803 protein-coding genes, 19 tRNA genes, 3 rRNA genes, 2 other RNA genes, 8 pseudogenes, 2 riboswitches and 2 other annotated features (2 of these 839 running past the window's edge) are annotated in these 922,746 nt (G+C 54.7%); of the genes and pseudogenes, 502 read left to right on the top strand and 333 right to left on the bottom strand.

From position 1 onward, the window contains the following. The 8 genes from AC1UKS_RS04485 to AC1UKS_RS04520 form a co-directional block, all read left to right on the top strand. Positions 1–100, top strand: the final stretch of a protein-coding gene (locus AC1UKS_RS04485; protein ID WP_482435946.1) for a MurR/RpiR family transcriptional regulator. It extends 752 nt beyond the left edge of the window; only the last 100 of its 852 coding nucleotides appear in the window; its start codon lies beyond the left edge, outside the window; the stop codon is at positions 98–100. A gap of 252 nt (positions 101–352) precedes the next feature. Next, positions 353–1,189 (top strand): transporter substrate-binding domain-containing protein, encoded by an 837-nt coding sequence (locus tag AC1UKS_RS04490; RefSeq protein WP_482435947.1) that lies wholly within the window; start codon positions 353–355, stop codon positions 1,187–1,189. A gap of 4 nt (positions 1,190–1,193) precedes the next feature. Continuing rightward, positions 1,194–1,808 carry a DUF1989 domain-containing protein gene (locus tag AC1UKS_RS04495; RefSeq protein ID WP_265908569.1) on the top strand — a complete coding sequence of 205 codons (615 nt, stop codon included), beginning with the start codon at positions 1,194–1,196 and terminating at the stop codon, positions 1,806–1,808. 1 nt (position 1,809) lies between these two features. Next, the gene (locus AC1UKS_RS04500; RefSeq protein ID WP_265908570.1) at positions 1,810–2,460 is read left to right on the top strand and encodes an urea carboxylase-associated family protein; all 651 of its coding nucleotides are present in this window, start codon (positions 1,810–1,812) and stop codon (positions 2,458–2,460) included. A gap of 4 nt (positions 2,461–2,464) precedes the next feature. Next, positions 2,465–3,115 carry an amino acid ABC transporter permease gene (locus tag AC1UKS_RS04505; protein ID WP_265908571.1) on the top strand — a complete coding sequence of 217 codons (651 nt, stop codon included), beginning with the start codon at positions 2,465–2,467 and terminating at the stop codon, positions 3,113–3,115. After that, on the top strand, positions 3,115–3,780 hold the full coding sequence (locus tag AC1UKS_RS04510) for an amino acid ABC transporter permease (RefSeq protein ID WP_265908572.1): 666 nt from the start codon (positions 3,115–3,117) through the stop codon (positions 3,778–3,780). Before AC1UKS_RS04505 ends, AC1UKS_RS04510 begins: the two co-directional genes overlap by 1 nt. A 13-nt stretch (positions 3,781–3,793) precedes the next feature. After that, entirely contained in the window at positions 3,794–4,465 is a 672-nt protein-coding gene (locus tag AC1UKS_RS04515) for a DUF1989 domain-containing protein (protein WP_482435951.1), read from the top strand. A 70-nt stretch (positions 4,466–4,535) separates the two neighbouring features. After that, on the top strand, positions 4,536–5,249 hold the full coding sequence (locus tag AC1UKS_RS04520) for an amino acid racemase (RefSeq protein WP_482435953.1): 714 nt from the start codon (positions 4,536–4,538) through the stop codon (positions 5,247–5,249). Here the strand turns inward: AC1UKS_RS04520 and AC1UKS_RS04525 are convergent. Further along, positions 5,239–5,862, bottom strand: coding sequence for a hypothetical protein (locus AC1UKS_RS04525; protein ID WP_013203629.1), 624 nt, complete (start codon positions 5,860–5,862; stop codon positions 5,239–5,241). The genes AC1UKS_RS04520 and AC1UKS_RS04525 overlap by 11 nt on opposite strands. Positions 5,863–6,346: 484 nt before the next feature. Between AC1UKS_RS04525 and AC1UKS_RS04530 the strand changes: the two genes are divergently transcribed. Next, positions 6,347–7,510, top strand: a complete 1,164-nt coding sequence (locus tag AC1UKS_RS04530; RefSeq protein WP_265908575.1) for an MFS transporter — start codon at positions 6,347–6,349, stop codon at positions 7,508–7,510. Here AC1UKS_RS04530 and AC1UKS_RS04535 read toward each other — a convergent pair. Next, a complete protein-coding gene (locus AC1UKS_RS04535; protein ID WP_482435955.1) occupies positions 7,507–8,427 on the bottom strand; it encodes a LysR family transcriptional regulator in 921 nt (306 codons plus the stop codon). The genes AC1UKS_RS04530 and AC1UKS_RS04535 overlap by 4 nt on opposite strands. A gap of 119 nt (positions 8,428–8,546) precedes the next feature. On the opposite strand from AC1UKS_RS04535, the gene lysA reads away from it, so the two are divergent. Next, positions 8,547–9,800, top strand: a complete 1,254-nt coding sequence (lysA, locus tag AC1UKS_RS04540) for a diaminopimelate decarboxylase (RefSeq protein WP_482435959.1) — start codon at positions 8,547–8,549, stop codon at positions 9,798–9,800. A 62-nt stretch (positions 9,801–9,862) separates the two neighbouring features. Here the strand turns inward: lysA and AC1UKS_RS04545 are convergent, their stop codons facing one another. Next, complete coding sequence (locus AC1UKS_RS04545) at positions 9,863–10,192, bottom strand: PTS lactose/cellobiose transporter subunit IIA (RefSeq protein ID WP_265908579.1); 330 nt, start codon at positions 10,190–10,192, stop codon at positions 9,863–9,865. Between the two features lie 188 nt (positions 10,193–10,380). Between AC1UKS_RS04545 and AC1UKS_RS04550 the strand changes: the two genes are divergently transcribed. The 5 genes from AC1UKS_RS04550 to AC1UKS_RS04570 all read left to right on the top strand — a co-directional run bounded on the left by AC1UKS_RS04550 (position 10,381) and on the right by AC1UKS_RS04570 (position 14,801). After that, complete coding sequence (locus AC1UKS_RS04550) at positions 10,381–11,715, top strand: PTS sugar transporter subunit IIC (protein ID WP_265908581.1); 1,335 nt, start codon at positions 10,381–10,383, stop codon at positions 11,713–11,715. 9 nt (positions 11,716–11,724) lie between these two features. Then, positions 11,725–13,152 carry a glycoside hydrolase family 1 protein gene (locus AC1UKS_RS04555; protein ID WP_265908582.1) on the top strand — a complete coding sequence of 476 codons (1,428 nt, stop codon included), beginning with the start codon at positions 11,725–11,727 and terminating at the stop codon, positions 13,150–13,152. A 9-nt stretch (positions 13,153–13,161) separates the two neighbouring features. Further along, positions 13,162–13,479, top strand: coding sequence for a PTS sugar transporter subunit IIB (locus AC1UKS_RS04560; RefSeq protein WP_013203622.1), 318 nt, complete (start codon positions 13,162–13,164; stop codon positions 13,477–13,479). An 87-nt stretch (positions 13,480–13,566) separates the two neighbouring features. Then, entirely contained in the window at positions 13,567–14,340 is a 774-nt protein-coding gene (locus AC1UKS_RS04565) for an FCD domain-containing protein (RefSeq protein WP_053143747.1), read from the top strand. A gap of 5 nt (positions 14,341–14,345) precedes the next feature. Beyond that, complete coding sequence (locus tag AC1UKS_RS04570) at positions 14,346–14,801, top strand: GNAT family N-acetyltransferase (RefSeq protein WP_265908737.1); 456 nt, start codon at positions 14,346–14,348, stop codon at positions 14,799–14,801. Here the strand turns inward: AC1UKS_RS04570 and galR are convergent, their stop codons facing one another. Beyond that, the gene (galR, locus tag AC1UKS_RS04575; RefSeq protein ID WP_482435964.1) at positions 14,802–15,803 is read right to left on the bottom strand and encodes an HTH-type transcriptional regulator GalR; all 1,002 of its coding nucleotides are present in this window, start codon (positions 15,801–15,803) and stop codon (positions 14,802–14,804) included. It lies immediately after the preceding gene. Positions 15,804–16,013: 210 nt separating this feature from the next. Between galR and AC1UKS_RS04580 the strand changes: the two genes are divergently transcribed. The 11 genes from AC1UKS_RS04580 (at position 16,014) to lplT (ending at position 39,130) form a co-directional block, all read left to right on the top strand. Continuing rightward, entirely contained in the window at positions 16,014–18,293 is a 2,280-nt protein-coding gene (locus AC1UKS_RS04580) for a molybdopterin guanine dinucleotide-containing S/N-oxide reductase (protein WP_482435965.1), read from the top strand. A 328-nt stretch (positions 18,294–18,621) separates the two neighbouring features. Next, complete coding sequence (locus tag AC1UKS_RS04585; protein WP_013203616.1) at positions 18,622–20,343, top strand: penicillin-binding transpeptidase domain-containing protein; 1,722 nt, start codon at positions 18,622–18,624, stop codon at positions 20,341–20,343. 523 nt (positions 20,344–20,866) lie between these two features. Continuing rightward, a complete protein-coding gene (locus AC1UKS_RS04590; RefSeq protein ID WP_482435966.1) occupies positions 20,867–21,997 on the top strand; it encodes an efflux RND transporter periplasmic adaptor subunit in 1,131 nt (376 codons plus the stop codon). Between the two features lie 9 nt (positions 21,998–22,006). Continuing rightward, positions 22,007–25,126 (top strand): efflux RND transporter permease subunit, encoded by a 3,120-nt coding sequence (locus AC1UKS_RS04595; protein ID WP_265908588.1) that lies wholly within the window; start codon positions 22,007–22,009, stop codon positions 25,124–25,126. Beyond that, positions 25,126–26,538, top strand: coding sequence for an efflux transporter outer membrane subunit (locus AC1UKS_RS04600; protein ID WP_482435967.1), 1,413 nt, complete (start codon positions 25,126–25,128; stop codon positions 26,536–26,538). Before AC1UKS_RS04595 ends, AC1UKS_RS04600 begins: the two co-directional genes overlap by 1 nt. Before the next feature lie 160 nt (positions 26,539–26,698). Then, positions 26,699–27,940, top strand: a complete 1,242-nt coding sequence (locus AC1UKS_RS04605; RefSeq protein WP_482435968.1) for an MdtA/MuxA family multidrug efflux RND transporter periplasmic adaptor subunit — start codon at positions 26,699–26,701, stop codon at positions 27,938–27,940. After that, positions 27,937–31,110, top strand: coding sequence for an efflux RND transporter permease subunit (locus AC1UKS_RS04610; protein WP_482435969.1), 3,174 nt, complete (start codon positions 27,937–27,939; stop codon positions 31,108–31,110). Before AC1UKS_RS04605 ends, AC1UKS_RS04610 begins: the two co-directional genes overlap by 4 nt. Next, positions 31,107–34,205 (top strand): multidrug efflux RND transporter permease subunit, encoded by a 3,099-nt coding sequence (locus AC1UKS_RS04615; protein WP_482435970.1) that lies wholly within the window; start codon positions 31,107–31,109, stop codon positions 34,203–34,205. Before AC1UKS_RS04610 ends, AC1UKS_RS04615 begins: the two co-directional genes overlap by 4 nt. Positions 34,206–34,210: 5 nt before the next feature. Next, positions 34,211–35,611, top strand: a complete 1,401-nt coding sequence (locus AC1UKS_RS04620; RefSeq protein ID WP_482435971.1) for an efflux transporter outer membrane subunit — start codon at positions 34,211–34,213, stop codon at positions 35,609–35,611. Between the two features lie 146 nt (positions 35,612–35,757). Beyond that, the gene (gene aas, locus AC1UKS_RS04625) at positions 35,758–37,926 is read left to right on the top strand and encodes a bifunctional acyl-ACP--phospholipid O-acyltransferase/long-chain-fatty-acid--ACP ligase (RefSeq protein ID WP_482435972.1); all 2,169 of its coding nucleotides are present in this window, start codon (positions 35,758–35,760) and stop codon (positions 37,924–37,926) included. Beyond that, positions 37,919–39,130, top strand: coding sequence for a lysophospholipid transporter LplT (gene lplT / locus AC1UKS_RS04630; RefSeq protein WP_482435973.1), 1,212 nt, complete (start codon positions 37,919–37,921; stop codon positions 39,128–39,130). The genes aas and lplT overlap by 8 nt, the downstream gene beginning before the upstream one ends. Before the next feature lie 74 nt (positions 39,131–39,204). Here the strand turns inward: lplT and AC1UKS_RS04635 are convergent, their stop codons facing one another. From AC1UKS_RS04635 to mutH, 4 genes are all read right to left on the bottom strand, one after another. Then, positions 39,205–40,245 carry an NADP(H)-dependent aldo-keto reductase gene (locus tag AC1UKS_RS04635; RefSeq protein WP_053143768.1) on the bottom strand — a complete coding sequence of 347 codons (1,041 nt, stop codon included), beginning with the start codon at positions 40,243–40,245 and terminating at the stop codon, positions 39,205–39,207. A 195-nt stretch (positions 40,246–40,440) separates the two neighbouring features. Next, a complete protein-coding gene (locus tag AC1UKS_RS04640) occupies positions 40,441–40,656 on the bottom strand; it encodes a YgdI/YgdR family lipoprotein (protein ID WP_053143770.1) in 216 nt (71 codons plus the stop codon). A 178-nt stretch (positions 40,657–40,834) separates the two neighbouring features. Next, on the bottom strand, positions 40,835–41,545 hold the full coding sequence (locus tag AC1UKS_RS04645) for a TerC family protein (protein WP_013203603.1): 711 nt from the start codon (positions 41,543–41,545) through the stop codon (positions 40,835–40,837). 103 nt (positions 41,546–41,648) lie between these two features. Beyond that, complete coding sequence (gene mutH, locus AC1UKS_RS04650; RefSeq protein WP_265908608.1) at positions 41,649–42,335, bottom strand: DNA mismatch repair endonuclease MutH; 687 nt, start codon at positions 42,333–42,335, stop codon at positions 41,649–41,651. A gap of 687 nt (positions 42,336–43,022) precedes the next feature. Between mutH and rppH the strand changes: the two genes are divergently transcribed. From rppH to thyA, 4 genes are all read left to right on the top strand, one after another. Further along, positions 43,023–43,550 (top strand): RNA pyrophosphohydrolase, encoded by a 528-nt coding sequence (gene rppH, locus AC1UKS_RS04655; RefSeq protein WP_013203601.1) that lies wholly within the window; start codon positions 43,023–43,025, stop codon positions 43,548–43,550. A 12-nt stretch (positions 43,551–43,562) separates the two neighbouring features. Continuing rightward, on the top strand, positions 43,563–45,809 hold the full coding sequence (gene ptsP, locus AC1UKS_RS04660) for a phosphoenolpyruvate--protein phosphotransferase (protein ID WP_265908611.1): 2,247 nt from the start codon (positions 43,563–43,565) through the stop codon (positions 45,807–45,809). A 143-nt stretch (positions 45,810–45,952) separates the two neighbouring features. Continuing rightward, positions 45,953–46,834, top strand: a complete 882-nt coding sequence (gene lgt / locus AC1UKS_RS04665; protein WP_482435974.1) for a prolipoprotein diacylglyceryl transferase — start codon at positions 45,953–45,955, stop codon at positions 46,832–46,834. Further along, positions 46,831–47,625, top strand: coding sequence for a thymidylate synthase (gene thyA, locus AC1UKS_RS04670; protein WP_482435975.1), 795 nt, complete (start codon positions 46,831–46,833; stop codon positions 47,623–47,625). Before lgt ends, thyA begins: the two co-directional genes overlap by 4 nt. A 60-nt stretch (positions 47,626–47,685) precedes the next feature. Here thyA and ddpX read toward each other — a convergent pair whose 3' ends face one another. Further along, positions 47,686–48,249 carry a D-alanyl-D-alanine dipeptidase gene (gene ddpX, locus AC1UKS_RS04675; RefSeq protein ID WP_265908613.1) on the bottom strand — a complete coding sequence of 188 codons (564 nt, stop codon included), beginning with the start codon at positions 48,247–48,249 and terminating at the stop codon, positions 47,686–47,688. 172 nt (positions 48,250–48,421) lie between these two features. Between ddpX and AC1UKS_RS04680 the strand changes: the two genes are divergently transcribed. The 8 genes from AC1UKS_RS04680 (at position 48,422) to recD (ending at position 61,983) form a co-directional block, all read left to right on the top strand. Continuing rightward, positions 48,422–48,862 (top strand): prepilin-type N-terminal cleavage/methylation domain-containing protein, encoded by a 441-nt coding sequence (locus tag AC1UKS_RS04680; protein ID WP_482435976.1) that lies wholly within the window; start codon positions 48,422–48,424, stop codon positions 48,860–48,862. Beyond that, positions 48,853–49,401, top strand: coding sequence for a prepilin peptidase-dependent protein (locus AC1UKS_RS04685; RefSeq protein ID WP_482436882.1), 549 nt, complete (start codon positions 48,853–48,855; stop codon positions 49,399–49,401). The genes AC1UKS_RS04680 and AC1UKS_RS04685 overlap by 10 nt, the downstream gene beginning before the upstream one ends. Further along, positions 49,398–49,841: a DUF2509 family protein gene (locus AC1UKS_RS04690; protein ID WP_482435977.1), complete on the top strand. Its 444-nt coding sequence runs from the start codon at positions 49,398–49,400 to the stop codon at positions 49,839–49,841. Before AC1UKS_RS04685 ends, AC1UKS_RS04690 begins: the two co-directional genes overlap by 4 nt. Then, a complete protein-coding gene (locus tag AC1UKS_RS04695) occupies positions 49,819–50,127 on the top strand; it encodes a prepilin-type N-terminal cleavage/methylation domain-containing protein (protein WP_265908617.1) in 309 nt (102 codons plus the stop codon). The genes AC1UKS_RS04690 and AC1UKS_RS04695 overlap by 23 nt, the downstream gene beginning before the upstream one ends. A 77-nt stretch (positions 50,128–50,204) precedes the next feature. Continuing rightward, positions 50,205–53,573: an exodeoxyribonuclease V subunit gamma gene (gene recC, locus AC1UKS_RS04700; RefSeq protein WP_482435978.1), complete on the top strand. Its 3,369-nt coding sequence runs from the start codon at positions 50,205–50,207 to the stop codon at positions 53,571–53,573. Between the two features lie 159 nt (positions 53,574–53,732). Then, complete coding sequence (ptrA, locus tag AC1UKS_RS04705; protein ID WP_482435979.1) at positions 53,733–56,618, top strand: pitrilysin; 2,886 nt, start codon at positions 53,733–53,735, stop codon at positions 56,616–56,618. Next, the gene (gene recB / locus AC1UKS_RS04710; protein WP_482435980.1) at positions 56,615–60,160 is read left to right on the top strand and encodes an exodeoxyribonuclease V subunit beta; all 3,546 of its coding nucleotides are present in this window, start codon (positions 56,615–56,617) and stop codon (positions 60,158–60,160) included. The genes ptrA and recB overlap by 4 nt, the downstream gene beginning before the upstream one ends. Further along, the gene (gene recD, locus AC1UKS_RS04715; RefSeq protein ID WP_482435981.1) at positions 60,148–61,983 is read left to right on the top strand and encodes an exodeoxyribonuclease V subunit alpha; all 1,836 of its coding nucleotides are present in this window, start codon (positions 60,148–60,150) and stop codon (positions 61,981–61,983) included. The genes recB and recD overlap by 13 nt, the downstream gene beginning before the upstream one ends. A 54-nt stretch (positions 61,984–62,037) precedes the next feature. Here the strand turns inward: recD and argA are convergent, their stop codons facing one another. Further along, complete coding sequence (gene argA / locus AC1UKS_RS04720; RefSeq protein WP_013203590.1) at positions 62,038–63,384, bottom strand: amino-acid N-acetyltransferase; 1,347 nt, start codon at positions 63,382–63,384, stop codon at positions 62,038–62,040. Positions 63,385–63,619: 235 nt separating this feature from the next. Between argA and amiC the strand changes: the two genes are divergently transcribed. Further along, positions 63,620–64,873 (top strand): N-acetylmuramoyl-L-alanine amidase AmiC, encoded by a 1,254-nt coding sequence (gene amiC, locus AC1UKS_RS04725; protein WP_105760082.1) that lies wholly within the window; start codon positions 63,620–63,622, stop codon positions 64,871–64,873. 112 nt (positions 64,874–64,985) lie between these two features. On the opposite strand, the gene AC1UKS_RS04730 is transcribed toward amiC, so the two are convergent. The 3 genes from AC1UKS_RS04730 to AC1UKS_RS04740 form a co-directional block, all read right to left on the bottom strand. After that, positions 64,986–65,062, bottom strand: a tRNA-Met gene (locus AC1UKS_RS04730). A gap of 67 nt (positions 65,063–65,129) precedes the next feature. Next, positions 65,130–65,206 (bottom strand) — tRNA-Met (locus AC1UKS_RS04735). Positions 65,207–65,271: 65 nt separating this feature from the next. Then, positions 65,272–65,348 (bottom strand) — tRNA-Met (locus tag AC1UKS_RS04740). 205 nt (positions 65,349–65,553) lie between these two features. Between AC1UKS_RS04740 and mltA the strand changes: the two genes are divergently transcribed. Next, a complete protein-coding gene (gene mltA, locus AC1UKS_RS04745) occupies positions 65,554–66,699 on the top strand; it encodes a murein transglycosylase A (RefSeq protein WP_013203587.1) in 1,146 nt (381 codons plus the stop codon). Positions 66,700–66,754: 55 nt separating this feature from the next. Continuing rightward, positions 66,755–67,555 carry a tRNA cyclic N6-threonylcarbamoyladenosine(37) synthase TcdA gene (gene tcdA, locus AC1UKS_RS04750; RefSeq protein ID WP_482435982.1) on the top strand — a complete coding sequence of 267 codons (801 nt, stop codon included), beginning with the start codon at positions 66,755–66,757 and terminating at the stop codon, positions 67,553–67,555. 22 nt (positions 67,556–67,577) lie between these two features. On the opposite strand, the gene csdE is transcribed toward tcdA, so the two are convergent. Together csdE and csdA are read right to left on the bottom strand one after the other, a co-directional pair. Then, positions 67,578–68,021, bottom strand: a complete 444-nt coding sequence (gene csdE / locus AC1UKS_RS04755; protein WP_482436883.1) for a cysteine desulfurase sulfur acceptor subunit CsdE — start codon at positions 68,019–68,021, stop codon at positions 67,578–67,580. Continuing rightward, positions 68,021–69,226, bottom strand: coding sequence for a cysteine desulfurase CsdA (gene csdA / locus AC1UKS_RS04760; protein ID WP_482435983.1), 1,206 nt, complete (start codon positions 69,224–69,226; stop codon positions 68,021–68,023). Before csdA ends, csdE begins: the two co-directional genes overlap by 1 nt. 224 nt (positions 69,227–69,450) lie before the next feature. Between csdA and AC1UKS_RS04765 the strand changes: the two genes are divergently transcribed. The 4 genes from AC1UKS_RS04765 to rlmM all read left to right on the top strand — a co-directional run bounded on the left by AC1UKS_RS04765 (position 69,451) and on the right by rlmM (position 72,485). Beyond that, a complete protein-coding gene (locus AC1UKS_RS04765; RefSeq protein ID WP_013203583.1) occupies positions 69,451–69,675 on the top strand; it encodes a YgdI/YgdR family lipoprotein in 225 nt (74 codons plus the stop codon). Between the two features lie 343 nt (positions 69,676–70,018). Next, positions 70,019–70,936: a transcriptional regulator GcvA gene (locus tag AC1UKS_RS04770; RefSeq protein ID WP_013203582.1), complete on the top strand. Its 918-nt coding sequence runs from the start codon at positions 70,019–70,021 to the stop codon at positions 70,934–70,936. Between the two features lie 60 nt (positions 70,937–70,996). Continuing rightward, a complete protein-coding gene (locus tag AC1UKS_RS04775) occupies positions 70,997–71,392 on the top strand; it encodes a DUF423 domain-containing protein (protein ID WP_482435984.1) in 396 nt (131 codons plus the stop codon). Next, a complete protein-coding gene (rlmM, locus tag AC1UKS_RS04780) occupies positions 71,385–72,485 on the top strand; it encodes a 23S rRNA (cytidine(2498)-2'-O)-methyltransferase RlmM (RefSeq protein ID WP_013203580.1) in 1,101 nt (366 codons plus the stop codon). The genes AC1UKS_RS04775 and rlmM overlap by 8 nt, the downstream gene beginning before the upstream one ends. A 138-nt stretch (positions 72,486–72,623) precedes the next feature. On the opposite strand, the gene xni is transcribed toward rlmM, so the two are convergent. The 3 genes from xni to queF form a co-directional block, all read right to left on the bottom strand. Continuing rightward, a complete protein-coding gene (gene xni, locus AC1UKS_RS04785; protein WP_265908632.1) occupies positions 72,624–73,385 on the bottom strand; it encodes a flap endonuclease Xni in 762 nt (253 codons plus the stop codon). Positions 73,386–73,433: 48 nt separating this feature from the next. After that, on the bottom strand, positions 73,434–74,798 hold the full coding sequence (gene ppnN / locus AC1UKS_RS04790) for a nucleotide 5'-monophosphate nucleosidase PpnN (protein ID WP_053143811.1): 1,365 nt from the start codon (positions 74,796–74,798) through the stop codon (positions 73,434–73,436). A 188-nt stretch (positions 74,799–74,986) separates the two neighbouring features. Beyond that, positions 74,987–75,832 carry an NADPH-dependent 7-cyano-7-deazaguanine reductase QueF gene (gene queF / locus AC1UKS_RS04795; protein ID WP_265908634.1) on the bottom strand — a complete coding sequence of 282 codons (846 nt, stop codon included), beginning with the start codon at positions 75,830–75,832 and terminating at the stop codon, positions 74,987–74,989. Positions 75,833–75,924: 92 nt separating this feature from the next. Here queF and syd point away from each other — a divergent pair, with 92 nt between their 5' ends. From syd to AC1UKS_RS04815, 4 genes are all read left to right on the top strand, one after another. After that, entirely contained in the window at positions 75,925–76,488 is a 564-nt protein-coding gene (gene syd, locus AC1UKS_RS04800; protein WP_482435985.1) for a SecY-interacting protein, read from the top strand. A gap of 560 nt (positions 76,489–77,048) precedes the next feature. Beyond that, positions 77,049–77,375 (top strand): YqcC family protein, encoded by a 327-nt coding sequence (locus AC1UKS_RS04805; RefSeq protein WP_013203575.1) that lies wholly within the window; start codon positions 77,049–77,051, stop codon positions 77,373–77,375. Continuing rightward, positions 77,375–78,154 carry a tRNA pseudouridine(65) synthase TruC gene (gene truC / locus AC1UKS_RS04810; protein ID WP_482435986.1) on the top strand — a complete coding sequence of 260 codons (780 nt, stop codon included), beginning with the start codon at positions 77,375–77,377 and terminating at the stop codon, positions 78,152–78,154. Before AC1UKS_RS04805 ends, truC begins: the two co-directional genes overlap by 1 nt. 21 nt (positions 78,155–78,175) lie before the next feature. Continuing rightward, positions 78,176–78,625: a flavodoxin gene (locus tag AC1UKS_RS04815; RefSeq protein ID WP_482435987.1), complete on the top strand. Its 450-nt coding sequence runs from the start codon at positions 78,176–78,178 to the stop codon at positions 78,623–78,625. 87 nt (positions 78,626–78,712) lie between these two features. Here the strand turns inward: AC1UKS_RS04815 and garD are convergent, their stop codons facing one another. Further along, the gene (garD, locus tag AC1UKS_RS04820; RefSeq protein ID WP_482435988.1) at positions 78,713–80,272 is read right to left on the bottom strand and encodes a galactarate dehydratase; all 1,560 of its coding nucleotides are present in this window, start codon (positions 80,270–80,272) and stop codon (positions 78,713–78,715) included. A 525-nt stretch (positions 80,273–80,797) separates the two neighbouring features. Between garD and AC1UKS_RS04825 the strand changes: the two genes are divergently transcribed. The 6 genes from AC1UKS_RS04825 to AC1UKS_RS04850 all read left to right on the top strand — a co-directional run bounded on the left by AC1UKS_RS04825 (position 80,798) and on the right by AC1UKS_RS04850 (position 87,768). After that, positions 80,798–82,141, top strand: coding sequence for an MFS transporter (locus tag AC1UKS_RS04825; RefSeq protein WP_053143821.1), 1,344 nt, complete (start codon positions 80,798–80,800; stop codon positions 82,139–82,141). Between the two features lie 9 nt (positions 82,142–82,150). After that, positions 82,151–83,488 (top strand): enolase C-terminal domain-like protein, encoded by a 1,338-nt coding sequence (locus tag AC1UKS_RS04830; RefSeq protein WP_482435989.1) that lies wholly within the window; start codon positions 82,151–82,153, stop codon positions 83,486–83,488. A gap of 23 nt (positions 83,489–83,511) precedes the next feature. Beyond that, entirely contained in the window at positions 83,512–84,852 is a 1,341-nt protein-coding gene (gudD, locus tag AC1UKS_RS04835) for a glucarate dehydratase (protein WP_265908641.1), read from the top strand. 22 nt (positions 84,853–84,874) lie between these two features. After that, entirely contained in the window at positions 84,875–85,645 is a 771-nt protein-coding gene (gene garL, locus AC1UKS_RS04840) for a 2-dehydro-3-deoxyglucarate aldolase (protein WP_013203567.1), read from the top strand. A 24-nt stretch (positions 85,646–85,669) separates the two neighbouring features. Further along, positions 85,670–86,554, top strand: coding sequence for a 2-hydroxy-3-oxopropionate reductase (gene garR, locus AC1UKS_RS04845; RefSeq protein ID WP_265908643.1), 885 nt, complete (start codon positions 85,670–85,672; stop codon positions 86,552–86,554). 74 nt (positions 86,555–86,628) lie between these two features. Then, positions 86,629–87,768 (top strand): glycerate kinase, encoded by a 1,140-nt coding sequence (locus AC1UKS_RS04850; protein WP_482435990.1) that lies wholly within the window; start codon positions 86,629–86,631, stop codon positions 87,766–87,768. A gap of 35 nt (positions 87,769–87,803) precedes the next feature. On the opposite strand, the gene barA is transcribed toward AC1UKS_RS04850, so the two are convergent. Then, the gene (gene barA / locus AC1UKS_RS04855; RefSeq protein ID WP_482435991.1) at positions 87,804–90,530 is read right to left on the bottom strand and encodes a two-component sensor histidine kinase BarA; all 2,727 of its coding nucleotides are present in this window, start codon (positions 90,528–90,530) and stop codon (positions 87,804–87,806) included. A gap of 125 nt (positions 90,531–90,655) precedes the next feature. Between barA and rlmD the strand changes: the two genes are divergently transcribed. The 5 genes from rlmD (at position 90,656) to eno (ending at position 98,485) form a co-directional block, all read left to right on the top strand. Continuing rightward, a complete protein-coding gene (rlmD, locus tag AC1UKS_RS04860; protein WP_482435992.1) occupies positions 90,656–91,972 on the top strand; it encodes a 23S rRNA (uracil(1939)-C(5))-methyltransferase RlmD in 1,317 nt (438 codons plus the stop codon). Positions 91,973–92,004: 32 nt separating this feature from the next. Then, a complete protein-coding gene (relA, locus tag AC1UKS_RS04865; protein WP_013203562.1) occupies positions 92,005–94,233 on the top strand; it encodes a GTP diphosphokinase in 2,229 nt (742 codons plus the stop codon). 206 nt (positions 94,234–94,439) lie between these two features. Beyond that, a complete protein-coding gene (gene mazG / locus AC1UKS_RS04870; RefSeq protein ID WP_482435993.1) occupies positions 94,440–95,222 on the top strand; it encodes a nucleoside triphosphate pyrophosphohydrolase in 783 nt (260 codons plus the stop codon). Between the two features lie 194 nt (positions 95,223–95,416). Continuing rightward, positions 95,417–97,054 (top strand): glutamine hydrolyzing CTP synthase, encoded by a 1,638-nt coding sequence (gene pyrG, locus AC1UKS_RS04875; RefSeq protein WP_013203560.1) that lies wholly within the window; start codon positions 95,417–95,419, stop codon positions 97,052–97,054. Between the two features lie 135 nt (positions 97,055–97,189). After that, positions 97,190–98,485, top strand: a complete 1,296-nt coding sequence (eno, locus tag AC1UKS_RS04880) for a phosphopyruvate hydratase (RefSeq protein WP_013203559.1) — start codon at positions 97,190–97,192, stop codon at positions 98,483–98,485. Positions 98,486–98,567: 82 nt separating this feature from the next. Here eno and AC1UKS_RS04885 read toward each other — a convergent pair whose 3' ends face one another. Continuing rightward, positions 98,568–99,965: an amidohydrolase family protein gene (locus tag AC1UKS_RS04885; protein WP_482435994.1), complete on the bottom strand. Its 1,398-nt coding sequence runs from the start codon at positions 99,963–99,965 to the stop codon at positions 98,568–98,570. A 313-nt stretch (positions 99,966–100,278) separates the two neighbouring features. On the opposite strand from AC1UKS_RS04885, the gene AC1UKS_RS04890 reads away from it, so the two are divergent. After that, complete coding sequence (locus AC1UKS_RS04890; protein ID WP_482435995.1) at positions 100,279–102,165, top strand: acyltransferase family protein; 1,887 nt, start codon at positions 100,279–100,281, stop codon at positions 102,163–102,165. Positions 102,166–102,311: 146 nt separating this feature from the next. Beyond that, positions 102,312–102,983, top strand: a complete 672-nt coding sequence (queE, locus tag AC1UKS_RS04895; protein WP_265908655.1) for a 7-carboxy-7-deazaguanine synthase QueE — start codon at positions 102,312–102,314, stop codon at positions 102,981–102,983. A gap of 104 nt (positions 102,984–103,087) precedes the next feature. Here the strand turns inward: queE and queD are convergent, their stop codons facing one another. Further along, positions 103,088–103,447 carry a 6-carboxytetrahydropterin synthase QueD gene (gene queD, locus AC1UKS_RS04900; RefSeq protein WP_013203555.1) on the bottom strand — a complete coding sequence of 120 codons (360 nt, stop codon included), beginning with the start codon at positions 103,445–103,447 and terminating at the stop codon, positions 103,088–103,090. Positions 103,448–103,753: 306 nt separating this feature from the next. Here queD and cysJ point away from each other — a divergent pair, with 306 nt between their 5' ends. The 3 genes from cysJ to cysH are packed head-to-tail and all read left to right on the top strand — an operon-like array spanning position 103,754 to position 108,019. Beyond that, entirely contained in the window at positions 103,754–105,559 is a 1,806-nt protein-coding gene (cysJ, locus tag AC1UKS_RS04905) for an NADPH-dependent assimilatory sulfite reductase flavoprotein subunit (protein ID WP_482435996.1), read from the top strand. After that, positions 105,559–107,274 carry an assimilatory sulfite reductase (NADPH) hemoprotein subunit gene (cysI, locus tag AC1UKS_RS04910; protein ID WP_013203553.1) on the top strand — a complete coding sequence of 572 codons (1,716 nt, stop codon included), beginning with the start codon at positions 105,559–105,561 and terminating at the stop codon, positions 107,272–107,274. The genes cysJ and cysI overlap by 1 nt, the downstream gene beginning before the upstream one ends. Before the next feature lie 13 nt (positions 107,275–107,287). Then, entirely contained in the window at positions 107,288–108,019 is a 732-nt protein-coding gene (gene cysH / locus AC1UKS_RS04915; protein ID WP_013203552.1) for a phosphoadenosine phosphosulfate reductase, read from the top strand. A gap of 60 nt (positions 108,020–108,079) precedes the next feature. On the opposite strand, the gene AC1UKS_RS04920 is transcribed toward cysH, so the two are convergent. Both AC1UKS_RS04920 and AC1UKS_RS04925 read right to left on the bottom strand, forming a co-directional pair. Then, positions 108,080–108,364 carry a YciI family protein gene (locus AC1UKS_RS04920; protein ID WP_013203551.1) on the bottom strand — a complete coding sequence of 95 codons (285 nt, stop codon included), beginning with the start codon at positions 108,362–108,364 and terminating at the stop codon, positions 108,080–108,082. A 13-nt stretch (positions 108,365–108,377) separates the two neighbouring features. Then, positions 108,378–109,394, bottom strand: a complete 1,017-nt coding sequence (locus AC1UKS_RS04925; protein ID WP_482435997.1) for an aminopeptidase — start codon at positions 109,392–109,394, stop codon at positions 108,378–108,380. Between the two features lie 255 nt (positions 109,395–109,649). Here AC1UKS_RS04925 and cysG point away from each other — a divergent pair, with 255 nt between their 5' ends. The 13 genes from cysG to rpoS all read left to right on the top strand — a co-directional run bounded on the left by cysG (position 109,650) and on the right by rpoS (position 121,041). Further along, positions 109,650–111,065: a siroheme synthase CysG gene (gene cysG / locus AC1UKS_RS04930; protein ID WP_482435998.1), complete on the top strand. Its 1,416-nt coding sequence runs from the start codon at positions 109,650–109,652 to the stop codon at positions 111,063–111,065. Between the two features lie 9 nt (positions 111,066–111,074). Then, positions 111,075–111,983: a sulfate adenylyltransferase subunit CysD gene (cysD, locus tag AC1UKS_RS04935; protein WP_013203548.1), complete on the top strand. Its 909-nt coding sequence runs from the start codon at positions 111,075–111,077 to the stop codon at positions 111,981–111,983. 9 nt (positions 111,984–111,992) lie between these two features. Further along, complete coding sequence (gene cysN, locus AC1UKS_RS04940; protein WP_151036699.1) at positions 111,993–113,420, top strand: sulfate adenylyltransferase subunit CysN; 1,428 nt, start codon at positions 111,993–111,995, stop codon at positions 113,418–113,420. Further along, the gene (cysC, locus tag AC1UKS_RS04945) at positions 113,420–114,028 is read left to right on the top strand and encodes an adenylyl-sulfate kinase (RefSeq protein WP_013203546.1); all 609 of its coding nucleotides are present in this window, start codon (positions 113,420–113,422) and stop codon (positions 114,026–114,028) included. Before cysN ends, cysC begins: the two co-directional genes overlap by 1 nt. Positions 114,029–114,232: 204 nt before the next feature. Beyond that, complete coding sequence (locus AC1UKS_RS04950) at positions 114,233–114,553, top strand: DUF3561 family protein (RefSeq protein ID WP_265908662.1); 321 nt, start codon at positions 114,233–114,235, stop codon at positions 114,551–114,553. A gap of 203 nt (positions 114,554–114,756) precedes the next feature. Next, positions 114,757–115,077, top strand: a complete 321-nt coding sequence (gene ftsB, locus AC1UKS_RS04955) for a cell division protein FtsB (protein ID WP_013203544.1) — start codon at positions 114,757–114,759, stop codon at positions 115,075–115,077. A 9-nt stretch (positions 115,078–115,086) separates the two neighbouring features. After that, on the top strand, positions 115,087–115,797 hold the full coding sequence (ispD, locus tag AC1UKS_RS04960) for a 2-C-methyl-D-erythritol 4-phosphate cytidylyltransferase (RefSeq protein ID WP_265908742.1): 711 nt from the start codon (positions 115,087–115,089) through the stop codon (positions 115,795–115,797). Further along, positions 115,797–116,276, top strand: a complete 480-nt coding sequence (ispF, locus tag AC1UKS_RS04965; protein ID WP_265908664.1) for a 2-C-methyl-D-erythritol 2,4-cyclodiphosphate synthase — start codon at positions 115,797–115,799, stop codon at positions 116,274–116,276. Before ispD ends, ispF begins: the two co-directional genes overlap by 1 nt. Further along, positions 116,276–117,322 carry a tRNA pseudouridine(13) synthase TruD gene (gene truD, locus AC1UKS_RS04970; protein ID WP_482435999.1) on the top strand — a complete coding sequence of 349 codons (1,047 nt, stop codon included), beginning with the start codon at positions 116,276–116,278 and terminating at the stop codon, positions 117,320–117,322. The genes ispF and truD overlap by 1 nt, the downstream gene beginning before the upstream one ends. Further along, on the top strand, positions 117,303–118,064 hold the full coding sequence (gene surE / locus AC1UKS_RS04975) for a 5'/3'-nucleotidase SurE (RefSeq protein ID WP_482436884.1): 762 nt from the start codon (positions 117,303–117,305) through the stop codon (positions 118,062–118,064). The genes truD and surE overlap by 20 nt, the downstream gene beginning before the upstream one ends. Further along, complete coding sequence (locus AC1UKS_RS04980) at positions 118,058–118,684, top strand: protein-L-isoaspartate(D-aspartate) O-methyltransferase (protein ID WP_013203539.1); 627 nt, start codon at positions 118,058–118,060, stop codon at positions 118,682–118,684. The genes surE and AC1UKS_RS04980 overlap by 7 nt, the downstream gene beginning before the upstream one ends. Positions 118,685–118,827: 143 nt before the next feature. Then, positions 118,828–119,994 (top strand): murein hydrolase activator NlpD, encoded by a 1,167-nt coding sequence (nlpD, locus tag AC1UKS_RS04985; RefSeq protein ID WP_265908667.1) that lies wholly within the window; start codon positions 118,828–118,830, stop codon positions 119,992–119,994. Positions 119,995–120,048: 54 nt separating this feature from the next. Beyond that, positions 120,049–121,041 (top strand): RNA polymerase sigma factor RpoS, encoded by a 993-nt coding sequence (rpoS, locus tag AC1UKS_RS04990; protein WP_013203537.1) that lies wholly within the window; start codon positions 120,049–120,051, stop codon positions 121,039–121,041. A 151-nt stretch (positions 121,042–121,192) separates the two neighbouring features. On the opposite strand, the gene AC1UKS_RS04995 is transcribed toward rpoS, so the two are convergent. The 3 genes from AC1UKS_RS04995 to mutS all read right to left on the bottom strand — a co-directional run bounded on the left by AC1UKS_RS04995 (position 121,193) and on the right by mutS (position 126,880). Continuing rightward, complete coding sequence (locus tag AC1UKS_RS04995) at positions 121,193–122,494, bottom strand: purine-cytosine permease family protein (protein ID WP_482436000.1); 1,302 nt, start codon at positions 122,492–122,494, stop codon at positions 121,193–121,195. A gap of 37 nt (positions 122,495–122,531) precedes the next feature. Further along, positions 122,532–123,974, bottom strand: a complete 1,443-nt coding sequence (locus AC1UKS_RS05000; RefSeq protein ID WP_482436001.1) for an amidase — start codon at positions 123,972–123,974, stop codon at positions 122,532–122,534. A 344-nt stretch (positions 123,975–124,318) separates the two neighbouring features. Continuing rightward, positions 124,319–126,880 carry a DNA mismatch repair protein MutS gene (gene mutS, locus AC1UKS_RS05005; RefSeq protein WP_482436002.1) on the bottom strand — a complete coding sequence of 854 codons (2,562 nt, stop codon included), beginning with the start codon at positions 126,878–126,880 and terminating at the stop codon, positions 124,319–124,321. A gap of 157 nt (positions 126,881–127,037) precedes the next feature. Between mutS and AC1UKS_RS05010 the strand changes: the two genes are divergently transcribed. Together AC1UKS_RS05010 and AC1UKS_RS05015 are read left to right on the top strand one after the other, a co-directional pair. After that, complete coding sequence (locus AC1UKS_RS05010) at positions 127,038–128,507, top strand: tyrosine-type recombinase/integrase (protein ID WP_482436003.1); 1,470 nt, start codon at positions 127,038–127,040, stop codon at positions 128,505–128,507. After that, the gene (locus AC1UKS_RS05015) at positions 128,504–129,097 is read left to right on the top strand and encodes a hypothetical protein (protein ID WP_482436004.1); all 594 of its coding nucleotides are present in this window, start codon (positions 128,504–128,506) and stop codon (positions 129,095–129,097) included. The genes AC1UKS_RS05010 and AC1UKS_RS05015 overlap by 4 nt, the downstream gene beginning before the upstream one ends. A gap of 40 nt (positions 129,098–129,137) precedes the next feature. On the opposite strand, the gene AC1UKS_RS05020 is transcribed toward AC1UKS_RS05015, so the two are convergent. Next, complete coding sequence (locus tag AC1UKS_RS05020) at positions 129,138–130,268, bottom strand: hypothetical protein (RefSeq protein ID WP_482436005.1); 1,131 nt, start codon at positions 130,266–130,268, stop codon at positions 129,138–129,140. A gap of 444 nt (positions 130,269–130,712) precedes the next feature. Between AC1UKS_RS05020 and AC1UKS_RS05025 the strand changes: the two genes are divergently transcribed. From AC1UKS_RS05025 to AC1UKS_RS05050, 6 genes are all read left to right on the top strand, one after another. Beyond that, positions 130,713–131,915, top strand: a complete 1,203-nt coding sequence (locus tag AC1UKS_RS05025; protein ID WP_482436006.1) for a tyrosine-type recombinase/integrase — start codon at positions 130,713–130,715, stop codon at positions 131,913–131,915. After that, entirely contained in the window at positions 131,915–133,447 is a 1,533-nt protein-coding gene (locus AC1UKS_RS05030) for a site-specific integrase (protein WP_482436007.1), read from the top strand. Before AC1UKS_RS05025 ends, AC1UKS_RS05030 begins: the two co-directional genes overlap by 1 nt. Then, a complete protein-coding gene (locus AC1UKS_RS05035; protein ID WP_482436008.1) occupies positions 133,440–135,269 on the top strand; it encodes a hypothetical protein in 1,830 nt (609 codons plus the stop codon). Before AC1UKS_RS05030 ends, AC1UKS_RS05035 begins: the two co-directional genes overlap by 8 nt. Then, the gene (locus tag AC1UKS_RS05040) at positions 135,250–135,672 is read left to right on the top strand and encodes a hypothetical protein (RefSeq protein WP_482436009.1); all 423 of its coding nucleotides are present in this window, start codon (positions 135,250–135,252) and stop codon (positions 135,670–135,672) included. The genes AC1UKS_RS05035 and AC1UKS_RS05040 overlap by 20 nt, the downstream gene beginning before the upstream one ends. Positions 135,673–135,759: 87 nt before the next feature. Continuing rightward, complete coding sequence (locus tag AC1UKS_RS05045) at positions 135,760–136,161, top strand: hypothetical protein (protein ID WP_482436010.1); 402 nt, start codon at positions 135,760–135,762, stop codon at positions 136,159–136,161. A 157-nt stretch (positions 136,162–136,318) separates the two neighbouring features. Further along, entirely contained in the window at positions 136,319–136,642 is a 324-nt protein-coding gene (locus AC1UKS_RS05050; protein ID WP_482436011.1) for a hypothetical protein, read from the top strand. Here AC1UKS_RS05050 and AC1UKS_RS05055 read toward each other — a convergent pair. After that, entirely contained in the window at positions 136,639–137,457 is an 819-nt protein-coding gene (locus AC1UKS_RS05055; protein WP_482436012.1) for a DUF4225 domain-containing protein, read from the bottom strand. The genes AC1UKS_RS05050 and AC1UKS_RS05055 overlap by 4 nt on opposite strands. An 82-nt stretch (positions 137,458–137,539) precedes the next feature. Here AC1UKS_RS05055 and AC1UKS_RS05060 point away from each other — a divergent pair, with 82 nt between their 5' ends. Then, positions 137,540–138,022, top strand: a complete 483-nt coding sequence (locus AC1UKS_RS05060; protein WP_482436013.1) for an Hcp family type VI secretion system effector — start codon at positions 137,540–137,542, stop codon at positions 138,020–138,022. A 66-nt stretch (positions 138,023–138,088) separates the two neighbouring features. Here AC1UKS_RS05060 and AC1UKS_RS05065 read toward each other — a convergent pair whose 3' ends face one another. The 6 genes from AC1UKS_RS05065 to AC1UKS_RS05090 all read right to left on the bottom strand — a co-directional run bounded on the left by AC1UKS_RS05065 (position 138,089) and on the right by AC1UKS_RS05090 (position 142,203). Further along, positions 138,089–138,733 (bottom strand): EcsC family protein, encoded by a 645-nt coding sequence (locus tag AC1UKS_RS05065; RefSeq protein ID WP_482436014.1) that lies wholly within the window; start codon positions 138,731–138,733, stop codon positions 138,089–138,091. 122 nt (positions 138,734–138,855) lie between these two features. Then, entirely contained in the window at positions 138,856–139,188 is a 333-nt protein-coding gene (locus AC1UKS_RS05070) for a DUF4755 domain-containing protein (protein ID WP_482436015.1), read from the bottom strand. A 24-nt stretch (positions 139,189–139,212) separates the two neighbouring features. Beyond that, positions 139,213–139,449, bottom strand: a complete 237-nt coding sequence (locus tag AC1UKS_RS05075; RefSeq protein ID WP_482436016.1) for a hypothetical protein — start codon at positions 139,447–139,449, stop codon at positions 139,213–139,215. Between the two features lie 306 nt (positions 139,450–139,755). Then, complete coding sequence (locus AC1UKS_RS05080; protein WP_482436017.1) at positions 139,756–140,886, bottom strand: relaxase/mobilization nuclease domain-containing protein; 1,131 nt, start codon at positions 140,884–140,886, stop codon at positions 139,756–139,758. Between the two features lie 10 nt (positions 140,887–140,896). Continuing rightward, positions 140,897–141,289, bottom strand: a complete 393-nt coding sequence (locus AC1UKS_RS05085; RefSeq protein WP_482436018.1) for a hypothetical protein — start codon at positions 141,287–141,289, stop codon at positions 140,897–140,899. A gap of 392 nt (positions 141,290–141,681) precedes the next feature. Continuing rightward, positions 141,682–142,203, bottom strand: a complete 522-nt coding sequence (locus tag AC1UKS_RS05090) for a hypothetical protein (RefSeq protein ID WP_482436019.1) — start codon at positions 142,201–142,203, stop codon at positions 141,682–141,684. Between the two features lie 615 nt (positions 142,204–142,818). Here AC1UKS_RS05090 and hxsD point away from each other — a divergent pair. From hxsD to AC1UKS_RS05160, 14 genes are all read left to right on the top strand, one after another. Continuing rightward, positions 142,819–143,091, top strand: coding sequence for a His-Xaa-Ser system protein HxsD (gene hxsD / locus AC1UKS_RS05095; RefSeq protein WP_482436020.1), 273 nt, complete (start codon positions 142,819–142,821; stop codon positions 143,089–143,091). Next, positions 143,088–144,482 carry a His-Xaa-Ser system radical SAM maturase HxsB gene (gene hxsB, locus AC1UKS_RS05100; RefSeq protein ID WP_482436021.1) on the top strand — a complete coding sequence of 465 codons (1,395 nt, stop codon included), beginning with the start codon at positions 143,088–143,090 and terminating at the stop codon, positions 144,480–144,482. Before hxsD ends, hxsB begins: the two co-directional genes overlap by 4 nt. After that, a complete protein-coding gene (gene hxsC / locus AC1UKS_RS05105) occupies positions 144,475–145,587 on the top strand; it encodes a His-Xaa-Ser system radical SAM maturase HxsC (protein WP_482436022.1) in 1,113 nt (370 codons plus the stop codon). Before hxsB ends, hxsC begins: the two co-directional genes overlap by 8 nt. Continuing rightward, the gene (gene hxsA, locus AC1UKS_RS05110; RefSeq protein ID WP_482436023.1) at positions 145,584–146,222 is read left to right on the top strand and encodes a His-Xaa-Ser repeat protein HxsA; all 639 of its coding nucleotides are present in this window, start codon (positions 145,584–145,586) and stop codon (positions 146,220–146,222) included. Before hxsC ends, hxsA begins: the two co-directional genes overlap by 4 nt. Positions 146,223–146,279: 57 nt before the next feature. Beyond that, entirely contained in the window at positions 146,280–147,677 is a 1,398-nt protein-coding gene (locus AC1UKS_RS05115) for a 3'-5' exonuclease (RefSeq protein WP_482436024.1), read from the top strand. Beyond that, a complete protein-coding gene (locus AC1UKS_RS05120) occupies positions 147,674–148,315 on the top strand; it encodes a DarT ssDNA thymidine ADP-ribosyltransferase family protein (protein WP_482436025.1) in 642 nt (213 codons plus the stop codon). The genes AC1UKS_RS05115 and AC1UKS_RS05120 overlap by 4 nt, the downstream gene beginning before the upstream one ends. 6 nt (positions 148,316–148,321) lie before the next feature. Next, complete coding sequence (locus tag AC1UKS_RS05125) at positions 148,322–150,016, top strand: ADP-ribosylglycohydrolase family protein (RefSeq protein ID WP_482436026.1); 1,695 nt, start codon at positions 148,322–148,324, stop codon at positions 150,014–150,016. A 305-nt stretch (positions 150,017–150,321) separates the two neighbouring features. Then, complete coding sequence (locus tag AC1UKS_RS05130) at positions 150,322–150,723, top strand: hypothetical protein (RefSeq protein WP_482436027.1); 402 nt, start codon at positions 150,322–150,324, stop codon at positions 150,721–150,723. Between the two features lie 1,375 nt (positions 150,724–152,098). After that, a complete protein-coding gene (locus AC1UKS_RS05135) occupies positions 152,099–152,773 on the top strand; it encodes a DUF4354 family protein (protein WP_482436028.1) in 675 nt (224 codons plus the stop codon). A 37-nt stretch (positions 152,774–152,810) separates the two neighbouring features. Beyond that, on the top strand, positions 152,811–153,536 hold the full coding sequence (aqpZ, locus tag AC1UKS_RS05140; protein ID WP_482436029.1) for an aquaporin Z: 726 nt from the start codon (positions 152,811–152,813) through the stop codon (positions 153,534–153,536). Between the two features lie 209 nt (positions 153,537–153,745). Next, entirely contained in the window at positions 153,746–154,297 is a 552-nt protein-coding gene (locus AC1UKS_RS05145) for a fimbrial protein (RefSeq protein WP_482436030.1), read from the top strand. Between the two features lie 59 nt (positions 154,298–154,356). Beyond that, positions 154,357–155,046 (top strand): fimbrial biogenesis chaperone, encoded by a 690-nt coding sequence (locus tag AC1UKS_RS05150; RefSeq protein ID WP_482436031.1) that lies wholly within the window; start codon positions 154,357–154,359, stop codon positions 155,044–155,046. 18 nt (positions 155,047–155,064) lie between these two features. Then, the gene (locus AC1UKS_RS05155; RefSeq protein WP_482436032.1) at positions 155,065–157,662 is read left to right on the top strand and encodes a fimbria/pilus outer membrane usher protein; all 2,598 of its coding nucleotides are present in this window, start codon (positions 155,065–155,067) and stop codon (positions 157,660–157,662) included. A gap of 3 nt (positions 157,663–157,665) precedes the next feature. Beyond that, a complete protein-coding gene (locus AC1UKS_RS05160) occupies positions 157,666–158,682 on the top strand; it encodes a fimbrial protein (protein WP_482436033.1) in 1,017 nt (338 codons plus the stop codon). 4 nt (positions 158,683–158,686) lie between these two features. On the opposite strand, the gene AC1UKS_RS05165 is transcribed toward AC1UKS_RS05160, so the two are convergent. Then, positions 158,687–159,673: an aldo/keto reductase gene (locus AC1UKS_RS05165; RefSeq protein ID WP_482436034.1), complete on the bottom strand. Its 987-nt coding sequence runs from the start codon at positions 159,671–159,673 to the stop codon at positions 158,687–158,689. Positions 159,674–159,821: 148 nt separating this feature from the next. On the opposite strand from AC1UKS_RS05165, the gene AC1UKS_RS05170 reads away from it, so the two are divergent. Then, positions 159,822–160,781, top strand: coding sequence for a LysR family transcriptional regulator (locus tag AC1UKS_RS05170; RefSeq protein WP_482436035.1), 960 nt, complete (start codon positions 159,822–159,824; stop codon positions 160,779–160,781). A 44-nt stretch (positions 160,782–160,825) separates the two neighbouring features. Here AC1UKS_RS05170 and AC1UKS_RS05175 read toward each other — a convergent pair. The 3 genes and pseudogenes from AC1UKS_RS05175 to narL form a co-directional block, all read right to left on the bottom strand. After that, positions 160,826–161,344 (bottom strand): annotated as a pseudogene (locus AC1UKS_RS05175) (SDR family oxidoreductase); the annotation flags it as partial. 122 nt (positions 161,345–161,466) lie between these two features. Continuing rightward, on the bottom strand, positions 161,467–161,862 hold the full coding sequence (locus tag AC1UKS_RS05180) for a VOC family protein (protein ID WP_482436036.1): 396 nt from the start codon (positions 161,860–161,862) through the stop codon (positions 161,467–161,469). 138 nt (positions 161,863–162,000) lie between these two features. Then, positions 162,001–162,603, bottom strand: a complete 603-nt coding sequence (gene narL, locus AC1UKS_RS05185) for a two-component system response regulator NarL (RefSeq protein ID WP_049789667.1) — start codon at positions 162,601–162,603, stop codon at positions 162,001–162,003. A gap of 367 nt (positions 162,604–162,970) precedes the next feature. Here narL and AC1UKS_RS05190 point away from each other — a divergent pair, with 367 nt between their 5' ends. Genes AC1UKS_RS05190 through narI form a run of 5 tightly spaced genes read left to right on the top strand, consistent with a single transcriptional unit; the run spans position 162,971 to position 171,119 of the window. Continuing rightward, the gene (locus AC1UKS_RS05190; RefSeq protein ID WP_482436037.1) at positions 162,971–164,365 is read left to right on the top strand and encodes a NarK family nitrate/nitrite MFS transporter; all 1,395 of its coding nucleotides are present in this window, start codon (positions 162,971–162,973) and stop codon (positions 164,363–164,365) included. A gap of 52 nt (positions 164,366–164,417) precedes the next feature. Beyond that, positions 164,418–168,179 (top strand): nitrate reductase subunit alpha, encoded by a 3,762-nt coding sequence (locus AC1UKS_RS05195; RefSeq protein WP_482436038.1) that lies wholly within the window; start codon positions 164,418–164,420, stop codon positions 168,177–168,179. Continuing rightward, positions 168,176–169,720, top strand: coding sequence for a nitrate reductase subunit beta (gene narH / locus AC1UKS_RS05200; protein WP_482436039.1), 1,545 nt, complete (start codon positions 168,176–168,178; stop codon positions 169,718–169,720). Before AC1UKS_RS05195 ends, narH begins: the two co-directional genes overlap by 4 nt. After that, positions 169,717–170,439 (top strand): nitrate reductase molybdenum cofactor assembly chaperone, encoded by a 723-nt coding sequence (narJ, locus tag AC1UKS_RS05205; RefSeq protein ID WP_482436040.1) that lies wholly within the window; start codon positions 169,717–169,719, stop codon positions 170,437–170,439. The genes narH and narJ overlap by 4 nt, the downstream gene beginning before the upstream one ends. Positions 170,440–170,441: 2 nt before the next feature. Further along, the gene (gene narI, locus AC1UKS_RS05210; protein WP_482436041.1) at positions 170,442–171,119 is read left to right on the top strand and encodes a respiratory nitrate reductase subunit gamma; all 678 of its coding nucleotides are present in this window, start codon (positions 170,442–170,444) and stop codon (positions 171,117–171,119) included. 51 nt (positions 171,120–171,170) lie between these two features. Here narI and AC1UKS_RS05215 read toward each other — a convergent pair whose 3' ends face one another. Beyond that, positions 171,171–171,923, bottom strand: a complete 753-nt coding sequence (locus AC1UKS_RS05215) for a FadR/GntR family transcriptional regulator (RefSeq protein WP_482436042.1) — start codon at positions 171,921–171,923, stop codon at positions 171,171–171,173. Between the two features lie 214 nt (positions 171,924–172,137). Between AC1UKS_RS05215 and AC1UKS_RS05220 the strand changes: the two genes are divergently transcribed. The 8 genes from AC1UKS_RS05220 (at position 172,138) to mltB (ending at position 179,552) form a co-directional block, all read left to right on the top strand. Then, on the top strand, positions 172,138–172,878 hold the full coding sequence (locus tag AC1UKS_RS05220; protein WP_482436043.1) for an SDR family oxidoreductase: 741 nt from the start codon (positions 172,138–172,140) through the stop codon (positions 172,876–172,878). A 28-nt stretch (positions 172,879–172,906) separates the two neighbouring features. Continuing rightward, positions 172,907–173,749 (top strand): fumarylacetoacetate hydrolase family protein, encoded by an 843-nt coding sequence (locus AC1UKS_RS05225; RefSeq protein ID WP_482436044.1) that lies wholly within the window; start codon positions 172,907–172,909, stop codon positions 173,747–173,749. 24 nt (positions 173,750–173,773) lie between these two features. Then, positions 173,774–175,063 carry an L-fuconate dehydratase gene (locus AC1UKS_RS05230; protein WP_265908692.1) on the top strand — a complete coding sequence of 430 codons (1,290 nt, stop codon included), beginning with the start codon at positions 173,774–173,776 and terminating at the stop codon, positions 175,061–175,063. Beyond that, positions 175,063–175,911, top strand: coding sequence for an amidohydrolase family protein (locus AC1UKS_RS05235; RefSeq protein WP_482436045.1), 849 nt, complete (start codon positions 175,063–175,065; stop codon positions 175,909–175,911). Before AC1UKS_RS05230 ends, AC1UKS_RS05235 begins: the two co-directional genes overlap by 1 nt. Then, positions 175,908–176,684 carry an L-fucose dehydrogenase gene (locus AC1UKS_RS05240; protein ID WP_482436046.1) on the top strand — a complete coding sequence of 259 codons (777 nt, stop codon included), beginning with the start codon at positions 175,908–175,910 and terminating at the stop codon, positions 176,682–176,684. The genes AC1UKS_RS05235 and AC1UKS_RS05240 overlap by 4 nt, the downstream gene beginning before the upstream one ends. After that, positions 176,681–177,031 carry an L-rhamnose mutarotase gene (locus AC1UKS_RS05245; RefSeq protein WP_105760038.1) on the top strand — a complete coding sequence of 117 codons (351 nt, stop codon included), beginning with the start codon at positions 176,681–176,683 and terminating at the stop codon, positions 177,029–177,031. Before AC1UKS_RS05240 ends, AC1UKS_RS05245 begins: the two co-directional genes overlap by 4 nt. 86 nt (positions 177,032–177,117) lie before the next feature. Then, positions 177,118–178,350 (top strand): L-fucose:H+ symporter permease, encoded by a 1,233-nt coding sequence (gene fucP, locus AC1UKS_RS05250; RefSeq protein ID WP_482436047.1) that lies wholly within the window; start codon positions 177,118–177,120, stop codon positions 178,348–178,350. A 134-nt stretch (positions 178,351–178,484) separates the two neighbouring features. Beyond that, positions 178,485–179,552 carry a lytic murein transglycosylase B gene (gene mltB / locus AC1UKS_RS05255; protein WP_482436048.1) on the top strand — a complete coding sequence of 356 codons (1,068 nt, stop codon included), beginning with the start codon at positions 178,485–178,487 and terminating at the stop codon, positions 179,550–179,552. 3 nt (positions 179,553–179,555) lie between these two features. Here the strand turns inward: mltB and AC1UKS_RS05260 are convergent, their stop codons facing one another. The 6 genes from AC1UKS_RS05260 to AC1UKS_RS05285 are packed head-to-tail and all read right to left on the bottom strand — an operon-like array spanning position 179,556 to position 184,516. Next, complete coding sequence (locus AC1UKS_RS05260) at positions 179,556–180,233, bottom strand: GntR family transcriptional regulator (protein WP_482436049.1); 678 nt, start codon at positions 180,231–180,233, stop codon at positions 179,556–179,558. 9 nt (positions 180,234–180,242) lie between these two features. Then, positions 180,243–181,019 carry an ABC transporter ATP-binding protein gene (locus tag AC1UKS_RS05265; RefSeq protein WP_105760034.1) on the bottom strand — a complete coding sequence of 259 codons (777 nt, stop codon included), beginning with the start codon at positions 181,017–181,019 and terminating at the stop codon, positions 180,243–180,245. Next, a complete protein-coding gene (locus AC1UKS_RS05270; protein ID WP_482436050.1) occupies positions 181,016–181,702 on the bottom strand; it encodes an ABC transporter permease in 687 nt (228 codons plus the stop codon). The genes AC1UKS_RS05265 and AC1UKS_RS05270 overlap by 4 nt, the downstream gene beginning before the upstream one ends. A gap of 10 nt (positions 181,703–181,712) precedes the next feature. Continuing rightward, a complete protein-coding gene (locus AC1UKS_RS05275; protein WP_482436051.1) occupies positions 181,713–182,432 on the bottom strand; it encodes an ABC transporter permease in 720 nt (239 codons plus the stop codon). 15 nt (positions 182,433–182,447) lie between these two features. Continuing rightward, positions 182,448–183,296: a transporter substrate-binding domain-containing protein gene (locus AC1UKS_RS05280; RefSeq protein ID WP_265908703.1), complete on the bottom strand. Its 849-nt coding sequence runs from the start codon at positions 183,294–183,296 to the stop codon at positions 182,448–182,450. A 29-nt stretch (positions 183,297–183,325) separates the two neighbouring features. After that, positions 183,326–184,516, bottom strand: a complete 1,191-nt coding sequence (locus AC1UKS_RS05285) for a M20 metallopeptidase family protein (RefSeq protein WP_482436052.1) — start codon at positions 184,514–184,516, stop codon at positions 183,326–183,328. A 97-nt stretch (positions 184,517–184,613) separates the two neighbouring features. Here AC1UKS_RS05285 and AC1UKS_RS05290 point away from each other — a divergent pair, with 97 nt between their 5' ends. From AC1UKS_RS05290 to luxS, 16 genes are all read left to right on the top strand, one after another. Then, positions 184,614–185,747, top strand: a complete 1,134-nt coding sequence (locus AC1UKS_RS05290; protein WP_482436053.1) for a trans-sulfuration enzyme family protein — start codon at positions 184,614–184,616, stop codon at positions 185,745–185,747. A 25-nt stretch (positions 185,748–185,772) separates the two neighbouring features. Then, positions 185,773–186,546: a trans-aconitate 2-methyltransferase gene (tam, locus tag AC1UKS_RS05295; RefSeq protein ID WP_482436054.1), complete on the top strand. Its 774-nt coding sequence runs from the start codon at positions 185,773–185,775 to the stop codon at positions 186,544–186,546. Between the two features lie 110 nt (positions 186,547–186,656). Beyond that, positions 186,657–187,151: a nicotinamide-nucleotide amidase gene (gene pncC, locus AC1UKS_RS05300; RefSeq protein WP_265908709.1), complete on the top strand. Its 495-nt coding sequence runs from the start codon at positions 186,657–186,659 to the stop codon at positions 187,149–187,151. Between the two features lie 98 nt (positions 187,152–187,249). After that, entirely contained in the window at positions 187,250–188,317 is a 1,068-nt protein-coding gene (recA, locus tag AC1UKS_RS05305) for a recombinase RecA (protein WP_013203498.1), read from the top strand. A gap of 139 nt (positions 188,318–188,456) precedes the next feature. Continuing rightward, a complete protein-coding gene (locus tag AC1UKS_RS05310) occupies positions 188,457–188,972 on the top strand; it encodes a regulatory protein RecX (RefSeq protein ID WP_013203497.1) in 516 nt (171 codons plus the stop codon). Positions 188,973–189,111: 139 nt separating this feature from the next. Beyond that, the gene (gene alaS, locus AC1UKS_RS05315; protein WP_482436055.1) at positions 189,112–191,739 is read left to right on the top strand and encodes an alanine--tRNA ligase; all 2,628 of its coding nucleotides are present in this window, start codon (positions 189,112–189,114) and stop codon (positions 191,737–191,739) included. Between the two features lie 245 nt (positions 191,740–191,984). Continuing rightward, entirely contained in the window at positions 191,985–192,170 is a 186-nt protein-coding gene (csrA, locus tag AC1UKS_RS05320; protein WP_004155916.1) for a carbon storage regulator CsrA, read from the top strand. A gap of 405 nt (positions 192,171–192,575) precedes the next feature. Continuing rightward, a tRNA-Ser gene (locus AC1UKS_RS05325) sits at positions 192,576–192,668 on the top strand. A 3-nt stretch (positions 192,669–192,671) separates the two neighbouring features. Continuing rightward, positions 192,672–192,748, top strand: a tRNA-Arg gene (locus tag AC1UKS_RS05330). A 108-nt stretch (positions 192,749–192,856) separates the two neighbouring features. Beyond that, a tRNA-Arg gene (locus tag AC1UKS_RS05335) sits at positions 192,857–192,933 on the top strand. Between the two features lie 93 nt (positions 192,934–193,026). Continuing rightward, positions 193,027–193,103 (top strand) — tRNA-Arg (locus AC1UKS_RS05340). 271 nt (positions 193,104–193,374) lie between these two features. Continuing rightward, positions 193,375–193,451: transfer RNA gene (locus AC1UKS_RS05345), tRNA-Arg, on the top strand. 315 nt (positions 193,452–193,766) lie between these two features. Next, complete coding sequence (gene yqaB / locus AC1UKS_RS05350) at positions 193,767–194,333, top strand: fructose-1-phosphate/6-phosphogluconate phosphatase (protein ID WP_482436056.1); 567 nt, start codon at positions 193,767–193,769, stop codon at positions 194,331–194,333. After that, positions 194,330–194,758 (top strand): YqaA family protein, encoded by a 429-nt coding sequence (locus tag AC1UKS_RS05355; protein WP_041692106.1) that lies wholly within the window; start codon positions 194,330–194,332, stop codon positions 194,756–194,758. Before yqaB ends, AC1UKS_RS05355 begins: the two co-directional genes overlap by 4 nt. Positions 194,759–194,789: 31 nt before the next feature. Further along, positions 194,790–196,391, top strand: a complete 1,602-nt coding sequence (gene gshA / locus AC1UKS_RS05360; RefSeq protein ID WP_041692105.1) for a glutamate--cysteine ligase — start codon at positions 194,790–194,792, stop codon at positions 196,389–196,391. 153 nt (positions 196,392–196,544) lie between these two features. Next, positions 196,545–197,060, top strand: coding sequence for an S-ribosylhomocysteine lyase (luxS, locus tag AC1UKS_RS05365; protein ID WP_013203492.1), 516 nt, complete (start codon positions 196,545–196,547; stop codon positions 197,058–197,060). Positions 197,061–197,145: 85 nt separating this feature from the next. Here luxS and AC1UKS_RS05370 read toward each other — a convergent pair whose 3' ends face one another. Then, entirely contained in the window at positions 197,146–198,432 is a 1,287-nt protein-coding gene (locus AC1UKS_RS05370; protein WP_041692104.1) for an HlyC/CorC family transporter, read from the bottom strand. 25 nt (positions 198,433–198,457) lie between these two features. Continuing rightward, positions 198,458–199,249, bottom strand: coding sequence for a cytochrome C assembly family protein (locus AC1UKS_RS05375; protein ID WP_013203490.1), 792 nt, complete (start codon positions 199,247–199,249; stop codon positions 198,458–198,460). 164 nt (positions 199,250–199,413) lie between these two features. Between AC1UKS_RS05375 and ffh the strand changes: the two genes are divergently transcribed. From ffh to rplS, 5 genes are all read left to right on the top strand, one after another. Beyond that, complete coding sequence (ffh, locus tag AC1UKS_RS05380; protein ID WP_013203489.1) at positions 199,414–200,775, top strand: signal recognition particle protein; 1,362 nt, start codon at positions 199,414–199,416, stop codon at positions 200,773–200,775. Positions 200,776–200,911: 136 nt separating this feature from the next. Next, positions 200,912–201,160, top strand: a complete 249-nt coding sequence (gene rpsP / locus AC1UKS_RS05385; protein WP_013203488.1) for a 30S ribosomal protein S16 — start codon at positions 200,912–200,914, stop codon at positions 201,158–201,160. 18 nt (positions 201,161–201,178) lie between these two features. After that, positions 201,179–201,727: a ribosome maturation factor RimM gene (gene rimM / locus AC1UKS_RS05390; protein WP_482436057.1), complete on the top strand. Its 549-nt coding sequence runs from the start codon at positions 201,179–201,181 to the stop codon at positions 201,725–201,727. A gap of 17 nt (positions 201,728–201,744) precedes the next feature. Beyond that, positions 201,745–202,500: a tRNA (guanosine(37)-N1)-methyltransferase TrmD gene (trmD, locus tag AC1UKS_RS05395; protein ID WP_482436058.1), complete on the top strand. Its 756-nt coding sequence runs from the start codon at positions 201,745–201,747 to the stop codon at positions 202,498–202,500. Positions 202,501–202,578: 78 nt separating this feature from the next. Next, positions 202,579–202,941, top strand: a complete 363-nt coding sequence (rplS, locus tag AC1UKS_RS05400; protein WP_013203485.1) for a 50S ribosomal protein L19 — start codon at positions 202,579–202,581, stop codon at positions 202,939–202,941. A 61-nt stretch (positions 202,942–203,002) separates the two neighbouring features. Here the strand turns inward: rplS and AC1UKS_RS05405 are convergent, their stop codons facing one another. Continuing rightward, positions 203,003–203,518 (bottom strand): GNAT family N-acetyltransferase, encoded by a 516-nt coding sequence (locus AC1UKS_RS05405; protein WP_151036734.1) that lies wholly within the window; start codon positions 203,516–203,518, stop codon positions 203,003–203,005. A 382-nt stretch (positions 203,519–203,900) separates the two neighbouring features. Between AC1UKS_RS05405 and AC1UKS_RS05410 the strand changes: the two genes are divergently transcribed. Together AC1UKS_RS05410 and tyrA are read left to right on the top strand one after the other, a co-directional pair. Beyond that, positions 203,901–204,980, top strand: a complete 1,080-nt coding sequence (locus AC1UKS_RS05410; RefSeq protein WP_151036735.1) for a 3-deoxy-7-phosphoheptulonate synthase — start codon at positions 203,901–203,903, stop codon at positions 204,978–204,980. 2 nt (positions 204,981–204,982) lie between these two features. Further along, the gene (gene tyrA / locus AC1UKS_RS05415) at positions 204,983–206,104 is read left to right on the top strand and encodes a bifunctional chorismate mutase/prephenate dehydrogenase (RefSeq protein ID WP_482436059.1); all 1,122 of its coding nucleotides are present in this window, start codon (positions 204,983–204,985) and stop codon (positions 206,102–206,104) included. A gap of 33 nt (positions 206,105–206,137) precedes the next feature. Here tyrA and AC1UKS_RS05420 read toward each other — a convergent pair whose 3' ends face one another. The 5 genes from AC1UKS_RS05420 to bamD all read right to left on the bottom strand — a co-directional run bounded on the left by AC1UKS_RS05420 (position 206,138) and on the right by bamD (position 210,812). Continuing rightward, complete coding sequence (locus tag AC1UKS_RS05420; RefSeq protein WP_482436060.1) at positions 206,138–206,857, bottom strand: substrate-binding domain-containing protein; 720 nt, start codon at positions 206,855–206,857, stop codon at positions 206,138–206,140. Beyond that, entirely contained in the window at positions 206,857–207,909 is a 1,053-nt protein-coding gene (locus AC1UKS_RS05425; RefSeq protein WP_482436061.1) for an ABC transporter substrate-binding protein, read from the bottom strand. Before AC1UKS_RS05425 ends, AC1UKS_RS05420 begins: the two co-directional genes overlap by 1 nt. A gap of 131 nt (positions 207,910–208,040) precedes the next feature. Continuing rightward, the gene (gene pheA, locus AC1UKS_RS05430; RefSeq protein ID WP_053143930.1) at positions 208,041–209,201 is read right to left on the bottom strand and encodes a bifunctional chorismate mutase/prephenate dehydratase; all 1,161 of its coding nucleotides are present in this window, start codon (positions 209,199–209,201) and stop codon (positions 208,041–208,043) included. A 23-nt stretch (positions 209,202–209,224) separates the two neighbouring features. Then, positions 209,225–209,358, bottom strand: a sequence feature (Phe leader region). A 97-nt stretch (positions 209,359–209,455) separates the two neighbouring features. Continuing rightward, a complete protein-coding gene (gene raiA / locus AC1UKS_RS05435; protein WP_482436062.1) occupies positions 209,456–209,812 on the bottom strand; it encodes a ribosome-associated translation inhibitor RaiA in 357 nt (118 codons plus the stop codon). A 268-nt stretch (positions 209,813–210,080) separates the two neighbouring features. Further along, complete coding sequence (bamD, locus tag AC1UKS_RS05440) at positions 210,081–210,812, bottom strand: outer membrane protein assembly factor BamD (RefSeq protein WP_265908723.1); 732 nt, start codon at positions 210,810–210,812, stop codon at positions 210,081–210,083. Positions 210,813–210,942: 130 nt separating this feature from the next. On the opposite strand from bamD, the gene rluD reads away from it, so the two are divergent. From rluD to AC1UKS_RS05480, 8 genes are all read left to right on the top strand, one after another. Beyond that, a complete protein-coding gene (gene rluD / locus AC1UKS_RS05445) occupies positions 210,943–211,920 on the top strand; it encodes a 23S rRNA pseudouridine(1911/1915/1917) synthase RluD (protein WP_482436063.1) in 978 nt (325 codons plus the stop codon). Then, positions 211,920–212,648 (top strand): purine nucleoside phosphorylase YfiH, encoded by a 729-nt coding sequence (gene yfiH, locus AC1UKS_RS05450; protein ID WP_482436064.1) that lies wholly within the window; start codon positions 211,920–211,922, stop codon positions 212,646–212,648. Before rluD ends, yfiH begins: the two co-directional genes overlap by 1 nt. A 125-nt stretch (positions 212,649–212,773) precedes the next feature. Next, positions 212,774–215,347: an ATP-dependent chaperone ClpB gene (gene clpB / locus AC1UKS_RS05455; RefSeq protein ID WP_265908727.1), complete on the top strand. Its 2,574-nt coding sequence runs from the start codon at positions 212,774–212,776 to the stop codon at positions 215,345–215,347. Between the two features lie 474 nt (positions 215,348–215,821). Next, positions 215,822–217,362: ribosomal RNA gene (locus tag AC1UKS_RS05460) — 16S ribosomal RNA — on the top strand. A 73-nt stretch (positions 217,363–217,435) separates the two neighbouring features. Further along, a tRNA-Glu gene (locus AC1UKS_RS05465) sits at positions 217,436–217,511 on the top strand. 227 nt (positions 217,512–217,738) lie between these two features. Continuing rightward, a 23S ribosomal RNA gene (locus AC1UKS_RS05470) occupies positions 217,739–220,645 on the top strand. Positions 220,646–220,873: 228 nt separating this feature from the next. Beyond that, positions 220,874–220,989 (top strand): 5S ribosomal RNA (rrf, locus tag AC1UKS_RS05475). The 16S, 23S and 5S rRNA genes sit together here with 1 tRNA gene alongside, the layout of an rRNA operon. 402 nt (positions 220,990–221,391) lie before the next feature. Next, a complete protein-coding gene (locus AC1UKS_RS05480; RefSeq protein WP_482436065.1) occupies positions 221,392–222,696 on the top strand; it encodes an MFS family transporter in 1,305 nt (434 codons plus the stop codon). Here AC1UKS_RS05480 and AC1UKS_RS05485 read toward each other — a convergent pair. The 5 genes from AC1UKS_RS05485 to trxC all read right to left on the bottom strand — a co-directional run bounded on the left by AC1UKS_RS05485 (position 222,693) and on the right by trxC (position 228,496). Further along, the gene (locus AC1UKS_RS05485; protein WP_265911307.1) at positions 222,693–223,013 is read right to left on the bottom strand and encodes a YfiM family lipoprotein; all 321 of its coding nucleotides are present in this window, start codon (positions 223,011–223,013) and stop codon (positions 222,693–222,695) included. The two genes, AC1UKS_RS05480 and AC1UKS_RS05485, sit on opposite strands and share 4 nt — an antisense overlap. Positions 223,014–223,066: 53 nt before the next feature. Then, complete coding sequence (gene pssA, locus AC1UKS_RS05490) at positions 223,067–224,422, bottom strand: CDP-diacylglycerol--serine O-phosphatidyltransferase (protein WP_013203471.1); 1,356 nt, start codon at positions 224,420–224,422, stop codon at positions 223,067–223,069. Positions 224,423–224,539: 117 nt separating this feature from the next. Then, positions 224,540–227,191: a bifunctional acetate--CoA ligase family protein/GNAT family N-acetyltransferase gene (locus tag AC1UKS_RS05495; protein ID WP_482436066.1), complete on the bottom strand. Its 2,652-nt coding sequence runs from the start codon at positions 227,189–227,191 to the stop codon at positions 224,540–224,542. A gap of 92 nt (positions 227,192–227,283) precedes the next feature. Then, positions 227,284–227,991 carry a tRNA-uridine aminocarboxypropyltransferase gene (locus AC1UKS_RS05500; protein WP_053144618.1) on the bottom strand — a complete coding sequence of 236 codons (708 nt, stop codon included), beginning with the start codon at positions 227,989–227,991 and terminating at the stop codon, positions 227,284–227,286. A gap of 85 nt (positions 227,992–228,076) precedes the next feature. Beyond that, positions 228,077–228,496, bottom strand: coding sequence for a thioredoxin TrxC (gene trxC, locus AC1UKS_RS05505; RefSeq protein ID WP_013203468.1), 420 nt, complete (start codon positions 228,494–228,496; stop codon positions 228,077–228,079). A 277-nt stretch (positions 228,497–228,773) separates the two neighbouring features. Here trxC and AC1UKS_RS05510 point away from each other — a divergent pair, with 277 nt between their 5' ends. Further along, positions 228,774–229,811 carry a tRNA/rRNA methyltransferase gene (locus AC1UKS_RS05510; RefSeq protein ID WP_013203467.1) on the top strand — a complete coding sequence of 346 codons (1,038 nt, stop codon included), beginning with the start codon at positions 228,774–228,776 and terminating at the stop codon, positions 229,809–229,811. Positions 229,812–229,877: 66 nt separating this feature from the next. On the opposite strand, the gene emrB is transcribed toward AC1UKS_RS05510, so the two are convergent. The 12 genes from emrB to AC1UKS_RS05570 form a co-directional block, all read right to left on the bottom strand. Continuing rightward, positions 229,878–231,413 carry a multidrug efflux MFS transporter permease subunit EmrB gene (gene emrB, locus AC1UKS_RS05515; RefSeq protein WP_013203466.1) on the bottom strand — a complete coding sequence of 512 codons (1,536 nt, stop codon included), beginning with the start codon at positions 231,411–231,413 and terminating at the stop codon, positions 229,878–229,880. Positions 231,414–231,430: 17 nt separating this feature from the next. Continuing rightward, complete coding sequence (emrA, locus tag AC1UKS_RS05520; protein WP_482436067.1) at positions 231,431–232,603, bottom strand: multidrug efflux MFS transporter periplasmic adaptor subunit EmrA; 1,173 nt, start codon at positions 232,601–232,603, stop codon at positions 231,431–231,433. A gap of 162 nt (positions 232,604–232,765) precedes the next feature. Continuing rightward, positions 232,766–233,296, bottom strand: coding sequence for a transcriptional repressor MprA (gene mprA / locus AC1UKS_RS05525; RefSeq protein ID WP_013203464.1), 531 nt, complete (start codon positions 233,294–233,296; stop codon positions 232,766–232,768). 712 nt (positions 233,297–234,008) lie between these two features. Then, the gene (locus AC1UKS_RS05530) at positions 234,009–235,193 is read right to left on the bottom strand and encodes an MFS transporter (protein WP_482436068.1); all 1,185 of its coding nucleotides are present in this window, start codon (positions 235,191–235,193) and stop codon (positions 234,009–234,011) included. Between the two features lie 140 nt (positions 235,194–235,333). After that, positions 235,334–236,329, bottom strand: a complete 996-nt coding sequence (gene proX, locus AC1UKS_RS05535) for a glycine betaine/L-proline ABC transporter substrate-binding protein ProX (protein ID WP_265911304.1) — start codon at positions 236,327–236,329, stop codon at positions 235,334–235,336. Positions 236,330–236,404: 75 nt separating this feature from the next. Then, a complete protein-coding gene (proW, locus tag AC1UKS_RS05540) occupies positions 236,405–237,643 on the bottom strand; it encodes a glycine betaine/L-proline ABC transporter permease ProW (protein WP_482436069.1) in 1,239 nt (412 codons plus the stop codon). Continuing rightward, a complete protein-coding gene (gene proV / locus AC1UKS_RS05545) occupies positions 237,636–238,835 on the bottom strand; it encodes a glycine betaine/L-proline ABC transporter ATP-binding protein ProV (RefSeq protein WP_482436070.1) in 1,200 nt (399 codons plus the stop codon). The genes proW and proV overlap by 8 nt, the downstream gene beginning before the upstream one ends. Positions 238,836–239,230: 395 nt before the next feature. After that, positions 239,231–240,190, bottom strand: coding sequence for a class 1b ribonucleoside-diphosphate reductase subunit beta (gene nrdF / locus AC1UKS_RS05550; protein ID WP_134822589.1), 960 nt, complete (start codon positions 240,188–240,190; stop codon positions 239,231–239,233). Between the two features lie 42 nt (positions 240,191–240,232). Then, positions 240,233–242,338: a class 1b ribonucleoside-diphosphate reductase subunit alpha gene (nrdE, locus tag AC1UKS_RS05555; RefSeq protein ID WP_482436885.1), complete on the bottom strand. Its 2,106-nt coding sequence runs from the start codon at positions 242,336–242,338 to the stop codon at positions 240,233–240,235. 17 nt (positions 242,339–242,355) lie between these two features. Then, positions 242,356–242,766 (bottom strand): class Ib ribonucleoside-diphosphate reductase assembly flavoprotein NrdI, encoded by a 411-nt coding sequence (gene nrdI / locus AC1UKS_RS05560; RefSeq protein WP_013203457.1) that lies wholly within the window; start codon positions 242,764–242,766, stop codon positions 242,356–242,358. 4 nt (positions 242,767–242,770) lie between these two features. Beyond that, the gene (gene nrdH, locus AC1UKS_RS05565; protein WP_482436071.1) at positions 242,771–243,013 is read right to left on the bottom strand and encodes a glutaredoxin-like protein NrdH; all 243 of its coding nucleotides are present in this window, start codon (positions 243,011–243,013) and stop codon (positions 242,771–242,773) included. A gap of 276 nt (positions 243,014–243,289) precedes the next feature. Next, the gene (locus AC1UKS_RS05570; protein WP_053144600.1) at positions 243,290–243,616 is read right to left on the bottom strand and encodes a DUF883 family protein; all 327 of its coding nucleotides are present in this window, start codon (positions 243,614–243,616) and stop codon (positions 243,290–243,292) included. A 162-nt stretch (positions 243,617–243,778) separates the two neighbouring features. On the opposite strand from AC1UKS_RS05570, the gene AC1UKS_RS05575 reads away from it, so the two are divergent. From AC1UKS_RS05575 to AC1UKS_RS05590, 4 genes are all read left to right on the top strand, one after another. Then, positions 243,779–244,114, top strand: a complete 336-nt coding sequence (locus AC1UKS_RS05575; RefSeq protein WP_265911300.1) for a DUF2002 family protein — start codon at positions 243,779–243,781, stop codon at positions 244,112–244,114. Between the two features lie 160 nt (positions 244,115–244,274). Further along, a complete protein-coding gene (gene mmuP, locus AC1UKS_RS05580; protein WP_482436072.1) occupies positions 244,275–245,693 on the top strand; it encodes an S-methylmethionine permease in 1,419 nt (472 codons plus the stop codon). Positions 245,694–245,742: 49 nt separating this feature from the next. Further along, on the top strand, positions 245,743–246,615 hold the full coding sequence (gene mmuM, locus AC1UKS_RS05585; RefSeq protein ID WP_482436886.1) for a homocysteine S-methyltransferase: 873 nt from the start codon (positions 245,743–245,745) through the stop codon (positions 246,613–246,615). A 108-nt stretch (positions 246,616–246,723) separates the two neighbouring features. Next, positions 246,724–247,143 carry a hypothetical protein gene (locus AC1UKS_RS05590; protein ID WP_041692100.1) on the top strand — a complete coding sequence of 140 codons (420 nt, stop codon included), beginning with the start codon at positions 246,724–246,726 and terminating at the stop codon, positions 247,141–247,143. 71 nt (positions 247,144–247,214) lie between these two features. Here AC1UKS_RS05590 and speG read toward each other — a convergent pair whose 3' ends face one another. The 4 genes from speG to AC1UKS_RS05610 all read right to left on the bottom strand — a co-directional run bounded on the left by speG (position 247,215) and on the right by AC1UKS_RS05610 (position 251,019). After that, a complete protein-coding gene (speG, locus tag AC1UKS_RS05595; protein ID WP_041692388.1) occupies positions 247,215–247,772 on the bottom strand; it encodes a spermidine N1-acetyltransferase in 558 nt (185 codons plus the stop codon). Between the two features lie 142 nt (positions 247,773–247,914). Further along, complete coding sequence (locus AC1UKS_RS05600; RefSeq protein ID WP_013203449.1) at positions 247,915–248,781, bottom strand: nucleoside-specific channel-forming protein Tsx; 867 nt, start codon at positions 248,779–248,781, stop codon at positions 247,915–247,917. A 531-nt stretch (positions 248,782–249,312) separates the two neighbouring features. After that, entirely contained in the window at positions 249,313–250,167 is an 855-nt protein-coding gene (locus tag AC1UKS_RS05605) for a PA4780 family RIO1-like protein kinase (protein WP_482436073.1), read from the bottom strand. A gap of 213 nt (positions 250,168–250,380) precedes the next feature. Then, on the bottom strand, positions 250,381–251,019 hold the full coding sequence (locus AC1UKS_RS05610) for a hypothetical protein (protein ID WP_482436074.1): 639 nt from the start codon (positions 251,017–251,019) through the stop codon (positions 250,381–250,383). 535 nt (positions 251,020–251,554) lie between these two features. Between AC1UKS_RS05610 and AC1UKS_RS05615 the strand changes: the two genes are divergently transcribed. Continuing rightward, positions 251,555–252,663, top strand: a protein-coding gene (locus tag AC1UKS_RS05615) for an IS3 family transposase (RefSeq protein WP_482436075.1) whose coding sequence is annotated in 2 segments (ribosomal slippage) — positions 251,555–251,816 and positions 251,816–252,663 — 1,110 coding nt in all. Because the reading frame shifts where the segments join, the coding sequence is not laid out codon by codon here. Positions 252,664–252,711: 48 nt separating this feature from the next. On the opposite strand, the pseudogene AC1UKS_RS05620 reads toward AC1UKS_RS05615, so the two are convergent. From AC1UKS_RS05620 to smpB, 3 genes and pseudogenes are all read right to left on the bottom strand, one after another. Then, positions 252,712–253,677, bottom strand: a pseudogene (locus AC1UKS_RS05620) (integrase domain-containing protein); the annotation flags it as partial. A 202-nt stretch (positions 253,678–253,879) separates the two neighbouring features. After that, positions 253,880–254,243, bottom strand: a transfer-messenger RNA (tmRNA) gene (gene ssrA / locus AC1UKS_RS05625). 50 nt (positions 254,244–254,293) lie between these two features. Continuing rightward, a complete protein-coding gene (smpB, locus tag AC1UKS_RS05630) occupies positions 254,294–254,776 on the bottom strand; it encodes an SsrA-binding protein SmpB (RefSeq protein WP_013203447.1) in 483 nt (160 codons plus the stop codon). A 158-nt stretch (positions 254,777–254,934) separates the two neighbouring features. On the opposite strand from smpB, the gene AC1UKS_RS05635 reads away from it, so the two are divergent. Beyond that, positions 254,935–255,369, top strand: a complete 435-nt coding sequence (locus AC1UKS_RS05635) for a type II toxin-antitoxin system RatA family toxin (RefSeq protein ID WP_013203446.1) — start codon at positions 254,935–254,937, stop codon at positions 255,367–255,369. Beyond that, a complete protein-coding gene (locus AC1UKS_RS05640) occupies positions 255,362–255,649 on the top strand; it encodes an RnfH family protein (RefSeq protein ID WP_482436076.1) in 288 nt (95 codons plus the stop codon). The genes AC1UKS_RS05635 and AC1UKS_RS05640 overlap by 8 nt, the downstream gene beginning before the upstream one ends. Before the next feature lie 40 nt (positions 255,650–255,689). Here the strand turns inward: AC1UKS_RS05640 and bamE are convergent, their stop codons facing one another. From bamE to nadK, 3 genes are all read right to left on the bottom strand, one after another. Further along, positions 255,690–256,040 (bottom strand): outer membrane protein assembly factor BamE, encoded by a 351-nt coding sequence (gene bamE, locus AC1UKS_RS05645; RefSeq protein WP_013203444.1) that lies wholly within the window; start codon positions 256,038–256,040, stop codon positions 255,690–255,692. A 153-nt stretch (positions 256,041–256,193) separates the two neighbouring features. Next, positions 256,194–257,855: a DNA repair protein RecN gene (gene recN, locus AC1UKS_RS05650; protein ID WP_482436077.1), complete on the bottom strand. Its 1,662-nt coding sequence runs from the start codon at positions 257,853–257,855 to the stop codon at positions 256,194–256,196. 88 nt (positions 257,856–257,943) lie between these two features. Next, positions 257,944–258,822, bottom strand: coding sequence for an NAD(+) kinase (nadK, locus tag AC1UKS_RS05655; RefSeq protein ID WP_013203442.1), 879 nt, complete (start codon positions 258,820–258,822; stop codon positions 257,944–257,946). A gap of 124 nt (positions 258,823–258,946) precedes the next feature. On the opposite strand from nadK, the gene grpE reads away from it, so the two are divergent. After that, positions 258,947–259,528 carry a nucleotide exchange factor GrpE gene (gene grpE / locus AC1UKS_RS05660; RefSeq protein WP_482436078.1) on the top strand — a complete coding sequence of 194 codons (582 nt, stop codon included), beginning with the start codon at positions 258,947–258,949 and terminating at the stop codon, positions 259,526–259,528. Between the two features lie 48 nt (positions 259,529–259,576). On the opposite strand, the gene ung is transcribed toward grpE, so the two are convergent. Beyond that, positions 259,577–260,257, bottom strand: coding sequence for a uracil-DNA glycosylase (gene ung / locus AC1UKS_RS05665; protein WP_482436079.1), 681 nt, complete (start codon positions 260,255–260,257; stop codon positions 259,577–259,579). A gap of 282 nt (positions 260,258–260,539) precedes the next feature. On the opposite strand from ung, the gene grcA reads away from it, so the two are divergent. Beyond that, the gene (grcA, locus tag AC1UKS_RS05670) at positions 260,540–260,923 is read left to right on the top strand and encodes an autonomous glycyl radical cofactor GrcA (RefSeq protein ID WP_265911291.1); all 384 of its coding nucleotides are present in this window, start codon (positions 260,540–260,542) and stop codon (positions 260,921–260,923) included. A gap of 246 nt (positions 260,924–261,169) precedes the next feature. On the opposite strand, the gene srmB is transcribed toward grcA, so the two are convergent. After that, entirely contained in the window at positions 261,170–262,501 is a 1,332-nt protein-coding gene (gene srmB, locus AC1UKS_RS05675) for an ATP-dependent RNA helicase SrmB (RefSeq protein ID WP_265911289.1), read from the bottom strand. 132 nt (positions 262,502–262,633) lie between these two features. On the opposite strand from srmB, the gene trmN reads away from it, so the two are divergent. Next, on the top strand, positions 262,634–263,371 hold the full coding sequence (trmN, locus tag AC1UKS_RS05680) for a tRNA(1)(Val) (adenine(37)-N(6))-methyltransferase TrmN (protein WP_482436080.1): 738 nt from the start codon (positions 262,634–262,636) through the stop codon (positions 263,369–263,371). A 4-nt stretch (positions 263,372–263,375) separates the two neighbouring features. Here trmN and nadB read toward each other — a convergent pair whose 3' ends face one another. Further along, on the bottom strand, positions 263,376–264,977 hold the full coding sequence (nadB, locus tag AC1UKS_RS05685; protein ID WP_482436081.1) for an L-aspartate oxidase: 1,602 nt from the start codon (positions 264,975–264,977) through the stop codon (positions 263,376–263,378). A gap of 472 nt (positions 264,978–265,449) precedes the next feature. Here nadB and rpoE point away from each other — a divergent pair, with 472 nt between their 5' ends. The 12 genes from rpoE to acpS all read left to right on the top strand — a co-directional run bounded on the left by rpoE (position 265,450) and on the right by acpS (position 276,199). Next, the gene (gene rpoE / locus AC1UKS_RS05690; protein ID WP_013203435.1) at positions 265,450–266,025 is read left to right on the top strand and encodes an RNA polymerase sigma factor RpoE; all 576 of its coding nucleotides are present in this window, start codon (positions 265,450–265,452) and stop codon (positions 266,023–266,025) included. 30 nt (positions 266,026–266,055) lie between these two features. Further along, positions 266,056–266,712, top strand: a complete 657-nt coding sequence (gene rseA, locus AC1UKS_RS05695; RefSeq protein ID WP_265911286.1) for an anti-sigma-E factor RseA — start codon at positions 266,056–266,058, stop codon at positions 266,710–266,712. Beyond that, complete coding sequence (rseB, locus tag AC1UKS_RS05700; RefSeq protein ID WP_265911285.1) at positions 266,712–267,668, top strand: sigma-E factor regulatory protein RseB; 957 nt, start codon at positions 266,712–266,714, stop codon at positions 267,666–267,668. Before rseA ends, rseB begins: the two co-directional genes overlap by 1 nt. Next, complete coding sequence (rseC, locus tag AC1UKS_RS05705) at positions 267,665–268,129, top strand: SoxR-reducing system protein RseC (RefSeq protein ID WP_482436082.1); 465 nt, start codon at positions 267,665–267,667, stop codon at positions 268,127–268,129. Before rseB ends, rseC begins: the two co-directional genes overlap by 4 nt. A gap of 202 nt (positions 268,130–268,331) precedes the next feature. Then, positions 268,332–269,477, top strand: a complete 1,146-nt coding sequence (locus AC1UKS_RS05710; RefSeq protein ID WP_482436083.1) for an ABC transporter substrate-binding protein — start codon at positions 268,332–268,334, stop codon at positions 269,475–269,477. Positions 269,478–269,764: 287 nt separating this feature from the next. After that, positions 269,765–271,564 (top strand): translation elongation factor 4, encoded by a 1,800-nt coding sequence (gene lepA / locus AC1UKS_RS05715; protein WP_013203430.1) that lies wholly within the window; start codon positions 269,765–269,767, stop codon positions 271,562–271,564. 25 nt (positions 271,565–271,589) lie between these two features. Beyond that, positions 271,590–272,552: a signal peptidase I gene (lepB, locus tag AC1UKS_RS05720; protein ID WP_105760854.1), complete on the top strand. Its 963-nt coding sequence runs from the start codon at positions 271,590–271,592 to the stop codon at positions 272,550–272,552. 136 nt (positions 272,553–272,688) lie between these two features. Next, the gene (gene rnc / locus AC1UKS_RS05725) at positions 272,689–273,369 is read left to right on the top strand and encodes a ribonuclease III (RefSeq protein WP_013203428.1); all 681 of its coding nucleotides are present in this window, start codon (positions 272,689–272,691) and stop codon (positions 273,367–273,369) included. Next, a complete protein-coding gene (gene era, locus AC1UKS_RS05730; RefSeq protein WP_013203427.1) occupies positions 273,366–274,271 on the top strand; it encodes a GTPase Era in 906 nt (301 codons plus the stop codon). The genes rnc and era overlap by 4 nt, the downstream gene beginning before the upstream one ends. A 5-nt stretch (positions 274,272–274,276) precedes the next feature. Beyond that, positions 274,277–275,011, top strand: a complete 735-nt coding sequence (gene recO / locus AC1UKS_RS05735) for a DNA repair protein RecO (RefSeq protein ID WP_013203426.1) — start codon at positions 274,277–274,279, stop codon at positions 275,009–275,011. Positions 275,012–275,087: 76 nt separating this feature from the next. Further along, positions 275,088–275,819: a pyridoxine 5'-phosphate synthase gene (gene pdxJ / locus AC1UKS_RS05740; protein ID WP_013203425.1), complete on the top strand. Its 732-nt coding sequence runs from the start codon at positions 275,088–275,090 to the stop codon at positions 275,817–275,819. After that, on the top strand, positions 275,819–276,199 hold the full coding sequence (gene acpS / locus AC1UKS_RS05745) for a holo-ACP synthase (protein WP_013203424.1): 381 nt from the start codon (positions 275,819–275,821) through the stop codon (positions 276,197–276,199). The genes pdxJ and acpS overlap by 1 nt, the downstream gene beginning before the upstream one ends. A 41-nt stretch (positions 276,200–276,240) precedes the next feature. On the opposite strand, the gene AC1UKS_RS05750 is transcribed toward acpS, so the two are convergent. Next, positions 276,241–276,495: a YfhL family 4Fe-4S dicluster ferredoxin gene (locus AC1UKS_RS05750; RefSeq protein WP_013203423.1), complete on the bottom strand. Its 255-nt coding sequence runs from the start codon at positions 276,493–276,495 to the stop codon at positions 276,241–276,243. Positions 276,496–276,552: 57 nt separating this feature from the next. Then, on the bottom strand, positions 276,553–277,392 hold the full coding sequence (locus tag AC1UKS_RS05755; protein ID WP_013203422.1) for a MurR/RpiR family transcriptional regulator: 840 nt from the start codon (positions 277,390–277,392) through the stop codon (positions 276,553–276,555). Between the two features lie 196 nt (positions 277,393–277,588). Between AC1UKS_RS05755 and murQ the strand changes: the two genes are divergently transcribed. The 4 genes from murQ to tadA all read left to right on the top strand — a co-directional run bounded on the left by murQ (position 277,589) and on the right by tadA (position 281,045). Further along, a complete protein-coding gene (gene murQ, locus AC1UKS_RS05760) occupies positions 277,589–278,488 on the top strand; it encodes an N-acetylmuramic acid 6-phosphate etherase (RefSeq protein ID WP_482436084.1) in 900 nt (299 codons plus the stop codon). A 3-nt stretch (positions 278,489–278,491) separates the two neighbouring features. Next, the gene (locus AC1UKS_RS05765; protein ID WP_482436085.1) at positions 278,492–279,850 is read left to right on the top strand and encodes a PTS transporter subunit EIIC; all 1,359 of its coding nucleotides are present in this window, start codon (positions 278,492–278,494) and stop codon (positions 279,848–279,850) included. A gap of 3 nt (positions 279,851–279,853) precedes the next feature. Then, complete coding sequence (gene yfhb / locus AC1UKS_RS05770) at positions 279,854–280,492, top strand: phosphatidylglycerophosphatase C (RefSeq protein WP_041692099.1); 639 nt, start codon at positions 279,854–279,856, stop codon at positions 280,490–280,492. 70 nt (positions 280,493–280,562) lie between these two features. Further along, positions 280,563–281,045: a tRNA adenosine(34) deaminase TadA gene (gene tadA / locus AC1UKS_RS05775; RefSeq protein ID WP_482436887.1), complete on the top strand. Its 483-nt coding sequence runs from the start codon at positions 280,563–280,565 to the stop codon at positions 281,043–281,045. Between the two features lie 30 nt (positions 281,046–281,075). Here the strand turns inward: tadA and mltF are convergent, their stop codons facing one another. After that, entirely contained in the window at positions 281,076–282,533 is a 1,458-nt protein-coding gene (mltF, locus tag AC1UKS_RS05780; protein WP_053144571.1) for a membrane-bound lytic murein transglycosylase MltF, read from the bottom strand. A gap of 269 nt (positions 282,534–282,802) precedes the next feature. Here mltF and purL point away from each other — a divergent pair, with 269 nt between their 5' ends. From purL to glnB, 5 genes are all read left to right on the top strand, one after another. Further along, on the top strand, positions 282,803–286,693 hold the full coding sequence (gene purL, locus AC1UKS_RS05785) for a phosphoribosylformylglycinamidine synthase (RefSeq protein ID WP_482436086.1): 3,891 nt from the start codon (positions 282,803–282,805) through the stop codon (positions 286,691–286,693). 588 nt (positions 286,694–287,281) lie between these two features. Beyond that, the gene (locus AC1UKS_RS05790; RefSeq protein WP_482436087.1) at positions 287,282–288,712 is read left to right on the top strand and encodes a sensor histidine kinase; all 1,431 of its coding nucleotides are present in this window, start codon (positions 287,282–287,284) and stop codon (positions 288,710–288,712) included. Then, positions 288,712–289,407: a two-component system QseEF-associated lipoprotein QseG gene (gene qseG, locus AC1UKS_RS05795; protein WP_053144567.1), complete on the top strand. Its 696-nt coding sequence runs from the start codon at positions 288,712–288,714 to the stop codon at positions 289,405–289,407. Before AC1UKS_RS05790 ends, qseG begins: the two co-directional genes overlap by 1 nt. Beyond that, complete coding sequence (gene glrR / locus AC1UKS_RS05800; RefSeq protein ID WP_013203413.1) at positions 289,404–290,738, top strand: two-component system response regulator GlrR; 1,335 nt, start codon at positions 289,404–289,406, stop codon at positions 290,736–290,738. The genes qseG and glrR overlap by 4 nt, the downstream gene beginning before the upstream one ends. 142 nt (positions 290,739–290,880) lie before the next feature. After that, positions 290,881–291,219 carry a nitrogen regulatory protein P-II gene (gene glnB, locus AC1UKS_RS05805; RefSeq protein WP_013203412.1) on the top strand — a complete coding sequence of 113 codons (339 nt, stop codon included), beginning with the start codon at positions 290,881–290,883 and terminating at the stop codon, positions 291,217–291,219. A gap of 74 nt (positions 291,220–291,293) precedes the next feature. Here glnB and hmpA read toward each other — a convergent pair whose 3' ends face one another. After that, complete coding sequence (hmpA, locus tag AC1UKS_RS05810) at positions 291,294–292,478, bottom strand: NO-inducible flavohemoprotein (RefSeq protein ID WP_482436088.1); 1,185 nt, start codon at positions 292,476–292,478, stop codon at positions 291,294–291,296. Positions 292,479–292,734: 256 nt separating this feature from the next. Between hmpA and glyA the strand changes: the two genes are divergently transcribed. Beyond that, positions 292,735–293,988, top strand: coding sequence for a serine hydroxymethyltransferase (gene glyA, locus AC1UKS_RS05815; protein WP_013203410.1), 1,254 nt, complete (start codon positions 292,735–292,737; stop codon positions 293,986–293,988). 124 nt (positions 293,989–294,112) lie between these two features. Continuing rightward, positions 294,113–295,249, top strand: coding sequence for a 3-phenylpropionate MFS transporter (locus AC1UKS_RS05820; RefSeq protein ID WP_265911273.1), 1,137 nt, complete (start codon positions 294,113–294,115; stop codon positions 295,247–295,249). Here the strand turns inward: AC1UKS_RS05820 and csiE are convergent, their stop codons facing one another. Further along, positions 295,250–296,518 (bottom strand): stationary phase inducible protein CsiE, encoded by a 1,269-nt coding sequence (csiE, locus tag AC1UKS_RS05825; protein ID WP_482436089.1) that lies wholly within the window; start codon positions 296,516–296,518, stop codon positions 295,250–295,252. A gap of 138 nt (positions 296,519–296,656) precedes the next feature. Here csiE and AC1UKS_RS05830 point away from each other — a divergent pair, with 138 nt between their 5' ends. Both AC1UKS_RS05830 and AC1UKS_RS05835 read left to right on the top strand, forming a co-directional pair. After that, entirely contained in the window at positions 296,657–297,304 is a 648-nt protein-coding gene (locus AC1UKS_RS05830) for a DUF1007 family protein (RefSeq protein WP_410173068.1), read from the top strand. After that, on the top strand, positions 297,295–298,299 hold the full coding sequence (locus tag AC1UKS_RS05835; RefSeq protein ID WP_482436090.1) for a nickel/cobalt transporter: 1,005 nt from the start codon (positions 297,295–297,297) through the stop codon (positions 298,297–298,299). The genes AC1UKS_RS05830 and AC1UKS_RS05835 overlap by 10 nt, the downstream gene beginning before the upstream one ends. A gap of 65 nt (positions 298,300–298,364) precedes the next feature. Here AC1UKS_RS05835 and suhB read toward each other — a convergent pair whose 3' ends face one another. Next, positions 298,365–299,168: an inositol-1-monophosphatase gene (gene suhB, locus AC1UKS_RS05840; RefSeq protein ID WP_013203405.1), complete on the bottom strand. Its 804-nt coding sequence runs from the start codon at positions 299,166–299,168 to the stop codon at positions 298,365–298,367. A gap of 118 nt (positions 299,169–299,286) precedes the next feature. Between suhB and trmJ the strand changes: the two genes are divergently transcribed. The 5 genes from trmJ (at position 299,287) to sseB (ending at position 304,261) form a co-directional block, all read left to right on the top strand. Next, entirely contained in the window at positions 299,287–300,015 is a 729-nt protein-coding gene (gene trmJ / locus AC1UKS_RS05845) for a tRNA (cytosine(32)/uridine(32)-2'-O)-methyltransferase TrmJ (protein WP_265911270.1), read from the top strand. 166 nt (positions 300,016–300,181) lie between these two features. Further along, positions 300,182–300,679: a Fe-S cluster assembly transcriptional regulator IscR gene (gene iscR, locus AC1UKS_RS05850; RefSeq protein ID WP_265911269.1), complete on the top strand. Its 498-nt coding sequence runs from the start codon at positions 300,182–300,184 to the stop codon at positions 300,677–300,679. Between the two features lie 130 nt (positions 300,680–300,809). Beyond that, positions 300,810–302,015 carry an IscS subfamily cysteine desulfurase gene (locus AC1UKS_RS05855; RefSeq protein ID WP_482436091.1) on the top strand — a complete coding sequence of 402 codons (1,206 nt, stop codon included), beginning with the start codon at positions 300,810–300,812 and terminating at the stop codon, positions 302,013–302,015. A gap of 167 nt (positions 302,016–302,182) precedes the next feature. Continuing rightward, entirely contained in the window at positions 302,183–303,466 is a 1,284-nt protein-coding gene (gene pepB, locus AC1UKS_RS05860; protein ID WP_346593916.1) for an aminopeptidase PepB, read from the top strand. A gap of 15 nt (positions 303,467–303,481) precedes the next feature. Next, complete coding sequence (gene sseB, locus AC1UKS_RS05865; protein ID WP_013203400.1) at positions 303,482–304,261, top strand: enhanced serine sensitivity protein SseB; 780 nt, start codon at positions 303,482–303,484, stop codon at positions 304,259–304,261. A gap of 71 nt (positions 304,262–304,332) precedes the next feature. Here sseB and sseA read toward each other — a convergent pair whose 3' ends face one another. Continuing rightward, a complete protein-coding gene (gene sseA, locus AC1UKS_RS05870) occupies positions 304,333–305,178 on the bottom strand; it encodes a 3-mercaptopyruvate sulfurtransferase (RefSeq protein ID WP_482436092.1) in 846 nt (281 codons plus the stop codon). Positions 305,179–305,432: 254 nt separating this feature from the next. On the opposite strand from sseA, the gene AC1UKS_RS05875 reads away from it, so the two are divergent. From AC1UKS_RS05875 to AC1UKS_RS05930, 12 genes are all read left to right on the top strand, one after another. Further along, positions 305,433–310,397, top strand: coding sequence for an alpha-2-macroglobulin family protein (locus tag AC1UKS_RS05875; RefSeq protein ID WP_482436093.1), 4,965 nt, complete (start codon positions 305,433–305,435; stop codon positions 310,395–310,397). A gap of 72 nt (positions 310,398–310,469) precedes the next feature. Next, entirely contained in the window at positions 310,470–312,758 is a 2,289-nt protein-coding gene (gene pbpC, locus AC1UKS_RS05880) for a peptidoglycan glycosyltransferase PbpC (RefSeq protein ID WP_482436888.1), read from the top strand. A gap of 174 nt (positions 312,759–312,932) precedes the next feature. After that, positions 312,933–313,364, top strand: coding sequence for a nucleoside-diphosphate kinase (ndk, locus tag AC1UKS_RS05885; RefSeq protein WP_013203396.1), 432 nt, complete (start codon positions 312,933–312,935; stop codon positions 313,362–313,364). Positions 313,365–313,545: 181 nt separating this feature from the next. Continuing rightward, positions 313,546–314,715 carry a dual-specificity RNA methyltransferase RlmN gene (gene rlmN / locus AC1UKS_RS05890; protein ID WP_013203395.1) on the top strand — a complete coding sequence of 390 codons (1,170 nt, stop codon included), beginning with the start codon at positions 313,546–313,548 and terminating at the stop codon, positions 314,713–314,715. Positions 314,716–314,797: 82 nt separating this feature from the next. Continuing rightward, positions 314,798–315,529, top strand: coding sequence for a type IV pilus biogenesis/stability protein PilW (gene pilW, locus AC1UKS_RS05895; RefSeq protein WP_482436094.1), 732 nt, complete (start codon positions 314,798–314,800; stop codon positions 315,527–315,529). Then, a complete protein-coding gene (gene rodZ / locus AC1UKS_RS05900) occupies positions 315,519–316,508 on the top strand; it encodes a cytoskeleton protein RodZ (RefSeq protein ID WP_265911261.1) in 990 nt (329 codons plus the stop codon). Before pilW ends, rodZ begins: the two co-directional genes overlap by 11 nt. 41 nt (positions 316,509–316,549) lie before the next feature. Next, entirely contained in the window at positions 316,550–317,671 is a 1,122-nt protein-coding gene (gene ispG / locus AC1UKS_RS05905; RefSeq protein ID WP_013203392.1) for a flavodoxin-dependent (E)-4-hydroxy-3-methylbut-2-enyl-diphosphate synthase, read from the top strand. A gap of 98 nt (positions 317,672–317,769) precedes the next feature. Then, positions 317,770–319,044, top strand: coding sequence for a histidine--tRNA ligase (gene hisS, locus AC1UKS_RS05910; protein ID WP_482436095.1), 1,275 nt, complete (start codon positions 317,770–317,772; stop codon positions 319,042–319,044). A 39-nt stretch (positions 319,045–319,083) separates the two neighbouring features. After that, entirely contained in the window at positions 319,084–319,704 is a 621-nt protein-coding gene (locus AC1UKS_RS05915) for a YfgM family protein (protein WP_013203390.1), read from the top strand. 47 nt (positions 319,705–319,751) lie between these two features. Then, entirely contained in the window at positions 319,752–320,933 is a 1,182-nt protein-coding gene (gene bamB, locus AC1UKS_RS05920) for an outer membrane protein assembly factor BamB (protein WP_013203389.1), read from the top strand. A 176-nt stretch (positions 320,934–321,109) separates the two neighbouring features. Then, positions 321,110–322,597: a ribosome biogenesis GTPase Der gene (gene der, locus AC1UKS_RS05925; RefSeq protein ID WP_013203388.1), complete on the top strand. Its 1,488-nt coding sequence runs from the start codon at positions 321,110–321,112 to the stop codon at positions 322,595–322,597. A gap of 435 nt (positions 322,598–323,032) precedes the next feature. Then, positions 323,033–325,465, top strand: a complete 2,433-nt coding sequence (locus AC1UKS_RS05930; protein WP_134822564.1) for a glucose/quinate/shikimate family membrane-bound PQQ-dependent dehydrogenase — start codon at positions 323,033–323,035, stop codon at positions 325,463–325,465. An 85-nt stretch (positions 325,466–325,550) separates the two neighbouring features. Here AC1UKS_RS05930 and AC1UKS_RS05935 read toward each other — a convergent pair whose 3' ends face one another. The 3 genes from AC1UKS_RS05935 to xseA form a co-directional block, all read right to left on the bottom strand. Beyond that, entirely contained in the window at positions 325,551–325,883 is a 333-nt protein-coding gene (locus AC1UKS_RS05935; protein WP_482436096.1) for a protealysin inhibitor emfourin, read from the bottom strand. Then, positions 325,883–326,896 carry a M4 family metallopeptidase gene (locus tag AC1UKS_RS05940; protein ID WP_482436097.1) on the bottom strand — a complete coding sequence of 338 codons (1,014 nt, stop codon included), beginning with the start codon at positions 326,894–326,896 and terminating at the stop codon, positions 325,883–325,885. The genes AC1UKS_RS05935 and AC1UKS_RS05940 overlap by 1 nt, the downstream gene beginning before the upstream one ends. Before the next feature lie 101 nt (positions 326,897–326,997). Continuing rightward, positions 326,998–328,377: an exodeoxyribonuclease VII large subunit gene (xseA, locus tag AC1UKS_RS05945; protein ID WP_482436098.1), complete on the bottom strand. Its 1,380-nt coding sequence runs from the start codon at positions 328,375–328,377 to the stop codon at positions 326,998–327,000. A gap of 170 nt (positions 328,378–328,547) precedes the next feature. Here xseA and guaB point away from each other — a divergent pair, with 170 nt between their 5' ends. After that, positions 328,548–330,014: an IMP dehydrogenase gene (gene guaB / locus AC1UKS_RS05950; RefSeq protein WP_013203383.1), complete on the top strand. Its 1,467-nt coding sequence runs from the start codon at positions 328,548–328,550 to the stop codon at positions 330,012–330,014. Between the two features lie 81 nt (positions 330,015–330,095). Next, positions 330,096–331,676 carry a glutamine-hydrolyzing GMP synthase gene (guaA, locus tag AC1UKS_RS05955; protein WP_482436099.1) on the top strand — a complete coding sequence of 527 codons (1,581 nt, stop codon included), beginning with the start codon at positions 330,096–330,098 and terminating at the stop codon, positions 331,674–331,676. 96 nt (positions 331,677–331,772) lie between these two features. On the opposite strand, the gene mgtE is transcribed toward guaA, so the two are convergent. Then, complete coding sequence (gene mgtE, locus AC1UKS_RS05960) at positions 331,773–333,209, bottom strand: magnesium transporter (RefSeq protein ID WP_013203381.1); 1,437 nt, start codon at positions 333,207–333,209, stop codon at positions 331,773–331,775. Between the two features lie 124 nt (positions 333,210–333,333). After that, entirely contained in the window at positions 333,334–333,510 is a 177-nt protein-coding gene (locus tag AC1UKS_RS05965) for a YfgG family protein (protein ID WP_013203380.1), read from the bottom strand. Between the two features lie 287 nt (positions 333,511–333,797). On the opposite strand from AC1UKS_RS05965, the gene AC1UKS_RS05970 reads away from it, so the two are divergent. After that, on the top strand, positions 333,798–336,014 hold the full coding sequence (locus AC1UKS_RS05970) for an EAL domain-containing protein (RefSeq protein WP_482436100.1): 2,217 nt from the start codon (positions 333,798–333,800) through the stop codon (positions 336,012–336,014). Positions 336,015–336,039: 25 nt separating this feature from the next. Here the strand turns inward: AC1UKS_RS05970 and tehB are convergent, their stop codons facing one another. The 3 genes from tehB to ppk1 are packed head-to-tail and all read right to left on the bottom strand — an operon-like array spanning position 336,040 to position 340,241. Continuing rightward, positions 336,040–336,645: a tellurite resistance methyltransferase TehB gene (gene tehB / locus AC1UKS_RS05975; RefSeq protein ID WP_265911252.1), complete on the bottom strand. Its 606-nt coding sequence runs from the start codon at positions 336,643–336,645 to the stop codon at positions 336,040–336,042. Then, positions 336,642–338,174, bottom strand: a complete 1,533-nt coding sequence (ppx, locus tag AC1UKS_RS05980; protein WP_105760877.1) for an exopolyphosphatase — start codon at positions 338,172–338,174, stop codon at positions 336,642–336,644. The genes tehB and ppx overlap by 4 nt, the downstream gene beginning before the upstream one ends. Before the next feature lie 6 nt (positions 338,175–338,180). Further along, positions 338,181–340,241, bottom strand: a complete 2,061-nt coding sequence (gene ppk1, locus AC1UKS_RS05985; RefSeq protein WP_013203375.1) for a polyphosphate kinase 1 — start codon at positions 340,239–340,241, stop codon at positions 338,181–338,183. Positions 340,242–340,398: 157 nt separating this feature from the next. Here ppk1 and AC1UKS_RS05990 point away from each other — a divergent pair, with 157 nt between their 5' ends. From AC1UKS_RS05990 to pstB, 3 genes are read left to right on the top strand one after another with little or no spacing between them, the layout of a single operon-like run. Next, positions 340,399–342,534 carry an ABC transporter permease subunit gene (locus AC1UKS_RS05990; protein WP_482436101.1) on the top strand — a complete coding sequence of 712 codons (2,136 nt, stop codon included), beginning with the start codon at positions 340,399–340,401 and terminating at the stop codon, positions 342,532–342,534. Then, complete coding sequence (gene pstA / locus AC1UKS_RS05995) at positions 342,531–344,177, top strand: phosphate ABC transporter permease PstA (protein WP_482436102.1); 1,647 nt, start codon at positions 342,531–342,533, stop codon at positions 344,175–344,177. Before AC1UKS_RS05990 ends, pstA begins: the two co-directional genes overlap by 4 nt. A 13-nt stretch (positions 344,178–344,190) precedes the next feature. Further along, positions 344,191–344,964 (top strand): phosphate ABC transporter ATP-binding protein PstB, encoded by a 774-nt coding sequence (gene pstB / locus AC1UKS_RS06000; RefSeq protein ID WP_482436103.1) that lies wholly within the window; start codon positions 344,191–344,193, stop codon positions 344,962–344,964. A gap of 49 nt (positions 344,965–345,013) precedes the next feature. On the opposite strand, the gene purN is transcribed toward pstB, so the two are convergent. Next, entirely contained in the window at positions 345,014–345,652 is a 639-nt protein-coding gene (purN, locus tag AC1UKS_RS06005) for a phosphoribosylglycinamide formyltransferase (protein WP_482436104.1), read from the bottom strand. Continuing rightward, positions 345,649–346,689 carry a phosphoribosylformylglycinamidine cyclo-ligase gene (gene purM / locus AC1UKS_RS06010; RefSeq protein WP_041692384.1) on the bottom strand — a complete coding sequence of 347 codons (1,041 nt, stop codon included), beginning with the start codon at positions 346,687–346,689 and terminating at the stop codon, positions 345,649–345,651. The genes purN and purM overlap by 4 nt, the downstream gene beginning before the upstream one ends. Positions 346,690–346,932: 243 nt before the next feature. On the opposite strand from purM, the gene upp reads away from it, so the two are divergent. From upp to hda, 3 genes are all read left to right on the top strand, one after another. Continuing rightward, entirely contained in the window at positions 346,933–347,559 is a 627-nt protein-coding gene (gene upp, locus AC1UKS_RS06015) for a uracil phosphoribosyltransferase (protein ID WP_013203369.1), read from the top strand. Between the two features lie 67 nt (positions 347,560–347,626). After that, complete coding sequence (gene uraA, locus AC1UKS_RS06020) at positions 347,627–348,910, top strand: uracil permease (protein ID WP_482436105.1); 1,284 nt, start codon at positions 347,627–347,629, stop codon at positions 348,908–348,910. Positions 348,911–348,997: 87 nt separating this feature from the next. Further along, the gene (hda, locus tag AC1UKS_RS06025; RefSeq protein ID WP_219845779.1) at positions 348,998–349,699 is read left to right on the top strand and encodes a DnaA inactivator Hda; all 702 of its coding nucleotides are present in this window, start codon (positions 348,998–349,000) and stop codon (positions 349,697–349,699) included. Between the two features lie 36 nt (positions 349,700–349,735). Here hda and bepA read toward each other — a convergent pair whose 3' ends face one another. Next, positions 349,736–351,196: a beta-barrel assembly-enhancing protease gene (gene bepA, locus AC1UKS_RS06030; protein ID WP_265911247.1), complete on the bottom strand. Its 1,461-nt coding sequence runs from the start codon at positions 351,194–351,196 to the stop codon at positions 349,736–349,738. A gap of 823 nt (positions 351,197–352,019) precedes the next feature. On the opposite strand from bepA, the gene AC1UKS_RS06035 reads away from it, so the two are divergent. From AC1UKS_RS06035 to AC1UKS_RS06075, 9 genes are all read left to right on the top strand, one after another. Continuing rightward, on the top strand, positions 352,020–352,625 hold the full coding sequence (locus AC1UKS_RS06035; protein ID WP_013203365.1) for a DsrE family protein: 606 nt from the start codon (positions 352,020–352,022) through the stop codon (positions 352,623–352,625). Positions 352,626–352,806: 181 nt separating this feature from the next. Then, on the top strand, positions 352,807–353,820 hold the full coding sequence (locus AC1UKS_RS06040; protein WP_482436106.1) for a LacI family DNA-binding transcriptional regulator: 1,014 nt from the start codon (positions 352,807–352,809) through the stop codon (positions 353,818–353,820). 33 nt (positions 353,821–353,853) lie between these two features. Continuing rightward, positions 353,854–354,873 carry an ABC transporter substrate-binding protein gene (locus AC1UKS_RS06045; RefSeq protein WP_265911244.1) on the top strand — a complete coding sequence of 340 codons (1,020 nt, stop codon included), beginning with the start codon at positions 353,854–353,856 and terminating at the stop codon, positions 354,871–354,873. Next, positions 354,873–355,751 carry an ABC transporter permease gene (locus AC1UKS_RS06050; RefSeq protein WP_482436107.1) on the top strand — a complete coding sequence of 293 codons (879 nt, stop codon included), beginning with the start codon at positions 354,873–354,875 and terminating at the stop codon, positions 355,749–355,751. Before AC1UKS_RS06045 ends, AC1UKS_RS06050 begins: the two co-directional genes overlap by 1 nt. Next, on the top strand, positions 355,751–356,572 hold the full coding sequence (locus AC1UKS_RS06055) for an ABC transporter permease (RefSeq protein ID WP_482436108.1): 822 nt from the start codon (positions 355,751–355,753) through the stop codon (positions 356,570–356,572). Before AC1UKS_RS06050 ends, AC1UKS_RS06055 begins: the two co-directional genes overlap by 1 nt. After that, positions 356,572–357,552: an ABC transporter ATP-binding protein gene (locus tag AC1UKS_RS06060; RefSeq protein ID WP_265911241.1), complete on the top strand. Its 981-nt coding sequence runs from the start codon at positions 356,572–356,574 to the stop codon at positions 357,550–357,552. The genes AC1UKS_RS06055 and AC1UKS_RS06060 overlap by 1 nt, the downstream gene beginning before the upstream one ends. A 23-nt stretch (positions 357,553–357,575) precedes the next feature. After that, positions 357,576–358,409, top strand: a complete 834-nt coding sequence (locus tag AC1UKS_RS06065) for a phosphodiesterase (protein ID WP_265911240.1) — start codon at positions 357,576–357,578, stop codon at positions 358,407–358,409. A gap of 159 nt (positions 358,410–358,568) precedes the next feature. Continuing rightward, the gene (locus AC1UKS_RS06070) at positions 358,569–360,176 is read left to right on the top strand and encodes a sensor domain-containing diguanylate cyclase (protein WP_482436109.1); all 1,608 of its coding nucleotides are present in this window, start codon (positions 358,569–358,571) and stop codon (positions 360,174–360,176) included. Between the two features lie 105 nt (positions 360,177–360,281). Continuing rightward, positions 360,282–361,355, top strand: a complete 1,074-nt coding sequence (locus tag AC1UKS_RS06075; protein WP_482436110.1) for an AI-2E family transporter — start codon at positions 360,282–360,284, stop codon at positions 361,353–361,355. Positions 361,356–361,457: 102 nt separating this feature from the next. On the opposite strand, the gene bcp is transcribed toward AC1UKS_RS06075, so the two are convergent. Then, entirely contained in the window at positions 361,458–361,925 is a 468-nt protein-coding gene (gene bcp / locus AC1UKS_RS06080; RefSeq protein WP_013203356.1) for a thioredoxin-dependent thiol peroxidase, read from the bottom strand. Continuing rightward, complete coding sequence (locus AC1UKS_RS06085) at positions 361,903–362,496, bottom strand: glycine cleavage system transcriptional repressor (RefSeq protein ID WP_013203355.1); 594 nt, start codon at positions 362,494–362,496, stop codon at positions 361,903–361,905. Before AC1UKS_RS06085 ends, bcp begins: the two co-directional genes overlap by 23 nt. Before the next feature lie 158 nt (positions 362,497–362,654). On the opposite strand from AC1UKS_RS06085, the gene dapA reads away from it, so the two are divergent. From dapA to AC1UKS_RS06110, 5 genes are all read left to right on the top strand, one after another. Beyond that, positions 362,655–363,533, top strand: a complete 879-nt coding sequence (gene dapA, locus AC1UKS_RS06090) for a 4-hydroxy-tetrahydrodipicolinate synthase (protein WP_053144511.1) — start codon at positions 362,655–362,657, stop codon at positions 363,531–363,533. A gap of 15 nt (positions 363,534–363,548) precedes the next feature. Further along, positions 363,549–364,583, top strand: a complete 1,035-nt coding sequence (gene bamC / locus AC1UKS_RS06095; protein WP_206403756.1) for an outer membrane protein assembly factor BamC — start codon at positions 363,549–363,551, stop codon at positions 364,581–364,583. 129 nt (positions 364,584–364,712) lie between these two features. Continuing rightward, a complete protein-coding gene (purC, locus tag AC1UKS_RS06100; protein WP_013203352.1) occupies positions 364,713–365,426 on the top strand; it encodes a phosphoribosylaminoimidazolesuccinocarboxamide synthase in 714 nt (237 codons plus the stop codon). A 172-nt stretch (positions 365,427–365,598) separates the two neighbouring features. Beyond that, positions 365,599–366,471 (top strand): KPN_02809 family neutral zinc metallopeptidase, encoded by an 873-nt coding sequence (gene ypfJ / locus AC1UKS_RS06105; protein ID WP_265911237.1) that lies wholly within the window; start codon positions 365,599–365,601, stop codon positions 366,469–366,471. Positions 366,472–366,473: 2 nt separating this feature from the next. Next, positions 366,474–368,495, top strand: coding sequence for a tRNA(Met) cytidine acetyltransferase TmcA (locus tag AC1UKS_RS06110; protein ID WP_482436111.1), 2,022 nt, complete (start codon positions 366,474–366,476; stop codon positions 368,493–368,495). Positions 368,496–368,554: 59 nt separating this feature from the next. Here AC1UKS_RS06110 and AC1UKS_RS06115 read toward each other — a convergent pair whose 3' ends face one another. Genes AC1UKS_RS06115 through AC1UKS_RS06125 form a run of 3 tightly spaced genes read right to left on the bottom strand, consistent with a single transcriptional unit; the run spans position 368,555 to position 370,250 of the window. Continuing rightward, on the bottom strand, positions 368,555–368,743 hold the full coding sequence (locus tag AC1UKS_RS06115) for a YpfN family protein (RefSeq protein WP_013203349.1): 189 nt from the start codon (positions 368,741–368,743) through the stop codon (positions 368,555–368,557). 17 nt (positions 368,744–368,760) lie between these two features. Continuing rightward, positions 368,761–369,888 carry a succinyl-diaminopimelate desuccinylase gene (dapE, locus tag AC1UKS_RS06120; protein ID WP_482436112.1) on the bottom strand — a complete coding sequence of 376 codons (1,128 nt, stop codon included), beginning with the start codon at positions 369,886–369,888 and terminating at the stop codon, positions 368,761–368,763. A gap of 2 nt (positions 369,889–369,890) precedes the next feature. Continuing rightward, a complete protein-coding gene (locus AC1UKS_RS06125; RefSeq protein ID WP_482436113.1) occupies positions 369,891–370,250 on the bottom strand; it encodes an ArsC family reductase in 360 nt (119 codons plus the stop codon). Positions 370,251–370,393: 143 nt separating this feature from the next. On the opposite strand from AC1UKS_RS06125, the gene AC1UKS_RS06130 reads away from it, so the two are divergent. Continuing rightward, entirely contained in the window at positions 370,394–370,588 is a 195-nt protein-coding gene (locus tag AC1UKS_RS06130; RefSeq protein WP_013203346.1) for a hypothetical protein, read from the top strand. Between the two features lie 38 nt (positions 370,589–370,626). On the opposite strand, the gene AC1UKS_RS06135 is transcribed toward AC1UKS_RS06130, so the two are convergent. Next, complete coding sequence (locus AC1UKS_RS06135; RefSeq protein WP_482436889.1) at positions 370,627–371,061, bottom strand: GNAT family N-acetyltransferase; 435 nt, start codon at positions 371,059–371,061, stop codon at positions 370,627–370,629. A 213-nt stretch (positions 371,062–371,274) separates the two neighbouring features. Between AC1UKS_RS06135 and AC1UKS_RS06140 the strand changes: the two genes are divergently transcribed. Next, entirely contained in the window at positions 371,275–371,322 is a 48-nt protein-coding gene (locus AC1UKS_RS06140; protein WP_225309844.1) for a hypothetical protein, read from the top strand. A gap of 85 nt (positions 371,323–371,407) precedes the next feature. Here the strand turns inward: AC1UKS_RS06140 and acrD are convergent, their stop codons facing one another. Continuing rightward, a complete protein-coding gene (acrD, locus tag AC1UKS_RS06145; protein WP_482436114.1) occupies positions 371,408–374,524 on the bottom strand; it encodes a multidrug efflux RND transporter permease AcrD in 3,117 nt (1,038 codons plus the stop codon). 262 nt (positions 374,525–374,786) lie between these two features. Further along, positions 374,787–376,445: a nitrate/nitrite two-component system sensor histidine kinase NarQ gene (narQ, locus tag AC1UKS_RS06150; RefSeq protein ID WP_482436115.1), complete on the bottom strand. Its 1,659-nt coding sequence runs from the start codon at positions 376,443–376,445 to the stop codon at positions 374,787–374,789. A gap of 379 nt (positions 376,446–376,824) precedes the next feature. Between narQ and AC1UKS_RS06155 the strand changes: the two genes are divergently transcribed. From AC1UKS_RS06155 to AC1UKS_RS06200, 10 genes are all read left to right on the top strand, one after another. Next, positions 376,825–377,100 (top strand): YdgH/BhsA/McbA-like domain containing protein, encoded by a 276-nt coding sequence (locus AC1UKS_RS06155; RefSeq protein ID WP_482436116.1) that lies wholly within the window; start codon positions 376,825–376,827, stop codon positions 377,098–377,100. 319 nt (positions 377,101–377,419) lie between these two features. Beyond that, a complete protein-coding gene (gene ansP / locus AC1UKS_RS06160) occupies positions 377,420–378,889 on the top strand; it encodes an L-asparagine permease (protein WP_013203339.1) in 1,470 nt (489 codons plus the stop codon). 326 nt (positions 378,890–379,215) lie between these two features. Then, positions 379,216–379,989 (top strand): ATP-binding cassette domain-containing protein, encoded by a 774-nt coding sequence (locus tag AC1UKS_RS06165; RefSeq protein ID WP_482436117.1) that lies wholly within the window; start codon positions 379,216–379,218, stop codon positions 379,987–379,989. A gap of 33 nt (positions 379,990–380,022) precedes the next feature. Then, entirely contained in the window at positions 380,023–381,006 is a 984-nt protein-coding gene (locus AC1UKS_RS06170; protein ID WP_482436118.1) for an autoinducer 2 ABC transporter substrate-binding protein, read from the top strand. A 297-nt stretch (positions 381,007–381,303) separates the two neighbouring features. Further along, the gene (locus AC1UKS_RS06175) at positions 381,304–381,915 is read left to right on the top strand and encodes an ABC transporter permease (RefSeq protein ID WP_482436119.1); all 612 of its coding nucleotides are present in this window, start codon (positions 381,304–381,306) and stop codon (positions 381,913–381,915) included. 23 nt (positions 381,916–381,938) lie between these two features. Continuing rightward, positions 381,939–382,523 carry an ABC transporter permease gene (locus AC1UKS_RS06180; protein ID WP_482436890.1) on the top strand — a complete coding sequence of 195 codons (585 nt, stop codon included), beginning with the start codon at positions 381,939–381,941 and terminating at the stop codon, positions 382,521–382,523. A gap of 3 nt (positions 382,524–382,526) precedes the next feature. Continuing rightward, the gene (locus tag AC1UKS_RS06185; protein WP_482436120.1) at positions 382,527–383,126 is read left to right on the top strand and encodes a M20 family metallopeptidase; all 600 of its coding nucleotides are present in this window, start codon (positions 382,527–382,529) and stop codon (positions 383,124–383,126) included. Next, positions 383,123–383,854 (top strand): M20/M25/M40 family metallo-hydrolase, encoded by a 732-nt coding sequence (locus AC1UKS_RS06190; RefSeq protein WP_482436121.1) that lies wholly within the window; start codon positions 383,123–383,125, stop codon positions 383,852–383,854. Before AC1UKS_RS06185 ends, AC1UKS_RS06190 begins: the two co-directional genes overlap by 4 nt. A gap of 63 nt (positions 383,855–383,917) precedes the next feature. Continuing rightward, positions 383,918–384,496, top strand: a complete 579-nt coding sequence (gene nudK, locus AC1UKS_RS06195; protein WP_053144488.1) for a GDP-mannose pyrophosphatase NudK — start codon at positions 383,918–383,920, stop codon at positions 384,494–384,496. 656 nt (positions 384,497–385,152) lie between these two features. Further along, complete coding sequence (locus AC1UKS_RS06200; protein ID WP_482436122.1) at positions 385,153–386,244, top strand: DUF1176 domain-containing protein; 1,092 nt, start codon at positions 385,153–385,155, stop codon at positions 386,242–386,244. A 138-nt stretch (positions 386,245–386,382) separates the two neighbouring features. Here AC1UKS_RS06200 and tkt read toward each other — a convergent pair whose 3' ends face one another. Next, positions 386,383–388,383, bottom strand: a complete 2,001-nt coding sequence (tkt, locus tag AC1UKS_RS06205; RefSeq protein WP_053144484.1) for a transketolase — start codon at positions 388,381–388,383, stop codon at positions 386,383–386,385. 25 nt (positions 388,384–388,408) lie between these two features. Next, positions 388,409–389,359 carry a transaldolase gene (gene tal, locus AC1UKS_RS06210; protein WP_482436123.1) on the bottom strand — a complete coding sequence of 317 codons (951 nt, stop codon included), beginning with the start codon at positions 389,357–389,359 and terminating at the stop codon, positions 388,409–388,411. 451 nt (positions 389,360–389,810) lie between these two features. On the opposite strand from tal, the gene maeB reads away from it, so the two are divergent. Then, the gene (maeB, locus tag AC1UKS_RS06215; RefSeq protein ID WP_482436124.1) at positions 389,811–392,090 is read left to right on the top strand and encodes an NADP-dependent oxaloacetate-decarboxylating malate dehydrogenase; all 2,280 of its coding nucleotides are present in this window, start codon (positions 389,811–389,813) and stop codon (positions 392,088–392,090) included. Positions 392,091–392,149: 59 nt separating this feature from the next. On the opposite strand, the gene hemF is transcribed toward maeB, so the two are convergent. Continuing rightward, positions 392,150–393,058 (bottom strand): oxygen-dependent coproporphyrinogen oxidase, encoded by a 909-nt coding sequence (gene hemF / locus AC1UKS_RS06220; protein WP_482436125.1) that lies wholly within the window; start codon positions 393,056–393,058, stop codon positions 392,150–392,152. A 50-nt stretch (positions 393,059–393,108) separates the two neighbouring features. Beyond that, the gene (amiA, locus tag AC1UKS_RS06225; RefSeq protein ID WP_053144469.1) at positions 393,109–393,987 is read right to left on the bottom strand and encodes an N-acetylmuramoyl-L-alanine amidase AmiA; all 879 of its coding nucleotides are present in this window, start codon (positions 393,985–393,987) and stop codon (positions 393,109–393,111) included. Between the two features lie 211 nt (positions 393,988–394,198). On the opposite strand from amiA, the gene AC1UKS_RS06230 reads away from it, so the two are divergent. The 4 genes from AC1UKS_RS06230 (at position 394,199) to AC1UKS_RS06245 (ending at position 396,773) form a co-directional block, all read left to right on the top strand. Beyond that, positions 394,199–394,624: a GNAT family acetyltransferase gene (locus AC1UKS_RS06230; protein ID WP_013203319.1), complete on the top strand. Its 426-nt coding sequence runs from the start codon at positions 394,199–394,201 to the stop codon at positions 394,622–394,624. 56 nt (positions 394,625–394,680) lie between these two features. Continuing rightward, positions 394,681–395,127: a DUF2919 domain-containing protein gene (locus tag AC1UKS_RS06235; RefSeq protein WP_013203318.1), complete on the top strand. Its 447-nt coding sequence runs from the start codon at positions 394,681–394,683 to the stop codon at positions 395,125–395,127. Between the two features lie 116 nt (positions 395,128–395,243). After that, the gene (locus tag AC1UKS_RS06240; protein WP_482436126.1) at positions 395,244–395,861 is read left to right on the top strand and encodes an RpoE-regulated lipoprotein; all 618 of its coding nucleotides are present in this window, start codon (positions 395,244–395,246) and stop codon (positions 395,859–395,861) included. 15 nt (positions 395,862–395,876) lie between these two features. Next, positions 395,877–396,773, top strand: coding sequence for a Dyp-type peroxidase (locus tag AC1UKS_RS06245; protein WP_482436127.1), 897 nt, complete (start codon positions 395,877–395,879; stop codon positions 396,771–396,773). 64 nt (positions 396,774–396,837) lie between these two features. Here AC1UKS_RS06245 and xylB read toward each other — a convergent pair whose 3' ends face one another. Both xylB and xylA read right to left on the bottom strand, forming a co-directional pair. Continuing rightward, positions 396,838–398,301 carry a xylulokinase gene (xylB, locus tag AC1UKS_RS06250; RefSeq protein ID WP_482436128.1) on the bottom strand — a complete coding sequence of 488 codons (1,464 nt, stop codon included), beginning with the start codon at positions 398,299–398,301 and terminating at the stop codon, positions 396,838–396,840. A 17-nt stretch (positions 398,302–398,318) separates the two neighbouring features. Further along, positions 398,319–399,638 (bottom strand): xylose isomerase, encoded by a 1,320-nt coding sequence (gene xylA, locus AC1UKS_RS06255; protein WP_265911215.1) that lies wholly within the window; start codon positions 399,636–399,638, stop codon positions 398,319–398,321. A 353-nt stretch (positions 399,639–399,991) separates the two neighbouring features. On the opposite strand from xylA, the gene xylF reads away from it, so the two are divergent. From xylF to AC1UKS_RS06315, 12 genes are all read left to right on the top strand, one after another. Next, positions 399,992–400,987 carry a D-xylose ABC transporter substrate-binding protein gene (gene xylF / locus AC1UKS_RS06260; protein ID WP_265911213.1) on the top strand — a complete coding sequence of 332 codons (996 nt, stop codon included), beginning with the start codon at positions 399,992–399,994 and terminating at the stop codon, positions 400,985–400,987. A 31-nt stretch (positions 400,988–401,018) separates the two neighbouring features. Beyond that, positions 401,019–402,560, top strand: a complete 1,542-nt coding sequence (locus tag AC1UKS_RS06265) for a xylose ABC transporter ATP-binding protein (protein ID WP_482436129.1) — start codon at positions 401,019–401,021, stop codon at positions 402,558–402,560. Continuing rightward, positions 402,538–403,716 (top strand): xylose ABC transporter permease XylH, encoded by a 1,179-nt coding sequence (xylH, locus tag AC1UKS_RS06270; protein WP_482436130.1) that lies wholly within the window; start codon positions 402,538–402,540, stop codon positions 403,714–403,716. Before AC1UKS_RS06265 ends, xylH begins: the two co-directional genes overlap by 23 nt. A 133-nt stretch (positions 403,717–403,849) precedes the next feature. Beyond that, positions 403,850–405,028, top strand: a complete 1,179-nt coding sequence (gene xylR, locus AC1UKS_RS06275) for a D-xylose utilization transcriptional activator XylR (protein ID WP_482436131.1) — start codon at positions 403,850–403,852, stop codon at positions 405,026–405,028. A gap of 162 nt (positions 405,029–405,190) precedes the next feature. Then, the gene (locus tag AC1UKS_RS06280; protein WP_482436132.1) at positions 405,191–406,207 is read left to right on the top strand and encodes a sulfate ABC transporter substrate-binding protein; all 1,017 of its coding nucleotides are present in this window, start codon (positions 405,191–405,193) and stop codon (positions 406,205–406,207) included. Next, a complete protein-coding gene (gene cysT / locus AC1UKS_RS06285; protein ID WP_482436133.1) occupies positions 406,207–407,040 on the top strand; it encodes a sulfate/thiosulfate ABC transporter permease CysT in 834 nt (277 codons plus the stop codon). Before AC1UKS_RS06280 ends, cysT begins: the two co-directional genes overlap by 1 nt. After that, positions 407,040–407,915: a sulfate/thiosulfate ABC transporter permease CysW gene (gene cysW / locus AC1UKS_RS06290; RefSeq protein ID WP_482436134.1), complete on the top strand. Its 876-nt coding sequence runs from the start codon at positions 407,040–407,042 to the stop codon at positions 407,913–407,915. The genes cysT and cysW overlap by 1 nt, the downstream gene beginning before the upstream one ends. Further along, the gene (gene cysA / locus AC1UKS_RS06295) at positions 407,905–408,993 is read left to right on the top strand and encodes a sulfate/thiosulfate ABC transporter ATP-binding protein CysA (RefSeq protein WP_013203306.1); all 1,089 of its coding nucleotides are present in this window, start codon (positions 407,905–407,907) and stop codon (positions 408,991–408,993) included. The genes cysW and cysA overlap by 11 nt, the downstream gene beginning before the upstream one ends. 79 nt (positions 408,994–409,072) lie before the next feature. After that, positions 409,073–409,951 (top strand): cysteine synthase CysM, encoded by an 879-nt coding sequence (gene cysM / locus AC1UKS_RS06300; RefSeq protein WP_482436135.1) that lies wholly within the window; start codon positions 409,073–409,075, stop codon positions 409,949–409,951. 188 nt (positions 409,952–410,139) lie between these two features. Beyond that, on the top strand, positions 410,140–410,820 hold the full coding sequence (locus AC1UKS_RS06305) for a response regulator transcription factor (protein WP_265911202.1): 681 nt from the start codon (positions 410,140–410,142) through the stop codon (positions 410,818–410,820). Then, complete coding sequence (locus AC1UKS_RS06310) at positions 410,817–412,166, top strand: ATP-binding protein (protein ID WP_482436136.1); 1,350 nt, start codon at positions 410,817–410,819, stop codon at positions 412,164–412,166. The genes AC1UKS_RS06305 and AC1UKS_RS06310 overlap by 4 nt, the downstream gene beginning before the upstream one ends. A 64-nt stretch (positions 412,167–412,230) precedes the next feature. Continuing rightward, positions 412,231–412,935 (top strand): GntR family transcriptional regulator, encoded by a 705-nt coding sequence (locus tag AC1UKS_RS06315; RefSeq protein ID WP_482436137.1) that lies wholly within the window; start codon positions 412,231–412,233, stop codon positions 412,933–412,935. Positions 412,936–413,067: 132 nt separating this feature from the next. Here AC1UKS_RS06315 and crr read toward each other — a convergent pair whose 3' ends face one another. The 5 genes from crr to cysZ form a co-directional block, all read right to left on the bottom strand. After that, positions 413,068–413,571: a PTS glucose transporter subunit IIA gene (gene crr / locus AC1UKS_RS06320; RefSeq protein ID WP_053144436.1), complete on the bottom strand. Its 504-nt coding sequence runs from the start codon at positions 413,569–413,571 to the stop codon at positions 413,068–413,070. 43 nt (positions 413,572–413,614) lie between these two features. Then, positions 413,615–415,342: a phosphoenolpyruvate-protein phosphotransferase PtsI gene (gene ptsI / locus AC1UKS_RS06325; RefSeq protein WP_482436138.1), complete on the bottom strand. Its 1,728-nt coding sequence runs from the start codon at positions 415,340–415,342 to the stop codon at positions 413,615–413,617. A 220-nt stretch (positions 415,343–415,562) separates the two neighbouring features. After that, positions 415,563–415,820: a phosphocarrier protein Hpr gene (gene ptsH, locus AC1UKS_RS06330; protein WP_013203290.1), complete on the bottom strand. Its 258-nt coding sequence runs from the start codon at positions 415,818–415,820 to the stop codon at positions 415,563–415,565. A 392-nt stretch (positions 415,821–416,212) separates the two neighbouring features. Next, entirely contained in the window at positions 416,213–417,184 is a 972-nt protein-coding gene (gene cysK / locus AC1UKS_RS06335) for a cysteine synthase A (RefSeq protein ID WP_013203289.1), read from the bottom strand. Positions 417,185–417,313: 129 nt separating this feature from the next. Further along, a complete protein-coding gene (gene cysZ, locus AC1UKS_RS06340; RefSeq protein WP_482436139.1) occupies positions 417,314–418,075 on the bottom strand; it encodes a sulfate transporter CysZ in 762 nt (253 codons plus the stop codon). A 220-nt stretch (positions 418,076–418,295) separates the two neighbouring features. On the opposite strand from cysZ, the gene zipA reads away from it, so the two are divergent. The 3 genes from zipA (at position 418,296) to AC1UKS_RS06355 (ending at position 421,580) form a co-directional block, all read left to right on the top strand. Further along, complete coding sequence (zipA, locus tag AC1UKS_RS06345) at positions 418,296–419,258, top strand: cell division protein ZipA (protein WP_265911197.1); 963 nt, start codon at positions 418,296–418,298, stop codon at positions 419,256–419,258. A gap of 86 nt (positions 419,259–419,344) precedes the next feature. Beyond that, a complete protein-coding gene (gene ligA / locus AC1UKS_RS06350) occupies positions 419,345–421,363 on the top strand; it encodes an NAD-dependent DNA ligase LigA (RefSeq protein ID WP_482436140.1) in 2,019 nt (672 codons plus the stop codon). Between the two features lies 1 nt (position 421,364). Beyond that, the gene (locus AC1UKS_RS06355) at positions 421,365–421,580 is read left to right on the top strand and encodes a DUF3820 family protein (RefSeq protein WP_053144430.1); all 216 of its coding nucleotides are present in this window, start codon (positions 421,365–421,367) and stop codon (positions 421,578–421,580) included. 18 nt (positions 421,581–421,598) lie between these two features. On the opposite strand, the gene AC1UKS_RS06360 is transcribed toward AC1UKS_RS06355, so the two are convergent. Then, entirely contained in the window at positions 421,599–422,618 is a 1,020-nt protein-coding gene (locus AC1UKS_RS06360) for a bile acid:sodium symporter family protein (RefSeq protein ID WP_106381734.1), read from the bottom strand. 95 nt (positions 422,619–422,713) lie between these two features. On the opposite strand from AC1UKS_RS06360, the gene AC1UKS_RS06365 reads away from it, so the two are divergent. Further along, the gene (locus AC1UKS_RS06365) at positions 422,714–423,634 is read left to right on the top strand and encodes a LysR family transcriptional regulator (RefSeq protein ID WP_053144426.1); all 921 of its coding nucleotides are present in this window, start codon (positions 422,714–422,716) and stop codon (positions 423,632–423,634) included. Here AC1UKS_RS06365 and AC1UKS_RS06370 read toward each other — a convergent pair. The 6 genes from AC1UKS_RS06370 to AC1UKS_RS06395 all read right to left on the bottom strand — a co-directional run bounded on the left by AC1UKS_RS06370 (position 423,631) and on the right by AC1UKS_RS06395 (position 424,728). Continuing rightward, positions 423,631–423,984 (bottom strand): FlxA-like family protein, encoded by a 354-nt coding sequence (locus AC1UKS_RS06370; protein WP_482436141.1) that lies wholly within the window; start codon positions 423,982–423,984, stop codon positions 423,631–423,633. The two genes, AC1UKS_RS06365 and AC1UKS_RS06370, sit on opposite strands and share 4 nt — an antisense overlap. A gap of 202 nt (positions 423,985–424,186) precedes the next feature. Next, positions 424,187–424,309, bottom strand: a non-coding RNA gene (locus AC1UKS_RS06375) — RtT sRNA. A gap of 31 nt (positions 424,310–424,340) precedes the next feature. Then, positions 424,341–424,416: transfer RNA gene (locus tag AC1UKS_RS06380), tRNA-Lys, on the bottom strand. Between the two features lie 4 nt (positions 424,417–424,420). Further along, positions 424,421–424,496: transfer RNA gene (locus tag AC1UKS_RS06385), tRNA-Val, on the bottom strand. Positions 424,497–424,526: 30 nt separating this feature from the next. Beyond that, positions 424,527–424,602, bottom strand: a tRNA-Val gene (locus AC1UKS_RS06390). Positions 424,603–424,652: 50 nt separating this feature from the next. Next, positions 424,653–424,728 (bottom strand) — tRNA-Val (locus tag AC1UKS_RS06395). Between the two features lie 273 nt (positions 424,729–425,001). Here AC1UKS_RS06395 and gltX point away from each other — a divergent pair. Then, on the top strand, positions 425,002–426,417 hold the full coding sequence (gene gltX, locus AC1UKS_RS06400) for a glutamate--tRNA ligase (protein WP_482436142.1): 1,416 nt from the start codon (positions 425,002–425,004) through the stop codon (positions 426,415–426,417). Between the two features lie 51 nt (positions 426,418–426,468). On the opposite strand, the gene AC1UKS_RS06405 is transcribed toward gltX, so the two are convergent. After that, positions 426,469–426,828, bottom strand: coding sequence for a YfeC-like transcriptional regulator (locus tag AC1UKS_RS06405; RefSeq protein ID WP_265911193.1), 360 nt, complete (start codon positions 426,826–426,828; stop codon positions 426,469–426,471). Positions 426,829–426,976: 148 nt separating this feature from the next. Beyond that, positions 426,977–427,765 carry a formate/nitrite transporter family protein gene (locus tag AC1UKS_RS06410; protein WP_013203279.1) on the bottom strand — a complete coding sequence of 263 codons (789 nt, stop codon included), beginning with the start codon at positions 427,763–427,765 and terminating at the stop codon, positions 426,977–426,979. 430 nt (positions 427,766–428,195) lie between these two features. Here AC1UKS_RS06410 and AC1UKS_RS06415 point away from each other — a divergent pair. Both AC1UKS_RS06415 and AC1UKS_RS06420 read left to right on the top strand, forming a co-directional pair. Beyond that, positions 428,196–428,271: transfer RNA gene (locus tag AC1UKS_RS06415), tRNA-Ala, on the top strand. A 49-nt stretch (positions 428,272–428,320) separates the two neighbouring features. Then, positions 428,321–428,396, top strand: a tRNA-Ala gene (locus AC1UKS_RS06420). 40 nt (positions 428,397–428,436) lie between these two features. On the opposite strand, the gene AC1UKS_RS06425 is transcribed toward AC1UKS_RS06420, so the two are convergent. From AC1UKS_RS06425 to AC1UKS_RS06440, 4 genes are read right to left on the bottom strand one after another with little or no spacing between them, the layout of a single operon-like run. After that, positions 428,437–430,038, bottom strand: coding sequence for a rhodanese homology domain-containing protein (locus tag AC1UKS_RS06425; RefSeq protein ID WP_482436143.1), 1,602 nt, complete (start codon positions 430,036–430,038; stop codon positions 428,437–428,439). After that, complete coding sequence (locus AC1UKS_RS06430) at positions 430,031–430,621, bottom strand: cysteine dioxygenase family protein (protein WP_482436144.1); 591 nt, start codon at positions 430,619–430,621, stop codon at positions 430,031–430,033. The genes AC1UKS_RS06425 and AC1UKS_RS06430 overlap by 8 nt, the downstream gene beginning before the upstream one ends. Continuing rightward, complete coding sequence (locus AC1UKS_RS06435; protein WP_482436145.1) at positions 430,614–431,588, bottom strand: ABC transporter substrate-binding protein; 975 nt, start codon at positions 431,586–431,588, stop codon at positions 430,614–430,616. Before AC1UKS_RS06435 ends, AC1UKS_RS06430 begins: the two co-directional genes overlap by 8 nt. Next, on the bottom strand, positions 431,588–432,670 hold the full coding sequence (locus AC1UKS_RS06440) for an LLM class flavin-dependent oxidoreductase (protein ID WP_482436146.1): 1,083 nt from the start codon (positions 432,668–432,670) through the stop codon (positions 431,588–431,590). Before AC1UKS_RS06440 ends, AC1UKS_RS06435 begins: the two co-directional genes overlap by 1 nt. Before the next feature lie 246 nt (positions 432,671–432,916). On the opposite strand from AC1UKS_RS06440, the gene AC1UKS_RS06445 reads away from it, so the two are divergent. Both AC1UKS_RS06445 and AC1UKS_RS06450 read left to right on the top strand, forming a co-directional pair. After that, positions 432,917–433,837 (top strand): ABC transporter substrate-binding protein, encoded by a 921-nt coding sequence (locus AC1UKS_RS06445; protein WP_265911188.1) that lies wholly within the window; start codon positions 432,917–432,919, stop codon positions 433,835–433,837. 1 nt (position 433,838) lies between these two features. After that, the gene (locus tag AC1UKS_RS06450) at positions 433,839–435,155 is read left to right on the top strand and encodes an LLM class flavin-dependent oxidoreductase (RefSeq protein ID WP_482436147.1); all 1,317 of its coding nucleotides are present in this window, start codon (positions 433,839–433,841) and stop codon (positions 435,153–435,155) included. 59 nt (positions 435,156–435,214) lie between these two features. On the opposite strand, the gene AC1UKS_RS06455 is transcribed toward AC1UKS_RS06450, so the two are convergent. Continuing rightward, a complete protein-coding gene (locus AC1UKS_RS06455) occupies positions 435,215–436,405 on the bottom strand; it encodes a NupC/NupG family nucleoside CNT transporter (RefSeq protein WP_013203272.1) in 1,191 nt (396 codons plus the stop codon). A gap of 364 nt (positions 436,406–436,769) precedes the next feature. On the opposite strand from AC1UKS_RS06455, the gene AC1UKS_RS06460 reads away from it, so the two are divergent. Next, entirely contained in the window at positions 436,770–438,008 is a 1,239-nt protein-coding gene (locus AC1UKS_RS06460) for an Nramp family divalent metal transporter (RefSeq protein ID WP_482436148.1), read from the top strand. A gap of 64 nt (positions 438,009–438,072) precedes the next feature. Here AC1UKS_RS06460 and AC1UKS_RS06465 read toward each other — a convergent pair whose 3' ends face one another. Next, the gene (locus tag AC1UKS_RS06465; RefSeq protein ID WP_013203270.1) at positions 438,073–438,432 is read right to left on the bottom strand and encodes a DUF2502 domain-containing protein; all 360 of its coding nucleotides are present in this window, start codon (positions 438,430–438,432) and stop codon (positions 438,073–438,075) included. A 155-nt stretch (positions 438,433–438,587) separates the two neighbouring features. Then, a complete protein-coding gene (gene mgrA, locus AC1UKS_RS06470) occupies positions 438,588–439,577 on the bottom strand; it encodes an L-glyceraldehyde 3-phosphate reductase (protein ID WP_013203269.1) in 990 nt (329 codons plus the stop codon). 204 nt (positions 439,578–439,781) lie between these two features. Here mgrA and AC1UKS_RS06475 point away from each other — a divergent pair, with 204 nt between their 5' ends. Continuing rightward, entirely contained in the window at positions 439,782–441,434 is a 1,653-nt protein-coding gene (locus tag AC1UKS_RS06475; RefSeq protein ID WP_482436149.1) for an alpha-keto acid decarboxylase family protein, read from the top strand. 161 nt (positions 441,435–441,595) lie between these two features. Then, on the top strand, positions 441,596–442,561 hold the full coding sequence (gene glk, locus AC1UKS_RS06480) for a glucokinase (RefSeq protein WP_013203267.1): 966 nt from the start codon (positions 441,596–441,598) through the stop codon (positions 442,559–442,561). Between the two features lie 46 nt (positions 442,562–442,607). Here glk and AC1UKS_RS06485 read toward each other — a convergent pair whose 3' ends face one another. From AC1UKS_RS06485 to AC1UKS_RS06495, 3 genes are all read right to left on the bottom strand, one after another. Further along, on the bottom strand, positions 442,608–443,339 hold the full coding sequence (locus AC1UKS_RS06485) for a LytR/AlgR family response regulator transcription factor (RefSeq protein ID WP_482436150.1): 732 nt from the start codon (positions 443,337–443,339) through the stop codon (positions 442,608–442,610). Positions 443,340–443,365: 26 nt separating this feature from the next. Further along, entirely contained in the window at positions 443,366–445,051 is a 1,686-nt protein-coding gene (locus tag AC1UKS_RS06490; RefSeq protein ID WP_482436891.1) for a LytS/YhcK type 5TM receptor domain-containing protein, read from the bottom strand. 133 nt (positions 445,052–445,184) lie between these two features. Next, positions 445,185–446,423: a DUF1479 domain-containing protein gene (locus AC1UKS_RS06495; RefSeq protein ID WP_482436151.1), complete on the bottom strand. Its 1,239-nt coding sequence runs from the start codon at positions 446,421–446,423 to the stop codon at positions 445,185–445,187. Positions 446,424–446,543: 120 nt separating this feature from the next. Between AC1UKS_RS06495 and AC1UKS_RS06500 the strand changes: the two genes are divergently transcribed. Together AC1UKS_RS06500 and alaC are read left to right on the top strand one after the other, a co-directional pair. Next, complete coding sequence (locus tag AC1UKS_RS06500; RefSeq protein ID WP_151036837.1) at positions 446,544–447,071, top strand: GNAT family N-acetyltransferase; 528 nt, start codon at positions 446,544–446,546, stop codon at positions 447,069–447,071. A 118-nt stretch (positions 447,072–447,189) separates the two neighbouring features. Further along, complete coding sequence (alaC, locus tag AC1UKS_RS06505) at positions 447,190–448,425, top strand: alanine transaminase (protein WP_482436152.1); 1,236 nt, start codon at positions 447,190–447,192, stop codon at positions 448,423–448,425. A 51-nt stretch (positions 448,426–448,476) separates the two neighbouring features. Here the strand turns inward: alaC and ypdK are convergent, their stop codons facing one another. The 3 genes from ypdK to AC1UKS_RS06520 all read right to left on the bottom strand — a co-directional run bounded on the left by ypdK (position 448,477) and on the right by AC1UKS_RS06520 (position 451,370). After that, positions 448,477–448,548, bottom strand: coding sequence for a membrane protein YpdK (gene ypdK / locus AC1UKS_RS06510; RefSeq protein WP_105760737.1), 72 nt, complete (start codon positions 448,546–448,548; stop codon positions 448,477–448,479). A 187-nt stretch (positions 448,549–448,735) separates the two neighbouring features. Beyond that, positions 448,736–449,764 carry an HlyD family secretion protein gene (locus AC1UKS_RS06515; RefSeq protein WP_482436153.1) on the bottom strand — a complete coding sequence of 343 codons (1,029 nt, stop codon included), beginning with the start codon at positions 449,762–449,764 and terminating at the stop codon, positions 448,736–448,738. Positions 449,765–449,768: 4 nt separating this feature from the next. After that, complete coding sequence (locus AC1UKS_RS06520; RefSeq protein WP_482436154.1) at positions 449,769–451,370, bottom strand: MFS transporter; 1,602 nt, start codon at positions 451,368–451,370, stop codon at positions 449,769–449,771. Between the two features lie 167 nt (positions 451,371–451,537). Between AC1UKS_RS06520 and AC1UKS_RS06525 the strand changes: the two genes are divergently transcribed. The 4 genes from AC1UKS_RS06525 to AC1UKS_RS06540 all read left to right on the top strand — a co-directional run bounded on the left by AC1UKS_RS06525 (position 451,538) and on the right by AC1UKS_RS06540 (position 454,182). After that, the gene (locus AC1UKS_RS06525; RefSeq protein WP_053144394.1) at positions 451,538–452,320 is read left to right on the top strand and encodes an IclR family transcriptional regulator; all 783 of its coding nucleotides are present in this window, start codon (positions 451,538–451,540) and stop codon (positions 452,318–452,320) included. 12 nt (positions 452,321–452,332) lie between these two features. Further along, positions 452,333–452,785 carry a universal stress protein gene (locus tag AC1UKS_RS06530; protein WP_151036839.1) on the top strand — a complete coding sequence of 151 codons (453 nt, stop codon included), beginning with the start codon at positions 452,333–452,335 and terminating at the stop codon, positions 452,783–452,785. Positions 452,786–452,837: 52 nt separating this feature from the next. After that, complete coding sequence (locus tag AC1UKS_RS06535; RefSeq protein WP_482436155.1) at positions 452,838–453,644, top strand: hypothetical protein; 807 nt, start codon at positions 452,838–452,840, stop codon at positions 453,642–453,644. 250 nt (positions 453,645–453,894) lie between these two features. Next, positions 453,895–454,182 carry a putative periplasmic lipoprotein gene (locus AC1UKS_RS06540; RefSeq protein WP_265911176.1) on the top strand — a complete coding sequence of 96 codons (288 nt, stop codon included), beginning with the start codon at positions 453,895–453,897 and terminating at the stop codon, positions 454,180–454,182. Positions 454,183–454,300: 118 nt separating this feature from the next. On the opposite strand, the gene AC1UKS_RS06545 is transcribed toward AC1UKS_RS06540, so the two are convergent. Then, complete coding sequence (locus AC1UKS_RS06545) at positions 454,301–454,462, bottom strand: hypothetical protein (RefSeq protein ID WP_013203255.1); 162 nt, start codon at positions 454,460–454,462, stop codon at positions 454,301–454,303. A 296-nt stretch (positions 454,463–454,758) separates the two neighbouring features. Between AC1UKS_RS06545 and AC1UKS_RS06550 the strand changes: the two genes are divergently transcribed. Further along, complete coding sequence (locus AC1UKS_RS06550; RefSeq protein ID WP_482436156.1) at positions 454,759–455,640, top strand: SMP-30/gluconolactonase/LRE family protein; 882 nt, start codon at positions 454,759–454,761, stop codon at positions 455,638–455,640. Between the two features lie 59 nt (positions 455,641–455,699). Here the strand turns inward: AC1UKS_RS06550 and AC1UKS_RS06555 are convergent, their stop codons facing one another. Together AC1UKS_RS06555 and AC1UKS_RS06560 are read right to left on the bottom strand one after the other, a co-directional pair. Further along, complete coding sequence (locus tag AC1UKS_RS06555; RefSeq protein WP_482436157.1) at positions 455,700–456,926, bottom strand: L-lactate MFS transporter; 1,227 nt, start codon at positions 456,924–456,926, stop codon at positions 455,700–455,702. Positions 456,927–457,117: 191 nt separating this feature from the next. Then, positions 457,118–458,368, bottom strand: coding sequence for a mechanosensitive ion channel family protein (locus tag AC1UKS_RS06560; protein ID WP_482436158.1), 1,251 nt, complete (start codon positions 458,366–458,368; stop codon positions 457,118–457,120). Positions 458,369–458,697: 329 nt separating this feature from the next. Here AC1UKS_RS06560 and AC1UKS_RS06565 point away from each other — a divergent pair, with 329 nt between their 5' ends. Next, entirely contained in the window at positions 458,698–460,632 is a 1,935-nt protein-coding gene (locus AC1UKS_RS06565; RefSeq protein ID WP_482436159.1) for a methyl-accepting chemotaxis protein, read from the top strand. Positions 460,633–460,684: 52 nt separating this feature from the next. On the opposite strand, the gene AC1UKS_RS06570 is transcribed toward AC1UKS_RS06565, so the two are convergent. Both AC1UKS_RS06570 and AC1UKS_RS06575 read right to left on the bottom strand, forming a co-directional pair. Beyond that, the gene (locus tag AC1UKS_RS06570) at positions 460,685–460,897 is read right to left on the bottom strand and encodes a hypothetical protein (protein WP_482436160.1); all 213 of its coding nucleotides are present in this window, start codon (positions 460,895–460,897) and stop codon (positions 460,685–460,687) included. A gap of 114 nt (positions 460,898–461,011) precedes the next feature. Next, the gene (locus tag AC1UKS_RS06575; RefSeq protein WP_482436161.1) at positions 461,012–461,332 is read right to left on the bottom strand and encodes a hypothetical protein; all 321 of its coding nucleotides are present in this window, start codon (positions 461,330–461,332) and stop codon (positions 461,012–461,014) included. A 243-nt stretch (positions 461,333–461,575) separates the two neighbouring features. On the opposite strand from AC1UKS_RS06575, the gene AC1UKS_RS06580 reads away from it, so the two are divergent. The 3 genes from AC1UKS_RS06580 to AC1UKS_RS06590 all read left to right on the top strand — a co-directional run bounded on the left by AC1UKS_RS06580 (position 461,576) and on the right by AC1UKS_RS06590 (position 463,067). Further along, entirely contained in the window at positions 461,576–461,917 is a 342-nt protein-coding gene (locus tag AC1UKS_RS06580) for a hypothetical protein (RefSeq protein ID WP_482436162.1), read from the top strand. Between the two features lie 24 nt (positions 461,918–461,941). Next, entirely contained in the window at positions 461,942–462,238 is a 297-nt protein-coding gene (locus AC1UKS_RS06585; RefSeq protein ID WP_482436163.1) for a lipoprotein, read from the top strand. Between the two features lie 112 nt (positions 462,239–462,350). Next, positions 462,351–463,067, top strand: coding sequence for a YoaK family protein (locus AC1UKS_RS06590; protein WP_482436164.1), 717 nt, complete (start codon positions 462,351–462,353; stop codon positions 463,065–463,067). A gap of 128 nt (positions 463,068–463,195) precedes the next feature. Here AC1UKS_RS06590 and AC1UKS_RS06595 read toward each other — a convergent pair. Beyond that, positions 463,196–463,270, bottom strand: a tRNA-Arg gene (locus AC1UKS_RS06595). Between the two features lie 449 nt (positions 463,271–463,719). Then, the gene (locus AC1UKS_RS06600; protein ID WP_482436165.1) at positions 463,720–464,637 is read right to left on the bottom strand and encodes a formate/nitrite transporter family protein; all 918 of its coding nucleotides are present in this window, start codon (positions 464,635–464,637) and stop codon (positions 463,720–463,722) included. A 240-nt stretch (positions 464,638–464,877) separates the two neighbouring features. Here AC1UKS_RS06600 and ccmA point away from each other — a divergent pair, with 240 nt between their 5' ends. From ccmA to mlaA, 10 genes are read left to right on the top strand one after another with little or no spacing between them, the layout of a single operon-like run. Continuing rightward, a complete protein-coding gene (gene ccmA, locus AC1UKS_RS06605) occupies positions 464,878–465,495 on the top strand; it encodes a cytochrome c biogenesis heme-transporting ATPase CcmA (RefSeq protein WP_053144373.1) in 618 nt (205 codons plus the stop codon). Then, positions 465,495–466,154: a heme exporter protein CcmB gene (gene ccmB, locus AC1UKS_RS06610; RefSeq protein ID WP_013203166.1), complete on the top strand. Its 660-nt coding sequence runs from the start codon at positions 465,495–465,497 to the stop codon at positions 466,152–466,154. Before ccmA ends, ccmB begins: the two co-directional genes overlap by 1 nt. Before the next feature lie 57 nt (positions 466,155–466,211). Beyond that, the gene (locus tag AC1UKS_RS06615) at positions 466,212–466,955 is read left to right on the top strand and encodes a heme ABC transporter permease (RefSeq protein ID WP_013203165.1); all 744 of its coding nucleotides are present in this window, start codon (positions 466,212–466,214) and stop codon (positions 466,953–466,955) included. Continuing rightward, a complete protein-coding gene (ccmD, locus tag AC1UKS_RS06620; RefSeq protein WP_482436166.1) occupies positions 466,952–467,185 on the top strand; it encodes a heme exporter protein CcmD in 234 nt (77 codons plus the stop codon). Before AC1UKS_RS06615 ends, ccmD begins: the two co-directional genes overlap by 4 nt. Further along, a complete protein-coding gene (ccmE, locus tag AC1UKS_RS06625; protein WP_482436167.1) occupies positions 467,182–467,673 on the top strand; it encodes a cytochrome c maturation protein CcmE in 492 nt (163 codons plus the stop codon). Before ccmD ends, ccmE begins: the two co-directional genes overlap by 4 nt. Next, positions 467,670–469,625, top strand: coding sequence for a heme lyase CcmF/NrfE family subunit (locus AC1UKS_RS06630; protein ID WP_053144365.1), 1,956 nt, complete (start codon positions 467,670–467,672; stop codon positions 469,623–469,625). Before ccmE ends, AC1UKS_RS06630 begins: the two co-directional genes overlap by 4 nt. Further along, positions 469,622–470,179, top strand: a complete 558-nt coding sequence (locus tag AC1UKS_RS06635) for a DsbE family thiol:disulfide interchange protein (protein ID WP_013203161.1) — start codon at positions 469,622–469,624, stop codon at positions 470,177–470,179. The genes AC1UKS_RS06630 and AC1UKS_RS06635 overlap by 4 nt, the downstream gene beginning before the upstream one ends. Continuing rightward, positions 470,176–470,631, top strand: a complete 456-nt coding sequence (locus tag AC1UKS_RS06640; protein ID WP_482436168.1) for a cytochrome c-type biogenesis protein — start codon at positions 470,176–470,178, stop codon at positions 470,629–470,631. Before AC1UKS_RS06635 ends, AC1UKS_RS06640 begins: the two co-directional genes overlap by 4 nt. Then, positions 470,631–471,842 (top strand): c-type cytochrome biogenesis protein CcmI, encoded by a 1,212-nt coding sequence (gene ccmI, locus AC1UKS_RS06645; protein WP_482436169.1) that lies wholly within the window; start codon positions 470,631–470,633, stop codon positions 471,840–471,842. Before AC1UKS_RS06640 ends, ccmI begins: the two co-directional genes overlap by 1 nt. Before the next feature lie 31 nt (positions 471,843–471,873). After that, entirely contained in the window at positions 471,874–472,635 is a 762-nt protein-coding gene (mlaA, locus tag AC1UKS_RS06650) for a phospholipid-binding lipoprotein MlaA (protein ID WP_482436170.1), read from the top strand. Positions 472,636–472,698: 63 nt separating this feature from the next. Here mlaA and fadL read toward each other — a convergent pair whose 3' ends face one another. Beyond that, positions 472,699–473,982 carry a long-chain fatty acid transporter FadL gene (gene fadL / locus AC1UKS_RS06655; RefSeq protein ID WP_482436171.1) on the bottom strand — a complete coding sequence of 428 codons (1,284 nt, stop codon included), beginning with the start codon at positions 473,980–473,982 and terminating at the stop codon, positions 472,699–472,701. Positions 473,983–474,359: 377 nt separating this feature from the next. On the opposite strand from fadL, the gene AC1UKS_RS06660 reads away from it, so the two are divergent. The 4 genes from AC1UKS_RS06660 to sixA all read left to right on the top strand — a co-directional run bounded on the left by AC1UKS_RS06660 (position 474,360) and on the right by sixA (position 478,966). Further along, positions 474,360–474,656 (top strand): YfcZ/YiiS family protein, encoded by a 297-nt coding sequence (locus AC1UKS_RS06660; RefSeq protein WP_013203156.1) that lies wholly within the window; start codon positions 474,360–474,362, stop codon positions 474,654–474,656. A 166-nt stretch (positions 474,657–474,822) separates the two neighbouring features. After that, a complete protein-coding gene (fadI, locus tag AC1UKS_RS06665) occupies positions 474,823–476,133 on the top strand; it encodes an acetyl-CoA C-acyltransferase FadI (protein WP_482436172.1) in 1,311 nt (436 codons plus the stop codon). Positions 476,134–476,138: 5 nt separating this feature from the next. Next, entirely contained in the window at positions 476,139–478,313 is a 2,175-nt protein-coding gene (gene fadJ, locus AC1UKS_RS06670; RefSeq protein ID WP_482436892.1) for a fatty acid oxidation complex subunit alpha FadJ, read from the top strand. Positions 478,314–478,483: 170 nt separating this feature from the next. Next, positions 478,484–478,966: a phosphohistidine phosphatase SixA gene (sixA, locus tag AC1UKS_RS06675; RefSeq protein WP_265911157.1), complete on the top strand. Its 483-nt coding sequence runs from the start codon at positions 478,484–478,486 to the stop codon at positions 478,964–478,966. A 36-nt stretch (positions 478,967–479,002) separates the two neighbouring features. On the opposite strand, the gene smrB is transcribed toward sixA, so the two are convergent. After that, positions 479,003–479,554, bottom strand: a complete 552-nt coding sequence (gene smrB / locus AC1UKS_RS06680; RefSeq protein ID WP_265911156.1) for an endonuclease SmrB — start codon at positions 479,552–479,554, stop codon at positions 479,003–479,005. Between the two features lie 188 nt (positions 479,555–479,742). Between smrB and prmB the strand changes: the two genes are divergently transcribed. The 6 genes from prmB to AC1UKS_RS06710 are packed head-to-tail and all read left to right on the top strand — an operon-like array spanning position 479,743 to position 484,296. After that, positions 479,743–480,675: a 50S ribosomal protein L3 N(5)-glutamine methyltransferase gene (prmB, locus tag AC1UKS_RS06685; RefSeq protein WP_053144353.1), complete on the top strand. Its 933-nt coding sequence runs from the start codon at positions 479,743–479,745 to the stop codon at positions 480,673–480,675. A gap of 24 nt (positions 480,676–480,699) precedes the next feature. Then, the gene (aroC, locus tag AC1UKS_RS06690; RefSeq protein WP_265911155.1) at positions 480,700–481,785 is read left to right on the top strand and encodes a chorismate synthase; all 1,086 of its coding nucleotides are present in this window, start codon (positions 480,700–480,702) and stop codon (positions 481,783–481,785) included. 4 nt (positions 481,786–481,789) lie between these two features. After that, positions 481,790–482,614, top strand: a complete 825-nt coding sequence (mepA, locus tag AC1UKS_RS06695) for a penicillin-insensitive murein endopeptidase (RefSeq protein ID WP_053144351.1) — start codon at positions 481,790–481,792, stop codon at positions 482,612–482,614. Positions 482,615–482,623: 9 nt separating this feature from the next. Next, positions 482,624–483,427 carry a sulfite exporter TauE/SafE family protein gene (locus tag AC1UKS_RS06700; protein WP_482436173.1) on the top strand — a complete coding sequence of 268 codons (804 nt, stop codon included), beginning with the start codon at positions 482,624–482,626 and terminating at the stop codon, positions 483,425–483,427. Positions 483,428–483,438: 11 nt separating this feature from the next. Beyond that, positions 483,439–483,984, top strand: a complete 546-nt coding sequence (locus AC1UKS_RS06705) for an elongation factor P hydroxylase (RefSeq protein ID WP_265911154.1) — start codon at positions 483,439–483,441, stop codon at positions 483,982–483,984. Positions 483,985–484,014: 30 nt separating this feature from the next. Then, the gene (locus AC1UKS_RS06710; protein WP_013203145.1) at positions 484,015–484,296 is read left to right on the top strand and encodes a YfcL family protein; all 282 of its coding nucleotides are present in this window, start codon (positions 484,015–484,017) and stop codon (positions 484,294–484,296) included. A 40-nt stretch (positions 484,297–484,336) separates the two neighbouring features. On the opposite strand, the gene mnmC is transcribed toward AC1UKS_RS06710, so the two are convergent. Further along, positions 484,337–486,346 carry a bifunctional tRNA (5-methylaminomethyl-2-thiouridine)(34)-methyltransferase MnmC2/FAD-dependent 5-carboxymethylaminomethyl-2-thiouridine(34) oxidoreductase MnmC1 gene (mnmC, locus tag AC1UKS_RS06715; protein WP_482436174.1) on the bottom strand — a complete coding sequence of 670 codons (2,010 nt, stop codon included), beginning with the start codon at positions 486,344–486,346 and terminating at the stop codon, positions 484,337–484,339. A gap of 157 nt (positions 486,347–486,503) precedes the next feature. Between mnmC and fabB the strand changes: the two genes are divergently transcribed. Then, positions 486,504–487,727, top strand: a complete 1,224-nt coding sequence (gene fabB, locus AC1UKS_RS06720) for a beta-ketoacyl-ACP synthase I (protein ID WP_013203143.1) — start codon at positions 486,504–486,506, stop codon at positions 487,725–487,727. A 37-nt stretch (positions 487,728–487,764) separates the two neighbouring features. Here the strand turns inward: fabB and AC1UKS_RS06725 are convergent, their stop codons facing one another. The 7 genes from AC1UKS_RS06725 to AC1UKS_RS06755 form a co-directional block, all read right to left on the bottom strand. Further along, a complete protein-coding gene (locus AC1UKS_RS06725; protein WP_482436175.1) occupies positions 487,765–488,136 on the bottom strand; it encodes an MmcQ/YjbR family DNA-binding protein in 372 nt (123 codons plus the stop codon). Between the two features lie 70 nt (positions 488,137–488,206). After that, a complete protein-coding gene (locus AC1UKS_RS06730) occupies positions 488,207–488,812 on the bottom strand; it encodes a KpsF/GutQ family sugar-phosphate isomerase (protein ID WP_265911151.1) in 606 nt (201 codons plus the stop codon). Beyond that, on the bottom strand, positions 488,812–490,446 hold the full coding sequence (locus AC1UKS_RS06735) for an FGGY-family carbohydrate kinase (RefSeq protein WP_053144343.1): 1,635 nt from the start codon (positions 490,444–490,446) through the stop codon (positions 488,812–488,814). Before AC1UKS_RS06735 ends, AC1UKS_RS06730 begins: the two co-directional genes overlap by 1 nt. Positions 490,447–490,461: 15 nt before the next feature. Then, complete coding sequence (locus AC1UKS_RS06740) at positions 490,462–491,415, bottom strand: ABC transporter permease (protein ID WP_265911150.1); 954 nt, start codon at positions 491,413–491,415, stop codon at positions 490,462–490,464. 1 nt (position 491,416) lies between these two features. After that, positions 491,417–492,403, bottom strand: coding sequence for an ABC transporter permease (locus tag AC1UKS_RS06745; RefSeq protein ID WP_482436176.1), 987 nt, complete (start codon positions 492,401–492,403; stop codon positions 491,417–491,419). Further along, positions 492,396–493,889, bottom strand: a complete 1,494-nt coding sequence (locus AC1UKS_RS06750; protein ID WP_482436177.1) for a sugar ABC transporter ATP-binding protein — start codon at positions 493,887–493,889, stop codon at positions 492,396–492,398. The genes AC1UKS_RS06745 and AC1UKS_RS06750 overlap by 8 nt, the downstream gene beginning before the upstream one ends. Positions 493,890–493,967: 78 nt before the next feature. After that, positions 493,968–494,954: a substrate-binding domain-containing protein gene (locus tag AC1UKS_RS06755; RefSeq protein ID WP_482436178.1), complete on the bottom strand. Its 987-nt coding sequence runs from the start codon at positions 494,952–494,954 to the stop codon at positions 493,968–493,970. 630 nt (positions 494,955–495,584) lie between these two features. Between AC1UKS_RS06755 and AC1UKS_RS06760 the strand changes: the two genes are divergently transcribed. Next, positions 495,585–496,760 carry an arabinose transporter gene (locus tag AC1UKS_RS06760; RefSeq protein WP_482436179.1) on the top strand — a complete coding sequence of 392 codons (1,176 nt, stop codon included), beginning with the start codon at positions 495,585–495,587 and terminating at the stop codon, positions 496,758–496,760. Here the strand turns inward: AC1UKS_RS06760 and pdxR (AC1UKS_RS06765) are convergent. Beyond that, positions 496,754–498,187 carry a MocR-like pyridoxine biosynthesis transcription factor PdxR gene (pdxR, locus tag AC1UKS_RS06765; protein ID WP_482436180.1) on the bottom strand — a complete coding sequence of 478 codons (1,434 nt, stop codon included), beginning with the start codon at positions 498,185–498,187 and terminating at the stop codon, positions 496,754–496,756. The genes AC1UKS_RS06760 and pdxR (AC1UKS_RS06765) overlap by 7 nt on opposite strands. 88 nt (positions 498,188–498,275) lie before the next feature. On the opposite strand from pdxR (AC1UKS_RS06765), the gene AC1UKS_RS06770 reads away from it, so the two are divergent. Further along, positions 498,276–498,725: a rhodanese-like domain-containing protein gene (locus AC1UKS_RS06770; RefSeq protein WP_482436181.1), complete on the top strand. Its 450-nt coding sequence runs from the start codon at positions 498,276–498,278 to the stop codon at positions 498,723–498,725. Positions 498,726–498,728: 3 nt separating this feature from the next. On the opposite strand, the gene flk is transcribed toward AC1UKS_RS06770, so the two are convergent. Both flk and AC1UKS_RS06780 read right to left on the bottom strand, forming a co-directional pair. Continuing rightward, positions 498,729–499,766: a flagella biosynthesis regulator Flk gene (gene flk / locus AC1UKS_RS06775; RefSeq protein WP_482436182.1), complete on the bottom strand. Its 1,038-nt coding sequence runs from the start codon at positions 499,764–499,766 to the stop codon at positions 498,729–498,731. A gap of 204 nt (positions 499,767–499,970) precedes the next feature. Further along, positions 499,971–500,885, bottom strand: coding sequence for a DMT family transporter (locus AC1UKS_RS06780; RefSeq protein WP_265911144.1), 915 nt, complete (start codon positions 500,883–500,885; stop codon positions 499,971–499,973). 99 nt (positions 500,886–500,984) lie between these two features. Between AC1UKS_RS06780 and AC1UKS_RS06785 the strand changes: the two genes are divergently transcribed. From AC1UKS_RS06785 to hisP, 15 genes are all read left to right on the top strand, one after another. Next, on the top strand, positions 500,985–501,788 hold the full coding sequence (locus tag AC1UKS_RS06785; RefSeq protein ID WP_482436183.1) for an AraC family transcriptional regulator: 804 nt from the start codon (positions 500,985–500,987) through the stop codon (positions 501,786–501,788). Between the two features lie 78 nt (positions 501,789–501,866). After that, on the top strand, positions 501,867–503,003 hold the full coding sequence (pdxB, locus tag AC1UKS_RS06790; protein ID WP_482436184.1) for a 4-phosphoerythronate dehydrogenase PdxB: 1,137 nt from the start codon (positions 501,867–501,869) through the stop codon (positions 503,001–503,003). 89 nt (positions 503,004–503,092) lie between these two features. Then, positions 503,093–504,103: an aspartate-semialdehyde dehydrogenase gene (locus tag AC1UKS_RS06795; protein ID WP_265911141.1), complete on the top strand. Its 1,011-nt coding sequence runs from the start codon at positions 503,093–503,095 to the stop codon at positions 504,101–504,103. Beyond that, positions 504,103–504,918: a tRNA pseudouridine(38-40) synthase TruA gene (truA, locus tag AC1UKS_RS06800; protein ID WP_482436185.1), complete on the top strand. Its 816-nt coding sequence runs from the start codon at positions 504,103–504,105 to the stop codon at positions 504,916–504,918. Before AC1UKS_RS06795 ends, truA begins: the two co-directional genes overlap by 1 nt. Before the next feature lie 30 nt (positions 504,919–504,948). Then, positions 504,949–505,596: a DedA family protein gene (locus AC1UKS_RS06805; protein ID WP_482436186.1), complete on the top strand. Its 648-nt coding sequence runs from the start codon at positions 504,949–504,951 to the stop codon at positions 505,594–505,596. A 161-nt stretch (positions 505,597–505,757) separates the two neighbouring features. After that, positions 505,758–506,675 carry an acetyl-CoA carboxylase, carboxyltransferase subunit beta gene (accD, locus tag AC1UKS_RS06810; RefSeq protein ID WP_013203125.1) on the top strand — a complete coding sequence of 306 codons (918 nt, stop codon included), beginning with the start codon at positions 505,758–505,760 and terminating at the stop codon, positions 506,673–506,675. Between the two features lie 64 nt (positions 506,676–506,739). Then, on the top strand, positions 506,740–508,002 hold the full coding sequence (folC, locus tag AC1UKS_RS06815) for a bifunctional tetrahydrofolate synthase/dihydrofolate synthase (RefSeq protein WP_482436187.1): 1,263 nt from the start codon (positions 506,740–506,742) through the stop codon (positions 508,000–508,002). Then, complete coding sequence (dedD, locus tag AC1UKS_RS06820; RefSeq protein ID WP_482436188.1) at positions 507,992–508,720, top strand: cell division protein DedD; 729 nt, start codon at positions 507,992–507,994, stop codon at positions 508,718–508,720. Before folC ends, dedD begins: the two co-directional genes overlap by 11 nt. A gap of 323 nt (positions 508,721–509,043) precedes the next feature. Continuing rightward, the gene (gene cvpA / locus AC1UKS_RS06825; RefSeq protein WP_013203122.1) at positions 509,044–509,529 is read left to right on the top strand and encodes a colicin V production protein; all 486 of its coding nucleotides are present in this window, start codon (positions 509,044–509,046) and stop codon (positions 509,527–509,529) included. A gap of 36 nt (positions 509,530–509,565) precedes the next feature. Next, positions 509,566–511,083, top strand: a complete 1,518-nt coding sequence (gene purF, locus AC1UKS_RS06830) for an amidophosphoribosyltransferase (protein WP_013203121.1) — start codon at positions 509,566–509,568, stop codon at positions 511,081–511,083. A 109-nt stretch (positions 511,084–511,192) separates the two neighbouring features. Further along, positions 511,193–511,762, top strand: coding sequence for a UbiX family flavin prenyltransferase (locus tag AC1UKS_RS06835; RefSeq protein WP_013203120.1), 570 nt, complete (start codon positions 511,193–511,195; stop codon positions 511,760–511,762). Between the two features lie 284 nt (positions 511,763–512,046). Further along, on the top strand, positions 512,047–512,829 hold the full coding sequence (gene argT / locus AC1UKS_RS06840) for a lysine/arginine/ornithine ABC transporter substrate-binding protein ArgT (protein ID WP_013203119.1): 783 nt from the start codon (positions 512,047–512,049) through the stop codon (positions 512,827–512,829). Between the two features lie 102 nt (positions 512,830–512,931). Then, positions 512,932–513,618, top strand: a complete 687-nt coding sequence (locus AC1UKS_RS06845) for a histidine ABC transporter permease HisQ (RefSeq protein WP_265911136.1) — start codon at positions 512,932–512,934, stop codon at positions 513,616–513,618. After that, positions 513,615–514,331, top strand: a complete 717-nt coding sequence (locus AC1UKS_RS06850; RefSeq protein WP_482436189.1) for an ABC transporter permease — start codon at positions 513,615–513,617, stop codon at positions 514,329–514,331. The genes AC1UKS_RS06845 and AC1UKS_RS06850 overlap by 4 nt, the downstream gene beginning before the upstream one ends. A gap of 8 nt (positions 514,332–514,339) precedes the next feature. Continuing rightward, a complete protein-coding gene (gene hisP / locus AC1UKS_RS06855) occupies positions 514,340–515,113 on the top strand; it encodes a histidine ABC transporter ATP-binding protein HisP (RefSeq protein ID WP_265911134.1) in 774 nt (257 codons plus the stop codon). A 46-nt stretch (positions 515,114–515,159) separates the two neighbouring features. Here the strand turns inward: hisP and AC1UKS_RS06860 are convergent, their stop codons facing one another. Then, positions 515,160–516,053: a TIGR01777 family oxidoreductase gene (locus AC1UKS_RS06860; protein WP_265911133.1), complete on the bottom strand. Its 894-nt coding sequence runs from the start codon at positions 516,051–516,053 to the stop codon at positions 515,160–515,162. A gap of 131 nt (positions 516,054–516,184) precedes the next feature. On the opposite strand from AC1UKS_RS06860, the gene yfcF reads away from it, so the two are divergent. Both yfcF and yfcD read left to right on the top strand, forming a co-directional pair. After that, positions 516,185–516,829, top strand: a complete 645-nt coding sequence (yfcF, locus tag AC1UKS_RS06865; RefSeq protein WP_482436190.1) for a glutathione transferase — start codon at positions 516,185–516,187, stop codon at positions 516,827–516,829. Positions 516,830–516,925: 96 nt separating this feature from the next. Continuing rightward, positions 516,926–517,471: an NUDIX hydrolase YfcD gene (gene yfcD, locus AC1UKS_RS06870; RefSeq protein WP_013203113.1), complete on the top strand. Its 546-nt coding sequence runs from the start codon at positions 516,926–516,928 to the stop codon at positions 517,469–517,471. 75 nt (positions 517,472–517,546) lie between these two features. Here the strand turns inward: yfcD and AC1UKS_RS06875 are convergent, their stop codons facing one another. From AC1UKS_RS06875 to AC1UKS_RS06890, 4 genes are all read right to left on the bottom strand, one after another. Then, positions 517,547–518,374, bottom strand: coding sequence for an ABC transporter permease (locus tag AC1UKS_RS06875; RefSeq protein ID WP_482436893.1), 828 nt, complete (start codon positions 518,372–518,374; stop codon positions 517,547–517,549). A 10-nt stretch (positions 518,375–518,384) separates the two neighbouring features. Continuing rightward, on the bottom strand, positions 518,385–519,650 hold the full coding sequence (locus tag AC1UKS_RS06880) for an ABC transporter permease (protein WP_265911130.1): 1,266 nt from the start codon (positions 519,648–519,650) through the stop codon (positions 518,385–518,387). Between the two features lie 56 nt (positions 519,651–519,706). Next, positions 519,707–520,732, bottom strand: coding sequence for an ABC transporter substrate-binding protein (locus AC1UKS_RS06885; RefSeq protein WP_482436191.1), 1,026 nt, complete (start codon positions 520,730–520,732; stop codon positions 519,707–519,709). 75 nt (positions 520,733–520,807) lie between these two features. Continuing rightward, the gene (locus tag AC1UKS_RS06890) at positions 520,808–522,067 is read right to left on the bottom strand and encodes a 4-aminobutyrate--2-oxoglutarate transaminase (protein WP_482436192.1); all 1,260 of its coding nucleotides are present in this window, start codon (positions 522,065–522,067) and stop codon (positions 520,808–520,810) included. Positions 522,068–522,188: 121 nt separating this feature from the next. Between AC1UKS_RS06890 and pdxR (AC1UKS_RS06895) the strand changes: the two genes are divergently transcribed. Both pdxR (AC1UKS_RS06895) and AC1UKS_RS06900 read left to right on the top strand, forming a co-directional pair. Continuing rightward, positions 522,189–523,682 (top strand): MocR-like pyridoxine biosynthesis transcription factor PdxR, encoded by a 1,494-nt coding sequence (gene pdxR, locus AC1UKS_RS06895; protein WP_482436193.1) that lies wholly within the window; start codon positions 522,189–522,191, stop codon positions 523,680–523,682. 277 nt (positions 523,683–523,959) lie between these two features. Then, entirely contained in the window at positions 523,960–525,045 is a 1,086-nt protein-coding gene (locus tag AC1UKS_RS06900; RefSeq protein ID WP_206403903.1) for an ABC transporter ATP-binding protein, read from the top strand. Positions 525,046–525,110: 65 nt separating this feature from the next. On the opposite strand, the gene AC1UKS_RS06905 is transcribed toward AC1UKS_RS06900, so the two are convergent. The 3 genes from AC1UKS_RS06905 to ackA all read right to left on the bottom strand — a co-directional run bounded on the left by AC1UKS_RS06905 (position 525,111) and on the right by ackA (position 529,929). Then, positions 525,111–526,103, bottom strand: a complete 993-nt coding sequence (locus tag AC1UKS_RS06905; protein WP_482436194.1) for a TIGR04086 family membrane protein — start codon at positions 526,101–526,103, stop codon at positions 525,111–525,113. A 370-nt stretch (positions 526,104–526,473) separates the two neighbouring features. Next, positions 526,474–528,618: a phosphate acetyltransferase gene (gene pta, locus AC1UKS_RS06910; protein ID WP_173363015.1), complete on the bottom strand. Its 2,145-nt coding sequence runs from the start codon at positions 528,616–528,618 to the stop codon at positions 526,474–526,476. Positions 528,619–528,726: 108 nt separating this feature from the next. After that, positions 528,727–529,929 carry an acetate kinase gene (gene ackA / locus AC1UKS_RS06915; RefSeq protein ID WP_482436195.1) on the bottom strand — a complete coding sequence of 401 codons (1,203 nt, stop codon included), beginning with the start codon at positions 529,927–529,929 and terminating at the stop codon, positions 528,727–528,729. Between the two features lie 333 nt (positions 529,930–530,262). Between ackA and yfbV the strand changes: the two genes are divergently transcribed. The 4 genes from yfbV (at position 530,263) to AC1UKS_RS06935 (ending at position 533,385) form a co-directional block, all read left to right on the top strand. Then, the gene (gene yfbV, locus AC1UKS_RS06920) at positions 530,263–530,715 is read left to right on the top strand and encodes a terminus macrodomain insulation protein YfbV (protein WP_265911124.1); all 453 of its coding nucleotides are present in this window, start codon (positions 530,263–530,265) and stop codon (positions 530,713–530,715) included. A gap of 151 nt (positions 530,716–530,866) precedes the next feature. After that, positions 530,867–531,361 carry a YfbU family protein gene (locus tag AC1UKS_RS06925; RefSeq protein WP_265911382.1) on the top strand — a complete coding sequence of 165 codons (495 nt, stop codon included), beginning with the start codon at positions 530,867–530,869 and terminating at the stop codon, positions 531,359–531,361. A gap of 14 nt (positions 531,362–531,375) precedes the next feature. Further along, the gene (locus AC1UKS_RS06930; RefSeq protein ID WP_482436196.1) at positions 531,376–532,035 is read left to right on the top strand and encodes a sugar phosphatase; all 660 of its coding nucleotides are present in this window, start codon (positions 531,376–531,378) and stop codon (positions 532,033–532,035) included. 78 nt (positions 532,036–532,113) lie between these two features. Further along, positions 532,114–533,385, top strand: a complete 1,272-nt coding sequence (locus AC1UKS_RS06935; RefSeq protein ID WP_482436197.1) for an SLC13 family permease — start codon at positions 532,114–532,116, stop codon at positions 533,383–533,385. A 2-nt stretch (positions 533,386–533,387) separates the two neighbouring features. Here the strand turns inward: AC1UKS_RS06935 and yfbR are convergent, their stop codons facing one another. Next, the gene (gene yfbR / locus AC1UKS_RS06940; protein WP_013203098.1) at positions 533,388–533,984 is read right to left on the bottom strand and encodes a 5'-deoxynucleotidase; all 597 of its coding nucleotides are present in this window, start codon (positions 533,982–533,984) and stop codon (positions 533,388–533,390) included. A gap of 108 nt (positions 533,985–534,092) precedes the next feature. Beyond that, entirely contained in the window at positions 534,093–535,307 is a 1,215-nt protein-coding gene (locus AC1UKS_RS06945; RefSeq protein ID WP_482436198.1) for a pyridoxal phosphate-dependent aminotransferase, read from the bottom strand. Between the two features lie 1,011 nt (positions 535,308–536,318). Here AC1UKS_RS06945 and lrhA point away from each other — a divergent pair. From lrhA to AC1UKS_RS07020, 15 genes are all read left to right on the top strand, one after another. Continuing rightward, complete coding sequence (gene lrhA / locus AC1UKS_RS06950) at positions 536,319–537,245, top strand: transcriptional regulator LrhA (RefSeq protein WP_013203095.1); 927 nt, start codon at positions 536,319–536,321, stop codon at positions 537,243–537,245. 669 nt (positions 537,246–537,914) lie between these two features. After that, a complete protein-coding gene (locus AC1UKS_RS06955; RefSeq protein ID WP_013203092.1) occupies positions 537,915–538,352 on the top strand; it encodes an NADH-quinone oxidoreductase subunit A in 438 nt (145 codons plus the stop codon). Positions 538,353–538,367: 15 nt separating this feature from the next. Further along, positions 538,368–539,042 carry a NuoB/complex I 20 kDa subunit family protein gene (locus AC1UKS_RS06960; protein WP_482436199.1) on the top strand — a complete coding sequence of 225 codons (675 nt, stop codon included), beginning with the start codon at positions 538,368–538,370 and terminating at the stop codon, positions 539,040–539,042. A gap of 160 nt (positions 539,043–539,202) precedes the next feature. Then, the gene (gene nuoC, locus AC1UKS_RS06965) at positions 539,203–541,002 is read left to right on the top strand and encodes an NADH-quinone oxidoreductase subunit C/D (protein ID WP_013203090.1); all 1,800 of its coding nucleotides are present in this window, start codon (positions 539,203–539,205) and stop codon (positions 541,000–541,002) included. 2 nt (positions 541,003–541,004) lie between these two features. Next, positions 541,005–541,520, top strand: a complete 516-nt coding sequence (gene nuoE, locus AC1UKS_RS06970; protein WP_013203089.1) for an NADH-quinone oxidoreductase subunit NuoE — start codon at positions 541,005–541,007, stop codon at positions 541,518–541,520. Beyond that, positions 541,517–542,863 carry an NADH-quinone oxidoreductase subunit NuoF gene (nuoF, locus tag AC1UKS_RS06975; RefSeq protein ID WP_013203088.1) on the top strand — a complete coding sequence of 449 codons (1,347 nt, stop codon included), beginning with the start codon at positions 541,517–541,519 and terminating at the stop codon, positions 542,861–542,863. The genes nuoE and nuoF overlap by 4 nt, the downstream gene beginning before the upstream one ends. Positions 542,864–542,924: 61 nt before the next feature. Then, positions 542,925–545,651 carry an NADH-quinone oxidoreductase subunit NuoG gene (nuoG, locus tag AC1UKS_RS06980; protein WP_482436200.1) on the top strand — a complete coding sequence of 909 codons (2,727 nt, stop codon included), beginning with the start codon at positions 542,925–542,927 and terminating at the stop codon, positions 545,649–545,651. After that, positions 545,648–546,625, top strand: coding sequence for an NADH-quinone oxidoreductase subunit NuoH (nuoH, locus tag AC1UKS_RS06985; RefSeq protein ID WP_013203086.1), 978 nt, complete (start codon positions 545,648–545,650; stop codon positions 546,623–546,625). The genes nuoG and nuoH overlap by 4 nt, the downstream gene beginning before the upstream one ends. Positions 546,626–546,637: 12 nt before the next feature. After that, a complete protein-coding gene (nuoI, locus tag AC1UKS_RS06990; RefSeq protein ID WP_265911119.1) occupies positions 546,638–547,180 on the top strand; it encodes an NADH-quinone oxidoreductase subunit NuoI in 543 nt (180 codons plus the stop codon). A 10-nt stretch (positions 547,181–547,190) separates the two neighbouring features. Then, positions 547,191–547,745, top strand: coding sequence for an NADH-quinone oxidoreductase subunit J (gene nuoJ / locus AC1UKS_RS06995; protein ID WP_013203084.1), 555 nt, complete (start codon positions 547,191–547,193; stop codon positions 547,743–547,745). Further along, positions 547,742–548,044 carry an NADH-quinone oxidoreductase subunit NuoK gene (gene nuoK / locus AC1UKS_RS07000; RefSeq protein ID WP_034894855.1) on the top strand — a complete coding sequence of 101 codons (303 nt, stop codon included), beginning with the start codon at positions 547,742–547,744 and terminating at the stop codon, positions 548,042–548,044. Before nuoJ ends, nuoK begins: the two co-directional genes overlap by 4 nt. Then, positions 548,041–549,879 carry an NADH-quinone oxidoreductase subunit L gene (gene nuoL, locus AC1UKS_RS07005; RefSeq protein ID WP_482436201.1) on the top strand — a complete coding sequence of 613 codons (1,839 nt, stop codon included), beginning with the start codon at positions 548,041–548,043 and terminating at the stop codon, positions 549,877–549,879. Before nuoK ends, nuoL begins: the two co-directional genes overlap by 4 nt. Before the next feature lie 95 nt (positions 549,880–549,974). Further along, positions 549,975–551,495 carry an NADH-quinone oxidoreductase subunit M gene (gene nuoM / locus AC1UKS_RS07010; RefSeq protein ID WP_265911117.1) on the top strand — a complete coding sequence of 507 codons (1,521 nt, stop codon included), beginning with the start codon at positions 549,975–549,977 and terminating at the stop codon, positions 551,493–551,495. Positions 551,496–551,501: 6 nt separating this feature from the next. After that, positions 551,502–552,959, top strand: a complete 1,458-nt coding sequence (nuoN, locus tag AC1UKS_RS07015) for an NADH-quinone oxidoreductase subunit NuoN (RefSeq protein ID WP_013203080.1) — start codon at positions 551,502–551,504, stop codon at positions 552,957–552,959. Between the two features lie 187 nt (positions 552,960–553,146). Further along, positions 553,147–553,596 carry a GNAT family N-acetyltransferase gene (locus AC1UKS_RS07020; protein ID WP_265911116.1) on the top strand — a complete coding sequence of 150 codons (450 nt, stop codon included), beginning with the start codon at positions 553,147–553,149 and terminating at the stop codon, positions 553,594–553,596. 135 nt (positions 553,597–553,731) lie between these two features. On the opposite strand, the gene yahO is transcribed toward AC1UKS_RS07020, so the two are convergent. From yahO to AC1UKS_RS07035, 3 genes are all read right to left on the bottom strand, one after another. Continuing rightward, positions 553,732–554,001, bottom strand: a complete 270-nt coding sequence (gene yahO, locus AC1UKS_RS07025) for a DUF1471 family periplasmic protein YahO (protein ID WP_482436202.1) — start codon at positions 553,999–554,001, stop codon at positions 553,732–553,734. A 291-nt stretch (positions 554,002–554,292) separates the two neighbouring features. Next, positions 554,293–555,429 (bottom strand): HlyD family secretion protein, encoded by a 1,137-nt coding sequence (locus AC1UKS_RS07030; RefSeq protein ID WP_482436203.1) that lies wholly within the window; start codon positions 555,427–555,429, stop codon positions 554,293–554,295. Between the two features lie 4 nt (positions 555,430–555,433). Next, complete coding sequence (locus AC1UKS_RS07035; protein ID WP_013203075.1) at positions 555,434–555,757, bottom strand: DUF3302 domain-containing protein; 324 nt, start codon at positions 555,755–555,757, stop codon at positions 555,434–555,436. A 230-nt stretch (positions 555,758–555,987) separates the two neighbouring features. On the opposite strand from AC1UKS_RS07035, the gene AC1UKS_RS07040 reads away from it, so the two are divergent. Beyond that, entirely contained in the window at positions 555,988–556,659 is a 672-nt protein-coding gene (locus AC1UKS_RS07040; RefSeq protein ID WP_482436204.1) for a MarC family NAAT transporter, read from the top strand. Between the two features lie 41 nt (positions 556,660–556,700). Here AC1UKS_RS07040 and AC1UKS_RS07045 read toward each other — a convergent pair whose 3' ends face one another. Together AC1UKS_RS07045 and AC1UKS_RS07050 are read right to left on the bottom strand one after the other, a co-directional pair. Beyond that, a complete protein-coding gene (locus AC1UKS_RS07045; RefSeq protein ID WP_482436205.1) occupies positions 556,701–558,356 on the bottom strand; it encodes a glucan biosynthesis protein D in 1,656 nt (551 codons plus the stop codon). Positions 558,357–558,561: 205 nt separating this feature from the next. Continuing rightward, positions 558,562–559,455 carry a LysR family transcriptional regulator gene (locus tag AC1UKS_RS07050; RefSeq protein ID WP_482436206.1) on the bottom strand — a complete coding sequence of 298 codons (894 nt, stop codon included), beginning with the start codon at positions 559,453–559,455 and terminating at the stop codon, positions 558,562–558,564. A 117-nt stretch (positions 559,456–559,572) separates the two neighbouring features. On the opposite strand from AC1UKS_RS07050, the gene AC1UKS_RS07055 reads away from it, so the two are divergent. The 8 genes from AC1UKS_RS07055 (at position 559,573) to menE (ending at position 567,526) form a co-directional block, all read left to right on the top strand. Further along, a complete protein-coding gene (locus AC1UKS_RS07055; RefSeq protein WP_265911108.1) occupies positions 559,573–559,998 on the top strand; it encodes a VOC family protein in 426 nt (141 codons plus the stop codon). Positions 559,999–560,109: 111 nt separating this feature from the next. Beyond that, positions 560,110–560,421, top strand: a complete 312-nt coding sequence (gene elaB, locus AC1UKS_RS07060; protein ID WP_013203070.1) for a stress response protein ElaB — start codon at positions 560,110–560,112, stop codon at positions 560,419–560,421. 149 nt (positions 560,422–560,570) lie between these two features. After that, the gene (locus AC1UKS_RS07065) at positions 560,571–561,863 is read left to right on the top strand and encodes an isochorismate synthase (protein WP_482436207.1); all 1,293 of its coding nucleotides are present in this window, start codon (positions 560,571–560,573) and stop codon (positions 561,861–561,863) included. A gap of 51 nt (positions 561,864–561,914) precedes the next feature. After that, positions 561,915–563,570, top strand: a complete 1,656-nt coding sequence (gene menD / locus AC1UKS_RS07070; RefSeq protein WP_482436208.1) for a 2-succinyl-5-enolpyruvyl-6-hydroxy-3-cyclohexene-1-carboxylic-acid synthase — start codon at positions 561,915–561,917, stop codon at positions 563,568–563,570. Then, positions 563,567–564,340, top strand: a complete 774-nt coding sequence (gene menH, locus AC1UKS_RS07075; RefSeq protein ID WP_482436209.1) for a 2-succinyl-6-hydroxy-2,4-cyclohexadiene-1-carboxylate synthase — start codon at positions 563,567–563,569, stop codon at positions 564,338–564,340. Before menD ends, menH begins: the two co-directional genes overlap by 4 nt. Next, positions 564,340–565,197: a 1,4-dihydroxy-2-naphthoyl-CoA synthase gene (menB, locus tag AC1UKS_RS07080; RefSeq protein WP_482436210.1), complete on the top strand. Its 858-nt coding sequence runs from the start codon at positions 564,340–564,342 to the stop codon at positions 565,195–565,197. The genes menH and menB overlap by 1 nt, the downstream gene beginning before the upstream one ends. After that, positions 565,197–566,165 (top strand): o-succinylbenzoate synthase, encoded by a 969-nt coding sequence (gene menC / locus AC1UKS_RS07085; protein ID WP_482436211.1) that lies wholly within the window; start codon positions 565,197–565,199, stop codon positions 566,163–566,165. Before menB ends, menC begins: the two co-directional genes overlap by 1 nt. Beyond that, positions 566,153–567,526 (top strand): o-succinylbenzoate--CoA ligase, encoded by a 1,374-nt coding sequence (gene menE / locus AC1UKS_RS07090; protein WP_482436212.1) that lies wholly within the window; start codon positions 566,153–566,155, stop codon positions 567,524–567,526. Before menC ends, menE begins: the two co-directional genes overlap by 13 nt. A gap of 14 nt (positions 567,527–567,540) precedes the next feature. Here menE and AC1UKS_RS07095 read toward each other — a convergent pair whose 3' ends face one another. Next, on the bottom strand, positions 567,541–568,980 hold the full coding sequence (locus AC1UKS_RS07095) for a catalase (RefSeq protein WP_482436213.1): 1,440 nt from the start codon (positions 568,978–568,980) through the stop codon (positions 567,541–567,543). A 220-nt stretch (positions 568,981–569,200) separates the two neighbouring features. Between AC1UKS_RS07095 and AC1UKS_RS07100 the strand changes: the two genes are divergently transcribed. Then, positions 569,201–570,397: a nicotinamide mononucleotide deamidase-related protein YfaY gene (locus tag AC1UKS_RS07100; RefSeq protein WP_265911099.1), complete on the top strand. Its 1,197-nt coding sequence runs from the start codon at positions 569,201–569,203 to the stop codon at positions 570,395–570,397. Positions 570,398–570,460: 63 nt separating this feature from the next. Here AC1UKS_RS07100 and yfaE read toward each other — a convergent pair whose 3' ends face one another. The 4 genes from yfaE to ubiG all read right to left on the bottom strand — a co-directional run bounded on the left by yfaE (position 570,461) and on the right by ubiG (position 575,526). Continuing rightward, positions 570,461–570,721, bottom strand: coding sequence for a class I ribonucleotide reductase maintenance protein YfaE (yfaE, locus tag AC1UKS_RS07105; RefSeq protein WP_265911098.1), 261 nt, complete (start codon positions 570,719–570,721; stop codon positions 570,461–570,463). Position 570,722: 1 nt separating this feature from the next. Beyond that, entirely contained in the window at positions 570,723–571,853 is a 1,131-nt protein-coding gene (gene nrdB, locus AC1UKS_RS07110) for a class Ia ribonucleoside-diphosphate reductase subunit beta (protein ID WP_013203060.1), read from the bottom strand. A gap of 93 nt (positions 571,854–571,946) precedes the next feature. Then, on the bottom strand, positions 571,947–574,232 hold the full coding sequence (gene nrdA, locus AC1UKS_RS07115) for a class 1a ribonucleoside-diphosphate reductase subunit alpha (protein ID WP_013203059.1): 2,286 nt from the start codon (positions 574,230–574,232) through the stop codon (positions 571,947–571,949). Positions 574,233–574,797: 565 nt separating this feature from the next. Continuing rightward, a complete protein-coding gene (gene ubiG / locus AC1UKS_RS07120; protein ID WP_482436214.1) occupies positions 574,798–575,526 on the bottom strand; it encodes a bifunctional 2-polyprenyl-6-hydroxyphenol methylase/3-demethylubiquinol 3-O-methyltransferase UbiG in 729 nt (242 codons plus the stop codon). 191 nt (positions 575,527–575,717) lie between these two features. Here ubiG and gyrA point away from each other — a divergent pair, with 191 nt between their 5' ends. Continuing rightward, entirely contained in the window at positions 575,718–578,381 is a 2,664-nt protein-coding gene (gene gyrA, locus AC1UKS_RS07125; protein ID WP_482436215.1) for a DNA topoisomerase (ATP-hydrolyzing) subunit A, read from the top strand. A gap of 153 nt (positions 578,382–578,534) precedes the next feature. Next, positions 578,535–581,384, top strand: a complete 2,850-nt coding sequence (gene rcsC, locus AC1UKS_RS07130) for a two-component system sensor histidine kinase RcsC (RefSeq protein ID WP_482436216.1) — start codon at positions 578,535–578,537, stop codon at positions 581,382–581,384. Between the two features lie 58 nt (positions 581,385–581,442). Here rcsC and rcsB read toward each other — a convergent pair whose 3' ends face one another. The 3 genes from rcsB to AC1UKS_RS07145 are packed head-to-tail and all read right to left on the bottom strand — an operon-like array spanning position 581,443 to position 585,930. Beyond that, a complete protein-coding gene (gene rcsB, locus AC1UKS_RS07135; protein WP_013203054.1) occupies positions 581,443–582,093 on the bottom strand; it encodes a response regulator transcription factor RcsB in 651 nt (216 codons plus the stop codon). Position 582,094: 1 nt separating this feature from the next. Next, the gene (rcsD, locus tag AC1UKS_RS07140; protein WP_013203053.1) at positions 582,095–584,755 is read right to left on the bottom strand and encodes a phosphotransferase RcsD; all 2,661 of its coding nucleotides are present in this window, start codon (positions 584,753–584,755) and stop codon (positions 582,095–582,097) included. 20 nt (positions 584,756–584,775) lie between these two features. Next, a complete protein-coding gene (locus AC1UKS_RS07145; RefSeq protein WP_482436895.1) occupies positions 584,776–585,930 on the bottom strand; it encodes an MFS transporter in 1,155 nt (384 codons plus the stop codon). Between the two features lie 805 nt (positions 585,931–586,735). Here AC1UKS_RS07145 and AC1UKS_RS07150 point away from each other — a divergent pair. The 5 genes from AC1UKS_RS07150 to ompC all read left to right on the top strand — a co-directional run bounded on the left by AC1UKS_RS07150 (position 586,736) and on the right by ompC (position 611,832). Beyond that, positions 586,736–604,990, top strand: a complete 18,255-nt coding sequence (locus AC1UKS_RS07150; RefSeq protein WP_482436217.1) for an Ig-like domain-containing protein — start codon at positions 586,736–586,738, stop codon at positions 604,988–604,990. 471 nt (positions 604,991–605,461) lie between these two features. After that, complete coding sequence (locus tag AC1UKS_RS07155) at positions 605,462–606,766, top strand: TolC family outer membrane protein (protein ID WP_265911379.1); 1,305 nt, start codon at positions 605,462–605,464, stop codon at positions 606,764–606,766. 34 nt (positions 606,767–606,800) lie between these two features. Next, the gene (locus AC1UKS_RS07160) at positions 606,801–608,954 is read left to right on the top strand and encodes a type I secretion system permease/ATPase (protein ID WP_482436218.1); all 2,154 of its coding nucleotides are present in this window, start codon (positions 606,801–606,803) and stop codon (positions 608,952–608,954) included. Then, positions 608,951–610,120, top strand: a complete 1,170-nt coding sequence (locus AC1UKS_RS07165; RefSeq protein ID WP_013203047.1) for a beta-barrel domain-containing protein — start codon at positions 608,951–608,953, stop codon at positions 610,118–610,120. Before AC1UKS_RS07160 ends, AC1UKS_RS07165 begins: the two co-directional genes overlap by 4 nt. A 593-nt stretch (positions 610,121–610,713) precedes the next feature. Then, on the top strand, positions 610,714–611,832 hold the full coding sequence (ompC, locus tag AC1UKS_RS07170) for a porin OmpC (protein WP_482436219.1): 1,119 nt from the start codon (positions 610,714–610,716) through the stop codon (positions 611,830–611,832). A 78-nt stretch (positions 611,833–611,910) separates the two neighbouring features. Here the strand turns inward: ompC and AC1UKS_RS07175 are convergent, their stop codons facing one another. Then, the gene (locus AC1UKS_RS07175; RefSeq protein WP_256372240.1) at positions 611,911–612,039 is read right to left on the bottom strand and encodes a hypothetical protein; all 129 of its coding nucleotides are present in this window, start codon (positions 612,037–612,039) and stop codon (positions 611,911–611,913) included. A gap of 159 nt (positions 612,040–612,198) precedes the next feature. Here AC1UKS_RS07175 and apbE point away from each other — a divergent pair, with 159 nt between their 5' ends. The 3 genes from apbE to AC1UKS_RS07190 all read left to right on the top strand — a co-directional run bounded on the left by apbE (position 612,199) and on the right by AC1UKS_RS07190 (position 615,648). Beyond that, positions 612,199–613,239, top strand: coding sequence for an FAD:protein FMN transferase ApbE (gene apbE / locus AC1UKS_RS07180; protein WP_482436220.1), 1,041 nt, complete (start codon positions 612,199–612,201; stop codon positions 613,237–613,239). A gap of 23 nt (positions 613,240–613,262) precedes the next feature. Beyond that, a complete protein-coding gene (gene alkB / locus AC1UKS_RS07185) occupies positions 613,263–613,907 on the top strand; it encodes a DNA oxidative demethylase AlkB (RefSeq protein ID WP_265911090.1) in 645 nt (214 codons plus the stop codon). 88 nt (positions 613,908–613,995) lie between these two features. Beyond that, entirely contained in the window at positions 613,996–615,648 is a 1,653-nt protein-coding gene (locus AC1UKS_RS07190; RefSeq protein WP_482436221.1) for a multidrug ABC transporter permease/ATP-binding protein, read from the top strand. 15 nt (positions 615,649–615,663) lie between these two features. On the opposite strand, the gene AC1UKS_RS07195 is transcribed toward AC1UKS_RS07190, so the two are convergent. The 7 genes from AC1UKS_RS07195 to AC1UKS_RS07225 form a co-directional block, all read right to left on the bottom strand. Then, entirely contained in the window at positions 615,664–616,368 is a 705-nt protein-coding gene (locus AC1UKS_RS07195) for a 4'-phosphopantetheinyl transferase family protein (protein ID WP_482436222.1), read from the bottom strand. Between the two features lie 134 nt (positions 616,369–616,502). After that, positions 616,503–616,709: a hypothetical protein gene (locus AC1UKS_RS07200; RefSeq protein ID WP_053144630.1), complete on the bottom strand. Its 207-nt coding sequence runs from the start codon at positions 616,707–616,709 to the stop codon at positions 616,503–616,505. Between the two features lie 144 nt (positions 616,710–616,853). Next, positions 616,854–617,681 carry a glycosyltransferase family 17 protein gene (locus tag AC1UKS_RS07205; protein ID WP_482436223.1) on the bottom strand — a complete coding sequence of 276 codons (828 nt, stop codon included), beginning with the start codon at positions 617,679–617,681 and terminating at the stop codon, positions 616,854–616,856. 328 nt (positions 617,682–618,009) lie between these two features. Then, positions 618,010–618,086 (bottom strand) — tRNA-Pro (locus AC1UKS_RS07210). An 84-nt stretch (positions 618,087–618,170) separates the two neighbouring features. After that, positions 618,171–619,694, bottom strand: coding sequence for a hypothetical protein (locus AC1UKS_RS07215; RefSeq protein ID WP_482436224.1), 1,524 nt, complete (start codon positions 619,692–619,694; stop codon positions 618,171–618,173). Between the two features lie 125 nt (positions 619,695–619,819). After that, positions 619,820–621,571 carry an LPS biosynthesis-modulating metalloenzyme YejM gene (gene yejM, locus AC1UKS_RS07220; RefSeq protein ID WP_482436225.1) on the bottom strand — a complete coding sequence of 584 codons (1,752 nt, stop codon included), beginning with the start codon at positions 621,569–621,571 and terminating at the stop codon, positions 619,820–619,822. Between the two features lie 21 nt (positions 621,572–621,592). Then, a complete protein-coding gene (locus AC1UKS_RS07225; protein ID WP_013203037.1) occupies positions 621,593–621,820 on the bottom strand; it encodes a YejL family protein in 228 nt (75 codons plus the stop codon). Positions 621,821–621,977: 157 nt separating this feature from the next. On the opposite strand from AC1UKS_RS07225, the gene yejK reads away from it, so the two are divergent. Then, positions 621,978–622,982 carry a nucleoid-associated protein YejK gene (gene yejK, locus AC1UKS_RS07230; RefSeq protein ID WP_265911063.1) on the top strand — a complete coding sequence of 335 codons (1,005 nt, stop codon included), beginning with the start codon at positions 621,978–621,980 and terminating at the stop codon, positions 622,980–622,982. Positions 622,983–623,037: 55 nt separating this feature from the next. Here yejK and rplY read toward each other — a convergent pair whose 3' ends face one another. Both rplY and radD read right to left on the bottom strand, forming a co-directional pair. Beyond that, positions 623,038–623,322, bottom strand: coding sequence for a 50S ribosomal protein L25 (gene rplY / locus AC1UKS_RS07235; protein WP_105760653.1), 285 nt, complete (start codon positions 623,320–623,322; stop codon positions 623,038–623,040). Positions 623,323–623,459: 137 nt separating this feature from the next. Further along, positions 623,460–625,214 (bottom strand): DNA repair helicase RadD, encoded by a 1,755-nt coding sequence (radD, locus tag AC1UKS_RS07240; protein WP_013203034.1) that lies wholly within the window; start codon positions 625,212–625,214, stop codon positions 623,460–623,462. Between the two features lie 185 nt (positions 625,215–625,399). On the opposite strand from radD, the gene rsuA reads away from it, so the two are divergent. The 3 genes from rsuA to AC1UKS_RS07255 all read left to right on the top strand — a co-directional run bounded on the left by rsuA (position 625,400) and on the right by AC1UKS_RS07255 (position 627,960). Next, complete coding sequence (gene rsuA, locus AC1UKS_RS07245) at positions 625,400–626,104, top strand: 16S rRNA pseudouridine(516) synthase RsuA (protein ID WP_265911061.1); 705 nt, start codon at positions 625,400–625,402, stop codon at positions 626,102–626,104. Positions 626,105–626,143: 39 nt separating this feature from the next. Beyond that, positions 626,144–627,343, top strand: a complete 1,200-nt coding sequence (locus tag AC1UKS_RS07250; RefSeq protein ID WP_013203032.1) for a Bcr/CflA family multidrug efflux MFS transporter — start codon at positions 626,144–626,146, stop codon at positions 627,341–627,343. A 275-nt stretch (positions 627,344–627,618) separates the two neighbouring features. Further along, positions 627,619–627,960: a YejG family protein gene (locus AC1UKS_RS07255; protein WP_013203031.1), complete on the top strand. Its 342-nt coding sequence runs from the start codon at positions 627,619–627,621 to the stop codon at positions 627,958–627,960. Positions 627,961–627,981: 21 nt separating this feature from the next. Here AC1UKS_RS07255 and yejF read toward each other — a convergent pair whose 3' ends face one another. From yejF to AC1UKS_RS07295, 8 genes are all read right to left on the bottom strand, one after another. Beyond that, a complete protein-coding gene (gene yejF / locus AC1UKS_RS07260) occupies positions 627,982–629,565 on the bottom strand; it encodes a microcin C ABC transporter ATP-binding protein YejF (RefSeq protein ID WP_482436226.1) in 1,584 nt (527 codons plus the stop codon). Beyond that, the gene (locus tag AC1UKS_RS07265; protein WP_482436227.1) at positions 629,565–630,590 is read right to left on the bottom strand and encodes a microcin C ABC transporter permease; all 1,026 of its coding nucleotides are present in this window, start codon (positions 630,588–630,590) and stop codon (positions 629,565–629,567) included. The genes yejF and AC1UKS_RS07265 overlap by 1 nt, the downstream gene beginning before the upstream one ends. Next, entirely contained in the window at positions 630,590–631,678 is a 1,089-nt protein-coding gene (locus AC1UKS_RS07270) for a microcin C ABC transporter permease YejB (RefSeq protein WP_013203028.1), read from the bottom strand. The genes AC1UKS_RS07265 and AC1UKS_RS07270 overlap by 1 nt, the downstream gene beginning before the upstream one ends. A gap of 10 nt (positions 631,679–631,688) precedes the next feature. Continuing rightward, positions 631,689–633,497, bottom strand: a complete 1,809-nt coding sequence (locus AC1UKS_RS07275; protein WP_482436228.1) for an extracellular solute-binding protein — start codon at positions 633,495–633,497, stop codon at positions 631,689–631,691. Between the two features lie 86 nt (positions 633,498–633,583). Continuing rightward, entirely contained in the window at positions 633,584–635,188 is a 1,605-nt protein-coding gene (locus tag AC1UKS_RS07280; protein ID WP_482436229.1) for a cyclic di-GMP phosphodiesterase, read from the bottom strand. Between the two features lie 110 nt (positions 635,189–635,298). Next, entirely contained in the window at positions 635,299–635,874 is a 576-nt protein-coding gene (gene mepS / locus AC1UKS_RS07285; protein WP_013203025.1) for a bifunctional murein DD-endopeptidase/murein LD-carboxypeptidase, read from the bottom strand. A 517-nt stretch (positions 635,875–636,391) separates the two neighbouring features. Next, entirely contained in the window at positions 636,392–637,099 is a 708-nt protein-coding gene (locus AC1UKS_RS07290; RefSeq protein WP_482436230.1) for a phosphatase PAP2 family protein, read from the bottom strand. A gap of 39 nt (positions 637,100–637,138) precedes the next feature. After that, entirely contained in the window at positions 637,139–638,128 is a 990-nt protein-coding gene (locus AC1UKS_RS07295; protein ID WP_482436231.1) for a CobW family GTP-binding protein, read from the bottom strand. 114 nt (positions 638,129–638,242) lie between these two features. Here AC1UKS_RS07295 and AC1UKS_RS07300 point away from each other — a divergent pair, with 114 nt between their 5' ends. After that, positions 638,243–638,554, top strand: a complete 312-nt coding sequence (locus AC1UKS_RS07300) for a hypothetical protein (protein WP_482436232.1) — start codon at positions 638,243–638,245, stop codon at positions 638,552–638,554. Positions 638,555–638,608: 54 nt separating this feature from the next. Here the strand turns inward: AC1UKS_RS07300 and yeiP are convergent, their stop codons facing one another. Further along, positions 638,609–639,181 (bottom strand): elongation factor P-like protein YeiP, encoded by a 573-nt coding sequence (gene yeiP / locus AC1UKS_RS07305; protein WP_482436233.1) that lies wholly within the window; start codon positions 639,179–639,181, stop codon positions 638,609–638,611. Between the two features lie 194 nt (positions 639,182–639,375). Here yeiP and AC1UKS_RS07310 point away from each other — a divergent pair, with 194 nt between their 5' ends. Continuing rightward, positions 639,376–639,630, top strand: a complete 255-nt coding sequence (locus AC1UKS_RS07310) for a YkgJ family cysteine cluster protein (RefSeq protein ID WP_482436234.1) — start codon at positions 639,376–639,378, stop codon at positions 639,628–639,630. Between the two features lie 11 nt (positions 639,631–639,641). Here AC1UKS_RS07310 and AC1UKS_RS07315 read toward each other — a convergent pair whose 3' ends face one another. Then, entirely contained in the window at positions 639,642–639,812 is a 171-nt protein-coding gene (locus AC1UKS_RS07315; protein WP_482436235.1) for a hypothetical protein, read from the bottom strand. 294 nt (positions 639,813–640,106) lie between these two features. Here AC1UKS_RS07315 and fruB point away from each other — a divergent pair, with 294 nt between their 5' ends. The 3 genes from fruB to fruA are packed head-to-tail and all read left to right on the top strand — an operon-like array spanning position 640,107 to position 643,885. Further along, positions 640,107–641,240 carry a fused PTS fructose transporter subunit IIA/HPr protein gene (fruB, locus tag AC1UKS_RS07320; RefSeq protein ID WP_482436236.1) on the top strand — a complete coding sequence of 378 codons (1,134 nt, stop codon included), beginning with the start codon at positions 640,107–640,109 and terminating at the stop codon, positions 641,238–641,240. After that, complete coding sequence (fruK, locus tag AC1UKS_RS07325) at positions 641,237–642,175, top strand: 1-phosphofructokinase (protein ID WP_013203017.1); 939 nt, start codon at positions 641,237–641,239, stop codon at positions 642,173–642,175. The genes fruB and fruK overlap by 4 nt, the downstream gene beginning before the upstream one ends. A gap of 15 nt (positions 642,176–642,190) precedes the next feature. After that, positions 642,191–643,885, top strand: coding sequence for a PTS fructose transporter subunit IIBC (gene fruA / locus AC1UKS_RS07330; RefSeq protein ID WP_482436237.1), 1,695 nt, complete (start codon positions 642,191–642,193; stop codon positions 643,883–643,885). A 94-nt stretch (positions 643,886–643,979) separates the two neighbouring features. Here the strand turns inward: fruA and nfo are convergent, their stop codons facing one another. Both nfo and AC1UKS_RS07340 read right to left on the bottom strand, forming a co-directional pair. Further along, entirely contained in the window at positions 643,980–644,831 is an 852-nt protein-coding gene (nfo, locus tag AC1UKS_RS07335) for a deoxyribonuclease IV (protein WP_265911048.1), read from the bottom strand. 69 nt (positions 644,832–644,900) lie between these two features. Beyond that, a complete protein-coding gene (locus tag AC1UKS_RS07340; protein WP_482436238.1) occupies positions 644,901–645,959 on the bottom strand; it encodes a YeiH family putative sulfate export transporter in 1,059 nt (352 codons plus the stop codon). A 162-nt stretch (positions 645,960–646,121) separates the two neighbouring features. Between AC1UKS_RS07340 and yieE the strand changes: the two genes are divergently transcribed. From yieE to cirA, 6 genes are all read left to right on the top strand, one after another. Then, entirely contained in the window at positions 646,122–646,988 is an 867-nt protein-coding gene (gene yieE / locus AC1UKS_RS07345) for a DNA-binding transcriptional regulator YeiE (protein ID WP_013203013.1), read from the top strand. A 191-nt stretch (positions 646,989–647,179) separates the two neighbouring features. Beyond that, positions 647,180–648,649: an amino acid permease gene (locus AC1UKS_RS07350; RefSeq protein ID WP_013203012.1), complete on the top strand. Its 1,470-nt coding sequence runs from the start codon at positions 647,180–647,182 to the stop codon at positions 648,647–648,649. 136 nt (positions 648,650–648,785) lie between these two features. Then, entirely contained in the window at positions 648,786–649,913 is a 1,128-nt protein-coding gene (locus tag AC1UKS_RS07355; protein ID WP_482436239.1) for an ABC transporter substrate-binding protein, read from the top strand. A gap of 15 nt (positions 649,914–649,928) precedes the next feature. Continuing rightward, positions 649,929–651,011, top strand: a complete 1,083-nt coding sequence (locus tag AC1UKS_RS07360) for a FecCD family ABC transporter permease (protein ID WP_482436240.1) — start codon at positions 649,929–649,931, stop codon at positions 651,009–651,011. Next, positions 651,008–651,796 carry an ABC transporter ATP-binding protein gene (locus AC1UKS_RS07365; protein WP_265911376.1) on the top strand — a complete coding sequence of 263 codons (789 nt, stop codon included), beginning with the start codon at positions 651,008–651,010 and terminating at the stop codon, positions 651,794–651,796. Before AC1UKS_RS07360 ends, AC1UKS_RS07365 begins: the two co-directional genes overlap by 4 nt. 173 nt (positions 651,797–651,969) lie before the next feature. After that, positions 651,970–653,940, top strand: coding sequence for a catecholate siderophore receptor CirA (cirA, locus tag AC1UKS_RS07370; RefSeq protein ID WP_482436241.1), 1,971 nt, complete (start codon positions 651,970–651,972; stop codon positions 653,938–653,940). A gap of 48 nt (positions 653,941–653,988) precedes the next feature. On the opposite strand, the gene fghA is transcribed toward cirA, so the two are convergent. From fghA to ptrR, 3 genes are all read right to left on the bottom strand, one after another. Beyond that, complete coding sequence (fghA, locus tag AC1UKS_RS07375) at positions 653,989–654,831, bottom strand: S-formylglutathione hydrolase (protein WP_265911041.1); 843 nt, start codon at positions 654,829–654,831, stop codon at positions 653,989–653,991. A gap of 13 nt (positions 654,832–654,844) precedes the next feature. Then, entirely contained in the window at positions 654,845–655,969 is a 1,125-nt protein-coding gene (locus AC1UKS_RS07380; RefSeq protein WP_482436242.1) for an S-(hydroxymethyl)glutathione dehydrogenase/class III alcohol dehydrogenase, read from the bottom strand. A 191-nt stretch (positions 655,970–656,160) separates the two neighbouring features. Further along, a complete protein-coding gene (ptrR, locus tag AC1UKS_RS07385) occupies positions 656,161–657,054 on the bottom strand; it encodes a putrescine utilization regulator PtrR (RefSeq protein ID WP_482436243.1) in 894 nt (297 codons plus the stop codon). A gap of 125 nt (positions 657,055–657,179) precedes the next feature. Here ptrR and AC1UKS_RS07390 point away from each other — a divergent pair, with 125 nt between their 5' ends. From AC1UKS_RS07390 to AC1UKS_RS07430, 9 genes are all read left to right on the top strand, one after another. Next, positions 657,180–658,316, top strand: coding sequence for a YbfB/YjiJ family MFS transporter (locus tag AC1UKS_RS07390; RefSeq protein ID WP_482436244.1), 1,137 nt, complete (start codon positions 657,180–657,182; stop codon positions 658,314–658,316). A gap of 125 nt (positions 658,317–658,441) precedes the next feature. Next, positions 658,442–659,107: a GTP cyclohydrolase I FolE gene (folE, locus tag AC1UKS_RS07395; RefSeq protein WP_013203003.1), complete on the top strand. Its 666-nt coding sequence runs from the start codon at positions 658,442–658,444 to the stop codon at positions 659,105–659,107. Positions 659,108–659,129: 22 nt separating this feature from the next. Next, complete coding sequence (gene yeiB, locus AC1UKS_RS07400; protein WP_482436245.1) at positions 659,130–660,290, top strand: DUF418 domain-containing protein YeiB; 1,161 nt, start codon at positions 659,130–659,132, stop codon at positions 660,288–660,290. Between the two features lie 151 nt (positions 660,291–660,441). Further along, a complete protein-coding gene (galS, locus tag AC1UKS_RS07405) occupies positions 660,442–661,482 on the top strand; it encodes an HTH-type transcriptional regulator GalS (RefSeq protein WP_013203001.1) in 1,041 nt (346 codons plus the stop codon). Between the two features lie 314 nt (positions 661,483–661,796). Further along, complete coding sequence (gene mglB / locus AC1UKS_RS07410) at positions 661,797–662,792, top strand: galactose/glucose ABC transporter substrate-binding protein MglB (RefSeq protein WP_265911036.1); 996 nt, start codon at positions 661,797–661,799, stop codon at positions 662,790–662,792. Between the two features lie 96 nt (positions 662,793–662,888). Continuing rightward, the gene (gene mglA, locus AC1UKS_RS07415; protein WP_013202999.1) at positions 662,889–664,409 is read left to right on the top strand and encodes a galactose/methyl galactoside ABC transporter ATP-binding protein MglA; all 1,521 of its coding nucleotides are present in this window, start codon (positions 662,889–662,891) and stop codon (positions 664,407–664,409) included. A 19-nt stretch (positions 664,410–664,428) separates the two neighbouring features. Continuing rightward, complete coding sequence (gene mglC, locus AC1UKS_RS07420; RefSeq protein WP_013202998.1) at positions 664,429–665,439, top strand: galactose/methyl galactoside ABC transporter permease MglC; 1,011 nt, start codon at positions 664,429–664,431, stop codon at positions 665,437–665,439. A gap of 216 nt (positions 665,440–665,655) precedes the next feature. Then, the gene (locus AC1UKS_RS07425) at positions 665,656–665,835 is read left to right on the top strand and encodes a type II toxin-antitoxin system HicA family toxin (protein ID WP_482436246.1); all 180 of its coding nucleotides are present in this window, start codon (positions 665,656–665,658) and stop codon (positions 665,833–665,835) included. 29 nt (positions 665,836–665,864) lie between these two features. Then, positions 665,865–666,275: a type II toxin-antitoxin system HicB family antitoxin gene (locus AC1UKS_RS07430; protein WP_482436247.1), complete on the top strand. Its 411-nt coding sequence runs from the start codon at positions 665,865–665,867 to the stop codon at positions 666,273–666,275. A gap of 58 nt (positions 666,276–666,333) precedes the next feature. On the opposite strand, the gene sanA is transcribed toward AC1UKS_RS07430, so the two are convergent. The 6 genes from sanA to metG all read right to left on the bottom strand — a co-directional run bounded on the left by sanA (position 666,334) and on the right by metG (position 673,529). Next, entirely contained in the window at positions 666,334–667,200 is an 867-nt protein-coding gene (gene sanA / locus AC1UKS_RS07435) for an outer membrane permeability protein SanA (protein ID WP_482436248.1), read from the bottom strand. A 163-nt stretch (positions 667,201–667,363) separates the two neighbouring features. After that, the gene (locus AC1UKS_RS07440; RefSeq protein WP_482436249.1) at positions 667,364–669,061 is read right to left on the bottom strand and encodes an NAD-dependent malic enzyme; all 1,698 of its coding nucleotides are present in this window, start codon (positions 669,059–669,061) and stop codon (positions 667,364–667,366) included. A gap of 166 nt (positions 669,062–669,227) precedes the next feature. Continuing rightward, a complete protein-coding gene (gene cdd, locus AC1UKS_RS07445; protein WP_482436250.1) occupies positions 669,228–670,112 on the bottom strand; it encodes a cytidine deaminase in 885 nt (294 codons plus the stop codon). 129 nt (positions 670,113–670,241) lie between these two features. Further along, a complete protein-coding gene (locus tag AC1UKS_RS07450; RefSeq protein WP_265911031.1) occupies positions 670,242–670,934 on the bottom strand; it encodes a CidB/LrgB family autolysis modulator in 693 nt (230 codons plus the stop codon). Continuing rightward, positions 670,927–671,322: a CidA/LrgA family protein gene (locus AC1UKS_RS07455; protein WP_265911030.1), complete on the bottom strand. Its 396-nt coding sequence runs from the start codon at positions 671,320–671,322 to the stop codon at positions 670,927–670,929. The genes AC1UKS_RS07450 and AC1UKS_RS07455 overlap by 8 nt, the downstream gene beginning before the upstream one ends. Positions 671,323–671,459: 137 nt before the next feature. Beyond that, positions 671,460–673,529 carry a methionine--tRNA ligase gene (gene metG / locus AC1UKS_RS07460; RefSeq protein WP_482436251.1) on the bottom strand — a complete coding sequence of 690 codons (2,070 nt, stop codon included), beginning with the start codon at positions 673,527–673,529 and terminating at the stop codon, positions 671,460–671,462. A gap of 186 nt (positions 673,530–673,715) precedes the next feature. Here metG and apbC point away from each other — a divergent pair, with 186 nt between their 5' ends. Continuing rightward, complete coding sequence (gene apbC / locus AC1UKS_RS07465) at positions 673,716–674,828, top strand: iron-sulfur cluster carrier protein ApbC (protein ID WP_265911028.1); 1,113 nt, start codon at positions 673,716–673,718, stop codon at positions 674,826–674,828. A 35-nt stretch (positions 674,829–674,863) separates the two neighbouring features. Here the strand turns inward: apbC and AC1UKS_RS07470 are convergent, their stop codons facing one another. After that, the gene (locus tag AC1UKS_RS07470) at positions 674,864–675,286 is read right to left on the bottom strand and encodes a GNAT family N-acetyltransferase (protein WP_482436253.1); all 423 of its coding nucleotides are present in this window, start codon (positions 675,284–675,286) and stop codon (positions 674,864–674,866) included. Positions 675,287–675,313: 27 nt separating this feature from the next. Beyond that, complete coding sequence (locus tag AC1UKS_RS07475) at positions 675,314–675,559, bottom strand: hypothetical protein (protein WP_013202987.1); 246 nt, start codon at positions 675,557–675,559, stop codon at positions 675,314–675,316. A gap of 150 nt (positions 675,560–675,709) precedes the next feature. Between AC1UKS_RS07475 and AC1UKS_RS07480 the strand changes: the two genes are divergently transcribed. Further along, positions 675,710–677,587 (top strand): potassium transporter Kup, encoded by a 1,878-nt coding sequence (locus AC1UKS_RS07480; RefSeq protein WP_482436256.1) that lies wholly within the window; start codon positions 675,710–675,712, stop codon positions 677,585–677,587. Between the two features lie 3 nt (positions 677,588–677,590). Here the strand turns inward: AC1UKS_RS07480 and AC1UKS_RS07485 are convergent, their stop codons facing one another. Next, on the bottom strand, positions 677,591–680,386 hold the full coding sequence (locus AC1UKS_RS07485) for a S8 family peptidase (RefSeq protein ID WP_482436257.1): 2,796 nt from the start codon (positions 680,384–680,386) through the stop codon (positions 677,591–677,593). A 290-nt stretch (positions 680,387–680,676) separates the two neighbouring features. Next, positions 680,677–680,779, top strand: a riboswitch (TPP riboswitch). 35 nt (positions 680,780–680,814) lie between these two features. On the opposite strand from AC1UKS_RS07485, the gene thiM reads away from it, so the two are divergent. From thiM to AC1UKS_RS07505, 4 genes are all read left to right on the top strand, one after another. Further along, the gene (gene thiM / locus AC1UKS_RS07490; RefSeq protein ID WP_482436258.1) at positions 680,815–681,600 is read left to right on the top strand and encodes a hydroxyethylthiazole kinase; all 786 of its coding nucleotides are present in this window, start codon (positions 680,815–680,817) and stop codon (positions 681,598–681,600) included. Continuing rightward, positions 681,597–682,397 carry a bifunctional hydroxymethylpyrimidine kinase/phosphomethylpyrimidine kinase gene (gene thiD, locus AC1UKS_RS07495; protein ID WP_482436259.1) on the top strand — a complete coding sequence of 267 codons (801 nt, stop codon included), beginning with the start codon at positions 681,597–681,599 and terminating at the stop codon, positions 682,395–682,397. The genes thiM and thiD overlap by 4 nt, the downstream gene beginning before the upstream one ends. A 151-nt stretch (positions 682,398–682,548) precedes the next feature. Beyond that, the gene (gene fbaB / locus AC1UKS_RS07500) at positions 682,549–683,601 is read left to right on the top strand and encodes a class I fructose-bisphosphate aldolase (RefSeq protein WP_265911021.1); all 1,053 of its coding nucleotides are present in this window, start codon (positions 682,549–682,551) and stop codon (positions 683,599–683,601) included. A gap of 152 nt (positions 683,602–683,753) precedes the next feature. After that, positions 683,754–685,799: an FUSC family protein gene (locus tag AC1UKS_RS07505; protein WP_482436260.1), complete on the top strand. Its 2,046-nt coding sequence runs from the start codon at positions 683,754–683,756 to the stop codon at positions 685,797–685,799. On the opposite strand, the gene AC1UKS_RS07510 is transcribed toward AC1UKS_RS07505, so the two are convergent. The 12 genes from AC1UKS_RS07510 to AC1UKS_RS07565 all read right to left on the bottom strand — a co-directional run bounded on the left by AC1UKS_RS07510 (position 685,794) and on the right by AC1UKS_RS07565 (position 704,941). Then, positions 685,794–686,483, bottom strand: a complete 690-nt coding sequence (locus AC1UKS_RS07510) for a GntR family transcriptional regulator (RefSeq protein ID WP_482436261.1) — start codon at positions 686,481–686,483, stop codon at positions 685,794–685,796. The two genes, AC1UKS_RS07505 and AC1UKS_RS07510, sit on opposite strands and share 6 nt — an antisense overlap. A 77-nt stretch (positions 686,484–686,560) precedes the next feature. Further along, complete coding sequence (locus AC1UKS_RS07515; protein WP_482436263.1) at positions 686,561–688,024, bottom strand: mannitol dehydrogenase family protein; 1,464 nt, start codon at positions 688,022–688,024, stop codon at positions 686,561–686,563. A gap of 43 nt (positions 688,025–688,067) precedes the next feature. Continuing rightward, on the bottom strand, positions 688,068–689,351 hold the full coding sequence (locus AC1UKS_RS07520) for an MFS transporter (RefSeq protein WP_482436265.1): 1,284 nt from the start codon (positions 689,349–689,351) through the stop codon (positions 688,068–688,070). 69 nt (positions 689,352–689,420) lie between these two features. Next, positions 689,421–690,431, bottom strand: a complete 1,011-nt coding sequence (locus AC1UKS_RS07525; RefSeq protein WP_265911016.1) for a Zn-dependent oxidoreductase — start codon at positions 690,429–690,431, stop codon at positions 689,421–689,423. A 684-nt stretch (positions 690,432–691,115) separates the two neighbouring features. Then, complete coding sequence (gene yegS / locus AC1UKS_RS07530; protein WP_482436266.1) at positions 691,116–692,015, bottom strand: lipid kinase YegS; 900 nt, start codon at positions 692,013–692,015, stop codon at positions 691,116–691,118. A 348-nt stretch (positions 692,016–692,363) separates the two neighbouring features. Continuing rightward, positions 692,364–693,707, bottom strand: a complete 1,344-nt coding sequence (gene trhP / locus AC1UKS_RS07535; RefSeq protein ID WP_482436896.1) for a prephenate-dependent tRNA uridine(34) hydroxylase TrhP — start codon at positions 693,705–693,707, stop codon at positions 692,364–692,366. Positions 693,708–693,977: 270 nt separating this feature from the next. Continuing rightward, complete coding sequence (baeR, locus tag AC1UKS_RS07540) at positions 693,978–694,685, bottom strand: envelope stress response regulator BaeR (RefSeq protein ID WP_013202974.1); 708 nt, start codon at positions 694,683–694,685, stop codon at positions 693,978–693,980. 36 nt (positions 694,686–694,721) lie between these two features. Then, on the bottom strand, positions 694,722–696,107 hold the full coding sequence (gene baeS / locus AC1UKS_RS07545) for an envelope stress sensor histidine kinase BaeS (protein WP_053144148.1): 1,386 nt from the start codon (positions 696,105–696,107) through the stop codon (positions 694,722–694,724). Further along, positions 696,107–697,513, bottom strand: a complete 1,407-nt coding sequence (gene mdtD, locus AC1UKS_RS07550; RefSeq protein ID WP_482436268.1) for a multidrug transporter subunit MdtD — start codon at positions 697,511–697,513, stop codon at positions 696,107–696,109. The genes baeS and mdtD overlap by 1 nt, the downstream gene beginning before the upstream one ends. Next, entirely contained in the window at positions 697,510–700,578 is a 3,069-nt protein-coding gene (gene mdtC / locus AC1UKS_RS07555) for a multidrug efflux RND transporter permease subunit MdtC (protein WP_206403955.1), read from the bottom strand. Before mdtC ends, mdtD begins: the two co-directional genes overlap by 4 nt. Beyond that, positions 700,575–703,694 (bottom strand): MdtB/MuxB family multidrug efflux RND transporter permease subunit, encoded by a 3,120-nt coding sequence (locus tag AC1UKS_RS07560; RefSeq protein ID WP_482436269.1) that lies wholly within the window; start codon positions 703,692–703,694, stop codon positions 700,575–700,577. The genes mdtC and AC1UKS_RS07560 overlap by 4 nt, the downstream gene beginning before the upstream one ends. Further along, positions 703,694–704,941 (bottom strand): MdtA/MuxA family multidrug efflux RND transporter periplasmic adaptor subunit, encoded by a 1,248-nt coding sequence (locus AC1UKS_RS07565; protein ID WP_482436270.1) that lies wholly within the window; start codon positions 704,939–704,941, stop codon positions 703,694–703,696. Before AC1UKS_RS07565 ends, AC1UKS_RS07560 begins: the two co-directional genes overlap by 1 nt. Before the next feature lie 238 nt (positions 704,942–705,179). Between AC1UKS_RS07565 and AC1UKS_RS07570 the strand changes: the two genes are divergently transcribed. Then, the gene (locus AC1UKS_RS07570; protein WP_346566791.1) at positions 705,180–706,142 is read left to right on the top strand and encodes an aldo/keto reductase; all 963 of its coding nucleotides are present in this window, start codon (positions 705,180–705,182) and stop codon (positions 706,140–706,142) included. A gap of 2 nt (positions 706,143–706,144) precedes the next feature. On the opposite strand, the gene yegD is transcribed toward AC1UKS_RS07570, so the two are convergent. From yegD to AC1UKS_RS07585, 3 genes are all read right to left on the bottom strand, one after another. Then, entirely contained in the window at positions 706,145–707,497 is a 1,353-nt protein-coding gene (yegD, locus tag AC1UKS_RS07575; protein WP_482436271.1) for a molecular chaperone, read from the bottom strand. A 93-nt stretch (positions 707,498–707,590) separates the two neighbouring features. Further along, entirely contained in the window at positions 707,591–710,200 is a 2,610-nt protein-coding gene (locus AC1UKS_RS07580) for a diguanylate cyclase (RefSeq protein WP_482436272.1), read from the bottom strand. A gap of 167 nt (positions 710,201–710,367) precedes the next feature. Then, positions 710,368–710,997: a phosphatase PAP2 family protein gene (locus tag AC1UKS_RS07585; RefSeq protein ID WP_482436273.1), complete on the bottom strand. Its 630-nt coding sequence runs from the start codon at positions 710,995–710,997 to the stop codon at positions 710,368–710,370. Between the two features lie 288 nt (positions 710,998–711,285). Here AC1UKS_RS07585 and udk point away from each other — a divergent pair, with 288 nt between their 5' ends. The 3 genes from udk to asmA are packed head-to-tail and all read left to right on the top strand — an operon-like array spanning position 711,286 to position 714,433. Then, entirely contained in the window at positions 711,286–711,927 is a 642-nt protein-coding gene (udk, locus tag AC1UKS_RS07590; RefSeq protein ID WP_013202964.1) for a uridine kinase, read from the top strand. Between the two features lie 19 nt (positions 711,928–711,946). Further along, positions 711,947–712,528: a dCTP deaminase gene (gene dcd, locus AC1UKS_RS07595; RefSeq protein WP_053144132.1), complete on the top strand. Its 582-nt coding sequence runs from the start codon at positions 711,947–711,949 to the stop codon at positions 712,526–712,528. 60 nt (positions 712,529–712,588) lie between these two features. Continuing rightward, a complete protein-coding gene (asmA, locus tag AC1UKS_RS07600; protein ID WP_482436274.1) occupies positions 712,589–714,433 on the top strand; it encodes an outer membrane assembly protein AsmA in 1,845 nt (614 codons plus the stop codon). Positions 714,434–714,451: 18 nt separating this feature from the next. Here asmA and AC1UKS_RS07605 read toward each other — a convergent pair whose 3' ends face one another. Next, a complete protein-coding gene (locus AC1UKS_RS07605; RefSeq protein ID WP_134824569.1) occupies positions 714,452–716,035 on the bottom strand; it encodes a TerC family protein in 1,584 nt (527 codons plus the stop codon). Between the two features lie 805 nt (positions 716,036–716,840). Between AC1UKS_RS07605 and wbaP the strand changes: the two genes are divergently transcribed. The 25 genes from wbaP to AC1UKS_RS07730 all read left to right on the top strand — a co-directional run bounded on the left by wbaP (position 716,841) and on the right by AC1UKS_RS07730 (position 747,430). Next, complete coding sequence (gene wbaP / locus AC1UKS_RS07610; RefSeq protein ID WP_013202960.1) at positions 716,841–718,274, top strand: undecaprenyl-phosphate galactose phosphotransferase WbaP; 1,434 nt, start codon at positions 716,841–716,843, stop codon at positions 718,272–718,274. A 292-nt stretch (positions 718,275–718,566) separates the two neighbouring features. After that, a complete protein-coding gene (locus tag AC1UKS_RS07615; protein WP_265911004.1) occupies positions 718,567–719,700 on the top strand; it encodes a polysaccharide export protein in 1,134 nt (377 codons plus the stop codon). 15 nt (positions 719,701–719,715) lie between these two features. Beyond that, positions 719,716–720,150, top strand: coding sequence for an arsenate reductase/protein-tyrosine-phosphatase family protein (locus AC1UKS_RS07620; protein WP_013202958.1), 435 nt, complete (start codon positions 719,716–719,718; stop codon positions 720,148–720,150). A 12-nt stretch (positions 720,151–720,162) separates the two neighbouring features. Continuing rightward, positions 720,163–722,346 carry a polysaccharide biosynthesis tyrosine autokinase gene (locus AC1UKS_RS07625; RefSeq protein ID WP_482436276.1) on the top strand — a complete coding sequence of 728 codons (2,184 nt, stop codon included), beginning with the start codon at positions 720,163–720,165 and terminating at the stop codon, positions 722,344–722,346. 124 nt (positions 722,347–722,470) lie between these two features. Continuing rightward, positions 722,471–723,376 (top strand): glycosyltransferase family 2 protein, encoded by a 906-nt coding sequence (locus AC1UKS_RS07630; RefSeq protein ID WP_013202956.1) that lies wholly within the window; start codon positions 722,471–722,473, stop codon positions 723,374–723,376. 136 nt (positions 723,377–723,512) lie between these two features. After that, the gene (locus AC1UKS_RS07635; RefSeq protein ID WP_265911002.1) at positions 723,513–724,646 is read left to right on the top strand and encodes an EpsG family protein; all 1,134 of its coding nucleotides are present in this window, start codon (positions 723,513–723,515) and stop codon (positions 724,644–724,646) included. Between the two features lie 94 nt (positions 724,647–724,740). Continuing rightward, on the top strand, positions 724,741–725,493 hold the full coding sequence (locus AC1UKS_RS07640) for a glycosyltransferase family 2 protein (protein WP_265911001.1): 753 nt from the start codon (positions 724,741–724,743) through the stop codon (positions 725,491–725,493). 125 nt (positions 725,494–725,618) lie between these two features. Beyond that, positions 725,619–726,653: a glycosyltransferase family 4 protein gene (locus tag AC1UKS_RS07645; RefSeq protein ID WP_134824566.1), complete on the top strand. Its 1,035-nt coding sequence runs from the start codon at positions 725,619–725,621 to the stop codon at positions 726,651–726,653. 110 nt (positions 726,654–726,763) lie between these two features. Further along, a complete protein-coding gene (locus AC1UKS_RS07650) occupies positions 726,764–728,977 on the top strand; it encodes a phage tailspike protein (protein WP_265911000.1) in 2,214 nt (737 codons plus the stop codon). 195 nt (positions 728,978–729,172) lie between these two features. Further along, positions 729,173–730,423, top strand: coding sequence for a colanic acid biosynthesis pyruvyl transferase WcaK (gene wcaK, locus AC1UKS_RS07655; RefSeq protein WP_013202949.1), 1,251 nt, complete (start codon positions 729,173–729,175; stop codon positions 730,421–730,423). A gap of 4 nt (positions 730,424–730,427) precedes the next feature. After that, positions 730,428–731,651 carry a glycosyltransferase gene (locus AC1UKS_RS07660; protein WP_482436277.1) on the top strand — a complete coding sequence of 408 codons (1,224 nt, stop codon included), beginning with the start codon at positions 730,428–730,430 and terminating at the stop codon, positions 731,649–731,651. Further along, the gene (locus AC1UKS_RS07665; protein WP_482436278.1) at positions 731,648–732,988 is read left to right on the top strand and encodes a lipopolysaccharide biosynthesis protein; all 1,341 of its coding nucleotides are present in this window, start codon (positions 731,648–731,650) and stop codon (positions 732,986–732,988) included. Before AC1UKS_RS07660 ends, AC1UKS_RS07665 begins: the two co-directional genes overlap by 4 nt. Positions 732,989–733,201: 213 nt before the next feature. Next, complete coding sequence (galF, locus tag AC1UKS_RS07670) at positions 733,202–734,098, top strand: UTP--glucose-1-phosphate uridylyltransferase GalF (RefSeq protein WP_013202946.1); 897 nt, start codon at positions 733,202–733,204, stop codon at positions 734,096–734,098. A gap of 49 nt (positions 734,099–734,147) precedes the next feature. Next, positions 734,148–735,161, top strand: coding sequence for a UDP-glucose 4-epimerase GalE (galE, locus tag AC1UKS_RS07675; protein ID WP_013202945.1), 1,014 nt, complete (start codon positions 734,148–734,150; stop codon positions 735,159–735,161). 550 nt (positions 735,162–735,711) lie between these two features. Beyond that, complete coding sequence (rfbB, locus tag AC1UKS_RS07680; protein WP_482436280.1) at positions 735,712–736,782, top strand: dTDP-glucose 4,6-dehydratase; 1,071 nt, start codon at positions 735,712–735,714, stop codon at positions 736,780–736,782. A gap of 10 nt (positions 736,783–736,792) precedes the next feature. Then, complete coding sequence (rfbA, locus tag AC1UKS_RS07685) at positions 736,793–737,659, top strand: glucose-1-phosphate thymidylyltransferase RfbA (protein ID WP_482436281.1); 867 nt, start codon at positions 736,793–736,795, stop codon at positions 737,657–737,659. 92 nt (positions 737,660–737,751) lie between these two features. Beyond that, complete coding sequence (locus tag AC1UKS_RS07690) at positions 737,752–738,696, top strand: NAD-dependent epimerase/dehydratase family protein (RefSeq protein WP_482436283.1); 945 nt, start codon at positions 737,752–737,754, stop codon at positions 738,694–738,696. Between the two features lie 68 nt (positions 738,697–738,764). Further along, on the top strand, positions 738,765–739,532 hold the full coding sequence (locus AC1UKS_RS07695; protein ID WP_482436284.1) for an ABC transporter permease: 768 nt from the start codon (positions 738,765–738,767) through the stop codon (positions 739,530–739,532). Further along, positions 739,532–740,272, top strand: a complete 741-nt coding sequence (locus AC1UKS_RS07700) for an ABC transporter ATP-binding protein (protein ID WP_482436285.1) — start codon at positions 739,532–739,534, stop codon at positions 740,270–740,272. The genes AC1UKS_RS07695 and AC1UKS_RS07700 overlap by 1 nt, the downstream gene beginning before the upstream one ends. 30 nt (positions 740,273–740,302) lie before the next feature. Further along, entirely contained in the window at positions 740,303–742,195 is a 1,893-nt protein-coding gene (locus AC1UKS_RS07705; RefSeq protein ID WP_482436286.1) for a DUF4422 domain-containing protein, read from the top strand. A gap of 11 nt (positions 742,196–742,206) precedes the next feature. After that, positions 742,207–743,361 carry a UDP-galactopyranose mutase gene (gene glf / locus AC1UKS_RS07710; protein WP_482436287.1) on the top strand — a complete coding sequence of 385 codons (1,155 nt, stop codon included), beginning with the start codon at positions 742,207–742,209 and terminating at the stop codon, positions 743,359–743,361. After that, positions 743,358–744,254, top strand: coding sequence for a glycosyltransferase (locus tag AC1UKS_RS07715; protein ID WP_482436289.1), 897 nt, complete (start codon positions 743,358–743,360; stop codon positions 744,252–744,254). The genes glf and AC1UKS_RS07715 overlap by 4 nt, the downstream gene beginning before the upstream one ends. Positions 744,255–744,267: 13 nt before the next feature. Next, positions 744,268–745,401: a glycosyltransferase family 4 protein gene (locus AC1UKS_RS07720; RefSeq protein ID WP_482436290.1), complete on the top strand. Its 1,134-nt coding sequence runs from the start codon at positions 744,268–744,270 to the stop codon at positions 745,399–745,401. Positions 745,402–745,551: 150 nt separating this feature from the next. Beyond that, a complete protein-coding gene (locus tag AC1UKS_RS07725) occupies positions 745,552–746,481 on the top strand; it encodes a glycosyltransferase family 2 protein (RefSeq protein WP_482436291.1) in 930 nt (309 codons plus the stop codon). Between the two features lie 31 nt (positions 746,482–746,512). Then, on the top strand, positions 746,513–747,430 hold the full coding sequence (locus AC1UKS_RS07730; RefSeq protein WP_482436293.1) for a polysialyltransferase family glycosyltransferase: 918 nt from the start codon (positions 746,513–746,515) through the stop codon (positions 747,428–747,430). Positions 747,431–747,870: 440 nt separating this feature from the next. On the opposite strand, the gene AC1UKS_RS07735 is transcribed toward AC1UKS_RS07730, so the two are convergent. Further along, positions 747,871–748,662, bottom strand: a complete 792-nt coding sequence (locus tag AC1UKS_RS07735) for a polysaccharide pyruvyl transferase family protein (protein ID WP_482436294.1) — start codon at positions 748,660–748,662, stop codon at positions 747,871–747,873. 177 nt (positions 748,663–748,839) lie between these two features. Between AC1UKS_RS07735 and gndA the strand changes: the two genes are divergently transcribed. After that, positions 748,840–750,246 (top strand): NADP-dependent phosphogluconate dehydrogenase, encoded by a 1,407-nt coding sequence (gene gndA, locus AC1UKS_RS07740; protein ID WP_105760718.1) that lies wholly within the window; start codon positions 748,840–748,842, stop codon positions 750,244–750,246. A gap of 59 nt (positions 750,247–750,305) precedes the next feature. Here the strand turns inward: gndA and AC1UKS_RS07745 are convergent, their stop codons facing one another. The 11 genes from AC1UKS_RS07745 to hisL all read right to left on the bottom strand — a co-directional run bounded on the left by AC1UKS_RS07745 (position 750,306) and on the right by hisL (position 759,674). After that, on the bottom strand, positions 750,306–751,421 hold the full coding sequence (locus AC1UKS_RS07745) for a succinylglutamate desuccinylase/aspartoacylase family protein (protein ID WP_482436296.1): 1,116 nt from the start codon (positions 751,419–751,421) through the stop codon (positions 750,306–750,308). A 55-nt stretch (positions 751,422–751,476) separates the two neighbouring features. After that, positions 751,477–752,274 (bottom strand): ABC transporter substrate-binding protein, encoded by a 798-nt coding sequence (locus tag AC1UKS_RS07750; RefSeq protein WP_482436297.1) that lies wholly within the window; start codon positions 752,272–752,274, stop codon positions 751,477–751,479. A gap of 118 nt (positions 752,275–752,392) precedes the next feature. Beyond that, positions 752,393–753,004, bottom strand: a complete 612-nt coding sequence (gene hisIE / locus AC1UKS_RS07755) for a bifunctional phosphoribosyl-AMP cyclohydrolase/phosphoribosyl-ATP diphosphatase HisIE (RefSeq protein ID WP_482436298.1) — start codon at positions 753,002–753,004, stop codon at positions 752,393–752,395. Then, positions 752,998–753,774 (bottom strand): imidazole glycerol phosphate synthase subunit HisF, encoded by a 777-nt coding sequence (gene hisF, locus AC1UKS_RS07760; protein WP_041692061.1) that lies wholly within the window; start codon positions 753,772–753,774, stop codon positions 752,998–753,000. Before hisF ends, hisIE begins: the two co-directional genes overlap by 7 nt. Continuing rightward, the gene (gene hisA, locus AC1UKS_RS07765; protein ID WP_482436300.1) at positions 753,756–754,493 is read right to left on the bottom strand and encodes a 1-(5-phosphoribosyl)-5-[(5-phosphoribosylamino)methylideneamino]imidazole-4-carboxamide isomerase; all 738 of its coding nucleotides are present in this window, start codon (positions 754,491–754,493) and stop codon (positions 753,756–753,758) included. The genes hisF and hisA overlap by 19 nt, the downstream gene beginning before the upstream one ends. A 5-nt stretch (positions 754,494–754,498) precedes the next feature. Then, the gene (gene hisH, locus AC1UKS_RS07770) at positions 754,499–755,089 is read right to left on the bottom strand and encodes an imidazole glycerol phosphate synthase subunit HisH (RefSeq protein ID WP_482436301.1); all 591 of its coding nucleotides are present in this window, start codon (positions 755,087–755,089) and stop codon (positions 754,499–754,501) included. Then, complete coding sequence (hisB, locus tag AC1UKS_RS07775) at positions 755,089–756,156, bottom strand: bifunctional histidinol-phosphatase/imidazoleglycerol-phosphate dehydratase HisB (protein WP_265910982.1); 1,068 nt, start codon at positions 756,154–756,156, stop codon at positions 755,089–755,091. The genes hisH and hisB overlap by 1 nt, the downstream gene beginning before the upstream one ends. Beyond that, positions 756,153–757,244, bottom strand: coding sequence for a histidinol-phosphate transaminase (gene hisC, locus AC1UKS_RS07780; protein WP_482436303.1), 1,092 nt, complete (start codon positions 757,242–757,244; stop codon positions 756,153–756,155). The genes hisB and hisC overlap by 4 nt, the downstream gene beginning before the upstream one ends. Continuing rightward, positions 757,241–758,548 carry a histidinol dehydrogenase gene (gene hisD, locus AC1UKS_RS07785; RefSeq protein ID WP_482436304.1) on the bottom strand — a complete coding sequence of 436 codons (1,308 nt, stop codon included), beginning with the start codon at positions 758,546–758,548 and terminating at the stop codon, positions 757,241–757,243. Before hisD ends, hisC begins: the two co-directional genes overlap by 4 nt. A gap of 3 nt (positions 758,549–758,551) precedes the next feature. Continuing rightward, on the bottom strand, positions 758,552–759,451 hold the full coding sequence (gene hisG / locus AC1UKS_RS07790; protein WP_265910978.1) for an ATP phosphoribosyltransferase: 900 nt from the start codon (positions 759,449–759,451) through the stop codon (positions 758,552–758,554). Positions 759,452–759,528: 77 nt separating this feature from the next. Continuing rightward, positions 759,529–759,651: a sequence feature (His leader region), on the bottom strand. Then, on the bottom strand, positions 759,627–759,674 hold the full coding sequence (gene hisL / locus AC1UKS_RS07795) for a his operon leader peptide (RefSeq protein WP_234591210.1): 48 nt from the start codon (positions 759,672–759,674) through the stop codon (positions 759,627–759,629). (Overlaps the previous feature by 25 nt.) 179 nt (positions 759,675–759,853) lie before the next feature. On the opposite strand from hisL, the gene AC1UKS_RS07800 reads away from it, so the two are divergent. Further along, positions 759,854–760,681: an SDR family oxidoreductase gene (locus tag AC1UKS_RS07800; protein WP_482436305.1), complete on the top strand. Its 828-nt coding sequence runs from the start codon at positions 759,854–759,856 to the stop codon at positions 760,679–760,681. Positions 760,682–760,724: 43 nt separating this feature from the next. Here the strand turns inward: AC1UKS_RS07800 and AC1UKS_RS07805 are convergent, their stop codons facing one another. From AC1UKS_RS07805 to puuD, 3 genes are read right to left on the bottom strand one after another with little or no spacing between them, the layout of a single operon-like run. Next, positions 760,725–762,002, bottom strand: coding sequence for an NAD(P)/FAD-dependent oxidoreductase (locus AC1UKS_RS07805; protein ID WP_482436306.1), 1,278 nt, complete (start codon positions 762,000–762,002; stop codon positions 760,725–760,727). A gap of 31 nt (positions 762,003–762,033) precedes the next feature. Next, on the bottom strand, positions 762,034–762,591 hold the full coding sequence (gene puuR, locus AC1UKS_RS07810) for an HTH-type transcriptional regulator PuuR (protein ID WP_013202919.1): 558 nt from the start codon (positions 762,589–762,591) through the stop codon (positions 762,034–762,036). Next, the gene (gene puuD / locus AC1UKS_RS07815; RefSeq protein WP_482436308.1) at positions 762,588–763,352 is read right to left on the bottom strand and encodes a gamma-glutamyl-gamma-aminobutyrate hydrolase; all 765 of its coding nucleotides are present in this window, start codon (positions 763,350–763,352) and stop codon (positions 762,588–762,590) included. The genes puuR and puuD overlap by 4 nt, the downstream gene beginning before the upstream one ends. 230 nt (positions 763,353–763,582) lie before the next feature. Between puuD and AC1UKS_RS07820 the strand changes: the two genes are divergently transcribed. Beyond that, a complete protein-coding gene (locus AC1UKS_RS07820; protein ID WP_482436309.1) occupies positions 763,583–764,998 on the top strand; it encodes a glutamine synthetase family protein in 1,416 nt (471 codons plus the stop codon). A 433-nt stretch (positions 764,999–765,431) separates the two neighbouring features. After that, positions 765,432–766,787: an APC family permease gene (locus AC1UKS_RS07825; protein ID WP_013202916.1), complete on the top strand. Its 1,356-nt coding sequence runs from the start codon at positions 765,432–765,434 to the stop codon at positions 766,785–766,787. 84 nt (positions 766,788–766,871) lie between these two features. Here AC1UKS_RS07825 and sbcB read toward each other — a convergent pair whose 3' ends face one another. The 7 genes from sbcB to AC1UKS_RS07860 form a co-directional block, all read right to left on the bottom strand. Continuing rightward, positions 766,872–768,299, bottom strand: coding sequence for an exodeoxyribonuclease I (gene sbcB, locus AC1UKS_RS07830; protein WP_482436310.1), 1,428 nt, complete (start codon positions 768,297–768,299; stop codon positions 766,872–766,874). A 150-nt stretch (positions 768,300–768,449) separates the two neighbouring features. Continuing rightward, entirely contained in the window at positions 768,450–769,496 is a 1,047-nt protein-coding gene (locus tag AC1UKS_RS07835; RefSeq protein WP_482436311.1) for an acyltransferase family protein, read from the bottom strand. Between the two features lie 6 nt (positions 769,497–769,502). After that, positions 769,503–770,603 (bottom strand): acyltransferase family protein, encoded by a 1,101-nt coding sequence (locus AC1UKS_RS07840; RefSeq protein WP_482436312.1) that lies wholly within the window; start codon positions 770,601–770,603, stop codon positions 769,503–769,505. A gap of 261 nt (positions 770,604–770,864) precedes the next feature. After that, complete coding sequence (locus tag AC1UKS_RS07845; protein ID WP_482436313.1) at positions 770,865–772,898, bottom strand: hypothetical protein; 2,034 nt, start codon at positions 772,896–772,898, stop codon at positions 770,865–770,867. A 63-nt stretch (positions 772,899–772,961) separates the two neighbouring features. Then, on the bottom strand, positions 772,962–773,918 hold the full coding sequence (locus tag AC1UKS_RS07850) for a glycosyltransferase family 2 protein (protein WP_482436315.1): 957 nt from the start codon (positions 773,916–773,918) through the stop codon (positions 772,962–772,964). After that, the gene (locus AC1UKS_RS07855; RefSeq protein ID WP_482436897.1) at positions 773,915–774,271 is read right to left on the bottom strand and encodes a GtrA family protein; all 357 of its coding nucleotides are present in this window, start codon (positions 774,269–774,271) and stop codon (positions 773,915–773,917) included. Before AC1UKS_RS07855 ends, AC1UKS_RS07850 begins: the two co-directional genes overlap by 4 nt. Before the next feature lie 255 nt (positions 774,272–774,526). Next, on the bottom strand, positions 774,527–775,675 hold the full coding sequence (locus tag AC1UKS_RS07860; RefSeq protein ID WP_482436316.1) for an acyltransferase family protein: 1,149 nt from the start codon (positions 775,673–775,675) through the stop codon (positions 774,527–774,529). 272 nt (positions 775,676–775,947) lie between these two features. On the opposite strand from AC1UKS_RS07860, the gene dacD reads away from it, so the two are divergent. Next, entirely contained in the window at positions 775,948–777,117 is a 1,170-nt protein-coding gene (gene dacD, locus AC1UKS_RS07865) for a serine-type D-Ala-D-Ala carboxypeptidase DacD (protein ID WP_346566637.1), read from the top strand. 35 nt (positions 777,118–777,152) lie between these two features. Here dacD and AC1UKS_RS07870 read toward each other — a convergent pair whose 3' ends face one another. After that, a complete protein-coding gene (locus tag AC1UKS_RS07870) occupies positions 777,153–777,863 on the bottom strand; it encodes an SDR family oxidoreductase (RefSeq protein ID WP_482436318.1) in 711 nt (236 codons plus the stop codon). 96 nt (positions 777,864–777,959) lie between these two features. Between AC1UKS_RS07870 and AC1UKS_RS07875 the strand changes: the two genes are divergently transcribed. Together AC1UKS_RS07875 and sbmC are read left to right on the top strand one after the other, a co-directional pair. Beyond that, a complete protein-coding gene (locus AC1UKS_RS07875) occupies positions 777,960–778,877 on the top strand; it encodes a LysR family transcriptional regulator (RefSeq protein WP_482436319.1) in 918 nt (305 codons plus the stop codon). A 108-nt stretch (positions 778,878–778,985) separates the two neighbouring features. Further along, complete coding sequence (sbmC, locus tag AC1UKS_RS07880) at positions 778,986–779,453, top strand: DNA gyrase inhibitor SbmC (protein ID WP_482436320.1); 468 nt, start codon at positions 778,986–778,988, stop codon at positions 779,451–779,453. Between the two features lie 112 nt (positions 779,454–779,565). Here the strand turns inward: sbmC and AC1UKS_RS07885 are convergent, their stop codons facing one another. Genes AC1UKS_RS07885 through AC1UKS_RS07895 form a run of 3 tightly spaced genes read right to left on the bottom strand, consistent with a single transcriptional unit; the run spans position 779,566 to position 783,312 of the window. Continuing rightward, complete coding sequence (locus AC1UKS_RS07885) at positions 779,566–780,792, bottom strand: c-type cytochrome (protein ID WP_482436321.1); 1,227 nt, start codon at positions 780,790–780,792, stop codon at positions 779,566–779,568. Beyond that, a complete protein-coding gene (locus AC1UKS_RS07890; RefSeq protein ID WP_482436322.1) occupies positions 780,789–782,555 on the bottom strand; it encodes a GMC family oxidoreductase in 1,767 nt (588 codons plus the stop codon). Before AC1UKS_RS07890 ends, AC1UKS_RS07885 begins: the two co-directional genes overlap by 4 nt. 1 nt (position 782,556) lies before the next feature. Beyond that, positions 782,557–783,312 carry a gluconate 2-dehydrogenase subunit 3 family protein gene (locus tag AC1UKS_RS07895; RefSeq protein WP_482436323.1) on the bottom strand — a complete coding sequence of 252 codons (756 nt, stop codon included), beginning with the start codon at positions 783,310–783,312 and terminating at the stop codon, positions 782,557–782,559. Positions 783,313–783,530: 218 nt separating this feature from the next. On the opposite strand from AC1UKS_RS07895, the gene AC1UKS_RS07900 reads away from it, so the two are divergent. After that, positions 783,531–784,589, top strand: a complete 1,059-nt coding sequence (locus AC1UKS_RS07900) for an FUSC family protein (protein WP_013202900.1) — start codon at positions 783,531–783,533, stop codon at positions 784,587–784,589. Positions 784,590–784,744: 155 nt separating this feature from the next. After that, a complete protein-coding gene (locus AC1UKS_RS07905) occupies positions 784,745–785,065 on the top strand; it encodes a DUF496 family protein (RefSeq protein WP_013202899.1) in 321 nt (106 codons plus the stop codon). 28 nt (positions 785,066–785,093) lie between these two features. On the opposite strand, the gene AC1UKS_RS07910 is transcribed toward AC1UKS_RS07905, so the two are convergent. Beyond that, complete coding sequence (locus AC1UKS_RS07910; protein ID WP_482436324.1) at positions 785,094–786,164, bottom strand: LacI family DNA-binding transcriptional regulator; 1,071 nt, start codon at positions 786,162–786,164, stop codon at positions 785,094–785,096. A 173-nt stretch (positions 786,165–786,337) separates the two neighbouring features. On the opposite strand from AC1UKS_RS07910, the gene AC1UKS_RS07915 reads away from it, so the two are divergent. The 6 genes from AC1UKS_RS07915 (at position 786,338) to AC1UKS_RS07940 (ending at position 791,586) form a co-directional block, all read left to right on the top strand. Continuing rightward, complete coding sequence (locus tag AC1UKS_RS07915; protein ID WP_482436325.1) at positions 786,338–787,750, top strand: EmmdR/YeeO family multidrug/toxin efflux MATE transporter; 1,413 nt, start codon at positions 786,338–786,340, stop codon at positions 787,748–787,750. 52 nt (positions 787,751–787,802) lie between these two features. Further along, on the top strand, positions 787,803–789,032 hold the full coding sequence (locus tag AC1UKS_RS07920) for an MFS transporter (RefSeq protein ID WP_482436327.1): 1,230 nt from the start codon (positions 787,803–787,805) through the stop codon (positions 789,030–789,032). 152 nt (positions 789,033–789,184) lie between these two features. Then, positions 789,185–790,066, top strand: coding sequence for a siderophore-interacting protein (locus tag AC1UKS_RS07925; protein WP_482436328.1), 882 nt, complete (start codon positions 789,185–789,187; stop codon positions 790,064–790,066). Between the two features lie 13 nt (positions 790,067–790,079). Further along, positions 790,080–790,736 carry a DUF998 domain-containing protein gene (locus tag AC1UKS_RS07930; protein WP_482436329.1) on the top strand — a complete coding sequence of 219 codons (657 nt, stop codon included), beginning with the start codon at positions 790,080–790,082 and terminating at the stop codon, positions 790,734–790,736. Between the two features lie 259 nt (positions 790,737–790,995). Beyond that, positions 790,996–791,253, top strand: coding sequence for an AbrB/MazE/SpoVT family DNA-binding domain-containing protein (locus tag AC1UKS_RS07935; RefSeq protein WP_482436330.1), 258 nt, complete (start codon positions 790,996–790,998; stop codon positions 791,251–791,253). Further along, positions 791,254–791,586, top strand: a complete 333-nt coding sequence (locus tag AC1UKS_RS07940; RefSeq protein ID WP_482436331.1) for a type II toxin-antitoxin system PemK/MazF family toxin — start codon at positions 791,254–791,256, stop codon at positions 791,584–791,586. It abuts the gene before it with no gap. Between the two features lie 54 nt (positions 791,587–791,640). Here the strand turns inward: AC1UKS_RS07940 and AC1UKS_RS07945 are convergent. Further along, positions 791,641–791,716 (bottom strand) — tRNA-Asn (locus AC1UKS_RS07945). Positions 791,717–792,007: 291 nt separating this feature from the next. Here AC1UKS_RS07945 and AC1UKS_RS07950 point away from each other — a divergent pair. Then, positions 792,008–793,129, top strand: coding sequence for a Gfo/Idh/MocA family protein (locus AC1UKS_RS07950; protein WP_482436332.1), 1,122 nt, complete (start codon positions 792,008–792,010; stop codon positions 793,127–793,129). A gap of 192 nt (positions 793,130–793,321) precedes the next feature. Here AC1UKS_RS07950 and AC1UKS_RS07955 read toward each other — a convergent pair whose 3' ends face one another. Beyond that, on the bottom strand, positions 793,322–793,630 hold the full coding sequence (locus AC1UKS_RS07955) for an ArsR/SmtB family transcription factor (protein WP_013202889.1): 309 nt from the start codon (positions 793,628–793,630) through the stop codon (positions 793,322–793,324). Between the two features lie 221 nt (positions 793,631–793,851). Between AC1UKS_RS07955 and fusA the strand changes: the two genes are divergently transcribed. The 6 genes from fusA to AC1UKS_RS07985 all read left to right on the top strand — a co-directional run bounded on the left by fusA (position 793,852) and on the right by AC1UKS_RS07985 (position 801,406). Continuing rightward, positions 793,852–795,957, top strand: a complete 2,106-nt coding sequence (gene fusA / locus AC1UKS_RS07960; protein ID WP_482436333.1) for an elongation factor G — start codon at positions 793,852–793,854, stop codon at positions 795,955–795,957. A 433-nt stretch (positions 795,958–796,390) separates the two neighbouring features. Beyond that, positions 796,391–797,506, top strand: coding sequence for a branched-chain amino acid ABC transporter substrate-binding protein (locus AC1UKS_RS07965; protein WP_410173058.1), 1,116 nt, complete (start codon positions 796,391–796,393; stop codon positions 797,504–797,506). A 103-nt stretch (positions 797,507–797,609) separates the two neighbouring features. Further along, a complete protein-coding gene (locus AC1UKS_RS07970; protein WP_338574434.1) occupies positions 797,610–798,524 on the top strand; it encodes an ABC transporter permease subunit in 915 nt (304 codons plus the stop codon). A 10-nt stretch (positions 798,525–798,534) separates the two neighbouring features. Next, positions 798,535–799,821: a high-affinity branched-chain amino acid ABC transporter permease LivM gene (livM, locus tag AC1UKS_RS07975; RefSeq protein ID WP_482436335.1), complete on the top strand. Its 1,287-nt coding sequence runs from the start codon at positions 798,535–798,537 to the stop codon at positions 799,819–799,821. Further along, positions 799,818–800,693, top strand: a complete 876-nt coding sequence (locus tag AC1UKS_RS07980; RefSeq protein WP_482436336.1) for an ABC transporter ATP-binding protein — start codon at positions 799,818–799,820, stop codon at positions 800,691–800,693. The genes livM and AC1UKS_RS07980 overlap by 4 nt, the downstream gene beginning before the upstream one ends. Further along, a complete protein-coding gene (locus tag AC1UKS_RS07985; RefSeq protein WP_482436337.1) occupies positions 800,690–801,406 on the top strand; it encodes an ABC transporter ATP-binding protein in 717 nt (238 codons plus the stop codon). Before AC1UKS_RS07980 ends, AC1UKS_RS07985 begins: the two co-directional genes overlap by 4 nt. A 120-nt stretch (positions 801,407–801,526) precedes the next feature. Here the strand turns inward: AC1UKS_RS07985 and AC1UKS_RS07990 are convergent, their stop codons facing one another. From AC1UKS_RS07990 to AC1UKS_RS08015, 6 genes are all read right to left on the bottom strand, one after another. Next, a complete protein-coding gene (locus AC1UKS_RS07990) occupies positions 801,527–802,987 on the bottom strand; it encodes an AMP nucleosidase (protein ID WP_482436338.1) in 1,461 nt (486 codons plus the stop codon). A 100-nt stretch (positions 802,988–803,087) separates the two neighbouring features. After that, the gene (locus AC1UKS_RS07995) at positions 803,088–803,873 is read right to left on the bottom strand and encodes a FadR/GntR family transcriptional regulator (RefSeq protein WP_482436339.1); all 786 of its coding nucleotides are present in this window, start codon (positions 803,871–803,873) and stop codon (positions 803,088–803,090) included. Positions 803,874–803,886: 13 nt separating this feature from the next. After that, positions 803,887–804,660 (bottom strand): ATP-binding cassette domain-containing protein, encoded by a 774-nt coding sequence (locus AC1UKS_RS08000; protein ID WP_482436340.1) that lies wholly within the window; start codon positions 804,658–804,660, stop codon positions 803,887–803,889. Next, complete coding sequence (locus AC1UKS_RS08005; RefSeq protein ID WP_482436342.1) at positions 804,660–806,441, bottom strand: dipeptide/oligopeptide/nickel ABC transporter permease/ATP-binding protein; 1,782 nt, start codon at positions 806,439–806,441, stop codon at positions 804,660–804,662. The genes AC1UKS_RS08000 and AC1UKS_RS08005 overlap by 1 nt, the downstream gene beginning before the upstream one ends. After that, entirely contained in the window at positions 806,438–807,385 is a 948-nt protein-coding gene (locus tag AC1UKS_RS08010; RefSeq protein ID WP_134824522.1) for an ABC transporter permease, read from the bottom strand. Before AC1UKS_RS08010 ends, AC1UKS_RS08005 begins: the two co-directional genes overlap by 4 nt. A 20-nt stretch (positions 807,386–807,405) precedes the next feature. Then, the gene (locus AC1UKS_RS08015; RefSeq protein ID WP_482436343.1) at positions 807,406–808,992 is read right to left on the bottom strand and encodes an ABC transporter substrate-binding protein; all 1,587 of its coding nucleotides are present in this window, start codon (positions 808,990–808,992) and stop codon (positions 807,406–807,408) included. A gap of 121 nt (positions 808,993–809,113) precedes the next feature. Between AC1UKS_RS08015 and AC1UKS_RS08020 the strand changes: the two genes are divergently transcribed. From AC1UKS_RS08020 to AC1UKS_RS08030, 3 genes are all read left to right on the top strand, one after another. Beyond that, positions 809,114–809,761 carry a DUF1028 domain-containing protein gene (locus tag AC1UKS_RS08020; RefSeq protein WP_482436344.1) on the top strand — a complete coding sequence of 216 codons (648 nt, stop codon included), beginning with the start codon at positions 809,114–809,116 and terminating at the stop codon, positions 809,759–809,761. Positions 809,762–809,927: 166 nt separating this feature from the next. After that, positions 809,928–810,254, top strand: coding sequence for a type II toxin-antitoxin system PrlF family antitoxin (locus tag AC1UKS_RS08025; protein WP_482436345.1), 327 nt, complete (start codon positions 809,928–809,930; stop codon positions 810,252–810,254). Positions 810,255–810,279: 25 nt separating this feature from the next. Further along, positions 810,280–810,768, top strand: coding sequence for a type II toxin-antitoxin system YhaV family toxin (locus AC1UKS_RS08030; protein WP_482436347.1), 489 nt, complete (start codon positions 810,280–810,282; stop codon positions 810,766–810,768). Between the two features lie 198 nt (positions 810,769–810,966). Here the strand turns inward: AC1UKS_RS08030 and AC1UKS_RS08035 are convergent, their stop codons facing one another. After that, complete coding sequence (locus AC1UKS_RS08035; protein ID WP_482436348.1) at positions 810,967–811,608, bottom strand: GntR family transcriptional regulator; 642 nt, start codon at positions 811,606–811,608, stop codon at positions 810,967–810,969. A 169-nt stretch (positions 811,609–811,777) separates the two neighbouring features. Here AC1UKS_RS08035 and AC1UKS_RS08040 point away from each other — a divergent pair, with 169 nt between their 5' ends. The 3 genes from AC1UKS_RS08040 (at position 811,778) to AC1UKS_RS08050 (ending at position 813,820) form a co-directional block, all read left to right on the top strand. Continuing rightward, positions 811,778–812,257: an OsmC family protein gene (locus AC1UKS_RS08040; RefSeq protein ID WP_482436349.1), complete on the top strand. Its 480-nt coding sequence runs from the start codon at positions 811,778–811,780 to the stop codon at positions 812,255–812,257. 285 nt (positions 812,258–812,542) lie between these two features. After that, positions 812,543–813,283: an SDR family oxidoreductase gene (locus AC1UKS_RS08045; protein ID WP_482436350.1), complete on the top strand. Its 741-nt coding sequence runs from the start codon at positions 812,543–812,545 to the stop codon at positions 813,281–813,283. A gap of 231 nt (positions 813,284–813,514) precedes the next feature. Beyond that, on the top strand, positions 813,515–813,820 hold the full coding sequence (locus AC1UKS_RS08050; protein WP_482436351.1) for a cupin domain-containing protein: 306 nt from the start codon (positions 813,515–813,517) through the stop codon (positions 813,818–813,820). Positions 813,821–813,941: 121 nt separating this feature from the next. Here AC1UKS_RS08050 and AC1UKS_RS08055 read toward each other — a convergent pair whose 3' ends face one another. After that, positions 813,942–814,844, bottom strand: coding sequence for a LysR family transcriptional regulator (locus AC1UKS_RS08055; protein WP_482436899.1), 903 nt, complete (start codon positions 814,842–814,844; stop codon positions 813,942–813,944). 89 nt (positions 814,845–814,933) lie between these two features. Here AC1UKS_RS08055 and AC1UKS_RS08060 point away from each other — a divergent pair, with 89 nt between their 5' ends. Next, positions 814,934–815,950: an NADP-dependent oxidoreductase gene (locus tag AC1UKS_RS08060; RefSeq protein WP_482436352.1), complete on the top strand. Its 1,017-nt coding sequence runs from the start codon at positions 814,934–814,936 to the stop codon at positions 815,948–815,950. 67 nt (positions 815,951–816,017) lie between these two features. On the opposite strand, the gene AC1UKS_RS08065 is transcribed toward AC1UKS_RS08060, so the two are convergent. Continuing rightward, the gene (locus AC1UKS_RS08065; protein WP_482436353.1) at positions 816,018–816,470 is read right to left on the bottom strand and encodes a GNAT family N-acetyltransferase; all 453 of its coding nucleotides are present in this window, start codon (positions 816,468–816,470) and stop codon (positions 816,018–816,020) included. Between the two features lie 106 nt (positions 816,471–816,576). On the opposite strand from AC1UKS_RS08065, the gene AC1UKS_RS08070 reads away from it, so the two are divergent. The 3 genes from AC1UKS_RS08070 to psrA all read left to right on the top strand — a co-directional run bounded on the left by AC1UKS_RS08070 (position 816,577) and on the right by psrA (position 818,753). Continuing rightward, positions 816,577–817,146: a TetR/AcrR family transcriptional regulator gene (locus tag AC1UKS_RS08070; protein WP_482436900.1), complete on the top strand. Its 570-nt coding sequence runs from the start codon at positions 816,577–816,579 to the stop codon at positions 817,144–817,146. A 59-nt stretch (positions 817,147–817,205) separates the two neighbouring features. After that, positions 817,206–817,682 (top strand): nuclear transport factor 2 family protein, encoded by a 477-nt coding sequence (locus AC1UKS_RS08075; protein ID WP_482436354.1) that lies wholly within the window; start codon positions 817,206–817,208, stop codon positions 817,680–817,682. 171 nt (positions 817,683–817,853) lie between these two features. Then, positions 817,854–818,753, top strand: coding sequence for an L-proline-binding transcription factor PsrA (gene psrA / locus AC1UKS_RS08080; RefSeq protein WP_482436355.1), 900 nt, complete (start codon positions 817,854–817,856; stop codon positions 818,751–818,753). Here the strand turns inward: psrA and AC1UKS_RS08085 are convergent. From AC1UKS_RS08085 to AC1UKS_RS08100, 4 genes are all read right to left on the bottom strand, one after another. Beyond that, on the bottom strand, positions 818,728–819,534 hold the full coding sequence (locus AC1UKS_RS08085; protein WP_482436356.1) for a substrate-binding domain-containing protein: 807 nt from the start codon (positions 819,532–819,534) through the stop codon (positions 818,728–818,730). The genes psrA and AC1UKS_RS08085 overlap by 26 nt on opposite strands. 15 nt (positions 819,535–819,549) lie before the next feature. Beyond that, positions 819,550–820,845, bottom strand: a complete 1,296-nt coding sequence (tcuC, locus tag AC1UKS_RS08090) for a tricarballylate/proton symporter TcuC (RefSeq protein WP_482436901.1) — start codon at positions 820,843–820,845, stop codon at positions 819,550–819,552. 449 nt (positions 820,846–821,294) lie between these two features. Beyond that, on the bottom strand, positions 821,295–821,891 hold the full coding sequence (locus AC1UKS_RS08095; RefSeq protein WP_482436357.1) for a DUF1349 domain-containing protein: 597 nt from the start codon (positions 821,889–821,891) through the stop codon (positions 821,295–821,297). A 235-nt stretch (positions 821,892–822,126) separates the two neighbouring features. Next, a complete protein-coding gene (locus tag AC1UKS_RS08100) occupies positions 822,127–822,657 on the bottom strand; it encodes an alpha/beta hydrolase fold domain-containing protein (RefSeq protein ID WP_482436358.1) in 531 nt (176 codons plus the stop codon). 181 nt (positions 822,658–822,838) lie between these two features. On the opposite strand from AC1UKS_RS08100, the gene AC1UKS_RS08105 reads away from it, so the two are divergent. Together AC1UKS_RS08105 and AC1UKS_RS08110 are read left to right on the top strand one after the other, a co-directional pair. Beyond that, positions 822,839–823,252 carry a hypothetical protein gene (locus AC1UKS_RS08105; RefSeq protein WP_482436359.1) on the top strand — a complete coding sequence of 138 codons (414 nt, stop codon included), beginning with the start codon at positions 822,839–822,841 and terminating at the stop codon, positions 823,250–823,252. Then, entirely contained in the window at positions 823,252–823,671 is a 420-nt protein-coding gene (locus tag AC1UKS_RS08110) for a WapI family immunity protein (protein WP_482436360.1), read from the top strand. Before AC1UKS_RS08105 ends, AC1UKS_RS08110 begins: the two co-directional genes overlap by 1 nt. A gap of 356 nt (positions 823,672–824,027) precedes the next feature. On the opposite strand, the pseudogene AC1UKS_RS08115 reads toward AC1UKS_RS08110, so the two are convergent. The 4 genes and pseudogenes from AC1UKS_RS08115 to AC1UKS_RS08130 all read right to left on the bottom strand — a co-directional run bounded on the left by AC1UKS_RS08115 (position 824,028) and on the right by AC1UKS_RS08130 (position 826,211). Beyond that, positions 824,028–824,445 (bottom strand): annotated as a pseudogene (locus tag AC1UKS_RS08115) (type II toxin-antitoxin system VapC family toxin). After that, the gene (gene vapB, locus AC1UKS_RS08120; RefSeq protein WP_482436362.1) at positions 824,442–824,672 is read right to left on the bottom strand and encodes a type II toxin-antitoxin system VapB family antitoxin; all 231 of its coding nucleotides are present in this window, start codon (positions 824,670–824,672) and stop codon (positions 824,442–824,444) included. Before vapB ends, AC1UKS_RS08115 begins: the two are co-directional and overlap by 4 nt. Before the next feature lie 401 nt (positions 824,673–825,073). Continuing rightward, entirely contained in the window at positions 825,074–825,811 is a 738-nt protein-coding gene (locus AC1UKS_RS08125) for a metallophosphoesterase (protein WP_482436363.1), read from the bottom strand. A 7-nt stretch (positions 825,812–825,818) separates the two neighbouring features. Beyond that, positions 825,819–826,211 (bottom strand): GNAT family N-acetyltransferase, encoded by a 393-nt coding sequence (locus tag AC1UKS_RS08130; protein ID WP_482436365.1) that lies wholly within the window; start codon positions 826,209–826,211, stop codon positions 825,819–825,821. A 159-nt stretch (positions 826,212–826,370) separates the two neighbouring features. Between AC1UKS_RS08130 and AC1UKS_RS08135 the strand changes: the two genes are divergently transcribed. Next, positions 826,371–827,591, top strand: a complete 1,221-nt coding sequence (locus AC1UKS_RS08135; RefSeq protein WP_482436366.1) for an MFS transporter — start codon at positions 826,371–826,373, stop codon at positions 827,589–827,591. A gap of 114 nt (positions 827,592–827,705) precedes the next feature. Here AC1UKS_RS08135 and AC1UKS_RS08140 read toward each other — a convergent pair. Beyond that, positions 827,706–827,781: transfer RNA gene (locus AC1UKS_RS08140), tRNA-Asn, on the bottom strand. 507 nt (positions 827,782–828,288) lie between these two features. Between AC1UKS_RS08140 and AC1UKS_RS08145 the strand changes: the two genes are divergently transcribed. The 8 genes from AC1UKS_RS08145 to AC1UKS_RS08180 all read left to right on the top strand — a co-directional run bounded on the left by AC1UKS_RS08145 (position 828,289) and on the right by AC1UKS_RS08180 (position 837,041). Beyond that, on the top strand, positions 828,289–829,212 hold the full coding sequence (locus AC1UKS_RS08145; RefSeq protein ID WP_265910915.1) for a sugar ABC transporter substrate-binding protein: 924 nt from the start codon (positions 828,289–828,291) through the stop codon (positions 829,210–829,212). 22 nt (positions 829,213–829,234) lie between these two features. Continuing rightward, a complete protein-coding gene (locus AC1UKS_RS08150; protein WP_482436367.1) occupies positions 829,235–830,719 on the top strand; it encodes a sugar ABC transporter ATP-binding protein in 1,485 nt (494 codons plus the stop codon). A gap of 17 nt (positions 830,720–830,736) precedes the next feature. Beyond that, positions 830,737–831,768: an ABC transporter permease gene (locus AC1UKS_RS08155; protein WP_041692054.1), complete on the top strand. Its 1,032-nt coding sequence runs from the start codon at positions 830,737–830,739 to the stop codon at positions 831,766–831,768. A gap of 335 nt (positions 831,769–832,103) precedes the next feature. Further along, positions 832,104–833,021: a nitrogen assimilation transcriptional regulator NAC gene (nac, locus tag AC1UKS_RS08160; RefSeq protein WP_265910914.1), complete on the top strand. Its 918-nt coding sequence runs from the start codon at positions 832,104–832,106 to the stop codon at positions 833,019–833,021. A 139-nt stretch (positions 833,022–833,160) separates the two neighbouring features. Continuing rightward, positions 833,161–834,117, top strand: coding sequence for an HTH-type transcriptional regulator Cbl (cbl, locus tag AC1UKS_RS08165; RefSeq protein ID WP_482436368.1), 957 nt, complete (start codon positions 833,161–833,163; stop codon positions 834,115–834,117). 108 nt (positions 834,118–834,225) lie between these two features. After that, positions 834,226–835,068 (top strand): GNAT family N-acetyltransferase, encoded by an 843-nt coding sequence (locus AC1UKS_RS08170; protein ID WP_482436369.1) that lies wholly within the window; start codon positions 834,226–834,228, stop codon positions 835,066–835,068. Next, entirely contained in the window at positions 835,068–835,994 is a 927-nt protein-coding gene (locus AC1UKS_RS08175; RefSeq protein WP_482436371.1) for a 2-hydroxyacid dehydrogenase, read from the top strand. The genes AC1UKS_RS08170 and AC1UKS_RS08175 overlap by 1 nt, the downstream gene beginning before the upstream one ends. A gap of 201 nt (positions 835,995–836,195) precedes the next feature. Further along, positions 836,196–837,041 carry an oxidoreductase gene (locus AC1UKS_RS08180; protein WP_482436372.1) on the top strand — a complete coding sequence of 282 codons (846 nt, stop codon included), beginning with the start codon at positions 836,196–836,198 and terminating at the stop codon, positions 837,039–837,041. A 63-nt stretch (positions 837,042–837,104) separates the two neighbouring features. Here AC1UKS_RS08180 and AC1UKS_RS08185 read toward each other — a convergent pair whose 3' ends face one another. Next, positions 837,105–838,286 (bottom strand): aminotransferase class I/II-fold pyridoxal phosphate-dependent enzyme, encoded by a 1,182-nt coding sequence (locus AC1UKS_RS08185; protein ID WP_482436373.1) that lies wholly within the window; start codon positions 838,284–838,286, stop codon positions 837,105–837,107. A gap of 240 nt (positions 838,287–838,526) precedes the next feature. Between AC1UKS_RS08185 and AC1UKS_RS08190 the strand changes: the two genes are divergently transcribed. The 10 genes from AC1UKS_RS08190 to AC1UKS_RS08235 all read left to right on the top strand — a co-directional run bounded on the left by AC1UKS_RS08190 (position 838,527) and on the right by AC1UKS_RS08235 (position 848,607). Beyond that, a complete protein-coding gene (locus tag AC1UKS_RS08190; RefSeq protein WP_482436374.1) occupies positions 838,527–839,342 on the top strand; it encodes a MetQ/NlpA family ABC transporter substrate-binding protein in 816 nt (271 codons plus the stop codon). Next, positions 839,339–840,364, top strand: coding sequence for a methionine ABC transporter ATP-binding protein (locus AC1UKS_RS08195; protein WP_482436375.1), 1,026 nt, complete (start codon positions 839,339–839,341; stop codon positions 840,362–840,364). Before AC1UKS_RS08190 ends, AC1UKS_RS08195 begins: the two co-directional genes overlap by 4 nt. Continuing rightward, positions 840,357–841,025, top strand: coding sequence for a methionine ABC transporter permease (locus AC1UKS_RS08200; RefSeq protein ID WP_482436376.1), 669 nt, complete (start codon positions 840,357–840,359; stop codon positions 841,023–841,025). The genes AC1UKS_RS08195 and AC1UKS_RS08200 overlap by 8 nt, the downstream gene beginning before the upstream one ends. A 7-nt stretch (positions 841,026–841,032) precedes the next feature. Further along, positions 841,033–843,348, top strand: a complete 2,316-nt coding sequence (locus tag AC1UKS_RS08205; RefSeq protein WP_482436378.1) for a molybdopterin-dependent oxidoreductase — start codon at positions 841,033–841,035, stop codon at positions 843,346–843,348. Positions 843,349–843,483: 135 nt separating this feature from the next. Beyond that, positions 843,484–844,506, top strand: a complete 1,023-nt coding sequence (locus tag AC1UKS_RS08210; RefSeq protein ID WP_482436379.1) for an isopenicillin N synthase family dioxygenase — start codon at positions 843,484–843,486, stop codon at positions 844,504–844,506. A 16-nt stretch (positions 844,507–844,522) separates the two neighbouring features. Beyond that, on the top strand, positions 844,523–845,326 hold the full coding sequence (locus AC1UKS_RS08215; RefSeq protein WP_482436902.1) for a MetQ/NlpA family ABC transporter substrate-binding protein: 804 nt from the start codon (positions 844,523–844,525) through the stop codon (positions 845,324–845,326). After that, entirely contained in the window at positions 845,319–846,107 is a 789-nt protein-coding gene (locus tag AC1UKS_RS08220) for a methionine ABC transporter ATP-binding protein (protein WP_482436380.1), read from the top strand. Before AC1UKS_RS08215 ends, AC1UKS_RS08220 begins: the two co-directional genes overlap by 8 nt. Next, positions 846,095–846,763, top strand: a complete 669-nt coding sequence (locus AC1UKS_RS08225; RefSeq protein WP_482436381.1) for a methionine ABC transporter permease — start codon at positions 846,095–846,097, stop codon at positions 846,761–846,763. The genes AC1UKS_RS08220 and AC1UKS_RS08225 overlap by 13 nt, the downstream gene beginning before the upstream one ends. Before the next feature lie 18 nt (positions 846,764–846,781). After that, positions 846,782–847,852: an iron-containing alcohol dehydrogenase family protein gene (locus tag AC1UKS_RS08230; RefSeq protein WP_482436383.1), complete on the top strand. Its 1,071-nt coding sequence runs from the start codon at positions 846,782–846,784 to the stop codon at positions 847,850–847,852. 116 nt (positions 847,853–847,968) lie between these two features. Continuing rightward, the gene (locus tag AC1UKS_RS08235; RefSeq protein ID WP_482436384.1) at positions 847,969–848,607 is read left to right on the top strand and encodes an NAD(P)H-dependent oxidoreductase; all 639 of its coding nucleotides are present in this window, start codon (positions 847,969–847,971) and stop codon (positions 848,605–848,607) included. 133 nt (positions 848,608–848,740) lie between these two features. On the opposite strand, the gene AC1UKS_RS08240 is transcribed toward AC1UKS_RS08235, so the two are convergent. Next, on the bottom strand, positions 848,741–849,232 hold the full coding sequence (locus AC1UKS_RS08240; protein ID WP_482436386.1) for a DMT family transporter: 492 nt from the start codon (positions 849,230–849,232) through the stop codon (positions 848,741–848,743). Between the two features lie 9 nt (positions 849,233–849,241). Beyond that, positions 849,242–849,676, bottom strand: coding sequence for a DMT family transporter (locus tag AC1UKS_RS08245; RefSeq protein ID WP_482436388.1), 435 nt, complete (start codon positions 849,674–849,676; stop codon positions 849,242–849,244). A gap of 97 nt (positions 849,677–849,773) precedes the next feature. On the opposite strand from AC1UKS_RS08245, the gene AC1UKS_RS08250 reads away from it, so the two are divergent. From AC1UKS_RS08250 to AC1UKS_RS08260, 3 genes are all read left to right on the top strand, one after another. After that, a complete protein-coding gene (locus AC1UKS_RS08250) occupies positions 849,774–850,709 on the top strand; it encodes a LysR family transcriptional regulator (protein WP_482436390.1) in 936 nt (311 codons plus the stop codon). Between the two features lie 77 nt (positions 850,710–850,786). Beyond that, the gene (locus AC1UKS_RS08255) at positions 850,787–851,287 is read left to right on the top strand and encodes a GNAT family N-acetyltransferase (RefSeq protein ID WP_482436391.1); all 501 of its coding nucleotides are present in this window, start codon (positions 850,787–850,789) and stop codon (positions 851,285–851,287) included. Between the two features lie 481 nt (positions 851,288–851,768). Further along, complete coding sequence (locus tag AC1UKS_RS08260) at positions 851,769–852,860, top strand: mechanosensitive ion channel family protein (protein WP_482436392.1); 1,092 nt, start codon at positions 851,769–851,771, stop codon at positions 852,858–852,860. Positions 852,861–852,937: 77 nt separating this feature from the next. Here AC1UKS_RS08260 and AC1UKS_RS08265 read toward each other — a convergent pair whose 3' ends face one another. Continuing rightward, positions 852,938–853,948: an AI-2E family transporter gene (locus AC1UKS_RS08265; protein WP_482436394.1), complete on the bottom strand. Its 1,011-nt coding sequence runs from the start codon at positions 853,946–853,948 to the stop codon at positions 852,938–852,940. 151 nt (positions 853,949–854,099) lie between these two features. Here AC1UKS_RS08265 and pagP point away from each other — a divergent pair, with 151 nt between their 5' ends. Then, positions 854,100–854,657, top strand: coding sequence for a lipid IV(A) palmitoyltransferase PagP (gene pagP / locus AC1UKS_RS08270; protein WP_482436395.1), 558 nt, complete (start codon positions 854,100–854,102; stop codon positions 854,655–854,657). Positions 854,658–854,659: 2 nt separating this feature from the next. Here pagP and AC1UKS_RS08275 read toward each other — a convergent pair whose 3' ends face one another. Genes AC1UKS_RS08275 through AC1UKS_RS08285 form a run of 3 tightly spaced genes read right to left on the bottom strand, consistent with a single transcriptional unit; the run spans position 854,660 to position 859,766 of the window. After that, positions 854,660–855,625, bottom strand: coding sequence for an acyltransferase (locus AC1UKS_RS08275; RefSeq protein ID WP_482436396.1), 966 nt, complete (start codon positions 855,623–855,625; stop codon positions 854,660–854,662). Continuing rightward, the gene (locus tag AC1UKS_RS08280; protein ID WP_482436398.1) at positions 855,622–858,684 is read right to left on the bottom strand and encodes an efflux RND transporter permease subunit; all 3,063 of its coding nucleotides are present in this window, start codon (positions 858,682–858,684) and stop codon (positions 855,622–855,624) included. The genes AC1UKS_RS08275 and AC1UKS_RS08280 overlap by 4 nt, the downstream gene beginning before the upstream one ends. Beyond that, positions 858,684–859,766, bottom strand: coding sequence for an efflux RND transporter periplasmic adaptor subunit (locus tag AC1UKS_RS08285; protein WP_482436400.1), 1,083 nt, complete (start codon positions 859,764–859,766; stop codon positions 858,684–858,686). The genes AC1UKS_RS08280 and AC1UKS_RS08285 overlap by 1 nt, the downstream gene beginning before the upstream one ends. A 741-nt stretch (positions 859,767–860,507) precedes the next feature. Here AC1UKS_RS08285 and AC1UKS_RS08290 point away from each other — a divergent pair. Both AC1UKS_RS08290 and AC1UKS_RS08295 read left to right on the top strand, forming a co-directional pair. Further along, positions 860,508–863,195 (top strand): cation-transporting P-type ATPase, encoded by a 2,688-nt coding sequence (locus AC1UKS_RS08290; RefSeq protein ID WP_482436401.1) that lies wholly within the window; start codon positions 860,508–860,510, stop codon positions 863,193–863,195. A gap of 87 nt (positions 863,196–863,282) precedes the next feature. Beyond that, positions 863,283–863,618, top strand: a complete 336-nt coding sequence (locus AC1UKS_RS08295; protein ID WP_265910875.1) for a nuclear transport factor 2 family protein — start codon at positions 863,283–863,285, stop codon at positions 863,616–863,618. Positions 863,619–863,632: 14 nt separating this feature from the next. Here AC1UKS_RS08295 and AC1UKS_RS08300 read toward each other — a convergent pair whose 3' ends face one another. After that, positions 863,633–864,142, bottom strand: coding sequence for a GNAT family N-acetyltransferase (locus AC1UKS_RS08300; protein ID WP_482436403.1), 510 nt, complete (start codon positions 864,140–864,142; stop codon positions 863,633–863,635). Positions 864,143–864,205: 63 nt separating this feature from the next. On the opposite strand from AC1UKS_RS08300, the gene AC1UKS_RS08305 reads away from it, so the two are divergent. The 3 genes from AC1UKS_RS08305 to AC1UKS_RS08315 all read left to right on the top strand — a co-directional run bounded on the left by AC1UKS_RS08305 (position 864,206) and on the right by AC1UKS_RS08315 (position 865,646). After that, positions 864,206–864,784: a helix-turn-helix domain-containing protein gene (locus tag AC1UKS_RS08305; protein ID WP_482436404.1), complete on the top strand. Its 579-nt coding sequence runs from the start codon at positions 864,206–864,208 to the stop codon at positions 864,782–864,784. Positions 864,785–864,944: 160 nt separating this feature from the next. Continuing rightward, positions 864,945–865,184 (top strand): hypothetical protein, encoded by a 240-nt coding sequence (locus AC1UKS_RS08310; protein ID WP_482436406.1) that lies wholly within the window; start codon positions 864,945–864,947, stop codon positions 865,182–865,184. A 258-nt stretch (positions 865,185–865,442) separates the two neighbouring features. Then, entirely contained in the window at positions 865,443–865,646 is a 204-nt protein-coding gene (locus AC1UKS_RS08315; RefSeq protein ID WP_482436408.1) for a hypothetical protein, read from the top strand. Positions 865,647–865,846: 200 nt separating this feature from the next. Here the strand turns inward: AC1UKS_RS08315 and AC1UKS_RS08320 are convergent, their stop codons facing one another. The 4 genes from AC1UKS_RS08320 to AC1UKS_RS08335 all read right to left on the bottom strand — a co-directional run bounded on the left by AC1UKS_RS08320 (position 865,847) and on the right by AC1UKS_RS08335 (position 867,476). Continuing rightward, positions 865,847–866,095 carry a biofilm/acid-resistance regulator YmgB/AriR gene (locus tag AC1UKS_RS08320; RefSeq protein ID WP_265910870.1) on the bottom strand — a complete coding sequence of 83 codons (249 nt, stop codon included), beginning with the start codon at positions 866,093–866,095 and terminating at the stop codon, positions 865,847–865,849. Between the two features lie 69 nt (positions 866,096–866,164). After that, positions 866,165–866,461, bottom strand: a complete 297-nt coding sequence (locus tag AC1UKS_RS08325; protein ID WP_265910869.1) for a hypothetical protein — start codon at positions 866,459–866,461, stop codon at positions 866,165–866,167. Between the two features lie 178 nt (positions 866,462–866,639). Then, the gene (gene ycgZ / locus AC1UKS_RS08330) at positions 866,640–866,885 is read right to left on the bottom strand and encodes a regulatory protein YcgZ (protein ID WP_482436409.1); all 246 of its coding nucleotides are present in this window, start codon (positions 866,883–866,885) and stop codon (positions 866,640–866,642) included. 276 nt (positions 866,886–867,161) lie between these two features. After that, a complete protein-coding gene (locus AC1UKS_RS08335) occupies positions 867,162–867,476 on the bottom strand; it encodes a hypothetical protein (protein WP_265910867.1) in 315 nt (104 codons plus the stop codon). 552 nt (positions 867,477–868,028) lie between these two features. On the opposite strand from AC1UKS_RS08335, the gene AC1UKS_RS08340 reads away from it, so the two are divergent. Continuing rightward, on the top strand, positions 868,029–868,154 hold the full coding sequence (locus AC1UKS_RS08340) for a hypothetical protein (protein WP_256372238.1): 126 nt from the start codon (positions 868,029–868,031) through the stop codon (positions 868,152–868,154). A gap of 255 nt (positions 868,155–868,409) precedes the next feature. Continuing rightward, positions 868,410–869,009 carry a hypothetical protein gene (locus tag AC1UKS_RS08345; protein ID WP_482436411.1) on the top strand — a complete coding sequence of 200 codons (600 nt, stop codon included), beginning with the start codon at positions 868,410–868,412 and terminating at the stop codon, positions 869,007–869,009. 68 nt (positions 869,010–869,077) lie between these two features. Here the strand turns inward: AC1UKS_RS08345 and AC1UKS_RS08350 are convergent, their stop codons facing one another. The 4 genes from AC1UKS_RS08350 to AC1UKS_RS08365 form a co-directional block, all read right to left on the bottom strand. Continuing rightward, positions 869,078–869,272: a helix-turn-helix domain-containing protein gene (locus tag AC1UKS_RS08350; RefSeq protein WP_482436412.1), complete on the bottom strand. Its 195-nt coding sequence runs from the start codon at positions 869,270–869,272 to the stop codon at positions 869,078–869,080. Between the two features lie 45 nt (positions 869,273–869,317). Continuing rightward, positions 869,318–869,848 carry a hypothetical protein gene (locus AC1UKS_RS08355; RefSeq protein ID WP_482436413.1) on the bottom strand — a complete coding sequence of 177 codons (531 nt, stop codon included), beginning with the start codon at positions 869,846–869,848 and terminating at the stop codon, positions 869,318–869,320. A 282-nt stretch (positions 869,849–870,130) separates the two neighbouring features. After that, on the bottom strand, positions 870,131–870,373 hold the full coding sequence (locus AC1UKS_RS08360; protein ID WP_482436415.1) for a hypothetical protein: 243 nt from the start codon (positions 870,371–870,373) through the stop codon (positions 870,131–870,133). Between the two features lie 56 nt (positions 870,374–870,429). Then, positions 870,430–871,188, bottom strand: coding sequence for an amidohydrolase family protein (locus AC1UKS_RS08365; RefSeq protein ID WP_482436416.1), 759 nt, complete (start codon positions 871,186–871,188; stop codon positions 870,430–870,432). Positions 871,189–871,437: 249 nt separating this feature from the next. Between AC1UKS_RS08365 and phnF the strand changes: the two genes are divergently transcribed. The 13 genes from phnF (at position 871,438) to phnE (AC1UKS_RS08430) (ending at position 881,961) form a co-directional block, all read left to right on the top strand. Continuing rightward, positions 871,438–872,154, top strand: coding sequence for a phosphonate metabolism transcriptional regulator PhnF (gene phnF / locus AC1UKS_RS08370; protein ID WP_013202774.1), 717 nt, complete (start codon positions 871,438–871,440; stop codon positions 872,152–872,154). Next, positions 872,155–872,601: a phosphonate C-P lyase system protein PhnG gene (gene phnG / locus AC1UKS_RS08375; protein WP_265910861.1), complete on the top strand. Its 447-nt coding sequence runs from the start codon at positions 872,155–872,157 to the stop codon at positions 872,599–872,601. Continuing rightward, positions 872,601–873,176: a phosphonate C-P lyase system protein PhnH gene (gene phnH / locus AC1UKS_RS08380; protein WP_053142296.1), complete on the top strand. Its 576-nt coding sequence runs from the start codon at positions 872,601–872,603 to the stop codon at positions 873,174–873,176. The genes phnG and phnH overlap by 1 nt, the downstream gene beginning before the upstream one ends. Next, complete coding sequence (locus AC1UKS_RS08385; protein ID WP_482436419.1) at positions 873,176–874,249, top strand: carbon-phosphorus lyase complex subunit; 1,074 nt, start codon at positions 873,176–873,178, stop codon at positions 874,247–874,249. Before phnH ends, AC1UKS_RS08385 begins: the two co-directional genes overlap by 1 nt. Then, positions 874,242–875,087 (top strand): alpha-D-ribose 1-methylphosphonate 5-phosphate C-P-lyase PhnJ, encoded by an 846-nt coding sequence (locus AC1UKS_RS08390; protein WP_482436420.1) that lies wholly within the window; start codon positions 874,242–874,244, stop codon positions 875,085–875,087. Before AC1UKS_RS08385 ends, AC1UKS_RS08390 begins: the two co-directional genes overlap by 8 nt. After that, on the top strand, positions 875,084–875,845 hold the full coding sequence (gene phnK / locus AC1UKS_RS08395; RefSeq protein ID WP_053142301.1) for a phosphonate C-P lyase system protein PhnK: 762 nt from the start codon (positions 875,084–875,086) through the stop codon (positions 875,843–875,845). Before AC1UKS_RS08390 ends, phnK begins: the two co-directional genes overlap by 4 nt. A gap of 14 nt (positions 875,846–875,859) precedes the next feature. After that, complete coding sequence (phnL, locus tag AC1UKS_RS08400) at positions 875,860–876,561, top strand: phosphonate C-P lyase system protein PhnL (RefSeq protein ID WP_482436421.1); 702 nt, start codon at positions 875,860–875,862, stop codon at positions 876,559–876,561. Then, positions 876,558–877,691, top strand: coding sequence for an alpha-D-ribose 1-methylphosphonate 5-triphosphate diphosphatase (gene phnM, locus AC1UKS_RS08405; RefSeq protein ID WP_482436422.1), 1,134 nt, complete (start codon positions 876,558–876,560; stop codon positions 877,689–877,691). Before phnL ends, phnM begins: the two co-directional genes overlap by 4 nt. Then, positions 877,691–878,230 (top strand): ribose 1,5-bisphosphokinase, encoded by a 540-nt coding sequence (gene phnN / locus AC1UKS_RS08410; RefSeq protein WP_265910856.1) that lies wholly within the window; start codon positions 877,691–877,693, stop codon positions 878,228–878,230. The genes phnM and phnN overlap by 1 nt, the downstream gene beginning before the upstream one ends. 138 nt (positions 878,231–878,368) lie before the next feature. Beyond that, complete coding sequence (gene phnC, locus AC1UKS_RS08415) at positions 878,369–879,202, top strand: phosphonate ABC transporter ATP-binding protein (RefSeq protein WP_482436423.1); 834 nt, start codon at positions 878,369–878,371, stop codon at positions 879,200–879,202. Between the two features lie 26 nt (positions 879,203–879,228). After that, positions 879,229–880,155 (top strand): phosphonate ABC transporter substrate-binding protein, encoded by a 927-nt coding sequence (phnD, locus tag AC1UKS_RS08420; protein WP_265910854.1) that lies wholly within the window; start codon positions 879,229–879,231, stop codon positions 880,153–880,155. A gap of 58 nt (positions 880,156–880,213) precedes the next feature. Next, positions 880,214–881,083: a phosphonate ABC transporter, permease protein PhnE gene (gene phnE, locus AC1UKS_RS08425; RefSeq protein WP_134824444.1), complete on the top strand. Its 870-nt coding sequence runs from the start codon at positions 880,214–880,216 to the stop codon at positions 881,081–881,083. Then, positions 881,080–881,961 carry a phosphonate ABC transporter, permease protein PhnE gene (gene phnE, locus AC1UKS_RS08430; RefSeq protein WP_482436424.1) on the top strand — a complete coding sequence of 294 codons (882 nt, stop codon included), beginning with the start codon at positions 881,080–881,082 and terminating at the stop codon, positions 881,959–881,961. Before phnE (AC1UKS_RS08425) ends, phnE (AC1UKS_RS08430) begins: the two co-directional genes overlap by 4 nt. A gap of 21 nt (positions 881,962–881,982) precedes the next feature. Here phnE (AC1UKS_RS08430) and AC1UKS_RS08435 read toward each other — a convergent pair whose 3' ends face one another. Next, positions 881,983–882,600: a dTMP kinase gene (locus AC1UKS_RS08435; RefSeq protein WP_482436904.1), complete on the bottom strand. Its 618-nt coding sequence runs from the start codon at positions 882,598–882,600 to the stop codon at positions 881,983–881,985. A gap of 448 nt (positions 882,601–883,048) precedes the next feature. Between AC1UKS_RS08435 and AC1UKS_RS08440 the strand changes: the two are divergent. Continuing rightward, positions 883,049–883,228: pseudogene (locus AC1UKS_RS08440) on the top strand (LysE family translocator); the annotation flags it as partial. A gap of 168 nt (positions 883,229–883,396) precedes the next feature. Here AC1UKS_RS08440 and AC1UKS_RS08445 read toward each other — a convergent pair. Further along, positions 883,397–883,792: a hypothetical protein gene (locus AC1UKS_RS08445; RefSeq protein WP_482436425.1), complete on the bottom strand. Its 396-nt coding sequence runs from the start codon at positions 883,790–883,792 to the stop codon at positions 883,397–883,399. Positions 883,793–884,326: 534 nt separating this feature from the next. Between AC1UKS_RS08445 and AC1UKS_RS08450 the strand changes: the two genes are divergently transcribed. Then, entirely contained in the window at positions 884,327–884,524 is a 198-nt protein-coding gene (locus AC1UKS_RS08450) for a hypothetical protein (RefSeq protein ID WP_482436426.1), read from the top strand. A gap of 139 nt (positions 884,525–884,663) precedes the next feature. Here the strand turns inward: AC1UKS_RS08450 and AC1UKS_RS08455 are convergent, their stop codons facing one another. The 10 genes and pseudogenes from AC1UKS_RS08455 to AC1UKS_RS08500 form a co-directional block, all read right to left on the bottom strand. Further along, on the bottom strand, positions 884,664–886,268 hold the full coding sequence (locus AC1UKS_RS08455) for a putative bifunctional diguanylate cyclase/phosphodiesterase (RefSeq protein ID WP_482436427.1): 1,605 nt from the start codon (positions 886,266–886,268) through the stop codon (positions 884,664–884,666). A 169-nt stretch (positions 886,269–886,437) separates the two neighbouring features. Next, positions 886,438–886,878 (bottom strand): helix-turn-helix domain-containing protein, encoded by a 441-nt coding sequence (locus tag AC1UKS_RS08460; protein ID WP_482436428.1) that lies wholly within the window; start codon positions 886,876–886,878, stop codon positions 886,438–886,440. Beyond that, positions 886,875–887,030: pseudogene (locus tag AC1UKS_RS08465) on the bottom strand (type II toxin-antitoxin system HigB family toxin); the annotation flags it as partial. The gene AC1UKS_RS08460 and the pseudogene AC1UKS_RS08465, both read right to left, overlap by 4 nt. Before the next feature lie 3 nt (positions 887,031–887,033). Beyond that, positions 887,034–887,333, bottom strand: a pseudogene (locus tag AC1UKS_RS08470) (DUF1203 domain-containing protein); the annotation flags it as partial. 13 nt (positions 887,334–887,346) lie between these two features. Next, positions 887,347–887,556, bottom strand: coding sequence for a DUF6434 domain-containing protein (locus tag AC1UKS_RS08475; RefSeq protein ID WP_482436430.1), 210 nt, complete (start codon positions 887,554–887,556; stop codon positions 887,347–887,349). Between the two features lies 1 nt (position 887,557). Then, positions 887,558–888,790 carry an MFS transporter gene (locus tag AC1UKS_RS08480; protein WP_482436431.1) on the bottom strand — a complete coding sequence of 411 codons (1,233 nt, stop codon included), beginning with the start codon at positions 888,788–888,790 and terminating at the stop codon, positions 887,558–887,560. Positions 888,791–889,135: 345 nt separating this feature from the next. After that, a complete protein-coding gene (locus AC1UKS_RS08485) occupies positions 889,136–890,158 on the bottom strand; it encodes an NADP-dependent oxidoreductase (RefSeq protein WP_482436433.1) in 1,023 nt (340 codons plus the stop codon). Beyond that, complete coding sequence (locus tag AC1UKS_RS08490) at positions 890,159–890,977, bottom strand: oxidoreductase (RefSeq protein ID WP_482436434.1); 819 nt, start codon at positions 890,975–890,977, stop codon at positions 890,159–890,161. Between the two features lie 132 nt (positions 890,978–891,109). Then, complete coding sequence (locus tag AC1UKS_RS08495; protein ID WP_482436436.1) at positions 891,110–891,892, bottom strand: SDR family NAD(P)-dependent oxidoreductase; 783 nt, start codon at positions 891,890–891,892, stop codon at positions 891,110–891,112. Positions 891,893–891,966: 74 nt separating this feature from the next. Further along, positions 891,967–893,058, bottom strand: coding sequence for an alkene reductase (locus AC1UKS_RS08500; RefSeq protein WP_482436437.1), 1,092 nt, complete (start codon positions 893,056–893,058; stop codon positions 891,967–891,969). A 133-nt stretch (positions 893,059–893,191) separates the two neighbouring features. On the opposite strand from AC1UKS_RS08500, the gene AC1UKS_RS08505 reads away from it, so the two are divergent. Together AC1UKS_RS08505 and AC1UKS_RS08510 are read left to right on the top strand one after the other, a co-directional pair. Next, positions 893,192–893,740 (top strand): TetR/AcrR family transcriptional regulator, encoded by a 549-nt coding sequence (locus AC1UKS_RS08505; RefSeq protein WP_482436439.1) that lies wholly within the window; start codon positions 893,192–893,194, stop codon positions 893,738–893,740. A 105-nt stretch (positions 893,741–893,845) separates the two neighbouring features. Further along, a complete protein-coding gene (locus tag AC1UKS_RS08510; protein ID WP_482436440.1) occupies positions 893,846–894,424 on the top strand; it encodes a YceI family protein in 579 nt (192 codons plus the stop codon). 17 nt (positions 894,425–894,441) lie between these two features. Here AC1UKS_RS08510 and AC1UKS_RS08515 read toward each other — a convergent pair. The 3 genes and pseudogenes from AC1UKS_RS08515 to AC1UKS_RS08525 form a co-directional block, all read right to left on the bottom strand. Continuing rightward, positions 894,442–894,543: pseudogene (locus AC1UKS_RS08515) on the bottom strand (alpha/beta fold hydrolase); the annotation flags it as partial. Positions 894,544–894,594: 51 nt separating this feature from the next. Beyond that, positions 894,595–894,798 (bottom strand): annotated as a pseudogene (locus AC1UKS_RS08520) (SMP-30/gluconolactonase/LRE family protein); the annotation flags it as partial. A 229-nt stretch (positions 894,799–895,027) separates the two neighbouring features. Then, positions 895,028–896,230 (bottom strand): MFS transporter, encoded by a 1,203-nt coding sequence (locus AC1UKS_RS08525; protein ID WP_482436442.1) that lies wholly within the window; start codon positions 896,228–896,230, stop codon positions 895,028–895,030. A gap of 62 nt (positions 896,231–896,292) precedes the next feature. Here AC1UKS_RS08525 and AC1UKS_RS08530 point away from each other — a divergent pair, with 62 nt between their 5' ends. Beyond that, positions 896,293–897,297 (top strand): AraC family transcriptional regulator, encoded by a 1,005-nt coding sequence (locus tag AC1UKS_RS08530; protein WP_482436444.1) that lies wholly within the window; start codon positions 896,293–896,295, stop codon positions 897,295–897,297. A gap of 1,472 nt (positions 897,298–898,769) precedes the next feature. On the opposite strand, the gene AC1UKS_RS08535 is transcribed toward AC1UKS_RS08530, so the two are convergent. Continuing rightward, complete coding sequence (locus AC1UKS_RS08535) at positions 898,770–899,744, bottom strand: nitrilase family protein (RefSeq protein WP_265910842.1); 975 nt, start codon at positions 899,742–899,744, stop codon at positions 898,770–898,772. A gap of 100 nt (positions 899,745–899,844) precedes the next feature. Between AC1UKS_RS08535 and AC1UKS_RS08540 the strand changes: the two genes are divergently transcribed. Further along, positions 899,845–900,723, top strand: a complete 879-nt coding sequence (locus AC1UKS_RS08540; protein WP_482436446.1) for a LysR family transcriptional regulator — start codon at positions 899,845–899,847, stop codon at positions 900,721–900,723. 18 nt (positions 900,724–900,741) lie between these two features. Here AC1UKS_RS08540 and AC1UKS_RS08545 read toward each other — a convergent pair whose 3' ends face one another. The 4 genes from AC1UKS_RS08545 to AC1UKS_RS08560 all read right to left on the bottom strand — a co-directional run bounded on the left by AC1UKS_RS08545 (position 900,742) and on the right by AC1UKS_RS08560 (position 904,667). Next, on the bottom strand, positions 900,742–901,224 hold the full coding sequence (locus AC1UKS_RS08545; RefSeq protein ID WP_482436448.1) for a glutathione peroxidase: 483 nt from the start codon (positions 901,222–901,224) through the stop codon (positions 900,742–900,744). Positions 901,225–901,643: 419 nt separating this feature from the next. Then, on the bottom strand, positions 901,644–902,465 hold the full coding sequence (locus AC1UKS_RS08550) for a glycosyltransferase family 8 protein (protein WP_482436450.1): 822 nt from the start codon (positions 902,463–902,465) through the stop codon (positions 901,644–901,646). Between the two features lie 17 nt (positions 902,466–902,482). Next, positions 902,483–903,862: a D-arabinono-1,4-lactone oxidase gene (locus AC1UKS_RS08555; protein ID WP_265910838.1), complete on the bottom strand. Its 1,380-nt coding sequence runs from the start codon at positions 903,860–903,862 to the stop codon at positions 902,483–902,485. 169 nt (positions 903,863–904,031) lie between these two features. Continuing rightward, positions 904,032–904,667 carry a TetR/AcrR family transcriptional regulator gene (locus tag AC1UKS_RS08560; protein ID WP_013202741.1) on the bottom strand — a complete coding sequence of 212 codons (636 nt, stop codon included), beginning with the start codon at positions 904,665–904,667 and terminating at the stop codon, positions 904,032–904,034. A 212-nt stretch (positions 904,668–904,879) separates the two neighbouring features. Here AC1UKS_RS08560 and AC1UKS_RS08565 point away from each other — a divergent pair, with 212 nt between their 5' ends. Beyond that, positions 904,880–905,140: a type II toxin-antitoxin system RelE family toxin gene (locus AC1UKS_RS08565; protein WP_482436453.1), complete on the top strand. Its 261-nt coding sequence runs from the start codon at positions 904,880–904,882 to the stop codon at positions 905,138–905,140. 53 nt (positions 905,141–905,193) lie between these two features. Beyond that, positions 905,194–905,568: a helix-turn-helix domain-containing protein gene (locus AC1UKS_RS08570; RefSeq protein ID WP_482436455.1), complete on the top strand. Its 375-nt coding sequence runs from the start codon at positions 905,194–905,196 to the stop codon at positions 905,566–905,568. Between the two features lie 87 nt (positions 905,569–905,655). Here the strand turns inward: AC1UKS_RS08570 and AC1UKS_RS08575 are convergent, their stop codons facing one another. From AC1UKS_RS08575 to AC1UKS_RS08640, 14 genes are all read right to left on the bottom strand, one after another. After that, positions 905,656–906,417 carry a hypothetical protein gene (locus AC1UKS_RS08575; RefSeq protein WP_482436457.1) on the bottom strand — a complete coding sequence of 254 codons (762 nt, stop codon included), beginning with the start codon at positions 906,415–906,417 and terminating at the stop codon, positions 905,656–905,658. 200 nt (positions 906,418–906,617) lie between these two features. Beyond that, positions 906,618–907,553, bottom strand: a complete 936-nt coding sequence (locus AC1UKS_RS08580) for an ABC transporter substrate-binding protein (protein ID WP_482436459.1) — start codon at positions 907,551–907,553, stop codon at positions 906,618–906,620. Positions 907,554–907,578: 25 nt separating this feature from the next. After that, positions 907,579–908,346 (bottom strand): ABC transporter permease, encoded by a 768-nt coding sequence (locus tag AC1UKS_RS08585; RefSeq protein ID WP_482436461.1) that lies wholly within the window; start codon positions 908,344–908,346, stop codon positions 907,579–907,581. Beyond that, positions 908,343–909,092, bottom strand: a complete 750-nt coding sequence (locus AC1UKS_RS08590; RefSeq protein WP_482436463.1) for an ABC transporter ATP-binding protein — start codon at positions 909,090–909,092, stop codon at positions 908,343–908,345. The genes AC1UKS_RS08585 and AC1UKS_RS08590 overlap by 4 nt, the downstream gene beginning before the upstream one ends. After that, positions 909,089–909,784, bottom strand: a complete 696-nt coding sequence (gene tenA / locus AC1UKS_RS08595) for a thiaminase II (protein ID WP_265910835.1) — start codon at positions 909,782–909,784, stop codon at positions 909,089–909,091. The genes AC1UKS_RS08590 and tenA overlap by 4 nt, the downstream gene beginning before the upstream one ends. Positions 909,785–909,848: 64 nt before the next feature. Then, positions 909,849–909,953: riboswitch (TPP riboswitch) on the bottom strand. 118 nt (positions 909,954–910,071) lie between these two features. Then, positions 910,072–911,346, bottom strand: coding sequence for a TonB-dependent receptor (locus AC1UKS_RS08600; RefSeq protein ID WP_482436465.1), 1,275 nt, complete (start codon positions 911,344–911,346; stop codon positions 910,072–910,074). A gap of 151 nt (positions 911,347–911,497) precedes the next feature. After that, positions 911,498–912,898 carry an FAD-binding oxidoreductase gene (locus AC1UKS_RS08605; RefSeq protein WP_482436467.1) on the bottom strand — a complete coding sequence of 467 codons (1,401 nt, stop codon included), beginning with the start codon at positions 912,896–912,898 and terminating at the stop codon, positions 911,498–911,500. Between the two features lie 30 nt (positions 912,899–912,928). Then, positions 912,929–913,744 (bottom strand): ABC transporter permease, encoded by an 816-nt coding sequence (locus AC1UKS_RS08610; protein WP_482436470.1) that lies wholly within the window; start codon positions 913,742–913,744, stop codon positions 912,929–912,931. Positions 913,745–913,747: 3 nt separating this feature from the next. After that, positions 913,748–914,575, bottom strand: coding sequence for an ABC transporter ATP-binding protein (locus tag AC1UKS_RS08615; protein WP_013202732.1), 828 nt, complete (start codon positions 914,573–914,575; stop codon positions 913,748–913,750). Further along, positions 914,572–915,555: an ABC transporter substrate-binding protein gene (locus AC1UKS_RS08620; protein WP_482436905.1), complete on the bottom strand. Its 984-nt coding sequence runs from the start codon at positions 915,553–915,555 to the stop codon at positions 914,572–914,574. The genes AC1UKS_RS08615 and AC1UKS_RS08620 overlap by 4 nt, the downstream gene beginning before the upstream one ends. Positions 915,556–915,568: 13 nt before the next feature. After that, positions 915,569–916,450, bottom strand: coding sequence for a creatininase family protein (locus AC1UKS_RS08625; RefSeq protein WP_265910830.1), 882 nt, complete (start codon positions 916,448–916,450; stop codon positions 915,569–915,571). Between the two features lie 21 nt (positions 916,451–916,471). Beyond that, on the bottom strand, positions 916,472–916,942 hold the full coding sequence (locus AC1UKS_RS08630) for a RidA family protein (protein ID WP_346597645.1): 471 nt from the start codon (positions 916,940–916,942) through the stop codon (positions 916,472–916,474). 1 nt (position 916,943) lies between these two features. After that, on the bottom strand, positions 916,944–918,221 hold the full coding sequence (locus AC1UKS_RS08635; protein ID WP_482436477.1) for an amidohydrolase family protein: 1,278 nt from the start codon (positions 918,219–918,221) through the stop codon (positions 916,944–916,946). Next, a complete protein-coding gene (locus AC1UKS_RS08640; RefSeq protein WP_482436480.1) occupies positions 918,218–919,186 on the bottom strand; it encodes a PDR/VanB family oxidoreductase in 969 nt (322 codons plus the stop codon). The genes AC1UKS_RS08635 and AC1UKS_RS08640 overlap by 4 nt, the downstream gene beginning before the upstream one ends. A 146-nt stretch (positions 919,187–919,332) precedes the next feature. On the opposite strand from AC1UKS_RS08640, the gene AC1UKS_RS08645 reads away from it, so the two are divergent. The 3 genes from AC1UKS_RS08645 to AC1UKS_RS08655 form a co-directional block, all read left to right on the top strand. Next, positions 919,333–920,253 (top strand): LysR family transcriptional regulator, encoded by a 921-nt coding sequence (locus tag AC1UKS_RS08645; protein WP_013202726.1) that lies wholly within the window; start codon positions 919,333–919,335, stop codon positions 920,251–920,253. 302 nt (positions 920,254–920,555) lie between these two features. Continuing rightward, positions 920,556–921,494: an ABC transporter substrate-binding protein gene (locus AC1UKS_RS08650; RefSeq protein WP_482436906.1), complete on the top strand. Its 939-nt coding sequence runs from the start codon at positions 920,556–920,558 to the stop codon at positions 921,492–921,494. Between the two features lie 11 nt (positions 921,495–921,505). Further along, on the top strand, positions 921,506–922,746 hold the 5' portion of the coding sequence (locus AC1UKS_RS08655) for an amidohydrolase family protein (RefSeq protein ID WP_265910826.1). 187 nt of this gene lie beyond the right edge of the window; the window shows 1,241 of its 1,428 coding nt (coding positions 1–1,241); its start codon is at positions 921,506–921,508; the stop codon falls past the right edge of the window.

Consider the following 922,746-nt stretch of genomic DNA (forward strand, 5'->3'; position numbering starts at 1 on the left):
TCTTCTCTGCTCGCTGGTGGCCCGTGAGAAAGGCAAAGCCAGTAGCGATCGGCTGGCGTTGATCGAAAACATCCACCAGTGGCTCGACGAACTGGAATAGCTGCACATTTTTAGTGCAATCGCCGCGCGCTATTGCACCGTCAACGTTCTTCTCACTCACCGTCAAAAATGGCGAAAACAGGGCCAAAGAAACCCGAGAAAAAATATTACCCACTAAAGAAACAATTGTTTCTCAGTGATTTTAAAGGAAAAAGGAATTTCCTCCTCTCCCGTGAAAACGGGCCAGCGCAAAACTGGCACGAAAGGTGAATTAGCTCTGACAGGCACTTCACCAACACCATGGGAAACACCAATGAAAAAAATAACGCTTCTCCTCGCTGCAATGCTGACCTTAGGCGCCAGCGGCCTCGCTCAGGCAGATACCCTGGCGGACATCAAAGCCAGCGGCAAAATGACCGTCGGTATTGACCCCACTTTCCCGCCGTATGAGTACACCAACGATAAAGGCGAAATCATCGGCTACAGCGTCTCCATCATGCAGTCGGTGGCGAAAGATCTCGGCGTGAAACTCGATTTTCAGAAGACCGCGTTCAACGGCATCATCCCTGGCCTGATTTCCGGCTCGTTCAATGCCGAAGGCTCCTCACTGAACGTCAATGCCGAGCGGGCAAAAAAAGTGCTGTTCACCGTTCCCTACAGCAAAACCGTTAACGGCATTCTGATCCGCAAAGATGAAGCCGGAAAATTCAGCGCTAAGCCGCTGAGCATTGAATCGCTGACCGGCCTGCGCGGCGCGGCGAAAAGCACCAGCGTGCCCGAGCAGCTGCTGAAAACCTTCAACGAAACGCTGAAAAGCAAAGGCCTGAAGCCGATTGAGATTATCAGCGTGGATACGCTGGATCAGACGGTCAGCGCCCTGATGACCAAACGTGCCGATTTCGTTATCGATGATATTGCGGTGCTGGCCCCGGTTGCCAAAAAATACCCCGCTAAGCTGAGCCAGGTGGGCGAAGTGGGGCCGTCGCAGTGGATGGCCTGGGCCACCCGTAAAGATGACGTCGCGCTGAACAAAGCCATCAGTGAGCATATTCTGGCGATGCAGAAATCGGGCGAGCTGGCCAAACTGCAACAGCAATACCTGGGTACCACGATCGTCGTGCCTGCCGATAACTTTATCCCGCAGGAATAAGACTATGTGTCAGCAACACGTCCATGTTACCGCCGGACACGGCCAGACGTTCACCGTGCGTAAAGGCCAGTTTATTACCGTTATTGACACCCTCGGCCAGCAGGCGGCCGACTTTGTCGCCGTCAGTGCGGAGAATATTGAAGAAAAGCTGTCGCCGGTTCACACCCGTCAGCACTTGCGCTCGTTGTTCTTTAAGCCGGGCGATGCGCTGTGGTCCAGTGAAAACCGGCCGATGCTGAAGATTGTCTCGGACAGCATTGGCATCCACGATGCCAACGTACCCGCCTGCGATCGGACGCGTTTTAGTATCGATTTCGGCGTCGAAGGGCACCGCAATTGTGTTGATAACCTGCTGGAAGGCATGAAGCCATTTGGCGTCACTTACTACAGCCTGCCGGAGCCGTTTAACCTGTTCCAGAATGGCCCGGTGACCGCCGATGGCCGGATGGAAGTGACCGACCCTAACAGCCGCGCCGGCGACAGCATTGTGTTCCAAGCCCTGTGCGACCTCATTTGCGCCGTCTCTTCCTGCCCGCAGGACATTATTCCGGGTAACGGCCTGCAGGTCACCCCGATTGATATCACCGTTTCTGACAGTTACACCCTAAGCGAGGCCTGAAATGCTGTTAATGAAAGAAGGCTTTGCCTCTGACACACCCCGTACCCTGGCAGAACCCGTCCGGGTAGCGGCGGGAACCGTCGGCAGCATCAAAGTGCTGCGCGGCCAGCTGCTGCGGATCGCTGCGGCAGACGCCGGTGCCGTCGCGTCCCTGTATGGTTTCAGCCTGGCTGAACCGGCTGTCTGGCTGTCGGTCCACCACACCCGCGTGTTCAGCAACAGCTATCTGCTGGGCTCGGGGATGCGCATGGTCAACAACCGCCGCCGTCCGGTGATGGTGCTGGGGAAAGACAGCGTTCGCCGCCACGATTTGCTGCTGCCCGCCTCGACCACGGCATGGCTGAGCGCGCAGGGCTATCAGGGGCAGCAGGGCTGCTATGACGCGGTACAAGCGGAACTGGTTCGTTTGCAGATGGCGGTGCCGAAGCTGCCGGATCCGATCAACCTGTTTATGCATGTTGAGCTGGCGCGCAATGGTGACATTCGGCCACAGCCGAACCTGACCAAAGCCGGCGACAGCATTACCTGCCGCGTGGTGCAGGATACGCTGTTTATCGCCTCGGCCTGCTGTACCGGCATTGAAGGTAACGATAAGCCTGCGCCGCTGCTGCTGTCGGTAGCGGAAAATCTTCACGACTTTACGGGCGGATAACGCGATGTTGGGGCTGGATGCAGACGTCACCGCAGGACTGCCTGAGCTGGGCCGGGGTTTACTGGTCACGCTTGAACTGACTGCGTTGGCGGCGTTAGTGAGTCTGGTACTCGGCCAAATCGGCTGCTACCTGCAACTTTGCCGCAGCTGGCCGCCGCGTCTGATTGGGCGACTGTATGTCAGCCTGATGCGCGGCACGCCCGCCATCGTCCAGCTCTTTGTGGTGTTCTTTAGCTTGCCGTTGTTAGGTCTGGGCGGCCAGCCTCTGCTGGCCGCCGTGGTGGCGATTGGCATGAACAGCGGCGCCTATGTCGCCGAAATCCTGCGGGTAAACCGGCGTCTGGTTTCTCGCGGCCAGCTGGAGGCGGCAAGAACGTTGGGATTAAGCCGCTGGCTGACCTGGTGGTACATCATCAATCCACAGGTGATGCGCGCCAGCCTGCCAATGTTAGTCAATGAATTCACCATCCTGCTAAAAACTACGCCGCTGGCATCGGTAGTCGCCCTGACCGAGCTGACTTATGCCGGGCAGATTGTCATTGCCCGCAGCTATGAGGCTACGCAGGTGATGCTGCTGGTTTCGCTGGGTTACCTACTGATTGCGCTGCCGCTTATCCGGGCGGCACGCTGGCTGGAACAACGGGGGAGAGCGTAATGGACTGGCAGGCAATTATTACCGCTGCACCTTCGCTGGGGCAGGGCATGCTGGTGACGCTGCAACTGTGCGTGGCGGCGGCGATCGCCTCACTGATTGCCGGCTCAACCCTGGCACTGTTACTGATGCGGGCTGCGCCGTTCTGGCAACCGCTGCTGCGTTTCTACAGCTCGGTTACGCTGGGGTTGCCGCTGCTGGTGGTGATTTATCTGCTCTATTTTGTGCTGCCGGAATACGACATCACCCTCTCCTCACCGGTGGTGGGCGTGGTGGCTCTGACGCTCTATTATGCGCCCTATATTGCACAGGTCCTGCGTGCCGGGCTTGAGGCATTGCCGCGCGGTCAGTGGGAGGCATCCCGCGTTCTCGGCTTGGGACGCTTTCGCACCTTCAGCGATGTGATCCTGCCGCAAACCTTGCCGCAGATGCTGTCGCCGCTGGTTGGGCTGCTGATCGGGCTGATTAAAGACTCCGCGCTGCTGTCGGTGGTGTCGGTGCCTGAATTTATGTATGCCGCCAAACAGGCGATTTCCGAAACCTACGCGCCGCTGGAGATCTATCTGGCGGTGGCGCTGATTTACTGGCTGCTTTGCAGCGTTATCGATCATCTTGCCCGCCGGGCCGAGAGGCGGATGACCCGTTATCTCGCCCGTTCGCCGGGCTAACCAGGAGCATCCGATGCAACAAGACTCACTCTGCCGCGAAGAACACCTTGTCCCGGCGCGTCATGGCAAAGCGTTGCGCCTGAAAAAAGGCGAAGCGGTGCAGGTTATCAATACCCACGGCACCCAGGTTGTCGACTGCTGGGCCTATAACGCCGATGACGTCAGCGAATACATGTGTATGGAGGCGACCCGCGTCTGGAACCAGCGCCTGAACCCGAAGACCGGCGACAGCTTTATCACTAACCAGCGCCATCCCATTTTGACCGTGGTTGCCGACACCTCGCCTGGCGTCCACGATACCTTTATGGCCGCCTGCGATGCCCGTCGCTATGAGCTGTTGGGCTGTACCGAGCCGCACCGCAACTGCCATGACAATCTGCACGAAGGGATGGCCGAGCTGGGTGTGACGCTGCCGCATGGCAACCTGGCCTCCTTTAATATCTTTATGAATATTCAGGTGCAGCCGGATGGCCTCACCCTGAAAACGCTACCGGTGGTCACCCGGCCTGGCGATTACATCGTGCTGCGTGCCGAGATGGATTGCTTTGTGGCCTTCTCCGCCTGCCCGCAAGATATCGTCAGCATTCAGGGGCAGGGCGATAACACCCCGCGCGACGCGACGGTGCGCATTCTGGCGGCAGGTTTTTCTGATCGCGAAGTAAAAGGTCCGTGGGTTCCTGCCTGATAAATTGATCCGCAGCGAAGAATGCGGAATAGTGAGGGACTGATTTTTAGCCCTTCACCAGGACGCGACGATGAAAACCTTGGGACTGATTGGCGGCATGAGTTGGGAATCCACCGTGCCGTATTACCGCCTGATCAATGAAGGGATCAAACAGCGGCTGGGTGGCCTGCACTCGGCGAAGCTGGTGCTGTACAGCGTGGACTTTCATGAGATTGAAGCCTGTCAGGCCAGCGGCGACTGGGATCGGGCCGGACAGATGCTGGCCGATGCGGCGCTGGCGCTGAAAAAAGCCGGCGCGGAAGGCATCGTGCTCTGTACTAACACCATGCACAAAGTCGCCGCGCCGATCGTCGAGCAAAGCGGTTTGCCTTTTCTGCATATTGCCGAGGGCACGGCGCAGGCCATTCAGCAGCAAAACCTGTCCCGCGTGGCGCTGCTGGGCACGCGCTACATCATGGAGCAGGATTTCTATCGCGGGCCGCTGGCCAGCGAGTTTGGCATTAAAACCCTGGTGCCCGATGCCGCCGCGCGGCAGGAAGTAAACCGCATCATCTTTGAACAGCTCTGTCTGGGCGAGTTTAGCCCGGCGTCGAAAGCCTACTATCAGCAGGTGATTGCCGGGTTGGTGGCGCAGGGCGCGGAGGGGATTATCTTTGGCTGTACCGAAATTGGTTTACTGCTGAAGGCGGAAGATTGCCCGATCCCGGTGTTCGATACCACCGCGATCCATGCGGCTGCGGCAGTTGATTTTATGCTGTCCGAAGGGTGCAGCGCTACGATTTGATCGCGTCGTTCAGCCAGTCTTTAAAGCGGGCATAAGGCACGTACAGGGAAACGTTTTTATACAGCTCTTTGCCCGACTTCAGGTCGTTGATGCGGCTGGAATAGCCGACAATCACGCCGCCGATGGAATCGTCCGAGGCGTTATACACCGCGCCGCCGGACATGCCTTTCACCACGCCCGCATCGGATGCCACCACTACGCAGCTGACCTTGTTCCAGTCGTTCTTCAGCCCGGTATTGACCAGGTTGGTGCCGGTTGAGGCCACCGGCATCGCCGAGATAAAGCTGTAGCCATACAGATTGATTTTGTCGCCAATGTGGCCATTGCGGAAATGCGGCGGCGGGACGTTGCCATTCTTGTGGTAAACCACCGCAAGGTCGCATTCAGGATGGTAGGATTTGACGCGATACAGGGAGAACTTGGCGACGTGTGCAGCGGTCAGGCTGTAGTCCGCGGTCAGCGGAATGGTGGTGCCCAGCGTGCCGACGCCGAGCACGGTCGGAATGCCGGTGACGGTCATATCCACCCGCTTTTCGGCTTCTTTGCTGTACTCATATTTTCCTACCGAACAGCCACTGGCTAACAGGGCAAGCAGGCAAACAGCGCGTCGCATCTTTCTTCCTCGGTAATGAATCGATCAAGCACAGCTCAGGAAACGCCCGTGAATCCATTCGAGGTATCGGCTCTTCATCGCAAAACTTTAATCATTTGAACAAGGCTCAAAGCCTACGGCTTCTGGCTCAGATGGCAATCTGTCGTCGTCCGAAGCGGGAAAAGTCAGATCAATCTTAGAAGCTATTGTTCAGAAAGTATTATGTAACAGCCGAATGAAGCAAATTATAGACCATAAAGATTTCGTAAAAATGGCAATTTCGCTGTTTTATTAACCCGTTAATTCAGCGGGATAACACTTACTGCTGAAAAGTTTGCCGATTATTGCGATATCAGCAACAGACCTTTGACAGACCCGATCTATAAGCCGCCGGCAAGCTGTGCTTTAATTGCTAATGTGATCTGAATCAAACTTTTTAATCCCTGCAACCGGGAACGCCCCCTCGGGCTTCTGGCCTGACCGTTATTTATTTGGAGAGTGTGACATGCCTGTTTCCTTACTGGCGCTGGCGCTGAGTGCGTTTGCTATCGGCACCACGGAATTTGTCATTATGGGCTTGCTGCCGGAAGTGGCGGGAGACCTCGGCGTCTCCATTCCTTCCGCCGGCTGGCTGATCAGCGGTTATGCGCTGGGTGTGGCCATTGGCGCACCGATTATGGCGCTGTTGACGGCGAAGCTGCCGCGCAAACGCACGCTGATGCTGCTGATGGTCATTTTCATTATTGGCAACGGGCTCTGTGCGCTGGCCTATAGCTACAACCTGCTGATGATGGCGCGCGTAGTTACCGCCCTCTGTCACGGTGCGTTCTTTGGCATCGGTGCGGTGGTTGCGGCCAGTCTGGTTGCGCCGGGCAAGCAGGCGTCGGCGGTTGCGCTGATGTTTACCGGCCTGACGCTGGCGAACGTGCTCGGCGTGCCGCTGGGCACCTGGTTTGGTCAGCTGTACGGCTGGCGCGCCACCTTCTGGGGCGTATCGGTGATTGGCGTGCTGGCGTTTATTGGCCTGATTGTCAGCCTGCCCACCAATCGCGATGAAAAGCCGGTGCACCTTGCCAGCGAAATTGGCGCGCTGGCGAACGGCAAGCTGTGGCTGTCGCTGCTGATGACGGTGTTCTTTGCCGCCGCGATGTTTGCGCTGTTCAGCTATATTGCGCCGCTGCTGTTGCAGGTGACCGGCATCAGCGACAAAGGCGTCAGCTGGACGCTGTTCCTGATTGGTGGTGGGTTAACGGTGGGCAATATTCTGGGCGGCAAGCTGGCGGACCGCAAGCTGTCCTTAAGCCTGATCCTGAGCTTCTCGCTGATCGCGGTGTTTTCACTGATCTTCAGCTGGACCAGCCATGCGCTGTGGCTGGCCGAACTGACGTTGTTCCTGTGGGCGATGGCCACCTTTGCCACCGTACCGGGTTTGCAGATCAACGTGGTACGTCACGGTAAAGAGGCGCCGAACCTGGTGTCGACGCTGAATATCTCCGCTTTTAACGTCGGGAACGCCTTTGGTGCCTGGGCCGGTGGCGCGGTGATTGGCAGCGGTTATGGCCTGACGGCGGTGCCGGTTGCGGCCGCCGTGCTGGCGGTCGGCGGCCTGATCCTCTGTCTGATTACCTTCCGTCCGTCGCGTGGACAGGCGCAGACCGTCAACGCTTAATGCAATAACACCGCAAGGCGCTGGTTAACCAGGCTGATGTGCTGCAGTAAATGGGCGCAGAAAGCCTCAACCAGCGCCGAAGAAGGGCGGTGGCGTGGCCTGACCAGGCTGACGGTAAAGGCTACATCAATACTGAAGCGCCTGATCACCACGCCGCTTCCGGCATAGTCCAGCGCGGTCAGCGGGTTGACGATCGACACGCCGACGCCGGCTCTGACCATCGAACACACCGACGCCGCACTGTGCGTCTCCAGCACCATCCTCCTTTGCACCCCCTGCTCATGAAACAGATTGTCCAGCAGCTGGCGATAGCTGTCGGTTCGCGACAGGCTGATGTAATCCTCACCGGCAAAATCCTCCGGCGTTAAGCAGGCTTTCGCCGCCAGCGGATGACTGTCCGGCAGCACGCACACCTCATTACCGGTAAACAGCTCGGTGCGCTCGGTTCCGGCCGGCGTCAGGCGGGTTTCCGTCAGTCCCAAATCGTAGCGCTGCGCGGAGAGCCACTCCTCAAGCAGTGGGGATTCCTGCGGAATAATGTTCAGGCTGACGTCCGGGTAGCGTTGCAAAAAGGGCCGACAAAATAGCGGTAGCAGCGACTGCGAAAACACCGGCAGGCAGGCAATCGACAGTTCACCCTGACGAAACTGGCGCAGACCTTCAGCGGCGCTGACGATGCGGTCCAGGCCATACCAGGAACGCTGCACCTCTTCAAACAGCCGCAGGCCCTGCACCGTGGGCTGCAGACGGCCGCGCACGCGGTCGAACAGCTTCAGGCCGACCAGCTTTTCGAAACGCGCCAGTTCGCGGCTGACGGTGGGCTGCGAGGTATGCAGTAACGCAGCGGCTTCCGTCAGGTTGCCTGCGGTGACCACGGCGTGAAAAATTTCGATATGTCGCAGCGTAATGCCAGCCATACTTTTATCCGGGAGACGATTGAAGCCATATCATGGATGAATAGACTCCGTTAAAACAGATATTTTTCATCCTGTTCAGGCTGTGGCGTAATAGCCCCATTATCTTCAGGAGAGTTCCGATGCCACGCTTACTTACCAACACCGAAACCGCTTTAACCCGCGATAACCTGCTGCCGCTGGTGCGCCAGTACGGTGGACCGGTCTGGGCCTATGACGCCAGCGTCATTGCCGAACGTATCTCGCAGCTGCAGCAGTTTGATGTGGTGCGATTTGCGCAAAAAGCCTGTTCCAACATCCATATTCTGCGTCTGATGCGCGCCGCAGGGGTGAAGGTGGATTCGGTGTCGCTGGGCGAAATTGAGCGTGCGCTGGTGGCCGGCTTCACACCGGGCGGCGACGAGATAGTCTTCACCGCCGACGTGCTGGATGAGCAGACGCTGGCACGACTTGCCGAGCTGAAAATCCCGGTCAACGCCGGTTCCGTTGATATGCTGCACCAGCTGGGCGAAGTGTCTGAAGGGCACCCGGTGTGGCTGCGCGTCAATCCCGGTTTTGGTCACGGCCACAGCCAGAAAACCAATACCGGCGGCGAAAACAGCAAGCACGGCATCTGGTATACCGATTTGGTGCTGGCGCTGGAAGCCATCAAGCAACACCAGCTGAAGCTGGTCGGCATTCATATGCATATCGGCTCCGGCGTCGATTATGCCCACCTGGAGCAGGTGTGTGATGCGATGGTTAATCAGGTGATTGGTTTAGGTCACGATCTGGAAGCCATCTCGGCGGGCGGCGGCTTGTCGATCCCCTATCGCTTTGGTGAAGAGGCGATCAATACCGAACACTATTTCGGTCTGTGGGATGCGGCCCGTCAGCGCGTGGCACAACATCTCGGCCACCCGGTGAAGCTGGAAATTGAACCGGGTCGCTTCCTGGTGGCGGAATCTGGCGTGCTGGTCTCCAAAGTGCGTGCGGTGAAGGCGATGGGCAGCCGTCACTTTGTGCTGGTGGATGCCGGCTTTAACGATCTGATGCGTCCAGCGATGTACGGCAGCTACCACCATATTTCTGCCATCGCCGGCGATGACCGCCCGCTGGATGAGCAGAACACCGTCGACAGCGTGGTCGCCGGGCCGTTGTGCGAATCAGGCGATGTGTTTACTCAGCTGGAAGGCGGCAAGGTGGAAACCCGCGCGCTGCCGCAGGTTAAACCGGGTGATTACCTGGTCTTCCACGATACCGGCGCTTACGGCGCGTCGATGTCCTCTAACTACAACAGCCGACCGCTGCTGCCGGAAGTGCTGTTTGAAGCGGGCCAGCCGCGCGAGATCCGCCGCCCGCAAACCATCCAGCAACTGCTGGCGCTGGAGCTGTAAGCGGTATCCCTGACGTTGTGAACCGGCCGCCTGAGTTTCAGGCGGCTAACCGCAGGCCGGGTTCAGGCCCCGGTCAGATGCTCGCCACCCAGTAACTCCTTCCGCAGCAACACAATTTCCTCCGCCAGATCGCGGCACAGCATCGCATTCATCAGATGGTCCTGCGCATGGACCAGAATCAGCGTCACCGGCACTTTCCCGCAGCCTTCATCAGCGCCAATCAGCTGGGTCTGAATATGGTGCGCGCCTTTCGATGCCTCCAGCGACGCGGCTAGCGCCTCATCCGCCTGCTGCCACTGCTTCTTGCGGGCGAACTGAATCGCACTCATCGCGTGAGACCGCGCCTCGCCTGCACTGATCAACAGCTCCATCATGGTTTGCTCAAAATCCATTCCTGCCTCCGTTATTGGTATGCCAAATAGTGAAAATACATCCTATCGGAATGCCAATATGCACTTCTGCGGGTTTTGTCACAGAAAATAAGTTCGGTTTCGCTATTTTTGGTATGCCACAAGAACGGACTTCCGCAGGGCGAAAAAATATCGGGACGCTTCACCACTTACTTCTGAGGGTATTACGCATGTCTCTACAGGATCGACTCATCGACTCTTTAGGCAGCTTCGCCACCAAATTCAACAGTTATCGCTACATCATGGCGATCAAGTCTTCGTTCATTACCCTGATGCCGGTCATCATCGTCGGCGCGTTCTCGGTGCTGATCTCCAATATGGTGCTGGACGGGAAAAACGGCCTCGCCAGCATTCAGGCACTGGGCTTTCTCGCCGAGCTGAAGCCGATCACCACCAGCATCAACTACGCCACCCTGAGCTTTCTCAATATCGGCGCGGTGTTCCTGATCGGTATTGAGCTGGGCAAAATCAACGGCATAAAAACGCTGTTTCCCGGCCTGCTGGCGATCATCTGTTTTATCGCCGTGACGCCAACCACGCTCACCATGCTGGTCGACGGGCAGATGCATCTGGTCACCGATGTGCTGGCGAAACAGTTCTCCGACACCAAAAGCCTGTTCCTCGGCATGTTTATCGCCATCCTCTCGGTGGAAATTTACTGCCGCCTGGAGAACGTTGAACGGCTGAAAATCAAAATGCCGGACACCGTACCGCCTAACGTCGCCGCCTCGTTTTCGGCGCTGATCCCGGCCATCATCACCGTCTCGGCGATTGCCACCTTCGGCTTTATCTTCCATCGCTTCACCGGCATGTATCTCTACGATGCGGTGTACAAAGTGGTGCAGGAGCCGCTGGAGTCGGTGGTGCAGAGCCTGTGGGGCATTCTGCTGCTGATGTTTGTTGCGCAGCTGTTCTGGGTGATTGGTATTCACGGCAACCAGATGGTGAAGCCGATCCGCGAGCCGCTGTTGCTGGGGGCGATCCTGGTCAACATGAATGCCTTTGAGCAGGGCAAAGAGGCGCCAAATATCATCACCATGCCGTTCTGGGATGTCTACATGAGCATCGGCGGTTCCGGCCTGACCATTGGCCTGCTCAGCGCAGTCATGCTGGCGACCAAACGCAAAGAGATGCGCGAAATTGCCAAGCTCTCTTTCGGTCCCGGCCTGTTCAATATCAACGAGCCGGTGATTTTCGGCATGCCGATCATGCTGAATCCGATCCTCGCTATCCCATTTATCATCACGCCGCTGATCACCGGCTCGATCGGCTACTTCGCCACGGTGATGGGCTTTGCCGGTAAAGCGGTGGTGATGGTGCCCTGGACCACGCCGCCCATCATCAATGCCTGGCTTTCTACTGCCGGATCGATGGGCGCCGTGGTCACGCAAATCATCTGCATTCTGGTCTCCATTCTGATCTATGTGCCGTTTGTGAAAATTGCCGCGCGCCGTGCCGAAGCCGCTGAGGCGAAGGCTTTGCAACCTGAATTCGCGCAAAACTGAGGAGAAGGTATGAGTAAGGTCACCATCAACATTCCTGACGATTTTATGCTGGGTGCGGCCGCATCAGCGTGGCAGACCGAAGGCTGGAGCGGGAAAAAAGACGGGCAGGACTCCTGGCTGGATGCCTGGTACAAGAACGACCGGCACGTCTGGCATAACGGTTATGGTCCGGCGGTCGCCACCGACTTTATCAACCGCTACAAGGAAGACGTGGCGCTGATGAAGGCGGCGGGACTGACCCACTACCGCACCTCGATTAACTGGTCGCGTTTCCTTACCGACTACGAAAATGGCGTGGTGGATGAGGAGTACGCTGGCTATTACGACGCGCTGATTGCCGAGATGCAGGCGCAGGGCATTGAGCTGATGCTGTGCCTGGAGCATTACGAACTGCCCGCGGTGTTGCTGGAGGAGTACGGCGGCTGGGGCTCGAAAAAGGTCGTTGAGCTCTATCTGCTGTATGCGGAAAAAGTCTTTGAACGCTATGCCGGCAAGGTCACCCGCTGGTTTACCTTTAACGAGCCAATTGTGGTGCAGACCCGCGTCTATCTCGATGCGCTGCGCTGGCCGTATGAACAAAACACCTCGAAGTGGATGCAGTGGAATCACCACAAAAACCTGGCCACCGCCAAAGTGGTCAAGCTGTACCGCGAGAAGGGCTATCCCGGCACGGTCGGCACCATCCTTAATCCGGAAGTCACCTATCCCCGTTCGTCTGCGCCGCACGATCTGAAGGCCGCAGCGATGTACGATCTGTTCTACAACCGCGTTTTCCTCGACCCGGCGATCAAAGGCGAGTACCCGGCGGAGCTGGTGGCGCTGCTGGCGAAACATCAGGTCAGCTGGGATGTCAGCGCGGAAGAGCTGCAGTTGATTGCCCAATATCGGGTGGATGAGGTGGGCATCAATCTCTATTACCCGCATCGGGTGAAAGCGCCATCCCGCGCCTGGCATCCCGAGACGCCGTTCCATCCCGCGTATTATTACGAGCATTTTGAACTGCCGGGTCGGCGGATGAACAAATCCCGCGGCTGGGAAATTCAGCCGGGCATCATCTACGACATGGCGATGCGCATCAAAAACGATTACGGCAACATTCCGTGGTTTGTCGCCGAAAGCGGGATGGGCATCGAAGATGAAGCACAGTTCAAAAACGCGGAAGGGCAGATCCAGGATGACTATCGCATCGCCTTTATCGCCGAGCATCTCTACCAAACGCTCAGGGCGCGTGAAGATGGCGCTAACTGCCAGGGCTATATGCTGTGGGCCTTTACCGACAACGTTTCGCCCATGAACGCCTTTAAGAACCGCTACGGGCTGGTGGAAATCGAGCTGGAGAACGACCGCCAGCGCCGCCTGAAAAAATCAGCGCACTGGTATCGCCAGCGCCGTGACAGCCGACAGCTCACCCTTTCCCTTGATGATGAAATGAAATAAGGAATGACCATGAAACGTATCGTATTAGCCTGCGCCGCAGGCATGTCCACCTCGATGGTGGTGACGCGGATGGAAAAAGAAGCGGTCGCGCGCGGTCTGGAATACCAAATTTATGCCATTCCCGAGCAGAATCTGCGCGACGAGTTGCAAAACTACGGCCCGGATGTGGTGGCGGTGCTGCTTGGGCCGCAGGTTCGCTTCAAGCTGGAGGAGAACCGCAAGCTGACCGACAGCTATCACATTCCCATCGCGGTGATTGATACCCTGGCTTATGGCACGCTTAATGGAGCAAAAGTACTCGATCAGGCGCTGGCTTTGGTAAACTAGGCAGATTACCTTGCCGACCGCAGCAGGAGAGTGCGCAATTATGGAAAGCACGGTCGGCAGGATGTTTAACGAGCTAAGGGTAAATACGTGGAAAAGGGCGCGGCGGGTCAAGAGAAGAAGCAGTATCAGGAAATCGGACAGCATCTGCGCCAGCAAATTCTCGACGGTCATTATCCCGTTGGTTCACGACTTCCGCCGGAACGAAACATTGCCGAAACCTGGGGCGTCAGCCGCACCATCGTGCGCGAGGCGTTGTTGATGCTTGAGCTGGAAGGGACGGTGGATATCCGTCAAAGCTCCGGCGTGTACGTAATGCGCATTCCTTCTGAAATCAGCAATGAAGAAGAAGCGTTCTTCCGCAGCGACGTCGGCCCGTTTGAAATGCTGCAGGCGCGGCAACTTCTGGAAAGCAATATCGCCGCCTTTGCCGCCAGGATGGCCACCAAAGCGGACATAGAGAACCTGAAGCGCATCCTTGAGCAGGAGCAGAAGGCGATTGCGGTCAACGATGCCAGCCAGGATAACGACAAGATGTTTCACCTGCTGTTAGCGGGCGCGACGCAAAATCAAATGCTGCTGGATACCGTTACCAGCATCTGGCGACATCATGAGAACAACCCGCTTTGGCAGCAGTTGCGCAGCCATATCGAAACCCGCAGCTACCGCCTGAAATGGCTGGGCGATCATCAGACCATCCTTGCCGCGCTGCGTCGTCGTGATGTGATGGGCTCGTGGCAGGCGATGTGGCAGCACCTGGAAAATGTGAAAAAATCCCTGCTGGAACTGTCAGACGCGGATGCCCCAGATTTTGACGGCTATCTGTTTGAGTCGGTGCCGATTTTCCAGGGCAAGCTGGTATGAGCACGCTGAAAATTGTGCCGCTGGCGGAGGCGAAACAGCATATCGACACGGTCACCGACTGGTTATGGCAGGCCTTTGGCAGCGAAAACAGCCGGCCCTTCTTTGCCAGCATTCTGGCCAGCAGCCTGAGCGGGGCGGATCTGCCGATCACCTGGGTAGCGACAGACGGCGACCGGGTGGTGGGAACCGTAGGATTGTGGCGCTGTGACCTGATCAGCCGTCAGGATCTGTCTCCGTGGCTGGCCGCGTTATACGTCGACGAAAGCTATCGCGGGCGCGGATTGAGCGAGCAGTTACAGCAACGTGTGATGGCGGAAAGCCGCCTGCGCGGCGACGAGCAACTGTATCTCTATGCTGCCTGCGCGGATTATTACGAGCGCTTTGGCTGGCAGTATATCGGCGATGCGCTGGATTATCCGGACCGGTCTGTCCGGCTTTACCAGCGATCGCTTGCCGGTTAATCAGTCCGGCGTGCCCACCGAATGACGGCGAACCAGCGTCGGGCTGAACACATTGGTCACTTCTGGCAGCGGCTGATTATTGGCTAACGCCAGCGCCAGCGCGGCGGCCTGTTGCGCCATGGTGACAATCGGGTAACGCACCGTGGTCAGACGTGGACGAACGTAGCGCGACACCAGCACGTCATCAAAACCAATCAACGACATCTCTTCCGGCACCCGCACGCCATTATCACTTAACACCGCCAGCGCGCCGGCGGCCATCGAATCGTTATAGCAGGCGACGGCGGTAAACTGCTTGCCGCGGCCCAGCAGCTCGGTCATCGCCTGTTCACCGCCCACTTCATCCGGCTCGCCCAGCGCCACCAGACGGTCGTTGCACGGCAGGTTATGTTCCTTCAGCGCATCGTAATACCCCTGCAAGCGATCTTCGGTATCGGAAATCGGGTGCGTCGAGCAGATGTAGGCAATGTTCTGATGGCCTTGCTGGATCAGATGGCGGGTGGCCAGCCAGGATCCGTAGCGATCGTCCAGCGCAATACAGCGCTGCTCGTAGCCGGGCAGGGCGCGATTGATCAGCACCATGCCGGGGATCTGTTTCATCAGCGGGATCAGGTCGGCGTCGGGAATTTTTTTCGCGTGGACCACCAGCGCGCCGCAGCGGTGGCGGATCAATTGTTCAATCGCCTGACGCTCTTTTTGCTCATTATGGTAACCGTTACCAATCAGTAAAAAGTTGCCGGTCTCGTATGCCACCTGCTCCACGGCTTTCACCAGCGCACCAAAGAATGGGTCAGAAACATCGCCCACCACCAGCCCCATGGTTTCGGTAGACTGCTGCGCCAGGGCGCGTGCGTTGGCGTTCGGGTGGTATTGCAGCTCATCCATTGCGCTGGTAACGGCCAGGCGTGACGCCTCACTCGCCTTCGGTGAGTTGTTAATAACGCGGGAAACCGTTGCAACGGAAACGCCCGCGAGCCTGGCAACATCCTTTATCGTAGCCATCGGTAAGAGCCTTCCAGGGTAAGCGTTTACATAGCTGTTCAGTGTTGCGGAAAATCCCTGTTACTTCAAGCACACAGAATGCCAGCGGTGTCGCAAAGCTGGATATTTCAGTCCATTCTGGCTGTGAGATCGGCGTGTTTATATTCAGCTTTCCAAAAAAAGGCTATTCTGGCTTTCCACAAAAAAATTGTTTGCCTGCCGGATCGCCATATGACCATTAAAAGAGTGCCGCACCTCGCCCACTGGGGCGCCTTCACTGCCGTCGTCGAAGACGGGAAACTGCTGCGTTGTGAGCCGTTTTTCGCCGATCAGGACCCGTCGCCGATGCTCAACAGCATCCCGGAACTGGTCTATTCGGATAAGCGGATCAGGAAGCCGATGGTGCGCCGCTCGTGGTTAGCCTTGCGTGAGAAAAGCGACCGCACGCTGCGCGGCCGTGAAGACTTTGTTGAGGTCGACTGGGATACCGCGCTGGATCTGGTGGCGGAAGAGAACCGCCGGGTGCGCGATCGCTACGGCCCCTCGGCAATTTTCAATGGTTCTTACGGCTGGTCGTCGGCGGGCCGCGTAAACCACGCGCGTACGCTGATCCGCCGCTTCTACTTTACCGGCGGCGGCGGCATCGATCAGCTGGGTAACTACAGCTGGGGCGCGGCACAATTCTTCCTGCCGTATGTGATTGGCACCTATATGCCGCTGACCGGCCGGGTCACCGACTGGCCAAACGTGGTGGAACACTGCGAAATCTTCGTTGCCTTTGGCGGGCTGGCACTGAAAAACAGTCAGGTTGCCTCGGGCGGTGCCGGCCAGCACAGCCTGAAGCCGGCGCTGCTGGAGCTGGCGGCCAAAGGCACCACGGTAATCAATATCAGCCCGATGCGTGATGACTGCCCGGAGTTTGTTAACGCCGAGTGGATCCCGATCCGGCCGAACACCGACGTGGCGCTGATGCTGGCGTTAGGCTTTGAAGTTGAACGGCTGAACGCGGTGGACAGCGCATTCCTCAGCTCGCATTGCGTGGGGTATCCGCAGCTGCGCAGCTATCTGCTGGGCGAAACCGACGGCACGCCAAAAACGCCGCAGTGGGCCAGCGACATCACCGGCATTCCGGCGCAGCGCATTGAGCAACTGGCGAGGCAGCTGATCGGCAAACGCAGCTTTATTACCTGTTCCTATTCCGTTCAGCGCGCGCACCGTGGCGAACAGCCTTACTGGATGATGATTGCGCTGTCGTCGATGCTCGGCCAACCGGGACTGCCGGGCGCGGGCTTCTCCTTCGGCCATGGCTCGATGAACAGCGTCGGTAACCCGCGCGTGGAAGGGCCGGCACCGATGATGTCGACCGGCGTCAACCCGATTGCCGATTTGGCGATCCCGGTGGCGCGCATCAGCGATATGCTGCTGAACCCTGGCGAGCCGTACCACTTCCAGGGGCAGATGCACACCTATCCGGACATTCGTCTGATCCACTGGGCAGGCGGCAATCCGTTCCACCATCATCAGCAGATTAACCGGCTGGTGGAAGGCTGGCAGCGGCCGGATACGGTGATCGTGCAGGACATTGTCTGGACGCCCGCGGCGAAGATGGCCGATATCGTCTTACCGGTGACCACCACCCTGGAGCGTAACGATATTGGCGGCTCATCCCGTGACCGCTTCGTGCTGGCGATGCATCAGGCGATCAAACCGCAGCACCAGGCGCGTAACGACTTCGATATTTTCGCCGACCTGGCGGATCGCCTCGGCTACCGTGAAACCTTCACCGAAAACCGCAATGAAGCGCAGTGGATCGAACACCTGTATCAGCAGTGCGCGGTGGCTCACCAGCGTAAGGGCATTGACTGGCCGGATTTCGACACCTTCTGGAAGGAAGGGCATGTGGAAGTGCCGCAGGGCGGCAAGCCGTTCGTGTTTATGGAAGATTTCCGTCAGGATCCGCTTGCCCATCCGATCAAAACCGCCAGTGGCAAAATTGAGCTGTTCAGCGAAACCATCGCCGCTTATCAGCTGCCCGACTTTGCCCCACATCCGGAATGGCAGCCGCCAAGAGAGTGGCTGGGTGCCGAGGTCAGCCAGCGCTTCCCGCTGCATATGATCTCCATTCAGCCGAGCGACCGTCTGCACAGCCAGATGGACGCCACGCCGTCGGTGCAGGCCAATAAAACCGCCGGGCATGAAACCTTGTGGATGCACCCGGACGATGCTGCCGCGCGCGGCATTGCCGATGGCGATGTGATTGACGTCAGCAACGATCGCGGGCGGATGCTGGCCGGTGTCAGGCTGTCGGATGGTATCAGCCCAAGCGTGGTACTGATTGCCACCGGAGCCTGGTTCGACCCTGGGTTTGGCAAAGCCTGGCAACCCTACGATCGCGCCGGTAACCCAAACGTGCTGACGCTGGATATCGGCACCTCGTCATTAACCCAGGGGCCGAACGCCATGAGCTGCCTGGTGGAGATCAAAAAGGCGAAAGATTGCAAAAGTGCCTAAGAATCACATAGCTGGTTACAGTTTGCGGAGAACTGTTGCGAATGCTGGCTGGCGAGTGACGCGGCCAGATTGCTACAGTCTAAGTCCCAGAGGTATTGATGGGTGAACATCAAAAAGTTTTTATGCTTTGTTTCACCGACCTGCGCAGATGCGCAGGTTTTTTTTGCCTGTAAAACAGGGTTGGCTGGATAACCTGTTGAAAATACGCATAAAGTGCTAAATCCTGCCCCCGTTCACTCACGATCTGAAACACAGTTTCCCTGTTATCTCCCCGGCATTTTTTGTATAACTCCCAGTCAGTTATCCTGTCCTCATCAGTAGAAGATCCATGTCGCGCTTAAAGAAGATACTGGCAAAAGACCAGGCAAAATCACCGTTTCATCCTGTTCGTTTCCGTCTGATCTGCCTCGGGGTGTTCGGCTGTCTGGTTTTGCTGCTGATATGGGTCGGAAATTTACAGCTGTTAAACCATCCGATGCTGGAAAAGCAGGCGGATGAGCGTTCGCTGCGTACCGTCACGCTGCCCACCAACCGGGGGACGCTGCTGGACCGCAACGGTGAGGCGCTGGCGCTGAGCGTGCCGTCGCGCGATATCATTGCCGATCCGCAACGCGTGCTGGAAGCGCATCCGGATTTCACCAGTGACAAGTGGGAGTATCTGGCCCACGCGCTGGATCAACGCCCTGAGCAGATTGCCGCGCAAATCAACGCCAATCCGAAACGCCGCTTCCTCTATCTGGGACGCAAAATCGAGCTGGGCATCGCCAAGGATATCGCCACGCTGCACCTCGCCGGGATCAGTACCGTTTATGACGACAGCCGCTTCTATCCGATGAGCGATGCCACCGGGCCGCTGCTCGGCATTGTCGGCGCGGATAACACCGGGCTGACCGGGTTAGAAAAGGGCTTTGACAAGGTGTTACAGGGCACCGCCGGGGTGGAAAAATACCGCCAGGATGCGCACGGCAATATCGTGGCGATGATCAATTATGAACCGCCGCGTCAGCCACCGACCGTGCAGCTCAGCATCGATAAATTCGATCAGTACACCATGTACACCAAGCTGCGTGACGGCGTGTTGTTGAACAAGGCCGATTCCGGTGCCGCGGTGCTGATCAAAATTGATACCGGCGAAATCCTCGGCATGGCGTCCTACCCGTCGTTTAACCCGAATAACTTCGTCAATGTTTCCGCCAACCAGATGCGCAATACCGCCATTAACGACAGCTACGAGCCGGGTTCCACGGTGAAGCCGCTGGTGGTGATGGAAGGGCTGATCCGCAAACTGGTTCGCCCGGATTCGGTGCTGGATACCACGCCATACCGGGTTAACGGCCACCTGATCCGCGACGTTGGCCACTGGCCGCGCCTGACCATGACCGGCATCCTGCAGAAATCGAGCGATATCGGCGTGTCGCACATCGCGCTGGCGATGCCTGCCGAAGTGCTGGTGAATACCTTCAGCTCGTTCGGACTGGGGAAGCCGACCGGCCTCGGGCTGACCGGTGAAAGCGTTGGCTACTTCCCGCTGCACCGTGAGCGCTGGGCGGATATCGAACGTGCCACCTTCTCGTTTGGCTATGGCCTGCGCGTAACGCCGTTACAGATTGCCCGTGAATATGCCACCCTCGGTTCCTTTGGCATTTATCGCCCGCTGTCGATCACCAAAGTCACGCCGCCGGTGATCGGTAACCGCGTGGCCGATGAAGAAACCGTGCGTTCGGTGGTGCATATGATGGAGAGCGATGCGCTGCCGGGCGGAAGCGGGGTGCGTGCGGCGGTGCCGGGCTATCGTCTGGCGATTAAAACCGGTACGGCGGAGAAGATGGGCGACAGCGGAAAATATGACGGCGGCTATATCAACTACACCGCCGGCGTGGCGCCCGCCAGTAATCCGCAGGTGGCGCTGGTGATTATGATTAACCACCCAACCGCAGGCGATCACTTCGGTGGCTCGGTTGCCGCGCCGGTGTTCGGTAACATCATTGGCCCGGTCCTGAAGCATATGAACGTTGCGCCGGACGCGTTGTACTCCACCCACAGCGATTAATCCTTCAGGCGATGCAGAGCAGCACTCTGCTCTGCATCCCACACGCTCCCTCAACAGTGTTAACCCTCTCAACCCTCTCAACAGCCTTAACTGCCTCAACACGCTGATACCTTCTCTCATGCCCCGATGCTCAGCCGGATAGCGCACAAAAGCTTGGCGATTTGCCGAACTTGCTCACATCTCTTAACCGACTCTTTGCACTCCCTAAACAGCCATTACCGTGCTCGCACGGTAAGGTAAGCCATCACGATCCGACACCGCATTCCGTCGGCGCGTGCCAGCCCCTCTCACTGTTGGTAGCGCTGAAAGGGGCGCATTCAGTCCCAAAAAAGAGCACAAAAGGAATCGTTTGCGCGCCCGTCAGGAGGGGATTAAGCACGGAAAGCTTATCGGTAGCGTTTTGATAAATAACTTAGCGCAAACTTAACACTTCTCACCGGGTGACCTCCCTATAATTGCCCTCTTTGGTGAGAATAATCACTCTCATTATTATTTCATTTCCCTTTCACCTTGAGAATTCACCATGCGCTTAAAGCTCCTCTCAGCCAGCCTGATTTTCTTGCTGGCAGCCTGCGACCAGAATGCCTCGCCCGGTGCTGCCAGCAATGCGCCGACGCCGGTTGGCGTCACCACGATGAAAAGCGAGCCGGTGACGCTGTTCACCCAGTTGCCGGGACGGACCACTGCCGTGCGGACGGCCGAAGTTCGTCCGCAAGTCAGCGGTATCATCCTTAAACGTTTGTATACCGAAGGCGCGGAAGTGAAAGCCGGGCAGCCGCTGTATCAGATCGATCCGGCCACCTATCAGGCGGCGTATGACAAAGCGCAGGCGACCTTAACCAATGCCAGCAAGCTGGCGCAGCGCTATAAACCGCTGGCGGCGGCGCATGCCATCAGCGGCCAGAGCTATGACGATGCGGTGGCTGCCGCGCGTGAAGCGCAGGCGGATCTGGAAACGGCGCGGGTGAATCTCAATTACACCGAGGTACGCGCGCCGATTAGCGGGCATATCGGCCGCTCGCTGTCGACGGAAGGCGCGCTGGTGACCAACGGTCAAACCAGCTACCTCACCACCATTCAGCAACTGGACCCGATCTATGTCGACGTCAGCGAATCCTCGCAGGATCTGCTGCGTCAGCGTCGCGCGCTGGCCGACGGCAGGCTGAAGCAGGTTGGCGAGAATGCGGCAGCGGTGAAGCTGATTCTGGAAGACGGCTCGACCTATGCCGCGCAGGGCAAGCTTGAGTTCTCGGAAGTGACGGTGGATGAGGGAACCGGCAGCGTGACCATGCGCGCGTCATTCCCGAATCCGAAAAGGGTGCTGCTGCCGGGCATGTTTGTCCACGCCAGCTTCCCGCAGGGCGTGGCCGATAGCGGCATCCTGGCACCGCAGCCGGCAATCATGCATGACACCAAGGGCAATCCTTACGTCTTTGTGGTCAATGCGGATAACACCGTGGCGCAGCAAACCATTACCACCGGCGAGATGATCAACGGCAAATGGCTGGTGACGTCCGGGTTGAAAGCGGGCGACCGGGTGATCGTCGATGGCTTACAGAACGTCCGCTCCGGCGCGAAGGTCAATGCCAGTGAAAGTCAGGACAAAGCCGCGCCTCAGGCCAATCTGTCCACCACCGATCCTTCAGCGCAGTAAGGAAATCTGATGTCTAAATTCTTCATTGAACGCCCCATCTTTGCCTGGGTGGTGGCGATCATTGTGATGCTGGTCGGTGGATTATCCATCCTCAAGCTGCCGATTAACCAGTATCCCAATATTGCGCCACCGGCGATTTCGGTGCAGGTCACCTACCCTGGCGCCAGCGCCGAAACCGCGCAGAACACCGTGGTGCAGGTTATCGAACAGCAGCTGAGCGGCATCGATAACATGCGCTATATCGAGTCGCAAAGTAACAGCGACGGCAGCGCCACCATCATCGTCACCTTCGATCAGGGCACCGATCCGGATATCGCCCAGGTTCAGGTGCAGAACAAGGTGTCGCTGGCGGAATCTCAGCTGCCGACCGAAGTGACCCAGCAAGGGATCAACGTGCGTAAGTATCAGGCCAACTTTATGTTGGTGGTCAGCCTGATCTCGACCAACGGCAAGATGAGCAACGGCGACCTGGCCGACCTGCTGGTGTCAAAGCTGGAAGATCCGATCTCGCGCACCAAAGGCGTGGGTGACTTTATGGTGATGGGCTCGGAATACGGCATGCGTATCTGGGTCGACCCGGCCAAACTGTATAAGTATCAGCTGATCCCAAGCGATGTTTCTACCGCCATCACCCAGCAGAACGTGCAGATTTCCAGCGGTAAGCTGGCGGGCCTGCCGACCATTCCGGGGGCGAAATTCAGCGCCACCATCATTGGCAAGACCCGTCTGCAGTCGGTGAAAGAGTTCGAAAACATCCTGCTGAAGGTCAATCCGGACGGCTCTCAGGTGCGCCTGCGTGACGTGGCGAAAGTGGATTTGGGGCCACAGGATTACAGCATTTCCGCGACCTATAACGGCAAACCGTCTGCGGGTATGGCGCTGCGTCTGGCCAGTGGTGCCAACGTGCTGGATGCGATTAACGCGGTGCGCGCCACCGTGGACGGCATCAAAGGTTCGCTGCCGGACGGCGTGCAGGTGACCTTCCCGTACGACACCTCGCCGGTGGTCAGCTCGTCGATTGAAGAAGTGGTAAAAACGCTGTTCGAAGCCATCGCGCTGGTGTTTGTGGTGATGCTGGTGTTCCTGCAAAACCTGCGCGCCACGCTGATCACCACCATGGTGGTGCCGGTAGTGCTGCTGGGCACCTTCGGCATCCTGTCGGCCTGCGGCTACACCATCAACACCCTGACGATGTTCGGCATGGTGCTGGCCATCGGGCTGCTGGTGGACGATGCGATCGTGGTGGTGGAAAACGTCGAGCGCGTGATGCACGACGAAGGACTGGATCCCAAAGCCGCCACGCTGAAATCGATGGAGCAGATCCAGGGCGCGCTGTTTGGTATCGCGCTGGTGCTGTCGGCGGTGCTGCTGCCGATGGCCTTCTTTAGCGGATCGACCGGGGTTATTTACCGCCAGTTCTCAATCACCATCGTCTCGGCGATGGCCCTGTCGGTGCTGATGGCGCTGATCTTCACCCCGGCGCTGTGCGCCACCATCCTGAAAGCGGGATCGGCGGATCACAAAACCCAGGGGCTGGCGGGCTGGTTTAACCGCAAGTTTGACAGCGGCACGCTGCACTACAGCAACAGCGTCGGCCATGTGATCGCCAAGCGTAACCTGTTCCTGGTGATCTATCTGCTGCTGGTGGTGGCCACCGGCTATCTGTTCACCCGCGTCCCGACCTCATTCCTGCCGGATGAAGATCAGGGCGTGATGATGATGCAGACCACGCTGCCCGCCAACGCCTCCAGCGAACGGACGCAGCAGGTGCTGGATGATATTCAGTCCTGGCTGCTGAAGAACGAGCCGGAAGTCAGCTCGGTGTTCTCACCGAACGGTTTCAGCTTCTCCGGGCGCGGGGAAAACACCGCGATGTCCTTTGTGCTGCTGAAACCCTGGGCGCAGCGTAACAGCGACCAGACCGTGCAGAAGCTGGCGCAGCGCACCATGGCGCACTTCGGCTCGCTACAGGACGCCAAGGTGTTTGCCCTGGTGCCGCCCGCGGTAATGGAACTGGGCAACGCCACCGGCTTTGACTTCTTCCTGCAGGATACCGACAACAAAGGCCATGAAGCGCTGATGGCCGCCCGTAATCAGTTCCTCGGCATGGCCGCGCAGGACAAGCGCCTGATGGCGACCCGTCCTAACGGCATGGAAGATGAGCCGCAATACCATCTGATCATTGATGACGAGCGGGCGAGGGCGCTGGGCCTGAGTCTGGAAGACATCAACGACACGCTCTCCACCGCGTGGGGTTCAACCTACGTGAACCAGTTTATCTACCACGGCCGCGTGAAGAAGGTCTATCTGCAGGGCAACGCCGGTTCGCGCGTGACGCCTGAAGATTTGAACAAGTGGTACTTCCGCAACACCAGCGGCGAAATGGTGCCGTTCTCGGCCTTTGGCAGCGGCAAGTGGGAATACGGTTCGCCGCGTTACGAGCGCTTTAACGGCATCTCGGCGGTAGAAATCATGGGCTCACCGGCTGCGGGCTACAGCTCGGGCGATGCCACCAAAGCCGTGGAAGAGATTGCTGCCAAACTGCCGGCGGGCTTCAAGGTGCAGTGGCATGGCCTGTCGTATGAAGAGCAGAGTTCCGGCTCGCAGACGCCCGCGCTGTATACCATTTCCATCCTGGTGGTGTTCCTGTGCCTGGCGGCGCTGTACGAGAGCTGGTCGATCCCGTTCTCGGTGATCCTGGTGGTGCCACTGGGCGTGCTCGGCACCATTCTGGCGGTGCTGATGCGCGGGCTGGAGAACGACGTGTTCTTCCAGGTGGGGCTGTTGACCACCGTCGGGCTGGCGGCGAAAAACGCCATTCTGATCGTCGAGTTTGCCAAAGAGCTGCACGAGAAAGAGGGCAAAGGGCTGGTGGAAGCGGCGATGGAAGCGGCCAAACTGCGTATCCGTCCAATCATCATGACCTCAATGGCCTTTGTGCTTGGCGTACTGCCCCTGACGATCTCCAGCGGCGCGGGCGCAGGGAGCCAGCACTCGATCGGCACCGCCGTGGTCGGCGGGATGATCACCGCCACCTTCCTCGCCATCTTCTTCGTGCCGATGTTTTACGTCGTCGTGGCGCAACGCTTCTCAGGTAAGAAAAAAACGCATATTGAGGTGAAGAAATAATGTTACGCAAGACGTTAACCCTGGCCGCGCTGCCGATGGCGATGATGCTGGTGCTCAGCGGCTGTACCATGGAGCCGAAGTACCAGCGCCCGGCGCTGCCGGTGGCGGCAGATTACGGCCAGCAGGGCAAGGATCAGGCCGGAAACGGCGCGGATATCAGCTGGCAGAATTTCTTCACCGATCCGGTGATGAACAAGCTGATTGCGCTGTCGCTGGAAAATAACCGCGACCTGCGCGTTGCCGCGCTGAATGTCGACGTGGCCCGTTCGCAGGTGCAGATTGACCGGGCCGCATTGCTGCCCTCGGTCGACCTCAGCGCGTCGCAGACCGCCGCGCATCTTCCGGGCAATCTGTATAACACCGCCTCAACCGGCCCGGTGACCTACCATGAGTTGAATACCAGCCTGGGCGTCACCGCCTGGGAGCTGGATTTCTTTGGCCGCCTGCGCAGCCTGCGTGACCAGGCGCTGGAAAGCTACCTGGCCACCGCCGCCACCCGGCGCGCCACGCAGATCAGCCTGATCTCCGAAGTGGCGTCCGGCTATCTTTCGCTGTGTGCGGATAACGAGCTGCTGAAGCTGGCGATGGACACGGTGAAAAGCCAGCAGGATTCGTACAATCTGACCAGGCGTAGCGTGGATGGCGGCGTCAGCAGCGACCAGGATCTGGTGCAGGCGGAAACCTCGGTGCGCACCGCTCAGGCGGACGTAGCGTCTTATACCCGTCAGGTGCGTCAGGACGTCAACGCGCTGGCGCTGCTGGTCGGCACCAATCTGCCATCGGACATGCTGGCCAATGCCCGCCTGAACAAAGACTGGCACTTCCCGGCGACGCCATCCGGTCTGCCTTCGGACCTGTTGACCCGTCGTCCGGATATCATCGCGGCGGAGCATGAGCTGAAAGCGGCGAATGCCAACATCGGCGCGGCGCGTGCGGCGTTCTTCCCCAGCATCAGCCTGACGGCCTCCGGCGGATCGACCTCCAGCAGTCTCGGGCATCTGCTGGAGGGCGGCACGGCGGCCTGGTCATTTGGGCCGAGCATTAACCTGCCCATTTTTGACGGCGGCGTGAATTCGGCGAACCTCGATATTGCGCATTTACAGAAGCGAATTGAAATTGCCGACTACGAGAAATCGATCCAGACGGCATTCAAGGAAGTGGGCGATGCGCTGGCCGGACAGGACACCTACAAAGATGAGCTGACGGCCAGAGAGCAGGATGAGCAGGCGAATCAACGCAACTATGACTTCGCCCATATCCGCTATCAGCAGGGAGTGGATAACTATCTCAACGTGCTGGTGGCGCAGCGTTCACTGTATGCGGCGCAGCAATCGCTGATAACCACTCAGTTGGGACGGTTGAACCAGCAAATAACACTGTATAAAGCGCTTGGGGGTGGGTGGAAATCATGATTTCCTTGATTTCCTTACGAAATCCTTACGCTCTGAGGATGGAATTTAATCACCCCCCTCGCTCATAATAGCGTCAGGCCAGTTTTGCTGGCCTGACCTTTTTCAGGCGTGGGCAACGGCCCCGTTGAACCCTTTGCCTCACTTGACTCCACAGAGCCTCATGACCCCAACGACTTCGAAAACCTCATCCTCCCGACGTAAAAAAATCATTTTACTGATCCTGGTCATCCTCGTTGCCCTGCTTGCCTGGCGTTTCTGGCCGCACGGGGGTGGAGAAGCGGGTGGTCCTGGTGGACCGGGAGGGCATGGCGGTATGCGTGGGCCGGGCGGTCCGGGCATGATGGCCGGTGCAGTGACGCCGGTGCATGCCGGCGAGGTCACGACGGCGGATGTTCCAGTCTATCTGACTGCGTTAGGTACCGTGGTGGCTAACTCGACGGTGACGGTCACCAGCCGGGTCGACGGACAGTTGATCAAGGTGCTGTTTACCGAAGGGCAAAAGGTGGAAGCAGGGCAGGTGCTGGCGCAGGTCGATCCGCGCAGCTATCAGGCCACGCTGGCGCAGTATCAGGGTGATTTAAGCCAGAATCAGGCGCTGCTGAAAAGTGCCGAACTGACGCTGGCGCGTTACCGCAAGCTGTTTGCCCAGGACTCGCTGGCTCGCCAGGATCTGGATACGCAGATTGCCACCGTCGGCCAGTATGCCGGCACCATCAAGGCCGATGAGGCACAGATTGCCGCCGCTAAGCTGAACCTTGAGTTCACCAAAATCACCTCACCGATTGCCGGTCGCGCCGGTTTACGCCTGGTCGACGCGGGCAATATGGTGCACACCACCGATACCACCGGTATCGTCACCATCACCCAGACCCAGCCTGCCACCGTGACCTTTAGCGTGCCGCAGAACAACATTCCTGTTCTGCTGAAGTCGCTGCACAACGGCCAGAGCCTGCCCGCCACCGCCTTCGATCAGGATGGCAACGCCGAGCTGGCCAGCGGCAGCGTGCAGTTTATCAGCAACCAGATTGATACCAGTACCGGCTCGGTGAAGCTGAAAGCGCTGTTTGTCAACCAGGACGAGACGCTGTATCCCAACCAGTTTGTTAACCTGCGGCTGCAAACCGGCACCCTGAAACAGGCGACGGTGATCCCTGCTCAGGCCCTGCAGCTGAGCAGCGACGGCAGCTTTGTCTACGTGATCAATAAAGACCAAACGGTGACCCGCAAGGCGGTTAAAACAGGCCCAACGCTGGGGGACACGCTGCAGGCGATCCTCTCGGGCGTCAGCGCGGGTGAGCAGGTGGTCACCGAAGGGATCGATCGCCTGAGCAACGGCAGCAAGGTGAAAGTGGTGACCGCCGCGGAAACCAAAACCGCCAGCGGGAGCGCGAAAGCGCAATGAATCCCTCTCGCATCTTTATCGAACGTCCGGTTGCCACCATTCTGCTGATGGTGGCGGTGCTGCTCTCCGGCATCTTCGCCTACCGCTTCCTCTCCACCTCGGCGCTGCCGCAGGTGGATTACCCGACCATTCAGGTAACCACGCTCTATCCTGGGGCCAGCCCGGACGTGATGGCGTCGTCAGTGACCGCGCCGCTGGAACGCCAGCTGGGGCAGATGGCGGGCCTCAGTCAGATGGCCTCCAGCAGCTCCAGCGGTTCCTCGGTGATCACCCTGAAGTTCTCCCTCGACCTGTCGCTGGACGTGGCCGAGCAGGAAGTGCAGGCGGCGATCAACGCCGCCGACAGCCTGTTGCCGTCCGATCTGCCGAACCCGCCGACCTATAAAAAGGTGAACCCGGCGGATACCGCGGTGATCACCCTGGCGGCCAGTTCGGACACCCTGCCGCTGATCAAAGTGCAGGATCTGGTCAATACCCGCGTGGCGCTGAAGCTGTCACAGATTTCCGGCGTCGGTATGGTGACGCTGGCGGGCGGACATCAGCCGGCAATCCGCGTACAGATGGACCCGAAAGCGCTGGCGGCCCACGGGCTGACGCTTGCAGACGTCAATACGCTGATCGGCAACAGCAACGTTAACGGCTCGAAAGGCGGATTCGACGGTCAGTATCACTCGGTCACCATCGACGCCAACGACCAGTTGCGCACGGCCGAAGAATACGGCAACCTGATCCTGACGTATCAGAATGGCGCGGCGCTCAGATTGCACGATATCGCCACCATTCAGGAAGCACCGGAGAACACCTTCCAGTCGGCGTGGGCCAATAATTCCCCGGCGATTGTGATCAGCGTGCAGCGCCAGCCCGGCGCGAACGTGATCTCGGTGGTGGATGCGATCAAAGCGCAGCTGCCAACGCTTCAGGCCGCTTTGCCGGATGGCGTCAAGGTGCAGATCCTCTCCGACCGCACGCAGACCATTCGGGCCTCGATCAGCGACGTCCAGTTTGAGCTGATGCTGTCGATTGCGCTGGTGGTGATGGTCACCTTCCTGTTCCTGCGCAACGTGGCCGCCACGCTGATCCCCAGCATTGCCGTGCCGCTGTCGCTGGTCGGCACCTTTGGCGTGATGTACCTCGCCGACTTCAGCCTGAATAACCTGTCGCTGATGGCGCTAACCATTGCTACCGGCTTTGTGATTGATGATGCGATTGTGGTGGTGGAGAACATCTCGCGCCGGCTGGAGCAGGGCGAAACCCCGATGCAGGCCGCGTTGAAAGGCTCGGCGCAGATCGGTTTCACCATCATCTCGCTGACCTTCTCACTGATTGCGGTGCTGATCCCGCTGCTGTTTATGGGCGATGTGGTCGGGCGCTTGTTCCGCGAGTTCGCTATTACCCTGGCGGTGTCGATTCTGGTGTCGATGGTGGTTTCGCTAACGCTGACCCCGATGCTGTGCGCCTATCTGCTGCGCCATATTCCCGAAGAGCGGCAGAGCCGTTTCTACCGTAAAGGCGGCCAGTTCTTTGACAAGCTGATTGCCGGTTACGATCGTCTGCTGACCATCGTGCTTAATCATCAGCGGCTGACGTTGCTGGTGGCGCTGGCGACGCTGGTGTTTACCGGACTGTTATATCTGGTGATCCCTAAAGGCTTCTTCCCGTCGCAGGATACCGGGTTGATCCAGGGCGTCACCGTCGCCTCGCAGGATATCTCGTTCAGTGAAATGGCTAAACGTCAGCAGGCGCTGGCGGCTATCGTGCTGAAAAACCCGGCGGTGGAGAGCCTCTCATCCACCATCGGCATTGACGGCACCAACACCAGCCTGAACAGCGGACGGTTGCAGATTAACCTGAAGTCGTTTGACCAGCGCGATGAGCGCGCAGACCAGGTGATTGCCGAACTGAAGCAGACCACGGAGAGCGTGCCGGGTATCCAGCTGTATATGCAGGCGTCGCAGGATCTGACGGTAAACGATCAGGTCACGCCGGATCAGTATCAGTTCTCGCTGGATGATGCCGACAGTGAAAATCTGGTCAGCTGGTCACCAAAACTGGTGGCGGCGCTGAAACAGCGGCCGGAGTTCAGTTCGGTGGTCAGCAATCTGCAGGATCAGGGCCAGGTAGCCTACGTCGAACTGAACCGCGATGCGGCAGCACGCTATGGCATCACCGCCGCGGATGTCGATACCGCGTTATATAACGCCTTCGGCCAGCGCCTGGTATCGACCATCTTTACCCAGTCGAATCAGTACCGCGTGGTGCTGGAAGTGGCGCCGAAATATCAGCAGTCTCCGGCCTCGTTTGAGGATATTTATCTGGCGCCGGCCACCAGCAGTTCGGATACGGATTCGACCACCACCAGCACCAGCACCACGTCGACCAGCGACAGCACCTCAGGCACCACCGCCAGCACCACCGGCATGGTTAAGCTGACGTCGATTGCCACCATCCATCAGCGTATCGGCTCGCTGACCCATATGCGCCTGAATCAGTTCCCGGCGGTGACCGTCTCCTTCAATCTGACGGACGGTTACTCGCTGGAAGATGCGCAGAAAGCCATCGCAGAAACCCAGAAAAGCCTGGCACAGCCGTCAAGCATCACCCTGCGTTATCAGGGGGAAACGGCGGCGTTCCAGAGTGCGACCAGCAATACGCTGTGGCTGATCCTCGCCGCGCTACTGACCATGTATGTGGTGCTCGGCATTCTGTATGAAAGCTTTATCCATCCGGTGACCATTCTGTCCACGCTGCCGTCCGCGGCGGTGGGGGCGTTGCTGACGCTGCTGCTGTCGGGCACCGAATTCAGCCTGATAGCGTTAATTGGGGTGATCCTGCTGATCGGCATTGTGAAAAAGAACGCCATTATGATGATCGACTTCGCGCTGGACGCGGAGAAGAATCAGCATCTCAGCCCGCGTGAGGCGATCCATCAGGCCTGCCTGCTGCGTTTCCGCCCGATCCTGATGACCACTATGGCGGCGCTGCTGGGTGCGCTGCCGCTGATGCTGGCGTCCGGCTCTGGTGCGGAACTTCGCCAGCCGCTGGGGCTGGTGATCGTTGGCGGATTGATCTTCAGCCAGGTGCTGACGCTGTTCTCCACCCCGGTGATTTACCTGTGGTTCGACCGCATGGCAGAGCGTAGCCGTCGCAGAATGCGTAAGGTTCGCGGATGAATATCACACGGCTGTTTATCTTCCGGCCGGTCGCCACGCTGCTGCTGACCATGGCGCTGCTGTTGCTGGGCGCACTGGGTTACCGGCTGCTGCCAGTGGCACCGCTGCCGCAGGTGGATTTCCCGACCATCATGGTGACGGCGAAGCTGGCGGGTGCCAGTCCGGAAACCATGGCAGCCACGGTGGCCACCCCGCTGGAGCGATCGCTCGGGCAAATTGCCGGCATCACCGAGATGACCTCCAGCAGTTCGGCGGGATCGAGCAATATCATTTTGCAGTTCGATTTGAGCCGGGACATCAATGGTGCCGCGCGTGACGTGCAGGCGGCGATCAATGCCGCCCGCAGCCTGCTACCCAGCAGCATGGCGTCGCTGCCGACCTACCGTAAAGCCAACCCGTCCGACGCGCCAATTGTGATGCTGGCGCTGACCTCCACCACCCGCACCAACGGCGAGCTGTACGATATTGCCGACAGTAAAATCGACCAGAAGATTGCCCAGGTGCAGGGCGTCGGCGATGTATCGCTGATGGGCAGTGCGCTGCCGGCGGTCAGAATCGATCTGCAACCGCAGATGCTGACGCACTTCGGCGTGTCGATGGATACGGTGCGCGAGGCGATAGCCAACAGCACCACCAATCTGCCAAAGGGGATGTTGCAGGGCGAGCACCAATCCTGGGTGGTGGACAGCAACGGCCAGCTCGATAAGGCCAGCGAATACCGCAAGCTGGTGGTCAGTTATCAGGACGGCAGGGCGATCCACCTCAGCGATGTCGCCACGGTGTATGACTCGGTTGAGGACAAATACAACGTCGGTTACTACAACCAGACGCCATCGGTGATGATTGGCGTGACCCGTCAGGCGGGTGCCAATATGCTGGAGACCATTGATGCGATCAAGGCGCAACTGCCGGCGCTGGAGAAGGATCTGCCGGCGGACGTGGCGCTGAAAATTGTCGTCGACCGCTCGCCAAACGTTCGCGCCTCGCTGTACGACACCGAAGAGACGCTGCTGATTGCCGTGCTGCTGGTGATCGGCGTGGTGTTCGTTTTCCTGCGCAACGTGCAGGCGGTGTTGATCCCGGCGCTGGCGTTGCCGGTGTCGCTGATTGGCACCTGTGCGGTGATGTATATGCTCGGCTACAGCCTTGATAATCTGTCATTGATGGCGCTGATTATCGCCACCGGTTTTGTGGTTGACGATGCGATCGTGGTGCTGGAAAACATCACCCGGTATATCGAAGAGGGGATGAGCCCGGTGCGCGCTTCGTTAAAAGGCGCGCACGAGGTGAGCTTCACCGTGCTGTCGATGACGCTGTCGCTGGTGGCGGTGTTTATCCCCATCCTGTTGATGGGCAGCATTGTCGGGCGGCTGTTCCGCGAATTTGCGGTGACGCTGACGGTGTCGCTGATAATCTCAATGCTGGTTTCGCTAAGCCTGACGCCGATGCTCTGCTCACGGCTGCTGAAATGCCGACCGGCGGTCACCAAACGTCCGCACCCGGTATATCAGTGGATTGAGAACGGCCTGAACCGGCTGCTGGCGGCGTATTCCTCGGCGCTGGACTGGGTGATGCGTCACCAGCGGTTGACGCTGTTCAGCCTGATCCTGACGGTGCTGCTGAATCTGTTCCTCTATTCGGTGGTGCAGAAAGGGTTCTTCCCCAATCAGGATACCGGCCTGTTGATGGGCATGTTGCGGGCCGACCAGAACGTCTCTTATCAGGCGATGAAGCCCAAATTACAGCAGTTCGCCAAAATGATTGAGCAGGATCCGGCGGTGGATGGCGTGATGGCGTCGATGGGCAGCGGCGCGTTCGGCTCGCGCAACACCGCTAACTTTTTTGTGCATCTGAAAGATTTCGACAAGCGTGATGCGACCGCCACCGAAGTAGCCAATCGCCTGAGCGGCAAATCGGCCAATATCCCCGGCGTGCAGCTGTTCCTGATGGCGGCGCAGGATATTCATATCGGTGGACGCAGCGCCAACGCCTCTTATCAGTACAGCCTGCAGGCGGACGATCTCGATACCTTGCGCATCTGGACGCCGAAGGTGAAAGCCGCGCTGGAAGCGATCCCGCAGCTCACCAGCGTCGACTCTGATGCCCAGACCGGCGGCCAGGAAGTGATGATCACTATCGATCGCGATCGGGCCAAACGGCTTGGCGTGGATGTGAATATGCTGGATACGCTGCTCAACAACGCCTTTTCACAGCGGCAGGTCGCCACGCTGTATAAAACGCTTAACCAGTACCATGTGGTGATGTCGGTGCAGGATGCCTATACCCGCGATCCGCAGATGCTGGAGAACATGTTTGTGGTCAACGACGAGGGTGCGCAGGTGCCGATCTCGGCCTTTGCCAGCTTCAGTGGGGCGAATGCGCCGCTATCGGTGGCGCATCAGGGACAGTCGGCGACCAGCACCATCGCTTTTAACCTGGCGGATGGCGTCTCGCTGGAGCAGGCGTCGGCATTAATCAAAACGGCGATGGCGCAGATTGCGCTGCCGGACAGCATTCAGGCGGGTTTCCAGGGCACGGCGAAAGCCTTTGCCGGCCTGTCCGCCTCGATGCCGTGGCTGATCCTCGCCGCGCTGGCGGCGGTCTATATCGTGCTGGGGATGCTGTATGAAAGCTATATCCATCCGCTGACCATCCTGTCGACCTTGCCGTCGGCGGGCGTTGGCGCGCTGCTGCTAATGTTGCTGACGGGCACCCAGCTGACGGTGATCGCGCTGATTGGCATTCTGCTGCTGATCGGCATCGTGAAAAAGAACGCCATTATGATGATCGACTTTGCGCTGGCGGCCGAGCGTAAGCAGGGACTGTCACCGCAGCAGGCGATCACCCAGGCCTGCCTGATGCGCTTCCGCCCGATTATGATGACCACGCTGGCCGCCTTTTTTGGCGCGCTGCCGCTGGCGTTGGGCAGCGGCGGCGATGCCGATTTACGCAGTCCGCTGGGGCTGGCGATTGCCGGCGGCCTGGCCTTAAGCCAGCTGCTCACTTTATTCACCACTCCGGTGGTGTACCTCTATCTTGATCGCGCCAGCCGGGCCACGAAACGCCAGTGGGCCCGCCTGCGTCATGCTGAATAATGATAATGAAAATGACTAAACTGACTCCTGTTTTGCTGGCGCTGATCCTGAGCGGCTGTGCCGTTGGCCCTGATTACCATCGTCCGACCGCCAGCGTGCCCAGCCAGTACAAAGAAGCCAAAGGCTGGCAACAGGCCAGACCGCAGGATGCGGACAACAAAGGCGCGTGGTGGGCGGTTTACCACGATGAAACGCTGGCCGGGCTGTTGCAGCAGGTGTCGATTTCCAACCAGAACGTCGCGCAATACGAAGCGCAATATCGTCAGGCGCAGGCACTGGTGTCGGGATCCCGCTCGGATCTGTTCCCCAGCGTGACCGGAACCGGCGCTTCTACCCGCAGCGGCAGCGCCAGTAACACCACCACCGGCTCGGGCCGCACGGTCAGCAACAGCCACTCGCTGGAAGCCAGCGCCAGCTGGGAGCTGGATATCTGGGGCAAGCTGCGTCGCACGCTGGAAGAGAACAAGGCCAGCGCGCAGGCCAGCGCCGCCGAATTAGCCAACATCACCCTAAGTGCGCAGTCCGAACTGGCGCAGGATTATTTCCAGCTGCGGATTATGGATCAGCAGATCGCCCTGTATCAGCAAAGTGTCGACGCCTATCAGCGCTATCTGAAGGTGATCGACAACAAATACCAGTCCGGCAGCGAATCCCGCGCCACGTTGGCGCAGGCGCAGGCCCAGCTGGAAAGCGCCCGGGCGTCCGCGCTGGATCTGACCTGGCAACGTGCGCAGACCGAACATGCCATCGCCATGCTGATTGGCAAAACCCCCGCTGAATTCAGCCTGCCTGCCGCACCGCTTACCGCCACGCTGCCGACCCTCCCGAACGCGCTGCCGTCCGAGCTGTTGCAGCGCCGTCCGGATATCGCCTATGCCGAACGTACCGTGGCTTCGGCCAATGCGGCGGTGGGCGTGGCGATTGCCGGTTACTATCCAGACCTGACCCTTGGCGCCACCGGCGGCTTCTCCAGCTCCACCTTCAGCAATTTGCTCTCGCTGCCCAACCGCGTCTGGTCATTAGGGCCGGAGCTGAGCGGCACGCTGCTGGACTTTGGTGGCACCTCGGCGAAAGTCGATCAGGCCCGCGCCGCCTATGATGCGGACGTGGCAAGCTATCGCCAGGCGGTGCTGACCGGCTTCCAGGAAGTGGAAAACTATCTGGTTGAGCTGAACACTCTGCAGGACGAGATGCTGGCGCAGCAGCGGGCGACCGATGCGGCGAAGGAGTCTGCGCGCGTCACCTATAACCAGTATCAGGCCGGGATGATTGATTATCTGGATGTAGCGACCACCGAGAACACCAGCCTCAGCTCACAGCAGAGCCTGTTGTCGCTGCAAAGCACGCAGTGGGTTGCCAGTGTCCAGCTGATTGCCGCGCTGGGCGGCGGCTGGCAGGACCGGTGATGGCAAAGCGTGCGGAAGGCCTTTAAACCCGATGTGAAGCCGGTTCCATCCTGACCTGTTTGAGGACTATTTTGCCTGCAGAGCATTGAGTTGTGGCGCTGGATACTGCATCGTTAGAGCCAACTTTTTTATGCTAAGGAGTTGGCATGCTATTTAAAATTTTCCGCCTGCTGTTTCGCCTGTGCTTCGGCACACGCCTGCAGGGCGATCTGTCTGGATTATATAAAGAAAAAGTGCTGATTGTGCCCAACCACATGTCGTTTCTCGACGGTGTGTTGCTGGCCGTTTTCCTGCCGGTAAAACCGGTGTTTGCCGTTTACTCGTCGGTCAGTCAGCACTGGACGATGCGCCTCGCCAGCAAAATGGTCGATTTCGTGCCGATGGATCCGACCAGGCCGATGTCGATCAAGCATCTGGTGAAGATGATAAGCCAGGGCCGCCCGGTGGTGATCTTCCCGGAAGGCCGTATCACCGTGACCGGCTCGCTGATGAAAATCTACGACGGTGCCGGTTTTGTGGCCGCAAAATCCCAGGCTACCGTGGTGCCATTACGTATTGAAGGGGCGGAATATACCCCTTTTGGTCGCCTGGCCGGCGTGTTTAAGCGCCGTCTTTTCCCGCGCATCAGCCTGACCGTATTGCCGTCCACCATTATCCCGATGCCGGATGCGCCAAAAGCGCGCGATCGCCGCAAGCTGGCAGGCGAGCATCTGCATCACATCATGATGGAAGCCCGTATGGCGGTGCGTCCACGCGAAACCCTGTATCAGGCCTTTCTGTCTGCGCGTACCCGGTATGGTTACTTCAAACCGGCGATCGAAGACGTTAATTTCACGCCTGACAGCTACACCGGCCTGCTGAAAAAATCCCTCGGCGTCGGCCGTATTCTGGAGCGTTATAGCGCGCCAGGAGAATATATCGGCCTGCTGTTGCCTAATGCGACGGTTACCGCGGCGGCGATCCTCGGCGCATCGATGCGCGGCCGCATCCCGGCGATGCTGAACTATACCGCCGGCGTCAAGGGCGTCAGCAGCGCGCTGAAAGCTGCGGAAGTGAAAACGGTCTTCACCTCCCGCCAGTTCCTCGACAAAGGCAAGCTGTGGCATCTGCCGGAAGAGATTACGCAGGTGAAGTGGATCTTCCTTGAGGATCTGAAAGACACCGTCACCACTCAGGACAAGCTGTGGATCCTGCGCCATCTGCTGATGCCGCGTCAGGCCGAAGTGAAGCAGCAGCCGGAAGATGCCGCGATGGTGCTGTTTACCTCCGGTTCGGAAGGCAACCCGAAAGGCGTGGTGCACTCCCATAAAAGCCTGTTGGCCAACGTTGAGCAGATCAGAACCGTGGCGGACTTCACGCCGCGCGACCGCTTTATGTCCGCGCTGCCGCTGTTCCATGCTTTCGGCCTGACGGTGGGGCTCTTTACCCCGCTGATGACCGGTGCGCAGGTGTTCCTCTATCCCAGCCCGCTGCATTATCGCATCGTGCCGGAACTGGTGTATGACCGTAACTGCACCGTGCTGTTCGGCACCTCCACCTTCCTCGGCAACTATGCGCGCTTTGCCAATCCGTATGATTTTGGCCGGCTACGCTACGTTGTTGCGGGTGCGGAGAAATTACAGGAAGGTACGCGCCAGACCTGGATGGACAAATTTGGCATCCGTATTCTGGAAGGCTATGGCGTGACCGAGTGCGCGCCGGTGGTGGCGATTAACGTGCCGATGGCGGCGAAAAACCATACCGTTGGCCGCATTCTGCCGGGCATGGATTCACGTCTGATTTCGGTGCCGGGCATTGAGCAGGGCGGTTTGCTGCAGCTGCGCGGCCCGAACATTATGAAAGGCTATCTGCGGGTGGAAAATCCTGGCGTGCTGGAAGCCCCACAGGCCGATAACGGTGAAGGGCAGATGGAAGCCGGCTGGTACGACACCGGCGATATCGTCAGCTTTGACGATCACGGCTTCTGCCAGATCCAGGGCCGCGTGAAGCGCTTTGCCAAAATCGCCGGGGAAATGGTCTCGCTGGAAACGGTTGAGCAACTGGCGCTGAAAGCCTCGCCAGAGAAGCAACATGCCGCCTCAATGAAGCCGGACGGCAACCGTGGCGAAGCCCTGGTGCTGTTCACCACCGACAGCGAACTGAGCCGCGATGGGCTGCAGAAAGCCGCGCGTGAACTGGGCAGCCCGGAGCTGGCGGTGCCACGAGACATTCGCTTCCTCAAGCAGCTGCCGTTACTGGGCAGCGGTAAACCTGATTTCGTCACCCTGCGCAGCATGGCCGAAAATCCAGAGGTCGCGGAGAACGCCAATGGCTAACCCCACCAACCCTCAGGGGCTGATGTCGAAAGGGATGATGGCGGTGATTGCCGCCCAGTTCCTCTCCGCTTTTGGTGATAATGCGCTGCTGTTTGCTACCCTGGCGGTGCTGAAGCAGCAGGTCTATCCCGACTGGAGCCAGCCGGTGTTGCAGATGGTGTTTGTTGCCACCTACATCATTCTGGCGCCGTTCGTCGGCCAGATGGCCGACAGCTTCGCCAAAGGTCGGGTGATGATGTTCTCTAACGGCCTTAAGCTGCTGGGCGCGCTGACCATCTGCTTCGGCTTTAATCCGTTTCTCGGCTACAGCCTGGTCGGCGTCGGCGCGGCGGCCTATTCGCCGGCAAAATATGGCATTCTCGGTGAGATCTCCGGTGGCGATACGCTGGTGAAAGCCAACGGCCTGATGGAGTCGTCGACCATTGCCGCCATTCTGCTGGGATCGATTGCCGGTGGCGTGCTGGCTGACTGGAACCTGACCGGCGCACTGGTGGCCTGCGTCGCGGCCTATGGCCTGGCGGTCGTCGCCAATACCCTGATCCCCAAACTGACGGCAGCCAGGCCCGGCCAGTCGTGGCATCCGGCAAAAATGTCGGCCAGCTTCTTCAGCGCCTGCCGCATCTTGTGGCGCGACGGCGAAACCCGCTTCTCGCTGGTCGGCACCAGCCTGTTTTGGGGCGCAGGCGTCACGCTGCGCTTCCTGCTGGTGCTGTGGGTACCGGTAGCGCTGGGGATTACCGATAACAAAACCCCGACCTTGCTGAATGCCATGGTCGCCATCGGTATCGGCTTTGGCGCGGGTGCCGCAGCGAAACTGGTGACGCTGAAAAACGTCGGCCGCTGTATGCCGGCTGGCGTGCTGATTGGTGTGGCGGTGGTCTTTTTCTCGCTGCAACACACCACCACCGGCGCTTACGGCCTGCTGATCGTGTTGGGCATGTTGGGCGGATTCTTTGTGGTGCCGCTGAACGCGCTGCTGCAAATGCGCGGTAGAGAGAGCGTTGGCGCGGGCAATGCGATCGCCGTGCAGAACCTCGGTGAGAACAGCGCGATGCTGCTGATGCTGGGGCTTTACTCGCTGGCGATCAAACTTGGCGCGCCGCCGGTGGCGACAGGGGTGGGATTTGGTGCGCTGTTTGCGCTGGCGATTGCCGTGCTGTGGGGATGGCAGCTGGCGCAGAAACGTCACAAGCAAAGCGTATAGTTCAAGGAAGGCAGTGTCGTCACGGCTTTTAAGGCGTGAATAACCGAGGCGGGAGCGATCCCGCCTCGGTTTTTTTATGGTGAAGGGAAAGTATAACGACGATGAATCGCTTCCAGTTCCTGCAGCACGTCTTCGGTAAGCGTCAGATTGTAGCTGTCGATATTAATCTGCAGCTGCTCAAGCGTGGTGGCACCCAACAGGGTACTGGCAACAAACGGCTGCTGACGGACAAAGGCCAGCGCCATCTGCGAGGGATCCAGACCGTGTTTTTTCGCCAGCGCCACGTACTCGGCGATAGCCAGCTGAGCCTGCTCACCGCTGTAACGGGTGAAGCGGCTGAACAGCGTATTACGCGCACCTTCCGGCCTGGCACCGTTGAGGTATTTACCACTTAAGGTCCCAAACGCCAGGCTCGAATAAGCCAGCAGCTCAACGCCTTCAAGGTGGCTGATTTCCGACAAACCGACTTCAAAGCTGCGGTTCAGCAGGCTGTACGGGTTTTGGATGCTGACAATGCGCGGCAGCTCGTGCTTTTCCGCCAGCTGCAGGTAACGCATCACGCCATAAGGGGTTTCGTTGGAGACGCCAATATAGCGGATCTTACCGGCACGCACCTGTTCGTTCAGCGCTTCCAGCGTTTCCAGCAGGGTGACGGTGGCCGTGGTGTCGTTGTATTCGTAGCTCAGCTTGCCGAAATAGTTAGTCTGACGCTGTGGCCAGTGCAGCTGATACAAATCCAGATAATCGGTCTTCAGACGCTTCAGGCTGGCATCCAGCGCTTCACGAATGTTTTTGCGATCCAGCGCCTGATTCGGGCGAATTGACGCATCCGCGCCACGCACCGGGCCGGCCACTTTGGACGCAAGGATGATTTTGTCACGATTGCCGCGGGCCTGGAGCCAGCTGCCAATGTATTTTTCGGTTAAACCCTGGGTTTCCGGACGCGGAGGCACCGGATACATTTCTGCGGTATCAATAAGGTTAATACCGGAACGGAGAGCTAAATCTAACTGCGCATGGGCGTCGGCTTCGCTGTTCTGCTCACCAAACGTCATGGTTCCCAACCCCAGGCTACTGACTTCCAGGGTGCTGTGGGGGATACGGTGATAGTGCATGTGCCGGCTTCCTTTTTACATTATTAAAAGGTTCTGGAACCTGAAGAACGGCCTGCAATGAGGTGCATAGCCCCGCGGTACGTGCTCAGGTCCGGCATTTGACTATAACCGCCGTTCGCTGCAGGGGGAAGAGGGGATTTATCGGGAAATGCGGACAGAGCCACCAACGGATTGCCAAAGGTGGCTTAATTTGACTTAGCGCTCAACGATGGAGGAAACATCATCACCGTTGATTTGTAATTCATGGCCAGAGCGGTCGGTATATTTCACCAGGCCGGTCTCTTTATCAATCTCAGGTTTGCCCTGGGTCATGATCATGTTGCCTTCCTTAGTCGCCATCACGTAATCGCTGCTACACCCGCTGACCAGCGTGGCCAACATAAGCGCTGCTGCGCCAAACATATACTTCATACTTCGCTCCCTTAAGGCCCGCTACTGAATACTGTTATGTCCATTAATAACGCATTTTGGCGACAGACGCAGTAGTAGATGTCCGAAAATGTGCTGCGAGCACGTCGGGCCATTGACATTAATCGTAAGATGATACTACAGAGCGAGGTACTGGCCGGCGTGACCGGCCAGTAAAGGATCAGGCGAGGTTCTTTTTAGAGCGCATCAGGTTCAGGCATTCCACGGCCATTGAGAAGAACATGGCGAAATAGATATAGCCTTTAGGAACATGCACATTGAAGCTTTCCAGTATCAGCGTAAAGCCGACTAAAATCAGGAAAGCCAGCGCCAGCATTTTCACCGAAGGATGACGGTCAACGAAGTCGCCAATGGTTTTAGCGGCGAACATCATTACGCCCACCGCAATCACCACGGCGGCCATCATGATAATCAGATGATCCGACAGGCCAACGGCGGTGATCACCGAATCGAGGCTGAAAATAATATCCAGCAGCATAATCTGCACGATGGCACCGACAAACGAATGCACATTGGTTTTATGCTCGGCATCACCGCCTTCAATGGTTTCGTGGATCTCCGCGCTGGATTTCCATAGCAGGAACAGGCCACCGAACAGCAGGATCAAATCGCGGGCGGAGAAGCTGTGATCCATCAGGGTAAACAGCGGCGTGGTCAGGCGGATCACCCAGGCGATGGACGCTAACAATCCCAGACGCATTAACATCGCACCGGCTAAACCTACACGGCGAGCGGTATTCTGTTGATGTTTAGGGAGTTTGGCGACTACCAGGGAGAGGAAAATAATATTATCGATGCCGAGGACGATCTCCAGAATCGTCAGCGTGCCCAGGGCCAGCCAGGCATTGGGATCTGCAATCCAATCAAACATGCTAACTTTGCTTCCTAAACGAAAAGTAAACGAGGAGTATACGCAACCCGTGGTCGCGCTGCTATCCTGCTTTCCTTTTATCTGGGGCGGTCAGCCCGTCGGATTACAATAAAAAATGGCGGGCCAGCAGGGGACCGGTGAAGCTTTTCTTCAGATAGAAACCGCGCGGTAAGGTCATAATCGGCTGGCCGTTAGTGCCAATCCCTTCGGTCAACGCTTTGCTGTTGGCAGCTTTAGGGCGGATTTGCAGCACCTCACCGTGGCGGGCGGTGATCTTTTCGACCTGCCCTAAGACAATCATATCCATTAGCTCTTCCCAGTCGCGCTGCAACAGCGCTTCCTCTTCCTCACTGGCACTCCACAACAGCGGCGTACCCACCCGACGCTCAGCCAGCGGGATCGCCCGGTCACCCTCAACCGGAACCCATAAAACCCTGGCCAGTTTGTGCCGCACATGGCTGGTCTGCCAGGTGACGCCGCTGTTACCGGTCAGTGGCGCGACGCAGACGAAGGTGGTTTCCAGTGGGCGACCCAGCGCGTCTATCGGGATGGTTTTCAACTCCACACCAATCTCGGCAAAATCCTGCTCGGGCTTGCTGCCTGCACTGGCTCCCAAATAGCGTTCCAGTAACATGCCAACCCAGCCTTTATCACGACGCAGATCCTGCGGGATCCTCAGACCCGCTCTTTCTGCCAGTTCACCCAGCGTAAAGCCTGCCAGCTGTTGGGCACGATCCAGCAGCACGGTTTCGTTTTCTGGCGGCGCTAGCGGAATAAATTCAGAACTCATGGATAACTCTCAGTTGCCGTTCAAAAAAGCACCACTCTTTTGCACAGGGAAAATTAAGGCAAAGCGGATTGTGCAAAACAGGAATAATAGCATGATAAATCATGATTTTTTACCCCGCCAGCCCCGTTAAAAAAGAGCAGGGCAAAAGGTTATGCCCGACTTGTCACCGACAATGAACAGGATCACCCCCCCTGTTATCCACAGAAAAATGGGATAACTCGTCTTTTACGCGAACACTGTTTCGATTTACAGCCTTGACTGCGGCTGTTTTGCCACTTTTTGCACGATTTATGCTTAAGTGAGCGGCATATCCTGTGGATAAAAACGCGGGTGTTCGATCTTTCACCAGCCACTGAATATCCCTCTGTGACAACAGGATGACGCGAGGCGATTTTCGGTGGGAATCAGGATAATTCCGAGGTTTTAGAGTCAGTTAATCCGTCGGGAAAATCGGAGGCAGATTGCGCGTCAAAAAGTTTTCCCCAACCGTTAAGGGAGTTCTGCACAAAGCTATCCACAGAAAACGTGAATAAGATCGCGCTTTCTGCCCCCTCTCTGTTTATAACTTAGTGCAAAACTGTGAGTTATCCCGCGTCAGCCACGTGCTGAGGGCGTAAAGCAGTGGTTTACCACCTGTAAGGAGTATGAAACAATCAGAACATCCGAGTTTTAGTTTGAGGTAGTCCAGTGATCGATGATGATGGCTACCGCCCGAATGTTGGTATCGTAATTTGTAACAGGCAGGGACAAGTGTTGTGGGCCAGACGTTTTGGCCAGCACTCCTGGCAGTTTCCCCAGGGTGGGATCAATGCGGGTGAAACCGCGGAGCAGGCGATGTACCGGGAACTGTTCGAGGAAGTCGGTTTGCACCGCAAAGATGTGCGCATCCTTGCCTCTACCCGAAACTGGTTACGTTACAAGTTGCCAAAACGTTTGGTGCGTTGGGACACAAAGCCGGTTTGTATCGGCCAGAAACAAAAATGGTTTCTTTTGCAGCTAATGTGCAATGACGCAGATATCAATATGCAGACCAGCAGTACGCCGGAATTTGACGGCTGGCGTTGGGTCAGTTTCTGGTATCCGGTTCGTCAGGTGGTCTCGTTTAAACGCGACGTTTACCGCCGCGTGATGAAAGAGTTCGCCAGCGTGGTCATGCCACTGCAGGAGACGACCGTACAGCGAAATATGCCCGCTTATCGACGGAAGAGAGGTTAAGCCACGTAGATTATGCTCACACAGCTGCGCGAAATAGTTGAAAAAGTGGCAGGTGCGCCCCGGTTAACCGAGGCGCTTGATATCCTGGTCAATGAGATCTGCCTGGCAATGGATACCGAAGTCTGTTCGGTGTATCTGGCCGATCACGACCGCCGCTGCTATTACCTGATGGCGACCCGTGGCTTAAAAAAGCCGCGTGGTCGTACCGTCGCACTGGCCTTTGACGAAGGGATCGTCGGACTGGTGGGCCGGCTGGCTGAGCCAATCAACCTGGCTGACGCGCAAAGTCACCCCAGCTTCAAGTATGTGCCTTCCGTAAAAGAAGAGCGTTTCCGTTCGTTCCTTGGCGTGCCGATCATCAGCCGACGCCAGCTGTTGGGCGTTTTGGTGGTTCAGCAGCGCGAACACCGTCAGTTCGACGAAAGCGAAGAGTCTTTCCTCGTCACGCTGGCCACGCAGATGGCGACCATTCTGTCGCAGTCTCAGCTCAACGCCCTGTTTGGTCAGTACCGCCAGACCCGCATTCGTGCGCTGGCCGCAGCCCCTGGCGTGGCGGTGGCGGAAGGGTGGGTGGATACCACCCAGCCTTCGCTGGACCTGGTGTTTGCCGCGTCCACGCTGGATACGCACCGCGAACGTGAGCGCCTCTCTCTGGCGATGGATGAAGCCTCCAGCGAATTCCGTCGCTACAGCAAACGCTTCACCGCCAGCGTGCACAAAGAAAGCGCGGCAATCTTCGATCTCTATTCCCACTTACTCAGCGACAACCGGCTGAAGAAGGATCTCTATGCGGAGATCGACGCCGGTTCAGTGGCTGAGTGGGCCGTTAAAAAAGTCATTGAGAAGTTTGCCGCACAGTTTGCCAGCCTGCAGGACAGCTATCTGCGTGAGCGTTCGGGCGATCTGCGGGTGCTGGGACAGCGCCTGCTGTTCCACCTCGATGACAGCGTGCAGAGCACCAGTACCTGGCCAGAAAAGTTTGTGCTGGTGGCCGATGAACTCACCGCCACCACGCTGGCCGAGCTGCCGCACGACCGTTTAGCGGGTGTGGTGGTCAGGGACGGTGCTGCCAACTCACACGCCGCCATTATGGTGCGCGCGATGGGCATTCCAACGGTGATGGGCGCGGATATTCAGCCCGAGTTGATGAATGGCAGGCTGCTGATCGTTGACGGCTATCGCGGTGAGCTGCTGGTGGATCCTGAACCGGTGCTGGTACAGGAATACCAGAAGCTGATCAGCGAGGAAAATGAACTCAGTAAGCTGGCCGAAAATGTCGTTGAACAGCCCGCCACGCTGAAAAGCGGTCAGCCGGTGAAGGTGATGCTGAATGCCGGTCTGAGCGCTGAACATGAAAAAGCGCTGGGAAGCTGGGTGGATGGTGTCGGTCTGTACCGCACTGAAATTCCCTTTATGCTGCAAAACGGCTTCCCTTCAGAAGAGGAGCAGGTCGCGCAGTATCAGGGCATGCTGCAGCTGTTCCTCGACAAGCCGGTGACGCTGCGCACCCTGGATATCGGCGCGGATAAACAGCTGCCGTATATGCCGATCAGTGAGGAGAACCCGTGCCTTGGCTGGCGCGGCATTCGCCTGACGCTGGATCAGCCGGAAATTTTCCTCGTGCAGGTTCGCGCTATGCTGCGTGCCAACGTTGCCAGCGATAACCTCAGCATTCTGCTGCCGATGATCACCAGCATTGATGAAATTGATGAAGCCAAACGGCTGATCGATCGTGCCGGGCGCGAAGTCGAAGAGATGCTGGGTTACACCATCCCGAAACCGCGCATCGGGGTGATGATCGAAGTGCCTTCGATGATCTTTATGATCGGGCACCTGACCGGCCGCGTCGATTTTGTCTCGGTTGGCACCAACGATCTTACCCAGTACTTACTGGCGGTCGATCGCAACAATACGCGGGTCGCCAATCTGTACGACAGCCTGCATCCGGCGGTACTGCGCGGTCTGAAGACCATTGCGCAGGAAGCCGAAAAGGCGGGCGTTGAGCTCTGCCTGTGCGGCGAGATGGCGGGTGATCCGATCTGCGTGGCGGTGCTGATTGGCCTGGGGTATCACCACCTGAGCATGAACGGCCGTAACGTGGCGAGGGTAAAATACCTGCTGCAACACATTGATTACGAAGAAGCCCACGCGCTGGCTAACCGCGCGCTTGACGCAATGCTGGCCAGCGACGTCCGCCACCTGGTTGCCGCCTTTATGGAGCGGCGTGGCCTTGGCGGGCTGATCCGTGGCGGGCGCTGAATCTCTTAACAAAGTTTACAGTTCCGCGAGATCGCAACAATTCGGGCTGTGCTATTATGCGCGCCTTAATGCAGCGCCCCGCGCGCACTGGTTTACTTATTCCGTCGCCTGCAGGTCAGGACAGACTTTAACAATGGTGAAAGATGAATAACGGCTATCTGGCTTTCCCCCAATTTGACCCGATAATATTCTCCATCGGGCCAATTTCCCTGCACTGGTACGGTTTGATGTACCTTGTTGGCTTTGTATTTGCCATGTGGCTGGCCGTGCGTCGTGCCAACAAACCTGGCAGTGGCTGGAAAAAAGAAGAAGTTGAAAACCTGCTGTATGCAGGCTTCCTCGGCGTGTTCCTGGGTGGGCGTATCGGCTACGTGTTGTTCTACAACATGCCGTTGTTCCTCGACAATCCGCTGTACCTGTTCAAAGTCTGGGATGGCGGCATGTCATTCCACGGCGGCCTGATCGGCGTGATCTGCGTGATGCTGTGGTTCGCGCGTCGCACCAAACGTAACTTCTTCCAGGTGGCTGATTTTATTGCGCCTCTGATCCCGTTTGGTCTGGGTGCCGGGCGCTTAGGCAACTTTATTAACGGTGAGCTGTGGGGCCGTGTGGCACCGGATTTGCCGTGGGCAATGCTGTTCCCAGGCTCGCGCAGTGAAGACGTCGCGCTGGCAGCGACCCATCCGGAATGGCAGTCACTGCTGGCGACGTACGGCGTACTGCCGCGTCACCCTTCGCAGGTTTACGAACTGCTGCTCGAAGGCGTGGTGCTGTTTATCATTCTTAACGTCTTTATCCGTAAAAACCGTCCGATGGGCGCCGTGTCAGGCCTGTTCCTGATCGGTTACGGCGCGTTCCGGATCATCGTTGAGTTCTTCCGCCAGCCGGATGCGCAGCTGGGCCTGTTCGATAACGCCATCAGCATGGGGCAGATCCTGTCTATTCCGATGATTCTGGCCGGGGTGATCATGATGGTCTGGGCTTACCGCCGTCAGGGCGCGCAGCAAGTACGTAGGGCAAAATGAAACAGTATCAGGATTTAATGCGAAAAGTGCTGGAAGAGGGCACGCCGAAGGATGACCGTACCGGAACCGGCACGCTGTCAATTTTTGGCCATCAGATGCGCTTCAATCTGCAGGATGGTTTCCCGCTGGTCACCACCAAGAAATGTCATCTACGTTCAATCGTGCATGAGCTGCTGTGGTTCCTCAATGGGGATACCAACACCGCCTATCTGCAAGAGAACAAAGTCACCATCTGGGACGAATGGGCCGATGAAAACGGCGACCTGGGCCCGGTGTATGGCAAACAGTGGCGTAGCTGGGGGGCTGCCGACGGTCGCGAGATCGATCAGCTGACCAACGTGCTGCAGCAGCTAAAAAGCGACCCGGATTCCCGCCGCATCATCGTGTCTGCCTGGAACGTCGGCGAGCTGGATAAGATGGCGCTGGCACCTTGCCATGCGTTCTTCCAGTTCTATGTGGCGAATGGCAAGCTCTCCTGCCAGCTGTATCAACGCTCGTGTGATATCTTCCTTGGCCTGCCGTTCAATATCGCCAGCTATGCGTTGCTGGTGCATATGGTTGCACAGCAGTGTGACTTAGAGGTCGGGGATTTTGTCTGGACCGGCGGCGACACGCACCTGTACAGCAACCACCTCGAGCAGACTCATCTGCAGCTGACGCGTGAACCTCGTCCGTTGCCAAAACTGGTGATTAAGCGCAAGCCGGCTTCGCTGTTTGATTACCGTTTTGAAGATTTCGAGATTGAAGGGTACGACCCGCATCCACCTATCAAGGCGCCGGTCGCTATCTGAGTTAAGCAGGAGCGGATCCTTCCGCTCCTGTCCTTCTTCTTTTACGCTCCCTTCAGGCAATTAACCCACAGGAAAACAGGCGAAACGGTCTTCGAGCAGAGGATAGCCGTGGGAGCCTGGCAATTCGAAATGCCACCATTCCGTGGCGATGCCCTTAAAGCCACCGCCAAACATAATCGCGTTAAGCATCAGCCTGTTACGTTGAGCCTGCTGTGCCAAACCCGGATAATAGGGGTGCGAACGTGCGTGCATTTCATCAAAACCGGCACCCATATCGACAATCTGTCCCTCGCTGTCCACCAGCGTCAGGTCGATGGCCGTTCCCCGACTGTGATGCGATCCCTGCGAGACTTCAACCACATAGGCGGGATCCGGGCAGGCATGCCATAAATTGTGCTGCGCCTGCTGCGGGCGATATGCGTCGTACACCAGTAAAGTAAAGCCCGCCAGTTCGGCAATGGCGATGCATTTTTCCAGCGCGCGCGCGGCGTCAGGATGAAGTAAACAGCGGTCTTCACAATAGATCGGCCGGCCACAAATGTTATCTGCGGTGGCATATTTCATCTCAATTTTTAACTGGGGAAAGGTCTTTGTTAAATCCACCAGTTCACATTCATCAGCCATAACGCATCCTGTTGTATTCGCTTCGCCGTCCAGCAAATCATTTTACGACAGCCCCCGCAAATACTTTGTCCTTATGCTGCAACGCTAAATTCTTGTTGGAAAACGCCGCACGCTTTGCCGGATTGCCGCTGGATCGATGTGGGGTAAAAAGCACAATACAGCGATGAAAACGATGAGCGGATTTACCTTAGCCGAGCTGTTAATTGTCATGGTGATTGCCAGTATCCTGACGCTCGGTGCCATTAGCAGCTGGCAAAGCTGGCAGCAACTGCAACGGCTGAATGACAGCGCGCGCCAGCTCCAGCATTTCCTGTTGCGGCTGCGCAGCGAGGCGAATGAGCACAACGCCGCGCGGATACTTTGGCGACGCACTGGGGCAGCCTGGTGCGTGGGCAGCGGCCCGCTGCAACCCTGCGGCAAATCCTCACGCAGCCTGTTTCCCGCACCCTGGCCGGAGGTCCGCTTGCGTTCACTGACCGAGGAAATGGGCTTTTATGGCCGCAATAATGTTGCCCGTCCTGGCCGGATTATCCTCGCCGGGGAAGCCGGTGAACGGCATGTGGTGGTGTCGTCACGGGGACGGGTGCGGATATGTGAGGATAACTGCCTGTGAAGCAGACGGGGTTTAGCCTGGCAGAAATGCTGGTTGCGCTGGCCATCAGTAGCGTGTTGTTGCTTAGCGCCGCCAGGCTGCTTCCGGTGCTGCAACGCAACAATCTGCAAACCCTGATGCGCTTTCAATTGCAGGAAGAATTGCAGTTAATGATGTTCACCCTGGAGAAATCCGTGCTACGGGCAGGATATTGCCGGGGAGAATGTCGCGGACAGGGGCTGACTCTCGGCGCTGATGGCCACTGCCTGTTGGTGCGTTGGGATGAAAACAGTAACGGCAAATGGGAAGGCGTGGAAAGCAGCGACAGCGATTTCTATGGCTATCGATGGCGTGACGGCAGTCTGGAAACGCAGCGGGGCGTCGATCGTTGTGACGGTGGCGGTTGGGAAAGACTTAACGATCCCCGCACCGTGACCATCGAGTCGTTCCGGGCAACCCAGGTCGATCGCCAGATTCGCCTGGCGATCACCGCCTTCGCGAAAGCCTTTCCTTCCGTTCGACTGACGGCGGAGCGTTGGTTAACCGCGGCCAATCTATGACTGATTTACCAAAGCAGCAGGGCGGCGGCGCGTTGATTATGGTGATTATCCTGCTGGCGTTATCGGCGGCCTTGCTCAATGCCACGCGCAAGCAGTTGGATGACGGGCTGAGCCGGGTCAATGATGAGCGGCAGTTCCTGCAACAAAGGGTGCAGGCCAGCTCGGCGTTGAGTTGGGGAGCCCGACAACGGTGGCCGGTCGCGCCGGAATGGCAATGTCAGCGGGAAAACGCCCGCGGCTGGCGAAGTTGCCTGCTGACTGTTAATGACCAGCGCGAGCTGTTAATGGGCGACAGCGGGCCAGCCACTATTGCCCAGTATCAGTGGCTGGCACGACCGGAGGCGATGAGCCTCAAAACGCTGCCCCACGGCTGGCTTGATTACTGCCCGCTGACAGAGGAAGAAGGATGCTATCCCGATGAAAAATCAGCTGGGTTTTAGCCTGCCGGAAACCCTGGTTGCGCTGCTGCTGTTTGCCTGCAGCTTGACGGCCTTACTGCAGTATCAGCTGGCGCTGGCCAAAGGGTTCCAGCATCAGGCACAACAACGGGAGGCCTGGCGCTATGCTTTGCAGCGTTTCGAGGGCTATCAGCCACCCAACTGGCAGAGCGCCGTGGTTCAGCAGATGGGGCCAGCAAACTGTCCGCTATTGACCGCGACGGTGGTCAGCCCGCTCGGACGTCAGGCGCAGTTAACCTTGCTGCGTTGCCCCGATATCACCGAGTGACGGGACTGGCGATTTGCAACCTGCCCCTGACAGGTTACAGTGTTGGCGCAAAGCAACATCCCGGAAAAGGAGCAGACATGTTTACCGTTTACCACTCAAATCAGCTGGACTTGCTGAAAACGCTGGCGGCTTTTCAGATTGAAAACAAGCCCCTGCGCGATCCCTTTCAGTCTGAAGTGGTGCTGGTACAAAGCCCTGGCATGGCGCAGTGGCTACAAATGTCGCTGGCTGAGCAGTTTGGTATTGCGGCTAACATCGCCTTCCCGTTACCGGCGACCTTTATCTGGGATATGTTTGTTCGCGTTTTACCGGGCATTCCTAAAGAGAGTGCCTTTAATAAAGCCAGCATGAGCTGGAAGCTGATGGCTATTCTGCCAGCGATGCTGACACGCACCGAATTCACCCTGTTACAGCACTATCTCACTGAAGACCAGGACAAGCGCAAACTCTTCCAGCTGGCTTCCCGCGTGGCGGACTTATTTGACCAGTATCTGGTCTATCGCCCGGAATGGCTCAACAGCTGGGAGAAAGGCCAGATCATTGACGGGCTGGGCGAGGCGCAGCAGTGGCAGGCACCGTTATGGGCCGCGCTGGTGGAATACACCGCAGAACTGGGCCAACCCGAATGGCACCGCGCCAATCTCTATGCACGCTTTATCAGTAAGCTTGAGAGCAGCAATGAGCGGCCGCCCAATCTGCCTGACCGGGTGTTTATCTGCGGTATTTCCGCCCTGCCACCGGTCTATCTGCAGGCGCTGCAAGCGCTGGGCAGGCACATTGATATCCATCTGCTATTTACCAATCCTTGCCGCCATTATTGGGGCGACATTCAGGATTATGCTTTCCTCGCCAAACTCCAGAGCCGTCGCCGTCAGCATTTTCAGCGGCAGAGTGAAAGCCCGCTGTTCCGCCAGGCCGATGCCTCCGCGCTGTTTAATGACGCCGGAGAACAACAGCTCAGCAATCCATTGCTGGCGTCCTGGGGCAAGTTGGGCAGGGATAACCTCTTTCTGCTGGCCCAGATGGAGTGCCAGGAAATAGACGCCTTTGTCGATATTGAGCCCACCACCCTGCTGCAAACGGTACAGCGCGACCTGTTAGAGCTGGAAGACAACGCGGTGATTGGCCTGCAACAAAATGAGTGGGAAACCAGCACGGCGAAACGGTTGCTGGATCCTGCTGACCGATCGATCAGCCTTCACCTTTGCCACAGCCCGCAGCGGGAAGTGGAAGTGCTGCAGGATCGCCTGCTGCAAATGATGGCTGACGATCCTTCGCTGTCTCCGCGTGAAGTGATTGTGATGGTGGCCGACATTGATGCTTACACCCCGTTTATTCAGGCGGTATTTGGTAATGCGCCCGCCGGGCGTTATCTGCCGTTTGCCATTTCTGACCGCCGCGCCAGTCAGGCCCATCCCGCCTTGCAGGCCTTTATCTCGCTGTTGAGTTTGCCGGACAGCCGTTTCACTTCAGAAGAGGTGCTGGCGCTGCTGGACGTCCCGGCTCTGGCAAACCGCTTTGCTATTGATGAAGAAGGGCTGAAGCGCCTGCGCCGCTGGGTGGAAGAGTCCGGTATTCGTTGGGGGCTGGACGACGATACCGTTCGCGATCTGGAACTGCCGCCGACCGGGCAGCATACCTGGCAATTTGGCCTGACCAGGATGTTGCTGGGCTATGCAATGAACAGTGAAAGCGGTCACTGGCAGGGGGTGCTGCCCTATGATGAGTCCAGCGGCTTGATTGCAGAACTGGCCGGCAACCTGGCCGAGCTGCTGACCCGTTTGCGCCACTGGCGGACCCTGCTAAATACCACGCGACCACTGGAAGAGTGGCTGCCGCTGTGCCGGACGCTGCTGCAGGATTTCTTTGCCGGCGATGCCGATACCGAAGCGGCGCTGGCGCTGATTGAAGAGCAGTGGCAGCAGGCAATTAATTACGGCATCCAGGCGCAGTATCAACAGGCGGTTCCGCTCTCCCTGCTGCGGGATGAACTGGCTTCCCGCCTCGATCAGGAAAGGATCAGCCAGCGCTTCCTCGCCGGCCCCATCAACTTCTGTACGCTGATGCCAATGCGCTCCATCCCGTTTAAGGTGGTTTGCCTGCTGGGAATGAACGACGGGGTTTATCCGCGCACGCTGCCGCCATTGGGCTTTGACCTGATGAGCCAGCAGCCGAAAAAGGGTGACCGTAGCCGTCGCGATGACGACCGTTATCTGTTCCTTGAAGCGATTAACTCGGCGCAGCAGCAGCTGTATATCAGCTATATCGGGCGCACCATTCAGGACAACTCGGAGCGCTTCCCCTCGGTGTTGGTTAGCGAACTGGTCGAGTACATCAGCCAGAGCTTCTGCCTGCCGGAGGACCAGCCGCTCGACGTCGACAAAAGCGCCGAGTCGGTGATACGACATCTGCATCATCTGCACAGCCGGATGCCGTTTGCCGCGGAGAATTTCTCGCCGCAGGCCGAATTCAAAAGCTTTGCCGCCGAATGGTTGCCTGCCGCCAATGCCAGCGGCGTGCCGCATCCCGCCTTTATGCAGCCGCTGCCAGTGCTGGAGATCGCGGAACTTAACTTCGAGCAGCTGGTGCGTTTCTGGCGGCATCCGGTGCGGGCCTTTTTCAGCCAGCGGCTGGGGGTGAGTTTTATCGCCGAAGAGGCCGGATTACCGGATGCAGAGCCCTTCACCCTCGATAATCTCAGTCGTTATCAGGTCAACACCCAACTGCTTAATACCCTGATTGATGACCAACCCAGCGAGCCGCTTTACGCCCGGCAGCGTGCCTCCGGAAATCTCCCTTATGGCGCCTATGGTGAGCTGTTCTGGCTGGAGCAGCAGGAAGAGATGGCCGAGCTGGCGAATCGCGTGCGCGAGCAGCGGGCCGAGGCGGTCAGCTGGGAAATTGCCTTAACGATCGGCGGGATACAGCTGAACGGCTGGCTGCCGCAGGTGCAGGACGATGGCTTACTGCGCTGGCGGCCGGGCCACCTCAACTTTACCGACGGATTATCTTTGTGGCTTGAGCATCTGGTTTACTGCACGCTTGGCGGCCAGGGCGAAAGCCGGATGGTGGGCCGCAAAGAGAGTCAGTGGCGCTTTCCCGCACTGCCTGCTGAACAGGCCAGAGAATGGCTGGGTCGTTATGTCGAAGGCTATCAGCAGGGGATGTGCTCACCGCTACTGTTATTACCGCGAACCGGCGGTGCCTGGCTGGAAGCCTGTTATGACGAGAAGGCTGAACAGCTGCTGACGGATGAAAGCACCCAGGCCAAAGCCCGTGTCAAGCTGTTGCAGGCCTGGCAGGGGAATATGCAGATTGAAGGGGAGGGCAGCGATCCCTATCTGGCCCGTCTGTTCCGTACGCTGGATGATGAAATAGTGCAGCAGATCTCGCACAACGCGGAAATTTGGCTGCTGCCGTTGCTGCAGATGAATGACATGCAGTAAGACATCCTGTAGTGTTACTTTATAACCATTTGTCGTTTTTTACTTTCTTGTTTCTTTTTCGTCCACAGCCGTCAAAGAAAATATCCAGGTTAAATGTCTGCTACCGCTCTGCCCGCACCGGGGCGGTAAGCCAGAAGATTAGATCGTCGAGGAGTTTGAATGCGTCGTTATGCAGTCTGGTTTTCCACGCTTTTCCTGCTGTTTACCTTGAGCCCTTTGGTACAGGCACAACCTGGCTGGCAGCCGATCCCTGACACGATCCGCAAGAGTGAAAAAGACCCGCGTCAGTATCAGGCCATCAAGCTGGATAATGGCATGACGGTGCTGCTGGTGTCCGACCCGCAGGCGACAAAATCGCTTTCCGCGCTGACCATCCCTGTAGGCTCCTTAGAAAACCCGCGCAACCAACAAGGGCTGGCTCATTACCTTGAGCATATGCTGTTGATGGGCTCAAAACGCTATCCTCAACCTGACAATCTGGCCGAATTCCTTAAAAAGCATGGCGGCAGCCACAATGCCAGCACCGCGTCTTATCGCACCGCGTTCTATCTGGAAGTGGAAAACGACGCGCTGGAACCGGCGGTCGATCGCCTGGCGGATGCCATTGCCGAACCGCTGTTGGATCCGGTCAATGCCGATCGTGAACGTCATGCGGTCAATGCGGAACTGACCATGGCTCGCTCACGCGACGGCCTGCGCATGGCGCAAGTGGGTGCCGAAACGCTGAATCCCGATCACCCAAGCTCGCTGTTCTCTGGCGGAAATCTGGACACGTTGAAGGACAAGCCGGATAGCAAATTGCACGATGCGTTAACCGCCTTCTATCAGCGTTACTACTCTGCCAATTTGATGAAGGCGGTGATTTACAGTAATAAGCCGATGGATGAGCTGCAGACCATTGCGGCCAAAACCTTTGGTCGGGTGGCAAACCGTAATGCGACGGTGCCGGCTATCACCGTGCCTGTGGTCACCGACAAGCAGAAAGGCATCATCATTCATTACGTGCCTGCCCAACCGCGCAAGCAGCTGAAAATTGAATTCCGTATTGAAAATAACAGCGACAAATTTCGCAGTAAGACCGACACGCTGATTGCCTATCTGATTGGCAACCGCAGTAAGAATACCCTGTCTGACTGGCTGCAAAATCAGGGGCTGGCGGATTCCATTGATGCCGGTGCCGACCCGGTGGTTGACCGCAACGGCGGCGTGTTCTCCATTTCCGTTTCGCTGACCGATAAAGGCCAGGCCGACCGCGACCGGGTGGTTGCGGCGGTGTTCAGCTACCTGAATACGCTGCGCACTGGCGGCATTGATAAGCGCTATTTCGATGAAGTCGCTAACGTGCTGAATCTCGATTTCCGTTACCCATCCATTACCCGCGATATGGATTATATCGAATGGCTGGCAGACACCATGCTGCGGGTTCCGGTTGCCGATACCCTGGACGCCCCCTATATCGCCGACCAGTACGATCCGCAGGCGATCAAGGCCCGTCTTGACGGCATGACGCCACAGAATGCCCGCATCTGGTACATCAGCCCGAACGAACCTCACAACAAAGTGGCGTATTTCGTTAACGCGCCTTATCAGGTCGATACCATCAGCCCAGAGCATTTCGCGCAGTGGCAGGCGGCCAGTGAAAAAATCGACCTGTCGTTGCCGGTGCTTAACCCCTATATCCCGAACGATTTCAGCCTGATTAAGCCGGATCATAAATACGATCATCCGGCTGAAGTGGTGAATCAGCCAGGCCTGCGGGTGTTTTATATGCCAAGCCAGTATTACGCCGATGACCCCAAGGCCAGTATTACCCTTTCGCTGCGTAATAAAGAGGCGATGAGCACGGCTAAAAATCAGGTGATGTATGGGCTGAATGATTATATGGCCGGGTTGGCGCTGGACGAGCTGAATTCACAGGCCTCGGTGGCGGGGATCAGTTTCTCCACCGGTGAAGACGACGGCGTAACCTTTAGCGCCAGTGGTTTTACTCAGCATCTGCCAGAACTGATGAAAGAGCTGCTGAAAAGCTACGCGACTTACCAGCCCGATCAGCAGATGTTGGATCAGGCTAAGTCCTGGTATCTGGAACGGCTGGCCTCCGCAGCGAAGGGCAAAGCCTTTGAGCTGGCCATTCAGCCTGCCCAGATGGTTTCGCAGCTGCCTTACACCCAACGCAGCGAACGCCGTGCGCTGGTGGCGGGCATCACGCTGGATGACGTAAAAGCCTACCGTAATATGCTGCTGGAGAAGGCGACGCCGGAGCTGATGGTGGTGGGTAACATGACCGAAGCCGCCACTAAGACCCTGGCCACGGACGTGAAGAGCCAGCTGAACTGTTCAGGAGAAAGTTGGTGGCACAGTCAGTATCTGTACATCGACAAGAAAACCTCCGCCAACTTGCAGGATGAAGGCAGCAGTACGGATTCTGCGCTGGCCGCGCTGTATGTCCCGCTGGGCTATCCGGAATATGAGAGCGTCGCCAGTAGCGCGCTGTTAAGCCAGATCATCCAGCCGTGGTTCTACAACCAGCTGCGTACCGAAGAGCAACTGGGCTATGCGGTGTTCTCCTTCCAGATGCCGGTTGGCCGTCAGTGGGGGATTGGCTTCCTGCTGCAGAGTAACGTGAAGCAGCCAGCCTACCTGATGACCCGTTTCCAGGCGTTCTATCCCACCGCGGAAAAACGCCTGCGTGAGATGAGCAAAGACGATTTTGCACAGTATCAGGCGTCGATGATCAACGAGTTGAAGCAGCGACCGCAAACCCTGGATGAAGAAGCCGGACGCTTCAGCAAAGACTTCAACCGTGAAAACTACCAGTTTGATACGCGCGAGAAGGTGATTGCGCAGATCCAGGCGCTGACGCCGGAAAAAATGGCCACCTTCTTCCACAAGGCGGTGATTGAACCGCAGGGCCTGACGCTGTTATCACAAATTTCAGGCAGTCAGCACGATAAGGCGGATTATGCCAAACCAGAAGGCTTTACCAACTGGAAAGAAGTGTCCAAACTGCAGCAATCTTTCCCGGTGAAAAGCGATAAACCATGACTCAACTTGCCCAGCGCCTTGATCCCTTAACGCTGCCATTGCAGGGAGAAAGGCTTATCGAGGCCTCGGCAGGCACCGGCAAGACCTTTACTATCGGGTTACTCTACCTCCGTTTATTGTTAGGGCTGGGCGGCGAAGCGGCTTATAGCCGCCCTCTGCCGGTAGAGGAAATTCTGGTGGTGACCTTCACCGAGGCGGCCACCGCTGAACTGCGTGGACGCATCCGGGAAAACATCCATAAGCTGCGCATCGCCTGCGTGCGGGGGCAGTCTTCAGATGTGATGTTGGCCCAACTCCTTGAGCAAATCCCCGATTTACAGCAGGCCGCTGCCCAGTTACTGGCCGCCGAGCGCCAGATGGATGACGCCGGGATCTTCACTATTCACGGCTTTTGTCAGCGCATGCTCAACCTCAACGCCTTTGAATCCGGCATGCTGTTTGAACAACAGCTGATTGAAGACGAGTATCCGTTACGCCGACAGGCCACGGCTGATTTCTGGCGTCGCTACTGTTATCCGTTGCCCTTGCCGATTGCCCGGGTGATGACCCAGATGTGGCAGGGGCCGGAGCAGTTGCTCAGCACGCTATCGCCCTGGTTGAACGGTGAAGCACCGTCACTCAAACACCCGCCCAATCTGCAGGAAACCTTTACCGAGCGGCATGAAAAAATCATTGCCGAGATTGACCGGCTAAAGGCCGCCTGGCTGGCCGCGGGAAACCTGCATGATGTGATTGCTAACTCTGGCGTGGATAAGCGCAGTTACAGTAGTAAGCACTTACCTAATTGGCTTGAGAAGCTTAATCAGTGGGCGACGGAAGAGACGCAGGATTACAGCTTCCCCAAAGATCTCGAGCGTTTTAGTCAGCGGGTTTTGCTGGAGAAAACCAAAAAGGGTGAAGCACCTCAGCATCCGCTGTTTGACGAGATAGACCACTTCCTGGCGGAGCCTCTCTCTCTGCGTGAGCTGGTGATCGCACGCGCCTTGAGTGAAATCCGTTTTGCCACGCAAAAAGAGAAGCAGCTCAACGCGTTACTGGGCTTTGACGATCTGCTGGGCAGGCTGGACAGTGCGCTTCAGCAACCGGCCGGAGGCGCATTAGCTGAGGCTATCCGTCGCCGCTATCCGGTGGCGCTGATAGATGAATTCCAGGATACCGATCCGCAGCAGTACCGCATTTTCCGTACCCTGTATGGCAAGCAGCCCGAAAATGCGCTGTTGCTGATAGGTGATCCGAAGCAGGCGATCTACGCTTTCCGGGGTGCAGACATCTTCACCTATATGAAAGCGCGTAATGAAGTTAGTGCCCACTATACGCTGGAGACTAACTGGCGCTCTTCTCCGGGCATGGTTAACAGCGTTAACCGTCTGTTTTCTCAGCAACAACATCCGTTTTTATTCAGCGATATCCCGTTTATTGCGGTGCAACCTGCCGGACCGAATGCCGCCCTGAGTTTTACTCTGGATGGCACTGAGCAACCGGCGTTGCGCTTCTGGCTGCAGCCTGGCGACGGCGTGGGAGTAAGTGATTACCAACAGTTTATGGCCCGTCAGTGCGCCGCGGAAATTTGCCACTGGCTAACGGCGGGTCAGCAAGGTACCGCGCTGATTGGCAAAGGCGAAAAACGTCGCCCGGTTCAGGCCTCTGATATCACCGTTCTGGTTCGCAGCCGCGGTGAAGCCTCGGTGATGCGTGAAGCCCTGAATGGCCTGAATATTCCCTCTGTGTATCTTTCAAACCGCGACAGCGTTTTCACCACGCCAGAAGCGCGAGAAATGCTCTGGCTGCTGCAGGCGGTTCTGGCCCCGGAGCAGGAGCGCGTGCTGCGCAGCGCGCTGGCCACCAGCATTTTTGGTCTGGATGCGGTCACGCTGGATGCGCTAAACCAGAATGAGCGTGCCTGGGATGCGCTGGTAGATGAGTTCGACGGCTACCGTCAACGCTGGCTAAAACGCGGCGTGCTGCCGATGCTGCGTGAGCTGATGATTAACCGCAAAATTGCCGAAGATTTACTGGCTTCAGAGAGCGGGGAACGGCGGCTGACCGACCTGCTGCATCTCGGTGAACTGCTGCAGGAAGCCTCGGCCCAGCTGGACAGTGAACATGCGCTGGTTCGCTGGCTGGCGCAGGAAGTGGCTCAGCCCAACGGGCAGTCATCCAGCCAGCAGCTGCGGCTGGAGAGCGATCGTCATCTGGTGCAGATCGTGACCATCCATAAATCCAAAGGATTGCAGTATCCGCTGGTCTGGCTGCCATTTGTCGCCAACTATCGCGAAGCGGGACAGGGCATTTATCACGACCGTGAGAGCTATCAGGCCTTGCTGGATTTGCGTGACGATGAAGAGAGTGTCGAGCTGGCCGAACAGGAACGGCTGGCCGAAGATCTACGGCTGCTGTATGTGGCGCTGACCCGTTCGGTCTGGCATTGCAGCGTAGGCATTGCGCCACTGGTTAAAGGCAACCGCAAGAAAGAGGGCAACAGTGACCTGCATCGCAGCGCGCTGGGCTATCTGGTTCAGCAGGGCGAAGCTGCCGATGCCAGCCAGCTGCTCAGCCATCTCCAGTCACTGGAAAATGATTCTATTGAGGTGATTGCCGCCGCAGCGCCAGATGCCACGCCGTGGCAGCCGGTGCAGGATGAAGAGCAGGTATTAAGCTGCCAGCAGATCGGCCGAACGCTGCGCGATGAGTGGCGAGTTACCAGCTACTCCGGCCTTCAGCAACACGGACAGTCGGTCACCTTCGACCTGCTACCTAAACTGGACGTCGATGCCGCAGGCGAGGGTCAGAACCCGCTGATGAGCCAGCTGACGCCGCACAGTTTTCCGCGCGGCGCGGCGCCGGGGACCTTCCTGCACGGGCTTTTTGAAAACCTGGACTTCACGCAACCGGTTGAGGATGAGTGGCTCAGCGAGCAGCTGCTGGCGCAAGGACATGACCTTGCCTGGCTGCCGGTGATGAAGGCGTGGCTGGCGCGGATACTGCAAACGCCGCTGGATGATTCCGGCATCAGCCTCAGCCAGCTTCCTGCCGATAAGCGCCAGGTCGAGCTGCAGTTCTATCTGCCGATCCAGCAAATGCTGACCGCTTCCAGCCTGGATAAGCTTATTCGCCACCACGATCCGCTTTCAGCCGAGTGCCCTCCGCTAAACTTCCAGCAGGTTCAGGGAATGCTGAAGGGCTTTATCGACCTGGTCTTTTGCTGGCAGGGGAAATATTACCTGCTCGATTACAAATCCAACTGGCTCGGTGCTTCAGCAGAAGACTACACGCCAGAGGCGATGGCGCTGGCAATGCAGTCGCATCGCTATGATTTGCAGTATCAACTCTACAGCCTGGCGCTGCACCGCTATCTGCGCCATCGTCTGGCGGATTATGACTATCAGCAGCATTTTGGTGGCGTGTTCTATCTGTTTTTACGCGGCGTGGACGGCACCGCCAGCGAGAACGGTATTTACCGAACGCGGCCGGATGTTGGGTTTATCACCGCGCTGGATGCGCTGTTTGCCGGTACCGCGCAGGAGGACGTATGTCAGGAATAGCCGCGTTGTTGCAACAGGCCGGTGAACTGCGGCTGTTCCGCTCGCTGGATATTCAATTTGCCCGCATGATCGCGTCTGAAGATCATCCTGCTTTAATGCTGGCCGCGGCCTGCGTCAGCGCGGAAGCGGGAGAAGGGCATGTTTGCCTGCCTTTGGCCCAGTTTACCGAACAGGCATTGTTTGACGGGCGACAGCCTGAACTTGCCCGTCAGCTGTGGCGGGCAGCGGGTGAACCAGACTGGCTGGATCTGCTGCAAAATTCGGAGGCCGTCGGTGACGGTTCCACGGCCACACCGCTGGTTTTGCATCAGCAGCGTCTTTACCTGCACCGCATGTGGCAGTCTGAAGGAGAGGTGGCGCGATTTATTGGGCGGGAAGCCGCTGCAACCGCATTCGACCCGCAGCAGCTGCGCGCAGCACTGGATCGGCAGTTTGGTCAGCAGCCGGATGACTGGCAAAAGATTGCGGCTGCGGTCGCAATCACCCGTCAGATCTCGGTGATTTCCGGCGGACCGGGCACCGGTAAAACCACCACCGTGGCTAAACTGCTGGGCACCTTGCTCTCGCTGTCGGCAGAGACGGTACGTATCCGTCTGGCCGCGCCAACCGGTAAAGCCGCGGCCCGATTGACCGAATCGCTGGGCAAAGCCCTGCAGCGGCTGGAGGTCAGTGACGAGGAGAAACAGCGGTTCCCGGCTGAGGCGACCACGCTGCACCGCCTGCTCGGTGCGGTGCCCGGCAGTCAGAGAATGCGTTATCACGCCGGCAACCCATTGCACCTCGATCTGCTGGTGGTGGATGAAGCGTCGATGGTCGATCTGCCGATGATGGCTAACCTGATTGCCGCGTTACCTTCGCAGGCGCGGGTGATCTTCCTCGGTGACCGCGATCAGCTGGCCTCGGTTGAAGCGGGCGCAGTATTGGGCGATATCTGCCGCTGCGCTGAAACGGGATACAGTCTTGCGCGTGCAGAAGAGCTGAGCGCCTTAACGGGCTGGGTTATCGAAGGACGGGAAGACCCGCAGGCGCCCCCGGTGCGTGACAGCATTTGCCTGCTGCGCAAGAGCTACCGCTTCGATGCCTCTTCAGGAATTGGTCAGCTGGCGCTGGCAGTTAATGCGGGCGATACGCGCCAGGTCGATGCAGTCTTTGCCGCAGATTACGCCGATATTGAGCGCTTCACGTTAGGGAGTAGCGAAGCGTATCTGCATCTGCTTACTGCCTGTGTTGCCGGTTACCGCGACTATCTGAGCCGCCTTGCCGCAGGGGCACAGCCCGCCGATGTGCTGGATGCGTTTAGCCGTTTTCAGCTGCTTTGCGCGCTGCGCGAAGGGCCGTTTGGAGTGATGGGGCTGAATGAGCGCATTGAGGTCTCGCTGCAAAAAGCGGGCTTGATCCGTCGTTCACCGGGGGCGGCGAATAAATGGTATCCCGGTCGGCCGGTGATGATTGCCCGCAACGACAGTGCGTTGGGGCTGTTTAACGGCGACATTGGTATTGCGATGCTGGATGAGGAGCAGGCGCTGAAGGTGTTCTTCCCACTGCCCGACGGCAGCATCAAAGCCGTACAGCCCAGCCGACTGCCGCCGCACGATACTGCCTATGCGATGACGGTGCATAAATCGCAGGGATCCGAATTCGATCACACCGTGCTGGTGCTGCCTAATCAGTTCACTCCGGTGCTGACCCGCGAGCTGGTTTATACCGCCATCACCCGCGCGAAACTACGATTAACGCTATATGCCGAGCAGAACGTGTTAAACAGTGCGGTGAAAATGCGCACCTTGAGGCGCAGCGGGCTGGTCGAACGGCTGACCGAATAATCGGGCTGAGATGAGACGTTAAAAAAGGGGCGATAAATCGCCCCTTTTTGGTCTTCAGGAGAAGAGACGGGCGTGGCGCAAATCGGCCATCAGCACTTTTGAGCGGCGCTGATAGTTGTACATCAGCTTTTTGCTTTCCGGCAGCAGTTCGATATCAACCGGCGTAAAGCCGCGTTCCTGGAACCAGTGAATGCTGCGGGTCGTCAGCACGAAGAGTTTCTTCAGCCCCATCTGACGCGCCTGCAGTGCCACGCGTTCCAGCAAGGCTTCACCGCGCGAGGAACTGCGGTAATCAGGATGCACCGCCACGCAGGCCATCTCGCCAATCGCTTCTTCCGGGAACGGATAGAGCGCGGCACAGCCGATCGTCAGGTTATCGCGCTCAATGATGGTGAACTTATCAATTTCCATCTCCAGTTGCTCGCGAGAGCGACGAACCAGAATTCCCTGCTGCTCCAGCGGACGGATCAACTCCAGAATGCCGCCGATATCATTAATGGTGGCACGGCGGATTTGCTCGGCACTTTCCATCACGATCTGCGTACCAATACCATCACGTGAGAACAGTTCCTGTAACAGCGCGCCGTCTTCCTGGTAGCTGATCAAATGGCTACGACGCACGCCGCTGCGGCAGGCTTTGACCGCACCACGCAGAAAACGCACGGTGCCGGAAAGGTAGTCATCGCGTGTTTCCAGCTCTTCAATACGCTGCTGGGCGTCATTCGGGAACAGCTCGGAGATGATGTTGCCTTCATCATTGGTCACACCCTGTTCGGAGCAGAAACCAATCATCTTCTCGGCTTTCAGCTTGATGGCTAACTGCGTCGCCACTTCCTCAGAGGTCAGGTTGAAGCTCTCGCCGGTAACGGAAACCGCAACCGGCCCCATCAGCACGATTGCGCCGCTGTCCAGCTGACGGTGAATCGCTTCTTCATCGATACGGCGAATACGGCCGCTGTGGCAGTAATCCACACCATCATCCACGCCTAACGGTTGGGCAATAATAAAGTTGCCGCTGACCACATTAATATGCGCGCCCTGCAACGGGGTATTGTTCAGGCTCATCGACAGGCGGGCGGTAATATCCAGCTGTAAACGGCCTGCAGCCTGCTTAACCAGCTCAAGGGATTGCGCATCGGTGACACGGGTATGCTTGTGATAAATCGGCTCCAGCTGGTGTTCAGCCAGGTTGGCGTCTATCTGCGGCCGGGCGCCATACACCACCACCAGGCGAATGCCCAGGCTGTGCAGCAGGCCAATATCATTGACGATGCTTGAGAAGTTCTCATGCTCGATGGCTTCACCACCCAACATAATGACAAACGTCTTACCACGGTGGGCATTGATATAGGGCACGGTATGACGAAAACCCTGAACCAGCTCGGTACTCCGTTCCTTCACGGCAAACCCTCTATGAATTATTATTCGCTAAAAGTGTATTTTTATTCTTTTATTGGCCGGGCGCAAGGGGCAATTTCTCAGTATTTTCTGGTTTCTTCCCCTGGCTGCCACGCTAATACGCTGCATTTTATCGCTTTTTCTGGGTGACACCGCCGGAGGGATTCGCTAAAGTTTTTGCACTTGGTAGTCATTTGGCTTTTTTTTAGACAGAGTTCAGCAAACACCCTGGAGCAGCATGTCCGATTTACCCTCACCTGGCCGTCGCCGGTGGTTAAAAAGCGCCGGCGCCGTCGTGCTGCTGAGCGTCAGTAAAGTAGGGCTGGCCGCCAGCAGCCACGTGGTGGCGATCCGCATCTGGCCATCTTCAACTTATTCCCGGCTGACGCTGGAATCCAACCGCCCGCTGAAATATAAGCAGTTTGCGCTCAGTCATCCCGAACGCGTGGTGATAGATATTGCCAATATCCAGCTTAACCATGCGCTAAAAGGTGTCGGGAACCTGGTGCGCAGCGACGATCCCTACATTAAAAATGCCCGAGTGGGACAGTTCGATGCCAATACCGTCCGGCTGGTGCTTGAGCTGAAGCAAAATGTGTCGCCTAAGATTTTCACCCTCGCACCCGTTGCCGGGATCCGCGACCGCCTGGTGCTGGATCTCTATCCGGCCAAAGGCAGCAGTTACGATCATGCTGACGATCCGCTTCTGGCGTTACTGGAAGATTACAACAAAGGGGATCTGGAAAAGAGCCAGCCTGCAGCGGCGGCTTTGCCGGGCAAGGCGGGGCGGGATCGGCCGATTGTGATCATGCTCGATCCGGGGCACGGCGGCGAAGACTCGGGAGCGATCGGCAAACATAAAACCCGCGAAAAAGACATTGTGCTGAAGATCGCCAGACGACTGAAGGTGTTGATCGACAAGCAGCCCAATATGCGTGCCTATATGACGCGCAACGAAGATGTCTTTATTCCGCTAAAAGTCAGGGTGGCCAAAGCGCGCAAACAGCGTGCCGATCTGTTTATCTCCATCCATGCCGATGCCTTCACCAGCCGAGCGGCACGCGGCTCGTCGGTATTTGCGCTCTCGACCAAAGGTGCGACCAGCACTGCGGCACGTTTTCTGGCGCAGACGCAGAATGAATCAGACCTGATTGGTGGCGTCAGCATGAGCGGCGATCGCTATCTCGATCACACCATGTTCGATATGGTGCAGAGCCTGACCATCAACGACAGCCTGAAATTTGGTAAAGAGGTGTTGTCCCGCATCGGTAAAGTGAACCATTTACATAAACGAACCGTCGACCAGGCCGGTTTTGCCGTGCTGAAAGCGCCCGATATCCCATCAATTCTGGTGGAAACGGCGTTTATCAGTAATTTAGAAGAAGAGCGAAAGCTGCGGACGACGCGTTATCAGCATCAGGTAGCGGAATCTATTCTGGCGGGAATTAAAGCGTACTTCGCCAGTGGCGCAAGCCTGGCACCCAGAAAATAATGGGGATTGTGGGGCGGGGTGCTGCTCGCCCGACATTAAGCGGACAGGCAAATCTATTGCGGGGAAGTTGGCGGAGGCCAGAAACAAAAAAACACCCGTTAAGGTGTTAAGTTGGTTGCGGGAGCCGGATTTGAACCGACGACCTTCGGGTTATGAGCCCGACGAGCTACCAGGCTGCTCCATCCCGCGTCCGTAGTGTACTACTGTTGCTTCCGTCACAACAGGTCTTTCTTTTACTGCTTTCTCCGAAGAGAAATGGTTGCGGGAGCCAGATTTGAACTGACGACCTTCGGGTTATGAGCCCGACGAGCTACCAGGCTGCTCCATCCCGCGTCCGATATACTGTTGCTTCCATCACAACAGGTCTTGCTATTCACAGAACATTCTCCGAGGAGAAATGGTTGCGGGAGCCAGATTTGAACTGACGACCTTCGGGTTATGAGCCCGACGAGCTACCAGGCTGCTCCATCCCGCGTCTGTGGAAGCGCACTATACGCTGTAGGAGTTTTGATGCAACCCCTTTCTGCAATAAAGTCATCAAAATAGCGCTTACTGCTCACTTCTTCTGCATTTTCCTTATTCTCGTACAGCAACCGATGAACTTTACCGTTGAGCCGTTTAATTCTCCCGGTGCCTTTGCTATCTTCGGCGAGGAATTCCGCATAGAGGGCAGTGAAATAATGAAAGGATGTTGGGCGAAGTTTGCAGTAACAGGGGCGTTGCTTGCCCTGCTGGCGGGATGTTCCTCAAAACCGACCGATCGTGGCCAGCAGTATAAAGACGGAAAGCTGGACGAGCCGCTCGGACTGGTCAATCAGCCGAATGCGAAAGGGCGTCCGGTGAATGGCAAAGACTTCAGCGATCAGGTCAGCGAAATCCAGTACGCGTCGCCGGCGATGTATTCCCGCCAGACCGGCACCTACGGTTCGATTAAAGCCTGGCTGATGGCGGGCGGCGACACGCGCCAGCTGCGTCAGTTTGGTCTGGATGCCTATCAGATGGAAGGCACCGATAACTATGGCAACGTGCAGTTCACCGGTTACTACACGCCGGTGCTGCAGGCCCGTTACACGCGCCAGGGCGAGTTCCAGTATCCTTTATACAGAATGCCTGCGCGTGCTAAAGGCGGACGCCTGCCAAGCCGTGCGGACATTTACAGCGGCGCGCTGGGCGATCGCTACATCGTTGGCTACAGCAACTCGCTGATGGATAACTTCATTATGGATGTGCAGGGCAGCGGCTACGTGGATTATGGCGACGGTCGTCCGCTGACCTTCTTTGGTTACGGCGGCAAGAATGGCCACGCGTATCGCAGTATCGGCAAGGTGTTAATCGATCGCGGTGAAGTGAAGCGTGAAGATATGTCGATGCAGGCGATCCGTAAATGGGGCGAAGAGCACAGCCCGGAACAGGTGCGCGAACTGCTGGAGCAGAACCCATCATTTGTGTTCTTCAAGCCAGAAAACTTTGCGCCGGTGCGCGGAGCCAGCGCCGTTCCGCTGGTGGCGAAAGCCTCCGTAGCGTCTGACCGTTCGCTAATCCCGCCGGGTACCGCGTTGCTGGCCGAAGTGCCAATACTGGACAACAACGGTAAATTTACCGGAAAATATGAGATGCGAATGATGGTGTCGCTGGATGTTGGCGGTGCCATCAAAGGCCAACACTTTGATATCTATCAGGGCATCGGTGAGCAGGCGGGGCATATGGCCGGCTGGTTCAACCATTATGGCCGCGTCTGGGTACTGAAATCAGCCCCTGGTGCCGGTGTGCCGGTATTCTCTTCTGCATCAAATAGCACTAACGGTTCCGCTCTGCTGACCCAGTAAGCGATGCTGTTAGCGGGCTGGTTTGCCAGCCCTTCACTGAATTCTGAGGTAAAGCATGACTTCTCTTTCTGACGCCTGGCTGCAACGCTTTGGCGGCACGGCGCGTTTGTATGGGCAACCGGCGCTGCAGCTGTTTGCCGACGCGCATATCTGCGTGGTGGGTATTGGCGGCGTCGGCTCGTGGGCTGCGGAGGCGCTGGCCCGCACCGGCATTGGTGCCATCACCCTGATTGATATGGATGATGTCTGCGTCACCAATACCAACCGGCAGATCCATGCGCTGAAAGAGACGGTTGGCCAGGCGAAAACGGACGTGATGGCCGAGCGTATTCTGGCGATTAACCCGGAGTGTAAAGTCACCTGCGTGGATGATTTTATTACCCCGGATAATACGGCTGAGCTGATGAGCGCCGGCTTTACCTATGTGATTGATGCGATCGACAGCGTCCGGCCAAAAGCCGCGTTGCTGGCCTGGTGCCGCCGCAATAAGATCCCGCTGGTGACCACGGGTGGAGCCGGTGGGCAGATCGATCCGACGCAGATCCAGGTTGCCGATCTGGCGAAGACTATTCAGGATCCGCTGGCGGCCAAACTGCGTGAGCGGCTGAAGAACGATTTTAAGATCGTGAAAAACAGTAAGGGCAAGCTGGGGATCGACTGCGTATTTTCGACGGAAGCGTTGATGTATCCGCAGGCGGATGGCTCGGTTTGTGCCTCCCGCAGCACGGCGGAAGGTCCGAAGAAGATGGATTGCGCGTCAGGTTTTGGTGCGGCGACCATGGTGACGGCAACCTTTGGCTTTATTGCCGTTTCCCATGTGCTGAAAAAGATGATGGCGAAAGCCGCGCGCGCCTGATGGCGAGCACCAGGCGTGAGCCTTAGCTTTCCTTAGCCGCTTTGATCACCGCTTCAGCCAGCGCGCTCAACCCGGCGCTGCGCGACGAGCTCAGCTGGGCACGTAATCCCAGCACATCAAACAGCGTCAGCGGGTCGTGACTCAGCAGAGTGGCGGGTTGCTGACTTTCTACGGCGGTTAATAATACCGCCAGCAATCCGCGCACAATCCGGCCTTCACTGTCACCGTAAAAGTGCAAGCTGCCATCTTCACGCCGTTGATGCCCCAGCCAGACGCGATTTTCACAGCCGCTAAGTTCGATATCCGCCGTTTTTAACGCCTCTGGCAGCGCCGGAAGCTGTTTTCCCATCAGGATCAGCTGACGGTAACGGTCTTCCCATTGCGTATACGCCGAGAATTTTTGTTTCAGGCCGTCCGCGGTGATCAGTTCGCCGAAGGGATGAGGTGCCAGTAAAGAAGTCATGATTAATCGCCTAACAGGTCCAGTGCGGTGGTCATCCCTTTGACCAGCGCGTCTACATCGTGAAGGGTATTATACGGCGCAAATGACGCACGCAAAGTTCCGCTTACCCCTAACGCCTGCACCAGCGGCTGTGCGCAGTGCTGGCCGGCCCTTAAGGCAATGCCGCTTTCCGCCAACAGCGTGACCACATCGCTGTGGTGCACGCCGGCGATATCAAACGAAAGCAGGCTGGAGCGGCTGGCCCGGTAACTGCGGAATCCACTCAGCGCGGAAAGGCGTTCTTCTGCCACATCGGCTAATCCACAACTCCAGCTCTCGGCGGCGTCCAAATCAATGCCTTCCAGCCAGCTTAGCGCGGCGCTTAACCCAATGACGCCGGCGACGTTTGGCGTTCCTGCCTCAAAGCGCCACGGCACCGGCTGCGGGACGAATCCGTCAAAGCTGACGCTGCTCAGCATTTTGCCGCCGCCCTGCCAGGGCTCCATCTCCTCCAGCAGCGCGGTTTTGCCATACAGTGCACCAATGCCCATGGGGCCATACAGCTTGTGGGCAGAAAATGCGTAGAAATCGATATCGTAGGTTTGCACATCCGGCGGCGCGTGAACCACGCCCTGAGCACCATCAATCACTACTTTGGCACCGACACCATGAGCAAGCGCGATGGCCTGAGCGATATCAGGGCAACCGCCGGTGACGTTCGACATTTGTCCAAGGGCCAGCACTTTGGTCTTTGTCGACAGAAGTTCAGGCAGCAAGGCCATATCGGGCAGCAGATGGCTGCCCAGCGGCCACTTCACCACTTTTGCGCCGGTCTGGGCGGCAACCATCAGCCACGGCACCAGGTTGGCGTGATGCTCTGCTTCGCTCACCAGGATTTCATCGCCTGGCGCTAAACGAGGGCGAAAATAGCCCTGAGCCACCAGGTTTATCGCTTCGGTGGTGCCTTTGGTCCAGACGATATTGGTCGCCAGCGGGGCATTCAGCAGCCGGGCAACCTGTTCGCGTGCCTGCTCATATTTTTCGGTTAATTCACGGGCAGCGGCAAACTGGCTGCGGTGGACGGTGCCGGCGCTGAGGCTGTAAAAGTGCTTAGTAGCGTCAATCACTGCCGCGGGTTTTAAGGTGGTGGCCGCACTGTCGAGATAGACTCCAGCATCAGCCAGCGCCGGGAAATGCTGACGAAAGAGGGCGGGATTAAAGCTTGTCATAATTTCCTCGACTAATGATGTATTGGTGCGGTATCACTCAGGACCACTCTGAATAACAGGCATATTCCTGGCAAAGTTGGAAAAGCGGGTTATGCTTTTTCAGGAAAGCTTTAAAACATTACCAGCAGATAAGCACCCTTTTGGCAGGCAATTTACCCGCATTTTGCCAACAGGTCGTGCTCTGAAGGTGATTTATCGGATTACCGTCTTCAAGGAGAATAAAGATGAAAAAATTTGCTGCAATTCTGGCCGCCTGTGCCATGACCTTTACCCTGGCTGCTTGTTCAAGCAACTATGTGATGCATACCAATGATGGCCGCACTATCGTCGCAGACGGCAAACCTGTGGTCGACACCGATACCGGTATGATCAGCTATCAGGATGCCAATGGCAACAAACAGCAGATCAACCGTTCTGACGTGAAAGAAATGGTTGAGATGGGCCAGTAAGCTTCAGGCAAAAAAAAGCACCGCAATTTGCGGTGCTATTAATCACTATGGACAGACAGGGTAAATCTACAGGAATAAAAGATAGCCAGGCTATCAGATCTGAAAAGCGTCAGATCAAATGCAAACACAACATCACGACCACAAGCCAAAAGCCCTTCAAAATCCGGCGTTTCCGCCCCAATTTCAAACTGCTTTTCGTTCCGGCTCAGGAAGTGCGGCAACTATAGGTATTTGCTGGTACATCCTCAACGGACAAATTATAATGTCTCGGATAAAAAAAACTAATACGTAAAGCTCCGTCAGGAGTGTTACTTCCGATGATGTTCAAAAGTATCCGGTAACCATGTCAAAACGTCTTCCCCCTTTAAATGCTCTGCGGGTTTTTGATGCCGCGGCGCGTCATCTCAGCTTTACCAAAGCCGCCGAAGAGCTGTTCGTCACTCAGGCCGCTGTCAGCCACCAGATTAAGTCATTAGAGGACTTTCTTGGGCTGAAGCTGTTTCGTCGTCGAAATCGTTCGCTGTTGCTGACCGAAGAAGGGCAAAGCTATTACCTCGACATTAAAGAGATTTTTACCTCGCTGAATGATGCGACGCGCAAGCTTCAGGCGCGCAGTGCAAAGGGCGCGCTGACGGTCAGTTTGCTGCCCAGTTTTGCCATTCAGTGGCTGGTGCCGAGGCTCACCAGCTTTAACTCAGCTTATCCGGGGATCGACGTACGGATCTCTGCGGTGGACCGCGATGAAGAGAAGCTGGCCGATGATGTCGATGTGGCTATCTTTTATGGTCGTGGCAACTGGCCGGGCCTGCGGGTGGAAAAACTCTATGCCGAATATCTGCTGCCGGTCTGTTCGCCCTTACTTCTGACCGGGGATAAGCCGCTGAAGACGCCGGAAGACCTGGCTAACCAGACGTTGCTGCATGATGCCTCGCGCCGGGACTGGCAGTCCTACACCCGGCAGCTGGGCGTGGGGCATATTAATGTGCAGCAAGGGCCGATCTTCAGCCATAGCGCGATGGTGCTGCAGGCGGCAATCCACGGGCAGGGCGTGGCGCTGGCGAATAATGTGATGGCGCAAACCGAGCTGGAAGCGGGACGGCTGGTTTGCCCGTTCAATGACGTTTTAGTCAGTAAAAACGCTTTTTATCTGGTTTGTCATGACAGTCAGGCAGAACTGGGTAAAATAGCCGCCTTCCGGCAGTGGATCCTGGCAAAAGCCGCCAGTGAACAAGAAAAATTCCGCTTTCGATACGAAAGCTGAGATGTGATTTTTTGCCGCGTGGCCTGATGGCGGCGCGTGCACCCTCTGAGGATCTGGGAAATGTCGAGTCGTGCGATGCTGGTTTTTGCAGCAATAAGCGGGTTTGTCTATGTGATGCTGGGGGCTTTTGGCGCCCACGTATTGAGTAAATCGCTGGGGCCAGCGGAAATGGCCTGGATTAAAACCGGTCTGGATTACCAGGCGTTCCATACGCTGGCGATCATGGGTCTGGCTGCGGCGATGATCCGCCGGGCTAATTTCTGGTTTTACTGGAGCAGCGCCTTGCTGGCCCTGGGGACGGTGTTGTTCAGTGGCAGCTTATATTGTCTGGCACTCTCGCACCTGAAGCTGTGGGTTTTCGTTACACCAATCGGCGGCACCTGCTTCCTGATTGGCTGGATTTTGATGTTGGTTGGCGCGCTGCGTCTGAAAAAAAGGGCAGAACGCCATGAATAAAGTATTACTGTATTGCCGTCAGGGCTTTGAGAAAGAGTGTGCGGCAGAAATTACCGCTAAAGCCGCCCAGCGTGAAGTGTTTGGCTTTGCACGGGTAAAAGATGATTCCGGCTACGTGCTGTTTGAATGCTATCAGGCCGAAGAAGCGGAAAAGCTGATTGCCGAGCTGCCTTTCAGCGAGCTGATTTTTGCCCGCCAGATGATTGTGGTCGGCGAACTGCTGCGCGACCTGCCGCCGGAAGACCGCGTCACGCCGGTAACCGGCATGCTGACCGGCTTTGTCGAGAAGGGCGGCGAACTGCGTGTCGAAGTACCCGACACTAACGAAAGCAAAGAGCTGCTCAAGTTTTGCCGTAAGTTCACCGTACCGCTGCGCAGCAGCCTGCGTGCAGCCGGCATTTTGCTGAAATACGAGACCGACCGCCGTCCGGTGGTGCACGTGTTCTTTATCGCGCCGGGCTGTTGCTACGTTGGCTACTCAATGCCGAAAAACAACTCGCCGCTGTTTATGGGCATCCAGCGCCTGAAGTTTCCTTCCGATGCACCCAGCCGTTCCACGCTGAAGCTGGAAGAAGCCTTCCACGCCTTTATCCCGGCCGATGAATGGGATGAGCGTTTGGGCAGCGGATTATTCGCGGTAGATTTAGGCGCCTGTCCAGGCGGCTGGACCTATCAGCTGGTGAAACGCAGCATGATGGTTCATGCGGTAGATAATGGCCCGATGGCGCCAAGCCTGATGGATACCGGTCAGGTGTTTCACCACCGTGAAGACGGCTTTAAATACCGCCCAACCCGCAGCAATATCTACTGGGTGGTGTGCGACATGGTCGAGAAGCCGGTACGTGTTGCCAACCTGATGGCTGACTGGGTGGTTAACGGCTGGTGCCGTGAGGCGATCTTTAACCTCAAGCTGCCCATGAAAAAGCGTTATGAGGAAGTGTCGCAGAACCTGGCGATGATCGACGAGAAGCTGAAGGCCAACGGCATTAATGCCCAGATCCAGGCCCGTCAGCTGTATCACGATCGTGAAGAAGTGACGGTGCACATTCGCCGCATTTGGGCTGCAGAACCCGGACGTCGTGACGAGAAGTAAGCTTCCTTAATAAAATCCCCGGCTGGACTGCCATGAGCAGAAGATTTGCTTTCGCAAAGCCTCTGCCTTCGCTCTGCCAGGGTGGGGATCATTGCAACCGCGTTGAAATTACCCTGCCAGCTGCGGGTGGCAGGGCGTTCAGATTTGCTGTGGCAAACGTAACTCTTTGAGATTCCCTTCCAGCACCAAATCCGTTTTCAGCGTGGCGACCTGCCGGCAAATCTCTGCCATCTGCTGATGTTCCTGAAGCTTCTTCTGCCACTTTGTCGGCACCGAGGCAAGCTGCTGATAGACAGCGTCCAGCGTACCAAACTCCCTTAACAGTTCCGCCGCGCTTTTAGCACCAATTCCGGCTACGCCTGGGATCTTACTGCTGCTAATGCCTGCCAGCCCCCAGTAATCGGTCAGCTGTGCGGGCGACACGCCAAATTCCGCGTCGATAAAAGGCACATCCAGCCAGCGTTTCTGGAAATAATCGCGGATCTGGATCGCGGGTGCCAGCAGCTGGCAATAGCCTTTATCGGTCGAAACGATGGTGGCCTGATGGCCGCCAGCCGCCACTTTGCAAGCCAGCGTGGCCGCCAGATCGTCGGCTTCTTCACCGGCAACCTGCCAGCAGGCCACGCCAGCGGCAGCGAAAGCGGCGCGCAGCAGCGGCATCTCCTCATGCAGGCTGTCCGGCATTGGCGTGCGGCCGGCTTTGTAGCCCGGCAGCAGCTGATGCCGCCAGCCTTCATGACGTTCGTCATCGTCAAACACCGCTACCGCATGGGTAGGATTGCTGTGCCGGATTAACTGGTGCAGGGCGTTGACGCAGGTTTCCTGGCACGGGGAACCCTGCACAGCATGGATACGGCGGATCAGGTTCAGGGCATCAACAATCAGCAAATGAATAGTCATAAGTACCACGAGGGCGGAGCGACCCAAGAGCCGCTCCGGTTGGGAGTGTTATTTGATGATTTCGTAGCAGGGGATGTAGGCTGTGCCCGGCAGCTTCATGCGGTGTTGAGCAACAAATCCCTGTAACAAATCGTCCATGCGGCGCATCATTTCCGGATCGCCATGCAGCTTATACGGGCCTTTTTCTTTAATCGCCTTGATGCCCATATCCTTCACGTTCCCGGCAACGATGCCCGAGAAAGCCCGGCGCAGCGCGGCAGCAAGCTGCTCGGCAGGCTGGTCAGGATGAAGATTCAGGTTGGCCATATTTTCATGCGTTGGCATAAACGGCACCTGAAGATCCGGCGCGATACGAATCGACCAGTTAAAACTGTAAGCATCGCCGGTTTCACGACGGTGCTCTTTCACTTTCGGCATCGCTTTTTTCATCAGGCGTGCCACTTCCGGTGCATCATCAATGATGATGGTGTAGTGCTGGCGGGCCGCTTCACCCAGGGTGCTGACGATAAATTCATCCAGCACGTTAAAGTAGTCTGCACTCTCTTTGGGGCCGGTCAGGATCAGCGGCAACACCTGATCATGGTTGTGCGGATTCATCAAAATACCCAGCAGGTAAAGTAGCTCTTCAGCCGTTCCTACGCCGCCCGGGAAGATGATGATGCCGTGGGCGATACGAACAAACGCTTCAAGGCGCTTTTCAATATCCGGCATGATAATCAGCTCATTGACCAGCGGGTTCGGTGGCTCAGCGGCAATAATCGACGGCTCCGTCAGGCCGATAAAGCGACCTTCTTTATAGCGTTGCTGGGCATGGCCCACCGCCGCGCCTTTCATTGGCGCTTCCATCACACCCGGCCCACAGCCGGTGCAGATATTTAGCTCACGCAAACCTAACTGCGAGCCGACATTACGGCAGTATTGATATTCCACCGCGTTTATCGAGTGGCCGCCCCAGCACACCACGGTATTGGGTTCTTCGCCAATATGCAGCGCACGGGCGTTGCGCAGGATTGAGAACACCATATTGGTCAGCTGCACGGTGTCTTCAATATCCAGATTCTGGAAACGTTCGTTGCTGTTGAGCTGGCCGTTTACAAACAGAATATCGCGCAGCACCGCAAACAGGTTGGCCTGCAGGGAACGAATAATCCGGCCATCAACAAAGGCCTCTTCCGGTGGATTGATCAATTCCAGCTTCACGCCGCGCTCACGACGAAGGACGTTGATATCAAAATTCTCAAAACGAGAAAGCAACTCATGGCTGCTGTCGGTCTGACTTCCGGAGTTAAGTACGGCAAGAGAACAGTTGCGGAATAACTGGTAAAGGTCGCTGCTGGCAGTCTGCTTCAGCATATCGACTTCCAGTTGAGACAGCAGATCCATTGAGCCCAACGGGCTGACATGTGTAATCAAATTAACTCCTTTACACCCATCCGGGTGATCGTCACTCCATGGTCTGGCCCGCAACACAGGCCGGACGCGGAGAGTAAAATCCCTGAGCCCGGTGATTACCTGAGCCCACTCCAGAGTAGCCTTGTCAGCAGGGATTTAACAAGGTGTCGCGCGATGCTTATGCGGCGCGGCGCGCAAAACTTCGTGGATTACTGGCGGACCAGCCGTGAATGCCCCGGTCTGAACTCGCCATTGCTGCGCCATGGGTTGATATCCAGGCCGCCGCGTCGGGTATAACGGGCATAGACGCTGAGCTTTTCCGGCTTACAGAAGCGCAGGATGTCGTTAAATATACGTTCGACGCACTGTTCGTGAAATTCGTTGTGATGGCGGAAAGAGACCAGATAGCGCAGCAAAGCTTCGCGCTGGATGCGCGGCCCGCGATAGCTGATCTGCACCGAGCCCCAGTCGGGCTGATTGGTGATCAGGCAGTTAGACTTCAGCAAATGGCTGACCAGCTGCTCTTCCACTATTTCCGGCTGCGTTGCCTGCTCAAGGTAATCCGTGGTGAACTGGTAATTATCAATTTCGATATCCTGTTCATCAATGCAGGAGCCAGCAAAATGGCCAATCGGCTGGCCTTCCACTTCCTGCAGGCGGAACAGGGCGACGGTGACCTCACCTTCAGCACAGGCGCTGAGGTCGCGTTCCAGCGCGGCCCGGACATCGCCCCAGCCGGCAAATTTGGTCTGATTGAAGCTGTTCAGATAGAGCTTAAAGCTTTTGGATTCGATCAGATTGATGCTGTCGGCCTGCAGGGTGATTTCGCCCACCGCGACCTGTGGCAGGCCTTTCGCGTTCAGCCAGGACAGTTCATATAGCGTCCAGATATCGGCACCGTGGAAGGGCAGGCTATCGGGATACAGACCCAGAGGTTCGCGATTCATGCTGCGCGGAACGGCTTGCAGTAAAGAGGGTTGGTATTTATCGTGGTATTCTGTTGGCTTGCCGAGCGTCAGGTTGCTTAGCGCCTGATGTGGATCCGTTAAAGACATCGTAATAACCTTATGGCCTGCCGTTTGCAGGCGGTAGAGCAGAATGCAGAGATAGCCTTAGTGTAACTCAGGCTACAGAGAGTGAAAAAAGAATGATTGAAGAAACCAGCCGTGCCTTAACCGAGTTTACGCAAAAATATTGTGACGAATGGGACCGTGTATGCGGCCATCCGCCAGCCAGTGTGGAATTACTGGGTGTGCCTTCACCTTGCGTGCAGCAGACCGGCGCCGACGAACTTTACTGGCTACCGCAGCCGTTCACTCTGGCGCAGAACCTGGAAGCGGTTGAACGCGCCATTGAGTTCCGCATTCAGCCTTCCGTTGCCGCCTGGTACAGTACGCAATTCGCGGGCGATATGACGGCCACGTTTGGCGGAAAAGCCTGTACCTTGCTGCAAACCTGGAGCGAAGAGGATTATCTGCGCGTGCAGGAAAATCTTATCGGTCATCTGGTGATGAAGCGTCGCTTGAAACAGTCGCCAACGCTGTTTATCGCCACCACGGATTCGGAACTGGAGGTGATTTCGGTGTGCAATCTGACTGGCGAAGTGATTCTGGAGCAGCTGGGAACGGAAAAGCGCAGTCTGCTGGCGCCCGATTTGGAACTGTTTATCGCTGAGTTACAGGTTGAACTGCCCGCAGGCCGAAAAGGGTGATTTTTCTGTGCGATATCTCTCACAACCGCTGTGAGATATCGCTAAAAATAGCGCTGGCATATAAAAAGGCTTTCAAACTAATTGATTATTAATCAACTATATATATCTTTCAGCCTGCCAGCTTCACGCCAATTACCGCGGATTTTAACGCCAGCCATATTGTTTGCTTATGCCAATTTGTCAAAATAGCCTAATCAGAACGGATTCTGTGACTTAAGGATTGAGTCAGGACCCCCTCTGGATGAGGTTGCAAGGAAATCTTCAGGATGAAGAAAGGATGTCTCAGGATGAGATCAGGTACACCTCCAGGATGGAGAAGTGAGCTGTCAAATACGATAGCGAGACAGGATGCAAGGGATTATCACCAGATAGGTGATTTGTAAGGAAAACTGGGGACAAAGTTATCAAGGACGAGCAGGGAGCATTAGCGTGGCGGGATTGCTGCAAACGAACCGGGAGCACTGTTATTACAGTGCTCCTTTTTTTTGTCGCTATTTTCCCAATCCGGGCGCGAGTGGTATGCTTGCGGCCATTAAAAACCGGATAACAGGGAGCAGCCAATGAGCCGCGAACAACAGGTTCTGCTTCGCCTTCAGGCGATTGAACAACTACTGCACGATAAAGGGCTGTGGCAGTCCATCCCACCTGAAAGCGAGGCTTTCAACAGCGTGGAACCTTTCTGCGTGGATACCATGATGCCGCTGCAATGGCTTCAGTGGATCTTCCTGCCAAGAATGCATGCGCTGATCGATGCCGGCACCGAACTGCCGGTGAAATTAGCCCTCGCGCCGTATTACGAAATGGCCCTTGAAGCCGATATGCCCGAGCGCACCAGCCTGCTGCATGTCCTTGTCGCGCTGGATGATCTGTTTGAGCATGATGCCTGATGCTTGAGATCCTTTATCAGGACCAGTGGCTGGTTGCCGTCAATAAGCCGGCCGGCTGGCTGGTACACCGCAGCTGGTTAGATCGCCATGAGACGGTGTTCGTGATGCAGACCCTGCGCGACCAGATTGGTCAGCATGTTTTCACCGTACATCGGTTGGATCGGCCGACGTCCGGCGTGCTGCTGCTGGCGTTATCGAGCGAGGTAGCGCGCCTGCTATCGCAACAGTTCGAACAGCATGCGATGCAGAAAACCTACCATGCGGTGGTCAGAGGCTGGCTGGAAGGGGAAGAGACCCTCGACTATGCGCTGACCGAAGAGCTGGACAAAATCGCTGATAAATTCACTCACCCGGACAAAGCGCCCCAGCCTGCGGTAACCCACTGGAAATCGCTGGCCAAAGCAGAGCTGCCGGTCGCGGTCAGTCGTTACGACTCTTCGCGCTTCAGCCTGGTCGAACTCAAGCCTGAAACAGGGCGTAAACACCAGCTGCGCCGTCATTTACGCCATCTTCGCCATCCGATTATCGGCGACAGCGCGCACGGCGATCTGAAACAAAACCGCAGCGCGGCGCAGCACTTCGGCATGAAGCGTTTGATGCTGCATGCCAGCGAGCTGAGCCTGCTGCATCCGGTCACCGGTGAACCGTTGGTGCTGCGTGCCGGCCTCGATTCGGTGTGGCAAGGTTGCATGTCTGCCTTTTGTTGGCAGGAGTGCCTTCCGCAGATCCCAAGGGTTGAGTTTGTGGCGGCTAACCTGCAGGATAGTCCCTCAGAATAAGCGCCAGCAATGGAGAAAAGCATGGCTCAGGTAGGTATTTTTGTAGGCACCGTTTACGGTAATGCGCTGCTGGTGGCGGAAGAGGCTGAACCTCTGCTGATCGACCAGGGACATCAGGTTAAGATTTTCGAAGATCCGACGCTGGATGACTGGCAGCGTTATGCCGATCATGTGGCGCTGATTATCACCTCGACCACCGGTCAGGGTGATTTACCGGACAGCATCGCACCGCTGTTTCATGCCATCAAAGACAAGCTGGGCCATCAGCCAACGTTGCAGTACGGTGTAATTGCGTTGGGCGACAGCAGCTACGAAGATTTTTGTGGCGGCGGGAAGAAGTTTGATGCCCTGTTGCAGGAACACAATGCGAAACGCGTGGGTGAGGTGCTGTTAGTGGATGCGACTGAGAACCCGGAACCGGAAGAGATCACTTCTCCGTGGATTGAAGACTGGGCAAAGCAGATCGGCTAAACCGCTGACGCTTTTCCCGACGACGGTTGGGTCGGGCGCATCAGGCATTAACAGCCGGATGCGCTCGCTGTTTTTCTCAGCCGTCAATCAGGTGACTGGCGCAGGGTTAAACACCGCCAGCGCATTGTGAATACCCCATCGATCGGACCAGGTTTGTTTGCGTCCACTGGCAATATCCAGAATCAGTTCAAACAAGCGTGTTCCCACCTGCTCAATACTCTCCTCTCCCGTGGCAATCGTTCCGGCATTAATATCCATCAGGTCGAACCATCTGTCGGCCAGCGCGTTGCGTGTCGCCATTTTGATTACCGGGATGGCGGCCAGGCCATAGGGTGTGCCGCGCCCGGTGGTGAACACCTGCAGGGTAATGCCGGACGCCATCTGCTGCGTACCGCAGACAAAATCACTGGCCGGCGTTGCCGCGTAAATCAACCCGCGTCGGGTCGGGCGCTGGCCGGGTGAAAGCACCTCTACAATCGGGCTGCGGCCGGATTTAGCGATCGATCCCAGCGCTTTTTCAACCACGTTGGCCAGGCCGCCCTTTTTATTGCCTGGCGAAGGGTTGGCGCTGCGGTCGGTCTGGCCCATATTCAGGTAGTCGTCATACCAGGCCATCTCTTCCAGCAGGCGTTTGCCCACTTCTTCATTGATCACCCGTGGCGTCAGCAGATGGACAGCATCACGCACTTCCGTTACCTCAGAAAACATCACGGTGGCGCCACAGCGAACCAGCAAATCAGAGGCATAGCCAACGGCCGGATTCGCGGTCACGCCGGAGAAGGCGTCGCTGCCACCGCACTGCATACCGATAATCAGTTCCGAAGCCGGAACCGTTTCGCGCTGCCGCTGATTCAGACGCTGCAAATGCCGGCGGGCCACCTGCAGGATATCGTCGACCATCGACTCAAATCCGATATGCTTTTCATCCTGCAGGCGCACGACATCTTCTTCGCCCAGCGAAATGGTCTGCACGTCGGGCGTGCCTTCCAGCAGACGCTCAGGCTGAAGTTTCTCGCAGCCCAAACCGACCACCATCACTTCTCCACCGAAGTTGGCGTTCAGCGCCAGGTTGTGAATGGTGCGGATAGGCACGACGGCCGCGGGCGCGTTGATCGCCACGCCACAGCCGTATAAGTGATTTAATGCCACCACGCCATCAACGTTCGGGAACGCGGGCAGCAGGTCGCGCTCGATGATCTTCACCACATAATCGACCACGCCCGCGACGCAGTGAACGCTGGTGGTGATGGCCAGCAGATTGCGCGTGCCGACGCTGCCATCCGCATTGCGGTAGCCTTCAAAGGTATAGCCTTCCAGCGGCGGTAATGCCGGGGGAATATTGTTAGCGAGAGGCAGGCTGGGCAGCTCCGGCGCTTCGGGCAGCACCACCAGCGATTCGTCAATCCATCCACCGCGTGAGATATCCCTCACCGCATAGCCAATTACTTCGCCATAACGAATAATATTCGCGCCTTTGGCAATATCACTGAGAGCCACTTTATGACCCTGAGGAATATGTTCTTTTAGTACCAACCCGCAAGGAAATTCAGTTCCCGCCACCAGGCCGTTATTATTTACCACGATGGCAACGTTATCGTTCTCATGGACCTTTATATAAAGGGGCGGATCGTTTTTTTGAATGTTCATTGCTCGACAATTCCTGAAAATAAGTAAGGTAAGCGTCTTTTATTCTCTCCTTGATGAACGATGCGTCCTTTTGTGCCTGAATCGTATTCTGCTGCCAAACAGTATAAAAGCCCGCCCGGTGGAAAACATTATGCAGATGTCCGACATCCTGGCGGATGAGCAGGGCTTTTTCTGGCATACGTACAGATATCAGTGAGAACGCTCACAAAGGCAAGGGGAAAGCCACCGGACTGTGACCGCCCACGCAGAACGTCTTGGTTCCGTGAGCCACCCCGCAGGGGGTTGTGCATATGCCATAAGAATATGAATATTTGTGGCTTTTTATAGGGCTAATTGCCGATGTATTCCGCCAGGGCTGTTCCTATACTTTTCAGCGAACAGAACGATGAGATATTGCCACGCTGCGTGAAAACTATTCTGCCAAATTAATCGCTGTGTTTAACCCAACGTCATTCTGATACCCAACGCGATGTGTATGCAGTTCAGAGTGAAAGTAGCCTGACCGCTATATTTCAGGAGTGCATCATGAATTCAATCAGTAGTGCTGCGAGCGCCGTGCAAAAAAGAACAAATGCTCGCTACTGGATAGTGGTGATGTTATTTATCGTCACCTCTTTCAACTATGGCGATCGGGCGACCATCGCCATTGCCGGTTCCGCCATGTCCAAGGATATCGGGCTCAGCTCGGTAGGCCTGGGTTACATTTTCTCCGCATTCTCATGGGCCTATGTGATTGGCCAAATTCCAGGAGGCTGGCTGCTGGACCGCTTCGGGTCTAAACGCGTGTACTTCTGGAGTATCTTCCTCTGGTCACTGTTTACCTTACTGCAAGGCTTCGTTGACCTGTTCAGCGGCTTCACCATTATCGCCACGTTGTTTATGTTGCGATTCCTGGTCGGCCTGGCAGAGGCACCTTCCTTCCCGGGCAACAGCCGTATTGTTGCGGCCTGGTTCCCGGCGCAGGAGCGCGGCACCGCGGTCGCTATCTTTAACTCCGCACAGTACTTCGCCACGGTGATCTTCGCGCCGATTATGGGATGGCTGGTCTCTTCCGTTGGCTGGGCGCACGTGTTCTGGTTTATGGGGGGCCTCGGCATCATCCTCAGCTTTATCTGGCTGAAAGTGATCCACGATCCAAACGACCATCCGGGCGTCAACAAAGCCGAGCTGGAATACATGGAGCAGGGCGGTGCGCTGATCAATATGGATCAGAAAAAAGAAGAGCGTAAGGTGAGTTGGGCTGAGAAAAGACATCAAATCAAACAGTTAATTACCTCGCGCATGATGGTCGGCATCTATCTGGGCCAGTACTGCATTAACGCCTTAACCTATTTCTTTATCACCTGGTTCCCGGTCTATCTGGTGCAGGCGCGCGGCATGTCGATTCTGAAAGCCGGGATGGTTGCCTCAATCCCGGCGATCTGCGGCTTCCTTGGCGGCGTGCTGGGCGGGATTATTTCCGACTGGCTGATGCGCAAAACCGGCTCGCTGAATATCGCCCGAAAAACGCCAATCGTGCTCGGCATGTTGCTGTCGATTTCGATGGTGGTGTGTAACTACGTCGATACCGAGTGGGTGGTGGTGTTCTTTATGGCGCTGGCGTTCTTCGGTAAAGGGATTGGTGCATTGGGCTGGGCGGTGATGGCGGATACCGCGCCGAAAGAGATCAGTGGCCTGAGCGGCGGTCTGTTCAATATGTTCGGCAACATCTCCGGCATCATTACGCCAATCGCCATCGGCTACATCATTGCGTCTACCGGCTCGTACAACGGTGCGCTGATTTATGTGGGTATCCATGCCTTTGTCGCCGTACTGAGCTATCTGGTGCTGGTACAGGATATCAAACGCATCGAACTGAAACCTTTGTAAGGACGCGTTATGACCACGCAAAGCAGTCCTGTCATTACTGAGATGAAAGTCATTCCGGTGGCGGGCCACGACAGCATGCTGTTGAACATCGGTGGCGCGCATGGCGCCTTCTTCACCCGCAACATTGTGGTGTTAACGGACAGCGCCGGGCACACCGGCGTCGGGGAAGCGCCAGGCGGCGAAACCATTTACCAGACGCTGGTCGATGCCATCCCGCAGGTGATCGGTAAAGAAGTGGCCAGGATGAACAGCCTGGTGCAGCAGGTGCACAAAGGCAATCAGTCTGCCGACTTCGATACCTTTGGCAAAGGCGCCTGGACCTTCGAACTGCGGGTCAACGCGGTGGCTGCGCTTGAAGCCGCGCTGCTGGATTTACTGGGCAAATGCCTGAATGTGCCGGTGGCTGAACTGCTTGGCCCCGGTAAACAGCGCGATGAAGTAACGGTGCTGGGCTATCTGTTCTACGTCGGCGACCGGGAGAAAACCGATCTGCCATATCTGGCGGGCGAGAAATCGAGCCACGACTGGTATCACCTGCGTCATCAAAAGGCGATGGACAGCGCCGCCATTGTTCGCCTGGGGGAAGCCGCACAGGACAAATATGGCTTTAAGGACTTCAAGCTGAAAGGCGGCGTGTTGCCAGGCGAGCAGGAAATCGATGCCGTCAAAGCGATGAAGAAGCGATTCCCGGAGGCGCGCATCACCGTTGATCCAAACGGTGCCTGGCATCTGGATGAAGCCATCGCGCTGTGTAAAGACCTGCAGGGCATTCTGACCTATGCCGAGGATCCCTGCGGCGCAGAGCAGGGCTACTCCGGCCGCGAAGTGATGGCGGAATTCCGCCGCGCCACCGGTCTGCCGGTCGCCACCAATATGATTGCCACTAACTGGCGCGAGATGAATCACGCGGTGATGCTGAATTCGGTCGATATCCCACTGGCGGATCCGCATTTCTGGACGTTGAGCGGCGCGGTGCGCGTGGCGCAACTCTGTGATGACTGGGGGCTGACCTGGGGCTGTCACTCCAACAACCATTTCGATATCTCTCTGGCGATGTTTACCCACGTTGCCGCAGCCGCGCCGGGCAAGCCGACCGCCATTGATACCCACTGGATCTGGCAGGAAGGCGACCAGCGCCTGACCAAAAATCCGCTACAGATCCGCCAGGGAAAAATTGCGGTCCCGGACGCACCGGGGCTGGGCGTTGAGCTGGACTGGGCGCAAATCGAGAAGGCCCACCAACTCTACAAAACGTTGCCTGGCGGCTCCCGTAATGACGCCACGTCGATGCAATATCTGGTCCCCGGCTGGACCTTCGATCGTAAACGTCCGGCCTTTGGACGCTGAATCCTGACAGGTAAGGAAGAGTTATGAACGCGATAACAGGAACCCCGTTAGTCACCGAAATGCAGGTTATCCCGGTGGCCGGTCACGACAGCATGTTGCTGAATCTGAGTGGCGCGCACGCGCCGTTTTTCACCCGTAATATCGTGATCATCAAAGACAACTCCGGGCACACTGGCGTGGGTGAAATTCCCGGCGGCGAGAAAATTCGTAAAACGCTGGAAGACGCGGCGCAGCTAATTATCGGCCACGGGTTGGGCGAATATAAAAACCTGTTGAGCCACGTGCGAGAAACTTTCGCCGATCGTGATGCCAGCGGCAGGGGAAATCAGACCTTCGATCTGCGCACCACCATTCATGTGGTGACCGGCATAGAAGCGGCGCTGCTGGATCTGCTGGGGCAGCACCTCGGCGTTAATGTGGCTTCATTGCTCGGAGACGGTCAGCAGCGCGACCAGGTCGAAATGCTGGGCTACCTGTTCTACATCGGCGACAGCCGTAAAACCGACTTGCCTTACCAGAGTCAGCCGGACGACAGCTGCGACTGGTATCGGCTGCGCCATCAGGAAGCGCTGAGCCCGGAAACGGTCGTGCGGCTGGCTGAAGCGGCCTACGAGAAATACGGCTTTAACGATTTCAAACTGAAAGGCGGCGTGCTGGCCGGTAGTGAAGAGGCCGAAGCGGTGACCGCGCTGGCCAAACGCTTCCCGCAGGCGAGGATCACCCTCGATCCCAACGGCGCCTGGTCACTTAACGAGGCGATTGCGTTAGGCAAGCAGCTGAAGGGCGTGCTGGCGTATGCGGAAGATCCCTGTGGTGCCGAGCAGGGCTATTCCGGCCGTGAAGTGATGGCCGAGTTCCGCCGGGCAACCGGACTGCCGACCGCCACCAATATGATTGCCACCGACTGGCGGCAGATGGGCCATACTTTGTCCTTGCAGTCGGTCGATATTCCGCTGGCTGACCCGCACTTCTGGACCATGCAAGGTTCGGTTCGCGTGGCGCAAATGTGCCATGACTTTGGCCTCACCTGGGGTTCGCACTCCAATAATCATTTCGATATTTCGCTGGCGATGTTCACCCATGTGGCCGCCGCCGCGCCTGGCAACATTACCGCCATCGATACCCACTGGATTTGGCAGGAAGGCAATCAGGGACTGACCCGACAACCGCTGCAAATTAAAGGCGGACGGGTGCAGGTTCCGCAACAACCGGGACTGGGCGTTGAGCTGGATATGGATAAAGTCATGCAGGCTCACCAGCTCTATCTGAAGCACGGACTTGGCGCGCGCGACGATGCGCAGGCCATGCAGTTCCTGGTGCCGAACTGGACCTTCGACAATAAACGCCCGTGTCTGGTGCGCTAATTTTCTTTCACAGGAGTTACTGATGAGCTACGTAAACAACCCCAACAGCTTCCGTCAGCGCCTGCTGGCCGGTGAAACCTTAATTGGCAGCTGGTGTGCCATGGCTAACCCGCTGACCACGGAAGTGCTTGGGCTGGCCGGTTTTGACTGGTTAGTGCTGGACGGTGAGCATGCGCCGAATGACATCACCACCTTTGTGCCGCAGCTGATGGCGCTGAAAGGCAGCCACAGTGCGCCGGTGGTGCGTCCACCGACCAACGAGCCGGTGATCATCAAACGCCTGCTGGATATCGGTTTCTCCAACTTCCTGGTGCCTTTTGTCGAAACCGAAGAGGAAGCTATTCGCGCAGTCGCCTCCACCCGTTATCCTCCGGCCGGGATCCGTGGCGTCTCGGTGTCGCACCGCAGCAACATGTACGGCACGGTGCCGGACTACAACAACACCATCAACGATAACGTGACGGTGCTGGTGCAGATTGAAACCCAACTGGGCGTCGACAACATTGATGCGATTGCCGCGGTCGACGGCGTGGACGGCATCTTTGTCGGCCCTGGCGACCTGTCCGCCGCGTTGGGCTACCTCGGCCAGCCGGCGCATCCGGAAGTGTTGAAAGTGATCAAATACCTGTTCGAGCGGGCCAAAGCCGCTGGCAAGCCAAGCGGTATCCTTGCGCCGGTCGAAGCCGATGCCCGTCGTTATCTGGAGTGGGGCGCTGGATTTGTTGCTGTAGGCAGCGACGTTGGCGTTTTCCGTGGTGCCACGCAGGCGCTGTGCGACCGCTTCAAAAAATAATCCCCCGAATCTGGAGAAGAAAAAATGAAAATTGGCTTTATTGGTCTGGGCATCATGGGCAAACCCATGAGCAAAAACCTGGTGAAAGCAGGTTACTCGTTAGTGGTTCGCGACCATAACCGCGAAAACGAAGCTGAGCTGGTAAGCCTGGGGGCGACGGTGGCCGGCAGCGCGAAAGAAGTGGCCGAGCAGAGCGATGTGATCATCACCATGCTGCCTAACTCACCCCAGGTGAAAGAAGCCCTGCTCGGTGAGGACAGCGTGATCCAGGGCGCCAAACCGGGCACTATCGTGATTGATATGAGTTCCATTGCGCCACTGGCCAGCCGTGAAATTCACGATGAGCTGGCGAAGAAAAGTATCTCGCTGCTGGATGCGCCGGTTAGCGGCGGCGAACCAAAAGCGATCGAAGGCACGCTGTCGGTGATGGTCGGTGGCGATAAAGAGCTGTTTGATAAATGCTACGACATCATGAAAGCGATGGCGGGCTCGGTGGTGCACACCGGAGATATTGGTGCCGGTAACGTCACCAAGCTGGCAAATCAGGTGATTGTGGCGCTGAACATTGCCGCCATGTCCGAAGCGCTGACGCTGGCCACCAAGGCGGGCGTCAACCCGGAACTGGTGTTCCAGGCGATCCGCGGTGGTCTGGCCGGCAGCACCGTGCTGGAAGCCAAAGCGCCGATGGTGATGGATCGCAACTTCAAGCCCGGTTTCCGTATCGATCTGCATATCAAGGATTTAGCCAATGCGCTGGATACCTCTCACGGCGTGGGCGCGCAGCTGCCATTAACGGCGGCAGTGATGGAGATGATGCAGGCGGTGAAGGCCGATGGCATGGGCACGTCCGACCACAGCGCGCTGGCTTGCTACTATGAGAAGTTAGCGAAAGTGGAAATCACTAAATAGCCTATGGTCCGGCTTGTCCGCAGGCCGGTATCTGCACTTTTGGTTGAGGCCAGGTCAACGCGCCAGGAAACCGTATGAAAATAGTAATCGCACCGGATTCATATAAAGAGAGCCTGTCGGCTCAGCAGGTCGCCACGCAGATCGAGCTGGGGTTTCGCGAGATATTTCCCGACGCGCACTACGTTAAGCTGCCGGTAGCAGATGGCGGAGAGGGAACTGTCGAGGCGATGGTAGCGGCAACCAAAGGCAAAATCATTGAGCTTGATGTCACTGGCCCGCTGGGCGAAACGGTGAGCGCTTTTTACGGCTTATCCGGTGACGAAAGCTGCGCATTTATTGAGATGGCGGCGGCCAGCGGGCTGGAGCTGGTGCCGTCCGCCCAGCGCGATCCGCTGATCACCACCTCTTATGGCACCGGCGAGCTGATCCGTAACGCGCTGGATAAGGGTGTTGAGCACTTTATTATTGGCATCGGCGGCAGCGCCACCAATGATGGCGGTGCCGGGATGGTGCAGGCGCTGGGTGCACAGTTGCTGGACACGGACGGCCAGCAGATCGGTTATGGCGGTGGACAGCTGCCGGCACTGGCCCGCATTGATATGAGCCAGTTCGATTCCCGCATTAAACACTGTCGCTTTGAAGTGGCCTGCGATGTCACCAATCCGTTGCTGGGTGAAGAAGGCGCGTCGGCCATTTTTGGTCCACAAAAGGGCGCAACGCCAGAACTGGTGAAACAGTTGGATAGCGCGCTGGCGCATTACGCCGGGGTGATCCGCCGCGATCTGGATAAAGATGTGCTGACCATTGCCGGTGGCGGCGCGGCGGGCGGCATGGGCGTGGCATTGCACGCTTTCTGCCAGGCAGAACTGCGTCGCGGTATCGAAATCGTTACCGAAGCGTTAGGGCTGGATGCGCTGGTGAAAGATGCCACGCTGGTGATCACCGGTGAAGGCAGAATCGACAGTCAGTCCATTCATGGTAAAGTGCCGATTGGCGTGGCTCAGGTGGCGAAGCGATATAACAAACCGGTGATTGGTATTGCCGGCAGCCTGACCAAAGACGTGGGGATCGTGCATCAGCATGGTCTGGATGCGGTGTTCAGCGTGATTTACAGCATCTGCACGCTGGAAGAAGCGCTGCATAATGCCGCCGAAAACGTGCGTTTAAGCGCGCGCAATATTGCGGCGACGCTGGCGATAGGGCAAAAACTCTGACGGTTATCAGGCCGCTGTTTAGCGGCCATCCGGGCTTAGAGACTCAACCGATTTTTCGCCAGTCTGGCCACATTTTCCATCTCATCCAGCAGTTCAAACAGCTCCGGTTCCACCGCATCAATGCTGCCATGGGCGCGCAGGCCTTGTTCCAGCTGCAGACAAAGCTGCTTCAGCCTTGGCACGCCGCTGTAGCTGGCGCTGCCGTGCAGCTTATGAATAATGTCACGTAGCGCCAGCGTATCGTCAGACGCCATATAGCTCTCTACCAGCCCCTTCACCTCAGGCAGGAAGTCCACCAGCATTTGCAGCAGATCGCGCGCCAAATCCGGCTTATTCGCCGCCTGACGCAGCGCCAGCTGCCAGTCCAGCGACGCCGGAACATCCTGCAGTTTTGCCGCCACCGCCAGTAATCCCGGCGTGTAGCGCGCCAGCAGCTGGCTCAGTTTGGCTTCATCAATCGGCTTGGCGAGATAGTCGTTCATTCCGGCTTCAATCAGATGCTCTTTCTCACCATCCAGCGCATGGGCAGTCACCGCCACAATCGGCGTGGAGGCGTGCTGCGGATAACTGCGGATGATTTCGCTGGCGCGGATGCCGTCGATATCCGGCATCTGAATATCCATCAGGATAATGTCCAGATTGTGCTGCTGCGCCTGCTTGATCGCCGCTTCACCGCTGTCACACAACACGATATTGTCGACCTGTTCTTCCAGTAGCGCGCCAATCAGCTTGAGGTTGGCCGGATTATCATCCACCGCCATCACCGTCAGCGGCAGACGCAGACGGGAAGGGAGGTAGACCGCTTCGCGGGTATGGTTCTCAATCAGTACCGGCAGTAAACGCGTCAGGCTGACCGGCTTAATCAGGCAGGCGTTGACGCCGCGAGACTTCAGCTCCTCGGCATAAATCTGCATCTGGCAAGGCAGGGCCATGATCAGGTTATCGGCGCGTTTCAAGGCGGGCAGCAGCAGCTCGGCGGAGATTTCCCTGTCGGCCTGTTTGGTCACCGGCAGGCCCAGCAGCAGGGCATCAAAATGCCCGTCCGGCAGGCCATCCAGCGTGGTGCTGTAGCTGATGGTCATCTGCGTGGCGCCAAGCATTTCAAGCGTCGCTTTTGCTGCGGCACTGTTGGCTTCAACATACGCCAGGCGTTTGCCGATCAGGCAGTCCGTCGCCCGGCGATCGCTATTGGCATTCGGATTCAGCGCCAGGTTGATATTGAACCAGAAGGTGGAGCCCTGATTCATCCGGCTGTGCAGCGAGATTTCCCCGCCCATTTCGTTCACCAGCTTCTGGGTGATCACCAGCCCAAGCCCGGTTCCGCCATGGCGACGGGAAATGCTGGCGTCGGCCTGACGGAACGCCTGGAACAGCTGCGACTGCTGCTTCTCGGAGATGCCAATACCGGTATCGTGGATCTGCACTTCCAGATTCACCCGGTTAGTGCTCAGCGAACGCAGCTCAATACGGATATCGATGTTGCCCCGCTCGGTAAATTTAATCGCGTTGCCTAACAGATTGATGATGATTTGCTGCAGGCGCAGCGGATCGCCAATGGTATTATCCGGCACCTCCGGCTGAATGCTGAGCGTTAATTCCAGCCCTTTTTCATGGGCCGACTGCGCCAGCAGCACCACCACTTCATCCAGCGTGTCGCGCAGCGGGAACGGGATGGTTTCCAGCACCAGCTTGCCCGCTTCCAGCTTGGAAAAGTCCAGCACGTCGTTGATGATGCTTAACAGGTTATTGGCCGATCGCTCGATGGTGTGCAGATAGTCGCGTTGGGTAATATTCAGCGGGGTTTTCAGCGTCTGGCGGGTAAAGCCGATCACGCCGTTCAGCGGCGTGCGCAACTCGTGCGACATATTTGCCAGGAACTCGGACTTGATCCTCGCGGCTTCCTGCGCGCGCTTTTTGGCTAAATCCAGCTCGACGTTCTGGATCTCCATCTGCTCCAGGGTTTCGCGTAAATCCGAGGTCGCCTGGTCGATATTTTGCTGCATCTCTTCGTGGTAGGCGGTTAACGACATGGCCATCGAGTTGATGCCGTTCTTCAGCATATCCAGCTCACCGAGCATATTGCCGTTGACCCGGCTGTCCAGCTGACCGCGACGAATGCGGTCAACGGTGCTGACCATATCGCGGATCGGGCTGGTGACATCGCGCATCAGGCGATAGGCAAAGTACATCGCCAGACACAAACAGAGCAGCAGCAGCAGGGTGGAGACAAATACCTCCTTATATTGCTGCAAACGCACCGACTGCAGATCTAATTCAATCGCCACATAGCCGAGGGGATTGCCGTCGGGTTTGGCATCTTCGCCGGGTGACTCGTCGGGATAGTAGCTCTCAGAAACAATCGGCGTGCGCAGAATGACCGAATTGCCTTTGCGCTGATAGCTGAATAAATTCGACAGTTTTTGCCCGGCCGGGAGCCGAAGCTTATCGGCGTCGGTATGAAAGTTCGAGGTGACGAAAAGCTGATTTTGCGCGTCAAAAATCGAAATAGAGCGGACGATTTCCGAGTGGCGACGGTGCAGCAGGCTGACCAGCTGCCTGACCGACTCTTTACTGTGAAAGGTCATGCCATATTCACTGGCGACCGCCAGCGGCTCGATGATGTTGGCGCCCGCGTCCACTAACTGGTTCTGCAGCTCGTTGTAGCGATGTACGATGAAAAACGTGCTTAATAACAGGCCAATCATCAGCGTCGGGGCCAGTATTAAAATCATCATCCGTGCCCGCAGGCTATATTTGGTCATAAACTTCCTTAAGAAAATCTCTTTCGCCCGGCCATCACGCGGGTCGAATTAATCCGTATGCTGGTGTAGGCTACGCACGCTTTTTAGTGGCTGACACAGCTGATTACTTTCGGGACAGGCGAATAATGGCGCAATTCTACTCTGCAAAACGGCGCGTGACGACCCGCCAGATCATCATAGTGACGGTTAATGACCTCGATGGATTTGGCCAGGGCGTGGCCAGGCATAATGGCAAAGCGCTGTTTATCGCTGGCGCGCTGCCAGGTGAGCAGGTGGAAGTCGATATCACCGAAGATAAACGCGCCTGGGCCCGGGGAAAAACGCGCAAAATCCTCAAGGCCAGCCCGGACCGCGTCACGCCAAAATGCCCGCACTTCACCGAATGTGGCGGCTGCCAGCAGCAACACGTCTCACCTGCTTTACAACAGAGCAGCAAAGCCCAGGCGCTGTCGCGTCTGTTGAGCCAGCAAACCGGTCAGCCGGCCGAGGTCGATACCATCCTTTCCGGCGAGGCATATGGCTATCGACGTCGTGCCCGACTGGGCCTCAGCTACCAGCCTCGCAGTAAAACGCTGCAAATGGGATTCCGCAAGGCGGGCTCCAACGATCTGGTCTCTCTGACGCAATGCCCTATTTTAAAGCCCGAACTTAATGCATTGATCGCGCCGCTGCATCAGGTGTTGAGCACTTTACACGCAGTCAGCACCTTAGGGCATATCGAGCTGGTGCTGGCCGATAACGGCCCGCTGCTGGTGTTGCGCCACCTTGAGCCATTAATTGCTGAAGATCGTGAAAAACTGGAACAGTTTTCGCATAAGCATAAGGTGGCGTTATACCTGGCAGCAGAAAGCGATACGCTGGAGCAGGTAAATGGGGAGATGCCGTTCTACCGCATCCATGACCTGACCCTGACGTTCAGCCCGCGCGATTTTATTCAGGTCAACGGCGCGCTGAACGAGCAAATGGTAAGCCAGGCGTTAGCATGGCTGGATCTGCAACCGGAAGATCGGGTGCTTGACCTGTTTTGCGGCATGGGAAACTTCACGTTGCCTGTAGGAAAAATCGTTAAAAATGTTACGGGTGTTGAGGGTGTTGCAGCATTAGCGTTAAAGGGGGGGTATAATGCCGCCCTGAATAATCTGAATAATGTCAGCTTCTTTCAGCACAATCTGGAAGAGGACGTGACGCGGCAGCCATGGGCCGCAGAGGGATTTAACAAGGTGTTATTGGATCCGGCCCGTGCCGGGGCGGCAGGCGTGATGGATCACATCATTAAACTTGCACCCGAACGCGTGGTCTATGTTTCCTGTAATCCGACTACACTTGCTCGGGATAGTCAGAGTCTTCTGACCTCCGGCTACCAATTGGAAAGGATTACGCTGCTTGATATGTTTCCGCATACCGGGCACGTGGAATCCATGGTGTTATTTAGCCGAAAATAGGCGCCCGGACGGGCGTCAAGGCAGGAGAGGATATGGTTGCGGTAAGAAGTGCACATTTGAATACGGCTGGCGAGTTTGCACTCGACCAATGGATCACCAGTTTGGGGATCTCTAATCCGCAGTCATGTGAACGACTGGCCGAGACCTGGCGCTATTGCGAAGAAGCTACCCGGAATCATCCTGACGCGGCATTGCTGCTGTGGCGAGGCGTGGAGATGGTGGAAATCCTCTCCATGCTCAGTATGGACAACGAAAGCCTGCGGGCCGCGCTGTTGTTTCCCCTCGCCAACACCCACGTCGTCTCTGAAGAGGTGCTGGAAGAACACTTCGGTAAAGCCATTGTCTCACTGGTGCACGGCGTGCGTGATATGGACGCCATCCGCCAGCTAAAAGCCACCCACAATGATTCCATGGCGCCTGAGCAGGTGGATAACGTCCGCCGGATGCTGCTGGCGATGGTGGAAGATTTCCGCTGCGTGGTGATCAAACTCGCCGAGCGTATTGCCCATCTGCGCGAAGTGAAGGATGCGCCGGAAGATGAGCGCGTGCTGGCGGCGAAAGAATGTACCAATATCTACGCGCCGCTGGCGAACCGCCTCGGGATCGGCCAGCTCAAATGGGAACTGGAAGATTTCTGCTTCCGCTATCTGCATCCCGACGAATACAAACGCATCGCCAAATTGCTGCATGAAAGGCGCATCGATCGTGAAGGTTACATCGACACCTTTGTGCAATCCCTTCGTACGGAGATTGTGAAAGAGGGCGTGAAGGCCGAGGTCTATGGCCGTCCGAAACACATCTACAGCATCTGGCGCAAGATGCAGAAAAAGTCGCTGACCTTTGACGAGCTATTTGACGTGCGTGCGGTGCGTATCGTGGCCGAACGCCTGCAGGATTGCTACGGTGCGCTGGGGATTGTGCACACGCTCTATCGCCATCTGCCGAGCGAATTCGACGACTATGTTGCCAATCCGAAACCGAACGGTTACCAGTCAATCCATACCGTGGTGCTGGGGCCGAAAGGCAAAACCGTTGAAGTGCAGATCCGTACCCGCCAGATGCATGAAGATGCCGAGCTGGGCGTTGCCGCGCACTGGAAATACAAAGAGGGTGGCACCGGAGGCAATGCGCGTGGTGCGGCAGGTCATGAGGAACGTATTGCCTGGCTGCGTAAGCTGATTGCCTGGCAGGAAGAGATGGCGGACTCCGGTGAAATGCTGGATGAGGTACGCAGCCAGGTGTTCGACGATCGGGTGTATGTGTTTACCCCGAAAGGCGACGTGGTGGATTTACCCGCGGGTTCGACCCCGCTCGACTTTGCCTATCATATCCACAGTGATATCGGCCACCGCTGCATCGGCGCCAAGATCAGCGGGCGCATCGTGCCCTTTACCTATCAGCTGCAGATGGGCGACCAGATCGACATCATCACCCAGAAGCAGCCGAACCCGAGCCGCGACTGGCTGAACCCGAACCTCGGCTATGTCACCACCAGTCGCGGGCGCTCAAAAATTCATGCCTGGTTCCGTAAGCAGGATCGTGACAAGAACGTGGTGGCGGGTCGTCAGATCCTCGACAGCGAGCTGGACCATCTTGATATCAGCATGAAAGAGGCAGAGAAGCTGCTCCTGCCGCGCTACAACGTTAACTCGCTGGATGAGCTGCTGGCCGCCATCGGCGGTGGCGATATCCGTCTCAACCAGATGAGCAACTTCCTGCAGTCGAAGCTGCACAAGCCCAGTGCTGAAGAAGAAGATCGCGAGGCGCTGCGTCAGCTCACGCAGAAATCAGCGGCACCGCGCAGCAAAGAGAGTGGGCGGGTGGTGGTCGAAGGCGTCGGCAATCTGATGCACCATATTGCGCGCTGCTGTCAGCCCATTCCGGGCGACGATATCGTCGGCTTTATCACCCAGGGACGCGGGATCTCGATCCACCGCGCCGACTGCGATCAGCTGACCGATCTGACCTCGCATGCGCCGGAACGTATTGTTGATGCGGTGTGGGGCGAAAGCTACTCCAGCGGTTATTCGCTGGTGGTGCGCGTCACCGCCAACGATCGTAGCGGCCTGCTGCGCGATATCACCACCATTCTGGCCAATGAAAAGGTCAACGTGCTGGGTGTTTCCAGCCGCAGCGACACCAAAAAACAGCTGGCGACCATCGATATGGATATTGAGATCTACAACCAGCAGGTGCTGGGAAGAGTCATTGCGCGGTTGAACCAGGTCCCTGACATCATCGACGCCAGGCGGTTGCATTAATTTGTCAGGTGGCGATTTTACTTGCCAGTTTGCGTCCCGGCAGTGCTCGTCCAGGTCACATACTCGAATATGCTCCCTGGCCTCTGCGCTGGCGGGTCGCAACCTGACTGCGACAGTTACGCCACGACGTTGTTAAAGATACGTTCACATCAAGAGCGACAACCTTCAGGCTGTCAGCGCTTGCCAATCTGTTTATGGAAAATGTTATGAATGCACTCGATCGCCTGCTGGGCATCATGAAAACCCTGCGCGATCCTGAAGGCGGTTGCCCGTGGGACCGCGAGCAGACTTACGCCACCATCTCGCCTTACACCCTTGAAGAAACCTACGAAGTGCTGGATGCCATCAGCCGTGAAGATTTTGACGATCTGCAGGGCGAGCTGGGCGATTTGCTGTTCCAGGTGGTGTTTTACGCGCAGATGGCCAATGAAGAAGGGCGTTTTAACTTCGACGATATCTGCCACACCATCAGCGATAAGCTGGAACGCCGCCATCCGCACATTTTTGCTGACGTGAAGGTTAACGGCAGTCAGGACGTGCTGACTCACTGGGAGCAGATCAAAACCCGCGAGCGGGCGGACAAAGCGCAGCATTCGGCGCTGGATGATATCCCGCGCGCGCTGCCGGCCTTGATGCGCTCGCACAAGATTCAGAAACGCTGCAGTAACGTCGGCTTCGACTGGCATACGCTTGGGCCGGTGCTGGACAAAGTGTATGAAGAGATCGACGAAGTGATGCATGAGGCTAAGCAGGCGGTCGTCGATCGGCAGAAGCTGGAAGAAGAAATTGGCGACCTGCTGTTTGCCACGGTGAATCTGTCGCGGCATCTGGGTAGCAAAGCCGAAATCGCGCTGCAAAAAGCCAACGATAAATTCGAACGCCGCTTCCGTCAGGTTGAGCAGATCATTGCCGATCAAGGGCTGGCGATGCAGGACGCGACGCTCGAACAGATGGAAGCCGCCTGGCAGCAAATCAAATCCCGCGAGTAATAGCTGACTCGATTCAACAAAAGTGTGACTTGTATCAACCTCCGCCGCCGGCAAATCGGGTAATATTTTGCCGGTCAATACGGTGGCAGGCAGACAATCGGAAACGATTAATTGTGGCACTGCAGGGATTCGGGTAGACTGTTTTCCCGTCCTGGTTATTCCATCGTCTTTAAACCTACTTTCTCAGGTTCAGCATGACAACGAACTATATTTTTGTGACCGGCGGGGTCGTATCCTCTCTGGGAAAAGGCATTGCCGCAGCCTCCCTGGCCGCTATTCTTGAAGCACGCGGTCTTAACGTGACCATCATGAAACTGGACCCGTACATCAACGTGGACCCAGGCACCATGAGCCCAACTCAACACGGCGAAGTGTACGTCACCGACGACGGCGCAGAAACCGATCTGGATTTGGGTCACTACGAGCGTTTCATCCGCACCAAGATGAGCCGTCGTAACAACTTCACCACTGGCCGTATCTACTCAGAAGTCCTGCGCAAAGAGCGCCGGGGCGATTATCTGGGCGCGACCATTCAGGTTATCCCGCATATCACCAATGCCATCAAAGAGCGCATCATCGAAGGCGGTGAAGGCCATGATGTGGTGCTGGTTGAAATTGGCGGCACCGTGGGTGATATCGAATCCCTGCCATTCCTTGAAGCTATCCGCCAGATGGCGGTTCAGGTTGGCCGCGAGCATACCCTGTATATGCACCTGACGCTGGTGCCTTACATGGCCGCCGCTGGCGAAGTGAAAACCAAGCCAACTCAGCACTCGGTAAAAGAACTGCTGTCCATCGGTATCCAGCCAGACGTGCTGATTTGCCGTTCCGATCGCGCCGTACCCGCCAACGAACGTGCGAAAATCGCCCTGTTCTGTAACGTGCCGGAAAAAGCGGTAATCTCGCTGAAAGATGTTGATTCCATTTATAAAATCCCGGGCATGTTAAAATCCCAGGGTCTGGATGACTTTATCTGTAAGCGCTTCAATCTGAATGCACCGGAAGCAAACCTGGCCGAATGGGAACAGGTGATCTACGAAGAAGCCAATCCGGGCGGCGAAGTGACTATCGGTATGGTCGGCAAATATGTCGAGCTGCCAGATGCGTACAAGTCAGTGATTGAAGCCCTGAAGCACGGTGGTCTGAAAAACCGTGTGACGGTAAACATCAAGCTGATCGACTCGCAGGATGTTGAAACCCGCGGTGTCGAATTGCTGAAAGATTTGGATGCTATTCTTATCCCTGGCGGCTTCGGCTACCGTGGTGTGGAAGGCAAACTGATGACCGCCCGTTACGCGCGTGAGAACAACGTTCCTTACCTCGGCATTTGCCTGGGTATGCAGGTTGCGCTGATGGAATTCGCCCGTAACGTCGCCGGAATGGAAGGCGCAAACTCCACGGAATTTGTGCCAGACTGTAAGTATCCGGTAGTGGCACTGATCACCGAATGGCGTGATGAAGAAGGCAATGTTGAGCAGCGCACCGAGCAGAGCGACTTAGGCGGCACCATGCGTCTGGGCAGCCAGCAGTGCCAGCTGACCACCGACAGTCTGGTTCACCAGCTGTACGGTTCAGAAACCATTGTTGAGCGTCATCGCCATCGTTATGAAGTCAACAATATGCTGTTGAAGCAGATTGAAGCGGCTGGATTACGTGTGGCAGGCCGCTCCGGGGATGACCAGCTGGTGGAGATCATTGAGATCCCTGACCATCCATGGTTTGTTGCGTGTCAGTTCCATCCGGAATTCACCTCAACCCCGCGTGACGGTCACCCGCTGTTTGCTGGCTTTGTGAAAGCCGCCAGCGACTACCAGAAGCGTTTGGCAAACTAAGTATTTTCATAATGGCGCTGACTGACTAATCACCAGATGCCGGGCTGCAGTGCACACCGCTGCAGCGCCAAAATGGCGGTTAATCCGGGCGTTGTTTGTCTGAGTTTAAGTAAACTTGATACTGAGGAAAAACTAATGTCCAAAATCGTTAAAGTCATCGGTCGCGAAATCATCGACTCCCGTGGAAACCCGACCGTTGAAGCTGAAGTGCACCTGGAAGGCGGTTTCGTAGGTATGGCTGCTGCACCATCAGGCGCTTCTACCGGTTCTCGCGAAGCGCTGGAACTGCGTGACGGTGACAAATCTCGTTTCCTGGGTAAAGGCGTAACGAAAGCCGTTGCTGCGGTCAACGGCCCTATCGCTAACGCGGTAACGGGTAAAGACGCAAAAGACCAGGCAAACATCGACAAGATCATGATCGATCTGGACGGTACCGAGAACAAATCCCAGTTCGGCGCTAACGCCATTCTGGCTGTTTCTCTGGCTGCTGCGAAAGCCGCTGCTGCTGCCAAAGGCATGCCGCTGTATGAGCACATCGCTGAGCTGAACGGTACCCCGGGCAAATTCTCTATGCCACTGCCAATGATGAACATCATCAACGGCGGCGAGCATGCCGACAACAACGTCGACATCCAGGAATTCATGATCCAGCCTGTGGGCGCAAAAACACTGAAAGAAGCCATCCGTATGGGTTCTGAAGTGTTCCACACCCTGGCGAAAGTGCTGAAGTCTAAAGGTATGGGTACGGCTGTGGGTGACGAAGGTGGCTACGCGCCTAACCTGGGTTCCAACGCAGAAGCGCTGGCGGTTATCGCTGAAGCGGTAAAAGCAGCAGGCTACGAGCTGGGCAAAGACATCACTCTGGCGATGGACTGTGCAGCGTCTGAATTCTACAAAGACGGCAAGTATGTGCTGGCGGGTGAAGGCAACAAAGAATTCACCTCTGAAGAGTTCACTCACTTCCTGGAAGACCTGACCAAACAGTACCCAATCGTCTCTATCGAAGACGGTCTGGACGAATCTGACTGGGCTGGTTTCGCATATCAGACCAAAGTACTGGGCGACAAAATCCAGCTGGTGGGCGACGACCTGTTCGTAACCAACACCAAGATCCTGAAAGAAGGTATCGACAAAGGTATCGCTAACTCCATCCTGATCAAATTCAACCAGATCGGTTCTTTGACCGAAACTCTGGCTGCGATCAAAATGGCGAAAGATGCCGGTTATACCGCAGTGATCTCTCACCGTTCAGGTGAAACCGAAGACGCTACTATCGCAGACCTGGCGGTAGGTACTGCAGCGGGCCAGATCAAAACCGGTTCTATGAGCCGTTCTGACCGTGTTGCTAAGTACAACCAGCTGATCCGTATCGAAGAAGCGCTGGGAGCACGTGCGCCATTCAACGGTCTGAAAGAAGTTAAAGGTCAGTAATGACCTGACTTCCCGGTCCGTCACGGGCTGAGGAATTTCAGCTGAAACTAAACCGGGCCCGTTAATCGCGGGCCCGGTTTTTTTATACCTTTTTCAGCTGGCCGAACACCAGTCTTCCCTGATGGAAAGTAGCTTGCACCGCCGGGACGCGGGCGACCGCTTCGGCTGAGCAGCTGGCGTCGACCAGCATCATCTCCGCCGCATCATTGACCGCCGGCCACTGACGCTGCCCGGCATCGCTGAGCGGCAAAATATTGCCGGTGGCAATCGCCAGCGAACGGGTCAGGCCGAACTCGTCGGAGTTGCCGTACAGCTGGGCATACAGATTGGCTTTCTCCAGCATGCTACCGGTGCCAAACGGCGACCAGTGATCGATCACGCTGTCGGTGCCGGTCATTACGAACACGCCTTTCTCACTCAGCTGCGGCAGCGGCATCGAGAGTTTGCCAATCGGCACCGTGGAAGCCACGGTAAACTGCTGCTCGGCCAGAGCGTTGATCACCTCTGCCAGCTCATTTCCCTGCATGACCGATAACGCAAAGCCGTGGCTCAGCGTGACCTTGCCCTTCAGCTGCGGGTTTTTCTCGACGGTGCTGATCATGTACTTCACCGCGGCAATGCCCGCTGGGGTGGTTTCGTGCAGATGAATATCGACACCTTTGTGACTATCCAGCGCGATCTGGAACATCGCATCCAGCGACTTCTCCATCGCGCCATCGACGTTAGTCGGATCGAGGCCGCCAACGTACTGCACGCCCATCTGCATCGCTTCACGCATCAGGCCATCGACGTTAGCGTGCAGCAGGCCATGCTGTGGAAACGCCACAATCTCACAGCTGAAGTCCTGCTGATGCTTCTGCAAGGCAATCTGCAAATGCTCCAGGCTTTTCAGGCCGCTGACCGGATCGATATTGCAGTGGCTGCGGGCAACGGTGGTGCCTTTGGACTGCAACAGCCCGATGATTGCTTCGGCATGCTCGACAGAGTGCGGCAGCAGCCGCGGGATAATGACCTGCTCACGGGCAATCATATCCATGATGGTTTTGCCTCTGCGCGGGCGTGGCGCTTCCCAGTGGCTGCCGTAAAAGGTTTTATCCAGGTGAATATGCATATCGCGCGTGGCGGGCAGCAGCAGCATGCCTTGTGCATCGTAGGCGGGTAGGGCGCTGGCCGCGCGTGCCTTAACCTGACTTATCGCCACGATTTTGCCGTGATTGATTTCCAGATCGTAGAGCGCGGTGTGCGTGGCGATAACCATCTCGCCTTCGCGCTCAAATCCCTCTTCCAGCCTGACGTTTCGCAGGACGTAATGCGCATCAGCAAGGGTTTTGGTCTGGCTGGCATCGTCGCAGGGTACGCTTGCCGATGCAGTGTTGACGGTTGCGGCGCCTGCCATCCCAGAGGCAAGAAGGGCGCTGCCAGCGGTCATTCTGGCGCCGGTAGAGAGGAAGTTCCTGCGGCTTTGTTGATCGGTTTGCACATCAGTTTCCTTTTTTATTGTGGTCGTTTCCCCAGCAATATTACCTGAATGAAGATTGCTAGCAATTCTGCGCGATGTAAAAATATGCAAGGTTGGCAGCGCACGTTTTAAGTCCAGCGCAGTAGCCACCTGAGGATTATCTGAAAAAAGCGGCCTGTCAGCGGGAGGATCTGCATTATTTGTGAAATTTATTAATGAGTTGCGAACCAATTCTGCCTTTTAAGGAATGGTCTGATTTGTGTTAAGGAGGGCGAAATATCAGGTCAATTTATGTAAGTTCGCGGTAACGAAATGTAATCAGGACCAGTATAAAATGAAATACAGAGCGGATGTTGATGGACTGCGGGCGCTGGCGGTGTTGCCGGTAATCGCCTATCACATAGGAATATCCGGGATCCCGGGCGGGTTCACCGGCGTGGATATCTTCTTCGTGATATCAGGCTACCTTATCTGCGGCATTATTTACAATGGCGCTATGAATAACACCTTCTCCTATCTGGATTTTTACAAACGCCGCAGCCTGCGCATTCTGCCGCCGCTGTTTGTGGTGATGCTGACCACCTTGGCCTTTGGCTACTACCATCTGCTGCCGGCGCAGTTCAGCGATCTCAGCAACAGTTCGCTGGCCACGCTGCTGTTCTCGTCCAATATCTTCTTCTGGAAAACCACCGGCTACTTTGCCGGGCCAGCCGAACTGAAGCCGCTGCTGCATACCTGGTCGCTGGCTGTTGAAGAGCAGTTCTACATTATCTTCCCGGTGATCCTGCTGTTGGTGGTGCGCTTCTTCCGTCAGCGGACGACTCAGGTGATGCTGCTGATTATCGCCGTATCGCTGATGTTAAGCATCTATGCGGTGACACGAAAACCGACCTTCACTTTCTATATGCTGCCAACCCGCGCCTGGGAACTGGCGCTGGGCGGCATCATTGCGGTTGCCGGCCTTGAAGCCAAAATGGCGAAGGTCCCGCAGGGGATTAAACATCTGATGAGCCTGGCGGGACTCGGGCTGATCCTGTTTGGCTTCCTGTGGCTCAACACCGATAAACCCTTCCCGGCATGGAATGCTATCTGGCCGTGTCTCGGCAGCTTCCTGATTATTCTTGCCGGGCAAAAAGCAGCGGTTTCCCGCGTGTTGGCGCTGAAGCCGATCGTCTACATCGGCATGATCTCCTACTGCCTGTATCTGTGGCACTGGCCAATTATCGTTTACAGCCGGATGTTCGCGAACTTTGCGCCTGGCGTTCGCGAGTTGTTTATCGCTGGCCTGTCGCTGCTGTTGGCGGTCGCCTCTCGTTACCTGATTGAAATTCCCTTCCGCTACAAGCTGGCGGTCTTCAGCCCGGGCAGAATTGTGGCAGCATCGGTGGTGGGGCTGGTGTTGATGGCTTCCGGCACCTTCTATAAAGGTCATCTCGACAACAACGCCGGTCAATTCTCCACCGATGCGCTGGCGCTGGCGAAATACACCCAGTACAAAGATATGCCCGAATTTAACTATCAGTACCGACTGGGCCGCTGCTTTGTGGACGGTAAAAGCGAGGAAGATAAACCGTTCGATCGGGATTACTGCCTGAAAACCTCAGACACGGCGAAAAATTACGTGCTGATTGGCGACAGCCATGCGGCCCATCTGTGGCGGGCACTCAGCCTGGCGGCCGGGCAGGGCATCAATGTGATTCAGGCCACTTCGGCAGGCTGTAAGCCGCTGTACCAGCAGTCGCTGCGCAACCCTTGTACCGACCTGGTGGATTATGTTTACGGCTCGTGGATCCCGAAACACAAGATTGACGGCATCATCATCTCCGCACGCTGGGCCCAGGAAGACATTGCGCCGTTGAAAGCCACGCTTCAGCATCTGAAAGGCGTGTCGGACAACGTGATCGTGATGGGCCCGACCATTGAGTATTCGGAAGCGTTGCCGGACCTGTTGGCCTATCAGACCGACGGCCGTAAAGATCTGGTGGCGTCGTCCATCGACCACAGCATCAAACAGACCGACAGCGCGATGAAGCAGGCGATGGTGGATGCGCAGACCCGCTACATCTCGGTTTATTCCATCATCTGTCCGGGCGATATCTGTCGTGGGCTGGCGTCGGATGGTCATCCCATCTCCAACGACTATGGTCATTTCACCCTGAGTGGCGCAAAAGACGTGGCGAAGCAGGCGATGAACGAGATGCATCAGGACAACTTTATGTAACCCGCCGGGGCCGGCAGCACGCTGGCCCCTTCAATCTCCTGACAACGGAAGTCAGATAGCCGCCAGCCAGCACAAAGCGGTTTGGCTATCTCCGCGCCAATCTGCCATACTCTGCGCCCTTAAATTCACTTCCAGTTGAGACTGTCATGCAGTACCCGATTAATGAAATGTTCCAGACGTTGCAGGGCGAAGGGTTTTATACCGGCGTTCCGGCAATTTTTATCCGCCTGCAAGGATGCCCGGTGGGCTGCAGCTGGTGTGATACCAAACACACCTGGGATAAGCTGGCCGATCGGGAAACCTCGCTGGGCGATATCTTAACCAAAACCGTCGAAACCGATGCGTGGGGCTCGGCCGATGCCGCCGCGCTGCTGGCAGTGATTGCCAACCATGGCTGGACGGCGCGCCATATTGTGATTACCGGTGGCGAACCCTGCATCCACGATCTGACGCCGCTGACCGCGACGCTGCAACAGCACGGCTTCAGCTGCCAGATCGAAACCAGCGGCACCCACAATGTACTTTGTAGCGCAGAGACCTGGGTAACGGTGTCGCCTAAGGTGAATATGCGTGGTGGTTATGACGTGCTGAATCAGGCGCTGGTGCGCGCAGATGAAGTGAAGCATCCGGTGGCCCGTCAGCGTGACGTGGAGGCTTTGCAGGCGCTGTTGGCGACGCTGAATGATGATAAGCCGCGGATTATCGCGCTGCAGCCGATCAGTCAGAAAGACGATGCGACTAAGCTGTGCATTGAAACCTGTATCAAGCACAACTGGCGTTTATCGATGCAGACGCATAAGTACCTGAACATCGCTTAGCGATCCAATGTGAACAGTGGATAAAGAGAAGGGGAGAACCGCAAGGTTCTCCCCTTTTTACTATCCGCGGATAATAAAGCAGAGCGTTGGCCGCAGCCGATCGCTTAACCTCTGTAGATGCACCCAGCGGTGCAGGTCTCTTTGATGGTCACCGCGCTCAGTTCTGCGAGCTTCGGTTTCATCTGATCCCAAATCCATTTCGCCAGCACTTCGCTGGTTGGATTCTCCAGACCGGCAATCTCATTCAGGTAGTAATGATCGAGCTGATCGTAGATCGGCTTGAAGGCCGCTTTCAGTTCGGCAAAGTCCATAATCCAGCCGGTATGCGCATCCACTTCGCCGGTAATTTCGAGCCGCACCAGGAAGGAGTGCCCGTGCAGGCGGCCACATTTGTGCCCTGCAGGAACGTTAGGCAGATGGTGAGCAGCCTCGAACATAAAATCTTTAAACAGCGTGGTAGCCATAACAGTCTCAGTAAACTTTTCTTGAAAAAACCGCCGAAGTCTACCCGAAAAAGCCTTTTTTCGCACCCGTTTCCCGGCTGTTTCTTATTCTGAGCACTATCTGTAAACGGTGGCGCTTCTAACCTGTTAAATATCAGCGAGTTAATTAACCTGTTTTGCCACTATGCTTTACCCGTAAAACCGTTTAGTCATTTTGGTTATTTATTATTACCAACCCTTATTTAATGGTTATTATGCTAGTCGTTACCCTACTCTCATCTTGCTGTCTTTACGGCCCGGACCACCGATACTGGAACCTTCTACGCAATGACGACTCAGGCACCTCCAAGCTCTCTGCTTCCGCTTAACCCGGAACAACTCGCCCGTTTGCAGGCGGCCACCGGGGATTACTCCACGACTCAGCTGGCCTGGCTCTCCGGTTATTTCTGGGGCATGGTCAATCAGGCGCCCGGCACTGCCGCCGTCAGCGCACCGGCACCGGTTGAAGCCCCGGCGATTACCCTGCTTTCAGCATCGCAAACCGGCAACGCCCGCCGTCTGGCAGAACAGCTGCGCGACGACCTGCTGGCCGCGAAACTGAACGTCAACCTGGTTAACGCCGGTGACTACAAGTTCAAGCAGATCGCCCAGGAAAAACTGCTGGTGGTGGTGACCTCGACCCAGGGTGAGGGCGAACCGCCTGAAGAAGCCGTGGCGTTGCATAAGTTCCTGATGTCCAAAAAGGCGCCGAAGCTGGATAACACCGCGTTTGCCGTGTTCGGGCTGGGCGATACTTCATATGAATTCTTCAGCCAGGCCGGGAAAGACTTTGACGGTAAGCTGGCGGAGATGGGCGGTGAACGCCTGCTGGACCGGGTTGATGCCGATGTGGAATACGCTGCGGACGCCGAGCAGTGGCGTAAGCAGATTGTTACCATCCTGAAAGCCCGCGTACCGGCCGAATCACCGGCAGCAGCGGCCGCGACTGCCGCAGGTTCGGTGAACGAAGTGTTCAGCAGCCCCTACAGCAAAGAAGAGCCACTGACCGCCAGCTTCGCCGTTAACCAGAAGATTACCGGCCGCGATTCTGACAAAGATGTTCGCCACATAGAAATCGATCTGGGCGACTCGGGCCTGCGTTATCAGCCGGGCGATGCGTTAGGCGTCTGGTTCGAAAACGATCCGGCGCTGGTGCAGGAGCTGGTCGAGCTGGTGTGGCTGACAGGCGATGAGAGCGTTACGATCAATGACCAGACGCTGACCCTGAGCGAGGCGCTGCAAAAGCATTTTGAACTGACGGTCAACACGCCGCAGATCGTTGAGCAGTACGGCACCTTGAGCCGCGACGAAACGCTGCTGGGCCTGATCGGCGAAAAGCCCAAGCTGCAGCACTACGCGCAGAACACGCCAATCGTCGACATGGTACGCGGCGCGCCGGTTGAGCTGACCGCTGAGCAGCTGATTGCGCTGCTGCGTCCGCTAACGCCGCGTCTCTACTCCATTGCTTCATCGCAGGCGGAGAACGACACCGAGGTGCATATCACCGTTGGCGCGGTCCGCTTCGACATTGATGGCCGCGCGCGGGCGGGTGGGGCGTCCAGCTTCCTGGCCGACCGTCTGGAAGAAGACGGCGACGTGCGGGTGTTTATTGAGCATAACGATAACTTCCGTTTACCGGCCAACCCGGAAACGCCGGTGATCATGATTGGACCGGGCACCGGCATCGCCCCGTTCCGCGCCTTTATGCAGCAACGTGATGCGGACGGCGCCGCCGGCAAAAACTGGCTGTTCTTTGGCAACCCGCACTTTACCGATGACTTCCTCTACCAGGTAGAGTGGCAGCGTTACGTGAAGGATGGCCTGCTGACCAATATCGATCTGGCCTGGTCCCGTGACCAGCAGCAGAAAGTGTATGTACAGGATAAAATCCGCGCCAAAGGGGCGGAAGTGTGGGACTGGATCCAACAGGGTGCGCACATCTATGTCTGCGGTGATGCCAACCGTATGGCGAAAGATGTCGAGCAGGCTTTGCTGGAACTGGTCGCCGAGCACGGTGGCATGGACACAGAGACCGCCGACGAATTCTTAAGTGAGCTGCGCATTGAGCGCCGTTATCAGCGAGACGTTTACTAATGAGCAATGAAAAACATCCTGGCCCGCTGGTGGTTGAAGGCAAACTCACCGACGCAGAACGCCTGAAGAAAGAGAGCAACTATTTACGCGGTACCATCACCGAAGACCTGCAAAATGGTCTGACCGGCGGCTTTACCGGCGATAACTTTTTACTGATCCGTTTCCACGGCATGTATCAGCAGGATGACCGTGATATCCGTGCCGAACGTGCCGAGCAGAAGCTGGAACCGCGCCACGCGATGATGCTGCGCTGCCGCTTACCGGGCGGGATCATCACGCCTAAGCAGTGGCTGGGCATCGATAAGTTTGCCGAGAACAACACTATTTATGGCAGCATCCGTCTGACCAACCGCCAGACCTTCCAGTTCCACGGCATCCTGAAGGGCAACGTGAAGCCCGCTCACCAGATGCTGAGTGAAGTGGGGTTGGATTCACTGGCTACCGCCAACGACGTCAACCGTAACGTGTTGTGCAGCTCGAACCCGGTGGAGTCGGAACTGCATCAGGAAGCCTACGAGTGGGCGAAAAAGCTCTCCGAGCATCTGCTGCCGCAGACCCGTGCCTATGCGGAAATCTGGCTGGATAAAGAGAAGGTTGCCACGACGGATAAAGAGCCGATTCTGGGCGAAACCTATCTGCCGCGTAAATTCAAAACTACCGTGGTGGTGCCACCGCACAACGACGTGGATCTGCACGCCAACGACCTGAACTTCGTGGCGATTGCCGAGAACGGCAAGCTGATCGGCTTTAACCTGTTGGTCGGCGGCGGTCTGTCTATCGATCACGGTAACAAAGCGACCTATGCCCGTACCGCCAGCGAGTTTGGCTTCCTGCCGCTGGATAAAACGCTGGCCGTTGCGGAAGCCGTGGTCACCACGCAGCGCGACTGGGGTAACCGTACCGATCGTAAAAACGCCAAAACCAAGTACACCCTTGAGCGTGTCGGCGTGGAAACCTTTAAGGCGGAAGTTGAGCGTCGTGCAGACATCACCTTTGAACCGACGCGTCCCTACGAATTCACCACCCGTGGCGATCGCATCGGCTGGGTGAAAGGCATCGATGACAAATGGCACCTGACGCTGTTTATTGAAAACGGCCGTCTGCTGGATTATCCGGGCCGTCCGCTGAAGACCGGTATTGCCGAAATCGCCAAAATTCACCAGGGCGATTTCCGTCTGACCGCTAACCAGAACCTGATTGTTGCTGGCGTGCCGGAAGCGGATAAGCCGAAAATTGAAGCGCTGGCGCGCAGTCACGGGCTGATGGAAAGCGTCACGGCACAGCGCGAAAACTCGATGGCCTGCGTGTCGTTCCCGACCTGTCCGCTGGCGATGGCTGAAGCCGAGCGCTTCCTGCCAGAATTCGTCACCCGGGTGGAAGGTCTGATGACCGCACACGGCGTGGGTGATGAGCACATCGTGCTGCGCGTAACCGGCTGTCCTAACGGTTGTGGCCGTGCGCTGCTGGCGGAAATTGGGCTGGTGGGCAAGGCGCCGGGCCGTTACAACCTGCATCTGGGCGGTAACCGCATCGGCACGCGTATCCCACGGATGTACCGTGAAAACATCACCGAAGACGAAATTTTGTCTACCCTTGATGAATTACTGGGTCGCTGGTCAACTGAACGCGAAGCCGATGAAGGCTTTGGTGATTTCACTATCCGCGCAGGCGTGGTGAAACCGGTTGTTGATCCGGCCCGCGATTTTTGGGCATGACGGAGGCGTGATAATGTCTGTACTCGATCTCTCTGAACTGAACGAATTACCGAAGGTTAAGCGCGTGATGGCGCTGGCGGAGCTGAACACCAGGCTGGAGAAACTGTCGGCTCAGGATCGCGTGCTCTGGGCGCTGGAAAATTTACCGGGCGAAGCGGTACTCTCTTCCAGCTTCGGTATCCAGGCGGCAGTCAGCCTGCATCTGGTTAATCAGGCGAAGCCCGGCATTCCGGTGATCCTCACCGATACCGGCTACCTGTTCCCGGAAACCTATCAGTTTATCGATCATCTGACCGACAAGCTGCAGCTCAACCTGAAAGTCTACCGTGCTGAGCAGAGCGCGGCCTGGCAGGAAGCGCGTTACGGCAAGCTGTGGGAGCAGGGCGTGGAAGGCATTGAACGCTACAACGACATCAACAAAGTTGAGCCGATGAACCGTGCGATGAAAGAGCTGAAGGCGCAGACGTGGTTCGCCGGTCTGCGTCGCGATCAGTCCAGCAGCCGCGCCAATCTGCCGGTGCTGGCGATCCAGCGTGGCGTCTTTAAGCTGCTGCCAATCATCGACTGGGATAACCGTCAGGTGCATCAGTACCTGCAGGATAACGATCTGGGTTATCACCCGCTGTGGGATCAGGGCTATCTGTCGGTTGGCGATACGCACACCACCCGCAAATGGGAGCCAGGCATGGCGGAAGAAGAGACGCGCTTCTTTGGCCTGAAGCGCGAGTGCGGTCTGCACGAATAACGCCGCAGAGTGAAATGAACGATCGACGCCTGATGCTGCCATCAGGCGTTTTTTTTGCGCTTAAATCCCGACCAGCGACTGGAATTCCTCCGCGCTGCGGGTGACGTTGACCTTCGTCACTTCATACTCGGCAACGGCCTGGAACGGATCTTCGGCGAGAATGGTGTTCAGGCGCTCACGATCGATATCCTTCACCATCAGCACGCCACCGGTGCGCGGATCTTTGCGGCCTGCGGTGATAAACACGCCGGCGTCAAAATACTTGTTCAGCCAGGCGACGTGCGGATCCAGTACGGCTTCCACCTCTTCCAGCGGGCGGACATAGTTCAGATAGACGATATACATGCGGTAGCTCCTCTCAGGTTTTGGGGTTCGCCAGCTCGGTTACCAGCGGCAGCAGGATCTTAACGGTGCTTCGGGTGCGTTGCGTAATGCGTCCAGGCAGCCAGCGATCCAGATAAGCCAGATTATCCAGCGAAGCCTGATGGCGCGTGGTGCCCGCCGGGAAGTGGCGGCTGATGGCCCGCTGCTGCTGGCCATCTTTATTACCCAGCTCCCAGTTGGTGGCGCGCACGCTTAATAAAGGAATGCCGGCTTTATCGAACAAATCGTCGGTCGGCTGGTTCTTCACGGCTTTGCCATGGGTGGCGACCGCCAGCCCGTGCTGGCGAGCAATGGCCAGCGCGCGGTCGCGGGTTTGTCGGGCGACGGCTTCCGGCGTGTGGCTGCCGCTATCAAAGTAAAGTTTATCGCCGACAATCAGGCTGTCCAGGTTGATCACCAGCAGCGTATTCTTCTTCTCTTCCGGCTTCAGGCGGGCGAGGTAATCCGCTTCGCCCTGATGGCCGTTCTCTTCACCGCTTAACGCCACGAAGCGCAGGCTGTAGTGCAGCGGCACCTTGCTCAGACGCTGCGCCAGCTCCAGCATTACGCCAAGGCCGGAAGCATTATCGTCGGCTCCCTGTAGCGTCAGGCCGCCGAGGTTGTGCTGGCGATCGCTGTCGCTGACCGGCATAAAGGTATCGGCTTGGGTGACGATCACAATCTGCTGCGGCACCTTGCCTTCGCGGGCGGCAATCACCGTGGTGGCGGTGACTTTATGTGGCGTAATCTGCCCATCCTGTAAGCGATAGGGATAGCTGGCGGTGAAGTCGCGTTTATTGCTTTCATAGCCCATGCTGCTGAACTGATGTTGCAGATAATCTGCGGTCAGCATCTCGGCGGGACTGCCGGCCATGCGGCCAGGGAAGTAGGTGGCAATGTGACGCAGCTGCTGTTCAGCAAAATGGCCTGGCTGGCTCGCGGCCTGCAGAGGAAAAATAGCACCGCAACTGAGCAACACGGCAAGCGCGCGCAGGCGGAGTCGGGAAAACATGCGGGATCCTTAGTCGTCATCCTGTGACGATCTTGCGAAATATTTTTACGCGCTTAGTATGAAAGTGTGACGGCGATTGCACAATTTCAATCTCTCTGAAAACCCCTAAATATCATCCCTTAAGCACATTTTGTCTGATGCTATGCCAGATCGTTATTCCATTCGGTAACTACTCATTCCAATTAGTAATTTCATAAGGCTTAAGCCAGGGCCGTATAGTCACGCTAACTTTGTGTAATTACAGAAAAGGCTGACGTGGACTATCTTCCGATTTTTGCTGACATCCGAAACAAACCGGTGCTGATTGTAGGTGGCGGTGACGTGGCTGCGCGCAAGATTGATTTGCTGCGTCGCGCGGGTGCCCGGGTGCAAATCGCCGCTCGCACGCTGTGTGAGGAGCTGACCGCGCTGGAAAGCAGCGGAGAGGTCAGCTGGATAGCCCAGGAGTATCAGAACGCGCTGCTGGACGGCGTTTACCTGGTGATTGCCGCCACCGACGACGGCGAACTGAATGCCCGCGTCTATCACGACGCCACCGAGCGTCAGATGCTGGCCAACGTGGTGGACGATCAGCCGAAGTGCTCGTTTATTTTCCCTTCTATTGTTGACCGCTCCCCGCTGGTGGTGGCGATCTCGTCCAGCGGTACGGCACCGGTGCTGGCGCGGTTACTGCGTGAGAAGCTGGAAGCCCTGCTGCCCGCCAACCTTGGCCAGATGGCGGAGCTTGCCGGTCAGTGGCGCACGAAAGTGAAGCAGCGGCTCGGCAAAATGTCCGAGCGTCGTCGCTACTGGGAAGCGGCCTTTAACGGCCTGTTTGCCAGCCAGGTGGCCTCCGGCAATATCGAGGGCGCGAAGCGCACGCTGGATCAACAGCTTGACGATCCCGATGCCGGCGAAGGCGAAATCATTCTGGTCGGTGCCGGTCCGGGCGATCCGGGTTTGCTGACCCTGCGCGGCTTACAGGTGATGCAGCAGGCTGACGTGGTGCTGTATGACCATCTGGTCAGCGATGAAATTCTCGATTTGGTACGCCGTGACGCCGATCGCATCTGCGTGGGCAAGCGTGCCAATGCGCACAGCATTCCGCAGGAAGAGACCAACCGCATGCTGGTGTCGCTGGCGAAACAGGGCAAGCGCGTGGTGCGCCTTAAAGGCGGTGACCCGTTTATCTTTGGCCGCGGCGGCGAAGAGCTGCAGGCGGCGGTTGAAGCCGGCATTCCTTTCCAGGTTGTGCCCGGCGTGACCGCTGCGGCAGGTGCGACCGCCTATGCCGGCATCCCGCTGACTCACCGCGACTATGCGCAGAGCGCCACCTTTATTACCGGTCATTGCCGCGCCGATGGCGAAGGGCTGGACTGGGCATCCCTGGCGGTCTCACGTCAGACCCTGGCAATTTATATGGGCACCATGAAGGCGGGGGAAATCTCCTCGCAGCTGATTGCCCATGGCCGCGACGCACAGACGCCGGTGGCGGTGATCGGCCGCGGGACGCGTCAGGATCAGCAGGTGCTGACCGGCACGCTGGAAGAATTAGAAGCATTAGCGCAACGCGCACCGACGCCGGCATTACTGGTGATAGGCGAAGTGGTTCACCTGCATCAGCAACTGGCATGGTTTCAACATTCAGCGCAGCAGGCCGGACGTGAGTCCGCCGTTGTGAATTTGGCTTGAGGAAAGGTTATGGATCAAAAACGACTGACTCACCTGCGTCAACTGGAAGCGGAAAGTATTCATATTATCCGTGAAGTGGCAGCAGAGTTTGGCAACCCGGTGATGATGTACTCCATCGGCAAGGACTCCTCTGTGATGCTGCACCTGGCGCGCAAGGCATTCTATCCGGGCACGTTACCGTTCCCGTTACTGCACGTGGACACCGGCTGGAAATTCCGTGAAATGTACGAGTTCCGCGACCGCACGGTGAAAAACATCGGTGCCGAGCTGCTGGTGCACAAAAACCCGGAAGGCGTGGCGATGGGCATCAATCCCTTCGTTCACGGCAGTGCCAAGCACACCGACATCATGAAGACCGAAGGCCTGAAGCAGGCGCTGAACAAGTACGGCTTTGATGCCGCGTTCGGTGGTGCCCGTCGTGATGAAGAAAAATCCCGTGCGAAAGAGCGTATCTACTCGTTCCGCGACCGTTTCCACCGCTGGGACCCGAAAAATCAGCGTCCTGAGCTGTGGCACAACTACAACGGCCAGATCAATAAAGGCGAAAGCATCCGCGTCTTCCCGCTCTCCAACTGGACCGAGCTGGATATCTGGCAGTACATCTTCCTGGAAAACATCGACATCGTGCCATTGTACCTGGCCGCACCGCGTCCGGTGCTGGAGCGCGATGGCATGTTAATGATGATCGATGACGACCGTATCGATCTGCAACCTGGCGAAGTGATTGAGCAGCGCATGGTGCGTTTCCGTACCCTCGGCTGCTGGCCGCTGACCGGCGCGGTGGAATCCGAGGCGCAAACGCTGCCGGAAATCATTGAAGAGATGCTGGTTTCCACCACCAGTGAACGTCAGGGCCGCATGATCGACCGCGACCAGTCCGGCTCGATGGAGCTGAAAAAACGCCAGGGTTATTTCTAAGGAGCCGAGATGAATACCGTCATTGCACAACAAATTGCCGACCAGGGCGGCGTTGAAGCCTGGCTGCACGCCCAGCAACATAAAAGCCTGCTGCGTTTTCTGACCTGCGGCAGCGTCGACGATGGCAAGAGCACGCTGATTGGTCGCCTGCTCCATGATACCCGTCAGATTTATGAAGATCAGCTCTCTTCACTGCATAACGACAGCAAGCGTCACGGCACCCAGGGCGAGAAACTGGATCTGGCGCTGCTGGTGGATGGCCTGCAGGCCGAGCGCGAGCAGGGCATCACCATTGATGTCGCCTACCGCTATTTCTCCACCGAGAAGCGTAAGTTCATCATTGCCGACACGCCGGGACACGAGCAATACACCCGCAACATGGCCACCGGCGCATCCACCTGCGACCTGGCGATCCTGCTGATCGATGCGCGTAAAGGCGTGCTGGATCAGACGCGTCGTCACAGCTTTATCTCCACGCTGCTGGGCATCAAGCACCTGATCGTGGCGATCAACAAAATGGATCTGGTCGACTACAGCGAAGCGACCTTCGAGCAGATCAAACAGGATTACCTCGATTTTGCCGGCCAGCTGCCCGCCGATCTCGATATCCGCTTTGTGCCGTTGTCGGCGCTGGAAGGTGAGAACGTTGCCTCCCCAAGCGAAGCGATGGGCTGGTACACCGGCCCAACGCTGCTGGACGTGTTGGAAACCGTTGAGGTGCAGCGCGTGGTTGAGCAGCAGCCGATGCGTTTCCCGGTGCAGTACGTTAACCGTCCTAACCTGGATTTCCGGGGTTACGCCGGCACGCTGGCATCCGGCACCGTCACCGTCGGACAGCGCGTCAAGGTGCTGCCATCGGGCGTTGAATCGTCGATTGCCCGCATCGTGACCTTTGACGGTGACCTGCAGGAAGCGCAGGCCGGTGAAGCGATCACCCTGGTGCTGAAAGACGAAATCGATATCAGCCGCGGTGATTTGCTGGTGGCGGCCGATGCCACGCTGAAGCCAGTGCAGGCAGCGTCGGTTGACGTGGTATGGATGGCGGAACAGCCGCTGGTGCCTGGCCAGAGCTTTGACATTAAAATCGCCGGCAAGAAAACCCGCGCCCGTGTTGAGAAGATTGAACATCAGGTGGAGATCAACAGCCTGGCGAAACACGATGCGGAAAGCCTGCCGCTGAACGGTATTGGCCTGGTCGATCTGACCTTTGATGAGCCGATGGTGCTGGATCAGTATCAGCAAAACCCGGTGACCGGCGGCATGATCATTATCGATCGCCTGAGCAACGTCACCGTCGGCGCCGGGATGATCCGTCAGCCGCTGGAAGACGTGGTGCAGAATCCGGGCAACTTCAGCGCCTTCGAGCTGGAGCTGAACGAGCTGGTGCGTCGTCACTTCCCACATTGGGGCGCACGCGATCTGTTGGGCGGCAAATAATGGCCGCAGAACACGATGAGAACGTCATCTGGCATTCGCACTTTGTCACGCGTGAAGATCGTGAGCAGCAGCATGGCCATCAGGGCGTGCTGCTGTGGTTTACCGGTCTTTCGGGGTCGGGTAAATCCACGGTGGCCGGTGCAGTGGAGCAAGCGCTGCAACAGGTGGGTGTCAGCACCTACCTGCTTGACGGCGACAATGTCCGTCACGGTTTGTGCCGCGATCTGGGCTTCAGTGATGACGACCGTAAAGAGAATATCCGTCGGGTTGGTGAAGTGGCCAAACTGATGGTCGATGCCGGATTGGTGGTGCTCAGCGCGTTTATCTCTCCGCATCGTGAAGAACGTCAGATGGTACGGGAGCTGCTGGGAGAAGGGCGCTTTATCGAGGTGTTTGTGGATACGCCGCTGGCGATCTGTGAAGCCCGCGATCCGAAAGGACTCTACAAGAAAGCCCGTGCCGGAGAGTTGCGTAACTTCACCGGTATTGATGGCGTGTACGAAGCGCCTGAACAGGCGGAAATCCATCTCGACGGCGAACAGGCCGTTGCCCATCTGCTGACGCAAACGCTGGATGTCCTCCGCCAGCGTGGTGTGATTGCCGGTTAATATTGCCCTCAAAAATAGCCACAGAAGCGCGCTGGAAAGACCAGGGCGCTTCTTACTGCTGCGTAGGAAAAACCGCGAACAATTGGTAACAATATTGCGGGTTCAAGTGTTAGATCTCCTGCGTTGTCGCGATATCATCACCCCCTGAGATAGCCCCGGCAAAACGCCTCAGAGCGTGCTGTATTTCGCGTCAACAGGATACTTATGCATAACGTTACGCCCATGCTCGCCCGCAAAGACGATCGGGATCAGGAAGACCCTTCCTGGTCATTTCCCGGTGGTGTGGTTGGCTTTGCCTCATACTGGCTCGCGCTGGCAATCCCCTTTGTGATGTATGGGGCAAACACGCTGTTTTTCTTTCTTTATACCTGGCCGTTTTTCCTGGCGCTGCTGCCGGTCTCGGTGTTGGTCGGCATTGTTGCCAACGTGATCCTGCGGGGCCAGTTGATTTGGACCATTTTACTGACCGCTGTGGTGGTGGTCTGTCTGTTCTGGCTGCTGTTTACGCTACTGACCGGATGGTAGCCGGTCTCTTTGTTGGATCTTTCGCCAGCCCGGCTGGCAGGATTTGATGTCAGAATTCCCACTGCGGTTACAAAACTTTGCTCGCAAAACCTGATTTCAGGGCGGGGAACGCTCACCGATCCACCAATCTACGGTTAAATCACTGTGAAAGTGGAGTCGGATGTAAAGTTATGGGATGATTGAGCCGTTTTCAGGGGGCGGGGATGGGAAAACTTACTCTGCTGTTACTTGTGCTACTGGGCTGGTTACAATATTCGCTCTGGTTAGGCAAGAACGGCATACATGATTTTACGCGTGTTAAAGACGATGTTGCGGTGCAACAAGGCGGCAACGCGAAGCTAAAAGCGCGAAACGATCAGTTGTTTGCAGAAATCGACGACCTTAACGGCGGTTCTGAAGCAATTGAGGAACGCGCACGTAACGAGCTGGGGATGATTAAACCCGGTGAGACTTTCTATCGCCTTGTGCCGGATCAAAATAAACGAAACGCGCAGCAGGGTGCTTCTAACAGTCAGCAACGATAACTCATGAACATCGCAGGGTCCTTTCCGGACATCATCGCTGTGGTTCCCGCTGCCGGGATCGGCAGCCGGATGCAGGCAGAGTGCCCCAAACAATACCTTTCAATCGGTGGCAAAACGCTGCTGGAACATGCGCTTAACAGTTTGCTGGCGCACCCAGCCATCAGCCGTATTATTGTCGCCGTCAGTCCTGACGATCCCTTCTTTTCTGCGCTGCCAATGGCCAGCGATCCGCGTATCACGGTGGTGAACGGCGGCAAAGAGCGTGCTGATTCCGTGCTGGCGGGACTGCAGGCGGCGTCTTCCTCACGTTGGGTGTTGGTTCACGACGCTGCGCGTCCCTGTTTGCATCTTGATGACCTCACGCGGTTACTGGCTATTACCGCGACCAGTCGCGTGGGCGGCATTCTTGCGGCCCCAGTGCGTGACACCATGAAGCGGGCTGAAGCGGGGAAAGAGGCCATTGCGCATACCGTCGATCGCGAAGCCTTATGGCATGCGCTGACGCCGCAGCTGTTCCCGCTGGAACTGCTGCGCACCTGTCTTGAACGGGCGTTAAGGGAAGGGGCGACGATCACCGACGAGGCATCGGCGCTGGAGTATTGTGGCTATCATCCTGAACTGGTGATCGGCCGCAGCGACAACATTAAGGTAACGCGGCCGGAAGATTTGGCGCTGGCGGCGTTTTACCTGACTCAATCACAGAATAAGGAGAGCGCATAATGCGTATCGGCCACGGTTTTGATGTTCACGCATTTGGCGGCGAAGGCCCGCTGATTATTGGCGGCGTGCGAATTCCTTATGAAAAAGGGTTACTGGCACATTCCGACGGTGACGTGGCGCTGCATGCGCTGACCGATGCGTTGCTGGGTGCCGCCGCGCTGGGCGATATTGGCAAGCTGTTTCCGGACACGGACGCCGCCTATAAAGGCGCGGACAGCCGCGAACTGCTGCGTGAAGCCTGGCGTCAGATCCAGAAAAAAGGCTACCGCTTAGGCAACGTTGACGTCACGATCATCGCACAGGCGCCGAAAATGCTGCCCCATGTGCCGCAGATGCGCATCAACATCGCGGAAGATCTGGGTATCCATATGGATGAGGTTAACGTCAAAGCCACTACCACCGAAAAGCTGGGCTTTACCGGTCGTGGCGAAGGCATTGCCTGTGAAGCGGTTGCGCTGATCTTCAAGGCGGACGCGTAATGGTCGATGAGCTGAGCTGGCTGCACGGCAAGCCAACTGCCACCGGCGTGCTGAAAGCCAACCCGGAAGATTTTATCGTCATCGAAGACCTCGGCTATGGCCCGGACGGCGATGGCGAGCAGGTGCTGGTACGCATCCGCAAAACCGGCTGTAACACCCGATTTGTCGCGGAAGCGCTGGCGAAGTTTGCCGGTATTCACCCGCGTGACGTCAGCTTTGCCGGCATGAAAGATCGCCATGCGGTCACCGAGCAGTGGATTTGCCTGCGCATTCCCGGCAAAGAGACGCCAGATTTTTCTGCTTTTGAGCTGCCAGGCTGCGAGGTACTGGAAAGTGCCCGTCATCGACGTAAACTGCGTACGGGGGCGCTGCAGGGCAATGCCTTCACCCTTCTTTTGCGTCAGATTTCCGATCGTGATGCGGTTGAGCAGCGCTTGCAGCAGATTGCCGCCGCCGGTGTGCCAAACTATTTTGGCGTGCAGCGTTTTGGGCATGATGGCAATAACCTGCTGATGGCACGCCGCTGGGCAGCCAACGAGATCCGGGTGAAGGAGCGTAACAAGCGCAGCTTCCTGTTTTCTGCCGCCCGCAGTGCGATGTTCAACCAGGTGGCGAGCGACCGGTTAGCGCAGCAGGGATCGCTGACCACCGTGATGGCTGGCGATGCGCTACAGCTGACCGGACGGGGCAGCTGGTTCGTGGCGGAAGAGGCGGAACTGGAAACGTTGCAGACACGCGTCGATAACGACGAACTGCGCGTGACCGCACCGCTTCCCGGCAGTGGCGCCTGGGGAACCTTACACGATGCGCTGGACTTTGAGCAACGAAGCCTGGCGACTGAGACAGAATTGATTACACTGCTTGAGCGTGAGAAAGTCGATGCGGCCCGTCGTGCGGTGCTGGTGAAACCGCGCGATCTGCGCTGGGACTGGCAGGATGACGTGACCGTTGAGCTGACTTTCTGGCTGCCTGCAGGCAGTTTTGCCACCACTCTGGTGCGTGAAGTTCTTCTACAAGAAGGTGATGATGCGAATATTGCTGAGTAACGATGACGGTATTCATGCGCCTGGCATTCAGACGCTGGCTGCGGCCTTGCGTGAGTTTGCTGAGGTGCAGCTGGTGGCGCCTGACCGCAACCGCAGCGGTGCCTCCAATTCGCTGTCACTGGAAACGCCGTTACGCACCTTCACCTATCCCAACGGCGATATCGCGGTGCAGATGGGCACGCCGACAGACTGCGTCTATCTGGGCGTGAACGCGCTGATGCAGCCGAAGCCGGATATCGTGGTGTCCGGCATCAACGCCGGCCCGAACCTCGGGGATGATGTGATTTATTCCGGCACGGTAGCGGCGGCGATGGAAGGGCGTCATCTTGGACTGCCTGCGCTGGCGGTGTCGCTGGATGGGCATAAGCATTACGACACGGCGGCGGCGGTAACCTGTTCTATACTGCGTGCGTTGCTGCGCGAACCTTTACGCACCGGTCGCATTCTGAACATCAACGTGCCGGACGTGCCGTTGTCAGAGATCAAGGGCATTCGCGTCACCCGTTGTGGTAGCCGCCATCCCAGCGATCAGGTTATCCCGCAGCAGGATCCGCGCGGCAATATGATGTACTGGATTGGGCCACCGGGACAAAAGCTGGATGCGGGCCCGGACACCGATTTTGCCGCAGTTGACCAGGGCTATGTGTCCGTCACCGCGCTGCACGTCGATTTAACCGCGCATGCCGCGCAGGATGTGGTGGCGTCGTGGTTGTCCAGCGTCGAGGTCAGTCGCGAATGGTGAGTCGCCGCATTGATACGCTACTGGCGCAGTTGCGCCAGCAGGGCATTGACGATGAACGGTTGCTGAAAGCGATTGAAGATGTACCGCGTGAGCGTTTTGTGGACGAGGCGTTTGAGCACAAGGCCTGGGAGAATATGGCGTTGCCGATTGGCTCCGGCCAGACCATTTCCCAGCCGTATATGGTGGCGAAAATGACCGCGCTGCTGGAACTGACGCCAGAATCACGCGTGTTAGAAATTGGGACCGGATCGGGTTATCAGACCGCGATCCTGGCACATCTGGTCGAACACGTTTACTCCGTCGAGCGGATTAAGGGCTTGCAGTGGCAGGCCAAGCGACGGTTAAAACAGCTTGATTTACATAATGTTTCTACCCGGCACGGCGACGGCTGGCAGGGCTGGCCATCACGCGGGCCGTTTGATGCCATCATCGTCACCGCTGCGCCGCCTGAAATTCCTGTCGAGCTGATGTCGCAGTTGGACGAAGGCGGGATTTTGGTACTGCCGGTCGGTGAAGAGCATCAGGAACTGAAGCGCATCCGCCGTAAGGGCGGTGAGTTTATCGTCGATATCGTTGAGCCAGTGCGTTTTGTGCCGCTGGTAAAAGGCGACTTAGCCTGACGGATCGTTAGCAATTACACACATCTGTAAATGGCACCGGGTCTGTGATGTTGTTACTATCTGCTTAATTTCACTCTTTATTACTGTATGCGGGCCAGGTGCGTCGCGGCAGTAGTCACAGTTTTGCCTTCAGGGGGATATAAATGAGCACGGGAAGCCCAATGTTTAAGTTGCGCCGGATTGCGGCCGTTTCACTTGTTGGTTTTTGGTTAGCTGGCTGTTCCAGCGATAACTCCACACAAGCCCCTATCAGTTCTGTCGGCAGTGGCGGCGGCTCTGGCGGTATGTTGAGCGGTGGCTCCAACGCCAGCAGCGGTAACAGTAACAGCAACAGCGGAGTGCTCAGCAGCGCTAATAGCGGCAACGGCGGGTACACCGCGCCACCGGCCTCTATTTCGGCCAACTCCTCCAATGTGGTGAGCGCGCCACAGAACATTTCCAGCAGCAATGCTGCACCACAAGAGAACGTGGTCACCGAGAATGGCCACATTGTCTACAACCGTTCTTATGGGAATATTCCTAAAGGTAGCTACGGCGGGCAGACCTATACGGTGAAAAGGGGCGATACGCTGTTCTATATCGCCTGGATCACCGGCAATGATTTCCGTGATTTAGCCCAACGAAATAACGTTGCCGCACCTTATGCACTCAATGTGGGCCAGCAGTTGCAGGTTAGTAACGGCTCCGGTGGAACCTTAACCGGTGGTAATGCGGTGACCGCGGCGGATGCCTCTGCTGGCGGTGTAGCTGTCCAGCCTTCTGCGCCACAAAACCAGGGCGGGGCTGTTGCACACCAGCCTGTTATTACGTATTCTGAGGATTCAGGTAAACCAAGTGAAGGCAAAATGTTGCCATCATCCGGTACAACGACTGTTGCAACGACAACAGCGCCGGTTACCGCTCCGACCGTCAGTAGCACAACCAACAGCAGCACCCCAGTAGGAAGCTGGCGTTGGCCGACCGACGGTAAGATCATCGATAACTTCTCTGCTTCCGAAGGGGGCAATAAAGGTATTGATATCGCGGGATCGCGAGGACAACCCGTCATTTCAACCGCCTCAGGGCGCGTTGTGTATGCCGGTAACGCGCTTCGCGGTTACGGTAACTTGATTATCATCAAACATAATGATGACTACCTGAGTGCATACGCCCATAACGACACTATGCTGGTCCGTGAACAACAAGAAGTTAAAGCGGGTCAAAAGATCGCCACTATGGGTAGTACCGGCACGAGTTCGGTCAGATTGCATTTTGAAATTCGTTACAAGGGGAAATCCGTAAACCCGCTGCGTTATTTACCGCAGCGATAGTCCGGCAGAACACCAACTGGTGCTTTGCTTTGGGATCACGGGTAGGAGCCGAAAATGAGCCAGAATACGCTGAAAGTTAAAGATCTAAATGAAGATGCGGAATTCGACGAAAACGGAGCTGAGGTTTTTGATGAGAAGGCTCTCGTCGGAAATGAACCTGCTGATAACGAAATAGCTGAAGATGAGCTGTTGTCACAAGGTGCTACGCAACGAGTATTGGACGCGACGCAGCTCTATCTGGGAGAGATTGGTTATTCTCCTCTGCTAACGGCCGAAGAAGAAGTTTTCTTCGCTCGTCGCGCATTACGTGGTGATGTTCCGTCTCGTCGCCGCATGATCGAAAGCAACCTGCGTTTGGTAGTGAAGATTGCCCGCCGTTACAGCAATCGTGGTCTGGCTTTGCTGGATCTGATTGAAGAAGGTAACCTGGGGTTAATCCGCGCGGTAGAAAAATTTGACCCTGAAAGAGGGTTCCGCTTCTCTACTTACGCTACCTGGTGGATTCGCCAGACGATTGAACGGGCTATCATGAACCAAACCCGTACCATTCGTTTGCCTATTCATATCGTTAAAGAGCTGAACGTCTACCTGCGCACCGCGCGTGAGCTGACCCACAAGTTAGATCATGAGCCGAGTGCAGAAGAAATTGCCGAACAGCTTGATAAACCCGTTGAAGATGTCAGCCGTATGCTGCGCCTCAACGAACGCATTACATCAGTCGACACGCCACTAGGCGGTGATTCTGAGAAAGCGCTGTTGGATATCCTGGCCGACGAGAAAGACAACGGTCCGGAAGATACCACCCAGGACGATGACATGAAGCAGAGCATCGTCAAATGGTTGTTCGAACTGAACGCCAAGCAGCGTGAAGTGTTAGCGCGTCGTTTCGGCCTGTTAGGGTATGAAGCGGCCACGTTAGAAGATGTGGGTCGCGAAATTGGTCTGACCCGTGAACGTGTCCGTCAGATTCAGGTTGAAGGTCTGCGTCGTCTGCGTGAAATTCTGCAGGCTCAGGGCCTGAGTATCGAAGCCCTGTTCCGCGAATAATCGTGGACACTTATCGATGTTAATGCGAAAAGCGGTGGCGAGAGCCACCGCTTTTTTATTGCCTGTCGTTTACTGACTTAACGCCTTCAGCACCTCGCTGGACCCGGCGATCGCCCGGCCCCCCCTCCCTGCATGCTGACTCTCCCCAGGCTTATGCCGTGGCCCATTTTTTCGCCGAGCGTGACTGCACGATGCCGTAAGCCAGCCCGCCGGCAACCATGCCAATCAGGGCTTCACCGGCATCCGGGAACCAGACGTGCGCGATGCTGGCGCAGACGGTGCCAAACGCCCAGCAGGCAAATGCGCTGGTGCGGTAAGCCGTTTCCGGGCGCGAACTGGCGATATGGCCCATAAACAGCAGATCGACTATCATCACCGCGCCAATCGGCGGTACGGCGACACCCAACAGGCTCAGCCAGTTCAGGAAATAGCTCCATACGCCAATCACCGCCAGCAGTCCGCCAATCACGCCGAGGATCACCGTCCACAGACGCATTTTGCTTTTGAACAGATGGCCATAACCGACCGCGCCGTTGTACAGGCAGTGGGTGCAGACCGAACCTAGGTTGATAAAGACGAACAGCAGCGCCAGCATGTCCAGCACCGGATTGTGACCGGTAAGCAGATGCAGGAAATCGCCGCCGTTTTGTGCCGGATTGATGCCCGCACCGGCAGACACAATCACCACGCCCGAAAGCAGCGAAACAACGTTAGCCAGCGGGAACGCGGAGAAGGTGGCGACCACCGCCGATTTGCCGTTCTTTGACCAGCGGGTGAAATCGGCGGTCATGGTGCCTGAATCCGCAAATCCGGCGATCACCATGGTCATCGCAATGCCCATACTGATGCCGCTGGCGGAGCCTTTATAGCGGGTTATCTGGCTGATGTCGGTATGCTGGGCGACAAAGTACAGCGCCACCAGGCCGAGGATGACAAACATCGGCGCCGCAATCATGCCGATCGCCGACAGCGCGCGCACGCCAAGGAAGGTGACGCCGGTATACAGCACCGTCGCCAGCACAATCACCCACGAGGTATTCCAGCCAAAGGTGGCGTTGACGATGGTGCCAGTCAGCCCGGTCTGGAAGGCGTACCAGCCGATCACCACGGTCGACAGAAACGCCGAGGTAATGATGTAGCCACGGCTGCCGAAGGTCTTGCGGGCCTGCATGGCAAAGTTCAGTCCGGTATTGCCCGCCAGATAGCTCAGCGCGCCGACATAGGCGAACAGCACCAGGTTGCCGGCCAGAATGGCGATAATCGAATGCCAGAAGCCGAGGTTGTACGCCATGATCCCGCCAAAAACGGCATTGGTCAGGATCATCGGAAAACCAAACCACACCGCAGAGACCGAACGGGTGGGATGGCGATGGGAAAGCGGTACCGCCGCGTTTTCAAACTCCTGCTCTAATCCTGACGTGCTCTCATGCGACTGCGATGATTTCTGGCTCATAGTGGTGTGATCCCCGGTAAATAGCAGTAGGCGTTAATCAGCGGGTCAGCATCGGGGGTAACCGATGTTGCCAGCCGCAAACTTTCTCAAATGCCGCACTGGCACGCAGCACCAGCGCATCGTCAAGGTGACGACCAACAATTTGTAAACCGACCGGCAACCCGTCGGCGGTAAAGCCAGCCGGCACAGAGGCGGCCGGTTGTCCGGTAAGGTTGATCGGGAAGACAAAGGCCAGCCATTCGGCAGGCGTCACGCTACGGCCATCTATCATCGCCGGGCTTTCGATATCGATTGGGAAGGGCGGTGTTGCCAGCGTCGGGGTCAGCAACAAATCGTAGCCCTGCATAAAGCGCCACATTTTGTTGACCACCTCTTTGCGCTTCATATTGGCATCGGTGAACATCTCGGCGGTCCAGGCGGTGTTCAGCATCGCCACCAGATGGGGCGACATGCGATCGCCATAGCTTTCCGTCAGTTTGCGCATGCCGGTCAGATCGGTTTCCTGAGCGACCAGCGCAGCGAAGGTCTCTTTCGGATCGCTGAAGCCGGGATGCGCCTCGACCACACTGCAGCCCAGCTCCTGCTCGAAGACCCTGACCGCTTTCGCCACCACTTCGCGGACCTGTGGGTCAACCGCGGCATAGCCCCAGTCAGCGCTAAAGGCAATGCGTAGCCCTTTCAGGCTGCCCTGGGTGGCGTTGAGCCAGTCAATGTCACTGGTGGGGATCGAGTGGCGGTCGCGGGGATCGGGTCCGGCGATCACCGAAAGCATTAACGCGGCATCCGCCACGGTGCGGGTCATCGGGCCAATATGCTCCAGCGATTCCCAGCTGGAGAGTCCCGGATAGCGTTCATCGCGACAGCCGGGATACAGCGGCACGCGGCCCATCGACGCTTTCATGCCAAACAGGCCGCTGTGGGCGGCGGGAATGCGCACGGAACCGCCGCCATCGCTCCCCAGCGCCAGCGGGCACATTCTTGCCGCCAGCGCCGCAGCCGAACCGGCACTGGAGCCGCCAGGGGTTAAGCCGGTATTCCATGGATTGCGGGTGGTCGGGAACACCGGGTTATGGCCGGTGCCGCTATAACCAAACTCGGGCGCGTTGGTTTTGCCCAGTATGATGGCGCCAGCAGCTTTCAGCCGTTCAACGGTGATGTCGTCTTCATCGGGGATAAAATTCTCGTAGATCCAGGAGCCGGACACCGTTTTGATCCCGGCGGTGCTGATCAGATCTTTAATCGCCACCGGCACGCCAGCCAACGGGCCGACCTTTTCGCCGCGCAGGATCTTCTGTTCGATCGCTTTGGCCTGCGCCATCGCCAGATCGGGCGTCGGCGTGCAAAAGGCATGCAGCTCGGGTTCCAGAAGATCCATTTGAGCCAGCGAGGCGGTCACCACCTCAACCGGAGAAAGCGACTTGTCGCGGATGTGTGCCGCCAGCGTGATGGCGTCAAGATTCAAGATATCCTGTTGGTTCAACGGTGTCCCCTGTGCCCCTGAAGAGCTGATGATTGCTAGCTGGAGGATAGCAATGCATATTGCAGGCCAGATTTGTGATGGCGCTATCAAAAACGCTGAGACGAAGGTCTAACATCTTGTATACAGGCTGGTATTCGCGGCGGGAGGACGATGGGGATACCGGGCGCGAAGTGGGCCTGGGCGCAGCGCTAGCAAGAGGATTTCACTGCGGGAGTGCAGCGGGTCGTAAAGTGGTGCAAAAAAAACGGCAGGCATCATGCCTGCCGTTCTGTTCAGTTAAAAGCCGAAACTCGAGGTGCTAACCGGGTATTGACCCAGACTCTCCCGGGCTTTTAGCGCAACGGTTACAGCATCGTTTTCAGACGATAAATCCAGTCCAGCGCCTGACGTGGTGTCAGCGAGTCCGCATCCAGCGCTTCAAGTGCTTCCACCGCAGGAGACGTTTCTTCTACCAGCAATGGCAACTGTGGGCCATCGGCTTGACTGCTGGCTGCGCTACCGGACAGCGTTTCCAGCTCTTTCAGTTTCTGTCGGGCGCGCTTGATGACCTCTTTCGGCACGCCCGCCAGTGCGGCTACGGCCAGGCCATAACTTTTGCTCGCGGCACCTTCCTGCACGCTGTGCATAAAGGCAATAGTGTCGCCATGCTCAACGGCATCGAGGTGAACGTTGGCCACGCCTTCCATTTTTTCGGGCAGGGTGGTCAGCTCAAAGTAGTGGGTAGCAAACAGCGTCATCGCCTTGATGCGGTTCGCCAGGCTTTCCGCACAGGCCCAGGCCAGTGACAGTCCGTCATAGGTGGAGGTGCCGCGACCAATCTCATCCATCAGCACCAGGCTATGCTCAGTCGCGTTATGCAGGATGTTGGCGGTTTCGGTCATCTCCACCATAAAGGTCGAACGGCCGGACGCCAGATCATCTGCTGCACCAACACGTGTGAAGATGCGGTCAACAGGGCCAATTACCGCCTGCTCAGCCGGGACGTAACTGCCAATGTAGGCCAGCAGCGTGATCAGCGCCGCCTGACGCATATAGGTACTTTTACCCCCCATGTTCGGGCCGGAGATCACCAGCATACGGCGCTGCGGCGAGAGTGACAGCGGGTTAGCAATAAACGGCTCTTTTAACACTTGCTCAACCACCGGATGACGCGCGCCGGTCAGCTTGATACCCGGCTTATCGGTCAGCGTTGGGCAGCTATAGTTCAGCGTCCACGCACGTTCAGCCAGGTTGGACAGCACGTCCAGTTCCGCCAGGGCGGCGGCGCTCAGCTGCAAAGCTTCCAGATGCGGCAGCAGCAGGTCGAACAGTTGCTCATACAGGCCTTTTTCCAGCGCCAGCGCCTTGCCTTTCGAGGTCAGAACTTTGTCTTCATACTCTTTCAGCTCGGGAATGATATAGCGTTCAACGTTTTTCAGCGTCTGACGACGGACATAGTTGATCGGCACCCGATGGCTCTGTCCGCGGCTGACCTGAATATAATAGCCATGCACAGCGTTGAAGCCGACCTTCAGCGTATCCAGCCCCAGTTTTTCCCGCTCACGGATTTCCAGCTTATCAAGGTAGTCGGTGGCGCCATCTGCCAGCGCACGCCATTCGTCCAGCTCGGCGTGGTAGCCGGGCGCTATCACGCCACCATCACGGATTAGCACAGGCGGAGACTCAATCACCGCCCGTTCCAGCAGATCGCGCAGCTCATCAAACTGGCCCATTTGCGTGCGCAAGGTTTGCAGGTGCGGCGTGGCAACTTCCGCCAGCAGCGCATCCAACTGTGGCAACTGCTGGAAGGCGTGGCGCATCCGGGCCAGATCGCGTGGGCGGGCGGTGCGCAATGCCAGGCGCGCCAGAATACGCTCCAGGTCGCCGACCTGACGCAGCAGAGGGGAGAGTTCCGCGGTAAAGTCCTGCAGTGATCCAATGCTCTGCTGACGATTCTCTAAGGTTTTAATTTCCCGCACCGGCATATGCAGCCAGCGTTTCAGCATGCGGCTACCCATCGGCGTGACGGTTTTATCCAGCACCGCCGCCAGGGTGTTTTCAATGCCGCCGGCCAGGTTCTGGGTGATCTCCAGGTTACGGCGCGTTGCCGCATCCATAATGATGCCATCCTGCTGCCGCTCCATGGTCAGAGAACGGATATGGGGCAGGGAAGTGCGCTGGGTATCCTTGACGTATTGCAGCAGGCAGCCCGCCGCGCGCAGCGCATGGTGAGCCTGCTCGACGCCAAAGCCACTCAGGTCGCGGGTGCCAAACTGCATGTTAAGCTGCTGACGCGCGGTATCGACTTCAAACTCCCACAACGGGCGACGACGCAAACCACGGCGATTTTCAATCAGCGACATGGCGGCGAAATCTTCGGAATAGAGCAGTTCAGCCGGATTGGAGCGTGTCAGCTCGGCGGCCATGGTTTCCAGGTCCGACGGCTCCGCCAGGCGGAAGCGGCCAGAGCTGATATCCAGCGTGGCGAAGCCGAAGCCGCGCGGGCTCTGCCAGATGGCGGCCAGCAGGTTATCCTGGCGCTCCTGCAACAGCGCTTCATCGCTGATGGTACCCGGCGTCACGATGCGCACCACTTTGCGCTCCACCGGGCCTTTGCTCAGCGCCGGATCGCCAATCTGCTCGCAGATCGCCACCGATTCGCCCAGCTGCACCAGCTTCGCCAGGTAGTTCTCCACCGCATGATAAGGTACGCCCGCCATCGGGATCGGTTCACCGGCTGACGCCCCGCGTTTGGTCAGCGAGATTTCCAGCAGCTGCGAGGCGCGCTTCGCATCGTCATAAAACAGTTCGTAGAAATCCCCCATGCGGTAAAACAGCAGGATTTCCGGATGATCGGCCTTCAGACGCAAATATTGCTGCATCATTGGCGTATGGGTTGAAAAGTCCTTATCTGTAGACTCTTTCATATTGAATTAACTCATTTTTATGGCTTTAGAAGTACTCAAGTGGCCCCATTTGAAACCCTGATAAATCCATCTAAATCCGAAAATTTGTATGCCAGATGTATTCTAGCTACTATCGAGAATACAACATGGCTCTTCTGGTATACATGAGGCAACAACAGTGAAGATGACTCTGAATCAATCAATAATTATCAATAAGTTATCGATAGAAACCAAACCTGAGTTAGATTCAGCCGGACGAGTTGTGTATGTGCCTAACATTTCTGGTAAGCCGTATCTTATCACTGACAGCCACCGTGATTCACCCGTAGGCTTTGGTGTAAAGATCAGTGCAACAAAGAAGACCTATATCATCCAGAGAAGAGTTTCAGGAGGGGACAGAAGTCCTTCAGAGGGCAAGTCTCCTTCACAGGTAATCAGAGCGACGATAGGTAATGTATCGGATTTTGCTTCGATTGATCAGGCTCGTGAAGTTGCGAGAACCTACGCACAATCGATGAAATCTACTAAAAGAAACCCAAATACAGTTAAACGAGAAGCTGATATCGCAGAGCTAACTCTCAGTGAGATTTTTGCTCAATATCGTCAGCACCTCTTAGGACGAAGCAAACCAGCAAAACCAAATTCGATCCGGGTGCTGGATAAAGCTGAACAGAAGCTTAAAGAGTGGGAGCGGTATAGAGTCCGTGACCTCACAGGAAGCCTCATTCTCAAGAAGTTTGATGAGATAGCCTCAAAGACCAGAACGACGGCCGAGCAGACTTTCAGATGGGCAAATGTGGCAGTTCAACATTCTATCGATGTAGAAGCGATGAATGCACAGAGCCAGCAACGACTGCCTGTTCTCACATACAACCCATTCACTGTGCTCAGAGTGCAAAAGAAATACCGCAGTCGCTCTGAACTGGAAGAAAGCTATCAGTCAAAAGGTGTGAGAAATCCGCTTTCAGCAAAAGATACATTGGGTGAGTTTCTGGATGCACTGAACAACAAGAGAAGCTTTAACCGCCTTGGTTGCGATTACCTTCTACTAACGGTGTTACTTGGTGCGAGGAAGGAAGAAACGGCTTCTCTATGCTGGAGAGAGGAGCTATCGGTAGAAGAAGCAAAGTCTACGAGCTATGTCGATTTGGCTAATAGGAAAATTTTCTTCTTTGATACCAAGAACAGGACGAATCATGAGCTTCCCATCTGTGATGCTGTCAGATGTTTGTTAGAGCAAAGAAGAGATATCGTTTTTGATAAGGAAGTAAAAGCGAGTCGCAGAAAATGGGTGTTTCCAGCACGATCACCTCGAAGTAAAAGCGGGCACTATAGTGATAGTAAAACACTTAGGGAATACTTATGTGCAGAAGCCGGAATCGCTAAGTTAGGCACTCATGACCTGAGAAGAACCTTTGGCAGGATCGCTGAAGAGATTGGCTCCTATGCTGTTGTAAAGAAGCTCCTGAATCACCGTAACACAACTGATCCTACCGAGAGGTATGCTGAACCGGACAAAAACCGTGTGTTTGAGGCACTACAGCGGATTGAGCTACATATACTGATGACTGCGCCAGGGTTATATAATAATTTACTGGCTTCAGCAAAATACCCACCAATACCTGAATATTCTGGGAAGCAAGCATGAGTGCTATTGAAACCTTGAGAGAAATGTCAGAGGTCTGGAGTTTGTTTGGTGACATGCCAGATGATGCCACCATTGGGGTAGATTTAGCGGCACTGTATTTAGGAGTAAGTGTTAAAACCCTTGCTCGTTACCGTCAGAATGGTGATGGTCCACCGTATGTTCAATATCAATCTTCTGAAAGCAAAGCTCGCAACCAACGGGTGAATTATTTGCTTGGTGATCTTCGTGCCTGGAGAAACAATCATAGAGTAAGTAGCACTATGCAGGCCGCCCAGGTTAGAGGATTGGCTTTTACCTCTTTAAAGGATTTTGTCGAGCCTCAGCCATTCTGGGCAGATAGTAGTGATGATAAAATCATTGGACATATTCTTACTTTACCACACAGTATTTTTAAAGATTGCCTAAAAAATCATACTTGCGAAGTAATTTGGATAAGTGTTGAAGAAGCTCTATCAAGGCAATGGAGAAATGCAGAAGAAAGAAAAATATGGCACAGTATTTTTCGTGAGACTATCCAATGCATTATTCTTGAATCAACTTCACAACAAGAGAAACATGAAATATTATCTAATTTGGATATAAGGCATTGAGCGAAAACATTAAGGTGCTTTATTCAAGCACCTTTTTTTACTAATAGCGAAGGTCTTCACTGTTAAATATCTGACAAGTTTTTGTTTCTTTGTGAAGCATTTTCCTAGTCTCCTCATCATATCTTTTGGAAGCTAAGATGTAATGCAGAGTGGCTTTATAGGAATCTAAAACATTGGGAGGGCATAAAAGTTCTAATGTACCAAATGAGAAAAGTTTAACCCCATCAAAAAGATAAAACCTCCCATCGTTGGATGTTGATAAATGCCACTGTGGATCTTTGAATTTTTCAGCGGGCCGATTTTCGACTGAAATTGCTGGTCTTATGACTTCAAAGCCATTTATTCCAACTAATCTTGCCGCGAAATTAACAATTAAAGTGGGAATAACAGGAAGCATTAGAGATAGAGCTATCAGAAAAAGCAAAGCCAATCCAAAAGTTGTCATGCTTTGTTTTATATAACTTACCGAATTTTTAATGTGAATAAAGTAGAAAGCAGGTAGCAATGTGATGGTTAGGACTACTATACCTAAACCGTAATACTTGAGAACTTGAATTAATTCCGAGTCAGTATTGTCAAACTTGAGACTCTGAGTAATGACAGGGAACGGGAAACAAAACATCCAAGATACTAACCCTATGAAAAAGGCTCTACCTACAAAGAGAGAAGTTAATCTAAAAATGTCTATTTTTGAATGTGATATATTGTAGTTTTCAATTATCGATTTCTTATTAAAAAACAAGCTAAAAACTATTGGGAAAAAAGTGCTGCATAGTATTATCTTAAATACATTAAATTGGTTCATTTCAGTTTCCGTAAACTCTGCTAAATAAACCAATAAAGTAAAAGATATCAATGTGCTCAAAAGTAATATTATTGAATGAGTTCTCTTTACACGTTCATAGCCTAAAATATTTGGAACTTCTCTTTTTATAACTAAGCAACCCATAAAAGATGGAGAATAAAACAGGAACATAAAAAGAAAAAAGCTAAAAAGAATTATTGCACCAGAAAAAGAAAATAAACTTTCGAAAGTAACTGCTTTTAAGAAAAGATCTGTTCTGCCTAAAAAGACAAGATAAGTCCATATAAATCCAACGGTAATAAGAGTTAAAAAGGCACCCGAAGCAAAGAATTTGATAGCGGGTTTCTTAAGTTCCTCAAAAGTCATGAGTTACATCCTTTAAAGAATGAAAAATATCCTGCAAGATTATAACCTGCCTAAGTTGACAAATCTATTTGATATGATAATAACATTTCAAAAACCATGATGATTCAAAAAGTATATGGAAATAAAATGCAAGATTTAGATAGGTTTTAAACAAGTATTTTGCAAAATACTTTACAAAAATATTAGTGATGTTAGATATATCAAGGGTTGGAGTAGTAAAAGGTTAGTATAAGGTAAATAGAATATACCTTCTATCTACCTTATATATAAATGCAATAATAACTTTAAATTCACTTGATATTACTGGTTTTATTAAGTAAAAGACAATAATTTCTCTGCAAGATACTTATAGGTCATTTTCCATGTAGGTTATACATATACCTGTTTTGCAAGATTTTTAAATAAGATTGGAAATAAAATAATGTAAATAATATAAGGGGAGGTATGGATAGAATAGTAACAAATACAATAAAAATGGATACAGGAGAGAGGTGTTGTCTCATAACTGATAAAGTCTCAAAAATGCCACTTTATTATCCATGTTTATATATATCATCAGAATTAAGAAAGAAGAACGAGTCAATTTCAACTATTGAGCTACATTCAGCGAGTATAGCTTTGTTTTATCGATTTTTGAATTTTAAGAAAATTGACTTAGAAGAAAGGATCAGAACAGCAGAGTTTCTTCGTCTTCAAGAGATTGATGCATTGAAAGAATTCATAACTAAGAGAATGAAAAAAGAGAAGGTCGTAAACCTTGACAGCGGGTGCAGGGTTAGTAGCAATACGCAATATTTCAGATTAACAGCCATTACAAAATACCTTGAATGGCTATGTGACTTCTTCACGGTAAGTTATAAAATAGATCATATACTTATTGATAAATTCATTGCGAAAATGAAAAGTCATAGACCTAAAATTAGATTCAGAAATCAAAATTCATTAAATGATAAAAATCTCAGTAATAATCAACTAAATATTTTGTTTGATGTTTTAAAGGTAGGTTCAGAAATGAATCCATTTAAAGCTGATGTGCAAAGGCGAAATAGGCTAATGATATTAATTCTTTATCATTTAGGATTAAGGGCAGGAGAATTACTAAACATCAAGGTTACAGATATTGATATAGGTTCTCAGACAATTTCAATTAACAGGAGGGCTGATGACCCTGATGACTCAAGGATAAAACAACCACTTGTTAAAACCTTAGAAAGGAAGCTGTCTATATCAAATGATCTATGCAATGAAATTTGTAATTATATAAAATTTGAAAGGCGTAAGCATAGAATGAAAAAAGATAATGGGTATTTATTTATCTGCCATAAAAAAGGAAATACTTTCGGTGAACCCTTATCTATTCAAGCATATCATAAAATTATTAATGCTTTAAAGAATTCTTGCCCAGAACTTTCCAGAATGACAGGGCATAAGTTAAGGCATACCTGGAACTATGAGTTTTCTTCAAAGATGGATCAAATGGAAAATCCGCCTAACCAATATGAGCAAGAACAAATGAGGTCTTTACTGATGGGTTGGAAAGAGGGTTCGGGGACTGCTTCAACTTATAACAGAAGATTCATCGAAAAGAAAGCCGGAGAGATAGCTTTAAATATGCAAAAAGAGATTATCAACAGAGGAGATGTTTGATGTTAAAAGTAAATGTTAATGGTGACGATAATGAGAGCACTTATGAAGCTAAAACGAAAGGTTATTACTTTTCCTTAAGTGATGAGACATGGAGGCTAAGCCGAAATGCGACAGTTAATATTAAAGCGGTAAAAGATGCCATAAACAAAGAATTGTTGGGAGGATATTTAAAAACACTGAAATACTTAGCTTGTGAATTAAGTCCTGCTTCAGTTAAATTAATAAACAATAATTTTAGAAGATTTATTGTAAATGTGAAGCCTGAGAGAATTGATGAGTTTTCCCTTGTGAGGTTTAGAGGATCTGATGGTAAGAACAATAATATTATGTTATCGGTAAGGATACTCATAAAAAAATGGTATGAATTGGGCTATTCTGGAATAGATGAAGGTGCATATGTTTTTTTGTGCAAACTAATAATCCCTGATAACAAAAAAGGAGAAGTTGTAAGAAGAAGAGATCAAGTTAAAGGCCCATTTACCGATATCGAATTACAATCTTTTCTTGAAGCTTGCTATAGAGCATATGACAAGGGAAAAATAGATATTACTCAATTAGCAATGACTTTGCTGATAAGCGCAACTGGAAGAAGGCCACTACAGATTTCACAGATGAAGGTGTCGGATATAAGAAGGTTAAAAGTAATTGAGAATAACTATTCTTATGTCATTAGTATCCCAAGGATAAAGCAAGGCTTGGGGTTCAGAGAAGCTTGCAGAAGTTATCAAGTGACAAAAGACTTGTATGATTTACTCTGTAAACAGTGTGATTTAAGTGTCAAAGAAATTTCAAGTGCATTGGGCAGAGAACTGAATGATAGAGAAGTAGGAAGTACACCTCTTTTTATATCAATGCAAAAATTAAGGATTTTCAAAAACAATAACGAACTTAGCAAGGTTTTTGTTTCGGATAAAGCTCACGAATATTCTGTGAAGATTAATAAAACACTTAGGTTTATCGCTGAAACAGAAAATGTTTTCTCTGAGAGAACTAATGAAAGATTAAATGTAAATTCCCGAAGGTTCCGTTACACCGTTGGCACAAGAGCTGCGAGAGAAGGTGCCAGCGAATTGGTCATTGCAGAACTGTTAGACCACTCTACAACTCAATATACAGGGGTGTATGTTGAGTTTAATGCTGATCATGTTGCAAGAATTGACCAGGCAGTGGGGAATCATATGCAGAAGTATTCCGGTTTTTTTCAAGGTGAAATCAAGGTGGATAATTTAGTAAAAGAAAACGAATTGGCAGTAAGAAACTTAGCAGGTGAAGTAACTGGAGCATGTGATGGCTGTAAATCTTGTCAGGCTAATGTTCCTGTTCCTTGTTATACCTGCCACCACTTTCATCCATTTGTTGATGCACCACATATGGAATTACGAAATCATTTATTGAAACAAAGAGAACGAGTTATGACTAATACTCAAGATACAACTATCAGTAAAACCTTAGACAGAACAATAATGGCTGTAGAAGAAGTAGTAAAAAAATGTGAGACTTTAAAATTACAAAGGAGTAATAGACATGAATGAAAGTGATATAGTTAATTTTAGGAGTAAAACAGGAATCTTAGCAGAAAAAAACCTTAAAGAATTTATCCTAAATTGCAAAGGCCAGTTGAGTGAAAATCTACTTGATAATGATTGGGATAGTAATCATTGGAGGAAAATATTTAAATTTTCTAAATTTAAGATTAAGAATGTAAAGTTGGAATCGTTTAGTAAAGCGGAAGATCTTGATCCTAGTTACCTTGATTTTTGCAAATCATATGTGGCTTATATTTTTTGCTCTAATACGAAAGGATTTGATAAATTAACTTTTCCCATTGTGCTTAGAGTGATCGAAAAAAATCTTTTAGTTTATACTGGTTATGGTGATATAAAATTACTAAACCCAGTCATTCTCGATGAGTGCTTATCTGACATTAATGATAACTACACTAAAGCAGTGGCTTACAAATGTGGTAAATTCATGGAGAAATTAATCACCTTCCTGAACGAGAAAGAACTTCTTAATTGTGGCTTAATCAAATGGAGTAGTTACATTAGACCGCCTGAGTCAAGATTGTCGATTTCTGATAATGCAGACAAAGCCAGATTAGCTAAACTGCCTAATGAAAAGGCTTTACAAGCAATTGGAGAGCTCTTCTCAATGCAAGACCATGATCTTCATGAAAGAGACCTTTTTGTTACTTCTGTCTTCGCTCTGCTTATGTGTGCACCAAGCCGTATAACTGAAATATTATCTTTACGAGCTGACTGCGAAGTAATCGAAAAGAATAGGGAAGGAAAGGAATGCTACGGCTTGAGATTTTATTCATTAAAAGGTTTCGGAGCAAATATAAAGTGGATACCTGAAGTTATGGTTTCTACGGCTAAACTTGCCATCAAAAGGCTATTAAAATTATCTGAAAAGCCAAGGGAAAGAAGTGAGGTTCTTGAGCATAAGATGAAAGATAAATCAGCAAGAAAAATTTGGTTTGATAAGGAAAAGGATGTTCGATTCAGTAATGCGCTTTGTGCCCTTTTCGTTAACCAACTCAGTATGAAACTACAAACTGGTAGTGAACTGTTTAAAATATCAAATGTCTTTTTCTCAAAGGAGTTAGGTAGTTCAAAAATTAATAAACATAAGAATATTTTCGAAAGGCATGGATACTATGATGAACATAATAAGGCTTTGTTCCTGAGGACTCATCAGGCCAGACATCTACTTAACACTATCGCTCAAAGAGGAGGCCTCGGAGAGCTGGACATAGCAAAATGGTCGGGTAGGGTGTCTGTTACCCAGAATAGAGTTTACAACCACATCACAGAAGCTGAGATGATTGAAAAGGTAAAAGCTCTGGGGATTAATCAAAATAACATAATCCCCTGCGATAGTGATGTGAATGAGAACTTCGAAATCTCCACTCTTCATGACTTAAAAAACAAAATAGAGCACGGTGCTGTCCATACAACAGAATATGGATATTGTGTGCATGACTACATATTAGCTCCCTGTAGCAAATACTTTGATTGTATCAACTGTAGTGAGCAAGTTTGTGTCAAAGGGGAAAAGCAGAAGCTTGATAGGCTCAAGTCCTTACTTGATGCGACAGAAGGCCTCGTTGTTAAGGCTAAGGAGGCTATTAGTGAGGACGAACTCGGAGCTGATAAGTGGTATCAGCATCAAACCAAGACATTTGAAAGACTGAAGGGGATTATTGCATTGATGGAAAATCCCGAATTACCTGATGGTTCGCTTATAAGAACACATGGTGACGATTTTTCACACCTGTCCCGTATTTTAGTAATGAAGAAGGATGACAAGATAACAAACAAGGAGAACAATAATGGCCAAACACCTAACTAATAAAGATCTACAAATAATTATAAATTCTATAGCAGGATGGCAGAGTTTAAGGCAAGGAAAGTTTACCTGGGAAAACCTTTGTGACTCTGTTACAGAGCTTCTGGGTAAGAGACCGACAAGACAATCCCTTAGTCAGCATAAAGAAATAGTAAGGGCTTTTGAACTTCAAAAAAAAACCATAAAATCTGGTGCATCTGAAGTCAAAAGACCTGCAAACCTGAACATTGCTTCACAGCAGATAAGAAATCTGCAACTAAAAAATCAATCGCTCAAAGAAGAAGTTAGAGTTTTAAAACAACAATTCATAATATGGCAGTATAATGCTTATAAATATGGGATAAAAGAACATCAACTCAATGCCCCACTGATTCCAGTTGATAGGGAAAAAACTGATAAAGAGTAATATTATTAAGGTGAGAAAAGTTGATTTTAAAATAGAATACGTTATAAATAATATGTCAAGGATGACAAACTAGCAAGGATGCTTACTATGAATGGATTACAAAGATATTTGCCAGATCAAAGGTTTTTGATTTTACTTAATAGATTCATAATTAGATATGATGAGTCTCAATGTAATAAACAAAAGATTGTGAAGGATGCCTACTTATTTTGTGTAGGATACTTTTTAAAATATCAATCTGACTATGAAAATCACCATTTAGCCGGGTCAAGTAATATCCTGGCGGTTTTAACTTCGGCTTTACTCAGCCCTAACTATCATACAATACCTTCAACTATTGGCCTTGAGAGGGTTCTATACTTTTATAAGTTCATAGTTGAGTATGTCATTTGGAATGAATATGAGGCTGAGAAAACATTCAGAAGTCAAAAGAAGAGTTTTGAGTATAGGCCTGAAGTTAAATGTCAGAGAAATAAAGTGAGAAAATAATTCTCGGGTTTTCTGCATCGCAAATAAGCTATAATTTACAAGCCACATTTTCTATTAATTTTAAATTAATAGTGTGCACTATGCATACGGAACATGTGGCACCTGTTCCTTAAATCGTGTAATATCTTATTTATATAATTCAGCTCAGGATTTTGCAATGAACGATTACGAACAAAAACTTCTGGAGAATGGTTTTTCTGCAAAGGATATTGGTAAACTAAAAAGTATTATCAAGAGAGACGAATCTCAAACAGACTCACTCAAGAGCCTTGTTTTAGATTTAAGTAAGCGATTCTGGGCTGGGGTTATTTGCATTGCTATCATTGCTTCTGTCTTTGCATACGGCATCTATAAAGGACACAATGAGAGCTTAGTCTCATATGGTATCGTTCTTATCATAGGGGTGATAATCGTTTATTTTGTTATACCCCTTAATCTTGCTTGGAAAGCTCACTGTTTTATTAGAAAGAGCAGAAACTAGTTACCTTCTTTTTTGTCATTCATTTGCTGAAGATTTAGCCCTATCCCTGCCCCTTTGACCGCTGCTCCGGCTCCTTTGAGGGCAAGAGCAGGCTTACTCATTACCTGAACTTTGCGGTAGTAATCAGTTGGAAGATATTTGAATAACCTCCACGATTCTGGCTTTAGGGTCAGCTTAAAAATCCCGTAGTAAGAAGTGGTCAGGTCCACAACTTGATATGCAAGTAAACCAAGACGAGAGTCAAAGCCAAAAAACTCCGCTGTATCTTCGTATGCCTCTTTAACTGGATTTGATGGATTAGCTATACCCCTGAGTTTATCGATGCTTTCAATCGTAGAGCCTGCTCCGTTTGCGACCAAGGCTGAACCTGCCAACATACCTACTACATTCCCTGTCGCTAATGAACCTGCAACAACCCCGACACCAGCGACCATCTGAAGTGTCCCCAGTACGACCCCTATACCATCTATCACATAACCAATAATTTTCTCGTTATCATGATAAAACTTAACAGATGCTGAAATGGTGGCTTGACCTGAACGAAGCATCCTGTCTTGCAGGGTGAGGTTATGTGCTTCTTGCTTCAAATTTTGTATGCATTCCTGACATTGCTCATCACTGGTAGCAGAACGAATGGTGTTAAGTTGAAGATTCGCAAAGTCCCTCACTTCATCATGAAAACGCATCCTTAGCATTCCATCTTTCAGGTGAATGAGGGAGAGATTGTTAGCCAATCTTACTAGTTGATTTGCCTGAAGATTACCCATTGTGAGGAAGTAATCCGAAAATCTGTTCTTATTCCAGTAGTTGTCCATAACATTACCTTTATGTAAACATAGCTTTCAGTTAAGAGTGCTAATCAGATCCTAAAATAACTGGAGTTGGAAAGGAAGACAAATGAGTATTGATCTTTTTCTAAAAATTGAAGGCATTACAGGTGAATCACAAGACTCAAACCATAAGGGATGGATTAATGTCGATTCCTTCACTTGGGGAGCAAGTCAACCTGGCAACACGAGTGTTGGTGGAGGTGGTGGTGCCGGGAAAGTGCACTATCGTGATCTCACTGTTCAAACTCATATCGACAAGGCTACTCCAGCAGTGATGAAGTATGTTTCATCTGGTAACCATATCAGTAAGGTAGAACTCTCCGCTTGTAAGGCAGGTGGTAGTCAAACCGAGTATTGCAGGATCACACTGGAGGATGTGCTTGTTACCAATGTCCTCTTCAATGGAGCGATACACTCCGAAATTCTGAGTATGTCTTATCAATTTCAGGCATCTAAGGTCAAAATTCAGTATTGGGAACAGGCTTCCTCAGGTGGGAAAGGGGCAGAGTCACAATCAGGATGGGATATTAAAAGTAATAAAGAAGCTTAAGTGAAAGTTTGTATCGGAAGCAGTGGTTTACACACACTGCTCCTGTTAAAAAATTATCTATTTTATCTATTCTGCTAAAACACTTTTTTCGATAAAAGTTTTACGAGCAACATTCCCAACTATATTTGTTGAAACTCCATCAAACGTCCCGCCGATTATACCTCCGACAAGGGGGATCATTTTTCCTAAGTTGATAGCTCCTTTCTCCCCAAACTTTGTTAACAATCTAAATCCTACTTTTTTGTTAATGGCGAATATTGTTTCTTTCGAAATACTTTTGATTAACTGTGTTGACATTTTTGAGCCAACGACAATCCCTGTTCCTTTGAGAATGTCTTTCGCTGCATTCCCAACAAGGCAACTGTAAACGAGGCTTCTCACTCGATCATCTTTCACATCCCATCCACCCATTATCGCAAGTGAGGTTATCATTCGGATCTGAACATACAGGACAGTAGCGATACTTGCTGGGACTGCTACAGGTAGAGTCACGATACCACCGAGTCCTGACAGAAATCCTGAGGTAACCGACTTAGTGTTTTGCCATCTAATAAGAGAATTAGCTTTGTCAACAAGGGTGCCTTCACCTTTCAAATAGCTATCTGCCATTTCAAAAGCTGAATCTGTTCCAGGTATACTCCCGTCGAGGGCTTTATCATAAGCCCAGTTAAGGACCTGCATAATTTTGCCTTCATTTATTTTTTCAGTCACTTCAAATTCCTTTATTAACATTTGATTATATGTAACTGTTATCGGCATTGTTAAATTTTTCTTTATGAATTTTAAATGGAAAAAGCCAGCATTTAGCTGGCTTTTGTTTGATTCAAATTAGGTTATTGATGGTGTAAGTTATTAACTACTTTGTCAAAAACGTGCATCCATCTCTTGAGTTGCAGTTCCGTATCACGGATACCTTCCTGTGAGTTGAAGTCACCCTTTTGAGGAAAGAACATTACCCGCCATTCTGGATAATGAACATCGTCTACTGCAATGTAAAAACCTGATTCTCTGAAATCATGAGTGCGATCAAGCTCTTTATCAAGCCCAGACCTTTCTCTTGTAGTAGACAAGTTGTATCGCCATTCTTTGATAGCTGAGAAGGGATATGTTTTTTGTTTGTTCTCTTCCTTGAGATGGATTAGTCCCCGTTTTTCATCGAGCTTCATAGCAGTTGGACCGAACTCATGGCTCTACATGCCGTCAGACTCTCCGAACACATCTCTGGTGCTGGCATTCCACTTTTTAATGCGGAATTTTTTATAAGCAAACATCAAAAGCATGATGCTTACAAAGACCCATACCAATGCCAGTTGAATGAGTCCCCTCATACCCATGAAATAGAAAATTGCTAATGGTAGGGCAATTGCAATCCATACCCGTTTCATCATTAAAAAATTAGGTTGTTTTACTTTAGTCATTGCTGTCATGTATGTGTCCTTTGTTAATGATGCTAAATTTTGGGCGCACGTGTTCGTCAGCATTTTTGCTGATAATTCAGTAAGCTACATCGCTTCGTTTGAAGTTACATTACGACTCTGAATGAGTGTCTAGCAAATCATTTGTACCGATCGATCAGATCTTTTTGATAGATACAAACTATCGCGATGGTGAAATTGATCTGTAAAAGCGATCGATCGGTTTTTCCTATCAATATGATAATTAATAAGAATAGATGGCGCATTTGACTTAATGTGTCCTTTTAAACTACTGATAACTAGTAGGTTTAAGAGGCATCAAATAGAAAATCTTTTTTTCCCAGTGGTGCTTTCTTTGATGATTGCTAGTGATTCTTTATCGCCAGTGTTTTGGGTGGGGGTAACGATGTGAAAAGGTTTCATCTTGATTGACGGCTTAAGAATGCTCAGACCCGTTGCTTTCAAGGCTTGGATAATCTGCTTCAGGTATGGGACCCATAGTAGCCAGCGAACCTTGTCTTTCTGTTCAGTATCAATCTCCTCAATATGTGGGATAGCCGGGGAGTGGAACAAAGGCTCGTCGTCTATGTTCGCCAGTCTTTCCACTGCTTCTAACTCCTCAACAGGTAACCCTGTATCGTCTATCACCTGAGGCTCGACAGCAGGGGTGAGGGTAACCTTCTGGCTCAGACTCGACCATGAGTAGGCTTTACCTAACTGGGAGGCTTTGAAAGCGATTCCTGCATACTCAAATGAGAAACCATTCATTTTACCCGTGGAAGCAATGCTCGCACTGGCTGTTATATTTTGCTTACCGAGTTCATAGATGAAATCGTCAATGGTGATGGTGCCATAGAAACTGAGCACCGCCTCAATTGCTTCCTGGATGATTTTCTTTGAAGCTTTGTTGCCTGTCCTTGCTTCCATCATTTCCTCATTCCTACCAGTTTTCCTGACTTTGGGGGCTGGAGAAGGAGATGGACCTTTGGTTCGTGTGAGCTGATGATCCCACTCAAGCTCTTGAATGATTCTGGTGCTGATGAGGTTCTCATTTCTGCCAAGGTAGAGTTGGCCATCAGGTAGACGGATGCGAGATGCAATTATATGTATGTGCTGGCCGGCCTCGTCGTCATGTAGGACATAACAACGAAGATGGGTATCATCGAATCCCATTCGCCTCATATAGTCGTCAGCAATGAGTTTCCATTGCTCATTAGTCAGTAAATCTCCCATAGGCAGGCGAAGGGAATTGTGCCATACCGGTTTCTGCACATCTGGGCGGAGCTTCTGTGTTTGCATGAACTCAGCAGTCACCTCATCCACGGAGGAACCGATCATATTACCGCCTATTATTACTGGCACTGTTTTGTGATGAGGAGCTGGAGCAAGTGCATAAGAGATGACACCTCTGAAGCACTTGCCCCTGCGGATTTTCTGCATTCCTTTCACGAGCGGAGAATCACTTATCGAGTGAGAGGAGGGCATCTCTCACATGAGATAGCTTCAGCCTGAGAGTATCGACCTCATTACTCAAAGGTTGAGCATCAGATCCGCGACGAATAAGAAATGAAGTGAGGTCATTCAACTTTTGCAGGGAAGCCGTCAGTTGATGCCAGGCTTCTTTATTAACCTCTGGAACTAAGGTAGGCAACTGCTTTAGAGCTGAAGATCTCAGCCAATAGCTCCTGCTTAGCTGTCCTCTGGACTGGTTTACTTTACTCAGCTCAACTTCATTTAATCTGACAGTTATTGAGTATCTGCGAAGACGGTTGGGAGGTAATTTCTTTGCGATAGAATTGTTGGTAAATGAAGAAGGAAACTCATCATCGAAAATAATATTTATTTTTTCCATATCAACTCCTTTTGATATTTAGGTTTTAATAGCAAGTCCGTATGCTATATGTAATAAATACCATAAAGATCAATAGTGTCAATGGCTTGGCTTTTGCTTGTGGGGTGGCTTTTATCTTTCTTTTTCAACCGAAGGGCAGAAACAAGGCAACTGAGCATCGCTCAGTTAGCCCTTGCTTATTTTTTTATTGAAACTTGACTTTCTGAAAAATATGTTTCATATAATATTGTTTATTTAATTTGCTGGAGGGATTTATGAAAAGAAAAATTGGCATGATGGTTTTTTTTATTATTTTTTTGAATGTGTTGTTGGTTCTTTTTCGTCATACTGATAATGACTACTTTGCATTTCTATTGGCAATTATTTCGATAGCTGATATTCTTATTGCTTTTTTATTGCTGTGTTTTTTTATTAGATTTCTTCTTGTCAGAAGATAATCCATTGTTTTTAAAGTGGTTAATTCTTTTTATAATAGCATCGTAAATAGACGTTGTTCCACCTACTTCATTCTCTTTTAATCTATTTAAAATAAATTCATCTAAATTGATGAATAGTTTAGCTAAAAGACAATCTGCTACGATTATGAGTTTTGTGATAGTGAAGTAATAGTAAAATTTATCTGATTTCATCACTTCATATGATGGGATTATTTCACCAATTTTCTTGCCATACATCAGATAGGTTATAGCGATTAAACCAGTGAAGAAGGTTAGTATAAAGTCATTTAAATACTTATAAGAGTTTCTGTGAAGATATAAACAAAAAATTAAAGTAGCGGAGATGAATATCACTATGCCAAACAGAATTTCAGGGGTGTTCCTGATCAGATAGTTATCAAATAATATTCCTGATATGATTCCAGCTATAGGTGAAATCAAAAACACCAGAAAAAAATAGCAAAAAAACTTCATCATAGGGATATTCCTTTATTTAAGAGTAGTTATAGTTTTGATTTACAGGTAAAAGCGATGTTGTGAGATGTTCCTTCCTGTAATCTACATCCTAAACACCAAGACTGCACAATGAATCTACCATCGCCCATATTTCGCATACCAAAATCATCATGTTTATAGAAAATATGAGTGCCTGCTTTGCTGGAGCATGAAGGGCAACTTTTGAACACATCGCCATTTCTCTCAATAACCACAGAATCATGCAGTGGCCGTTGACATGTAGCACATAACTCTTCTGCTGTTAACTCAGACATTTGGTTGTTTCTCCATCATTTTATTCAAAATCAATTGATTAGGCATCAGTCCTTGTTGGTCGAAATGCAACCAAAACATAAGTTAATGTAATCATATTGACATGTGATATAAAATTTTTCAAAACAAATTTACATCCTAATTCATGATGATTATTATTGTGGAATAAGAAAATTCTGTAACAAAAATGTGTTGATCTCATAAAAATCATGATGTTATGTATTTTTTGTTTTTTTAGTTCATTTTTTTCTTGGTTTTATACCTTCTTTAAAAGGTAATTAAAATTCTTGTTTTTTTCTTTGATGCTTTCTGGATGGTAATGTTATGCAAAAAAACATATCAAAAACAATGCATTCTGAATGGGTGTTGAGGAATAGCCTTTACTGGATGAGTGCTACCACTCGCTGGAAGCTTGATGAAGACGATGAGCACTGGCTCGTCTCGTTCGAAGACTGGAACGACGAGGTTGAGTTCGAGTTCGAACGACTGCTGAATGACTACAAGCTCAGGGAGAAGCTTCAGGCTCATACCGGACAGGTCAGGACTTCTATCATCGACAATGTTCTGAGGAGTATTGATTCGAGACTCTCTCAATGAATACGATGCCATTCAACTTTGACCGCCTTAGCAATGGCAAAGTCTTCATCAGCAACCTTGCTGGCTTTCACAGCTTCGTCGATGACGAAGAGCTACATCTTCTTGCCGATAACAAATTTCCTCCAGAACAAACAACCTCCCGGCTACTTGAAAGCAAATTGTTCATTGCAGACGATGCTACTCAGGCAGTTTCAAAAGCCTCTCTGAGTTCTGCCTTTGCTAAACGACTGATTAACGAACTGGCCGTCCGGCCTATTTTCATGATTGTGCCGACTCTCAGGTGCGATCACACATGCAAGTATTGCCAGGTCAGCAGAGCATCGGTCACCGCTGATGGTTACGACCTGAACCCAGAACTGATACCGCAAATCGTCAGCACAATTAAGAAGCTGGGCACTTCACCTTACAAGATAGAAGTGCAGGGCGGAGAACCGCTTCTCAGGTTCGATCTCGTCCAGTCAATTTACGAGGAGTGTATGAGTTTGTTAGGTAGTGATGCTTTCGAAATGGTTATTGCCACGAGTCTATCAATACTCGATGAAAGCATCCTCTCATGGGTTGAAGACCGGAATATCACCTTTTCTGTGTCGCTTGATGGTAATGAAGCCGTCCATAATAAAAACCGTATCCTCACCGACTCTCAGGCTCACAAAAAAGCCGTCACGGGCATTAGAAAAATCACAGAAGAGCTGGGAGCAAACCGGGTAGCAACGGTCACCACAGTTACCAAAGAGCTGACAAAAGAACCAGCTTCCATAGTGGATGCTCATCTTTCTCTTGGCCTAACCGACATGTTTATCAGGCCAGTCAGCCCATATGGGTTTGCTCAGAAGCAAAGCTTCACTTTTTCAATGCCTGAATATTTTGAGTTTTATAAGAAGTTGATGCAGGAAGTGTTGCTTCAGAACCAGAAGGGTATACCTGTCGTTGAGCATTCGGCTTCAATCCATCTAAAGAGAATTTTCAATCCAGGCTTCAGTGGTTATGCAGATCTGAAATCACCAAGTGGAGTCGTGCTGAACTGTATTCTGTTTAACTATGATGGCAAGGTCTACGGTAGCGACGAAAGCCGTATGCTCCAGAAAGTAAATCCCGAAGCAGATTTCAGTGCAGGAGAGTTTGCTTCACTCTCATTCAGTAGCAACGAATACTACCGTTCCGCTCTCTCATTTTCATTTAATTTCGCCATGCCCGGTTGTGATACCTGTGCTTACCAACCTTTCTGTGGAGCAGATCCTTGTCAGAACATCAGTGTTCATGGCGAGCCTGTTGGTGACAAGAGTCGGTCAACCTTCTGCCAGTATCACAAAGGGATGTTCCGCTTCCTGCTGAATGAAATCTCTCATGATGGACCAATGGCTGAGATGCTCAAAAGGTGGGCTTATGTCTGAGGTGCTGAGAAACGATATTTTCCGGTTTTCATCAGACTTACCCGTTCAGCAAGGCTTCTATTGCCTGTGTAAAACCAAGCCCGAGAATCCTAAATTCTATCTGCCAAATTTGCTTGTCACTGCGACACAACTCGATTCCAGACTGCCTGCATATTTCGCAGACTCGATTGTAAGCCAGGAACTTTTCGATTCCATTGAAGATGGTGACATTGGGATCGTCAACAATGGCAACATGCTCCGGGTGATACTGTCCCGCAGAGCAAACCACAACACTGTCCTTGTCACTGAAAGGTGCAACAACAGTTGCCTGTTTTGTTCTCAGCCTCCTAAAGTTGGAAACGATGACTGGCTTCTCAACCAGTCAGCTCTCGCTATCGCTTCCTTCTCTCTGAATGGAGTAGTGGGAGTGAGCGGGGGAGAGCCTTTGCTCTATGGCGAAGACTTCCTGCATTTTCTGGACTTCATAATCGAAAATTCTCCTGACACAGCACTGCATGTTCTAACCAACGGAAGGAAGTTTGCGGATGTCAGTTTTACCCAGCAGATGAAGGAAAGAAGCGATAAGATCAAAATCACGTTTGGGATACCGCTTTATTCTTCAAGAGCATCAGTGCACGACTACCTGGTCGGAAGCGAGGGAGCATTCGATGAAACAGTCAGGGGAATGATCAATGCCGGTAACTCAGGGATCAACATAGAACTGAGAGTCATCCCTACTCAGGCTAACTATACAGAGCTTGATGACATAGTAGAGTTTGCTGGTCGTGTGTTCTCGAACATTAACCAGATCTCCCTGATGGGGTTAGAGTCGATTGGATGGGCCCGTAAGAACTGGTCATCAATCTTCATAGAGCACGACAACTACAGCGAAAAAATCCTTTCGGCTGTAGACACTGCACACAGGTCAGGTATCCCTCTTACCATTTTCAATTACCCACTGTGCCACCTTCCTGAAAGGGCATGGGGTTTTGCTACACAGTCCATCTCTGACTGGAAAAATTACTATCCCAAAGAATGTGATGAATGCACTCAGAAGTCTTCCTGTGCTGGTTATTTCAGTTCATCAAAAGGCCGTTTTCATCAACCTCCGAGACCAATAATATGAAAAAGTTTAATTTCGCGGCTCTGCTTCCTGGATTTTTGGCACTTAACAATTCAGTCTGGGCAAGTGATTCATCTACTGGTGCCAGTGACATACCTGGTATGACCCTGAATGAGCATGATTTGGTGATAGCACCTCTCAATACCGAAGTGCCGTTCTACATTGCCGGACACAGAAGTCACAGTTCTCACCGTAGCCACAGCTCACACCGTTCTTCATCAGGTGGAGGTTACTATGGTGGAAGCACACCTTATTATCCCAAGACATACAGCACACCAAGCACCTCAGAATCATCCAGTTCAGGAACTCGTTCGTCCTCGTCTTCCTCCTCTTCTGTCCGTTCACTTCGCTCTAATGATACAGATAGCACAACCACAACAAACTCAGCAGGAACCACAGGTGCTAATCGAGCAAGTAGTGGGCTGACTTCTGATACAGAAAAACGTAAGCGGTTAATCATGAGAGTGCAATTCGCATTACTCGATAAAGGTTTCTACAACGGTAATATTGACGGGAGCATGGGACCTGCTACCAGAAATGCTATTAAGAATTTCAGAATTGCAAATGGGCTTCCAACTCCAGTAAAGGAAACCTTGGATACACAGTTGTTAAATTCATTGAGTATTTTAGCTCGATAAATTTAATTCCTTCGCATTCACTTATGTGAATTTAATTATTAGGAAAGAGGAAGCGCCATGAAGGCACTTATAGATGTTAAACCTACAGCTGAACAATTAGCCCTGTTCTCTAGAATACAACCCGGAGTTGAAATTATAAGAGGGGCTGCGGGTAGTGGGAAAACCACTACTGCATTACTAAAATTAAGGTCTGCCATCGGTTTTTACTTGAACCGTAGAAGAAGGCAGACAGAACCAAAACCCGTTAATGTTTTAGTTTTAACCTTTAACAAAACTCTAAGGGGTTATATTAAAGAACTTGCAAAAAAGCAATTTTCTGTAGGTGATGCAATTGATATGGAGGTAAGCACTTTTAATTCTTGGTCAAGAGGATTAATAGGGCCTCAGAGCATACTAACAATAGATCAAACACAATGTTTATTAAAGGGCTTTGGTAAATCATATTTTAGCGATGCTGATTTTATAGCAGATGAAGCAGCATATGTGTTAGGGCGATTTTCTAAAGATGCACTCAATGAGTATCTGACAGCAAGAAGAGATGGCAGGGGGACAGTTCCTAGAATGGAAAGACCTAATCGTGTAATCTTGCTCGAAAAGGTAATAAAACCATACTTGGATTATAAGGTTAAATACGGATTTAGAGATTGGAATGATAATGCAATCGATTTGCAGGAACATAAATATAAAAATTACGATGTTATTGTTGTAGATGAAACACAAGATTTCTCTGCTAATGAGATCCGGGCAATAATGAATCAAGCAGCGAGGGATTGCACGATTACATTTGTTTTAGATAGTGCTCAAAAGATCTATGCGAGAAGTTTTAATTGGAGCGAAGTTGGAATAAACATCAGGCCGGAAAATAGCCATAAGCTATCTTTGAATTATAGAAATACAAAGCAAATCGCAACATTAGCTGCTGCATTACTTCAAGGGATACAAGTTGACGATGATGGAAGCATTCCTAATCTCAATGGGGTAAAAAAAGAAGGAGATATGCCAATAGTTATCTGTGGCGAATATCTCAATCAAGTAAAATATTGCATTTCTCACATCAAGGAAAATATTGATTTAACTAACCAGTCGGTTGCTTTTCTACATCCCAAAGGTTGGTTTAGAGATTTAAAGCCAATTTTGCAGAGCGAGAATCTTGGTTTTGAGATTATCCAAAGTCTTTCTGAGTGGCCCGAAGGAGATGAAAATATTGCACTAACAACCTTCCACTCCGCTAAGGGATTGGAATTTGACCATGTGATCATGATTGGATTGGACGGAAGTGTGCTGGACTCCAATGAAGTTAGCGACCTTGAAAATGAAAAGAGTGCAAGGCTACGACGTTTGATCGCAATGGGTGTAGGTAGAGCTAAAGAAAGTATTATTATTGGTTTTTCAAATCATGATGTCCCTAACATTTTCAATTCTATGAAAGATGTTGTTATTAGGAGGGATGTGTGAATATAGATGAAATTATAGCAAGCAGAAACATAACTTCAATTCTACATTTCACTACTAATAGAGGATTGTTAGGAATACTTGCTACAAAAACATTGAAATCAAGATTGCGATTGAACAAAGATGAGCACCTTGCACATATTTTTCAACCAAATGCGGCTTATAGAGATAAAGATCGAGCTTGGCTTGATTATGTAAATCTCTCTATAAGTAGAATTAATACAGGTTTTTTTAATACATCTTCTCAATCTTGGCATTCAGAAAAAAATTTTTGGTGGTGTATTTTGGATTTCTCTCCAAAAATACTGAACCATCAAGGGGTGAACTTCACTACTACTAACAACATCTATACAGGTGTAATCAGAAAATCTGGACATGATGGACTCGAAGCGATGTTCGCTGGTAGGATCAATCATTGGTGGGGAAAGGACATAATGAGGCTGGAAGGCCTTGAATCGCAATTTCCTACATGCGTGCAGGCAGAAGTGTTGTATCCTAAGGAAATTTCGACGGAATTTCTCCAAGCGATTTATGTTCAAAACGACGAAATTGCTGACGAGGTCGCTGGCCAGCTAGGGGCAATGAATCATAGGAACATACCTATCATTACTTCCCCTGTAAAGTTTACGGATATGAGGTAAGAGCACATGCAAGATGAAAGACTACAACGAACTATATCTTCAGCTTTGTGGTCTGCATATGCGGATGCTTTGGGCTTTCCAACAGAATTAGCCTCTGCTACCACTGTTGAACGAAGGATTGGCTCAATGTCATCTAACCATTTAGTAGATTGGAAGCGAATGGTGGGGGGGCGGTCAGGCGCAATTGTAAGCTTACCAGCAGGAACCTATTCTGATGATACTCAACTCAGATTAGCTACAAGTAGAGCCATAAGATCAGATGGTTTTTTTGATGTAGAATCATTCTCAAAAGTAGAACTTCCAGTATGGCTTTGCTATGCCTTAGGTGCTGGAAGGGGAAGTAAGAAAGCAGCTGCATCATTAATAAACAAAAATATTGCTTGGTTCAGTAATTTTTATCCAAACTATGTAGATGGCGGTGGGAATGGGGCTGCGATGCGCATTCAACCTCATGTGTGGGCTGCTCCTGATCCAAGCAAAAAGGAACAGTTTTTACCAGATGTTATAAGAAATGCCATTTCAACACATGGACACTTGAGAGGAATAGTTGGTGCAGTAATTCACGCATTAAGTCTTGCCAGCATATTTGCAAACAAATCAATTCCGAATATGGAATTTTGGGGGGATTCTTCTAAAGAAATTATTGGTATTAAATCGATTATTGAGGGGGATTATGAATTATCAACTTTCTGGTTACCAACATGGGAATCAAAAAGCAATACGACCTTAACTCAAGCATTAGAAAAAATAAAAGAAGAATGGTTGGATGTTGTTAACTCAGCAAGCAAAGTAATATCGAGTAATCAGAATGGCGGAAGTGATTTATATAAAGAAATTGTGACTGAATGTGGCGGACTAAATGAATATGAAAGAGGCTCAGGACTCAAATGTGCTTTCTTTTCAAATGTCGCAGCATTTTTATATCAAAGGGATGAGCCTAAAAAGGTAATACAGGATGTAGTCAACTTTTTAGGTAGTGATACTGATACAATAGGCACAATGGTAGGTGCTTTATTAGGTGCATTACATTATGAAAAATTGCCAAGCGAGTCTATTCAGGATGCTTATTATATTTCTTGTGAAGCAGAAAGGCTATTCAATATTAGCCAAGGGCTTAATGCTGATACACATCATTACCCAGACTTATTATATTGGCAACCTGCAAAAGTTATTGTTGATACAGTTTCAAAGAAAGGAAATCGTTTAGTTTTGGATGGGGTTTCAAGTGTAAAAAAAATAATAAATATATTTCATGCAAAACAAAAGGGAATTTCTTGGGTATGGGTTGAACTTGAAATTGGACAGCATGTTCTTTGCAAAATAAGAACCAGTTTAACATCTGATTTTTTCCATGACGAGAGGACCGGTTTTTCTGAAGGTGAAAGGAATAATAATGCCAATCTTATTGGGGATACAATTTCTTTCGATTTTTTTAGAGAAAGGCAACCTGAAGCTAATATTGTTTCCACTAAAAAAAATATCCTAGGAAATGAATCTAAACCATTAGTTTCATCCGCAGTAGGAGATGATTACCTCGATAAAATAACTGATGAAGTAATAAAATCTGGATTTGACAAGGATATACTTGCCTCTAGATTGCTCGAAACCGCTGAGATGACAAATGGTATAGAGTTATCCATAGGTTTTGTATCGATTATTGTTAAAGCACGCAGGGCCAGGCTGAAAAAAAATATTAAGTAACTTGAGATTAAAGGGGCATATCTTACCTTTAGAATGCCCCAAAGAACTTTCCATAGAAATAGAGGTTTTTGTAAGTTTGATAATTCAGTGATTTTTCGGCAACTTTTCGATGGTTGATTTAAAAATCATGAATATTTTCCTTGAAAATTATTTTCTTAGATCTTTGGCATTTTTGATAGGGATAGTTTTAACAGAGTGAGAATAAAATATTTTTTACTATTTTGAGTAATGATTGTTTTAAAAAAACAATTTTAGCATTGAATGCTTATAATTTGTGTTAAATAAAAATAAAAAAGGAGAGTTAAATGAAAGGTGAAATGATTTTAGAAAAAGAAAGTTTATCCTTAGAAGGTGCTAAAGTATTTTTAGCCAAGATTCATAATGATTTGCAGGCATTCCTTGAAAATAATGATATGTCTGAGAATTATGCAATGTATCCTGCTGAGGATGTTGTTTATCTCATGTTCAGAGATTTTTACACCTCGGAAGAGTGTTTAAAGCTTTTTACTATTGTTCATGGTTTTGAATTGACCGATATTGCCGAATATAAAAGTGTTGATTGGTGGTTCTTATCTTCTTTGGCATTCGATGTAGATATTGATAAAGTTAGAGGCATCATCGAAAAAAAGATGGCTGAAGAAGAAAAGATTAAAATAAACTCGATTGTTGTTAGTGAAGAAGATGTAAGCATCAAAAAAAGGATCTGATATATATTTTGAAGACTCTTTATAACCTGTAAGCATTATGTCTCTTAACAAAAAACATGAGTTTCAGGGTTTATTTTGCACTATTTGAAATTTTTTAAAGAGAAATCCATTCAAAAATAAGTATTCCTTAGGTAGCTCAGTAATTATTATCTAAAATTATTTGGCTTATAATCAATAGGTTAAAGGTTTTTTCTTAATACTGCTGCATCATTGGCGTATGGCCTGATAAATCCTTGTCAATCGACTCTTTCATAATATTTTTACTCATTTCAATACTTTCAAGTAGTTATGTGGTCAGGGGCAACCCCGCTCAAATCACATAAACTCGCAAATTTGTCGCTCACTTGAAGCCTGGAGCCTGGACGGCCAGTTTGACGAAAAATACAGAGGTAATCCAGTGAAGAGTACCCTGGTCAGCGGGTTTGTCAGCCAGCAAGGCGCCTGGCTCTGTTTCAAGGGTATAGCCATGAAATCGACCCGATTTTCTTAAGATTAATTATGCCAGGCAAGTCACCAGACCTTAAGTTCAGATCGCGCTCGCAATAAAAATAAATGCCGAACGTTGACTGCATGGCCATAACGTTATTTGTGAAACACTCAATTCCTTTGTTAATAAATTCCATTTGTCTTAACAAAATCCCTCATTACGGCCCTATATAACGGTGGTTATTTTTCGGGAATATTTTGAAATATTAGCCTTATTAAGGTTAATAGTGTTTTAGGGAGGGCATATTGTAATGGAGAAATTACCTTGCTGAGCAGTATGATAGAGAATTAATGGTCAAATTTCAGGCTGAACTGAATCGTAGTCTACGTCATTTTATTCGGCTTAATGTCGCTATTGACGCCAGGGAGGGGTTTTTTTAAAGTGTATCTCTATGGTGCTGCCTCTCGTTACAGATTGTTTAAAATAAAAAATAAGGAAGAAACATCATCGGAATATCCGAGTGAAGTTAATAACAAAAAAAACGGTAACTCCCAATGCGTAGAGTGAAACTCTAAGCGCAGGTGTTTATAGTGCGTGAGTCCAGATGAGGTGAAAATGCTACTCACGATCTTAGATGAATCTGACACTAAAGAGAAAGCCTTACCACGCCTGAAATAATGCATCACGAATGATTTTTTCATCCATGCAATCATTTTTCTTGACGAACATGATTATCATTTTTACTGTTTTTATAGTTATATCAATTGCTTATTTTAGGTTGAGAAATGCATGACATTTTCTTGAGCTACATGGGAAATTCATGAGTTGTATGTTTTTACCGCACTCTTAAACTGAGTCTCACAGTTTAGGGATGTATGTTAAAAGATACTTAATCATCATTACGGATAATGTTTTAAATAAATAATCATTCATCGACAAGAGTCTTAAATGAAAAAAATACTGATATTAGCCGTGTTGTTTATTGGCACGCATGCGTATGCGAATCAACTTTTTCAACCAGATCCGGTGTATGCAGCTAATAAAGAAATCGGCGGTGTGACCTCTCACGGTAAAGAACAATATATGGTGTCATACCGTATAAGCATAACTAATCCACTGACAGATACCGCCAGTCTGACAAAAGGGTGTTTCGTTCTTTTCGACCGTACCGGCAAGGAAATTGTTGCCCGCGGGGTAGATGTGGTTTTACTGCAAGCGTTTAAGCCGGGTGAGAGTAAAACAGGCATGGTCTTTTTCTTTGGCGATAATGCAGATGTTTTGAATATGCCGTTCGTGAAGTGGATTAGCAGCGACAGTGGCGAAAACTCCAATGTTGATAGCAACGACAATCCTAACGTTGAAGGCAGCGACAATTCTAACGTTGAAGGCAACGACAATTCAAAAGTTGATAGCAACGGCAATTCAAAATTTGATGGCAACGACAATTCAAAAGTTGATGGCAACGACAATTCAAAAGTTGATGGCAACGACAATTCAAAAGTTGAAGGTAGCGATAACGCTAAAGTTGAAAGCAGTGACAATTGTAAAGGTGAAAGCCAGCACAATTCTAAGGCGGATATTAGCGGCCATAGTCAGGTCAGTTCTGACGTGGTAAGTCAATAAGCGATCTTAATGAGATTGATTTTACGAAGAGGTTTATATGTTAAAAAAAATGTCAGCAGAATTTGTGGGTACTTTCGTCCTTGTCTTCGGGGGCTGCGGTAGTGCGATTTTCGCAGCAGGTTTCCCCGCTTTGGGAATTGGGTTTGCTGGCGTGGCGCTGGCATTCGGACTGACGGTACTGACCATGGCGTACGCAGTAGGCCATATTTCAGGTGCGCATTTTAACCCTGCCGTCACATTAGGCCTGTTTGCTGGTGGACGTATCCCCGCCCGTGATGTTGTCCCTTACATTATTTCTCAAGTTGCCGGCGGTATCGCTGCAGCAGCTGTGCTGTATGTGATTGCTTATGGTCATGCCGGTTTTGATGCTACCGCCAGCGGCTTTGCCGCTAATGGATACGGTGGACATTCTCCGGGTGGTTATAACCTCCAGTCCGCAATGCTTATAGAAGGTGTATTGACCGCCATTTTCCTGATCGTCATCCATGGTGCAACGGACAAACGCGCGCCTGCCGGATTTGCTCCGCTTGCGATTGGTCTGGCACTGACGCTGATCCACCTCATTAGTATTCCGGTGACCAATACCTCCGTAAATCCTGCACGCAGTACCGCCGTCGCGCTGTTTCAGGGCACCTGGGCCATTCATCAACTGTGGGTGTTTTGGGTATTCCCTGCCGTGGGCGGCATTGTCGGTGGATTGATTTACCGTTTTATTCTCGGCACTAACACGTCGGGTGAGAGGCGTAGAAAAGTCAGGGATTAATTAGCTTATTTCGGCAAGGAGATAATAAGAAAAATCTCTGTGGCTTATTTTTATAATAGATTCATCGAAAATATCCAATGCACCTAAGACGTGTCGGGATGAGATGGAATATCCGTGGTTAATGTGACAGGGAGTGCCTTTTCAGGCCTCCCAGCCTGGTTGGGATAATTGATGAAATAGATTTTACATTAATGATATAGGAAATAAATATGAGTAAACTACCTAAACACATCGTATTAATAGCGGTGTCTCTGGGAATGTCGGCGAGCGCGTTTGCGTCTGACGGTACCATTAATTTTAAAGGCGTCATTTCCGCGGCTGCCTGCACGGTCAGCAGCATCGCCGGCAGCGCAACAGCATCGGGAACCGTGAATTTCGGCACCATCAGCAGCAACACATTCGGCACTGCCGGCGACACCACCCGCGGCACGCCTTTCAGTATTGAACTGAAGGACTGCGCTGTTGCTTCCTCCCCTTCAGTCACTTTCAACGGCGCGGCAGTGACGACGACTGGCTATACCACGCTGTTTTCTACCGATATTGATGGATTGGGGATACGTATAGGTGATGCAGACAATCTCGCGACTGTCTATGCCCCTGGCATCTCAACTGCCAATACAGGATTTGATTCACTGACAACAGGCGTAACGCAGGCCGTCGCAAATTTCAAAGCATGGCTTGTAGATTATACCGGTAGTGCAACGTATGCCGGAACAATTGATACCGATGTGACATTCACTATCGATTACGCTAATAGTTAATAAATATAAGATGGAAGTATATTTATTATGCTTCCATTTTTATATGGAGTTCATTCCTTGTGAAATATATTAAACTTATTCTCGGGGTTGCCCTGCTGCTGCCCATTATCTGTAAAGCTGATGGATTGACGCTTGGCGCAACACGAATGATTTATGAAGCAGGCAAAAAAGAAGCCAGTGCTCCCCTGCGTAATGGTATTACTCAGGCGCCGCAACTGGTTCAGTCCTGGGTCTCTGATTTCGCTAGTCGTGAGACTAAAAATATTCCATTTATAAATACCCCTCCGCTTTTTAAACTTCCCGCCGGGGGAGAAAGCCCGGTGCGGGTGGTCTATGTCGGATCCCCTTCTGCATTACCTAAAGACAGAGAAAGCCTGTTTCTTTTAAATATTCGGGCAATCCCTGCGGTGGAGAAAAAGCAAAACCCATCGCGTCTGACGATTGCTACGCAGAACATCATCAAACTCATTTATCGCCCAGAAGGACTCACGGCCCGAGCCGCTGCTGTCGCCGGCGAAAAACTGCAAGTATCAGCCCGGTCCGGCCATATCCTTATCAGTAATCCGACACCGTATGTTGTCACGCTGACTAACGTGACGATTAACGGCGCCAAAATTGAAAATCCGGGCACCCTTCGTCCTTTTTCACCGATTGAGATTGCCCTGCCAGCCTCGGCTTTGCGGACCTTTTCATGGAGTACCATCAACGACTGGGGCGGTATAACGCCATCACGCAGCGTGAGTTTCTAAGACGGTGTCCTGGAGATAATGATGCGTGGTTCTTCTGAATATATCGTGCAGGGTTCTGTTGTCACTCATCTGGCAGAGAAGTGGGGAGCGAGACTCATTTTTGTCATCGTCTCGTTAATGGGCTTCTCAACGGCCAGAGCGGAGCTTTATTTCAATGTGAATGCACTGAAGCTTACGCCTGAGCAAAAAGCCAATACTGACCTTGAAACCCTGTCCCGGCCGGAAATTCAGATGCCTGGTGATTACGCAGTGCAGGTTAGCGTTAACCAGGTACCGCAGGGAGAATACACCCTGAAATTTATTGTCTGTGGAACCCGTTTATGCCCGGAATTAACGTCGTCATTGTTGCAGAAATTTGGCGTCAAGCCAGGCGCATTCCCGGCGCTGGTTTCACTGTCTCCTGAGAGCACGATCTCCGACATTGGGGCGGTCATCCCTGATGCCGATACGCTGTTTGATTTTGACCGACGGGTACTCAAAATAACCCTCCCGCAGGCAGCGCTTAATCAAACTGCACGTGGCGATGTCCCCCCTGAACAGTGGGACGATGGGTTGCCGATGTTTTTTGCCTCTTACAGTGCCTCCGGCTCAGAAACCCACAATCAGTCGGCATTAAGCCAGAACCAAAGCTCTCAGTACCTTAACGTACGCAGTGGCATCAACATGGGCCCATGGCGCTTAAGAAACTACAGCACCTACAGCCGTACCGCTAACAACATCAGCCAGTGGAACAGTTTGCAAACCTCAGTGGAGCGTGACGTCCGCCCCCTGCGTGCCCGCTTTGTCGCCGGTGAAACGGCGACCCCAGGTCTGGTGATGGACAGTTTCAGTTTCCGTGGGGCCTCGCTGTCCACGCAAGACGAAATGCTGGCGGACAGTCAGCGCGGCTATGCACCCGAAATCAGGGGGATTGCCCTTTCTCACGCCACGGTTGAAGTGCGCCAGAACGGCAACCTGCTTTATCAGACGTTTGTGTCGCCTGGCGCCTTTGTGATCAACGATCTCTATCCAACATCCACGTCCGGCGATCTGGATATTACGGTAAAAGAAGAAGATGGATCGTTGCGTAGCTACACACAGTCTTTCGCCTCGCCGCCGATTTCGGTCCGTCGCGGCATGTTCAAATATTCCGTCACCGCGGGCGAATATGGCGCGCGAAATAATCACTCAGAGACGTCAGTAAATCAGCGGTTTGTGCAGGGTGAAATGCTGTATGGACTGCTGAACAATACGACCGTTTATGGCGGCGCTCTGGTGGCCGAACATTATCGCGCTGCAATGCTCGGTGTTGGCCAGAGTCTGGACATGTTCGGGGCGGTTTCGCTGGATTTGACCCAGGCAGAAACCACCTTCAGTGATGGCACGTCTAAAACCGGACAGTCCCTGCAAGCCAAATACAGCAAGCGGTTTGACTCCACCGGCACCTCCATGACCCTGGCCGGTTACCGTTACGGCACCGACGGATACTACGGGTTTGATGAAGCGAGTGAGTATTTTAACAATAGCCGGTTGGCCTCCCGCTACACCCTGAAGAGTAAGTCACAGATCACCGTGAATCAGAATGCTGGCCCGGCGGGATCGGTCTCGCTCAGCGCTTATCAGTCAGAATACTGGAACCGGGTTAATTCACGTAACCGCTCCGTCACCGGCAGCTGGAGTAAAAGTTTTTCAGGCGTCACCGTCAGCCTGAACCAGAGTCAGAGCCGGTTATGGCGGACAGGGCGTACAGACAATAGCACCTCCGTCAACGTCAGCCTGCCGATCGGCAAATGGTTATCGCCGACCGCCGATAGCAACATGCGGATGAGTAATAACTGGTCGCAGTCAAACCGGGGGACCGGCAGCCTGTCCACCACGCTGTCAGGGACGTCGCTTGAAAATAATAACCTTTCCTGGTCAATGTCCCAGGCCCGCAGTCGTCAATCTGATGGCTGGGTTAAGGACAGTACCGCGCTGTCCGGTAGTCTGCAGGGGAGCAACGCCACCGCATCGCTGGGATATGCACGTTATAACGGCGAAAGCGAAAGCATTAACTGGGGAGTACGCGGCTCAGCTGTCGTCCATCCTTATGGCGTAACGCTTTCCCGTGAGTTATCAGAAGGTAGCGCGTGGGCACTGGTGCGGGCGCCGGGTGGCAAAGATATAAAAATCAATAATCGCAGCGGCCTTTCAACGGATTCACGGGGCTATGCCATCGTCCCTTCACTGACACCCTACCGGGAAAATGACGTCAGTCTGGACACTTCCACATTAGAAGATGATGTCGATTTGAAGGGGTCAATCCAACGTAAAACGCCCTCCAGGGAATCGCTGGTACTGGCGGAGTACGAGACAAAGATAGGGCTACGGGTGTTCCTGACCCTGACAAGAAAGGGAAGACCGCTGCCGCTGGGGAGTCTTGTTCGTACCGAAGACATCAGCGGAATGACTGATGAAAAAGGGCGGGTTTATCTGGCCGGTGTTGCCGAATCTGCCCAGTTGCAGGTGTCACTTGCTGGGGGGGAACTTCTCTGCACGGTGCCATTCTCGGCGGCGGGGCGCATGAAAAATAACGGCATTATTGTGGCTGATTTGCCGTGTGATGCACTGACAGATCACGGAATCAACGGAAAATAAATTATGCTAAACACACTGAAACTCACGTTATGCTTTTTTACCCTGATAACGACGCTTTTATCATGTCAGTCTGCCTCAGCAGAAGATATGAACTGTACTTCAGATACCGCTTCGTATGTGCTTAACCTCGGCAATGTGGCGGTTGCGGAAAGTTCGAAGGCCGGGGATATTCTTTTTGCCAGTACCAATAACGTCAATCTTACCTGCAAGTCGAGCGGTAACTTTCAGCAAGCTTCTGAGGTCAGTTATACCGGCTGGAGCAGTTCAGGTATGACTGTCTCGGTAGACGGGTTAACGTGCCCGGTTATTGACCAGGGGACCGCAATATCCGATTCTGGCCTCGGCATTGTATGGACAAATTTCAATTCTGCATCCGGAACATGGGCATGTATGTCGACGGTATTCTCCGGTGCGTCCATTCGCAGAGGGCTTTTAACAAACGGTACCACGACGCTGACCGATAAAATATATATTGTCAGATCCAATAAAGACCTTAAATATGGCGAAACAAGCGAACTGGCTCAAACCGTTTATGTTGATGAAGCCAATGCCGACCGCGCGCCGCGCGGCCATCTGTACAGCTTTTCATTTTCCGGTTTGATGAGCATTGCGGCGGGCGGTTGTACGGTTGGCAGCGTACCCGATGTCGAGATGGGAACGTTATCCACAGCCAGCTTTACCGGCACAGGGAGAACCGGTCCAAAGGTGCCTTTTTCAGTGAGCCTCACGGAATGTAAAGGCGCAGCAACACAGGCCCATTTTGATTTCACGCCTGTCTATGGATTTGCGAGTCAGGAACAGGGCGTGATAGCCCTGAGCGATGATGTAAATTCAGCAACCGGATTGGGTATTCAACTGTTGATGAACGGCAAAACCATCGCCGGCTTCAATGACAATATTGCACCTATCACCCTGGGTGACAACCGGGTTGATTTCGAAGCAAAGTATTACCAAACGGCGGAAACCGTCACCCCAGGCCCTGCGGAATCGATGGTGGTGTTTAACGTTTTTTATAATTGATTGCTTACCAGCGCTGATGTACCCACGGGGCAATTTTGTTTTGATATAGGGTTTTCAACGCCAACATTGTATCGTCGGACAGTTCGGCGAGAGCGCTTGCTTGCGCATTGGTTTCTGATTGGGCTTTATTTTTAGAGCCGGGAATGATCACCGAGACATTTTCATTCATCAAAATCCAACGCAGCGCGAATGCTGCCATGCGGGTGTCACCCGGCAGCAAGCGACGAATATCTTCCACGGCATCCAGCGCCACATCGTAAGGCACGCCTGCAAAGGTCTCGCCTTTATCAAACTGCTCGCCGTTACGGTTGAAGGTGCGGTGATCGTCGGCTGCGAACGCGGTGTCAGCGGTCATTTTGCCTGTCAGCAAGCCCGATGCCAGCGGTACGCGGGCAATGATAGCGACATCCCGGCGTTTGGCTTCATGAAGCAGAAGCTCGGCAGGGCGCTGCCTGAAAATGTTGTAAATCAGCTGGATGGAAGACACATTCGGGTATTCAAGCGCCTTCAGGCCTTCTTCGACTTTTTCGACAGAAACCCCGTAGCTGCGGATTTTGCCGGCTTTAATCATCTCATCCATTACTGTGAAAACTTCAGGGGTGTAATAGATCTCGGTAGGAGGGCAGTGCAGCTGGACTAAATCCAGCGTCTCGGTTTGCAGGTTATCGCGGGAACGATCGACAAAGTCATTAAGATTCTTTTCGCTGTAGCCGGAGGCCACATGCGGCGAAAGGCGACGCCCCAGTTTGGTCGCCACGAACGGGCGAACTCCCCCTCGTTCATTTAGCACCTCGGCGATGATTTTTTCGGAACGGCCATCACCGTAAACGTCCGCCGTGTCGATAAACGTCATCCCGGCATCCAGTGCCGCATTTAATGCGCCTTTCGCATCTTCCATGCTGACTTCACCCCAGGTGCCGCCGATGGCCCAGGCGCCAAAACCGATTTCGGAAACACGCTGGCCCGTTTTACCAAGAATTCTGTTGTTCATGAAAACTTCCTTTTGAGGGTGCAGACAGCTTACGCACCGATTTATCAAACTGAGTAGGGAACGTTTAAAAGAGCTTAGCGTTTACGGGCCATGAGATCCCATGCTAAAAGATGCATGCTATTCATTGAATCAGTTAATGGTATTCATCATGAAAATGGAACGGGTTGATTTTGCCGATCTTCAGGCTTTTATGATAGTACTGCGCTGCCGCAGTTTTAAGCTTGCCGCCATCGAACTTGGCCTCTCCTCTTCCGCCATAAGCCATGCCATACGCCGGGTGGAAACCCGACTCGATGCACGGCTTTTAAACCGCACCAGTCGCTCGGTGTCACCTACGGCGTTAGGGCTGGAGGTGGCTGAAAAGCTTTCCCAGGGATTTGATGTCATTTCGTCCGCGCTGGATACCGTTAACGCGCCTGGCCGCAGTCGTTTCGGCGTATTGCGGCTCAATGTTTTTGCGGATGCTGCCGCGCAGTTAATCGTGCCGGCATTGAAGGCGTTTGCCGAACAGTGGCCTGACGTCAGGCTGACGGTGGTTGTCGAGGACAGGCCGGTCGATATTACCTCTGAAGGCTTTGATGCCGGCATGCGTTACGGGCATCTGGTGCCCGAGGATATGGTTGCCGTCGCCTTGACCGATACGCAGCGTTGGATCGTGGTCGGCTCGCCGGAGTATGTGATGCGTCATGGCGTGCCAACAACCCCGGCTCAATTATCAGAACATAACTGTCTGCAACTGCTGCTTGGCAATAACGCCAGTTTCCGCTGGGAGTTTGATGGGGCTGACGGTGTTTACAGCATGAGCGTGCCGGGTGCTATCACCTTGAAAGATACCTCAACCACGATCGCCGCCGCCATCGACGGGATTGGCCTCGCCTATGTGCTGGAGTCGCGGGTGGATACTGAACTTGCCAGCGGATTGCTGATCAACGTGCTGCCGAGACATGCATGTCAGGGGGAGCCGTTTCACATGTACTACAGCAGCCGTCGCTATGTGCATCCAGCCTTACGCGAGCTTATAAATATCATTCGCAGAAATAACGGATTACAGACGTTCCCCGATTTGCCGGATAAGAATCCGGCGAAGGAAAATGAAAACGGTATGTAGATCCTTGTGGGCAGCGAGATCTAAACCAGGCTGCCCACTCTTTATCAGGGGATAATGCGCGCCTCTCTCAGTTGAGAAAACAGGCTGAAAAACATGTCGTTGGTCGCCTGGAACCCCGTAAAACCTGCCCGGCGTAGCTTGCTGCCATCACCAAACATGTCGTAATTCCAGCCAAATACAAAATCAGCAAAACTCCCGTCGTTCAGCTTTAAAATGTCAGTTTCTACCAGCTGCTGCCCGGCGAGTTCTCGCCATGCCAAACGGGAGTCCTTAAATAACTGCTGAAATGACAGCCTGACCGGCGGAGCGTAGTCCAGTTCAACCCAGCGGGCGATGTACGGCCACAGCTCGCTCCAGCGCCAGATGTCACCGATGCTATTCCAGCTTTGCTCTGAGCCAGGGAAACGGAGAGGTAAATCCTGAGCCTTGCACAGCGAGGCATACAGCGCGATGCTCATGGCGAGATTCATAACGTTGCCGGGCACCGCGCTACCCACCACTCCCGGCCTGATTGCATTCCAGTGCCACTTTTTTCCATGTTGAAAGTGGCTGAGCCATATTAGTGGCCCTGTTATCGCCCCCGATCGCTTAGCGATCAAAGCCACCATCGACGATTCAGGTGTTTCTTTCGTCAGGTGAAAAGGCTGTTATGCAGCACATGAGGCCAGTTATCGTCTGCCCGATACTATTCTGACCCCCACTTCTGCCTTTGAATTACCGTGCGGTAACCGTCGGCATCGATAAAGGTTTTGCCAAGCTCTGCCCAGTAGGGATTGAAGGCGTCGACGACGGCAAATCCGGCGGCGTTCATCTGTTCACAGACGCGTTCCCATTCAACCTGGTCAGGAACATACAGCACCAGCAGGTCTTCATCAGTGCTCAGTGGTTTTACGGGATGGGTGTGACAGACGGTAAACTCCAGATGCCAGGTAAGGTCGGGATTGCCCAGCATCTTGCCGCTGAATCCCTGATGGTCGGTAAAGCCGCCAATAATCTCCAGCCCGAGTCCGGTACGATACATCTCGCTGCTCAGGGTGAGGTTGGTAACCGGACGGGCAACTCGCAGGGTATAAGCACGCATACATTTTCCTTCTTAACGGGTGTCGTACCTGTTTAGCATGGAAAATCAGGGCTGGAATGATCGGCCGTGCTGACGGCAGTCATCGTGTCAACAGAAAGCACGCAGAGGAAAACCGGAGTAGAAATCCAGGGGTAACGCTCACTCATGCCCGCTCTGCAAGGCCCAAACCGCGGCTTCCACGCGGGATTTCAGCTTCATCTTTTTCAGCAGATGCTTTACGTGAACCTTTACCGTGCTTTCGGTGATCGACAGCTTGCGGGCGATGGCTTTATTGGTCATGCCCTGGCTGATCAGCTTGAGGATATCGCGCTCGCGGCGGGTGAGCTGTTCGATGTCCCGCTCGTCGGAAGGGCGGTTTTCCCGCAGGCTGGCGACCAGCACATTGGTCAGCGTTTCACTCAGCACCATCTGCCCGGCGGCCGCCTGATGCAGCGATTTCAGCAACTCTTCCGGCTCCATATCCTTGAGCAGATAGCCATCGGCACCGCGCTTCAGCGCATTCACCACGTCATCTTCATGATCCGACACGCTGAACACCACGATGCGGCCAGAGAGCTCGATGGTGCGCAGTTGCACCAGCGTATCCAGTCCGTTCATGCCCGGCATATTTAAGTCCAGCAGGATCAGATCCGGATCCAGTTCCCCCGCCAGTTCCACGCCGAGCGTGCCGTTGCCCGCTTCGGCAACCACCTGCAACCGCTCGTCCAGCGCGATCAGCTGTTTCACCCCGTTGCGCAGCATCGGGTGATCGTCAATCAGTAATATGGTGGCGGCTTCTTCTTTCACGGTAGTGTCCTGTGGGTCAGTGCTGTTACAGGCCAGACTGGCCAGGCTGGGCGTTATTCTACGTATCCCGGGGATTATCCCTATACCACTTAATGGGTAACTACAAATTTCCAAATCCGTTCAGAAACTGATTATAGCGCAGGAGTAATTTTTTAAATCTTAGTATTTACAGTAGGTTAATTAATACTCCTTGCCTACCTCTTTTGGAGTCTGGCGCTGAAAACGTGCAATAACTACCTGTCGTCTGGTTGATTTGCATCAACCTGAACCAGCCGAGCGATCAGCAGGATGTGCAGCAATCACTCCTGTTACTGAGAACACTATGTCGCTTACACCCTCTACTCCTTCAACCAAAGGCGGAACGGTCATTCAGGACTGGCAGCCTGAAAATGCCGAATTCTGGCAGCAATACGGCAAACGCATCGCCAGCCGTAACCTGTGGATTTCGGTGTTCTGCCTGCTGCTGGCGTTCTGCGTCTGGATGCTGTTCAGCGCCATTACCGTCAATCTGAACAAGGTGGGGTTTAATTTCACCACCGAACAACTGTTTCTGCTGACCGCACTCCCGTCCGTGGCCTGCGCCTTACTGCGGGTGCCTTACTCGTTTGTGATCCCCATTTTTGGTGGCCGCCGCTGGACGGCGTTCAGTACCGGCATCCTGTTAATCCCCTGCCTGTGGCTCGGGTTCGCGGTGCAGGACACTCAGACCTCGTTCTCCACCTTTATGATTATCGCCCTGCTGTGCGGCTGTGCCGGAGCCAACTTCGCCTCCAGCATGGGCAATATCAGCTTCTTCTTCCCGAAAGCGAAACAGGGCAGCGCGCTGGGAATTAATGGCGGCCTGGGCAATCTCGGCGTCAGCGTGATGCAATTCTTCGCCCCGCTGGCCATCTCCTTCGGCATCTTCAGTTTCTTTGGCGGGGGGGCGCAGGTGGCCGCCAGCGGTGAGGCGATCTGGCTGGAAAACGCCGCCTGGCTGTGGGGCCCGTTCCTGGTGATTGGCACCCTGTTGGCCTGGTTTGGCATGAACGATTTGGCCTCCTCGAAATCCTCGCTGCGTGAGCAGCTGCCGGTGCTGAAACGCGGCCATCTGTGGATTATGGCGGTGCTGTATCTGGCGACCTTCGGCTCGTTTATTGGCTTCTCGGCGGGCTTTGCCATGCTCTCCAAAACCCAGTTCCCGGACATCGTGATCCTCAGGTACGCCTTCTTTGGCCCGTTCCTTGGCGCGCTGGCCCGCTCCGTCGGCGGCATGCTGTCCGATAAATTCGGTGGCGTGCGCGTCACGCTGATCAATTTTGTGGTGATGACCGTCTTCAGCGGACTGCTGTTTATGACGCTGCCTGCGGGCGACCATCCGGGATCGTTTATCGCCTTCTACAGCGTGTTTATGGTGCTGTTTATCAATGCCGGTCTGGGCAGCGGGTCGACCTTCCAGATGATCGCGGTTATTTTCCGCAAAAATACCCTTGAGCGGGTGAAAGCGCAGGGCGGCAGCGACGCGCTGGCGCAGCATGAAGCGGTAACCGAAACCTCCGCAGCGCTGGGCTTTATCTCCGCCATTGGTGCTGCCGGCGGCTTCTTTATCCCGCAGATGTTTGGCATGTCACTGGCGATGAGCGGATCCCCCGCCGGCGCGATGAAAGTCTTCCTCGGCTTCTACCTGCTGTGCGTGGTGATCACCTGGGCGGTCTACGGCCGTAAAAACGCAGATTAAGCAATGTCGTCGCTCCACACCTAACAATATCAGGCCTTCAGGAGAATTCCGGATGAGCAAGTTTCTTGACCGGTTCCGCTATTTCAAACAGCTAGCCGAACCTTTTTCTGGCAAACATGGCCAGACCCTCAACGCCAACCGTGACTGGGAAGACGGCTATCGCAGCCGCTGGCAGCACGATAAAATCGTCCGCTCGACCCACGGCGTGAACTGCACCGGTTCCTGCAGCTGGAAGATTTACGTCAAAAATGGCCTGGTCACCTGGGAAACTCAGCAGACCGACTATCCGCGCACCCGCCCGGATTTGCCAAACCACGAACCGCGCGGCTGCCCGCGTGGTGCCAGCTACTCCTGGTATCTTTACAGCGCCAACCGCCTGAAATACCCGTTAATGCGCAAAAAGCTGATCGCCCTTTGGCGTGAAGCGAAGCTGCAGCACAGCGATCCGGTCGAGGCCTGGGGTTCCATCGTCAGCGATGCGGAAAAAGCCAAAAGCTATAAGATTGCCCGTGGACGCGGCGGCTTCGTTCGCTCGAGCTGGCAGGAAGTGAACGAACTGATTGCCGCCTCGAACGTCTATACCGCGAAAACCTTCGGCCCGGATCGCATTGTTGGCTTCTCGCCGATCCCGGCGATGTCGATGGTCTCTTATGCCGCTGGCGCCCGCTATCTGTCGCTGATTGGCGGCGTGTGCCTGAGCTTTTACGACTGGTATTGCGACCTGCCGCCCGCGTCGCCAATGACCTGGGGTGAGCAGACCGACGTGCCGGAATCGGCTGACTGGTATAACTCGTCCTACATCATTGCCTGGGGCTCAAACGTGCCTCAGACCCGCACGCCGGATGCGCACTTCTTTACCGAAGTTCGCTATAAGGGCACCAAAACCGTCGCTATCACGCCGGATTATGCCGAAGTGGCCAAACTCTGCGATCAGTGGCTGAGCCCGAAACAGGGCACCGACAGCGCGATGGCGCTGGCCATGGGCCACGTGATGCTGAAAGAGTTCCACCTCGATCGTGAAGTGGGCTATTTCCGTGACTACGTCCGCCGCTACAGCGATATGCCGATGCTGGTGCTGCTTGAGCCGCGTGAAGGCGGATTCTATGCCGCCGGACGTCAGCTGCGCGCCAGCGATCTGGTCGATGGCCTGGGCCAGCAAAACAACCCCGAATGGAAAACCATTGCCATCAATGAAGCGGACGGTGAGCTGGTGGCCCCGCAGGGATCGATTGGTTTCCGCTGGGGTGAGCAGGGCAAATGGAATCTGGAATCGCGCGAGGGCAAAGGCCAGCAGGAGGTTGAACTGCAGCTCAGCCTGCTCGGTAAGCATGACGAGGTGGTTGAGGTCGGCTTCCCGTACTTTGGCGGCATCACCAGCGAGAACTTCAACAGCGTCGCGCTGGAAGAGATCCTGTTGCACACGCTGCCGGTGAAGCGCCTGACCCTGGCCGACGGCAGTGAAGCGCTGGTAACCAGCGTCTACGATTTGACCCTGGCCAACTATGGGCTGGATCGCGGGCTGGGCGATGCCAACTGCGCGCAGCATTACGATGAGGTCAAAGCCTACAGCCCGGCATGGGCAGAGCAGATTACCGGCGTGTCGCGCCAGAACATCATCCGTATTGCCCGTGAGTTTGCCGAAAACGCAGAGAAAACCCGTGGCCGCTCGATGATCATCGTCGGTGCCGGTATGAACCACTGGTATCACATGGACATGAACTACCGCGGCCTGATCAATATGCTGGTGTTCTGCGGCTGTGTCGGACAAAGCGGTGGCGGCTGGGCGCACTACGTGGGCCAGGAAAAACTGCGGCCGCAGACCGGCTGGACGCCGCTGGCCTTTGCGCTGGACTGGCAACGTCCGCCTCGCCATATGAACAGCACCTCGTTCTTCTATAACCACTCCAGCCAGTGGCGCTACGAGTCGGTCACCACCGAAGAGCTGCTGTCGCCGCTGGCGGATAAACGCCGTTACAGCGGCAGCCTGATTGACTTCAACGTGCGCTCCGAACGCATGGGCTGGCTGCCGTCCGCGCCGCAGCTCAACGTCAATCCGCTGCACATTGCCGCTAAAGCCGACGCGGCCGGCATGTCACCGGTGGATTACACCGTCGACAGCCTGAAGCAGGGCACGCTGCGCTTTGCGGCGGAACAGCCGGACAGTCCGCAGAACTTCCCAAGGAACCTGTTCGTCTGGCGTTCAAACCTGCTGGGCTCCTCCGGTAAAGGGCATGAGTACATGCTGAAATATTTACTCGGCACCGAAAACGGCATTCAGGGCAAAGACCTCGGCCGTCAGGGCGGCGTGATGCCGGAAGAGGTGGAATGGCAGGATAACGGTGGTGAAGGCAAGCTCGATCTGGTGGTGACCCTGGATTTCCGCATGTCCAGCACCTGCCTTTATTCCGATATCGTGCTGCCGACCGCCACCTGGTATGAAAAAGACGACATGAATACTTCGGATATGCATCCGTTTATTCATCCGCTGTCGGCGGCGGTCGATCCGGCCTGGGAGTCGAAAAGCGACTGGGAAATCTACAAAGGCATCGCCAAAACGTTCTCAGAGCTGTGTGTCGGCCATCTGGGAGTGGAAACCGATGTGGTCACGCTGCCGGTGCAGCACGATTCCCCGGCCGAACTGGCGCAGCCGTTTGAGGTGAAGGACTGGAAGAAAGGCCAGTGTGAGCTGATCCCAGGCAAAACCGCGCCGCATATTATTGCGGTAGAACGTGACTACCCGGCCACCTGGGCGCGTTTCACCTCGCTCGGGCCGCTGCTCGATAAGCTGGGCAACGGCGGCAAAGGCATCAGCTGGAATACCCAGACCGAAGTCGACTTCCTGAAACAGCTTAACTACGTCAAGGCGGACGGCCCGGCCGCCGGTCGGCCAAATATCGACAGTGCGATTGATGCGGCGGAAGTGATCCTCTCGCTGGCACCGGAAACCAACGGCCAGGTGGCCGTTAAGGCCTGGCAGGCGCTGAGTAAAATCACCGGCCGCGACCACACGCATCTGGCGCTGAATAAAGAAGACGAGAAGATCCGCTTCCGCGATATTCAGGCGCAGCCGCGCAAAATTATCTCCAGCCCGACCTGGTCAGGTTTGGAAGATGAGCATGTGTCGTATAACGCCTGCTACACCAACGTTCATGAGCTGATCCCCTGGCGCACGCTGAGCGGCCGACAACAGCTGTATCAGGATCATGAGTGGATGCGTGCCTTCGGCGAAAGCCTGCTGGTGTACCGTCCGCCAATCGATACCCGTGCCGCGAAGCCGTTCCTCAACCAGCAGCCTAACGGCAACCCGGAGAAGGCGCTGAACTTCCTGACGCCGCACCAGAAATGGGGCATTCACTCAACCTACAGCGACAACCTGTTAATGCTGACGCTGTCGCGCGGCGGGCCGATTGTCTGGATGAGTGAAGACGATGCCCGCGAGCTGGGGATTGAGGATAACGACTGGATTGAAGCCTTTAACGCCAACGGCGCGCTGACCGCCCGTGCGGTGGTCAGCCAACGTATTCCGGCCGGCATGACCATGATGTATCACGCCCAGGAGCGCATCGTGAACATTCCCGGTTCGGAAATCACCAGCCAGCGCGGAGGCATCCATAACTCGGTCACGCGGACCTGTCCGAAGCCGACCCATATGATTGGCGGCTACGCGCAGCAGTCCTACGGCTTTAACTATTACGGCACCGTCGGCTCGAACCGTGACGAGTTCGTGGTGGTGAGAAAAATGAATCACGTTAACTGGTTAGACGGTGAGGGCACCGACGATTGCCAGGGCAGCCAGCAGGAGAAACAGCCATGAAAATTCGTTCGCAAGTCGGCATGGTGCTGAACCTCGACAAATGCATCGGATGCCACACCTGTTCGGTGACCTGTAAAAACGTCTGGACCAGCCGGGAAGGCATGGAATATGCCTGGTTCAACAACGTCGAAAGCAAGCCGGGCGTGGGCTATCCCCATGCCTGGGAAGATCAGGAGAAGTGGAAGGGCGGCTGGATCCGTAAAATCAACGGCAGGCTGGAGCCACGCATGGGCAGCCGCGTCGGGCTGCTGTCGAAAATCTTCGCCAACCCGCACGTGCCGGAGCTGGATGACTATTACGAGCCGTTTGATTATGACTATCAGAATTTGCATACCGCGCCAGCGGGCAAGCATCAGCCGATAGCCCGTCCGCGCTCGCTGATCACCGGCAAGCGGATGAAGAAGATCGAAAACGGCCCGAACTGGGAGGAGATCCTCGGCGGCGAATTCTCGAAACGCTCCGCCGATCAGAACTTCAATAACATCCAGAAAGCGATGTACGGCCAGTTTGAAAACACCTTCATGATGTATCTGCCGCGTTTGTGTGAACACTGCCTGAATCCGGCCTGCGTGGCGACCTGTCCCAGCGGCGCCATTTACAAGCGCGGCGAAGACGGCATCGTGCTGATCGATCAGGACAAATGTCGCGGCTGGCGGATGTGTCTGACCGGCTGCCCGTACAAAAAAATCTACTTCAACTGGAAAAGCGGCAAGTCGGAGAAGTGCATCTTCTGCTATCCGCGCATTGAAGCGGGCCAGCCCACCGTCTGTTCAGAAACCTGCGTCGGCCGCATTCGTTATCTCGGCGTGCTGCTGTATGACGCCGATCGCATTGAACAGGCGGCCTCAGCGGAGAACGAGCAGGATCTCTACCAGCGTCAGCTGGATATTTTCCTCGACCCGAACGATCCGGCGGTGATTGAACAGGCGCTGGCAGACGGCATCCCAAACAGTGTGATTGAGGCCGCGCAACGGTCGCCGGTGTGGAAAATGGCGATGGACTGGAAGCTGGCGCTGCCGCTGCACCCGGAATACCGCACCTTACCGATGGTCTGGTATGTGCCGCCCTTATCGCCGATCCAGTCGGTAGCTGATGCCGGTGAACTTGGCCACAGCGGCGTGCTGCCGGATGTGGAAAGCCTGCGTATCCCGGTGCAGTACCTGGCGAACCTGCTGACGGCGGGGGATACCGCCCCGGTGTTGCTGGCGCTGAAGCGCATGCTGGCGATGCGTCATTACAAGCGTGCCGAAACCGTCGACGGCGAAGTGGATACCCGCGCGCTGGAGCAGGTTGGGCTGACGGAAGCGCAGGCGCAGGAGATGTACCGTTACCTGGCGATCGCCAACTACGAAGACCGTTTCGTGCTGCCCTCCAGCCACCGTGAGCTGGCGCGTGAAGCCTTCCCGGAAAGCAAAGGCTGTGGCTTTAGCTTTGGCGACGGTTGCCACGGCAGCGACAGCAAATTCAATTTGTTTAACAGCCGTCGCATTGATGCGATAGATATTGGCCGCAAAACGCCACCGCAGGAGGAGCGCAGATGATCAGCTTACGTGTTATTGGCCGACTGATGGATTACCCGGAACAGGCGCTGTTCGATCACGCTGCCGAGCTGGTGGATGCGCTGCAAAGCGCGGCTGAACTGGATGCGGATAGCCGTGCTCCGCTGCTGCAGTTTATCAACGACTTCTGCGCCCGTCCGCTGCTGGACGTGCAGGCGGAGTACTGCGAGCTGTTCGATCGTGGCCGCGCCACTTCGCTGCTGCTGTTCGAACATGTGCACGGTGAATCCCGCGATCGTGGCCAGGCGATGGTCGATCTGCTGGATCAGTATCGTGCCGACGGTCTGGAGCTGGACTGCAAAGAGCTGCCGGACTACCTGCCGCTGTATCTGGAATATCTGGGCAATGGCGCAGAGGCGCGGGCGCGCGGCGGATTGCAGGATATCGCGCCGATTATGGCGCTGCTGGCGGCACGTCTTCAGCAGCGCGAAAGCCCGTATGCGCGGTTGTTTGATGCGCTACTGTCGCTGTCTGGCAGCGGTGTGCAGGCCGACGCCCTGCAAAGCCAGGTGGCAAGCGAAGCCCGCGATGATACGCCCGCCGCGCTGGATGCGGTATGGGAAGAGGAGCAGGTGAAGTTCCTCGGTGAGCAGGGCTGCGCCTCTGCGCAACAGGCCACGCATCAGCGTCGCTTTGCTGGCGCGGTCAAGCCTCAGTATTTGGACGTGGCGCAGGCCACGCCACGTTCCTCAGGACACTAATCATGCACTATTTATCGCCGTTCTTTTTCGACATCTATCCCTATATCGCCGGCGCGGTTTTCCTGATCGGCAGCTGGTTACGCTATGATTATGGCCAGTACAGCTGGCGTGCAGGCTCCAGCCAGATGCTGGATAAAAAAGGCATGCGTCTGGCCTCCAACCTGTTCCATATCGGCATTATGGGCATCTTCTTTGGCCATATTGTCGGCATGTTAACGCCGCACTGGATGTACCAGGCCTTCCTGCCGATTGACGTTAAGCAGAAGCTGGCGATGATCGCCGGCGGCATTTGCGGGCTGTTAACGCTGGTGGGCGGCGGGCTGTTGCTGAAGCGTCGTCTGACCCATCCCCGCGTACGGGCCACCAGTAGCGTAGGCGATATTCTGATCCTGACGTTGCTGGTAGTACAGGTTTGTCTGGGGTTATTGACCATCCCGTTCTCGGCCCAGCATCTGGACGGCAGCGAGATGATGAAGCTGGTGGCCTGGGCGCAGGCGGTGGTGACCTTCCACGGCGGGGCTTCTCAGCATCTTGAGGGCGTGGCGGTGATTTTCCGCCTGCATATGGTGTTGGGGATGACGCTGTTCCTGCTGTTCCCGTTCTGCCGCCTGGTGCATATCTGGAGCGCGCCGGTCGAGTATCTGACCCGTCGCTATCAGATTGTGCGTAACCGCCGTTAATTTTTCAGCGAGCTGAGTGTTGCAAGGCCAGGGCTAATCCCCTGGCCTTTTTTATCCCCGACCGAAAATTTCAATCACCGCATCCAGATGATCCTTCATCGCTTTTTTCGCCGCACGCGGATCGCGCGCGCGCAGGGCTTGCAGGATCGCCAGATGCTCGGTCTCAGAGCGATGCGGCATATCCTGCGGGGTGTAATGCTGTTGCAGACTGCGGAACATGCTGCCATAACGGTGCCCCAACAGATGGGCGATGATAAAGGCATAAGCCGGATTGCCGCTGGCCTGCGCAATGCGGATATGAAACAGCCGATCGCCGGGATGCGTCGCCGAACCTTGCCGGTTATCGCGGCAGTTCTGCTCATAAGCCTGCTCAATCAACGCAAGTTCGTCTTCTGACGCATGGCGTGCGGCCAGCGCGGCGGTTTCGGGTTCAATCAACCTGCGGGTTTGCAGCAGCGAAAAGGGCGGCAGCTCGGCGCTGAAATCCAGCTGGATATCCAGTTCGTCATCTATATCGGCCCACTGATCTCGGCCAGCCTGCATCATCACCGGCTCTTCCGACGCGACGGTGCCGGGATGGCAAACAATCACGCCGTTGCCGACGCGCACATCCACCAGGCCAATCACTTCCAACGCGATTAACGCTTCCCGCACCGACGCGCGGCTGACCTGCAGTTGACTGGCGAGATCGCGCTCGGCGGGAAGCTTGCTGCCAGGCGGAAATTCGCCGCTGGCAATCAGCTGTTTCAGCTGATCGGCAATCTGGCGGTAGATCCTTGGATTCTCTAATTTTTTTATCGGCATGGCTCACCAGGCTGTTTTTCAGTTAAGCGATTCAGCCAGCATTTTGCAGAAATACGGCTTGCTGGAATGTTTTTAACATGTGAAAAATTGGTTAAATAAATAGCGCGTTTTACGGCTGAATATGCCCTGAATCATAGCAAAAGGGCACCGCTTAAAACGTTTTTTTTCGCTGTTAATGGCCTGACCATTAGTCCTTTAACCAACAGGAACCGTTATGGATCTTCAGGGTAAGAAAGTGCTTATCACCGCCGCAGGGCAGGGAATTGGCTTTAATACCGCGCAACTGTTTGCGGATTCGGGCGCGGAAGTGATCGCCACCGATATCAATATTGCCCGCCTGCAGGAACTGCCCGGCGTCACCGGCAGGGTGCTGGACGTGACCGATACGCAGGCCATTCACGCGCTGGCGGAAGAGATTGGCAACGTCGATGTGCTGTTTAACTGCGCAGGCGTGGTGCACAGCGGCGATATCCTCAGCTGCACGGAACAGCAGTGGCAGTTTGCCCTCGACCTGAACGTGACCGCCATGTTCCACACCGTGCGGGCATTTCTGCCCGGCATGCTGGCGCAGCAGAAAGGCTCAATTATTAACATGTCTTCCGTCGCCTCCAGCGTGAAGGGCGTGCCAAACCGTTTTGCTTACAGTGCCTCTAAAGCCGCAGTAATTGGACTGACGCGGTCGGTGGCAGCGGATTACGTCGGGCGCGGTATCCGCTGTAATGCCATCTGTCCGGGCACGGTGGAATCCCCTTCGCTGCGACAGCGCATCGCTGAACAGGCCAAAGCCGAAGGGCGCAGCGAAGCCGACGTCTATCAGGCGTTTGTCTCGCGCCAGCCGATAGGGCGCATTGGCAAAACCGAAGAGATCGCCCAGCTGGCGCTGTATCTGGCCTCGGATGCCAGCGCTTACACCACCGGTGCGATCCACATTATTGATGGCGGCTGGAGCAACTGATCGCCGCCCTATTTTGACAGGAGGAAGGATGAAATTATTACGTTATGGCAAGCCCGGCGCAGAGCGTCCGGCACTGGTTGATGCCCAGGGCAACCTGCGCGATCTCTCCGACGTGATTGACGATCTGGCCGGCAGCGCCTTGTCGCCCGCTTCACTGGATAAGCTGCGTCAGCTGAATGTCGACGCGCTGCCGAAAGTGGCTGGCACGCCGCGCATCGGTGCCTGCGTCGGCAATGTCGGCAAGTTTATCTGCATCGGCCTGAACTACGCCGACCATGCGGCGGAAACCGGGGCTGAAATTCCCAAAGAGCCGGTGATCTTCAGCAAATGGACCAGCGCCATTGTCGGTCCGAACGATGCGGTTGAGATCCCGCGCGACTCGGTAAAAACCGACTGGGAAGTGGAGCTGGGCGTGGTGATTGGCAAAGGCGGTCGCTACATCAGCGAAGCCGATGCGCTGTCCCACGTCGCAGGCTACTGCGTGGTTAACGACGTCTCGGAACGTGAATTTCAGATTGAGCGTGGCGGCACCTGGGACAAAGGCAAAGGCTGCGATACCTTCGGACCGCTGGGACCCTGGCTGGTGACCACCGATGAAATCCCCGACGCCAACCAGCTCAGCATGTGGTTGGAAGTGGACGGCAAGCGCTATCAGAACGGCAATACCAACACCATGATTTTTAAGGTACCGGAAATCATCAGCTACCTGAGCCGCTTTATGAGCCTGCAGCCGGGCGATGTGATTTCTACCGGCACGCCGCCGGGAGTGGGCATGGGGCAAAAGCCGCCGGTCTACCTGCGTGCCGGCCAACAGATCCGCCTCGGTATTGAGGGGCTGGGTGAACAGCGCCAGACCACCATTCAGGCTTAGGCCCGTTCAGTAAAGGACGTATTTATGACCACGATTACTGCCCTGCGCGTTGAAGATATTCGTTTCCCGACCTCGCTGTCACTGGATGGCTCGGATGCGATGAACCCGGACCCGGACTACTCCGCCGCGTACGTGATTTTAGAGACCGACACCCCGTCACTGAGCGGCCACGGGCTGACTTTTACTATTGGCAGGGGAAACGAAATCTGCTGCGCCGCAATCCATGCGCTGCAGCATCTGGTGGTCGGGCGCGATCTGGCCACCATCGCCGCAGACATGGGCGCGTTCTGGCGATCCTTTACCAGCGACAGCCAGCTGCGCTGGATTGGCCCGGACAAAGGCGCGATCCACCTGGCTACCGGCGCGGTGATCAACGCGGTGTGGGATTTGTGGAGTAAGGCCGAAGGCAAACCGCTGTGGCGGCTGGTGGCCGAGATGTCGCCGGAAGAGCTGGTGCGCTGTGTAGATTTCCGCTACATCACCGACTGCATCACGCCGGAGGAAGCGCTGGCGCTGCTGCGTCAGCGGGCGGACAACAAAGATCAGCGGCTGCAAACGCTGCTGGCTGACGGCTATCCCTGCTACACCACCTCCGCCGGCTGGCTGGGCTATCCCGATGACAAGCTGCGTCGCCTGTGTCAGGAAGCGGTGGATGCCGGCTTTGATTACCTGAAGCTGAAGGTCGGGCGCGATCTGGAAGACGACATTCGCCGGGTGACCATCGCCCGCGAAGTGATCGGCCCGGATCGCAAACTGATGATCGACGCGAACCAGGTGTGGGAAACCAATGAAGCCATACCCTGGGTGAACAAGCTGGCGTTTGCCAATCCGTGGTTTATCGAAGAGCCGACCAGCCCGGACGACATCGAAGGTCATCGCCGCATCCGGGAAGGCATCGCGCCGGTCAAAGTGGCTACCGGCGAAATGTGCCAGAACCGCATTATGTTCAAACAGTTCATCATGCGCGGCGCGATCGATGTGGTGCAGATCGATGCCTGCCGGATGGGTGGCGTCAACGAGATCCTCGCGGTGATGCTGATGGCGGCGAAATACGATCTGCCGGTCTGTCCGCATGCCGGGGGCGTTGGGCTGTGCGAATACGTCCAGCATCTGTCGATGATCGACTATCTGTGCATTGCCGGCACCCACGAAGGCCGGGTGATTGAGTTTGTCGATCATCTGCACGAGCACTTTGTTCATCCCTGTGTGATCCGCGGTGCCGCCTATATGCCGCCAGAGCATGCCGGATTTTCGATCGAAATGTTCCCGGCCTCGATTGAACAATACCGCTTTCGCGCGCTGGAACCGGCCTGATGTCGCTGCGGATTGATGCGCACCAGCACTTCTGGCACTACCAGCCGCAGGAGTATGGCTGGATCGGTGACGGGATGGCGCGGATCAGGCAGGATTTTCTGCCACGCCATCTGGCACCTGAGCTGTCTGCACAGAGCATTGACGGCAGCGTGCTGGTGCAGGCCAGGCAAAGCCTGCAGGAGACGCGCGGGTTGTTGGATATCGCTGAGCGTGCCCCGGTGGTGAAAGCCGTGGTCGGCTGGATCGATCTTCAGCAGGGCGATCTTACGCCTCAGCTGGCGGGATTTGAACATCGATCGTTACTGCGCGGCTTTCGCCATCTGATCCAGGACGAGACCGATCCGGCGGGTTGGATGCAACAGGCTCCGGTGCAATCGTCAATGCAGCAGTTACAGCAAAAAGAGTATGTCTGGGATCTGCTGGTCACACACCGGCATCTGGCCGAGGCGACGGCGTTTGCGGCCCGTCACGATGGTCATCTGATGGTGCTGGATCACCTGGGCAAACCGGATCTGGCGGCCGGTGCCAAAAGCTGGGCCAGGCAGATCGCTCCGCTGGCCGCGTTGCCGCATGTCAGCTGCAAACTGTCCGGCCTGCTGACCGAACCCCGCCCGGCGGGCTATGCCATTGACGATCTGCTGCCGTTTATCGATGTGGCCCTCGAGGCGTTTGGCCCTGACAGAGTGCTGGCCGGATCGGACTGGCCGGTCTGTCTGCTGGCGGGCGAGTATGCCGATGCCTGGCAGCTTATTCAGCGCGCCATCGCACCGTTATCGGCCAGCGAGCAGGACGCCATTTCAGGCGGCAATGCCTGCCGAATCTATCGAATAGAGGACGTAGAAGTATGAATCTTCATCTGCAAAACAAAGTGGTGATCGTAACCGGCGGCGGCTCCGGCATTGGCGCGGCCATCTCGCTAACGCTGGCCGAAGAAGGGGCAATCCCGGTGATTGTCAGCAACAGCGAACCGTCCGCTGAGCTGATGCAACGGCTTCACCAGCATCAGCCACAGGCGTTTTTCGTGCTGGCGGAACTACAGGATGAGACCAGCTGCGTGCAGGCGGTTGAACAGGTTATTCAGCAGTTTGGCCGCATTGACGGGCTGGTGAATAACGCCGGCGTCAATGACAGCGTGGGACTGGAAGCCGGACGGGAAGCCTTTGTGCGCTCGCTGGAAAAGAACCTGATCCATTACTACCTGATGGCGCATTTGTGTCTGGATCATCTGCGAGCCTGCCAGGGCGCCATCGTCAATATCAGCTCGAAGACCGCGCTGACCGGGCAGGGAAACACCAGCGGCTATGCCTCGGCAAAAGGCGGCGTGCTGGCGCTGACGCGGGAATGGGCCGCCACATTGCTCAGTGACGGGATCCGCGTCAACGCGGTGATCCCGGCAGAGGTGATGACGCCGCTGTATGAACGCTGGATCAAAAGCTTCGACCAGCCTGAGGAAAAGCTGCAGCAAATTACCCGCCATATTCCGCTGGGCAAGCGGATGACCACGCCGCAGGAAATCGCCGACACCGTGGTCTTTTTACTGTCGTCACGGGCCTCGCACACCACCGGGCAATGGCTGACGGTGGACGGCGGCTATTCCCATCTGGACAGGGCGCTGACATGACCGGGAACCGACGTTACTGCCAGGCACTGGACCTGGCTGACGATCCGCAGCTGATTGCGGAATATCGCCAGTATCACCAGCAAATCTGGCCGGAGATTGCACAACATCTGCGGCGCTACGGCATCGCCGATATGGAAATTTATCTGCTGGGCACCCGGCTGGTAATGGTGATGGAAACTACGCCAGACTTCGACGCTGAGCGGTTCGCACAGTTTAGTGAGCAGGATGCGAAAGTCAGGGAATGGGAGGCGCTGATGTGGACATATCAGCGGCCCACCCCCTGGACGCCCGCCGGAGAAAAATGGGTGGCGATGGAACGGATCTTCTCTCTGCAGGAGCAGAACTAAGGGTATAAACGGGTGCTCTTCTGGCCCTCATCTCTTCACTGCCGGTGTTTTTCGCTGTACTGGCCTCAGCTACCGAGGAACGAAACATGTTAGTCAATAAGACGACTGCGCCGGCTTATCGCGAGCGACAAGCGGCAACCAGCTATCGGCTGGCCTTTATTATGGTTACCGTGCTGTTCTTTATGTGGGGACTCTCCTACGGCTTGCTCGACGTGCTGAATAAGCATTTCCAGGACGTGCTGCACGTTAACAAAGCCCAGTCGGGCCTGTTACAGGCGGCCTACTTCGGCGCCTACTTTGTGGTGGCGTTACCGGCGGGATTCTTCATGGATCGCTTCGGTTACAAGGCCGGTGTGCTGGTGGGACTGTGCCTGTATGCGCTGGGTGCGCTGCTGTTTGTTCCTGCCGCTTCAGCGGGCAGTTTTGAGATGTTCCTGCTGGCGCTGTTTGTCATCGCGCTGGGGTTGGGCTGTCTGGAAACCGCAGCCAACCCTTACGCCACGGTGCTGGGCGATCCGGCTGGCGCAGAACGTCGCCTGAATCTGTCACAATCGTTCAATGGCCTGGGGCAGTTTGTTGGCCCGGTGATCGGCGGCTCGCTGTTCTTCTCTGCCACGCAGGGCACCACCACCGATGGCCTGGCGTCAGTGAAAACCACCTACGTGGCGATTGCGGCGTTAGTGCTGGTGATTGCCTTTGTCTTTGGCCGCACCCGTTTGCCGGACATTCGCGCGCAGGAAGAAGAGCAGAGCAGCGGCGATGAAAAAAGCCTGTGGCAGCATGGCCACTTTACCGGCGGGGTGATTGCTCAGTTCTTTTATGTCGCCGCGCAGGTGGGGGTCGGTGCCTTTTTTATTAACTATGTTACCGAGCACTGGGCAAACCTCTCTAACCAGAACGCCTCTTACCTGCTGTCGGTGGGGATGGTCAGCTTTATGATTGGCCGCTTCTTCAGCACCTGGCTGATGGGACGCGTTCGTCCGGCGACGCTGCTGGTGGCGTATGCCGCCATCAACATTGTGCTGTGCGCCATCGTGGTGTCGGGGATTGAAACGCTGTCGGTGATTGCGTTAGTGGCGGTTTTCTTCTTTATGTCGATTATGTTCCCTACGCTGTTCGCGATGGGGGTAAAAAACATGGGCAAGCAGACCAAGCGTGCCAGTTCGCTGATGATTATGGCGATTGTCGGTGGCGCGATTATGCCGTATCTGATGGGCGCAGTGGCCGATCGCTACAGTACCGCCACCGCCTACAGCCTGCCTTTGTTGTGCTTCGCCGTAGTGCTGATGTATGCCGTTCGTCAGCGGGCAAAAGCCTGACGGCTCTTCTCTGAATATTTCGCACTGTCCGGGCAGCCACAGGCTGCCCTTTCTTTACATAACATCTACTTTTCTTCACGCCAGCCAATGCTTTACCATGGCGTTACTCTTTCGCATCGCACTATGGATATTCAATGCGTTCTCTGGCCACACTTCTTCCTGCTCTGCTGTTACTGACCGCCTGTAGTAGCCACAAACCACCACAGAATGTTGAACCGCAGGGCAATCCCTTTGGCGGCGGCTTTAAGTTGGACCCCGCACACAACACCACGCCATTGATGGGTGATTTTGCCAATAATCCGGCCACCGAGCGCTTTATCGATAAAATGGTGCGCGAACACGGTTTCCAGCGTCAGCAGCTGCATGATGTGCTGGCGCAGGCCAACAACCTGGACTGGGTTATCCGCCTGATGGATCGCCAGGCGCCAATTGCGCAGGGACCGACCGGGCCAAACGGCGCGTGGATCCGTTATCGTGCCAAGTTTATTACCCCGTCCAACGTGCAAAACGGCGTGGTGTTCTGGAACCAGTATCAGGATGCGTTGCAGCGTGCCTACCAGACATACGGTGTGCCGCCGGAAATTATCGTCGGCATTATTGGCGTGGAAACCCGCTGGGGCCGCGTGATGGGCAAAACCCGCATTATCGATGCGCTCTCAACGCTGGCGTTTAACTATCCGCGTCGGGCCGACTTCTTTAGCGCGGAGCTGGAAACCTTCCTGCTGATGGCAAGAGAAGAGGGCGATGACCCGCTTGATCTGCGCGGCTCCTACGCCGGTGCGATGGGTTACGGCCAGTTTATGCCGTCCTCCTTTAAAAGCTATGCCGTCGATTTCAATGGCGATGGGCACATCAACCTGTGGGACCCGGTGGATGCCATCGGCAGCGTGGCGCACTACTTTAACGCCCATGGTTGGGTGAAAAATGGCACCGTGGCCGTGCCGGCGACCGGTCCCGACACCAGCTGGGAAACCGGCTTCAAGACCCGTTATTCCGTCTCGTCGCTGGCCGCCGGCGGCTTTCGTCCGCAGCTGAAACTGGACGGCAATCAGCAGGTCAGCCTGTTGCGCTTTGATATGGGCACCCGCTATCAGTACTGGTTCGGCTTGCCAAACTTCTACGCCATCACCCGCTATAACCACAGCAATCACTATGCGATGGCGGTGTGGCAACTGGGTCTGGCGGTGAAGGACGCGCGCTAAACCTTAGCGCTGCGTGTCTGAGGAAAGACCTGCAAACCCCTGCAGGTCTTCTTCCAGCGAGGAGCGGATATGCTGGCGGGTCATCGCTTCGGCCCGATCCTCATCGCCGGCAATCAGCGCATCATGCAGTGCCTGATGCCCACTGACCAGCGGCTCACGCTGCGGCCAGTGGCCTTCTGACCAGCGATACAGCCACTCCATTTTATCCTGTAACTGCTTGTGCCTGCGGTTGAGATGCCCGTGACTCGTCGCGTCCACCAGCGTGCGATGGTAGCGAAGATCGGCCTCGACGCGGCTGTCCATATCACCCTTCTCCGCCTTCGCCAGGCCGTCAAAAGCCTGGTTCAGTTTCTGACGGCTTAACGGCGTGCGGCGGCTGACGTAAATTCTGGCCGCCAGACATTCCAGCGCTTCCCGCAGCGTGTAGATTTCCCAGATGATTTCGGCGTTTAACGGCGCCACATGGCAGCTGAGATAAGGCGAACGTACCACCAGTTCCTGCGCTTCCAGCGCAAACAGCGCCGAACGAACGGTGCCGCGGCCCACGCCCATCTGCTGCGCCAGCGCAATCTCGGTCAGCACTTCGCCGGGCTGCAAGCGGCCATGGACAATCTCCCGTCGAAGCCAGTCGATGGCGTTATCCTGCAAACTCTTGCGTACGATGGGATCCTGTTTATCCATGACGAAACCTTAAAAGTTGCGCTGGAAATGGCTGCTGACAAAGGCCCGGCAGCGGTCGGAGTTGGGGTTGGAAAAGACCTGCTCAGGCGGGCCTTCTTCTTCAACCCGCCCCTGATGCAGAAAGATCGCCTTGTTCGACACTTCGCGGGCAAAGCCCATTTCGTGGGTGACGATAATCATGGTGCGGCCTTCTTCAGCCAGGTCGCGGATCACTTTTAATACGTCACCGACCAGCTCGGGATCGAGGGCTGACGTTGGCTCATCGAACAGGATCGCTTTCGGGTGCTGCGCCAGCGCGCGGGCAATGGCAATACGCTGTTGCTGACCGCCAGAAAGGTGAGCAGGCCAGGCATCCCTCTTCGCCGACAGCCCGACCTTTTCCAGCAGCGCTTCCGCTTCTTCGATGCACTCTTTTTTATTGCGCTTTTGCACATGCACCGGCGCTTCAATGATGTTTTGCAGCACGGTGCGGTGCGGCCAAAGATTAAAGCTCTGGAAAACAAAACCGAGCTGCTGACGGATATTGCGCACCGCGGTTTGTTGCGCGTTGGTCAGCGTGCCGTCGCTACCGGTCAGGGTGATTTTTTCGTTAGCGACCTGAATTTCGCCGCCCTGGGGTACTTCCAGAAAAGGAATGCAGCGCAGCAGGGTACTTTTGCCCGAGCCGCTGGCGCCAATCAGCGAAATCACATCGCCGTCGTTGGCGGTCAGGCTGACATCATGCAGCACTTCATGCTGGTCAAAACTCTTCTTTATGTTACGCAGTGTCAGCGTGGGTGTGCTCATGCTCTGGCTCCGAACTTATCGGGTGAAAGATTTTTCTCAAACAGGGAGAGACCCTTGGTGACGATCAGCGAGATGGCGAGGTAAATCACCGCCGCACTGATAAACACTTCCAGCGCCCTGTAGGTGGATGAGACCTCGGCGTTGGCAATCCCGGTGACGTCCATCAGGCTGATGGTGCTGACCAGCGACGTCGACTTGGCCATCGAAATCACTTCATTACTGTAGGCCGGTAAGGCCTGACGGACGGCAATCGGCAGCGTGATCCGTTTGAGGATGGTGAATTTTGACATGCCGCACACCCTCGCGGCTTCAATAGCCCCGGCGGGCACGGCGCGAATGCCGCCTCTGAGAATTTCAGCGGTGTAGGCCGCGTCATTAAGGATCAGGGCCAGCAGCCCGCACCAGTAAGGATCGCGCAGGAACGGCCAGAGAAAGCTGTGGCGAATGGCGCTGATATTGCCGAGACCGTAATAGATCATAAAAATCTGAATCAGCAACGGCGTGCCGCGGAACAGAAACACATAACTGCGCGCGACGTAACTGCCCGCACGCGTGGCCCGCAGTAAGTTGAGAGTCAGCGCCAGCAAACCGCCACCCAACAGCGACAGTACCGCCAGGTTTAGGGTCAGCGGCAGGCCGGCTAACAGCTTTAGAAAGGTCTCTTGTATAAAGGTAATGTCCATGCCCGTGCCCCTAAAGCTGGTGGTAATTCTGACCGCGCAAAGACCATTTCTCAGCCTGACGGATCGCAAACTCAGAGACGGTGGTGATCAGCAAATAAATCACTGCGCCAACGGCAAAGAAGAAAAAGGGCATCTGCGTCGAGCCGGAAGCCACCTGCACCTGATTCATGGTTTCGACCAGGCCGGTCACCGACACCAGCGCCGACTCTTTAATTGCCGACTGCCACTGATTGCCCAGTCCGGGGATGGCGGTGGTCAGCGCCTGCGGGACGATTACCCGCCGGAACATCAGCCATTTTCCCATGCCGACCACCGTGGCGGCTTCCAGCGTGCCTTTGGGGATGCTGTGATAAGAGCCACGGAACACTTCAGCCTGTCCGGCACCCGAAATCAGCCCGATCGCCAGCGCGCCCGCGACAAAGCCGCTGATATCAAACGGCCCCTGCATACCCAGTGCGTGACCAAAGAAGGCCAGCACCTGACGACCGCCAAAGTAGAAGATATAGATGACGATCAGGTCAGGAATACCGCGTAACACCACGGTATAGCCTTCCGCCAGTCGACGCATCCAGCGGTTGCTGCCAATCTTCGCCCAGGCCACCAGGCTGCCAATCACCGATCCCAGCAAAAAAGCGCAAAGCGACACGGATACCGTCACGCCAGCGGCTTTCAGCAGCACGGGGCCCCATCCGTCGGGGCCAAAACTCAGAAGTTGCCAGTCAATACCCATCAGGAACTCCGGTCATTATTGTGGCGATAAATCCATGCCAAACCATTTGACGATCAGCGCCTTCATCGTGCCGTCTTTCACCATAGAATCGATAGCGGTGTTCAGTTTCGCCTGCAGTTCCGTGTCGTCTTTACGCATGCCGATCGCCGAACCCGATCCCAGTACGCCATTCTGGAAGGTGTATCCGGTCAGTGCGCCATTGCCGTTTGAACGCTTCACGTAGGCCGTCAGGTTAGGGACCGCCGCCATCACCATATCCACGCGGCCGGCATCGAGGTCGAAGAAGGTATCTTTGCCGCCAGGATAGGTACGAATAGTGGCGATATCACCAAAGTATTTTTTCAGGAAGTCAGCCTGAATGGTGGCTACCTGCACACCAATCGTTTTGCCTTTCACCAGCTTAGCGATGCTGTCGATGGCCGGTTTGCTGGCGGCATCATCGGTCAGTGAAATGCGGGTACCGGTACCGGGCAGGCTGGTGATGCTGCTGTCTTTGGTGGTGACAAAGCCTGAGCCGCCGTTGATGTATGGGCTGGTGAAGTTAATGGTTTCCTGACGCTTAGGGGTGATCGACACCGCATCGACGATCGCATCATATTTACCGTCCAGCAGGCCTGGGATCATGCCGCCCCAGCTCTGGGCGACGATTTTGTAGTTAAAGCCCGCGCGCTTAGCGATCTCTTTGATCATGTCGGGTTCGAAGCCGACAATTTCACCCGATGGCGTGGTCTGGTTGTACGGAGGGAAGGCGCCTTCGGTGGCGAAGGTCAGCGACGAGAGGTCTCTCGCCTGTAACTGTGGCAGAACCAGCAGGCCCAATGCGGCAATGGCACCGGTAAGGAAACGTTTGCGTGTCAGAATCATGTGCTACCCCTGAGAAAGTGAAAAACGGATTAAGAGAGAATATCCAGCGTTAAACGCGTCAGCGCGATGGCACCGACGCTGATGCAGCCTTCGTCTGGCTGATAGTCTGAGTTATGAACATGGTCGTTACGGCCAGGCTGAGCCGACCCAATATGGATCTGACAGGCCGGAACCCGGTCGGAAAAGTAGGAGAAGTCTTCCGCGCCGAAGCTTCTGCCTTGCTGCACTTCAGGCTGCTGCTTAAACTGGCGAGTGATGCTTTGCTCGGCGAGGTCGACCATCCGGTCGTCATTGAGCAGCGGTGGAACGCCACGCTGATAGTTGATCTCCACTTTGACGTTCATCGCCAGCGCCACTCCGGCACACACGCGGCGGAAGGCAGCTTCAATATGATCGCGTGAGGCGGCCGAGCGCGCCCGTACCGTGCCCCGAAACAGGCAGGAATCCGGAATAATATTGTGGATGGCGCCGCCTTCAATATGCCCCACGGTCATTACCGCTGACTGGGCTGGATCCATCTCGCGGGAGATGATGGTTTGCAGTTGGGTAATCAAATACGCGGTGGCAACAATCGGGTCCGCAGCGGCATGAGGACGGGCGGCGTGCCCGGAGATGCCGATCACCTGCACGTCGAACTCATCACAGGACGCGGTACTGGCGCCACGGGTCAGCAGAATATTGCCGACCGCCAGTTCCGGGCGGTTATGGAAGGTGATCGCCATGTCCTGGCCATCGGCGGCTCCGTCGGCAATCATCGCCGCGGCACCACTTTCCGTGGTCTCTTCCGCCGGCTGGAAGATCAGGCGCACCGACCCTTTCAGCAACGGCTGCAGCTCTTTCAGCGTGGCCGCCACACCCAGCAGGGTTGCCGTGTGCAGGTCATGACCGCAGGCGTGCATTTTGCCCGGCCAGACGCTGGCAAACGGCAATCCGGTTTTCTCTTCGATGGGCAGGGCATCCATATCGGCACGCAGCAACAGACTTGGGCCTGACTCTGCACCGTGAATGTCCAGCATGACGCCGGTTTTTCCCACGCCGGTCTGCGGCTCAAAGCCTAATCTCTGTAGCTCATGGGCGATCACTTCTGCCGTACGATGCGTATCAAAACCCAGCTCCGGATGCGCATGAATATCGCGGCGCAGCGCAATCAGGTGGGGCGCCAACCCTTTCACCATCCCGGCAATTTTTTCATCAAGGCCCTCAGGCTGAGATGCGTTCATTCATAACCTCACAGTGGGGAAAATTGCTGGTCAAAAGATAGACAATTGATTGTCGACAATCGATAATGGCCAAAAAATCAACAGGAAACAAGCCGCTATGCGTAAAAATGCCACCTTGCTGGCTGGACTCGGCCATTACACCTGCCCGCAAAGCGGTGGGCTTGTACCGCCTGTTCAGAGCAGCGTTACCTCGGTTATCGATGGCAGTGAAGGCGCACTGGGCTATGCCCGTAGCGGAAACTCGTCGGTACTACTGGCTGAATCGCTGCTCAACACCCTCGAACACGGTCAGGGTTGTGCCTTCTTCAACGCCGGGGCGACTGCGGCCTGGGCCGTGCTATCTACGCTTACACCGGGTGACGGCGTGATCCTCGAAGCGGATTGCTATTACGAGTTTCGTACCATCATCAGCCGCTACTGCCAGCGGCAGGGGATCGCCATAACGCTGGTGGACCTTTGTAACCTGGAAGCGGTCGGGCAGGCAACGCGTCAGGGGCATACGAATTTGATCTGGGCCGAGCTGCCCACCAATCCCTTATGGAAAATTGCCGATATTGCGGCGCTGGCGAAGGTGGCTCATCGGGTGGGGGCGAGGCTGGTGGTGGATGCCACCGTGGCCACGCCGTTATGGCTCAACGCGCTGACGCTGGGGGCGGACGTGGTGCTGCACTCGGCGACCAAATACCTGAATGGCCACGGCGATTTAACGGCTGGCGCTCTGGTGACCGCCAGGCCGGACGCGTGGTGGCAGGAGATTATCGCTTACCGCACCGCATCCGGTTCGGTATTGCCGGCAATGGAAGCCTGGTTGCTGTTACGCGGAATGCGCACGCTGTCGCTTCGGGTGGAAAGGGCCTCTGAGAATGCGTTAAAGATTGCGCGCTGGCTGGCACAGCAGCCTGGCGTCTCCGGGGTGCATTATCCCGGGCTGGAACAGAATCCCCATTTTGCCCGCGCTGAGGCCCAGTTCTCTGGCGGCTTTGGCGCGATGCTCTCTTTCCAGCTCAACGTCGGTGCAAAAGCCGCCGCCGCGTTTTGTCGTCGCACCCGCGTCTTCCGCCATTCAACCTCATTAGGGTCGACAGAAAGCCTGATTGAACACCGTCGCAGTACGGAAGGCGAGGGATCCCGTTGTCCTGACGATCTGCTGCGCCTGTCGGTGGGCATTGAAGACTGCGCGGATCTGCTTGCCGATCTTGCCCAGGCGTTAGATGCTACAGTTAATGCGTAGGGTTGACCGTTATGATGAGGAACACATGAAAGACTGGAATCCCGATCTTTACCGTCAGTTCGAAGCTGAACGGACGCGTCCTGCCACCGAATTACTCTCCCGCATTCCCCTCCGACATGTCAGCCGTGCCACCGATCTGGGGTGTGGGCCGGGCAACAGTACCGAGCTGCTCTGTCAGGCCTGGCCAGAAGCCCGCGTGACGGGGCTGGACAGCTCGCAGGCGATGCTGGAGCAGGCGCTGAAACGACTGCCTGATTGCCATTTTGTACAGACCGATATCCGTCACTGGCAGGCTGACGTGCCGCAGGAGGTGATTTACGCCAACGCTTCTTTGCAGTGGCTGACCGATCATCAGCAGTTATTCCCCCATTTGGTGGCACAGCTGGCTTCTGGTGGCGTGCTGGCAATCCAGATGCCTGATAACCTTGACCAGCCGACGCACAGCCTGATGCGCAAAGTGGCGGAAGACCCACGGTGGGCAGAGAAAATTGGCCCGGGTGCCGCCGACCGCAAGAAACTGCTCAGTACCGAAGCGTATTACGATTTGCTGAGTGCGGCGGGCTGTAAGGTCGATATCTGGCGCACCACTTATTACCATGTGATGCCGTCGCATCAGGCGATGGTGGACTGGCTGAAGGCGACCGGCTTGCGGCCGTTTCTGACCCCACTGAGTGAACCGGATCAAGAGGCTTTTCTCGCGGAATATTTGCGTGAGCTGGCCGGTGCTTATTCGGTCCGTCAGGATGGCAATGTGCTGATGCCTTTCCCTCGGCTGTTTATGGTGGCCCGAAAAGGGTGAGCCTGCGTTTTTCCTGGAAGACGGCGCGCAAATACGGCGTTTGCGGCCTCTTTTAACGAGAAAAAATGCTAGGCTTGCGGTTCTGTTAGTGAGGGAAAAGAGGAGTCGGGATGACGGACACAGAATTAATGCAGCTGAGCAAGGACATCGGGCAGCGGCTGTTACACCGCAAGGCGACGGTGACGGCGGCGGAGTCCTGCACCGGCGGCTGGATCGCCAAAGTGCTGACTGATATCGCCGGCAGTTCGCAATGGTTTGAGCGCGGCTTTGTGACCTACAGTAATGAGGCGAAAGCGGATTTAGTTGGCGTGACTGCCGCCTCGCTGGCGCGTTTTGGAGCCGTCAGCGAACAGGTGGTGCGGGAAATGGCCGAAGGCGCGCGGCGGCAGGCGCGGGCGAATTTTGCACTATCTGTCAGTGGGATAGCCGGCCCGGATGGCGGTTCGGCGGAAAAACCCGTGGGCACGGTCTGGTTCGGTTTTGCCGCAGAAGGCAAGGAGACGCTGGCCCAACGGCAGGTTTTCTCCGGTGACCGTGAAGCGGTTCGCCGTCAGGCCACCGCCTGGGCGCTCCAGACCCTGCGCGATCATTTTCTCGAAAATTAAACTTGATACTGTATGACCATACAGTATAATCAGCCCCATATTGAGTATATGCAAAGCCGCGTGTGCGTGTGCTTTACCCCGCATGATTAGGAGCGAAAATGGCTATCGACGAAAACAAGCAAAAAGCACTGGCAGCAGCGCTGGGCCAGATTGAAAAGCAATTTGGTAAAGGCTCCATCATGCGCCTGGGTGAAGACCGTACCATGGACGTGGAAACCATTTCGACCGGTTCCCTGTCACTGGATATCGCACTGGGTGCGGGCGGCCTGCCAATGGGGCGTATCGTTGAAATCTATGGCCCTGAGTCTTCCGGTAAAACCACGCTGACCCTGCAGGTGATTGCTTCTGCACAGCGTAAAGGTAAAACCTGTGCGTTTATCGATGCAGAGCATGCCCTTGACCCGGTTTATGCCAAAAAACTGGGTGTGGATATCGATAACCTGCTGTGTTCTCAGCCGGACACCGGTGAGCAGGCGCTGGAAATCTGTGACGCGCTGGCGCGTTCAGGTGCGGTAGACGTGATCATCGTTGACTCCGTGGCGGCACTGACGCCGAAAGCAGAAATCGAAGGTGAAATTGGTGACTCTCATATGGGCCTCGCGGCACGTATGATGAGCCAGGCGATGCGTAAGCTGGCCGGTAACCTGAAAAACTCTGGCACCCTGCTGATCTTCATCAACCAGATCCGCATGAAAATCGGTGTGATGTTCGGTAACCCGGAAACCACAACCGGTGGTAACGCGCTGAAGTTCTACGCTTCTGTCCGTCTGGATATCCGCCGTATTGGTGCAATTAAAGAAGGTGACGAAGTCGTCGGCAGCGAAACCCGCGTGAAGGTGGTGAAGAACAAAATTGCAGCGCCATTCAAGCAGGCTGAGTTCCAGATCATGTATGGCGAAGGCATCAACATTTACGGCGAGCTGGTAGACCTGGGCGTGAAGCACAAGCTGATTGAAAAAGCCGGTGCCTGGTACAGCTACAACGGCGATAAGATTGGTCAGGGTAAAGCGAACTCAGGCAACTTCCTGAAAGAGAACCCGGCTATCGCCAACGAAATTGAAGCTAAACTGCGTGCTACGCTGCTGACCAACCCGGACACCAAGCCTGATTTTGTGGCAACGGCGGCCGAGCTGGATGAAACCAGCGAAACCAACGAAAACTTCTGATTTCGTTCCTGACAGCCTGCGCTGTCAGCATGAGAAAAAAGGAACGGGATTAAATCCGTTCCTTTTTTTGTTTCTTGCTTTCAACCTCGCTACCCTTACCGTGTGATCCCCCTTTAAACCTGAAAAAACGTGGAGCAAGATGTCTGACGCCACTGAACGTAGCCAGTTCGCTCGCCTGCTGGATCGGGCAATGCGCATTCTTGCCATGCGCGATCACAGCGAAGTTGAGTTTCGCCGCAAGCTGGCGTTGTCAGCCGAACGCGCCGCGATGTATGCCAAAAACAAGTCTCAGGAACCGGAGACCATCACGCCGGAGCAAATCGACCGCGTGGTGGCCTGGTGCTATGAAAACCGCTATCTGGATGATGCCCATTTTGCCGAGCGTTTTGTCGCCAGCCGCAGCCGAAAAGGCTATGGCCCACAGCGTATTCGGATGGAAATGGGGCAGAAGGGGATAGACAAGGCGCTGACGGATGAGGTGCTGGCCAATAGCGAAATTGACTGGGCGCGCCAGGCATTTGAAGTCGCTGAACGCAAATTTGGCTTACCGCTGCCTACCGACTGGAAGGAGAAAGCCAAAGTCCAACGCTATCTGATGACCAAAGGCTTCTTTTCCGACGATATTCGCGCCATTTTCTCAAATTTTGACGAATGACCGACGATGGGATTTTACTTCCCCCCGAAGAAAATTTATCTTATTCACCACTTTTTGTTCGTGAGTTGCCAGCGAAGACTAACGCTTTCTGGCGAGGTTAGACTCACGAAACAGTCTTTAGCGTGATTCAGGGACAATTATGAGCAAGAGCACTGCGGAGATTCGCCAGGCGTTTCTCGACTTTTTCCAAAGCAAGGGACATCAGGTTGTAGCCAGTAGCTCCCTCGTCCCAAAAAACGATCCGACGTTGTTGTTCACTAACGCCGGGATGAACCAGTTTAAAGATGTTTTCCTCGGTCAGGATAAGCGTAACTATTCCCGCGCCACCACCTCTCAGCGCTGCGTGCGCGCGGGTGGCAAGCATAACGACCTCGAAAACGTGGGTTATACCGCCCGTCACCACACTTTCTTTGAAATGCTGGGTAACTTCAGCTTCGGCGACTATTTCAAGCGCGAGGCCATTGGCTTTGCGTGGGAGCTGTTGACCGGCGCACAGTGGTTTAACCTGCCGAAAGAGAAACTGTGGGTCACCGTTTACGAGACCGATGACGAAGCCTTCGACATCTGGGAAAAAGAAGTGGGCGTGCCGCGCGAGCGCATTATCCGCATCGGTGATAATAAGGGCGGCGCGTATGCCTCCGATAACTTCTGGCAGATGGGCGATACCGGTCCTTGCGGCCCGTGCTCCGAGATCTTCTTCGACCATGGCGATCACATCTGGGGTGGTCCTCCGGGCAGCCCGGAAGAAGATGGCGATCGCTTTATCGAGATCTGGAACATCGTCTTTATGCAGTTCAACCGTCAGCCAGACGGAACCATGCTGCCGTTGCCTAAGCCATCTGTCGATACCGGCATGGGCCTGGAGCGTATTACTGCCGTTCTGCAGCACGTTAATTCTAACTACGAAATCGACCTGTTCGCCAGGCTGATCGCATCGGTTGCTGAGGTGACGGGCGCCACGGATTTGACCAGCAAATCCCTGCGCGTAATTGCCGATCATATTCGTTCTTGTGCTTTCCTGATTGCTGACGGGGTTATCCCTTCGAATGAGAACCGTGGCTACGTGCTGCGCCGCATCATTCGTCGTGCTGTCCGTCATGGCAACATGCTGGGCGCGCAGGGCAGCTTCTTCTGGAAACTGGTTGGGCCGTTGATTTCTGTGATGGGTTCCGCGGGCGAAGAGCTGGCAACCCAGCAGTCTCAGGTTGAGCAGATCCTGAAAACAGAAGAAGAGCAGTTTGCTAAAACGCTGGAGCGTGGTCTGGCGCTGCTGGATGAAGAGCTGGAGAAATTGCAGGGCGATACGCTGGATGGCGAAACCGTCTTCCGTCTGTATGACACCTTCGGCTTCCCGGCTGACCTGACGGCTGACGTTTGCCGTGAAAGAAATCTGAAGATTGATGAGGCTGGCTTCGAGAAAGCCATGGAGCAGCAGCGTCAACGTGCGCGTGAGGCCAGTGGCTTCGGCGCTGATTACAGCAAAGTGATCCAGATTGATGCCGCGTCTGCCTTCAAAGGCTACGAGCAGCTTGAACTGAACTCCACCGTGACCGCTATTTTTGTCGACGGTAAACCGGCGACAGAGATCGTGGCAGGGCAGGAAGGGGTGATTGTGCTGGATGAGACGCCATTCTATGGCGAGTCGGGTGGCCAGGTTGGCGATACCGGCGAGCTGAAAGGCGATGCAGCCACCTTTACCGTCAACGACACGCAGAAATACGGCCAGGCGATCGGTCATACAGGCACGCTGGCAACCGGTAAAATCCGCATTGGCGATCGTCTGTCAGCGCAGGTTGACCAGGCACGTCGTGACCGCATTCGTCTGAATCACTCTGCTACGCACCTGTTACATGCTGCATTACGTCAGGTTCTGGGTCATCATGTGGCGCAGAAGGGCTCTCTGGTTAACGACAAATACCTGCGTTTTGACTTCTCGCATTTTGAAGCGATGAAGCCAGAAGAAATTCGCCAGGTTGAAGAGATTGTTAATGCCCAGGTTCGTCGCAATTTGGCGATTGAAACCAATATCATGGAGCTGGAAGCCGCGAAATCCCATGGTGCGATGGCGCTGTTCGGTGAGAAGTATGACGATCACGTGCGTGTGCTGAGCATGGGCGACTTCTCCACGGAACTTTGTGGGGGTACCCACGCCAGCCGTACCGGTGATATCGGCCTGTTCCGCATTCTGTCTGAGTCGGGCACCGCTGCTGGCGTGCGTCGTATTGAGGCCGTAACCGGTGAAGGCGCGTTGGGCCTGATGTATGCCCAGAGCGAGCAGTTGCAGGACATTGCCCATCTGATTAAAGCCAACAACAGCAACCTGAACGAAAAGGTCCGTGTGATGATTGATCACGTACGCGGCCTGGAAAGGGAGCTGCAGCAGCTTAAGGATCAGCAGGCGGCGCAGGAGAGTGCGTCCCTGAGCAGTAAAGCCATTGAGATTAAAGGCACCAGGTTGCTGGTCAGTGAATTGAGCAACGTTGAGCCGAAGATGCTGCGTACGATGGTCGACGAGCTGAAAAACCAGCTCAAGTCAGCAATCATCGTGCTGGCGACCGTGGCGGATGGGAAAGTCTCCCTGATTGCCGGGGTAACGAAAGATCTGACCGACCGGGTTAAAGCCGGCGAACTGGTGGGCGAACTGGCTCAGCAGGTTGGCGGTAAAGGTGGCGGTCGTCCTGATATGGCTCAGGCGGGTGGCACTGATGCTCAGGCGCTGCCTGCGGCACTGGCAGGCGTTGAGTCGTGGGTCGCTGCAAAGCTGTAACAAAATAAAAAATGCGCGCAGAAGGCGCTGTGGAGTCACTCCATGGCGCTTACTGATGGGTGCACTCTTAAAAAACACAAAGTCAGGTTAGCGAAGGGTATTTCGGCTAAACTAAGTATCAGCAGAATGTATTGGTATGATGGTGCACTTGTGGTGTATTTGTCATAGTCTATATTTAGCGTTATACGATGGATAATGCCGGGCGACAGTTAACCCGACTCTTTTAATCTTTCAAGGAGCAAAGAATGCTTATTCTAACTCGTCGAGTTGGTGAAACCCTCATGATTGGCGATGAGGTGACTGTAACGGTGCTGGGTGTGAAAGGGAACCAGGTTCGCATCGGTGTGAACGCCCCTAAAGAAGTGTCTGTCCATCGCGAAGAGATCTATCAGCGTATTCAGGCCGAAAAAACTCAGCAAACGAGTTACTAACGGATCCGGCGTCTCGCTACGCTTAGCGAGGCGCTACCGGTTTTCTTCGTCATCCCTGCCATTCTTCTGTCTTAAATCCCCCGTTCCGCTTTCTCTGTTGCCCTGAACTTTTCACTGTTTCTGCCTCAATACTGCTTTTGATTGCCCTGTATTGGCTGTCGTGGGCCAAAATCGTCCCTCAATTGTATTTTCTTGCGCTGAGCTTATTGCATTATCGCCTGGGTATTATTGTTGATATTTCAATCTTTTTGTCGCCAAAACACCCGTATTGCCTGCGAATTGTGCAATCAAACACGTAGGGGGAAAAATTGTTTGACTTATAAGTCCGCCAAAGTAATATGTGCGCCACGCAGTGCCGATGAGCAGTTATCAAGTTCTGAAGCACAACTCGCAAGAGTGCGTACTGGTGAGGTGGCCGAGAGGCTGAAGGCGCTCCCCTGCTAAGGGAGTATGCGGTCAAAAGCTGCATCCGGGGTTCGAATCCCCGCCTCACCGCCATTTGCATCCATAGCTCAGCTGGATAGAGTACTCGGCTACGAACCGAGCGGTCGGAGGTTCGAATCCTCCTGGATGCACCATTTTACGAGAGAGTTTGAACTAAACTTTTTTGTGTGTAGTACGATACTTGTTAGCAGCTTGTATCACGGTGAGTCGTTAGCACCCTGCGTTATACCAGAATATGTCATGCATCCATAGCTCAGCTGGATAGAGTACTCGGCTACGAACCGAGCGGTCGGAGGTTCGAATCCTCCTGGATGCACCATTTCTGAGAAGTGAAAGCGTTCCTTCGAATGGCAATTAGTTTCTTCAGTATCACCTCAGGTTTGTCGCGTTATCTCCCCTTAGTTTTTCCGATGCATCCATAGCTCAGCTGGATAGAGTACTCGGCTACGAACCGAGCGGTCGGAGGTTCGAATCCTCCTGGATGCACCATATTCTGCAATTCTGGTAGCACCGCTGTTCTGGCAAATTAGCGTGTAGCTGAAGCCAGCACAAAGGATGATAACGTTGCTTCAGCAACGGCCCGTAAGGGTGAGGCGAAGCCGAATAATCCTCCTGGATGCACCATATTCTGCAATTCTGGCAGCACCAGAATGAAGATTTTACGGTCCTTGTAGTCGACTGATTTGTCTCTCTCAACAATTCAGCCAGCGCACTCGACGGTATCATCGCATTACCCCTCAGCATTAACGCATTTCCCAATGCATCCATAGCTCAGCTGGATAGAGTACTCGGCTACGAACCGAGCGGTCGGAGGTTCGAATCCTCCTGGATGCACCATATTCTGCAATTCTGGCAGCACCGCTGTTCTGGCAAATTAGCGTGTAGCTGAAGCCAGCACAAAGGAGGATTACCGTTCCACACAACATCTCCTCTTCACAACAATTTACCACCCTCAAAATATTAACCCCTTGATTACCGTGTAAAAAATATGTCTACTCCTGTTTAGAACCCTCTGAGCTTATTCTCACGCCAAATTCTGATAATGAAAATCCCTATGTAAATCAAGGCATTTGCGGATCCATGCCAACAGCGACAAGTGCACCGCTTTACGCTAAAGTAATTGTTCACTTGATCATGGATGGAGAGAGCAGAATGTACGACAGTTATGCAGGGTTGATCTTTGATATGGATGGCACCATTTTGGACACGGAGCCAACGCATCGTAAGGCCTGGCATGACGTTCTGGCCCGCCATGGACTGCACTTTGACGAACGCTCGGTGATTGGTCTGAATGGCTCGCCGACCTGGCGAATTGCTGAAGCGATCATCGCCAGTCATCAAAGTACGCTGGACCCTTTTAAGCTGGCGGAAGAAAAAACCGTGGCGCTAAAAGAGATGCTCTTTGATACCGTGCGTCCACTGCCGCTGATTGAGGTGGTGAAAGCCTACAAAGGACGTCGTCCTATGGCGGTTGGCACCGGTAGCGAACATGCGATGGCAGAAGCCTTGCTGCAGCATCTGGGGCTACGCGAGTACTTCGATGTGATTGTGGGGGCCGACGATGTCACCCGCCACAAACCCGAGCCAGAAACCTTTGTGCGCTGCGCAGAGTTGATGAAGGTGGTTCCATCACGTTGCGTGGTGTTTGAAGACGCAGATTTCGGCATTCAGGCAGCTCAGGCCGCAGGAATGGACTTCGTCGATGTACGTTTGCTGTGAGTGACTGGCTCGCTTACGGGTCGATGTTCGCCAGCAGCTTTCTCAGTGCAACCTTACTCCCCGGCAGTTCAGAAGTATTACTGGCGGGCCTGCTGATAGCAGGAAAGGTTTCAGTGAGTGGCATTGTTGCAACCGCAGCACTTGGTAACACGCTAGGCGGTCTGACAAATATTATCATTGGTCGCTGGCTGCCGTTAAAACAGCAGGGGCGATGGCATAACACAGCAACGGCGTGGCTGCACCGTTTGGGGCCTGCTGCGCTGCTATTGAGTTGGTTGCCAGTGATTGGCGACCTGCTATGCGTTCTCGCTGGCTGGCTACGTTTTGCCTGGCTGCCGATGGTGTTTTTTCTCGCCGTGGGTAAGACCTTGCGTTACATAGCGTTGGCGTACGCAACACTACAGGGCATGGATTGGTGGCATTGATTCGCGAATAATCGGCGCTACGGTTAACATTATGCTTAACAATAATAAGTTTTTCTCCGAGCGGGAGGTCAATTTGATCCCGGACGTATCACAGGCGCTTTCCTGGCTGGAAGCTCATCCTGACGCATTAAAAGGTATTGGTCGCGGTATTGAACGCGAAACGCTGCGCGTCAGACCAGATGGTCATCTGGCGACCACCGGCCACCCAAAATCTCTTGGCTCGGCGTTAACGCACAAGTGGATTACCACGGATTTTGCGGAAACGCTGCTCGAATTCATTACGCCGGTAGAAGGCGATATCGACAAACTGTTGGCCTTTTTACGGGATATCCACCGTCATACCTCCCGCGATTTAGGCGAAGAGCGTATGTGGCCAATGAGCATGCCGTGCCTGATTGAAGACAGTCAGAATATCGAACTGGCTCAGTACGGCAGCTCCAACATCGGTAAGATGAAAACGCTCTACCGTGAAGGCTTAAAAAACCGCTACGGTTCGCTGATGCAGGTTATTTCCGGCGTCCATTACAACTTCTCGCTGCCGCTCTCTTTCTGGCAGGCATGGGGAGAAGGTAAGGATGAGAAGAGCGGGCAGGATGCGATCTCCGAAGGCTATCTGCGCCTGATCCGTAACTACTACCGTTTTGGCTGGGTCATTCCTTATCTGTTCGGCGCATCTCCGGCGATCTGCTCTTCATTCCTGCAGGGAAAAGAGACTAAGTTGCCGTTCGAGAAAACGGAAAAGGGCATGCTGTATCTGCCTTATGCCACCTCATTACGTCTGAGCGACCTCGGTTATACCAACAAATCTCAGAACGGTCTGGGCATCACCTTCAATAATCTGCCCGATTATGTGAAGGCTCTGAAAGCGGCGATCAAAACGCCGTCGAAAGAGTATGGCGAGATGGGCATTAAGGACGAGCAGGGTAACTGGTTGCAGCTGAACACCAACGTGCTGCAGATTGAAAACGAGCTTTATGCGCCAATCCGTCCTAAACGTGTCACGCGTTCCGGCGAGAACCCGTCTGACGCGCTGCTGCGTGGTGGGATTGAGTATATCGAAGTCCGTTCACTGGATATCAACCCGTTCTCAGCCATTGGCGTCGATGAGAATCAGGTCCGCTTCCTGGATCTGTTCCTGATTTGGTGTACGCTGGCCGATGCGCCGGAGATGAGCAGTGACGAGCTGCTGTGCACCCGGACCAACTGGAACCGCGTGATCCTTGAAGGGCGTAAGCCTGGCTTAATGTTGGGCATGGGGTGTGGTGAAGCGCAGCATCCGCTGGCAGAAGTAGGCAAAACGCTGTTCAAAGATCTGCGTCGCGTGGCTGAAACGCTGGATAGCCAGCAGGGAAATCATTTGTATCAGGAAGTGTGTGATCGTCTGGTTGCTTCTTTCGACGATCCGGATTTGACCTATTCAGCACGATTCCTGAATGCCCTGAAAGATAACGGCATTGACGGCACGGGGCTGGCCCTGGCGGAACAGTATCGCCATCAGCTGGCTGAAGAGTCGCTGGAAATTTTGACTGAGTCTGATTTTGAGCAGGAAGCTGTTCGCTCAAATGCGAGTCAGCAGGAAATCGAAGAAAGTGATACGCTTAACTTTGAAGACTTCTTAAAGAGTCGCAGTTAAGAAAAGAAAATGGCCACATTGCTGTGGCCAAAATAACATCTCTGTTGTCAGGGATGATGATAACAAAATTGCGCGTCTTTCATATATTCAGACCGGGCACGACAGAGAAAGTTTCACTGATTCGAAAATAAATTCATTAGTTGAGGTAACAATATGCCATTGCTGGATAGCTTTACTGTCGATCATACGATTATGGCGGCACCTGCGGTTCGTGTAGCTAAGACCATGAACACTCCTCATGGCGATACCATTACCGTTTTCGACCTGCGTTTCTGCAAGCCAAACAAAGAAGTGATGCCTGAGCGAGGGATCCACACGCTGGAGCACCTGTTTGCTGGCTTCATGCGTAACCACCTGAACGGTGATGGCGTGGAGATCATTGATATCTCCCCAATGGGTTGCCGTACCGGCTTCTACATGAGCCTGATAGGTACACCTGATGAGCAGCGTGTGGCTAAAGCCTGGAAAGGGGCTATGCAGGACGTGCTGAAAGTCACCGACCAGCGCAAAATCCCTGAACTGAACGAATATCAGTGCGGCACGTTTGAGATGCACTCTTTAGATGAAGCGCAGGATATTGCACGTCACATTATCGACAACGACATTCGCGTGAACCATAACGACGAACTGGCGCTGCCGAAAGACAAACTGCAGGAACTGCACATCTAGTTTGTCCGGGGCAAATGAGCTTGCCCCAACGTTTTACCTTATGAACAGGGCGGAAAATTTCCCGCCCTTTTTTACCGCCCGCCTTTTACGATCCGACTGACTCTTTCAACGATTTCTTCGGTATGATGCGTACCTGCTTAATCATATTCTCCTGAACATCAAGAATATCAATCGCATAGTTGCCCACTTTCACCCGGGTATTAGGTAACGGAATATCCTGTATCTCTTCAAGGATCATGCCGTTCACCGTACGGGCTTCATCTTCTGGCAACGTCCAGTTAAAGGCTTTGTTCAGTTCACGGATATTGGCACTGCCTTCAACCAGCACTGAGCCGTCATTCTGCGGTACCACTTCTTCCGCCAGAGTAGGGGACATCGAGGTGGTGAAGTCGCCGACAATCTCTTCAAGAATGTCTTCGATGGTCACCAGTCCTTTGATATCGCCATACTCATCCACCACCAGGCCAACCTTCTTCTTGTTTCGTTGGAATTTAACCAGCTGCACGTTCAGCGGTGTGCCTTCAGGTACGTAATAAATTTCGTCCGCAGCACGCAGCATGACTTCCTTGGTGAACTCTTTCTTCTCGGTCATCAGCCGATAGGCTTCGCGCACACGCAGCATGCTGATGGTGTCATCAAGTGAGTCACGGTACAGCACGATGCGGCCATGAGGAGAGTGGGTCAGCTGGCGAACAATCGATTTCCAGTCATCGTTGATATTAATGCCGGCAATCTCATTGCGGGGCACCATGATGTCATCGACGTTCACTTTTTCCAGATCCAGCACTGACAGCAGCATATCCTGATTGCGACGGGACATCAGTGAGCGCGACTCATGCACGATGGTACGCAGCTCGTCTTTGCTTAATGCGCCGCTGATAGCCCCATCGCTTCTGATGCCCACCATACTCATCAGCAGACGCGTAATGGTGTTCAGCAACCACACCAGCGGCATCATCACGATCTGTAACGGGCCGAGCAGGAAGCTGCTGGGGAAAGCGACTTTTTCGGGATAGAGCGCAGCAATGGTTTTTGGCAGAACTTCTGAGAACACCAGTACCGCAAACGTCAGGATCCCGGTGGCGATGGCCACACCCGCATCGCCATATAGCCGCATACCGACGATGGTGGCCAGCGCGGAAGCCAGAATATTCACCAGGTTATTGCCAATCAGCACCAGGCTGATCAGGCGGTCAGGACGACGCAGCAGTTTTTCAACACGACGAGCGGCACGGTTACCGTTTTTAGCCAGATGGCGAAGCTTATAGCGATTAAGGGTCATCATCCCCGTCTCGGAGCCGGAGAAGTAGGCCGAGACAAAAATCATGATGACCAGAGTGATAATTAACGTGGTGGTTGAAACATGTTCCAACGAAGGAATTCCTTGTAGTGAAGGGTCATGAGGTCAGGAAGTGCTGCAACATCCGGCTACCGAAGTACGCCATGGTCAGCAGAAAAGCCCCGCCGCAGTTGAACCAGGCTACGCGGCGACCGCGCCAGCCTTCGTGATAATGACCCCAAAGCAAAACGATATAGACGAACCAGGCAAGAATCGACAGCACAGCTTTATCGACATTCTCGCGACTGAAAAGATCGTGCATGTAAAACAAGCCGGTGCAAAGCACCAGCGTCAGAAGCACCACGCCAACCTGAGTGATGTGGAACATCTTGCGCTCAATGGTCATCAACGGCGGGATATCGCTGTTAAAGGCCAGCTTCTTGTTTTTCAGCAGATAGTCGATCCACGCCAGTTGTAAGGCATAGAGTGCGGCAATGATCAGCGTAGCATATGCAAACAGTGCAAGACCGATATGCACCATCATCCCCGGTGTGGTTTCGAGGTGGGTGATAAAGGCGTTGGGCACAAACGTGGCAAAGGCCAGATTGATCAACGCAAAGCTGTACACAATCGGCAGCAGCATCCAGCCGCGATTGCGTGAGGCGACGATGGTCATGATCGCGCAAATCAGCAGGCTGACCAGTGAGCCAATATTCAGCAGGCTAAGATTCTGGCCGCCGTCGATGGCAAAAATACGCTGTTCGAGCGCGACAGCGTGGCAAATCAGCGCGATTACAGCTGAGATTACCGCCAGGCGACGCCATCCACTTTGCTTGCGCAGCAGGCTGGGAATAATCAAAGCAAGGCTGAAGGAGTAGGCGAGTAGCGCCAGGATCGCAAAAACGGACATAGGTGTTGTCAGGTACCAGCCAGATGAGAAAAAAATCAGTATAGCGTCAGCGGCTGCTGGCTCCAAACGATCTCAACGCAGATGGCTGAGATCGCAGCGGCTTCATGTTATAATCCGTCCCATTGTGTCGCCTGGCGACCTCTCATTACGTTGAGCGAGAGACGATGTTTGATAATTTAACCGACAGATTGTCGCAATCCCTGCGCAATATCAGTGGCCGTGGACGGCTGACCGAAGACAACATTAAGGACACGCTGCGCGAAGTTCGCATGGCGTTACTTGAGGCGGACGTTGCGCTGCCGGTAGTGCGTGACTTTATCAACCGCGTAAAAGAGCGGGCGGTAGGTCAGGATGTAAATAAAAGCCTGACCCCAGGTCAGGAGTTCGTCAAGATCGTTCAGAGTGAACTGGTCGCGGCGATGGGCGCAGAAAATAATACGCTCAACCTGGCGGCGCAGCCTCCTGCCGTGGTGCTGATGGCTGGCCTGCAGGGTGCGGGTAAAACCACCAGTGTCGGTAAGCTGGGTAAATTCCTGCGCGAAAAGCACAAAAAGAAAGTGCTGGTCGTCTCAGCCGACGTTTATCGCCCTGCGGCGATTAAACAGTTGGAAACCCTGGCGGAACAGGTTGGCGTTGATTTCTGCCCATCCGATCTCAGCCAGAAGCCGGTTGATATCGTTAAGAATGCGTTACAGCAAGCTAAGCTGAAGTTCTACGACGTGCTGCTGGTGGATACCGCCGGTCGTTTGCACGTAGACGAAGCGATGATGGACGAAATCAAACAGGTTCACGCCGCGATTAACCCGGTAGAAACCCTGTTTGTAGTCGATGCGATGACCGGCCAGGATGCCGCCAATACAGCAAAAGCGTTTAACGAAGCGCTGCCGTTGACCGGTGTGATCCTGACCAAGGTGGACGGTGATGCCCGTGGCGGTGCTGCCCTGTCTATCCGTCAAATCACCGGCAAGCCGATTAAATTTATGGGTGTGGGTGAAAAAACCGACGCTCTGGAGCCGTTCTACCCGGAACGTATTGCTTCCCGTATCCTTGGAATGGGCGATGTGCTGTCGCTGATTGAAGATATCGAAAGCAAAGTTGACCGTGCTCAGGCTGAAAAGCTGGCCAGCAAGCTCAAGAAGGGTGACGGCTTCGATCTGAACGACTTCCTCGATCAGCTCAAGCAGATGCGCAACATGGGTGGCATGGCCAGCCTGATGGGTAAACTGCCGGGCATGGGGCAACTGCCTGATAACGTGAAGTCGCAGATGGACGATAAAGTGCTGGTGCGCATGGAATCGATGATTAACTCCATGACGCGTAAAGAGCGCGAAAAGCCGGAGATCATTAAAGGTTCCCGCAAGCGCCGCATTGCAACCGGTTCAGGTATGCAGGTGCAGGACGTTAACCGCTTATTGAAGCAGTTTGACGACATGCAGCGCATGATGAAGAAGATGAAAAAGGGCGGTATGGCGAAGATGATGCGCGGCATGAAAGGTATGATGCCGCCGGGCTTCCCGGGCCGCTAAATCAGCCGAAAAGACAGGATGGCGAATTAGATTGCTTTTTGCGCCAAAATGAGTAAAATTTTCGGGCTTTTTATATTGCATTCGGGCCCCGTTCCCTCAATGGGGCCCGTGTGTTTTATTAACTCAAGAGGATGTTATGGTAACAATTCGTTTGGCACGTCACGGCGCTAAAAAGCGTCCGTTCTATCAGGTAGTCGTCACTGACAGCCGTAATGCTCGCAACGGTCGCTTCATCGAGCGCGTTGGTTTCTTCAACCCGATCGCATCTGGTCAGGCTGAAGCACTGCGTCTGGATCTGGACCGCATTGAGCACTGGGTTGGCCAGGGCGCTACTGTTTCTGACCGCGTTGGTGCGCTGGTCAAAGAAGCTAAGAAAGCAGCTTAATCTGTCACGGTGGTCAACATGAGCAAGCAACTCGCCGCGCGGTCTCCAGCTAACCCGTTAATTCTGGGGAAGATGGGATCAGCCTACGGTATCCGTGGTTGGCTCAAAGTGTTTTCCTCCACCGAAGATGCCGAAAGCATTTTTGACTATCAGCCGTGGTTTATCCAACGTGCGGGTCAATGGCAGCTTGTCGAGCTGGAAGGCTGGAAGCGCCACAATCAGGACATGATCATCAAAGTCAAAGGCATTGACGATCGTGACACTGCCGGTCTGCTGACGAATTGCGAAATTGTCGTGGACTCAAAGCAGTTGCCGGAACTGGACGGCGGCGATTACTACTGGAAAGACCTTATAGGTTGCCAGGTAGTCACCACTGAAGGTTACGAGCTGGGTAAAGTCACTGAGTTGATGGAAACCGGTTCGAACGACGTTCTCGTCGTACAGGCAAACCTGAAGGATGCATTCGGTGCGAAGGAGCGGTTAATTCCGTTCCTTGATGGACAGGTTATCAAGAATGTCGATCTCACTACCGGCACCATTGAAGTAGATTGGGATCCTGGTTTTTGAGCTCCGGACAAGACGGTATGGCACCTGCTTCATCACTGTGGATTGGCGTTATCAGTCTGTTCCCTGAGATGTTCAGCGCGATTACCGATTACGGAGTAACTGGCCGGGCAGTAAAAAATGGCCTGCTCAGCATCCAGAGCTGGAGTCCTCGTGACTTCGCTCATGACCGGCACCGTACCGTGGACGAACGTCCATTCGGCGGCGGACCGGGGATGCTAATGATGGTTCAACCCTTACGGGATGCCATCCACGCAGCAAAAGCGGCGGCAGGAGAAGGCGCTAAGGTGATTTATCTTTCACCTCAGGGGCGCAAACTCGATCAAGATGGGGTTTGCGAGCTGGCGACCAACCAGAAACTGATTCTGGTATGTGGGCGTTATGAAGGGATTGATGAGCGCGTAATCAAAACCGAAATCGATGAAGAATGGTCGATTGGCGATTACGTACTCAGTGGTGGGGAGCTACCCGCAATGACGCTGATTGATTCAGTTGCCCGGTTTATTCCAGGCGTACTGGGTAAGCAGGCGTCAGCCGATGAAGATTCGTTTTCTAACGGTTTGCTGGATTGCCCACACTACACCCGACCTGAAGTGTTAGAAGGGATGGAGGTTCCGTCAGTTCTGCTGTCGGGCAACCATGCTGAAATTCGCCGTTGGCGCCTGAAGCAGTCGTTGGGCCGTACCTGGCTAAGAAGACCTGAACTTCTGGAAAACCTGGCTCTGACTGAAGAGCAAGCAAAGTTGCTGAAGGAGTTCCAAAAGGAGCTTCGCTAAGCAACATAACGATGATGGGCATGCACGGCAATCGCCGCGCGCCTGAATATCAGTTTACCCAGGATAAGAGATTTAATTATGAGCAACATTATTAAGCAAATTGAACAAGAGCAGATGAAACAGGACGTACCTTCATTCCGTCCGGGTGATTCCGTGGAAGTGAAAGTATGGGTCGTTGAAGGTTCTAAGAAACGTCTGCAGGCATTCGAGGGCGTGGTTATCGCTATTCGTAACCGCGGTCTGCACTCTGCATTCACTGTTCGTAAAATTTCTAACGGCGAAGGTGTTGAGCGTGTATTCCAGACTCACTCACCGGTTATCGACAGCATTGCTGTGAAACGTCGTGGCGCCGTGCGTCAGGCTAAACTGTACTATCTGCGTGAGCGCACTGGTAAGTCTGCACGTATCAAAGAACGTTTGGGCGCTAAAGCAACTTCTTAAGTTAATAGCGAACAAGGGGCTGGCCGAAAGGCGGCCCCTTTTTTTGTGCCTGAAATTTGCCTCACCGCTGCCGGTGAAAATGGTAGATGGCGGTGTTCACCGGACCGCTGTCCAGCACGATCAAACCGTACTTAATGCCGATAAACTCCGCGCCACACTTTAGCGCCACACCCCGGCTGGCAAGATTCTCTTCAACAGCCAGGATCTCAACAATCTCTCTTTCCGGACTTTGCCAGGCGAGATCGACCAGATACTGCACCGCGGAGCTGGCAATCCCCTGACGCTGTTCACTGCTGCGCACCCAGTAGCCGATGGAACAATGATTCTTCTGATCTCTGGAGTAGCGCAACCCTGCGCCACCCAGCAAGCGCCCGTCTTCTGCGAACAGCCCCAGTTCATTGGCATCCCCTTTATCTCGCAGCAGATGAGAGATGGCGAACCACTGGCGGGCTTCGGCTTCCGTGAATCCTGAGTGCGCCCACAGTAACCAGGGACTCAACGTATCCATTGAATCATTCACGGCTTGAGAGAATGCGGGAGCATCTTCATCACGGTAGGGGCGAAGCTGGATTTTCATTGCAGGCTCTCCTTTAGCGGGATTAATCCTTAGTTATCTTCATCATAGGTTATCATTTCAACATTCACGAACGAATCTTATGTCTACCCGGGCCCTTTATGGACGCGCAAAAAACCTGAAGTGACGGGATGGCAGGAATGGAGTAGGGGGAATTTCATATATGAGTGTAAATTTAAGTGTACATATGATTTGTGGGTTAGGGGTGCACTTGGTTATTTATATGATTGATTTGTATGGATTTATTAAATTAAAATCAAAGGGTGGTTGGTTGTGGTAATAAAAGTGTACATCTGTGGATTGAGTTTTGTATCGCATATGATACATTATCAATCACCCCATAGAGGGCTGACCTACGCATATCGAGAGAAACAGGATGACCATCATGCAAAAAGACGCGCTTAATAATGTCCATATCGCTGGCGAACAGATTCTGATCACGCCAGAAGAGTTAAAAAAACAGTTCCCGCTGAATGCAGCGCTGGAAGCGCAAATCACCGCTTCCCGCCAGACCATTGCCGATATCACCAGCGGCAAAGATCACCGTTTATTGGTGGTTTGTGGACCTTGCTCAATTCACGATACTGAAGCCGCGTTGGAATATGCTCGTCAGCTGAAAGGTCTCTCCGATCAACTGAAGGATCAGTTGTACATCGTTATGCGTGTCTATTTTGAAAAACCCCGTACGACCGTTGGCTGGAAAGGCTTAATCAACGATCCGTACATGGATAACTCTTTCGATATGGAAGCCGGTCTGCACATTGCTCGCCGTCTGTTGTTGGACCTGGTTGAAATGGGCCTGCCGCTGGCGACCGAAGCGCTGGATCCTAACAGCCCGCAATACCTTGGCGATCTGTTCAGCTGGTCAGCAATTGGTGCGCGTACCACAGAATCTCAGACTCACCGCGAAATGGCATCGGGCCTATCCATGCCGGTTGGCTTTAAAAATGGCACTGACGGCAGCCTGGGCACGGCGATCAACGCCATGCGTGCGGCATCAATGCCTCACCGTTTTGTCGGCATCAATCAGAGTGGCCAGGTGTGCCTGTTGCAGACCCAGGGCAATCCCGATGGTCATGTGATCCTGCGTGGCGGCAAAAGCCCGAACTACGGCCCGGAAGATGTCGCGCAGTGTGAAAAAGAGATGCGACAGGCGGGACTCCGTCCTTCCTTGATGATAGATTGCAGCCATGGCAATTCTAACAAAGATTTTCGTCGTCAGTCCGGCGTGGCTGAATCTGCGGTAGCGCAGATCAAAGACGGCAACCGTTCAATTATGGGCCTGATGCTGGAAAGCAATATTCACGAAGGCAACCAGTCTTCCGAGCAACCGCGCAGTGATATGCGCTACGGCGTTTCCGTTACTGATGCCTGCATCAACTGGGAAACTACGGAAACGTTGCTGCGTGAAATTCATCAGGACCTGAACGGAGTGCTGGCGGCGCGTCTGTCGCAAGAGGGTTAATTATGGTGGCTGAACTGACCGCGCTACGCGATCAAATTGATGAAGTTGATAAAGCGCTGCTCGATCTGCTGGCCAAACGTCTGCACCTCGTCGCTGAAGTCGGCGAGGTAAAGAGCCGTTATGGATTACCGATTTATGTTCCAGAGCGTGAAGCCTCAATGCTGGCTTCACGCCGCAAAGAAGCTGAGTTGCTCGATGTCCCGCCTGACCTGATCGAAGATATTCTCCGGCGGGTGATGCGTGAATCCTACACCAGCGAAAATGATAAAGGCTTTAAAACGCTGAATCCCGATCTGCGTCCGGTGGTGATTGTCGGTGGCAGAGGGCAGATGGGGCGTCTGTTTGAAAAGATGCTCACGCTGTCCGGCTATCAGGTGAAGATCCTCGATAAAGAAGACTGGGAACAGGCTGACAGTATGCTGTCTGATGCCGGAATGGTGATCATCAGCGTACCGATCCACCTGACCGAGCAGGTGATTGCCGGGCTGCCGCCATTGCCTGACGACTGTATTCTGGTCGATCTGGCATCGGTAAAAAACAGTCCGTTGCAGGCGATGTTGGCGGCGCACAGCGGCCCGGTTTTAGGCCTGCACCCGATGTTTGGTCCTGACAGTGGAAGTCTGGCGAAGCAGTTAGTGGTTTGGTGTGATGGCCGTCAGCCAGAGGCCTATCAATGGCTGCTGGAACAGATTCAGGTGTGGGGGGCGCGTCTACACCGCATCAGCGCGGTGGAACACGATCAGAACATGGCCTTTATTCAGGCGCTGCGTCACTTTGCAACCTTCGCTTATGGCTTACATCTGGCCGAAGAGAATGTGCAGCTTGAACAGCTGCTGGCGCTCTCCTCGCCAATCTACCGACTCGAGTTGGCGATGGTGGGCAGGCTGTTTGCTCAGGACCCACAGTTGTATGCGGACATCATTATGTCGTCCGAGAACAATCTGGCGCTGATTAAACGTTACTACCAGCGATTCGGTGAAGCTATCAAGCTGCTGGAACAGGGCGATAAGCAGGCGTTTATTACCAGCTTCCGTAAAGTGGAGCACTGGTTCGGCGATTATGCCCAACGCTTTATGCTGGAAAGCCGTACGCTGCTACGCCAGGCGAATGACAGCCGACCGTAATCTGCTAGTTAAAAGGCCGGAAACGGCCTTTTTCTATTTACTGCAAAAACCCGCATCCTTAAATATCTGCTGAGCCCTGACTGACAGTAAAAATGCTGCCATTGGTTGCGCACGCTCCTGACACACGGCAAAAGCATAATCAGCCGCGATTTGCCAGGGCGCGGGAATGGATAGCGTCACGATGTTTCCCTTCTCTTTCAGCAATGGCGCGTAGCTCTGATAGCCAATAAACATCTCAGCCTGTTTGGTATTCAGTAACCAGCTCGCAGCCAGTTCTCCGGCCGGGATGGCTGTGCATTGCGGGCCACCAACCAGCGGCATCGCTCGCTGCTTTAACGCCGTGCCTTCTCCGGGATGCGTCGCTTCAATACGATCAAAAAGCTGCCAGGTATAATCACCTGACGGATCGTTCAATGGCGTGGACGTTGCCAGGCGCAGGTTCGGATCTCGCAACAGATCTAACCAGTCACGACCTTGCGCAGCCAGCGTAGCGGTAACGCTCAGACAGAGTTGATTGTGGGTAAACAGGGCGGTATGGATTGCCTGTCCTTTATCAAGCAAAGTCTGCGGATGGGCTGAGTTGGCTGACGCAAACAGATCGCAGGCTTCGCCCTGTTCGATGCGTTGCAACAGCAGGCCAGCAGGACCAAACTCAGTTGTCACGCTGATGCCACTTTCCCGTTCGAATGCCGTCATTAATCTGGGCCAGACCACCCGCAGGCTGCCGGCCGCTAAGACCGTTATGCTGCACATCAATTACCGCCAACGTAGTGAGTACGGTAGAAACGTTGATACCAGCTGTCGGCTCTTTTCTGCATATCGATGTCGCTGAATTTTTCCGGATACAGCTTCTTCGCCATCCACAGCTCGCCCAGTGCCAGCGCTTCTGGCATTGGGTAACCCCAGGCTTTTGCATACTCAGGCATCAGATAAACGCGGTGATTTTTTACCGCATCCACGGCTTGCCAGGCTGGCTGCTGATTGATCTCATCGATCACTTTTGGGTAACGGTCCTGAACAAAGATCACCTGCGGGTTCCAGGCGATGATTTGCTCCATCGAGACCTGCTTGAAGCCTTTGACCGTGGCTGCCGCGACGTTCAACGCACCGGCATGTGCCATCATCAACCCGGTGTATTTTCCGGAACCATAAGTCGTCAGGTCAGGATTGGCCATATAAGCGCGGATCCGCCGTTCGGCAGGAATGTCTTTCAGTCGATCCGCCGTTTGCTGGCGCTCGTCAAAGGTCGCTTTAATCAGCGCTTCGGCCTGTGGCTGATGGTTTACCACCTCACCGATCAATCTGATCCCGTCCTTCAGTCCCTGGTTATAAGCCTGATCTTCGTTTTGTAACTGAGGGTTCAGTTCACCTTGCTGTTTCTCATCACCGCTACGCAGTGAAATCGCAATCACCGCAATGCCAAGGTTTTGGATCTGGTCGATCATCTCTTTTGGGGCGTAGTTGGTGACAAAAACTACCTGCGGATGCAGCGCGACCAATTTCTCCACGTCAACATGCGTCAGATCGCCCAGCGCAGGAATGGTGGCCAGCTGCGGGACCAGACGCTGATAGCCGTCTCCTAACTGTTGTTTCCAGTTACCCAGAATGCCAACCATGGTATTGGTCGCGTCGAGCTGGACTAACAGATTCAGCGTCTGATGCTGCAGAACCACCACGCGATCGACACGATCCGGGATGGTGACCTGCCGGCCTAACTGATCGGTGACCTGACGGGCAGCCTGGGAGCAAAAAGGAGCAAGGGCGAGTAGGGTGGTAAAAGCAGCAGTCTTGAAGGCGCGCAACATGGTGATTCCCTGAGTAACGTTATATAAAGCATAATATAGCGTCAGGTCGAAAGGAGACAATGATTCTGCGCAAACAAGTCGAGGAGGCATCGGCCGGGTTGAGATGGCCGATGCCTGGAAGGCGTTAAAGCTTATTCAGGTTCAACCGGGATAACGTTTTCGCTCGGGTAGCAACCCAGCACTTTCAGGGAACGGGTAATCGGCGTCAGCTCTTTCAATGCCTGCTGAACCTCATCGGAACGCAGGTTGCCCTGGAAATCGATATAAAACATCTCTTCCCATGGATTGCCGTTGATGGGACGGGATTCCAGCTTGCTCATCACCAGGTTGTGCTGACGCAGAACCAGCAGGGCTTCTACCAGCGCACCCGCTTGCTGGCCGGTTGCCATAATCAGCGTGGTTTTAGCGGGAACCTGCGGCGTCACCTCTACCGGTTTGCGGGCGAGGATAATGAAGCGGGTGATATTTTGCTTCTGATTCGCCAGGTTACGTTCCAGTACCTGCAGCCCATAAAGATCTCCGCCTGCTTCGCTGCCAATGGCGGCAACTTTTGGCGAGTTCATGGCGGCGACTTTTTCCATTGCGGCAGCAGTGCTTTCGGTGTACTCAATCTTCCAGTGCGGATAGCGATTAATGAACTGGCTACACTGCTGGAAAGGCTGAGGATGACTGTAAACCGTCTCGATTTGTTGCAGATCGGTGCTGCCGTTGACCAGCACGCAGTGATCGATGGGAATGGTCATCTCGCCAACAATTGAAAGGCTGGTCAGCTGTAGCAGGTCATAGACATCGTTGATCGAGCCGGAGCTGGTATTTTCAATCGGCAACACCGCATAGTCTGCCTGGCCGGTTTCAACCTGATTAAAGATGTCCTGGAATTTCAGACAGCCGCTTTCGATAAACGTCTCGAAATGGCGGGCGGCGTAGTTGCGTGCGGCCAGATGGGAGTAAGAACCTTTCGGGCCGAGGAAGGCAACCCGTGCGGATTGAGCCGTTGTTTTATTGAGGTGCTTTTGCAGTAGGGCTTGCTGCGTCAACACCGAGTCTTCAATGATCAGCTGAAACAGACGCGTGATGTAATGCGCGTCCAGCTTGTGGCCTTTGCCAAGGGTAATCAGATGCTCAAGCAGGTCTCGCTCGCGGTCGATGTCGCGGATTGGACGATGTGTTGCCATCTTCGCCGTTGCAACCTCAATCGCCAGCGCCCGGCGTTGGGCAAGCATGTTCAGCAGTTGTTCATCCAGCGCGCTGATTTTATCGCGCAGGCCGAGCAGGGGATTCTCAGGGGTCATAAGGCTACCTGTCAGATGTTCATAAAAAAAAAGCCTCCCGCGGGGGAGGCTTTGTAGTTCGTCTTCGCATTCATTCTTACACGACGAATTGCCTCCCAATCAGGGGAAGGTAAAGAAGGTAAAAAAGAATGCGAAGAAGAACGGTCGTTTGTGCATTGTGGTATCCAGAACAGAAGAGCGTTTAAAGTAACCGCTGCATTTTATTTCTGTCAATAAAAAACGCGCCCTGGGGCGCGTTATCTTCCTTTTGACGTCTATTCCTGATCGATGATGCTCAGGTATTCCTGATCGATGATGCTCAGGTCTTTGACACTGGCATTGGCGCGACGCGCTTCACCTTTATGCTGAACCTTGTTCAGCTGGCGTTCCAGTTTTCCGATCAGATCATTGATAGCCGTATACATATCATCATGCTTCGCGCTGGCGACCAGCGGGCCATTTGGCGTATTGATGGTGGCATCAGCGACAAATTCCTTCGGCTCCTTTGAAAGAACGATATGGGGTTTTATCAGGTCAGTTTGCCATTTTTCGAGCTTGGCGAGACGGTCTTCGACATGTTGGCGGATAGCCGGAGTGATTTCCATGTGCTTGCTGGTAATGTTCAGAACCATAGTGCTTACCTCTCTGTCATTTCCGTCGAATGTAGGTCCAGCATACCTCGAAAAAGAGGTTTATGCGTGATTCACATCACGTTTTTTTGTCACTTTTTGTCAATGTGGAAAAATCTGTGAGATGGGAGGAGAAATGCGGAAAGGGGGGTTGTCGGGGCGCATTTTAGCGGGCATTATTGACTGGATAACTCAGAAGAGAACTGGCCAAATAGCAGGAATTCTGAGCAAAAAAATGGCAGCCACTGGCTGCCATTTTTCATTTCAACGCTTAAGCCTGATTTGCTGCAATCAACTTAGCGACTTTGTCCGCTTCAGCATTTAACTGCAGCTGACGGTATGCATTTTCCATCAGTGGCAGTGCCGTGCGCGTAGCCTGAGTGTCCGGATAATCTTTCATCATTTGCTCAACACGGTTAACTACTGCGACATAAGCCTCGCGCTTAGTGTAGAATTGAGCAACGGATAATTCATATTTCGCCAGACGATCTTTCAGATACACCAGACGCTTTCTTGCATCTGTTGCATATTGACTGTTCGGGTAACCGCGCAGCAGCTGAGAGAAATCATGGAAAGCGTCACGCGCATGCGTCGGATCGCGGTCAGAGCGGTCGATGCCGAAAAAGCCCTGCAGTGCGCTGTCGTCCAGCGCCATATCCGTCAGACCACGCATATAAATCACGTAATCAATATTCGGGTGGGTTGGATTCAGACGCATGAAGCGGTCAATTGCGGCCTGCGCCAGCGGCAAATCGGCATTTTTATAGTAAGCGTAGATCAAGTCTAGCTGAACTTGCTGGGAGTAAGGGCCGAACGGGTAGCGGTTATCAAGCGCTTCCAGTTGCGTTATTGCTCCTTTAAAGTTACCGTCCTGCAGTTTTTGCTGGGCTGTGGCATAGATTTCAGCGGGCGGATTGTCAGGCACCGTTTCCTTCGAACCGGAACAACCCGCCAATGCCAGGCTCAACGTGGCTGCAGCCACCAGATATTTCATACGCGTCATGACGATTTGATTATCCTCAGAGTGTTATTCAGGAAGCTGTCCATGTAGCTCCCGATAGTGACCAGGTACAATAGCACATTATATTAAACGGCATCGCCGTGAAAACCCAACGTTAACGAAGAAGCTGTTTATGGCACAACAAGTAAAACTCAACGCAACGGTATCCGAATCACAACTCGGACAACGCTTAGATCAGGCTTTGGCCGAATTGTTCCCTGATTATTCTCGATCTCGCATAAAAGAGTGGATTCTCGACCGTCGCGTCACCGTCAATGGCGTAATCATCGACAAACCGAAGGAAAAAGTGCTTGGTAGCGAACAAATCGCTATTGATGCCGAAATTGAAGAAGAAGCACGCTGGGAAGCGCAGGACATTCCTTTAGACATCGTATATGAAGATGAAGACATTCTGGTCATCAACAAACCACGCGGTCTGGTTGTCCATCCAGGTGCCGGTAATCCCGATGGCACCGTACTGAATGCATTGCTGCATCACTTCCCGGCCATCGCTGATGTGCCGCGTGCGGGGATCGTTCATCGCCTCGATAAAGACACCACCGGTTTGATGGTGGTGGCGAAGACCGTTCCAGCTCAAACGCATTTGGTGGAATTTCTGCAGTTAAGAGAAATCACCCGTGAGTATGAGGCTGTGGCAATCGGCAGAATGACGGCGGGCGGTACGGTTGACGAGCCAATCAGCCGTCACTCTACCAAGCGTACGCATATGGCGGTCCACCCAACGGGTAAGCCTGCCACTACGCATTACCGCATCATGGAACATTTCCGTGTGCATACGCGCCTGCGTCTGCGTCTGGAAACCGGCCGTACTCACCAGATCCGTGTCCATATGGCGCACATTAACCATCCGCTGGTGGGCGATCAGTTATACGGTGGCCGTCCGCGTCCGCCGAAGGGCGCGTCGGAGTCATTTATTGCGATGTTGCGTAAGTTCGATCGTCAGGCTCTGCATGCCACCATGCTTCGCCTGTACCATCCGATTAGCGGCATTGAAATGGAATGGCATGCGCCGTTGCCTCAGGATATGGTTGACCTGATCGCTGAGATGAAAGCGGATACCGCTGAATTCAAGGATCAGATGGACTGGTAATGAGCCTGATCATGCCTGACTGGGCGCTGCCTGCCACTGTGCGGGCATGCAGCTCAACCCGAGTGGGCGGCGTAAGCCGCTTGCCGTGGGACTCACTGAATCTTGGCGCACATGTGGGGGATAATCCTCTGCATGTGCAGGCTAATCGTCAGCGTCTGGTTGAGCTGGGCGAGCTGCCTGCAATGCCAGTCTGGCTTGAACAAGTTCATGGTGCTGAGGTGCTTCACCTGACGGCCAGTCGACCTGACAGCTTAAAGGCGGATGCCGCTTATACACGTCAGCGCGGAATACCTTGCGCCGTGATGACTGCCGACTGTTTGCCGGTGCTTTTTTGTTCTTCAGATGGCAAGGAAGTGGCGGCGGCACATGCTGGCTGGCGAGGTCTTTGCCTGGGCGTACTGGAATCGACGCTGGCAGTATTTAATGCGCCGCCGCAAGAGATACATGCCTGGCTGGGGCCGGCGATCGGGCCAGATGCTTTTGAAGTGGGTCCCGAGGTTCGGGACGCATTTTTAGCGCAAAAAATGCACAGTGACAGGGCTTTCAGGCCTGTTGGTGAAAAATATTATGCGGATATTTGGCAACTTGCCAGAGAGCGCTTAGTCCACAGCGGAGTGCGCCACATCTCGGGTGGCGGCCTTTGCACCGTCTCAAAATCCACTGAATTCTTCTCCTTCCGACGCGATGGCGTCACCGGCCGTCTGGCAAGTTTGATCTGGCTGATATAACCTAGCGCCATAAGACGGTCCAGAATGATGTATTTTTCACCAAAATATTTAGGTCATTAAACTTGAAAATTTGAGGGATGACCTCATTTAATCTCCAGTAGCAATTTGACCTGAATGGGGGAATTATGCGTCTGGATCGTCTTACTAACAAATTCCAGCTTGCTCTCGCCGATGCCCAGTCTTTAGCCCTGGGTCGCGACAATCAATTTATCGAACCTCTCCACTTAATGAGTGCATTACTGACTCAGGAAGGCGGATCCGTACGTCCTTTACTGACCACCGCCGGTGTTGATACCTCGGCTTTGCGCAGCAGTGTTGAACAGGCTATCGGCCGTTTGCCGCAGGTGGAAGGAACGGATGGCGATGTTCAGCCTTCTGCGGACCTGGTTCGTGTTCTGAATCTCTGTGACAAGCTGGCTCAAAAACGTGCTGATAATTTCATTTCATCCGAACTGTTTGTTCTGGCTGCTCTTGAGTCGCGCGGTTCGCTGGCCGATCTTCTGAAATCTGCCGGTGTGACCACTGACAAACTGAGCAAGGCAATTGACCAAATGCGTGGAGGCGAAAACGTGAACGATCAAGGGGCTGAAGATCAGCGCCAGGCACTGAAAAAATACACCATCGACCTGACCGAACGTGCTGAGTCCGGCAAACTGGACCCGGTGATTGGTCGTGATGAAGAAATTCGTCGCACCATTCAGGTTCTGCAGCGCCGTACCAAAAACAACCCGGTTTTGATCGGTGAGCCTGGTGTAGGTAAAACCGCTATCGTCGAAGGGCTTGCCCAGCGAATCATTAATGGAGAAGTGCCGGAGGGGCTGAAAGGGCGCCGGGTGCTTTCTCTTGATATGGGTGCGCTGGTGGCCGGCGCGAAATACCGCGGTGAGTTCGAAGAGCGTCTGAAAGCCGTACTGAACGATCTCTCTAAACAGGAAGGCAATGTCATTCTGTTTATTGATGAGCTGCATACTATGGTTGGCGCAGGTAAAGCTGACGGCGCGATGGATGCCGGTAACATGCTCAAACCTGCACTGGCTCGCGGTGAGCTTCACTGCGTGGGCGCGACCACTCTCGATGAGTATCGTCAGTATATTGAGAAAGATGCGGCTCTGGAGCGTCGTTTCCAGAAAGTGTATGTGGCTGAGCCAACCGTGGAAGATACCATCGCGATCCTGCGTGGTCTGAAAGAGCGTTATGAGCTGCACCACCATGTGCAGATCACCGATCCGGCTATCGTGGCTGCGGCAACCTTATCGCATCGCTATATTGCCGACCGTCAGCTGCCGGATAAAGCCATCGACCTGATTGATGAAGCCGGTTCCAGCATTCGTATGCAGATTGATTCAAAACCGGAATCTCTGGATCGCCTGGAACGCCGCATCATCCAGCTGAAGCTTGAGCAGCAGGCTCTGAAGAAAGAGACTGACGATGCCAGCATCAAACGTCTATCTATGCTGGAAGATGAGCTGAACCAGAAAGAGCGTGATTACTCTGAGCTTGAAGAAGAGTGGAAATCGGAGAAAGCCTCTCTTTCCGGCACCCAGACAATTAAAGCTGAGCTGGAACAGGCGAAGCTGGCAATGGAACAGGCGCGTCGTCTTGGCGATCTGGCTCAGATGTCTGAACTGCAGTACGGGAAAATCCCTGAGCTCGAAAAACAGCTGGCTCTGGCTACGCAGTCTGAAGGCAAAACCATGCGTTTGCTGCGTAACCGGGTGACCGAAGTTGAAATTGCTGACGTGCTGGCTCGCTGGACCGGGATCCCTGTCGACAGGATGATGGAAGGGGAGCGCGATAAGTTACTGCGTATGGAGCAGGATCTGCATCAGCGCGTGATTGGACAGAATGAAGCGGTCGAAGCCGTGTCGAATGCGATTCGCCGTAGTCGTGCGGGTCTGGCGGATCCTAATCGTCCAATTGGTTCATTCCTGTTCCTTGGCCCGACAGGTGTGGGTAAGACCGAGCTGTGCAAAGCGCTGGCTAACTTTATGTTCGACAGTGACGATGCGATGGTGCGTCTCGATATGTCAGAGTTTATGGAGAAGCATTCAGTATCCCGTTTGGTGGGTGCACCTCCAGGTTATGTCGGATATGAAGAGGGCGGTTACCTGACTGAAGCCGTCCGTCGCCGGCCGTATTCGGTGATCCTGTTGGATGAGGTGGAGAAAGCGCACCCGGATGTCTTCAACATCTTACTGCAGGTTCTGGATGATGGACGTTTGACGGATGGTCAGGGTAGAACGGTCGACTTCCGTAACACGGTGGTGATCATGACCTCTAACCTGGGCTCCGATCTGATTCAGGAACGGTTTGGCGCGCTGAGCTATCCGGAAATGAAAGACGTGGTGATGACGGTAGTCGGTCAGCACTTCCGTCCGGAGTTCATTAACCGTATAGATGAGCTGGTGGTCTTCCATCCATTGGGTGAGCAGCATATTGCTTCTATAGCCAAGATTCAGTTGCAGCGTCTTTACGATCGCCTGGCCGATCGCGGATATGACTTACACATTTCCGATGCTGCGTTGCATAAGCTTGCTGAAAATGGCTATGACCCGGTTTATGGTGCTCGTCCGTTGAAGCGTGCTATCCAGCAGCAGATCGAGAACCCGCTGGCGCAGCAGATACTTTCTGGTGCACTGATTCCGGGTAAAACGATCGAAATGGATGTAAAAGACGATGCCATCGTGGCTCAGCAGTAATCGTGGTAAAAACAAAAATGGGCCTTCGGGCCCATTTTTGTTTAATAAGTGGTCGTAAAAGGGGCTGATTTGGCGTTTTGGGTTGAAAATTGAGCGGTTGAATGTTTTTTTGCATTTAGCCCTTGTCAGTCTCCAGAAATTCCCTATACTGCGCCTCCACTGACACGGAGCAACGACTTCACGGTCACCGGGTCAGAGGTTCAGGAAGCTGAATCGCCGGAGAAAAACTTCCCAAAAAGAAGTTGACTCTGAAGGAGGGAAGCGTAATATACGCCACCTCGCAGTAAGGCGCCAAGGCCCTTACCGCAACGCTCTTTAACAATTTATCAGACAATCTGTGTGGGCACTCGCAGGATTGATATCAGCGCCGCAAGGCGCAAAAAATATCAAGCCTTAAGAGTGAACACATAATGAAATTCATTATGACGTTTTACACTTGAGCACCGCTGAACTTGTTTCAGCAAATCGAACTTTTAATTGAAGAGTTTGATCATGGCTCAGATTGAACGCTGGCGGCAGGCCTAACACATGCAAGTCGAACGGTAGCACAGAGAGCTTGCTCTCGGGTGACGAGTGGCGGACGGGTGAGTAATGTCTGGGAAACTGCCTGATGGAGGGGGATAACTACTGGAAACGGTAGCTAATACCGCATAACGTCTTCGGACCAAAGTGGGGGACCTTCGGGCCTCACACCATCGGATGTGCCCAGATGGGATTAGCTAGTAGGTGGGGTAATGGCTCACCTAGGCGACGATCCCTAGCTGGTCTGAGAGGATGACCAGCCACACTGGAACTGAGACACGGTCCAGACTCCTACGGGAGGCAGCAGTGGGGAATATTGCACAATGGGCGCAAGCCTGATGCAGCCATGCCGCGTGTATGAAGAAGGCCTTCGGGTTGTAAAGTACTTTCAGCGGGGAGGAAGGCGACAGGGTTAATAGCCCTGTCGATTGACGTTACCCGCAGAAGAAGCACCGGCTAACTCCGTGCCAGCAGCCGCGGTAATACGGAGGGTGCAAGCGTTAATCGGAATTACTGGGCGTAAAGCGCACGCAGGCGGTCTGTCAAGTCAGATGTGAAATCCCCGGGCTTAACCTGGGAACTGCATTTGAAACTGGCAGGCTAGAGTCTTGTAGAGGGGGGTAGAATTCCAGGTGTAGCGGTGAAATGCGTAGAGATCTGGAGGAATACCGGTGGCGAAGGCGGCCCCCTGGACAAAGACTGACGCTCAGGTGCGAAAGCGTGGGGAGCAAACAGGATTAGATACCCTGGTAGTCCACGCCGTAAACGATGTCGACTTGGAGGTTGTGCCCTTGAGGCGTGGCTTCCGGAGCTAACGCGTTAAGTCGACCGCCTGGGGAGTACGGCCGCAAGGTTAAAACTCAAATGAATTGACGGGGGCCCGCACAAGCGGTGGAGCATGTGGTTTAATTCGATGCAACGCGAAGAACCTTACCTGGCCTTGACATCCACGGAATTCGGCAGAGATGCCTTAGTGCCTTCGGGAACCGTGAGACAGGTGCTGCATGGCTGTCGTCAGCTCGTGTTGTGAAATGTTGGGTTAAGTCCCGCAACGAGCGCAACCCTTATCCTTTGTTGCCAGCGAGTAATGTCGGGAACTCAAAGGAGACTGCCGGTGACAAACCGGAGGAAGGTGGGGATGACGTCAAGTCATCATGGCCCTTACGGCCAGGGCTACACACGTGCTACAATGGCGCATACAAAGAGAAGCGAACTCGCGAGAGCAAGCGGACCTCACAAAGTGCGTCGTAGTCCGGATCGGAGTCTGCAACTCGACTCCGTGAAGTCGGAATCGCTAGTAATCGTAGATCAGAATGCTACGGTGAATACGTTCCCGGGCCTTGTACACACCGCCCGTCACACCATGGGAGTGGGTTGCAAAAGAAGTAGGTAGCTTAACCTTCGGGAGGGCGCTTACCACTTTGTGATTCATGACTGGGGTGAAGTCGTAACAAGGTAACCGTAGGGGAACCTGCGGTTGGATCACCTCCTTACCTGAAGATACCTTCCCGCGTAGTGTCCACAACAGATTGTCTGATAGAAAACGTAATGAGCAACAGTAACAGAGTCCCCATCGTCTAGAGGCCCAGGACACTGCCCTTTCACGGCTGTAACAGGGGTTCGAATCCCCTTGGGGACGCCATCTCCTGATAATGAGTGAAAGACATTATCAACCAGTATCTCAAAACTGATTCTCTCCGCAAGGACGAGTCACGTTTGAGATATTTGCTCTTTAACAATCCGGAACAAGCTGAAAATTGAAACGACATGTCGTTTTCATTCTCCGTAATAAGAATGAAATCAACGATATGTTCGAGTCTCTCAAATGCTTACAACAGCAGTGTCTTTCGGGACGCTTGTGGGTTGTGAGGTTAAGTGACTAAGCGTACACGGTGGATGCCTAGGCAGTCAGAGGCGATGAAGGGCGTGCTAATCTGCGATAAGCGTCGGTAAGGTGATATGAACCGCAATAACCGACGATACCCGAATGGGGAAACCCGGTGCACTTTGGTGCATCATTGCAACATGAATACATAGTGTTGCAAGGCGAACCTGGGGAACTGAAACATCTAAGTACCCAGAGGAAAAGAAATCAACCGAGATTCCCCCAGTAGCGGCGAGCGAACGGGGAACAGCCCAGAACCTGAATCAGTTTGTGCATTAGTGGAAGCGTCTGGAAAGTCGCAGGGTACAGGGTGATACTCCCGTACACAAAAATGCACTTGCTGTGAGTTCGATGAGTAGGGCGGGACACGTGACATCCTGTCTGAATATGGGGGGACCATCCTCCAAGGCTAAATACTCCTGACTGACCGATAGTGAACCAGTACCGTGAGGGAAAGGCGAAAAGAACCCCGGCGAGGGGAGTGAAACAGAACCTGAAACCGTGTACGTACAAGCAGTGGGAGCACCTTCGTGGTGTGACTGCGTACCTTTTGTATAATGGGTCAGCGACTTATATTCTGTAGCAAGGTTAACCGTATAGGGGAGCCGAAGGGAAACCGAGTCTTAACTGGGCGTTAAGTTGCAGGGTATAGACCCGAAACCCGGTGATCTAGCCATGGGCAGGTTGAAGGTTGGGTAACACTAACTGGAGGACCGAACCGACTAATGTTGAAAAATTAGCGGATGACTTGTGGCTGGGGGTGAAAGGCCAATCAAACCGGGAGATAGCTGGTTCTCCCCGAAAGCTATTTAGGTAGCGCCTCGTGAACTCATCTTCGGGGGTAGAGCACTGTTTCGGCTAGGGGGCCATCCCGGCTTACCAACCCGATGCAAACTGCGAATACCGGAGAATGTTATCACGGGAGACACACGGCGGGTGCTAACGTCCGTCGTGAAGAGGGAAACAACCCAGACCGCCAGCTAAGGTCCCAAAGTCATGGTTAAGTGGGAAACGATGTGGGAAGGCACAGACAGCCAGGATGTTGGCTTAGAAGCAGCCATCATTTAAAGAAAGCGTAATAGCTCACTGGTCGAGTCGGCCTGCGCGGAAGATGTAACGGGGCTAAACCATGCACCGAAGCTGCGGCAGCGACGCTTAGGCGTTGTTGGGTAGGGGAGCGTTCTGTAAGCCGTCGAAGGTGGACTGTGAGGTCTGCTGGAGGTATCAGAAGTGCGAATGCTGACATAAGTAACGATAAAGCGGGTGAAAAGCCCGCTCGCCGGAAGACCAAGGGTTCCTGTCCAACGTTAATCGGGGCAGGGTGAGTCGACCCCTAAGGCGAGGCCGAAAGGCGTAGTCGATGGGAAACAGGTTAATATTCCTGTACTCGGTGTTACTGCGAAGGGGGGACGGAGAAGGCTATGTTAGCCGGGCGACGGTTGTCCCGGTTTAAGCATGTAGGCGGAGAGTTTAGGTAAATCCGGACTCTTTTAACGCTGAGGTGTGATGACGAGGCACTACGGTGCTGAAGTAACAAATGCCCTGCTTCCAGGAAAAGCCTCTAAGCATCAGGTAACACGGAATCGTACCCCAAACCGACACAGGTGGTCAGGTAGAGAATACCAAGGCGCTTGAGAGAACTCGGGTGAAGGAACTAGGCAAAATGGTGCCGTAACTTCGGGAGAAGGCACGCTGGCGCGTAGGTGAAGGGACTTGCTCCCGGAGCTGAAGCCAGTCGAAGATACCAGCTGGCTGCAACTGTTTATTAAAAACACAGCACTGTGCAAACACGAAAGTGGACGTATACGGTGTGACGCCTGCCCGGTGCCGGAAGGTTAATTGATGGGGTTATCCGCAAGGAGAAGCTCTTGATCGAAGCCCCGGTAAACGGCGGCCGTAACTATAACGGTCCTAAGGTAGCGAAATTCCTTGTCGGGTAAGTTCCGACCTGCACGAATGGCGTAATGATGGCCAGGCTGTCTCCACCCGAGACTCAGTGAAATTGAACTCGCTGTGAAGATGCAGTGTACCCGCGGCAAGACGGAAAGACCCCGTGAACCTTTACTATAGCTTGACACTGAATATTGAACCTTGATGTGTAGGATAGGTGGGAGGCTTTGAAGCGTGGACGCCAGTCTGCGTGGAGCCAACCTTGAAATACCACCCTTTAACGTTTGATGTTCTAACCTGGCGCCGTGATCCGGCGTGGGGACAGTGTCTGGTGGGTAGTTTGACTGGGGCGGTCTCCTCCTAAAGAGTAACGGAGGAGCACGAAGGTTAGCTAATCACGGTCGGACATCGTGAGGTTAGTGCAATGGCATAAGCTAGCTTGACTGCGAGAGTGACGGCTCGAGCAGGTGCGAAAGCAGGTCATAGTGATCCGGTGGTTCTGAATGGAAGGGCCATCGCTCAACGGATAAAAGGTACTCCGGGGATAACAGGCTGATACCGCCCAAGAGTTCATATCGACGGCGGTGTTTGGCACCTCGATGTCGGCTCATCACATCCTGGGGCTGAAGTAGGTCCCAAGGGTACGGCTGTTCGCCGTTTAAAGTGGTACGCGAGCTGGGTTTAGAACGTCGTGAGACAGTTCGGTCCCTATCTGCCGTGGGCGCTGGAAGATTGAGAGGGGTTGCTCCTAGTACGAGAGGACCGGAGTGAACGCACCACTGGTGTTCGGGTTGTCATGCCAATGGCATTGCCCGGTAGCTAAGTGCGGAAAAGATAAGCGCTGAAAGCATCTAAGCGCGAAACTTGCCTCGAGATGAATCTTCCCTGGGCCTTTAAGGCCCCTGAAGGGACGTTGAAGACTACGACGTTGATAGGCCGGGTGTGTAAGCGCAGCGATGCGTTGAGCTAACCGGTACTAATGACCCGTGAGGCTTAACCTTACAACACCAGAAGCGTTCTGGTGAGCGTCTGAGAGACACAAACAGATATTTTCAGCTTGAACCGGATAAAGAATTATCTGTTCTGCGGACCCCGGTCCGTGGGATTTTGCTTTGTGGCAAGGCGGCAAGCGCCGTGAAGGAAGGAGCATACTGAGGTATGTGACTGAGTTTACAAGCGCGGCCAACGCGGCCACGGAGCGAAATACACAGGACAGAGCACAGAATTTGCCTGGCGGCTTTAGCGCGGTGGTCCCACCTGACCCCATGCCGAACTCAGAAGTGAAACGCCGTAGCGCCGATGGTAGTGTGGGGTCTCCCCATGCGAGAGTAGGGAACTGCCAGGCATCAATTAAGCAGACAAGCCTCATGCGAAAGCATGGGGCTTTTTTGCGTGCGTTAAACGGCAAAATCCCTTCAAAAAGTCCCTCAAAATCCCCTATGCTGCATCAAAACTCCCCAATACCAGCCCGGAATTATGCCGGAACGGCCCAGACCATCCCGGCATCTGGCCACGAAAAGCCCTGAATCAGCCAAAAAACCAGACAAAAAAGACGTCGTGCTGGCGCACGAGGCCCTTGATTTATGGCGATCTCAAACACTTACTCTATAATCCAACCTGCTTCACAGTTCTGTAACGTTAACACTTAAAACAATTCATTAACATCTTGCCCGTAAGGTTTACTACCGGTTGTTGTATCACTTCTATCGCTAATTATTAGCAAGGAATAATAAAAGAGGTTAATTCTATGGCAGATGCCACGTCAGAACGGCAGCCTGAGGCTACGGCCGATGCGCTCTCCACGCGCCAACGTATCTGGGCAATTGTTGGTGCATCATCAGGAAATCTGGTCGAATGGTTTGATTTTTATGTCTATTCATTCTGTTCTCTCTATTTTGCTCACGTCTTTTTCCCTTCAGGAAACCCAACAACTCAGCTGTTACAGACCGCAGGCGTCTTTGCCGCTGGCTTTCTGATGCGACCCATCGGCGGCTGGCTGTTTGGCTACATTGGCGACAAGCACGGTCGTAAGAAATCAATGCTGATTTCAGTCTGCATGATGTGTTTCGGATCGCTGGTGATTGCCTGTTTACCGGGTTACGATACCATCGGTGTCTGGGCGCCGGCTTTACTGCTGTTAGCGCGCTTGTTCCAGGGACTGTCTGTAGGTGGCGAATACGGCACCAGCGCGACCTATATGAGTGAAGTCGCTGTAGAAGGGAAGAAGGGATTCTATGCCTCATTCCAGTATGTCACCCTGATTGGTGGGCAATTGATGGCACTGCTAACCGTGGTGGTGCTGCAGCAGATCCTGAGTGATGAAGAACTTCGTGCATGGGGCTGGAGAATACCGTTCGCAATCGGAGCCGTGCTGGCCATCGTTGCGCTCTATCTGCGCCGTTCCCTGAATGAAACATCCGATCAGAAAACCCGTCAGCATAAAGATGCCGGATCGCTGAGAGGTCTGTGGAAACACCGTCGCGCGTTCATTATGGTGCTTGGTTTTACGGCGGGCGGCTCGCTAAGCTTCTATACCTTTACCACCTATATGCAGAAGTATCTGGTAAACACTTCGGGTATGGATGCGCGAACGGCCAGTATGCTGATGACCGCTGCACTGTTCATTTTTATGCTGATCCAGCCGTTGATTGGAGCGCTGTCAGATAAAATTGGACGCCGGAGCTCAATGTTGATCTTTGGTGGGCTGGCGGCGATATGTACCGTGCCGGTGCTGACATTACTGCAAAACATCAGTAGTCCATGGGCGGCATTTGGGCTGGTAATGATCTCACTGCTGATCACCAGTTTCTATACGTCGATCAGTGGGATCCTGAAGGCAGAGATGTTTCCACCGGAGGTACGCGCGTTAGGTGTGGGACTGTCTTACGCAGTAGCCAACGCTTTGTTTGGCGGTTCAGCAGAATATGTGGCGTTGTCGCTGAAGGCAGCGGGCAGCGAGACCAGCTTCTTCTGGTATGTCTCGGCGATGGGGGCCGTTGCATTCCTGGTGTCGCTGATGCTGCACCGAAGAGGGAATGGCATCAAGCTTTAACGGGCAAGACTCCATAACGTGTAGCCGGTGGCAGCACCGGCTACATCCCAACTGAAATCTTTCCAGCTCCAGCCAGAACCTCCCTCCCGACTGTCGTACAACTCTTTCGCCGCGCCTAAACTGAGTGCAAACATCAAGCCAAAGCTGGCGCTTCGGCCTTCTCGCCAGTGCTGTTTATCTCCATAAGCACTTCCCGCCGCCGACAGTACCGCAGAGGAAACAAAATGCTCCGCTTTATCCTTACCGGTCCAGCTGTCGTTGGCCATATGAGTACAACCGGTGCAAAAGAAAACCATCAGCAACACGAGTTTGCGCATTACTTCTCCTTAAAAAAAAGCCCCGTCACTGACAGGGCCTGATTTAAGCGAACTTACAGAATGCGGCTAATCAGCCTGTCGATACGGATGCGGCGCAGACGGCGGATCAGCTTACGCACTTTAAGCGGGTAATCGGCAATGCTTTCCAGATCGCGGAAGTGTTCAACCACGGTGGTGTTTTGACGGATCAGCGCCAGCTCGTGGCGGCTTTGCTCAACCAGCTGCTGGAGCGGATCGTGGATGAGGACGGCATTTTCCAGATCGAGACGCCATGCGCGCGGATTCAGGTTATTCCCGGTAATAAGCAGCCATTCGTCATCTACCCACATGCCTTTAAGATGGTAGCTGTTCTCGCCGTCTTTCCACAGGCGAACCGTCAACTGGCCGTTAGTGACGTAATATTGCAAACGGCTCAGGAAGCGGCGCAGGTTGATCTCATACAGGTAAGGCAGGGCACCGATAATCTTGAACGGCTGATCTTCAGGGATGTAGAAGTCATTCGCGGTTTTATCCCCAACGATGATCTCAACTTCACGGCCCTGGCGCAGTAACCAGATAATGTTGCGCACCAGGATGGCGGGCATGTTGAAGTACGGAGTACAGAGCGTCAGCTTTTGCTCAGCACAAGGCATCAGGTGGAAGATGGTTTTGTTGAGCAGGCTGCGTTTGCCAAGCCCAACTAACGGAGTCACTGCCAGCTGTTCATTATTGGCATCACCTTCGAACTCATAATCAAACCCGCGCAGATCCTGGCGGAACTGACGAGTTTCATTTTTGATTTCCGGACTTTTGGGCCGCTCATGCTGATCGAGACGATGCACCGCTTCAGCCTGGATAAGGTTAGTTTCTATCCAGTCGAACATGGTGTTAGCCAGCGTGGGATTGGTAATCAGCTGATAGCGGTCATAACGGTATTTATCATGCTGATGAAGATAGACGTCATTGAGGCTGGCACCGGTATAGAAAAGGGTATCATCGATGATCGACCCTTTCAGATGCAGGACGCCTAAGGCTTCACGGGTATTTACCGGCACGCCGTAAACGGTGATGTGAATGTCAGGGTGAGCGTCTGCCAGCTCACAATACCAGTCGGCATTGGTTGCCGTGCGCGCTGCGCCAATACGACCACGCTGTGCGCGGTGCCAGTCTACAAGGACACGGACATCCAGCTCAGGGCGAAGGCGTTTGGCTTCATACAGCGCGTTGAGAATGCTGCGGCCACCGTCATCGTTTTCAAGATAAAGCGCCACAATGCAGATACGATGTTTCGCACCGGCGATTTTCTCAAGCAAAGTCTTACGGAAATCAGCCGCTGAATACAGCGTCGTGAAGTCAGCAGCCGACTGAGACAGTTTTGGCAGTTGCGCAAGGTGCTGTTGGTGTTTATTACGTTTGAATTTAGACAACATCACAGTGCGTATCTTCTCTGTTCATAGAATGGCCTTTTGCCATAAAATCATCACCCTAACCGCGAATATTACCATTAGTCGGGCCCGATGGTTTTAGTTTTACGTTTCCAGACATTATCAGGGTGGCGAAAAAGGCAGCGAAAGGGCCACAATACCGTCTTCAATCTGCACATCTACCCTAAATCCCAGTTTGCGTGCCAGCGTAATCATTCCCTGATTGCCCGGCATGGTAATCCCGTTTAACTGCTGCAACCCATGTTGACGGGTATAGATAATCATCTTCTCCAGCAGTCGCCGACCCAGGCCCAGCCCTTTAAGATCGGAGCGTACCAGCACGGAAAACTCTGCATCGATGTTATCGGCATCGGAAATAGCACGCGTCACACCAATGATCTCATTACTGCCATTTTGCTGACGGACAGCAACAAAGGCCATCTCTCGATCGTAGTCGATCTGCGTCATGTTAGCCAAATCGTCATGAGTGAACTCATTGATCTCACTGAAATAGCGATAATAAAGATCTTCCTTTGTCACCCGGCTAATGAACTCGCGTAATAAGGGCTCATCTTCAGGCAGAATTGGACGGAACAGGCAGCTCTCACCATTTTTCATCTCTACCCATTCTTCAAGCGCATGAGGATAAGGGCGAATAGCCAGACGCGCTTCGGGATCGCCGACAAAATCAGCCAGTTGCATGGTGACATCCAGTAGTGAGAACTCAGACCCTGACGCCAGTAGAGGATGAATGTCCAGCCGCACGATCTCAGGGCAATCAACGATCAGGTTGGAGACCTGCACCAGCACCTGGCTGATGCCGGCAATATCCAGCGGCTGGAGCGCGCTGCGACTGCGGATTTTACCGCTCTTGATGGCCTGAATAACCAGATAGCGCGCCAGCGTCATGTTCAGCGGCGGTAAAGCAATCACCGCCTGTTTGTCGGCTTGCCACTCAATGCCACCTTCTCCCAGCATGATCATCGGACCAAACACCGGGTCATGTTCTACCACAATTCTTAACTCCTGGGCTCCGGCACGGTTGGCCATGCTTTGCACCAAAAGCCCATGGATATTTGCCTGCGGTAAAGCCAGTTTGACCCGATCGATAATGGCTTCAGCTGCCAGCTCAACTTCGCTGGCGGTGCGCAGATACAGCATCACCCCCTGAACCTCCGACTTATGGGGAATGTCCGGCGACCGCAGTTTCAGCGCAACGGGATAGCCAATCTGACCGGCGATGTGCACCGCTTCGGCACTGTCGCTGGCAATCCAGGTTGGCAATGTATTGAGCCCATAGGCGCGCAAAATGGCCTGAACTTCATGCGTGTCGAGCGTAATGGCGCCACCTTCCAGCGCCTGGCGGATTAAATGATGAGCCTCAGCGGTATTCGCCGTCAGGTTCGGCGGCAGAGCCGGCGTTTCACGCAGCTGCTTCTGGTTTCGGCGGTACTCCACCATATGCATAAAGGCGGTGACCGTGCCTTCAGGCGTGCGGTAGGTCGGGATACCGGCATCACTGAACAACCGGCGCGCATCCAGGGAAGAGAACTCTCCGCACCAGTTGGTCAACAGTGAAATTTGTTTGGCGCGGGGATGTTTAAGGATGGTTTCAATCAGCCTTTGTGCGGTCAGCGAGGCGGGTGCGACAGCGCTGGGAGCGTGAATAATCATCAGCGCGTCAATGTCCTGGCTATCCAGCAAGCGCGAGACCACCTGAAGATAGCGATCCGGCGTGGCATCATCCTTTAAATCCAACGGATTACCTGCGCTGATCTCATCAGGCAGCAGGCTTTGCAGGTCAGTGAGCAAATCCTCACTTAATTGTGCCAGCTTGCCGTTTCTGGCATCCAGCGCATCAAGCGCAAGTGCCGCGGGGGCCGCGCCATTACTGACGATCATCAACCGCTCGCCGCGCAACGGGCGCATATGGCTAAGCGTTTCTACCGCGGAGAACAGCTCATGGGTGTCCTGTACCCGCAACATACCCGCGCGCTGGATAGCGGCATCCCAGGCGGCATCAAGGCCGGCATGGGTTTTCAGTAATTGTTGTGCCTGCTGGCTACGACCGCTTTTGATCACCAGAATCGGTTTATTCCTTGAAGCACTTCGCGCTGCAGAAACAAAGCGCCGGGCGTCGCTAAGATGCTCCAGATAGAGCAGGATTGCGCTGGTTTTGCCATCTCTGGCGAGGAAATCCAGCAGGTCGTCGGCATCGATATCCAGGCTGTCGCCAAGTGCAATAAACCAGGAAAACCCGAGTTGCCGTTGCTGAGCCCAATCCAGAATGGTGTTAGAAACCGCGGCAGACTGAGAGATAAAGGCGAGTTTTCCCTGTTGAATCGGGACGGGTGAGAAGCTGGCGTTTAAGCCCTGCCAGGGAGCCAGCAGGCCAAGACTGTTGGGGCCAAGCAGACGAATTTGCCATTCGCTGGCACACTGGTTTAGCGCATCAAGCTGACTGGCGGGTGCCGAAAGAATGATGCAGGCCTTACAGCCGCGTTCGCCTAGCGCTTTCAGCAAGTCAAGGTTGCGGCTGGCATGGGTGCAGAGGACAGCAAGATCGGGTGATAAGGGCAGGCTGGCGATATCAGGCCAGGTAAGCACGCCACAAACGGCCTGGTATTTCGGGTTGACCGGCAGGATTGGACCGTTAAAACCGCCCGCCAGCAGGTTACGCATCATCAGATACCCTGCGCGATCCGGTCGTGAAGAGGCACCAATCACCGCAATCGATTTAGGTCTTAATAGCGCTTCTAATCCGCGTTGGCTCATTTCCCCTCCCTTCGAAAAGATTCATCCTGATTCTAACGCTTTCTGGCCAGTCTGCCGCACTCAGCCGGTAAACACCGTTAAGGATAAAGCGATCAGGGAATAACTTCCTCGTGCGAAGCCGCATTTTGATGAAGTGGGTGATGCGGTTTGCCGGCTAAATAGCGATGGCGGAACAGATCGAAATGGCGGAACAGCGCCTCACCGGCCGCAGTATCACCGGCCTGAAGCAGCAGCTCTGCCGCTACTTCCGCGGTACAGTGCTGACCTTCGCCATGCACTTCACGCAACTGATAGTTCGACGGTCTGGTCAGCGTCAACGACATCACCGGGAAGGTATCCAGCCAGGGGCTTTTACGGAACATCTTACGGGCTTCAGTCCAGGTGCCATCGAGCATGATAAAGAGGGGCGGTTTGCCTGTCATCGGCGGGGTGTTCATCACCGGACGCCCGGCATCGGCATAGGACTCAGGGAAAACGACTACCGGCTGAACATCGGGATTTTGTACCGCCGCCAGCAGTGCCGGATCGGGATCGAGGCGTGACCAACCAAAGGCTTGCGTGTCCGGCAGAATATCGGCAATTAAGCGACCGGTATTGCTTGGCTTCATTGGTTCAGTATCAAACATCACCAAACAGAAACGGCTGCGGGCTTGCTGCGGCGCCATCGTTGCGCACAGGCAGTTTTTCCTCGGCAGCAGGCAGCGTTGGCAACGAATGGTACGGTTTCCGCGTGCCAGAAAGGGGCGAGTGGCGCGAGCAAGGCGTTCGGCGCGCAGGCGCAGGACAGCGTTTTCAGTCATGGGCGTTAATCTGAGGAAAACGTCATTCTAACGGAATTGGCGTTTAAGCAGTAGTGGCCAGGCAAGCCTGACCACGTAGGGAAGATCAGATGTTTTCGTTCAGCCATTCATCGAATTGCGTCTTCGGCATTGCGCCATTGAGCATATCGACCATCTTGCCCTGCTTATACACCATAATGGTAGGAATACTGCGGATACGGAAACGGGCGCTAAGCTCAGGCTCCGCTTCGGTGTTCACCTTAATAAAGCGCACTTTACCGTTACGCTCGTCAGCGACGTTTTCATAAACCGGGGCGAAGTTGACGCAAGGGCCACACCACGGCGCCCAGAAGTCGATCACCACAGGCAGTTCATCCTGCAGATATTTATCCAGCGTGGCGGCAGTGGCGTTAACCACTTCACCGGTAAATAATTCGCTGCCGCAGCGGCCGCATTTCGCGCCATCAGTGATACGCTCTGGCGGAACGCGATTCGTCGCCTGGCATGAAGCACAAACCGTATTCATTGATTCACCTCGGTGATGAGTAGGGGGTAAGCATTCACTTACCGCATTCCTGAGTAAAAGTGACGATAATTATGGTTGAGAGAGTCTCAGCCAACAAAGTGGTTTGTTCAATGGGTATAATAGGCTGTGGCTGAGAGAATTTTCAGCATCTTCAACCCGGGAGAAGCGCGCTCTCTGCCCGGATAACGCGTGCAACGCGGTTTTAGTGGAAGTTGATAGCTAAGCGCCGCCACATCAGGTACTCTGCGCGCTTCGCGCTCAGCCAGGTGGAGGGAAAATGAACGACGAATTTAAAGGTAAAAGCGGCAAAGTCAAAGTGATGTATGTCCGCGGTGATGACGAGAGTAGCAAGGGCGGGCAAAATCCCCGCACGGGTAAAGGTGGACCTCGTCAGGATGGCAGTCGTCGTCCTTCTTCACGTAGTAACACAGACAGCAAACCGCGTGGCGGGCGCGATCGCGACGTAGCACCGGGTGATTCACCATGGCGTACGGTTTCACGCGCTCCGTCTGCAATTGATGACAGCAAACCGGATCACGGTGGCATCAGCGGAAAAAGCTATATCGACCCGGAGCAGATCCGCCGTCAACGTTTGGAAGAGACGCGTGTGTATGGCGAAAACGCCTGCCAGGCCCTGTTCCAGAGCCGTCCTGACTGTATCGTGCGTGCCTGGTTTGTCCAGGAAGTGACCCCGCGTTTCCGCGAGGCGCTGAAATGGATGGCGGCTAACCGTAAGGCTTATCATGTGGTGGACGAGGCCGAACTGGTCAAAGCGTCTGGCACAGAGCACCACGGTGGCGTCTGCTTCCTGATCAAAAAACGTGTCGGAATGCCAGTCAGCGAGTGGCTTTCCAATGCGGGCGAGAAAGATTGTGTTGTTGCTTTGGAGCAGATTGGTAATCCACACAACCTGGGCGGCATGATGCGCAGCTGTGCACACTTTGGTGCGAAAGGGTTGCTGGTGGATGATGCGTCTTTACTGGAGTCCGGTGCCGCAGTGCGCACGGCAGAAGGTGGAGCAGAGCATGTTCAGGCCATCAGCGGCGAAAGCTTTGCTGAAGGGTTGAATGCATTCCGTAAAGCGGGCTATACCATCGTAACCACGTCAAGTCATAAAGGAACCCCGTTAGCGCAGGCTGAACTGCCAGCGAAAACGGTACTGGTTCTGGGACAGGAACGTGACGGTCTGTCAGACAGCACCTGGCAACAGGGCGATCTGAGCGTCTCTATCGGCGGCACCGGCAACGTTGAGAGTCTTAACGTTTCGGTAGCGACCGGGATTCTGCTGGCAGAATGGTGGCGTCAGAACGCTTAAGCTGTTGCTCTAAAGAAAAACGGGCCCCGCAAGGGCCCGTTTTTTTTGGCTGAAACTCAGCAATCGTCAGTGTGCGCCACTGCCGCCACCGCCAGCACCAAATGGCGGACGGGCAAACCAGATCAATACCAGCAGGAACAGGAACACCGCCGCCGACGCCCAGAAGATCTCATTGGCGGAGATAATCAGCCCCTGATTGGTGATCTGTTGGGCAATCCAGGCCGAGGCCTGATCGTGGGTCATTCCCAACTGCTCCAGCTTGGTATACATCTCCTGCGAGTTAACGTTGTAAGCGTTCACTGACTCGCTAAGGTAGCTGTGGTGCATCGATTCCCGATCGGTCCACATGGTTGTGGTGATCGAGGTGCCGATGGAGCCCGCCAGCGTTCGCGTAAAGTTCGAAAGGCTTGAGGCCGCCGCCATCCGATCGGGGGGAAGCCCGGAAAGGGTGATGGTGGTCAGCGGCATAAAGAAGCAGGCCACCGCAAAGCCCTGAATAAATTGCGGCCACGCCGAGGCGCCAAAATCCATTCCCGGTTCAAACGTATACGCTCGCCAGTAGAAGCAGACGGCATACATGATGAAGCTGAAGGTCACCAGTTTTCGCATATCCAGCTTATGCGCGAACCGGCCGATAATCGGCGACAGGATCACCGGCAATATCCCAACCGGTGCCGAAGCCAGCCCCGCCCAGGTTGCCGTGTAGCCATAAACTTCCTGGAGCAACTGCGGCAACAGGACGATCGAGCCGAAGTAGAGCATATAGGCCAGACTGATCGACAGGCAGCCGATGGTGAAGTTTCGCGATTTAAACAGCGAGAGATCCACTATCGGATGGTCGTCCGTCAGCTCCCATACCAACAGGACAAGCAACGCGATGACCGCCACCACCGTCAACACAACTATTTCTGGTGAGCTGAACCAGTCCAGCTCTTTACCCCGGTCCAACATCACCTGCAGGCAACCTATACCCACGACCAGCAACACCAGCCCGACCGTATCTATCGGCCTGATGACGGTCTCCGTTTCCCGGTTTCGCAAGGTTTGCAGCGTCAGCATCACTACCACCACGCCAATCGGCACGTTGATAAAGAAGATCCACCCCCAGTGATAGTTATCACTGATCCAGCCACCGAGGATCGGCCCGCAAATGGGCGCCACAATCACCGTCATCGCCCATAACGACAGGGCGACGCTTCGCTTCGCTGGCGGATAGTTGTTGAGCAGCAAACTCTGTGAAAGCGGGATCAGCGGGCCTGCGACCACACCCTGAACCACGCGGAAGAAGATCAGCATGGTCAGGCTGTCGGACATGCCGCACAGCCAGGAAGCCACGGCAAACGCCGCCGTGGACCACAGGAACAGCTTCACCTCGCCTACGCGCTTGGCCAGCCAGCCGGTAATCGGGATGGAGATGGCGTTAGCCACCCCAAACGACGTGATAACCCAGGTGCCCTGAGAGTTTGAGGCGCCCAGGTTACCGGCGATGGTCGGGATAGCCACGTTGGCGATGGTGGAGTCCAACACCTGCATAAACGTGGCCAGCGACAGCGCGATGGTCATCAGAACAAGCTGAGTACCCTCAAGCGGTTTTTGTGCCATAACAGCCTCCCGCTTGCTTAACCTGCATTGGCGCGGATGATTTCAGCAATCATCTTGTCCGCAGGCGCCAGATCCAGAGCCAGCGCGTTGGTTTCATAAGCTGGCGCAGAGCGCACGCTGGTGGCCAGTACGCCGCCATCGGTATTGGTGGTATCCACCGTCACCAGCGTAGACAGACCTATACGCAGTGGATGCTGGGCGACTTCCTTCGGATCCAGCTCAATACGCACCGGCAGACGCTGAACCACTTTGATCCAGTTGCCGGTAGCGTTCTGTGCTGGCAGCAGCGAGAAGGCGCTACCGGTGCCCATGTCCAGACCGACCACTTTGCCGTGATAAACCACGTCGTCACCATAAATGTCGCTGACAACGGTGGCAGACTGACCGATGCGAACGCCGGCTAACTGAGTCTCTTTGAAGTTGGCATCGACCCACAGATTGTTAGCCGGGACGATGGCTAACAGCGGCGTGGTGGAGGAGATTTGCGAACCAACCTGCACGCTACGGCGGGAAACATAGCCATCAACCGGACTGACCACTTCGGTACGGGCTAAAGCCAGCCACGCATCACGCAGTTCAGCCGCGCTCTGTTTCACCGCCGGCTGATTTTCCAGCGACGTGTTGAGGACCATTGCCTGATTTGCATTGTATTGCTGCGTGGCAACATCCAGCTGAGCTTTCGCGGTGGCGACGGCATCACGCGCATGTTGCAGGTCTTCACGACCAATCAGGTTCGCAGCCCCTAAAGGCTCGCGACGTTTTAAATCTGACTGAGCCTGTTCCAGCGCGGTCTTTTGCAGATCGATGGTGGCCTGATACTGCTTACCATTAATGATTAGCTGGTGAGTCTGACGAACCGTTGTCGCCAGAGCGGTCTGCGCTTTTTCAAATGCCTGTTGTGCATCGGTTTTATCCAGCGTGACCAGCACATCGCCTTTTTTGACATAGTCGGTATTGTCGAACCAAACCTTGTTGACGCTACCTGAAACCTGCGCCATCACCTGCGCCTGGTTGCCTGCAACATACGCATCATCGGTATCCTGGTAATGGCGCAACACCATAAACCAGTACACCAGGTAAGCCACCCCGATAACAATGAACAGCACAGCAAGAAAAAGTAACGCTATTTTACGTGTTTTCTTCTTTTTAGCCGGCGGTTGCGGGTTTTGGATCTCCGCATTTGCACTCATGGTCTTCTCCACTTATCCATGCCAACCGGGCATGGCTCAAATGAGTCATGCCCGGATTCTAAAATGCCAGCGGGTTAGCGCTGGCATAAATCAAAAATTTGCGGTCTAAAATAGCGGTTACTGGCAGGCAGGTTGTCGCACAATATGCTATTGAAGGAAAGGTTATCGGGAAAGGGCGGTGACCACTTCCTCTTCGTCCATTTGATCCAGTCGGGTCAATAGTTTACGGGTGATCCCTTCGAGCTGAGATTTTTCTGAAGGATTCAGTGAAGACCACAACAGCTGCAGACATTTATGCTGAGGTGGCAGCAACTGACGCAGGAATTCATTCCCTTTATCGGTCAGGTGCAGGTGCAGGCAACGACGATCGCTGTCGCTTTCACGGCGTTCGATCCAGCCGCGTTTTTCCAGTTCATCGGCAATACGAGTCGCGTTGGTGCGGGATGATCCCAGCGCAGCGCTAAGTTCTGAAGGCTGAATGCTGTGATTTTCCTGCGCATCAAGAGTAATCAATGCCATAAACAACGTCTCGTTAATTCCCTGAGCCTTGAGCATTTTGTTGCGGTTTTCCAGCAGTTTGCTCTGCATGTGCATGCACAGACGCGTCAACATGATTTCCTGCAAAGGGAAATCTTTCTGGCGGTTAGCGCGGAAATTTAGCATCTGTTCAATGGGAGAAAACGAACTTTCCATCTGGGACCTCATAAGTTGCAACTGGTATCGTATCGATGGTGATAAGTCAAAACATCAATCCTGTCGGCAGGGGTTGTTCACATGCCGGTGGACACCATCAGTAATTTCCAGGTCACTCCATAACCCAGGGCGCTCAGCAGCATCAAAAAGGGCGATACTGCTGGTGTTATAAAAGGTAATACCTGATAAGCCTAAGCCCCTGAGGGTAAGCTCAAAACGGTCATCAATCTGAAGAAGCCCGAAACGCCAGTTAACAGCACTCTGCTGGTTGACGCGAAGCGGGCTCTGCTCAGTTGCAGACCGGTAATCCCCCACCGTCACGGCGGAGTTGATTTATTGGCGTGCGGTAATACCGCAAAGAGCGAATCAAACAGCGACGCTCCAACCCGCACACTCAGTAACAAGATGATCGTATTCTTGCCAGGTCCTTTACTCTGCCGTGGGGATCGACACCACCGCTCAACGCAAAGCACCGGGACGCAATAATGTGATTAAAACAAACAGGCTGGTTACTGCGAGCAACACACAATAGAAGAAGATCACGTGCAGCGGGGCAAATTGTCGGGACATTCTGAACGTCTTCCTGCCTGTGACTTAATAGTTTCATACGAAAAAATAACTAACCTGTATAAGTGCAGACTAACCATACCAGAGTGTGTAAACGCATAACAGGGCAGTCACCCTGAAATTTACGCAATTTACTATTTGCAGGCTAAGAAGTAGCCTGCTCATTATGTGCGCCGTGCCACCAGCTTAAAATATTAAGCAAAGTTAACAAAGCACCGGCACTACAAACGCCATACCAGCCAGCATGTTGGAACGCGGTCGCGGAAACCAGCGAGCCTACGGCACCGCCAATAAAGTAACTGGTCATATATCCGGCGGTTAAGCGGTTGCGTGCTTCGGGCATCTGCCGGTAGATAACACTCTGATTTGTAATGTGAACGGCCTGCACTGCCAAATCCAGCAGGATGATACCAATGATTAATGCAATCAATGAGTGACTTCCCAGCGCGGTGATCCCCCAGGAACACAGCATAATCGCCAGCCCGACGGTGGTGGTTAAGCGGGCTTTGCCTTTGTCGGCCAGCGTGCCGGCTTGTCTTGCCGCCAGTGCGCCCGCTGCACCCACCAAACCCAGTAACCCGATGGTCCCTTCAGAATAACCATAAGGCGGGGAAGCCAGCAGGAAGGCCATCGATGTCCACAGCACGCTGAAGTTGGCAAAGGCGAGGCAGCCGGTGATGGCGCGGGTTCTTAACAGAGGGGAATGCGCATACAGGCTGAAAATAGAGTTGAGCAACTGTCCGTAGTTCAACGGAACCGATTGCTTGTAGCGCGGTAAAAAGCGCCATAAGGCCAGGGCCATCAGCACCATAAGGACGCTGGCGACCCAATACACCGTGCGCCATCCGCCGAGTTGGGCAAGTCCACCGGCAACGGTTCTGGCTAACAGGATCCCCAGCAGCAAGCCGCTCATCACTGTGCCAACCACCTTCCCGCGTTTTTCCGGCGCGGCCAGGGTGGCGGCTAAGGGCACCATAATCTGTGCCACCACCGAGAAGAGTCCGGTGAGCACGGTGCCCAGTAACATTAAGGGAAGTGTTGGAGAAAGGGCGGTGATCACCATTCCTCCCGCCGCCAGCAGGCTCATGATGACAATCAGGCCACGGCGTTCCAGCATATCGCCCAGCGGCACCAACAGCAGGAGTCCGGCGGCATAGCCAAGTTGGGCGGTGGTAACGATAAAGCCGGCTTGATTAACGGAGAGGTGAAACGTGCGGGCGACGGTCTCCAGCAAGGGCTGTACGTAATAGTTACAGGCAACCGACAGACCTGTTGCCACGGACATCAGGGCAACCAGAGAGGGAGTAAGACCAGCTTGCGGGGATTTCATCGCGCTCAGTATGGTAGTAAAATTCTGAGGGGTAATGGTAACTCAAATTACTATTTCACTCACAGGTTAATTAACAGGACAAACCAGTACGAAAAAGGGGCGACGCCAGCGCCACCCCTATCTACCGTGAAGAATGCAGTTTATTTCGCTGCAGACATCGCGTCTTTCACCCAACCATCAAACTGTGCCTGATGACCTTTGATCCAGCCATCAACGTGCGCGTTAATGTCGGCTTCAGAAGACTGGCCCTGATGCATACGGGAGTTCTGTGCATTGATATCCGCAATAGGCAGCTTCATCTCTGAGAACAGTTTCGCCGCTGCCGGGTTTTTCTCAGCCCAGGCTTTGTTGGCGACGATATGCATGGTGTTGACCGGGAAACCGTAGTTCGCCCCGTTCGGCAGCTTGGTATCCACATCCTTCTGTGCGCCAGGCATAGAAGAGAATGGCACCTGCAGCCAGACGGTATCGCGGCCCGGAACCAGCACATCGCTCACCCAATAAGGCGTCCAGGTGTAATACAGGATCGGTTTACCTTCTTTGAAGCGGGTGATGGTATCGGCAATCATCGCCGAATAGTTACCCTGGTTATGCACCACGGTATTGCTCAGGTCATAGGCTTTGATCTGGTGGTTAATCACCGCTTCACAGCCCCAGCCTGGCGTACAACCCGTCAGGTCAGCCTTGCCATCGTCGTTGCTGTCGAACAGCTTCGCCAGCTTAGGATCTTTCAACTGGTCGATACGGGTAATGTGGTATTTCTCGGCGGTTTTCTTGTCAATCAGGTAACCCTGTGCGGCCCCCTGAACATAGGTGCCTTCGCGGAAGAACTTCTTATCGCCGCCTGCTGCGTTGTACATATCATCATGTAACGGCTTCCAGTTAGTGGCAATAAAGGTGCCGTCACCCGCAGCGATAGTGGTATAGGCGACGTTGTAATCCACTTCACTTGGCTGATCAACGGTGTAACCCAGCTTTTCCAGCGCACGGCTGACCAGCAGGGTCTGGAAGGTTTCTTCTGAAATGGTGCTTTGAACGGGCTTAACGGTAATGCCTTTGCCCGGCAGATCGGCGGCGGAAACCTGAGTGGCGACCAGGGTAGTCAATGCGGCGGCTAACAATGCTGTCTTATGCATGGGATATCCTTTTTTGAGTTATCGTAGCTTAGGCTGCCGGTGGCGCGGCGGGCACGCCATCAGCAGCAGAAGGTGTTATTTGATAAACGGACGGGTGAACAGGCCCAGTGGTCCGGTGTTGTACCAGCGGCGAGCGCCCCGGCTGCGGCTGTCGCGGCCAACTGACTGCGTCAGGCGATCGAGGATGATGGCGAGGATAACGATGCCCACACCACCGACGGTAGCCAGACCCATATCCAGACGACCAATTCCGCGCAGAACCATCTGACCCAGGCCACCTACCGCGATCATCGAAGCGATAACCACCATCGACAGTGCCAGCATCAGCGTCTGGTTTACGCCAGCCATAATGGTGGGCATCGCCAGCGGCAGTTGCACTTTAAACAGCATCTGACGCGGGCTGGCACCAAAGGATTCACCGGCTTCAATCAGATCGGCGGGCACCTGCTTAATCCCGAGGATGGTCAGACGAACAATCGGCGGCAGTGCAAAGATAATGGTGACCACCACGCCCGGCACGTTGCCGATACCGAACAGCATGACAATCGGCACCAGATACACGAACGCCGGGGTGGTCTGCATCGCATCCAACAGCGGCCGGATAATTTTCGCCGCCCGGTCGGATCTCGCCAGCCAAATACCCAAAGGCAGACCGATCAAAATACAGAACAGCAGGGCGGTGAGTACCAGCGCCAGGGTGACCATCGCCTGCGACCAGGCACCAATCGCCCCTATCGCAATCAGTGAGACCAGGGTGGCGATACCCATTCCGAGGCTGGACATCTGCCAGGCAATCAGGGCGAAGATCACAATGGCGACCGGCGCCGGCATACCCAGCAGCAGCTGCTGGAAAGCGCTGAGGATATAATCCACCGGCACACGAATGCCCTGGAACACCGGACGGAAGTGGGAAACGATCCAGTCGATACCGGTGGTCACCCAGCTGTCCAGCGGGATCAGCGTCTTGTGGAACGGGTCGAGAATATTGAAGTGCTCGGCTTGTGGTGCCGGCGTGCTGTTTAACCAGTCGCTGCCGCTGGCCGCCGCAGCATCATGACCCCCTGATGGCGTTCCCCATGCATCGCCGCCGCCAGTTGGTGCTGCGTCTGTTGGGGCGGACGTTGCGGAACCGCCGTCAGCAGGAGTTGAAGAAGCGGCGCCACCATCGGATGGCGCGGCGGTAGACCAGGGATCGCTGCTGCTGGCGGCAGACTGGGTACTGTCAGTTGCCGGTGCGCTGGTGGCTGCAGGGGCGTTAGTCGCAGGCGTGCTCGAAGCCGCCCATGGATCGGTTGCGGTTGTTTGTTCACTCATTGCTGGCTCCTTCGCGGTCTAATGCCTGTAGTAACGTGCCTTTGGAGATAATCCCGATGTACTGATGGTCTTCACCGACAATCGGCACGGCACACGGTGCCTGAGCCACGTGAGTCAGCAAGTCACTCAGCGAGGTATCGCCAGGAACGGCGGCAGGAGTTGCAAGGATGGCGCCATCCAGACCCTCACCGGAAGCCAGCGCGGCTTTCAGCGAGTCGGTGGAAACCACACCAACGAAGCGTTGTTTTTCAAGAATGTAGCCGTATTCACGGTCAGCATCCTGCAACAGCTTAAGCGCCGAGCGAGGGCCAAAGCCGGGGGCTTTACGCATCAATGCGCCCGCGCTGCGACGGGCAATATCTTTCGCGCTGTACACGTGGCTGATATCCACGCCGCGGAAGAAGGTGCGGACATAGTCATTCGCCGGATTATTCAGGATTTCATCCGGGGTTCCCACCTGGATGACTTCACCGCCCTGCATAATGGCAATTCGGTCGCCAATGCGCATGGCTTCATCAAGGTCATGGGAAATAAAGACGATGGTGCGCTGGTGGCGCGACTGCAGTTTCACCAACTCATCCTGCATTTCGGTACGGATTAACGGATCCAGTGCTGAGAAGGCTTCATCCATCAATAAAATATCCGGATTAATTGCCAGAGCGCGGGCTAATCCAACACGCTGGCGCATACCGCCAGATAATTCGTCCGGGTAAGCATGAGCATAATTATCCAGGCCTACCTGACGCAGGGCATCAAGCGCTTTTTCCTGACGCTCCTGCAGCGGGATGCCAGCTAATTCCATGCCAAATGCGGCATTATTCAGAACTGACATATGCGGCATTAATGCGAATGACTGGAATACCATGCTGATTTTATTTCTGCGAACTTCACGCAGCGCGCTGTCGGATATTTTGGCAATATCGACGCCATCAATGATGACCTGACCCCTGGTGGGTTCTATCAGACGATTGAGAAGGCGAACCATGGTGGATTTTCCTGAACCGGACAACCCCATGATCACGAATATCTCGCCTTCTTCAATGGCCAGACTGGCATCTTTCACCCCGAGAGAGAGTCCTGTTTTCTCGAGCAGTGCTTCTTTGCTGATCCCCTTCTCGATGTGCTTAAACGCACGATCGGGATTTTCCCCAAATACCTTATATAAATTCTTAACTTCTAGTTTAATTGCCATGCAATATTTAAATTCCTTGTTAGCGGTTAATTTCTTATATTTCTTCTTTTACCTGGTTGAATATTAGCGGGCTATACCGTAGCACACTGAGATTCTGAGGCAACCCTTCAGGCGCAGTGCGAAAATTATCACTGAGACAGCGATCTCCGAAAAATTCAGCAGGGGTAAGGGATTGCAGCGAATTGAGGTGCGGGAAAATAAATGAATATTTCGCTCAGGATCATCCGACAAAGCGCCGAATTATTGCCTCAGCACCAGTGATTTGTTGTGAAATATGCCACATAAAACTGCCATTAATCTGTTATTCAATTTTTGTTGAACGACTGATTAATAAAAAATAAATGACGGGTGATGAGAGGAAAGATGGCTGCCGGGCGCAGCCATCTGGCAGGCAGTTAAAAATTCCAGTCTTCGTCTTCCGTATCGACCGCTTTGCCCATTACATAGGATGACCCCGATCCGGAGAAGAAATCGTGATTCTCATCGGCGTTAGGCGATAGTGCGGAGAGGATGGCCGGGTTCACGTCGGTCATTTCTGCCGGGAAAAGGGCTTCATAACCGAGGTTCATCAGTGCCTTGTTGGCGTTGTAGTGCAGGAATTTTTTCACCTCTTCGCTCCAGCCCACGCCGTCGTACAAGGCTTCGGTATAGGCCAGTTCGTTTTCATACAGCGCCAGCAGTAACTCTACGGCAAATTGCTGCAGCTCATCCTGACGGGCAGGGCTCTCCTTTTCCAGCGCTTTCTGGTACTTATAGCCGATGTAATACCCGTGCACCGCTTCATCTTTGATGATAAGACGGATCAGGTCGGCGGTATTGGTGAGCTTGCCGCGGCTTGACCAGTACATCGGTAAATAGAAACCTGAATAGAACAGGAAGGACTCCAGGAACACGCTGGCAATCTTCTTCTTAAGCGGATCGTCATGATGATAATGTTCCAGAATGATTTCTGCTTTGCGCTGAAGCGGTTGATTATCCTCGCTCCAGGCATAGGCGGCATCCACATCGGTGGTATGACAGAGCGTTGAAAAGATCGAGCTGTATGAACGGGCATGCACGGCTTCCATAAAGCTGACGTTAGACATCACCGCTTCTTCATGTGGTGTGACCGCATCCGCCATCAATGCCGGTGCGCCAACGGTATTCTGAATGGTGTCCAGCAAGGTGAGCCCGGTAAATACGCGGATGGTCAGCTGCTGTTCATCCGCATTCAGGCTATTCCAGGCGGGAATATCATTGGAGAGCGGCACTTTTTCTGGCAGCCAGAAGTTGGAGGTCAGACGGTTCCAGACTTCCAGATCTTTATCATCTTCAATCTGGTTCCAGTTAATAGCGTGTACACGTTTTAAGGTCATATTTTTTCTTCCGGGACGCGTTATCCGCCCCTTATGGTGAGCTTACAGCGAGCAGGAAACGCAGCCTTCTACTTCAGTGCCCAGCAGGGCCATCTGACGCAGGCGAATGTAGTACAGCGTTTTAATGCCTTTCTTCCAGGCGTAAATCTGCGCCTTATTGATATCGCGCGTGGTGGCGGTATCGCGGAAGAAAAGCGTCAGAGAAAGACCCTGATCGACATGGCGCGTGGCCTCGGCATAGGTGTCAATAATCGCTTCGGGGCCGATATCATAGGCATCCCGGTAGAACGCCTGATTGTCGTTATTCATAAACGGTGCCGGGTAATACACGCGGCCAGTTTTACCTTCTTTACGGATTTCAATCCTCGACACGATCGGGTGAATGCTCGACGTCGCGTGATTGATATAGGAGATAGAGCCGGTCGGTGGGATCGCCTGAAGATTCTGGTTGTAGATCCCGTGCTTCATCACCGCTTCACGCAGTTCCTGCCACTCTTTCTGGCCCGGTAACGTAATTCCCGCGCGGGCAAACAGCGCGGCGACTTCGGGTGTACGTGGCTGCCAGCTTTGCTCAACGTACTGAGCGAAGTATTCACCGCTGGCGTAACGCGATTCTTCGAAACCGGCAAAGCGCTCTCCACGCTCCTGAGCAATCAGGTTAGAGGTGCGCAGAGCGTGATAGGTGATGGTATAGAAATAGAGGTTGGTGAAGTCCAGCGCCACCTCAGAGCCGTATTGAATGCCTTCGCGTGCCAGATAGCCGTGCAGGTTCATTTGCCCCAGGCCAATGGCGTGCGACTGGGCATTGCCACGTTCAATTGAAGGAACTGAATGGATATGGCTTTGATCGGACACCGCCGTCAGACCCCGCACCGCAATTTCCACCGTGCGTGAAAAATCTGGCGAATCCATCGTGTGGGCAATATTCAGTGAGCCAAGATTACAGGAGATATCCTTACCGATATGGCGATAGCTGAGGTCGTCATTGTATTCGGTAGGCGTGTTCACCTGCAGGATCTCAGAGCAGAGGTTGCTCATGTTAATCCGGCCTTTAATCGGGTTCGCGCGGTTTACCGTATCTTCAAACATGATGTACGGATAGCCGGATTCGAACTGAATTTCCGCCAGCGTCTGGAAGAATTCACGTGGATTGATAAAGGTGCGGGTGATGCGTTCGTCCGCCAACATCTCTTGGTATTTTTCGCTGATGCTGATATCCGCGAACGGCAGGCCGTAAATACGCTCAACGTCATACGGCGAAAACAGCGCCATCTGCTGGTTAGTCTTGGCCAGCTGGAAAGTGACATCGGGAATGACCACGCCAAGCGACAGCGTTTTAATACGGATTTTTTCGTCGGCGTTTTCGCGCTTGGTATCCAAAAAACGCAGGATATCCGGATGATGAGCATGCAGATAAACGGCACCTGCGCCCTGACGCGCGCCAAGCTGATTGGCGTAAGAGAAGGCGTCTTCCAGCATTTTCATCACCGGGATCACGCCCGATGACTGGTTTTCGATACGCTTTATTGGCGCACCCGATTCACGTAGGTTGGAAAGCAGAAAAGCGACGCCACCACCGCGCTTGGAGAGTTGTAAAGCGGAGTTCACCGAGCGGCCAATCGACTCCATATTGTCTTCAATACGCAGCAGGAAGCAGGAAACCAGCTCGCCTCGCTGCTGTTTTCCACAATTGAGGAAGGTGGGCGTGGCCGGCTGGAAACGACCAGACAGCATCTCTTCCATCAACGATAAGGCCAGCGACCGATCGCCTTTGGCCAGGGTCAACGCCACCATGCAGACGCGCTCAGTAAAGCCTTCCAGATAGCGTTTACCATCAAAGGTCTTTAGCGTGTAGCTGGTATAAAACTTCCACGCGCCAAGGAAGGTCTGGAAGCGGAAACGGCGTTTATACGCCTGCTCAAAAAGCGAACTGACAAATTCAAACGGATAAGCATTCAGCACGTCGGCTTCGTAGTAGCCCTCTGAAACCAGGTACTGTAAGCGCTCACCAACGGAATCAAATTTCACGGTGTTCGGCAGAACATGTTGCAGGTAATACTGACGCGTGGCTTCTTTATCTTTCTCAAACTGAATGTTGCCGTCGGCATCGTACAGATTGAGCATCGCATTAAGCGAGTGATAATCCAGCGCGGCCGGATTCGGGGTTATGAGTGTACTTTCTGTCGCTGCCAAAATTCGGTTACTCCCTGATAAACGTTGGCGATGTCGTCGGCGGTGCCCAGTAGCTCGAAGCGGTACAGGCATGGCACCTGGCATTTCTGCGCAATGATGCTGCCGGCCAGGCAATAGGCTTCGCCGAAATTGCGATTACCGGCGGCAATCACGCCGCGGATGAGTTGGCGGTTACTGACATCGTTTAAAAACTGGATGACTTGCTTAGGTACCGCGCCCTGACTGGTGCCGCCGCCGTAGCTGGGCACCACCAATATATAGGGTTCATCCACCTGCAAACGCTGCGCGGCATCCAGTGGAATGCGGCGCGCAGGCAGGCCGGTGCGGATGACAAAACGGTGTGTGTTTTCAGACTGGCTGGAAAAATAGACCAGCGTCGACATCGTCTTAACCCTGCATCGCTGTAAGTGGGCGAAGTGCGGAGATTTTGTCCGGGCGGAAACCGCTCCAGTGATCGTCTTCCGCCATCACGACGGGCACCTGGCGATAACCCATTGATTTTAGCGTTTCGACGGCAGCCGGCTCGTGGTCGAGGTTAACCAGCTGGTAATCGAGGCCGTGTTTCTCCATGGCATTTTTTGTCGCATTGCACTGGACACAGTTGTTTTTTGTGTAAATAATAATGCGCATGATTCGTATTTACCTTGTTGGCTGATTGACGTCTCGTCTGGCACGCTTTTTGCTGCAATACGCTGCCGTCGCTTCACCACATGTAGTGGCTGGGTTGATGAGGTAAATACTAGATATAGTGGTTTGAGAATGCAACCATACAATATCCAGGTATAAGGCTTTTCTTCGTCAGGAAAATGGACAGGCCTTGTCAGGCGCGGGATGCAGCGTTTTAAGACCGGCAAAAAAAATCCCCACACCATCAGATGCGGGGATTTGTCTGTAAAGTAAACGAAACTAGTTACGCGATGAGGTGGTCGTTGCAATCAACGCCCCAACAAAAATACCTAATGCAGTACCAATCCCAACTCCATGCCACGGTTTGTCACGCACATAAGAGTCAACTTGCCCGCCGGCATCTTTTGCCGCCTGGGTTACACGGTTATTGCCGTGGAGTTTGGCGCGAGTCTCTTTCAACATCGCTTCTGCGCGGGAACGTGCACCGTCGACTTCATCTTTAGTCTTACTTCCGTAAGATTTCAGCAGATCGTCAAGGGTATCGGCCAGCTGATTGACGTCCTGATTGATATCAATGTCTTCATTTTTAGTGTTTCGGTTAAACATTTTTCTCTCCCTTGGAAATGAAACGTACTATTAACTATAGACCATCATGCAGATTTTTAGTGACCCGGACCGGAAAGCAGGGCGTTTATGGATTATTCCGAAAGCGCTTAACCTTCACGCTGTTGTAAGGTTGCAGGGTTGGCACGTTTTAGAGGAATGAGTATGTATTTACGCCCTGATGAAGTTGCTCGCGTACTGGAAGGTGCGGGATTTGAAATGGATGCGGTCACCGCAAGAGCCTATGGTTACCGTCGAGGCGATAACTATGTCTACGTTAATCGTGAAGCGCGCATGGGCCGTACCGCACTGATTATTCATCCTGTGTTGAAGGAAAAAAGCCACGGATTTGCGCATCCGGCCTCCGATATGAAAGCCTGTGAAGAGTACGTGCAGTTTCCGATGTATCTGGCTGGAGATAACCAGGATCACTACGGCATCCCCCACGGTTTTAGTTCCCGCGCGGCGCTGGAACGCTATATCGTAAACATGTTTGGCTGAGTAATCAGCCCGTTGAGTTTTCGGCGCACGCCTTGGTCGCGCTGAAAATCTCGCCCCCGCACGATCATCCCCCACACTCAGTAACGTTGCTTTCACCGGCCAGAATCGGTATAACGCTGACCCATGTAGAAGTTTAGACGTCTAAACGGATAAATCAGCGATGCAGCAAAGCAAGCCCGATACAACGCAACAATTCAAGCGCAGCATGAAAGCCCGCCATCTGGTGATGCTCTCGTTAGGCGGCGTGATTGGCACCGGCCTGTTCTTCAATACGGGCTATATCATTTCCACCACGGGTGCAGCTGGCACCTTGCTGGCCTATATCATTGGGGCGCTGGTGGTTTACCTTGTGATGTTAAGCCTTGGCGAGCTGTCGGTGGCGATGCCAGAGACCGGTGCCTTCCATGTTTATGCGGCGCGCTACCTGAGTCCGGCAACGGGGTACACCGTGGCATGGCTTTACTGGCTGACGTGGACGGTCGCCCTTGGCTCAAGCCTGACCGCTGCGGGTTTCTGTATGCAGTACTGGTTCCCGCAATCGCCGGTCTGGCTGTGGTGCCTGCTGTTTTGCGCGCTGATTTTTATGCTGAACGTGGTCTCTTCCCGCTTTTTCGCGGAAGGGGAATTTTGGTTCTCAGTGATTAAAGTGGTCACCATCCTGGCCTTTATACTCCTCGGCGGGGGAGCCATGTTCGGTTTTATCCCGCTGAAGGATGGCAGCAGCGCGCCGTTCTTCCATAATCTCACCGCCTCTGGCTGGTTGCCGCACGGCGGCCTGCCGATCCTGATGACCATGGTGGCCGTCAACTTTGCATTCTCGGGTACCGAGCTGATTGGCATCGCGGCGGGTGAAACCGAGAATCCGCACAAAGTTCTGCCAATGGCGATCCGCACCACGGTCGCACGGTTGATCATTTTCTTTGTGGGTACGGTACTGATCCTGGCAGCGCTGATCCCGATGGATCAGGCGGGGATCGTCAAAAGCCCGTTTGTGATGGTCTTTGAAAAGATCGGTATTCCTTATGCGGCAGATATCTTTAACTTTGTGATCCTGACGGCGATCCTCTCGGCGGCGAACTCGGGCTTATATGCTTCGGGCAGGATGCTCTGGTCGCTGTCAAATCAGAATACCTTGCCTCGCTGTTTCGCCAAATTGACTTCCCGCGGCATCCCATTGATGGCAATTTCAGTGAGCATGATCGGTGGCTTGCTGGCGCTGTTTTCCAGCGTGGTTGCGCCGGATACGGTGTTTGTCGCGCTGTCGGCTATTTCAGGTTTTGCGGTGGTGGCCGTTTGGCTCAGCATCTGTGCTTCGCATTTCTTCTTCCGCCGTGCTCATGTGCGGGCGGGTAAGCCGCTGGCAGACTTGAAATACCGTGCGCCATGGTATCCGTTGACGCCGATCCTTGGGTTCCTGCTTTGCTTGCTGGCCTGCGTCGGTCTGGCGTTCGATCCGGAACAACGCATTGCGCTATACTGCGGCCTGCCTTTCGTCGCGCTATGCTATGCGGCCTATCATTTCACTCAACGATTAAAAAATCGCGAGCTGGCAAAGGAGAGTGTGCGTGTTACCGAATAATCTTTCTGTAGAACAACAGGTGGCAGCGGGGCTGGTGCTGGATGGCGCAATGGCCACCGAACTTGAAGCGCGCGGCTGCGATCTGACCGACGCGCTGTGGTCGGCTAAAGTGCTGATTGAGAACCCTGAACTGATTTATCAGGTGCACTACGACTATTTCAACGCGGGCGCGCAGGTGGCCATTACCGCCAGCTATCAGGCAACCCCGCAGGGCTTCGCCAAACGTGGGCTGAGTGAAGAACAGTCGCTGACGCTGATTGCACGCAGCGTGGAGCTTGCCAGCCGTGCCAGAGCGGATTACCAGGCTGCCGAACCGCAGGCCGGCAATTTGCTGATTGCCGGCTCTGTCGGGCCCTACGGAGCCTATCTGGCGGATGGATCCGAATACCGGGGTGATTACAGCCTGCCGCAAGCAGAGATGATGGCCTTTCATCGCCCACGTATTCAGGCATTGGTTGCCGCTGGGGCGGATATCCTCGCCTGTGAGACGATGCCATCCTTTGCAGAGATTCAGGCGCTGGTGGCCTTGCTGGCCGAGTTTCCGGGTACCCCTGCCTGGTTCTCATTCACGCTGCGTGACGGGGAACACCTGAGTGACGGTACGCCATTAAGCCAGGTCGTCAGTCTGCTGGAGAGTTGCCCGCAGGCCGTTGCGCTGGGACTGAACTGTATCGCGCTGGATAAAGTGACGGCTGCGCTGCAGAACCTCTCCTCACTGAGCAAAAAGCCGCTGGTGGTCTATCCCAACTCCGGCGAGCAGTACGATGCGATCGGCAAAACCTGGCACAGCGATGCCTCAACCTGCACATTGATCGACAATCTTTCTGCCTGGCAGTCTGCCGGGGCTAAACTGATCGGTGGTTGCTGCCGCACAACGCCTGCGGATATCGCCGCGATTGCTCAGCGCTGTCATTCGCGATAACCCGCTGAAAATTTGTTTTATTACGCCCGCAATGGTCGGGCGTAATTAATGAAAACCCGTCAGACTCCGCTTAGACTATTCTGAATATTTAAATTGGCAGGAATGCATATGAGAAGGCTTTTGCTGGCGCTGGCTTCAGCGTGGTTATTGAGCGGATGTGCCACCATTGTTGGCGATCAGACCCAGGACGTTTCCATCCAGACCTGGCCTCAGGGCGTGAAATTTGTGGTGCAGGATGAAACGGGAAGGGCCGTTGCAGAAGGGATTACCCCTAAAACAGTCTCACTGCTGAAGTCTGATGGCTCGTACCTTGGCAAGAAGAAGTACACGCTGCAACTGGAGCGCGCGGGTTATGTGCCGCAGACGATCCCACTGGAAGAGAGAGCCAACCTCTGGTACATCCTCGGCAATATCCCGCTGGGTGGCATTCCTGGCTGGCTGTTTGTCGATCCGTTTAATGGCGGCATGTACAACATCCATCCGGAAAAAGTGAATACCATTATGAATCCGGTGGGCGCGCGCGGCTAGATGCGGACAACCAGGGGAAGATCGCTCTTCCTCTGGTAGCGCGTTCTGACGGGTTCAAAACCGTCCCTACGCTATTGCGCCGTCGGGTTCAGCATTACGTGTGCGGGTTTATGTTTTGCCAGATACTGCTGCTGGAAAATGCACATGCGAATGGTGTTACGGTATTCGCCGTTAATAAAGAATTCGTGGATAAGTTCGCCTTCAATATCGAAGCCTAATTTGGTGTAGATGTGAATGGCTTTCTTATTTTCTTTATCAACGATCAGGTAAAGTTTATACAGGTTCAGCACGGAAAATCCGTAATCCATCGCCAGCTTGACGGCTTTACTGGCAAGGCCTTTCCCTTGATGGCTGGGGGCAATGATAATCTGAAATTCAGCACGTCGGTGAATATGGTTAATCTCAACCAGTTCAACCAGTCCCGCTTTATCCCCTTCAAATTCCACCACAAACCGACGTTCGCTCTGATCGTGAATATGCTTATCGTAGAGATCGGACAGTTCCACAAACGCTTCGTACGGCTCTTCAAACCAGTAACGCATAACGCTGGCGTTGTTATCAAGCTGGTGAACAAAACGCAGATCTTCACGTTCGAGAGGACGCAGTTTTAAGCCATCTTCGGCAGGCATGGGAGACATATAAGTTCCTTTTATCAGATGCAATATTGCTGAGGAATTATACGTCTGACGGGAGGAAATGGCACGGCGTAAGCGTAGAAACAATGACGCCAGCACGGTTTCCGGTGCTGGCGTTTAGGCTGCGTTTAAGGCATCAGAAATTGTAGCCAGCGACCAGGTAGTAACCCCAACCGGTGGATTTCACTTCAAATTGACCGTTACCGAAGTTCAGCTCCTGGCCATCAGCCCACTGTCCGCCGTTGTGGAAGTAACGCGCCACGAACGAGTAATGCCAGTGATCGTAACCCAGCGAGAGGATATGGCTGGAAGCGATAGAGTTGCTGGTACGGGACGGGCCGGTCTCATCACGCAGATCGGAGCCCCAGTCAAAGTTGGTAAAACCGATGTAGCTCAGATTTCCGCCCCACAGGCTGGTAATCGGAACGAAGTATTTCACCTTAAAGCGATAGCCATCCCAGCTGTTTTCGTTAGCTGCACCGTAGTTTTCCCACTGGTATTTGGCATACACGTTCAGTGAAAGGCCAACATCTGAGTGGGTATCGATATCGGTACCCAGACCCATAAACCAGGTGTTCTGGCGGTTATCGCTGTTACGGCCCATATCGTAGATATAGTTGTTCGCGAAGTACCACTCTTTGAACGGGCCGAAGCTCAGGTCCGTGTTGGTCAGCTTGTCGATAGAGAAACGAGGTTCGATTTCCATAAACAGCGGGGAGCCATGGTCAAAGATACCGTTAGCATTGGAGTTACCCACGCCGAAGAAGTTAGTCGCATCGATATAGCCGTAGAAATCGAACCAGTCTTTTTTGGCGAACGCTTCGTATTCCAGATACACGTCGTTATTGAACTGAGGTCCGAAACGGGTGTGGTAGCTTCCCACCACGTTGACGCTCTGATGCCACCAGTCGGAAACATACTCCGGCGAATCGGTAGCAGCAGTTGAAGAGGCACTATAAGAGAGCGCTGCGAGTGCGCCAGCCATCAGAATTTTATATTTCATTATATTACCACAGGCTTAATGACCCTTTTTATGAAGCCACTGCGAAGGTCTTATTAAGTCGTCAACAGAAGAGGAAAGGGTGACTGTTTTCACAGCAAAAAACACCCGCGATGAATGCTGCGGCAGTGTGCCGTCATCCGCGCTTAAGGAAATAGATATCGCTCACACTTGTCAAACCTTGTTTCATTTCACTTTAGGTAAAGTGTGACGCTTGTCACAAATGTCTTTGACTGGATGGTCTGAAAGGGGATTGAGTAGAGGAAGGGTGTTTTTTGAGTGAGGTAATCGTTTGCATCGCTATTTAAGGCAGGGCAGGCAAAAAGTGGCGATGGATTTAGCGCTTCTGCAAGGGGAAGAGAAGGGCGATGGCAGCGGCTTATAATAAGATTAGCTTATAGATAGTGGCGTTTTTAGCGACGCGTCATCCCTGGCGAGATGAGCCCTTTCTGGTTTCATTAAGAAGATCGCGGGGAGTGATCTCCTTAATAACATCTGCAAATATAGCCGCAGAATTTTACCGGGACAGAATCATTACTCTTCGTCGCGTTCTTTATTTGCCCGCTGACGTTCGTAATAGTCATCTTCCGCAGTAATGATTTCATCCATCAGCGAGTCCATATCGACTTCATGAATCTCTTCAACGAACAGTCCTGTCAGCGGAGTTTCTGGGGTTAACTTGCCGTCTTCATACAGCAGCCAGATTTCTTTCGCATAACGGGTTTTTAGCAACTGCGGAGCAAACTGACCGTAATACGCGGTGATGTTATTCACATCACGCTCGAACATGGCTTCAGCATGGTTATTCGCTGCAGCATCGACAGCCTGAGGCAAGTCGATAATGACCGGGCCTTGTGCATCGAGCAGTACGTTAAATTCCGACAGGTCACCATGCACGATACCGGCACACAACATGCGTACGATATTACGGATCATGATATGGAAATCAGTCACCGCGCTTTCTTCAGACATAGTCACATCGCTAAGACGTGGAGCCACCATGCCGTCTGCATCCGTCACCAGTTCCATCAGGAGCACGCCGTCGATACAAAGATAGGGCTGAGGGACACGTACGCCCGCTTCTGCCAACCGGAACAGCGCATCCACCTCTGCGGTTTGCCAGGACTCTTCCTGCTGCTTGCGGCCGAATTTAGAGCCTTTCTGCATCGCACGGGAGCTACGAGAGTTACGGACCTTTCGGCCTTCCTGATACTGCACGGCCTGCTTAAAGCTACGCTGTGTCGCTTCCTTGTACACTTTGGCACAATTGATCTTGTCACCGCATAACACAGTGTAAACGTCGGCTTCCTTTCCGCTTTTAAGGCGTTGGAGCACATCGTCTATCAGGCCATCATCAACCAGAGGTTGGATTCGGTTTGGGATTTTCATGCGGCTTTATACCTTATTTCAGCCAGGTTACGAAAGATATCAGGCACAAAAAAACCCACAAGGTTTTCACCGTGTGGGTTCTCAGGACTTCATCGAGTGGGTCTGGTAACCATCGACCAAGAATTTGGTGGAGCTGACAGTATACCAGTGTCATTTTGTATTGCAGCACTGCCACCCGTTCTGATGAGATGAAAAAGAGGACTCAAGGTTGCCCTAGCGTCTACCTTCAGCCCTCAGAGGAGCCGGTGAAGCAGAGATGTCGATGTATTTTCTTAATCCCCTTGATCGGCTGACACCGCGAGGATCGGAAAAGGGTAATTTAAGCGTTGGAGCGTCTGATACTTTCACGGTCCAGGTTGTCTCGCCAATGAAGCTGAAGTTGGCTGAGTTGGGCGATAACTTCAAATTATCAAAGTGACCAGACTGGTAATCACCTCCAACAGTCAGTGCCTCTTTTACTCCTTGAGAAAGGTCCAGAAGCAAAATCGTCAGCACTTCTTCGAAGATGACGTCATCCGTCACGAATAAGAGATAGTGGTTCAAATCGACTCTAATCGCAGCTTCCAGCACTTTTCCGGGAATAATAATCCCTGTTGGGTGGCCTTCAATCAAAATCTCAGACTGAGCCTGACTGGTATCTGTTGCTTCTCTTAATTCCGATAGGAATACTGTCGTAATTAGTTCCATATCTATTTTAAAAAAATTCCAAAGCGTATGCTGGACAGGAAACTGTAACAGAAAAAAGGCCCTGAGTTGGGCCGTTTTTATTACGGTAAAAGGAGGCCAAAAAAAGCAAATAAGACATAACATACCGTAGCTGCAAACCACAGGAAAGTATATATCGTCATCCATGTGCGTATTTTGTGGTTTTTATCATCAAAGAAATCATAGCCGGGATCATTGCGGGATATGAAGTGCATTTTCTTTTTGCGACTCAACTTTATGAAGAACCGTAAGACCGGGAATACCCCAAAGAAACCAGTCATATAATAAAAAGTACATGGGCCAGGGAGTTTGTGTTTTTCTCTATAAGAAGATACAAGGTTATAATAATCCTGGCGGTTAAATGAATATAATATAAGTGACAGAATTAAAAGGCAGCAGCCCGTTCCGCCAAAAAATAATGATGTATCAGCCAATAATTTGTTATTAATCATAATAGTCTATAACTTTATTAACTATAGCCTCCGCGCCGGAGCTGCCGGCATATCCCCCAGCAACCGACCCTACAACCGCGCAAGCTACACCACCGGCACCGGCTGTCACTATTCCGATAGCAGCACAACCCGCTAATGCCGCTGAGCTACTGACCCTACCCCAAAATCCTGCTCCATTCAGAAACAGAATTCCGGCATGATAAACACTCCCCTGAACGGAGGTGGTGCCGATGAAAAAGTCACGATTCACCGAAGAGCAGATTGTCTTTGCCCTGAAGCAGGCTGAGCTAGGTACGGCCGTACCGGAAGTCTGCCGCAAGCTGGGCATCTCCGACGCCACGTTCTACACCTGGCGCAAAAAGTACGGCGGGATTTCTCCTTCAGAACTGAAACATATGCGGCAGCTTGAAGAGGAAAATCTGCGGCTGAAGAGGCTGGTTGCCGATCTGAGCCTCGACAAGGCGATGCTGCAGGACGTACTGGCAAAAAAGAGCTGACGCTGGCACGTCTGCGCGAATGGGTCAGGGATTTGCAAGTCCGCTACGGCGCCAGTGAGAGACAGGTCTGTTTTGCGCTGCGGGTCAGCCGCAGCTCGTTTCGATATCATTCTGTGGCCGCCGACGACAGCGCACTGCGGCTACGCATCCGTGAGATAACCGAAACCCGGGTTCATTACGGGTACCGCCGGGTACACGTGATGCTTAGGCGGGAAGGCTGGCGCGATAATCACAAAAGAATCTACCGCCTCTACCGTGAGCAGGGTCTGTCTCTGCGCCTCAAACGGCCACGCCGCAATAAATCGGCCCAGCGCCGACAACCGCAGCCGCAGGGTCTGTATCCGAATCACGCCTGGGGCATGGATTTTGTCTCTGATGCGCTGTTTGACGGGCGACGACTGCGCCTGCTGACGGTTATCGACCTGTACACCCGCGAATGCCTGGGGATCTGCGTGGGGCAGAATTTGCGTTCAACAGAAGTGGCAGAAATGCTGAATAACATAGCGCTCAGACGCCCTTTACCCCAGTTGCTGAAAACCGATAATGGTTCTGAATTTGCAGGGAAAATGCTGGACAGATGGGTGTACGAAAGAGGCATCAGAATCGACTTCTCACGCCCGGGAACACCGACGGACAATGCGACGGTGGAGTCCTTCAACGGCAGGCTGCGGCAGGAATGTCTGAACGAGAACTGGTTTATGTCTCTGGAGGATGCACGGTGCAAAATCGAGGCCTGGCGCATACACTATAACCAGAGGCGTCCCCATTCTGCTCTGGGCTGGATGACCCCATACGAATTCGCCGAAAAATCTGCCGGTTGCCAGAATATGCAGCCAACATGAAGCCGGTTATTCCTGATTATGCCTGGATCATATTCGGGGTCAGGGTCAATTCACTGTTTGACTGTTCATTGGTTGGGTTGGTTTGATGCGGCTGGGAAAGAGAAATTCTCGACCACCGCTGAGAGACTTCATCATTTCCAGAATAGCGAGAGCTCCATCAGATAATGGAACCGTATGCTCCCGATTCATCTTCATTCGAGCAGATGGAATTTTCCATTCGCTAGCATCGAAATCGATCTCATCCCATCGAGCCTAAGCAGCTTCGGCAGGGCGGGTGATGGTGAGAAGCTGCCACATGAACAGGCATCGTGTGGACAGGCTGATACTTGTCGTACGCATAGTCTGCATTAGCTGTGGATGTTGATCCGGGCGGATGCTGGGCATGTTTTTCTTTTGCGGTTTCTCGAATGCCTTCCCGATTTTTACGCTGGGAACCGCATCAATCAGGCCTGTGTTCTGCGCATAAATCATGACTTCGTTAATACGCTGACAAAGGCGTCGGACTGTCTCTAATGCACCTCTGGCCTGAACCGGCTGCACTGCTGTAACCAGAGTATGAGCCTTAATCTCAGTGACACTGATATCACCGATTGCTGGAAAAATATCTCTCTCAAGTGAGCGCCAGATATCGTCGGCATAGTCTTCTGTTACGCTGGCTTTCTTCACATTCCACCAACGCTCGGTAACTAACAGGAAAGTGTTGGTTTTAGCCTTTTGAGAATTTCTTACCTGTTCTTTCTGAGGTCCCTGAGGATCAATGTCTATCGCCAACAAAACTCGAGATTCAGCTCTGAGTTTACGCGCATCAGAAAGGGAGACAGCAGGGTAGGCACCGAAGCTCTATTTTGTTCGTTGTTTTGTCAGCGGTCGATAGTAACGGAACTGCCAGAGCTTACTACCACTGGACTTGATTAATAGAGTAAGCCCGTCACCATCATACAGCTGGTAATCGGCATCTTTAGGTTTGGCGGCTTTGATTTCCGTATCGGTTAACGGCTTGGTTTTTCTTGCCATGATGAGTCTCCATGCGTTTAGGCCCAACGAAAACGATAGAGCTTTTCGTTGGGCCTATCAATGGGCCTAAAAGGTTCGGATTTAATTAGTTCTCTTCGGACTTCGCGGGACAAATTGAGGATACAAAAAAGCCCGCAGGGCTTACGCCTTGCGGGCTTTTAGGACTTCATCGAGTGGGTCTGGTAACCATCGACCAAGAATTTGGTGGAGCTGGCGGGAGTTGAACCCGCGTCCAGAATTACTACACCGTCGGCACTACATGCTTAGTCCAGTCTTTACATTCGCCGGTTAGCTGCGAACGGACACGCCACTAACCAACTAGCCTGATTAGATTTAGTGTTTCAGCCCCAGGCAGGACATCCACACGAGTTCTTTTGTGTTTGACCTCTCTTGATCCCCGTCCTAAGAACGGAGGCTAGGGAGAGAGGGCTCTGAGCAGGTTATTAAGCTGCTAGTGCGTAGTTTTCGTCGTTTGCAACTATTTTTTTGCGGCTTTTAACGAGGCAAACCGCCCCTCGGCATGCTCCTAGGGCTTCGCAAATCCTGTCGAATCCAGAATCAGCCCCAAGTACTACTGTGAAGCAGTGTAACAGAAAAGGTGGTAAACGCCAAAGGCTTAGCGATTTGCGTGTTTCATGATACGTGCTTTGTCGGTCTTCCATTCGCGATCTTTGATATCACCGCGTTTGTCGTGCTCTTTCTTACCTTTGGCTACGCCAATCTTAAGCTTGGCCCAGGCGTTTTTCCAGTACAGGGATAAAGCGACGATGGTGTAACCATCGCGGTTGGCTTTATCGAACAGGATTGCCAGCTCGCGCTCCTTGAGAAGAAGCTTGCGGGTGCGGGTAGGGTCGCAGACCACATGCGAGGATGCGCCAATCAACGCCTGGAAGGTTGCGCCGAACAGAAAGGCTTCGCCATCACGCAGCATAATATAGCTTTCGCTGATGTTGGCCTTTCCTGCGCGGAGTGATTTGACTTCCCATCCCTGGAGCGACAGTCCCGCTTCGAATTCATCTTCAATGAAGTATTCATGGCGGGCCCGTTTGTTCATGGCAATGGTAGCGGAACCGGGTTTATGTGCTTTTTTCTTAGTCATAGTGCCACTTAGTTTACATGAAGCAGTGATTGATGGCATCCCCTGTAACAAACGAGACGGGGAAAAGCGCTATTTTAGCAGAACGCTGGCGGCTGAGAATTTTTGTTTGCCTGCCGGCGATGGTATTATTGAAAAGTTGAAGATTAACAGGAAACGTTATGTCTCAGATTAGTCGTTCCGCGTTGGTGCCCTACAGCGCAGAGCAGATGTTCCGGTTGGTAAACGATGTGGATGCCTATCCGGAATTTCTTCCAGGGTGTACCGGTAGCCGTATTCTCGATGCCAGCGAACAGCAGATGACCGCGTCAGTGGATGTCTCTAAGGCTGGGATCAGTAAAACGTTTGTCACGCGAAATACGCTGACGGATAACCAGAGCATTGCTATGCAGCTGGTTGATGGCCCGTTCCGCAAATTGAACGGTGGATGGAAGTTCACTGCGCTGAGTGATGATGCCTGTAAGGTTGAGTTGAGTCTGGACTTTGAGTTCACCAATATGCTGGTTGAACTGGCCTTCGGACGCATCTTCAAAGAGCTGGCAAGCAGCATGGTGCAGGCGTTTACTAAACGCGCGAAAGAGGTCTACAGTGCCTGATATCGCGGTTGAAGTGGTTTATGCGTTGCCAGAAAAACAGTATCTGTACACGGTAAACGTGGAAGAGGGCGCGACTGTGGAAGAGGCTATCAAAGCTTCCGGCATTCTTGAACTCAGAAGTGATATCAATCTCGCCAGTAACAAAGTGGGTGTTTTTAGTCGCCCGGTAAAACTGGGGGATGAGGTACACAGTGGCGATCGCATCGAAATATATCGCCCGTTACTGGCCGACCCGAAAGAACTCCGCCGCCAGCGCGCCGAACGCGCGGCAAAAAAATAAGGCGCCTTAGCGCCTTACGATTTCATCAACAAGCCTGATATTAACCGCTTTTCTTGCCGCTCAGGGTTGGCTTGTTATCAATGTTAGTCAGGGTACCGCTACCATCAAAGGTCAGCGTCAGCGTCTGCTGAGTCACAGGCTCATGGCCTGGCTCCTGGCGGAACACGTAATACCAGACGTTGCTACCAAACGGGTCGCGCATCATCGGCGTGCCCAGGGTGTAAGCCACCTGCTGTTGCGTCATGCCGGTATGAATTTTGGAAACATCATTCGCAACCAGGTAATTGCCCTGATTGATGTCCGGGCGGTAAACCACTCGCTCCAGAGTGGAACATCCAGCAGTCATCATCAGAAGAACCACCGCCGCAGCAGTCAGCGTTTTACAGCGCATAAGTATCTCTATTCCTTTTCGGGCCAACAATCTGGCTGCATCGAACGTTCGCTACGATTACAGCGTAAGAAGACGATGATAATAAACCTTTCCGCAGTTTGAAACCTCTACGGAGCAAGGATATGACCACAACAGGCCAAAAAAGTGCGGCAATCAGGCTGCTAAAAGCTCCTTTGCATTCGCCAGCGTGTTGCGAGTGACCTCGCTACCGCCCAGAAGACGGGCCAGTTCCTGCAGTCGGGCACGTTTATCCAATGGGATCATATGGGTTTCAGTCATTTCGCCATCGGTCTCTTTACTGACGTAGAAATGATGATTTCCACAGCCCGCCACCTGCGGAAGGTGGGTTACACACATCACCTGCGTGGATTCCCCTAACTGACGCAGCATCTTACCGACCACGGCTGCGGTTGGACCGCTGATACCGACATCCACCTCATCGAAAATCAATGCCGGCGTATCCATCTTACGGGCTGTAATCACCTGAATGGCGAGGGCAATACGCGACAGCTCACCGCCTGAGGCCACTTTCGACAGCGGTTGAAGCGGCTGACCCGGGTTAGTGGTCACGCGGAAATCGATACGGTCTGCGCCCTCAGCGGTCAAATGGTCAGCGTTAAACAGCACGTCAATCCCCAGCTTACCGTGCGGCATGGAGAGCGCATGCATGCTCTCACCAATCAGTCGGCTCAATTCTTCTGCGAAATGCACACGGCGCTGATGCAACTGCTCAGCACAGGCCATTGCCGCACGATGATGGCGGGAGACGTTCAGCGTCAGATCTTCCTGATCGCTTTCCTGCTTATCGAGCAGGCCTTGTTCTTCCAGTAACTGCTGATGGAAGGTCGGCAGTTCTTCAGGGGATATGTGGTGTTTGCGCGCCAGAGCGATCTGTTTAGATATCCGCTGTTCAAGCTCATGCAGACGGTTTGGATCGAGATCCAGACGTTCGCAGTAGTGACGGAGTTCATCGCTGGCTTCACTGATTTGAATGGATGCTTCATCCAGCAGCTTATAGACCCCGCTGAGCTTGTCATCCATCGTCAGCAGCTCGCTAAGCAATTGCTGAGCGGTATACAGCTGATTCTGCAACGTAGCGTCCTCACCATCAGCCAGCAGCATCAGAGCTTGCTGACTGGTGGAGAGCAGCTGTCCGCTGTTGGCCAGACGCTTGTACTCTTCATCAATTGCTTCATATTCACCGGTCACCGGTGCGAACTCGTTCAGCTCTTTAAGCTGATATTGCAGAAGCTCACGGCGAGCCTCGCGTTCCTGAGAAAGTTGCTGATGCTGAGCCAACACGCGGCAGCTCTGATGCCATGCACGATAGCTTGTCGCCATTTCCTGCATCAGGCCGGTTTCACCCGCGTAACCATCAAGCAGCGTTTTTTGATGTTCAGGCTTTAACAGAAGCTGGTGAGCATGTTGACCGTGGATCTGGATCAGCAACTGACCGAGGTCGCGTAACTGAGAAAGGGGAACCGCAGTGCCGTTGATAAAGCCACGTGAGCGACCGTCACTGCTGATCACCCGGCGCAACAGACATTCGTTACCTTCATCAAGCTGGTTTTCAACCAACCACGTCAAGGCAGAAGGGGTGTCTTTCAGAGAGAAGCGCGCACAAATATCGGCGCGGGAAGCGCCAAGGCGAACCATATCCGCTTCCGCCCGACCGCCCAGGCACAAGCCGAGCGCATCAATAGCAATGGACTTCCCTGCGCCGGTCTCGCCGGTGATGGCGGTCATGCCACGCTGAAAATCGATTTCAAGTTCACGAACAATCGCAAAATTACTGATGGTCAGTTGTGCCAGCATAGTGGGTATTCCTGTACGTAAACACAGATATGGTTTTTCATACAGTATATACTGGTTTTATAACCAGTAAAGTAGCTGGCGTTGGTTTTTAAAACAATTTTTTCGACCAGGCGAGCTTAGAGCTCAGCGTATTGAAATAATTATAGTTTTGTGGATGGATGAGATTGAGGTGATCGTTATTCCGGCGGATCAACACGTCTTCACCTTCCTGAATTGGCAAGGCAATCTGGCTGTCACAGCTGACTTCAAGGTCGCCGCGCATATGGGAAAAGCGCAGGCGAATGGTGCTGCTGCTGTTAATCACCAGTGGCCTTGCGGAGAGCGTATGCGGGAACATCGGCACAATCGCGATGGCATCCAGAGACGGCGTTAAAATGGGGCCGCCTGCGGAAAGTGAATACGCCGTTGAACCGGTCGGCGTGGAGATAATCAAGCCATCGGAGCGCTGAGAGAAGGCGAACGACTCATCAATGTAGACTTCGAACTCGATCATATGAGCCACTTTGCCCGGATGCAGCACCACTTCATTGATGGCCGTGCCGATGCGCGGTTCACGGCCCTGGCGGCACACCTGCGCTTCAAGCAGGAAGCGGCTTTCTGTAATGTATTTACCTTCCAGCACGTCGGCTAACTGCTGCTGGGCATTATCCGGATCGAGGTCGGTTAGAAATCCAAGATTGCCACGGTTGATGCCAATCACTTTGATATCGTAACGGGCCAGTACGCGCGCCGCGCCCAGCATATTGCCATCACCGCCGACCACTACGGCAAGGTCGGCTCGCTGACCAATTTCCGCCAACGTGCCGGTTTCAACGTCCGTCAGATTCAGCTCACGGGCGATCTGCTGCTCGATAATCACCTCATAGCCTTTGGTTGTCAGCCAGCGATAGAGCATCTCGTGTGTCGTCAACGCGGTAGGATGGCGCGGATGGCCCACAATACCGATACAGTTGAAATGTTTGTTCATGATGCTGGCGTTCCTCATGAGGTAAACTACCTCAGACAATGTGACGGGTTCCCTTGAAACCGCAATTCTGATCCCCATAATAAGCGAACCAGCGAGATGAATGTGCATAAACGCGGAGAAATTCATGAGTAGTAAAGAACAGAACACCCCAAACGAGCAAGTCTCAGACGATATCGAGATGGAGCAGGCGCAGAATCAGGGCGCAGACACAGCCGAAGCGGTCGATCCGCGTGATGAGCGTATTGCCGAGCTGGAAGTCCAGCTGGCACAGTCTCAGGGTGGCGTACGTGAAGCACAAATCCGTGCCCAGGCTGAGATTGAGAACATCCGTCGCCGTACCGAACTGGACGTCGAAAAAGCGCACAAATTTGCGTTGGAAAAATTTGCCAACGAACTGTTGCCAGTGATTGATAGCCTGGAGCGTGCGCTGGAAATGGCGGACAAGAATAATCCTGAACTGAACTCAATGGTCGAAGGGATTGAGCTGACGCTGAAATCTCTGTTGGGCGCAGTCCGTAAATTCGGTGTGGAAGTGATTGGCGACATTAACGTGCCGTTCAACCCTGAATTGCACCAGGCGATGTCGATGATGGAATCTGAGGATGTGGCGCCAAACCACGTTCTGATGGTGATGCAACGTGGTTACACGCTGAATGGCCGTCTGCTTCGTCCAGCGATGGTTGCCGTAGCGAAAGCCAAAGCGTAATCGCGCTGACCCAGTAAAAAAGCACCCTCGGGTGCTTTTTTTATGCTGTTATTCCGGCAAAATCGGCTGCCAGTCGATCGGTTTTTCGCCGTGCTGCTCCAGCCATTCGTTAGTCCTTGAAAAATGACCGCTGCCAAAAAATCCGCGATGGGCAGAAAGTGGGGAAGGGTGAGGTGCCAGCAACACATGGTGCCGGTGACGGTCGATAATGCTGCCTTTCTTTTGCGCATGTGCGCCCCAAAGCAGGAATACCACTCCTTCGCGATGTTCGTTAATCGCAGCGATCACTCTGTCGGTAAAGGATTCCCAGCCAAATTTCGCGTGTGAGTGGGCATTGCCGCCTTCAACCGTTAAAACGGTGTTGAGCAACATCACGCCCTGACGTGCCCAGCTTTCGAGGAAGCCGTGCTGCGGACGGACGAAACCGGGAATGTCTGTAACCAGCTCTTTGTACATATTCACCAGTGATGGCGGCACAGCCACGCCAGGCAACACTGAGAAGGCCAGACCATGAGCCTGATTGGGGCCGTGATAAGGGTCCTGACCGAGGATCACCACTTTGATATCCCCTAATTCCGTCATCCTTAGCGCGTTGAACACATCTTTCTGAGGCGGATAGACGATTTTGCCCGACGCACGTTCATGAGCCACTTTGGCCAGCATTTCAATGAAATAGGGCTTCTCTTTTTCCTCTGCCAGCACGTCGTGCCAGGTCAGTGTGTTGGCCATTATCGCCTCCTTAACATTTAAGCCGTGTAGCTTAACGTGGAACCGCGATCGGTAAAACTTAAAATATTGTTGATATTTTACAAAAAAATATTAAGTGAGAGTTTGACGAAAATTGAGCTAAATCATTAAGTTGTTCAGAGATGCATTTTCATCCGCGGCAGAATATTGATTTTGGTCAAAGAGGCACTACCTTCGGGCTGATATACAGATCGGATATGAGTCAATTCTGCTCCATTATCCTTGCTGATAGTTATCAGCCCTGAACTGCCTGGAGGCACAATCATGATTACCGGAATTCAAATTACTAAAGCATCTAACGCCGGTCTGCTGAACTCATTCTGGCTGCTGGACGACGAAAAAGCTGAAGCACGCTGCGTGTGTGCTAAAGAAGGTTACAACCAGGATCAGGTTGTGCCGGTCGCTGAGTTAGGCCAAATCGAATACCGTGAAATTCCGCTGGAAGTGAAGCCGGAAGTGCGTGTGGAGGGCGGTCAGCATCTTAACGTGAACGTTCTGCGCCGCGAGACGTTGCAGGATGCCGTCGAACATCCGGAAAAGTATCCCCAGCTGACCATTCGCGTTTCTGGCTATGCCGTGCGTTTCAATTCATTGACGCCAGAACAGCAGCGCGATGTTATTGCCCGTACCTTTACAGAAAGTCTGTAATAATCGGGGAAAATCACCCCGGTTATCGCCATGAAAATAGGACGTGTGTTGAAAAGTGCAGCAGCGCTATTTTCATTGTAATGTGATGAAAGTTAATAAAAATGAGTCGTTGTTGTTTCAGGGTTAAATTGGACTGAGGCAACAATGCCCATTTTCAGATTGAAAAGTTGTTGGAACCGTTATTTTTGTGCATCACAGACATAAAAAAACCGCCTGCTAAGGGCGGTTTTTTGTTATGCGGTGCAATTATTCAGCACTGTCCGGTTTAGCCACTACTGTGGGCTTACGACGCTTACCAATATTTTTGGTATCGCGATGGCGCTCTTTCGCACGCGGCTGCGCTTCTTTCGCTTCCGTCTGTTTAAGCTCTTTGCGCTTGGCCAGCACTTTCTTCGACGGCTTGCCGTTCAGCTTCTCACTCGGCGGACGAGTGGTTGGACGCAGTTCGTCAATGGTGCGTGATTTCAGCGGCTCCTTAATGTAGCGAGTCACTTTACCCAACAACACGTTGTCGTGTGCTTCAACCAGCGAAATTGCGATGCCTTTCTTACCCGCGCGGCCAGTACGGCCAATACGGTGCAGGTAGGTGTCGGAGGTGCGGGGCATATCAAAGTTGAACACGTGGCTGACATCTTCAATGTCGATACCGCGCGCGGCAACATCGGTTGCGACCAGCACGTTTACACGGCCATCCACCACACGTTTAATCGCTTCGTTACGCTTGAACTGCTCCAGTTCACCTTCCAGATAGCTGGTATTAATGCCCGCTTCACGCAGCCAGCCACACAGCTCGTGCACACGCTCACGTTTACGCACAAATACCACGGAGCGGGTGACTTCAGGCTGTTTCAGCATGTGGATCAACAGTGCGGTTTTATGCTTAACGTCATCCGCGCGGTAGTACCACTGCAGGATTTTTTTACGTTCGCGGCGGGCCGGATCGGCTTCAATTTCTTCCGGCTCGTTCAGCAGACGTTCAGAGAAGTCTTTAATCGCATCGCCTTCCAGCGTGGCGGAGAACAGTAATGTCTGTTTGCGCCAGCGGGTTTCAGCCGCGATGGTTTCGATATCCTGGGCAAAGCCCATGTCCAGCATGCGGTCCGCTTCATCGAGGATCAGCGATTCAACCGCGCGGCAGTCAAAGTTCTCTTCTTTGATGTACTGCAACAGACGGCCGGTGGTGGCGACCACGACGTCCTGGTTTTCGCTGAACACTTCCGCGTGGTTCATGTACGCAACGCCACCGGTTATCGTCGCGATATCCAGATGGGTATATTTAGCAAGCTCACGGGCCTGATCGGCAACCTGCATCGCCAGTTCGCGGGTCGGCGTTAAGATCAGAACGCGCGGCGGTCCGGATTTTTTACGGGGGAAGTCGAGCAAATGCTGAAGCACGGGCAGCAGATAAGCCGCCGTTTTGCCTGTACCGGTTGGTGCCGAACCCAGAACGTCACGACCCTCCAGTGCAGGCGGGATCGCAGCGGCCTGGATAGCCGTAGGGCGTGTATAGCCCTTCTCCTGCAATGCTTTCAGCAGGCTTTCATCAAGTTCGAGTTCGGAAAAAGTGGTTACAGTCATGGTCTACCTCAGTTTGGGGCGCTGATTATAGACAGATTGAACACGATCTTCATCTGTTTGTGTGGTCTGAATGACTTTTCCTTACGAGGATATTGTCCTATGCTAGCGCCGTTTCCATTTCAGGTCAGTCAAATGTCTCAACAGAAAGCGGTCCTTCGGTCCAACGGATTTACCTTCAAACAGTTTTTTGTCGCCCACGATCGTTGTGCGATGAAGGTCGGAACCGATGGCGTGTTGCTGGGTGCCTGGGCGCCAGTCGCAGGTGCGCAACGCGTGCTGGATATCGGCACCGGCAGTGGGCTGATTGCACTGATGCTTGCACAGCGAACCGGGCAGGATGTTGAGGTTGATGCCGTTGAGCTGGACGAGCAGGCCGCCTGTCAGGCGCGGGAAAATGCCGCCGAGTCCCCCTGGGCAGACAGAATTCACGTCTGGCAGGACGACATTGTTCGCTGGTCAAAAAACGCTGAGCAGCGTTACTCGCTGATCGTCAGCAATCCGCCGTATTTTGTGCCCGGAACAGACTGTGCCAGCCCTGAGCGTGCGTCTGCTCGTTATACCACGGATTTAACACACGATGTGTTGCTGAGCTGCGCGGAAGAATTAATTACCGAGGAAGGCTATTTCTGCGTGGTGCTGCCAGCCTCAGCGGGAGAAAAACTGGTTGAGCTGGCTCAACAGCGCGGCTGGCATCTGCATTGCCGTACGGATATATCGGATACCGAAATGCGCCCGCCAAATCGCGTTCTGCTGGCACTGTCACCCAAACCCGGCGATCCGTTTGTTGATCGTATGACGATTCGCGGGCCAGACCACAATTATTCCGAGGCGCATTGCAGCCTGACGCGCGATTTCTATCTGTTCCGCTAACTCACTACGGCGAGAGAAGGGTAGGCTTCGCCTCATCCAGCAGCTCGGGATAATCGAGCGTGAAATGCAATCCACGGCTCTCCTTTCGCTCCATCGCACAGCGGACAATCAGCTCAGCAACCTGCACCAGGTTACGCAGCTCCAGCAGGTTATTTGAGATGCGGAAGTTAGCGTAGTACTCATCAATTTCCTGTTGCAGCATAGTGATGCGGCGAAGCGCGCGCTCAAGACGTTTCGTGGTGCGCACGATCCCCACGTAGTCCCACATCAACAGGCGAAGCTCGTGCCAGTTATGCTGGATCACCACGCGTTCATCAGAATCATCGACCCGGCTTTCATCCCACTGCGGCAGGCTTTCCGGCATGCTGACGTCCTGCAAATGCTGATTGATGTGCTCCGCTGCCGACCAACCGTAGACCAGACACTCCAGTAGCGAATTCGATGCCAGACGGTTCGCGCCATGCAGGCCGGTATAGCTGACTTCGCCAATGGCATACAGCCCGGTGATATCCGTCAGACCCTGGCGATCGACGACCACGCCGCCGCAGGTGTAATGGGCGGCAGGAACAATGGGGATCGGCTCTTTGGTTAAGTCAAAGCCCAGCGTTTGCAGTTTCTCATCTATCATCGGGAAATGCGCACGGATGAATCCAGCCGGTTTATGGCTGATATCCAGGTACATGCAATCTGCCCCCAGCCGCTTCATTTCGTGGTCGATAGCACGGGCGACAATGTCGCGCGGGGCCAGCTCAGCGCGTGGATCGAAGTCGGGCATAAAGCGACTGCCATCAGGACGTTTAAGGATCGCGCCTTCGCCACGCAGCGCTTCCGTTAACAGGAAATTACGGGCGTCGGGATGGAACAGGCAGGTGGGATGAAACTGGTTGAATTCAAGATTGGCGACCCGACAACCCGCACGCCAGGCCATCGCGATACCATCCCCTGAAGCCACATCCGGATTGGTGGTGTATTGATACACCTTGGCGGCGCCACCCGTGGCCAGCACCACAGAGCGTGCCCGGCAGGTTTCCACCTTTTCGCGCTTACGGTTCCAGATGTAGGCGCCGACCACGCGGCGTTCGCCCGGCAGACCAATTTTGTCAGAGACAATCAAATCTACCGCATTGCTGCGTTCGATAATATGAATGTTGGGATGGCTCAACGCCTGGCTAACCAGGGTGGTTTCGACCGCACGACCGGTCGCATCCGCACTGTGCAGAATTCTACGATGGCTGTGTCCACCTTCGCGAGTCAGATGGTAACGACCTTCCAAAGCGTCCGGGTTTTCTTTATCAAACAGCATGCCGTTATCAATCAGCCACTGAACACAGTGGCGCGCATTGCTGGCGATGAACGAGACCGCGTCCCTGTCGCACAGGCCGCCGCCGGCAATCAAGGTATCTTCGACATGAGATTCAATGCTGTCCGTCTCATCGAAGACTGCAGCGATCCCGCCCTGCGCGTAGAATGTTGAGCCTTCGCTGACCGGGCCTTTACTCAATACGGTGACCTGGTGCTTTTCCGCCAGGCGCAACGCTAAGGTCAGGCCTGCGGCACCGCTACCAATGATCAACACGTCACAGCTGTATTCAGGAGAAGAAGTCATAGCGTTTAATTTACTAAACAGGTTGTTTGCTGAGCATAACACTCAACTTCAACACGAAAAAAGGCTTTTTCGTCGTCAACAGGCAGAGTGTGAGCTGGCCGAGACTTTCGCAAATGTAAGAATTAAGTCAATTTGCGTCAATTAAGCGAGGATAAGGTTTAATATTGAGAACAGCCTTGGATTACCGTGATTTTAAGGTGAAAAAGCGGGCTTCATGGGGTACTCTGCGGCGTTGACGGGGCACTTTTTGCTAACATGCGGAAGTGCAAAGGGGGCAGTGGCTGCTTAATCAGTCAGAAATCATAAAAATGATCGCTGATTTATCCTTTTCCGGCAGAACATCACAAATATAATGGCGCAACGGAACTTTACTCATGATGATCACTCAAAGCGGATGCTTGCTCGAAAAATATGAGTTATTGCGGGTAGTTCAAAAACGCGTGGAACAAGATTTGGGGAGACATTACCTCGGATGAGCGAGCAGTTAACGGATCAGGTTCTCGTTGAGCGAGTACAGAAAGGAGATCAGAAGTCATTTAACTTACTGGTGGTTCGCTACCAGCACAAAGTGGCGAGTCTGGTTTCCCGTTACGTCCCCTCCGGAGATGTGCCTGACGTAGTGCAGGAATCCTTTATAAAAGCCTATCGTGCGCTGGAATCTTTCCGTGGCGACAGTGCGTTTTATACCTGGCTCTACAGGATCGCCGTCAATACGGCCAAAAATTACCTCGTTGCTCAGGGGCGTCGTCCACCGGCCAGTGATGTCGATGCAATAGACGCCGAAAACTTCGAAAGTGCAGGAGCGCTGAAAGAAATTTCGAACCCTGAGAACTTAATGTTGTCTGAAGAATTGAAGCAGATAGTTTTTCGCACCATTGAGACGCTGCCTGAAGATCTCCGTATGGCGATCACCCTCAGGGAGTTGGATGGTTTGAGCTACGAAGAGATAGCCGCCATTATGGATTGTCCGGTCGGTACGGTACGTTCCCGTATTTTCCGTGCGCGAGAAGCTATTGATAATAAAATTCAACCGCTTATCCAACGCTAGTCATAGCGTACACAGGAAGGGTACTGAGGCATGCAGAAAGAACAACTTTCCGCTTTGATGGATGGTGAGGCTTTAGATAATGAAGTTTTATCCGCATTGTCTAAAGACGCTACGCTGCAGAAAAATTGGGAAAGCTATCACCTGATCCGCGACACCATGCGTGGCGATGTGGGTCAGGTTATGCATTTCGATATTGCCGCACGCGTTGCTGCCGCCATTGAACTTGAGCCGGTCAACAAAACCACGACGCTGATCCCGGAAGCGCAACCCACACCAGAGCGCTATGAAAACATGCCGTTCTGGCACAAGGTGCGTCCATGGGCTGCCCAAATCACTCAGATTGGGGTTGCTGCGTGTGTGTCATTGGCCGTGATTGTTGGTGTTCAGCATTACAACCAGCCGCAGGATGGCCAGCCGCAATCCGATTCGCCGGTGTTTAACACGCTGCCGATGATGGGGCAGGCGTCACCTGTTAGCCTTGGTGTACCTTCTTCTGAAAGTGCGACCAACAACACCAATGCCAGCCAGCAGGTGCAGGACTCGCGTCGTCGCGTGAATGCCATGCTGCAGGATTATGAATTGCAGCGTCGTTTGCATTCCGACCAGCTCCAGTTTGAGCAGGCACCCGATCAGCAAGCCGCTGTTCAGGTTCCAGGTAATCAGTCGTTAGGAATTCAGCAGCAGTAATGAAGCAACTTTGGTGTGCCGTCAGCCTAATGGCTGGCAGCCTGATGTACTCCAGTGTCGCCCCGGCGGAATCAACTACCTCCGGGGCGCTCTTGCAACAGATGGAGCAGGCCAGCCAGTCTCTCAGTTATGAATTCGCCTACATCAACGTTTCTCGGTTAGGGATTGAATCCCTACGCTATCGTCATGCAATGCTGGGCAATAAAGTCTACGCTCAGCTGCTGCAGATGGATGGCCCGCGCCGTGAGATTATTCAGCGTGGCAGCGAAATAAGCTATTTCGAACCTGGCCTGGAGCCCTTTACCCTGCCTGGCGACCATATTGTCGATTCACTTCCGTCCCTGGTGTATGCCGATTTCCGCAAGCTAGCCGACAACTATGATTTTGTTGCGGTTGGTCGTACGCGTATCGCCGATCAACTGTGCGAAGTGATCCGCATTGTGGCGCGTGATGGAACCCGTTACAGCTATATCGTCTGGCTGGACAGCGAGAGCAAATTGCCTTTGCGGGTTGATTTGCTGGACCGCGATGGCGAAACGCTGGAACAATACCGCGTGATTAGCTTTGCGGTAGATGATGGCGTGAAGAACGTGATGAAGGTGCTGGAAAAATCCACGCTTCCTCCCGCGTTGTCCGTGCCACCCAGCGAGAAAGTGGCATTAAAGTGGAAAGCCGACTGGTTACCTACCGGCATGAAAGAAGTGACACAGAGTCGCCGACAGATCCCTTCAATGAATAAACCGGTTGAGTCGCGTCTATACTCAGATGGCTTGTTCAGCTTCTCCATCAACGTCAGCGCAGCGGATAAAAACAGTTCTCCGCAGCTCATGCGCACTGGGCGTCGTACGGTGCAGACTGAAGTGCGTAATAATGCGGAAATAACTGTCGTTGGCGAACTGCCACCGTCAACCGCCAAGCGTATTGCAGATGCGGTCAATTTAGGATCAACACCATGATGAGAGAATGGGCCACTGTGGTCTCGTGGAACAACGGCATCGCAACGCTGCATTCAGAAATTAAAACCTCCTGCAGCAGCTGTTCTGCACGAAAGGGTTGCGGCAGCCATATGCTCGATAAGCTGGGGCCGAAAAATGCGCACGTGATGAAAGTCGCCAGCGCCCAGCCATTAGCTGCCGGTCAGCGGATTGAGCTGGGGATTGCCGAAAAAAGCCTCCTCAGTTCAGCGCTGCTGGTTTACATGACGCCGTTGGTCGGACTCTTTATCGTCGCAGGCCTATTTCAGGCATTGTTTCACACCGATATTGCCGCGGTATCGGGCGCGTTGCTTGGTGGGGTTGGTGGCTTTATCCTGGCGAAAGGCATCTCCACGTATTTGGGGAAATCGGCCTCATTCCAGCCTGTTATCTTAAGCGTTGCTCTACCACCGGATGCACTGCGCGTAGAGGCAGATCGCTAAGCTTGCCAACCTGCCGTGCTAACGGCGGGTTTCTCCTTTGTGCTTCTAATCTTCCCGATAAAGTGACGCCGATCTCACTTTTCTTACGCCCCCTCTGAAACATTACGAAATCCCCGGACACATATTGTTTTCAATTTGCTAACGTCGTAGCATACTGACTCTTTGATGATAATGATTATCATTACTTTATCTGGGGTAAGTCATGCAACATCGTTTGGCCAGGTTCTGTGTCTTTGTTGGTTGTCTGTTATTTTCGGTCTCTACACTGGCAGCGCCTTTTGTGGTGGAAGATGTCAGTGGGCGAAAAGTCGAAATAAAATCGCCGGTTAAAAGGATTATCCTCGGGGAAGGGCGGCAGATTTTTCTGCTGGCTGCTTTTGATACCGAAGCACCTTTCCAGCGTGTTGTCGGCTGGCGTGACGATCTGCCAAAGGCGGATTTCGACAGCTATCAGAATTATGAAAAGAAATACCCTCAGATCAAAAATCTGCCCACCTTTGGCGGGGCGAAAGACGGCACTTTTAACATTGAACAGGCGCTGACGCTCAAGCCCGATCTGGTGTTGATGAACCTCGAATCTAAAGCGGCAACCGATGAAGGCCAGCTGATTGATAAGCTGAGCAAACTGGGCATCCCGGTAGTCTTTATCGATTTCCGTGAAAAGCCGTTTGAAAATGCGGAGAAGAGCATTCACATCATGGGCCAACTGGTCGGCAATCCGAAAAGAGCAGATGAAATCATCGCTTTCCGCCGTCAGCAGGTTGAGATCGTCACAGAACGTCTGAAAAACTACCAGGGTAAACGTCCATCAGTAATGTTGGATCGCGCCGGTGGCTACACGGAAGAGTGCTGCATGTCCTTTGGCGATGAAAACTTTGGCCGGATGGTGGAGGTTGCCGGTGGCCGTAATATCGCCAAAGGGCTGATCCCAGGCACCTTTGGCATGCTCAACCCCGAGCAAATCATCAGCTCAAACCCGGATGTGGTGATTGTGACTGGCGCGAACTGGAAAAACTACAACACCGCCAACGGTTGGGTGGGGGTGGGACCAGGAGCCGACCAAAAGGAAGCGCTTAAGCGTCTGCAAGCGCTGATGGAACGTCCTGCCTTCAGAACCTTACCGGTCGCCAGCAACGGCAATGTTCATGCTATCTGGCATCAGTTCTATGACAGTCCCTATAACTTTGTGGCGATTCAGGCGATGGCCAAATGGCTGCATCCTGATTTGTTCAAAGATATCGATCCCGATGCCACCTTCCGTGAATTCCATCAACGCTTCCTGCCGCTGGCGTATAAGCCAGGTTATTGGGTGACCTTGCCGGCGACGAATCCACCGGCAACGCCATAATCGCTTTCCATCATCTTAATTAAGGTCGCTTAGCGGCCTTTTTTAATCGTGACAGTCAAAAGCGCCTTTTTATGGTTACGCCATTGCGCTTTACAAAGACATTTTGTCTATAAAATGACACCTCCGGTTGCGAATTTGATGTCCGGCTATGTATGTGAATTCTTTCGTGCAAGGGGCTAACAGTGTAAGATGCGTGCTCATTGATGGCGGGTACATTGCATGAAGTGTTAATAGCTGTGTCCACCGCGAGAATTAAACCGAACGTTTAAGCGAAAATATTCATATAAATGAAGCATATAAGAAACTTTTCTGTCATCGCTCATATCGACCACGGCAAATCAACGCTCTCCGACCGTTTGATTCAAATTTGCGGTGGCCTGACCGAACGTGAAATGGCCGCACAGGTTCTGGATTCCATGGATCTGGAACGTGAACGCGGTATTACCATTAAGGCGCAAAGCGTAACCCTCGCGTACCATGCGCCGGACGGTGAAACTTACCAGCTCAATTTTATCGACACCCCAGGCCACGTGGACTTCTCCTACGAAGTCTCCCGCTCGCTGGCGGCGTGTGAAGGTGCATTGCTGGTGGTAGATGCGGGTCAGGGCGTTGAAGCCCAGACGCTGGCAAACTGCTACACCGCGATGGAAATGGATCTGGAAGTAGTACCGGTGCTGAACAAGATCGATCTGCCCGCAGCAGATCCGGATCGTGTTGCCCAGGAAATTGAAGACATCGTCGGCATTGATGCCACCGATGCGGTGCGCTGCTCGGCAAAAACCGGCGTTGGCGTACCTGACGTACTCGAGCGTTTAGTGCGTGACATCCCACCGCCAGAAGGCGATCCGGATGGCCCACTGCAGGCGCTGATTATCGACTCATGGTTTGATAACTACCTGGGCGTTGTGTCGTTGATCCGTGTGAAAAACGGCACGCTGCGCAAAGGCGAAAAAGTCAAAGTCATGAGCACCGGCCAGACCTATAATGCTGACCGTCTGGGTATCTTCACGCCGAAGCGCGTGGATCGTGATGCCCTGAACTGCGGTGAAGTTGGCTGGTTGGTGTGCGCCATTAAAGACATTCTTGGCGCACCTGTCGGCGATACGCTGACGCTGGCGCGCAACCCGGCAGACAAAGCATTGCCAGGCTTTAAGAAAGTGAAGCCGCAGGTTTATGCCGGTCTGTTCCCAATCAGCTCTGACGACTATGAAGCCTTCCGTGATGCGCTGGGCAAACTGAGCCTGAACGATGCTTCGCTGTTCTATGAGCCAGAAAGCTCCACGGCGCTGGGCTTCGGCTTCCGCTGTGGCTTCCTGGGTCTGCTGCATATGGAGATCATTCAGGAACGTCTTGAACGTGAATACGACCTTGAGCTGATCACCACCGCGCCAACCGTGGTTTATGAAGTGATCACCACCTCAGGCGAAACCGTCTATGTTGACAGCCCGGGTAAACTGCCGCCGCTGAATAACATTGAAGAGCTGCGTGAGCCGATTGCCGAGTGTCATATGCTGTTGCCACAGGAATTCCTCGGCAACGTTATCACGCTTTGTATCGAGAAGCGCGGGATGCAGACCAACATGGTGTATCACGGAAACCAGGTTGCCCTGACGTATGAAATTCCGATGGCTGAAGTGGTTCTCGACTTCTTCGACCGTCTGAAGTCGACCTCGCGCGGTTACGCCTCGTTGGATTACAACTTCAAGCGCTTCCAGACGTCTGACATGGTTCGCGTCGATGTACTGATTAACTCTGAGCGTGTCGATGCGCTGGCGCTGATCACTCACCGTGATAACGCCCCTTACCGTGGTCGCGATCTGGTTGAGAAGATGCGTGAGCTGATCCCTCGCCAGCAGTTTGATATTGCGATTCAGGCAGCGATTGGTACCCATATCATTGCCCGTTCTACCGTTAAGCAGCTGCGTAAAAACGTCCTGGCGAAATGCTACGGCGGTGACGTCAGCCGTAAGAAAAAGCTGTTGCAGAAGCAGAAAGACGGTAAGAAACGTATGAAGCAGGTTGGTAACGTTGAGCTGCCACAGGAAGCGTTCCTTGCCATACTCCATGTTGGTAAAGAAAGTAAATAAGCCCTAAGGCTACGAGGGAACTGGAATGGCTAATATGTTCGCCCTGATTTTGGCGATTGCGACCTTGATCACCGGGATAATCTGGTGCATTGATAAATTCAAGTGGGCACCCGCCCGCAAGGCCAGGTTGGCCGAAGCTACCGCAGCTGCTGGTAGCACAGGGGAGCAGGATAAAGCCACTAAACAGCCAGGTTGGGTAGAAACGGCAGCGTCCGTCTTCCCGGTGCTGTTGCTGGTGTTTGTGGTGCGTTCGTTTATTTACGAGCCTTTCCAGATCCCGTCCGGTTCCATGATGCCCACGCTGCTGATCGGCGATTTCATCCTGGTTGAGAAGTTCGCTTACGGAATTAAAGATCCGATCACCCAGACCACGCTGATCCCAACCGGGCATCCTAAGCGTGGGGATATCGCGGTCTTTAAATATCCGAAAGATCCGAGCATGGATTACATCAAGCGTGTAGTAGGCTTACCGGGTGACCACGTGGTTTATGACCCGCAGAGCAAAACCGTCACCATTAATCCCGCTTGTGCCCAGCAGAGCTGTGATAAAGCGGTGCCGGTGACCTATTCCGATGTGCAGCCAAGTGATTTTATCCAGACTTTTAGCGGCTTTGACGGTAATGAAGTTGGCAACGGCTTCTACGAGAAACCGCAGGGCGAATCAATGCAAGGTGGCCTTCGTCTGGCGACCCGCAATGAAACGCTGGGTGACGTAACTCACCGCATTCTGCTGGTCACTCAGGCACAAAGTCAGGCCAGCTCGTACTATCAGCAGCCTGGTCAGCCTCAGTCAAGCTGGGTTGTGCCGCAGGGCATGTACTTTATGATGGGCGATAACCGTGATAACAGCGCAGACAGCCGTTATTGGGGCTTCGTACCGGAGAAGAATCTGGTAGGCAAAGCGACAGCCATCTGGATGAGCTTTGACAAGCAGGAAGGGCAATGGCCAACCGGCGTTCGCCTGAGCCGCATAGGCGGTATTCACTGAGTTTGTCGGTAGACATGTTCAGTTAAACGGGTGGTTGCCCTGCGGGGCAGCCACTGCACACGAAACAGTTTCGTGTTGGCCTGGCCAGCCCTGTTCCGTGTGCAGAATTATTGACGCATTCAGATATTGGTAACACATGAACCCCATTGTAATCACCAGGCTCCAGCGGAAGTTGGGCTACACTTTTACTCATCAGGAACTGTTGCAGCAGGCGCTTACTCACCGCAGTGCCAGCAGCAAACATAACGAAAGACTGGAATTTCTGGGCGACTCGATCCTCAGCTACGTGATTGCCAATGCGCTTTATCAACGTTTTCCCCGTGTGGATGAAGGTGATATGAGCCGCATGCGCGCCACGCTGGTGCGCGGTAACACACTGGCAGAAATGGCCCGTGAGTTTGACCTGGGCGAATGCCTGCGTCTTGGGCCAGGCGAGCTGAAAAGCGGCGGATACCGTCGTGAATCAATCCTTGCCGATACCGTCGAAGCGCTGATTGGTGGCGTCTTCCTGGACAGTGATATTCAAAACGTTGAAAAGCTGATCCTCGAATGGTATGCCAGCCGACTGGAGCAAATCAGCCCAGGCGATAAACAGAAAGATCCAAAAACGCGTCTGCAGGAATATCTGCAGGGTCGTCATCTGCCGCTGCCCTCCTATCTGGTGGTGCAGGTGCGTGGCGAAGCGCATGACCAGGAATTTACTATTCACTGCCAGGTTAGCGGCATGGCAGAACCGGTTGTAGGAACCGGCTCCAGCCGTCGCAAAGCCGAGCAGGCAGCCGCCGAACAGGCGCTGATTAAGCTAGGACTTGAATGAACGAAGAAACTACCCATTGCGGCTTTATTGCTATCGTAGGCCGTCCAAACGTCGGGAAATCCACCTTACTGAACCAGTTACTGGGGCAGAAGATCTCGATCACCTCGCGCAAGCCACAGACCACGCGCCACCGTATTATGGGCATCCATACTGAAGGGCCTTACCAGGCCATCTATGTGGATACCCCCGGCCTGCATATGGAAGAGAAGCGGGCGATCAACCGTCTGATGAACCGTGCAGCCAGCAGCTCCATCGGCGATGTTGAGCTGGTGATTTTTGTGGTTGAAGGCACCCGCTGGACAGCGGATGACGAGATGGTGGTCAACAAGCTGAGAGACAACCGCGTACCGGTTCTTCTGGCGATCAATAAAGTTGATAACATCACTGACAAGAGCATTCTGCTGCCCCATATGCAGTTTCTTAGCCAGCAGATGGACTTTATGGACGTGGTACCAATCTCTGCCGAAAGCGGCAAGAATGTTGATACTATCGCCAGTATCGTGCGTAAGCGTCTGCCGGAAGCGGTACACCACTTCCCGGAAGATTACGTTACCGACCGCTCGCAGCGCTTTATGGCATCAGAAATCATCCGTGAAAAACTGATGCGTTTCCTCGGTGCTGAGCTGCCGTATTCGGTGACCGTTGAGATTGAGCAGTTTGTTACTAACGCCCGCGGCGGTTATGACATTAATGGCCTGATTCTGGTTGAGCGTGAAGGCCAGAAGAAGATGGTTATTGGTAATAAAGGTACCAAGATCAAAACCATTGGTATCGAAGCGCGTAAAGACATGGAAGAGATGTTCGAGCAAAAAGTGCATCTTGAACTGTGGGTGAAAGTGAAGTCAGGCTGGGCGGATGACGAGCGTGCTCTTCGTAGCCTGGGCTACACCGACGACCTTTGATCCCTATGGAAGGCTGGCAGCGCGCATTCGTCCTGCATGGACGTCCCTACAGCGAAACCAGCCTTCTGCTCGACCTGTTTTCTGAGAATTACGGCCGTATTCGGGTGCTGGCCAAAGGCGCCCGAGGCAAACGTTCCAGCCTGAAAGGGGCACTACAACCTTTCACTCCCTTACTGGTCCGTTGGGGCGGGCGCGGCGAAGTTAAAACGCTTCGTGGCGCTGAGCCCATCTCCCTTGCTTTGCCTCTTTCTGGTCTGACTCTCTACTGCGGCCTGTACGTTAACGAGCTGTTGTCACGGGTACTGGAGCAGGAAACCGCGTTTACCGAACTCTTCTTCGATTATCTCTATTGTCTTCAGGCACTGGCTGCGGTCACAGGCTCACCCGAACCGGCACTCCGGCGCTTTGAGCTGGCCATGCTGGGTCACCTGGGCTATGGCGTTGACTTCATGCATTGTGCCGGCAGCGGGGAAGAAGTGGCCGATGGAATGACCTATACCTATCGCGCGGAGAAAGGCTTTATCGCCAGCCTGGTGATGGGCAATAACACCTTTACCGGTCGTCAGCTGCGCGCGCTGGAAGAGCGGTCATTCCCGGATATCGATACCTTACGGGCGGCGAAACGCTTTACCCGCATCGCGCTGAAGCCCTATCTTGGCGGAAAGCCACTCAAAAGCCAGGAGCTGTTCCGTCAGTTTGTGCCGAAAAAACGCGCAGACGTGCTGCCGGACGAAGAGTAAAGCCATCAGGCCGTTCCGGTCAGCGTGCCGAACGTTGTACACTGCTTCACTCATTGCAAAAATTCCGAGGATTGTCATGGCTGAGTTGTTGTTAGGCGTCAATATCGATCACGTTGCAACCGTGCGTAATGCGCGTGGCACAAACTATCCGGATCCGGTGCAGGCAGCATTCGTCTCCGAGCAGGCAGGTGCCGACGGCATCACCGTGCATCTGCGTGAGGATCGCCGCCACATTACCGATCGCGATGTACGTATTCTGCGTCAAACCATCCAGACCCGCATGAATCTTGAAATGGCCGTCACCGACGAGATGGTGGATATCGCCTGCGAAATCAAACCGCATTTCTGCTGCCTGGTCCCCGAGAAGCGTGAAGAAGTCACCACCGAAGGCGGTCTGGACGTGGCCGGTCAGCTGGAGAAAGTCACCTATGCGGTGACGCGTCTCGCTGAAGCCGGGATCCTGGTGTCGCTGTTTATCGATGCGGATCATCGCCAGATTGATGCCGCTATGGCATCCGGCGCGCCGTACATTGAAATTCATACCGGTGCGTATGCGGAAGCCGAAGAAGGGCGCGAGCGTCACGCAGAATTTATCCGCATCAAAGATGCTGCAGCCTATGCCGCGGGCAAAGGGCTGAAGGTCAATGCGGGTCACGGTCTGACCTATCACAATGTCCAGCCTATCGCCGCGCTGCCGCAGATGCATGAGCTGAACATCGGCCACGCGATCATCGGCCGTGCGGTAATGAGTGGTCTGGCGGACGCGGTGAAAGAGATGAAAGCGCTGATGCGGGAAGCGCGTCGCTAATGGCTATTCTGGGCCTCGGCACCGATATCGTGGAGATCGCACGCATTGAAGGGGTGATTTCCCGTTCCGGCGACCGGCTGGCAAAACGCGTGCTGAGTGACAATGAGTGGGCACAATATCAGGCTCATCAGCAGCCGGTGCGTTTTCTGGCCAAGCGGTTTGCGGTGAAAGAGGCGGCAGCAAAAGCCTTTGGCACCGGGATCCGTGGTGGACTGGCCTTCAACCAGTTTGAAGTGTACAACGACGAATTGGGTAAGCCGGGACTGCGTTTCTTCCTGCAGGCGCAGGAAGTGGCGAAAAAGCTGGGCGTGGCGCATGTCCACGTCACGCTGGCTGACGAAAGGCATTATGCCTGCGCGACGGTCATTATCGAAAATTGAGTATCAGGCCGGGTCGAGCACAGCTTGTCCGGCTGCTTCGTTTATCCCCCGTGATGCAACACCACAAATTTCTCCCACAGCAGCTCATTGCTTTCACGATGCGCAGGATCGGTGATGATGGTATTCACGATAGGGCAGACTTGCTGGCAGGTTGGCGTGTCGTAATGACCCACGCACTCGGTACAGCGATCGGCATCAATCTGGTAGATGCTGTCACCCATCGAAATGGCCTGGTTGGGGCACTCTGGCTCGCACATGTCACAGTTAATGCATTTCTTTGTGATAAGCAGCGCCATAAGTCTCTCAATCAGTAACAGGATAAAGTGCGCGGGTATTATACGCCGCTGATGTCATCAGACCAGCTTTTTCACCAGCGCTTCGCTATGGCGGATATGGCTGGAGGCTCTTTCGGGATCGCGCTGCACCAGCGCCATAAACAGCAGATCGGTCAGCGTCAGCTGGGCGGTGGTTGAAGAGATGGCGGCGCTACGGGTGGTTTGTTCTTCCGCCACAGTATACAGGCAATGCGTCGCGCACTGTTGTAAGGTATTCGGCGTGAAACCGGTAAAGGCCAGCACATTGGCCCCTGCCCGCTGCGCTTCCTGCGCGGCCAGGTTAATCTCACGCCGCTCGCCGGTATAAGAGATCGCTAACAGCAGATCGCCGGGATTCAACGCCTGCACGCTGGCCAGCAGAGCATGCATATCCTGTTCTGCCACCGCGTTAATGCCGATTTTCATCAGCTTCCAGGAGAAGTCCTTCGCCACCAGGCCTGAAGCCCCAATGCCCACCAACACAATGCGGTTGGCGCTGCGGATCAGCCGCAGTGTCTCCAGCAGCATCTCTTCACTGTTGATATCAAGGGTGGCGCGGATCGCGGACTGCTTTTCGGTCAGCAACTTTTCGCCGACCAGTTTTAGCGGGTCATCGCTGAGAATCAGGTTGTGCACGGTGATGGCATCTTTATCTGCCAGCGATTCGCTGAGCGCCAGCTTCAGTGCGGGGAAGCCTTTGTATCCAAGCTTTTGCGCAAACTTCACCACGCTCGACTGGCTGACGCCCGACTCTTCCGCCAGCTTCTGCGAGCTGAGATGACGTGCACGATCCGGCTGCGACAGCAGAAAATCGGCCAGTCGCCGTTCGTTCATGGCCAGGGACGGATACAGCTGGCGAATACGCAGCAGGGAACTCATCGGTCTACCTCTAAATAAAAATGCCAACAGCTTGAATTCTATGGACAGATAATAGCTTGCTGTACGATAAGCGGTAAGTTTATCGGCACATTTAGCACAATCCATGATTAAAATTAGGTAATTTCTGTTTGGTAGTGAATATAATATTCAAAATTTACTCTATTTTTAAGAATTAAAAATTCATAAGTGAGGAAACATGGATCTTGGCGCACTGGTTTCAGAAACGCGTAACCCTGAGACGATGGATTTGGACAACCTGTCCACGCTTGAGATGGTCACAAAGTTTAATCAACAGGATGCCACCGTGGCCGAGGCGGTGCGGCTGACCTTGCCGGACGTGGCCAAAGCGGTGGATGCTGCGGCGGCATCCTTATCGGCGGGTGGGCGGCTAATTTATCTGGGGGCCGGCACCAGCGGGCGTCTGGGCGTGTTGGATGCGTCTGAATGCCCGCCAACCTTTGGTGTCCCGCACGGTCTGGTGGTCGGACTGATTGCCGGCGGCCCGGGTGCGTTGCTGAAAGCGGTAGAAGGTGCGGAAGACAATGCGCAGCTGGGCGTCAGCGATCTGCAGGCGCTTGAGCTAAAGCCGCAAGATATGGTGGTCGGCATTGCCGCATCCGGCCGCACACCGTATGTGATTGGCGCATTGCGATACGCGCGCCAGCTGGGCTGCCATACCGCAGCGGTCTCCTGCAATCCCGCGTCACCGATCGCCCATGAAGCCGAAATTGCCATTTCCCCGGTGGTGGGCCCGGAAGCCCTGACCGGATCGACGCGTCTGAAATCGGGCACCGCGCAGAAGCTGGTGCTCAACATGATTTCAACCGGCGCGATGGTGCGGATTGGCAAGGTGTACCAGAATCTGATGGTGGACATGCAGGCGACCAACATCAAGCTGGTGGATCGCGCCTGCCGCATGGTGTGTCAGGCCACCGGCTGCTCAGCTGAAGAGGCGGAAACGGCCCTGAAGCAAACCCAGTACGAGGTAAAAACCGCCATTCTGATGGTGCTGAGCGGCGTCGCGGCTGACCAGGCCAAAAGTTTGTTAATCAGGCATAAAGGATTCCTGCGCGCAGCGCTTCAGGACAGGGGATAGGCGATGGATAAGGCGATGACGCTGGCTGGCTACCTGTTGCAGGGGATCGGCGGGGAGGAGAACATCACCCGGCTGGAAAACTGCATGACAAGGGTACGTATCGAAGTGAATGACGATGCGCGTCTGGATCTGACACGACTACGTCAGCTCGAAGGCGTGAAGGGATACGTCAAGCAGGGAAGCCAGCATCAGTTCATCGTCGGGCCTGGCGCCGCTGCAAAGGTGGTGGAGGCGATGCGCAGTCTGATGGCTTCCGCGCCGTCTCAACCGCAGGCGATCGATCGGACCAAGGTGCAGGTGAAGCAAAAATATAAAGCGCCGATGAGCGATGCACTGCGCCAGCTGGCCAACGTTTTTATCCCGCTTATTCCGGCATTCATCGCCTCCGGCCTGATAACCGGCATCATCAACATTCTTAAACGCCCGGATATCGTCGGAGATTTTGCCCCTCATTATCCCAATATGTTAGGTCTGGCGGCGATTTTCGGCAGCACCATTTTCACCATCATGAACATTCTGGTTGGGGTCAATACCGCAAGGGTGTTTGGCGGTTCGATCGCCCTCGGCGGGGTGATGGCGGGGATACTGTCCAGTCCGGCGCTGGCGCAAATCAGTTTATTTGGTGAAAGTCTGCAACCGGGCCGGGGTGGGGTTATTGCCGTGCTGCTGGTGGTTGTGCTGATGTGCTGGATTGAAAAAAGGCTGCGGCAGTGGCTGCCAGAAGCACTGGAGCTGATCCTTAACCCACTTCTGACTACACTTATCACGGCAACGCTGGCGATTGTGGCTTTACAGCCGCTTGGCGGGATTATGTCAGATGCAATTGCGCACGGCGCAACCCTGGCCATCGATCGCGGTGGCATGCTGGTCGGCGCGATCCTGGCCGGTACCTTCCTGCCGTTGGTGTTAACCGGTTTGCATCAGGGCATGGTGCCGATTCATGTCGAGCTGGTTCAGGCGCATGGCTACAACGCGCTGCTGCCAATTCTGGCAATGGCCGGGGTAGGGCAAGTGGGCGCTTCACTGGCGGTATTGCTGAAAACCCGCAATGCGCGGCTGAAAAAGCTGGTGAAGGGGGCGCTTCCGGTGGGGATTTTGGGTATTGGCGAGCCGTTAATCTTCGGCGTCACGCTCCCTTTAGGCCGGCCATTTATTGCCGCCTGTCTGGGCGGTGCGGTCGGCGGCGCAGTGATCGGCTATGCCAAGGTGGCGACGTTGATTACTTTTGGTATTTCGGGTCTGCCGCTGGCGCTCACTATCATCTCTGGTAAGGTAATGCTCTATCTCGCAGGGTGGCTTGCCGCGGTAATCTGCGGTTTTCTCTTTGCCTGGTTTATGGGATTCAATGACCCTGAGGAGTAATTTTTGATAACTGGTCAGGAACGACGCGTGGTGTTCTTTGATTTGGACGGCACGCTGCATCAGCAGGATATGTTCGGCACCTTTATGCGCTATTTACTGAAGCGCCAGCCGTTGAACCTGCTATTGGTGGTGCCGTTGCTGCCGGTGATTGGCGCCGGTTTACTGATCAAGGGCCGGGCGGCACGCTGGCCGATGAGTCTGCTGCTGTGGTCGATCACCTTTGGCCACAGTGAGGAAAGCCTGACGGCGAAGGAAAATGCCTTTGCGCAGTGGTTCCGTCAGCGCGTCACGGCCTTCCCGGTGGTTCAGCAACGGCTGACGGACTATCTGAACAGCTCGGATGCGGACGTCTGGTTAATCACCGGTTCACCGCAACGGCTGGTGGAGCAGGTCTATTTTGACTCGGCTTTCTTGCCGAAGGTAAAGCTGATCGCCAGCCAGATGAGCCGCGGTTTCGGTGGCCGGGTGCTGTCGATGCGCTGCCTGGGGCATGAAAAAGTGGCCCGGCTGGAAGAGAAGATCGGCACGCCGTTGCAGCTGTACAGCGGCTACAGCGACAGTAAGCAGGATAACCCGCTGCTGTTCTTCTGCCAGCACCGCTGGCGCGTAACGCCGCAGGGCGAGCTGCAACAGCTTGAGTAAAACAGGTATACTGTGCCGCGTTTTTTAGCTGGAGACTCAGGTGAGCGACAAAGTAAGCGATGAATTCTGGATGCGCCATGCTCTGATGCTGGCGCGTCGTGCCTGGGAAGAGGGTGAAGTGCCGGTCGGTGCGGTGTTAGTTCAGGGCGATAAGCTGATTGGCGAAGGCTGGAATCGCCCGATTGGCCACCATGATCCCACTGCGCATGCCGAGATTATGGCGCTGCGTCAGGGGGGGAAAGTGCTGGAAAACTACCGGCTGCTGGACACCACGCTGTACGTCACGCTGGAGCCCTGCGTGATGTGCGCCGGCGCGATGGTGCATGGACGGATCGGCAGGCTGGTGTTTGGCGCAAGGGATGAGAAAACCGGCGCAGCAGGGTCCCTGATCGACGTGTTGGGCCACGCAGGCATGAATCATCAGGTTAAGGTGGAAGAGGGGATGCTGGCGGAAGAGTGCGCGGGCATGCTGAGTGATTTCTTCCGTCACCGTCGCGCAGAAAAAAAGGCACTGCGCCTGCAACAACGCGAGCAGACTGCCGAAGACGACTAGTGCGTTGCGGCGTGTCGCCCCTGATTGCCGTTAGTTCAGCGCAATTTTAGGGGCCACAGCCGGATAGCCTTCCCCCATCTCGGCTTCATAAGCCGCCTGCTGTGCCAGCTTCCGCTCCTGATCCTGCAAATAGCCCACCAGGCTTATCTGATACAGCCGGATGTTTTCCACGTAGTTATAGGCTTCCTGACCACGGGCATAGCCATAGTTGGTCTGACTGTAATAGCGTTTCTGGCTCAGCATCGGCAAACGCAGCTTCACATCTGCCCAGCTATCCGGATTTCCCTTCTGTTTTTCCGTCAGCTTACGGGCATCCAGCATATGGGCATAACCCATGTTATAGGCCGCCAGCGCAAACCAAATCTTCTCGTCGTCAGGGATGGTTTGCGGCACTTTTTCCATCATTCGCACCAGATATTCACTGCCGCCACGGATGCTTTGCTCGGGATCGGTGCGGTCACTGACGTTCAGGCTTTCAGCCGTGTTGCGGGTCAGCATCATCATGCCGCGCACGCCGGTCGGGGAGGTTGCCTGAGGATTCCAGTGCGACTCCTGATAGGAAATCGCCGCCAGTAAACGCCAGTCGATCTCGCTGGCGTACTTTTGAAACAGCGGGCGGATATCCGGCAGCGTGCCATCAATGGCGCGCAGGAAGGTGCGGGTATCGACATAATCGAAGGTCCCCACATGGCCGAGGTACTTCTCATCCAGACGGGCCATCGCGCCTTCTTCACCCATCTGGTTAAAGTAGTCGAGCATCGCCGCGTTCAGGCTGTCGTCCTGATCGCGCTGCATATACCAGGTAATCGGCTCTTCATCGGTAATATCAAAGGCGACCGCCAGCTGCGGATGGATGCGCTGTAGCAGGGCGATCGACACGGAATCCCCCACCGTGTAATCCAGTTTGCCATCGGCTACCGCTTCCAGCAGGGTGTTCGGGCTCTGATCGGTCGAAATCGCCCAATCCAGATCGGGATACTGATTCTGTTTGATTCCGCGCAGGGTGGAAAGGTAGGCAGAGTCGGAGGCGACGGTGAGTCGGCCATGCAGCTCACCGAGGTTTTTTGGGCGTGGCTTACCCATCCGGTAAACCAGTTGCTGGGATACGGAGTAATAAGTGGGGCCAGTACGAAAGCGCGATTGACGTTCGCCGCTGTAAATTAATCCTGCGGCCAGCACGTCAGCTTTATCATCTTCCAGGTCGTCAAACAGATCACTGAGGTTTTGCCGGACGGTGATCTGCAGCTTCACGCCCAGATAATCAGCGAAGCGTTTCGCCAGCTCATAGTCCATTCCGGCTGGGGCTTTATTAATGGTGTAGTAAGTCAGCGGGGAAGTTAACGTGCTCACACGCAAAACTCCCCGTGATTTTATCTGCTCTATCTGGTCCTGTTGACCCCCGTACCAAGGGATCGATGGCCACAGTGCCAACGCAAGCAGCACGGTAACCAGGCCGATGAAAAGATAATTAATTTTCAGGCGTTTCAAATGGTTATCTCTCGATTGCTCTCAGGTTCTGTCTGTAACGGCAGTATTTGATGTCTATAATTGTTCCTGAGCGTGGGGCATTTTGCGCAACTCGGTGCCCCTGCGCAACTGAATTCAACCTGAATTGTGTGAATTTCAGCCAATTCCCTGGTGCGATTTATTCTGCGCAAACGGTTTCGTAACCGGTGGGGATTCTCTATAATACCGCCCGCTTTCCCTGTTGCGCCCAAAGAAGCGTCGCCCGGCGCTTCGAAGACGAGAGATCTTTGATGATGGAAATTCTGCGTGGTTCGCCCGCTCTGTCGGCATTTCGTATTACTAAATTGCTGGCCCGCTTTCAGGACGCTCACCTGCCGGTGAGTGACATTTACGCTGAGTACGTCCATTTTGCTGACGTCAGCACGCCTCTGGCTGCTGATGAAAAAGCCCGTTTACAGCGCCTGCTGAAGTACGGTCCCTCTCTCGCGGAACATACGCCGGAAGGGCGCCTGATCCTGGTGACACCACGTCCGGGAACCATTTCGCCGTGGTCGTCTAAAGCGACCGACATCGCGCACAACTGCGATCTGCCTCAGGTGCTTCGTCTGGAGCGCGGTCTGGCTTTCTATGTTAAGGCCCCACAGCTGACCGACGCCCAGTGGTCGTTGCTGGCTGCGTTGCTGCATGACCGCATGATGGAAGTGGTCCTCAGCGATTTGAACCAGGCTGAACAGCTGTTTGCTCATCACCAGCCTGCTCCGCTGCAAAGCGTCGACGTGCTGGGTGAAGGCCGTGACGCGCTGGATAAAGCCAACCGTAAGCTGGGTCTGGCGCTGGCCGATGATGAAATTGACTACCTGCTGGCGGCCTTTGAAAAACTCGGGCGCAACCCGAACGACATCGAGCTGTATATGTTTGCCCAGGCGAACTCCGAGCACTGTCGTCATAAAATCTTCAACGCTGACTGGATTATCGACGGCGAGCAGCAGCCTAAATCGCTGTTCAAGATGATCAAAAACACCATGGAGAAGACCCCGGACCACGTGCTGTCTGCCTATAAAGACAACGCCGCGGTGATGGAAGGTTCTCAGGTGGGCCGTTTCTATGCGGACGCAGAAAAAGGGCAGTACGACTTCCATCAGGAAGAAGCGCATATTCTGATGAAAGTTGAAACCCATAACCACCCGACGGCGATTTCGCCATGGCCGGGTGCGGCAACCGGTTCAGGCGGTGAAATCCGTGATGAAGGCGCAACCGGACGTGGCGCGAAACCGAAAGCGGGTCTGGTTGGCTTCTCGGTCTCTAACCTGCGTATTCCTGGTTTTGAACAGCCGTGGGAAGAAGACTTCGGCAAACCTGACCGCATCGTCACTGCGCTGGATATCATGACCGAAGGTCCACTGGGCGGCGCGGCATTCAATAACGAATTTGGTCGTCCTGCGCTGAATGGCTACTTCCGTACCTATGAAGAGCAGGTCAACAGCCATAACGGCGTGGAGCTGCGCGGTTACCACAAGCCAATCATGCTGGCCGGCGGTATCGGTAACATCCGTGCTGACCATGTGCAGAAAGGCGAAATCACCGTCGGTGCCAAGCTGATCGTGCTGGGTGGCCCGGCGATGAACATTGGTTTGGGCGGCGGTGCAGCCTCTTCAATGGCTTCCGGCCAGTCTGATGCCGATCTGGATTTTGCTTCGGTACAGCGCGACAACCCCGAAATGGAGCGTCGTTGCCAGGAAGTGATCGACCGCTGTTGGCAGCTGGGTGAAGACAACCCGATTCTGTTTATCCACGATGTGGGTGCAGGCGGTCTTTCTAACGCGATGCCTGAACTGGTCAGCGACGGCGAGCGCGGCGGTCGCTTCAACCTGCGTGACATTCTTAACGACGAACCGGGTATGACCCCGCTGGAAGTCTGGTGTAACGAGTCCCAGGAACGCTACGTGATGGCGGTTGCGCCAGAGAAGCTGGAACTGTTTGCCGAGCTTTGTAAGCGTGAACGTGCGCCATTCGCGGTGATCGGCGAAGCCACCGAAGAGATGCATCTGTCTCTGGAAGACAGCCACTTCGATAACAAGCCTATCGATATGCCGCTGGACGTGCTGCTGGGTAAAACCCCGAAAATGACCCGCGATGTCACCACGCTGAAAGCGCAGGGTGAGCCGCTGGTCCGCGACAGCATAACGGTTGCGGATGCGGTAAACCGTGTTCTGCACCTGCCTGCGGTCGCTGAGAAGACCTTCCTGGTGACCATCGGCGACCGTTCGGTTACCGGTATGGTTGCGCGCGATCAGATGGTAGGTCCATGGCAGATCCCGGTGGCGAACTGTGCGGTCACCACGGCCAGCCTGGACAGCTATTACGGTGAAGCGATGGCGCTGGGCGAACGTGCGCCGGTTGCCCTGCTGGACTTTGCCGCATCTGGTCGTCTGGCGGTGGGTGAAGCGTTGACCAACATTGCCGCCACGCAGATTGGTTCGCTGAAGCGCATCAAGCTTTCGGCTAACTGGATGGCCGCAGCCGGTCACCCGGGCGAAGATGCCGGTTTATATGAAGCGGTGAAAGCGGTTGGCGAAGAACTTTGTCCGGCGCTGGGCATTACTATCCCGGTGGGCAAAGACTCCATGTCGATGAAAACCCGCTGGCAGCACGGCACCGAACAGCGTGAAATGACCTCACCGATGTCGCTGGTGATCACCGCGTTTGCCCGCGTGGAAGACGTGCGCCGCACCGTAACGCCTCAGCTGCAGCCGCAGCAGGATAACGCGCTGCTGTTGATCGACCTCGGCAAAGGCGTCAATGCGCTGGGCGCCACGGCGCTGTCACAGGTTTATCGTCAGCTGGGCGATAAGCCGGCAGACGTGCGTGACGCGCAGCAGCTGGCAGGCTTCTTCAACGCCATGCAGGTGCTGGTGGCGGATGGCAAACTGCTGGCTTACCACGACCGTTCTGACGGTGGTTTGCTGGTTACGCTGGCTGAAATGGCCTTTACCGGTCACTGCGGTGTTGAAGCGGATATCGCTGCGCTGGGTAAAGATTCACTGGCCGCGTTGTTCAACGAAGAGCTGGGTGCCGTGATTCAGGTGGCTGCGGCAGACCGTGCTCAGGTTGAGCAGGTGTTTGCTCAACACGGTCTGGCTGACTGTGTGCACGTCCTTGGCAAGGCTGTTCAGGGCGATCGTTTCGTGCTCACCTCTGGCGACTCTGCGGTGTACAGCGAAAGCCGCACCACGCTGCGTACCTGGTGGGCAGAAACCACCTGGCAGATGCAGCGTCTGCGTGATAACCCGGCCTGTGCCGATCAGGAACACGACGCCAAGAAAAACGACCAGGATCCAGGCCTGAACGTGGCGCTGACCTTTAAGCCAGAAGAAGATATCGCCGCGCCATACATCGCGACCGGTGCGCGTCCGAAAGTTGCCGTGCTGCGTGAGCAGGGCGTTAACTCCCACGTTGAAATGGCGGCCGCGTTCCACCGCGCCGGTTTTGATGCGGTTGACGTGCACATGAGTGACCTGCTGGCAGGACGCCGTGGTCTGGAAGCATTCCAGACGTTGGTTGCCTGTGGCGGCTTCTCTTATGGTGACGTGCTGGGCGCAGGCGAAGGTTGGGCGAAGTCGATTTTGTTCAACTCCCGCGTGCGTGATGAGTTCGAAACCTTCTTCCACCGTCCGCAAACGCTGGCACTGGGCGTCTGTAACGGGTGTCAGATGATGTCGAACCTGCGCGAACTGGTGCCGGGAAGCGAAGCCTGGCCGCGCTTTGTGCGCAACCAGTCCGAGCGTTTTGAAGCCCGTTTCAGCCTGGTGGAAGTGGCGGCAAGCCCATCACTGATGCTGGAAGGCATGGTGGGTTCGCGTATGCCAATCGCGGTATCGCACGGTGAAGGCTTCGTGGAAGTGCGTGATGATGCGCATCTGGCGATGCTGGAGCACAAAGGTCTGGTGGCATTACGCTTCGTTGACCACTTCGGTAAGGTGACTCAGCAGTACCCGGCGAACCCGAACGGTTCACCAAACGGTATTACCGCGGTGACCAACGAAAGCGGTCGCGTGACCATCATGATGCCGCACCCGGAACGTGTGTTCCGTACGGTGAGCAACTCATGGCACCCGGAAGAGTGGGGCGAAGACAGCCCGTGGATGCGGATCTTCCGCAACGCGCGTAAACAACTCGGCTAAGCCGGGTTACAGGGCAACCCTCCGGGGTTGCCCTTTTACGTTCTGCCCACCTGTTGCAAAATTGCGACAGTGGCCTGCTCGTACTGTCGCCAATAAGTGACATCTAAGGTATTGATTTATATCACTCACTGAGTTTTATCCGAATACCGTTTCTATTCAGCGACAGTTTCTTTTGACCATCAGGTCCGGAACGCGCTGACTCCTCTTACCCCGAATTTATATTTGTCATACAAATCATTGCGTTAATAATTAATTATAGAGTTGGCACGACTATTGCTTTTATATCTGCAGTGGCTCATTCACCTGGTTACGACAGCCCTGCGAAAGCGGTCAAGCGCTTCATAACAACCCGAATGACGCACAATACGGTGCCTGCCGTCCACCAAACCGATACAGTCCACTTTGTGGCTCTATCAAGCTTCGGACGCAACGTTGAGTTAGGCACCACCTAATTTTCTGTGATGACGATGTCCTCACAGCGTGAATGGCAGATTCTTTGAATCTGCCATTTTTCGTTTTGGATCCAGGGCTTTCTTCCCACGCGTCACTCAGCTAGCATCGTTGCAGCGTGCAAAATGAGAAACTCTTGTGAAAAAATGGCGTTTATTTCCCCGTTCCCTTCGTCAACTGGTATTAATGGCCTTTCTGCTGGTGCTGCTGCCTTTGCTGGTGCTGGCATGGCAGGCATGGGAAAGCCTGTCTGCGCTGAGCGAAAGGGCAGCGGATACCAACCGCACTACGCTGACCGACGTTCGTCGTAGCGAAGCGATGGCGCGAACCGCCCTGGAACTGGAGCGTAGCTATCGCCAGTACTGCGTGCTGGACGATCCGATGCTCGCCAACCTTTATCAAATCCAGCGCACTAAATACGCGCAGATGCTTGACGCTCAATCCTCCGTGCTGCCCGACAGCCGGATTGCCACCACGCTGCACAACGCCCTTGGCCTGCTGGTAAAAATCAGCTGCGATAACAGTAATCCAGTGACGGCCGCTTCCGACGCGCTGGAGGCATTCTCGACGGCGAATGCGCAGCTGGTTCAGTCGACGCGTGAAGTGGTTTTCTCGCGCGGTTTACAACTTCAGCGCGAAATTGCCGAACGCGGCCAGTATTTCGGCTGGCAGGCGCTGATATTGTTCTTACTGAGCCTTGGACTGGTGCTGCTGTTTACCCGAATGATTATCGGTCCGGTCAAGGCGGTTGAGAGAATGATTAACCGGCTGGGCGAGGGCAGACAGCTCAGCCACAACCTGGCGTATAAAGGCCCGCGTGAATTGCGATCGTTAGGGCAACGGATCCTCTGGCTGAGCGAACGGCTTGCGTGGCTGGAATCCCAGCGCCATGAGTTTTTGCGTCATATTTCTCATGAGCTTAAAACCCCTCTGGCCAGTATGCGTGAAGGCACCGCGCTGTTAGCGGACGAAGTGGTGGGCACCCTAACGCCAGACCAGCAGGAGGTTGTCAGCATCCTCGACCAAAGCAGTCGCCACCTGCAGCGGCTGATAGAACAGCTGCTGGACTATAACCGCAAGCTGTCTGAAGCCCCGGTGGCGATGGGCGAGGTGCAGCTGGATCCGTTGATCAACGGCATCGTCAGTTCGCATAGCCTGACCGCCAGAGCTAAAATGATGCAGACTGAGGTGACGCTACCGGTTGCGGCCTGTCGCGCCGACGCCACGCTGCTGGCGCGGGCCATCGATAATCTTTATTCGAATGCGATACATTACGGCGGAGAATCCGGTACCATCTGGATCCGCAGCCGCCAGCAGGGGCGCAAGGTGCTGATCGAGGTAGCGAATACCGGCAGCACCATCCCTGAGGGTGAAAGAAAAATGATCTTTGAGCCTTTCTTCCAGGGCAACCAGCAGCGCAAAGGCGCCGTAAAGGGCAGCGGACTTGGGCTGAGCATCGCCAGGGACTGTATCCATCGCCTGCAGGGCGATCTGCAACTGGTTAACAGTGAAGCGGAAGAAGTCTGTTTTCGTATCGAACTTAACGCCATCGTCGGGAATGCCCAATAATGAGAACCCTCCCTGTTTCCGCTGCGGTCGCCATCGCTATGCTGTTGGCGGCATGCAGCAGTAAAGCCCCCGATCCGGCCATGACCATCAACGGTAAACCGCTGACCGAACCCGAAATCAAAATCGTTAATTTCCAGCTGATTGACTGCAACCGCTTATGGGACATCGACAGTGACACGGCGCTGAACAGCTCACTGTACTGGTTACGGGCGATGGATTGTGCGGTGCGTCTTTCCCCGGCTGAAGCCCGTGAAGAAGCCCGGCGCTGGCCAACGGATAACTGGCAAAGCGCTTTCAAGCAGGGTGTATTGCTGAATAATGGCAACGTCACGCCGGTCGAACGGCGGCAATATATGGCGCGGCTGGACACCTTCAGTGCCGACTATCCATCTTCGCTGCGTCCACTTATTCAACTGTGGCGGGACGATCAGATGGGGCTGCTGCAACTGTCGGAAGAGAGAACCCGCTACCACCATCTGCAGCAAAGCAGTGATGCCGAGCTGGATGCGTTGCGTCAGCACCAGTTGGCGTTAACTAACGAACTCAGCGTGACCCGCCGTAAGCTGGAGTCACTGACCGACATTGAACGCCAGCTCTCATCCCGCCGTTCTCCGGATGCGGCCGATAGCAGCCACACCGATAAGAGCGACGGAAGCACGCCGGCCACAACACCCGAGGATGCTGCGCAGCCATGATAAAGAAATCAGCCAATCTGCTGCTGGTGGACGACGATCCCAGCCTGTTGAAACTGTTGGGAATGCGTTTGAGCAGCGAAGGCTTTAGCGTGCAAACGGCCGAAAGCGGGCCGGAAGCGCTGCGATTGCTGCAAAGGGAGAAGATCGACCTGGTGATCAGCGATCTGCGGATGGACGAAATGAACGGCGTCGAGCTATTTAATGAAATCCAAAAGCAGCAGCCTGGCATGCCGGTGATCATTCTTACCGCCCACGGTTCAATACCTGAAGCGGTCTCCGCTACCCAGCAGGGCGTGTTCAGCTTTCTGACCAAACCCGTCGACCGCGATGCGCTTTACAGTGCTATCGATCAGGCGTTGGCCCACCGCGCACCCGCCAGTGATGATGCCTGGCGCGAAAGCATTGTGACCCGCAGCCCGGTAATGCTGCGCTTGTTAGAACAGGCCAGAATGGTCGCTCAGTCGGATGTCAGCGTGCTGATCAACGGCCAGAGCGGTACCGGCAAGGAGATCCTGGCGCAGGCGATCCATGCCGCCAGCCCAAGAGCAGGCAAAGCCTTTATCGCCATTAACTGCGGTGCCTTGCCTGAGCAGTTGCTGGAATCGGAGCTGTTTGGGCACGCCAAAGGGGCCTTTACCGGCGCGGTCAGCCAGCGTGAAGGCCTGTTTCAGGCAGCCGAAGGCGGCACGCTGTTTCTCGATGAAATCGGCGATATGCCACAGGCGTTGCAGGTGAAATTGCTACGCGTGTTGCAGGAGCGCAAGGTGCGTCCGCTCGGCAGCAACCACGATCAGGACATTAACGTGCGCATCCTCTCGGCAACGCATCGCGATCTGCCGAAAGCGATGGAAAAGAAAGAGTTCCGTGAGGATCTCTTCTACCGCCTGAACGTGGTTAACCTGAAAATTCCCGCGCTGCATGAGCGCTCAGAAGACATTCCGCTGCTGGCGAATCATCTGTTGAAGCAGGCGGCCGAGCGGCACAAACCCTTTGTGCGCAGTTTCTCGACCGATGCGATGAAGCGACTGGTGGCCGCCAGCTGGCCGGGGAATGTCCGTCAACTGGTCAACGTGATTGAACAGTGCGTGGCGCTGAGTTCGGCTCCGGTGATTGGTGAAGCGCTGGTTGAACAGGCGCTGGTGGGCGAAAACACCGCGCTACCAACCTTTGTGGAAGCGAGAAACCAGTTCGAACTCAATTATTTACGCAAGCTGCTGCAAATGACCAAAGGCAACGTCACCCATGCCGCACGTCTTGCCGGGCGCAACCGCACGGAATTCTATAAGCTGTTATCCCGCCACGAGCTGGATGCATCTGATTTTAAAGAGTAGTTTTTTTGTGCCGCTTCACGGCTGAGATATGTTAGCTTAAGCACGCTGAAAAAGAGACAGACCGCGCAGCGGGAGCTGTCCGTTGCACGTATACTGAACAGAGATTACTCTCCGGCCGCGGAGAGAATGAAAAGGGTCTGCCATGAAAAAGATTGATGCCATTATCAAACCGTTCAAACTCGACGATGTGCGTGAAGCACTGGCCGAAGTAGGGATTACTGGAATGACCGTGACTGAAGTGAAAGGCTTTGGTCGTCAGAAAGGACACACCGAGCTTTATCGTGGTGCGGAATACATGGTCGATTTTCTGCCGAAGGTGAAGATTGAGCTGGTTATCGCTGACGATATCGTCGATACCTGCGTCGAAGCCATCATGCGTACCGCGCAAACCGGCAAAATTGGCGATGGCAAAATCTTTGTCTTTGATGTGGCACGCGTGGTGCGTATTCGTACCGGCGAGGAAGACGAAGAAGCGATCTGATTTTTCGCCTCTCCCGTCTGGCCCATCACATCGCCGTCCTTTACAGGGCGGCGATGTTGTTTCTGGCTGACCGATTACAGCACCTTGTGCGGACCAAACACTTCGTAATGGATGCGGGCGCTGTCAATGCTAAGCGTCACCAGCTGTTGCGCCACCTGCTGCATAAAGCCTGTCGGCCCACAAAGGTAGTAATGACCTGTCGGATCGCTAAGCTGGCTCTCCAGCGGCAGTAAATTCATCACGCCGACGCTGTCGAAACGTCCGGCATCCTGCGGCAGCGGATCGCGATACCACAGGTGTTGTGAAAAGTTGGGCAGGCGTTGTGCTGAAGAAGCCACCTCCTCACCAAACGCATGTCTGTTGCCATTATCGGCGGCATGGAACCACTGCACGCGGGCTGGATGCTGCTGAGAGGCCAGCACATCCAGCATCGCCAGCATTGGCGTCTGGCCGACGCCGGCGGAGATCAGGGTGACCGGTGTCTCAGGAGAGACGGCCAGGAAGAAATCACCCGCCGGTGCGGCCAGTCTCAGCTCATCACCGACCTGTGCATGCTGGTGCAGCCAGCCAGACACCGTGCCGCCTGGTTCATGGCGCACGGCAATGCGATAATCCCGGCCATTGGGCGCGCGGGTCAGTGAATACTGGCGGATCTCCTGATTGGCAAAACGCTTATCGCGCAGCCAGACGCCAAGATATTGACCCGCCTGATAATCCGCCACCGGCTGACCATCGGTCGGGCTAAGAATAAAGCTTTTGATCACCTCGCTTTGCGGCTCAATGGCGCTGATGCGAAACGCCCTCGGCATACGCCAGCCGCCCACTTTTTCCTCGGCCTGCTGATAAAGCTGTTCTTCCCGCTGAATAAACACGCCTGCCAGTACGCCATAGGCTTTGCCCCAGGCATCCAGCACCTCGTCGCCCGGACTGAGCATTTCGTCAAGGGTTGCCAGCAGATGCTGGCCGACAATCTGATACTGAGCAGGCTGAATAGCGAAGCTGGTGTGCTTCTGCGCTATCTTTTCCACGGCGGGCAGCAGGGCAGCCAGATTTTCAATATTGCTGGCATAAGCACAGATGGCGTTAAACAGCGCTTCCCGCTGATTGCCGTTGCGCTGATTGCTCATATTAAAAATCTCTTTCAGCTCGGGGTTATGAGCAAACATTCGGTCATAGAAATGGGCGGTCAACGCCGGGCCGGTCGCCAGCAGGGCAGGAATGGTGGCTTTCACAGTGGCAATGGTTTTCGCGTCTAACATAGGTGAACTCCCTTGAGGGCTTAAACATGTATTTTAGATGCATCTTATAATTTATAAACACGTATCGCAAACACACCTTTAAGTGACAGGGGCATCATTTGGTTAAGCAACCCTCGCCAGTCCTGAAGCCAATCGTTTGCGTAAAAAGGGCGCTTTGTGGCTACCCCTAAGCAGGTAAAACAGTTTACACTGTTGGCCTTCGCCCAAACGGGCCGATCGATACCGATTATTTTGTTAGCTGAGTCAGGAGATGCGGATGTTAAAGCGTGATATGAATATTGCCGATTATGATGCCGAGTTATGGCAGGCAATGGAGCAGGAAAAAGTGCGTCAGGAAGAGCACATTGAACTGATTGCTTCTGAAAACTACACCAGTCCGCGTGTTATGCAGGCGCAAGGTTCTCAGCTGACCAATAAATATGCCGAAGGCTATCCGGGCAAGCGCTACTACGGTGGCTGTGAGTATGTGGATATCGTTGAGCAGCTGGCTATCGATCGTGCGAAAGCGCTGTTCGGTGCCGATTATGCGAACGTGCAGCCACACTCAGGTTCCCAGGCGAACTTCGCCGTCTACACCGCGCTGCTGCAGCCGGGCGACACCATTCTGGGGATGAACCTGGCACATGGTGGTCACCTGACTCACGGTTCGCCGGTTAACCTGTCGGGTAAGCTGTATAACGTCGTGCCTTATGGCATCGATGAAACCGGCAAAATCGATTACGACGATCTGGCGGCGCAGGCACAGAAGCACAAGCCAAAAATGATCATCGGTGGCTTCTCCGCGTACTCCGGTCTGTGCGACTGGGCGAAAATGCGTGAAATCGCTGACAGCATCGGTGCCTGGCTGTTTGTTGATATGGCGCACGTTGCCGGTCTGATCGCAGCGGACGTTTATCCAAACCCACTCCCGCATGCGCACATCGTTACCACCACCACCCACAAAACCCTGGCGGGCCCGCGCGGCGGCCTGATCCTGGCGAAGGGCGGCGACGAAGACCTGTACAAGAAGCTGAACTCTGCTGTCTTCCCTGGCGGCCAGGGCGGCCCGCTGATGCACGTGATTGCTGGTAAAGCGGTCGCGCTGAAAGAAGCGATGGAGCCTGAGTTCAAGGTGTACCAGCAGCAGGTGGCTAAAAATGCCAAAGCGATGGTTGAGGTGTTCCTGGAGCGTGGCTACAAAGTGGTTTCTGGTGGCACGCATAACCACCTGTTCTTGTTGGACCTGGTTGATAAAAACCTGACCGGTAAAGAAGCGGACGCCGCGCTGGGTCGCGCCAATATCACCGTTAACAAAAACAGCGTACCAAACGATCCGAAGAGCCCGTTTGTGACTTCAGGTATTCGTATTGGTTCTCCTGCGGTTACCCGTCGTGGCTTCAAAGAAGCTGACGTCCGCGAGCTGGCTGGCTGGATCAGCGACATTCTGGACAACGTCGCGGATGAAGGCACTCAGGAACGCGTGAAGAAGCAGGTTCTGGAAATCTGCGCACGCTTCCCGGTTTACGCATAACACTGCGTTACCCCTTTCCCTCGCGAAAGGGGATCCGGAACACATTAACGGGACAATACTGTCCCGTTAATTGATCTTAGGCCTGACCTCTGAGAAAGTAGCGCGCACTTTTGTCGGAGGGAACATGGCGATTCGTTCAGCTTACTGGCTCGGTCTGGGCTATTTCACGTACTTCTTTGCCTATGGCGTCTGGCTTCCTTTCTGGGGAGTGTGGCTGAAAGACTCTGGCCTGCAGCCAGAGAAAATTGGCCTGCTGCTCGGCTGCGGCATGATCGCCCGATTCCTCGGCAGCCTGATCATCGCCTCAAGAGTCACCAATCCTTCGCAACTGATTACCGCACTTCGCCTGCTGGCGGTGCTGGCGTTATGCTTTGTGCTCAGCTTCTGGATAAGCACTTCGTGGATCTGGCTGCTGCTGGTGATGATTGGCTTCAACCTGTTCTTCTCGCCGCTGGTTCCGCTCAGTGATGCGCTGGCAGCGACCTGGCAAAAGCAAATCTCAATGGCCTATGGCCCGGTTCGCCTGTGGGGCTCGCTGGCGTTCGTTATCAGCTCGGCGCTGACCGGCGTGCTGGTCAATGCTTTCTCCTATCAGGCGATTCTGGTGATGCTGTGTATCGGCGTTGCCGCGATGTTTGCTGGCATGCTGTTACGGCCATCCGTGCTGCCTTTAGGCGATGCAAAGCAGTCGGAAAAAGCCGGATGGGCTGACTGGAAGCGACTGCTGCAGGAAAATGCCGTCTGGCGGTTCCTGCTATGCGTGACGCTGATGCAGGGGGCGCATGCCGCCTATTACGGCTTCAGCGCTATCTGGTGGCAGGAAGCCGGCTACTCAGCCAGCGTCGTCGGCTATCTCTGGTCGCTGGGCGTGGTGGCTGAAATCATTGTCTTTGCGTCCAGCAACCGACTGTTCCGTCGCTGGGGCGCGCGCGACCTGCTGTTGCTGTCAGGGATTTGTGCGCTGCTGCGCTGGAGCCTGATGGCATCAACCACCGCATTACCCTGGCTGATTGTGGCGCAGATCCTGCACTGCGGCAGCTTCACCGTTTGTCATCTGGCGGCGATGCGTTTTATTGCCACGCGCGAGGGAGGAGAGGTGATCCGCCTGCAGTCGGTCTATTCGGCGCTGGCGATGGGGGGCGGTATTGCGGTGATGACGATGATCTGCGGCGTGCTGTTCCAGCATCTGCACGGTGGCGTCTTCTGGGTGATGGCGATGGTGGTGATACCTGCGCTTTTCCTGCGACCGAAGGTCGCCTGATCACGACTCCAGCAGCTGCCGGATGCGCTGTTGCTGATGCGGTTGCAGCGGAAGCTCGGCATGAATCAACGGCGGTGAGTACAGGGGAAGCGGCGTGGCGTAAGGCGTGATCACCAGTGCGATGCCCTTTGGCGCACTGCTGCGTTGATACTCTGCCACATCCAGGTATTTGATATTCAGTGGCAGCAGCGTCAGCTCGCGGACCTGTTGCTCAACTTCCCGCTCCAGCTCTGCATCTTTATCGGTTAACAGCAGCACCTGTTTTTCCTGCAACGCACTTTCCTGCATCAGCCACGCACCAAAAATAATCGCTATCAGCCCCATCTCTTCCTGCGAGAAGGTCAGCTGATACTGCTGCTCGAATTCAGCTACCGCGGCCTGGGTGGTCCGCAACAGCTTTGGATAAAGGCGGGTCACTTCTTCGGTCAGACTGTTATCAATCCCGACACCAAACAGCGAGCGCTCCAGCGCCTGGGCCAAATGAGTATATAGCTGGTCCGCCAGCCCTTTATCATCGCTGAAGTGCATGCCCGAAAGCAGTTGAAAGCGGTCGATTAACTGACGCACGGCACCAAGCAGCTGGTGTTCGTAATCATGGCGGGCATCATCGGCGCTGGGTGCGTGCATCTGACTGAACAGCAGGGCAAACAGCCACGTTTCACTGCCATCGGGGGCCGTTTTGCAGCGTTTCTGCCAGTGACGCACCACTTCCTCAGCCACCTGATGTTCAATTTTTGCCGCCAGCCAGCGTCGCTGCGCGTCATTGAATTCCGTGCGTGATTGCCGGCACAGCGAATGCTGCATCAGCAGTTGCAAGAATTGGCGATCCCGCTCGGTGAACTGGCGTGCGAGCTTCTGGCCGCAATGTTGCACCAGCGCCAGAAGGTTTCGCTCATCATAAAGCGCCTTCTCGATCTGCTTGAGTCTGAGCTGCTGCTTGACCTGTGGAGCAAAATGTTGCTGTACAAAATCCGGTGTCAGCCGCAATGCCCGACGCAACCAGTGAAACAGACACAGCCGCTGGTCCAGTTCCGCACCGCTTATCTGCCACTTCCCCGCGGTATCCCGATGCAAGGCGAGGCGGTGATAGCGCTGGATTTCTGCTTCGACCTCCGCTATATCTTGCCGGGTAACCGACCGATCCACCCCGTTAATCTGACTCATCACCTCAAGAGTTACGGGAAGTTCAGGGAGATAAAGCAATAAAAGCAGATGACAATGACGCTGCGGACTGGAAAAAGCTGAAGGCTCGGGTGAGGGTAAACTCATCGTCGGCAATCCCAGTGAAAAGTAACATCGCTAAGCATAGCGTGATTGCTGCCGGTGGCAGCGTGGGGCGGCCAGTTTTATTTATAGCTTTCTAGGCAGGTCACAGAATTTTTGCCTGAACAGCAGAGGGAATTGAAATTGTTACACTATAACATTATTGTTGGGCGGCTAATCGGGGCATTATGCCTGTGTCTGGCACCGCACGCGTGGGCGCATCCGCACAGCTTTATTGATATGCAGGCAACGTTGCTGCATCAGGACGATAAGATCACTGGCCTGAAGATGCATTGGGTGATGGATGAGATTACCTCGGCCGATCTGCTGTACGACGCCGGCAAGGCCAAACCCGATTCGGTGGTCTGGAAAAAGCTGGCGGCAGAGGTGATGGCCAACGTGCTCGGACAGCATTATTTCAGTGAGTTCTGGCATCAGGGTAAACCGGTCAAGTTCGATAACTTACCGCCGGAATACCATCTTTCCAGGCAGGGGAACAAGGCGGTGCTGGACTATGTTTTACCGCTGGGCGAACCGCAGCCGCTGGCAGGCCAGACGTATGTTTTTACCACCTTTGACCCGAGTTACTTCGTTGATATGTATTACGATTCCGAAAAGTCCCTGCACATTCCCCCTGAGCTGGCGCAGCGCTGTACCTTCACCCTGAAAACGCCGAAACCGGATGCGTCGATGCAGGCCTATGCGCTGTCGCTGGATAAAGCCGACGCGCCGCCTGAGGACATGGATTTGGGGCAACAGTTCGCGCAGACGGTGACCCTGACATGTCAGTAAATGCCATAACGACCCGGCCGTCGCGTGGCTGGCTGCAGGCCTGGCCGCTTTGTGTTTTGCTGCTGCTGTTTATTGCCGCAGGTTTCACTGTCTGGCAACACTGGCCGCAGATCCTGTTGCAAAGCATTCTGTGGCAGAAAACGCTGCATCAACAGATGACCGCATTGCTGCAGCAGGTGGCCAGCCATCCGCATCAGGCGGGGTTGGCGCTGATGGGATTCAGCCTGCTGTATGGCGTGCTGCATGCGCTGGGGCCGGGGCATGGCAAGGTGGTGATCGCGACGTTTCTTGCCACGCATCCGACAAAAGTCAAAACCAGTTTGCAGCTTACGCTGGCGGCGGCGGTGGTTCAGGGCGGGGTGGCCATCCTGCTGGTCACCGTGATGCTGGTAGTGCTCGGCCTCTCATCCCGCCAGCTCCATCTCAGCAGTTACTGGCTGGAGAAGGGCAGTTATCTGATGGTCGCCGGACTGGGCCTCTGGCTGTGCTGGCGCGCGCTGCGTAAAATCTGGCAAGCCTTACGGCCCTTGCCAGCGATGAAGATTCAACGCATCGTGCCGGTGGGGCATCAACACAGCGATAGCTGCGGTTGCGGGCATCAGCATGTGCCGGACAGCCAGATGCTGGAGAAAGCGGTCAATGGCAAAACCAAAGCGATCGTGGTGCTTTCGATGGGACTGCGCCCTTGTTCAGGGGCGATCATGATGCTGCTGTTTTCAAAAGTGATCGGTGTTTATGGCTGGGGCGTATTGTCGGCATTGGCGATGGCGGTGGGCACGGCGTTAACCGTTTCGGCGATGGCCTTGCTGGTGCAGGTTTCCAGAGCGCTGGCGCTAAAACTCAGCCGTGGCGCCTCTCCTGCGGGCTGGCAAAAAGTTGGCTGGTCAGGATTGTCGTTGGTGGGAGGCGTGCTGCTGGTCGCGGTCGGCATCATGCTGTGGCTTAGCGCCACGCCGGCGATGTCCGGCGGCATAAGACCAATGTTTTTAGGTTAATCTGAAAGCAAAAAAGGCGGAGCTGAGCTCCGCCTTTTTGTCACTGAACGGTCCCGACCGGGAACCTAGCGCTTCAGCGCTTCGCTCAGTTCCTCACGCATGTTAGCCAGCATGGCTTTAACTACGCGTGGGTTGCCCGCAACGATGTTGCCGGAAGTCAGGTAACCGTGTGCACCAACAAAGTCAGTCACCAGGCCGCCTGCTTCACGCACCAGCAGTTCACCGGCCGCGAAATCCCATGGCTTCAGGCCAATTTCAAAGTAACCGTCAACACGGCCAGCCGCCACGTAGGCCAGATCCAGTGCAGCGGAACCGCTACGACGGAAATCAGCACACTGGGTGAACAGCTTACCTACGATGTTGATGTAAGGCGTGGCGTGCTGCTTCAGCTTGAACGGGAAGCCGGTCGCCAGGATGGTGCCATCCAGGTCACGAGCGGTGCTGCCGCGCAGGCGGTAACCGTTTAACTGCGCGCCCTGTCCACGAACGGCGCTGAACAGCTCATTGCGCATTGGATCGTAAACGACGGCGACTTCAGTGCGGCCTTTAATGCGCACGGCGATAGAAACAGAGAAATGAGGAAGGCGTTTGATGTAGTTGGTGGTGCCATCCAGTGGATCGATAACCCATTGTACATCCTCGTCTTCACCGGCTAATTCACCACTCTCTTCGGTAATAATGGTGTGCTTCGGATAGGACTTGCGAATCACCTCAATAATCAGGCGCTCAGCGTCGCGATCAACATTGGTAACGAAGTCGTTGGTGCCTTTCTGGCTCGCTTCGACAGCGTCCGGGGTTTCGTAATTCTTGACGATTAAATTTCCGGCCTTGCGCGCAGCGCGCACGGCAATGTTGAGCATTGGATGCATCGTTATCTCTCACTGGATGTTAAAGAACGGGAAAACGGCGCGGATTATAGCAGGGAGATCGTAAAATGTCCTGAAAATATGATAGCATCCTCAAATTATCTCACTGACCTGAACTCCTATGCTGCAAAACATCCGAATCGTGCTGGTTGAAACCTCTCATACCGGCAACATGGGATCCGTCGCCCGCGCGATGAAAACCATGGGACTGACCAACCTTTATCTGGTTAACCCTCTCGTCAAACCTGACTCCCAGGCCATCGCCCTGGCGGCGGGTGCCAGCGATGTGATTGGCGAAGCCCACATTGTTGACACCCTCGACGAAGCCCTGGCCGGCTGTAGTCTGGTGGTGGGCACCAGTGCCCGCTCCCGTTCGCTGCCGTGGCCGATGCTGGATCCGCGCGAATGCGGGATCAAAAGCGTGCAGGAAGGTCAGCAGGCGCCGGTCGCGCTGGTCTTTGGCCGCGAGCGCGTGGGGCTGACTAACGAAGAGCTGCAGAAATGTCATTACCACGTGGCAATCGCCGCTAACCCGGAATACAGCTCGCTGAACCTGGCGATGGCGGTGCAGATCATCGCTTATGAAGTGCGTATGGCGTTTTTACAGTCGCAGGAAACCGCGCAGCCAGAGTACGAAGAGTCGCCATATCCGCTGGTGGATGACCTTGAGCGCTTCTATCAGCATATGGAACAGATGATGACCCACAGCGGCTTTATCCGTGAAGGCAGCCCTGGTCAGGTGATGAGTAAAATGCGTCGCCTGTTCACCCGAGCCCGCCCGGAGCGCGATGAACTCAATATTCTGCGCGGCATGCTCTCTTCGCTGCAAAAGCCAAAGGGCGATAAGTAGACTATTTTACCCCCCGGTTTGCGGGGGTAATAGTTGACTAAAACGGTTGGTTAAATAGTTGAGTGTTTTACTAGGTTAAATACTTGACCAATTTAGTCGGGAATGGCAGACTTCAGGCATATTTTGTTAACACCCAACCAGGGTAATTACTGAGGTCGTTTACGCCATGAGACTGACATCCAAAGGCCGTTATGCCGTTACTGCTATGCTCGACGTTGCACTTCACTCCCATCAGGGGCCTGTGCCGTTAGCTGATATTTCAGAACGCCAGGGCATCTCCCTGTCTTATCTGGAGCAGCTGTTCTCACGCCTGCGCAAAAATGGCTTGGTGGCTAGCGTACGTGGTCCAGGCGGTGGTTACCTGTTGGGTAAAAGCGCTGACGCGATCGCGGTCGGTGCGGTGATTACGGCGGTTGACGAATCCGTTGATGCGACTAAGTGTCAGGGTAAAGAAGGCTGCCAGGGCGGTGAACGCTGCCTGACTCACGTGCTGTGGCGTGACCTGAGCGAGCGTATCAGCGACTTCCTGAACAACATTTCACTGGCTGAGCTGGTCAACAATCAGGAAATCCTGGAAGTGGCCGACCGTCAGAACAATACTGAAAAAGCGCGCGTGTCCACTGGCCGCGTGCATGAAACCATTAACGTCAATCTGCGTGCCTGATTGTCGCTAACGCGAACCTGTCTCCTGTCGTTCACTGGCTGATAGTTTCAGCCGGTAGCGGCAGGGTGATAACCTCATCGGGTCGCATTGAATGACTTACATTTAGCATGATGTATGGAGTTCAAAAGCAATGAAGGTTCCGATTTACCTTGATTACGCTGCAACCACCCCTGCCGATCCTCGCGTAGCCGAGAAAATGATCAAGTGCCTGACGCTCGACGGCACCTTTGGTAATCCCGCATCCCGTTCTCACCGTTTTGGCTGGCAAGCCGAAGAAGCGGTGGATATCGCCCGTAATCAGGTGGCCGAATTAATTGGCGCCGATCCGCGCGAAATCGTCTTCACCTCCGGCGCGACTGAATCCGATAATCTGGCGATCAAAGGCATTGCTCACTTCTATCAGGAGAAGGGCAGGCACATCATTACCAGCCAGACCGAGCATAAAGCGGTGCTGGACACCTGTATTCAGCTGGAGCGTGAAGGGTTCGAAGTCACTTACCTGGCACCTGGCAGCAACGGGGTGATCGACCTGAATCTGCTGCAGTCGGTGATGCGCGATGACACGATCCTGGTGTCGATCATGCACGTGAACAACGAAACGGGCGTGGTGCAGGACATTGGCAAAATTTCTGAGCTTTGCCAGGCGCGCGGTATTCTGTTCCATGTTGATGCGACGCAAAGCGTCGGTAAATTACCGGTCGATGTCACCCACATCCCCGTCGATCTGATGTCATTTTCTGCGCATAAAATTTACGGCCCTAAAGGCATCGGCGGTCTGTATGTTCGCCGTAAACCGCGTATCCGTCTGGAAGCGCAGATCCACGGCGGCGGTCATGAGCGCGGTATGCGTTCCGGAACGCTTCCCGTGCATCAAATTGTCGGCATGGGCGAAGCGTTCCGTATCGCCAAGCAGGAGATGGCCGGTGAAATGGCGCGCCTGAGCGCATTTCGCCACAAACTCTGGTCGGGCTTCAGTGAAATCGAGGAAGTCTATCTGAATGGCGATTTGGCGGCGGGTGCGCCGAATATCCTCAACGTCAGCTTTAATTATGTCGACGGTGAGTCGCTAATTATGACGCTAAAAGATCTCGCGTTGTCGTCAGGCTCTGCCTGTACCTCTGCCAGCCTTGAGCCTTCCTATGTGCTTCGCGCATTGGGGCTGAATGATGAACTGGCGCACAGTTCACTGCGTTTCTCTTTGGGCCGTTTTACCACCGAAGAAGAGATCGACTATGCGATTCAGCTGGTGCAGAAGTCGATTGGCCGCCTGCGCGAGCTCTCCCCCGAGTGGAAAGCCTTCAAAGCTAACAGCCAGACAGCAACGACTTCTCGTTGAATTAGCAGTACTTTCCCTCTACGACTCTCCAACGGACTGAACACTTTTTCAGTCCGTTTGCTCTCATTTCTGCAAGTCTGATTAGACGAACGCAAATAAAGGTTTATTGTAGTGACCGACCGTTTTTAAGGACGGACCAAATAATAAACTCTAGAAGGAGCCATGCGATGACAACCACACCAATGAAAATAACACTGTCAACGGCAGCGGCGGATGCACGTTGGGGCGAAAAAGCGACCCTGACCAGCAATGACAGCGGGATGACCATTCATCTGACCGGCAGCGATGCGCTGGCAACTATCCAGCGCGCAGCGCGTAAAATTGATGCGCAGGGCATCCGTCATGTCAGCCTGAGTGGCGACTGGGATTTGGAAAAGAGCTGGGCATTCTGGCAGGGTTATCGTGGGCCGAAAGGTCAGCGCACCGTTGAGTGGGCGACGCTGAATGACAGCGACCGTGCCGAATTCGACAGCCGCATGAAGATCATCAACTGGGTGCGCGACACCATCAACCTGCCTGCAGAAGACCTTAGCCCTGAGCAACTGGCTCAGCGTGCCGTCGATCTGCTGTGTGGCGCAGGCAGCGACAAGGTCAGCTACCGCATCACCAAAGGCGAAGATCTGCGCAAGCAGGGCTATATGGGCCTGCACACCGTCGGTCGCGGCTCGACCCGCAGCCCGGCGTTTTTGGCGCTGGATTACAATCCAACGGGCGATGAGAACGCACCGGTGTTTGCCTGCCTGGTGGGTAAGGGCATCACCTTTGATACCGGCGGCTACAGCCTGAAGCCTAGCGGTTCAATGGACTCAATGAAGTCAGATATGGGCGGCGCAGCGACGCTGACCGGTTCTCTGGCGCTGGCCATCAGCCGTGGGCTGGCCAAACGCGTCAAACTCTATCTTTGCTGTGCCGACAATATGGTTAGCGGCAACGCTTTCCGTCTGGGCGATATCATCACTTACCGTAACGGCAAAACCGTTGAAGTGATGAATACCGATGCAGAAGGGCGCCTGGTGCTGGCTGATGGCCTGATTGATGCCAGTGAGCAAAACCCTGAGCTGTTGATTGATGCCGCTACCCTGACTGGCGCGGCGAAAACCGCTTTAGGTAATGATTACCACGCGCTGTTCAGCTTTGACGATCGGTTGGCTCAGTCACTGCTTGGCAGTGCAACGGATGAGAACGAGCCGTTCTGGCGCTTGCCGCTGGCTGAATTCCATCGTGGCCACCTGCCATCCAACTTTGCCGATCTGAACAACATTGCTGCGCCTTCACACACTGCCGGTGCCAGCTCTGCGGCTGCCTTCCTGTCGCATTTTGTGAAGAATTATCAGCAGGGCTGGCTGCATATCGACTGTTCAGCCACCTACCGTAAAGGTGCGGTCGATCAGTGGTCTGCCGGTGCGACGGGCTTAGGCGTGCGTACCGTCGCCAATATGCTGCTGAAATAAGCCTGGATCGAACCGATGAATGAAACCAATCAGCGCCTTGAAGAGGTGCTAAAACTGGCCGCGACTGAGCCTGCTCATCGCCCTGAATTTTTTGCTCTGCTGATGGACGCCAGCGTCTGGGTGCCAGGTGAAAGCCCGGAGGAACAGGCCGTCACCGCTGAATCTCAGGTGGACCTGCAGCACTGGGAAAAAGACGACGGCACCAGCATCATTCCCTTCTTTACCTCGGTAGAAGCGATGGAGCAGGCGGTCACCGAAGAGCAGCCATTCCTGGTGATGCCGGTACGCACCCTGTTTGAAATGACGGTGGGAGAAACGCTGTTTCTCAACCCTAAGCTGCCGACAGGCAAAGAGTTCTCCCCACGCGAAATCACCAGCCTGTTGGGCGAAGGCGCGAATGCGCTTAGCCAGCAAACCGTGCTGGAGGGGGGAACCTCGCTGTTACTGTCTGAGATTGCTGAACCGCCGGCGCAGATGATTGATTCCCTGACCCAGCTGTTTGCGAAATATAAGCAGGTTCGTCGGGCTTATGTGGCGCATATCAAAGAAGCGGCAGAGGATCGGCCTAATCTGTTGATTGGGATTGAAGCGGACAGCGATATCGAGGCGATTATTCAGGCGGCGGGCAGCGTGGCAACGGATACGCTGTTGGAAGATGAGCCGGTGGATATTTGTGAAGTGGTGGAAAACGATAAAGGCATCAGCCACTTCTTTACCGCCCATATCACCCCATTTTATGAACGTAAGTGGGGCAGCTTCCTGCGTCAGTTTAAGGCGAACAATAAGCCGGCATAAGGTCGTCAAGTCGGCATAAGGTGAAAAAAGGCGGGTCAGCTTAGTTGACCCGCCTTTTTTATCTTGGTTAATCAGCCAACGGCGATGGGCAGATCGTCACGGCTTCCCCATTCTCCCCAGGAGCCGTCATACAGCGTAACGTTTTCGACGCCCAGCGTGGTCAACGCCAGAATGACCACCACCGCCGTCACGCCGGAGCCACAGCTGGTGACGATCGGCTGGGTGAGATCGACGCCTTGCTGGCTGAAAATCTCTTCCAGCGCCTTTGGCGACTTCAACTGACCGTCTTCGACCAACGAATTCCACGGCACATTCAGGCTGTTAGGAATGCGTCCACGGTGCAGGCCGGGACGGGGTTCATCCACTTCGCCTCTGAAACGGTTAGCTGCTCGCGCGTCCACAATTTGCGCGCCGCCTTCATGACTGATCAACAACACGTCGGTCAGGCGTTTCACCAGTTTGCTGTCAAAGCGGGCGTCAAATTCCGCTTCGGGTAGGCCAACCGCACCGCTTTCCAGCGCATAACCGGCCTCTTCCCAGCCTTTTAATCCGCCGGCCAGAATCGACACCTTCGCCACGCCGAACTCGCGCAGCATCCACCAGGCGCGCGGAGCAGAGAACAGGTTGCCCTCATCGTAAACCACCAGGTGTTTATCGCTGTTGACCCCCAGCTCACGCATCGCCACGGCAAAGGCTTCCGCCCTTGGCAACATATGCGGGTAAGGGCTGGTGTGATCCGACAGGGCTTCGATATCAAAGAACGGCGCGGCAGGCAGGTGCTTTGCCAGATATTCAGCCTTAATGTCCCGCTGGTTTTCCATACCCGGAGGCAACATGCGTGCGTCTACGATTTGCAGATCGGGATCCGAAAGGTGTTCTGCCAGCCAGTCGGCGGTAACAAAAAAAGAGGATGTCATAGCGGCCTCGCATTGGGACATGAAGTAACGATAGTTCCAGTGTACCGCGCTGTTCTTTCACCACAAGATGTTCCGCACTATCAGAATGATATTACGTAAGAATCTGAATGCAGCGCGCAATTCTGATGTCGTTGGCAAACTGGCCGTGAATAACTTTGCGAAATGTTGCTAAAAGTGAAAAAACAGGCTTTTTTTTGCCCCTGCTGAGGTCATACTGTGCACCTCAATTATGGGGTGCTGGCCATGGAGTCATGATGAACGTTAAACGGAATGGATTATGTGTTGCGGCTTTTCTCTCGCTGCTGCTGTTAGGTGGCTGCGATCAAAAAGAAGAAACTTCGTCGACACCGGCCAGCCAGAGTGCATCAGATAAGGCACCAGCCAGCAAAGCGCCGTTATTAAGCGATGCGCAGAGGGCGGCTGAAGCAAAACGTGATACCGGTAAACCCTTAACGCTTATTGATGCTTCCGAAGTGCAGCTGGATGGCTCCGCTACGCTGGTACTGACGTTTTCGATCCCGCTCGACGATCGGCAAAACTATGCCAGCCAGTTACATCTGATCGACACTAAAACCGGTGCGGTCGAAGGCGGATGGGAGCTTTCACCCTCGCGTAAAGAACTGCGTTTCCGCCATCTTGAACCGGCGCGTGAGCTGACCGTTTCGGTAGATAGCGGGATAAAAGCCGCCAATGGCGCTGTCCTTGAGCAGGCCTTCCAGCAAAAAATAGCCACGCGTGACGTGCAGCCGATGGTGGGCTTTGCCAGCCGCGGTTCACTTCTGCCGACCAAAGTTACGCAGGGTCTGCCGGTTCTGGCGCTCAACATTAACAGCATCGATGTCGATTTCTTCCGGGTAAAACCGGCTTCACTGCCTTCTTTTCTGGCGTCCTGGCAATATGGCACCACGCTTTCCAGCTGGCAGTCACAGGATGTGCTGACCAAAGCCGACCTGGTCTACACCGGCCGTTTTGATCTCAATCCGCAGCGCAATACCCGCGAAAAAATGCTGCTGCCGCTCAGCAACATTGACGCGCTAAAACAGCCTGGCGTGTATCTGGCGGTGATGAAGCAGGCCGGTTCCTACAACTACAGCAACCCCGCCACGCTCTTCACGCTGAGCGATATCGGCCTGTCTTTGCATCAGTTCCCACAAACGCTGGCGTTGTTCAGCCAGAGCCTGGAAAGCGGAGCGGCTCTGCCCGGTGCTCAGCTTTCACTGTTGGACGACAAAGGGCAGGTTCTGGCCGAAGCGACTGCGGATGCGCAGGGCCATGCGGAATTTGCCCGCTTCCTGAAAGCCAAAATCGTGCTGGCAAAGCTGGGGGAGCAAACCACGCTGTTGGATCTGACGCGTCCGGCATTGGATCTGGCGGAATTCGCGGTGGCTGGTCCGGAAGGGTACGACAAGCAGATCTTTATCTTTGGCCCACGCGACCTGTATCGCCCGGGTGAGACGGTGGTGATCAATGCGCTGATGCGTGATGCCGATGGTCAACCTTTGCCTCCTCAGCCGGTCACGCTGGAAGTAGTTAAGCCGGATGGCGAAGTTGCCCGCACGTTAGTCTGGCAGCCAGAAAATGGCCTCTATCAATATCGTTTCACCTTGCCGGAGTCGGCCACCACCGGCAAATGGTCATTCCGTCTGAATACCGGCGATAACCGCAAACGAAGCTGGGCATTTAACGTAGAAGACTTTATGCCAGAGCGCATGGCATTGACCCTGAAAAGCAGCCCACTTCCGCAGTCTATGGAGGAGGATGCTGCCTTCCAGGTGAATGGCCGTTATCTGTATGGTGCGCCGGCTGCCGGAAACACTCTGCAGGGTCAACTGTTCCTGCGCCCGTTGAGGGATGCTGTGGCCAGCCTGCCAGGCTATCAGTTTGGCGACATCACTGAATCCGACCTGAAACGCACGCTTGATGAAGTTGACCTCAAGCTGGACGCTGAGGGCAACAGCAATGTAGTGGCCGAATCGAGCTGGAAAGAGGCACATTCACCGCTGACCGTTATCCTGCAAGCCAGCCTGCTGGAGGCGGGCGGCCGACCGGTAACGCGGCGTGCTGCTCAGGCAATTTGGCCGGCGGAGGTTTTACCCGGTATCCGGCCTTTATTTGGTAATAAGGACGTTTACGATTATCGCAGCGACAGTTATCACAGCCAGCCCATGGTGGAAGAGGGCAGTACCGCCGCCTTTGATTTGGTGTATGCCAACAGTCGCGGCCAGAAGCTGGCTGCCCAGGAGTTGACTGTCCGTTTGATCCATGAACGCCGCGATTATTACTGGAGCTTCTCGGACGGCGAAGGCTGGCAGTCCCGCTTCGATCAGAAAGATCTGGTTGAAGATGAACATAACGTCACCATTGCCGCTGACGGTAGCACGCGTGTCGAATATCCTGTGGACTGGGGATCCTATCGTCTTGAAGTGCGTGACCCGGAGAATAATGTGCTCAGCAGCGTGCGCTTCTGGGCGGGCTACAGCTGGCAGGATAATACCGAGGGTTCCGGGGCGCTGCGGCCGGATCAGGTCAAGTTAACGCTCGATAAACCGGCTTATAAACCGGGTGAGAAAGCAAAAGTGCGCGTTGAATCTCCGGCTGCGGGTAAAGGCTATCTGATGGTGGAGTCCAGTAACGGTCCACTGTGGTGGCAGGAGATCACCGTCCCTGCCGGTGGCGTTGATGTTGACGTGCCGGTTGATAACGCCTGGAAACGCCATGACCTGTACCTCAGCGCGCTAGTGATCCGCCCTGGGGATAAAACCCAGGGAAGCACGCCAAAACGCGCGGTAGGCTTACTGCATCTTCCACTGGCGCAAGAGAACCGACGTTTGTCCCTCAGCCTGGATGCCGCAGAGAAAATTCGCCCGCAGCAGACGCTGAAAGTGAAGGTGAAAGCGGGCGTTTCGCAGGGACCGGTAACGCAAAAAATCACCGTGCTGCTGTCAGCCGTTGATAGCGGTGTCTTAAGCATTACCGATTACAAAACGCCGGATCCGTGGGAAGCCTTCTTTGGCCGCAAACGGTACAACGCCGATCAATATGATGTTTACGGTCAGTTGATTGAAGGCAGCGGTCGCCTGGCGGCTCTGCGCTTCGGTGGTGACGGCGATGACGAAGATCCGTTAGCCCTTGGCGGGCAGAAACCGGTCACTCACGTCAATATTGTGGCCCAACAGCTGCAGGCCGTTACGCTCGATGCCAATGGCGAGGGCACGCTTGAGCTGCCAATACCGGAGTTCAACGGTGAACTGCGCGTAATGGCGCAGGCCTGGAGCGATAGCGACTTTGGTTCAGCAGAGAAGAAAGTGGTTGTCGCGGCACCGTTAGTCAGTGAACTGGCGACGCCGCGCTTTATGGCGGGTGGCGACCGCGCCAGGCTGGCGATGGACCTGACTAACCTGACCCCACAGCCGCAAACGCTGCAAATCGCGTTCAGTGCGGGTGGTTTGCTTAAGCTGGATGATCCGCAGACGCAATCAGTGATCCTGAAAGCAGGAGAACGCAAAACGCTGTTCCTGCCCGTCACCGCCTCAGCAGGATTTGGAGATGGCGACGTCAGTACGGAAATTACCGGCCTGTCGTTGCCAGGGGAAGCGTTCAAACCGATGAAACAACAATGGAAAATTGGCGTTCGTCCCGCCTGGCCGGGCGTGGCACGCAGCTTTAGCAGCGTGCTGCATGCGGGTGAGCCCTGGGCCTTGCCGGCAGATGCGCTGACCGGTCTGGCAACGGAAACCCTGCAGGGACAGCTGGTGTTAAGCAATAAACCTCCGCTGAATATCGCCCGCTATATTGCCGAACTCTACGCCTACCCGTACGGCTGTCTGGAGCAGACAACCAGCGGACTCTATCCTTCACTGTTTACCAATCAATTGCAGTTGAAGGCGCTGGGGATCAAGACCAGCACTGATGAAGCGCGTCGGGCCTCCATCGATCTGGGCATTGACCGTCTGGCGGGAATGCAGCGTGCAAACGGCGGCTTTGGCTTGTGGAGCAAAGAGAGTCCGGAAGAGTTTTGGCTGACGGCCTACGTGACTGATTTCCTCGTGCGGGCTAACGAGATGGGCTATGGCGTGGAAAAATCAGTGATTGAAAATGCAGACCAGCGCCTGCTGCGCTATCTGCAGGATCCTACTCAAATCGAGGTTTACTACAGCCAGGATAGCTTTGCCTCCCGCTTTAGCGTTCAGGCATATGCTGCGCTGGTCCTTGCGCGTCAGCAAAAAGCGCCACTGGGCGCACTGCGGGCCCTTTTCGATAAACAAGGTCAGGCGAAAACCGGGCTGTCGCTGGTCCAACTGGGCGTTGCATTGAAATTAATGGGCGATCGGCCGCGTTCTGAGCAAGCCCTGGCCCTCGGGCTGGCGACGCAGCGCAGCCAGAAAGAGAGCTGGCTGGGCGATTACGGCAGCGATATCCGCGATCAAGCCATGATCTACGTGTTGTTGTCAGAGAATAAGCTGCTGCCACAGGCGCAGGACAGCTTACTGCTTACGTTGACGCAGAACTTGAATGGTAAGCGCTGGCTCTCTACCCAGGAAAATAATGCCCTGTTCCTGGTGGGCAGGGCGCTGACCGATGCCTCAGGTTCAGCCTGGCAGGCCACGCTGAACGGCAGTTCCCTCAATGGTAAAGGACCGGTGACCACGCCATTAAACTTCCCAGAGCTGGCGGAAGGGGTTCAGTTGCAAAACGCTTCTGCGGATGCCATTTACAGTCGACTGGATGTGGTTGGCTACCCAACGGCTAAGCCGGCGCCTTTCAACAGTGTGCTGAATGTCACCCGACGTTATCTTGATCTTCAGGGCAAGGAGATCTCACTGGAAAACCTGAAGAGCGGTGATTTGCTGCTGGTCAACCTGAAGGTCTGGGCGGATCGTCGGGTGCCAGATGCGCTGGTGGTCGATCTTCTGCCGGCGGGACTTGAGCTGGAAAACCAGAACCTGGCGAACAGCAGCGCCAGCCTGCAGGAGAGCGCCGCCGATGTGCAGGAGTTGATGGGGGATATGCAGCAGGCCAATATCAAACACATCGAGTTCCGTGACGATCGCTTTGTTGCCGCGGTGGATGTGGATGGCTATCGCCCGGTTACCCTACTTTATCTGGCAAGGGCGGTGACGCCGGGTCAGTACCTGATGCCGCCGCCCCAGGTGGAATCGATGTATGTCCCACAATGGCGGGCGCTGGGAACTACGCCAGACAGCCTGACGATTCACTGAGTTGCAGGTGCCTGGCTTAACGCCGGGCACCGCTAAACAATGAATAAGCTATTACGCTATACCCGCTGGTTGATGGTGCCGATTGCCATTGTGCTGCTGCTTGTACTGGCGGATCGATTGTGGCCGTTGCCGCTGAAGGAGCTGCAGCCAGCGCGAGTGGTTGTAGCGGAAGATGGCACGCCGCTGTGGCGCTTTGCTGATGCCCAGGGCGTTTGGCGTTATCCCGTTACGCCAGAAGACGTTTCCCCTGATTACCTGCAAGCGTTACTCACCTATGAAGACCGCTGGTTCTGGTATCACCCGGGTATTAATCCCTTTTCGGTTATCCGGGCTGCCTGGCAGGATCTGAGCGGAGGTGAGATCGTTTCAGGCGGCAGCACGCTAACGATGCAGGTTGCCCGACTGATTGACCCCCACCCGAGAACCTTTACCGGCAAGCTCTGGCAGGCATGGCGTGCCATGCAGCTGGAATGGCATCTGTCCAAGCGTGACATTCTGACGCTGTATCTCAACCGTGCGCCTTTTGGTGGCACGGTAGAAGGCGTCGGCGCAGCAAGCTGGACCTGGCTTGGCAAGCCTCCCTCGCAGCTAACCAAAAGCGAAGCCGCATTGCTGGCGGTATTGCCACAGGCGCCGAGCTGGTTGAGGCCCGATCGCTGGCCAGAGCGGGCTCAGGCCGCGCGAAATAAAGTGCTGGAAAGAATGGTCGCTCTGCATGTCTGGCCGAAAGAGCAGGTTGAGGAGATTTATCCGGAGCCTGTCTGGCTGGCGCCAAGGCAGATGCCACAGCTGGCCCCGTTGCTGTCCCGCCGTTTAGTGGCGATGTCCAGTCAGCAAAAGATCGTCTCAACTGTCGATGCCGCACTGCAGCGGCAGATCGAGGCGCTGACGTCAGGCTGGAAAAGCCAGCTACCGCCGCGCACCTCCATGGCAGTCCTGGTGGTCGATCATGCCACGATGAAAGTGCGGGCCTATCTGGGCTCGGTCGATCTGGACGATGACAGCCGCTTCGGCCATGTGGATATGATCAGCAGCATCCGATCGCCGGGGTCGGTTCTGAAGCCTTTCGTCTATGGCATGGGGCTGGATCAGGGGCTGATTGCCGCGGAATCGCTGTTGCAGGATGTCCCACGCCGTTTTGGTGATTACCGACCGGGTAATTTTGATACCGGATTTCACGGTGCCGTTAGCGCCAGCGAAGCTTTGACCCGTTCGCTGAACTTGCCTGCGGTGCAGCTGCTGGAGGCGGTCGGGCCGAAGTTTCTGGCTGCCAGCTTGCGCAATGTGGGCCTCACGCTGCGTTTCCCGCCGGCAGCGGAGCCAAACCTGTCCTTAGTTTTAGGGGGGACCGGCGCGCGAATGGATCAGATTGTTGCGGCCTACAGCGCCTTTGCCCGTAACGGGCTGGCGGCAGGATTACGCTTTATGCCGGAACAACCGCTGGTGGAAAGGCCATTACTTTCACCTGGCTCAGCATGGATCGTCAGGCGGATCCTTGCCGGGGAGGTCAAACCCTTAGCAGACAGCCTGTTACCGGGCGTTGTCCCGCTGGCGGTAAAGACCGGGACCAGTTACGGCTATCGGGATGCCTGGGCCATCGGCGTCAATCCTCGTTACCTGATTGGCGTGTGGGTTGGCCGCCCGGATGGAACACCGGTTGCCGGGCAGTTTGGCTTTGCCAGCGCCGTACCGGTGTTAAATCAAATTAATAATTTGCTGATGACCTCACCCGGTTTTCGCGGTAACTGGTTACCTGTCGATCCGCGTCCTGCGACGGTCTCCGCCGGATCGTTATGTTGGCCGGGTGGGCTGGCATTACCTGAAGGCGACGGCAATTGCCGGCAGCGTAAGCAAAGCTGGATTCTGGAAGGGACGACACCGCCCACTTTACTGGCGCAAGGACAGGAAAATCTGGCAGGGCTGCAACAGCCGGTATGGATAAATGCTGCAGGCTTGCGCGTGGCAGCGGATTGCCCGCAGGCGAAGGGTGAAAATGTGGTGTTGTGGCCATTACCGCTGGAACCCTGGCTGCCGGTGTCTGAGCGACGGCAACAGCGGTTGCCCGCCGTGGATCCCCGCTGTCCGCCACTGGATAACGGCAGTGCGGTTCCTCTGATTTTAACGGGCGTTCGCAGTGGTCAGCTGTTGCATCGTCTGCCGGGTAAAAGTCAGCTGGACGTGAACGTCACGTCGCAGGGAGGCCGCGGAAATCAACGCTGGTGGTTCCTGGACGGCCGCGCGCTTACGCGCCCAAACCGGCAAGACACCGTAAATTTGTCATTAGGTAAAGCCGGCAGTTACCAGCTAACGGTGCTGGATGAGGGTGGACAAGTCGCCTCGGCAACTTTTACTGTGGAGTGATTCCGCTTGAATGCGATAAAACCGCTAAACATTTGTGGGTTTATAGATCGCATTTTTTTATTAAATTGTTGAATCTCCGATAGGCAAGGGCGGCGATGCCCCCTATAATCGGCGCCATTTTCCAGGCCGGGGAGCCTTTTCACCGGCCAAACTCGACATCAAACAGGGGTCCATATGACTATCGAACGTACTTTTTCTATCGTTAAGCCGAACGCGGTGGCAAAAAACGTTATTGGTGCCATCTTCAACCGTTTTGAAAGCGCTGGCTTCAAAATCGTTGGCAGCAAAATGCTGCACCTGAGCAAAGAGCAGGCTGAAGGTTTCTACGCTGAACACCAGGGCAAACCGTTCTTCGACGGTCTGGTAGAGTTCATGACTTCAGGTCCGGTTGTTGTTTCTGTGCTGGAAGGTGAAAACGCCGTTCAGCGTCACCGTGACCTGATGGGCGCTACTAACCCAGCTAACGCACTGGCGGGTACTCTGCGTGCAGATTACGCTGACAGCTTCACCGAGAACGCAACCCACGGTTCTGACTCTGCTGAATCTGCTGCCCGTGAAATCGCCTATTTCTTCGGCGAAGGTGAAGTTTGCCCGCGCACCCGCTAAGATCGTTACTCCAGGGCGAATAGCGGCGGGCGTTTACAATTTATTTTGCAGACGCGCTTTAACCTGTCGCTACACGCTTGTATGATAATGCGCCCCTGACCAGCCTGGCTGTCAGGGGCGCATTACTTTACCTTCCATTCCCCCAGAGCCATAACGTGTAATAACGAGGCCAGAGAATATTATGTCTGAACTAATTGTGAGTCCGTCGTCCGAATCTCCTGTCATTGCCACGCCAAAAACAGAAAAAATCAACCTGCTCGATCTGAATCGTCAGCAAATGCGCGAGTTTTTTGCCAGCATGGGCGAAAAGCCGTTCCGCGCCGATCAGGTGATGAAGTGGATGTATCACTACTGCTGTGATGATTTCGACGAGATGACCGACATCAACAAGGTTTTCCGCAACCGGCTGAAAGAAGTTGCTGAAATCCGCGCACCTGAAGTCGCAACCGAGCAGCGCTCGACCGATGGCACCATCAAATGGGCGATCACCGTTGGCGGTCAGCAGGTCGAAACCGTGTACATTCCGGAGAAAGACCGCGCCACCCTGTGCGTCTCTTCCCAGGTGGGCTGCGCGCTGGAATGCAAATTCTGCTCGACGGCGCAGCAAGGCTTCAACCGTAACCTGCGCGTGTCTGAAATTATCGGCCAGGTATGGCGTGCAGCAAAAATTATCGGTGCCTCTAAAATCACCGGTACGCGCCCGATTACCAACGTGGTAATGATGGGCATGGGCGAGCCGCTGCTTAACCTGAACAACGTTGTTCCGGCGATGGAAATCATGCTGGATGACTTTGGTTTCGGTCTGTCCAAGCGTCGCGTAACCCTGTCCACATCAGGCGTTGTTCCCGCACTGGATAAGCTGGGCGACATGATTGACGTGGCGCTGGCGATCTCCCTGCATGCGCCGAACGACACAATTCGTGACGAAATTGTGCCGGTTAACAAAAAGTACAATATCGAGACGTTTTTAGCCTCGGTGAGCCGTTACATTGCTAAGTCCAATGCCAATCAGGGCCGTGTGACCATTGAGTACGTGATGCTGGATCATGTGAATGACAGCACCGATAACGCACACGAACTGGCGGCATTGCTGAAAAACACCCCATGCAAAATCAACCTGATCCCATGGAACCCCTTCCCGGGCGCTCCTTATGGTCGCAGTTCGAACAGTCGCATCGATCGTTTTTCTAAAGTGTTGATGGATTACGGATTTACCACTATTGTGCGTAAGACGCGCGGTGATGATATCGATGCGGCCTGCGGACAGTTGGCCGGGGAAGTGATTGACCGTACCAAGCGTACCTTGCGTAAAAAAATGGCCGGTGAAGCGATTTCTGTGAAAGCGCTCTGAAACCTGAACGTTTGCAGTGACCCGTGCTGTCCGCCCTGATGTGAAAAGCGTACCATACGCTTAACTCAAATCAGGAGGTTGCATGGGTAAAGGATTCCCGTTCTGGTTGGCACTGTTGCTGGTAGCAGGCTGCCACTCGTCATCGCAACGCAATGAACTGCTGCAGACCCGACTACAATTGGGGCTGGATTATCTGGCCCGCGATAATTTATCTGCTGCCGGACGCAATCTGCATCAGGCCGTGGTGCTTGCACCGACGGATTATCGTGTTCAGCTGGCGATAGCGCGTTTTTACCAGCGATCGGATAACCCGGTTGCCGCCAGCGAGCATTATCAGAAGGCTCTGCTGCTGGCAGGACAAAACCGTGATGTAATCAATAATTACGGTGCGTTTCTCTGTAGTTTAGGGCAGTATGATGCGGCTCAGCAGCAGTTCAGCAAAGCCGCTGAATTACCTGAAAACGGCGTGCTTGCCGATGCGCGGGAAAATGCCGGTTACTGTTACCTCCTTTCGGGGGAACAGGATAGGGCACGGACAGCATTGGTTGAGGCAACACAAAACGCTGTCGACAAGGGAAAGGCTCTGCTGGCAGAAGCCGAAAGGCGATTTGGAAAGAATGAGCGCGAGGTATCGCGGCTCCTTTTAGATGTTTATCAACGCAACTTTTCAGCCTCGGCTGAGAGCTTGTGGTTAGAGATTCGCTTCGCCGCGCTGGCGCAGCAACCCGAAGGCGTAAAGCTTGCCGGGGCGCAGTTGGCGCGAAATTTTCCACAATCGATACAGCACCTGCATTATTTAGCTAATGAATACTGAAGCCACTCAAGATAACTCAGCAGTAAATTCAACAGGCCAGCGCCTGCGCAGTGCCCGTGAGCAAATGGGACTGACTCAGCAGAACGTTGCTGAACGCCTTTGCCTGAAACTTTCCACCGTCCGTGATCTTGAAGAGGATAAGTCGCCTGCCGATCTGGCGTCGACCTTCCTGCGGGGATATATCCGTTCTTATGCCCGTCTGGTACACGTACCTGAAGATGAACTGCTGCCGATGATGGCTAAGCATTCACCTGTTCGCGCTGCCAAAGTGGAGCCGATGCAGAGTTTTTCTTTGGGCAAACGTCGCAAAAAACGCGATGGCTGGTTGATGATTTTCACCTGGCTGGTCCTGTTTGTTGTCGTCGGATTGACCGGCGCCTGGTGGTGGCAAAACCACAAGGCTGCTCAGGACGATCTGGTGTCGATGGCCGATCAGAACGCGGGAACCAGTGGCGATAATAGCCAGTCGATCCCGCTGGGTGACAACAGCAATGACAACACGCCGGCCGATAACTCGGCCGCACAAAGTGTTCCTGCTGACGCCTCAGCCCAGACGCCATCAGCTTCGGCGCCAGCAGCAGCCAGCGCACCTGCTGCAACTCAGGCCCCGGCAAACAATGCCGCGGCTTCTTCACAGCCTGTTGCCGTTTCGCCTTCTCAGGCGCCAGTGGACAACACGGCCAACAGCCAGATGCCAACCGGATCTGCAGGCGTTAGCGCGCCAGCTGCCGACGGCAATGCGCTGGTGATGAGCTTCGATAAAGACTGCTGGCTGGAAGTCGCCGATGCAACAGGGAAAAAACTGTTCAGCGGAATGCAGCGTAGTGGTGGTAAACTCAGCCTCGCCGGTAAAGCGCCATATCGTCTGAAGATTGGTGCGCCGGGCGCCGTTCAGATCCAGTATCAGGGCCAGCCGGTCGATCTGAGTCGTTTCATCCGTACCAACCAGGTTGCTCGCCTGACAGTCGGTGCGCAATAACGCATCTTTCTGATCGCGAGTAATTGTGGAGAAAGAAGACTATGCATAACGCAGCACCCATTATCCGTCGCAAATCTACGCGCATTTACGTCGGCAAGGTGCCAGTGGGCGATGGCGCACCAATAGCCGTTCAGTCCATGACCAACACGCGAACCACCGATGTGGCCGCGACGGTCAATCAAATCAAAGCGCTTGAGCGTGTCGGTGTCGACATTGTTCGCGTTTCTGTTCCTACCATGGACGCCGCAGAGGCTTTTCGCCTGATCAAGCAGCAGGTCAATGTCCCGCTGGTTGCTGACATCCATTTCGACTATCGCATTGCCCTTAAGGTTGCCGAATACGGCGTTGACTGCCTGCGCATCAACCCAGGTAACATCGGCAATGATGAGCGTATCCGCCAGGTTGTGGACTGCGCGCGTCACTACAACATCCCTATCCGCATCGGCGTGAACGCCGGCTCGCTGGAAAAAGACCTGCAGGAAAAGTATGGCGAACCTACGCCACAGGCCCTGCTGGAATCTGCCATGCGTCATGTCGATCATCTGGATCGCCTGAACTTCGATCAGTTTAAAGTCAGCGTAAAAGCCTCCGACGTGTTTTTGGCCGTTGAGTCTTACCGTTTGCTGGCTAAGCAGATCGATCAGCCACTGCACCTTGGCATCACCGAAGCCGGTGGCATGCGTGCTGGCTCAGTGAAATCCGCCATCGGTCTTGGCTTGCTGCTCTCTGAAGGCATTGGCGATACGCTGCGCATCTCATTAGCCGCCGATCCGGTGGAAGAAGTGAAAGTCGGGTTCGATATCCTTAAATCCCTGCGCATTCGCTCACGCGGTATTAACTTTATTGCCTGCCCAACCTGTTCACGTCAGGAATTTGATGTGATTGGCACGGTGAATGAGCTAGAGCAACGGCTGGAAGATATTGTGACGCCGATGGATATTTCCATTATTGGCTGTGTGGTGAATGGCCCGGGTGAAGCGCTGGTTTCCACCCTTGGCGTCACCGGTAGCAACAAGAAAAGTGGCTTATATGAAGACGGCGTGCGCTTGCGTGAACGTCTTGATAACAACGACATGATCGATCAGCTGGAAGCCCGCATCCGTGCTAAAGCCACGATGATGGACGAAAGCCGCCGCATTGCTATCCAGCAGTTAGAAAAATAAATCGCATTTACGGGTTGGCCCGAAGGCCGGAGGACAGAGTTTACTGACATTCTGTCCCGGCCCTTTTAACCAGCCCCAGAGTTAAGAAGAGAAAAAAAGTGGCGAAGAATATCCAGGCTATCCGTGGCATGAATGATTACCTCCCCGCGGAAACCGTCGTATGGCAACGCATTGAGCAGATCCTCAAGCAGGTGCTGGCCAGCTATGGTTACAGTGAAATCCGCCTGCCGATTGTAGAGCAGACCCCTTTGTTCAAACGCGCCATCGGTGAAGTCACCGACGTGGTTGAAAAAGAGATGTACACCTTCGAAGACCGCAACGGTGAGAGCCTGACGCTGCGTCCGGAAGGCACGGCAGGGTGCGTACGTGCCGGTATCGAACATGGTCTGCTGTACAATCAGGAGCAGCGTCTCTGGTATGTGGGACCGATGTTCCGCTACGAGCGCCCGCAGAAAGGCCGTTATCGCCAGTTCCATCAGATGGGTGTGGAAGTCTTCGGCCTTCAGGGTCCTGACGTTGATGCTGAGCTGATCATGATGACCGCGCGCTGGTGGAAAGCGCTGGGCATTTCTGAACACGTTAAGCTGGAGCTGAACTCAATTGGTTCACTGGAGGCGCGTGCTAACTATCGTGATGCGCTGATCGCTTTCCTGGAACAACACCAGGACGTGCTGGATGAAGACTGCAAGCGCCGTATGTACACCAATCCGCTGCGTGTGCTGGACAGCAAAAACCCGGATATTCAGGCGTTGTTGAACGCGGCACCGGAGTTAAGCGATTATCTGGATGCCGAATCACGCGAGCACTTTGCTGGCCTGTGTGAACTGCTGGACTCTGCGGGTATCGCCTATACCCTTAACCAGCGTCTGGTGCGCGGGCTGGATTACTACAACCGCACCGTCTTTGAGTGGGTGACCACCAGTCTGGGCTCACAGGGCACCGTTTGTGGTGGCGGCCGTTATGATGGTCTGGTTGAACAGCTCGGCGGTCGTGCGACCCCAGCCGTCGGTTTTGCGATGGGTCTGGAGCGTCTGGTGCTGCTGGTTCAGGCAGTTAATCCGGAATTTGAACCGACGCGAATTGTCGATGTCTATGTTATCGCTTCGGGTCAAGGCGTGCAGTCGGCCGCCATGCAACTGGCCGAGCAGATTCGTGATGCAGACCCGACACTGAAGTTAATGACTAACTTCGGCGGCGGTAATTTCAAGAAGCAGTTCGCTCGTGCGGACAAGTGGGGCGCTCGCGTTGCACTGATGCTTGGCGAAGATGAAGTTGCCAACGGGCAGGTGACTATTAAAGATTTGCGCAATGGCGAGCAACAGACGCTGGCGCAACGTGATGCTGCAGCCACACTGGCAGCGATGTTGAAATAAGCCAAAAGCGGTATCGCGGTTTTAAAGGAGAAGGTTTGCGTGGAAGTCTATAGCAACGAAAACGAACAGGTTGATGCGTTACGCGGTTTCTTTGCCCAGAACGGTAAAGCACTGGTTATCGGCGTCATTATTGGTATCGGTGCCCTGGCCGGCTGGCGCTACTGGAGCAGCCATGAAGATGGCAGCAGCCGTGAAACCTCCGCAGCTTATCAGCAGGTGTCTGGCGCGCTGGATAGCAGCAAGCCAGAAACGCTGGCAGCTGCGGCCAAATTTGCCAGTGAAAACAGCAACACCTACGGTGCGCTGGCTTCTCTGGACGTGGCCAAGCGCTACGCGGACGGCAACCAGTTGGATCAAGCCGCAGCCCAGCTGCAAAGTGGCCTGAAAGATACTAAAGACGCGAACCTGCAAGCCGTGTTGAATCTGCGCCTGGCGCGTATTCAGCTGCAGCAGAAGAAACCTGATGAGGCGGTAAAAACCCTCGATTTAATCAAAGGTGACGGCTGGACAGCTATCGTGGCTGACGTGCGTGGTGAAGCCCTGCTCAGCAAAGGCGACACCAAAGGCGCCCACGATGCCTGGAGCAAAGGCATTGACTCTGACGCGTCTCCGGCGCTGAAAGAGATGCTGCAGATGAAAATGAATAATTTACCCGGCTAAGTTTACCCGCGGTATAAAATTGCCTCCACAGGCTCAAGAGGGATTTCATGGAATTGCGTAAGATACTTCTGCCGGGACTGATTTCAGTCACTTTGCTCAGCGGATGTTCATGGTTTAGCGGTGAAGAAGACGTCGTCAAAATGTCACCGTTACCAAAAGTTGAAAATCAGTTTACCCCGGAAAAAGTCTGGAGCACCTCAGTAGGTGATGGTGTAGGTGATTACTACTCCAACCTGCATCCGGGCTGGGCAGACAGTACGGTTTATGCCGCCGATCGCCATGGCATTGTGAAAGCACTGAACGCGGGCGACGGTAAAGAACAGTGGAAAGTTGACCTGTCAGAAAAAACCGGCTTCTTCTCCAGCAATCGTCCTGCGCTGATTTCAGGTGGCGTGACGGTTGACGGTGGTCATGTCTACCTCGGTAGCGAACGTGCTCAGGTCTATGCCCTGAACACCAGCGACGGCTCCGTTGCCTGGCAGACCCAGGCGGCCGGCGAAGTGCTGTCCCGTCCGGTGGTCAGCGATGGCCTGGTATTGATTCACACCAGTAACGGCATGCTGCAGGGGTTGGATCAGACCAGCGGTGCCATTAAGTGGTCGGTGAACCTCGACGTGCCGGCGCTTTCCCTGCGCGGTGAGTCTGCGCCTACAGCGGCCTTCGGTGCGGCGATTGTTGGCGGTGATAACGGTCGCGTGAGCGCCGTGATGATGAACCAGGGCCAGATTATCTGGCAGCAGCGTATTTCCCAGCCAAGCGGCGCCACAGAAATCGATCGCCTGTCTGACGTAGATACCACGCCGGTGGTGGTCAATGGCGTGGTTTATGCCCTGGCGTACAACGGCAACCTGACCGCGATGGACCTGCGTTCTGGTCAGATCCTGTGGAAGCGTGAAATTGGCTCCGTGCACGATATGATCGTTGATGGCGGCCGTATCTACCTGGTCGATCAGGATGACCGTGTGGTAGCCCTGAATACCGAAGGTGGCGTGACCATCTGGCGCCAGAGCGATCTGTTGCACCGTAACCTGACCTCGCCTGTGCTGTACAATGGCTATCTGGTTGTCGGCGATAGCGAAGGCTATCTGCACTGGATTAATACCGATGACGGTCGCTTCGTTGCTCAGCAGAACGTCGACAGCTCCGGCTTCCAGACTGAACCGGTCGTCGCCAGCGATAAGTTACTGATCCAGGCAAAAGGCGGCGAAGTTTACGCGTTTACCCGCTAACTTTCACCCGCTGTTCTGGTCTTAAACGGCTCCTGATTCGTCAGGGGCCGTTTCGTTTTTCTCTGGGCGTGGTATCCTCTACGCCTTCAGCCTGCGTGTGCGTCAGCACTCTTTTTGTTTGTCGTGCATGAATAGTATGTATGTCAGGCGCTTAATTTTTGTCATGAGGCTTCAATATGGTACCTGTGGTCGCGCTGGTCGGGCGTCCCAATGTGGGAAAATCCACCCTGTTTAACCGTTTAACGCATACGCGAGATGCGCTGGTGGCGGATTTTCCTGGACTGACGCGTGACCGTAAATATGGTCGTGCTGAGGTCGAAGGGCAGCAGTTTATTTGCATCGATACCGGCGGTATTGATGGTAACGAAGAAGGTGTGGAAACGCGCATGGCCGCGCAGTCCCTGTTGGCGATTGAAGAAGCCGATGTGGTGCTGTTTATGGTTGATGCCCGTGCCGGCCTGATGCCTGCTGATATCGCTATCGCCCAGCATTTACGCTCGCGCGAAAAACCGACTTTCCTGGTGGCGAACAAAACTGACGGTCTGGATCCTGATTCTGCCGTGGTGGATTTCTATTCGTTAGGCCTGGGCGAGATCCATGCGATTGCTGCTTCTCATGGCCGCGGCGTCGCAAGCCTGCTTGAAGATGTGCTGGAGCCTTACCGCGAAGTCGTGGAAGAGTCTGCACCGCTGACCGAAGAAGAAGAGAACGCCGCTTACTGGGCTGATTTGGAAGCGGCAGAGCAGGGTGAAATCGAAGCAGCGGAAGCTGAAGACAACTTCAACCCGCTGGATCTGCCGATCAAACTGGCCATCGTCGGTCGTCCTAACGTCGGTAAGTCAACGCTGACTAACCGTATTCTGGGCGAAGACCGCGTCGTGGTGTTTGATGCCCCGGGTACTACCCGTGACAGTATCTATATCCCGATGGAGCGCGACGGTCGCGAATACATCCTGATTGATACCGCCGGTGTACGTAAGCGTGGCAAGGTAACGGAGACCGTTGAGAAATTCTCGGTAATCAAAACCCTGCAGGCTATCGAAGACGCCAACGTGGTAATGCTGGTGATCGATGCCCGCGAAGGCATTTCCGATCAGGATCTGTCGCTGCTGGGCTTTATCCTCAACAGCGGCCGCTCGCTGGTGATTGTGGTTAACAAGTGGGATGGCCTGTCTCAGGAAGTGCGTGATGAAGTGAAAGAGACGCTGGACTTCCGTCTGGGCTTTATCGACTTTGCGCGCGTACACTTCATCTCTGCTTTACATGGCAGCGGTGTCGGCAACCTGTTTGAATCGGTCACCGAAGCCTATGACTGTTCCACGCGTCGCGTGAACACCTCTATGCTGACCCGCATCATGAATATGGCGGCAGATGACCATCAGCCGCCGCTGGTTCGTAGCCGCCGTGTAAAGCTGAAATATGCTCACGCCGGGGGATATAACCCGCCGATTGTGGTTATTCACGGTAATCAGGTGAAAGATCTGCCGGATTCCTACAAACGCTACCTGATGAACTACTTCCGCCGTTCGCTGGAAGTGATGGGCACGCCAATCCGTATTCAGTTCAAGGAAGGCGATAACCCGTACGAAGGCAAACGTAACCTGCTGACGCCAAATCAGCTGCGCAAACGTAAGCGTTTAATCAGCCATTTGAAGAAAAAGTAAAATGGATATTAAGGGAGCCGTCTGGCTCCCTTTTTTATTCCGTTTATTTTATTCCCGCCTCCCGAATATCAAAAAAATCACTTCAGCTATAATGGATAATTGTGGCGCTGAACTATTTCTTCCGCTTTCTACGCGTGCTATCTGCTTTTGCCAAAAAGAGCCGGAAGTGTGAAGTTTGTTAAGTTTGTGTTTATTCCTTTACGAACCACGTGGTACAATTTTGCCGTTATTTCAGAGCCACCCCGCCTGCAACAGGCGTCGTCAGGGGCTTTGGCTAACACAGGACGGGGACAGCCCGTATCGAATTGTTAATAAGTTTAGTGACTTAAGAATAATGTTCATCGCCCTCCGCTACCAGCCAACCTTGGTGTTTGCGGTACAGATGCAAAATGAAGATTGTGCTGAAGCCCTATTTTGTTCAGGAGTATTTTTACCATGTCTCAACTGAATGCCCGGCCATCAAAATGGCTGAGCTTGTGGTGCGTATTGCTCGGGTTAATCCTGCTGGCGACCGGCCTTTTCTTTGTGATTGGTGGCGGGAAACTGGTTTCACTGGGCGGTAGCTGGTATTTCGTTATTGCCGGCGTGTTCACCGTTCTTTCCGCGATTCAATTCTTCCGCCGCAAATCTTCTGCCGTGACGATTTTCGCGCTGGTGTTCATTGGCTCGGCCATCTGGGCCGTGCAGGACGCGGGCATGGATTTCTGGCCGTTGGTTTCCCGTCTGATGACGCTGGCCGGTCTGCTGTTGGTGGCGATGATTACGCTGCCAGCCCTGCGCAAGCGCGAAGGCAAATCATCAGCGGCTAAACCGGCTTACGCGATCTCTGCGGTACTGGTGGTTGGCCTGGTGGCCACGCTGGTGCAGATGTTCCAACCGCATCCTACCGTGGCAAACGGTCAGGAATTGCCACTGGTTCCTGTTGCGAAAGATCAGCAGCAGAAAGACTGGGACAACTACGGTAATACCCCTGGCGGTAGCCGCTTTGTGGCGCTGGACCAGATCACACGCGATAACGTGAAGGATCTGAAAGTTGCCTGGACCTACCACACCGGTGATATCCCACTGAGCCCGGACGGCAATGGTGCGGAAGATCAGCAGACGCCTCTGCAGGTTGGTAACACCGTGTTCCTGTGTACGCCGCACAACAACGTGATTGCCGTTGCGGCTGATACCGGCAAGCAGATCTGGAAAGCGGACATCAATGCGAAATCCTCCGTCTGGATGCGCTGCCGTGGTCTGGCATACTTCGATGCCACCAAACCCTTGACGCAGCCTGCTGCGCCGGGTTCAAACGCGCCGGCACCGGTTAATCTGCCTGCAGGCGCTGCCTGTCAGCGTCGTGTTCTGATGAACACCATTGATGACCGTCTGATTGCGCTGGATGCCGATAACGGCCAGTTCTGTGCTGACTTCGGCAAGAACGGCACCGTTGACCTGCGTGAAGGTATGGGCGATGCAAAAGACCCAAGCTATGTACTGACGTCAGCGCCAACGCTGGCTGGCAGCACCGTCGTGGTGGGTGGACGTGTGGCGGATAACGTCAGCACCGATATGCCTGGCGGCGTAATGCGTGGCTTTGACGTGATCACCGGTAAAATGCGTTGGGCATTCGATCCAGGCAAAGACGATCCAAATGCGATCCTGATGCCGGGCGAACACTTCACCCGCAGCACGCCTAACTCATGGGCACCAATGTCTTACGACCCGAACATGAACACCGTGTTCATCCCGATGGGCAGCTCGTCTGTCGATCTGTGGGGCGTTAACCGTACCAAGCTTGACCACAAATACGGCGCAGCGGTTCTGGCCGTTGATGCAACGACCGGTAAAGAGAAGTGGGTTTACCAGACCGTGCATAACGATCTGTGGGACTTCGACCTGCCAATGCAGCCAAGCCTCGTCAACTTCCCGATGAAAGATGGCAGCAAGAAACCGGCCGTGGTGATTGGCACCAAGTCTGGTCAGATTTACGTTCTCGATCGTCTGACCGGTGAGCCACTGACCAAAGTGGAAGAGCAGGCGGTTCCGACGGCTAACATTCCGAACGAGCAGTATTCCAAAACTCAGCCACGTTCAGTGGGCATGCCGCAGATCGGCAACGAAACGCTGAAAGAGTCTGACATGTGGGGTGCAACGCCGTTCGATCAGCTGGCATGCCGTATCAGCTTCAAGTCTATGCGCTATAACGGGCTTTATACCCCGCCAGGCACCGATATCTCCCTCAGCTTCCCGGGCTCTTTGGGCGGGATGAACTGGGGTAGCATGTCTACCGATCCAAACCATAACTACCTGTTCGTCAACGATATGCGTCTGGGTCTGTGGCAGCAGATGGTTGCTGCGGCACCGGCGAAAGATGGCGCGGTTAACAACGGTGGCGAAGCCGTTAACACCGGTATGGGCCTGGTGCCGATGAAAGGCACGCCGTATGCAGTGAACAAAAACCGCTTTATGTCGCCGCTGGGCATTCCTTGCCAGAAGCCACCGTTCGGTACGCTGTCTGCAATCGACCTGAACACCCAGAAAATCGTCTGGCAGGTGCCGGTCGGTACCGTGCAGGATACCGGTCCGTTTGGTATCAAAATGCATGCACAGATGCCAGTCGGTATGCCAACGCTGGGCGGCACCATGGCCACTCAGGGCGGCCTGGTGTTCATTGCCGGTACTCAGGATTACTACCTGCGCGCCTTCGATACCGCAACCGGTAAAGAAGTGTGGAAAGCGCGTCTGCCAGTGGGCAGCCAGGGTACGCCAATCAGCTACGTCTCACCAGAGAACGGGAAGCAGTACATCCTGATTTCTGCAGGCGGTGGCCGTCAGTCTCCAGACCGTGGCGACTACGTGATTGCTTACGCACTGGATAAATAAGTCCTGCGGGGGAAACCTCTGAAGGCCTGAAAAAACAAAGCCCCTTCATCACTGAAGGGGCTTTTTTATTGTCTGTCGGTCAGGGCTATTGACCGTCCTGCCACAGTTGTACCAACGCCGGCGGTGCCTGATCTTCGGCGATGATAATCACGATGTTACCCAGCCGATCGGGCGTGGCATAGCTGATCTCAATGCGGTAATAGCGCCGATCGCCTTGCCCGGCCCGGCTCTGTTCTGCCGGCGATTCAGCCAGCGGCATCGCCTGACGCAAAACATTGCACACATGCTCACGCTGAGGCCCGCTAAGCTGTGCCAGCGCGATGCGTCGCGGTCCCGACAGTTTAGGGATATAAGCAAAGCCTCCTTCACGCGCCACATCAATCACCGCGTCATCGCTCAGTTCCGGCAAGCTGTCCATCAGAGTACGCCAACCTGTTTCCAGGCCTCTTCGATCGCCTGTGCGACGGATTTGTTGAAGCGTTTCTCGCCATGCTTGATGGTGAAACCAGCAAAGGTTTTGAAATCGGCATTCTGTGGCAGGGTTTTGTCACACACCGTGTCATACCAGGCGTATCCGGCCAGTTCCCACGCATAACCGCCCAGCGCTTTTGCCGCCAGATAAAATGCGCGGTTAGGAATGCCCGAATTGAGGTGTACACCGCCGTTATCATCGCGGGTCTGGATGTAGCCTTTCATGTCGGCGGGCTGCGGATCCTTGCCTAATAATGGATCGTCATAGGCGGTACCGGGCGCTGACATCGATCGCAGGCCTTTGCCTTTGATTTTTTCTGCCAGCAGGCCTTCACCAATAATCCAGTCGGCCTGGTCGGCCGTCTGCTTTTGATGGAACTGCTTCACCAGCGAGCCAAACACATCCGACAGCGATTCGTTTAGCGCACCAGCCTGCTCGAAGTAAATCAATCCGGCTTCGGTTTCGGTGACGCCATGTGCCAGTTCATGACCGACCACATCCAGCGCGATGGTAAAGCGATTAAATATCTCGCCGTCTCCATCACCGAACACCATCTGCTGACCGTTCCAGAAGGCATTTTGATAGTTTTTGCCATAGTGGACGGTGCCTTTCAGCGTCAGGCCCTGATTGTCCAGCGAGTTGCGTTGGTAGGCCTGCCAGAAGAAATCATAGGTAAAACCAAGATAGTCATATGCCTCGGTCGAGGCGATATCGCTGCCTGCGGGCTGTCCTTCGCGACGAACCAGCGTACCGGGCAGATTTTGCGTCTGTTCTGAATCGTAAATTTCCCGCTGGACCTCGCCGGGCGTGGCGTTTGTTGTGCCTTCAGGTTTGATCCAGTTCTCGGCCATCAGCGTCTGAACGTGGACTAACGTATTGCGCGCACAGCTTTGTTGCTGCCCGGAACCGTTATCGATTATTTTGCGCAGGATGTACGGGGGAATAACGCCATAGTGCATACCAAACTCCCTGGTCGATGATGAGTATGCGAAAAGTATAGTCGCCAGGGGAGAGTTGTGCGGTGAAGTCAGTACCGCCTGTCAATCGGGCGGCTTCACCATCAGGCTGCGGGTTTTTTTGGCTGGCGGACTTTTTTAGTGGGGGTCACGGCGGTGACTTCGCTCTCAACCCAACCGTCATCTAAACGGGTTTTCAGCGTGTCGCCGGTCTGCACCTGGCGGGTCTTTTTCACTACCTGGCCATCCTGAGCGGTAGTGACGCTAAACCCACGCGCCAGCGTCGCCAGTGGGCTGACGCCCTCAAGTTGCGCGGTAAGCGTTGAGAAGCGCTGTTTACCGCCATTCAGCTGCTGCTGCATCGCCTGTTGCAGACGGTATTGCCACTGCTGCAGATTCTGTTGAGCACGATGGATGCGTGCCTGCGGCTGAAACGCGCTAAGACGCTGCTCAGCGCGTTCTTGCTGACGGCCAGCCTGACGCACTCGTAACTGCATTGCGTCGTCCAGACGGCGTTGCAGACGCATCAGCGCGGTCTGCTGACGGGCCAGGCGTAACTGTGGGTGCTGCTGCTGCAAACGATGCTGAATGCGGGTGAAGGTTCGGCTCTTCTGCGCGAGGTAATAATCCATCGCCATTTCCAGCCGGGTTTGCTGAGATTGCAGCTGACGCAGCAGTTCGATTTGGTTACGGCTCACCAACTCGGCGGCAGCGGAAGGCGTCGGTGCCCGCAGGTCGGCAACAAAATCGGCGATGGTCACATCGGTTTCATGGCCAACGGCACTGACAATCGGAATGCGGCTGGCGTAAATCGCGCGGGCAACCCGCTCGTCATTGAAGCTCCACAGATCTTCCAGGGAGCCGCCGCCGCGTCCCACAATCAGCACATCACATTCTGCACGGGCATTAGCGGTTTCGATGGCGCGAACAATGCTGGCCGGCGCATCCACGCCCTGAACCGGGGTAGGGTAGATCACCACCGGCAAGGAGGGATCGCGGCGGTGCAGCACGCGCAGCACGTCATGCAACGCGGCGCCGGTGGACGAGGTGATCACCCCAACCTGACGGGCCGGGTCCGGCAACGGCTGTTTGTGGCTCTGTTCAAACAGCCCTTCGCTCATTAGCTTCTGCTTCAGCTGCTCGAACTGCTGTTGCAGCAGGCCTTCACCCGCGGGCTGCATGCTTTCGGCAATCAGCTGGTAATCCCCGCGAGGTTCATACAGGGTGATGGTTGCTCTGACTAACACCTGCTGACCATTTTGCGGCCGGAAGGTCACGCGCCGGTTGCTGTTGCGGAACATCGCACAGCGAACCTGAGCGCCATCGTCTTTCAGAGTGAAATACCAGTGACCGGAAGAGGGCTGTGAGAAGTTGGAGATTTCAGCACTCAGCCAGACCTGGCCCATTTCCATCTCCAGCAGCTTGCGCACTGTGGTATTGAGACGGCTGACGGTAAAAATATTGGCTGATGGCGGTAGCGACATGTGATGAAGATCAAACTTTAAATCAGAGGGTTAATTGACCGATACTACAGGCCTGACTGGTGGGATCAAGAACTTTTCGTAAATAATGCTGGAGGCAATCGATTACGGCCTGTATAATGCCGCGGCAATATTTTACAAGTTCTCATTCACCCTGAGGTTGAGATATTGCCATGCTAAGAATCACTAAAGAAGCCCTGACTTTCGACGACGTTTTGCTCGTTCCTGCTCACTCCACAGTCTTACCAAACACGGCTGACCTCAGCACCCAGCTTACCAAATCTATCCGTCTGAACATCCCAATGCTTTCCGCTGCTATGGATACCGTGACCGAAGCGGGTCTGGCTATCGCACTGGCACAGGAAGGTGGACTCGGCTTTATCCACAAAAACATGCCCATCGAGCGCCAGGCGGAAGAAGTTCGCAAGGTGAAAAAGCATGAGAGTGGTGTGGTCACCGATCCACAGACCGTTCTGCCAACCACCGCGCTGAGCGATGTGAAAGTGCTGACCGAACGTAACGGCTTTGCTGGTTACCCGGTGGTTAACGGCGACAACGAACTGGTCGGTATCATTACCGGTCGTGACGTGCGCTTTGTGACCGACCTGAGCCTGCCGGTTTCGGCGGTAATGACCCCGAAAGACCGTCTGGTTACCGTTCGCGAAGGCGAAGCCCGCGAAGTGGTTCTGCACAAAATGCACGAAAAACGCGTAGAGAAAGCGCTGGTGGTGGATGATAAATTCCATCTGCTGGGCATGATCACCGTGAAAGACTTCCAGAAAGCCGAACGTAAACCTAACGCCTGTAAAGACGAGCATGGCCGTCTGCGTGTGGGTGCTGCGGTGGGTGCCGGAGCCGGTAACGAAGAGCGTGTTGATGCGCTGGTGGCTGCGGGTGTTGACGTGCTGCTGATTGACTCCTCACACGGCCATTCTGAAGGCGTTCTGCAACGTATCCGTGAAACCCGTGCGAAATACCCCGATCTGCAGATCCTCGGCGGCAACGTGGCGACCGGTGCAGGCGCACTGGCGTTGGTTGAAGCTGGCGTCAGCGCAGTGAAAGTCGGCATCGGTCCGGGTTCCATCTGTACCACGCGTATTGTGACCGGTGTCGGTGTGCCTCAGATTACTGCGGTATCCGACGCGGTTGAAGCGCTGGAAGGCACCGGGATTCCGGTTATCGCCGATGGCGGTATCCGCTTCTCGGGCGATATCGCTAAAGCCATCGCTGCCGGCGCAAGCGCGGTCATGGTTGGCTCAATGCTGGCCGGTACCGAAGAATCTCCGGGCGAAATCGAGCTGTATCAGGGCCGTTCATTCAAATCCTACCGTGGCATGGGTTCGCTGGGCGCAATGTCCAAAGGCTCCTCTGACCGTTACTTCCAGACCGACAACGCGGCGGACAAACTGGTACCGGAAGGGATTGAAGGCCGTGTGGCTTACAAAGGCCGTCTGAAAGAGATTGTTCACCAGCAAATGGGTGGCCTGCGCTCCTGTATGGGTCTGACCGGTTGTGCTACCATCGACGACCTGCGCACCAAAGCAGAATTTGTCCGCATCAGCGGCGCCGGTATTTCGGAAAGTCACGTTCACGATGTGACGATCACCAAAGAGTCCCCGAACTACCGTATGGGTTCGTAACATCGCAGAACCCCACGCCCGGCTTAGCCGGGCGTTTTACTCCTTTTCCCTGAATTTGTTATATCGCCCTGGAATAGCCCAATGACGACGGAAAATATTCATAAACATCGCATTCTGATCCTTGATTTCGGCTCGCAGTACACGCAGCTGGTTGCACGCCGCGTGCGTGAGCTGGGCGTCTACTGTGAACTGTGGGCGTGGGATGTCACCGAAGAGCAGATCCGCGGGTTCAACCCGAACGGCATCATCCTTTCTGGTGGTCCGGAAAGCACCACCGAGCACGCAAGCCCACGTGCGCCTGAGTATGTCTTCAATGCGGGCGTGCCGGTGCTGGGCGTGTGCTACGGCATGCAGACCATGGCAATGCAGCTGGGTGGCAAAGTGGAAGGCTCTAACGAGCGTGAATTTGGCTATGCACAGGTTGAAATTGCCTTGCAGAGCGCACTGACCCGTGGCATCGAAGATTCCCTGAGCGCAGATGGCAAGCCGCTGATGGATGTCTGGATGAGCCACGGCGACAAAGTGTCTGCTATCCCGGCTGATTTCGTCACCGTTGCCAGCACGGATTCCTGTCCGTTTGCAATTATCGCCAACGAAGAGAAGCGTCTGTATGGCGTGCAGTTCCACCCGGAAGTGACGCATACCCGTCAGGGCCTGCGTCTGCTGGAGCGTTTTGTTCGCGATATCTGTGAATGTGAAGCGCTGTGGACGCCGGCAAAAATCATCGAAGATACCGTTGAGCGTCTGCGTGAGCAGGTGGGCGACGACAAGGTCATTCTCGGCCTGTCTGGCGGTGTGGATTCTTCTGTGACCGCGATGCTGCTGCACCGCGCGATTGGCGACCGTCTGACCTGCGTGTTTGTGGACAACGGCCTGCTGCGTCTGAACGAAGCCGGGCAGGTGATGGATATGTTCGGTGACCACTTCGGTCTGAATATCATTCACGTTGCCGCTGAAGACCGTTTCCTTGATGCGCTGTCGGGCATCGACGAGCCTGAAGCGAAGCGCAAGACCATTGGCCGCGTCTTCGTTGAAGTGTTCGACGAGCATGCCACCATGCTGCAGGACGTGAAATGGCTGGCTCAGGGCACCATCTATCCGGACGTGATCGAGTCTGCTGCATCTGCCACCGGCAAAGCGCACGTGATTAAGTCGCACCACAACGTGGGTGGACTGCCGAAAGAGATGAAGCTGGGTCTGGTTGAGCCGCTGAAAGAGCTGTTCAAAGACGAAGTGCGCAAAATCGGTCTGGAATTAGGTCTGCCTCACGACATGCTGTTCCGTCACCCGTTCCCGGGTCCAGGTCTGGGTGTTCGCGTGTTGGGCGAAGTGAAGAAAGAGTACTGTGACCTGCTGCGTCGTGCGGATGCCATCTTTATTGAAGAGCTGCATAAAGCCGACCTGTACAACAAGGTCAGCCAGGCGTTCACCGTGTTCCTGCCAGTGCGTTCCGTAGGCGTGATGGGCGATGGCCGTAAATACGATTGGGTTGTTTCTCTGCGTGCCGTAGAGACCATCGACTTTATGACCGCGCATTGGGCGCACCTGCCGTATGAATTCCTCGGCCGCGTCTCTAACCGCATCATCAACGAAATCAACGGTATCTCCCGTGTGGTTTACGATATCTCCGGCAAACCCCCGGCGACGATTGAGTGGGAATAGCATTCAGCTAACCCGTTCTGAACGTTGAGACTAAAGCCCGCGTAATCGTGGGCTTTTTTATGTCCGTTATCAGGCAGCTGGGCGGAGAATGACCGGTTAGTGGATCAGGAAAATCGTCGCCAGACCGAGGAAAATAAAGAAGCCGCCGGTGTCGGTCAGCGCGGTGATTAATACGCTGGAACCGACCGCGGGATCCCTTTTGAATTTGGTCATCATTAACGGGATTAGCACACCCATTAACGCGGCCAGCAACAGATTCAGCACCATCGCCAGCATCATCACGCCGCCAAGCGCCGGATTGCCATACATCGCCCAGGTGACGCCGCCCATAATGCCTCCCCAGAACACTCCGTTAATCAGCGCGACGCCAAGCTCACGGCCAATCAGGAAGGAGAAGTTGCCCGGTTCGACCTGGTGCAATGCCAGAGCACGGACAATCATGGTTATGGTCTGATTACCGGTATTGCCGCCGATGCCCGCGACAATCGGCATCAGTGCCGCAAGCGCGACGATTTGCGAAATGGTGCCTTCAAATAATCCAATCACCCGTGAGGCGACAAACGCGGTACACAGGTTCACCGCCAGCCAGGTCCAGCGCGTGCGCACCGATTTACGTACCGGCGCGAACACGTCCTCATCCGGGTTCACCCCACCCATTTTACGGATGTTGCTGTCGTTTTCTTCGTTAACCAGGTCGACCACATCCTCGATGGTCACGCGGCCCATTAACTTGCCCTTGGCATCAATTACCGCCGCAGAGATCAGGTTATAACGTTCGAAGGCCCCGGCGGCATCTTCCGCCTTATCATCGATGCGGAAGGTGGTCGGCTTGTCGTTCATCACTTCATGAACCATCTTCTTCGGCTTGTTCAGCAGAATGTCAGTCAGCGCCAGTTCACCTAGCAGGGTGTTGTGCTCATCGGTGATAAACAGCTTATCGGTACCATCGGGAATGGATTTTTTACGCCGCAGGTAACGCTGCACGGTGGCAAGGGTTACGTCGGCAGGCATGGTGATCAGCTTGAAGTCGGTGATGCGACCGACGCGATCGCGATCGAAATCCATGACTTCCAGCACGCGGGAGCGTAACGCCGGATCCAGGGAGGTCAGCAGTCGGCCGGTTAAATCCCGCGAAAGATATTTTGACAGGTAAACCTGCTCATCAATATCCAGCGGGGCGATGGCGCGCAGCAAATCGCGGTCGCTCATCTCTTCGATCAGGCTGTCCCAGACGCTTTCAGAGGCTTCGACCAGCACCATCCCGCGGCGCTCGGTGTCAATCAGATGCCACAATGCCAGGCGTTCATCTTCCGGCAGGGCTTCCAGCAGGTCAGCAATATCCGCGGCGTGCAGCAGGGGAATATACTGTCTGATTTCTTCCGCCTGTTCCTCGTGCGCCCTGGCTTCGGCAGGTGTTTCATTTAGCGGACGTTCAAGCAGCGTATCGACCAGATCGCCGTCATTTAACAGCAAATTGAGGATACGGCCGCGGATTTCAGCAAGTTGCTGGGCATGGGATAAGGCTACAGACATAAAAATTCCCTTGTGTCTGGCAAAAGACGAGCGAGACGGTAAGTATTGCTCAAATCAGGCAAAAGAGTGAGAGAAGTCGCATTTTTATAGCAACTCCCTGGGGGGAATACGATGACAGAGCCGATTATTTCGTTATGACGGTAGGCACAGCAACGTCCTGATTTTTTTGCTGATGATGTTTGATGGCGCCGGGCACCACAAAAATTAACCGCCCCACTAAGATAATAAAGCTCACCAGCAATATAATTCGAGTCATATGGCTGGTTTTACGACGTTTTCTAAATGACATAGCGCTATTCACGCAACGGTTCCTGAAATTAGCCCGCAGGCATTAATACAATTTAGGCACAGCCAGCCCAGCAGGTCAACGTTGAGGCTGCGCGCTGGCCAACAGATTGCCCCAAATCAGATTTTGACAAGGCTAAACGATCATTTGCTTAAACGCGTCGGCATTAACGACAGCAAATCAGCCAGGTTTGATTGAAATCAATTTTTCCTTAACTGCTGACTTTACTATAACCGAATCCATCACAAGAAACGTGCAAAGACCTGTTACGGCCTGACGTTTTTGCCAACCTGTCGAGCACCATGAATATCACTAACTGGATCTCTCGCTTCAGTCAAAGCGTCTTCGGATTACCGCTGATTTTGCCGTTGCTACTGATGCCGCTTTCCACCCAACTCTCCATCCGCCTGGTGGTGGATGGCGGCTATGTCTATCTCATCTACCTGCCGCTGGCTATGTACATTGCCATGCTGTTGGTTTTTGACTGGCGTGCGATGCCGGGTATTGCGCTGGTGCTGAGCCTCTACTATTTCTCCCGCTTTAGCCCGCTGCCTGCCGTGCTGATTATTGGCGTGACGCTTGCCGTGCTGGCGCTGGGTCTGAAGGGCTATAAGTTTCATGCTGGTAAACGCTACAAGGCAGATTATGGTGGCCTGAGCCTGACACAGGTGCGCCTGGTTTGGCTGGCATTTTTGACGCCGACACTTTTCATCTTGGGCATGCAGGGCGTGGCAACAACAGGTGTGGTCGCGCTTGATGGCACGGTTTTCACCCCTGGCTTATTCACCCTGCACACGCTGCTGAATTATCAATCCGTACTGCTGTCCTGCGTGACGATGGTGCAGATTTACTACTTTGCTATCCGTTGCCTCCGCAAGCCACGATTTATTCGGGTGATCTATTGTCGGCTCACCCGTCAACGGGCGGCCAATCTCCACCGGTATGAGTGCGTGGCCTGGCTCTCGCTGGTGGCGTTTCTGTTGGTGATGTTGCTGCTGATGCAGCAAAGCGAAGACAACCTGTTGGCCAGCGATTATGGCCTTCCTTTGCTGCTGCCGCTGATGCTGTGGTCAGCGATGCGGTTTGGCTACCTCTTCACGTCATTGAGTTGGGCTGTGCTGCTGGTGGTGCTGTACCAGTTACGTGACCGATTTCTCTGTGCTGAGACCGAGCCCTACCATTTGGCGGTGATGTCGGCGAACCTGCTGGTATTTAGTCTGACAATTCTGATGATGGCGGCAATCAGTACCCGCCAGCGGCGGATCTTACTCAAAACCAGGCTTGCCGCCTTAAGCGATCCGGTTTTTAACTTACCCAATTTGCGCGCACTCAACGCGGATTTAAATGAAACCCCGCTGAACATTCTGTTTTATCTGAGCATTCCTGAACTCGACACGCTCAGCCGTATGTATGGATTACGGTTGCGCATCCAGTACAAGCGCAGCCTGGCGAACTATCTGCTCAGTGACCTGCAGCCGGGCGAGGATGTCTACCAGCTGCCCGGCTTTGATCTGGCGATCAGGCTTAATTACACCGCTCGCCAGCAACGTATAGAAAGCATTGAGGCCAGTCTGAAAGCGTTCCATCTGCGCTGGGAAGGTCTGCCGATCCATCCCGATATAGGCATCAGTTATTGCACCGTCCGCCGCCCGGTGACGCATCTTTACGAGCTGTTGGGCGAGATGAGCGCCATGGCCGAACAATCGCTCAGAACCGGTATTGCGGAAAGCTTGCTGCGTAATAACAGTCTGCCGGTTCAGCGCCTGATCGCAGAAAAGGTGGCGGTGATGGACGAGATCCGCGACAGGCTGCGGAATCAGGGCTATCCGCTCCTGGCGCAGCGGGTACAGGGCGTGCGGGGAGATGATTACTACGACCTTTCGCTCAGCATGCAGGACAGCTCAGGACAGACGCTATCCCCGGAGAAACTGAATGAGCTGGGGTTGAGCTGGGAAGTGGATCGTTGGACGCTCGAGCACGTGCTGGCCTTTGCCGACCGGCAGCGGGATCGGCTTGCCGTCAGCCGTTTTGCCGTGACCCTGTTCATTTCCAGCTTGTGCCGGCCCACGCTGGCCAACGAGATCAAAGGGTATCTGGAACTTTATGACCTGCAGCCCTGGCAGTTGATTATCCAGGTGGCGGATTCGCCGCTGATGAATCAGGCCAGATGGGGCGGGCGTTCCGCTTTACAGCTGCTGCAACTGGGCTGCCGGGTGGTGGTCACTGATTTTGGCAGTGAGTTTGCCGGCTACGCCAGGCTGAAAGAGCTGGAAGGCGATATGCTTAAAGTGGACGCGCGCTTTATCAGCAGTATGCTGCATAACTGCCTGGATTATCAGGTGATAGCGGCAATCTGTGCGCTGGCACAAAGTAAGCGCATGGGCATTATTGCCTGTGGCGTAAATTCACCGGAAACCGAACAGGCGCTGCGCCAGCTCGGAGTGGATTATTTTCAGGGGGAAGCGATCGGTGCGGCAAGGCCGTTGCAGGAAATGATTCAGGCCGGCGTGGAGAAGTGATGTAGCCAGCCTGAATCTGCAGAGATTAGTCTTTAGCGATCTCTTTCTGTGCCAGCAAGGTAGCAAAGCGCAGCGAAATACGATTGCCGTGCTCGTCAGTGCGATGCAGCTGACCGACATGCTCGTTGTATTTCAGGATGTGCCATTTGCGGTAGTAGTCGCTAAGCTCACCGGATTTGAAGGCGAAAGGGAAGCCCTGATCGCACGGATAATCGTCGGTATCCATCGCTGCAACAATCAGGTTATAGCCGCCTTTGACTGTGCTGGCCTGCATATCGGCAATCAACTGCGGGATGGTTTCCGGCTGCAGGAACATCATCACCACGGTAGACAGCACAAAATCCCAGCCGCCGTTGAAGCGCAGATCGTTGAGATCTTTTTCTGCGGTCTCGATCCCGCTCAGTTGCTCATCGGCAATGATCTGGTTCAAACGCGCCAGGCTGGCCGGATTATTGTCCCAGCCAGTGACCTCAAACCCTTTCAGGTTGAGGTAGAGCGAATTTCGGCCGCTGCCGCAGCCAACGTCCAGCGCCCGCCCAGGTGCTATCAGTTGCAGCGCTTCCATCACTTCGGAATGGGTCGGGGAAAGCTGATATTTTTCGGTGTAGTAGTCATCGGGCCTGACAATCATGGCTTGTTCTCTTCCTGAATCGTTAACTGCCAGCCAGTGACCTCTTTCCAGTAGCTTTGCTCGCGTTCTAAATCGAGCTGTACCAGGTTGTTCTGGCTGAAATAGTCGACCGGGAAAGTCAGCGTCCAGTGGCCATCATCCGTATCCAGTTTCAGCACGTCCGGCGTGTTGGTGGCCTGACGCTGATTATTCAGCAGCGTGGCAAGGCGCAACAGGAACACTAACGGCAGGAACTGCTTTTTCTTGAACAGGGTAAGACGAGGCATCTCATCGACTTTCACCGCTTTACGGTGGAAGCGTACCAGGGTTGCCAGCAGCGTCTGTTGATCCTGGTTAAAGCCCGGCAAATTGGTATTTTGCAGGATATATGCGGAGTGGCGCTGCATGCCGCTGTGGTTGATGGTCAGTCCGACTTCATGCAGCATCGCGGCCCATTTCAGCATGGCTGAAAGTTGCGGATTGGTCAGCTTCGGATTCTGTTCGCGCCACTGAAGGTAGAGCTTTTCGGTGGTTTCCAGCACGCGACGCGCCTGGTCGCTGTCGATGGCATAATGATTGGCCAGACTTTGCGCGGTACGGCTGCGAATATCCTGATGACGGAAACGGCCTTCCATTTCATACAGCACGCCTTCACGCAGCGCGCCGTCCGACAGACGCAGTTCGCGAATGGCCAGCGCATCGAACACGCCGCTGAGGATGGCTAAACCCGGTACAAACACCGCTTTGCGGTCTTCAGACAGGCCGGGCAGGCTCAGGGCATCAAACGATTTATGTTTGATCACTTCGTCGTACAGCATCTCAATGCGTTCAGGCGTGATGAGCTTCTCTTTCTCGCCCATCGCCAACAGCACTTCACAGGCGGCTTTGATGCTGCCAGACGCGCCAAGGGCAAACTGCCAACCGGTCAGGCGATATTGCCAGGCCATGGTTTCCAGCTTTTGCGCAGCGGCCAGGCGGGCGCGGCGGAAGTTCTCTTTGCTGATCACGCCGCCAGGAAAGTAGAGGTTAGCAAAACTGACGCAGCCCATGCGGCGGCTCTCGACCAGCTTGGGCTCGAAGTCTTCACCGATCACCATTTCCGTTGAGCCGCCGCCGATATCAATGACCAGCTTGCGTCCTTTTTCCGGCTGCGTGTGCTCGACGCCCATAAAGATCAGACGGGCCTCTTCATTGCCGGAAATCACCTCAATCGGGTAGGGGATGACATCGGCGGCACGACGCAGGAAATCTTCGGCGTTGACCGCTTCACGCAGCGTGTGAGTACCGACGATGGTCACATTGGCCGGGCTGAAACCCTGTAGACGCTCGGCAAACAGCGCCAGGCAGCTTAACCCGCGCTCAATCGCTTCTTCGCCCAGCACGTTATTGTGATCCAGGCCGTCGGCCAGATGAACCCGCTGTTTCAACCTGCCGAGCACCTGCATGGCACCATCCACCACGCGGGCAATCACCATATGAAAACTGTTCGAGCCCAGGTCGATTGCGGCGAATTCCTGCGGTTTGGGCGTATTTTTCTGGGATATTGGCATAGTGAGTTAGTCAGGTTGTTCCAGAGATTTAATGTAATCGTAAATAGCCAGTTGGGCGCGCACTTTGCGGCGATTGCCGCGCGGAACATACTTATTGCTCAACTCTTTGTCTACGAAGCGCGCTTTAAGCGTATCACTTAACAGGATGCCAATAATATCCAGCACCCGCTGTTTCAGAATAGGGTCAAGAATGGCGACGGCCACTTCGATACGGTAATCGATATTGCGGGTCATCCAGTCAGCTGAGGAAAGATAGACTTTTTTGTCGCCACCATTATCAAAAATATAGACGCGATCGTGCTCAAGGTAGCGGTCAACAATACTAATTACGCGGATATTTTCACTGATGCCTTCCAGATTGGGGATCAGTGAGCACATGCCACGGATCAGCAGATCGACCTTCACGCCGACGCTGGAAGCGGTATACAGCCTGTCGACCAGGCCTTTATCCACCAGATTGTTCACTTTAAGCGTGATGCCAGCCTGAATGCCTTTCTGCGCATTGGCGATCTCATTGTCGATCAGTTGGTACAGCATCTGGCGCGAGTTCTGCGGCGAAACCATCAGATGCTCGAAGGTAACCGGGCGATAAGGGTTTTCAATAAAGTTAAACACCCGGCGCACTTCGTTAGTTATACGCGCATCGGCGGTTAACAATGAGTAGTCGGTATAAATACGCGCGGTTTTTTCGTTGAAGTTACCGGTGCCGATATGGGCATAACGGGCAATCTCGCCGTTTTCACGTCGTGAGATTAAGAACAGCTTGGCGTGAATTTTCAGTCCAGGGGCCGAGAAAATCACGTGTACGCCGGCTTCCGTCAGACGCTTGGCCCAGTGAATATTCGCTTCTTCATCAAAGCGCGCCTGCAGCTCCACCACCACGGTGACTTTTTTGCCGTTATAAGCCGCATGGATCATCGCGTCGATAATGCGCGAGTTCTTGGCAACACGGTAAATATTGATTTTGATGGCTAACACCGCCGGGTCAAACGACGCCTGACGCAGCAATTCCAGCACATGTTCAAAGGTGTGGTAGGGATAATAGAGCAGCACATCGCGATTACGGATGGCATCAAAGCCGTTACGGAATCGATCGAACCAGATGTGGCGCAACTGCGGCAGCGGTTTGTTAACCAGATTCGCCTTGCCGACGTTAGGGAAGGTAATGAAGTCTTTAAAGTTGTGGTAACGGCCACCCGGCACAATCGAGTCGTAGTTAGTGATGTTCAGCTTTTTACTCAGCATCTCAACCATGGCATCCGGCATATCACGCTGATAAACGAAACGCACTGGCTCGGCGGTTAAACGCTGCTTCAGACTGGATGACATCAGTTCCAGCAGGCTGGACTCCATTTCGGTGACCAGATCGTATTCGGCATCGCGCGTCATCTTCATGGAATAGGCGTTCAGCGCATCGTAATCAAAGAAGCCGCGGAAAATATCGCCCAGGCAATAGCGTAAAATATTGTCCAACAGGATCATCGGTTTGCGGCGACGCGGCGTTTCCGGTGGCAGATTGACGAAGCGCGGCACCTTGTCTGACGGGATTTCCAGCAGCGCATAGCTGATCTGATCGCCACGAATGATCTCTACCGCCAGATAGGTGTAGTCATCCTTCAGAAACTCAATCAAGTCGGTGTCGTGATTGACCAGAATCGGCGTGATGTGCTGACGCAGTTGGTGTTTGAAATAGTGGCGCAACCAGCTCTGCTGGTTTGGCGAAAGCTGGCGCTCGTTAATCAGGAAGATCTGATTACGGGCCATCTCCAGCAGCAAATCATTGTACAGGCCGTCGAATTCCTGGTCCGCTTTCAACACCCTCGCCTGAATTTTTTTCAGTAAGTGGCGCGGGGTATTGGGAATGCCTTGCTCTTCACCAATCAGAATGCGGCGTTTCAGGTCGGCGAAGCGGACTTTATAGAACTCCTCCAGGTTATTGGAGTAAATGCCTAAAAAGCGCATACGCTCAATCAGGGGGTTGGATTTATCTGCCGCTTCCTGGAGAACGCGCTCATTGAACGATAACCAGCTCAACTCTTTTTCTATATACAGCTTTTCCTGACCCATTTTTACTCCGTATGAAGATCCTGCCCTTGACCGGCCATTGTCTCACTTCATTATGGCGAGAGTATGGCAGGAAAGTCCAACGGACATTGTTGATTGTCTTATTAACCACATACGGGCAACATAGCGGCTTCAACGCCCACAGGAAAGCACTTAACGCATGAGTTCGACCCCCATTCCCGCCCAGTTCAACGACCGGCGCCGTCAATTTATTGATCGGCTGACTCGCCGCGTCGTCAGAGTCTGCGGGCTGGCGATCCTGCTGGTGATGCTGCTGCTGTTTGTCTGGCTGCTCTGGGTGGTGGTGCCGCTGTTCTCGTCACCGTCGATTGGCAGTGCGCAGACCATCAGGCTGCCCGCCTCAACACCGTTAGTGGCGCTGGGCATGGATACCCGGCAAAAGTGGGCATGGCGAATTGACCGCCAGGGACAGGGCATGTTTATCCCGCTTGATGCACAGCCGCCGTCCGTCGCCTTTCCGCTTGCCGCTGGCGAAGTCAGTGCCGTGACGTCCGCCGATAACGGCAGCGTGTTGCTGCATAGCGCCAGCGGGCTGGTGCTGGTTCAACCACAGTTAACGGTCAGCCACGACGAACCGGTGTGGAAGTTCCCGCTCGGCGATCGACCGTTAGCGGGCAGCGATGCCAATGCAACGGTCATGAGCCTGGCCCATGCCGACGATCGCTGGCTGATTGCTCAGGGCAGTGCACAGCAGATCACGCTGTTGCAGTATGCGGCAGGCGCTGTGCCTGAGAAATTTACGCTTGCGGTGCCGGACATCACCCAACTGCTGCTTTCCCCGGATGGCAAACTGCTGTTCGGCGTCGCCGGCAATATTCTCCGCGTCTGGCGGATCGCCCCGGAAGGGCCGGTTCTGCGCGACACGCGCACCTTAACCCGCGCACCCGAGCGAATTGCCTTACTGAGCGGCGGAAGCTCGTTGCTGGTGTCAGATGCCAATGGGATTGCGCAGTGGTTTGATATCGCAAGCGAAACCGGGCCGCACTTGCAACCTGTCCGCCAGTTTGCCGGAGCAGAAGATCGCGGGCTGCTGTTCAGCGAGGCGCATCGCCGGGTGTTTGCCACGCTCAGCCCCTCCGGTGAACTCAAGCTGTATGCCAGTAAGCAAAAAGGCGCGATTTTGTCACGCCAGCTTGCTGCCAATGCCGAAAATGGCGCATTTTCGCCGCAGGGTGATGGTTTGCTGCTGGAGCACGGCGGCATGTTGCAGCATTACAAAATTGATAACCCGTGGCCCGATATCAGCTGGCGCAACCTCTGGCAAAAAGTCTGGTATGAACACTATCCATCGCCTGATTACGTCTGGCAGTCCACCTCGGCTAATGACGAATATCAGGGCAAATTCAGCCTGGTCCCCATGGTAATTGGCACGCTAAAAGCGGCTGGCCTGGCGATGCTGTTTGCCACGCCGCTGGCACTGGCTGCGGCAATGTATACCGCCTGGTTTATGGCACCGGGCTTACGGCGCTGGGTGAAACCGGCGATCGAGATGATGGGCGCCTTGCCCAGCGTGGTCATCGGCCTGATTGCCGGATTGTGGCTTGCCCCGCAGCTGGCTGACAAACTGCTCGGCGTGCTGTTATTGCCGCTGATGCTGGCTGGCGTCCTGCTTTTATGCAGTTGGGCCTCGCTGAAACTGCCTGCGCGCTGGCGTCGCCGCCTGTGTGATGAAGGGCGTGAAATCTGGATACTGCTGCCGCTGATGCTGCTGACCGGCGTCTTCTGCCTGGGGTTGCTGCCCGCTATTGAGCACAGCCTGTTTGGTCAGGGGCTGGCCGACCGTTTCAGCAGCAGCTATCAACAACGTAACTTACTGATTGCCGGCGTGGCGATGGGTTTTGCGCTGGTGCCGTTAATATTCACCCTGGCGGAAGATGCCATCTTCAGCGTGCCGGCATCGCTAGGGCAGGGCTCACTGGCGCTTGGCGCAACGCAGTGGCAAACGCTCACTCGGGTGGTGGTGCCAGGCGCCTCTTCCGGCATTTTCGCCGCCCTGATGATTGGCTTTGGTCGGGCGCTGGGTGAAACGATGATTGTATTGATGGCAACGGGCAACACGCCGGTCACCGAAGGCGGTTTACTGCAGGGGGTGCGCAGCCTGGCGGCTAACGTGGCGATTGAAATGCCCGAGGCGGCTGCCGGAAGCGGTCACTACCGCATCCTGTTCTTAAGCGCGCTGGTGCTGCTGGTGTTTACCCTGACGGTAAATACCCTGGCTGAACTGATCCGCCAGCGCCTTCGCCGGCGTTATAGTCAGCAGGAGGAGACGCTATGAGTGTGGTGATGAATAATCACCGCTGGCGCTGGCTGACCGGTGGCGCGGTAGCGGTCAGCCTGCTGGCCTTTATTTTGCTGATCGCTCTGCTTGCCTGGCAGGGCATGACCTATTTCTGGCCGCATCCGGTCACGCTCTATACGGTTCAGCAAACGGTCGGCACCACGCAGATGCTGGGTGAAGTCGCCCAGTCACAGACGGTTTCCCGCCAGCAGCTTGAGGAGAGTGGCCGCGTGTTGCCAGCCGGGCTGCCACAAGAGCTGACCCGCTATCTGATTAAAACCGGCAACCGCGATTTCGCCGCGTCCGATTTTCACAGCATCTTAAGCAGCCAGATTGTGTCCAGCGAGCAGCCTACCGGGGTGATCGCGCTGCAACGTCGTACCGGCGGCATGGCGTACGGCTGGTTCGACGGCCTGCTGGAGAACGGTCAGCCGCTGGTGGCGCGCAATATGATGCGTACCTTGCAGCAGCGGATAAAACAGTCGCAACAGCATATGTCGCAGGCGGAGAAAATCCGCCGGGTGAGCATGGCCAGGCTGAACAGTGAACTGGAGCAGCTGGCGCAGCAACAGCGGCATCTCCAGCAACAGCACCAGTACACGGCGCAGGCACAGTCGATCCATCAGGCGGACAGTGCCGAGCTGCAGCGTCAGTTTGTGCAGAAAGCCCAGCAGCTCAGCGACCTGAATGATGAAAGCAGCAGCACGGTGCTGATCCTGCGGGATGCCCAGGGCCAGCAGCACCGCATTGCGATGAACGAGATCCTCGGCGCCTGGTATCCCAATGCGATGAGCTACGGCGAGAAATGGCTGCATTTGGCCTGGCAGATCTGGCACTTTGTCAGCGGCACCCAGGGCGACAGCCTGGGCGAAGGCGGCGTGTTCCCGGCAATATTTGGCACCGTGCTGATGGTGCTGCTGATGTCGATCGTGGTGATGCCGCTGGGGGTGATCGCGGCAATCTGGCTGCATGAATATGCCGGAAACGGCCTGATGACCCGGCTGGTGAGGATTGCGGTGGTAAACCTGGCGGGCGTGCCTTCGATTGTTTACGGCGTGTTTGGCCTCGGCTTCTTTGTCTGGCTGGTTGGCGGCAGCCTCGACAAGCTGTTCTTTGCCGATGCCTTGCCCGACCCTACCTTTGGCACGCCTGGCCTGCTGTGGGCCTCGCTGACGCTGGCATTGCTGACGCTGCCGGTGGTGATTGTCGCCACCGAAGAAGGCCTGTCGCGTATTCCTAAATCCCTGCGTCAGGGCTCACTAGCCTTAGGGGCTACCCAGGCGGAAACGCTGTGGCACGTGACCCTGCCGCTGGCCGTTCCGGCGATGCTGACCGGCCTGATCCTCGCCGTGGCGCGCGCGGCAGGAGAGACCGCGCCGCTGATGCTGGTGGGCGTGGTGAAAATGGTGCCAGAACTGCCGATCGATGCGGTGTTTCCTTATTTGCATCTGGACCGTAAATTTATGCACCTTGGATTCCAGATTTACGATCTGGCTTTCCAGAGCCCGAATGCTCAGGCGGATCGCCCGCTGGTCTTTGCCACCGCGTTGTTGCTGGTAACGATAATTCTGGCGCTGAACCTGCTGGCGATGGTGTTACGACATCGCCTGCGGGAACGCTATCGCGCCCTGATGAACTGATGGTGAGAGAAAAATGGTGAAGTCCGATTTGCTGGAAAGCACGCTTGAGCTGGAGAACCTGTCGCTGTGGTATGGCGAAAAGCAGGCGCTGAATGAGATCAACCTGCGGATCCCTAAAAATCGCATCACCGCGCTGATTGGCCCTTCCGGGTGCGGGAAATCGACGCTGTTACGCAGCCTTAACCGGATGAACGAACTGATTGATGGCTGCCGCACCGAGGGCGATATTCGCCTGAATCAGCAGTCGATCCTCGGCGGAAGTCAGGACTTATCCTCGCTACGTCGGCGCGTTGGCATGGTATTCCAGCGGCCCAACCCGTTTCCGAAAACCATCTATGAAAACATCGTTTATGGCCTGCGCCTGCAGGGCGTACGCGATCGTCGGGTGCTGGATGAAGCGGTTGAGCGGGCGTTGCGGGCGGCGGCGCTGTGGGGCGAAGTGAAGGATAACCTGTGGCAGAATGCGCTGACGCTGTCCAGCGGTCAGCAGCAACGACTGGTGATCGCCCGTGCCATTGCGATTGAGCCGGAAATTTTGCTGCTGGATGAACCGACCTCGGCGCTGGATCCGATTTCGACGCTGGTGATTGAGGAGCTGATGAGCAGCCTGAAGCAGCACTTCACGCTGATTCTGGTAACGCACAATATGCAGCAGGCCGCGAGGGTGTCAGATTACACCGCGTTTATGCATCAGGGGAGCGTGGTGGAGTTTGGCGAGACTGACGAACTGTTTACCACGCCGCGCCAGCGTCGCACGGAAGATTACATCACCGGCCGCTACGGTTAATAAAAAAGGGGAGATCGACGATCTCCCCCTTGATATGCGCTACGACAACCTAGTCGCCAGCATGCCCTTCTTCAGGCAGCTTTTCACCGTCCAGCCACGCCGCATCATCATGCATCGCCAGTCTGCCATCGACAAACCAGCTAACCACCAGCGGATAAATAGCGTGCTCCTGATGCTGAACGCGGGCGTTCACATCCTCTTCGCTGTCTTCTGCAAACACCGGCACCTTCGCCTGAAGGATCACCGGGCCGCCGTCCAACTGCTCGGTAACGAAATGCACCGAGGTGCCGTGCTCCTCATCGCCATTTTCAATCGCCTGGCGGTGAGTGTGCAGACCCGGGTATTTCGGCAACAGGGAAGGGTGGATGTTCAGCATGCGTCCGGCATAGTGCTGGACGAAGGCCGGGCTGAGGATCCGCATGTAACCGGCCAGCACCACTAAATCGGGGGCATAAGCGTCGATTTCCAGCATCAGCTGGCGATCGAACGCTTCACGGTCAGCAAACTGGGAAGCGGCGAGCGCATGGGCCGGAACACCGGCTTCACGCGCGCGGGTCAGACCGTACGCGTCCGACTTGTTGCTGAACACGGCAGCGACGCTGCCGTGGATCTGGCCTTGCTGGCAGGCATCCAGGATTGCCTGAAGATTGCTTCCCTGGCCGGAAACCAGCACGACTAGCCGTTTCATGCGTTAATGACCACACGCTCTTCAGAATCGGACGCTTTGATTACGCCGATTTTCCAGGCTTTTTCACCCGCGTCAGTCATCAGCTGCACCGCTTTATCAGCTTCGTCTGCGCTGAGGGCGATTAACATGCCCACGCCGCAGTTAAAGGTGCGGTACATCTCAAAGCGGCTGACGTTGCCCGCTTCCTGCATCCAGCCGAAGACGGCCGGCCACTGCCAGCTTGACTCTTCAATCACCGCCTGGGTGTTGTCTGGCAGCACGCGGGGGATATTTTCCCAGAAGCCGCCACCGGTCAGGTGAGCAATCGCGTGAACATCAACCTGTTCTATCAGGCTGAGGATGTTCTTCACATAGATGCGGGTAGGTTCCAGCAAATGATCGGCCAGCGACTTGCCTTCCAGCTGCGTCGTTTCCGGATTGGTGTTGCTGACTTCCAGAATTTTACGTACCAGCGAGTAGCCATTGGAGTGCGGGCCGCTGGAGCCGAGGGCAATCAGTACGTCACCGTCCTGAACTTTGCTGCCATCGATGATTTCTGATTTTTCGACCACGCCAACGCAGAAGCCTGCCACGTCGTAGTCTTCGCCGTGGTACATGCCCGGCATTTCTGCGGTTTCGCCGCCGACCAGCGCACAGCCAGACTGCGAGCAGCCTTCAGCAATGCCGGTGATCACGCTGGCTGCGGTGTCGACTTCCAGTTTGCCCGTGGCATAGTAATCGAGGAAGAACAGCGGCTCGGCGCCCTGAACCACCAAATCATTCACGCACATCGCGACCAGATCGATACCGATAGTATCGTGGCGTTTAAGGTCCATCGCCAGACGCAGCTTGGTGCCGACGCCGTCAGTGCCGGAAACCAGAATCGGCTCGCGGTATTTTTGCGGCAGCGCACAAAGGGCACCGAAACCGCCCAGTCCACCCATCACTTCCGGGCGACGAGTCTTTTTCACTACGCCTTTGATACGATCGACTAAAGCATTACCCGCGTCGATATCTACGCCGGCGTCTTTATAGCTGAGAGAGGTCTTATCGGTCACTGCGAAATCCCCACGCGGTTTGCGGTTGGTGGTATGGAAAATAAAGCGCGGCAATTCTAACAGCGCAGGCAAACGTTTGCGAGTGCCATCTTCAGACGCGTTGCGGATAACTGGATTTTAGCTAATTATTGACGGGTAGGGGCGGTTTAATCAAAAGTTGCACTAAGTCATATGGCGTGGAGCGTAAATGGGGCTATAATCTCGCGATTTTTTTTTGCAGCTTAACACTCCGGGAGTACAACAATGAAGATCGTGGAAGTCAAACACCCGCTGGTCAAACATAAACTGGGTCTGATGCGTGAGCATGACGTAAGCACCAAACGTTTTCGTGAACTCGCCTCAGAAGTGGGAAGTCTGCTGACTTACGAAGCCACCTCTGATTTAGCCACCGAAACGGTGACCATTGAAGGCTGGAATGGTCCGGTTGAAATCGAACAAATCAAAGGTAAGAAGATCACCGTTGTGCCGATCCTGCGTGCGGGACTGGGGATGATGGAAGGCGTGCTGGAGCACGTGCCAAGCGCGCGCATCAGCGTTGTCGGTGTTTACCGCGATGAAGAGACGCTGGAGCCGGTCCCGTATTTCCAGAAGCTGGTTTCCAATATTGAAGAGCGCATGGCGCTAGTGGTGGATCCAATGCTGGCTACCGGGGGATCGATGATTGCCACCATCGACCTGCTGAAAAAAGCCGGTTGTACCAGCATTAAAGTGCTGGTGCTGGTCGCCGCACCGGAAGGCATTGCCGCGCTGGAAAAAGCGCACCCGGATGTTGAGCTGTACACCGCGTCTATCGATCAGGGTCTGAATGAGAAAGGGTATATCATTCCGGGCCTCGGTGACGCAGGCGATAAGATCTTCGGCACCAAATAAGCCGTCATCAACGAGACAAGCCGACCGCAGAGTCGGCTTTTTAATGGGTAAAACAAGGGGTAATATTATGACACGTCGTGCAATTGGCGTCAGCGAGCGGCCACCGCTGCTGCAAACCATCCCACTCAGCTTCCAGCACCTGTTTGCGATGTTTGGCGCCACCGTGCTGGTGCCGATCCTGTTCCATATCAATCCGGCCACGGTATTGCTGTTTAACGGCGTCGGCACCTTGCTCTATTTGTTTATCTGTAAGGGCAAAATCCCGGCTTACCTCGGTTCAAGCTTTGCCTTTATTTCTCCGGTGTTACTGCTGTTGCCGCTGGGGTATGAAGTGGCGCTCGGCGGCTTTATTCTCTGCGGCGTGCTGTTCTGCCTGGTGGCGTTGATTGTCAAAAAAGCCGGCACCGGCTGGCTGGACGTGATGTTCCCGCCGGCGGCAATGGGCGCGATTGTGGCGGTTATCGGGCTGGAACTGGCGGGCGTAGCGGCGAAAATGGCCGGACTGCTGCCCGCTGACGGCGCTTCCGTTGACAGCAAAACCATTATCATCTCGATGGTAACGCTGGGCGTGACGGTGTTTGGCTCGGTGCTGTTCCGCGGCTTTCTGGCGATTATCCCGATCCTGATTGGGGTGATTGCCGGTTACGCGCTCTCCTCGGCGATGGGCATTGTCGACTGGTCTTCGGTAGAAGCCGCGCACTGGTTTGCGCTGCCCACCTTCTATACGCCGCGTTTCGAATGGTACGCGATGTTAACCATCCTGCCGGCCGCGCTGGTAGTGATTGCCGAGCATGTCGGTCATCTGGTGGTCACCGCCAACATCGTGAAAAAGGACCTGTTGAAAGATCCGGGTCTGCATCGCTCGATGTTTGCCAACGGCATTTCCACGGTCATCTCCGGCTTCTTTGGATCCACGCCCAACACCACCTACGGTGAAAACATTGGCGTAATGGCCATTACCCGCGTCTACAGCACCTGGGTGATTGGCGGCGCGGCCATTCTGGCAATCCTGCTGTCCTGCGTCGGCAAACTGGCCGCGGTGATCCAGGCGGTTCCGGTGCCGGTGATGGGCGGCGTATCACTGCTGTTATACGGCGTGATTGGCGCTTCCGGTATTCGCGTGCTGATTGAGTCGAAGGTCGACTACAACAAGGCGCAGAACCTGATCCTGACCTCGGTGATCCTGATTATCGGCGTGAGCGGCGCAACGGTGCATATCGGTGCAGCGGAGCTGAAAGGCATGGCGCTGGCCACCATCATCGGCATTATGCTGAGCCTGATCTTCAAGGCGATCGGCCTGATCCGCCCTGAAGAAGTGGTGCTCGATCCGCAGGATCGCGATCGCCTGTAAGCGACGGCAATCCGGCCTGCGTTTATTAACAGAAGAAAGTTGTGATAAACTCCAGCCGGATTTTGCCCGATCAACACTGAGGTGCTTCTGAACACACCGGCACAGCTGTCTTTGCCCTTGTATTTGCCCGATGACGAAACCTTCGCCAGCTTCTGGCCGGGGGAAAACCCGTCGCTGATTGCCGCGCTGCAAAGTGCGCTGCAACAGGAGCACGGCAGCTATTTTTATTTCTGGTCGCGTGAAGGGGGAGGTCGCAGCCATTTGCTGCATGCCGCCTGCGCCGAGCTCTCCGCCCGTGGCGAGGCCGTCGGCTATGTGCCGCTGGATAAGCGCACCTGGTTTGTGCCGGAAGTGCTGGATGGCATGGAGCAGCTGCCGCTGATTTGCATCGACAATATTGAATGCATTGCCGGAGATGAACCCTGGGAAATGGCGATCTTCGATCTCTATAACCGTATTCTGGAAACCGGCCGCACCCGCTTACTGATCACCGCCGATCGTCCTCCCCGCCAGTTAAACCTCAAGTTAGCCGATTTGGCTTCACGCCTCGACTGGGGACAGATTTATCGCCTGCAGCCGTTATCCGATGAGGATAAGTTACAGGCGCTGCAGCTGCGGGCCAGACTGCGAGGTTTTGAGCTACCGGAAGACGTGGGCCGTTTTCTGCTGAAAAGGCTGGATCGTGAGATGCGCACGCTGTTTGAAACGCTGGATAAGCTGGACCGCGCTTCAATCAGTGCCCAGCGTAAGCTGACCATTCCTTTTGTGAAAGAAGCGCTCGGTCTGTAGTTCGGCAAACGGGCCACTGCTTCAGCCCACCCTGGATTACGATCGCATATAAGGCTTGAACCGCTGTTGTAACTGACGCAGCTGATCGATTCTCGCATCATATCTTGCCTGCTTCAGGCTACCCAACGGCACCGAGGCACTGGCACTGCTCAGACTTCTGATCGCCTGATCGAGCTGGCCGTTCAGCGCCAAACTCTCCGCTCTGGCCGCTTGCTCTTCGTCGGTTAATCCCTGATCGGCACTGGCCTGCGCCAGTAAATCCCAGCCGTTCGGATCGTCTTTGTGCGCCCAGGTATAGCGATTGAGAATCTTGCTGGCTTCGGCCGGCTGCTTCGCTTCGACATAGGCATTCGCCAGATTGAGCTGAACAACCGCGCTGGCACTGACGCCTTTCGCGGCCAGCAGCATGGAGATTGCCTGCTGCGGCTGATTAAGCCCGATATCGATATCGCTCATAATATCCAGATACCAGACGTTGTCTGGCTGCTTTGCCAGTAACGGCGCAATGATTTTTTTGGCATTGGCGAAGCTTTTGGCCTGTAAAAACTGCACGGCTTTTCCGTACAGTCCCGCCGCCTGCTCCCGCGTGTTGCCTTTATTCAGCGTATCCAGCAGGTCATCGGTCAGCTGGTTTTGTCCGGTGGAATACATGCCCAGCGCGCGGACTTTCGCCATGTAATAGTCCTGCGACGACTGCACCACCACCGGCTTCATCTGGTTGGCGCGGTTACGGGCATCCGACAGGCGGCTATCCGGTAACGGGTGCGTTAACAGGATCTCCGGCGGCTTGGAGGAGAAGCGTGACTGATCGGCCAGCTTTTGCAGGAAGTTCGGCATTGCTTCCGGATCAAAGCCTGAGCGCTGCAACACCTGAATGCCAATGCGATCGGCTTCCTGCTCGTTTTGCTGGGTAAAGCTGATCACCCCTTGCTGCGCGCCCGCCAGCGTACCGCTTAACGCTGCCATCCCCGCCTGCGGGCTGGCCATGGCCAACAGGATCGAGCCCAGCGCACCCACCCAGGTCAGCGGGGCATTGCGTTGCTGCTCTTCCATTGCGCGCGCCAGGTGTCGTTGGGTGACGTGCGAGATTTCGTGCGCCATCACCGAGGCCAGCTGACTTTCATTGTCGGTATAGCGAAAGAGGGCAGAGTGCAGCACCACATTGCCGCCAAAGAAGGCGAAGGCGTTAATTTCATCATTACGGATAAGGAAGAAGTGGAACGGTGTTTTTACCGACCAGGCGTGAGCGACCAGCCGTTGACCTAACTGATTGATGTAGTCGTTTAACAGCGGATCGTTGATCAACGGCGCGCTGCCACGCAGCTGGCGCACATAGAAGTCGCCCATCTGCATTTCCTGGCCAATGGAAAGCGTATTGCCTGCCGTGGTGCCAATGTCGGGCAGATTGTCGCTGATGTCCGCCTTCAACGGCAGTGAAGCGGCCGAAAGAGAAAAGATGAGTGAGGCCAGAGCACACTTCTTCAATCTACTGATCATGCGGAATCCCATTCTGATGACGTCTTCTTACGACCGACAGACTGACCAAATGTTCTGGCAGCCGAGGGCAATCGTTGCACTTTTCGCAGGGTATCTTAATCACAAGTCAGTCGGAAGGAAACGGTTGCAACAGACGGTTACTGAATGATTTTCTGCAAAACGGCCATTATTGCCGTAAAAAATTGACTATCTCATCGGCGACCCTGGATTTGCGGCGTAAGGCAATTTGATCTGAAAAGTCCTGGCAATACCTGATATTTCTGCTTTTACGGCGTCCCCGATTACACATAAATTTTACCTGTTGGCGAAGCGCGAAGGTCTATTCCTTAAAGTTAGGTAAATTTATTCAAATATTCTGAAGGTGGCACGGTATTTGATTAGGTTTAGTCCTAAAAATACCGGGTCAGGAGAGGGGAGGGAACGACGGGGTTATTAACATAATTGCTTAATTATGGCTGAGTCTCAAAATGAGATCGTACCAATTATTAATTTAATTTTTAATTAACAGTGCCATTAATAACTTAAGTTAAATTTTAATTATCTATGCTAGCCATGGGTATAAAATTTTGTCTCTATTTTAAGCGATGATTAACGACTGGATCTTTATGTAACCTGTTGTAATTCGTAACCTTAAAGTTTTTTTGCATATTGCATATTATCAATGATTTCACCGATAAACTAATTGCGCTCTTATGCTTTTTTCAGCCGCAAGCAATTCGTCAAAGCTATGGTATAGATCCTGTTATCGCCGAAGGTGGCGACACTCTACAGCCTTTTTATCCGTGAGCCATCTGACTCGTTGCCCTGTTGCGGAGAGCATCCTATGCGTCCTGTCGTATCCTATTTAGTCATTGCTGTTGTAGCCGGTTTTGTCGGCGCCAGTTTTTCAAAGGCCCCCGATATTGCCGATAAAATCAGTGCCCGTTTTGGCACCCCGGCTGCCGATCCCGCAGGTTTCTGGTCCACACCAACCATCGAGGGTTACGGCAAAATACATTACGAATCAGACGTGGCGTATAAACCGGCTGTGGGTGAGAGTAATAAAATCGTTTTCCAGATCACCAAAGCGGAAAATGGCCCCAACGATCCTAATCTCGGCCTGGAGCGCGTTGCCCGGGTAGTGAATCTGTATGTCGCTTCTGGCGTACCGGTCGACCAGCTGAAATTCGTCGTTTCTGTCACCGGTGACGGCACCCCGGCGATGTTAAACAACGAACAGTATAAAAAAATGTTTGGTATGGATAATCCTAACCTGAAGCTCATCAGCCAGCTGCGGGCCAAAGGGGTGGATGTCTCGGTCTGCGATCAGTCTGTCGCCTTCCACCATTTCCAGCATGACTGGATCGATAAATCCGTTACCCATGCGCTGTCCAGCCCGACCACGGTTTCAACCCTGGAAAACCAGGGCTACGCCTTCCTCGCGATGTAATTCTGCCTTCCCTGCGATAACGCGGGCCGCTGGCCCGCCCATCCGCACTCAGGCTTCTGCCGCCTTTCGTTGAACACCATCCCTGAGCCGCTACCCGGCCCATTCTGCGATCATTTTTCTGTCATAAATCGTTGTTAACTTGCCTGCCATGAGATCGATCTCATGGTGAAAAGGTGAGCGAATGACGGATTTATTGCGGGTAGCAAAACTGGCGGGCGTTTCACGCGCTACGGCAGCACGGGCTTTCTCTTCGCCTGAGCTGGTGCGTGAAGAGACCCGGCTGAAAGTGTTTGCTGCATCAGACGCGCTTGGCTTCCGGCCAAATCTTATTGCCCGCCAGCTCCGCACCCAATCTTCTCGCACGCTGGGGGTGTTGTTGCCTTCGTTAAGTAACCCCGTTTTTGCTGAACAGCTGCAGGCGATGGAAGTGGCTGCTCAGCAAAAAGGCTACGGGCTGCTGATTGCCACCAGTGATTATCAGCCGCAGCGCGAAGCGGACATCGTGGAGAATATGCTGCGCCAGCGTGTTGATGGGCTGGTGTTGACCGTCGCCGATGCCGACAGCAGCCACGTTCTTGCCAACCTCCAGCGGGAAGATGTGCCGGTGGTGCTGGTCCATAACGCGCCGCAAAAAATCACGCTGCCGTCGGTGTGTGTTGATAACCGTCAGGCTGTGCGTCAGGCCACCGAGCATCTGCTTGGTCTCGGGCATCGCCACATCGGCATGATTGCCGGGCCAATCCTGCAATCTGACCGTGCGCTTCAGCGTTATCAGGGCTACTGCGATGCGATGAACACCGCCGGTCTGACGCCCGCGGCGGTGCTGGAAATGCCTAGCCATACCCGTTCAGACCTGCGGGCGCTGCAACCCGCGTTACGGGGTGAGCTGGCGATGACCGCGCTGCTCTGCACTAACGATCTGCTGGCCATAAGCGTGATGGGCGAGCTGCTTCGTGCGGGCTATCGCGTGCCGCAGCAAATTTCAATTATTGGCTTCGACGGAATCGATCTCGGGCGGCTGGTTTATCCCTCGCTCAGTTCCGTGGTGCAACCTTTACAGAACATGGGAACGCAGGCGATTGCGCATCTGCTGGCATTAATTGCCGGTCAGCGTCCGGATCCTGTTGCGCCGCTACCGGTGCAACTGCGGTTGGCTGAAAGCATCGCACCGCCGCCAGTACTGCCTTTGCCTTAACCTTTTTTATTACACCAACATCCGGGAAAACTTATGTTACAGCGTAAACAGTTCAGCAAGATTGCCGTCGCCGCGCTGCTGGCGGGGAGTGCAATGGTCAGCCAGCTGGCGTCAGCTGCCGATGCCATTTGTTATAACTGCCCGCCAGAATGGGCTGACTGGGGCACGCAGTTAAAAGCGATTGCCACCGATACCGGCATTAACGTGCCGCAGGACAATAAAAACTCCGGTCAGGCGCTGGCACAGATGGTGGCGGAAAAAGCCAGTCCGGTGGCCGATGTGGCCTATCTGGGCGTCACCTTTGGTATTCAGGCGGCAAAGTCGGGCGTGGTGGAGGCGTATAAACCCGCCGGATGGAATGCGATCCCGGCGGGCATGAAGGATCCGGACGGAAAGTGGGTCGCGCTGCACTCTGGCACCATGGGCTTTATGGTCAATGTCGATGCCTTAGGCGGCTTACCGGTGCCGCAATCCTGGAATGACCTGTTGAAGCCAGAATATAAAGGCATGATTGGCTTCCTCGACCCTTCCAGCGCGTTCGTCGGTTATGTGGGCGCGGTCGCCGCGAACCTGGCGATGGGCGGCACCCTGCAGGACTTCGGACCTGGCCTCGCGTATTTTAAAAAACTGTCAGCCAATAAGCCGATTGTGCCGAAGCAAACCGCCTATGCGCGTCTGCTGTCCGGTGAAATCCCAATCCTGCTGGATTATGACTTCAATGCCTATCGCGCGAAATACACCGACCATGCCAACGTTGCCTTTGTGATCCCGCAAGAGGGGACCGTTACCGTGCCGTACGTCATCAGCCTGGTAAAAAACGCGCCACACGCGGATAACGGCAAAAAGGTGATTGATTATGTGCTGTCCGACAAAGGGCAGGCGATTTGGGCCAATGCTTATCTGCGCCCGGTCCGGCCGGAAGCGATGTCGGCAGAGGCGAAGAAACGCTTCCTGCCTGACAGTGATTATGCCCGCGCCAAAACCGTCGATTATCAGCAGATGGCTGACGCGCAAAAAGCCTTTTCCGCACGTTATCTGAGTGAGATCCAGTAATGTCTGCGCCATTAGTCAGCAGCGGTTCGCGTCCCCATGTCGGGGCGCGCGCCGCGCCATTTCTCCACCGAATTAAGGTGCAGTGGATGCTGGTTCCTGCCCTGTTGTTTTTTGCTGCGTTCTGGCTGCTGCCTTTCGCCACCTTGATCATGATGGGCACTAAACCCGATAACAGCACCGGGGTGAATGCGTACTGGACCATTCTGACGCAGCCGCAATACCTGCGCAGCCTCGGGGTGACGGTGCTGCTGTCGCTGTTGGTTTCCCTGTTGGCGGTAGCGATCTGTGCCATCGTCGGCTGTTTTCTGGCGCGTCACCGTTTTGCCGGGCGCTCGCTGTTGCTGGCGGTGTTAACTTTCCCGCTGGCTTTTCCAGGCGTGGTGGTGGGCTTTCTGGTGGTGATGTTGGCGGGACGCCAGGGGCTGATTGCGCAAATTAGCCTGACGTTGTTCGGCGAACGCTGGATGTTTGCCTATTCGCTGGCCGGGCTGTTCGTGGGCTATCTCTATTTCTCCATCCCTCGCGTGGTGATGACGCTGGTCGCCGCCTGCGAAAAACTCGATCCGTCGCTGGAGGAGGCAGCGCGATCCCTTGGTGCCAGCCAGTGGCGAGTGGTGCGGGATGTGATCGTGCCGGGGATCTCGCCGGCACTGTTTTCCAGCGGGGCCATCTGCTTTGCCACCAGTATGGGCGCTTTTGGCACCGCGTTTACTCTAGGCACCGACCTGAAGGTTTTGCCGCTGACGATTTACGGTGAGTTCACCAATTACGCCAATTTTGCCACGGCGGCCGCATTGTCCGTGGCGATGGGCGGTGTCGCCTGGCTGGCGTTGATTCTGGCGCGCTGGCTGGCCGGTGAACATAAGGAGATGGCGTAATGAAACGCTCCGGACTTTTCTGGCTACAGCTGATTTTCACGCTCAGCCTGTGTCTGTTTATGGTGGTACCCATCGTCCTTTCGCTGCTGGCAGGGGTGACGGAGAACTATTTTATCGGGCTGAAAAGCGGGCTGACGCTGCGCTGGGTTGCCCAGGTTTGGGAGCTGTACGCCGGCACGATCTGGCTGTCGCTACTGATCGCCGTCAGCTGCCTCGGTTGCGTGTTGGTATTAGGCGTGCCAGCCGCATGGGGATTACTGAAAACCCCATCACGTTGGGCCAGCCGCATTGAAGAGTGTCTGTTGCTGCCGGTGGCATTACCCGGGCTGGCCACGGCGCTCGGCCTGATTGTCATCTATGGCGGCTTCCACGGTTTACGCAGCAGCTGGCTGTTTATTTTGATCGGCCATGTGCTGTTCACCCTGCCCTTTATGGTGCGTCCGGTCCTGTCGGTGATGCGCACCAGCCAGTTGCTGCAGCTGGAAGAAGCGGCAGCCAGCCTGGGCGCCGGTTTCTGGCGTCGGTTCTTTACCGTCATCGTACCGAACTGCCGTAACGGCATTCTTGCCGGGGCGTTTATGGTGCTGACGCTGTCGATAGGTGAATTCAATATCACATGGATGCTGCACACGCCGCTGACGAAAACGCTGCCTGTGGGGCTGTCGGACAGCTATGCCTCCATGCGTCTTGAAGTGGGCTCGGCCTATACCCTGATTTTCCTCGCGATTATTTTGCCGCTGTTGCTGGCACTGAGCTGGGTCACCCAGTTTGCTCAGCGCCGGGCAGATGCGCGAGCGTTACCCGTTAAGGAAACCGTTTGATGGCAGACTCCCTGAGTATTCATTTACGTCACTGTTCACGCACTTTTGCCGGCGGTTCAGTGGCATTGCACCCGTTGGATCTCGACATTGTGGCTGGCGAAACGCTGGTGCTGCTGGGACCGTCTGGCTGCGGGAAAACCACCACGCTGCGCATCATCAGCGGCCTGGAAACGCCAGACGATGGTGGTGAAGTCTGGTTTGGCGAACGTAACGTCACCCGCTTGCCGATTGAGAAGCGCAATGTCGGCATGGTATTCCAGAACTATGCGCTGTTCCCCAATTTAAACGTTGCGGATAACGTCGGCTACGGCCTGCGTATTCAGGGTATTGCCAAAGCGGAACGGCAGGAAAGGGTGGACGAGATGCTGGCGATGGTCGATCTGTTGCCCTTTGCCCATCGCCCGGTGCAGGCGCTTTCCGGTGGCCAAAAGCAGCGCGTGTCGCTGGCGCGCGCGCTGGCAGCCCGGCCTAAAGTCCTGTTGTTTGATGAGCCGCTGGCGGCGCTTGACGTAAAGCTGCGTGAACGTCTGCGCGAGGATATCGGCCATCTGCTGAGAAAGCTGTCGATGACCGCGGTCTATGTCACGCACGATCAGCAGGAAGCGATGGCGTTGGGTGACCGGATTGCGGTGCTTGAGCGTGGACGTATCGCGCAGATTGACACGCCGCGCGCCATTTATCAGCAGCCTGCCACCCGGTTTGTCGCTGATTTTGTCGGTGCCATCAACTGCATTCAGCCAGCCGGATACGGCACGCCGGCCCGTTTCTGCCGGCCTGAAGATATTCAGCTCGGTCAGCCGGATGCCGGTCTGCGTCATGGCCGTATCGTCGAACAACTGTTTCTCGGTGCCAGCCAGCGCTTGCTGATTGATATCGGCAGCGAAAAACCGATTCAGGTCGAACGTTCTGCCCGTGAAGTCTGGCAGACCGGTCAGAGGGTGGGATTGATCATTACCGACGAACGGGTGATGCATTTTTAATTCGGGACTAAGGGATCTTTATTTTGACTCAGCAAGCCGTGCTACTGGCCCAGATCAGTGATTTACACATTAAAGCCCAGGGCAAATTGTCCTACCGCAAAGTGGATACCCTTGGCGCATTACGCCAGGTGATTGTCCGACTGAATGCGCTGTTGCCACGACCTGATGCGGTGGTGATTACCGGCGATCTGGTCGACTTTGGCCACGAAGAAGAGTATCTGACGCTGAAAGAAGCGTTGACCAGCCTTGAGTTGCCGTACTGGCTAATGGCGGGCAATCACGACGATCGTCAGATGATGCGAAAAATCTTTGCCGAACAAACGCATCTTTTTCAGCACCACGAATTCATTCAATGGGAAGGCGAATGCGGGCCGTTACGCCTGCTGGCACTGGATTCCACCGTGCCGCAGCAACCGCAAGGGGAACTCTGCGAAGAACGTCTGAGCTGGCTGGCTGACAGGCTAAAGGAACAACCGCTGCGGCCGACAATAGTGATGCTGCACCATCCGCCGTTTATTAGCGGGATTGACCATATGGACCGCCAGCGGCTGCGTAATCCCCAGCCGTTAGCTGCGGTGATCGAGGGCCATCCGCAGGTGGAAAGGGTGCTGTGCGGGCATCTTCATCGCAGTATGCAGGTCAGGTTTGCCGGTACGCTGGCGTGCAGCGCGCCAGGCGTATCCCATCAGGTGGCGTTTGATTTGCAAACCGACGGCCCGGCCAACTTCTGCCTGGAGCCCGCCGGTTATTTACTGCATCGCTGGACGCCCGAGCAGGGGGTGGTTACCCATCAGTGCGTCGTCGGGCAATTTGATGGCCCTTATCCCTTCTATGATGCCAACGGGCTTATCGATTAAACCAAATTATTATTGGTATAAAGGGCGTCAGAATATTCCCAAAACGAACGAGAGGTGTACAATTGGCGTGTGCTTAACCAGGGCATAACACGCACTTATCAAACGCGCACATAAAATAATAAGGCGCTACATTATGAAATGTCTCACCGAGGTGAGTCCATGCTGAGGCTTAGTCGCCCCAAGACGGACTTGCGCACGCTTATTACATTATTAGCCGTGGCCAGCATCGTGATTACACTGGCCAACTCACTGTATGCCACCTGGCGAGTACAGCGTGAAGTGCTGATCAATAATACGCTCGAATCCAACCGCGTTTACGCCACGAAACTGGCCTCCACCACTGAAATGTTCTTTCAGCTGGCGCAGTCACAGCTGGCGTTTAGTGCCAAAGTGCTGGGCGACGGTATGGATAACGATGCGGCGTTGCAAAGCGAGGTCGATCGCCTGCGCAAACAGACCAACAGCTTTAACTCGGTGGTGATTGTCGACGCCAATGGCTGGGTGAAAGCGATTTCGCCCGAGTCTCTGATGCTGAAAGGCATGCATCTGACCACCAGCAGCACCACGCAGGCACTGACTGAGCGGAAACCGCTGATTGGCAAACCGAGCATTTCGGCGGCCAACAACCTGATGGTGTTTGTCTCATATCCAATCTGGTCAAAAACCGGCAGCTATCTGGGCTTTGTCGGTGGCACCATTTATCTGAAGAAAAAAAGCATTCTGAATGAATTGCTCGGCGAACAGTTCTACCGCGATGGTTCGTCGCTGTATGTGGTTGATGGCGACAACCGGGTGCTTTACCACCAGAACGCCAGGCTGATTGGGCAGAAAATCGCCCCGCTGATCGCGGATGATGTCCGGGAGAAGAACAGCAACGGCTACCAGCAGATCCCGAAAGCCAGCGGCGAACCGATGCTGGCAGGTTATGCCACGGTGTCCACGCCGGGCTGGACCATCGTCGCCCTTAAACCGACGCAGACCACGCTTGAACCGCTAAACAGCCTGTTAATGAAGGTACTGCAGCACTCGGTGCCTTTTGCATTGCTGACCCTGATTTGTGCCTGGATCCTTGCCCGCCTGATTGCGTTACCGCTGTGGCAACTGGCCCGTAAGGCCAGCCAGATGGACGCGCCAGGCGTGTCGAAAGAGATTAACGGCATCCGCTCCTGGTATTATGAATCGTCGCAAATCAAACGCGCGATGCTGGCCGGGATCGGCTTATTGCAGGATAAAATTGGTCGGCTGAAGTTTGAAGTGCAGACCGATCCGATGACCGAACTGCTTAACCGCCGCGGCCTGAACGCGGTGCTGGAATATTTCCTCGCGACCCGTCAGCCATTTGCCGTGCTGGCGGTGGATATCGATCACTTTAAGCGGGTGAATGATACCTGGGGTCATGACGTGGGCGACAGCGTGATCAAAAGTGTCGCCGATCAGCTGGGTAACAGCTCCCGCCAGACTGACGTTGTTTGTCGAAACGGCGGGGAAGAGTTCCTGATGATCATGCCTGGCGCCGAACGTGATGTGGCGATGGCGATTGCCGAGCGCGTCCGAAGAAAGATTGAGCAGCTGGAATTACCGACCGTTGGGCATATTTCGATTTCGATTGGCGTGGCGTTCTGGTCACCGGATGAAATCTCGATGGAGCGGGTATTCAAACAGGCCGATGATGCGCTTTATCAGGCAAAAAATGCCGGACGTAACCGGGTCGTCGCCAGCCAGCCAGAACCGCAGCTTGCGTTGCACCCGCAACGTCACAGCGGCTAATCTTCACCCGTCCGGCCTGGCACCCCGCCACGCCGGACAGCCACGCGACAGAGCCTCACCCTTCAGGTAGACTGTTTCCCCCCTTAGTACGCAAGGACGTTTCCCATGCTGGACCTCTTAATTCAGTGGTATCGCCGCCGCTTCAGCGATCCACAGGCTATCGCCTTGCTGGCCATCCTGATCGCTGCCTTCTGTATTCTGTTTTTCTTTAACGGCCTGCTGGCCCCGCTGCTGGTGGCGTTAGTGGTGGCGTATCTGCTGGAGTGGCCGACGGTGCGTCTGGAACGCCTGGGCTGTTCCCGTACCTGGGCGACCGCCATCATCCTGATTATCTTTGCGTCTTTATTAATGGTGTTATTGCTGGTGGTCGCGCCCGTTGCCTGGCAACAGGGGATTAACCTGGCGCATGAACTGCCGACCATGCTTAACGGCCTGTATCACTATGCCACCCGCTTACCGGAGCGCTTCCCAACGCTGATGGACGTGGGCATCGTCGATATCGTGGTGGAGAATCTGCGCAGCCGCCTGAGCGGCATGGGCGACCAGCTGGTGAAATACTCGCTGGCTTCGCTGGTGGGCATTATGACCCTGGCGATTTATCTGGTGCTGGTGCCGCTGATGGTGTTCTTCCTGCTGAAGGACAAAGATCAGATGCTGGCGGCCATCAGCCGCGTTCTGCCGCGCAACCGTGGCCTGGCCGGTCAGGTGTGGGCAGAGATGAACCAGCAGGTCTCCAACTACATTCGCGGCAAAGTGCTGGAGATGGTGGTGGTCGGTATCGCCACCTGGATTGGCTTCCTCGCCATCGGCATGAACTATGCGCTGCTGCTGGCGGTGCTGGTTGGCTTCTCGGTGCTGATCCCGTACGTCGGCGCGCTGGCGGTGACCATTCCGGTCATCGGCGTGGGCCTGGCACAATGGGGCCTCGGCGGTGACTTCTGGACGATGATTATCGTCTATCTGATTATTCAGGGGCTGGACGGCAATATTCTGGTGCCGGTGCTGTTCTCAGAAGCGGTCAATCTGCATCCGCTGGTGATCATTCTGTCGGTGGTGATATTTGGCGGGCTGTGGGGATTCTGGGGGGTGTTCTTCGCCATTCCGCTGGCCACGCTAATCAAAGCGGTGGTGCATGCCTGGCCTGATGAGCTGAACGTCGAGCCGAAAAAACGCACATAGCGGGATAAGAAAAGGGCAGAAACGGTACTGTGCCTTAATCTTCGGCGATAAAGCGAAGATTAAGGGGCACTCTCTTCTGCCTTTTTTATGTTGCGCCTGGGATCAGGCGCTCTTCAGGTAGTCCATCACAATGTCGTGGTGAGTGGCGGTTTTGAAGTCATCAAACACATGCTCCACCTTGCCATCGGTGCCAATCAGGAAGCTGATACGGTGGATGCCGTCATAGGTTTTGCCCATAAACGTCTTCTCACCCCAGATGCCAAACTGCTCGCAGACCTGATGGTCTTCATCGGAAAGCAGCGTAAAGTTCAGCAGCTCTTTCTCAACAAATCGCGACAGTTTCTCTGGCTTATCGGTGCTGATACCTAACACATCAACACCGGCTTTTTTCAGCTCATCCATGCTGTCACGCAGACCGCAAGCCTGAACGGTGCAACCTGGCGTCATCGCTTTCGGGTAGAAATACACCAGAACGCGCTGTCCCTGGAAGTCGGTCAAATTTACTTGTTCGCCATCCTGATCGGGCAAGCTAAATTTCGGTGCGGTATCACCGGCTTTCAGTGGATTCATCACTACTCTCCATTTTTTCATCATGCTGTGGGTACTGGACGACGTTAATAGTGCCTTGCGCCTGCAGTTCTGTACATAGCCTGTTGAATGCCTGCTCAATAAATGAGGCATCCTGGCTGGCGGGGCTGTGAGCGGTAATTTGAATATAGAGTAAAGGCGGCTGATTTTCTTGCGCGGGCTGCGTGCGCGACACCAGCTCGGCGATGTTCATCTGATGGGAATCAAACAGATCGGTGAAGCGCTCAATAATATGCGGTGAATCCTTTACTTCCACCTGAACCCAGACCGTGGCGGGCATCGGCGGCCGTTCGCGGAAGGTGGTGCGCTTCATCACGATCAGCAGTTCCAGCTCTGCGCCTTTTAGCGGCAGGGTGGATTCAATCAGCGTAATCGCGTTCCAACTGCCGGAAAGCAGCATGATAAAGCTGAATTCCTCACCGAGCATGGCCAGACGGCTATCTTCAATGTTGCAACCGCAGCTGCTGACGTGGCGGGTGATGGTGTTAACGATCCCCGGGCGGTCAACCCCCAGTGCGGTGATAACCAGATGATGTTGCTGTGACTGCGGCAAAATGATGCTTCCTGTCCGTCATGATGATTAGCAATTGTGATAACGCTAAGGTAAACATAAAAAATACCCTATGCCAAGTGGCCTGGGGGGCTTGTCTGCTTGCTTTTAGAGTGCCGTAAACCGTACCATGAAGGACTTGTTTGTGGAGGGGATGGCTAATGTTCACGGGAAGTATTGTTGCACTCGTCACGCCGATGGATGACAAAGGGTTTGTCTGCCGTGCGAGTTTGAAAAAACTGATTGATTATCATGTTGCCAGCGGAACCGCGGCAATTGTCTCAGTAGGGACTACCGGTGAATCCGCTACATTAAGCCATGACGAACATGGTGACGTGGTGATGATGACGCTGGAACTGGCCGACGGCCGCATTCCGGTGATCGCCGGAACCGGCGCTAACGCCACCGCTGAAGGGATTGCCCTCACCAGGCGCTTTGAAAAAAGCGGTGTGGTCGGCTGCCTGACCGTGACGCCATACTACAACCGTCCCACTCAGGAAGGGCTGTATCAGCACTTCAAAGCCATTGCTGAAAGCACCGATCTGCCGCAAATGCTGTATAACGTCCCGTCACGTACGGGTTGCGATATGCTGCCAGAAACGGTGGGTCGCCTGGCGAAAATAAAAAATATTATCGGAATCAAAGAGGCTACCGGGAACTTATCGCGGGTTAGTCAGATCCAAGAGCTGGTTGATGAAGATTTCATCCTGGTAAGTGGCGACGATGCAACTTCCCTCGACTTCATGCAGCTTGGCGGACAGGGCGTAATCTCTGTGACGGCAAACATTGCCGCGCGTGAAATGGCAGAATTGTGCAAACTGGCCAGCCAGGGCAACTTTGCCGAAGCGCGACGCCTTAATCAGCGCCTGATGCATCTGCATCAGAAGCTATTCATTGAGCCTAATCCTGTCCCGGTTAAATGGGCTGCTAAGCAGTTAGGATTAATTGCAACCGACACGCTGCGTCTGCCGATGACGCCGATGACTGATGCCGGTCGTCCGGTTGTTGAGCAGGCACTGAAAAGCGCAGGTCTGCTGTAAATTTAGGGAGTTTTAATGGCTTATTCAGTACAAAAGTCCACGGTAGCAAAAGTGGTGGGGCTTTCTTTGGTGATGCTGCTGGCAGCATGTTCCAGCGACCAGCGTTACAAGCGTCAGGTCAGCGGCGATGAATCTTATCTGAAAGCGGCTGATGTAAGCGATCTGCACGCACCAGCAGGGATGGTGATGCCGTTGCAGAATGGCGATTTCGACATTCCTTCCGCCAGCAGCACTGGCGCAGTGGGCAAGCAGCTGGACATCCGTCCACCGGCTCAGCCTCTGGCGTTAATGAACGGCACCCGTACCCAGTTTGCCGGTAATTCTGGCGTCCTGTTACTGGACAGCGCGCGTACCGGTTCACTGTGGCCGCAGGTTGTCGATGTAGTGCAGGCGAAGAATTACCCGATTGCCAGCCGGACTGATGCCACCCAGACGCTGACCACCGATTGGGTGCAATGGAACCGTGCTGATGAAGATCATCAGTATCGTGGCCGCTACCAGATCAGCGTGCAGCAGCAGGGTTATCAGCAGGCATTGTCGGTCAAACTGCTGGAACTGCAGCAGGAAGGCAAAGGCGTGAACTCACCGGTCCAGTTGCAGCGCTACACCGCGCAGATGCTGAACGAACTGAGCAGCGGTCTGGATAAAAATGAAACCTCACGTGAAAACGCGGCGGCCAAACGCAGTTCTGCGCAGATTGATGTGCAGAGCGGCGCAGACGATACCGGCTTGCCGGATCTGATTGTTCGCGCACCGTTCAACACCGTGTGGGAACGTCTGCCAGCAGCCCTGCAACGCGCAGGCTGGAAAGTCACGGATACTAACCGTTCACAGGGCAGCCTGAACGTGACTTACAAAACGCTGGGCAGTGATGAGTGGGACGCGCTGGGCGCGAAAGACCCGGGTCTGACCAACGGCGATTATAAGCTGCAGGTCGGCGATCTGGATAACCGCAGCAGCCTGCAGTTCCTCGATCCTAAAGGCCATACGTTGACTCAGTCGCAAAACGACGCGCTGGTTGCCGTATTTAACGCCGCCTTTAGCAAGTAAACCCTAAGGCCGGATTTCTCCGGCCTTTTTTATTCCTCTGTACGTAAACGATTGCTTCGATTTTTTCGCCACAGAGAATAAACTAGCCACAGCACAATTTTTCCCGTTCTATTTTTGGAGTTTAAGAAGATGCAAAAGCAAGCTGAGTTGTATCGCGGCAAAGCGAAAACCGTTTACAGCACCGAAAACCCGGATCTGTTGGTACTCGAATTCCGCAACGATACGTCAGCACTGGACGGTGAACGTATCGAACAGTTTGATCGCAAAGGAATGATTAACAATAAGTTTAACCATTTCATCATGACTAAACTGCAGGAAGCCGGTATCCCAACGCAGATGGAAGCGCTGCTGTCTGATAACGAAGCGCTGGTCAAAAAGCTGGATATGGTCCCGGTGGAGTGCGTGATGCGTAACCGTGCCGCTGGCTCGCTGGTGAAGCGTCTGGGCGTGGAAGAGGGAATGATCCTCAATCCACCGCTGTTTGACCTGTTCCTGAAGGATGATGCGAAGCACGATCCGATGGTTAACGAATCCTACTGCGAAACCTTTGGTTGGGTGAACAAAGAGAATCTGGCCCGTATGCGTGAGCTGACCTACAAAGCGAACGAAGTACTGAGCAAGCTGTTTTCCGATGCTGGCCTGATACTGGTGGACTTCAAGCTGGAGTTTGGCCTGTTTAAAGGTGAAGTGGTGCTGGGCGATGAGTTCTCGCCGGACGGCGCGCGCCTGTGGGATAAAGACACCCTGAACAAAATGGACAAAGACCGTTACCGTCAGAGTCTGGGCGGCCTGATTGAAGCCTATGAAGAAGTCGCCACCCGTCTGGGTGTGAAGCTCGACTAAGATTTGTGGCTGCGGCGCTCATACCGCAGCCTTTCATTTCCCTGGCATTGCCCGTATTCTCCCCGTCTGATTAACTCAAATCGCAGGTTATGCCCGGTTAGCTGGTGTTACCTGAGACACACGTCTAAAATCAATCTAACAGCCGTGAAATGGATATAACGAGAGGTAAGGTATGCGTTGGCAAGGGCGCCGCGAGAGCGACAATGTGGACGATCGCCGTGATGATTCTGGTTCGTCGCCATCAATGGGGGCGGGAAGAATGCGCATTCCCCGGGGCAAAGGCGGCATCATTCTGCTGATTGTGGTGGTGATCGCCAGCTACTATGGCTATGACCTTAGCCCGTTGCTGACCGGTGAAAGCAGCAGCGTTTCTCAGCCAGCCCCGCAACGCCAGAGCAGCATCAAGCCGCAGCAGGATGAAGCGGCCAAATTTACCTCAGTGATCCTTGCCACCACGGAAGATACCTGGCAGCAGCTTTTTCAGAAAATGGGTAAAACCTATACGCCACCAAAACTGGTGATGTATCGCGGGGCCACCCGCACAGGTTGTGGTACCGGTCAGTCAGTGATGGGGCCTTTTTACTGCCCGGCTGATACCACGGTTTACATTGACCTGTCGTTTTACGATGAGATGAAAAACAAGCTGGGGGCGGACGGCGATTTCGCCCAGGGATATGTTATTGCTCATGAAGTGGGCCACCACGTACAAAGATTGTTGGGCATTGAGCAAAAAGTCCGCCAGATGCAGCAGGGTGCAAGCCAGACTCAGGCTAATCAGCTTTCGGTGAAAATGGAGTTACAGGCGGACTGCTTTGCCGGCGTGTGGGGTTACTACATGCAAAAGCAAAACATCCTTGAACCCGGTGATTTACAGGAAGCGCTCAACGCCGCTGAAGCGATCGGTGACGATCGTCTGCAACAGCGCGGTCAGGGCCGGGTGGTACCCGACAGTTTCACCCACGGGACGTCAGAGCAGCGTTACAGCTGGTTTAAAAAAGGGTTTGAGAGCGGTAATCCAGGCCAGTGCGACACCTTTAGTCGCTGATCATGGCCGGGGTTAACGACACACTTCGCCATAGCGAACATATCAGGCAGTACGGGCTGCGGCAAATGCTGGTGATCAGCGGTGACGATAGCTGGTGCCAGCATCAGGCTGAGCAGTGGATGGCCTGGTTGCCAGGCGACTGGATGTGGCTGGGCGATGCACCCCACAGTCCGCTGAACTGCGCGCCGGCGGCGGCAAGAACTCTACTGGGACGCGAATTTCTGCACGCGGTGTTTGATGCCCGCAGTGGTTTTCATGCCGAGGCGCTGGCGGCACTCGCCGGCACGCTTAAAGTGGGCAGCTGGCTGCTGCTGCTGGTGCCAGACTGGTCGCGTTGGGCCGCCTTACCCGACACCGATTCATTGCGCTGGAGCGAGCAGGCTTCGGCCATTCCTTCCTTTAACTTCATCCGCCGTTTTCAGCAGATGGTTGAGCAGGATGACAGCATTGCGCTGCTCCAGCAGCATCAGCCATTCACCTTACCGTCTCTCCCCACATCGCCAGCCTGGCAGCCTGATGATACGTCACAGCAGCAGGCGGTGCTTGATGCGTTGCTGGCCAGCGAGCCCGGTATCTCTGTGATTATCGCCCCGCGCGGCAGAGGAAAATCTGCGCTGGCCGGCCTGCTGGCGTCACGCTGGCCAGGACGTTGTCTGATAACCGCACCGGCCAAAGTGGCCACCGATGTGCTGGCCGAATTTGCCGGTGAGGCTTTTGAGTTTATCGCGCCGGACCGGCTGCTGGCACTCCGCCCTGAACAGCGGCCGCAGCCGATCGACTGGCTGCTGGTGGACGAAGCCGCAGCCATCCCGGCACCGATCCTGCGGCAGCTGGTGCAGCTGTATCCCCGCGTGTTGCTGACCTCCACCTTGCTGGGGTACGAAGGTACCGGTCGCGGCTTTATGCTGAAATTCTGCGCCAGCCTGCCGCAGGTGACGCTGCGTAAACTGGATCAGCCGCTGCGCTGGTCAGCCAGTGACCCCCTCGAGCGCTTTATTAATCAGGCGTTACTGATTGCGGAAGCGGAGCCAGAACAAAGCACATTGCCGCTGCAGTTTTCGTTTCCTGAGCAATCAGCGTGGCTGACTCAGCCGGAACAATTGTCGGCCATGTATCAGCTGCTGGCGAGTGCCCACTATCGCACTTCTCCACTGGATTTACGGCGAATGATGGATGCGCCAGGCATGCATTTCAGCCTGGCATCGCAGGGCGACACCGTGCAGGGTGCGATGCTGCTGGTTGATGAAGGTGGTTTGACAGCCGCTTTGTCCGAAGCGGTCTGGGCCGGCTTCCGCCGTCCACGGGGAAATCTGGTGGCGCAGTCACTCGCCGCCCACGGCGGCTGGCCCGAAGCCGCGCAGCTTCGTTCCAGGCGTATCAGTCGGATTGCCATTGCACCTGAACGGCGGCGTCAGGGTATCGGCCGTCAAATGGTGGAGCGGAGCAGGGAAGATGCCGACGGGCTGGATTATTTGTCGGTCAGCTTTGGTTATACGGCGGAACTTTGGGCCTTCTGGCAATCCTGCGGCTTTAAATTGATGCGGCTGGGCAGTCAGCGTGAAGCCAGCAGCGGCTGCTATACGGCGATGGCGATCCTGCCATTAAGTGAACAGGCACAACAGCTGCACGCCAGCGGCGAAAAACGGCTTCAGCGCGACTGGCCCTGGTTGCAACGACTGATCCCGGATATCGACCTGCCAGTGGCTGAGGCGGACGACCCAAATCTGAATGAAGAGGACTGGCGCGAGCTGGCAGGCTTTGCCTGGGGCCACCGTCCGTTTGAAGCCAGCTTTGGCGCGCTGGGGCGGCTGGTCAGCCAGTGCCCAAGCGATCTGCCTCTGCTTAATGGGGCGATGGTGGGGGAGAAGTCGGCAGCGGAACTCAATCAGTACTTTGGCCTGTCTGGCCGTAAGGCATTGCTGGCCGGCTGGCGGCAGGAAACGGAAAGAGCATTGTTGAGCCTGGATGCCGCAGCCAGCCAACGCTGGCAGAGCGTGACAGAGGCAATCAAAGCATTATCGTAATTCAGGAAAGTGAGCGGGTGGAACGGGAAGGGTGAAGCAGGGGCCGAAGCCCCTGCGACTTATTTCTTTTTCGGCAGGTCGTCGTCGTCATCCCACTTGTCGTTAAAATCCCGATGCGGTGGCAAATCCGGTTTGTTCGCCATATATTTTTTCGGATCGATGCGCTTCAAATCTTTATAGACATTCATCAGCACGCCTACCATCAGCACAATCACCAACAGCCACCAATACTCTTTCAGCCATTCCATATTCTCACCTTATTCGCTTAAGCGATTAGCTGTTCCATAATCCGCTGGTACATGCGGCTCAGCAGTTGCAGGTCGGCGGCTTTGACACACTCATTGATTTTATGAATGGTGGCATTCACCGGACCCAGTTCCACCACCTGCGCACCCATTCGGGCGATAAAACGCCCGTCTGAAGTGCCGCCGGTGGTCAGCAACTGCGGTTTAATTTCATTATAGTGCTCAACAGCATTTACTACCGCATCGACCAACTTACCGCAAGACGTCAGGAACGGCTGGCCGGAAACATTCCACTCCAGCGTGTAACGCAGCTGGTGACGATCCAACAGCTCCTGCACTTTCTGCTTAATCATCGCGTCCGTCAGCTCAGTACTGAAGCGGAAGTTAAACTGCACAAAGCATTCACCGGGGATCACATTGTTGCTGCCGGTTCCGGCCTGCACGTTGGCAATCTGCATACTGGTTGGCGGGAAGAATTCATTGCCCTGGTCCCACTCGGTGGCGACCAGCTCATTGAGCGCCGGCAGCGCGCGGTGAACAGGGTTGTCGGCCAGATGAGGATAGGCCACGTGACCCTGAACGCCATGCACGGTCAGATTGGCGGTCATCGATCCGCGGCGGCCATTTTTCACCACGTCGCCGACGATTTCGGTGCTGGATGGTTCGCCGACCAGACAGTAATCCATGCGCTCTTTGCGCGCCATCAGCGCTTCTACCACTTTCACCGTGCCATTGGTGGCGCTGGCTTCTTCGTCAGACGTAATCAGGAAAGCCAGACGGCCTTTATGATTCGGGTTGCTGGTCACGAAGCGCTCCGCCGCGACAATCATCGCTGCCAGCGAGCCTTTCATATCGGCCGCGCCGCGCCCGTACAGCATGCCATCACGGATGGTCGGTTCAAACGGCGGGTTGATCCAACGGCTGGCATCGCCGGTTGGCACCACGTCGGTATGCCCGGCAAAGGCCAGCGTTTCGCCCTGGCCACGCCACGCCCAGACATTCAGGGTATCGCCAATGTTCATCGGCTCAATAGTGAAGCCAAGCGCCTTAAGGCGTTCGATCAAAATAGCCTGACAGCCGGCATCATCCGGGCTGAGGGAAGGGCGACGAATAAGCTGCTGCGTCAGCTCGATGACCGGACAAAACATAATCAGGACTTCTCCGAAATAAATGGCTGGTAGGTTGCTTCACTAAAGCCCAGCAGCATAGAGCCGTCTGGGCTGCAGAGCAACGGGCGTTTGATGATTGCCGGCTGTTCCAGCATCAGTTCGCGTGCAGTTGCCGCATTATTCACCCCATTGCGCGTTTCTTCGCTGAGCTTGCGCCACGTGGTGCCACGGGTTTTCAGCAAGGCTTCCCAGCCCAGCACGTCGATAAAGCCCTGTAAGGTCGCGCTGTCCAGGCCATCGGCGCGGTAGTCATGAAACTGATACGCCATCGCCTGGGCTTCCAGGTACTTTCGCGCCTTCTTAATGGTGTCGCAATTTTTGATGCCGTACATTGTAAGCATGACGGTTCCCTTCTTTTTTCTGTGGGTTTCAACTATATTCGATACTGTTCAGGCGGTTAGTCTACAACGGATGCGCCTGCGAGGCAGCAGGGAAGCACAGAATATCATCACCCAGACAGAGACTTAGCGTAAGGAGGGACAATATGAACTATATGAAAGCGTCTTCCGCCCATTCGGTTGAAGAGACACAATCAATGATCGTGATCGTGCGGAAGAAAACCAGCCGGTGTGATGAGTTCAATCACATCGTTGAGGCGGTGATGCTAGACCATCCCGATGCCAAAACGCATATCGACAGCGAGAGCGGCGGCTACGATAAAGTGATAGTTCTGAAATAACAGTGGACGTGGATGGGGGGCGCAGTGCCCCCCAGGTTCTATCCGCTGACGAATCCCTTCTCCTGCAACCTTAATAACGCCGTCCCTTCTGCATAAATCATCCCGGTCGTTAATGGCGCATAGCCCAGTTTCTGATAGAAGCTGATTTTGTCCGGCATTGAGTAGATAAAGACTTTTCCACAGGGCGCCAGCGCCTGCATAATCGCCGCCATCAATTGCCCGCCATAGCCTTTGCCCTGGAAAGACGCGTCGACAATCACATCGGAAAGGTAGGAAGCATAGGTCATGTCGCTAATAGCATGCGCCGTCGCCATCAGCTTACCGTCTACGTAGCCAAACCAGACAAACTGAGAATGCTGATAGGCGCGCTGAAGAGTGTGCGGATCGCGGCGGCTAAGGCCGGCGCGCTCAATAAGATCGGCCAGTTCCTGCCAGTCGACGTCAGGCTTTTCGTAAGAGGTCGTCAGTACCATCTGAATCATGCTTTTCCCTCTGGTTTTCGAACGATAATCACGCTATTGATTAGTCTGCCAATGATAACGGCAGAACTGTGTCCTGCCACGCAAATTACAGTTTTGATCGAAACTGCCGATGGTATGGGTGAGCGAAAATGATTCACTTCGCATTAGGATTAATCCTATAATGGGCCCACAATAAAAGAGAGGTGATTTATGATTGATACAGAAATGGGGACCTGGAAAGACTTTATCGAAGCAATGTTAACGCGTAAATAACACCTTCTTTAAATAAGGCAGATCGGGCAACACCGGCCACCTCCAGAACAGAAAAAGGCAGCACTTCGGTGCTGCCTTTGGTCGTTTATTTGCCGGGTTTTTCCTGTACCGGGAAGCGTCGTCTGACTAACACAAAGAACAGCGGGACAAAGAAGATCGCCAGCACCGTGGCGGAAATCATACCGCCCATCACGCCCGTGCCCACCGCATGCTGGCTACTGGAGCCGGCCCCGTTACTGATCACCATCGGCAACACGCCGAAGATAAAGGCCAGTGAGGTCATCAGAATCGGACGCAGACGCTGTTTCGAGGCTTCGAGGGTTGATTCCAGCAGATCCCGGCCTTTCGCATTGATCTCATTGGCGAATTCCACAATCAGAATGGCATTCTTCGCCGACAGGCCAATCACCGTCAACAGACCCACCTGGAAGTAGACGTCATTTTCCAGACCGCGCGCCCAGGTGGCCACCAGCGCGCCGATCACGCCGAGCGGCACCACCAGCATCACTGAGAACGGAATCGACCAGCTCTCATACAGCGCCGCCAGACAGAGGAACACCACCAGCAGGGAAATGGCATACAGCGCAGGCGCCTGCGATCCGGACATCCGTTCCTGATAGGACGCTCCGGTCCATTGCAGGCCAAAGCCGATAGGCAGTTTGCTGACCAGATTTTCCATCACGTCCATGGCGGTACCGGTACTGATGCCCTGACCAGATTCACCGACAATTTCCACAGCGGAATAGCCGTTATAGCGCTCCAGGCGTGGCGAACCGGTTTCCCAACTGGTGGTGGCAAAGGCGGTAAACGGCACCATGCCGCCGCTGCTGTTACGGACGTACCACTTGCTGATGTCGTCCGGCAACATGCGGTATTTTGCTGCGGCCTGAACATAGACCTTCTTCACGCGGCCGCGGTCGAGGAAATCGTTAACGTAGGTCGAGCCCCAACCGGTCTGCAGGGTGTTATTGATATCATCAATCGAGACCCCAAGTGCCTGGGCCTTGTGCTGATCGACGTTAATCCGTAACTGCGGTGTGTCATCCAGACCGTTATGGCGCACGCGCACTAACGAGGCATTGCCCTCGGCGGCGGCCAGCAGTTGGTCGCGCGCCTTCATCAACGCATCGTGGCCAAGGCCAGCGTGATCCTGCAATTCCATATCAAATCCGGCCGAGTTCCCCAGCCCGGTAATGGCCGGCGGGCTGCTGGCAATCACGCGGCCTTCTTTGATTTTTTTAAAGGCGGCCGTTGCGCGTTCAATGATCGCAAAGGAGGTGTTTTCGGCGCCTGGGCGGTCTCCCCAGTCTTTTAAGCGGACAAACATACGCGCCACGTTCTGACCATTACCGCCCGGACCGGCACCAATGGTGGAGAACACCGACAGCACGTTGTTTTTCTCCTCGGTGAGATAGTACTGCTCAACCTTATTAACCACCTTATTGGTTTCCTGCAGCGTGGAACCCGGCGGTAACTGCACCTGGGTGGTGAACACGCCACGATCTTCAAGCGGCAGGAAGGAGGTCGGCAGGCGCAGGAACATAAAGGCCATCCCGGCGATCAGCAGCATATACAGCACCATCCAGCGTCCGGCTTTCGCCAGAATTTTGCCCACGCCGCGTTCATAGCGTTCGGCATTGCGGTTGAACATGCGGTTGAACCAGCCGAAGAATCCCCGGCGACCATGATGATGGCCCTTAGCGATAGGTTTAAGCAGCGTGGCGCACAGGGCAGGGGTCAGGATCATCGCCACCAGCACCGACAGCACCATGGCGGAAACGATGGTCACCGAGAACTGACGGTAGATTGCCCCGGTGGTGCCGCCAAAGAAAGCCATCGGAATAAATACCGCTGACAGCACCAGCGCAATCCCCACCAGCGCGCCCTGAATCTGTCCCATCGATTTACGGGTGGCATCACGCGGCGAGAGTCCTTCTTCACTCATTATTCGCTCAACGTTCTCCACCACCACAATGGCGTCATCGACCAGCAGCCCGATTGCCAGCACCATGGCGAACATGGTCAGGGTGTTGATACTGAAACCGAAGGCAGACAGGATGGTAAAGGTCCCGAGCAACACCACCGGCACGGCGATGGTTGGGATCAGCGTGGCGCGGAAGTTCTGCATAAACAGATACATCACCACAAATACCAGGATCACCGCTTCAATCAGGGTCTTGACCACATCCTCAATCGACGCTTTAACAAACGGCGTGGTTTCATAAGCGACCTCTGCTTTCAGCCCGTGTGGGAAGAAGTGCGACAGCTCTTCAATACGGGCGCGCACCAGCTCATCGGTTTGCAGCTCATTCGCGCCGGACGCCAGCTTGATCCCCAGACCGGATGCGGCCTGGCCGTTGTACTGGCTGAGGAAGTCATATTTCTCCGCGCCCAGCGCCATATCCGCCACGTCGCCGAGTTTTACTTCTGAACCGTCCTGATTAACCCGCAGGGTGATATCGCGGAACTGCTGCGGGGTGTTTAACAGGGATTGCGAGTTGATGGTGGCATTCAGCGCCTGGCGATCGACCGACGGCAAGCCGCCCAGCTGACCCACCGCCACCTGGCTGTTTTGCGATTCAATCGCCGAAACAATATCCGAAGTGGTCAGGGCGTAATTGATCATCTTGTTGGGATCAAGCCAGATGCGCATCGCGTACTGCGAACCGTAAGCATCGACTTCGCCCACGCCATCAATACGGCTGAGCGGATCCTGTACGTTACTGGCGACGTAGTCGGAAATATCCTGCTTATCCATGCTGCCGTCGGTGGAGACGAACGCCACCATCAGGATATTGGTGTCACCGGTTTTGGTCACCGTGACGCCCTGGGTCTGCACGTCCTGCGGCAGCTTACGCAGCGCGGCCTGCAGCTGGTTCTGCACCTGCTGGCGCGCTTCATCCGGGTTGGTTCCGGCGGTAAAGGTCAGGGTGATGGTTGCCTGCCCGGTATTGCTGCTCTGGGAGGACATATACATCAGGTTATCGATGCCCGTCATATTCTGTTCGATAACCTGGGTAACGGTATTCTCCAGCGTTTCCGCAGAGGCGCCAGGGTAATTGGCCGTGATGCGGACGTTAGGTGGAGCCAGGTCGGGATATTGCTCTACGGGAAGGTGTAAAATCGACAGTGTGCCGGTCAGGCAAAGCAAAATCGCTATCACCCAGGCGAAGATCGGGCGATCGATAAAAAAATTCGCCATTGAATAAGGCTCCAGGCAAGTAGTCGGGAAGAGAAATGCGCCGGCCTTATTTTTGGGCGCGGGCTTCTGAAATCCGGTCCGCCGCAAATTTTTTTAGTTTATTCAAACTGCTTCGGCAGCAAACACTTTACCCTCAGCATTGTGAAGAATCGTGGAGAAAATGAGGAGAAAGTGTAAATTATCGTGCTAAATCGTCCGCAGACGTACGCCGTCAGCCCTTGTGCCATCAGCAATATCTGATCTGACGACCGTGAGTTCACCGCTATGCCGGGAAGCGTAATGAGACGGTGGTCCCCTGGTTGCCGGCGGAACAGATGGTTATGCCGCCGTGCAGGTTTCTGGCTCGTTCCTGCATAATCGACAGGCCGTAATGCCCGGGTGGCGAGGTCGCGTCGGCGATACCGACACCATTATCATGAATTTCAATCAGATTTTCGTCCCGATCCGTACGGCTGCAGCGGATCACAATCCGCGATGCCTGGGCATGACGAATGGCATTGAGCAGGGCTTCGCGCACGATTTGCAGCACATGAACCTGCTGTTGCGCCTCCAGATGCTGTACTGCTGGCTCACTCTCTAACACGATTTCAGCGCTGGACTGCGTGCGCAGGGTGGCGATCGCCTGGCGCAGCGCGGTGGCTAAATCTGCGGGTTCAACCGACAGGCGGAAGGTGGTCAGTAACTCGCGCAGCTGAATATTCGCTTCGTTCAGGGCGCGATCGATCTCAGCCACAATCGCCAGCGCCGGTTCCGCCTTGCTATCCACCACTCGTTTCAGCCTGGCGAGTTGAATGCGCAGATAGGCGAGGGACTGCGCCAGGGAATCATGCAGTTCGCGGGCAATGGTGGCGCGTTCCTCGATCACCAGCAGATGGTGAACTTTTTGCTGTGCGCGATCGAGTTGCAGCGAACGGGCCAGCATGGTGGCCAGTCCCTGCATCAGTTGCGGCTCACTGGTTGTTGCCTGCCAGCGTAATGCGGATGCGGGCTTCTCCGCCAGCGGCAGGCTCAGCCACGGCAGATGGGGATTCGGCTGGCCAGCGCTCAGCGTGCCGTGGGGATCGGCGCTCAGTTCAATCGCGCTGAGGCCGTGATGCTCGATGACTTTTTCCAGCACCTCCGGCCAGGCGTCGGCAGGATTCAGATGGCGGTTAAGGGTCTCCGAGCAGTGATAGAGCAGCGCCAGATGGCGGTTAGCCTGACTCAGGTCGCTGGTTTTCTCTTTTACCGCCTGTTCGAGGCGTTGCACCTGTTTATCCAGTTCAGCCGACATGCTGGTGAAGGCGCGAGCCAGCACGCCCAGTTCGTTGGTCAGTCCGGTATCCAGCGGCGTGTGCTGAAAATGGGCCTGCTCAATCTCATGGCTGGCGTTCACCAGCTTATTCAGCGGGATCACCACCTGGCGCTTCACCCGTCTTAACGTCAGAAACACCAGCAGGGCGATGGCGACAAAACCCAGCAGGCTGACGCCGGCCACCAGTTTCATCTTCAGCTCGGCCCAGTGCTGCAGCGCCAGCACAAAGCGATCGATCTGCGCGACATATAAGGAGACGTTTTGCTGGTAGTGCTGAGTCTCTCCCGCCAGTAACGCCGGCTGCAGGCTCTGCCAGTCATGGAGTAGGGCATGATAACGTGCCCTGACACTCTCCGGCACATAGGCCCGATCCAATGCTTTTAAAGGCGGCGCCTGCACGGATTGCTGATACGCGGCGATATCTTTCGGCAGTTCAGACCGCTGGCTGGCGGCATCCCATGCCAGACGATAGCTTTGCATCCGCAGGGATCCGGCAATGTTCACCGCTTCCGCATCGCGCAGGCTGGTAGAAAGCGTCAGCAGCGCCAGACCGGTCGACAGCACTGAAAGCAGAGCAATGGCGAACAGCGCGCGGGCGAGGCTGCCAGTGACGGAACGTTTAAACATCCGGCTTATCCTTTATAAGAGAGGCGGTCAGTATAGCCGCAACCAAAAAGCAAAAAACTGACCTGAATCGGCTGCAAAAAAGAATGTTCAAAACGTGCGGTGTATCGCTTGAAGCGCCGTGGCAACCCGGATACAGTGGTTCCACTGCTTAAAATACCCGATAAAATGTATCTCCTCCGTGCAGTTTGACACCTCTGTTTACATCCCTGGCTAAATGTAACTTTTATTGACGCTTCTTAAAATAAATCCGCGCTCTCTTCACAATCCTTAAACACTTTTACCCGTCGCTCACTCTGCTTTTCATTAGCACGGTCATAATTGATTCCGTAACGAACAATAACTTTCTGACGAATGATAACTTTCGACGAGGAAATCAATTATGAATATCAAATTACCTGCGCTTATTGCTGCCACCCTTTTAGCCGCCACCTCTTTCTCAGCATTGGCCGCTACTCAGGTCGATGCACAGCAGAGCCAGAATCTGCAATCAATGGGTACGGTGTCCGTCTCAGCCGTGAGCGGTTCGCTGGATGACGCAACCCACCAGCTTTCTCAGAAAGCATCGGAAATGGGCGCCACGCACTATCGTGTTATCCGCGCTGATACCCCGGGTGATTCAAGCCTGTGGAGCGGTAACGCAGAGATTTACCGTTAAGCTGTTCCCTCTCCGCATTATCCCTGTGTAGCCTTAGTGATTTCACTGAACCGACCGCCCTTTGCGGTCGGTTTTTTTATGCGCCATCTGGCAAAAATTACAAAAGCTCACGATTTCACGCGCGGAACTTTTGCGTCAGCTTTCGAGAACGGTTAGGATGCATCGCCGCAATTTTGCCGCTTCCGCTAAGAATATAATTACAGGAAGTCGGCTTTTGCCCAGACGTTTGTGCTGCGACGCAATCGTTTGGTTGGCGACAGACATCAGGATACCTGGGACGGGTAACCGTAATACTGTGGACAGGATAATAGGAAAGAAAATGAAAGCTGATAAAACAGCGGTCGCAGACAAACGCGCCGCAAGAAGACGTTGGTTAAATTCTCATGACTCTGGCTATCACAAGGCCATGGACAATCGTCACGTTCAGATGATTGCGATTGGTGGGGCGATAGGGACAGGACTGTTTCTTGGTGCGGGAGCCCGTCTGCAGATTGCCGGCCCGGCGCTGGCAATCGTCTATTTAGTGTGTGGCATCTTCTCCTTCTTTATCCTGCGTGCGCTGGGTGAGTTGGTTCTTCACCGCCCATCAAGCGGCAGCTTTGTTTCCTATGCGCGTGAATTCCTTGGCGAAAAAGCCTCCTACGTGGCGGGCTGGATGTACTTCGTCAACTGGGCGATGACCGGTATCGTGGATATCACGGCGGTGGCGCTGTATATGCACTACTGGGGCGCGTTCGGCGATGTGCCGCAGTGGGTGTTCGCGCTGGGCGCGCTGGCGATTGTCGGCACCATGAACATGATCGGCGTAAAGTGGTTCGCCGAAATGGAGTTCTGGTTCGCGCTGATTAAGGTACTGGCTATCGCCATCTTCCTGATTGTCGGCGTGGTGTTCCTCGGCACCGGTAAACCGCTGGACGGCAACTCAACCGGCTTCCACCTGATCACCGATAACGGCGGTTTCTTCCCGCACGGTCTGCTACCGGCGCTGGTGCTGGTGCAGGGTGTGGTCTTCGCCTTTGCCTCCATTGAACTGGTGGGGACGGCGGCCGGCGAATGTAAAGACCCGAAAACCATGCTGCCGAAGGCAATCAACAGCGTGATCTGGCGTATCGGCCTGTTCTACGTTGGCTCGGTGGTGCTGCTGGTGCTGTTACTGCCGTGGAATGCTTACCAGGCAGGACAGAGCCCGTTCGTTACCTTCTTCTCGAAACTGGGCGTGCCTTACGTTGGCAGCATCATGAATATCGTGGTGCTGAGCGCGGCGCTTTCCAGCCTGAACTCCGGCCTGTATTCCACCGGCCGCATTCTGCGTTCGATGTCGATGGGCGGCTCGGCACCGAAGTTCATGTCAAAAATGAGCGGTCAGCAGGTGCCTTACATGGGCATCCTGGTGACGATTGGCGTCTATATTATCGGGGTTTACCTCAATTATATCGTGCCATCGCGCGTGTTTGAGATCGTGCTGAATATCGCTTCACTGGGCATCATCTCTTCCTGGGGCTTTATCGTGGTTTGCCAGATGCGTCTGCGTAAAGCGATCAAAGAAGGGAAAGCGGAAGACGTTAGCTTCAAAATGCCGTGGGCACCGTTCACTTCATGGCTGACGCTGGTGTTCCTGGCCAGCGTGCTGGTACTGATGGCGTTTGATTACCCTAACGGGACGTACACCATTGCCGCCGTGCCGCTGATTGCGTTGATCCTGATCCTCGGCTGGTTTGGCGTTCGCAAGCGCGTGCATGCGGTGGCGCAAACCGAGCATGCACCGGTGAAGGAAACCTCAGCGAAGTAATCCTGAGACGTTCAGAAAAAGGCGGCCTTTTACAGGTCGCCTTTTTTTTATCCCCGTGCCTCACACTGGCGCAATTATGCACAACGATGTCGCATCCTTGATTTAACACGCAAAAATCCCGCTGCTGACACGTAAATCGGATTACCAGACCATTCACAAATTAGTGCAGGGTTTTTCAGTCGTCTGCCTTTTATATCTGTCATAACCCCTCTGAACTGGCACGCGAACTGCTTAATAATCCTCCATAAGACCACCGCCGTAAGCCCGATGTGTTGAAAAAGGGTAAACCGGTTTACTCGTTTATTGCCAGCATCAGGGAAACCGTTATGGGTGACGTTTTGGTTAAAGCTACCAACATTACCAAGCGCTTTGGCGCGCAGACCGCGCTCAACGGCGTCAACATGGAGATCAACCGGGGAGAGGTGCTTGCGCTGCTGGGGGATAACGGCGCTGGAAAGTCGACCTTTACCAAAGTCCTGTCGGGTGCCTACAGCGCCACGGAAGGCGAGCTGGTTGTTTCCGGTAAAAGCGTGCGTTTCTCCTCGCCGAAAGAGGCGTCCGACTACGGCATCGCCACCATTTATCAGGAGCTGGCGCTGGCGGAAAACCTGTCGATTGCCGAAAACGTCTTTCTCGGTCGCGAGTTAAAACGGCAGGTGCTGGGCATCCCGTTTTTACGTATGCAGGCGATGCGTGAACGGGTGCAACAGCTGCTGGCCGAACTGGATGCGCATATCTCCGATGCGGAAGCGCCGGTAGGCAGCCTGTCTGGCGGTCAACGTCAGGCGGTGGCGATCTGCCGCGCCCTTAACCTCAATGCCCAGCTGGTGATCATGGACGAACCGACCGCCGCGCTGGCGGTAGCTGAAACCCGCAAGGTGCTTTCACTGACGCGGCGGCTGGCCGAACGTAACTGTGGCGTGGTGCTGATCAGCCATAACATCAGCGACGTGTTTGAAGTGGCCGATCGCATGGTGTTTTTCCGCCGTGGCCGCAAAATTGCCGAACGGCGACGGGAAGAGACCTCGCCGGATGAGATCGTCTCACTGATCACCGGCGCGCATCCTGATGCGCGCGCCTTTGAACAACGCCGTGACTAACCAATCGTTCCTTTCTCTGGGTGGAATTTAACTATGTTGAAACGCGTCACTCTTACACTGCTTGCGTCATCTGTTTACCTTATCAGCCAGTTAGTCAGCGCTGCCGACAAACCGAAAGTGGCCTTTGTACCGCAGATAGTTGGCATTCCGTACTTCCAGGCGATGCAGGACGGTGGCAACCGTGCGGCGAAGGAACTGGGCGTTGATTTTATCTATTCCGGCCCGGTGGATACCAACCCGATGGATCAGCTGCAAATCGTGCAGAACCTGATTGCGCAGGGCGTGAAGGCCATCTCGGTTAGCGTGCTGGATGCCTCCAGCCTGGCCCCGGTGGTTGAACAGGCCAAATCACGCGGCATCTCGCTGTACACCAGCGACAGCGATGCACCGGACAGCGGCCGTGCGGTCTATGTTGCCCAGGCCACGGATCGGGGACTAGGCGAAAGCATCATTGATGAGATGGTCAAACGGGTGGGCGATCGCGGCAAGATTGGCATCGTTTCGGGCGAAGCGACCGCATCAAATCTTAACGCCTGGATCGGGTTTATGCAGGCGAGGGTGAAAGCGAAATACCCGAACGTCACCTTGCTGGCGCCGCAGTTTGCCGGTGGCACCGCCAGCCGTGCGGCACAAATTTCCACCGATTTGATGTCCTCTAATCCCGATCTGAACGGCATTATTGCCGTCGCGTCCACCACCTGTCCCGGCGTGGCGCAGGCCATCGAAACCGCCGGGAAAATCGGCAAGGTGATTGGTGCCGGCTACTGCAGCCCGAACACCGCGCGCGCCTGTCTGAAGAGCGGCGCCTTTGGTTACAGCGTGTTGTGGGACCCGGAGAGGCTGGGCTATCTGACCGTCTGGGCTGGCAAAGCGCTGATCGACGGCAAAAAATTTGCGGCGGAAAACCGCGTGCCGGGCTTTGCTAAGCCGGTCAGCTATGACAGTAAAACCGGCATCCTGCTGCTGGGCGCTCCTGCGGTCTTCACCAAAGATAACGTCGATCAGTATCACTTCTGATGAGAATGCAACTTAAAGGAACCCTGTGGCGCTGGTCGGCGCGTGAAATCACCCTTGCCATCGTCTGCCTGCTGGCTTGCGCGATCTTCTCGCTGGCTTCGCCCTGGTTTGCCACCGTCGACAACCTGGGCACGGTATTGCGTAACAGCGTTGAGCTGCTGCTGATTGGTTTGGGGATGACGTTGATTCTGGCGATGGGCGGCGTCGATGTCTCCGTCGGCGTGGTGATGGGGCTGGCGGCCTGGGGCGTCGGGCAGTTACTGGGGGCGCATCCCGGCCATTGTCGGCACGCTGGGTTTGTACGGCGTCTACCGCACTGTCATCTTTGCCTTACTTGGCGGTCGGTGGTTATCGGGTCTGCCCGATGGGCTGACGCGTTGGGTGGATGGCCGCTTGCTTGGCCTGCCGCTGATGGCGTGGCTGATAGCGCTGGCTTATCTGCTGGTCTGGCTGGCCTTGCGGCGCACGGCCTATGGCCCGCATTTGCTGGCGATTGGCCATTCGGAAGAGAAAGCCCGCCTGTCCGGTGTACCGGTCACCCGCGTGCGCTTTATCACCTTTATGCTGTGCGGGCTGGCAGCCACCTTTTATGTGGCCACCTACCGCAACGTGGAGATGACCGTCGGCAGCACGCTGGCGCTGGAGGCGATTGCGGCGGTGGTGCTGGGCGGAACCCGCATCACCGGCGGCCAATGCAGTTTGTTGGGCACCGTGTTAGGCGTTCTGCTGCTGCGGATTTTGCAAAACGGCCTGCTGCTGGTGCTGGGCGGCGGCGGCGGGATCGATTTGTCGGTCGGTGGCAACGTTTCGCTGTCGGCAGTGGCGGGCATGATGGCGCTGCACGCCGGTTTACCGCCGGTGCTGCTGCCGGTCTTTTCCTGCTTGGCCTGTTTAATGGCTATCTGGTAGCAAAGTTAAAAATCTGGCCGCTGATCGTCACGCTGGGCACGTTTTACGCCTGGTCCGGTCTGGCACTGGCGCTGACCGGCGGTGCCGCCCAATCCGGCGTCCCGCGCGATATTTTGCCGTGGGGACGCGGCGTGCTGGCGGCCTTTCCGCTGCCGTTCCTCTGCTGCGTGATCCCCGTATTTGTTATCGTCTGGGCAATCCTGCGCTTTACCAGCTGGGGCCGATGGATTTATGCGATGGGATTCAACGAACGTTCGGCCAGGCTGGTGGGCATTCCTGTCGATCGTCTGCGCATGCTGGTGTACGGCATTTGCGGTGCGCTGGCGGGCTGTGCCGGGTTTATCACCCTCGCCTGGCTGGGCAGCGGTCGCCCCAATGTCGGCGTGAATCTGGAGCTGGAATCGCTGACCGCCGCGCTGTTGGGTGGCATGGCGATCTTTGGTGGCCGGGGCGGTATGGTGGGCGTGTTTGCCGCCACTCTGTTGCTGGTGGCGATCAAAACCAGCCTGTTGCAGTGTGGCATCAACACGGTCTGGCAAGTGGGCATGGTGGGGGTGTTACTGATCGCCGTGCTGCTGGCCGACCGCTTCTCATCTTACCGGAGATAATTCATGACATTAGCACAGCAGATTGCGCGTCACGTTGAGGCCAACACCGATCGTCTGGTGCAGACGCTTTGCGATCTGATCGCCTTCCCATCGATCGTGAAAGTGGATCCGCGTGAAGCCGGGCCAGGCGAGCGTGACTGCCAGCTATATCTTCAGCAACGGCTGCAGGCATCAGGCATGACCACCGATCTGTGGGATCCCGACGGCCCGGCGCTGTACGCCAAATACCAGGGCCGACCGGGCGCCAACAAAGGCCGCACCTTTGAAGGGCGGCCGAATCTGGGCGGGATTCTGGCGGGCGGCGGCGGCGGGCGTTCAATCATGCTCAACGGCCATGTCGACGTGGTGCCGCCGGGTGCTGCGGAGCACTGGCACACCGATCCGTTTACCCCGGTGGTGAAGGACGGTGCGGTGTATGGACGCGGCTCGGTGGATATGAAAGGCGGCGTCACCTGCATGTTGATGGCGCTGACGTTCCTCAAAGAGTTAAACATTCCGCTGGCTGGTGATGTGGTTTTCACTACGGTGGTGGATGAAGAGATTGGTGGCATGGGATCGCTGGCAATGGTCGATCGCGGCTTAAGGCCGATGCGGGGATCATGACCGAACCCACCGCCAACCGCATCGCGCCGATCTGCCATGGCGTGCTGTGGGGCAAAATTGTGCTGGAGGGCATCGGCGGCCACGCCGAGCTGACGCCGAACGCCTGGAACACCAGCGGGCCGGTCGACGCCATTATGCTGTGCCGCCAGATGCTCGATGCGATAGATATTCTGAATCGCCGCTGGCAGACCGACCCACGCAAAAATCATCCGTTAATGGATCTGCCGAATCAGATCATCGTCACGCAGCTGAAAGCCGGTGAGCATCCGGCGTCGATTGCCGGACGGGCCGAAATCATTATTGACGTGCAGTATCTGCCGGCAGAAAAGGATCAATTCGGTCTCGGCGGCCACGTTAAGGCCGAGCTGGAAGACTATCTGGCGCGGGTCTGCGCGGTCGATCCCTATTTGCAGCAGCATCCGGCGCGCATTGAATGGATCCTCGATGCCGACTGCGCGGAAGTGCCGGCCGACCATCCTTTCGTCACCACCTTCCAGTCCGCGGTCACCGAAGCGGCGATGCCGTCGGCGCTGGTCGGCTTTGGTGCTCACAGTGATATTGGCCTGCCGGGATTATTCGGCACGCCGACCGTCAACTTTGGCCCCGGCGACCCGGCGGTATGTCATCAGCCCAACGAACACGTTCCGGTGGCTGACCTGATTGCCTGCACCACCGCCATCGCGCTGGCGATCGCCCACTGGAGCGGCCCGCGACAAAGCCCGAATTAGGATAGTTTTCCGCTAAGCCTGGCCTTATGATGACAGGCTCCTTAAATACGCAACGGAGCCTGTATGTCAGCCAAAATCGAAGTGATTAAGAATAAAATCCTGTCAGAAAACTGGTTCGTTTTGCGTAACTTTACTTACGATCTTACCGCCAACGATGGCTCCACTATCCGCCACAAGCGCGAGGTTTATGACCGCGGCAATGGCGCGACCATCCTGCTGTATAACCGCGAAAAAAACAGCGTGATCCTCACCCGTCAGTTCCGTATTGCGACCTTTGTTAACGGCAATGAAACCGGCATGCTTATTGAAACCTGCGCCGGGCTGCTGGACGATGATTCCCCGGAGGACTGCATCCGTAAGGAAGCGATTGAGGAGACCGGCTACGAGGTCGGCCACGTTGAGAAGCTGTACGAAATGTATATGTCGCCGGGCGGCGTCACCGAACTGATCCACTTCTTCGCGGCAGAATACAATGATTCCCTGCGCGCGAATGCGGGCGGCGGCGTGGACGATGAAGATATCGATGTGATGGAAATCCCTTTCCCCAAGGCCTGGGCGATGGTCAAAGAGGGGCGCATCAAGGACGGCAAAACGGTGATGCTGTTTCAGCACGCCTTGCTGGAAGGCTGGCTGAAACTGTAACCCTCTCTGGCCGGCTTACGCGGAGAGTATCGCGGCCAGATATTTCCCAGATAGCGGCAGGTAAACTGCCGCGTGATGCGGCTATTGTTGCAAATAAAGTAAACATTTGCTGCGACGCACCCACCCGATTAATCAGATCGACTATCTCTCAGCATACTGATAATTAAAAGCGCACCCAGGCTAATAGCAAATATGGGAACAAGAACATCAACAATTTTCGGATGTCCTTAATAAAGATTTTCTATGCCGGAAAAAAGCATGAGGAGTTTCAAACAGACGCTAAGCTCATATCCCTTCAGTAAATAACCAGGATCAATGAATTAACCGCAGTTAAGTGATGTTCTGATGGTAAGGTGATTAATTTAAATTGTTGAATAGCAATGTTTTTATGTGCGTAACTTGAGATGCATCACATTATTTCGCTATTGCAGCACGGCGCCGCAGAGAAATAGTCGGCTACGGTCTTATTGCCCAATCAGAATAACATGACCGCTTTTGACCGAATGTGTGGATTTGAATGATTTAACGTTTTACTAACACTGTCCGAAAAATCCGATTGAGCTGCCAGCCTGCAGACGTCATCATAGGGTATCGAATTTTTTGATCTTATCCGCACGATTCCGTAGCCATTACGCCACCTGGGATACACGTTTTCAATGCCTTACTGGATGAAATTACCTTTTGCTTCGCTGCTGCTGTTTGCTGCTTCGCTACATGCCGAGCCGCTGCAAAAAGTCTTTTCCGACTGGCAGATTTCTTGCAATAACCTTAATAGTTGTGTGGTGCGTAATTTTCCCGGCGATAATGGCCTGGTGATGACCCTCAGCCGTAATGCCGGTATTAATGACCGGCCGCTGCTGCGCATTGATTATGGCAACCGCTATACCGGTGAGCTGAAGGGCGCGGCGCTGAAGGATAACCTGCTGCTGGACGGGCAGCGGCTGAAGCCCGACCTGAAGCACTGGGAAGTGGAACCCCATCATCTGACCACCGCGCATAACATCTCCATCGATGAATTTCTGGCGCAGGTGATGGACGCGGATAATATCCAGCTGCTGTACCGGCCAAGCGCCACCATTTCCCTGCACGGGCTGAAAGCGGCGCTGCTGCTGATGGACGACGTTCAGGGACGGGTTAATGGCATGAGCGCCTGGATTAAGCGGGGCGATCGTGCGGCGATGGATGTGCCGCCTGAGCCGGCGATCCCTGAAATCATTCCGCCGCCGCGTCCGCCTTTACCGCTGACGCGAGAAGAAACCACCGGCCTGATTGATTTTGGTACCTGGCGGATCAATACCGACGAGTGCTCGCTGGATCCGCAACGCCGTGAAGTCAGCGTCGCCCCGTTATCCGATCAGAAAGCGCTGCTGCTGGTGAGCTGTGAGATGGGAGCATACAACGTTATCGATCTGGCTTTTGAAGTCAGCCGCAGCGAACCCTATATTGCCAAGGGCATCACGCTGACCTTGCCGTTTGTGCCGCCTGGCCACGGTGATAAGCAGCTGGAATTGATTAACGCGGAATATGACGCCAACTCGGGAGAGCTGCTGACCTTCAGCAAGGATCGCGGGCTGGGAGATTGTGGCACCGCGTCACGCTGGCAGTTCAACGGACGCCAGTTTGTGCTGGCCGAGTTTGCGGAAGAGGGCACCTGCGACGCGTGGCACGGCAGCGATGACTGGCCAACGCTGTGGACCAGCAAAACCTTGCCGGTGACGCCGACCGGTAATGTGGAAATGACGCCTTAACCTCCCCGCGCGACGCCCGCTGATAAAGCCAACAGAGCCGCTTCTCGCGGCATAAAAAAAGCCCGGCAATCAGATTGCCGGGCTTTTTGTTGTCCATCAGCGATCGCCGTCAGTCAGCGATCGTGACGGTCAGTCACCTCAGTGAGGTTTCAGCAGTGCTTCAGCATGGCTGACGATATTCTCAACCGTGAAGCCAAACTCGTTAAACAGCTTATCGGCAGGCGCTGACTCACCAAAGGTGGTCATGCCGACGATAGCGCCGTTCAGGCCAACGTATTTGAACCAGTAATCCGCAATGCCCGCTTCCACCGCAACACGCGCGGTGACGTTGGATGGCAGCACCGATTCACGGTAACCCACTTCCTGCTTATCAAACAGCTCGGTAGACGGCATCGACACCACACGCACTTTATGGCCGCTTGCGGTCAGTTTCGCCGCTGCGCCTAGCGTGATTTCCACTTCTGAACCGGTGGCAATCAGGATCACTTCCGGCGTGCCTTCGCAATCTTTCAACACGTAAGCACCACGAGAGATGTTGTCGACCTGCTCTTTACTACGCTCAGGCTGCAACAGATTCTGACGTGACAGGATCAGCGCGGTTGGCCCATGATGGCGCTCAACGGCATGTTTCCACGCCACGGCGGTCTCAACCTGGTCACACGGACGCCAGACGCTCATATTTGGCGTCACGCGCAGGCTGGCAAGCTGCTCAACCGGCTGGTGCGTTGGGCCGTCTTCGCCCAGACCAATTGAGTCATGGGTATAGACCATAATCTGACGGGCTTTCATCAGCGCGGCCATACGCACGGCGTTACGGGCATATTCCACAAACATCAGGAAGGTCGCGGTGTACGGGATAAAGCCACCGTGCAGCGCCAGACCGTTGGCAATGGCGGTCATACCAAATTCGCGCACGCCGTAGTGAATGTAGTTACCGGCATGGTCTTCTTTGATCGACTTAGAGCCAGACCAGATGGTCAGGTTACTTGGCGCCAGGTCAGCGGAGCCGCCCAGATATTCCGGCAGCAGCTTACCGTAGGCTTCCAGCGTATTTTGTGACGCTTTACGGCTGGCAATTTTCTGCGGGTTAGCCTGCAGTTCAGTAATGAACTTCTGCGTTTCCTGCTCCCAGACGTCCGGCAGATCGCCGGCCATACGGCGTAAGAACTCTTTTGCCAGTTCCGGATGCGCGGCTTTATAAGCAGCGAACTTCTCGTTCCAGGACTTCTCGTATTTCGCACCGGCTTCTTTGCCATCCCACTGGGCATAAATGTCTTTCGGGATTTCAAAGGCAGGGTAGTTCCAGCCGAGCTGCTTACGGGTCAGCGCCACTTCTTCAGCGCCCAGTGCGGCACCGTGCGCTTCTTCCTTACCGCCTTTATTCGGCGAGCCAAAACCAATCACCGTTCTGCAGATAATCAGTGAAGGCTTATCGGTAACGCTTTGTGCTTCTTTGATGGCATTTTTGATGGCATCGGCATCGTGACCATCAATTTCGTGGATCACATGCCAGTTGTAGGCTTCAAAACGCTTGGCGGTATCATCGCTGAACCAGCCTTCCACTTCGCCATCAATCGAGATGCCGTTGTGGTCATAGAAACCGATCAGTTTACCCAGACCCAGCGTACCTGCCAGAGAAGAGACCTCATGGGAAATCCCTTCCATCAGGCAGCCATCGCCCATGAAGACGTAAGTGTTGTGGTCGACGATATCGTGACCCGGGCGGTTAAACTGTGCGCCCAGCGTACGTTCCGCAATCGCCATACCGACCGCATTGGCCAGACCCTGGCCGAGCGGGCCGGTGGTGGTTTCCACGCCCGGCGTATAGCCGTATTCCGGGTGACCTGGCGTTTTAGAGTGCAGCTGACGGAAGTTTTTCAGCTCTTCAATCGGCAAATCGTAGCCGGTGAGGTGCAACAGGCTATACAGCAGCATTGAACCGTGGCCGTTAGACAGGATAAAACGGTCGCGATCGGCCCACAGTGGGTTGGTCGGGTTGTGATGCATAAACTCGCGCCACAACACTTCGGCGATATCTGCCATGCCCATTGGGGCGCCTGGGTGACCGGAATTGGCTTTCTGTACCGCATCCATACTCAATGCACGGATGGCATTAGCCAGTTCTCTACGTGAAGACATATTTTTCTCCCTGGTTATTGAGTGTTTACAGCTTGGCGGACAGCACGTCTTCCAGCTGCTGCTGGTCAACGGCGAACTGACGAATACCTTCTGCCAGCTTGTCATTCGCCATCGGATCCTGATTGTGCTCCCAACGGAACTCGGCTTCAGTCATCGGCGTTGGCTGGTTAAAGGCCTCGGTTGACGGCTTCAGCTTACGCTCAACCGGCGCATCGCTGGCCTGCAGTTCTTCCAACAGGTTAGGGGAGATAGTCAGACGATCGCAGCCGGCCAGCGCCAGGATCTGCTCAACTTTACGGAAGCTGGCACCCATGATCACCGTGTTATAGCGATGCTGTTTGTAGTATTCGTAGATGTTGCGTACGGACACTACGCCCGGATCTTCATCAACGACATACGGGTCGATCGGCTTGCGGCTGTTGTACCAGTCGAAGATACGGCCCACAAATGGCGAAATCAGGAACACGCCGGCTTCAGCACTGGCACGCGCCTGGGCGAAGGAGAACAGCAGCGTCAGGTTACAGTTGATGCCGTTCTTTTCGAGTTCTTCCGCTGCGCGGATACCTTCCCAGGTGGAAGCCAGTTTAATCAGGATGCGCGAACGGTCAATGCCGTTGTCTTCGTACATTCTGACCAGCTTCTCAGCCTTGGTGACACACATACCGCGATCGAACGACAGGCGTGCATCCACTTCGGTTGAAACGCGTCCTGGAACGCTTTTCAGAATTTCCATACCGAGGTTAATCGCGACCTTGTCGCTGGCATTGATGATCTGAGTCTCTTTGCTGCCGCCCTGTTTTTTGGCGTAGTCGATAGCGTCGGTAATCAGGTGTTTGTAAGAATCGAGGCTGGAGGCTTTCAGGATCAGAGACGGGTTGGTGGTGGCATCTTCCGGGTGATAATTGCGGATGGATTCGATATCGCCACTGTCAGCCACCACGGTGGTGTATTGTTTCAGTGCGTCTAGCTGGTTCATCTCTTGGCTCCTTGATGTGCAATCTGCATACGTTTACGACCCTTGCGGACAAGGTGGGCTGAAGGCCAACACTCCAGCCTTGAAACTTCTCATAAGGGGGAATTTTCAGTGGCTAGCAGCCGGTCTGCCCGACAGGGTTTTCTGTTCTCAGGCCAAACATTGCATCAGACGTCCTGTAATAGAAATGCGTTTTCTCTGATTATTGCAATGGGTTCGCCCAATGGTCAGGCCGCGCGGACGAAAAAAATGCCGCACTCATCAGTGTAGCACCTCCCCGGGATTTCGTGATGGCGCGCACGGTTGCGCGCACTCAGAGCTCAATCAGCCGATTCTTTAGTACCGCGTCTTTCTGCGAGCGGGGGCGGTTTTATGCACTGCTTCAAGTTTTGCCCCGCGAAGCCCTTTTATACTCACGCGTTGACTCCCTCCGTAGAAAACAAGGATCCTGATAATGGACGAACAACTGAAGCAGAGTGCGCTCGATTTTCATCAGTTCCCGGTTCCGGGAAAAATTCAGGTCTCACCGACGAAACCCCTGGCAACACAACGCGATCTGGCACTGGCGTACTCGCCCGGCGTGGCGGCCCCCTGTCTGGAAATTGCCGCCGATCCGCTCGCCGCCTTTAAGTACACCGCGCGGGGAAATCTGGTGGCGGTGATCTCCAACGGCACTGCGGTACTGGGGCTGGGCAATATCGGTGCGCTGGCAGGTAAGCCGGTGATGGAAGGGAAGGGCGTGCTGTTTAAAAAATTCGCCGGCATCGACGTGTTCGATATCGAGATTGATGAGCTGGATCCCGACAAGCTGATCAACGTGATCGCCGCGCTGGAGCCGACCTTTGGCGGCATCAATCTGGAAGATATCAAAGCGCCCGAGTGCTTCTATATCGAAAAGACGCTGCGTGAGCGGATGAATATTCCGGTGTTCCATGACGATCAGCACGGCACCGCCATAATCTGTACCGCCGCGGTACTCAACGGGCTGCGGGTGGTGAAGAAAACCATTTCCGACGTTCGGCTGGTGGTTTCCGGTGCCGGCGCGTCGGCTATAGCCTGCATGAATTTGCTGGTGGCGTTGGGAATGCAGAAACGCAACATCGTGGTTTGCGATTCCAAAGGGGTGATTTACCAGGGCCGTGAAGCGAATATGGCGGAAACCAAAGCGGCCTATGCGGTGCAGGACAGCGGCAAACGCACGCTGGATGAGGTGATTGAAGGGGCCGATATCTTCCTGGGCTGTTCCGGTCCCGGCGTGATGTCGCAGGAGATGGTAAAAAAAATGGCGCGCGATCCGCTGATCCTCGCGCTGGCTAATCCGGAACCTGAAATTCTGCCGCCGCTGGCAAAAGCGGTGCGGCCGGATGCCATTATCTGCACCGGGCGTTCCGACTATCCCAACCAGGTGAATAACGTGCTGTGCTTCCCGTTTATTTTCCGTGGCGCGCTGGATGTTGGTGCGACGGCGATTAATGAAGAGATGAAGCTGGCTGCGGTGCATGCTATCGCCGAACTGGCGCTGGCAGAACAAAGTGACGTGGTGGCTTCCGCCTATGGCGATGAAGAACTGGCGTTTGGCCCGGATTACCTGATCCCCAAACCCTTCGATCCACGGCTGATTGTGCAGATAGCGCCGGCGGTGGCGCAGGCGGCGATGGATTCCGGCGTGGCGACGCGGCCGATCGAGGATATGGATGCCTATCGCGAAAAGCTCAGCGAATTTGTTTATAAAACCAACCTGTTTATGAAGCCAATTTTTTCGCAGGCGCGCAAAGATCCGAAACGGATTGTGCTGGCGGAAGGCGAGGAAGCCCGCGTGCTGCATGCCACCCAGGAGTTAGTCTCGCTGGGGCTGGCGAAACCGATCCTGATTGGTCGCCCGAGCGTGATCGATATGCGGCTGAAAAAACTGGGGCTGAAGATTGAAGCCGGAAAGGATTTTGACGTGGTGAATAACGAATCCGATCCGCGCTTTAAGGCCTACTGGAGCGAGTATTACCAGATCATGAAGCGGCGCGGCGTCTCGCCGGAACAGGCCCAGCGCGCGGTGATCGGCAACCCGACGCTGATTGGCGCAATCATGGTACATCGCGGTGAAGCGGATGCGCTGATCTGCGGCACCATTGGCGACTTCAAAGAGCATTACGAGGTGATCGAAAAGCTGTTTGGCTTCCGCGAAGGCGTCAGGGTCGCCGGGGCGATGAACGCGCTGCTGCTGCCTGCCGGCAACACCTTTATCGCCGATACCTACGTCAATGAGGATCCCACGCCGGAACAGCTGTGCGAGCTGACGCTGATGGCGGCGGAAACCGTGCGCCGCTTTGGTATCGAACCGAAAGTTGCGCTGCTCTCACACTCCAGTTTCGGCACCTCCAACGCGCCGGCCGCCTGTAAGATGCGGGAAACGCTGGCGCTGGTGAAAGCGCGCGCGCCGGAGCTGGAAATAGACGGTGAGATGCATGGCGATGCGGCGTTAGTGGAAAGCATCCGTCAGGAGTTGATGCCGGACAGCCCGTTAAAAGGCGCGGCGAATATCCTGATTATGCCGAACGTCGAGGCGGCGCGGATCAGCTACAACCTGCTGCGCGTTTCCTGTTCGGAAGGGGTGACCGTCGGGCCGGTACTGATGGGGATTGCCAAGCCGGTGCATGTACTGACGCCAATCGCCTCGGTCAGGCGCATCGTCAATATGGTGGCGTTGGCGGTGGTTGAGGCGCAAACGGCGCCGTTATAAAGGCGCAGGCCGAAAAGAATGCGAGGGGCGATAAGCGTGTTATCGCCCCTTTTTTTAGCTTAAATCCAGTCTTTCACCGGCAGGAAATCGGTATAGAGCGCGGATTCCGGGGTACCTGGCTGCGGCGCGTAGTCATACTCCCAGCGCACCAGCGGCGGCATCGACATCAGGATTGACTCGGTTCGGCCACCGGTTTGCAGACCAAATAAGGTCCCGCGATCCCACACCAGATTGAACTCCACGTAGCGGCCACGGCGATACAGCTGGAAATCACGCTCACGTTCGCCCCAGCTCAGCGCTTTACGGCGCTCGATAATCGGCAGATAGGCCTGCAAAAAGCCTTCGCCCACCGCCTGAGTAAAGCGGAAGCAGTAGTCGAAATCAGGGGTATTCAGGTCGTCAAAGAACAGCCCGCCAATGCCGCGCTGCTCGTTGCGGTGCTTGATAAAGAAGTAGTCGTCGCACCACTTTTTATAGCGCGGATAGACCTCTTCACCAAACGGCCGGCAGAGATCGCTGGCCGTCTGGTGCCAGTGCACGGCGTCTTCGGCGAAGCCGTAATACGGGGTCATATCGAACCCGCCGCCAAACCACCACACCGGATCGGCACCGGGCTTCTCGGCAATAAAGAAGCGCACGTTGGCATGGCTGGTCGGCAGATAGGGGTTTTCCGGGTGGATCACCAGCGACACGCCCATCGCTTCAAAGCTGCGGCCTGCCAGCTCCGGGCGGTGTGCGGTGGCAGACGCCGGCATTTGATCGCCATGAACGTGGGAGAAGTTAACGCCGGCCTGCTCGAATATCGCGCCGTTGCGCAGCACGCGGCTTCGACCGCCGCCGCCGCCTTCGCGGTCCCAGCTGTCTTCTTCAAAATTTGCCTTGCCGTCAGCCTGGGCTAACTGCTGGCAAATGCTGTCCTGTAAGGTGAGCAGAAACTGCTTCACCTGGGCGAGGTCGGGTGCGTTCATGGCTTACCTTACTGATGAAAATTGACGCGCGGAGTATACGCCAAAATGGCTCAGCTGGGGCGTCTGTTATTGGCATCGAACTCATTAAAGTAGCTGACGATGCCGCCGACAATCGCCGTGGCGATTTTTTGCCTGAAGGCGGTGGTGCCTAACAGACGCTCCTCAGCCGGGTTGGTAATAAAGGAGGTTTCCACTAACACCGACGGGATCGAAGGGGACTTCAGCACGGCAAACGCCGCCTGTTCGGTATGCTGGCTGTGCAGGTGATGCACCGGACGGATTTGGCCCAGCACGTGTTTGCCCAGCGTCAGGCTGTTTTTGATGGTGTCGGTCTGTACCAGGTCGAACAGCACCTGCTGCAGATAGTGGTCTTTATCGGCAGCTTTGACGCCACCGACGTCATCGGCGGCATTTTCACGCTGCGACAGGTAGCGCGCCATGCTGCTGCTGGCCCCACGATTGGACAGGGCAAATACCGAAGCCCCGTTGGCATCGGGGCTGGTAAAGCCGTCGGCGTGGATCGACATAAACAGGTTCGCGCCGTGCTGATGGGCGATTTCGACACGTTCACCCAACGGAATAAAGTGGTCGGACTCGCGGGTGAGCCGCGCTTCGATATGCGGATGGTCGTTGAGCATGGTGCGGATATGATTGGCAATTTCCAGCACCACATGTTTCTCTTCGGAACCCTCTTCGCCCACCGCACCTGAGTCAATGCCGCCGTGGCCCGGATCGATCATCACGATTTTTTTGCCGTTGGCGGACGGCGGTGGCGGGGTGTTGGCTTTAGCCCGTGCCGAAGCGAGTTTTAGCGACGCGCTTTCCTCTTTCGCCCTTGCCGGTTTATTGGCCAGTAAAGCCAACGCCAGGCCGGAAAGCAGCAGCTGACGTCGGGAAGTTAACGGGGTCATCTGGCCAAACTTTTTCATCAAAACATCCTCAGGGCACAAAGTGCTTATTGTTATATCGTAACAATAGCTCCCGCGCGAGGAGGGAACTATTTCAACTTTTTACTTTCCATTTCAGCAGGCTAACAGATGGGCTCGGGCGTTTTTTTCACTCTTAATGGTGGTTGAGGCTTGCACCGCCGAAAGAAAGCGTGATAATCAGCAAATTGTGGTTAACATCTGGGGCAACGCCATGGAAATTCGCGTATTTAGCCAGGACGATTTTGAAGAAGTGATTACCCTGTGGGAGCGTTGCGATCTGTTACGTCCCTGGAACGATCCGGAAATGGATATCGAGCGCAAGCTCAATCACGATCCCGATCTGTTTCTGGTGGCGGTCGTCGGTGGGGTGATTGTCGGCACGCTGATGGGCGGCTACGACGGTCATCGTGGATCGGCTTACTATCTCGGCGTTCATCCCGATTATCAGGGCCGTGGCTTTGCCAACGCGCTGATCAACCGGCTGGAGAAAAAGCTGATCGCCCGCGGATGTCCGAAAATCCACGTGATGGTGCGTGAAGAAAATGATGCGGTAATGGGCTTTTATGAAAAGCTCGATTATGAAGCGGTGGACAGCGCGCTGCTCGGCAAACGCCTGATTGAAGATCGCGAATATTAATCGCTTGGGTGGCGCGGTGTCACCCGACGTTCCTGCCTGTGATGTGAAATAACCTGATGTATTCCCCAGACGATTACGATGCCCGAGGCCAGCTGCGATTACCGCTGGGCTTCTGGGCGATTTTGCTGTTACAGGCCCGCACCTGGGTGCTGTTTGTGATGGCTGGCGCCTCGCGTCAGCAAGGGACCTCGCTGCTGGCGTTATTTTATCCTGACACCCATGCCTTCTGGCTGGGGCTGGGATTAGGCGTGCCCGCCGCGCTGGGCCTGCTGTTGACCGGCTATCGCCAGCGCGCACCGAAACTCTGGCAGGCCTGGCGCTGGGTGCTAATGCTGACCCTGGTGGCGATGCTGGCGTTGCAGGCCTTCACCCTGTGGCACGGCGACGACGCCGTTTCACCGCTGGTGATCCTGTTTACCGGTTTTGATCTGCTGGCGCTGTACTGGCTGGCCTTCAACCGGCGGTTGAAAGCCTGTTTTGATCCTGCCAGCAATATGGCATAAACCTGTCGCCTGGCGCTTTCAGGTTTTTATCCCACTCAGTGAGCCGGATAAAACTTTTTCACGGATTAACACTCCAACCAGTTCAGACGTTTTGAGTCACTATGACAGGAGTTGCAATGAAATCTGTTCGCCCGGCACTGATCGCCGTCGCTTTGCTGTTGGCCGGTTGCGCCAGTTCAGGCCCTTCACCCCAGCCGTCCATCGGCGCGACCTGGTGGAATCCGCTGACCTATTCGTGGTCCAGCCTGGCGCCATGGCACTGGTTTGGTTCCTCGCTCACGGTTGAAGAGCAGGGCGTCGGCACGCTGAATGGCAGCACCGCTATGACCGAAGAGGCTATCAGTGACGGCCTCAATGGCAACTATCAGGTGCGTAAAGGGATGCGCAGTGATAACGGCAACGTGGTGACCTTCTTCCAGGCCGTGAAAGATGCGAAGGTTAAGGTAGAAGTGAGCGGGCAGTCGACCGTCGACCGTATTGAGGTGACCGACAGCAGCATCGCCTCCGCCGACGGCAATAAAATCGGTACGCCGTTCAGCGATCTGTTCCGCAAAGCCTTCGGCGCCTGCCAGAAAGGCACCGGTAAAGACAGCGACGGCGTGGAGTGTAATGCGCCAGGCAGTCAGCATATCAGCTACGTCTTTACCGGCGAATGGCACGGTCCGGAAGGCCTGATGCCGTCGGATGAGGCGCTGCAGAAATGGACCATCAGTAAAATCATCTGGCAAAAATAGCAGGAGAGCCACACCATGTCCCAGTCCCAGAGCGGCATTTTATTAGAACATCGCCGTTTTGCTGTTTACCTTGAAGCGATGATGCAGGGTGATTTAGCCGCCTTTCGTCAGGGTATCCCTCTTTTCCTGCAGCAGCTTGAGCAGTTGCAACAGCGCTGGCCGGATGCGGGACTGGGTGCGGTTATCGCCTTTGGCCCGGCGTTATGGAACGATCTGAACCCTGCGAACAGCACCGCTGAGCTGAAAGACTTTCAGCCGATGGGGAAGGGCATGGCACCCGCCACGCAGCGCGATATGCTGATCCATATCCAGTCCTTACGTCATGACGTGAACTTCAGCCTGGCGCAGGCGGCGGTGGCGGCATTTGGCGGAGCGATTACCGTGGTGGAAGAAACCCACGGTTTCCGCTGGGTGGAAGATCGCGATTTAAGCGGCTTTGTTGATGGTACGGAAAACCCGCAGGGCGAGCAGCGGCCGATTGTGGCACTGATTGGCGCAGGCGAAAATGCCGGCGGCAGCTACGTCTTCAGCCAGCGCTGGGAACATAATCTGAAGATGTTTAACCGCATGGCGGTGAACAAGCAGGAGCAGATTATGGGTCGCACCAAAGAGAGCAATCAAGAGCTGGAAGGCGACGACCGCCCGGCCACGTCGCACGTGGCCCGTGTCGATCTGAAAGAGGACGGCAAAGGCCTGAAAATCCTGCGCCAGAGCCTGCCATACGGTACGGCCAGCGGCACCAATGGGCTGTTCTTCCTCGCCTATTGCGCCACGCTTTACAACATTGAAAAGCAGCTGTTAAGCATGTTCGGCGAGCTGGACAATAAGTTCGATGCCATGCTGCGCTTTACCAAGCCGGTCAGCGGCAGCTATTTTTATGCGCCTTCTCAGCAGCAGTTAGCCGCCCTGTAATACGCCAAAAGCCCCGCACGGAAGGGGCTTAAATCCCAGCTCACAGATCCTCCCTCAACCGGCATTACTCCTCAGTCATAAACGGCAACAGCGCATGATACAGCTGGCGGAAGGTTTCCCGCTGCCTGGCATAATGCTGATGATTTTCCGCATCCGGCGTATGGCGTTGTTCCAGCGGCAATTCGGGCAACATCTCGCTGAGCGGCTGGTGAGGATTCATCGCGATTTGCGCCAGCCTGGCCGCACCCAGCGCAGGACCCACGTCACCGCCGGTGCGGTACTCCAGTGCATGCCCGCAAATATCTGCCAGCATCTGCCGCCACCAGGCACTTCGCGCGCCGCCGCCGATCAGCGTGATGCTGCGCGGTTGCAGGCCGCTGGCATGCAGCGCATCCATGCCGTCCGCCAGCGCAAAACCCACCCCTTCAAGCACGGCGCGCGCCAGGTGTTCGGCACCGTGCTGATGCGTCAGCCCCCAGAACGCGCCTTTCGCCTGCGGATTGTTATGCGGCGTGCGCTCACCGGAGAGGTAGGGCAAGAACCACACCGGCGCATCAACCGGTTTAGCCTGCTCCGCCAATGTAAGCAGCGTCGGCACATCGCGAATATTGGTCAGCTTGCAGGCCCAGTCCAGGCAGGACGCCGCGCTCAGCATGACCGACATCAGATGCCAGGTTTCCGGCAGCGCATGGCAGAAGCTGTGCACCGCACTTTCCGGATTGCTCCTGAAGCCGTCGCTCACCGCGAAATAAACCCCCGAGGTGCCAAGCGACAGCATGGCCTGGCCCGGCTGATACAGCCCAACGCCAATCGCGCCGGCGGCATTATCGCCACCGCCCGCCACCACCGGTAAGCTACCCGCAAGGCCCCAACGCTCGGCGAGTGCGGCGTGCAGCTTGCCGGTTATCTGGTTGCCCTCAAATAGCGCAGGCATGGCGTTGCGGGACAGGCCGCAGGCGGACAGCAGTTCATCACTCCAGTCACGCTGGCTGACGTTCAGCCACATCGTTCCCGCCGCATCGGACATATCGCTGGCGAATTCGCCGGTCATCTGCCAGCGCAGGTAATCCTTCGGCAGCAGCACTTTGTCGATCTGGCTGAAAATCTCCGGCTCGTGCTGCTTCACCCACAGCAGCTTGGGGGCGGTGAAGCCCGGCATCATCACGTTGCCGGTGATATCACGCGAGGCCGGAACCACCTGTTCCAGTTGCCGACATTGCGCCGCGCTTCTGCCATCGTTCCACAGGATCGCCGGACGTAAGATCTGCTGGCGCGCATCCAGCAGCGTGGCGCCGTGCATTTGTCCGGTCAGGCCGATGGCCTTCACCTGCTGCAAATCCTGTTGTTTCGCCAGCGCCTGCATCGCCTTATCCGTTGCCTGCCACCATTCAGCAGGCGACTGCTCCGACCATAATGGCTGCGGGCGTGAAATCGTCAGCGGCTCACCGTGCGTGGCAAGCAGCTGCCCGCTTTCACTGAGCAGGATTGCCTTCACCCCGGAGGTGCCGAGATCGATGCCGATATACATAGGGGCGTGTCCTTGTATTAACCAAACAGATAGCGATTCACCAAATTCTCCAGCTTTTCCTGATGACCGCTCTGATGTTGTGGGGCCAGATTATGATCGCCGGCGTATTTCGCCAGTGCATCCAGCGACAGCTTGCCTTGCAGGATCTGCTGGCCCAGCTCGCCGTTCCAGTTGGCGTAGCGTTTGGCGACCAGCTGATGCAGCTCACCCTCTTCAATCATCTTCGCCGCCACCTTCAGCGCCAGCGCCATGGTATCCATGCCACCAATATGACCATAGAACAGATCGTATTTATCGGTGCTCTGACGGCGGACTTTGGCATCAAAATTGAGGCCGCCGGTGGTAAAGCCGCCCGCTTTAAGAATTTCAAACATCACCAGCGCATTCTCTTCAACGCTGTTCGGGAACTGATCGGTATCCCAGCCGAGCTGAGGATCGCCGCGGTTTGCATCGACCGAGCCGAAGATCCCCAGCGCAATCGCCGAGGCAATCTCATGATGGAAGGAGTGGCCGCCGAGGGTGGCATGGTTCGCCTCGATATTCACCTTGATCTCTTTCTCCAGGCCAAACTGCTTCAGGAAGCCATACACCGTGGCCACGTCGTAATCATACTGGTGCTTGGTCGGCTCCTGCGGTTTCGGCTCAATCAGCAGCGAGCCCTGGAAGCCAATCTTATGCTTATGCTCAACCACCATCTGCATAAAGCGGCCGATCTGCTCGCGCTCCTGGCGTAAATCGGTGTTGAGCAGGGTTTCATAACCCTCGCGTCCGCCCCACAGCACGTAGTTTTCGCCGCCCAGTTTCTTCGTCGCGTTCATCGCGGTGAACACCTGAGTCGCTGCCCAGCTGAACACTTCCGGATCGGGGCTGGTGGCCGCACCTGCGCCATAGCGTGGATGGGTAAAGCAGTTGGCGGTGCCCCACAGCAGCTTGACGCCGGTAGACTGCTGTTTTTCCGCCAGCACATCGCTCATCACCGCAAAGTTATTCAGGTAGGTCTTCAGCGAGTCGCCTTCCGGCGAGACGTCCACATCGTGGAAGCAGTAGTAAGGCACGTTCAGTTTCTGGAAGAATTCGAAGGCGACATCGGCCTTACGCTTTGCCAGCGTCAGCTGATCCCCCGCCTGTTGCCACGGCCGCTCGAACGCCCCGACGCCAAACATATCTGCCCCGGTCCAGCAGAAGGTGTGCCAGTAACAGGCAGCAAAACGCAGATGTTCATCCATCCGTTTGCCGAGGACGATCTCGTCGGGATTGTAATGGCGAAACGCCAGCGGGTTTTTACTGCCGGTTCCTTCAAAGCGAACCTGTTCAAGCTGATCAAAATAGGGTTGCATGGTTGACTCCTGAGTAGCTGGCCCGTCTGGCGGGATAGGGGCATCTTCGGAGTTCAGGGGCCGAACCACAATTACGTTATTTCACACTCAAATTCAGAGAATTATTAACTGTGCGTGAGATCTCATTATTCAGCGCAAAAAGTTAACCTCAGCCGGTGCCGCATTTTTAAATGCGCTGAAGGTGAATTCCGACAGCAAAACATGACCGTGGTCATAAAACAAAAACTAAACCAAAAATCGTAATCAACGGGTAAGAATCAGTAATTGCTCAACCGGAAGCAATTGACAACAATCCGCTGGACGTTTCGTGACCTCTATTTCCCCGACACCATCAATAAAAAAGGGTAATAAAAATGAAATTCAAGCACCTCTTACTCTCTGCCTGTGCGCTGTTCGTGTTGGCCAGTCAGCCTGGCGTCAGTAAAGAAATCAAAATCGGGATGGCGATTGACGATCTGCGTCTGGAGCGCTGGCAGAAAGATCGCGATATTTTTGTGAAGAAGGCCGAGTCGCTGGGCGCAAACGTGTTTGTGCAGTCAGCCAACGGCAACGAAGAGACGCAGATGGCGCAGATTGAGAACATGATCAATCGCGGGGTCGATGTGCTGGTGATCATCCCTTACAACGGCCAGGTGCTGAGCAACGTGATTAAAGAAGCCAAGCGGGAAGGCATCAAGGTGCTGGCGTATGACCGGATGATCAACAACGCCGACATCGATTTCTATATCTCTTTCGATAATGAAAAGGTCGGGCAGTTGCAGGCGCAAAGCCTGGTACAGCGCGTGCCGACGGGGAATTACTTCCTGATGGGCGGCTCGCCGGTGGATAACAACGCCAAGCTGTTCCGCCAGGGGCAGATGACCGTGCTGAAACCACTGATCGATAGCGGGAAAATCAAAGTGGTGGGCGATCAGTGGGTCGACGGTTGGCTGCCAGAGAACGCGCTGAAGATTATGGAGAATGCGCTGACCGCCAACAATAACCACATTGATGCGGTGGTGGCGTCGAATGATGCGACCGCGGGCGGCGCGATTCAGGCGTTATCGGCCCAGGGGCTGGCGGGGAAAGTGGCGATCTCGGGTCAGGATGCTGACCTGGCGGCGGTGAAACGCATTGAGGCGGGCACCCAAACCATGACGGTGTATAAACCGATCAGCAAGCTGGCCGACGACGCGGCGAAAATTGCGGTGCAATTAGGTTCCGGCCAGCAGCCAGAAAGTAATGCCACATTAAATAATGGCGCTAAAGAGGTGAAGTCCTGGTTATTAACGCCGATTTCGGTTAATAAATCGAATATCGACAGCACCATTATCGCTGACGGATTCCATAAAAAAGCCGAACTAAATTGAACCCTCCGCAGCGAAATAACGGGAGGACTGGATGGCTATTCTCTTAGAGATGAAAAATATCACCAAACAATTCGGTGTGGTTAAAGCCGTCGATAATATCAGCCTGGAGCTTGAAGCAGGCCAGGTATTATCACTTTGTGGTGAGAATGGTTCAGGAAAATCAACGCTAATGAAAGTGCTGTGCGGAATATATCCGCACGGCAGTTATTCAGGTGAGATCTATTTTTCAGGCGATCTGATTACCGCGAAAACCATTCGGGAAACCGAACAAAAGGGCATTGCCATTATTCACCAGGAGCTGGCGCTGGTGAAACAAATGACGGTGCTGGAGAACATGTTTCTTGGCAGCGAATGGGGCCGTTTTGGCCTGATGGATTACGAGTCGATGTATCTGCGCTGCCAGCGAATGCTGGCTCAGGTCAAGCTGAATATCGACCCCAATACCCGCGTGGGTGAGCTCGGCCTGGGCCAGCAACAGCTGGTGGAAATTGCCAAAGCGCTGAATAAGCAGGTGCGCCTGTTGGTACTGGATGAGCCCACCGCTTCGCTCACCGAAAGCGAAACCGCCACGTTGCTGGAGATCATCAGCGATCTGCGCGATCACGATATTGCCTGCATTTACATCTCGCACAAGCTGAACGAGGTGAAAGCCATCTCGGATTTAATTTGCGTGATCCGGGACGGGCGGCATATCGCCACGCGCTCCGCCGCAGGCATGAACGAAGACGACATCATTGCGATGATGGTGGGTCGTGAGTTAACCGAGCTGTATCCCCAGGAGCCGCATCAGATTGGTGAGGTGGTACTGCAGGTGGACAACCTCACTGCCTGGCATCCGGTCAACCGCCATATTCGCCGCGTCGATGATGTTTCCTTTACCCTGCGGCGCGGCGAAATCCTCGGTGTCGCCGGGCTGGTGGGGTCGGGCCGTACCGAAACCATGCAGTGCCTGTTTGGCGTTTACGCTGGCCGCTGGCAAGGCAACATCGCGGTCAACGGTCGCCCGGTGACCATTCAGCACTGTCGCCATGCGATGGCGCAGGGCATTGCGATGGTGCCAGAAGATCGTAAACGTGACGGTATCGTGCCGGTGATGAGCGTGGGGTCGAATATCACTCTGGCGGCATTAGGCCAGTACAGTGGCCGCTTCTCGCTGCTGGATGAAGCGAAAGAACAGGCCACCATTCAGCACTCGCTGGCGCGGCTGAAGGTGAAAACCTCCTCGCCCTTACTGGCGATTGGGCGGCTCAGCGGCGGCAATCAGCAAAAAGCGATTCTGGCGCGCTGTCTGTTGCTGGACCCGCAAATCCTGATCCTCGATGAGCCCACGCGCGGCATCGATATCGGGGCGAAATATGAAATCTACAAATTGATTAACCAACTGGTGCAGCAGGGCATCGCCGTAATTGTGGTGTCTTCTGAACTGCCCGAAGTGCTGGGGCTGAGCGACCGGGTGCTGGTGATGCATGAAGGGCGAATCAAAGCCGATCTGCCGAACCGCAACCTGACCCAGGAACAGATTATGGAAGCCGCGTTAAGGAGTGAAACTGATGTCGAAAAGCACGCAATCTGAAGTGAGTTTACCGCCAGTCACGCCACGCGGCCTGGGGTTGAAGTCGCTCAATCTGCAAGTCTTCGTGATGCTGGCCGCCATTGTGGTGATCATGCTGTTTTTCACCTTCACTACCGAAGGTGCCTACCTGAGCGCCCGTAATATCTCCAACCTGCTGCGCCAGACGGCGATCACCGGCATTCTGGCGGTGGGCATGGTGTTCGTGATTGTCTCTGCCGAAATCGATCTGTCGGTGGGCTCGATGATGGGACTGTTGGGCGGTGCGGCGGCGATTTTCGATGTCTGGCTGGGCTGGCCGCTGCCGCTGACCATTGTGGTGACGCTGCTGGCAGGGGTGTTGTTGGGCGCGTGGAATGGCTGGTGGGTGGCTTACCGCAAGGTTCCGTCATTTATCGTCACCCTTGCCGGTATGCTGGCGTTTCGCGGCGTGCTGATCGGTATCACTAACGGTACTACGGTGGCGCCGACCAGCGATGCGATGTCGCTGATGGGGCAAAGCTATCTGCCCGGCGGGCTGGGCTTTGGTATCGGGGCGGTGGGGCTGATGCTGTTTGTCGCCTGGCAGTGGCGACGTCGCGCACGTCGGGCACAAATGGGACTGCCGGTGGCCAGTGCCAGCGGCGACGTCACTCGCCAAAGCATCATGGCGATTATCGTGCTGGGCGCGGTGTATCTGCTGAATGATTATCGCGGGGTGCCCACGCCGGTCTTGATCCTGACCGCGCTGATGCTTGCCGGGATGTTTATGGCCACCCGAACCGCCTTTGGCAGACGCATTTATGCTATTGGCGGCAACATCGATGCCGCGCGCCTGTCGGGCGTAAACGTTGAGCGCACCAAGATGGCGGTGTTCGCCATTAATGGGTTGATGGTGGCGATTGCCGGGCTGATCCTCAGTTCCCGACTGGGGGCCGGTTCACCTTCGGCCGGCAACATTGCCGAGCTGGATGCGATAGCGGCCTGCGTAATTGGCGGAACCAGCCTGGCGGGCGGCATCGGCAGTGTCGCCGGCGCGGTGATGGGGGCCTTTATTATGGCGTCGCTGGATAACGGCATGAGCATGCTGGACGTGCCGACCTTCTGGCAATACATCGTTAAAGGGGCCATTTTGCTGCTGGCGGTGTGGATGGATTCCGCCACCAAGCGTCGGGTATGAATCGCCTGGAATGCCGCCAGAATGTGCCGGCCCGGCGAAAGGCTTCGCGTTGCCTCACAAATCTGGCGGCATTTTTACTGCTCTGTTGATGGCTGTGGTATCCAGAGAGCAGCATGATTTCAGGGGAACCCGTATGTTCGGCAAACGTTTTCGCATTACCTTGCTGTTTAACGCCAATAAAGTCTACGACCGTCAAGTGGTGGAAGGCGTCGGCGAATATTTGCAGGCTTCACAGTGCGACTGGGACATCTTTATTGAGGAAGATTTCCGTTGCCGCATCGACAATATCCGCGATTGGCTGGGCGATGGGGTGATTGCGGATTTTGACGACGGTGAGATAGCCAGGCTGCTGCACAACGTTAAGGTGCCTATCGTTGGCGTGGGCGGCTCGTATCTGCAAAAAGAAGATTATCCGCCGGTGCATTACATCGCCACGGATAACCATGCGTTGGTCGAAGCGGCCTTTATGCACCTGAAGGAAAAGGGCCTGAACCGCTTTGCCTTTTACGGCATACCGCCGGAAGGCGGCAAGCGCTGGGCGCAGGAGCGGGAACAGGCCTTCCGCAATCTGGTCTCAGCCGAGCAGTATCAGGGCGTGGTGTATCAGGGAATGGAAACCGCGCCGGAGAACTGGCAATACGCGCAAAACCGGCTGGCAGACTGGGTGCAAACGCTGCTGCAGCAGACCGGAATTATTGCGGTCACCGATGCCCGCGCCCGTCATCTGCTGCAGGTGTGTGAGCATCTGGACATTGCGGTGCCGGAAAAACTCAGCGTGATAGGCATTGATAATGAAGAGCTGACACGTTATTTATCCCGTGTGGCGCTCTCGTCGGTGGCGCAGGGCACGCGGCAAATGGGCTACCGCGCCGCGAAGCTGCTGCATCAGCTGCTTAACGATCGGGAAATGCCGCTGCAACGCATTCTGGTGCCGCCGGTAAAAGTGGTGGAACGACGCTCAACCGACTTCCGCTCGCTGCGCGACCCGGCAGTGATCCAGGCGATGCATTATATTCGCCATCACGCCTGCAAAGGGATTAAGGTGGAGCAGGTGCTGGAATCGGTCGGCATGTCGCGATCGAATCTGGAGAAGCGCTTCAAGGATGAGACCGGCCAGACCATCCACAATATGATCCACGGCGAGAAGCTGGAGAGGGCGCGTAACCTGTTAATTTCCAGCTCGCTTTCGATCAACGAGATCTCACAGATGTGCGGCTATCCTTCCTTACAGTACTTCTATTCGGTATTCCGCAAAGATTACGATATGACGCCGAAAGAGCACCGCGATAAGTACGGTGAGGTGCTGTGCTGATCGTCCGCTTTCCCATCCCCTGCATAAACAATTCCATTCGCTTATAGCGTTTTAAACTTCCAAATCACCAAACGGTATATGAAATCGTTACTGCTTTTAGTGTGGTTATAAATAAACTGAGGATACTTCAGGGCGCGAGCCGACTGTTTCCCAGGGTGCATAATGACGTTACCGACGGTTAAAAAAATAATTAGCAGTGCCGCTTTCTCGTTGCTGTTAGCCGGGTCCGCTCAGGCTACCGAGCTGTTGAACAGCTCCTACGACGTCTCGCGCGAGCTGTTTGTCGCCCTGAATGCGCCTTTTGAAAAACAGTGGGCCGAGCAAAATAACGGTGACAAGCTGACTATCAGACAGTCACACGCTGGCTCATCCAAGCAGGCGCTGGCCATTTTGCAGGGTCTGAAAGCCGATGTGGTGACCTACAACCAGGTGACTGACGTGCAGATTTTGCACGATCGCGGCAATCTGATCCCGGCCGACTGGCAAAAACGTTTCCCCAATAACAGCTCCCCGTTCTATTCGACCATGGCGTTCCTCGTGCGCAAGGGCAACCCTAAGAACATCCACAGTTGGGATGATCTGGTGAAAACTGATGTGAAGCTGGTGTTCCCCAATCCTAAAACGTCAGGCAACGGGCGTTACACCTATTTGGCTGCCTGGGGCGCCGCCGATAAAGCGGACGGTAAAGATCGGGTTAAAACCGAGCAGTTTATGACTCAGTTCCTGAAAAACGTCGAGGTCTTTGATACCGGCGGTCGCGGTGCCACCACCACCTTTGTTGAGCGTGGGCAGGGCGATGTGCTGATCAGCTTCGAGTCGGAAGTGAACAATATCCGCAACCAGTACGCCAAAGATGGCTACGAAGTGGTGGTGCCAAAAACCAATATCCTGGCGGAGTTCCCGGTGACCTGGGTCGACAAAAATGTCGAGGCCAACAACACCGCGAAAGCCGCTAAAGCCTACCTGGGCTATCTCTACACGCCAGCGGCGCAGAAAATTATCACGCAGTATTACTACCGCGTGAACAATCCTGAGCTGATGGCGCAGCAGAAAGATCGTTTCCCGGCGGTTGACCTTTTCCGCGTGGAAGAGGCCTTCGGCAGCTGGGACCAGGTAATGAAAACCCAGTTCGCCAGCGGTGGTGAGCTGGACAAATTGTTAGCCGCAGGACATCAGTAATGTTTGCCACTAAAAGTAAGCGCGTGCTGCCTGGCTTTGGTATCAGCCTCGGTAGCAGCCTGTTCTTCACCTGCCTGATCCTGCTGTTGCCGATCAGTGCACTGCTGATGCAGCTGTCGCAAATGACGCTGGCTCAGTACTGGGAAGTCGTGACCAACCCACAGGTGATAGCCGCCTACAAAGTTACCCTGATCTCAGCCGGCGTGGCGTCGCTGTTCAATGCCGTGTTCGGCATGCTGATGGCGTGGATCCTTACCCGCTACCGTTTTCCCGGCCGCACGCTGCTGGATGGTTTAATGGATCTGCCGTTTGCTTTACCGACGGCGGTGGCGGGCTTGACGTTGGCCGGCCTTTTCTCGGTCAACGGCTGGTATGGTCAATGGCTGGCGCAGTTCGACATTAAAGTGTCTTACACCTGGCTGGGCATTGCCGTCGCCATGGCGTTTACCAGCATTCCGTTTGTGGTGCGTACCGTTCAGCCGGTGCTTGAAGAACTGGGGCCGGAATATGAAGAAGCGGCCGAAACGCTGGGCGCAACGCCGTGGCAGAGCTTCCGTCGCGTGGTGCTGCCTGAAGTGGCGCCGGCATTGCTGGCCGGCACCGCCTTGTCCTTTACCCGCAGCCTGGGTGAGTTCGGTGCGGTGATCTTTATTGCCGGCAACATCGCCTGGAAAACCGAAGTCACCTCGCTGATGATTTTCGTCCGTTTGCAGGAGTTTGATTATCCTGCCGCCAGCGCCATTGCGTCAGTGATCCTCGCGGCCTCGCTGCTGCTGCTGTTCGCGATTAACACCTTACAGAGCCGCTTTGGCCGTCGTATTGGAGGTCATTAATGGCTGATATCACCGAATTGAAAGGGGCCAGCCGCAGCCGCATCAACTGGGGTAAATGGATCCTGATTGCGCTTGGCATGCTGATCTCTTTTGGGCTGCTGGTGGTGCCGATGGTGGCGATTTTTACCAGCGGCTTCTCCAACGGCCTTATGGCGGTTTTCAGCAACCTGAAAGATGGCGACATGCTGCACTCAATCTGGCTGACCGTCCTGATGGCGCTGATTACCGTGCCGGTCAACCTGGTGTTCGGGACGCTGCTGGCCTGGCTGGTTACGCGCTTTGATTTCCCCGGTCGCCAGCTGCTGTTGACCCTGTTTGATATTCCTTTTGCCGTGTCGCCGGTGGTGGCGGGGCTGATGTATCTGCTGTTCTGGGGCGTCAACGGCCCGGCAGGCGGCTGGCTGGACGCGCACAATATCCAGCTGATGTTCTCCTGGCCGGGGATGGCGATGGTGACCATCTTTGTGACCTGTCCGTTTGTGGTCCGTGAGCTGGTGCCGGTGATGTTGAGTCAGGGCAGCAATGAAGATGAAGCGGCGGTGTTGTTAGGCGCGTCAGGCTGGAAAATGTTCTGGCGGGTGACCCTGCCCAATATCCGCTGGGCGCTGCTGTATGGCCTGGTACTGACCAATGCCCGTGCGATTGGCGAGTTCGGTGCGGTCTCGGTGGTATCGGGGTCGATTCGCGGCGAAACCTACACGCTGCCATTACAAGTTGAATTACTGCATCAGGATTACAACACCGTCGGGGCCTTTACGGCGGCCGGTCTGTTGACCCTGATGGCGATAGTCACACTGTTTCTGAAGAGCGCGCTGCAATGGCGTTTAGAACACCAGAACAAGCGTTTGCAACAGGAGGGGAACCATGAGCATTGATATCAGCAAAATTAACAAATCTTTCGGCCGTACTAAGGTCCTGAACGATATTTCACTGGATATCCCTTCCGGTCAGATGGTGGCATTGCTTGGGCCTTCTGGCTCAGGGAAAACCACGCTGCTGCGCATTATTGCCGGGCTGGAAAGCCAGAACAGCGGCCGTCTGAGCTTTAATGGCAAAGACGTCACCCAGCTGCACGCGCGCGACCGCCAGGTGGGCTTTGTGTTCCAGCATTACGCCTTGTTCCGCCATATGACGGTGTTCGATAACATCGCCTTCGGCCTGACCGTGCTGCCACGCCGTGAACGTCCTTCTGCGGCGGTGATTAAGCAGAAAGTCACCAAGCTGCTGGAGATGGTGCAGTTAAGCCATCTGGCTACACGCTTCCCGGCACAGCTTTCGGGCGGTCAGAAACAGCGTGTGGCGCTGGCGCGAGCGCTGGCAGTTGAACCGCAGATCCTGCTGCTCGATGAGCCTTTCGGTGCGCTGGATGCCCAGGTACGTAAAGAGCTGCGCCGCTGGTTGCGTCAACTGCATGAAGAATTGAAGTTCACCAGCGTGTTCGTGACCCATGACCAGGAAGAAGCGATGGAAGTGGCCGATCGCGTGGTGGTGATGAGCCAGGGCAACATTGAACAGGTCGGCACACCGGACGACGTCTGGCGCGATCCGGCTACCCGGTTTGTGCTGGAGTTCCTCGGTGAAGTGAACCGCTTTGAAGCCGAAGTGCATGGTTCTCAGTTCCACGTTGGCGCGCATCACTGGCCGCTCGGCTATACGCCCGCACATCAGGGCCGCGTCGAGTTGTTCCTGCGTCCATGGGAAATCGACGTCAGCCGCCACAGCAGCCTGGAAACGCCGTTACCGGTGCAGGTGCTGGAAGTCAGCCCGCGCGGACACTATTGGCAGCTGGTTGCGCAGCCAGCCGGCTGGGGTCTGGATCCTATTACGCTGGTGGTGGAAGGGACGCAGACTGCGCCGGTTCGCGGCGAGCAGCTGTTTGTGGGCCTGCAACAGGCTCGCCTGTACAAAGGTGAAACGCCGTTGCGACAGGTTGCCTTTGCGCAAAGTGCCTGATATTTTCTAGTCGAACAGGGTCAGGTCTTCCTGACCCTTTTTTTTGCCAGCTTTTCTGGCTCCTTCCAGGAATCGCACAGTGACCACACTAGAAAATACCATCGGCAACACGCCCCTGATCAAGCTTCAGCGCATGACGCCCGCCAACGGCAGCGAAATCTGGCTGAAGCTGGAAGGCAATAATCCCGCAGGTTCGGTAAAGGATCGTGCCGCATTTTCGATGATCCATCAGGCAGAACTTCGCGGTGAGATCGAACCGGGCGATATGCTGATCGAGGCCACCAGTGGCAACACCGGAATTGCGCTGGCGATGATCGCGGCGATGAAAGGCTATGCGCTGAAGCTGTTGATGCCCGAGAACATGAGCGTGGAACGCCAGATGGCGATGCAGGCCTACGGTGCCGAGCTGATTCTGGTCAGCAAGACTCTCGGGATGGAAGGCGCTCGTGACCTGGCGAAGGAGATGGAGGCCAGAGGCGAGGGCAAGGTTCTCGACCAGTTCAACAACCCGGACAATCCGCTGGGACATTACACCACTACCGCACCGGAAATCTGGCAGCAGTCTGCCGGACGATTAAGCCATTTCGTCTCCAGCATGGGCACCACCGGCACCATTACCGGCGTGGGTCGCTATCTGAAAGAGCAGAGCGCCAGCGTGCAAATCGTCGGTTTGCAGCCCGCTGAAGGCAGCAGCATTCCCGGTATCCGCCGCTGGCCCGAGGCCTATTTGCCGGGTATTTACCGGCCGGAGTTGGTGGACCGGGTGATCGATATGGCGCAGGCCGAAGCGGAGCAAACCATGCGTCTGCTGGCCCGCCGTGAAGGCATTTTCTGCGGCGTCAGTTCCGGCGGTGCGGTTGCCGGCGCACTGCGCATTGCGGAGGAGCAGCCGGGCAGTATCGTGGTGGCGATAGTGTGCGATCGCGGCGACCGTTATCTCTCTACCGGCGTTTACTAAAACCTGCGGTAAATTCCCCCCTTTTCCGCCGGGCCGATCCCCTTCGGCCCGCGCTTTCAACAGCTTATCTTTCGCACTTCGGCCAACGCCTTTCGTTCCTGCTGATACACTGTAAGGATTAGGTAAAACCTGCTGCTATTAAGTCACCGACAGGTGAATATAGCGGCTGACTCACTGAGAGATGTTTTATGAAAATTTTACTGGTCGACGACGACCTCGAGCTGGGCACCATGCTCAGCCAGTACCTGATTGCTGAAGGCTTCGACGCTTCGCTGGTGCTAACCGGCAAAGCGGGCGTGGAAGGGGCGATGTCAGGCGAGTACAACGCGATGATCCTCGATATTATGCTGCCCGATATGAGCGGTATTGATGTGTTGCGCCAGGTCCGGCAGAACTGCCGCCTGCCGGTGATCATGCTGACCGCCAAAGGCGACAACATTGACCGGGTGATTGGCCTGGAAATGGGTGCCGATGACTACGTGCCTAAACCGTGCTACCCGCGCGAGCTGGTCGCCCGACTGCGCGCCGTGCTGCGCCGCGTCGAAGAGCAGCCGGTGATTGTCGAAAGCAAAGAGCTGGCCACCTGGGGCGATCTGACGTTGAATCCGGCCACGCGCATCAGCGAATGGAAAAAACAGGCATTTGATTTAACGGCCTCTGAATTCAATTTGCTCGATCTGCTGCTGCGTTCCCCAGACCGCGTGGTTTCCAAGGACGAGCTGTCTGAGAAAGGACTGGGACGCCCGCGCGAAGCCTACGATCGCAGCGTGGACGTGCATATCAGCAATATTCGTCAGAAGCTGGCCGCCTTAACTAACGAGACGATTAACATCGAAACCGTGCGCAGCATTGGCTACCGTATCCGATGAAAGCAGGGTTTCGCGGGCTGTTATTCTGGAAAATTTTGCTGGGCTTCTGGCTGACCTTTTTGATCATGAGTCAGTTTCTGTGGCTGAGCTTTTCATTTTACGGTAAGCACCATGAGCCGCCGGAAAGCCTCGCTGCCCGCCGCATCGTTAATCTGCAGATGACCTCTGCGGTGTCGGTCCTGCAACGCGGCGGCATGGACGCGCTGAATGATATGATGGCCGACTGGTCTGACAGCGACCGCCGTTTCTTTTCGGTACAGGTGATGCAAAAGCCGCCGCAGGAAATTCCGCGCGGTGATTTGAATCGTGACCTGCGCCCGGGTGAGTTTCCTAAAGAAGTGATCGAGTGGGTGACCGGTGCCGACGGCCAGCAGTATCAGTTGCGCTACGATGTGCAGGGCCTGCGCGAAGACAGCAATATGGGCGGCCCGCGCCGCAGCTTCCTCAATATTCCTGAGCCGATGTTGTTTATGGCCGGGGGAGGCGGTTTACTGTTCAGCCTGTTGCTGGCGTGGAACCTGGCCCGACCGATGCGTCAGCTGCGCGCCGGGTTTGACCGTGTCTCCAAAGGCGATCTTTCGGTGCGCCTGTTCCCGGTGATGCGCCGTCGTTATGATGAGCTGTCGGTGGTGGCGCAGGATTTCGATGCAATGGTTGAGCGCCTTTCGGTGCTGGTGAAGGCGCGCGAAGAGCTGCTGCATGATGTCTCCCATGAATTACGCTCTCCGCTGGCACGCCTGCAGCTCGCTACCGGACTGGCCCGCCAGACGCCGGAATCCGTTGGCCAGTCGCTGGATCGCATCGATGAAGAGGCGCGTCGTCTGGATAAGATGATTGGCGAACTGCTGACCCTCTCCCGGGCTGAACATGAGGCCATGCCCGACGAGCAGTACTTTGATTTACTGGGACTGTTGGAAGCGGTGGCAAACGATGCCCGCTATGAAGCGCAAATCCCTGGCGTGGAAATCCTGCTGTTTGCCGACAAGAGCGGCGACTACACCGTTAAAGGGGATGCCAAGCTGATCCGTTCGGCGGTGGACAACGTGGTACGTAACGCCCTTCGCTACTCATTGCAGGGACAACGGGTGGTGATCAATCTGCGTCAGGAGCAGGGCTGGCTGAATATCAGCGTGATCGATCAGGGACCGGGCGTGGATGCCGATAAGCTCTCCAGCATCTTCGATCCCTTTGTGCGGGTGAATTCGCCGCTGTCGGGAAAAGGCTACGGACTGGGGCTGTCGATCGTACGCAAAGTGCTGCTGGCCCATCAGGGCGAGGTCAGCGCAGTCAACGGCAAGAATGGCGGACTGGAACTTACGTTACGTTTGCCACACTGGGTGGTTTAATTGTGCCGCACGGTGCTATGATTGTCGGCTTAAATCGTTAGCAATCACGTTCATGAGGTAAGGGATGAGTAAAGTTGCGACCAGCAAGCAACAGGAAGTCCAGCGGATCGTTGACGCGTTGTCCATTGCCATCGCTCAGCATCGTTTGAAGCCGGGAACGCGACTGGTGGAAGCGCAAATTGTGGACGTGCTGGATGCCAATCGCAACCACGTCCAGTCGGCCCTGCAACGCATGGCGCTGCAGCATATCGTCACCATTGAGCCCAACCGTGGCGCGATGGTCGCGCAGCCAGAAGCCCGTGAAGCCCGCGAAATTTTCACCGCCCGCCGCGCCATCGAAAGCGCCATCATTGCCTGCATCACGCCTGAAAATATGGCTGCCCATCTGGCTGAGCTGGAAGCCCAGCAGCAAGCGGAAATGAATGCCACTAAGCTTGATGACCGCCGGGAAATTGTCCGCGAGCTGAGCCAGTTTCATCTGTTATTAGGCAAAGTCAGCGGCAATCAGGTGCTCAGTGAAATTCTCGCCAACCTGATGGTGCGCAGCTCGCTGATTGTGGCACTTTACCAGCGTAACGATATTCCTTCCTGCCAGTGCGACGAGCACAGTGCAATTGTTACCGCGCTGAAAGAGGGCGATCTGGCCCGCGCGCAGGCGATTATGATTGCCCATCTTAATGAGCTGGAGCAGCAGCTGGATCTGAATGACACCTCGCCAGATTCCCTGAGCCTGCGCCAGGCGCTGACGCTCTCTGAAAGACGAGACTGACGCAACCGCGAAGCTGGCAGCATCCTGAGGTCAGCGAGATATTTCGCTCTTCGTTCCCCATCCGACGCGGCAAACAGCCATAAAAAAAGCCCCCTGACTGCTCAGGGGGCTCTGTTTCAGACGCAAAACCGATTACTTACGGATACGGATCACAGGTGTTTCACCCACGACCACAGAACCTGTCAGTTTAACCAGCTCTTTGATCTCATCCATGTTGGAGATGACGACCGGCGTCAGCGTTGATTTCGCTTTTTCTTCCAAAAGTGCCAGGTCGAACTCGATAACGACGTCGCCTTTTTTCACTTTCTGGCCTTCTTCAGCGATGCGCTTAAAGCCTTCACCCTTCAGTTCAACCGTATCAATTCCGAAGTGGACGAACAGCTCGATGCCGTTGTCTGACTCGATGGAAAATGCATGATTGGTTTCGAAAATTTTACCGATGGTGCCATCAACCGGCGCAACCATTTTATTGCCAGTAGGTTTGATAGCGATACCGTCGCCAACAATTTTCTCCGCAAACACTACGTCCGGTACGTCTTCGATATTGACGATTTCACCAGACAGCGGCGCTACGATCTCAATGGCTCCAGATGCGGTATCTGACTTATCGCCAAAAAGTTTTGAAAACAAACCCATGATCTTCTCCTAAGCAGTAATATTGGGCCAGCGTCTACACATCTTAGCAGAGTGTTTTTTCTTCAATGAACTTGTTAACCAGGTTCATCAACTCATCCGCAGTCGGTTGAGCCATAGCCTGCTCTGCTAATGCCTTCGCATCTTCAAAATTCGTATTACGAATAATTTTCTTGATGCGTGGGATAGAAATGGCACTCATGCTGAATTCGTCCAGCCCCATTCCCAATAACAACAGTGTAGCACGTTCATCGCCAGCCAGCTCACCACACATCCCTGTCCATTTGCCTTCAGCATGAGACGCATCAATAACTTGCTTGATAAGTGTCAGTACGGAAGGGGTCATCGGGTTGTACAGATGCGAGATCAGATCGTTACCACGGTCAACTGCCAGCGTGTACTGTGTCAGGTCGTTGGTCCCGATACTGAAGAAATCGACTTCTTTAGCCAGATGATGCGCAATTGCCGCTGAAGCCGGTGTTTCCACCATAATGCCTACTTCAATGGTCTCATCAAAGGCTTTGCCTTCTTCGCGCAGCTGCGCTTTCAGCGTTTCCAGCTCGCCTTTTAGGGTGCGAACTTCTTCGACCGAAATGATCATCGGGAACATGATGCGCAGCTTGCCGAAAGCGGAAGCACGCAGGATAGCGCGCAGCTGAGCATGCAGGATTTCCGGACGGTCCATCGCGATACGGATAGCGCGCCAGCCGAGGAATGGGTTGTCTTCTTTTGGCAGGTTCATGTACGGCAGATCTTTGTCGCCGCCGATGTCCATAGTGCGCACGATCACTGCCTGCGAGCCCATCGCTTCAGCCACGGCTTTGTAGGCCTGGAACTGCTCTTCTTCGGTAGGCAGGGAGTCACGGTCCATAAACAGGAATTCGGTGCGGTACAGGCCGACACCTTCTGCGCCGTTACGCTCAGCGCCGGCGACATCGCGCACGGTACCGATATTGGCACAGACTTCAACCTGATGGCCATCAAGCGTAATCGCCGGCAGATCTTTCAGCTTCGCCAGGTCGTTTTTCTCGCCCACGTACTGCGCGTGAATCGCCTTCAGCTCTTCAATTTTTTCTGCGGTTGGATTGACGTAAATCTGGTTGTTTACGCCGTCCAGAATCAGATAGTCGTCGTTCTTCACCTGAGTGGTGACATTGCCGGTACCGACGATGGCAGGGATCTCAAGGGAACGCGCCATAATCGAGGTGTGCGAGGTACGGCCACCCAGATCGGTAATAAAGCCCAGCACCTTGTCGAGGTTCAGCTGTGCGGTCTCTGACGGCGTCAGATCCTTGGCAACCAGCAGCACTTCATCAGCAATGGCGCTGAGATCGACGATGTGCAGACCCAGAATGTTCTGCAAGAGACGCTTACCGATGTCGCGCACGTCTGCCGCACGCTCTTTCAGGTATTCATCATCCAGCTCTTCTAACGCTTTCGCCTGACCTTCAATCACAGAGTGAGCAGCCGAGTCGGCAGAAGACAGATCGTCTTTAATCAGGGCTATGATTTCCTGTTCCAGCTCTTCATCTTCCAGCAGCATGATATGCCCTTCGAAGATGGCCGCTTTCTCTTCACCCAGCGATTCGCCGGCTTTGATGCGGATCGCTTCCAGCTGGCTTGCAGCCTTGGTGCGACCGTCGAGAAAACGCTGAACTTCTTGCTCAACCTGGTCGGCAGCAATTTTTTTCCGGTTGATGACTATCTCATCTTCTTTCAGCAGAAGCGCTTTGCCAAAAGCGATACCCGGTGATGCTAAAATACCTGAAATCATAACCCTACCTTTTTAATTACTAGTAATCACCTGGGGCGAACAACCCAAAATCTGTGGGTCAATCACCTCAGCGAGCCAGCCTCTATGTAGGCGACAGCGTAACACGCTGGCTGCTCCCGGTTTGCACAGAAACGTACTCTACGAAAGCAACAACGCGGACATGCTGTCCGCGATCAATATGTTTGCACTAATTTTACTGGCTCAGCGTGAGAAGAGGCGCTTATTCGAGCTCTGCCATCAGCTTGACCAGATGCTCAACCGCTTTCTGCTCGTCTTCACCTTCAGCAGACAGCATCACCACGGTTCCCTGAGTCAGGCCCAGAGTCTGCAGCTTGAACAGGCTTTTCGCGCTGGCTGATTTGCCGTTAGAGGTCACGGTGATGTCTGATGCAAAAGCTTTCGCTTCTTTCACGAACTGTGCAGCAGGGCGGGTATGAAGGCCGTTAGGTGCGGTGATGGTAACTTCTTGCTGGAACATGCTTTTTCCCCAACTTATTTTGTTTGATGTTATCGACCTAAAGTCTAGCCTGGTGACCGGACTTTAGCCTGGATGTGTCGCGCTGGCCTGCGTACGAAGACGCGCCAAAAAATGCGCTGTTTAAGGGTAGGGTGGAGGCGGAGTAAAACCTGTTACGCGCCATCACTAACCTGTTCCCATTATGCCGCGAATTGTGCCGTAGCGCCAAACCAGTAAATCGATTCAGCTTGATCCATCTCACGCGACGATTAATTTTGTGGATCGAAATAATGGCAGCTTAGATACCAGACACTGACGGGTAAAAGCAATCTGCAGGATGGCAAAACTTTGATGTGCTCCACAAAAAAGCACCCGTTTGGGTGCTTTTTTAGACAAATCCGCCTGCTACAGCGTTACTGCTGCAATTCTTTCTCGGTGAAGAGATCGGCAAACAGTGCAGTACTCAAATAGCGTTCGCCGGAGGACGGCAGAATCACCACGATGGTCTTATTGGCGAAGGCTTCTTCTTCCTGCAACTTCAGTGCTGCAGCAACCGCCGCACCGGAAGAGATGCCGGCCAGGATCCCTTCTTCTTCCATAAGACGACGGGCAGTAGAAATGGATTCTTCGTTGGTGATCGCCACCACGCGGTCAATCAGGTTCAGGTCAAGGTTGCCTGGGATAAACCCGGCACCGATACCCTGGATTTTGTGTGGGCCAGGCTTGATCTCTTCGCCTGCTAACGCCTGAGCGATAACCGGAGAATCCGTTGGCTCTACTGCAACGGTAATCAAATCCTTTTTGCCTTTGGTATTTTTCAGATAACGGCTAACGCCGGTCAGCGTTCCGCCGGTACCGACCCCAGCGATAAACACATCCACGTTGCCATCGGTGTCTTCCCAGATTTCAGGACCGGTGGTTTTTTCGTGAATTTCTGGGTTGGCTGGGTTGCTGAACTGCTGCAACAGCACGAATTTGTCCGGATTGCTGGCAACCACTTCTTCCGCTTTGGCAATAGCACCTTTCATGCCTTTTGCGCCTTCGGTCAGGATCAGGTTGGCACCCAGCGCTTTAAGCAGCTTGCGGCGCTCAACGCTCATTGTTTCCGGCATGGTCAGCGTCAGCTTGTAACCGCGCGCAGCGGCAACATAGGCCAGTGCGATACCGGTGTTACCGCTGGTTGGTTCAACCAGTTCAACACCTGGCTTCAGAATGCCACGTTTCTCTGCGTCCCAAATCATATTGGCACCGATACGGCATTTTATGCTGAAGCTCGGGTTACGGGATTCCACTTTTACCAGAATGCGACCGTTACCGATGCGGTTCAGACGAACCAACGGTGTATGACCGATTGTTAAAGAGTTGTCTTCATAAATCTTACTCATAGCCCGTCCTTAACTGTATGAAAAATTGGGAACGCAGAAAGCATACCCGCTTCAGTTTCTCAAGGAAGTGAAGAAATCGTATATATATATGTTATGCAGAAATAAGGGCAATGGAAATGGCATAAGGCCCTAAGCCACCCGCCCGAGCGTCGTGCGATAGCGGTCAACCCACATCGCCGTCGCGCCACAAACCGCCACCGGCACGATCGCTAAATTCAGAATAGGGACCATGGTGAACAGGCTGACCAGCGCGCCAAACTGCATGTTGTCGGTTTTGTTTTGCCGCAATGCCATGCGCATCTGCTGGAAGCTGACTTTATGGTTATCGAACGGATAGTCACAGTACTGAATTGACAGCATCCAGGCGCTAAACAGGAACCACAGCACCGGCGCAACGGTCTGGCCAAAGCCCGGCACCAAGTAAAGGATCAACAGCACAATCGCGCGGGGCAGGTAGTAGGCGAGCTTTTGCCATTCGCGTTTCATTATGCGCGGAAGGTCTTTCACCAGACCGGCCCAGCCACTGTCTGGCAGCGGCTTGCCCGTTAATCTGGCTTCAAGCTGCTCGGCCAACAGGCCACAGAACGGCGCGGCTATCCAGTTGGCAATGGTGGAGAAGAAATAACTGAACACCAGCACGATTGAAATAACGGTCAGCGGCCAGAGCAAATAGCTCAGCCATTGTAGCCAGTCGGGAACTTTAGCCATCAGGGCCGGGAGCCACTGGCCAAGTTGCCAGAACAGCCAGATAAAAGCACCGCCCATCAGCAGGACGTTGATCGCCAATGGCACAATCACAAAGCGGCGGATGCCCGGCAAGCGGATCAACTTCCAGCCCTGCGAAAAATAGTGAATGCCATTAACAGAAGGTGGGGTATTTGTCGGGGCCATGGTCTGATTTTCTCCTTACAGACGGTGTTGCAACGCTAGCATAACTCAGCTATTTGCGCTGACCAGTGCGCTTTTGAACGAAAAAACAGCAAAAAACCGTGTTGATGCACGCTTATTTGTCAGAAAATACTGCACGGACTTGCACTTGTTAACCAGGGCAAATACAGTTAGAGGATAAAGTTTGCCGCGGTGGCAAGGTATTGGAACAACAGAGAATACAATGATGCAGGATTTGCGTCTGATATTAATCGTTGTTGGCGCGATCGCCATAATAGCGCTTTTACTGCACGGCCTCTGGACCAGCCGTAAAGAGCGCTCATCCGTTTTTCGCGATCGCCCTCACAAGCGTTTAAAACAGGAAAGAGAAGAGACATTTGACGACGTCGATGATGGCGTGGGTGAAGTGCGGGTGAAACGGTCGCGAGCTGATGATGAAGACGATGATGTCGTCCCTCCAGCCGCATTTGGCACTGATCAAGCGCCACCGCGTCCCGTTCGTGCCCAGCCTGAACCGGTACGTCACCAGCCGCAGATTGACGAGCAGCCGGAACTCGATCCGCTGTTCGGTGGCGAGCTGCCGCATGCGCCTGAACCTGATTACGACGATGAGCCGGAGCCTGTTCGTCAGCAGCCGCCTGTTCATCAGCCGCAGCCTGCCGTTAAGCCAGACGTCGCGATCCGTGCTCCGGTTGCCGAGGTTAAGGCTGAACCGGTCGCCGCAGAGCCAGAAGCGCCTGCCGCGGCACCGAAGCAGGAGCGCGCGAAGGAAACCGTGCTGGTTCTGCATGTCGGCGCCCACGCTGGCGGCACGCTGAACGGCGAAGCGCTGTTACAGGGCGTGCTGCAGGCTGGCTTCCAGTTTGGTGAGATGAACATTTTCCACCGTCACTTGAGCCCGGCCGGAAGCGGCCCTGTGCTGTTCAGCCTGGCGAACATGGTGAAACCGGGTTCGTTTAATCCGGACGATATGGGTGATTTTACCACGCCGGGCATTTCCATCTTTATGATGGTGCCTTCTTATGGCGATGCGAATCAGAACTTCAAGCTAATGCTGCAATCTGCCCAGCGTATCGCCGATGATGTTGGCGGTGTGGTGCTGGATGATGAGCGCCGCATGATGACGCCGCAGAAGCTGGAAACCTATAAAAACCGTATTCGTGATGTGATCGAGGCCAACGCCTGACTCACTGAGCAGTAAGGCAACCGCCTGACTTCCCGTTTTTCCAAAACCCCCGCCAGTCGGGGGTTTTTTATCGCTATGGTGCCGCTATGGAATCCGTACAAGACAAAATCACCGCGCTGCAAACCACTCTCCGCCATCACGAATATCAGTATCACGTGATGGACGATCCTGAAGTTCCCGATGCGGAATACGATCGGCTGATGCGCGAACTGCGCGAGCTGGAACAGGCACATCCTGAACTGGTCACCGCCGATTCGCCGACTCAACGCGTTGGCGCGGCACCGCTGGGCGCTTTTGAGCAGGTGCGTCACGAAGTGCCGATGCTGTCGCTGGATAACGCCTTTGATGAAGAGAGCTATCTGGCTTTCTATAAGCGGGTGCAGGATCGGTTAAAGAATACCGATGACATCACCTTCTGCTGCGAGCTCAAGCTGGATGGACTGGCGGTCAGCCTGCTGTATGAAGATGGCCTGCTGGTGCGCGCAGCGACGCGTGGCGACGGCACAACCGGCGAGAACATTACCGCCAACGTGCGTACTATCCGCGCCATTCCCCTGCGTTTGCACGGCGAAAATATCCCGTCGCGGGTGGAAGTCCGTGGCGAAGTCTTTATGCCCCTGGCAGGATTTGAAGCGTTAAATAATGAAGCGCGCCGGACAGGTAACAAAGTTTTCGCCAATCCACGTAATGCCGCCGCAGGCTCGCTGCGCCAGCTTGATCCCCGCATCACCGCCAAACGCCCGCTGACCTTCTTCTGTTACGGCTTTGGCCTGCTGGAAGGCGGCGAGATGCCGCGCAGCCATATGGCGCGTTTGCAGCAGTTTAAGGCCTGGGGCTTGCCGGTCAGCGACCGCATCAAGCTTTGCCATACTGCCGAGGAAGTTTTGGCCTTCTATCGTCAGGTTGAGCAGGATCGCCCGACCTTAGGCTTTGATATTGATGGTGTGGTTATCAAGGTGGATTCACAGGATCTGCAGGAGCAGTTAGGGTTTGTCGCCAGAGCCCCGCGTTGGGCGGTGGCGTTCAAATTCCCGGCGCAGGAGCAGATGACCACCGTGCGTGATGTCGAGTTTCAGGTGGGCCGGACGGGCGCTATCACCCCGGTAGCCCGACTGGAGCCGGTGCAGGTGGCTGGCGTGATTGTCAGCAACGCCACGCTGCATAACGCCGATGAAATCGAGCGTCTTGGGCTGCGTATCGGCGACCGGGTGATTATCCGTCGCGCCGGTGACGTTATCCCGCAGGTGGTCGGGGTGATTGAGTCAGAGCGCCCGGACGATGCGCGCGAAGTGGTATTCCCAACCCATTGCCCGGTCTGTGGCTCCGATGTCGAGCGCGTCGAGGGCGAAGTGGTGGCACGCTGTACCGGCGGCCTGATCTGCGGTGCTCAGCGCAAAGGGGCTCTGAAGCATTTCGTTTCCCGCCGCGCGCTGGATGTTGATGGTATGGGCGACAAGATTATCGATCAGCTGGTGGAGAAGGAATACGTCCATACGCCAGCCGATCTGTTCAGGCTTACCGCAGGCAAACTCACCGGGCTGGATCGGATGGGACCAAAGTCAGCGCAAAACGTGGTTAACTCGCTGGAGAAGGCGAAGACCACCACGCTGGCGCGTTTCCTTTATTCCCTTGGCATCAGCGAAGTGGGTGAAGCGACAGCCGCGAACCTTGCCGCGCACTTTGGCTCGCTGGAGAAGATCATGGCCGCCGATCTGGACGCGCTGATCGCGGTACAGGATGTCGGCACCGTGGTGGCCAGCCATCTGCGTAACTTTATGGATGAAGAGAGCAACCGCGAGGTTATCCGTCAGCTGGTGGAAGAAGCGGGTATCAACTGGCCGGCCGTTGAAGTGGTCAATGCCGCAGAGATCGAAAGTCCGTTTGCCGGAAAAACCGTGGTACTGACCGGTTCACTGACGATTCTGTCGCGCGATGAAGCCAAAGACCGCCTGACGGCGTTAGGCGCCAAGGTCAGCGGCAGCGTATCGAAGAAAACGGATCTGGTGATTGCCGGCGAAGCGGCAGGCTCCAAGCTGGCCAAGGCTCAGGAATTGGGTATCGACGTGATTGATGAAGCTGAGATGATCCGTTTACTGGGAGAGTGAGATGGAAAAAGAGCATTTGATTGAAATCGCCAACAGCATCATGCCTTTTGGTAAATATAAGGGCAGGGCGCTGATTGATTTACCGGAAGAGTATCTGTTGTGGTTTGAACGAAAGGGCGAATTTCCGGCGGGTCATCTGGGTGAGCTGTTGCAGCTCACTCTCGCGATAAAAATCGAAGGGCTTGATGGGCTGGTGAAACCGCTGAAGCGCGGGTGATCACCAGCCCGGTCTGCATTACTTTTGTGATTCAACCACGGCGGGTTTTGCTTCCATCTGCTGCTTAGCCGCCAGCTTCTCGCCAGCTTTTTTATAGCGCTGCGCCAGCATCGAGCAGACCATCAGCTGCACCTGATGGAAAATCATCAGTGGCAGCACGATGATGCCCACCGAGGCTGACGGGAACAGAATGTTGGCCATTGGTACACCGTTCGCCAGGCTCTTTTTCGAGCCGCAGAACAGGATGGTGATTTCATCTGCGCGATTAAAGCGGAACAGACGCGCGACCAGCAGGTTGATCACCAGCGCAACAAACAGGATCCCCAGGCTACCTGCAACGATATACAGCAGCGTAGATGCGCCCACGCGGTGCCAGATGCCGTTTACCACCGCTTCACTGAACGCGGAATAGACCACCAGCAGAATCGACGCCTGGTCGGTTTTACCAATCAGCCCACGGTTTCTCTCCACCCAGCCCGCAATCCAGCGGCGTGAAAGGTGACCCACCACGAACGGCACTAATAGCTGCAGCATAATCTTACCGATCTGCTCAAAACTGCCGCCGGCCGCATCGCTGTGCACGTTCATCACCAGGCCCACCAACATCGGCGAGATAAATACGCCCAGCAGGCTGGACGCCGAGGCGCTACACACCGCCGCGGCGACGTTGCCGCCTGCCAGAGAGGTCAGGGCAATGGCTGACTGGACGGTGGCCGGCAGAATGCACAGGTAGAGGAAGCCGGTATAGATTTCCGCGCTTACCGGCAGCGGGTGCCACCAGACGAACAGCAGGCCGAGGATCGGGAACAGCACGAAGGTGCTGCACATCACCCACAGATGCAGACGCCAATGGCTGCCACCGGCAATGATTTTTTCTTTAGACAGCTTGGCGCCGTGCATAAAGAACAACAGCGCAATCGCCGCCGTGGTCAGGTATTCAAAGAATTCCACAAAATGCCCACGCGCGGGCAGGAAGGTTGCCAGCAGCACGGTAATAATCAGTTTCAACATCAGTGGATCGATACGGAAGATGCCCATTGTTAATGCCTGGTTAAAAAATGATGGGGGCTATTGTGCGCCGGGCGGTTTTAGAAATAAAATTGATTTATTGAATACATATATGAATAAAACAGATGAATTATACCCTGCGTCAACTTCGTGTGTTTGTCGCCGTGGCCCAGCAAGGCAGTTTCAGCCAGGCCGGGCAGCTGATCGGACTGAGCCAGTCGGCGGTCAGCCACAGCATTAAAGAGCTGGAAGGGGAGATGGGCATCCGTTTGCTGGATCGTACCACGCGGGAAGTGTTGCTGACCGAAGCCGGAGAACAGCTCTCCAGCCGGCTTGAGCGGCTACTGGAAGAGCTGAATACCACCTTGCTGGATGTGCGCAGCTACGGGCAGCAGAGAAGCGGTACGGTGCGGGTGGCAGCCAGCCAGACCATCGCCGCGCATTTAATGCCGCAGTGCCTTGCCGCCAGCACGGAGCATTTTCCTGATATCAAAGTGATGCTGCGCGATCGTCCTCAGCAATGGGTGCTGCAAAGCATTCGCAATGCGGAAGTGGACTTCGGTATCGTTGTCGGGCCGCTGCCGGAAGAGGATTTCGAAACGGAAGCGATCCTCGATGAACCTTTTTTGCTGTTGTGCCGTAAGGACGATCCGTTGGCGGCTCAGCAAACTATTCACTGGCAGATGCTTAACCAGCGGCAGCTGGTGCTGCAGGATTATGCCTCCGGCAGTCGGGTTCTTATCGACGAGGCATTACGCGTCCAGCAGGTGCAGGCGGAGATCGTGCAGGAGATCGGTCATCCCGCCACGCTCTATCCGATGGTGGAAGCGGGAATTGGCATCAGTATTCTTCCGGCGCTGGCATTGCCGTTGCCTGAAGGCAGGCCGTTGCTGGTCAGGCGTATGGTACCGGAGATTAACCGCACCATTGTGCTGGTGCGCCGTAAAAACCGCTCGCTTACGCCCGCAGCCGAGGCCATCTGGCAGGAAGTACGTCAGCAGGCACTCCTGCTGACGCAACAACGCAAGAAAACTCCGGCGTTTTAGATATAGACGTTCAGCGTGTTGGTGGCAGTAGGACGGTTTACGCCATCTGCCGCTTTGGAAATGCTGTTGGCAGTGTCATTTTTCGCGCTGCTCTGCTTTTCCTGCGCTTTCTCAGCCTGCTGCTGCTCAACCTGAGCAATCTGTGATTCAATCATCTGAATCTGGTTTTCGATCAACTGCTGCTGTTCCGACTTTTGTTCATCCGTCAGCGTCGTGTCGCTACCCAAATCTTTTAACTGCGCCTGCAGTTGGGTGATTTGCTTGTAGAGGCTGGCAACCTGAGAGGCCGACCCGCCGCCTGAACTTCCAGAGCCAATAGAGGATAGGGAGTTGGAACTGATTGTAGTCATCGCTTTCTCCTGTGTAATAGACCAATACGGTTATCGGTAGGAGTGGCGGGATACTTGATGAGAAAAATCGTAAAAGAAGTGCTAAGAAATCGAAAAGGAAAAAGAGTGGCTGTCTCTCTTCGTTCGACTCGACCTGCTGCAGGTTCAAATCCTTCACGATTTTTACATAGCAAAAAGGCGCCTTTAGGGCGCCTTCGTACATTGGTGGGTCGTGCAGGATGACTCGGCTTCGCCTCGCCCTTCGGGTCGTTGCTGTCGCAACGCTGTCTCACTGCGTTCGACTCGACCTGCTGCAGGTTCAAATCCTTCACGATTTTTACATAGCAAAAAGGCGCCTTTAGGGCGCCTTCGTACATTGGTGGGTCGTGCAGGATTCGAACCTGCGACCAATTGATTAAAAGTCAACTGCTCTACCAACTGAGCTAACGACCCGAAGTGGTGGGTGATGACGGGCTCGAACCGCCGACCCCCTCCGTGTAAAGGAGATGCTCTACCAACTGAGCTAATCACCCACTTCGGTACTTCACGAAACTGCTGAGAGATGGTGGGTGATGACGGGCTCGAACCGCCGACCCCCTCCGTGTAAAGGAGATGCTCTACCAACTGAGCTAATCACCCATCTCTGAGAACTTCGGTACTGCTTAACACTGCGGAGCCACCGTTTAGAGTGGTGGGTGATGACGGGCTCGAACCGCCGACCCCCTCCGTGTAAAGGAGATGCTCTACCAACTGAGCTAATCACCCCCGCTGTGTGGAGTCGCATTATAGGGATCGCGGCAAATGAGTCAACGGTTTTTAAAACGAAAATGTTCGTTCGTCTTAAATTTAATCAAGATGTTGGGGTTTTATCCAAAAATGGGGGGGTGCCGCTGGCTTTTCCGCCAAAGGCCTCTAACAACCGGGGGAATGCCGTTGAGGATTCGTTTGCAGATGGTAGAATGTTGCCCACTTTGTGTTGGTCTTTACAGACCTCCTCCAGCAATGCGCGACTCTGATAGCGTAATAAGGCAGCTGTTAATGAAAATCAAAACCCGCTTCGCACCCAGCCCAACCGGCTATCTGCACGTTGGCGGCGCGCGTACCGCGCTTTACTCCTGGTTGTTTGCCCGTCACCAGGACGGTGAGTTTGTGCTGCGTATAGAAGATACCGATCTGGAGCGCTCCACCCAGCAGGCTATCGACGCGATTATGGATGGCATGAACTGGCTGAACCTCGACTGGGACGAGGGCCCGTATTACCAGACCAAACGTTTTGACCGCTATAACGCGGTGATTGATCAGATGGTCGACGCCGGCACAGCCTATAAATGCTACTGCTCCAGAGAGCGTCTCGACGCGCTGCGCGAAAAGCAGATGGAGAATCATGAAAAGCCGCGTTATGACGGCCACTGCCGCGACAGCCACGAACATCATGCCGATGATGAGCCGTGCGTGGTGCGTTTCCGTAACCCGCAGGAAGGATCGGTGATCTTTGATGACCAGATCCGTGGCCCGATCGAATTCAGCAACCAGGAGCTGGACGATCTGATCATCCGTCGTACTGACGGCGCACCGACCTATAACTTCTGCGTGGTGATTGATGACTGGGATATGGAAATTACCCACGTGATACGCGGCGAAGACCATATCAACAACACCCCGCGTCAGATCAACATCCTGAAAGCGATCGGTGCGCAGGTGCCGGTTTATGCACACGTGTCGATGATCCTCGGCGACGACGGGAAAAAACTGTCCAAACGTCACGGTGCCGTGGGCGTAATGCAGTACCGCGATGATGGCTATCTGCCAGAAGCGCTGCTGAACTACCTGGTGCGTCTGGGCTGGTCCCATGGCGATCAGGAAATCTTCTCCATTGCTGAGATGAAAGAGCTGTTCGAGCTGGACGCGGTCAGCAAATCTGCCAGCGCCTTCAACACCGAAAAGCTGCAGTGGCTGAACCATCATTACATCAATACCCTGGCGCCTGAATATGTGGCGACGCATCTGCAATGGCACATCGAGCAGGAAAATATTGATACGCGTACCGGCCCAGAGCTGGCTCAGCTGGTCAAACTGCTGGGTGAGCGCTGCAAGACGCTAAAAGAGATGGCAGCGTCATGCCGTTACTTCTATGAGGACTTCGCGGAGTTTGATGCGGATGCAGCGAAAAAACACCTGCGTCCGGTCGCTCGCCAGCCTCTGGAAGTCGTGCGTGACAAGCTGGCTGCATTAACTGACTGGACGGCAGAAAACGTTCACCAGGCCATTCAGGCCACGGCTGATGAGCTGGAAGTGGGTATGGGCAAAGTCGGCATGCCGCTTCGTGTGGCGGTAACGGGTGCCGGGCAGTCTCCTGCGCTGGATGTCACCGTTCACGCTATCGGCAAAACGCGCGCAGTGGCGCGTATCAATCAGGCGTTAAGCTTTATCGCAGAACGCGAAGCTCAGCAGTAATCTCAGCTGATATCTGCAAATAAATAAAAACCGGCCAACTGGCCGGTTTTTTTATGCCTGAGCGTCACTGATGTCGAGGCGGCTCAGTAAACCTTGTACGCCTTCGCGTAACAGCAACGCGTAAAGCCTTTCCTGTTCGGCGGCATTCATTTGCTGCAATGAGGTCATCAGTAAAGATTGTAGAGAGTTGGGGGCAACGCGGTAAGTGGCAGAGGGTTCCGACGCATGGCGCGTGGATTTTAGATACGATTTGACGCGGTCATCAATTTGGATCATCCGTGCTTTACCGCCCTGGACACCGGCTTTCGGCATGGTTGTCCACTGCTCTTTCTTGACCCATTTGTTGATCGTCTGACGGCTGAAACCTGTTTCACGGGCCAGCTCTTCTGGCGTTAACCATTCCTTTTTCATAATGCAATTCCTGTTTGCGACGTGAGATAACGCGAACATATTACAGGATTTTGTTGCGTGGACAACTAACAGCAAGCGCTGAAAAGGGAGGCGGTTCGCAATTGAAAAGAAGAAATTCCCCCTGCCCGCAGGCAGAGGGAAAAGGGGACTAGCCCTGCGCTTTAGCTGATTCTGCCTGCGGACGGTAAGCCATATAATAGGCCAGGCCGACGAACACCGCGCCGCCAAAGGTATTACCGAGGAACACGGCGGCAAAGTTAGGCAGATATTCCGCCCAGCTTAACTGACCGGCAAAAATGGCCGCAGGAATGATGAACATATTGGCCACCACGTGCTGGAAGCCGATCGCCACAAAGGCCATCACCGGGAACCACATACCAAAGATTTTGCCGACCACATCTTTACTGGCAAACGCCAGCCAGGTCGCCAGGCACACCAGCCAGTTACAGCCGACGCCAGAGATAAAGGCGTGAGTGAAGTCAGCGTTTACTTTCGCGGTGGCAATAGCAACGGTCTTCTTCAGGTAGTCGCCTTCGGTCATGCCCAGCATATGACCAAAGAACCAGGCGATAGCGATGCTGCCAATAAAGTTAGCGATGGTGACCCAGAACCAGTTACGCAACACGCTGTAAGCGCTGATCTGACGCGCGAACCAGGCAATGGGCATGGTCATCATGTTGCCGGTCAGCAGTTCACCGCCGGCCAGAACCGTCATGATAATCCCCACCGGGAACACCGCAGCGCCCAGCAGGCCGCCAAATGAGCCCCAGTCTGCAGGTAAGGAGTTAATAACGTGGATATCCAGCAGGAAGCCAAGGGCAATAAACGCACCGGCCAGGAAGCCAAGGATCAATAAAGTCGAAACAGATGAATGGCTTTTCGCCACGCCGGATTGAATAGCAACCGCTGCGATTTCTTTAGGTGAATGCAAGGACATAGGAGCTCTGATTCTGGTGTAGTTAAGGGTGAAATGGCCGGTTCCGTCGCGTCGGGAAACGCGCGCATCCAGCGCTGAGAGGGCTCCGGCCTTCGAAAGCGCGGGCAGTTTTGCACGAGAAATTAACAAAAACAAGATCAATTAGACCGCTAATTAACGCGTTGTTTACAAGATTGGCGCGGTCAAACTGTGTCGGCAGGAATAACCGGATGAAATTGCACTCTTTACCCTATATTGTCGTTTCAACTGGCCAGTTATAGGCAGTTCTCTCTGGATAAACGGTACTTCAACAAGCTGTAATTGGTGCGGCTTGGCGGCTTTTTCAGCGATTAGACAGAGTTTGGCAATTTGCCGTTGACACCATCATCCCCGTTTCATATTATCCCCGCCGTTGAGACGACTCCGGTTGTCTGACGAGGTTATCCGGCTTGGGGGTATAGCTCAGCTGGGAGAGCGCTTGCATGGCATGCAAGAGGTCAGCGGTTCGATCCCGCTTATCTCCACCAAATCTTCACCAGCAGATTTTGTGGCACCGGATAACAGATTGAATGATGTGGGGGTATAGCTCAGCTGGGAGAGCGCTTGCATGGCATGCAAGAGGTCAGCGGTTCGATCCCGCTTATCTCCACCAATCAATTCCTTTCTTGCTTCACTCTCCCCCAGCATCCGTTTTATTTCAGCTCAAGCACCTTAAATCCGTGCGTTCCATCGCGATCTAACTGCGCAATCAGCCCAAACTCCCAGTCTAAATACGCCTGCATCGCCTCGGCGGAATTATCCGTGCCTTCATACGGGCGACGATAGCGATCGCTTCTTGGCTGTAACAGCCGCGTTTCACCCTGTTCTACGGGTAAACCTGCCGCTCTCCACGCCGCATTGCCGCCCGTCAGCACGCTGACCGGCTTGCCGCTAAGCTGCTGTAACTCTTCCACGGCATAGCGTGCCAGCAAACTGCTGCCACAGGTCACCACATACCGATCGGCGGCGGGCAGTGCCTGCAGGCCTTTCTGCGTAAGTAAACCGCGCTGCAGCCATGCTGCGCCCGGAATATGGCTGGCAACATAGTTAGCGCTGGTGGTGAAGTCCAATACCTGGGTACCGGGCGTATTCAGCCAGTCCGCCAGCACGGCGGGTGAAACCTCTTCCTGTTCTGGCAGAGCAGGGACTTTCGCCACCCAATGGCCTTGCTCACTGAAATCGTGCTCAACCAATCCATCCAGTACCGACACATCCCAGCCCAGCTGCGCCAGCCAGGACGCACTCATATTGGCGCGTGCACCGTCGTTATCAACCAGCACGATGCGTGCGCCGCGCACGCTGGCGGTGTGATCCGTCTCCTGTACCAGCTGACCGCCCGGCACCGATCGTGAACCGGGCAAATGACCGGCGGCATATTCTTCAGGATCGCGGACATCAAACAAATACAGCGTCCGGGTGTGATCCTGCTGCCATTGCTGCAGCTGCGCCCGCGTCAGACGCTTGACGCCTGCCTGGTCAGCGACATGGCGGGCGCGTTGCGCGGCCTGGCTTTTGGCTGTCTCGCTGCTTTCACCAAAGCGTCGGCTCTGGCCATGCTCCAGCTGTTGTCCGGCCAGCGTCCAGCCGATGGTGCCATTTCGCAGCGCAAATACCGGGTTGGTAATCCCTGCATTCACCAGCGACTGCGTGCCGATAATGCTGCGGGTTCTGCCTGCGCAGTTAACGACAACCTTTGTGGTTGGCGAAGGAACCAAATCCTGCACCCGTAGCACCAGTTCTGCACCCGGCACGCTGATGCTGCCGGGAATGCTCATGGTCTGGTATTCATCGAATCGACGGCTGTCCAGCACCACCACCGGTTCACCGCTGTTTAATAACGCCTGAACGTCTTCCGCGGGCAGCGACGGAGTGTGCACCCGACTCTCGACCAGCTCACCAAAGGCTTTGCTTGGTGAGTTAACATCGATAAACAGTTCACCGCCTGCGTCCTTCCAGCCTTGCAGGTCGCCTTCCAGCAGGGCGACATTGGCATAGCCAAAGTCTTTCAGGCGCTCAATGGCCAGCGCCACCAGCCCTTCGCCGTTGTCATAGACGGTAATCGGCGTGGCAAAGCGCGGCACCCGGTTAAGGATTTCCAGTTCCAGCTTTGACAGCGGAATGTTTACCGCAAACAGCGGATGGCCTTCGGCATACTGCGCTTCTTCCCGCAGGTCAATTAACGCCAGCTCCTGCTGCTGAAGCAGCGCCTGGCGGATGTCGTGAAAACTACGGGTATGGAGTAGATGATCAGCCATGTGAAAGATCCCAAATATTAGGTAAATACGCGTTGTTATAGCCGGAAATAAACGGTTTTTCTTCGCCGGTTTCGCTGTAAACCGCGCGCTGAACGGCACCGATATTGCCGCCATAAATATGAATACTGATGGAGGTGCGATCGCTGAAGGCGTTGCTGACCCGGTGAATATCGCCGACCTGCGGCGAGACCGCTTCAACCGTGCCGGGTTCCAGGCGCACCGGGTCGCCGTGCGGCAATAAACCGCGCGCATCGCGGATGAAATTCTGTGAAATTTCCGCGCCGCGCAGCATACCAATCAATCCCCAGACGCGATGGTCATGCACCGGCGTTGATTGCCCGGCGCCCCAGACAAAGCTGACCACGGAAAACCGCTGGCGGGCATCGGCATGCAGCAAATACTGCTGATAACGGGCCGGATTCGGCTGGGCAAACGCCTCGGGAAGCCAGTCATCATGGGCGATCAGCTGATGCAGCAGTTGGCTGCCGCGATGAAGCAGATCGGCTTCCTGCGGCTGTTCATCCACCAGCGTGGCCAGGCTACCGACAAACTCGCGCAGGCGAGCGTTGTTCAACTCACTCATGTTTTGCCCCCTGGCTTAAGGCCAGCTGATTGGATTGGCTGGAGAGGCTGTAATCGAAGGCCTGATGGACATCAATCGACTTCGGCAGTAGATGATTTTTATAGAAAAAATCGGCGGATTGCTGCAGGGAATCCGCCAGCTTCGGCGTGAATTCCACCGGGCGGATCTGCGCACTGGCAATCCAGCGTTGGGTAATGTTTTCCGGCATGCCCAGTGAGGTCGACAGTGCCTTAGCGAAGGCCTCAGGATGCTGCTGCGCCCAGATTTGCGCTTTTGCCAGCCGTGCTTGCAGGTCGGCTATCGCCTTGCGTTTGCCCGGATCTTTCAGCGCTTCTTCACGGGCTAAGGCATAGGAGTAACCGGACAGGATCCCTTTGCCGCCGCCCTGTGGCACTAACACATCCTGATCGACCACCACAGCGGAAGAGACGTAAGGTTCCCAGGTGGCCCAGGCATCGACAGAATGACTGGCCAGCGCGGCGCGTCCATCAACCGGCCCAAGGAAGCGTAGCGTGACGTCAGAGGATTTCAGACCGGCTCTGTCCAGCAAACCGAGCAGCAGATAGTGGCCCCAGCCACCCCGGTTGACGGCAATTTGCTTACCCTTCAGATCGCTCAGGCTGTGGATGCCCGAATCCGGGCGGGTAAGTAAGGCAATGCTGTCAGGGTTGTTTTGCCAGGCACCCACCGCTTTTACCGGTGCGCCGGCGGCATAAACAAATAAGAACGGCAGATCGCCGGTGAAGCCCACGTCCAACGCGCCCGCGTTCAGCGCTTCCTGCACCGGTGCGCCGGAATCGAAAGAGGTGAGCTTCAAATCATAAGGCAGGTCTATTAACTGCCCGGACTCGCGCAGCGAAATAAAGCGATCGCCTTTCACATCGCCCAGCCGCAGGGTGACTTTCTCTGCCAGCGCTGAGGTGGCGAGCGACGAGAGTACGATTGCCAGTAAAAAAGGAAAACGCATCAGGCACTCCTTGCCACTTTGCGGGCTGCGACTTTCTCTCTGGTCAGCGGGATCAGTTCACGGCCGTAATCCAGCGCATCGTTCAACGGATCGAAGCCGCGGATCAGCACGCTTTCAATGCCGAGGTCGTAATACTTCAGCAGCGCGTCGGAGACCTGGTCTGGCGTACCGACCAGTGAGGTGGAGTTGTAACCGCCGCCAACCAGTTTAGCGATGCCGGTCCACAGGGATTTGTCGAGGCGCTCCCCTTCATTGGCGGCGGCCATCAGGCGGGCCGCGCCAACGCTTTGCGGCTTCGGTAAGCCAAAATCATGGCCGGATTCAATCAGCTTTTTGCGGGCGACGTCGCGAATATGCTCGGCTTTTTCCCAGGCTTCTTTCTCCGTGGCGGCAATAATCGGGCGGAAGGAGATATTGAAACCAATCTGGCGGCCCTGTCTGGCGGCTTCTGCACGCACCGTCCGCACGGTTTCTGCGGCACCGGCCAGCGGTTCACCCCAAAGGGCGAACACGTCCGCATGACGACCTGCCACTTTGATGGCTTCAGGCGAGGAGCCGCCGAAATAGATCGGCAGCGCGCTTTGCTGTGGCTTAACCGCCGAAAACGCCTGCTCAACCTGATAATGCTCGCCCTGGTGATCGTATGGCGTGTCGGAAGTGAGGCTCTGCCTTAATACGCTGAGGAAATCATCGGTGCGCTCATAGCGCTGGGTCTTGTTAAGGAAATCGCCATCACGGCGTTGTTCAACATCGCTGCCGCCGCTGATGATATGCACCGCCAGGCGGCCATCGGTGAGTTGATCGAGGGTGGCGAGTTTACGGGCTGCCAGCGTCGGCGAGACAAAGCCCGGACGGTGGGCCAGCAGGAATTTTAACGTTGAGGTGTTGGCTGCGGCATGCGCAGTGACCAGAAAACCATCGGGTTGATCGGACCAGTAGCCGACCAACACTCGATCGAAACCGGCCTGCTCATGAGCACGGGCAAAGTCTGCAATGTACTGTTTATTAAATAGCGGACCGCTGGCAGGAATGATTTCGGACGCCAGGCGATGGCCAATCATACCGAGGAATTGAATGCTCATCAGGTTCTCTCCAGGTGAGGGCCGGTAAACGCCGGCAGAGAGAAAACCGTATAGTTGATGGGCAGGAGTGTGAAATTCATTAATCTGCGAAGCTTTGCGCAAATACAGCTATTGCTCAGTCGCAGGCAACCGACGGTGAGCGAGCCTCTCGTTATGTTCATTTTGCATAAATTATGCACAACAAATGCATTTAGGTTCTAAAAAAGCCGGTGTTAGTCTCGGGTTTTCTCCTTATTGAGACACCAGATGAAACCCCTTTCTCTTTCTGCACTTGCTGTACTTCTCGCGGCGGTCACGGCGCCCGTGTTGGCTGCGAATACGCTTTCCGTTGGCGACCAGCGGGGCAATGCGCGGGCGATCCTTGAAGCCTCCGGCGAGTTAAACAACACGCCTTATACGCTGGACTGGCATGAATTTGCTAACGCCGCACCGTTGCTGGAAGCGATGCGTGCAGGTTCAATAGATGCCGGTTCGGTGGGAGATGCACCCTTAACCTTCGCCGTGGCGGCTGGGCTCGATGCCAAAGGGATCCTGGCGACGCGCTATGCCGGCAACGCCATTATCGTCAAAAAGGGGAGCCCGATTCACAGCGTGAAGGATCTGATTGGCAAACGCATTGCGACGGTCAAAGGTTCATCCGGGCACAACCTGGCTTTGCAGGCGCTGCAAAAAGCCGGTGTCGATCCTAAGCAGGTCAGCTTTGTCTTTACCACGCCAGCAGAAGCGACGCTGGTGCTGGATCAGGGCGGCGTCGATGCGGTTTCCACCTGGGAACCTTACGTGTCATTTGCCACGCATCAGTCAGGCGCACAGATCCTGGCGGACGGTAAAGACTATCCGGCCCTCAACTATCTGGTGGCCAGCAACGCCGCCATTGCCAGCAAGAAGGCCGAACTGGCCGACTTCACGCAGCGGTTGAGCCGCGCCCGCGCCTGGGGGATCCAGCATCCTGACGCCTATGCGGCCTCCATCAGCAAGCTGTTAAGGATCCCGCAGGACGTGGCGCTGGCAAAGGTGAAGCGCGAAGTGAACTCCGTCGACACCAACAGTCAGGACGTGGTTGCGGTGCAGCAGAATACCGCCGATTTCTACGTGAAAAATGGCCTGATCCCGGCACCGCTAAAGGCGGCTTCCTTTATTGACCTCAGCCTTTCGCAGGGGAAATAGCATGCATCTGGCGCTTTATCTCAGCGACACCGGGTTGCATGCCGGAGGCTGGCGGCATCCTGAGGCGCAAAATAACGATCCGATGCAGTTGGAGACCTGGCTGACGCTGGTGAAAAAAGCGGAGCAGGCCGGATTTGATTTCGCATTTATCGCCGACAAACTGTCGATCGATGATATTTACGGTAACGACATCGCCAGCACCGTTCAGTCGCGTCCGGGATATGCCCGCCCGGAGCCGATGGCGCTGCTGACCGCATTGAGTCTGTTTACCGATCGCATTGGCTTAGGCGCTACCGTATCGACCACCTACGGCGAGCCTTTCCATACCGCCCGCACCATTGCCACCCTCGATCATTTTAGCGCCGGCAGAATGGGCTGGAACGCCGTGACCTCGACCAATGATGGCGAAGCACGCAATTTCAGCCGCCAGCAGCATTTAGGCCACCAGGCGCGTTATCAGCGTGCGGGAGAGTTTATCGATGCGGTGCATCAACTGCTTGCCAGCTGGCAGCCTGGAGCGCTGGTGGCCGACCAGGAAAGCGGCGTTTATATGGATCCGGAAAAGGTCAGCTATACCGATTTTCACGGCGAGCATTTCCATATCAAAGGGCCGCTGACCGTGGCCGCATCGCCGCAGGGCAGGCCGGTGCAGATCCTGGCGGGCGTCTCGGAGGATTTTAAGAAGGTCGCCGCCCGGGTGGCAGAGGTGATTTTCACCGTTCAACCCGACATGGCGCGCGCGCAGCAATTTTATCAGCAGTTTAAGCAGGAGATGGCCGCCTTTGGTCGTCCACCGCAAGCCTGTAAAGTGCTGCCTGGACTGATGCCGATTGTGGGCGCAACGCAGCAGGAGGCGGAAGAGAAGCGCCGTCAGCTGGATGAACTGGTCAATCCGTTAGCCGGGCTAAGCTTTATGTCTGCCAGCATGAATTACGATCTGTCGCAGCACGATGAAAACGACATATTTCCGGATATCTTCGACAAAATCAGCGGCAGCAAAGGGCGCTTTGAGTACGTGATTTCACAGGCGAGGAAAGAGGGGAAAACGCTGGCCGAAGTGGCGAAAGCCTATGCGGCCAGCGCCTCATTTAAGGTGATTGCCGGCACGGCAGAACAGATTGCCAGCGAGATGATTGCCTGGGTAGAGGCCAAAGCCTGCGACGGTTTCGTGCTGATGCCCGCCGATATGCCGGCCTCGTTGAATAACTTTGCTAAACGGGTCATCCCGGAACTGCAAAAGCGCGGTGCCTTCAGGCAGGGCTATCAGGGAACCACATTGCGCGACCATCTGGATTTACCGCTGGTCACGCCTCGCTGAACGGCGAGTGAAAAAAAAGGCGAACCCATCACAGGTTCGCCTTTTTTCGTTCTGGCGTGTTACCAGGCCAGCACTAATCCTGCAATGGAAGCAGACAGCACGCTCACCAGCGTTGATCCGTACAGCAGTTTCAGGCCGAAGCGGGAAACCACGTTACCTTGCTCTTCGTGCAGGCCTTTGATCGCGCCTGCCACAATCCCGATAGACGAGAAGTTCGCAAAAGAGACCAGGAACACGGAGAGGATGCCGACGCCGCGTGGTGACAGTTCAGCCGCCACTTTCTGCAGATCCATCATCGCCACAAACTCGTTAGAAACCAGTTTGGTTGCCATGATGCTGCCCACTTTCAGCGCTTCACCTGCTGGCACGCCCATAACCCAGGCAAACGGGTAGAAGACGTAACCCAGCACCCCCTGGAAGCTGATGCCGAAGACAAAATCGAACAGGGCATTAATCGCTGAAATAAGCGCAATAAAGCCAATCAGCATCGCCGCGACGATCACCGCCACTTTGAAACCGGCCAGGATGTATTCACCCAGCATCTCAAAGAAGCTCTGCCCTTTGTGCAGATCGCCCAGCGTCAATTCTTCTTCGCTGTCGACGCTGTACGGGTTGATGATCGACAGCACAATAAAGGTGCTGAACATGTTCAGTACCAGCGCGGCCACCACGTATTTCGGATCAATCATGGTCATGTACGCGCCCACAATTGACATTGATACGGTAGACATCGCCGTTGCCGCCATGGTGTACATGCGGCGCTGAGACATTTTTCCAAGGATATCTTTGTAGGCAATGAAGTTCTCTGACTGACCTAAAATCAGCGAGCTCACGGCGTTAAAAGATTCCAGCTTGCCCATGCCGTTGATTTTTGACAGCACGGTACCGATGGCGCGAATCACAATCGGCAGGATACGGAAGTGCTGCAAAATCCCGATCAGCGCAGATATAAACACGATAGGGCAAAGAACATTGAGCCAGAAGAATGCCAGGCCTTTATCACTCATGTTGCCGAAAACGAAATTAGTCCCTTGTGCTGCATAGCTCAGCAATTTGTCGAACAGACCCGCAAACCCTTTAACGAAGCCAAGACCCACTTCAGAGTTAAGGAAGAACCACGCAAGCAGCACTTCGATAACCAGAAGCTGTATAATAAAACGTACGCGGATGTTTTTCCGATCGGTGCTAACCAGTAAGGCCAGCACGGCTACCATCACCAGCGCCAAAGCAAAATGAAAAATGCCTGACATGTGTGCTCCATTTTTGAAGGATGTTATATTTCGCTGCACATTCTATGTAACAAGAAACTGAAAAACGAGATCTAGAACACAATATAACAATTACCTATCACCCTTCCCGACAGAATCCCCTGATTGATCACATCCTGATACTGTTTAAAAAAACACCCCACGCATCGGAAGGTTAAGCTTTTACCGGCGCACGAAAAGTGATTGCTCATTTTTTAGCTATGGAGTAGTTTGAAATCAAGGTATAGCCTTTGCTATATTTCTTAGTACTGGCTATCAGAGCGATATGCAAAACCCATTCAAATGCGCTTGATAATCATTATCATTTAAAAGACAATGATCTCTTCAGGTGTTTAGGGGAATAACTATGTTTGAAGGCCGCACAGTAGAACAAACGGTTCGCGGATCGCGCAAAATCAAATTTGCGTTGATGGGCCCTGCGTTTATCGCGGCTATCGGTTATATCGATCCCGGCAATTTTGCCACCAATATTCAGGCCGGCGCCTCTTATGGCTACACGCTGCTGTGGGTGGTGGTGTGGGCCAACATTATGGCGATGGTGATCCAGCTGATGTCTGCCAAACTCGGCATCGCCACCGGGAAAAACCTCGCTGAACATATCCGCGATCGGTTTCCGCGTCCGGCGGTCTGGTTTTACTGGGTTCAGGCCGAGATCATTGCTATGGCCACCGACCTGGCGGAATTTATCGGGGCGGCGATTGGCTTTAAGCTGATTTTCGGCGTCAGCCTGCTGCAGGGCGCGGTGCTCACCGGCGTGGTCACCTTCCTAATCCTGATGCTGCAAAGCCACGGTAAAAAGCCGCTGGAACTGGTGATTGGTGGCCTGCTGCTGTTTGTCGCGGCGGCCTACGTCATTGAACTGTTCTTCTCACAGCCAAAAATTACCGATTTGATGCAGGGGCTGGCCGTGCCTTCGCTGCCAACCGCCGATGCGGTGTTACTGGCGGCGGGCGTGCTGGGCGCGACAATTATGCCGCACGTGATCTACCTGCACTCCTCGTTAACGCAAAATCCCGACGGCGGCTCGCGTGAACAACGCTACTCGTCAACCAAGCTGGATGTAGCGATTGCGATGACCATTGCTGGCTTCGTTAATCTGGCGATGATGGCCACGGCGGCGGCGGCGTTCCACTTTAGCGGTCATACCGGCATTGCCGATCTGGATCAGGCTTACCTGACGCTGGACCCATTGCTGGGTCGCGCAGCGGCTCTGGTGTTTGGTCTGAGCCTGCTGGCGGCCGGACTCTCTTCCACCGTGGTGGGCACTATGGCCGGTCAGGTGGTGATGCAGGGCTTCGTCCATATTCACATTCCGATTCTGGTACGCCGCGTGGTGACCATGCTGCCTTCCTTTATCGTGATCCTTGCCGGATGGGAGCCGACACGTATCCTGGTGATGAGCCAGGTGCTGCTGAGCTTCGGTATCGCGCTGGCGTTAATCCCGCTGCTGACCTTTACCGGCAACCGCGAGCTGATGGGCGATATGGTAAACTCGCGCCCGATGCAGCTGGCAGGCAAGGTGATTGTGCTGGTGGTGGTAGCGCTGAATCTGTATCTGCTGGTGGCGATGGCCATGGGGTTGTAAGCCGACTTCATTACTGTGCAGGCGATAAAAAAGCCGACCTGAGCAGGCCGGCTTTTTTGATCGCTTAATGGCGATGATCGTGGTCGTGATGGCGCTCTCTTTCATGATGACGGTATTCGCGATGACGTTCGCGATCGTGCCATCTGCGTTCCCGCTCCCATTCGTGACGGCGGCGCATCTCTTCATGCCTGCGCCACTGCTCGTGTCGCCACCAGCGGCCTTCATCATAACGGTAGTTGCTGCGCCAGTAGTGCCCATCGCGCCAGCGGCCGCCGTCCCAGTAATTACCGCGCGGATCGCGGTCACCAATATGTAACGAGACGCCAGGAGCTAAGGTGATATTTGCGTTGTCAGCCTGCGCTGTGTGCATTGCCAACGGGGATAAACTTGCCACTAAGGTGGCAACAAGTAATAAACGTTTCATTGGATCTCCTTATCAACGGCTCACCTGCTCCGCTGTGCAGCCAAGATTATAAAGAGTTTGCTGCCGTTTCGCCTGGGAGATTCCGAAAAACTGCCTGCCGGGGGGATTTGAGATTTATCTGGAGAGATCCCGCCGCAGGGCGCGGCGGGACGGGTTTAGCCGAGGATGCTGCTGATTTTTTGCAGTTCAGCCTGGCTGAAATCACGCTTCTGCAGCATGCCAACCGCATCATCAATCTGGCTGGTTTTACTGGCACCAATCAGCACCGAGGTCACGCGGTTTTCCCGCAGTACCCAAGCCAGCGCCATCTGAGACAGTTTCTGCCCACGCTCCTGCGCCATCGCATTCAGCTGACGCACCTTTTCCATTTTCTCCGGGGTTAGCTGGTCGCCGCTGAGGAACTGGCTGCCGCTGGCCGCGCGCGAGTCTTCCGGGATACCGTTCAGGTAGCGGTCGGTCAACACGCCGCCTGCCAGCGGGGAGAAGGCGATGCTGCCGACGCCTTCTTTTATCAACACGTCCAGCAGACCGTTATCCGGCGCACGCTCAAACATCGAGTATTTCGGCTGGTGGATCAGGCATGGCGTGCCGAGCTGCTTGAGGATGCCAATGGCTTCTGCCGCCAGTTCAGCCGGATAGTTGGACAGCGCGATATACAGCGCCTTGCCCTGACGCACAATGTGGTCCAGTGCGCCCATCGTTTCTTCCAGCGGCGTTTCAGGATCCGGGCGGTGGTGATAGAAGATATCGACGTAATCGAGTCCCATCCGCTTCAGGCTCTGGTTCAGGCTGGCAATCAGATATTTGCGCGAACCCCAGTCACCATAAGGGCCGTCCCACATGGTGTAACCCGCTTTGGACGAAATGATCAGCTCATCACGGTAAGGCGCAAAGTCTTCCCGCAGGATGCGGCCAAAGTTTTCTTCAGCTGAACCCGGTGGTGGACCGTAATTGTTAGCCAGATCGAAATGAGTGATACCGTTATCAAACGCATGGCGCAGCAGCTGACGGCTGTTATCCACGCGGGTGCTGTCGCCAAAGTTATGCCATAAACCTAACGAAATTGCCGGTAGCTTTAGGCCACTCCGTCCGCTGCGGTGATAGGTCATTTTCTGATAACGTTCTGCATCTGCCTGATAAACCATGAATAAATCCTGTTCAGTAGAGGTCGGTTTCCGGGAAAGCATAGCAGTGTATACGGTTACACCGAACCGGTTCGCGCGGTAGATCGCAACTTGAGGATAATTCCGAGGCGTAACGACAGCTTGCCACTGCGGCAGCCTGGCGCTGTGCTGCGCATTGAAAAATATCGCTAATACTTTGCTGAGGACAACTGTGGAGAAAGCGCTATGCAAAGTCTTACCGTTGGGGAGTACCTGCTGTCACGCTTGCGGGAAGCCGGGATTGGGCATCTGTTCGGCGTGCCGGGTGACTACAATTTGCAGTTTCTCGATTCTGTCATTACCAGCAGCGAGATTGGCTGGGTCGGCTGCGCCAATGAGTTGAATGCGGCCTACGCGGCCGATGGTTATGCGCGCTGTCATGGCGCGGCCGCGTTACTGACCACCTTCGGCGTCGGTGAGCTGAGTGCGTTAAACGGCGTGGCAGGGAGCTATGCCGAATACCTGCCGGTCATTCATATTGTCGGCGCGCCTGTAACGGCCGCCGCCCGCGAAGGTCTGCTGCTGCACCACACGCTGGGCGACGGTGACTATCGACACTTTATGCGTATGTCGCAGGAGGTGACGGTCGCCCAGGCCATATTAACGCCGGAGAATGCCGTCGAGGAGATCGACCGCCTGCTGACTGTCGCGTTACGTGAACGGCGTCCGGTCTACCTTTACTTAGCAACCGATGTGGCGGTGGCAAAAATCATCCCGGCCACCACGTCAATGGCGACAGAACTGCCCTGCGATGCGGCGGCCGTCGCCGGCTTTGCCGATGCGGCAGACCAACTGTTGGCGGGAGCCAAAAACGTCGCCATGCTGGCGGACTTCCTCGCCGATCGGGCGAAGCAGCAGGGCAAACTTAAACAGTTGTTAACCGATGCGCCGATGCCGTTTGCCACCTTATTGATGGGTAAAAGCGTGCTCCCCGAGCAGCTCAAAGGCTTTGCAGGAACCTATGCTGGTGCGGCCAGTGCCGGTCACACCCAACAGATTATTGAGCAGGCCGACGTGCTGATTACCGTGGGCGTACTTTATACCGACACCATCACCGCCGGATTCACACAAAATATCGACAGCGCGAAAACACTCGATATCGGCCTTTCATCCAGCCGCATTGGAGACAAGACCTTTACCCCGCTCCCGATGAGCGCCGCATTAACCGCGCTGCAGCCGCTGGTTAAACGTTATGCCGCGCAATGGCCTGAACCCGAGGTTTCGCCTCCGCCGCTTAATGATGTGCCGTCAGACGCGCTCACTCAGGACAGTTTCTGGCAGGCAATGCAGCATTTTCTTAAGCCTGGTGATATTGTGCTGGCCGACCAGGGCACCTCGGCTTTTGGCGCAGCGGCGTTAAGGCTGCCTGAAGACGTGACCTTTATCAGTCAGCCGCTGTGGGGATCGATTGGCTATACGTTACCCGCCGCTTATGGCGCGCAGGTTGCCTGTCCCGATCGTCGGGTGGTGCTGCTTAGCGGCGATGGATCTGCTCAGCTGACCATCCAGGAATTAGGGTCGATGCTGCGGGATGGTATGAAACCCGTCATCTTTATCCTGAATAATGCAGGATATACTGTCGAGCGGGCGATCCATGGCGAACATCAACGCTACAATGATATTGCCGCCTGGAACTGGACGCAGCTGCCGCAGGCGCTGAGCCTGAACTGCGCCGCGCAGAGTTGGCGGGTGGAGCAAACGGTGCAACTGGTTGAAGTGATGAAGGTTATCGCGCAAAGCGATCGCCTGTCGCTGGTGGAGGTGGTACTGCCCCAACTGGACGTGCCGCCCCTGTTACAGGCGGTATGTGAAGCGCTAAATAAACGAAATTCTGCATAATGTTACAGAATTCAGATTGATGCCCGTGGGCAAGGACGCCGCGGGCAGGTAAGGTAGTCGATTAACGTGCCTCGCGTGCCTGTTTCGACCGGGGAGGCGTTGTTGTTTGAGTGGGGGAAATTTATAGTGTGTTTAAATGACGTAAGCGGAGCAAAACAATAATGACTAAGTATGCTTTGGTAGGTGATGTTGGCGGCACGAATGCCCGCCTGGCACTGTGTGAAGTAGAAAACGGTGCCCTTTCACAAGCCAAAACTTTCTCCACAGCAGACTACGACAGCCTTGAAGCTGTGATCCGCTTCTATCTTGACGAACAGAAGCAGGAGATTACCGACGGCTGTATCGCTATTGCCTGTCCAATCACTGACGACTGGGTCGAGATGACCAACCATGACTGGGCATTCTCCACCAGCAAAATGAAAGCCAACCTCGGCTTTGAGCACCTGGAAATCATCAACGACTTTACCGCCGTCTCAATGGCCATCCCGATGCTGTCCGCAGACGATGTAATGCAGTTCGGTGGCGGCAAAGCGGTCAACGACAAGCCGGTTGCGGTCTATGGCGCAGGAACCGGTCTGGGCGTTGCTCACCTGGTTCACGTTGATAAGCGCTGGGTCAGTCTGCCGGGCGAGGGCGGTCACGTCGATTTCGCTGCTAACAGTGAAGAAGAAGACCTGATCCTGGAAGTGCTACGTGCGGAACTGGGGCACGTCTCTGCCGAGCGCGTGCTGTCTGGTGCTGGCCTGGTGAATCTGTATCGGGCGATTGTTAAATCAGATGACCGGGTGCCGGAAAACCTGAAGCCGAAAGACGTGTCGCAACGTGCGCTGGATGACAGCTGCACCGATTGCCGCCGTGCACTGGCGATGTTCTGCGTGATCATGGGTCGCTTTGGTGGCAACCTGGCGCTGAACCTCGGTACCTTTGGCGGGGTGTATATCGCCGGCGGTATCGTGCCTCGCTTCCTGGAATTCTTTAAGTCGTCCGGCTTCCGTGCTGCGTTTGAAGACAAAGGCCGCTTTAAGGATTATGTGCAGAATATTCCGGTATTCCTGATCACTCACGATCAGCCAGGCTTGCTGGGTGCCGGTGCGCACCTGCGTCAGACGCTGGGTAGCGTGCTGTAACTGTTGTAACAGGGCCGGTTCCCGGCCCTGATCTTGCTTCCTTCCTCTATAACCGCATCAGCTGGCGAAACTCTTTTACTTTGCTGCGGCTGACCGGCACCTGAAATTCCAGATCCCGCAGTTTCAACATGTAGGTGTTATTAAACCAGGGTTCGATTTCGCGGATCTTGCTGAGATTGATGCAATACGATCGATGGCAGCGGAAAAAGGCCTCTTCCGGCAGCCTGCTACAGAATTCGGTGATATTCATCGACATCACATACTCTTCCCGCCGGGTGTAGACAAAGGTCATCTTTTCATGGGCTTCGGCATAATAAATGTCGTTGATATCGGTGACGATAATCCGCTCATCCTTGACCAGGTTAATGGTATGTACCGAACTGCGGACGGCTTCCGGATTGCTCTGGTGCGCGGCCTGCTGCAGAGTATTTTCGACCTTGCGCAGCATGGTGATAATGCGCATCTCATGATAGGGCTTGAGGATGTAATCGAACGCTTCCAGCTCAAAGGCATCCACCGCATGTTCCTTACAGGCGGTGATAAAGACGATCAGCGGCTTTTGCGCGAACTTGCTGATGTTCTGCGCCAGCAGCACGCCGTCCAGTGACGGGATGTTGATGTCGAGGAAAATCACGTCAACCTGGTGGCTTTGCAGATATTTCAGCACGTCCAGACCATCGTCAAACGTGGCCTCAAGGGTCAACTGGCTGTGTTGTCTGATTAGCCAGCTCAGCTCCTGCTGGGCCAGAAACTCATCTTCAACAATTATCGCTTTCACATCATTTTCCCGGAGTTAGCAGAGCATTACGCCCGTAAAGAGACGCTTTCACTGGCCGGCAGAGCCGTGCCGTTTTTACTGATATAAAAGGCGATTTCGGTGCCCGGATTGCGCCGGTGAATATGCAGACCTTCGCCGTAAAGCAGCTTTACGCGGTGATGAACGTTGAGCAGGCCGATTTTATTGCCGGGCATCTCATTACTTTCTACCCGCGCCATCACTTCTTCGCTAATGCCATTGCCGGTATCGCGCACGGCGATGCGGATCCGGTCGCCCTGGTCTTTCAGGCTGATGGTCACCACGCCTTTTCCCCGGCAGGGATGGATGCCATGCACGATGGCGTTCTCAACCAACGGCTGAAGCAGCAGGCTGGGCAGCGCGCAGTTGACGTCTTCATCAATGTCGTAGATTACCGTCAGCTTGTCGCCAAAACGCGCCTGTTCAATGGCGATATAATCCTTAACCTGATACAGCTCTTTCTTGATGTCGATGATCTCATCATCGTTCAGCTCAAGGTTGTAGCGCAGGTAGCGCGCCAGATTGGTGATCAGCTGCCGCGCGGTATCCGGATTCATGCGGATTGAGGAGGAGATGGCATTCAGCGCATTGAACAGGAAATGCGGGTTGATTTTGCTTTGCAGCGCGCGCAGTTCGGCTTTGTTCGCCATCTCCCGCAACTGCTCGGCGCGGGACACTTCCAGCTGGGTGGAGATGATTTGCGACAGGCCTACCGCCATCTCTTTCAGCGACCAGGTGATGCGGTGCGCATGGCGATAGTAAATTTTCAGCGTGCCGGTGACTTCCCCTTTTTCCCACAGCGGGATCACAATCATCGAGTGAATTTCCGGCGTGCGGTGCGCCTCGTCGTTGTTCTTGATAATGATCTCGCCATTGGCGATCGAACGGGCGGTGGTCGGGCTGATCGCGTCATCACCGTTGTGGTAATTCGCTTCGCCAACGCCGACATAGGCGAGGATCTGGTTTTTGTTGGTGATGGCGACCGCATCGGCATTGATATCATTGCGGATAATGTCGCACACCTGACGCAGCGACTGGCTGTTGACATGCCGGAACAGCGGCAGGGTTTTGTTGGCAATCTCCAGCGCCAGCTTGGCCTGCCTGGCAGCAATGGCCTCTTTTTCGCCCTCAACGCTCTGGATCAGCAGCACAATCAGGCCGATGCTCACCGCACCGAGGATCATCGGTACCGCGATTTCCGAGACGATTTCAACGCCCAGGGTGGTGGGCTGCGACCAGACGACAATCAGGATCATGGTCAGGGATTCACACAGCATGCCGCCGAGAATGCCCACGCTCCAGCGCTTCTCTTTCACCACTTTCAGGTTGATATAGCCGGAAACCACGCCGGCGATGATGCTGGTGATCAGGCAGGGCACCGAGGTCACGCCATGAACATCGATCAGGAAACGGTGCAGACCGGCAATCACGCCGGTAACGATCCCGACCCAGGGCCCAAACAGAATGCCGCCGGACATAATCGCGATGGTGCGGACGTTCACCAGCGAGCCATCAACGTTGATGCCGCTCCAGGTACCAAACAGGGCAAATAGCGCAAAGATGGCGGTCACGGCGATCAGTTCCTGGCGTGAATGCTCGTCTTTTTGCAGCAGCTGCCGGAAATGGCGCGTGCGGGTCATAAAAAACAGGCAGATCAGCATCAGCGCGGCGCGGTCCAGCACGGCTAACAGCATTTCAAACATCGAGTGCACGGGCGCCTCGGCGGAGGGAAGAGGGAAAGGGCTATGATAAGGAAAGCGGGCGGGATGTGCCAGGCATCGGCGCAGTGATTTGCGCCGATGCCGGTCCAGATCAATTTCTCATGGGCTATTTCATCTGGGATTTGCCCAGTTCGGTCAATTCGGCTTCCGTTGCGCGGCCAACAAAGTCCACTTCGAAATCATCGGCGGCAAAGTCCGGCGGCGAGCGGCCCTCAACAAAAGCCGGCCACTGACGCTGCAGGTAGGCTTCATTTTTCGCACACCAGGGCGCGGCAGAAATGTACATCACGTTGCTGTCGAAATCGCCCTGATGTTCATTCTCAACCGAATGGATCACATCGCAGTGCCAGAATACGGTATCGCCGGCTTCCATATCGGGAATTGCGGAAATCCCAGTCAGCAAAAGGGGATGCCATTTTTCACCGATCGAGAGTGCACGGCCCGGTGCTGCGCCACAGAGATCGTCTTCCGGCACATCATCCTGAATGGCACGCAACAGGATCCACGCCATCACGTTTGCTACCGGCAGCAAGTTCAGCGTTCCGCCGTGTTGGCGCTGCGGTGAAAGCGCCGTCCAGCCCTGAAAGGTGCGGAACATTGAGCATACGGCCGGTGACGCAAATTCACGCACCTCGGTACGCATTTCTCCATCGAATGGGTTATATTGCTGCCAGTTGCCACTGAAAACGTGACGGTAAACGTGGCGGAAATTCTCATCCAGCCAGCGTTCAAGCGAGCCGCCATCAATGTGCGGCGACAGGCCCAGTGAACCCGAGTTCGGGGGACGGCGACGCGTGCGATCGGCATAGCTGACGACGCGCTCAGGGTCGAAATGCTGCTTGCCGTGACTTTCGGTTTGCCACAGCGTATTCAGGAACACCTGTACCGCGTTCATACGCGCATGCTGGCGGGCTTCAACCTGCGGCTTCGACCAGTAAATGCCGTAAATCTGCGGTTTACCCTGTTTCAGGTCGCCAAAATAGTTGTCTTCCGCCGCATGCTTCAGGCGCTCGACAAAGTTATTACGGTCCAGGTAGTTACCGACTTCCTGATTCCAGGCCTCGGCCAGTCCCTGTGGAAAAACCCCGTGGATGACGCAACAGCCACGTTGCAGGATCTGCGCTTTTTGCTGGCGGGTGACGCGGTGCTGAAGGATATCCTCGGCATCCAGCTGCGGCACGGGATTTTCACCGCGTTGCTGTTGCGCATTCAGTTCGGCAATTTGCTGGCGGATGTTGGCATCAACCTCAGCAAACACGTCTGCATAGTTCGGCAGTGCCTTGCGCAGCTGACGTTTAATATCCGCAACGGCCTGCGGGATGTTATCAATGTTGAGGGAAGACATGGCGATTCTCCTGTAACACTCTCGTTATGGTTATGTAGGGTTGATGTGAATTACAGCGTTTAAAAGCGGAAATTAAAAGGGGCTAAGTTTGTGTGAGGCTTCCCCTTTTGTGAGGACACTATGCATCTGTTTACCGAACGGCTGGAGCTGAAAGGGTTAAAGCCGGAAGACTGGCAACTTTTCCATCGGGTACATACCGATAAAACCAGCATGGAATTTATCAGCGCCGTGCCGCAGCTGGCCGATATTCGCCAGCGTTTTCACGATCGTCTGGCCCCGTGGCAGGTCACCAGTTTCCATATGCTGTGCCTGACCGTCCGCTTGAAAAGCAGCGGTGAGATCCTTGGACTGATTGGCGCCAACGCCGAGTGGGCACCGTATCGCCAGGCCGAAGTGGGCTATTCCTTCCTCAGCGAGCACTTTGGACGTGGCTATGGCAGCGAGGCATTAGGCGCGCTGGCGGGCTATCTTTTCGAACATTGTGAGTTTCATAAACTCAAAGCGCAGGTGGTGGAAGGCAACTGGGCCTCGCGGCGGGTGCTGGAGAAAAACGGTTTTATCCTTGAAGGAACCCTACGGGATAATTATCTGTTACGCGGGCAATGGGTGAACGATTGGGTGTTTGGAAAGCTGAAAAGCGACGCCTGAAAATATTTTATCCTGCCTCTCGACAGGGCAGCGGACTCTACGTTATGTTCAATGTTCGACCAGTTTCTGGTCAGCGTCGCTCGGATGGTCCGGGCGCTAACGTAAATCAGAGGTATCTATGGCTGACAACAGCTCACCACGCCGTTTTTCCCGCATTGAACGTCTTCCCCCTTATGTGTTTAACATCACGGCCGAACTGAAAATGGCCGCACGCCGTCGTGGCGAAGACATCATCGATTTTAGTATGGGTAACCCCGATGGCCCTACGCCGCCGCATATCGTGGAAAAACTCTGTGCTGTCGCTCAGCGTGACGATACCCACGGCTACTCCACCTCACGCGGTATTCCGCGCCTGCGTCGGGCCATTTCACACTGGTATAAAGACCGCTATCAGGTGGATATCGATCCCGAGTCTGAAGCGATTGTCACCATCGGCTCAAAAGAGGGCCTGGCGCATCTGATGCTGGCCACGCTGGATCACGGTGATACCGTGCTGGTACCGAACCCAAGCTATCCGATTCATATCTACGGTGCGGTGATTGCCGGCGCGCAGGTGCGTTCCGTGCCGCTGGTGGCGGGCGTCGACTTCTTTACCGAGCTGGAGCGGGCGATCCGTGAAAGCTATCCGAAGCCGAAAATGATGATCCTCGGCTTCCCGTCTAACCCAACCGCGCAGTGCGTTGAGTTAGATTTCTTCGAGCGCGTGATTGCGCTGGCGAAGCAATACAACATTCTGGTGATCCACGATTTGGCCTATGCCGACATCGTCTATGACGGCTGGAAGGCCCCGTCTATTATGGAAGTGCCGGGCGCGCGTGATGTGGCAGTAGAGTTCTTCACCCTGTCGAAAAGCTACAACATGGCCGGCTGGCGTATTGGCTTTATGGTCGGCAATAAAGAGCTGGTGGCGGCACTGGCGAGAATCAAAAGCTATCACGATTACGGCACGTTTACCCCGCTTCAGGTCGCCGCCATTGCGGCGCTGGAAGGCGATCAGCAATGCGTGAAGGATATTGCTGAGCAGTATAAACGTCGACGTGATGTGCTGGTGAAAGGGCTGCATGAAGCGGGCTGGATGGTCGAAATCCCGAAAGCCTCGATGTACGTCTGGGCGAAAATTCCCGATCATTACGCACAGATGGGCTCGCTGGAGTTCGCCAAGCATATGTTGCAGGAAGCCAAGGTCTGCGTCTCGCCGGGCATTGGCTTTGGTGATTACGGTGATACCCACGTGCGCTTTGCGCTGATTGAAAACAGCGACCGTATTCGTCAGGCGGTGAGAGGAATTAAATCGATGTTCCGCGCGGACGGCATTTTGCCGGGCGCGACCAGGCTGAGCGAAGAAGAAGCGTAAGGACTGGGGTCAGGCCGTGTGGCCTGACCCGCTAAATCATCCCTGGCAGGGTTAAACCATCAGATAGAACGTACCAACCCAAAGTAACAGGATAAAAGAGATCCCCATCAAAGCATATTTCACCGCAAAACTCCTCTGAGCGCCTACGTCTGGGGCGATCCCGGGCCTGCGTAACGCGAACAGATACGATACGGCAGACAGTGACGTCCTACCGTATCAGGTAGCCATAAGAAGCTTATGGCAGGATCGTTCGCTAATTTACCCGCTCTGTTCCGCAAAATAAAGCCGATTGTGCTATGAATCGTTGCGATCACGGCGTCTCAATGGACGGGATTACCGACATGCCCACCCGCAAACGCGCCAGATCTGCCTGGCCAGGTTCAAACACAATTTTCACCGGCAGGCGTTGCACAACCTTGGTGTAGTTACCCGTTGCGTTATCCGCGGTGATTGCCGCGAAGGTGGAACCGGTGGCCGGAGCAATACTGTCCACATGGCCGCGTAACGTCACGCCCGGAAGCGCATCAACCTCGACGGAAACAGGCTGGCCTGGCTTAACGCCGGTCAGCTGAGTTTCGAGAAAATTCGCCACAACGTAGGTTTGGTGCAAGGGCACCACCGCCAGCAGGCGGGTTCCGGCGGCTACCCACGCGCCCTGACGGACCGAGCGTTGACCGACTGAGCCATCAATCGGTGCCGTAATGGTGGTGTACGACAGGTTCAGGCGCGCCTGATCGACACTGGCGGTTGACGCGGCGATATCGGCTTCAGCCTGTTTGATACTGGCCTGCAAAATCCCCACCTGCTTACGTGAGGCGAGGGCAGCGGCCTGACTCTGGCGCAGCTGAGCCGAGGCTTCACGCATTGAGGCGTTAGTTTTCTGCTGCTCGTCAGCGGTGGTGGTGCCGCTTTTTAGCAGGCGGCGATAACGCTCGGCATTCTGTCCGGCATAGTTCAGCGTGGCTTCGCTGGAGCTGACCGCCGCATCATTCTGCGCAATGGTCGCCTGCTGCTGATCGAGCTGTGCCTGAACGCTGGAGAGTTTGGCCTGGCTGACCTGCAGGTTGGCTTCTGCGGTTTCCAGCGCGACGCGGTAATCGCGGTCATCGATGGTCGCCAGCAGGGCGCCGGCCTTAACATCCTGGTTATCACCGACGTTAACGGTGCGGATATAACCCGACACTTTTGGCGCAACCAGCGTGTAATCCGCGGTCACCACGGCGTCATCGGTACGTGACTGGTGGCGATTCATTGCTGACCAGACAAAAAACACGATGCCCAGCAGGATTGCTAACAGCAGCACTAACATTAAGGTTCTTTTGGCAGGTGTGAAGCTCATATTATTATCTCGTGGCTTTTGCGGCTTGTTGTAAAAGGGTTTGCGGCGGATAAACACGCTTGGGTAGCCAGGCGGTCAACAGCACCATCAGCAGGGCAAAACCAATGATCAGCAGATAGGCATCGCTGATGCTAAGGATCACCGCCTGATGCTTGAGCAGCGTGGCGAAGTGGCTCAGATTTTCCGTTGAGCTGGCGCTGCCATCCGGCAATAACGGCATCAGGCTGCTGGCACTGGCAGAGGTGTCCGCCGTCATCAGCAATGGGCGATTGCCCAGGTTATCGACCAGCGTATGAGAGTGAAACTTCTCGCGGTGGGTAAGGAAATTCTCCACCAGACAGCTGGCCGCCACGCTGGAAAAACCGCGCACGGTGTTAAACATGGCCGAGGCAAAAGGCCCTTCCGGTGGCAGAACCACGCTGGTGGCGCTCATCAATACCGGCAGGATCAGCATCGGCTGGGCGAAGGCTTGCAGCAGTTGGATCAGCCAGAAGTTCTGTCGCGCCCAGTCGTCAGTCAGCTGCATGCCCATCAGGCAGGAGATGATCATCAACGCCGCGCCGCAGGCCAGCATCCAGCGGCAGTCTATCCAGCGACGGTTGAGTAACGCCGCTATAAAGGGCGCAATGATCAGCTGTGGCAGCCCGATGGTCAGGGCCAGCGGCGCAAACTGCACCGTGCGGAAGCCATTGACCTGACCGAAGTACCCCGACGGGAGGGCAGAGCCGGACAGCGACACCATCAGCACGCCCGCCAACACCAGCAAGCCGTGGGTCAGATTCCGGCGCTCCAGCATCTGCACCTTAAACAGCGGCAGCGGGTGATACCACTCGTTGATAAGGAAGACGATCAGCAAGGCAAAGGCGCTGAGCATCATGCCGCTAATCAGCGGCGAGGCAAACCAGTCAAGACGCTCGCCCTGGCTCAGCGACAGGATTAACAGCGCAATGCCGCTGGTGCCGGTCAACATGCCGAACAAATCGATCTGTTTAAAACGCTCAAAGCGGGTGGGATCCTGTGGAATTCCCCAGCCAATTAACACGTTGGCGATCAGGATCAGCGGGATCACCTGCCAAAAGACGAACTGCCAGCCGACCGAATCGGTCCAGAACGCCGCCAGCGACGCGGCAATGTTGGGGCCGAAGGTGGCGGTTAAGGCATAGGCAGCCAGACCATAAAGCTTGATCGGCGGCGGCAGAAAACGCAATGCCACGGTCATCAGCATTGGCGGCAGCGCGCCACCAAAAATGCCCTGAATCACGCGCAACGCAATAAATAAAGACGGCGTGGGTGCGAAAGGCTGCAACAGGCCCACCAGCGCAAAGCCGGTTGCGACGGTCAGGGTAAAGCGCCGCAGGGAAAACGTCACCGCAAACCAGGGAGCGATCATCATCGCGGCGACTTCTGCCGCCTGATACACCGAGGTGATCCAGCTGGCCTGGTCATAGCTGAAGCCAATGGCTGCCCGCACATCGGCCAGCGCCAGGTCAGTGACGCGGTCGTTTAATCCTGAGGTCAACGCAGCGATCAGTACACCCACCAGTCCCAACGCCAGACGCAAGGTAAACGGGTGGGGAGCAGGCGGCGCTGCTGGTTGAGCAGTCATAGCAGGGGCTCCGTCAGGAAGGAAATAAAACTACGATGCACTGTATTGCATTGTGATACATTTGCCGAGAGTTTACAGTGTGAATGGGTGTATTGCAATGTGATACAGCCTGCCTCGAACGGTAAATAAGTGCTAAAGTATCGTCATCAAGCAAGGAGCAACGGCGTATGTCTGACCCTACTACACAGCGTGAGGATGAGCGTACTGGGGGGATCCAGGTGATCTCTCGTGCGGCAAAAATTTTGGATGCGTTGGGCAACCGGCCTGACGGCATGAGTCTGGGTGAAATCGCTCAGGCGGTGGATTTACCCCGTTCGACCGTACAACGCATCGTCGCGGCGCTGGATTCGGTGCAGCTGGTACGCAGTCCAGGTGCAGGCGGCGTCCGGCTTGGGCCGGCATTACTTCGGCTCATTGCCACGCTGCATACCGACGTGGTGGCGATTGCGCAACCCTGGCTGCAGGCGCTTTGCGATGCTACCGGTGAAACGGTTTCTCTGGCGCGTGCCAGCGGATTACAGCTGGCGATCGTGCATTATGTGGTGGCCGATCGTGAGCTGCGCGTGGTTCCGCGCATCGGCCTGAATCTGCCGTTGTACAGCACCTCCGGTGGCAAAGCGCTGCTGGCGCTGGACAGCGATGAACAGGCTCGCGCCGTCGTCGGCGATGCCTATGAAGCCATTACCGATCTGACCGTTAAGGCGTTTCCTGAACTGATTGAACGCCTTAAGGAGATCCGCCGCACCGGTCTTTCTTACGATCGCGGCGAGACGCTGGAAGGTATCTCCACGATGGCGGTGGCGATTGATACAATTCTGGGCCGTTTTTCCATCAGCTTGCTGGTTCCATCTACCCGTTTTCAGAAGCATGAGGCGCTCTACCGTACTGAGATCCTTAAATGCAAAGAGGCGCTGGTGGATGAGATAGGCAAAGCGGCCTTACGTGACTGACAGGAGAGGGAAATGAAAACGCTTTTAGTCGCCGTTGATAATTCCGCTATAGCCCGCAAGGTGGTGGCACTGGCCACTGAACAGGCGCAGGCTTTGCAGGCCAACGTTGTGGTGCTGTGCTGTATCGATGCCAGCTATGCCAGCACCACCGGTACCTACCTTATCGAGGCCGGGGAAGACCCGAATGATTTCGGTTGCGCGCTGGATGAGCAAAACACCGCTGAAGCCGCGGTGCGTCAGGCACTGGCGGAATTGCAGCGCGCCGGCATCGCCTCCACCGGGCGTGTGGTAGCCGGTGAGTCCGCGGAAACCATCGTCGCGCAGGCCAATGAACTCTCTGCTGCGATGATCATTATGGGCCGCCGTCATCTTTCCTCTTTTAACCGTCTGCTGAAGGGCTCTGTCAGTGCTGCCGTGATCGAGCGCGCCAGCTGCCCGGTGCTGGTGGATGTTCGGCTAGATTAACTCCGCCTATTGGGCCGCGCATCGCGGCCCGCCTCTACAGGTATTTACTGTCATGTCCCAGGCTACACTCATCTCCTTTATTAGCGGCCTGCTGGTCGTTTTATTTCTCGCGTGGATGTCAAAGCGGGGTTCCCTCAGTAAAGCCAAAGCGGTTTTGCTGGCCTTTGTGCTGCTGTTTGCCGGTAACCTTTATTACTTTGGTTTTGTGGCACCGCAACAGCAGCAGGAAGCCCGTCTGGCTGCGGCAGAGCAACGTCTGGCGACGCTGCCGGTCTACCGCACCATCAAAGATCAGCAGCCGGCACTTTACCAGACGTTGGATCAGGAATTTATTCGCGCCTTACGTGAAGGCAACAGCGAGCAACAGGCGCTGGAACGGTTACGTCCGATGCTGTCAGACCTGCTGAATCAGCGCATCAGCTATGCCGGCGATCGGCAACTGCATGATTATATGGACGTGGCGCTGGAAGAAATGAAATTCATCAGGCAGAAGGACAGTGCACTCTGTTTCAAATACCTTTTCCCTCAGGTGGAAGGTGGCGTTAACACCGCAGAAATATTGCCCAGGGCGCTGATCGACAGAGAGATGGCCAGTATTGATGATTTCCTGCTGCACAGCCACGGTGCTGCGCAACAGATCGATGTGGCGAAGGGCCGTGCCGCTCTGCAAACCATCGTGCGTTCGCTATACGGCAAGTGGGGCAGCGATCTGCAAACGCTAAACTCTCCGGCCGAAGCGGGTTCTGATAAAGGTAAACTCTGCGATATGACCATTGACCTTTATCAGTCGGTTCTGGCACTTCCGGTTAATAATTCTGCAGACGTTTTACGTATTATTCTCGACGGTAACGCGAATTAAGCGCAAAAAAAAGCCCGCTCGCCGCGGGCATAACACATTGTTATTGTAAGTCATTCATGGTGTTGGCAGACATTAAAAGATGTCTGTACGGATAATCGCATCCCTTTCCAGATAGCGCCAGACGGCTTCCTGAATCGATTCAATTGGTAAAACAATGCATTTGCACGGTAAAGAAACTGCAAATGCGGGATTTTCCGATGGCGTCAGGAAAGTCGGCTGTTATCATGCCGCACCGAACGAAGGAGCTAAAATGAAGAAGTTAGTGACTGGCGCCGTAGCGCTGGCTGTATTTGTATTAGCCGGTTGTACTTCCAGCAAGCCAGGGGCATTTGAAAAAGTTGATGAAGATCCTGCGGTAAATACTGTGCAGTATCGTTTTAATCCGACCACCGTCAATAAGATGGCGATGCAAGAGGATGTGGAACGCTACTGTACAGAACGCGGGTTTGATAAAGTAGAACCGATTAAACCGCAGGAAAGTCGGGTGCCTGGATTAATGAACGCCTGGTATCAGTGTAATTACAGCATTAAAAGCTAAAACGAAAAAAGGGCGGGGAAATTCCCGCCCAATATTTTTTTCAACGATCTTATTATATTGCCGTGTGCAGGCTTTGCCCGCTTGAGGATGAGTCTCCTCACCCTCTTAGAATGTCTGCTTACCAGCCCCGATGCGGGCCATTTCCATGGTGATAGCCGCCATGATACCCGTTATGATAACCGCCGCCGTGATGTCCGCCACGATATCCATCATGCACGATACAACCGTTCAACATCAGCATTACGCCCAGAACCGAGACAACTTTAATGAGTTTTTTCATTGTGAATGCTCCTTCACTTTTTCAATGACTACAACTTTACTTGAGAAAAGTGGAGGAATAATGCCGGTTGTGTAGAGTTATTTAATCAGGTATTTCCAGATATTTCAAATTTGAGTTTAATAATCGCGGCATAATATTCATAAATAAGATAAGACCTAAAATTAGTCTTTTCCATCCGGAATGCTCTTAATTTAGCGCCAGCGGCGAATAAACCTTAATACGAATCAATTTCACCTCAGGCCGCCACCGACATCAAATATGCAGTAGACTTAGGGCAGACTGACTAAGGAGAAACTATGAGTTATCAGGTAGAAAACGTGCTGTCGGTGCAGGCTGAACTGGGTGAGTGTCCGGTCTGGTCTGTCAGAGAACAGGTCCTCTATTTCGTCGATATTCTGGCGCCTGCTTTGCACCGGTTCGATCCACAGAGTGGTAAGCATCAGGTTTTCCCGGTGGCTGAGGACATTGGCTGCTTTGGCCTGAATGCTCAGGGTGGATTTGTTGCCGCATTACGCAGCGGCGTCTGCATGCTGGATGATAACGGGCAGATTACTCAGCGCATCGCGCCAAATCCGGGTGATGCTGAACGCAGCCGTTTTAATGATGGCCGCGTCGATCGCCACGGTCGTTTCTGGTGTGGCAGCCTGTGGGAACCACAGGATCGCAACGGCGGCAAGCTGTGCCGTCTGGATGAACACCTGACGCTGACGGTGCAGGCTGAAGATATTAAAATCTCCAACGGGCTGGCTTTCTCACCAGACAGTCGCTGGATGTATCAGACCGATACGCCAAACGGCGTGCTCTGGCGTTATCCGATGGATGAACAGGGCGGAATCGGCCCACGTGAAGTGCTGCAACGCTTTGTGCAGGAAGAGGGCGGTTTGCCTGATGGTGCCGCCGTCGACAGTGAAGGCTTCTATTGGGCGGCAATGTTTGATGGTTCCCGGGTGATCCGTCTCGATCCCGCTGATGGACGCATTGTGGATGAGATCCCGTTGCCGGTTCGCTGGCCGACCATGGTGGCATTTGGCGGGGAAGATCTGAAAACGCTGTATATCACCAGTTCACGCGAAGACCGCACGGCAGAAGAGCTGGCACGCTATCCTCAGTCAGGCGACGTGTTTGCGGTACGAGTGGCGGTGGCAGGGATTGCCGAGCCGCTGTTTCAGGCGAAATAATCCGGGAAGGGATATATCAACGATGTATGAATGGGGCGATTTATCGCCCCATTTTATATTCACGCGTGCTGCAGCGCCTTTTTCTCTTCTTCCGCACGGTGCGGCAGGCGAATGGTGGCAGACATAATCAGCGAAATCACCAGCAGGGCCATAATCAGGCTGAAGGTGATGGTGAAGCCACCAAACAGCGAAGCAATCAACGACCCCAATACGCTACCGATACCAAAACCCAGATAAATCAGCCCATAGTTTTTGGTCAGGTTGTTCAGGCCGAAGAAGTCGCTGACCAGCGAGGGGTAGACGGTAATGGTGCCGCCAAAGCTGAAGGCTACGCAGGCGATAGAGATAAAGAAGGTGGTTTCATTCATCTGGGTAAACAGCAGGATGCTCATGCCCGCCAGAGAGACCACCTGCGCCAGGGTAATCACCCGGATACGGGCTATCTTGTCGGACATCACACCGAGGATCAGTCGTCCACTCAGATTAGCAATGGCGATAATGGTCACCGCATTGGCCGCCGTTTGCGTCGACAGATGCACCAGGCCTTCGCCAATGTCTTTTGCCACGCCAATCACATACAGGCCGCTCATACAGGCAGTCAGAAACATCAGAGCCAGCATCCAGTACTGCGGCAAACGCACCGCTTCGGCCAGAGAGAAATCGCGGGCTTTACTGTGACTTCCCTGCGCTGCGGCAGATTGTTTCGGCGCTTCTTTCATAAACAGTGCGCCGGTGACAATCAGCGCCATTGCCAGCAGACCCCAAATCAGGAAGGTATTTTCCAGGCTGTAGACGCTGAGCAGATAGCCGCAGATAAATTTAAAACCGAGGCTACCCAGGCCGTAAGCCCCAATGGCACAGGCGGAAATCAGCCCTTTGCGTTCCGGGAACCACTTCACACAGTTCGACAGGGTCATCAGATAGCCGGCACCATCAGCCAGTCCCACCAGCACGCCCGCGCTCAGATACAGCATAAACAGGTTGCTGGAGTGCGCCGTCAGATAAAAACCAATCGCCATCAATACGCCCGCGCCGATGGTGACGTTGCGCACGCCAAAACGCTCCTGCAGCTTTCCGGCCAGGGAAGAGGCAATCGCCAGCCCCAGGCTGAGCAAGCCAAAGGAGAACGCCACCTGGCTGACCGGGGCATCCAGCTTGTGCGACAACTGACCATTAAACAGGCTCCAGGTATAAACGGAGCCCAGTGCGAACTGGGTAATGATGGTGCCGAACAGGGTCAACCAGCGGGTACGGTTAACGCTTTTGCTGACGGGCTGTGTGCTCATGGAAAGCTCCCGGGGGAAAGTTTAAGAGAATGAGCAGATGATAAGCCGGGACTTCGCGCGCGGGGAGAATAGGGCATGAACTGCCGTCAGAGCGGAATAAAATGCCTGTCAGCGGGTATGAACGGCATGGCGAAATCCAGAAATGGCGTTGGCGGACGGGCTTTTCAGCAACCCGTCCGCCGGTTCAGCCCTTATTCCGCCGGTGAGAAGCGCATATTACGCATATCGTTGCCGGTCGGCGTCTGGTGCACGCGCAGGCCAAATTCTGGCAGCAGCGCAAAGATATGGTCAAAGATATCTGACTGGATTTTCTCGTACTCCAGCCACACCGTGGTGTTGGTGAAGACATAGATCTCAATCGGCAGGCCTTCAGAACCCGGTGCCAGCTGGCGAACCATCAGCGTCATATCTTTGTGGATCTGCGGATGAGACTTCAACCAGGCTTCGAGCCAGGCGCGGAAGGTGCCGATATTGGTCATGTGCCGGCCATTCAGTGGCGTGGTGAGATCGCAACCCAGGCTGGCATTATGGTTGGCAACCTCAGCGACCTTGCCATCCAGATACGGTGTCAGCAGCTGCGCGCGATTCATCCGGGCAATCTCTTCATCAGAGAGGAAATGAATGCTGGTGGTATCAATATTCAGGCTGCGCTTGATACGGCGACCACCGGATTCGGACATGCCGCGCCAGTTCTTAAACGAGTCGGAAATCAGCGCATAGGTTGGGATGGTGGTGATGGTTTTGTCCCAGTTGCGCACTTTCACCGTGGTCAGCCCGATATCAATCACGTCGCCATCGGCGCCGTATTTAGGCATATCCAGCCAGTCACCCATTTTCAGCATATTGTTGGCCGAAAGCTGAATGCCGGCGACCAGGCCGAGGATCGGATCCTTAAAGACCAGCATCAGTACGGCGGTCATCGCCCCCAGACCGGTCAACAGTACCAGCGGCGATTTGCCAATCAGCAACGAAATCACCATCAGCCCAATCAACAGGGTGGCGATCAGTTTGATGCTCTGAAAAATGCCGCGTAACGGCAGCTGGCCGGCAAAGCTGCTGTTATCGGAGAGCTCCAGCAGCACGTCCAGCAGCGAGTAAAGTATCAGCAGGCTGAAGATCATCAGCCAGACCTGACTGGCGATCATCAGCACGGAGTAAATCGGCTCGTCGCCCTTCAGGAACACCTCAAGCTGAATTTGTAGCAGTACGCCCTGCATCAGCAGCGCGAAACGGCTGAACAGCTTTTTATCAATGATGGATCTTGGCCACAGGTGTGAGGATTTATCCGCAAACCGACGCAGGAATGGCAGCACCGCGCGATGCAGTAAGCCATGGACGATCAGCGAGATAATCGCAATCAGGGCGATGATGGCAAAGAGCGCAATCAGGGGTGCGTAAGGCAGGTCAAAGGCGGTAAGCCATCCGGTTATCAAAAGTTGCATGTCACTATTATTCCTTTAGGTGAAGCTGTCCAGAGTGCAGTTTCAGTCAAAAAATCATTTGGGCGGATCTTTGGTTCCATCAGAAATCCCGTCTCCCAGCGTTTCAACAGCGCGTTAAGTCCTGCTGTCAGCCCCCATTATCAATTAAGCGTGGCGATGAATGAAGGGCAAATCCGATCCTTTACCTGAGCTGACACACCCTCTGCTTAAGGTTTTCTCATGGCAGGCCGATAACCCGAGGATGTGATAGTTAACAATCACGCTGTGTCATCTCTTACGCCACCCTTTCTCTCAGTTATCACGACTTCTTTACTATGAAGGAAATCACTATGCCGGGGATCCCAGTTCGTCTGTCAGGGAGATTGACACTAGGCGGCATTTCGATGCTGCTACTCATCACATTAATTGTTTACCTTGCCATCTCGCTGCGCGGCCAACCGAGGGTGATTGAAGCCAGTAATAGTCTGGTCCAGCAGACCGGCGAAAACATTGTCGGCCAGCTGAATCAGCAGTTGATCCGCATTGAAGGCGAAGTCGTCAGCATGGCGCGTCTGGCGGAAGTGCTACCCCATCAGGACGATTTATTCAAGAAGGTGCTGCCGCAAATTATCGACAGCAAAGGTGACAAAAGCATTGCAGGTGGCGGCATCTGGCCGGAACCAAATGCTTTTAACGAGGGGGTTGCCCGCCGCAGCTTCTTCTGGTCACGCGGCGCCAACGGCACGCTGGATTACTCCGACGGCTACAACGATCCTGCCGGTGCGGGTTACCACAACGAAAGTTGGTACACCTCAACCAAAGCGGCATCGCGCAGCAAGTGTAACTGGTCCGAAGTGTACCAGGACCCGGTTTCCAACGTGAATATGGTCACCTGTAGCGTGCCTTACACCGCAGGCGACAAGTTTGCCGGCGTGGCAACCTTTGACGTGCTTTTGGATAACCTGTCTGGCTTTATGGCGAAGAATGGCAATCTGACCGGCGGCTATGCCTTCGCCCTGGATCAGTCCGGGAACGTGCTGTATTTCCCCGGCCGTAAAGACAAAGCGTTGAAGAAATTCAGCGCGCTGGCAGATGAGCAGAAGTGGCTGGCGCCGTTGGTAAAAGGCCTTGCGACGGCAGCCCATCAGTCGGGAACCACCACGCTGAATAATTTGCAGGATGATTACCTGCATACCCGTGCTCAGGTCACGCTGTTTAAGATGCCGGATACCGGCTGGGTGATCGGCCTGGTCACGCCGGAAGCAAACGTGACCGCATTGGCCAGAAATATCATGCAGGATATCTTTATGGTGCTGATCCCTGCGCTGCTGATTCTGCTGGCGAGTGCCTGGTTATTTGCACGCGGGCTGACCACGCGTCTGGAATCTACGCGTGCCGCGCTGGATGAGATTGCTAATGGCGATGGGGATTTAACCCGCCGTCTGGACGCTTCCGGCAAGGATGAGATCGCGGAAATTGCCGTATCGTTTAACCAGTTTGTCGACAAGATTGCCGGGGTTATTACTAATGTGCAGGCCAGCGGCATCAACGTGGCTGCCAATGCCACCTTCCTGGCAGAGGGCAATCAGGCCCTGTCGGCGAAGATTGGCGATCAGGCCGCTGCGCTGGAGCAGAGTGCCGCTGCGATGGAGCAGCTCAACGCTACCGTGCAGCAGAATGCCGAGAACACCCGGCTCGCGGATGCCTTCACCGAGCAGACGGCACAGATTGCCCGCAGCAGCAGTGAAGTGATGCATAAAGTCATTGATACCATGGCGACCATCAAAACCTCTTCAAGCCGCGTCGGTGAGATCCTGAGTGTGATTGATGGCATTGCCTTCCAGACCAACATTTTGGCGCTGAACGCCGCGGTTGAAGCCGCCAGGGCCGGTGAGCAGGGCCGTGGATTTGCGGTGGTGGCAGCAGAAGTCCGTGCGCTGGCGCAGCGAAGCGCTAACGCGGCGCAGGAGATCAAAACCTTAATCAGCCAGTCGGATACCACGGTGCTGGCAGGCAGTAAGCTGGTGGATGGTGCAGGCGAACAGCTGGAAGGTTTGGTGAACGACGTGCTGAAAGTGAAGCAGGTGGTTGGTGAAATCCGCGTTGCGGGCGATGAACAGAGTAAAGGTATTGGTGAAGTGACGCTGGCCGTCTCGCAGATGGAGCGCAGCATTCAGCAAAACCTGCTGTTGGTCAATCAGACCGCGGAAAACACCCAGGCCTTGCGGGCAGAGGCTTCACAGCTGGCTCAGGACATCTCGTCGTTTAAGGTAGCTGCCTCGTAACGGCCGGACGTTAATGCAAAAACCCGGTCCAGACGCTGGACCGGTTTTTTTATTACTTCTGAATATAGCTGCGGATAGCGTCAGCGATGGCTTTATTCGCATGGCGATCGTCGCGATGTTCCGCGTCCTCGGCTATTTTCATCAGGTATTTATTCAGTTTGCCACCGGTTGGCACGTTGCCATAGGCAATCAGCATCTGCACGATATGCCTGAGGGCAACGACTTCAACGGTGAGGCGTTCAACGATAGGATCTTTTTCTGACATAGGGTACTCCGCCATGATTCGGTATTTATTTCCCACCAGCTTAGGGGCAGGGAGTAAAAATCAATCAATGGAATACACCGGCATAACGGTGGCTAATCAAATCAGGCGAACGCATCAGGACAGGTGCAATACCGCACCGGGCATTTTCAGGAAGTTAAACAGATCGGCCGCAGCGCAATGGGAAAGGTCTTTCTGCACGGTGGCATTAGTGTAATTCATCAGGGTGATTCTTTTTAACTGATGCCAGACCAGAATAGCCGATACCGCCAGCGAACAGGTTTCCTCACTCTGCTGGCAGAGCAGAGTGTAATGCCACTCTTCATCGAGGTCATTGGAGAAGAACTGCATCGACTCGGCTGGGATCAGCGCTTTGAGATCGGGCAGCAAAACATCACTCACACGGTGGGCCATACGCAGGGTAAAAGTGGCAGGCATTCAGCGCTTCTCCTTATTCAGATGACGGGAGTTTACCCTGTACAGGCAGAGGGATGTGCAAGTTTGTTAATGATATCGATAACAGTGAAGGGACTTTTTTGCTTCAGGCTGGCCGATCTCTTTCACACCCTCATCAGTTATACTGACGGTCTGAACGGTAAAGTGAGCATGGCAATGATGCACACTTTACCCTGGTTAGCAGGTCCATTTCCTGCCTCCGCTTCAACAGGTCATGCCTCCGTTATGATAAAAACATCCCTGTTTCTCTCCACGCTAATGCTGTGCCTATCGCCGGCAATGGCGGCAATGCAATGCGGTCCTTTTCATTTAGATCGCCACCAGGACGGTAGCGTTTACGTCAATAACACCAAGCCCACCCAGCAGAAAGTCACTTTTACCGGTGATAAAGGGGATTACGATAATGTGAAAATCCATCTGCGGGTTAAGAACACCAGGGCACCGGGTATGCTGGATATGGACCAGGCTGTTCAGCACGGCAAAGCGACATTGAACGTGCAGGTGGTGCGAACCAGCGCCAGCCAGATCCGCATCAGCGGCTCCTATGACTGTGAAAAAGTCGGATAGCCCTTCAGTTTAACGAGAACATTGATGAGAAAAATAGTGACTGTATTGGGCATTGTGCTGTTTCTTTCCGGTTGTACCTCTTCGACCGGCAAGGATTTCGATGATGCAAAATTGACTAAAATCCAGTACGGCCAAACCAGCCGCCAGGATCTGATTTCGCTGTTCGGCCAGCCGACCACGGAAACGCCATACCCGGAGAATCATCTGCTGATGATGTGGAGTTACAGTCAGGCGAAAGCCGGCAGCACCACTGAAGGCAAAACGCTCACGGTGCAACTTGATGGCGGCAAGGTTAAAAGCTACACGGTGAGTAAGACCTGAGGGAAGGGGGGTAAAGCAATGGTGCCATCTGCTGATACCCTGGCTGGTCATCTTGTCACTGATGAAAAATGAGCGGATCATGTGTTTACCCCAGGTGAACACGGCAGGCTCCATGTTAATCAGCACTGAGAATTCGCGAAGTCATGTTGCAGATACACAACTTGCTTGTACGCTCGCCGCCGTTGCCGGAGCTCTGAACACCGCAGCTTTTGAGGCTGTCGGTTTTTTCTCTGCCAACATGACTGGAAACGTCTCTTCACTGTCAGATCATCTGGCGAAGGCAAACCTGGCACCAGCTATTTTCTTTCTGTCGATTATCAGCATTTTCATTGCCGGTTCTGCATTCTCGACAATTATTATTAATTCAGGTCGCAGGAAGAAAATGCGTACGGTGTACGCCATTAATATTTTTATAGAGGGGGTCGGGCTTGTCGTGCTCGGTATTGTTGAGAGTTATCTCACGCCAGTTTCCCCCGGCGTGTTACTTATCTTAAGCCTGAGCTTTTTAATGGGCTTACAAAATGCTGTCGTGACGCGAATATCTAACGCGCGTGTAAGAACAACACATGTATCAGGCACCTCTACGGATATCGGTATAGAGCTGGCCTTGCTTTTCGATGTGCTCAGGCGAAAGGAATCACCTAAGGACGCTCCGCTTTATCTTGAAAGACTCAGGCTGCACTCATTCACCTTGCTGTCATTTCTGGTTGGCGGGATAGCAGGAATAGGGTTATTCCGTTCACTCGGATATGCATTCCTGATACTGATAGGTGTTGGTCTGATTTTTCTGGCGCTGCATAACATGCTAAAGAGGCATAAAAATCCCTAATAAAATTTCACCGCCTGCCACTTTTTCGCTCATGTAAACTGCTAAAAAACAATGCGTGAAATGCTTCAAGAGGATGGTTAATTGAGTTGGGATTTGCGAACTAAAACGGAGGGTAGCGAACGGTCAGATGGTGTCCCCTGCAGGAATCGAACCTGCAACTAGCCCTTAGGAGGGGCTCGTTATATCCATTTAACTAAGGAGACAGCAGGCGGCAGTATAGCGCGCTTTTAGTCGCAGATTAAGCACTTACCCAGTCAACTGCTGGTTTTGTCACCAGTTACCCACAGTTTCCTGCCGCAACTGCCCGGTTGCCGCAAAACACGCGCAACCGCAATTTCCACCTTAGCAGCTAAATCCGCAATTTATGCGCTGGATCAATATTGCCCCATTCGCGCAGGACTACTGTAAAGCAAAGTAAATCCACGGCTCTACGCTAACGTCATGAAGAGGTAAGACTATGTCTATGAAACTGTCCCTTGCGGTGATCACAGTGATCTGGGTGGGTTATGTTGTCTATGCCGGAACCTTCTACGCCGCCACCTGGTCGATGTTCAACTAAGCGCTAACAGAATGCCGATCTCGCCGGTTATCCTGTAAAAAAGGCCCCCATCGGGGCCTTTGTCATTCAGGGCTGCTGCGTTACAAAACTGCCTTACTCTGCCTGCTGAACCTTGCCTTCTTTCTTCGCTTTGGCTTTTACTTCGGCTTTCGCCTTAGCCTTGGCTTTGGTGCTCATATCGTTGCGGATCTGCGCATGGCTGATCACCGCAAAGATAAAGGTGCCGCCGATAATATTGCCGGCCAGGGTTGGCAGGGCAAACGGCCAGAGGAACTCATGCCAGCTGATCACCCCGTTAAACACCAGATAGAGCACTTCCACCGAACCAACCACGATATGCGCCAGGTCGCCCAGGGCCACCAGCCAGGTCATCAGGATAATGACCCAGATTTTTGCCGCACCGGCAGAAGGGAACATCCACACCATGGTGGCGATAATCCAGCCGGATACCACCGCATTGGCAAACATCTCTCCCGGTGAGTTCTCCATCACTTTTTGACTGATGGCGACAAAGGCATCCCGCGTCGCGTGATCAAATATCGGCATATGGGTGAAGGCCAGTGACGCCAGCGCCGTACCGACCAGGTTGCCGCCCAGCACAATGCCCCATAAACGCAGCAGCAGCAGCAGGTTGCTGCCCGACGGTTTGTGCATAATTGGCAATACCGCCGTCACCGTGTTTTCCGTAAACAGCTGCTGTCGCGCCATAATCACAATAATAAAGCCAAAGGTATAGCCCAGATTCTCCAGAATAAACGCGCCCGGCACGCCTTCCAGATTGACCTGAAAAATCCCTTTAGCCATCAGTGAAGCACCCATCGAAAGCCCTGCTGCAATGGCCGAAAACAGCAGGGCCAGCCCATCACGTTCTAACTCCTTTTCACCCTCCTGACGGATCTGCTCATGCACCGCCGCCGCGCGCGAGGGCAAGGCCTCCTCATCCACCTCAATCTCTTCGCCTTTTTCACTTTCCTGACTTTCTACTTCGCCATCATCCTGTTTCTTATTCATTCTTTTAGTTCCCAGTGGTAATTACTCTCTAAGCGTAGCGTGTTTATCGGGAAGAAGAAATGTAACGAAACCTCAGAAGAAGCGTAACAAACCTTTAACCGCAAGGCTTTTTTGCGCGATTTGTGACGCGTAACAGGCATAATGCTTTACCCGGGAAAAATGCAGGGCTACTGCAGGCTGCGATGAACTGATTGCCTGTGGTACTATTTCGCCCAATTCTACTAAGCGCGAATTTTTTTGATGCTGGAAGCCAACAATCTGACCTGCGTACGCGATGAACGCACGCTGTTTAACGATCTCAGTTTTACCGTTTCAGCGGGCGATATTGTCCAGATTGAAGGGGCGAATGGGGCAGGGAAAACCTCCCTGCTGCGGATCCTTGCCGGGCTTAGCCGGGCCGAACAGGGCGACGTGCTGTGGCAGCAAAAGCCCATTCGTCACCAGCGTGAAACCTGGCACGCCGCGTTGCTGTACCTTGGGCATCAGCCCGGTGTGAAAGCGGTACTGACCGCACGCGAGAACCTGCATTTTTATCATGCCAGCCAGTCTGAAGCGTCACTGATGGCGGCGCTGGAAGAGGTGGATTTAACCGGATTTGAAGATGTCGCCGTGTCCCAGCTTTCCGCAGGCCAGCAGCGTCGTGTGGCGCTGGCAAGATTGTGGTTAAGCCGATCGCCTCTATGGATCCTGGATGAGCCGCTCACCGCCATTGATAAATCCGGCGTGGAAAAGCTGATGGCGTTGTTTAACCTGCATGCGGAGAACGGCGGGGCGGTGATTTTAACCACCCATCAGGATTTACCGTCGGCACATCGCACAGTTCGCAAAATTCGTCTTACCTCTTCGGAGGTAGTCTGATGTTCTGGCGTGTCCTTAAGCGCGAACTGCGCATTGCGTTTCGCAGTGGCTCGGAAATCATTAATCCGCTGTGGTTCTTCCTGATCGTGATTACCCTGTTCCCGTTGGGAATTGGGCCAGAACCTAAATTGCTGGCGCGTATTGCGCCGGGCATCGTTTGGGTGGCGGCATTGCTTTCCTCGTTGCTGGCCCTTGAACGCCTGTTTCGTGATGACTTTCTTGATGGCTCGCTGGAACAACTGCTGTTGTTGCCGACGCCACTGCCGATAACGGTTTTGGGGAAAGTGGCCGCTCACTGGGTGGTAACCGGCCTGCCGTTATTGTTGCTGTCTCCTCTGGCTGCTTTATTGCTTTCGCTGGATTTTGCCAGCTGGCGAGCCATTGCCTTGACGCTGCTGCTGGGTACGCCAACCCTGAGTTTCCTTGGGGCCATCGGCGTTGGACTGACCGTCGGATTGCGTCGCGGCGGCGTACTACTGAGTTTGCTGGTATTGCCGTTGGCGGTGCCGGTGCTGATATTTGCCAGTGCAGCCATAGACGCTGCCGGCATGGGATTACCGATTGACGGCTACCTGGCCATATTGGGAGCCCTGTTGGTGGGCAGTGCCACCTTGGCACCGTTCGCCACCGCCGCAGCATTGCGGGTTAGCGTGCATTAACTGATTTCTAATAAAAAACACCAGAACGCTTTTTCTTTTTATGTGAGCAAAATAATAATGTGGAAATGGTTACATCAACTCGGTAAGCCCGACCGGCTATACCGGTTATGCGGTCGTTTGGTGCCCTGGTTCGCGGTGCTGGGCGTCGCAGCACTGTTACTGGGCTGGATTTGGGGATTTGGTTTCGCCCCGGCCGATTATCAGCAGGGAAACAGCTACCGCATCATGTATATCCATGTCCCGGCCGCCATGTGGTCAATGGGTATCTATGCCTCAATGGCTATCGCTGCCTTTATTGGCCTGGTCTGGCAATGGAAAACGGCCGACCTGGCTGCCGCCGCCATGGCGCCGGTGGGCGCGGTGTTTACCTTTATTGCGCTGATCACCGGCTCCGCCTGGGGTAAGCCGATGTGGGGCACCTGGTGGATTTGGGATGCCCGCCTCACCTCTGAACTGGTTCTGCTGTTCCTTTATATGGGCGTCATCGCCCTGTACAACGCCTTTGACGACCGCCGGATGGCGGGACGTGCCGCCGGGATCCTGATCCTGGTCGGCGTGGTTAATCTGCCCATCATTCATTACTCGGTGCAGTGGTGGAACACCCTGCATCAGGGTTCCTCCGGCATGCTTCAGCAGTCGATTGACCCCAGCATGCGCTCGCCGCTGCGTTGGTCGATCCTCGGTTATCTGCTGGTATTCATCTCACTGACGCTAATGCGCTTGCGCAATCTGCTGCTGTTTACCGAACGCCATCGCCCGTGGGTGGCTGAACTGGCAGCGAAAGGAGGGCGCAAAGCATGACCCCAGCATTCTCATCCTGGTCAGCATTCTTTGCCATGGGCGGTTACGCCTTTTATGTCTGGCTGGCGGTTGCCTGCACGCTGATTGCCCTTGCCGGGTTGGTGCTGCACACCGTTATCCAGCGTCATCGCCTGCTGCATGACATTCGCCAGCGTCAGTCCCGGGAAAGTCGCATCCGCGCCGCCAATAATAAAAAACGGGCCAGTGAAGCCGCAGGAGAACAACAGTGAATCCGCGCCGTAAAAGTCGCCTGATCATGGTGACAGCAATTCTGGTGGGCCTCGGCCTGGCCACCTCTTTGGTGATGTACGCGCTGCGTTCAAACATTGACCTTTTCTACACACCCGGTGAAATTATTGACGGTAAAGGGGAAGCCCACGTGAAGCCCGAACCCGGCCAGCGCCTGCGCGTCGGCGGCATGGTGATGCCGGGCAGCGTGAAGCGCGATCCGCAGACGCTTCAGGTCTCCTTCAAATTGTATGATGCCCGTGGTGTGGTAAGCGTTAGTTATCTCGGCATTCTTCCTGACCTGTTCCGTGAGGGGCAGGGCGTGGTGGCACAAGGTGTGCTGCAGAACGGCAATCTGGTGGAAGCCAGGGAAGTGCTGGCAAAACATGATGAAAAATATACGCCGCCAGAAATTGAGGACGCGATGAAAACTAACCCTAAAAGCCCGCAGTCGGCCTATCAGCCACCCGTGCAAGGTGGCCAGTCATGATGCCGGAAATCGGCAGTTTTCTGCTCTGTCTGGCGCTGGCTATTTCGCTGCTGTTAAGTATCTACCCGCTGTGGGGCGCCGCCCGGCAGGATCGCCGTTTGATGGGGCTGGCGCGCCCGCTGAGCTTTGCACTGTTCGCCTGTATCCTCGGCGCTTTTGCGATACTGGTTCATGCTTTTATCGTCAACGATTTCAGCGTGGCCTATGTGGCGACCAACTCCAATACGCTGCTGCCGGTTTACTACCGTATTGCGGCCACCTGGGGCGCGCATGAAGGCTCGCTGCTTCTGTGGCTACTGTTACTCAGCACCTGGACGCTTGCCGTCGCGCTGTTCAGCCGCGGCATGCCGATGGATTCCATCGCGCGCGTGCTGGCAGTGATGGGAATGATTAACCTCGGTTTCCTGCTGTTTATCACCCTGACGTCGAATCCGTTTACCCGCACGCTGCCGGACTTCCCGATCGACGGTAGCGACCTGAATCCGATGCTGCAGGATATCGGCCTGATCTTCCATCCTCCGATACTCTATATGGGTTACGTGGGCTTCTCGGTGGCCTTTGCGTTTGCGATCGCCTCGTTGATGGCGGGCAGGCTGGATACCGCCTGGGCGCGCTGGTCACGCCCGTGGACCACCGCAGCATGGGTCTTCCTGACCGTCGGCATCGTGCTGGGCTCGGCCTGGGCTTATTATGAGCTTGGCTGGGGCGGCTGGTGGTTCTGGGATCCGGTGGAAAATGCGTCCTTTATGCCGTGGCTGGCCGGCACCGCGCTGATCCACTCGCTGGCGGTGACCGAAAAACGCGGCACCTTCAAAGCCTGGACAGTGCTGCTGGCGATTACCGCCTTCTCACTGAGCTTGCTGGGGACGTTTCTGGTGCGTTCTGGCGTGCTGGTGTCGGTACACTCGTTCGCTTCCGATCCGTCGCGCGGGATGTTTATCCTCGCCTTCCTGGTGATTGTTATTGGTAGCTCATTGCTGCTGTATGCGGTGAAGGGCAGCAAAGTCCGCAGCCGCGTGCAGAACGAAGTCTGGTCGCGCGAGTCCTTCTTGCTGGGTAACAACGTGCTGCTGATCGCCGCCATGCTGGTGGTCCTGCTGGGAACGCTGCTGCCGCTGGTGCACAAACAGCTGGGCCTGGGCAGTATCTCGATTGGCGAACCCTTCTTTAATACCCTGTTTACCTGGCTGATGGCGCCAATGGCGCTGATGCTGGGTATTGGCCCATTGGTGCGCTGGCGTCGTGATGAACCGCAGAAACTGTGGAAGCGTCTGGCGGTGGCCTTAGTGGGAACGCTGGTGCTGTCGATCCTGCTGCCGTGGTTGATGCAGGATCGTATCGAAGCGATGGCGGTGGTCGGTCTGCTGATGTCGATCTGGGTGATTTTCCTGACGCTGATGGAGCTGCATGAACGCGCCACGCACCGTCACAGCTTCTTCAAAGGGTTAACCCATCTTTCCCGCAGCCACTGGGGAATGGTGCTGGGTCACCTCGGCGTGGCGGTGACCGTTATCGGTATTGCCTTCAGCCAGAACTACAGCGTTGAGCGCGATGTGCGTATGCGCGCGGGCGACACGGTCGACATTCAAAACTACCACTTCACCTTCCGCGATGTGCATAACCTGCAAGGGCCGAACTACACCGGCGGCGTCGGCATTATCGACGTCACGCGTAACGGCAAGCACGAAGCGACACTGCACGCGGAAAAACGTTACTACAGCGTGGCGCACACCATGATGACCGAAGCCGCGATCAACGGTGGCTTTACGCGTGACCTGTACGCGGCATTGGGTGAAGAGCTGGGCGATAACGCCTGGGCGGTGCGTATTTACTACAAACCGTTTGTTCGCTGGATCTGGTTCGGCGGTCTGTTTATGGCCGTTGGCGGTATTTTCTGCCTGTGTGACCCGCGCTACCGTTCACGCAAAAAAGCAGAGAAGGAGCTGGCATGAGCAAGAAAATTCTTTATATCCCGCTGGTGCTGTTCCTGCTGCTGGCAGCGGCCCTGATGTGGCAGTTGAACCGCAATGCGCATGGTGACGATCCCACGCTGCTGGAGTCGGCCCTGGTCGGCAAGCCGGTGCCGGTGTTTAAGCTGGAATCACTGGATCAGCCGGGAAAAACCTACAATCAGTCAGTACTCACTGACGGCAAACCGATCCTGCTGAACGTCTGGGCGACCTGGTGTCCGACCTGCCGGGCCGAGCATCAGTATCTGAATTCGCTGGCATCGACGGGCGTGCGCGTGGTCGGGCTGAATTATAAGGACGATCGCAATAAGGCGATCAACTGGCTGAACACGCTGGGCAATCCCTATGCACTGAGTCTGTATGACGGTGATGGCATGCTGGGGCTGGATCTGGGCGTCTATGGCGCGCCGGAAACCTTCCTGATCGATGGCAAAGGGATTATTCGCTATCGTCACGCCGGGGATCTGAACGACGACGTGTGGAACCGTGAAGTGAAGCCGTTATGGGATAAATACAGCAAGGAGGCGGGTGCATGAAAGGGATCGTTCTGGTTTTCGCCCTGTTTTTAAGTTGCAGCGTGCTGGCTGACAACATTGATACTTATAAATTTTCTTCCGTCGACCAGGAGCAGCAGTATCGCCACCTGACGGAATCGTTGCGCTGTCCAAAATGCCAGAACAACAGCATCGCCGATTCCAACGCGATGATCGCCAGCGACATGCGGCTGAAGGTCTATGAACTGCTGCAAAACGGCCAGACGCCGGATCAGGTTAAGCAATATATGGTGGCGCGCTACGGCAATTTCGTCACCTATGAACCGCCGGTAATGCCATCAACCCTGATTTTGTGGGCCGGTCCGGCGCTGTTTGTGATTATTGGCGCGATGGTGATCGTATTGCGCAGTAAAAAGCGCAGGCCAGATGACGAGATGGATGCGGAACAGCAACAGCGCCTGAATGCGCTCTTAAAGAATAACAGGAAGCAATAATGGGTGGATTCTGGTTAACCATTCTGGCGCTGTTAATAGCGTCCTGCGCGCTGTTGCTGATTGCTGGCGGGCGCAAACATCGCCCGGTTTCAGTTGAACGCGATGCGCTGAATAAAGCCTTTTATCATCAGCGTCTGAAAGAGCTGGAAGAAGATGAAGATCAGGGTGTGGTGGGCGAGCGGCCAGAGATGGTGCGTGAGTTACAGCAAACCCTGCTGCACGATATCCCAAAAGATGAAGAGATCGTTGAACGTAGCGTAGGGCGTTGGGTGCTGTTGCCTGGCGTGCTGGTGCTGATCCTGGTCAGCCTGGGCTTCTACTTCAAAACCGGTGGCTTTGCGCAGGTGATGTCCTGGCAGCAGGTAAAAAACGATCTGCCGGCCTTACGTGCACAGGTGATGGATCCCGCTGCCAAACCGCTGACCATGGAAGAACTGGCGCGGCTGGGGCTCGGCGTGCGCAGCTCGCTGCAGGACGATCCGCAGAACGTCAACGACTGGCTGATGTTGGGGCGCATCGGCATGGTGCTGAATAATGCCGATACCGCCACCAAAGCCTTCCAGCGCGCGATGCAGCTGGCGCCAAATAATCCCGAAGTGAAGCTCAGCTACGCGGACGTACTGACGCGTTCTCCCGATCCGGAAGATAATCGTCAGGCGAGCGTGATGCTGAACGAGATGATCAAAGCGGACGGTGATAATCTGCGGGTGCTGAGCCTGTTGGCATTTAATGCTTTTAGTCAGCAGCACTATCCTGAGGCCATTGCCGTTTGGCAAAAGATGTTACAATTGTTACCTGCTGACGATAAGCGCGTGGTAATGATCCAGCGCAGCATCGAGCAGGCAAAAACGGAATCCGGCAAGCAGAACAGCCATCTGGCGCTTTCCGTCACTCTGGCACCGGGTGCAGAAAAAATGTTACCCGCTGGCGGAGTGTTGTATATTTCTGTTGCTGATGGTGTTTCTCCCGTCCCGGTGGCGGTGAAAAAATTACCGTTGAGCCATTTTCCTTTATCGCTGACGCTGGATGACAGCAATGCCATGATGCCGGAGCGCCTTCTTTCTGCTCAGCATCAGGTTCAGGTACGCGTGCGTATCTCACGTGATGGCAGCGCCAACCCGCAGTCCGGGGATTGGTTCGGCACCAGTGCCGTCACGCCATTTGATGGTCATCAGCAACTGTCTGTTGAGATTAATCAGCAGCAGCCATAGGCGGTATTACACAGAAGACAGGGAGTAAGAGATGAGCTACCGCGTGACGGGTGTAGCGCTGGCCAGCGTGCTGCTGATAGGTTGCGCCAGTTCGAATACGGCAGATGAGCCACAAGGGCGGTCCGATCCGTTCGAGGGCTTTAACCGCTCGATGTTCAACTTTAACTACAACGTGCTCGACCCGTACGTGGTTCGTCCTGTGGCGGTGGCCTGGCGTGACTATCTGCCGGTGCCTGCGCGCAGCGGGCTGAGTAACTTCTTCAGCAACCTAGATGAGCCGTCGACGATGGTGAACTACTTTATTGAGGGTAAACCTTATAAAGCGATGATTCACTTCAACCGCTTCTTCCTGAACACCATTCTGGGGATGGGCGGCTTTATCGACGTGGCGAGCATGGCGAATCCAAAGCTGGCCAAAGAAGAGGCGCGCGGGTTTGGTAGTACGCTGGGGAATTACGGCGTCGGCTACGGTCCCTACGTTGAAGTGCCGGGCTACGGTGGCTTCACCCCGCGTGAGGATGTCGGTGGGCTGGTTGACGATCTTTACGCGCCACTCAGCTGGCTGACCTGGTGGATGTCGGCAGGGAAGTGGGCGTTGGAAGGGGTTGAAACCCGTGCTCAGCTGCTGGATTCAGATGCGATGTTGCGTAACTCGAAGGACCCTTATGCCTTTGTGCGTGCGGCATACTTCCAGCATCATGATTTCCTCGCCAGCGATGGCAGGCTGATCCCGCAGGAAAACCCTAACGCCTCGGCGATTCAGGGCGATCTCAACGATATCGACTCGAACTAACCGTTGCGGTGATATAAAAAAAGGCCTGTCTTGCGACAGGCCTTTTTTGTTGCCGGCGTGCTATCAGAACTTGTAGTTAAAGTTCGCGCCGTACAGCCAGGCTTTACCGGTAGAGTTAAAGGTGTAAGGGCCTTCTTCTACGGTGACATGCTGACCGTGCATATAAGACAGGCCAACGTCGACGGAAGCATCCTGGTTAAAGGCGTAGGAAGCACCGGCGCTCAACCACAGACGATCCTGATCCGGAATAGAGATGGAACGGTTTTCTGCCGGGACCGGGCTGTCATCAAAGGCAATACCGGTGCGGAAGGTCCAGTTTTCATCATAGAAATAGGACGTTCCCAGCGCGATGCGGTAAGCATCCTTAAAGCTCTCATCTTTATAGAACAGCGTCTGGCCATTGCTGCCGGTCGCTTTCAGCTCCTGGAACTGGCTCCAGCTGGTATACGTCAGGCTGTAGTGCACGGCCCATTGCGGCGCCACTTTATGGTAACCGGACAGCTCCCACATTTCAGGCAGATTCAGGGTCAATGCGCCCGGAATAGTTTGACCGCTGGTACCGTACGGCAGGCCGAAATTACCCGCCTGATTAATTGGGTTGATATAGGTTGGGATGCTGCTCTTATAATCGCCGTCAAAGTCGATTTTAACTTCAGAGCGGTAAGTAAAGCCGAAGCGGTTATTCGGATCCACTTCATAAAGGATACCGGCATTCCAGCCGTAACCCCATTCATCCCCTTTCAGGTGGGCAATTTGCGTATCTGCAGGCAAGCCCAGTGCGGCACCCGATTCACCTGCATAACGTTCAATCTTGGCACGGGCATAAACCGCATCAAAACCCACACCAAAACTAAAGTTCTGATTAAGACGATAAGCGGTACTTAAATTAAAGTTTACCGTTTGCAGATCGGTTTTACCGCCATATGCGCCCGCGGTGTAGTTATCATTAAATTCGGTTGCCAGGCCATAATTAGACGTTGCCGACGCGCCCAACCACCATTGATCGTTAATAGGCTGAACGTAATGAATGTTAGGTACCCACTGCGTTGGCGCAATATTATTGGCATCCAGACTTTGGCCTGACTGGCTGTCGCCACTGATATTGACATCGGGATCAATAAATACAGCACCGACAGAAAACATCGGGCGATCCATTAACGCCATGGTGGCCGGATTACGGCTGGCAGATGCTGCGGTATCCCCCATTGCGCCTTCGCCTGAATAAGCGCGTCCTAAACCTATGGCCGAAAATTCATTCAATTGAAAGCCGGCTGCGTAAACGTTTGAAGAAACAATTGCCACTGCAGCTGCGAGAGCAGACTTCGCAAACAGGTTTTTATGGTTCATGACCACAACCTCATTTATTTGATTTTTATTGAACTTTGTCACGGATGTAACAAAGGTTCACGAATTTTAGGGACTGACGTACGGCTAACAAATCAGACCAGTGGCACCAGTATAGGTCCGACCTGTATCGATGTTGCAATATTGTTTTATAAATATTTCTGAAATGATCTAAGAAAAGCGATCTGCTTAACAAAAAACTGCGTGTCTGAATTGAACCTATCGAGTCTAGCTTGTTTTAGATCAAATTTGACGTGGATATACGGCACTTATTGGCGCTATATCACGCAATTGCCAGACAGCCTTTCGCCGCAGGGGTAACATAGCCGCCAGTGAATACACTTTCTGCCGCAACCCGCGCGGCTAACAGGAGATTTCCCATGTCCCATGCCATTAATAAATGCAGCGCCAATGAAACCGCCGCCTGCTGTTGTGTCGATGTTGGTACGATCATGGACAATACTGACTGCACCGCAAGCTGGAGCCAGCTGTACGGCACTCGCCAGCAGGCGGAAGCCATGCTCAGCCAGCTGACGGAAAAAGCGCGTCAGGTCGAATCCGATCCCTGCCAGATTGACGCGCGCTTTAGCGAACAGCCTGAAGGTGTGCTGCTTGACGCTGATTTCACCTTCAGCTGCCAGGCTGAAACGATGATTTTTCAGCTCGGCCTGCGTTAATCCCCCGTCTTACGCAATGAGTGGGGTTTTCCCACTCATTGTTTTCTAAAGCGTGTTTGCTCTCGCAATTTTCTCTCATTCCGCGTGCACATTGTTAAAATCTGGTTAACCTTAGAGGTCAGACCTGTTAGGCAATGATGCCGTTTGACTGTTAAGGGTAATCAGAATGAGCAAAGCGCTTCCTTTGCTGACGCGTCAGGGCGACCGTATCGCCATTACACACGGACTCCGCACCCCGTTTGCCCGCCAGGCAACGGCATTACACGGCGTGCCGGCGATTGAGCTGGGGCGGATGGTGGTGAGTGAATTACTGGCGCGGAGCGAACTGCCGCCGGAGGTCATCGAACAGCTGGTGTTTGGCCAGGTGGTGCAGATGCCCGAAGCGCCGAATATTGCCCGCGAAATCGTCCTTGGCAGCGGCCTGAGTGTGTCGACCGATGCCTACAGCGTCAGCCGCGCCTGCGCCACCAGTTTTCAGGCGGTGGCGAACGTCGCTGAAAGCATGCTGGCGGGCACCATTCAGGCCGGTATTGCCGGTGGAGCGGACTCTTCCTCAGTGCTGCCGATTGGCGTTAGCAAAAAGCTCGGTCGTATCCTAGTTGATCTCAATAAAGCCAAAACCTTCTCGCAGAAAATGTCGCTGTTCAGCCAGCTGCGCCCGCGCGATTTAATGCCGGTGCCGCCTGCCGTGGCGGAATACTCTACCGGGCTCAGAATGGGTGACACCGCCGAGCAGATGGCAAAAACCCATGGCATTACCCGCCAGCAACAGGACGCGCTGGCTCACCGTTCCCATCAGCGTGCCGCCCGGGCCTGGGAAGATGGCCGCCTTGCGGGCGAAGTGATGACCGCGTTTGTTCCGCCGTGGCGCAAAGCGTTTGAGCAGGACAATAACGTGCGCATGACCTCGACGCTGGATGACTACGCGCGTCTTCGTCCCGCCTTCGATCGGCAGCACGGCACCGTCACCGCCGCCAACAGTACGCCGCTGACCGATGGTGCCGCCGCGGTAGTGCTGATGACCGAATCGCGGGCGAAAGCGCTGGGCATCGTGCCGCTGGGCTATCTGCGCAGCTACGCCTTTACCGCGATAGACGTCTGGCAGGACATGCTGCTCGGGCCGTCGTACGCTTCCCCACTGGCGCTGGATCGGGCCGGGATTACCCTGGACGATCTGACGCTGATCGATATGCACGAAGCGTTCGCCGCGCAAACGCTGGCTAATCTGAAAATGTTTGCCGACGAGCGTTTTGCCCGCGAGGTGTTAAAACGCCCGCATGCGCTGGGCGAGGTGAACGAAGAAAAATTTAACGTGATGGGCGGTTCAATCGCTTACGGCCATCCTTTTGCGGCGACCGGCGCACGCATGATTACCCAGACGCTGAACGAGTTGCGTCGTCGTGGCGGTGGACTGGGGCTGGTCACCGCCTGCGCCGCGGGTGGGTTAGGCGCCGCAATGGTTCTGGAGGCCGAATGACAACGATGATGACGCACAACCGAGAAAAAGCCTCGGCATTCAGCCTGGTGATGCGGCTGGATAATGTCGGGGTAATCACCATTGATGTGCCCGGCGAAAAGATGAATACGCTGAAGGCGGAGTTTGCCGGGCAGATCCGTGAGGTGATCGCCCAGGCGCGCGCTAATTCGCACCTCGCGGGACTGGTACTGATTTCCGGTAAACCGGACTCGTTTATTGCCGGTGCGGATATCTCGATGATCGACCGCTGCAAAACGGCGCAGGAAGCGGAAGCGCTGGCGCATGAAGGGCAGAAGGTGATGGCCGAAATTGCTTCGCTATCCGTTCCAGTGGTTGCTGCGATTCATGGTGCCTGCCTCGGCGGTGGGCTGGAGTTGGCATTGGCCTGTAATCAACGCGTTTGTTCGCTGGATGATAAAACCCGGCTCGGGCTGCCAGAAGTACAGTTAGGTTTGCTGCCGGGCTCCGGCGGTACGCAGCGACTGCCGCGACTGATTGGCGCATCGAGAGCGCTGGATCTGATCCTCACCGGCAAGACCCTGCGGGCAAAGCAGGCCGTCAAAATGGGGCTGGTGGAAGACGCCGTGCCGCAGGCCATTCTGCTGGAAACGGCGGTGAAGATGGCCCTGAATGGCCGTAAGCCGCGGAAAACCTTACCGCTGCGCGAGCGGTTGCTGAATGCTCCGGCAGGGCGCGCGTTGCTGTTTGCCATGGCGACCAGGCAGACGGAAGCCAAAACTAAAGGCAATTACCCGGCCACCCGTAAAATATTGTCGGTGGTGAAAACCGGCCTGCTTAAGGGCAGTATTATCGGCTATGCCGCAGAAGCTAAAGCCTTTGGTGAGCTGGCGATGACGCCGGAATCACAGGCGTTACGGTCAATATTCTTCGCCACCACCGAGATGAAAAAGGATCGCGGTACGGATGCCAGCCCGCGTGAACTGAAATCAATTGGCGTGCTGGGTGGCGGCTTAATGGGCGGCGGCATCGCCTATGTCACCGCGACGCGTGGCAAGTTGCCGGTGCGTATCAAAGACATTAAGCCGGAAGGCATTAATCATGCGATGAAATACAGCTGGGATTTGCTGAGCAAAAGCGTGCAGCGTCGGCATCTGCGCCCGGCAGAGCGCCAGCAACAAATGGCCCTGATTGGCGGCGGCACCGACTACCAGGGCTTCCATCATCGTGACGTGATCATTGAAGCGGTGTTCGAAGACCTGACGCTGAAGCAAATCATGGTGGCAGAGGTTGAAGCCAATACCTCGGGGCAGACGATTTTTGCTTCCAATACCTCCTCGCTGCCGATTGCTGATATTGCGGCTAACGCCAGCCGGCCGGAAAACGTGATCGGTCTGCACTATTTCAGCCCGGTAGACAAAATGCCGTTGGTCGAAGTGATCCCGCATACCACCACCTCGGCAGAAACCATCGCCACCGTGGTTTCGCTGGCGAAAAAGCAGGGCAAAACGCCGATTGTGGTGGCCGACCGGGCCGGATTTTATGTCAACCGCGTCCTGGCGCCGTACATTATTGAAGCCATGCGCTGTTTGCTGGAATCCGAGCCGATCGACAGCATCGATCGGGCGCTGGTGAAGTTCGGTTTCCCGGTCGGGCCAATCCAGTTACTGGATGAAGTGGGCATTGACGTCGGCACGCACATGATGCCAGTGCTGGAACAGGCCTGGGGCGAGCGCTTTAAAACGCCGGACGCCTTTGCCGCGGTATTGAATGATGACCGTAAAGGGCGCAAGAATGGACGCGGCTTCTATCTCTATAACCGCAAACCCTTCAGCCGTAAAAAGTCGGTTGATGAGAGTATCTATAAACTGCTCACGCTGAACCCTAAAAGCCATCTCAGCGCCGATTCTGTCGCTGAGCGCTGTGTGATGATGATGCTGAACGAGGCCGCGAGAACCCTCGACGAAGGCGTGATTCATTCCGCCCGCGATGGCGATATTGGCGCGGTGTTTGGCATTGGTTTCCCGCCGTTCCTCGGCGGCCCGTTCCGCTATATGGATCGTCTGGGGGCGGCGGACGTGGTGAACACATTAGAGCGGCTGATGCAGTCGCACGGCGACCGTTTTGCCCCGTGCGAGGCGCTGAAGCGACGGGCAGCCAGCGGCGAATGTTTTTACAATATGGCGGAAAAATCGAATAGCCATGCCGATTCAGGGGGTTAGATTTTACCGCAAAACAGGGGCGCTTTAGCACTGTTCTGGAAAGCGCTCATTTAATAAACAATCGGTTGACTATACTCAAGGCATTAGGGTACAACACAGCGTTCATTCACTGAATGAAGAGTCGGGAAGCTGTGTTTTCCGGCGTTTACGTTTAACAACAGCGGTGCATTATGCAAGTTTTCATTATGCGTCACGGCGATGCGGCATTAGATGCGGCTAGTGATTCTGTACGACCTCTGACTCATTGCGGATGTGATGAATCACGCCAGATGGCGAAATGGCTAAATGGCCAGACAGTAGATATTGAACGTGTGTTAGTCAGCCCGTACCTGCGTGCTGAACAGACGCTGGCTACGGTGCGTGAAGCACTGAACCTGCCGGAAGGGCAGGAGGTCTTGCCCGAACTGACGCCTGGCGGCGATCCCGCGATGGTGGCCAGTTACCTGCAAGTGCTGGCGAAAGAAGGGGTGAAATCTGTTTTAGTGATTTCCCACCTGCCGTTGGTGGGCTACCTGGTGTCTGAGCTCTGCCCGCAGGAATCGCCGCCGATGTTCGCGACCTCGGCCATTGCCCGTATCGACTACGATGCTGACAACGGCACCGGTAAGCTGGAGTGGCAGGTCAGTCCCTCCAAACTGGCGAAAGCGATGTGATGTTACAGGGCCAGGCGATCTGGCCCTGACGCCGTCTTAAGGTAATTCTGGCGGCATCCACTCTTCCACCTCAATCAGCACCAGCAGCGCGGCATCGCCGCCGAACAGCTTGGGCGCCTGATGAAATGCCATCACCATCGGATGCTGTGCCAGCCACAGCGGCGACTGCTGTTTCAATACATGCTTACCGTGGCCGTGCATCACGCTGGCGCAAAAAATGTGCTCACGTCGGCACGCTGCAATCAACGCCCCCAGCTCTTCCTTGGCCTGCCGTTGCGTAAGTCCATGCAAATCCAGAAAAATTTCCGGCGTGTAATCGCCACGTCTCAGCTTTTTCAGCTCGTAATGGCTGACATCACTGCGCACGTAGCGCGTGGGGCCTTCCTCGGCCAGCAAAGGCTGAAATTCATCGGAAAAATAGTGACTGGCATCCATCTGCTCGGAAATCAGCTTTTTCTGCGGAACCATCGCGAGGTTTTTCTTCTGCGGTTTGTGGACAATGGTGTCCTGCGCCAGCTTTCGGGTGCCGGTCATTAATCCGCGAAACAACGCCTGATCTTCGGCGCTGAGGGGCTGTTTTTTACTCATCAGGTTCTCATTGTCCGGCTTTATAAGGCAAAACGGCGCGGAACGTCGTCTTCAGGAAATGCTGACAGTCTACCCTGAGTTGTAGCGGCAAAAAACAAATGTCAGCTTTTTCACACCGCCGCGCTGAATTATGGCCCGCTTCATGGCAAACTAGCTGCCGAGTTTTAGTAAGGCCTGTGGAGGGCACTTTGGACAAAATTTTCGTCGATGAGGCAGTCAGTGAGCTGCATACCATTCAGGATATGCTGCGCTGGACGGTAAGCCGTTTTTCCGCCGCCGAGCTCTGGTATGGTCACGGCACCGATAATCCCTGGGACGAAGCGGTTCAGCTGGTGTTGCCCACCTTGTATCTGCCGCTGGATATCCCGGAAGACATGCGCAGCGCCCGGCTGACATCCAGCGAGCGCCATCGTATTGTCGAGCGCGTGATCCGCCGCATCAACGAACGTATTCCGGTCTCCTACCTGACCAACAAAGCCTGGTTCTGCGGACACGAGTTCTATGTCGATGAACGCGTGCTGGTGCCGCGTTCGCCCATCGGCGAGCTGATCAACGATCGCTTTGCGGCGCTGATCCCGGATGAGCCGAAATATATTCTGGATATGTGTACCGGCAGCGGCTGCATCGCCATCGCCTGTGCCTATGCCTTCCCGGACGCCGAAGTGGATGCGGTCGATATCTCCACTGACGCGCTGGCGGTGACCGAGCAGAATATTGAAGCGCATGGCCTGACCCACAGCGTCACGCCGATCCGCGCCGATCTGTTCCGCGAACTGCCAAAAACCCCTTACGACCTGATTGTCACCAATCCACCTTACGTGGATGAAGACGACATGGACGATTTGCCAAACGAATACCGCCACGAGCCTGAACTGGGCCTGGCTGCCGGACGTGATGGTCTGAAGCTGGCGCGCCGTATCCTGGCAAACGCACCAGATTACCTGAGCGAGCAGGGCGTGTTGATTTGTGAAGTGGGCAACAGCATGGTGCACATGATTGAACAGTACCCGGACGTGCCGTTTACCTGGCTGGAGTTTGCCAACGGCGGCGATGGTGTCTTTATGCTGACCCGTCAGCAAATCGTTGATGCGCAGCACCACTTTGGCATTTTCAAAGATTAATAAAGAACAATAAAAGAGGTCATCATGGCTGGTAACACTATTGGGCAACTGTTTCGCGTCACCACCTTCGGTGAGTCTCATGGACTGGCGCTGGGCTGCATTGTAGACGGGGTGCCGCCCGGCATTCCGCTGACCGAAGCCGATCTGCAGCACGATCTGGATCGCCGTCGTCCTGGTACGTCACGTTACACCACCCAGCGACGCGAACCGGATCAGGTCAAAATCCTCTCCGGCGTGTTTGAAGGTGTGACCACGGGCACCAGCATCGGGCTGTTGATTGAAAACACCGATCAGCGTTCTCAGGATTACAGTGAGATCAAAGACGTGTTCCGTCCTGGCCATGCTGACTATACCTACGAGCAGAAATATGGCCTGCGCGACTACCGTGGCGGTGGCCGTTCGTCGGCCCGTGAAACCGCGATGCGCGTTGCCGCTGGCGCGATTGCCAAGAAGTATCTGGCGCTCAAGCACGGCATCAAAGTGCGGGGTTTCCTGGCGCAGATTGGCGATGTGGCCTGCGAGCTGAAGGACTGGGATCAGGTTGAACAGAACCCGTTCTTCTGCCCGGATCCCTCGAAGCTGGAGGCGCTGGACGAACTGATGCGCGGGCTGAAGAAAGCGGGTGACTCGATTGGTGCGAAAGTGTCGGTGATGGCCGAAAACGTCCCGGTTGGCCTCGGCGAACCGGTTTTCGATCGTCTGGATGCGGACCTGGCGCATGCGTTGATGAGCATCAATGCGGTGAAAGGCGTTGAAATTGGTGACGGCTTTGCGGTCGTCAACCAGCGCGGCAGCCAGCACCGTGACGAAATTCGTGCGGAGGGTTTCCAGAGCAACCACGCCGGCGGCATTTTGGGCGGCATCAGCAGCGGTCAGCCGATTCTGGCGAACATCGCCATGAAGCCAACCTCCAGCATTACCGTGCCGGGCAAAACCATCAACCGCTTTGGTGAAGAAGTTGAGATGATCACTAAAGGCCGCCACGATCCTTGCGTGGGGATCCGCGCGGTGCCGATCGCGGAAGCGATGATGGCGATCGTGCTGATGGATCACTTACTGCGTCAGCGTGCTCAGAACGCTGATGTGCACACGGACATTCCTCGCTGGTAACCGAATGAAAAAGACGCTGATGGCGCTTGGTGCGCTGCTGATAAGTGCTTCCTCGCTGGCGGCAACGCCCTGGCAATCGATCCGCCAGCCGATTAGCGGCACGCCGCAGTCGATTGGTCAGTTTGCTAACGGCTGTATCGTTGGCGCAGAACAACTGCCGCTGGATGCGCCTGACTATCAGGTGATGCGCCAGGATCAGCGTCGCTACTTCGGCCATCCGGACCTGATCATGTTTATTCAGCGTCTGAGTACGCAGGTGCATAACCTGCAGCTCGGCGAAGTGTTGATTGGCGATATGGGCATGGCCGCCGGTGGGCGCTTCAGCAGCGGTCACGCCAGCCATCAGTCGGGACTGGATGTGGATATCTGGCTACAGCTGCCTAAATCGCGCTGGTCCTCCGCGATGCTGTTAAAGCCTCAGCCACTGGATTTGGTGGCGGCGGACGGTAAAAACGTGGTCGCGCGCCACTGGCAGCCGGAAATCGACAGCCTGATTAAACTGGCGGCGAAAGATGACGATGTGACGCGCATCTTCGTCAATCCGGCGATTAAAAAGCAGCTGTGTGCCGATGCTGGTGCCGATCGGGACTGGTTACGCAAAGTGCGTCCATGGTTCGGTCACCGCGCGCATATGCATGTGCGTCTGCGTTGCCCGCCGGGCAGCTTACAGTGTCAGGATCAGCCTGCGCCGCCGGCCGGTGATGGCTGTGGTGCTGAGCTGCAAAGCTGGTTCCTGCCTGCCAAACCGGGCAGTGGCGCGCCAGTGAAGCGCGAGCCGCCGCCGTTACCGCCATCCTGTCAGGCGTTACTGGATAAACATTTGCTTTAGGGATCGAAGATGGATTGGTTCGTCGTCAGCCCACTGTTTGTTGGGCTGCTGTTCTTTGTCGCCATGCTGGCCGGGTTTATCGATTCGATTGCCGGTGGCGGCGGGCTGTTAACCGTGCCGGCGCTGATGTCCGTGGGCCTCTCTCCCGCGCAGGCGATTGCCACCAATAAATTGCAGTCAGTCGGCGGCTCGTTCTCGGCGAGCCTCTATTTTGTCCGTCGTGGCGCAGTCAATCTGCACGAGCAGCGGCTAAATATCTGCATGACTTTTCTGGGTGCGGTGACCGGTGCCATTCTGATCCAGCATTTGCAGGCTGAACTGCTGCGACAGGTTCTGCCGATCCTGCTGATCGCTATCGGGCTGTACTTCCTGCTGCTGCCTAAAATTGGCGAAGAAGATCGCCAGCGTCGCCTGCACGGCTTGCCGTTTGCGCTGGTGGCCGGTGGTTGCGTCGGCTTTTATGACGGATTTTTTGGTCCCGGCGCGGGCTCTTTTTACGCGCTGGCTTTTGTCACCCTGTGCGGCTATAACCTCGCAAAATCCACGGCTCATGCCAAAGTGCTGAACTTCACCTCCAATTTTGGTGGTCTGCTGTTCTTTATGTTTGGCGGCAAAGTGGTGTGGGGAACCGGACTGGTGATGCTGGTGGGTGCCATCTGTGGTGCCCGGTTAGGTGCACGCATGGTGTTAAGCCGGGGGCAAACGTTGATCCGCCCGATGGTGGTGATCGTGTCTGCCGTGATGAGTGCAAAACTGCTTTACGACAGTCATGGCGCGGCGATTGCGGCCTGGTGTCACCATCTGTTGGGTTGAGAAAAGAAAGAATGAACGATAGCCACCACTATACGCAGCTGATTGAAATTTTTGACCGCTGCTTTTTTGCCGATTTTCAGACACGCCTGATTAAAGGCGACGACGAACCGATCTATCTTCCTGCTGATGACGATGTGGATTACCACCGCGTGGTGTTTGCTCACGGCTATTACGCCAGCGCGCTGCATGAAATTTCGCACTGGTGCATTGCCGGGGCTGAACGCCGCAAGCAGGTTGATTTTGGCTACTGGTATTGCCCGGATGGCCGTGATGCCATGACACAGAACCAATTCGAAACGGTAGAAGTGAAACCGCAATCGCTGGAGTGGATGTTTTGTGTTGCGGCAGGGTTTCCCTTCAATGTAAGTTGTGACAATCTCAACGGAGATTGTGAGCCGGATCGCATCGCGTTTCAGCGCAAAGTCCATGCTCAGGTCATGACGCATCTGGAACAGGGCCTTCCTGCTCGGCCAGCCCGATTGATTGCTGAACTCTGCTCGTATTACTCAACGCCCCCGCTGACGGCGGCACAGTTTCCCTGGCCAGAAGACCTGTGATCGTGGGGACAGGAACGAATAAGGAATTTTATGATCGATGAATTTGAGGCGCGTATTCTGGCCCTGATCGACGACATGGTGGAAAGCGCCAGTGACGACGAGCTGTTTGCCAGTGGTTATCTGCGTGGGCATCTGACGCTGGCCGTGGCTGAGATTGAACTCTCCGGCGAGCATACCCCTGAAGCATTACAGATTCAGGTGCAGAGAAGTTTGCAGAACGCCATCCAGGCTGGTGAACTCTCGCCGCGCGATCAGGCGCTGGTGATTGGCATGTGGGACAACCTGTTCCTGCAGGCGCGCAAACCTTCCTGACAACCGGGCGGCCACCGTGCCGCCTGGTTTGTTTGTCCTGTCAGAACGCCGTTTTTATTGCTTTCCCTTTCAGTAATTTCCTTACCCAGTAACGATTCGGATGCATCGCTGCCAGCGTGTCGGCATCCAGCGGGATCGGCTCGCCACAGAGTTCTGCCGCCAGCACTTCTGCACCCAGCGGGCCGCTGCACAACCCGCGTGAACCCAGTGCACCCAATACAAACAAGCCTTTATGCACCGGCGCTGCCTGTGCGGTCTCTTTGTGCTGGGCGAGATCGGCATATTGCGCCAGCGTTTGCGCATAATCGGGCAGGGGACCAAACATTGGCAGGTGGTCGCGAGAGGCGCAACGCACGCCGCTGCGGGATTCTCCGGCGCTGATGTCCACTTCTTTCGGCCACTCCGCCTCTGGCAGGCAGCGAATCAACCGCTCGCGGTTTTCCTGCTGGTCCGCTTCGCGGTAGTCGGTTGAAGTGTCCGCACGGTGATAGCTGGCACCAATACAGTGATGCTGATTGTGTGGGTTAGCAGGCGTCAGGTAGCCGTCATAACACAGCACCTGCTTTAGCTGGCTTAAGCCTGGCGTGGTGGGAATATGGCTGACCTGGCCGCTGACGGCATAGGCGGGGAGCATTTCGCTCTGGGTAAAGGACGCCAGGGTGTGCCCGGTGGCCAGCACCACATTCCGATGCTGCTGCGCTGGCTGGTCACGGAACTGTAACTGCCAGCCATCCGCTTCAGGCCGCATTTCCGTCAGCGTATGTTGCCAGTGGATCTGCAACCCCTGCTGCGATGCCAGTTCAAACAGCGCCGGGGTCAGTTGCCCAGGAGAAAGCCAGCCGCCCAGCGGATAGCTTATTCCGCCGCAGCCCGTTACCACGCCAGACAAGGCTTCCGCTTCGGCCTGCGACACTTCGCGGGCGATCTCTTCAGGCAAGCCCATGCTTAGCAGTTTGGCAATCTTCTCGCGGCTTTTTTCATCCCAACCCAGCTGCGTGACGCCGCACCAGTCGTGATCAAAAGCGACCGGCAGGCTGTCGTAAAGCCGGCGGGCAAAGGTGAACGCCAGTGGGAAGAAGGTGGCTAACGCCGGATCGTGCTGATTGAGCAGGGGATAGAGCACGCCCTGACGATTCCCGGACGCGCCTTCGGCGGCCCGGGCATCCGCGCAGTATAAGGTGACCTTTTTGCCGCGACGTAACAGCGCCAGCGCCAGTAGCGCGCTGGCAATGCCGCCGCCAATAATGGCGATATCATCGCCTTCAGCAGCCGGACGCGCGTACCACGGCATGTTTGCGTGAGGGGAGGTTAACGCGTCCATTGAACCGCAAAGCATTTCGCGTTTGGGGCCAAAGCCTTTGCTGCGAATAACGTTAAATCCCGCATCTCTCAGACCGCGACGAACAAAGCCCGCGGCGGTAAAGGTGGCAAAGGTGCCGCCCTGGCGGGCCAGTTTCGCCATGCAGGCAAACAGCTCTGGTGTCCACATATCGGGATTTTTAGACGGCGCAAAGCCATCCAGGAACCAGGCATCGACCTGATGCTGCAGGCTGTCATCAAAAGTGTGGATCAGCTGGTTAATATCGCCAAACCACAGATCCAGCGTGATGCGGCCGCCGTCCAACAGCAAACGGTGACAGCCTGGCAACGCTTGCGGCCACTGTTGGCAAAGTTCCGCCGCGTAGTCGGCCAGTTCCGGCCAGACGGCCAGCGAGCTGGCGAGATCTGTCACGTTTAAAGGATATTTCTCACTGCTGATGAAGTGTAAACGCTGTAATTTAGCCTCGGGATGCGTTTCCCGGAAGCGATCGAACGCCTGCCAAAGGGTCAAAAAGTTCAGACCAGTCCCAAAACCTGTCTCAGCAACAATAAATAAATCGCGCGAATGTTGAGCAAATCGATCGGGTATTTGGTTGCCACCGAGGAACACATGGCGGGTCTCTTCCAGACCATTTTCATTGGAGAAGTAGACGTCGCCAAACGCTCGGGATACAGGTGTACCCTGTTCATTCCAGCTTAATTCGGCATACTCGATCGGGGTCGTTTTCAAGGGGGAAGCTCGGTTATCAGGCGGTGCCGCGATTGTAACGGTGTGAGCTGGCCCACGCAAATTTACAAAAGTTAAGCGCTGATCGGACTTGTTCGGCGTACAACTGTAAGCTAAAGTGCCTGTCGAATCCTAATATAAGTAGTGAATGAGGTATTGAATGAAACGTGCAGTGATTACTGGCTTGGGTATCGTTTCCAGCATTGGTAATAACCAAGAGGAAGTCCTGGCATCTCTGCGTGAGGGTCGCTCAGGCATCACCTTCTCCCAGGAGCTGAAAGATTCCGGCATGCGTAGTCACGTCTGGGGTAACGTCAAACTGTCCAAAGACGAAATCTCAGCTCTCATCGATCGCAAAGTATTGCGTTTCATGAGCGATGCGTCCATTTATGCTTACATCTCCATGCTGGAAGCAGTGAAAGATTCCGGCCTGACCGCAGAGCAGTACCAGAACAACCCACGTGTGGGTCTGGTTGCCGGTTCCGGTGGCGGTTCCCCTTACAACCAGGCTGCCAGCGTTGATGGTATGCGTGCAAAAGGCCTGCGTGGCGTGGGTCCTTATATGGTGACCAAAGCCATGGCGTCCGGCGTTTCTGCCTGCCTGGCAACCCCGTTCAAAATTCACGGTGTGAACTACTCCATCAGCTCCGCTTGTGCGACCTCCGCTCACTGTATCGGTAACGCGGTTGAGCAGATCCAGCTGGGCAAACAGGATGTGGTATTTGCTGGCGGCGGCGAAGAGCTGTGCTGGGAAATGTCCTGTGAGTTCGACGCGATGGGCGCACTGTCCACCAAGTACAACGAAACCCCGGAAAAAGCCTCCCGTACTTACGATACCAGCCGTGACGGCTTCGTTATCGCTGGCGGTGGCGGTATGGTGGTGGTTGAAGAACTGGAACACGCGCTGGCTCGCGGTGCTCACATCTATGCAGAAGTGGTTGGCTACGGCGCGACTTCTGACGGTGCTGACATGGTTGCCCCATCAGGCGAAGGCGCAATGCGCTGTATGCGTCTGGCAATGGCCGATGTCGATACCCCAATCGACTACCTGAACACCCACGGTACCTCTACGCCAGTGGGCGATGTGAAGGAACTGGGCGCAATCTGCGAAGTGTTTAGCGAGAACATGCCTGCCATGTCCGCGACCAAAGCAATGACGGGTCACTCTCTGGGCGCCGCCGGCGTGCAGGAAGCCATTTACTCTCTGCTGATGCTGGAACACGGCTTTATCGCGCCAAGCATCAACATTGATGAGCTGGACCCCGCGGCGAAAGGTCTGAACATCGTGACCAAGCCAACCGAGCAGAAGCTGAAGACCGTTATGTCTAACAGCTTTGGCTTCGGCGGGACGAACGCCACCCTGGTGATGCGTAAGCTCGACTAAGTTTCAGGGGGCGAAATTTCGCCCCCTGTCTTTCCCTTCAGCGTTCTCTCTGTTCCATCGGCCGCAATCGCTTCGGCAAGCCGGCAACCACCAAATCGTAAGATTCCTCTACCAATTGCCGTACCAGGCCTTCGCTAATTTGTTCGTCAGGATAAATCGAGATCCAGTGACGTTTATTCATATGGTAAGCCGCATGAATGCTGTCGTAGATCGCCCGCTGTAACAGTGCGTTTTCGGGATCGCACTTCAGATTCACAATCCGCTCGCCGCGAACTTGTGCCAGTAAGGCAAACATCTTGCCGCGCACCTTATACACCTCATATTCCGGGCCGAACGGGTAGCAAAGCTCGGCGGCAGGCAGGGTGCGGGCGACGTCGGCCGCCAGTTGCTGAATCTGTTTTCCGTCCATTGTATGGCTCCATCGCGGGGATTTCTGTTCAGCAGGCTAGCATAACCGCACCCTCCGGCTCACCCCGATTTTATTCTTGCTCCCGCAGCACCTTGCCGACATTTCCCGCAGGATGCACCGCCAGCAGCGTTTCCCGGCTGTAGCCACTTTGCGTCATTAACACCGCTATCATCGCGTCAAACACCGCCAGCACGCTGATTATCGAGGTGGTGGCCAGCATATTCAGCGGGTCAATTTCCTGGGTTTCTGGCATCAGTAACAGCCGGTCTGCCGCCTGCGCAATGGCTGAACCGGCGTTTTCAGTGACGCTGACCAGCGTGCAGCCTTTACTTTTTACCGTCGGCAATAAGCGGGTTAACTCATCCGAATTGCCGCCGCGCGACAGCATAATCAGCACATCGCTGGCACGCAGAAAACCGATATCACCGTGCGCCGCATCGGCAGCGCTAAGCCAGGTGGCGGGACGCTCTACGCAGGAAAGCATATGGGCGATCTTTCTGGCGGCAATGCCCGAGGTGCCAATCCCGGTGACCGCAATTTTCCCCTCGCAGCGGGCCAGCGTGTTGAGTACCGCCAGCCACTGCTGACGGTCGAGCTGGCTTTCCAGCGTGGTTAGCGCATCGCGATAGGTCTGCCAGCCAGAGGTGGCCTGTGACCAGGCGTCGATTTGCTCCATCAGGCCTCCTGCATCATCTGGCGGTACTTCATATGGTCGTGATACATCTCGCGGAACACCTGATATTTGCGGTCGTAGTAATGTTTGATCTCATTGGTTTGCGGCGTGACGGTTTTGCCAATGCGGCTCATGGCATTCATCGCTTCCGGCAGGGATTCATACACCCCGGCGGCCACGGTGCCCATCATCGCGCTGCCCAACAGCATCGCTTCACTCTCTTCCGGTAGCAGCATCGCACAGCCGGTGGCGTTGGCATGTTCCTGCACGAAGATCGGGTTTTTGGTGCCGCCGCCGCTGGCCATAATGGTATCGATGCTGTAGCCGGTCTGGTTCATGGTTTCGATGATATGGCGGGCACCCAGCGCAATCGCCTGAATGGTCGCCAGGTAGTGCAGCGCCATATCTTCCGGCGTGCGCGAGAGTTTCAGCCCGGTCAGGATGCCGGTCAGATTCGGGTTCGCGCGCGGTGAGCGGTTACCGTGGAAATAGGGCAGCATATGGATATCGCGGGTCAGAAAGGCAATCTTTTCGGGCTCGCCGGCCATTTTGCGCAGCAGGTCGTTAAGGACTTCATAGATGGTTTTGCCCTGCGCCTTTCCCTGATCGCGCAGCGTGGCATAGCAGGGGTGAGACTGGATCATATGGTCAATCAGCGCGCCGGTGGCCGACTGGCCGCCTTCGTTCAGCCATAAGTCGGGCAGAATGGCGGAGAAGTAGGGGCCCCAGACGCCTTTAATAAAGCGCGGCTCTTTTGAGATGGCCATATGGCCGGTGGAGGTGCCGCCTATCAGCGCGATGCGCCGGTCAAAGTCAGCATGTTCCCCTGACGCGCCCGCCGCACCCAGCGTGCCGAGGCTGCCCGCATGGGCATCAATGATCGACACGCTCACCGCCGTGCCGGGCAGCAGGCCCATTTCGCTGGCGGCGCGCTGCGTCAGGCCGTGTCCCAACGGTTCACCCATGGTTTTTACATCGCGACCAATTTTCGCCGCGTCATGCTCAAGCAAATCTTCCAGCCCAATCTGGCGGAAATAGCTCTCATCCCAGCGGTTCTCATGACCCATATAAGTCCATTTGCACACCAGCGAGCACAACGAACGCGTCTCGTCCTGAGTGGCCCGCCAGGTGAGGAAGTCGGGCAGGTCAAATAAATGGCCGATGTTCTGCCAGCTGTTGGGCATATGCTGTTTCAGCCACAGCAGCTTTGGCGTTTGCATTTCGGGTGAAATCACCCCACCAACATAGTCCAGCACCCGGTGCTGCGTGGCGTTAATGCGCTCGGCCTGCGAAATGGCGCGGTGATCCATCCACACGATAATATTCTGCTCGCTGCGGCCCGACGGACTGACCGTCAGCGGTTTGCCTTCTTTATCCAGCACCACCAGTGAACAGGTGGCATCAAAGCCGATGCCTTTAATCTGTACCGGATTGATGTTGCTTTGATTGACGGCATCGCGCACCGCCTGGCACACTGCCTGCCAGATATTGTCTGACGACTGCTCGACAAAATCGGCCTGCGGGCGAAACAGCGCAATTTCCCGGCTGGCCTGGCCCATCATCCGGCCCTTAAGGTCGAAAATTCCCGCACGTGCGCTGCCGGTCCCTACATCCACACCCAGATAATAACTTGTCATTGTTAGCCTCGACCGTCAGGTTCTGCGATTCTGTAACGCAATAAACAGGATAAGCACACCGCCCCAAAGCGCCATCGTCAGATAGCTGCTCACGCCGAGCAGATTGAGTCCGCTTTCCAGCATTTGTAAGACGATCAGCGCCAGCACCATGCCAATCACCCGGCCAAATCCGCCGTCGGGATTTACCCCACCCAGCACCGAGGCCAGAATGGTCACCAGCAGCCAGGACTCGCCGTAGCCTGCCTTTGCCGAGTTGAACATCGACATCATCAGCAGCGCCGCGCCCCAGCTCAGCAGGGCAGAGAAGATATACACCGTGATTTGCACCCGCGCGGTGTTGATGCCGCTGAAGCGGGTGGCCTGTTCGTTAGAACCCAGCAGATAAATACTGCGGCCCAGCGTGGTCTGCTCCAGCAGAACCCACAGCGCAAAGGCCACCAGCAGGAACAGCAGCAGAGCTAAAGGTACGCCAAACACCTCGCCATTGCCGAGGAACTGAATCAGCGGTGGGAAGCCGGAAATCACCGCGCCGTTGGAGAGCAGGATATTCAACCCGGCGATCAGCGTCATGGTGCCGAGCGTGGCCAGAATCGGCGACACCCCAATCACCGCGATCAGCAGACCATTCAGCGTGCCGATCAGCACCGCCAGCAGCGCACCGGCGATGAGCGCCAGCAGCAGAAACAGCGGCTGACCGGGATGGGCAACGATGATCGCGCCCATCAGCAGGGAACAGGCGTTGGCGCTGGCGATAATCGACAGGTTGATGCCGCCGGTCAGCATGGTCAGCCCCATACCCAGCGCCAGTAAGCCTAAAACGGGCAGTTGGGTGGCGATCGACTGGAAGTTGCCCGCGCTGAAGAACCGACCACCCAGCGTCAGCGAGAACAGCGCCAGCACAATGACAATCATCAGCAGCTGCAGGCGAATAATCCGGTCGCCCGGAAGGATTTTGATTATGGCGTTCATTTCATATCCCCTTCGCCAGTTTGCGTTTTTCATTCCACGCGGTGGCGCTGATGCTGACCAGAATAATCAGCCCGCTAAACACCATATGCCAGTAAGAGGAGACGGCGAGCAGCGTCAGGCCATTTTGCAAGAAGGCCAGCAACAGCACCCCCAGCAGCGTGCCGAATAATGAGCCGCGGCCGCCGGTCATGCTGGTGCCGCCGAGAACCACGGCGGCCAGCACCGTGAGTTCATAGCCGACCAGCGAATTGGGCGCGACTGACTGGGTGGTCTGCGCCTGAACGATGGCGGCAACACCGGCCAGCAGTCCCATATAGCCGTAGACGTAAAAGTGCAGCGTCAGAAGGTTCATTCCCAGACGGGAAGCGGATTCGCGGTTGCCGCCCATCGCATAAATCTGCCGCCCAAGCCGGGTATAGCGCATCAGCACGCCGGTCAGCACAAACACCGCCAGCAGGCATAAAAGCGGCAGCGTCAGCCCGTATTCATAGCCATCGGCGGCAGTGAAAGAGAACCAGCTGATGCCGTTCATAAACCACTCGGGGAAACCGTACAGCCAGGTGCCGTCGGTAAACCACACCAGCAGGCCATAGAACAGGTTGAGCGTGGCAATAGTGATGATGATCGCCGGAACGCGTAAGAAGTAGACCAGCGCGCCATTGATCAGCCCCAGCAGCAGCCCGCACCCCATGGCAATCGCGAAGATCGTCACGAAGTTGCCGCCGTGCGCCAGCAGGGTGCTGGCCATCGCGTACTGCGCAATCGCGGTCATGGCCGGGAAGGAAATGTCGATCCCGCCGGCGATCAGCACCACAAACAGGCCACAGGCCAGAATACCGAGGATGGCATAGCTGGTGGCAACATCGGTCAGGTTACCGAGCGTTAAAAACTCGCTGGAGCGCAGGCTGAGGCCCGCAGCCAGCAGCAGGATCAGCATCCCCAGCCAGAACTCATGGTGGCCGATCAGATGTCGTAATTTGTTATTCATTGACCACCCCGGCAATCTCGTCTTCCTGGCACTGGTGCGGCGCAAAACTGGCGACCAGTTCGCCTTTCCGCATCACCAGTACGCGATGGCTGTTGTAATACGCTTCCGGGATCTCATCGCAAATCATCAACACGGCCATGCCGGATTCGGCAAGATCGCGGGCAATCCGGTAGATCCCTTCTTTATTGGCGATATCGACGCCGACCGTGGGCGAGTCAAGGATCAGCACTTTCGGATTGGTCGCCACCCATTTGGCGATGGCCACGCGCTGCGCATTGCCGCCGGACAGGGTTTGCACCGGCAGCTGGCTGTCCGACACCTTGATGTTCAGTTCGCGGATCAGGGTGGCGACCTGATGACGAGCCTTTTTCTGGTCCATCAGCCCGGCACGGTTATGCAGCCGGTTAAAAATCGGCACCAGCATGTTGTCGAAAATAGATTGCTGCATCACCAGCCCCTGGGTTTGCCGGTCTTCGGAAACATAGGCAATGCCGTGGCGGATCGCATCCCGGTTGCTGCGCAGGCTGACCGGCTGGCCCTCAACGCTGATTTCGCCACTGTCCGGCTGGGTCATGCCAAACAGGGACAGGCACAGCTCGGTGCGTCCGGCCCCGAGCAGGCCAACAATTGAGGTGATTTCCCCCCGGCGCAGGCTCAGATTGATCGACTGATACTGACCTTTGCGCGACAGGTTGCGCACTTCCAGCAGGGGCGTTTCGCTCTTATCGGCCCGTTCAGGCAGATGGCTGAAGGCGAAGCGTTGCCCGGTCATCAGGAACGCCAGTTCGTCGCTGTTCAGCTCGCTGGCCGGGAAGGTTCCCACCAGTTTGCCGTCGCGCATCACGCTGATGCGGTCCGCCACTTCCATCACTTCATCCAGCTTATGGCTGACAAACACTACGCAAATCCCGGCCGCTTTCAGCTCGTTGACCACCCGCAGCAGGCCATTGACTTCATGCCGCGTCAGGGAAGCGGTGGGTTCATCCATGATCACCAGGCTGGCATCCGCGGCCAGCGCGCGACAAATCGCCACCAGCTGACGATCGGCAATCGACAGCTTCTCGACTTTGCGGTCCGGATCGAGCGTGACGCCAATGCGTTGCAGGGTATCGACCGCCAGTTTGCGCATTGCCGCTCTTTTTACCCAGAAGCCACCGCCGGGCAGATAGCGATGCACGGCGATATTCTCTGCCACCGTCAGATTGGGAAACAGCGACAGATCCTGATAAATCACCTGCACCCCGTAAAAGGCCGACAGGGAAGGGCTGAGATGGTTGAAGAGCTTGCCATTGATGCCAATGTGCGAGCCTTTATCGGGCTGATACACGCCGGAAATCACTTTAATCAGCGTGCTTTTCCCGCAGCCGTTTTGTCCGGCCAGGCAGTGCACTTCGCCCTTATTCAGCTTCAGGCTGACGTTATCCAGCGCCTGGACGCCAGGAAAGGATTTGCTGATATGGTCGAGAGAGAGAAAGGTTTGCGACATAGAATTTACTCACCGTAGGGACTGTTGCCGCAGGCGGCCCGCTTGCCGGTCACCGATGTGACCGGCCGGGCCCAGCCATCAGAATCCGAGCGTTTTGGCGTTATCTTTGGTCACTTCCAGAATGCGGTTAAAGCGGATTACATGGGTTTGCATGTCCACATCGGCTTTACCGAGGCCATCGATAGTCAGGTCAGGCGTGACCTGTTTGCCATCCAGAATCTGGTCGGCCAGACTCACCAGCGCAAAGCCGGCATCTTTCGGGTCCCACAGCAGCGCTTTTTTGATGTCGCCAGACGCCAGGTACGGTGCGGCCTGCGCTGGCATCGCGATACCCACGACGGCAATTTTGTTTTTCGCCCGTTTGCTTTTCACCGCCTGACCGGCACCAATCGGGCCGAGCGAGCCAAAGCCGATGATCCCTTTCAGGTCAGGGTAGGTGCGCATCAGATCGAGGGTGGTAGCGTAGGATTTATCAATACTCTCCGCCACCGGCAGGCGGGAAGTGACTTCATGCATATCCGGGTATTTCTGTTTCTGGTATTTGATGGCGGCGTCAGCCCAGGCGTTATGCAGCGGCACGGTCAGCGATCCAACATAAATCGCGTAACCGCCTTTGCCGCCCATCGCGCTGGCCAGCTCATCCATGTTCTTTTCGGCATATTTCTGGCTGTCGATGGTTTCCACATCCCACTGACCAATTGGCTGATCCGGAGATTCATGGGTCAACACCACGATGCCCTGATCGCGGGCCTTCTTCAGCACCGGCTCCAGCACCCTGGCATCGTTTGGCACCACGATAATGGCATCGACTTTTTTGGCGATCAGATCTTCAATCACCTTGACCTGCTGCGCCGGATCGGGCGTTGAACCGCCGACCTGATAGGCATTGACGTCAAGCTTGGTGGCGGCTTCTTTCACACCCACTTCCATGCGGGTAAACCAGGGAATGCCGGTGACTTTCGCCACCACGGCGATATCATGTTTTTCAGCTGAGAAGGAGGGTGTTGTAAACAGCATGCAGGCAGAAACCACACATGCATTGAGTAATGCGACGTTGAATTTCATAGCAATACCTTATTGTAGGGCGCGGACTTTCCGCTTTAGTTACCCGCCAGGCGCGAGCTTATAGTGGTCAGATATGGCGTTAGCCACCGGAGCAAGATAGCAAGCAATTTTCAGGACTCCGGCAGCCAGCTGAGGGAAGTGTGATCGCTGACTTTTTTAGTTAAAAAAGAGGGTAAATAAAGTTAAATATTTGTTAATAAATTATAAGCGTTGGATTTATACGTCAAAATAATGTTTTAATTTTGTTAAATTAAGGTGATTTTATAGCTTTCCATTAACAATTTGCGGGCAGTGCTGATAGCCTGATTCAAAAATGGCCAACTTTTGGCGTCCGTGCGCATTTGATATGCAGGAATTGTGAGTATCTTCGCAGTTGAAAGGCAAATTAGCCCACGATTGGCTCAATTTCCCGGTAATTTCCGACGTAATTCGCTTACAACCGTCCCGTTTACAAACGTTGACGGTTGGCGGACTTTCCTCCACACTTTCCACTCAAGATTACTCCCCTCAACGTCGCCACGATGTTGCGTAAGCGTCTAACGTCAAACAACGCGCCCCTGGCATTGCTCCGGCAATGGCACTTTTGGGCGCGTCTGAACCGGCGAGCCCTTACGTAAAACAAGGACAACCATGTCGACAACACTCTCTGAACGCTCAGCCAAGCCAGCCACCTCGCTGGCGAGCATCTCTTTTGCCGTATTCCTCACCTATCTGACCGCCGGCCTCGCCTTGCCGGTGATCCCGCTGTTCGTGCATCAGGAGTTGGGACTGAATAACGTGATGGTCGGGGTTGCGGTCGGTATTCAGTTTTTTGCGACCTTACTGACGCGCGGCTATGCCGGCAGGCTGGCGGATCAGCGCGGTGCCAAACGCTCGGTATTACAGGGCATGCTCGCCTGTACGCTGGTAGGACTGGCCTATGTGCTGGCGGCGGTACTGCCGTTGCCGGTGATGGGTAAGTTTGCGCTGCTGGTGGTAGGGCGTTTACTGCTGGGCTTTGGTGAAAGCCAGTTGCTGACCGGCAACCTGACCTGGGGAATGGGGCTGGTTGGCCCGAAACGTTCCGGCCAGGTGATGTCGTGGAATGGCATGGCGATCTATGGCGCGCTGGCGGCGGGCGCCCCGTTGGGCCTGATGCTGCATGACAAATGGGGCTTTATGGCGATGGGGATTGCCACCATGATCCTGCCCGTTGTTGCGCTGCTGTTTAACGTTTGGGTGAAGCCGGTGCCCACCCATGGCGGCGAGCGTCCTTCGTTGTGGACGGTGGTGGGGCAAATCCTCTCTCCAGGCTTTGGGCTGGCGTTGCAGGGCGTGGGCTTTGCGGTGATCGGCACCTTTACCTCGCTCTATTTCGCCAGCCAGCAGTGGGGGAACGCCGGTTTTGCTTTGACCGCATTTGGTCTTTCGTTCGTGCTGGTGCGCATTCTGTTTGGCTGGATGCCGGACCGCCTTGGTGGTTTGAAAGTGGCGCTGATTTCACTGACGGTGGAAGCGATTGGCCTGCTGGTGTTGGGCTTATCCACCTCGGCGTGGATGGCGTTGCTGGGTGCGGCGCTGACCGGTAGCGGCTGCTCGCTGGTGTTCCCTTCACTGGGCGTGGAGGTGGTTAAGCGCGTTGCGCCACAGGTGCGTGGCACGGCGCTGGGCGGATTTTCAGCCTTTCAGGATATCGCTTACGGTGCCAGCGGCCCGTTAACCGGTCTGCTGGCCACCTCGATGGGCTACGGATCGGTGTATCTGGCCGGCGCCGTCTGTGCGGTATTGGGCATTGCAATAACGCTGAATTTTGCCCGCAATCAATAACGCAGCTTCGACAGTTTCTCTACCGCCTGAATAATCTCTGCCCGCTGCAGGGCAGAGAAGCCTAATATCCATCCTTCCTGCTGCGCGTGACCGGAATATAACGGCGACAGGCGCGGCAGGATGATCCCACGTTGCAACGCCTCCTCAGTCAGTCGCGCTTCTCCGCCTTTCGGCAGCGTCACCGCCAGCTGCAGTCCGCTGCTGTGGCTTAGCGGCACCAGGTTATCGCCCAGCTTGCTGGCTAATTGCTCCAGTAATAATGCTCTGCGGCTGGCGTAGAGCTTGCGCATCAGCCGCAGGTGCGCCTGAAAATGGCCGTTATTGATAAAATCGGCGGTGACGGCCTGCATCAGTTGGGCACTGTGGCCGTCCATCACGCTGCGCAGCTTAGACAGCGGATCAACCAGCGAAGGCGGCACCACCAGATACGCCAGCCGCAGTGAAGGGAACAGCACTTTAGAGAACGTGCCGAGATACAGCACCCGGTTGCTGTCATCCAGCCCTTGTAGCGCAGGCATCGGCTGATCCTGGTAATAAAATTCGCTGTCGTAATCGTCCTCCAGCAACCAGCAGCCTTCGCGGCGGGCAAAAGCCAGCCACTGCAGGCGGCGCTGGAGCGTCATCGCCACGCCGGTGGGATACTGATGAGACGGGGTCAGATACACCAGTTTTGCGGCATTTTTATCGGGGATGGATGCCCCTTCTTCATCCAGCGGCATCGGGATAACGTTAGCGCCGGCGCTGATAAAAGCATTCCGGGCACCGCTGTAGCCGGGCTCCTCCAGCCAGACGGTATCACCCGCATCGCACAATAGCAGCGCCAGCATTTGCAGCGCCTGCTGGGAGCTGGTGAGGATCATCACCTGCTCCGGTTCGCAGCGCACGCCGCGTGACTGCGCAAGGTAGCGGGCCACCGCGTGCTGCAGCAGCGGCAAACCCTGCGGATGACCATAGCGCATCATCTCTTCCGGCGTATGCCGCAGGCGCTGACCCACCAGCCTGCGCCAGATGGCATGAGGAAAGGCGTGCAGGTCAGGTGAACCGGCGGCAAACGCCTGCGGGAAAAGCGGATCCTGGCAACCGCCGGTGGCCACGATGCGGTTGCCACGAATGGAAAGCGGTGCGGCCGTCGGCTCAGGCGGTTTTTTGCGTGGGGAATGGTCTGCCAGACTCACCGCCACGAAGGTGCCTTTTCCGGTCTGGCGTTGCAGATAGCCTTCACTTTCAAGCTGTGCGTAAGCCGCCTCGACCGTGATGCGGGACAGCGCCAAATCACTTGCCAGCAGCCGGGAGGAGGGCAGGCGCTCGCCACTGGTCAACATGCCGCTTCGGATCAGCTGGCGCAAGGTGGTGCAAAGCTTTTCCCGTTTGGTCTGGGCCTGTAACGAGTCGAACAGCTGAATAATGGCAACCGTGGCCTGCGGCATAATGGTCTTATCCTCACCTCTGAATGGGTACTATTACTAAGGCCCATTCATCGTATCATCAGCATTCACCCACTGCTCAGGAGTTAGCATGTCTCAATCAGCCGTTTTACAGTTTCCACCACCCTCCGCAGCAATTAGCGAGGCGTGGCTCAGGGATAAGCTGGCGTATTACGCCGATGCCTGGGATCTGGCGCAGGATTTAGCGCGCGGCATCAGCGACATCGTGGTGCTGGATATGCGTTCCGCTGAACAGTATCAGGCCGGGCATATCTGCGGTGCTGTCAGCTTTCCACACCGCACGATGACGGCGGAAACCTTGTCACAACTGAACAGCGACAACGTGTACGTCACCTATTGTGATGGCATTGGCTGCAACGGAACGACCAGGGGGGCGTGGAAGCTGGCGGCGGCGGGATTTCGGGTGAAAGAGTTAATCGGCGGGCTGGATTTCTGGCTGCGTGACCGGCATCCGGTCACGCAGGGAGAAGCCGCAGGCGAATGGCCTGCGCAGACAATGCCTGAAAATTGCGGCTGCTAAGGCCTAGAGGAAAATCCACATCAGGAAAACAATTAGCACCAGCACCGCAAAGGCGGTGAAGACCGGCCGGTTGACCAGCGGCTGCAGCACCGGTGGCAGGTTGCCAGACAGCGGAGCGACAATCGGCTGAGGGTTGATTTCGCTGTCCGGCAGCAGCTGTTCGCGCAGGCGTTCCGCACGACGGGCAAACAGCAGGTTCATCAGATCCTGCGCCTGCGAGGTGGTCAGCACCGCCAGCGGTGGCTGCTGGAAACGTTGCTGGCTGGCATCTTCCAGCAGGCGTTGCTCGGCATGGTCCGGCGGCACTTTCAGCGAGGCTAACAGCATCGGTAAGGTCGGGGCCGGATGCTGGCTCAGCGTCTGACTGGCCTGCAGGTATTGCGTCAGCAGCGGATACAGGCGCGAAGGGATAGGATCGCCGCTGTGCAGGTTCACCATCTTCATCGCGGATGCCCACAGCTTAACCGGCTGTTCGCCGGTGGCGGCAGCCAGGCGGGAAATATGCTGATTGAGGGTGTGATGCTCCGCCGGAAGCAGGGTGCGATCTGACACGCGACTCTGCTGCGGTTGAGGAATGGCCATCTGGCCGTTCTGCAACATGGTCAGCACCTGGCGCAGTTGGTCCGGGTTCAGCGAGCTGAGTACCGTGTGGCCAAACTGCTGGCGGATAAAGTCACTGACCGCCTGGCGGTTATTTCCCTGCGGTAGCAGATCGGTCAACTGCTGGAACAGCTGGCGGGTCGCATGGGTGTTCTGTACCTGCGACAGGCGCGTGTTGAGAAACTGCTCTGCCGCCGGGAAATGGCGCGACAGCAACCCCGCATCGTTTTTCACCCCCACCTCGTGGCGCATTCCGGCCCACAGTTCAGGCGACTTCAGCGAACTCAGCGACATGATTTTGACGATCAGCCTTTCCAGCGTGGTGCGCTGTGCGGGTGATAAGGGTTGATCTCCCGGGCCTGGGCGGGTGGTGCCAGGTTTGGCATCGACCGTCGTCCGGTCGCCGGGGATCGGCGCACCGGGGCCGCTAAGAGGTTGCATGACAAAATCCTTCACTGAAAGGTCAACATCCGGGGCACGCCGGAGAAAGTATGATTGGCTATGATAACAATCCCGCCCGGTGATAGGTAGTGGCGAGGGCGTGGCAGCGGGAAATAATTTATCGGCACAAGTGAAAGAAAAGGCCGGAAATCTCCGGCCTTAATGATTCACTCAGCGACGGTCGGGCTTAGGGGGATTACCTGCTCATTCTGCCTTGCGCAAAACGGGGTCGCTCGCTACGGTTTTCTTCAGCCGTAGCGGGGTGCGAAGACGCTGTGCCAGGATCACGCCCAGCAGGGTGATGCCACCGCCGATATAGTGATAACTGTGCAGCTGCTCATGCAGGAACAGCACGGCGATAATGGCGGTAAAAATCGGCGCCAGATTCATAAAGATGGTCGCGGTGTTGGCACCCATCCGCATCACACCGTGGATCCACAGGAACGGCGCGAGGATTGAGGCGAACAGACCGGCAAACAGCACCAGCGGAACATTGTGCAGGTTAAGCGAAACGTCCTTCGCCATCAGGAAGTTCGGTAACAGCATCAGCACGCCAAACAAAATCTGCACATACAGACTCTGCCAGTTGGGCAGTGGGATCGCCCAGCGCCTGGTCAGCACGCCGTACAGCGCATAAGAGGTCGAGGCGGCGAACATCATCAGCTCGCCCTGGCCCATGCCGTGCGACAGCAGCTGTTGCGGATGCCCCTGGCTGACCAACCACACCAGACCGCCAAACGACAGCAGGCTGCCGATAACAATCCCTACCGTTGGCGCCACCCGCAGCAGCACAATGCTGATTAACACCGTTAACAGCGGGATCAGCGCATTGAGGATGCCCATAAACAGCGCGGTCACGCTGTGCGCGGCGTAATAGGCCAGGCTCTGATACAGCACCATGCCCAGCAGGCCGAGGACCAACAGTTTCCCCCACACCTTGAGGATCTGCTGACGGTTACGCCAGACGGAAGGCAGCACAAAGGGCGTCAGGGTCAGCAACGCCAGCAGCCAGCGATAGAAGGAGATCGCCGCAGGATCGATCGCGCCAGCGGACACTTTGCTGACGATGGCATTCACTGACCAGATCAGCACGGCCAGCAGGGGAAACAGAAAATTCATTGGTAAAACCCGATTGGGAAGGAAGTGGAAACAGTGTACGCTTGTCACATTAAAGACAGATAGTGAATATCGGACAATAACTGTTACTGACCGGACAGAATGAACGCGCAAATTACCTATACCGCCCCGCTGGATGCCAGCAGCCTGCACTATTTCTTACGTTATGAGCAGGCCAACGCCAATACCGAATATTTGCCGCATACGCACGTTTGGGGACAGGTGATTTTTGTCCAGAGCAACGTTCTGCAAATGCAGGTGGCGGGACAACGCCTGCTGACGCCGACCGCGATCCCTATCTGGATCCCGCCAGGGGTTGAACACACCAGCTACAACCCCAAACAATCCTTCTTCTATACCTTTAACGTGGCGGCTGAATTCTGCGCCGGTCTGTCCAAAAGTGCCTGTCTGCTCAACGTCAGCCCGATCGTGAAGGCGATCATGCAGGACTTCGCGCAGCGGGACGTCACGGTGCCAGCCACGGAAGAAGATCGGCGGCTGTGCGGGGTGCTGATGGATCAGCTCAAGCTGGCGGAAGAGCAGGAGAGTTATCTGCCCACCTCCGACGATAAAATTCTCTCGCCGGTGCTGCTGGCGTTAGAGCAGGATCCGGCGGATAACACCACGCTGGCGGAGTGGGCCTCGCGCGTTTTCACCACCGAGCGCACGCTCTCGCGGCGCTGCCAGGCACAGTTGGGGATGTCATTTAGCGAATGGCGGCAACGTCTGCGTTTTTTGCATGCCATCTCGCTGCTTGAGCAGGGCAAAACGGTGCAGGAGACGGCACTGGATCTGGGCTACAACTCCGCCTCAGCATTGATTGTCATGTTTCAGCAGCAGTCTGGCACCACCCCGGAGCGCTATCGAAGCCGCGCGTTGCAGCCTTTTACACGGACAACATCCTAATCACCGCACCTGAGGGTTATCCGGCCCGCGGGTTTATGGCAGAATATTGCCCCACCCGACCCAAGCAGGAACACGATAGTGAAAATCCTCGTTGATGAAAATATGCCTTACGCCCGCGAGCTGTTCAGCCGCACCGGAACTGTGGTTGCCGTGCCGGGCCGTCCGGTGCCGCAGGCCGAGCTGGACGATGCGGATGGTTTGATGGTGCGTTCCGTCACCAAAGTGAACGCGGAACTGCTGAGCGGCAAACCGGTGAAATTTGTCGGTACCGCCACCGCCGGCACGGATCATATTGATGAGGCGTTTTTGCAGGCGCAGGGGATTGGCTTCTCGGCAGCGCCTGGCTGCAATGCGATTGCCGTAGTGGAATACGTGTTTTCTTCTTTGCTGCTGTTGGCAGAGCGTGATGGCTTCCTGCTGAAGGATCGCACGGTCGGCATCGTCGGCGTCGGTAACGTGGGGGGCCGGTTGCAGGCTCGTCTTGAGGCGCTGGGGATCAAAACCCTGCTGTGCGATCCGCCGCGTGCCGATCGGGGGGATGAAGGCGAGTTTCTGCCGCTGTCCACGCTGGTGGCCGACGCCGATATCCTGACTTTCCATACGCCGCTGTATAAGCAGGGTGAATATAAAACGCTGCATCTTGCTGACGAAGCGCTGCTGAAGGCGCTGAAGCCGGGCAGCATTCTGATCAACGCCTGTCGTGGCCCGGTTGTTGATAACGCTGCGCTGCTGAAGGTACTGGAACAGCGTGACGATCTGAGCGTGATCCTTGACGTCTGGGAGCCGGAACCCGAGCTGTCTCTGCCGCTGCTGGATAAAGTGGACATCGCCACCGCGCACATTGCTGGCTATACGCTGGAAGGCAAGGCGCGCGGCACCACGCAGGTATTTGAAGCCTGGACGGCGTTTCTCGGCAAGCCCCAGCAGGTGGCGCTGGACACCCTGTTGCCGGCGCCAGAGTTTGGCCAGATCACCCTGCATGGCGAGCTGGATCAGCCAACGCTAAAAAGACTGGTGCATCTGGTGTATGATGTGCGCCGCGATGATGCGCCGCTGCGAGCCGTGGCCGCAATCCCTGGCGAATTTGATCGCCTGCGTAAGAATTATCTGGAACGTCGCGAATGGTCGTCACTGCAGGTGCAGTGCGACGTGGAGCCGGTCGCGGCGTTGCTGAATAAACTCGGATTCAACGCCGTTTTTCAGCCGGCAACCTAAGGTTAGGATAAGCCTTAGTCCATAGTCTTATTCTGCGGGCGGTGTGAACACCGCCTTCTCTTTTTGTTTCATTTCTGGAGTTAACCAACATGTCTGACGGCTGGAACATTGCGCTATTGGGCGCTACAGGCGCAGTAGGGCGAGCTTTACTGGAACTGCTGGCGGAACGCCAGTTCCCGGTTGGTGAACTGCATTTGCTGGCGAGCGAACGCAGCGCGGGCGAAACCCTGCGTTTTGATGGCAAATCGCTGCTGGTGACGGATGCGAAAGATTTTGACTGGTCGCAGGTGCAGCTGGCGTTCTTTGTCGCCGGACGCGAAGCTTCCGCAACCTATGCAGAAGAAGCGGCCAACTCGGGTTGCCTGGTGATTGACAGCAGCGATCTGTTTGCGCTGGAGCCGGATGTGCCGCTGGTGGTGCCCGATGTCAATCCGCAGGTACTCGGCGATTACCGCAATCGCAATATCATCAGCGTTGCTGACAGCGTGACCAGCCAATTGCTGTGCGCCATCAAACCGCTGGTCGATCAGGCGGGTTTAAGCCGCATTCAGGTCACCAGCCTGATTGCCGCCTCGGCGCACGGCAAAGCCGCGGTCGATTCCCTGGCCAGTGAAAGTGCCCGTCTGCTGAACGGTCTGCCGGTCGAAGCCGGTTTCTTCGATCGTCAGCTGGCCTTTAACATGTTGCCGTTACTGCCGGATGCGGAAGGTAGCGTGGTGCAGGAGCGTCGCCTGGTGGATCAGGTGCGCAAAGTGCTGCAGGACGAAGGATTGCCGGTCTCGGTTTCTACCGTGCAGGCACCGGTGTTCTACGGCAACGCGCAGATTATCCACCTGGAAAACCTGCGTCCGATGTCAGCCGAAGAGGCGCGCGAAGTGCTGCTTCAGGCGGAAGATATCGCGCTGTCTGACGAAACGGATTACCCGACTCAGGTTGGCGATGCCTCCGGCAACGATCACCTGAGCATCGGCTGCGTGCGTAACGATTACGGCGTGCCGGAAATGCTGCAGTTCTGGTCAGTGTCTGACAACGTCCGTTTCGGCGGCGCGTTGATGGCGGTGAAAACGGCCGAGAAACTGGTTCAGGAGTATATGTACTGATGTCAGAAGCAGCCTTGCCGGAGCAAACGCATAAGCTGGCGCTCGGCATTGAATATGACGGCAGCCACTATTATGGCTGGCAGCGGCAGCAGGAAGTCCGCAGCGTGCAGGAAAAGCTGGAAAAGGCGCTGTCGAAAGTGGCAAACCATCCGGTCAGCGTGTTCTGCGCCGGCCGTACCGATGCGGGCGTGCACGGTACCGGCCAGGTGGTGCATTTTGAAACCACCTCGCTGCGTAAAGATGCCGCCTGGACGCTGGGGGTGAATGCGAATTTGCCCGATGATATCGCGGTGCGCTGGGTAAAACCGGTCAGCGACGAGTTTCATGCCCGCTTCAGTGCTACCGCTCGTCGTTACCGTTACGTCATTTATAACCGCCGTTTGCGTCCGGCCATTCTGCATGGCGGCGTGACGCACTTTTACCATCCTCTGGATGTGGAAAAGATGCAGCGCGCCGGGCAGAGCCTGTTGGGCGAAAAAGATTTCACCTCATTCCGCGCCGTGCAGTGTCAGTCCCGCACGCCGTGGCGCAGAGTGTTCCACCTGAACGTCAGCCGCTTTGGCGCTTACGTGATCGTGGACATTAAAGCCAACGCCTTTGTTCACCATATGGTGCGCAATATTGTCGGAAGCCTGATGGAAGTAGGCTGTGGTAATCAGCAGGAAAGCTGGATAGCAGAGCTGTTGGCGGCGAAAGATCGCACGCTGGCGGCGGCAACTGCACGGGCTGAAGGACTGTACCTGGTGTCAGTCGATTATCCTGACCATTTTGAATTACCACGTCCACCGATGGGACCGTTGTTCCTCGAGGATTAATTTTAAGCCTTACGAATTAAGGAAAGGTGTATGGAACTGATTCGTTTTGTAGTCGACTTTATCCTGCATATCGATGTCCATCTGGCGGAGCTGGTGGCGCAGTACGGCATGTGGGTGTATGCCATTTTGTTCCTGATCCTGTTCTGCGAAACCGGACTGGTTGTCACCCCGTTCCTGCCGGGGGATTCGCTGCTGTTTGTTGCCGGTGCGCTGGCGGCGTTACCGACCAACGATCTGAATATCCATGTGATGGTGGCGCTGATGGCCGTGGCGGCTATCGTCGGCGATGCGGTGAACTACACCATTGGCCGGTTGTTTGGCGATAAATTGTTCAGCAATCCAAACTCGAAAATCTTCCGTCGCAGCCACCTCGATAAAACCCATCAATTTTACGAGCGTCACGGCGGGAAAACGATTATTCTTGCGCGCTTCGTGCCGATCGTCCGGACATTTGCGCCGTTTGTCGCCGGTATGGGAAAAATGTCCTATCGCCACTTTGCCCTGTATAACATCTCGGGTGGGTTGCTTTGGGTGCTGCTATTCTCCTACGCGGGTTACCTGTTTGGTGATTTGCCGGTTGTGCAGGAGAATCTGAAGCTGCTGATCGTGGCAATAATCGTCCTGTCGATTCTGCCGGGTGTGATTGAAGTCTGGCGTCACCGTCGGGCCGCAAAGTAGCAAAAATCGCAGTAATACATCGCTAAACTGCCGCCCGGATACCAGATTTTTATCCACAGCTTCGGGCGGTTATGGTTTAATGAGCGACATTATGGTCTGCGCTGCCTGCGGCGTGGAAAAAAGAAAACTGGTTTCACCAGGTTCAAACAGAAAGGTCATCAATGAGCTGGATTGAACGAATTCTCAATAAAAGCACCACTACTCCATCGCGTAAAGCCAGTATTCCTGAAGGGGTCTGGACCAAATGCGACAGCTGCGGCCAGGTCCTGTACCGCGCCGAGCTGGAACGTAATCTGGAAGTTTGCCCGAAATGCGATCACCACATGCGTATGCATGGTCGCGACCGCCTGCACAGCGTGCTGGACGAAGGCTCAATGACAGAGCTGGGCAGCGAACTGGAGCCGAAAGATCTGCTCAAGTTCAAAGACTCCAAGAAATACAAAGATCGTCTGGTTGCGGCTCAGAAAGAGACCAACGAAAAAGACGCGCTGATCGTGATGAAAGGCACGTTGCACGGCATGCCGGTCGTGGCTGCTGCGTTTGAGTTCTCCTTTATGGGCGGCTCAATGGGTTCTGTTGTGGGCGCGCGTTTCGTTCGTGCGGTGGAACAGGCTCTGGAAGACAACTGTCCGATGATCTGCTTCTCCGCTTCCGGCGGTGCCCGTATGCAGGAAGCGCTGATGTCGCTGATGCAGATGGCAAAAACCAGCGCCGCGCTGGCGAAAATGCAGGAACGCGGTCTGCCGTACATTTCGGTACTGACTGACCCAACCATGGGTGGCGTGTCTGCCAGCTTCGCGATGCTGGGCGATCTGAACATTGCTGAACCTAAAGCGCTGATCGGCTTTGCCGGACCTCGCGTTATCGAACAGACCGTGCGTGAGAAACTGCCACCAGGCTTCCAGCGCAGTGAGTTCCTGATCGAGAAGGGCGCTATCGATATGATCGTGCGCCGTCCGGTGATGCGCTTCAAGCTGGCCAGCATTCTGGCGAAGATGATGAATATCCCTGCGCCAGTGGAAGACACGCATAAAGAAGCGGTCCAGGACGAAGACGCGTCGCAGGGCCATGAGGCCTGATCAACGATGGAAAGGGGCGCACAGCCCCTTTTACCAATGAACCGTAACGCTGTGAACGGGACAAATGGATAATCTTCCTCAAGCCACGTCACCTTTGGTCACGTGGCTTCATTATCTTGAGAATCTCCATACTCAAGCTATCGAACTCGGGCTGACACGCGTGCATCGCGTGGCTACGTCGCTCGACCTGTTAACGCCTGCTCCCGTGGTTTTCACCGTCGCCGGGACCAACGGCAAAGGCACCACCTGTCGAACTCTTGAAACGCTGCTGATGGCCGCAGGCTATCGCGTCGGCGTGTTCAGCTCCCCGCATCTGCTGCGCTATACCGAACGGGTGCGCATTCAGGGCGAAGAGCTACCCGAAGCCGATCACACCGCGTCGTTTGCGGATATCGATGCCGGACGGGGCGACACTTCACTGACCTACTTTGAATTCGGGACGCTCTCCGCTTTGTGGCTGTTTAAGCGCGCTAAGCTGGATGTGGTGATCCTCGAAGTCGGGTTGGGCGGTCGACTGGATGCCACCAATATCGTCGATGCCGACGTCGCGGTGGTGACCAGCATCGCGCTGGACCACACCGACTGGCTGGGTCCGGATCGTGAAAGCATTGGTCGCGAGAAAGCCGGCGTGTTCCGTGGCGGTAAACCTGCGGTAGTTGGTGAACCTGATATGCCGTACACCATCGCGGAAGTGGCCGATAACCTCGGCGCGCAGCTGCTGAAGCGCGGCCGTGACTGGTCCTACACCGTTGAAGACGGCAGCTGGTCATTTACCGATGCGCAGGGCACGCTAAGCGCATTGCCTCTGCCGCAGGTGCCGATGCCTAATGCTGCCACCGCGCTGGCCGCGCTACGCTGTTCCTCGCTGCAGGTGGATGATGCAATCATCTACCAATGGCTGGACAAGGCGATTCTGCCCGGCCGTTTTCAGACGGTCGCCGAGTCACCGAGGGTGATTCTGGATGTGGCGCACAATCCGCATGCGGCCAGCTATCTGGTGGGTCGACTCAGTGAACTGCCGAAAAGCGGCAAGGTTCACGCGGTGGTCGGTATGCTGCATGACAAAGACATTGCCGGTACGCTGGCCTGTCTGCAACCTGAAGTGGATTACTGGTATTGCGCGTCGCTGGACGGCCCGCGCGGTGCCAGCGCTGAACAGCTGAAGGCCCATTTGCCGACAGCGCAGACCTTTACCAGCGTGGCCGATGCTTATCGCCAGGCGCTGCAACAGGCTGAAGCGCAGGATATTGTGCTGGTGTGCGGTTCGTTCCACACCGTGGCACAGGTTATGGAAACGCGGGAAACGGAGAACGGCAGTGGCCAGTAAGTTTCAGAACCGTTTAGTCGGGACCGTCATAATAGTTGCACTGGGTGTCATCATTCTGCCAGGCCTGCTCGACGGCAAGAAAAAGCACTATAAAGAAGAGTTTGCCGCGATCCCGCTGGTGCCTAAACCGGGCGACCAGCAGGAGAACGATCTGGTTCCTCCGGTAACGCAGTCTTTACCTTCGCAGCCGCCGGAAGGTGCAGCCACGGCGGTGGAAGGCAAAACGCCGGGCAATACCTCGCAGGCTGAAAGTGGCTCAACCGCGCCAAAATCCGTCAATAAGCCCAGCGTGATTTCCCCGCCGCCGATGGTTGAGTCTAAGCCGGTACAGCAGCCGAAGCCGGTTGAAAAACCGAAGCCGAAGCCGGTTGAAAAACCGGTTGAGAAACCGAAAGCGCAGCCGAAGGCCGAACCGAAGCCTGAGCCGAAGCCAGAACCTGCACCTCAGGCCGCCGAGCCGGATAGCGCACCAACCGGTCAGGCATACGTCGTTCAGCTCGGCGCGCTGAAGAATGCCAGCAAGGTGAACCAGATTGTCGCCCAGCTGCGTCTTTCCGGTTATCGCGCCTTTACCGTGCCTTCCACGCCGGTGCAGGGCGAAATCACCCGTATTTATGTCGGGCCGGACGCGTCGAAAGCGAAAATGCAGGCGTCAATCTCAGAGCTGAAAGGCATCTCAGGATTGGGCGGCGTGGTGAAACCGTACAGCGCTCGTTAACGTTAGCCTGTCGCTATTACTGTAAGAGTCTGCGCCTTGTCAACGGCCGTTTTCGGCATGGCGCTTCACTCGGGTTAAACCGCCTTTTGGGCGGCTTACCCGATGCAAATCAAAAGATTGCAGTACCGGGCTGTCCGGCACGGTCGGATAGCCGCCAGCGCGCATGATTGCTGGTTTTTTTAGCAAATTGTTTTAATTAAACTGGCAAAGGAAAACCCTACGCAAACGTTTTCTTTTTCTGTTAGAATTCGCCCCGAACTATAGGTCGCATCCCTCTGTTACACGTGGATGCGACCTTAAGGGCACAGTCGCTGGAAGAGTTCATGGTCTGGATAGATTACGTCATTATTGCGGTTATTAGTTTTTCGGCTCTTGTCAGCCTGATCCGTGGGTTCGTTCGGGAAGCATTATCACTCGTCACCTGGGGTTGCGCATTTTTTGTCGCCAGCCATTACTACTCCTTCCTCGCGGTCTGGTTCACCGGTTTTGAAGACGAACTGGTTCGAAATGGGATCGCCATTGCGGTGTTGTTCGTTGCCACGCTGTTAGTCGGGGCTATCGTCAACTTCGTAATTGGGTCGCTGGTTGAAAAAACCGGCCTGTCGGGTACCGACAGAGTGTTGGGAGTCTGTTTCGGGGCATTACGTGGCGTGCTGATAGTCTCAGCCATTCTGTTTTTCCTCGATACATTCACCGGATTTTCCAAAAGTCCGGACTGGCAACAGTCTCAGCTGGTTCCCCAGTTCAGTTACATCATCAGGTGGTTTTTTGACTACCTGAAAAGCACGTCGAGTTTTTTGCCCCGGTAATAAAACCTGGGTTGCGGCTTATGAGGAAATAACCACATGTGCGGTATTGTCGGGATCGCCGGATTTATGCCGGTCAACCAGTCGATTTATGACGCGTTAACGGTGCTCCAGCACCGTGGGCAGGATGCCGCAGGCATCGTAACCATTGATGCATTGAATTGCTTTCGCCTGCGTAAAGCAAACGGCCTGGTTAGCGATGTATTTGAAGCCCGCCATATGCAGCGTATGCAAGGCAATATGGGCATCGGTCACGTCCGTTACCCAACTGCGGGAAGCTCCAGTGCTTCCGAAGCGCAGCCTTTCTACGTGAACTCGCCTTACGGCATTACGCTTGCGCACAACGGTAACCTGACCAACGCGCACGAACTGCGTAAGCAGCTGTTCGAAAGCGGTCGTCGTCACGTTAACACCACATCAGATTCTGAAATCCTGCTCAATATCTTTGCTCAGGAGCTGGATCGTTTTCAGCACTTCCCGCTGGAAGCAGACAACATTTTTGCCGCTGTGGCAGCGGTTCATCAGCACGTTCGTGGCGCGTATGCCTGCGTGTCGATGATCATCGGCCATGGCATGGTTGCGTTCCGCGATCCGAACGGTATCCGTCCGTTGGTGATTGGCAAGCGTGGCATGAAAGACGGTCGCCATGAGTATATGGTTGCCTCCGAAAGCGTGGCGCTGGATACGCTCGGCTTCGAATTCCTGCGTGATGTTGCGCCGGGCGAAGCGGTTTACGTCACCGAGAAAGGTCAGCTGTTCACGCGTCAGTGTGCAGAGAACCCGAAATGCAATCCGTGCCTGTTTGAGTACGTCTATTTTGCCCGCCCGGACTCGTTCCTGGACAAAATTTCCGTCTACAGCGCCCGCGTTCGCATGGGCACCAAGCTGGGTGAGAAAATCGCCCGTGAGTGGGAAGACCTGGACATTGACGTGGTGATCCCAATCCCGGAAACCTCCTGCGATATCGCGCTTGAAATGGCCCGCATTCTGGACAAGCCATACCGTCAGGGGTTTGTGAAAAACCGCTACGTCGGCCGTACTTTTATCATGCCGGGTCAGCACCAGCGCCGCAGCGCGGTTCGCCGCAAGCTGAACGCCAACCGTGCTGAGTTCCGGGGTAAAAACGTGCTGCTGGTCGATGACTCAATCGTTCGCGGCACCACCTGTGAGCAGATCATCGAGATGGCCCGTGAAGCGGGTGCGAAGAAAGTCTATCTGGCTTCAGCAGCACCGGAAATCCGTTTCCCGAACGTGTACGGCATCGATATGCCGAGCGCAACCGAGCTGATTGCCCATGGCCGTGAAGTGGAGGAGATCCGCCAGCTGATTGGGGCTGATGGCCTGATCTTCCAGGACCTGGACGATCTGATCGAAGCGGTCAAAGAAGAAAACCCGGATATCGCGCAGTTCGAGTGCTCGGTGTTCAACGGGATCTACGTGACCAAAGATGTCGATCAGCAATATCTGGAGTACCTCCAGTCGCTGCGTAACGATGATGCCAAAGCGATGGCGCGCGTTAACGAAGTGGAAAACCTGGAAATGCACAACGAAGGTTAATTCCTGAGTGGTGTGGCAGGTCAGATGGGCCGGAAGAGATTCCGGCCCATTTCTATTTTAGCGCCGCAGATGGCATACTTCATTCTTTAGCTACCCCCGCAGGATATTTATGAAACGACTTATTATTGGCATCTCAGGTGCCAGCGGCGTCATTTATGGCGTCCGTGCGCTGCAGATTTTGCAGCAGGTCAGCGGGGTGGAAACCCATCTGGTGATGAGCGCGGCTGCACGTCAGACGCTGGCACTGGAAAGTGATTATTCGGTACGTGACGTGCAGGCGATGGCCGATGTGGTCCATGACGTGCGCGACATTGCTGCCAGTATCTCCTCCGGTTCCTATAAAACCGACGGCATGGCCATTCTGCCGTGCTCGATGAAAACCCTCTCGGGCATTGTGCACAGCTACTCCGATGGCCTGCTGACCCGCGCCGCCGATGTGGTGTTAAAAGAGCGCCGCCGGCTGGTGCTGTGCGTGCGTGAAACCCCGCTGCATGTCGGCCATTTGCGGATGATGACCACCGCCGCCGAACTTGGCGCGATCATTATGCCGCCGGTCCCCGCATTCTATCACCGTCCTGAAAGCATCATGGATATCGTCGATCAGACCGTTAATCGCGTGCTCGACCAGTTCGAGATCACGCTCGATAAAGATCTGTTTACGCGCTGGCAGGGTGCATAAAGCTGCCTTCTATGCACCATCATGGTGCTTCAATTGGTGCTGAATCGCATTTCGTGCATTGAGTGCACCAAAATGCAACATTGTTACCACCTCAAATGTTCAAACCTGTTATATATTTCCCCACAATCAAGGCGTTTACGCCGCCAACTGGCGAAACGCGCTGATTGCGCAGCAATGGGGCAGGGCAGCACAAAACTGGCATGAAATCTGCAAAAGACAACTGTTCCAACTGCGCTAACAACATCACGACTGACATAATAAAAAATCATCTTCGAGGGTAATCTATGAAAAAGCAGGTCCTGGCTCTTTCTCTGCTGCTGGCTCTCTCCAGCGCAAGCAGCGCGTTTGCTGCTGCGCCGAAAACGCTGCGCATCGGCACCGATCCGACCTATGCTCCGTTTGAGTCTAAAAACGCTCAGGGGCAACTGGTTGGCTTCGATATCGATCTGGCGAATGAGATCTGTAAGCGTATGGAGACCAAATGTACCTACGTGGAAAGTGATTTCGATGCTTTGATCCCCTCTCTGAAAGCGAAAAAAATTGATGCCATCATCTCCTCGCTCTCAATTACCGAAAAGCGTCAGATGGAAATCGCTTTCTCGGAAAAACTGTACGCAGCTAACGCCCGTCTGATCGCGCCGAAAGGCTCGAAAATCATGCCGACGCTGGATTCGCTGAAAGGCAAAACCATCGGTCTGCTGCAGGGCACCACGCAGGAAACTTACGCTAACGAAAACTGGCGTCCAAAAGGCATCACCGTTACCCCTTACGCGAACCAGGACCTGGTGTATCAGGATCTGACTGCGGGACGTATCGATGCCGCCTTCCAGGATGAAGTTGCCGCCAGCGAAGGCTTCCTGAAGCAGCCTGCCGGTAAGGGCTTTGCTTTTGCAGGTCCGGCAGTAAAAGACGAGAAAATCTTCGGTGTGGGTACCGGGATGGGCATGCGTAAAGATGATGCCGACCTGAAAGCCGCGATCGATAAAGCGTTCGATTCCATGCGTAAAGATGGAACCTACGATAAGTTAGCGAAAAAATATTTCGACTTTGACGTGTACGGCGGTTAAGTAAAACCTGTCATGGGGGCCGACAGTCGGTAGACTGCGGCCCCTGTTTTGTACGCCACAGGCGGATGAAACGCGAAGTTAATCCAAAGACAGGACATCCTTATGCTGTATGGCTATTCTGAAGTGATTTTGAAAGGTGCGCTGGTCACGCTTGAGCTGGCTCTCAGCTCGGTGCTGCTCTCCGTTATTCTTGGGTTGATTGGCGCAGGGGCCAAGCTCTCCAGCAATCGGGCGTTACGCCTGATTTTCGAAGGTTACACCACGCTGATCCGTGGCGTGCCCGATCTGGTTCTGATGCTGCTGATCTTCTACGGTCTGCAAATTGCGTTGAATCAACTTACTGATGCACTGGGCGTCGATCAGTTTGATATTGATCCGATGGTTGCCGGTATCATCACCCTTGGCTTTATCTACGGCGCGTACTTCACTGAAACTTTCCGCGGCGCCTATATGGCGGTGCCGAGAGGCCAGATTGAGGCCGCGACGGCGTTCGGTTTTACCTCTTCCCAGACTTTCCGTCGGATCCTGTTCCCAGGCATGATGCGCTATGCGCTGCCGGGCATCGGTAATAACTGGCAGGTGATCCTCAAGGCCACGGCGCTGGTGTCATTGCTGGGGCTGGAAGACGTGGTCAAAGCGACCCAGCTGGCGGGGAAAAGTACCTGGCAGCCGTTCTATTTTGCGGTGGTGGCCGGGGTGATCTATCTGGTGTTTACCACGCTGTCCAACGGCGTGCTGTTGTGGCTTGAACGCCGTTACTCGGTGGGTGTAAGAAGGGCTGACCTATGATCGATATTATTCATGACTACTGGCAAGCCCTGCTGTGGACTGACGGATACCGTTTTTCAGGCGTGGTGATTACGCTTTGGCTGCTGATTATTTCCGTGGTGCTGGGCGGCTGCCTGGCGGTATTGCTGTCCATTGCGCGCGTCTCCCCGATTACCGCCGTGCGTTTCCCTGTGTGGCTGTTCACCTATATTTTCCGCGGCACGCCGTTATACGTGCAGCTGCTGATCTTCTACTCGGGGATGTACACGCTGGAGATTGTGAAGGGCAACGATTTACTCAACGCCTTCTTCCGCAGCGGCCTCAACTGTACGCTGCTGGCGTTAACGCTGAATACCTGTGCCTACACCACCGAAATCTTTGCCGGGGCAATCCGTTCGGTGCCGCACGGTGAGATTGAAGCGGCGCGGGCCTATGGTTTCTCCACCTTCAAACTGTATCGCTGCATCATCATGCCTTCAGCACTGCGCACCGCGCTGCCTGCTTACAGCAATGAAGTAATCCTGATGCTGCACTCGACGGCGCTGGCGTTTACCGCCACGGTGCCCGATCTGTTGAAGGTCGCCCGCGACATCAACTCCGCAACCTACCAGCCGTTTGTGGCCTTTGGCATTGCGGCGGTGCTTTATCTTATGATCTCGTATGTGTTGATTAGTCTGTTCCGCAAGGCGGAAAAACGCTGGCTGAAGCACGTGAAACCTTCATCAACTCATTGAGCAGAATTATGGCCGACAATAAATTAAGCGTAACTGAACTGCATAAACGTTATGGCGAGCATGAAGTGCTGAAGGGCGTATCGCTGCAGGCCAATGCCGGCGATGTGATCAGCATTATTGGTTCGTCCGGTTCAGGTAAAAGTACCTTCCTGCGCTGCATTAACTTCCTTGAGAAGCCAAGCGAAGGCACCATCTCGGTGAACAACCAGATGATTAACCTGGTGCGTGATACCGATGGACAGCTGAAGGTCTCCAACAAAGAACAGCTGCGTGAACTGCGCACCAGCCTGACCATGGTATTCCAGCACTTCAATCTGTGGAGCCATATGACGGTGCTGCAGAATGTGATGGAAGCGCCGATCCAGGTGCTGGGCCTGAGCAAAGCCGAAGCGCAGTCACGGGCGATCAAGTACCTCGATAAAGTGGGGATTGATGAGCGTGCGCGCGGTAAATATCCGGTGAATCTGTCAGGGGGCCAGCAGCAGCGTGTATCTATTGCCCGCGCGCTGGCGATGGAGCCCGAAGTGCTGCTGTTTGATGAGCCAACCTCTGCGCTGGATCCTGAGCTGGTCGGTGAAGTGCTGAAGATTATGCAGAAGCTGGCTGAAGAGGGGAAAACTATGGTGGTGGTGACGCACGAAATGGAGTTTGCCCGCCACGTTTCCAGCCATGTGATCTTCCTGCATCAGGGGAAAATTGAAGAGGAAGGGCCGCCGCAGGAGCTGTTCAATAATCCGAAAAGCACCCGTCTGCAGCAATTCCTTTCCGGTGCGCTGAAGTAAACGGTGCACTGCCATCAACCCCGGTTTCCGGGGTTGATGCTCACGCTTACACCACGTCTGCCAGCGCCTCGTCCAGCTGATACCAGCGGAAGGCAAACCCCGACTCTTCCAGCCGCTTAGGCAACACGTGTTGACCGCCCAGCACCAGAATCGCCGATTCGCCCATCATCAGCTTAATGGCGGTCGCCGGGGTACGCATAAAGGCCGGGCGGTGCATGGCGTGCCCCAGCGTGGCGGCGAACTGCTCATTGCGCACCGCATACGGCGCCACCATGTTGAACGGACCGCTTAAGCCAGGACTGTCCAGCAGCCACAGGATAGCGTTCAGCATGTCGTCCAGATGGATCCACGGCATATACTGCTTGCCACTGCCTATCGGGCCGCCGATGCCCATTCTGAAGGGCAATTTCATTTTGCTTAACGCGCCACCTTCTTTCGCCAGCACCACGCCGGTTCGCATCAGGCAAACCCGGGTGTGTTCGCTTGCCGCCGCCAGCGCCAGCTGTTCCCAGTGCGCGCAAAGTTGATGGGTAAACTCATCGTGACCAGGATCGTCTTCTGTCAGCACCAGGTCACCGGTATCGCCATAAAAGCCGGTGGCCGAGCCGGAAATCAGCACCGAAGGCGGGTTACTGCTGGCATGGATTAAGCTCACCAGCCGTTCGGTGATTTGCCAGCGGCTTTCGCACAGATGGCGCTTCTGCGGCTCGGTCCAGCGCTTATCGGCAATCGGTTCACCGGCCAGATTGATTACCGCATCAACGTCATTCAGGTCCAGTTGTTGATCGAGGCCGGACCAGAGGTGCACTTCCGGGCCCAGCTTCGCCCGTGCTGCGGCGACGTCGCGTGTGACCACGCTAACGGTTTCACCCCGATGCAGCAGGCGGGGAATAAGGTGGCTGCCAATCAGGCCGGTGCCGCCTGTCAGTAAAATATGCATGCTGTCTGTCCTTAATCAGAGAAATAAAAAATCCAACAGCCTGCTTTCAGCTTAGGTGAAGTTTGGGGGATTGCCTTTATGTGAAAAAATGGGTAAACAGGTTGCAGACGCCGCCTTGTAAGGATATCAGGATGAATTACCCAAACGTAACGCTGTGGTCCGATGCCTGTTTTTTTAGTCCGTATGTGATGTCTGTCTTTGTTGCGCTGAGCGAGAAGGGCGTGCCGTTCTCGATGCAGCATGTTGACCTCGCCAGCCAGCAGCATCTTGGAAATGCGTTTGGCGAGATCTCGCTGACGCGTCGCGTACCGGCCTTACACATTGATGATTTCCTGCTTTCCGAATCTTCCGCGATTGCCGAATATCTGGAAGAGCGTTTTCCTGCCCCGGAATATGAACGCCTGTATCCTAAAGATCGTGAAAAACGGGCCAGAGCGCGTGAAATTCAGGCCTGGCTGCGCAGCGATTTTCTGCCGATCCGCCAGCAGCGCCCCACGGAAGTGCTGTTTGCCGATGAAAAATTTCCGGCCTTAACCGCAGATGCGCAGGCGTCTGCGCAAAAGCTGTTTGACGCGGTTGAGCGTCGGCTCTCGCCGGGCCAGCAAAACCTGTTTGGCGAATGGTCAATTGCCGATACCGACCTGGCGGTGATGATCAATCGGCTGGCTCTGCACGGCGATCCGGTGCCCGATCGCGTGGCTGACTATGCCCATTTCCAGTGGCAACGTGCATCCGTGCAACTTTGGCTCTCAGAATCCTCCAAGACCGCCTGTTAATCACACTCGCGGGTTATAATTTTTTTACGGTCCGTGGCACACTGTGCGGGCAAGAGTAAACGTGCGCTGATGCGCCAGAACAAATAAGGGTTACGGATGGTGGAGCAAGAGAGCGGCACGGAGTGGGTAGACATCGTTAATGAAGAAAACGAGGTCGTCGCACAGTCCAGCCGTGCGCATATGCGGGCACAATGTTTGCGCCATCGCGCAACCTACATCGTGGTACACGATGGGATGGGCAAAATTCTGGTACAGCGCCGTACAGAAACCAAAGACTTTATGCCGGGTATGCTGGATGCGACCGCCGGTGGCGTGGTGCAAAGTGGCGAAGATATGCTGGAATCAGCGCGCCGTGAGGCGGAAGAGGAGCTGGGTATTGCGGCGGTTCCTTTTGCTGAACACGGTCTGTTCTACTTTGAAGATCAGCACTGCCGCGTCTGGGGCGGGTTGTTCAGCTGCGTCTCACATGGTCCGTTTGCCATGCAGGAAGAAGAAGTGGATGAGGTCACCTGGATGACGCCGGAAGAGATCACCGCGCGTTGCGATGAATTCACCGATGATTCACTGAAAGCCCTGTCACTGTGGCTCAGCCGTAATAACGAGTCCGGCCGTTCCAGCTCTGGCAGTTCACGCCAGGAGTAACCTCCGGCGGGTTGCCTGAGTGCAAAAAAACGCCTGATGAATTTCGTCAGGCGTTTAGCTTTTCAGGCATCGAGTCTAGTGAGCCGGTGCCGACTGACGCATTTTCTCGCCGCGCCTTCTCAGCAGTTCCATGACGATCAGCAGGATCAAGGACGCGCCAATCATCAGCGTCGCCGCCGCGGCGATGGTTGGGTCAAGATTTTCCCTGATGCCGGCAAACATCTGAATAGGCAAGGTTCGCTGACGCGGGCTGGCGAGGAACAACGTCACCACCACTTCATCGAAAGAGGCGGCGAAGGCGAACAGCGCACCGGAGAATACGCCGGGCGCAATCAGCGGCAGCGTCACTTTGCGGAAGGTATACAGCGGCGAAGCCCCGAGACTGGCGGCCGCGCGCGACAGATTGCTGTCATAGCTCTTTAATACCGCCACCACGGTGATCACCACAAACGGCACGCCAAGCAGCGCATGAGCAAGGACCAGCCCAAGGTAGCTGTTCAGCAGCGAGAGTTTCGCGAAGAAGAAGAACATCCCCACGGCGATGATCACCACCGGCGCCACCATCGGCGAAATCAGAATGGCCATCACGATACCTTTGCCGCGGAATTCACCCCGCACCAGGCCCATCGCCGCCAGCACGCCCAGCACCGTTGCCACTAAGGTGGCCATCGGCGCAATCATCAGGCTGTTGCCGAGCGCATTCAGCCACTCCCCCGAATGGAAGAAGGTCTGATACCAGCGCAGCGAGAAGCCGCTGAGGGGATAGCTTAAAAACGAACTTGAGTTAAACGACAGCGGCACAATCACCAGGACCGGCACGATCAGAAACAGCAGTACGGCCGCGCTATAAAAGGTGAAGAAGGCGTTCCACAGGCGAAGCAGTTGGCTTCCATTTTGTCTCATCATCGTCTCCTTAATGGGCTGCCGATTCGGCAGAGGTGCGGGTCACGCGGACATAAACCACATACAGCAACATTACGATAATCAGCAGCTGGCTGCCCAATGCGGCGGCCATGCCCCAGTTCATGGTGCTGTTGGTGAAGAACGCCACAAAGTAGCTGACCATCTGGTCATCCGGTCCGCCCAGCAGGGCGGGCGTCACGTAGTAGCCAATCGCCATCATGAATACCAGCAGCGCACCCGCGGCAATCCCGGCGTAGGTTTGCGGCACGTAGACGCGCCAGAAAGCGAGGAACGGATGCGCGCCAAGTGAAATGGCCGCGCGCACATAGGTGGGGGAGATGCCTTTCATCACCGCATATAACGGCAGCACGATAAACGGCAGCAGAATGTGGGTCATCGAGATAAAGACGCCAACGCGGTTAAACACCAGCGTTAATGGATGGTCGATTAAGCCCACCGCCATCAGTGCGCGGTTGATTAACCCACCTGATTGCAACAGCACAATCCAGCTGGCGGTGCGGACGATCAGCGAGGTCCAGAACGGCAGCAGGACCAGAATCATCAGCAGATTCGCGCGATTAGAGGGCTGCTTTGCCAGCCAGTACGCTAGCGGATAGCCAATGCCCACGCAGAGTAAGGTCACCACCAACGCCATCCACAGCGTGCGCAGCAGCACGTTGACATACAGCGCCTGCTCAGCCGGGATCTTCACCACCTCACCGGTTTTGACATCCACTTTACGATCGAAGACCGACAGCAGATAGTAGCTGGTCAGCGGTTTGGCGGCGCGTTGCAGCGTCTGCCAGGTCGACAGTTCGCCCCACAAGGGCTGACGGGCGATCATCGCTTCTTTTACCTGGCTTCCCGAGTCGGGCACCAGACGCGGCGCGGTCACAATCAGCCGGCGGAAGCTGGGATCCTCATAGCTCATCCGTTTGGCGATGGCCGCAATCTGGCCTTGCTCGCGGGCGCTCTTCAGCTCTTTGCCCAGCGTGGCATACAGGGATTCATCGGGCAGGGCGTTGCCTGACCACTGCGCCAGCGCGGCGGTGGTTTCCGGCAGGGTGTCGTGGAACTCCGGGTTCTCAACACTTTTACTCAGAATGGAAACGATCGGAAAAAGAAAACAGACCACCACGAAGATCAGCAAAGGCGCTATCAGCATCAGTGAGCGGCGGGTTTTCGCCCGGTCCACGCGGCGCAGACGCTGACTGAGGGACAGCTCGCCGTTCAGTGCAGTGGGCATGTTGGACTCCAGAACCGGATTTTGACTCATTGCTGACTCCTTAATTCAGGTGCGGCCGGGCACGATGCTGGCCCGGCCGGCTTCACTTATCTGGCTGCCCAGGCGTTGAAGCGCTGTTCGAGATCTTCGCCGTGCTCAAGCCAAAAATCACTGCTCACCTGTAACGACTTCGCCAGGTTTTCCGGCGCGGTTGGCAGGGTGCTCAGACGTTTTGGATCCAGCATCTTGCCGGCGTTAAGGTTGGTCGGGCCGTAAGGAATGTTTTCAGCAAACACCTTCTGATTTTCAGGCTGGTTAGCGAAGGCAATAAACTGTTCGGCCAGGGCCTTGTGCTTCGAGCCTTTGACGATCGCCCAGTTATCCAGGTCGTATAGGGCGTTGTCCCAGACGATGTTGAAGTTATGTCCTTCAGCCTGCGCGGCACCAATGCGGCCGTTGTAGGCCGAGCTCATCACCACATCGCCGGAAACCAGCCACTGCAGCGGCTGAGCGCCGGATTCCCACCACTGAATATTCGGTTTGATCTGGTCGAGCTTTTTAAAGGCGCGATCGACACCGGCAGGTGTGGCTAACACGGTATACACGTCTTCGCGCTTTACGCCGTCGGCCATCAGCGCGATTTCCAGCGTATATTTGGCGCTTTTGCGCAGCGCACGTTTACCCGGGAAGTCTTTGGTGTCCCAGAAGTCCGCCCAGCTGGTTGGTCCTTTCTTTAACTTGGTGGCGTCATAAGTCAGCACGGTAGACCAGACAAAAATACCGGCGCCACATTCGGTGACCGCTGCCGGGATAAAGTCAGATTTTTTGCCCAATTTGTTCCAGTGAAGCGTTTCAAACAGACCTTCTTCACAACCTCGCTGCAGTTCCGGGGTTTCCAGTTCCACCACGTCCCAGCCAATCTGGCCGGTTTCGACCATCGCGCGAATGCGCGCCATCTCGCCGTTATACTCGCCGGCTTCAATGGTGCCTTTACCTGCGGCGGTAAAGGGTTTGTAGAAAGCCTTTTCCTGCGCATCCTTGTTGGTGCCGCCAAAAGAGACTACGGTCAGGGTTTCTGCCTGCGCCTGTACGGCAAATGCAGCCAGAATCATTAGTGCCAACGTCTTAACCATGCCAAAACTCCCCTCGTTATTGTTATCAGCAGCCTGCGCTGCCGGTGCGTTATTGCAGTATTTGTGCCAGCGGAGCTACGCGCGCAACAGCGTGTCGAGCAGCGTCAGCGCCTGTTTAAACTGGGCGTCCGGGATAGTCAGTGGATAAAGGAAGCGGATGACGTTGCCATGCACGCCACAGGTCAGCAGGATCAGCCCGTGTTCCAGCGCTTTTTGCTGAATGGTTTTGGCGATTTCCGCAGAAGGTTTGCCGGTTGCCGGATCGTTGAATTCGGCGGCAACCATCGAGCCTCGGGCACGCACTTCAACCAGCGCCGGATTGCCGCAGTCGTTGAGCATTTCAACCAGTTCTGCACCCAGACGCAGCGCGCGGTCGCACAGCGCTTCTTCGTCAATCACCTCCAGTACCGCCAGCGAAGAGGCAATGGCCAGCGGGTTGCCGGCATAGGTGCCACCCAGTCCGCCAGGCAGTGGGGCATCCATCACCTCGGCGCGTCCGGAGACGGCAGAAATCGGCAGACCACCGCCCAGGCTCTTCGCCATGGTGATCAGGTCAGGTTTGGCATCCGGGTAATACTCGCTGGCAAACAGCTTGCCGGTGCGGGCAAAGCCGGTCTGAATTTCGTCGGCAATCAGCAAAATGCCGTGTTGGTCGCAGAGCGCGCGCAGTTTGCTGACAAACTCGGCTGGCGCGATATTGAAGCCGCCTTCGCCCTGGATCGGTTCGAAGATAATGGCGGCGACCTGCTGTGGACTGATGTCGCAGCGGAACAGGGATTCGAGGCTCTCCATCGCATCGTCGATGCTGTGCCCATGCAGCGCGTTCGGGTAGCGGGCATGGAACACTGAACCCGGGAACGGGCCAAAGCCGGTTTTGTAGGGAACCACTTTGCCGGTCAGGCCCATGGTCATCATGGTGCGGCCATGGAAAGCGCCGGTGAAGGCGATCACGCCCGGACGACCGGTGGCCGCGCGGGCAATCTTCACCGCGTTTTCAACGGCTTCCGCGCCGCTGGAGAAAAAGGTGGTTTTTGCCGGGCCGGCAATCGGCACCCGCTGATTCAGGCGCTCGGCCAGCAGCAGATAATTCTCGTAGGGAATGACCTGAAAAGCGGTATGCGTGAAGCAGTCCAGCTGGTTGCGAACCGCTTCAACCACTTTTGGATGACGGTGTCCGGTATTCAGAACGGCGATCCCGGCGGTAAAATCAGTATACTCTCGTCCCTGATGATCCCACAGCGTGGCGTTTTCTGCGCGAACGGCGTAGAAATCACACATCACGCCAACGCCGCGCGGCGTGGCAGCTAAACGACGCTGTTGCACTTCACTGTTCATGGTTGTACCTCATCAGATGTCATCGCGTGGAACGGGCCACGTTGTATTGGGTTGATTCGTTTTTACCGTTTTGTGGGTTTTAATATCCAGAGCCAGTTTTTTTTATTGCGAGGTACCAATTTTGCGAACGTTACTTGGCGACCTGCTCGCACACCGCTTAAGCCAGGCTCCCGCAGGCGCGCTGGGCAAGCGTTTGTACGATGTTTTGCAGTCGGCGATCCAGCAAGGGGCCATTGCCACCGGCAGCCGTTTACCGGCCACCCGCGATTTGGCAAAAGATCTCTCCGTTTCGCGAAATACGGTGCTTTCGGCCTACGAACAGCTGCAGTCCGAGGGCTATCTGCAAACCAAAACCGGCAGTGGGACCTTCGTCTGCGAGCGGCTGCCGGAGATGGCGCCGGAGGCCACCGCGTCACCCGTCCCGGTGGGAAAACCGTTTAACTACATCCGCCTGTCCAGCCGGGGCACACGCGTGTTGGCGCGCAGCGGTGCCGGTGCCTTCCAGTGGGGCGCGTTTATGCCTGGCGTGCCCGATGTCAGCCATATGCCGCACGATATCTGGCGCAAAATTCAGTTACGGCTGAGCCGACGGATGCCGGTGGAGGCGTTGAGCTATTCCAGCCACGGCGGCTGCGTGCAGCTGCAGCAGGCGCTGGCGGAATACCTGCGGGTTATTCGCTCGCTGAACTGTTCGGCGGATCAGATTCTGGTCACGGCCGGCACGCATCAGTCGCTGGATTTGCTGGCGAAAATGCTGTGCGATCCGGGCGACAGCGCGTGGATTGAAGAGCCGGGTTACTGGGGATTTCGCAATGTGCTGGCGGTGAACGGCGTTGAACTGCTGCCGACGCCGGTGGATGAGCAGGGCATGGTACTGCCGGATATTGCCGCCTTCAGCCATGTCAGCCGACCGCCAAGACTGATTTGCGTCACGCCATCGCATCAGTATCCGCTGGGATCGGTGATGAGTTTGCAGCGGCGTCAGCAGCTGCTGGATCTGGCAAAAAACGCCGGAAGCTGGGTTGTTGAGGATGATTATGACGGCGAGTTTCGCTTTGGCGACAGCCCGATCCCTTCGCTGCAGGGATTGTCTTCGGATGCGCCGGTTATTTACCTCGGCACCTTCAGCAAAACGCTCTATCCCGGCCTGCGGCTAAGCTACATGGTGGTGCCAAAACCGCTTGCCGCGCGGATGAAAATGGCCCATTCGGAACTGTATCGGGGCGGGAACGGACTGGTGCAGCTGACGCTGGCCGAATTTATTCGCGAAGGACACTACGCCGCGCACGTCCGCAAAATGCGCCAGCTGTACAGCCGCCGCCGTGCCGCGCTGGTGGACGCCATCACCTCAAGCCTTGGACCGGCGTTTTTGGCACAACAAAGCAACGCCGGGCTGCACCTGATCCTCTCGCTTCCCGACGGCATCGACGATGTGGCCGTTGCGGCGGAACTGGAACAGCAGGGCGTGCTGACCCGGCCACTTTCAGCGTATTACCTGCAGGGCACCACGCGCCGGGGGTTGATCCTTGGCTATGCCTGCGTCGAGGAGCAGAACATGGTGGCAACCTTCGCGCCGGTGCTGGCGTGCTTGCAACGGCGGCTGAAACCCAGCTGAAGGACTGCCTCAAAACAGGGCGAGTGCACGATAATAGTGCGCAGGATCTTGCCTGATCCTACGTGGCTGATGATCGTTATAAATATTTGTTGATTAAAAATTTCTTTAAATCATTGCCTTGAATGTGTTGTGAGTGATTTTAGACTAGATAGCTTGTCAAATTCTGCTTGTGGGAAGGAAATTTGTTGTGGTAGAGCTAAAAAGGAGCCACCCAATGCCCCTGACGAAATAATCCGCAGAGCACTGGGCCCCTTTCCTGCCTCGACGAGAGAATGCCATGAGATCACTGGTCAGTTTTAAGAACATCAAAAAGAGCTACGACGGCGAAAAGCTGGTGGTGCGCAATCTCAATCTGGACGTGCAGGAAGGCGAATTTCTGACGCTACTGGGGCCTTCCGGTTCCGGAAAAACCACCAGTCTGATGATGCTGGCCGGGTTTGAGACGCCGACCGACGGCGAGATTTTCCTGCGTGATAAGCCGCTGCACACGCTGCCACCGCATCAACGGGATATCGGCATGGTGTTCCAGAACTATGCGTTGTTCCCGCATATGACAGTGGCCGAGAACCTGGCGTTTCCGCTGTCGATCCGCAAGCTGAGCAAGGCGGACGTGAAGGATCGGGTCAGCCGGATCCTCGATATGATCAAACTGACCTCGCTGGCCGATCGATATCCCGCGCAAATGTCGGGTGGACAACAGCAACGCGTGGCCCTGGCCAGAGCGCTGGTGTTTGAACCTAAACTGGTGCTGATGGATGAACCCTTAGGGGCGCTGGATAAGCAGCTGCGGGAACATATGCAGATGGAAATCAAGCAGCTGCACGAGATGCTGGGCCTGACGATTGTCTACGTCACCCACGACCAGAGCGAGGCGATGACCATGTCGAATCGCGTGGCGGTGTTTAACGACGGCATGATCCAGCAGATGGATAGCCCAAATCGCCTGTACGAACAGCCGGCGAATGCCTTTGTGGCGCAATTTATCGGGGAGAATAACAGCCTGCTGGCGACTCAGGTCGGCTCGGAAGGGGATTACTATCAGGTGCAGCTGGATGACGGCACGCGTCTTGATGCGTTGAAGGTGCGCCCAAGCTCGCCGGGTAAAAAGATCCAGCTCAGCATTCGCCCTGAGCGCGTCAACGTCAATGCGCCAGAAGCGGGTGACCAGCAGGTTCGTGCGCGAATTCAACAGTTTATCTATCTGGGGGATCACGTCAGAATGCTGACCGAAGTCGGTGGGCAGGGCAACTTTATGGTGAAACTGACGCCTGCCAAAGTCGACAACAGCTGGAAACCGGGCAGCGAAGTAACGCTCTCCTGGCAGCCAGCGCATTTGAGGGCGCTGGATGTGATGATTCAGTAACGCCTGCAGCCACAAAAAAAGGCCGCTCAATTTCAGCGGCCTTTTTCAATCACGGGCGTCAGGGATTAACGAACGACTACCTGACGAGGCTGCGTTTTACGACCCATCATGCCAAGTGCGCCGGCAACGGCGGCTTCAATCAGCAGAACGATTAAGGTCATCCAGCTGGCTTTAGCGGTGGCAGCCGCAGCCTGTTGAGCGGCTTCACGCGCTTTCTGCTCGGCCTGAGCCTTCAGTTCCTGATATTTCTGACGCGCCTGCTCGTAGCTTTTCTGTGTTTGCGCAACGATCTGATCGACTTCCTGATCGCTTTTTCCGGTCCGCGCTTTGATGATATTTTTCAGTGCATCAACATCGGCTGCCTGCAGCGTATCCTGATTGCGTTGTAGCACGCCTTTGAACCAGTTTGCTAAATCAGTATCGGCATTTTGTGGATTATTCGCCGTATTCTGCGCCTGATCCTGGGCCGTCTGCGACTCCTTATTCGCATCATTTTTCAGCGCCTGCGGCTGTAACTCTGGCTTGCCAGTTTGTTGCAGCGTTTTTTCCAGTTCACTCTGTACATTTCCCAGATCGAAGTTATTTTCCTTCAACGTTTCTTTCGCTTTATTGGCGATGGAAGGCGCGATGGCAGAAATACCGTTGCCCACCATGCTAAAGCCCGAACCTATTACGCTGGCGGTACCGCTCACCGCGCTGCTTAATAGCGAGATAGCTAACCAAACCACAAACAAGGTATTTACCGCCCACATCAGCAGGCCGTGTAACGCGCCTTCACGCTGAGCCAGACGGCCGGTAATGAATGCCCCCGCGCCAATGGAAATCAGCATGCTTAAACCCGTCCAGATTGCGGCCCCTGTGCCCAGTCCATCCAGAGGGTTTTGCTCTTTTAACGGATCGACGGTGGTCGCACCAATTGCGGTACCGAGAATGGTCAGCAATAAATAAATGACCACTGATAAGATCACGCCAGCAAAAATGGCACTCCACGAGATGCGTTTAAGCGGGACGCCAGTATTAACGTCACTGTAAACCGGATGGATATTATGGTCACTCATAACTGTTCTCTCTTAATCTGATTATAAATAGGGATGGCAAGTTAATATTATTATTAAGCTTTTTACGCTCCTGAAGGCTTTCCTGATTAAGACTAGTCCTGGATTGCATTTTGTCCATAAAAATAATCACGTCGCTAAATTACAGATATCTTTCAACGAATTAAACTCGTTAGATTTATTGCCAGATGTTAAAATGTACCCTGTACGAAAAAATACAGGGGAAATAAAATTCATAAGCACAGGAAAGGAAAGTCAGTGAATATTATTTTAAATATGTGATGTCAGTAAAAAGAGGTTAAAAAAAAGGCGAATCCAGGGGATCCGCCTTTACGTGGTCATCAGCGTCATTTACCGCAATGGATAACCAGCTTTAGCCTTCAGCCTGTTTGGACTGAATCGCCGTCAGTGCGATGGTATAAACAATATCGTCTACCAGTGCACCGCGAGACAGGTCGTTAACCGGCTTACGCATACCTTGCAGCATTGGCCCGATGGAGATCAGGTCCGCAGAGCGCTGCACGGCTTTGTAGGTGGTGTTACCTGTGTTCAGGTCCGGGAAGATAAACACGGTGGCACGGCCCGCTACCGGCGAGTTTGGTGCCTTGGATTTTGCCACGTCAGCCATGATCGCCGCGTCATACTGCAGCGGACCATCGATCACCAGATCCGGGCGTTTTTCCTGAGCGATGCGCGTCGCTTCACGCACCTTTTCTACGTCACTGCCTGCACCGGAAGTGCCGGTTGAGTAGGAGATCATCGCCACGCGCGGCTCGATGCCGAAGGCCAGGGCGGAATCGGCAGACTGAATCGCGATTTCTGCCAACTGCTCCGGGTTAGGATCCGGGTTGATGGCGCAGTCGCCATACACCAGAACCTGCTCAGGCAGCAGCATAAAGAACACTGACGAAACCAGCGAGCTGTTAGGCGCGGTTTTGATCAGCTGCAACGGCGGACGAATGGTGTTGGCCGTGGTGTGGATGGCACCAGAAACCAGACCGTCAACTTCGCCACGCTCCAGCATCAGCGTACCGAGCATCACGTTATCTTCCAGCTGCTCTTTGGCCACCACTTCGGTCATGCCTTTGCTCTTACGCAGCTCGACCAGACGCGCGACATAGTTCTCGCGCGCCACTTCCGGATCGACAATCTCAATGCCTTTGCCCAACTCAACGCCCTGAACGGCGGCAACGCGGTGGATCTCTTCCGGGTTACCCAGCAGGACGCAGGACGCGATGCCACGTTCGGCGCAGATGGCTGCTGCTTTGATGGTGCGAGGTTCTTCGCCTTCTGGCAGCACGATGCGCTTACCGGCTTTACGCGCCAGCTCGGTCAGCTGGTAACGGAAGGCCGGTGGCGACAGACGACGGCTGCGCTCGGAAGCGGCCGTCAGTGATTCAACCCAGTCGGAGTCGATATGGCTGGCGACATATTCCTGCACGCGTTCAATACGCTGGGTATCGTCGCTTGGCACTTCCAGATTGAAGCTTTGCAGGCTCAGCGAGGTCTGCCAGGTGTTGGTTTTCACCATAAACACCGGCAGGCCGGTGGCGAAGGCGCGCTCGCACAGCTTGCGGATCGGCTCATCAATCTGGTAGCCACCGGTCAGCAGGATGGCACCGATTTCCACGCCGTTCATCGCCGCCAGACAGGCGGAGACGATCACATCCGGACGGTCTGCAGATGTCACCAGCAATGAACCGGGACGGAAGTGCTCCAGCATATGCGGGATGCTGCGCGCGCAGAAGGTTACGGACTTCACCCGGCGCGTCAGAATATCGCCTTCGTTGATCACTTCTGCGTTCAGGTGACGGCACATATCGATGGCGCGGGTGGCAATCAGTTCAAAGCTCCACGGCACGCAGCCCAGTACCGGCAGCGGGCTGTTGGCAAACAGCTGCTTAGGATCGATATTGGCAACGCTGGCTTTGTTGGAGTCATCAAAGATTTCGGACAGGTCCGGACGGGTACGGCCTTGTTCATCGACTGGCGCGTTCAGTTTGTTGATGATCACGCCGGTAATGCTTTTGTTTTTGCTGCCGCCGAAGCTGCTCTGGGTCAGTTCGATGCGTTCTTTTAACTGAGCCGGAGAATCATTGCCCAGTGACATCACGAAGACAATTTCGGCATTCAGGGTTTTGGCAATTTCATAGTTCAGTGCAGAGGCGAACTGGTGCTTGCGGGTTGGCACCAGGCCTTCAACCAGCACCACTTCGGCATCTTTGGTGTTTTCGTGATAACGCGCGATGATCTCTTCCATCAGCACGTCCTGCTGGTTCGAACCCAGCAACGATTCCACACGGCTCATCTGCAGCGGTTCGGCTGCGGGAATAGAGGAGCTTTTACGGATGATGGTGGTGGTCTGGTCTGGCGAGTCGCCGCCGGTGCGAGGCTGGGCGATAGGTTTGAACACGCTCAGACGCACGCCTTTACGTTCCATGGCGCGGATCACGCCGAGACTGATACTGGTCAAACCGACACTGGTGCCGGTGGGGATGAGCATTATAGTACGAGACACAATGAACCTCTCGAATTGGCTCAGGATCTCTGAAGCGCGGGCTTGCGCGATCCTGAGTGGCTGGTGTCAAAAACAACTCCGTCAGCCTGAGCTGACGGAGGGAAGGGCTTATGCAGTCAGACGGCTGGCGTCCTGGGCAATCACCAACTCTTCGTTGGTAGGAATGACCAGAGCCGGGCGTGTGCCTTCTTTATTGATGTAGCCTGATTTGCCGAAGCGGGCAGCCAGGTTGCGTTCATGATCCACTTCGAAGCCAAGCAGGGCCAGACGACCCAGCGACAGTTCACGAACCATCGCGGCGTTTTCACCGATGCCGCCGGTAAAGATGACCGCATCCAGGCGACCGTCCATCAGCGCGGTGTAGGAACCGATGTATTTTGCCAGGCGGTGGCAATAGACGTCCATGGCGCGCTTGGCATCTTCTTTGGTGGTGTAGTTGTCTTCTACGTAACGGCAGTCGCTGGTGACTTCGGTCAGACCCAGCAGGCCAGACTCTTTGGTCAGCAGACGGTTAATCGCATCAACGCTCATGCCCAGCGTGTCGTGCAGGAAGAACACCACCGCAGGATCGATATCGCCTGAACGGGTTCCCATCACCAGACCTTCCAGCGGGGTCAAGCCCATAGAGGTATCGACACAGACGCCGTTGCGGATAGCCGCAACCGAACCGCCGTTGCCCAGATGGCAAGTGATGATGTTCAGCTCTTCAACCGGCTTGTTCAGCACTTTGGCCGCTTCATGAGTGACATAGAAGTGGCTGGTGCCGTGTGCGCCATAACGACGAACGCCGTGCTCGCGATACAGTTTGTACGGCAGGGCATAAAGGTAGGATTCTTCCGGCATTGTCTGATGGAAAGCGGTGTCGAAAACCGCCACATTCTTATCTGACAGGTGCGGGAAGTTCTTCATTGCTTCATCAATGCCGATCAGGTGCGCCGGGTTGTGCAGCGGCGCGAAGGACGACGCATCTTTAATGCCTTGAATCACATCCTGATCGATAATCACTGAATGGGTCAGCTTTTCGCCACCGTGAACGATGCGGTGACCTATCGAAGTGATAAGTGCAGACAGCTCTGGTTTTTGTGCCAGAATAGTTTTAACGATGAAGTTAAGTGCCTCGCTGTGTGCCGCGCCAGCGCCTAAGGCTTCTTCGTGTTTAGCGCCTTCCATCTTCCACTTAATGCGTGCTTCTGGCAGGTGGAAACATTCGGCTAAACCGGAGAGATATTCTTCACCATTTGCAGGATCGATAATGGCAAACTTAAGTGAAGAACTGCCGCAGTTCAGAACCAAAACTAACTTACTCGACATGGAAGGTCCTATTGGTTAAAAGTGGCGAAAAAAAACTCAATCAGACTATCAGCGTAGCGCATGAAAGCTGGTACATTAATGATGAACGTCAAGCTCACGGCAAATTTTGTCCAAAAGCAAAAAAACTTTATAAACTTTACGCCTTTTTTTGAACGTAGAGTGATTTTTGACTGGTCTTACTGCTAGCTAATAGCAACCTCGTAACAGCCATTCAACAATCGCGCACAGGATAACCAGTGTGCCTGTTAAAGACAAAATATTTTGAAGGATGTAAGGTAAAGTTGTTGAGTTGTCTATTTTGTTTAAATTTTATCTCCGAAGTTGAGGTCAACCATGGCTAATGAATCCGGCACCGTCGGTTGGTTTAAACTGTTCCAGTGTGGGCAGCATTATATGAAAACATGGCCTGCCGATAAGCGTCTGGCAGCCATTTTTCCGGAGAACCGTGTTTCACGTGCAACACGCTTTTCTATCCGCTTTATGCCGCCGCTGGCCGTTTTCGCCATGAGCTGGCAAATTGCGCTGGGCGGTCAGTTGGGCCCAGCCGTGGCGACTGCGCTGTTCGCCTGCAGCCTGCCGATGCAAGGGCTATGGTGGTTGGGTAAGCGCTCCATAACGCCATTACCGCCCACGCTGCTCAACTGGTTCCATGAAGTTCGCGAGAAACTGCAAGCCGCCGGCCAGGCCATCGCGCCAGTGGAAGGTAAACCCACGTATCAGTCGTTAGCCGATGTGCTGAAACGTGCCTTCAAGCAGCTTGATAAAACCTTCCTCGACGATCTTTAACTTCCTGACCGGGTTTTCTGCGCATTTATCTGATGAAACCCCGTCTGGATCAAAGAAGCGTCTGCTTGCTGTACCACCCTCAAGCCTGTTGTGCGATCCTGAGTCATCCCCTTCAAATTTCGTTACGCCTAGTGCGGCACAGGAGTTAATGATGGAAATGACCAATGCCCAGCGTTTAATCCTCTCTAATCAGTACAAAATGATGACCATGCTCGATCCCGATAACGCCGAGCGCTATCGCCGTCAGCAAACCATTATTGAGCGAGGCTACGGCTTGCAGATGCGTGAGCTGGACCGCGAATTTGGCGAGCTGACCGAAGCGGTTTGCCGCAGCATTATCGATATTATGGAGCTGCATCACGCGCTGCATGTGTCCTGGACAAATCTGAAAGATCCCACCCTCATTGAAGAACGCCGCCTGACCTTCCTCGGTTTTGATGCCGCCACAGAAGCCCGATATCTCGGCTACGTGCGGTTTATGGTGAATGTGGAAGGGCGCTACACCCATTTTGATTCCGGTACGCATGGCTTTAATGCCCAAACGCCAATGTGGGAAAAGTATCAACGCATGCTGACTGTGTGGCACACTTGTCCACGGCAGTACCATCTGAGTGCGAATGAGATCGCGCAAATCATCAACGCCTGAGAAGGAAAAGCGTCGTGAAGTGTAAAGGTTTTCTGTTTGATTTGGACGGCACGCTGGTCGATTCATTACCGGTTGTCGAACGCGCCTGGTCTAATTGGGCATCACGGCACGGCATCGCAGCCGAAGAAGTGTTGAACTTCATTCATGGCAAGCAGGCTATCACCTCATTGCGCCACTTTATGGCCGGTTCTTCTGAAGAGGCCATTCAGCAGGAGTTCATCGCGCTGGAGAAGGTTGAGGCAGAAGATACCGACGGCATCGTCGCGTTGCCTGGCGCGGTTGAGCTACTGGCCAGGTTGAATGAGCTGGATATCCCGTGGGCTATCGTCACCTCGGGCTCTGTTCCGGTGGCGTCTGCCCGCCGTAAAGCCGCGGGTTTGCCGGAGCCGGAAGCCTTTGTCACTGCTGAACGCGTGCAGAACGGCAAGCCAGAGCCCGATGCCTATCTGCTCGGCGCGCAGCTGCTGGAGCTTGAACCGGAAGAGTGCGTGGTGGTGGAAGATGCCGCAGCCGGCATTCTTTCAGGCCTGGCAGCAGGTTGCCATGTGGTGGCAGTCAACGCACCGGCCGGATCGCCAAGGCTGGAAGATGTCGATATGCTGCTCAATTCGCTGGAAGAATTGGTGATCCACAAAAATGCTGACGGCAGCATTGATGTGCACAGAAAGCACTAAGACATGATGTAACCCCGCTATAGCGGGGTTTTTTTTATGCGATGATCTGTACCGCCATTCCCCTGTACAGAGATCCCCGTGAACAATGAGTTGATTTGGGTCCTCAGCCTGCTGGCGATCACCATTCTGTTGTTTATCTCCGGCAAATTACGCATGGATGTGATTGCGCTGTGTGTGATCGTTGCTTTTGTCCTCAGCGGAACCCTTACCCTGCAGGAAGCCACCCTCGGTTTCAGCGATCCCAACGTGATCCTTATTGCCGCCCTGTTTGTGATTGGCGAAGGCCTGGTGCGCACCGGCGTCGCGCTGAATATGGGGGAATGGCTGGTCAGGGTCGCGGGCAGCAGCGAAACGAAAATGCTGGTTTTTCTGATGCTGACGGTGGCCGGACTCGGGGCCTTTATGAGCTCGACCGGGGTGGTCGCCATCTTTATTCCGGTGGTGCTCAGCGTGTCGGCCAGAATGGGCAGTTCACCGGCCAGGCTGATGATGCCGTTGAGCTTCGCCGGTCTGATCAGCGGCATGATGACGCTGGTCGCCACGCCACCCAATCTGGTGGTAAACAGCGAATTGCTGCGCGAGGGGCTGACGGGATTTCGCTTCTTCGACGTTACGCCGGTGGGTGTGGTGGCGCTAATCCTTGGCATTGGCTATATGCTGGTGGCGCGCAAATGGCTGGCGGATCCCGGGCAGAAGGGCAGAGGCCGAGCGCTGAGTTTCAGAAAAACGGCGGTGGATAGCCTGGAGGGTGCACCGGCAAAAAGTCAGGCTCCACACGCGATTTTCTGTATGGCCCTGATGGTGGCGATGATGCTGACCAACGCCATTCCAAATCCGATCGCCGCGATAATTGCCTGCCTGCTGATGGGCAAATTCCGCTGTATAGATATGGAGAGCGCCTATCGGGCGATTCAGTGGCCGGGGCTGATCCTGATTATTGGCATGATGCCTTTTGCGTTAGCGTTACAAAAAACCGGTGGGGTGACGTTGATCGCCGAGGGATTAATGGATCTGGCAGGAGGCAAAAGTCCGCATGTGATGCTGCTGTGCCTGTTTATCCTGTGCGCCACCGTCGGACTGTTTATTTCCAACACCGCCACGGCGGTGCTGATGGCGCCGATCGGGATTGCCGCCGCGCAGCAGATGGGCCTGTCTCCCTATCCGTTTACCCTGATTATTGCGGTGGCCGCTTCCGCCGCCTTTATGACGCCAGTCTCCTCACCGGTGAACATGCTGGTGATGGGGCCTGGCGGCTATCGCTTCGGTGACTTTGTGAAAATTGGCGTACCGTTCACTCTGATGATCATGGTGGTCAGCGTGTTGCTGGTGCCGGTACTGTTTCCCTTCTGACGCTACAGCGAATCCTGACTGATTTCATCCAGCGACAGGCTGAAGCTCGGGACAAACACCTCAACAAAGTAGTCCATTTCAGGGCTGTGGCGCTCGCTAAGGGTTTTCTCAAGCCGGGCCTTTGCCAGCTGAAATTCATGGTTACCGGCAGAGAGTTCTTCCAGACATTTCAGGTAGGCGCAAAGCGCATCAGCCTGTTTCACAATCGCTTTTTCTTCTTCGCTGTGCTGATGCTCATCCAGCAACGGCCGGTAAGCGTTGCGCAGCTCTTCAGGCAGCATTTCAATCAGCTTTTGCTGGGCAATCTTTTCGATTTTTTTGTATTCATGGGCAATCTGTGCGTTGTAATACTTGACCGGCGTCGGTAAATCGCCGGTCAGCACTTCGCTGGCGTCATGGTAGATCGCCATCATCGCGATGCGTTCAGCATTCAGGTTGCCATTGAATTTTTGATTTTTGATCACCGCCAGCGCATGGGCGACCATTGCCACCTGCAGGCTGTGTTCGGAAACATTTTCAGTGCGCACGTTGCGCATCAGAGGCCAGCGATTGATCAGCTTAAGACGGGAAAGATGGGCGAAAAAATGGCTCTGGTTCATGTGTGGCGATTTCCTGTAGCGTGACTGCGGGGAACGGACGGCTCCGTTCCCCAAGCTGCCAGTATAACGCCATACTGATGATGGCGTCAGTGGCGGTTTTGCTACAGATTACTGACGGTAACCTTCGAGGAAGCGACCAAACTTGCTGATGGCCATTTCCAGATCGTTAACGTGAGGCAGGGTGACGATTCGGACATGGTCTGGATACGGCCAGTTAAAGGCGGAGCCCTGAACCAGCAGCACTTTTTCCTGCAGCAGGAAGTCCAGCACCATTTTCTGGTCATCGTGCAGGTTGAACTTCCTGGCGTCAATTTTTGGGAACATATAGAGCGCGCCGTCAGGCTTAACGCAGCTGACGCCTGGGATCTCATTGATCAATTCCCATGCCCGGTTGCGCTGCTCATAGAGCCGACCGCCAGGGACGATAAACTCGCTGATGCTCTGGTATCCGCCCAATGCCGTCTGAATCGCATGCTGTGCAGGCACGTTGGCGCACAGTCGCATGGATGCGAGCATTTCAAGACCTTCGATATAGCCTTTCGCGTGCTTCTTCGGGCCATTCAGCACCATCCAACCCTGGCGGAAACCGGCCACGCGATAGGTTTTGGACAGGCCATTAAAGGTGATGGTCAGCAGGTCGGGGGCCAGAGTGGCAATAGAATGATGCTGTGCCGCGTCGTACAGGATTTTGTCGTAGATCTCATCAGCAAAAATAATCAAATTATGCTGACGCGCGATTTCCACCACTTCCAGCAACAGCTCTTTGCTGTATACCGCACCGGTCGGGTTATTAGGGTTAATAATCACGATGCCACGGGTGCGTGGGGTGATTTTACTGCGAATATCGTCGAGGTCCGGGAACCAACCGGCGGATTCGTCACAGAGGTAATGCACCGCTTTACCGCTGGAAAGAGACACGGCAGCAGTCCACAGCGGATAATCCGGTGCCGGAACCAGCATCTCGTCGCCCATATTCAGCAACGCCTGCATCGATTGCACGATCAGTTCGGAAACGCCGTTGCCGATATAGACATCTTCCACTGTCATGTCGCGCATACCGCGCGCCTGATAATGCTGAACGATGGCTTTCCGGGCGGAGTAGAGGCCTTTTGAATCACAATAACCCTGCGCGCTCGGCAGATTACGGATCACATCTACCAGGATCTCATCGGGGGCTTCAAAACCAAACGGCGCTGGATTGCCGATATTCAGCTTAAGGACCTTATTGCCTTCTTCCTCAAGACGCTTTGCTTCTTTTAATACCGGTCCACGGATGTCGTAACACACGTTATCCAGTTTGCTTGATTTTTCAATTGGATTCATTTCTCTCGCCTTTGACTTGCAGAACTGCCTTCCTGCCATGGAAAACTAAACCAGCACAATGTACTCCTGTCTGCGGTGCTTTTGAAGGGCATCAGCAGGCTTTGGTGGGTTACCGGATGAAAACGGTTGTGGCCGGGAGGAGGGAAGGGATGCAGCCAATGAGTTGGCATAAAATGCTGACTATTCTCATCATGCTGAAACTAAAAACTGAAATGCGAGTCTTCTTATTGAGGAGGAAGGGCACTAATGGGTCTTGAAAGACTTAAATATGTAAGAATTTGGTAAAATTCGGTGGATTGATGAACTCTGTAATTGTCAAAATTGTCTTAATTGAGTGGTTAAAAATCAACCAGTTTGGCTTAGGGCTATTTTCAAGGGCTTACCCGCAACGAAGTGGTCCACCTTTACCTTGAGTCAGGCACCCGGGCACTGAATGATAAATTTTTGTATCGTAAGGCCTGATAGCCGGGCTTTGGCCAATAAAATGTTACTTTACTGATAAGAATAATAGGATTGGGGCTTAAAAAGTAAACGACAGTATGGCAGGATAATAACCAGAGGACCTTGCGCCGGGCGTGCAGGTTTCTCAGGTGATATTACGTCGTATACTGTCACCGGTAACCTTAAGTAGGGCTTATCATTTTTCCGCTGTATCTACAGCGTTCTGGTTTTTCAATTTTACATGGTTTTTTTACACTATCAGCACCGTAGTCCGGCATTACTGTCAGGCTGGCGGCGTTATGTGACCATATTAGTGCCGCTTTCTGTTTCTTATGAGTCAGTGCTGCACACCGAAGTGATGTATCAGATGGAACAAACTGTCATCGGCTCCACCTGCGGTTAATACCGGGGACATTCAGGCTGATGGAGTTTTGACGTCTGCGAGAAAAAGTAGTGCAACGTGCAGTTCAGCGCACCGCATTACGCCATTGTTATCACTGTATCCTATTGATACAGCAGATAATGACACCAGGGTAGCTGTTCGTATAAATCTTATAAAGTGAAGAAAAAATGACTAGTGCAAATCGTCCGATCCTCAATCTTGACCTCGATCTGCTGAGAACATTTGTTGCTGTTGCCGATCTGAACACCTTTGCTGCGGCAGCAGCTGCGGTTTGCAGAACGCAATCAGCGGTTAGCCAGCAGATGCAGCGTCTGGAACAACTGGTTGGCAAAGAACTGTTTGCCAGACATGGACGTAATAAATTATTGACGGAACATGGTATTCAGCTTCTTGGCTATGCCAGAAAGATCCTTCGTTTTAACGACGAAGCCTGTACTTCGTTGATGTACAGCAATATTCAGGGCGTACTGACTATCGGTGCTTCTGATGATACGTCTGATACCATCCTGCCTTTCTTGCTGAACCGCGTCACGTCTGTCTATCCCAAGCTGGCGATTGATGTGCGGGTGAAGCGCAATCCGTTCATGATGGAGATGTTAAATCAGGGTGAAGTGGACTTAGTTGTGACCACCTCGAGCCCGATGAACTTCGCCTTCCAGGTATTGCGTACTTCTCCGACCCTTTGGTATTGCGCCGCTGACTATATCTTCCAGCGCGGGGAAGCGATTCCTCTGGTACTGCTGGACGAGCCAAGCCCGTACCGTGATATGGCCATTGACCACCTCAATGAGGCTGGCATCCCATGGCGCATCTCTTATGTTGCTTCCACTCTTGCGGCCGTACGCGCAGCGGTGAAAGCGGGTCTGGGCGTAACTGCACGTCCGGTTGAGATGATGAGCCCGGAACTGCGCGTAATGGGTGCGGCAGAAGGTCTGCCGGTTCTGCCTGATACCGAATACCTGCTGTGTCGTAATCCGGAAAGTGACAACGAACTGGCGCTGGCCATCTTTAATGCCATGGAATCCAGCAACGATCCGTACAACCTGACGCTTGCCGCTCAGGATGCCGCTTCGCTGACGGATGAAGATGAGTAAGTTTCGCTGTGAAAGTTTAATTTTAGTTGTTAATTTTTAACACTTAATAAGAACTGTTTACAGAAATAAAGCCCTTCAGTGCATCTTTGCATTGAAGGGCTTTTTTATTGAAATTTTCTCGCTCTTTTTTGCCGCAAAATTCCCCGCAAATTTCTCTGCTGATGCAAAAACCCTTCGCGACATATTTTCACTGTTTAAGACAATTTCTGTCAGCAAAGAAACTATTTATTGAATTGATTTTGCGCACTGAATTGTGCTGCTTTTTAACTCATAAAAGGCAAAAGTGTGTGCTGGATCAAAAAAATAGCCCCAATAAGGGGAAGGAAAACCCGCAGAATCCTGCCAAAATAGGCGTTGTTAAATCCGCGATCCGCACAGGGAAATACCCGCTACACTTTGACTGAGAAGCTGAACTGACTCGATTTAGCTCACTTTCTGCGCATCATATGTTAAATAAATGCTGCGGGTGTAAATTAATGTGTGGATACTTTTGTCAAAGTTGACAGAAGGTTATAGAAAGGAGTAAAAAACCACATAAAATCGCTGCCTAATCAAAAAAGTCAGCAAAGTTTATAAGGTTTTTTATTTTTCCCTTGAATCGATGGGGTAGGTCAACTGCCAATTACAGAGCAGAATACCGGGCACCCCGAGTTGAGTTAAGCAGAGCGTATGTCTACAACTACTGAAGTTATCGCCCATCACTGGGCTTTTGCCGTATTCCTGATTGTCGCAATTGGCCTTTGCTGCGCAATGTTGGCCGGAGCATGGTTTTTAGGCGGAAAAGCCCGTGGACGCTATACCAACACGCCTTTCGAGTCCGGAGCCCCTGCGGTAGGAACGACCCACCTTCGAATGTCTGCCAAGTTCTACCTGGTGGCCATGTTCTTCGTCATCTTCGACGTTGAAGCCCTCTATTTATACGCCTGGTCGACTGCCATCCGTGAAAGCGGCTGGATCGGCTTCGTGGAAGCCACAATTTTCATTTTGGTACTGCTGGCTGGTTTGGTTTATCTGGTGCGGATCCGCGCGCTGGATTGGGCTCCTGCACCTCGTCGTGTCGTTGTCAAACCCACTACCATCTCGCATTCCAACCGTCATACGCAGTAAAAGCGAGGCTTAAAGATGGACTATACGCTCACCCGCGCGGACCCGAACGGCGAGAATGACCGTTACCCATTGCAAAAACAGGAGATCGTCACCGATCCTCTGGAAAAACACGTTCATCAAAACGTCTACATGGGCAAGTTAGAAAATGCCATGCACGACATGGTGAACTGGGGACGCAAAAACTCACTCTGGCCGTTTAACTTCGGTCTCTCCTGCTGTTACGTCGAAATGACCACCTCGTTCACCTCGGTGCACGACGTGGCGCGTTTTGGTTCGGAAGTTATCCGCGCCTCGCCACGCCAGGCCGACTTTATGGTGGTTGCAGGAACCTGCTTCACCAAAATGGCACCGGTAGTCCAACGTCTGTATGACCAGATGCTGGAGCCAAAGTGGGTGATCTCAATGGGTGCCTGCGCCAACTCCGGCGGGATGTATGACATCTACTCGGTGGTGCAGGGCGTGGATAAATTCCTGCCTGTTGACGTCTATATTCCGGGTTGCCCACCGCGCCCAGAAGCCTACATGCAGGCACTGCTGCTGCTGCAGGAATCCATTGGTAAAGAGCGTCGTCCGCTCTCGTGGGTGGTGGGCGATCAGGGTGTTTATCGCGCCAATATGCAGTCCGAGCGCGAAAGAAAGCAGGCTGAACGTATTGCCGTCACCAACCTGCGCACACCTGACGAAATTTAACCGCTACCGCCATTAAGACGTTGCGAGCCTTCGCAGCGTCAGAACAGCAGGTAGAGCAGTTTATGGATGCCCGACAGCGTATAAAAATCACAACACGCGCACGGTCCATCCTGACGCCAATACTGAGTGCCTGCCTGCAGGCCCACAGGGTGAACAACTTATGACTGATTTGACCACGCAAGATCTCGCTCAGCCTGAATGGCAAACCCGTGATCACCAGGATGACCCGGTGATCGGCGAGCTGCGTAACCGTTTTGGGCCTGATGCCTTCACCGTTCAGCCTACCCGTACCGGCGTGCCGGTGGTGTGGGTGAAGCGGGAACAGCTGCTGGAGATCGTAGAATTCTTACGCAAGCTGCCAAAACCTTATGTGATGCTGTATGACTTACATGGGATGGATGAGCGTCTTCGTACTCACCGCGCCGGTTTACCTGCCGCGGATTTTTCCGTTTTCTATCACTTCATTTCCATTGAACGTAACCGTGACATCATGCTCAAGGTGGCGTTGTCTGAAAACGACCTGCATGTGCCAACCGTCACCAAAATTTTCGCCAATGCCAACTGGTATGAGCGTGAAACCTGGGAAATGTTCGGCATCACCTTTGATGGCCACCCGCACCTGACGCGCATCATGATGCCGCAGGACTGGGAAGGGCATCCGCTGCGTAAAGACTATCCGGCACGCGCCACCGAATTCGATCCGTTTGAGCTGACGAAGAAAACGGAAGATTTGGCGATGGAGCAGATGACCTTCAAGCCGGAAGACTGGGGCATGAAGCGTGGCAACGCGACTGAGGACTTTATGTTCCTCAACCTCGGGCCTAACCACCCGTCAGCGCACGGTGCTTTCCGCATCATTCTGCAGCTGGATGGCGAAGAGATTGTTGACTGTGTGCCGGACGTGGGTTACCACCACCGTGGCGCAGAGAAAATGGGTGAACGTCAGTCCTGGCACAGCTACATTCCTTACACTGACCGCATCGAATACCTTGGCGGTTGCGTAAACGAAATGCCGTACGTACTGGCGGTTGAAAAGCTGGCCGGTATTAAGGTGCCCGAGCGCGTTGACGTGATCCGCGTGATGCTTTCAGAGCTGTTCCGTATAAACAGCCACCTGCTGTATATCTCGACCTTTATTCAGGACGTTGGGGCGATGTCTCCGGTGTTCTTTGCCTTTACCGATCGCCAGAAAATTTACGACGTGGTTGAAGCCATCACCGGTTTCCGTATGCATCCGGCCTGGTTCCGCATTGGCGGCGTGGCGCACGACCTGCCGAAAGGCTGGGAAGGCCTGCTGCGTGAGTTCATCAACTGGCTGCCAAAACGTCTGAAGGCATACGAGCAAACCGCGCTGAAAAACTCGGTGCTGATCGCCCGTTCGAAAGGCGTTTCTGCCTACAACATGGAAGAAGCATTAGCCTGGGGTACTACAGGCGCCGGTCTGCGTGCGACGGGTCTGGACTTCGACGTGCGTAAATGGCGTCCGTACTCCGGCTACGAAAACTTCGACTTCGAAATACCGATTGGCGATGGCGTGAGCTGTGCTTACACCCGTGTGATGCTGAAGATGGAAGAGATGCGCCAGAGTCTGCGCATTCTTGAACAGTGTCTGAACAACATGCCGGAAGGCCCATTCAAAGCGGATCATCCGCTGACAACGCCGCCACCGAAAGAGCGCACGCTGCAGCATATCGAAACTCTGATTACTCACTTCCTGCAGGTGTCGTGGGGCCCGGTGATGCCGGCCAACGAATCCTTCCAGATGATTGAAGCGACGAAAGGGATCAACAGTTACTACCTGACCAGCGACGGCAGCACCATGAGCTACCGCACCCGTGTGCGGACGCCGAGCTTCCCGCACCTGCAGCAGATCCCGTCAGTGATCAACGGCAGCCTGGTATCCGATCTGATCGTATACCTCGGTAGTATCGATTTTGTTATGTCAGACGTGGACCGCTAATTATGCACGATCAAAGAATTGCGATCGAAACGATCGAGGATAACAACGCTTTTGTGCTGAGCACGTTGGAACGTGACGCTATCGAGCATGAGAAGCACCACTACGAAGATGCCCGCGCCGCGTCGATTGAAGCACTGAAAATTGTGCAGAAACAGCGTGGCTGGGTGCCGGATGGCGCGATCCATGCCATTGCTGATGTGCTGGGCATTCCGGCCAGTGATGTTGAAGGCGTGGCAACGTTTTACAGCCAGATCTTCCGTCAGCCGGTCGGCCGTCACGTGATACGTTATTGCGACAGCGTGGTGTGCCATATCACCGGTTTCCAGGGCATTCAGGCGGCATTAGAAGACAACCTGAATATCAAGCCTGGCCAGACCACGGCGGATGGCCGCTTTACGCTGCTGCCAACCTGCTGCCTCGGCAACTGTGACAAGGGCCCGACGATGATGGTGGACGAAGATACGCACGTTCACCTGACGCCGGAAAACATCGTCAACTTACTGGAGCAGTATCAATGACATTCAAACAGATCATTCGTACTGCCGAAATGCATCCGCTGACCTGGCGTCTGCGTGACGACAAGCAGCCGGTGTTCTTTGACGAATACCGCAGCAAAAACGGTTATGCCGGTGCGGATAAAGCGCTGAAAACCATGTCACAGGATGAAATTGTGGCAGCGGTAAAAGACTCCGGCCTGAAAGGCCGCGGTGGCGCAGGTTTCTCAACCGGTCTGAAGTGGAGCCTGATGCCGAAAGACGAATCCATGAACATCCGTTACCTGCTGTGTAACGCCGATGAAATGGAACCGGGCACCTATAAAGACCGTCTGTTGATGGAGCAAATGCCGCATCAGCTGGTGGAAGGCATGCTGATCAGTGCATTCGCGCTGAAAACCTACCGTGGCTACATCTTCCTGCGCGGCGAATACATCGAAGCGGCAGTGAACTTACGTCGGGCGATTGCGGAAGCAACTGAAGCCGGTTACCTCGGGAAAAATATCCTCGGAACCGGTTTTGACTTCGAGCTGATCGTTCACACTGGTGCGGGCCGTTATATCTGTGGTGAAGAAACCGCGCTGATTAACTCGCTGGAAGGACGTCGTGCTAACCCGCGCTCCAAGCCGCCGTTCCCTGCTTCTGCAGGTGCCTGGGGCAAGCCGACCTGCGTAAACAACGTGGAAACCCTGTCCAACGTTCCGGCGATCCTCGCCAACGGCGTTGACTGGTACAAAGGCATTTCAACCAGCGATGACACCGGCACCAAAATGATGGGCTTCTCCGGCCGGGTGAAAAACCCAGGCGTCTGGGAGCTGCCGTTTGGCACCACCGCCCGTGAGATCCTTGAGGATTACGCCGGCGGCATGCGCGATGGCCTGAAATTCAAAGCCTGGCAGCCAGGCGGTGCAGGGACTGACTTCCTGACCGAATCCCACCTCGACCTGCCGATGGAGTTTGCCAGCATTGGTAAAGCCGGAAGCCGTCTGGGAACGGCGCTGGCGATGGCCGTCGATCACGAAATCGGCATGGTGTCGCTGGTGCGTAACCTGGAAGAGTTTTTTGCCCGTGAATCCTGCGGCTGGTGTACGCCATGCCGTGACGGCCTGCCGTGGAGTGTGAAAATCCTCCGCGCGCTGGAGCGCAAAGAAGGGCAGCCGGGCGATATCGAAACCCTGCTGCAACTTTGCCGCCAGCTCGGCCCGGGTAAAACCTTCTGTGCGCACGCGCCAGGTGCAGTAGAGCCACTGCAAAGCGCGATCAAATATTTCCGCGAAGAGTTTGAGGCGGGTATCGCGCCTCAGGTCTACAGCAATGCGCACGCGATTGCCGGTATCCAGCCAAACCTGTTAAAGGCGCGCTGGTAACACTGCAGATTTGAATTGATTAACGCTCGTCTCAGACGAGCCTTACGGAAGCATGTTCACTATGGCTACAATTCATGTAGACGGTAAAGAATATGATGTTGATGGTGCGGACAACCTGCTTCAGGCTTGCCTCTCCCTCGGCTTAGATATTCCTTATTTTTGCTGGCACCCGGCGCTCGGTAGCGTCGGTGCCTGCCGCCAGTGTGCGGTGAAGCAATTCCAGAATGCCGAAGATACCCGTGGTCGCCTGGTGATGTCCTGTATGACACCGGCATCCGACGGCACGTTCATCTCGATTGACGATGGCGAAGCGAAAGAGTTCCGCGAAAGCGTGGTGGAGTGGCTGATGACCAACCACCCACACGATTGTCCGGTCTGCGAAGAGGGCGGTAACTGCCACCTTCAGGATATGACCGTGATGACCGGCCACAGCTTCCGCCGCTACCGCTTCACTAAACGTACTCACCGTAATCAGGATCTCGGCCCGTTCATTTCCCATGAAATGAATCGCTGTATCGCCTGTTATCGCTGCGTGCGTTACTACAAAGATTATGCCGATGGCACCGATCTGGGCGTGTATGGCGCTCACGACAACGTCTACTTCGGTCGCCCGGAAGACGGTACGCTGGAAAGCGAATTCTCCGGTAACCTGGTCGAAGTCTGCCCAACCGGCGTGTTCACCGATAAAACGCACTCAGAGCGTTATAACCGTAAGTGGGACATGCAGTACGCCCCAAGCATCTGCCAGCAGTGCAGCATCGGTTGTAACACCAGCCCGGGTGAGCGTTATGGCGAAATTCGCCGCATCGAGAACCGCTATAACGGCGTCATCAACCACTACTTCCTCTGTGACCGTGGCCGCTTTGGCTATGGCTATGTGAACCTGAAAGATCGTCCGCGTCAGCCAATGCAGCGCCGTGGCAATGACTGGATCGCGCTGAATGCCGATCAGGCCATGCAGGGTGCCGCAGACGTGTTGCGTCAGGCGAAGAAAGTGATCGGTATCGGTTCACCGCGTGCCAGCGTAGAGAGCAACTTTGCGCTGCGTGAGCTGGTGGGTGCCGCAAACTTTTCCACCGGTATTCCGGCAGCCGAGCAGGCGCGTCTGGAGCTGATGCTGAACGTACTGCGCGACAGTGGTGTCCACACCCCGGCGCTGCGTGAAATTGAAAGCTACGATGCGGTGCTGGTGCTCGGCGAAGATCTGACTCAGGTCGGTGCGCGCGTTGCGCTCTCGGTGCGTCAGGCGGTGAAAGGGAAATCGCGCGAGATGGCAGCGGCCCAGAAAGTGGCAGACTGGCAGATCGCGGCGATCCTCAACATCGGTCAGAACGCCAAGCATCCGCTGTTCGTCACTAACGTCGATAAAACCCGTCTGGATGACATCGCCGCGTGGACCTACTGCGCGCCGGTCGAAGATCAGGCGCGTTTAGGTTTCGCTATCGCTAACGCGCTGGACGAAACGGCGCCTGCGGTGAGCGGCATCGATCGTTCACTGGCAGGCAAAATTGACGTGATCGTTCAGGCGCTGGCCGGTGCAAGAAAGCCACTGATTATCTCTGGCGTGCATGCAGGCAGCGAAGCGATGATTCAGGCGGCGGCCAACGTGGCCAAGGCACTGAAAGGACGCGGATCGGACGTCGGTATCACCCTGTTGGCCGGTGCGGCAAACAGCGTGGGCCTCGGCCTGATTGGCGGCAACCCGCTGGAAACGGCGCTGGACGAACTGGAGAGTGGCGCAGCCGATGCGGTTATCGTGCTGGAAAACGACCTTTATCGTCAGGCTCCGAAAGCGAAAGTCGATGCGGCGCTGAGCAACGTCTCCAACGTGATCGTCATCGATCACCAGCGGACAGCGACCACGGAAAAAGCCGGTTTGATCCTCTCTACGGCCAGCTTCGCGGAAAGCGATGGCACCGTGGTGAATCAGGAAGGCCGCGCACAGCGTTTCTTCCAGGTTTATGACCCGGCCTACTATGACACCACCGTTGAAATGCTGGAAAGCTGGCGCTGGCTGCACTCGCTGTCCAGCACCATCACCAGCCGTCAGCCGGACTGGACCCAACTGGATCACGTGATCGACGCCTGTATCGCGGCACTGCCGCAGCTGGCGGGGATCAAGGACGCGGCACCGGATGCCAGCTTCCGTATTCGTGGTCAGAAACTGGCCCGTTCCCCGGCGCGTTCAAGTGGTCGTACCGCGATGCGCGCCAATATCAGCGTGCACGAACCGCGTCAGCCGCAGGACAAAGACACCATGTTCGCTTTCTCGATGGAAGGGAACAACCAGCCGTCCGCGGCCCGTTCGCAGATCCCGTTTGCCTGGGCGCCAGGCTGGAACTCCCCACAGGCCTGGAACAAATTCCAGGACGAAGTGGGCGGAAAACTGCGTAACGGCGATCCGGGCGTGCGTCTGTTTGAAGCCGGTGATGCGCAGCTGGACTGGTTTGATGCGGTTCCCGACGTGTTTGCCGGTCAGGCAAATAACTTCCGCGTCGCGCCTTACTTCCACCTGTTCGGCAGTGAAGAGATGACCCAGCGCTCCGGCGTGATCCAGCAGCGTATGCCCGAGGCGTATGTGATGGTGAACCCGGCGGATGCGGCCACGCTCGGCGTGAATGCCGGGACGGAGGTCGAGTTCAGCTGTGCCGGTGAAACCCTTCGTCTCCCGGTGCGTTTCTCTGAAACGTTGCAGGCAGGGCAGGTTGGTCTGCCATTAGGTCTGCCGGGTATCCCGCCATTCCTGCTGGGTGCCAACATTGACAATCTGCAGGAGGCGGCACAATGAGCTGGCTGACACCGGAAGTTATCGATGTTCTGATTGCCGTAGGTAAAGCGTTAGTGATCCTGTTTGTGGTGGTTGGCTGTGGTGCATTCATGAGCTTTGGCGAACGTCGTCTGCTCGGTCTGTTCCAGAATCGTTACGGACCAAACCGCGTTGGCTGGGGCGGCTCGCTTCAGCTGGTGGCAGACATGATCAAAATGTTCTTCAAAGAAGACTGGACGCCGCCGTTTACCGACCGGGTAATCTTCACCCTGGCGCCAATGATTGCCTTCACCTCTTTACTGCTGGCGATGGCTATCGTGCCGGTCACCTCCACCTGGATGGGCGCGGACCTGAATATCGGTCTGCTGTTCTTCCTGATGATGGCGGGTCTGGCGGTGTATGCGGTGTTGTTTGCTGGCTGGTCCAGTAACAACAAATATTCCCTGCTGGGCGCAATGCGTGCCTCGGCGCAGACGCTGAGCTACGAAGTGTTCCTCGGCCTGTCGCTGATGGGCGTCGTAGCGCAGGCCGGTTCGTTCAATATGGTCGATATCGTCAACAGCCAGCAACATTTGTGGAATATCGTGCCACAGTTCCTCGGCTTCCTGACCTTCGCCATTGCCGGCGTTGCGGTATGTCACCGTCATCCGTTTGACCAGCCGGAAGCCGAGCAGGAACTGGCCGACGGTTACCACATTGAATATGCCGGTATGAAGTTCGGCCTGTTCTTCGTCGGTGAGTATGTCGGTATCGTGACGGTTTCTTCGCTGATCGTGACGCTGTTCTTCGGCGGCTGGAACGGCCCGTGGTTGCCACCGGTTATCTGGTTCGCCATCAAAACGGCGTTCTTCATGATGATGTTCATTCTGATCCGTGCTGCGTTACCGCGCCCACGCTATGACCAGGTGATGTCGTTCGGCTGGAAAGTTTGTCTGCCGTTGACGCTGTTGAACCTGCTGGCAACTGCCGCAGTGATTCTTTACAACGCGCAGTAAGGGGTAAAGATAATGACATTAAAAGACCTGGTGGTGGGATTTGGCACCACGGTTCGCAGTATCTTCCTGATTGGGATGAACGCGTTCGCCAAGCGTGAAACCATGATGTATCCGGAGGAGCCGGTTTACCTGCCGCCACGTTACCGTGGCCGTATCGTGTTAACCCGCGATCCGGACGGCCAGGAACGCTGCGTAGCCTGTAACCTGTGTGCGGTAGCCTGTCCGGTTGGCTGTATTTCTTTGCAGAAAGCAGAAACCCAGGATGGACGCTGGTATCCAGAATTCTTCCGTATCAACTTCTCGCGCTGCATCTTCTGTGGCCTGTGTGAAGAGGCTTGCCCGACCACTGCGATTCAGCTTACCCCAGACTTCGAACTGGGCGAGTTTAAGCGTCAGGATCTGGTGTACGAAAAAGAAAACCTGCTGATTTCCGGCCCGGGCAAATACCCGGAATATAACTTTTACCGTATGGCGGGTATGGCGATCGACGGGAAAGACAAGGGCGACGCGCAAAACGAAGCCAAACCTATCGACGTCAAGGGCTTGTTACCTTAAGGAGCCAGGCATGGAATTTGCTTTTTATCTTTGCGGACTGGTGGCGGTGCTGACAACGTTGCGTGTTATCACCCACACCAACCCGGTCCACGCACTGCTGTATCTGATCATCTCCCTGCTGGCCGTTGCCGGGGTATTTTTCTCGCTCGGGGCTTACTTTGCCGGTGCGCTGGAAATCATCGTTTATGCCGGTGCGATCATGGTGCTGTTCGTCTTTGTGGTCATGATGCTGAACCTCGGTGAGAGCGTGCAAGCGCAGGAACGCGAGTGGCTGAAACCGACCGTGTGGATTGGACCTGGCGTCCTGTCGCTGGTGCTGCTGGGCGTGATGATTTACGCCATCCGCTCCGTTAACGACCAGGGCATTGATGGCACGATGATCGACGCGAAAGCGGTCGGCATCAGCCTGTTTGGTCCTTATGTTCTGGCGGTTGAGCTGGCTTCAATGCTGCTGCTGGCGGGTCTGGTGGTGGCTTACCACATCGGACGCGAACAGCGTCAGGGCGAAGTCCTGAGCAACCGTCCGGGTGACGCACCGAAAAGCAACAAGGAGGAACGCGCATGATCCCTCTTCAACACGGCCTGATTCTGGCAGCCATCCTGTTTGTCCTTGGACTGACGGGCGTGGTAATCCGTCGTAACCTGCTGTTTATGTTGATTAGCCTTGAAATCATGATTAACGCCGCAGCACTGGCGTTCGTGGTCGCGGGCAGCTACTGGGGACAGGCAGACGGACAGGTGATGTATATCCTGGCGATCAGCCTTGCTGCTGCCGAGGCCAGTATTGGCCTTGCGCTGCTGCTTCAGCTCCATCGTCGCAGCCAGAACCTCAACATTGATAAAGTGAGCGAGATGCGCGGATGAATCTTCTCTATTTAACAGTACTTTTTCCGCTGATTGGCTTTCTGCTGCTGGCCTTTTCTCGCGGCCGCTGGTCAGAAAATCTTTCGGCCACTGTGGGTATGGGCTCCGTCGGTCTGGCGGCGCTGACCACGGTCTTCGTTGGCATGGACTTCTTCAGTCAGGGTCAGGCACCTTACACTCAGGCGCTGTGGACCTGGATGCAGGTTGGCAACTTTAAGATCGACGTCAACTTCACGCTGGACGGCCTGTCGCTGACCATGTTGTCGGTGGTGACCGGTGTGGGCTTCTTTATTCATATGTTCGCCTCCTGGTATATGCGTGGGGAAGAGGGCTATTCCCGCTTCTTCGCCTATACCAACCTGTTTATCGCCAGCATGGTGGTTCTGGTACTGGCCGATAACCTGATGCTGATGTATCTGGGTTGGGAAGGGGTGGGCCTCTGCTCTTACCTGCTGATTGGCTTCTATTACACCGACCCGAAAAACGGCGCGGCGGCGATGAAAGCTTTCATCATCACCCGTGTGGGTGACGTGTTCCTGGCCTTTGCGTTGTTCATTCTTTACAACGAGCTGGGTACGCTAAACTTCCGTGAAATGGTTGAGCTGGCGCCTGCGCACTTCGCTGCCGACAATCATATGTTGCAGTGGGCAACGTTGATGCTGCTGGGCGGTGCCGTGGGTAAATCAGCACAGCTGCCGCTGCAAACGTGGCTGGCGGATGCGATGGCCGGTCCAACGCCGGTTTCGGCGCTGATCCACGCGGCAACCATGGTGACCGCCGGTGTCTATCTGATTGCACGTAGCCACGGCCTGTTCCTGCTGACGCCTGAAGTGCTGCATTTAGTGGGCATTGTCGGCGCGATCACCCTGGTGCTGGCCGGCTTTGCTGCGCTGGTGCAGACCGATATCAAACGCGTTCTCGCTTACTCAACCATGAGTCAGATTGGGTACATGTTCCTCGCACTGGGCGTTCAGGCCTGGGATGCGGCGATCTTCCACCTGATGACCCATGCGTTCTTTAAAGCGCTGCTGTTCCTCTCTTCCGGTTCGGTGATCCTCGCCTGCCATCATGAGCAGAATATCTTCAAGATGGGTGGCCTGCGTAAAAGCATCCCGCTGGTCTACGTCTGCTTCCTGGTGGGTGGCGCGGCGCTGTCAGCCCTGCCTCTGATTACCGCTGGCTTCTTCAGTAAGGACGAAATCCTTGCTGGCGCGCTGGCGAACGGGCATCTGACGCTGATGGTGGCAGGTCTGGTGGGGGCATTTATGACCTCGCTGTATACCTTCCGAATGATCTTCATCACCTTCCATGGCGAAGAGAAAATTCATGCACATGCCGGCAAAGGGATCACCCATCACCTGCCGCTGATTGTGCTGCTTATCCTCTCAACCTTTATTGGCGCAATGATCGTGCCGCCGCTGAAAGGCGTTCTGCCGGATACCACCGAACTGGCGCATGGCAGCGTGCTGGCATTGGAAATCATCTCTGGCGTGGTGGCTATTGTCGGTATCCTGCTGGCCGCCGCCCTGTGGTTAGGCAAACGCACGCTGGTAACCAGCATCGCCAAAAGCGCGCCGGGTCGTTTCTTCTCGACCTGGTGGTTTGCGGCCTGGGGCTTCGACTGGCTGTACGACAAAGTGTTCGTTAAGCCTTATCTGTTCGTCGCCTGGGTGCTGAAACGCGATCCCCTCGACGGCCTGATGAGTCTGCCTGCTCTGTTCTCCCGTCTGGCGAACAAAGGGCTGGTGGTCAGCGAAAACGGCTATCTGCGCTGGTATGTCGCGTCAATGAGCGTGGGTGCCGTGGTGGTGCTGGCGCTGCTGATGACGATCTAAAGGTTAGTGAGCGGGGTAAGGCGGTCTGCCTTACCCCATCAAAGAATTGTGAAAAATTCCCCTGACAGGGGACTAAAGAAGGGAAGAAAACCGCCATGTTATTACCCTGGCTTATATTAATCCCGTTCATCGGTGGCCTGCTTTGCTGGCAGCTTGAGCGCTTCGGTGCAAAAGTTCCGCGCTGGATAGCCCTGATCTCAATGGGATTGACGCTGGCGCTCTCATTGCAACTCTGGTTGCAGGGCGGCTACTCACTGACTCAGGCCGCCGGCATTCCGCAGTGGCAGTCTGAATTCTTCGTCTCGTGGATCCCACGTTTTGGTATTAACGTGCATCTGGCGCTGGATGGTCTTTCACTGCTGATGGTGGTGCTGACCGGCCTGCTGGGCGTGATGGCGATCCTCTGTTCGTGGAATGAAATTGAAAAATGGCAGGGCTTCTTCCACCTGAACCTGCTGTGGATCCTTGGCGGCGTGATCGGCGTGTTCCTTGCCATCGACATGTTCCTGTTCTTCTTCTTCTGGGAAATGATGCTGGTGCCGATGTACTTCCTGATCGCCTTGTGGGGTCACAAAGCATCGGACGGTAAAACGCGTATCAGCGCAGCGACCAAGTTCTTCATCTATACCCAGGCCAGCGGCCTGATCATGTTGATTGCGATTCTGGGCCTGGTATTTGTGCATTACAATGCGACCGGCGTCTGGACCTTCAACTACGAAGAGCTGTTGAAAACGCCGATGTCGCACCACGTTGAATATCTGCTGATGCTGGGCTTCTTTATCGCTTTCGCGGTGAAAATGCCGGTGGTTCCGCTGCACGGCTGGTTACCGGATGCGCACAGTCAGGCACCAACCGCCGGTTCGGTTGACCTGGCCGGCATTCTGTTGAAAACCGCAGCCTACGGTCTGCTGCGTTTCGCCCTGCCGCTGTTCCCGAATGCGTCACACGATTTCGCCCCGATTGCGATGGTGCTGGGCCTGATCGGTATCTTCTACGGCGCGTGGATGGCCTTCTCGCAGTACGACATTAAGCGTCTGATTGCCTACACCTCCATTTCGCACATGGGCTTCGTGCTGATTGCTATCTACACCGGCAGCCAGCTGGCGTTCCAGGGCGCAGTGGTGCAGATGATTGCTCACGGTCTGTCAGCCGCCGCGCTGTTTATCCTGTGTGGTCAGCTGTATGAGCGTCTGCATACCCGTGATATGCGTCAGATGGGTGGCCTGTGGTCACGCATCAAATGGTTACCGGGCCTGTCACTGTTCTTCGCGGTTGCCAACCTGGGTATGCCAGGCACCGGTAACTTCGTCGGGGAATTTATGATCCTGACCGGAAGCTTCAAAACCGTGCCGGTGACTATCGTTATCGCTACCTTCGGTCTGGTGTTCGCGTCTGTTTACTCGCTGGTCATGATGCAACGTGCTTATTACGGCGCACCAAAATCAGAAACGCCTCTGCGCGGCATGAATGCCCGTGAGTTCCTGATGATTATGGTGCTGGTGGTTCTGCTGGTGCTGCTGGGTGTTTATCCACAGCCGATTCTGGACACCTCACATGCTGCGATGAGTAACATTCAGCAGTGGTATACCGCTTCAATTACAACTACAAGGCCGTAATTCGCCATGACAATAACTCCTCAACAATTGATCGCGCTTCTGCCGCTGCTGATCGTCGGATTGACGGTGGTAGTTGTGATGCTGTCCATTGCGTGGCGACGCAACCACTTCGTCAATGCCACGCTGGCGGTGATTGGCCTGAACATTGCGCTGTTCTCGCTGTACTTTGTCGGCCAGGCTGGCCCGATGGACGTCACGCCGCTGCTGCGTGTGGATGGGTATTCGATGCTGTATACCGGGCTGGTGATCCTTGCCAGCCTGGCGACCTGCACCTTTGCTTATCCATGGCTGGCGGGCTACCCGGATAACCGCGAAGAGTTCTATCTGCTGGTGCTGATTGCTGCAATGGGCGGCATCGTGCTGGCCAGCGCCAATCATATGGCGTCGTTGTTTATCGGCATTGAACTGATTTCCCTGCCGCTGTTCGGCCTGGTCGGCTATGCCTTCCAGCAAAAACGCTCGCTGGAAGCCAGTATCAAATACACCATCATGTCTGCCGTGGCATCGTCCTTCCTGCTGTTCGGTATGGCGTTGATTTACGCAGACTCCGGCAACCTGAGCTTTGTGGCACTGGGCAAGAGCCTGAACGACGGCATTATCCATGCACCGCTGCTGCTGGCGGGGCTGGGGATGATGATTGTCGGTTTGGGCTTCAAGCTGTCGCTGGTGCCTTTCCAGCTGTGGACGCCGGATGTCTACCAGGGCGCACCGGCTCCGGTGTCGACTTTCCTGGCAACCGCCAGCAAGATCGCCATCTTCGGTGTGGTGATGCGTCTGTTCCTCTATGCGCCGGTGGCGGATAGCGAAGCCGTGCGGACGGTACTGGCGATTATCGCGGTGGCCTCAATTCTGTTTGGTAACCTGATGGCGATCTCGCAGAGCAACATTAAGCGTCTGCTGGGCTACTCGTCCATCGCTCACCTGGGTTATCTGCTGGTGGCGCTGATTGCGATTCAGACGCACCAGATGTCGCTGGAAGCTACCGGTGTGTACCTGGCCGGTTACCTGTTCAGCAGCCTCGGTGCGTTTGGCGTGGTCAGCCTGATGTCCAGCCCATACCGTGGGCCGGATGCTGACTCGCTGTACTCTTACCGTGGTCTGTTCTGGCACCGTCCAATCCTCTCCGCGGTGATGACGGTGATGATGCTGTCATTGGCCGGTATCCCGATGACGCTGGGCTTTATTGGTAAGTTCTACATCATCGCGGTCGGTGTCGGTGCACACCTGTGGTGGCTGACGGGTGCGGTTGTGGTCGGTAGTGCGATTGGTCTTTATTACTATCTGCGCGTTACCGTCAGCCTGTATCTGAATCCGCCAGAGCTGTTGCAGCGTGATACCCCGGCCAACTGGGCCTTCACGGCGGGTGGTGTGGTGGTGCTGATTTCCGCGATTATGGTGCTGCTGCTGGGTATCTATCCTCAGCCACTGATTTCGCTGGTGCAGATGGCACAACCGTTGATGTAATCCACGTTAACCACCGACAAACGGGCTCATATGAGCCCGTTTTTTTTCGCCTGCATTCGGACCGTTCATCGATGTAACCACAAGTTCTGGCTGTCGTGGCCTGCAAGAAATCTTGTTAAGTGGGCAGCAGTGTTCTGATTAAGAAACCTGTACATTATTCAGATGTCTGAATAATGGAGCAGAGAGTATGGAAGTGTACTGGCAGGATCTACACCACAGTGAGCTGAGTGTCGCTCAGCTTTATCAACTGCTGGCGCTGCGCAATGCGGTGTTTGTGGTGGAACAGAATTGTCCTTATCAGGATCTTGATGGCGCCGATTTACAGGGCGAAAACCGCCATCTGTTAGCGGTATTCGATCAGCAATTGTTGGCCTATGCCCGCATCCTTGCGCCAGAGTCGGCGGACAAGCCGGTGAAGATTGGCAGAGTGATTGTCTCAAGCGAAGCCCGGGGGTTGAGTCTGGGGCACCGTCTGATGGAGCAGGCGATTGCCACCTGCGAGCACTTCTGGCCGCAGCACAACATCTTCCTCTCTGCGCAGGCCCACCTGCAGGATTTCTATGGTCGGTTTGGCTTTGAGCCGGTCAGCGAAGAATATCTGGAAGATAATATCCCGCACATTGATATGCAAAAATAGACACAACACGTCCCTGAGCGATGGCTGATAAGAAGATAGGGTCAGGAGCCGCGGGAAAAAAGGGGCGTTGATGGCTGAGAATGCCTGTATTGTTGTCTTAACCCAGCAGGCATTCTCAGTGAAACGTTGAGACGGTTACTTTTTCTTGTAAACATCAGCCGTAGCGTGGACCTTTTTATTGGTATTCCCTGATTTCAGGACATAGATGTCGCCGCCTTTATCATCTGCCATTTTCGACAGTTCGGTTTTGGCATCTGCAGCGCTGGTTTCACCTGCGGTGGTGACACTTCCTACTTTGGTATATTGGTCATGAACCTTTTCAAACTCATTTTTTGTCATCAATTCTGCAGCAAATGAACCGATCGAAAATGCACATAACGCGACGCCAAGAACGATCTTCTTCATCGGGATTTCCTTTTAACAGAATGGTAGGTGGATAATGATTTATGCTAATAAATATATAGTTTGCCCAATTGGCACTGTCTAATATCGTTAGTGCGATTTGTTTGTTTTGTGATGAAAGCCGCTTTTCATCCATTCATCAGGGATGAATTTATTTATTTCACCGAAATAAATAACAGATAATTTTAATCTGTACACGTAGAATATTTTTGTATAACTATTTATCAATAATACAGATGAAATATTTAGGCTGATTAATATCATACTGATTTATTTCCATAGCCTGCTTATTAATTAATGGTCAAGATACAGGTAGTGCATCCAACTGGTCATCCGTAATAACACTTTGCGCATCACCGAGACGTGGGCGAAATGATCGGAATAAATCGCTACCTGCGCAAAGATACCGTCAGGCAGGGAATCGATCTGAGGATTGGCATCCAGCTCAATCACCACCAGCACACCGTCGGATCCGGGGGTGACATTCAGCGACTGCAGTGAACCCTGCGCCTGATAACCGCCACCGGGTACCACGGGCAGGACGCGGATTAATTTGCCCCTGAAAACTTCGCCCGGTAACGCATTAAATACCGCTTCGGCTTCATCGCCTGGCTCAAGGCGCAGCAATGAGTTTTGGCGGAACTGCGCGATAATTTGCCGGGTCTGCTCGGGGACAAAAATCATCACTGGCCGCAACGGCAGCGCGGCGGCATAGGTGCCTGGGCGGATCAACACCTGCGTGACATAGCCGTTGCTTGGGGCGCGAACCACCGTTTGATCGAGGTTATATTTTGCCTCAGCCAGCTGCGCTCTGAGGCTGACAATCTGCGATTGTTCGCCGTTAACCTCACTGTCCAGCTGGCTCTTAATCTGCGCCTGCTCCGCCAGTGACCCTTTTACCAGCGCATCCTGCGCTAAAAAGTTTTGTCGCGCCGTATCGATATCTCTTTCAGAGAACGGATTGACCCTGGCCTTACTCCCCCGCAGATAGCGCTGATAGTCTGTGAACAGGCGATCGCGATCGGCAGTGGCATTAGAGGTATTGGCAATTGCTTCATCCAGCTGGCCCTTCATCGCCTGAATATTATGGATGGCGCTGACCAGATCGGCCTGCAGCCGGTCTACACGCGCCTGGAAGCGGGTATTGTCTATCTCAAAAAGCATTTCACCTTTTTCAATATGCACATTCTGTTTGTCGGTGACTTTAGTGACCACTCCGGTCACCTGCGGCGTCACGGGGATGGTAATCACCGCCTTTTGCGCTAACGAGGTATAAGGATGATTGTAATTCATCAGCAGAATCAATCCGCTAACCAGGAGTACGCCGCCTAATACCGCCGTGGGCACGGTCCATTTATTGACAGGGATCTTAAAGATTTTAAATATGGACCAGGCAATCGCAACGTAGGTAAGAATAATGAGCAGATCCATAACATTACTCCTGCGGTGGCACGTTAACGTCAGGGTGTTTCTTCTCCAGCTCGGTTACGCGTCGCTGCAATTGCTGGATAACATCACTTTCATTCTGCATTCCCCACCCCCTTTCAGGACGATACAGGGTGGCCCATATCCATAAAAAGGGCCAGATAACATGCAGGGTAAACAGGCTGACCCAGCCGGCAACATGAATAGCATCGGCATGAGGATGATTACGTGATTTCGCTATCAGGTAGGGGATATCATGCAGGATTATAATCCCGTAAAAAATAACGATAAAAACGAACACCAGAACACCCAGCGCAAAGTAGTCAAGAAACATACTCGCCTCGAATGATGTGATTTAATTTGGCTTAAATATAGCCTTAACTTTACTGGCCAGCCATTAAATCTGACAGTGCAATAATTAAGGTCCAGCTCAAACCAGATAAATTAAGCTCCTTCACTTTTATTTCTGTCCACTGATTCATATTTTGTTTGGTTAACCTTCTCTATACTCTGTGAGCCAGGCTGCATTTTGTGGCTGTTTCTCTCCACATTGGGAGCATCATTATGATGGATTTACTCAGGGCGATTGGACTGGGATTAATGGTTCTGCTGCCACTTGCTAACCCCTTAACCACCGTGGTGCTATTCCTCGGATTGGCGGGGGAGATGAGCAGTGCCGAACGCAATAAGGAAGCCATGATGGCTTCGCTGTATGTCTTTATTATCCTGATGGTGGCCTGGTATGCCGGGCAAATAGTGATGAATACCTTTGGTATTTCCATTCCGGGTCTGCGCATTGCCGGAGGGCTAATTGTCGCCTTTATCGGCTTTCGTATGCTGTTCCCACCAGCAAAGGGCGTCAATTTACCTGAAGCGCAGAGTAAAGCTACTGAGATGGCGCGTGAACCCGAGACGAGCATCGCGTTTGTGCCGCTGGCGATGCCCAGCACGGCCGGTCCGGGCACCATTGCGATGGTAATAAGCTCAGCCTCAACCATTCGTCATGGTGTTGATTTTCCTGAGTGGGTGATCTTTGCAGCACCACCGTTGATTTTTGTGTCGATCGGGGTGCTGCTGTGGATATGCTTGCGGAGTGCGGGTGGGGTGATGCGCGTGTTGGGCAAAGGGGGGATTGAAGCCATTTCCCGTCTGATGGGCTTTCTGCTGATTTGCATGGGCGTGCAGTTTATCATCAACGGCATACTGGAAATCATCTCGACCTATCCAGCCAGCTGAAGCCACAAAAAAGGGCCGCTGAGCGGCCCTTTTTCTGTCGGTTAACCTGCCGTCATCTGGCGGTCATCGACATATTTACGCTTGTCGGGTGCGGGCGGGAAATACTGATACAGCCAGGTTTCACTCAGCGTCTCGTCTTTGGTGCGCAGGAACAGGCGCAGGTTCACCGGCTCCACCGAGTCACTGTTCGGATACCAGTCAAACAGAATACGGTAGCCATCGATAGGCTCCACGTAGAGGATTTCAACCTGTTTGATGGTGCCAGAGGTGGTGGTGATCACCGGCTCGATGCCTTTCGGTGCGGCTGCTTTCAAATCGCCTCCGACAAAGTCGACCGCGAAGCGACGTGCCCAGACGTCCGGATAGTGTTCGCCCGGTGCCCAACCTTCCGGGAAGCCGCCCATGCCGGTACGGGTCGCGTTCACGCGGGACAGGCCGCTACGCACCGGTGGCAGACCACTCCAGTAAAGTTTGTAGCTGAAGCTGTGTTCGCTGCCGGCTTTGATCGCCTCTTCAGGACGCCAGAAGCAGACAATGTTATCCAGCGTTTCGCCCGTGGTCGGGATTTCCATCAGGTTAATTGCGCCTTTGCCCCATTTGCCGACCGGTTCAACCCACAGGCTTGGACGCTTGTTGTACCAGCCAATCACATCCTGATAATCCTGGAAGTCATGGTTGAGCTGCAACATACCGAAGCCGCGCGGATTCTCATCCTTATAGGCGTTGTAGGTCAGACGCTGCGGGTTGTTCAGCGGGCGGCAGATCCACTCACCGACCCCGGTCCACATCGCCAGACGATCGGAGTCATGAATTTGCGGGTGGATGGTGTCGCACATGCGGCGTTCGTTGTTGCCGCAGCTGAACATGGTGGTCATCGGCGCGATACCCATCTGCTCAATATCTTTACGGGCATACAGATGGTTTTCCACTTCCATCACCACGCGCTTATCTTCGCAGTGGACGATGAATTTGAATGCGCCGGTGCAGCTTTCGCCATCCAGCAAGGTGTAAACGGTGAAGGTGGTGTCATCTGCCTTCGGCGTTTCAAACCAGAACGCGGTGAAGTCAGGGAACTCTTCATGGCTGCCGAAGGTGTTGATTGCCACGCCACGCGCGGAAAGACCGTACTGATAGGTCTCATCAACGGCACGGAAGTAGCTTGCGCCGAGGAAGGAAACGATGTCCTTGCTGGCCAGCTCGGGTTTTTTAAACGCCCTGAAACCGGCAAAGCCCAAATCGGTTTTACCTTCCAGCTGTTTCATATCCACTTTGGCGTTGTTGTAATTGAACAACTCTGGACGGAAGTGGATTTCGCGGGCTTCACGGCTGGACGCGTCGACAGAGAACATCCGCAGGCGGCGTTTAAAGCCCATGCCGACGTGGAAGAACTGAACGTCAAGCTCACGATTAGGAATGTCATTCCACAGTGAGTGGTTGGCGTCGTACTGAATTTCGTTATAAGCCTGCGGAGTCATGGTAGCCAGGGTTGCTGGCAGCGGTGACGGCGCGCCACCGTAGGGTTTTTTCGCGAGGTCAGCCGCCATTTGCTTAAGCACGTCGAAATCAAATTTCTTTGCTGAGCCATCGGCGATATCGGTATCAGCCCAGGCAGCCTGTGCAAATAATGTCGATAAACCGGACATGCCGCTTACCGTAGCGAAAGCCATTGAGGCTTTCATAAACATTCTTCGATTCATGCCAGAAGTCATTCCCTTTGCTGAACGGAGTTTGTAGAGACTGTCGTGGTGTTGCACACCGCCGCTGACGGGCAGCATTGTCGACATATGCGTGATCTAAATCACAGCAAAGTACGACAGTCCGTGAGATCAAAAATTCAGTTAGCAAAAAATTTATCAGATAAATCTAACAAAATCCCTGTTTTCCGCTGCTAGCCGACGCTTTTCAGCCCTTATCAGACGGTTCCTGTTTTGAAATGACGTGATTTATCAGCGTGCCGGCAAAGAATTTATGTAACGGGGCCTGACGATTAGCGTGCCTCATCACCACAATCAGTTCGCGATAGAAGGTTAACTCGCCAAGCGGCAGAATGCGGACGTTTGCCGGACGATCGGTCCACAATCCTGCCAGCGGCACCAGGGCGACGCCCAACTGCAGCTCAACCATTTTGACGATGGCATCAATTTCATCAATCTCCAACGCCAGCTGCGGATCGAGCCGCTGGTCGCGCAGGAACTGGCTGACCATCCGGCCGCCGAAAGAGGAGCGGTCATAGCGGATAAAGGGATGCTGGCGGATCAGCTCTACCACATCATCGCCTGCCACATCCGCGGGGACGATCAGCACAAATGGCTCGCGCTGCACCGTCTCCGCGTACAGGTCTTTGGTCAGCGCGAAGCTGGGTTTGATGATCACCGCCAGATCGATATTGCCGGCGTCCACCTGGGTGAGCAGGCTGGAGGAGACGCCGGGGATCAGTTTAGTTTCCAGCGCGGGCGCCTGTTGATGCACGCTGACCAGCACGCCGGGAAGCAGGCCGGTTTGCACCGACGCGATCGCCCCAATCTTAATCGACCCGCGATACTCGGCCAGATTTTCGGGCTGAGCCATGCGGGCAAACAGCGTCAGGATCTCTTCCGCCATCGGCAAGACCCGCGTGCCATCAGCATTTAACGCCACGGCGCGGCCGGAACGGTCAAACAGCCGCATCCCCAGCGCTTCCTCCAGCGTGCGCATTTGCGCGCTGACCGCCGATTGCGTCAGGCCAATACGCTGTCCGGCGGCGGAGAACGTGCCAAACTGGCTGACCGCAACAAAGGTTTTCAGTTCACGTATCATGGTGTCCACTCAGCAAAATAATTGTTGAATCGTTGTAATAATATTCGCTTTTCACCAAAAATATTATCGTGAAGAATGGGTCTTCACAACGACCTTTCTTGATCCCTGGAGACTGCAATGGCCCTCAGCCCGTTCCATCTGGCAATACCTGTTCACGATCTTGCTGCTGCCCGCCATTTCTACGGCACCGTATTCAATCTTGCTGAAGGACGCTCCAGCGAACAATGGGTAGATTTTGATTTCTATGGACATCAGCTGGTGATCCATCAGGCACCAAAAAAGACCGCGCCAGATGCGGTTCATACCAACCACGTTGATGGCCACGGCGTGCCGGTGCCGCATTTCGGGCTGGTGCTGAGCTGGGAAGAGTGGGAGCAACTGGCCGCGCGGCTGAAGGACTTCCAGGTGAAGTTTGAGATTGAACCCTACGTGCGCTTTCAGGGGCAGGTGGGCGAACAGGCCACCATGTTCTTCTTCGATCCCTGTGGTAACGCGTTGGAGTTCAAGGCGTTCAAAGATATCCGCAGTATGTTCGCAAAATAGCCAGTTACCACTAAAGGCAACATTATCAGTCTATTCCTGGTCGTCTGAGCAAGCAGGTTGCTGAAAACTGTCTATAGTTAGTGGAGATTCTTATTCGCACAAGGAGATGTTATGGCTAGAACGATTGCACCTGAAGAGAGCAGCCTGGACGACGACCTGGCGCTGTTGAGTGAAACGCTGGAAGAAGTGCTTAAATCTTCCGGAGATCCGGCGGATCAGAAATATATCGAGCTGAAAGCGAAAGCTGAGAAGTCGCTGAACGAGGTGAAGTCCCGCGTGAGCAACGCAACTGACACCTATTATGTTCGTGCGAAACAAGCCGTGTATCGTGCCGATGAATACGTGCATGAAAAACCGTGGCAGGGGATTGGCGTGGGTGCCACCCTGGGTCTGGTTGTAGGACTACTGCTGGCGCGCCGTTAAGGTCTGCGTCACCAGGCAAAAGTTGCGGGCGTCCTTCGGGGCGCCCGTTTTGTTTCTGCCGGCAGGCCTGCTCTCACCTGGCCCAGATCAAAAATTGAGGTTGACGCGACGGGTACACTGGCCTGACGTGAGTTTGTCTGGAATGCCCAATGTCATTTGCCGCCGCCTTAAGCGATCTGCAACAGCAGCTTCGCGCTGTCACCGCATCTCAACCGGGTTTTCTGCGTCTGTCGGCGACGGTCACCGATCCTTCCGATGGCTTAGCCTGGCTGGACGCGCAGCCCGTATGGCCAAAGTTTTACTGGCAGCACCGCAGCGGCGAACAAACGCTGATGGCGCTGGGCGAGGTTCAGCGCGCCGAGACGCTTCAGCAGGCCAGTCAGCTTCTGCGCGCGCTGCCGGCCGAGGGCTGTGTGGTAGGAGCCAATGAATTTGCGCTGCAGCATTGCTGGCTGTTCCTGCCACGCGTGTTAATACGGGGAAACACCCTCAGCGTGTTCCTGCACGGTGTGCTGCGGGAAGAGGCCCAGGCCGCGATCGGGCTGATCGATAGCCTGCTGCCGACACACCCTTTTGAGTCTCTTCCGCAACGGCTGAGCGCCTGCCAACACTTTCCGCATTCTGGCGGCTGGCAGCAGCAGGTTGCGGCGGCGCTTACCGCGATTTGTCAGGGCGATCTGGATAAGGTGGTGCTGGCGCGGGCCACCGATTTACACTTCACCCAGGCGGTTAATGCTGCCGCGCTGCTTGACGCCAGCCGTCAGGCCAATCGCCACTGCTATCACTTTATGCTGGCGATCTCGCCGCAGCAGGCATTTCTCGGCTCCAGTCCCGAGCAGCTTTTCCATCGACATGGGCTGGCGCTCAATACGGAGGCGCTGGCCGGGACCTGCGCTAACGCCAGCGACGCGCATCTGGCGCAGCAGCTGGGCGACGCGCTGTTAAACGATGAAAAGAACCGCCGGGAAAATGGCCTGGTGGTGGAAGATATCTGCCAGCGCCTGGAGTCGATTACGTCGGGTCTGGATGTGTCCCCGGCCCACGTTGTTCGGCTGCGTAAGGTGCAGCACCTTAAGCGCGAGATTCACGGGCAGCTTTATCAGCAGGATGATATGGCGCTGCTGCAACGGCTGCAGCCAACCGCAGCCGTCGCCGGATTGCCGCGCCAGCCCGCTCAGCAATTTATTCGCCAGCACGAACCGTTTTCACGCGGCTGGTATGCCGGATCGGTCGGCTGGTTATCGGCTGCAGAAAGTGAGTTTGCGGTGTCGCTGCGTTCGGCGCAGGTGTCAGGCAACAGCGTGCGATTGTATGCCGGGGCGGGGATCGTGGCCGGTTCAGAGGCCAGCCTTGAGTGGCAAGAGATCAATCAGAAGGCTGCCGGCCTGGCAAGCCTGCTCGGCGTGGAAATAGCGAGCGGATCCTGCCCCAAATCAAAATGACGACGCGGTGGCTCTTTTATACTGCCTGCCTGCTTTGGTCAGGAGTGGGCTATGTCACACAGTACCTTCAACCGCCGCTGGGCCGGCGTGATCCTTGAAGCGGTATCACGCCATCAGGTTAAGCATGTCTGCATCGCGCCAGGTTCCCGTTCTGCACCGCTGACGCTGGCGGCTGCCAGCCGGGAAAAACTGATTTGCCACACCCACGTTGATGAACGCGGTCTCGGGCATCTGGCGCTGGGTCTGGCCAAATCGACCGGCCAGCCGGTGGCGATTATCGTCACCTCCGGTACCGCCGTTGCCAACCTCTATCCTGCCATTATTGAGGCCCGCCTGACCGGTGAGCGGCTGATTATCCTCAGCGCCGACCGGCCCGCAGAATTGCTTGATTGCGGCGCCAACCAGGCCATCGATCAAACCGGGCTGTTTGCCTGCCACGCCGTTTCCCTGAACCTTCCCCGTCCGACGCCCGATATTGCTGCCAGCTGGCTGGTGTCGGCCATTGACTCGCTGCTCGGCCAGCAGGAATTTGGTGCCGTACAGATTAACTGCCCGTTTGCGGAACCCTTATATGGCGGCGATCTGGAGGCGTATCAGCACTGGCAGGAGGCGTTGAGTGACTGGTGGCAGGATGACGGTCCCTGGTTACAGCAGGTGGCCGCCCGAGCGACACCCGTAATGCCGGAATGGTTGCGCTGGCGTCAGGCGCGCGGCGTGGTGATTGCCGGGAAAATGTCGCCGCAAGAGGGCATTGCCGTGGCCCGTTGGGCCAGCGAGCTGGGCTGGCCGCTGATTGCCGATGTGCAGTCCCACTGCGGTCAGCCGCTGCCTGCTGCGGAGATCTGGTTACAGCATCCGCAGGCGATTGAGTGGCTTTCCGCGGCGGACATTGTGGTGCAGTTTGGCAGCCACCTGACCGGCAAAGCGTTATGCCGCTGGCTGGCGACAGCGAAGCCTGAGCAGTTCTGGCTGATTGAAGCCATGCCGCCGCGGCGCGATCCGGCGAATCACCGTGGCAGCCGCATCGTGGCCGATATCCGCCAGTGGCTGGCAGCGCATCCGGCGTCGCCTCAGTCGGCCTGGTGCCCGGCGCTTGCCGATCGGGTGAAGACACTGTCCGCCAGCCTTCACCCACCGTTGTTTAGCGAAGCCGGGCTGGCCGCTAACCTGGCCGCTTTGTTACCCGAACAGGGCGTATTGTTTCTCGGTAACAGCCTGACTATCCGGCTGGTGGATGCATTTGCCAAACTGCCGCCGGGCTATCCGGTGTTTGCCAACCGTGGCGCCAGCGGCATCGACGGATTGCTGGCCACCGCCGCCGGGGTTCAGCGCGGCAGCAGAAAACCGCTGCTGGCGATCGTCGGAGACATCTCGGCCCTTTACGACCTGAACAGCCTGGCGCTGTTGCGGCAGGCCAGCGCGCCGGTGGTGCTGATCGTCATCAACAATGCGGGCGGCCAGATATTTTCGCTACTGCCAACGCCCGAAGCGGAAAGAGAGCGCTTCTTTTTGATGCCGCAGCAGGTCGATTTTTCCGCCGCCGCGCAGCTATTTGGGCTCGATTTTCACCGGCCCGCTAACGCTCAGGAGCTGACCGCAGCGATAGAACAAGGCTGGCGAGGACAGGCAACGCTGATTGAACTGCAGGTGGAGAACGCCGAAGGCGCACTGACCCTGGCCGCCGCCGGGAAGGGAGACTGTCGATGATCCTGCATGCCTGCTGGCAGGGTAAGCGCCGACCCGATCGGCCGGTGCTGGTTTGGCTGCACGGCTTTCTGGGGAGCGCCAGAGACTGGCAACCGGTGCAGTCGCTGCTGGCGGACTGGCCGCAGCTGGCGATCGACCTGCCGGGGCACGGAGGATCGCTGGCACATCCGGTGGGCGGCTTTGACCCGCTCTCAGAAAGCATTAATCAGACGCTGCGCCGTTATCACGTCGGGCGTTACTGGCTGATAGGGTATTCGCTGGGCGGTCGGGTAGCGCTGTATCACGCCTGCCGCCATGCCGGTTCTGAGCTGCAGGGACTGGTGGTTGAAGGGGCGCATTTTGGCCTGAACAACCTGGCACAACGGCAGCAGCGGCAGGCGCAGGATGCCCATTGGGCAGAAGACTTTCGCACTCTGCCGTTAGTGCAAACGCTTGATGCCTGGTATCGTCAGCCCATTTTTGCCGGACTCACCGGGCAGCAACGGGCCGCGCTGATCGCCGCGCGTAGCGGTAATCACCCCGCCGCGATCGCCGCGATGCTGCAGGCAACCTCCCTCTCTCAGCAGCCCTGTTTACTGGCCGAACTCCGCAATTTTCAGCGGCCCTTCAGCTATTTCTGCGGCGAGCGCGACCAAAAGTTCCGCCAGCTTGCCCAACAGGCTTCACTTCCCTGTACCCCGATTCCTGCGGCGGGCCATAACGCTCACCGTGAAAATCCTGTCGCCTTTGCCGAACTGCTGGCACAGCGGCTTCATTCTGAGGAGCACTGATGATTTATCCCGACGACGACCTGCTTTATGCCCCGGTTGAGTGGCAGGACTCTGCGCAGCCTTTCAGCGATATTCGCTATCACAAATCCGCTGATGGCATCGCCAAAATCACCATTCATCGCCCCGAGGTACGCAATGCCTTCCGGCCACAGACGGTGAAAGAGCTGATGATTGCCCTGAATGATGCCCGTCATGACGAGCAGGTTGGGGTGATTGTGCTGACCGGTGAAGGAAACGAGGCCTTCTGCGCCGGTGGCGATCAGAAAGTGCGCGGCAACTACGGCGGTTATCAGGATGAGTCCGGCGTGCATCACCTGAACGTGCTGGATTTTCAGCGGCAAATCCGCACCTGCCCCAAACCGGTAGTGGCGATGGTGGCGGGCTATGCGGTGGGAGGCGGCCATGTGCTGCATATGCTCTGCGATCTGACTATTGCGGCGGACAATGCGCGCTTCGGTCAGACCGGGCCAAAGGTCGGTTCGTTCGACGGCGGCTGGGGCGCGGCCTATATGGCGCGCATAGTCGGGCAGAAGAAGGCGCGCGAAATCTGGTTCCTGTGCCGGATGTACAATGCGCAGCAGGCGCTGGAGATGGGGCTGATCAATACCGTGGTGCCGTTAGCCGATCTGGAAAAGGAAACCCTGCGCTGGTGCCGTGAAATGTTGCAAAACAGTCCGATGGCGCTGCGCTGTCTGAAGGCGGCGTTAAATGCCGATTGCGATGGCCAGGCCGGGTTGCAGGAGCTGGCCGGAAACGCCACCATGCTGTTTTATATGACCGAAGAAGGGCAGGAAGGGCGCAACGCGTTTAACCAGAAGCGTCAGCCAGACTTCAGTCAATTTAAGCGTAATCCCTGATGCGCCGCGCGGGGGTGTATGGCTGGGACATTCCGCTGGAAGCCGGCGTGGTGCTGCGCGACCGCCGGCTAAAAACCCGTTCAGGTTTGCTGGTCAGGCTGACGGAGGCGGGCCGCGAAGGCTGGGGCGAAATCTCGCCGCTGCCGGGGTTCAGCACCGAGTCGCTGGATGAGGCCCGGCATGCCACGCTTGCCTGGCTGGCAGCCTGGTGTCGGGGCGAACATCCGCTGGACTGTCGTTTGCCGTCGGTGGCGTTCGGTCTGAGCTGTGCGCTGGCGGAACTGGGCGGTCAGTTGCCTGAAGCAGGTAACTTCAACAGTGCGCTGCTGTGCGTGGGCGATCCCGATGAGCTGCTTCTGCGCCTGCAACATCAGGCGCAGCCGCTGGCGAAAATGAAGGTTGGTCTTTACGAGGCGGTGCGCGACGGCATGATGGTTAATCTGCTGTTGGAAGCCCTGCCTGCGCTTACGTTAAGGTTGGATGCCAACCGCAGCTGGAGCCTGGAGAAAGCGCTGACCTTCGCGCGTTATCTGCCTGAACAGCTGCGTAGCCGTATCGCTTTCCTCGAAGAACCCTGCCGCGATCCGCAGGATTCCAGGCGTTTTGCCGCTGAAACCGGTATTGCCATCGCCTGGGATGAAAGCACCCGCGAAGCCGGCTTCCAGCCACGGGCAGAACCGCATCTCAGCGCCGTGATCCTAAAACCCATGCTGCTCGGCAGCCTGCAGAAAGTGCGCGAGATGGCGCAACAGGCACAGCAGGCCGGCTTAACGGTGGTGATCGGGTCGTCTGTGGAATCGAGCCTCGGGCTGACGCAGCTGGCACGCATCGCACACGGGTTAACGCCCGGCAGCACGCCGGGGCTGGATACCCTCAGTCTGATGCAACATCAGCTGGTGCGCCGCTGGCCGGGCTGCGAACTGCCGCTAATCGCTTCAGATGCGTTGGAGGTGATATGGCAGCATTAAGCGACTGGCCATGGCGGCACTGGGCAAAGCAGCAGCCCGATGAACCCGCGCTGATCCATCAGGGTGCTACGTTCAGCTGGGCGCAGCTGGCCAGGCAGATCGACCAGCTTGCCACAGGATTGATGCAGCAGGGCGTGCGCAGCGGGTGTGGCGTGGTGCTGAAAGCGCGTAATAGCCAGCCCGCCTTGCTGGGGTATCTGGCCCTGCTGCAGTGTGGCGCGCGGGTGATACCGCTAAACCCTCAACTTCCTGCCTCGCAGCTGGCGGTGATTATTCCCGCACTGAACGCTGATTTCGCCCTGACGCTGGACGGTGAACCTGTGGCGGGCATCGCACCGTTGCGGTGTGTTTTTGCCGATGGATTGCCACGGCATCAATGGGACGATCGGCAGATCGCCACGCTTACCTTAACCTCCGGCTCCAGCGGGCAGCCTAAAGCGGCGGCGCATACCTTTGCGGCGCACCTTGCCAGCGCGGCAGGGGTGGTGGACGCGATGAATTTTATCCGGCAAGACCGCTGGCTGCTCTCTTTGCCGCTGTTTCATGTTTCCGGTCAGGGAATTGTATGGCGCTGGCTGCTACGCGGCGCGGGCCTGATGCTGGCTGGCGAGGCCGCGTTGGCAGTGGCGTTGGAACACTGCACCTTTGCCTCGCTGGTGCCGACCCAGCTCTGGCGTCTGCTGCAACAGCCAGAGCTTCCAGCCGGTTTGCACAAGGTGCTGCTGGGCGGCGCGGCAATCCCGCAGAGCTTAACGCAACAGGCTGAGGCGCGCGGCATTGCCTGCTGGTGTGGTTACGGCCTGACGGAAACCGCCTCGACGGTGGCGGCAAAGCGAGCGGATAAGCGAAGTGGCGTGGGGGCGGCATTGGCAGGGCATCTGATCAGGATCAGAAACGGCGAGGTGCAGCTGAAATCACCGGCGCTGGCCTGTGGCTACTGGCGTGATGGTGAACTGTTGCCTTTAACCACTGCGGACGGCTGGTTTGCCAGCAGAGATGGCGGGCACCTTGAACAGGGGGAACTGGTATTAACCGGACGACTGGATAACCAGTTTTTCTCGGCGGGTGAGGGGATCCAACCGGAGCAGATTGAGTCATTGCTGTTGTCACATCCGGCGGTCAGCCAGGCGTTTATCGTGCCGCGCGAGGATCGGGAGTTTGGTCAGCGACCGGTGGCGCTGGTGGCGATGACGGCGGAGTTACCGTTGACAGCATTAGCCGAATGGGCAAAAGGGCGGCTGGCCGGATTTCAGCGTCCGGTAAGCTGGTATCCCTTGCCCGAGCTGGATAGTGGCGGCATCAAGCTTTCCCGTCAGCGCTTAACGCAATGGGTCGCGCAGCAGGAAAAAGGGCGGCAGTAAGCCGCCCATATCCATTACTTCAGCGCGTTGAGCGCCTGCTCTACGCCCGCGCCGTAGGCCGGATCGACCTGATGGAACAGGGCAATCTGCCGCTGCTGGATAAACTCAGGGATCTGAATCAGCTCACCGGCGATGCGTTTAAACATGCGCTGATGCTCTTCTTCCCCAATCAGATTAAACAAGGCGCGTGGCTGGGTGAAATAGTCTTCATCCTCGCGATGGTTCCAGTGATCCGCCGCGCCCTCCAGTGACAACGGCGGCTCGCTGTAATCCGGCTGCTCCTGGAAGACGTTAAAGCTGTTTGGCTCATAGGTTGCGCCGTTGCCGCTGTTGCCATCAACGCGCATCGCGCCATCGCGATGGTAATTGTGGAACGGGCATTTGGGCGCGTTCACCGGGATCTGGTGGTGGTTGACGCCCAGACGGTAGCGGTGCGCATCGCCGTAGGAGAACAGGCGGCCCTGCAACATGCGGTCGGGCGAGAAACCAATGCCTGGCACCACGTTGGCCGGGCTCATGGCAACCTGTTCCACTTCGGCAAAGTAGTTATCCGGGTTGCGGTTCAGCTCAAATTCACCCACTTCAATCAGCGGATAATCGGCATGCGGCCAGACTTTGGTCAGGTCGAAAGGGTTGTAAGGCGTTTGCGACGCTTCATCTTCCGGCATGATCTGCACAAAGAATTTCCAGCGCGGGAAGTTGCCTTTCTCAATCGCGTCAAACAGATCGCGCTGGGAGCTTTCACGATCCTGACCGATCAGCAACGCCGCTTCGTCATCCATCAGGTTCTGGATACCCTGTTCGCAACGCATATGGAATTTCACCCAAAAGCGCTGCTGCTGGTTGTTAATAAAGCTGTAGGTATGGCTGCCAAAGCCGTGAATATGGCGATACGAGGTCGGCAGGCCACGGTCGCTAAAGTCGATGGTCAGCTGATGCAGCGATTCAGGAAGCTGGGAGAAGAAGTCCCATTTGTAGGTTGGGTTACGCAGGTTGGTGCGCGGATCGCGCTTCACCACATGGTTCAGATCCGGAAATTTCATCGGGTCGCGTAAATAGAATACCGGCGTGTTGTTACCGACCAAATCCCAGTTACCTTCTTCGGTATAAAACTTTAACGAGAAGCCACGAATATCGCGTTCGGCATCGGCACCGCCGCGTTCACCTGCCACCGTGGAAAAACGCATAAACAGCTCGGTCTTTTTGCCCACGTCAGCGAAGATTTTTGCCCGGCTGAAGGCGGTGATATCCTGGGTGACGGTAAAGGTGCCGTAAGCGCCCGACCCTTTGGCGTGCATGCGGCGTTCCGGGATCACTTCGCGGTCAAAATGCGCCAGCTTCTCTAAGAACCAGACATCCTGTAACAGCATTGGGCCACGGCGGCCAGCGGTCATCGAATTGTTATTATAGGCGACGGGTGCGCCAGCAGCGGTAGTCAGTCCTTTTTTGCTCATCGGGCGTCTCTCTCTGGTTAACGTTAGTTTAAAGATCAAAAAACAGTTATCAATCGGCTATTCCTATTATCCGCGCCATTGTGCCCCGTTGGTCCGCTGCCCGACAATCTGGCTCTGGCTATTACTGCCATCTCTGAAACACAACTTATTGGAAAAGAGCATTGTGTTTATCTGGGTGTGTTCATACAGTTAACGTTCGCTGCCCGAACTGGAGATAAAAATGATAAGAGTGGAAATGCTCGCGACTGGCGATGAAGTCCTGCACGGTCAGATCGTGGATACCAATGCAGCCTGGCTGGCTGGCGTACTGTTTGAGAACGGCCTGCCGATGACCAGCCGCCAGACTCATGGCGACAATCTTGATGAGCTGGTTAACGTGCTGATCGAGCGCAGCAAAGTGGCCGATGTGCTGATCGTTAACGGTGGGTTAGGGCCGACAAGTGACGACCTGAGCGCGGTTGCCGCTGCCAAAGCGGCAGGCGTCAAGCTGGTGATGCACGAAGAGTGGTTGGCGAAGATGGAAGCTTTCTTTGCCGGACGTGGCCGCAAAATGGCGGCCAGCAACCGCAAGCAGGCCGAAATCCCCGAGGGTGCCGAGATGCTGGATAATCCGGTGGGCACCGCCTGCGGCTTCGCGATGCAGCTGAACCGCTGCTGGATGTTCTTCACCCCTGGTGTACCGTCCGAATACAAGGTGATGGTCGAGGAACAGATTTTGCCGCGTCTGAAGGCGCGCTTTAAGCTGCCCGAGCCGCCGGTGTGCCTGCGTCTGACCACCTTTGGCCGTGGCGAGAGCGACCTGGCAGAAGAAATCGAGCCGCTGCCGATCCCGGATGGCGTGGTGATGGGCTATCGCGCGTCGATGCCGATCATTGAGCTGAAGCTGAACGGCCCGGCCTCCAAACTCCCGGAGATGGAGGTTTTCTGGCAACAGGTGCGCGAAATCGCCGGCGAGAGCATGATCTTTGAGGGATTTGAAGGCCTGCCGGCACAGCTTTCGCGCCGTCTGAAAGAACAGGGCTACACGCTGGCCATCAGCGAGCAGTTCACCGCCGGACTGTTGCAGTGGCAAATGGCGTCGGTCGACGCGCCGTTAGCGGCCGGCAACGTGCTTCCTGCGCGGGAAGAATCTCTACAGAGTTTGCTTGAGCGCAGCAAACAGCTGGCCGCCGAATCCGCAGCAAGTCTGTCCCTGATTGTCGGGGGGCTGCAGGATGAAAAGCTGGGGTTTGCGCTGCATACGCCGGAAGGCAGCTGGGCGCAGGGCGTGAAGTTTAACGTCAACCGCCACGGGCTGAAATCCCGCCAGGATGTGGTGGCGATGATGGCGCTGAATATGCTGCGTCGCTGGATGAACGGCATGGAAGTGTCGACCGGTCATGGCTGGATTGATGTGGTGGAAACGCTGAAAGGGTGATTGCAGGCAGAGGGGGCGGGGTAATCGCCCCCTGTATCAGGCATTAGATCGGGCTATAACACGCTACATCTCTAGTTCGATATCGCCGTTAGCTCTGCAGCAGCAGGGCAGGATTTCGTCATGCTGAACGAAGGCCAGCGGCTTCGCGGTATAACACACTTCGCCTTTCAGTAGCCGGGTACGGCACGAGCCGCAATAGCCTTCCCGGCACTGATATTCCACGCAGACCTGATGCGCTTCAAGCGCATCCAGCAGCGAAGGGTGTTCATTCTTGCAATGCAGCTGCGTGCCGGAAGCACGCAGGATAATCATCGAACCCGCCATCTTACAGCTGGAAATCGTCGAAGTCGTTTTCGCCCACTTCGGAGTCAATCTGACCCACAAGGTAAGAGCTCACTTCCACTTCCTGCGGTGCCACCTGAACGTTGTCAGACACCAGCCAGGAGTTAATCCATGGGATTGGGTTTGAACGCGTCTTGAACGGCAAATCCAGACCCACCGCGTGCATGCGGATGTTGGTGATGTACTCAATGTACTGGCAGAGGATGTCTTTGTTCAGGCCGATCATCGAGCCGTCGCGGAACAGGTATTCTGCCCACTCTTTCTCTTGCTGCGCGGCCAGCACGAACAGGTCGTAGCACTCCTGGCGGGATTCACGGGCAATCTCTGCCATCTCCGGATCGTCTTCACCGCTGCGCAGCAGGTTCAGCATATGCTGCGTGCCGGTCAGGTGCAGCGCTTCGTCACGGGCGATCAGCTTGATGATTTTGGCGTTACCTTCCATCAGCTCGCGCTCAGCGAACGCGAATGAACAGGCAAAGCTGACGTAGAAGCGGATCGCTTCCAGCGCGTTGACGCTCATCAGACAGATATACAGCTGCTTTTTCAGCGCGCGCAGGTTAATGGTGATGCTTTTGCCGTTGACCTGGTGCGTGCCTTCACCCAGCAGATGCCAGTAGCTGGTCATCTCGATCAGATCGTCGTAGTAGCCAGAGATATCTTTGGCGCGCGACAGGATCTGCTCGTTGGTGACGATATCGTCGAACACAATCGCCGGATCGTTGACGATGTTACGGATAATATGGGTGTAAGAGCGCGAGTGGATGGTTTCCGAGAACGCCCAGGTTTCAATCCAGGTTTCCAGCTCCGGGATCGAGATCAGCGGCAGCAGCGCCACGTTCGGGCTACGTCCCTGAATCGAATCCAATAGCGTCTGATACTTCAGGTTGCTGATGAAGATGTGTTTTTCATGGTCTGGCAGACCCTGATAATCGATGCGGTCGCGTGAGACGTCCACTTCTTCCGGGCGCCAGAAGAACGACAGCTGCTTTTCGATCAGCTTTTCAAAGATGTCATATTTCTGCTGGTCGAAACGGGCGACGTTAACCGACTGACCGAAGAACATCGGTTCATCCAGCTGGTTGTTTTTGTTTTGCGAGAACGTTGTGTAAGCCATGAATAGTAATCCAGTGAGAGCGGGCCGCGTTACGCGGCCCTGACACATGATTGTGGCGGGCGATGGTTGAGCTCATCGCGCCGCAGAGTGTGCTTAGATCTTGCAGGCACCGCTTTCGCAGCCGTCATCCTGAATGGATGGCACCAGATCTTCCTGCGTGTCTTCCGCACCGTCACGGGTGTTCTGGTAGTACAGCGTTTTCACGCCGAACTTGTAGGCGGTCAGCAGATCTTTCAGCAGCTGCTTCATCGGCACGCGGCCATTCGCGAAGCGCGTTGGATCGTAGTTGGTGTTAGACGAGATCGCCTGGTCGATAAACTTCTGCATCAGTCCAACCAGCTGCAGGTAACCGTCGTTGTTCGGCATGTCCCACAGCAGCTCGTAGCTGTCCTTCAGGCGCTCGTACTCTGGCACCACCTGACGCAGGATCCCGTCTTTCGACGCTTTAATGCTGATATGACCGCGCGGTGGCTCAATGCCGTTGGTGGCGTTAGAAATCTGCGAAGAGGTTTCAGACGGCATCAGGGCAGACAGCGTGGAGTTACGCAGGCCGTGGGTCTTGATCTGCTCGCGCAGGCCGTCCCAGTCCAGGTGCAGCGGCTCGCTGCTGATCGCATCGAGGTCTTTCTTGTAAGTGTCGATAGGCATGATGCCCTGCGCATAGGTGGTTTCGTTGAACCACGGGCAGGCACCTTGCTCTTTCGCCAGCTCGTTTGAGGCTTTCAGCAGGTAGAACTGAATGGCTTCAAAGGTGCGGTGCGTCAGGTCGTTGGCGCTGCCATCGGAGTAACGCACGCCATGCTTGGCCAGATAGTAGGCGTAGTTGATCACGCCTATACCCAGCGTACGACGGCCCATTGCGCCGCGTTGTGCCGCAGGAATTGGGTAATCCTGATAATCCAGCAGGGCATCCAGCGCACGGACCGCAAGGGTCGCCAGCTCTTCCAGATCGTCCAGGCTGTTAATCGCACCCAGGTTGAAGGCAGACAGCGTACAAAGCGCGATCTCGCCGTTTTCGTCGTTCACGTCCAGCAGCGGCTTGGTTGGCAGAGCAATTTCAAGGCACAGGTTCGACTGGCGAACCGGGGCAATGGCCGGGTCAAACGGGCTGTGGGTGTTGCAGTGATCGACGTTCTGAATATAGATACGGCCGGTCGAAGCACGTTCCTGCATCATCAGTGAGAACAGGTCGACGGCCTTAACGCGCTGCTTGCGAATCGACGGCTCGTTTTCGTATTTGGTGTACAGACGCTCGAACTCGTCCTGATCGGCGAAGAACGCGTCGTACAGGCCTGGTACGTCAGACGGGCTGAACAGCGTGATGTCGCCGCCTTTCAGCAGACGGGTGTACATCAGCTTGTTTATCTGAACGCCGTAGTCCATATGACGAACGCGGTTTCCTTCCACGCCACGGTTGTTTTTCAACACCAGCAGGCTTTCCACTTCCAGGTGCCACATTGGGTAGAACAGCGTGGCTGCTCCGCCACGCACGCCGCCCTGAGAACAGGATTTCACCGCGGTCTGGAAGTGCTTGTAGAACGGAATACAGCCGGTGTGGAAGGCTTCACCGCCACGGATCGGGCTGCCCAGCGCACGAATGCGGCCGGCGTTGATGCCGATACCGGCACGCTGAGAAACGTATTTTACGATTGCGCTGGAGGTGGCGTTGATGGAATCCAGGCTGTCGCCGCACTCGATCAGCACGCAAGAGCTGAACTGGCGGGTTGGGGTCCGCACGCCGGACATGATTGGCGTCGGTAGAGAAATTTTGAAGGTCGAGATCGCATCGTAGAAACGCTTGACGTAATCCAGGCGGGTATCACGCGGATAACCGGAGAACAGGCAGGCGGCCACCAGGATATACAGGAACTGGGCGCTTTCGTAGATGTCACCGCTGACGCGGTTCTGCACCAGATATTTGCCTTCCAGCTGCTTCACTGCCGCATAGGAAAAGTTCATATCACGCCAGTGGTCGATAAAGCCGTCCATCTGCTCGAACTCTTCGGCGCTGTAGTCTTCCAGCAGGTGGCGATCGTATTTGCCCATATCGACCATACGCTTCACCTGATCGTACAGCTTCGGCGGTTCAAACTGGCCGTAAGCTTTTTTACGCAGGTGGAAAATCGCCAGGCGTGCAGCCATGTACTGGTAATCCGGCGCGTCACGGGAAATCAGGTCAGCTGCGGATTTGATAACGGTTTCGTGGATATCAGAGGTTCTGATCCCTTCGTAAAACTGGATATGCGAGCGGAGTTCTACTTGTGAGACGGAGACGTTTTGCAGACCTTCTGCAGCCCAGTCAAGCACGCGGTGGATTTTGTCGAGGTTGATGCGTTCGGTACGGCCATCGCGTTTGGTGACAAGTAGGCTTTGATTCATGTCGCGTAATATCCTTGAAGGAGAAATCAAACATATCCCCCGTTTATACACAGAATGCTCTTATGTGAGTAACTCTGTGGATAAACACTATATATAGGGGGTAAACGAAGATTGAGTAACAATATGGTGAGTATTTTAGTCATTTATCACCACTCAACAAGGCTTGATTTTCGCAGCAAATTACTGAACGGAGCCTGGCATATTTCCTAAGTCCACGTTTCTCAAGGGCCAGGGGCCATGTCAACAGTTTGAAGAAATTTTTAGAAATTTGATCAAGCGCGGGTTTCTTGCTCAGCGCCGAAAAACTGGCGTTTTTTTTGCGTACAAAAAGCCCTGAAGTGACGAAAAATCGCCGCTTCATAACCTTAGAAAAAAAACTTTCATGGCTAACCGGGGTTATCCTGCCGCTGCACCGGCAACGCTGTCCAAAAGGAAAACGATCTGACCTCAGCCTCAGGCTAAGAAATTCTTATGGCAGGCAGATTCAGGCAGAAGGGAATTTTACTTAAGGATCAAATGCGCAGAGCAGTTTTACCGCATGCTCTGCGCGGGCAGTCGGCGAAAGTTATTCGCCGACGGAGTGGGTGTGCACCATATAGTTAACGTCAACGCCTGGCGCCAGCTTGAAGCTGTTCATCAGGGGATTGTAGTGCAGACCAATCATATGACGTTCGCGTAATGGCGTTTCGTCAACCCAGTTCAACAGCTCGGCAGGGCGGATGAACTTCTTGATGTCATGCGTACCGCGCGGCACCATGCGCAGCACGTACTCCGCGCCGATAATCGCCATCAGCCAGGATTTGCTGTTGCGGTTAAGGGTAGAGAAGAACACTTCGCCGCCGGGTTTCACCAGCTTCGCGCAGGCGTGAACCACGGAACGCGGATCCGGCACGTGCTCCAGCATCTCCATGCAGGTCACCACATCGTACTGACCGGCAAACTGTTCGGCGTGCTCTTCCACGGTCTGCTGCACGTAATCGACCTTCACGCCGCTTTCCAGCGCGTGCAGGCGGGCGATTTCTAACGGCTCCGCGCCCATATCCAGCCCAACCACTTCAGCGCCTTCACGCGCCATGCTTTCGGCCAGAATGCCGCCGCCGCAGCCGACATCCAGCACTTTCTTGCCGAACAGGCCGTTGCTGTGCTGGGCAATATAGCCCAGACGCAGTGGGTTGATGCGATGCAGAGGCTTAAATTCGCCTTCCAGATCCCACCAACGGGAAGCCACAGCTTCAAATTTGGCAATTTCGTTATGATCCACGTTAGCCGTGGTGGCGTTTTGTTCAGCCTTCATAGGTCCCTCACTCGCGAAAAGTTTGCGGGCAGTATATCTGTTTTCTCAGAGGAATGTGCAGCGCCCGGCATTCCCGTCACCCGACGCGTATTAAAGCAGCCAAAAAGACGCTTTCCATTCACCACCATGGCTAAAGGTGATATACTTTCGCACCTTTGAATCCGGGTATAACGTAGAGGGATAGCGGCTCCATGAGCGACCTAGCCAGAGAAATCACACCGGTCAATATTGAAGAAGAGTTAAAGAACTCTTACCTCGATTATGCCATGTCGGTCATCGTTGGCCGTGCATTGCCAGATGTTCGCGATGGTCTGAAACCAGTACACCGTCGTGTGCTCTACGCCATGAACGTGCTGGGCAATGACTGGAACAAACCTTATAAAAAGTCTGCCCGTGTTGTCGGCGACGTTATCGGTAAATATCACCCACATGGCGACAGCGCCGTGTATGACACCATCGTTCGTATGGCTCAGCCGTTCTCGCTGCGCTATATGCTGGTGGATGGTCAGGGTAACTTCGGTTCCGTTGACGGCGACTCCGCCGCAGCAATGCGTTATACCGAAGTACGCATGTCAAAAATTGCCCACGAGCTGCTGGCGGATCTGGAAAAAGAGACCGTCGACTTTGTGCCGAACTATGACGGCACCGAGCAGATCCCGGCCGTTATGCCAACCCGCGTGCCTAACCTGCTGATCAACGGCGCGTCAGGTATCGCGGTGGGGATGGCAACCAACATTCCTCCACACAACCTGACTGAAGTTATCAGCGGCTGTCTGGCTTACATCGACGATGAGAACATCACCGTTGAAGGGCTGATGGAGCACATCCCTGGCCCGGACTTCCCAACTGCCGCCATCATCAATGGCCGCCGTGGGATTGAAGAAGCCTATCGCACCGGTCGCGGCAAGATCTATATCCGTGCCCGGGGCGAAGTCGAAACCGATGCGAAAACCGGTCGTGAAACGATCGTCATTCACGAAATTCCTTACCAGGTGAACAAAGCGCGCCTGATTGAGAAAATCGCTGAACTGGTGAAAGAGAAGCGTCTGGAAGGCATCAGTGCCCTGCGTGACGAATCTGACAAAGACGGTATGCGTATCGTCGTGGAAGTGAAGCGTGATGCGGTTGGCGAGGTTGTGCTGAACAACCTGTACTCGCTGACCCAGCTGCAGACCTCTTTCGGTATCAATATGGTTGCCCTGCATCAGGGACAGCCAAAAATTATGCCGCTGAAAGATATTCTGGAAGCCTTCGTCCGCCACCGCCGCGAAGTGGTTACCCGTCGTACCATCTTTGAACTGCGTAAAGCGCGCGACCGTGCGCACATCCTGGAAGCGCTGGCGATTGCGCTGGCTAACCTGGATCCGATTATCGAACTGATCCGCCATGCGGCTAACCCGGCTGAAGCGAAAGCGGGTCTGGTTGCGCGTCCATGGGCGCTGGGTAACGTTGCTGCCATGCTGGAGCGTGCGGGTGATAATGCTGCGCGTCCTGAATGGCTGGAAGACGAGTTCGGTATCCGTGACGGCGAATACTACCTGACCGAGCAGCAGGCTCAGGCGATCCTGGATCTGCGTCTGCAGAAACTGACCGGCCTTGAGCACGAAAAACTGCTGGATGAGTACAAAGAGTTGCTGGATCAGATCGCTGAACTGATCCGCATTCTGGAAAGCTCAGAGCGTCTGATGGAAGTGATCCGCGAAGAGCTTGAACTGATCCGCGATCAGTTCGGTGACAAGCGCCGCACTGAAATCACCGCCAATACTGCAGACATCAACATCGAAGACCTGATCAATCAGGAAGACGTTGTGGTGACCCTGTCTCATCAGGGCTACGTGAAGTATCAGCCTCTGACCGACTACGAAGCACAGCGTCGTGGTGGTAAAGGCAAGTCTGCCGCACGTATTAAAGAAGAAGACTTTATTGACCGCCTGCTGGTGGCTAACACCCATGACACCATCCTCTGCTTCTCAAGCCGTGGTCGTCTGTACTGGATGAAGGTTTATCAGTTGCCAGAAGCCAGCCGTGGCGCACGCGGACGTCCAATCGTCAACCTGCTGCCGCTCGAAGCAAACGAACGTATCACCGCGATCCTGCCGGTACGTGAGTACGCGGAAGGCTGGAACATATTTATGGCTACCGCCTGCGGTACCGTGAAGAAAACCGCTCTGACCGAGTTCAGCCGTCCACGCAGCGCCGGTATCATTGCCGTCAACCTGCGTGACGAAGATGAACTGATCGGCGTGTCGTTGACCAACGGTGCTGACGAAGCCATGCTGTTCTCCGCAGCGGGTAAAGTGGTTCGCTTCGCAGAGACCGCGGTGCGCGCTATGGGCCGAACGGCTTCCGGCGTGCGTGGTATCAAGCTGGCCGAAAACGACCGCGTGGTGTCGCTGATCGTTCCTCAGGAAGAGGGCGCGATCATGACCGTCACCCAGAACGGTTACGGTAAGCGTACCCGCACCAGCGAATACCCAACCAAGTCCCGTGCTACCCAGGGCGTTATCTCGATCAAAGTGACCGAGCGTAACGGACCGGTAATCGGTGCGGTACAGGTTGTCGACAGCGATCAGATCATGATGATCACCGACGCTGGCACGCTGGTTCGTACCCGCGTTTCTGAAGTGAGTGTGGTCGGACGTAACACCCAGGGTGTTATTCTGATCCGCACCGCCGAAGACGAAAACGTGGTCGGCCTGCAGCGCGTCGCTGAGCCTGTCGCTGAAGAAGAGCTGGACGGCATTGACGGCACCGCAGCAGAAGGGGATGAGGATATCGCCCCGGAAGTTGAGGTTGACGATGCAGCAGACGTCGACAATGAAGACGAAGCACCAGAAGGCGATGAGGACGAATAATCGTCATCGCGTTTAGTGCCTGAGGCCGGTTCTGTGAACCGGCCTTTTTTTATGCCTGCGACCGCCCGCGGCAACTGGCTTTTTTCCTGTTCTGACGGTACTGTAACGGGATCTGACTTCTCCTTAAGCCCCGTCGCCACTTATAGGTTTCGCTTGAAATATCTTGTCTCGTTCAGAACCACGTTAAGGATCTCCCGCTATCTGTTCAGGGCGCTGGCACTGATGCTCTGGACGCTGGGCGCGTTGCTGACCACCTTTTACATCATTAATGTGCTGCATGAGAAAGAGTCGCAGGTTCGTCAGGAGCTGAGCGCTAACTTTGAGCAGGCGCAGTGGTATGTTCGGCACTCTTCTGACGTCACGCGCGAGCTGAAATACATTGCGGAAAACCGGCTAAATTCGTCGGCCAACGGCATGGACGTGCTGAACGGTGTATTCCCAGGCAAAACGGCGCTACCGCAGTTTTACCCGCTGTACTCTGATTCGGACTGTAGCTCGATGAGCAACACCTGGCGCAGCTCGCTGGAATCCCTTAGCTACTTCCTGCACTACTGGAAAGAGAACTTTGCTTCCGCCTATGAGCTGAACCGGGTGTTCTTTGTTGGCGGCGAAAGCCTGTGTATGGCGGATTTTGGCGTCGGAAACTCCTCGGCAAACCGCGAGCGGGCGTTGAAATCACTGCACGAGCGCATTCTCAAATACCGTAACGGTAATGAAGAAGAGCGCAAAAGCAGCATTGTGTGGATTGCCCCTTCATCGCAGCAGGGCGTCGGCTACTACTATTTAATTACCCCGATCTATGTGGCCAATAAAATGGCGGCACTGTTGGGCATCGAACAAACCATCCGTCTCGACGATTTTATTACCCCAGGCAGTTTCCCGGTCACCGCCACGCTGATTGATGCCAATAATCAGCGGCTGATGTCGACCTCGCGCACCGCAGGCAACGTCTCGCTGGACGATCTGCCGGATGACCACAGCTGGTTTGGCTACATCAACGGCTACAAACAGCTGGTGCTGAAGAAAACGCTGACGCCTTCCGAACTGTCGGTGGTCTATTCGGTCGAGACCGACGAGCTGGTCGCCAAGCTGAAAGTGCTGATTATCAATGCCATTCTGCTGAACGTCATCAGCGCCATTATCCTGTTTACCCTTGCCTGGCTGTTTGAACGCCGTATGTTTTTACCGGCCGAGGACAACGCGCACCGCCTGGAAGAGCACGAGCAGTTTAACCGCAAGATTGTTGCGTCGGCGCCGGTGGGGATCTGTATTCTGCGAACCAGTGATGGCACCAATATCCTCAGTAACGAACTGGCGCATAACTATCTCAGCATGTTGACCCAGGAAGATCGGCAGCGGCTGACCGAGATTATCTGTGGTCAGCAGGTTAACTTTGTCGACGTGCTGACCGGCAGCAATACCAACCTGCAAATCAGCTTTGTGCATTCACGTTATCGCAATGAGAACGTGGCGATCTGCGTGCTGGTTGACGTCAGCGCGCGCGTGAAGATGGAAGAGTCGCTGCAGGAAATGGCCCACGCCGCCGAGCAGGCCAGCCAGTCCAAGTCGATGTTCCTGGCAACGGTCAGCCATGAGCTGCGCACGCCGCTGTACGGCATCATCGGTAACCTCGATCTGTTGCAAACCAAATCCTTGCCGCAGGGCGTGGAGTCGCTGGTCACGGCGATGAACAACTCGTCCAGCCTGCTGTTGAAGATTATCAGCGACATCCTCGACTTTTCGAAAATCGAGTCCGAGCAGCTGCGCATTGAGCCACGGGAATTCTCCCCACGCGAAGTGATCACCCATATCTCCTCCAACTATCTGGCGATGGTGGTCAAGAAGCGCCTGACGCTGTGGTGCTTTATTGACAGCGATGTGCCGGTCACGCTGGACGGCGATCCGCTGCGTCTGCAGCAGGTGATTTCCAACCTGCTCAACAACGCCATTAAATTTACCCATACCGGCGGCATTATCCTGCAGGTGTTTGTGAAGGACGGCTATCTCGCCTTCCGGGTGCGCGATACCGGCGTGGGCATCCCGGCAAAAGAGATCACCCGTCTGTTCGATCCGTTCTTCCAGGTGGGCAACGGCGTGCAGCGTAACTTCCAGGGAACCGGCCTCGGCCTGGCGATCTGTGAAAAGCTGATCAATATGATGGACGGTGATATTGAGGTCGATTCTGAGCCGGGTATGGGCAGCCAGTTTGTGGTGCGCATTCCACTGTATAACGCTCAGGTGATGACGCCGGTGCTGCACGACGGTTTGCAGGGCAAACAGTGCTGGCTGGAGCTGCGTAATGACGGTCTGGCCGCGTTCCTCGAAAAGCTGCTGCGTCAGCACGGCATCACCGTGCAACGGTTGCAGGAGGGCTGCTGTGGCCCGGACGATGTGATCGTCACCGATTACGACTATCAGACGCAGCAATCGCTCCGGGCGGTGATCCGCTTTGACGGCAGTTATAACGGCGCGCCGCATGAGCAGGCTGCCGGTCGCTGGGTGTACGGCACCACCACGCCACATGAATTGCCTGCGCTGTTGGGCCGCATTTACCGGGTTGAAGTGGCGATGCCAGATGCGTTGCCAGGCGTGCCGGAAATCGAAGATAAGCGCGCCAGCAATGAAGATATCCTGATCCTGGTGGTCGATGACCATCCGATCAACCGGATGCTGCTGTCCGATCAGCTGGGATCGCTGGGCTACCGCGTGAAGACCGCGCAGGACGGCGTGGATGCGCTTAACGTTCTGAGCCGCAATGAGATTGATATTGTGCTGACCGACGTGAACATGCCGAATATGGACGGTTATCGTCTGACGCAGCGTTTGCGCCAGCTGGGGCTGACTTTCCCGGTGGTGGGCGTCACCGCCAATGCGCTGGCCGAAGAGAAGCAGCGCTGTATGGAAGCGGGCATGGATAACTGTTTGTCCAAGCCGGTGACCATGGATACCTTAAACACCTCGCTGGCGTTCTACGCGGAGCGGGTCAGGAAGGGCAGGGAATAACGCGGATTTTGGGCAATAAAAAAGGCGGACCGAAGTCCGCCTTTTTACTGTCTGTCACTTAGTCGCGCTCAACCGGCATGCTGCTGACGGAAGAGAGATAGTTCAGCAGTGCAATATCGTTTTCCACGCCCAGTTTCATCATGGCTGATTTCTTCTGACTACTGATGGTTTTGATACTGCGGTTCAGCTTCTTGGCAATCTCGGTCACCAGGAAACCTTCTGCGAACAGGCGCAACACTTCGCTCTCTTTTGGAGACAGACGCTTGTCGCCGTAGCCACCCGCGCTGATTTTCTCCAGCAGTTTTGCCACGCTGTCCGGGGTGTACTTTTTGCCTTTCTGCAAAGCGGCCAGCGCTTTTGGCAGATCGGTAGGGGCACCCTGTTTCAGAACAATCCCTTCGATATCGAGGTCCAGAACGGCACTCAGAATCGCTGGATTGTTGTTCATGGTCAGAACGATGATAGATAAATCTGGATAATGACGCTTGATGTACTTAATCAGCGTAATGCCGTCGCCATATTTTTCGCCAGGCATCGACAGATCGGTGATTAAAACATTGGCATCCAGTTTGGACAGGCTATTGATCAATGCTGTGGAATCTTCGAACTCACCAACTACGTTGACCCATTCAATCTGTTCGAGAGACTTGCGAATACCGAACAGAACAATCGGATGGTCATCGGCAATAATTACGTTCAAGTTGTTCATTTTATTGGTTACCTTGCTGCAGCAGTATATTGACGTAGTGGTCAATGTCACTGGTGGTATTTTTAATGTTTGAATCGTCACACTCAGTAATGTGTTGTTCTAACGTTTCACAAAGCTGCTTGCCCGGTGTCAAATTGAGCATAGCAAACACGCCTTTCAGGCGATGCGCAGTCTGAGCAAGGGAACTCATGTCCCCTTCCGCCGCCTCATTATACAGTCTCTTCACATCATCTGGTACTGTATCAACGAACAGCTGGAAGTAACCGGGAGCAAAAAGTTGAGCCGTATCCTGCTCGTCACCCACGTCTTCGGTTAATTCATCCTGTGCCAGCTGTTGTTCAATCAGCTGGAGCAGGGCATCCTGCATCGCGCTGCTGATATTAAAATTGACCCGGTATTGATCGTGTGACAGTGCGCTAAACCCTGTTTCATCATCCGTGAGCAGTAACGACCATGGCGTCAAGCGTGCCGGATCGTCGGTGACCAGCACATCATGGTCCTGGCCCGAAAAGCGTTCATCAGGGGTAATGCAGCTTGCGCCCCAGTTTTCCAGTTGATGAACCACTATTTTTCTTACCTCATCTACCGTGATATCAATCAGGGTAGTTAAGCCTTCCAGCAACTTCTCTTCCTGATCGTGCTGCTGTTCCTGCGGAGCGTGGATCTGGATGCTGTAGCGGGTGCCGATATCGGGACGCGCCACAATTTCAAGATGCCCACCCAGCTGCTTACACAACTGTTTGCACAGGAAAAAGGCCAGCCCGGAAGCCTGGCCAAAACGATCCTGACTGGTTTCGCCGAGAAACGGGAAATCGGTATTGCCCATCTCGTCAACCATCAGGCCCGCGCCGGTGTCGACAATTTCAATCGCCAGGCGATCGGGACGATCGGCAGGATGGCTGACCTCTATGCTGATGCGGCCCCAGCTGGTGCTGGTGATCGAATAATGCAGCAGGGTGGTCAGGATCTTATACAGCGCCCGACGGTCGCCATAGCGGCTCTCATCGCTGTTCAGGCGGTTGCTGACCACCAGATTTAGCCCTTTACGACGAATCGACGGCAGCGCTTCGGTCACCAGCTCATCCAGCACGCTTTGCAGCGTGAAGGAGCCGGAATCCGGCGCCCAGTCATGGGTTTCCAGCCGGTTAAGCAGCACGATATCGTCGACCAGCCGGCTTAATGCCTGCGACTCTTCCAGCGTATCGCGGAGATCTTCCGCCGGATGCGCCTCGCTGATTTCCAGCAAATGGGCGATAACTTTATCCAGCGGGCGGTTCAACGCATGCCCCAGATTTTGCAGCAGCTGCTGGCGCGTCTGGTGGTTTTTATCCAGAACCTGCTGCGCTTTTTGCAGCTTCTTGTTGACCAGCAGTTCGCGATCCTGATCGCGCATCATAAACAGCTGCGTATTCGGCGACAGCACGCTGCGGGCGTGGCGGATTTCGTAAACTTCGTTATTGACGGTCGCCTGCAGCACGCCCTGATGCTGATCGGACATGTTGATGATTTTCTGCAGATTCAGGTGTGGCAGCAGATGTTCGGCAATCTTGTTGCTGATGATGGTGCGGTTATTAGCAAAATCATACACCAGCAGGCCGACGGGCAGGCTGCCAACAATCTCTTCGTTTAAGATGCGCAGGGAATCCAGCTCGGCGCTTTGGTTTTCGCTGGGGCGCAAAGACTGCTGGCGCAGCAGGAACAGGCCGGCAAGGGACAGCAGGAGCAGTCCAAGGTTGGCCAGCAGCGGCCACATCAGATTGTGCAGCGTATCGACCAGCAGACCGAGCAACGGCACGCGGTAAACCAGTTGCAATGGCGTGCTGGTCAGCGAAGCGGCAATCTCGATATTGGGATTGGCGAGCGTCACGCTGGTGCTGTGGGTGGCATCATCCGCATCGCCACTGTCCGGCGTGCTGGCCGCATCCTGCTTCAGCTGGAAATACTCCAGCGGCATATTCACCGGGATCAAGTCATTAATCGGCAGATCGAACGCCACCACGGTCGCCAGATGCCCCGGCTGATTAAAGGTGGTGCGTACCGTAAAGTAGTGGTCGTTCTGCCAGGTAAAGCGGCGCAACGGTGAGAAGCTTTCACGTTCGTCCAGCGCATTCGCCTGCTGCAGCATCTCCGCGCGGCGCGCATCAACAATATTGCTGATGGCACTCTCTTTATAACGCGTGGCCATATCTTTCAACGGCAGGGTGGAGACGAGGATCAGGCTGTTGTCCTGGCCGTTGAGGAAATACATCGACCAGGTGCTGTTTTCCGCGCCCCACAGCGTATCCAGATAGGTGGACATGCGCTGGGTCATATCCAGCGTGCTGCTGTCGTGTGAACCGAAGATTAACGCTTCGGTTTTACGGCGGGTCTTTTCAAGATAGTAGACGTCGGGGCGCAGGCGGGTTTCCTGCAGACTGTTCGGTGGTGAACCGGCGGCATTGGCGGCCAGGTTCTCATAAATCTGCCAGGTGGCGAAGCGATAGGTATCGATGCGTTTTTGCATCGCATGGGCAATATCCGCCATCGCATAGCGTTTATCGGTCAGCCAGGCATTGACCGCATTGTGGATCATAAATCCGGACGCTAATAACAGCACCAAAATAAACATCACAAAAAAACGCGTGACGTTTCCTGATGTAAGTGGAAATTTGTATGGCAGCATAGCGTAGCGTGATACCCCAGTTAACGTGTAATCAGCCGGGCACTTGCGGCCACGGCTAACAGCAATATGGCAATGGCGCTAAATGCCGTCGCCAGGCTGTACCACTGTGAGATAAATCCGATCAGTGCCGGACCTGCCAGAATACCTGCATAACCAATGGTTGTCATGGAAGATATCGCCAGATTTACCGGCATGGTTTTCTGGTTACCGGCGGCGCTGAACATAATTGGCACGGCGTTCGATGCCCCGAAGCCCACCAACAAAAATCCGGCCAGCGTAACCAGCGTGTTGGGGACAAATACCGCCAGCAGCAGGCCCACTGACGCGCATAATGTGCCGCAGAAAAGCGTCAGAAAACGGCCAAAATAATTTACGATGCGATCGCCCGTCAGGCGGCCAATGGTCATCGCCACCGAGAACAGCGCATAGCCCAGACCCGCCTGCGAATGGGGCAGGTCACGCGTCTGGGTGAGGAACAGCGCGCCCCAGTCCAGTATGGCGCCTTCGGTCAGGAACAGAATAAAGCACAGGATGCCGAGGAACAGCACCCAGCCATGCGGCATAACGAACAGCGGCGCATCATCCTGATGGAGACGAGCGCTGAGTAAATGGCGCTGACACAGCAACCACAGCACCACAATCAGCGCCACGATAACCCCGACCGCCAGCAGAGGCGTCAACCCCAGCGCCAGTCCGGCACTGACCAGACCCGCGCCGGCGATACCGCCGACGCTGAAGAAGCCATGGAAGCCGGACATCATGGCTTTGCCAGAGGCCTTCTCAACCTCAACCGCCTGGATATTCATCGCCACATCGACCAGGCCAATCGAGGCACCAAATGCCATCAATGCCAGCCCCAGCCCTACCGGCGTTCCGAGGGTCGCTAACAGCGGCAACACCAGCAGAATAAACAGGCAGGCGATGGTCATCACGCGCTTACAGCCAAACCGTCCCACCAGCATGCCGGTCAGCGGCATGGCAATCAGTGAACCCAGCCCAAGGAACAATAGCAAGGTCCCTAACGCTCCGTCGCTGAGCAGAGCGCGATCCTTGGCATAAGGCACCAGCGGTGCCCAGGCGGACATGCCGATACCGGCAATAAAGAAAATGGTGCGCGTTGCGTGTTGCGTTGTCACTGCGCTGGCAAGGGCCGGTCGAGCATCCAGTGTCGTCATAATGTCCGTTAAAAATCTGCCACGATTAGCGCTACTTTTTACCACAAATAGCAACATTAAAGAAGATTCCCGCCAGTCAGAGCCGAAAACGTTGCGGCAGGCAGGCCGGATTTATAAGGGGCTTCAGGTTAATAACAGGGAAAAACAGCGCTGTTAATCAGATTTGTCGGCTAAATGCCAATTTACAGATAACTCCTGGCGAAACGGAGCGAAATCTGGATTTAACTCAAATCATTGGTGTTACATGAAAAAATCGCGATTTCGCGCTGGAATCTCAGCCGACAGTGATTAAATTTCATCCGGTTCAGGGTAGGTCAGGTTGTGCTGATTATCACGAATCTAAGGGAAATTTTCGCATAGTAACGTCCCTGAATTATCCGGGAATAAGCCAGTTTAGGTTAGGTTTCTCCTCAAATCCGCTAAATCGATAAGAATTTTCCTTACGTTAAATCAAATCTTTACCTGCGATACTCAACAGTTATTTAGCAATTTTTGACGCCCTCCCTTGTTAAGAAGTTGTGTATTTGATTAAATATTTTTATCTTTCTGATAAATATTCATCACGCAAAGGTGACGGATTTTTCTTAGTATGTCTAAGGAAAAGCTAGAAAAAATAGTCGCTCAGCCAGACTGGGCGACACAGGTAATTCTTTACGCTCCTTGGGGGAGCGGTTATGCACCAGGTAAAAACCAAACCACTTTCGAGTGTTGGTTATCCCTTGCTTTGCGCCTGATAGTGAAGATTTTCTTCATTTTCTCGCGCGAAACACATAATGAAAATTTCTGGTGCATATAGAGGTTACCCATGGCAGAGCTCAATGATGGCCGCGTAGATATCGTTTCACGCGATGATGGAAAAATCCTGTCACAGGCCAATGCGGGCTTGTCCCATAACGTCCTTCTGAATCAACCCAGCGTAGTGAGAATTCACGGTACCCGCGACATGGTGACTGGATTTGAGCGCCAGGGTAACGACCTGATTTTGCACATGCGCGACGGTAGCGTGGTTCGCTATCAACAATTCTTCTTCGACGACGTCGACGGTGACCACAGCGAGCTGGTATTCGACGATGGCGTTAATCCTCCTGAGCACGCGCTGTTCCCGATTACCAATGAGTTCGCCGATGCCCAGACTGCCATGGCGGTCACCCCGGAATATGAATCTCTGGGATCGATTGAACCGCTTCTGCTGGCGGATACCGGCGCGTCTAACGGCGTGATCACCGCTGCAGGTATTGGTGCGCTGGGTCTGGCCGGACTGGCGGTCGGCGCGATTGCCGGCGGTGGCGGCGGTGGCGGCGGTGGTGGTGGTGGTGACAATAATAACAACGGCGGGACCGACGGCGGAAACAACGGTGGGACCGACGGCGGAAACAACGGTGGGACCGACGGCGGAAACAACGGTGGGAATAACGGCGGTAACAACGGCGGTAACAACGGCGGCGGAACGACTCCCCTAACGCCAACTGTCAGTGTTAATGCGTTTACCGGCGACGATGTGCTGACCCAGGCAGAGAAGGGCAGTAACCAGACGCTGAGCGGCACCACCACCAACGCCGAAGCGGGTAGTACGGTGACTATCGTGCTGAACGGCAAAACCTACACCACCACCGTGGGCGCCGATGGCAGCTGGAGTATTTCTCTGCCGGCGGCAGATTTGGCGGCGCTGCCAAACGGCAGCAACACCATCAACGTCAGCGTCACCAATGCGGAAGGGAATACCGCCACCGGCACCGATGTGTTCACCGTCCAGCCTGAAATCACCCAGCCTGACGCGCCAACCATCGGGATTAACACCTTCGCCGGAAATGACGTGCTGGATGGGGCGGAAAGATCGACGCCGCAAACCCTGAGCGGCACCACTACCAACGTGCAGCAAGGGCAGACCGTCACCATTTCACTGGGCGGACAAACCTATACCGCAACGGTTGGGGCTAACGGCAGCTGGAGTATTTCGGTGCCAGCCTCGGCTTTGCAGGCGCTGGCCAATGGCGAGAGCACCATCACCGCGACGGTGTCTAATGCCGCCGGCGCCTCGGTCTCTGCCTCGCATAATTTCGATGTGCAGGCGATTTCCGTCAGCAGCATCAGCATCAGTGAACTCAGCGGCGACGGCCAGCTGAACGCCACAGAATCCCAGTCTCCGCTGGTGATTTCTGGTTTTGCTACCGGCATTCCTGCCGGCACCGTGCTGAGCGTCACGCTCGGCGGTAAGTCTTATTCTGCCACCGTTGGCGCTGATGGCAGCTGGAGCACCTCCGTGCCTGCCGCCGATCTGCAACAGTTGCCACAAGGCTCGAATCTGGTTACCGCGACCGCCACGCTGGCGGATGGATCGGTGGTGCAAAACAGTTCTGCCGTTTCGCTTGAGGTGCATACCACGCCACCGAATGCCACGATTGATGTGCCGTTCGGTGACGGCGTACTGAGTGGCGGTGAAGCGTCGACGCCACAGACGCTGACCGGTAATACCGGATCAACCGGCAGCGGGCAGACGGTTACCGTCACCGTTGGCGGCACGGAATACACCGGCACGGTCAACAATGACGGCAGCTGGACGGTCACCGTGCCCCCAGCCACCTTGCAGAATCTGCCGCAGGGCAGCAACGATATCACCGTGGTGGTCACCGATCCGGCGGGCAATACCTCCACCTCGACCACGCCGGTCAATGTGGTCACCGCGCCACCCACCGTCAGCGTTGAGCTGTCGGATGCGTTGCTGAATCAGACGGAAGTGAACCAGCCGCTGACCATCAGCGGCTTAAGCAACGGCAGCGAAACCGTCACCGTGACCCTGAATGGCGTCACTTACACCACCGCGGTCAATGCGAACGGCACCTGGAGCGTTAACGTTCCGGCCTCGGATTTGCAGGCGATCCCGCAGGGTGGTACGACCGTATCTGTCACCGCAACCGATGCCTATGGCAATACCAGCGCGCCAACCACCACCACCCTGGACGTGGATACCATTGCGCCTACCGTCAGTGTTGAAACCATTTCCACCGACGGCTATGTCAACGCGGGCGAACTGGCGCTGCCGCTGTCAGTCAACGGCCAGACGGAAGTCGGCAATACCGTGCTGGTGCAAATTAACGGTGTGGATCTGACCGCGACCGTCAATCCAACCACCGGCGCCTGGACAGTCTCGCTGGACGATATCAAAGGCGGCATTGCCGATGGCACCTATCAGGTGACGGTGATCGCCACTGATGCCGCTGGCAACCGCACCGAAACCTATACCGACGTGACCTTCGCTGCCGATCCGGCTAACCGCCCAACGGTGACCGTGGATCCGTTAACCGGCGACGGCGTGCTGAACGCCGCTGAAGTCACTCAGGATCAATTCCTTACCGGGCAGACCACCAATGCGCCGGCCGGTAGCCAGGTGCAGGTCACGCTGGCCGATGGCAACGTCTATCAGGGCGTGGTGGTGGCAGGTGGCGGCTGGAGTATTACGCTGCCAGCCAGCGAACTGCAGACCCTCACTAACGGCACCCAGTCATTTACCGTCCAGGTCACCGATCTGGCCGGTAATGCCAATACCGCCACGGGCTCCGTGAATGTCGACGTTGATAACAGCGTGGCATCGCTGAGTATTGGGGCAATCAGCATCGATAACGCGCTGAATGCGAATGAGGCCAACAGCGATCTGCTGATTGGCGGCGTCAGCGTGGGCCTGCCGGCGAACACGGCGCTGACCGTCACCTTCAACGGCATCGGCTATGCGGCCACGGTCGGCGCAGACGGTAGCTGGACGGCGACGGTTCCCGCTGCGGCACTGTCTGGCCTCGCCAACAATACCTATACCGTGAGCGTCACCGGGGTGGATGCGGGTGGCACCACGGTCAGCAACGATGCCAGCCTTGATGTGCGCACCGCGTTCCCGAACAACATCGAAGTGAATGCGCCGTTTGGCGACAATATTCTCAGCAGCACCGAAACGGATTCGCCACAAACGCTGACCGGTAACACCGGCGTAACCTTCCCCGATCAGTCGGTCACCGTGACCATTGGCGGTGTCGATTATCCGGCTACCGTTAATCCGGATACCGGCGTGTGGACCTTGACGCTGCAACCAGGCGTGCTTCAGGCGCTGCCAGACGGCAGCACCGACGTGATAGTGACGGTGAAAGATTCCCTGGGCAACAGCATCTCGTCAACGGTGCCGGTGACGGTGGATACCACGCCGCCAGCGCTGAATGTTGAGCCATTCGCCAACGATGGCGCGATTAACGCCCTTAGCCAGAATCAGCCGCTGGTGGTCAGCGGTACCGCCGAAGCCGGCAGCACCATCAGCGTGGTGGTCGGCGGTGTAACCTACAATACCGGCACCGATGCGGCAGGGAACTGGAGCGTCATCGTGTCGCCTTCAACCCTGCAAACGCTGCCAGACGGTAAATATGACCTCAGCGTCACCGCTACCGACGCAGGCGGCAATAAAACCACCGAGCTGACGCCAATCCTCAAAGACACCGCTGCGCCTGACGTGAGCCTGGCGCCGGTGTCCGGTGACGGCTATCTCAACGCAGTCGAGCACGGTGCAGCCTTGACCCTTACCGGCACCGCGGAACTGGGTTCAACGGTGCAGGTAACGCTGAACGGCGGCATTTACCCCGCCACCGTCAATGCCGACGGCAACTGGACTATCACCGTTCCTGCGGCCACGGTCACCCAGCTGGTTGACGGCAGCTATAACGTCATTGTGCAGGCTACCGATGCGGCGGGTAACGTCGGCACCACTACCCAGACACTGCAGGTCATCGCTAACGCGGCGGATCTGCCAACCATCAGCGTGGCACCGTTTACCGGCGACGGCATTTTGGATGGGGCTGAAAAAGGCCTGTCTCAGTTTGTCACCGGTAGCACCACCCATGTTCAGGCGGGTCAGGTGGTGACCGTCACCATGAACGGCGAGAGCTATAACGGCACCGTGCAGTCAGACGGCAGCTGGAGCGTACTGGTACCTGCCAGCGCCTTCTACCAGCTGGCGAACGGCACGCAAAACTATACCGTTGACGTCAGTGATGTTGCCGGCAACCCGGCGACCACCACCGGCAATTACACCGTGAATAACACCTTCAGCGCCATCGCCATCGGAGTAATTAGCGATGACAACATGCTGAATAATGTTGAAGCGCAAACCGATCTGGTGATCCACGGCAGCAGCCGTTTTGTGGCCTTTGGCGCGCGGATCCTGGTGCGTTTTAACAACGTCGATTACGAAACCACCACCAACTCTGACGGTAGCTGGAACGTCACCGTGCCGGCCGCGGCATTGGGTACCTTGCCGAATGGCGATCTGACCGTGACGGCTACCGCTACCGACGTGAACGGTAACGTCATTACCACCACCCACAGCCTGACTTCCGATGTGAATCCGGACTTTGCGCTGGTGGTGGATACGCCGTTTGTGGATGGCACCTTAAATGGAGCAGAGTCGATCGCCGATCAGACCCTCACCGGATCGACCGGCGTGACTGGCGCAGGTCAGGGCGTGTCGATTGTGTTGGGTGGCATCACTTATACCGGCACCGTTGATGCCAACGGTAACTGGTCTGTCTCGCTGCCGAATGCCGTGCTGCAGGCGCTACCACAGGGGAACAATCCGCTGGTGGTGACCGCGACCGATTCGGCAGGCAACAGCACCACGCTGAATGACAGCTTCCTGGTCGATACGCTGGCACCGGCCTTAACGGTTGATGCCATCGCCGAAGACAATCGCCTGAATCTGGCAGAGCAGGGTCAGCCACTGACCTTAAGCGGCAGCGGTGAATTTGGCGATACCGTCACCATTTCGCTGAATGGGCAGGTCTATACCGCCACGGTGACCGGTACCGGTAACTGGAGTGTGGATGTCCCGGCAGCGGCGCTGGTTGCGCTGACCGATGGCAGCTATGAAGTCCAGGTCACCACCACCGATGCTGCCGGTAACTCGACGTCTGTCCTGCGCACGCTGGATGTCGATTTAACGCCGCCGACGGTTACGGTGAATCCGGCCTCTGACGGCTACCTTAATGCGGCCGAGAGTAATCAACCGCTGGTGGTAAACGGCACCGGCGAAGTCGGCAACACGGTCAGCGTTGAGCTGAACAATGTTAACTACACCGCGGTGGTCAATGCCGATGGCGTGTGGTCGCTGACTATTCCGGGCAACGTGGTGGCCGGTCTGGCGAACGGCAGCTATACCCTCAACGTCACCGCCAGCGATCAGGCGGGCAACGCCACCGATACCAGCACCACGCTGGTGGTGGATAAAAATATTCCGTCCATCTTTGTGGCGGATATCACCGCCAATAACGTCATCGATGGTGCCGAACAGCAGGTGAACCAGCTGATCACCGGTACCGCCACTAACGTCGAGGCAGGGCAAACACTGACCGTGTCGCTGAACGGCGTCAGCTATGTCACCACCGTTGAAACCGGCGGCGGCTGGCAGGTGAGCGTGCCCGCCAGCGATCTGGCCGCTCTGGCCAACGGCTCGCAAACCCTTAGCGTCAGCGTGACCGATCTGGCCGGCAATACCGGCACTACCGATAAAACCTTCAGCGTGGATAACACCCTCAGCAGCATCGCCTTTAATCCGCTCAGCGGCGATGGCTATTTGAATGCGGTTGAGACCGAGTCAGCGTTAGACGTCACCGGTAGCACCACCAATGTCCCGGCCGGGAGCGCAGTGACCTTTACGCTCAACGGCGTAACCTATAACACTACGGTGAATGCCGACGGCAGCTGGAGCCTATCGGTTCCGGCCACCGCGCTGGCAGCATTACCGCAAGGCCCGGTGGATGCATCGGTTAGCGTTGAGGCAGGCAATGGCACCACTGTGACCAGCGATGGCTCACTGACGGTTCTGAATGAACCCACGCTGGCACCGACGCTGGCGCCGCCGTTTACCGATGGCGTGCTGAACAATGCCGAAGCGGGCGTGGCGCAGACGCTGACCGGGGTGACCGGCCAAACCGGCGACGGTCAGACCGTTGTGGTCAATATTAATGGCCAGGATTACAACGCCACGGTTAATAGCTCTGGCGTCTGGTCACTGGCTCTGCCGAGCACCGTATTGCAGGCGCTGCCGCAGGGCACCACGCCGGTCACCGTGACCGTCACCGATATCGCCGGCAATACCGCCACCATTACGCCGGTTCCGGACATTACCGTGGCAACCACCTTGCCAACGCTGACTACCGGTGAGGTGGCCGGCGGCGACAATATTATTAATCAGGAAGAACAGGCCAGCGCACTGGTGCTGAGCGGCACGGTCTCCCCGGGGGATACCGTTAATGTGGTGCTGAATGGCACAACGTACGCGGCAACGGTGGATGATGCGGGCAACTGGAGCGTGACGGTGCCGCAAACCGTGGTGGCCGGTCTTGCCGACGGTCCTTATGCACTGCAGATCGTGGCGTCAGATGTGTATGGCAACACCACCACGCAAAATCTGCCGTTGAGCGTGGATACTGAAGCGCCAACCTTTACCGTCAATGCAATCGCCGGCGACAACATCATCGACCTGGCTGAACAGAGCCAGCCGCTGGCCATTACCGGTACCGGTACGCAGGGCGATGCGGTGACGGTGACGCTGGGCGGACAGACCTACAACACCACCGTGGGTACGGACGGGCAGTGGAGCGTTACCGTGCCTGCCAGCACGCTGGGCAACCTGACCGAAGGGAACAATACCGTCACGGTGACGGTTATCGATGCCGCGGGTAACAGCGCGGTGCAGACCCCTGCGGTCAGCGTCGAAACCGCTATCGATACCACGGTGATCGTCAATACCGTGGCGGGCGACGATATCGTCAACGCCGCCGAAGCGCAGCTGGGCGTTAACGTCACCGGTAGCGTGGCGGATGGCAGCACCACCGTAGTGGTCAACTTTAACGGCACGAATTACACCGCCACGGTCGGTGCAGACGGGCTGTGGACCGCAACGATCCCTGCCAGTGCCTTAGCGGGCGTGACGGATGGCCCCTACACCCTGACTGTCACCGCGACGCCGACCACCGGCCAGCCGGTGACGGTCGATCGGACTGTCACCGTGGATCTCACCCCACCGGCGCTGATTGTGGCAACGATTTCTGGCGACGGTTCGCTGAATGCCAGTGAGCAGGGCCAGCCGCTGGCGATTAGCGGTACGGGCGAGGTCGGTGACAGCATTCGTGTCACCCTGAATGGCGTGACCTATCAGGGCACGGTCGATGGCGATGGCAACTGGACCGTTGCGGTGCCGGCCGATGCCACGGCGCTGACCAACGGCACCTATCGGGTGACCGTGACGGCAACGGATGTTGCGGGCAACAGCACTTCAGTCAATTCCTCGCTGACGGTGGATTTGACTGCACCGGCGCTGAGCGTGGCATCCATCGCTGGAGACGGCGTACTGAATGTGGCTGAACAGGCGCAACCCCTGACCGTTAGCGGGACCGGGGAAAACGGCGCGGCGATTTCCGTGACCTTCCAGGGAGCCGAATACCTCACCACCGTGGGCACCAATGGCCAGTGGAGCCTGGACATCCCGGCCGATGCGCTGGCCGGACTGACCAACGGCAATTACACCGTGACCGTGGTCTCCACCGATCTGGCCGGAAATACCACCACGCAGGATGCACCACTGAACGTCGTCGTTGATGCAGATACGCTGCCAACGCTTGCGCTGAATGCGTTCGCCGGGAATGACGTGGTTGATGGCGCTGAACAGCAGGTCGATCAGCTGCTGAGCGGCACCACCACCAATGTGCAGGAAGGCCAACTGGTCACCCTGACCCTGAATGGCGTCAGCTACACCGGCGTGGTGCAGGCGAGTGGTGACTGGAGCGTCACCATTCCAGCGGCTGCGCTGGGTGCGCTGGCTGACGGTAGCCAGACGTACAGCGTCACCGTTAGCGATGCGGCCGGCAACATCACCACCGTGCCGGGCAACTTTGACATTAACAGCAGCCTGAGCGGCGTGGCGATTAACCCGGTCAGCGGCGACGGCTACCTGAGTTTCGCTGAAGCCCAGGATCCGCTGACCATCAGCGGAACAACGTTTAACGTAGCGGAAGGTGCCGCGTTAACCGTGGTGCTGAATGGCGTGACCTATCCAACCACCGTGGCGGCGGATGGCAGTTGGAGCATCTCGGTTACGGCGGCAACCCTGCAGGGCCTGCCTGACGGCGCGCTGCAGCTCACCGTGACCAGTACCGATGCGGCGGGCAACCCGGTGACCAGCACTGCCGGGCTGACCGTGGCGATTACCGATCTGCCGGTGGTCACCACCGATGTGCCGTTTGTTGATGGCACCCTGAACGGTCAGGAAGCGGGCAGTCCGCAGACCCTGACCGGCACCACCGGCGTGACCGGCGATGGTCAGACGGTCAACGTCGTCATTAATGGCGTCACCTACAACGGTACGGTCGATGGCAACGGCAACTGGAGCGTCAGCGTTCCGGCTGATGCCTTACAGGCCCTGCCTCAGGGCGATACTACTGCGGTGGTTAACGTCAGCGATGCGGCCGGAAATCCGGCGACCGCCAATCTCACCCTGGCGGTTGATACTCTGCCCCCTGCGGTTGCAGTGGGTCCGGTTGCCGGCGACAACATTCTGAATGCGGCTGAGCAGGGCGCTCCACTGGTGGTCAATGGCAGCAGCGAAGCGAATGCAACGGTTCAGCTCACCCTGAACGGCGTGCAATACACCGCTGAGGTTAACGATACCGGCGAATGGACGGTGACCGTTCCTGCAGGCGACCTGGCTGCGCTGAGCAACGGTAACTATACCCTGAGCGTGACCGCCACCGATCCGGCAGGCAACAGCAGCACGGTCGACAGCACGCTGGCGGTGAAAGCCGATGCCGCCTCGCTGCCAACCCTTACCGTTAACACCTTTGCCGGCAATGACATTCTGGACGGTGCTGAACAGCAGACCGCGCAGCTGCTGAGCGGCTCAACGACTAACGTCGAAGCCGGTCAGATCGTCACCGTCACCCTTAACGGTCAGGTTTATGAAGCGACCGTACAGGCCAGCGGCAGCTGGAGCGTCAGCATTCCATCCGCCGCGCTGGCAGCACTGATTGACGGCACCGCCACCTTCAACGTGGCGGTCAGCGATGCAGCAGGCAACCCGGCCACCGCCACCCACAGTCTGACGGTTAACAGTGAGGCTGCAGGCATCAGCCTGGATCCGCTGAGCACCGATGGCTATCTGAATGCCGAAGAAGCGCAGGATGCGCTGATTGTTTCAGGTACCACGGCGAACGTCGCCGAGGGCAGCACGGTGACCGTGGCCTTTAATGGCCAGACCTTTACGGCCGTGGTGGGCGCCAATGGCGTGTGGAATGCCATTATTCCGGCATCTTCACTGGCAGGTCTGCCGGACGGGGCGGTAACGCTGACCGCCAGCGTCACCGACAATACCGGCGCAACCGTCACCGGAAGCAGCATCCTGAATGTTCACGTCAACGATCTGCCATTGGCCACTGCCGATACGCCGTTCTCCGATGGCGTGCTGAACGGTAATGAAGCCGCGCTGACGCAGACCCTGAGCGGCACCACCGGCGTCACCGGCGACGGTCAGACCGTCTCGGTAGTGATTGGCACCACGACCTATACCGGTGTGGTGGATGCGGATGGCAACTGGACGGTTTCCGTGCCGTCTGTGGCCCTGCAAACCCTGGCGCAGGGTGATACCAGTATTCCGGTGACCGTCACCGACGTTGCCGGCAACAGCAATACGCTGGCGATCCCGTTCAGCGTGGATACGGTTGCACCAACACTGTCTCTGAATCCTGTCGCGGGTGACGGCGTGGTGAACAATGGTGAAGCCGCCGCGGAAATCACCGTGAGCGGTGGCAGCGTGGGCGCAGAGGAAGGTCAGACGGTCACGGTCACCCTCAATGGACAAAGCTACAGCACCACCGTTAATGCCCAGGGTGACTGGAGTCTGCAACTTCCAGCCGGTTTACTGCAGGCTGCGGCAGACGGTAGCTATCAGCTGAATGTCAGCCTCAGTGATGCGGCAGGTAACACCGGCACCATCACCACCACGGTGGTTGTGGCGACGGAAGCGCTGCAGCCGACCATCAATACGCCATTTGTCGATGGCTATCTGAGTATCAGCGAAGCCGGGGCCGATCAGACGCTGACCGGCACCACCGGCGTTAGCGGGGCCGGTCAAACCGTCACCGTAAACATCAATGGCGCTGATTTCACCGCCACGGTGGATGCCAACGGCAACTGGACCCTGCCGCTCAGCACGGCGACCTTGCAGGGCCTGGGCGAAGGGATCCAGACCATCACCGTGACCGCCGCCGATGCGCAGGGCAATACCGGTACGATCGACACCACCATTACCGTCGATCTGGTTGCGCCAACGCTGGCACTGACGCCGGTTGCCGGCGACAACATCATCAATGCGGCTGAGATCCTGCAGCCGGTCTCCATCAGCGGTACCGCGTCCGTGAGCGAAGCGGGTCAGCAGGTGACCATTACCTTTAATGGCCAGACGTATCAGCAAACGGTGCAAAGTGATGGCACCTGGAAGCTGGATCTGCCTTCCAGCGTGACGCAAACCCTGGCCGATGGCACCTATCCGGTCACCGCCACGCTGACCGACAGCGCCGGGAACAGCACCGTGCAGAATCTGACGGTGACGGTGGATGCGTCTCCGGCTAACCAGCCAACCATTACCGTGGGCATCGTCTCCGGCGATGACTACATTAATCAGGCCGAAGCCGGACAGCCGCTGACCATCGCGGGAACCACCACTAACGTGGCGGAAGGACAGACGGTCACCATTACCCTGAACAACGTCACCTATACCGCCACGGTGCTGGCAGACGGCACATGGACCACCAGCGTGCCGGCCGCCAACGTTGGCGCGCTAACGGACGGTGCGCAGACCATCAGTGTCTCGGTAACGGATACCTCCGGCAATCCGGCCAGCTCAACGCATCAGGTGACGGTGATTGCTCAGGCAGCCGATCTGCCGGTGATCGCCATTAATCCGGTGACCAGCGATGATGTGATCAACTTCAATGAATCCCGAAGTGATGTGCAGATCACCGGGACCAGCCAGCATATTGCCGCCGGGGATAACATCACCGTTACCCTCAACAGCAAAACCTACACTGCCACGGTGGATGCGGACGGCAACTGGACGGCAACCGTTCCGGCGGCGGATGTTCAGGCGCTGAATCAGGGCAGCAACAGCGTGACGGCCAGCGGCAATGACGTGGCGGGCAACCCTGCCACCAGCAGCGAAAACTTCACCGTCGATACTAATCCACCGATCCTCGATGTCACCTTAGGTGCCGGAACGGATCAGATCCTGAATCTGGCTGAAGCGGTCGCAGGATTGTTGGTGGGCGGTACGTCCGAAGCGGGGCTGACCATTGACGTGACGCTGAACAATAAAACCTACACCACCACGGTGACGGATAACGGCACCTGGAGCCTGACTATCCCGGCCGGTGATTTGCTGCTGCTGCCGGATGGCACCGCGCAGGTCGGTGTTTCGGTCACCGATACCGCCGGCAATACCACCACGGATCTGCTGGATCTGGGCGTGGCGATCAATACGCTGCCGGTGCTGACGCTGGCGACGCCGTTTGTGGATGGACTGCTCAATGCAGCCGAAGTCACGGCGGCACAGATCCTGACCGGTACCGCCACTAACCTGGATGTCGGCACGGCGGTTCAGGTGACCATTGGTAACCTGACCTTCGCGGGCTCCGTTCAGGCTGACGGCCTCTGGTCGGCGAACATCCCGGCCGGAGCGCTCAGCGGCCTCGCGGATGGAACCCTGCAGGTTTCCGTCACCGCAACGGACGCGGCGGGCAACCCGGCCAGCGTCAACGGCAGTGTTGAAGTGCTGGTCAATACGCTGCCGGTCGCCGATATTGCGGTTCCGTTTGTCGATGGCGCACTGAATGCCGCTGAAGCTGGTGTCGATCAAATTATCAGTGGCACCACCGGCATTGTCGGTGCGGGCCAAACGGTCGAATTACGGATTGATAATAATGTCGTCACCGCAACCGTCGATGCTAACGGCAACTGGAGCGCCACGCTGACGCCATCAATGGCGGCGGATTTGGGCAACGGCACGCATACCATTGACGTGGTGGTCACCGATCGCGCGGGTAACAGCAGTAGCGACTCGCTGGACTTCACCGCCATCATCACCGGACTGCCGGCACCCACGCTGGTGCAGCCGTTTGTCGATGGCGTCCTGAATGCCACGGAAGCGGCGGCAGGCGGTGCGCTGACGGGCGTCACCGGCATCACCGGTGCGCAAACGGTGAGCGTCAATATTAATGGCGCGGCCTATACCGCGACGGTGGATACGGCGACCGGGCAATGGAGTCTGGCATTACCGGCCAACGTATTGACCACGCTGCCGGATGGCAACTGGCCAATTACGGTTACCGTCACCGACAGCGTAGGCAACGTTGGAACGACCAGCGGTGCCTTGCTGGTGGCGATTAACGATCTGCCTGACGTGTCGATCAACCTGCCGTTTGGCGATGGCCAGCTGAATATCAGCGAAGCCGCCCTGGCGCAGGCCATCAGTGGATCCACCGGTAAACTCGGTGCGGGCCAGACGGTGAATGTCACCATCAGCGGCTTCAACAATGGTAACCCGGTTGCGGCGACCGTCGATGCGGGCGGCAACTGGTCGCTGAGCCTGACGCCTGCGCAGCTGGGTGCGTTGGCCAACGGCACCCATACCGTCAGCGTCACCGCTACCGACAGCGCGGGTAACACCGACACCGCGTCGCTGGACTTTACCGCTGCACTGACCCTGCCAGATCCCACCATCAATACCCTGTTTGGCGATGGCGTCCTGAACATCGCTGAAGCGGCCGGCGCGTTAACGCTGACCGGCACCACCGGTGCTACCGGGGCCAACCAGGGCGTACAGCTGAGGATCGACGTGGCGGGCGTCACCTATACCGGCACCGTCGATGCTGACGGTAACTGGTCGGTGGCGTTGCCAGCGGGCACATTGAGTGGCCTGACCGCAGGGACGCACACCGTCAACGTGACGGTCACCGATCCGGCGGGCAACAGCACCACGGAAACCCTCGACTTTACCGCTGCATTGACTGCTCCGGTGGCCACGCTGGCAACGCCGTTTGTCGACAGCTTCCTCAATCTGGCGGAAGCCACAGCCGGTGCGGCGCTGACCGGTACGGCGGGCGCTAACCAGGCGGTGAGGGTCACCGTTGGTGGCAATAACTATGACGTTACCGCCGGCACCAACGGTGTCTGGACGGTGGATCTCGACGCGGCCGCGTTGGGCGCGCTGGCACAGGGTACGCAGGCGGTCACGGTGGTGGCCACCGACAGTGCCGGCAATGCCACCACCGTGGCGGGCAGCTTCACGGTGGATACCCAGGCACCGACCGTCACCATTACGCCGTTTACCGGCGACAATACGCTGACCTATGTCGAAAGCCTGTCTGCGCAGACGCTGAGCGGAACCACCGTCGGTGCCAGCGCGGGACAGCTGGTAACGGTCACCATCGGTACCTCCACGCTGACCGGCATGGTGCAGGCTGATGGAAGCTGGTCAGTCAACGTTACGCCAGCGGCGATTGCACAGCTTGGCACCAGCGGCACCGGCACCATCGGGGTGTCGGTAGCCGATGCGGCAGGCAATATCGGCACCGCCAGTGCCAACGTCACCGTAGACCTGACGCTGCCGGCAACGCCGCTGTTAACCCTGGCACCGGTGTCGACTGACAATATCGTGAACGCCACCGATGGTGACACGCTGACGATCGGCGGCACCTTTGCTAATCTGCCAGCCTTAACGGGCGCGGGAACCATTACCGTCACGGTAGATGGTGTGCCGGTCGGCACCTATCCGGTAGCGACCGCCGCAGGCACCTGGTCGGTGACTATCCCGAACCTGCCAGCGAACCTGGCCGACGGGACCCACACTGTTCAGGCCCAATTGATCACGGCGGGTGCAGGCACGTTTACGGCTAACGAGCAGATCCTCGTCGACCGCGTAGCGCCAACGCTGACCATCGCGGCATTTGCTGGCGATAACGTGTTAAATGGCAGTGAAGCCGCGTTTTCGCAGACCATCAGCGGCACCGCATCCACCTCCGAGGCGGGCAGAGCGGTCACCGTGACGCTGGAAGGCAAAACCTATACCGCGATTGTGCAGGCAAACGGCAGCTGGAGCACCAGCGTGCCTTCAGGTGACCTACAGGCCCTCACGCAGACCGGTCATACCATTACCGCCACCCTGAGCGATGCGGCGGGTAACGTCACGACTGCTACGGATACCTTCACCGTGGACACCGGCGCACCGCTGATTCAGGTGGATGCGCTGCTGGGCGATAACCTGTTGAACGCCACCGATATCCTCGCCACGCAGTTGCTGACCGGTACCGCATCCGGGGCCGAAGGCCAGACCATTGGTCTGTATCTCGGCGACGGTGCACCGATTGCGACCGCAATCGTGCAGCCTAACGGTACCTTCAGCATTCAACTTACGCCGGAAGTGCTGGGTAGCCTGACCGACGGCACGCTGGTGTTTGGCCTGCGTGTCGACGATGCCGCCGGTAACCAGACCGATGCCACGGTCACCATTAATAAAGTGGTGAACAGCGCGCTGAATCTGGTGGTCGACTCGCTGTTTGGTGACGGCTTCCTCAATGCAACCGACACGGCCGTAGCCCAGACCATTACCGGTGTGGCAACCTCCGCTGGCGTCGGTGCGACGGTATCCTTAACGCTGGGCGGCACCACGTTGACCGCCAACGTCGGCCAGGACGGCAACTTTGCGCTGGTAGTACCGCCGAGCCTGTTGGGTGCGCTGCAGCCTGGCAGTACGGAACTGCAACTGGTGCTGACCGATGCGGCTGGTAACAGCAGAACCATCGGCGAAACCGTCACCACAATCCTTACCGCACCGGTTATCGGCGCGCTGGATACGCTGTTTGGCGGCGATGGCCTGCTGAATATCGCCGAGGCTGCCTTAACCCAAACCGTGGGTGGCACCGTCACGGCGGCTACCGGTTCAACAGTCACCGTCACGCTGGGCACCAAGTCCTACCAGTCAACGGTGAATGCGTTGGGTCGCTGGAGCGTCAACATTCCACCACTGGATCTGGCCGCGCTGACCGATGGCACGCTGGCGCTGGGGGTTAAAGTTGTCGACCCGGCGGGGAACACCAGCTCAACATCGGTTAACGTCGGCATCTTTACCGCCACGCCAACCGTGTCGATCGGATCGATCTTTGGCGATGGCATCCTGAACATTGCTGATGCGCTGACCAATCAGACCATCAGCGGCACGGTTAACAATGCCGTGGCGGGATCTATCGTCCATGTGACGGTCGGTAATACCACGGTTGATGCCACCGTCGGCAGCAACGGTGCGTTCACTGCCACCATCACGCCGGCACTGTTGAGCACCCTGACCAGTGGTAATCTGACCGTTACCGCATCGGTGACCGATCCGGCGGGGAACACTTCGCAAGTCGTATCCGCCGGAGCGGTGGTCAAACTGACCGCGCCTTCAATCACCATCAATCCATTGTTCGGTGATGGTCTGCTGAACCTGGCAGATGCGGTACTGGGCCAGACCATTGGCGGCACTATCACCGGCGCGGATGCAGGTTCCCGCGTGGTGGTCACCATCGGCGGCACCCAGTTTGTCACCACCACCGCAGCCAACGGCGCCTTCAGTCTGGCGCTGACGCCGACCCTTCTGCAGGGACTCACCGACGGTAATCTCTCCGTTGGGGTCAGCGTCACCGACAGCGCAGGTAATACCACCTCGACGTCAGCCAGCGCGCTGGTTGGGCTGCAGGTGCCAACCATCACCCTGAATCCGCTGTTTGGTGATGGCGTGCTTAGCCTGCTGGAGTCGCTGGTGACGCAAACCATCAGCGGTACGGTCGGTAACGGCGTCGCCGTCGGTTCAACCGTGACCATTAATCTGGGCAGCTCTACCGTGACCGCAACCGTGGGTCAGGGTGGGGTATTCAGCGCGCAGGTTGCACCAAACATCCTCGGCACCTTACTGGACGGCAACCTGACGGTCGGCGTCTCGGTCGCGGATGCGGTGGGTAACGTGGCCAGTACCAGCGCGGGTCTGAAAGTCGGCATTCACAGCACGCCAACCTTGACCCTCAACACGGTGTTTGGGGATGGTGTGCTGAGTGCCAGCGATTTGAACGCGGCGCAAACCATCAGCGGGTCTTCAACCAACCTGACGACGGGTACCACGGTCAGCGTGTCGCTGAGTGGTAAAACTTACACCACCACCGTGGGAAGCGGCGGCAGCTGGAGCATCAGCGTACCGAAAGCCGACCTTACCGCGTTAGCCAACGGCACCCTGACGGCTACGGCGACCGCCACCGATGCCTATGGCAACCAGGCAAGCAATACCGGCCCGTTAAGCGTGATTGCGCAGACGCCGCCAACGGTAACGATCTCCAGCGTCTTTGGTGATGGCTTGCTGAACGCGACGGATGCCCTCAGTGCGCAGACCATTTCCGGTACCTCAACCAATGCCGAAGGTTCGGTGATCACGGTGAGAGTCGGCACGGCTACGCTGACCACCACCGTGGGTGCTAATGGGGCATGGAGCGTGTCGGTCCCGGCCGCTACGCTGGCTGCCCTGCCGGACGGCACGGATTCGGTTACCGCCACCCTGACCAACGCCGCTGGTAATGCCGGTAGCGGAGCCACCACGGTACTGGTGGGCACCCACACGCTGCCAACCGTGGCGATCACCAACAGCAGCGTGTTTGGCGGCGACCACTATCTGAATCTCAGCGAAGCCAATGTCGCCGAGACCATCAGCGGCACCTCGACCAATGCGGTAGGAAGTTTGGTCTCGGTAAACGTGGCGGGGAATGTGTATACCACCACGGTGCTGGCCAACGGCACCTGGAGCGTCACCGTGCCTTCCGCGGCGCTGAAAAACATCGCGGATGGCTCGACCAACGTGACGGTCACGCTTACCGATGCGGTGGGCAATACCTCGACGGCCAGCGATGCCTTTACCGCGGTAACCCATAACCTGCCAGCGATTGGCGTCGACCCAATCCTCAGCCTGGTCAGCGTGTTGCTGACCGGTCTGACCGTATCGGGCGGCACGCTGAACCTGGCGCAGGGCACCCGACTGAACGTCACGCTGAACGGCACCACTCTGCAGGCCACTACCGATGCGCTGGGTCGCTACAGCGTGAAGTTCACCGGCGGCGTGCTGACGGCGCTGAGTCTGAGCAGCATTGTTACCGTGACGGCGGTGGATGCGGCCGGTAACCCGGCATCAACCAGCAACACCTTGCTGTTGGGTTCGCTGTTGCCTGTCAGCACCTCCTCTGCCGCCACCGCCTCGGTGCTGATGGCGGTAGTTGCCGACGATACCTCGGCTGCCGCGGCGTCAACGCACTCCACCACGGACACCAGTACCACCGCGGTGACGCATGCCGCGACGGTAGATTCCACTCTGGTGACCGGCAGTGATACCAGCAGTACCGATACCAGCACCACCACGCATGATGCAACGGCCACCGCAGCGACGGCGACCGACACGGCGGCAGTGGCAGACAGCAGTGCTTACACCATTGGCGGCGTGGTAATCACCCTGGCGGATGGTCATACGGTGGAAGGGGCGTCGGTCACCGGTAGTGCGGGCAATGACACGGTAACCGTGAACTCGCTGAACTTTACCCATATCGACGGCGGGGCAGGTACCGATACGCTGGTACTGAACGGTGAGCACATGACCCTCGACCTCACCTCACTGGGGCTGAAAGTTGAGCACATTGAGGTGATTGACCTCGGTAAAGCCGGCACCAACAGCGTGAAGTTGGATCTCAACGAAGCCCTGAATATCACCGACAGTCAGACCAACGACCTGGTGATTAAAGGGACCACCGGTGACCAGGTGACTCTCGCCAACGGCGATGGCGGCGTATGGGCAACCTCAGGGCAGCGGACCGTTGATGGACAAACGTTTGACGTTTATCACAACTCGGCGCTCTCTTCGGCGAACACGCTTGGCGATGTGCTGGTACAGCACAATCTGCAGGTTCACGTGGTCTGATAAAGACTTTCCCTGCACGAGAGAGGAAATTCTCGTGCAGGGCGTCTAAGGTTAAGAGGAGGTTAACAGTTACTGGCTTTTGCAAAAGGTTCTTATAAAATAAGACTGTCAACGCAATGTGTTAATGTTGCGTAAAGAAAGACCAATAATACTAATATAAGAAGATCGCCTTTAACGGCGATCTTCCCATTTAGAGGGGGTTCCCTCTTATTTATGCAAGATGTCATGGCTGCTGTTCTAACCATTTCTCTTGTGGCGGGTTGCGCTTTAATCCGTCCGACACCGGGTCAGGCTCAGCTCCCTCTTCGGCGCTGGCTAGCTTATGCTTCTGGAAAAATAAAGCGCTGCTTTATCTTTCGACCGCATGCCTTTACCTAATATCCGGTGCACAAGGGAATTTCGATGGTGTATACAGGCAGTAAATTGAAGAAAGTGTGGCTGTCACTCTGTATCGGCGCACTCTGCGCTTCAATGGGACAGGCTGCGCTGGCAGCAAAAGAGCCGAAAGCTCAATTCAACTGGCGTGCGGCACCGACCGAGGAGCAAATCGCCACCTTAACACTGCGCGATGCCATCCTTCGCGCCTTTGCCCGTAATCCCAAAATTTCCGAAGCGGCGGCGCAAATCCACGTTGGCGAAGCCGATCTCGATGCCGCGGAAAGTGCGTGGTATCCGCAAATTTCCCTCTCAGCCACCGGCGGGCGGTCACAGCAGACCGATTCGTCCGGAAGCCTGAACAATAATGGTTCCGGCGGCATCACGCTGAGCCAGTTGCTGTATGATTTTGGCCGCACCGGTGGTGCCATCGACGAGCAGCATAAACTTTCCGATGCTTACCGCTACGACCTTTATGACACCATGACCACCGTGGCGCAGGACACGCTGCAAGCCTATCTGGAGGTCAAGCGCTACAAGGCGCTGGTGGACGCCTCGCGCAATAACGTCGCCTCGCTAGAACACGTTAAAGACATTGCCAAACTGCGTGCTGACGCCGGGCTGAGTTCTCAATCAGACGTATTGCAGGCCGAAACCCGCATTGCGGGCATGCACGCCACGCTCGAGCAGTACCGTGCTCAGGAACGCTCGGCGCAGGCGCAGCTCACGGTGCTGACCGGCGTGGTCTCCAACGATTTACCGGAGCTGCCGCAGTCGTTGCTCAATCAGCAAATCACCCTCGACAAAATCGCCTACGAAAAAAGCGCCGCGGTACGCAGTGCGCAGGCCAAACAGGAAGCGGCGATGGAGCGCGTCCGTCAGGCCTCTTCTAACCACTGGCCAACCATCAAAGTGCAGGCCGGCCGAACCCGCTATGAAAACAGCAGCCGATCCTACTGGGACGATGAGTTGCAGCTGCAGGTTGAGGCTCCGCTCTATCAGGGCGGACTGGTCAATGCCAAAACCCGCGCCGCAGAAGGTGACCGGGAAGCGGCCGAGGCCGCGATTCAGCAATCGAAACTGGATATCAATCAGCATGCCTCCACGGCCTATGCCGACATGATCGGTGCCCAGCAACGGCAAACCGCCGGAGAGGCCCAGTTAAGCAGCGCCGATCACACCCGCGCGGTGTATGCCGATGAGTACAAGCTGAACAAGCGCAGCCTCAACGACCTGCTGAGCGTGGAGCAGGATGTATTCCAGGCCGACAGCAGTCGCCTGATGGCACTTTATGATGGCTGGGATGCCACGGTTCGTTATGCCGCAGCGGTCGACAATCTGCTGGACATTATGGGGATTGATCGCGAAGCCACCAGTGGGCAAACCTTGCCGTCACTGTGACGCTTGAAGCACACGCAACTTTTAAGGCAGTACTATGAACAAACAAACCGCAAGCACTGAGAACTGGATTGACGCCATGCTGCGTGTCGCCGCGCGTTTTGGCAAACCTGCGGACGGCTCCACCTTACGTCAGCAGATGCGCTGGTTTGAGCATTTGACCCCAGCCCAGCAGCTGGAAAGACTGGCTGGCCTGTTGGGGCTGCATATGACCATGATGCCGCGCGACAAAATCCGCTGGCGGCAGGAAGTGACGCCGGTCATTTTGATCATGGAAAATGGCAACGTGGTGGTGGTCGAAACCATTGATGCGGAAGGCAAAGCGCGTTACTGGCTGAGCGACGGTGGCGATGTGGTGCGCGAAAGCGAGCTTGCGCTATTGCTGGCGCAAAGTCAGGAGCAGGTCGGGATTGTCGGCGTCGCGGCGCGTGGGCGTGATGCGCGCATCGATGAATTCGTTAAGCCGTATAAAAAGCACTGGTTCTGGGAAAACTTCCGCGGCATGGGTCGCAAGATCGCCGAAATCTCGCTGGCGTCGGTGGTGGGTAACGTGCTGGCGCTCGCGGGGATCCTGTTCTCGATGCAGATCTACGACCGGGTGATCCCGGCGCAGTCAGAACCGACGCTGTGGGTGCTGTTTACCGGGGTGCTGATTGCGGCGGGGTTTGAATATCTGATCCGCCTGATGCGTACCCAGGTATCCGACCTGATGGGTAAGCGCATTGACCTGAAAGTCTCTTCCATGCTGTTCGCCCGGGCGATGAATATCCGCAATGAGGCCCGGCCGAAATCAACCGGTTCTTTTATTTCGCAACTGCGCGAAATCGATCAGGTGCGCGAACTGCTGACCTCCACCACGGTCGGCGCGGCAGCGGACATGCCTTTCGTGATCCTGTTCCTGTTTATCATGGCCTTTATCGGTGGCCCGCTGGTGATTGTGCCGCTGCTGGCAATCCCGCTGATTGTTATTCCGGGTTTGCTGGTGCAGATCCCGATGGCGAAACTGGCGAAAGAAGGGCTGCGCGAAGGCGCGCTGCGCAATGCGGTGCTGGTGGAAACCATCGAAGGGATTGAAGACATCAAATCCCTGCAGGCCGAACCTTACTTTCAGCGCCAGTGGGAACAGACCCATGAAGTCAGTGCGGCGGTGGGCATGCAGCAACGCCTGTGGGGCGCGCGGCTGACCGGCTGGGCTTCCACTGTCCAGCAGTTAACCTATGCCAGCATGCTGGTGTTCGGGGTTTATCTGGTTCTGAATGGCGATATTACCACCGGTACGCTGGTCGCCAGCAGCATGCTGTCATCAAGAACCATTGCGCCGCTGATGCAGCTGACGATGGTGTTCTCCCGCTGGCAACATGCCAAAAGCGCGATGACCGGACTGGATGAACTGCTGAAAAAGCCGCTCGATCAGGTGGATGAAGGGGAAATGGCCCACTGCCCAACCCTGACCGGCCAGTATGAATTGAAGGGCGTTCAGTACAGCTACGATGAAGAAAACGCGAAAAACGTGCTCAACATCGGGCAGCTGCAAATCAAACCCGGCGAGCGTATCGCCATTCTTGGCAAGGTGGGCGCGGGCAAATCCACTCTGCTGCGGCTGTTGGCCGGACAGTCGATGGCCACTCAGGGAAAAGTGGTGGTCGATGGCGTGGATATTCGCCATATCGATCCCGTCGACCTGCGCCGCCAGCTGGGTTGGCTGTCGCAGGATTCCCGCCTGTTCTTTGGCACGCTGCGGCAAAACCTGATGCTGGGCAATCCTCATGCCAGCGAACAGGAGATGCTGCAGGCACTGCGGATCAGCGGCGCGCTGAGCCTGGTGCAGCAGGATGCCGCCAGCCTCGATCGGGTAATCAATGAAGGCGGCCGGGGATTGTCCGGTGGTCAGCGGCAGATGGTGATGCTGAGCCGGATGATCCTGCGCCAGCCGCAGGTGGTGCTGATGGACGAGCCGACGGCCTCAATGGATGAGCAGCTTGAAGACCATGTGATCCGTCAGATGCAGGGCTGGCTCTCTGGCCGCACGCTGGTGCTGGTGACGCACCGACCGGCGTTACTCAAGCTGGTGGACCGGATAGTGGTGATGGATAACGGCCGCATTATTGCTGACGGTGCGCGCGATGAGATCATTCGCAACGCCGCCGCGCAAACGGCGAAACAGAACGTGGCGCGGGGAGATGCAGCATGAGCCTGATTATGGTCGACCGCGGTATGAAGCAGAACGAGCGCAAAACCTCCGCCATCATCTGGCTATGTACCGCCGCGTTGGTGATTTTCTTTGTCTGGGCCCATTTTGCCATTCTCGATGAGGTCACCGTCGGCACCGGTAAAGTGACGCCGTTAAGCCGCGCCCAGGTGATTGAGAGTCTGGACGGCGGTATCGTCGACCAGCTCAACGTGCATGAAGGGGATATTGTAGAGAAGGGCGAGGTGCTGGCAAAACTCGATCCTACCCGCTTCCAGTCGAACTTCGGTGAGGCTGCCTCCAAAGCCCGAACGCTGCGTGCTTCCGCAGAGCGTTTACAGGCTGAGCTGACCGGTGCGCCGCTGGCCTTCAGTGCCGAGACGCTGAAAGAACCGGAGCTGGTCGCGCGGGAAACCCAGTTGTATCAATCCCGTCGCCGTAACCTGTCGGAAACCGTTAAAAACCTGGAAGATGCGAAAAAACTGGTGCAGGACGAACTGAGGATGACCGCACCGCTGGTGGCAAAAGGGGCGGCGGGTGAGGTGGAAGTTATTCGTCTTCGCCGCCAGGTCAGCGATCTGCAGGGCAAAATCGATGAAGCCAAAAATGACTACGCGGTGCGGGCGAGGGAAGAGCAGGTCAAAAACAACGCCGACCTGGATGCTCAGCTGCAGGTGGTGACCGGTAAAGAGGATCAGCTCACCCGTGCGACGCTCTATTCACCGGTGCGCGGGATCGTAAAAGACATTCAGGTGACCACCGTCGGTGGCGTGTTGCAGCCGGGCGGCAAGCTGATGGAAATCGTGCCGCTGGAGGATCAGCTGCTGATTGAAACCCGCATCAACCCGCGTGATATCGCCTACATCCGCCCCGGCTTGCCGGCCACGGTGAAGGTCACCGCCTATGACTCGTCTATCTATGGCGATCTGCCGGGCGAAGTGGAAACCGTCTCGCCAGATACCATTCAGGATGAGGTGAAGCGCGATCAGTACTACTACCGGGTTTACGTTCGTACGCAAAAAGCGGAGTTAACCAACAAAGCCGGGCGGAAATTCCCCATTGTTCCCGGCATGGTGGCAAATGTTGAAATTAAAACGGGTCAAAAATCGGTTATGGATTATCTGATTAAGCCGCTGAATAAAGTTAAAGAATCGATGAGGGAACGCTAGAAATTAACGCCACTGAATAGTTGATGAGGGTTATTTCCACGGAATAATTAACATTTTTATCGGTGGCTTTTTTTTTGATTATTTGTGCTTATTTGCGGAAAAAACAGGCAGGGAGAATATGGTTATTGTTTCACCGTAATTATCTTTACTTAAATTGACGGTTTGCTGAAAAAAGAATAAAAAAATGCCGAGCATCAAGCTCGGCGGGAAATAGGGTAAAACAATCTCATTCGGGGTGAATGAAGGTAATACTGAAATAAAATGATGATAGCGAGGTCATTATATTCCCTGATGGTTGAAAATTTTTATCATTCAGTGCTTAGCAAGCTAACCTTACATAACTTGATGAAAAACAACATATCACCTAAATTTTGATGATAAATGCTATATTTTTTATCGATACGTGCTGTATGAAAGTTCCCCTAAAATTACATTTTGAAATATATACTTTGTACTCTGAAACAGTTTCGGAAATTTAGTATCATTTTCTTTATAGATTATTACGCACCGCGCCCTAGTATGAGGTTGCCGGCTGAAAATTCGACGTTCAGCAAGCAGTGGCATAATAAGGCACATAACTAGAGGGTATTAAAATGAAACTTCGAGTTCTTTCCCTGATGGTCCCAGCGATGCTGATCGCCGGTTCAGCGGGCGCGGCTGAAATCTACAATAAAGACGGCAATAAACTTGACCTCTTCGGTAAAGTAGACGGCCTGCACTATTTTTCTGATGACGACGGTTCTGATGGCGATCAGTCTTATGTTCGCTTCGGTTTTAAAGGCGAAACCCAAATCAGCGATCAGCTGACCGGTTACGGCCAGTGGGAGTATCAGGCAGCGCTGAACACAGCTGAGTCTGAAGGGACAGCAAACAGCTTTACCCGTGTTGGCTTTGCAGGTGTGAAGTTCGGCGATGCCGGATCCTTCGACTACGGACGTAACTACGGCGTAGCCTATGACATCGGCGCATGGACTGACGTCCTGCCAGAGTTCGGTGGTGACACCTATGGCGCGGACAACTTTATGTTCCAGCGTTCTAACGGCCTGGCGACTTACCGTAACAACAACTTCTTTGGTCTGGTCGATGGCTGGAACTTTGCCGTTCAGTACCAGGGCAAAAATGACAGCAATACCGAATCTGCGACAGGTCGTGACGTACTGGGCGGAAATGGCGATGGTTATGGCCTGTCAACCACTTACGACCTGGGCGAAGGCTTTGGTATCGGTGCGGCAATGTTCAGCTCTGACCGTACCAATGAGCAGAATGGTGGCAGCGCAGCAACTCAGGACATTCTGGGTCGTGGTGATAAAGCTACGGCTTATACCGGCGGCCTGAAATATGATGCGAATAACATCTACCTGGCAGCGATGTACACCCGTTCTTTGAACGCAACCCGCTTCGGTTCAAGCGGTTCTGATGCCTACGGTTATGCCAACACCGCGGACAACTGGGAACTGGTTGCTCAGTACCAGTTTGACTTCGGTCTGCGTCCTTCCCTGGCGTTCGTTAGCTCTCGCGGCAGCGACATCGAAGGTTACGGTTCTCAGAACCTGAAAAAATATGTTGATGTGGGCGCGACTTACTACTTCAACAAAAACATGTCTACCTATGTTGATTACCAAATCAACCTGCTGGATGACAACAACTTCACCGACGCAGCCGGCATCAACACCGATGACGTCGTGGCACTGGGTCTGGTTTACCAGTTCTAAGTTGTTTGGGGAGCGCAGACCTCTGCGCTCCCTCGTTTACCATCTCTCGTATTCCGCTTCATCCCTTCTTTTACTCTCTTAATGGCTTGCGCGCTGATGACGGTGACGTGGACGATTGAGCTGTTTGACGTGCGTCTGCTTGTAATGCTTGTAGCCTGAAAAGATAATCAGCCCCAGACATACGGCAAGGAGTGCGTAATAAATCATAATATCTCCTTTGAAATCATTAAATGGCAGACGTTTATAGCCTGCGTACATCGCCTATCCTGGTGAGCATTTCACACAAGATCAAGTGAGTTTTCAGCGTAGTAGAGGCCGTTTTGCTCATTTTTCGGTCCAATATTTAATACAGGTGTTGTGAGTTATATGAAGAAGAATTGGCTGTATTGTACTGGTCTGACAGCATTTATCCTGCTTTCGGGCTGTGACGATCATAACCAGAGTCGCGACAATTCGGCGATGGTGCTGGAAGGAAGCACAATGGGAACATTCTGGCGAATTAGCCTCGCTGGCGTGGCGCCAGAACGTAAAGCGAGCCTGCAAAAAGCGGTTCAGCAGCAGTTAGACGAGGACGATCGCCAGCTCTCAACCTGGAAAAATGACTCCGTTCTGTCGCGATTCAATCAGTACCGCGCTAGCGATCCACAACCAGTTAGCGAAAACATGGCGGATATCGTCAGCCTTTCCCTGCGCATTGGGCGGAAAACCGCCGGCGCGATGGACATCACCGTGGGGCCGCTGGTCAATCTGTGGGGATTCGGGCCGGATAAACAACCGGTAAAAGAGCCGACTCAGGCGCAGATCGATGCGGCAAAAGCGCTGACGGGATTGCAGCATTTACGGGTGATCCAAAAAGCGGAAGGCGCTTATCTGCAAAAGGATTTGCCCGGCCTGTATGTTGATCTCTCGACCGTAGGGGAAGGTTTTGCCACCGATCATCTGGCCAGACTGATGGAGAAAGAGGGCATTAACAGCTACCTTGTTTCCGTGGGCGGCGCCGTGCTGACCCGGGGAAAAAATGCTCAGGGCCAGCCGTGGAAAGTGGCTATTCAGAAGCCGACCGATCGCGAAAATGCGGTGCAGGCGGTGGTCGATCTGCAGGGGCATGGCATCAGCACCTCCGGCAGCTACCGTAACTATTACGAGCTGAATGGCAAACGCATCTCACATGTGATCGATCCCGTCACCGGCCGGCCGATCCAGCACAAGCTGGTTTCTGCTACGGTTATTGCCACCACCGCGCTTGAGGCCGATGGCTGGGATACCGGACTGATGGTATTGGGCGAAGAGAAGGCCAAAGCGCTGGCGCTGCGTGAAAATCTGGCGGTTTATCTGATTGAGAAGCAGGGCGAGGGTTTCAGTAGCTGGATGTCACCACAGTTTAAGGCGTTTATCGTGCAACCGTAGGGCGACAGGCCTGAGGAATCAACATGCTGGATTTGTTTAGTGAAGACGCACCGTGGGCCGAACCTCTGGCAGAGGGCGCGGTGATCCTGCGCCGACGGGCCAGAGAGGACGCCGGCGAACTGATGCGGTTAGTCGAAGAGGTTTCTGCCCGCAATCCGTTTCACCACCGGATTACGCCAGGTGGACACCGCATGTCGGTGGCGATGACCAACTGTGGCGATTTTGGCTGGTCAACCGATTCACGCGGCTATCAGTACAGCGAGCGCGATAATGCCAGCGGCCTCCGCTGGCCGGCGATGCCGGATCGTTTTCGCCAGCTGGCAAAAGAGTGCGCTGACGAGGCGGGTTTCGCACAGTTTAATCCCGATGCCTGCCTGATCAACCGCTACGAGCCGGGGGCAAAATTAACCCTGCATCAGGATAAAGATGAGCAGGACTTAAAGCAGCCGATTGTCTCGGTCTCGCTGGGGTTGCCCGCGGTGTTTCAGTTTGGTGGCTTCGATCGTGGCGACGCCACGCAACGGGTTTTGCTGGAGCATGGCGATATCGTGGTGTGGGGCGGTCCTTCACGTCTGCGTTTTCATGGCATATTGCCGCTGAAACCCGGAATACACCCCTTAACAGGCGCTTTTCGCTTCAATCTCACCTTCAGGCGCGCTTTTCGTTAGACGCTGCGCCGTCAGATGAGAATTATTATTGATATCGTCTGGCGACTCATTAAACTGCACACTGCCTAATTGTTAGCTGGATGGTGTCATGGAGTTGCTACGCGTTGTTTACCGGCAGTATCGCTGGCCGTTTATTTTGGTTATTGCTCTCAGCCTGCTCAGTGCCGCGCTAGGGATTGGACTGATCGCCTTTATTAATAAAGAGCTGATCGTCGCTCTGAACTCTTCTCTGCTGATATTGCCAGAATTTCTGGGGCTGCTTCTGCTGCTGATGGCCGTTACGCTGGCCTCGCAGCTGGCATTAACCGTGCTGGGACACCATTTCGTCTACCGCCTGCGCGGCGAATTTATCAAACGTATTCTGGATACCCAGGTTGAACGCATCGAGCAGATCGGCAGCGCACAGCTGTTAGCCGGGTTGACCAGCGATGTGCGGGCCATCACCATCGCCTTTGTCCGTCTGCCTGAGCTGATCCAGGGGATCATCCTGACCATCGGATCGGCGGCTTACCTCGCCTGGCTCTCGCCACAAATGCTGTTTGTCACCGCGGTGTGGGTTGCTATCACCATTATTGGCGGCTGGCTACTGGTGTCGAAAGTGTACCGCCACATGGCCAAACTTCGAGATATTGAGGATGACCTCTACACGGATTTCCAGACCATTATAGAAGGGCGCAAAGAGCTGGCGTTAAACCGTCAGCGTGCCCAGCTGATTTATGAAACGGTCTATCAGGAAGATGCCCGTAATTATCGCCATCATATTGTGCGTGCCGATACCTTCCATTTGAGTGCGGTAAACTGGTCGAACATTATGATGCTGGGTGCCATTGGGCTGGTGTTCTTTATGGCCAACAGCCTCGGCTGGGCAAACACCGCCGTTGCCGCAACCTATTCACTGACCCTGCTGTTTCTGCGTACGCCGCTGCTTTCTGCGGTGGGGGCGTTGCCGACGCTGCTGACGGCTCAGGTGGCTTTTGACAAGCTGAACACCTTCCAACTTACGGCATACCATCCCGACTTTATTGTTCCTCAGGCTGCCAGCAACTGGAAGACGCTGGAACTGCGTAATCTGGTGTTCCATTACGGCGAGCAAGGATTCGAGGTTGGGCCGATAAATATGACCCTGAAGCGCGGCGAGCTGGTGTTTCTGATTGGCGGTAACGGCAGTGGAAAATCGACGCTGGCAATGTTACTGACCGGACTTTATCGCCCGGTATCCGGTCAGATCCTGTTGGATGGTGAAGAGATCGACGGCGCGAATATGGAGAAGTACCGCAGCCTGTTCTCGGCGGTGTTTACCGATGTCCACCTGTTCGACCGCTTGATCGACAATCAGGGGCAGGCTGCCGATCCGGCCAAAGTTCAGGCCTGGCTGGCGCGTCTGCAAATGCAGGACAAAGTTAAGCTGGAAGGCAACAAAGTCCTGAACCTGAAATTATCTAAAGGGCAAAGCAAGCGCCTGGCGCTGCTGCTGGCGACCGCTGAGCAGCGCGATATCCTGCTGCTGGACGAGTGGGCCGCCGATCAGGACCCGCATTTCCGCCGGATTTTCTACCGGGAGTTGCTGCCGTGGCTGCAGGAGATGGGCAAAACCGTGTTTGCTATCAGCCATGATGACCACTATTTCCTGCACGCGGATCGACTGCTGGAAATGCGTGAAGGTCAGCTCAGCGAGTTGACCGGCGCAGAGCGTGAACTGGCGACGCTGGATGCCGTTAAGCGCACGGATGTGGTGAGCTAAAGGCGGGAGTTTGCGTCAATCAATAATCCAGGTCAGCACCTGTTCTGCCTGCAGCTCAACGTGACCGCTAAAGACTCTGCCAGTCGGGAAGTCGCAGGCAAATGATTCGGTCAGGCGCAGCTGAACCTGGCCGGTTGCCGGATACAGAGCCGTAATCTCTGCGGCCCTGAAATCCATCGCCTGTCTGAGTAGCGGATAGAGGGCCTTATACAGGCTCTCTTTGACAGAGAATGCCAGCGTCAGCGCGGTGGCGAAGGGCAGCCCACTCTCAAGCAGTTTCTGTTTTTCTTCTGGCGTTACAATCACACTTTGCATCTGCTCAGCGGTATCTGTTCGCATGACATGCTCGCAATCCACGCCCAAAAGAAGTCGATTCTCTGCCCTGGATAGCAGCACGGCAATCGTCTGATGGCTGTGCGACAGTGAGCCAGAGACGCTGGCCGGCCAGACTGGCGCACGATTGCCATCATTAGACAGTATGACCGCCTCAATTCCCAAGCGACTCAAGGCATTACGCACCACCACCCGGCTGGCGAGGTATTCCGCCCGGCGTTTGCGCACCGCTTTAGTTAAATGCGTCGGGCTGGGGATATCACATGCAACAAATAACCGCTCATCAAAGCGGGAGAGATCGAAGGCCGCTTTTATCAGTACCGTGTCTGGCCGATCTGCTGGCGAGCAAAAGCACACATCGGTAATAAAACCATTTGATTCAGGCAAGGCAACAGGAATAAGGGGAATTCGACAAGGGATTGTCAGAAGGGGAAACGCGCTATGAGGAGTCACCGAATACCTAACCTGCTTATCTTATAAAGCGTAATTTAAGCAGGTTAGATTCACGATAGCAAAAATGACTACTCGTTAGACGGAATAGCGAAGTTTTTCAGGGAAACGACAAAGTGTTCGTTGCCGCGGGAGATTTTTGCACCCCGGTCGCACCAGTGGCTTGCGAGCCTGAAAAAGTCATCACTATCAATATCATACGCCAGTTCTACTTTATTGATGCCGGAGTGCAGCATCTCTTCTGCATCTTTAAAGTTTCTTGCTTTGATTATCGCCATTTTATTCACCTGGTATGTGGTGTTGGTTTTGCCATAAAAGTGTAGCGACAGCATATGTTAATCGTGTGACAGTTTTGTTTCAGTGTGCCGGATTGAGACTTTCGCCACGTATTGATAAATGAAAGTCTCATTAAATCAGCCGTATTACACTTTCAGGAACTGACTAAACGCCTGCTGGTTATCAACCAGGTGGCGGGGGAAGGTGCTGTGGGATAACGGTTGGGCAACCAGCTTTCTGTCCCGTCCCCAGATATCTTCAGCCTGCGCAATCACCTTTATAATGTGTTCCGGGTTGTTAAATTCCGGCAGATCGTATTCGGTGTGCGAAATAGACGACATTTTCTCAGCAATGCGTTGTGGCGTCATAATCCACGAGAAATGCCACCCACCTTGCTGGATAACCCGGGTATTCCACTTTAACCACCGCCATTTGAACCAATTTTTTCTGATGGCCGAGCGCTTCACGTTACGCAGCATCTCTGGTTGGCCGTCAAAGAAGTTGACCAGATTTTTGTAGCTCAGGGCTTTGGGCAGCTTGCACTGACGAGGCGTATCGTCGGTGTTGAATACCTGAAGATTGAACTGATAATTATAGAAATTCTGGTAAATGGTGGTGCAAAGCTTGCTGCCACAAATGGTGGGAATGACCTGCGGATCAAAAATCTCGTCAACGTCCGAAATCAGAATCAGATCGTCAGGACGGGCTTGCTTCAGACCATCCATGATGGCATTACGCGTATCGGCTTCATTTTGCCAGGCATCCGCATGAGGAGGACGATCAAAAACAACATAGATGATTTTATCGGCAAATTCTGCGAATTTATCCCGGTCGAAATTTAGCGGTTTGGGCTTGCCGGTAAAGGTGTGCGTTGACTCAACGATAACAAACTTGTCGACGACGTCAGACAGGGTATGCAACCGTAACGACAAAAGCATATCTTCGTCATAATATAAAAAACAGTCGTAAATCATTCGCGTATTCAACCAGAGTAATTTGGATTTTGTTTATAATCAATCAGATGTAACCACTAACGACGTGGTCTAAACATCAAAAAATAACCGTGAAATAAAGAGTAATGGTTAAATTTATTAGTTAACTCATTATTCAATATTTATATTTATAATCCCGTTAAATATTCTAGCAAAAATCACACATTAAGCGTGGTTATATTGCTAATTCATTCAAAAATGAGCTGGAGCTTGCACACTCTGGAGTCTGGAGAAGAGGGGGATTCTGCCAGGGTCACAGAAATGCAGACAATAAAAAAGCAGCTATGGCTAGCTGCTTTGAAGGAGAATTTGGTCGGCACGAGAGGATTTGAACCTCCGACCCCGGACACCCCATGACCGTGCGCTACCAGGCTGCGCTACGTGCCGACACGTGCGGTTAATACTACTCAAAACGACTTTGATTGCAAGTGGCCGGCTGTGTGAGTGCTATGAATTTAAACACCTTTATCGCTATTTAATTAGCGGGATCTTGTGGTGATAAACGAAGAACGTCATGTCCTGGAAGGTCAGCATCTCATCGGGTTCACCCAGCTGGTGCCGTATGGCGTCCAGTTTGCTGATGGCATGGGTATCCGCCTCTGAGCTCTTCACCGCCGGGATGGCCACAAACTGGCGATCGGGAGATTTGCTGACGTAGTCGTCGGTCAACCATGACTTCATGGTTTGCAGGCGTACCGTATCGAAGAGGATCCGGTTATTCGTGGTGTCAAAGAGCACGGGGCTGATGTGGATCCTGCCGTCAGAAAGCCAGTTAACGTTGTTCGACAACTTCCAGTAGTCACCATAACCAAAGGTAAGATTATTTTTCTCAAGGAAGGTAATGTAATCATAGGTTTGCTGTTGCTGATCGTAAATCGGCGTTTTATTTTGCTGGTAGGAATAGAGCGAAGAAGCGATAAACAGCGCGAAGACAATTATCACAGGCCACTTTTTAGAGAAAGCATATCCCAGCGCAGACAGGGCAATGGCAAAGCAGACGACGTTAACAAAGAATCTGGCGCTGATCTCGGCAGGGGAGTCATAGCTGATAATGAAAGAAGAGACGATCGCCGCGATGGTCAGTAAACTAAAGCCAGCAACAAACACCGCTTCCTTGCCCTTACGCAAACACAGCAAGAAAGAGTAAACAAACAGCACCACCCATACCAGCAGCGAAATAACATATGCGTAAGGGCTGTCAACGAACAGAATATTCAGGCTTTTACCCAGAATATGGATTGCCCACTCCGTGTTAACTCGCCACTGATCAAACGGCATCAGATGAAAACGCTGAATGGGTAAGCCAAACAGCCTTTGCACCACGTGGCTCATTGAAAGAATAAAGCTGATGGCGAAAATGACCGGGATTTTCTTCTGCAGGCTACCTTTCCAGGCGAAATAGGCCTGTACCAGCAGCAGTGGCAGGAAATAGGTCGCCAATGACCACGGATCGGATATGGAAGCCAATAGCGCGATCAGGCTACAGACAACGGCCAGTGTTGTTGAGTTTCTCTTCAGGTTCAAAAAGCACAGGGCAAAGGTCAGCACACCAAAGAAGTTGGTTGAGTAGTGTGAGAAGGGGTGCGCAGCGAAGCCAAACGTATAGACGTAGGCAGGGAAAAGGATCAGGCTCAATAAGGCGATAAGCGCAAACCCGCTCTTTTCAACAGTGTAGATAACCAGCGCCAAAATGAACGCGGTCAGGCCGATGAACAATGAAGTCGATAACATCAGCGGCAATATGCCGTCGTTGTTCATCAGCAGGAAGAAAACAAAATTTACCGGATAGGTGGTGAAGTACCAGTTATCGGGTGTGGGCGCCCAATCCCTGAATGCTGACAATCCTTCGGAAAGCAGTGCCCGCCAGACCAGTGAACTGTTGGCGCCATCAGGATCGATGGGGAAATAGCGTGAGGTCAGCAGGGTCGAAATAATTAAAGCTAATGCCAGCATGAACAGCAGAATGAGTAACTTTTTGAACCTGAATGTAGACATATATTTGACCTATAGATCCATTAAACACAGCGTATTGATTCGCCATTGCGACATAAACAGAGAAAATGCAGTCAATAAAAAAGCAGCTATTAGCAGCTGCTTTTTTTAAAATTTTTGATCGCCTGTCAGTTAGCGATAAACCGCTTCTCTTCGGTCAATACCTGCAGCAGCAGGCCCAACTGCGGCTTATGGTCTTTCAGGCGATGACCATTCTTATCCCACGCGGTGTAGCTACCGCTGTTATCCAACACCAGCGTCACGTCAGGGGTGGTGATCACCAGCTGGCGCTCGTTGGTGCTGGCCACCCAGTCATGGCGGCGCTGCGCTGCGAACAGATCTTCACCCTGAGAATAGTCAGCCGCAGGGGTGCTGACGTGCAACAGGCGCTGCATCAGCGTGGTCATAATATCCTGATGGTCGGTCAGCTTGTTGACCTGCTGCGCTGGCGTGTTCGGCCAGTGAACGATCAGCGGCACCTGAAGATTCGCGCGATTGCCCAGACTGTCATCGCCATCCAGCGCCACGCCATGCTCGGCGGTGATCACCACCACGGTTTTATCCAGCAGGCCTTTCTCCTGCAGCGTGGTCAGCACCTGTTGGATTTGCTTGTCCACATCGGCCGCAGTGCGGTTGTAGCGGCGGGCAATATTCTTGCCGCCATTGTCCGGGGTGTCGTTGCCATCCAGCGAAAGATAGGAGAACCACGGCGAGCTTTCTGATTTCTGTCCTTCAAGCCAGCGTTGCCATTGCGCGGTGGTCTGCGCATTCGACTGCGGCTGCGAAGGCGGCAACGAATAATCCGCTAACAGCGCCTGACGGTATAACGGTGAGGCAAAGCCATCCGCGGCAAACAGGCCAAACTGGTAGCCCTGTTTGCCCAGTGAATCCACCAGCGCAGAAGGAACGCGGTTGGATAGCACGCCGTCCATATAGCTGGCGGAAATACCGTAAAACAGGCCAAATAATCCACTGTCTGCATTGTTGCCGGAGCTGTAATGCTGCGTGAAGCGGACGTTCTGCTGAGCAAATTGCGCCAGATGCGGCAGCGATTTGGCTATCGTCGACTCATTCAACCCATCGACGGTGATAATCAGTAAATTACTGCCGGTACCTTTATCGCGGAAGGTGATGTCGTTCAGCGGATAGGCCACGGACACCGCTTCAGGATTACCCTGTTGCACCAGACGCCGCTGATACTCCTGGGCGTCCAGCAGGCCGTGCTTCTCAAGGAAGCGGCGCGCGGTCATTGGATAGGACAACGGCAAATTGGAACGCTGCATGGTAATCGGGCGATAGAAGTTCGCGTCCGCCCAGATATAGAGCAGGTGGCTGGTAAAGAACGCCACAATAAACAGCACCGCCAGCGGCTTACCGAAACTGCGCCGGTTCAGGCTGCGCAGCTTCTGCCAGCTCCAGGTGGCGAACAGCATCTCGACCAGGAAAATAGCCGGCACGCTGATAAACATCAGCTGCCAGTCACGCGCCATCTCGGTCTGATCGGGATTGACCACCAGCTCCCACACCACCGGATTCAGGTGCAGGTGGAAGCGGTTAAAGACGGCACTGTCGATCAGGATCAGTGTCAGGCCAGCCGTGGCGATAATGGCCGAAAGGAAGCGCAGCAACCTCTGGGACATCACCACAAAGGTGAGCGGGAAGACGATCAGCAGATAGGCGGCAAAGACGATAAAGCTAAAGTGACCCATCCAACTGGTGAACGCATAAATGCGCCCGGCCAGCGAGGCTGGCCAGTCGGAGACAAACAGGTAACGGCTGCCAAGAATAAAGGCAAAGATGATATTAAAGAGGGCGAACCAATGCCCCCAGCTAATCATCTGGGAGACTTTCTCTCGGTAGCGCTGCCGATTGGTTACCATAACAGGGTCAGGATCATCAAATTAATGGGCTTTATCATCGCGCACGGAAGCCTGTAAGGCCTCGGCGAACGAGCGTGCCAGCGAGCGGCGTTGAGCCGGTGCCACGCTGGTGTTTAATAAATTGGTGACCATATTTCCCAGTACCATCAGGGAAAGATCGGTCGGGGCCTTGTCTTTTTCAAGTACATGGGCCAGTTCAGCGAGGAGTTTCTCCACGCGGTCGTCACTGTAGCGAGATGATTGTGGCATAACGTCGAATTTATTGAGTATTAAAGGGCGGCATCTTACCGTAAAACCGGGATTTTTTCTGCACTTTTATCGTCAGTATCAGGTTAATGTTGTTGCCTGTTGATCGTAGCGACACTCGGTGATTGAATACGCGCCTACGTTAAAAGGAGAGTCTACCATGAGTCTGGATATCGAGCAGATTGCCCTCCACCAGCTGATCAAGCGCGATGAACAGACGCTTGAGCTGGTGCTGCGCGAATCGCTGCTGCCTGCCAATGCGCCCGTCACCGAAATGATGGAAGAGTTGCACCGCGTTTACAGCGCCAAGAGCAAGGCTTATGGCCTGTTTAATGAAGAGAGCGAACTGGCAGATGCGTTGCGTAATTGCCGCAAAGGCGAAGACGATTTTCTGGCTTTCAGCCGGGCTGCCACCGGCCGTCTGCGTGATGAGCTGGCCAAATACCCGTTCGCTGAAGGCGGCATCGTGCTGTTCGGCCATTATCGCTATCTGGCGGTAGAGTATTTGCTGGTTGCCGTGTTGAACAGCCAGAACAGTATGCGCGTCAATGAAGCGCTGGATATCAGCAGCACCCATTATCTTGATATCAATCATGCTGATATCGTTGCACGCATCGATTTGACGGAATGGGAAACCAATCCGGAATCCACCCGCTACCTGACCTTCCTGCGGGGTCGCGTGGGCCGCAAAGTCTCCGACTTCTTTATGGATTTCCTCGGTGCCAGCGTCGGTCTGGATACCAAAGCGCAAAACCGGGGTCTGTTGCAGGCGGTTGATGACTACTGTTCTGAGGCCAGCCTCGATAAAAACGAGCGGCAGAACTACCGTCAGCAGGTGCACAGCTATTGTAGCGAGCAGCTAAAAGCCGGTGAAGAGATTGAGCTGGAAGGCTTGTCCAACGAGCTGGCGCCGCTGGGCGAGAAAACCTTCCAGGCGTTCACTCAGGAGCAGGGTTACGAGCTGGAAGAGAGCTTCCCGGCCGATCGCGGTACGCTGCGTCAGCTGACCAAGTTCGCCGGAAGCGGCGGCGGAATGACGCTGAACTTCGATGCGTTGCTGTTAGGCGAACGAATTTTTTGGGATGCGGCGACCGACACGCTGACCATTAAAGGGACGCCACCAAACCTGCGCGACCAGCTGCAACGTCGTAGCAGCGGCGGTTAAGGCAAAAAAAACGCCGCATAAGCGGCGTTTTCTTCCAACGATTTCGGTCAGGCGATTAAGCGCGAACGAAGTCGATGTGGTGCAGTTTTGGCTTGAACGGGTGACGCTGAACAGCCTGCACTTTTACTTTTTCTTCTTTACCGTTGACGACCAGGGTCAGAACGTCAGTGTAGAAACCAGGTTTAGCCTGGATGTTCATTACTGAGTCGTGATCCAGTTCGATAGCTATTGGTGCAACTTCACCGCCATAGATGATGGCTGGGAATTTGTTAGCTACACGCAGGCGGCGGCTCGCACCCTTGCCCTGCTCTTTACGTTCTTCAACATTGATAGTGAACATTGTTCAATCTCTTTATCTGATGATCCTGTTACAGGCGACCCAGCAACAGGTTGGAGTGTTCAACTTTTGCATTAGCAAAAGCGGGGCGAAGTATAGCCCAACTAAGGCTGTGCGGGCAATGTATTAAAGCGCATGCATTAACGAAGTTCGTTGGCGCGGCGGTAGCGGCCCTGATAATCGAACATCTTCTCACGGATCTGCCAGTAATGACGCTGCTTGCGGGCCACCACAAAGTCCGGCTGGCGCAGCAGCGGCTGCAGGGCGACGATATCCGCCGCGGTTTTCCAGCCGAGCGGCACGCCCGGCGCACGCTGGTGCGGACGCAGGAAAATTTGCTCGAAGGCGGTTCGTTGCGCCGGCGTGGTGAGTCGGAACCGCTCGCTGACTTCCGTTGCCTCTTCATCGTAATAGCGCGCCTTCAGCCATTCTCCCTTCTCATCGGCACCGCTTTCCAGCACCATCGCGGCACACCGCAGCACCAGCGCATCCTTCAGTTTCAGCGCCGCCTTCAGCATATCGTCGGGATCGACGAGGATCGCGTCACACTGGTGACATCTTCGCGCGGCAATATCGTTTTCGGCATTACAGTGCGGGCAGCTTTTAAAACGGAAGCGGAAATCGCACTGTTCGCGTTCGCCGTCATCGTCTTCCAGTACGCCCTGACAGCGGCGGCCAAAATGCTCGATGATGGTGCCGTCGGCGGTGGTTTTTCCCCAGAAGGTATTGGCAAAGCCGCAGGCAGGGCAAAACACCTGCACCGGCTGGTTATCGCTTTTGCCTTTCGGCGCGCCGACTTCCGGGGTGAAAATATCGTGGGGATTGCCGGCGTAGTCGAGGATCAGACAGTCGGTTTTTCCCGGGGACAGGCGCAATCCCCGTCCGACGATTTGCTGATAGAGGCTGACCGATTCGGTCGGCCGCAGGATGGCGATCAGATCGACATGCGGGGCATCGAAACCGGTGGTCAGCACGGCAACGTTGACCATATAACGCAGTTCGCGGGCTTTAAATGCAGTAATCAGCGCATCGCGCTCGGGGCCGGGCGTTCCGGCGCTGATCAGCGCTTTACTGCCGGGCAGCAGGCCCAGCACCTCTTTCGCATGTTCAACCGTTGAGGCAAAAATCATTACGCCCTGGCGATCCTGCGCGAACTCGACGATCTGCTGAATGATATGCGGAGTGATGCGCTGTTGCTGCTTCAGTTCACGGTTGAGATCGGCTTCGCTAAACAGACCATTCTCGTTAGCGGTCAGACGGCTGAAATCGTATTGCACCACCGGCATATCCAGCCGTTCAGGCGGCACCAGAAAGCCATGCTTAATCATATAGCGCAGCGGCAGTTCATAGATGCAGTCGCGGAACAGCGCGCGTTCGTTGCCGCGCACCATACCGTGATAATGGAACTGGTAAATCCAGCCTTTGCCGAGCCGGTAGGGCGTGGCGGTCAGGCCCAGCAGACGAAGGTGAGGATTGCGCTGGCGCAGATGCGCGAGAATTTGCTGATACTGGCTGTCGTCGGCATCGCTGATGCGGTGACATTCATCAACGATCAGCAGGGTGAATTCCGCATCGAACTGCGCCAGATTGCGTGCCACGGACTGCACGCTGCCAAAGACCACTTTGCTGCGGCTCTCTTTGCGTTGCAGCCCGGCGGCAAAGATATCGGCTTCCAGACCGTAAGCCTGATATTTGCTGTGATTTTGCGCCACCAGCTCTTTCACATGCGCGAGGACCAACACCCGACCTTTTGCCAGACGGGCAAGCTCAGCAATCACCAGGCTTTTGCCCGCACCGGTAGGCAGCACGATAACGGCGGGCTGATGGGAGCGACGGAAGTAGCTGAGCGTGGCATCAACCGCTTCCTGTTGATAAGGGCGTAGGGTAAACGACATGAATTTTCAGGCAATCTGGGAGCAAAACCGCATTATGCCACGAAAGCGGCATTGATGCCTGCCAGCCTCTGTGCCTGAGGCCTAACTCCCGATATACTGTGGGTTCATTTCGAGATTTTCTCTTCAAACGTGCCGGTTAGCGGCGCGTCGGTTTCATTCTCATTTAAACAGGCAGTGCAGATTTAATGCGACTTGATAAATTTTTGTCTCAGCAACTGGAAATCAGCCGGGCGATTGCCCTTCGTGAGCTGCGGGCTCATAAAGTCACGGTAGACGGGGAAGTGGTCAGGCAGGGAGCCTTCAAGCTCAAGCCGGAAAACCAGGTAGAATATGACGGTAATCCGCTGCACCTGCAGTTCGGCCCGCGCTACTTTATGCTGAACAAGCCACAAGGCTACGTCTGCTCTACTGACGATCCGGATCATCCTACCGTGCTGTATTTCCTCGAAGAACCCACCGCTTACAAACTGCATGCGGCAGGGCGGTTGGACATCGATACCACCGGCCTGGTACTGATGACCGATGACGGTCAGTGGTCACACCGGATCACTTCTCCTCGCCATCATTGCGAAAAAACCTACCTGGTAACGCTGGAGTCACCGGTTGCCGATGACACCGCCGCGCAGTTCACGGCAGGTGTGCAGCTGCACAACGAGAAAGACCTGACCAAGCCCGCCACGCTGGAAGTGGTCAGCGAGTGCCAGGTGCGTCTGACCATCAGCGAAGGACGCTATCACCAGGTGAAGCGGATGTTTGCGGCGGTGGGTAACCACGTTGTGGCGTTACACCGTGAGCGCATTGGTGCCATCGTGATGGATGAAGAATTGGGAGAAGGGGAATATCGCCCACTGACGGCCGAAGAAATTGCCAGTGTGGTCGTTCCCCGTTAATAACATCTAAAGATTAAACCGGAAGTGAGGAGCATGAGGGTGCGTAAGGACAAGAACTCATCAGTGGGACTGGTGGTGATCCTCGGCCTGTTGGCCATGTTAATGCCGTTGTCGATTGATATGTATCTGCCTGCGCTACCGCAAATTGCTCGTGAATTCGGGGTGTCGGCAGGCAGCGTGCAGATGACGCTGAATATCTACATTCTTGGATTTGCCCTGGGTCAGCTCATTTATGGCCCGCTGGCGGACAGCTTTGGCCGCAAACCGGTGATTGCCGCCGGCACGCTGATTTTTGCCGTCGCGGCCGCGGCCTGTGCGATGTCGCAAACCATCGACCAGCTGATCTTTATGCGCCTGTTGCATGGCCTGTCGGCGGCGGCCGGGAGCGTGGTGATCAGTGCGTTAATGCGTGATACCTACTCGAAAGAGGAGTTTTCACGCATGATGTCGTTTGTGATGCTGGTGACCACCATCGCACCGCTGATGGCGCCGATCGTCGGTGGCTGGCTGCTGTTGCTGTGGAGCTGGCACGCCATTTTCTGGACCATCTCCGGCGCGGCTGTTATCACCACCGTGCTGGTGGTTACGCAGATTAAAGAAACGCTTCCCAAAGATAAGCGGCAAAAATTCCATCTGCGCACCACGATGGGTAACTTCCTGTCGCTGTTCCGCCATAAGCGGGTATTCAGCTATATGCTGGCCAGCGGCTTCTCGTTTGCCGGGCTGTTCTCTTTCCTTAATGCCGGGCCGTTTGTCTATATTGAGCTGAACCACATCACGCCGCAGGATTTTGGCTACTACTTTGCGCTTAACGTGGTGTTCCTGTTCCTGATGACTCTGCTGAACAGCCGTTCGGTGCGCCGTTTCGGCCCGCTGGCGATGTTCCGCTTCGGGCTGCTGGTGCAGTTCACCATGGCGGTGTGGATGGTGATCGTCAGTGCGCTTAACCTTGGCTTCCTGCCTCTGGTGTTTGGCGTGGCGATGTTTATCGGCTGCGTGGCGATGGTGTCATCGAATGCAATGGCGGTGATCCTCGAAGAGTTTCCGCATATGGCGGGTACCGCGTCTTCACTGGCCGGAACGTTACGCTTTGGTGTCGGTGCGCTGGTGGGGGCGTTGCTTTCCACGCTGTCATTCCAGAGCGCCTGGCCAATGGTGGGATCAATTTTTATCTGCGCGACCCTGTCCATCCTGCTGTTCATTTACGCCACCCGTCCACGTAAGGGCGCGGCTGCCTGATACCGACTGTGCGTCGCAAGGTGAACAGCATATTCCCTGTCACATCCCTTCTTTCCAGACCTTGCCGGAATGCTTTACCCGCACTAATGTTATAGATATGTGAAAATAACCCAACGAAAAGTTACCTTCATGCAACAAAAGGGGTTGTTATCACACCGTTAACGCGGTAAATATAACGTTAAAATGAGAGGTACTTCTCAAAAATAAGCCATGCTCATGGCAACGTTTACGGCTTTGGCCGCTGGAAGACTGTATTACTGGTCTGGGGAGTTCGGGTGAATACGTTACAACATTCGGTGGTACACCGTTTACCGCAAAGTTATCGTTGGGGCGCTGGGCCAACCGGCACCTGTGTCGAACCGCTTATTCTTAACAGCATCACTGCCGATGACGATCTGGTCGGTCTGACGCTGCTCAGCCATCAGGGCGCGCAGGCGTGGGACATCATGCAGATGATTAAAGACGCGCTGGCTGAAATCCAGCTCGATTGTGCCGTGGTGGAGTGGGGAGGGGAACCTTGCCTGTTTGTCTCACGTCATGATGAGTGCACCACCACCTGTCGCCTGAAGAACTTCGGCGTGGGCATTGCAGAAACCCTTAAAGACTCTTCTGCCTGAACGCATCAGGCAGAGAGTGACTCAGGCCAGTGACAGCAGCTGGCGGGTATAGTCGGCTTTCGGGGCAGCGAACAGCTGTTCGCATTCCCCCTGTTCCACCACTTCTCCTTGCCGCAACACCACCACCTGATGGCACAGCGAGCGCACCACCTGTAAATCGTGGCTGATAAAGATATACGCCAGCCGGTGGGTGTTTTGCAGTTTTTTCAGCAGGGCCAGAATTTGCTTTTGCACCGAACGATCGAGTGAAGAGGTCGGTTCATCCAGAATGATCAGCTGCGGTTCAAGGATCAACGCGCGGGCAATCGCAATGCGCTGGCGCTGGCCACCGGAGAATTCTGCCGGATAGCGGTGGCGCGTTTCCGCATCCAGCCCTACTTCCTCCATCGCCGCAATCACTCTGGCTTCGCGCTGGGCAGCATTCAGATCGGGATGATGCACCTGCAAGCCCTCGGCAATAATCTGCAGCACGTTAAGACGCGGATTCAACGACGAGTTGGGATCCTGGAAAACCACCTGCACCTGACGACGAACCGGCAGCATCTGACGACGATCCCACTGATGAAGCGGCCGATCGTTAAACCAGATCTCACCTTCGGACTGGATCAGGCGGAGCAGCGCCAGCCCGGTCGTGCTTTTACCGGAGCCAGACTCGCCAACCAGCCCAAGACTCTCGCCGGGCCTCAGGGTAAAGCTTAACGACTTCAAAGCATGATGGTGGCCGGTGATGCGCCGTAAAAAGCCCTGTTTGATCGGAAAGGCCACCCGCAAATTTTCAACCCGCAGCAAGGGTTTAGCATCAACGTCTGCCGGCTCCGGCCGACCTTCCGGTTCGGCGTTCAGCAGCGCCTGGGTATAGGCATGTTGCGGCGCACTGAACAGTTGTGTGGTGCTATTGGTTTCTACCGCCTGACCGTTGCGCATCACCACCACATTGTCTGCCAGCTGCCGGACAATCCGCAGATTATGGGTAATAAACAGCAGGCCCATATTCAGCTCCTGCTTTAACTCGCGCAGCAGCGTCAGGATTTGCGCCTGCACGGTCACATCCAGCGCGGTGGTCGGTTCATCGGCAATCAACAGCTGTGGCTGCGTCAGCAGCGCCATGGCGATCATCACGCGCTGACGCTCGCCACCGGAAAGCTGGTGCGGAAAATCATTCAGCCGTTTCGCCGCCTGGCGAATGCCAACCCGATCGAGACAGCTCAGCATCTCCGCGCGCGCCGCCTCTTTACGCATCCCGCGATGCAGCGACAGCACTTCGTAAAGCTGTTTCTCAATGCAGTGCAACGGGTTCAGCGAGATCATCGGTTCCTGAAAAATCATTGCCATGCGGTTGCCACGCAGCCTGCGCAACGTGCGTTCATCGGCCTTCAGCACATCCTGGCCGTTAAACAGGATTTCCCCCTGCGGATAAATCACCGGCGGGGTGGGCAACAGACGCATCATCGACAATGCGGTCACGCTTTTGCCGGACCCCGACTCGCCGACCAGCGCCAGCGTTTCGCCAGCGTCCACCGACAGCGACAGGTCGCTGACCACCTGGCGATCAACGCCCGCCTGGCGGAAGGCAATGCTTAAATTTTTAACGGTCAGCAGCGTCATCAGTACACCTTACTGGGATCAAAGGCGTCGCGAACCGCTTCACCGATAAAAATTAACAGCGATAGCAGGATCGCCAGCGAGAAGAAGGCGGTTATGCCCAGCCAGGGCGCCTGCAGATTATTTTTACCCTGCAACAGCAGCTCACCCAGCGACGGTGAACCCAGCGGCAGGCCAAAGCCAAGGAAGTCCAGCGAGGTCAGCGTGGTGATCGAGCCACAAAGGATAAACGGCAGATAGGTCAGCGTGGCGACCATCGCATTTGGCAACATATGGCGCGACATGATTTTACGGTCGCTGACGCCCAGCGCCTGCGCAGCACGAATGTAGTCGAAGTTGCGGGTGCGCAGAAACTCCGCCCTGACCACGCCCACCAACTGCATCCAGCCAAACACCACCGTAATTGCCAGTAGCCACCAGAAACCCGGTTGGATCACGCTCGATAACAGAATAATCAGGAACAGCGTTGGCATCCCGGACCAGACTTCAATAAAGCGCTGGCCCCATAAATCCACTTTGCCGCCGTAATAGCCTTGCGAGGCTCCGACTATCACCCCAATCACGCTGGAAATCAGCGTCAGCATCAGGCCAAACAGCAGGGAGATGCGCATACCGTAGAGGATGCGCGCGAGCACATCGCCGCCGTTAGCGTCGGTGCCCAGCCAGTTCTGCGCTGAAGGAGGAGAAGGAAAGGGCACCGTGGTGGCAAAGTTAATGGTGCCGTCACCGAAGCGGATCGGCGCCCAAATCGCCCAACCTTCCTGATCTATACGCGACTTCAGCCAGGGATCCTGATAATCCGCCGCGGTGGCCAGCGGGCCGCCAAAATCGGTTTCTTCATAATCGACGACCAGCGGGAAATAGGTGCGGTGGTGATAATGCACCAGCAGCGGCTTGTCGTTGGCCAGCAGCTCGGCACCCAGGCAAAGCACAAACAGCACGGCAAAAATCCACAGCGACCAGTAGCCGCGGCGGTTATGACGGAATCGCGCCCAGCGCGCCTGATTAACGGGGCTTAAGCGGCTCATTATCGTCCCTCAAAATCAATGCGCGGATCGACCAGCGTATAGGTGATATCACTGAGAATATTCAGCAGCAGCCCAATCAGCGTGAAAATATAGAGTGTGCCAAACATCACCGGATAGTCGCGCTGAATAGTGGCGTCATAGCCCAGCAGGCCCAGGCCATTAAGCGAGAACATCACTTCGATTAACAGCGAGCCGGTGAAAAACATGCTGATAAAGGTGGCCGGGAAACCGGCAATCACCAGCAGCATGGCGTTACGGAACACGTGGCGATAGAGAATTTTCTTCTCATCCAGCCCTTTGGCTCGGGCGGTCACTACATACTGTTTGCGGATCTCATCCATAAAGGAGTTCTTGGTCAGCATGGTCAGGGTGGCAAAGCCACCAATGACCGTGGCAATCACCGGCAGGGTAATGTGCCAGAGATAATCGCCAATCTTGCCGTACCACGGCAGAGAATCAAATTGCGCTGACACCAGGCCGCGCAGCGGGAACCAGTCGAGATAGCTGCCGCCGGCAAACAGCACGATCAATAAAATACCGAACAGGAAGGAGGGAATGGCATAGCCGATAATGATCAGCGTGCTGCTCCAGATATCGAAGGCGCTGCCGTTGCGCACCGCTTTTTTGATCCCCAGCGGAATGGAGACCAGATAAATGATCAGCGTGCTCCATAACCCGAGGGTAATGGAGACCGGCAGGCTGTCCTTGACCAGCTGGAGCACCGAGCTGCTGCGGAACAGGCTGTCGCCAAAATCAAAGCGGGCATAGTTCCACAACATGGTGAAGTAGCGTTCATACAGCGGTTTATCAAACCCGTAGCGTTTAGTGATCTCAGCGATCACTTCCGGGTCTAAGCCGCGCGAGCCGCGATACTGGCTGTCACCGGGATTGGCACTGAGTTTGGCCCGGCTCTGACTTTCACCGCTGTTGCCGCCCGGCATGCCGGTGGTCTGGCCAAACTCAATATTCGCCAAAGCCTGATCGACCGGCCCACCGGGCGCAATCTGCACGATAAAGAAATTGATGGTGATGATCGCCCACAGTGTGGGGATCACCAGCAGCAGTCTGCGGAGTAAATAAGCGCCCAATCCTGACTCCTTAACGACGTTGGGCCGGCAGCTGCGCGGCTTTGTTCACATCATACCACCAGTTATCGAAGCCCAGAGAATAGGTCGGGCGGGTCGATGGCATTGAAAATTTATTCCAGTAAGCATACCGGTTGGTGGCGTTATACCACATCGGGATCATGTAATAACTCCAGGTCAGTACCCGATCCAGCGCGCGACCCAACGGCAAAAGCGCGGCCCGATCGCCCTGATGCTGGTTGATCTGGGCGATTAGCCCATCGAGAACCGGGTTCATCACATGCGGGCGGTTATAGCTGGAACTGATAAAAGAGGACGCCCAGTAGAATTGCAGATTGCTGTCCGGGAAAGTCATCGCCGGGTAAGGCGATGGCAGCATATCAAAATCGCTTTTGCGCAGGCGCGCAAGATACTGTGAGCTGTCGACCTGGCGAACGTTCAGCGTGATGCCCAATCTGCTCAGGGTATGCTGGAAAGGCAGTACCCACTGATCGTTGCCGCCACTGCGCAGCAACAGTTCAAAGGTAAAGGGCTTGCCGGTTTTCACATTGGTCAGCTTCTGATTTTTAAGCTCCCAGCCGGCCTGTTTCAGCAGCGCAAGCGCCTTGAGCAAATTCGCCCGGTCATATCCGCTACCGTCGGTTTTCGGTGGCTGATAAATTTGCGAAAACACCTCATCCGGTATTTTGCCTTTTAAGGGTCCCAGCAGCTCAAGCTCTTTGGCATCCGGATAGGTTCGCGCGGCATATTCGGTGTTCTGGAAATAGCTGTTGCTACGGTTATACGCATGGTAGAACAGCGCTTTATTCATCCATTCAAAATCGAAGGCGAGGGAGATCGCTTCCCGCACCCGACGATCGCTGAACTGCGGTTTTTGCACGTTAAACGCCAGCCAGCTGCTGGCAGTGGCCACATCATTCGGCTGTTCGTCTTTGGTAATAAAGTGATTCTCAAAATTCTTGCCGCGATATTGCGTTGCCCATTTTTTGGCCGATCCTTCGGTGCGGAAATCAAAGGCTCCAGCTTTAAAGGCTTCAAATGCCACGTTGTCATCAAGGTAATAGTCGTAGCGCAGCGTATCAAAATTAAACCGTCCTTTATTCACCGGCAAATTGGCGGCCCAGTAATCTTTCACGCGAGAATAGGTGATCGACTGGCCCACTTTATACGCGGTAATGCGATAAGGGCCGCTGGATAACGGCGGCCGGGAGAGCGGTTCGCCCAGATTGTGATCCTTCCAGAATTTCTCTGGAAATACCGGCGTAGAGAGCAGGGAAAGCATTTTATCGCGATCGCTTGCAGGCAGTTCAAAGCGCACGGTCAGGCGGGAAATGGCTTTCGCCGTCACGCCTTTATAAAACACGCGATACTGCGGCACGCCTTCGGTCATAAATTTGTGAAAGGTGAAGGCAACGTCTTCGGCGGTGATCGGCGACCCGTCCTGGAATCGCGCCTGCGGGTTCAGCGTCACTTCCACCCAGCGGCTGTCATCCGGATAACGGGCGAACTCGGCAATCAACGGATAATAGCTGCCGGTTTCATCATCGGAGGTGGTGAACAGGGAATCATATAAGGTATCTGTGCCGGCACCGGGATTGCCGCGCATCGCAAAGCGGTTGAAGTTGTCATAGGTGCCAATCGCCGATAGCGTGACGCTGCCGCCTTTGGGCGCAGCAGGATTGGCGTAATCGTAGTGGGTGAAGTCGGTGGCGTATTTGGGTTCACCGAGCTGCGCGAAGGCATAACGCTCATTGATATTTTCAGCCTGGGCGACGACAGCCGTCACGCTGAAGAGTAAAAAAGTAATCCAGCGCAATATCATGGTGTTATTCGGCTCCGGGAGAAAAAAACGCACTGTGCAAGCGTAGCAGCAGGAGAACAGGCGAAGCAATGCGTAAATCCCGCTCTTTACGCTTCCAGACAGTCGTTGGCCGGCAGGGACACCGGACCCCGCACTCGCTCTTCGTTAAAATATTCAATCAGCTGGGAAACCGTACGCGGCCGGCTGAAATAAAATCCCTGCATATAGGTGACGCCGCGCTGAAGCAGCCACCTTACCTGCTCCTCGGTTTCCACCCCTTCGGCGACGGTGCGCAAATTAAGCGTTCTGCCCAGTGTTAATACGGTATCTAATACCGGTGAGGTAACGGTCATCAGGCCAATACTTTGCACAAAGCCGCGATCGATTTTTAAATAATCGAACTTAAACTGTTCCAGATAGATTAATGCGCTGTGCCCGGTGCCAAAGTCGTCAATGCCAATGCGGATCCCCTGCTGGTGGATCCAGTCGAACACTTCATCAGCATTATTCTTTTCCACCATCGTCCGTTCGGTAATTTCGAAAATGTAGCTGAAGTGATTAACGGGCATCGAAGCCAGCCAGTTTTTCACATCCTGAATAAAACCGGCATCAATAAGGTGCTTAGGAGAAAGATTTACTCCCAGGCTCACGCCGGCTGGCACCGCATGGCGAAATTTGTGCGCATCCCTGGCGACCAGCTCAAGCAGATGGCGGGTCAGCGGGATAATCATGTTTTTCCCTTCGGCATAGCTGATAAAGGTATCTGGCGAAACAGGGCCTTCCGTTGGGTGGGTCCAGCGCAGCAGCGCTTCCAGTCCTACCGCTTTTCCGGTGGAAACTTCGACCACCGGCTGATACTCCACATGAAACTCACCGCGCTTAATGCCCAGCAGGATCTCCTTGCCGGGCTTTATTTTCAGCGTCATCAGCAGAAAGCAGCCGCTGCCGCCGAGCAGACCCAGCAATAACCCCGCCAGCAGGATCAGATTGATATCCTTTGCTGGCAAGGTTTTGCCATACAGCTGCAGGGTCATGCCATAGCCAGGAATGGCGATGGTTTTAAGTGGTGAAGCGGGGAGGTCTTTAACGGAAATGACCCGTCGCTGCCAGGTGGTCAGCGCATTATTGCCCGCCACGATGGCCATACCGCTGACTTCCTGCTGCGTTGCGGCCATCAGGAGATAATCGGTGAGGTTAATATTTAGCGTGGTCAGGACACCATTTCCCTGCGGGCCCGGGCCTTTTAACCACCAGGCAATCGCCGGTTTACCGGGCACCATTGGCGTGTCGGCAAGGAGCTGGATATCTGACGCGTGACTGGTTTGCGTATCAGGTGACAGCCGGGAAACGGCGACCTGCATGGTGCCAGTCGCGGAAGAGCAAAAGGCGATATTATGACTGACCAGTAAAATGGCACGGATATTACCGGCAAAGGCGGCCTTTTGCGTCAGCGTACCGTTTACCGACGGGCAGGAAAAGGTGGTGACTGAGAGTAACGGCGTCAGCGTCTGCCGCAGCTCTGTTAAAGAATGAATGACGTAATTTTGGGTTTCGCTGGCTAGCCGGTCATGATTTCTGGCGCGCTGGTGCCAGACCAAAAGCAGGGTAATGACAGTAAAGAGAAAAAATAACATGACGCCAATAGCGGCACTAAACTGGGCAATCTTGCGCGGATTGGTTACATGGCGCGTTATCGTTTTTGTGAGTGGCATTGTGGGGATCTCCGGGGCGCGCCGTTTTTTATGTCCCTGTAAACCAAAAAAAACGCTGCCGAAGCAGCGTTCTGTTATCTCGTTTTTCCGCGGACTTCAAGGGATTGAAATCAGCCAGGCATATGGCTAAGGACCCGGCGAGCTTCGCGATACCGCGTCTTCCAGTAGCTGTCGTTCAGATTCGAAATCATTACGCCGCTGCTGGTCGATGCGTGTACAAAGTTATCGTTGCCAAGATAGATACCGACATGGCGTCCGGTGGAACCGGCGCGGAACAGTACTAAATCTCCTGGGCGTAACTTGCCACGATTAATGCTTTTTCCGGTGTCTTCCTGCTCGTAAGTCGAGCGAGGCAGATCGAGTCCAAACTGCTCACGGAAGGTGGTCTGTACAAATGCCGAACAATCAATGCCGCGCTTGCTGGTACCGCCAAGGCGATAGCGAACGCCTTTCCAGTCTGCATACTGATCCATCAGGCGGGATTTGATATCCACATTTTGGACCATCTGTTCGAATTCATCCTGAGACGCTTGAAGTAAAAAGCCGTTCTGGCCCTTAACTGCATGAGTATCAGTTTGTGCATTATTGCTGGTATTCGTCGAGCTACATGCTGATAAAACTGTCGCTAATGCGACTGCGGGTAACACCCGCCAGATATATCTCAGTATTGGTTGAGACTTGACCATTATGTTTGTGATCCCTTGAGGTCCTTAACGACGAGGTCGCTAGATAAGTGGTAAAACGGAACGAGATTAATTAGCGCAACAGTCTAAGACAATTCCTGAAACCCGAAATTGTGGAAAAGCGCACAGTTTTGAGTGTAAATCCTGGAATAAGTCTACGAATGCAGCCTAATCGAAATTGAGGTTACCCGATTACAAGCCCCATGGCGAGGGGTTTTAGCGACTTTTTTATAGGATTTTATGATGTGAAACAGGAATGTCATAATGCGCCTACAATATCGACAATCGTGAGGAAAACTTGAGGGAAAAATGAGAAAAATAGGGTGAAAAAAAGTCTATGCTAAAAAAGTGAGATTAATCACGCTGGACAATGGCGTTATGTCACCATTTTAAGGGGGCTGTAAGCATAATTAAATCTTTTGATTGTCACTTAATTAGGATGCTAACGATTTTTAAAGCCGTTAATGGCAGCAAGAATTTCCTGATAATCCATTAACGGCTGGCGTTATTGCTAAGAAGATTACTGAGCAGGCTTATATTTACCCGGTAAATGACGATATAACGCGTCAACAATATAGTCACTCAACGGGGTCATCAGACACCAGCTCATGCCCACCAGCACGATAGAGAGTGAACCGACTGCCACGTCGGTAAACCAGTGCGCACCAATCATGATTCGCGGCGCGGCAAAGATCAGCACAATCGCCACGCCAATCATAAATGCCTTGCGGCCGAAATAACGCAGCATAAAGCAGGCAAATATCATCAGCATCATGCCGTGATCGCCAGGGAAGCTATCCGCGGAGGCATCTTTCGCCGGAATGCCGGTCAATGTCGATACGTGATTCACATCCGGGAAGAATTTGGTCGGGCTGGGATGGGAAACCGGGATTAAATGGCCCAGCTGATTCAGCACCACGGCACAGATCAGCATCGCAATGCCTATTGCCAACAGGCGGCGACGGCCCACGGGCGTTTCACGCCGCCAGAAATGCAGGTAAAGCGCACCCATTGCTAACAACGAAACGCCATCAAACGCGCGGAAGTTGGTAATCGCCAACAGCCAAAGCAGCGGTTTGCTGGTGACCAAATGGGTGTTGAACCAATAGAACAGATTTTTATCGATGGAAAACCAAAAGCCATGGTTTTCAGGAAGATACCATGAGAAAAATAGCGCAAATCCCAGAGCATTTAGCACCAGGATCATCAGTAAACGTTTAGTGGTCATTTGTGTTAAGGATTTATTAAGAAATAATAACCGGGCAGATTAACCCGCGAAAGTTAAACGAAGTTTCAACAAGGCAGATTGTAATTCATTCCAGTCGGCTTCTCCTTCATGGATCATCTCAATACGACTGTCCGGTGGGGAAGACGCGCGGGTATCGATATGAAAGTCGTCTCCCTGGCGGTTAACACTGACTAATCCCTCTGGGATCCGCATCACACCTTTCACGCGTGACACCGGTGCCAACCGTACCCATTCGAGCAATCCGATGGTGTCGAACACCGTATCTGCGTCGAATATCCAGCCGCAGGCATGATAACCCTGGCCGGCATTCAACGAGCGCCGCCAACGCGCACCCGAGGTGAGTGCCAGCGCGGCCAATCCTGACTGGGGTTGTGAGCCTGAATGAGTGTGATGCTGCCCTGCGGGTAGCTGACGTAAATTAAGGCGTGGTTCAGACAGCAGAGCGTTGTCAATTTTGCCAAAACGTGTGCTGACGATTGGACGCTGATACCGATCGGCAGCCTGCCAATGTGACAATGCGTCTCTGTCTGCCTGCTGCCAGCGATCTTCTTTATTCGCCACGATAATGTCCGCGGCCGCCAGCTGGTCGCGGAAATTTTCATTTTCCACCACGCGTGGGTCGGAAAGCTGGCGAGGATCCAGCACGCAGATTGAAGCATCCAGCGTCAGCCATGGACGGTAAACCTCGGCGGATAGCATATCGAGGACCTGTTTGGGATGGCCTAAACCAGTCGGTTCAATCAGCAGGCGATCGGGCTTCGCCTGCCTCAGCAGCATATTCAATCCCACCTGCATCGGTAATCCATTGACGCAGCACATGCAGCCGCCCGGGATCTCTTTCAGTATCGCACCGCTGTCTGCCAGCAGGGCACCATCAATGCCGACTTCACCAAACTCATTGACCAACACGGCCCACTGCTCATGTTGGGGTTTATTCGCCAGCAGATGCAGCAAGGTAGTGGTTTTGCCACTGCCTAAAAAGCCAGTGATCAGGTTTACGCGGGTCATCTCTCACTCCAGACATTTAGGTCTAAAAAATTTAAGTTTTCACCAAAAGTGCCGATCTGATTTTCTAACGCCCAGCTACGCTCAACAGGTGAAGAACAACAATATGAGGTTTCTATGATCGGCATTAAATCGGTAGTGGTGACAGTGCTTTTAACCCTGTGGACAAGTCATGTTCTGGCACAGGAGACGTCGGAGAGAACGGCCTCAGGAGTGATGACATTCCAGGGCGCCATTGTGGAGTCTGGCTGTGAGATGTCTGTCCGACAGACTCAGGTTCAAAGCATCTGCTATCGGCAGGGAAAAAATCAGCTGACAACCTCTTCTTTGACGGCAAATCAGGCGTTACCAAACGTGGTGGGACAGTCAGATTTGCGCTGGTTAGATCCGGCACATAAGTTTGCGGAACTCACCGTGAATTATAATTGATTTGTTATATTATAACAATAACGGCGATGCGCAACGCATCGCCGGTTCAAATCGTTAGTCTGCGCGGCTCATGTAGCGACGCTCAGCGATATGAATGCGAATTTTATCGCCATTACTCAGGTATTCTGGCACCTGAATCACCAGTCCGGTGCTCATGGTGGCGGGTTTGGTCCGCGCACTGGCTGACGCCCCTTTAATCCCCGGCGTAGTTTCGACGATTTCCATATCCACTGTCTGGGGCAGTTCCAGCGCCAGAATCTGGCCATCCATAGTTAATACCTGAATACCCGGAATGCCGCCTTCTGGCAGGAACAGCAGTTCTTCCTCGATCTGTTCTGACTTAAACAGGTACGGAGTGTAGTCCTCATCATCCATAAAGACGTACTCATCACCGTCTATATAAGAGAAGGTGACCTGACGGCGGCTTAAGGAGATGGTATCGATGATCTCGTCTCCCTTAAAACGTTCTTCTACCTTCAGCCCGGTACGGATATCGGTAAAACGCATTTTATACAGGGTAGAGGCACCGCGGGCACTTGGGCTCTGCACATCAATATCTTTTACTAACAGCAGTTTGCCGTTGTGGCTGACCGCCATCCCTTTTTTAATTTCATTTGCTCTTGGCATGGGTTTTATCTCGATAACAGGGCCGTGAAAAATTCTCGCGTAAATTACTCCGGCTTGAGAATTCAGGCAAGTGCATAGCTGATTTATGCAGTAGAAAATCGTGGATCTTTGCGCCATCACAGGCTTTCACTAAAGAATAGCCTTCCTGACCGCCGCCTGCTATTGTCGCGCTTTACTGCTGAGGGGAATATGAAATGGAGTGCCGTGCTGCCTGTGGGGCCTGTTGTACCGCGCCTTCAATTTCCTCACCTTTGCCGGGAATGCCGAACGGCAAACCGGCGAATACCCGCTGCATCCAGCTGGACGAACAGTCCCGCTGCAAGATTTTTAACTCACCGTTACGACCTGCGGTTTGCGCCGGATTAAAGCCGTCGCGGGAGATGTGTAAAACCAGCCATCAGGAAGCGATGATCTATCTGTTGGACCTTGAGCGCCAGACGGCACCTTAAGGCCGCATCGCTCAGGCTGCTTCTGCTGGGTCCCGCTGAGGTTCCGCGGACTGCACCTCTTTCAGCCGCCAGATGCAGCCTGTTGCCAGCACCATCATCGCCACCGCAAACCAGAATACCGCAGCATATCCCCGTATTTCGGCCACGACACCCGCCAGCGATCCACCACTAATCCAGCCCATAAGCGTCCCTTGCAGACCCTCCCACTGGTATTCAGTTCCATAAGGCAAACGCCGATTTCAGCAGCCGTCAGCAAACGCAACGGCAACCGCCTGGATTTTCCTGAAAAGGTCAGCAAAGTGTGCGTAGCATCAAAAATATGCTACGCCGTTAGCGGTAATACTTGCAACCCATTGAGGATCGGGACCAAACTCATTGAAACGTTTCAGCGTTGCCTGTTCAGCTTGTTACTCCACAGCCAGCGCTTTTTTTCTCAAATTAGCTGAAACGATTCAAATTCAGCAGAGAGGAGAACTATGTTCCAGCTAGCATTGAACGCCATTCATCCCGGTGCCATCGCCGGTAATAAAGAAGAGGCCATCCACCAGGTTGCCGCTGCATTGACTTCAGCCGGGAATGTGGCGGAAGGGTACATCAACGGGATGCTTGCCCGCGAGCAGCAGACCTCCACATACCTCGGTAACGGAATCGCTATCCCACACGGCACCACGGACACGCGTGATCTGGTGCTGCAAACGGGTGTGCAGGTATTCCAGTTCCCACAGGGGATTGCCTGGGGTGACGATCAGACGGCGTATGTGGTGATTGGTATTGCCGCCAAATCTGATGAACACCTGGCGCTGCTTCGCCAGCTGACGCACGTTCTCAGTGACGACAGCGTGGCTGAAGAGCTGAAAACCACCGATTCTGCGGAAACGCTGCGCGCCCTGTTAATGGGCGAAAAGCAGGGTACCGAATTCAAATTCGACACCTCGTTGATTGCGACCGACGTGGCCGCCAGCGACTTAATGACGTTACAGGCGCTGAACGCCGGTCGTCTGCAGCAGGCTGGCGCGGTTGATGCCAGCTTTGTCAGCAGCGTCATTTCTGGCAAGCCGCTGAATCTGGGACAGGGCATCTGGCTCAGCGACAGTACCGAAGGCAACCTGGGTAGCGCAGTGGCGGTGAGCCGCGTGGCGAATGCCTTTGATGTTGATGGTGAGAAAGCCGCGCTGCTGCTGACCGTCGCGGTGGCGGACGATAAACCAATGAGCGTGCTGAATTACCTCAGCGACCTGCTGATCCAGCAGAAAGCCGATCGCCTGTTGAGTGCGGATGCGGCGGGCATTCTGGCCTTGCTGACCAGCGAAGTCTCCGAGCTGGCCGACGTGCTGACCGAAGAGTTCACTATTCGCAACGAGCATGGTCTGCATGCCCGTCCGGGTACCGCGCTGGTGACCGTCATCAAACAGTTCAATTGTGATGTTACCGTCACCAATCTCGACGGCAGCGGCAAACCAGCTAACGGACGCAGCCTGATGAAAGTGGTTGCGCTGGGCGTCAAGAAAGGCCACCGCCTGCGCTTCACCGCCAGTGGCGAAGATGCTCAAGCCTGCCTGACCGCCATCGGTGAGGCTATCTCAGCGGGTCTGGGCGAGGGCGCATCATGAGCAGACGCGTAGCAACCATTACCCTGAACCCGGCTTATGATCTGGTGGGTTACACCCCGGAAGTTGAGCGGGGCGAAGTCAACCTGGTGAAAACCACCGGCCTGCACGCTGCCGGTAAAGGCATCAACGTCGCCAAGGTGCTGAAGGACCTCGGCATTGATGTCACCGTCGGCGGCTTCCTCGGCAAAGAGAATCAGGATGGCTTCCAGCACCTGTTCAGCGAGCTGGGCATTGCTAACCGTTTCCAGGTGGTTGAAGGCCGCACGCGCATCAACGTCAAGCTGACGGAAAAAGATGGCGACGTGACGGATCTGAACTTCTCCGGTTTTGAAGTGACGCCACAGGACTGGGAGCGTTTTACGACCGACTCTCTGACCTGGCTGGGCCAGTTCGATATGGTTTGCGTCAGCGGCAGTCTGCCGGCGGGCGTGGATCCGGATGCCTTTACCGAGTGGATGACTGCGCTGCGGACTCACTGCCCGTGCATCATCTTTGACAGCAGCCGTGAAGCGCTGGTAGCCGGACTGAAGGCTGCGCCATGGCTGGTGAAACCTAACCGCCGCGAACTGGAAATCTGGGCCGGACGTAAACTGCCTGATTTGCAGGACGTGATTGAAGCGGCTCATGCCTTGCGCGAGCAGGGTATTGCCCACGTGGTGATCTCACTGGGCGCGGAAGGCGCGCTGTGGGTCAATGCTTCAGGCGAATGGATCGCCAAACCACCGGCTTGTGAAGTCGTCAGCACAGTGGGTGCCGGGGATTCGATGGTTGGCGGGCTGATTTACGGCCTGTTAATGCGCGAATCCAGCGAGCACACGCTGCGTCTGGCAACGGCAGTGGCGGCCATGGCCGTCAGCCAGAGCAACGTGGGCGTTAAAGACCGTACCCAGTTGGCCGCGATGATGGCGCGTGTCGACCTACAACCATTTAACTGACAGCAGGAGAGCATAATGAAAACGCTGCTGATAATAGATTCTTCGCTGGGGCTGGCAACGGGCTATCTGGCAAAAAATATCACCACGGCTGCGGCGGCCAGTAAAGGCCTGACGCTGACCGACAACCTGGCCGACGCTGACCAGGTGATTGTGGCCGGGAAAAACATCCCTGCGGACGCCTCGCTGGATGGCAAAGCCATCTATCTGGCCGACATTGAACAGCTGCTGCGTCAGCCGGAAGCGGTACTGGCGAAAGCGCAGACCGACGCCAAACCCTGGCATGTGCCAGCGGTAGCGGCAACGCCGGCCAGCGCGGTCGCGACTAAAGGACCCAAACGCATTGTTGCGGTGACTGCCTGCCCAACCGGCGTGGCGCACACCTTTATGGCTGCAGAAGCCATCGATACCGAAGCGAAAAAACGCGGCTGGTGGGTGAAGGTGGAAACCCGGGGTTCGGTCGGTGCGGGCAACGCCATCACGCCGGAAGAAGTGGCAGAAGCCGATCTGGTGATTGTGGCGGCGGACATCGAAGTGGACCTGGCGAAGTTTGCCGGTAAGCCGATGTACCGCACCTCAACCGGTCTGGCGCTGAAGAAAACCGCGCAGGAACTGGATAAGGCCGTCGCGGAAGCGAAACCGTACCAACCGAAAGGCGGCGCGCAGTCTTCTTCCTCTGACGATAAGAAAGAGGGCGCGGGTGCCTACCGTCACCTGTTGACCGGCGTATCCTATATGCTGCCAATGGTGGTTGCGGGTGGTCTGAGTATCGCCCTGTCCTTCGCCTTTGGTATCACCGCCTTTAAAGAGCAGGGCACGCTGGCCGCCGCACTGATGCAGATCGGTGGCGGTAGCGCCTTCGCGCTGATGGTGCCGGTACTGGCCGGGTTTATCGCCTTCTCGATTGCTGACCGCCCGGGCCTGACGCCGGGTCTGATCGGCGGTATGTTGGCCACCAGCATCAACGCCGGTTTCCTTGGCGGGATCATCGCCGGTTTCATTGCCGGTTACGCCGCGAAATTTATCAGTAGTAAACTCAAACTTCCGCAAAGTATGGAAGCGTTGAAACCGATCCTGATTATCCCGCTGGTTGCCAGCCTGATCACCGGTCTGCTGATGATCTACGTGGTGGGTACGCCGGTGGCGAAAATCATGGAAGGCCTGACGCACTGGCTGGCGAACATGGGGACGGCGAACGCCATCCTGCTGGGCGCAATCCTCGGCGGCATGATGTGTACCGACATGGGCGGTCCGGTGAACAAAGTGGCGTATGCCTTTGGTGTGGGCTTACTGAGTTCGCAGACCTACGCACCAATGGCAGCCATCATGGCGGCCGGTATGGTGCCACCGCTGGCGATGGGGCTGGCAACGCTGGTTGCCCGTCGTAAGTTCAACAAAGGTCAGCAGGAAGGCGGCAAGGCTGCGCTGGTGCTGGGACTGTGCTTTATCTCTGAAGGCGCTATCCCGTTCGCGGCCCGTGACCCGATGCGCGTTCTGCCATGCTGTATCATTGGTGGTGCGCTGACCGGTGCAATCTCCATGGCGGTGGGTGCCAAACTGATGGCGCCGCACGGTGGATTGTTCGTCCTGTTGATTCCAGGGGCGATTACCCCGGTGATCGGTTACCTGATGGCCATTATTATCGGTACGGCGGTTGCAGGCCTGTCTTACGCGGTGTTGAAACGCCCTGAGGCAGAATTAGCGAAAGCCTGATTACTCAACCACAGGCAATAAAAAAGCGCGGGCGACCGCGCTTTTTTTATTTCTGGCTCACGGAGAATCAGCTTCTCCGTGGCATCCACCTTTTCTACCCGGCGGAACGCTGCTCTGACTTCAGCCAGGCAATCTCATCCTTCCAGATATCCGGGTTAACGGTTTCCAGAATCATCGGGATGCCGTCAAAACGTGGATCCTTCATCATCCAGCTAAACACCGTTTTGCCGATGTTACCTTCACCGAGGCTGTGATGGCGGTCAACGCGGCTGGCGAAGGCACTTTTCGCGTCATTCAGGTGCATGCCACGCAGATACTGGAAACCGACAATACCTTCAAATTCGGCGAAGGTATTGATGCACGCTTCTTCGGTACGCAGATCGTAACCACCGGCAAAGGCGTGGCAGGTATCAATGCAGACGCCGACGCGGGACTTGTCTTCCACGCCATCAATGATCGCAGCAAGATGTTCAAAGCGGAAGCCGAGGTTGCTGCCCTGGCCGGCGGTATTTTCGATCACCGCAGTCACACCCTGGGTTTTATCCAGCGCAATGTTGATCGACTCGGCGATGCGCTTCAGGCAGTCATCCTCTTCGATCTGATGCAGGTGGCTACCGGGATGGAAGTTCAGCAGCGACAGGCCAAGCTGCTCGCAGCGTTGCAGTTCGTCGAGGAAGGCATCGCGGGATTTCTCCAGCGCTTCGGTCACCGGGTGACCCAGGTTAATCAGGTAGCTGTCGTGCGGCAGGATCTGCGCGGAGGTGTAGTTATACTTCTCGCAGGCCGCACGGAAGGCGGAAATAACCTCATCAGTCAGCGGGGCTGCCCGCCACTGGCGCTGATTTTTGGTAAACAGCGCAAAGGCAGTGGCTTCGAGTTCATGTGCGCGCAGCACCGCTTGATCCACACCGCCAGCCGCGCTGACGTGGGCACCGATATATTTCATGCCGTTCTCCTGTTATTGGGCTGCATCAAAGGACGCGAGCGGGCAATGATAACCGGAAACGGTGGGAAGTTATGACAACAAATGCGGGATCAGCAGGTTAATCGCGCCACCGCCGACCATCAGCCAGATAAACAGCACCAGCCCTAACAGCAGCGGCTTCAATCCGGCCTTTTTCAGCGAGCTGAGTCGGGTGGTCAGGCCCAGTGCGGCCATGGCGGTTGCCAGCACAATATTATCAATTTGATTCAGGGTGTTCACCACCGGCTGAGGCAGCAGGTGCAGCGAGTTGAACATCGCCACGGCGATAAACACCAGCGCAAACCAGGGGAAACGTAGCGGGCTCGGGTTGCTGTTTCCACCGGGAGCGGACCGACGCATTCTGCTGCTCAGTAACAGCAGGAAGGGCGCCAGCATCATCACCCGCAGCATTTTCGCGATCACCGCAGTATTTTCCGTTTCCGGGCTGACCGCATGTCCGGCCGCCACTACCTGTGCGACTTCATGCAGGGTTGAGCCGGTAAACACGCCCCAGCTGGCTGGCGTAATGCTGGTGAACAGCGATGCCGCAAGGGGATAAAGCAGCGGGTAGATAAAGATCGCCAGCGTACCGAAAATCACCACGGTCGCGATAGCCACCGCCACTTTAGAGGCATCTGCTTTAATCACCGGCTCGGTGGCCAGGATCGCTGCTGCGCCACAGATGCTGCTGCCGGCTCCAATCAACCACACCGTATCGCGATCTAATCCAAACACCCGGCGTCCCAGCCAGCAGGCGAGAAAGAAGGTCGAACTCAGCGTAAGCACATCGATCAGCACGCCGCTAATACCGACATCGGCGATTTGCTGGAACGTCAGGCGGAAGCCATAGAGGATAATCCCCAGTCGCAGCAGCTGCTGTTTCGCGAGGATGACGCCCGGATCGCAGCTGACGGCGAGGCGCGGGTAGAGGGTATTGCCAGCGACTATCCCGGCGACAATAGCCAGCGTCAGGGCACCCAGTCCGAGCGCGGCAACGGAAGGCAACGTTCCCAGCCAGGTTGCGCCCGCTGCCAGTATTAAGGCTAGCAGTAATCCAGCCGCATAACGGCCAGGCTTAAGTTTTGGGTGGTGTAGCGTCAGGGTCGTCATGGCAAGCTCCTTTTCAATACGGACAGCATGGAGAAAGGTGGCTTAAAAGAGAAATTGATTATATATTTATAATTAACCACTATAAGTGATAGATGATCTTTCCCCCTATGGCGCAAGGGCATAACCAGCCAGCCGGGGCAGGGCAGCGATCGAGGAGAAACAATGCACATCACGTTACGGCAGCTGGAAGTGTTTGCCGAAGTCCTGAAAAGTGGCTCGACAACCCAGGCATCCCAGGTGTTGTCGCTGTCGCAATCTGCGGTGAGTGCCGCACTGGCCGATCTTGAGGGCCAGCTCAACGTACAGCTATTCGATCGCGTCGGTAAGCGGCTGGTGGTCAATGAACATGGCCGCCTGCTGTATCCCCGCACCGTGGCGCTGCTTGAGCAGGCAACCGAAATCGAACAGCTGTTCCGCGAGGATAATGGTGCGCTGCGTGTGTATGCCAGCAGCACCATCGGTAACTATTTGCTGCCCGGCATGCTCGCCGGCTGGCGCAAGGACTATCCCGATCTGCCGCTGGAACTTAGCGTTGGCAACAGCCAGGATGTGATCACTGCGGTAGCGGATTTCCGGGTGGATATTGGCCTGATTGAAGGCCCGTGCCATATGAGTGAAATCATCAGTGAACCCTGGCTGGAAGATGAGCTGGTGGTGTTTGCCGCCCCCGATGCGGAAATCTTTGCCCAACCGGTTACCCTGGAAACCCTGGCCGCTGCCGCCTGGATTTTACGCGAGCACGGCTCCGGTACCCGCGAAATTGTCGACTATTTGCTGCTGTCTCATCTGCCGCAGTTCAAGCTGGCGCTGGAACTCGGCAACTCCGAAGCGATTAAACATGCCGTCCGCCATGGCATGGGGATCAGCTGTCTTTCACGGCGGGTGATCGCCGAACAGCTGGCGGTGGGCACCTTAAAAGAAGTGCCGGTGCCGTTACCCAAACTGAAGCGCACGCTGTACCGCATTCACCATAAGCAGAAGCATCTGTCCAAGTCGCTGCTGCGCTTTTTAAGTTACTGCACCGAGTAAAATTTCCCTTATGTCCCCGGCTCAGGCAGGGGATAACGCCAGTTGGCCTGCCTTTTTGAGGGGAAAAGACGCTGGAACTAATAATCCGGCGGCAATCATGAAGCTATCTTATAACGTGGCGGAATCACTAGGCGAGACCGGTCAGTTTGCTACAATCGCGCCTCATTTTTCCAAGGACGCAGCATTTCAAGATGGTTCAGGACACAAAAACAACAGAACAACCTGCGCTAAGGCGTGAGTTAAAAGCGCGTCATCTGACGATGATCGCCATCGGCGGATCCATTGGCACCGGTTTATTCGTGGCCTCAGGCGCGACAATTTCTCAGGCGGGCCCGGGCGGCGCGCTGCTCTCCTATATGCTGATCGGCCTGATGGTCTATTTCCTGATGACCAGCCTCGGCGAACTGGCGGCCTTTATGCCGGTCTCTGGCTCCTTCTCGACTTACGGCGCCAACTATGTGGAAGAGGGCTTCGGCTTCGCGCTGGGCTGGAACTACTGGTACAACTGGGCAGTGACCATTGCTGTTGACCTTGTGGCTTCGCAGCTGGTGATGACCTACTGGTTCCCGGACACCCCAGGCTGGATCTGGAGCGCGTTATTCCTCTGCGTGATCTTCCTGCTGAACTACATCTCGGTAAAAGGCTTCGGTGAAGCGGAATACTGGTTCTCGTTAATCAAGGTGGTGACCGTTATCGTCTTTATCGTGGTGGGTGTGCTGATGATTGTTGGCATCCTGCGCGGCGGTGAGACGGCGGGCTGGCATAACTGGCAGATTGGCGATGCGCCCTTTGCCGGCGGCTTCTCGGCGATGATTGGGGTGGCGATGATCGTCGGCTTCTCCTTCCAGGGCACCGAGCTGATTGGTATCGCCGCCGGTGAGTCTGAAGACCCGGCGAAAAATATCCCGCGCGCGGTGCGTCAGGTGTTCTGGCGTATCCTGCTGTTCTATGTGTTTGCGATTCTGGTGATCAGCCTGATCATTCCGTATACCGACCCAAGCCTGCTGCGTAATAACGTGACCGATATCAGCATCAGCCCGTTCACGCTGGTGTTCAAACACGCGGGCTTACTGTCTGCGGCTGCGGTAATGAACGCGGTGATCCTGACCGCCGTGCTGTCAGCCGGTAACTCAGGCATGTATGCCTCAACGCGCATGCTGTTTAACCTGGCCCGCGAAGGCAAAGCGCCGCGCATCTTTGGCAAACTGTCCGCCGGCGGCGTGCCGCGCAATGCCCTGTACGCCACCACGGTGGTTGCCGGGCTGTGCTTCCTGACCTCGATGTTTGGCAACCAGAGCGTCTATATTTGGCTGCTGAACACCTCGGGCATGACCGGCTTTATCGCCTGGTTAGGCATTGCCATTAGCCATTACCGCTTCCGCCGTGGCTATGTTGCGCAGGGACTGGATCTGGCCGACCTGCCTTACCGCTCCGGCTTCTTCCCGCTGGGCCCGATCTTCGCCTTTGTGCTCTGTCTGATCATTACGCTGGGGCAGAACTATCAGGCCTTCCTGTCGGATCGCATTGACTGGTATGGCGTGGCGGCGACCTACATCGGTATTCCGCTGTTCCTGATTATCTGGTTCGGCTTCAAGTTGACGCGGAAAACCCGTTTTGTGAAGTACAGCGAAATGGAGTTCCCGAAATATACCGGTAAGTAGTTGCCGGAAAATGAACAAGGCGCGGATCCCGCGCCTTTTTTGTTTGTAAGGAGTTATTACAAATATTATTGATAACTATTATCATTTGCTTTATTGTTACCGCCGTTACTTTTTCTTCTTTGCTAAGGAATCAGGCGTGGAAAATTTAAGCGGGTTAGTGATCAAAAAAATCGCAGTATCGTTGACGTTACTGGCGCTGACGGCAGGCAGCAGTTGGGCTGCAACCGTCACAGACATTGCCGGACGTGAAGTGACGCTGCCGGAAAAAACCGACCGGATCCTGCTCGGTGAAGGGCGGTTGTTTTACGCCGTATCGCTGCTTGAAGGGCAGAAGCCTGTTGACCGCATCGTGGGTTGGCAGGGCGATTTCCGTAAACTGGACACCCAGACCTACGCGGAATACCGCAAAAAATTCCCAAAAATTGATAATATTCCCCTGATTGGCCACACCACCGCCGACAGCATCAGCCCGGAAAAAGTGCTGACGCTGAACCCGGACGTGGCCATTTTTGGCTTATCCGGCCATGGGCCGGGCCGCAGCAGCGAGCTGGTCAGTCAGCTTGAAAGCGCCGGTGTGCCGGTGGTGTTTATCGATTTCCGTGCAAATCCGCTTAAAAATACCGTCCCCAGCATGCGGGTGCTGGGCAAAGTGTTGCACCGCGAACAGGAAGCCGAGAACTACATCAGCTTCTATCAGCAGAACCTTAAGCGGGTGACCGACATCACCAGCAACATCCCGGCTGCCGATAAGCCTTCGGTGTTTATAGAGCTGCGCGCGGCCTCGATGCCCGAGTGTTGCGGTACCGCAGGAAAAGGCAATATGGGCGACTTTATTGACCTCGCCGGCGGCAACAATATCGCCCGCGACCTGTTACCCGGCCCGCTGGGTACGGTTAACCTGGAAAAGGTGATCGCCAGCCAGCCGAAGATTTATATCGCCAGCGGCGGTAAAGCGCCCGGTGCTGCCGGACCGGGCATTAAGCTTGGCGCGCAGGTAAGCCAACAAGAAGCGCAATCCAGTCTGGCCACCGTATTGAAGCGCACGGGCATTAACCAGTTGGATGCGGTGAAAGAAGGACGCAGTTACGCTATCTGGCATAATTTTTACAATTCGCCGTATAACATCCTGGCTATCCAGGCGTTTGCCAAATGGTTTTACCCCGAGCAGTTCGCTGACCTCGATGTCGCCGCTACTGAGAAACAGCTTTATCAGCAGTTTCTGGCGGTGCCACCAACGGGCACTTACTGGACTGAAACCGAGTAATTACAGGTATTGAGAATGAGTGTGACCCACGACCCGGTGCAGTACGCCGAAAAGCCCCAAGCCGAAGGCGTGATGGGCCGTTACCATCATATGTTGCGTCATCGTCTGCTGATGATGAGTGTATTGGTGCTGGCAATCCTCGCCTCGCTGGTGCTGGATTTTACCCTCGGCCCGTCCGGCCTGACGCTGGACACCTTGTGGCGCACGCTGCTGTCACGGGAATCGGTTGATGCCGGCACGCGCGTTATCGTCTGGGACATTCGTCTGCCTTATGCCCTGATGGCGGTGGTGGTGGGTCTGGCGCTGGGTCTGGCGGGGGCAGAGATGCAAACTATCCTGAATAACCCGCTGGCCAGCCCGTTTACGCTGGGCGTTTCCTCTGCGGCGGCTTTTGGCGCCGCACTGGCCATCGTGCTGGGTATCGGTCTTCCGGGGATCCCCGATCAGTGGTTCATTTCGGCTAACGCCTTTGTCTTTGCGCTGTTTGCCGCATTAATGCTGGATGGCGTGACGCGCTGGACGCGGGTAGCGACCTCGGGCGTGGTGCTGTTCGGTATCGCGCTGGTATTTACCTTTAATGCGCTGGTGTCGATGATGCAGTTTATCGCCAGTGAAGACACGCTTCAGGGCCTGGTGTTCTGGACCATGGGCAGCCTGGCGAGAGCCTCGTGGGATAAGCTGGGCGTGCTGACGCTGGCCTTTGCCATTCTGGTGCCGTTCTCAATGATGAGTTCCTGGAAGCTGACCGCGCTGCGCCTGGGTGAGGATCGCGCCGTCAGCTTTGGCATTGATGTCCGCCGTCTGCGTCTGGGTACGCTGCTGCGCATCAGTATTCTTTCCGCGCTGGCGGTGGCCTTTGTTGGCCCGATCGGCTTTATTGGCCTGGTCGCGCCGCACATCGCACGAATGATCTTTGGTGAAGACCACCGCTTCTACCTGCCAGCCAGTGCGCTGACCGGTGCGCTGGTCCTGTCGATGGCCTCGGTGGTGTCGAAAAACCTGATCCCAGGCGTGATCATCCCGGTGGGTATCGTCACCTCGCTGGTGGGCGTGCCGTTCTTCCTGAGTATTATTCTGCGTCACCGGGGGACAGTCTGATGGAAGGCTTACGTATCACTGGGTTCCATGCCGGTTACCCAAAACGCAAAATTATCAGCGACCTGAACGTGCCGCTGTTGCCGCGAGGCAAAATCACCGTGTTGCTGGGGCCAAATGGCTGTGGCAAATCCACGCTGCTGCGCTCGCTGGCCGGTCTCAACCGCGCCGAAGGCGAAGTCTGGCTGAACGGCACGGAGCTGATGTCCCAGCCGTTTGCCCGCCGTGCAGAGAAGGTGGTTTATCTGCCGCAGTCGCTGCCTGCCGGCGTGCATCTGCATGTGCTGGAATCCATCATCGTGGCACAGCGTGCTTCCGGTGGCCGCAGCAGCGCCGCCAGCGAAGCCGAAGTGATGTCGGTGCTGGAGCAGTTGGGGATTGCCCATCTGGCCTTGAGCTATCTGGATCAACTTTCCGGTGGGCAAAAACAGCTGGTCGGTCTGGCGCAATCCTTAATTCGTCGGCCTGAGCTGTTATTACTCGATGAGCCCCTCAGCGCATTGGATTTAAATTATCAATTTCACGTAATGGATTTGGTGCGCAGAGAAACGCAGAAAAGAAATATTATTACGGTGGTGGTGGTGCACGATATTAATATCGCCCTGCGTCACGGTGAGCACGTATTAATGCTGCAAAATGGTGAGTTAATTGCCGATGGCTTGCCGGAAGAAGTGATCACCCCGGCCAGCCTGGCCAGAGTCTATGGCGTCAAGGGCCGCATCGAGCGCTGCACGCGGGGAACCCCGCAGGTGCTGATTGATGGCCTGGTGACGGAACCGATGCTGTAATTATTCTGTCTGGCAAGACACCTGCAAAGGGCGGAACTTTTCCGCCCACTATTATAAAGATAAAAAACAAACCGGAAGATACCGGGATGATTAAGCAGAGAACACTCTGCGGTTTTCGTGTGAGCAAAAGGTATTGATAACACTATTTTAAAATGCGCCTCATGGAGAATAGCATGTTCAGGTTGAATCCCGTTGTCCGCTGCGGGCTATGCGCGTCTGCGCTGGCCTTCACCTTTCCGGTAGCCGCGGAAGAAGCGGAAAAGAAAGAAGAAGACACCCTGGTCGTCACGGCCTCTGCCGTAGAAGTGAATTTAAAAGAGGCTCCCGCCAGTATCAGCGTTATTACCGCCGACGATATAAAACGCCGGCCGGTGCAGAATCTCAGGGACGTATTGCGTGATGTGCCTGGCGTTCAGCTCACCAACGAAGGGGACAACCGCAAAGGCGTCAGCCTGCGTGGCCTCGACAGCAGCTACACCTTGATCCTGATTGACGGCAAGCGCGTCAATTCCCGCAATGCCGTTTTCCGCCATAACGACTTCGATCTGAACTGGATCCCCGCGGATGCCATTGAGCGCATCGAAGTGGTGCGTGGGCCGATGTCCTCCCTGTATGGCTCGGACGCGCTGGGCGGCGTGGTCAACATCATCACGCGCAAGGTCGGTAAAGCCTGGCACGGTACGTTGAGTGCGGATACCACGGTGCAGGAACACCGCGATCGTGGCGACAGCTACAACGGTAACTTCTTCACCAGCGGGCCGCTGATTGATGATTTGCTGGGGGTGAAACTCTACGGCAGCCTGGGCAAGCGTGAAAAGGATGCACAGCAGGCCTCTTCCACCTCAACCACCGGCCTAAGCCCGCGTATAGAAGGCTATACCGCGCGCGATGGCAATGTCGAGTTCGCGCTCACGCCGACCGACAGCCAGAACATGACCTTCGGCTACGGCTTCGATCGTCAGGATCGTGATTCCGATTCGCTGGACAAAAACCGCCTGGAGCGGCAGAACTATTCTGTTGGTCATGATGGCCGCTGGGGATGGGGCAACACCGAGCTGCGCTTTTACGGTGACCAGGTGGATAACTACACCAGCGGGCAGAATATTATCGCTAAAAACAACTCGCTGGATGGCAAGCTGATCCTGCCGTTGGCTGAGATTAACCAGCTGCTGACCTTTGGCGGGGAAGTGCGTCACGACAAGCTGCAGGACCCGGTCAATCTGTCCGGCAGCGGGTCGACCTCCGCCAGCCAGTATGCGCTGTTTGTGGAAGATGAATGGCGGATCTTTGATTCGCTGGCGCTGACCACCGGCGTACGTATGGACGATCACCAAACCTATGGCGATCACTGGAGTCCGCGCGCGTATCTGGTCTATAACGCCAGCGATACCGTGACGGTAAAAGGCGGCTGGGCCAACGCCTTCAAAGCGCCTTCGTTGTTGCAGCTGAGCCCGGACTGGCAGACCAATTCCTGCCGTGGCAGCTGTGCGGTTGTCGGTAGCCCTGAGCTGAAGCCTGAAACCAGCGAAAGTTTTGAATTGGGGATCTACTATGCCGGTGAAGACGGGCTGCTGGATGGCGTGACCGGCAGCATTACCGCTTTCCAGAACAATATCGACGATATGATCAACATCTCCCGTACCGCATCCACCAGCCTCGCACCTGGCTACAGCAACTTTGTCGGGTTTGATGCCAGTGGCCGGCCGGTATTCCGTTATTACAACGTGGACAAAGCGCGGATCACCGGGCTGGAAACAGAATTGAAGATCCCGTTTGATGATGCCTGGAAGCTGACGCTGAATTACACCTATACCGATGGGCGTGATATCAGCGGCGGCGGCAATAAACCGCTGGAGCAGCTGCCGCTGCATACCGCAAACGGCACGCTGGACTGGGCGCCCTTGCAGGACTGGTCATTCTATCTGCAGGCTAACTACTCTGGCGAGCGGCGGACGTTGAATAATGATGGCTTAACGCCGGGCGGCTATGTGCTGTGGAATACCGGTGCATCGTGGCAGGCCAGCAAAGCCGTTAAGCTAAGGGCTGGCGTGTTAAACCTCGGGGATAAGGATTTGAACCGCGACAGTTACAGCTATAACGAAGATGGCCGTCGTTACTTTGCTGCGGTGGATTACACTTTCTGATCGCCGTAATGACAGGAATAAGCAGCCGGGCAATGCCCGGCTGTTTTTTTATGCCAGCAGATACTGCGCATGGAAGCGCAGATGGTCTTCAACGAAACTGGCGATGAAGAAATAGCTGTGGTCGTAACCAGGCTGGATGCGCACGTTGAGCGGGAAGCCCTTTTCACGCGCAATATCATCAAGCCGCTCAGGATGCAGTTGATCGGCGAGGAACTGGTCGCTGTCACCCTGATCGATCAGCATCGGCACCTTCGCCGTGGTCTGACGCATCAGCCAGCAGCTGTCGTACTGACACCAGGCCTGAGTGTCATCACCCAGATAGCTGCTGAACGCCTTTTGTCCCCACGGTACTTCCGCCGGGTTAACAATCGGTGCAAACGCGGAGGCAGAGGTGAACTTCTGCGGGTTACGCAGCGCCAGCATAATCGCGCCGTGACCGCCCATTGAGTGCCCCATAATGGCCTGACGATCGCTGACGTTAAAGTTACCGGCGATCAGCGCAGGCAACTCTTCATTCAGGTAATCGTACATGCGGAAATGCGCGTTCCACGGCGCCTGGGTGGCATTGAGATAGAATCCCGCGCCCTGGCCCAGGTCGTAACCTTCGTCGTTCGGTACACCTTCACCACGCGGGCTGGTGTCCGGCATCACCAGTACGATCCCTAACTCCGCAGCCATGCGCTGAGCGCCTGACTTGGTGGAGAAGTTCTCGTCGGTACAGGTCAGACCCGCCAGGAAATAGAGTACCGGCGGTGGTGCATCGCGCTTCGGCCCGGGCAGAAATATGCTGAAGGTCATCGCGCAGTTCAGCGAGGTGGACGGATGGCGATAACGCTGCTGCCAGCCGCCAAACATTCGGTGTTCTTCAAGTAGCTCCAGAGTGGATGGCATCAATCCTCCTGATTTATTTTTTAAAATGCACCACTGAACGGATCGATTTGCCTTCATGCATCAGCTCAAAGGCGTCGTTGATCTCTTCCAGCGGCATAGTGTGGGTAATAAAGTCGTTAAGCTGGAATTCGCCGTCCAGATAACGTTGCACAATGCCCGGCAGCTGTGAGCGGCCCTTAACGCCACCGAAAGCAGAACCCCGCCATACGCGGCCGGTCACCAGCTGGAATGGTCGGGTTGAAATCTCTTCGCCAGCACCGGCGACACCGATGATCACCGACTCGCCCCAGCCTTTATGACAGCATTCCAGCGCGGAACGCATCACGTTGACGTTACCGATACATTCGAAGGAGAAGTCGACGCCACCGTCGGTCATCTCAACGATCACTTCCTGAATCGGCTTGTCGAAATCTTTCGGGTTGATCAGGTCGGTTGCGCCCAGTTTGGTCGCCAGGTCGTATTTGCTGGTATTGATATCAATGCCGATGATGCGGCCGGCTTTCGCCATTTTTGCGCCGATAATCGCCGACAGACCAATGCCGCCCAGGCCGAAGATGGCAACGGTATCGCCTTCTTTCACCTTGGCAGTATTCATCACCGCACCCATACCGGTGGTGACGCCACAGCCCAGCAGGCAGACTTCTTCCAGCGGGGCGTCTTTGCCGATCACCGCCAGGGAGATTTCGGGGACAACGGTGTATTCGGAGAAGGTCGAGGTGCCCATGTAATGGAAGATAGGCTTGCCGTCTTTAAAGAAGCGGGTGGTGCCGTCTGGCATCAGGCCTTTGCCCTGGGTGGCGCGGATCGCCTGACACAGGTTGGTTTTGCCGGACAGACAGTATTTACACTGGCCGCATTCCGGGGTGTACAGCGGGATAACATGGTCGCCAACGGCAACGCTGGTCACGCCTTCACCAATCGCTTCCACCACGCCGCCGCCTTCATGGCCGAGGATCGCCGGGAACACGCCTTCAGGATCTTTGCCTGACAGGGTGTAAGCATCGGTATGGCAAACGCCGGTCGCGACGATACGCACCAGCACTTCGCCTTTCTGCGGTGGCATCAGGTCCACTTCCTCAATAGAAAGCGGTTCACCCGCAGCCCAGGCTACCGCCGCGCGCGTCTTAATCATTTGCATCTAATTTTTCCTCTGAGAGAGTGATCCGGCTACTTTACTGGCCATTCTGGACCCGGGCAGTGCTCGCCATCCTCACGTACTTAAGTACGCTGCGGTGACTGCGCGCTGGCCGGGTCCAGACTGACTGCGACAGTAACGCTCGGGTGTTTAATAAAATCAAAAAGCGGTGTTGTCAGTATGGACGAATTTCATCAGGAATGAAGGTCTTCCCCTGTTGGCGCATCGTCAATCTGTTCAATAATCAGGTATTTCAGCGCTTCAACGTTGGGGGTGAAAGCATCGCGCCGCCAGACCAGCCAGGTGGCAGCATCGCGTACCTCAGCCGGCAGGGCATGGCGCTTGATGCGATCTTTCGCCGGCATCTGTTCCAGTACCGATTCCGGCAGTAACGCCAGGCCGGCCCCGCTGGCGACACAGGCGAGCATCGCGTGATAGGACTGAATTTCCATAAAGGTGCCCGGCTGCACGCCGCTGCTGCGGAACCAGTTTTCGAACCTGATGCGATACGAGCAGCTGGGACGGAAGGCGAACAGGGTGTCGCCGGAGGCATCGGCAGGCTCAAGGATATCCGCATGCTCCAGGCTGGAGATCAGCACCATCTGCTCGTGGAAAGCAATGCAGCTGTTAAGCTCATCAACGCGGATCGGCCCATCGGCCAGCGCCGCCGCCAGGGTGCCTTCGCGCACGCGCTCGATAATTTCACCGGAGGTGCCGGTAATCAACGACAGCGCCACCGAGGGGAAACGCTGATGGTAGGCGGCCAGCAACGCGGGCAGGCGCGTGGCGGCGGTACTCTCCATCGAACCCAGCGCAAAATTGCCGCCGGGTTCGCCGCTATGGGTCATACTCATCGCTTCTTCGCTGAGCGCCAATATCCGCTGCGCGTAGCCGAGAAAGTTGTGGCCCATCGGCGACAGGCGTAAACGCTGCTTCTCGCGGATAAACAGGTCGGTGCCCAGCTCCTGTTCGAGCTGGCGCAGGCGGGTGGTCAGGTTAGACGGCACACGGTGAAGCACTTCCGCGGCACGCACCAGCGAACCCGTTTCGGCCACCGAACAGAACATTTTCAGCTGGGTCAGATCCACTATTTCTCGTCCCGTAAGCAACTTGGTGATTATTATTCACTTTCCGTGAGTGTAACCATCAGGCAGGATAGCTGCAACACTTTCCCGGCACTGAGGCCGGATTGAACTGAATCAAGGGAGTTACTATGGCTTTTCGCGTCGCGTTTAGCGCGTTTCTGTCGCTGGTGGTGGCGATGGGGATCGGCCGGTTCGCCTTTACGCCACAGGTACCGTTGATGATTGATGAACATCAGTTATCGCTGACCAGTGCGGGCGTGGTTGCCGCTTTCAACTATCTTGGCTATCTCTGCGGTTCGTGGAACGCCATGCGGGCAACGCAACAGGTTGAGCTGCGCCTGAAGCTGGGGATCTGGGGCGCAGTGGTACTGACGCTGCTGTCGGCCTGCGTCACCGGTCCGTGGCTGCATGGGACTATTCGCTTCTTTATCGGCTGGGCCAGCGGCTGGGCGATGGTATTGATTGCGGCGTGGAGCAATGAACAGCTGCACAAGCTGGGACGGCCTGGCCTGAGTGCGGCGGTGTTTGCCGGGCCGGGCACCGGGATTTTCCTCAGCGGCATGCTGGCGGTGATCCTGCATTCACATCAGATCAACGCCGCCTGGGCCTGGTGTGCCTATGGGGTGCTGGCGCTGTTGCTGGTGCTGTTAATCGCCCGTAACCTGCCGCGCCGGGGAGAACTTCATCGCCCGGAAACGGCACCGGCGCCGCTGATGCTGACCTCAGGGTTGAAAAAGCTGGTCTGGAGCTACAGCCTTGCCGGATTTGGCTACATTCTGCCCGCCACTTTTCTGTCGCAGATGGCGGCTTCCCGTTTTCCCGGCAGCCCGGTTTCACAGTACGTCTGGCCGATTTTTGGCGGCGCAGCGGTGCTCGGCATCCTGGCAGGCATTGCGACCCGGCATTATGGTAACGCCAATAGCCGTCTGGCTCTGGCACTGTGGGCGCAGGCCATCGGCGTGTTCTGCGCCGATATCATTCCGGGCATTACCGGGCTGGCGTTGGGCGCGGCGTTGATCGGCGGCGGCTTCCTCTGTGTGGTGCAGCTTTCATTGCAGTATGCCCGCGAGCTGGCACCGCGCCATACGCGCTACATGGCCGGACTGCTGACCACTGGTTACGCGGTTGGGCAACTGGTGGGGCCGCTGCTGTCGGCTATCTCCACCGCGTTGACTCATCAGCTTGAGCCGGCGCTGTACGTCGCCGGGGCAGGGCTGGTGGTCGCCGGTGCGCTGATCTGGCGGCGCGATCCGGCCGCTGAGTGAAACTGTTTCACCGCTGTTTAAATTGATTCACTGGATTAACGGCGCATTGTGTACCAAAATACCGCCTCAGAATTTATGCCGGTCCCGTTCGGGGCCGGAGTTTCATCTGCTGGAGAAGAATCACCATGGCTGCGTTAAGTCAGGAAGCCGCACTCGTTCACCAGGCGCTGTTAGCCCGTGGACTGGAAACCCCGTTACGCCCACCTGCGCGTGAAATGGATGACGAAAGCCGTAAACGTCTGATTGCCGGTCATATGACCGAGATCATGCAACTGCTCAACCTCGATCTGGAAGACGACAGCCTGGCCGAAACACCGCACCGCATCGCCAAGATGTATGTGGATGAAGTGTTTTCGGGTCTGGATTACGGCAACTTCCCGAAAATCACCGTCATCCAGAATAAGATGAAGGTGGATGAGATGGTGACAGTGCGTGACATCACGTTGACCAGCACCTGCGAACACCACTTTGTGATCATCGATGGTAAGGCGACCGTCGCCTATATTCCGAAAGACACGGTGATTGGCCTGTCGAAGATCAACCGCATCGTGCAGTTCTTCTCGTCACGGCCTCAGGTTCAGGAGCGTCTGACGCAGCAAATTCTGGTGGCACTGCAAACCCTGCTGGGCACCAATAATGTCGCAGTCTCCATCGATGCCGTGCATTACTGCGTGAAGGCGCGTGGCATCCGTGATGCGACCAGCGCCACCACAACCACCTCGCTGGGCGGATTGTTCAAATCCAGCCAGAATACCCGCCAGGAATTCTTGCGTGCGGTACGTCATAGCTAAGGTTTAAACAGAGATCCCCGGCATGCCACGTATTCATACTCTGGATTTTATCCGTGGCCTGGCCATTCTGGGGATCCTGCTTCTCAATATTGTCGCCTTTGGGCTGCCGTCGGCGGCCTATCTTAATCCTGCCTGGCAGGGAACCCCGCCGCCGCTAAGCGAAATCATCACCTGGGCCGCGACCGATCTTTTTGCTCAGGTTAAATTCCTCTCGCTGTTTGCATTGCTGTTCGGCGCCAGTCTGCAACTGTTACAACCGCGCGGTAAGCGCTGGCTGCAGTCACGCCTGATCTGGCTGATGGCGATCGGGCTGTTGCACAATCTGCTGTTATGGGATGGCGATATCCTGCTGGATTACGGCCTGGTCGGGCTGGCCGTCTGGCGGATGATCCGCGACGTCAGTTCTTCCCGACTGCTGCTGAATACCGGGGTGATGCTGTATGTCGTCGGCAGCGGCGTGCTGCTGATACTCGGGCTGGGTACCGGACCGGAGCCTAACAGCTCGTGGCTACCCGGCATGGCCAACGTGCAGTACGAAACCTTCTGGCATATTCAGGGTGGATGGCAGGCGATTCAGGGCCGGATGGACCGCTTTAGCAGTAGCCTGATGGCGCTGGCGGCGCAATATGGCTGGCAACTGGCCGGGCTGATGATGATAGGTGGCGCGCTGATCGGCAACGGCTGGCTAAAGGGTGAGCGCAGCCTGCAACAGTATCGCCGCAGCGCGGTAATGCTGATCTCTCTCTCGTGGCTGATTCAACTTCCCGGCTTGTATCTGCAGTGGAGCACCGGCTGGAGTTTCCGCTGGGCCGCTTTCTTCCTTCAGGTGCCGCGTGAACTCGGTGCGCCGTTGCAGGCGCTCGGTTATGCCGCCTTGTGTTACGGCTTCTGGCCCACGCTCAGCCGGCTGAAAATCACTCACGCCATCAGCTGCGTGGGGCGGATGGCCTTATCCAACTACCTGCTGCAAACCCTGATTTGCACCACGCTGTTCGATCGCCTCGGCCTGTTTAACCAGCTGGACCGACTGCAGTTGCTGGCGGTGGTGCCTGCGGTGTGGGCGGTCAACATTCTGTTGTCGGTACTGTGGCTGCGTTACTTCCGACAGGGCCCGGTTGAATGGCTCTGGCGCAGACTCACTGAACTGACGGGCGGTAAGCCGCTGAACCGGGTTGAAGGATGACATCCGTCACAAATGTTGCTGATTTGTATGTAACCGTTTTCATCAGTGTGACGAGATTCACGTAGCCCCGCGTTGACCCCTGCCAGAATAGCCCCCAGAACACTGTGTCAGGAAGGGCTATGCAAATCTTATTCTCCACCGGTAATCCCCTATGATTACCATTCGTGATGTGGCCCGAGAGGCCGGCGTATCGGTAGCAACGGTGTCCCGCGTGCTCAATAACAGCGCCGCAGTGACCCCTGAAACCCGCGAAATCGTTCTGAATATCGTAGAAACGCTGGGCTATCGGCCGAATGCCAATGCGCAGGCGCTGGCTACCCAGGTCAGCGACACCATCGGTGTGGTGGTGATGGACGTTTCCGATCCCTTCTTTGGTGCGTTGGTGAAAGCGGTGGATACCGTTGCCCAACGCATGCAAAAACATGTCCTTATCAACAACTCCTACCATCAGGCAGACAAAGAGCGCCATGCGATTGAAGTGCTGATCCGCCAGCGTTGTAACGCGCTGGTGGTACATGCCAAGGCGCTGGGCGATGAAGAACTTGGTTCGTTAATGGATCAGGTTCCCGGCATGGTGCTGATAAACCGCACCGTGCCCGGCTATGCCCATCGTTGCGTCTGTCTGGACAATATCAGCGGCGCGCTGATGGCGACCCGCATGCTGCAACAGCAGGGCCACCAGCGCATAGGTTATCTGGGATCCAGTCATCCGATTGAGGATGTGGGCGAACGTCGTCAGGGCTGGCAGCAGGCGCTGGCAGAGCAGGGCGTGACGCCTTCAGAGAGTTGGATCGCCAGCGGAGAGCCGGATATGCAGGGCGGTGAAGCGGCCATGGTTGAGCTATTAGGGCGCAATCTGCACCTGACGGCGGTGTTTGCTTACAACGACAGCATGGCGGCCGGTGCGCTTGCGGCATTGAAAGATAACGGCATTGCGGTGCCACAGCATTTATCCGTGGTCGGCTTCGACGACATCCCAATTTCCCGTTACACCGACCCACAACTGACGACAGTACGCTATCCCATTGTTTCTATGGCGAAACTTGCCACTGAGCTGGCGCTGAAGGGGGCGGCAGGCGAACTGGATGAAACGGCACAGCACTGCTTTATGCCGACGCTGGTTCGCCGTCATTCCGTCGCCACCCGGCAAAATGTGGCCCCGATCACTAACTCGACCGATTCTGCGGTGTAACCGTTTTCAATCTGTGAGTAAATTCACAGTTAATTAACATCAGCTTCTCTATGATGACAGTAACTTACAAAGGGTGAAACATTATGTAACGTTGATGGGGCCAGCTATAGCGGCAACCTCACCCCTTGTGAAACAGTTTATTACACAGCTTTCAGGAAGCGTTACCGTACAGGGAAGTCGGGTTTGGTTTAACAAATAATCGGCTTTGCGTAACGTTTCCACCTTATGCCTTGCCGGAAAAATAAACGTCGGGTCCTCCCCTTACAGGAGCGAACCGGACGTTGAGTAAGACCCTACAAAAAACCGGAGATACCATGAATAAGAAGGCTTTCACGCTCACTGCCCTGGTTGCCAGCATGATGTTTGGTGCAACAGCTCACGCTGCGGACACCCGTATCGGCGTGACTATCTACAAATACGATGACAACTTCATGTCTGTCGTACGTAAAGACATTGAGAAAGATGCGAAAGACAGCCCCGGTGTGCAGCTGTTGATGAATGACTCACAGAACAGCCAGTCTACCCAGAACGACCAGATCGACGTACTGGTTGCCAAGGGCGTGAAGGCGCTGGCCATCAACCTGGTTGACCCGGCAGCAGCGGCCGTAGTGATCAGCAAAGCGAAAGCCAACGAAATCCCAATCGTGTTCTTCAACAAAGAGCCAACTGCGAAGGCGCTGGCCAGCTACGACAAAGCTTATTACGTCGGTACCGACTCTAAAGAGTCAGGCGTTAAGCAGGGCGAGCTGATTGAGAAACACTGGAAAGCCACTCCAGGTTGGGATCTGAACAAAGATGGCGTGATCCAGTTCGTGCTGCTGAAAGGCGAGCCAGGTCACCCGGATGCCGAAGCCCGAACCAAATACGTGATTGATACCCTGAATAAAGACGGCCTGAAAACGCAGCAGCTACATCTTGATACCGCCATGTGGGACACCGCTCAGGCGAAAGATAAGATGGATGCCTGGTTGTCTGGCCCGAACGGCAACAAAATCGAAGTGGTTATTGCCAACAACGATGCGATGGCAATGGGTGCGGTAGAAGCGCTGAAAGCACACAACAAATCGTCTGTCCCGGTATTCGGTGTGGATGCATTGCCAGAAGCGCTGGCGATGGTGAAATCGGGCGCAATGGCCGGTACCGTGTTGAACGATGCGGAAAACCAGGCCAAAGCGACCTTCGAGATGGCGAAAAACCTGGCGGCTGGCAAACCAGCAACCGAAGGCACCAACTACAAGCTTGACGGCAAAGTGGTTCGCGTTGCTTACGTGCCGGTTGATAAAGAAAACCTGTCTCAGTTCGTTAAATAATAAGCGTTACCTGTACCGGGCGCAGCGTGCTGCGCCCACTCCCAGGCTTGCTATCGGGCTCGCCTGATTTCACGCCACTTTCAGCCGGGTAGAATTATGGGCAGTGATAAAGTGCCAACACAGCGCGAATATCTGCTGGAGATGACGGACGTCAGTAAGTCATTTCCTGGGGTTAAAGCACTGGACAATGTGAATTTAAAAATTCGCCCTCACTCTGTTCACGCCCTGATGGGTGAGAACGGTGCAGGGAAGTCCACGTTATTAAAATGCTTATTTGGCATTTACAGTAAAGACACGGGGAGCATCCTTTTCCAGGGCAAGGAAATCGATTATAAAAGTTCGAAAGAGGCGCTGGAAAACGGCGTTTCAATGGTTCACCAGGAATTAAACCTGGTTCTGCAGCGCACGGTGATGGATAACATGTGGCTGGGACGTTACCCACGTAAAGGGATCTTTGTCGATCACGATAAAATGTACCGTGATACCAAAGCCATTTTTGATGAACTGGATATTGATATCGATCCGCGCGACAAGGTAATTAACCTTTCCGTCTCGCAGATGCAGATGATCGAAATCGCCAAAGCGTTCTCCTATGATGCCAAAATCGTGATCATGGATGAGCCAACGTCGTCGTTAACGGAAAAAGAGGTGAATCACCTGTTCACTATTATCCGTAAACTGAAAGATCGTGGCTGCGGCATTGTTTATATCTCACACAAGATGGAAGAAATTTTCCAGCTGTGTGATGAAATTACCATCCTGCGTGATGGTCAGTGGATCGTGACTCAGCCGCTTGAAGGGCTGGATATGGATAAGATCATCTCAATGATGGTAGGGCGTTCGCTGAACCAGCGATTCCCGGATAAAACCAACGTCCCGGGTGAGACTATCCTCGAAGTGCGTAACCTGACTTCTCTGCGTCAGCCGTCGATTCGGGATATTTCGTTCGACCTGCGCAAAGGTGAGATTCTGGGCATTGCGGGACTGGTAGGCGCGAAGCGTACCGACATCGTTGAAACCCTGTTTGGTATCCGTGAGAAGTCTGGCGGCACCATCAAGCTGCACGGCAAAAAGATCAATAACCACAGCGCTAACGAAGCGATCAACCATGGCTTTGCCCTGGTGACCGAAGAGCGTCGCGCGACCGGTATTTACGCGTTCCTGGATATCGGCTTTAACTCGCTGATCTCCAATATCCGTAAATATAAAAACAGCATTGGTCTGCTGGATAATAACCGGATGAAAAGTGATACCCAATGGGTGATTGACTCAATGCGCGTTAAAACGCCGGGCCATCACACCTCCATTGGTTCACTGTCGGGGGGGAATCAGCAAAAGGTGATTATCGGTCGCTGGTTATTAACGCAGCCGGAAATATTAATGCTGGATGAACCGACGCGCGGTATTGACGTCGGGGCGAAGTTCGAAATCTATCAGTTAATTTCAGAGCTGGCGAAGAAGGATAAAGGCATCATTATTATCTCTTCTGAAATGCCAGAGCTCTTAGGCATTACCGACCGGATTCTGGTAATGAGTAACGGCATGGTTGCGGGCATAGTAGAAACAAAAACGACAACGCAAAACGAAATCTTACGTTTAGCATCGTTGCACCTTTAATAGGGTAAGGGCTGTTACCATGAAAGCAGTGAATAAAAAAAGTGCACTCACCTGGTTAAAAGAAGGTGGGATCTACGTTGTGTTGCTGGTACTGCTGGCAATCATTATTTTCCAGGACCCGACTTTCTTAAGTTTGATGAACCTGAGTAACATTTTAACCCAGTCCTCCGTGCGTATTATTATTGCACTGGGCGTGGCCGGGTTAATCGTCACCCAGGGTACTGACCTGTCAGCCGGCCGTCAGGTGGGTCTGGCCGCGGTGGTTGCCGCCACGCTGTTACAGGCGATGGACAATGCCAACAAAGTCTTCCCGCATATGGACACGGTGCCAATTCCATTGGTGATCCTGGCAGTCTGCGTGATCGGCGGCGTAATTGGTCTTGTCAACGGCCTGATCATCGCTTACCTGAAGGTGACGCCATTTATCACCACGTTGGGTACGATGATCATCGTTTACGGTATCAACTCCCTCTATTACGACTTTGTGGGTGCATCCCCGATTGCCGGCTTTGACGAGAAGTTCTCGACCTTTGCCCAGGGCTTTGTGCGCTTAGGTGATTTCAAGCTGTCTTACATCACCTTCTATGCAGCGATTGCGGTGTTCTTTGTCTGGGTGCTGTGGAACAAAACCCGCTTTGGTAAAAACATTTTTGCCATCGGCGGTAACCCGGAAGCAGCACGTGTGTCAGGCGTTAACGTTAACTTTAACCTGATCCTGATTTATGCGCTGTCGGGCGTGTTCTACGCCTTCGGCGGGATGCTGGAAGCGGGCCGTATCGGGTCGGCAACCAACAACCTCGGCTTTATGTATGAGCTGGATGCGATTGCGGCCTGTGTGGTGGGTGGCGTGTCGTTTGCCGGTGGTGTGGGTACCGTGGCAGGTGTGGTAACCGGTGTGCTGATCTTCACCGTTATCAACTACGGTCTGACCTATATCGGCGTTAACCCTTACTGGCAGTACATCATTAAGGGCGGCATCATCATCTTCGCCGTGGCACTGGATTCACTGAAATACGCCCGTAAGAAATAACCCTTCTCCGGCAGACAAAAGGTCAGGCAGCGCAAGCTGCCTGACCTTTTTTATTATCTGTGGTCTGCCCGGGTTTCATTTGCAAACGTGCATCTCAACCTCACCGTAGTTTGCCCATGGCGTTGAATGAGAATAAGTTATAACCCCAGTAACTCCGTTGCATGCTGGGGTTATTGGAGTTATTATTCTTGCGCCAGGACGCAACGGGGTAAAAGGATGGATAGCAGGACGTTAATCGCTGAAATCAAAGCTGACGGTTGGAAACTGGTTAGGGTAAACGGAAGTCATCATCACTTCACGCACCCCACCAAAAAAGGGGTAGTGACTATCCCCCATCCAAAGAAAGATTTACCCATAAAAACGGTAAAGAGTATTAAGAAACAAGCGGGGATGTAATCCCCGTTTTCATCGAGAGAGGGTGATTCATGCTATATCCAATTGCTATTGAGAGCGGTGACGAACACCATGCTTACGGCGTGACCGTGCCAGATTTGCCCGGTTGTTTTTCTGCCGGAGACACGTTAGAAGAAGCCGTGAACAATGCCAAAGAGGCGATTACGGGACATATTGAATTGCTTATCGAACTGGGTGACGATATTCCGGCCGTATCCTCCCTGAGCGCTCTGGTTGCCGATAGTCAGTATGCTGGCTATACCTGGGCGCTTGTCGATGTGGACCTGGCCCGGCTCTTAGGGGGCACTGAGAAAATCAACGTGACTTTACCGAAGTCACTTATTGACCGTATAGACCGCTGTGTAGCCACACACCCGGAGTTTAAAAGCCGTTCCGGTTTTCTTGCTCAGGTGGCGATAGAGCGTATTGCGAAGGGAGTTTAACCCTTTCCATTTCAGCAAAAGGCGCATCAGCGCCCTGAATCTTCGATTAAATCTACTATTAAGGCCCGGAGGGGACTTCGGCTGGCTGTGCGGGTGAGGGCTGTGCCGGTTGCGGCGAGTCAGGCTCAGCGGGTTTGTCACTGGCTTCTGGTGGTTGCGGCGACGCTTCCTGCTGCTGACGTTTGGCGGCCGCGGCCGCTTTTGCCTGAGCCTCAAGCTTCTCCTGCAACTCCAGCAGTTGCTCTGGGGTGACCGCCGGATAGCTTTGCGTATCTTCCGGCACTTCCACCCGCGCAGGAATCGGGATCAGCGGCCCGAGGAAGTGCGGCTCGCGCTTCATCACATACAAATCGGCCAGCGCGCCCAGCCGGGCACCAACTTCGCGAACCCGAATATTCAGCATGTTTTTCGGCGAAGGAACCGCGTAACACTGTGCCTGAATACCCATATGCAGGGCGATAAACAGCGCGCGTTCGCAGTGGAAGCGTTGGGTGATGATGATGAAATCGTTGGTATCGAACACTTTGCGGGTACGCACAATCGAATCCAGCGTACGGAAACCGGCATAATCCAGCACGATATCCGCCGGATCGACGCCGGCGGCGATCAGATCCTTGCGCATGGTCATCGGTTCGTTGTAGCTGTGCAGGGCATTATCACCGCTCAGCAACAGGTAATTGACCTTGCCGCTGTTATAGGCGTTCAGCGCGCCCTGCATGCGATACAGGTAATACTGATTGATGCCGCCGCCGCGATAATATTTGGCCGTACCGAGTACCACACCGACCTGGCGATGCGGCAGCGATTTAAGATTTTCGTAGATAAAGGGAGCGGTTTTCCAGCTCATCCAGCGATCGAGGCCGAGCGCGGTCAGTACCATCAAAGTCATGATGATAATCAGACCATAAATCAAGCGTTTTACCATGCCAGAGAGCGCTCAGACTTGCAGAAAAAGGGTGAATCAAGGCTACTTGACCCGGCGGGGTGAAGCAAGCAACAGCGCACCGGTTGGCGGATTTTCGCACAAATCGCCGGAAGAAAAAGGCAAAGTTGAGAGCCGGGTGCAGAAAGCACCCGGCCGCTATCCATCAGATTGAGGTCCGACGATAGTTACGGTATTGCGGCAGCCAGAAATTGGCCGCAATTGACTTGGACAGCACGTCTTCAGAGGTGACGACCGCCACGCCTGCCAACTGTGCGGCTTTGCCGACCGCCATAGCGATCAGTTTCGATACGCCCTGGATATCTTTCACTTCTGGCAGCACCGGGCCGACGCCATCGTTGACCAGCGGTGAGCAGTCGGCTAAGGCACGGCTGGCGGCCATCAGCATGCTGTCGGTGACGCGGGTAGCGCCGGACGCAATCACCCCAAGGCCAATGCCTGGGAAGATATACGAGTTATTGCACTGGGCGATAGGGTAGGTTTTCTCTTTCCACATCACCGGAGAGAACGGGCTACCGGTTGCCACCAGCGCGGCACCATCGGTCCAGGCCATAATGTCCTGCGGCGTGGCTTCAACGCGTGACGTCGGGTTGGACAGCGGCATGATGATAGGGCGCGGGCAGTGCTTATGCATCTCGCGGATAATCTCTTCGCTGAACAGACCCGGTTGGCCGGAAACACCAATCAGGATATCCGGCTGAGCGTGACGCACCACGTCCAGCAGCGAAATGGCGTCGGAACTGGCATGCCAGTCCGCCAGATTTTCGCTTTTTTGTACCAGCTTACTTTGGAAGTTCAGCAGGTTAGGCAGCTTGTCGGTCAGCAGACCAAAGCGGTCCACCATAAACACGCGGGCGCGGGCTTCTTCATCGCTCAGGCCTTCAGACTTCATCTGCGCGATAATTTGCTCGGCGATGCCGCAGCCGGCAGAACCCGCACCGAGGAATACCACTTTTTGCTGGCTCATGGTGCTGCCCGCCGCACGGCTGGCAGCAATCAGCGTACCCAGCGTAACGGCGGCGGTGCCCTGAATATCATCATTGAAGCAGCAAACTTCGTCACGGTAGCGTTCGAGGATCGGCATCGCATTTTTCTGTGCGAAGTCTTCAAACTGCAGCACCACGTTCGGCCAGCGGCTCTTCACCGCCTGAATGAACTCGTGGACGAAGTTATCGTACTCTTCGCCGGTGATGCGCGGATGACGCCAGCCCATATACAGCGGGTCATTCAGCAATTGCTGGTTGTTGGTGCCGACGTCCAGCACGATTGGCAAAGTATACGCCGGGCTGATACCGCCACAGGCGGTGTACAGCGAGAGCTTACCAATGGGAATGCCCATGCCGCCGATGCCCTGGTCGCCCAGGCCGAGAATGCGTTCGCCGTCGGTAACGACGATCACTTTGACATTCTGCTTGGTGGCGTTTTGCAGCATATCTTCGATGTTGCCGCGGTTCGGATAGGAGATAAACACGCCACGGGCACGACGATAGATTTCGGAGAAGTGTTCACAGGCTGCGCCGACGGTAGGGGTGTAAATAATCGGCATCATCTCTTCAAGATGGTTGTCCAGCAGACGGTAGAAGAGGGTTTCGTTGGTGTCCTGGATATTGCGCAGATAAACGTGTTTGTCGTTATCGTTTTTGAAGTCCTGAAACTGCTTCCAGGCACGCTTGGCTTGCTCTTCGATGGTTTCCACCGTTTCAGGCAGCAGGCCGCGCAGGTTAAATTCATTTCGCTCTTCTACAGAGAAGGCGCTTCCCTTATTCAACAACGGGAATTCCAGCAAAATAGGGCCGGCATAAGGAATATACAGCGGTCGTTTACTTTCGTATTCGAGTTCCATGCAATCAATACTCATTCGGATCGGGATGTTGTGGGCCAATCCTAAAATAATTAGTCTGAAAGTACAGCTTTTGTTAACGGGTTATAACAAAAGGAACGGTTTTTATTCAATTTTTGCGAAAGCTGAACAGGATGCAGCGTAACACTGCATCCTGGCGTTGAAGGGATCAGTCCAGCGGAACGGTGGTCAGATTGGCGCAGCCCAGCGCGTGCAACGTCGCCTGAGTCGCCTGGCGCTGAATGACCCTGGCGTCCGGCGCTTCTGCCAGCACCGCGCGCTGAATGGTCAGCACATCATGGCCGGCAAGGCTGAGCAGGTTGAGGGCGGCTTGCAACGGCGGCAGGCTGGGGTTGAAGGCGGCATTTTCCGCGTAGCTGCCGGCGAAGATCGCGCCGTCTGCGGATTGCAGCGCTACGCCGCTCCAGGCCTGGGTATAAGGCGCATGACTGCGGTTGGCGGCGTGCAGTGCGGCCTGCGTCAGCGCATCGCCATTGATGCTCAGCTGGTGGTCAACATGATCCAGAAGTAGCGTTTTGATTTCCAGATCGCGCGGGCCGAAGGCATCGGGCAGATAGTCTCCGAGCGTGGCCGGTGCGCGGCCCGGAAGATGAATATTCAGCGCGGTGCCGCTGTTTAGCTCATTCATAAACTGGCGGCAGTGACCGCAAGGCGTGTAGTTGACGGTGATGGCTTCCAGCGAGGCTTCGCCGCGCATCCAGGCATGGGTGAACGCACTTTGTTCGGCATGCACGGTTTGCTGCATGGTCGCGCCAACAAACTCCATATTGGCACCGAAATAGAGGTGTCCGCTTTTGCCTCTTGCCAGCGCGCCAACATTAAAGTGGGAGAGGGGCGCCACGGCGCAGGCGGCAGCCAGCGGCAGCAGGGCAAAAGCCAGCTCACGATCGTCCAGGCCTGATGCGGATTTAACGTCAGCCACCTGCGCTGGCGTCAGGAATGCCTGAAAGTCAGCAGCGGAAAGGATCGGCAGCAGGGCGGTTTGCAGGGCTGTCGGCAGCGTGGCAAACGCGGCTTGAAAACGTGGGTGCATTATCGGGCCTCTTTAACTGGTTCGGCCGCTAAGTGTAGCGGGCAGTTGCTGAGTTATATGTGATTGATATCACGCAAGCAATGCAATTTATGAAAGCGAATTACAAAATGCGCGACACATCGCAAATTTTTAACCCCAAAGGTGCATCAGCAACGGGAAAAGGAAAGGCGCCAGCAGCGAGGTGATAATCCCGCAGATCACCAGCGCCAGCGAGCTGTAAGCGCCTTCCTGATAGTCCAGTTCCGCACAGCGCGCGGTGCCGAGCGCATGGGAGGCGTTGCCAATCGCCAGCCCGCGCGAAGGCTTGCCGGTAATCCTCAGCAGGTTCAGCAGCATATGACCAAATACCGCCCCCAGCACGCCGGCGATCAGCACACAGATTGCGCTTATTGCCGGAATGCCGCCTAAGGTACCGGATACGGCCATCGCAATCGGCGTAGTAACCGACTTCGGCATAATGGTGGCGGCAATCTGCGGCGTGGCGCCCATCCATAGCGCAATCGCCGTCCCGGAGACCATCGCGGTCATGCTGCCCATAAAGCAGACGCCAATAATCGATTTCCAGCGCGCGCGGATCTGATGCATCTGCTCATACAGCGGAATGGCTAATGCCACGACAGAAGGCTGAAGAAGATGGTTGAGGACCGAACTGCCCTGGAAATAGCGCGCATAGGGCATCTGAATCAGTAACAACAGCGGGATGATCACCGCCATCGACACCAGCAGCGGATTGACCAGCGAGATTTTCACCTTTGCCGCCACGCGACGTGCGGCAAAAAACACGATAACGGTCAGCGGCAGTGACCACCAGATATCACTCATCTCCGGCTCCTGGCCTGGTCAACGGACGGCTGTGTAATTTGTGCGAAACCAGCCCGACGGTCAACAGTACGATAAAGGTACTCAGCACGCAGGAGACCACAATCGGGCCAAATTGCGCGCTCAGAATATCGGTGTAGCTCATGATACCGACGCTGATCGGCACAAACAGCAGGCCCATATAGCGGATCAACAGGGTGCTGCCGGGTTTCACCCAGTCCACCGGCAGGATCTGCAACGCCAGCAGACCAAACAGGATCAGCATGCCAATAATGCTGCCGGGGATAGTCACGGGCAGCAGGCCAGCCAGGGCTGTTCCGGCATAAAGACAGAGGTAAATGATGACAAAGGCGCGAAGGTATTGCCAACCAAGGGACAGGGCGGTACGCATGATAAGCTCCTGGTTTTAAGAACGTTAATCATACGATGAAATGCTAAAACGTGCTATCGGTCACACTGGGCAGGCGAGACAAACAAAAAAGGGGCGAACCTGGATTCGCCCCTTAAACATCTTAACGCAACGGGAAGTTATTTAACCTGCATGCCCGGCTGAGCGCCGCTGTCGGCACCGAGGATAAACAGATCTTTGCCGCCAGGGCCGGCAGACAGCACCATGCCTTCTGACACGCCGAAACGCATTTTGCGCGGTGCCAGGTTGGCCACCACCACGGTCATACGACCTTCCAGCACCGATGGGTCTGGATAGGCGGCGCGGATACCGGAGAAGATCTGGCGCGTTTCGTCGCCACCCATATCCAGCACCAGACGCAGCAGCTTGTCAGAACCGTCCACCAGTTCTGCGGTTTTGATCAGCGCCACGCGCATATCCACTTTGGCAAAGTCATCAAAGCTGATGGTGTCGCCGGCGTCGGCATCCGCTACCGCAGGTTTTGCCTCGGCGGATTTTTTCGCTTTGGTGTCTGCCACCGCAGGCGCATTGGCCACCGCAGCATCTTCTTTCGAGGCTTCAATCAGCGCGTTGACTTTGTCCATCTCAATGCGGCTGTACAGCGCTTTGAAGGCAGAGATTTTATGGTCCAGCAGCGGCTGCTGAATGCCATCCCAGCTCATTTCCACATTGAGGAACGCTTCGGTGCGTTCGGTCAGTGATGGCAGCACCGGTTTCAGCCAGGTCATCAGTACGCGGAACATGTTGATGCCCATGGAGCAGATCGCCTGCAGATCGGCATCGCGGCCTTCCTGTTTGGCGACCACCCACGGGGCCTGCTCGTCGACGTAGCGGTTTGCCACATCGGCCAGCGCCATGATTTCGCGCACGGCACGACCGAACTCGCGGCTGTTCCAGGCTTCGCCAATGCTGGCGGACGCATCGGTAAAGGTTTTGTACAGCTCAGGATCGGCCAGCTCCGCGGAGAGTTTGCCGTCGAAACGCTTATTAATGAAACCGGCGTTACGGGAAGCCAGGTTAACCACTTTGTTAACGATATCGGCGTTCACGCGCTGAACGAAATCTTCCAGGTTCAGGTCGATATCGTCAATGCGCGAAGAGAGCTTCGCCGCGTAGTAGTAACGCAGGCTGTCTGCATCCAGGTGCTGCAACCAGGTGCTGGCTTTAATAAAGGTGCCGCGCGATTTTGACATCTTCGCGCCGTTCACCGTCACATACCCGTGGACAAACAGGTTGGTCGGCTTACGGAAGTTGCTGCCTTCCAGCATTGCTGGCCAGAACAGACTGTGGAAATAGACGATATCTTTACCGATAAAGTGGTAAAGCTCGGCATCGGAATCTTTCTTCCAGAAGGCATCAAAATCGATGTCGCCGCGCTTGTCACACAGGTTCTTGAACGAGCCCATATAGCCAATTGGCGCATCCAGCCAGACGTAGAAGTATTTGCCCGGCGCACCCGGAATTTCGAAGCCGAAGTAAGGCGCATCGCGGGAGATATCCCACTGCTGCAGGCCAGACTCGAACCATTCCTGCATTTTATTCGCCACCTGCTCCTGCAGCGCGCCGGAGCGGGTCCAGGCTTGCAGCATGGCGCTGAATTCTGGCAGGTCGAAGAAATAGTGCTCAGAATCACGCATTACCGGCGTCGCGCCAGAGACCACCGACTGCGGATTGAACAGCTCGGTCGGGCTGTAGGTCGCGCCGCACACTTCACAGTTATCGCCGTACTGATCGGGCGATTTGCATTTCGGGCAGGTGCCTTTAACAAAACGATCCGGCAGGAACATGCCTTTTTCCGGGTCGTACAGCTGTGAAATGGTGCGGTTCTTGATGAAACCGTTCTCTTTCAGACGGGTATAGATCAGCTCTGACAGCTCACGGTTCTCGTCGCTGTGCGTCGAGTGATAGTTATCGTAGCTGATATCAAAGCCAGCAAAATCTGTCTGATGTTCCTGACTCATCTCAGCAATCATCTGCTCAGGCGCAATACCCAACTGCTGAGCTTTCAGCATGATTGGCGTACCGTGTGCATCGTCCGCACAGATGAAGTAAACCTGATTGCCGCGCATTCGCTGGTAACGGACCCAAATATCTGCCTGGATATGCTCGAGCATGTGGCCGAGATGAATGGAACCGTTGGCGTACGGCAGTGCGCACGTTACCAATATTTTTTTCGCGACTTGAGTCATAGTAAGACTTGCTATACCTGTTTTAAAAGGGGGGATAGATGGTAACCGAAAGGCCGTCCCTGCGTAAACAATCCCGCGATCTCACCGCCGTTTTTTAAGGCCGGTAACCTCACCGCCTGCCACTTCTGATATGCTTAAACCCATCTGAACCCATTCAAGAACTGATAAAGAAAACAAGGAGCCGGGATGACGGTACACGCTCAGGGTCAACATTCACCGGAAGCGCTGCGTGCGATGGTGATGGGCACATTGACCACTTTTGAACATCCGACGCTGAAGCATAACCTCACCACCCTGAAGGCGTTGCACCACTGCGCGTTGATGGACAATACCCTGCATATTGATTTGGTGATGCCGTTTGCCTGGCATAGCGGTTTTGAAGCGCTGAAAGAGTCGACCAGCGCCGAGCTGTTGCGTCTGACCAGCGCCACCGCGATCAGCTGGCGCTTGACGCACGACATCGCCACGCTGAAGCGGGTAAAGAATCATCCAGGTGCCACCGGGGTGAAGAACATTATTGCCATCAGCTCGGGCAAGGGTGGCGTGGGCAAATCCAGCACCGCGGTCAATATGGCGCTGGCGTTGGCCGCTGAAGGCGCCAAGGTCGGGCTGCTGGATGCCGATATTTACGGCCCTTCGATCCCCGATATGCTTGGCACCCGTGACGAACGGCCCACCTCGCCAGACGGTACGCATATGGCGCCGATTATGGCGCACGGCCTGGCAACCAACTCGATTGGTTATCTGGTGACTGACGATAACGCCATGGTCTGGCGCGGGCCGATGGCCAGCAAAGCGCTGATGCAACTGCTGAACGAAACGATGTGGCCGGACCTCGACTATCTGGTGCTGGATATGCCGCCGGGTACCGGTGATATTCAGCTGACGCTGGCGCAGAACGTGCCGGTGACCGGCGCGGTGGTGGTGACGACGCCACAGGACATCGCGCTGGTGGATGCCCGTAAAGGTATCGTGATGTTTGAGAAGGTTAACGTGCCGGTATTGGGTATCGTTGAGAATATGAGCATGCATATTTGCAGCAACTGCGGTCACCACGAGGCTATTTTTGGCAGCGGCGGGGCGGAGAAGTTAGCTGAGCAATACCATACGCGCCTGCTGGCTCAGCTGCCGCTGCACATTACGCTACGTGAAGATCTGGATGATGGACAGCCAACCGTGGTGCGTCGCCCGGACAGTGAATTTACGGCGATGTATCGCCAACTGGCCGGTGCCGTAGCAGCCCAGCTCTACTGGCAGGGTGAAGTGATCCCTGCCGATATCGCCTTCCGCGCGGTCTGAGTCACCTTCTCCCGGTTTCATCGCCGGGAGAGCGTTTAGCGCACAAAATGCATCAGCCAGTACTCACCGTGTTCACTCTCGCCGTCAGAAATCATCGTCCAGCCATGCCGTTGATAAAAGGCCACCGCATGATGATTGGCCTTCATGCATTTCAACGCGCCGGTGGAGGTGAACGCCGCCTGCACGGCGGTCAGCAGCAGGCTGCCGACCTGCTTGCCCTGCCAGTCGGGGTCGACAAACAGGCTGTGTAGAAAATTATCGTTGGGTAATACCGCGGCGAAGCCGAGGCGGTGACCGTTGTCTTCCGCCACCAGAATGCGCTCGCCCAGCGTAACCCGATCAAAATCCTCCAGCGCCCAGTCACTGCCATCCAGCCAGTGCCAGTTTGCCTTGCGCGACGCAAGAAACAGCGTGCGCAGGAAAGGGCGGTCAGCCTCTGTGAACGGACGAACGTTCACGACTGGCTCCGGCGCGCGCGCGGATGATCAGACCGGCTTAACATGCCGTTCGCCATCAAGCCCGGTGCCGCGATAGTCGTAGTCAATTTTTCCGGCCTCAAACAGCTCATCAAGCACCTTAAAATTATCCGGTGGCGTCACGTTGCAACGGTGGTTAAGCGTGGTGTCGAGGATAGAAAACCCCCGATCCCCGCGTGAAATCTGTTTCAGGTATTGCAGCATCTTCAGCGCTGCCACGCTGATGCCGTACTGTTCATTAAGCGGTCTGGTCATAATGCGTTGCGTATTTTCTCGGCTCAGGACGGGATGATGCCCAAGAGTAGCGTATTGTCGGCCGTTAGCCAAAAGAGTCCGTGGACGAAGTTGACGCTTTCCCATCTCCAGGCCAGTGTAAAGAGATTGGGGTTTCATAAGGAAGGCGCGATGACCGCCAGTCAGGACACACAAGAAAACAAGTTGAGTCTACCGGTACTTGCCGCCGGCGCGCTGGGGGTGGTATTTGGCGATATCGGCACCAGCCCGCTGTATACTTTAAAAACAGTGCTCTCTTTGTCGGGCGAAGGGCCCACGCCTGACGTGATCCTCGGGCTGCTGTCGCTGCTGTTTTGGACCATGGTGATGATCACCTCGGTAAAGTATGCCCTGTTTGCCATGCGCATTGATAACCATGGCGAAGGCGGCATTCTGACGCTGATGTCGCTATTAGTACGCAAGGATAAACGGCGGCCGCTGGTGCTGTTTGCCGGGCTTTTCGGTGCGGCGCTGATATATGGCGATGGTGCGATTACGCCAGCGATCTCGGTACTCTCTGCCCTTGAAGGGCTGACCATCATCCTGCCGGAATCACAACCCTGGATCCTGCCGGGTGCGGTGGTGATCCTGCTGGCGCTGTTTGCCATTCAACCGTTGGGCACGGCGAAGATTGGCAAAGTCTTTGGTCCGATTATGGCGTTGTGGTTTGCGGTTATCGCCGGTTTGGGCATTTGGGGGATTGTGCAGCATCCTGCGGTGCTGGTGGCGCTGAATCCGATGTACGGCATCGACTTTCTCTTCTCCAATGGCATCGTCAGCTTTCTGGTACTTGGCGGCGTATTCCTTTGCGTCACCGGCGCGGAAGCGCTGTATGCCGATATGGGCCATTTTGGCAAAAAGCCGATCTGGCTGGCCTGGTTTGCCATCGTCTTTCCCAGCTTACTGCTCAACTACGCCGGACAGGCAGCGTTACTGCTTTCAGGCGCTGACGTAACGCAGAATATCTTCTTCCGGCTTTGCCCGCCGGTATTGCAAATCCCGCTGGTGATCCTCGCCACTCTCGCCACCATCATTGCCAGTCAGGCGATTATCAGCGGTGCGTTTTCCATGACCCGTCAGGCAATTCAGCTAGGCTGGCTGCCGAGGCTGCGGGTTAAACAGACTACCGAAGAGAGCTACGGGCAAATCTATATCGGGGCGATTAACTGGTTGCTGATGGTGGTGACCCTCTTTCTCGCGGTGTTCTTTAAATCTTCCGACAAGCTGGCAGCAGCCTACGGCATCGCCGTTTCGCTGACGATGATCATGACCTCCGGGCTGCTGTATGTTGCGATGCATGAGGTGTGGCGCTGGAACCGGCTCACCAGCCTGCTGATTGCCGGCGTGTTCTTTATCGTCGACCTGTGCTTCCTGGTCGCCAATATGAGTAAGGTGTTCGAAGGTGGCTATATGCCGCTGATCCTGGCGCTGGTCGTTTACGGCGTGATGTTGCTCTGGCACCGTGGCGTGGAAGCGGCAAGCAGGGCGGTGCATGAAAAGTTTATTCCCGTAGACGATTTCCTGGCCATGTTGAAAGAGAAAGCGATACCCAGAGTGCCCGGCACGGCGGTTTTTTTGACGCGGGAGAAAGAAGGCACGCCGCCGGTGATGCAGTGGCAGGTAAAACGCAACGGTTCACTGCATGGACATATATTGTCGCTGACCATCGCTATCGATAACGTGCCGCGTGTTAATGCGGACGAGCGCTTAACCGTCACCCAGCTTGCGCCAGGCTTCTGGCATGCACTGGCGGTGTATGGCTTTATGGAGCGGCCCAATATCCCGGCGCTGTTACGCTATCCACAGCTGGATAACTGCGAGCTGGATACCGGGCATGTCACCTACTATCTGGGTCATGAAAACATCATCCCACGCGAAGGTCGCGGCGGCCTGCCGGCCTGGCAGCGCGTGATTTTCAGCTGGATGGCGCGCAACGGCATGCATGTGACCGACTACTACTACCTGCCCAGTGACCGTGTGGTGGAGATCGGTCGCCGCATCCCGGTGTAGCGGTCAGAAGGCGATATCAACGCCGCCACGGAACACCGATTCGTCGCCAAGGTCGGCAATATGCTTATCGGCACGGATAAACAGGCGCGCGTCTTTGGCTTTGCCGATATCCAGCCTCATTCCAATCCACTGAGAATCACGGTCAAGGCGCATCCCCGGAATGGCAAAGCTTTCCCCGGCGGCATCTGCGCCAACCCATCGGGCGTTAACGTCGAGGGAGGGATTGGTAAAGGCATGCTGATATTCACCGTAAGCGGTAAGCAGGCTCCACCACTGTTGTACTTCAAACAGCGGCGTACTGAGGCTCAGCCCGCTCAGTCCGGTTGACCGGCTATAACGCTCGCTGTCACCTTGTAACCCTAATGCGCTGCCTTGATCGGTGAAGCTGCCGGTATAAAGCTGGCTAAATTTCAGTCCGACATAGGGTTGCAACGTCAGGCTGTCGGTCAGCGACCAGCGGTAACCGGTTTTCACCAACGCCTGCCAGCTGTCATTACGCGTTTCGGAAGAGGCGGCCTGCACACCTGCAACCAATAGCGCGCGGGACAATTCGGTATTGCCATGCTGATAGCTCAGATTACCTTCAAATAGCCAGGCCGGGGTGAAGGCGTACTGACCATAGAACATTACCCCTTGCAAACTGTTGCTGCTGTTGCCGCCGCTGCCGTCATAACTGGCTCTGATTTCGCTGTCGGTGAAGGCAACGCCAAGGCGTAGATCCTCAACATCGAAATTGCTGTCAACGCCGATCGCCGTGGTATTGATGCGGTACTGGCTGCCAAGGTAGCCGTCCTGCTGTAAGTCGCCGTGTAATGTGCCGGTTTCAGCCCATAAGCCATAAGGCTTTCTCTGCGCCGGATCGAGACGGTTGTTCAGCAACTGATTCTGATAATCCAGGCTGCTGAACAGAATGGCATTGCCGCTGGTATGCGCCTGGCCAGAAAGGGAGTCCAGCGCGGCACGGGCTTCGGCACTGTTACCAATTTGCTGGAATGCGGCGGCATCCTGAAGGAAGGCATCCTGCTGCGCAGAACGTGCCGACGCGGAGGATAAGCTGTCGGCCACCTGCAGGCCTTTCTCCACATTTGCCGCACTCTTCAGCGTGCCCTGCGCCGTAATGCCTGCCGCCTCTGCCGCCTGGCTGGTGTTAACGCGTTGGAAATTCCCCACCACGCTGTTGGCGCTATAGGCCACCGTGCCATTCAGGAACACGCCGCTATCAACGGTGGTGAACTGGCCACTGATACCCTGACCACTTTGCAACAGGGTTTCTGAGTTTTGCACAATGTAGGTGCTGGACGGAATGGTGACCTGAAGGGCCCCGTTCAGTGACGCCGCGCCAGAAACGGTCAGAGGCTGCGAAAGCGTAACGCGCAGTGTGCCATCAGCAGTTTGTTGATAGCTGCCGACCACATGGAGTCCGCCAGCGGTGGTGGTAAAGACCGTACCGGCGTTATTCAGGCTGCCACCAATCGTGCCGCTACCCGCCAACTGTCCGCTGCCGGATACCCGTACATCGCTGGCGACGCTACCGTCGATAACCAACCGGTTACTGGTGATCTGGGTAATACCGGTATAGGTATTTTGTCCGGTGAGCGTCAGTACGCCGCCGGCATCGCTGGCACCACTGATAATCAGTCCACCATTGCCGCTGATATCATTGGCAAAGGTATAACTCCCTGCACTCAGTGCCGCGGAAAAATCGGCGTTATAAAACATGCCGGGGCCGTTCAGCGCCTTATCGACATCCACGTTACCCCAGCCAAAGGTGTCGTTATACGGACGGCCATTAGCGGTATCGGCGGCAACACCCGCCACCGCGTCACTGTGATAATCTGCGGTGGTGAGCAGGGTTTGCTGCAGGTTATACCCCGTCATCCAGGGAAACTGGGCGGAGACCCGGGCGGCAGCACCGGCAACGCGCGGCGCGGCAAAAGAGGTGCCATATTTACGGGCGAGGGTTCCGTCGTCCTGCAGATAATCCGCATAGCCTTCGGCAGTCAGACACCAGGCCGCAGCGTTGCCACAGGCATCAAACACGGCTAATTCTGGCGGCCTGCTGCCCTGGGCGACGTTATAGCCAGGCAGGTAGCCGGTGACTGCAATCAGGCCTTTTTGCAGACTGGCATCGTTATAAATCAACGGCACCTGCGCGTTAGGTGACGGCGTGGCGCCGCCGTTGTTGCCCGTCACCACCACCGCCAGCGCATCTGCTTTAACAACCTCACTGAGGCTGTCATACAGCAGCTGGTAACGGCCGCTGTCCCGGGCGCTTTGCAGTTCTGCAGCGGTCGAGTAACGCTCATCGGAGGCGTAAGACATATTGATGATTTTTACGCCGTTGCTCAGTAAACCACTGACTGCCCGCTGGGTATCCGTGTAGTAAAAGAGGTTATTGCTGGAGGCCTGAGCGATATACAGTTCGCTATCGGGTGCCACACCGCCGGCAAACGTTCCCTGAGCCAGCCCAGCCAGCGTTAAAGCGACAATCGTGCCATGTCCGGGACTGCCCACGTTATCGTTCAGGGTCTGACTGGCACCGGCCAGCCAGGACGTGAAGGAAACATTGGCATAGTTGATGTCCGAACGCCCAGCCTGCAAACCCGAGTCAATAATCCCGACTTTCACCTTGCCATTGCTGGTTGACGTAACCGGAGGCGTTGAAGCGACGGGTTGATTGACGGTTTCCGGCGTGACCGTTGGAGTGCTGTTACTGCTGCTTCCGCCGCCACCTCCACCGCCGCAGCCAGTGAGCAATACGGTGCCGATTAATACTGATAATAAAGATAATTTTGGCATCGCGGGAGAAGATACGGGTGAATAATGGGCAAGCATGGGCTACCTCGAATAAATGAAACAACGGCATCCATGTTGTGAACAAAGAGCGTCAATACCCACAGGGGCGGATTGGCCTTAATTTATCTGCAGATCGGTTTTTTAATCGTCGGAATAGCCACCGATAATCCTGATTATTGCTGGGATACTGAGCGGATTGAGCGTGGCTGGGGCGGTGGAATCTTAATCTGATAGTGGACAGGGGGATGGTAAAGAAAAGCGCCATCCCGTAATCTGGCGGCTGATAGCACGTAGTAAATGACTCGGGGTGCCGTTTCTTTCCAAAGAAAGGGCTGAGAAAAACCCGTCGAACCTGAACTGGATAATGCCAGCGGAGGGAAGTCAGATGCCTGACCGCATCGCCTTCTTGATCGCCGGTTGGGAGTTGTACCATGAACCAACCTCATACCTTTGTCGCGGCGGATGCCGCTGTCTCACTCGACCTCTTTCGTAAAAAATCGCCGTTAATTCATTGCCTGACCAACGATGTGGTGCAGACTTTTACTGCTAACGTGCTGCTGGCGCTCGGGGCCTCCCCGGCAATGGTGGTTGATCCCGACGAAGCCGCACAGTTCAGCGCCATTGCCGATGCGCTGCTGGTCAACGTCGGCACGCTCACCCATTGCCGCAGTGCAGCGATGCTGGCTGCCGTGCACGCGGCCGGAATGGCGCAGCGCGCCTGGACGCTGGATCCGGTTGCCGTTGGCGCATTGACCTTCCGCACTGAATTCTGTCAGCAGCTGCTGGAACACCGTCCTGCGGCTATTCGCGGCAACGCCTCTGAAATCATGGCGCTGGCCCGCCAGGCCGCCTCCGGGCGCGGCGTCGACAGTCTGCATGACTCGGCACTGGCGCTGGACGCCGCCCGCCTGCTGGCCAGCACCACCGGCGCCATCGTTGCGGTCACCGGCGAAACGGATTACGTCACCGATGGCGAACGGGTTTTGGCGGTTGCGGGCGGCTCGCCGCTGATGACCCGCGTGGTCGGCACCGGCTGCGCGCTGTCTGCGGTGGTGGCCGGATTTGCCGCGCTGCCTGGCGACCGGTTAACGCACGTTGCCAGCGCCTGCCGGATAATGAGCCTGGCAGGCGAACGCGCGGCGATGGCGGCAGCGGGTCCCGGCAGTTTTGTTGCGCTGTTCCTCGACGCGCTGTTTACTCTGGAGGTTCAGGGATGAAGCGCATCAACGCCCTGAGCATTGCCGGTACCGATCCCAGCGGTGGCGCGGGCATTCAGGCCGATCTGAAAACCTTCTCGGCGCTGGGTACCTATGGCACCACCGTGATCACCGCGCTGGTGGCGCAGAATACCTGTGGCGTGCAGTCGGTTTACCGCATCGAGCCCGATTTTGTCGCGGCACAATTACATTCCGTGCTGAGCGACGTGCGCATCGACAGCGTAAAAATCGGCATGTTGGCCGACAGCGATATCGTCGAGGTGGTAGCTGTAGGACTGAAGGACTCTGCCGTGCCGTGGATTGTGCTGGATACGGTGATGCTGGCGAAAAGTGGCGATCCGCTGCTTTTGCCGGCGGCTGTTGCCACGCTGCGTGAATGCCTGTTGCCGCAGGTTTCACTGATCACGCCAAATCTGCCGGAAGCGGCGGCGCTGCTGGAGTGTCCGGTTGCCACTCACGAAGACGAGATGCGGCGACAGGGAAGGGCGCTGTTAGCGCTGGGTTGCCAGGCGGTGCTGATGAAAGGTGGGCATCTGAGCGATGCCGAAAGCCCGGACTGGCTGTTTACCCGCCAGCTGGAGCAGCGTTTTACCGCGCCGCGCGTGCCAACCAGGCATACCCATGGCACCGGCTGTACGCTCTCCGCTGCGCTGGCCGCGCTGCGACCACGGCATGATGACTGGGTGTCGACAGTGCACGAAGCCAAGGGCTGGTTACAGGGCGCGCTGGAGCAGGCCGATTCGCTGGAAGTCGGCAAAGGCATCGGCCCGGTGCACCATTTTCATCGCTGGTGGTAGCAGGCGATGAGAAAAGTTTTCACTGGGATCGTTCTGAAAAATGGAGTCAGCAATTTGCCTTAATGTCCGGTTAGGGTCCACGCTGTTGGGGTCAGAAATCATTCATGGCAGGTGTGAGTGCCTGTCGGTTTCACCTTAAACAGGAGTTAATATGACGGACATCGTACAGTTATTGGGCAAAGAAGCTGACTCTCTTCTGCAACATCGCTGCATGACCATTCCAGCGGAAAGCCTGTATTTACCGGGCGCGGATTATGTTGATCGGGTGATGATCGACAACAATCGTTCTCCTGCCGTATTACGCAATATGCAGACCCTCTACAACACCGGCCGTCTGGCCGGCACTGGCTACCTGTCAATCCTGCCGGTCGACCAGGGCGTCGAGCATTCTGCCGGCGCGTCATTTGCTGCCAATCCACTCTATTTCGATCCAAAGAACATCGTCGAGCTGGCCATCGAGTCGGGCTGTAACTGCGTGGCCTCCACCTATGGCGTGCTGGCCTCGGTGTCGCGACGTTATGCGCACCGCATTCCGTTTATGGTCAAACTGAACCACAACGAAACCCTCAGCTATCCCACGCAGTACGATCAGACGCTGTACGCCAGCGTCGATCAGGCCTTTAATCTCGGTGCGGTTGCGGTAGGTGCCACCATCTATTTCGGTTCTGAACAGTCGCGTCGCCAGCTGGAAGAAATTTCCGTCGCCTTTGAGCGCGCTCATGAGCTGGGTATGGTCACCGTACTGTGGGCGTACCTGCGTAACAATGACTTCAAAAAGGACGGCGTGGATTATCATGCCAGCGCGGATCTGACCGGTCAGGCTAACCATCTGGCGGCCACCATCGGTGCCGATATCGTCAAGCAGAAAATGGCGGAAAACAATGGTGGCTATAACGCGGTGAAGTTCGGCTCAACCGACGAGCGCGTTTACAGCAAATTAACCAGCGACAACCCGATCGATCTGGTGCGTTACCAGCTGGCAAACTGCTATATGGGCCGTGCCGGGTTAATTAACTCGGGTGGCGCAGCGGCAGGTGAAACCGATACCGCAGAGTCTGTGCGCACCGCCGTCATCAATAAGCGCGCGGGCGGTATGGGGCTGATTTTAGGCCGTAAAGCCTTCAAGAAATCGATGAAGGATGGCGTGGCGCTGATCAATTCGGTGCAGGATGTTTATCTGGCTAAAGACGTCACGATCGCCTGATAGCCAAACGCAAGGGGTTAATAATGATTAGCCCCTTATCTTTCACCCAGTGTGATTATTTAGTTACAAACTATCGATGCTTTACCCTCTCCACTCTTGCCTGAAAATCGCTAAAATAGCGCTTTAGTCTGACGTGAGCCGTGAAGTAAATAATGAAGTGGTTATCTAAAAATGCGTGGTTATTTGCTGTCAAAACCTGCATTGCCGCCTTTATCGCCTTATATATCGCGCTGAAACTGAACCTGGACAAACCGGCCTGGGCCATGGTCTCGGTTTACGTAATTTCACAGCTGTATTCTGCCTCCACCCTGTCGAAAGCCTTGTTCCGCTTTCTTGGCACCGTGCTGGGCGGGATCTTTATCTTTCTGATCTACCCGATTACCGTTACCCATCCGATGCTGTTCAGCCTCTGCGTATCGCTGTGGGTTGCCTGCTGCCTGTATCTGTCGCTGCACGATCGCACGCCGAAGAGCTACGTGTTTATGCTGGCAGGTTACAGCGCGGCGATCATGGGCTTTGCCGATGTCACCACGCCGCTGTCGATCACCTATACGGTGATTTCCCGTATCGAAGAAATTACCGTGGCGATTATCTGCAGCAGCCTGGTACATATGCTGGTTTTCCCGGTACGGATGCGCAATCTGCTGGAAAACAGCGTCAGTAACTGGTTCGACACTGCAACGAACGTCTGCACCGAACTGCTGACCATTGAATCGAAAGAGAGCTCGCCCGAAAGGGACCAAATCCTGGTGCAGATGGCGAACTATCCGGTGGCGGTCGAAACCCTGATCACCCATTGCGTGTATGAAGGGGATTCCGCGCGCAAGCTCATCCGTCTGGTCAGCGCGCAGTATCAGCATCTTTCCTATCTGATCCCAACACTGACTGCGATTGAGAAGCGCCTGAGCCTGCTGGCAGAGCAGGGCATTACCTTCCCGGATTTTGTGGCCGAGTCGTTCAGTCACTTCCTTGTCTGGCTAAACAGCCCGGAACAAAGCGGCCAGGCGCAGTCGATTGAGGCAGACATCACTGCCTCGCAGGAGCGGATCAAAGCGCTGTATGGCCGCGGTGAGATGAATGCGGAAGAAGGTTTGTTGCTGATTGGGCTGCTGGAAAGGCTGCTGAATTTTATCCGCATTGCCGATTCCTATTTCAACGCCCGCGAGCGCGTCAGCCAGCTGTCGTCGGAGAAGAAGCGCGGCAGGCTTAAGCTTGTCAGGAAGCACCGCGATAAAGGGCTGATCCTGCTGTCGGCCTTCACCGCGTTCACTGCCACGATGATCGGCTGTATTTTCTGGATTGGCACCGGCTGGAAAGATGGCGCATCGACGCCGATGATAGCCGCGGTAGTCTGTTCGTTCTTCGCGGCGATGGACAGCCCAATCGCGTCGATGAAGGTGTTTTTGAAAGGAGTGTTGATCGCCATTGTGATCAGCGTGCTGTACGTCGGGCTGCTGATCCCGATGACCGTGACCTTTGAATCACTGATTATCTGTCTGGCGCCGGGACTGCTGGCGCTGGGGCTGGTCATCGCCAATCCGTCGACCAACTTTATCGGACTGATTATCGCCACCCAGATCCCCGGTTTTATCGGCATGACGCACGATCTGCAGCCCGATCTGCTGTCGATCCTCAATGCCTCGATCTCAACCGTGGTGGGCATTTTACTGGCGGTGCTGGTCACGGCCATTATCCGTAACAGAAGGCCGGCCTGGTCTGCCAGACGCGTGTTGCGTAAAGGGATTAAAGAGCTGCTGCAGTTCACCGGCGAGATCAAAATCAACGCTTCTTCGCTGCTGTCGCGTCAGCAGTATGTCGCCAGCATGATCGATAAAATCAACGTCATCCTGCCGCGTAACCGCATCGATCCTTCGCCCGGCGTGGCGCTGGGGGGCAATCTGATTACCGAAATCTGGCTTGGGGTAAACTGCTACGATTTTTACGCCAGGCATCAGGCGATTATCAAAGGCCATCAGCTGGAAACCGATGCGGTGATGTTTGAGATTAATCAGTACTTTAAAAAGCGGCTTAAGGATATTTACCTTGAGCCGCCGCAATCGTTGCTGACAGCGTTGAATCAGTTGCTGGTTAAGACCGAGGCATTGTGTCGTGCAGATATGGCGCTGTTCAGGCCGTTGTTCTATCTGTTCAATATCCGCATGGCACTGTATCCGACGCAGAGATGGCCAGCGTTATAGCGGCTTTTCAAACCACTCGCTGTTTTGCTCAGCAATCGGCGTGATGGAGAAAATCATCTCCTGAAGATGGCGGCGCAGGGCGTGCTCGGCGCCGTCGACATCTTTGGCAACCAGCGCCTGATAAATCTCCTGATGTTGCTGGATCAGGCTTTCCGGCGGGGAGACTTTGCTTAACGTCAAAAAGCGCACCCGATCCATGGCCGCTTTAATGTTTTCGACCGTTTCCCATGACAGCTCGCAGTTTATGCTTTGCGCAATCAGGCGATGGAACTCATCATCGAGCAGTAAAAAGGCCTGGCTGTCATGGCGCTCAGCGGCCATTTTCTGCAGCTGAAGATTGTGTTCAAGCTGGGCCAGCGATTCGGCAGAGGCTTCGACAGCCGCCCGGCGGATCACCGCCACTTCTACCGCCTCGCGGATAAAACGTCCATCCGCCACGCGCTTGGCCGAAATTTTGCGTACGAAGGTGCCGCGCTGGGGTAAAACCTGCACCAGCCCGGCTTCGGCAAGCTTAATAAAGGCTTCACGCACCGGCTGGCGTGAAACGCTGAACCGGGAGGAAACCTCTTTTTCTGACAGCAGCGAACCCGGTGGGATCGCGCAGGTCACGATGTCCTGGCGCAGGAAGCGGTAAATTTGCTGATTTACCGGTTCGTTGGCGGTAATGATATAAGTGGTAGACATTGAGTAATATCCCTATACCTTCTGGACGAAAGTCTAAGTCTAAACAGGGCGCTGGCTCTTCGCCAGCGCTTATTCGCTTAAGCCTGCGTCAGGGCAATTTTTACCGTCTCTTTGGCGCCTTTTTCCCGTAAAAGCTGATAGAAATGGTTCACTTTTGCGACGAATGCCGGTTCAGCGGCCAGATCTTCGCCAAATACCGCTTTTAACGACAGCAGGGCGGCAATCCGCGCCTCGCCATCCGCCGTTTCTGCAACACGTTGCGCCAGCCGATCGCGCATCGGATCGCGGATTTCAATCGGCTGACCTTGCTCATCAACACCGCCGACATAACGCATCCAGCCCGCCACGCCCAGCGCCAGTAAGTGGTAGCTGCCGCCATGCTTCAGGTGCCAGCGAATACTGTCCAGCCAGCGCTGGGGCAGTTTTTGTGAACCATCGTTAGCGATTTGCGCGGTGCGGTGTTTAATCGCCAGGTTTTCATAACGGGCGATCAGCGAGTTGGCATACGCCTGCAGATCGACGCCTAGAGTGCTCAGGGTCGGTGCCTGCTCGTCCAGCATCAAACTCAGGGCGGCCTGACGATAGTGTGGGTCCGCCATACAATCACTGATGTGCTGATATCCGGCCAGATTACCGAGATAAGCGAGGAAGGAGTGGCTGCCGTTCAACATGCGCAGTTTCATCTCTTCAAATGGCAGCACGTCGCTGACCAGCTCTGCGCCGGCTTTTTCCCATTCAGGACGGCCGCTGACAAAGTTGTCCTCAATCACCCATTGCAGGAAGGGTTCGCACACCACGCCGACCGGATCGTCGCAACCGAGCTTGTCGCGCATCGCCGCATGGGTTTCGTCCGTCATCGCCGGCACAATGCGATCGACCATGGTGGAAGGGAAAGTGACGTGCTGAGCAATCCACTCCGCCAGTTCGTGACTCTGTTTTTCCGCCAAACCAAGCACCACGTTGCGGGTAACGTGGCCATTTTCCGGCATGTTATCGCAGGACATCACGCTCAGCGGCGGCAGGTTGCGTTCGCGGCGACGGACGATGCCGGCAAGGATAATGCCCGGCAGGGAAATTGGGGCGTCGGGATGGGCGAGGTCATGCACGATCGACGGGTGCGCCAGATCCAGCTTGCCGCTGGATGGTTCGTAGCAGTAACCTTTTTCGGTTACCGTCATCGAAACAATTGCCACGTCCGGCTGCGCCAGTGCTTCAATTACTGCATCAATGCCGTCAGATTTGCCATGCAGGGCGTCCTTCACCACGCCAATCACCCGCAGCGCCATCTGGTCACCGGCCATCTCGGCGACGGTGTAGCAGTAATCCTGCTGTTTCAGGGCCTGAATCAGTTCGCCGCTATTGAGGTTAACTTCGCAGTAACCCCAGTCACTGCCGCGTTCGCTGGCCAGTCTGTCGCTACAAACGGCCTGATGGGCACGGTGAAAGGCACCAAAGCCGATATGCACCATGCGCGTTTTGAGCTTCTGGCGGTCATAATCCGGGCGGACCACGTCCGCAGAAAGATGGTCAAGTGAAAGCATCGATAATCCCTTCTGTTACGGCGCGGGAGAACCCGCGCTGAATTCACACTGAAACCGCTTTATTTTGCGTCTTCGGGTTTTTGATAACAAAGAACACCAGCACTGCACCAAGTGCTGCGACCGCGCCCGCCAGCACAAAGGCGCTGTCGAACTTGCCAGTGTGGTGGACGATATAGCCGGTCACAATCGGGCCGACGATGCCCGACAGGCTACCGATCAGATGAATGAATCCGCTGATCCCGCCGACGCGGCTTTTGTGCACCACATCCTGGATAATCGCCCAGTAGATGGCACCGGTAATGTACAGGAAGAAGATCGACACTGACATCAACGCCACGGCTGGATAGGTCCCTTCTACAGAACCTGCCAACGCAACACAAACAGCCGCGGCCAGCAGCGAGACGACCAGCACAATTTTTCGTGAAAGCAGCAGCTTACCGGTGATTTTAAAGATTTTATCGGAAATCAGTCCGCCGAGCGCCAGGCCAACGAAGCCGACAATCCACGGGATCATAGTGGTGATACTCATCGATTTGATATCGAGGTTGTGCGCCTGTACCAGGTAGGCCGGGAACCAGCTCAGGAAGAAGAACAGGATGTAGTTGTAGCAGAAGAAGGCAAAGGCGGTAACCAGGATAATCGGCTGGCGCAGGTAGTAACCCAGGCCGTGAGCCGCCTGTGCTAACTCATCTTCCGGCGTGGTTTGTTCTTCTTTCAGCCTGGCAATCAGGGCACGTTCATCCTGACTAACGCGACGGCTTTTCAATGGATTATCGGAGGCAATCAGGAACCAGGCAACCATCCAGACGATGCCGACCGAGCAAATGATGATGAACGCCGGACGCCAGCCGAATGCGAGTGCCAGATAGCCGATGATTGGGCCAGCGACCGCGCCACCGAGAGGCGAGCCGGCGCTGAGGAAGCCCATGGCCGTGGCGGCCTGTTTTTTCGGGAACCAGCCGTTAATGGCTTTGTTCGCCGAGGCGCAGATCGGGCCTTCAGCCATACCAAACAGCACGCGCAGGATAAGCATTGACCAGAAGCCGGTTGCCACCGCCGTCAGGCCGCAGAACAGAGACCACAGGCCAACCGCCACGCCCATCACGATGGTCGGGCCGAACTTGTCGGTCGCCAGGCCACCGATAAAGTTGAAGATGGCGTAACCGAAGAAGAAGCTGCCGAAAATCAGGCCGAACTGTTCGGCATTCAGCATCAGATCTTTTTCGATCATCGGTACCGTCAGCGAGAGGGCAACACGATCGAGGTAATTGATCATGTAGACCATAAACAGCAGAAGTACGATAGTCCAACGTAGGTTTTTGAACATAGTAATTCCTTGATTATTCTTATAATAGTGGTAATTTTTCTTGCCGGTGAGATACCGGCAAGCCCGGGTTTATTCCACGGCTAAGATGACTTTACAGCAGCGACGTGGATCTTTTTCGAACAGCGTCATCGCTTGTTCAATTTCTGCGAGAGGGAAGGTGTGAGTGACCAGCTTTTCTGGCTGGATCAGGCCCTGTTCCATCCAGCTAATCACTTCAGGGAAGCGATGGCTGTTGAGGCGTGAGGTAAACAGTGACAGTTCCTTGCTGGTCAGGCTTTGCTGAGTAATCGAGCAGGCTTCACCCGAGAAGCCCAGCAGGCCGATACGTCCGGCAGGCGAGGCCAGCGCAGCGGCTTCCGCGAGGATTGCCGGATGGCAGGCGGCGTCAATGATAAGCGTCGGCATTTCGCCTTCAAGCTGAGCAGCCAGCGGGATTTCACTGTTATTCAGCACCACGTCTGCACCATTTTCTTTCGCCATCGCAAGGCGTTCTGGCAGGCGGTCCGCCACAATCACTTTGCGCACCTTATAAACGCCTTTCAGCACCTGAATCGCGGTTAATCCCATCGGGCCGGATCCAAAGATCAGCGCGACGTCATCAGGCTGCGGCTTAAGGAAAGCGGTGATGTTCGCGGCGATGGTGAACGGTTCGACCAGGCTGGCGAGTTTGTCCGGGATGCTTTCCGGCAGCGTATAGGCATTGGCCGCAGGAGCCACCGCATATTCACTGAACCCGCCATCGCGATGCACGCCAATCACCTGCAGTTCACTGCAAACGTTAGGGCGGCCGATGGAGCACGGGTAGCAATGGCCACAGCTGACCACCGGGTCAACGGCCACGCGTTCGCCGATACGGGCCGCATCGACACCTTCACCCACGGCATCAATGCGGCCAAAGAATTCATGGCCGATCACGCGAGGATAGCGGGCAAACGGGTTGTGGCCATGCCAGATATGCACATCCGATCCGCAGATGCTGGCGTACTGAACTTTCACTCTGACTTCGCCCGCGGCAGGAGCCAGTTCAGGACGATCCTGGACCTGCAATTCACCCGGACGTTCGATGACGATGCTTTTCATGGCATTTCCTTATGGACTTAGTATGCTGAAAAAATACGCTCTGGCGTACTACCATACAAGGTGCCGGTGTCGGATGTTCGACGGGGATCACATTTGTTACTGAGGATGCTGGGTTTGTTAATTGCTAAGGCAGGGACTAAGGGAGCGAGGGAGAAGGGATTTAGGGCAAAGAGGGCTTCGGTGTCATGGCGTCCGCATAGTGCACGTTATCCGAGACGCCGTGAACCCATCCCTGGGGGCTTGGCTGCCGCTTCCCTGCGGCAGACACTCGGCTAACGTGCACTATGCTGCCACCTTATAACCTCGGCGTTGTTGGTCACGCTGGTGACGACACAGGTCAAAGGCAACGTTAGTTCAGATGCTGATGCTGATGCCTATACAGATGCTGGTAGATGAGTGGGTTTGAGGTGTGGAAGTGTGTTGCCCCACTTAGTCAGGCAACAATGAAGCTATGGGGAAGGGAGAGCAGGGTGATAAGCAAAGCATCAGCGGCACGGATGCCGCTGCTGAGCCCCCTGGGATGGGTTCACGGCGACTTTACGTTCACCCTGCTCTCCCTGAACAACCACCCGATCAGCCAGACAACTTGCTAGCTTCCAGCGGTCAAATCTCCCTGAACTTACCACCAGCCAGTCCGGCAACTTACACCCTACCAGCCAGGCAACTTATCCCTACACCCTAACCCTACGCCAGCAGCTCGCACGACGGCGGCAGACGGCAGGCGAGGGCGGCGGGCATCACTTCAATGTGGAATGATTTTCCACTCAGCGGTTCACCATCGAGGTTAAAAGTCATCTCGTGCGGCGCGGTGATGTCTAACCACGGCAGAGAGGCGCGAATGATATTGGGATTGTCATCATCACCCCCGATTACCGAATTCAACAGCGTCGGCAGGATCTCTTTAGAGGTGACAATGCTGACCTCAATCTTGCCATCATTGATCAGGGCGGCCGGGCACAAACGTTGACCACCGCCCGCCTGACGACCATTACCGATGCCGATCACCAATGCATCGCCATCCCAACGGAAGTCCGGACCGCTTAACTCGCAACTGTCTGCTTTCAGCGTATCCATGCGCATCAGCCCATGAATAAAGTAGGAGACGCCACCCAATGCGGATTTCAGCTTTTCCGGCGTTTCGGTAGTGATGCGGGTGCCAAAACCGCCGGTGGCCATATTGATGAAATAGTGCGTCTGATTTACCCGTGCCAGATCGATCGGGGTCGCTTTACCGACGATCGCCAGGCGTAACGCATTCTCCATATCCTGCGGAATACCGGCAGAGGTGGCAAAATCATTGGCGGTGCCTAACGGGATAATGCCCAACACCGGGCGCTGTGAGGCGTCTAGTTTCGCCAACGCCGTGGCAATCTCATTGATGGTGCCATCGCCGCCGCCTGCTACCACGGTCTCAGCCTGAATTGCTACGGCTTCGCGCACGTAACGCTCGCCGTCTCCGTGTTCCCAGGTGACGCGGATCTCAATGGGATAACCTTCCTTGCGCAGCGTAAAAATGGCTTCACGCAGGTCTTCATTGCCTGCGCCTTTGCCGTTCAGTATCACCAGCGTAATTGGTTGTTCCATGTCTGTTTTCCCGTCAGTGCTGACCCGTTCAGGCCCAAAAGTGCTTCAGTTATAGCACATTTTGCACCCTCTACGAAAAACCAGGCCGCGCAGGCAAAAGAAAAGCCCGTCCGGGGGAGCCGGACGGGCCAAGGAGGTGGTTCCTGATAAAGACTGCCGTTTCGAATTCTCGTTTTTGACAAGGCGCATTCTAGCCACAAAAGGCCTGGGGTTATGTGATCAAATTCTAATAAAAGTAACCCGAAGTAACTTTATTGCGCTAGCCGGCGCGACCTTCCACCCAGCCTGGTAAAATCATCGTGCAGCCGGATCGGCGTAACGCGTTGATCTAACAGCATCGCTCACCGGTTATACCGAGGCTTCCGGGAAGTTACGCATTAACAGCGCGAACGTCAGATCGATATCTTCCGGCACGCTGATCCAGACAAAATGACCGTTGCCAGGCGCGACGAGAGTGGGCTGAAGCTTGATGTTTTCCATCTCAGGCAGATCGAAATTAACGTTTCCTGCCGGGGTCATCAGCTCAAGATTGTCGCCCACGCTGAACTTGTTCTTCACCTCAACCAGCACTTTATCTCCGCGACGCTCACCGGTAAATTCCCCGACGAATTGCTGACGGTCAGAGGCTGAATGCCCGTAGTCATAATTCTGGTAACTGTCGTGGGTGTGACGGCGCAGGAAACCCTCGGTGTAGCCGCGGTGCGCCAGACCGTCCAGCGTGCCGAGCAGCGACTCATCAAACGGCTTGTCCGCCGCGGCATCATCAATTGCCCGGCGATACACCTGCGCGGTGCGCGCGCAGTAGTAATGCGATTTGGTGCGGCCTTCGATCTTCAGCGAATGCACGCCCATTTGCGTCAGACGACCGACATGCGCCACGGCGCGCAGGTCTTTCGAGTTCATAATGTACGTACCGTGCTCATCCTCGAAAGCGGTCATCTGCTCGCCAGGGCGCATCGCTTCTTCAATCAGATAAACTTTGTCGGTCGGCTGACCGGCGCCGAGCGTGGGCTCAACGGTCTTTACCGGGATCGGCTGATATTGCTGCACGATTTGCCCAACATCATCCACCTTGCCTTCCTGCACCTTGTACTCCCAGCGGCAGGCGTTGGTGCAGGTTCCCTGATTGGGATCGCGTTTGTTAATGTAGCCGGAAAGCAGACAGCGGCCTGAATAGGCCATGCACAGCGCCCCGTGCACGAAAATCTCCAGCTCCATTTCTGGCACCTGCTCACGGATCTCGGCGATTTCTTCCAAAGACAGTTCGCGCGAAAGGATCACGCGTGTCAGGCCCATCTGCTGCCAGAATTTTACCGTTGCCCAGTTCACCGCGTTGGCCTGCACCGAAAGATGCACGTCCATCTGCGGAAAGGCATCACGCACCAGCATAATCAGGCCCGGATCGGACATGATCAGCGCGTCCGGTCCCATCTCGATCACTGGACGCAGATCGCGAATAAAGGTTTTCAGCTTGGCGTTATGCGGCGCGATATTTACCACCACATAGAATTTCTTACCCAGCGCATGCGCTTCGTTAATGCCCAGCGCCAGGTTCTCGTGGTTGAATTCGTTATTACGCACCCGAAGGCTGTAACGTGGCTGGCCAGCATAGACGGCGTCGGCGCCGTAGGCGAAGGCGAAGCGCATGTTTTTCAGGGTGCCGGCGGGGGATAACAATTCCGGTTTCACTATGAGTATCTCTTTAGGTTACCCAATGTCTTTCGGGCTGCAGCTGCGTTAGCTGCTCAGCTCCACCCCAGTCACTTAGTTCAGTAAGCTCCTGGGATGAAGCTGCTTGCCGCCTTGCTGCAACCCGAAATCCAAATGGGTAAGAGTCGGCAGTAAAAAGGGGCAAAAAACGTCGAATGATTGGTTTCTGTTTAGAAACGATAAAGGCCGTCAGTGACGGCCTTACAAAATTTGCGGGAATTGTAGAGGTTGGGGCGGGGAATGTAAATTGACCTAGATCAAACGGCAGACATCTGCTTCCCAGCGGTAACCCATACCGTAGACGGCGCGGATAAAGGGCTGGTCGGAATCCAGCAGCTCCAGTTTACGGCGCAGGTTTTTGATATGGCTGTCGATGGTCCGGTCGGTGACCACGCGGTAATCATCATAAAGATGGTTAAGCAGCATTTCCCGGGAGAACACCTTGCCTGGCTCCTGAGCCAGCGTCTTTAGCAGACGAAACTCAGCAGGCGTCAGATCGAGTGGGCCCTGGTCCCAACTGGCCTGGAAACGATTTTCATCAATGACCAGCAGTGAGGCTTTCTGCGCTTCTTCCGGCGTCCGCTTGCAGCGTTTGAGAATGGTTTTAACCCTGGCCACCACTTCACGCGGGCTGAACGGTTTGCAAATGTAATCATCCGCACCGATTTCCAGCCCGAGCAGACGATCGATCTCTTCGGTTTTGGCCGTGACCATCATGATCGGCAGATCCGAAAAGCGACGGATCTCACGGCAGACCGTCAGGCCATCCATGCCGGGTAACATCAGGTCCAGCAGGATCATGTCCGGCGGCGTCTGTTTAACCCAGTCCAGCACCTCATCTCCACGCAGAAGATGGTGGGTGCGATAGTTGGCCGCCTGCAGATAATCCACCATCAGCTGGCCAAGTTTGGGTTCGTCTTCAACCACTAAAATCAGCGGGGCAAGCGTTTCCTGTTCCATAACACCCATCTGCTTAACAAGAGGTGACACACCTCTTTAGTTAGTATTGCAGGGTAAGTGTACCGTAATTTTCAGCCCTCCGGCATCGGAGTGGTCCGCAACAATGCTGCCATCATGCGCTTCAACGATGTTTTGACAGATAGCCAGCCCAAGCCCGGAGCCGCCGCTGGCACGATTTCGCGAACTTTCCGCCCGGAAGAATCGCTCGAAAATTTGCTGCCGCTGCTCGTCGGTGATCCCCGGGCTGGTATCCTCGAAATGCAGGATCTGCTGGTCCGGTTGTGACACCAGCGTGACGGTCAGACCGCCGCCGGCATCGGTATAGCGCAGGCTGTTTTCCATCAGATTGGTAAATAACTGCATCAGGCGATCGGGATCGCCAAACAGCGGAGCCTGCTCCGGCAGACGGAGATCGAGCGAAAGATTACGGCTCTGATAGCGGCCGTTAAAGTTGCTCGCCACCAGCTCCACCAGCGGCACCAGGTCCGTTTTGCATTTGCGATAGGCGAGGGCACCTTCATCAGACAGAGAGAGCTGATGCACATCGTCCACCAGCTTGGTCAGCGTGCTGACTTCTCCCTGCAACGAAACAATCGACTCCGGCGTCAGTTTGCGTACGCCGTCCTGAATCGCTTCGAGTTCTCCGCGCAGGATCGCCAGCGGCGTGCGCAGCTCATGAGAAATATCGGCCATAAAGGCGCGGCGCATACTCTCGTTTTTCTCCAGCGTACTGGCCAGCCGGTTAAAGTCCTGCCCCAGCCGGCCCAGTTCATCGCGGCTGTTGGCCTGCACCCGGCTGGTAAAGTCGCCGGCGGCCAGCTGGTGCGTGCCTTCCACCAGCCGTTTAACCGGCGCAAGCAAGCCCCGCGACATCAGCCAGGTGACCAGTGCGGCCAGCAGCATCGCCAGCCCCGAGATGATCCAGCTGGTGCGCTTCTGCTGCTGATCGAAGTTGATATCCGCGCTGCGGGTCAGGCGTTCAGGCGGCGAACCGATCACCCAACCGACAATGTGCCCGTCGCTGGTGGTGATATTGCGGCGCGACCCCTCGGGCGGCACCGGGCCGCGCGGGCCAATCATCACGTGATATTGCTGATCGATAATCCAAAACTGCGTTCGCCAGCCGTGCGGCGGAAGCTGAGAGTTGGAGTCCGGATTTTGCTCCAGCGAATGCAGGATCTGGAACACCAGCTTGTTATTGTGACGCAGGAAATCCCAGTTGCCGTGCTGCTCATACTGATCGGACAATGCATCGCTCAGCATCACCAGCCGCTGCTCGTTGCCTTTCTTGATGTAATCAATAAAGCCATGCTCAAAGCTCAGCCGCACGCCCCAATGCATGGTGACCAGCACCAGCAGGCAGGTGGAAAAAATCGCCGCGAACAGCTTGGCGGTGATGCCGATACGCAATTTTGCAAACATTAAGACTTCCTCTTGCGGCTCAACACCACGTTTTTACTGACATCCAGCGGCACGCGCCAGAACACCAGCGCGGGCAAAACGATCACCACCGCCATGCACAGATAGGTATAAATAAAGGCCTGATGCACCGCCGCGCTGTCAGTCACCGCCTGATGACCAAAGGTACCCAGCATCAGCCCGGCCACCGTCACGCCGATACTCATCGACAGCTGCATGATCATCGACAGCAGGCTGTTGCCGCTGCTGGCGAGATCGTCCGGCAGCTCTTTCAGCGTCAGGGTATTCATCGAGGAGAAGCGAATGGCATTGACCATGCCCTGCAGGAACAGCACTACCGGCAGCAGGTAATCCCAGCCCATCAACGCCACCGCCGGGAATAACAGCACCACCAGCGCCAGGCCAATGGTGGCGCCCACCAGCACGTTACGGTAGCCAAAGCGGTTAACGATCTGCACCACGATGCGCTTCATCCCCATATTGCCGAGGACCATCGGGATCATCATCAGCCCGGCATGGAACGGGGTATAGCCCATCCCCACCTGCAGGAAGATCGGCGTCATAAACGGCAGCATTCCGCTGCCGATACGGCCGGTAAAACTGCCTAACAGCCCAATGGAAAAGATGCGGTTATCAAACAGCTTCAGGCTGAACAGCGCGCGCTCGTCGCCTCTGGCGTGCATCAGATAGAACAGCAATGAGAACACGCCGATCAGGATAAACAGACAGAGCAGCAGCGGCGAAACGCCTAAGCCCCGTTGGCCGTCGAGGGCCAGCGTTAAGGTTGCCATCCCTGCGGCCAGCAGAATAAACCCGAGAAAGTCGAATTTTCGCGGCGGCAGGCGCATATTTTTCATCAGCATCAGGGTGGCAACGGCCCCAATGATGCCCACCGGAATATTGATCAGGAAAATCCAGTGCCAGCTTGCGTACTGCACCAGCACGCCTCCCAACGCCGGACCGAGCAGCGGGCCGACCTGGCCCGGCAGGGTGACAAAGGTCATCGCCGCCATATATTGCTCGCGTGGGACCAGCTTCATCACCGTTAACCTGCCGACCGGCACCATCATCGCGCCGCCAATACCCTGTACCACACGCGCCATAATCAGTTGATCCAGCGAGGTGGCCATTGAGCAAAACAGCGAGCCGACGCTGAACAGAATGATGGCGCTGAAGAACACGTTCCTTACCCCGAACCGGTCGGCCAGCCAGCCGCTGACCGGCAGCATCACCGCCACCGTCAGCACATAGGAGACGATCACCGAATGCATATTCAACGGGTTCTCGTTCAGGCTTACCGCCATCGAGGGCAGGGCAGTGTTGACGATGGTGGTATCCAGCGCCTGCATAAAAAAGCCGAAGGCAACGATCCACAGTTGCCAGCGCACGGTGGAAGGAAGCGTATTCATGACTGGACGAGTTCCTGACGTGGCCGGCGACGCAGTTTATCCATATACAGATAAACCACCGGCGTGGTGTATAGCGTTAACAGCTGGCTCATCACCAGCCCGCCAACAATGGTAATCCCCAGCGGCTGGCGCAGTTCTGCTCCATCACCGGACGTCAGCACCAGCGGCAGAGCACCTAACAGCGCCGCCAGCGTGGTCATCATGATTGGCCTGAAGCGCAGCAGGCTCGCCTGGAAAATCGCCTCGCGGGCGGTCAGGTTACCGTTACGCTGCGCCTCCAGCGCAAAATCGACCATCATGATGGCGTTCTTTTTGACGATACCGATCAGCAGCAGAATGCCGATCAGCGCAATCAAACTGAACGGCGCGCTAAACAGTTCCAGCGCCAGCAACGCGCCAACGCCAGCAGAGGGCAACGTTGAGAGAATGGTCAGCGGATGCACGTAGCTTTCATACAGGATGCCTAACACGATATACACCGTGGCGATAGCGGCGATAATCAGCCACACCTGGCTGTTCTGGCTTTGCTCGAAGGCTTGGGCCGTTCCGGCAAAGCTGCCCCGCACCGAGGTCGGTACGCCCAGCGTGGTCATGCTGCGGTCAATGGCATCGGATGCCTGAGAAAGCGACACCCCTTCGGGCAGATTAAAGGAGATGGTTGAGGCAGCCGAAAGCCCCTGATGGTTAACCGACAACGGCGCGTTGGCCGGAAGCCATTTGGCAAAGTAAGAGAGCGGAATCGCTTTGCCATCGTTGTTAATCACGTACATCAAATCCAGCGAGCTGATGTCCTGGGTATAGCGCGGATCCACTTCCATCACCACCTTGTACTGATTGAGCGGCTGATAAATGGTGGAAATCTGCCGCTGACCAAAGGCATTGTTCAGCAGGTTATTGGCATCCGTGACGTCGATGCCCAGTCGGGTCATGGTTTCACGATCGTAGGTCAACGCCATTTCCGAGCCTTTATCCTGCTGATCGGAGTTCACATCCGCCAGCTCCGGCAGCGCCGCAAAAGCCTCGCGAATCTTCGGCTCCCAGATCCGCAGGTCGTCGAGATTGTCTGACAGCAGCGTGTACTGATACCCGGCGTTCGATTCCCGTCCGCCTACCCGCAAATCCTGCACCGCCATCAGATACAGACTCGCGCCGGGTTCTTTAGCCAGCTTGATGCGCAGCCGGGCAATCACTTCCTGCGCATTTTCACTGCGCTCGCTTAACGGCTTAAGGGAGATAAACATCGATCCGCTGTTGGTGCGCGAGCCGCCGGTAAAGCCGACCACGCTTTCCACTGCCGGATCGTCGCGGACAATCTTCATAAAGCCTTCCAGCTTGCCGCGCATCGCCTGGAACGAAATGCTCTGATCGGCCTGAATAAAGCCCATCACCCGGCCGGTATCCTGCTCGGGCATAAAGGTTTTCGGGATGGAAATATACAGATAAACCGTCAGGCCGATGGTGGCGAGAAACACCAGCAGCGTCCAGCGGGAGTGATTAAGCACCCAGTTTAGCGAGCGGCCGTAGCCTTGCTGAATGGCGTTGAGCACGCGGCCAAAGCCCCGCACCCGGCCTTGCTCGCGTTGCGGATGCGCGCGCAGCAGTCTGGCGCACATCATTGGCGTCAGGGTAAGTGAAATCACCAGCGATATCGCTATCGATACCGACAGCGTGACGGCAAATTCCTTAAAGAAGCGGCCAATCAGCCCGCCAAGCATCAGCAACGGCAGGAAAACGGCAATCAGCGACAGGCTCATCGACAGCACGGTAAAACCCACTTCCCGCACGCCCTGTAACGAGGCCTGCAGCGGCTTCATACCCGCTTCCACATGGCGGGAAATGTTCTCCAGCACCACGATGGCATCATCCACCACAAATCCGGTGGCGACGGTCAGCGCCATCAACGACAGGTTATTCAGGCTGAAGCCGCACAGGTACATGGCGGCAAAGGTGCCAATCAGCGACACCGGCACGGCCACCGCCGGGATCAGCGTGGCGCGACCCGAACGTAAAAAGGCAAACACCACCAGGATCACCAGCCCGACCGAAATAGCCAGCGACTGCTCTACCTCTGCCAGCGAGGCGCGGATCGTCGGCGAGCGATCCTGGGCAATTTCCAGATGGATTGAGGCCGGAATAATATTGCTGAGTTCGGGCACTTCGGCGCGGATACGGTCGACGGTATCAATGATGTTGGCTTCAGGCAGCTTGCGGATCAGCAACAGGATTGCCGGTTTGGCGTTCGACATCCCGGCGTTGCGCACGTCCTGAACCGAGTCGGTGACGTTAGCCACATCCTGCAAACGCACCGCCGCGCCGGCGTTGTAATGCACCACCAGCGGCTGGTAATCCGCCGCCTTTTGCAGCTCGTCGTTGGTTTTCAGCTGCCAGCGCTGTTGATGATCTTCAATCGCGCCCTGTGGTCTGCGCTGGTTGGCATTGGCGATGGTTTCGCGAATCGCATCCAGCGAGACGCCCTGATTAAACAGCGCCTGCGGATTAAGATCGACACGCACGGCAGGCAGCGAGCTACCGCCTACGGTCACGTCGCCTACGCCGTCGATTTGCGACAGCTTTTGCGCCAGCTGCGTGGAGGCATAGTCATACAGCTGACCCTGGGAATAGGTGTCCGAGGTCAGCGCCATAATCATAATCGGGGCGTCGGACGGGTTGGCCTTGCGGTAGGTGGGGCGGCTGGGCATCCCGGTCGGCAGCAGGCTTTGCGCGCCGTTAATTGCGCCCTGAACATCCCGCGCCGCGCCGTTGATATCGCGATCGTAATCGAATACCAGGATGATGCGGGTGCTGCCTAATGAGCTGGTTGAGGTCATTTCACTGACGCCCGCGATACGACCCAGCGAACGTTCGAGCGGGGTGGCGACCGACGATGCCATGGTTTCCGGTGAGGCACCCGGCAACGACGCGCTGATCACAATCACCGGGAAATCAACCTGCGGCAGCGGGGCGACAGGCAGCAGCCTGAACCCCAATACGCCCGCCAGCAAAATGGCGATGGTCAGTAGAATCGTCGCCACCGGACGATGGATAAACAGCGCAAAAAACCTCACTGCGCTTCCTCCTGCCTGAAGCGACGACGGGTAGCGTGGGCCAGTCGGTCAAACAGCAGATAAATCACCGGCGTGGTAAACAGCGTCAGTACCTGGCTGACCACCAGCCCGCCCACCATCGCCACGCCCAGCGGACGGCGCAGCTCCGCCCCGACGCCGGTACTCAGCATCAGTGGCAGTGCGCCCAGCAAGGCGGCCAGCGTGGTCATCAGGATCGGGCGGAAACGCAGCAGGCAGGCCTGATAAATCGCGTCATACGGCGCCATACCCTGTTCCCGCTCGGCGGCCAGCGCAAAGTCGATCATCATGATGGCGTTTTTCTTCACGATACCTATCAGCAGAATAATGCCGATAATGGCGATCACATCCAGCTCGTGACCGCTCAGCATCAGTGCCAGCAGCGCGCCCACGCCCGCGGTTGGCAGGGTGGACAGAATGGTAATCGGGTGGATAAAGCTCTCATACAGCACGCCAAGGACGATATACATCGCCACGATTGCCGCCACGATCAGCCAGATGGTGCTGGACAGCGCCGCCTGGAAAGCCAGCGTGCTGCCCTGGAACTCGGTCATGATCTCCGACGGCATTGCCAGATCCTGCTCGGTTTTGCTAATGGCATTGACTGCCTGTTCCAGCGAGTAACCGTCGCGCACGTTGAACGAGAAGGTGGTGGAAGGGAACTGATCGAGATGGTTAATGGTCAACGCCCCATGACGCTGTTCGACGGTGGCGATAGCGCTTAACGGCACCACGCCGCCCGAGGTGCTGTTCAGGCGGATGCCCTCCAGCGCGGCAAGGCCTGGCGTGGCGGAGGTGTCATGCTCCAGCACCACGCGATACTGATTGGCCTGGGTGTAAATGGTGGAGATCAGACGCTGACCAAAGGCGTTATACAGCGCGTTATCCACGTCGGCCATGGTGATACCCAGACGGCTGGCGTTATCGCGATCCACTTTGATATAGGCTTCCAGCCCCTGATCCTGCCAGTCGCTGCTGACATCTTTAAGCTCCGGCAAGGTCGACAGCGCAGTAATCAGTTTCGGCACCCACAGGCTGAGGGATTCGAGCGAACCGGCCTGCAAGGTAAACTGATATTGCGTGCGGCTGACCGTGGTATCAATGGTGAGGTCCTGCACCGGTTGCAGGTAGAGATTCACCCCGGGCAATTTGGCTATTTCCGTCTGAAGTCGGTCGATCACCACCGGGATGCGGTCATCACGCTGATCCAGCGGTTTCAGGTTGATCTGCAGTCGCCCGCTGTTCAGCGCCGGGTTGGTGCCGTCGACGCCGACGAAGGAGGTCAGGCTTTGCACCGCCGGATCCTTCATGATGACTGAGGCAACCTGCTGCTGACGCTGCGCCATATTGGCGTAGGAAACCGACTGTGGAGCCTGCAGCGTGCCCTGGATGATGCCGTTATCCTGCACCGGGAAGAAGCCTTTCGGAATGGTGATCCACAGCAGCACGGTGATCGCCAGCGTGCCCAGCGCCACGCCTAGCGTTATCCACGGATGATTCAGCACCCGGCGCAGAAAATGCCCATAACCGGCAATAATGCGGTCAAACATCGCTTCACTGGCGCGCGAGAACCGGTTCTGTTTGCGTAATGACTCCACGCTCAGCATGCGCGCGCACATCATTGGGGTCAGGGTCAGCGACACTACGGCGGAAATCAGGATCGAGATTGCCAACGTCACGGCGAATTCCCGGAACAGCCGGCCGACGATATCGCCCATAAACAGCAGCGGGATTAACACCGCAATCAGCGAGAAGGTCAGAGAAATGATGGTAAAGCCAATTTCACCCGCGCCTTTTAACGCTGCGGCCATCGGCTTTTCGCCTTTCTCGATATAGCGGGAAATGTTCTCGATCACCACGATCGCATCATCTACCACAAAACCGGTGGCGATGGTCAGCGCCATCAGCGTCAGGTTGTTGATCGAGAAGCCGAGGAAATAGATTACTGCGAAGGTGCCGACCAGCGACAGCGGAACGGCAACGGCCGGAATGATTGTCGCCGGCACGTTACGCAGGAACAGATAGATAATCATCACCACCAGCGCAATCGCCAGCATCAGCTCAAACTGCACGTCATGCACGGAAGCGCGAATATTGGTGGTGCGATCGGTCAGGACTTTGACCTCAACAGATTTCGGCAGCGAGGCGGTCAGCGACGGCAACATCTGGCGAATACTGTCGGCGGTGGTAATGATGTTGGCGCCAGGCTGACGCTGAATATTCAGCACAATGGCCGGCTGACGATTGGCCCATGCGCCGAGCCAGCTGTTCTCCGCACCCTGCTCAACCGTCGCCACATCGCGCAGCCGCACCGCTGAGCCGTTCTGATAGTCGACGATCAGCTGACGGTAATCCTCGGCGGATTTCATCTGATCGTTGGCCGACAGCGTGATTGAACGCTCGGGGCCGTCAAGGCTGCCTTTGGCGGAGTTAACGTTGGCATTAGCGATCGCCGTGCGCACCGTTTCACTGTCCATATTCAGGGCTGCCAGCGCCTGCGCGTTGAGTTTGACTCGCACCGCAGGGCGTTGACCGCCGGCCAGCGTCACCAGACCGACACCCGAGACCTGAGAGATTTTCTGCGCGACCCGCGTTTCCACCATATCCTCAACCTGGGTCATCGGCATGCTGGTAGTGGTGACGGCCAAAGTCATGATCGGCGGATCGGCCGGGTTAACCTTGCTGTAAACCGGCGGATTGGGCAGATCGGACGGCAGCAAATTGGTGGCGGCGTTAATAGCGGCCTGCACTTCCTGCTCGGCCACATCCAGCGGTAGCGTCAGCTGGAACTGCAACGTGACCACTGACGCGCCGCCGGAACTCTGCGAAGACATCTGCTTCAGCCCGGACATCTGGCCAAACTGGCGTTCAAGCGGGGCGGTTATCGACGAGGTGACCACATCCGGGCTGGCACCCGGATACAGCGTGACGACCTGAATGGTGGGATAGTCGACTTCCGGCAGGGCTGAAACGGGCAGGGCACGGTAGCCCAAAATACCCGCCAGCAGGATCGCCACCATCATTAGCGTAGTGGCAACCGGTCGGAGGATAAACTGGCGGGACGGGCCGCCGGTGGAACTCGGAGGCATAACCTGCATCAGGAGCTGGCTCCTTTAGACGGTAGAGCGCTTTTTCCCGAGGTCAACGGCGTGGCCTGCGGTGCCACCACCTCCACTTTGGTGCCCTCGGTCAGGCGGTCAATGCCGTCGGTGACGACACGCTCGCCCGCATCCAATCCGGCGGTGACCACCACTTTCTGGCTATCCTGTAAGCCGGTAGTGATCAGTTTTTTACTGACTTTATCCTCTGCGTTGACCACCCAGACAAAGTTTCCTTCATTGCCCATTTGCAGCGCGGCAGCCGGGATCACAATCGCATCCTGCAGGGTGTTGACCTTCAGGCGCGCGTTCACGAACTGATTGGGGAACAACATATCGTCGTTGTTACCAAAGCGCGCCTTCAGCTTTACCGTGCCGGTAGTGGCATCAATCTGGTTATCCATGCTCAGTAACGTGCCGCGGGTCAACAGTTTTTTATTGCTGCGGTCCCAGGCTTCTACCGGGATTGGCTGGCCGCCTTTTTGCGCCGTCAGGATGGTGCTGATGTCATTTTCCGGCAGGCTGAACACCAGATCGATCGGATGCGTTTGGGTAATGACCACGATGCCAGTGGTATCGCCGCTGGTGATGTAGTTGCCGACGTCGACCTGCTTGAGTCCGACGCGGCCAGAGATAGGGGAGGTGACGCGGCTGTAAGTCAGATTTAACTGGGCGCTGGCGACGCTACCTTCATCGGCTTTAATCGTGCCGAGGGTTTCGCTGACCAGCGAGCGCTGGGTATCCATCTCCTGCTGCGAGACCAGGTTGGTTTTTGCCAGCTTCTCGTAGCGCGCCAGGTCGCGGCGGGCATTGGCCAGCGTGGCCTGATCTTTCGCCAGCTGTCCCTGCGCCTGAGTCAGCGCAACCTGATAAGGACGCGGATCGATTTCGGCAATCAGCTGACCGGCTTTAACTTCCTGACCTTCGGTAAAATGCAGCGCCATCAGGTCGCCATCGACCCGACTCCGCAGCGTGACGGTATTGGCGGCGGTGACGGTGCCCAATCCGGAAAGATACTGCGGCACGCTCTGGCGCACCGCTTCGGCTGCCTGCACCGGGGATAATGCGGCAGTGCCACCATGACGGCCCCCGCCTTTACCTCCACCGCCCTTATGCTGCTGTGCGTCAGCGATTTTTTCCGGGGCAGCGCTACTGTGGCTGCTGTGCCACCAGTACCAACCGCCAGCGGCAACCGCTGCGATAATCAGGATCGGCAAGATTTTGAGGGAACGGCGTTGTGCAGTCATCTTGATGTCAGCTCTCCGGTGCAAAAAATGTGTCCACGAGGGCCAAAAACGGGGCCCAGAATTTTTCTATTTTAGCGGGTTTATCAACCGCAAAAGTGAAGGAATTAAGGATAACCGTTCAGCTGGTGTAAGTATTCCTGTCGCGCACATCTTTTGCCACAAATCGTCGAAGCGACGCCGGGGATGTTTGCTAGGCTCTAAGTCACGTGAGAAACAATTCATATTCAGGAGAGTCATGATGAGTCAATCAGAGCACCGTTCACTGGGCCGCACCGGCATTCAGGTTCCTACCTTAACCTTTGGTGGCAACGTATTTGGCTGGACTGTCGATCAAAAAACCTCTTTCTCCCTGCTGGATGCGCTGGTGGAAAAAGGGCTGTATTTCATTGATACCGCTGATGTGTATTCCCGTTGGGCGCCGGGTAATGAAGGCGGCGAATCTGAAACCATTATTGGTAACTGGCTGAAGCAGAGCGGCAAACGCGACAAAATTGTGCTGGCGACCAAAGTTGGGATTGAGATGGGACCGGGGAAAACCGGGCTGGCACCGAAATACATTCGCCAGGCGATTGAAGACTCGTTGCGTCGCTTGCAAACCGACAGCATCGACCTGTATCAGGCACACCGCGATGACAGCGATACGCCGCTGCAGGAAACGCTGGCGACCTTTGATGCCTTAATTAAAGAAGGCAAAGTGCGGGCGATTGGTGCCTCCAACTATTCGGCAGAACGCCTGAGCGAAGCGCTGAAGGTCAGTGAGGATAATGGCTTCGCGCGCTATGAAACCTTGCAGCCTGAATACAATCTTTATGACCGTGAAGGCTATGAAAGTGGTCTTGAGCAGGTTGCCAAAGATAATGGCCTGGCGGTGATCAACTATTATTCGCTGGCCAGTGGTTTCCTCAGCGGGAAATACCGTAAGCCGGAAGATGCCAGTAAAAGTCAGCGTGGGGCAGGTGTGGTCGAGAAGTATCTGAACGAGCGCGGCTTACGCATTATCAAAGCGCTGGATCAGGTGGCGGAATCCACCGGTTCAACCCCGACGCAGGTGGCTCTTGCCTGGCAGATTGCCCGCCCGAGTATCACCGCGCCTATCGTCAGCGTTACCTCACTGACCCAACTTGATGAGTTAACGAAAGCCGCCGCCCTCAAACTGAGCGACGACGACATCCGTGAACTGTCTGAAGCCAGCAGCTACTGAGCTTAGCGGAACATCACCTGCGCCCAACGGGCCAGACCGGCGGTGACGGAACCAAAATCATCGCCGCTTGCCAGCGGGATATCCGGCAGTTGCTGTTGCAGTGCCTGACGCAGCACCGGTGATCGGGCGCTACCGCCGGTCAGATAGATCACATCAGGACGGGTGCCGCTGGCATCCAGCGCCATTTTCACCTGTTCCTGAATCCGCTCCAGCGGCTGCGCAATCGCCGCTTCCAGCCCCTGAACACTTATTGCCGTCTCCAGCGACTGCTCAATAAAGGCCAGTTGCGTGGTGACGTTGGCTTGCTCAGACAGCGCAATTTTGCTCTCCTCAGCCGCACGCACCAGGCGATAGCCCAGACGTTGCTGCCAGACTTTCAGCAGACGCTTCACTTTCTCTGGCTCACGCGCATCGCGGATCAAATCCAGCAGCAGCTTTTTGCTGGCAGTGGCGTAGAAATCGCTTTGGGCAGGAACATCATTGATCGCCACGGCGTTCCACCACGGCAGAGCAGGAAGGGCAGTGCCTTTTTCCGTCGCGCCGCCTAATCCCAGCAGGGGCATCAGCTCTTTAAAGGCCAGCATGATATCCAGATCGTTGCCGCCTACGCGGCAACCGCTGTGCCCTAACAGGCTGGCACTGCGATCGGATTTGTCATGCCATTCCGGGCCCATCAGCAGCATCGAGCAGTCAGTGGTCCCGCCGCCGATATCGACCACCAGCACCCGCGTTTCCTGTTTCAGCGTCGCTTCAAACTCCAGGCCTGCGGCAACCGGCTCAAACTGGAATTCAACGTCTTTAAAACCGGCACGGCTGGCGGCACGCGCCAGAATACCCTGCGCCTGACGGTTGGCGTCATCCCCGCCCAGACCCTGGAAGTTGATCGGACGACCAATCACCGCCTGGGTGATGCTCTGATTCAGATTCTGTTCCGCCTTCTGACGGATGTGCAGCATCATGGCGCACACCAGATCCTCGAAGAACGCCACCTGCTGCGGCTTTAGCCCGTTGGCACCGAGGAACGACTTGGGCGATTTAACGAACCAGACATCTTCCGGATCGGCCATATATTGCGCCAGCGATGCCAGTCCAAACTGGACGCTGTTGGGGGTGACCTCAATATCTTCTTCGCGGTTAAACGCCAGCGCACGGCGTAAAATGGCCTGGTTATCGGCTTCAGGCGTCGGCACCTGATGATGGCGGAATAACCACTCACTGACCGCATCGCGGGTCGGAGCACAAAGCATGGAGGGCAATAAGGTAGAACCTTGCTCCAGCGGCAGCAGTGCAGGCACGCCGTCTTTCATAATGGCGACCGAGCAATTTGCTGTCCCGTAATCAAAGCCAATAAACATTTATCCCCCTCAGCTGGAAAAAAGGGGGCGACTTTAGCCCAGGCCCGCATGGAGAGCAAGAACCCATGCGCAATTTATCGCAAAGTGGCGGCACTAGGCCTGATCTTCATGGTGATTGAGCTGCCAGGGATTAAGAGTGCGCAGGCGTTCCGGGTCGTACACCGCCAGCTGGCCACGCCCGTTATGCTTGGCGCTGTAACAGGCCAGATCGGCCTGAGCCAACACGTCGCTGACCGTATGGTTTTCCTTGTTGAGCAAGGTGATCCCGGCACTGGCACCGACGCGGTGCAGACGGCCTTCCCAGAGGAAGTGGTAGTCGTTTACCGCGTTCACGATACGTGCAATCACTTCCTGCGCCTTATCCTGCGGGCAATCCAGCAACAGAATGCCAAATTCATCACCGCCCAGTCGGGCGAGGAAATCATTGCTGCGCAGATGGCGCTGCATCACGCCAGAAATTTCACGCAGCAATGCATCGCCGGCGGCGTGACCGGAGGTATCATTGACTGCTTTGAAGCGGTCCAGGTCGACAAATACCAGCGCATGATCTTTTTGCAGCGCGGTTGGGGAGAGCAATAAGCTGTCGAGCTTCTGCTCAAAGCTGACCCGGTTAGGCAAGTTGGTCAGCATATCGTGAGAGGCGCTGTAGGTCAGACGACGCATCATTTCGCGCGAGGTGCTGACATCCCGTATCACCATCACGCTGCCGATATTGTCACCTTCCAGCGTTTTCAACGGCATGATGCTGTAGTGGATATCGTATTGACGGCCCGCGCTGTTATGCAGCACCAGCTCCTGATCTAAATCCGGCGTTGATTTGGTTTGCGGCAGTTCACACAGCAGCAGACTTTCCAGCTGTGGGCCTTTGTGGCCCTGGGTGATGCGCAGAATATCGTTCAGTGGCTTGCCTGCTGCATGTTCCTGCGCCCAGCCGGTCATGCTTTCGGCGACCGGATTCATAAAGATCACCCGCATCTCCTCATCGGTACTGATCACCGCTTCACCGATCGCATCCAGCGTAATGTGCATGCGCTCTTTTTCCTGGTAGAGCGCATCGGTCAGCTGGCGGATAGCGGTGATATCCTGGTTAATTCCCAGCATACGTTCCACATCGCCTTTCTCATCCAGCACCATATTGGCCTGGCTGCGGATGTAACGAATGCCCTTATCGGTTTCGATACGGAATTCAATATCAATCGGTGAGGAGGTTTTCACCGCCGTATCGAAGGCATCAATCGCCGGCTGCCGATCGGCGGGCATCAGGCTGTTAGCCCAGGTGAGATAGGTTGCCTGGCCATTTTCCGGCAGGTCATAGATGCGGAACATGCGTTTATCCCAGCTCATTTTACCGGTCACCAGGCTCCATTCCCACACGCCAATGCCGCCCGCTTCATTCGCCAGCGTGATACGCTGCATCAGGCGGCGGTTGACCTCTTCGGTGGTTTTCAGATCGGTGATGTCTTCAATCTGCGAGATAAAATAGAGCGGCAGCTGCTCGTTGTCGCGTACCAACGATACGGTGAGCCGGGCCCAGACAATCTGATGATCCTTACGCAGATAGCGCTTTTCCATACTGTAGGTTTCAATGTCGCCCAGCAGCAGCGCATGGAGCTGAATCAGGTCTGCGTCCAGATCTTCCGGATGGGTGATCTGCTGGAAATCCATCTTCTTCAGCTCTTTTTCCTGGTAATCCAGCAGCTTGCAAAGAGACTTGTTGACCTTCAGCCATTTACCTTCCGGCGAGACCAGCGCCATACCAATGGCTGAGAACTCCATCGCATGGCGAAAACGGGTCTCACTCTCCGAGATATGCTTTTTCTCTTCACGGAATGAGTGCATCACCAGCGCCATCATATGGCTTGGGATCAACGCCATTAAGAACGGCAGCCAAACTGAACTGGCCAACGGCCAGCGGGTGTTGAGCTGGATGTCCAGCACACCTAACGCCAACATCACCGTCATCATCGACAGCGTGGCAAGGAACACCACAAACGCCTCGAAGCGCGGCAGGCGCACGGCGCTGTAGAACAGCACCACAATCACAAAGGTGAACGGCCACGGCAGATAGCGCAACGAGCAATAACAGAGCACCAGCGTGACCAGCAGGGTCAGCAGCGTTTCGAACAGCACATTCTGATGACGGGCGCGTTGGAAATAATCGTTGTTCCACAGCAGGCAAACCGGGCCCAGTGCCAGCATGCCAATCATTTCCGACACCACCCAGGTGGAGAAGAAGCGGAAGCTGCTGTGCCCGGAGCTGCTGAGCACCCAGGCCGCCAACAGGCCGCCCACCAGCGGGGTAAACATGCCCACCGTCACCATCATTTTGCTCCAGCTCATCAGGGAGCCAAGCGGCGACTGGCGATCGAGCATCACCCGCAGTAACGATCCGCCAATTATCGCCTGGGTCAGGTTGATCAGCGGATACTTCACGTTGGCGATCCCAGGGCCAATCACCAGCGTATTGGCGAGGGCAACGCCGATAAAACAGCTCAGTAAGGCCAGCGGCAAGGAGGTAAGAGGCAGGCGAAAGATCACCATGGTCATCAGGGCCGTGGAAAACCACAGCGGGGAAATCTGGCCACTGACTTTAATCAGCTCTAAGCAGAACAGCGTTAACGCAAAACTCAAGCCGCCAAGCATCAAGGTCTGAGGCCAGGGGAGGGTGATGCGCTTTACAGAAAAAAGGGTGTCAGTCGTCATTCAACAATCCAGCATGGCGCCGGAGGTTTAGATCAACCGAAGGCGCAATCTACGTTACATCAGCGATGCTAACATAACCGTTTATGAATGCTTGCGGTAATTCAAAAGATAGCGGTATTCGGGCGATTGACCTGCGTTTTTTCGCCCGATTCCGTTTAATGGTGGGATTACTGACGGAGTTTGAGCAACTCCGCGCGGGTCCAGGCATGGTCGATACCGGAAAGCTGCACCGAAAAGCGCTGCAGGAATTGCTGGGTGGTCGCCAGGCGGCCGTGGCTCATCAGCAGCAGTGGCAACAACAGCGCGATGCACAGCTGGGTGGCGGAAAATCCCTGCAGCTCCGAACGACGCTGGCTGACCAGGAACGCGCTACTCAAGGTAAAGCCGAGGATCAGACCGGCAACCACTTCGCTGGTGGAGTGGTAGTTCAGCACCAGACGGGAGGCACCGACCATCAGCGGGATCAGGTAACCCACCACCACCGCGCAGGTGCGCCAGGCAGGCTTAAGGCGGCCGCTGAGCAACCACAGCATTACCGGCCACAGGGTGGCGGACATGGCGCTGTGGCCGCTGAAGCCGGTGAAGTTGAAACGCGCGCTGCCGATGCCATAACCCAGAAAAGCGATTTTAGACAGGCTGACGATGGCGCCCGCGGCGCAAAAAGCCAGCGCCCAATACCAGACGGCGCGGCGGTCGCTGTTTTTCCAGGTAATCAGAATGGCCATAATCACCGCGGTGGGGATCAACAGCATGCTGTCGCCGAAATAAGTCAAAATATGCAAAATATGCCAGGACACCGTATTTCCTTCTTACTGTGTTACCGAGCCGGGCCAGCGTGAGCCGGGACGGTATACAGATAACGTATTGATTATCCACTTCACGCCTGGCGAACGCTGCCCGGCTTAAAATGTGAGCTTGGTCTCATTGTTACCAGTTTAACGGGCATTGCCAGGCGCGGCTAACGGGAAAGTCCTAAAAGCATTTCCGCGCTTTTCTCTGGCATCAAACCCCCGAAATCCTTATAATTACGCGCGAAATCGTCCTCTCCTTTGTCTCAGACAACCAGTAATCAGGTCTTTAATTTTATGACTGACAAGTCGCACCAGTGCGTCATCGTAGGTATCGCCGGCGCATCTGCCTCGGGAAAAAGTCTCATCGCCAGCACGCTGTATCGCGAAGTGCGCGAACGTGTGGGTGATGAAAATATTGGCGTTATCCCCGAGGATGCGTATTACAAAGACCAAAGCCATCTGACCATGGATGAGCGGGTCAAAACCAACTACGATCACCCCAGCGCGATGGACCATAGTCTGCTGCTGCAACATCTGCAGAAGCTGAAAGCCGGTGAAGCGATAGACCTGCCAGTATACAGCTATGTTGATCATACCCGTACTGCGCAGACTGTTCAGCTGAAGCCAAAAAAAGTCATCATCCTGGAAGGGATCCTGCTGTTGACCGACGCCCGTCTGCGCCAGGAGATGAACTTCTCTATCTTCGTTGATACGCCGCTCGATATCTGCCTGATGCGGCGTATGAAGCGCGATGTGAATGAACGTGGCCGCTCGATGGATTCGGTCATGGCGCAATATCAGAAAACCGTTCGTCCGATGTTCCTGCAGTTCATCGAACCGTCCAAACAGTATGCTGACATTATCGTGCCTCGCGGCGGAAAAAACCGCATCGCCATCGATATTCTGAAGGCCAAGATCAATCAATTCTTCGAATAGCCGACAGGGAATTTTATCAATGAGATTATGCGACCGCGATATTGAAGCCTGGCTGGACAATGGCCAGCTGGAGATTACCCCACGTCCACCGGTTGAACGCATTAACGGTGCGACCGTTGATGTGCGTTTGGGGAATCAGTTCAGAACCTTCCGCGGGCACACCGCGGCCTTTATCGATCTCAGTGGTCCAAAGGATGAAGTCAGTGCGGCGCTGGATCGCGTGATGAGCGACGAGATTGTCCTGCCGGAAGGCGAGGCGTTCTTCCTGCATCCGGGCGAACTGGCACTGGCCGTGACGCTGGAGTCGGTCACGCTGCCGGATAATCTGGTAGGCTGGCTGGACGGACGCTCCTCTCTGGCGCGTCTTGGGCTGATGGTTCACGTCACGGCTCACCGCATCGATCCCGGCTGGCAGGGCCGAATTGTGCTGGAGTTCTATAATTCAGGTAAGCTGCCTCTGGCGCTGCGTCCGGGTATGCTGATCGGCGCACTGAGTTTTGAACCGCTGTCCGGCCCGGCTGCGCGGCCGTATAACCGCCGCACCGATGCCAAATACAAAGGGCAGCAGGGCGCGGATGCCAGCAGGATCGACAAAGATTAGAATAATCTGGCTCGTCAGCGTCTTGCCACTGGGTAACCGTGACGGGAATAAGGGGAAGGCATGAGACGATTTATTACCACGCTGGCTATTTTGCTGGTGGTAATTGTGGCCGGAATGACTGCGCTGGTGTTATTGGTTAATCCCAACGATTTTCGCGGTTATATGGCTCAGCAGGTTGAGCAGCGCAGCGGCTATCGTTTAGCGCTTAATGGCGATCTGCGCTGGCATGTCTGGCCGCAGCTGAGCATTCTTTCCGGTCAGATGACGCTGACCGCGCCGGGTGCCAAACAGCCGGTGGTCAGCGCCAGCAACATGCGTCTTGATGTCAGTCTTCTTCCACTTATTTCTCACCAGCTGTCGGTGAAGCAGGTGATGCTGAAAGGGGCGGTGTTCAATCTCACCCCGGACAGCGAAGCGCAACGTCCGGCTAATGCGCCCGTCGGCCCGGCGGGGAACAACCCGGACGAAGGCGTTACCCATGGCTGGACGTTTGATATTGCCGAACTGCGCATTGCCGACAGTTTGCTGATTTGGCAACAGGATAATGGCGAGCAGCTCAATCTTCGCGATCTCAATCTTCAGCTATCCCAGGACACTAAGCGTCGGGCGCACATTGAGCTGAGCAGCCGTATCAATCGCGATCAGCGCGAACTGCTGCTCAACCTCAACAGCGATCTGGACGTCAGCCGCTATCCTCAGCATCTCACCGCCGCCATCAATCAGCTGGATTACCAGATGACCGGTGCCGACCTGCCAAAAGACGGGCTGAAAGGGCAGATGAAAATGCAGGCCGAGTGGGCGGGAGATAATCAGGCCTTCAGCCTGAAAAATCTCTCACTGACCGCCAATGACAGCCAGCTTGATGGCAGCGCCAGCGGCATGCTCGGTGCCCGTCCGCAGCTGAATGTCGACCTGCACTCACCGTTGCTCAACATGGACTCCTTATTGGGTCTGGAGCCGGACAGTGCCGACGGTGGCCAGACGGTCCAGGCGCAACGTTCGGGCCCTGGCCCGGTCATTTCCCGCCCGGTTGAGCATGATAATGCTGATTCTCCTCTCAATGCGATGGACGGCAACGTTGCGCTGACGGTCGATAAAATGCGCTGGCGGGGCATGGATTTCGACCAGGTTAATCTGCGTGCGTCGAGTAAAGGTGGCTTGCTGAATCTGGCGACCTTAAGCGGTAAATCCGGCAGCGGTGACTTCTCTCTGCCAGGCAGTATCGATGTGCGCACGGCTGAGACGATGGTTAAATTGCAGCCGACGTTAAAAAACATTGCCGTTGCGCCGTTGCTGAAAGCCTTTGCTCTGCCAGCTTCCCTTAGCGGCGATCTGTCGCTGGCCGGAAACTTCAGCGGCTCTGGCCTGACGGTGCCTTCCTTCAAGCAGGCCTGGCAGGGTAACGCTGAGCTGACGCTGGATAACGCGCAGATGGCCGGGCTTAACTTCCAGCAGATGATCCAGCGCGCGGTAGAAAGAAACAGTAATCGGGTTCGTGGGCCGGCCGATGCGGCGAAGGAAAACAATCTGCAGCAGATTAAAGGTAACGCCTCGCTCAACAATGGCTTACTGACCTTCCCAGGATTGCAGGGACATTCCCCGATGCTGGATTACAGCGGCAAAGGGCAGGTCAACCTGGCGAGCCAGCAGGCGGACATGACCTTTGGTGTAACGGTGACGAATGGCTGGCAGGGCGATGATGAGCTGGTGAAACGCCTGCAGTCGACGCCGGTGCCATTGCGCATTTACGGGCCGTGGTCTGGCCTGAACTACTCATTACAGGTCGACCAGGTGCTGCGCCAGCAGTTGCAGGATGAAGCGAAAAAACGGCTACAGCAGTGGTCGGACCGTAACAAGAGCAGCGATAAAAACAGTTCAGTACAGAAACTGCTTAAAGACATGTAGCAGGAGCCGGGAAGTTGCTCAGACTTCGTAATCCGGCTCTTCAGTCACCGCCAACGGAATGATTTGCACTTTCTGGACGCGGTGGCTGTCTACCTGCAACGTACGGAACAGGAAATCCCCCACCTGAATCTCTTCCCCTTGCTGCGGCACTCGCTGCATATGCTCCATCAGTAACCCTGCCAGCGTGTGATATTCCCGCTTCTCATTTAGCGGCAACTCCAGATACATCACCAGGTCATCCAGCGGCATATGGCCATTAGCCGTCCAGCTGCCGTCGGTATTTTGCTGAATGTCGTAGCGCGGATCGATCGCTTCACCTTCATTAGGCAGGTTGCCGGCGATGGTTTCCATCACGTCACTTAATGTCACGACCCCTTCCACCGAGCCAAACTCATCCACCACAAAGGCGAAATGCGTACGTGCGGTGCGAAATTGCTCCAGCGCGGGCAGTAAGGTTAGCTGTTCGGGGAACACCAGAGGCTGGCGGATCAACGCCCTTATATCCAGACTGTCCCCGTGCAGGGACTGTTTCAGCAGGTCGATAACGTGCACCACGCCAAGCGGGTCGTCACTGTTATCGGTCACCACGATGCGCGTATGTTGATTCAGGTCGAGCAGTGACATGATTTTCTCAGGCGACTCGCTGAGGTCCACATGCTCAACATCATGGCGCGAAGTCATAATGCTGCTGACCGTGCGCTGGCCCATGCCGAGCACCCGCGCAATCATCATCCGCTCCTGCTTATTGAAAATCGCCTGGCTTTCAATATTGTCGGCCACCAGTGCCGAGGTCTGCGAATCCAGTTCGGCGGGTTCATGATTGCCGCGTAATAAACGCAGCACCGCTTCTGCGGTTCTCTTCCTTAATGGCGAGGTCGATGAAAGGAAGCGGCGACGGTTAAATTGCGCCAGTTGATTCAGCGCTTCAATGATGATGGAGAAGCCAATCGCGGCATAAAGGTAGCCTTTTGGAATTTCATAGCCAAAACCGTCGGCAACCAGGCTGAAACCAATCATTAGCAGGAAGCTAAGACAGAGGATGACGATCGTCGGGTGTCCATTAACAAATCTTGTTAATGGTTTGCTGGCCAGAAGCATCAGGAAGATGGCCACAATCACCGCAGCCATCATCACCGCGAGGTGATCCACCATGCCGACGGCGGTGATCACCGAGTCCAGCGAAAACACCGCATCCAGGACCACTATTTGCGCGACAACTGGCCAAAATTTAGCACCACGCTTTTGTGGGTTTTCATCCTCATCCTTGCCTTCCAACCGTTCGTTCAATTCCATGGTGGCTTTGAACAGTAAGAAGATCCCGCCAATAAGCATGATCAGGTCACGTGCACTGAAAGGGTGCCCGATCAGTGTGAAAAGCGGCGTAATAAGGGAGGAGATCCAGGAGATAGACGCCAGCAGCAGCAACCGCATCACTAATGCCAGCAGCAGGCCGGTTACACGGGCTCTGTCGCGCAGGGCTGGGGGGAGTTTTTCCGCCAGGATGGCGATAAAGACAAGATTATCAATCCCCAGGACCAGTTCTAAAACGATAAGGGTGACCAGGCCAGCCCAGATAGAGGGATCGGCGATCCATTCGAACATTACGCACACACCTGCAAAGATTGAAACAGTTGAGATGATGATAGTGAATCGGCAGCGATTCAACAAATAATCGGAAGAGTCAGCTGAAGTGAAAGCTCAGTTTATCGTCACTGGCGGGATAATCATCAAATGAATTTACTAAGATAAATCCGGAGTATTTTGCTGCCGGAGTTTTCAAGACTATTCGCATAGGTTGTGAGCGGAAATTCGGTGATACTTCTCGGCTGACGCAATCCGTTCAGGATTAATCTTAAGAGATCGAATTAATCTGAATTTTATCCAGAAGGGGGAGAGTGTATGCAAGGTATAGACTGGAACGAAAGGTAGTCTTAATCCTAAAAGACAGTGCGGGCAGGGACAGCCTCTTGTAAACAGGCCAGTAATAACTAGTATAGCAACGTGTTAGTAAATGTCTGCGTTAATGACGCAATTTGCGCAGTAACGGCGTCTTAATCTCTTTTTATGTGAACAGCAACACGTTAAGACGGCAAACACGTTAGCCTGAGCCCGGAGAGGACAGGATAAAAACAACAAGGTAAAGCAGCGTTACAGCGCATTGGCAGCTACAAGCCAGGGGCGGTAGCGTGCCAGACCAGGAATGGGCGGGCAAGCTGGGGTGTCACTACCGTTGTTGTTGATTTTACATGTCAATTCTCTTGTCGCTCTGCCAGTTACGATGACCTTTAACACGACTCCCAAATACGTTTCCTGTGTAATAAATGACGTGAGTAAAAAACACGCAATTATTTTCAGTGGTGGAAATTAATAAATCACAGGCTTCCGAAGAAAAAATTAAGAGTTAACTATGCGCGATATAGAGTTCACCTTTAAAGGGTTGTTAATTAAACTATCACTGGCACTTTCAGATTTAGTCTTTTTTAATGCCTCTTTGTTTATTGCAATCTTGTTGATTAATGCATTGCCTGGAAATCTTCTGAGCGATATTTCTCTACAAGCGCTGCAGTTAAAAATAGCGACACACATTATTCTCTCTGTGGTCTGTATCTTTTGGTTCTGGGTTCGCCAGCGCCACTATACTTATCGCAAGCCTTTCTGGTTTGAGTTAAAAGAAATATTCAGAACTATTCTGATTTTCTCGGTGATCGACCTGTCGATTACCGCTTTATCAAAATGGGAAATGTCCCGTTGGATTTGGGTCACAACCTGGATCCTGGCGTTAATCTTAATTCCAATTGGCCGTGCCATCGTGAAGCGTATTCTTAACCACTACGGTCTGTGGAAAAGACAAACGATTATTATCGGTAGCGGCAAAAACGCGGAAGAAGCTTACCTGGCGCTGCAAAGCGAAGAGGTGATGGGTTTTGACGTTGTGGCCTTCTACGATGTTGATGGCGGTACGCCAGCCCCAGCCTTATTTGGTATTCCTGTCGTCCGCGAAGAGAATGCGCTGTGGCAGCTGGTGAACGGCGATACGCAGTTTATCGTGGCCGTTGAATATGAGCAGAGTCAGTTCCGCGATTTGTGGCTGAAAAATCTGGCAAAACATAACTGCCGTTCCGTTTCCGTGATACCTTCATTACGCGGCGTTCCGCTTTATGGCACGGATATGGCATATATCTTCAGCCACGAAGTGATGATCCTGCGCGTCAGTAATAACCTGGCGAAGCGCACCTCACGCATCGTTAAACGCGCGTTCGACATTATCGGTGCGCTGGGCATCATCACCATGTTAATGCCTGCGCTGGCGGTACTGATCTTTATGGTAGCGCGCGATGGCGGCAACCCGATTTATGGTCACGAACGTGTAGGTATGAACGGCCGTAAATTCAAATGCCTTAAGTTCCGCTCAATGTGCGTTAACTCCAAAGAAGTGCTGGAGGAAGTGCTGCGCACCGACCCGATTGCCCGGGCCGAGTGGGATAAAGACTTCAAACTGAAAAACGACCCGCGTATTACGCGTATTGGTCACTTTATTCGTAAAACCAGCCTGGATGAACTGCCGCAGTTGTGGAATGTGGTTCGCGGTGAAATGAGTCTGGTGGGTCCGCGTCCGGTCATTGAAGATGAGCTGGAGCGTTACGCGGGTGATGTCGATTACTACTTTATGGCGAAACCTGGCATGACCGGCTTGTGGCAGGTGAGTGGCCGTAATGATGTTGATTACGAAACTCGTGTTTACTTTGACTCCTGGTACGTAAAAAACTGGTCACTGTGGAACGATATCGCCATTCTTTTCAAAACGGTTGGTGTGGTTTTGAAACGTGATGGGGCTTATTGACAGGGGCGTTGTCCCGTCAAAACGGGGCGGGCGTTGTCGGCTCGTCCCGGTATTAAAGAGTGTCTTTTGACTGCTAACTGTCATTGACTTGCGAGCTAAACAAACTTTTTTTTGATGAATGTTAAGCGTCGGCTTTAATCAATCCGGCAAGACATAAAAAAGGATAGGGAGTTAAAGATAATGACTGACAGTTACAGTGCTTGAACAGTTGCTTCACCTTATTCATTTTGCATGACGCTACACAGCGGCGGACTCGCCACTATCAATCAATTTACTGATAGCGAAGAACCAGATGATCACAATCAAAACGAAATTGATACCCCTGATGGTATCGGCAGCACTCCTTTCCGGATGTACCATCGCTCCGGGTAGTTCTCTTTCCACCAGCGGAAAAGATGTCATTAAGCAGCAGGATAGTGACTTCGATATTGATAAATACGTCAACGTCTTTCCTATGACCCCAGGTCTGGTTGAGCAAATGCGACCAACGCCTGTCGTTGCGCAGCCTAACCCAAGCCTGCAGAACGAATTGCAAAACTATGAATACCGCATTGGTGTGGGCGATGTATTGACCGTCACCGTGTGGGATCACCCTGAATTGACTACGCCAGCTGGCCAGTACCGCAGCGCGAGCGATACCGGTAACTGGGTACATTCAGACGGCACCATCTTCTATCCTTACATTGGCCGCGTTCGCGTCGCCACCCGCACGGTGCAGGAAGTGCGTGATGAGATTTCTCGTCGTCTGGCGCAGTACATCGAAAGCCCGCAGGTCGATGTCAGCGTAGCGTCATTTAAATCGCAAAAAGCCTATGTGACGGGCGAAGTGACCACCTCCGGTCAGCAGCCAATCACCAACGTACCGTTAACTATCCTTGATGCCATTAACGCCGCAGGCGGTCTGACTGCTACGGCCGACTGGCGTAACGTTGTGCTGACGCACAACGGTCGAGAGATGCCTATCTCACTGCAGGCGCTGATGCAAAATGGCGACCTGTCCCAGAACCATCTGCTCTATCCGGGCGATATTCTCTACGTTCCACGCAACGACGATCTGAAAGTCTTTGTGATGGGCGAAGTGAAACAGCCTGCCACCCTGAAAATGGACCGCAGCGGCATGACGCTGGCGGAAGCGCTGGGCACTGCTCAGGGGATGGATCAGACCGTGGCCGATGCCACCGGCGTATTCGTAATCCGCCCTATCAAAGGCAACAATCGTAAGAAGATTGCGAATATTTATCAGCTGAATACCAAAGACGCTTCGGCGATGGTCATGGGCTCTGAGTTCCAACTGCAGCCTTATGACATCGTTTACGTTACGGCAACGCCTCTGGCACGTTGGAACCGCGTGATTTCGCAGCTGGTCCCAACCATCAGTGGCCTCTACGACGCAACACGTAACGTCCAGACGATTCACAACTGGTAATGACCGGGGAACATTATGATTAATTCAATCTTAGTGGTCTGTGTCGGAAACATCTGCCGCTCTCCCACCGGGGAGCGGTTACTCAAATCGGCACTGCCAGATAAAAAAATCGCTTCAGCCGGGCTCGGTGCCATGGTGGGCGAGGCAGCCGATGGGACAGCAAGCAGCGTGGCCGATCAACATGGGGTCTCACTGGATGGGCACGTCGCCCAACAGCTGACCTCAGGCATGTGCCGGGATTACGATCTGATCCTGGTGATGGAAAAGAAACATGTCGATTTGGTCAACCGCATCAACCCTTCCGTACGTGGCAAGACCATGTTATTTGGCCACTGGCTTAACCAACAGGAAATAGCGGATCCCTATAAGAAAAGCCGCGAAGCCTTTGAAGCCGTGTACGGAATACTCGAAAACGCTGCCCAGAAATGGGTCAACGCATTAAGCCGATAGTTGAGAATATCCATGAATATAAAAAGTAAGGCACCGTCCGCGCAAAAAGACGATTCCAATGGATGGGATCTGGCGCATCTTGTGGGACAACTGGTAGACCATCGTTGGGTAATTGTGGCTGTCACAGCGCTTTTTATGTTGTTAGGGACCCTTTACAGCCTGTTCGCCACGCCTATTTATAGTGCGGATGCGATGGTGCAGGTAGAAAATAAAAACCCGAACACCGTGCTGAACGACCTGACCCAAATGATGCCAAACGCGCAGCCAACGTCTGACACGGAAGTGCAGATTGTGACTTCACGTATGGTAATCGGCAAAACGGTTCATGACCTGGGTCTGGACGTACTGGTTCAGCAGAACTACCTGCCGGTGATTGGCCAGGGCCTCTCACGTATGGCGGGTAACAAGCCGGGTACGCTGGACGTGCCGTTGCTGACCGTGCCGATGACCTGGGAAAAACGTAACGTTGAAATCGAAGTCAACGGCCCGGACAGCTACACCGTCAGCAAAGATGGTGACGAGCTGTTTAAAGGTAAAGTCGGCGAGCTGGAAAACCAGAAGGGCGTAACCATTATGGTTAAAGCCATTCAGGATATCGATGAGGGCACTACCTTCACCGTGACCAAGCTTTCTGAGCTTCAGGCTATCAAGATGGTTAACGATAACCTGAACGTTGCGGATAAAGGCAAAGACACCGGCGTGCTGGGTCTGGTTTACAACGGTGAGGATCCGGTACAGATCAGCAACGTGCTGAACCAAATTATCACCAACTATGTTGGCCAGAACGTTGAGCGTAAATCTGAAGAAGCTGAGAAAAGCCTGATCTTCCTGAAGAAGCAGCTGCCGGACGTGCGTGGCAAACTGGACGCAGCAGAAGACAAGCTGAATACCTACCGTCGTGCGAATGACTCGGTGGATATGTCGTTGGAAGCGAAATCTGCGCTGGACTCTTCTGTCAGCATCCAGACTCAGCTGAACGAACTGACCTTCCGTGAAGCCGAAGTGTCTCAGCTGTTTAAGAAAGATCACCCGACTTACCGCGCGCTGTTAGAAAAACGCCAGACGTTGTTGGATGAGCAGAAAAAGCTGAACACCAAAATCGGCCAGATGCCGCAGACCCAGCAGGATATCGTGCGTCTGACGCGTGATGTGCAGGCCGGTCAGGAAATCTACATGCAGCTGTTGAACCGTCAACAGGAACTGAACATCAGCAAGGCCAGCACCGTGGGTGACGTTCGCATCGTGGACACCGCCGAAACCGCCGGGAGCCCGGTTGCACCTAAGAAAATGCTGCTGATTTTAGCGAGCATGATTCTGGGCCTGATCTTCTCTGTTGGTTATATCGTGTTGAAAGCGATGTTCCACCACGGTATCGACCGTCCGGATCAGCTGGAAGAGTTGGGCATGAGCGTTTACGCCAGCGTCCCTCTGTCCGAATGGCAGCGTAAGAAGGATGCTGAAGCGCTGACCAAACGTAATGTGCAGGGCAAAACTGACCCACACAACACGCTGCTGGCGCTGGGTAACCCAACTGACCTGTCCATTGAAGCGATTCGTAGCCTGCGTACCAGCCTGCACTTCGCGATGATGGAAGCCAAAAACAACATCCTGATGATCACCGGTGCCAGCCCGGGTATTGGTAAAACCTTTATCTGTGCCAACCTGGCAACCCTGGTGGCGAAAGCCGGTCAGAAAGTGCTGTTCATTGATGGTGACATGCGTCGTGGCTATACCCACGAACTGTTAGGCGCCAGCGGTAAAGTGGGTCTGTCTAACGTGCTGTCTGGCAAAACGCCATTCACCACTGATTTGGTACAGACTGGCGACTTCGGCTTTGATTTCATTCCACGCGGTCAGGTTCCGCCTAACCCGTCAGAACTGTTGATGCACAGCCGCATGAGCGACCTGCTGGATTGGGCAAGCAAGAACTACGATCTGGTGCTGATTGATACCCCACCAATCCTGGCCGTTACCGATGCCTCTATTATCGGTAAGCTGGCAGGCACTTCACTGATGGTGGCTCGCTTCGAGACCAACACGCTGAAAGAGGTGGATATCAGTTACAAGCGCTTTGCACAGAATGGTATTGAAATTAAGGGCGTGATCCTTAACGCCGTGGTACGTAAAGCCTCCAATGCCTATGGCTACGGTTATGACTATTACGATTACCAGTACAAGCAGGATGCGAAAAGCTAAGTAATAAAGAAGAACCTTTTCGCTCTGACCGGGAAAGGTTCTTTTAATTTGCTCCCCTTAAGCCGCAGGGCAGGGGAGTTATTCGTTAGGCCGTTTCATCTGGACGTTTAAAAGGTGCCTGATAATGAAGGATATTTTCTTTTCGATTGTCATTCCTGCATACAATGCATCCGAATCAATTGTCACCACGCTTGACTGCGTAGCCGCGCAAACCTACCAAAACTTTGAAGTGATCATCATTGATGATAAATCCGCTGATGCTGAGCAACTGGCGGAAGTGGTCAAGGCAGAGAAATACAGCCAGCTGAAGATTAATCTGGTGCTGTCGCAGGAGAAGCTGAATGGATCCGGTGCCCGTAATAAAGGTATCGAACTGGCGACCGGCGATTACATCAGCTTCCTCGATGCGGATGATGAGTGGCATAAAGACAAGCTGCTTGAGTCGCTGAAAGAGATTCAAAAGCTGGAAGCGCAGGGCAAACAGAAGTTTATTATTTTCAGCCAGGTGAACATCGTTCAGGACGGCAGTTTCCTGAAGGTGATGCCAATGCAGCCGGTAGCGCGGACCGAAACCGTTGCTGAATATCTGTTCGGTTGCTACGGCTTTATTCAGACCAGCACCATTGTGCTGAAGCGTGAGTATGCTGAAGACATTAAATTTGACCCGAAATACATCCGTCATCAGGATTACGATTTCTGCATTCGTGCCGATAAAAAGGGCTATGAATTTGTGATGATTGCCCAGCCGCTGGCTAACTACCATTTGGTGACCAAATTTGGTTCCAAGCACAAAGGTGAGTCGGTCAAGTATTCCGAATTCTGGCTGGATAACATGAAGCCTTACCTGACGCAGCGCGATATCAATACTTACCGCGCCTACAAGCTGCCGCTTCGCTACAAGATGGATGGCAAGTCGCTGCATGCCAGCGTCAGCTTTATGCGTTACTTTTTCCTGACCAATAAAGATAACCGCACCTATTTCATCAATCGCCTGAAAGACAAATTCAAAGAGCGACTGGGAAACAAGTAAACCGGCAACAGAACACGGAAACGTCTCGTTGTGGGCAATTTTACCCTGTTGGGATGAGCAACTACACACTGCAAGTTTTACCCATAAAATCTAAGAAAATTTGTATATTAAGCTGGAAAATATAAGGAAAGCTTAAATGTCTCCATACTGGTATATTTCAGGGTTTATCGCATTACTTTCAATACTGGAAGTTATTACGAAGGGGAATAACAATAGTCAAAAAATCTCCACGTACCTGTTTCTGATTTGCGTTCTGGTTCTGATTGTCTTTGGCGGTATCCGCGGACTCGGAACGGGAATGGATGACTATCAGTACCGCAGTTTCTATCATGACTTCCTGCAACGTATTGAAGTGAACGGCGTCTGGCAGACCATTGCCTTCTTCCGTTATGAGCCGTTGACCTTCGTGATTGCCTTTATCGCCAGTGTGGTGTCGAAAAATTCCGACATATTGATTTTTATCTACTGTGCAATCTCGGTATCGATCAACGCCGCATTCTTTAAAAGGCTTTCTCCGTACCCGATCCTGACGCTGGCGTTGTACTCAGCGCATATCTTTATTAATAAAGATATGAACCAGATCCGCTTCGGACTTAGCTCGGCCTTTTTCCTCGGCTTTGTCTATTTCCTGTTTACCGGCGAGAAGATGTGGGCGTTTGCCTTCTTCCTGCTGTCGTTCTTCAGCCATAACACCGCGGTCATTGCCGTCACCATTATTCCGTTCCTGTTTATCAGAAAGTCACCGTTCATTCCGATCATGATTATTCTGGTCAGCGTGCCGTTATCCAAAGTCGGCGGGAATAACTTTGTTCAGCTGATCTCCTCGCACCTCGGGGGGCTGGGGCAACGTGCGGCTGACTACAGCAACGGGGATTCGACCGAGCCGACGTCGGTATTCTCGATCGCTAACTTTAAGAACATCATTCTGGTCTTTGTCTTCTGCTACTTTATGCTGTCAAGAAAGCTGAAAGAGACCGACTGGCAGGCATACAGCTTTAACTACCTGATCATCCTGATTTTCTCAATCGGTGGTGCGGTCAGGATCTTCTTCTATGACTATCCGTCAGGCGCCCGTTTGTCGAACTACCTGCTACAGGTTGAGCCAATCGTGCTGGCCACGCTGGTGTTCTACGCCAAAAGGGTGCTGAAGCTGCCGGTTTATATGATGGTGTTACTGATCGTCGCGTATTACCTCTACTACAACACCATCCAGGTGAAACAGGCCGTCGTGGGTTACACCGTTTCTGATACCTTCCGTCTGACCAACTAATTCAGACGCGCACCGAATTCTTCACAGGCCATGAATGTTATGGCCTTTTTTCTTTCCATTTTTACGCTTCAGCGATGCAGATTCAGGAAATCAGATGACAAATCAAATCGGCACAGTGGGCATTATCATCCCCATGTACAATGCGCGGGACACGGTTCTGCGGGCAGTACAATCGGTACTTGATCAAACCTGGACAGACTGGCGAATCTATCTGATTAACGATAAATCCACCGATGACTCGCTGGCCTTTGTGCAGGAGCACTGTCGCGACGCCCGTATCACTATCCTCAGTAACGAGGTGAATCTCGGTGCGGCGGAAACCCGCAATGTCGGTTTGCTGGCAGCGAAAGAAGAGATTATCGCTTTCCTCGACAGTGATGATGAGTGGGAAAAAGATAAGCTGATGTTGCAAACTCAGGCGATGGCTGCCGGCGACGATCTGGTCATTTCCCATTACGGTTATAAATCCCGCACCAAGTCTTACGACGTGACCTACAGCAAGCCCTACCTGATGAAAGATAATTTTGTGAAAAAGCAGTTCCGTATCTGCTTCTCTTCGGTCTGTTTCCGTCGTCCGGCGCGCAATATTCTGTTCCAGAAAAAGGGGCATGAGGACTTTTTATTCCTCTACGAATTGTTTGAACAGTACAAGCAGGCGCGAGTGATTGAGAAAAATCTGGTCGTTTACTACGAGCTGGGTGACTCCCTCTCGCGGAATAAGAACAAAGCGGCGAAGTGGCACCTTGAGTTATTAAGATTTATCTATAAAAACAATCCACTAAAAGTGTATTACTATTACGTCTGGTACATGGTTAACGGCGTTTTGTTCACGCTTAAGCACAGATGATTGCTGTGGCTTGAAACGTTTCAGTCTGAGAAAGACGAACACCGTAACCCGGCCCGCACTTCGCCACTGACTGGCGCTGCGGGCCGGGTTTTTAACATTGATGTGACAGAGGTGGTTAGTCCGCGATGAAAAAAATAGTGCTGGTGATTAAAGACGCCTATTCCTACGCCGGAACCGAGAACATATGCAACTTTATGTCTGAATGCTTAGGCGATGAACATGAAGTGGTGATTTACTCCCTCGAAGGCTCAGGTAAGACCTTCTATCCCTTCGAGAAAGTGAAGCAGATTGTCAGTTTTGAAGGTGAGAAAAACCCGATCCGCAGCGCGGTAAAACGCATCAACGAGCAGGGATTCGATACCGTATTCCTGATCAGCATGGGTCGCCTCAGCGTGATGTTTGCTTTCTGGAACATGCTTTCGCTTAAAAAGAAAACTGCCAGGACCTACGCCTGCGAACACATTGCGATAAATTCCTTCAGCAAGCCGATTAAATTCCTCAAATATCTCATGCTGCGTTACTACGATCGCGTCATCGTACTGACCGATAAAGACGATAGCGTCTTTACGCAGTGGGGGATCCCCAGCAAGACCATTCCCAATCCGGTGGTATTCAAAAACTTCGAGAGAACCACGCGCAACCGTCAGGCGCTGGCAGTCGGCCGTCTGGATCACCAGAAAGGCTTCGATCTGCTGCTGGACGTCTGGCAGGGTTTTGTGGCGACCAACCCGGACTGGACACTGGTGATTGCCGGTGACGGCGAGCTGAAAGACGCGCTGATCGCGCAAGCGAAGAGCCTGAATATCAGCAACAGCGTGTCGTTTGTTGGCCGCGTTTCCAATATCAACGATTACTACCGCGACAGTGATATGGCGCTGATGACCTCACGTTATGAAGGCCTGCCGCTGGTCCTGCTGGAAGCGAAATCCTGGTCAATGCCGGTCGTCGCCTATGACTGCCCAACCGGGCCGCAGGAAATCATCAACGACAACGTTGATGGCTTCCTGGTGCCAATGAACGACCGTGCCACCTTTATTGCAAAAATGAACCAGCTCGCACACAACGACGAGCTGTTCTACGCCATGAGTGAGAAAACCAAAACCACCTCGCTGAAGTTTGATGGCAAGGTGATTAAAGAAAGCTGGCTCTCTCTGGTTTAACTGTTAAGCACCTTCACTGGCTGGCCTGACGCCGGTCAGTGAAGAACTGCCTCTGGAAATCAAATTCACGCCACACCTCAATAATGTCTGTTGACTATGGGATTACTTGAATGAAAAGAAGAGAATTAATTACCGGCTTCTCATCGATTCTTGCAGCCCTCTCTGTGAGCTCGTTTTCCAGTCAGGCCGCTGATAAAAAGGCCTCTGTTTCGCTGAAAGATGTCTCTCCGGGAGACGTGCCGAAACAGGATGTGCCGGTCCTGACGCCTGAAAATATTTACACCATGCCTGACCGCTTCTGGAAAACCTTCAGCGGTAAGCTCTATATCGGTAAAGCCGGCACGGACCCGACTCAGGCAGGTAATCTGATTGATGTTTTTCTAAAAAATGCCAACGGCAAGTTGTCTAAAATTGAGCAGCCGATTGCGCTCAATAAGGGTAACTTCCAGCAGTTTATTGATGACAATGCCGCGCTGATCGCCGATCCGGCGCACTCAATGGCGGTGGTTGATGACAGTGGTAAATCGCTGTTTAACATTCCCGATGTTTCCCGTCCGGGGGCCAACAATTTCAGCCAGCGTCTGGCACAGCCTGCGGGCTATCAGCTAATTGGCGAAATCCCGTCGGTTGATGAGCTGCGTAAAACGCGTCCGCTGTTTGAAGGGGCGAAAGTCAAACTCAGCAGCTGGCACGATGGTCTGGAAGAGGGCGGTGGTGAGTTCGTCGGCACCTTCGAAGCGGGCCGTGACGATGGCGGGGTGATTTTCTCCGGTCCGGGTTATCACTGGCGTCGTGTCGTTGAAGATTTCAACCGTCTGACGCTGTTTGATTTCGGCGCTATCGATGATGGCAAAACCGATGCGGCACCGGCGATCAAAGCGATGTACAACTGGTCGCAACAGGCCAACCAGCAGATTTGCATACAGTTCCCGGCCGGAACCTTCTTTGTCAGTGGCTGTGACTTCTCCGGCGAACAGACCCGCTTCTTCCGCGTGTCCGGGGCAATGGTCAACTTCGGTTACTTCCCGGCGACCAATATCGTTTCCGACGGGAAATCGGACTTTATATTCAAAGTGAATACCCGTTGGGTGGAAATCAGTAACCTCAACGTCAATGGCCGCACCGACACGCAGCCCAACAAACAAGGCTTCTTCCTCAACGAATGTAAGGGTGGCCAGTTCTTCCGTGGCGCCTCCTTACGCTTTGTGCGCATGGGCGGCACCTCACTGAGCCTGATGGATACCCTCGATTGTAAAATCGATCAGTGGTATGCCACTCACTGTACCGGCGATGTAATCAAATCCATCTGGTCAAACCTGCCGCAGGGCAAGTGGGACCACAGCACGGCCATCGAGCTGTCTAACTTTAATGCGCAGTATTGCACCGAAGGGATGGTGCTGAATCTGGAGCGTTGCGGTCAGTCGATCATCCATAACGGCTGGATTGAACATACCGAGAACCCAGGCAACATCTCTAACGGCCAGTGGATTATCGATGCGCTGAGTCTGGAAGCCTGTAAGAACCCGCTGATTGCCCACTTTGCCCGTCTGAATATGCGTCAGACCAGCCTGCAGTCCGGCAGCTGGATTGATAACTCGCAGCAGGGTAAAGAGTTGCTCGGCGCCTGGGAGCGGGGTTCGACGCGCGTTGAGTCTTACGGCGTCGCCGTCGACGGCAGCATGAAATACAACTACCTGACCTCGCGCTTCCGTATCATCAACAATACCAATCAGGAAAAATGGTATGAGTTGGGCAATATCTATTCGCCCGACGTCGGTGATAACTGGGAAATCGAAATCTTTGGCCAGGCGTCGTTCAGCAACGGCACCGATAAAAGCGTGCTAACCCAGGTGGTGGACGGCAAAAGCACCGGTGGCAAAGCGATCATCAGTTTGCAGCGTAAGACGCATAAATTTGAGGCCAGCTGGCATGCCGAAGGGGCCAGCCCGATCGTCGACGTGATGTACGTTACGCCGTATGACACCGACACCCGCGTTTTCGTGAAGTTAGCGGGTTGGCTGGCGTCAGCCGGCGTGCTGATGAAGTCCACTGCCAAAGACCGCTTTATGACCGGCAAGTGCGCCCGCTTCGACAGCGAGATGCAGTTTGCCAAAGCGCCGACCGGTGCTGATGCTCACCATGCAGTGCAGCGCTTCACGCTGCATAACGGCAAAGCGGGTATCGGTGCCAATGAACAAGGCGATGTTTTACTGGAGTCTCGTCTGCTGAAAGCAGAAGAGGTGAACACGGCACAGCCGGAAGGTTATGTCTCAATGGTGATTAACGGTAAGCAAGTCGCCATGCCTTACTTTGCCCTTAAATAATCAAGGATACGGCGGAAAACAATCTGCCGTCACTGCCCGTTGTCCGCCTTTCTGACAGGGAGGGGCCCAGCGGGCATTAGGTGGTAAAGCTGTATTGATGAGCGTTCGGGGTTTCGAACAATAATACTTATTAATTAACCACTTATGGTTAGTGATAGCCTGTAAAATTACAAAAATTTTATTTCTGGAGTTTTTATGAAGATCTTATTAGTTGGCAATCATACGTGTGGTAATCGTGGTGATGGCGCTATTTTACGCGGGCTCATTGATTCGCTTAACCTCGCAAGGACCGATCTGGAAATTGATGTAATCAGTCGCTATCCAACCAGCTCAGGCTATCTGCTGCAGCAGGAGATCATGCCGGATGAACTCTTTCTTGAAACCAAGAAAGGGAAAAACAAGTTTATGGACAAAGTTAAACGTCGTCTGATGCCAAAAATCATGATGGCGCACATCAGCGGAAGTGGACTGTTTAAGTCGATGGCGGTACCTAAATACCTGCAGGACTTCACCAATAAGCTGAAGCAGTATGATGCCATTATTCAGGTCGGCGGCTCGTTCTTCGTTGACCTGTATGGTCCGCTGCAGTTTGAGCATTCGTTGTGTGCGCTACTGGCTAAAAAGCCTATCTATATGATCGGCCACAGCGTTGGGCCTTTCCAGAAAGAAAGATTCAACGAGATTGCTAACTTTGTCTTCTCGCGCGTCAACAGCCTTGTGCTGCGTGAAAGCGTCAGCCTGGACATGATGAAGCAGGGCAGCATCACCACCGAAAAAGTGGTCAAAGGTGCCGATACCGCCTTCCTGGTGCGTGCCCGCGAAGTTGAAGAACCAAGCCATAACCTGCTGCACTGGCAGCAGCTGATCTCCTCAACAAAAACCATCGCGATTACCGTGCGTGAGCTGGCGCCATTTGACAAACGTCTTGGCGTCACCCAGCAAGAGTATGAGATGGCGTTTGGTAAGGTGATCAATGCAATGATCGACAAAGGTTATCAGGTAGTGGCATTGTCTACCTGTACCGGTATCGACAGTTACAATAAAGACGACCGTATGGTGGCGATGACCTTACGCGACCACGTCGTTCAGAAAGATAAGTACCATGTCATCATGGACGAATTTAATGACCTTGAATTGGGTATTCTTTTAGGACGTAGCCACTTAACAATCGGCACTCGTCTGCACTCTGCAATCATTTCCATGAACTTCGGCACCCCAGCCGTGGCGATTAACTATGAACACAAATCGCTCGGCGTGATGAACCAGCTCGGCCTGCCAGAAATGGCTACCGATGTGAAGAGTCTGATGGATGGCAGCATCATCACGAAAGTTAACGGCATTCTCGATAACTATGATGTGGTCAAACAGCAGGTTGATAGTGCGGTAGAGCAGGAGAGGGTTTTGGGGAATAAAATCACCGAAGACGTCGTCAAGATTTTAGGGTGAACCGATGAAACTAACTTTTTTCACAATGCGTTTTCCGGTCTCGTCGGAAACATTCGTGCTGAACCAGGTCATCCACTTTATCGACAGTGGCTATGACGTTGAGATCATCTCGGTGTTTCCTGGCGACCTGGTCAACCGGCACGGTGCGTTCGATCGCTACAATCTGGCGGAGAAAACCCATTATCTTCTGCCGGAAGAGAAGGTGACTAACGCGGAAAAGCTGAAGCAGCGTTTGCAGATTGTGCTGCCAAAAATCCTCAGCCTGACCACGCTCAAATCCTTCAACGTTGGGCGCTACGGCGCCCAGTCCAGCAAGCTGCTGCTGCCGGCGATCGTTGCCCATGCTAAGCAGACCTTCACCGCAGATGTTTTCCTGGTGCACTTTGGCTATGCCGGTGCGCTGGCCAACAAGCTGCGTGAGCTGAACGTGTTGAAAGGCAAACAGGCGACGGTCTTCCATGGCGCGGATATCTCCCGCCGCCATATTCTGGAAGAGCACAAGCTGGACTACACCAATCTTTTCCGTCAGACAGAACTGCTGCTGCCAATCAGCCATTTGTGGGAGAACAAACTGATCTCCATGGGCTGTCCGCCAGAGAAGATTCATGTCACCCGCATGGGCATTGAACCTGAAAAATTCAATATGAAAGTCCGTGAGGCGCTGCACACGCCATTACGCATCGTTTCTGTTGCCCGCCTGACCGAGAAGAAAGGGTTGGGCGTGGCGGTCGAAGCCTGCAAATACCTGAAGGCGCAAGGCGCGAACTTTGAATACACCATCATCGGCAACGGTGATATGGAAGAGGCGTTACGCAACACCATTCGCGACGCCAGTCTGGAAGATTGCGTGAAGATGGTGGGCTTCAAGCCACAGGAAGAGATTAAGCGCTACCTCGATGAAGCGGATATTTTCCTGCTGCCTTCACTGACCGCTGCCGATGGCGATATGGAAGGTATTCCTGTCGCACTAATGGAAGCGATGGCGGTTGGCCTGCCGGTGGTGTCGACCGATCATAGCGGCATCCCGGAGCTGATTGAAAATAACGTTTCTGGCTGGCTGGCACCAGAAGGGGACGCGAAAGCCTTAAGTGAGATTTTATTGAAGCTGGCGAAAGGCGATGTGGACGTAGCGCCGGTGATTGCGGCGGCCAGGGAGAAGGTCGAAACGGAATTCAACCAACACATTGCCTATCGTGAGCTGGCACAATTGTTGGAGCAACTTGCGTGAGTAGTTTAAAAAACCAGGCCGCATGGCTGTTTGGAGGCACCTGTTTTGCTGCGGTGCTACAAGTCGTCCAGTTAGGCGTACTGGCCCGAAAGCTTGAAACGCATGAGTTGGGGATTCTGGCGATTATCAATGCCATCCTCGCGGTGGCCATGGTGCTGCAGGATATGGGGATGAGCAGCTATATCGTGCATCGTCAGAACATTACCCGTAAAGAGCAAAGCACCATTTATTGGGTAAACGTGTTGCTCAGCCTGCTGACCGGACTGTTGCTGATCGCCATCGCCTGGCCGATCGCGTATTTCTATCACTTACCGCAACTGACCGGGCTGATTATGCTAACCAGCTTAAACTTCCTGGTGTTAGGTTCGCTGTCGCAATATCAGGCGCATTTTATTAAAGCCAAGAAGATGGTGTTGCTGGCTAAAATAGAAATGGTCACTAAGTTTCTCGCCTTTGCGCTGACCTTTGCGATGCTGTATTACAGCTCGTTAAATGTGGCTGCGGTTATTCTGGGCCTATTCGCCAACGCCGCCATGCGCATTGCGTGCATGATCTGGTTTGGTGAAAAATCCTGGCGGCCAACCTTTGAGTTCGATAAAGCCACCTTCTTCAGCTCTATGAAGTACGGTGTTTATCAGCTCGGCTCGCAGACCATCAACCAACTACGTACCCAGGCTGACTCACTGATCGTCGGTAAAGTGATGGGTGCGGACATGCTGGGGATTTACTCGCTGGCGAAAGAGCTGGTGTTGCAACCGCTGAAGCTGGTGACGCCGGTGATCAACCGTCTGGCGCTGCCGCGTTTTGCGGAAACGCAGCATGAGCCCGCGCAGTTGCAGAAGCTGTTCCTGAAGGGCACCTTCATGATCATGCTGTTCAGCAGCCTGATGTATCTGGCGATTGGTATCCTGTCACCGGTGATTGTGCGCCTGCTGTACGGCCCGGCGCATGAAGCGGTGGGACATCTGATCCCACTGATGCTGCTGTTTGGCATGCTGCGTCCGATGGGCGGCCTGACCGGTGCGATCTCACAGGCTAATGGCCGGACTAACGTCGAGTTCTACTGGAACATTGTGGCCAGTATCATTGTGGTCGCGGTACTGGCAACGACGTGGATCTATCCAAATGTCTGGTATGTGGCGTTGACGTTGTCGATCTCGCAAGTGCTGATTTCTGCCTTTGCGCATCCGTTCTTCATCAAGCCGGTGATTGGCATTCCGTTTATGCCGTATGCCCGGCAGTGGATGTCGGTGGCGGTGGTGTTTGTCGGCATTATGGCGCTGGTCAGCTATTTCAATCTATTTATACAACCTGAATGGTTTGTTGGCTGGCTTTAATCTGAAAAGACGCAGTAGATATCAAGGCGACCGCTTCGGCAGTCGCCTTTTTTATTTTAAAAGCTCAGCAGGAACAGCCGGATGCGCTCTAAAAATGGCTGGCAGATTTGTGAAGCAGCCGCTGCTTAATTTTCAGATTAAGATTATACTTGTGAATCATCTCTTTAATGCATAATCGTTATACGTTTTTTACTTCATTTATATGGAAAAAATATGACCAAGCTTAAAGCAGTTATCCCCGTTGCGGGTCTGGGTATGCACATGCTCCCTGCTACAAAAGCCATTCCTAAAGAAATGTTGCCAATCGTCGACAAGCCGATGATTCAGTACATCATCGATGAGTGCGTTGCAGCAGGGATCAAGGAAATTGTACTGGTCACCCACGCGTCCAAGAATGCGGTTGAAAACCATTTTGACACGTCCTACGAACTGGAAGCGCTGCTTGAAGCCCGCGTTAAGCGTTCGCTTCTGAGCGAAGTAAAATCGATCTGTCCTCCGGGCGTAACGATTATGAACGTACGCCAGCCACAGCCGCTGGGCCTGGCTAACTCCATCCTGTGCGCGCGTCCGATGCTGCACGATGAAGCTTTCGTGGTTGTGCTGCCAGACATCCTGTTGGATGACTCAACAGCCGATCCCCTGCGTTACAACCTGGCCGCAATGGTTGCGCAGTTTGAAGAGACCAAACGCAGCCAGGTTCTGGTTCACCATATGCCAGCAGCCGATCTGTCTGAGTACTCGGTTATCAAAACCAAAGAGACGCTGGATCACCCAGGTCAGGTCAGCCAGATTGTCGACTTCGTTGAAAAACCAGAACATCCACAGGCGCTGGATTCCGATCTGGCCGCGGTAGGCCGTTACGTGCTGTCCGCGGATATCTGGACCGAGTTGGAAAACCTGGAGCCAGGTGCCTGGGGACGTTACCAGCTGACCGACGCCATCGCTAACCTCGCTAAAAAGCAGCCTGTTGATGCGCATCAGCTTTCCGGCACCAGCTTTGACTGCGGCCGTAAACTGGGATATATGAAAGCCTTCGTATCCTGGGGTCTGAGAAACAATGCGCAGGGACGCGAGTTCCGCGAATCCATCAAAGCAATCCTGGCGAAGTAATCCGCAATCTGAACGTGGCCACGCTCTGGCGTGGTTGCAAGGAGTCAACATGGCTATTTTAGTAACGGGCGGCGCTGGTTACATCGGTTCCCACACGGTGCTTACGCTGCTGCAGCGTGGCGACGACGTTGTAGTACTGGATAACCTGAGCAATGCTTCACGTGAATCTGTCAACCGGGTTGAAAAACTGGCAGGGAAGACGGCAACATTTTGTGAAGGCGACATTCTGGATCGTGCCTGCCTGCGCGACCTGTTCGCCCAGCATGACATTACCGCAGTCATTCACTTTGCCGGCCTCAAAGCGGTAGGTGAATCCACGCGTATGCCGCTGGAGTATTACCAGAATAACGTGACCGGGACCCTGGTCCTGCTGGAAGAGATGCGTGCTGCTGGCGTAAACCAGTTTATTTTCAGCTCCTCCGCCACCGTTTACGGCGCCGATGCCCCCGTGCCTTACGTCGAAACCACGCCAATCGGTGGCACGACCAGCCCTTACGGCACGTCGAAGCTGATGGTTGAGTTCATTCTGCGTGATTACGCGAAAGCTAACCCGGATTTCAAAACCATCGCGCTGCGTTATTTTAACCCGGTCGGTGCACATGAATCTGGCCAGATTGGCGAAGATCCAAACGGCATTCCAAACAACCTGCTGCCTTACATCGCGCAGGTGGCTATTGGCCGTCTGGAGAAGCTCGGCATCTTTGGCGGTGATTACCCAACCAAAGACGGCACCGGTGAACGCGACTACATCCACGTGATGGATTTGGCCGAAGGTCACCTGAAAGCGCTGGATCATATCGGTCAGGTTGAAGGTTATAAAGCCTACAACCTGGGTGCCGGAGTAGGCTACTCGGTGCTGGAGATGGTGAAGGCGTTTGAGAAAGCGGCCGACCGCGAAATCCCATACCAGATCTCTCCACGCCGTGCCGGCGACCTCGCCGCGTTCTGGGCTGATGCCTCCCTGGCTGATAAAGAACTGGACTGGCGTGTTTCCCGCGGTATCGATGCGATGATGCGCGATACCTGGAACTGGCAGAGCCAGAATCCGAACGGTTATAAGTAAGCGCTTCTGACGCGTTGATGATAAGCCCAGCAATGCTGGGCTTTTGTCTGTCTGGTGCCTGAGAAAATATCGGCAGAGAAATGCAGCAGTTCAGTCGAAGCGTTGTCTACAATTCAATTCTGAAGATAGGGTTGATGGTCGCGTTATGAGCTGATCTTCGCCAGTTAGACGACTTATTAACCTTCGAACTTGTGGTTGGTTCGAATTGCGTTGGCGATTGATTAATCGCCTATATGCTGTACGGATTATTCTCATTTTAGTTAGTTTTCATAATTACTGAATGATACAATTACGGGTTGTATCTCTGTATCATGTCAGAGCTGGATTGCTTATAAAAAGGACGTTTTTTCAGTGGGTTAGGTGAATTTTTTAACATCTCACTCATTGAATGAGAATAAATCAGTAAGGAATACGCCTAAAGTTCTGGTCGCACACTGGGGTTTGCTTACCCAGGGGCGGTAGCGTGCCTGGATTTAGACGAACCAACGTGAACTCATGAAACCCAATAATTACGGTTTTGTTCAATATCACTTCCGTTTAGAGACCTGTTATGAAGATTTTGATCACTGGTGGCGCTGGCTTTATTGGTTCAGCAGTTGTAAGGCATATCATTCAAGATACGCAGGATTCCGTAATCAACGTGGATAAGTTGACCTATGCGGGCAATCTTGAATCCATTAAAGATGTCAGCGACAGTGAGCGTTACCAGTTCTTCCAGCTGGATATCTGTGACGGGGTTGGATTGACCAAAGTGATGAACGAAACCCAGCCGGATGCCATCATGCACCTGGCCGCAGAAAGCCATGTTGACCGCTCCATCACCGGACCTGCTGACTTTGTTCAGACCAACGTGGTGGGCACCTATACCTTGCTGGAAGCGACCCGTCAGTACTGGAACACACTTAGCGACGAGAAAAAACAGGCTTTCCGTTTCCACCATATTTCCACCGATGAAGTGTATGGTGATTTACCTCATCCCGATGAGATGAGTGGTGAGCTGCCGTTGTTCACGGAAACCACGCCTTATGCACCAAGCAGCCCGTATTCTTCAACAAAAGCGGCAAGCGACCATCTGGTCAGGGCCTGGGGACGGACCTATAAGCTTCCGGTGATCATTACCAATTGTTCAAACAACTACGGTCCCTACCATTTCCCGGAAAAGTTGATTCCGTTGATCATTCTGAATGCGTTGGCAAAGAAACCCTTACCTGTTTACGGCAAAGGCGACCAGATCCGTGACTGGCTGTATGTTGAAGATCATGCGCGCGCGCTGTACAAAGTGGTTACTGAAGCCGAAGTGGGCACCACCTATAATATTGGTGGTCACAATGAGAAGCAGAATCTGGAAGTGGTTCAGACCGTGTGTATGTTGCTGGACGAACTGCGACCAACAGACGGTAACTATGCCGATTTGATCACGTTCGTAGACGATCGCCCAGGTCATGACCGCCGCTATGCTATCGATTCAAGCAAAATCCAAAAAGAGCTTGGCTGGAAGCCGCATGAAAGTTTCGAGAGCGGGATCAGAAAAACAATTGAGTGGTATTTAACTAACGAAAGTTGGTGGCAGCGAGTGCTTGATGGTTCTTACTCGGGTGAAAGATTAGGTTTGATTTCTTAAGGACAAAAGTATGAAAGGTATCGTTTTAGCCGGGGGATCAGGAACCCGTTTGCATCCAATAACGCGTGGCTTGTCGAAGCAGCTTTTACCAGTGTATGACAAACCGATGATTTATTATCCGCTATCTGTGCTAATGCTGTCAGGAATTAGAGACATTCTGATCATTACTACACCGCAGGATTTAAGTTCATTTCAGCGTTTGTTGGGTGATGGCTCCGATTTTGGCATCAATCTTGAATATAAAGTACAGCCTTCTCCTGATGGCTTGGCGCAAGCATTTATTATTGGTGAAGAATTCATCAATGGCGATGAATGTGCATTAGTGTTGGGTGACAACATTTTCTTTGGCCAGGGCTTTGCACCAAAATTAGAAGATGTAGCAGCTAAAAAAGACGGTGCCACGGTATTTGCTTATAAAGTGCAAGATCCAAAACGCTTTGGCGTGGTGGAGTTCGACGACAAATTTAAAGCACTCTCTCTGGAAGAAAAACCAGAAGCGCCTAAATCGAATTGGGCTGTGACCGGTCTTTACTTCTACGATAAAAACGTTGTGGAAATGGCAAAAAAAGTTAAACCCTCCTCGCGTGGAGAGTTAGAAATAACCACCTTAAATGAGATGTATCTGCGTGAAGGAAAACTTCAGGTAGAACTTCTGGGTCGTGGTTTTGCCTGGCTGGATACCGGAACGCATGAAAGTTTGATTGAAGCGTCACAATTCATTCATACGATTGAGAAGCGGCAGGGGTTCAAAGTGGCTTGTCTGGAAGAGATTGCCTTCAACAAGGGCTGGTTGTCTAAAGAGCAGGTTGCATTTCAGGCGAAATCTCTGGAAAAAACGGATTATGGCAAATATTTATTCAGTGTAATTGGCGGATAAACAGTATCTCCAGTTTTCCAAAAGATCATCAAACTCCGTAAAGAAATTTAGTGAAGTTAAGAGCTGAAAGTAGTTGAATCAAAGGAATCATCATGCAAACTATTTTAATATTGGGCGGGTCGGGATTTATTGGAACTAACTTGACCGAATATCTATGTGATAATAATTATCGAGTGATAAGTTTTGGTCGTTCCTCTTCGTCCATTGATCACGTCAATTTTAAAAATATAGTTGGCGATGTTTTGAATCTTCAAGAGCTAGAAACTGTTTTTCAAGAAAACAAAATAGATTGTGTTTTTCATTGTTTAACGAGCGTATCAGCCACTGACAGCATCGGAAGTTGCCAGGAATTGATTGCAGTGAATCTTTCAGCTTTCATTGATACTGTTTCTCTGATGAGAAAGTATCAGGTTCACAAAATTGTTTATATATCTTCAGGCGGTTCAATTTACGGAGTTTCGGATGAACCTCTCAAGGAAGAGCACGAGTTGGCACCTGTCAGTTTTTATGGTTGGTTAAAAGAGTCATGTGAAAGTTATCTTAGTTACGAAGCCCGTATTAACCCAGATTTTAAATTCTTGATTCTTCGCCCGGCAAATGTCTATGGACGATACCAAAAATTCAATCGGATCATTGGTGTTACTCTACAGAGAGCCCTGCTCAGGGAACCACTTCATATCTATGGTGATATAAATATTTGCAAGGATTATATTCACATTGATGATGTTTCTGAAATAATCCATAAACTCGTTATGACGCCACATGCCTGGAACAACATTTACAATGTTGGTTCAGGACAGGGGACGAGTTTACGTGAAATTATCCAATATGCTGAAGAAATCACGGGCGAGAAAATCGATGTCATGCTGCATGATCAAATGGCGGGCGATGTACGTTACAGTATTCTGAATGTTAATAAGATCAGGGAACTAACGGGGAAAAGCACCTACATCACTGTTTATGATGGCATGGAGGACATGCGAAAATATGTTTCCTCTCAATTAAAAATACATCAAAAAACTAATCAAAAATACTAATTTGAAACAGTCAAATAGTATTTAAAGCGGGTTCAAAGTATGAAATTCACATTAATAATGAGATTTGTATGAAGCACAGTTTGGGCTATCTATTCGATTTGGCGACTGTAATCACCCAAAAAGAACTTAAGGTAAGGTATAAAAGCAGTTTCTTTGGTTATCTCTGGTCAATAGCAAACCCGTTATTATTTGCAATGATCTATTTCTTCATATTCAAACTGATTATGAGAGTACAGATACCGAACTATACCGTGTTTATCATTACCGGGCTTTTTCCATGGCAGTGGTTTGCCAGTTCAACAAGTAATTCACTGTTTTCATTTCTTGCTAACGCACAGATCATAAAAAAAACCGTCTTTCCCCGCTCAGTTATCCCTCTGAGTAACGTATTGATGGAATGTTTACATTTTATGTGTACGATCCCGGTTATTATTGTTTTCCTCTATATTTATGAAATGCGTCCCTCTCTCGAGTGGATTTGGGGAATACCGCTAATTGGTTTCGCACAAATTTTATTGATGTTAGGTGTCTCACTGACTCTGTCGACACTAAATTTATTCTTCCGTGACCTTGAGAGGTTTATCGGATTGGGCATTATGCTCATGTTTTATTGCACACCAATATTATACTCAGCCGAAATGATTCCGGAAAAATATCGGTGGATTATTGATTATAACCCGTTCGCTTCAATGATATTGAGTTGGAGGGAACTGTTTATGACAAACACAGTTAATTTCACTTATGTTGGTGAGTTGTATGCTTATGGTTGTATCTCGCTACTTATAGGTAGTTGGATATTTAATAAATTAAAACACAGATTTGCAGAGATATTATAATGAGTGTGGTTATAGAATTTAATAATGTCACGAAAAAATATCCTCTTTATCACCACATTGGCTCTGGTATCAAAGAATTGTTATTTAACCCACGTCGAGCTTTAAGTTTATTGAGTGGAAGAAGCTACTTAGCCATAGAAGATATTAATTTTCAAATTAGAAAAGGTGAATCTGTAGCACTCATTGGACGCAACGGTGCTGGAAAGAGTACCTCGCTGGGACTGGTTGCCGGTGTGATGAAGCCTACATCAGGTAAGGTTAGCGTAGTGGGCCGTGTTGCTTCAATGCTGGAACTGGGTGGTGGTTTTCATCCAGAACTTACCGGACGAGAAAACATTCAACTCAACGCCACTTTGTTGGGACTAAGACGCAAAGAATTAAAAGCGCGGTTGAATAAGATCATTGAGTTTTCTGAATTGGGTGAATTTATCGATGAACCCATTCGCGTTTATTCTAGCGGTATGCTCGCAAAATTGGGTTTCTCGGTTATTTCTCAAGTCGATCCTGATATCCTCATTATAGATGAAGTTCTTGCTGTAGGAGATATCTCATTTCAGAAAAAATGTATTGATACCATCAATGATTTTAAACGTAAGGGCGTAACGATACTTTTCGTAAGTCACAATTTGTCTGATATTGTAAAGGTATGCGATCGGGTTATTTGGATTGAAAATCACCGACTGAAAATGTCTGGTGATTCGAAAGAAGTTATTGAAGCCTATAAAATTGCAATGGCCTAATAAAATTACTACACATGGAATGGAACTGAAATGAATATTTCAATTTATACTTGCCATCATAAACCTAGTGCTTTTTTAAGTTCTCCGATTATTAAACCAGTACACGTTGGTAAAGCCCTTTCTCTAAGTGAGATTTGCTGTGCAGGCGATGATACTGGAGATAATATTTCCATTAAAAATCCTTTCTACTGTGAGCTTACCGCCCATTATTGGGTTTGGAAGAATATAGAGCTACCAGATTATATTGGTTTTATGCATTACCGCCGACATTTTAATTTTTCTGAAGATCAGAATAAGCCGGAAGATGTCTGGGGGATGGTTAACTGCGATGAAATCAATGCAAGTTATGAAGAAGAATATGGATTAAATGAAGAGTCCATAGCACGATGCATTGGTGACGCTGACCTTCTGGTACCTCAAAAATGGTCAGTGACGGCAGCCGGGAATAAAAACAATTACGAACATTACAAAAATTCAGATCATCTGCACGTTGCAGATTACCAGAATGTATTGGATATATTAGTAGAGAAATATCCTGAGTACAAAGCGGCAATTACAGAATTCAATAATGCTGATGATGGTTATTATACCAACATGTACGTAATGAAGAAGCCTATCTTCGAAGAGTATTCTGAGTGGTTGTTCTCATTGTTGAACGCTCTTGAATCAAGATTATCATTTAATAATTACAGTGCTCAAGAAAAACGCGTTTTCGGGCACTTGTCTGAACGCCTGTTCAACATTTTCATAATCAAAAAGAATCAAGAAAAAACGTTGAAGATTAAAGAGATTCAACGTACCTTTATTCAAAAAGAGACTTTCAATAGTAAGATTTTGCCAGTTTTCCCTGACAAAAATATCCCAATAGTCATCTGTTCAGATGATAATTATGCCATGAGTCTCGGCGCGTTAATAAACTCGATCATCTCTAACGGCTCTTCCATTCATAACTATGATTTGGTGATACTGGACAATGGTCTCTCTCACAGAAACAGGCAAAGAGTGCTCTCACTCATCACTGGGCTGAGTAACTTCAGCGTACGTTTCTTCAACGTGAATGCTTTCGATGAGATTAAAGGAGCTTACATCAGGCCTCCGTTTACCATTGCCACATATTCCCGACTTTTCATTCCTCGTCTGTTTAGTCATTATGATAAAGTCGTATTTATTGATACTGATACTGTTGTGGAAAGCGATCTTGCAGAGCTAATCGAAACACCACTTGGTGATAATTTAGTTGCCGCGGTTCAGGATATTGTGATGGAAGGCTTCGTCAAGTTCGGGAACATAGCTCAGTCAGATGCCGGCATACAAACTGCTGGAGAGTATTTGAAAACCAAGCTGGGTCTCAGCAAACCTGAAGAATATTTCCAGGGTGGAGTTATGGTTTTCAACATTGCTGAGATGAATAAAGAAAATATTTTCCAAAAATTAATTTCAGAATTGAAAGGACAAAGTTTCTGGTTCCTTGATCAAGATATAATGAATAAGGTTTTCCACGGAAGAGTTCATTATCTCCCTCTTGAGTGGAATGTGTATCATGGTAATGGTCATACTGATACATTTTATCCTAATTTGACGTTCTCCACTTATAGCCGTTATTTGAAGGCCAGACAGCATCCAAAGATGATTCATTTTGCAGGCGAAAATAAGCCCTGGAATACTGCTGCAGTAGATTACTACGATAACTATATTAAAAATATACAAGGGACACCTTGGGAAGTGGAAGTTTATGCTCGACTGCTGAATGCAAGTAGCCCTAATAATAATGGTGCAGCAAATACAGTCCAACCTGTATTACTTCAGACAAAGATTAAAAAGAGAGTAATGCCTTTATTTGATAAGCTGGCTCCTAGAGGCTCATCAAGAAGAAGCAAGATTGCTCGCGTTTATTACAAAGTAAGACGTACAATTTTAGGTTAGGTATCGAAATTATGACTAGTAAAATTTTAATCGTCGGAGCTGGTTTTTCAGGCGTAGTAATTGGCCGGATATTAGCTGAGTCAGGTCATAAGGTGCATATCATTGATCGACGCAACCACATTGCAGGTAATTGCTATGATGCGCGTGATGCCGAAACTAATGTGATGGTGCATACTTATGGACCACACATCTTCCATACCGATAATACTGAAGTTTGGGATTTTGTTAATAAATACTCGGTGATGATGCCGTACACTAACCGTGTTAAGGCTACCTACAATGCTCAAGTATTTTCATTACCCATTAACCTGCATACCATCAATCAGTTTTTCAAGAAGACGTGTTCACCAGATGAAGCAAAAGCTTTAATTGAAAGTAAAGGGGATTCCTCTATTACTTCACCTTCAACTTTTGAAGAGCAGGCACTGCGATTCGTGGGTAAAGAGCTGTATGAAGCTTTCTTCAAAGGGTACACAATAAAGCAGTGGGGAATGGAGCCCTCAGAGCTTCCTGCTTCAATTTTGAAAAGATTACCGGTTCGATTCAATTATGACGATAATTATTTCAATCATAAATATCAGGGCATGCCAAAAGATGGTTATACCTCGATGATTGAAAATATCGCAAATCACCCCAACATCTCTTTATCATTGAATGCAGAATTTGACCACCAAGATCGTAGTCATTATGATCACGTTTTCTATAGTGGACCACTGGATGCATTCTATGATAATCAGTTCGGTAGATTAGGTTATCGTACGCTTGATTTTGAACGTTTCAAATACGATGGTGATTATCAGGGCTGCGCAGTAATGAACTATTGTGAACAGAATGTTCCTTATACCCGAATCACTGAGCATAAATATTTTTCACCATGGGAATCTCATGAACAATCAATTTGTTATCGTGAGTTCAGTCGTGCATGTGGCGAAAATGATATACCTTATTATCCAATCCGCCAGGTTGGTGAGATGAAGGTTCTGTATCAATATCTCGATCTTGCTGAAAAAGAGTCGAACATCACCTTTATCGGGCGGTTGGGGACATATCGCTATCTTGATATGGATGTCACTATTGCTGAAGCGATTAAAACTGCAAATACTTTCCTTACTTCACTCAACAACGCTGTAGAGGCCATGCCAGCATTTACGGTGAACGTAAGATGAAAACGGTTGCGTTGATTGTTACGTATAACCGGCTTGATAAACTGAAGTTATGCTGGGCCGCAACGGCCCAGCAGTCTTTTGATAGCATAGTCATTGTTAATAATGCTTCCACGGATGATACAAAAGGGTGGTTGGATACTTTAAACGATCCTCGCTTGCATCTTTTACATTTGAAAATTAATTCAGGTGGGGCAGGAGGTTTTAAACAAGGCGCATTCTACATTAGTGAACACATTGAATCTGACTGGGTGTTCATATATGACGATGATGCTTATCCTCAAAATAATGTCGTTGAAGCTTTTGTAAAAAATGCTGATCTTCAGAATTACGGTGCATTTTCATGCAAGGTTTTGGATGCGGAAGGGATGACGTGTAAAATGAACCTTCCATGGACCAAATTCCCTAATACGTTCCAGGAAAACATCTCGTATCTGAAAGATCCCACTACATTTTCTGCTTCTGGGCTCAAATCTGAAGACATTATATCTCTGTCATTTGTTGGTGCCATTGTTAGAAGTGACGTGCTTTCTAAGACGTTCAATTTTATCTACGATGAACTCTTTATCTATTTTGATGATATTTATTTCTCACACCATTTGTCGTTAAACTCCGTCCGTATGTCTTTTCTTCCAGACGTCTTTTTCACACATGATATATTGCAGATTACTGGACCGATCAAACCTGTATGGAAAATATATTATCTGGTACGCAACATGCTTCTAGCGAAAAAGTATTTCGGCAAAGATAGCCCATTTTCGAACTGGTTCATCCTTCTGCGAATTGTTAAATACACGCTTCTGGTTGTCAAACAGGCTGACGCATTTAAATATATCAAATATTTTTTAACTGCCTTATGGGATGGAATAAATTCAAACGTCGGAAAACGGCATTGAGCGGTACTCATTCATGTTGAAAATTTGCTATTTTGTTAATAGTGACTGGTATTTTGATTTGCACTGGCTAGAGCGAGCGCTTGCCGTGAAAGAGACTGGTTATCAAGTTTATATCATCAGTGACTTTATAAATTCAGATATATTCGAAAAATTAACCTCCCTGGGTTTCAATTGTATTAAATTAAAGGTTCATTCTCAATCAATGAATCCTTTCTCTTTCCTGAACAGTATGAGAAAGCTTGTCCTGCTTCTTAATCAAATATCACCAGACATTCTGCATTGTATAACCATAAAACCCTGTATTCTTGGTGGGTTGTATTCATTCTTAAAAAAGAAAAAAGCGGTTTTCAGTTTTGTTGGTTTAGGTCGACTATTTGATGCTGATTCATTCACTCTTAAAATAATAAAAAAAATCACCATCGAGATTTATAAGGTGATTTTTAAAAATCCTGAGATATTCCTGGTTTTTGAGCATGAAGCTGACAGAATTTCCTTAATTAATTTGACTAACGTCTCTCCTTCAAAGACCATTGTCATCGATGGTGCCGGCATTAATACTGAACTCTTCCCCTATCAACATGAACCCGTCAATCCAAAACCTGTAGTACTATTTGCCAGTCGACTTTTATGGTCGAAAGGACTTGGGGATTTGATTAAAGTTAAAGATTTACTTGCCAGTAGAGATATCCATTTCATTTTGAAAGTTGCTGGTATAAAAGTAGATAATGATAAAGATGCCATACCACTCTCAGTTATACATGAATGGTCTGATAGCGGGAAAATTGAGTGGCTAGGTAAATCAGACCATGTTGTAGAGCTAATTCGTCAGGCCAATCTGGTTGTGTTGCCCTCTATTTACAGCGAGGGTGTGCCGCGCATTTTGTTGGAGTCATCCGCAACAGGACGAGCGTGTATCAGTTATGATAGTGGTGGCTGCAGTAGCCTCATTCAAAATGGGCTTAATGGTTTTCTTGTCTCTAAAGGAGATATTGAGAGTCTTGCAAAAGCTGTCCAAACTTTAATCAAAGATTCACTGCTGCGAAAAGAAATGGGACTTAAAGGCAGAGAATTTGTCATGGACCGTTTCTCGTCTGCCATCGTCATCGAACATACTATAGGGCTCTACAATAAACTTTTAAGTTCATAACGATACTGACATCTGTAAAAAAGCGTATTCATTCTGTGTGTTGATTTTCTATGGACATTAAATCACGTAGGTTTGAAAATTATTAATACTCCATAATCACATAAGATCTTACTCTGGTTAGATCTCTCTACGTTATAGAGGATGAATTCTTTGTCAGAACATAAACCTTTAGTGACAATCATTACATTAACTTGTAACCGTCCAATATTATTAGAGCGTGCAATAAGATCTGTACTTTCGTTGAATTATGAAAGTTGGGAGCATGTGATAGTTAACAATGGTGGTGATGTCATACCCGTATCACACATTCTTGAAATGCACTCTACTGAATACCAAAGCCGAAGTCGTTTAATAGATCTTGATGAGTCAATTCCCTTAGGGGCTGCCTTAAATGTTGCGGTCAGATCAAGCCTGTCAACCTATGTCATGGTATTAGATGATGACGTTAGCTTGGAACCTGATATTTTGCTTGAGCTAACAGATGCGCTTGAGTTTTCGTGTGACTCAATTAAAGCAGTACATTGTTCATCTAATATCGTTGAGGAGTATATTGATTCAAACAATATCTCTCTAACGGATCTCAGAGATAACCCTTATCAGTCCGGGCATGCCAATCTCTATAATATTCTCTGCAATCATAAATCCGCACCAATTTCGTATTTAATCAAACGTGATGCCTTTAATGATATTGGCTTCTTCGACGAGAAAATTAACTCGTTGCCTGTTTGGGATTACTGGATTCGCTTATTAAGTGTTTCTGAGACTCTTTTTGTAGCTGAGAAATTATCAAACTGGCATAGTCGGCCCTCTTCAAAAGATGAATACGGTAATCTTACATATTCACTTTCTCAACAAGAAATGATCGACTATCGTGTCAAATATCTTCATCATTTATTGTTAAACACTGAACCTTCCTTTGTGACTATGTTGGCAACATTAGCGCTTGCCAATTCTTGTAATTCCCCTGAGACAAATGAGAGTAATACACTCAATAGTCATAACCAATTTTCATATCGACTTTTACCCAAATCACTGATGATGAAATTAAAGAATGTCCTTTTAAGAAAAATTGACATTTAATATGTAATTTACTTTAAAAAGAACATAGAATATGAAAAAAAGATTATTTATCTCAACTGGCTTCTATTCGACATTATTGGCTGCAACCATCGCGGAAAGCTCATGCTTCCCATTTTACGATAACTACTTATTAATTACACTTGATCGGCAGTCTGCTGAGCATAATAGATTGTGGGCATACAGACTTAACGCAAACTGGGCAAGCGTAGATACTACTGATCATACTGATTATTATGTTGGCGATATAAAATTCAAATATAATATTGTGGAATTCGATGAAGTTATTTCACCTTTTCCCAGTATGCATGGTGCAGTCGCGCAAGCTTTCCCAGCGAAAAAATATAAATATTACGAAGAGGGGTTGACGAGTTACAAGCAATGCCTTGACCGACATTACAATGATGATGATATATTTTATTCATTACATCCTCATATTTTTAACGATAATAAGAATCTTCTTTCAGTACCTATTAATGCTCAATGCGTTTTGAAAAAGCTCGAAATTGCTTCTCAAAGTTATATTACTCCGACATTATCCGGTAAAAATAATGTCATCCTGATTGGTACGGGCGGTTTTCCTGAAGAAGAAAAAAATGTTGCGATGCAAGATGAGTTCCTGAGCGTTATCGCTGATCTGAGCAGTAAAGGTTACAAAATAATCCTACTGGATCATACGCGTGTACCTGTTGATGAGAATACATTCAATATTATCAAAAGTAATCCTCGTTTCAATGTGACAAAAATTTCTATTGCATCACCACTATCAGACCTATTCCTACTACATAATAAAGACAATATAAAATTCATTGTCGGAATATACTCAACATTATTATTGAATTCAAAGTTACTCTTCGATATACCATCATACAGTTTAAATTGTGACTTCTTGGGCGAGCGTCAACTGTCTTTGGCTAACATTCAAAACTCCGTTATAGCACCTTATAAATAAAGCGCCTTCCCTGGCGCTATTCTCTATTTACCACTTGTAATTTTCATTTGAAGACTGACAAAGTGTGTCCGTCAGGTTTTTCCATTTCCTCATTTTGGTATTTTTCAATGCCAAATATAGTTTAATTTCGAATTTGAAATCATTTTCGCTAAATGTTAGCTTTTCTAAGCCATATTCTTCAGCTATAACATCAATCTTTGGTGTATTTGAGGGGAAATAGTCTATAGGCGTACCCGTTCACATTCCGCCTATGGTGTAATGATATCTTCCTGATATTAACAGTGAGGCATGCTTGATAATTGAAAGCCATTCTTCAAAGGATGTTGCGCCATACATCTCAATAAGGTGAATGAATTGTTTCAAGCTTTCATATACGATCGGCTCTTCAAAATGGATACCTTCACCTTTGAGCCGGCCAGTTATATAAACCTGGGGCCTGGTTATTCCTTCATTAAACGTTTTGCGATGACTTCCGAACGGTGATGTTTGTAGTTTACTGCACCAGACACACAAACATAAGGTTCCGGAATTATTCTTGTAAGGTTTTTTTCGACACTTTTTGCAGTAAGGGGCAGGCTATCAAAAGCCAGTAAACACTTCACACCCAATTGGGTCGTGATGTTTTCAACGCTTCTTTTTTCTCGTGCTGTTATATAGTCGCATTTCTCGTAAGCATTTTTGGAAAACGTAATCACTTCTGGATCATTTGAATTCGGAAAACATGAATGGTTGATAAGATTTACTTTTTTTCCGAAAAATGTTTTACCTGCATAAATCAAAAACAACAACCCCCTGGCATATCCGCTAAAATCATGGACAGTGCCTTCGCCATTGACGACGATAAGGTCACATGATTGCATCTTAGCTGCAATTTCAGGAAGGCGCTCGCAGAAGGTCTCTCTCGTACCATAGTCATTGGTATTTAGCGCGTAATATGACAGTTTATGAACATCGTAAACAGGTACAGTGGCGGTAAGTTCGAGTACTTTTTCAATCAATTGTTGTTTGATGGCGTGAGATGTACCGTAACAACCCCAGTGATAAACATCTTCGGTATCATTTATAAGCAATACTTTTTCAGACATTCTTGACCCTTTTCGCGAATTCAAAACATGGGCTGATTCAATTTTATATAAACAAAAAAAGTCATCATTCACCACGCCGTGAGCAAGTAGTAAACGTATTCCTTGAGAACCGTATTCTAGGTGTTTCCCCTTTTTTTTGCGTGCCATTATCGTGTCCGTACCCTGACAAGTTGAGTGGTTTAGATTCATGTTTTGCAATGAATAAGTGTCATCAATCGCACCAATCACTACCTCCCATCAGCTATCCTGAGTTAACATGTTTGCCACATTAACGCGCGGCGCCTCTGACAGGCGTCGTGAGTGACCTTCAGACAGGAGTATGTAATGTCCAAGCAACAGATCGGCGTTGTAGGTATGGCAGTAATGGGCCGCAACCTGGCTCTCAACATCGAGAGCCGCGGTTATACCGTGTCCATCTTTAACCGTTCACGCGAGAAGACAGAAGAAGTCATCGCAGAGAACGAAGGCAAAAAACTGGCGCCTTACTACACCATCGAAGAGTTTGTTGATTCCCTTGAGAAGCCACGTCGTATCCTGCTGATGGTTCAGGCAGGCGAAGCGACTGACAAGACTATCGCCTCTCTGACTCCGCACCTTGATAAGGGCGATATCCTGATCGACGGTGGTAACACCTTCTATAAAGACACCATTCGCCGTAACCGCGAACTGTCTGACCAGGGCTTCAACTTCATCGGTACCGGTGTTTCCGGTGGCGAAGAGGGCGCACTGAAGGGCCCATCTATCATGCCTGGCGGCCAGAAAGAAGCTTACGAGCTGGTTGCCCCAATCCTGAATGAGATTGCTGCGCGTGCAGAAGGTGAAGCTTGTGTAGCCTACATGGGTCCGGATGGCGCGGGTCACTATGTCAAAATGGTGCACAACGGTATCGAGTACGGCGACATGCAGCTGATCGCAGAAGCTTACTCCCTGCTGAAAAATGCCCTGAACCTGAGCAATGATGACCTGGCGAAAACCTTCAGCGAGTGGAACGAAGGCGAGCTGAGCAGCTACCTGATCGACATCACCAAAGACATCTTCACCAAAAAAGATGAAGACGGTAAATACCTGGTTGATGTGATTCTGGATGAAGCAGCGAACAAAGGTACTGGTAAGTGGACCAGCCAGAGCTCTCTGGACCTGGGCGAGCCACTGTCACTGATCACTGAGTCGGTGTTTGCGCGTTATCTGTCCTCACTGAAAACGCAGCGTGTTGCAGCGTCCAAAGTACTGAGCGGTCCAACCGTGCAGACTATCTCTGGTGATAAAGCCGAGTTCGTTGAGAAAGTTCGCCGCGCTCTGTACCTGGGTAAAATCGTTTCTTATGCTCAGGGCTTCTCTCAGCTGAAAGCCGCTTCTGACGAGAACAAATGGGATCTGCATTACGGCGAGATTGCTAAAATCTTCCGCGCAGGTTGCATCATCCGTGCTCAGTTCCTGCAGAAGATTACCGATGCTTACGCAGACGATGCCAACATTGCTAACCTGCTGCTGGCGCCGTACTTCAAGAACATCGCTGATGAATACCAGCAGGCGCTGCGTGATGTTGTGGCGTACGCTGTACAGAACGGTATCCCAACACCAACCTTCTCTGCTGCAATCGCTTACTACGACAGCTACCGTTCAGCGGTACTGCCAGCGAACCTGATTCAGGCGCAGCGTGACTACTTCGGCGCGCACACCTACAAGCGTACCGATAAAGAAGGTGTGTTCCACACCGAGTGGATGGAATAACCTCCTCCGCTATTAAAAAAGGCTTCCTTCGGGAAGCCTTTTTTTTGTTTCATGCACACTCAAGGAACCAGCAAATCTCCGTCACGAATCGCGGCATTCCCGGCAAGCCTCGTCACCAACATTCCCCCCGTTGCAAACCTTACCCAGTGCCTCGCGTACAGCAATCCACCGTGCTCAGCCACTAAAGGCGTCAGCCTGTCGGTTAACGGATCCAGAATGTCGGCAATCACTTCTCCGGCTTCAATCCACTCACCAATCTCGCGGCGATGGAGGATCACCCCTGAATGCGGCGTGGTGATATATTCACAGCCCGCCAGTGGCACGGCTTCATTATGCAATTCTGGCAGAGGAGGCGCTTCTCCGTTGATGTAACCTGCGTGAATCAGTGCATGGATAATAGCGTCTGCGTCTGTTTCTGCCTGCGCATGGCTGACATCTCTTACGCCACGCAGCTCAAGGGTCACAGGCAGCAGCGCTTCCGGCATTGGGAAGCGGTCGCCCAAGGTACGTTGCAGATACAGCCAGGGTTCGCAGCAGGCTTCATCGAACGGCTCACCGCCGGAGATATCGGCAATCAGCTGCACGTCGCTGCCAATGTAACGCGCCAACGGCTCAATCGCCTGCCACGCGTGCGGCATTGTGTACAGATGCGGGATCGCTTCCCAGTCGCAGTGAATATCTATCATCAGATCGGCCTGACAGGCCATTCTCATCAACGTATGGCGTTGCGACGACAGCTCTGTCACCGCCGTTGCGCCGTCAAAGTAGTCGTTAATCGCTGTGCGAATCAGTTCACGATTAGACTCCGCATCCTGAGTCAGTTTACCCGCCAGCCGTTCCGCCAGCGCCGGGCCCAACGCGGGGAACTGGCGATTAAAATCCTGCCCGGAGGCGGTTTCAAATCGCCCTAAATGCGTACCGTGCCAGTGCTGACCTAACGCAATCGGGTTGGCAACCGGAACCAGGGTGATAGCGGCGGCAAGGCGTCCTTCAGACTCTAAGGTCTTCAGCTTTTGCTTCAAATACCATGCCACGGCTACGCCAGGCAGTTCATCGCCGTGTAAGCCCGCCTGAATATAGACCTGACGAGGGGAAGGGTCGCCAAAGTGGCAGCTGATGATTTCGCGTTGCGTTCCCAGCGAGGCGCTGAGCAGGGGATGATGGCGTTGTTGCATGGTCAGATCACTTGAAAGGGGGAGGAGTGTCGCGCCCGCAGACGCGACTCAGACACTATTTTTGAATGGAGATATCGGTTGCGAAATACTGCTTCTGAATCTTATCAAAGGTGCCGTTTTTCTTGATTTCCGCGAAAGCGTTATCCAGCGCAGTTTTCAGTTCTGCATCGCCTTTACGCAGGCCAATCGCGGTACCAGGGCCGATAATCGGATCCTGCACAATCGGGCCAGCCAGTTCGAAATCTTTGCCCTGAGGATGTTTCAGGAAGCCAATAGCCGCCTGTGCGGCATCGGTAAACACCGCATCCAGACGGCCAGAAACCAGATCGCTCTCAACCTGTGCCTGATCGCCATAAGGAACGACGTTCACACCTGCCGGCTGCCATTTTGCCAGCGCATAGCGCTCCTGCACGGTACCCTGTTCAACGCCGACGGTTTTGCCTTTCAGCGATTCCGGGGTTGGCAGCAGACCAGAGCCTTTGCGGGCAATCAGCTGGGTTTTGGTATCGTACATCGGCTCGGTGAAATCGATCTGCTTCATGCGTTCTTCGGTAACGCCCATGTCCGACAGAATGGCATCAAATTTACGCGCTTTCAGGGCCGGGATCATGCCGTCGAACTGGCTTTCAACCCATACGCATTTCGCCTGCATCTGAGTACAGAGTGCGTTACCCAAATCGATATCAAAACCAACCAGTTTGCCCTGCGGGGTTTTGGACTCAAAAGGAGGATAGGTTGGGTCAACCGCAAAGCGAACCCGATCGATTTTGGCCTGAGCGCCAAAAGCGCAGCCTGCCATCAACGAGGCAATCGCTGCATTACGCAGCACAGAAAACATCAAAGTTTTTGCCATTATTTATTACATCTCAATAACTTTACACAAGCATTCAGAGTAACTGCTGATGCCGGTGGTGTGAATTTTTAATTGTAAAAAAAGGCCGGTTTCCCGGCCTTAGCAATAACCCTGAGAACTACTTGTGACGTTCACGCAGGTTGTTGATGATGGTGCTCAGATTCAAATCCTGATCCTGCAAAAGGACCAGCAGGTGATAGATCAGATCGGAAGCTTCGTTGGTCAGTTCATGGCGATCGTTAACGGTCGCCGCCAGTGCGGTTTCCACACCTTCTTCACCCACTTTCTGCGCGATACGCTTGGTGCCGCTGGCATACAGACTGGCGGTATAAGAGCTTTTCGGATCCGCGTGCTTACGTTCAGCCAGCAGCTGCTCTAACTGATAGAGGAACGTCCAGTCAGGGGCGGCCGGAGAGAAGCAGCTAGAGGTACCCAGATGGCAGGTTGGGCCAATCGGGTTCGCCAGAATCAGCAAGGTGTCGTTATCGCAATCCGGTGTGATGCTGACCACATTAAGGACGTTTTCAGAGGTCTCGCCTTTGGTCCACAGACGCTGCTTGGTGCGCGACCACAGGGTCACTTTGCCAATTTCCAGCGTCTTAGCCAGCGCGTCCTGATTCATATAGCCATGCATCAGCACTTCACCCGACACCGCGTGTTGGACGATGGCCGGCATCATGCCGTCAGTTTTTACCCAATCTAGCTGGGCCAGCTGTTGTTCTGTTAACACGCGCGGATCTCCACACCTTTTTCAATCAGGAACGCTTTCAGTTCCCCGATATTAATAATCTGTTTATGGAAGACGGAGGCGGCCAGCGCACCGTCGACATCGGCATCGCGGAAGGCCTCGTGGAAGTGTTCCATGGTGCCCGCGCCGCCCGAGGCGATCAGCGGCACCTTGCAAACCTCACGCATCTTCTGCAGTTGGATCAGGTCGTAGCCGTTGCGCACACCGTCCTGATTCATCATATTCAGCACGATTTCGCCCGCGCCACGCTTCTGCACTTCCTGCACCCAGTCCAGCGTTTCCCAGGTGGTAACCTTGGTACGGCTTTCGTCACCGGTATATTGATTCACGTGATACTTGCCGGTTTCGCTGTCGTACCAGGTATCAATGCCGACCACAATGCACTGTACGCCAAACCGATCGGCAAGGCGGGTGATCAGCTCGGGATCGGCCAGCGCCGGCGAGTTGATTGAAATCTTATCGGCACCAAATGACAGGATCTGGGCAGCGTCTTCCGCCGACTTGATCCCGCCCGCGACGCAAAAGGGGATATCGATCACTTCTGCCACGCGGGAAACCCAGCTTTTATCGACGACGCGGCCATCTGACGAGGCGGTGATATCGTAAAACACCAGTTCATCCGCCCCTTCCTGGGCATAACGCTGCGCCAGTGGCACGATGTCGCCAATAATTTCATGATTACGGAACTGTACGCCTTTCACTACCTGACCGTCGCGGACGTCCAGACAGGGTATTATCCTTTTTGCCAGCATGAGATTGCCTCCGCAACGGTGAATTTACCTTCCAACAGGGCGCGACCGACGATCACGCCTTTCGCACCGCAGCCGTTCAGCGCCGCAATGTCATCCAGCGAACCAATGCCACCCGAGGACTGGAAGGCGATGGTTGGGAAGCGGGCGGACACTTCGCGATACAGCTCAACATTGGAGCCGCTGAGCGTGCCATCGCGGGAGATATCGGTGCACAGCACATGCTTCAGGCCGACCGGCAAAAACTGCTCAATCACGTCTTCCAGCGTCACGCCGGCAGCTTCCTGCCAGCCGCTGATCGCCACTTCCTTGCGGTTGTTGGCATCAATACGCACGTCCAGTGCCATCACAATGGCTTCCGGACCGTACTGCTTAAACCAGCTTTTCACTTCTTCCGGATCTTTTACCGCTGTTGATCCGACCACCACGCGGGTGGCACCGGCGTTCAGCAGCGCGTCCACATCTTCGCGGGTGCGAATACCGCCACCCACCTGCACCGGCACGTTAACGCCTGCAAGCAACGTGGTCAGCAGCGGGATCTGGCGCGCTGCCGGATTTTTGGCACCGGTTAAATCCACCAGGTGCAGCACTTCCGCGCCCTGAGCTTCATAATCCTGTAAACGTGGCAGCGGATCGCTGCCGTAATCACGCTGCTGGCCATAGTCGCCCTGATGCAGACGGACCACTTTGCCTTCAATTAAATCTAACGCGGGGATAATCATGCCCGTTACATCTCCAGGAAGTTTTTCAGCAGCTGCGCGCCAGCGGCACCGGAACGCTCCGGGTGGAACTGCACGCCGAAGAAGTTATCTTTCTGCACCGCAGCGGTAAAGGCTTCACCGTAGCTGCATTGGGCGATGGTGTACTCGTTCACCGGCATGGCATAGCTGTGGACGAAGTAGAAGTTGGATCCATCAGGAATGCCGCGGAACAGGTGATTACCCGCCTGTGAGGTGATCTGATTCCAGCCCATATGCGGCAGCGGCAGACCCAGGTCGACCATCTTCAATACCGGTTGCTCGATGATGCCGAGGGTTTTCACGCCGCCGCTTTCATCGCTTTCAGAACCCAATAGCTGCATGCCAAGACAAATGCCCAACACCGGTTGAGTGCAGGCTTTGATCAGCTGAATAAGCTCACGCTCGCGCAGCTGATCCATTGCCGCCTGCGCGGTACCCACGCCCGGCAGCAGCAGCTTATCTGCCTGTAACACCGTATCGGCGTCGCGGCTCACGATCGGATTGTAGCCCAGACGTTGCACGGCCCACTTTACCGATGAGAGGTTGGCGCAGCCTGTATCCAGGATCACCACGTTCATCACAGCACTCCTTTCGAGCTGGGCAGCGTGTTGCCCTCAACGCGGATTGCCTGGCGCAGCGTACGGCCAAAGGCTTTGAACAGGCTTTCAACGCGGTGATGGTCGTTTTTGCCTTTGGTTTTCAGGTGCAGCGTGCTCGCCATGGTGTAAGAGAGCGAGCTGAAGAAGTGTTCGACCATCTCGGTGCTCAGGTCGCCTACGCGCTGATAGCTGAACTCCGCTTTATATTCGAGGTGCGGACGGCCGGAGATATCCAGCGCGCAGCGTGCCAGACATTCGTCCATTGGCAGCACAAAGCCAAAGCGGCCGATGCCACGTTTGTCACCCAGCGCTTTCAGTAAGGCTTCGCCCAGCGCCAGGCCGGTGTCTTCCACGGTGTGGTGATCGTCGATATAAAGGTCACCCTTCACATCGATGTTCATACGGAAACCGCCGTGGGTGGCAATCTGATCGAGCATATGGTCAAAGAAGCCGACGCCGGTGTTGAACGTGCTGTTGCCTTCACGATCCAGCCAGACTTCGACGCTGATCTGCGTTTCTTTGGTATTACGCTTCACCAGCGCATGACGATCGCGTTTGGTCAGCTGCTGCTCAATCGCCAGCCAGTTAAGGTCGTTGCGCGAGTAGAGCAGGCCGGCAATGCCCATATTGCTGGCCAGCTGCACGTCCGTCGCGCGGTCACCAATCACATAGCTGTTGGCGGTATCCAGCACGCCAGCGGCCAGCCAGGTTTCAACCATCTTGGTTTTCGGCTTGCGGCAGTCGCAGTTGTCAGCAGGCAGATGCGGGCAAATCAGCACATCATCAAACTGCACGCCCTGTGAGGAAAGGATTTGCATCATCAGGTTGTGCGGGCCATCGAAATCAGCCTGCGGGAAGCTGTCAGTGCCCAGGCCATCCTGGTTGGTGATCATCACCAGTTTAAAGCCGGCTTTCTGTAGTGACAGCAGCACCGGGATAACGTCTGGCTCAAAGGCCAGCTTGTCCATGCGATCCACCTGGAAGTCGGTCGGCGGCTCGGAGATGATCGTGCCGTCACGATCGATAAAAAGGACTTTCTGGCTCATGCTTGCTCCCTGGTATCGGACGCGCCGGGTAAGGTTTTCAGCGCCGAAATGGCGCGGTTACACTCTTCACGGGTGCCGACGGAGATGCGCAGGCATCCCGACAGCCCCGGCTGTTTGTTCTGGTCACGCAGAATAATGCCTTGATCCCACAGCGTTTTAAAGACCTGGCTGGAGGCAGTAAAGCGCGCCAGAACGTAGTTTGTCTCGCTTGGGAACACCTGCTCAACGCAGGCACATTGCTGCAAGGCGGCAATCAGCTGCTCGCGGGTGGCAATCAATTCGCCGACGTGGGATTTCATTAACGCAATGCCATGGTCGCTCAGCGCCTGGGCTGCAATGTCGGCGACCGGCGTGGAGAGAGGATAGGGTGCGATAACCTTCATCAACAGGGCAATCACCTCAGCATTCGCCAGGGTGAAGCCACAGCGCAATCCCGCCAGTGCGAAGGCTTTCGACAGCGTGCGCAGGATCACCAGATGGGGATACGCTTGCAGCCAGCCGGTCAACGACGCCTGCGGGCAGAACTCGATGTAAGCTTCATCCGCGACCACCAGTGCTTTGCCACGCGTCATTTCCAGTAGCTGACGAATATCGTCAGGATTAACCAGATTACCGGTCGGGTTGTTTGGGCTGCACACGTAAACCAGCTTCACGCCATCCAGTTGCTCAGCAATGGCTGGCAGATTCAGCTGCCAGCCCTCGCCGGCTTCCACGGTGCGATATTCCACGCCGATGGTTTCAGCACTGACGCTGTACATGCCGTAAGTCGGTGGGCAGAACAGCACCGCATCTTTGCCCGGTTCACAGAAAGCGCGGATCAGCAGTTCGATACCCTCATCGGCACCCCGGCTAACCAGAACCTGCTCTTTGGTCAGACCGGCGTAAGCGGCATACCGCTCAATCACCAGCGCAGGCTGACATTCCGGGTAGCGGTTCAGGGTTTGCTGCGACAGCTCAAAGGGCACGGCCAGCGGATATTCATTGGCGTTCAGCCAGACGTCACCGTTGCCACCCAGACGACGGGCAGACTGATAAGGTGTGAGGGCGCGGACGTTTGCCCTCGCCAGCTCTTCAATCTTATTGCTCATGGCTTCTCCTTAAGCGCGGCAACGCGCAGGGTGACGGCGTTTTTGTGTGCGGTGAGCTGTTCGGCGGCGGCCAGAATCTCGATGGTCGGTGCGAGGTTCAAAAAGCCTTGCGGCGTCAGCTCCTGCACGGTCATACGCTTCTGGAAATCCGCCAGACCAAGGCTTGAACAGGTTGCGGTGTAACCGTAGGTCGGCAGCACGTGGTTGGTACCGGACGCATAGTCGCCGGCAGATTCCGGTGACCAGTCACCGAGGAACACCGACCCAGCGCTGGTGATGCTGTCTACCCAATCACGCGCCTGACGCGTCTGGATAATCAAGTGCTCCGGCCCATAACGGTTGCTGATCTCAATGCACTGCTGCAGATCCCTGGTGACAATCAGACGGCTGCTTTCCAGCGCCTTCCGTGCGGTTTCTGCGCGTGGCAATTCGGCCAGCTGAGTTTCAATCGCGGCAGCCACTTCTTGCGCCATCTGTAATGACGGCGTCAGTAAAATAACCTGAGAGTCCGGACCGTGTTCAGCCTGGGAAAGCAGATCGGAAGCGACAAACGCCGGTGTCGCTTCCGCATCGGCAATGACCAGCACTTCAGAAGGTCCGGCGGGCATATCAATCGCGGCCCCATCCAGGCGCTGGCTGACCTGACGCTTCGCCTCGGTCACATACGCGTTACCCGGTCCAAAAATCTTGTCGACTTTCGGCACCGATTCCGTGCCCAGCGCCAGCGCAGCAATTGCCTGCGCGCCGCCAACCTGGAACACTTCCTTCACGCCACAGAGTTTGGCGGCATAGAGGATTTCGTCGGCAATCGGCGGCGGCGAGCACAGCACCACGCGCTGGCAACCGGCGATGCGGGCCGGGGTGGCCAGCATCAATACGGTCGAGAACAGCGGGGCGGTGCCGCCCGGAATATACAGACCCACCGAGGCCACCGGACGGGTGATCTGCTGGCAGCGTACGCCTGGCTGCGTTTCGATATCAACCGGTGGCAACGTCTGCGCCACATGGAAGGTTTCGATATTGCGTACGGCCGTAGCCATCGCCTGCTTAATGTCATCACCCAGACGGGCGGATGCCGCGTCAATTTCCTCAGCGGTAACGCGCAGTGCCTCAACCTGGGTCTTATCGAACATCGCGCTGTAAAAACGCAGTGCCCGATCGCCTTCCGCTTTGACCTTATCCAGGATGCCGCGCACGGTAAGGCTGATATCTTCTGATGCTGAAATCGCCGGACGAGTCAGAAGCGCCTTTTGCTGCGCATCATCACAGGTTTGCCAGTCGATGGGGGTCGCGAAGTTTGCCATCGGTTACTCCATCATCTTCTCAATTGGCAATACCAGGATGGAGCTGGCCCCCAGCGCTTTCAGCTTTTCCATCGTTTCCCAGAACAGGGTTTCGCTGCTGACCATATGCATCGCCACGCGGCTCTTATCGCCCGCCAGTGGCAGCACGGTAGGGCGCTCGGCACCCGGCAGCAGGGAGATAATGTCTTCCAGCTTTTCGCTTGGCGCGTGCAGCATAATGTATTTGGATTCGCGGGCCTGAATAACACCCTGGATACGGGTCATCAGTTTGTCGATCAGTTCCTGCTTGGCGCCTGGCATTTCGCCGTCACGCTGGATCAGACAGGCTTTAGAGCGGTAAATCACTTCAACTTCACGCAGGCCGTTGGCTTCCAGCGTGGCGCCGGTAGACACCAGGTCACAAATGGCATCCGCCAGACCGGCACGCGGGGCCACTTCGACTGAACCATTCAGCAGGCAGGATTTGAACGCCACGCCCTGTTTGTCCAGATATTGCTTCAGCAGGTGCGGATAAGAGGTGGCGATACGGGAGTTTTGTAAACACTGTGGGCCGGTATATTCATCATCAACGGACATCGCCAGTGACAGACGGCAACCGCCAAAATCCAGACGACGGAGGGTGAAATAACGCGGGTCTTCACCCTGAGCGCGACGGGTCAGCAGCTCCTCTTCCAGCACGTTCTCACCAATGATACCAAGGTCAACTACGCCATCCATGACCAGGCCCGGAATATCGTCATCACGGACGCGCAGAATATCGATCGGCATGTTCTCGGCGAAGGCAATCAGACGCTGCTGCTGCAGATTGATTTTGATGCCGCAGCGGGAGAGCAATTCGCGTGAATCATCGCTTAAACGGCCTGATTTCTGCATAGCTATGCGTAAACGGGTGTTATCTAACATCGGTACCTTTCCTTATTTCCTGTCTGCTTCGACCTGAGATTATTGGCAGTTCGTCCATCCTGGCCAGGGCATGGCCCAAAAAAAAGCCCCCGGAAGGTGATCTTCCGGGGGCTTCTCTTGCGTTCTGCACCACTGGAAGATCCTACTCGTCTTCCAGCACACATCGCCTGAAAGACTAGTCAGGGTGATGGTGATGATGGTGGTTGAACTGAACGCTTGTCATAAAATTCTCTTGGATGAATGGATATTCATTTCGTGACAAATAACCTAACGCAGGAGATAGCGAGGCGCAACCCTTTTTTGTCAATGATGAAAGATTCTCTCATCATCTGTCCATTGTCACTGACACTCCGCTGGCGTAGGTTTAGGGTATTGAGCAAGCCTCACTACAGGAGTCAGAGGATGAAAAAAGTTGCCATTATTGGTCTGGGTTGGTTGGGGATGCCGTTGGGGCTGTCGCTTACCGCCCACGGCTGGCAGGTTACCGGCAGTAAAACCACGTTGGATGGGGTTGAAGCGGCGCGCATGTGCGGCATCGAAAGCTATCTGCTGGAGCTGACGCCCGAACTTATCTGCGATCCCGATGATTTAGACGCGCTGCTGAGCGTGGATGCGCTGGTGATCACCTTGCCAGCCAGCCGCACAGCCGAAGGCGGCGCAAACTATCTGTTAGCGGTGCAGCAGATTGTCGACAGCGCGCTGGCCCGCTCGATTCCGCGAATTATTTTCACCAGCTCAACCTCTGTTTATGGCAGCGGTTCAGGAGTGATGAAAGAGAGTTCGCCGCTTGAGCCACAGACGGTGGCCGGCAAAACGCTGAAGGAGTTAGAGGACTGGCTGCACCATCTGCCGAATACCTCAGTCGATATCCTGCGTTTGTCCGGGCTGGTGGGGCCAGAACGTCATCCGGGCCGCTTCCTGGCGGGGAAAATCGATTTGACCGATGGTAGCCATGGCGTCAATCTGGTGCATCTGGAAGATGTGGTTGCGGCGATTTCTTTACTGCTGAAAACGCCGAAGGGAGGCCACATCTATAACCTTAGCGCGCCGAAACATCCTGCCCGTAACGTGTTCTATCCCGCCGTCGCCCGACAGCTCGGCTTGACGCCACCGACGTTTATTCAGGAGCCGGGTGAAGACAAAGGCAAGATCATCGACGGCAGCAAGATTTGCAGCGAGCTGGGGTTCGAGTACAGCTATCCGGATCCGGCGAAAATGCCGCTGAAGTGAGGGCGCAACCAGCCTCACATTGAAGGAGAGAAAGGTTTCCCCTTTAAACCCCCAACCGATCCCTCAGCGAGTACCAGGCCGCACCAATCGCCGTTAGCGGCACGCGGAAGCGATGGCCGCCGGGGAAGGGCAGATGGGGGAGTTTGGCGAAGGCATCAAAGCGCTGTGGCTGGCCGCTCAGCGCTTCACTAACCAGCTTCCCAGCCAGATGCGTAAAGGTGACGCCATGTCCGCTGTCGCCCTGAATATAGAACACGCCGTTATCCAGGCGGCCAACCTGCGGCATGCGGGAAAGCGTCAGCAGGAAATTTCCGCTCCAGCGGTAATCGAACTTAATCCCCGCCAGCTGTGGAAAGGTCTTAAGTAACTTAGGCCGAATTAACGTATCGATGTCTTCAGGTTCACGCGCACCATACACCACGCCGCCACCGTATAACAGACGGTTATCGGCAGTGAGTCGGTAGTAATCCAGCAGATAGTTACAGTCTTCCACACAACGATTATTCGGCAATAACGCCAGCGCCTTGTCAGCGGAAAGGGGCTCGGTGGCGACAATTTGGGAACCGCAGGGAATGCTCAAACGCGTTAATCGGGGCTCAAGATGCGGAGCCAGGTAGGCATTTCCGGCGAAAATCACAAATTTTGCGCTAACCTGACCTTTGGCGGTTTTCACCTGGTGGGGATTGCCGTAGTCTACCGAGATCACTTCAGACGCTTCATATATGCGTCCACCGTGATTACGAATCGCTTCTGCTTCACCCAGTGCCAGATTTAGCGGGTGAATATGCCCCCCGTTGTTATCCAGCAAACCACCGACGTAACGTTCACTGGCGATTTCACGGCGAATGCCGGTTTCATCCAGCATCTGTAACTCATTATTACCGTACTGTTTCCAGCGTTTGTGCTGCTCCTGCAGATGGTGCAATTGACGTTTGTTCAGCGCGGCGAATATTCCGCCCTGGCGGTAATCACAAGCGATATCATAACGTTTGACGCGATCACGGATCACGCTGGCGCCTTCAAACATCATGCTGCCCAGCAATCGGGCACTCTCTTTACCGTAACGTTGTTCAATGACGTCCACGTCGCGGCTGTAAGAGTTGACTACCTGGCCGCCATTGCGCCCGCTGGCACCAAATCCCACTTTAGCCGCTTCCAGCACCACCACGTCATACCCGGCTTCGGTGAGAAACAGGGCGGAGGACAGGCCGGTAAAGCCGCCACCAATCACACAAACATCACACTGAATACTGTTTTCAAGCTGTGGCCAGGGAGCGTGAGGATTGGCCGTTGCGGCATAGTAACTCTTCACATGGTCCATAACTCCCTCCTTTGCTGATCAAGTTCCCGGCTCAGAACGTCGCTGGGGTATGCGCACTGACAATCCGACAAGGCTGTGCGAATGAATTGGTAAAACTGTGGGGCAGGCCGGTATTAATGACGTAGCTCTGCCCGGCATGCAGCGAATAGCTCTGGCCACTGATGGTCAGGACAATTTGCCCTTCAAGCAGCGTGCCGGTCTCTTCTCCCTGATGACGAATTTTTTCGCCCGTGGTGGCACCCGGTTCATAGGTTTCCAGCAGCATGCCCAGGGTGCGTTCCGGATTGCCATTGTGGATTAACTTTAATGACACGCCCTGACTGCCAATATCGATCAGCTCATGGGCATCAATCACCACTTTCGGTGCCTCATCCTTTACCGGTTCGGAGAAAAATTCGGAAAGGGAGAGACCGTATACCTTTAATAACTTCTGTAGCGTGCTGACCGCAGGGCTGACTTTGTCCTGTTCGATCGTACTGATGGCGCTGTGCGTCAGGCCGGAGAGTTCGGCGACGCGCCGTTGTGACATTCCCATCTGTTGGCGGATTTCCGATAAACGTCGTCCCGGTGCCACAGTGGCTTCGCTCATGGCCTTCTTTCCTCCTGATACCGTTGGCAGGCATGAATAAATCCATTGAACAACAGGCGGGATAACGTCGACGTCTCGCTTTGCCATTCCGGGTGCCATTGCACCGCAAGAGCAAAAGGATGGTCACGCAGGCTGACGGCCTCAATCAGGCCATCGGCGGCACGCGCCTCGATGCGCAGTGGGGCTCCTAATGTGCGGATCCCCTGTTGATGTAGCGAATTGACCCAGAACTTCTCGCAGCCTTCCACCAGGGGGGAAAGCAGGCCGTCCGGCTCAACGTAGACTTCGTGTGCCGGGGCGTATTGCTCGTCCAGCGTTAAGGCTTCATCTTCCCGATGTTCCTGGAAGCCGGGAACCGTATGCAGTTGGCGGTGCAGGCTGCCACCGGTTGCCACCACCAGTTCCTGCAATCCACGACAGATAGCCAGAACCGGCAGGCGTTTAGCGGTTGCGGCGTTAATCAAGGCAAAGGCAAGCTGGTCACGACCGGGGTCGGCATAATCCTCGGTACCGGATTCGCCATAATGGTGAGGTTCAATATTGCTTGGGCTGCCGGTCAGCAGCAGGCCAGATAGCGGAGCCATAGCAATTTCTAATAGATCGGGGGAAGACATTAATCCCTGCGGTAACGCCAGTGGGACGCCGCCTGCCTGCAACACGGCTTCGAGATATTTGTTATGCACCATCTGTGTGGGATGACCGCCCTTGTCAATCTGGCACATCACTACGCCAATCAATGGCTTGTTAAATATAATGCCCATCTTTCCCCTCGCCAAGCTGTTCAATATATCTACCGGAAAAGGCGTTTACTACGCAAATTTGTACAATATATTTTCAATCTAGCAACCGACTGCACAATATTCAAACTGATTTGGCGGCAAAATAAACTTGAATGTAACATTTGCACACTTTTTGTGTTGGCGCTATGTTAGAAATGTGGCTGTTATTTTGAGCAACGCTCAACACTAACCAGACAAAGGCGGGCAGGACTATGACAAATATTGTCGAAGTAGAAGACTTCACGAGACACAGTGAACAGAAACGAACCAGCGCGTTCCAGAATGAAGTGCATGCTTATCTGGAACGCCACCCTGAAACGCAGTACGTCGATATTCTTCTTAACGATCTCAACGGTGTCTTTCGCGGTAAGCGGATCCCCTTCGCTAATCTGACCAAACTCGAGAAAGGCTGTTACTTCCCCGCTTCCGTTTTCGCAATGGACATCCTCGGCAACACCGTAGAAGAAGCCGGTCTGGGCCAGGCACTCGGTGAACCGGACAACATTTGTATCCCCGTAGAAGGCACGTTAATCCCCTCCGCAGCCGATCCTCAACATCTGGCGCAGGTGCTTTTGACCATGCGCAATCAAGATGGTACTCCCTTTGACGTTGAACCCCGGAACGTTCTCAATCACCTCTGGCAACAGTTGCGTAATCGAGGTTTGTTTCCAGTGGTAGCGGTAGAGCTGGAGTTCTATCTGGTCGACAAAAAGCGTGATGCGGAAGGCTTTATTCAGCCACCGTGCGCGCCGGGCAGCGACGAGCGTAATATGCAAAGCCAGGTGTACTCAGTCGATAACCTCGATCACTTCTCCGAGGTGTTAAGCGAGATCGATACGATAGCGAAACAGCAGGGGATCCCCGCCGATGGTGCGCTGGCCGAAGCCTCTCCAGGCCAGTTCGAGATCAATCTTCATCATACCCGCAATGTCCTCAGTGCCTGCGATCATGCCGTTCAGCTGAAACGCCTGGTGCGTCAGGTGGCTGAAAATCATGGTATGACGGCGACCTTTATGGCTAAGCCTTATGAGGAATACGCTGGCAGTGGCATGCATGTACATATTAGCGTATTGGATGCAGCCGATCACAATGCCTTCGCCTGCGATGATGGCAGTAACTCACCGCTGCTGAAGCGGACGCTGGCCGGGATGATTGATCTGATGCCCGCCTCCATGGCCCTGCTTGCGCCTAACGTGAATGCTTATCGCCGTTTCTTGCCCGAGGCCTTTGTCCCGTTGCAGGCTTCCTGGGGCCACAACAATCGCACCGTGGCGCTGAGGATCCCTTGCGGAGATATCGACAATCACCGCATTGAATATCGTGTCGCCGGCGCAGATGCCAATCCCTATCTGGTGATGTCGGCGATCCTCGCCGGTATGCTGCATGGTATTGATAACCAACTGCCATTACCCCCAGCGATCACCGGAAATGGTCACGAAGCCGACGGCAATCCGTTGCCGATCCGCCAGAGCGATGCACTGTATGAGTTTGAGCAAAGTTATCCGCTGCAAAAACTGTTGGGCGAGCGTTTCGGCTTCGTCTGGCATAGCTGCAAGCACCATGAACTGATGCACTTCGAACGCCTGATTACGGCAACGGAAATTGACTGGATGCTGAAAAACGCCTGACGGGAGATCCACTAAGATGACGCAAAGCAACCGCAAGCAAAGAAATTGTTACTGAAGGCCTTAACCTCTTGTCATCCTGCCTCCGTCTGGTGCAGAATATGCGCCCTGCAAAATTAATCTATAACCGACGCTTATGCGCCGGTTATTTTTTTGCAGAAAACACATTCGCATTTAAGAGGCCGGTCCAGAACCGGATAGATAGTCGCTTTTAGCACGCACGGACGTGCTATGTTGAGGATAAGATTGATGGGGCTACACTTTATTACTCCTGTTCACGCCGGTATCCGCCAGCGTGATGACTACGGCGCCGCGGCAGGCACCACCTTCACCCACTCCTGCCAGTCCGTTTCCCAATGTAAGAACAGCTCTCGCAATGCGCGAAGTTTCCCTGTGGTTCAACCCAGAACGGTTGATGCTATGGGGAGGCTGAATCATGTCGCTTAATCCTCAAACGTCCCGTCCACAACTAAAAAAAACGCTGACATTATTGCCTGTGGTAATGATGGGGTTGGCCTATATGCAGCCAATGACCCTGTTCGATACCTTCGGCATTGTCTCTGGCCTGACCGATGGTCACGTGGCCACGGCTTATGCGTTCGCGTTAATCGCCATTCTGTTTACGGCGCTGAGCTATGGCAAGTTGGTCCGTCGCTTCCCATCCGCAGGTTCGGCCTATACCTATGCTCAGAAAGCTATCAGCCCACACGTCGGTTTTATGGTGGGCTGGTCATCGCTGCTGGACTATCTGTTCATGCCGATGATCAACATTCTGCTGGCTAAAATTTACTTCGAAGCGCTGGTGCCGGGTATCCCGTCATGGATCTTCGTGGTGATGCTGGTCGGCTTTATGACCCTTTCCAACCTGAAAGGCATCAAAACCGTCGCCAACTTCAACAGCGTGATCGTGGTGCTGCAGGTAGTGGTGATGGTCGCCATTATGGCAATGGTGGTGTATGGCGTAGCGCACGGCGAAGGTGCCGGCACGCTGGTCAGCAGCAAACCATTCTGGTCGGAGAATGCGCACGTGGTACCGATGATCACCGGTGCGACCATATTGTGCTTCTCGTTCCTGGGCTTCGATGGCATCAGTTCGCTGTCTGAAGAGACCAAAGATGCAGAGCGCGTCATCCCTAAAGCAATCTTCCTGACGGCACTGATCGGTGGGGTGATTTTTGTGGTGGTGTCGTACTTCCTGCAACTTTACTTCCCGGACATCTCACGTTTCAAGGATCCTGACGCGTCACAGCCAGAGATCATGCTTTACGTGGCGGGCAAAGCCTTCCAGTTCGGCATTCTGATCTTCTCCTGTGTCACCGTTCTGGCGTCCGGTATGGCGGCACATGCTGGCGTATCTCGCCTGATGTATGTGATGGGCCGTGACGGCGTCTTCCCGGAGCGCTTCTTCGGTTATATCCATCCGAAATGGCGTACACCGGCGTTGAACGTGCTGCTGGTTGGCGCGATTGCCCTGTCGTCTATCACCTTTGATCTGGTGACCGCGACGGCGCTGATTAACTTTGGTGCGCTGGTGGCATTTACCTTCGTTAACCTGTCGGTAATTTCGCAGTTCTGGATCCGTGAAGGCCGCAACAAAACGCTGAAAGATAACGTCAACTTCCTGCTGTTGCCGCTGTGCGGTGCGTTAACGGTCGGTGCGTTGTGGATCAACCTTGAAGAGAGCTCGATGATTCTGGGTCTGGTGTGGGGCACTATTGGTCTGATTTATCTGGCCTTCGTTACCCGCAGCTTCCGCAACCCGGTGCCGCAGTGCACTGAAGAGCCGATGTAATATCTGGCGATGTTGCAAATGAAAAGGGCGCTTCGGCGCCCTTTTTTGATCGTGCTAGTTGATGAACAGTTCAGCCAGAGGCCGTTAAGACACCAGTTCTCGCGCATAGTCGAACAAGGCCTTCAGCTGGGCGAGCTTAGCCTGATCGCCTTCATACTGATTGAACAGCATTTCCAACTCCTGCACATAGCTTTGCACTCGCTCCGGGTTCAAGGCTTCACGACGATGCTGTAACCAGCGCTTCTGTTCGGCTTCATCCAGCGTGCCGGGATAGTTACGGGCGCGGAAGCGGAACAGCAGTTTTTCAATGCGTGCATCGTTAAACGTCAGATCCAGCGCCGGTAAATTTTCTGGCAGCGTCTGCTGAATAATGTTCATGGTGTTGAGATCCGCATCACTGAAGAAGCCGTCATACAGCTGGGCATCAACGTCGCTGGAGCCGGCAAAAGGCTCGGCTTCAGCGAATAACGCCACCACTTTTTCCCGCACTTCCGGACGCTGACGCAGTATCGCGAGGTTATCAAGGCAACGCTGACGGTCAATTCCCAGACGTTCCGCATCTTCAGGGCGCAGCGTATTGGCGGGCGCCAACACCGGGCATTTATTGATGTGCAACAGCTTGACCGGCACCGGCGCGTTATCCCCCAGTTCATCGCGGCGGGTATACAAACGCTCACGTAGGGTATCCGCATCCAGCTCCAGCAGGGGAGTGATATCCCCGGCCAAATCACAGGTGATCAAGGCGTTTTTATTGACCGGATGCCACGCCAGCGGGGCAATCCAGCTGGTGTTGCCACGAAACGCGCCAAACATCCCGGAGATATGCACCAGCGGTTTCATCTGCGGAATATCAATCAGCGCAGTGATCTTGTTCTTATTGCGATGGGTGAACAGGAAGTCATACAGGCGCGGCTGCTTCTCTTTCACCAGTTTTGCCATGGCAATGGTCGCGTATACATCAGACATGGCATCATGCGCATTCTCATGGGAAACGCCGTTGACTTTGGTGAGATGCTCAAGACGGAAGCTCGGCAAACCATCATCATTTTCTGGCCACGCAATCCCTTCAGGACGTAAGGCGTAGCAGGCGCGCATCACATCCAGCAAATCCCAGCGGCTGTTGCCATTCTGCCAGGCCCAGCCATAGGGATCATAAAAGTTGCGGTAAAGCAGGTTGCGCGTGACCTCATCATCAAACCGCACATTGTTATAGCCAACGATGCAGGTATTGGGCTCGCTGAACAGCGCATGAATACGTTTAGTGAAAGCAGCCTCGGAGACCCCTTTAGCTATAGCCAATTGGGGGGTGATACCGGTGATCATCACCGCTTCCGGCTGCGGCAGGTAGTCATCCGCAGGCTGACAGTAGAACACCTCAGGCTCACCGATGATGTTGAAGTCCATGTCGGTTCGGATCCCCGCGAACTGCGCTGGGCGGTCCAGCGACGGGCTTTTGCCGAAGGTCTCATAGTCATGGAACAGGAAGGTGGGCTGTTTGGTTTCGTTTTTCACTGTTTTACTTTGTCCATCTTTGTTCGTTAACTTTTTGAAAATGTTGCAATGAAAATGAAAATTTTTCACTACATCTAGATAGCTGTAGTCATCATCTGAGTAATGAAATAATAACCCCTAAGTTCGCACAAACACTATGAAAATTTGCGACTAACTTTTGAATTTTTTAGAGAGTTTTATGAATGGCTTCTCAATGTAATTAAATGAAAATTCAGAAAGCATCAACGTTATACCCAGCGATGATATTGCAAGATAGATGTTATGACTCATGTCATTATTCTGCATGCGGATCATCAAAAAAATGACGGGTGTATGCAAAAGATAGATTGAAAAAGAACGTTGCCCTAACCACTTGAAAACACCGACATCCAGTATTTTTAATGCTGGAAACGTTTCTTTTGTGAAAAGATTGACAGATAGTGCAGAAAAGAATGAGATAGCAAAGTATTCAACTAAAGATAATTTTAAAAAGCATATTGTGATAATAATTAATATTATTCCAGTAAAAGATATCAAAGATGAATATTTTGAAAGCTGATTTGAACTCTTAAGTATCCATTGATAACATAAGATTCCGGCACTCATGCAAAAAACGCATCTTATAATTCCGCTTGTCATCAAGGGGATGTTAGGAAGATTTATTCCGGTAACATCAAACTTAATAACTAAAGAAAGGATTAAAGTGATGAGAATAAATATTATTGGTGCTTTATTATAGCGGCAGCAAAGGAAAGTAATTATTGTCCCAACAAATAACTCAACTGAAATTGACCAACTAGGCCCATTAGTAAGAAGATGGAATCCAAGCCCCAATGAACTGAGTAATGTTAAATCGCCAAAAAGGTTTAAAGGGGTTACATTCCCTATCCATTCAGGATAAAACGCACCTATTGACATAGTGAGGAAAACGGGGACTAACAATGAAGTAAAAATATGCATTGGATAGAGACGAAACACTCTGACTACGAAAAATGATTTGAGGCTGAATAGTTTATCTCTAACAGGATGATGATAATTGTGATAGAGCACGATACCAGACAACATAAAGAATATATCAACGGCATAGACGGCGTTTTTAATCGGATAAATTTGTGAATTCCATCCAGTAAAGTTACCAAAAGCATGATGCAGGGCAACCATAACTGCAAGAATCCCTCTGATACCATCGAGATATTTTATTTTGTTGTTTGGTATCATTTCAGCTTACTGGGCTCGTTGGGTTGATTCGTCAATATTAGCATGCTTACTCAAATGCCTTTTCTCAACTAATCGCTTACCATACTTATGCATAGGGAGTTCAATATATTTGAAAGTCACTTTTGCGACGAAAATGGTCGCTAATACAGCTAATGTTGCGTAAATGATATTCGAGTTGAAGGAATTAGATTTAAAATGTAAAAACAGATAAACGATAGGGGTATGCATAATATAAATTGAAAAAGATAGTTTGCCGAGTTCTGACATTGTTTTGGATTCAAAAAAATCTCGAACCTCAAAATTAATGTGGGGCAGTATACATATTGCCAGGCTAATGCACAAAGTTAAAAAAATATAGTATGGAAGGGTAAGTTGCATACCAAAAAGAACAATCATCATAATTGAAAACATTAATGCGATATAGCACTTAGCCAGGTTTTCATGAATGGTAATTTGCTTGCTGAATTTCATGACAATCTGCAGAGCGCAGATTCCGGCCGACATACATAGCCAGCACCTTAATACACCATCACTAAGAAGGGGGTAAGCAGCCTGGGAGGCCCCTTTAACCTCAATATTTAAGAGTAGACACAGTGCTATACCAGTGAGGAGCAGTATCCATGGTACTACCCGATGGACACATGCCAGCAAAAGTATTAGCGTTCCTGCAAACATCTCTACTGAGATAGACCAACTTGGAATATTGGTTTTAGGAATAAACCCTACGCCAAGAGAGTTTGTTAAAGTAATATCACCAATAACATTGAAGGGTGTTATCTGACCCAGCCAGGATGGAAAAAATTCCCCGCTGGATATGAATAAGCAGAGTGGAACCAGGGCTACGGCAATGATATGGAGAGGGTATAATCGGAAGAAGCGGACAATGATATAATCTAAGGTGGATACAGACTTACTTTTGATTCTTGTCTCATAGGTATAGTAAAGAACTATTCCAGAAAGTATAAAAAAAATATCAACGGCATAATCGGGATTATGGAAAATATCATAGCCTGTGTGCCAACCAGTGAAATGGCTGTACGAATGTGAGAGAGCAACACCGAGTGCCAACATACCGCGTAGACCATCAAGGCCCAAAAGCTTCTTCATTCTTACCTATTCCTCAACCTAAATATACAAGAAAAAACGTTAAAAAAATGAATATTGATAGTGTAGCGAAATGCCTGAATATGTAAGGAATGTCAGTTTTCTTTAAGGAAAATATTAGTGCAGTTTACAATTAAAATCAACTTTAAAATCAGTCATTTCTTAAATATGGAATGGGGGGAGCATACATGAAAGTATGATTTCGACTATGCCTATAAGGGGGAAAGGTGAGAAGTGAGGTGCTTGTCAGGCACCTCAAACGGACTATTGTTGCTGGATAAGGATTGAATCGCAGCCTGCATTTTGATGTTTATCAATGGTCAGAGTTGATTTCATCCCATTAAAATCATGTGTGTCAAGAATCTTAGTGCCACCGCTAGGGATATGTACTTTTTCAGTTTTACCCTCATTATTTTCAATAGTGACATCAATGCCATCTGCATTTGGACAGCTGGTACTAATTGAGGATATTTTTAGACTCGCCACTTTTCTTAAGTACCAATTAACAACAGTAGGACTGTTTTGGCCGGGGTGTGCTGAAATAGTGCCATTGTCGTTAAGGTTGAATTCCCCCCAAATATCACCTTTGGTGACTAAGGCTGTTATCCATGCGGAGTTCAATCCGGTAGTGTATTTATCTAACCAATCTGGATAAGACTTTGAGAACAATGAAATAAAATCGAAGTATTCGTCAGGCGTAAAGTTACGATTTTTTTCAAAGATATACGCTGTAGCACCCTTCGATAAGGTAAAACCGTTGCCGATTTGCGTATATGCGTTACCAATGTTTTCATGCTTTAAAAGAGAGTTTGCGGGTATAGTAATCACCTGCTGGCCACTGGCCAAGATATGAGTTTGCACAGGGGTAACGACCACGACATACCTTGATTCTAAAGCCTCTAACCGTATGCCATCTCTAAGATCAACTTGCGAAGTATATTCTATTGTGTTATCAAGACCACGATGCGCCATGGTTTTGATCATGTCATCATTTAATACACCGCTTGAACTGTAAACCGTGATTTTCTCTTTAGAGTTTTTAGTTAGTGATTCAAGTTTTTCAATAAACAGAACATAATTTTTGTAGTTATCGATATGTAGTGGGTAAGCACGGGTAGGGAAAAACCCTGCCAATGAATTGAAGTTTTTAAATGCCGGAACGGTCGAGACAATATTAACAAGCAAAGATAATGCGCAGATTAAGACAATCAGTAGTGTTTGTGCTGCGGAATTCTTGATTGCTGTCAGAATTTTATATATGCCATAAATTGAAACGAACAAGAACCACATTGCGAATGGCAAACAATGCTGAACGCCTGGCGCTTGAGTTCGTGTAAAAAGATAGAAACTTAAAAATAAGTTCACTAAGCAAAAAGCCACAAATATCTTAGCCTTTTTATCTTTCTCAAAAGCTGCAAAAATCAGACCTACGATAAATATTGGGAACAAATACAACCCAATACCATACGCGGTATTATAGATGGATGTTGATAATTGGGATTGATAAGCAGAATAAATTACCGAATAATCCGTGGTTAATACACGGACAATCAAGTTCTTCTGAAATAAAATCGCGAGAATGACTGAAAAAACCCCGGAAAGGAAAAAGTTGAGGATAATGTTTCTGGCATTTTTTACCCTTCCTCCTTTTTTTGAATAGATTAAGAAGTTTAATACAGGTAAGGTTAGATATAACGTCACAATTGTAAAAGCATACCATCTACGGAACAAAAATGCTGACCAAAGGAAGATCCCGATCAGTATTGCTCTTTTCCAAACGACACCTTCGATAAGTGGCGTTTTCAGTACTAACAGTGTTGCCAATAGTATTCCAATTAGTCCTGAAATGTCAGGGTAACCTTTTAAAGTTGGTGACCAAAATGCTACAAAACTCGCTGTGACAATGAGTATCCACCATTTGAAAAGAGGGGCCTTTTCCTCCAAGACGCACTGCGTACACTTATAAAAAAGATACACAACCGGCACAAAATATAATATTTGAAGAGAAAGTATATACGTCAGTCTGGACGGTAAGCTAAGGTAATAAAAGGGTGTGATCAACGCAACAGGCAAAGCATTGTAGTCTTCATTGTATATACTGCCATATAAAGCAGTGAAAAACTCCCCAGGCTTACTAACGAGTAATTTTGAGAAATTTTCCCATATTCTCCAGTAACCATTGTAATCCCAGAAATAGATATGTTGTTCAGTATTTATGAATGTGGCGGTATGAATCACTATCCCTGCAATAAGGATAATGAAAATCCACAGTGTATTTTTTGCTTTAAACAAAGACATTTCATCACCATTTACAAATTTTCTTAATAGTTGGCTAGCAATCAATCAACTACACTTTGCAATTTACTCATTATCTTCCGTTTTCTTCTCAATGAAGAATTTCGGCCTTCCTTTGCTTTCGATGTATATTTTACCAATATATTCACCGATTACGCCAAGTGATAACATTTGAACGCCACCTAGGAAGAAAATTGCTATCATAACTGATGTCCAACCTTCCACAGTATTACCAATTATCTTCTCAAAAATAGCATAAAGGGCTGCGAGGGTAGATATAATACTTATGGAAAAACCAAGAACAGCAATCATTCTTAGAGGCGTAACTGTTAAGGATGTGATACCTTCGATTGCTAAAGCAATCATTTTCCCTAAAGGATATTTTGATTCGCCAGCGGTTCTAACAGATCGTGAATAGTATATTTTATCGTCTTTGAAACCGACTAAAGGTACCAGTCCACGAAGATATAGATTTTGTTCTTTGAATTCCATGAGGGCATTTTTTGCTGTTCGGCTTAATAGTCTAAAATCTGCATGGTTTGGGATCTGCTGCACACCCATCCATTTCATAAATGCATAAAAGTATTCAGCCGTTTTTCTTTTGAAGACACTATCGCTACTGCGATCATTCCGCACGCCATAGACTACGTGACAGCCGTTGTGATAGCTGTCCACCATTTTTTCAATAACCGAGCAATCATCCTGCAAGTCTGCATCAATACTGATAGTCATATCTGTATCAGCAGATTGTAATCCAGCAAGAAGAGCAATTTGGTGCCCTCGGTTGCGTGAAAGTTTAATGCCCTTGACATGTTTATTGACACTGCTTGCCTGTTCAATAATTTCCCAAGTCCTTTCTTTACTACCATCATCAGAAAAAATAACATGGCTAAGTTCGTGTATTTTATTCGAGATGATCAGCTGTTCTATGATTCCTGTCAATGTCTTAATGCACTCAGGAAGAACTTCTTGCTCATTGTAGCAAGGGACAATAATTGCCAATGTTGGCAGCGTCGCTTTCATTTCATTACCCAGTATTTATTAATGATAAATCCAGAGATTGTATAAATTATCATACCTGACAATTGGACAAGGTAAACAGACTCAGGATAGATGTGGATGAGTACTTTAATTACAATTAGGTTCGCTAAGTAGCAGATGAATGCACAAATGATGAACTTTACGAATTTTACTTTGGTAAGAGGAGTTGTGAACGTAAACAAAGAATTTACCAGAAAACTAAAAGCAATACCGATAGTATATCCCAAGGCATTAGAGAAATATAAAGACAGGCCGATTTTCATACATAAAAATATAATTACCGCAGTTATTGCTGTATTGGCGAGTCCTACTAATGCATATTTTATAGACTGCATTGGCAAAGTATTCTGGCTTGGCAATGTCTAAGGCCCTTTAAATAACTGGAATTTTAGCAGTTATTAAGATTCTTTCAAGGCAATGGTGTTTTTTTTTTGATAAAGTATCGGATGATTAATGTAAAGAGGGCGATTATTAGAAGACTATATTTTGTACTTAATTATTTTGTTGTCTTACGCGCTAGGGTAACTCATTGTTTTGTATGTACTTGTGGGTTTGTTTTTTATGTAATAATCAAACCCACTTTTTTAATTTTACTCAGCTAATTGTGGCTTTATAGTCTTTGAACCAAGCACCTTCTTCCCAATCAAAATCCCAGGCTTTTCAACGCAGCGATAGAGCAACGATCCCAGCGCATAGGTAATCGGGATGCAGATGGCACAGACCGTGACGAAGCGCATCATGTCGCTCTTACCGCCCAGACCGGTGTGGGTCAGCAGCAGCGCAATGGCTGGGATCACTATCAACAGGTGCAGCAGATAGACCGAGAAGGACACGTCACCTAACCAGGTGCTGACGCGGTTGTTCAGCAGCTTGCGGGGCAGGGCAATCACCTTGGTCATCAGGCTGCCTTCGGCGTACTGCCAGAGGATCGCGGCCATGCCGACAATCATTAGCACTTCCATCACCAGCTGCAGCGGAATGGCTTCCAGACCAATCACCTTACTGGCAACCGGACCCAGCAGCGCAAAGGCGACATACAGCAGCGCTTTACGGCGCACGGCTTCAGCCAACAGCATGCCGGACAGGAACATATTCAGCTTTATCAGGATCATTGAAGGCATTTCGAACGCTTCATAGTAGTCCGCCAGCACATAGCGGCCCACGCAGCACAGCACCATAAAACCAATTAGCGAGGTGGCGTAGCCAAAGCGCATGGTCACCAGCATGATGAACGGGAACAACAGATAGAACTGCATCTCCAGCCCGATGCTCCAGTCTGGCAGCACGGTATTAAAACCGTAAGCTGGTAACAGGCCGAACAGGAAGCTGAAATGGGTCAGGATATTTGCCAGCGACTGATCCGAGTAACGGGATGACTCGGTTGCCGTGCCGGAATAGAAGTGGGCGATGGTGTCGCGCATCTCACCGAACCACGGGCCGTATACCAGCGCGATAATCAGCAGTAAATAGTAGAGCGGGGCGATACGGAAAAAACGGCGCGTCCAGAAGGTCTTGATGGTGCTGGCGCTCTGCCACGGCTCTTTATGTTGGCGCTCAACATAGTTTTTGGCCATCAGGTAGCCAGAGAGAAGAATAAAGAGATCCACACCAATGCCAGGTGAGGAGATCAGCGTGATATGGCAATGAATCAGTAAACTGATATGACCAACCAGAACCCAGAGCGATGCGATGCCTCGCAGCCCCTCAAGTTCTGTCGACCAGCCTCGTGTGGCAGACATAGTAAATCCTCATACTTGTGTAAATTTTCGTAAGCCAAGCGTAAAGGACAGGTCAGCTGAAACAAGGTCTGTTGTTCCTAAAGTAAAATTTATCAGAATATCCCTGGGCTTTTGTTAATAGCTGGTTGTGCCGTTGATAACTTTCGCTCAACTAATCACCAATCTAATCGACTGAAAATTAATATTTTCTTGCAATTTATTCATACAATGATGCACAGGATCCCGTAAAACAGGCTGGTTTTTTTACACAGCAGATTATTGAGGGTGTTCCGTTGAAGAAGCGTCAGCTTGCAAGTATTAGTGTGGTTTTGGCTTTTGCCTCCCTGGCTCATGCCGATGACAATCCGTTGGCCTTTCCTATGACGCCTCCTTCTGTCGATGCCGCTTCCTGGGTATTGATGGATGCCACTACCGGCCAGGTGTTAACCCAGGGCAACGCCGATGAGCGTCGCAACCCAGCCAGCCTCACCAAGCTGATGACGGGATATGTGGTCGACCGTGCAATTGATGCCAAGCGCATCACGCGTGATGACATGGTAACGATAGGGCAGGATGCGTGGGGTGCGGGCAATCCGGTGTTTAAGGGATCGTCGTTGATGTTCCTCAAGCCTGGCGAGAAAGTCTCCGTCCGCGATCTGAGTCGTGGCGTGATTATTGACTCCGGTAACGATGCATGTGTCGCGCTGGCGGATTATGTGGCAGGCAGTCAGTCAGCTTTTGTTGATCAGATGAACCAGTACGTCACCAAGCTGGGTCTGACCAACACCCATTTCGAAACCGTTCACGGTCTGGATGCGCCAGGTCAGTTCACTACCGCCGGGGATCTGGCGAAGCTTTCCCGGGCGATTATTTCCGGCGAGCCCGATTTTTATCAGATGTATGGCGAAAAATCCCTCACCTGGAACGGCATCACCCAGCAGAATCGTAACGGTTTGTTATGGGATAAAACCCTGCACGTCGACGGTCTGAAAACCGGCCATACCGAAAGCGCCGGTTTTAATATCATTGCTTCCAGCGTGGACGGGCAGCGTCGTCTGATAGCGGTGATCATGGGCGGAAAGAGTACCAAAGGGCGTGAAGAGCAGGCGCGTAAACTGCTGACCTGGGGCCAGAACAATTTCGATACCGTGCAGCTGTTCCATGCTGGCAAAGAAATTGGTCATGAAAACGTTTGGTACGGCAATCCGCATCAGGTCTCCGTTGGCAGCGATAAAGATGTCTATCTGGCTCTGCCGCGTGATGAAGTGAAAAAGATTAAAGCGAAATACGTTATCGATCGTAAAGATCTGGAAGCACCGCTGAAGGCCCATGAGCAGGTGGGATCGATTCAACTGGTCGATGGCGACAAGACGCTGGCATCTTATCCGCTGGTTGCCCTGCAGGAAGTGAAGGAAGCAGGCATTATTACCCGCATCGAAGACTACATCAAACAGAAGCTGTAAGTGAAACAGGCGGCCCGCAATGGGCCGCCTGCTGCTTAAGGCTTGATGGCACCACCGCCATCCACCAGCACGGTTGAACCGGTGGTGTAGGCATTTCCGGCCAGAAACAGCACCGCGCGCGCCACATCTTCCGGCTGCCCCAGGGTTTTGGCGGGTAACGATTCGCGCAGAGTGGCAAAGAATTGCGCTTTTGCTGCGTGCTCCATGCCAGCCCACAGCGGCGTCTCAATCACGCCAGGGGAAACGGTATTCACGCGCACCGGCGAAAGCTCCAGCGCCAGACCCCGTCCTAATGACTCCAGCGCCGCGTTGATGGCGCCCTGCAAAACCGTTTTGCCAGGACGGACGCTCAAAAATCCCGACACAAAAGTCAGCGAGCCGCGTTCGGCAATGTTGGCCGCTCGGGCAACCCTGTAGGCTCCCCAAAACTTACTCTCCATTGCGCTGTAAGCGCTGTCCAGCGGCAGACTTTTCACCGGTCCGCCCGGCGTCTGTGCTGCTGAAATCGCAATATGATCCCAGGCCGGATGCGCAGCAAAGAACTGTTCAATCTGTTGATTGTCGGCGGTATCCAGCACGGCAACTTCGACGTCTCCCAGTCGGGCTGCGGCAGCCTGCAGCTTATCCAGACTGCGTGAGGCAATGGTCACCCTGGCACCTTCAGCCACAAATGCCGCCGTGATGGCTTCACCGATCCCGGAACTGCCGCCTACCACTAATACTTGCTGTTGTTTAAAAGTCATCATCTTCTCCTCAGGTTTTCCTCAAGCTTATGCCTCTCGCTTTCTTGACGGAATATGCAACACTTGCAAGGGATTGTTGCCGCTACATTGAGAATCGCTATGCTGAAAGATATCCGTGACATCGCCTTATTCAACGCCATCGTCGCCTGTGGTTCACTCTCTGCGGCCGGGCGACAGCTGGGATTATCGCTGGCTGTGGTCAGTAAAAGGCTGACGCAAATGGAGCAGCAGCTTGGCGTGCGTCTGTTTCATCGCACTACGCGGCATGTCTCGCTGACCGATGAAGGATTGGTGTTTACCGAGCATGCCCAACGGCTGCAGCAGGAGCTTGACTCGATAGAAAGTGCGCTCTCCTCAAGGCTGGGCAAAGCCAGCGGCACCCTGCGAATTACTTCCTCCCACAGTATGGGGCAGCGCTGGCTGTCGCCGATTGTCACCCGATTTATGCAACAGCATCAGAGCGTCAAATTGCATCTGCACCTGAGCGACCGGGTGATCGATCTGGCGGCCAGTGGTTACGATTTGGCAATACGCTACGGCGCGCTGGCGGATTCCCGGCTGGTCGCACGGGAACTGGTGCCAAATCAGCGGGTGCTCTGCGCGTCTCCTGCCTATCTGCAGCAGGCCGGTGAGCCACTGTCACTGGAGGAGTTAAGCGCGCACAGCTGCATTATCTCTGGCGATAACCCGGTCACCGAGTGGACCTTTGGCGCCGGGGGATCGCAGCGCAGCGTACAGATCAACGCCCGTTTTCACGTCAATACCGGGGAGGCTGCACACGGCCTGGCGCTGCACGGTGCCGGCATTGTGGTGAAATCTGTCTGGGATGTGGCAGATGACCTCACATCAGGCAAGCTGGTTCAGGTGCTCCCTGACCATCCTCTTCCCGCCGCACCACTGCATGCTATCTGGTTGAATGGCAAGCAACAGCCTCCGCGCGTGCGGCTGTTTGTCGATTATCTGCGCGAGGCACTCGCCCAACAGTGGCAGGATTTCAGCCTGACCCGGCCCGACTAAAGTCTTTTGCAGGCTGGCTCGCAAAACAACATTTCAGCGGCTTTTTTACTCGATCATCCATGCTTCTGACTGTATGTTTAACCAGTTATCCTAATGAGGAGCAAGAAGATGAATGTTGAAATCGTTGAGCGCGAAGAGAGCAAAACAGCCGGTTTTCATCTTGTGGGCCCGTGGGAAGTCACCGCACCCGAAGGCTTTGACAAACTGGTGGCCTGGACCAGTAAGCATAATGTGATGGGCCCATGGATGGGCGTGTATCACGGTAATCCGCGGGCGGTGCCCGCGGAAGAGCTGAAAATTGAAACGGTGATCGGCGTGCCGACCGACTTCGAGCTGCCTGAAGGGAGTGAGGGCGCCAGGCTCAGTATTATTCCCGCCGGAACCTATGCGATGAATCTGGTGCATGTGAACGACGGTGACTTCACTAAACCCTGGTATCAATTTTTCGATGAGTGGCTGCCCGACAGCGGGTATGTGATGGCGGAAGGGCCCTGTTTTGATCACTACCTGAACGACGGTTCGCAGAGCGGCGAATGGGATATCGAGCTCTATATTCCGGTTAGCAAGGCGGATTAGAAATGAAAGAGCAGCGCAATCCCTCACGCTGCTCTTGTTGCTAACCCTGCAAGCGGCATAGCCGGTTTTACCGTGCAGGTTTTAAAACGGCCTGCAAGGCTCCGCTGCGACGCTATTTACGCAGTTCTTCCTTCAGGTCCTTCACATCGCCAGCGCTGACCGGTGATGCGGCATTACCCCAGCTGTTGCGAACGTAGGTAATGACCTCGGCCATTTCCTCATCGCTTAAGGTGCCGGCAAACGAAGGCATCGCTGGCGCGGTTGGACGGGTATCGGTATCCACGCCACGGCTGCCCGCAACCACCACATGGATCAGCGAGGTGGCGTTCGGCGCATTCACCAGCGGGTTATTGGCCAGCTGAGGGAAGATATTCTTACCGCCCTGGCCCTGAGGCGCATGGCAGGCAGAACATTTCGCTTCATAAATCGTTGCACCGGTTTTCATCCGACTGTCGTCTGCGGCCAGTGCTGCCGGCTTGTCGTCGCCCTGTTTTGGCGTGGCTTTCAGGTAGGTGGCGACCGCTTTCAGATCCTCGTCGCGCCAGTATTGCGTCGAGTTCTTCACCGCATCCGCCATCGGCCCGGACGCGATGTCATACCGGTTTACGCCGGTACGCAGATAGCTGACGATATCTTCCTGCGTCCATTTGCCTAAACCGGCATGCTCATCGCTGGTCAGATTCGGTGCCCACCAGCCTTCGACCACCGCGCCGGACAGGAACGCGCTGTTCTTGTCACCGCCGAGTATGTTTTTCGGCGTATGGCAGGTTCCGCAGTGGCCTAACCCTTCAACCAGGTAAGCGCCACGGTTCCATTCCGCCGATTTGCTCATATCCGGCTTGAATTCGCCCTTATCGAAGTTCATCCAGTTCCAGACAATCAGACTGGTACGGACGTTAAACGGAAAGGGCAGCTGGTTGGACTCAATTTCCTGATGGATGGGTTGCAGGCTCTGCAAATACGCCCACAGGTCAGCGTTATCCTGGCGGGAGACTTTGGTATAGGCGGTGAACGGCATGGCGCCGTACAGCCGCTTGCCACCGTGGCCAATCCCTTCGGACATGGCGCGCTGGAAGTCATCAAAACTCCAGTTGCCTATACCGGTGTCACGATCGGGAGTGATGTTGGCGCCAACCAGTTTACCGAAAGGCGTGTTAAGGCCAACGCCACCGGCGAAGGGTTTTTTCGGATCGACGGTATGGCAGGCGGTACAGTCACCCAGCGTGGCGATGTAGCGGCCACGTTCAATCTGATCGTATTCCGGCTGGGCCCAGGCTTCAGAAACGCCGAGCACCGCGAGTGAGATCGCAGCCAGTGCGAAAAGCGTGCGCTTTTTCATGCGGTAATCATCTCCCCTGGACGTTTCAGATAGTACTGGCGGATATCGTGCGCGGCCTTAAAGGCCAACGCGCCGACGGTGCCAGTCGGGTTATATCCCGGGTTTTGCGGGAAGGCAGACGCACCGACTACGAACAGATTCGGCACATCCCAGACCTGCAGATGCTTATTCACCGAGCTGTTAGACGGATCGGCACCCATGACAAAGCCACCGCAAACGTGGGAAGACTGATAGGGCACGCTGTTCCAGTGGCCGCTGGTCGGCTTGGAAACGATCTGGCGCGGATTCATGGTTTTGGCAATTTCAGCCACTTTTCCGGTGCAGTACTGCGCCATACGCAAATCGTTTTCCGGGAAGTCGAAGGTGATACGCAGCAGCGGACGACCGTGCGGATCTTTGTAGTTCGGATCCAGCGACAGATAGTTAGTGCGTTGGGTATAGCTGCTGGCCTCACACCCGATTGACATGGTGCTGAGGTAGTTCTTCACCGTGGCCTTCTTCCAGTCGGATCCCCATTTTGGCGTGCCTGGCGGTACCGGGCGGCTGTTGATGGGCGCCGCGCCAATTGGCGTCACGCGAATACTGCCGCCGCCGAAGAAGCCCAGCCCGCTGTGGTCGAAGTTATCGTTATTGAAATCATCAATGCCCATTCCGACGGCACCGGCACCAATAAACGGGTTGAAATTCTTGTCGTCAAAGAACAGGGTGACGCCGTTTGCGGTCTGGTAGGCATAGTTACGGCCGGTGGTTCCGGTGTTGGTCACCGGATCGTAGGCTTTGCCGATGTTGGAAAGCAGCATCAGACGCACGTTCTCAAAGGTGTAGGCCGCGACGATCACCAAATCCGCCGGCTGCTCCCATTCATCGCCGCTGGAGTCGATAAAGGTGACGCCAGTGGCTTTTTTGCCGGTGGAGTCGGTTAAGACCTGCAACACTTCGCTGCTGGTATGCGCGGTAAAGTTGGGTTTGCGCATCAGGGCCGGCAGAACGGTGGTGATGGCGCTGGCCTTGGAGTAGTTAGCGCACCCGTAGTTGGTGCAGTAGCCACAGAAGGTACAGGGCCCCATGGTCACGCCATACGGGTTGGTGTAGGCCTCGGACACCAGCGATGAAGGCACGGCAAAGGCGTTATAGCCCATATTGCGGGCGGCTTCGGCAAACAGCGTCGGGCCGTAAGGTTGCTTCATCGGTGGCGTCGGATATTCACCGGAGCGGGAGCCTTCAAACTGGTTGCCGCCTGCCTGCTTCACGCCATTAAGTACGCCCGCTTTGCCGGAGGTGCCGGCAACACGTTCGAACTGCATATAATGCTTTTCAATTTCGTCCCAATCCACGCCCCAGTCCTGCAGCGAAAGATCGGAAGAGATGGCATTTGCGCCGTAACGTTCGGTCAGATGACTGCGCAGACGAAACTCTTCCGGCTGGAAACGGAAGGTAATTCCCGCCCAGTGGTTGCCCGCGCCGCCGGTGCCGTTACCGGGGTGGAACGATCCCCAGCTACGCATCGGTAAGGCGGTCTGTGAAGGATTGTTACGCATGGTGCAGGTGTTCTGGCGGGTGCGCAGCATCAGCTCTTCACGTTGCACATAACGCAGCTCATCGGTAATGGTGGCGACGTTAAAGTCCCGCGCCGTATCGCGCCACGGGCCGCGTTCAATGCCGACAATGTTTAGCCCTTCATCGGCCAGTTCATTGGCGATGATCGAGCCAGCCCAGCCCAGGCCGATGATGACCACATCTGTTTTTGGTAGTTTGGTCGCCATATCAGGATCCTTTTTTCTGGGTTGGCAGGTCGGCTATGCTCACCGGTAGCAGCTTCAGGTCCTGGTTATGGCGGCCAATGTAGTCGCGATAATCATAACGTGCGCCTGGGAAGCCCAGCATCTTCCAGGAAACCATGTCTTTGTTGCCGCCATATATCGGATCGGCGAAGAAGCCTTCCATGGCGTTGGTCAGCACCTGCGCAAAAAATGAGGCGCTGTCGTAACCGTCCAGCGTAATCTTGCCGTTTTCCAGGCCATGCAGAATGTCGTCCTGCTGGGCGGCAGTCAGGTCTTTAAAGGCTTTCTGATGACTGGTCTGGCAGTAGGTGTTAAGAGCGGCAATGCCCAGGCGATAACGCTGTCGGGGCACCAGCGGGGACTGATCGCCCTGTTCAGGAACGCCTTTTTCAAACGGACCTTCCATATACAGGCGCTCAAAGGTGCCGTAAAAACCGTGCAGCTGGCGATCGATAAACACGGTACAGCCGGCTTCTTTACCACCCATGCTCAGCTCATCGGCCGGGATTAAGCGGTCAACGATGGCGTCTATCGTTGCGGCTTCTTCCTCGGTGAAAAACAGCAGGGCAGTGGAATCAAAGGTTTCGGGTGGGTTGTCTGAAAAAGGTGTCCAGCCTGGGGCACCGGTAAGGGTGACGGCTTTGGCAACGCCAGTGGCGGTAGCCGCTATCGCGCCGGTCGACCATGTCAAAACCTGCCGCCGGGTGACCCCAGGCTGCGTTGAAGTGGGTTTGCGCATTGAGCTTCCTATTGTTCCAGTCTGTAAAGTTATATCTAAAGTGTAAAAATATGAGCAAGACGACAGTATTATGTATAACAGATGTTGTTGTTTTGTTAATAAGTGTTATTCCTTAAAAGATGTAAGGAAATTCCTCACTAAAAATAGTGCAGAATCAATTACGGCGCTTTTTTCGATCGGGTATGATGCCCAGCTTCAACTGTTATCAGGAGAACTGTGTGCGCCCGGACAAGCCGTTATCGGCCTTCGAATTCACCCTCTACCGCAACTATCGCACCGTGCATGGCATTCGAATTGCGCTGGCCTTTGTGCTGACCTTTTTGCTGGTGCGGTTGCTGGAGATCCCGGAAGGGACCTGGCCGCTGATCACGCTGGTGGTGGTGATGGGCCCCATTTCATCCTGGGGGAACGTCTTTCCCCGTGCGCTGCAGCGCATCGGCGGCACCATCTTTGGCTCTGTCTCCGGGCTGATTGCCCTCAAGCTGGAAGTGATTTCCCTGCCGGGAATGCTGGTGTGGTGCACCATTGTGATGTTCCTGTGTGGTTTCCTGACGCTCGGTAAACACCCTTACATGGCGCTGCTGATCGGCATCACGCTGGCCGTTATTTGCGGCGCACCACCGGGCGATCTGACCACCGCCTTATGGCGCGGTGGCGATGTGATCTTCGGTTCGCTGCTGGCACTGCTGTTTACCAGCATCTATCCGCAGAAAGCCTATACCCACTGGCGCATCAAGCTCTCAGATTCGCTGCTGGAAACTGCCAAAATCTATCACGCCGGTTTCTCGCCGAACCTGGTGGAGAAGCCCCGGCTGACGCGGCCGTTGCAGCGATTGTTAACCGGCGTGGTCAAAATGCGCTCGCTGATTGAGCCGTCCAGTAAAGAGACCAAAATTCCCAAATCGGTATTTGAAGGTATCCAGACGCTGAACCGCAATATGGTCTGCACCCTTGAGCTGCAACTGAATGCCTGGTGGAACTCGCGCGAGAGCCACCTGATCATGCTGAACGCCCCGGCGCTGCGTCATACCCAGGAAATGACCGAGAACACCCTACGCAAACTGTCAAAAGCCATTGTCGAAGGCAATACGGACAAAATTGCGGCTTACAGTGGTGAACTGGCGGAAGTCAGTCGCGAACTGCGGCAGTTAATCAAAGAATATGACAGCGACGAACGGGTGGAGACGGCGATCCACGGCTACGTCTGGCTGAGCCTGGAAATGGCGGGGCAACTGGAAAGATTGTCTGATTTGATGCGGCTGGTCTTGCGTAAATAAGCGATATGCAACAACTTACTGCGGGAAACAGTCGTTCGCGCTAAGATAGGGCCCGACTCTACAATTTCAAAATTGCCTTCGGCCGCGGTGAGCCGCTAAGCTGAGTGCTACGATAATGACGCCTGTGCGAACAGGCCTAAATGAAAGGTGTCTTCATGGAAAATGCAAAGCAATCATTTCAGGACGTGCTGGAGTTCGTGCGGATGTTCCGTCGTAAGAACAAGCTGCAGCGCGAGATTCACGATAACGAAAAGAAAATTCGTGATAACCAGAAGCGTGTCTTGCTGCTCGATAACCTTGGCGAATACATCAAACCGGGCATGAGCATTGAAGCCATCCAGGAAATCATTGGCAGCATGCGAAGCGACTACGAAGATCGTGTTGATGACTACATCATCAAAAATGCCGATCTGTCGAAAGAGCGCCGTGACCTGTCGAAAAAATTGAAAGCGATGGGCGAGCCTAAACCGCAGTAAGGTTTAGCGACTCAGACTCCAGGGGCGATCATCGATCGCCCTTTGTTTTTTCTGCACGTTGCTGACGCTTTCCGGTAATCGCCTGCACATCTGCCCGCTGTTGCGGCGGCGCGGCGGTGGTTTCCCGGATGATCAACTCGGTAGCAAACGGGCGCATCTGCGCCGGACTCTGCTCCTCCCCAAGCGTTTTCACCAGCCAGTCCACGCTGCGTTCACCGAGCTGTTTGATGTCCTGACGCACCGTGGTCAACGGCGGTTGATACCATGCGCTCTCGGCCGTGTCGTCGTAGCCCACCACCGAAATCTCCGCAGGGATCTGCAATCCCGCCTGATGCAGTGCCCGCAGCGCGCCTAACGCCATCTGATCGTTAGCGACCAGCAGGGCGGTCGGCAGGGCACTGCCAAAGAGAGAAAGGGTGGCCAGATAGCCTGATTCGGCGCTCCAGTCCCCGGTCAGTTCACGGTGCGGCGTTAGCTGATGTTCCTGCAAAACCTTAAGCCAGGTATGATGCCGCGAGGCGGCCGCCACCGATGCTTTCGGCCCATTCAGCAGTGCAATCTCCCGGTGCCCCAACGCCAGCAGATATTCTATTCCCTGGCGGGCGCCCGTTTCCGCACTGAACTGGCAGGCTGGTACCGGCGCATCATCCGGGACATCGAGAAACAGCCCCGGCAGAGGGCGGGTGAGGGCGGCGATGTGACTGGCGCTGATGTTATCCAGCGGCAGGTTAATCAAGAATCCATCCACACGCTGGGCCAGTAATTCCTGGACCGCCCCTTCTGCCCCCTGATCGGCTGACATCGCAATCACCAACCGGTAACCCAACGCGGTGGCACGCTGCTGAATCGCCGACGCCATTTGCGCCGGGGCCAGCAGCGCCAGATCGCTGGTGGCCAGACCCAACGTACGCGCGTGTTTTCCGGCCAGCTGCTGCGCCACGCGGTTAGGCACATAGTTCAGCGCCATCATTGCCGCTTCCACTTTCAGCCGGGTCTTTTCCGCCACGCGGGCAGAATGGTTCAGCACGCGGGAAACCGTCTGGTAAGAGACTCCTGCGGCAGCGGCAACATCATCCAGCGTAACGGAACGGGGCTTCATGGCTTTCTCCTGAAAATCGTCGCGGCAGTTTAGCAATAAAGCCTGAAGACAGCGGAAACTTCTTTGACCGCTGACCGCCTTTTTGTGCAGCGCGAAAAAAAAGACTTTGCATAATAGTCAGCCTTTTACCATCATCAATAAGGACTACTTACCTCTTCCTGGCTGGAACTACCTTGCAAAACTTCAGAGTCTCTCTGCTGCAGGCGATCAAAAATACGGCGTGGTATCCCAAAAGACATTCCTACCGAGTTTTATTCTGGCGAGAAATCACCCCGCTGGCCGTGCCGATCTTCTTCGAGAACCTTTGCGTCCTGCTAATGGGGGTGCTCAGCACCTTCCTGGTGAGCTGGCTGGGCAAAGAGGCGATGGCGGGAGTGGGGCTTGCAGACAGCTTCAATATGGTGATTATCTCCTTCTTCGCCGCCATCGATCTGGGTACCACCGTGGTGGTGGCCTTCAGTCTGGGAAAACTCAATCGCGAACGGGCGGAAGCGGCAGCCAGACAATCGCTGGTGCTGATGACGCTGTTTGCCGTATTGCTGGCGCTGCTGATCGAGTTCTTTGGCGTAAAAATTATTGATGTGATTGCCGGCAGTGCCGAACCGGCGGTGAAAGCGCTGGCGTTGGATTACCTGACCATCAGCGCCTGGAGTTATCCCGCAGCGGCGATCGCGCTGATTGGCTGTGGCGCACTGCGCGGCGCAGGCAACACTAAAATTCCAATGCTGATTAACGGCGGAATGAACATTCTGAATATTGTGATCAGTACCGCACTGATTTACGGCTGCTTTGGCTGGAAAGGGCTGGGCTTTGATGGCGCGGCCGTCGGCTTAACCATCTCGCGCTATATCGGCGCGCTGGCGGTGATATACGTGCTGATGATTGGCTTCAACCCGCGGTTAAAAATCACCCTGAAAAGCTACTTCACGCGCCTGAATACCAGCATCCTGATGGAAGTGCTGGGGATAGGCGTGCCGGCCAGTATTGAATCGGTGCTGTTTAACGGCGGTAAGCTGCTGACGCAAATCTTTGTCGCCGGTATGGGCACCGACGTTATCGCCGGTAACTTTATTGCCTTCTCGATTGCCTCGATGATTAACCTGCCGGGGAACTCGCTGGGATCGGCCTCCACCATCATTGTCGGAACGCGATTAGGCCGGGGCCAGCTGCTGCAGCCGGAACGTCAGCTCCGGCATATCTTCTGGCTATCCACCATTGGCTTATGTTTACTGGCGGCGATAACGGTGCCGTTCGCCGGCATCCTCGCGTCGTTCTACACCAAGGATCCCGATGTTATCCACGTGGTGAAAATCCTGGTCTGGCTTAACGCGGCGTTTATGCCTTTCTGGGCGGCCTCGTGGGTCTTGCCCGCGGGCTTGAAAGGGGCACGCGATGCGCGATTCACCATGTGGATCTCGCTGTTGGGCATGTGGGGCGCCCGCATCGTGGCTGGCTACACGCTCGGTGTGGTACTGGGATTCGGCGTGGTGGGCATCTGGCTTGGCATGTTTATGGACTGGATTGTGCGTGGCTTCTTTTTCTATCGCCGTCTGAACAGCGGCCGCTGGTTGTGGAAATACAAATAGCCGGCAGTGTCATCTGGTCAATAAAATAAAAATATTCAGGTAAAAAATCGCTATGCGTTCTTCTGCACCCGCCAGGGCGGATTCCCTGTTTCAACACCGTTCTTTCGTCGCATTCTGGCTGGCTCGCACCACCTCCAGCTTCGGTTTCCAGATGCTCTCCATTGCGGTGGGCTGGCAGATCTATTCCATCACCGGCCGCGCCTGGGATCTGGGCCTCATTGGCCTGGTGCAGTTTCTGCCGGCGGTTCTGCTGGCCTTGCCCGCAGGCCACGTCGCCGACCAGTTCGATCGCCGCCGGGTGGTGCTTTTCGGCCAGCTCACCGAGTGGATTGCCATTGCGGTGCTGGCGGGACTGACGCTGGCACACAAAACCGACGAGGTGATTATCCTCGGGCTGGTGTTCATTATCTCGGTGGCCAGAACGCTGGAAGCGCCGTCGTTACAATCGATGCTGCCCGCGCTGGTGCCACCGGCGATGCTGGCCCGCGCAACGGCTGCCAATGGTGCCTCGATGCAGACCGCCTCGATGCTTGGCCCGGCACTCGGTGGCTTCCTGTATGTTGCCGGTCCGGGCGTGGTGTATCTCACGGCCGGGCTGCTCTATCTGATTTCCATACTGATGGTCAGCCGTCTGCGTTATGAGCATGCGCCACCGAAAAGGACGCCCGCAACCTTTGAAAGCGTCTTTGCGGGCGTGCGCTTTATCCGCAACCGGCCGGATGTCCTGGGCGTGATCTCGCTGGATCTCTTTGCGGTGCTGCTGGGTGGCGCGACGGCGCTGTTGCCGATCTTTGCCAAGGATATCCTGCATACCGGTCCCTGGGGGCTGGGATTACTGCGCGGTGCGCCAGCGGTGGGCGGATTGCTGGTGGGCTTCTGGCTCAGCCGCCGTACTTTAGAACGCAATGTCGGCATGACGATGTTTGCTGCCGTGGCTGGATTTGGCGTCGCCACGCTGATTTTTGCCCTGTCGAAAGAGCTGTGGCTGTCGATTCTGGCGCTGTTAGCGTTGGGCGGATTTGATATGGTCAGCGTGGTGATCCGTGGCTCGCTGGTGCAGCTGGATACCCCTGACGAGATGCGCGGGCGGGTGAGTGCGGTTAACTCGATCTTTATCAACACCTCAAACCAGCTTGGCGAGTTTGAATCCGGCATGCTTGCCGCCTGGCTTGGGGCGGCGCCAGCGGCTGCAGTCGGCGGGATCGGCACGCTGATCGTGGTCGGGCTGTGGATGGTGTGGTTCCCTGGCCTGCGTCGCCGTCAGCGCCTGCACAACGACTGAATTGTTAGCAATGTTCTGCACGGGAGGTAAAGAGATGTTAAGGGTTGAAATCATTTTCATCTTTTAAATGATAATGATTATCGTTATATTGCGTTGCTGAACGCCGCCAGACGGCTGGAACATCGCAATAACTTCCCTGAAGGAGCAGCACCATGGCCGCGGGCTACCGGATTTTCAACGTTACGCTCAAACAACGCATTCAGATCACGCCTTCCTTACTGCGCTGTGTGTTCACCGGCGACGATGTGTTGGAGATGAAGCATGAATCCCCCGATCAGCGCATCAAGCTGATGTTTGCGGGCGAGGATGGCACCTGTCCGGCGATGCCGGTCAGTGAAGGCTGGTATCAGGATTATCTGGCATTGCCAAAGCCGCAACGCCCGGTCATGCGCACCTACACGCTGCGGGGACTGCGCCGCGAGCAGAAAGAGATGGACGTGGAGTTCGTGCTGCATGGCGAAACCGGTCCTGCCTCGCGCTGGGCGATGCATGCGGGCACCGGCGCTAAGATGCAGATTGTTGCGCCGAATGCGGCCTCTGCGGATGACAGCGGCGGCTATGAATGGATTTGGCATGAGGGTATCCAACAGGCGTTGCTGATTGCCGATGAAACCGCGGTGCCTGCGGCGGTGGGCATTCTGGAACAGCTGGCAACGCTGGCTGAGCCGCCCAAGGTGCAGGCGTTCTTTGAGGTCCCGCATATCACCGATGCTCAGCAGCAAGATTTTCCTTTTGCTGAGATTCACTGGCTGGGGCGCGAGGATCACCCTCAGGGCAGCTTGCTGATGAAGGCGATTCGCGATCATCTGACCCTTCCAGACTGCGCGCGCGTCGCGGAGCAGTCGCTGGAAAACAAAAGCCTGATTGAAGATGGCATCTGGGAGCGTGCGGAAGGCAAGCACGGATTTAACGCCTGGGTGGCCGCCGAATCGGGCGTGGTCAAAAAACTGCGCCACTGCCTGATTGATGAGTTTCAGCTGGACCGTGAAGTGGTGAACTTTATGGCATACTGGACGCTGGGTCGGGGCCGCTAATCACCGGAAGCAGATGAATTCACGACAGCTTGCAACCAAATTGGGCGCACTCAGTTTTGCACTGGGTGGCCTGTTATACCTGTTGGCCGAAAAAGTCGCCTCTCGCGCCTGGACCACGCCACCGTACTTCTTCAGTCAAAACTACATCAGCGATTTGGGCATTGCCCAGTGCGGCGTATTGCCTGATGGCCGTGATGTCTGCTCGCCGCTCCACGCGGTTATGAACAGTGGCTTCGCGGCGGAAGGCGTGCTTTTCTTCCTCGCCTGTCTGTTACTGCGATCAAACTTCACCGGCGCGGGCCAAAAAGGCTTTTTGCTGACCGGCTTGCTGCATGGCATCGGCGGGGTAGTGATTGCACTCTTTCACAGCGGCACAGAAGCCAGTGGCTTCACCGTGCATCAGGCTGGCGCGATCATGGCGATCGGCGGAGGAAATCTCTGTTTGATAATCGTCGGCGGGTTGCTGCGACAGCGAAAGGACCTGCGCGATTACAGCATATTGAGTGTGGTGCTTGGCTGCATCGGCCTGCTCAGCATGTTTCTGATCCCCCTCAACGTGCTGCCAACCGGCATTATCGAAAGGGCCTCGGTGTATCCCATTACTTTCTGGCAGATTTTTACCGGCGTGATGTTACTGGTGAAAGGCAGGGGCGTGCGAGCTGAGGGATAAGCACTTAACCGCGCGGTAATCGCTCTCCGGCGCAGGCCAGATCCCGAACCTGTGCCGCATTTTATTTATCTGATTCGAAATAATTCTTTGAACTGCCTGAATAGTCTTCTCTAATCAGCCTGTCTGACGTGAAGTCCGTACCTGCCTGCACGACAACCTTCACGCTGAATCCAACTAAGGAAATCACCATGATTCTGGCTGAAAACTGTGCACGGCTGCCATTAATGTTATATTAAAATATAATATCAGGAGGGGCTCTATGTATATCACTCGTCTGAAAAAGGTTGGCGGATCCGTCATGCTGGCAGTTCCTCCCGCCGTGTTAAAAACGTTGGCGTTGTCGACAGAAAGCGAAGTGGGCATGACCATTAATAATGGCTGCCTGATTATTGAACCCCAGAAACGGCCCCGTTATTCGCTTGAGGAATTGCTGGCACAGTGCGATCCGCAGGCTGAAATGAGCGAAGAAGATCGGGAATGGATGGATACGCCTGTGGCAGGCAAGGAGGCCCTGTAAATGGAGAGAGGGGAAATCTGGCTCGTTTCACTGGATCCGACAGCGGGACATGAACAACGTGGAACTCGTCCGGTACTCATTGTATCTCCCGCCGCATTTAACCGGGTCACTCAGTTACCTGTCGTCCTTCCCGTTACCCGAGGTGGCAACTTCGCCCACACAGCGGGATTTACCGTATCACTGGATGGAGCAGGAACAAAAACAACGGGTGTGATTCGCTGCGATCAGCCGAGCACCATTGATATGAGTGCCCGGCACGGTGAGAGACTGGAACGTCTGCCCGATGATGTTGTTAATGAAGTGCTGGCCAGACTGGAAACTATTCTTATTTAAGCTTTTAAGCATGAAAAAGCCCGCTCAGGTTTCCCTGAGCGGGCTTCTCGAATTTGGCTCCTCTGACTGGACTCGAACCAGTGACATACGGATTAACAGTCCGCCGTTCTACCGACTGAACTACAGAGGAATTGATGGAACGGGGCGCATAATATCTAGCGGGCAGGGTGATGTCAAAGCCTGATTTGCGATTTTGTTCTGACTGCTGAATAAAGCAGCATTTTATCGAAATTTCCGCAGCTTGGCGGCATTCAGCATGGTGCAAAGGTTGCGTAACGCCCCGCAAGGCTTTTCTTTGTTGCAGCACGCGTTGCAGTCCGTTTCGTCAGAATGATCACGTTTATTTCATTTTCACGTTGTGGAGCGTAATTATGAAATATACATTCCATGCATTCGCATCGCTAACCTGCAAGGAACATGTATGGAAAAGGTCAGAATTGGACTGATTGGAACCGGGTATATCGGACGTTGTCACGCAATTGCCTACGCTCAGGCATCAACCGTCTTCGCACTGAAAGGCGAGATAGTGCGAGAAATGGTGGCGGAGGTGAATCCGGAAGTGGCGAAGAAGCAGGCTGCGTTACTGGGCTTTACGCGTTCAACGGGTGACTGGCGTGAGCTGGTGGCGGATCCCAATATTGATGTGGTGGACATCTGCGCACCGAATTTCCTGCATAAAGAGATGGCGCTGGAAGCCATCCGTCACGGGAAGCATGTTTATTCCGAAAAACCGTTGGCGCTGGATGTGGCCGACGCCGAAGAGATGGTGCGGGCAGCCGAAGCGGCGGGCGTCAAAACGCTGGTTGGCTTCAACTATATGAAAAACCCGACCAGCCAGCTGGCGCAGGAAATCATTGCCCGTGGCGAAATTGGTGACGTGATCCATTTTTATGGCACCCATAACGAAGATTACCTGGCTAACCCTGATACGCCGCTTGACTGGCACTGCCAGAAAGCGCTGGCCGGGCTGGGCGCACTGGGCGACCTTGCCGCGCATATCGTTAACATGGCGCATTTCCTGGTGGGCAACATCAGCGAGGTGTCCGGCGACATGCTGACGGTGATCAAGCAGCGCCCGGACCCGAAAGATCCGTCGCAGCTGCGCGATGTGGAGAACGAAGACCAGGCCAGCGCGCTGTTGCGTTTTGCCAATGGCGCGCACGGGGTGATAGAAACCTCACGCATTGCCTGCGGCAGCAAAATGGGGCTGACCTATGTGGTGACCGGCACCAAAGGAACCATCCGCTATACCCAGGAGCGCATGGCCGAACTGGAGCTGTATATTCATGACGATCCGGCTGGCCGTCAGGGCTTCAAAACCATTTTGACCGGGCCGGCACACCCGGATTATGCCAACTTCTGTATCTCGGCCGGGCACGGCATTGGCTTTAACGATCAGAAAACGGTGGAAATTCGCGACCTGATTAACGGCATTGCCGCTAACGACCGCATGTGGCCGGATTTTGCTGAGGGATTGCAGGTGTCGAAAGTATTGGAAGCGATCGCCGTGTCCGCGTTGGAACGCCGCTGGATGAAGGTCTGAGTCTGAATGGCGAGTTCCGCGCTGGGACGCCGCTGGATGACGGTCTGACCAATCGATCTGCGGGCTGAACGAGGCCCGCAGTTGCCGCGCAGGGATGCGCTCACTTAACGTTGGATTCACGCTTCACCGACGCAAAGGCAACGCTCAGCTACTGCTGAATCACCGCGTCACTGACGCTGAATCACCGCTTTGCTACCGCTGGCTCTCCATGGCTGCCAGCAAGGACTCCAGCAGCCCAGGGAAACGGGCTTCTAAATCTTCCCTTCGCAGCGACAGTAAATTCTCCCGCCCGTTTGGCCGTTGCCAAATCACGCCACTTTCCCGCAACACGCGCCAGTGGTGGGTCATGGTGGATTTCGCCAGCCCCTGTAATAAGGTGCCGCAGGCCTGTTCACCCTGATTAGCCAGGATCCTCACCACTTCCATTCGGAGCGGATTGCCCAACGCAAAAAGCACGTTTTCCAGGCGAATCTGTTGAGGTTCAGGGTGGTTGGCAATCATAACTGTCCTTTTGTTCGGGGAGTAAGGCGCGCACAGAACGCGGCGGCTACTATACCTGAAGGCCAAAACCTGCGCGACCTGCCCATCATCAGTTTAGTCGATGGCTTTAATAGTTCGAATATACTCGTACAGTTGTACTATTATTATCGCACTATAAACCCGCTTTAGTGCTGGCCGGGTGCTGCCAGCCTGAAGTCTGTCCCTGTGACTAAGGAACTCCTATGCCCCGAACAATCCCCCTCGCTCGCTACCGTAATATCGGTATTTCAGCCCATATTGATGCCGGTAAAACCACCACCACCGAGCGCATCCTCTTTTATACCGGCATGAGTCATCGGCTGGGTGAAGTGCATGATGGCGCTGCGACGACGGACTGGATGGCGCAGGAGCAGGAACGTGGAATTACCATTACTTCAGCTGCGGTAAGCTGTTTCTGGCCCGGCATGGATCGCACCTTTGAACCGCACCGCATCAACATTATTGATACGCCCGGCCACGTCGATTTCACCATTGAAGTGGAGCGCTCAATGCGCGTGCTGGATGGCGCGGTGATGGTGTATGACTCGGTGGGTGGCGTGCAGCCGCAGTCGGAAACCGTCTGGCGGCAGGCGAACAAGTATCGTGTTCCCCGGCTGGCATTCGTCAATAAAATGGATCGCCAGGGAGCGGACTATTTCCGCGTGGTGCAGATGATGATCGACCGGCTGAAAGCCAATCCGGTGCCGATCGTCATTCCGATTGGCAGCGAAGAAAACTTCCGTGGGGTAATCGACCTGAACAAAATGCGCGCCATCTTCTGGGATGACGAAAGCCAGGGCATGACCTTCAGCTATCAGCCGATCCCTGACGAATTGCTGAGCACGGCGCAGTTATGGCGTGAAAAAATGGTCGCCGCCGCCGCCGAAGCCAGCGATACGCTGATGGAAAAGTATCTGCAGGACGGCGACCTCAGTGAAGAAGAGGTGATAGCCGGTTTGCGCCAGCGCACCATCAACGGCGAAATCCAGCCGATGCTGTGTGGCAGCGCGTTCAAGAACAAAGGCGTGCAGCGCATGCTGGATGCGGTGGTTGAACTGATGCCTTCGCCGCTGGATATCCCGCCGGTGAAAGGGCTGGACGAGAAGGGTAACGAGGTTGAACGCCGTGCCGATGACGAGGAAAAATTCTCGGCGCTGGCCTTCAAACTGATGACCGATCCCTTTGTCGGCCAGCTGACCTTTGTCCGCGTCTATTCCGGCGTGCTGCGCAAAGGCGACAGCGTCTATAACCCGATTAAGGGCAAAAAGGAGCGCATTGGCCGAATCGTGCAGATGCATGCCAACGCGCGGCATGAAGTCGACGAGATCCGCGCCGGTGATATTGCCGCCTGCGTCGGGCTGAAAGAGGTGACAACCGGAGAGACGTTAAGCGATCCTGATACGGTGATTACGCTTGAGCGAATGGAGTTTCCTGAACCGGTTATTTCGCTGGCGATTGAACCGAAAACCAAAAGCGATCAGGAAAAAATGGGCCTGGCATTGCAGCGGCTGGCGTCGGAAGATCCCTCGTTCCGTCTGCACACCGATGAAGAGTCAGGCCAGACCATTATCTCCGGGATGGGAGAGCTGCATCTGGAAATCATCGTTGACCGCATGAAGCGTGAGTTCGGCGTCGACGCCAATATCGGCCGGCCGCAGGTGACCTACCGTGAAACCCTCCGCGCGACGGCGAAGGAGGTGGAAGGCAAGTTTGTGCGTCAGTCGGGCGGTAAAGGCCAGTACGGTCATGTGGTGCTGACGCTGGAACCGCAGGAGGCCGGTAAAGGCTTTGCCTTTGAGGATGCGACCAAAGGTGGCGTGGTGCCGCGTGAATATATTCCATCCGTCGAGAAGGGCGTTCGTGAGGCGATGAATAACGGTATCCTGGCGGGTTATCCGCTGGTGGATATCAAGGCCACGCTGACCTTTGGCTCTTATCACGAGGTGGATTCGTCAGAGATGGCGTTCCGGATGGCGGCGATATTTGCCTTCAAAGCGGCGGCCCGTCAGGCCAGGCCGGTGATCCTCGAGCCGGTGATGAAAGTGGAAGTGGAAACGCCGGAGGATTACGCCGGTAACGTGATGGGCGTTCTGTCGTCCCGTCGCGGTCTGGTGCAGGGCATGGATGAACTGCAGGGCAGCCGGGTGATCCACGCCGAAGTGCCGCTGTCGGAGATGTTTGGCTACTCGACCACGTTGCGATCGATGTCGCAAGGTCGTGCCACCTACAGCATGGAGTTCCACCATTATGCAGAAGCGCCACGCAATGTGGCGGATGGCATTATCGCCGCACGCGGCGGTAAGGCGTAACCGGAGACCGGGAGCGTAAGCTCCCGTTTTTCTTCACTCTGCCAGCTTCCTCACATTCGCAGCAAAAATTCCCGCCACGAGTTGATCGGCCCCGCAATTTTGCACCAGCGCAGTGCGCAGCGTGCCAACAGTGCAGCTATGTTTACGTTTCTGGCCGGTCCGGAAACCGCGCGTCCCAGTCTGCCTGGTCATGGCAAACAGTGTTCCCGCTAACCCCTAAACGCCGCTGATGAACGGGCTGTAACATCGGTTTGCACCCTGTTACCTCTCATATCTGAAAGAAATCAGCGGTTTCATGGTGAAATGGCGGGAATATTGCTTAATCAACCTTAGCCGCTTGCGGCCCACTCGCTTATCAGGATATCGACCCATCATTGCTGTTTCCCACGCCGCCCGGCGGCGTATGGATCTGAACCGTGCTGAGGAATACCGAATGTCTTTGAAATCAAATACGTTATCGCTTCAGGTTGTGATTGCTGCTTGTTTAAGTACCGCGCTGTATGCGCACGCGGATGTGATGATTGGGGTGGCAGGTCCGTTCACCGGCCCGAACGCTACCTACGGCGCGCAATACTGGAAAGGAGCCTCGCAGGCCGCAGCCGACATCAATGCGGCGGGCGGGATTAAGGGCGAAAAAATCGTGCTGGTGCAGGGCGATGACGCCTGCGAACCGAAGCAGGCCGTCGCGGTCGCTAACCGTCTGGTGGACGAATCGAAAGTCTCTGCGGTGGTTGGCCACTTCTGCTCCTCTTCCACCATGCCAGCCTCGGTGGTGTATGACGATGCGGGCGTGCTGACCATCACCCCAGGCTCCACCAACCCACAAATCACCGAACGCGGTCAGAAAGACATGTTCCGCATGTGCGGACGTGACGATCAGCAAGGTGCCGTCGCCGCCAACTATATGCTGGACGTGCTGAAAGCGAAGAAAATCGCGGTGATCCACGATAAAGATACCTACGGCCAGGGCCTGGCGGATGCCACCAAAGCCGCGCTGGAAAAACGCGGCACCAAAGAGGTGCTGTACGAAGGTCTGACCCGTGGCGAGAAAGACTTTAATGCGCTGGTAACCAAAATCGGCGCGCTGAAACCGGACGTGGTGTACTTCGGCGGCTGTCACCCGGAAGCGGGTCCGCTGGTTCGCCAGATGCGTGAGCAGGGCGTGCAGGCCAAATTCTTCTCCGGCGACTGCATCGTGACGGAAGAGTTGGTGACTGCCGCAGGGGGACCGCAGTTTACCGACGGCGTGCTGATGACCTTCGGTAACGATCCGCGCACCATCCCGGCAGGCAAGCCGGTGATCGATAAATTCCGCGCCGGCGGCTTTGAGCCAGAAGGCTACACCCTGTATGCCTATGCCTCCATTCAGGCCATTGCTGCCGCCTATAACGGCGCGGGTAAAGACAATGCCAAAGCCAGCGAATGGCTGAAATCGCATACCGTCGACACGGTCATGGGACCGAAATCCTGGGATGGCAAAGGCGACCTGAAAGTCTCGGATTACGTGGTCTACAAGTGGGATGACAAAGGCAAATATCACCAGCTCTGATTCGCTGCACTACCTCCAGCCTGCCTGACCGGCAGGACGTCGCAACAGCTAAGCCGGCGCGGACGCGATCCGCGGCGGCTTACCCCAGGCGAGACGGGACACAATGGAAGCATTCTTTCTGCAACAGCTGATTAATGGGCTGACGCTGGGGGCCGTGTACGGCCTGATCGCCATCGGCTACACCATGGTTTACGGCATTATCGGCATGATTAACTTTGCCCACGGCGAAGTGTATATGATCTCCGCTTACCTCTGCGCCATCGGTCTGGCGCTGCTCGCCTCCTTCGGTATTCACTCCTTCCCGCTGCTGATCTTCGGTACGCTGGTGTTCACCATCGTAATCACCGGCGTTTACGGCTGGGCGATTGAACGGGTGGCTTACCGGCCACTGCGCAACTCAACCCGTCTGGCACCGTTAATCTCGGCCATCGGCATGTCGCTGATTTTGCAAAACTACGTGCAACTCAGCCAGGGGCCAAACCAGCAGGGCATTCCGACCATGCTCACCGGTGTGCTGCGTTTTGACGTCGGCGACGGCATCGTGCAAATCACCTGGACCAAAGTCTTTATCCTGATCGCCGCGTTCCTGGGCATGGCCATCCTCACCTGGATCATCCAGTACACGCGGCTGGGACGCATCTGCCGCGCCACGCAGCAGGATAGGCGCATGGCCTCCATTCTGGGCATCAATACCGATCGGGTGATCTCGCTGGTGTTTGTGATTGGCGCGGCGATGGCCGGACTGGCGGGCGTGCTGGTGACCATGAACTACGGCACCTTCGATTTCTACGCCGGCTTTATTATCGGCATCAAAGCCTTTACCGCAGCGGTACTGGGCGGGATCGGTTCACTGCCTGGCGCGATGCTGGGTGGCCTGCTGTTGGGCATCGCGGAAGCGCAGTTTGCTGGCATGGTGAACTCCGATTACAAAGACGTGTTCTCTTTTGGGCTGCTGGTGGTGATTTTGATTTTCCGCCCGCAGGGTTTACTGGGTCGTCCGCTGGTGACCAAGGTTTAGGGAGTTAATGATGACGGATGCTTCTCTTAAGCCGGGCCTGAATATAAAACAAAGCCTGATTGATACGGTCCTGGCCGGACTCTGTGCGCTGGTGGTGTTTGGTCCGATAGTTGGCATTGTGCTGAAGGGCTACAGCTACGATTTGTCGCCGCAGCGGGTGGCGGTGCTGGTGGGCGTGGTGATGGCGGGGAAGCTGCTGCTGAGCCTGACGCTGCAAAGCGTCACCGGCCGTAAATTTGTCGCCCGTTTTGAAGGGGCTGACGATGGCGTGTATGTCCGGCCAGCGGATTACCGCAGCCGGATGCGCTGGATCATTCCGCTGCTGCTGGTGCTGGGCATGCTGTTCCCGTTTGTCGCCACAAAGTATCTGCTAACCGTGGCAATTCTGGGCCTGATCTACGTGCTGCTCGGCCTCGGGCTGAATATTGTGGTGGGACTGGCGGGCCTGCTGGACCTGGGATACGTGGCGTTTTACGCCATCGGTGCCTATGGCCTGGCGTTGGGCTATCAGTATCTAGGGTTGGGCTTCTGGGCGATGCTGCCGCTGGGGGCGGTGATGGCGGCGCTGGCCGGGGCATTACTGGGTTTTCCGGTGCTGCGTATGCACGGCGATTATCTGGCGATTGTGACGCTGGGATTTGGCGAGATTATCCGGCTGGTACTCACCAACTGGGTGAGTTTCACCGGTGGGCCAAACGGCGTCTCGGTGCCTTCACCGACCTTCTTCGGCCTCGAGTTTGGGCGCAGGGCGAAGGACGGCGGCGTACCGATCCACGAGTTTCTGAATATCAGCTATAACCCCAACCTGAAGTTTATTTTTATCTATACGGTGCTGATTTTGGTGGTGGTGCTGGTGCTGTTTATCAAGCATCGCCTGACCCGCATGCCGATTGGACGTGCCTGGGAAGCGCTGCGTGAAGATGAGATTGCCTGCCGCGCGATGGGGCTGAACCATGTTTTGGTCAAGCTCTCGGCGTTTATGATGGGGGCGTCTACCGCCGGGATTGCCGGGGTGTTCTTCGCCACCTATCAGGGCTTTGTTAACCCGACCTCGTTTACCTTCTTTGAGTCCGCATTGATCCTCGCCATCGTGGTGCTGGGCGGCATGGGTTCCACCCTTGGCGTGGTGCTGGCGGCCTTTGTGCTGACCGTGGCCCCTGAGCTTTTACGCAGCTTTGCCGAATACCGGGTGCTGCTGTTTGGCGTGCTGATGGTGCTGATGATGATCTGGCGGCCGCGAGGCCTGGTGCGCACCAGCCGCGTCGGCGTGCCAACACGAAAAGGAGTGGCGCCATGAGCGACAGCATCCTGCGTGTTGAACATCTGATGATGCACTTTGGCGGCATCAAGGCGCTGAATGATGTCAATCTGGACGTCGAGCGCGGCTCAATAACCGCCTTAATCGGGCCGAACGGCGCGGGAAAAACCACGGTATTTAACTGTCTGACCGGGTTTTATCAGGCCACCGGCGGCTCAATTGTGCTGAACGCGCAGTCGCGGATGACCGATGTGATCCAGGTACTGGGGCAGAAGATCCGGCCGGCGGATTTCATCAATCCCGCCCGCCTCGGTTCCCGCATCTACTACAAAATGTTTGGCGGCACGCACCTGGTCAACCGGGCCGGGCTGGCGCGCACCTTCCAGAATATCCGCCTGTTCCGCGAAATGTCGGTGGTCGAGAACCTGCTGGTGGCGCAACACATGCAGGCTAACCGCAATCTGCTGGCGGGGATCCTCAATACGCCAGGCTACCGTCGGGCAGAAAACCAGGCGCTGGACCGCGCCTTCTACTGGCTGGAAGTGGTGAACCTGGTGGATTGTGCCAACCGGCTGGCAGGAACGCTGTCCTATGGCCAGCAGCGGCGGCTGGAGATTGCCCGCGCAATGTGTACCGGCCCGGAGATGATCTGTCTGGACGAGCCCGCAGCCGGGCTAAATCCGGTGGAAACGCAGGCGCTGAGCAAAATCGTGCGTTTTCTGCGTCAGCAGCATGGCGTCACGGTGTTACTGATTGAGCATGATATGGGCATGGTGATGGAGATATCCGACCATGTGATCGTGCTGGACCACGGCGATGTGATTGCGCGCGGCACACCAAAGGAGATCCAGAGCAACGTCAGCGTCATCGCGGCGTATTTGGGTGCAGACGAAGAGGAGATCGCCGGATGAGCCAGCCGATGTTGGAGTTCCGCAAGGTGAACGTGTTTTACGGCCCGATTCAGGCGCTGAAGGAGATTTCGCTGACGGTCAATGAAGGCGAAACCGTCTCGCTGATCGGCGCCAACGGCGCGGGCAAGTCGACGCTGCTGATGTCGATATTTGGCCAGCCGCGCATTGCCGCCGGGCAGATCCTCTTTCGCGGCGAGGATATCAGCCAAAAATCCACCCACTTTATCGCCAGCAACGGCATTGCGCAGGCGCCTGAAGGACGACGTATCTTCCACGATATGACGGTGGAGGAGAACCTTCTGATGGGCACCATCCCGATCGGCAGCCGTTACCAACATGAAGATAAAGCGCGAATGTATGACCTGTTTCCCCGGCTGCAGGAGCGCCGCAGCCAGCGCGCGATGACGCTGTCGGGCGGCGAACAGCAGATGCTGGCCATCGCCCGCGCGCTGATGAGCCGGCCAAAATTGCTGCTGCTGGATGAACCCAGCCTGGGACTGGCACCGATTGTGGTGAAGCAGATTTTCCAGATCCTGCGCGAGCTGACGCAAGGCGGCATGACGCTGTTTCTGGTAGAGCAGAACGCCAACCATGCGCTTAAGCTGTCGGATCGGGCGTATGTGATGGTCAACGGGCAGATTCGCCTGAGCGGCAGCGGGCAGGAGCTGTTGGTCAATCCCGAGGTCAGAAGCGCCTATCTGGGTGGAACATAACGGGGACATAACTGAGAGATTACGGAAGAGGGAGGCTGGTCTGGCGGCTCTGCATTCGCGGCGCTTTAGCCGGAAGTCATCTTTTCGCCGCGGCATTTCTGCCGCGGCGTCGGGTAAAACCTAGCGGAACGGCGGCTCGTTGAAGGTACGTAACTTACGCGAGTGCAGCTTGTCGCCTTCCGCCCGCAGTAAATCAATCGCACAGATACCAATTTGCAGGTGCTCGGAAATCGCCCCTTCATAGAAGCGGTTTGCCTGGCCCGGCAGCTTAATTTCACCGTGCAACGGCTTATCGGAAACGCACAGCAGCGTGCCGTAAGGGACGCGGAAGCGATAACCCTGTGCGGCAATGGTGGCGCTTTCCATATCCACCGCAACCGCGCGGCTGAGGTTAAAGCGCAGCGCCGAGGCGGAATAGCGCAACTCCCAGTTACGGTCGTCGGTAGTGACCACGGTGCCGGTACGCAGACGCTGTTTCACCAGATCCCCCGGCATGCCGCTGACATGCTTGGTGGCGTCATACAGGGCGCGCTGCACTTCGGCAATGCTCGGCACCGGGATGTCCGGCGGCAGCACCGCATCCAGCACATGGTCATCACGCAGGTAAGCATGCGCCAGCACGTAATCGCCGATGCTCTGGCTTTCGCGCAGGCCGCCACAGTGACCAATCATCAGCCAGGTGTGCGGACGCAGCACCGCCAGATGGTCGCAAATGGTTTTGGCATTCGACGGACCAACGCCGATATTGATCAGCGTAATGCCCTGACCATTTTTAGCAATCAGATGCCATGCGGGCATCTGGTGGTTCTTCCAGGCCAGGCCGGAAATCGCTTCCTGCGGGTTTGGCGTCTCTGCGGTGACGAAAATGCTGCCGGCACAGGACAGGGCTGCGTAAGGCGACGCCGGATCGGCGATCTGCTCACAGCCCCAACGCACAAACTCGTCGACATAGCGGGTGTAGTTGGTGAACAGCACGTAGGACTGGAAATGCTCCACCGGCGTGCCGGTATAGTGACGCAGCCTGGCCAGCGAGAAGTCGGTACGCAGCGCATCGAAATGCGACAGCGGGAACTCTTCACCCGGCTGATACAGGCCATCGGCATTTTCATCGCCAATCTGCGCCAGCTCGGTAGTCGGGAAATGCTTGGCCAGCCCGGCGCTCATGGTGCGATCGAGGCCGAGGTTAGACCCGTCGATTACGTAGGGGAAGGGGATTTCCTGCTTTGACGGTTTCACTTCCAGCGTGACGGGATATTCCCCCGTCAACATTTCCAGCTGCTCAGACAGATAGTGGCGGGCCAGCGCCGGACGGGTCACCGTGGTGGCATAGCTTCCCGGACGGGTGAAGCGGCCAAAGGCACGGGTCAGTCGGTGACCGGATTCATCGCCGGCCCAGCTGACGCGCAGTTCAGGATAGACAAACAGTCCATTCGCGCGAGCCGACTCTTCCGGCAATTTTCCGCTGCTGATATAGGTGTTGATGGCGGTACGCAGGGCGGTTACGGCCTCTTCATACAGGGCATCAAGTTTGTCCAGCGCCTCGGCGACGGACAACCCCTTGGGGGCAGAAGGCTGAGTCATGGTATCTCCCTGGTCGGTGTTTCACGTTAACTTCACAGCATGGTAGCTGAAATTAGCGCAGGCCGCCTTGGGAGAAGCTAATCTGCTGAGCAACTTAAGATTATTCGCGATCGGCGGCAGGCTTTTCACTCAAAAACCGCTCTTCCAGCGTCGCTTCCAGCGTCAGCATGGCGTTCTCCGCATGCTGCATATGCTCGGTCATTATCCGTTCGACTTCGCCGGCATCTTTGCGGCGCAATGCCTCAATCAGGCGATATTGATACTCAATGCCCGCGCGGCGGTTGACCGGCTCAGGGCGCTGATAAATGTCCTTGCACACCGCCAGATCCTTTAGCAACCGTTGTAAAAAGTGACAGAGAAACGCCAGCAGCACGTTGTCGGAATAACTGGCCACCACGCCATGAAAATCCAGCTCGGCCATGCGCTGGTTCCAGCGCTCCTGCTCGTCAGCGGGTTCATGATCGTAGATTTTTATCAGCGTATGCAGCTGCTCAAATCCGGCGGCATCAATATTGTCGATGGCGCTGACCGCCACCAGCGGCTCCAGGGCTTTGCGCAGGGCATAGATATTGGCGATGGAAAGCTCGCGGGTGAACAGGTAGTTCGACAGCAGGCTCATCGCGCGGTTGTCGCTCATGGATTCTATAAACGCACCGCCGCCTGGGCCGGTTTTGGTGCGGATCAGCCCCTGAACTTCCAGCGATTTTAACGCTTCGCGCACGGTACTTTTCCCGGCGGCAAAACGGCTGGCGAGATCCTTTTCCTGCGGCAGACGATCGCCGGGCAGCAGGTTATCGCGCACGATGCTCTCTTTGATCGCGTCGACGATTTCATCGGTCCGCTTGCGGCGGACGGGGTCCGCCTGCGGGATTTTTTCGGCATTCATCGCATTATGTCCTTTACAGCCGGGGCGCGCTGGCCAGCAGCGTCTGGGTATAACTGTGTTGAGGAGAGGCAAACAGCACCTCGTTCGGAGCGCATTCTACCAAATCTCCGCGATACATCACCGCCACCCGATCGGCGATGGATTCCACCACCGCCAGATCGTGGCTGATAAACAGATAGGAGAGGCCAAACTGCGTTTTCAGCTGGTCCAGCAGCAGCAACACCTGCGCCTGCACCGAGACGTCCAGCGCGCTGACCGGCTCGTCGAGCACCAGAATCCGTGCTTCCGCCGCCAGCGCGCGGGCGATGGCCAGACGCTGTGCCTGGCCGCCCGAAAATTCATGCGGATAACCGAGCAGGGCATCGGCGGGCATCTGTACCGCCTCCATCAGTTCCAGCATGCGGGTTTTGCGCCGTGCGGCAGAATATCCGCAGAGGTGACTGAGCGGGATCGTCAGGATATCGGCAATGGTTTTGCGCGGGTTTAGCGACGCCACCGGATCCTGAAACACATACTGAATGGTGCGGCCCGACGCTTTCGCCTGCTGCGGGCGCGGCTGGCCCATTAACGTGATGCTGCCGGAGGTCGGCGTTTCAAGGCCGACCAGCATTCTGGCCAGGGTACTTTTGCCCGAACCGCTTTCACCCACGACAGCCAGCGTCTCCCCGGCGGCAAGGTGCAGCGACACCCCTTTGACGGCATGCACCTGGTGGTCAGCGGCCGCGAACCAGCGGCCTTTACGGCCAAAGGTTTTCACCAGATTTTTCACTTCAATCACGTTGCTCATCATCCCTCCTTCACGGTGGCGGGATACAATCCGGCGACCTGCTGCAAAAATTGACGTCCCTGGCCCAGTTTCGGCACGCTGGCAATCAGCCGGCGGGTGTAATCGTGCTGCGGATGATCCAGCACCTGCCGGGTGTCGCCGGTTTCGACGACTTCACCAAAACGCATCACCGCGACCCGGTCGCAAATCTGCGCAATAACGCCAAAGTCGTGGGTGATAAATAGCAGCGTCAGGCCCCGTTCACGGCGTAAACGCTGCAGCAACTCCAGAATGCGGGCCTGCACGGTGACGTCCAGCGCGGTGGTGGGCTCATCGGCGATAATAATGTCCGGATCGTTAGCCAGCGCCATCGCAATCCCCACCCGCTGACGCTGTCCGCCGGAAAGCTGATGCGGATAGGCATGAAAACGCGGCGCCGCGTCCTGGATGCCGACGCTGGTCAGCAACTCCAGCGCTTTGGGCTTCGCAGCGGCGGAGGTTAACGGCTGGTGGGCCTGGATCGCTTCAATCAGCTGGCTGCCAATGCTCATCTGTGGATGCAGCGTGGTCAGCGGATCCTGGAATATATAGGCCACCCGCGCGCCACGACGATGCTGCAACGTTTTTTGCGGCAGTGACAGCATCTCTTCGCCCGCGACATAAATTGCGCCGCCGGTAATTTCGCCCGGCGGCGAAGCCACCAGCCCCATCACCGACAGCGCGGTCACGCTTTTGCCGGAGCCACTTTCGCCAATCAGGCCAAGGCATTCGCCGCGCTTAACGTGAAAGCTGATGCCGCGAACGGCTGGCTGAAGCTGGCTGCCGGAACGGAAGCTCACCGCCAGGTCGACCACCTCCAGTAACGCCGCTTCGCCCTGGGTGGCGGCCGGGATGGCCGGGCGGGTGACGCGGGTTACCGCTCTGGCTCTGAGCAAGACGCCGGATTTCAGACGCGGATCCAGCACATCGCGGATGCCATCGCCCAGCAGGTTAAAGCTCATCACCAGCAGAAAAATCATCACCCCTGGCACCACCGAAACGTGCGGGGCGCTGAACATCTGCGCGCGGCCCTGGCCGAGCATCGAGCCTAAATCCGCCGCTGGCGGTTGCGTGCCCAGCCCAAGGAACGACAGGCCGGCGGTTTCAAGGATCATCCAGCCGACGGTGGTGGACAGGGTAATGACAATCACCGGTAACACGTTGGGCAGCACCTCGGTGAACAGGATCTGCGTATGGTTTTTGCCGGACAGCCGCGCCGCCTGCACAAAATCACGCTGGCGCAGGCCGACGGTCAGGCCGCGGATATTACGGGCAAAGAACGGAATGTTGACCACGGCGATAGCGTACAGCGCGTTAAGCAGGCCAGGGCCGAGTACCGCCACAATCACCAGCGCTAACAGGATGTAGGGAAACGCCATCAGCATATCGATAAAGCGCATCAGCAGGCTGTCGACTTTCCCGCCGGCGTAACCGGCAATCAGCCCAATCAGCGTGCCGAAAAAGGCCGCCAGCAGGGTGGCGCTGATGCCGACCGCCAGCGAAACCCGGGTGCCCCACACCAGCCTGGACAGCACATCCCGGCCCAGCGGATCGGTGCCTAACAGGTGGCCGGGTGACAACGGCGGCAACAGGCGCTTCAGTAAATCGGTAGCATCGGGATCCGCCAGCGGCAGCAGCGGGGCACCGAGTGCGGCCAGCGCCGAGAGGGTGAGAATAATCAGCCCGAGGGTTGCCAGCCGGTTAGCCAGCAGCAGCGACCAGGCTGAACGGCGCTGACGCGTCGGTGAGAGTGTCTCGCTCATGATTTTAACCTCGGGTCGAGAAGCGCCTGCAGGATATCGGCACACAGGTTGATCAACACATAGGCGCAGGCCGCGACCAGCACGCCGCCCTGCACCAGCAGCAGATCGCGGGTGGAAACGGCATTGACCAGCATCGCGCCAAGGCCCGGCCACTGGAAGACGGTTTCGATATACACCGCGCCGCCCAGCACAAAACCGGCCTGAATGCCGATAACCGGGATCACCGACACCAGCGCCATACGGAAAGCGTGGCCATAGATCACCTTGCGCTCGGACAATCCTTTGGCGCGCGCGGTACGGATAAAGTCCTGACGCAGTACTTCCAGCATCGCGGTGCGGGTCAGGCGGGCAATCACGCCGGTGGCGACAATCGCCAGCGTCACGGCGGGCATTGCCAGATGCTGCAACAGATCCAGCCAGCCGCCACCGCCCCAAATGGCAACCATACCCGAGGCCGGGAACCATTGCAGCTGGACCGCAAACAGCATAATCATCACCAGGCCAATCCAGAATGACGGCAGCGAAATGCCGATCAGCACCAGCAGGGTAATCAGCCGGTCACCCCAGCCGAACTGCCTTACCGCTGAGACAATCCCCGCCAGCAAGCCTAACACCGTGCTGATTAACAGCGCGCTTCCGCCGAGGATCAGCGTATTGCCGAGGCGCTGCATCACTTCATCAATCACCGGGCGATTCAGCACATAGGATCGGCCAAAGTCACCGTGCAGCATATTGCCGACCCAAATCAGATACTGCTGCCACAGCGGCTTGTTCAGCCCCAGCTCCTGATTGATGCGCGCGACGTTTTCCGGGGTAGCCCAGGCGCCCAGTAACGCCTGTGCCGGGTTGCCGGGGATCATCGCCATAATCACAAACACAATCAGCGACAGGCCGATAAACACCGGCACGGTTGATAACAGCCTTTTTAACAGGTAGCTCCACATAACCACGCTCCGCTCTGAAATCAGTGTTTGGTCACCCGGTTGAGTAACAGGTTAAAGTTGGGTTGCAGGGCAAAGTGCGCGATGCGCGTGGAGGTCACGGCGTTCTGCTTCCAGTTGGCGACGAAAATCCACGGCGCATCGTCATGCACAATTTGCTGAACCTGCCGGTAGAGGCTGGCTCTGGCCGCCGTGTCGGTGGTCAGTCGCGCCTTTTGCAGCAGCCGATCGACCTGAGGATTGCTGTAATAGCCGGAGTTAAATCCGCCTTTCTTCGGCCAGGCATCGGTGCGCAAGGTCAGGAACGGCAAGGTGTCGGGATCGTTAGTCATCCACGCCATTTCGGCCATCTGGGTGTGGTTATCCAGCCCTGCATTGACCTTCGCCAGATAGGTATTCCACTCATAGCTCTGAATATTGACCTTCAGCCCGACGGCTTTTAAATCGGCCTGAATGGCGGTGGCCATCGGCAGTGGATCCAGCATCCCCGACCCGCCTTCGGTGACATAAAAGGTCAGGGTGGCGCCTTCGGCTCCGGCGTCCTTCACCAGCTGACGTGCTTTCTGCGGATCGTACGGCCAGGGTTGGACCGCCTTGTTGGCTGCCCACCCGAATGCGGAAGGTATCGGGCCATCCGCCACGCTGGCAGAGCCTTGCAGGATGTTATCGACCAGCGACTGTTTATTGATGGCGTAGTTGACTGCCTGACGCACGCGGCGATCGTTAAACGGCGGAACCTGGGTATTCAGCATCACGTACCAGACGTGCGGGCCGGTGGTTTCATACAGACGGAAGCGATTGCTTTTCTCCTTAAACAATTTCACCGTGTCGGGCGGCACTTCCACCATCGCATCAATGCCGCCGGAGAGCATTTCCGCCACCCGCGTATTACCGTCGGTGATTGGGCGGAACACCACGTTGTTTACCGCCGGCTTGCCATCCCAGTAACCGGGATTCGCTTTAATCACCACGCGCTGGTTCGGCTGCCATTCGCTAAAGGTGAACGCGCCGGTGCCGACCGGATGGCGTCCAAACGCTTTGCCGTACTTTTTTACCGCAGTAGGCGAGACGATCAGCCCGGTCGGTGTTGCCAGGTTCGACAGCAGTGGCGCGAAAGGCTCGCTGAGGTGAAACACCAGCGTCTGCTGATCGGGCGTTTCTATCGATTTTATCGAGGAGAAAAAGAACGACAGCGGGAAGGGGCCGGTGTTGTGCCACGGATTTTTATCCTCCAACATGCGCTGGAAGGTGAATTTGGCGGCTTCGGCGTTGAACGGCGTGCCGTCCTGAAAATGGACGTTTTGCCGTAAATTGAAGCGATAGGTCCGGCCGTCCGGGGCGATCTCCCAACTGGTGGCCAGCGCTGGTTCGATATCCAGCTTGCCTTCGCCATTGCGCACCAGCCCGTCATAGATATTGACCAGAATGCGGGAGTCATTCGCCGCCGTCGCCACCTGCGGATCCAGCGACTGCGGTTCTGCAACCTGGCCGATTAACAGCGCATCGGCAGGGGTTTTCGCCTGCAACGCGGGCAGCCACAGCAGGGTCAGAAGCGCTAAAGCGGGCAGCCATTTTCTGCTTAACAAATTTCCGGTTATCGCACTCAGCATCACGGCCTCTTCAGCAACAGGTGAAAGAATAAGCGTTGTTGTGTTTTTTATTTATGCGTATAAATAAGCAATATTGCAATAATTTATACATATAAATTAGATCTGACCGCGAGGAATCGGGATGACTTTTTCAATCGTCGCACGCGATCCACAGACCGGCGCGCTGGGCGTGGCAACCGCTACCGCCGGGCCCGCCGTCGGGGCGTTGGTGATCCATGGCCGCGCGCAAACCGGCGCCATCGCCACCCAGGCGATGACCAATCCGCTGTATGGGATGCGCGGTTTGGCATTGCTTAAAGCAGGCGAGGGTGCTGCGCAGGTGATGCGTACCTTGCTGGATGACGATCCCGAGGCCGCGCGCAGGCAGTTGATGATCGTCGATTGTCTTGGCGGCATCGCGCACTGGACGGGCGGCGAGTGTGGCGAATTTGCCGGCAGCCTTGAATCGACGGCCTGCACGGTCGGAGGAAATTTACTGACCGGGCCCGACACGCTGCAGGAGATGATGGGCGTTTATCAGCAGCAGTCAGCGCTGCCCTTTGCCGATCGGTTGCTGGCGGCGATGTGCGCCGGAGCCGCGGCGGGTGGCGATCGCCGTGGACTGAAATCGGCTGCGCTCCAGGTCTGGCATGACCGTGAATACGCCACCACCGATATTCGTGCAGACTGGAACGATGCACCGCTGGCGGCGCTGGCAGAAATCCTGCAGCAAATCGGCCAGCCGAGCCATGCGGACTTCTTTGCCGCGCTGCCCAAGGGGCAGCCTTAATCAACGCGTGCAGAACCAGGGCGCTGAAAAAATAGCCAGTAATGCACTTGCATTGCACAATGCAGATGCATTACGCTCCATACAGGCTTGAAGACGCCAGGCGGTTTGATAATCCGCGTCCCGATAGTGGGTAGGCGTCGAGGAGAAAAATATAATGAATGTAAAGATGGCAGACGTGTCTCTGCGCGCGGAGTCCCGACTCACTGAGCGTAGCCAGACCACCATTCCCGCAGCGATTCGCGATGCGCTGCAACTGAAGCCGGGAGAATTCATTGAATACGCTCTGCTGCCCGGTGGTAAAGTCGTTATGTCACGGCGGGAAGAAGAAGCGGAAGATCCGGTGGTCACGCAGTTTCTGGCTTTCCTTGAAAACGACATGATGACCAACCCGCATCATATCCATGCAGTGCCACGTGAATGTTGGGTGGGGATCCAGCAACTGACTGCTGGCGTTGAGGTCGATTTAAACGGGCTGCTGACTGACGATGAGTAGCAGGCAACATGGAGCAGGAGGCGACATGGAGTATTTGGAGATTAATGGATGGAAATTCTATTTTCATTCCTGTTTTCTGATGCAGCTGGCTGAACTTCAAAATAAAGTTCTGGCGCTGAAACAAAAGGATCCTCAGGGTTCTCACAAAAAGAAAGAAACCAAGCTGCTGGCGGCGATTGAACAAATCATCACTCGCGTGATCCCGGCCAATCCGCTGGACACCCACTTTCGGCAGGGCAATATCTTAGGCCAGGATTACCGGCACTGGTACCGCGTTAAATTCCTGCAGCAGTTTCGGTTATTCTTCCGCTTCAGCGTGCCCCACAGAACCATCATTATTGGCTGGGTAAATGACTTCGGCACGCTTCGCGCTTATGGTTCGAAAACAGATGCCTATACGGTATTTGAACGGATGCTGACGTCTGGGGAACCCCCTGATGACTGGGATGCGCTGCTGAAGCATTGCCAAACCGACGCCAGGGTTATAAACAGCGATATTTCTCGGAAATATTAAGGCGGTTTATACGCTTCGCTTTATGTTTTGATCGTTCAAAAATTTTCTCTGCAAGCCAAGGGTAGCCAGAATCAGTCTGAAAAAGTCGGCTCGGAGCGAGTTTTTATCTAAAGAGCTGTAAGTGGCGGCTTGGTGGCAAGAGCGGACGTTGCTGCGATTCAGTTGCGCTAACTTTTAGCATCAATATGTCGCAGGTATTTAACGGCCGAGAATATAAGATTGCAGAGTCAGCCCTGCTGAAAGGATGTGTTTGACGGTATATTCGCGCGCACCGGCTGGGTCGTTCTGCTGACAGGCGCTTAAAATATGATCATGATCTACCTGAAATTTAGCGGTGTCCCTGACTAAGCGAAGCTGAAAAATCTCATATCTTTCAATTTGTTGCTGCAACTCATTTATCATCTTCAGCAGACGCTGATTTTTACACTTTCGGTACAGCAGTTCATGAAACTCCCGATTATATAAACTTTGCTGAACGGGGTCCGACGCGCTCCCCAGAAGTTTATGGACAAGCTCTGCACGTTTAATCGTTTCAGAATCGATGTACTGCATACTTTGAAAAATAGCCTCTCCTTCCATCAAAGCCCGGAGCTTGTAAATTTCATCCACATCGGTGACAGAAAGTGTTTTTACTACCGCTCCACGGTTTCTGTAAACCTCAACTAAACCTTCCCGCTGAAGTTGCTGTATAGCCTCCCTCAGGGGAATACGGCTGACAGAAAACTGGCTGGCAAGGTCCCTTTCAATTAGGCGATCTCCATCCTGCAATGAACCGCTGTTAATTAAACGTTTTAGCTCCAGGGCAAGCATGTCAGCGGTTGATTGAAAAACTATGCTCATAGAATCTGCTTTGGATAAAATAAATGGTATACCATTATTCCATAAACTCAGCTTTTATGACAACCTTGTTGGTAGATGCCCATATCGTTCATTACGAATCAAGAAAAGTGGCCGATGCTTCGCAACTTTTAATCTATAGCTTCATCATTCAGAGAGGTTCGGCAAATCAATGGAACATGTTTATACGTCACATATCTCGTGGACAGGCAATTTGGGCACAGGCACATCGGGCTATAAGTCATATGCGCGAACATGGGATATCGCCATAACCGGAAAGGAAACCATACATTGCTCAAACGACCCACTGCTGGGCGGCGACCCTGGTAAAATGAACCCTGAAGATCTCCTGATATCCTCTCTTTCTGCCTGCCACATGCTGTGGTATCTGCATCTCGCCTCCGATGCTGGCATTACTGTAATGGGTTATGAAGATTCACCGGTAGCTACAGGTGAGGTTTTAAAGGGGGGGGCAGGTCGCTTTATTTCAGCCATACTCAGGCCAAAAATTACGGTTCAGGCGGGTATAAATCTCGATGTTGCAACGGCTATTCACCATGAAATTCATAAAGTCTGTTTTATTGCAAGATCAGTTAATTTTCCTGTTTTTTATGAACCTGAATTTATCATCAGTCATTTACCTTCCAGTTGATTAGGATGCCTTCGTTATGCTTTTGCCTGCTCTGTAAGAGGTAATCAGCAACAGTGAGAGGCGTCTGGCTGAATCAACGTGATTAGCGAGGCAAAGACTAAGGGTTTTTGTGCCAACATGATGTCTGCTCCTCGCTCATTGCGGACAATGCTCAACTCAGCTGTCCGCTTAGTGCCAGGCAGATGTCGAAACCGAAATTCATAGTTTCATGTGGAAACAGATGACGGCTGATGTTCATTTTGCCTAAAGTAATTGATGATTTTAAAGACAAATGAGGGGGTAAACGTGAGCAGATTTGAGGGGAAACGCATACTGATTACTGGCGGTACCAGCGGTATGGGGTTGGCAGGTGCTCAACGCATTGTCAGGGAAGGTGGTCATGTCGCCATTACAGGGCTCAATGAAGAAAGGCTGGAGCGTGCCCGCAGCCTGCTGCCTGACACATCGCTTATTCTGAAAAGCGATGCGGCAAGCGAAGCAGACATAAGTGCGTTGCAGACAGCGATAAGCCGCTGGGGCTCGCTGGATGGGTTATGGCTTAATGCTGGCTTCGCAGAGGTAGGCTCTGTGGAATCTGTCACGGCAGATGCGTTTAACCGCATGATGAACGCGAATGTCCGTGGCCCGATGCTACAGCTGGCAGCATTGTCCGATTCACTCAACCCCAACGCTTCGGTTCTTGTCACCTCGTCTTCATCTGTTTATGAAGGTGCGGCAATGACCAGCCTCTACGCAGCAACGAAAGGCGCCGTTGTGGCGATGGTTAAAAGCTGGGCATCTGCATTGGCTGAACGCGGCATTCGCGCCAATACACTGGTACCGGGTCCGATTGAGACCATTTTCAGACATTTTATGCCTGAAGAGTCTCGTCAGCAGTTCGAGGATTTTGTGGTGAGTCAGGTTCCTTTGGGCCGAGTCGGAACAGCCGAAGAAGCCGCTGCGGTTGCACTCTTCCTCCTTTCCGACGATGCATCCTACGTGACCGGCAGCCAGTATGCTGTTGACGGCGGACTGGTTCATTACTGATTAACAATCAGAATTCTGAAAAGTTATTGGCCTAAGATCATCAGCGTTTTTAATGAAAGGTCCGCTTTTGATTAAAGCGGCCATTAAACGGAGTTTGCCACTACAGAATGACTATCTGCATTGAGCAATCGGTATATCCTTTTTTCAACGTGATTGTTTCTATTTGTTATATGTCGACAGGCAATTTATATGGCATAAAAGTGTTTAGTGAACATCACAAGGAATGAGCTTATGCCGCTTTATGATCTTAAAACTGAAGCAGATGCATTACCGAAAGCCTGGCGCTCTCAAATCTTAGGCCGTATTGGGGAAGCGAATCTCAAAGTGGTCCGTATGGATGAGCGTTCAGTAACAGAGGAGGTATATGAGTATGACGAGGGATTACTCGTCATCGATGGTCGTCTGAAACTGAGCGTGAAGGATGAAAAAATCACCGTTACGTCAGGTCAGCTTTATATAGCCAACGCTGGCGTTCCTCATACGGTGGAAACGGGCAGTTCTGGCACGCTGGTGATTATAGATTTACCCGAAGAGTAGGTTGTCTTTGGCCTGATTGGCACAGTGTCTTCATTATTGGCAGGGGAGGCTGGTGATAGCCAATAATGTATCAAAGCAATGTATCAATCCCGTGGGCCTTAATCCCATACTCAAAGCCCGCCTAACAATGATCAATAAGATGATCCAGTAATGCACGAACGGCCGGGTTAGACCGTCGGCTTTCATGCCAGAGTGCCGTAATATTATGTCGCTCAACAGCGAAACCGGTCAGGATCGGAACCAGTCTTTTATTCTTTACCCATGAATCAGCCATAAAACTCGTCGCCATTCCTATTCCGCCTCCTGCAGCAACTAAGGCCAGTACGGCTTCGCTGGCATCAACAACAACATCTGACGATGGCAAAATCTCTGTCTCCCGTTCCCCAACCTGAAAAGGCCAGCGAAAAAGCTGCCCTGTTTGTTGAAAACGCAGGTTTACCGTTTTATGGCTCATGAGGTCGTTTGGATTTTCAGGGGCAGAGCAACTGGCAAGATATTCAGGCGAGGCGTAACACCCCAGCCGGTAAGGCGAGAGACGGCGCGACAGAAGATTTGAATCGTCAAGATCGCCAAGCCGGACGGCAATATCAATGCTCTCATCCACGATACTGATTACGCGGTCGCTCAACCGCAGGTCAATTTTTACTTTTGGATAAAGCGCGCAGAATTGCGGAAGTGCAGGAGCAATCATATGCAGACCGATCGGATACGATGCCGCAATACGCAGTGTCCCTGCGGGCTCCGCGCGAGAGCGTTTTGCTATCTGCTCAATTTCGTCAGCATCCTGTAGCAATCGTAACGCCCGCTCGTGAAGCTCACGGCCTTCTGCAGTTAAAACCAGCGAACGTGTCGTTCGGGTAAACAGGGTAATGCCGAGATGCATCTCCAGCCGCTGGATGCTCTTACTGATTGCTGAAGGTGAAACTGACAGGGAACGGGCAGCAGCAGTGTAGCTGCCGAGAGCGCCAGCACGAGCGAATGCAATTAAACCTGTGAGTCTTTCAAAACCTATTTGTTCCTTCATGGCACAATTAAAGCGAAATTCAACCTGATTATCAATGTCAGATTTCAGGCTTATCATCTGTCATCTGATTAACTTTAAGTGAGATTGTGATGACTGACATGATGAAAGCGGTACAGCTTTATGCGTTTGGTGGGCCTGAGAACCTGCAGTATGGCGAGACAACCCGTCCTGTGATGGAAAGCAATGAAGTACTCGTTAAAGTACATGCGGTCGGCCTTAATCCACCGGACTGGTATTTGCGCGACGGTTACCGGGCGCTCCCGCCTGAATGGTGGCCTGACTCGACATTTCCGCTCATTCTGGGAACAGACATATCAGGCGTAGTTGCAGCCGTCGGTGAGGATGTGTCGGAATTCACCATCGGCAATGAGGTTTATTCTATGGTGCGTTTTCCTCAGGGGGTAATGCAGGGCAGCGGCACCTATGCTGACTACGTGAGCGTACCTTCCTCAGAGCTGGCAATGAAACCCCAACGTATCGGTCATGTTCAGGCTGCAGGTGCGCCGATGTCGTTACTTACTGCCTGGCAGTTCCTTGTCGAGCTGGGGCACGATGCCCCCAATCCTTTTCAGTCCTTCAGGCATACACCTGTCCCATTAGAAGGCCGGACGGTGCTGGTAAACGGTGCCGGTGGAGGCGTTGGGCATTTTGCGGTACAGATAGCCAAGTGGAAAGGTGCGCGAGTAATCGCCGTAGCTTCATCCCGAAATGAGGCGCTAATGCGTGAGCTGGGGGCTGATGAGTTTATTGACTACACCAAAATTGCAGCCGAAACCGCGGTAAAAAATGTCGATCTTGTGATTGATGCCGTTGGCGGTGCAAACATGGAGCGCTTCCTGACGTGTATCAAACCGGGAGGCGCGTTATTTCTCGTCAACCCTCTGGGGTTTGCCGGACAGGAGGAGGCGCTCAGAAAGAACATTACGGTTTCAATCACGCAGGTACGCTCAAATGGTGCGCAACTGGCTGCTGCCGGCAGCCTTCTGGACGAGGGATCTATCCGGGTTGTTATTGACAGCACTTACCCATTAGCCATGGCGTCCGCTGCTCATCAGCGTGCTGCACTGGGGAGCATTCAGGGCAAGATCGTGCTCACTAACTTTTGATGATCGCTTTCCGTTACTGCATTGGCTGCTTAATGCCAGAAGCGGACCTCAGATCCAATTTATTCAATCAGCGCAATGCCTTTGAGAAACAGACAGCGTCTGTCCTACCGATATATGGGCCGTAATTCTCAATACGGAAATAACCATTTTTCTCGTAGAAATTGACGGCCCGATAGTTGATGCGTCGCGTTTCCAGCCTGAGCTCGATATATCCCCTCTCTTTTGCAGATTTTTCCAGAAAAGTGAGTAAGGCACCGCCAACCCCAGACACACTTCGGTCTGAAAACATTCTTTTAAGCTCGGCTATATTTGGCGTTAATGGCCGTATCGCACCGCATCCTATAGCTTTGCCTTGAGAATTCTTTGCTAATGCCCATAACGCTTTGTTATCACTCATTGCTTCAGCGGTGAAATGACTTTTACCGTTGTCACCAGTAATCGCGGCAAGTTCTGCTGAAAGCATTTCGATGAGGCGAAGGGAATCCGAAGAAAATGGATCTGATTTCTCTACTTTTATCATGGTTATACCCTGCAGGATGAGTGTGACCAACCTAACGCATCTTACTTTAACCTTCTTTTTGAGAAAACTGTTGATCATGGAGAACGATCATTCTACCATTCAATTCATGAACAGAAAGCCAACAGATACCCGAGAAAAAATCCTCACCACCGCCGAGCAATTGATTTATCGGAACGGTATCCATGCAACGGGCATGGACCTTCTGGTTAAGACCTCGGGGGTAGCCAGGAAAAGTATTTATCGCTACTTCGCGACCAAGGATGATGTGGCCGCCGCCGCGTTGAAAGAACGTGATGAACGCTGGATGTGCTGGTTCCGAACGGAATCTGATAAAGCTGATACGCCTCAGGCGCGCATTTTGAATATGTTCACCGTGCTCAGAAGCTGGTTTGAGTCAGAAGGCTTTCGAGGCTGTGCATTTATCAATACCGCGGGAGAAGTGGGTGATCATACCGATCCCGTTCGCCAGATAGCGAAGCTGCATAAACTAAAATTACTGGATTACACGCGTGAACTCACCGGGCAATTAAACATTGAGCAACCTGCAGTTCTGGCCAGGCAGTTATTTATTCTGATTGAGGGCGCGATCACCATGTCATATGTGATGGGCGATAGCAGTGCGGCCGACAGTGCTGGCGAGGTAGCGAAACACTTGCTGGAGTCTGTCTCTCCTTAATGCCTGAGTGACATAAAATTGTTTCTACTGAGATATCCTAATTTACGGGAGGCTATACCATGTCTGATACACAAACTCGTCCGCCACTTCCGCCATTCACTCGCGAATCGGCGACGAAGAAAGTTCGGCTTGCTGAGGATGGTTGGAACAGCCGCGATGCGGAAAAAGTCTCGCTGGCGTACTCACTGGATACCCAATGGCGCAACCGAACCGAGTTTGCAAATAATCGTGAAGAAGCAAAGGCATTCCTCACCCGTAAGTGGAATAAAGAGCTTGAGTACCGTCTCATTAAAGAGTTGTGGGCGTTTGACGGCAACAGAATCGCTGTCCGCTTCGCTTATGAATGGCGTGATGATTCTGGTAACTGGTTCCGCTCTTACGGGAATGAAAACTGGGAATTTGAAGCAGATGGCCTGATGCAACGACGTTTTGCCTGTATCAATGACATGCCTATCAAGGAAAGTGAGCGCAAGTTTCACTGGCCTCTGGGCCGTCGCCCGGATGACCATCCGGGTCTGTCGGAACTGGGTTTATAGTTTGTCGGGCTTTGTTCAAAGCTGACTTTGCCCCATTAGCCTGTAATTATGCCAATGCCCAACGAATTCGATTAGTCTGCAGAACCTGTATCGTGCTGAAAATGAGAACACCCTCGCGATGTGGGCGGAAATGCAGGCATCAGGGGAATTAAAAAAGGATTGTTTGCTGCTATGCCCGTAAATTTTGATCTCAACGATCTTTATGCCTTCCGAGCGCTGGTTGAATACAGTAATTTTCGGCTTGCCGCAGAGTCCATCTGTCTTTCACAGTCAGCATTGAGCCGCAGGATAGAAAAGCTGGAAACTGCGCTGGGAATCAAGTTGTTCAACAGAACCACCCGGCGTGTGACGTTGACACTTTATGGACAGACCTTTGCTGAACGTTCAGATCAGCTACTGGCCAATGTTGAGGGAGTATTAGCCGACATCAATAAGGTGAGTCAGGATCGGGTAGGGCTGGTCACTATCGCCACGGTGCCATCGGCAGCCTACTATTTTATGCCGGATGTTATCCGCCGTTTCCAGGCTCGCTATCCACGGGTACGCGTTAAGATTATCGATAGCAGTGCAGGTAATGTTATTGAAGCGGTTGCCAGTGGTCAGGCTGACTTCGGCATCTGTTTTGCAAAAGATCTGCAACCTGATATCGAATTTATACCGCTAACAGGCGATGTCTACGTCGCTGCCTGCAGGCGTGATCATCCGATAGCCAGTAAAAAAAACCTGACCTGGCGAGAGTTTTATCAACAGGATTACATTGAGCTTGATAAGACGTCCGGTAACCGCAACCTGCTCGATAAGATGCTGGGGCACATCGTTCCTGAGCGCCCCAGTATCTGCGAAACCCGACATGTGACCACCATGCTGGGTATGGTTGAAGCGGGTGTCGGTATTGCTGCCGTACCCGCTATGTCGATGCCGACCTCAGAGCATCATCTGCTGACTCACCTTCCCCTGACAGAGCCGGTGGTGAAGCGCACGGTTGGCCTCATCAGACGCAGTGGACGTATGCAGTCCTACGTTGCAGCGGAGTTGGAGAAGCTCATCACTGAACAGTATCATGCTGTTTAACCGGTAATTCAGCCGTCACGGATCTCATTCCGGTAGCGCGAATAGTTTTTTGCACCTCAGTCGAAGACAGGAACTTCAGTAACGCTTTGCCTTCCTGTCCGTGATGAGATTTGGCGATCACCGCACCGGCAAAACGGGTAACGTACTGCACATCTTCAGGGAGTTCACCAATAAAGGTCACTCCCGGCACAGGAAGCAGTTCACTGACTTGCTGGAAGCCGACCGCATAGTTCCCTTTAGCGATTTCGGATGCCACCGGAATGCGCTGTACCATATGCGCTTTCGTTTTCACCTTGTCTTCTATATCCAATTTTTTGAACAGCTGGCTGCTGATATAGCGGCCGCTGGCACTGTCAGAATATGCAATAGATTTAGCCTGCAAGAGGGTATTGCGCAGATCGGCATCCGTTTTAATACTCGGTTCATGGGCACCTTGTTTGACGACCATACCAATTGATGAGTCGGCTAATTCCACGCGCGAGCCCGGCAGAAGCCAGTTATCCTTTTCCAGATTGCTCAGCGCATCACCCACCATAATCACCACATCAGCATTTTCTCCACGGGCCAGACGCGCTGGGATCGCCTGAGGCGTCTTACCCATAGAGGGGCCGGATATCAAAATAATATTGTCACCGGTTTCCGCTTTAAATTGCGGGGCCAGTTTTTCCAGTGCGGCTTTAAACCCGCCTGAAATCATGACGGTGACGTCCCTGGCAGCCACCCCCGTGCTGACAGAAGAAAGAAACAGCGAGGCGAGGAGTGAAAGATGAATTTTTTGCATGACGTGATCCCTGGTTTAACCTGCAGTTTGAAGTGATAGCGCGCTGCGACGGTATAGATATAAGGTCGCCAGTAATGCGCATACGGCAGCAAAGCTCATCCAGTAACCTGGTGAGGCCTTATCGCCGGTGTACTCAATCAGTGCGGTTGAAATAACCGGCGTGAACCCGCCAAACACCGCGGTTGCCAGACTGTAGGCCAGAGAAAATCCGGCAACCCGCACTTCCGTTGGCATGATTTCTGTTAATGCCGGTATCATGGCACCGTTGTAGAGACCGTACAGGAAGGACAGCCACAACAGCACCGTGAGCATCATGGAAAAGCTGGGCGCTTCAGCCAGCAGGTGAAGTGCCGGATAGGCCGTCACCAGGGCCAGCAGCGCCATGGTCACCAGCACCGGCTTACGCCCATAGCGGTCTGACAGGGCACCGCCTACCGGTAGCCAGATGAAGTTAGATATCGCCACCAGCAACGTCACCAGCAGGCTGTCAGAGGCGCTGAGCATCAGTACTTTCTTACCGAAGGTGGGGGCATAAACCGTGATCAGATAAAACGCGGTGGTGGTCATGGCGACCATCAACATCCCAGCAATCACGACCTGCCAGTTTGCTAAAAGCGTTTTAAACACGTCACGCATCGCCAGGTGGTTACGGCGGGCGGTGAATTCTTCGGTCTCTTCCAGTTTACGGCGCAGAAAAAAGATGAAAGGTACGATCAGGCAGCCGAACAGGAAGGGCAGGCGCCATCCCCACTCGCGAAGGGTGCTTTCTTCCATGACAGCATTCAGTGCGAAGCCCATGGCCGCGGCGACCATTATGGCCACTTGTTGGCTGCCAGATTGCCAGCTGGTGTAAAAGCCTTTACGACCGGGCGTGGCAATTTCTGCCAGGTAAACGGATACGCCGCCCAACTCTGCTCCCGCTGAGAACCCTTGTAATAAGCGACCAAACAGCACCAACAACGGCGCCCAGAGGCCAATCATTTGATAGGACGGAATAAGAACAATCAGGAATGTTCCGGCGGCCATGATCGACAAAGTCACAATCAGCCCTTTACGCCTGCCGACCTTATCAATGTACGCGCCCAGCACGACTGCGCCGACAGGACGCATTAAAAAGCCCGCGCCAAAGACAGCGAAGGTCATCATTAGCGAGGCAAATTCACTGCTGGCCGGGAAAAATGTATGGGCGATGTAAGTGGCATAAAAACCGAACAGAAAAAAATCAAACTGCTCCAGAAAGTTGCCAGAAGTGACGCGCAGTATCGCGCCGCATCTTGTTCGAGTCGTCATGGGGGCGTTAGAGGTATGCATGTTTATCTCCAGTTTATAAGTGACACTTTTACAGCGCCTTGTGACTTCAGACTGGAGGAGGAAAACCAACTAAATAAGCGCAATAAACTCATGAACCGATGCGTTTAGTGCATTAATTATCGCTAACAATTTCATCCGCAAGCTGTAACGGGCTATTAACAGCGTTACTCAGCGTAACTTTCTTCATTTAAGTCTAAAAACGTTATGCGTATTTTGTGACAGGGTTCATATCAGATGAACCTGCAAGAGATGAGCGGCGGAGTGACGGAAAATTTTTAAAGTGAATGTAAAAGCGCCTGCCGCTATTTGGGGTAGGAAGAACGAAGGCGCGTACTGGCGGGGGATAACCTGTGATGAGGTTGAGTTTTAATTTCAGGACCTGATGAAGCCTGAAAGGTAATCAATACAGCAAAAACACCAAGAGCCTTTTAATCTGTCGTCATGTTTGGTTAGCTCAGATCATGTAGAGGTTTTTTTGAAGGTGGGCCGAGGGTGAATTCGTCGAAGATGACGTCGAGCCCCTGCCTTTCGGGAGTACAACTCATTACGCCCACAAAACGCTTTCGCGTTTCCGGCCAATGGCACAATCTCAGTAACGGCCAGGTTATGCCATCCGTTGAGTACTGTATCCGCAGAGCCTCATTTTCCAGCGTGGCTCGCATCCAGAATGTTCCCGGATCGCCTGGGAAAATCCCGGTGGCCCAGTCAGACATTTTGCGGGTCACCACGCTGCCAATAGAAGACTGACCGTCATTAAACTCTATGCCGGCCTTAACCCAGTGCAGGTCATCATCAAGCAGAAACAGGCCGGCCTGATCGTAGAGATGAGCAAAACCCGCCATCACCTTTACCTGCACGGTGAAATCACCCTCGACATAAAATCCAAAAGCATGGCCGGTATGACGTTGGAATCCGTAATACGTCTTTTGCCAAAAGTCAGTGTTCAGATCCGTTTTAAACTGCAACTCTCCTTCTTCAACCGTCCACACTTGAGGTGGATTTATCCACACTCCGCCTTCGGCCCCGAGTGAATCAATCGCTGCCATAAACGTTCTCCTCATAATACTTATGACGAATTTGATGTGAATACACCGCTGTGAGTTAAACCGATGGACGCAAAACAGGGGTTAACCCGTTCAGCGGTTGAACTCTAGTCTAGCGTTATTTCCCGGCCTCTCGTTAAGTTGTCGGTCATTTGACGTCAGAGGGGTCTGTAAATAAGGCATTTTCCTGCTGACGGGCGCAGTCAGTCGCGCCCGTGAGTTAGCTCATCTTTAATGATTAGTTCGCGGCATCCCGCAGAGCCTGCCTGATAAAGCAGATCGAGCTCTCCAGCGCCTGCACTGCTTCGGGCTGCAGCGTGGCGAAGAAATGCCAGGCGTGGAACATACCAGGCCAGACCTCCAGATTTACGCCAACCCGGTGATCACCCAGATGAGTTGCCAGTCGCATCGCGTCGCTCAGCATCAGTTCATTTTCGCCAATCTGAACCAGCATCGGCGGCAGGCCCGTCACATCGGCAAACACCGGCGAGGCCATGGGATGATTGGGCAGGGCATCGCCAAGGAAGGTACGGGCCAGGAAATCCAGACCGGCTTTGGTGTTCAGGGGATCCAGGCCTTCTCTGTTGCTCATGGAGACGCCGGTGTGTTCAAGGTTGGCCCAGGGGGAAATTGAAACTCCGCCGGCCGGAAGCGGCAGGCCCTTGTTACGCGCCGCCACCATCACGGTAACTACCATCGCACCGTCCGCGGACTCGCCGGCCAGCACAATTTTGCTGCCGCCAGGCGAATATTTCTCAATAACCCCCACCTATCGACCTCCGTATAACGCTCAGCCCATAATCGACGACCAAACAGGTGTATGCATTGGCTACTCTGTAGCTCAGGCACCTGGTCTGTGGCAGATATATGACGCTGATGGACGATTTGCGATACTCGAAGAAGCCCCCTTAGAGACGCCGCTGATTGACCCTACCGACATTGCCTTATTCATGTTTGGTGCATTTCGTCTGCTGCGCACGGGTGTGGGATTGTTTGAGGCGGGCACCAGCAACAGAGTCAAGGCTGTATTAAGCGGCGGGGCGCTCAATATCTTGAAGGGACGCTTCAAGGCTTGTCTGCCAGTAAGGAACTTGCTGTTCACACAGGCCACTGCAAGGCATATGGCCGATCCCGGAAGGTATATCCCCGTTCATATACTTGAAAAAGCGGTAAGGTTTGGAAGGCGACGCCCGGATCCACAAAAGATACCCGGCCAGTTCGAATACCTCATAGGCATGACCCGCCTCACTAAAAGAGTTGAAGGGAATGCGATCGTTTATAGACCTAAGAAGTATATCTTGCAGATTGTCGTCAGAGAGAAGGACTGGACAGTAATGCACTATCACATAGAGGCGGTTCGATAATGTTTGAAATCAAAAATGAAAGTGTCTTATTCCGCTTCTCCTTTGTCGAGCGAATCGAAGTTCTGGAAGACCGCCGACAAGATCTGATTGTGTGCTGGCTGGAGATTGAGGAACCTTCCATAAAGCTGCAATGCGAGTGTGAACTGACTCTTTTTGATTTGGAAAGGCTTCGGGACATACTTTCGCGGTTCTATGACAAAATTTCGAACAACATAGAAGCGGCTCCTGAATTATTCACGCCAAGAGTGCCGGTATTTGCGTTTGAACTCCGTGAGGTGGAAGGCGATGATATTATCGGCTTTAACTTTACTGCCAGCCCTCAAGAAGATGAAGGGTGGACGCTTAAGGGGGGTATAGTGATAGACCAGTCTTATTTCCCCGGCCTGATTCATGGTATTGATTCCATACTGACTAATTAACGGACACCTCGTTAAGTCGACTTTGAATCGCCACGGGTTTAACAGACACCTCAATGTTAGTCATTTAGTTGTGAGAGTTGCGAACGTCCGCTCCTCGCTCACAGCGGACACTCCACCAGTACTTGGGGCAGCTGCGTGCAGGCCATGAACCCGTCACCGGCCTTCCAGAAGCGACAGCAGGGGGTTATCCGTCCTGCTCTGCAAAATCCTCCTCACGCTTTCATCTGTTAAACCCGCAGATCCGTTTTCTGTAATAGCCGGAAATCTGAGTCCGCCGGTGATGAGTGGCGTAGTGACTTCTGAAAAAGGGACCTGTGGAAGGGGGCCTGAGGATTACTGGCCGATAATGCCTGGCATTATTTTAGCCAGTCTTCCAGTGCCAGACCGGGCACCCGCTCAAACTCCCGCGTATTATTGGTCACCAGCACGGTGCCGGCGGCTATGACATGCCCGGCAATCGCCGTGTCGTTCGGGCCGATGGGCGTCCCGGCCAGCCGCAGCGCCACCTTAACGTCCGTTATGGCATCAACTGCGGCCTGATCCCAAGGGCAGGATGGCATCGAGGCGGGCGCAGAACGCGTCAACAAGCCCGATGTGGCGAGGCGAGGCCTTTGGGCCGGTGGCGCCGAAGCGCATCTCGGAGTAGGTGATGGCCGAGATCACGATGCGATGATTACGCAGCACCGCCTGCGCCAGCCGCTCTAGTACGGCGGCCGGCTGCTCGCGCATGATGAACGAGCAGATACAGGTGTCCAGCATGTAAATTTTGTTCACAGGTCAAATCGTCCTTCGTCGCTGACAACGTCCTCACGCTCCGCCAAAAAGTCCGGCTCTGCTTTTTCCAGCTTTGCGAATGATCCCCAGGTAGGCCGAATGGGACGCAGGATAATGCTGTCTCCTTCCCGGACGATCTCCAGTTCGCTCACACCTTCAAAGTCCATATCACGGGGCAGACGGATAGCGCGGTTATTGCCATTTTTAAACACAGATACAGTTCGCATTGTTACTCCTCCCAGTCGGGGGGCCGACACTGTGCCGTTTCCGGTTTTATTTTGCAGAGAGCACTGCTCTACATAGGCTAAGTATTTGCCAATGTATAGCAAATGTATATGTATGGCATATGCAGATGCATGGCATATGGTAATGTTAAGCAGAGATTAAAATACCTCTTCGTCACGTCAGATTCAGAAAGTACTAAACCTGGTTCCTGGTTCAAACTCAGCCATGGCTGGCATCGATGGGCTGCCGCAGATGGGCACAATATGCCAGGGAACAGAGAGGGTGTGTGAGGGTGAGCATCAAGTATGTGCCAACAGCGGAAGTTGTTCCTTCGCAACATTATGCGTTAATCACTGGGGATCAGGTCGTTCCCTATGAGACCGATACGTTTTCCGAATGCCAGCTAAACGCAAACGTGGTGACTGGTAAGAGAGTTACTGACATAGCGGTGAATCACCAATGCTGGCGGGTCATTCGCAGGAGGAACGTTTACTGTTCCAAACCAGACAGGATTAGCCGGGCAGACCGAGCCACAAATGAAGGCAGGTATGCCCGCAAAGGTACCCGCTATTGGTCTGTGGACATGGCCTGTAGAAATGGCGAGAAGTCTGCCCGGGGCGCATCTAATCAACTCTTCCATCTCAGGTAGACCTCTGCACATCGTTTCGTCTAGCGTTGGTATGCCAGATGCAAATACGTGATGGTGCAGAAACAGCAATGACGGAGGGCTGTCTGCGTCGCTGAGTTGATTATCCAACCATTCCAGATGGTCAGCCACACTGCCGTAATCTTTATATTCAATCGTCGAATCCAGACCAGTCAGGCGAATGCCTCCTGTGTCATGGACAAAATGCAGAGCCTCTCCTTGGGCATCGTGCGCCCATCTGTTCTCATCCCAAACAGAACGCATCATACTGCGGTCGTCAGAATTACCTGGCAGGATCAATGAAGGATAATTTTGCTGATTCAGGCGGTCGGCTATCTGTTTATAACCTTCCTGCCAATGCCCATCCGTTAGATCACCGGTAAGTACCAGTACATCCGGTTTCAGATGCTTAAGCCAATTTAGAACCTGGTCAAACCGCAACAGATGATCATTTTCGGAAGAGGCGTGAATGTCTGAAACCTGTGCTATCAGCATAAAGACCTCATATAATTATTGTGTGGAGAACAGGATCACAATGAATCGCTAAGTTCAATTCCGACTGCTTAGAGCTAATGTTAGTATGGATGCGTAATTTCAGCGCCTCGCTCATTGTTGCTCTTGATCCTTTGACGGATAGTACCGCAACATTTTCTATCCAAAGATGATCGGCATGAAGCCGTATTTCGAGGAGGCCGACCGCATCCCCTGCGATAATGGCCAGGTAAATGTCATGCTCACGTACGGCTTTATTAAAATCGGCCGTCATCGGAGTCGGTTCACGTCCAATGACCGAAATCCCCCTGGAATAGGCCGCAAGGACTATTTCACGAACCCATTCCGCATCATTTTCTTCCGCGCGGCGGAATCTAACGGCGATGTCAGGCGATTTACTCATATAAACTCCTTAAAACCCGGCTGCCACTCACTATGTGCAACATAGCAGGTTGTACAGTTTTTTGAATAACTAACTCCATTGCACACCTTCGACTCAATGCGCTGGATGGCGTGATTTATTGCTGGTAACTTGTGGCTGTTTTCCAAAAAGGAATTTCAAATGACTACTGAAATGCAGGGCGATAATATTAATATTCGTGCCGCCAGAAATAGCTATTTAATCATTATTGCCAGATTTATCTCTGATTTTGGCGCTTTTCTGAATATGGTGGTGCTATCCACCTATGTGTACTTGCTGAGTCAGAGTGTTATGCATGTGAGCATATTCCTGGCCTGTAGGGTGACTGGTGGGATCATCGCAAGTGCAGTGGGTATTCCTTTTTTTCGCCGTTTTCACGGGCGCTTATCTTTAGTGGTTTTTGACCTTACGCGCGCTGCGCTATTAGCCTTGCTGTTAATTTTGCCTGCTTCAACCCAGCTATATATATTGCCTTTCATTGCGCTGGGTATTGGACTGGGAAATTCGATGTTCGCTATCGGTCTTAACAGTCAACTTCCCTGGTGGGTCAGCGAGTCCCGGCGTGTATCAACAAACGCTGGGTTAACTTCTGCATCCGCTATGGGGGCTGTTGCGGGAAGCCTGGTTTCGGGGATCCTACTGGCGACAAGTGGTTATCAAAGTGTGTTTGCCGCGAATATTGTGACTTACCTGGTGGCCGGGTTATGCATACTGCCTTTACGCTTTTTGGTGCATCCCGTTGCGAGTGCAGCAAATCCGCATCGTAAAGAATGGCGTAATCTGGTCACCGGGCTGCGAACGACTCCGCTGTTGGCCGGAATGTTGCTGGTAACGATGGCCGATACTTTAGGCAGTGCTGCCCACAACGTAGGCTTTCCCATTATCTCCGAGCTTTTGACACCAGAATCAGCCGGGAAAACCATGGGTCTTTTGCTGGCAGTTTGGGCCGCTGGGAAATTCGCCGGGGCGCGTCTGGCAAACTCTCTGTTAGTGCGTAGCGGGATGCGTGCCGACAGGCTTTTTTTCTGTGGCGTGGCATCTATGTCACTAGGTTTTATCTTTACCTTTCAACAAACTGGCATCCCACCGGCACTGATTTTTATCGCACTGGCAGGCGTGGGAGATGGACTGGCGGACGTAAGTCTGATTTCGCGTATCCAAAGTGAGCCTGAATCATTGCGGTTGCCTGTTTTTAGCCTGATGACTCTTCTGCAAATGACAGGATTTGGCGTTGGGATGTTGATTGTCGCGCCATTTTATATCTGGTTGACCCCCGCAGTGGTCATTGTCATTTTTCATGGCATCCCATTACTGACATTAACAGCCGTGTTGTTTTACGGTCGGACTCGCTTAATGGAGTGAGATCAACCGTGAATGACTGAGTTAGCCAAACGCTGCCATTTATCGTACCAGGCACCGCAGAATGAGAAAAGCAAAAAGCCCGCTCAGGTTTCCCTGAGCGGGCTTTTCAATGTATGGCTCCTCTGACTGGACTCGAACCAGTGACATACGGATTAACAGTCCGCCGTTCTACCGACTGAACTACAGAGGAATTGTTTCAACGGGGCGCATGTTATCGGCAGCACCGTCGCTTGTCAAAGGGCGAATGCAAAAATCGCGTGCGTTTGCTGGCAAAAACAGCGAATCGTCGTTTTTCCCACCCGCCTGCTCAAAATGCAATCTCATGCGCCAGATCTCACTTTGATCGGAATCCTTTGCCGATGTTAGAGGTGTGTCAAATTTTTGTTATTTGTCGATTTTAAAACAGGCGTTTCGGTGGTTTCATATTGAAAATTTCATATGACGTTATTATGAAACAAATGAACTGGTTCGCAGGCTGATGGTAACGGGCGGCCAGATTAAGATCGAAATAGCAGGTTTAACATGATGATTTACTGAGAGTAATTGAAAGGAGCGTTTCCATCAGTCGGGTCTTACCTTAAGCATGATTTACCCTACATTTTACTGAAGCCGTCGGTGAAGTTGAGTGAATGTAAAAGAAATTTTCATTCGATGTAACAACCAGCCTGCGCATACTAACGATAAAAAGGGCTTAGCCATGAACGTGAAAAAAACGATTTTAGCGTCGCTGTTAGTGTGTATGTTACCCGTTTCCGTCTTCGCAAAAGATTTGCAGGTCGGTGTTTCTATGGCGCTGTTTGATGACAACTTTCTGACTATTCTGCGTACCTCCATGCAGAAAGAGATGCAGAAAGAGGGCGTGAAAGGGCAGGTTGAAGACGCTAAGGGTGATGTCGCACAGCAGCTTTCCCAGGTGCAGAACTTTATCGGTCAGGGCGTTGACGCCATCATCGTCAACCCGGTGGATACCAACGCCGTGAAGCCGATTATGGACCTGGCGGCCAAGGCCAGCATCCCGCTGATCTTCGTGAACCGCGAACCGGCTCAGCCGCTGGTGGACAAAATGGCCTATGTTGGCTCGGACTCTGAGCTGGCCGGTCGTTTGCAGATGGAAGCGCTGGCAAAAAACATGAACTATAAAGGTAACGTCGCCATCCTGCTGGGTGACCTTGCCAACGAATCCACCCGTAAACGTACCGCCGGCGTGAAAGCGATCATCGCCAAATACCCCGGTATGAAAGTCACCAAAGAACAAACCGCTAAATTCACCCGTAACGATGCCGTCGATGTGGTCAGCAACTGGTTAACCGCCGGTGATGACATCAACGCGATTGCCGCTAACAACGATGAAATGGCGATCGGTGCCCTGCAGGCGCTGGGTAAAAACGAGGGCCACATCCTGGTTGCCGGCGTCGATGGTACGCCAGATGCATTGCAGATGATTAAAAACGGCAAGATGGTCGCGACCGTGTTCCAGGATGCCAGGGGTCAAGGCGAGGGTGCAGTGAAAACTGCGGTGAAGTTGGCCAATGGTGAAAAAGTGCAAAAGATCGTGGATATCCCATTCCAGCTGATCACCAAAGACAACTACGAAAAATTCACCAGCATGAACCAAAAATAACCCCGCCGTACGGAGGTGAAGAATGGCCGCATATGCGCTTGAAGCCGAAGGCATCAGCAAGTTTTTTCCGGGCGTAAAAGCATTAAGTAATGTCTCTTTACGCGTGAAGGCAGGAACTGTCCATGCGCTGATGGGCGAAAATGGCGCGGGCAAATCCACTTTAATGAAGTGCCTCATCGGGATTTACCGTCCCGATGAGGGACAAATAAAAGTTAAAGGGGAGCCGGTGCAGTTTGTCGACACCATGGACGCGCTGCGTTCAGGTATCTCGATGATCCATCAGGAACTCAATTTAGTCCCTCATATGACCGTTGCCGAAAATATCTGGCTGGGTCGTGAGCCGATGAAGTATGGCTTTGTCGACCACGGCAAACTCAACAAGATGACCAAAGAGCTGCTGGCGAAACTGAATATTCGCCTGACGCCGGAGCGGATGGTGGGGGAGTTAAGCATCGCTTCCCAGCAAATGGTGGAGATTGCCAAAGCGGTGTCGTGGAATGCCGACGTGGTGATCATGGACGAACCGACCTCGGCGCTGACTGAAACGGAAGTCTCGCACCTGTTTGCCATCATTCGTGACCTGCGTGAGCAGGGCAAAGCCATCATCTATATCAGCCACAAAATGGATGAGATCTTTGCCATTACCGATGAAGTCAGCGTGTTCCGTGATGGCGCGTGGGTCGGCAGCGACAGTACCGCCAGCTATTCCCGCCAGTCACTGATCACCCAGATGGTCGGGCGCGAACTGACCCAGCTGTTCCCGAAATTCAACAATGATATTGGTCAGGACGTGCTGACGGTGCGCAATCTGTACCGCAAGGACGTGTTCCATGACATCAGTTTTAGCGTGCGTCGCGGTGAAATACTCGGCGTGGCCGGGCTGGTGGGTGCCGGCCGCAGTGAGGTGATGGAAAGCCTGTTTGGCATGACCAGCATCGACGGCGGCGAAATCCTGGTTGACGGCGTGCCAACCAAAATCGACTCGCCTTCCACGGCGATCGAAAAAGGGCTGGCGTTCCTGACCGAGGATCGCAAAAAGTCCGGGCTGTTTCTGGTGCTGTCGGTGATGGAGAACATGAGCATCGTCAACATGCCGGAGTACAGCAGCAAGGGCGGTTTCGTCAGTCATGTGCAGATGGCGAAAGACTGCCTGGAGCAAATCCGGCGACTGAACATCAAAACCCCGACCATGGACCAAATCATCAACAACCTGAGTGGCGGTAACCAGCAGAAGGTGTTGATTGCGCGCTGGCTGCTGGCGCAGCCAAAAGTCCTGATCCTCGATGAGCCAACACGCGGCATCGATGTGGGCGCCAAGGCGGAAATTTACCGCCTGATAAGCGAACTGGCGAACCGTGGCGTCGCCATCATTATGGTCTCTTCTGAACTGCCTGAAATTCTGGGCATGAGTGACCGGGTGATGGTAATGCACGGCGGTCGTATTACCGGCATCCTCGATAAAGAAGAGGCTGACCAGGAAACCATTTTGTCGTTGGCGTCCGAGTAAGGACGTAAGGTAACCCTATGAGTGATGTAAAAATGACAACTCAACAGCCGGCCCCCTCGGCTTCTGTATTCTCCAGTCTGAAAGGCAAATTGCCGAAAGACACCGGTATCTTTATCGTGATGGTCGGCATTGCGCTGATCTTTGAAGCCTTCGGTTGGTATGTGCGTGACCAGTCGTTTCTGATGAACCCAAATCGCCTGGTGCTGATCGTGCTGCAGGTGGCGATTATCGGGATCATTGCCGTGGGGGTGACGCAGGTCATTATTACCACGGGGATCGACCTGTCATCCGGGTCGGTGATTGCGTTAACCGCGGTGGTGGCGGCCAGTCTGGCACAAACCTCCGACAGCCTGACGCCAATGTATCCGTCGCTGGTGAACCTGCCAGCGGTGGTGCCGATTGTCGCCGGGGTGGGGGTCGGGTTCCTCGCCGGGGTGATCAACGGCGTGCTGATCACCCGTACCGGCATCCCTCCTTTTATTGCCACACTGGGGATGATGGTATCGGCGCGTGGTCTGGCGCAGTATTACACCCAGGGTAACCCTATCAGCTTCCTGTCTGATGGCTTCACCTCGATTGGTCAGGGCGCGATGCCGGTGATCATCTTCCTGGTGGTGGCGGTGATCTTCCACATTGCCCTGAAGCATACGCGTTACGGTAAATATGTTTACGCCATTGGCGGCAACATGACCTCGGCGAAGGTGTCCGGGATTAACGTTAACAAATACCTGATCATCGTTTATACCATCGCCGGTGGCCTGTCCGGTCTGGCCGGTGTGGTGCTTGCGGCGCGCGTCAGTAGCGGCCAGTCAAGCATGGGGATGTCATACGAGCTGGATGCAATTGCCGCAGCGGTTATCGGCGGCAGCAGCCTGATGGGCGGCGTTGGTCGCATCACCGGTACGCTGATTGGTGCGGTGATTCTGGGGCTGATCAAGAGCGGCTTTACCTTCGTCGGCGTCGATGCTTACGTGCAGGACATCATTAAAGGCATCATCATTGTGGCCGCCGTTTCCATCGATATGTACCGCAACCGCAAGAAACGCTAAGTCATCCTGCAACACACGCTCAGGGCCAGAACATCACTGTTCTGGCCCTTTCGACGACGTGGTAACGGTTACATGCACGCCTGGACAGCAATTTTTGCACCAATGCAGTGCGCCAATCCTGTCTGTCTCCCCCACCAAGGTATAAATAATTATGATTAACCCTAAAGGGGTAATCAGATTCTCTTATTTTACCGCCTGTTAGCCATAAGCTGACCCTGAACTCTCCCCTTAAGAAAATTCTGGCACGGTGATTGCAATTATCTCAGTGCACCAGAGTGAAATCTTATTTCTTACGCCAGTGAAAATGGCATTCGGGGATCCGTGACGGAGGCAACATGAACTTACGACGACTCAAATATTTCGTAAAAATCGTCGACATCGGCAGCCTGACTCAGGCCGCAGAAGTCCTGCATATTGCACAACCTGCCCTCAGCCAGCAGGTCGCGACGCTTGAGAATGAACTGGACCAGCAATTGTTGATCCGCACCAAGCGCGGCGTGACGCCAACCGAAGCCGGCAAGATCCTCTATTCCCATGCCCGCACCATTTTGCGCCAGTGTGAGCAGGCGCAGACCGCGGTGATCAATGCCGGTCAGTCACTGACTGGTCAGGTCTCTATCGGACTTGCACCGGGCACCGCAGCGTCCTCGCTGACCATGCCTTTACTGCAAACCGTGCGTGAGCAATTTCCGGATGTGCTGGTTTATCTGCATGAGAACAGCGGCTCGTCATTAAACGAAAAAGTGATGAATGGGCAGCTTGACATGGCGGTGCTATACGATCGTGCACCAACGGCTGGCATCACCAGCATGCCGCTGATGAAAGAAGAATTGTATCTGGTTGGCGCAACGGACTGTCCTGGACAGACCATTGACCTGGCCGACGTGGCGCTGATGAACCTGTTCCTGCCGCGTGATTACAGCGCCGTGCGTAAACGCGTTGATGAAGCCTTCTCACTGCGTCGCCTCAGCGCCCGCATTATCGGTGAAATCGAATCTATCGCCACGCTGACCGCCGCGGTTTCCAGCGGAATGGGTGTCACCGTGTTGCCAGAATCTGCCGCCCGTGCGCTGGTCAGCTCGACCAATGCCTGGATGGCGCGTATTAACAGCCCAACGCTGAATCTGCCGCTGTCGCTGAACGTCTCTGCCCGCGTGCCGCTGTCGCCATCGGCGCAGGCAGTGAAAAATATTCTGTTATCGCTGCTGAACAAGCCGGTGGTCGAAGACCGCGAACTGATGTTAGTGAGCTAATCCCCTCTGTCGGGCGCGCGGTTGCGCGCCTCACTTCTTAGCACTAAAAAGCATATAAAACCTTTTTTTATTATTTGTTGATATCGATTAGCCTCCTTAACATGTCGTTATCTAACAGAATACAGAAAGGGGCGCGCGCGTGAATTTTCAACAGCTTAAAATCATCAGGGAAGCCGCACGCTGCGACTTTAATCTTACCGAAGTTGCCAATACCCTGTTTACTTCGCAATCCGGCGTCAGTCGCCATATCCGGGATCTGGAAGACGAGCTGGGCGTTGAGCTGTTTATCCGACGCGGTAAACGTCTGCTGGGGATGACCGAACCCGGTAAAGCATTGCTGACCATTGCTGAACGCATTCTCGATGAAGCGGGCAAGGTGCGCAGACTGGCGGATGTCTTTACCAATGAATCCAGCGGCGTGCTGACCATCGCCACGACCCACACTCAGGCACGTTATTCTCTGCCAAGGGTGATTAAAGCCTTCCGCGCGCTCTATCCTAATGTCCGCGTTGAACTCAACCAGGGTTCTCCGCAGGAGATCGTCACCATGCTGGCCGCAGGTGAAGCCGATGTCGGTATTGCCAGCGAGCAGGTGGTGAACAATCCGGCGCTGGCCGCCTTCCCGTGGTTTAACTGGCATCATGCACTGCTGGTGCCGAAAGGGCATGAGCTGGAGCAGCAGCAGCCGGTCTCGCTGGAAGCGTTGAGCCGCTATCCGTTAATCACCTACCGCCAGGGCATCACCGGACGTTCGCGCGTTGACCGCGCCTTCCATTCCGCCAGCCTGAAGCCGGACATCGTGTTAAGCGCGCAGGATTCCGACGTGGTGAAAACCTATGTCGAATTAGGCTTAGGTGTCGGCGTGCTGGCCGACCAGGCCTGCCAGCTGGATGAGCACTCGGCGCTGACCCGACTGGAAGCCAAGCATCTCTTCGAGTCTAATACCGTCTGGCTGGGGCTGAAGCGCGGCCAGCTGCAGCGTAACTTTGTCTGGCAATTCCTTGAGTTGTGCAACGCCAATCTGTCGCTGGAAGAGATTAAGCGCCAGGCGCTGGCGGTCACCACCGAGGAGCCGGTGCTCGACTTCCAGATCTGACCATTCAGGCTCGCCTGAAGCAAAAACAGTTGAAAAAGAAGCGCAAATACGCCCATTCTCATCACCCGAGATGGGCGTTTTTTTGCCTTCAGCCGTAAAGGAAAAAGCATGAGTTACCCGATTTGCGCACTGCAGGACCAGCATCTTCAACAGGCCTTTGCTCTGACCCAACGCCTCAAGTGGCCGCACCGGCTGGCCGACTGGCAACAGGCGCTGCAACTGGGCGAGGGGATCGCCGTGGTACAGGACGGTGAACTGCTGGGCACGACAATTTTCTGGCGCTGGGGTGAGGATTATGCCTCGATTGGGCTGGTGATTGTCGCCGACCAGGCGCAGGGCAAAGGGATTGGCAAGCAGCTGATGCAAACCGCGCTGCAAAAGCTGGAAGGGCGCAACGCGCGCCTGCACGCCACGGAGATGGGGCAACCGCTGTACGAGAAGCTGGGGTTTATCGCCTGTGGGCACATTGAACAGCATCAGTGCCGTGAACTGGCCGAGGTGATCCCGCTGTTACCTGAAAAGGGGCAACTGCTGCGGCCTGCCTGCCGGGACGACCTGGTGCTGATGACCACGTTGGATCATCAGGCGCACGGTCAGTTTCGGCCGCAGCTTATCGACACCCTGTTCGACAGCGCAGAGCGAATTCTACTGCTGGAAGAGCAGGGCACGGTGCAAGGTTTTGCCTGCCTGCGGCGCTTTGGTCACGGCTATACCATTGGGCCGGTGATCTGCCGCGATCTTCGGCGCGCGAAGGTGCTGATTAGCGCGCTGCTGGTGGGATTGCAGGGGCAGTTTGTTCGCCTGGATACCAGCAGCGAAACCGGCCTCGGCGACTGGCTTAATACGCTGGGTTTGCTGGAAGTTGACCGTCCGGTGGCGATGATCCACGGCAAGCCCTGGCAGCCGCAAGGGATGCTGGCGTTTGCCTTGATGTCGCAGGCGATGGCCTGATGAATATCCTCTATAAATCCGCCTCTGAACGCGGCGATCTGTGGGCGGATCTGCTGGCGAAGCTGGCCCCGGACGCCAGCTTCCGCCAGTGGCCAGACAGCGGCGATCCTGCAAGCGTCGACTATCTGGTGGCCTGGCAGCCGCCGGAGGAGATCTTGCAGCAGTTCCCGAATCTGAAGGTGCTTTTCTCGGTGGGTGCCGGGGCCGACCAGTTTGATTATTCCCGCCTGCCGCCGGAACTGCCGGTGGTGCGGATGATCGAACCGGGCCTGACCCAGGGCATGGTGGAATACGTCACCTTCGCCGTGCTGGGCCTGCACCGCAATATGCCGCGCTATCTGCATCAGCAGCGTCAGCAGCTGTGGCTCGGCCATGGCAGTAAACCGGCGGCTGACTGTCGGGTGGGGGTGATGGGCGTTGGCGAACTGGGCGAGGCGGCCTTAGCGCCGCTGGTGCAGCTGGGCTTCGACTGCGCAGGCTGGAGCCGTTCGGCCAAAGCCATCCCCGGCGTCAACAGCTTTGTCGGTGACGCCGAGCTTGGCGCGTTTCTGGCACGCAGCGATATTCTGATTTGCCTGCTGCCGCTGACGCCCGCCACCGAAGGCATCCTGAACGCTTCGCTGTTCAGTCAGCTGCCGCCGGGCGCGTCGCTGGTGCAGGTGGGGCGCGGCAAGCACCTTCATCATCAACACCTGCTGGACGCGCTGGAAAGCGGTCAGCTGCAGGCGGCGGTGATTGACGTCACTTCCCCAGAACCGCTGCCGCAAGACCATCCGTTCTGGACCCATCCGGCCATCTGGCTGACGCCGCATATCGCCAGCCAGACCCAGCCCGAAAGCGCGGTGCGCGCGCTGCTGGAGAATATTCGCCGCTTTGAGCGGGGCGAAACGATGATCGGCCTGGTTGACCGGTCGCGCGGCTATTAAGCACAAACAAGGCCACCACGGAATCTTCGCTAATGCCCTCATCAGCCCGACAGCCGGGGTTCCGCGCTGGTCGGGACATATTTTCGCACAAAGCAACAAAGCAGCGAGGCGTTTCAGCAACTACGCTTTGGGTCATGCTTTTCCCCACTGCGTTCGTGGTGGGGTTCTCATTTTCAACACTGCAGAACTGAGGATAACAACATGGCTACTGACAAGAATCCCGTCTGGTTTATTACCGGCTGCTCAACAGGTTTTGGGCGCGAACTGGTAAAAGAGCTGTTGAAACAGAATTACCGCGTTGTGGTCACCGCGCGGGATAAATCAAAAATTGAGGATTTGGTGACCGGCGTGGAAGATCGCGCGCTGGCACTGGCGCTGGACGTGACCGACAGCAGCACCATTAAAAAAGGGGTTGAGGCGGCGCTGGCGAAATTTGGCACCATTGATGTGCTGGTCAATAACGCCGGCTATGGCTATCAGACCTCGGTGGAAGAGGGTGAAGAGCAGGAAATCCGCGCCCAGTTTGATGCCAACGTCTTTGGCCTGTTTGCCATGACCCGTGAAGTGCTGCCGACCCTGCGTAAAGCGGGCAGTGGGCACATTATCAATATCACCTCGGTGGCGGGCATTATTGGCTTCCCGGGCTCGGGCTATTACTCTGCCAGCAAACATGCGGTCGAAGGCTGGTCAGATTCCCTGCTGGCGGAAGTGGGCCCGTTGGGCATTCACGTTACCTGTGTGGAGCCAGGGCCGTTCCGCACCGACTGGGCGGGTCGTTCACTGCATCAGACGCCAAGTAAAATTAATGATTACGAGGAAACCGCCGCCGCCAGGATGAAAGGCACCGCCGACAACAGCGGCAAGCAGGCGGGCGATCCGGTGCGCGCCGCGCAGGCAATGATTGCCATCACCCACACCGACGATGCGCCACGGCATCTGGTGATGGGTGCCTGGGGGCACGATGCGGTAACGGCGAAACTCAAAGCGCGTCTTTCCCAGGTTGAAGCCTGGAAAGATACCTCGGTCGGCACCGATTTTCCGAAATGATTAACGCGCGGCGGGTTCGCTGACAGCTTGCCGCGCTGCTGAGGAGTCAACTCCTCAGCACCTTCATCCCGCAAACAGCGCCAACGCCGCAATGCGATCCAGCGCGGTCAGCAACTGTTCAGTCTGCACCGTCAGGCTGATGCGAATATACTGACTGGCGTGCTCACCAAATGCATCTCCCGGTGCAACCAGCACGTGGGCCTCGTGCAGCAGCTTGCCGACAAAATCCTCGCTGCTAAAGCCATCCGGCACCGGCAGCCACAGGAAGAAGGTGCCTTGCTGTTTCCTCACCGGCCAGTTCATCTCCGCCAGCCTGGCGAAAACCTGCTCACGGCGCTGATGGTAGACATCGGCCAGCGCAGCAATGCGTTCGCTGGGCAGTTCCAGCGCGGTGACGGCGGCATCCTGAACGGCGCCATACACGGTGCTATAACTGTGGGTGTGCAGCTTCTTAAAGGCGCTGATAATCGAGGCATTGCCCACCGCAAAGCCGAAGCGCCAGCCGGCCATCAGGAAGCTTTTCGACATCGTATATACCTCGACGCCCCACTGTTTAGCGCCGGGCTGCGACAGAAGGCAGATCGGCCGATCCTGGCGATGGCTGCCGATCGAAGCGTAGGCAAAGTCATGCAGCAGCGGCAGATGATAGCGCTCGGCAAATTCAAGCGCGGCCTGGAACAGGGCCGGTGTGGCCATCGCGCCGGTAGGATTGTGGGGATAGTTAAGCACCAGCAGGCCGCCGCGACGGGCGATATCCTCGGGAACCCGGCTGAAGTCCGGCAGGAAACCGGTGCTTGCATCCAGTGGAATACCGTAAAAATCGGCCTGCGACTGCCGGGCCGCAGAGCGGTAAAGGGGATAGCAGGGATCGGTGGAAATCAGCACCTGGCCGGGATTAAGCAACGCGCGCGGTATGCCGCTGACCGCAATATGTGAACCCTGAAAAACGGCGATCTCGCGGTCAGGATCGAGTTCCACGCCGTATTCACGCAGATAAAATGCGGCGATGGCCGCGCGGATCTGCGGTTTTCCCCAGAATGAGGAGTATTCGTGATTACCGGGGTCTTCCGCCGCGCTCTGCAGGCTGGCGATGATTTCCGGCGGCGTCGGCTGGCGCGGGCTGCCGGATGACAGGTCGATCAGCGGCAGCTGCGTGCCGTCGACGTTTGCCGCCAGCTTTTCCAGCACGCCAAATACATTTTCTTCTAAGTCTTCCACTAATTGCGATGCGGCAAAGTCAGGCATATTCCCCCCGGAAATAAAACGGTTAAGCGGGAAATAATGGCATATCGCCTGAACAGTGAATACGGGAAACCCGCGCGAACGTTAGCAGAAATAACGCTATCCAATGCCAGAAAGCGTTAATTCAAATGATGACTATCTTTAGCAGAATTAAGCCCAACGGCAACGGCTTTTTGCCTTCAGGATCAAACTTTAGCTGTGATTTAATTACGTTCTTTCATTATCCGCATGAAGGATTTACTGATGAGCAAGTTTGGTTTGCAAGGGATCGTCTTTAGCCTGTTATCTTCCGCCGCCGTTCTGGCCACCGCCCACGCTGACGACAATAAACTGATCCGGGTGGGCTTTAACCCGGGTCCGTATAAAGAACAGTTCGAGAAAGGCGTCGCGCCCTGGTTAATTAAAAAGGGCTATAAGGTCGAATATAAAGATTTCAGTGACGGCATTCAGGTTAACGATGCGGTCAGCCGTGGCAATATCGAAGCCAATATTATGCAGCATCCGGTTTATCTGAAGTCGGTCAACGATCGCTTAGGCATTGATAACGTCGGCATTGTGCAGGTGCCGACTCCGCCAATGGGACTGTACTCCGGCAAAATAACCTCGCTGACGAAGCCGGTTGAAGGTGCTACGGTGTCGGTGCCGAATCAGGCATCTAATGAGTATCGCGCGGCGCTGTTATTGCAAAGCATCGGCTGGCTGAAAATCAGCCCGAAAAGCGATCCCGCCACCTTCTCGCAGAAAAACGTTACCGAAAATCCGTACAAAATCGTGCTGAAAGAGATGGATAACGCCCAGCAGGTCCGGGCACTGCCTGATGTCGACTACGGCGTGATCCAGGGCAACTTTGCGGTGTCCAGCGGCATGAAGCTCAGCTCGGCGCTGAAGCTGGAAGATCCCACCAGCAAATTTATTAACATCGTCACCGTGGCCGGCAAAAACAAAGATGCGCCGTTCGCCAAAGATATTATTGCCGGCTATCACTCTGCCGATTTCAAACAGTATATCCAGAGCCACGCTGAGTATCAGGGCTACCTGCTGCCAGACTATTTCAAATGAGTCAGCCAACCATCGCGTTTCGTAACGTCAGCAAAACGTTTTCACGTAACAACGTGGCGTTTCTGGCCCTCGACCGTATCGACCTCACCATCGAAAAGGGCGATATCTTTGGCGTGATTGGCACCAGCGGCGCGGGTAAAAGCACGCTGCTGCGGCTGATCAATCATCTGGAAACGCCGAGCCAGGGCGAGGTGCGGGTCAATGGTGAATCCCTGCAGGGGGTCAGCAAGCCGCGGCTCAATGAGGTGAAGAAAGATATCGGCATGATCTTTCAGCACTTCAACCTGCTGAATGCCAAAACCGTGTTTCATAACGTGGCGATCCCGCTGATTTTGCAGGGGCGGGATAAGGCATATATTCGCCAACGGGTGGAAGAGCTGCTGGCGTTTGTCAGTCTGAGCGACAAGGCCAACAGCTTTCCCAACGAACTCTCCGGCGGCCAGAAGCAGCGGGTCGGCATTGCCCGCGCACTGGCAACCAATCCCTCGGTGTTGCTGTGTGACGAGGCGACCTCCGCGCTGGATCCGCAAACCACGGTGCAAATCCTGCTGCTGTTAAAAGAGATTAATCAGCGTTATGGCATCACCATCGTGCTGATAACCCACGAGATGTCGGTGGTGCAGAAAATCTGCAACCGGGTGGCGGTGATGTCTCAGGGGCGCATTGTGGAGCAGGGCGATGTGCTGAGCCTGTTCGGTAATCCGCAGCACGCGGTCAGCGCCAGCTTTGTGCAGTCGGTGATCCACGATCGCCTGCCGGAACAAACCCTGGCGCTGCTGGCCGAACAGGAAACCGCGCGCTCGTTGCGGCTGGAGTTTATCGGCGTCACCGCGCAGCAGCCGATCATCAACCGCTTAATCCGCGACTTCCCGGTGGAGGTCAATATTCTGTTTGCCAATATGTCGGAAGTGCAGAGCACCATTCTCGGTTTTATGATCGTGCAGCTCAAAGGCGACGCGGCGCACACCGAGGCGGCTATTCATTTTCTTCGTCAGTCAGGAGTGAAAATCACCGATGTTTGATCTCTTTGATACCGCCATTACCGGCGATCAGTTTCTGCTGGCGCTGCATGATACGGCGGTGATGATTGCCGTTTCGCTGGGGTTTGGCTCGCTGCTCGGCATCCCGTTGGGGATCGTGCTGGTGATCTGCCGTCCGGGCGGCATTCATCCCAACCGCTTCGTGCATCAGGTACTGAACCCGATTGTTAACGTCATCCGCTCGCTGCCATTTATCATTTTGCTGATCACCATCCTGCCGTTTACCCGCCTGCTGGTGCATACCACCATCGGCACGCCGGGCGCGATTGTGCCGCTGGTGATCTTTATCGCGCCGTACATTTCCCGACTGGTCGAGAGCGCCTTGCTGGAAGTGGATGAAGGTATCCTCGAGTCCGCCAACGCGATGGGGGCTACTACCTTCCAGACCATCTGGTACTTTATGCTGCCGGAAGTCGCATCCTCGCTGGTGCTGGCGCTGACCACCGCCACCATCGGCCTGCTGGGGGCAACCGCAATGGCGGGCACGGTGGGCGGCGGCGGCATTGGCGATTTAGCCATTACCTACGGCTATCAACGCTTTGACGTCTTTGCCACCCTGTCTACCGCGCTGGTGCTGATTGTTATCGTCCAGTTATTACAGACCTTTGGCACGCGTCTGGCGCGCCGACTTCGCCGCGAGTAACCGCCCGATGAACAATAAAGATTTGGCCGTGATGCACTGGGGCACCTATCGGGTGACCACGCAGCGGGGCGTGCTTACAAAGGTTGAGCCGGTGGCCTGGGATCGTCAGCCGTCAAAGATAGGCGAATCGCTGCCCGGCGCGGTGCAGGGAAATACCCGCGTTCAGCGTCCGGCGGTGCGGCTGGGCTATCTTCAGGGCAAGGCGGCATCACGTAGCGCGCGCGGCAAGGAGCCGTTTGTCGAAGTCAGCTGGGACGTGGCGTTAACGCTGGTGGCGGATGAACTGGCGCGGGTGAAGCAGCAGCACGGCAATCAGGCAATTTACGGCGGCTCCTACGGCTGGTCCAGCGCCGGGCGCTTTCACCATGCGCAAAGCCAGCTGCACCGTTTTCTGAACCAGTTTGGCGGCTATACCGCCAGCACCAACACCTACAGCATCGCCGCCGGTGAGCGCACGCTGCCGCATATTCTCGGCGATCTGGATGAGCTGCAACGCCGCCACACCCACTGGCCGGTACTGACGGAACACTGCGAGCTGTTTGTGGCGATTGGCGGCCTGCCGCTGCGTAACGCTCAGGTGAACGGCGGCGGAGCCAACGACCATGCGCTGGCGTTCTGGCTGGATAAAATGCGCGACAACGGCACCGAATTTATCAACGTCAGCCCGGTAAAAAACGATCTCTCTGCGGTGCCTGATGCCCAGTGGCTGGCGATCCAGCCCGGCACGGATACCGCCTTGCTGCTGGCGGTGTGTCAGGTACTGATTGCTGAACAGTTGGTCGATCGCGCATTTGTGGCACGCTACACCACCGGCTATGCGCCGTATTCAGCCTATCTGCTGGGTGAAAGCGACGGCGTGGTGAAAAGCCCGGAATGGGCGGCTGAGATTACCGGGCTGGCGGCCGACGATATTCGTCAGCTGGCGCGCCGGATGGCCCGCCACAAAACGATGATCAATATTGCCTGGTCCGTGCAGCGCGCGCGGCAGGGCGAACAGGCGTTCTGGGCGGTGGTCGCCACCACCGCCTTGCTGGGGCAGATCGGCACCGCCGGCGGCGGACTGGGCTTTGGCTATGCCTCGACCAATCTGGCCGGGGCCGATCGGCGGATGTTCTCCGGGCCGCGCCTGCCGGTCGGGAAGAACCCGGTCAGCCGCCGCATCCCGGTGGCGCGCATTGCCGACATGCTGTTGCAGCCGGGTGAACCCTTCGAGTTTGACGGCCAGTCGCTGACCTATCCCGACATCCGGCTGATCTACTGGGCCGGTGGCAACACCTTTCACCATCATCAGGATCTCAACAAGCTGGTCAGCGCCTGGCAGCGCCCGGATACCATTATCGTGCATGAGCAGTTCTGGACCGCGCAGGCGAAATTTGCCGATATCGTGTTACCCGCCAGCACCTCGCTGGAGCGGGAAGATATCGGCAGCGCCAGCAATGACGGCTTTATGATCGCAATGCAGCAGCATATCGCGCCGTTTGCCGAAGCGAAGTCTGACTACGCGATTTTCGCCGCGCTTTCTGAACGGCTCGGTTTTGCCCCCGCGTTCACCGAAGGCCGGAACGAGAGGGAATGGCTGCAGGCGTTGTACGAGGGATCGCGGCCGCGTGCGCAAGAGCAGGGGATCACATTGCCGTCATTCAGCGCGTTCTGGGAAACCGGCAAGCTGGAATACGCCCGCCCGGCGGAACCGCAGATCATGTTGCAGGATTTTCGGGACGATCCCGACGCGGCACCGCTTTCCACGCCGTCGGGCAAGATTGAGCTGTTTTCCGCCACGGTGGCCAGCTTTGGTTATCAGGAAGCGCCGGGCCACGCTTACTGGCATCAGCCGGAGTACGAGGCTCAGCAGGCGGTAAAGCAGCACTGGCCGCTGCATCTGCTCTCCAGCCAGCCGCGCACGCGTCTGCACAGCCAGTACGATCACGGCAACGTCAGCCAGCAGACCAAAATCGCCGGGCGCGAACCGCTCTGGATGCACCCGGACGATGCGCAGCCGCGCGGCATCGGCGAAAACAGCATCGTCAAAGTGTTCAATTCACGCGGGGCCCTGCTGGCGGGCGTCCATCTGACGCGGGATATTCTGCCGGGCGTGGTGCAGATGTCGACGGGCGCCTGGTACGATCCGCTGAATACGCATCAGGCCGCGCCAATGGACAAGCACGGTAATCCTAACGTGCTGACCGAGGATCGCGGCAGTTCACGGCTGGGCCAGGGCTGCAGTGCGCAAACCTGCTTTGTCGATATTGAGCTATTTGACCAGCCGCTGCCGGAAATTACCGCCTATAACCCACCGCAATTTGTGCAATATCCCGGCGAGTAATGCGCTGTTATTTCTGCCGTTTCATTGTTTGTCATGAAATGCTGCCGATTGCATATTGATTGCAGGATTACTTCGTAGTTAAGCCCCGGCGGAAATGGCATTGTTGTTCTATGACATGCCAACGGGATAACACTGATGAGCCAGACAGAAACGCTCGCGCTGCCGGTAATTGATTTCGCCCAGTTAACCGGTGATGAGCAGCAAAGAAAACAGACCATTGAGAAACTCGGCCAGGCCGCGCGCGATGTCGGCTTCTTTTATCTGATTAATCACGGCGTTGAAAAAACCGTATTAGATAACGTGCAGAACGTGGCCCGTTCTTTTTTTTCGCTTTCACAAGAAGAAAAGCTGAAAGTTAAAATGGAGAACTCGCCGCATTTTCGCGGATATAACCTGGCCGGCGTGGAAATAACCCGCAGCCAGCCGGATTACCGCGAACAATTTGATATTGGTGCCGATCGTGACGCGGTAGTAAACACCCCTGACGTGCCAACCTGGCAGCGGATGCAGGGGCCGAATCAGTGGCCTGAGGCGTTGCCGGAATTAAAAACCGTGCTGACCGGCTGGCAGCAGGATATGACCCAGGTGGCGCTTGAGCTACTGCGCGGCTTTGCTGAAGCGCTGCAACTGCCGCGCAACGCCTTCGATAACCTGTATGGCAAGTACCCGAACGAACATATCAAGCTGATCCGCTATCCTGGCCGACATGAGTCCGAGTCTTCGCAGGGCGTCGGTGCGCATAAAGATTCCGGTTTCCTGACGCTGCTGTTGCAGGACGACCAGCCGGGTTTGCAGGTTGAGGTCACGCCCGATAACTGGATTGCCGCCTCGCCACTGCCGGGCTCGTTTGTGGTCAATATTGGTGAACTGCTGGAACTCGCCAGCAACGGCTACCTGCGCGCCACCATCCATCGCGTGGTGTCACCGAAGGCCGAAAAGGAACGTCTGTCGGTGGCGTTTTTCCTCGGTGCCCAGCTCGATGCGGTGGTGCCGGTCTATCAGCTGCCGGACTCGCTTGCCCGTCTGGCGCTGGGGCCGGCCAGCGATCCGCTCAATCCCTTATTACGCGAAGTGGGCTGGAATTACCTGAAAGGCCGCCTGCGCTCACATCCCGAAGTGGCCCGACGCTTCTATCCAGAACATACCAACAGTCAATAACAACAAGAGAATGATGATGATTAAAAAGACCGTATTTACCCTGGCAGGGCTGTCATTACTGGTTGCACAAAGCATATATGCGGCGCCGTTACGCGTGGCAGCGGATCCGGTGCCACATGCCGAGATCCTGGAGTATGTGACGAAAATCGATCCGAAGCTGGATCTGAATATTGTCGAACTGAACGGTGGGGTGAATGCGAACGAACTGCTGTCGGCAGGCGATGTGGATGCCAACTACTTCCAGCATCTGCCGTATCTGAAGGATCAGGAAAAAGCGCTGGGGAAAACCTTCAGCGTGGTCGCCAGCGTGCATATTGAGCCGCTGGGGATTTATTCCCGCAAGGTGAAAAGCCTGCAGGCGCTGCCGCAGGGCGCGACCATTGCAGTGCCGAATAACACCACCAATCTGAGTCGCGCGCTGTGGTTACTGCAGCAGAAAGGGGTGATCAAGCTGAATGCGCAGGGCGAGGCCGGATCAACGCTGGTGACGCCGAAAGACATCAGCGACAACCCGAAAAAAATCAAAATCATCGAAATTGAATCGCCACAGCTGCCGCGCTCGCTGGATGACGTCGATGCCGCGATTATCAACGGTAACTACGCGCTGGAAGCGGGCTTAACCCCGGCGAAGGATGCGTTGGGGCTGGAATCCGCCGAGCATAATCCGTATGCCAACCTGCTGGTGACCACGCCTGAACTGGCGAAAGATCCGCGCGTTTTACAACTGGCAAAAGACCTGACTTCACCGCAGGTTGCCGAATTTATCCGCAAGAACTACAACGGTTCGGTGATCCCGGTTGCGGACGAGAAGCATGATTAAACTCAGCCAAATCACTAAACATTATGCCGGCACGGAGGTGCCGGCGTTAGATCAGGTCTCGCTGACCATCGAGGACGGCTCAATCTTCGGCATTCTCGGGCGCAGCGGCGCGGGAAAAAGCACGCTGTTACGCTGCCTGAACCTGCTTGAACAGCCCAGCGCCGGACAGATTGAGATTGATGGCGAAGACATTGGCAAGCTCAGCCTGCCGCAGCTGCGCCGTCAGCGGCAGCAGATGGGCATGATATTCCAGCACTTTAATCTGCTGCATTCCCGCACCGTTCACGACAATATCGATTTGCCGCTGGAAATTGCCGGTATTCCCGCGAAACAGCGGCGCGAGCGCGTCAACGCCTTGCTACAGCTGGTCGGTCTGGAAAACTTTGCCAGTGCCTGGCCATCACAACTTTCCGGTGGGCAAAAACAGCGGGTCGGCATCGCCCGGGCGCTGGCCGCCAAACCGCGTTACCTGCTGTGCGATGAAGCCACCAGCGCGCTGGATCCGGAAACCACCGCCTCGATCCTCGATCTGCTGGCCGATATTCAGCAGCAGCTCAACATTACCATCGTGCTAATCACCCATGAAATGGGCGTGGTGAAACGCATCTGTGACGGCGCGGCGCTGCTGGAAAATGGCCGACTAATGGAGAGCGGTAGTGTGACGGAAATTATGGCACGCGCCGACGGACGCCTGCGCCAGATGCTGCTGAAAGATGGCGAAGCCGATCGGGCCTTTATTGCCCGCTATCAGCGTGAGGAGCAGGCCAGATGCGTAGCGTAAACTGGGACCGCTTTCAGGATCTGCTGCTGAATGCCACCTGGGAAACGGCCTATATGGTGCTGCTGGCGGCGGTGTTTACCGTGGCGCTCGGCCTGCCGGTGGGCGTGTTGTTGTTTCTGACCCGCAAGAACGGGATTTTGCCCAACCGCACAATTGCTACCGTGCTGAATACCGTCGTTAACGTCGGCCGCGCTTTACCCTTTGTGGTGTTGCTGATTGCGCTGATCCCGTTCACCCGCTTGCTGGTCGGCACCACGCTGGGCAGCACGGCGGCCATTGTGCCGATCACGCTGGGCGCCTTTCCGTTTTTTGCCCGCATCGTCGAGAACGCGCTGGATGAAGTCGATCGCGGCCGCATTGAAGCGGTGGTGTCGATGGGCGGCAATCTGTGGCACATCGTCAGCCGGGTATTACTGCCCGAAGCGCTGCCCGCGCTGATCGCCGGCATTACCCTGACCATCGTGATGCTGATTGGCTTTTCCGCCATGGCCGGTGTGGTCGGCGGCGGCGGGTTAGGGGATCTGGCGATCCGCTACGGCTATCAACGGTTTGATAATCAGATTATGGCGGCAACGATTGTGGTGCTGCTGGTGATGGTGCAGCTCATTCAAAAAATCGGCGACCGCATCGTCCGATCGCTGGCCTACCGTCGCTAACCGAAAAGAGGACTTCCGATGTTTGCCATTAAATCGCCGAAAGCCTACCTGCAAAAGGCGGGCCTGCGGGCCGAAGTGGGCGAGATCGTTGCGCCGTTTGGCCTGCGTATTCATATCCTCACCTCGCCGCAGGCCTGGGAAGCGGTTAACCCGCAGCTGAGTGAAAGCCTGGAACGCGCGGGTATCCGCTGGCAGCTCAACTTTCTGCACGGCGAGTGTACCGATGCGGCGATAGAAAAGCTGCAAACCAGCGTGCAGGCGCAGGACGTCAAGGTGGTGCTGGCGATTGGCGGCGGAAGGGTGCTGGACACCGCCAAGGCGGTCAACGACGCGCTGCCGGATCGGGTGCTGATCACGTTCTCCACGCTGGCCGCCACCTGTGCCGCCTGGTCGCCGCTGGCGATTGTTTATAATCAGCAGGGCGGGCATCTGCGCAGCGATCCGCTCAATAAACTGCCTGCCCTGGTGCTGGTGGACAGCGAGGTTATTGCCCGCAGCGACGTGCGTTATCTGAAGTCAGGCATCGTTGATGCACTGGCAAAATGGTACGAGTTTGAGCCTTATCAGCGGCACAATCCCGACCGCCTGGCGCTGGATCTGAAAGTCTCTTCGGCCTGGCAGGCGGTGGCAGCATTTGAGAAGTGGGGCGAGCAGGCCGTTGCCGACAATGCGCAAAAGCGTGTGACGCCCGCGCTGGAAAAGGTGATTGAGGCCAATATCGTGCTGGCCGGGCTGGCGAACAGCATTCAGGATCGGCTGGCCACGCCGGGCTTTGCCCATGTCATCCACGACCGCCTGACCCATCAGCCCGAGGTACATCACTGGCTGCACGGCGAAAAGGTCGGCTTCAGCCTGCGGGTGCAATCGATTATCGAGCAGAACAGCGATCGGGCGGACGGCAGGTTGATGGGGCTGTTACAGCGCTTTAATACGCCGCTAACCCTGCCGTTTGTCGGTGATGACCGCAACGCGCGGGTCAGAGCGCTGGCTGAATCCATCCGCTTCCCGGCGGACAGCCTGCAGCATCTGCCGTTTACGATTACCGCCGATAAGCTGGAGCAGGCGTTGTTGAGTACGTTAGCTGACTGAGGAAATATGCCTCGATTTGCTCTACGCCTTCCGCCTGCAATGTCGGTAGACTGTGCATGAAACAAAGGCTTGTAAGCCGCACACCACACTCAACATTATCGCGATGGATAAGATTAATGACCAAGATCACCGAGCTGCTTAACTGGCGTTATGCCACTAAAAAATACGATCCGGCGAAGAAAATCCCGGCCGACACGCTGGAACATATCCTTGAAGCCGTGCGCTTAACCGCGACCTCCAGCGGCCTGCAACCTTTTGAATTACTGGTGGTGACCAACGCGGAAATTCGCGAAAAAATCAAAGCGGTCAGCTGGAATCAGGCGCAGGTCACCGACTGCTCTCATCTGCTGGTCTTCGCTGCCTGGGACGACATCACCGCCGATCGCGTCAATATGATGTTCGATCTGACCAATGACGTGCGCAACTCGACCAACGAAGGCTGGGAAAACTATCGTCAGATGCTGCTTGGCATCGTGGCGGAACGCGGTCAGGAAGCCAACTATCAGGCCGCGGCCCGCCAGGCCTACATTGGTCTGGGTTCCGCGCTGATTGCCGCCGCTGAACAGCAGGTTGATGCCACCCCGATGGAAGGATTTGATCCGGCGGCAGTGGATGAGATTCTGGGCCTGAGCGCCAAAAATCTGCGCAGCGTGATCATTTTACCGCTGGGCTACCGTTCCGACGAAGGCGACTGGCTGGTTAACCTGAAGAAAGTCCGCCGTGCTCGCGAGAACTTTATTACCGAGATTAAGTAGGTTTAACAGCGATTGCGCTGGACTGACTAAGGCTCCGAAAGGAGCCTTTTTTGTTTGCGACCAATGTGCATTCAGCCGGTTTAACGTTGGTCAGCCAGCCAGCCAGCCAGCCAGCCAGCCAGCCAGCCCGAATTCAGCTGCGTGCCGAGGCCTGCTTAACGTTTTTTTCCGTCGGTGCGCTTTTGTTCTTACTGCTGGAGTAAATAAAGAACAGCGCGATCCCCAGGCAAACCACCGCGCCAAGACGCGTCACCGAGAAGTGAATCGCCTCATTGCCTAACCAGCCAAAGTTATCAATCAGCATGCTCATCGCCAGCTGACCAAAGATCACCGCCACCGTGGCAACCGCCGAACCAATTCGCTGCACCGCCAGCACCATAATCACGATGTACGGAACGCCACAGAGTGCGCCCAGCAGCTGCCATTTCGGCACGTCCATCAAGGTCAGGGCTTGTTTAGGTTCGAAGAAGAAAATCAGCAGGGCGGTGACCAGTGCGCCAATCGAGAAGGTCAGAAACGCGCTGCGAAATACGCCGACGTTGCTGCCCAGCTTGCCGCCAATCGCCGCCTGCATGCTCAGGACTGCGCCACCGACGACCGCCAGAATAATCATTAAAATATTCATAAAATCACCTTAGCCTTTTGCCACAAGAAACAATGCCGCAACAATAAAAATCAGCGCGATAATGCGCTTGCTGTCAATTTTACGGTGGGCGGTGCCAAACAGACCGTAATGGTCAATCACCAGGCTTTTGAACACCTGTCCGGCCAGAATGCCAATCATGGTCATCGCAATGCCGATAATGGGCACGGCAACCGTCAGAATGACCACATAGATTGGCCCGAGGATGCCCCCCACCAGCGTCCATGACGGCTGAGTAAAGAATGACGGGCTGTTGCGGGGACTAAAGAACAGCATCAACATGAAGGTCAGCGCCGCACCGACGCCAAAAATGCTGAAGGTGGCCCACAGGTCACCGACTTCGCTCCCCAATGGCCCTAATAAGCCGGCCTCAACGGATAATCCCATCCCGCCCGCGACGACGAGTAATATAAATAAAAGCGGCATTGAACAGTCTCCAGTGGTGTAGGGGGAGCATCCTATAGCAGCGCGGCATAATGAAAAACGGTATAATTCAGGAAACACCTTTGCAGGAATCAGGATAATGTACGATCCAGGGGCGATAAATTTCCGCACGCTGCTCTTTTTTATCGGCGTGTTCGATGAGCAAAGTTTTTCGGCTGTCGCCAGGCGGGAAGGGGTCTCTGCATCGATGATTTCACGGGTGATCCTGCAACTTGAGGACACGCTGGGGCAGCAGCTTTTTTATCGCAATACCCGCGCGGTGATCCCCACCGAAGCGGGAAGGCTGTTCATTGACTATGCCCGGGCGATGACCGAGCAGCTGAGCGAAGCCCGCACCGAGATGCTGGATCGTTCGCTGGAACCTTCCGGCCTGATCAGGATTAATGCGCCGGTCTTTTTCGGCCAGCGTCATATCGCGCCCTGGCTGACAGAACTGTCGAACCGCTATCCGCGCCTGCAGATTGAGCTGACCCAGACCGATGACTATATCGATCCGCACCGGGATGCGGCGGATGTGATTTTCAGGATTGGCACCCTGACCGATTCCTCTTTCCATGCGCGGGTGTTTGGCACCCAGCATTATCATCTGGTTGCCTCGCCGGAGTATGTAGAAAAGCACGGACAGCCGGTATCGCCTGCAGAACTGAGTGAGCATAAATGCCTGGTGTACCGCGGCTCCTCTGGCCCCAATCGCTGGTTATTCAGAAAACCCGGAAGCCGCTGGACGCATTTTCCCGTTAACGGCTTGCTGACGTCCAATAATGCCGAATCCTTACTGACCAGCGCGCTTGGCGGGATGGGCATGGTGCTGTTCCCCGACTGGCTGATCGGTGACAGCCTGAAAAAAGGGGCGCTGGTCCGGGTAATGGAAAAATATCAGGGCGCGATTAAAACCGAACCGCAGCATGTTGCCGCCATCTATCCAAACGTACGGCACCCGCCGTTAAATGTTCGGGCGGTGATTGATTACTACGTTGAGGTTTTCGGCACGCCGCTTTACTGGCAGTTTGAATGAGGCTCATTAGGCTGTTTTAAAGTAGCTCACCAGGGTTATCTTAATAACCGACCAATAATGCGTTCTTTTCCGGGTAAATGATGATGAAAAGTGGTGAATTTGATATCAGCGTGGCTACAAAAGATGACGTCGAAGGCGTGATGACCCTCCAGAATGCCAACCTTGCCAGCAACGGTGGTTCGCTTTCAGCGGCGTTATCCGAAGAAAAATTAGCGCTAATGATCGAGGAGATGCCGTTAATTATTGCCAAAAAGAAGGGTGAGATAGTTGGTTTTTTGCTGGCGGCGGACCTGAAAAGGAATGCGGATATTCCGGTAGTGAAATCGCTATTGAAAGCCTTTACCGGTGACAATGACGCCTATCTCTACGGCCCGGTTTGCGTCAGAATCGACCAAAGGGGAAAGGGACTGGCAGGTAGGATGTTTGCTGAATTGCGCCGTCAGCTTCCCAACCGTCAGGGTACCCTGTTTATTCGGGATGATAATGGCCCATCGATTGAAGCGCATAAAAAAATGGGCATGACCCCATCGGGGACTTTTTCTCATGATGGCGCGGACTTCACTGTGTTTACTTATTGAGAATTTTAATAAATCGCAGTAAAGCGAGAAGCTTTCCCGCTTAAATTCTAAAAATGCCCGCACTGCTGGATTAGCCGTACAAACCGAGCCACAGATATAAGCCGGTATGCCCGTAAATATGCCTGCGACAGGTCGGTAAAGGTGCCCGGAAGAAATGGCCAGCCCCATCAGGCGCAGCACGCCTGCGTCATGGCGAAACCTGCTTAAGCCACGACAGCACCCGCTCAACGCGTGTCAGACGATCGTTATCCGGTGCGGCATGGATATCTTTACCTGTGCTATCAGCATTTACACCTCACAAGAGCCGGGCGGAGTAAGCCCGCGTGTTCTCAGTATGGACACCCCGCTGGTGGACTAATCCGATTAAACGTCATCTTAAATTTCAGTGATTTGCATTTATGCTACCCTTAAATTATCGGTTACTTTTGGCTTTTTTTGAAAAGCCCGTTCACGACATTTTTTCACAGGGTAAGGGAACTGAATGCTAACGATTTTCGGTGAGTTATCTGGTGCGCCAGTTTGGGTGCCTGCGGTATTGCTCGTCATTCTTTCACTCGCGCTGGGATTTCTGGCCCGCTTTATCCTTCTCCGGTTCATCCGCTACTGGCAAAGCCGCGACCGGAAGCTGTTCAAATCACTGGAAAAGCATCTTCGTGGATCGATGTTTCTGTTTATTCCCCTGCTGATGATCAACGTCGGGGTGAATTACATAACCATCCAGCCGGAATCTCTGGGCTTTATCACCTCCACCCTTAACGTCTTTATTATCCTGTCTTTTTGCTCCATTTTGATTCGACTGACCAACGTGGCGCAGGACATGCTTTTTATCCGCTACGACATTAATCTTTCGAATAATCTTCGTGCCCGTAAAATTCGTACGCAGATTATGTATGTCAAAAAAGTCGCGATGGTCCTGCTGGTGTCATTCTGTCTGACCCTGATTTTGCTCAGTTTCCCTGCCGTGCGAAAATTCGGCACCACCATCCTGGCCGGTGCCGGGGTCGCGGGTATCATCATTGGTTTTGCTCTGCAAAAGTCGCTGATCAATCTGTTTGCCGGCATTCAGATCGCCTTCACCCAACCGATAAAAATTGATGATGCGGTGGTGGTTGAAAATGAATGGGGCTGGATTGAGGAGATAAACCTGACCTATGTGGTGGTGCGCATCTGGGATTTGCGCCGCCTGGTGCTGCCGATTACCTACTTTACCGAAAATCCCTTCCAGAACTGGACGCGTAATAACGCCCAGATATTAGGCTCGGTGTTTCTGTATCTCGACTATTCCATGCCCTTAGAGCCGCTGCGTCAGCATTTTGATAAAATCCTCGGCGAAACCAAACTCTGGGATCAGGAAACCAAGGTGCTGCAGGTGACCGATACCACCGACAAAACCATGACCATCAGAATGTTGATGACCGCACAGAATTCCCCCACGGCCTTCGATCTACGCTGCTACGTGCGGGAAAGAATGATTGAGTTTGTGCAGCAGAATTATCCGCAAAGCCTGCCGCAGGTGAGAGCAACGCTGACCGATTCGGGGATGGAGAAACCGAAGGATCGGCCGTCACTCTGAATAACTGTCGGGGCAGGGACTAGACCTGAACGCCGGGTCAGAAGCCGCCAGCCAAGGACGCCATTACGCTCCGGCAATCAGGCGCTGTCAGGCGATTGTCGCAACGCCAGCCAGACTCGGGTCAGCAAAAAGGTCAGGGGGATCGCCAGAATCGCGCCGGTGATCCCAAGCAACGACTGCCAGAATAAAAATGACAGCAGTTGAACGGTGAGTGACAAATTCAGCCGCCTGCCGAGCATCAGCGGCTCCAGGACGGAACTCAAAAACAGATTCAACACCACAAAGAATCCCACGGTAAGCAGGCTGGTTTGCGTATCGGACAGGATAAAGATCTGCACCACCGGCGGGATGGCGGCGAGAAACGAGCCGAGGACCGGCACGTAGTTGAAGATAAACATCAGCAGGCCCCACAGGAAGGCTAGCTTCAACCCCAGCAAATGGGCAGCTGCCCAGACAATCATTCCGCCGAGCAGGCCGGTCAGGGTTTTCACCTGCGCGTAAACAATCACGCTTTGAATGCTTTCTTCCAGCGCGGTAAACAGGCGCGAATGACGTTTTTTGGCGCGCAGGAAGGTTGTAAACATCGGCAGCTCATACAGCATAAACAGCAGCATCAGAAAGACCATCAGCCACCATGAAAGCATGCCGGGGATCAGCGAAAGCTGGGTAGCGATAAAACGCACAATGGCGCTGCCATCAATCAAATTCAGCATTTCTTCGTAGGTAAAGACAATGCCCATCTGGCCAGGCAAATGCGCCAGCGTTTGTAACCTTTCCGCCACCAGCGCAGGCATCTGGCGGCTGAGCTGCAGCAAATCTGGCGTGGCGGCACTCAGTGACATAATGATAATCACGATCAGCAACAACAGGATCATAATCACCAGCAGGGAGGAGATAATACGCGGTACGCGGCGCTTTTCGAGGCGGCTAATAAGCGGATCCAGCATGATTGCCAGAAACAGCGCCAGCAGCACCTGATTGATCAGCGGTGCGGCAAGATGCAAGCCAATTAATACCAGCGTCAGGCAAGCCAGCAGAAATAATCCCCGGGCAAAGGGCGTGAAAGAGCCTAACCAACCTGTGAACATCGCTACCCATTCTCCTCGACACAAATGGAACAGGGCAGGCCAGTAAATGCCGCCCCGGATAAACAACTATAATACTTACCAGCGGCTCACGGACGGTCAACTCTCGCGTTACACCTGTTTAAGCATCAGTTAATTTAACAGAGGAAAAACTATGCGCAGTCTTACTGTGGCGTTGTCTGTGTGCCTGGTGTTATTTATCGATCCCGCCTTCGCCAGTAATAGCGTCAGCGACGGCTGGGAATGGTTGAAAGATGATGTTTCCCAGACATGGGAACAGCCTGAATACTACGACCTCTATTTGCCTTTTATCAGCTGGCACGCCCGGTTTGCTTACGACAAAGACAAAACCGACAACTATAACGAAACGCCCTGGGGCGGCGGCATCGGCGTATCGCGCTATACCGCAGAAGGTAACTGGAGTGCGCTCTATGCCATGGCGTTTAAGGATTCCCATAATAAGTGGCAGCCGATGGTGGGTTACGGCTGGGAAAAAGGCTGGTATTTGGATCAGCAGCACGATTTTCGCCTGGGTTTAGGTTTAACCGCCGGGATCACCGCGCGCGATGATTTCGCCAATTATGTTCCGCTGCCGCTGATTCTTCCGCTTTTCTCCGCCGGCTATAAACGGTTAACCCTGCAATTTACCTACATTCCCGGCACCTATAACAATGGCAACGTGCTTTTCGCCTGGCTGCGTTATGGCTTCTGAACTTACAGCGTGATGACGTTTTTAACCCACGCGATAGAGAGCATTAACCTCGACAGCAGGACCGAGGCGATAAAGGTCACCACCATAAGCAGCAGTTTGGTGGCCAGTGAGGTAATCGGAATAAGCACGCTTAACAGATGGAATACGGAGTAATGCAGGATATATACCCCGGTCATGGTTTTGCTGATTGCCGCCAGAAAGGATTCTTTTACCGCGGCATTACGCTGAAAACGCACCTGACTGGCGGCGATGACCAGTGCCACCACCAGCAGATAAATTTGTGAGCCGGTGAGAATAAAGGCATTGCGGTCGGCTTTAAATAAGGCAAAGAAAAAATGCTGCTCGTAGAACCAGGTAAAGAGGTAAACAAAGGGCAGGGCGATTGCCGCGCCACGCGCCACCTTTTTACGTTCCATCCAGTCGGCAATGAACGGATCGCACAATAGCTGACCGGTTAAATAAAACAGCAGCCAGGTCCAGAGCCGGTATTGCGGTTCAAGACTGAAGAAGGGCTGCTCAGGCGTCAGAACATACATCAGGTCATAGCCATACGAAAACAGCAGCAGCGTCATCACCAGCGCCAGGAATACTAACCGGTGCTGGCTGAGCCAGTTTAACAGCGGGTGGAAACTGTAAATCAGGATAAAAGAGCAGATAAACCACGGCTGAATAAGGTAACCACGCTGGTAGGGCTCCCACAAATAGTAAACTGACATCCAGAAAAGAAATACGATCACCACATTTCTGATCTTGCCAAGCTGCCAGCGCAAATCCTGCTTTGATTGCGCATCCATAATGCCGGCAACAACAAAAAATAACGGGGTAGCGATGGTGGAAATAAAGGTCAGAAAGGGCAGGATCCAGTGGTAATCATAATCGTAACGGTCCCAGGTATTATACAGGGTAAAAAAGGTCACCGCCGTCATACATCCCAGCGTTTTAATCACGTTCAGCCCGGTGATATTCATGGGGCGTTCGTGGCCGTCTGGCGATGGAAGCAGGCGTAAATCACCGGCAGTACCAACAGGGTCAGTATGGTCGCGAAGCCCAGACCAAACATAATCACCACCGCCATGCTCTGGAAAAAGACATCGCGCAGCAGCGGAGCCAGCCCGAGCACGGTGGTGAAGGCCGTCAGCAATATTGGGCGCAGACGCGAGGTGGCCGCGCTGATAATCGCCTCCTCCTGCACTTTTACGTGCTTCTGCTGTTCAATCTCGTCGATAAGCACAATGCCGTTGCGGATCAACATCCCGCTCAGGCTGAGCAGGCCGATTAAGGCCATAAAGCCGAACGGGATACCGGTGATTAAGAATCCCGGCGTCACGCCGATCAGCGCCAGCGGCACCGTCAGCCAGATAGCAATGGCGTTTTTCAACGAACTGAACATCAGCACGGTAATCACGAACATCACCAGATAACCCAGCGGCAATGAGGTAAACACCCCTTGCTGCGCTTCACTGGAACTTTCGGCATCGCCACCCCATTCAATCTGGTAGCCCTGCGGCAGCGCGATGCGATCGATTTTCGGCTTCACGCGCGCCAGGATATCACCGGACGTGTCCTGACTGAGCGGATTCGGATCGGTCTGGACGGTGAGCACCCGGCTGCGATCGCGCCGTAAAATCAGCGGATCTTCCCATTCAAGCCTGAACGCGCTAACCACGTTACTGAGCGGAATATAGTGCTGCTGGCTTTGGCTCCAGACCAGTACATTGTTGAGATGGTTCGCGTCCTGCCGTTCGCGAGTGGGCGGACGGACAATCACCGGCAGCAGATCGGCCCCTTCACGATACAACCCGACGCGACTGCCGGAGAAATTCATCTGCAGCGCGCTATCAATTTCCTGTTTATCTACGCCCAGCTCGCGCCCGAGCGCCGGATTATATTGCGGGCGAATAACTTTGCTGCGGTTTTGCCAGTCATTGCGCACGCTGTCGGTTGCCGGGTCATTGGCCAGAACGTCGCTCACCTGGCTGGCAATCAGGCGCATTTTGTCGGGATCGGTGCCTTTGATTCGCACTTCAATGGCGCTGCCACCCGACGGACCAAACATCACCCGTTTGGTGCTGGCATTGACCTGCGGATACTGTTGGGAGATATAGGCATCAATACGCCGCGACAGGCCGGCAATGCTGCGTTGATCGTCCATGCGCACCATAATCTGCGCGTAGTTGCTGTACTGACGCTGCCCATTGTAGGTAAGGATAAAGCGCATACTGCCCTGACCAATGGTGGTCACCGTTGAGATCACGCCTTTTTGTCCGGCGATCGATTTTTCAATATCGCCGGTGATGTTCTCAGTCGCGATGATGTCAGTGCCGTAGGGCATCCACAGATCGACAAAGAAAATGGGCGTGTTCGCCGAAGGAAAGAAGTTTTGCCGTACGGAACCGAATCCCCAAACCGCGCCCGCCAGCAGCACCACCATCAGCGACAGCGTGAGCGTTTTTTGCGTTACCAGGGCGCGCAGGGCGCGCTGATAAAGACGGTAAAAACCGCCAGTGTGGGGAGTAACCTCTGCTGATGCTTTTGCCGTCCCCTTCGCGCTAAACAACCACCATTTGATCAGCACTGGCGTAATGGTCAGGGCAGAAACCCAGCTCAGCAGCAGGGAAATCAGCAGCACCTGGAACAGCGATTTGCAGTATTCGCCGGTGGAATCCTGCGATAACCCGATAGGGGCAAAAGCCAGAATGGCGATAATGGTGGCGCCCAACAGCGGGAAAGCCGTGCGGCGGATAACGAAATTCAGGGTCGATGCGAGGGACGTATTTTGCTGGCGGGCGAGCAGCACCCCTTCGACAATGACAATGGCATTATCGACCAGCATGCTGAGGGCGATGATCAGCGCGCCCAGTGAGATACGCTGCAACTCAATGCCGCACAGGTACATGATCAGCAGCGTGCCGAGCACATTAAGCGCCAGTGAAAGCGCGATGATAATGCCACTGCGCACGCCCATAAAAATTAGCAGCACGCCGACCACAATCGCCAGCGCCATCAGGAAATTGGTAATGAAGCCATTAACTGAATGCGCTACTTCCGCCGCCTGGTCATAAAACACGTTCAGCTGAATGCCCGCCGGTTTTTCCGCAGACATTTGCTGCAGCCGGGCTTCCAGCGCTTTACCCACATCGATGACGTTGACGCCGGGGATAAACGACACCCCCATGGTCACCGCCTGGCGTCCGTTATTGTGATAAATGCTGGAGGACGATTCACTGAGTCCGCGCGACAGCGTGGCGATATCGCGCAATCGGGTGGTAGCCGGCGCACCAACCGGACTGACCAGCAACTCGCCCAGTTCGTCGATATTCTGAAACTCGCCGGTCGGATGCAGGCGAATGCTTTCCGTCCCGGAGGTGATTTCCCCTGCGCTGGAGACCACATTCAGACGGCTGAGCACGCCCGAAAGCTGAGTGAGGGTGATGCCGCGTGCGGCCATCATCGTCAGGGAAACGTCGACATTAATTTGCTGCGGGATCGCTCCGCCAATCGCCACTTTGCCCACCCCCGGCACCAGCACCAGCTCGCGGCGTAACTGTTCGGCGTACTGGACCAGCTCCGGATTACTGAAGCTGTCGCCAGAAATGGCAAAGAAAAAACCAAACACGTCGCCAAAATCATCATTCACAAAAGGCGGGGCGACGCCGGAAGGAAAGAAGCGCGATGCATCACCGACCCGGCGGCGCATTTCATCCCAGATTTGAGGCAATTCATTCGAGTGGTAGCGCGAGGCGATATTCACCGTAATTTGCGACAGGCCGTTGGAGGAGATCGAACTGACATTGTCCAGATAGGGCAGCTGCTGTAGCGCATTCTCCAGCGGCAAGGTGACTTCCTCTTCCACCTGCTGAGCGGAGGCACCGGGATATTGCGTCAGGACAACCGCGGTTTTAATGGTAAAGGCGGGATCCTCAAGGCGGCCAATATTGAGCAGGGCGAAAATACCGCCAATGCCCAATAACAAAATGGCCAGCCAGACGCGAATGGGGTTGTCGATAAACTGCCGGGAGAGATCCATTACAGCCCCCGCTCACGCGTCCAGATACGCACCGGCTGGCGGGCATGCAACTCATTTACCCCGGCGGCGACCACGCGTTCTCCCGCATGGAGTCCGGCGGTGATCGCCACGCCCTGAGTGGTAACCTCACCGACGCTGACTTTACGATCTTCCAGCACCAGCTGGCTATCGGCTTCCTGTACCACCCAGACATGGGCATCATTACGCTGGCTGTTATCCGGATTGAAGACCGCTTCGACCGGCACCACTAACGATGTGTGACCGACGTTGGCCGGCAGATTGGAGAGATTAATGGTGACCGTGCCACTGACGCCGCCCACGGCAGGGAAATCAGCGGGGCGCGGCATCGTCAAAATAACTTGCCAGGTCAGGGAGCCGCTGCTGCTGCCGGTGTGTTCCTTATAATCGGCCTGATATTCCCGGTCGGGCAGGCTATTGATGCGCACCCGCGGGCGATAAGTCATATTGCGCATATCCAGCGCGGTAAACAGGTTTTCAGGAACGTTAAACACCACGTCGAGCAGGTCGCTGCGGGTCAGAATAGCCACCACCTGACCCGCAGCGACGACCTGATGGTTACGCACGTTAACCATGGCTGCCACCCCGCTAAACGGCGCGGTCAGCGTCATCTGACCTAACTCTTCGCGGGCGATCTGCAACGCGGCATTCGCCGCATCCCGGTTTGCACGCTGAATATCCATATCCGCCTGGGAAACCGCCTGTCGGCCAGAAAGCGTTTGGTAACGGGCAAACTGGCGCTGAGCAAGGGTTGCGGCAGTTTGCCGTTCATTGACGCGCTGCTGCGCTTCACGCGCGGTCAGCCTCGCAAGTGTCTGGCCCTGCTCAACGCGAGCCCCCTGACGAAGGTCGAGTGATTCAATCTGCCCGGCGCGTTTAAACGACAGTTCGGTCGAGTCGCCAGACTCGATCCGCGCCGGGAAGAGACGTTGTTGTGTTTCGCCGGACGCAATAACCTCGACGACTTTAACCATGCGTGGCAGTGGGGCAGGCTGCGGTTTTTTTTGATCGCAAGCGGTTGTTATGAAAATAATAATGGCAACCACGGAAAAATATTTAGTCACTGTTTCACCCTCAGCAACAACGATTTAATCGCAAACGCGTCGGATTATTTAATTGCCAAGCATCGAAACCATCACGAAAGTGAATAGTCCTACGGCCGAGCAGGTGATGATCGCAAAGATAACATACAGGCTGAGGCGGAACAGGCTTAAGCCATACATCATTACCTCCATTAATCATGGCTATATGAAAATTACGGCATAGCGAAAAAGATGAGTGCGGCTAATAAGCCTGAAGGGTCTGAGATGAGACTAGGTGGGTAAATCAAAAAAGTAAAGATTTGTAGTTTGTAATATTTTCGATGCAATTAACGATACATAAATCCTGAAAAGATTAAAAATCCAGCGGTAAAGTCTGCTATTGCAGTGTAATACACGGTGTTGATTTTAATTAATCGTTAGGGCGAATATTGGCAGCCTTATGAATTTTATCTGGAATTTATATTTTGCTCATTGAGGCGGCGTGAAGGGGTAGAGATTTAGGATCGGGCGAATGCCCAATATGGCGAAATGAGTGAAATTATTTTCGCTGTGCTACGTTTAAAGCGTTTATTTCCCGAATTATCTGTGAAGCATTAAGGTTTTTCACTAATCAGCTTCCTGTGTGTAGCCATTAATGACATATATCGTCATCTGATGCGAACCTGTTCACGGCCAGAGGCCTTTAGCTTTGCGTAAATGCCGATCTGTTAATAAACGGATATCACCGCCTTGATTTCCGAAACAGGACTTGAGGAGAAAGCGATGAAAACAGCTAAACCGGAGAGTGCGTACTATCAGCTTTCTGTTGATGAAACGCTGGTCAGTACCCGCAGTTCACCCGATGGGATAAGCAGCTCTGAAGCGTCAGAGCGGTTAAAACAATACGGGGAAAATGCCCTTCCGCAAAAACCCGGTAAACCTGTTTGGCTGCGCTTTCTGGCCCACTTCAACGATGTTTTAATCTACGTCTTGCTGGCTGCTGCCCTGCTTACTGCGGTGATGGGACACTGGATTGATACTCTGGTTATCCTCGGCGTGGCGGTGATCAATGCGCTGATCGGTCATATCCAGGAAAGTAACGCGGAAAAATCGCTGCAAAGTATCCGTAACATGCTCTCCAGTGAAACGGTGGTGATCCGCGGCGGCAATCACGAAACGCTCCCCACCACCGCACTGGTCCCGGGCGATGTGGTGGTTATCCGCGCCGGGGACCGCATCCCGGCCGATCTGCGGGTAATCGAAGCCCATAACCTGCGTGTTGAAGAAGCGATCCTGACCGGGGAATCCACCGTGGTGGAAAAGGGAACCGACGCGCTGACCGGCGACCTGCCGCTGGGCGACCGGACGAATCTGCTGTTTTCCGGCACCACCGTCAGTTCTGGCGGAGGGAAAGGGCTGGTGGTGGCGACCGGCGGTGCCACCGAATTGGGGCACATCAACCAGATGATGTCCGATATAGAACCCCAGCGAACCCCGTTGCTGGTGCAGATGGACAAGCTGGGCAAAGCCATTTTCCTGATCATTCTGGCGATGATGGCCGCGCTGTTTGTCTTCAGTTTGCTGTTCCGCGATATGGCGCTCTCTGAGCTGATGCTTTCACTGATCAGCCTCGCCGTGGCCTCGGTCCCGGAAGGGCTACCTGCAATCATCTCGATCATTCTTTCGCTGGGCGTGCAAACCATGGCCAGGCAGAAGGCGATAATCCGCAAACTGCCAACGGTTGAAACGCTCGGGGCGATGACCGTTATCTGCTCGGATAAGACCGGCACCCTGACCATGAATGAGATGACGGTAAAAGCCATTATTACCGCCGATCAAATCTACCGCGTCGATGGTGCCAGCTATGAGCCAGTGGGCACATTTCACCGGGCCGATGACGCTTCGCCTGTCGCCATCACGCCGGGTTCGCTGCTGGAACGTTATCTGCGAACCATTGATTTGTGTAATGACAGCCAGCTGATCAAAGATGAAAGCGGCCTGTGGAAAATCACCGGCGGCCCGACTGAAGGAGCGCTGAAGGTGCTCGCCGCGAAAGGGAAACTTCCGGCAGTTACCACCGAACTGCGCAATAAAATTCCGTTCGATTCGCAATATAAATACATGTCGACCCACTACCTGATTGGTGAAGAGGAGTGCGTTCTCCTTACCGGTGCGCCGGACGTGTTGTTCAGGCATTGCCAGCAGCAGCAAACGGAAAGCGGACTGCAGCCGCTCGACGTGGCCTGGTGGGAGGCGAAGATAGAAGAGTATGCGAAGGAAGGGCTGCGCATGGTCGCGGCGGCATGGAAACCGGCCACGCCAGGCCAGAGCGAATTAACGCATCAGGATCTGCAGCAGGGGATGATCCTGTTAGGCATCGCCGGAATGATGGATCCGCCGCGACCGGAAGCCATCACCGCCATTCGCGATTGTCTGCAGGCAGGGATCCGCGTCAAGATGATTACCGGTGACCATCCGCAAACCGCGATGAGCATCGGTCAGATGCTGGGTATCAGTAATGCCAGTGTCGCCATTACCGGCGGTGAGCTGAAGGTGATGGATGACCGGCAGCTGAGTGAAGCGGCGCAAGCGTACGACATTTTTGCGCGAACCAGCCCGGAGGATAAATTCCGTCTGGTGCAGGCGTTGCAGAGCAAAAAAGAAGTGGTCGGGATGACCGGAGACGGTGTGAATGACGCCCCGGCGTTGAAGCAGGCCGATGTCGGCATCGCGATGGGCATTAAAGGGACCGAGGTGACAAAAGAAGCGGCAGACATGGTGCTGACGGATGATAACTTTGCCACCATTGCCAGCGCAGTCAGGGAAGGGCGACGGGTATACGACAATCTGAAAAAAACCATTCTGTTTATCATGCCGACCAACCTGGCTCAGGGGTTATTAATCATTATTGCGCTGTTGGCGGGAAATTTAATTCCGCTGACGCCGGTATTGATCCTGTGGATGAATATGGCCACCTCCGCGACGCTCTCCTTCGGCCTGGCGTTTGAAGAAGGCGAGAAGAACATCATGCGGCGACCGCCGCGCGATCCGAAGCTGCATGTCATGGATGGTTTTGCCATCTGGCGGGTGATCTTTGTTGGATCGATGATTGCCATCAGCGCCTTTGTGCTGGAATCCTGGCTGCAACCGCGCGGCTATTCTGCCGAATTTATTCGTACCGTCTTATTGCAAACTTTGGTGACCGCGCAATGGTTCTATATGCTCAACTGTCGCGTCTCGAACGGTTTCTCATTGAGTAAAGGGTTGCTGCTGAACAAAGGAATTTGGGTGGTGAGTGCGGTGCTGTTGGTCCTGCAGCTACTGATTATCTATGCGCCCTTTATGCAGGTGCTGTTTGGCACAGCGGCACTGCCATTCCGCTACTGGGTGATCACCCTGATTATCGGGTTTGTGATGTTCCTGATTGTGGAGATAGAAAAGCCGCTTACCCGTAAGTTCAGAACAGCCTGACCGTTTTGCGCTGGCTTTATCGCTTTCAATATGTGAATTTATATGCTAATAATTTGCATAGTTATTTGAAATGAAAGCGAGGTTAGCATGCCGGCAGAGTCACCCGTTCAGGCACAGTTTGAAGCGTACAATTCTCACGATATCGACGCGTTCATGGCGTGTTTTTCCGATGAGTTCAAAGGCTACCGGATGCCAACCGAGAGCCCCTCAACTCAGGGAAAACACGCATTACGCGAGTTTTACGTAAACCATCGCTTCAACAATCCCGATCTCCGCGCTGAACTTATCTCACGGGTGGTAATAGGCGATAAGGTATTCGACCACGAATTAATTTATGGCCTGTCTCCAACCCCGTTGGAAAGCATGGCTGTTTTTCATGTCCAAAATGACCTTATTGCCACAGCCTGGTTCTATTTCGCGTAACGATTCAGGGCCGCTCAGGGTGATTCACGCCTATCCAGACGCAGCTGTAAAAATGTCAGGTCGAGCCATCGGCCAAACTTATTGCCGACTTCTGACATTCGGCCAGCGTCAGTGAATCCCAGCTTTTTATGCAGCGCGATCGAGGCACTGTTTTCAGATTCTATACCGGCGACCATGACGTGCTTGCCCTGATCTTTCGCCAGTCCGATCAGCGCCTGCATCAGTACCGTGCCGGTCCCGCCTCCTCGCGCGGCCTTGTGAACATAGACCGAGTGTTCCACGGTATGCCGGTATCCATCCCAGGGACGCCAGTCGCCAAAGGAGGCATATCCCAGCACGGTATCCGCGTCATCCACCGCGACAATCACCGGGAAACCGGCATCGTGACGATCGCTCATCCATTTGATGCGGTTCACCACATCGACCGTTTTGTCATTCCAGATGGCGGTGGTGTTGAGCACCGCATCGTTATAAATTTCCGCAATGATTTCAGCATCGCGTTCTGCAGCCGGACGAATACGCATGATAGACACTCCCGCGTGGATTTACTAATGTGGATGAAACGTACACTATGGTAGTTATCTAATATGTTAGATGAAATGTCCAGTAAAGAAGATGGTCTGAATGCCCGTATTGGCCAAAAAGTCCGGCAGGAAAGGGAAAGGCGGGGATGGTCACTGACCGATTTGGCTGAAAATTCAGGCGTCTCACGGGCAATGATCAACAAAGTTGAACGCGGCGAAAGTAGCCCGACCGCCACGCTGTTGGCGCGACTTTCAGGCGCTTTTGATATGTCGATGTCGCAACTGATTGCCCTGACCGAGGTGCGTTCGGGCACGCTGGTCAGACATGAAAACCAGCCTGTCTGGCAGGATCCGGAAACGGGTTATATCCGTCGCCACGTCTCGGCAGGCCAGATCCCGGTAGACCTGGTTAGCGTTGAGCTTCCGGCGAAAACCGCCGTGCCAATGCCGGTCATCTCATACCTATCCCGACGGCAGCTAATATGGGTGATGGAAGGCCGACTGACGTTTGAGGAAGGGGCGAAGGTATTTGAGATGCTGGCCGGGGATTGTCTGGAGCTGGGCGATCCGGCCGATTGCGTCTTCAGAAATGATACCGATGAAGTGTGCCGCTATGCGGTGGTGGTGCTAAAACCCGTCTGACGTCGACGTTTTGATTCCCTGCGCCATGCCGGCCCATAGTCCTGGCTTATAGGCGCTGCGGCTGGCACACATTTTTACAATATTTAACAACGGCTTAATTTGTATTAACTATGCTTTCACCGGACGCAAAGCGTTATTTTAATTAAAAAGGATCAACTCAATGTTTAAACTTTCTACGTTTGCTGTCATTGCCGGGCTTTTACTGTCTGTCACGTCTCAGGCTGAAGCGAAGGGATGTATCAAAGGTGCTGTGGTTGGTGGCGTTGCAGGTCATGTTGCCCATCATGGCGTAGCTGGCGCTGCGGCCGGTTGTGCCGTTGGCCATCATATGGCGAACAAAAAAGACAAAGAGGCTGACAAGCAGCAGCAGCAGCAGCAACAGCAGCAACAGTCTAAATAATATCACCAGGTGGCGCAGCCCGTCCGGGCTGTGCTGCTTCCCCGCCAGACCTCTCCCCAAATCTGAAACCGACCGCGGTGTCCTGCCTCACATTTTTGCACTTCAAGCGTTAGCGATCTGTGCAGTACTGTGCCCGGATGGCCTGCAGGGTTGGGCTTTTTCAACGACCCAGCAAGGGGATAGGCGCATTAACGGAGATGCATTGCGCTTTTTCAGATGATAAACTGTATGCATATCCAGAACTATTCAGGGGTGAACGTGCCCGATAAAGACTCAGAATATCCAACAGACATCTGTGCAGTGGTCGGCAGAGCAGTGGCTCAGCTCATCAGCACCAACGAAGCCATCAATAAGCACAGCGTACTTCTGGTCCTCCATGAACACAGCGAGCAGACCAACGATGAAGCGCTTAAATCGGTTTATCTGCTGGCTTTCCGTGCCATCCTCGAACGCTTCCATTAAATCCGCGATCGTATCCTCTGTAGAGGTGCGCCGGTATATTCCCCAAACGCATTTCATCCACCGTTTAATAACCCGTTAGGGTCTGTGATGGCTGAGAAACTTACTGAAGTGAACACGTTTGGAGACAGGTAAGGGTCAGGCTGGGAGGGGAGAACAAAAGGCAAGACGGCCCACAGCGGAGCCGCCTGAGTAGCACAGGCTCAGACGTCGTCTGGCGTGCGGCCAACCACAACTTCAAGCGCCTGGCGATAGATATCCAGCTGCGTCACGTCAGTGGTAGATTCCAGCCGGTTAATCAGGCTAAGAATGATGTCCTTGTTGCTAACCGTACCTTTCATCGCGACAACTTCGCGGATGACGGTGCCAATAACCGCGGTTTCATCAGAAAGCAGGTCGCCCTCGTTTTGAAAATACGCCAGGATTGCATTTTCGGTGGACTGCTGGTTCATGCGGTTACCTCACAGAAATGACGGCCTTAAGCCGCCCGGATTAGATGCTTTTGGGTTTTAACGTCGTATTCAGTGTTTTTTAGAATCGTCCGACGGACCGTCATTATTAAACATATGCATGACGTTCTCATGGTCACGAACTTCCTGGGTAACGCTATCGTTATCGCTCTGACGACTTGCTCTGACCTCACTGATAGCACGTCGGCAAGCGCGTTGCCTGAGCGTGTCATACTCACCTGAAGCCATCGCCTGCAGTCGGTCGATAAGCGTCGACGTATTCATTACCGCATCCTGTCGCAGCAGCGTCAGCACCGCTTCGCCAATCAGGATATCTGTCAGTTTTTGTTCTTCATCATCTTTTTGCATACAACTTCTCTGAAACAGCGATACGAGAACGCGTATCGATCCGGACATTAACGCTGTGGGACCGTCTTACGCGACCGCCACCTCTTGTTATCATTCCCTGTCAGCGGCTTGCGCGCCGCGCGGATATTAAAACAACCGGCCGAAATCTTAAAGCTTCCGCCGGTCTCATCACTGAATTTTAATCATTGCGGCCAAACAGCAGGCCAATCAGGTCATGGTAGTGCTTTTCCTGCTCCGCACCAGAAGCCAGCTCAAGGCGTCTTAACAACTTTGAGCAGATCGCTTTACGATTTAACGTTCCGCCTGCGCGAAGGATCTCCACGACGACCTGTCCGAGGGTCTCCTGCTGTGAGGGCAGCGCCGCCTCACTAAAGTAGCGGCTGATATCGGCATCATTCTGAGGATTTTGGCCGTGCTGACGCATATGAAGAGTCCTGTATCTGTTAAGTTTAAAATATGTGCAGCTTTTATGACGCTGAAGTTATACAAGTTTTCAGTATGTGTACAGCAATTGTGATAAACAGAACTTCAGTTTTTTTTGCAAAAAGTGCTAGCCTTTATTTTTCATAGGGTTGCTAGCATTATGCAAAGGGCATTTAGGGCGTTTTGCGCAGTGAGGGGGCTCAGGCAGGTTGTACAACGGGGTGAAAATGTTCCGGATGCCCGGCCAGGTGGCCGGGCGGGATTCAGCCGTCAGGGACTAGTCTTCGTCCTGGTACTGCGTGAGACGGATGGCGTCTTCACGGTGCGGATGGCGAATATTTGCCTGTCCGGTGGCCTCTGCCAGCCAGTCCTGATGATTATTGTCTGGGTAGCTGCTTTTCCTGCGGCTCAGCAGCCAGCGGCGAGCAGACCAGATGGCAAGTAACCGGTCATCATCCTCTTCAACGTTACCCATCAAATTTAGCTCGTCAAGCAGGGCAGTGGTCGTTATATCTTTCCGGTTGAAGAGAAGGCTTACTGCAGCTTCGCCAATCATAAGTTCATGCGTTTCATCTTCATTGGAAATAGACAAAATTACCTCCGGGATAAATATACATTGCAAGCCAATTACTTAGTAAAGCAATTTAAATATAGAAGCCAATGCCAATTAAATCCAACGTACGTAATGTTATGCGGCCTGTTATATTGAGAGGTAAAATATATTGAACTTTATTACAGGTTTGCAGGGTGATGATTTTTAGCCATTTTTTATCCTGAAACCTGTTTAATGACGTTGGTGATTATTATCAGGCAAGGGTTAATAAAACCTATTAAGCCGATGTTTTAAGAATATTCTGCGCATTGTTATTGCTCATTTAATCGCCCGTTATGGAGTGAATTGCGCAGGCTGGCGAATTTTCCCAGAAACAGGTAGTTCCGCAAAGAAACTAAATTGCTAGCAATTTCAGTGTGTTGCCTAAGTTGCAAACTAAATGCCATTTTATGCCTGAAAGAAAGTGGGGCGGATTCAGTATAATTCAGACTCTTTTAAAGGGATGATTTTATGTACACAGCCAAATATTACTATGCCAGTTCCGGGGACTTATCACAGTGGGAAATTCACCGCAGAAACTGTGAAAGGATTATGCCCAAAACCCGAATTTTCCTCGGCACCCTCTATACCGATCATCAGGCACTGATGGTGGCCAGACAACGTGTCCCCGCTGCGGATTATTGCCGCCTGTGCACCGGCTCTGAGACTGCCGATTAATCTTAACGTCTTCATTTGATATAGTTTTCTTAACGGTCTTCTCATCCGGCTGGCGCGCTTTGTAAGACGCCGCATGAGTAAGGCCCCTGTTGCAATTCACCGTTACTGCCACGTCCCGCAAAAATATTTTCCTGCCGCAATATCCGATTCCGCATCTTCATCTATTTTTATAAAGTCAGTCTGTTCTCTGAAACAGACACTATCAGCGGGTCTACAGTGTTCTGTCTCCGACAGAGCGTGAATAAGGAAAATTTTATGACTACGCAGGATCTGTTAATTCTTACGGCAGTGGTAATGGCAATTCTGTTCAGCGTGAGTTTTGCTATACGCCGTCCAGGTATCAGCGAAAGTGAACGGCGTGTGGCCGAAGTCGAAAGCATGACCACGGAGTGCAGGCAAATACTGAAGGGCGTGATCGGCTACATTGATGCGTTGATTGTCACGCTTGAGTCTCGTTGCCCACCAGTCACGTCGCAAGGGCTGGTAAACGCCGCTGAACTGCAGCACTGGCTGAAGCGGGTGGATGAGAGCCCGGTGAAATTATCCGATGAGAAGATCGGCAGATGTGAATTCCTGCTGAGCGAGCATTTCCCGGATGAATGGCTGGCGTGGCAAATTCATATCCTTTCCCTGCAGCTCGACGTGTCGACCTTCTTTCTTACGCCGGAACCCGGCGGCGCGATGGAGTCATTAGCGGCTGGACGGACGGTCAATGAAATCCGCGCCTTTACAGAGTCGCTGAGAAAACAGCGGCAACTGCTGGATGCCTATCAACAGCACCTCAGGGATTCACTGGCAGCAGAAGTTGGGTTAAGCGGAAGGGTGATGCAGGCCAGCGGCAGGCAGGTCATTTAACCCGCCGGGGCGTTATATTTTCGTCAATATGGCGCCCTGAACGAGTCTGTAAAATGTCGCGATTACCTTCAGCTATTTAAGGGCTGTGGCTTGTAAGAGGTATTCAGTTTGCTTAAATCGACATTCTTTTCGGCTTTTTCCAGGCTGTAAGTAGCCTGAATTCTCAGCCACATTTCCGGCGTACTACCCAGAACTGCCGCCAACTTGATGGCCATTTCAGGCGTCTCCATCTTTAAATTCAAAAGTAATGCGCCAGTTTCCACTCATTCTTGAGAACAGCCCGATTTCTCGGGCTGAATGACAGTGGCTTAGTGAACCTGCAACAGCGCTTCGCCGTCAATCATGGCTAAGCCATGACGGGTGCGGATAAAGCGCGGGGCCTTAAGATCGTCAGCCAGCACGTGCAGCATATCGTAGAGCATTTCGATCAGCTGGTCTGACAGATCCGTCGGCTGCTGCTGGCTAAGCAACACCAGCGTCAGGGCCGAACAATATCCGCAGAGCGTATCCGAATCGGCCGTCAGCGGATTGACAGCGCCGCAGGGCTGACCTTCATCGACCGTTAACTGCGCAACCAGATAATCCGGCAAGGGCTGCTCCAATATCAGCTTCAGCACTTCCAGCCCGGCGAACAAACGGCCACAGAGCGCCATGCGTTCGGTGGTACTGTCATTCTCAATTAATGCGTCGACGTAGCATTGGCACCGATCCAATATCTGGAACAGATCCAGCGCAGGACTTACCGGTAATTCCAGCAGAGCGGTGATTTCAAGATCAAAGATAGACGGTGTGGAAGTGAAATCATGTCGAACGTCTGTGTTACTATTCGCGTTAGCCATATTCGTTGGTCCTTAACGTTTGTGGTCAGACGCCCTGATTGTGGTTCCAAGCACTTTCGGGGCGTTGCTTTTTGTTACGCGGAAATAAGGGGTTGTGCGTAACAGAAACTATTCTCCTGTATGGATATATAGGCGTCAATACCAAAACACGGTAAAAAAAGCCAGAGTTGGAAGGTTATATATTTTCTTCGAGGCGCCTAGCAAAAATAATTAGAATCCAGTTTTCATTGCATAATACGTGTGAATAGCGGGCCTTTCGCCCGTCTTGTCCCAACTCTTTCTTTATTCCTTCCTGCTGAGTAATCCTTTAGCCGAGTTATTCGCCTCACTGACCAGCGTATTAATATCTTTCTGTTGCATCACGCCATTCTGTTTAACAATTTTGCCATCGACGATAACCGTTTTGACATTTTCCGGTCGGGCGGAATAGGCAATTAACGCCGCCGGATCGCCACCGCCAAAGCCACTCATATTCAGCGCGTCAGGATCGATGATCTGAATATCCGCGCGTTTACCCTGTTCCACAAACCCGTTTTCGCCGACAGGCCAAGCGTATCCGCACCATGCCAGGTGGCCATTTCTCACAGCTTGCGGAAATTGGGCCGCGTTTCATCCTGCGTGGCACCACTTTCGGTCAGCGCCGCCAGCCGAAGGGTGGCAAACAGATCGCCGCTGCCTGCCAGTGCATTGCCGTCAATACCCAGTCCTTTACGCGTTATAGCCGAGAAATGGTCAATCCGGGTAAGCCCGTAGCCAACCCGTTGTTCGCTGATTGGGGACAACACCAGGCTGCCGCCGGCTTTTTCCAGTTCGGCAAGCTGCGAGGGCGAGGCATCGGTGGCATGCACCACGGTGACCGACGGATTGAGGTAGTGACGGTCAATCAGCGCGTTAAACATTGCCTCTGCATCGCCCCATTGCGGGCCCTTAATGTTATCGAAAAAGTCGCCGATGCTGGTGATCCCGCCGGACAGCAGCTCAGCCGCACCGGTGTACATGGCGGTATAGGTATCCGCCGGCTGCATGCGCGCGCCAAGCTGGTTGCTTACCGGGAAAAATTTGCCGTCCTGATTGCGAAACTGCCCGCGCATCGTAGTGACCCACAGATGGGAATGGGTATCCACAAAGCCGGGCAGGACATACTTGCCACGCGCATCAATCACCCGACGTCCTGCCGTGGGCAGATCCTTGCCTATTTGGGCAATTCGGTTCTGGTAGATCAGAATGTCACTCTCCGGCCGATCTGCGCTGCCGGGCTTAAGCGGCATCACATAGCCATTCTTAATCAGCATATCTTGCGGTGGCTGCGCCAACAGCGGAGCGCTGGTCAATCCTGCCATAATGCCGCCAGTAAGCAGACTTTCATCATCACCTCTCTCATGGTTTCCAAAAAGTTTTAAAATGAAATATTAATTTCATCATAGACCATCAGGGCGAAGGCCCCCCAACAGCCAAATTCATCTGGCCGACACTTAGCCTTAACCCCGCTGTCACATTGCGCACGCAACATACCTGCATTGAAAAAGTCAGGTCGCCAGAGCATTGCCGTCTCGCGACACCGCCTCCTCCCCGTGATTGAGGATTTTTCCATGCTGAACCTGTCCAGACATCCGACCACTGTATATCAGGCGATTGCCGCCCAGCTCGAAACGGAACTCAGCAACACCTACCGCTGCGGGGAATACCTGCCTTCCGAAAAACAGCTGGCGGAGCGCTATGCCGTCAATCGCCATACGCTGCGCCGCGCGGTGGATGAGCTGGTCAATAAAGGCCTGGTTCAACGGCGGCAGGGCGTTGGCATCCTGGTGCTGATGCGCCCGTACAACTATCCGCTGCATTCGCAGGCGCGCTTCAGCCAGAACCTGCTGGAGCAAGGCAGCCATCCCACCAGCGAACGTCTGCTGGCGGTGCTGCGTCCCTGCAATGCGGAAATCGCCACGGCACTCGGCCTGGTTGAGGGCGACACGGTGATCCATCTGCGCACGCTGCGTCGGGTGAACGGCGTGCCGGTATGCGTGATTAATCACTATCTTCCCGACCTGCGCTGGTGGCCGAGCCTGCAGCAGTTCAACAGCGGATCGCTGCATGACTATATGCAACAGAACCTGTCGCTGGCGTTGTCGCGCAAGCAGACCCGCATTACCGCACGCCGCGCCCAGGCTAAGGAGAGCAAGCTGCTGGAAGTCGCGCTGCACTCGCCTTTGCTGTGCGTCCGCACGCTTAACACCACCGGCGAGCAGCAACTGGCGGAATACTCCGTCAGCCTGACGCGCGCCGATATGATTGAACTGACGCTGGAGCATTAAATGGATCCGATTAAGGCAAGACAGCGCTGGCTGTCGGTGCTGGCTCACTGTCAGCCCGCACAGCTGCTGGCGCACTGGCAGCCGCTGAATCTTCATCCGCATTATGAACAACTCAGGGTGCCGGAAACCGGTCTGACCCGCCTGCAGGCCAGAATGGGCGGCACCGGACGCCGCTTTATTGTGGGCGATACCACCGTCACCCGCGCCGTGGTGCGCCTGGATGACGGCGTATGTGGTTACAGCTACGTGATTGGCCGTAATAAAGCGCATGCCGAACTGTGTGCGGTACTGGATGCCCTGTTGCAACAAAGCAGCAGTGCCGAACGGATCCAGCAGCAAATCATCGCGCCTCTGGCCGCCGCCCGCCAGGAGCTTCTGACCCAGCGTGCCCGCGAAATCGCCAGCAGCCGCGTCGACTTCTTTACCCTTGTCCGGGGAGATAATTAATGACCTTACTTGCCAGCTTTACCCATCCGGTTGCCGATTCCCAGCGGGCATTTCGCCGCATCCTGAAAGCCATGAGCGAGCCGGGCGTGATGGTGTCGTTGCCGCAGCTGCCGGCCTGGGGACGGGTATCTTCCGCCGCCACCGCGGTGCTGATGACGCTGGTTGACCGTGAAACGCCGGTTTACCTCGACAGCACCCTGAATGACGAGGCGCTGCTGACCAATCTGCGCTTCCACACCGGCGCGCCGGTTACCGAACAGACCGACGCGCCGTTTGCGCTGCTGCATGCCAAATCTGATACCGCCATTGGGCAGTTTTCGGCAGGGAATAACGTTTCGCCGGAGAAAAGCACCACGGTAATTATTGAAGTGCCGAGCCTGAACGGCGGGCTGACGCTGCGCCTCAGCGGTCCCGGCCTGCTGGAAACGCGGGCGATTGCACCGCAGCTGCCGGAAGGCGTGCTGCAGTATCTGCGCGAGCGCCCGCACAGCTTCCCGCAGGGCATCGATCTGATTTTTACCTGTGGCGAAAACATGATGGCGTTGCCACGCACCACTGACGTGAGGGTCTGCTGATGTACGTTGCCGTGAAAGGGGGCGAGAAGGCGATTGAAGCCGCCCATCAGCTGCAGGAAAACCTGCGCCGTAGCGAAGGTAAGGATGAACTGCAGTGCCAGCAGATCGACCAGCAGCTCGGGCTGGCAGTGGATCGGGTGATGACCGAAGGCGGCATCCACGATCGTGAACTGGCGGCGCTGGCGATTAAGCAGGCCTCAGGCGATTTGGTGGAAGCCATCTTCCTGCTGCGCGCCTATCGCACCACCTTGCCACGCCTGGCCGACAGCCTGCCGCTGGCCAGCGAAAATATGCGGCTGGAACGTCGCATCTCCGCCGTCTACAAGGATTTGCCCGGCGGACAGGTGCTTGGTCCGACCTATGACTACACCCATCGCCTGCTGGATTTCACCCTGCTGGCGGAAGGTAAAGCGCCCGCTGCGCCGCGTGCTGAACAGCCGTTGGATGAACGCTGCGCGCATACCTTTGACCTGATGACGCGCGAAGGGCTGGCCCTGCGGGAAGAGGATGACGGCAGCGAACCGGTGGACATCACCCGCGATCCGCCGTCCTATCCGTCACCGCGTTCCGCCCGTCTGCAACAGCTGGTGCGCGGCGATGAAGGTTTCCTGCTGTCGCTAGGTTACTCGACCCAGCGCGGCTACGGACGTAATCACCCGTTTGCCGCCGAAATCCGCACCGGCTATCTGACGGTGGAGATCGCGCCGGAAGAGCTGGGCTTTTCGCTGGATATCGGCGAGATCCTGCTGACCGAATGCGAGATGGTCAACGGCTTCACCACGCCTGCCGATAAGGCACCGCACCTGACGCGCGGCTATGGCCTGGTGTTTGGCCGCGCCGAGCGCAAAGCAATGGCGATGGCGCTGGTGGATCGCGCACTACAAACCGGCGAACACGGCGAGCGCGTGACCAGCCCGGCGCAGGACGAAGAGTTTGTGCTGGCCCACGCCGATAACGTGGAAGCGGCGGGCTTCGTCTCGCACCTTAAGCTTCCGCACTATGTTGATTTCCAGGCCGAGCTTGAGCTGCTCAACCGCCTGCGTGCCGAATACCAGGAGAAGCACCGTGACTGAACTCAGCGGTTATAACCCCGGCTACCTTGATGAGCAGAGCAAACGCACTATTCGTCGGGCGATCCTGAAGGCGGTGGCCATTCCGGGCTATCAGGTGCCGTTCGGCGGCCGCGAAATGCCGATGCCCTATGGCTGGGGCACCGGCGGCATCCAGCTGACCGCCAGCATCATTGGCGAACACGATGTGCTAAAGGTGATCGACCAGGGCGCGGATGACACCACCAACGCCGTCTCGATCCGTCGCTTCTTCCAGCGGGTGAGCGGGGCGGCGACCACCGAGCGCACGGTGGACGCCACCCTGATTCAGACCCGTCACCGTATACCTGAAGCGCCGCTGACCGAAGATCAGATCCTGATTTTCCAGGTGCCAATCCCCGAACCGCTGCGCTTTATCGAGCCGCGCGAAACCGAAACCCGCACCATGCACGCGCTGGAAGAGTACGGCATTATGCAGGTGAAGCTGTATGAAGATATCGCCCGCTACGGCCATATCGCCACCACCTACGCCTATCCGGTGAAGGTCAACGATCGCTATGTGATGGACCCGTCGCCGATCCCGAAATTCGACAACCCGAAGATGGACATGATGCCCGCGCTGCAGCTGTTTGGTGCCGGGCGTGAAAAGCGCATCTACGCCTTGCCGCCGTACACCAAAGTGGAAAGCCTGGACTTTGACGATCACCCGTTCACCGTGCAGAAGTGGCAAGAACCCTGCGCGATTTGCGGTTCACGGCACAGCTATCTGGACGAAGTGGTGCTCGACGACCAGGGCACCCGGCTGTTTGTCTGCTCCGACACCGATTACTGCCACCAGCAACAAGAGGCACACCAAGCATGATCAGCGAACACCCCCTGCTGGCCGTTAACCAGTTAACTCACCTTTATGCGCCAGGCAAAGGCTTCCGCGACGTGTCGTTCGAGCTGTATCCCGGCGAAGTGCTGGGCATTGTCGGCGAGTCCGGCTCCGGTAAAACCACGCTGCTGAAGGCGATTTCCGCGCGCCTGGCACCGCAGCAGGGCAACATCATTTATCAGGGACAGGATCTGTACGCCTTAAGCGAGAGCGATCGCCGCCGGCTGCTGCGCACCGAATGGGGCGTGGTCCATCAGTATCCGATGGATGGCCTGCGTCCGCAGGTGTCAGCGGGGGGCAATATCGGCGAGCGGCTGATGGCCGTCGGCCAGCGCCATTACGGCAATATCCGCGAGACGGCCGGCCAGTGGCTGGAAGATGTCGAAATCCCGCTGTCGCGCATCGACGACCTGCCGGGCACCTTCTCCGGCGGCATGCAGCAGCGTCTGCAGATTGCCCGCAACCTGGTAACGCATCCGAAGCTGGTGTTTATGGATGAGCCAACCGGCGGGCTGGACGTGTCGGTGCAGGCGCGCCTGCTCGATCTGCTGCGCAGCCTGGTGCGGGATCTGAATCTGGCTGTGGTGATTGTCACCCACGATTTGGGCGTCGCACGTCTGCTGGCCCATCGCCTGCTGGTAATGAAAGAGGGTGAGGTGGTGGAGAGCGGGCTGACCGATCGGGTGCTGGACGATCCGCATCATCCTTACACGCAGCTGCTGGTCTCTTCGGTGTTGGGTTAACTCTGGAATAAAACATGACTCTTCAACTTCGCGTCGAAAATTTGTCGAAAACCTTCGTGCTGCATAATCAGCACGGTGCCGAGCTCCCGGTTTTACAGCATGCCAGTCTGGAAGTGGCGGCGGGGGAGTGCGTGGTGCTGCACGGCCATTCGGGCAGCGGAAAATCCACGCTGCTGCGCTCGCTGTACGCTAACTATTTGCCGGACAGCGGCCATATCTGGGTCAGGCATCAGCAGGAATGGATCGATCTGGTCAGCGCCCCGGCGCGGCAGATCCTCGCACTGCGCCGCGACACCCTCGGCTGGGTGAGCCAGTTTTTGCGGGTGATCCCGCGTATCACCACCCTCGACGTGGTGGCGCAGCCGCTGCGGGAACGCGGTGTGGATCGTCAGGAGAGCGAGGAGCGGGCCAAAGCCCTGCTCAGCCGCCTGAATGTGCCTTCCCGCCTGTGGGGGCTGGCACCGTCAACATTTTCCGGCGGTGAACAGCAGCGGGTGAATATTGCCCGTGGCTTTATCGCCGATTATCCGCTGTTGTTGCTGGATGAACCGACCGCCTCGCTGGACAGCACCAACAGCGCCGCCGTGGTCAGCCTGATTGAACAAGCCCGCGATCGCGGTGCCGCCATCGTCGGCATCTTCCACGATAGCGCGGTGCGCGACCGTATTGCCAACCGTCTGCATGTGATGAACCCTGTTGCCGAGAGCGCCTTATGATCATCAATAACGTCAAACTGATTCTGGAAAAAGAAGTGGTCAGCGGATCGCTGGCCTGTGAAAACGGCGTAATCCAGGCCTTTTCGGACACCGCAAGCCAGCTGCCGGGCGCTATCGACGGCGAAGGCGGCTGGTTGATGCCGGGGATGGTCGAGCTGCACACCGATAACCTCGACAAATTCTTTACCCCGCGTCCGAAGGTGGACTGGCCGGCCCACTCGGCGATGAGCAGCCACGATGCGCTGATGGTGGCCAACGGCATTACCACCGTGCTGGATGCGATTGGGGTTGGCGACGTGCGTGACGGCGGCCACCGGCTGGATAATCTGGAGAAGATGATCAACGCCATTCGCTACAGCGAAAAGCACGGCCTGAATCGCGCCGAGCACCGCCTGCACCTGCGCTGCGAACTGCCGCATGACTCCACCCAGCCGCTGTTTGAGCAGCTGATGTGCACGCCGGAACTGTCGCTGGTGTCGTTGATGGACCACTCGCCGGGCCAGCGTCAGTACACCTCGCTGGAGAAGTATCGCGTCTATTTCCAGGGCAAATACAACCTGAGCGATGCGGAAATGGATGAGTTTGAATCCAGCCAGCTGCGCTATGCCGAGCGCTGGTCGAAGCCGAATCGCGAAGGGATCTCTGCCTGGTGCCGCAAATACAACATTCCGCTGGCCAGTCATGACGACGCCACGCTGGCCCACGTTGAAGAGTCAAAGCAGGTCGGCAGCGTGATAGCGGAGTTTCCGACCACCGAAGAGGCGGCGAGAGCCTCCCGTGAGCAGGGCTTGCAGGTGCTGATGGGCGCGCCGAACATCGTGCGCGGCGGATCGCATTCCGGCAACGTGGCCGCGCATCAGCTGGCGGCGCTGGGGCTGCTGGATATCCTCTCCTCGGATTACTATCCGGCCAGCCTGCTGGATGCGGCCTTCCGTATCGCCAACGATGCGGATAATGGCTACGACCTGCCGGCGGCGATTGCGATGGTGACCCGCAATCCGGCCCGCGCAATTGGCCTTCACGATCGCGGGGTGATTGCCGAAGGGAAGCGCGCCGACCTGGTGCTGGTAAAGCAGCATAAGCAGGTTTACGTGCGCTCGGTGTGGGCGAAAGGCAAGGCCGTTTACTGATGGCCAGGCTGATCTGGTTGATGGGCGCGTCAGGATCGGGCAAGGACAGCCTGCTTGATGCGCTACGGGAAACGGCTCCCGCCGGGGTGCTGGTGGCCCATCGCTACATCACCCGCGCGGCCGATGCCGGGGGCGAAAACCATGTCGCCCTCAGCGAGGCCGAGTTCAGTCGGCGGCGAGAGAAAGGGCTGTTTGCCATTGACTGGCAGGCGCATCAGCACCGCTACGCGCTGGGCATCGAAATCGACTTCTGGCTTTCGCAAGGGCTGGATGTGGTGGTGAACGGTTCACGGCTGCATCTGCCGGCCGTCGAACGGCGTTATGGCCCACAGCTGCTGCCGATCTGTTTGCAGGTCTCGCCTGACGTGCTTGCCCAGCGCCTGCGTCAGCGGGGCAGGGAGAGCGAAGAGCAGATTGCCCTTCGGCTGCGCCGCGCGGCGGAAGGCGCGCCCGCATGTTGCAGGATGCTGAATAATGACGGTCCGCTCAGCCAGACGCTGGACCATTTTCTGACGCTGCTGGCCGAGCCCGCGGCGTAAATGGCCTGATGGCGCTGGCGTTTTCTCTTTCACATTCCGGCGTCACGCTTTCATCATCCCGTTGTCATTAAAACGTCACCCCGTTCACCCTTAATAGGGCGCACAAGGCGTAACGCCTGACTCACTACGGGAAATATTATGGCACAGGCACTTTTAAAACCGGCTCCCGCTCCTGACGTCACACCGCTACGGGTAGCACAGAAAAAAGTTCTGGCAGTGAAGGGCCTCGGTAAAGCCTATAACGCGCAGGAACGCGTGTTGCACGATATCAATTTTGATCTGCACGCCGGTGAGCTGGTAGCAGTGGTTGGCCGTTCCGGCGCGGGCAAATCCACCCTGCTGCACGTGCTGAACGGCACCTTACCGGCCACGGACGGTGAAATTATTAATTACCGCGACGGCGGTCAGCAGCAGAACATCGTTGAGCTGAATGCGCGCCAGATGCGCGAATGGCGCAGCGAATGCGGGATGATTTTCCAGGATTTCTGCCTGGTTCCCCGCCTCGATGTGCTCACCAATGTCCTGCTTGGCCGCCTCAGCCAGACCTCTACCCTGAAATCCTTCTTCAAAGTGTTCCCGGATGCGGATCGTGCCCGTGCGATTGGCCTGCTGGAGTGGCTGAATATGCTGCCGCAGGCATTGCAACGCGCCGAGAACCTGTCAGGCGGCCAGATGCAGCGCGTGGCGATTTGCCGGGCGCTGATGCAAAACCCCAAAATTCTGCTGGCCGACGAACCTGTCGCTTCCCTCGATCCAAAAAACACCCGCCGCATTATGGATGTATTGCGTCAGGTGAGCGACAACGGCATCAGCGTGATGGTCAACCTGCATTCGGTTGAGCTGGTGAAAGAGTACTGCACCCGCGCCATTGGCATTGCCAAAGGGCGCATTGTGTTTGACGGGCACCCGTCGCAGTTAACAGAAGATCTTCTCCATACGCTGTATGGCGAAGAGATGACGCAACTTAACTAAGACCTTTTTGGGATACGGACTCAGCAATGAAAAAATTATTTTTATCGGCAGTACTGGCCAGCGTGATGGCTTCTGGCGTTGCTCAGGCTGCCACGCCAAAGGAACTGAACTTAGGCATTTTGGGTGGTCAGAACGCCACGCAGCAGATTGGTGATAACCAGTGCGTGAAGGATTTCTTTGATAAAGAGCTGGGTACCGATACCAAACTGCGCAACTCTTCCGACTACTCTGGCGTGATCCAGGGCCTGCTGGGCGGCAAAGTGGATATGGTGCTGAGCATGTCACCGTCGTCTTACGCCTCGGTTTACATCAACGATCCGAAAGCGGTGGACGTGGTCGGTATTGCGGCCGACGACACCGATAAGTCAACCGGTTACCACTCGGTGGTGATCGTCAAGGCCGACAGCCCGTACAAAAAACTGTCCGACCTGAAGGGTAAATCGTTCGGCATGGCGGATCCGGATTCCACCTCTGGCTTCCTGATCCCGAACCAGGCGTTCAAGAAAGAGTTTGGTGGCAGCGTGGATGATAAGTACAACGGCTTCTTCAAAAGCGTGACCTTCTCCGGTGGCCATGAGCAGGACGTGTTAGGCGTGCTGAACGGCCAGTTCGAAGGCGCGGTGACCTGGGCGTCAATGATCGGTGATTACAACACCGGTTACACCAGCGGCGCGTTCACCCGCATGATCCGCATGGATCACCCGGACCTGATGAAGCAAATCCGCATTATCTGGGAATCGCCGTTAATTCCTAACGGCCCAATCCTGGTGAGCAACAAGCTGGATCCGGAATTCAAAGCGAAGCTGATTACCGCCATCAAGAAGCTGGACACCAGCAACCACAGCTGCTTTATCAAGGCGATGGGCGGCACGCAGCACATTGCGCCAGCCACCGTGGCTGACTACAAAAACATCATCGATATGAAACGCGAACTGACCAAGGGCGCGCGTTAAGGTCACTGCGGACAACGCCCTGTTCGGTGAGCAGGGCGTTGTCACAAGAGAGTTCCGTATGCAAAACACTGAGTTCGAGCGCTATTATCAGCAGATCCGTGGCAGGCAAAAACGCGATACGGTGCTCTGGTCACTGGTTCTGTTGGCACTTTATCTGGCTTCCGGCACCCTTTCTGAGTTCAGCCTGACCACCGTCTGGTCATCCCTTCCGCATTTCTTCGATTACCTGGCCGAAACCGTCCCCGTTCTGCACTGGAAACTGCTGTTTGCCGATGGGCACACGGAAGGATCGCTGGCGTACTGGGGTTACCGTCTGCATATTCAGCTGCCGTTAATCTGGGAGACGCTGAATCTGGCGTTAGCGGCCACCATCCTGTCGGTGATCGTCGCGGTGATCCTCGCCTTTCTGGCGGCGGATAATACCCAGTCGCCGGTTGCGGTGCGCTATGCCATCCGCACGGCGGTGGCCTTTTTACGCACCATGCCGGAGCTGGCGTGGGCGGTGATGTTTGTGATGGCCTTTGGCATTGGGGTGATCCCCGGCTTTATGGCGCTGGCATTGCACACCATCGGCAGTCTGACCAAGCTGTTTTATGAAGCGATTGAAAGTGCGTCCGACAAGCCGGGGCGCGGGCTGGCGTCCTGTGGTGCCGGGCCGTTGCAGAGAATGCGCTTTGCCCTGTGGCCGCAGGTAAAACCGGTGTTTCTGTCGTACAGCTTTATGCGTCTTGAGGTGAATTTCCGTCAGTCGACCATTCTGGGGCTGGTGGGTGCCGGCGGGATAGGTCAGGAGCTGATGACCAATATCAAACTGGATCGTTACGATCAGGTGAGCATGACCATGCTGTTGATTATCGTGGTGGTGTCGTTACTGGATACGCTCTCCGGTCGGTTACGCCGCTGGGTGGTTGAGGGGAAAGCAGCATGATTGCATTAGCCGGTTCAGAGACATTGCACAGCCTGAAAGCGCAGCACAGCGAGCTGTTTTCTGTTCAGCGGCGGTATTTGCGCCGGACAGGGATGGTGGCGGCCTGCATTCTGGCTTACTACATTTTCTTTTTTAACATGTTTGGCATTAGCTGGGCGCAGATCGCCACCGGTTCGCTGCAAATCAGCCGTTATTTCCTGCGGATGTTTGTCTGGCATGACGTGGCCAACTGGCCGTTCGCCTATTACTTCAACCAGATCTTTATCACCCTGGCGATCGTATTTGCCGGCACCCTCACCGCCACGCTGGTGGCGTTACCGGTGTCGTTCCTTGCGGCGCGCAATGTGATGTCATCGAAGCCGCTGCGGCCGGTGGCGCTGGTGGTCCGGCGTTTACTGGATATTATGCGCGGCATTGATATGGCGATTTGGGGGCTGATTTTTGTCCGCGCCGTCGGGATGGGCCCGTTGGCCGGGGTGCTGGCGATTGTGATGCAGGATGTCGGGTTGTTGGGCAAGCTGTATGCGGAAGGGCACGAAGCGGTCGAGCGCTCGCCGGGCAGGGGATTGAATGCGGTGGGCGCGAACGCGTTGCAGAAGCACCGCTACGCGATTTTCACCCAGTCTTTCCCGGCGTTTCTGGCATTGAGTCTGTATCAGATTGAGTCGAACACCCGTTCAGCGGCGGTATTGGGGTTTGTCGGGGCAGGCGGCGTGGGTCTGGTGTATGCCGAGAATATGCGTTTATGGAACTGGGATGTGGTGATGTTTATCACCCTGATTCTGGTGGTGATCGTGATGGCGATGGATTATGTGTCCGCCCAATTGCGTAAGCGCTATATCACCGGCAAAGCGATTCCGTTGTTTGGTCAGGAATAGGGTCGGGGTTTAAGTGGATGCCTACGGGCATCCAGACACTTTGTAGATTTCAGAAATAACGTGCATCGTTGCGACGTCGAGCGGTCCGTCATTACGGCATAAAACCCAGCCGTTATCTGCAACTTCTCGCTCGAACGCATCGGTACACGCGACATGATCGTCCAGCTTGTGAATCACCGTACTGCTCAGTCCACGCGTTCTGGCTGCGGCCCTGGCCCATGAAATCTCCGGCGCTGTAACCACCCCGACATGCAGATCTGGCGTTCGCACATTTCTCTCGAGGTTTAGCTGCAAAATCTCTGCAAAGGGAACCATCCGGCGAAACGCGGCATCCGACGGGTACCAACGATCCATCAGGATGATGCTGTCCGGTGGCTGTTTAGACAGCACATGCTGGGAAATCCATGCCCGGCTATCAGCAAAGCGCGCACAAACCTCCAGTTCCAAATCCAGGGAGGGATCTCTGGCGAGTCTGTTCACAAGGGCCATGGTTTCTTTCCTGAAAGGATCGCTTTTTTTCTCGCACAGTCGGATCACCTTCTTGTTATCAGCCCTGAGTCCTTTGGCAATGGCCTCCAACAGTGTGGTTTTACCGACCCCCTTGGGACCGTCCAGAGAGACAAACAGCGGACGATTCATCATTGAAATGACGCTGGGTAGTGGGTTTGTGTAAAGCTCACATCTGGCAAAAGCATCTTGTTTCCATGTCGTTAATAGGTGAAAAGCCTCTGGTCTCGTCTGAGATGATTTTTGGACTGCCGACTATTGCGTAAAAAAGTGCCATCTGAAATCGTTTTCAAATACCCAAATGCATTTTTAGCTACGTCCACTTCTGGCACAAAGCGCACCAACCCCATCATAACCTGACAACAGCAGCCTTGCGCGCCGGTGTGGGCAGGGTGTTCAGCGTGGCGATCATGCTGACAGACGGGTGCATTGTATCGGTGTTCAGTTTGAAACACTTAAGGAATTACCTGGTCGGCAGGGTTGTTCTCTGTCAGGTGAAGAAATCAGCGACAAGACATAGTAAATATTTGCGCGAATAGCTATAACAGACGCAAAGGACAGCCTTACCGCTGAGGAAAGAGTGGCGCTATCCCATGAATTAATTCTGATTTATTCCACTTACTTTATCGCCACTGCCAGCCCCGGACCGAGCAACATGGCTATTATGGCTACGGCAATGAATAAGGGTCGTGGAGCGGCGTTGGCTCTGGCTGGCGGCGTGATAGGTGGGTCGATGATGTGGGCACTATTGGCGGCCTGCTGCTTTGCTATTGCTGGTCTGAAGCTGGTTTTCAGTCGTAGCTAAAGGTAGCCCCATATTTATTCATCACTCGAAGGGGCGGTTGCCACGTCGGCGGTTGGCACGGTGCAGTCATGCGACCAGGGCAGGAATCCCCCCCCGTGGCTTTATCCGGGTCCGTTTTGATTATTAAGACCGTGCATCGCTAAAGCAGGACCGTATCCTGTGGATGACGGTGTCGGGATCACCCGTAACCGGCCCGGACAGGGTGACAAACACCCAGTGACCCGCCCTCAGCCCGCTGCATATTGCCCTGAATTTTTCATCGTCTTCAGGGAGTGTCTGCGGGAATATCATCAGCGGCCGCTTTTCATCCTCTTCAAAATACCGCAGGATCCCAGCTAATTTTTGCTCTGAAGTTATGCCATTCGGGGCACTGACCAGGACGATCGCCGGTCCCTTTTTGATACAGAGATCGGCCACAGACCGGTCATCCCTCAGGGCGGGCGAAGACAATTCACCAGCGGGTGTTAATATGAAAATAGGGTTGTCCAGCGGACCCACCGTTGCGTTTTGGCTGATCATGTCTGTTAACCTGTCTTCCCCTTTATTACCAGAGCACGGTTTGCCTGGCATGTTGCGCTGTTTGATTTATTCCTGTCGTTAACTGTGAGCATGAATTGTTTCAATTTTATTACACGGCGATATAAAATAACTCCCTGCCGTATAAGTTAAGCTTAATAAATAAGACGGGATTTTTATATATAAAATGCATGTTCTGTTTTTTTATTTTACGTCACAGGGCAGCTTTAGCAGAACATTGGATAATAATCCATTGAATTCATTATCATGCGCTTTGTACCACAACATGCCCTTGCGCAGTGTATAGACTATTGTTTTGATTATTAAGGTATAAATGCATTAGGGCAGGGAAAGTGATAATTATCAGATAAATGAATTTAATCGTGCGATACCCTCTGTCCCTATTTGTTAACTCATCTTGAGTCGGAGCGCACATTGCCGGTAATCCGGTGTGGTCGCGTTAAGGGTTTCTGTTCAATCCTGCTATATCTTATTTTTTCATGTTAGAATCCCCGATTATTCTTATTGGGGTAAATAATGATTCTGGATGAAGAAAAGGCCCGGGTGATTGCCTGCGAAATAGGCTATGCCGTGCTGAAAATTATAAAAAAAGGTGACGCTATCACCCAGGATAATATCTCCTCTCTGCTGGAACATAAACGGGCTGAGGTTGACGACGTGCTGCTAAAACTGAATTTTCGTCGCAAAAGCGGTGTACTTACAATGAAAGTGTGACATCTAACCCACAACGCAGTACAACTGCCCATTACTCATGTGAGATGGGCATGCACATTTTTGCTATCCCGATGAGAGTTTTCGGATGACTGTACCGCACTAAAGTTAAGACTTAACGTGGCAACGAAAGCAGGCTGTATCATGAATGAGAAAGCGGGTCCTTTATGTTAGCGCCGAATTCCTTTAAAGCTTCACCGGTAAAAAGTCCGGGTATCTCGTCTGCTGGGACCGGCCTCCCAAAAAGCCAACCCTGCGCAAAGTCGCAACCGTGCGCAGACAACCAGCGTGCCGCCTCCATCTGTTCTATTCCTTCGGCCGTTATCTGCATCTCAAGACTTTTTCCCATGGCCAGGATCGCATCCACCATCTGATTTTTCCTGGACGTTTTGAGTGCGATAAAAGAACGGTCAATCTTAATCTTATCAATTGACAGCTGTGTCAGGTGATAGAGGCCGGAGTATCCGGTGCCGAAGTCATCAAGTGATACGGTGACGCCCATGGCCCTGAATTTATCCAGGTTTATTCTGGCGCTGGCCATGTTCGCGATAAGCGTATCTTCGGTAATTTCAATCTCGAGCCGCGACAGCGGCAGGCCTTCTTCCCCGAGCAGGCGCTGGATGGTTTGCGGCAGCGTCAGGTCTTCTGCCATGGAAGCAGGGATATTTAATGCAAGAGTCATGTCCGTATAGCGATCGCGAAAGTGCCGGCACGCCTGGCGAAGTAGGGATTCCGTCATAGCAGGCATACAGCCGGTGCGGTCCACTTCATTAATGAAATCGGCAGGCATAAGTATGCCTCGCGCCGGATGATGCCAGCGAGCCAGAATCTCAAATCCTGAAATCTTTCCGCTGTGAAGGCTGATGACTGGCTGGAACCAGGGGACAAACTCGTTGTTAAGCACTGCGCTGCGAATTTCACGCTCAAACTGTTCTCTGCTACGTACTGCCTCCCCGTAAGAAAGATCATAGAAGCAAAAGGTGCCCCGCTCCGTGCTTTTCGTATGGTACATCGCAGTGTCAGCACAACGCAGCAGCGCGTCTGCCGTTTTGGCATCGTCCGGGAAAAGCGCGATCCCAATGCTGACACCGGCTGAAAGAGGATGTGGCAGTGACGTCAGCGGCTGTGAGAGTGAAGTACAGATGCGTGACGCCAGCACGGCGAGCTCTTCACGGTCGATCACGCCCGATACGATCACCGCAAATTCATCGCCTCCGGTGCGAGCAACAGTAATCTCCTTGTTGCTGAATGCACGGAGCCTGCCCGCAATCTCGCAAAGAGCATCATCGCCCCCCGCGTGACCGTAGGTATCATTGATGGGTTTAAATCTATCAAGATCGATAATCATGACAGCCGCAGTGGGATTTTCCCCTGTCAGCACCAGTGTCAGCTTTTCAATAAAAATGCGGCGGTTATACAGTCCGGTCAGTTCATCATGACGTGCAAGACGAAATGCTTCCTGTCGCGCATCGAGAATTGCCAGGTAGCCCTGACTCAGCGAGATGATCAAGCGCCGGATGATTAGTCCAGGTATTGCCAGCGAGAGCGTGGCAAATGTTGTGGAGGTAATGATAAAACGCCAGCGTTCGGCGTCCTCGAAGCTACCATCATAGGGGATACCAAGCGCCGGAAGCACTCTCCCTTCAAGATGAAACTCCCAGAGAGCGGCAAGGGCCGCAACGCTTAAGAGAGAGAGAAGCAGCAGCAGGCCCAGCCTGAACTGCAGTATGTGAGTGCGTTTTGTCACAGGTGACGCCTTATACGAAAGAGTGGATATCTACGTTATCGGCGTAATGAAACAAAACCTGAACGCTTGCCAGTTACATTAACGCCAAAGGAGATACAGCATTCCCACTGAATTCAGCAGACAAAAAAGCCGCCCTGTGCGGCGGCTATCTCGTTTTTGAGGCAAAAAATCAATCAATGAACGTGGCGACCGGGATGCTGAAGCGACGGGAGAGGTTACGCATGTGATCGAGCGTCAGCTTGCGTTCGCCTTTCATGATCATGCTGACCAGGGATTTGCCCCCGATCTCCTCTTTGAAATCACCCTGATTCAGATTGTACTGATCCATGATGACCCCAAGCATGGCGACTGCTTTTGGCAGCCCGGCCAGTGATGCATTCCATTGGGCAAACTCGGGGGCGGAATTTTCGTAGGCCTCGATTTTATCAGCCAGTACGTGGATCAGTGGGTTTTCATCATTATGATCAATCAGGTATTCCACGAGCTCAAGGGCAGCCTCATATTCCGCTTTGGAAAGGGTCACAGCACTTGCCTTCAGAAAAGGAAATTCCTGAACCAGTACCGCAGTCGCGTTTAAGGCCGCCCGGTATTTTTCTGCTGTCTGCATCATTGTTTGTTACTCCTGTAATGATCCGTTAGCCGGTCATACTCTTTATGAGTCACTATGTGCTTAACAAACAATTCCTGTGACTCGAAACTGATACAGGCAATCAGGCGAAGGTTATTTCCGCGAATATCGATTACCCACCACTTATCCCAGTATTAGGCCCGTAAGGAGAGAACTCGGGTTTTCATTACTTCGGGTAATTCATTGATGTAAAAGCCTTGTTTGGTACATCCTTCCCATACAAATATTGCGTGAGAGCCGAAATAGGGCGTATTTGCAGGCTGATAGATGTGGTTAATAAGAAAGGCATTTTCGCCAGCGGGTATCTCGCACAATGATATTCTGTCGGGATAGCCAGGATAGCTATCTACGGTTTGTCTGATTGCACCGGCTCTTTTCAGATAGGTATCGCGCTGTCCAAAAAGAGGGGTAAACTGTTCGGCTAGGCATTTCCCCATGGCGGGGGCATGATTAGGACAGATGTCTGCGCTTCCACTCGTCTACCACGTCCCCCAATGTTTTGGGATCTTCATTACGTATCCACATCATGAGTTCCCGATCGAATCGAAAGTTTTCCCCACACGCTTTAACCATAAAGCGACGAACGTTCTGGGTATTTTTGTAATTTTTATCGACAAGTGTGGTTCGTGTCAGGAATGCGCTATGCCAATCTGTTTTCAACTTACTTATCCCCCATCAACGTCTTTTGCTCAGGTTGACGTGATTTAAACACGTGCCTGCTGAACATTAGCCAGATGCAAAGGGCGCAGAGCGCGATGGCCGCCAAAATAAGATAAGCGAAGCTCCATGAGGTGTGGCTGACAATGGTGCCAGCCAACGCCGGGCTGAGTGAGGCGCCCAGTCCCTGCAGTAACATTACGAGCCCAAGCGCGGCGTTGATATGCCCTGAGCCATTAAACAGTGTGGCAATCAGCCCGGGGACGGCCACGCCCAAAATACCGGCAGCGACACCGTCCAGCGCCTGCACGGGAAATAAAACGAATTCATTGCTCCAGAAGGACGCAATCGCTGCCCGAAATGGCAACACGAGCAGCGCAATGACGATAAGCCTGGCGTAGCCATACTGTGAGGCGTACCTCGCCGTAAGCAGTGCCACGGGGATCATCACCGCCTGAGAAATCGCCACCGTGAGAGCGGCATAAGTACCAGGCGTGAACAGAGAACCTGCGGGAGAGGAAGCGGCCTGCATGCTTAACATCGGCAGCTGTGCCGCATTGGCCAGGTGGAAGAGGAGCAGGGTTATCCCCGTTACCGCCAGTTCAGGCCGCTTCAGCAATGCCAGAACTGAGACAGAAACGGCAGGGCCCTCGTGCTTTTCAATCCCTCGCGCCACATCATGATCGATATCGTTTTTATTAATCGCTAATGTGCAGGCCACGGCGCAGACCGCCATGGTAGTCATCAGTAAAAATACCGACCCGGTGCCCCAGATCCAGCAGGTGAACGCCGCCAGCACCGCAACCGCCATATTGCCGCTGTGGTTGAAGGCTTCGTTTCGGCCCATCTGTGACAAAAACCCTTTCTGACCGGTGATGCCTAAGGTGATACCGGCAATGGTGGGCGCGACGATCGCTGCCGCGATACCGGTAATAATTTGCGATAAAATCACCACCGCGGACGTCGGGAAAAACCAAAGGGCAAGCGCGCTCAAGGTAATGAGCAGGGAGGCAGCGATAATTAACAGACGCTTATATCGGGTGGCATCGACGATCATCCCCGCCGGGAACGTGGCCAGCAATCCGGCCAGACCGCCAAGCGTCATCACCAGACCAATTTCTTCCGCCCGCCAGTGATGGGACACCAGAAAGATGCCTAAAAACGGCCCAAGTCCGTCGCGGACATCAGCGATAAAGAAGTTGAGCAGACAGAGAACCTGCAGTGAACGTAATCTCATCAACACCCGCCCCGGAAAGTTTTATCATTATGAAATTACCCGGGCGCGGTGGCCTGGGTTGATGTGTTTGTCTGACGACGACATACAGATTGGAGGGAAGGGCGTGCAAGGTCAAGGGAGCCACTTTAGTGGCTCCAGTCATTAACCCTGGTCAATCGGTATCCAGGGAGAGTGAGGAAGAGAATTCACGTAAGGCATTCGCTTGATCGTTAAGGGCTTTAGCTTTTGCTTCAAACGTTTCGACTGCTTCAGCTCAATCTAACTATCAAAATGGCCTTAATATATCGTCAACTGAGTGGCGTTTTTTCTATCGATATTCATTCAGACAGAGTCAAATTTCACTTGTTATGACTCTTGCATCTTAACGACTATTTTTCCCTTCGCGTGTCCCTGCCCCAAATAGGCAAGCGCTTCCTTTGCTTGTACAAAAGGGAATACCTTGTCGATCACCGGCCGGATTTGTTCCGCCTCAATGAGTTTGCCGATTTGGGCGAGCCGATCGCCATCAGGACGGACAAAAAGAAATGAATAAATGAGGCCTCGTTTTTTCGTAAGACGCATGATCTTGCGGCTCATCAGCCCGAAAACTAAACGCAGCAGGATGTTTAGTCCCCGCGACCGGGCGAACGCAGCATCTAGCGGACCGGTGAGAGAAACAATCTTTCCACCCGGCTTGAGAATTTGGGTGGATTTTTCAATTGAATCGCCTCTGATCGTGCCGAGAACCACATCGTAGCCGCTCAGCTCGTTTTCAAATTCCTGCTTTTTATAATCAATCACTTCGTCTGCGCCAAGATGACTCACCCACCCGACGTTGTCTGTACTGGTTGTCGTGGCCACCTGTGCGCCAAGGTGCTTCGCCAGTTGGATGGCAAAACTGCCAATTCCCCCGGCACCTGCCGGGATGAATACCTTCTGACCAGGCTGCAACCCGGCTCGCTCTGTCAGCGCCTGCCAGCATGTGAGGCTCACCATCGGGAGCGAAGCCGCCTGCACGAAATCCAGGTTCGCGGGTTTTATGGCTGCAGCGCTCTCTGGCACTACTGTAAACTCGGCAAGAGAACCCGTTCCCGTGTCGAAAGTGCTGGCGAAAATTTCGTCACCTGGCTTGAAACGCTTCACGCGACTCCCCACAGCGATGACAACCCCGGCTAAATCGCTGCCCAATGTGGCGGGGAGTTTAAAATGCAAAACCGGTTTGAATATTCCGGTTGGGATCATGTTATCAATCGGGTTCAGACCCACAGCGAAAACTTTTACCAGGATTTCATTATCATCGGGGGAAGGGCAATCGATGTTATCGAATCCCAGCTCAGGGGATTTACCATAGCGTTTAAACGTAAGTGCTTTCATCGTCTTATTCTTCATTTATTTTTTCGCATCAAGCTGAAGACTTTTGCGCACCACCTTATCCAGGAATGACGCAGGGGCGAATCTGAGAATAAAGTTCAGTTGACCTGCCAGCCTTCCCGCCGTGTAGCGCACCTTCGGGCGTAAAGTCTGAGCCGCTTTAACCACTGCGTCAGCCACCACCTCCGGACTTTCCGCCTTAGCCATTGCCTTGCTCACCACTTTTGTCAGCTTAGCCCGGATCTGGTCATACTCCTGAAGCTTTGCATCCGACTCGATATTATTGGCTTCAAACTGTGTTTTTATGTAGGCAGGTTCGATAACAGACACTCTGATGCCCTGTGTGCGCAGTTCATGATCCAGTGCTCCGGTATACCCTTCGACCGCATGCTTACTGGCAGTATAAAGTGCCACATACGGCAACGGAACGATGCCGAGTATCGAACCGATATTGATGATGCGCCCGCTGCCCTGACGGCGCATATGAGGGATCACTGCCCGGCTCAACCTGACGATGCCCAAAAAGTTGGTGTCGAAAATGAGTTTGGCCTGATCGACAGAACTCTCTTCCGCCGCCGCCGGAGCGACCCCAAACCCCGCATTGTTCACCAGAACATCGATCCGACCCTCAAGACGCAGCAACTCCTCAATGGCGGCCCCGACAGAAGCGTCGTCGGTCACATTCAGCGTCAGTAACGGAAACGGATGTTTTCCCGCCCGGGCGCCACGGCGGCTCGTACCATATACAGTAAATCCAGCGGCTAAAAGTTTACGGGCAGACGCTTCGCCGATACCCGAGGACGCGCCGGTAACCAGTGCTACACGTTTTTTTGTCATGCTGAATCAAGCCTTCATGATGTGTTTAAGGTTTCTCATCGCTGATGAGACGACAGGCTGTAAGGAATTTATGTCGGATTTACCGCTGTGCAGAACAGCCTGAAGACCGTTCTGCACAGTACACCTCATTAATTACAATGCTTTATATCGCTCTGCGGCTTCGTCTTGTTTGACGTCTGAAAGCAGAGCCTGACGCGAAGCATCGAGGGTGTCCCAGCGGGCAGCATTATGTAAAGGCGGAATGGTGACCCGTTCACGGCGGTCAAAACCTACCAGTGCGGCATCCACTAGTTCGCCCACTTCCATGAATTTTGCCGAGTTAGTGATGTCGATACCCGCACGGTCCCAGATTTCCGTGTAAGTACCGGCAGGGAGCACCGCCTGGATATAAATGCCTTTAGATGACAGCTCGACATTCATTCCCTGAGACAGGAAAAGCACAAAGGCTTTGGTGGCGCCGTAAACCGTCATGGCAAATTCCGGGGCGAGCCCGACGATGGAACTGATATTGACGATCGATCCCTCACCCGCTTGCACAAAGCGTGGTGTCACGGCACTGGCCAGTCTGGTCAGGGCGGTGACGTTAAGCGCGATAAGGGTTTCTATTGAATCAGCTGTCTGCTCTGTAAAACTGCCAGACTGTGCAATACCCGCGTTATTGATAAGAATGCCAATCTGCGCGTCTTCACGCAGGCGAGCTTCGACCACAGCTAAATCGCTCGTTTGCGTAAGGTCAGCAGGCAAAACATCGACAGAAATGCCATTTTCCTGTCGCAGACGATCGGCCAGTATTTCTAACTTCGTTTTGTCGCGCGCAACCAAAACCAGGTCGTGGCCCCGGCGGGCGAACCGTTCAGCGTAAACCGCACCAATACCCGTGGATGCGCCTGTAATGAGAACTGAAGCTTTAGTCATAAGTTGATCTTCTTTATTAAAGTGTAAACAGAATTCGCCATGTGCGATGTATGAAGAACCGTCACACCGGTGCTTTACTTACTGGTCTCAGTCAGCGACGGGTAATCGGTATATCCCGCTGCGCCACCGCCATAAAGTGTTTCAGGATTGAGTGAGGCCAGAGGTGCGCCCGTCTTCAGCCTTTCGACCAGATCGGGGTTGGAGATGAACGGGCGACCAAACGCGAACAGATCGGCTTTACCCTGCGCAAGCTGAGCGGACGCCAGTTCCAGGTCATAGCCATTGTTACCGATCCAGGTGTTTTTAAAACGCCGGCGGAGGGCGTCGTAATCGAACGGTGATACATCACGCGGTCCGCCCGTAGCACCTTCAACCACATGGAGATAAACGATGCCCAGTGCATTGAGTTGTTCAGCGACGTAGTCATATTGTGGCTGCGGATCACTGCATGAAATTGCATTAGCAGGTGACACCGGTGAAAGGCGTACGCCGGTGCGGTCAGCACCAATCTCATCTTTTACGGCCGCCGTGACTTCCAGCAGCAGGCGCGCACGATTCTCGACAGAGCCGCCGTATTCATCAGTACGTTGATTTGCGCCATCTTTGAGGAACTGTTCCAGCAGATAACCATTTGCGCCGTGGATCTCTACGCCGTCAAAGCCGGCGGCAATGGCATTGGCCGATGCCGTTCTGAAATCGTCAATAATCCCCGGTATTTCCTGCAACTCCAGCGCACGTGGCTCAGAAACATCAGCAAAGCCATTATTCACAAAGGTTTTCGTCCCAGCGCGAATGGCAGACGGCGCGACGGGTGCAGCGCCACCTGGCTGTAAATCGACATGCGAAATTCGTCCTACGTGCCATAGCTGTACAAATATGCGCCCGCCTTTGGCATGCACCGCGTCAGTCACTTTGCGCCAGCCATCGATCTGAGCTTGCGTGTAGATCCCCGGCGTATCCTGATAGCCCTGCGCCTGTGCGGAGATCTGCGTCGCTTCGGTAATTAGCAACCCTGCTGTGGCACGCTGGGCGTAGTAGGTCGCCGCCAGTTCGCCCGGTACCAGACCCGCTCCGGCCCGGTTACGTGTCAGCGGCGCCATCACGATGTGGTTGGCCAGTGTTAGTGAACCCAGTTCATAGGGTTGAAATAATGTCTGATTCGTCATGTTTGTTCGCCTGTCAATGGTGGGTCATGGTGTCAATGTAATGATGATGATCATAATCAATAAAGTCAACCCGTTTGATTACGGTCATCATCAATGTATACTTAAACTCTATTTTTAAGAGAGGCAGGAAAGCATGAAAGTGTCGAAAGAGCAGGTTCGGGAAAACCGGACACGCATTGTTGAAACGGCCTCAGAACTCTTTCGCGAACGCGGTTACGATGGCGTGGGCGTGGCGGAACTGATGTCAGCGGCAGGCTTAACCCATGGCGGGTTCTACAAGCACTTTGGTTCCAAGGCAGACCTGATGGCGGAAGCGATGAGCTGCGGTTTTACGCGTTCTGCAGACAGCACGGCAGGTGTGGACCGGGAAAAATTTATTGAATACTACCTCTCCCGACAACATCGCGATGATATGGGAAAAGGGTGCGTGATGTCAGCACTGGGCACCGATACCGCCCGGCAGTCCGAGTCAATCAAGGCGACATTTGCGGCTGGAATTGAACGCCAACTCGCCGTTTTAGGAGCTGAAAATGGCACGCGCGCTGACCTGATAGATACCATCGCCCATCTTGTGGGTGCCCTGGTGTTGTCTCGTGCCTGCCCGGATAATTCCGCTCTGGCTGATGAAATTCTGGATGTCTGCCGTGCGCGTCTTATCAATCATGAAGCCAGTAAGGAATGAATGTGCTGGGCTACGGGTACCTTTTCAGTATTGAAGTGAGAAATTGAATCGAATAAAAATGACGGTTGAAGTGTTTACATGATAATCACTCTAAGGATTATCAATATGACTCGTATCTTGCCTGCAATCGCCGTTGTTATTTTTTTCCATCCATTTTCGGTGTACGCCAACCCTACGAGCTACAGTGTCAACACTCAAAAAACGACCATTTCACTCTCCTGGCATGCATTTGGCGATGTGTCCAAAGCCTGCATGAGCAGGGTGACGGGAGAAATTACACTCGATGCAGGAAATGAAAGGGATGATCGTATCGACGTTACCATTCCGGTTGCTTCTCTTGAGGCTTCCAATGCCTTGTTAACTTATCAGTTGAAAAGCCGTCCCTTTTTTGATGCAAAAAGCTTTCCGAACATAGCTTTCACCAGTAGTCGTGTTATGGCATTGGGAAAAGGACATTTTCGGTTGTTTGGACGTCTGCAAATCAAGAACGTCACACGCCCGGTGATCCTTAATGCCTCACTGGATGCGAAAATTGGTGAGCTCTCCGGTACTAAGAACATTGTGCTGCATGCCTCAACAGCAATTTCGCGTGCAGCATTCAATATGGACAGCTTTGCCGCACTTGTTGATGACACCGTAACGATTAATATTGAAATTCAGGCTCGCCCGAATAAAGGCGCTTAAATGATACGGGGAGCGAAATATTCGTCATCGGCGGCCCATAAAATTTGCACAGGTAGCCGAAGTTGTGGGAGTCTTTCCGCAAAGTCAGCGGTGTAACAGCCATTATGGTGTGCGACCTGAAGCTTATTACCTGCTCTGTCAATGCGCTCAACATGGCAACCTATGCCAATAATCAACTCGCCTGACTCTTTCTCCACGACAAACCTCAGCGGCCCAAGCGTGGCATGTTGCTCATTTCGGCCCGTTGCGTGATCGAAAAAGTTGAGAGACGCACCAAGAGTATCCACCCACAAAAGCCTGGCTCTTGACCGGTTCCAGAGGGGGGATTTGCCCGTTATGGCCTTGCCTGGAAATACCACCGATATGCCATTCACTGTCGCGGTTCCACATCAGGTATAGCGATCGACTGCCATTTCTGCGCAACCAAACTTCCGGCAGTCAGGGTGTCAAATTCTTGAATTCGGGAGTCGTGAAGGCGTGTCTGTCTTTGGCATACAGCGGTCAATAAATAGAGCGAAAAGGGGGGAGGGAGTTTCACATTTTATCAGGCCAGCCGCCGGGTTCAGCTGGCCTTTGTTTGAAAGACTGTTACAGGTGAAGGGGTCAGGTCAGCGCGACCCTCACCTTTAATCCAATAACGAGCGTGGCAAAAAACATTATGCAACCCGCAGTAATGAAAACACCTGTAACGCCGCTGATGCCGAAGAGTAATCCTCCCAACGCAGCGCCCGCAGCAATTGAGGACTGAACGGCTGCGACTACCATGCCGCCAGCGGTTTCAGCCTGATCGGGAACGGAACGCGCTACCCAGTTTGACCACGCCACGGGCACACCACCAAATGCCATCCCCCACAACCCGACGAACAACATCAATCCTTTTTCATCCAGTGGCAGCAATATCATGCTTAATGCTGCGAAACCGACAAGCGCTGGCATGATTATCAGTGTAAGACGCAGGCTTCTCTCCATCAGCCACCCGGCCAGCAGCGTACCGATAAAATTTGCAATGCCAAATCCAAGCAGTACCAAAGACAAACGATCCACATCAAGTTGGGCAATATTTTCAAGAGCCGGGCGAATATAGGTAAACAGTGCATACTGACCCGTATGGGCAATTACACACCCCGTCATTCCCATCGCAATACCTGGGCGGCGGAGTAAATCCATGACAGATGCCGTTATCATCATTCTACGCGGTGCCATTCCGGGAAGGGTAAACAGCTGAAAGATCAGTGTCAGCACACCGACCGCGGTCGCAGCGATAAAAGCACTACGCCAGCCATAAAGCCCCCCTAAATAGCTGCCGAGCGGGATCGAAACGACGGTTCCGACAGCAATACCGCTAAAAATAATGGAGAGAGCACGCGGGACGCTTTTCGCAGGGACCAGCCGCATAGCGACGGCAGCAGCCATACTCCAGAAGCCTCCCAGCGCGATGCCCAGCAAAATGCGCATGACTAACAGAACAGCCAGACTGGATGAAAGAGCGACGAGCAAGTTGGAGGCAATCATCAGCACCGTAAAACCAAGCAAAACGTTTCGGCGGTCATAATTACGCGTCAGGCGGGGAACCATCAGGCCAGCAAACAGGGCCACTACCGCCGTTACCGTTACAGCCTGGCCAGCAAGCGCTTCGGTCACACCGAGATCGGCAGCCATGGGTGTCAACAGACTGGCAGGAAGATATTCTGCCGTCAGCAAGCCAAACACGCCCATAGTCAGTGAAATTACAGCCATCCATGCGGATTCTTTGGGTTCCGAATTGTTCAAACTCGCGGATAAAGCTTCAGTTGATTCATTTCTCATAACACTCTCTTCCTGGTGAAAAATTACAACGCCAAGTCTAGAGTTGAGGGGCAGGACGATCTATGATGCCCCATCCTGATTTTTTACCCGAAACGCCGATTATGCCTGTGAATAAACATTTTGCCCTGTCATCCGAGCTCATCAGTGAATTGCTGCAGGAGATGCGCCTGCGTGGCGTGCAGTATCGCCGTTTACAGACTGGCTCTGAGTTTGGCGTTGGTTTTAGCAACAGACCGGGACATGCCTATTTTCATTACATCGCAGTGGGTACTGCTCTGCTTCGCACACACGACGGTACGTTGCATGAACTGAAGGCCGGAAGCATGGTATTCATGCCGCAGGGTGGGGATCATCAGCTTGTATCGGATGTGAGCTGTTCAGTTCAACATATCGACACGTTAGGCTCTGCTCCTTTGGGTGAAGCCGTCAGCGGAATCAATACTTGCCCGAGTTCGCATCCAACACCCAGCACGGTTCTGTTTTATGGCTGTATGGCGTTCGATCTCGGTGGCATGCAGGGCCTTGGAAAACTGATGCCGCAAGCCATAGTGGTTGAGGCAAATGAACAGATTTATCCGGGGCTGGTTCCCATTCTTGGCGCGATGAAATTCGAAATCTGTTCCGGACGCGCTGGCTTTGCAGGCATTCTGGCCCGCCTGGCAGAAGTGGCGGCTGCCATGATTGTGCGTGGATGGATCGAAAATGGCAGCGAGAACGCCGCTGGATTGATCGCTGCGTTACGTGATCCACGGCTGGCCCATGCAATTCTGGCCATCCATCGCGATACGGGTCGGGAGTGGTCTGTTGCTGAGCTTGCTGCCCAGTCGCATGTGTCACGTTCTGTTTTTGCTGAACGCTTCAAATCAATCATCGGCATACCTCCACAGCGCTATGCAAGGGAGGTGCGAATGCGCATCGCAGGTCACTGGATTATTCACGAAAAGATCGCAATCGAGACCGTTGCTCTTCGCCTCGGCTATGCCTCACAGGCAGCGTTTAGCAGAGCTTTTAAGCGCATTAATGGATATCCGCCGGGCGCTATGCGTCAGCGACCCGCGAGGCGTTAATACACTTCGTCCCTGGGAGTGATTGTCGATTGCATTACTGTTCTCGAACAGATAATCAGTTTGTATGATTTTAATCAGCGGTAGTGGCGCAAATCAGTATTTCATTAGATGTTACAATCTATTAATTGATATGAAAAAAATCTGACGACCTGTTTATACCAGAAAACCAGGTAATTCAGTAAACGAAATACTGTTATTAAAAACAGTGTTGACGCTGATTATTAAATTCGTATATTAGGGGTCAACAGCGATGGCATCTAAATCTGGCTGTTATAGTAGAAAGCATTAGTCAGGTACGAAAAACAATTTGCGATAAAGGCTACGAAGTGTTTTGTATGGGATGCCGACTAGCAGTCAAGACGTTTATAAGTTGGCAGTGCTTTAAGGCTATGTAGTTGAGATATTCAATCGCAAATTGACGAGGAAAGCGCGACGAGATGTAAGGCCATGTTGTAGAGCTATAAAATTGTGATTTGGGTTAGTGTAGTTGAAATATGACAATTGCAGTAAGGCCACGCATCGAAGAGTATATGTCGCAAGGGGGAATGTACGTGTTTACAGTGCCATTTTTGTGGTTCTTATAAGATGGCGAAAGAGTTAATAGAGAAATAGAGGGAGGTTTTGAGTTCAGTACCCAATATTATCTGCATTAAACGTGTGCATTTTTAAGTAGTACCATCAGCAGTATCAATATTAAGTTCATTAATGTTAAATCTGAAGTCCATAGTACCTTAAAAGCCCTGACTGCAATGGTCAGGGCTTTTAATGTATTAGGTACGCCAATCATCTAACACACCCTCTCATTATGTTTGTTCGAAACTGTCTAGCTGTTTATCCAAGCCTTTAGTGGTGACTTCGTCAGTATAGTTGATTTTACCTGTCTGCCCGGCAGCGCGACCCGTCGTCGTACGTTCAAGCAGTCAGGCCAGGTGAGATTTGCACGGGATTACCGCTAATTTAGATGGAAGTGGGTGCAAAAGAGGTGAATCAGGTGCCTTGAACATCAGCATGACGACGTTAGTGCAGATATTGATTAATGCAAAAATAATGATAAATTTCTGCCTGTTACATGAAAATAGGGAGGGGAAAGCGTGAAATTGAACATACTCATCGGCATGTTGCTTGCAATTACGGTTGGTTTTACCCTTTTCGGGCTGATATTTTCCCTAAGGCAGCTTTAGCAAATCATGGGCTGTGCAAAACTGTAACGCTATCCCAATGAAACGGTATTAGCACCGTGGAATTTCTCTCGCGGTGCAGATATTAAAATACATGTCTGCGCTTCCACTCGTCAGATTGGAGGGAAGGGCACATAAGGTCAAGCGAGGCGCAGTAACGGCGTCAGGATAGGGCGCTTTCCGGAGAGGGATGCCAGAACCAAAAGTCTGTTATGGCCGGGTGCAAATCCTGTTTAATGCCCTCGTTCCCGGAAAAAAAACGCCGCAGCCGAAGTGATTCCATGCGGTTTCATTTTACGGTATTTCATCCGAAAATCGTGCGCTGATCGCATCACGTTCATAACCCTGCTTCTCTGTAAGAATCTGATATAAATCAGGACGGCGCCCGTGGATCCAGCGACGTCCGGTACTCATGGCAAGCAGGCTTAAATCCAGTTCTGCGCTCACCATACAATCTTCAGCAGCCCAGGTTTCATTAATGATTCTTCCATAAGGATCCAGGATCATGGCATTGCCTGTGCGGACTTCGTCATCATCTGCGCCTACGCCATTACTAAAGAGAAGAAATAACCCGTTGTCGTGCGCACGGGCAGGTAGCCATCGCATCAGCCATTCCCGACCGCTTGGCCCCTTGAATGCAGCAGTCATTTCTTCCTTTCGCGTTTCCCGTTCCGCCCAGAGCGCCAGCGGAATGGGTTTCATCGCATAAGGGCTGCGGGAATCAGTACCGCCTGTTTGATGGGGAGCGAGAAGAATATCTGCACCCAGCAATGCCGTAGCGCGCACGTTTTCGACCAGATTATTGTCCCAGCAAATCAGGATGCCTACTTTTACTCCCCAGGGCGTATTAAAAACGGTAAACCTGTCACCGCTGCTGATGGCCGGATGCTCAAAAGCATGAAGTTTACGATGCGTCTGCATTGAGCCGTCCGGCATACAGGCAACGTACGCATTATAAAGGCGGCCATCATCGGCTCGTTCAATTAGCCCGGCACCAATAAGCATTTGATGTTTTATCGACAAAGCGCGAATTAACATCAGGGAAGGGCTGGTTGCAATCGGTTCAGCAAGAACAGAAACCTCCGCTGTGGTGAGCTTTGGCACATGCCAATAACCGGTGAGACACATTTCCGGAAACGTCAGAATTTTCACCTGCTGGATGGCCGCCTTTTCAATAAACTTCTCCATTATCAGTAGATTATATTTTTTGTCATTTGCCCGATGTTGAAACTGTACGGTTGCAGCCTTTAAAGACGTCAATTCGTGCATGATGCTTCTCCAGTTGTTGTAGAAACTGAATTACATAACGATTTCCAATAACTGTATAATCAAATGATTTCCATTTTCGATAACCTTTTGGAATGAAAAAATGAATATCCGTTTGTTAAAAGCCTTTATGATACTGGCTGAAAAAGGAAATTATGCTGATGCGGCACGGGCACTGTGTATTTCGCAACCCGCATTGACCAAGCAAATTAATCTTCTTGAGTCGACGGTGAAGGTGTCACTTTTTTCACGCGGGCGTCACGGCGCAACACTGACCGCCGGGGGGAGACGCTTATTGCCAGAGGCTGAAAAAGTGGTCAGGCAAGCCCAGTTATTTATGCACCATGCAGAGCGCGTATCAGTCGGGATTGAGGGGCATATAGCCGTGGGGTTTGGCCTCTCAAGCTTTTATCTGGCACCACGCTGTATTGCTGATTTTCGCAGAGATTGTCCGGGAATTGAGATGTCTTTGACGGATCTTCCCTCCTTCTTACAGTACGAACTACTGCAAAGTGATGAGCTTCAGGTAGGATTTGTCAGGGTACCTCCACCTGTAGCGCTTGATTACCTGCCATTATTCACCGATCGGCTGGTTCTGATTGCACCTGCAACGCCCGCGTTATCATTGTCTGCTGCTGAATGGCTAAAAAAATGTCCTTTGTTACGTCTTCATACAGAACGAGGACAGGGTTTAAATGCGCAGATTGACCGCTTTCTGCATGATAACGGTCTTTTTATATCATCCACCCAGATGGCTGAGGATATACACACCATTGTCGCATTGGTGATCGCAGGTACAGGTGTTGCTATTTTGCCCTATAGCGTTCTGCATATCGCGCCTCCGGAACGGGTGATTATTCCGTTAGCAGGCAAGTCAATAAGCTGGAAAGTTGGCATTGCCTGGAACGCAGGCACGGAGAATGTCATCCGGGATAATTTTATTGCCAGTATAAGAAAGCGTATTGCGGTCGAAAACGCGTAATCAGCATTACACGAGCCCTTAAAGTTCAAGCGCAGCCACAATGACGGATTCCATTTTCTCGGGTTTGGTGAACGGGGCGAAACGCTGGAGCGGTTTGCCGTCGCGTCCAATCAGGAACTTGGTGAAGTTCCACTTAATCCGTCCACCCAGCACGCCGGGTAATGCGTCTTTCAGGTAGCGAAATACAGGGTGACTATTGGCGCCGTTGACCTCCACTTTCCCGAACATCGGGAAGCTCACGCCATAGTTGATGTGACAGGTCTGCGCGATTTCGTCGGCACCGCCGGGTTCCTGTTTACCGAACTGGTTGCAGGGGAAACCCAGCACCACCAGTCCCTGAGCGGCGTACTTCTTGTTGAGCGCCTCAAGCCCGGCGTATTGCGGCGTGAAGCCGCAGTGACTGGCGGTATTCACTACCAAAACCAGCTTGCCCGCATAGTCGGCCATCGAAACAGGCTTACCATCCAGACGGGTGGCGGAAAGTTGATGAAAGGTGGTCATAGCGGAAACCTCAGAGAAAATCAGTTTGACGTCAACATCTGGAACGAAGCCGACAGTATAGCGATGCAGAAGGGTTCTAATCAGCGAAAAGCGGACGTGTATGCTCAAATTTTCCGCTTCAAATAGCTTCAGCTAATGACCTGAAGACTATTATCAGCAAGATTAGGCGAAGAGGTGGTTTTAGCTTTTGACCTGTGTAACCCCATTCAACCAGTCAACACTAAAGCTCAAGGAGGGGAGGGCGCGTTGATAAGCAAAGCAGCTGCGACAGGGATGTCGCAGCTGAGCCTCCAGGGATGGATTCACGGCGACTTTGCGATCAACGCGCCCTCCCTGACCCGTCACCCAACCCCCCAGACGACGCCCTAAAGCCCAAACCCCCAGACGACTGAAGCCCCCCAACCCAACCGTACTGGAAATCAGGCTTCCGCGATATCCCACCACATCTTATTCAATGCGTAATAGCGGTCGCCCTTGTCCAGCGCCTTCTCCCATGGCTTATCGATGATAAAGTGAATGTTCTTCACCTCATCCAGATCCCACATCGCGGAGTGCTGGAACGGCAGGGTTTTCAACGCGTTGTAAATGTACGGTAAGGGCTTCCAACGCTCGTGGAAATAGTCATTGAGGAAGTCCTGCTCGGCAAACAGATAGCGGGAAAGATCGTCCAACTCCGCTAACTGATGCAGCATATCTTCGAATATCGCCTGATCCGGGCGCAACACCAGGAAACCGCCGTTCAGATAATTGTCCACTTCTTCCAATTCTTCCGTGTGCTCTATGCCACGGCAAAAACTGTAGAAACAGTTCTCGGGACGCCAGCTTTTCGGATAGCTTGGGATCTTGTTTGGATTGCAGCGACAGGCGTGACAGGCCGCAATCTGATCCTCTTCCAATGGCAGCTCAAACAGCTCATCCATGTTTTGCGTCACTAACATGTCCGCATCAAGGAAAACAATGCGTTCAAATTCGGTCAGCTTCCAAACGGCAAGCTTGGTCCATACCTCGGAAAAACGCGCGTTGGCGTAATTGTTCTGCAGGCTGCTGTTCGGGCTGATCGGCTGCACATCGCGCAGCAAACAACCGGCTGCTTCCAGCGCCTTACGCGCATCGGCAGCAATATTTTCCGTGACCATCACCACCAGTGGAAAGGCGCTGCCTGACTTCACTAACGATTTCTGTAAGGCTTGCACGCCAACCAGATAGCCTTGCTGCGTCAAAAGGGTAGTCCATGCCTTCATTGGCTTCTCCTGGATAATCAGTCTAATAATGCGGCGGTAAACGCATTCTCAAATTTATGCTGGGGATCCAGCGCTTCACGCACGCTGGCAAACTCATGCCACTGCGGATAGAGCGCTGCCCAGTCGTACAGCGGCGCCTCAAAGTATTTGCCCCAGTGCGGGCGGCCACCTTCTTCAGCCAATACTTCTTCGACGGCGCGCAGGAAATTCACCCCTTCTTCAGACAGTGAACCGTCCTCGGAGTAATACACCACAAAACCAAAGAAGCAGGTGTCCTGCTGATAGGCCGGGCTGAGCCAGGACGAAGACGGGCCGGTGCAACGCAGGATAATCGGGTAATGCATATGCGGCTGGGTGTCGGCATGCCAGGCTTTAATCTTGCGGATCACCTCGCCGGCACGCGCCAGCGGAATGCCGATCTCCACGTTGATCTGCGGCGTGGCGATCCCGCGGCAGAACACCTGATACACATCGCCGGTCACGTCCGAGAAATCCTTAAAGCGCGTGACGGTGCGGAACGGTTTGCCATTCTCATCAAGAATTTTGGTGTCGCTGCGCATATGCTCCAGCGTCTGATCGATGGTTTCGTTCATCGCATCACTGGTCTCTTCCTGCTTCACCAAATCTTCGTTGTTATCCTGATAAAGCGCGATCTCTTCTGCATTCGCTTCTCGTGCTGCCCAGACGTGAACCTGGTTCTCGTTCGGGAACCACCAGGCTTTGCTCAGCGCATAGTTGTGGTTCCAGTCGAGCAGATCCTCTTCCAGCGTGTCGGCACTGACCGCATTTTTGAAACAGGTGTAAACCACAGAAGGCGTGGTGCGTAATGTCACCTGAGTCAGCACGCCTAACGAGCCTAACCCCAGTTGCACCGCCGGGAACCACTTATGGTCGCGGTCATACTCGGCAATGCTGCCGTCGGCCAGCACCAGACGGATGCTCAGCGCCTCATCGGCAATCGAACTTTGCTGCAATCCCTGGCCATGGGTGCCGGTCGAAAGGGCACCGGCAAGGGACTGCGAGGCAATCACGCCAGGGGAGGCCGGCAGCATTCTGCCAATGCCGGACAGGATCTCGTAAACCTCGTGCAGCGGCGTACCGCCGGCAAAGGTGGCGCTGTCATCGGCGATCGCAATCAAGCCGCGCAGCTTGCTGAGGTCCACCAGCGTATCGCCTTGCTCTGCCAGCTTAAGCATCCTGCCGGGCGACATTTTGCTGCCCATCACGCGGATTTTACCCCGGCTGGCGGCAACCAGCTGCTGCAATTCGGACTCGGACTCCGGTGCGCACACCGCGTTTTTATCACCCAGGGTGGAGTTTTGTGCCCAGTTCCACACTTTGCCATCAGCGGCAGGATGGGGATTGCGAAGGGGATATCCGCGATTTTCGCTCGTCATCGACTACTCCTTTCATCAGGACAATAACAAATTAGTAAGGGGGAAAAGCGCAGGAATAAGCTTTCGAGGCGCCGTACATTACCGGTAAGCATAGCTGAAAAGCCCCAAAACGACAGGTTCCGGGGCGTGAAAAGTTGTACAGGATGTTTTTTGTTGTACAGATTGGCAATCAAATCGGACGCAGATAGCGCAGGGTGGCATCAACCACCAGCTGACGATTGCGCGAGATGCTCTGCTGTTCGCTCTCGCCGCCGCCAAACAGTGTGTTGAAGGTGTAACGGTTCGACACGTTATGCGTACAGATACTGCTGATCAGACGGTGAACGTCGACCGTGTCCGCTTTGCTGTCGAACACACCTGCCGCTTTACCGCGCGCCAGAATATCTTCCAGCACGTCGAGGGCACTCTGGTTCAGCGTTTTGATGCGCTCAGACTGGCTGATATAGCGCCCGCGCATCAGATTCTCGGTGCAGACCAGGCGCATAAAATCCGGGTGGGTGATGTGATAGTCAAAGCTGGCTTCGGCGAGGCGCGCCATGGCAATCACCGGCGGCATTTCCGCCAGATTCAGGCCGGTTTCATGCTGGCGAATTTCCTGATACACCTGCTCCAGGACTTCCACATACAGGTTCTCTTTGTTGCTGAAGTGGTACACCACCATTCGTTTGGTGGTCTGGGCATGTTCAGCAATCTGTTCCATCCGGGCGCCCTGCAGGCCGAATTCGGCAAAAGTGGCAAGCGCACCGGCAAGGATGCGTTTCTTCAACCCTTCCGGGTCGTTTTTTCTTTTCGCTGTGACTGACATAGCAACTCGTTAAATCCGTCGTCTGTAAGAGGACCCTGACAGGGTTTACATCGACCATATTACCACAGAAAGCCCAGGGCCTCGTGAGCAGGACGGGCGGCGTGCTGATATCACTAAAAATAAATTATATCACTCTATTTATTTATATAATCACCATAAATAGATATGTTGTCATCTCGCAAGGATGTACTCTTGAAGAAATGAGGGATGTTATGGCCAAAGTAAGATGGTCGGCCAAAGCGGCTAAGCAGCTGCTGCGGATTGATTCACGATACAGGAAGCCAATTACAAAAAAGGTGGGCGAGTTATCAGCCTTCCCGGACGTGATACTTGATCTGAAAAAGCTTGCTGACAATGGAGCAGCGTACAGGCTGAGAATTGGCGACTACAGGGTGATGTTTGAAGTGTCAGACGGTGATCCCGTGGTAATTGAAATCACACAGGTAAGCCGCCGTCAGAGCAAAACCTACTAACAAACTGTAAAGCGATTTGGCTAATAAGTGATAAAACGCAGAGGGTTATAGTCATGAGTTCAATACAATACGTCTATAACGATCGTGGAGAGCGTACAGCTGCCATTATTCCAATAGCGCTGTATGAACGGATGGTAGATGAGATGGAGCTGGATGAGTTTTTAGAGCCCATCCCTTACGTTGCAGGCCCAAACGATGGTGAGACCATTCCTCATGAGGTGATTGAGATCATGATCGACGGGGTGCTCTCTCTACAAGCGGCCTGGCGTGTTCACCGTAAAATGTCCCAGTTGGATGTGGCAAACGCATTGGGTGTGACTCAAAGCGCTATCTCCAACATGGAGAAGCGCGCCAGGCCGCAGGCAAGCACGCTGGAAAAGCTGGCCAGGTTGTACGATTGCAGAGTGACGCAGCTCACTCTCGACTGAGATGCCTGAACAAGAAGCCCGGTTAACGCCGGGCTTTTTTATTGCCGGTTAACCCCCGGCGTGGGCTGCGTCCCACGGCCAGTTTACTCAAAAATAAGGATGCGTCCCGTCTATCACGCTGGCGTAATGACCTTTGATTTTCTCATTCAGCTGCGCCTCATTCGGCAGGGGCCGCCCGCGCAGCACCGCTTCGGTGGTGAAGCAGAAAATCAAAATGCCCCGACTGCAAATGTTGGCGGCCTCGGTGTAGCTTTCAAGCGTCGAGAAATACGCATCGCTGCTTTTGGCTTTTTCCAGACTGGCGGACATCACCGACACCAGCATACGGTAAACGTCTATCGCCTCGCCCAGCACCGGGATTTTACCGATTGAGAACGCAAGAATCTTGCTGATGCGGGTAAACAGCAGCTTTCTGTCCGGTAACGCAAACAGCTCTTCCAGCGTCTCCAGCCACAGGTTAAAGGTGGTGGCGAACAGTTCATTCTGCACGATCTGCAGGCTGGCATGCTGCCAGGAGAATGAGGCCGCCATCAAGGCAAAATCACGCTGATAGCTCAGGAATGCCTGCTCATTGTCATCGTCCGCCAGCGTCAGCGTATTGCTGGCCAGCTCGAAGTTTTGCAGCTCTTGCTGACTGTCTGCTTCATGCCAGTCAATCAGCCTGGCTTTGCGCAGTTGCAGGGTTTTTAACGCTTCCAAATCGTGGAAGGTTGCCATGGCGATCTCACTGGCTAACAGCGCCTTATTGATCGTCTGAATCACCACGGGCGACTCCACCACAGAACGCTGCGCCAGCAATTCATTGCGGCGATTAAGGTAGGCGGCGGCAGGACTGAGGAAGTTGCTCATGGAGTTTACCCGGGGTCGGAGGGGGGACAGGCATCAGAGAACCTGTACAGTAGGTTCCAGTATGGCATAACTTATTGGTAAGAAAGCCTGGGGAGAAAGCTTTTCAGGATAATGCCAGATAGCCTTGGGTAATCAGCAGCTTGAAATGGCCTGCAACATCGGTTCGCCCACCAGCACCGGCTGGCGGGCGAACCGATTTCTTAACGTAATTCCATCGCGTAATTGTTAACCGGCGTTATTTTTTGGATCAGCTTATGGTCAAAGAGAAACTGTTCATAAGCCTGATAACGGGCTCTGTCCAGATGGGCCGGATCGCGGGCAAACATCGGTAACGTTTTCATCCACGCGGCCTGGTTTAGCGGATTATTGAGGTCCGGGTGTGCGTTGGCAAACGCCTCCCAACTTTCCTGCGGATGAGCGTGCAGGTAGTCGCTGCCTTTCTTCAGCGCGATCAGGAATTTTTTGATTTTCGGCGCGTTCACCTCATCGCGATTCGCCACGATAATCAGCTCGTCATAGGCCGGAACGCCGTAGTCCTCAACGTTGAATACCTGCGGATCCTGACCGTGCTGCTTCAGCTGCAGCGCTTCGATATTGCGATAGCCGCCTATCACCGCATCGACCTGGCCCGCCATCAGCGCGCTGTTCAGCTGGAAATTGACGTTGACCATCTTCACCTGATCCAGACTGACCTTTTCGTGGTTGAGCATGGTGCCCAGCGTGGCCTGTTCAATACCGCTGACCGAGTAGCCAATTTTTTTGCCTTTCAGTCCGGCCGGCGAGGTGATGCTTTTATCCAGCGTCATCACCGTATTTAACGGCGAGTTGATCAGCGTGCCGACGCGCATCAGCGGTAAGCCCTGATCGGCAAAGAAATGCAGCTGTGGCTGATAGGTGATCGCCAGGTCGGCCTGTTTGGCTGCCACCAGCCGTGGCGGCAACGCCGGATCGGAAGGCGGCACAATCTTCACCTCCAGCCCCTGTTCCTTAAATGCGCCAATCTGTTCCGCGACCATGATCGGCGCATGATCGGGGTTGATATACCAGTCCAGCACCAGCGTGAGCTTGTCGTTGGCGCTGGCGGCGTGGGCACAGGCGGCAGTCAGCAGCAGGCCGAAGAGGGTTTTCTTAAACATGTGTTTCCCTTGAGTGAGGTATCGATCAGTCATTTTCCGGTGCCCAGCGGATCAGGCGACGCAGTGCACTGTCCACCGCCAGCCACAGCAGCAGGGTCATCAGCACCAGAATAAACAGTGCCGCAAAGCAGAGTTCGGTTTGCATTCGCGCATTGGCGTTGAGCATCACGTAGCCCAGACCTTCACCTGCGCCGACCCATTCGCCGATAATGGCGCCAATCGGTGCCACCGCCGCCGCCATCCTCAGGCCGGAGCCAAACGCGGGCAGCGCCGCCATCAGCCGCACATGGCGTAATAACGCCCAGCGGGACGCGCCCATGGTGCGGGCGAGGTCGAGAAAATCGTTATTGACCCGGCGCAACCCGTCGAAGAATGCCGAGGTGACCGGGAAGAAAATCACCAGCACCGCCATCGCCACCTTGGCGCTGATGCCGAAGCCGAACCACAGCACCAGCAATGGAGCCAGCGCAAAAACCGGTATGGCCTGGCTGGTCAGCACCAGCGGCATCAGCCAGCGCTGTAAGCGGGGAGAGAACATCATGCACAGCGCAAGAATGGCGCCGAGCAACACCCCGGCGACCAGTCCGCTGACGATTTCCGCCGCGGTCACCAGCGTGTGCGCCGCCAGATACGCGCGACTGGTCCACAGGACGTCGGCAACCGACACCGGCGTGGGCAGCAGGAAGGCAGGAACGCCGCTGCGGGTGATTGCCCACCAGACGGCAATCAGGCCGATATACACCGTCAGGCCACGCCGCCAGCGGCCAAAGGCCGATTCTTTTGCGCTTATCATCCTGCCGCCCGGGTCAGCTGTTGCAGTAATTCACCCTGGCTCTGCAACAGATGCCGATCGTCAGGGGCCCGTGGCGGAAGTCCGGCAATCTGATGCGAATCATCAATCCCGGCCGCAGACAGCACCAACAGCTGGTGGCTAAGGCGGCAGGCCTCCAGCGGATCGTGGGTGATCAGTAATACCGTGTGGCCGGTCAGTAACGTTGAGGCCAGCGTCTGGATGGTGGTGCGTGTGATGGCATCCAGCGCTGAAAAGGGCTCATCCATCAGCACCATCGGCTGACGCTGATAAAGCGTGCGGGCCAGCGCGGCACGCTGCCGCATGCCGCCGGACAGCGCGGCAGGCAGGCTGTCGCCATACCCGCTAAGCCCGACGCGATCCGTCAGTTCGTCAGCCCACTCGCGATCGGGCTTCTCACCGCGCAGGCGTGAGGCGAGGCTGATATTGTCGCGAACGGTCAGCCACGGATAGAGCAAATCCTGCTGCCCCATATAGGCCACGCGTCCCTGAACCGGCAGGCCGTCGCTGCCGCTGACCGTGCCTGACGTCGACAGCGCCAGCCCGGCTATGATCTTCAGCAGGCTGGTTTTGCCAACGCCGCTGGCTCCGAGCATCGCGGCAAACTGACCGCCGGTGATATTGACGTTCAGCCGTTCAAACACCGTCCGTGCGCCGTAGCGCAGGGTCAGATCGCGCACCTGAATCCCTGGCGGTATCACGCCACGGGCAATGTCGTGACTGTTCATCCCTCGTTGCTCAAACTGGCATTAAGGCCCATCTGCCAGAAGGCGCTTTCCAGCCGGGTGGCGGTGGTGAAGATGTTTGAAAGCTCCGGCAGACGACTTTGTGCGCCGCGCTGGACCCCGACCGTTTCCAGCAGATCAATCGCCCGTTGTACGCTGGCCAGATAGCTTTCATCGCCGTAGTTGGCGATCCACGAGCGGTAGGGATTGCCTTCGGTAACGGTGGCGGGATTGTGCAACAGGCCGAGGCCTATTTCGGCATAGCCCGCGACGCAGGGAAGCAGCGCAGCAAGCAGATCCAGCGCGTCGCCGGACTGGCCGATATCCAGCACATAGCGGGTGTAGTTGAGGGTTTCGGGTGCTTCCTGTTCATTGCGCATCTGGCTTTCGCTGATGCCCCATTGCGTGCAGTAACCAACATGCAGCGGCAGCTCGGCGACGATGGCATTCAGCGAGGCGGTAGCCGCCCGCATTTCGGGCAAGGTGCGAAATTTGCTAACCAGCAGGGCATAGGCACGGGCGAAATGGATCAGGAACAGATAGTCTTGCGTCAGATAGCGCCGAAACGCGCTTTCGGGCAGCGTGCCCTGGGCCAACTGCTGAAGAAAAGGGTGGTTAACGTAGTGCTGCCAGTCAGCCGCGGCCTGCTGGCGAAGCTGGCCATAAAGACCACGGGAAAACATGTTGTCAGACATGGGACCTCCAAAAGTGAGTGGAGATCCGGGCGTGCAGAGGGTTGAACAGGCAATGATCGAAAATCGGGCTATTGCCAACCGTCCCTTCGCTGGCATGACCCAGATCAGGTTCAAAGGGTCCGGCTAACGTCGCCATCTCAGCCCATACAGGACACCCCTCGGAGAGGCTTGTTATACGATATTTACTTTTTGATTACAATCGATGGCTGGCGGCTGAGTCAGCGCCATGATGCAAAACGGCTTTCTTACGAAAGCCGTTGTTTAAGCGCCACTAAGCCTGTTTTGGCTTAAAAATCATATTCTAACGCTAAGCGGTTCTGCCAGAAGTTCTTGTCAGAGGTTGAGGTGGTTTGCACGCCGACAAAGTCGGTCAGGCTCAGCCCTTTCAGCACGCCATCAAAGCTGTAGGTGCCGTAAATCAGGTACTCCGACTGATTGCTGCTCGACGCGCCGGCGCTGGCGGTCAAATCCATAAACGAGTAACGGCTGCCGAGGGAAATATTGCTGTTGGCGGTCCAGTTCAGATCGGTGGAGTAGGCGTTGCCGCTCCCCAAATCCTGGGTACTGGTGAAGAACGGTTGGGCGAAATACGGGCCTGACGAGGTGTTATGGGCATAAGGCGTCACCAGCGCACCGTTGCCATAGGCATTCTCACTGGCGGCGATATGGTCCCAGTTCAGTGACCAGCGCAATGACGGCACAAAATTCATCGCATACTGCGCGCCGTAGCTGGTGCTGTTTACTTCGCCCGCCAGCGCGTCGCCCTGACTCAGGCCGCGAATAAACTGCACGCCAATTTTGGGCTGCAACGGATTTTCCGACCACGACAGGAAGCTGTCGGCGTAAACCATCCTGGTGTAGTTATTGTATTCTTCGTACCACAGCTGGCCGGTCAGCTTTTTATCATCCAGCTTGAGGGCGCGTCCGCCGCCGATGCCCCACATGCCGTTAGTACGGCCATCGGCGTCGGTGTAGGCGGTGGTGTCGAGAAACTGATCGTCACCCCAGGGTTTGTAGCGGGTGATTTTGGTGGCGTGCAGGAAGTTATCGCTGTCGCCATAATTGGCGTCGACACCGCGGAACAGGATCGGGGTGATGCGCCAGTCGTAGTCGCCAATAAACGGGATATTGATACGCTGGTCACCGGCGGTGATACGGAAGTCCTGATAGTGCCAGCTCAGATAGGCTTCGCCGACGCCGGTCTCATTTGGCCCCAGTTCACCGATCAGATGGTCATCATTATGCGAGATGCCGCGTTGCAAAATGCCGCTGACGCCAAGGCTCAGGCCATAATATTCCGCGGTGGCATACTTCACGCTGCCGCCGTAACTGACGGTGTCCTGCGAATAGCCCGGCGAGAAATAGGCGTTGTGGGTGGAATAATAGAGGCTGCGCAGGCTGCCATGGACCGAGCCGCAGGTAAACATTTCGGTCAGTGAATCGGCCACACCGGCATCACAATCCGAAACCGGTGTCGCGGCCAGCGCGTGACCCATTAATAAAGCTTGAGAGACGACGAGTGCACCCAACTTTAGCGCAAAGTTGACCTTCTTTGTTTTCATTAATAGCTTCCTGTCAAAATTTGAAAATGATCTGCCCGCAGCAAAAAATGCCGAATAATTTTTTTTGGTATCCCGTAAAACCGTCCGGTGGCGAGCGCGTTATTTTAGCTACGCACGTTATTTACTCACTGTAATTAATTTTATGCTGATTTCATTTATTCAGTGACAGCGGATCGCTTAGTAATTCCAGGGTGTCGCGCACGTCCCAACCCTGCAGCTTGCCTGGGTTGAGCAGTCCTGCCGGATCCAGCGCCTTTTTAACTGACACCACCTCGGCCTTAATTTCCCCTTGCTTACCTTCTTCAATGGTAAAGACATGAGGATTGTTTATTTTTACATCATGGTCGCGGAATGTCTGCATTATTTCGTTCAATCTTTCTTCACTGGAATAGCGAATTAATTGTAATCCGCTGGCAGTGATATTGCTATCGTTGTCACGCAGGAATTCAATATGGGAAATAACTTCATCGCCGAACAATTCCGCCATGGCAATAATCTGCTGATGATAGGTGGAATAATTGAACGCCGTCTGCAAATAGGTCAGGGTGCTGTCCACTTTCAGCGCATGCAGCGTGGTGTGGTTCCAGCAATATTCCATCAGCGAGGCGTTGGCTTCACGCGCCTCGTCCGCCGTCTGGCGCACGGCATTCTGGCCGCGATACTTTTCTAACAGTCCGCTGCACAGGCCTTCACTTTGCTCCGCAATCACGCCTATCACCGCATGCTGCGTGGCCCGGTAGTTGCCGTTCAGATGGGTGAAATAGCTTGGGATCGGTGCGGCGAACAGCGCAAGCTGGCGTTTCACCAGCCCTGGCGAGCGCGCGAAGGCATTAGCATAGTCCAGCGCATCGGTGAAGTCGTCGAACACATCCAGCCGTTCAATCCACCGGTGCACCGGTGCCAGCGCCAGCTCGACTTCCAGCACGATGCCGTTGCTGCCGTAAGCATGATGCAGCAGCAACGCCTGCGGCGCGGGCACGCTGAGGATGCGCGGCTCGGCTTCCATGGTCATCACTTTCACGCTCAGCACGTTGCCGGGTGCGCCCAGCGGGCCATAGTTGATTGAGCCGATGCCGCCAAAGCCGCCGCCATACAGTCCGCCCAGCGTCGCCAGCCGCCAGGTCGACGGCATACAGCGCAGCTCCCAGCCCGCAGGACGGGTCACCGTTTCAATCTCGGCCAGACGGATCCCCGCCTGTGCCCGAACGCGGCCTTCACCTAGTTCCACCACCTGATTAAACGCGGTCATATCGACCAGAATGCCGCCCTGTAGCGGCACCAGCTGACCGTAGTTGCCGGTTGCGCCACCGCGTAATATCAGCGGCAGTCCGTGCTGCACGCAGGCTTTGACCAGCAGGCTGAGCTCTTCTTCAGTGCGCGGGCGAACCACCGCATCGGCCTGCTTGTTTTCCAGCTGCTGCTTCAGCACCGGGCTGAACCAGTGAAAATCGCGCGAAAGACGTTTGACCTTGGGGGCCTGAAGCGTCCACTCGAGGTCGGGAAGCGCCAGCAGCATCTGCTCTACGGCGTTCTTACGTTGTTCACTGTCCATACTCATCCTGTCGGCAAAAGGGTCATTAAATTAGTGAGACTGCACGGCTTCGCTTTCATGCCAGGCGCTGAGGGCGCGGCGGGAAATCCACGACATCACGCCAAACAGCGCAATCCCGGTTAGCGAAATCAACAGCAGCGCGGCAAACATCAGCGGAATATCCAGCTGATAACCTGCCTGTAAAATCTGATAGGCCAGCCCGGTGTTGTTGCCGCCGGTGCCCGCCACAAACTCGGCCACTACCGCGCCGATCAGCGACAGTCCGCTGGAGATGCGCAGCGCGCCGAAAAAGTACGGCAGGGCAGAGGGAATACGCAGGCGCACCAGGATTTGCAGGCGGCTGGCATGGCTCAGCTGGAAATAGCTCAGAAGGCCCGGCGACACGCTGCGTAACCCCTGGGTGGTGTTGGAGATAATCGGGAACACCGCCATCAGCGTCGAGCAGACCACTAACGACAGCGTGGTGTCTTTCACCCAGATGATAATCAGCGGCGCGATCGCCACAATCGGCGTCACCTGCAGAAACACGATGTACGGGAACAGCGCCGTTTCAACAAAGCGGTTCTGCACCAGCACAAAGGCCACCGCGCAGCCGATCACAATCGACAGCACAAAGGAGATCAGGGTGATTTTCAGCGTGAACAGCAGCGACATCATCAGCGAGCCGAAGTTGGTCCACAGGCTTTGCAGCATCACCACCGGCGACGGCACGAGGAACTGCGGGATTCTGAAATAGCTGACCCAGCCCTGCCACAGCAGGATCACCACCACGGCAACGACTGCCGGGTAAAGGATTTTGCGGAAGGTCGGGTTGCTGGCCCAGGGCGTTGATCGTTGCGTCTGCATGGCTTACTCCTTTCCTGACTGGCTGGCTTGCAGAAGGCTGTCCTGCAGGCGTTTGGCATAAACCGAAAATGCCGGGCTGACGCGGAAGTCTTCACTGCGCGGGAAGGGTTCGGTAATCGCGATATCCTCCACCACACGGCCAGGCCGTGCCGCCATCATGATCACCCGCTGCGACAGAAACACCGCTTCGTGAATGGAGTGGGTGACGAACACCACCGTCAGACCCTGTTCGCGCCACAGACGCAGCAGATCGCTGTCCAGCTTATTGCGGGTGATTTCGTCGAGCGCGCCGAACGGTTCATCCATCAGCAGCAGCTTAGGCCGTGTGACCAGCCCGCGCGCAATCGACACGCGCATCTGCATGCCGCCGGACAGCTCACGCGGCAGGACTTTGGCAAACTTGCCCAGACCCACCAGCTCCAGCGCTTCACTGACGCGGGTGTTGGCTTCTGCGCGCGGCACGCCGGCCAGATCGAGCGGCAGTCGCACGTTGTTATGCACGTTGCACCACGGCATCAGCGTCGCTTCCTGGAAGACAAACGACAGCGGCTCCTGCGCCTTTTCACGGCTGTCACGCCGCCACAACATCAGCTTGCCGTCGGTTGGTTCAATCAGCCCGGCCACCATCTTCAGCAGCGTACTTTTGCCGCAGCCAGAGGGGCCAAGCAGGGTGATAAACTCACCCTGGTTGATGGTCAGATTGACCGGCAATAACGCGCGGGTGCCGTTGCTGTAGATCTTCTCCGCCGACAGCACCTCAATGGCGGGCTGCGGCGGCGCGCTGGGCGCGCGCACCTCACTCATCACGGTCAGTTTAGGGGCTGAATTCATGGCATAACCTTCGCGTCTTTAATCAGGTCGAGGGTATAGGTCTGTTCAAACGGCACTTTATCGGCGGCGATCAGTTTGTTTTTCACCAACATATCCCAGGTCTCTTTCAGACGCGATTCGGTAATGATGCCAATCCCACCGGTTTGCGCGTCGCCGCCGGTCACCAGTTCATATTTCTTCATCTGCGCGATGCCGAAGGCAATCTGATCGGCACCCATTCGCGGGTTGGCCTTGGTGATCAGCACGTTGCCGGCGGTCGGATCCTGCAGATACTCTTTCCAGCCTTCCATCGACGCCTTGATAAAGGCCGCGACCGCCGTTGGGTGATTTTTCACCGTGTCGGCCATACAGATAATCGAGTTGCCGTACGGCGGATAGCCCCAGTCGCTGAGCGGGTAGACGTAGAATGGCTTGCCGCCTTTTTGCACCGAAAACGGCTCGGAGGTGACGTAGCCCTGCTGGACTAAATTATTGTCTGCGAGGAAAGGCTGCACGCTGAAGGTGTAAGGACGGATCTTCGCGTTGGCCAGGCCCAGATTGCTCCTGGCCCATGGCCAGAACGAGGTATAGGCCTCGGTGGCCAGCAGGAAGGTTTTATCTTTTAATTCCTCGCCTTTGCTGACCTTGTCATGGCTGATAAACACCGTTGGCGAGTGCTGGAACACCGTCGCGACGGTCATCGCATGCACACCGGCCTGCCAGGTTTCCAGCGCCTGACCGTTGTCGCCCAGCGTACAGTCCGCCTGGCCGGCGGCCATCAGCTGCATCACGTTGACCTGCGGGCCGCCCATCTTGATGCTGACGTCCAGCCCGGCATTTTTGTACAGCCCTTTGGCCTGCGCCTGATAAAAACCGCCGTGTTCTGCCTGAGCGTACCAGTTGGTGAGGAAGGTGAATTTTTCTTCTGCCAGGGTGGAAAAAGAGGTTCCGGCCAGCATCAGGGCAATCAGGCTATAGGTGGGTTTGCGCATGTTATTCATCACGGGGAATCCTTTATTCAGAGGCAAAAGAAGACGAAGGTGGCGTAAAAGAGGTCTGCACAAAGCCATTCCAGTGGTGTTTGCCCCAGGTGGGTTCGCTGCGTGCTTTCCATTCCATTTGATGGATTTCGGTAATGGCCTGCGCCCAGCTGGCGGCCAGCGAGTCGAGGATCGCATGGCCCTGCTCAACGGTGGCCTGCGTTGGGTCGCCAATCACGCCGCTGGGACCGAAGTCATACGAGGCCCAGGCGGCGGCCGGACGGCTGCTGGACAGCGTCGGGCACGGAAATTCAGGAGGATAGTTCACCACCGCATGCTCCATATGGACGCATTCCGGGGCCAGCGCCAGCATCACCGCCGTTTCACTGTGACCGGCGTGCATCGCCATTTTTTGCTCCTGCGCGCTGAGAAACTGGTTCTCCACGTTCGGCACGCGGAACACGTCGTGCGGGATCATGATCATGTCGCCATGGCGCAGACGCATCTCGCGTGAGGCCATCTGCAATACCTGCGGCTGTCCGCCGTGACCGTTGATCATCAATAGCTTGCGGAAGCCGGCGCGATAGACCGATTCGGCAATTTCCAGAATGGTTTGCAGCAGCGTGTCGCCGGTTAAGGTCAGGGTGCCGGGGAAATTCAGGTGCTCGTCCGACTTGCCGTAGGTGACCGGTGGAATGGCGAACGCCGGGATCGCTTTTGGCAAACGGGCCAGCGCGTGGCCTGCCACGCCGGACGAGATCACGCTGTCCACGGAGCAGGGCAGATGCGGGCCATGTTGTTCAATGGCGCCGGTCGGCAATACGATCACGGTATTGGCTTTGTCCGGCAGGGCAGCAATCGCCGGCCAGCTGAGGAAAGGGAGGAAGCGGGCTGCGGGAATATAACCGTTAATCATACTGTGCCTCGTTATCCGACATTATTGCGTTAAGCGGGATTGGGGTAGCCACGCGGTGGCCTCAACTTCAATCAGTACCTCGGCACTTGGCAGCATCTCGCTGACCTGCACCACGGTGGAAACGGGCGGCTGACCGGGATAAAACAGTTTTCGCACCTGGCTGTAATACGGGAAGTGATCGAGGTTGCGGAAGTACTGCACCAGCTTGATCACGTCACTCATCTCGCCACCGGCCTCTTCAATGGTGCGGCGAATGCTTTCCAGCACGTACCAACTCTGTGCAAGAATCGGGCCTTGTTTGGCATCGGTAGAGAATTCGCCGGTTTCACCGAGCAACACGCGGGCGTCGGCCGGAATATCCTGAAAGCCGCGCACGATGGTGGCGCTCTGTGGATTGACCGGAATAATGCCGGACAGAAAGATAAAATCCCCCGCGCGACGCCAGGCGGCATATTTGGCGAGCGGCTTGCCCGCTCCGGCTTCAAGACTCATATCAGCACTCCGCATTCCACGTTCGTTGAAAGGTCAGCTTGCCGTGGTGGATCACCACGCGAGCCGCACTGTTTAATGGCCAGGTTGCGCTGTCGCAACCGGGGAAAAGCACCATGCTGGCGGGGCTGCCCACCGCCAGCGGTAAGTCGCTTGCCGTACCGGTCAGCGCAGCAGCAGAGCAGATCAGCTGTGACTGCAGGTCAAACACCCTGTCCAGCTGCAGGGCAAACAGCCCGCAGCTCAGGGTATCCAGCGGGTCATAGCTGCCCGCCGGGCAAAAGGCATCCTGCACGTTGTCGCACCCGAGCATCACCGCAATGCCGGCGGCCTGCGCCTCTTTCACCAGGGTGATCCCGCGCTGGCGCGGCGTCTGGCCGACTACGGCGTCCTGCAACAGCAGGTTGGTCATCGGCAGGGCGATCAGGGTGACGCGGTGTTTAGCTAATTCGCTGAGCACGGCTTTAGCCTGCTGTTCACTGCCGGACGCCAGCGCACAGCCGTGGCTGCAGCAGATATGCCCGCTAAAGGCGTTTTCGCTGAGGAAGTCAGCCAGCCAGAGCAGGCCGTTGGCGGTTTCGCTCAGCTCTTCGTCGATATGCAGATCCACATCCAGCCCCCAGCGGGTGGCGCTGTGCATCAGGTTGGCCATCGCGGCCGGATCCCAGTTGGAGGAGTGAACGAATCCGCCTAACAGGCAGTGTTCACCGCTTTGCGCCACCGCGCGGGCAATGCGGTCTGCGGCATCCGCATCGGCGAAAAAGCCGAGCGGGGCCAGCGCCACGCGTTGCAGCGTGACGCCAGGCTGGTGAAGGGTCGCCAGTTCATGCCAGGCAAGCGGTGGCGTCGGTTCAAACCAGTCGATATGGCTGCGTAACAGGCTGACGCCGTGGGACGCCGCCCAGGCCAGGCCCTGCGCCGCGCGCTGGTGGAGATCCTCCGCGGTCCAGTGCTGGCGATCCTGGTGCAGGGTTTCAATCGCCGCTAACAGACCCGGTCGGGCAGGACGACTGCGGCCAATGGTGAAGGTTTTATCCAGATGCGCGTGCGGCTCAATCAGGCCTGGCAAGGCCAGCGTGCCCTGAAGGTCCCACAAATCTGGCTGGTCTGGCTGAGTAGGGGTTAGCGAGGCGATCCTGCCGTCGGCGAAACGGATATCCGCCGCGACGGGTTCACCCTGCTGCTGCGGCCAGTCGGCGGGCAGCAGCCACGCCGGTAAACGGACGTTGGCAACGCCGGCCAGTGGCGAGCCGGGTTGAGCCGGGCGCGTCGTCAGCCTCACAGGTCGAGGACCAGAACAGGGGATTTGGCGCGGGAACAGCACACCGTTATCTGGCTGTTGTCGGCCTTTTCTTCATCGGTCAGCACACAATCCCGGTGATCCGGAATGCCGTCGATAACGTCGGTAATACAGGAGCCACAAATACCCTGTTCGCAGGAAAGCATAATATCGACTTTGGCACTGAGTAAGACTTCGGCAATGGTCTGCTCCGGGCTGACCAGATAACGTTGTCCGGTGGAACTCAGCTCAATATGAAATGCCGTATTGCCGCCTTGTCGCGCTAATTCCGGGTTGCTGAAACGCTCAAAATGTAACTGGTCGGGCTGCCAGTGATGCTGTTGCATAATGTCCTGCAGCCGCTGAATAAAGCCGTCCGGTCCGCAGGCCATCAGCCGGGTGTGCGGGTCGGATTGCGTCAGGGCGAACGGCGTATTGTGGCGCAGGGAATCGTTTGCGTCGCTGTAATGAAAAAACACCCGCTCCGCGAGAGGTTGCGCGCTCAGACGCGGCAGGAAGGCGGTTTGTTCGGCGTTCGAAACGTAGTAATGCAGCTCACATTCGCCGCCCTTACGCGCGATAGCTTCCGCCATCGCCAGCAACGGCGTAATGCCAATGCCGCCCGCCAACAGCAGATAATGCGGTGCGTCCGGTAACGGAAAATGATTGCGCGGTGCGGAAATCGTCAGGCTGTCGCCAGGCTTAAAATGGTGGTGAATATGCTGCGAACCGCCAGAGGACAGTTCGGCCAGCTTGACGCAGATTTCATAATATTCCACGTCACCGTCTTCACCACAAAGAGAATACTGGCGCGGGCCAATCTCAGGAATAAACAGGTCGATATGTGCGCCGGGTAACCAGCCTGGCAACGCATAATCCCGCTGGGCAATAAACTGCAATGACAGGTTTCCTGCGCCATTTTCAGTGATTGCTTTAATCGTGACAGGGATTATTTCGGCGTCTTTCATGTTCTTTTACCGTAGCGAGTCTGGACTCTGTTTGAGTGATGAAACGATTGTTCCCGTTGCAATGAAAGCTACGTTATTGCTATAACAGCGTTGCGTCGAGAGCTTTGATTCGCACGTCCCGTTGCATAAAAGAGAGCACCTCACTTATGTTCGCCTTCTCAAAGTTTCTGCTGTATTTCACCGAAGTGGCGCGTCTGGGATCCTTCCGTAAGGCGTCAGAAACCCTGCACGTTGCGGCATCGTCTATCGACCGGCAGATCCTGCGGGTGGAGAAAGAGCTGGCGATGCCGCTGTTTGAACGGCATCCCACCGGGCTGCGGCTGACGGCGGCGGGGGAGTTGCTGCTGCATGCCGCCAAAAACTGGAAGAAGGACTTTTCCCGCGTGCGTGAACAGCTCGATGACCTGCGCGGGCTCCGGCGCGGGCACGTGCGGATTGCCACCATCGATGCCATTAACCGGCACTTCTTCTCGTCGATGCTGAAGAAAGTGCATCAGGACTATCCCAATATCTCCTTTACGCTGACCACCATGAATAACATCGATATTCAGCAGGCGTTGATCTCAGGGGATGCCGACTTTGGCATTATGCTCAACCCACAAAGCTCGAAGGAGCTGATGGTGCAGGCGTTTGCCGAGATCAATCTGGGGATTGTGGTGCCCAAAGGGCATCCGCTGGAAGGCAGAAGCGGGGTGCGCTTTAATCAATGCCTTGAATATCCGTTTATTATTCCCTCAGCCCCGCTGATGCTTTACGGGCCGGTCGAGGCGCTGCTGAATAATAACGGCGGCATGGTGAAAGAAGTGGCGGTGTCCAATAACATCCATATGATCCGTTCGCTGATCAAAGAGAAGATCGGCATTGGCATCCTCTGCTGGCTGGACATCATGGATGAGGTGGACCGCGAAGAGCTGGCTTTTATTCCGCTGACCGATCCGCAGTTAAAATCCTTCACCTTATCGCTGTGTCTGGCGCCTTCACGACAGCTTTCGCTGGCGGCATCGATGATGTTGAAACAGCTTGAAGTGCTGTTCAGCCAGATTGATGCACCGGGCCGTGAGGAATAATCGCACCAGTTTAGTGCGTGATGCTCTCCTTTGAATCAAATGTTGCAACGCCGTTCCCCGATAAACCCTGTGGAATGGCGATCGGTGAAGTTGGCACCGTTTTTGTATAGCTAAACGTGAGTAGAAGCGGTCAGTGCAGCTCAATGCGCGGGACATTGCTCAGCAACCATTTCGCGGTTCATTTTGCGCCGGATTGGGAGGCTGAGCCGCGTCTGCTTGTCCTCTCTCCGGCAACGATAAGGAGAGGAGCAATGAAGTTACCATCCCGCATTTCCCTGTCTTACTGCGTGCTGAGCACGTTGATGTTTGGGGCGCTGTCATCCACCGCCAGCGCGGAAGAGAAAATCGCCTTACTGACCTCCTGGTACGCGCAGGCCGAGCAGGGCGGTTATTACCAGGCGCTGGCCACCGGCATCTATAAACGCTACGGCCTGGATGTCAGCATTCAGTCCGGCGGCCCGCAGATCAACGGTATGCAGTTACTGCTGTCGAAACGCGCGGACGTGATCATCGGTTACGATCTGCAGCTTCTGGAAGCGGTCCAGCGCGGTTTTAAGGCGAAGGCCATCGCCGCGCCTTTCCAGTATGATCCGCAGGGTTTGCTGACCCACGCCTCGGTGACCTCCCTTGACGGGCTGCAGGACAAAACCATTCTGGTCTCCAGCTCCGGGCAGTCAACCTGGTGGCCCTGGCTGAAAGCACGCTATCACCTGAAAGATTCTCAGGTCCGCCCTTACACCTTCAATATCCAACCCTTTGTCGCCGACGATAACGTCGCGCAGCAGGCTTACGTCAGTTCTGAAGTTTTTCAGGCGCAGAAAGCCGGGGTGAAATCCAACTTCTTCCTGTTCTCCGAGCATGGTTACCCGCCTTATGGCGGTATCTTAATTACCCGTCCGGATGAGATCGGCGGCCGCAAAGAGGCGATGGCGAAATTTGTGCAGGCCTCGATGGAAGGCTGGGTGAGTTACCTGAAAAACCCGGCGCCAGGCAATGCGCTGATCAAAAAAGACAACCCGAAAATGACCGACGACCTGTTGGCGTGGGCGGTTGAGCAAATCAGCCAGCATCATCTGATTGATGGTGGCGATGCGGCAACTAAAGGCTGGGGCACCATGACCGAGACACGCTGGCAGAAGACCCGTGATTTTATGGTCAATGCCAAACTGCTTAACGCCGACACCGACTGGAAGCAGGCCTATACCACCGAGTTTATTGACCACATGCAGGTTAAACCCTGAGGAGCGTTGCGATGCTGTCTGATTCACTGCTGATAAAAAACGCGCACGCCATTCTGACGGGATTACCCGGTGAAGCCGCGCGCCATAACGGGCCGGATATCCGCGTGCGTAATGGGATTATCGAGGCGATGGGCACGCTGGTGGCGGAACCCGACGAGCGGCAGATCGATGCCCGCGACTGCGTGATCTATCCGGCCTGGGTGAATACCCATCATCATCTGTTCCAGTCGTTACTTAAAGGCGAGCCGCAGGGGCTGAATAAAAGCCTGACCGGGTGGTTAAGCGCCACGCCTTACCGCTTTCGCGCCACCTTTGATGAACAGACTTTCCGTCTGGCGGTGCGCATTGGGCTGATTGAACTGCTGCGTTCCGGTTGTGCCACCGTTGCCGACCATAATTATCTCTACTGGCCGGATATGCCGTTCGATACCTCGGCGATCGTTTTCAGCGAAGGCGAAGCGTTGGGGATGCGCATTGTACTGTGCCGTGGCGGAGCAACGCAGGGACGGTCGATTGAGAAAGACTTACCTCAAGCGTTGCGACCGGAAAACTATGAGGCGTATATGGCGGATATGGAGCGTCTGGTGGGCCGTTATCACGACCCACGGCCGGAGTCCTTGCGCCGCGTGGTGATGGCACCGACCACGCTGCTGCATTCCGCGCCGGGATCGCAGCTGCGTGAAATGGCCAAACTGGCGCGCAGCCTGAATATTCGTCTGCACAGCCATCTGTCGGAGACGGTGGACTATCTGGATGTGGCACGCGATAAGTTTGCCATGACGCCGGTGCAGTTCTGCGCCGAGCATGACTGGCTGGGTGACGATGTGTGGTTTGCGCATCTGGTGAAGCTGCTGCCGGAAGAGATCGCCATGCTGGGGACTACCCGCACCGGGATTGCTCACTGTCCGCAGAGCAACGGGCGGTTGGGCAGCGGCATCGCCGATCTGCTGGCGCTGGAAAAAGCCGGCGTGCCGATTTCGCTGGGAGTGGACGGCGCGGCGTCAAATGAGGCGGCGGATATGCAGAGCGAAACCCACGCCGCCTGGCTGTTACAGCGCGCCCGTAAGGGGATGGCGGCCAAACCCCGTTATGACGGCGGCACCTTCGAGGGCGGCGGTGACGCGGCAACCATAGAAGACGTGGTGCGCTGGGGCACCGCCGGCGGAGCGCAGATCCTCGGTCTGCAAAAAAGCGGTTGCCTGCAGCCAGGCATGCTGGCGGACATCGCCATCTATCGGCTCGACGACCCGCG

The sequence above is a fragment of the Erwinia sp. AK-PDG3-5 genome (assembly GCF_056821705.1).

What these genes read in the sequence shown, in the direction of transcription:
- AC1UKS_RS06550 (WP_482436156.1), top strand. Translation starts at nt 454,759, where the DNA reads ATGAGTTATCAGGTAGAAAACGTGCTGTCGGTGCAGGCTGAACTGGGT.
- AC1UKS_RS06435 (WP_482436145.1), bottom strand. Translation starts at nt 431,588, where the DNA reads ATGCGTTTTCCTTTTTTACTGGCAATCGTACTCTCGTCGCTCGCCACC.
- AC1UKS_RS06240 (WP_482436126.1), top strand. Translation starts at nt 395,244, where the DNA reads ATGAAATCTGTTCGCCCGGCACTGATCGCCGTCGCTTTGCTGTTGGCC.
- AC1UKS_RS07360 (WP_482436240.1), top strand. Translation starts at nt 649,929, where the DNA reads ATGAGTGTGACCCACGACCCGGTGCAGTACGCCGAAAAGCCCCAAGCC.
- der (WP_013203388.1), top strand. Translation starts at nt 321,110, where the DNA reads ATGGTACCTGTGGTCGCGCTGGTCGGGCGTCCCAATGTGGGAAAATCC.
- phnL (WP_482436421.1), top strand. Translation starts at nt 875,860, where the DNA reads ATGACTCTTCAACTTCGCGTCGAAAATTTGTCGAAAACCTTCGTGCTG.
- AC1UKS_RS07095 (WP_482436213.1), bottom strand. Translation starts at nt 568,980, where the DNA reads ATGAGCAAAAAAGGACTGACTACCGCTGCTGGCGCACCCGTCGCCTAT.
- ppk1 (WP_013203375.1), bottom strand. Translation starts at nt 340,241, where the DNA reads ATGGGTCAGGAAAAGCTGTATATAGAAAAAGAGTTGAGCTGGTTATCG.
- AC1UKS_RS04690 (WP_482435977.1), top strand. Translation starts at nt 49,398, where the DNA reads ATGACTGATTTACCAAAGCAGCAGGGCGGCGGCGCGTTGATTATGGTG.
- rseA (WP_265911286.1), top strand. Translation starts at nt 266,056, where the DNA reads ATGCAGAAAGAACAACTTTCCGCTTTGATGGATGGTGAGGCTTTAGAT.
- ubiG (WP_482436214.1), bottom strand. Translation starts at nt 575,526, where the DNA reads ATGAAGGCTGAACAAAACGCCACCACGGCTAACGTGGATCATAACGAA.
- AC1UKS_RS07565 (WP_482436270.1), bottom strand. Translation starts at nt 704,941, where the DNA reads ATGACTGCACAACGCCGTTCCCTCAAAATCTTGCCGATCCTGATTATC.
- hmpA (WP_482436088.1), bottom strand. Translation starts at nt 292,478, where the DNA reads ATGTTAGACGCGAAAACCATTGCCACTGTGAAAGCCACCATTCCTGCC.
- AC1UKS_RS08010 (WP_134824522.1), bottom strand. Translation starts at nt 807,385, where the DNA reads ATGTGGAGCTACCTGTTAAAAAGGCTGTTATCAACCGTGCCGGTGTTT.
- grcA (WP_265911291.1), top strand. Translation starts at nt 260,540, where the DNA reads ATGATTACCGGAATTCAAATTACTAAAGCATCTAACGCCGGTCTGCTG.
- mlaA (WP_482436170.1), top strand. Translation starts at nt 471,874, where the DNA reads ATGAGCTACCGCGTGACGGGTGTAGCGCTGGCCAGCGTGCTGCTGATA.
- recD (WP_482435981.1), top strand. Translation starts at nt 60,148, where the DNA reads ATGTCAGGAATAGCCGCGTTGTTGCAACAGGCCGGTGAACTGCGGCTG.
- AC1UKS_RS05990 (WP_482436101.1), top strand. Translation starts at nt 340,399, where the DNA reads ATGAGTTCGACCCCCATTCCCGCCCAGTTCAACGACCGGCGCCGTCAA.
- amiC (WP_105760082.1), top strand. Translation starts at nt 63,620, where the DNA reads ATGTCCGATTTACCCTCACCTGGCCGTCGCCGGTGGTTAAAAAGCGCC.
- ptsH (WP_013203290.1), bottom strand. Translation starts at nt 415,820, where the DNA reads ATGTTCCAGCAAGAAGTTACCATCACCGCACCTAACGGCCTTCATACC.
- AC1UKS_RS06850 (WP_482436189.1), top strand. Translation starts at nt 513,615, where the DNA reads ATGATCGATATTATTCATGACTACTGGCAAGCCCTGCTGTGGACTGAC.
- wcaK (WP_013202949.1), top strand. Translation starts at nt 729,173, where the DNA reads ATGAAGATCTTATTAGTTGGCAATCATACGTGTGGTAATCGTGGTGAT.
- AC1UKS_RS07200 (WP_053144630.1), bottom strand. Translation starts at nt 616,709, where the DNA reads ATGGCGATAATCAAAGCAAGAAACTTTAAAGATGCAGAAGAGATGCTG.
- pheA (WP_053143930.1), bottom strand. Translation starts at nt 209,201, where the DNA reads ATGACCCCTGAGAATCCCCTGCTCGGCCTGCGCGATAAAATCAGCGCG.
- AC1UKS_RS05930 (WP_134822564.1), top strand. Translation starts at nt 323,033, where the DNA reads ATGTCTCAACTGAATGCCCGGCCATCAAAATGGCTGAGCTTGTGGTGC.
- mmuM (WP_482436886.1), top strand. Translation starts at nt 245,743, where the DNA reads ATGGCCACCGAACTTGAAGCGCGCGGCTGCGATCTGACCGACGCGCTG.
- surE (WP_482436884.1), top strand. Translation starts at nt 117,303, where the DNA reads ATGCGAATATTGCTGAGTAACGATGACGGTATTCATGCGCCTGGCATT.
- hisH (WP_482436301.1), bottom strand. Translation starts at nt 755,089, where the DNA reads ATGAACGTGGTGATCCTGGATACAGGCTGCGCCAACCTCTCATCGGTA.
- AC1UKS_RS06570 (WP_482436160.1), bottom strand. Translation starts at nt 460,897, where the DNA reads ATGTCAGAAAAAGATCCTATCGTTGAACGCCTCACCGTTGAAGTCGTT.
- AC1UKS_RS06035 (WP_013203365.1), top strand. Translation starts at nt 352,020, where the DNA reads ATGCGTCCTGTCGTATCCTATTTAGTCATTGCTGTTGTAGCCGGTTTT.
- AC1UKS_RS05125 (WP_482436026.1), top strand. Translation starts at nt 148,322, where the DNA reads ATGCAAGATGAAAGACTACAACGAACTATATCTTCAGCTTTGTGGTCT.
- AC1UKS_RS06640 (WP_482436168.1), top strand. Translation starts at nt 470,176, where the DNA reads ATGAAAGGGATCGTTCTGGTTTTCGCCCTGTTTTTAAGTTGCAGCGTG.
- xni (WP_265908632.1), bottom strand. Translation starts at nt 73,385, where the DNA reads ATGACTATTCATTTGCTGATTGTTGATGCCCTGAACCTGATCCGCCGT.
- AC1UKS_RS08125 (WP_482436363.1), bottom strand. Translation starts at nt 825,811, where the DNA reads ATGCTGATAGCACAGGTTTCAGACATTCACGCCTCTTCCGAAAATGAT.
- rseB (WP_265911285.1), top strand. Translation starts at nt 266,712, where the DNA reads ATGAAGCAACTTTGGTGTGCCGTCAGCCTAATGGCTGGCAGCCTGATG.
- wbaP (WP_013202960.1), top strand. Translation starts at nt 716,841, where the DNA reads ATGCGCGATATAGAGTTCACCTTTAAAGGGTTGTTAATTAAACTATCA.
- ppx (WP_105760877.1), bottom strand. Translation starts at nt 338,174, where the DNA reads ATGCCAATATCCCAGAAAAATACGCCCAAACCGCAGGAATTCGCCGCA.
- narL (WP_049789667.1), bottom strand. Translation starts at nt 162,603, where the DNA reads ATGCTGCGCAACGGGGTGAAACAGCTGATCGCGCTGGACGAGCGGTTG.
- bcp (WP_013203356.1), bottom strand. Translation starts at nt 361,925, where the DNA reads ATGAATCCACTGAAAGCCGGTGATACCGCACCGAAATTTAGCTTGCCC.
- tam (WP_482436054.1), top strand. Translation starts at nt 185,773, where the DNA reads ATGAAAGACTGGAATCCCGATCTTTACCGTCAGTTCGAAGCTGAACGG.
- AC1UKS_RS04825 (WP_053143821.1), top strand. Translation starts at nt 80,798, where the DNA reads ATGAATTCAATCAGTAGTGCTGCGAGCGCCGTGCAAAAAAGAACAAAT.
- mgtE (WP_013203381.1), bottom strand. Translation starts at nt 333,209, where the DNA reads ATGTCTGTAGCCTTATCCCATGCCCAGCAACTTGCTGAAATCCGCGGC.
- AC1UKS_RS05240 (WP_482436046.1), top strand. Translation starts at nt 175,908, where the DNA reads ATGAATCTTCATCTGCAAAACAAAGTGGTGATCGTAACCGGCGGCGGC.
- alaS (WP_482436055.1), top strand. Translation starts at nt 189,112, where the DNA reads ATGAGCAAGAGCACTGCGGAGATTCGCCAGGCGTTTCTCGACTTTTTC.
- AC1UKS_RS06615 (WP_013203165.1), top strand. Translation starts at nt 466,212, where the DNA reads ATGTGGAAATGGTTACATCAACTCGGTAAGCCCGACCGGCTATACCGG.
- hxsC (WP_482436022.1), top strand. Translation starts at nt 144,475, where the DNA reads ATGTCTGAGGTGCTGAGAAACGATATTTTCCGGTTTTCATCAGACTTA.
- grpE (WP_482436078.1), top strand. Translation starts at nt 258,947, where the DNA reads ATGAGTAGTAAAGAACAGAACACCCCAAACGAGCAAGTCTCAGACGAT.
- gshA (WP_041692105.1), top strand. Translation starts at nt 194,790, where the DNA reads ATGCTTAACAATAATAAGTTTTTCTCCGAGCGGGAGGTCAATTTGATC.
- AC1UKS_RS05020 (WP_482436005.1), bottom strand. Translation starts at nt 130,268, where the DNA reads ATGACTTTTGAGGAACTTAAGAAACCCGCTATCAAATTCTTTGCTTCG.
- AC1UKS_RS08240 (WP_482436386.1), bottom strand. Translation starts at nt 849,232, where the DNA reads ATGAATATTTTAATGATTATTCTGGCGGTCGTCGGTGGCGCAGTCCTG.
- AC1UKS_RS04510 (WP_265908572.1), top strand. Translation starts at nt 3,115, where the DNA reads ATGGACTGGCAGGCAATTATTACCGCTGCACCTTCGCTGGGGCAGGGC.
- fruB (WP_482436236.1), top strand. Translation starts at nt 640,107, where the DNA reads ATGTTCCAGCTAGCATTGAACGCCATTCATCCCGGTGCCATCGCCGGT.
- nlpD (WP_265908667.1), top strand. Translation starts at nt 118,828, where the DNA reads ATGAGCACGGGAAGCCCAATGTTTAAGTTGCGCCGGATTGCGGCCGTT.
- AC1UKS_RS05310 (WP_013203497.1), top strand. Translation starts at nt 188,457, where the DNA reads ATGTCTGACGCCACTGAACGTAGCCAGTTCGCTCGCCTGCTGGATCGG.
- AC1UKS_RS06875 (WP_482436893.1), bottom strand. Translation starts at nt 518,374, where the DNA reads ATGAGACAAAATGGAAGCCAACTGCTTCGCCTGTGGAACGCCTTCTTC.
- phnN (WP_265910856.1), top strand. Translation starts at nt 877,691, where the DNA reads ATGGCCAGGCTGATCTGGTTGATGGGCGCGTCAGGATCGGGCAAGGAC.
- AC1UKS_RS05600 (WP_013203449.1), bottom strand. Translation starts at nt 248,781, where the DNA reads ATGAAATATAAAATTCTGATGGCTGGCGCACTCGCAGCGCTCTCTTAT.
- ycgZ (WP_482436409.1), bottom strand. Translation starts at nt 866,885, where the DNA reads ATGCGTCAGCACGGCCAAAATCCTCAGAATGATGCCGATATCAGCCGC.
- tadA (WP_482436887.1), top strand. Translation starts at nt 280,563, where the DNA reads ATGCGCCATGCTCTGATGCTGGCGCGTCGTGCCTGGGAAGAGGGTGAA.
- aas (WP_482435972.1), top strand. Translation starts at nt 35,758, where the DNA reads ATGCTATTTAAAATTTTCCGCCTGCTGTTTCGCCTGTGCTTCGGCACA.
- AC1UKS_RS06880 (WP_265911130.1), bottom strand. Translation starts at nt 519,650, where the DNA reads ATGAGTCAAAATCCGGTTCTGGAGTCCAACATGCCCACTGCACTGAAC.
- nrdI (WP_013203457.1), bottom strand. Translation starts at nt 242,766, where the DNA reads ATGTCGACGCTGGTCTATTTTTCCAGCCAGTCTGAAAACACACACCGT.
- trxC (WP_013203468.1), bottom strand. Translation starts at nt 228,496, where the DNA reads ATGAATACGGTTTGTGCTTCATGCCAGGCGACGAATCGCGTTCCGCCA.
- proX (WP_265911304.1), bottom strand. Translation starts at nt 236,329, where the DNA reads ATGCATAAGACAGCATTGTTAGCCGCCGCATTGACTACCCTGGTCGCC.
- AC1UKS_RS05610 (WP_482436074.1), bottom strand. Translation starts at nt 251,019, where the DNA reads ATGGATGACGATATATACTTTCCTGTGGTTTGCAGCTACGGTATGTTA.
- AC1UKS_RS07645 (WP_134824566.1), top strand. Translation starts at nt 725,619, where the DNA reads ATGAAAAAAATAGTGCTGGTGATTAAAGACGCCTATTCCTACGCCGGA.
- ddpX (WP_265908613.1), bottom strand. Translation starts at nt 48,249, where the DNA reads ATGGCTGATGAATGTGAACTGGTGGATTTAACAAAGACCTTTCCCCAG.
- AC1UKS_RS04770 (WP_013203582.1), top strand. Translation starts at nt 70,019, where the DNA reads ATGTCAAAACGTCTTCCCCCTTTAAATGCTCTGCGGGTTTTTGATGCC.
- AC1UKS_RS08510 (WP_482436440.1), top strand. Translation starts at nt 893,846, where the DNA reads ATGACTCGTATCTTGCCTGCAATCGCCGTTGTTATTTTTTTCCATCCA.
- nuoN (WP_013203080.1), top strand. Translation starts at nt 551,502, where the DNA reads ATGACAATAACTCCTCAACAATTGATCGCGCTTCTGCCGCTGCTGATC.
- AC1UKS_RS07155 (WP_265911379.1), top strand. Translation starts at nt 605,462, where the DNA reads ATGGGACAGGCTGCGCTGGCAGCAAAAGAGCCGAAAGCTCAATTCAAC.
- AC1UKS_RS07450 (WP_265911031.1), bottom strand. Translation starts at nt 670,934, where the DNA reads ATGAGTGATATCTGGTGGTCACTGCCGCTGACCGTTATCGTGTTTTTT.
- AC1UKS_RS04555 (WP_265908582.1), top strand. Translation starts at nt 11,725, where the DNA reads ATGAGTAAGGTCACCATCAACATTCCTGACGATTTTATGCTGGGTGCG.
- rplY (WP_105760653.1), bottom strand. Translation starts at nt 623,322, where the DNA reads ATGTTCACTATCAATGTTGAAGAACGTAAAGAGCAGGGCAAGGGTGCG.
- AC1UKS_RS06785 (WP_482436183.1), top strand. Translation starts at nt 500,985, where the DNA reads ATGAACGCGCAAATTACCTATACCGCCCCGCTGGATGCCAGCAGCCTG.
- AC1UKS_RS04635 (WP_053143768.1), bottom strand. Translation starts at nt 40,245, where the DNA reads ATGCACTATCACCGTATCCCCCACAGCACCCTGGAAGTCAGTAGCCTG.
- smpB (WP_013203447.1), bottom strand. Translation starts at nt 254,776, where the DNA reads ATGACTAAGAAAAAAGCACATAAACCCGGTTCCGCTACCATTGCCATG.
- AC1UKS_RS07455 (WP_265911030.1), bottom strand. Translation starts at nt 671,322, where the DNA reads ATGCGTACCGCCCTGTCCCTTGGTTGGCAATACCTTCGCGCCTTTGTC.
- AC1UKS_RS05835 (WP_482436090.1), top strand. Translation starts at nt 297,295, where the DNA reads ATGTCAGTAAATGCCATAACGACCCGGCCGTCGCGTGGCTGGCTGCAG.
- AC1UKS_RS05590 (WP_041692100.1), top strand. Translation starts at nt 246,724, where the DNA reads ATGAGAAGGCTTTTGCTGGCGCTGGCTTCAGCGTGGTTATTGAGCGGA.
- cirA (WP_482436241.1), top strand. Translation starts at nt 651,970, where the DNA reads ATGTTCAGGTTGAATCCCGTTGTCCGCTGCGGGCTATGCGCGTCTGCG.
- yfcD (WP_013203113.1), top strand. Translation starts at nt 516,926, where the DNA reads ATGGTGGAGCAAGAGAGCGGCACGGAGTGGGTAGACATCGTTAATGAA.
- AC1UKS_RS05710 (WP_482436083.1), top strand. Translation starts at nt 268,332, where the DNA reads ATGCAACATCGTTTGGCCAGGTTCTGTGTCTTTGTTGGTTGTCTGTTA.
- AC1UKS_RS05235 (WP_482436045.1), top strand. Translation starts at nt 175,063, where the DNA reads ATGTCGCTGCGGATTGATGCGCACCAGCACTTCTGGCACTACCAGCCG.
- purF (WP_013203121.1), top strand. Translation starts at nt 509,566, where the DNA reads ATGTGCGGTATTGTCGGGATCGCCGGATTTATGCCGGTCAACCAGTCG.
- xseA (WP_482436098.1), bottom strand. Translation starts at nt 328,377, where the DNA reads ATGTCGCTACCGCCATCAGCCAATATTTTTACCGTCAGCCGTCTCAAT.
- AC1UKS_RS07380 (WP_482436242.1), bottom strand. Translation starts at nt 655,969, where the DNA reads ATGCAAATGATTAAGACGCGCGCGGCGGTAGCCTGGGCTGCGGGTGAA.
- AC1UKS_RS05570 (WP_053144600.1), bottom strand. Translation starts at nt 243,616, where the DNA reads ATGTTTAACCGAAACACTAAAAATGAAGACATTGATATCAATCAGGAC.
- truD (WP_482435999.1), top strand. Translation starts at nt 116,276, where the DNA reads ATGGTCGATGAGCTGAGCTGGCTGCACGGCAAGCCAACTGCCACCGGC.
- AC1UKS_RS04925 (WP_482435997.1), bottom strand. Translation starts at nt 109,394, where the DNA reads ATGTTTTCCCGACTCCGCCTGCGCGCGCTTGCCGTGTTGCTCAGTTGC.
- AC1UKS_RS05875 (WP_482436093.1), top strand. Translation starts at nt 305,433, where the DNA reads ATGAACGTTAAACGGAATGGATTATGTGTTGCGGCTTTTCTCTCGCTG.
- nac (WP_265910914.1), top strand. Translation starts at nt 832,104, where the DNA reads ATGAACTTACGACGACTCAAATATTTCGTAAAAATCGTCGACATCGGC.
- AC1UKS_RS08555 (WP_265910838.1), bottom strand. Translation starts at nt 903,862, where the DNA reads ATGACGAGCGAAAATCGCGGATATCCCCTTCGCAATCCCCATCCTGCC.
- AC1UKS_RS04545 (WP_265908579.1), bottom strand. Translation starts at nt 10,192, where the DNA reads ATGGATTTTGAGCAAACCATGATGGAGCTGTTGATCAGTGCAGGCGAG.
- pepB (WP_346593916.1), top strand. Translation starts at nt 302,183, where the DNA reads ATGACAACCACACCAATGAAAATAACACTGTCAACGGCAGCGGCGGAT.
- baeS (WP_053144148.1), bottom strand. Translation starts at nt 696,107, where the DNA reads ATGTTTGCAAAATTGCGTATCGGCATCACCGCCAAGCTGTTCGCGGCG.
- cysI (WP_013203553.1), top strand. Translation starts at nt 105,559, where the DNA reads ATGAGCAATGAAAAACATCCTGGCCCGCTGGTGGTTGAAGGCAAACTC.
- AC1UKS_RS04980 (WP_013203539.1), top strand. Translation starts at nt 118,058, where the DNA reads ATGGTGAGTCGCCGCATTGATACGCTACTGGCGCAGTTGCGCCAGCAG.
- AC1UKS_RS08030 (WP_482436347.1), top strand. Translation starts at nt 810,280, where the DNA reads ATGGAGTATTTGGAGATTAATGGATGGAAATTCTATTTTCATTCCTGT.
- AC1UKS_RS08075 (WP_482436354.1), top strand. Translation starts at nt 817,206, where the DNA reads ATGTCTGATACACAAACTCGTCCGCCACTTCCGCCATTCACTCGCGAA.
- thiM (WP_482436258.1), top strand. Translation starts at nt 680,815, where the DNA reads ATGAACCAACCTCATACCTTTGTCGCGGCGGATGCCGCTGTCTCACTC.
- AC1UKS_RS08145 (WP_265910915.1), top strand. Translation starts at nt 828,289, where the DNA reads ATGAACGTGAAAAAAACGATTTTAGCGTCGCTGTTAGTGTGTATGTTA.
- AC1UKS_RS06730 (WP_265911151.1), bottom strand. Translation starts at nt 488,812, where the DNA reads ATGGAGCAAATCGACGCCTGGTCACAGGCCACCTCTGGCTGGCAGACC.
- clpB (WP_265908727.1), top strand. Translation starts at nt 212,774, where the DNA reads ATGCGTCTGGATCGTCTTACTAACAAATTCCAGCTTGCTCTCGCCGAT.
- AC1UKS_RS05115 (WP_482436024.1), top strand. Translation starts at nt 146,280, where the DNA reads ATGAAGGCACTTATAGATGTTAAACCTACAGCTGAACAATTAGCCCTG.
- bamB (WP_013203389.1), top strand. Translation starts at nt 319,752, where the DNA reads ATGGAATTGCGTAAGATACTTCTGCCGGGACTGATTTCAGTCACTTTG.
- AC1UKS_RS06960 (WP_482436199.1), top strand. Translation starts at nt 538,368, where the DNA reads ATGGACTATACGCTCACCCGCGCGGACCCGAACGGCGAGAATGACCGT.
- AC1UKS_RS05605 (WP_482436073.1), bottom strand. Translation starts at nt 250,167, where the DNA reads ATGAAAATCCCAAACCGAATCCAACCTCTGGTTGATGATGGCCTGATA.
- AC1UKS_RS07160 (WP_482436218.1), top strand. Translation starts at nt 606,801, where the DNA reads ATGAACAAACAAACCGCAAGCACTGAGAACTGGATTGACGCCATGCTG.
- galF (WP_013202946.1), top strand. Translation starts at nt 733,202, where the DNA reads ATGACCAAGCTTAAAGCAGTTATCCCCGTTGCGGGTCTGGGTATGCAC.
- AC1UKS_RS06460 (WP_482436148.1), top strand. Translation starts at nt 436,770, where the DNA reads ATGTTTGAAGGCCGCACAGTAGAACAAACGGTTCGCGGATCGCGCAAA.
- AC1UKS_RS08560 (WP_013202741.1), bottom strand. Translation starts at nt 904,667, where the DNA reads ATGTCAGTCACAGCGAAAAGAAAAAACGACCCGGAAGGGTTGAAGAAA.
- AC1UKS_RS07635 (WP_265911002.1), top strand. Translation starts at nt 723,513, where the DNA reads ATGTCTCCATACTGGTATATTTCAGGGTTTATCGCATTACTTTCAATA.
- AC1UKS_RS06280 (WP_482436132.1), top strand. Translation starts at nt 405,191, where the DNA reads ATGACGTTACCGACGGTTAAAAAAATAATTAGCAGTGCCGCTTTCTCG.
- cysD (WP_013203548.1), top strand. Translation starts at nt 111,075, where the DNA reads ATGGATCAAAAACGACTGACTCACCTGCGTCAACTGGAAGCGGAAAGT.
- ftsB (WP_013203544.1), top strand. Translation starts at nt 114,757, where the DNA reads ATGGGAAAACTTACTCTGCTGTTACTTGTGCTACTGGGCTGGTTACAA.
- ccmA (WP_053144373.1), top strand. Translation starts at nt 464,878, where the DNA reads ATGCTGGAAGCCAACAATCTGACCTGCGTACGCGATGAACGCACGCTG.
- ypfJ (WP_265911237.1), top strand. Translation starts at nt 365,599, where the DNA reads ATGCGTTGGCAAGGGCGCCGCGAGAGCGACAATGTGGACGATCGCCGT.
- lgt (WP_482435974.1), top strand. Translation starts at nt 45,953, where the DNA reads ATGAATAACGGCTATCTGGCTTTCCCCCAATTTGACCCGATAATATTC.
- AC1UKS_RS08260 (WP_482436392.1), top strand. Translation starts at nt 851,769, where the DNA reads ATGCTAACGATTTTCGGTGAGTTATCTGGTGCGCCAGTTTGGGTGCCT.
- AC1UKS_RS08235 (WP_482436384.1), top strand. Translation starts at nt 847,969, where the DNA reads ATGACCAAGATCACCGAGCTGCTTAACTGGCGTTATGCCACTAAAAAA.
- AC1UKS_RS08365 (WP_482436416.1), bottom strand. Translation starts at nt 871,188, where the DNA reads ATGGCAGGATTGACCAGCGCTCCGCTGTTGGCGCAGCCACCGCAAGAT.
- AC1UKS_RS07995 (WP_482436339.1), bottom strand. Translation starts at nt 803,873, where the DNA reads ATGAATGCCGAAAAAATCCCGCAGGCGGACCCCGTCCGCCGCAAGCGG.
- AC1UKS_RS06365 (WP_053144426.1), top strand. Translation starts at nt 422,714, where the DNA reads ATGAATTATACCCTGCGTCAACTTCGTGTGTTTGTCGCCGTGGCCCAG.
- AC1UKS_RS05485 (WP_265911307.1), bottom strand. Translation starts at nt 223,013, where the DNA reads ATGCGCAAACTCGTGTTGCTGATGGTTTTCTTTTGCACCGGTTGTACT.
- AC1UKS_RS08275 (WP_482436396.1), bottom strand. Translation starts at nt 855,625, where the DNA reads ATGAATATCACCGGGCTGAACGTGATTAAAACGCTGGGATGTATGACG.
- AC1UKS_RS06230 (WP_013203319.1), top strand. Translation starts at nt 394,199, where the DNA reads ATGGAAATTCGCGTATTTAGCCAGGACGATTTTGAAGAAGTGATTACC.
- pstB (WP_482436103.1), top strand. Translation starts at nt 344,191, where the DNA reads ATGGTGAAGTCCGATTTGCTGGAAAGCACGCTTGAGCTGGAGAACCTG.
- mdtD (WP_482436268.1), bottom strand. Translation starts at nt 697,513, where the DNA reads ATGAATACGCTTCCTTCCACCGTGCGCTGGCAACTGTGGATCGTTGCC.
- AC1UKS_RS08200 (WP_482436376.1), top strand. Translation starts at nt 840,357, where the DNA reads ATGTTTGATCTCTTTGATACCGCCATTACCGGCGATCAGTTTCTGCTG.
- AC1UKS_RS06710 (WP_013203145.1), top strand. Translation starts at nt 484,015, where the DNA reads ATGATCGATGAATTTGAGGCGCGTATTCTGGCCCTGATCGACGACATG.
- AC1UKS_RS06565 (WP_482436159.1), top strand. Translation starts at nt 458,698, where the DNA reads ATGCCGGGGATCCCAGTTCGTCTGTCAGGGAGATTGACACTAGGCGGC.
- gudD (WP_265908641.1), top strand. Translation starts at nt 83,512, where the DNA reads ATGAACGCGATAACAGGAACCCCGTTAGTCACCGAAATGCAGGTTATC.
- AC1UKS_RS07955 (WP_013202889.1), bottom strand. Translation starts at nt 793,630, where the DNA reads ATGATTGCCAACCACCCTGAACCTCAACAGATTCGCCTGGAAAACGTG.
- truC (WP_482435986.1), top strand. Translation starts at nt 77,375, where the DNA reads ATGCTTGAGATCCTTTATCAGGACCAGTGGCTGGTTGCCGTCAATAAG.
- AC1UKS_RS07295 (WP_482436231.1), bottom strand. Translation starts at nt 638,128, where the DNA reads ATGACCCGCGTAAACCTGATCACTGGCTTTTTAGGCAGTGGCAAAACC.
- fucP (WP_482436047.1), top strand. Translation starts at nt 177,118, where the DNA reads ATGTTAGTCAATAAGACGACTGCGCCGGCTTATCGCGAGCGACAAGCG.
- mglA (WP_013202999.1), top strand. Translation starts at nt 662,889, where the DNA reads ATGGGCAGTGATAAAGTGCCAACACAGCGCGAATATCTGCTGGAGATG.
- AC1UKS_RS06445 (WP_265911188.1), top strand. Translation starts at nt 432,917, where the DNA reads ATGAAACCCCTTTCTCTTTCTGCACTTGCTGTACTTCTCGCGGCGGTC.
- AC1UKS_RS08320 (WP_265910870.1), bottom strand. Translation starts at nt 866,095, where the DNA reads ATGAACCAGCAGTCCACCGAAAATGCAATCCTGGCGTATTTTCAAAAC.
- metG (WP_482436251.1), bottom strand. Translation starts at nt 673,529, where the DNA reads ATGACTCAAGTCGCGAAAAAAATATTGGTAACGTGCGCACTGCCGTAC.
- AC1UKS_RS04640 (WP_053143770.1), bottom strand. Translation starts at nt 40,656, where the DNA reads ATGAAGTATATGTTTGGCGCAGCAGCGCTTATGTTGGCCACGCTGGTC.
- AC1UKS_RS07020 (WP_265911116.1), top strand. Translation starts at nt 553,147, where the DNA reads ATGGAAGTGTACTGGCAGGATCTACACCACAGTGAGCTGAGTGTCGCT.
- apbE (WP_482436220.1), top strand. Translation starts at nt 612,199, where the DNA reads ATGAAGAAGAATTGGCTGTATTGTACTGGTCTGACAGCATTTATCCTG.
- AC1UKS_RS08020 (WP_482436344.1), top strand. Translation starts at nt 809,114, where the DNA reads ATGACTTTTTCAATCGTCGCACGCGATCCACAGACCGGCGCGCTGGGC.
- AC1UKS_RS05275 (WP_482436051.1), bottom strand. Translation starts at nt 182,432, where the DNA reads ATGGGTATTGACTGGCAACTTCTGAGTTTTGGCCCCGACGGATGGGGC.
- hxsB (WP_482436021.1), top strand. Translation starts at nt 143,088, where the DNA reads ATGAATACGATGCCATTCAACTTTGACCGCCTTAGCAATGGCAAAGTC.
- AC1UKS_RS08550 (WP_482436450.1), bottom strand. Translation starts at nt 902,465, where the DNA reads ATGAAGGCATGGACTACCCTTTTGACGCAGCAAGGCTATCTGGTTGGC.
- rlmM (WP_013203580.1), top strand. Translation starts at nt 71,385, where the DNA reads ATGAATAAAGTATTACTGTATTGCCGTCAGGGCTTTGAGAAAGAGTGT.
- csiE (WP_482436089.1), bottom strand. Translation starts at nt 296,518, where the DNA reads ATGAGTTTACCCTCACCCGAGCCTTCAGCTTTTTCCAGTCCGCAGCGT.
- AC1UKS_RS04525 (WP_013203629.1), bottom strand. Translation starts at nt 5,862, where the DNA reads ATGCGACGCGCTGTTTGCCTGCTTGCCCTGTTAGCCAGTGGCTGTTCG.
- AC1UKS_RS06560 (WP_482436158.1), bottom strand. Translation starts at nt 458,368, where the DNA reads ATGCAACTTTTGATAACCGGATGGCTTACCGCCTTTGACCTGCCTTAC.
- AC1UKS_RS04520 (WP_482435953.1), top strand. Translation starts at nt 4,536, where the DNA reads ATGAAAACCTTGGGACTGATTGGCGGCATGAGTTGGGAATCCACCGTG.
- AC1UKS_RS08435 (WP_482436904.1), bottom strand. Translation starts at nt 882,600, where the DNA reads ATGAATCGTCCGCTGTTTGTCTCTCTGGACGGTCCCAAGGGGGTCGGT.
- AC1UKS_RS06315 (WP_482436137.1), top strand. Translation starts at nt 412,231, where the DNA reads ATGAGTAAAGTTGCGACCAGCAAGCAACAGGAAGTCCAGCGGATCGTT.
- trmN (WP_482436080.1), top strand. Translation starts at nt 262,634, where the DNA reads ATGTCTCAACAGAAAGCGGTCCTTCGGTCCAACGGATTTACCTTCAAA.
- AC1UKS_RS08345 (WP_482436411.1), top strand. Translation starts at nt 868,410, where the DNA reads ATGACTACGCAGGATCTGTTAATTCTTACGGCAGTGGTAATGGCAATT.
- baeR (WP_013202974.1), bottom strand. Translation starts at nt 694,685, where the DNA reads ATGGAACAGGAAACGCTTGCCCCGCTGATTTTAGTGGTTGAAGACGAA.
- AC1UKS_RS04680 (WP_482435976.1), top strand. Translation starts at nt 48,422, where the DNA reads ATGAGCGGATTTACCTTAGCCGAGCTGTTAATTGTCATGGTGATTGCC.
- AC1UKS_RS07615 (WP_265911004.1), top strand. Translation starts at nt 718,567, where the DNA reads ATGATCACAATCAAAACGAAATTGATACCCCTGATGGTATCGGCAGCA.
- guaA (WP_482436099.1), top strand. Translation starts at nt 330,096, where the DNA reads ATGACGACGGAAAATATTCATAAACATCGCATTCTGATCCTTGATTTC.
- AC1UKS_RS05160 (WP_482436033.1), top strand. Translation starts at nt 157,666, where the DNA reads ATGCTAAACACACTGAAACTCACGTTATGCTTTTTTACCCTGATAACG.
- fadI (WP_482436172.1), top strand. Translation starts at nt 474,823, where the DNA reads ATGAGCAAAGCGCTTCCTTTGCTGACGCGTCAGGGCGACCGTATCGCC.
- AC1UKS_RS07340 (WP_482436238.1), bottom strand. Translation starts at nt 645,959, where the DNA reads ATGACGACCCTGACGCTACACCACCCAAAACTTAAGCCTGGCCGTTAT.
- AC1UKS_RS08590 (WP_482436463.1), bottom strand. Translation starts at nt 909,092, where the DNA reads ATGAACAGTCACGACATTGCCCGTGGCGTGATACCGCCAGGGATTCAG.
- hemF (WP_482436125.1), bottom strand. Translation starts at nt 393,058, where the DNA reads ATGAACGCACCCGACCTCGCCCAGGTGAAGCAGTTTCTGCTCACCTTA.
- rimM (WP_482436057.1), top strand. Translation starts at nt 201,179, where the DNA reads ATGAGCAAGCAACTCGCCGCGCGGTCTCCAGCTAACCCGTTAATTCTG.
- cdd (WP_482436250.1), bottom strand. Translation starts at nt 670,112, where the DNA reads ATGCACCCACGTTTTCAAGCCGCGTTTGCCACGCTGCCGACAGCCCTG.
- csdA (WP_482435983.1), bottom strand. Translation starts at nt 69,226, where the DNA reads ATGACAAGCTTTAATCCCGCCCTCTTTCGTCAGCATTTCCCGGCGCTG.
- qseG (WP_053144567.1), top strand. Translation starts at nt 288,712, where the DNA reads ATGAGAACCCTCCCTGTTTCCGCTGCGGTCGCCATCGCTATGCTGTTG.
- mutS (WP_482436002.1), bottom strand. Translation starts at nt 126,880, where the DNA reads ATGAAAGAGTCTACAGATAAGGACTTTTCAACCCATACGCCAATGATG.
- yieE (WP_013203013.1), top strand. Translation starts at nt 646,122, where the DNA reads ATGCACATCACGTTACGGCAGCTGGAAGTGTTTGCCGAAGTCCTGAAA.
- AC1UKS_RS08150 (WP_482436367.1), top strand. Translation starts at nt 829,235, where the DNA reads ATGGCCGCATATGCGCTTGAAGCCGAAGGCATCAGCAAGTTTTTTCCG.
- AC1UKS_RS08225 (WP_482436381.1), top strand. Translation starts at nt 846,095, where the DNA reads ATGCGTAGCGTAAACTGGGACCGCTTTCAGGATCTGCTGCTGAATGCC.
- AC1UKS_RS06185 (WP_482436120.1), top strand. Translation starts at nt 382,527, where the DNA reads ATGACATTAGCACAGCAGATTGCGCGTCACGTTGAGGCCAACACCGAT.
- AC1UKS_RS05530 (WP_482436068.1), bottom strand. Translation starts at nt 235,193, where the DNA reads ATGAAATCCCCGCAAGCTGGTCTTACTCCCTCTCTGGTTGCCCTGATG.
- phnF (WP_013202774.1), top strand. Translation starts at nt 871,438, where the DNA reads ATGCTGAACCTGTCCAGACATCCGACCACTGTATATCAGGCGATTGCC.
- AC1UKS_RS08095 (WP_482436357.1), bottom strand. Translation starts at nt 821,891, where the DNA reads ATGGCAGCGATTGATTCACTCGGGGCCGAAGGCGGAGTGTGGATAAAT.
- AC1UKS_RS06735 (WP_053144343.1), bottom strand. Translation starts at nt 490,446, where the DNA reads ATGACAAGTTATTATCTGGGTGTGGATGTAGGGACCGGCAGCGCACGT.
- AC1UKS_RS05410 (WP_151036735.1), top strand. Translation starts at nt 203,901, where the DNA reads ATGCAAAAAGACGCGCTTAATAATGTCCATATCGCTGGCGAACAGATT.
- yegD (WP_482436271.1), bottom strand. Translation starts at nt 707,497, where the DNA reads ATGTTTATTGGCTTTGATTACGGGACAGCAAATTGCTCGGTCGCCATT.
- AC1UKS_RS08195 (WP_482436375.1), top strand. Translation starts at nt 839,339, where the DNA reads ATGAGTCAGCCAACCATCGCGTTTCGTAACGTCAGCAAAACGTTTTCA.
- AC1UKS_RS08640 (WP_482436480.1), bottom strand. Translation starts at nt 919,186, where the DNA reads ATGAAAGACGCCGAAATAATCCCTGTCACGATTAAAGCAATCACTGAA.
- AC1UKS_RS07700 (WP_482436285.1), top strand. Translation starts at nt 739,532, where the DNA reads ATGAGTGTGGTTATAGAATTTAATAATGTCACGAAAAAATATCCTCTT.
- AC1UKS_RS05195 (WP_482436038.1), top strand. Translation starts at nt 164,418, where the DNA reads ATGAGCAAGTTTCTTGACCGGTTCCGCTATTTCAAACAGCTAGCCGAA.
- AC1UKS_RS08170 (WP_482436369.1), top strand. Translation starts at nt 834,226, where the DNA reads ATGAGTTACCCGATTTGCGCACTGCAGGACCAGCATCTTCAACAGGCC.
- menH (WP_482436209.1), top strand. Translation starts at nt 563,567, where the DNA reads ATGATCCTGCATGCCTGCTGGCAGGGTAAGCGCCGACCCGATCGGCCG.
- phnG (WP_265910861.1), top strand. Translation starts at nt 872,155, where the DNA reads ATGGATCCGATTAAGGCAAGACAGCGCTGGCTGTCGGTGCTGGCTCAC.
- fusA (WP_482436333.1), top strand. Translation starts at nt 793,852, where the DNA reads ATGCCCCGAACAATCCCCCTCGCTCGCTACCGTAATATCGGTATTTCA.
- mepS (WP_013203025.1), bottom strand. Translation starts at nt 635,874, where the DNA reads ATGGTCAAGTCTCAACCAATACTGAGATATATCTGGCGGGTGTTACCC.
- lepB (WP_105760854.1), top strand. Translation starts at nt 271,590, where the DNA reads ATGGCTAATATGTTCGCCCTGATTTTGGCGATTGCGACCTTGATCACC.
- AC1UKS_RS06495 (WP_482436151.1), bottom strand. Translation starts at nt 446,423, where the DNA reads ATGTCTTCCCTCAACATTGATAACATCCCGCAGGCCGTTGCGGATATT.
- rfbA (WP_482436281.1), top strand. Translation starts at nt 736,793, where the DNA reads ATGAAAGGTATCGTTTTAGCCGGGGGATCAGGAACCCGTTTGCATCCA.
- purC (WP_013203352.1), top strand. Translation starts at nt 364,713, where the DNA reads ATGCAAAAGCAAGCTGAGTTGTATCGCGGCAAAGCGAAAACCGTTTAC.
- AC1UKS_RS04850 (WP_482435990.1), top strand. Translation starts at nt 86,629, where the DNA reads ATGAAAATAGTAATCGCACCGGATTCATATAAAGAGAGCCTGTCGGCT.
- AC1UKS_RS07205 (WP_482436223.1), bottom strand. Translation starts at nt 617,681, where the DNA reads ATGATTTACGACTGTTTTTTATATTATGACGAAGATATGCTTTTGTCG.
- AC1UKS_RS05855 (WP_482436091.1), top strand. Translation starts at nt 300,810, where the DNA reads ATGAAGGTTCCGATTTACCTTGATTACGCTGCAACCACCCCTGCCGAT.
- AC1UKS_RS06440 (WP_482436146.1), bottom strand. Translation starts at nt 432,670, where the DNA reads ATGAGCATTCAATTCCTCGGTATGATTGGCCATCGCCTGGCGTCCGAA.
- AC1UKS_RS06055 (WP_482436108.1), top strand. Translation starts at nt 355,751, where the DNA reads ATGAAACGCTCCGGACTTTTCTGGCTACAGCTGATTTTCACGCTCAGC.
- AC1UKS_RS07165 (WP_013203047.1), top strand. Translation starts at nt 608,951, where the DNA reads ATGAGCCTGATTATGGTCGACCGCGGTATGAAGCAGAACGAGCGCAAA.
- pagP (WP_482436395.1), top strand. Translation starts at nt 854,100, where the DNA reads ATGCGCAGTCTTACTGTGGCGTTGTCTGTGTGCCTGGTGTTATTTATC.
- AC1UKS_RS08110 (WP_482436360.1), top strand. Translation starts at nt 823,252, where the DNA reads ATGTTTGAAATCAAAAATGAAAGTGTCTTATTCCGCTTCTCCTTTGTC.
- bamE (WP_013203444.1), bottom strand. Translation starts at nt 256,040, where the DNA reads ATGCGCTGTAAAACGCTGACTGCTGCGGCGGTGGTTCTTCTGATGATG.
- eno (WP_013203559.1), top strand. Translation starts at nt 97,190, where the DNA reads ATGTCCAAAATCGTTAAAGTCATCGGTCGCGAAATCATCGACTCCCGT.
- AC1UKS_RS06135 (WP_482436889.1), bottom strand. Translation starts at nt 371,061, where the DNA reads ATGGTACTGACGACCTCTTACGAAAAGCCTGACGTCGACTGGCAGGAA.
- AC1UKS_RS07275 (WP_482436228.1), bottom strand. Translation starts at nt 633,497, where the DNA reads ATGATATTGCGCTGGATTACTTTTTTACTCTTCAGCGTGACGGCTGTC.
- yeiB (WP_482436245.1), top strand. Translation starts at nt 659,130, where the DNA reads ATGCCACGTATTCATACTCTGGATTTTATCCGTGGCCTGGCCATTCTG.
- AC1UKS_RS08295 (WP_265910875.1), top strand. Translation starts at nt 863,283, where the DNA reads ATGCCGGCAGAGTCACCCGTTCAGGCACAGTTTGAAGCGTACAATTCT.
- AC1UKS_RS04490 (WP_482435947.1), top strand. Translation starts at nt 353, where the DNA reads ATGAAAAAAATAACGCTTCTCCTCGCTGCAATGCTGACCTTAGGCGCC.
- rnc (WP_013203428.1), top strand. Translation starts at nt 272,689, where the DNA reads ATGAACCCCATTGTAATCACCAGGCTCCAGCGGAAGTTGGGCTACACT.
- AC1UKS_RS04995 (WP_482436000.1), bottom strand. Translation starts at nt 122,494, where the DNA reads ATGAGCCAGAAATCATCGCAGTCGCATGAGAGCACGTCAGGATTAGAG.
- crr (WP_053144436.1), bottom strand. Translation starts at nt 413,571, where the DNA reads ATGGGTTTGTTTTCAAAACTTTTTGGCGATAAGTCAGATACCGCATCT.
- AC1UKS_RS07150 (WP_482436217.1), top strand. Translation starts at nt 586,736, where the DNA reads ATGGCAGAGCTCAATGATGGCCGCGTAGATATCGTTTCACGCGATGAT.
- AC1UKS_RS08155 (WP_041692054.1), top strand. Translation starts at nt 830,737, where the DNA reads ATGAGTGATGTAAAAATGACAACTCAACAGCCGGCCCCCTCGGCTTCT.
- AC1UKS_RS08630 (WP_346597645.1), bottom strand. Translation starts at nt 916,942, where the DNA reads ATGAGTCTTGAAGCCGGAGCGGGCAAGCCGCTCGCCAAATATGCCGCC.
- hxsD (WP_482436020.1), top strand. Translation starts at nt 142,819, where the DNA reads ATGCAAAAAAACATATCAAAAACAATGCATTCTGAATGGGTGTTGAGG.
- AC1UKS_RS07300 (WP_482436232.1), top strand. Translation starts at nt 638,243, where the DNA reads ATGATCGGCATTAAATCGGTAGTGGTGACAGTGCTTTTAACCCTGTGG.
- nrdF (WP_134822589.1), bottom strand. Translation starts at nt 240,190, where the DNA reads ATGACCTTAAAACGTGTACACGCTATTAACTGGAACCAGATTGAAGAT.
- recO (WP_013203426.1), top strand. Translation starts at nt 274,277, where the DNA reads ATGGAAGGCTGGCAGCGCGCATTCGTCCTGCATGGACGTCCCTACAGC.
- AC1UKS_RS07515 (WP_482436263.1), bottom strand. Translation starts at nt 688,024, where the DNA reads ATGCTTTCACTTGACCATCTTTCTGCGGACGTGGTCCGCCCGGATTAT.
- AC1UKS_RS05280 (WP_265908703.1), bottom strand. Translation starts at nt 183,296, where the DNA reads ATGATTCTGACACGCAAACGTTTCCTTACCGGTGCCATTGCCGCATTG.
- AC1UKS_RS04500 (WP_265908570.1), top strand. Translation starts at nt 1,810, where the DNA reads ATGCTGTTAATGAAAGAAGGCTTTGCCTCTGACACACCCCGTACCCTG.
- rlmD (WP_482435992.1), top strand. Translation starts at nt 90,656, where the DNA reads ATGGCGCAATTCTACTCTGCAAAACGGCGCGTGACGACCCGCCAGATC.
- vapB (WP_482436362.1), bottom strand. Translation starts at nt 824,672, where the DNA reads ATGCGAACTGTATCTGTGTTTAAAAATGGCAATAACCGCGCTATCCGT.
- pdxJ (WP_013203425.1), top strand. Translation starts at nt 275,088, where the DNA reads ATGGCTGAGTTGTTGTTAGGCGTCAATATCGATCACGTTGCAACCGTG.
- AC1UKS_RS06130 (WP_013203346.1), top strand. Translation starts at nt 370,394, where the DNA reads ATGAACTATATGAAAGCGTCTTCCGCCCATTCGGTTGAAGAGACACAA.
- relA (WP_013203562.1), top strand. Translation starts at nt 92,005, where the DNA reads ATGGTTGCGGTAAGAAGTGCACATTTGAATACGGCTGGCGAGTTTGCA.
- ligA (WP_482436140.1), top strand. Translation starts at nt 419,345, where the DNA reads ATGGAATCCGTACAAGACAAAATCACCGCGCTGCAAACCACTCTCCGC.
- AC1UKS_RS06805 (WP_482436186.1), top strand. Translation starts at nt 504,949, where the DNA reads ATGGAACTGATTCGTTTTGTAGTCGACTTTATCCTGCATATCGATGTC.
- AC1UKS_RS07965 (WP_410173058.1), top strand. Translation starts at nt 796,391, where the DNA reads ATGTCTTTGAAATCAAATACGTTATCGCTTCAGGTTGTGATTGCTGCT.
- AC1UKS_RS05245 (WP_105760038.1), top strand. Translation starts at nt 176,681, where the DNA reads ATGACCGGGAACCGACGTTACTGCCAGGCACTGGACCTGGCTGACGAT.
- AC1UKS_RS04495 (WP_265908569.1), top strand. Translation starts at nt 1,194, where the DNA reads ATGTGTCAGCAACACGTCCATGTTACCGCCGGACACGGCCAGACGTTC.
- AC1UKS_RS06575 (WP_482436161.1), bottom strand. Translation starts at nt 461,332, where the DNA reads ATGCCTGCCACTTTTACCCTGCGTATGGCCCACCGTGTGAGTGATGTT.
- AC1UKS_RS05135 (WP_482436028.1), top strand. Translation starts at nt 152,099, where the DNA reads ATGAAAAAAATACTGATATTAGCCGTGTTGTTTATTGGCACGCATGCG.
- AC1UKS_RS08130 (WP_482436365.1), bottom strand. Translation starts at nt 826,211, where the DNA reads ATGAGTAAATCGCCTGACATCGCCGTTAGATTCCGCCGCGCGGAAGAA.
- AC1UKS_RS05285 (WP_482436052.1), bottom strand. Translation starts at nt 184,516, where the DNA reads ATGAACGCATCTCAGCCTGAGGGCCTTGATGAAAAAATTGCCGGGATG.
- AC1UKS_RS06750 (WP_482436177.1), bottom strand. Translation starts at nt 493,889, where the DNA reads ATGTCGCAAACCTTTCTCTCTCTCGACCATATCAGCAAATCCTTTCCT.
- AC1UKS_RS06310 (WP_482436136.1), top strand. Translation starts at nt 410,817, where the DNA reads ATGAAAGCAGGGTTTCGCGGGCTGTTATTCTGGAAAATTTTGCTGGGC.
- AC1UKS_RS06200 (WP_482436122.1), top strand. Translation starts at nt 385,153, where the DNA reads ATGCCTTACTGGATGAAATTACCTTTTGCTTCGCTGCTGCTGTTTGCT.
- AC1UKS_RS07950 (WP_482436332.1), top strand. Translation starts at nt 792,008, where the DNA reads ATGGAAAAGGTCAGAATTGGACTGATTGGAACCGGGTATATCGGACGT.
- nrdH (WP_482436071.1), bottom strand. Translation starts at nt 243,013, where the DNA reads ATGCGCATTATTATTTACACAAAAAACAACTGTGTCCAGTGCAATGCG.
- maeB (WP_482436124.1), top strand. Translation starts at nt 389,811, where the DNA reads ATGGACGAACAACTGAAGCAGAGTGCGCTCGATTTTCATCAGTTCCCG.
- galR (WP_482435964.1), bottom strand. Translation starts at nt 15,803, where the DNA reads ATGGCTACGATAAAGGATGTTGCCAGGCTCGCGGGCGTTTCCGTTGCA.
- nuoI (WP_265911119.1), top strand. Translation starts at nt 546,638, where the DNA reads ATGACATTAAAAGACCTGGTGGTGGGATTTGGCACCACGGTTCGCAGT.
- AC1UKS_RS06630 (WP_053144365.1), top strand. Translation starts at nt 467,670, where the DNA reads ATGATGCCGGAAATCGGCAGTTTTCTGCTCTGTCTGGCGCTGGCTATT.
- mltA (WP_013203587.1), top strand. Translation starts at nt 65,554, where the DNA reads ATGAAAGGATGTTGGGCGAAGTTTGCAGTAACAGGGGCGTTGCTTGCC.
- AC1UKS_RS04695 (WP_265908617.1), top strand. Translation starts at nt 49,819, where the DNA reads ATGAAAAATCAGCTGGGTTTTAGCCTGCCGGAAACCCTGGTTGCGCTG.
- AC1UKS_RS04830 (WP_482435989.1), top strand. Translation starts at nt 82,151, where the DNA reads ATGACCACGCAAAGCAGTCCTGTCATTACTGAGATGAAAGTCATTCCG.
- AC1UKS_RS05025 (WP_482436006.1), top strand. Translation starts at nt 130,713, where the DNA reads ATGGATAGAATAGTAACAAATACAATAAAAATGGATACAGGAGAGAGG.
- csrA (WP_004155916.1), top strand. Translation starts at nt 191,985, where the DNA reads ATGCTTATTCTAACTCGTCGAGTTGGTGAAACCCTCATGATTGGCGAT.
- ndk (WP_013203396.1), top strand. Translation starts at nt 312,933, where the DNA reads ATGACTATCGAACGTACTTTTTCTATCGTTAAGCCGAACGCGGTGGCA.
- AC1UKS_RS08355 (WP_482436413.1), bottom strand. Translation starts at nt 869,848, where the DNA reads ATGGCTAACGCGAATAGTAACACAGACGTTCGACATGATTTCACTTCC.
- AC1UKS_RS07650 (WP_265911000.1), top strand. Translation starts at nt 726,764, where the DNA reads ATGAAAAGAAGAGAATTAATTACCGGCTTCTCATCGATTCTTGCAGCC.
- AC1UKS_RS07630 (WP_013202956.1), top strand. Translation starts at nt 722,471, where the DNA reads ATGAAGGATATTTTCTTTTCGATTGTCATTCCTGCATACAATGCATCC.
- AC1UKS_RS08105 (WP_482436359.1), top strand. Translation starts at nt 822,839, where the DNA reads ATGTTTGGTGCATTTCGTCTGCTGCGCACGGGTGTGGGATTGTTTGAG.
- yahO (WP_482436202.1), bottom strand. Translation starts at nt 554,001, where the DNA reads ATGAAGAAGATCGTTCTTGGCGTCGCGTTATGTGCATTTTCGATCGGT.
- xylR (WP_482436131.1), top strand. Translation starts at nt 403,850, where the DNA reads ATGTTCGGCAAACGTTTTCGCATTACCTTGCTGTTTAACGCCAATAAA.
- AC1UKS_RS06925 (WP_265911382.1), top strand. Translation starts at nt 530,867, where the DNA reads ATGGAAATGACCAATGCCCAGCGTTTAATCCTCTCTAATCAGTACAAA.
- suhB (WP_013203405.1), bottom strand. Translation starts at nt 299,168, where the DNA reads ATGCATCCAATGCTCAACATTGCCGTGCGCGCTGCGCGCAAGGCCGGA.
- bepA (WP_265911247.1), bottom strand. Translation starts at nt 351,196, where the DNA reads ATGATCAGTAGATTGAAGAAGTGTGCTCTGGCCTCACTCATCTTTTCT.
- AC1UKS_RS06585 (WP_482436163.1), top strand. Translation starts at nt 461,942, where the DNA reads ATGAGAAAAATAGTGACTGTATTGGGCATTGTGCTGTTTCTTTCCGGT.
- AC1UKS_RS08525 (WP_482436442.1), bottom strand. Translation starts at nt 896,230, where the DNA reads ATGAGAAATGAATCAACTGAAGCTTTATCCGCGAGTTTGAACAATTCG.
- AC1UKS_RS06755 (WP_482436178.1), bottom strand. Translation starts at nt 494,954, where the DNA reads ATGAAATTCAACGTCGCATTACTCAATGCATGTGTGGTTTCTGCCTGC.
- nuoL (WP_482436201.1), top strand. Translation starts at nt 548,041, where the DNA reads ATGAATCTTCTCTATTTAACAGTACTTTTTCCGCTGATTGGCTTTCTG.
- AC1UKS_RS06740 (WP_265911150.1), bottom strand. Translation starts at nt 491,415, where the DNA reads ATGAACGCCATAATCAAAATCCTTCCGGGCGACCGGATTATTCGCCTG.
- AC1UKS_RS06155 (WP_482436116.1), top strand. Translation starts at nt 376,825, where the DNA reads ATGAATATCAAATTACCTGCGCTTATTGCTGCCACCCTTTTAGCCGCC.
- hisP (WP_265911134.1), top strand. Translation starts at nt 514,340, where the DNA reads ATGGCCGACAATAAATTAAGCGTAACTGAACTGCATAAACGTTATGGC.
- AC1UKS_RS07035 (WP_013203075.1), bottom strand. Translation starts at nt 555,757, where the DNA reads ATGTTTCTTGACTACTTTGCGCTGGGTGTTCTGGTGTTCGTTTTTATC.
- mmuP (WP_482436072.1), top strand. Translation starts at nt 244,275, where the DNA reads ATGCAGCAAAGCAAGCCCGATACAACGCAACAATTCAAGCGCAGCATG.
- bamC (WP_206403756.1), top strand. Translation starts at nt 363,549, where the DNA reads ATGGCTTATTCAGTACAAAAGTCCACGGTAGCAAAAGTGGTGGGGCTT.
- folC (WP_482436187.1), top strand. Translation starts at nt 506,740, where the DNA reads ATGGATAATCTTCCTCAAGCCACGTCACCTTTGGTCACGTGGCTTCAT.
- lepA (WP_013203430.1), top strand. Translation starts at nt 269,765, where the DNA reads ATGAAGCATATAAGAAACTTTTCTGTCATCGCTCATATCGACCACGGC.
- AC1UKS_RS07985 (WP_482436337.1), top strand. Translation starts at nt 800,690, where the DNA reads ATGAGCCAGCCGATGTTGGAGTTCCGCAAGGTGAACGTGTTTTACGGC.
- AC1UKS_RS07505 (WP_482436260.1), top strand. Translation starts at nt 683,754, where the DNA reads ATGAAGTGGTTATCTAAAAATGCGTGGTTATTTGCTGTCAAAACCTGC.
- AC1UKS_RS06430 (WP_482436144.1), bottom strand. Translation starts at nt 430,621, where the DNA reads ATGAGTGAGTTGAACAACGCTCGCCTGCGCGAGTTTGTCGGTAGCCTG.
- AC1UKS_RS05405 (WP_151036734.1), bottom strand. Translation starts at nt 203,518, where the DNA reads ATGAAAATCCAGCTTCGCCCCTACCGTGATGAAGATGCTCCCGCATTC.
- AC1UKS_RS04585 (WP_013203616.1), top strand. Translation starts at nt 18,622, where the DNA reads ATGTCGCGCTTAAAGAAGATACTGGCAAAAGACCAGGCAAAATCACCG.
- AC1UKS_RS05190 (WP_482436037.1), top strand. Translation starts at nt 162,971, where the DNA reads ATGTCGCTTACACCCTCTACTCCTTCAACCAAAGGCGGAACGGTCATT.
- AC1UKS_RS04550 (WP_265908581.1), top strand. Translation starts at nt 10,381, where the DNA reads ATGTCTCTACAGGATCGACTCATCGACTCTTTAGGCAGCTTCGCCACC.
- AC1UKS_RS05970 (WP_482436100.1), top strand. Translation starts at nt 333,798, where the DNA reads ATGAATATCACTAACTGGATCTCTCGCTTCAGTCAAAGCGTCTTCGGA.
- ispF (WP_265908664.1), top strand. Translation starts at nt 115,797, where the DNA reads ATGCGTATCGGCCACGGTTTTGATGTTCACGCATTTGGCGGCGAAGGC.
- glrR (WP_013203413.1), top strand. Translation starts at nt 289,404, where the DNA reads ATGATAAAGAAATCAGCCAATCTGCTGCTGGTGGACGACGATCCCAGC.
- AC1UKS_RS05035 (WP_482436008.1), top strand. Translation starts at nt 133,440, where the DNA reads ATGAATGAAAGTGATATAGTTAATTTTAGGAGTAAAACAGGAATCTTA.
- fruK (WP_013203017.1), top strand. Translation starts at nt 641,237, where the DNA reads ATGAGCAGACGCGTAGCAACCATTACCCTGAACCCGGCTTATGATCTG.
- speG (WP_041692388.1), bottom strand. Translation starts at nt 247,772, where the DNA reads ATGCCTGCCGAAGATGGCTTAAAACTGCGTCCTCTCGAACGTGAAGAT.
- AC1UKS_RS04605 (WP_482435968.1), top strand. Translation starts at nt 26,699, where the DNA reads ATGACCCCAACGACTTCGAAAACCTCATCCTCCCGACGTAAAAAAATC.
- AC1UKS_RS08060 (WP_482436352.1), top strand. Translation starts at nt 814,934, where the DNA reads ATGACTGACATGATGAAAGCGGTACAGCTTTATGCGTTTGGTGGGCCT.
- garL (WP_013203567.1), top strand. Translation starts at nt 84,875, where the DNA reads ATGAGCTACGTAAACAACCCCAACAGCTTCCGTCAGCGCCTGCTGGCC.
- AC1UKS_RS04610 (WP_482435969.1), top strand. Translation starts at nt 27,937, where the DNA reads ATGAATCCCTCTCGCATCTTTATCGAACGTCCGGTTGCCACCATTCTG.
- cysC (WP_013203546.1), top strand. Translation starts at nt 113,420, where the DNA reads ATGGCCGCAGAACACGATGAGAACGTCATCTGGCATTCGCACTTTGTC.
- AC1UKS_RS07055 (WP_265911108.1), top strand. Translation starts at nt 559,573, where the DNA reads ATGGCCCTCAGCCCGTTCCATCTGGCAATACCTGTTCACGATCTTGCT.
- AC1UKS_RS04920 (WP_013203551.1), bottom strand. Translation starts at nt 108,364, where the DNA reads ATGTATATCGTCTATCTGAACTATGTCCGCCCGCTGGAAGAGGTGGAA.
- AC1UKS_RS08025 (WP_482436345.1), top strand. Translation starts at nt 809,928, where the DNA reads ATGGCAGACGTGTCTCTGCGCGCGGAGTCCCGACTCACTGAGCGTAGC.
- AC1UKS_RS05055 (WP_482436012.1), bottom strand. Translation starts at nt 137,457, where the DNA reads ATGGACAACTACTGGAATAAGAACAGATTTTCGGATTACTTCCTCACA.
- ung (WP_482436079.1), bottom strand. Translation starts at nt 260,257, where the DNA reads ATGGCCAACACACTGACCTGGCACGACGTGCTGGCAGAGGAAAAAGAG.
- yfiH (WP_482436064.1), top strand. Translation starts at nt 211,920, where the DNA reads ATGAGCCTGATCATGCCTGACTGGGCGCTGCCTGCCACTGTGCGGGCA.
- mepA (WP_053144351.1), top strand. Translation starts at nt 481,790, where the DNA reads ATGAAAAAGACGCTGATGGCGCTTGGTGCGCTGCTGATAAGTGCTTCC.
- AC1UKS_RS05220 (WP_482436043.1), top strand. Translation starts at nt 172,138, where the DNA reads ATGGATCTTCAGGGTAAGAAAGTGCTTATCACCGCCGCAGGGCAGGGA.
- AC1UKS_RS06525 (WP_053144394.1), top strand. Translation starts at nt 451,538, where the DNA reads ATGTCTGACCCTACTACACAGCGTGAGGATGAGCGTACTGGGGGGATC.
- AC1UKS_RS05045 (WP_482436010.1), top strand. Translation starts at nt 135,760, where the DNA reads ATGAATGGATTACAAAGATATTTGCCAGATCAAAGGTTTTTGATTTTA.
- glf (WP_482436287.1), top strand. Translation starts at nt 742,207, where the DNA reads ATGACTAGTAAAATTTTAATCGTCGGAGCTGGTTTTTCAGGCGTAGTA.
- AC1UKS_RS04775 (WP_482435984.1), top strand. Translation starts at nt 70,997, where the DNA reads ATGTCGAGTCGTGCGATGCTGGTTTTTGCAGCAATAAGCGGGTTTGTC.
- AC1UKS_RS06490 (WP_482436891.1), bottom strand. Translation starts at nt 445,051, where the DNA reads ATGCTGTTAGCCGTGCTGGACCGCGCCGCGCTGATGCTGATCTGCCTG.
- AC1UKS_RS07920 (WP_482436327.1), top strand. Translation starts at nt 787,803, where the DNA reads ATGCGTTCTTCTGCACCCGCCAGGGCGGATTCCCTGTTTCAACACCGT.
- narI (WP_482436041.1), top strand. Translation starts at nt 170,442, where the DNA reads ATGCACTATTTATCGCCGTTCTTTTTCGACATCTATCCCTATATCGCC.
- AC1UKS_RS04530 (WP_265908575.1), top strand. Translation starts at nt 6,347, where the DNA reads ATGCCTGTTTCCTTACTGGCGCTGGCGCTGAGTGCGTTTGCTATCGGC.
- AC1UKS_RS08050 (WP_482436351.1), top strand. Translation starts at nt 813,515, where the DNA reads ATGCCGCTTTATGATCTTAAAACTGAAGCAGATGCATTACCGAAAGCC.
- AC1UKS_RS07735 (WP_482436294.1), bottom strand. Translation starts at nt 748,662, where the DNA reads ATGGCACGCAAAAAAAAGGGGAAACACCTAGAATACGGTTCTCAAGGA.
- AC1UKS_RS07570 (WP_346566791.1), top strand. Translation starts at nt 705,180, where the DNA reads ATGAGTCAATCAGAGCACCGTTCACTGGGCCGCACCGGCATTCAGGTT.
- psrA (WP_482436355.1), top strand. Translation starts at nt 817,854, where the DNA reads ATGCCCGTAAATTTTGATCTCAACGATCTTTATGCCTTCCGAGCGCTG.
- AC1UKS_RS05230 (WP_265908692.1), top strand. Translation starts at nt 173,774, where the DNA reads ATGACCACGATTACTGCCCTGCGCGTTGAAGATATTCGTTTCCCGACC.
- AC1UKS_RS05075 (WP_482436016.1), bottom strand. Translation starts at nt 139,449, where the DNA reads ATGACAGCAATGACTAAAGTAAAACAACCTAATTTTTTAATGATGAAA.
- AC1UKS_RS08280 (WP_482436398.1), bottom strand. Translation starts at nt 858,684, where the DNA reads ATGGATCTCTCCCGGCAGTTTATCGACAACCCCATTCGCGTCTGGCTG.
- AC1UKS_RS05940 (WP_482436097.1), bottom strand. Translation starts at nt 326,896, where the DNA reads ATGCACTATGGCGTTATTCCCCCGTACATCCTGCGCAAAATAATCGAT.
- AC1UKS_RS07605 (WP_134824569.1), bottom strand. Translation starts at nt 716,035, where the DNA reads ATGTTCGAATGGATCGCCGATCCCTCTATCTGGGCTGGCCTGGTCACC.
- AC1UKS_RS07990 (WP_482436338.1), bottom strand. Translation starts at nt 802,987, where the DNA reads ATGACTCAGCCTTCTGCCCCCAAGGGGTTGTCCGTCGCCGAGGCGCTG.
- pilW (WP_482436094.1), top strand. Translation starts at nt 314,798, where the DNA reads ATGGGTAAAGGATTCCCGTTCTGGTTGGCACTGTTGCTGGTAGCAGGC.
- amiA (WP_053144469.1), bottom strand. Translation starts at nt 393,987, where the DNA reads ATGAAAAAGTTTGGCCAGATGACCCCGTTAACTTCCCGACGTCAGCTG.
- AC1UKS_RS08265 (WP_482436394.1), bottom strand. Translation starts at nt 853,948, where the DNA reads ATGTTCACAGGTTGGTTAGGCTCTTTCACGCCCTTTGCCCGGGGATTA.
- AC1UKS_RS08650 (WP_482436906.1), top strand. Translation starts at nt 920,556, where the DNA reads ATGTTTGGGGCGCTGTCATCCACCGCCAGCGCGGAAGAGAAAATCGCC.
- AC1UKS_RS05215 (WP_482436042.1), bottom strand. Translation starts at nt 171,923, where the DNA reads ATGCCGATAAAAAAATTAGAGAATCCAAGGATCTACCGCCAGATTGCC.
- emrA (WP_482436067.1), bottom strand. Translation starts at nt 232,603, where the DNA reads ATGAGTGCAAATGCGGAGATCCAAAACCCGCAACCGCCGGCTAAAAAG.
- AC1UKS_RS07040 (WP_482436204.1), top strand. Translation starts at nt 555,988, where the DNA reads ATGATGGATTTACTCAGGGCGATTGGACTGGGATTAATGGTTCTGCTG.
- mglB (WP_265911036.1), top strand. Translation starts at nt 661,797, where the DNA reads ATGAATAAGAAGGCTTTCACGCTCACTGCCCTGGTTGCCAGCATGATG.
- mazG (WP_482435993.1), top strand. Translation starts at nt 94,440, where the DNA reads ATGAATGCACTCGATCGCCTGCTGGGCATCATGAAAACCCTGCGCGAT.
- nuoE (WP_013203089.1), top strand. Translation starts at nt 541,005, where the DNA reads ATGCACGATCAAAGAATTGCGATCGAAACGATCGAGGATAACAACGCT.
- AC1UKS_RS08325 (WP_265910869.1), bottom strand. Translation starts at nt 866,461, where the DNA reads ATGCAAAAAGATGATGAAGAACAAAAACTGACAGATATCCTGATTGGC.
- rfbB (WP_482436280.1), top strand. Translation starts at nt 735,712, where the DNA reads ATGAAGATTTTGATCACTGGTGGCGCTGGCTTTATTGGTTCAGCAGTT.
- AC1UKS_RS05155 (WP_482436032.1), top strand. Translation starts at nt 155,065, where the DNA reads ATGATGCGTGGTTCTTCTGAATATATCGTGCAGGGTTCTGTTGTCACT.
- AC1UKS_RS06060 (WP_265911241.1), top strand. Translation starts at nt 356,572, where the DNA reads ATGGCAGACTCCCTGAGTATTCATTTACGTCACTGTTCACGCACTTTT.
- AC1UKS_RS07225 (WP_013203037.1), bottom strand. Translation starts at nt 621,820, where the DNA reads ATGCCACAATCATCTCGCTACAGTGACGACCGCGTGGAGAAACTCCTC.
- AC1UKS_RS04890 (WP_482435995.1), top strand. Translation starts at nt 100,279, where the DNA reads ATGAAATACAGAGCGGATGTTGATGGACTGCGGGCGCTGGCGGTGTTG.
- AC1UKS_RS08135 (WP_482436366.1), top strand. Translation starts at nt 826,371, where the DNA reads ATGACTACTGAAATGCAGGGCGATAATATTAATATTCGTGCCGCCAGA.
- tehB (WP_265911252.1), bottom strand. Translation starts at nt 336,645, where the DNA reads ATGATTGTCAGGCCCGATGACTACTACACCGAAAAATATCAGCTTTCC.
- glnB (WP_013203412.1), top strand. Translation starts at nt 290,881, where the DNA reads ATGAAAAAGATTGATGCCATTATCAAACCGTTCAAACTCGACGATGTG.
- yejK (WP_265911063.1), top strand. Translation starts at nt 621,978, where the DNA reads ATGAGTCTGGATATCGAGCAGATTGCCCTCCACCAGCTGATCAAGCGC.
- glk (WP_013203267.1), top strand. Translation starts at nt 441,596, where the DNA reads ATGACTAAGTATGCTTTGGTAGGTGATGTTGGCGGCACGAATGCCCGC.
- AC1UKS_RS07475 (WP_013202987.1), bottom strand. Translation starts at nt 675,559, where the DNA reads ATGACCAGACCGCTTAATGAACAGTACGGCATCAGCGTGGCAGCGCTG.
- lrhA (WP_013203095.1), top strand. Translation starts at nt 536,319, where the DNA reads ATGACTAGTGCAAATCGTCCGATCCTCAATCTTGACCTCGATCTGCTG.
- nrdA (WP_013203059.1), bottom strand. Translation starts at nt 574,232, where the DNA reads ATGAATCAAAGCCTACTTGTCACCAAACGCGATGGCCGTACCGAACGC.
- pyrG (WP_013203560.1), top strand. Translation starts at nt 95,417, where the DNA reads ATGACAACGAACTATATTTTTGTGACCGGCGGGGTCGTATCCTCTCTG.
- AC1UKS_RS07315 (WP_482436235.1), bottom strand. Translation starts at nt 639,812, where the DNA reads ATGGGCTGGATTAGTGGTGGATCGCTGGCGGGTGTCGTGGCCGAAATA.
- AC1UKS_RS08490 (WP_482436434.1), bottom strand. Translation starts at nt 890,977, where the DNA reads ATGACAAAAAAACGTGTAGCACTGGTTACCGGCGCGTCCTCGGGTATC.
- AC1UKS_RS05085 (WP_482436018.1), bottom strand. Translation starts at nt 141,289, where the DNA reads ATGGAAAAAATAAATATTATTTTCGATGATGAGTTTCCTTCTTCATTT.
- cysK (WP_013203289.1), bottom strand. Translation starts at nt 417,184, where the DNA reads ATGAGTAAGATTTATGAAGACAACTCTTTAACAATCGGTCATACACCG.
- proW (WP_482436069.1), bottom strand. Translation starts at nt 237,643, where the DNA reads ATGAGTGAACAAACAACCGCAACCGATCCATGGGCGGCTTCGAGCACG.
- nuoM (WP_265911117.1), top strand. Translation starts at nt 549,975, where the DNA reads ATGTTATTACCCTGGCTTATATTAATCCCGTTCATCGGTGGCCTGCTT.
- AC1UKS_RS07215 (WP_482436224.1), bottom strand. Translation starts at nt 619,694, where the DNA reads ATGTCTACATTCAGGTTCAAAAAGTTACTCATTCTGCTGTTCATGCTG.
- truA (WP_482436185.1), top strand. Translation starts at nt 504,103, where the DNA reads ATGTCAGAAGCAGCCTTGCCGGAGCAAACGCATAAGCTGGCGCTCGGC.
- gyrA (WP_482436215.1), top strand. Translation starts at nt 575,718, where the DNA reads ATGAGCGACCTAGCCAGAGAAATCACACCGGTCAATATTGAAGAAGAG.
- AC1UKS_RS08480 (WP_482436431.1), bottom strand. Translation starts at nt 888,790, where the DNA reads ATGAGATTACGTTCACTGCAGGTTCTCTGTCTGCTCAACTTCTTTATC.
- fghA (WP_265911041.1), bottom strand. Translation starts at nt 654,831, where the DNA reads ATGCCATCCACTCTGGAGCTACTTGAAGAACACCGAATGTTTGGCGGC.
- AC1UKS_RS08290 (WP_482436401.1), top strand. Translation starts at nt 860,508, where the DNA reads ATGAAAACAGCTAAACCGGAGAGTGCGTACTATCAGCTTTCTGTTGAT.
- narH (WP_482436039.1), top strand. Translation starts at nt 168,176, where the DNA reads ATGAAAATTCGTTCGCAAGTCGGCATGGTGCTGAACCTCGACAAATGC.
- AC1UKS_RS04815 (WP_482435987.1), top strand. Translation starts at nt 78,176, where the DNA reads ATGGCTCAGGTAGGTATTTTTGTAGGCACCGTTTACGGTAATGCGCTG.
- yfaE (WP_265911098.1), bottom strand. Translation starts at nt 570,721, where the DNA reads ATGGCGGGTTCGATGATTATCCTGCGTGCTTCCGGCACGCAGCTGCAT.
- AC1UKS_RS08000 (WP_482436340.1), bottom strand. Translation starts at nt 804,660, where the DNA reads ATGAGCAACGTGATTGAAGTGAAAAATCTGGTGAAAACCTTTGGCCGT.
- fadJ (WP_482436892.1), top strand. Translation starts at nt 476,139, where the DNA reads ATGATGACGCACAACCGAGAAAAAGCCTCGGCATTCAGCCTGGTGATG.
- phnK (WP_053142301.1), top strand. Translation starts at nt 875,084, where the DNA reads ATGATCAGCGAACACCCCCTGCTGGCCGTTAACCAGTTAACTCACCTT.
- AC1UKS_RS07745 (WP_482436296.1), bottom strand. Translation starts at nt 751,421, where the DNA reads ATGCAACAACGCCATCATCCCCTGCTCAGCGCCTCGCTGGGAACGCAA.
- AC1UKS_RS07895 (WP_482436323.1), bottom strand. Translation starts at nt 783,312, where the DNA reads ATGCGCAAACCCACTTCAACGCAGCCTGGGGTCACCCGGCGGCAGGTT.
- AC1UKS_RS06760 (WP_482436179.1), top strand. Translation starts at nt 495,585, where the DNA reads ATGTCGACAACACTCTCTGAACGCTCAGCCAAGCCAGCCACCTCGCTG.
- hisA (WP_482436300.1), bottom strand. Translation starts at nt 754,493, where the DNA reads ATGATTATCCCCGCGTTAGATTTAATTGAAGGCAAAGTGGTCCGTCTG.
- AC1UKS_RS05495 (WP_482436066.1), bottom strand. Translation starts at nt 227,191, where the DNA reads ATGAGCCAACGCGGATTAGAAGCGCTATTAAGACCTAAATCGATTGCG.
- AC1UKS_RS05260 (WP_482436049.1), bottom strand. Translation starts at nt 180,233, where the DNA reads ATGGATAAACAGGATCCCATCGTACGCAAGAGTTTGCAGGATAACGCC.
- AC1UKS_RS06125 (WP_482436113.1), bottom strand. Translation starts at nt 370,250, where the DNA reads ATGCTTACAATGTACGGCATCAAAAATTGCGACACCATTAAGAAGGCG.
- AC1UKS_RS05265 (WP_105760034.1), bottom strand. Translation starts at nt 181,019, where the DNA reads ATGAGCACACCCACGCTGACACTGCGTAACATAAAGAAGAGTTTTGAC.
- AC1UKS_RS05145 (WP_482436030.1), top strand. Translation starts at nt 153,746, where the DNA reads ATGAGTAAACTACCTAAACACATCGTATTAATAGCGGTGTCTCTGGGA.
- AC1UKS_RS08530 (WP_482436444.1), top strand. Translation starts at nt 896,293, where the DNA reads ATGATGCCCCATCCTGATTTTTTACCCGAAACGCCGATTATGCCTGTG.
- menB (WP_482436210.1), top strand. Translation starts at nt 564,340, where the DNA reads ATGATTTATCCCGACGACGACCTGCTTTATGCCCCGGTTGAGTGGCAG.
- AC1UKS_RS07310 (WP_482436234.1), top strand. Translation starts at nt 639,376, where the DNA reads ATGGAGTGCCGTGCTGCCTGTGGGGCCTGTTGTACCGCGCCTTCAATT.
- AC1UKS_RS05090 (WP_482436019.1), bottom strand. Translation starts at nt 142,203, where the DNA reads ATGATGAAGTTTTTTTGCTATTTTTTTCTGGTGTTTTTGATTTCACCT.
- acrD (WP_482436114.1), bottom strand. Translation starts at nt 374,524, where the DNA reads ATGGCGAATTTTTTTATCGATCGCCCGATCTTCGCCTGGGTGATAGCG.
- AC1UKS_RS06520 (WP_482436154.1), bottom strand. Translation starts at nt 451,370, where the DNA reads ATGACTGCTCAACCAGCAGCGCCGCCTGCTCCCCACCCGTTTACCTTG.
- AC1UKS_RS06795 (WP_265911141.1), top strand. Translation starts at nt 503,093, where the DNA reads ATGTCTGACGGCTGGAACATTGCGCTATTGGGCGCTACAGGCGCAGTA.
- AC1UKS_RS07750 (WP_482436297.1), bottom strand. Translation starts at nt 752,274, where the DNA reads ATGGCAAAAACTTTGATGTTTTCTGTGCTGCGTAATGCAGCGATTGCC.
- phnE (WP_134824444.1), top strand. Translation starts at nt 880,214, where the DNA reads ATGCAAAACACTGAGTTCGAGCGCTATTATCAGCAGATCCGTGGCAGG.
- AC1UKS_RS06455 (WP_013203272.1), bottom strand. Translation starts at nt 436,405, where the DNA reads ATGTCAGGCATTTTTCATTTTGCTTTGGCGCTGGTGATGGTAGCCGTG.
- AC1UKS_RS07580 (WP_482436272.1), bottom strand. Translation starts at nt 710,200, where the DNA reads ATGACGACTGACACCCTTTTTTCTGTAAAGCGCATCACCCTCCCCTGG.
- emrB (WP_013203466.1), bottom strand. Translation starts at nt 231,413, where the DNA reads ATGGCACAAAAACCGCTTGAGGGTACTCAGCTTGTTCTGATGACCATC.
- ptrA (WP_482435979.1), top strand. Translation starts at nt 53,733, where the DNA reads ATGCGTCGTTATGCAGTCTGGTTTTCCACGCTTTTCCTGCTGTTTACC.
- AC1UKS_RS08215 (WP_482436902.1), top strand. Translation starts at nt 844,523, where the DNA reads ATGATTAAAAAGACCGTATTTACCCTGGCAGGGCTGTCATTACTGGTT.
- AC1UKS_RS05060 (WP_482436013.1), top strand. Translation starts at nt 137,540, where the DNA reads ATGAGTATTGATCTTTTTCTAAAAATTGAAGGCATTACAGGTGAATCA.
- AC1UKS_RS06545 (WP_013203255.1), bottom strand. Translation starts at nt 454,462, where the DNA reads ATGAAAAAACTCATTAAAGTTGTCTCGGTTCTGGGCGTAATGCTGATG.
- queD (WP_013203555.1), bottom strand. Translation starts at nt 103,447, where the DNA reads ATGGCTACCACGCTGTTTAAAGATTTTATGTTCGAGGCTGCTCACCAT.
- livM (WP_482436335.1), top strand. Translation starts at nt 798,535, where the DNA reads ATGACGGATGCTTCTCTTAAGCCGGGCCTGAATATAAAACAAAGCCTG.
- galE (WP_013202945.1), top strand. Translation starts at nt 734,148, where the DNA reads ATGGCTATTTTAGTAACGGGCGGCGCTGGTTACATCGGTTCCCACACG.
- AC1UKS_RS07970 (WP_338574434.1), top strand. Translation starts at nt 797,610, where the DNA reads ATGGAAGCATTCTTTCTGCAACAGCTGATTAATGGGCTGACGCTGGGG.
- hisD (WP_482436304.1), bottom strand. Translation starts at nt 758,548, where the DNA reads ATGGCAAACTTCGCGACCCCCATCGACTGGCAAACCTGTGATGATGCG.
- AC1UKS_RS04620 (WP_482435971.1), top strand. Translation starts at nt 34,211, where the DNA reads ATGAAAATGACTAAACTGACTCCTGTTTTGCTGGCGCTGATCCTGAGC.
- AC1UKS_RS06900 (WP_206403903.1), top strand. Translation starts at nt 523,960, where the DNA reads ATGAGATCACTGGTCAGTTTTAAGAACATCAAAAAGAGCTACGACGGC.
- alkB (WP_265911090.1), top strand. Translation starts at nt 613,263, where the DNA reads ATGCTGGATTTGTTTAGTGAAGACGCACCGTGGGCCGAACCTCTGGCA.
- AC1UKS_RS06235 (WP_013203318.1), top strand. Translation starts at nt 394,681, where the DNA reads ATGTATTCCCCAGACGATTACGATGCCCGAGGCCAGCTGCGATTACCG.
- AC1UKS_RS08035 (WP_482436348.1), bottom strand. Translation starts at nt 811,608, where the DNA reads ATGAGCATAGTTTTTCAATCAACCGCTGACATGCTTGCCCTGGAGCTA.
- trmJ (WP_265911270.1), top strand. Translation starts at nt 299,287, where the DNA reads ATGCTGCAAAACATCCGAATCGTGCTGGTTGAAACCTCTCATACCGGC.
- phnC (WP_482436423.1), top strand. Translation starts at nt 878,369, where the DNA reads ATGGCACAGGCACTTTTAAAACCGGCTCCCGCTCCTGACGTCACACCG.
- AC1UKS_RS06600 (WP_482436165.1), bottom strand. Translation starts at nt 464,637, where the DNA reads ATGAATAAGAAACAGGATGATGGCGAAGTAGAAAGTCAGGAAAGTGAA.
- aroC (WP_265911155.1), top strand. Translation starts at nt 480,700, where the DNA reads ATGGCTGGTAACACTATTGGGCAACTGTTTCGCGTCACCACCTTCGGT.
- dcd (WP_053144132.1), top strand. Translation starts at nt 711,947, where the DNA reads ATGAGATTATGCGACCGCGATATTGAAGCCTGGCTGGACAATGGCCAG.
- tcdA (WP_482435982.1), top strand. Translation starts at nt 66,755, where the DNA reads ATGACTTCTCTTTCTGACGCCTGGCTGCAACGCTTTGGCGGCACGGCG.
- AC1UKS_RS08620 (WP_482436905.1), bottom strand. Translation starts at nt 915,555, where the DNA reads ATGAATAACATGCGCAAACCCACCTATAGCCTGATTGCCCTGATGCTG.
- AC1UKS_RS06770 (WP_482436181.1), top strand. Translation starts at nt 498,276, where the DNA reads ATGTCTCAATCAGCCGTTTTACAGTTTCCACCACCCTCCGCAGCAATT.
- thiD (WP_482436259.1), top strand. Translation starts at nt 681,597, where the DNA reads ATGAAGCGCATCAACGCCCTGAGCATTGCCGGTACCGATCCCAGCGGT.
- AC1UKS_RS06050 (WP_482436107.1), top strand. Translation starts at nt 354,873, where the DNA reads ATGTCTGCGCCATTAGTCAGCAGCGGTTCGCGTCCCCATGTCGGGGCG.
- recA (WP_013203498.1), top strand. Translation starts at nt 187,250, where the DNA reads ATGGCTATCGACGAAAACAAGCAAAAAGCACTGGCAGCAGCGCTGGGC.
- AC1UKS_RS06450 (WP_482436147.1), top strand. Translation starts at nt 433,839, where the DNA reads ATGCATCTGGCGCTTTATCTCAGCGACACCGGGTTGCATGCCGGAGGC.
- AC1UKS_RS04765 (WP_013203583.1), top strand. Translation starts at nt 69,451, where the DNA reads ATGAAAAAATTTGCTGCAATTCTGGCCGCCTGTGCCATGACCTTTACC.
- AC1UKS_RS06500 (WP_151036837.1), top strand. Translation starts at nt 446,544, where the DNA reads ATGCATCTGTTTACCGAACGGCTGGAGCTGAAAGGGTTAAAGCCGGAA.
- flk (WP_482436182.1), bottom strand. Translation starts at nt 499,766, where the DNA reads ATGCAACCTCTTAGCGGCCCCGGTGCGCCGATCCCCGGCGACCGGACG.
- AC1UKS_RS07870 (WP_482436318.1), bottom strand. Translation starts at nt 777,863, where the DNA reads ATGATGACTTTTAAACAACAGCAAGTATTAGTGGTAGGCGGCAGTTCC.
- AC1UKS_RS08205 (WP_482436378.1), top strand. Translation starts at nt 841,033, where the DNA reads ATGAACAATAAAGATTTGGCCGTGATGCACTGGGGCACCTATCGGGTG.
- AC1UKS_RS05935 (WP_482436096.1), bottom strand. Translation starts at nt 325,883, where the DNA reads ATGGACAGCTTGCCGGAACTGAGCGATGACGCGGTGATTGATGTGGCG.
- phnD (WP_265910854.1), top strand. Translation starts at nt 879,229, where the DNA reads ATGAAAAAATTATTTTTATCGGCAGTACTGGCCAGCGTGATGGCTTCT.
- AC1UKS_RS05030 (WP_482436007.1), top strand. Translation starts at nt 131,915, where the DNA reads ATGTTAAAAGTAAATGTTAATGGTGACGATAATGAGAGCACTTATGAA.
- syd (WP_482435985.1), top strand. Translation starts at nt 75,925, where the DNA reads ATGATTGAAGAAACCAGCCGTGCCTTAACCGAGTTTACGCAAAAATAT.
- AC1UKS_RS06465 (WP_013203270.1), bottom strand. Translation starts at nt 438,432, where the DNA reads ATGAAACGTTTATTACTTGTTGCCACCTTAGTGGCAAGTTTATCCCCG.
- AC1UKS_RS04950 (WP_265908662.1), top strand. Translation starts at nt 114,233, where the DNA reads ATGCATAACGTTACGCCCATGCTCGCCCGCAAAGACGATCGGGATCAG.
- nfo (WP_265911048.1), bottom strand. Translation starts at nt 644,831, where the DNA reads ATGAAATATATCGGTGCCCACGTCAGCGCGGCTGGCGGTGTGGATCAA.
- mprA (WP_013203464.1), bottom strand. Translation starts at nt 233,296, where the DNA reads ATGGAAAGTTCGTTTTCTCCCATTGAACAGATGCTAAATTTCCGCGCT.
- AC1UKS_RS06530 (WP_151036839.1), top strand. Translation starts at nt 452,333, where the DNA reads ATGAAAACGCTTTTAGTCGCCGTTGATAATTCCGCTATAGCCCGCAAG.
- xylF (WP_265911213.1), top strand. Translation starts at nt 399,992, where the DNA reads ATGAAATTCAAGCACCTCTTACTCTCTGCCTGTGCGCTGTTCGTGTTG.
- AC1UKS_RS05510 (WP_013203467.1), top strand. Translation starts at nt 228,774, where the DNA reads ATGAACGACGAATTTAAAGGTAAAAGCGGCAAAGTCAAAGTGATGTAT.
- AC1UKS_RS05750 (WP_013203423.1), bottom strand. Translation starts at nt 276,495, where the DNA reads ATGGCGCTGCTTATCACAAAGAAATGCATTAACTGTGACATGTGCGAG.
- AC1UKS_RS07430 (WP_482436247.1), top strand. Translation starts at nt 665,865, where the DNA reads ATGCTATATCCAATTGCTATTGAGAGCGGTGACGAACACCATGCTTAC.
- AC1UKS_RS05170 (WP_482436035.1), top strand. Translation starts at nt 159,822, where the DNA reads ATGAAAATGGAACGGGTTGATTTTGCCGATCTTCAGGCTTTTATGATA.
- yfcF (WP_482436190.1), top strand. Translation starts at nt 516,185, where the DNA reads ATGAATTACCCAAACGTAACGCTGTGGTCCGATGCCTGTTTTTTTAGT.
- AC1UKS_RS08250 (WP_482436390.1), top strand. Translation starts at nt 849,774, where the DNA reads ATGTACGATCCAGGGGCGATAAATTTCCGCACGCTGCTCTTTTTTATC.
- AC1UKS_RS08460 (WP_482436428.1), bottom strand. Translation starts at nt 886,878, where the DNA reads ATGATGCAGACAGCAGAAAAATACCGGGCGGCCTTAAACGCGACTGCG.
- mutH (WP_265908608.1), bottom strand. Translation starts at nt 42,335, where the DNA reads ATGAGTTCTGAATTTATTCCGCTAGCGCCGCCAGAAAACGAAACCGTG.
- AC1UKS_RS07560 (WP_482436269.1), bottom strand. Translation starts at nt 703,694, where the DNA reads ATGCAGGTTATGCCTCCGAGTTCCACCGGCGGCCCGTCCCGCCAGTTT.
- AC1UKS_RS05755 (WP_013203422.1), bottom strand. Translation starts at nt 277,392, where the DNA reads ATGAGTTCCCTGCTGCGTATTCGCCAGCTGTATCCGTCCCTGGCCATG.
- guaB (WP_013203383.1), top strand. Translation starts at nt 328,548, where the DNA reads ATGCTAAGAATCACTAAAGAAGCCCTGACTTTCGACGACGTTTTGCTC.
- AC1UKS_RS04505 (WP_265908571.1), top strand. Translation starts at nt 2,465, where the DNA reads ATGTTGGGGCTGGATGCAGACGTCACCGCAGGACTGCCTGAGCTGGGC.
- AC1UKS_RS05130 (WP_482436027.1), top strand. Translation starts at nt 150,322, where the DNA reads ATGAAAGGTGAAATGATTTTAGAAAAAGAAAGTTTATCCTTAGAAGGT.
- AC1UKS_RS07640 (WP_265911001.1), top strand. Translation starts at nt 724,741, where the DNA reads ATGACAAATCAAATCGGCACAGTGGGCATTATCATCCCCATGTACAAT.
- AC1UKS_RS08245 (WP_482436388.1), bottom strand. Translation starts at nt 849,676, where the DNA reads ATGCCGCTTTTATTTATATTACTCGTCGTCGCGGGCGGGATGGGATTA.
- AC1UKS_RS07730 (WP_482436293.1), top strand. Translation starts at nt 746,513, where the DNA reads ATGAAAAAAAGATTATTTATCTCAACTGGCTTCTATTCGACATTATTG.
- AC1UKS_RS07885 (WP_482436321.1), bottom strand. Translation starts at nt 780,792, where the DNA reads ATGAAAAAGCGCACGCTTTTCGCACTGGCTGCGATCTCACTCGCGGTG.
- sanA (WP_482436248.1), bottom strand. Translation starts at nt 667,200, where the DNA reads ATGGTAAAACGCTTGATTTATGGTCTGATTATCATCATGACTTTGATG.
- AC1UKS_RS06515 (WP_482436153.1), bottom strand. Translation starts at nt 449,764, where the DNA reads ATGAGCTTCACACCTGCCAAAAGAACCTTAATGTTAGTGCTGCTGTTA.
- AC1UKS_RS07715 (WP_482436289.1), top strand. Translation starts at nt 743,358, where the DNA reads ATGAAAACGGTTGCGTTGATTGTTACGTATAACCGGCTTGATAAACTG.
- AC1UKS_RS08485 (WP_482436433.1), bottom strand. Translation starts at nt 890,158, where the DNA reads ATGAAGAATAAGACGATGAAAGCACTTACGTTTAAACGCTATGGTAAA.
- mglC (WP_013202998.1), top strand. Translation starts at nt 664,429, where the DNA reads ATGAAAGCAGTGAATAAAAAAAGTGCACTCACCTGGTTAAAAGAAGGT.
- AC1UKS_RS06110 (WP_482436111.1), top strand. Translation starts at nt 366,474, where the DNA reads ATGGCCGGGGTTAACGACACACTTCGCCATAGCGAACATATCAGGCAG.
- pstA (WP_482436102.1), top strand. Translation starts at nt 342,531, where the DNA reads ATGAGTGTGGTGATGAATAATCACCGCTGGCGCTGGCTGACCGGTGGC.
- glyA (WP_013203410.1), top strand. Translation starts at nt 292,735, where the DNA reads ATGTTAAAGCGTGATATGAATATTGCCGATTATGATGCCGAGTTATGG.
- nudK (WP_053144488.1), top strand. Translation starts at nt 383,918, where the DNA reads ATGTCAGCCAAAATCGAAGTGATTAAGAATAAAATCCTGTCAGAAAAC.
- AC1UKS_RS06700 (WP_482436173.1), top strand. Translation starts at nt 482,624, where the DNA reads ATGGATTGGTTCGTCGTCAGCCCACTGTTTGTTGGGCTGCTGTTCTTT.
- lysA (WP_482435959.1), top strand. Translation starts at nt 8,547, where the DNA reads ATGCCACGCTTACTTACCAACACCGAAACCGCTTTAACCCGCGATAAC.
- AC1UKS_RS08540 (WP_482436446.1), top strand. Translation starts at nt 899,845, where the DNA reads ATGAATATCCGTTTGTTAAAAGCCTTTATGATACTGGCTGAAAAAGGA.
- AC1UKS_RS05500 (WP_053144618.1), bottom strand. Translation starts at nt 227,991, where the DNA reads ATGACTGAAAACGCTGTCCTGCGCCTGCGCGCCGAACGCCTTGCTCGC.
- AC1UKS_RS08575 (WP_482436457.1), bottom strand. Translation starts at nt 906,417, where the DNA reads ATGAGCAACTTCCTCAGTCCTGCCGCCGCCTACCTTAATCGCCGCAAT.
- AC1UKS_RS05480 (WP_482436065.1), top strand. Translation starts at nt 221,392, where the DNA reads ATGGCAGATGCCACGTCAGAACGGCAGCCTGAGGCTACGGCCGATGCG.
- AC1UKS_RS08070 (WP_482436900.1), top strand. Translation starts at nt 816,577, where the DNA reads ATGAACAGAAAGCCAACAGATACCCGAGAAAAAATCCTCACCACCGCC.
- aqpZ (WP_482436029.1), top strand. Translation starts at nt 152,811, where the DNA reads ATGTTAAAAAAAATGTCAGCAGAATTTGTGGGTACTTTCGTCCTTGTC.
- gltX (WP_482436142.1), top strand. Translation starts at nt 425,002, where the DNA reads ATGAAAATCAAAACCCGCTTCGCACCCAGCCCAACCGGCTATCTGCAC.
- ptsP (WP_265908611.1), top strand. Translation starts at nt 43,563, where the DNA reads ATGCTCACACAGCTGCGCGAAATAGTTGAAAAAGTGGCAGGTGCGCCC.
- AC1UKS_RS08210 (WP_482436379.1), top strand. Translation starts at nt 843,484, where the DNA reads ATGAGCCAGACAGAAACGCTCGCGCTGCCGGTAATTGATTTCGCCCAG.
- narQ (WP_482436115.1), bottom strand. Translation starts at nt 376,445, where the DNA reads ATGTTTAAACGTTCCGTCACTGGCAGCCTCGCCCGCGCGCTGTTCGCC.
- narJ (WP_482436040.1), top strand. Translation starts at nt 169,717, where the DNA reads ATGATCAGCTTACGTGTTATTGGCCGACTGATGGATTACCCGGAACAG.
- AC1UKS_RS05180 (WP_482436036.1), bottom strand. Translation starts at nt 161,862, where the DNA reads ATGCGTGCTTATACCCTGCGAGTTGCCCGTCCGGTTACCAACCTCACC.
- AC1UKS_RS07705 (WP_482436286.1), top strand. Translation starts at nt 740,303, where the DNA reads ATGAATATTTCAATTTATACTTGCCATCATAAACCTAGTGCTTTTTTA.
- AC1UKS_RS08175 (WP_482436371.1), top strand. Translation starts at nt 835,068, where the DNA reads ATGAATATCCTCTATAAATCCGCCTCTGAACGCGGCGATCTGTGGGCG.
- AC1UKS_RS07800 (WP_482436305.1), top strand. Translation starts at nt 759,854, where the DNA reads ATGAAAAAAGTTGCCATTATTGGTCTGGGTTGGTTGGGGATGCCGTTG.
- AC1UKS_RS07905 (WP_013202899.1), top strand. Translation starts at nt 784,745, where the DNA reads ATGGAAAATGCAAAGCAATCATTTCAGGACGTGCTGGAGTTCGTGCGG.
- AC1UKS_RS04535 (WP_482435955.1), bottom strand. Translation starts at nt 8,427, where the DNA reads ATGGCTGGCATTACGCTGCGACATATCGAAATTTTTCACGCCGTGGTC.
- AC1UKS_RS05070 (WP_482436015.1), bottom strand. Translation starts at nt 139,188, where the DNA reads ATGAAGCTCGATGAAAAACGGGGACTAATCCATCTCAAGGAAGAGAAC.
- ackA (WP_482436195.1), bottom strand. Translation starts at nt 529,929, where the DNA reads ATGTCGAGTAAGTTAGTTTTGGTTCTGAACTGCGGCAGTTCTTCACTT.
- argT (WP_013203119.1), top strand. Translation starts at nt 512,047, where the DNA reads ATGAAAAAGCAGGTCCTGGCTCTTTCTCTGCTGCTGGCTCTCTCCAGC.
- fbaB (WP_265911021.1), top strand. Translation starts at nt 682,549, where the DNA reads ATGACGGACATCGTACAGTTATTGGGCAAAGAAGCTGACTCTCTTCTG.
- AC1UKS_RS05225 (WP_482436044.1), top strand. Translation starts at nt 172,907, where the DNA reads ATGAAATTATTACGTTATGGCAAGCCCGGCGCAGAGCGTCCGGCACTG.
- AC1UKS_RS04590 (WP_482435966.1), top strand. Translation starts at nt 20,867, where the DNA reads ATGCGCTTAAAGCTCCTCTCAGCCAGCCTGATTTTCTTGCTGGCAGCC.
- AC1UKS_RS05290 (WP_482436053.1), top strand. Translation starts at nt 184,614, where the DNA reads ATGCGTAAAAATGCCACCTTGCTGGCTGGACTCGGCCATTACACCTGC.
- xylA (WP_265911215.1), bottom strand. Translation starts at nt 399,638, where the DNA reads ATGCAACCCTATTTTGATCAGCTTGAACAGGTTCGCTTTGAAGGAACC.
- nuoJ (WP_013203084.1), top strand. Translation starts at nt 547,191, where the DNA reads ATGGAATTTGCTTTTTATCTTTGCGGACTGGTGGCGGTGCTGACAACG.
- AC1UKS_RS06170 (WP_482436118.1), top strand. Translation starts at nt 380,023, where the DNA reads ATGTTGAAACGCGTCACTCTTACACTGCTTGCGTCATCTGTTTACCTT.
- AC1UKS_RS06705 (WP_265911154.1), top strand. Translation starts at nt 483,439, where the DNA reads ATGAACGATAGCCACCACTATACGCAGCTGATTGAAATTTTTGACCGC.
- raiA (WP_482436062.1), bottom strand. Translation starts at nt 209,812, where the DNA reads ATGGTTCTGAACATTACCAGCAAGCACATGGAAATCACTCCGGCTATC.
- AC1UKS_RS07625 (WP_482436276.1), top strand. Translation starts at nt 720,163, where the DNA reads ATGAATATAAAAAGTAAGGCACCGTCCGCGCAAAAAGACGATTCCAAT.
- rluD (WP_482436063.1), top strand. Translation starts at nt 210,943, where the DNA reads ATGGCACAACAAGTAAAACTCAACGCAACGGTATCCGAATCACAACTC.
- AC1UKS_RS07935 (WP_482436330.1), top strand. Translation starts at nt 790,996, where the DNA reads ATGTATATCACTCGTCTGAAAAAGGTTGGCGGATCCGTCATGCTGGCA.
- fadL (WP_482436171.1), bottom strand. Translation starts at nt 473,982, where the DNA reads ATGAACCATAAAAACCTGTTTGCGAAGTCTGCTCTCGCAGCTGCAGTG.
- AC1UKS_RS08535 (WP_265910842.1), bottom strand. Translation starts at nt 899,744, where the DNA reads ATGCACGAATTGACGTCTTTAAAGGCTGCAACCGTACAGTTTCAACAT.
- AC1UKS_RS07350 (WP_013203012.1), top strand. Translation starts at nt 647,180, where the DNA reads ATGGTTCAGGACACAAAAACAACAGAACAACCTGCGCTAAGGCGTGAG.
- garD (WP_482435988.1), bottom strand. Translation starts at nt 80,272, where the DNA reads ATGAACATTCAAAAAAACGATCCGCCCCTTTATATAAAGGTCCATGAG.
- AC1UKS_RS08645 (WP_013202726.1), top strand. Translation starts at nt 919,333, where the DNA reads ATGTTCGCCTTCTCAAAGTTTCTGCTGTATTTCACCGAAGTGGCGCGT.
- srmB (WP_265911289.1), bottom strand. Translation starts at nt 262,501, where the DNA reads ATGACTGTAACCACTTTTTCCGAACTCGAACTTGATGAAAGCCTGCTG.
- dapE (WP_482436112.1), bottom strand. Translation starts at nt 369,888, where the DNA reads ATGTTTTGTCCGGTCATCGAGCTGACGCAGCAGCTTATTCGTCGCCCT.
- acpS (WP_013203424.1), top strand. Translation starts at nt 275,819, where the DNA reads ATGGCTATTCTGGGCCTCGGCACCGATATCGTGGAGATCGCACGCATT.
- puuD (WP_482436308.1), bottom strand. Translation starts at nt 763,352, where the DNA reads ATGGGCATTATATTTAACAAGCCATTGATTGGCGTAGTGATGTGCCAG.
- AC1UKS_RS07425 (WP_482436246.1), top strand. Translation starts at nt 665,656, where the DNA reads ATGGATAGCAGGACGTTAATCGCTGAAATCAAAGCTGACGGTTGGAAA.
- AC1UKS_RS04600 (WP_482435967.1), top strand. Translation starts at nt 25,126, where the DNA reads ATGTTACGCAAGACGTTAACCCTGGCCGCGCTGCCGATGGCGATGATG.
- bamD (WP_265908723.1), bottom strand. Translation starts at nt 210,812, where the DNA reads ATGACGCGTATGAAATATCTGGTGGCTGCAGCCACGTTGAGCCTGGCA.
- AC1UKS_RS05425 (WP_482436061.1), bottom strand. Translation starts at nt 207,909, where the DNA reads ATGTTGCGCGCCTTCAAGACTGCTGCTTTTACCACCCTACTCGCCCTT.
- AC1UKS_RS05635 (WP_013203446.1), top strand. Translation starts at nt 254,935, where the DNA reads ATGTCTCAGATTAGTCGTTCCGCGTTGGTGCCCTACAGCGCAGAGCAG.
- AC1UKS_RS08040 (WP_482436349.1), top strand. Translation starts at nt 811,778, where the DNA reads ATGGAACATGTTTATACGTCACATATCTCGTGGACAGGCAATTTGGGC.
- tcuC (WP_482436901.1), bottom strand. Translation starts at nt 820,845, where the DNA reads ATGCATACCTCTAACGCCCCCATGACGACTCGAACAAGATGCGGCGCG.
- xylB (WP_482436128.1), bottom strand. Translation starts at nt 398,301, where the DNA reads ATGTATATCGGCATCGATCTCGGCACCTCCGGGGTGAAGGCAATCCTG.
- AC1UKS_RS08255 (WP_482436391.1), top strand. Translation starts at nt 850,787, where the DNA reads ATGATGATGAAAAGTGGTGAATTTGATATCAGCGTGGCTACAAAAGAT.
- AC1UKS_RS08625 (WP_265910830.1), bottom strand. Translation starts at nt 916,450, where the DNA reads ATGATTAACGGTTATATTCCCGCAGCCCGCTTCCTCCCTTTCCTCAGC.
- rplS (WP_013203485.1), top strand. Translation starts at nt 202,579, where the DNA reads ATGAGCAACATTATTAAGCAAATTGAACAAGAGCAGATGAAACAGGAC.
- AC1UKS_RS07835 (WP_482436311.1), bottom strand. Translation starts at nt 769,496, where the DNA reads ATGATACCAAACAACAAAATAAAATATCTCGATGGTATCAGAGGGATT.
- AC1UKS_RS08065 (WP_482436353.1), bottom strand. Translation starts at nt 816,470, where the DNA reads ATGATAAAAGTAGAGAAATCAGATCCATTTTCTTCGGATTCCCTTCGC.
- tyrA (WP_482436059.1), top strand. Translation starts at nt 204,983, where the DNA reads ATGGTGGCTGAACTGACCGCGCTACGCGATCAAATTGATGAAGTTGAT.
- AC1UKS_RS08570 (WP_482436455.1), top strand. Translation starts at nt 905,194, where the DNA reads ATGAGTTCAATACAATACGTCTATAACGATCGTGGAGAGCGTACAGCT.
- radD (WP_013203034.1), bottom strand. Translation starts at nt 625,214, where the DNA reads ATGTCGTTTACCCTACGCCCTTATCAACAGGAAGCGGTTGATGCCACG.
- dapA (WP_053144511.1), top strand. Translation starts at nt 362,655, where the DNA reads ATGTTCACGGGAAGTATTGTTGCACTCGTCACGCCGATGGATGACAAA.
- AC1UKS_RS05575 (WP_265911300.1), top strand. Translation starts at nt 243,779, where the DNA reads ATGTATTTACGCCCTGATGAAGTTGCTCGCGTACTGGAAGGTGCGGGA.
- AC1UKS_RS07065 (WP_482436207.1), top strand. Translation starts at nt 560,571, where the DNA reads ATGTCATTTGCCGCCGCCTTAAGCGATCTGCAACAGCAGCTTCGCGCT.
- AC1UKS_RS08310 (WP_482436406.1), top strand. Translation starts at nt 864,945, where the DNA reads ATGTTTAAACTTTCTACGTTTGCTGTCATTGCCGGGCTTTTACTGTCT.
- AC1UKS_RS08580 (WP_482436459.1), bottom strand. Translation starts at nt 907,553, where the DNA reads ATGTTTAAGAAAACCCTCTTCGGCCTGCTGCTGACTGCCGCCTGTGCC.
- AC1UKS_RS05165 (WP_482436034.1), bottom strand. Translation starts at nt 159,673, where the DNA reads ATGAACAACAGAATTCTTGGTAAAACGGGCCAGCGTGTTTCCGAAATC.
- AC1UKS_RS08610 (WP_482436470.1), bottom strand. Translation starts at nt 913,744, where the DNA reads ATGCAGACGCAACGATCAACGCCCTGGGCCAGCAACCCGACCTTCCGC.
- upp (WP_013203369.1), top strand. Translation starts at nt 346,933, where the DNA reads ATGAAGATCGTGGAAGTCAAACACCCGCTGGTCAAACATAAACTGGGT.
- AC1UKS_RS08445 (WP_482436425.1), bottom strand. Translation starts at nt 883,792, where the DNA reads ATGATCAGCCAAAACGCAACGGTGGGTCCGCTGGACAACCCTATTTTC.
- AC1UKS_RS07290 (WP_482436230.1), bottom strand. Translation starts at nt 637,099, where the DNA reads ATGACCACTAAACGTTTACTGATGATCCTGGTGCTAAATGCTCTGGGA.
- nuoF (WP_013203088.1), top strand. Translation starts at nt 541,517, where the DNA reads ATGACATTCAAACAGATCATTCGTACTGCCGAAATGCATCCGCTGACC.
- AC1UKS_RS07925 (WP_482436328.1), top strand. Translation starts at nt 789,185, where the DNA reads ATGGCCGCGGGCTACCGGATTTTCAACGTTACGCTCAAACAACGCATT.
- ffh (WP_013203489.1), top strand. Translation starts at nt 199,414, where the DNA reads ATGTTTGATAATTTAACCGACAGATTGTCGCAATCCCTGCGCAATATC.
- AC1UKS_RS07855 (WP_482436897.1), bottom strand. Translation starts at nt 774,271, where the DNA reads ATGCAGTCTATAAAATATGCATTAGTAGGACTCGCCAATACAGCAATA.
- tkt (WP_053144484.1), bottom strand. Translation starts at nt 388,383, where the DNA reads ATGTCTTCACGTAGAGAACTGGCTAATGCCATCCGTGCATTGAGTATG.
- AC1UKS_RS07940 (WP_482436331.1), top strand. Translation starts at nt 791,254, where the DNA reads ATGGAGAGAGGGGAAATCTGGCTCGTTTCACTGGATCCGACAGCGGGA.
- AC1UKS_RS06245 (WP_482436127.1), top strand. Translation starts at nt 395,877, where the DNA reads ATGTCCCAGTCCCAGAGCGGCATTTTATTAGAACATCGCCGTTTTGCT.
- AC1UKS_RS08385 (WP_482436419.1), top strand. Translation starts at nt 873,176, where the DNA reads ATGTACGTTGCCGTGAAAGGGGGCGAGAAGGCGATTGAAGCCGCCCAT.
- AC1UKS_RS06890 (WP_482436192.1), bottom strand. Translation starts at nt 522,067, where the DNA reads ATGAACAGTGAAGTGCAACAGCGTCGTTTAGCTGCCACGCCGCGCGGC.
- pssA (WP_013203471.1), bottom strand. Translation starts at nt 224,422, where the DNA reads ATGTTGTCTAAATTCAAACGTAATAAACACCAACAGCACCTTGCGCAA.
- AC1UKS_RS08305 (WP_482436404.1), top strand. Translation starts at nt 864,206, where the DNA reads ATGTTAGATGAAATGTCCAGTAAAGAAGATGGTCTGAATGCCCGTATT.
- recC (WP_482435978.1), top strand. Translation starts at nt 50,205, where the DNA reads ATGTTTACCGTTTACCACTCAAATCAGCTGGACTTGCTGAAAACGCTG.
- AC1UKS_RS07520 (WP_482436265.1), bottom strand. Translation starts at nt 689,351, where the DNA reads ATGTTCAAAAACCTACGTTGGACTATCGTACTTCTGCTGTTTATGGTC.
- AC1UKS_RS08015 (WP_482436343.1), bottom strand. Translation starts at nt 808,992, where the DNA reads ATGCTGAGTGCGATAACCGGAAATTTGTTAAGCAGAAAATGGCTGCCC.
- AC1UKS_RS08505 (WP_482436439.1), top strand. Translation starts at nt 893,192, where the DNA reads ATGAAAGTGTCGAAAGAGCAGGTTCGGGAAAACCGGACACGCATTGTT.
- cysN (WP_151036699.1), top strand. Translation starts at nt 111,993, where the DNA reads ATGAATACCGTCATTGCACAACAAATTGCCGACCAGGGCGGCGTTGAA.
- AC1UKS_RS06165 (WP_482436117.1), top strand. Translation starts at nt 379,216, where the DNA reads ATGGGTGACGTTTTGGTTAAAGCTACCAACATTACCAAGCGCTTTGGC.
- AC1UKS_RS07265 (WP_482436227.1), bottom strand. Translation starts at nt 630,590, where the DNA reads ATGAGCCGCTTAAGCCCCGTTAATCAGGCGCGCTGGGCGCGATTCCGT.
- sseA (WP_482436092.1), bottom strand. Translation starts at nt 305,178, where the DNA reads ATGACATCCTCTTTTTTTGTTACCGCCGACTGGCTGGCAGAACACCTT.
- AC1UKS_RS05820 (WP_265911273.1), top strand. Translation starts at nt 294,113, where the DNA reads ATGGCGATTCGTTCAGCTTACTGGCTCGGTCTGGGCTATTTCACGTAC.
- cysH (WP_013203552.1), top strand. Translation starts at nt 107,288, where the DNA reads ATGTCTGTACTCGATCTCTCTGAACTGAACGAATTACCGAAGGTTAAG.
- AC1UKS_RS06590 (WP_482436164.1), top strand. Translation starts at nt 462,351, where the DNA reads ATGTTAATCAGCACTGAGAATTCGCGAAGTCATGTTGCAGATACACAA.
- AC1UKS_RS08230 (WP_482436383.1), top strand. Translation starts at nt 846,782, where the DNA reads ATGTTTGCCATTAAATCGCCGAAAGCCTACCTGCAAAAGGCGGGCCTG.
- mgrA (WP_013203269.1), bottom strand. Translation starts at nt 439,577, where the DNA reads ATGGTTTATCAGGCAGATGCAGAACGTTATCAGAAAATGACCTATCAC.
- hisG (WP_265910978.1), bottom strand. Translation starts at nt 759,451, where the DNA reads ATGTTAGATAACACCCGTTTACGCATAGCTATGCAGAAATCAGGCCGT.
- sixA (WP_265911157.1), top strand. Translation starts at nt 478,484, where the DNA reads ATGCAAGTTTTCATTATGCGTCACGGCGATGCGGCATTAGATGCGGCT.
- AC1UKS_RS06725 (WP_482436175.1), bottom strand. Translation starts at nt 488,136, where the DNA reads ATGGACGGAAAACAGATTCAGCAACTGGCGGCCGACGTCGCCCGCACC.
- AC1UKS_RS08600 (WP_482436465.1), bottom strand. Translation starts at nt 911,346, where the DNA reads ATGAAAACAAAGAAGGTCAACTTTGCGCTAAAGTTGGGTGCACTCGTC.
- rpsP (WP_013203488.1), top strand. Translation starts at nt 200,912, where the DNA reads ATGGTAACAATTCGTTTGGCACGTCACGGCGCTAAAAAGCGTCCGTTC.
- AC1UKS_RS06780 (WP_265911144.1), bottom strand. Translation starts at nt 500,885, where the DNA reads ATGAATTTTCTGTTTCCCCTGCTGGCCGTGCTGATCTGGTCAGTGAAT.
- iscR (WP_265911269.1), top strand. Translation starts at nt 300,182, where the DNA reads ATGAGACTGACATCCAAAGGCCGTTATGCCGTTACTGCTATGCTCGAC.
- apbC (WP_265911028.1), top strand. Translation starts at nt 673,716, where the DNA reads ATGACGGTACACGCTCAGGGTCAACATTCACCGGAAGCGCTGCGTGCG.
- AC1UKS_RS05050 (WP_482436011.1), top strand. Translation starts at nt 136,319, where the DNA reads ATGAACGATTACGAACAAAAACTTCTGGAGAATGGTTTTTCTGCAAAG.
- AC1UKS_RS07690 (WP_482436283.1), top strand. Translation starts at nt 737,752, where the DNA reads ATGCAAACTATTTTAATATTGGGCGGGTCGGGATTTATTGGAACTAAC.
- rpoE (WP_013203435.1), top strand. Translation starts at nt 265,450, where the DNA reads ATGAGCGAGCAGTTAACGGATCAGGTTCTCGTTGAGCGAGTACAGAAA.
- ccmI (WP_482436169.1), top strand. Translation starts at nt 470,631, where the DNA reads ATGGGTGGATTCTGGTTAACCATTCTGGCGCTGTTAATAGCGTCCTGC.
- yfbV (WP_265911124.1), top strand. Translation starts at nt 530,263, where the DNA reads ATGGCTAATGAATCCGGCACCGTCGGTTGGTTTAAACTGTTCCAGTGT.
- AC1UKS_RS06075 (WP_482436110.1), top strand. Translation starts at nt 360,282, where the DNA reads ATGCTGGACCTCTTAATTCAGTGGTATCGCCGCCGCTTCAGCGATCCA.
- AC1UKS_RS06955 (WP_013203092.1), top strand. Translation starts at nt 537,915, where the DNA reads ATGTCTACAACTACTGAAGTTATCGCCCATCACTGGGCTTTTGCCGTA.
- smrB (WP_265911156.1), bottom strand. Translation starts at nt 479,554, where the DNA reads ATGAGTAAAAAACAGCCCCTCAGCGCCGAAGATCAGGCGTTGTTTCGC.
- AC1UKS_RS07695 (WP_482436284.1), top strand. Translation starts at nt 738,765, where the DNA reads ATGAAGCACAGTTTGGGCTATCTATTCGATTTGGCGACTGTAATCACC.
- AC1UKS_RS08190 (WP_482436374.1), top strand. Translation starts at nt 838,527, where the DNA reads ATGAGCAAGTTTGGTTTGCAAGGGATCGTCTTTAGCCTGTTATCTTCC.
- nuoG (WP_482436200.1), top strand. Translation starts at nt 542,925, where the DNA reads ATGGCTACAATTCATGTAGACGGTAAAGAATATGATGTTGATGGTGCG.
- AC1UKS_RS07045 (WP_482436205.1), bottom strand. Translation starts at nt 558,356, where the DNA reads ATGAATCGAAGAATGTTTATGAAAGCCTCAATGGCTTTCGCTACGGTA.
- AC1UKS_RS06555 (WP_482436157.1), bottom strand. Translation starts at nt 456,926, where the DNA reads ATGAGCACACAGCCCGTCAGCAAAAGCGTTAACCGTACCCGCTGGTTG.
- AC1UKS_RS05270 (WP_482436050.1), bottom strand. Translation starts at nt 181,702, where the DNA reads ATGGACATTACCTTTATACAAGAGACCTTTCTAAAGCTGTTAGCCGGC.
- AC1UKS_RS06355 (WP_053144430.1), top strand. Translation starts at nt 421,365, where the DNA reads ATGGAAAAAGAGCATTTGATTGAAATCGCCAACAGCATCATGCCTTTT.
- AC1UKS_RS08185 (WP_482436373.1), bottom strand. Translation starts at nt 838,286, where the DNA reads ATGCCTGACTTTGCCGCATCGCAATTAGTGGAAGACTTAGAAGAAAAT.
- cysZ (WP_482436139.1), bottom strand. Translation starts at nt 418,075, where the DNA reads ATGGCCCCGACAAATACCCCACCTTCTGTTAATGGCATTCACTATTTT.
- rseC (WP_482436082.1), top strand. Translation starts at nt 267,665, where the DNA reads ATGATGAGAGAATGGGCCACTGTGGTCTCGTGGAACAACGGCATCGCA.
- yeiP (WP_482436233.1), bottom strand. Translation starts at nt 639,181, where the DNA reads ATGCCAAGAGCAAATGAAATTAAAAAAGGGATGGCGGTCAGCCACAAC.
- AC1UKS_RS06945 (WP_482436198.1), bottom strand. Translation starts at nt 535,307, where the DNA reads ATGAATCCAATTGAAAAATCAAGCAAACTGGATAACGTGTGTTACGAC.
- hxsA (WP_482436023.1), top strand. Translation starts at nt 145,584, where the DNA reads ATGAAAAAGTTTAATTTCGCGGCTCTGCTTCCTGGATTTTTGGCACTT.
- AC1UKS_RS05040 (WP_482436009.1), top strand. Translation starts at nt 135,250, where the DNA reads ATGGCCAAACACCTAACTAATAAAGATCTACAAATAATTATAAATTCT.
- AC1UKS_RS06265 (WP_482436129.1), top strand. Translation starts at nt 401,019, where the DNA reads ATGGCTATTCTCTTAGAGATGAAAAATATCACCAAACAATTCGGTGTG.
- pncC (WP_265908709.1), top strand. Translation starts at nt 186,657, where the DNA reads ATGACGGACACAGAATTAATGCAGCTGAGCAAGGACATCGGGCAGCGG.
- rpoS (WP_013203537.1), top strand. Translation starts at nt 120,049, where the DNA reads ATGAGCCAGAATACGCTGAAAGTTAAAGATCTAAATGAAGATGCGGAA.
- AC1UKS_RS07620 (WP_013202958.1), top strand. Translation starts at nt 719,716, where the DNA reads ATGATTAATTCAATCTTAGTGGTCTGTGTCGGAAACATCTGCCGCTCT.
- AC1UKS_RS04595 (WP_265908588.1), top strand. Translation starts at nt 22,007, where the DNA reads ATGTCTAAATTCTTCATTGAACGCCCCATCTTTGCCTGGGTGGTGGCG.
- AC1UKS_RS07850 (WP_482436315.1), bottom strand. Translation starts at nt 773,918, where the DNA reads ATGAAAGCGACGCTGCCAACATTGGCAATTATTGTCCCTTGCTACAAT.
- AC1UKS_RS08005 (WP_482436342.1), bottom strand. Translation starts at nt 806,441, where the DNA reads ATGAGCGAGACACTCTCACCGACGCGTCAGCGCCGTTCAGCCTGGTCG.
- AC1UKS_RS07525 (WP_265911016.1), bottom strand. Translation starts at nt 690,431, where the DNA reads ATGAAAAGCATCGTCATCGAACGTCCGGGTGAATTGCAGGTCCAGGAT.
- AC1UKS_RS08085 (WP_482436356.1), bottom strand. Translation starts at nt 819,534, where the DNA reads ATGCAAAAAATTCATCTTTCACTCCTCGCCTCGCTGTTTCTTTCTTCT.
- ansP (WP_013203339.1), top strand. Translation starts at nt 377,420, where the DNA reads ATGAAAGCTGATAAAACAGCGGTCGCAGACAAACGCGCCGCAAGAAGA.
- phnH (WP_053142296.1), top strand. Translation starts at nt 872,601, where the DNA reads ATGACCTTACTTGCCAGCTTTACCCATCCGGTTGCCGATTCCCAGCGG.
- AC1UKS_RS07190 (WP_482436221.1), top strand. Translation starts at nt 613,996, where the DNA reads ATGGAGTTGCTACGCGTTGTTTACCGGCAGTATCGCTGGCCGTTTATT.
- AC1UKS_RS05015 (WP_482436004.1), top strand. Translation starts at nt 128,504, where the DNA reads ATGAGTGCTATTGAAACCTTGAGAGAAATGTCAGAGGTCTGGAGTTTG.
- nuoC (WP_013203090.1), top strand. Translation starts at nt 539,203, where the DNA reads ATGACTGATTTGACCACGCAAGATCTCGCTCAGCCTGAATGGCAAACC.
- AC1UKS_RS06190 (WP_482436121.1), top strand. Translation starts at nt 383,123, where the DNA reads ATGACCGAACCCACCGCCAACCGCATCGCGCCGATCTGCCATGGCGTG.
- recB (WP_482435980.1), top strand. Translation starts at nt 56,615, where the DNA reads ATGACTCAACTTGCCCAGCGCCTTGATCCCTTAACGCTGCCATTGCAG.
- asmA (WP_482436274.1), top strand. Translation starts at nt 712,589, where the DNA reads ATGAGACGATTTATTACCACGCTGGCTATTTTGCTGGTGGTAATTGTG.
- AC1UKS_RS06660 (WP_013203156.1), top strand. Translation starts at nt 474,360, where the DNA reads ATGTCCCATGCCATTAATAAATGCAGCGCCAATGAAACCGCCGCCTGC.
- hisF (WP_041692061.1), bottom strand. Translation starts at nt 753,774, where the DNA reads ATGCTGGCAAAAAGGATAATACCCTGTCTGGACGTCCGCGACGGTCAG.
- thyA (WP_482435975.1), top strand. Translation starts at nt 46,831, where the DNA reads ATGAAACAGTATCAGGATTTAATGCGAAAAGTGCTGGAAGAGGGCACG.
- AC1UKS_RS05765 (WP_482436085.1), top strand. Translation starts at nt 278,492, where the DNA reads ATGGATAAGGCGATGACGCTGGCTGGCTACCTGTTGCAGGGGATCGGC.
- AC1UKS_RS07930 (WP_482436329.1), top strand. Translation starts at nt 790,080, where the DNA reads ATGAATTCACGACAGCTTGCAACCAAATTGGGCGCACTCAGTTTTGCA.
- AC1UKS_RS06535 (WP_482436155.1), top strand. Translation starts at nt 452,838, where the DNA reads ATGTCCCAGGCTACACTCATCTCCTTTATTAGCGGCCTGCTGGTCGTT.
- yejF (WP_482436226.1), bottom strand. Translation starts at nt 629,565, where the DNA reads ATGACGCTGCTGACCGTTAAAAATTTAAGCATTGCCTTCCGCCAGGCG.
- pdxR (WP_482436180.1), bottom strand. Translation starts at nt 498,187, where the DNA reads ATGCCGCAGGCCACGGTTGCCATTATTCAGCTGTTCGACTCGTTACAG.
- trmD (WP_482436058.1), top strand. Translation starts at nt 201,745, where the DNA reads ATGGCACCTGCTTCATCACTGTGGATTGGCGTTATCAGTCTGTTCCCT.
- purN (WP_482436104.1), bottom strand. Translation starts at nt 345,652, where the DNA reads ATGAAACGGCTAGTCGTGCTGGTTTCCGGCCAGGGAAGCAATCTTCAG.
- AC1UKS_RS05420 (WP_482436060.1), bottom strand. Translation starts at nt 206,857, where the DNA reads ATGTGCAGCATAACGGTCTTAGCGGCCGGCAGCCTGCGGGTGGTCTGG.
- puuR (WP_013202919.1), bottom strand. Translation starts at nt 762,591, where the DNA reads ATGAGCGAAGCCACTGTGGCACCGGGACGACGTTTATCGGAAATCCGC.
- murQ (WP_482436084.1), top strand. Translation starts at nt 277,589, where the DNA reads ATGGATCTTGGCGCACTGGTTTCAGAAACGCGTAACCCTGAGACGATG.
- AC1UKS_RS06405 (WP_265911193.1), bottom strand. Translation starts at nt 426,828, where the DNA reads ATGAAAAAGGAATGGTTAACGCCAGAAGAGCTGGCCCGTGAAACAGGT.
- luxS (WP_013203492.1), top strand. Translation starts at nt 196,545, where the DNA reads ATGCCATTGCTGGATAGCTTTACTGTCGATCATACGATTATGGCGGCA.
- fabB (WP_013203143.1), top strand. Translation starts at nt 486,504, where the DNA reads ATGAAACGTGCAGTGATTACTGGCTTGGGTATCGTTTCCAGCATTGGT.
- AC1UKS_RS06040 (WP_482436106.1), top strand. Translation starts at nt 352,807, where the DNA reads ATGACGGATTTATTGCGGGTAGCAAAACTGGCGGGCGTTTCACGCGCT.
- cysJ (WP_482435996.1), top strand. Translation starts at nt 103,754, where the DNA reads ATGACGACTCAGGCACCTCCAAGCTCTCTGCTTCCGCTTAACCCGGAA.
- AC1UKS_RS08500 (WP_482436437.1), bottom strand. Translation starts at nt 893,058, where the DNA reads ATGACGAATCAGACATTATTTCAACCCTATGAACTGGGTTCACTAACA.
- AC1UKS_RS06860 (WP_265911133.1), bottom strand. Translation starts at nt 516,053, where the DNA reads ATGCATATTTTACTGACAGGCGGCACCGGCCTGATTGGCAGCCACCTT.
- hisC (WP_482436303.1), bottom strand. Translation starts at nt 757,244, where the DNA reads ATGAGCAATAAGATTGAAGAGCTGGCGAGGGCAAACGTCCGCGCCCTC.
- yfbR (WP_013203098.1), bottom strand. Translation starts at nt 533,984, where the DNA reads ATGAACCAGAGCCATTTTTTCGCCCATCTTTCCCGTCTTAAGCTGATC.
- AC1UKS_RS07030 (WP_482436203.1), bottom strand. Translation starts at nt 555,429, where the DNA reads ATGGATCTGCTCATTATTCTTACCTACGTTGCGATTGCCTGGTCCATA.
- rlmN (WP_013203395.1), top strand. Translation starts at nt 313,546, where the DNA reads ATGTCTGAACTAATTGTGAGTCCGTCGTCCGAATCTCCTGTCATTGCC.
- cysT (WP_482436133.1), top strand. Translation starts at nt 406,207, where the DNA reads ATGTTTGCCACTAAAAGTAAGCGCGTGCTGCCTGGCTTTGGTATCAGC.
- AC1UKS_RS06410 (WP_013203279.1), bottom strand. Translation starts at nt 427,765, where the DNA reads ATGTCCTTGCATTCACCTAAAGAAATCGCAGCGGTTGCTATTCAATCC.
- AC1UKS_RS07510 (WP_482436261.1), bottom strand. Translation starts at nt 686,483, where the DNA reads ATGTCTACCACTTATATCATTACCGCCAACGAACCGGTAAATCAGCAA.
- AC1UKS_RS07480 (WP_482436256.1), top strand. Translation starts at nt 675,710, where the DNA reads ATGACCGCCAGTCAGGACACACAAGAAAACAAGTTGAGTCTACCGGTA.
- hisB (WP_265910982.1), bottom strand. Translation starts at nt 756,156, where the DNA reads ATGAGCCAGAAAGTCCTTTTTATCGATCGTGACGGCACGATCATCTCC.
- yqaB (WP_482436056.1), top strand. Translation starts at nt 193,767, where the DNA reads ATGTACGACAGTTATGCAGGGTTGATCTTTGATATGGATGGCACCATT.
- AC1UKS_RS07825 (WP_013202916.1), top strand. Translation starts at nt 765,432, where the DNA reads ATGTCGCTTAATCCTCAAACGTCCCGTCCACAACTAAAAAAAACGCTG.
- sbmC (WP_482436320.1), top strand. Translation starts at nt 778,986, where the DNA reads ATGAATGTTGAAATCGTTGAGCGCGAAGAGAGCAAAACAGCCGGTTTT.
- AC1UKS_RS07175 (WP_256372240.1), bottom strand. Translation starts at nt 612,039, where the DNA reads ATGATTTATTACGCACTCCTTGCCGTATGTCTGGGGCTGATTATCTTT.
- AC1UKS_RS08055 (WP_482436899.1), bottom strand. Translation starts at nt 814,844, where the DNA reads ATGAAGGAACAAATAGGTTTTGAAAGACTCACAGGTTTAATTGCATTC.
- lplT (WP_482435973.1), top strand. Translation starts at nt 37,919, where the DNA reads ATGGCTAACCCCACCAACCCTCAGGGGCTGATGTCGAAAGGGATGATG.
- AC1UKS_RS08605 (WP_482436467.1), bottom strand. Translation starts at nt 912,898, where the DNA reads ATGGACAGTGAACAACGTAAGAACGCCGTAGAGCAGATGCTGCTGGCG.
- udk (WP_013202964.1), top strand. Translation starts at nt 711,286, where the DNA reads ATGACTGACAAGTCGCACCAGTGCGTCATCGTAGGTATCGCCGGCGCA.
- AC1UKS_RS07050 (WP_482436206.1), bottom strand. Translation starts at nt 559,455, where the DNA reads ATGATACGTGAACTGAAAACCTTTGTTGCGGTCAGCCAGTTTGGCACG.
- AC1UKS_RS06305 (WP_265911202.1), top strand. Translation starts at nt 410,140, where the DNA reads ATGAAAATTTTACTGGTCGACGACGACCTCGAGCTGGGCACCATGCTC.
- AC1UKS_RS04560 (WP_013203622.1), top strand. Translation starts at nt 13,162, where the DNA reads ATGAAACGTATCGTATTAGCCTGCGCCGCAGGCATGTCCACCTCGATG.
- menC (WP_482436211.1), top strand. Translation starts at nt 565,197, where the DNA reads ATGCGCCGCGCGGGGGTGTATGGCTGGGACATTCCGCTGGAAGCCGGC.
- AC1UKS_RS08545 (WP_482436448.1), bottom strand. Translation starts at nt 901,224, where the DNA reads ATGACCACCTTTCATCAACTTTCCGCCACCCGTCTGGATGGTAAGCCT.
- elaB (WP_013203070.1), top strand. Translation starts at nt 560,110, where the DNA reads ATGGCTAGAACGATTGCACCTGAAGAGAGCAGCCTGGACGACGACCTG.
- AC1UKS_RS07145 (WP_482436895.1), bottom strand. Translation starts at nt 585,930, where the DNA reads ATGACGACACTGGATGCTCGACCGGCCCTTGCCAGCGCAGTGACAACG.
- yegS (WP_482436266.1), bottom strand. Translation starts at nt 692,015, where the DNA reads ATGGAACAACCAATTACGCTGGTGATACTGAACGGCAAAGGCGCAGGC.
- barA (WP_482435991.1), bottom strand. Translation starts at nt 90,530, where the DNA reads ATGACCAAATATAGCCTGCGGGCACGGATGATGATTTTAATACTGGCC.
- rsuA (WP_265911061.1), top strand. Translation starts at nt 625,400, where the DNA reads ATGCGACTTGATAAATTTTTGTCTCAGCAACTGGAAATCAGCCGGGCG.
- AC1UKS_RS04580 (WP_482435965.1), top strand. Translation starts at nt 16,014, where the DNA reads ATGACCATTAAAAGAGTGCCGCACCTCGCCCACTGGGGCGCCTTCACT.
- tal (WP_482436123.1), bottom strand. Translation starts at nt 389,359, where the DNA reads ATGAACCAGCTAGACGCACTGAAACAATACACCACCGTGGTGGCTGAC.
- nadK (WP_013203442.1), bottom strand. Translation starts at nt 258,822, where the DNA reads ATGAACAAACATTTCAACTGTATCGGTATTGTGGGCCATCCGCGCCAT.
- phnE (WP_482436424.1), top strand. Translation starts at nt 881,080, where the DNA reads ATGATTGCATTAGCCGGTTCAGAGACATTGCACAGCCTGAAAGCGCAG.
- gndA (WP_105760718.1), top strand. Translation starts at nt 748,840, where the DNA reads ATGTCCAAGCAACAGATCGGCGTTGTAGGTATGGCAGTAATGGGCCGC.
- menE (WP_482436212.1), top strand. Translation starts at nt 566,153, where the DNA reads ATGGCAGCATTAAGCGACTGGCCATGGCGGCACTGGGCAAAGCAGCAG.
- cysW (WP_482436134.1), top strand. Translation starts at nt 407,040, where the DNA reads ATGGCTGATATCACCGAATTGAAAGGGGCCAGCCGCAGCCGCATCAAC.
- AC1UKS_RS07805 (WP_482436306.1), bottom strand. Translation starts at nt 762,002, where the DNA reads ATGGACCATGTGAAGAGTTACTATGCCGCAACGGCCAATCCTCACGCT.
- AC1UKS_RS06045 (WP_265911244.1), top strand. Translation starts at nt 353,854, where the DNA reads ATGTTACAGCGTAAACAGTTCAGCAAGATTGCCGTCGCCGCGCTGCTG.
- rcsB (WP_013203054.1), bottom strand. Translation starts at nt 582,093, where the DNA reads ATGAACAACTTGAACGTAATTATTGCCGATGACCATCCGATTGTTCTG.
- AC1UKS_RS06475 (WP_482436149.1), top strand. Translation starts at nt 439,782, where the DNA reads ATGCAAAGTCTTACCGTTGGGGAGTACCTGCTGTCACGCTTGCGGGAA.
- AC1UKS_RS06835 (WP_013203120.1), top strand. Translation starts at nt 511,193, where the DNA reads ATGAAACGACTTATTATTGGCATCTCAGGTGCCAGCGGCGTCATTTAT.
- pbpC (WP_482436888.1), top strand. Translation starts at nt 310,470, where the DNA reads ATGGTGCCGATTGCCATTGTGCTGCTGCTTGTACTGGCGGATCGATTG.
- AC1UKS_RS07910 (WP_482436324.1), bottom strand. Translation starts at nt 786,164, where the DNA reads ATGAAGCCCCGTTCCGTTACGCTGGATGATGTTGCCGCTGCCGCAGGA.
- AC1UKS_RS08495 (WP_482436436.1), bottom strand. Translation starts at nt 891,892, where the DNA reads ATGACTAAAGCTTCAGTTCTCATTACAGGCGCATCCACGGGTATTGGT.
- AC1UKS_RS06360 (WP_106381734.1), bottom strand. Translation starts at nt 422,618, where the DNA reads ATGGGCATCTTCCGTATCGATCCACTGATGTTGAAACTGATTATTACC.
- zipA (WP_265911197.1), top strand. Translation starts at nt 418,296, where the DNA reads ATGATGCAGGATTTGCGTCTGATATTAATCGTTGTTGGCGCGATCGCC.
- AC1UKS_RS07820 (WP_482436309.1), top strand. Translation starts at nt 763,583, where the DNA reads ATGACAAATATTGTCGAAGTAGAAGACTTCACGAGACACAGTGAACAG.
- ptsI (WP_482436138.1), bottom strand. Translation starts at nt 415,342, where the DNA reads ATGATTTCAGGTATTTTAGCATCACCGGGTATCGCTTTTGGCAAAGCG.
- proV (WP_482436070.1), bottom strand. Translation starts at nt 238,835, where the DNA reads ATGGCAATTAAACTAGAAGTTAAGAATTTATATAAGGTATTTGGGGAA.
- phnM (WP_482436422.1), top strand. Translation starts at nt 876,558, where the DNA reads ATGATCATCAATAACGTCAAACTGATTCTGGAAAAAGAAGTGGTCAGC.
- AC1UKS_RS04615 (WP_482435970.1), top strand. Translation starts at nt 31,107, where the DNA reads ATGAATATCACACGGCTGTTTATCTTCCGGCCGGTCGCCACGCTGCTG.
- AC1UKS_RS06885 (WP_482436191.1), bottom strand. Translation starts at nt 520,732, where the DNA reads ATGGTTAAGACGTTGGCACTAATGATTCTGGCTGCATTTGCCGTACAG.
- AC1UKS_RS07280 (WP_482436229.1), bottom strand. Translation starts at nt 635,188, where the DNA reads ATGCCACTCACAAAAACGATAACGCGCCATGTAACCAATCCGCGCAAG.
- folE (WP_013203003.1), top strand. Translation starts at nt 658,442, where the DNA reads ATGGCTGCGTTAAGTCAGGAAGCCGCACTCGTTCACCAGGCGCTGTTA.
- AC1UKS_RS07980 (WP_482436336.1), top strand. Translation starts at nt 799,818, where the DNA reads ATGAGCGACAGCATCCTGCGTGTTGAACATCTGATGATGCACTTTGGC.
- AC1UKS_RS07660 (WP_482436277.1), top strand. Translation starts at nt 730,428, where the DNA reads ATGAAACTAACTTTTTTCACAATGCGTTTTCCGGTCTCGTCGGAAACA.
- AC1UKS_RS06745 (WP_482436176.1), bottom strand. Translation starts at nt 492,403, where the DNA reads ATGAATAACAAATTACGACATCTGATCGGCCACCATGAGTTCTGGCTG.
- queF (WP_265908634.1), bottom strand. Translation starts at nt 75,832, where the DNA reads ATGTCTTTAACGGATCCACATCAGGCGCTAAGCAACCTGACGCTCGGC.
- AC1UKS_RS08180 (WP_482436372.1), top strand. Translation starts at nt 836,196, where the DNA reads ATGGCTACTGACAAGAATCCCGTCTGGTTTATTACCGGCTGCTCAACA.
- AC1UKS_RS07720 (WP_482436290.1), top strand. Translation starts at nt 744,268, where the DNA reads ATGTTGAAAATTTGCTATTTTGTTAATAGTGACTGGTATTTTGATTTG.
- AC1UKS_RS07485 (WP_482436257.1), bottom strand. Translation starts at nt 680,386, where the DNA reads ATGCCAAAATTATCTTTATTATCAGTATTAATCGGCACCGTATTGCTC.
- AC1UKS_RS08220 (WP_482436380.1), top strand. Translation starts at nt 845,319, where the DNA reads ATGATTAAACTCAGCCAAATCACTAAACATTATGCCGGCACGGAGGTG.
- AC1UKS_RS08300 (WP_482436403.1), bottom strand. Translation starts at nt 864,142, where the DNA reads ATGCGTATTCGTCCGGCTGCAGAACGCGATGCTGAAATCATTGCGGAA.
- AC1UKS_RS08340 (WP_256372238.1), top strand. Translation starts at nt 868,029, where the DNA reads ATGCCCAAAACCCGAATTTTCCTCGGCACCCTCTATACCGATCATCAG.
- nadB (WP_482436081.1), bottom strand. Translation starts at nt 264,977, where the DNA reads ATGACTTCTTCTCCTGAATACAGCTGTGACGTGTTGATCATTGGTAGC.
- yejM (WP_482436225.1), bottom strand. Translation starts at nt 621,571, where the DNA reads ATGGTAACCAATCGGCAGCGCTACCGAGAGAAAGTCTCCCAGATGATT.
- ispG (WP_013203392.1), top strand. Translation starts at nt 316,550, where the DNA reads ATGCATAACGCAGCACCCATTATCCGTCGCAAATCTACGCGCATTTAC.
- AC1UKS_RS07890 (WP_482436322.1), bottom strand. Translation starts at nt 782,555, where the DNA reads ATGGCGACCAAACTACCAAAAACAGATGTGGTCATCATCGGCCTGGGC.
- uraA (WP_482436105.1), top strand. Translation starts at nt 347,627, where the DNA reads ATGACACGTCGTGCAATTGGCGTCAGCGAGCGGCCACCGCTGCTGCAA.
- AC1UKS_RS06635 (WP_013203161.1), top strand. Translation starts at nt 469,622, where the DNA reads ATGAGCAAGAAAATTCTTTATATCCCGCTGGTGCTGTTCCTGCTGCTG.
- ompC (WP_482436219.1), top strand. Translation starts at nt 610,714, where the DNA reads ATGAAACTTCGAGTTCTTTCCCTGATGGTCCCAGCGATGCTGATCGCC.
- AC1UKS_RS06425 (WP_482436143.1), bottom strand. Translation starts at nt 430,038, where the DNA reads ATGGCTGATCATCTACTCCATACCCGTAGTTTTCACGACATCCGCCAG.
- xylH (WP_482436130.1), top strand. Translation starts at nt 402,538, where the DNA reads ATGTCGAAAAGCACGCAATCTGAAGTGAGTTTACCGCCAGTCACGCCA.
- AC1UKS_RS06580 (WP_482436162.1), top strand. Translation starts at nt 461,576, where the DNA reads ATGATAAAAACATCCCTGTTTCTCTCCACGCTAATGCTGTGCCTATCG.
- fruA (WP_482436237.1), top strand. Translation starts at nt 642,191, where the DNA reads ATGAAAACGCTGCTGATAATAGATTCTTCGCTGGGGCTGGCAACGGGC.
- AC1UKS_RS07875 (WP_482436319.1), top strand. Translation starts at nt 777,960, where the DNA reads ATGCTGAAAGATATCCGTGACATCGCCTTATTCAACGCCATCGTCGCC.
- AC1UKS_RS06845 (WP_265911136.1), top strand. Translation starts at nt 512,932, where the DNA reads ATGCTGTATGGCTATTCTGAAGTGATTTTGAAAGGTGCGCTGGTCACG.
- AC1UKS_RS06540 (WP_265911176.1), top strand. Translation starts at nt 453,895, where the DNA reads ATGAAGAAGTTAGTGACTGGCGCCGTAGCGCTGGCTGTATTTGTATTA.
- mltB (WP_482436048.1), top strand. Translation starts at nt 178,485, where the DNA reads ATGCGTTCTCTGGCCACACTTCTTCCTGCTCTGCTGTTACTGACCGCC.
- AC1UKS_RS08565 (WP_482436453.1), top strand. Translation starts at nt 904,880, where the DNA reads ATGGCCAAAGTAAGATGGTCGGCCAAAGCGGCTAAGCAGCTGCTGCGG.
- queE (WP_265908655.1), top strand. Translation starts at nt 102,312, where the DNA reads ATGCAGTACCCGATTAATGAAATGTTCCAGACGTTGCAGGGCGAAGGG.
- nrdB (WP_013203060.1), bottom strand. Translation starts at nt 571,853, where the DNA reads ATGGCTTACACAACGTTCTCGCAAAACAAAAACAACCAGCTGGATGAA.
- garR (WP_265908643.1), top strand. Translation starts at nt 85,670, where the DNA reads ATGAAAATTGGCTTTATTGGTCTGGGCATCATGGGCAAACCCATGAGC.
- AC1UKS_RS07845 (WP_482436313.1), bottom strand. Translation starts at nt 772,898, where the DNA reads ATGTCTTTGTTTAAAGCAAAAAATACACTGTGGATTTTCATTATCCTT.
- accD (WP_013203125.1), top strand. Translation starts at nt 505,758, where the DNA reads ATGAGCTGGATTGAACGAATTCTCAATAAAAGCACCACTACTCCATCG.
- ccmB (WP_013203166.1), top strand. Translation starts at nt 465,495, where the DNA reads ATGTTCTGGCGTGTCCTTAAGCGCGAACTGCGCATTGCGTTTCGCAGT.
- rodZ (WP_265911261.1), top strand. Translation starts at nt 315,519, where the DNA reads ATGAATACTGAAGCCACTCAAGATAACTCAGCAGTAAATTCAACAGGC.
- AC1UKS_RS07440 (WP_482436249.1), bottom strand. Translation starts at nt 669,061, where the DNA reads ATGGAACTCGAATACGAAAGTAAACGACCGCTGTATATTCCTTATGCC.
- galS (WP_013203001.1), top strand. Translation starts at nt 660,442, where the DNA reads ATGATTACCATTCGTGATGTGGCCCGAGAGGCCGGCGTATCGGTAGCA.
- AC1UKS_RS07860 (WP_482436316.1), bottom strand. Translation starts at nt 775,675, where the DNA reads ATGTCTGCCACACGAGGCTGGTCGACAGAACTTGAGGGGCTGCGAGGC.
- nuoK (WP_034894855.1), top strand. Translation starts at nt 547,742, where the DNA reads ATGATCCCTCTTCAACACGGCCTGATTCTGGCAGCCATCCTGTTTGTC.
- AC1UKS_RS07840 (WP_482436312.1), bottom strand. Translation starts at nt 770,603, where the DNA reads ATGAAGAAGCTTTTGGGCCTTGATGGTCTACGCGGTATGTTGGCACTC.
- rcsD (WP_013203053.1), bottom strand. Translation starts at nt 584,755, where the DNA reads ATGCTGCCATACAAATTTCCACTTACATCAGGAAACGTCACGCGTTTT.
- AC1UKS_RS04515 (WP_482435951.1), top strand. Translation starts at nt 3,794, where the DNA reads ATGCAACAAGACTCACTCTGCCGCGAAGAACACCTTGTCCCGGCGCGT.
- sseB (WP_013203400.1), top strand. Translation starts at nt 303,482, where the DNA reads ATGAATGAAACCAATCAGCGCCTTGAAGAGGTGCTAAAACTGGCCGCG.
- tenA (WP_265910835.1), bottom strand. Translation starts at nt 909,784, where the DNA reads ATGTCTGACAACATGTTTTCCCGTGGTCTTTATGGCCAGCTTCGCCAG.
- AC1UKS_RS06370 (WP_482436141.1), bottom strand. Translation starts at nt 423,984, where the DNA reads ATGACTACAATCAGTTCCAACTCCCTATCCTCTATTGGCTCTGGAAGT.
- AC1UKS_RS08615 (WP_013202732.1), bottom strand. Translation starts at nt 914,575, where the DNA reads ATGAATTCAGCCCCTAAACTGACCGTGATGAGTGAGGTGCGCGCGCCC.
- purL (WP_482436086.1), top strand. Translation starts at nt 282,803, where the DNA reads ATGATGGAAATTCTGCGTGGTTCGCCCGCTCTGTCGGCATTTCGTATT.
- menD (WP_482436208.1), top strand. Translation starts at nt 561,915, where the DNA reads ATGTCACACAGTACCTTCAACCGCCGCTGGGCCGGCGTGATCCTTGAA.
- cysA (WP_013203306.1), top strand. Translation starts at nt 407,905, where the DNA reads ATGAGCATTGATATCAGCAAAATTAACAAATCTTTCGGCCGTACTAAG.
- recN (WP_482436077.1), bottom strand. Translation starts at nt 257,855, where the DNA reads ATGCTGGCACAACTGACCATCAGTAATTTTGCGATTGTTCGTGAACTT.
- AC1UKS_RS08585 (WP_482436461.1), bottom strand. Translation starts at nt 908,346, where the DNA reads ATGATAAGCGCAAAAGAATCGGCCTTTGGCCGCTGGCGGCGTGGCCTG.
- AC1UKS_RS04645 (WP_013203603.1), bottom strand. Translation starts at nt 41,545, where the DNA reads ATGTTTGATTGGATTGCAGATCCCAATGCCTGGCTGGCCCTGGGCACG.
- AC1UKS_RS08450 (WP_482436426.1), top strand. Translation starts at nt 884,327, where the DNA reads ATGATTCTGGATGAAGAAAAGGCCCGGGTGATTGCCTGCGAAATAGGC.
- alaC (WP_482436152.1), top strand. Translation starts at nt 447,190, where the DNA reads ATGGCTGACAACAGCTCACCACGCCGTTTTTCCCGCATTGAACGTCTT.
- AC1UKS_RS06905 (WP_482436194.1), bottom strand. Translation starts at nt 526,103, where the DNA reads ATGAGTGACCATAATATCCATCCGGTTTACAGTGACGTTAATACTGGC.
- ccmD (WP_482436166.1), top strand. Translation starts at nt 466,952, where the DNA reads ATGACCCCAGCATTCTCATCCTGGTCAGCATTCTTTGCCATGGGCGGT.
- nuoH (WP_013203086.1), top strand. Translation starts at nt 545,648, where the DNA reads ATGAGCTGGCTGACACCGGAAGTTATCGATGTTCTGATTGCCGTAGGT.
- cvpA (WP_013203122.1), top strand. Translation starts at nt 509,044, where the DNA reads ATGGTCTGGATAGATTACGTCATTATTGCGGTTATTAGTTTTTCGGCT.
- AC1UKS_RS06070 (WP_482436109.1), top strand. Translation starts at nt 358,569, where the DNA reads ATGCTGAGGCTTAGTCGCCCCAAGACGGACTTGCGCACGCTTATTACA.
- AC1UKS_RS04805 (WP_013203575.1), top strand. Translation starts at nt 77,049, where the DNA reads ATGAGCCGCGAACAACAGGTTCTGCTTCGCCTTCAGGCGATTGAACAA.
- AC1UKS_RS05375 (WP_013203490.1), bottom strand. Translation starts at nt 199,249, where the DNA reads ATGTCCGTTTTTGCGATCCTGGCGCTACTCGCCTACTCCTTCAGCCTT.
- AC1UKS_RS07100 (WP_265911099.1), top strand. Translation starts at nt 569,201, where the DNA reads ATGATAAGAGTGGAAATGCTCGCGACTGGCGATGAAGTCCTGCACGGT.
- AC1UKS_RS07390 (WP_482436244.1), top strand. Translation starts at nt 657,180, where the DNA reads ATGGCTTTTCGCGTCGCGTTTAGCGCGTTTCTGTCGCTGGTGGTGGCG.
- era (WP_013203427.1), top strand. Translation starts at nt 273,366, where the DNA reads ATGAACGAAGAAACTACCCATTGCGGCTTTATTGCTATCGTAGGCCGT.
- AC1UKS_RS06115 (WP_013203349.1), bottom strand. Translation starts at nt 368,743, where the DNA reads ATGGAATGGCTGAAAGAGTATTGGTGGCTGTTGGTGATTGTGCTGATG.